Origin of the sequence: Haloechinothrix halophila YIM 93223 (assembly GCF_000504245.1) — a bacterium.
Taxonomy (GTDB): domain Bacteria; phylum Actinomycetota; class Actinomycetes; order Mycobacteriales; family Pseudonocardiaceae; genus Haloechinothrix_A; species Haloechinothrix_A halophila.
Map to the genome: position 1 here is coordinate 2399751 of NZ_KI632509.1, position 911848 is coordinate 3311598.

Here is a 911848-nt window from a genome sequence, read left to right on the forward strand (position 1 = left end):
ACCGGCCAACGCCAGGGGGATGCGTTCGCCGAACTGCTCGACTACACCCAACGCGCCACCGCACGCCCCACCGAAGCCGGCGAAACACCGGTCGTGACCGTGTCGATGACCCTCGACCAACTGCTGCGCCGCGACCCCCTCATCGACAGTGATCGGGCGGTGCAGCACATGCTGGGCGACACACCCACCCTGAACTGGGAATTACCGGTCACCGCCGAACAAGCCCGCCGCCTGGCCTGCGACGCCCGCCTCATCCCCGCCGTCCTCGGCTCCACCGGGGAAATCCTCGATCTGGGGCGTGAGGTGCGCACCGCCACCCGCGCCCAACGCCGCGCCCTCGCCGCCCGCGACGGCGGCTGCATCATGTGTAGCCGCACCGTGCGGTGGTGCCAAGTCCACCACATCAACTGGTGGGAACACGGCGGCACCACCACCCTCGACAACCTCTGCCTCCTGTGCACCGCCTGCCACCGACTCGTCCACCACGCCGGGTGGGAAGTCCGCATGACCACCAACGGCACACCCGAATGCCTCCCACCCGAATGGCTCGACCCGGCGCGTCAACCCAGACGGTTCACCGCACCCCATACCGAACCCCTCGGCTAGCGCCCCACGGGGAGCAGACAATCACACACCGGCCCACCGCGACCAGCACCACTGGCCGCGGCACAGCCGCGCGCTCGTATCGTCATCGTCCGGGTAGTCCCATAGTGGAACGTGTTCTGCTTCTTATCGGACATGTGTATGTACACGAGTCTTCCCAATATCTATAACATGTTCTATTCTGATCGCATGAGTGGCAGGTATCGCGAGCTGGCGCGGGCCGACCTCGCCACGCTCGTGCCCGAGCTGCTGCTGATTGGGCAGCTGATCGACCGCTCGGGCATGGCGTGGTGCATCTCGACGCTCGGCCGCGAGGAGATGCTCCAGGTCGCGATCGAGGAGTGGATGGCGGCCAGTCCGATCTACACCAAGCGGATGCAGCGCGCGCTCGACTTCGAGGGAACCGACGTACCGACGATCTTCAAGGGACTGCAGCTCGACATCGGCGCGCCCCCGCAGTTCATGGACTTCCGCTACAACGTCACCGACGCCAACCACGGCACTTTTCACCTGGACCATTGCGGCGCGCTGATGGACGTCGAACCCATGGGCGACGCCTACGTCACCGGCATGTGCCACGACATCGAGGATCCCACCTTCGACGCCACCGCCGTCGCCACCAACCCGAAGGCGCAGGTGCGGCCAGTGCACCGGCCTCCGCGCAAGCCCGCTGATCGGCACCCCCACTGCGAGTGGACGGTCACCATCGACGAGTCCCACCCACCGGTCAGCGAGTCCGCTGGCTGCACCGCGACGCGTCGGACCCATGCCGCCTCGCTCGAACTGGACCCGATCGACCCCGGCGATGACGGCAAGGCTGACTATTCGGGACCGCTGCTGTCCGATCTGGACTTCGCTGAGTTCTCCGCTTCCGCGTTGGCCCGGATCGCCGATGAGGTGTGCCTGCAGATGCACCTGCTCTACCTCGGGTTTCGACGCGCCGTCACCGCCAGGCTTGAGCCGGACGAGGCTCGGGAGCTGTGCCTAAAGCAACTCATCGGCATCGCCGGGATCGCCGCCGAGCGCATCCACCGTGCGCTACGACTGCCGAGCGGTGTCGCGGGTGCCGTCGCCGTGCTCCGGCTGCACCCGCTGCTCAATCCCGCTGCCTACGTCACCGCGGAGTTCGGCGACGACGCCGTCGTGGTTCGCCGATCGCTCGCTCACGATGACGACGCCTGGCTCGCGCTGTGCGGGCCGGAGTCCATCGCGCCGTTGCAGGCGATCGTGCGCGCCGTCGACCCGCGACTGGACGTCGCCGTCGTCGGAGACGCGACGGCGTGGCGGTGCCGCGTCGTCGAGCGCGCCGAGTCAGCCGCGGAGTTCGACGAGGTCGCCGTTACCCGGGTCAGCACCGGGGCGTCGTTCCAGTTCGAGCCACGTCATTCCCTGCCCATCACACCCGTTGGATAGCCCATGGTCAGCTCTGCACGACGTCTCAAGCCGCGCCCTAAGGGGCTCGATTCGCCGCTGGTGCCGAAATTGATGAAGGTTGGCAGCAAGGCGCAGGTCTGGGTGTATCGGCGGACCAACGGTCGTATCGCCAGCAAGTGGCGTATCGGGTCCGCGTTCCGCAAACCCGTCGATTTGTTGCTGCTCGACCATCGGGGTCGCAAATCCGGGACGGTCTATACGATTCCGCTGTTGTATTTGGCGGACGGCGAGAACGTCGTCGTGGTTGCCTCGCAGGGTGGGCTGCCGCGCCACCCGCAGTGGTACCGCAATCTGTGCGCCAACCCGGACACCCAGGTGCGCATCAAGTCGGAGGTGCGGCCGGTGCGTGCCCGTACCGCGAGCAGCGAGGAGCGCGAGCGGCTGTGGCGCCGGCTTGTCGAGTTGTATTCCGATTTCGATAGTTATCAGTCGTGGACGGACCGTGAGATCCCGGTCGTGATTCTCGAGCCCCGTCACTGAGGAGTGCGCCATGGCTGACACGGTCCAGCAGCTGCTGCTCGCCAACGCCGACCGGGACGATGTCGGTGTGCGGTTCGGGGATCGGTGCTGGACGTGGCGGGAGTACGTCGCCGAGAGCCTGGCGCGCGCGGCCGTCATCACCGGTGGGTTCGACTCCGACCGGCCGCCACACGTTGGGGTGTTGCTGGAGAACACCCCGGAGATGGCGATGGCGCTCGCGGCGGGCGCGCTCGGTGGTTACGTCACGGTGGGCCTCAATGCCACGCGTAGGGGAGAGGCGCTGGCCCGCGACGTCCGCAAGGCGGACTGCCAGTTCGTGCTCACCGACTCGCGGCATCTGCCGCTGCTGGACGGCCTGTCGTTGGACGGTGTGCGAGTCATCGACACCGATGCCGCGGAGTGGTCCCGGTTGGTGGCGGACGCACCCCGCGATCGGGAGTTCCGCACGGTCGATTCGATGGACACATTCATGTTGATCTTCACGTCGGGTACCAGTGGTGAGCCGAAGGCGGTGCGGGTCAGCAACTTCATGGTGACCATGTCTGGGACGCACCTGGTTGAGCGGTTCAGTCTCACCGATGACGATGTGTGTTACGTGTCGATGCCGTTGTTCCATTCGAATGCGGTTGTTGCTGGGTTTGGGCCCGCTGTCGCCTCTGGGGCGACGCTGGCGTTGGCGCGCAGGTTCAGCGCTACCGGTTTCCTCGACGACGTCCGCCGGTACGGCGCGACGTATATGAACTATGTGGGCAAGCCGCTGGCGTATGTGCTCGCTACGCCGGAAAAGCCGGATGATGCGGACAATCCGCTGCGGATCGCGTTCGGTAACGAGGCGTCCGATCGCGACATCGTGGAGTTCGGCCGCCGGTTTGGCTGTGAGGTGTACGACTGTGGTTCGGATCGACCGAAAACGCCGATCATCATCAGTCGCACCGAGGGCACGCCGCCTAGTTCGATCGGGCAGCCGTGGGTAGGGTGTGGCCGTTTACGACCGGGAGACCCGCACCGAGTGCCCGCGGGCGGTGTTCGATGAGCACGGCGCGGTGACACAGACCTGGACGAGGCGGTCGGCGAGTTGGTCAACACTCAGGGTGCGGGGATGTTCAGTGGCTACTACAACGACGAGGACGCCACCGCTGAGCGGCTCGACGGTGGCATGTACTGGTCGGGTGATCTCGCGTACCGCGACGCGGATGGCTTCGTGTATCTGGCTGGTCGCGCGGGTGATTGGCTTCGGGTGGACGGTGAGAACCTCGCGGCGGCGCCGATCGAGCAGATCCTGCTGCGGCATCCCGCGATCAGCCAGGTCGCGGTCTACGGCGTGCCGGATGTCGACGTAGGTGACCAGCTGATGGCCGCGATCGTGCTGGTCAGCGGTGCCGAGCTGACGCAGGGGGAGCTGACGGAGTTCCTGGCCGCGCAGCCCGACCTGTCGCCGAAGGCGTGGCCCCGCTACGTGCGCATCGCGGCGGAACTACCGAGCACCGCGACGAACAAGGTACTCAAACGAGAGCTGCAACGGCAGGGCGTCGACGTCGACGATCCACTGTGGATCCGCGCCGAACGCGGCAGGAACTACGCCGTGCGCGCCGCCGCGGAAAGAAGCTGACGGCCCCGGATGCGACGTTAGGCCCGTCGCCGAGCAGTGCGGCGGTGCAGGCAGTAGACAGTTTCAATTTCGTGTGACACCTGAATGCGCTGAATGTTGGGAGTGTCACGTCGATTGCTGGCCCCCTTGACGGAAAACCGACACGACGTACTGTTGGTTCATATAACGATGCTACTGTTTCATTTTTGTATGGTGGCTGCCGGGTGTGTGCGGTGTTGTGTACGCCCGTCATAGCCGCGGCGAGGGTGAAGATCATTTATTCGTGTCCGGATCTCCGGAGGTTTCCGTGGGTAAGACTGGTGGGTCGGTGACGTCGCTGACTGAACAGCTCGATCACTCTGGTGAGTTGCGGCGTCGGGCGTGTGCTCGAACGCCTGGTGGGGTCCATTCGAATGTTCGGCTCGATGGGCCTGATGTCTTTCTGAAACGCGCTGAGGGAGCACGTCTGTATGACGTGGACGGCCGTGACTATGTCGACCATCTGCTCGGTCAGGGGCCTGCGTTTCTAGGCCACGCCCCTGACTTCCTCACCCGTGCGGTGCATGCGGCGTCGTGTGACGGTTTGATCCTCGGCGGGCAAGGTGAGTTGGAGGTCCGCGCGGCGGAGCTGGTGTGCGAGACGCTCGGCTGGCCGGACATGGTGCGCTTCGCGCTGAGTGGCACCGAGGCCGTGCAGGCAGCGTTGCGTCTGGCGAGGGCGGTCACCGGTCGCAGGCGTGTGATCCGGTTCGAAGGGCATTACCACGGATGGTTGGACAATGTGCTGATCGCTGATCGGGATGGTGCGTGGGAGGCGGCGAGCGCGGGCCAGGTGTCGTCGCATCTCACAGACTTCACCGTCCTTCCGTGGAATGACGCCGACCTGCTCAGTGGCCTGCTCGAGCGGGACGGCGAGGAGATCGCCGCGGTGATCATGGAACCCATCATGATCAACTCCGGAGTGATCGAGCCAGCGCCGGGATATCTGGAGCGAGTGCGCAGACTGTGCTCGCGACGCGGCATCGTACTGATTTTCGACGAGGTCATCTCCGGCTTCCGCGTAGGCCCTGGTGGAGCCGCTCGCCGCTACGGGGTGACACCCGATCTCGCGCTGTATGGCAAAGCGCTCGGGGGCGGGTATCCGGTGGCCGCGCTCGCGGGCGGCGCTGACCTGATGTGTCGGATCGGGACGGGCGAAGTCAATCATGCCGGCACGTTCAATGCTTGGGCGCCGGGCATGGCCGCCGTCATCGCCACCCTCGAACACATCCGGGACGACCCGCCCTACACCACCATCCTCGAGCACGGCACGAAGCTGATGGCAGGCATTCGCGAGATCGGAGAATCGCTCGGTGAGCCGCTGCGAGTCGAGGGGCTTCCGATGGCGTTCCACGTGTCGTTCGGCGACACCGAGGTGACCGACTATTGCGGCCTGCGACGGTTTCGTCTCGACCGCTACGCGAGCCTCGCACAGGTGCTCGTCGAACATGGCGTCTGGGTTGCACGCCGAGGCATCTGGTTCGTCTCCGCAGCACACGGACCCGCCGAGCTCGACGATGCCCTAACCCGGTTCAATTCCGCCTTCAAAGACTGGCTCAACCGTTAGCATTCTGATAAATGAAACATATGTTGCACTAATCCTCAATCCGGTGGTACAAAGAGTCGTACCTGGCTCAGTCCTGGAGGAGGCGGCGATGGCAGAACCCGCATACCGGGCGCCGAGTTACGGGTTAGAAGAAACATCGGTAGCCGGGTCCGAAGAGCCGTCAGGAATGACTGCTCGTACCGATGAGCGGGACGCCGAAGTTCACCGGGCTACTGATGTAGACCACGGTCTTGAACCGGAGAGTCATGGCGATGGCTACGACACCGTCCGCCAGGAGGCGACCGCAGAGTCGGGGACGTTGCCGCAGTCAGAGCCCCCGGTAACCCAGATAGACGAGACCACGGAGTTTGTGCGGCCCGCGCCGGTCGAAGACGAAAAGCCACGCTCGCGGCTCGGCGCGGCTGCCCCGCAGCGTCTCGGTGGGTCAGCCACCACCGCAACGGGAATCTGGATCGGCCTGGTGCTCGCGGCCGCTGGTTTGGCGGCGATCGTCTACACCTGGCGAGAGGTTGCCGCGCTGACGAACGTCGCGGAGCAGATGCCGTACTTGGTCAGTGGCGGCATCGCGGGGCTGGTCCTCATTATCGCGGGCGCCACCGTGGTCGACGTGACGGTGCGCAGGAGAGACAGCAAGGAACGCACTGAGCAGCTTGCTCAGATGACGCAGGCGCTCGCCGAGGTCAGGGAGCTGCTGGAGTCTGAGCAGAGCGAGCGCAGGGCCGAGTAAGCATGACGACCTCCGAGATCGGCGTGTCCGCGCAGGCACCGGTTGGCGGCATCGACTCCGAGACTCTCCGCCGTGCGATCGCCCTGGCGAGGGCGTGGCGAGATCCCGCGCTGCCTGGGTTCGCCTTCCTGCTGTTGCTCGCCGTGACCGGGAGCGTCGTGCTGGTGATCACCGTAGTCGCGACGACGGGCACGCCCTACGTAGCGCTACAGCTGCCGTATGTCATCTCCGGTGGCTTCGGTGGCGTCGCCCTGGTCGCGATTGGCGCGCTGCTCGCGGCGGTGCAGGCCGAACGACATGACCGTGTCGCGGCCATCGAGCAAACCCGGGAGGTCGTCGACGAGGTCTGCGCGCTTACCGGCGCCGCGCTGCGCAGGTACCGGGACTGACCGGACCGGGGTTGCGGTAGTCGTCGCGTGGTCCGATGCTGGGCGTATGACTAACCCGGCTTGGTGCGTTCATCCTGGCAGGTAGTGGCGGTCTGTGATGCCGCGGCCAGGATTTGACGATGTCTCGCCGCAGGTAGGCGCCGGATCGGATGCCGAGACGCTCCAGCGGGCGATCGCGCTCGTCCGGGCATGGCGCGATCCAGCCTTACCTGGGCTGGTATTCCTGATCGCGCTGGCCGTCACCGGTGGGGGAGCGATCGCATTCGTCGTGTTTCAAATCGTGGGCGTGCCCTACGTCGCGTTGCAGCTTCCATTCGTCGTCTCGGGAGCGCTGGGCGGCGCCGCACTCGTTATGACTGGCGCTCTGCTCGCGGCGGTGCTCGCCGAACGGCGCGACCGGGTCATAGCCCGCGCCGAAATGCGCGAGGTAGTGGACGAACTTTGTGCCATCGTTCATCTTGTCAGCCAACGTCGGCAGTGAACCTCCGCTGTGTGGTCGTCGATCTGACAGCGCCAGCGTGACGGCGGTTCGCACGGCCTCGCGGTGATTGACCGAGATTGGCGGCGAACGTACATTAAACTCAGTGTATTGATAGATAAAACACTCGGAGTGCTGGCGTGGTCACCGGCGCGAGAAATCAGGAGCCACTCGTGACATTTCGGCGCAGCGTCGTGTTACTCGCCGTGGGGTTGCTGATCGCGTTGTTCGGCCCGGTTGCGCAGGCAGCGGAAAACGGGTCGGCGACTGTCGGTACCCAGACCGAAGCGTGGTACGTGACGACCACAAGTGAGTCGTGTTCCACCACGGCCCTTGACTGTTCCCTGCTGCCGCCACCGGACTATCCCAAGAACACACTGCACGTCGGCGTCTCGGGCGGTACGCCGACCGCGGCGACCTATATCGAACTGGACCTCTTCAGCGCCAACATCCCGCTGGGAGCGATCTTCACGAAGGGCACGCTGACGCTGCCCGTCGACATGGCACCATCCGACGGCACGCTGCGGCAGGACATGGCCAAGCTCCGAGTCTGCCAGGTCACCGACTTCTTCAGCGCCGCCGAGGCATCGCCGCAGAAGCCACCGGAGACCGACTGCAAAGCGGCCTCGGCCAACGCCACCTACTCGGCGAAGCCAGCGCCGACGTTCCACGTCGACCTCAAGCCGTTCCTGGCGGGATGGGCGCAAGGCGACCCGGCCGCGCTGGCGATCATGCCCGCACCGAAAGCTGTAAAGGATTCCGAGACATGGCATGTCGCGTTCTTCGGCAAGGACTACGGCGCTGGCCAGCAGGAGGACGTGCCGGTCTCGATGGAGAACGGCGATCCCAAGTCCATCACCGCGAAGCTGAGCTACAAGTCAGACGAGCCTGACATTCCTCCGCCTCCGCCACCGCCGGAGATCGGGATCGCTCCGCCACTGGCGCCGAGCCCGCCACCGGTGAGTCCGATCGACACCACACTGCCCGAGTTCGGCGGGGATGCACCCGCGCCTAAGGTCGAACCACCGCCAGAGACGGCCAAACCAGCGCCACAGCCGGTCGCGGCTCCCGAGTTCATCACTGTCGGCTACAAGTACCCGATCGCGTGGATCATGCCGCTGTTGCTGCTCATCGGGTTCGCCATGACGGGGCATTCGCTGACGCGAAGTCTGGAACGGCCTGGAGGTTCGCTGGCATGACAGAGGAGACAGGACGGCACCGGACAACGTTCGAGGAGACCGAGCACCCGGAGTACGTCGACGACACACGGCAGTTCGAGAGTGCCGACCCCGCGGAGGAGCCCGCCGACCAGGCGGAAGAAGTGGCGTCGCCGGCTGAACTCGACCGGGAGCACCGAGAGCGAGACGACATCGGCCGACCACCGCCTCGGTGGAAGGCGTTGCTACTCACCCCAGCGAACGGCGTCTGGGCGGGCCTCGCCGTCGTGGCCGCGGGCTTCAGCGCCATCTTCTACAGCTGGGGTGCGGTGGCGGGAACACTCGCTGTCGACGAGCAGATGTCGCCGCTCATCTCCGCCGGGTTCATCGGGCTCGCGCTCATCGTGCTCGGGCTCGCCGCGGTGGACATTGCGGTGCGGCGGCAAGATCGGCCGGAACGCTTGCAGCAGGTCGCCCAGGTCGAGCGCTCCGTCGCCGAGCTGCGTGACTTGCGTGTGGGGCGGACCCGCGCGCGTCCCTGACGTCGGCAGACTCAGCGGCCGGCGAGCTGGGCCTGCCACATCCAGTGCGCCTTTTCCAGCGCGGCGGTCGCCTGGAGCAGCAGATCCTGCGTCACCAGGTCGCTCTTGTCGGTCTCATCGACCCCGGCGCGCAGCCGACGGATCACCCGTTCGAGTGCAGACACGACGTACTCGATCACATCGACGTCGCGGAGCCAGTCTTCGTCCGGTTCGGGCACGTCGCTGGTGTCGGCGACGGTGTGCGGGCGTCCATCGGCCGGAACGCCCAGCGTGGCCGACCGCTCCGCAACCTGGTCGGCGAACTCCCGCGCGCTGGCGACCAGTTCGTCCAGCTGCAAGTGCACCGTGCGGAACTGTGTCCCGATGACGTTCCAATGCACCTGCTTCGCCGCGAGGTGCAAGTGCACCAGGTCCACCAGCGCGTGCTGCAGCACCCGACACGTGATGTCGCGCTCCTTGGCGTCGACCTGGGGCGTGATTGGTTCTGCCTTCTTCGCCATTGCTTCTGCTCCCTTCTGTGTCTCGTGTGTGCGGGTACCCGATGTGCCGGGCGATCTCACCTAGGCGCCGGTGTGCGGGGGAGCGACACCGGGTACTCGGCACGCAGGCGAAGGAGGGAGTGCAACCCGTGATCGACAACGCGCTCTGGGACGAGTTTCACCACGTCGTGAACATGACATCGCGCGAGCTGAGCGAGTGGCTGCGCATCGAGTCGGCTACGCCAGAGGGCGAGGAACTGCCCGACCGCGCTGGTACCGAGACCGGACAGCACGTGCTGCATGTACTGCGCAAACGCAAGGCCGACCTGACCGCTGACGATGTCGAGCTGATCCGCTACGTGATCGACCAAGTACACGCGCAACGACGCGACGACCTGGAACCGGTGCAGGGCGACTCGGCCTGGCGCCACGGGCTCATGGACATCGGGCATGATCCGCTGCGCGCTCCGGCTCGACCTGGGGGTGAGACACGACCGCCGGAGTAAGGATCAGATGGTTTTACTCCGGGGAGCGGGGACCTGGCAATATGCCGGTGCCTTCGATCTTCGCCGCCTTCGAATTTTCTAGTCTTTGCCGGTGATCACGGCCCTATCCGCGGCTCATGTGCAAAGAATGTGCAACGCCCCGCCGGTCGACCGCGCTCACGCATCGTCACCTGCGGTTGAATTGGCGGGGACAAAGCGTGGGAGGCCGGGGTGTCGAACTTGGCCGGACCGGGTCAGTTATCCGAACCAGGTCACGTTTAGGTCTTCCACCCGGTCCTAATCGTCAAGGACGAGGTATGTGATGAACCCCGTTTGTAGGCGACATCGAGTTGCCGTATCCAGATGTCTGGGTCGGCCTCGTTGTAGGGATTGCCGTTCCACGGGTCAGTTCAAGGACGCCCATTGCGTCGGCGAGCGGGGGCAACGCGTCGGCTGGAAGGGTGCGGATCTGTGCGATAGGCCAGAAGGTCAGACGCCCAGCTTGGCCCGCAACGCCTCCCAGACTCAACTTGTCCGACGCATCCCACAGAGCATGCTGATACGCCGGGTCGAATGCAGAGACTGTCTCGGGCGAGGCGAGTCGCTCCCGGCTGGAGTGTGGGCCGTGGGGCGCGGCGGCTGTCATGGTGACGGGATAGCCCGCTTTTAGCCTCTGGCGAGGTCGTTCTTGCCGTGTTTGGGCACGCCGACCTCTTCGAGAGGCGGTGCGTAGGCTTCCACCGAACTCTCTTCGAGGACCTCGGCGATTGGAGGACCCTGCTTATGGGCAAGTTGCGGGTAGTTCAGCGTTACGCATACTGGGCAGATCGACGTATCCGTACCATCGCGGCGGACAACGGAATCTCCCTCGATCGGCGCACCAATTGGAAAGCCAAGATCGGCAATATCCCCCTAATCGGTGGGATGGAGTTTGCGCAGGATGCGCGTATTCTTGACCGGGCCGAGGTAGCTAAGAGAATCGAGAAGGCAATCGGCAGACGAGCAATCCAAGACTCCGTGACGCCGCCGAAAGGATATTTTGCGAAGGGTGTAGGCCACGTAGAGTTTGCGCAACTTGCCGGCGTCTACGGGCGTCGGGACGGTGCCGTCATGCATACCAGCATCCGAACCAGTACGGGCGACCGTGTCGACGTGTGTTTGTTCGGCAGCCTCGAGAACATGGCAGACCACGCTGGCGCCTCTGACAAGCCGCCCGAAGGATGGACATCCTCAGCGGCCAGGACCATTGAGCTCTACGTTCAGAGCCGCGGAACGGTTAACGACTCGCAGTGGGACGACCCCGAGACCTTGGCGCTCGAAGTGCTGAAGATCGCCACCGAGCAAGGCATAATCGGCGAATGGAAAGATCACGTGGACAAGCCATGGACACGGGGCTTTACGCTAGGATGCGCTGAGGAATCCGAGTGGTTCGCAGAGATCTACGACGATGTCGTGCTCGATAAGGATCGCTGGACGTTTCGTCACGACGAAGCCGGTTACGGAGTCGATCGTATCCTCATCGGTGCACCGCTGTGGGTACGAACTCCAAGTCCACAGGCCATGAAGCGGTACCGTGATCTGCGCTGAGCAACCAGCCAGCATCGCAAGCTCGGTCGGGCGCTGTGCGGCTGGCCGGTCCAGCGCGACCTCAGCTTGCTCGGCAACGACCGCGTACCAAACCATCGAGCTGTCGCGGACGGCGTGTCTGTACGTCGACGGAACACGTGACATGACGAGCGAGTATTTACCCTGTTCTACGCGCGGGCAAACGGCACGTCGGTTGAGAGAGCGTCAGCTTCGGGGACGCTAGCTGTGACGGCACGGTAGGAGAACTCCTTCCCGCCGTGGGCGGCTCCGGTGCTCCGGGACTTGCGGAGCGCTCCGACGGCTGCCAGGCGCTTCAGTCGGTTGTTGGCATTCTGCGGGCTGATGTCTAGTGACTTGGCAAGATCGTTAGCCTTGAACTCGCCCAACTCCAGAGCGGCGTTGAACGTATCGGTGAGAAGCGAAGCCCCGACGAGTGTGAGCGTTCCGTCTTCGTTAAGGACGGCAACCTGGGTCTCCCGTCGCTCCAGGCAGATGGTGACGGCCTCAGCGTTCTCGGTGTTCAGACCCGCGACCTTGATGGTCATCTCATGGCTAGAAGCGTCGAATGTCGACAGGAACTTGCCAAGGAACTCATCAGCGAAGCTGATGGTCATGGCCTTCACGTTGGTGAAGTCGATCGTGAGGTCGACGCGTGTCTTGCCTGCAAGCATCTCTTCAAGGCTGTTTCGTCCATCCCGTGCAAGGCTTCGGGTGGTGGGGAAACTGCCTAGTTGGATGACGTTGAAGACGAGGGGCTCGGTCATCTTTTCTCCCGTTTCATTGTACCGATTGAACCATCCTTACGCCTGCGCTGGAAGCTCGTGGGTGAGCCACGCCCAAACGCCCCGGGTTATGTCTCGACGGGTGCTTACCTCCGCCGACTGGTTCCGACTCGTGGCGGTGACGCTGATTTCACCAGCACCGGTACGAAGGTGTAAGCGGATCGTGCCGTGCTTCCGTCCGCCGCCGATGAGGTCGGAGAGACCGTAACCCCGCTTGTCGCTGGTTCCCGTAATACCGTCCTTCATGGCCTTCTTCAGCGCCTGCTCGTCAGTGGTGAGGTGCTGGTGCTCGGGGTTCTGGCGTAAGTGACTCAGGATTCCAATGCCGTTGTCGCAGACGGCTAACTCAAGCCGTGGGCTTCCGGTAGTCGTACCCGTGTAGGTCTGCGCCGTGATGAATGCACCAACGTTGCTGGCCCCGTGTTCAACAGCGTTATCCAGCAGTTCGTTGCATGCTCGGGCCACGGCTGGACCTGCGGACTTCGGGTAATACGCCGTGACAAGGCTCCCTAGCCTCTCTGCGAGATCGTTCACGTTGGCTTCTGTGAGTGGGGAAGCCTCGAGGAGGCGGTGCCGTAGGTTAGCGCGCTCCTCCGGTGGAATGCGCCCCACGATGCGAGTACGTCGGGGCATCTGACGCAAAACGTCCATCCGTTGCAGATAAGAGGCCGCATTCGGCTCCCGGGGTAATCGGAATGTCACCGGCATCGCAGCCGCCGATGCCCAGTAAGCAATGGCGAGCATCCCGGCCAGATCCAACGGGCAAACGAATCCGATATGCCACGCGTCGATGAGTAGGGCATCAGGACCAGTCTCGAAGGTCGGGATGGCCGCAGCCGACGCGAGCGGCGTGTCGCCGATGAGGACCAACTCCATGGCCTCAAGTCTCCCTCGGATCCATGCTCGTACGTCGCATTGCGCGCCTCGATGGCCATCCGGCACTCTCCATGGTACGGTTTCACCAGAGTCGATGAAACCGATGAAAGGATACTGTGGTGACTCACTCGACCGAGGAGCAGAACGAGCCCGTAGGCAACCAGCACGGCACGTCAGGACAGGGGGCAAAAGGCGCTGCGCTGACGGTGACGGTGTACGCGCCGCGGTCGCCGCAGCCCAAGACGTTTCAGTTCCGGCGCCAGGAGACAGTTGGCGAGGCTGCCCATGCGGCTGCAGAAGCATTTGGCTACGAAGGCGGCAACCCTTCGTTCGCCACCGAGGAACAGGTCGTGCTCGACCGGAACAAGCCGCTGGCCGCCGCGCACGTCCGCGACGGCGACACGCTTGAGTTGGTCGATGTCGGTGGCGGGGTCTGATGTGATCCCCACCTCTGTAACTCGAGCGCTTGTGGCTGAAGAACTGGTCGCGGTAACAGCCTGGGCAGAACGGCGGCCAGGCTGGGCCGCGCGCCTTGATGACGCGGATCTGTTGTTAGTGATCGACGGCACTCATCCCGTCACCGATGTGCCAGTGCGTATCATCGCGAACCTTAAGGGCTACCGCGCGATTCCCCCGGGATGGACCTTCGGTGCTCCGTCCGGGGCCACCGCCGCTGCGCCCTTCCCTGAGCGGAACACCACCACCAGAGGAGTCGGCTCAATCTTTCACCCGAGCCGGATCATCTGCGCCCCGTGGAATCGACTGGCCTACGCCGAGCACAATGGCCCGCACGCCGACTGGGGTGGGCTCGCCAACTGGACTTCGGCCGGCGCAGGCATCACGAAGGCCGACACCTTGGCCGACATGGTGGACCAGATCTTTTGGCACCTCTCGCTAAGCAGGGGTATGTGCTGATGAGTGTGCATCGCCGTTCACAGATGCCGACCGGGCCAGCGACTGGCAGCCTGCTTGTAGTCGACCAAGTGCTCGCCCCGACGCGCGCGGCCCTGCAAGCAAGCAGCGGGATGCACCGCTCCCACGAAGGTTTGGTGCTCTGGCTCGGGCGCACTCTCGGCGCGGACACGCTCGTCCTCACCGTTACCGCGCCACCCACCGAGCACCGCCAGGATGGCGTGTTCGTCGCCGAACCCGCGGTGGCGGCCGCCGCCCGGGCTGCGCGGTCTATCGGCCTCGGTCTTGTCGCCCAAGTCCACAGCCATCCAGGGGGCGATACCCAGCATTCCGACGGAGACGACCGACTGATACTCATGCCCTTCGAGGGCATGTTTTCCCTCGTCGTCGCCGACTACGGGCAAGGCAGCCTGATGCCGACACATGGCGCAGGCCTGCACCAGTACCAACACGGACAGTGGGTCTACATCACAAATGACGCTCTGAGGGTCGTGCCCGCAGTGACCAGGATCGGAACGTTCCATTGACTAGCGCCGCCACGACATCTTCTACGCCGAACGCGACAAGCGCAGCCTACAGTACGGCGCGCGCGTCAACGCCCTCGAACGCCCGGTTAGCATCCTGGTTGGCGCGGATGTGGCCGCCTCTCGTGCTGGACAACTCGCTACTCTCGCGCTGATCAACATGGTGGCACGCACCCACCGCTGCATCTCCATCGACGTCCCGCCCGCCGCGCTGATCGCTCGCAGCCTGGTGCCAGCGGACGACCTACCGGCCGCGAGCCACGCCACAGCCTTGGCCATCAACCCCGTCCTGGACCTCGCCACTCTCTCGGAGGCAGCCTCGCCGCCTCAATCACTGTCGATCGGCCTCGGTCAACATGTACCCACCGGTCTGGACCTGTACCTGGGATGGGCGGGAGGGTGCGGAGCCGTAGCTACCAAGCCGATGACCGACGACCATTGGGACACCAGCTCGGTGTTCGGGGCCGCAGCCTCCGCGGTTCTCGGCGCATCCGCGCTGTTCCGCTTGGCGCACGGGCAACCTGTCCGCGACGCCCGGCTTAATCCGATCGAACTCTCTGCCGACCTGACCGCTGGCACCCGCGACCACCCGGGACCGGTCGAGATTGGATCCGTGCTGACCGTCGGAGCCGGCGCTGTCGCATCCGGGGCCGCGTACTGGGCCCGCGAACTCGGCATCACCGGCGAACCCTGGGATTTCGTCGACGGTGACATTGTCGAACTCCACAACACCAACCGCTGCCTAACGATGACTGCTGCACACGCGGGCTGGGCCGACGGCTCGCCTAGCGGTAAGCCCGTAAGCAAGGCCGAGGCGACCGCGTGGGTCGTCGACGGATGCAGCCATGAGGAGTGGTACGAACAGTGGCTTATCGAACACCAGGAACGCCATGACCTGGTGCTGTGCCTAGCCAACGAGCGTGGGGTGCGACCATTCGTGACACAGCGCGGCGAACCGTTGCTACTACACGCCACCACATCTCCCCAATGGACCGCCGAGCTACACCGACACCTGCCCAGTCGCGACGATTGCCCAGCCTGTCGGCTGCCTGACACCCGCACCGCAAAGCCAATGTGCGCCAGCGGGCCGGTTAGTCTCGGCCAGCCGGACAGCCCGGATGCCGCGCTGCCCTTCTTATCCGCCGCAGCAGGACTGCTACTCGTCGCGGCCCTGGCGGAGCTACCACGCGGCGTTCTACAGGCAGAGCCTCGCAACCACTGGCAACTCGATCTGACCTTCGCTGAGCGACTCTTCCGCTCACACCGATGGCAACCGTCCGGTCAATGTCCTCATACTCAACCAAGATCAATCAGGCGGATGATTCAACGCGAAGACCCGCGCCGCTGGGACCACCTCGATACAGCGACTGACGGCACCTCAGGAGGATAGGTACCGGGGATTGGCACTGCTACTTAGGGGCGGGGCTGCCCCCAGCTTCGCGCGCCCACAACAGGATCGAGGTCAGCTTCAGCCGACACGGCGATCGGGTAAGTGCCTAGATCCGTGAGACCAGGCGCTGGTTCTTCGAGCGGAACCTCCGCAGTCGACGTATAGGGCAACCGGTATCAGTGTATAGGGCAACCGGTATCAGTAACTCGCCAACCACCTCTGGGCTCGGGGCGAACCGGCCCCAACGCTCCGCTGTGCGCAGAGCCGTGGATCCAGATCGACGCCAATCGACGTTCGCTATATCGCGATCCATGCTGTCATCGGTAGGGCCGAGAGTCCGTGCATCAGCAAGAGCAGGCAGCACCGTGGGTCCTGATTCTGACCCGTGGGACACGACGCTGAGCGGCAGGCTGTGATCCACATCGCCGTTGTGACGGCTCCGAAATAGTTCAACGTTCAACCATGTTGCTGCGGGATGTAGGCATTCGAGACCCCAACGAGCGAAACGGAGCCCATCCCATGGCAGCACCGACCGCGACCGCCGACGTCCTTCACCTGTCGGACGACGCCCAGGACCTGCTCTTCCGCGAAGCCCGCACGGCCAACACCTTCAGCGACGAGCCCGTCACCGACGAGCAGGTCCGTGCGATCTATGACCTGGCGAAGTGGGCGCCGACCTCGATGAACCAGCAGCCGCTCAGGCTCACGCTGCTGCGGTCCGACGAGGCCCGTCAGCGGCTGCTGCCGCACCTGATGGAGGGCAATCGGCCCAAGACGGAGTCCGCGCCGCTGACGGTGATCCTTGCGGCCGACACCGAGTTCCACGAGCACCTGCCCCGCCTGTTCCCGCACGCGCCGGGCGCGAAGGATCTGTTCGAGGCGGACGAGTTCCGGCATCAGAACGCCCACCTCAACGCGACGCTGCAGATCGCCTACTTCATCCTCGGCGTCCGCGCGGCGGGGCTCGCGGCTGGCCCGATGACCGGCTTCGACAACGCGGGCGTCGATGCCGAGTTCTTCCGTGACGGCACGACGAAGTCGCTGGTCGTGATCAACATTGGCAAGCCGGGGGAGAACCCGTGGCTCGAGCGGCTGCCCCGGCTGAACTACGACGAGGTCGTCACCGAACTCTGAGGTCAACACGGCGTCGGCAACGCGCCACAGGACGTCACGAACGCCGGACGCGGCGTCCGGAGTGCATGACACGGCGCGAGGGCGACACGGTGGGAAAACGCCGAGCGGTACTCGATAGCATCGACAGGTACGGGTGCCGCTCGGCGCCCACCTGTCGTCAACCGAACCCGAGGAGTTCACCGTGTCACAGCCGTCCCAGCTCGCCACCGCACCCACCGGACGCGTGGTGGTGCCGGCGGGCACTACGGCGGGTGCCGCGGTGCGAGACGCCGACCTGCCAAGCAAAGGCCCCGACGCCGTCATCGTCGTCCGTGACGCCGAGGGCAACCTGCGCGACCTGTCCTGGGCGCCCGAGGCCGACACCGAGGTCGAGCCCGTAGCGGCCAACACGGAGGACGGCCGCAGCGTCATCCGCCACTCTTGCGCGCACGTGCTCGCCCAGGCGGTGCAGCAGGAGTTCCCGCAGGCCAAGCTCGGCATCGGCCCGCCGGTCAAGGACGGCTTCTACTACGACTTCGGCATCGACCACCACTTCACCCCGGATGACCTGAAGGCGCTGGAAAAGCGCATGAAGCAGATCATCAAGGGCGCCCAGCGGTTCTCCCGCCGGAAGCTCGACTCCGTCGAGGCCGCCAAGGAGGAGCTGGCCGACGAGCCGTTCAAGCTCGAGCTGGTCGACATCAAAGGTGACGTTGACACCAGCGAAGTCATGGAGGTCGGCGGCGGCGAGCTGACCGTCTACGACAACGTCAACCCGCGCACGGGCGAGCCGGTGTGGGGCGACCTGTGCCGGGGCCCGCATGTGCCGACCACCAAGCACATCCCGGCGTTCAAGCTCACCCGCGTGGCAGCCGCCTACTGGCGCGGCAACGAGAACAACCCCCAGCTACAGCGAATCTACGGCACTGCATGGGAGTCGCCCGAGGCGCAGGACGAGCACCTGGAGCTGCTTGCCGAGGCCGAACGCCGCGACCACCGCAAGCTGGGCAGCGAGCTGGACCTGTTCAGCTTCCCCGAGGAGATCGGCTCCGGACTCGCGGTGTTCCACCCGAAGGGCGGCGTCATCCGACGCGCCATGGAGGACTACTCCCGCGTCAAGCACGAGGAGGCGGACTACGAGTTCGTCTACTCGCCGCACATCACCAAGAGCGCGCTGTTCGAGACCTCAGGGCACCTCGACTGGTACGCCGACGGCATGTTCCCCGCCATGCACCTCGACGCCGAGCACAACGAGGACGGCACGGTCCGCAAGCCGGGGCAGGACTACTACCTCAAGCCGATGAACTGCCCCTTCCACAACTTGATCTTCGCGTCGCGTGGCCGGTCGTACCGGGAGCTGCCGCTGCGGATGTTCGAGTTCGGCTCGGTGTACCGGTACGAGAAGTCCGGTGTGGTGCACGGGCTCACCCGCGTCCGGGGCATGACTCAGGACGACGCGCACATCTACTGCACCCCCGACCAGGTGCAGGACGAGCTGAAGTCGCTGCTGACCTTCGTGCTCGACTTGCTGCGCGACTATGGCCTCGACGACTTCTACCTCGAGCTGTCCAGCCGCAACGAGGACAAGTACGTCGGCTCGCCCGAGGTGTGGGAGGAGGCCACTGAGGCGCTGCGGGTGGCGGCCACCGACAGCGGCCTCGAGCTGGTCGACGATCCGGGCGGCGCGGCGTTCTACGGCCCGAAGATCTCGGTGCAGGCCACCGACGCGCTGGGCCGCACCTGGCAGATGTCGACCATTCAGCTCGACTTCAATCTGCCGGAACGCTTCGACTTGTCTTACACCGCATCGGACGGCTCGCGGCAGCGACCGGTGATGATCCACCGCGCGCTGTTTGGCTCGATCGAGCGGTTCTTCGGTGTGCTCACCGAGCACTACGCGGGTGCGTTCCCGGCGTGGCTGGCGCCGGTGCAGGTGGTCGGCATCCCGATCGCCGACGAGCACGTGCCGCATCTGCTCGACGTCGCCAAGGCGCTCAAGGCGCGCGGCATCCGGGTCGAGGTCGACACCGGCGATGACCGGATGCAGAAGAAGATCCGCACCCACACCAAGGAGAAGGTGCCGTTCCTGCTGCTCGCGGGTGGCAAGGATGTCGAGGGTGGCGCGGTGTCGTTCCGGTTCCGCGACGGTAGCCAGGTCAACGGCGTGCCGGTGGCCTCGGCGGTGGACGTCATCGCGGACTGGGTGGAGCGCAGGGAGAACGCGTCGCCGACGGCTGATGCCGTGGAAGCGGTGCTGGCGTGACGGACGGCCCCGAGCTGACTGAGCAGGACGGCGTTGGTGTGGCCGATGCGCTGCAACGGCTGTGGACGCCGCATCGCATGGCCTATATCAAGGGCCAGGGCAAGCCGGACGACGACGAGCCGAAGGGCTGCCCGTTCTGCCGCATCCCCGGGATGGACGACGAGTCGGGGCTGGTGGTGGCGCGCGGCGGCGAGGTGTACGCGGTGCTGAACTTGTACCCGTACAACCCGGGTCACCTGATGGTGGTGCCGTACCGGCACGTCGCGGACTACACCGACCTGACGGCGACCGAGACGGTCGAGGTCGCCGAATTCACCCAGCGGGCGATGCGAGCGGTGCGGGCGGTCTCCGGCGCGCACGGCTTCAACATCGGCATGAATCAGGGCGTGATCGCCGGGGCGGGCATCGCGGCGCACTTACACCAGCACCTGGTGCCCCGGTGGGGTGGCGACTCGAACTTCATGCCGGTCGTCGGCCACACCAAGGTGCTGCCGCAGCTGCTCGGCGACACCCGCAAGCTGCTCGCCGACGCCTGGTACGACGTCTAGCGGTAACCGTAGGCGTGGGCCGTCTATCTCCGCGTGTTGATCAGGGACCCTGCGCTGAGGACCATGCCAACCGAACAAATCAGACGAACTTTGGGCCCGCCAGCAGGGTCCCTGATCAACAAACATCATTCCTCGCTCTAGCCGACAGGCGTCGAGCCCGCGGGATGGAAGTCTCCCGAGACTCGATCGTCCGCATTCAGCGCGAACTTCGCGATGAGGGCGAACGAGTGTGAAGACTGATCGTGTGATCGATATTCCAGGCCGCCAAGATCCAACAAATCTGAAGGCTCCCGGCGTCGGTGCCCCTCCGTACCATGGCGACGTGGACCAACCAGGACAGCTGAGCGCGGGGGAGCGCGAGGCGTGGGACGGCTTCAGCGCCGCCATCACGATGCTCACCGAGCACCTGGAGCGGCGGCTGCAGCAGGACGCGGGGATGCCGCACGCGCACTACGCCGTCCTCGCCGCGCTGGCCGACGCGCCGGAGCGGACGCTGCGGATGCACGAGCTGGCCTGTGCGGTCCGGTTCTCCCGCAGCAGGCTCTCGCACGCCATCGGCAGGCTGGAGGCGGCGGGCTTGGTGCGGCGCACTCCTTGCCCGAGTGACAAGCGTGGCGCGCTCGCCACGCTCACGCCGGTGGGTGCGGACGCGCTGTTGGCGGCGACCCCGGCCCGCGACGCCGCCGTCAAGCACGCGCTGTTCGACGCGCTGAGCGCAGAACAGGTCGACCGGCTCGGCGAGATCAGCGACGCCGTGATGGGGGCACTCAGCGAGTCGTGTGACGTCGTCCACTCCGGTGATATGTCCGACCGGGAGTCTGACGGCTGCGCGCCTGACGGACAGCTAGGCTGATCACACGTCATCGCTCGCGTCCCCGGAAGTAAGGCCCCGTCACCGATGTTGAACGTGTTCGCCCGTGCGTCGATCTCGCGTGTCGTCGACCCGATCGGGGTCGTGCTGGTGCGCGCGGGACTCACTCCGAACGCGGTGACGGTCATCGGCACGGTGGGCGCGATTGTCTGCGCGCTGGCGTTCTTCCCGAACGACATGCTGCTGTGGGGCACCTTCACGGTGTGGGGCTTCGCGATGGTCGACATGCTCGACGGCGCCATGGCACGCGCGACCAAGTCGACGCCGTTCGGCGCCGTGCTGGACGCGACCTGTGACCGGCTCACCGACGGCGCTGTGTTCGCCGCGATCGCCTGGTGGGCCTTCACCGTCGCCGAGGACACCGTCTCGGCGGGCGTCGCGCTGTTCGTGCTGGTGCTGGCGCAGGTGATCTCCTACATCAAGGCGCGGGCGGAGGCATCCGGTCTGAGCGCCGACGGTGGCCTGCTCGAGCGCGCGGAACGGCTCATCATCGCCCTCGTCGGCACCGGGCTGGCGGGCTTCGGCGTGCCGTATGCGATCCCGGTGTCGCTGTGGTTGCTCGCGGTGCTGTCGGTGTGGACGTTGATCCAGCGGGTACGCTCGGCGCGCACATCAGCGCGGGAGGTGACGCCGTGAGCCGCACCGCCGACTTGCTCAGCGACGCCGGGTTCGGCGCCGGGTGGCGGCTGGTGCGGCTGCTGCCCGCGAAGATGGCCGACGCGCTGTTCGCGGCCGGTGGTGACATCGCGGCGGTGCGCGGCGGCAACGGCGTCGCCCAGCTGCGTCGCAACCTGCGGCGCGTCGTCCCGCAGGCGGATGACGACGAGCTGGACGAGCTGACCAAAAAGGCGATGCGCTCCTACGCGCGCTACTGGCAGGAAGCGTTCCGGCTGCCGTCGATGAACCACGGCACCCTCGCCGACCGCTTCGAGTCGGGCGTCGAGGGTAAGGAGAACCTCGACGTCGCGCTGCGCGACGGCAACGGCGCGATCCTGGCGCTGCCGCACAGCGGCAACTGGGACGCGGCGGGCGTGTGGCTCGTCAACCGGTACGGCCGGTTCACCACGGTCGCGGAACGGCTCAAGCCGGAGTCGCTGTACCAGCGGTTCGTCAACTACCGGGAGTCGCTCGGCTTCGAGATCCTGCCGCTGACCGGCGGCGCGCGTGCGCTGCCGCTGCTGAAGAGCCGACTGCGGGACAACGGCATCGTCTGCCTGCTCGCCGACCGCGACCTGACCAGCGCGGGCATCCCGGTCACGTTCTTCGGCGAGCCCACCCGCATGCCAGCGGGCCCGGCGTGGCTCGCCGCCCGCACCGGTGCCGCGCTGCTGCCGCTGACGACCTGGTTCACCGAGGACGGCTGGGGGCTGCGCATCCACCCGCGCGTGCGGGTCAACGACCGCGAGGAGATCGCCTCGGCCACCCAGCACGTCGCCGACGCCTTCGCCGGGGACATCGCCGCCCATCCCGCCGACTGGCACATGCTGCAGAAGCTGTGGCTGGCCGACCTCGACGAGGCGCGCAGGCAGGACCTCGACACGGCCGACGCCGGTGACCCGTGAGGGCCGCGCGGTGAGGACCGGGTTGTGAGGGTCGGCTCGTGAAGATTGGCATCGTCTGCCCGTACTCGTTCGCCGTGCCAGGCGGAGTGCAGGGCCACATCGTCGAGCAGGCGAAGGCACTGCTGGCGCGCGGCCACGAGGTCTCGGTGCTCGCCCCCGCGGCCGCCGACTCCGAGCTGCCTGACTTCGTGCACCCCGCTGGCAGAGCGGTCGGGGTGCCGTTCAACGGCTCCGTTGCGCGGCTGCAGTTCGGCCCCGTCTCGTATGCCAGGGTGCGCCGCTGGATCGCCGCCAACGACTTCGACGTGCTGCACCTGCACGAACCGGTGGTGCCCAGCCTGTCGATGCTGGCGCTGAAGGTGGCCGACGGCCCCATCGTGGCGACGTTCCACCTGTCCACTCCGCGCTCCCGCACCATGGTCGGCTTCCGCCCGATGCTGCGCCCGCTGTTCGAGAAGATCACCGCGCGGATCGCGGTGTCCGTGCTGGCGCGGCGGGTGCAGGTGGAACACCTCGGCGGCGACGCCGTCGAGATCCCCAACGGGGTCAACGTCGACTTCTACGCCAACGCGCGACCGCTACCCGGTTACCCGCGCGAGGGCGGCACGGTCGGCTTCGTCGGCCGGTTCACCGAACCCCGCAAGGGCATGACGGTCCTGCTGGACGCGCTGCGCCCACTGCTCACCGAACTACCCGACCTGCGGCTGCTCGTCGTCGGCGGTGGCGAGCCCGAGGAGCTGTACGAGGAGGCAGGACCGGAACTCGCGGCGCGGATCGACCTGCTCGGCCAGGTCGACGACGAGACCAAGGCCAGCGCGCTGCGCAGCGCCGACGTCTACTGCGCACCGAACCTGGGCGGGGAGAGCTTCGGCATGATCCTCACCGAGGCGATGGCGGCGGGCACCCCGGTGGTGGCCAGCGACCTTGACTCGTTCCGCCGCGTGCTCGACGACGGCAAGGCAGGGGTGCTGACCCCGACCGGCGACGCCGAGGCGCTGTCCGCGACGCTGCGGGACGTGCTGCGTGACCGCGACCGGTTGGCCGCACTGGCCGCGGCGGGCACGGAGCGGGTCGCCGCCTACGACTGGACGTTGGTCTGCGACCAGGTGCTGCGCGTGTACGAAGCGGCGATCGCCGCCGATCCGCGCCGCGTCGGCGAGGCCTCGGTGGTCGCGACGGCGCCCTCGGAGCAGAACCCATGAGCACGACCGCGCTGTTGCTGCTGCTCACCGCCGTGGTGGTGATCGCGCTGCTGCTCGGCGCGCTGCTGGTGGCCACGGCCAACCGGCTGGACCGGCTGCACGTGCGCACCGACTCGGCCTGGGCCGCGCTGGACGCCGCGCTGGCGCGCAGGGCCGTCGTCGCCCGCGCGGTGGCCAGCGCGGGCACCACAATGCCGCTGTCGGCGCGGATAAGGGCGGCGGCCGACGCCGCCGAGTCGGCATCGCGGCCCGAACGTGAGGTGGCCGAGAACGAACTCACCCGGCTGCTCGCCCGGCTCGACCGAACCGTGTTACCGGACGGCCTCAAGCGCGAACTCTCCGACGCCGAGCAGCGCGTCGTGATCGCACGCCGGGTGCACAACGACGCCGTCCGCGACACGCTCGCGCTGCGGCGACGGCGCAAGGTGCGCTACTTCCGGCTCGCGGGCAGCGCCCCCGAGCCGGAGTACTTCGAGATCGCCGAACCCGATCCGTAGCGCATCGGGCCCGCCGGGCGGAGGCGCGGCACCGCCGAGCAGGCCCGTGCTGCCGTGTCGCTCAGGCCGGGGCGTGCATCCCCTGCGGCAGCGGCTCGTACCGGCTGAACGTCCGGGTGAACGCGGCCGTGCCCGATGTCATCGACCGCAGGTCGATCGCATAGCGCAGCAGCTCCGTCGCGGGCACCTCCGCCTTGATCACACTGTGCCCGTTCCCGGCCGACTCGGTGCCGAGCACCCTGCCGCGCCGCGCGGACAGGTCGCCGAGCACCGTGCCGAGGTGCTCGTCCGGCATGGTCACCGCGACCTCGTCCAGCGGTTCGAGCAGGACGACCTTGCCGTTGGCCGCGGCGTCCTTCAGCCCGAGCGCGCCTGCCGTCTGGAACGCGGCGTCGGAGGAGTCGACGCTGTGCGCCTTGCCGTCCAGCAGCGTCACCCTGATGTCGATCACCGGGTAGCCATCGAGCAGGCCCTTCGCCATCTGCGCCCGCACACCCTTTTCCACGCTCGGGATGAACTGGTGCGGAATCGCGCCACCATAGATCTTGTCCACGAACTCGAATCCCGAACCCCGGGGGAGTGGTTCCACCTCCATCTCGCACACCGCGTACTGGCCGTGCCCGCCGGACTGCTTGACGTGCTTGCCGCGCCCGTGCCCCTTGGTCGCGAACGTCTCCCGCAGCGGGATCCGCACGTCCTCGGTGCCGACGTCGGCCCCGCCGGAACGCAGCCGCGACAGCGCCACGTCGGCATGCGCCTCGCCCATGCACCACAGCACCAGCTGGTTGGTTTCGGCGTTGCGCTCCAGCCGCAGCGTCGGATCGCCAGCCACCAGCCGGGCGAGGTTGCGGGCGAGCGCGTCCTCGTCGCTGCGGTTGTTGGCGACCACCGCGATCGGCAGCAACGGCTCCGGCATCGGCCAGGTCGCCATCAGCAGCGGCTCGTTCGGCGAGGACACCGTGTCGCCGGTCTCGGCCGACGACACCTTCGTCAGCGCGCACAGGTCACCGGCGACGCAGTACGGCACTTCCTCCAGCTCGGCGCCGCGCGCGGAGTACAGGTGCAGGATGCGCTCGTCGACGTCGTGGTCGGCGTGGCCGCGTTCGGCGAGGCCGTGCCCGGAGACGTGCACCTGCCGGTCCGGCCGCAGCGTCCCGGAGAACACCCGCACGAGCGACACCCGCCCGACGTAGGAGTCCATCGTCGTGCGCACCACCTCCGCGGCGAGCGGACCGTCCGGGTCGGCGCGCAGCGGCTCGTGGGGGGCACCGCCCGGTGAGGTCACCTCGGGCGGATCGTGCTCGACCGGGGACGGGAACGCCCTGGTCATCACCTCGAGCAGCTCGGCGAGCCCGACGCTGGTCGCGGTGCAGACCGGGATGACGGGGTGGAACGACCCGCGCGCCACCGCGGTCTCCAGGTCGTCGATCAGCGTGGCCTCCGCGATCTCCTCACCGCCGATGTAGCGGTCCATCAGCGTCTCGTCCTCGCTCTGCTCGATGATCCCTTCGATCAGCGCGTCCCGTGCCTCGGAGATCGCGGCGAGGTCGGCCTCGGCGGGGGTGCCGGCCACCGGCGGGGAGCCGTTCGAGTAGTCGGACAGCCGCTGCGAGATGAGCCCGATCAGCCCGGTGTCGCCCACGGGCTGATACAGCGGCAGCACGCCCGCGCCGAAGGCCTGCTGGCAGGCGGCGAGTTCGCCGGGCAGATCGGCGCGGGGATGATCCAGCCGGGAGATCACCACGGCGCGGGGCATGCCGACGGCGGCACACTCCTGCCACAGCGCGACGGTGGTGTCGTCGATGCCGTCCGCCGCGCAGACGACGAACAGCGCGGCGTCCGCGGCGCGCAGGCCCGCCCTGAGTTCGCCGATGAAGTCGACGTAGCCGGGCGTGTCGATGAGGTTGATCTTGATGTCGTCGTGGTGGAGGGGAGCGAGCGCGAGGCCGACGGAGCGTTGCTGCCGCACGGCGGCGGGGTCGTGGTCGCAGACCGTGGTGCCGTCAACGACGCTGCCTGCTCGCGACACGGTGCCGGTCGCGGCGAGCAGGGCTTCGGTGAGGGTGGTCTTGCCTGATCCGGACGGCCCGACGAGTGCCACGTTGCGTACGCCGGACGGCGAAGCGACAGCGGTGTCAGAGCCGCCGTTGCGCGTATGTCTGTCAGCCATGGCGGCCTCCTGTCCCAGCGGATGAGGTGTGTCTTCGATCACACACCTGATCGCGAGCTGGGGCAAGAGCACCGCTGTACCAGACCGGCCACGTGGGTGGCACGAATCACCAAGTGGACTGCTGAAATACCCCAGTACTGGCCTGCTTGAGCGGTCCACGTGCGACGTAGGATGGAGGCGAAGCCACGAAATGAGAAAGGTTCTCGCAGTGACCGCTGCCCAGACTCAGTCCGAGACGCCAACCACGACCCCCGAGAAGGGCACCGCGCGCGTCAAGCGCGGCATGGCCGAGATGCTCAAGGGCGGGGTGATCATGGACGTGGTCACGCCGGAGCAGGCCAAGATCGCCGAGGACGCGGGCGCCGTCGCCGTCATGGCCCTCGAGCGCGTGCCCGCCGACATCCGCGCGCAGGGTGGCGTCGCCAGGATGAGCGACCCCGACCTGATCGACGGCATCGTCAACGCGGTGTCGATCCCGGTGATGGCCAAGGCCAGGATCGGGCACTTCGTCGAGGCGCAGGTGCTGCAGGCGCTCGGCGTCGACTACATCGACGAATCCGAGGTGCTCACGCCCGCCGACTACACGAACCACATCGACAAGTTCGCGTTCACCGTGCCGTTCGTGTGCGGCGCGACCAACCTCGGCGAGGCGCTGCGGCGCATCACCGAGGGTGCGGCGATGATTCGGTCCAAGGGGGAGGCCGGCACCGGCGACGTCTCCAACGCGACGACCCACATGCGCCAGATCCGCGGCGAGATCCGCAAGCTGTCTTCGCTGCCCGAGGACGAGCTCTACGTCGCGGCCAAGGAACTGCAGGCGCCGTACCCGCTGGTCGAAGAGGTGGCGCGGAACGGCAAACTGCCGGTGGTGCTGTTCACCGCTGGTGGGATCGCCAGCCCCGCGGACGCCGCGATGATGATGCAGCTCGGCGCCGAGGGCGTGTTCGTCGGCTCTGGCATCTTCAAGTCCGGCAACCCGCAGCAGCGGGCGGAGGCGATCGTCAAGGCCACCACGTTCCACGACGACCCCGACATGATCGCCAAGGTGTCCCGTGGTCTCGGCGAGGCCATGGTGGGCATCAACGTCGAAGAGGTCCCGGAGCCGCACCGGCTCGCCGAGCGCGGCTGGTAAGTACGGAAGGGGTCGACTCGGCCAGAGTCGGCCCCCTGAAGCGCATCGCATCGCACCGAAGTCGATCAACTTCCTGCGGCCTGTTGCCACGCAAACCGGGTGAAAACGGACATCTGCTGGTAACAGCGCGCAGGAAGTTGATCGACTCTGGCGTGGTGGGTCTGCCAGGCGGCTCAGCCGTGCGGCGGGGACCAGCGGTCGCGCGGCCACCAGTCAGCGGCGATCCGCTGCGCACTGCGTGGTTGCTTGATGACAGTGACCGCCTGGAACCGGTGCCGCCGGGTGCCGGACGGCACCCAGGACACCATCTCCTTCTCAATCCCTCGGCAGACACGCCTGACGAGCAACACCGGAAGTCCGACAACGACGAACGCCATGACGGCGAGCTCGATGACGACGGCGGCCATACGGGTCCTGCTTCCTACGAGGGCGAGCTATCGCAGAAGTGACGTCCCGGTGACACCGGGCTGTACGGGATCCGTCGTATTGTAACCCTTTCGTGTTACGGCGAAACCGCTCACCAGTACTCACGCGGCAGTTTGCCTTCGATGTCGCGCACGTGGTCCCGAGCGCAGTCCGGGCACAGCCACTGCGTGCCGCTGGCGTCGGTGTCGCTGGCCCAGGCGAGCGCGTCGACGCCGGTGTCCGCGGCTCGGTCCCTACCGCAGCGTTCGCAGTGGATCGGTTCGGACGTCTCGCTCATACGTGCTCCATGACCAGTAGGAACCAGGTGCCCGGTTCAAGCGCTTCGTAGACGTGCGGCACGTCGCCGGGAAACGCCGTGTAGTCGCCCGCGTCGAGTTCGACCGCGTCCTCGATGGGGCCGGTGCGCATCCGCCCCGCTCCCACGATCAGGTGCTCGACGGTGCCGGGATTGTGCGGATCCGCCTTCCGGGGTGCGCCCGGCTCCATGGTGATGGTGTAGATGTCGCGGCGCGCATGCGGCGGGCAGGACGCCAGCAGGGTGCCGATGAAGTGGGCCTGCTCCGAGGTCACGGCGGGACCTTCGCCCGCGCGGACCACCCGCACCATCGGCTTGGGCGGGTCGACGAGCCGGGAGAACGGCACCTCGAGGGCGACGCCGAGCGCCCAGAGCGTCTCGATGCTGGGGTTGCCCGCACCGGATTCCAGCTGCGACAGCGTGGACTTGGCGACCCCGGCGCGCTTGGCGACCTCACTGAGGGACAGCCCGGCGCGGGTGCGTTCGCGTCGCAGGGCGTCGGCGATGGCGGCCAGGGGCGCGGTGGTCTGGTCATCCGACATTGTTCGCTCCACAAGTACACTCGTTCGTGTTGACGAACGACGTGGTGTCGTTCATTATAGTGCTCATGCGTTCGTTACGTCGAACACGACGGGTGTTGCAGGGGGATCTCGCCAGGGACATCGCGCTCGTGCTGCTCGCGGACGGCATCGTCGGTGTCTCCTTCGGTGCGATCGCGGTCGGGTCCGGCCTGCCGGTGTGGCTGCCGATGCTGCTGTCGCTGCTGGTCTTCGCCGGTGCGGCGCAGTTTCTGTTCGTGGGCATCATCGCAGCGGGCGGGAATCCGGTCGCCGCGGTCCTCGCCGGACTGCTGGTCAACGCCCGCCACGTGCCGTTCGGCTTCGCCATCGGCGACGTGCTGGGTAGCGGCTGGCGCAAGTGGGCGGGCACCCACGTGATGATCGACGAGTCGGTGGCCTTCGCGCTCGCCCAGCACGACGCCGAACGTCGCAAAGCGGCGTACTGGGCGTGCGGCGTCGGGCTGTTCGTGTGCTGGAACGTCGGCGTCGCGCTCGGCGCGGTCGCGGGCACCGCCGTCAGCGACACCGCGGCGCTGGGACTCGACGCCGCGTTCCCCGCCGTGCTGCTGGCGCTGGTGTTGCCCTCGCTGCGGGACAAGGCGACCGCCGCGGCGGCGCTGGTGGGTGTGGCGGTCGCGCTGGTGGCGACACCGGTGCTGCCCGCGGGACTGCCGGTACTGCTCGCGCTACTCGCCCTGCCGATCGCCCTCGTGCTGCGCGGAACGCGCGCCCCGGCGACGGTGCACGCGGGGGAGTCGCGCGAGTCCGGGCGGCACGACGACCCAGCGCCGTCCGGGGAAGCGACAGGGGAGGAGACGTCGTGTCCGAGCAGATAATCCTGATCGCCGCCGTCGGGGTGCTGGCTGTCGGGACCTACGCGCTGCGCGCGTGCGGGCCGGCGCTGCGCGAGCGGGTGCGGCTCCCGCAGCGGGCGGAAGAGGCCATGACGCTGGCCTCCGTGTTGCTGCTGGCGGCGCTGGTCGGCACGGCGGCACTGATCGAGGCCGACGGGTTCGCCGGCTGGGCCCGCCCCGCCGGGGTCCTGGTCGGCGGGGTGCTCGCCTGGCGCAAGGCGCCGTTCGTCGTGGTGGTGCTCGCCGCCGCCGCGACCGCCGCGCTGCTGCGGCTGGCCGGGGTGCCCTGAGCCGTCAGGCCGGTGGAATCTGGCCTTTCCTGCGATGCTCGAACAGCAGGTTGGTATGCAGCTGGGCCACCTCCCGCCTGCCGGTGAACGAGTCGAGAACCAGGCGTTGCAGGTGTTCGGCATCGGTGACGGCGACGTGCACCAGGAAGTCGTCAGGGCCCGCTACGTGCGACACCGACAGCGTTTCCGGCAGCTCGAGCAGATACTCCAGGAACGGCCGCACCACGTCGCGGGTATGCGGCCGGATTCGCACCGCGATCATCGCCTGCAACGGGCGCCCGATCGCGCTGAGGTCGACCTCGGCGCGGTAGCCGGTGATGACGCCTCGTTCCCGCAGCGCCCTGTGCCGGACCAGCGCCGTCGAGGGCGCCACCGTGACGCGCTCCGCGAGGTCCTTGTTCGGCAGTCGAGCGTCCTTCTGCAACTCGAGCAGCAGGGCGGCATCGATCGCATCGAGCACGGACATCACCTCGGTTCGCCGCAGGATATTCGAGAAATCTCCATAGACGTAGTCACTCCATCACTATGACTCAAGTATTGGCGAACCCACTACGGTCATATGGAGGGCGGACATGAGCGGCATGCGTACCCGCGCCGTGCATGGCGGCAGGCACGACCTGAGCGACATCGGGGTCCATGCCCCACCGATCGATCTCTCGACGACGTATCCGATCCCTGATCAGGACAGCGGCGGCGTCGCGCTCGGCGAGCTGGCCGATGGCGCGGAGCGGGCGGCATCACCGGTGTACGCCCGGCTGCACAACCCCACGACGGCGCGGTTCGAGCAGGCGCTCGCCGAGCTGGAAGGCACCGAGCAGGCCGTCGCGTTCGCCAGCGGCATGGCGGCGCTGACCGCCGTGGTGCAGGCGAGCTGCGGCATGACAGGACACCGGCACGTCGTCGCGGCGCGCCCGCTCTACGGCGGCAGTGATCATCTGCTCACCACCGGGTTGCTCGGCACCGACACCGACTTCGTCGACCCAGCGGGCGTGGCCGCCGCGATTCGTCCCGATACCGGCCTCGTGGTGCTGGAAACCCCGGCGAACCCGACCCTCGACGTCGTCGACATCGCCGCCGTCGTCCGTGCGGCCGGTGATGTGCCGGTAGTCGTGGACAACACCTTCGCCACGCCGGTGTTGCAGAACCCTGCCGACCACGGCGCGGCGTACGTGTTGCACTCAGGTACCAAGTACCTCGGCGGGCATGGCGACGCGCTCGGCGGTGTGGTGGCCTGCTCGGTGGAACGGGCGGCGCCGCTGCGGCAACTGCGCATCCTTACCGGGGCCGTGCTGCATCCACTCAGCGCCTACCTGCTGCATCGGGGGCTGCCCACGCTGCCGTTGCGCATCGATGCGGCGCAACGCACCGCGGCCGAACTGGCGCGACGACTGGCAGCACACCCCAGGGTGTGCTCGGTGCGCTATCCGGGCCTCGCCGGACAGAACGACGCGGGCGTGCTCGGCCGCCAGCTGCGCGGACCGGGCGCGATGCTGGCCTTCGAACCGGACGGCGACCCGCACACCGTGGTGCGCGCGCTCGACGTCGTCACCCCCGCGGTGAGCCTCGGCTCGGTCGACACCCTGATCGAACATCCCGCGGCGCTGACACATCGGCTGGTCGGCGAGGACGTGCTGGCCGCCACCGGTGTTTCCGCGAGCCTGCTGCGGCTCTCCGTTGGGCTGGAAGACGTCGACGACCTCTGGGACGACCTCGACAAGGCGTTGCGCGCGGGCTGAGCGATTTTGACTGCCTGGCGCGGGCCTATTCGCACCCGGTCAGTGCTCGCCAACGCTGCGCGATTAGGCTGGTGAGCAGTCATTTCGGGAGGAATCGCGGTTTGTCTGCTGCTCAGCCATGTGTCGGTGTGCTCGCGTTGCAGGGCGATGTGCGCGAGCACGTCGCGTCGCTGCGCGCCGCTGGTGTGCGCACCATGACGGTGCGCAGGGAGTCGGAGCTGGCCGCCGTGGACGGCCTTGTCATCCCCGGCGGGGAGTCGACGACGATGTCGCGGCTGCTGGACACCTTCGAACTGCTCGAGCCGCTGCGGAAGCGGCTCGCGAGTGGCATGCCCGCCTACGGCTCGTGTGCTGGCATGATCCTGCTGGCCAACGAGGTACTCGACGGGCGGGAAGACCAGCACCAGCTCGGCGCGTTGGACATTACGGTGCGGCGTAACGCGTTCGGCAGGCAGGTGGACTCCTTCGAGGAGGACCTCGCCTTCACCGGAATCGACGACGGACCGGTGCACGCGGTGTTCATCAGGGCGCCGTGGGTGGAGTCGGCACGCCAGGATGTCGAGGTCCTCGCTGCCGTGCCCGACACCGCTGTCGCCGGGCCAGCCGCGGGTAGGATCGTCGCGGTTCGCCAGGGCACGGTGCTCGCGACCGCGTTCCACCCCGAGCTCACCGGTGATGGCAGGGTGCACCGGCTGTTCGCGGACATCGTCCGCGCGGCCGTGTCCGAGGACGCGGCATGAGGACCGACATGCCAAGAAGGCCGAAAGTAGGGCGACGGGCATACGATCGCTGACCTGCCCGGTCGGCCACGTCGGCCGGATTGGCATTTTACCAGGCGAGTAGCGACGAAGATGGAGGAGAGATGAGCGGCCACTCAAAGTGGGCGACCACGAAACACAAGAAGGCCGCCCTCGATGCCAAACGGGGCAAGCTGTTCGCACGGCTGATCAAGAACATCGAGGTGGCCGCCCGCACCGGCGGGGGCGACCCCGACGCCAACCCGACGCTCTACGACGCGATCCTCAAGGCGAACAAGAACTCCGTTCCGAAGGACAACATCGAGCGCGCCCGCAAGCGGGGCGCCGGTGAGGAAGCCGGTGGCGCCGACTGGCAGACGATCATGTACGAGGGATACGCGCCCAACGGCGTCGCCGTGCTGATCGAGTGCCTGACCGACAACAAGAACCGCGCCGCGGGTGAGGTGCGCACCGCGCTGACCCGCAACGGTGGCTCGCTGGCCGACCCCGGTTCGGTGTCGTACCTGTTCAACCGCAAAGGCATCGTGATCGTGCCGAAGAACGACCTCACCGAGGACGACGTGCTGATGATGGTGCTCGACGCGGGCGCGGAGGAGGTCAACGACCTCGGCGAGAGCTTCGAGATCGTCTCCGACGCCAGCGACCTGCTCGCGGTGCGCGACGCGGTCCGCGGGGCCGGGTACGAGTACGAGTCGGCCGAGGCCAGCTTCCTGGCGTCGGTGAACGTGCCGTTGGACGCCGACGGCGCGAAGAAGGTGTTCAAGCTGATCGAGGCGCTCGAGGACGCCGACGACGTGCAGAACGTCTACGCCAACTTCGACGTCAGCGACGAGGTGCTCGCGGAGGTCGGCTGAGGCGCGGTCGTGAGTGCTGATCCGGGTTAGAACCTGGATCAGCACTCACGACTGGTACCCACGGCAGCATGCCGCTTCGTGTTTGCTAGGCCGGATGGGTGATGGCAAGATCCGCTGGACGGCTGTGGGGAAGCGGACCGTAAGCGGGCAGAATGAACGCCCGTGACCACGGACGCATCACCCACACCGGTACCCCATACCGACGATCTCGAGCAGCTTCGTGACTGGCTGATCGAGGAAGCGGACACCAGAGGTAACGCGGTCGTGTCGGTCGCGCCCGAGGACGGCGTCGGCGGCTACTGCTTCACCGCGGGCGCGTGGCGCAAGCACGGTGTCCCGGAGGCGGTCGTGGTCGGCCTGCCGGAACAGATCGCGACGGTGCTGCTCGACGCGTACGTGGACAAGGCGGCCATGGGCGTGCGGTTCGAGCCGGGCGTGCTCTACGACGGCTTCTTCGACGGCATCCCGGTAGCGTTCGAGCACGTCGACCCCGCGCACTACCCGGCGTACTTCGGATCGGCGTTCGTGCTCTACCCGGATGGCGACTTCCCCGGTATGCAGATCATCGTCCCGACACCAGAAGGCAGCTGGCCATGGGACGACGACGCGCCAGAGGGCTTCGCGCAGTGGCAGCCCCTGCTGAACGCGACCGGAACCCCGTCGTTCTAGCGGACTGACGGCTATCCGGCGCGTCGGGTCGAGCGCGCCGAGGGCAGGCGGGTAACCTCCCTCCTCGAACGAGTGTTCGCCATGGTGGAGGTCGTAGGTGCGCGTTCTCGGGGTCGATCCCGGCCTGACCCGATGCGGGGTCGGCATCGTCGATGGCGGCACCGGACGGCAAGTCAGCTACGTCGGCGTGCACGTGGTGCGCACCCCCTCGGATCTCGACCTCGCCGACCGGCTGCGCCAGGTCGCCGACGCGATGGACGAGTGGCTGGAAACCTACCGCCCGGACGCCGTGGCCATCGAGCGGGTGTTCAGCCAGCAGAACGTCCGCACGGCGATGGGCACCGCACAGGCGAGCGGCGTGGTCGCGCTGAGCGCGGCACGGCGGTCGCTACCGGTCGGATTCCACACGCCGAGCGAGGTGAAGGCCGCCGTCACCGGCTCAGGGCGAGCGGACAAGCAGCAGGTCACCACCATGGTCACCCGGCTACTACAGCTTCAGGAGCGACCCAAGCCCGCCGACGCGGCCGACGCGCTCGCGCTCGCCGTCTGCCACCTGTGGCGGGAACCGATGCGCGCCAGGCTCGCCGAGGCGGAGCGGCGCGCGGCCGACCTGGCAAAGGCACACAAGGCGCGGCTGTCGGCCGCGCGAGCACAGCGGACTGGCGCGGCAAGTCGGCCGGGCCGAGGAGGGACAGGATGATCTCGTCGGTACGCGGGCAGGTGCTCGCGATCTCGCTCGATCACGTCGTGGTCGAGGTCGGTGGGGTCGGACTCGCCGTGCTGGCGACCCCGGCCACGCTCGCCACCCTGCGGGTGGGGGAGCAGACCACGTTGCACACCCAGCTCGTGGTGCGGGAAGACTCGCTGACGTTGTACGGCTTCGTCGAGACCGAGTCGCGCGAGCTGTTCGTGCTGCTGCAGTCGGTGTCCGGCATCGGGCCTCGGCTGGCGCTGGCCGCGCTCGCCGTGCTCGACCCCGACACCCTGCGCGGCGCGCTGGCCGAGGGCAACACCACCGTGCTCACCCAGGTGCCTGGCATCGGCAAGAAGGGCGCGGAGCGACTCAGTCTCGAGCTGCGCGACAAGGTCGATGCCACGCCGATCAGTGGCGCGACCGGTGCGGGTGCGCCCAGCGCGGTGCCAGGTGGCGCGGCCGACGGGGTGAAACCGGACGTCGTCGAGGCGCTGGTCTCGCTCGGCTTCGCGGCCAAGCAAGCGGAGAAGGCCGTCGACGGGGTACTCGAGAACGGCGCCGTCGGCAGCGGTGAGAACGGCGGCTCGAGTGGCACTGACACCTCGGCCGTGCTGCGGGCCGCGCTGGGGGTCCTCGGTAAGAAGCGGTGACGAGCGGGATGCACGATGAGGGACGTGATGAGCCCGGAAGACGCTGAGCACTCGGCCGCTGGCTCGGCCGCCGACCTTGACGACGCCGCCGCGGAGTCGACGCCGCTGTCCGCCCTGCCGGAGAGCGGCGAGCGCGAGCTCGAAACCACGCTGCGCCCGCGCAAGCTGTCCGAGTTCGTCGGCCAGGGCAGGGTGCGCGAGCAGCTGGAGCTGGTGCTGCACAGCGCCAAGCGCAGGGGAGTGCCGCCGGATCACGTGCTGCTGTCCGGTCCGCCGGGGCTCGGCAAAACCAGCCTGTCCATGATCATCGCGTCCGAGCTGGACAGTGCCATCCGCATCACCTCGGGGCCAGCGCTCGAACGCGCCGGTGACCTGGCCGCGATGCTGTCGAACCTGGTGGAGGGCGATGTGCTGTTCATCGACGAGATCCACCGCATCGCCCGGCCCGCCGAGGAGATGCTGTACCTGGCGATGGAGGACTTCCGGGTCGACGTCGTCGTCGGCAAGGGACCGGGCGCGACCAGCATCCCGCTGGAGATCGCGCCGTTCACCCTTGTCGGTGCCACCACCCGGTCCGGCGCGCTGACCGGTCCGCTGCGGGACCGGTTCGGCTTCACCGGCCACATGGAGTTCTACGAGCCCGTCGAGCTGGAGCAGGTGTTGCGCCGCTCGGCGGTCATTCTCGGCGTCGCGCTCGAAGCGGACGGCGCCGAGGAGATCGCGGGTCGCTCCCGGGGCACGCCCCGTATCGCCAACCGGCTGCTGCGCCGGGTCCGCGACTACGCTGAGGTGCGCGCCGACGGCAGGGTGACCAGGGAGACCGCCCAGGCCGCGCTCGAGGTGTACGACGTCGACGAGTGGGGCCTCGACCGGCTGGACCGGGCGGTGCTCGGCGCGCTGGTGCGCTCGTTCGGCGGCGGTCCGGTCGGGGTGTCCACGCTGGCCGTCGCGGTCGGGGAGGAGTCGTCGACGGTGGAGGAGGTGTGCGAGCCGTACCTGGTGCGGATCGGGATGCTCGCCCGCACACCCCGCGGCAGGGTGGCCACGGCAGCGGCGTGGCAGCACCTCGGGCTGCCGCCACCGAAGGGGGGAACGCCGGAGGCCACCCAGTCGTTGTTCGACTGACACGCGAGCGGCCTGCGGTGACGCAGGGGCTGCCGTCGGTGGCTAGGGCGTAAACTGGCAGACTCGCAGCAAATACGTACTCGCCAACGGGTATGGCGGGGCACACCGCCGTGCCCATAGAGGGAGAAATCGATGGAACTGCTCATCGTGATGATGGCTGGCCTCGGCTTGATGATGTTCTTCGCCGTGCGCAAGCAGAAGAAGGAGATGGCGGCGCACCACGAGCTGCAGGACAGCCTCAGCGAGGGCGACCGGGTGCGGACCACGTCGGGCCTGGAGGGCATCGTCGTCGACGCCAGCGACGACACCAAGATCGAGCTGGAGATCGCGGACGGCGTCGTGACGACGTGGCTGCGGCCCGCCGTGCGGGAGAAGGTCGAGGACGACCTCGACGAGGACGTCGACGACCTCGACGAGGATGCCGACAGCGAGTCGGACGAGGGCAGCGAGGCCGACGAGCGCGGCAGCGCCGGGGTCGCCCCGCCGATGGAGCACAAGGGTAAGTAACGATCTTCTTCGCATAACGCGCGACTTACGTGGCTCCGGGTACAGTGCCCGAGCCATGGCCGTCGTGTGGCCATGCGACGAGTGTCATGCGCCCCACCCGGGGCCGTGTCAAAGACGAGTTCGAGGAGAGACCCTCCCGTGGCACCACCCGCCGGGACCATCCGTCCAGGACGCTATCTGGCGTTCTTCCTTCTGATCGTTGTCGTGCTGTACGGACTGGTGTTCTTCACCGGTGACCGCGATCCGAGCCCCCGCCTCGGCATCGACCTCAAAGGCGGCACCAGCGTCACCCTGACCGCGCGCACCCCGGACGGCTCAGAGCCGACCCCGGAGGCGCTGGACCAGGCACGGGCGATCATCGCCGAACGCGTCAACGGGCTGGGTGTTTCCGGCGCCGAGGTCGTGCTGGACGGCAAGCAGATCGTGATCACGGTGCCCGGCGAGGAGGGCCAGGAGGCCAAGACCCTCGGCCAGACGGCGAAGCTGGCGTTCCGAAAGGTCATCGCCGGTCCGTTCGACCCAGCCGCTGTCCAGCAGCAGCCGGGCCAGCCCGGCGGTGATGGCGCGGGCGACAAGCCCGGCACGTCCGATGACGACGGCACCGCGAAGCCGGGTGACGGCGCGAAGAACGACGGTGCGAACTCCGACGCCGACGGCTCGGGAGGCGGTGGCGGTGCGTCCGGTGCCGCGCCCGCCGCGGCACAGGAGGACGACCCCTCCCTGCCCAAGGAGACTCGCGAGGAGATCGCCGAGGCGAAGGAGGTCCGGCAGAACGAGGACCTGCTCGGTGGCGGTCCCGAGGCGCAGCAGGCGTTGCAGCAGGCCCTGCAGCAGATCGACTGCTCGAAGGGTGCGAAGGACCCGCTGCGCGGGAACGACGATCCCGACAAGCCGCTGGTCGCCTGCGACCAGGACCGCGAATCCACGGACACGCGGCTGGCCTACTTGCTCGGCCCGGTGATCCTGGATGGCCAGGAGATCAGCGACTCCACCGCAGGCGTGAACTCCGACGGCGTCGGCTACCAGGTCAACATCACCTTCACCGGCGACGGCAACTCGAAGTGGGCCAAGATCACTTCCGAGTTGGCCAAGGAGTCCGCCCAGTCACCGAGCAACCCGGCGCAGGTCGCGTTCGTGCTCGACACCGAGGTCGTCTCCGCGCCGACGGTGACCACCGCGATCGCGGGCAACACCCGCATCACCGGTAACTTCACGCGGGCCGAGGCGGAGGATCTCGCGCAGATCCTGAAGTACGGCTCGCTGCCGCTGTCGTTCGAGACCTCAGACGCCACGACTGTCTCGGCGACGCTGGGCCTGTCCTCGCTGCGGGCGGGTCTGATCGCGGGCGCCATCGGGTTCGGCCTGATCGTGCTCTATAGCCTTGTCTACTACCGGTTGCTCGGTGTGCTGCTGGTCGCCTCGCTCGGCTTGACCGCGGCACTGGTGTTCCCGGTGATCATCCTGCTCGGCCGATCAGTCGGGTTCACGCTCGACATCGCGGGGGTCGCTGGTCTGATCATCGCGATCGGTGTCACCGCGGACTCGTTCGTCGTGTACTTCGAACGAATCAAGGACGAGATACGCGGGGGGAGAAGTGTGCGCTCCGCGATCCCGCGGGCGTGGGTGCGCTCCCGGCGGACGATCCTCTCCGCCGACGCGGTCGTGCTGCTGGCCGCGGTCGTGCTCTACCTGCTCGCCGTCGGCAGCGTGAAGGGCTTCGCGTTCACCATCGGCCTGACGACGGTGCTCGACCTGGTCATCGTGTTCATGGTGACCCACCCGATGCTGGTCATGGCCGGGAAGTGGAAGATCCTCAACAACCGTGTGCTGTCCGGCCTCGGCATGGTCACCGACGCCGGCGCCGCGGTGCAGCGGAGTAAGAAACAATCCGGCCCTGCGGCCGCGAGGGGGGTCTGATCATGGCGGACTCGACGGCCACGACAGAGCAGACCGAGCCCACGGCGCAGCCGCCCAAGCAGGGCAGGCTAGCCAAGCTCTATCTCGGCACCGGCGGCTTCGCCATTGTCGATCGGAGAAAGACCTGGTACATGATCACCGCGGTGATCATGCTGATCTGCGTCGGCAGCATCGTGTTCCGGGGCTTCACACCCGGTATCGAGTTCGTCGGCGGCACCCAGATCCAGGTGCCCGCGCAGGGGGCGCAAGGCCCAATCGCCGCCGACGAGGTGGAGCGGGTCTACGCCGACACCTTCGGCCAGACACCGTCGTCCACCCAGACCATCGGCTCCGGTGGCAGCAAGGCGGTGCAGATCAGGACCGAGGCGCTGAACGCCGGTGAGCTCGACCAGATCAAGCGCGCGCTGTTCGACGAGCTCAAGCCGCTCGGCGCGGACGGTGAACCCACCGTCAACGCCATCAGCGACAGCGGTGTAAGCGGGACATGGGGCGACGAGATCACCAAGCAGGCACTCATCGCGCTCGCGGTGTTCCTGGTGCTGGTGACGATCTTCCTCGCGGTCTACTTCGAACGCTGGATGGCGGTGGCCGCCCTGGTGGCGCTCACCTTCGACCTCACGGTCACGGCTGGGCTGTACTCACTGATCGGCTTCGAGGTCACACCGGCAACGGTGATCGGTCTGCTGACCATCCTCGGCTACTCGCTCTACGACACCGTCGTCGTCTTCGACAAGGTCAGGGAGAACACCAAGGGACTGCTCGACCTGAGCAGGCAGACCTACCCCGAGTCGGCGAACCTCGCGCTGAACCAGACGCTGATGCGCTCCATCAACACCTCGCTGACCTCGCTGCTGCCGGTGCTCGGCCTGCTGCTGATCGGTGCGGGCCTGCTCGGCGCTGGCACGCTGAAGGACCTGGCGCTGGTGCAGGCCATCGGCATCGTCGCGGGGACGATGTCGTCGATCTTCCTCGCCACTCCGGCGCTGGTGGACCTCAAGATGCGCGAGCCCGCCTACCAGGAGCAGGCACGCCGCGTCGAGTCGCGGCGCACGCTCGGCAAGCGCACCGTGAGCCAGACGGCGCGGGCCTCGGCTGGCCTGTCCGACACGGAGTCGGACGCGGACGACGAGGAACACGAGGCGGAGCTGCGGAAGGAGAAAGCGGTCGTCGCGGCATCCGCCGTGCCCGGCCGCAACCTGAAGAAGAGCGACCAGCGCAGGCTCGCGGGAAAGCCGTCCGGCAAGGAGCCAGGAAGGCCCTCGGGTAAGCCAGCGGGCAAGCCCACCGGCAAGCGCGCCAGATAGCCCCAGCGCACCGTCCTGTCCCGCCACAGCGCCGTCATGGGATGGCAGCGTGCCGTGGCGGGAACACCGGAGCTAGGCTGGAGACCCAGGACGTAGCTAGCGAGCGCCGGTAGGAGGTGCGGGTGAGCAACGAGCTCCGGTCCCCAGCGACGCAGGACGACGCTGGGCGGGGCGCCGCGCAGCAGCGGAGCTCAGGCCGCGCGAACAACGGTGAGCAGCAGAACGGTGCCCCCTCGGCCACCCGGCGGGTCAGGGCGCGGCTGGCGCGGCGGATCACCGCGCAGCGACCCGCCTCGGTCAAGCAGGTCCTCGAACCCCTAGCCGCCGTCCACCGCGAGCTGCACCCCAGCGCCGACCTCGGCCTGCTGCAGCGCTCCTACGATGTGGCCGAGGAGCTGCACCGGGGCCAGCGCCGCAAGTCGGGCGACCCGTACATCACCCATCCGCTCGCCGTCGCCACCATCCTCGCCGAGCTGGGCATGGACACCACCACGCTGGTGGCCGCGCTGCTGCACGACACAGTGGAAGACACCGGCTACTCGCTGGACAAGCTGCGCAAGGACTTCGGCGACGAGGTCTCTCACCTCGTCGACGGCGTCACCAAGCTGGACAAGGTCAAGCTCGGCACCGCGGCCGAGGCGGAGACCATCCGCAAGATGGTCATCGCGATGGCTCGCGACCCGAGGGTGCTGGTCATCAAGCTGGCCGACCGGTTGCACAACATGCGCACCATGCGCTTCCTCCCGCCGGAGAAGCAGGTGCGCAAGGCCCGCGAGACCCTTGAGGTGCTGGCCCCGCTGGCGCACCGGCTCGGTATGGCCACGGTCAAGTGGGAGCTGGAGGACCTGGCGTTCGCGATCCTGCAGCCCAAGAAGTACGACGAGATCGTGCGGCTGGTCGCCGACAGGGCGCCGTCGCGCGACGTCTACCTGCGCTCGGTGATCGACCAGCTGCTGGACAACCTCGCGAAGTCGCGGGTGCAGGCCAAGGTCGAGGGCAGGCCGAAGCACTACTACTCGATCTATCAGAAGATGATCGTGCGCAGCCGCGACCTGGACGACATCCACGACCTCGTCGGAGTGCGCATCCTCGTCGACGACGTGCGCGACTGCTACGCCGCCATGGGCGTCGTGCACGCGCTGTGGCAGCCGATGCCCGGCCGGTTCAAGGACTACATCGCACAGCCGCGCTTCGGCGTGTACCAGTCGCTGCACACCACGGTCATCGGGCCGGACGGCAAGCCGCTCGAGGTGCAGATCCGCACCTACGAGATGCACCGCACCGCCGAGTACGGCATCGCGGCGCACTGGCGCTACAAGGAGACCAAGGGCACCCACAACAACGGCAAGTCAGGGGCGCTCGAGGTCGACGAGATGGCCTGGATGCGGCAACTGCTCGACTGGCAGCGCGAGGCCGCCGACCCCGGCGAGTTCCTGGAGTCGCTGCGCTACGACCTCGCCACCCGCGAGATCTTCGTGTTCACGCCGAAGGGCGACGTGATCACGCTGCCAGCCGGGTCGACGCCGGTCGACTTCGCCTACGCGGTGCACACCGAGGTGGGCCACCGCTGCATCGGCGCGCGCGTCAACGGCAGGCTCGTCGCGCTGGAACGCAAGCTCGACAACGGTGAGGTCGTCGAGATCTTCACCTCGAAGGCCGAGAGCGCGGGCCCGAGCAGGGATTGGCTCGGCTTCGCCGGTTCACCGAAGGCGCGGGCGAAGATCAGGCAGTGGTTCGCCAAGGAACGCCGCGAAGAGGCCATCGACGCGGGCAAGGAAGCCATCACCAAGGAGATCCGCCGCGCCGGACTGCCGCTGCAGCGGCTGATCTCCGCCGACGTGATGGGCGCACTGGCCACCGAGCTGCGCTACAACGACATCACCGCGCTGTATGCCGCCGTTGGCGAGGGCAACACCAGCGCCAAGCACGTGGTGTCGCGGCTGGTGGCGTTCATCGGTGGCGTCGAGGAGGCCGAGGAGGAGCTGGCCGAGCGCGCCACCCCGTCGACGATCAGCCGCAGACGCTCCACCAACGACGTCGGCGTGGTGGTCAAGGACGCCGGTGACGTCTGGGCGAAGCTCGCGCGCTGCTGCACCCCGGTGCCTGGCGACGAGATCCTCGGGTTCGTCACCCGCGGCGGCGGGGTGAGCGTGCACCGCACCGACTGCACCAACGCCGAAGATCTGCAATCCCAGCCTGAGCGGCTGGTCGAGGTCGAGTGGGCGCCGTCGGAGTCTTCGGTGTTCCTGGTCGCGATCCAGGTGGAGGCGCTGGACCGGCACCGGCTGCTGTCCGACATCACCAAGACCCTCGCTGACGAGAAGGTCAACATCCTGTCCGCGTCGGTGACGACGTCCCGCGACCGGGTAGCGGTGTCGCGGTTCTCGTTCGAGATGGGCGACCCGAAGCACCTCGGCCACGTGCTCAACGCCGTCCGCAAGGTCGAGGGCGTCTACGACGTCTATCGCGTCACGTCGGCCTCCTGACGCGGTTGCTCCGCCCGCGTGCTGTGCTCTGTGGGCGTCGCACACGCTGTTGATCAGCTTCCTGCGGGCTGTGAACACGGGAACCAGGCAAAAAGGACGCCAGATGGTCCTAGTGCGCGGGAAGTTGATCAACTGTGCGCCACGAGCGTGGAGAGGAGTCTGGATGTAGGTAGGGCTTCTTGATGCGGTGCTGTGTGGGAGATGAAGGTTGTGGCCCTTCGGCGTCGGCCTGTGGGGGCAGGCGTCAAACCGCCTCATGCTGCGTTGGCTGAAGACCGTCGTGGTGAGCGATGAGGAAAAGGCACCCGAGAGGTGTCAGGTGGGGATCAGGAAGACGAGCGCGAGCGAACCGCTGTTGAGGTGTCGAAACTATTAGGTGGCATCGAAACCGGGGAGAAGTTGAGTTCCCGGGATGAGCCTGGTGGGTGCCCACTTATTGGCCAGGTGGTGTCCGGCATGAAGGCGGCGTGAGTCTGGTCTGCGGCTCCTGCGCGGAACGTGGGAAGGCGAGTGTCGATACTGCACGTCCACACCCGGCGGTGCGGGTGTGCGAGAGGGAGCGCGCCGACGGCGGAAACCGGAGGCGTTGAGTACCGAGGCGGCGCTCGCTGGCGGACCGGCTCGTAGTAGTGGTGAAGCCCTGTAATGGGGGTGGAGCGAAGGGGCCGGCTCATCGTGGATTTGGTCGCACGAGCAACCCGGGGACAGCTGTCCTCGCGGGAGGAGACGGGTGGGCAAGTCAGGTCCGGTGGACAAGTCGTTTGATATTTCGAAGCAACTGGTGTGGGAGGCGTATCGGCGCGTTAAGGCCAATAAGGGTGCCGCTGGGGTGGATGGCGTGACGATGGAGATGTTCGAGACCGATCTGCGGAACAATCTGTACAAGATCTGGAATCGGATGTCGTCGGGGACGTATTTTCCGCCTGCGGTGAAGGCGGTGGAGATACCGAAGCCGCATGGCGACGGGACCCGGATCCTTGGGGTTCCGACCGTGGCGGACCGGATCGCGCAGACCGTGGTCGCGCTGCAGTTGGAACCCCGGACGGAGTCGATCTTTCATCCCGACTCCTACGGGTATCGGCCGGGCAGGTCCGCGCATGATGCGCTGGCCCGGTGCCGGACGCGGTGTTGGAAGAAGGACTGGGTGCTCGATCTTGACATCCGTAAGTTCTTCGACTCGCTGGATCACGGTCTCGTCGTCAAGGCGGTCAAGGTCAATACCGACCGCAAATGGGTGCTGCTGTATGTGAAGCGGTGGCTCACAGCGCCGCTGCAGCTGCCCGATGGCACCCTGGTCGAGCGGGATCGCGGTACCCCGCAGGGATCGGCGGTCTCCCCGGTCCTGGCGAATGTGGTGCTGCACTACGCGTTCGACATGTTCCTGGCTCGGGAGTTCCCGACCGTGGAGTTCGAACGTTACGCCGATGATGCGGTCGTGCACTGTGTGACCGAGCGCCAAGCCCGCCAGGTGCGGGCGGCGCTGGCCGAGCGGCTGGAGGGTCTGGGGCTGCAACTGCATCCCGACAAGACCCGGATCGTGTACTGCAAGGACAACAATCGGCGCGGTGCGTACGAGCACACGTCGTTTACGTTCCTGGGCTACACGTTTCAGCCGCGAGCAGCGGTGGACAAGGGCGGGACGCTGTTCGTCAGTTTCCAGCCTGCCGTCAGCAAGGACGCGCTCAAGAAGATGCACGCGCAGGTCCGCCGCTGGCGGCTCCACCGACGCACCAGGTACGACCTGGACGAGCTCGCCGAGGCGATCAACCCGATCGTGGCGGGCTGGATTAACTACTATGGCCGGTTCTACCGGTCGAAGATGTATCCCCTCCTTCAGCGCATCAACACCTACCTGATGCGCTGGGCAGGCAAGAAGTACAAGCGACTGCGCGGCTACCGCTGCTTCACCCAGTGGTGGTTCGGACTCGTCGATCGAGAGCCCGAACTGTTCACCCACTGGCGGTGGGTGCGCACGTTTGCGGGACTGCGATGAGAAGAGCGGAGTGACGGGAGACTGTCACGCTCCGTTCTGAGGGAGCCCGGGGGTGAGATTCCCCCGGGCCACCCGACTCGGCCAGCAGCCGACATCCTCAGTGGTGGTGGGTGAACCTCGGCGTCCTGCGCTCCAGGAACGCCGCCACACCCTCGGCGTAGTCCGCGCCGTGGATGGCGTCGCGGCGGAGCTGGTCGACCTCCGCATCCGGCTCGTCCTGGCCCGCCGCGATCTTGCCGATGATCCGGTTCATGCCACGCACCGACGTCTGCGATCGGGTGGCGAGCGTGGCGACGAAGTCCTCGACCGCCGCGTCCAGGCCGCCGTCCGGGTAGACGTCGTTGACCAGGCCCATCGCATGCGCCCGGTCGGCGCCGACCAGCTTCGCGGACAGCAGGATGTAGCGGGCATTCGCCGGGCCGACCAGCGAGACCAGCTGGTGCGTCGAGGGATAGTCGTAGATGATCCCGAGCTTGGCCGGAGTGATGCCGAACCGCGCACCCTCTGCGGCGAACCGGAAGTCACAGGCCACCGAGATCTGGCAGCCGCCGCCAATGCAGTTGCCCCTGATCAGCGCGATGCTCGGGGTGACCATGTCGGCCAGCGCGGTGACAGCGGCGTGCACCGCCTTGTCGTAGAGCGCGGCGCCGTCCGCCGTGGACCGCAGCTCACCGAACTCGGCGATGTCCGCGCCCGCCGAGAAGTTGTCCCCCTGCCCGGTGATCACCAGCGCGGTCACCGCCGGATCGGCCTCCACCTCGGCGACGATGCCGGGGATGGCCGACCACATGTCGAAGCTGATCGCGTTGTGCTTGTCCGGTCGCGTGAACGTGAGTCGCGCGACGCTGCCCGCCCGCGCCAGCTCCAGCCCTGTCGTCATGCGATTGACCTTACGGCCCGTGCTCACGCGTCAACGGTGACCTTGGTGAACTTCACAGGGATCTCCGGCTTGCCGGTGCCATCGCCTGCGGCGCCCTGCTCACCGATGCCGCCGTTGGCGACCTTGTCCAGCGTGGCCAGACCCTCGTCGGAGATGGTGCCGAACACGGTGTAGTTCGGGTCGAGCTGTGCCTCGCCGTAGACCAGGAAGAACTGGCTGCCGTTGGTGTCAGGCCCGCTGTTCGCCATCGCGACGAGACCGCGACCGTAGGACAGCTGCGGGAACGTCTCGTCCGCGAAGGAGTAGCCGGGGCCGCCGCGCCCGCTGCCGGTCGGGTCACCGCACTGCAGCATCTGCAGGCCACGCGTGCCGAGACGGTGGCACTCGCTGCCCTCGTAGAAGTCCTGCTTGATCAGGTTCACCATGCTGTTCACGGTGCACGGGGCCAGCGACCGGTCCAGCGTCAGGCCGATGGGGCCAGCCGTGGTCTCCATGGCGACGTCGACGGTGCCGCGTGCGGGCACCGTGCCGTTCTCCGGCCGGTCGACGTCCTTGGCCGCGGGGGAGGGGCTCTCCTTGTAGGCGCACTTGCTCGGGTTCGGCAGCGGCTTCGTGCGCTCCGGCACCGGTGCCCGCTCGGACGGGATCTGCAGACTCGGCTCCTGCGGCTGCTGTTCGTCCGCCTGCGCGGTGGAGTCGTCACTGCCGCGCGTCGCGAGGAAGACGACCAGGCCGGTCACGATGACGACGGCGCCAGCGGTGACCGCCGCGCCGATCACCCTGTTGCGCTTCACGCGCTCTTGCCGGTGCTCGATCTGCCGCTCCAGCTTCCGCTTCGCGGCCTCACGGCGTTGCTGGTTGGTCGCCACGCGCACTCCTCGCATCCTCGGGTCCGGCTTGCGAGCCTGCCGGTCACAAACCACGTCGCGGGGATTCTATGGGCACCGCCTGTGAAGTGGCTGTGGAGGCTCAGGTCTCGTCTTTGGGTGTCCGCGCCCTGCCCAACGCCTTGCCAAGCGTCTCGGCCGTGCCCTGGGCGACACCGAGCCCTTTCGACAGCAGCCGGATGGAGTCGTTGAGCGCGTTGTTCACCGCGGTTTGCGTCAGGATCGCCCGCGCCAGCTCGCCGATGCGGTTGACCGAGTCGTTGAGCTGACTGTTGAGCGCCTCCAGCTGCTGTTGCGTCTCAGGCAACTCCTCGGCGACGAAAGTGCCGATTCGGTCGATCCGGTCCAGCGTCCGCTTCAGCTTGACGATTTCCTCGAGCAGCACCCCGCCCGGACGGAGCTGCTCCAGCGTGCGGGCGAGGCTGGGCAGCGCGCCAAGCGCCGCCGAGGTGTCCTCGACGACCTTGGCGGAGGTGTAGATCGTGGCGTCGATGGCGTCGATCGGCCGGGTCACGATCATGTTCACCGTGACGTCGCTGAGCCGCTGCCGTCGCTGGCTGTGTCCAGTCCATTGCCCACTGCGCTGGCTCATGCTCGGTGTCCATTCCTCTGTCGGGGCGGCCGCGTCGGCGGCACCTCCGACTCCGGCGACGACGACCGCTGCTACCTGGCCTGCCGCCCGTCGCTGCGCGATCCGTCGAGCACCCTAACCGGCGCCGACTGGTTCTGCCCAATATCGTGTGGCGGACGACATGGGGCGAATCCGCCGCTCAGTGGGCTTCAGCAGCGAGCGGCAGCCGCGGTTCGCGGATCACGATGGCCGCCGCGAGCAGGCTCGTCAGCGGCACGGCCGCGACGATGCCGATGCTGCCAGCGAGGGTGCGCAAGATCTCCTGCGCGATGTCCTGCGAGGTGAGGATCGTGCCGAGCCCGACCCCGGACACCGCCGTGTAGAGCAACACCGGCAGCGCGGCGCCCGCGTAGGCGAGCACGAGGGTGTTGACCGCTGAGGCGACGTGATCCCTGCCGATGCGCACCCCCGCGTCGTACAAATCACGCCAGCTCAGTTTCGGGTTCGCCCGCCGCAGCTCCCAGATCGCGCTGGCCTGCGTCACGGTGACGTCGTCGAGCACACCGAGCGCGCCGATGACCACGCCCGCCAGCAGCAGTCCCTGGGCGTCGATGCCGTGGCCCAGCGCCGCGATCAGGTTGCCTGTCTGCTCATCGAGCCCGGTCAGGTGCATGAGCCCGGAGAACACCGCCGAGATGATGCCGATCAGCAGCAGGCTGATCAGCGTGCCGAGCAGCGCGACCGAGGTGCGCACCGACAAGCCGTGGGTGAGATACAGCGTGGCGAACATGATCAGCCCGGCGCCGGTGATGCCGGTCAGCAGCGGGTCCTCGCCCGCGAGGATGGCGGGCACCACGAACAACCCGAGGACGGCCGCGCTGACGCCGAGCCCGGCCAGCGCGCGTGCGCCGTGCCAGCGACCGAGCAGCAGCACGGCCCCGAGGAACACCACGACCAGCATCAGCAGTGGCGTGCCGCGCTGGAAGTCCATGATCAGGTAGGCGTCGTCGTTTCTGGGGTCCTCGCCGGTGAAGGCGAGCACGATGTCGTCGCCGACGGCGAAGGTGGGCCGCGACGGCCCAACCGGCTCCGTCTTGTGGATGACGCTGCCCGTTGCGGGGCCGTCGGTGAGGGTGATGTCGAGCAGCAGGCACTGCGGCTGCCCCTGTGCTGGCTGGTCAGGTTGCCCGCCGGGCTGGCTAGGTTGCGCCTCGGGTTGGCCAGGCTGTGCCCCGGGCTGGCGCAGACAGGACCCGAGCGACGCCGCGGTGACGGTGCCGTCGACCGGCGTCCCGGAGTCGACGGCACTGTCCGGCAGGCCTCCGGTGGGAAGCAGCACGAGGAACACCACGAACACCGCGAGGAGGAACGGCGCGAGCAGCGCTGCCAGCAGCATCCGCACCTGCCGTGACGCCGGGGGCGGCGGTTCGTGCGAGTGGGCGTGCGAGTGGCCGTGGCCGGGCGGCGGTGTGGGCGGCCCCGCTGGGGACGACTCGGGCTGGTCCGGCGACTCCGCCCGGTCCGACGGCTCAGCCTGGTCGGACTGACCCTGGGCCGCGTCCTGCTCGGGCGGTCCAGGCGGCGGGACGGCGGGCGTGACCGGCCTGGTCTGCGCGGCGGGGTCGATGGCGCCGGGGGGCTCGACGCGCCGCCGCCGCGGACGCGGCTGCCGCTCCTCGGGCCGGTCGGGCGGTGACCCGGCCCGTCGCCGTGGCCGACGCCCCGTCGGTTGCTGGGGCTGTCGCTCGCCGGGCGGGCCTGGCTGGTGTCCTTGCTGCTGCCGAGGCTGCTGCTCCGGGGGACCCGCTGGCTTGCGACGCCGACCGCCCTCTCCTGGCGTCCGTCGGGGCGGCTGACCCGCTGCCGCGCCAGGGACCCGTGGGATCGGCCTGGTCTCGGCCTCGTCGTCGCCACGGCGGTCGGCGCGGCGCCGTCCGCCGTCCCGGGGTGATGTCACGGACTCCATCCTGCGGGAGCGGGAACGGTTATCGCCAGGTGAACCGGCTCAGGTCACGTTCTCATGCGGGTGTGACCAGGAAATGTGCCTAGCCGGATCAGGACGAGCACCAGCGCACCGAGCCCGCTGAACACCCCGCCGACGCCGCCGAGAATCGTCACGAGCAGCCAGCGCGCCGTCCACGAAAAGCCGGACGCGCGATGTCATGGCGGCGAGTATGTCAGCGGGGCCGTCGTGTTCGGGTGATCTTGGGGAATTCCAGTGGCCTGTCACCTCCGGTAGCCAGGTGACCGGCGAGAACCAGGCGTTCGTTAGCCTTGCCATTGGCGCCCATCCGCCGCACCCATCGACCTAGAGAGTGAGCAACTCCCGTGCTTCGCACCCACGACGCAGGCAGCTTGCGTGCCGACCACGCCGGAACGACCGTCACCCTCGCCGGATGGGTGGCGCGCAGGCGTGATCACGGCGGGGTGATCTTCATCGATTTGCGGGACGCCACCGGGGTCGCACAGGTGGTGTTCCGCGAGGGCGAGATGGCCGAGCGCGCCCACGGCCTGCGTGCGGAGTTCTGCGTGCGGGTCGTCGGCGAGGTCTCGCCGCGCCCGGAAGGCAACGAGAACCCGGACATCGCCACCGGCGCGATCGAGGTACTGGCCACCGAGTTCGAGATCCTGTCGGAGTCGGCGGCACTGCCGTTCCCGATCGACGACCGCGTCGACGTCGGCGAGGAGACCCGGCTCAAGCACCGCTACCTCGACCTGCGCCGCAACGGCCCCGCGCGCGCCATGCGGCTGCGCAGCGAGGTGAACCGAGTCGCCCGCGAGCTACTGCACGACGAGGGCTTCGTCGAGGTCGAGACGCCCACCATGACCCGTTCCACCCCGGAGGGCGCGCGCGACTTCGTGATCCCGGCGCGGCTCAAGCCGGGCAACTGGTACGCGCTGCCGCAGTCGCCGCAGCTGTTCAAGCAGCTGCTCATGGTCGGTGGCATCGAGCGCTACTTCCAGATCGCGCGCTGCTACCGCGACGAGGACTTCCGCGCCGACCGGCAGCCCGAGTTCACCCAGCTCGACGTCGAGATGAGCTTCGTCGACCAGGACGACGTGATCGCGCTCAGCGAGCGAGTCATCGCGGCGCTGTGGCGGCTGGCGGGCCACGAGGTGAGCCTGCCGATCCCGCGCATCAGCTACGCCGACGCGATGGCCAAGTACGGCACCGATAAGCCGGACCTGCGCTTCGACCTCGAGATCACCGAGATGACCGACTACTTCGCCGACACCCCGTTCCGGGTGTTCCAGGCGCCCTACGTCGGTGCCGTGGTCATGGCGGGCGGCGCCGACCAGCCGCGCAGGCAGCTCGACGCCTGGCAGGACTGGGCCAAGCAGCGCGGCGCGAAGGGGCTGGCCTATGTGCTGGTCGCCGAGGACGGCATGCTCGGCGGTCCGGTCGCCAAGAACCTGTCCGAGTCCGAGCGCGACGGCCTCGCCGACGCGGTCGGCGCCAAGCCGGGGGACTGCGTGTTCTTCGCCGCGGGACCGGCGCACGAGGCCAGGGCGCTGCTAGGCGCGGCCCGCGACGAGATCGGTCACCGGCTCGGCCTGATCGACGAGGACGCGTGGTCGTTCGTGTGGGTGGTGGACGCGCCGCTGTTCGAGCCAGCGGGCGTGACCGACGACGTCGCGGTGGGCCATGGCGAGTGGACCGCGGTGCACCACGCCTTCACCTCGCCCACCCCGGAATGGATCGACAAGTTCGAGACCGACCCTGGCAACGCGCTGGCGTACGCCTACGACATCGTCTGCAACGGCAACGAGATCGGCGGCGGCTCCATTCGTATTCACCGCGCTGACGTGCAGAAGCGCGTGTTCGACGTGATGGGCGTGACCGACGAGGAGGCACGGGAGAAGTTCGGCTTCCTGCTGGACGCCTTCGCCTACGGCGCGCCGCCGCACGGCGGGATCGCGTTCGGCTGGGACCGCATCGTCGCGCTACTCACCGGATCCGAGTCGATCCGGGACGTCATCGCGTTCCCGAAGACCGGCGGCGGCTACGACCCGCTCACCGGTGCGCCCGCGCCGATCACCGCGCAGCAGCGCAAAGAAGCGGGCGTCGACGCGAAGCCGGAGAAGAAGCCGGGCAGTTAAGTGCGCTGAAAGACGCTTTGGCGAACCATCATTTGCGGGAATACCGTTTGATGTATGGGCACGAAACGGGATGATACCGCAGGTCAGTGCGCTGGCGGCCCGTTCTGGATTCGTATGGCCGCCTGTCGCGGGTGCCGGAGACGGGTCGTTGGTCGGGTGGCTCGTACGCCGACAAGCCCACCAGCAGCGGGCGTAGGAAGATAGCTGCCACCGGCCAGCCATGCGGCGTCCCCGGCCCGCACGGACGCCGCTTACCCTGGCCGGCATGACGATTGACGCGGTGTTCTTCGACGTCGGTGAAGTGTTGGTGGACGAGACCAGGGAGTACGGCACCTGGGCCGACTGGCTGGGGATTCCTCGGCATACCTTCTCGGCCGTGTTCGGCGCGATCGTCGCTCAGGGCCAGGACTACCGTGAGACGTTCCAGGTGTTCCAGCCGGGCTTCGACCTGGCGACCGAACGCAAACGCCGGGCCGAGGTGGGGCAACCGGAGTCGTTCGGTGAGATCGACCTGTATCCCGATGTGCGGCCGTGCCTCGGTGAGCTGCGTGCGCAGGGTTTGACGGTGGGTGTGGCCGGGAATCAGACCGCTCGCGCGGAGGACATCTTGCGTGAGCTGGAGTTGCCGATCGACGTGCTGGGAACGTCGGACAGTTGGGATGCGGAGAAGCCTTCGACGGCCTTCTTCGAACGCTTGATAGTCGAGGCCGGCGTGCCGGCCGAGCGGATCCTGTACGTGGGTGACCGTCTGGACAATGACATCCGGCCCGCTGCGGAACTGGGCATCAGCACCGCTGTCGTTCGTCGGGGGCCGTGGGGGCACATCCTGCGGGAAGCGACCGCACAGCGAGTCCTGGACGCCGACGTGGAGCAGTGGTGCCTGTTCCAGCTCGATGGACTGGCGGACCTTCCTTCTCTAGTGCGCCGCCACAACCTTCAAACGGGCTGACTCACGATGCGGCCAGTGCTCGCAGGTCGCTGGCGCGTTCAGCGAGTTCGGTGCCACCACGCGTGCCGTTGAGTCCCCTTCGCTGCGTTCAACGCAGTGAAAGCGTCATTCACCGCACCCAACGCAGCGAAGGCGTCTTTCACCGCGCGGGCTCACCCCGCAGCCGAGGCGCTGCGGCTTCCGGCGCGTCGATCGGCTCGCCGTCGTCCAGCTCGGCGGCGAGCCCGTCCGCCCACGTCACCAGCGAGGCGACGGCGATCCCGTGCGGCGGCTGCTCGGCGTAGGGGCCGATGTGCTCCGCGCCGCGCCGCAGCAGCCGCGCGCCGCCGACCAGATTGCCGCGCGCCGCGTGGGTGAGTCCGACAGCGAGCTGCGCCAGTCCCTTCCAGAGAGCGCGCTCCTCGTCGTGCTCGGTCGACTTCCACGCGTCCTCGAACACCTCGTGCGCGTGAAATGGCTTACCGTCGTCCAGCAATTGCTGGGCTTCGTCAATAGTGCGGGCGGGCGAGCGCGTTACGCCTTCAGGCTGGCGCTCGACTCCGGGGGTGCCGTAGGGCAGTGGCCTGCCCAAACCGTCCCGTGGCCTGGCGTTTCGTGCCCTGCCCTCGTCATCGCGATCGCGGTCGCGCGGGTCGTGCTGTGACTGTTTGGTGCTTCTCATCGCGACTTCCACGCTAGTAGGCTCCCCAGCTGATGCACGTGGACACCTCCGCACACGACGACGAACGGGTCGACGGCGAATCGCACGACAACGCTCTTGCCGCAGCGCTGGACGCTGCCGAGCTGGCGTTGGCCAACCGGTTCGGCTCGGCCATCACGTTGTCCAAACCAGAAGACCTCGCTGGCAGCGGGCCTGCCGTCGTCGTGCGCGCCACCGTGGCGTCCTCGCCGTTCTCGCTGCCACGCACGCTGGTGATCAAACACTACCCGCAACCGGACGACGAGGCGAGCGATCCGTTCGCGGCTGAGGCGGTCAGCTACCAGCTGTTCACCGCACTGACCTCGGAAGACCGGATGTGCCCCGAGCTGCTCGGCCACGACGTCACACACCGGGTGCTCGTGCTGTCCGACCTGGGCAGCGCGCCGACGCTCGCCGACAAGCTGCGTACCGGTGACGCCAGGTCCGCTGAGGGCACGCTGCTGTCGTGGGCGCGGGCGCTGGGCAGGATGCACGCCACGACGGCGCACCGGGAGGCGGATTTCAACGCGCTGCTGCGCCGGTTCGGCGGGCAGCCTGCCCGTGAGGACACCGAGGCGGCCGACGCCGCCGACCAGCTGCCCGGTGTGCTGGCGGACGTGCTCGGCGTCGAGACGCCCGATGCGGTCGCCGAACAGGTGACGGTGGCGTCGCGGCGGCTCAACGACGGCGAGTACCGGGCGTTCTCCCCGGTGGATCTCGCCCCTGAGAACAACCTCGTCACCAGCGACGGGGTGCAATTCCTCGACTTCGAGCACGGCAGGGTGCGCAACGCCATGATCGACGTCGCGCACCTGCGGGTGCCGTTCGCATTCTGGCGCGGCGCGCTCGCACTCCCAGCCGGGATGAGCGAGGCGATGATCGCCGCGTGGCGCGCCGAGGTGATCGGAATCTGGCCGCGGCTCGCCGACGACGACGAGTTCACCGGCGCGCTACTGGACAGCCACATCGCGTGCGTGTGGACGCAGACCGCGCGGGAGCTGTCCGGCCTCGGCGACGCGAACGACACCGGCTCGACCAGCAGGGCGGCGGCGCTGGAGTCCTGGTGGCGCGAGCTGGCCGCACGAGCGGAGCAGCTGCACGCCGACCAGATCGCCGAGCACGCCGCCAGCGTCGCAGCGGCGATCGAGCAGCGCTTCGGCCCCGGCCTCGAGCTCGCGTTGTATCCGGCGTTCCGGTAGCTCATCGTGTCGGTGCCACGCGGTAGCGTGTGAGCCGTGCAGGACGAACTGTTCACCGTCAACCGGGACGTGCGTGACAACGGCGAACACCAGCACGCCACAGACGATGCCCCCGACCCCGCCGCGCCGCTCGCGGTGCGGATGCGCCCACGCAGCCTCGACGACGTCGTCGGCCAGGCACACCTGCTCGGCGAGGGCGCGCCGCTGCGCAGGCTGGTGGAGGGCGCCGCGCCCGCCTCGGTGATCCTGTTCGGCCCACCGGGCACCGGCAAGACCACGCTGGCCTACCTGATGGCGGGTGCGACCGGACGCAGATTCATCGCGCTGTCGGCGTTGTCCTCCGGGGTCAAGGAGGTGCGCGGCGTGATCGACGCCGCCCGCCGCAGGCGCTCGCATGCCGCCGAGGACACCGTGTTGTTCATCGACGAGGTGCATCGGTTCTCCAAGACCCAGCAGGACGCCCTGCTCAGCGCGGTGGAGGACCGAACGGTGCTGCTGGTGGCCGCGACCACGGAGAACCCGTCGTTCTCGGTGGTGTCGCCGCTGCTGTCACGCTCGCTGGTGCTGCAACTGCGCTCGCTCACCGACGACGACATCAGCGAGGTCATCACCCGCGCGCTGACCGACGAACGGGGCCTCGGCGGCGCGTACGACCTCGACGACGACGCCCGCGCCCACCTGGTGCGGCTGGCGGGCGGCGACGCGCGGCGGGCGCTGACCGCGCTGGAAGCCGCCGCCGACGCCATGACCCCAGACGACACCGACGGCACCGCGGACACCCCAGGCGATACGTCCGGCGAGACCGGCGCGCGGCCGAGTATCTCGCTGGCCACGGTGGAGGCCACCGTCGACAAGGCCGCGGTGCGCTACGACCGGGACGGCGACCAGCACTACGACGTCATCAGCGCGTTCATCAAGTCGATCAGGGGTTCGGACGTCGACGCCGCGCTGCACTACCTGGCGCGCATGGTCGAGGCGGGGGAGGACCCGCGGTTCATCGCGCGCAGACTGGTGGTGCACGCCAGCGAGGACATCGGTATGGCCGATCCCACCGCACTGCAGGCAGCGGTGGCCGCCGCGAACGCGGTGCAGTTCATCGGCATGCCGGAGGGCAGGCTCGCGCTGGCACAGGCCACGGTGCACCTGGCGACCGCGCCGAAGTCCAACGCGGTGATCAGCGGCATCGACGCAGCGCTGGCCGACGTACGGGCGGGCAAGGCGGGCACCGTGCCGTCACACCTGCGCGACGGGCACTACACCGGGGCGAAGCGGCTGGGCAACGCGCAGGGCTACGCGTACCCGCACAGCGTCGCCGAAGGTGTGCTGGCGCAGCAGTATCCGCCCGACGAGTTGGTCGGCACGGATTACTACCATCCGACCGATCGGGGCGCGGAGCGCGTGCTCGCCGAGCGGGTCCCGAAGCTGCGGACGGCCGTGCGCGGGGAGTAACCGCGACCTGACCCATCACTGGGATTCGCCGCCCAGCTCAGCGGCGGGTCACTCCATCGGCCGAGGGCAGCGCGCGGTAGCCTGACGAACGTTCCGGCACGTCAGATGGAGGAGGCCCCGTGTCGCCAGGGCACATCGCAGCGCTCGTTGCAGCAGGAGCATTCGTGCTGTTGGTCATCCTGCTCGCGATACCCCTGGTCAAGCTCGGCCGTACACTGGACGAGACCACTGTGGCGATCCGCAAGGCGCACGAGCGCGGCGACCCGCTGCTGATCGGCGCGAACGACACCATCACCCACGTCAACACCCAGCTGGAGCGGGTGGACGGCGTCACGGCCAACGTGCAGCAGGTGTCGAGCAACGCATCGGCGTTGTCGTCGGTGTTCACCGCGACCCTCGGCGGCCCACTGGTGAAGACGGCGGCGTTCTCCTATGGCGTGAGCAAGGCGATCAAGGCACGCAAGCAGGCCAAGGCGGGTGAGGTCGGCAAGCACGCCCGCCGGACGAGGAAACGAGGCAGGAAGTGAAGCGGATGTTCTGGCTTGGCGTTGGCATCGCCGCGGGTGTGGCGCTGTCGCGTAAGGCGAGCAACACCGCTCGCCAGGCGACTCCCGCGGGGTTAGCCTCGAACCTGGGGGACGCGATGCGCGAACTCGCGAGCGCGGTCGGCGCGTTCGGCGCTGAGGTGCGCGCGGGCATGACCGAACGAGAGCAGGAGCTGCACGAGACGGTGACGCGGCAGACAGGCGTGCCGACACGGCACGTGGACGCGCCCCGGGGCAGGCATGCCTACGGCTCCGAGCGGGCGGCACGGCCGACGCGAGCGCCCCAGGCGGACGGCTGAGCCGAGCTCGCCGCTGTCCGCCTGTCCCCGTCGCTGCTACCCACCCAGGCTGACCCGGCACGGGTCACGCCCGAGAACAGACCACAAGACACAGGACCACCACGTGGAAACTCACGAGATCCGCAATCGCTTCCTCCGCCACTTCACGTCGGCGGAGCACACCGAGGTGCCCAGCGCCTCGCTGATCCTCGACGATCCGAACCTGCTGTTCGTGAACGCGGGGATGGTGCAGTTCAAGCCGTACTTCCTCGGTGAGGTGCCCGCGCCGTACCCGCGCGCGACGAGTGTGCAGAAGTGCGTGCGCACCGGCGACATCGACGAGGTAGGCAAGACCACCCGCCACAACACGTTCTTCCAGATGGCGGGCAACTTCTCGTTCGGTGACTACTTCAAGGAAGGCGCGATCACCTACGCCTGGGACCTGGTCACCAAGTCGCAGGCCGACGGCGGTTACGGCTTCGACCCCGGCCGCATCTGGGTCACCGTGTTCGAGCACGACGCCGAGGCGGCCGCGCTCTGGAGCAAGCTCACCGACATCCCGCCGGAGCGCATCCAGTACCGCAACGCCGAGGACAACTACTGGGACATGGGCGTGCCCGGTCCCGGCGGTCCGTGCTCGGAGATCTACTACGACCGCGGCCCCGAGTACGGCCGCGACGGTGGTCCCGTCGTCGACGAGGACCGCTTCCTCGAGATATGGAACCTGGTGTTCATGCAGGACATCAGGGGCGAGGACCCGCCGAAGAAGGGCTTCCCGCCGATCGGGGAGCTGCCGAAGAAGAACATCGACACCGGCATGGGCGTCGAGCGGGTCGCCTACCTGCTGCAGGGCGTGTCGAACGTCTACGAGACCGACCTGGTGCGCCCCGTCATCGCCAAGGCCGAGGAAATCTCCGGCCGCAGCTACGGCGACAACCACCCGGACGACGTCCGGTTCCGCGTCATCGCCGACCATGCCCGCTCCGGCGCCATGCTCATCGGCGACGGCGTCACGCCCGGCAACGAGGCGCGCGGCTACGTGCTGCGTCGGCTGCTGCGGCGCATCGTGCGCTCGGTGCGGCTGCTCGGCGTGCAGGAGCCGGTGCTGCCGGAGTTCGCCGCCGTCGTCCGCGACGCCATGGCCCCGTCCTACCCGGAGATCGCCCGCGACTTCGAGCGCATCAACGACGTCATGGCGCAGGAGGAGGAGACCTTCCTCGCTACGCTGACCACCGGCTCGAAGATCTTCGACATCGCCGCCGAGAAGGCCAAGCAGGCAGGCAGCTCGATCTTGGCAGGCGACAAGGCGTTCCAGCTCCACGACACCTACGGGTTCCCGATCGACCTGACGCTGGAGATGGCCGCCGAACAAGGCCTCGAGGTCGACGAGGACGGCTTCCGCTCGCTGATGGAGCAGCAGCGGGAGCGCGCCAAGGCCGACGCGGCGACGCAGAAGACCGGCCACGCCGACCTGTCGGCCTACCGTGACCTGCTTGAGCGGCACGGCGAGACACAGTTCCTCGGCTACACCGACCTGCAGGCCACCGCGAAGGTGCTCGGGCTGCTGCACGACGGGCAGTCGGTCGCCAGCGTCCGCGAGGGCCAGAAGGCCGAACTGGTGCTGGACCGCACCCCGTTCTACGCCGAAAGCGGTGGCCAGATCGCCGACACCGGCGTGCTGATCGGCTCATCCGGCGAGGCCAAGGTGCTCGACGTGCAGAAGAACGTGCCTGGCCTGTTCGTGCACACCGTCGAAGTCATCGGCGGTGAGATCGGATTGGACACCGAGGTCACGGGATCGGTCGACGAGGCCCGCCGGATGTCGATCCAGCGCTCGCACTCCGCGACCCACCTCGTCCACGCCGCCGTGCGTGGCGCGTACGGCAGGCGTGCGGCACAGGCGGGGTCGCTGAACTCGCCGGGCAGGATGCGGTTCGATTTCACCTCACCGAAGTCGGTCTCGGCCGACGTGCTCACCGCCGTCGAGGAAGAGGTCAACGAGTACCTCGTCAACGACGTCGAGGTGCAGTCCTACACGACGTCGATGGACAAGGCGCTCGAGATGGGCGCGGTCGCGCTGTTCGGCGAGAAGTACGGCAACAACGTCCGCGTGGTCGACATGGGCGAGTACTCCCGCGAGCTGTGCGGCGGCACCCACGTCGAGCGCATCGGCCAGCTCGGACTGGTGAAGCTGGTCAGCGACTCGTCCATCGGCTCAGGCGTGCACCGCGTCGAGGCACTGGTCGGTAAGGACGCGTTGCAGTACGTCCGCAAGGAACAGCTGCTCGTTTCGCAACTGGCTGGCACGTTCAAGGTGCCGACCGAGCAGCTGCCGGAGCGCATCGAGGACGTCCTCAAGCGGCTTCGCGACGCCGAGAAGGAGATCGAGACGCTGCGCACCCAGCAGGTGTTGGGCTCGGCGGGCGAACTGGCTGGGCAGGCCCGCGACGTCGACGGCATCTCACTGGTCGCGGCCAAGGTCGCCGAAGGCATCGACGCGGGCGGGCTGCGCAAGCTCACCGGCGAGGTGCGCAACCGGCTCGGCTCCCGGCCCGGCATCGTGGCGCTGTTCTCGCCGAGCGAGGAGAAGGTCAGCTTCGCCGTCGCCACGACGGCGGAAGCCCGCGACAAGGGCTTCGCCGCTGGCAAGCTCGTTCCCGGCTTCGCCGAGGCGATCGGCGGCAGGGGCGGCGGCAAGCCGGACCTCGCGCAGGGCGGTGGCACCAACCCCGCTGGCATCGAGCAGGCGATCCACGCGGTCGAGGCGACCATCAGGGATGCGGCGTGACTGAAGCCCGGTTCCGTGCGCGCGTATGAGCAGGCGCCCCGACACCCCAGGAGCGGACGACCCCGGTAGCGGACGTCGGTTGGCCGTCGACGTCGGATCGGTGCGAGTGGGTATCGCGCTGAGTGATCCTTCGCCTATGCTTGCCACACCGCTTGTGACTCTTGCGCGTGATATAGACGCGGATAGTGACATCGAGCAGGTAGTGCGGCTCGTGGCTGAGCACGACGTGGTCGAGGTGATCGTGGGGTTGCCCCGGACGTTGCGGAATCGGCACGGTGCGGCGGCGGAGACCGCTGTCGGCTACGCGGACCGGCTACGCGAACGGCTGGGCGCGGTCTCGGTGCGGCTCGCGGACGAGCGGTTGAGCACGGTAAGCGCGACCAAGATGTTGTCTGATAGGGGTGTCAAAGGTCGTAAGCAACGCGCTGTCGTCGATCAAGCGGCCGCGGTCGAGATTCTGCAAGGGTGGTTGGATGCACGCGCCTCACGGCGTCGGACGAGTGAACCCGGTACGGAAGGTTCTTAAGTGACGGGTCCGTACCGAGGGGACGACGAGCCGGGGCGACCACCGAGGCCGCCAGGGCACCCGCCGCGACGACGTCCGATGCCGCCGCCCGGCGCCGGTCACGAGCCGGGGGTGCCCCCGCGCAGGCGCGCGGCTCCGCCGCAGCGTCCGCAAGGCGCGCCACCGGCCAGGGCACCGCGGCGCGCCGCGCCACCACCGCAGGGACGTCCTGCCGGGCCACCGCCAGGTGCACCGGAACCACCCCCACGGCCGCAGGAGCCGCCACCACGTGCGCGCCGGATGCCGGAGGAGCCGCCGGCGCGGCGGCGCAGGGCCGCGCCAGAGCCCCCGCCGGGCGACGTCCGCCCCCCGGCGCGCGAGCGCGACATCGAACGGCCGCCGCCGCGCTACTACCAGGAGGAGCCGCGCGAGCCCCGTCCTCAGTTCGAAGGCTTCGACGGCTACAGCAGTGGCTACACGGCCCGCCCCGACTACGCGAACTACCCCGATTACGGCTACGACGCCGCTGACTACGGCGCCTACGAGGCTCATGACCGCCCGTACGGTGCTCGTGATGATGCCTATGACGGCGACTATGCCTATGACGACGAGCGCGCGGACTACGACGAGTACGCCGAGGACGCGCGTCCCGCCGAGGTCCCGCCGAGCCGCCAGGAGCGTGGCAGGCCTTCCGAGCGGTCGGGCAGGAAATCCGGGCGTGACCGGCGGCCAGCGGCGTCACGGCCACCGCGCGGACGCGGCAAGGGCGCCAGGAAACGCCGCCGGTTCTTCGGCTGGATCGCCGCCCTCAGCGTGATCGCGGGGCTCGCGGCAGCCATCTGGTTCGGCTCACAGGAACTCCTCGGCATCAACTACGACAACTATGAGGGCGCCGGCGTCGCCGACGTCGTCATCAAGGTGTCCGAAGGCGACTCGACCAGCGCCATCGCCAGCACGCTCGCCGAGGCCGACGTCGTCGCCAGCAAGCAGGCGTTCCTGGTCGCCGCCCAGGGCAACACCGAGATCCGAGGCATCCAGCCCGGCTACTACAAGGTGCGCGCGCAGGCGTCCGGCGCCAACGCGCTGGACTCACTGCTCGACGAGCAGGCCAGGGTCGGGCATCTCCAGCTCAAGAGCGGCAGCCAACTGCACGACGTCGAACTGGCTAACGGCAAACAATCGGTCGGTGTGTTCAGCGCGCTGTCCAAGGCATCGTGTACCAAGCTCGACGGTGAAAGCACCTGTGTGAGCGCCGAGGAGCTGCGCGAGGCCGCCGCGAACACCGACCTCGCCGCGTTGGGTGTGCCGAAGTGGCTGGCGCGGGGTGCGGGCGGCGCACCGGCCGACCGGCGGCTGGAAGGGCTCATCGCGCCCGGCCTCTACGACGTCAAACCGGGCTGGTCGGCGGAGGAACTGCTCACCGAGGTGTTGGGCACTTCGGCGTCCCGCTACGAGGCGGCTGGTCTGCCGGGCGGCGCGGAGAAGACCGGCTACAGCCCGTACGAGGTCATCGTGATGGCGTCGGTGATCGAACGTGAAGGCGTCGAAGCCGACTTCCGCAAGATCTCGCGGGTGATCTACAACCGGCTCAAGAAGGACATGCGGCTGGAGATGGACTCCACCATCAACTACGTGCTCGACCAGCCGAATATCCGCACGTCCGGCAAGGACCGGGCGAAGGACGGGCCGTACAACACGTACCGGAACACGGGCCTGCCGCCGACGCCGATCTCGTCGCCGAGCACGGAGGCGCTGGGGGCGGCGCAGCAGCCTGCCAAAGGGTCGTGGCTCTACTTCGTCCGGTGCGAGAAGAACGGCCTGTCCTGCTTCGCGGACACCTACAAGCAGCACAGGGCCAACGTCGCGGACGCGCAGCGGCGCGGGGTCTGGTGAGCCGTGACTGCCGGAACGTCCCGCAAGGCCGCCGTGCTCGGCAAGCCGGTGGCGCACTCGCTGTCGCCGGTGTTGCATCAGGCGGCCTACGACGCGCTCGGCCTGACCGGCTGGACCTACGAGCGGTGCGAGGTCGACGCAGAAGGGTTGCCGTCCTTCGTGGCCGGTCTCGGGCCGGAGTGGGCCGGGTTGTCGGTGACCATGCCGGGCAAGCGAGCGGCACTGGAGTACGCGACCGAGGCGACGTCGCGTGCGGCCGCCGTGGGAGCCGCGAACACGCTGGTGCGGATCGACGGCGGCTGGCGCGCGGACTGCACCGACGTCGCGGGCGTCGTCGGCGCGCTGCGGGCAGCGGGCGAGTTCGGTGGGGGCAGTGGCCCGGGTGTCGTGGTCGGCGCAGGAGGCACGGCCGCGGCCGCGGTGACGGCGTTCGCCGAACTCGACCTCACGGAGGTCCGCGTCGTCGCGCGCGATCCCGCCCGTGCCGAACCGACGGCCGCCGCCGCACGCGGGCTCGGCCTCACCGTCGAGGTCATCCGTTGGTCCGATGTGGACTGGCGTGCCCTCGCGGAGAAATCGGCGGCACTGGTCAGCACGGTGCCCTCAGCCGCGGTGGCCGAGCACATCGACGACCTGGTGCATGCTCCATGCCTGCTTGACGTGATCTACCACCCGTGGCCGACCCCGCTCGCGCAGGCGCGGGAGGCGAGCGGTGGTTCGCTGGCCACCGGCCTCGACATGTTGCTGCATCAGGCATTCGGCCAGGTCGAGCAGTTCACCGGGCACGCCGCACCCCGGGAGGCCATGCGCGACGCGTTGCGCACCGCCACCGGCGACATCCTGCCGCTGCCACTGGACTGAGGGCCGTGGCGTGGCGGCTGCTCGAAGTCGATCTACTTCCTGCGGGTGAGAACCACGCCATGTCCTGTTTTGTCCGGTTCCCGTGGTCACAGCGCGCAGGAAGCTGATCAACAAAGCGGGATCAGCGCGGGCACCCACATGCCGACCAGACGACCGAACGGTAGGTCGGATAGCGTGCGAAGTATGCGCATCGCCATCCTCGATGACTACCAGAACGTTGCCCGCTCCTTCGCCGACTGGGACCGGCTCGACGCTGAGATCACGGTGTTCACCGAGCACATCCCGAACCAGGACGACGTGGTGGCCGCCCTCGCCGGGTTCGACGTCGTCGTAGCCATGCGGGAACGCACCCGGTTCTCCGCCGACGTGCTGCGGCGGCTGCCCGACCTCAAGCTGCTCGTCAGCACCGGCCAGCGCAACGCGGCCATCGACCTCACGGCGGCGAACGAGCAGGGGATCGTGGTGTCCGGCACCGGCTACATTCCGCACCCGACAGCGGAGCACACGTGGGCGCTCATCCTCGCCGCCGCCCGTCACATCCCCGAGGAGGAGCGTGCCGTGCGAGACGGCGGTTGGCAACGCACCGTCGGCATGAGCCTGCACGGCAAGACCCTGGGGCTCATCGGCCTCGGCAGGCTGGGCTCCACCGTCGCTGGCATCGGCAGGGCGTTTGGCATGAACCCGATCGCGTGGAGCCAGAACCTGACAGACGAGCGCGCCGCCGAACACGGCGTGCGAGCCGTCTCGGAGGAGGAACTGCTCCGCACCGCCGACGTCATCTCGATCCATCTCGTGCTGTCCGAGCGCAGTCGGGGCTTGCTTGGCGCGGACGAACTCGCGCTGATGAAACCGGGCGCGATCCTCGTCAACACATCGCGCGGCCCGATCGTGGAGGAGAACGCGCTGATCAACGCGGTCACGCACGGTGGGATTCGTGCGGCGCTCGACGTCTACGACACCGAACCGCTACCCGCCGACCACCCGATCAGGCAGGCGCCCAACACGGTGCTGACACCGCACATCGGATACGTCGCCGACGACGTCTACCGGGTGTTCTTCGAGGACGCGGTCGAAGACATCGCCGCGTTCGCGGCAGGGGAGCCGGTGCGGGTGATGTCGCCGCCGAAGTGACGGCCCGAGACGTCCGGTAGCGCCGTCAGGCGCCTCGCGGCGGGTCAGCGCTACCGGTGCTCGGCCAGCACCGCGTCGGTGAACTCCGGCCACACCTCGGCGGCCCACGCGCCGAAGTCGCGGTCGGTCAGCGCCACGCAGGACAACCCGGCATCGGGGTCGACCCACAGGAACGTTCCCGACTGTCCGAAGTGGCCAAACGTGCGCGGCGAGCTGGCCGTACCGGTCCAGTGTGGACTCTTGCCGTCGCGGATCTCGAAGCCGAGGCCCCAGTCGTTCGGCTTCTGGTGGCCGAAGCCGGGCAGCACTCCGTTGAGCCCGGGATGCACCACCGTGGTGGCCTCGGTGAGGGTGGAGGCGTGCAGCAACGTCGGCCGCTGCAACTCGGCGGCGAAGCGAGTCAGGTCGTCCACGGTGGACTCGGCGCCTGCGCCGGGGGAGCCGTTGAGCCGGGTCGAGGTCATCGACAACGGCGTCAGCAGCGCTTCCTGCTGATAGCGCGCGAACTCGATCCCGGCGGCCTCGGTCAGCGCGTCGGCGAGCTGCTCGAACCCGGCTGACGAGTACAGCCGACGGTTACGCGGCTCGGCGACCACCTTGTGCTGGTTGAACGCCAGCCCTGAGGTGTGCGCGAGCAGGTCCCGCACCGTCGTGCCCTCGGGACCGGCAGGGGTGTCGAGTTCGAACACACCCTCCTCGATCGCGATCAACGTCGTGTAGGCGGTGAGCAGCTTCGTCACCGAGGCGAGGGGAAACACCCGATGCTGGTCGCCGTAGCTGCCGACGACCGAGCCGTCGGCGCTGACCACCGCCATCGCCGCGTGGTCGACGGGCCATTGCTCGATCAACTTGACGCTCTGCATCCCATCCTCGCTCATCGGGTACCGGCCGCGCGGTGATCGATCGGATCACTCGTCGTCCGTACTCTTCCAGCCGTGGCGCGCGGGCGCGCGAACAGACCACCGCCAGGTGATGTGGATCGCGCCAATCCAATCCGGCGTCGTCACCGAATAACAGGTAAGAACGGCCGCATGTGGTGTTCGGTACCACCGCACGTCATGCTAACGCCGACTTGTACCACCGATCGAAGGGCTGGCTCATGTCGCTACTGATCCGACTATTCGCCGTCGTCTCGCTGCTTGGGGTAGGCCTCGTACACCTGATCGGATGGTTCGACTGGGCGCGCTTCACATCGGTCGTCGGACCGATGTTCCTGCTCAACGTCGCCGCGTCGGTCGTGCTCGCGATCGCGGTGCTGGTGTGGCGGCACTGGCTCGTCGGGCTGGCGACCCTGGGCTTCGGCGCGGCCACGCTCGGCGCCTACGTCATGTCGCTGACCGTCGGGTTCTTCGGCGTGCAGGAGCAGTTCCAGACGACGCTGGAGGTGTGGGGTGTCGTGACCGACGTCGCCGCCATCCTCGCGGGGGCCCTGCTGCTTTTGTCCCACCAACGGAGCCAACGGCTGGCGTAATCGGCGATGTGGCCCGCGAGCGCTTCCACTCGCACATGAGGTGATTGCGGTCACCGAAACCACCGGCCAGCGTGGGAATCATGACTCCTCACACCGGTTACCAGGTCGCCGCGATCACCGTCCTGCTTGGCTGTATCGCACTCCGGTGGGCATCGGACGGGCTGCCCGCGTGGTGGCTCCCCGTGCCCATCGCGATCACGCTGCTCGGGGTGCCGCTCGCCGCGAGCGACCTCACCCGACGCCGCCTGCCCAACGCGCTGACGCTGTCCGCCATCGGCGTGGTCGCCGGTGCGCTGGTGGCGGTCGCGGGCGGCGCGGGAACGATGGCGGTGCTGGGCGCAGCGGCGTGGGGCGGGATCAGCCTCACCGCAGCGCATCTCGCGGTGCATCTGGCCGCGCCCGCCTCGCTCGGCGGCGGTGACGTCAAGCTGGCTACCAGTGTCGGTGCCGTCCTCGGCGCCGTCGGGTGGCAGGCCGTGCTGCTCGGGATGCTGCTCGCGTCCGGTGTGGCGGTCCTGCTCGGCACGGCGGCCCGGCTGCTGCGAAGACCCTGCTGGCGTGACGGCGTGCCCTACGGGCCCGGCTTACTGGCGGCGACCTGGGCGATTGTGGTGTTCCCTTGGCAGTGGTCATGGGCCTGATATGCCGCCCGCACGACGCCATGACAAAATCTCCTGGTGTTGCGCTGGATAACCGCAGGAGAATCACACGGTCCGAGCCTTGCCGGAGTCATGGAGGGCATGGTCGCCGGTGTGGAGATCACCACATCGGAGCTCGGCGAACAGCTGGCCCGCAGGCGGCTCGGCTTCGGCAGGAGCCCCCGCATGGGCTTCGAGACCGACGCCATCGAGTTCACCGGTGGCGTCCGCCACGGCCGCACCCAGGGTGGCCCGATCTCGGTGCATATCGCCAATGCCGAGTGGCCCAAGTGGGAGAAGGTCATGGCCGCCGACCCGGTCGACGAGTCGGAGCTGGCTGGCCTCGCCCGCAACGAGCCGCTGACCCGGCCCCGGCCCGGCCACGCCGACTTGCCCGGCATGCTCAAGTACGGCTTCGACGAGGCCCGCCCCGTGCTGGAACGCGCCAGTGCCAGGGAGACCGCGGCCCGCACCGCGCTGGGCACCGTCGCGAGGGCGTTCCTGCGGCAGTTGCTGGACATCGAGATCATCAGCCATGTGGTCGGCATCGGCGGCGCCGAGGCCCCGGACGGCCCGCTGCCGACCCCAGCCGACCTCGCCGCGATCGACGAGAACCCGGTGCGCGCCTTCGACCCCACCGGTGCGGAGGCGATGATCGCCGAGGTCGACGCCGTGCGGAAGGCTGGCGACACCGTGGGTGGCGTCATCGAGGTCATCACCTACGGCCTGCCGCCGGGCCTCGGCTCGCACGTGCACTGGGACCGCAGGCTGGACGCCCGGCTGTCCGGCGCGCTGATGGGCGTGCAGGCGATGAAGGGCGTCGAGGTCGGCGACGGCTTCACCACCGCGCGCCGGTGGGGCAGCAAGGCGCACGACGAGATCGACCTCGGCACCGGCCCCGCCGGGGTCGCCCGGCGCTCCAACCGGGCCGGTGGCCTGGAAGGCGGCATCACCAACGGCGAGCCGCTGCGGGTGCGGGTCGCGATGAAGCCGATCTCGACGGTGCCGCGCGCGCTCGCGACGGTGGACGTCGAGACCAAGGAACCCGCGGTCGCGATCCACCAGCGCTCCGACGTGTGCGCGGTGCCGAGGGCCGGGGTTGTGCTGGAATCGGTCGTCGCGCTGGTGCTCGCCGAAGCGGCATTGGAGAAGTTCGGCGGCGACTCGCTCGCGGAGACGACCCGCAATGCCGAGTCCTACCTCGACGGGCTGCGCGAGTGGTGGTCACGCTGACGCGGCGATCACCACACGGCACGCCCGCCGGTCGGCGGCGGACGCGAGGCGACCGGCTACCGTGAGGGCCGTGACCACACGCAGTCCCCAGGCAGTACTGATCGGCCCGCCAGGATCGGGCAAGAGCACCGTAGGGCCGTTGCTGGCCGAACGGCTCGGCTGCGACTTCGCCGACGCCGACGCGGACGTCGAAGCGGCGGAGGGCCGCAGCATCTCGGACATCTTCACCGAGAACGGCGAACCGTACTTCCGCGAGCTGGAAGAGCGCACCATCGCCGACGGGCTGACCCGCCACGACGGCGTGTTCTCACTCGGCGGCGGCGCGGTGCTCTCGGAAGCGACCAGGAAGCGGCTCGCTGGGCACACCGTCGTGTTCCTCACCGTCGGGCTCACCGTCGGCATGCGGCGCACCGGGCTGTCCACCGCACGGCCGCTGCTCGCGGGCGTGAACCCGCGCGCGACGTTCAAGGCGATGCTCGAGGAGCGGCTGCCGTTGTACCGGGAGGTCGCCACCATCGAGATCGCCACGGACGAGCGCACCCCCGACGAGGTGGTCGACGAGATCGTCGTGGCCTGTACCAAGGAGACCGAGGGCGGGCCGACGGACTACCGTCGCTGAGCTGCGGTGTCGGATCACGTTCGGTCGGATTGGTACCTACTGACACCGCAAGACCCAGGAAGGACAGCGATGAGCGAGCCGACAGGCGGGCCAGCCGAGGCGGCCGACGAGCAGGTGAGCACGGGCACCAGCGAACCGGTGCGCGTCACCGTCGACACGGCCAAGCCCTACGACGTGATCATCGGCAGGGGGCTGCTCGGTGAGCTGGGTCAGGCCGTCGCCGGGGCGTCGAAGATCGCCATCATCCACCCGCCGACGCTGACCACCACCGCCGAGGCCACGCGCGACGAACTCGCCAAGCAGGGCCACGACGCGCACCGCGTCGAGATCCCCGACGCCGAGGACGGCAAGGCGCTGTCGGTCGCCGGGTTCTGCTGGGAAGTGCTCGGCAGGATGGGCCTCGACCGCGATGGCGTGGTCATCGGGCTCGGCGGGGGAGCGGTCACCGACCTCGCCGGATTCGTCGCCGCGACCTGGATGCGCGGCGTGCGGCTGGTGAACGTGCCGACCACCCTGCTCGGCATGGTCGACGCCGCCGTGGGCGGCAAGACCGGCATCAACACCGAGGCGGGCAAGAACCTGGTCGGCGTCTTCCACGAGCCGAGCGCGGTGCTGGTCGACCTCACCACCCTGGAGACGCTGCCGAGCAACGAACTCGTCGCGGGCATGGCCGAGGTGGTCAAGGGCGGCTTCATCGCCGACCCGGTGATCCTGGACCTGATCGAAGCCGGCCCCAAGGCTGCCGTCGACCCCACCGGCGACGTACTCGCCGAGCTGGTGCGCCGCAAGATCCAGGTCAAGGCCGACGTGGTGTCGGCAGACCTGCGCGAGTCGATGCTGCGCGAGGTCCTCAACTACGGCCACACCCTCGCGCACGCCATCGAACGACGCGAGCGCTATCGGTGGCGGCACGGTGCTGCCGTCAGCGTCGGACTGGTCTTCGCCGCCGAGCTGGCCCGGCTGGCTGGCAGGCTGGACGACGCGACCGCCGATCGGCACGCCGCCGTGCTCTCCGCGCTCGGGCTGCCGACCACCTACGACGCCGACGCGTTGCCACAGCTGCTGGAAACGATGAGCAAGGACAAGAAGTCCCGCGCCGGGGTGCTGCGATTCGTCGTGCTGGACGGACTCGCCAAGCCAGGCAGGCTGGAAGGTCCCGACCCGTCACTGCTCGCGGCCGCGTACTCGGCGGTCGCCGCGGACCAGGGCTCGGATGGAGGAGTGTTGCTGTGAACGTCCTCGTGCTCAACGGGCCCAACTTGAACCGGCTCGGCACCCGTGAACCGGACATCTACGGTTCGACCACGCACGACGACCTCGTCGACCTGTGCAAGCGCACCGGCGCGGTGCTCGGCATCGACGTCGCGGTCCGGCAGACCAACCACGAAGGCGAGATGGTGGAGTGGCTGCACGAGGCGGCGGACGCCGAGTGGCCGGTGGTGCTCAACGCCGCCGCGTGGACGCACTACTCCATCGCGGTGCGCGACGCCTGCGCGCAGCTCACCGCGCCGCTGATCGAGGTGCACCTGTCGAACGTCTACCAGCGCGAGGAGTTCCGGCACCACAGCGTGATCTCGGCGGTGGCGTCCGGGGTCATCGCCGGACTTGGCATCGACGGCTACGCGCTGGCGCTGCGCTGGATGGCCAAGCACCTGGAATGAATCAGGCGATGGGCCGCGCGCCGGTGCTCGGCTCGGCGCTCGCGCTGGTCCTGGTGGTGAGCCTCGCGGCAACCGGTTGCACGACGGTCGAGGGAACATGGACCAGCGCTGACCCGCCGTCGCCATCATCGTCGCGGTCGCAGACGCCCGACGCCGAAGCACCGGCGGAGCCCGCCGTGCGGCTCGATGTGACGCGACACCGGGGTGGTCCTCGCGCGATCGCGGCGAGCACAGCCCCCGCCGCCGATCACGGCGCGACGTTGCTGAGTGAGGGCGCGCGCACCCGGCTGTGGTGGTGTGGGCGCAAGAGCGGCACGAAGAAGGCACGCGACGTCATCCTGCACGCCAGCGCCCGGGATCTCGACGGACGATTCACCACGGTGCGTGGCACGAAGCGCGGCGCGAAGCCACGGACCGTGTTGTCCGGCGGCAAGAACGGATTCGATGCCGCGCACACCTGCGACCCATCGGTGATCAAGGTCGACGGCGTCTACTACCTGTACTACACCGGCACCACCGGCAAACCGGGCGCGGGCAACGCCATCGGCGTCGCCAAGAGCAAGAACGGGCTGCGCTGGCGGCGCATCGGCGGCGGTGCACCGATCGTGCGCCCGGCGCGGCCGAAGCGGGACGGCTACGGCGCGGGACGGCCCGCCGTCGTTCACCTCGACGGCTGGTTCTACCTGCTGTTCACCGACAGCACCGCGAGCCGCGGCGCGAACGCGGGGCAGTTCCTGCTGCGTTCGCGCGATCCCGCGTTCCGCAAGCGCGTGCAGTCGCTCGGTGAGCGTGGCTTCCACCCCGTCAATGGCACTGGCGCGGCGCGCACTCGATCGCTCGCGGATGCCGCCGACGCCGACCTGATGTGGGTGGACCTGCTGGACGCCTTCGTCGTCGCCCACCGGAGTGGTACCGGCACCACGCTGACGTTCTGGGACCGCGGCTTCAGCGGACATCCGTACCGGCGCCTCACGGTACGGGGTGTCGGCAGGGACGGTCCCGGTCTCGTCCGCGCCCCCGCCGGGCACGCGCCCCGCTCGGAGCGGGATCCCTGCGGCACGGTTCCGGTCGACCTCGTCCGGGCGGCTCGGGGCACGCCCAAGCGCACTGGTCTGCGGCACGTCGGCGTCGACGTGGTCGGCGCGCGGGGCTGCGCCACCCACGCGGACGCGCTGCGGCTGCTCGACGGCTACGCGTTCCCCTCGCCGGAACACACCATGGACCTGATCACCGACGGCGAACTCATCCGGGTGGAACGGCGTTCGGTGGCGACGATCCTCGCCAGCGACGGCACGCTCGGACGGCGGCCCTCGCTCCCTGATCTCAACGTCGCCGCACGGCTCAACAGCGCCGCGCCGGTGCTGCGCTCGCGCGACGGGCAGACCGGACTATTGCTGGACGACGGGCGGCTCTGGCCGCTGCGGACCCCGGCGCTGGCGAAACGGATCGCGCGGCGCAACGAATCGCCCATGCGCACCGTCGGCGACATCGCCTGGGGCGCCTACCCCGTGGCGTCGCCGCTCGGCTGACCGGCATCCCGGGTGTCTCCAGTGTCCTCGGTGTCCGCTATGGGGGTGGCCGGATCCGGCGAGACCCTGCGGCCCACGAACTGCCCCAGCCACGCGGGCACGATCACCAGCAGCACGAAGAACGCCGCGCCGCTGGTGAGCTGCACACCCAGCGCGGACACCCCGGTCTGGTCGATGAACACCGCACGGCCGATCACGTACGCGATCCCGGCGACCGGGCCCGCGGTCAGCGCGGCATAGACCCACGTCCTGGCGCGTTCGGGTAAGCGCAGCCAGCCGTCGATCGCGCCCCACGTGAGCGCGATACCCAGCATGGCCGCGAACACCACCGACGTCACAACGGTCATGGCGTCGCGGTGGAACACGTCGGCCCACGCCACGCCCACAGCAGCGGCGGCGTAGACGAGGGCGAGCACGAGACCGCGAATCAACCAAGCAGGCACGGGTCCACTGTAGGAGAGTCACCGGACCGCTAGGCTCGGGGCGTGCCCGATTCGCAACTCGACCGCAGCCATCAGACCAGGCGTGGCGCGCTGCGTGCGCTGCTCGCCGACGCCGAACTCGACGCGCTGCTCGTCACCAACCTGCACAACATCCGCTACCTCACCGGGTTCACCGGCTCCAATGCCGCGCTGCTGGTGCACGCCGACGGCGAGGAGCGGACGGTGTTCTGCACCGACCGCCGCTACGCCACGCAGGCGGAGACGCAGGTGCCGGACCTGGAGCACGTGCTGGAACGCGCCACCGCCCCCGCGCTGGTGGCGCGGGCGGCCGAACAGCGGTCGGCCCACGGCGTGCTCGGGTTCGAGAGCAACCACGTCACCGTGGACACGTTCGAGACGCTGGCCCAGCTCGCGTCGGGCATCGAGCTGCGGCCGACGCCCGGCCTGACCGAACACCTTCGCACCGTCAAGGACGCCACCGAGATCGAGGCGCTGCGGATGGCCTGCGCCGCCGCCGACCGCGCACTGGCCGACCTGATCGAGCACGGTGGTGTCCGGGCGGGCTGGACCGAACGTCAGGTGGCGCGCGAGCTGGAGAACCTGATGCTCGACCACGGCTCGGAGGGCCCGTCGTTCGCCACGATCGTGGCGGCCGGGGCGAACTCGGCGATCCCGCACCACCGGCCGACCGACGCGGTGCTCGCCGATGGCGACTTCGTCAAGCTGGACTTCGGCGCGATCATCGACGGCTACCACTCCGACATGACCCGGACGCTGGTCATCGGCAGGCCCGCGGCGTGGCAGCGCGACCTCTACAACTTGGTGATGACCGCGCAGTCCGCCGGTGTCACCTCGGCACGAGCGGGCGAGAAGGTCTCCGACGTCGACGAGGCGGCACGCGGTGTGATCGAGCGCGCGGGCTACGGCGACGAGTTCCTCCACGGCCTCGGTCATGGCGTTGGCCTCGATGTCCATGAGGCACCGAGTCTGGCCAAGACGGGCGTAGGTACACTTTCCGCCGGTATGACGGTCACCGTCGAGCCGGGCGTGTATCTCGCCGGCCGTGGCGGTGTGCGGATCGAAGACGTCGTGGTTGTCGGTGAGGGCGACAACGACGTGCTGACGCTCGCGACGCGGGACCTGGTGACCGTCTAGTGCATACCAAGAAGACCGGAAGTACGGCGACTGGCATACTCGCTCGACCTGCCAGTCGGCTTACTTCCGGTCGGATTGGTATCTACCGGCACAGTATGCGCAGATTCGTAACAGGAGAGCTGGAGACTCGTGGCCACCACTAACGACCTGAAGAACGGCATGGTCCTCAACCTTGACGGCCAGCTGTGGTCCGTCGTGAACTTCCAGCACGTCAAGCCGGGTAAGGGCGGTGCGTTCGTCCGGACCACGCTGAAGAACGTGCTCAGCGGGAAGGTCGTCGACAAGACATTCAACGCGGGCACGAAGGTGGACACCGCGACCGTCGACCGGCGCACCATGACCTACCTCTACAACGACGGCACCGACTACGTGTTCATGGACGGCGAGACCTACGACCAGGTCGCGCTGCCGCCTGCGATCGTCGGCGACGCCGCGCAGTTCATGCTGGAGAACTCGGAGGCACAGGTCTCGTTCCACGAGAACGAGCCGCTGTTCGTCGAGCTGCCGGTCTCGGTGGAGCTGGTGATCGAGCACACCGACCCCGGCCTGCAGGGCGACCGCTCCACCGGCGGCACCAAGCCCGCCAAGCTCGAGACCGGCGCCGAGGTCCAGGTGCCGCTGTTCGTCGAGAGCGGCGAGAAGATCAAGGTCGACACCAGGGACGGCCGCTACCTCGGCCGCGTCTCCAGTTGAGCACCGGTTCCGCCACGCGTGCCCGCCCGCCGTCGCGGCGGGACGCGCGCAGGCGCGCGGTGGAGATCCTCTACGAGGCGCGGCAACGCGACACTGACGCCGTCACCCTGCTGTCGGGCCGGGTGGGCTCACCGGATGTCGATCCGATCGCTGACTACACGATCACCCTGGTCGAGGGCGTGACGGCGCACCAGGCGCACATCGACGAGCTGCTCGCCGAGCACGCACAGGGCTGGACGGTCGACCGGATGCCACCGGTCGACGCCGCGGTGCTGCGCGTCGGCGTGTACGAACTGCTGTGGGCGAACGACGTGCCCGACCCGGTGGCCATCGACGAGGCGGTCGGCATCGCGAAGGAACTCTCGACCGACGACTCGCCCCGGTTCATCAACGGCGTGCTCGGCAGGCTCGGCAGTATCGCCGACCGGCTCCGCACGGTGCTCTGAACCGAGCGGTCGTCCGGTGCGGCTCTCACCGCGCGAGAGCGCACTGATCACGCCGCATGGCCGCCCGCGCATACGCCCCCTGCGCGGGGCGGCCGATCACCGGTGCCAGCTGAGCTGGCGTCGGTGATCAGGCGATCACGTGATCACCGCAGCGATCACGCGTCGTCCTTGGCTGGCCGCGCCTCCGGCGGCAGCACGCCCCAGTCGATCAACTGCTCGGTCAGCTCACCAGGGGTCATGTCGTAGATGATCGCCAGCGAACGCAGGTCTTCGGTGCGGATGGAAAGCACCTTGCCGTTGTAGTCGCCGCGCTGGCTCTGGATCGTGGCCGCATAGCGGGCGAGCGGACCGACCTTCTCCGCGGGCAGCTGCTGCAGTCGCTCCAGATTGATCACGATCTTGGTGGCCGGCTCCGCTCCGGACGGCACCCGCCCCTCCGGCAGCAGCTCCACGACGGGAACCCCGTAGAAGTCGGCCAGCTCCGCGAGCTTCTGGACGGTCACGGCACGATCGCCACGCTCGTAGGAACCAACGACGACGGCCTTCCACCGCCCGCCCGACTTCTGTTCAACACCATGCAGGGAGAGGCCCTGCTGTTGCCGGATCCCGCGGAGCTTGGCCCCGAGCGCCTTGGCGTAATCGCCCATATGCTCATATCTCCGTTTCCTGCACCCCGCAGCTCTGGTGAGCGGCGGGCACTCCCTGTGTCCTTCCGACGTGGTCGGGCGAGCCGGCTCCGCCGGGTGCGGTGTCACCGCTGACGGTCCACGCACGGTCATCGGTGCTGGTCATAGACCGATTTTCGCCCGATTTCCGCCTTCGGGGGTGGCTAGCCTTCCCTGGTCGAATACTCAGCGTAATGGTTACCCGATGTCGTCACCAGGTCAACCCGATCTTCTGGGGTAATTGGACTAACACGAATACACCACCCGGACGGCTGAGTGGAAGCCCCTGCTACGGTCTGTGGGGTAGTCGTACGGTAGCGCGCGAGCGCCGAGCCGGCACAACCGAACACCGAACCGGAGTCCTTTAACGACCCGTCCAGTGAGGCGGGGAAGGAGTCGAACGTGGCGTCGCGATCACGCGATGCGACGGATGCGGCGGTAGAGCGAGAACTGCTCTCCGCCGGTGACGTCGCGCGCACCGTAGCCAGGATGGCCCACCAGGTCATCGAAAAGACCGCCGTGGGAGCGGACACCGAGCCCCCAGTGTTGCTCGGCATCCCCACGCGCGGCGCGCCGCTCGCGGACCGGCTCGCCGACCGGATCTCCGAGTTCTCCGGTATCTCCGTGCCGCACGGCAGCATCGACATCACCCTCTACCGCGACGACCTGCGGCACCGGCCCACCCGCCCCCTTGAGCGCACCCGCATGCCGGAGTCCGGCATCGACGGCAAGATCGTGATCCTGGTCGACGACGTCCTGTTCTCGGGCCGCTCGATCCGGGCCGCCCTGGACGCGCTCCGTGACCAGGGACGTCCCAAGGCGGTGCAGCTCGCCGTGCTCGTCGATCGTGGCCACCGCGAGTTACCGATCCGCGCCGACTACGTCGGTAAGAACGTGCCCACCTCGCGCGCCGAGGACATCTCGGTGCTGCTCACCGAGGTCGACGGCTCCGATGCCGTGCTGCTACGCGCGGCGCGAGAGGAGGACCAGGCGTGAGGCATCTGCTCGCCGCCGAAGGTCTCGACCGCGACACCATCACCGAGCTGCTGGACACCGCCGACGGGCTGAAGCAGACGCTCCTCGGCAGGGAGGTCCGCAAGCTGCCGACGTTGCGCGGGCGCACCGTCATCACCGTGTTCTACGAGAACTCCACCCGCACCAGGGTGTCGTTCGAACTGGCTGGCAAGTGGATGAGCGCCGACGTGATCAACGTCTCGGCGGGCGGCTCCTCGGTCGGCAAGGGCGAGTCGCTGCGCGACACCGCGCTCACGCTCACCGCGGCGGGCGCGGACTGCGTGATCATTCGCCACCCGGCGTCCGGCGCGGCGCAGCGGCTGGCGCACTGGCTCGCCGACTCTCCGGTCGCCGTGGTCAACGCGGGGGACGGGATGCACGAGCACCCCACCCAGGCGCTGCTGGACGCCGCCACGCTGCGGGAGAAGCTCGGTTCACTGGACGGCCGCCGCATTGGCATCGTCGGCGACGTGCTGCACAGCCGCGTCGCCCGCTCCAACGTGCACCTGTTGACCTGCCTCGGCGCCGAGGTGACGGTTGTCGCCCCACCCACGCTGCTGCCGCAGGGCATCGAGACCTGGCCGGTGACCGTCTCCCACGAGATCGACGCCGAACTGCCCAGCCTGGACGCGGTGATGATGCTGCGGGTGCAGGCCGAACGGATGCACGGCGGCTTCTTCCCTTCGGCGCGGGAATACGCCATCGGCTACGGGCTCAGCGAGGCCCGCGCCGCGCTGCTGCCCGAGCACGCCGTGATCCTGCACCCGGGCCCGATGCTGCGCGGCATGGAGATCGCCTCGCGCGTCGCCGACGCGCCGAACGCGCTGGTGACCGACCAGGTCGCCAACGGCGTCCACGTGCGCATGGCCGTCCTCTACCACCTGCTCGCGTCCGAAGGAGCCGAGAGTGCCTGATCGTTCCAGCCAGCCCGTGCTGCTCAAGGGGGTGCGCCGCTACGGCGAGGGTGAGCCGGTGGACGTCCTCGCCGCCGACGGCGTGATCGCCGAGATCGCCCCGGACATCACCCCACCCGATGGCGCCGAGGTCATCGACGCCGACGGCCAGGTGCTGCTGCCCGGGTTCGTCGACCTCCACACCCACCTGCGCGAGCCGGGCAGGGAGGACACCGAGACGGTCGCCACCGGCTCGGCCGCCGCCGCGCTCGGCGGCTACACCGCCGTGTTCGCCATGGCCAACACCGACCCGGTCGCCGACAACGCGGTGATCGTGGAGCACGTCCACCGCGCGGGGCAGGCCGCGGGGCTGGTCGACGTCCACCCGGTCGGCGCGGTCACCGTCGGACTCAACGGCGAGAAGCTCGCCGAGCTGGGCACCATGGCGGAGTCCGCCGCTCGGGTGCGGATGTTCTCCGACGATGGCCTGTGTGTGCACGACCCGCTGATCATGCGCAGGGCACTGGAGTACTCCCGCGCGCTCGGCGCGGTCATCGCCCAGCACGCCGAGGAACCCCGGCTCACGGTCGGTGCGCAGGCGCACGAGGGCACGCAGGCCGCCCGGCTCGGGCTGTCCGGCTGGCCCGCCTCCGCCGAGGAGTCGATCGTCGCCCGCGACTGCATCCTCGCCGCGCACGCCGCCGCACGGCTGCACATCTGCCACGTGTCGACGTCCGGCACGGTGGACGTGCTGCGCTGGGCGAAAGAACGCGGCACGCAGGTGTCAGCCGAAGTCACCCCGCATCACCTGCTGCTCACCGATGACCGGCTCGAAACCTACGACCCGGTGAACAAGGTCAACCCGCCGCTGCGCACCGGTGCCGACGCGAAGACACTGCGGGAAGCCCTCGCCGAGGGTGTCGTGGACTGCGTGGCCACCGACCACGCCCCGCACGCGGAGCAGGACAAGGACTGCGAGTGGCAGGCGGCCCGGCCGGGCATGCTCGGGCTGCAGACCGCGTTGTCCATCGTGGCCGAGACGATGGTGCGGCCCGGCCTGCTGACCTGGCGCGACGTCGCGCGGGTGATGAGTGAACGGCCCGCCGAGATCGCGCGGCTCGCCGACCAGGGCAGGCCCATCGCCGAGGGTGAACCGGCCTCCCTGACGCTCGTCGACCCGGAGGCACGCTGGACCGTGCGCGGCGCCGAGTTCGCCAGCATCGCGGCCAACACCCCCTACGAGGGGATGGAGCTTCCCGCGCGGGTCACGACAACGTTGCTGCGCGGGCGTGTGACCGCGCGTGATGGGAGGATCCGGTAGTGGAGCGCATGATAATGACCCTGCTGGTCATCGGGTTCTTCGTGCTGTGCGCGGCCGCCATGTGGTGGGGCTGGCGACGCAAGGCAACCGCGCAGCGCGCCAGGTACGCGCCGTTTCCGCCGGTGCCAGCGGCGGACGATCTCGGCGAACCGATCGCGGCCATGACCGGCATCTACGTCGCCACCACCGCGGCGGGACGCTGGCAGGAGCGCATCGTCGCCTACGGCGTCGGCTGGCGCGGGCCTGCCACGCTGCGACGCCACCCGGCAGGCGTGGTGGCCAACCGGGGCGGCGCGCGGGACCTGTTCATCGCGACCGAGGCCATCCTCGACGTCACCACCGCGCGCGGCATGGCGGGCAAGGTGATGGGCACGGACGGCCTGCTCGTCATCACCTGGCAGCACGGCGACACCGAGGTGGACACCGGTTTCCGGGGCGACGACCGTGGCGCCTACGCCGACTGGATCGCCGCGCTGCGCCCGGAACGGCCCGCCGAGCTGGCCACCGACAGCGCCACGGCCACCGCACCGGCCGCACCAGCCACCCACGATTTCAGCGACGACAAGGGAGAGACCCAGTGACAGAGTCCGTCGGCCTGTCCGCCGCGACATCGGCCGCCCCTCCGGCGGCTCTCGTGCTCGAAGACGGGCGCGTGTTCCGGGGCACCGGCTACGGCGCCCAGGGCAGGGCACTCGGCGAGGCGGTGTTCTGCACCGGCATGACCGGCTACCAGGAAACCCTCACCGACCCCTCCTACCACCGGCAGATCGTGGTGCAGACCGCCCCGCAGATCGGCAACACCGGCTGGAACGACGAGGACGACGAGTCGTCTCGCATCTGGGTCGCTGGCTACGTGGTGCGCGACCCGGCGCGAGTGCCATCCAACTGGCGCTCGAAGCGCGCGCTCGACACCGAGCTGGCCAACCAGGGCATCGTCGGCATCGCGGGTGTCGACACCCGCACCCTGACCCGGCACCTGCGCGAGCAGGGCGCCATGCGGGCAGGGGTGTTCTCCGGTGACGGCATGGCGAGCGTGGACGAGATGGTCGCCGACGTGCTGGAGTCGCCGCCGATGGCCGGCGCCGACCTGGCCGGTGAGGTCACCACCCGCGAGCCGTACGTGGTGCCCGCGCAGGGCGAGACCCGGTTCCGAGTGGCCGCGCTCGACCTCGGCATCAAGGCGAACACGCCGAGGATGATGTCGCAGCGCGGCATGGAGGTCCACGTCCTGCCCGCGACGTCGAGCATCGAGGACGTGCTCGCCGTCTCGCCGGACGGCGTGTTCCTCTCCAACGGACCCGGCGATCCCGCCACCACCACGCATGCCACCGAGCTGACGAAGGCGGTTCTCGAGCGGAAGCTGCCGTTGTTCGGCATCTGCTTCGGCAATCAGATCCTCGGCCGCGCGCTCGGCATGGGCACCTACAAGCTGCGCTACGGCCACCGGGGCATCAACATCCCGGTGATCGACGTGGCGACGAGGCAGGTGGCGATCACCGCACAGAACCACGGCTTCGCCCTCGACGGCGAGCCGGGCACCGAATTCGACACGCCGTACGGCAAGGCGATGGTCAGCCACTACTGCCCGAACGACGGCTGCGTCGAGGGGGTGCGGGCGCTGGACGTGCCCGCGTTCTCGGTGCAGTACCACCCCGAGGCCGCGGCGGGCCCGCATGACGCGGCACCCCTGTTCGACGAGTTCGCGACCCTGATGGAGGCCGTGAAGTAATGCCCAAGCGCACAGACATCGAGCACGTGCTCGTGATCGGCTCCGGCCCGATCGTGATCGGCCAGGCTGCCGAGTTCGACTACTCGGGCACGCAGGCCTGCCGGGTGCTGCGGGAGGAAGGGCTGCGCGTCAGCCTGGTCAACTCCAACCCGGCGACCATCATGACCGACCCGGAGTTCGCCGACTCGACCTACATCGAGCCGGTGACGCCGGACTTCCTGGAGCAGGTCATCGCGGCCGAGCGGCCAGACGCGCTGCTTGCCACCCTCGGCGGGCAGACCGCGCTCAACGCCGCCGTCGCCCTCGACGAGCGCGGCGTGCTCGAGAAGTACGGCGTGGAGCTGATCGGCGCCAACATCGACGCGATCCAGCGCGGTGAGGACCGGCAGAAGTTCAAGGACATCGTGCGCACCATCGGCGGCGAGGTGCCGCGCAGCAGGGTGTGTCACTCCATGGCCGAGGTGCACGAGACCGTCGCCGAGGTCGGGCTGCCGGTCGTCATCCGGCCGTCGTTCACCATGGGCGGGCTGGGCTCCGGCATGGCCCACACTCAGCAGGACCTGGAGCGCATGGCGTCCTTCGGGTTGGAGGAGAGCCCGGTCACCGAGGTGCTCATCGAGGAGAGCGTGCTCGGCTGGAAGGAGTACGAGCTGGAGCTGATGCGCGATCACCACGACAACGTGGTCGTCGTCTGCTCCATCGAGAACTTCGACGCGATGGGTGTGCACACCGGCGACTCGATCACGGTCGCGCCGTCGATGACGCTCACCGACCGCGAGTACCAGCACATGCGCGACATCGGGATCAAGGTGATCCGCGAGGTCGGCGTCGACACCGGCGGCTGCAACATCCAGTTCGCGTTCCACCCCGAGACCGGCCGCATGGTCGTCATCGAGATGAACCCCAGGGTGTCGCGGTCCTCCGCGCTGGCGTCCAAGGCGACGGGCTTCCCGATCGCCAAGATCGCCGCGAAGCTCGCGATCGGCTACAGCCTCGACGAGATCACCAACGACATCACCGGCGAGACGCCTGCCTCGTTCGAGCCGACGCTGGACTACGTCGTCGTGAAGGTGCCCCGGTTCGCCTTCGAGAAGTTCCCCGGCGCCGACCCGACGCTGACCACCACGATGAAGAGTGTCGGCGAGGCGATGGCGCTCGGCCGCAACTTCACCGAGGCGCTCGGCAAGGCACTGCGGTCCATGGAGACCAAGGCCATCGGGTTCTGGACCCAGCCAGACCCAGACGGGGCCACCGTCGAGGCCACACTGGACGCGCTGCGCACACCCCGCGACGGCCGGATCTACACCGTGGAGCGGGCGCTGCGGCTCGGTGCGAGCGTGGCGCAGGTCAGCGAGGCCAGCGGCATCGACCCGTGGTTCATCGACCAGATCCTGTCGCTGGTCGAGCTGCGGGCGGAGATCGTCGACGCGGCCGTGCTGGACGAGCCGCTGCTGCGCAGAGCCAAGCGCTATGGGTTGTCCGATCGCCAGATCGCCGCGCTGCGGCCAGAACTGGCGGGCGAGGACGGCGTGCGCACGCTGCGGCACCGGCTCGGCGTGCGGCCGGTGTACAAGACGGTCGACACCTGTGCGGCCGAGTTCGCCGCCAAAACGCCGTATCACTACTCGGCGTACGAGTTCGACCCCGCCGCGGAGAGCGAGATCGCGCCGCAGCGCGAGAAGCAGAAGGTGCTGATCCTCGGGTCCGGCCCGAACCGCATCGGGCAGGGCATCGAGTTCGACTACTCCTGCGTGCACGCCGCGCTCGCACTGCGTGATGCCGGGTACGAGACCGTGATGGTCAACTGCAACCCGGAGACCGTCTCCACCGACTACGACACCTCCGACCGGCTCTACTTCGAGCCGCTGACGTTCGAGGACGTCCTCGAGGTGGTGCACGCCGAGCAGGAGTCCGGCACGGTGGCCGGGGTGATCGTGCAGCTCGGCGGGCAGACGCCGCTCGGGCTGTCGCAGCGGCTCGCCGACGCGGGCGTGCCGATCGTCGGCACCCCGCCGGAAGCGATCCACCTCGCCGAACACCGGGGCTCGTTCGGCGCCGTGCTGGACGCGGCAGGACTGCCCGCCCCGAAGTACGGCACCGCGACCTCGTTCGAGGGCGCCAAGCGGATCGCCGACGAGATCGGCTACCCGGTGCTGGTGCGGCCGTCCTACGTGCTCGGCGGGCGCGGCATGGAGATCGTCTACGACGAGGCGCATCTCGAGGGCTACATCGAGCGGGCAACCGAGGTCACCCCGGAGCACCCGGTGCTGGTGGACCGGTTCCTCGACGACGCGATCGAGATCGACGTCGACGCGCTCTACGACGGCGAGCAGCTCTACCTCGGCGGCGTGATGGAGCACATCGAAGAGGCAGGGGTGCACTCGGGTGACTCCTCCTGCGCGCTGCCGCCGATCACGCTCGGGGCGACCGACCTCGAGACGGTGCGGCGCTCGACAGAGGCGATCGCCAAGGGCGTCGGCGTGCGCGGGCTGCTGAACGTGCAGTACGCGCTCAAGGACGACGTTCTCTACGTGCTCGAGGCCAACCCGAGGGCGTCGCGGACCGCGCCGTTCGTGTCCAAGGCGACCGGGGTGCCGCTGGCGAAGGCGTGCTCGCTGATCATGCTGGGCGCGAGCATCGACGAGCTGCGGGCATCCGGGGTGCTGCCGGTTCGTGGCGACGGCGGCACGCTGCCGCCCGACTCGCCGGTGTCGGTCAAGGAGGCGGTGCTGCCGTTCCACCGGTTCCGCACGCCGGAAGGCCACGGCGTCGACTCGCTGCTCGGGCCGGAGATGAAGTCGACAGGCGAGGTGATGGGCGTTGACGCGTCGTTCGGCGAGGCGTTCGCCAAGTCGCAGGCAGGCGCGTACGGCCCGCTGCCGACCTCGGGCACGGTGTTCGTCTCGGTGGCCAACCGGGACAAGCGCTCGCTGATCTTCCCGGTGAAGCGGCTGGCCGACCTGGGCTTCGAGGTGCTGGCCACGGCGGGCACTGCCGAAGTGTTGCGGCGCAACGGCATCGCGTGCTCGGTGGTGCGCAAGCACAGCGAGGGCTCCAGCGCGGGGGAGCGCGATATCGTCCAGATCATCCTGGATGGTGCGGTGGACATGGTGATCAACACCCCGTACGGCAACAGCGGACCGCGCATCGACGGCTACGAGATCCGTACCGCCGCCGTCTCCCGCGACATCCCGTGCATCACCACGATCCAGGGCGCGGCGGCGGCCGTGCATGGCATCGAGGCGGCGATTCGCGGTGAGATCGGCGTCCGCTCGCTGCAGGAGCTGCAGGCAGCGCTGCGCGCCGGTCAGGCGGCCCAGGCGTGAGGTTCGGCCAGCGGCTCACCGAGGCCGTCGCCGCGCGGGGACGGCTGTGCGTTGGCATCGACCCGCATCCCGAGCTCCTCGACGCCTGGGGCCTGCCGAACGACGCGTTCGGGCTCGCGCAGTTCGCGCAGCGCTGCGTCGCGGCGATCGCGGGGGAGGCGGCCGTGGTCAAGCCGCAGTCGGCGTTCTTCGAGGCGTTCGGCTCGGCGGGCATCGCGGTACTTGAGCGCACCATCGCGTCCTGCCGGGAGGCGGGCGCGCTGGTGCTGCTCGACGTCAAACGCGGGGACATCGGCTCCACCATGGCCGCCTACGCCCGCGCTTACCTGGACGACGCCTCGCCGCTCGCCGCCGACGCCGTGACGCTCTCGCCGTACCTCGGATACGGCTCGCTCGCCCCAGCTATCGACCGTGCCGAGCAGCAGGGCAGGGGCGTATTCGTGCTGGCGCGGACGTCGAATCCGGAGGGCGGCGAGGTGCAGCTCGCCACCGTGTCCAGCACCGACGGTCGCACCACCGCACAGGCGGTGGTGGACGCGGCCGCCGAGCACAACGCGGGAGTGGCGCCGCTCGGCGATGTCGGGGTCGTCGTCGGCGCGACCGCCGATCACGGACTCGACCTGACCCGCCTGAACGGGCCGGTGCTGGCCCCCGGGTTCGGAGCGCAGGGCGCCACCGCCGAGGACCTCACACGGCGATTCGGCGGCCAGCTGGCCGGGGTACTGCCGACGTCCTCGCGGGACATCCTGCGGCACGGGCCGGACATCGAGTCGCTGCGGGCCGCCGTGGCGCGCGTGGCGGCGACCCTGCCGGGGGATTGACCTGCCGGTGTTGCGGCAGTGCGCCGCTCGCTGTCACCACCGTTGGCCGGTTCACACGTGCCACTGGCGAGATATGGCCGACACCTCGGCAATTGACGACCTGCCAGTGCCCCACAACCGTGGTATTGCCGCTAGTCTTGCGCGTGCGCGTCACCTGAACGCGCACGCGCCCGGCGCAGACGAAGATCAACACCGGGGGTCCGGTCCCGCATCGGTTCCCGGTATGTTGCTTCGCGAGCAATGGGCGTGGCCGGACCGGCACTCGCCGCGCGGACCCATGGGTGCTGCGGGGCTGATTCGGCGACCCGATAGCAACAACACAGCGCGACCATACGCAGCTCACGACGCATACCCCGCGTTGTAGTCGCAGGTCGCGGGTAGGTACCGTCGCGTCGACGAAGCGACCAGATTTCAATCGGAGGACATCGTGGCACTTCCCCAGCTGACCGAGGAACAGCGTGCTGCTGCGCTGGAGAAGGCTGCTGCCGCTCGCCGGGCACGCGCCGAACTCAAGGAGCGGCTCAAGCGCGGCGGCACCACCCTTGCCGACGTGCTCAAGCAGGCAGACGAGGACGAGATCCTTGGCAAGATGAAGGTTTCCGCCCTGCTCGAGGCTCTCCCCGGCGTAGGCAAGGTGCGGGCTCAGCAGACCATGGAGAAGCTTGAGATCGCCGCGAGCAGGCGGCTGCGCGGCCTCGGTGAGCGGCAGCGCAAGGCGCTGCTCGCCGAGTTCAGCGGCGAGTGACGCATTCGCGGCAGCGGGGTCGGCTGGTTGTACTGGCCGGCCCCGCCGGCGTTGGTAAGAGCACTGTCGTCAGCGAGCTGCGTAAGGCGTACCCCGAGCTGTGGTTCAGCGTGTCGGCCACCACCCGGCAGCGCAGGCCAGGCGAGGTCGACGGGAAGGACTACCACTTCGTCGACGCCGCCGAGTTCGACCGGATGATCTCCGAGGGCGAATTGCTCGAGTGGGCCGAGATCCACGGTGGCCTGCACCGCTCTGGCACACCGAGGGCGCCGATCGAGCGGCGGCTCGCTGAGGGGCTGCCCGCCCTGGTCGAGGTCGACCTGCAGGGCGCACGGTCGCTTCGCAAGGCCATGCCGGAGGCGATCCTGGTCTTCCTGGCCCCGCCGAGCTGGGAGGAGATGGTCGACCGGCTGGTCGGCAGGGGCACCGAGTCCTCAGCCGACGTGAGCAGGCGGCTGGAGACGGCCAGGCAGGAGTTGGCGGCGCAGAAAGAGTTCGACGAGGTCATTGTTAACGCCGACCTGCAGCGGACCGTCAAGCAGTTGCTAACCTTACTGTGTCCGTAGATACCAATCCGGCCTCAGCAGATCCCACGGGCAGTTGAGCAAGCGTATGCCCGTCGATCCGCTTCGGCCTTCTTGGTATGCCGGAGACGTCCCGGACAGGGGCGCCACACCCACGACTTCAGCACAGGAGCGTTGCGAGTGACCACCACGCTTGGTCTGTCGGGCGACAAGCTCGAAGGCATCACGAACCCGCCGATCGACGACCTGCTCGACAAGGTCAGCTCGAAGTACGCCTTGGTGATCTACTCGGCGAAGCGCGCACGGCAGATCAACGACTACTACGCGCAGCTCGGCGAGGGCCTGCTCGAGTACGTCGGCCCGCTGGTCGAGCCCGGCCCGAGGGAGAAGCCGCTGTCCATCGCGCTGCGGGAGATCCACTCCGGCCTGCTTGAGCACACCGAAGGCGAGTGAGCCCGAGCGGCTCACCCGATGAGTTCAGGACACTCCATGGCTCGTGAGCCGCGCCCGGCCGCCCGCGTCGTGCTCGGCGTCGGCGGTGGCATCGCGGCGTACAAGACGTGCGAGGTGCTGCGCGGGCTGACCGAGTCCGGCCACGACGTCCAGGTCGTGCCGACCGCGGCCGCGCTGAACTTCATCGGGGCCGCCACCTTCGAGGCGTTGTCCGGCAACCCGGTCCACACCGGGGTGTTCTCGAACGTGCCCGAGGTAGAGCACGTCCGCACCGGCCAGCAGGCGGACCTCGTCGTGGTCGCGCCCGCCACCGCTGATCTGCTCGCCAAAGCGGCGACCGGCCTCGCGGACGACCTACTCACCAACACGCTGCTCACCGCGCGCTGCCCAGTGGTCTTCTTCCCCGCGATGCACACCGAGATGTGGGAGCATCCCGCGACGCAGGCCAACGTCGCGACGCTGCGGGAGCGGGGCGCGATCGTGCCCGATCCGGACGTCGGCAGGCTCACCGGCGTCGACACCGGCAAGGGCAGGCTGGCCAGCCCCGCCGAGATCACCGACCTCGCGCAGCTGCTGCTCGCCAATCCCGATGCGCTGCCGCGCGACCTCACCGGAATGCACGTCGTCGTCTCGGCGGGCGGCACAAGGGAGCCGCTCGACCCGGTGCGCTATCTCGGCAACCGCTCGTCCGGCAAGCAGGGCTACGCGCTGGCGCGGGTGGCCGCCGCTCGCGGGGCACGGGTCACCCTGGTCGCCGCGCACAGCGTGTCGCTGCCGACCCCATCCGGGGTGGACCTGGTCAGCGTGTCCACCGCCGCCCAGTTGCGAGATGCCGTGCTCGACGTCTCGGCCGAGGCCGACGTCGTGGTCATGGCGGCCGCCGTCGCGGACTTCCGGCCGAGCGAGCTGGCCCAGTACAAGATCAAGAAAACCGAGGGCGAGCCAGCGCCGGTGGCGTTGGAGCGCAACGCGGACGTGCTCGCCGAGCTGGTGCGCCACCGGCGGCCGGAGCAGATCATCGTCGGGTTCGCCGCCGAGACGGGTGACGGCACCGGCGACGTGCTGCATCACGCGCGCGCCAAGCTGCGCCGCAAGGGCAGCGACCTGCTCGTCGTCAACGCCGTCGGGGAGGGCAGGGCGTTCGAGGTGGAAGACAACGCGGGCTGGCTACTCGCCGCGAATGGCGACGAGATCGCTATCCCGTTCGGCTCGAAGTCGCAACTGGCCGCCGCGGTGTGGGACGCCGTCGCCTCGCTGCGCCAGCCGTGATGCACTCGCGACATCACCGGGGTTCGATCGCGTAATCTGATCCCAAGCGCGGGCTCGCGCGGCATTCGCCATCGCAGGCAGAAGAATCGAGGCATGACCGTGACCGCATCGCAGACCAGGCTATTCAGCTCCGAGTCGGTGACCGAGGGCCACCCGGACAAGATCTGTGACGCCATCAGCGACTCGGTGCTGGACGCGCTACTGGCCCAGGACCCGCAGAGCAGGGTCGCGGTGGAGACCATGATCACCACCGGCCAGGTGCACGTCGCGGGCGAGGTCACCACCGAGGCCTACGCGGACATCCCGTCGATCGTGCGGGACACCGTGCTCGACATCGGCTACGACTCCTCGGCGAAAGGCTTCGACGGCTCCTCCTGCGGGGTCAACGTGGCCATCGGCTCGCAGTCGCCCGACATCGCGCAGGGCGTGGACACCGCCTATGAGTCGCGGCTGGAGCACAAGCTCGACGAGCTGGACCGCCAGGGCGCGGGTGACCAGGGCCTGATGTTCGGCTATGCCTGCACCGACACTCCCGAGCTGATGCCGCTGCCGATCGCGCTGGCGCACCGGCTGTCCCGCAGGCTGGCCGCCGTGCGGAAGAACGACGTGCTTGGCTACCTGCGACCGGACGGCAAAACGCAGGTCACCATCGAGTACGCGGGCGAGCAGCCAGTGCGGCTGGACACCGTCGTCATCTCCACCCAGCACGCCGAGGACATTGACCTCGACACGCTGGCCGCCGATGTACGGGCGCAGGTGATCGCCCCCGAACTCGCCGAGCTGGCACTGGACTCCGGCGACACACGGGTGCTGATCAACCCGACCGGCCGGTTCGTCGTCGGTGGCCCGATGGGTGACGCCGGTCTGACCGGCCGCAAGATCATCGTCGACACCTATGGCGGCATGGCCCGTCACGGTGGTGGCGCCTTCTCCGGTAAGGACCCGTCGAAGGTCGACCGTTCCGCCACCTACGCGATGCGGTGGGTCGCCAAGAACGCTGTGACCGCGGGGCTGGCCAGCCGCATCGAGGTACAGGTCGCCTACGCCATCGGCAAGGCGGCGCCGGTCGGGCTGTTCGTGGAGACGTTCGGCACCGAAACGGTAGACCCGGCCAAGATCCAGCAGGCCATCACCGAGGTGTTCGATCTGCGGCCCGCCGCGCTGATTCGCGACCTGGACCTGCTCCGCCCGATCTACGCGCAGACCTCGGCCTACGGTCACTTCGGCCGCCTCGACGTCGACCTGCCGTGGGAACGCACCGACCGCGCCGACGCGCTGAAGCAGGCCGCGGGCGGCTGATGACGGCCACCGCGCGAGCGACGCGCAAGGGGGAGCGGCGCCCGGCCCCGTCGCTGCCCATCGCGCGGATCTACGTCGACGTCGGACTGCCGCATCTGGACCGCACCTTCGACTACCGCGTCGCCGACACCCAGCACGACGACGCCGTGGTCGGCTGCCGGGTGCGGGTGCGGTTCGCTGGCCAGCTCGTCGACGGCTACCTCGTCGAGCGCGCGGACACCACCGACCACACCGGACGACTCGCGTACCTGGAGCGGGTGGTCTCGCCAGAGCCGGTGCTGTCCCCGGAGATCGCCACCCTCGCTCGCGCGGTCGCGGACAAGTACGCGGGCACCATGGTCGACGTGCTGCGGCTGGCGATCCCGCCCCGCCACGCCAAGGTGGAAAAAGAAGCCGTGTCCGACGTTCAGGACGCTGTGTCTGGCACTCCTGACGCTGTGTCTGACGTTCAGGACGCTGTGTCTGGCACTCCTGACGCTGTGTCTGACGGTTGGGGCGGTTACCGGCACGGCGCCGCGCTACTCACCGCGCTCGGCGGCGGCGCGCGGGCACGCGCCGTGTGGCAGGCGTTGCCGGGGGAGGACTGGCCCGCTCGGCTCGCCGAGGCGGCCACCGCCGTCGCCGCAAGCGGCAGGGGCACCGTCATTGTCGTCCCTGACTACCGAGATGTCGCTCGGCTGCATGCCGCGTGTGCCGCCCAGCTCGGGGAGCAGCAGGTCGTCGCGCTCTCCGCCGACCTAGGACCCGCCGAGCGCTACCGCCGCTGGTTGCGCGTCCGCAGGGGAATCGCGCGGGTCGTCGTCGGCACCCGCGCGGCGATGTTCGCGCCGATGACCGACCTCGGGCTGCTCGTGGTGTGGGACGACGGTGACGATCTGCACGCCGAACCCCGCGCGCCCTACCCGCACGTGCGCGACGTCCTGGTGCAACGCGCGCATCTGTCTGGCGCGTCCCTGCTGGTCGCTGGCTTCGCCCGCACGGCGGAGGCGCAGCTGCTCGTCGAGAGCGGCTGGGCGCATCCTGTCGTCCCAGACCGCGCCAGCCTGCGCGCCCGCGCGCCGAGGGTCACCGGCTTCGGGGAGGACTTCGACCTGGCGCGCGACGAGGCCGCCCGCGCCGCGCGGCTGCCCGCCGTCGCGTTCGAGGTGGCCCGAGCCGCGCTGAAGAACGACGCCCCGGTGCTGGTGCAGGTGCCCCGGCGCGGTTACGTGCCGTCGCTGGCGTGCGGGTCGTGCCGCACCCAGGCCCGCTGCCGCCGCTGCGCGGGGCCGCTCGCCGTGCCCGCCGGTCAGCAGGACGGCCACCAGGACGTCGCACGGGCGCCGGCCTGCCGCTGGTGCGGCGTGCCGGAGTCGCGGTTCCGCTGCTCCGCGTGTGGTTCCGCGCAGTTGCGGGCGCAGGTGATCGGCGCGCGCCGCACCGCTGAGGAATTGGGCAGGGCGTTCCCCGGCGTCGCCGTGCGGACCTCCGGCGGCACCGAGGTGCTCGCCCACGTCGACGGTTCCGCCGCGCTGGTCATCGCCACGCCCGGCGCGGAGCCGGTCGCCAGCGGTGGCTACGGCGCGGCGCTGTTGTTGGACGGCTGGGCCCTGCTCGGCAGGCAAGACCTGCGGGCGGGGGAGGAGACGCTGCGCCGCTGGATGACCGCCGCCGCGCTGGTGCGGCCCGGCGAGCAGGGCGGCAGGGTCATCGTCGGTGCCGATGTCGCACTGGTGCCGGTGCAGGCACTGATCCGATGGGACCCCGCCTGGCATGCCGAACGCGAACTCGCCGAACGACGTGAGCTCGGATTCCCGCCCGCCGTGCGGATGGCCAGCCTGGAAGGTGAACCGGAACCGCTTGCCGCCGCGCTGGACGAGGTCACGCTGCCGGAATCCGCCGAGGTGCTCGGGCCAGTGCCGGTGATGACGCCGCCACGCCCTGACCGGCACGGTGAGCAGCGCGAGCTGGAACGGGTGCTGCTTCGGGTACCGAACGCGGACGGCAAGGCGCTCGCCGCCGCGCTCGCCGCATTGCAGGCTGGCAGGGGAGCGCGCAAGGAACCGGACACGGTGCGGGTGCGGCTCGACCCGCTCAGCCCAATCTGATCGAGACCGCGCCAGACGACCGCCGGACGATCCCGCCACCGGTCCGGGTCACACCCGCATAGCCGCCGCGCTGCGCCCGTGGTCGCCGCACGTAGACTCGACCGCACTATGCGTGTGGTCTTCGCGGGGACGCCCGAGGTGGCAGTCCCATCCTTACTCACCCTGCTCGAGTCTGAGCGGCACGAGGTCGTCGCCGTTGTCACCCGCCCCGACGCGCGGGCGGGCAGAGGGCGCAAGCTGGTGCGCTCACCGGTCGGTGCGACCGCCGACGAGCACGGCATCGAGGTGCTCACCCCCGCCAAGGCAGGCGACGAGGACTTCCGCGCGCGGCTGCGCGAGCTGGCGCCCGACGCGTGCCCGACGGTGGCGTACGGTGCGTTGCTGCCGCGGGCCACGCTGGACATCCCCACGCACGGCTGGATCAACCTGCACTTCTCGCTGCTGCCCGCGTGGCGCGGCGCGGCCCCGGTGCAGGCCGCGATCAAGGCGGGCGACGAGATTACCGGTGCGTCGACGTTTCAGATCGTGCCCGAGCTGGACGCGGGCCCGGTGTACGGCGTCGTGACCGAGCCGGTGCGCGACGACGACACCGCTGGCGTGCTGCTCGACAGACTCGCCGAGTCCGGCGCGGTGCTGCTGCGGTCCACACTGGACGGTGTTGAGGACGGCACGCTGCGCGCGGTGCCGCAGCCGGAAGACGGCCGGAGCTACGCACCGAAGGTGACCGTCGAGCAGGCGCACATCGCGTTCGACACACCCGCTGTCGCCGTGGACAGGCACGTGCGCTCGGTGACGCCGGAGCCAGGTGCGTGGGCTGAGTTCCGAGGTGAGCGGCTCAAGCTCGGGCCGGTGCGCATCGCAACGGACACCGATGGCCTCGACGCGGGCGAGATCCGCGCGGAGCGGCATCGGGTGCTAGTCGGCACGGCGACCGACCCGGTGGAGCTGACCGAGGTGCAGGCACAGGGCAAGAAGCGGATGGCTGCGGAGGACTGGGCGCGCGGCACTCGCATCGACGAAGGAGAACGGCTCCGATGAGCTATGACCGACGAAAGCCATCCCGCCCCGACCGGAGCCGCCCCGCCCGCCGCAAGGAAGGGCCCCGGACACCGCCCAAGGTCGACCCACCGCGCCAGGCCGCGTTCGATCTGCTGCGCGCGGTCAGCGAGCGCGACGCCTACGCCAACTTGGTGCTACCCGAGATGCTGCGGGAACGCCGCATCACAGGGCGCGACGCGGCGCTGGCGACCGAGCTGTCCTACGGCACCTGCCGCGCGCGGGGACTGCTGGACGAGATCATCGCCTCGTGTAGCGATCGTGGACTGTCCAGTGTGGATCCCGCGGTTCTCGATGTGCTGCGGCTCGGCGCATACCAGTTGCTGCGGACCAGGGTGCCGGAACACGCCGCCGTGGCGTCGAGCGTGGACCTGGCGCGAGGCGCGGCTGGCTCGTACGTCACCGGTTTCGTCAACGCCATGCTGCGCCGGATCTCGGAGAAGGACGAGCAGCAGTGGCTGGACGAACTCGCGCCGACGCCCGAGAAGGACAGGATCGGCAACATCGCGCTGCGCACCGCGCACCCCCGCTGGATCGCGCGGGCTTTCGCCGAGGCGTTGGGCACCTCGGGCGATGAGCTGACCGCGGCACTGGAAGCCGATGACACCCGCCCCGACGTCCACCTGGTCGCGCGGCCAGGCGCGATCAGTGCCGACGAACTCGCGGCGATCACCGGTGGCGACGTCGCGCCGTACTCGCCGTACGGGGTGCGGCTGCCGCCTGGCTCTGGCGACCTGGCGGACTCCGAACCGATGCGCGAGGGACTTGCCGCCGTGCAGGACGAGGGCAGCCAGCTCTGCGCGCGAGCGGTCACGACCGTGCCGGTGGACGGGTCCGACGAACGCTGGCTCGACTTGTGCGCCGGACCCGGCGGCAAGGCGGCGCTGCTCGGCGCGCTCGCCTCGATCCAGGGCGCGACGGTCGATGCGGTGGAGCAGGCCGAGCACCGCGCGAAGCTCGTGGAGTACGCCACGGCGGACCTCCCGGTGACGGTGCACGTCGTCGATGGTCGCGACTCCGGTCTGAACCCCGGCTACGACCGCGTGCTGGTCGACGCGCCCTGCACCGGGCTCGGCGCGTTGCGCAGGCGTCCTGAGGCGCGCTGGCGGCGGCAGCCGTCCGACGTCTCTGGGCTGACGAGGCTCCAGGCTGAGCTGCTGACGTCGGCGCTCGATCTGGTGCGGGTCGGGGGCGTGGTGGCCTACGTCGTGTGCTCACCGCACCTGGCCGAGACCGACGGTGTCGTCCGCGAGGTCGCCCGCCGCAACGGCGCGGAGATCCTCGACGCCCGCGAGCAGTTCCCCGACATGCCCGACCTCGGCGACGGCCCGTTCGTCCAGCTCTGGACACACCGCCACGGCACGGACGCGATGTTCTGCGCGCTGCTGCGTAAGACGCGGTGAGCATCGTGCCCGTTACGGGTAGGCCATGTAGCCGTACCAGGACCAGTACGAGAAGGAATAACTGACCTTCTCCCAGGTGCCGGTGCCGTCCGGGTCGCAGCGGTACGTCGTGACCGTCCCGTCGGGAGATGTGACCTCGATCTCGGAGCCGGGCTTGTAGTATTTGCCGCCCCACTCGCAATACCGCAGGATCGGCCCGGTGGGGAGGGCGTCGGCCACTGGTGCTTGCAGGACGCCGATCGCGACCGCCATACCGGCGGCGGCACTGAGTTTCGCTAAGTACCTCATCGTTTCGCTCCTTCGTGACTCAAAGAGTGGTGAGGAACTCAGCGTCGCCGCGTGGGGCGTTGCCGTCTGTCGCGGCGGCGACGGTGCGGACGTCATGCTGGCGACAGTGCGCTGCCGGGCAGTGCCGTGGGTCAGCGCTCGACGTCACACCCCGCCCACACCCCTCCTGTACGCCAGGCGGCCGAACCGTAAACTACGTACCGTGACGAACCGCCCGATGATCGCGCCCAGCATCCTGTCCGCCGACTTCGCCCGCCTCGGCGAGGAGATCACCTCGATCGCTGGTGAGGGCGACAACCGGGCCGACTGGGTACACGTCGACGTCATGGACGGTCACTTCGTCCCGAACCTCACGATCGGCCTGCCGGTGGTGCGCTCGCTGCTGACGACGTCGGACGTGCCACTCGACTGTCACCTGATGATCGAGGACCCCGACCGCTGGGCCCCCGGCTACGCCGAGTCCGGCGCGTACAACGTCACGGTGCACGCCGAGGCCGCCCGCGATCCGATCATGCTGGCCAAGAACCTGCGGGCGGCAGGATCGCGTGCCGGGTTGTCGATCAAGCCGAAGACCCCGCTGGACGACTACGTCGAGGTCCTCAAGCACTACGACACGCTGCTGGTGATGTCGGTGGAGCCGGGCTTCGGCGGGCAGTCGTTCATCCCCGAGGTGCTGGACAAGGTCCGCGCCGCGCGCAGGCTCGTCGACACCGGACACCTGACGCTGCTGGTCGAGATCGACGGCGGCATCAACAACGACACCATCGAACAGGCCGCCGAGGCGGGCGTCGACTGCTTCGTCGCTGGCACCGCCGTCTACGGCGCGGAAGACCCCGGCAAGGCGGTCGCGGCACTGCGGGACCAGGCGGCGTCGGCGTCCGGCTGCCGCCACGCACATCGGGGCGGCACCGCGCCCGGCGCACAGGACGGCCACGGCTGATGACCCCGGAACAGGCCATGCGGGACGCGATCGCGCTCAGCGAGGCCGTACGGGGAACGACGAGTCCGAATCCGCCCGTCGGGGCAGTCATCTGTGACGCCGATGGGGTGCGGGTCGGGCGGGGTGCTACCCAGCCACCGGGCGGTCCGCACGCCGAGGTCATGGCGCTGCGCGAAGCGGGCGAGCGCGCCAGGGGCGGCACCGCGTACGTCACGCTCGAACCCTGCGCCCATCACGGCCGCACCCCACCCTGCACCGACGCGCTCATCGACTCGGGCGTACGCGCGGTGCATTACGCCGTCGCCGACCCCACCCCGCTCGCCCACGGCGGGGGCGAGGTGCTGGAGCAGGCCGGGATCGCGACCAGCAACGGCCTGCTCGAAGACGACGTCCGGCGCGGCCCGCTGCGGGCCTGGCTGCACTACATCCGCACCGGTCGCCCGCACGTCACCTGGAAGTACGCCGCCACGCTTGACGGCAGGGTCGCCGCCGCCGACGGCACCAGCCGGTGGATCTCCGGCGAGCCCGCCCGCGCCGAGGTCCACGCGCTGCGCACCAAGATCGACGCCATCGTCGCTGGCACCGGCACGGTGATGACGGACGACCCGCAGCTCACCGCTCGCGACGCCGAGGGCCGACCGCTCGAGCGCCAGCCGCTGCGCGTCGTCGTCGGCGCCCGTGAACTCCCACCCACCGCGCGTGTGCTCGACGACAGCGCGGAAACCGTGATCATCGCCACGCGCGACCCGGATAAGGTGCTCGCGGCACTCGCGGACCGGGGCGTGGTCGACGTGCTACTGGAAGGCGGCCCGACGCTGGCGGGGGCGTTCGCCGCGGCTGGCAGAATCGATCGGCTGCTCGGCTATCTCGCACCCGCGCTCGCTGGTGCGGGTCCGGCGGCGCTAGGGGATGCTGGAGTGTCAACGATCACCGACATGCACCGGTGGGTGGTCGAAGAGGTCACCATGACAGGGGATGATGTGCGGGTCAGCGCGGTGCCGGCTGCCCGGCAGGACTAGGAGGTAGGCGTGTTCACCGGAATCGTCGAGGAGATCGGTGAGGTCATCGGCATCGAACAGGTGCCCAACGCCGCACGGCTGAGCCTGTCCGGGCCCCTGGTGACCACCGACGCGCGGCACGGCGACTCGATCGCGGTCAATGGCGTCTGCCTCACGGTGGTCGACGTCGCTGGCTCGACGTTCACCGTGGACGTGGTGCACGAGACGCTGCAACGTTCCAGCCTGGCCAAGGTGCACGTCGGCGACGGGGTGAACCTGGAGCGCGCCGCCGCGGTCGGCGACAGGCTCGGCGGGCACATCATGCAAGGCCACGTCGACGGCACCGGCACCTACCTCGCCCGCGACGCCTACGGCATGACGCGGTTCACGCTGCCGCGGAACCTGGCGCGCTACGTGGTCGAGAAAGGCTCGATCGCGGTGGATGGCGTGTCGCTGACGGTGGCGTCGGTGACCGACGACGAGTTCGCGGTCGCGCTGATCCCCACCACCCTGGAGATGACCAACCTGGGCACCAAGACGCCAGGCGATCCGGTAAATCTGGAAGTCGACGTCTTGGCGAAGTACGTGGAACGGTTGATCGCGGCGCCAGCCGGGAATGCCAGCGCCGAGCCCGGCGCTCATCCCAGTGATGGTCCTGGCGATAATGCCGGCGAGAAGGAGTGAGCATGGACAAGTTCGCCGAGATCGAGCGCGCGATCGCCGATATCGCCGAGGGCAAGCCCGTCGTCGTGGTCGACGACGAGGACCGCGAGAACGAGGGCGACCTGATCTTCGCCGCCGAGAAGGCGACGCCGGAGCTGGTCGCGTTCATGGTGCGCTACACCTCGGGCTACATCTGCGTCCCGCTGACGGAGTACGACGCCGACCGGCTGAACCTGCCGCCGATGTTCTACGCGAACCAGGACGTGCGCGGCACCGCCTACACCGTGACCGTTGACGCCAAGGAAGGCGTCTCCACCGGCATCTCGGCGTCCGATCGCTCGCACACCATCCGGCTGCTCGCGGAGCGCAGCTCGACGGCGGACGACTTCAACCGGCCGGGGCACGTGGTGCCGCTGCGCGCGAAGGAAGGCGGTGTGCTGCGGCGGCCGGGCCACACCGAGGCGTCGGTGGACCTGGCGCGGATGGCCGGCCTGCGGCCCGCGGGCGTGCTGTGCGAGATCGTGTCGCAGAAGGACGAAGGCGACATGGCTCGCTACGACGAGCTGAAAGTGTTCGCCGACGAGCACGAGCTCGCGCTGATCACCATCGCGGACCTGATCGCGTACCGCAGGCGCACCGAGAAGCAGGTGGAGCGGGTCGCGGAGGCCCGTATCCCGCTCAGGTACGGCACCTTCCGCGCCATCGGCTACGACAGCCTGCTTGATGGCATCGAGCACATCGTGTTCGTCTACGGCGAGATCGGTGATGGCGAGGACGTGCTGGTCAGGGCGCACTCGGAGTGTCTGACAGGAGACGTGTTCGGCTCGCTGCGCTGTGACTGCGGCCCGCAGCTCGACGCCGCGCTACGCGCCATCGCCGACGAGGGCAGGGGCGCCGTCCTCTACATCCGTGGCCATGAGGGCAGGGGCATCGGCCTGATGCACAAGCTGCAGGCGTACCAGCTGCAAGACGGCGGCGAGGACACCGTCGACGCCAACCTCAAGCTCGGCGTGCCCGCGGACGCTCGCGACTACGGCACCGGCGCGCAGATCCTGCGCGACATGGGCATCAAGTCGATGCGGCTGCTGACCAACAACCCGGCGAAGCGAATCGGGCTCGAGGGCTACGGCCTGCGGGTGACCGGCCGCGAGCCGCTGCCGATCTCGCCGAACCCGGAGAATCTGCGCTACCTGCAGACCAAGCGCGACCGCATGGGCCACGATCTGACGGCGCTGGAGCACCTGGATGACGTGGGCGCGCAACTGGAGGAGACGAACCAGGACCGCACCGGCGGCAAGGACGGGGGAGTACCGGCATGAGTGGCGAGGGACGTCCCGAGGTCGCGCTCGAACCGGGCGCGTACGAGCACGTCCGGCTCGGCATCGTCGTCACCCGCTGGCACGCCGAAATCACCCAGAGCCTGCTCGACCGGGCACAAGCGGCGGCCAAGGAGGCGCGGCTCGACGTCGAACCGACCGTGGTGCACGTCGCGGGCGCGGTCGAGTTGCCGGTGGTGGCGCAGGCATTGGCGCGCGACCACGACGCCGTCGTCGCGCTGGGCGTGGTCATCCGGGGCGGCACGCCGCACTTCGAGTACGTCTGTGACGCGGTCACCCAGGGCCTCACCCGGGTGGCGCTCGACGAGAACACCCCGATCGGCAACGGCGTGCTGACCTGCGACACCGAGCAACAGGCGCAGACGCGCGCCGGACTGCCAGACTCCGCGGAGGACAAGGGGTACGAGGCGACGGTCGCGGCATTGGACGCCGCGCATGTGCTGCGCTCGCTGCGCAGGCGCTGGACCGAGAGCAAGGGGATGGCGTGACGGTGGCCGACGACACGCAGGGCGCTGACCAGCGGCTCACCGAGCCGGTGCGGTTCCGGCCGTTCTTCTCGGTAATCGCCGCCAGTGTGCTCGCGGTGCTGATCCTGATCGCGTTCACCATCGTGGGGCTGCTGCTGCGCCAGTCCGACACCGGGGCGGTGTTCCGGACGTCCGACCAGGTCGCGATGATCATCCTCGGTGTGTTGCTCGCCGCGGGGACGATGCTGTGGGCGGTGCCGAGGGTGCGCGCCGACGCCGAAGGTGTCGAGGTCCGCAACGTACTGACGTCGCGCCGGTTCGCCTGGCGCGAGGTGCTGGCCATCAGCTTCCCGGACGGCGCCGCGTTCGCCCGCCTCGAACTTCCGGACGACGAGTACTACACCGTGATGGCGGTGCAGGCCGTCGACGGCTGGCGCGCCGTCACCGCCGTCCGCACGCTCCGCGCCCTGCACAAGCAGGCCTGGCAGGCCGAGCAGGAGTAGGCAGGCCTGGCGGGAGTAGGCAGGCCTGGCACCGAGTCGATCTTGAGGCGTTGTGGTCGCTATAGCAACCACAACGCCTACACACTCGCCTCGCCGAGAACAGACTAGGCAGGATTAGAGCTCAGCGGAGCAACTGGATGGCGCAGCTCAGCCCCGGTGCGTTGGTGAGTTTCTCGTCGCTGGTTAGTAGCGGAAGATCGAGCGCGGCGGCGAGCGTTACGTATAGGCCGTCGTAGAAAGTGATGGTGTGGCGAAGCCGCCACGCTGCGCGAAGAAACGGGCCGTGCTCGTAACGCTCGTCGATGAAATGCTCGACGGCGTAGAGGCCTGCTTGCGCCACTTCGCTGTTGATTTCGCCTCGGCGTTCCAACCGCCGGAGCACCTGCCCCACCTCGGCGTCGATGAGTGCGGGGGCATGCGTCCGGCTATTGTTGAAGATCTTGCGGACAGCGGTTCCGACGGTGTCTTTCCGACTGAGTGCCGCGATCAATGCGGACGCATCGACGACGTATTCAGTCACCCCGTGCCTCGCGCAACGCCTCGTCGATCGACTCCGCCGTCGCGCCCGGGGTGTCGCTGCGTGTCAAGGTCTCCTCGATGATCCGCACGTACTCGGACTTGGTGCGCTGCCGTGCCGAGTCGATGAGCTGCTGCCGCATGTAAGCCTGGAGAGACTGTCCCGCCTCCGCGGCACGTCGACGGAGTGTCTCCGCGACGTCGTCCGGCACGTCCTTTACCTGGATAGTCGCCATGGCGCTATTGTAGCGCCAAAGTAGCGTCACTTTACAGCTCCAGATCCGCCACCACGGGCGCGTGGTCGGACGCGCCGGTGCCTTTGCGTTCGTCACGGTCGACGTAGCAGTCCGTGACGACCTTGGTGAACGCCGGATTGCCGTACACCAGGTCGATCCGCATGCCGTTGTTGTTCGGGAACGCGAGCTGCCGGTAGTCCCAGTAGGTGTAGGGATGGTCGTACTTCAGCGGGCGCGGGAACACATCGGTCAGCCCCGCCTCCCGCAGCGCGGCCAGCGCCGTCCGCTCGGGTTCGGTGACGTGCGTGCTCTCCGTGAACAGGCTGACATCCCACACATCGTCGTCGGTCGGTGCGACATTGAAGTCGCCGAGCACGGCGAACGGACGCTCCTCGGTCAGTTCCGTGGCCGCCGTCGCACGCAGGGCCTCCAGCCAGCGCAGTTTGTACTGGTAGTGCGGATGCGATGGCTCGCGCCCGTTGGGCACGTACACCGACCACACCCGCACGCCATCGCACGTCGCGCCGATCGCGCGGGGCTCGGTGGTCTCGAACAGCGCGCCATCGGCCAGGTAGCCCGGCTCGTCGGTGAGTCCCCGCGTTACGTCGGCCAGCCCCACCCGCGACAGGATCGCCACGCCGTTCCACCGGCCGGTCCCGTGCGCGGCGACCTCGTAGCCAAGCGACGCGATCTCGGCGGCGGGAAACGCCTCGGCGGCGCATTTGGTTTCCTGCAGGCACAACACATCGGGCTCGGCCCGCGCCAACCACCCCAGCAACCGGGGCAGCCGCGAGCGCACCGAGTTCACATTCCACGTGGCGATCCGCACGGCCCGAGCCTAGCTATCGGCTCCACCGGACCCGCACCAGATCGGGCCACGCCCGCAGTGCGTCGGCGTCCCCGATGGTCTCCAGCGCGGTGATCGGACGACGGTTCCACAGCGCGAGATAGATGTCCTCGGCGCTGCCTCGCACGGTGACATCCGCTCCGCTTGCCGGACCACTGGCGGGCAGGTCCGTCACGCGTTCGGTGACGACGGGCTCGGTGCTGACCCGCAGCAGCCAGCCTGCCCCGGTGTCGCTGGCGTGCAGCGCGATGGTGATCGGCTCGTCGCTGCGGAGCTTGCCGGATGGACGGATCACGAACCCGGTGACCAGCTCGTTGATTCCGTCGGTGGCGACCGCGGGGTCCACAGGCGTCGGATCACCCGCAGCCAGTTCGACGTCGACACCGTGCATCGTGGTCTCGTGCGTCTGCCGACGTGCCCAGAACACCAGCGGCGATGGCGCGGGCAAGAACGACCAGCACTCCAGGTCGGCCGGCGCGGCGTCGATGGCGTCGATCAGCGCGGCGTGTCCCTTGCGGAACCAGTCAAGCAGCGCGTCGTCGGCGGGACGGCGGTCGGCGTCGCGATGGGGGTCGGTGCCGGGATCGACCACCTCGCCAGGGGAGGCCAGCCCCTCCTGCACGTGGCGGGTGGCCCAGCGGTGCACTCCGCTGGTGTGGAAGACGAGGTCGCGCACGGTCCAGTCAGGGCAACTCGGCACCACCGCGTCGAAGTCCGCCCGTTCGGCGGCCGCGACCAGCCGCGCGCCCGCGTCGCGCAGCGCCGCCACATACTCCGGTATCTCCATGCCAGGCAGCATGCCAGAGCCCACCGACAGTACGGGGCTGATCGTGCCCGCCAGGGTGTGTGACAGCAGCACGAGTTGGCCTTGTTGCTGTCGTTAGTTGGCGACAGGATGTTTGTTGATCAGGGACCCTGCTGGTGGGCCCACAATTTGTCTGATTTGTTCGGCCGGAGTGGTCCTCCGCGCAGGGTCCCTGATCAACACGCGGAGATACACGGCGCGCGCCGATCGCCGCCCCAGCGGGCCGGCCCGGTTTCGCACACCAGCCATGGAACACCGGAGCGTGATCGGGTGGGGGCGGTGCGCTGTCGGCGCCCCGACGTAGGCTGGTGGACGTGGCTGATCTGTCCACTACTCGTCATGCGTCCCTGTCCCGCGGGGCGTCGCGCAACGGCTCGTTTCGCCCGTCGCCGGGAAGCATTCCCGACGACCCGGGCGTGTACAAGTTCCGCGATGCCCACGGCAGGGTCATCTATGTCGGCAAGGCCAAGAGCCTGCGCAGCAGGCTGAGCAGCTACTTCGCCGACCCTGCCGGGCTGCATCCGAGAACGCGGCAGATGGTGAACACCGCGGCGGACGTCGAGTGGACCGTGGTCACCACCGAGGTCGAGGCGCTCCAGCTGGAGTACAACTGGATCAAGGAGTTCGACCCCCGGTTCAACGTCCGCTACCGCGATGACAAGTCGTATCCGGTGCTCGCGGTGACGCTGAATGAGGAGTTCCCCCGCCCGCACGTCTACCGGGGGCCGCGCAAGAAGGGCGTACGCTACTTCGGCCCGTATGCCCATGCCTGGGCAATCCGCGAAACCCTTGACCTGCTGCTTCGGGTGTTTCCCGCGCGCACGTGCTCGAACGGCGTGTTCCGCAGGCACCAGCAGATCGGCCGCCCCTGCCTGCTCGGCTACATCGACAAGTGCGCCGCGCCCTGCGTCGGCGAGGTCAGCCCCGAACGGCACCGGGAGATCGTCGAGCAGCTGTGCGACTTCCTGTCCGGACGCACTGAGACCATGGTGCGCGATTTGGAACGCGAGATGGCCGCCGCCTCCGAGGCACTCGACTTCGAGCGCGCCGCCAGGCTGCGCGACGACATCGCCGCGCTGCGCAGGGCGATGGAGAAGCAGGCGGTGGTGTTCTCCGACGGCACCGACGCCGACGTCGTGGCATTCGCGCACGACGAGCTGGAAGCCGCGGTGCAGGTCTTCCACGTGCGTGGCGGCAGGGTGCGCGGCCAGCGCGGCTGGGTGGTGGACCGCGACGAAGTGCCTGGTGAGGACACCGCACAGGATGGTGGTGACGCCGTCCGCGCGCAGCTCGTCGAGCAGTTCCTCGCCCAGTTCTATGGTGAGCAGGCCGAACTGGCCGCGCAGGTGGAAGGCAGCGGCCCGCCGGTGCCTCGCGAGGTGCTTGTCCCCGCCCTGCCGGATGACGCCGTTGCCGTCGCGGAGTGGCTGTCCCGGCTGCGGGGCTCAAAGGTGCGGCTACGGGTGCCGCGGCGCGGCGACAAACGCGCGCTGGCCGAGACCGTGGAGCGCAACGCGAAGGAGGCGCTGACCCAGCACAAGCTGCGCAGGGCGTCCGACCTCAGCTCCCGCTCCGCCGCGCTGAACGAGCTGCAGGACCTGCTCGGCCTCGACACCGCACCGCTGCGGATCGAGTGCATCGACATCAGCCACATCCAAGGCGCCGACGTCGTCGCGTCGCTAGTGGTGTTCGAGGACGGCATCCCCCGCAAGTCCGAGTATCGGCGGTTCGCGATCAAGGAGGCCGCCGAGAAGGGCGACGTCGCCTCGATCGCGGAGGTCGTGCGCCGCCGCTTCGCCCGCTATCTCGCCGAGGCCGAGGCGCCGGCAGGGGAGCAAGGGGCAGTGGCGGCCGAGAACCCCGGCACCACCGACGTCCCCGAGTCACCCGATCCTGCACAGCGCAAGTTCGCCTATCCACCGAACCTGCTCGTCGTGGACGGTGCGGGCCCGCAGGCCACGGCCGCGGCCGACGTCCTCGGCGATCTCGGCATCACCGACGTCGCCGTCATCGGGCTGGCCAAACGGCTTGAGGAGGTGTGGCTGCCTGGCGACGAGTTCCCCGTCGTCTTGCCGCGCACCGCGGAGGCGCTGTACCTGCTGCAGCGGGTGCGCGACGAGGCGCACCGGTTCGCGATTCGGTATCACAGGGACAAACGAGCCAAGCGCGTGCGAGCATCGGAGCTGGACTCGGTGCCCGGGCTGGGGAAGGCCCGCAAGGCCGCGCTGATCAAGCACTTCGGCTCGGTCAAGAAGCTCAAGCAGGCGCGGGTCACCGACATCGCCGAGGTCAAGGGATTCGGCCAGGCGACAGCGGAAACGGTCTACGCGGCGCTGCATGGCCCACAAGAGGACGCAGCGCACAACACACAGCGGGATCCGCGGGACAAGGACGGACAACAGTGAACATGAGCCAGAACACGACGCCGGATGACAGCGACTTCGGGAACTCGGGGATGGAGGTCGCGGTCGTCACCGGCCTGTCAGGGGCTGGGCGCAGCACGGCGGCGAAGTGCCTGGAAGACCTCGGCTGGTTCGTCGTGGACAACCTGCCACCGGAGCTGATCACCACGATGGTCGAGCTCGGTGCGCAGGCACGCGGCGCGATCACGAAGGTCGCGGTCGTGATGGACGTCCGGTCGCGGGCCTTCACCGACGACCTCGCCGCGGTGATCAAGGAGCTGGACGCGCAGGGCTACAAGCCGCGCGTGCTGTTCCTTGAAGCGACCGACGAGGTGCTGATCCGGCGGTTCGAGCAGGTGCGGCGCACCCACCCGATGCAGGGCGACGGCAGGCTTTCCGACGGCATCATCGCGGAACGCGCGCTGCTCGACCCGCTGCGGGAGGAAGCCGACCTGGTGCTGGAGACGTCGTCGCTGTCGGTGCACGACCTGCGCGCCAAGATCGAGGAAACCTTCGGGTCCGAGGCCAGCCTGCGCACCAAGATCACCGTGCTGTCGTTCGGCTACAAGTACGGCCTGCCGATGGACGCCGACCTCGTCGTCGACGTCCGCTTCCTGCCGAACCCGTTCTGGATCCCTGAGCTGCGCGACTACACCGGATTCGACACCGAGGTGAGCAACTACGTGCTGACGCAGGAGGGCGCGGAGGACTTCCTGACCCGTTACCAGGAGCTGCTGCGGATCGTCGGCGCGGGCTATCGCAGAGAGGGCAAGCGCTACCTGACCCTCGCGGTGGGCTGCACCGGCGGCAAGCACCGCAGTGTCGCGATGTCGGAGGAGCTCGCCCGGCGGCTTTCTGCCGAGGACGACACGCTGTCGGTCAAGGTGGTGCACCGGGATCTGGGCCGTGAGTGACGAGACAACGGACGCGGGACAGGCGGACGGCGGTGCGCACGCCCGGCCACTGCGCGCGGTCGCGCTCGGCGGCGGGCACGGCCTGCACACCACGCTGTGTGCGCTGCGTGCGCTGACCCCGGACGTCACAGCCGTGGTGACCGTCGCGGACGACGGCGGCTCGTCCGGCAGGCTGCGTAGCGAACTGGGCGTGCTGCCACCTGGTGATCTGCGACAGGCGCTGTCCGCGCTCGCGACGTCGGAGGACGGTGACGCGTTGTGGGCGCGGGTGTTTCAGCGTCGCTTCGGCGGCAGCGGCGCGCTCGCGGGCCACGCGGTCGGAAACCTGCTGCTGGCTGGGTTGTTCGAGGAGGTGGGCGATCCGGTCACCGCACTCGACGAGGCGTGCGCGCTGCTGGGTGTCTCCGGCCGCGTGCTGCCGATGTCGGTCGATCCGCTGTGCATCGAGGCCGAGGTGTCCGGGCTGAACGGCACCGACGAGCCGAGCATCATCCGGGGCCAGGTCGCGGTGGCGAGCACACCCGGCAGAGTGAGACGAATCTCGCTACACAACGCGGAAAACCGGGACGTCGAACCCCAAGCGTGCGCCGCTGCGGTCGATGCGGTATTAGAGGCGGACCTCGTCGTGCTCGGGCCGGGCTCCTGGTTCACCAGCGTGCTCGTGCACCTGATGCTGCCTGACCTGCGCGATGCGCTGGTCCGGACGGCGGCGCGTAAGGTGGTCGTGCTGAATCTGGTTCCACAGCCAGGGGAAACGGCTGGGTACTCGCCGGAGCAGCACATCGACGTGCTTCGCGCGCAGGCTCCCGAGTTGCGGGTGGACGTCGTGATCGCCGATCGTGGTTCGGTTCCCGCTCCCGCGCGGCTGTACCGTGCCGCCGACGAGATCGGGGCGCGGGCGGTGCTCGCCGACGTGGCTGACCCGAGCGTGTCCGGCAGGCACGCTCCGGATGCGCTCGCGGCGAGTGTGCGAGAGGCTTTCGGGATTCCAGGCGCGTAACGCGCAGCGGCAACTGGCGAAAACCCGCGTGCGGGGCTGAGCACCATCACCGAAAGGGTGAGCAACGGAAGTGGAGGGGCTATGGCGATGACCGCCGCCGTCAAGGACGAGTTGAGCAGGCTGGAGATCACCAAGATCGGGCCGAGGCGTTCCGAGGTGGCGTCGATGCTGCGATTCGCGGGTGGCCTGCACATCGTGAGCGGCAGGGTGGTCGTCGAGGCCGAGCTGGACACCGGCTCTGTCGCGCGCCGGCTGCGCAAGGAGATCCACGAGCTGTACGGGCATCACTCCGATGTCCACGTCATCTCGTCCGGCGGACTCCGCAAAGGCACCCGGTACGTGGTGCGCGTGGTCAAGGACGGGGAGGGGCTCGCCCGCCAGACCGGGCTGATCGATCAGCGCGGCCGTCCGGTGCGTGGCCTGCCCGCCGCCGTGGTCTCCGGCGGTGTCGCCGATGCCGAGGCGGCGTGGCGGGGCGCGTTCCTCGCGCATGGCTCGCTCACCGAGCCAGGTCGCTCGTCGTCGCTGGAGATCACCTGCCCCGGCCCCGAGGCGGCGCTGGCGCTGGTCGGCGCGGCGCGCCGGATCGGCATCCAGGCGAAGTCCCGTGAGGTCAGGGGAGCGGACCGGGTCGTCGTCCGCGACGGCGATGCCATCGGCGTGCTGCTGACCAGGCTCGGCGCGCACAGCAGCGTGCTGCGCTGGGAGGAGCACCGGATGCGCCGCGAGGTGCGGGCGACGGCGAACCGGCTGGCGAACTTCGATGACGCGAACCTGCGGCGTTCCGCGCGGGCCGCGGTCGCGGCGGCGGCCAGGGTGGAGCGCGCGATGGACATTCTCGGTGAGAGCGCCCCTGAGCATCTGCTGTCGGCGGGCAGGCTGCGGCTGGCCAACCGGCAGTCCTCGCTGGAGGAGCTGGGACAGCTCGCCGACCCCCCGATGACCAAGGACGCCGTCGCGGGCCGTATCCGCAGGCTGCTCGCGCTGGCGGACAAGCGCGCCAAGGATCTGGGCATCCCGGACACCGAAGCGGCGGTCACCGAGGAGATGCTCGAAGCCGAAGCGTGACGGTTCGTCACCACCTGTAACGGTGAAGCAGCGAAGAATTGCCAGGACCAGGTGCGGCGAGCCCGAGACGGGCAGGCTACCGTCTGACGTCGTGCGTGAGGATGCGAGCGGGATGATCGACCGTGGTCTTGACGGCGGCCTTGCCCGCAGGCTCAAGGCGCTCGCCTGCACCGCCCCGTTGCACGACCTCGATGCCCGCAAGGCGAAGCTGGACTGGGCGGACGCCACGGCGTATCAGATGGCCGAGATCGCGCTGCACACCATCGATCAGGTCACCGTGGCGATGGACTTCGACACCGGCGCGAGCCACGAGGTGATCGTGCGCAGGCTGCTGCCGTTCATCGCCGCGCAGGCGCCGCACCGGGCGAGGACCGAGCACGAGAAGGTCGCCCGCTGGGTGCTGGACAACCTGCTCAACGTCGGCACCGTGGATCGCGGGTTCCGCAGCATCTACGGCACGGTCGGCCCGGACGGTGCCTACGAGCGCAGGGCGTTCGACTTCAAACTGCTGGTCGAACTGTCCGCGCCGAACGGCGAGATCTACCTGCGCGCCACGGACGAGGCGATCAACGTCCTGGTCGGGGCGCTCGACACCGACGTCGAATCCGCGCAGATCGCCGCCGAGGTGAAGCTGGAGAACCTGATCAAGCGCGGCAGGCTCGCCGACGCCAAGCTGGCCGCCGAGCAGGCCCGCTACCGCACGGTGCAGTACGGCGAGACGCTGCGCACCATCCTGGACGCCACCCGCCGCGACGTCCGCTCGGTCGACTGGGAGCACGCGGTTCCTGAACTGCTCGACTCGGCGCTGGAGCACATCGAGTCCCGGTTCCAGGCGGAGAACGCGATCCTGCGCAACATCACCAAGGCGCGCGACGAGGCCGAGGACCCCGGTCGCAAGCGCAGCGCCGCCGAGCTGGTGGAGATCGTCACCGACTGCATCACCCGCCACACCCAGCTGCAGGCCAGGCTGCAGGCCGCGGGCGCGTACTTCCGTGCCGAGCAGGACCGCCAGCAGTTCGCGGGGCCACCCCGTAAGGGGGGCGTCGACGTCTTCGGGCAGCTGCTCGTGCCCACGCTCGGGCTCGGTGTCGGCGACGCGAAGGCGCCGGTTGAGGCGTACTTTCGCGCCGCGATTGGCCCGAACACCCCTGGCGTGGCGACGCTGCCGTCGTTGGTGTCGATGCTGCTGCGGCCCGCGCCGGAGCGCAGCACGCTGGTCGGGGAGCTCCCGGAACCGGAACTGGCGCCGGCGGAAGACGCCAACCGGTTCAGCGAGGAGCACTGGGGGCGCGCGGACGCGCTGCTTGACCTCGAGGAGGTACCACGCAGGCTGTCCGGACTGATCGAGGAGGCTCGCGAGACCGACGCCGACCTGGCGCGGCTGGTCGTGCTGCGGGTACTGCACGCCTACAGCCCCGAGATCAGCGGGGCGGTGCGCGGCGGTGAGCGAACCGCGTTGATCGCCGTGGACGACGGCACCCCGCTGGACGACCCGGAGTTCGGCGGCACCGACCTGCTGGTCACCACAGCGGTGCTGGCCGAGGAACTCGCGGAGGCGGCGGACGAGACAGCGGAGGACTCCGCCGGTCCGGATGCCGACTCTGCCCCTGACATGCCAGCCGTTCCCGTCACCGCCGAGGAGGTCGCGTGAGCGCAGCACGGGATACCGCCAAGGACGCCGAGTCGGCGGCACGCCTGATCGCCTACGGGCTGCGGCCGAAGCAGCTACCCGCCCGCGACGCCAGCTACGCCGAGCTGGTACGCCGCTACAGCGAGGACCGGGAGTTCACCCAGCTCACCCAGTCGGTCGCGGCGGGGCTCGGGCTGATGGTGCTCGACGTCAGCCACCAGGCAGGCGCGGTGCTCGCCGCCACCGACGAGTCCGCGTTCGAGATCAAGATGGACAGTTACGCGCGGCAGAGCAAGATCCGCGAACGCCGCGACACCGAGAAAGTCATGCACGGCGTCATCCACCTCGCGGTGGCGGCGCTGGCGTTCCCGCGCCCGGACGATCTCGGCAACGACACCTACGTCGGCCGCGTCAGCGTCGACCAGGTGGACGCCGTGGTGCGCGAGGCGTGCCGCATCCTCGACGAGCGCGCGGCGCAGGCGGAGGCCAACGACGACCCGCCCTCCGACGCGCCCGAGCTGGAACAGGCGTGGCGCGCCTACGCGCGGCGGCCGGAGACGGCGACCACCAAGGACGGCAGGCTCGCGCCGGACACCACCCGAGGCATGATCAGCAGGGCGCTGCGGTTCTTGTCTGAGCAGGGCTTTCTGGTGCATATCAACACCGACGACGGCGGCACCTATCGGACGACGCCGCGCTATCAGGTGCAGGTGCGGGAGCTGGCGGCCGACGCCGCGTTCACCGAGCTGCTTGACCTCGACGTGGTGGCGATCTCCGGCGAGGACGGGTCGCTGCGTGCGGGTAGCCCCGGGACCCTGTAGGACGCTCTAGGAGGCGGCGATGTACGAGCTATCGCGGGTGCGGCTGCACTCCGTCGGACCGGCGGGTGCCCGGTACCAGGACGTCGTGCTCGACCTGAGCGGCGTTGGCGAGCCGGTCAGCTCACCATCGCAGGAGGCGCTGTTCAGCGCGGGCGTGCAGCTGGACAACGAGCAGCCGGGCCCGCCGAGGCGTCCCTCGCCAGCGAGCGTGCTGTTCCTGGAGAACGGCGGCGGCAAGTCGGTACTGATCAAACTGATCTTCTCGGTGATGCTGCCCGGCCGCAGGCAGGTCGTCGGGACCACCAACACCCGCGTGCTGGAGAAGTTCGTCGGCGCCAAGGATGTCGCGCACGTGGTACTGGAGTGGCAGCACACCCGGACGGGGCAGCGGGTGATCACCGGCAAGGTCTCGGAGTGGCGTGGCCACGTCGTCTCCTCCGACCCCGCGAACCTGCTCGACTCCTGGTACTGCTTCCGGCCGAGCGTGTCGCTGCAGCTGGACTCGCTGCCGTTGACCGAGGACAACCGGCTGCTGACGATGTCGGCGTTCAAGGACCGACTCGACGCCGAGTACCGCGAGGCCACCGAGATCGAGCTGTTCTGGACCCGCAAGCACCACGAGTGGACCGAGCATCTCGGCATGATGGGGCTGGACACCGAGCTGTTCCGTTACCAGCGCGCGATGAACGCGGGGGAGGGCGAGGCCGCCGACGCGTTCTCGTTCGGCACCGACGAGGCGTTCGTCGAGTTCCTGCTGCGCGCGGTGCTGGACGAGCAGGCGCCAGCCGACCTGGCCGATGTGGTGCGCAACTACGCCGACAGCCTCAGTCAGCGTGGCGAGCTGATGACCGAGCGCGACTTCGTGTCCGGTGCGATGGAGCTGCTCACGCCGCTGGTGGAGGCGGAGTCGTTCGCGACGGCGTCCCGCTCGCTCGCGGAGACCGCCGCGCGCGAGGCCGGTGAGTTCGCCGCCGCCGTCATCGCCCGCGACGGGGCGGAGAAGGAGCGGCTTGGCGGGCTGTCGCAGCAGGTGGACGAACTGCGCGACGCCGAACGGCTCGCCGAGGGCGACCTGCGCAGGCGCAACGCGATGGTGACCGAGCTGCGCCGGGTCGTGGCGGGGCTGCGGCTAGACGCCGCGCAGGCCGACTCCGACCGGCTCGCCGAGCAGGTCGCGGAGGCCCGCACGACGGCACGCGCCTGGCGGGCGACGTCGACGGTGCTCGGCCACATGGCCGCCGCACGCAAAGCCGACGCCACCCGCAAGCTCGTCGGTAACCGTGAGCAGCGCGCCCAGCCCGCGCTGGCCGCGAAGGAAGAAGCCGCCACGGCGTTGGCGCGGGGTTTGCTCGCCATCGCGGAGAACGCCGGTGCGGACGCGGCTGCGGCCGAACGGGAGGCCGACGAGGCACGCGCGGCGGCGAACGAGGCGCAGCGCGACCGCGACGCCGCCACCAGAGCCGCCGCGGAACACGGCGCCCGCGCCGACTCGCTGCAGACCCGCATCGACGAGGTCAACGACAGCGTGAAGCAGGCGATCGCGGCGGGCACGCTGCCTGCGGGCACCGAGGTGGCCGACGCCGAACGGCAGGCGCGTGCCGCGACGGAGGACGCCGAGTCAGCGCTGGTACGGGCCGAGCGCGAGCTGGAACGCGTGGAGTCGGAGCTCGCCGAGGCACAGGACACCCTGCACGGACTCGACCAGCGGCAGTCTGCGGCGGCCACGGCGCGCGAGAGCGCGGAGTCCGAGCTGGCCACCGCGCGGCGCAGGGCGGAGGCCCTGGCCGCAGAGCCGAGGCTCGCCGAGGTGCTCGGTGTCGATGACGTCCGGCTGGACTCCGACCTCGAGGCGCTGCGGGCGCGGCTGGCCGAGGCGCGCGCCGAGACCGAACGAGCGCAGACCGAGCTGTGGGTCGCGGCATCGAACGACGAGCGCGCGCTGGCGGCGTTGGGCAGCGGCGGGCTGCTGCCCGCACCCGACGACGTCCGCGAGGCGCTGGATCTGCTGGAACAGCACGGCATCACGGCCTGGTCCGGGCTGCGGTTCCTGTCCACACTGGACGCTGAAAGCCGAAAGGCCGCGCTGCGGCGGTACCCGCACCTGGTGTCCGGTGTGCTGATCAACGACCCCGCCAGGCTGGCGCAGGCCGAGCGGGTGCTGACCGAGGCCACGCTGCTGCCCAGTGCCGTGCTCGCGGTCGGTGTGACCAGCGCTCTCACGGGGGAGGCCGCGGCCGGTGCTGACACCACCGCCAGCGGCGCGGAGTTCATCGTGCCGCCGAACCCCGCGCTGTACGACGAGGACGCGGCAGAGGAAACGCGCGAGTCGATCGCGGCGCGGCAGGCGCGGCGGCAGGAGGAGATCGCGCGGCTGGGCGAGCGCGCCGAGGCGGACGCCGCGCTCGAGTGGAAACTGGCCGCGTGGCGGGAGGACTATCCCGCCGGTGCGCTCAGCACACTGGCCGAGCGGGCAGACGCCGCGACATCCGAGCACCACGCCGCGGTGACCGCTGCCGGCGAGCAGCGAGCGACCGTGGATCGACTCACGGAGCGGCGGGCGGAGCTGCGCGCCGAGGTCCCCGGCTTGCGTGACACCGCACGGAAGACAGCCACGGATCTGGGCACCATCGGTGAGCTGGCCACCGCCGCCGCGCGCATCGGGCAGTGGACGGACGAGTGCGCGAGCGCTCGGGAGGCTGCTGAACAGGCGCGCCAGGAGGCGGAGACGGCGGAGGCGTCCGCGACGCGCTGGCGGGAGCGTGTCGCCGAGGCGCAGCGGAAAGCCGACGAGCACAAGCGGACGGCCTCGAGCGCGCGGGCGGAGCTGGCCGAGGTGCCCGGTGGCGGCTCGGTGAGCACGGACCAGCCGGTCCCTGAAGAGCCGGTGGCGGTGCTGCGACAGAGTTTCGCGGCAGCGGCGGCGGCCTACGCGAAGGTGGAGGTCGGCAACGACCTGCGCGCCGAGCTGGACCACGCCGAGCACGCCGAGGCGACCGCCCGCGCCGCGCTGGAGGCGCTCGATCCTGACGTCCGGATGCTGGCGACGAAGCTGCTCGACACCCCGGACGGCTCGGACGCCGCCGCGCGAGAGGCCGCGGAACGCCGCGCGGAGCGGGCCCTGCAGGCACTGGAGATGGAACGCGGTGACGCGATCGGCGTGCTCGCGTCGCGCAGGGCGGAGTACGAGGCGCTGCCCGCGGCGCCGTCCGTGCTGGACTCGATGGAGCGGCCGAGTTCGATCGCGTATGGCATGGACTTGATCGCGTCCGCGACGGAGGAGGTCTCGTCCGCCGCACGCGAGGTGGACGAGCTGCAGTCCGCCCGTGCCGAGGCGGAGCACGCGTTGCAGACGGCGGAGGCCGCCGCGACCGGGTTCGGCATGCTGGCGGAGTCGCTGACCGCCGTCGCGGAGGGCCATGCGGGCGATGACGTCAGCCCGTACGACGGCGATGTCGACACCGCGCGGGAGCGGGCGCAGGCGTTGACGAGCAAGCTCAGCACCGCGCAAGCGGCGGTGACCGACGCCGAGAAGACGGTGCGCGGCTACGTCGACGAGCTGGTGCAGTACGCGGCCGAGAAGCGGTTCGAGGACTTGAGCAGCCCGGTGCGCAGGCAGATCATCTCGGTACGCCGTGACTCGTTGCCCGAGCACGCCGAGGAGTGGGTGGCCGCGCTGCGGCCCCGGTTGCGCACGCTGACGGGCGATCTCGATCAGATCGAACGGCACCGCTCGGGCATCGTGACCCGGCTGCAGGGCATGGTCGAAGGCGCGTTGCGGGTGCTGCGGGCGGCGCAGCGGCTGTCGCGGTTGCCGGACGGCCTCGGTGACTGGTCGGGCAGCGAGTTCCTGCGTATCCGGTTCGCTGAGCCGGACGAGTCGCAGCTCGCGGAGCAGCTGGGCGAGGTCGTCGACGAGGCGGCGGCCGCGCAGGTGCGGGACGCGAAACGCGGCAAGAGTGGGAAGGACGGCAAGACCGACGGGATGTCGCTGCTGCTGCGCGGCGTGCGGGCGGCCGTGCCGAAGGGCTTCCGGATCGACATGCTCAAGCCGGACTCGGTGCTGCGCACGGAACGGCAGCGGGTGTCAGAGATTCGCGATGTCTTCTCCGGTGGCCAGCAGCTCACGGCGGCGATCATCCTGTACTGCACGATGGCCGCGCTGCGCGCCAACGACAAGGGACGGCTGCGCGACCGGCACTCCGGCGTGCTGTTCCTCGACAACCCGATCGGCCGTGCGTCGGCGGGATACCTGCTCGAACTGCAGCGCGCGGTCGCGGAGGCGCTGGGCGTGCAGCTGATCTACACGACGGGTCTGTTCGACGCGGGGGCGTTGAGCGAGTTCCCGCTGATCATCCGGATGCGCAACGACGCCGATCTCCGTGCGGGCCGCAAGTACCTCTCCGTCGACGCGACGATCCGCAATCACCTCGACGAACTCGGTGAGGAGGACGGCGTCGCGCGGCTGTCGGCGACCAGGGTGTACCAGCGCACGGGGTAAGGCGAGGGCATTCGCTGCGGGTGGCGGGGCAAGCGGAGCCTGCCCCGCCACCCGTGCTGCCGACCGCGCTGTTCGCCTCGACTTCGCCAGGCATATTGCCCGCAAGCCGCCCGACTCTTGTCTGAGTGTCCAGTTCCGGACGCAATAACCCTGGCGAAGATGAGGCGGGTTCGTGACCAAAAGATCTACTATGACATAACGCATAGACCGCCGGAAGGCGGCGGGCGCGGGCGGCACGGACGCGGCGTCACGGCGCTAAGCACGGACGCGGAAGTCTCGCTGATCCGCGACGAGGCGCCCGGGCCCCGCAGGGCCGCCGTCGCGGTTACTGGCCCGTATGGCACCGTGTCGCTCCGTGCCAGTGCGCCACCCCCGACGTCTCGGGAGTGGCTGTTGGCGGATCAGTGGCGTTCATCCAGAAGGAGTCTTGTTGATCCCGACCACACGACGCCGGTGCGCCGCCGTCCTCGTGATGATGCTGGTGGCGTTCGTGGGTTCGCCTGGTATCGCGTTCGCGCATGGCATCGGCGGTTCGGCCGCTGACCTGAGCGTGTGGGAGTTCGTGCCGCTCGGCATCGAGCACATGCTGCTTGGCTGGGATCACCTGCTGTTCATCGGCGGGGTGGTGCTGCTAGCAGGTGAACTGGGCAGGGCCGCGAAGCTGATCACGGTATTCGTCCTGGGGCACAGCGCCACACTGATCATCGCGACCCTGGCCGAATGGCAGATCAACGCTACCGCGGTCGACGTCGTCATCGCGCTGAGCGTGGCGTTCGTCGGCGTCGTGGGCTGGATCGGTCGTCCACGGCGGTGGTGGGGGTTCGGCACGGCGGTGCTGGCGTTTGGCCTGGTCCATGGGCTCGGGTTGTCCACCCGGCTACAGGCGCTGGGGCTACCGGAAGACGGCATGCTCACCAGGGTGATCGCCTTCAACGTCGGTATCGAGCTGGGACAACTGTTGGCGATCGTCGCCATGGTTCTACTCGGCAAGCTTCTCGCACGGGTGATCACCTGGTCGCACGCCGAACGTGCCACACACGGCGGATTCGTGGCCGTCGGTCTCGTGGCTGCGATGCTCCTGGCCGTGTTGGCGGTCACCGGCGTCACTGGCGAGGAACGCGCCGAATCTGTTGGCAGCTGTTCTGTCGGTGCCCGCGCCACGACGTACTCCGCCGAGGGCGGCGGGCATCCCGATAAGAAGTTCTACGGACCTGCCGAGACGTACCCTGAAACCGACTTTGGGCACGTGCTCGGTGACGGCTACGTCCTGGTGCACTACCCAGCGACTCTGCCGAAGGCTCACGTCGCGGAGCTCAAGAAGCTCATCACCGGGCCCGACGGGACCGGCATGCTCGCGGGCCCGGCCTCGGAGCAGGACGAGCTTTTGAAAGCCGTCAACGCTCAAGACCAGCTCGAATGCGACGAGTTCGATCTGCCCGCGCTCCGGCGGTTCACGGCGAACTGGCACGCCGAGCTGAAGGGGACGACCTCGAACTGAGAGGCCCCGCCGCGCGCGGCACTGGTGATGGCCGCAGCGGCGCCACGGGGGAGCGGGCTGGTCGTCCTATCGCCGCATGGCCGGGTACGGCGTGTGCTCGACTCAATATGAGATCGCGGGGTTGTTTTCATGTCCAAAATATCTACTATGACATAACCCATATACCGTCGATAGACGGCTGGTGACGCGTACAAGATGGCATTACGAAACACTCAGCATCGATGCTGCGAATCATGGCCGCCTTGGTGGCGGCCCCATCGCGACCGCATCACACGACATGGCGTCGCGCTACATCACGACGCCGTTCGCGCCGCTGCTTCGTGCTGGATCAGTCCACTCGCGAGCGCGCTCATGATCGCCTGCGCGCGGTTGGACGCGCCGAGCTTGTCGTAGATGCGGGAGACGTATGTCTTGGCGGTGGAGGGGCTGAGGTAGAGCTCGCGGGCGATGGCGGGGATGGACAATCCGTCCCCAAGTAGTCGCAACACCTCGGCTTCCCTCGGGCTGAGGGCATAGCGGGTCTGCGCATCGTGCTTGCGGGTCAGCGCGTCGGCGAGACCGGTCGCGGTGAACGACGATGCGGCGACGGCGGCGTGCCGGATGGCGGACAGGACTTCGTGAGTCGGTGCGGTCTTCGCGACGAACGCTGACGCGCCGTTCTCCAGTGCACGAAACAGCACGTCGTCCTCGCCGTTGGAGGTCAGGACGACGATGCCGAGGTCGGCGTGACGGTCGCGGAATTCGCGTGCGAGTGCGAGCCCGTCGCCGTCGGGTAACGCGGCGTCGACGGTCACGACGTCTGGTGCCGTGGTCTCGATGGCGCGTCGTGCCTGCTTAACCGAACTGGCCTCGGCGACGACCTCGAGGTCATCCTGGCCGGACAACAGTCCGGTGAGGCCGAATCTTGTCAGCGTGTGCCCGTCAACAACAGCGACTCGTGCTGGCATGTCCTATCCCGTCGTCTCGGCATGGCGGTTGGTTACGCCCTCACAACAACCTCCCTCCTCGACGGGATCATCGCCCGATAGGCCTTTTGCGCTACACGTCGTAACCAATCTGAGTCATAACGAAAGTCGTATCTATGCGTATTTGGGGGAACGTCCGATCCTGGCGTTCAGAGCGTGACTACTGAGACGAGTGCTCCTGCCAGCAGAAACGGGCCGAATGCGAGCTGACTGGACAGCGTGACGCGCCGAGCGATGAGCAGGCCGATACTGGTCAGGCCGAAGAACAAGAACCCGGCCGCCGTGCCCAGCACGAGCACCGGCCAGCCGAGCCAGCCGAAGGCCAGGCCGAGCAGGCCGGCCAGTTTGACGTCGCCGGTGCCGAGGTCGCCGGGTCGCAGGCACACGAGCAGGTAGAACGATGCCGCGAGGGCGAGCCCGCCGAGTAGGGCGCGACCCAGTGCGGCCATGTCGGCGTCTACGACCGCTGCGACGGTGAACAGTGCGATCGCGGCGGGGTAGGCGGGCAGAGTGAGCCGGTCCGGGAGTCGCTGCACCCGCGCGTCGATGGCGGCCAGCGCGACGCCGAGCGCACCGAGGAACGCGTACGCCGCCGCGTCCCACTGGCCCGCGAACCGGCCGAGGACAAGCGCGAGCACGGCGGCTGCGGCCAGTTCGAGTACCAGCGGTGTGGTGAGTGGGGTACGACAGGACGGGCAGCGCGCGCTGAACGCACCAAGCGCGCGCCACGTCGGCAGCCGCTGCTGGCAGTCAGGACACGCGCTGCGCGGCGGCTCTCCGGACGGCACCGCGTGACGGACGACGACTCCGCGCAGGGCGGGGCCGAGCAGCACGCCCAGCAGTGCACCCGCCACGGCCCAGGTCGCGTCCATGGGCCCGACGGTAAGCGGCCAAGGGGCCAGAAGGAACGGCCGCGAGACAAGTCAGTCCGATTGGCGCTGTGTGTCGGTCGAACGGATGACATGTCACCCGATTGGGAGTCAATTCCTGTCTGTCTGACCGATTTCATGCTGTGTCCACTCAGGAGGACTCTCACCTGTGCAGGCGGCACAGGGTCGCCACGCCGGTGGGGCCACCGGTGCAACCGCATCCCACAGGAGAACTCCGATGCTGTACTACATCTCGCTGCTGCAGAGCTTCCTCAGCAAGCCGCTCGAGAAGGACCGCGACAAGGGTGCCACCGCCGTCGAGTACGGGCTGATGGTCGCCGCCATCGCCGCCGTGATCGTCGGCGTTGTCGTCATCCTCGGCGGACAGATCAACGCGGCCTTTCAAACAGTGGTCGACGCCCTTCCGTAATGCGGCTAGCGCGGTGGGGCGGTCCCGGTGACCAGCCCCGCCGAGCCGCTCCGCGATCGTCATCGCGGTCGGGGAGCAGACCGGTGCCATGTTCACCGACATCGTCACCAGATTCCCGTGAACCCACCACGCGCGGGGCGGCCACGCATGCCACTTCGTGGGCAACCGAGAGGAGACGCGTCATGAGGCTCGGGCGCGGTCACACTGGTGACGACCGAGGCGCGGTCGCGGTCGAGTTCGCCATTGTGCTGCCGGTGTTGCTGCTGCTCGTGTTCGGCATCATCGACTTCGGCCGCGCACTCAACGCGCAGGTCACTCTGACCCAGGCCGCGCGAGAAGGCTCGCGGCTAGAGGCGCTCGGCCAGGACGATGTCGTAAGCCGCACGCAGGCGGCGGCGACCGGGCTCACTCCGGTTCCCAACGTCGCTATTTCGTCATCCTGTCCTGACAACGACGACGCCGTGGTCACCGTCACCTACACCTTCGATTTCGCTACGCCGGTCGGTGCGATCGGCGCCATCTTCGGGGGCGGCGGCTACGGCGACCCCATCACGTTGACATCTGAAGGGGTTATGCCATGCGAAGGCTGATGCGCGCGCTGCACCATCGCGGTCCGGCGAACGACCGCGGCGTTGTCGGCGTGCTGGTCGGCGTGCTGATCTCAGGAGGCGTGCTGTTGGGCTTCGCGGCGCTGGTCGTCGATGTCGGCAAGATCTACGGCGAGCGGGCCTACCTGCAGAACGGTGCCGACGCGGGCGCGCTCGCGGTGGCCCAGGCGTGCGCCAGCCAGCAGCCTGAGTGCTCCACATTGCTTGGCGCCGAGAACACCGCCAAGCGCTACGCCGACGAGAACGCCACGGACGACGGCGTCTCCGCGCTCGATAGCGACCTCACCTTCCCCGTCTGCGGGGACGACGACCTCGGTCTGCTTCCGCCGTGCCCGGCGTCCACCGAAACCATCACGGACTGCCCGCCCGCACCGTCGTCTGGCGCCGAATACGTCGACGTGCACACCGCGACGCGCACCGACGACGGCTCCACCCTGCTTCCCCCAGTGTTCGCCAGGACCTTACTTGGCAATGAGGACTACGACGGAAAGAAAGTACGAGCTTGTGCGCGGGCGCAATGGGGACCGCCAAAGACCGCGAACACCATCGCGGTGACGATCTCGACCTGCGAGTGGAAGCAGGCGACCAGCGACGGTACTGTCTTCGCCCCTTACCCGCTGGATCCGAATCCAGCCACCGATCCACTGTTCTATGGCCCATTCGACCGGGTGCTGCGGTTGCATGATCCCCAGGAGGACAGCAGCACGGCCGGTGATGATGGGAGCTGTCAGGACGACAAAGCTGTCGACGGGCCGGGACAGTTCGGCTGGGTCGACGATCCCGACTCCACCTGTTCGGTCTTCATCGACGGCGGGACCTATTCGTCCGACACCGGTGCGCCGGCGAGCCAGGCGTGCAAAGAACTGCTTCACAAAGCCTGGACGGAGCACACACCGGTCTACATTCCGCTGTACTCCGAGGTACACGGAACCGGCACCAACGGGACTTACACGTTCGACGGGTTCGCGGGCTTCATCGTCACCGGCTATCACCTTCCCGGCTTCAAGGAATCGGATTGGGCCGACCCGAGCAACGACTGCAAGGGCCCAGAGAAGTGCATCAACGGCTTCTTCATCGATACCACCATGCCGTCCACCGGAACCATCGGTGGCCCTGACAGGGGCCTGGACATCGTCGTTCTCACCGGCTGACCAGGCAGCAACCGCGCTGTCACCACGAAAGAGGAACCATGAACCGTCGCATACTCGCCATCGTCATCGCGGTGTTGCTGGCCGTGGTCGGCACGACGGCCGTGCTGATCTACGTCAACAATGCCGATGCCCGAGCCCTCGAAGGCAAGGAACCCGTCCCGGTGCTCGTCGCGGAGGAGGCGATCCCAGCCGGCACCGCCGCCGAGGCCGCGAAGTCGTTGCTACGCGCGGAGAACATGCCTGCGGAGTCGGTTCCGTCCGATGTGCTCGGCTCGATCGACGCGAGCCTCGAGAATCTGGTCACCTCGGCGCCGCTCGCGCCGGGACAACTGCTGACTCGATCGATGCTGGTGGAGCGCTCGGCGCAGGAGTCCATCGCGCTGCCCAAGGGCAAGCTGGCCGTGACCATCCCGGTCGAGGCAGGCAGCCAGGGCGAGGACCAGCTGTCGTCCGGGTTGCAGGTGGCGGTGTTCGACACCTTCACGGTCGAGCAGGGCACTGGCCCCGGATTCATCCCCTCCGGCGAGAAGCTGACGTTCAAGAAGGGTAACAACCACGCGACGCGGCTGTTGCTGCCCAAAGTCGAGGTGATCGACGTGGTCGCTGAGAAGCCGCGGAACGAGGAGAGTTCCGCGAGCAGCTTCGGCAAGTACCTGGTCACCGTCGCGGTGTCGCAGCGGGAAGCGGAAAAGCTGATCCACGCGCTCAACACCGGCACGGTCTCGCTCGCCCAGGTCAACGACGACTCCAAGGTCAAGTCCGGTGTCGGCATCGACAACCGGAACCTCTTCAACAAGGGAGGCTGATCATGACGATCCTGTGCCAGGCGGTCGGGCGCTCGCCTGAACTCGACGCCAGTATCGGTGGCGGTGTGCGCGCGGCGGACAGCCTCGCCGAAGTGGAACGGATGCTCACCGCGGACCCCGGCGAGACGCTCGTGGTGATCGGCCCCGACATCGACACCGAGGCCGCGCTCGGGTTCGCGGCGGGGCAACGGTTGCGGCGGCCCGCGCTCGGCGTGGTGCTGGTGCGCGAGCAGGTCGACGTCGAGCTGCTGACCAGGGCGCTGCGCTCGGGCGTGCGGGAGGTGGTCACCGCAGGCGAACTCGCCGAGCTGGCGCAGGCCTGCGAACGCTCGCGCGCGCTGTCTCGCAGCTCGTCGGCTCCCTCGGCCGAGGAACAGGCGAGTAGGGGACAGGTCGTCACCGTGTTCTCCGCCAAGGGTGGCTGCGGCAAGACCACCCTCGCCGTCAACCTCGCGCTTGCCCTCGCCGACGGTGGCGCTCGATCGGTGTGCCTCGTCGATCTCGACCTCGCCTTCGGGGACGTGGCCATCAACCTGCAGCTCGATCCGAACCGGACGCTCACCAACGGACTGCCGATGGTGGGACGGCTGGACGAGACGGGCGCGACATCGCTGCTGACGCCGTACCGCGACGGATTGTCCGTGCTGCTGGCGCCGGTCACGCCAGGCGAGGCGGAGAAGATTCCCGCCGCACTGGTCAGCGAACTGCTCGACGCGCTGCGCGAATCCGTCGACTACGTCGTGGTCGACACGCCGTCGCAGTTTAGTGAGCATGTGCTGAACGCGATGGACGCCTCACAGCACCACGTGCTGCTGACCACCCCTGATGTGCCAGCGCTGAAGAACCTGCGGCTCACCCTCGACATGCTCGACCTGCTGTCGTACCCGCGAGAGATGCGCTCGGTGGTGCTCAACCGCTCCGACGCGAAGGTTGGTCTGTCCACTGAGGACGTGGAGCGCGTCGTGCGTTGCCCGATCGCCGCCTACATCCCGTCCAGCCGGGACGTGCCGATCTCGATCAACAAGGGCACGCCGATTCGGACGTCGACGCCGCAGCATCCGGTCAGCCAGGCCATTACGCGGTTCGTGCAGGAGGCGCTGCTGAAGCCTGCTTCGGCCACCGCCGCCGGGGCGGGCGAGACATCCCGGGAGCCGCGGATACCGCCGCCACGGAAGCAGGGTGCGTTCGCGCGGCTGCGCAAAGGGAGGCGATGAGCATGAGCCTGTCCGACCGGCTCGCCCAGCGGCAGCAGCACCCCGCCACCAACAACGGCGCTGGCGTTGGCAACGGCACCGCCGAGGCCAGCAACGCCACCCCGAGCAGCAGCGTCTCGGCCGGTGCGGCGACCAGGAACGGCGACGGTACGCCGGTGCCGCGCAGACAGGCGCGCTACATCGACCCCTTCGCCGATGTGAAACGCAGTGTGCACGAGGGTCTACTGGAAACGCTCGGCCCGAAGCTTTACGACGCGCACCTCGATCAGCGTGAGCTGGAAGAGAAGGTGACGCAGACGCTGCGCGCGGTGCTGCAACGCGACGAGACGCCGATGACGGCGGCCGACCGCGCTAGGGTGGCCCAGGAAGTCGCCGACGACATCCTCGGTCACGGCCCGCTCGAGCCGTACCTGCGGGACCCCGAGGTCTCCGAGATCATGGTCAACGGCTACGACCAGGTCTACGTCGAACGTGGCGGGCGGTTGCACACGGTGGACGCGGTGTTCACCGACGAAAGTCACCTACGCCGCACCATTGACAAGATCGTCGCGCGGATCGGCCGCCGCGTGGACGAAGCCAGTCCGATGGTGGACGCGCGACTGCCCGACGGCAGCCGCGTCAACGCCGTCGTGCCACCGATCGCGCTGGACGGTTCGCTGCTGACGATCCGTAAGTTCGCCGCCGATCCGTTCACAGTGGACGACCTGATCGCGTTCGGCACTATGACCGGTCCGGTCGCCGACCTGCTGCGGGCCTGTGTGCGAGGCAGGCTCAACATTCTCATCGGCGGCGGCACCGGCTCGGGCAAGACGACCAGCCTGAACGTGCTGTCGTCGTTCGTGCCAGCGGACGAGCGCATCGTCACCGTCGAGGACGCCGCCGAGTTGCAGCTGCGGCAAGAGCATGTGCTGCGATTGGAGTCACGACCGTCCAACACCGAGGGCAGGGGCGAGGTCGCCATCCGCGACCTGGTTCGCAACACGCTGCGGATGCGACCAGACCGGATCATCGTCGGTGAGGTCCGCGACGGCGCCGCACTGGACATGCTGCAGGCGATGAACACCGGCCACGACGGCTCGATCACCACGGTGCACTCCAACTCACCGCGTGACTCGCTGGCCCGGCTGGAGACCATGGTGCTGATGGCGGGCCTCGACCTGCCCGCGCGGGCGATCCGGGAGCAGATGGCCTCAGCGATCGACCTGATCGTGCACCAGACCCGGCTCAAGGACGGTACCCGCCGCATCACCCACATCACCGAGGTCGTCGGGATGGAAGGCGAGGTCGTCACGCTGCAGGACCTGTTTCAGTTCGACTTCCACGCCGGGGTGGACGTCAATGGCCGGTATCGCGGCACGCTCCGTTCAGCGGGGTTGCGCCCGATGTTCCTCGAGAAGCTGCACGACAAGGGCATCCCGGTGCCGCAGGGGTTGTTCGAGTTCCAGGAGCCCGGCCGATGATCGCACGCGCACGGCTGCTCAACGTCACCGCGGCGAGCGCGGCCGCGCTCGCGCTGCTCGCGGGCGGCCCCGCTATGGTTGGCGTGGCGAGCGGGATGGCGGGGCCAGAGCCGCGACCGCAGGCACCCTCGGCGCAGATCGACGACGTGCGCGTGTCACCGGGGCTGGCTCACATCAGTCTGACCACATCGGACATGCCGAACGAGGTGTCGCTGTCCGGCGCGGACGTGCGGGTCACCCTGAACGGCAGTCCGGTGCCCGCCGAGGTCACCTCGCAAGACAGGGACAGCACAGGCGCGGACCAGGATGCCCCGGCGCGGAGCGCCATGCTGCTGCTCGACACCAGCGGCTCGATGGCGGGCACCAACCTGACGGCGGCTCGCACCGCGGCGCTGCGTTATCTGGACTCGGTGTCCGACGACGTACTCGTCGGACTGATCACCTTCGCCGACCGGCCGGTGCTGGTGGTGCGGCCGACCGCTGACCGAGGGCCACTCCGCAGCGGGCTCGGCGGGCTGCGGGCCAACGGCGAGACCGCGCTGCACGACGCCGTCGCGCTCGGTGTGTCCACACTGGACGAGATATCCGATGCGGCACAACGCAGGCTCGTGGTGCTGTCCGACGGCATCGACACCGTCAGCGAATCGTCGCTCGAAACGGCGGGAGAACTGCTCGGCACCCACGACGTCGACGTCGACGTCGTCGCGTTTCAGTACAAGAACGAGGACATCTCGGCGGTACGCGACCTCGCAACGGCCGGGAACGGTCGGGTGATCACCGCGAATGACGCTGGCCAGCTGTCCGCGGCGTTCCGGTCGATCGCGCAGCGGTTCACCGAAAGGGCAGTGGTGACCGCGACGATCCCGGACGCGTTCGCGGGGGAGCCGGTCCTGCTGCGGGTGCGGGTGGATTCCGAAGCGGGAGCGTTCGGGGCCAGTAAGGAGGTCAGCCTGGCAAGCCTCGCGGCGCCCAGCGCGGACGAGCCGTGGTACGCGGCGCTGCTGCCGGAGACTCAGGAATGGACCTGGCAGCTGTGGGTCGTCATCGGCGTCAGCTTCGCCACGTTGCTGCTTGTTGGCCTGGTGTTGTTGACCGGGGTTGGCCGGACCAGGGACACCGGTGCACGCGTCGTGCAAGCCATCTCGCGGTACGGAGCAGCCCGGGCGCCCAGTGCGCCGGAAACGAGGGAGGAGAATCCGTTCGCCAGGAACGCGGTCGGGTTGACCGAGCAGATGCTGCGATCCGGTGGCTGGGAAGACGGACTCACCGAACGGCTCGACCTGGCGGGAATCCGCATGAAACCAGCTGAGTGGACCCTGCTGCGAGTGTGCGCCGGCGTGGTCCTGATCGCGCTCTTGACGTTGCTTGGCATACCGTTCCTGGTCAGCATCGTGCTGGGAGCGCTGGTGACATGGGCCGTGACCTGGGCGGTCGTACGGATCCGGATCAGCAGGCGGCGGGCTGCCTTCGCGGATCAGCTTCCCGACGTGCTGCAGCTGATCGCCGGGTCGCTGAAGTCAGGGTTCTCGCTGGCGCAGGCGCTGGATACCGTCGTCAGGGACAACACCCAGCCTGCCGCTGGTGAGATCTCTCGTGCGCTGGCCGAGACCAGGATCGGCTCCGCGCTCGAACCGGCACTTGAGCGGGTCGCCGCCAGGATGGCCAGCGACGACCTGCGCTGGATCGTCATGGCGATCCGAATCCAGCGTGAGGTCGGTGGCAACCTCGCCGAGGTGCTGCTGACCACGGTCACCACCATGCGCGAACGAGCGCAGGTACGCAGGCAGGTTCGGGCGCTCAGCGCGGAGGGCAAGCTTTCGGCCTACATCCTTATCGCGCTCCCGATCGGGATCGGGACGTTCTTCGTACTGACCAAACCGGAGTACATGGCGCCGCTCTACACCACAACGGTCGGGTGGTTGATGCTCGTGTCCTCGGTACTGCTGCTGGCCGTCGGCACGTTCTGGATGAGCCGTCTCGTCAAGGTGGAGGTGTGACATGGACCTGGTGTTGCTGATTGGCCTTGGCGCGATCGTGACAGCGATCGTGGTCGGCGTCGTGGCCGCCGTGACCCGGCCCGCGCAGGAGGGCGTTTCCCGGGCGCTGGCCAGCATCGAGGACACCTACGCCGCGCGTGAACCAGCCACAGCCGAGGCGGTCACGAACCGGTTCGAGTCCATGCCCGGCTGGTTGCGAGGCATCGCGGTACGACTGTCGCCCAGCGGCATCGCGAACACCCTGCAGCATCGGCTCGACCTGGCGGGTAACCCCGCCGGGTGGACACCGGATCGCGTGCTGGCCGCCAAAGGGCTCGCCCTGTTCGGCTTGGCGGGGCTCGGTGCGCTCTACGGGATGTCGTTCTCGCCGGCGTGGTTGATCATGGGTGCCGCGCTCGGCGGTGTGTTCGGGTTTTTCCTGCCGGACTTGCTGGTCTACAACGCGGGTATCAAGCGGCAGGAGAAGATTCGCAATGCGCTGCCAGACGCGCTGGACATGCTGACCGTCTGCGTCGAGGCTGGACTTGGCTTCGACGCCGCGCTGGCACAGGTCGCCAGCAACACACGCGGCCCGCTCGCGGCTGAGCTGTCCCGGGTGTTGCGGGAGATGCAGATCGGCGCATCCCGCACTACGGCGCTGCGCGGGATGACCACCCGCACCACGGTGTCCGAGCTCCGGTCGTTCGTCTCCGCACTGGTGCAGGCCACTGAGCTGGGCATCTCGATGGCGACGGTGCTGCGCGAACAGGCCAAGGAGCTGCGATTGCGGCGCCGCCAGCGCGCGGAGGAACGCGCCCAGAAGGTGCCAGTCAAGATCCTGTTCCCCTTGATCACCTGCATCTTCCCGGTGATCTTCGTCGTCATCATCGGACCAGGCGCGATTACCATCGCGCGCACCCTGTTCAAGCTCTGACCCTCACCGCACGGCGGCCCTGACCCTGGTCGCCGTGCGGCCTGTCACACAGGCTGGACGCCTTCTCGTGACCATGGGCCGTTGCCGCTAGGGTGGCAGACGAAGTCAGCCAGGTTCCTGGATCGAGTCAGCCAGGGGAAACGCAAGGAGACAACAGCAGTGACGGTTCGCGTAGGTGTCAACGGCTTCGGCCGCATTGGCCGCAACTTCTTTCGTGCCGTAGCAGCCCGAGCGGCAGCGGGAAACACCGACATCGAGATCGTCGCGGTCAACGATCTGGTCGACAACAGCGCCCTTGCCCACCTGCTCAAGTACGACAGCGTGCTCGGCAGGCTGGACGCGGACGTCAGCGCCACCGACGAGGGCATCGTCATCGACGGCCGCACCGTGAAGGTCTTCGCCGAGAAGGACCCGACGAACCTGCCGTGGGGCGACCTCGGCGTGGACGTCGTCGTGGAGTCCACCGGCTTGTTCACCAAGGCCGAGGACGCCGCCAAGCACGTCAAGGCAGGTGCCAAGAAGGTCATCATCTCCGCGCCTGCCAAGGGCGAGGACCTGACCGTTGTGCTCGGCGTCAACGACAACGCCTACGACGGCACCCAGACGATCATCTCCAACGCCTCCTGCACCACCAACTGCCTCGGCCCGCTCGCCAAGGTGCTGCACGAGAACTTCGGCATCGAGCAGGGTCTGATGACCACCATCCACGCCTACACCGCGGACCAGAACCTGCAGGACGGCCCGCACAAGGACCTGCGCCGCGCCCGCGCCGCCGCGCTGAACATCGTGCCGACCTCCACCGGCGCCGCGAAGGCGATCGGCCTCGTGCTGCCTGAGCTGAACGGCAAGCTCGACGGCTACGCGCTGCGCGTGCCCGTGCCGACCGGCTCCACCACCGACCTGACCGCCACGCTGTCGAAGGAGGTCACGGCCGAGGAGGTCAACGCAGCGTTCAAGGCCGCTGCCGAGGGCCCGCTGGGTGGCGTGCTGCGGTACAGCGAGGAGCCGATCGTCTCCTCCGACATCGTCACCGACCCGGCCTCCTGCATCTACGACGCGCCGCTGACCAAGGTCATCGGCAACCAGGTCAAGGTCGTCGGCTGGTACGACAACGAGTGGGGCTACTCGAACCGGCTCTCCGACCTCGTCGCCCTCGTCGGCTCGAAGCTCTCCTGAGCATGGCGGGTATGAAAACGGTCGCCGACCTGATCGCCCAGGGCGTCGCTGGCAGGACGGTGCTGGTCCGCTCGGACCTCAACGTTCCGCTCGACGGTGATGTGATCACCGATGACGGCCGGGTCCGCGCCGCCGCACCCACCATCCGCACGCTCGCCGAGGCGGGTGCGCGGGTGGTGGTCACCGCCCATCTCGGCAGGCCCAAGGGCACGCCGGACCCGGCGTTCTCGCTGGCTCCGGCCGCCGCTCGGCTTGGTGAGCTGCTCGGCGCCGAGGTAGCGCTGGCGGGCGACGTCGTCGGTGAGAGCGCCCAGGCTGTCGTGGCGAACCTGACTGACGGGCAGGTCGCCATGCTGGAGAACGTGCGCTTCGACCCCCGCGAGACCAGCAAGGTCGACGCCGAGCGGGTCGCGCTCGCTGAGGACTTCGCCACGCTGGTCGGCCAGCACGGCGCGTTCGTCTCGGACGGCTTCGGCGTGGTGCACCGCAAGCAGGCATCGGTGTACGACGTCGCGACGCTGCTGCCCGCGTACGCGGGCGACCTGGTGCTCTCCGAGGTCGACGTGCTGCGCACGCTGACCGGCGACCCGGACCGCCCCTACGTCGTGGTGCTCGGCGGCTCGAAGGTGTCCGACAAGCTCGCGGTCATCGAGGCGCTGCTGCCAAAGGTGGACAAACTGCTGGTCGGCGGCGGAATGTGCTTCACCTTCGCCGCCGCCCAAGGCGGCCAGGTCGGCGGCTCGCTGCTGGAGAAGGACATGATCGACACCTGCGAGCGGCTGCTCGCCGACGCCGGGGACAAGCTGGTGCTGCCCACCGACGTCGTCGCGGCGGACGACCTCAAGCAGCCGAGTGTCACCGAGGTGCTGCCGGTGGGCGAGATCCCCGATGCCAGGTTGGGCCTGGACATCGGTCCGGAGAGCGTGCGCCGGTTCGCTGGCGAGCTGGCCGCGGCGAAGACGGTGTTCTGGAACGGCCCGATGGGCGTGTTCGAAGTACCGGAGTTCGCGGCGGGCACCAAGGGCGTCGCGCAGGCCATCATCGACAGCGACGCGTTCAGCGTCGTCGGTGGCGGTGACTCCGCGGCCGCGGTGCGCACGCTGGGCCTGGCCGAGGACGGCTTCTCCCACATCTCCACCGGCGGCGGCGCGTCGCTGGAGTATCTCGAAGGCAAGGATCTGCCCGGCGTGACGGTGCTGAGCGCGAGCTGAATGACACTGTCACCACGACGAACGCAGCGACAGTGTCATTCACCGCGCCCAGCACGGTGAAAGCGTCTATGGAGCTCACAACCAGGAGGGCACAGCCCATGACCACCAAGCCGCTGATCGCGGGCAACTGGAAGATGAACCTCAACCACCTTGAGGCCATCGCGCTGGTGCAGAAGATCGCGTTCACGTTGCCGGAGAAGTACTACGGCAAGGTGGACGTCGCGGTGCTGCCGCCGTTCACCGACATCCGCAGCGTGCAGACGCTGATCGACGGCGACAAGCTCAAGCTCACGCACGGCGCGCAGGACATCTCGGTGCACGACTCCGGTGCGTACACCGGCGAGGTGTCCGGTCCGATGCTGGCGAAGCTGGGATGCAGCTACGTCACGGTGGGCCACTCTGAGCGCCGTGAGCACCACGCCGAGACCGACGAACTGGTGAACAAGAAGGTCAAGGCGGCGCTGCGGAACGGCATCCGGCCGATCTTGTGTGTCGGTGAGCAGCTCGATGTGCGCGAGCAGGGCAACCACATCGAGCACACCACCGGCCAGCTCATCGCGGGCCTCAAGGGGCTCAAGCCCGAGCAGGTCAGCGAATGCGTCGTCGCGTACGAACCGGTGTGGGCGATCGGGACGGGCAGGGTCGCGACACCTGCCGACGCCGAGGAGGTCTGCGGCGCGATCCGGAACGCCCTGACCGAGAAGTACGGCGAGGAGATCGCCGGAACGGTGCAGGTGCTCTACGGCGGCTCGGTGAAGTCGAGCAACATCGTCGACCTGGTCAAGCAGCCCAACATCGACGGTGCGCTCGTCGGCGGCGCCAGCCTGGCTGCCGAGGAGTTCACGAAGCTTTGCGCGCTCGCGGCCAACGACCCCGGCCTGTGGGGCAATTCGGGGTCGTGAGCAAGGGGCGCTGTGGTGACGATCTCGTCGCCCGGTAGCCTGGTGCATCACAGACAGCGGAACACGGTGGCCGAACAACGGCCCCAGTACCACGAGGACGACATGGAATTCTTCCTGAAGGTCTTGCTCGCCGTGACCAGCGTGCTGCTGATCGTGGCGGTCCTGCTGCACAAGGGCAGGGGTGGCGGACTCTCATCGCTGTTCGGGGGCGGCACGCAGTCCAGCCTCGCGGGATCCAGCGTGGCCGAGAAAAACCTTGATCGGATCACGCTCGGCCTCGGACTAGTGTGGATCATCTGCATTATCGGCGTCGGACTGCTACTGAAGCTCTGAGTCCGGTGCTGGTGCGCCGGATCGGCTACTTCCACATGTAGACACAGGGGGTGTGAGAACCATGGTTGGCGGTAATGCCATTCGGGGTACGCGCATTGGAGCCGGGCCGGTCGGTGAGTCGGAGCGCGGCGAGTCGGCGCCCCGGGTCAAGGTCTCGTACTGGTGCGCCAATGGTCATGAGGCGACGCCGTCGTTCGCGATGGACGCCGAGATCCCGGACGAGTGGGAGTGCCAGCACTGCGGCCTCCCCGCCGGTAAGGAGCGCGAGAACCCGCCGGACGCCCGCAGGACCGAGCCGTACAAGTCGCACCTGGCGTACGTGAAGGAACGTCGCAGCGACGAGGACGGCGAGGCGATTCTCGCGGAGGCGCTGCAGCGGTTGCGGGAGCGCAGGGGCGCCTGAGGCCCCGCGCGGCGGCCGTGACAGGCATCCTCTCTGGGGTACTGATCACCGCCTGGTGCGGCGCGTTCGGCCTGCTCACCGGAGACGTCGGCTGGCTGCTGCTCGGTCTGGTCATCGGGCTCGCGCTCGGCGCGGTCTACGGCTGGGCGGTCGCGGCGGCCCCGGTCTATGACCTCGGCTCGGCACGTGGCATCGGCACGTTCGCCATCGACCACACGTGGAGCCTGCCGAACACCCTGGTGGGAGCGGTGTTTCTCGCGGTGAGCCTGGCATTCGGCAACCGGCTGGATCGGGACTTCTCCGGGCACATCGGCCTGCGATCCCCGGCCATTCCCGGCTACGCGGGCACCACGATCGGCCCGGTGCAGGCAGGCACCGGCACCGGCGTCGACCGGCACGAGGCCGTGCACGTGCTGCAAGCCCGGCTATTCGGCCCGCTCTACGTGCCGCTGGTCGGGTTGAACTACGCGGTGGCAACCGTGCTGCCGTACTGGCTGCTCTATCACGACCACGTTCGCCGCCCGATTCGCGGCGTTCGCGGGTATTTCAGTCGCGGCGTGTATCCGCACACCTGGCATGAGGAATGGGCGTACCGGGTGGAGGGCACACCGCCGTAGCCGGTGCCGGACGCCGCTGGCCGGACAGCGTGGAGCCGTCTCGCCTGCGCGCTCAGGTCTTCGCGGGCGGCTTCGACTCGTGGAGCGGGTAGTCCGCGCGCACCTCGAACCCGCCGTCGTCGGTGGACCGCGCATGGAACGTGCCGTCGAGCCGTAGCGCCCGCTCGGCCAGTCCCGCCAGCCCGTGCCCGCCGGACGGTAGGGACCGCGATGGCTGGCACGGCCGGTCGTTGCGCACCGCGACGTGCAGCGTCTCGTCGTCCACCACGACCCGCACTGTCGCCGCCGCGCCCGGTGCGTGCTTGTGCACGTTCGTCAATGCCTCCTGCACCGTGCGGAACGCCGCCGCCGACACCTGAGTGGGCAGCGTTTCCGGCACGTTGTCCACTTTGAGCCGCACCGGGACGTCGACGTCGCGGATCAGCGAACCGAGGTCGGTGAGCCGTGGGGTTGGCAGTTCCTCGTCCGTGCTGGAGCGCAGCACGCCGACCAGTGACCGCAGCTCCTCCAGCGTGCGGGTGCTGAGCTGGCGGATGGTGCCAGCTGCCGCGGTGACCTCATCCGGAGTCTTGGCGCACTCCAGGGTGTTGGCCTGCATGGCGATGAGCGTGACCTCGTGCGAGACGACGTCGTGCATCTCGCGGGCGAGCCGGGCGCGTTCGTCGGCGCGGACGGCGCGGGCGTGCATGCGACGCTCGCGGTCACGGCTGGCGTCGAGTTCGGCGAGCCGGTTGGAGAGATCCTTGCGGGCCAGGATCAGCAACGCCAGCACGACCGGCATACCTGCCACGATCAGACCGTAGATGAGGTCGAGCACGTGCTGGCGCCAGTCCAGCGCGAGCATCTCTGGCCATGGCCAGAGCACGAACCGGCAGGCGATGACGAGGCCAGCGCCAACCCAGGTCTGCCAGTGCATGCCTTTGCGGTAGGCGAGGAAGCCGAGCGCGATCATCGCCGCGAGTTGCGACCAGCCGACGAAGAATCCGGGGATGGTGGCCAGCACGGTGAGGAAGGGGAGTCGTCTGCGGCAGGCGAGTGCCGCGCAGGCGATGCTGGAGAACGTGAGGGAGTAGGTGGGCGCGTCCTCGGGGATGACCAGCCACACGTCGAGCACGGCGATGCCGATCGCCAGCGTGGTGAGCAGGATCGAGGACAGGGAGGGACGGTCGCGCAAGGTGTCGTTCATGCTCGCGAGCAGCACCTTCGGTCGCGGGCCGACGCGCAACGCCGGGATGGACAGTCCCTGAGTGCTCATACTGAAGACCTCCGGCCGCGTTCGCTTCTCGTTATGAAAGAGGCTCACAGCGGCCGGATGGGACGAGTGGCGCACGAAAAATGTGCGCACGCAAACGTCAGTGCGTGGCGGAGGCATCACCGTGGGTGGTCAGAATGCGCGAGTCGCACCATAATTCCGCTGAGTTGCACCTTGTTCGCGCCGAGTTGCACCTTCGGCGCACGACTCGCGGCGAATAAGGTGCAACTCGCGCCGAGGAAGGTGCGACTCGCGCCGAGGAAGGTGCGACTCGCGCCGAGGAAGGTGCGACTCGCGGTCGGGTCAGCGGTGGTCGAGCTTCGCCGCGGCGGGCTCGTCGAGGAGCCAGAGTGTGCGGCTGCGGCCGGTGGCACCCGCGACGGGCAGCTGGATCTCGCCCGCGCCGGAGAGCGCGAGCGCCAGCGCGTCCGCCTTGCCTTGACCGGCCGCGAGCAGCCAGACCTCCGAGGCATGGCGGATCGTGGGCAGCGTCAGCGACACCCTGGTCGGCGGAGGCTTCGGGCAGTTGCGCACGGCCACGACGCTGGCGTCCGTTTCGTACACGGCTGGCGACTCGGGAAACACCGAGGCCACGTGGCCCTCCGGCCCCACGCCGAGCAGCGCGATGTCGAACGTGGGCACGTCGCCGCGGCCGCTGGCATCCTCGGCCAGCAACCGGGCGTAGACGTCGGCAGCGGCGTCCGGGTCGTCGCCGAACGCGCCGTCCGAGGCCGCCATCGGGTGCACCCGCGCCGGATCGACCGGCACGTGGTCGAGCAGCGTCTCGCGGGCCTGCAGTTCATTGCGCTCGGCGTCTCCTGCGGGTACGAACCGTTCGTCACCCCAGTACAGGTCCAACCGGGACCAGTCGACGGCCTCGCGGGCGGGGGAGCGGCGCAACTGCTCGAGCACCGCGATCCCGACGCCGCCGCCGGTGAGCACCACCGAGGCGCTGCCCTTGCTCGCCTGCAGGTCGACCAGCGTCGTCACCAGCCGCGCGGCCGCCGATGCGGCGAGCACGTCGGCCGTGCGGTGAACGAGGATCTCCGGTCCGGTCATGTGCGCGCGCCTTCCTGGTTGTGGGGCAGCAGACTCACGCCGCGCAGGGCGCGTTCGTACACCTCGTCGGGATCGAGCCTGCGGAGTTCCTCGACCAGCACGTCGGACAGCGAGCGCCGGTGCAGGTCGATGGTGCGGTCTGGTTGGCCGTGCTGGCTGAGGGTGCCGACCTTGCCGTCTGGCCGGTGCAGCGCCACCTGGCCGGACGGTCGCTCCAGCGACACCGAGACGATCCCCGGCCCGTCGGACTGCTCGCGGCGCACCGGCACCCGCAGGTAATAGGCGAGCCAGCCCGCTAGCAGCTCGGTGGACGGCGAGTCGCCGTCGCCGGTGACGGTCGCCGCGGTCACCGGTTCGTGCGGTGGCAGATCGAGGGCGGCGACGAGCTGCGCGCGCCAGTGCGTCAGCCGGGTCCAGGCGAGGTCGGTGTCGCCATCGGTGTAGGACGTCACCCGCTGGCGCAGCGCCGCGATCGGCTCCTGCTCGGCCGCCGCGTCGGTAATCCGCCGCTGTGCGATCCGCCCGAGCGGGTCGGTCGCGGGCTCCGCGGGCGCGGCGCCGGGCCACCAGGTCACGATCGGCGCGTCGGGCAGCAGCAGCGGCACCACAGCACTTTCGGCTTCCCCCGCGAGTGGTCCGTACAGCCGCAGGACAAGCACCTCGCTGGCGCCCGCGTCGCCGCCGACGCGGATCTGCGCGTCGATGCGGGGTGCGGCCTCCCGCAACCCGCGCGCGGCGACGATGATCCGCGAGGGGTGCTCCCGGCTGGCCTCGTTGGCGGCGTCGATGGTGTCCTCGATGCTGGCGCCGTCCTCGGTGACGATCACCAGCGTCAGCACTCGCCCCAGCGCGACCGCGCCGCCGCGTTCACGCAGCTCGACAAGCTTCTGGTTGACCTTCGACGTCGTGGTCGACGGCAGATCGATGATCACCGGCCGCTCCTCGCGAGTCGCGTGTGGACGTCCACACTCATGGCCTGCGCCATGTCCTGCCGTCGCGGGACAGCACCGCGTCGGCCGACGGCGGACCCCACGAACCTGGTGGATAGGGCTCCGGCGCGCCGCGCTCTGCCCAGTGCGTCAGCACCGGATCGAGGATGCGCCAGGACTCCTCGACCTCCTCGTCGCCGGGAAACAGCGACGGCTCGCCGCGCAGCACGTCGAGCACCAGCCGTTCGTACGCTTCGGGGGAGGACTCGGTGAAGGCGTGCCCATATCCGAAGTCCATGGTCACGTCGCGGACTTCCATGGTGGTGCCCGGCACCTTGGAGCCGAACCGCATGGTGACGCCCTCGTCCGGCTGCACTCGGATGACCAGCGCGTTCTGGCCGAGTTCCTCGGTCGACGTCGAGTCGAACGGCAGGTGCGGCGCGCGGCGGAACACCACCGCGATCTCGGTGACCCGCCTGCCAAGTCGCTTACCGGTACGCAGGTAGAACGGCACTCCGGCCCAGCGCCGGTTCTGCACCCCGAGTGTCACCGCCGCATACGTCTCGGTGGTGGACTTTGGATCGAACCCGGTTTCGTCGTGCAGCGCGGTCACCTGCTCGCCGCCCTGCCAGCCGCCGGTGTACTGGCCGCGCGCCGTCGTCTGGTCCAGCGGACCGATCGGCTGAGTCGCGCGCAGCACCTTGACCTTCTCCGCCCGCAGCGCGGCGGGCTCGAACGACAGCGGTTCCTCCATCGCGGTGAACGCCAGCAGTTGCAGCAGGTGATTCTGGATGACGTCGCGGGCGGCTCCGATGCCGTCGTAGTACCCCGCCCTGCCGCCGACGCCGATGTCCTCGGCCATGGTGATCTGCACGTGGTCGACGTGATGGCAGTTCCAGATCGGCTCGAACAGCTGGTTGGCGAAGCGCAGCGCCAGGATGTTCTGCACGGTTTCCTTGCCGAGGTAGTGGTCGATGCGAAACACCGACTCCTCGGCGAACACGGCGCCGACGATGTTGTTCAGCTCGCGGGCGCTGGTCAGGTCGTGGCCGAACGGCTTCTCGATCACCACCCGCCGCCAGGTGTCCGATGTGGACGTCGCGAGCCCAGACTTCGCCAGCTGCCGCGTGACCACGCCGAACACGCTGGGCGGGATGGACAGGTAGAAGGCGTGGTTGCCGCCGGTGCCGCGTTCGGCGTCCAAGTCGTCGACGGTCTTGACCAGCCGCTCAAAGATGTCGTCCTCACCGAAGTCACCCGGCACGAACCGGATGCCCTCGGCCAGTCTGCGCCACACCGACTCCTTGAACGGCGTGCGGGCATACCGCTCAACGGCGTCCCGCACGATCGAGGGGAAGTCATCCTGCTGGCCACGCGCGCAGCCGACCAGCGCGAACCCTGGCGGCAGCAGACCTCGGTGGGCGAGGTCGTAGACGGCGGGCAGCAGCTTCTTCCGCGCCAGGTCTCCGGTCACCCCGAAGATGACCAGGCTGGACGGTCCCGCGATGACCGGAAGCCGTTTGTCCCGGTCATCGCGTAGGGGGTTCGTCCAGGCGGCTGTGCCCGACTCGGTCATCGCTCACAGATCCTGCACGGCACGCACCAGTTCCGCCAGCCCAGCGAGCCGGTCGGTGAGGTGCAGCCGCAGCACGGGGCGGCCGCGATCGGTCAGCACCTCCGCGTCGCCACGCGCCTGCGCCAGCTGCAACGTGCTGAGCTGGTATGGCAGGCCTGGCACGTCCAGGTCCTCCTCGACCGCGCCGGTGAGCTGCAGGAACACGCCGTTCGGGTGGCCGCCCTTGTGGTACTGGCCGGTGGAGTGCAGGAACCTCGGCCCCCAGCCGAACGTGACCTGCGCGCCGATGCGCTTGGCCAGCTCGGCCCGCAGCAGCGACGCCGAGGCGTCGTCCTGCCGGTCCAGGTAGGCCTGCACCGCGAGGTAGCCGTTCTCGGGCACGGTCGCGACGAACTGCCGCAGCACGTCGGTCAGCGAGCCCTCGCCGGACACGCCGGACGAGGCGTACACCTCGACTGAGCCCAGCACGGCTGATGGCGCGATCGTGGTGCCCGCCGAGCCGTCGAGCAACGTGCGGGCCGCGCGCTTGGCGGCCTCGACGTCGGGCTGGTCGAACGGGTTGATGCCGAGCAGCCTGCCGACGATCGCGGTGGCGTACTCCCACAGGAAGAACTGTCCGCCGAGCGAGCCCTCAGTGACGATGGCCGCGGTGCCGGGCTGGTCGGCGAGCCTGCCGATGCTGATGGTGGTGGCGTCGTCGCCCGCGTCGGCGAAGCCGGGCGCATCGGCGGACTCCACCACGACCGGCAGCAGCCCGGTGCCCTGTTTGCCGGTGGATTCCGCCACGAGCTGTTCGATCCACGCCGAGAGCCCGACGATGCCGGAGCCAGTGTCGGTGAGCACGATCTTCTCCGCGCCTGCCTCGTGGGCCGCGCCGAACGCGGCGGCGAGCTGGATCGCGGGGTTGGCGGTCGAGTCGTCGGAGAGCTGGTCGGCCGCCGCTGTCGCCTGGTCCAGCAGTCGCGCCACATCGGCGCCCGCCAGCCCGGCTGGTACCAGACCGAACGCGGTGAGCGCCGAGTAGCGACCGCCAACGGTGGGGTCGGCGAGAAAGACCTTGCGGTAGCCCTCTTGGGTGGCCAGCTCCGCCAGCGGCGAGCCGGGGTCGGTGACGACCACCATGCGGCTGGCGGGGTCGATGCCCTCCTCGGCGAAGGCTGCCGCGAAGATCCGCCGCTGGCTCTCGGTCTCGGCGGTGCCGCCGGACTTGGATGACACGACGAGCACCGTGCGGGTGAGATCTCCCGCGAGCGCGTCGGTGATCTGGCCGGGGTCGGTGGTGTCGAGCACCGTCAGCGTCACCGGCTCGGTCGCCGCGATGACTTCCGGTGCGAGCGAGGACCCGCCCATGCCGGCCAGCACGACGCGATCGATGCCGTCCGCCCTGAGCTCATCGTGCAGTGCGGTGATCTCGCCGATGAGCTGCCGGGACGTGACGTGCAGCGTGGTCCAGCCAAGCCGGATCGCGGCTTCCTGCTCGGCGTCGGCGCCCCACAGCGTCGGGTCCTGCGCGGTGACCTTGGACGCGATCTTGTCCTCGGCCAGCTCAGCCGCGAGCGGAGCCGCGGCGGCCGCCAGCGAGGAGTCGGTGATGTCGACGGTGACCGTTGTCGCGGGTGCACTCACGCCGATCAGCCCTCGTGCGCCGCGACGAGCTGGCCGTTCACCGTTTCGAGTAACTGCACCCAGGATTTGTCGAACTTCGCCACGCCTTCTTCCTCCAGTACGTGAAACACGTCGTCGAGATCGATGCCGATCCTGATGAGCCGGTCGAAGATGTTCGTCGCGACGGCCTGCGTGTCGGTCACCGTGTCGCCGATGATGGTGGCGTGGTCGGCGACCGCGTGCAGCGTCGCCTCCGGCACCGTGTTGACGGTGCCCGCCACGACCAGCTGGTCGACGTAGCGGGTGTCGGAGTAGGCCGGGTCCTTCACACCAGTGGACGCCCACAGCGGGCGCTGCGGGCGCGCGCCCTGCTCGGCGAGCGTGCGCCAGCGTGGCGTGGCGAACTCCTCGGTGTAGAGGGCGTAGGCGAGCCGCGCGTTGGCGATTGCCGCCTCGCCGCGCAACGCACCGGCCTCCTCGGTACCGATGGCGTCCAACCGCTTGTCCACCTCGGTGTCCACCCGGGACACGAAGAACGACGCCACCGAGTGAATGGCGGAGACGTCACGGCCGGTCGCCGCCGCCTGCTCCAGCCCGGTCATGAACGCGTCGATGACCTCGCGGTAGCGCTCCGGGGAGAAGATCAGCGTCACGTTCACGCTGACGCCTTCGGCGAGCACCCGGCTGATGGCGGGCAGCCCTTCGACCGTGGCGGGGATCTTGACAAGCAGGTTCGGCCGGTCGACGGTTTTGGCCAGGTCCAGCGCCTCGGACACGGTGGCGTCGGTGTCCCGCGCCAGCCGTGGGTCCACCTCGATGGACACCCTGCCGTCCACACCGCCGGTCGTTTCGAACGTCTCCCGGAAGAGATCACACGCGTTGCGCACATCGGTGGTCGTCAGCTCCCGGACGGCCTGCTGCAGGTCAGCGCCTCGTGCCGCGAGCTCACGGATCTGCTCGTCGTAAGCGGCGCCGTCGGCCAGAGCCCCCGCGAAGATCGTCGGGTTCGTCGTGACCCCAGTGATGTGCGACCGCGCGATCAACTCGGCGAGATTGCCCGACACCAACCTTTCCCGGGACAAGTCATCTAGCCAGAGGGATACCCCAGCGTCGGACAGGTGAGCGAGTCGATCGGTCGTCATGATCTGCCATCCCTTGTGTGTGCGGCGTGCTGTCGGACTCACGCGGCGGTCGTGACCTGCCGCGTGATCAGCGCCCTCTTCGGTTGTACCGCAGTCGTTGGTGTGCGCCTACCCTGCGTTGGCCAGTGACCGGTGTGCGGCGGTGGTGACGGCTTCGGTGGTGATGCCGAATTCGCGGTAGAGGGTGGCGTAGTCCGCCGAGGCGCCGAAGTGTTCGAGGGAGACGATCTCGCCGGTGTCGCCGACGAACCGGTGCCACGGCTGGGCGATGCCGGCCTCGACGGCGACGCGTGCGGTCACCGACGGCGGCAGCACACTCTCGCGGTAGGCGGCGTCCTGGGCGTCGAACCATTCGACACACGGCATGGAGACCACCCTGGTGGGCACGCCGTCGGCCTGCAAGGTCTCCCGGGCGGCGAGCGCGAGTTGGACCTCGGAGCCGGTGCCGATGAGCACCACCCGGGGGTCGCCGCCGTCGGCGTCGGCGAGCACGTAGCCACCGCGGGCGACACCCTCAGCGGCCAGTTCTCGGGTGCCGTCGAGCACGGGGACGTTCTGCCGTGTCAGGCACAGCCCGGTGGGAGCGTCGGTGATCTCGAGGGCACGCCGCCAGGCGGCGGCGGTCTCGTTGGCATCAGCCGGGCGGACCACGTTCAAGCCCGGGATGGCGCGCAGCGACGCGAGCTGCTCGACCGGCTGGTGCGTGGGCCCGTCCTCGCCGAGCCCGATGGAGTCGTGGGTCCACACATAGGTCACCGGGGCCTGCATCAGCGCGGCGAGCCGCACAGCGGGGCGCATGTAGTCGCTAAAGATGAGGAACGTGCCGCCGTAGGGGCGGGTGCCGCCATGCAGCGCGATACCGTTGAGGATCGAGCCCATCGCGTGCTCCCGCACCCCGAAGTGCAGGTTCCGCCCGTATGGCCGGGCGGTGAACTGGCTGGTGCTCGACGAGACGGGGCCGAACGAGTCCGAACTCTTGATCAACGTGTTGTTCGAGCCAGCCAGATCGGCCGAGCCACCCCACAACTCCGGCAACACGTCGGCCACCGCGTTGAGCACCTCACCGGAGGCCTTCCGCGTCGCCACCCCCTTCGCGTCCGGCGCCCACACAGGTAGCGCCTCAGTCCAGCCTTCGGGCAGCGCACGGGTGGCGAGCCGGTCCGCGAGCGCCTTCGCCTCCGGATGGGCCGCCGCCCAGGTGTCGTAGCGCTCGTTCCACGCGGCATGCGCGCGCTTGCCGCGCTCGGTCGCGCCGCGGGTGTGGGTGAGCACATCCTCGTCGACGGCGAAATGCTGATCCGGATCGAAGCCGAGGATGCGCTTGACGTCGGCGACCTCCTCCGCCCCCAGCGCGGCACCGTGGGCGGCACCGGTGCCGCCCAGCGTCGGAGCCGGATACCCGATCAGGGTGCGCAACAGAATCATGGACGGCCGCGTCGTGTCCGCCTTCGCCGCCTCGAGGGCCGCCTCGATCGCGACGACGTCCTCACCACCGGCGACGGTCTGCACATGCCAGCCATACGCCTCATACCGGGCCGCGGTGTCCTCGGACAGTGCGATCGCGGTGTCGTCCTCGATCGAAATCTGATTGTCGTCGTAGATCACCACCAGATTGCCCAGCTCCTGGCGGCCCGCGATCGACGACGCCTCCGACGTCACACCCTCCTCAATGTCACCATCGGAGGCGATCACATAGATGTGGTGGTCGAACACGCTCGTGCCAGCAGGGGCGTCCGGGTCGAACAAGCCACGCTCCCGGCGGGCGGCCATCGCCATCCCCACCGCGTTCGCCAACCCCTGACCCAACGGGCCCGTCGTCGTCTCGACCCCAGGGGTGTGGCCGTACTCCGGGTGACCGGGCGTGCGCGAACCCCACTTGCGCAGCGCCTTCAAATCGTCCAGCTCCAGGCCGTAGCCCGCGAGGAACAACTGGATGTAGAGCGTCAAACTAGAATGCCCAGCCGAGAGCACGAACCGGTCCCTGCCCTGCCAGGACGGATCAGCCGGATCATGGTGCATCACGCGCTGGAACAAGCTGTAGGCCACCGGCGCCAAACTCATCGCAGTACCCGGATGCCCACTACCGCAACGCTCGACCGCATCAGCGGCCAACACACGAATCGTGTCCACCGCACGGGTGTCCAGCTCAGTCCAGTCCGCGGGCACGTTCCGTCGAACCAGCGGGTTGTTGTCGGCGGTAGTGGCGGTGTCGGACACGAGGACTCTGACTCCATTCAGGTGGCTCGCACGCTGAGTGCGGGGGTTGATGCTTGTGGCGTCTGCGATGATGCGCGTGCTGGCGTCCGTGCCCCGATGACGTCGCCTCGGCGGAGCCAATCGGGCCATCCGGGCACGCGACGTTCCGGACGGCAGTGGCCAGACCCCACCAAGGGTAATGGTTCTCGCGCGCGAAGCGCGGCCGTGGTGCGGTTACTACCCGGCTCGGGTGGTCGGCGTCACCGCGATTACCATCTGTTGTTGGTTCCCGGCGCGCCGCGCTGAGGGCCGCGCGACACCGACCCGAGATGACATCCGACCTGCCGCTGGGAGCGACATGACACTGGTCGACGGTGCTCGCTCCCGTACGTCGGACCACACTGTCACCGGGATCGAGCTGGTCAAACGCCGTATCGGCGCTTATGCCGCACTGGCGAAGCCCAGGGTGATCGAACTCCTCCTCGTCACGACCATCCCGGCGATGTTCCTCGCTGGCAGGGAGTTCCCCGACCCGTGGCTGGTGCTGGCCACCCTGCTCGGCGGCACCATGGCCGCTGGCAGCGCCAACGCGCTGAACTGCGTGGCGGACTCCGACATCGACAAGGTGATGAACCGCACCAAACGTCGTCCGCTGGTGCGGGACTCGGTCTCGCCGAGGGGTGCGCTGGTGTTCGGCATCGCGCTCGGTGTCGCCGCGTTCAGCGTGCTCTACTTCACGGTGAATCCGCTCTCGGCCGCGCTGGCCGTCGGGACGATTCTGTTCTACATCTTCGTCTACACCCTGGTGCTCAAGCGCCGCACCGCGCAGAACGTCGTCTGGGGCGGCGCCGCCGGCTGCATGCCAGTCGTGATCGGCTGGTCAGCGGTCACCGGGACGGTGGAATGGCCCGCCCTGGTGATGTTCGGGGTGATCTTCTTCTGGACGCCGCCACACACCTGGGCGCTGGCGATGCGCTACCGGGACGACTACGAGCGCGCTGGCGTGCCGATGCTGCCGGTGATCGCCACCCCGGAGCACGTCGCCAAGCAGATCGTCATCTACTCCTGGGTGATGGTGGGCTGGACGCTGCTGCTCGCGCCCGCGACGAGCTGGCTCTACGCCAGCTTCGCGCTGCTGGCAGGCGGCTGGTTCCTGTTCTACGCGCACCGGCTGCACGCCGGCGTGCGGGCGGGCGAGAAGACCAAGCCGATGCAGCTGTTCCACCGCTCGAACACCTACCTGATGATCGTGTTCGTCGCGCTCGCCGCCGACTCGGCCATCGGGCTGCCGGTCATCGGCCTGCCGTTCTGACATCGGTCATGGCGTCCGGATTGTCGCCGTGCGGCGGAATTACCAAGAAGACCGGAAGTAGGTCGACTGGCACACTCGCTTGACCTGCCAGTTCGACCTATTTCCGGTCGGATTGGTAACTACCGGCACAGTAATCGGTACGCTGAACAGTCGGCCATATCGGCACGCAGCCAGCAGGGACCAGCAGGAAGTGGGGCGCCTTGTCCGTACCCGGTGACGCCAGCGCGACCGAAACCGTGACCGACCCAGGGACCGACGCCGCGGCCGACCCCGATCTGGCGGCCGAGCAACGGCACGTCAGCACCGTCTACGCCAAGCTCGACGCCGAGCGTGAGGAGACGTCGACCCGGCTCGCCCGCATCCTGCGCAACGGCAGCGGCAGCAGCCCGCAGGAACGCACCGACCGCGACGTCGCGACCACCACGCTGGCCGAACGCCTCGACCAGCTGGAAGCCGTCGAAGCCGGGCTGTGTTTCGGCAAGCTCGACAACACCGATGGCAGCAGCATCCACATCGGGCGCATCGGGCTGTTCGACACCGACAACGACTACGAGCCGCTGCTGCTGGACTGGCGTGCGCCAGCCGCGCGGCCGTTCTACCTGGCCACCGCCGCGTCGCCGCTTGGCGTGCGCAGGCGACGGCACCTGCGCACCCGGCTACGCCAGGTCGTCGGCATCGACGACGAGGTGCTCGACCTCGACGCCGAGGACACCGGCGCCGACCTGGGCCTCGCGGGCGAGACGGCACTGCTGGCCGCGTTGAACCGGCAGCGCGACGACTCGATGCACGACATCGTCGCCACCATCCAGGCCGAACAAGACGAGATCATCCGGGCCGACCTGTCCGGCGTGCTCGTCGTCCAAGGTGGACCCGGCACCGGCAAGACCGCCGTCGCGCTGCACCGCGCCGCCTACCTGCTCTACGAGCACCGCGAGACGCTGGCCAGCAGGGGAGTGCTCGTGCTCGGTCCGAACGAGACATTCCTGCGCTACATCGGCCAGGTGCTGCCCTCGCTCGGTGAGACCGGCGTGCTGCTGTCCACAGTGGGCGGCATGTTCCCCGGCGCGCGGGTGCGCGAGACCGACGGCAGGGCCGCCGCCGAGGTGAAGGGCAGGGCCGTGATGGCCGAGGTCCTCGCCGCCGCCGTCGCCGACCGGCAGCGGGTGCCGGACGCTCCGGTCGCGGTGCTCGCGGAGGAAGAACGCCTGGTCCTGCACCCGGAGGACTGCGCGGTGGCCCGCGACAAGGCGCGCGCGACACGCAGGCCGCACAACCTCGCCCGGCGGGTGTTCTTGGACACCATGCTCGACACCCTGGCCGAGCAGGCGGCGGGCACGTTGACCGGCACGGTGCTCGACGACGTCCCCGAGGTCACCTACGCCGAGGGCGAGGACCCGGACGCCGTGCTGCTCGACTCACGTGACATTGCCGACATCCGGTCCGAACTCGCTCGCGACGACGCGGTCCGCCGTGCCCTCAACGGGCTGTGGCCGGAGCTGACGCCGCAGCAGGTGCTCGGCGACCTGCTCACCGACCGCCCCAGGCTGGACAGTGCCGCCGACGGCCTGCTCAGCGCGGACGATCGCGCCGCGTTGCCGCGGACGAAACCCCGGCGGTGGACCAGCGGCGACATCGCGCTGCTGGACGAGTTGGCCGAACTGCTCGGTGAGGACGACACCGAGGAGGCCGAGCGGCGCGCGCGGCGGGAACGGGAGCAACGCGCCTATGCCGAGGGCGTGCTGGACGTGCTGGACCAGGACGACGAGATCGCGGACGAGGAACGGCTGCGCGTCGCGGACGTGCTCGACGCAGAACTGCTCGCCGAGCGTGAGCAGCACCGCAGCCAGCTCAGCGCGGTCGAACGCGCCAGGGGCGACCGGAACTGGACGTTCGGGCACGTCATCGTGGACGAGGCGCAGGAACTGACCGCGATGGACTGGCGCATGGTGATGCGCCGGTGTCCCAGTCGTTCGATGACGCTCGTGGGTGACATCGCGCAGACCGGTGCCGCGGGGGGAGCGGCGTCCTGGAAACAGATGCTCGCCCCGCACGTCGACGGCCGGTGGCGGCTGGCCGAGCTGACCGTGAACTACCGCACACCCGCCGAGATCATGACCCTGGCAGGTGACGTCCTCGCCGAGATCAGCCCGGAGCTGACACCGCCTCGGTCGGTGCGTGCCACCGGCATCACGCCGTGGCGCTACGACCTGGATGCCACCGGCACCAGCATCGACGGCGCGGAGGCAGGCGCGACGGATGCCACGGGCGCTGGGACGGGAGTCACGGAGGCGATCGCCGCGGACGTCGCGCCGCTGGCCATGGCCGAACGCACCGCGGCGGACGGCGGCACCGTCGCCGTGGTGTGCCCGCAGCGGCTGCAATCGGCGTTGCGGGCGTCGGTGGCGGGGGAGCGCGTGTCGGTGCTCACGGTCGAGCGGGCCAAGGGGTTGGAGTTCGACTCGGTGATCGTCGTCGCACCCGGCGAGATCGCGGCCGCCTCCTCACGCGGGCTGGCCGACCTGTACGTAGCGCTGACCCGCGCCACGCAGCGGCTCGGCGTCGTCACCACCGGCGAGCCGCTGCCGCGCTGCCTGGGCGGTGTCAGCGCCACGGTGAGCGGTGGTTAATCTCTGCTGCATGCGGATTCGAGCCAAGAACGTCGTATCGGGTGTGAGTGTGACCGCGGCCGCTGGTGCCGTGGCCGTCGCGCTCACCGCGTGCTCCCCCTCGCTGGAGGCGCCCTCCGACATGCGCCCTGGTCAGGAAGTGCCGATGTCGCTGTCGGCGCCGGCGAGCCTGTCGCCAGCACCAGAGCATGGTGCCGACGACGGGGCAGTGGACGAGGCGTGCCCGATCGAAGACTTCACCGTGGAGGGCGATTCTGGCAGCAAGCCGAGCATCGTCGTGCCCGACCACTGCGAGACGCCCACGAAGCTGCAGCAGAGCACCCTTGAGCCCGGCTCGGGGCCCAAGGTCACCAAGGGTGACACCGTCTCGGTGAACTACGTCCTCGTCGGCGTCACCAGCGGCAAGGAGGTCACCAGCTGGACCTCGCCGACCGAGACCACGCCCGAGCAGATCACCGTCGGCGCCGGTGACGTCATCCCCGGCTGGGACAAGGCGCTGGTCGGTATGAAGGCCGAGGGCAGCGCCCTCGTCGTCATCCCGCCCGAGCAGGGTGCGGCGGCGACCACCGGTACCGAGGACCTCGACTACGCCCAGGACGAGACCCTGGCGCTGGTCATCGAGGTGCAGGCCATCAACTGACGCTGGGTTGCCGTGGCCGCCCCCGCGAGTGCGGTCACGCACTACCAAGCAGACCGGAAGCACGTGGACGTGCCATCCTGGCTTGCCCCGCACGTTCACGTGCTTCCGGTCGAATTGGTATCTACGAGCACTGCAACAGCAGTTTCCCCGTCGTCTTGCGGCCTTCGAGGTCGGTGTGCGCTTGGCGTGCTTCGGCGAGCGGATACTTCCCGCCGATGTGGACGGTGAGGTCGCCGGAGCTGAGCGCGTCGAACAGTTCCCCGGCACGCCACTCCAGCTCGTCCCGCGTGGCGATGTAGTTCGCCAAGTTAGGCCGGGTGAGAAACACCGAGCCCGCCGAGTTGAGCCGCTGCGGGTCCACCGGATCGACCGGCCCGCTGGACGCCCCGAACAGCGCGAGGGTGCCGCGCACCCGCAGCGAGTCGAGGCTGCCGTCGAACGTGGTCGTGCCGACCCCGTCGTAGACGGCGGCCACACCCTCCCCGGCGGTGATCTCGCGTACCTGCGGAGCGAAGTCCTCGTAGCCGAGCACGGTCTCCGCGCCCGCCTCCGTGGCGAGCCGGGCTTTCTCTTCCGTCGACGCGGTGGCGATCACTCTGCCGCCGCGCGAGCGCACCAGCTGCGTCAGCAGCAGTCCGACACCGCCCGCCGCGGCGTGCACCAGCACGATGTCACCCTGACGCACCGGGTACACCGACGCGGCCAGGTAGTGCGCTGTGAGGCCCTGCAACAGCACGGCGGCCGCCAGTTCGATGTCCGCCTCGTCCGGCACCGGCACCGCCGACGACGCGGGAACGATCGCCTGCTCGGTGTAGCTACCGGGCACCATGGCCCAGGCCACCCGGTCGCCGACGCGAATCCCGGACACACCCTTGCCCACCGCGGCGACCGTGCCAGCGCCTTCCACCCCGGCGACGAACGGCAGATCGCGCGGGTAGAGCCCGCCGCGCTGATAGGTGTCGATGAAGTTCACACCCGCGGCAGCGACATCGACCAGCAGTTCGCCCTCACCTGGCTCGGCCACGCTGACATCGGTGTGCTCCAGAACATCGGGGCCGCCGGTCTTGCCGACCACGATCGCCTTGGGCATGGCTACGCTCCTTGAGTTCGTCGGTGTGAGTCAGTCCACTACTGTGTCAGTAGATACCAATCCGACCGACAGCGTGCCGACCGGCGGTTGCCGAGCGAGTGTGCCGGTCGGCCCGCTTTCGGCCTCCTTGGTATGACAAGTGCCACGGCGCTCGCGGCACCCGCGGATGCCGCGTTCGATCTACACTGCCGCTGTGAGCGAGGAGAAGACCACCCCCACAGCCACTCGCAGGCAGGTGTCGAGCGCCCGCGCGTTCGCCGATGCGCACGGTACCCCGGTGCGCGCCGTCGTGGAGCCGATCGGCCGGTCGGGCGCACGCGTGGTGCTCGTCGGCAAGGACGGCGCGCTCGGTGACGTCGTCGTGCCGTCGGTCGAGACCGGCACCGCGCTCATCGACGCCGTCGACGACCTGGAGAAGTCCGACTGGGATTCCGACACCGTCGGTGCCGCCGCCATCGGGCCGGGCCACCGTCGCCGGATGGGACGCTCGCTGCTGCGTGGCTGAGCCGAAGCGGGTGCTGCTCGCCGGGTGCGCTGACCTGCCACGCGGTGACGGCGACGAAGACATCTTGCTGCCCGCGCTCGCCGAGGCGGGCTGCAAGGCCGAATGGATCGTGTGGGACGACCCCAGCGCGCCGATCTCCGACGCCGACCTGGTGATCTTGCGCGCCACCTGGGACTACGCCAGCCGTCGCGATGAGTTTCTGCGCTGGTGCGAGTCCGTGCCCGCGCTGCGCAACCCGGCGTCCGTGGCGCGATGGAACACCGATAAAGCGTATCTGGCTGAGCTGGCCGCCGCTGGGCTGGCGACCGTGCCGACCCAGGTCGTCGCGCCAGGCTCGGCACCGGACTGGCCGGCTGGCGAGTTCGTGGTGAAGCCGTCCGTTGGCGCCGGCTCGCGCGGCGCACGGCGGTTCGCGGCTGACGACGTCGATGGCGCGCGTGAGCACCTGGCCGGGCTACACGCCGACGGCCGGACCGCGCTGGTGCAGCCGTACCAGGCAGACGTCGACGCCAACGGCGAGACCGCGTGCGTCTTCCTCGCTGGCCGTTACTCACACGCGTTCGTGAAGGGCCCGATGCTGTCCGGTGCGTCGATGGACGGTTCCGGGTTGTTCGTCGCGGAGAAGGTCGCGGCGGCGCGGCCCGCCGACGACGTCCTCGCGTTCGCGGAACAAGCCATGGACACCACGACGTCGCTGCTCCGGCTGCGCCGCAACGAGCTGCTGTACGCGCGGATCGACGTGGTCCGGGGTGCGGACGGCACGCCGATGCTGCTGGAACTGGAGCTCACCGAGCCGTCGCTGGGGTTGTCCCTCGCCGGGGACGCGGCGGCGATCCGGATGGCCGAGGCCGTGCGGGAGCTGCTGGACGGCTGAGGGCGCCTGACGCCGGCCGCTGGGCGTACACCGGCCGGCCTCGGTTCACCCGTTTGGTGACCTCCCTGCTCGTAGGACCAAACGATGTCCGCTTCGCCCCATTCTGCTGGTCCTACCGGCAGGGTCCCTGATCAACTTCAGCAGGTCCGCAGCGAATGCGTCATTCAGCGCGGACGGCCGCGGCCGCAGCGGGCTCCGCGCCCACCGAGGCCGGCGCGCCGCGATCCCTCGCGGAGCACCACAGCGCCGCCGTGGCGATGACGACCAGCGCCGAGCCGAGCACATGCAGCGAGACGAGCGGCTCGGGAACTTCGAGCTCGTACTGCACCGAGCCGAGCGCGCCCTGGCCCAGCGCGGCGAGCCACAGCAGTGCGTAGCGCCGGGTGAACCGGGCCGATGCGGCCGTGCGCAGCGAAGTCAGGCCGATCAGCACCAGCACGCCGAGGAAGACCACGAGCGCGCCCGCGTGGATCTTGGTGAGCAGCGCGATGGGGACGTCGAGCCGGGGCGTCTCCGGGTCGCCGCCGTGCGGCCCCGCTCCGGTGACGAACGTGCCAGCCGTGAGCACGCCGGCCAGTGCCGCGACCAGCGCGACGAGCAGCCGACGTCCGGTGTCTCCGACGTGCCAGCGAGGCCCGGCGTCGCCCTCGCCGAAGGCGTGCAGCAGCAGGACCGCGATCCACACCAGCACCGCCGAGGCGAGGAAGTGGATCGCGACGGTCCACCACAGCAGCTCCATGCGCACCGTGATGCCGCCGAGCACACCCTGCATGCCGGTGCCGCCGAGCACGGCGAGCGCGAGGCCGAGCGGCCTGCGGCGGTTGCCCGTTTCGAGGTGCAGCCGCCAAGCGGCGAGTACGCAGGCGATCGCGACGAGCCCGACGATCCCGGTGAGCATCCGGTTGCCGAACTCGATCCACTGGTTGAGCGTCTCGTACTCGGCGTGCTCGACGGGGAACATCGTGCCCTTGTGGCACTGCGGCCACGTGGAACAGCCAAGCCCGGAGCCGGTCACCCGGACCACGGACCCGGTGACGCCGATCCCGGCCTGGGTAGCCACCGCGGCGAGCCCGAGCGCCTGCTGCGTCGCACTGGATGGGCGCGGCAGTCGGGCGATCAGGGGTTCTGACCACGAACGAAGTCGGGCGAAACGCACTTGACGATGGTATGTCGCGTGGCGGCCACGCGACGGTGCGGGGTAGCGAGAGGTGGGCGAGGCCACGCCGTGACAGCCACGCCGGATGGCACAACGAAACGTGCCGCCCGGTCGTGGTGACCGGGCGGCACGTTCTGCTGGAACAGTACTGACTACTTGACCAGGGCTGCCTTCAGCGAGTCGATCGCACCAGCGAGCGTCTCGATGTGCTTCTTCAGCTCGGTGGCCACGGCGTCCGCCGGAACGGCGCCGCCGGTGATCTCCTCGAAGAAGCCACCAGCGGTGGACCGGTAGTCGTCCAGGTTGGACAGGGCTTCCTTCTTGCCTGCTTCGTCGTCACCCGCGGAAGCAACCGCGTAGGACACGAAGTCGTCGATGTGCGAACGCCACACCTGCAGGAAGGTCTTCTCGTTGTCCGGACCGGCGACCGAGCCGACCGCCTTGGACAGCTCGACCGAGTTCTCGTCGAGCTCGCCAGCGGCGGCCTCGAACTCGGCACTGTCCGGACCAGCGGTGTAGGCGGTGAAGACCGCGACGCTGGCCAGGTAGACGTGGCCCTGCAGCAGACCGGTCAGGCCGGAGCGCAGCTCCGACGCGGGGCTGTTCGGGTTGCCGTCGATGTCCGCGGCCTTGTCGATGCCACCGGCGAGCGCCTTGGCGGTCATCGGCATGTGGTCGGCAGCGGCCTTCAGCTTGTCGAACGCCTTGCCGTCACCGGACGCGAAGGCGTCGATGGCGCCGGACAGCGTCTTGACGTGCTTGCCCAATGCGCCTTCGACCGCATCGGCGGGCAGCGCACCGTCGGTGATCTTCTCGAAGAACTCAGCGGAGGTCTTCTCGTAGGCGGCGAGGTTGTTCAGGGCTTCCTTCTTGCCTGCCTCGTCGCCACCCTTGGCCGCGACCGCGTAGGACACGAAGTCGTCGACGTGCGAACGCCAGGCTTGCAGGAAGGTCTTCTCGTTGTCCTCACCGGCGACCGAGCCGACGGCTGCGGCAACGGCCTTGGAGTTCTCGTCGAGAGTCGAGGCGGCGGCCTTGAACTCATCGGAGTCAGGACCGGCGTGGTAGGCGGTCGCGACCGCGATGCCCGCGAGATAGACGTGCTCCTGCAGGACCTCGGTGAGGCCGGCACGCAGGTTCGCCGCATCGGAGCCGACGTCGCCCTTCATGTCGGTTGCCTCGCTGATGCCGGTCGCCAGTGCCTGCGCCGTCATCGGCATGTGAGAAGCCGCGGTGCGAGCGTCAGCGAACGGATCGCCGGTGCTCACCGCCGTCGGCAGGTTGCCCTCCTGCGCCTCCGCGGTCGGCGAGGGGGGTGTCGTGTTGTCGTCGGAGGTGTCTGTCCCGCCGCATGCCGCGAGGCCCAAGGCCAGCGCGGCCGCTACAGCGGTAACTCGAACACTCTTGGTCAGAGGACGCATTGCGTAATCCCTACGAAGATGGTTGCGAAGTGCCGCGCTCGGTTTGGCGGCAAAACGTGACTTCACAGGTACTTCGCTGCCCGCCCACCGCCGGATTGGTCGCGGGACGATCCATCTTCGTCGCGACCGATATCCGGGATACGTCCGTCAGCCTGAACGCCGATCACGAAGGCCCGCTCACCGCGAGTGGATCTTGAGACCGTTTGGCTGTTCGAGCGACCATTTCGCCTCAAGATCAGCCGGGTGCCACCTAGGACAGCTTGGTCGTCCTACTCGCCAGCGTGCCGGCCCCGGCACCCCACGCGGCGAGCACGCCGAGCTCTGCCCACGCTGTGGTGCCGTCAACCAGCGCCGCACGCAACCCCTCGGCCAGCGCGCCGGACGGCAGTAGCCGCACCACCACGGCGAGGGCGTCCGGCAGCGCGGCGGGCGCGAGCAGGATGCCGCCAGCGAGCAGCAGCACGAACCACGCGATGTTCGCCAGCGCCAGCACGATCTCCGCCCGCAGCGCGCCGCCGAGTAGTACGCCGAGCGCTCCGAAACAGATCGTGCCGATGACCAGCAGGAGGACCGCCATCAGCGCCCCGGACAGCGCTGGCTGCCAACCGAGCAGCGCCGCGACTCCGCCGAGCACGAGCACCTGCGCGGTGACCACAACCAGCGCCGCCACGATCCGGCCGGTCACCAGCATCCACCGGGGCAGCGCGGTGGCGGAGAGTCGTTTGAGCACGCCGTAGCGGCGGTCGAAGCCCAGCGCGATCGCCTGCCCGGTGAACGCCGACGACATCACCGCGAGCGCCAGGATGCGCGGCGTGACCCAGTCCACTTTCGCCACCGAGGACCCGTCGGCGGCGACGAGGTCACCCATCGGCAGGACGTCAAGCAGCGTGAGGCCCACCAGCAACGCCAGGGGGATCAGCAGCGTCAGCAGGATCTGCTCGCCGTGGCGCAGCGTCAGCAGTGTCTCCACCCGCGCGTGGGTGAACAACATCCGCGGGATGCTGCCGCGTCCCGGCGCGGGTGCGAACGTGCCTGGTGCGAAACGCGGGGGAGTGTCGGTCATGCGCGCAGCTCCCGTCCGGTCAGTTCCAGGAAGACGTCCTCCAGATCGCGTTTGCCGACCTGTAGTTGCTCGGCGAGCACACCCTGTTGCGCGCACCACGCGGTCACCGCCGAGATCACCTGCGGGTCGACGCTGCCGTCGACCCGGTAGCTGCCCGGTGAGGTTTCGCGCACCACATAGCCTTCCGGTAGCGCGGCCGCGAGCAGTCGGGTGTCCAGGCCTGCCCGCGCGCGAAACCGCATCTGGGTGTTTTCCGGGTCGCCGTTGGTGAGCGCGGTGGGCGAGCCGGATGCGACGATCTCGCCGTGGTCGATGATCACCACGTGGTCGGCGAGTGTCTCGGCCTCCTCCATCAGGTGCGTGGTCAGCAGGACGCTGACACCGTCGGCGCGCAACGCCGCCAGCAGCTCCCACACCAGCCGTCGCGCCTGCGGGTCCATGCCAGCCGTCGGTTCGTCGAGGAACACCAGTTCCGGCCGGTTGACGATGGCGCAGGCCAGCGACAGCCGCTGCTGCTGACCGCCGGAGAGTCGCTTGAACGGAGTGCGCCCGCACGCGCTGAGGCCGAGGACGTCGAGCAGCCAGTCGACGTCGAGTGGCTGTGCGGCGCAACTGGCGACCAGCCGCAGCATCTCAGCGCAGCCGATGCCGGGGTACGCGCCGCCACCCTGTGGCATCACGCCGATCAGCGGGCGCAGCGCGGCGCCCGCCGCGACCGGGTCGTGCCCGAGCACCCGCACGGCGCCGGCGTCTGGGCGCAGGAACCCTTCGCACAGTTCGATCGTGGTGGTCTTACCAGCGCCGTTCGGGCCGAGCAGCGCGAGCAGCTGGCCGCGTGGCATGTGCAGGTCAATGCCGTTGACGGCGGTGGTGGTGCCGAAGCGCTTGGTCAGTCCCGCAAGAGCGAGCGCGGGCTCACGGCTGTCGCCATCGGCGCGCTGGGGGGACTCACTCACGACTGTCAAGGGTAGAACTTCCCGTCGTGACGGCTGTGGCCGGTTCCGTGTTCGTAGCCGAGCCATCCCGCCGCGGCATGGGCGGGATCGGTGCGCGGGCGAACAACGGCACGGTGCGGCGCACCACGAGCAGGGCGAGCACCGTGACGACGATGGCGGCGAGGTACGCCTGCGGCAGCACGAAGCTCCTGCCGTCGAACGGGCTGCCGGTGGGCGTGATCACGACCGCGAGGACGGCGCTGCCGATGGTGGCCGCTACCCGGAAGCGGGATGTCCCTGCCGCGGCGGCCAGCGGGATCACCGCCCACAGCATCCACCACGGGTGCAGCGCCACGTGCAGGCCCATGACCACGGCCATCGCCACGCCGAGCCCGATGATCGGTCGGAGTTGCCAGTGGAAGCTGCGCCACAGCAGGTGCAGCGTGATGACGGCGGCGGCCAGCAGGCCGAGCAGGCTGAGGATGTCCATGACGGCGTGGGTGTGCACGCCGAGGTCGAACCCGATGCCGACGCCGCCGGTGAGATAGCCGAGCAGCGTGGCGGGCGAGATGAGCGTGCGCGCCATGCCCGGTGTGCCGAGCGCGCCGATCCAGCCGAAACCGAGCCCGGTGCCCAGACACACCGCCACCATCACCGTGACGAAAATGACGGTCAGCCCCGCCGCTGCGCGGGCGAGGTCGCTGAGTCTGCCGTGCCACCGGCGGGCGATCATCACTCCGAAGAACCCCAGGGCGAGCGCCGCGTTGATCTTGACGGCGGCGGCGAGCGTCATCACCGTCGCGCCGAACGCGATATAGCGCAGTTCGCCGGGTGCCAGCGGCGGCGTCGAGTCGCCCTTCACCCTGATTGGCAGCCTGCGCAGCCCCAGTTCGAGCCCGGCCATCATGAGGCCGATGCCCAGCGCTTCGTTGTGCACGCCCGCGACCAGGTGGAAGATCAGCAGCGGGTTGAGTCCGCCGAGCCACAGTGCCGTCGTCGGCTCCACCCCGAACCGCTTCGCCAGCCGGGGCAGCGACCACAGGATCAGCGCGACACCGACCAGCGCGATGGCGCGTTGCAGCATGACGCCGAGCACGATGTGGTTACCGCTGATGCCGGACATCCAGCTGCCCAGCTCGAGAAACAGTGGCCCGTACGGCGCCGGCGTCTCGCGCCACACGTTCGACACGCCCATGGTCAGCGGGTCGCCGACGCCGAGCGCCTGGGCTGGCCCGAGGGAGTAGGGGTCGAGGCCGCGGTGCACGATCTCGCTCTGCGCGAGGTAGCTGTAGACGTCGCGGGAGAACAGTGGCGGGATGAACGTCAGCGGCGCCAGCCACATCACCACGGTGCGGGTGGTCTGTGCCTGAGTGGCAATCCGCGCGCGGGCGGGGCGGGCGTAGCGGCCGTAGAGCAGCCAGGCGATGACCATCAGCAACATTCCCGCTACGGCGATCGCCAGCGACACCGTGGTCACCCGTGTGAACAGGCTCAGCACCGGGATGTCGTGCGCCGGGTTGATCACCGGCACCGCGCCGGCACCCAGTGAGCCGAGCGCGAGGAACAGCGCGCCGACGATGCCGAGCCTGCGGATGGTGGTGAGCGCGCGCAGTTCGGTCGCGTTCAGCGGAGCGGGGCCGTCGTCGGCGAGCCAGGGCAGGGCGAGCTCAGGCTCTGCTGCCTGCCGTTCTCGCTCACTGACCGCCACAGCACCACAGACTATCGAGGACAACCTGAGGCGTCGTCACGGGAAGGGCATGCCGGCACATAACAGAGTGACCCCACTCACCTCGCGGGCGGTGGTCTTTGCGGTCGCCGACTAAATACGACACACTTGTGTTGTGAAAAAGAACGGGAGCACCGACACGGTGGCGACAGGAGACGGCGCACGCGGCCGCGACCTGCCGCTAGTCGGTGTGCCCACACAGACCGGACATGAGGGCCGGACACGGCACGAGGTCGCCCGGCTGCTACTGGAGCAGGGCCCGATCACTGCGGCCGCGGTCGCCGACCAGCTCGGCATCAGCCCGACGGCGGTGCGCAGGCATCTCGATGCGCTGCTCGCCGACGGCGAGGCTGAGACGCGGGACGCGTCGAGCAGGGTCCGCAGGGGCAGGGGACGACCGGCTAAGTCGTTCCTGCTCACCGATGCGGGCAGGGCACGCTTCGGCCACGCCTACGACGACCTCGCGGTCGCCGCCATCCGGTTCCTGGCAGAACACGGCGGTAAGGACGCCATCCGCGCGTTCGCCGAGCATCGGGTCGCATCCCTCGTCGGCCCGCACCGCGAGGCGATCATGCGGGTCTCGGACCCGCAGGCGCGGTTGGAGGCCCTCGCCGTCGCGTTGACGAGGGAAGGTTACGCTGCGTCGACCCAGCGAATCGCCGCGGGAACGGGGCAGCAGCGCGAGTCGGTCGGCGGTGCGAGCACACAGTTGTGCCAGCATCACTGCCCGGTCGCGCATGTCGCCGCCGAGTTCCCGCAGCTGTGTGAAGCCGAGACGGCGGCATTCGCCGAGCTGCTCGGCACACATGTGCAGCGGCTGGCGACCATCGCACGGGGCGACGCCGCGTGCACCACACACGTGCCCACGGATACGCAGAATCCTCCGAGGGACAAGAGAGCAGGATCCACGAAGAAAGGGATGCCCGCATGACTGCCGCTGCAGAGCAGCGCACCCCCACCACGGTGCAGACCAAGCCTGGGGAACAGCTCTCCCAGGAAGAGACCATTGCCTCGCTCGGTAAGTACGAGTACGGCTGGGCCGATTCGGACGACGCGGGCGCGAAAGCGACACGCGGGCTCAACGAGGAGATCGTTCGTGACATCTCCGACAAGAAGGATGAGCCGGAGTGGATGCTCGAGCAGCGTCTGAAGGGCCTGAAGCTGTTCGAGCGCAAGCCCATGCCGAACTGGGGTGCCGACCTTTCCGGGATCGACTTCGACAACATCAAGTACTTCGTCCGGTCCACTGAGAAGCAGGCGACCAGCTGGGAAGACCTCCCGGAAGACATCAAGAACACGTACGACAAGCTCGGCATCCCCGAGGCGGAGAAGCAGCGCCTCGTCGCCGGTGTCGCCGCGCAGTACGAGTCCGAGGTCGTCTACCACAAGATCCGTGAGGACCTCGAAGAGCAGGGTGTGCTGTTCCTCGACACCGACACCGCGTTGCGCGAGCACCCGGAGATCTTCCGGGAGCACTTCGGCTCGGTCATCCCGGCCGGTGACAACAAGTTCTCCGCGCTGAACACCGCGGTGTGGTCTGGCGGGTCGTTCATCTACGTGCCGAAGGGCGTGCACGTCGACATTCCGCTGCAGGCCTACTTCCGGATCAACACCGAGAACATGGGCCAGTTCGAGCGGACGCTGATCATCGTCGACGAGGACGCCTACGTGCACTACGTCGAGGGCTGCACCGCGCCGATCTACAACTCGGACTCGCTGCACTCGGCCGTCGTCGAGATCATCGTGAAGAAGGGCGCCCGGTGCCGCTACACCACGATCCAGAACTGGTCGAACAACGTCTATAACCTGGTCACCAAGCGGGCACGTGCCGAAGAGGGCGCGACCATGGAGTGGATCGACGGCAACATCGGCTCCAAGGTCACCATGAAGTACCCGTCGGTGTTCCTCACCGGTGAGCACGCCAAGGGCGAGGTGCTCTCGGTCGCGTTCGCGGGCGAGGGCCAGCACACCGACGCGGGCGCCAAGATGGAGCACCTCGCGCCGCACACGTCGTCGTCGATCGTGTCGAAGTCGGTGGCGCGCGGCGGTGGCCGTACCTCCTACCGTGGCCTGGTCAAGGTCGCCAAGCGGGCGCACCACTCGAAGTCCAATGTGGTGTGTGACGCGCTGCTGGTCGACACGATCTCGCGCTCGGACACATACCCGTACGTCGACATCCGCAACGACGACGTGTCGATGGGCCACGAGGCCACGGTGTCCAAGGTCAGTGAGGACCAGCTGTTCTACCTGATGAGCCGTGGCCTGGCTGAGGAAGAGGCCATGGCGATGATCGTGCGTGGCTTCGTCGAGCCGATCGCTCGCGAGCTGCCGATGGAGTACGCGCTCGAGCTCAACCGCCTGATCGAACTGCAGATGGAAGGAGCCGTCGGGTGACGGTGGCTGAAAACAACACCGGGCTTGCCGGCCCTGGAGGCACCAACACCGCTACTGCCGCGGAGGCCGTCATTCCGGCGGCCTCCCGTGGCGAGCGGTTCACCGGTTACGACGTTGAGGCGTTCGAGGTGCCGAGTGGCCGCGAGGAAAACTGGCGCTTCACGCCGATGAAGCGGCTGCGCGGCCTGCACAACGGCACCGCCGAAGCCGACGGCACCGTGAGCGTCGACGTCGACGCGGCGTCCGACGTGAAGGTCGAGGTCGTCGGCCGGGGCGATGACCGGCTCGGTGTGGGCGGTGCGCCCAGTGACCGGGTGGCCGCGCAGGCGTACTCCTCGTTCACCGAGGCCACCATCGTCACCGTGCCCACCGACACCAAGCCGGACAAGGCCACGCTGGTGCGCGTCACCGGTCCCGGCGAGGGCAAGACGGCCTACGGCCACCTGCAACTGCGGGTCGAGGCGTTCAGCAACGCATCGATCGTGCTGGACCACGTCGGGTCGGGCACCTACGCCGACAACGTCGAGTTCGTCGTCGGCGAGGGCGCGAAGCTGACCGTGGTGTCGGTGCAGGACTGGGCCGACGACGCGGTGCATGTCTCCGAGCAGCACCTCTCGCTCGGCAAGGACGCCACGCTCAAGCACACCGTGGTCACCCTGGGCGGGGACCTGGTGCGAGTGTCGCCGACCGCGCGGTTCGCCGAGGCCGGTGGCGACGTCGAGATGCTGGGGCTGTACTTCGCGGACGCGGGCCAGCACCAGGAGCACCGGCTGTTCGTCGACCACGCGGTGTCGCACTGCCGCTCCAACGTGATGTACAAGGGCGCGCTGCAGGGCAATGGCGCGCATTCGGTGTGGATCGGTGACGTGCTGATCCGCGCCGCCGCCGAGGCGACCGAGACCTACGAGCTGAACCGCAACCTGGTGCTCACCGAGGGCGCGCGCGCCGACTCGGTGCCGAACCTGGAGATCGAGACCGGCGAGATCGAGGGCGCGGGCCACGCCAGCGCCACCGGCCGGTTCGACGACGAGCAACTGTTCTACCTCCAGTCCCGCGGGATCCCCGAGGACGCGGCGCGCAGGCTCGTCGTGCGCGGGTTCTTCCACGAGATCCTGATGAAGATCGACGTGCCCGAGGTCCGGGAGCGGCTTGTGGCGGCCATCGAGGCCGAACTCGAAGCCGTGGAGAACACGGCGAACGCCGAACCCGCGACCACTGCCTGAGCCACCACCACGAACACAAGGAACTGAAGCGACCATGTCCACTCTGGAAATCAAGGACCTGCGCGCCAGCGTCACCACCGACGAAGGTGCCAAGGAGATCCTCAAGGGCGTCAACCTGACCGTGAAGTCGGGCGAGATCCACGCGATCATGGGCCCGAACGGCTCGGGCAAGTCGACGCTGTCGTACGCCATCGCCGGTCACCCCAAGTACGAAGTGACCTCCGGCGAGGTGCTGCTCGACGGCGAGAACGTGCTGGAGATGAGCGTGGACGAGCGGGCCCGCGCCGGGCTGTTCCTCGCCATGCAGTACCCGGTCGAGGTGCCGGGCGTGTCCATGTCGAACTTCCTGCGCACGGCGGCCACGGCCGTTCGTGGTGACGCGCCGAAGCTGCGGCACTGGGTCAAGGAAGTCAAGGAGGAGATGGCGAAGCTGGAGATCTCCGGCGAGTTCGCCGACCGCAGCGTGAACGAGGGCTTCTCCGGCGGTGAGAAGAAGCGCCACGAGATCCTGCAGATGGCGCTGCTCAAGCCGAAGTTCGCCGTGCTCGACGAGACCGACTCCGGCCTCGACGTCGACGCGCTGCGGGTGGTCTCGCAGTCGGTCAACGAAGTGGCCGAGTCCACCGACATCGGCGTCATGCTGATCACGCACTACACCCGCATCCTCAAGCACATCCAGCCCGACGTGGTGCACGTGTTCGCGGACGGCAAGATCGCCGAGTCCGGCGGCAAGGACCTCGCGGACGAGCTCGAGGAGAACGGCTACGTCAAGTACATCGGGAAGCCGGAACCGGCTCGTATCTAACGACCCGTCGTGAGTGCGGATCAGGGTTAGAACCCAGATCAACACTCACGACCCGCACCCGAGAGGAGGCAGCGCATGACCACGAGCACGACGCCGGGTGAGACGGGCAGCGTGACGCCCGGTTCGGCCGCGACTGCTCCGGCTGATGCGCCGCTCGACGTGGCCGCGCTGCGCGCAGACTTCGCGATCCTGACCCGTACCGTGCGCGACGAGAAACCGCTGGTGTACCTGGACTCCGGAGCGACGTCGCAGCGTCCCCGCCAGGTGCTCGACGCGGAGCGCAAGTTCCTCGAGACGGCGAACGCGGCCGTGCACCGGGGCGCGCACCAGCTCGCCGAGGAAGCCACCGACGCCTACGAGGACGCTCGCGCGGCGATCGCGGCGTTCGTCGGGGTCGATGTCGGTGAGGTGGTGTTCACGAAGAACGCCACCGAGGGCGTGAACCTGGTCGCCTACGCGATGAGCAACGCCACGACGGCCGGCCCCGAGATGGAACGCTTCACCCTCGGCAAGGGCGACGAAGTCGTCATTACCGAGATGGAACACCACGCGAACCTGGTGCCGTGGCAGCAGCTGTGCCAGCGCACCGGAGCGACACTGCGCTGGTTCGGCGTCACAGCGGACGGCAGGCTCGACCTGTCGAACATCGATGAGCTGATCACCGAGCGCACCAAGCTAGTGGCGTTCACCCACCAGTCGAACGTGCTGGGCACCATCAACCCGGTGCGCCAGATCGTGACGAAGGCACGCGAGGTCGGTGCGCTGACGCTGCTGGACGCCTGCCAGTCGGTGCCACACGGTCCGGTGAACTTCCATGAGCTGGGTGTCGACTTCGCGGTGTTCTCCGGGCACAAGATGCTTGGCCCGTCCGGCATCGGTGTGCTCTACGGGCGCAGGGAACTACTCGAAGCGATGCCGCCGTTCCTGACCGGTGGGTCGATGATCGAGTTGGTCAAGATGGAACAGACCACCTTCGCGCCGCCGCCGCAGCGGTTCGAGGCCGGCGTGCCGATGACGTCGCAGGCAGTGGGCCTCGGCGCGGCCGTCAGGTATCTGAACAGCATCGGCATAGACAACATCGCCAAGCATGAACATGAGCTGACCAGGGCTGCCGTCGCCGGGCTGAGCGCCATCGACGGTGTGCGGATCATCGGGCCTGGCATCGAGGCGGACGGCGACGTCCACGACCGTGGTGGCGCGGTGTCGTTCGTGGTCGACGGGGTGCACCCGCACGACGTGAGCCAGGTGCTCGACAGCCTCGGCATCGCGGTGCGCGTCGGGCACCACTGCGCGTGGCCGCTGCACCGGGCGCTGGGAATTCCATCGACCGTGCGTGCGTCGTTCTATCTGTACAACCAGCTAAGCGATGTGGACGCGCTCGTCGCTGGCGTGCGCGAGGCACGGCGCTTCTTCGGTGTAAGCGAGGACGACGCTGGCGGCGCCGGTAACGGACAGGCGGGTGGATAGGTAGTCCATGCAGTTGGAAAGCATGTACCAGGACATCATCCTGGACCACTACAAGAACCCGCATGGTCGTGGTCTGCGGGATCCGTACGACGGCGAGTCGTTTCAGGTCAACCCGACCTGCGGGGACGAGATCACGCTGCGGGTGCACGTCGACGGCGACACCATTACCGACGTCTCCTACGACGGCCAAGGCTGCTCGATCAGCCAGGCATCGGCGTCGGTGCTGAATGACCTCGTCGTCGGCAACACCGTCGAGCAGGCCATGGCCACGATGAACGCCTTTGTTGAACTGATGCAGGGACGCGGCACGGTCGAGCCGGACGAAGAGGTGCTCGACGACGGCGTCGCGTTCGCCGGTGTCGCCAAGTACCCTGCCCGGGTGAAGTGCGCGCTGCTCGGGTGGATGGCGTTGAAGGCCGCCCTTGCCAGTGCCGGAGTGGCAGGAGCCGCACAGGGAGTTGAAGTGCAGTGACAGAGAACCAGACTGAGACGCCGCAACAGACCGATCCGCGTGCCGGGCGCACCGCCGCCGACCTGCCGGAGCAGTCCGAGTCGGCTGCCGGTGGTGGCGTGGCGGCCGTCGAGGACGTCGAAGAGGCCATGCGCGACGTGGTCGACCCCGAGCTGGGCATCAACGTCGTCGACCTGGGCCTCGTCTACGGCATCCGGGTGGACGAGGAGAACACCGCGACCATCGACATGACGCTGACCTCGGCGGCCTGCCCGCTGACCGACGTCATCGAGGATCAGACCAGGTCGGTGCTGTGCGGCAGCTCCGGTGTCGTTGACGACTACGCGATCAACTGGGTCTGGATGCCGCCGTGGGGGCCGGAGAAGATCACCGAGGACGGTCGCGAACAGCTGCGCGCCCTCGGCTTCACGGTCTAGTCCTCCCGCGGGAGTTCGTGTCCTGCACCCATGGCGCCGTGTCCGACACTCACGCCGCCGTGTCTGACATCCAGGACGTTGTGTCCTGCACTCACGCCGCCGTGTCTGACAGTCACGGCGGCGTGTCGTGCGTTCGAGACGTTGTGTGCCACGCTCGTGCCGCTACCTGACGGGTGTGCTGGAGACCAATAAGCACGAAACCGCGACGCCGCGCGTGATGCCTGGCACCTCCTGAACGTCAAGTGACGACGAAAGCTATCTGTCTCATCGGTGACCTGAAATCTGGAATCACCGGTTCGGCGGTTTCCGTTCCGCTCGCTGTCACGGTGAGTATGCTGGCTGGCACGGGAATCGGCCCGAACGGGGCCGGAACCATCGCTGGTGAGGAGGGATGCTCGTGGGTGTCGTCGGATGGATCGTTCTTGGCGTGATCATCCTGCTGGTCGTGATACTCGTGTTCGTCGCGATCTCGGCCTACAACGGGCTGGTCAAGCGCCGCAACGCCTATAAGAACGCGTTCGCGCAGATCGACGTCCAGTTGACCAGGCGCCACGACCTGATTCCGAATCTGGTCGAGACCGCCAAGGGCTACATGAAGCACGAGCGGGAGACGTTGGACGCGGTGATCAGGGCGCGGTCCGGTGCGGTCAACGCGCAGGATGCGGCGCGGCAGAATCCTGGCGACCCGAACGCGATGAACGAGCTGGGCCAGCAGGAGAACGCACTCACCCAGACGTTGGGCAGGCTGTTCGCGCTGCAGGAGAGCTACCCGGACCTCAAGGCGAACCAGAACATGATGCAGCTCTCCGAGGAACTGACCTCGACCGAGAACCGTGTCGCGTTCGCCCGTCAGGCGTACAACGACTCCGTGATGGCCTACAACAACAAGCGCGAGGTCTTCCCGTCGAACATCTTCGCCGGCATGTTCGGCTTCAAGGAAGCGGCGTTGCTCGAGGTGGACCGGCCGGAGATGCGGGAGGCGCCCGAGGTGTCGTTCTGATTCGCGCCGCTGAGACCGTCATAGCCCACCAGCCGGATCTGAGTCTATGAATTTCTTCGAGCGTCAGACCCAGGTGCGCAAGGTGTCCGCGCGCCTGGTGTTCCTGTTCATCGCCGCCGTCGTCGGCATCATCGTCGTCGTGGATGCCGCCGCGTTCTTCCTGCTCGGGCTGTACGAGCAGGGTGCGGGCAACGCGATCAACGTGCTGTTCTGGATCACGCTGCTGATGCTGCTGGTAATCGTGGGGACATCGTTGTTCCGGATGCTAAGTCTGCGCAACGGCGGCGGTGGCAAGGTCGCGCAGTCACTCGGCGGGGTGTATGTCCCCGAGGACACCACCGACCCGCAGCTGCGCAGGCTGCGCAACGTCGTCGAGGAGATCGCGATCGCGTCCGGCACGCCGGTGCCCGAGCTGTACGTGCTGCCGAACGAGCAGGGCATCAACGCGTTCGCGGCGGGCTGGTCCACGGCGGACGCGGCGGTCGCGGTGACCCGCGGGACGCTCGAGCGACTCAACCGCGACGAGCTCCAGGGCGTCATCGCGCACGAGTTCAGCCACGTCGTCAACGGCGACATGCGGCTGAACATCCGGCTGATGGGCGTGCTGTTCGGCATCCTCGCGCTCGCCGTGGTCGGCAGGATCGCGCTGTACAGCGGCAGGGGCCGCAACGGCGCGCCGATCATGGTGATCGGGTTGTTCGCGATCGTCGCTGGCTACATCGGGCTGTTCTGCGGCCGGTTGATCAAGGCAGCGGTGTCCCGGCAGCGGGAGTACCTCGCGGATGCCTCCGCCGTGCAGTTCACCCGGCAGGCTGACGGCATCGCGGGGGCATTGAAGAAGATCGGCGGACTCGACGCCGGGTCACGGCTGCGCAGCGGCAAGACCGACGACGTGAGCCACATGTTGTTCGGGGAGGGCAGGCGGTTCTCCTCGCTGTTCGCAACCCACCCGCCGTTGCCGAAGCGCATCCAGCAGCTCGACCCGACTTTCGACCCGAACGAACTGCACGAGCTGAATCAGCGCTGGTCGTCCCGGCCGCCGAATGGCATGGCCGAGGACGCCGCGCTCGGGCTCGCCGAGGGGTCGACAGGTGGGGCACCGCAGGCACCCGCCGCGACCCAGGCGGCCGCACCGTCGCAGCGGATTCCGGTCAGCCCGGAGAGTGTCCTCGCCGGGATCGGTGACCCGTCGGCGGGGTCGTACGAGCAGGGCCAGCAGCTGCTGAGCCGGATTCCCGCCGAACTACGGGACAGGGCGCGGCGCGTCGACACGGTCGTGCCGCTGGTGTACGGGCTGCTCATCGCGGACGACGACCAGGCGCGGCAACACCAGCACGCCACACTGACCGCCCGCTACGGGCAGGCGTTCGTGGATGCGGTGGCGCGGGAAGCCCCTGCGCTGCGTGGGCTGGACCCGGAACTACGGCTGCCGCTGGCTGAACTGGCGTTCTCCGCATTACGCAGGCGTGAGCCGCAGGAACTGCGGCAGATCATGCACACCATCGGGGAGCTGGTCAGGGCGGACGGCAGAGTCGACGTGTTCGAGTACTGCCTGTCCACGCTGCTGCACATCGAGCTGCACGAGGTGCTGTATCACCGTCCGCCATGGCGTGAGCGCAGGCAGCGGCTCGGTGAGAAGACCACCGCGCATGCTGTCGCGCGGCTCTTCGCGCTGTTCGCCCGGATCGGCAGCGATGACCCCGCCGCCGGGCAGGCCGCCTACGACGCGGGCATGGGCCGGGTGTTGCCCGGCGCGTCGATCCCGTTCGCCGTGCCGGACGAAGGTCTCGTCGCGCTGGACGCGGCCTGGCCGCTGCTCGACGGCCTGCACGGCCAGGACAAGGCGCGGCTCGTCGAGGGCCTGGTGCTGGTCATCAGCCACGACGGCGTGATGACCGTGGCCGAACTGGAGCTGCTGCGCACGGTGTGCGGGCTGCTGCACGCGCCGCTGCCGCCGATCGCGACGGCGGCGCGGCCGACGGGGCCCGTCCCCGGCCAGGCATAACTGGCACGTTCCCGCTCCGGTCGCGTGATCGACGTCAGCCCTATGCCCTCGGGGCGCTACCCGTCGCTGTCGCCCTGCCGGTGACGGGCGTCGCCGAGCAGCTGCGCCAGCGCGTGCACCGGAGACGTCTCCAGCTTGTGCCGGTGCGCGTCGTAATGGTCACGGGTGGTGCGGATGTCGGCGTGGCCCAGCAGGTCCTGCACCTTCTGCACCGGGACGTCGCTGGCGAGCAGCAATGTGCCGGTCGTTCGCCGAGCGGTGTGCGGGCTGATGGCATCCGCGCCCGAGATGCCCGCCGCCTTCGCCTGGGTTCGCAGCAAGTGCCAGATGTGGCGCTGGCTCAACGGTTTTCCGCCTGGTTTCGCCGAGTCGTAGGGATGAGGTGACGTCGCGAGCAGCGGGCCGGTGAGTCCGTCCGCGCCCACGCCGAGCCGGTTCGCCCGGTGCCGCAGGTAGTTGCTCAGCGGGTGCAGCGCGGCGGGGGCGAGTGGCACGAGATCGCGGTGCCCGCCCTTGGCGAGGTAGCGCAGGATCGTGTGACCGGCGTCGGTGTCCAAGTCCTCGATCCGCGCCGTCGTGATCGCGGATACACGCACGCCCGTGTAGAACAGCAGCGCCACCACGGCCGCATCCCGCCAGGACGCTTCGGTGTCGTTGCGCATCGCGCGCTGTTCGACGTGGTTGAGCAGCCGCGCGGCGGCCGAACCGTCCAGCGCGGGTAGCGGTGACGTCCTGCCGCGCTTCGGCCGCGACACCGCGGCGACCGGATTGCGCTCGGTGACGTCGTTCGACTGCAGGTAGCGGTACCAGCTGGACACCCCGGCGAGCGTGCGCGCGACCGTCGACGCGGACGCGGGCCGTGGCACGCCGTCCTTGCCGGTGACGGTGAGCCCGTTCTTCCACGCGTCGACGTCGGCTCTGCGCGCGTGCAGTGGGTCGAGTCCGGTGCGGTCACACCACGACAGCCATGCCGCCAGGTCCGCGTAGTACGCCCGGCGAGTGTGTTCGGTTTTGTCTGTTTCCAGCCACAGCACGGTGATCTGCCGGACGCCGTAGCGATCGAGGGGATCGGCCGGCGGTAGCGCGGGCAGCAGTTCGACGGCTGCGGTGATCGCGTCTCGGAGCCCAGTGTGCGTGCTCGCTGAGAGGTCCGGAACGCGGCTGGTATCGCGTGCGAGGTCGAGTGAGCGACCGGGGGAGCCCCCTGCTTCCAAATGCTCGGTCATAACAGGCATTATCACCGAGCACAATCACTATAAGATTGAGCAGTATCGCGTGTCGTGAAACAAAAACACGATCGCGTGCGCGAAACTAGAAGACATGACGATGGACGAGAATCTCGACACGGAGCAGGGGAACGAGCCGCAGACGGGCGCTGAGCGCAATGCGGAGCACGATGGAGCCACCGAGGACGCGGGTGAACGCGAAGACGGCGTTGACAGCGGCGATGAGAGCGCGATGAGCGAGGACATGACCGACGAGCCGATCGTGCGGTGCGCGCTGGACGGCTGTGACAACCCGTTGCCGCCGCGCCCGGTGGACCAGCACGGCCGGCGCAAGGGCGGACGGCCGTCGTCGTACTGCTGCAAGTCCCACGCTGATGCGGCGTCACGCGCGCGTCGGGTGGCTCAGGCAGCGGCGGTCATCGACCCGTTGTCGGATCTGCGGCAGGCGAGCGAGTCGCTCAGTGCGGTGACAACGCCGGTGGTGGAGGCGATCACGGCGCTGCGGGAGCGGTTCTCGGCTGCTGAGGAGGGTGCGATCGCGCAGGTGCGTAGGGCCGAGGAGGAGGCTGGGACGGCGCGCAACGAGGCAGAGGACGCTGTCGCGCGGGCCGAGCAGAGCGAACGCGCGCGGAATGCGGCACTGGTTCAGGCGCGGGAGGACAAGCAGGCGCGCGAGAAAGCCGAAAAGGCGGCGGCGACAGCGACTGCGGAGGCCGAAGCGGTCACGAAGCAGGCGTGGGAGAAGGTCGCCGAGCACGAACGGGCCGCGGGCGCGGCAGACGCGGCTAGGGCCGTGGCGGAGAACGCGCGGGACGAACTCGCCGCGACCCTGCGGTCGGCACGCGCGGAACTGGACGCACTGCGCGAGGAGCGGGACGCGCTCCGGCGGGAACGCGATGAGGCGCGCACCGAGCTGGGGGAGCAGCGGGCCGAAGTGGCGCTGTTGTCGGAGCGGTTGTCATCGGCACGCGCGCAGCAAGCCGCTGCGGAGAATGCGGCCGAGCACGCCAGGAAGGAGGTCGCGCGCACCCAGGATCAGGCGGCTGAACTGGTCGAGGAGGCGCGACGGCAGCGAGCGGAACGCGACGACGCTCTGAACCGGTTGGCAGAGGAGCACGCCGCTCGCCGCGTCGCCGAACAGACAGCCGAGGCGGCGCAGGCCACGGTGGAATCACTGCGCACGGCACTAGCCGAGGCCAACACCAGGGTGGACACGCTGCTGGCTGCACGAGAAGCGAAGCAGAAGTCGTCGGTGGCACCGGATCAGGCCGAAAGCGGTGATGCGGACGCTAAGCGGTGATTGTCAGCGTCCTCCGCACAATGTGGCAATGGCGTGGTCGATCCATGCTGTCAGGAACGCGTCCTCGCTAACGTCGCCGGGCACCTTGCCGATCAGAGCGTGCAGGATCCGGTAGTAGGTCAGCGAGGCAAGCAGCACTGCCGCAGTCGCATCCGGGTCGGTAACGGTCATTCTGCCTGCGGCGACACCGTCACGGATCCATTCCGCCGTGGTCTCGTAGAGCCCGCTGCTGACGCCGTGCCACATCTGTTCCAGCAGATCGGGGAAGGGCTCGAGTTCGCGGAAGATGATTCGTAGGTGGTCGCGGTTGGTGTCCAGTGCGGTTCAGATCAGCGGAGCCACCAGTTCCAACGTCTCACGTGGGTCGTCGGGCAATGTGCCGGCGTCACGACGGCCATCGGCGATGGACTCCAGGTGCTGACGAACGATCTCGGACAGCAGCGCGTGTTTGGACGGGAAGTGCTTGTACAGCGCGCCGGAACCAGCGGTCAAACCGCAGGCCACCTGGATGTCGGCGACCGAGGTCGCCGCGAAACCCTTGGTCGAGAACAGTGTGGTCGCCGCGACGGTGATCTCACCGAGGTCGCGTTCCGGCCGAAGTTGCCGGGGGTGGCGATGCCGTCGCCGAAGTGGACGCAGCAGATCCGGCTGACCGCTGGCAAACGCATCGACATCACCAACGCGCCGCTGCCTCGAAACAGGCTCGCCAACCGGATGATGACCTTTACTGGCACCTTCGAGGTCGAACCGGTGGAGGAAGGAACCCGGGTGGTTCGGACGGTCCGGATGGACTTCACACCGTGGGCGCGTCCGCTCGCTGAACGGATTCTGAGAGGCAAGCTGCAACCGGCGGTGGAGGATGAGATCCGACTCGCGAAGGCATATTTGGAGACTCGGTGTGACCGTTGACGTGCGGTGGCCGATACCATCCGCTTCACGCCGTGCGGCCCGCGCTATCAGTACAGTTTGGGTCAATAGCGGTGTGGCGTGGCGACGCATGCCCAATTCAGGTGGGGAGAACTGACGTGCGCCGAGAGCAAGTTCATCGGTTGGTGCGGGTCGTACTCGGTGCTTCCTTCTTTACCTTCGTCATGTACTTCTCGCTGTTCGCAGCCAGTGGAGCTACTTGGACTGTTGACGGACAAGCAGGGCTCGAACAGTTGCGGCGTAGCCTCGGAACGCTCAGCGTTTCCGTCGTCATGGGGCTGATCGCGCTGGCGGGAACTCGCTTGATCATGGGGTGGCGGGTGCTGTCGCCATGGCTGTTGCTGGCGCTGCCCATTCCGGCTGCCTATGCGGTCGCAGCCCTCGGCTACTGGTAATCGCCTGCGCAGGTGGGATCGACGCTCATGTCAGGGACACTCGGGTCAATTCGGATTGGTGAGACAAATTCTTGACTGCGGTTGATGGTTCAAGCCTGCGAGATTGGCTAGGTCGGGAGGTTGCATCACCGGACACCAGTGCGTGCAGCGAGCGATGACGGCGCATTGTTGATCAACCACCCGCGCGGTGTTGCGCGAGAATGTCGGCGTTATCCGGTTCGGCGAACAACACCGCGCGGTAGGTTGATCAACAATGCGCCAGTCACGCGGTGACCTGGTTAGAACGGCGCTGCTGCCCGAGCGTGTGACCGGCTCGGACAGCTTATCGCTGTTAGGATGACGAAGCGGTATCTATCGCTGCCAGGAGGAACTGTGGTTCGCGATCGCATCACCACGCAGCCGGGGGTTATGGGGGTCAGCCCTGCATCCGTGGCATGCGATTTCCCGTGAAGACCATCGTTCACATGGTTGCCCAGGGCATGTCGACCGAGCAGATCCTGGCCGAGCATCCCGACCTCGAAGCGGAAGACGTTCGGCAGGCACTTGAGTTCGCTGCCGCGTCCCTTGATGCGGACAGCTACCTTCCGTTGCGCCATTCGGCATGAAGGTCCTGCTCGAACGCGAATCGGAAAGCCTCGGGGCCATCACTTGTTCTGCTCCGAAACCTGCCAGAGGTAACGGCGGCGCAGGTCAGTGCTCTCATTCTGGGAACCTCGATCAGTTCGAGGCGGCACTCGTCAAGGGAGCGGTGGTGTCGATCGTGGACGACCGAATCCGTGTTCGCCGACTGCCGTTTCAGTGATCGCCCGCGGCTTCAGGCCGCGCCCGTGGCAGCTCTGCCGCGCAGGACGTCGACGCGATCCACGCCCGGTCTGCCAAGCACCCAGCTGGTGCCGCCGATCGACTTCGCGCGCTGCTTGAGCCGTGCCAGCTCCCGCGATACCTCCTGATAGGACGTCACCGTGCCGGGGGCGCAGGTCAGCCCGGCGAGCGTGACGCTGACCGTCATGTTCTCCACCGTCCACGGTGTGTCGAGCAGCGCGGGCGCGAGCGTGCCGATCTCGTCCATGTCGGCCGCGATGAGAAAGTCGTCCCCGCCAACGTGGCTGACCGTCATCTTGGGCAACTGTGCCGCGAGGTCGGTCAGTGTCTCGCCGAGCGAGCGGATCAGCTCGTCCCCGGCCGCATAGCCCACCTGCGCGTTGACCTGCTTGAACTCGTCGATGTCCAGCGACGCCGCGATGAACGGCTCCCCGGCGATGATGCGTCGTTCGACATCCTTGGCGATGGTGGCGCTACTGGGCAGACCGGTGATCGGGTGCAGCGAGGCGGCTTCCTCCACTGTGGCCTCCGCGACGCCACGCACCACCTCGGCGACCCGCACTATGCCGAGGCACACGCCATCTCTGCCGATGACGACGATGTCATCGTGCATCCGGTTCGCCTCGGCGGCGGCGACGACGTCGAGCAGGTCGAGCGCACCCGCGCCCGCTGGCACGGTGTGCGGGGTGTCGGCGAATGTCGCCGCGGGCTTGGTCGCGTGCAGCGCGTGGCCGTAGCGGCCGGACAGTGCCAGCAAGAACCGGCTCTTGTCGACCGTCCATTCCGGACGTCCATGGTGGTCGAGTCCGACTAGTGCGTGTGGCTGGTCGTCGGCCGCGAGGGCGTTGCGGGCGTCGTCGCAGGTCGCGTCGGCGGGCAGCGTCACGGCGGGGCGCACGAAGTCCGCCACGGTGGGAATCCCGAACGACGACAGCGCGGCGTTCTCCTGCCGCGTCGCACAGAGCACCGTGCGTGCGGTGAGCGATCCGGCGTCGGCGTCCAGCAGCGGCCCTTGCAGGATGCGCAGCCCGGCGTCGCGGGCAGCGGCGAACTCGTCCTCGGTGCGCACACCGGTCGCGACCAGCCGCGCTCCGGTGTGCGAGCCGACGTGCAGCAGCGCGCGCACCAGCGCGGCGGATGTCGTCCCGCCAGGCAACGCACGCACGACCGAACGGTCCAGCTTGAGGATGTCGACCGGCGCGGCGCTGAGCAGCCCGAGCGGTAGGTCGCCGGCGCCGAGGCCGTCGAAGGCGACCTGGAAGCCCAGCTCGCGCAGCCACGAGACAGCTGTGATCAGCCGGTTCGGGTCTGCTTGGGTGAACGGCGGGCCAAGCTCGATGACGACCTGGCTGGTGCGGCGGCCCGCTCGTTCCAGCGCGTCGAGCAACGGACGCAGCGAAATCTGGTCGGCGGCGATGGCGGTCGCGAGCAGGTTGACGTGCAGCGGTAGCAGCGTGGGTGTCGCCGCCTCCTGCTCGACCGCGGTTGCCGCGAGCGCGATGTCGGTCTCGACGAGACGTCCCTGTTCCCGGGCGTGGCGCAGGATCTCCTGCGGCGTCGGCCCCGACGTCCCCGCGAGCGCTTCGACTGCGACGGCGTCGCCGGTGTGCAGGCTGTAGAGCGGCTGAAACGCGAACCGCACGGAGTCGGAGAAGCCAGCCACGGCGCCGATGTTGCCGCAGGACGCCGTGACCCGACAGTGATGTCAGCGGATGTTCACGGCGCACGCCCTGGTGTTCACCTCGGCGACACCGGCTTGTCGCCTGACGCGGCCGGTTACGCACCGCACGCCGTTTGGTGGGCCGATTACGGTAGATGTGTGAATGAGCGTGATGATCACAGAGCAAGTCAGCCAACGACGGCCGACGTCGACCGGTCGACGCGCCGGGACGGAACCGCGACCCCGCCGATCGGCGTGGCCAGCGCGTTCCGCACCGACAGGGACCGGATCGCGGTGTCGCCGTTCTTCGCCCGGCTGGGCGGGGTCACTCAGGTGGTGAGCGGCACCGACGCCGGGGTGTTGCATAACCGGCTGACCCACAGCCTCAAGGTCGCGCAAGTCGCCCGCGCCGTGGCGGAGCGGATCAACGCATCGGCCGAGTACGGCGCGCTCGCCGAGAAGCTCGGCGGCTGTGACCCGGAGGTCGCCGAGGCGGCCGCGCTCGGTCACGACTTGGGCCACCCGCCGTTCGGCCACCTGGGTGAGCAGGTGCTGGACCACATCGCCCGCACCCGGTTCGGCCTCGCCGACGGCTTCGAAGGCAACGCGCAGAGCTTCCGCATCCTCACCACTACCGACGTGCGCGGCCCTTCCGGCGTCGGGCTCGACCTGACCGCCGCCGTGCGCGCGGCGGTGCTCAAGTACCCGTGGGCGCGCTCGCGCTACCCGCAGCCGCACCCGTCGACGATGGATGTTCCGCCACGTGGCGCCGCCGAGTCGTCCGAGGCTCCTGGCTGGGGGTCGAGCAAGTTCTCCGCCTACGTCACCGAACTGGACGACCTCGACCAGGCGCGGGCGCCGTTCGCCGACGCGATCGAGTCTTGGCAGCAGACCATCGAGGCGTCGGTGATGGACACCGCGGACGACATCGCCTACGCCATCCACGACCTGCAGGACTTCCACCGCATCGGCGTGCTGCAGCACGCGTCGGTGTCCCCGGAGCTTGGCGTGTGGCTGACCGCGTCACGCGAGCTGGCGCATCTCGACGACGCCACGCTGGCGGCACACTCCCGGCGTCCCGGGTACTCGCTGGAGCAGCTGCGGCGGCGGATGCACGCCAAGGACGCCGCGATGGTCGACGACGACGCCTTCCGCGCCGCGGTCACCACGGTGCGCACCGAGTTGGTTGACGGACTGCTCGCGCAGGTTTTCGATGGCTCGGTCGAGTCGGAGCAGGCGCTGGCGGATTTCTCGGCGCGCTGGACGTCCCGGCTGGTCGACGGCATCGCCATGACGGACTCGCCGTCCACCCGCTCCGGCCATGTGACGCTGCGCCCGCAGCAGTGGCACGAGGTGCAGGTGCTCAAGTTCGTGCACCGCCGGTTCGTGTTGCTGCGGCCCGATCTGGCGTTGCACCAGCGTGGCCAGGCGTCGCTGATCACGAATCTGGTCGGCGAACTGGACGCCTGGCTCAGCGACGCGCGGGAGTCGTCGCGCATCCCGCGCAGGCTGCACGACTTGGTCGAGCTGGCGCACACGGAGTATGCCGGGCTCGCCAAGGACCGCCCCGAGCTGCTACTCGCGCCGGACGGCTCGGCTGCCCCGGACGTGGCATCGCTGGCCAAGGGCCGGGCGATCGTTGACTTCGTCGCGTCGCTGACCGACAAGCAGGGCGCGACGTTGCTGGACGCGCTCGCGGGCCGGGTCAGCGCCCCCTGGTCGGACTCGTTCGTCCTGTGAAGGTCCGGGAGGTCGCGGGCGGCGGACGTGCCGTCGAGGTGCCGCCGGAACGGCTGGCGCGGTGGTTCGGCGGGTTCGAGAAGCGCAACGGCCCCGCCGAGCGCACCGTGCTCAGCCCGGAGGAAGTGGTGGTGACAGCCGCCAACGGCACCACGGCCACGGTGGCGGTGCCGTTCCCGCCGCTGGACGCCGAGGGTGAGCGGTCCGGCCTCGATGTCGACGCACTGGTTCAGCACGCGATGGCCGAGCGCCGGATCGGGCTGGTGCTGGTCCGGCTCGGCGCGCACAGCATCGGCATCGCCGAGGGGGAGCGGGTGGTCACCTCCCGCACGGATCGGCATCTGGTGCACGGCCGCACGTCGAAGGGCGGCTGGTCACAGCAACGGTTCGCCCGGCGCAGGGACAAACAAGCCACTGAGGCGCTGGCGAGGGTGGCTCGTGATGTCGCCGACGTGCTCGGCCCCCGCGTGGGCGAGCTGGACGCCGTTGTGTGCGGCGGCGATCGTGCCGCCATCGACGAGCTCCGCGACGACCCGAAGCTGGCCAGGGTGTTCGCGCTGGCCAGGCCCGTGGTGCTCGACGTCGGCGAACCCCGCAAAACGGTGCTGGACGAGGCGGCACGCCGAGCGCGTGCCGTTGAGGTGGTGGTGCGGGATGGCTGACCTGCACGGTTCAGCCCCGCGGCTTGTCGATCTTGAGGCGTTGTGGTCGCTATCACGACCACAACGCCTCAAGATCGCTTACTCCGACAGCCCCGGCGATGGTGTTCGGCCGCCGAGCGTGTGGATCATCATGCGTCGTGGTGACACGGATCGCCAGAACGCCTCATGATCGTTTCTTGGCAGCGCAGAGCATCGACTAATTGGCGATGTTCTACATTTGCGTAGTACACTCGGCCCATGAGCGAGGTGGGCATCAGGGAGCTGAACCAGGACACGTCCGGCGTGCTGGCCAGGGTCAAGCGTGGTGACACGGTCGACGTGACGGAGCGGGGCACCGTCATCGCACGGTTGGTGCCCGCGCAGCCCGCGCCGATGGCGGACCTCATCGCGTCAGGGGCGCTGCAACCCGCGACGGCGACGGGTCCGATCCCTCGTCCGACTGGTCCCATCCGTACCGAGAGTCAGGCTGGCGAATTGCTTCGGGAGATGCGTGACGACGAGCGGTTCTGATGATCTATCTCGACACCGCCGCGCTGGTGAAGCTCGTTCGGCGCGAACCGGAAAGTGACGCTCTTGCTGACTGGCTCGACCACGCCACCGACACAGACCGGGTGTCGTCCGCGTTGTGTGAGGTTGAGTTGCCGAGAGCGCTACGGCGCACGGAGCCGGATTTGCTCGCCGCTGTCCCGGCGTTGTTGACCCACATCGCTCGTTACGCCATTGACGATCTGGTCCGGTCGACCGCCGCGAGTTACACAGACCAGCACTTGCGCACGCTCGACGCGATCCATCTGGCCACCGCACACGGCGTCTTCGGACCCGCACGCATCACGGCATTCGTCACGTATGACCGCCAGTTGCGTGCGAGCGCCGCACAGTGGGGGCTGAGCACGGCGAGTCCTGGTCAGGAGCCGTCGGCATGAGCCGCGTCACCACGTGAGAATCCGCTCGACACCGGCCCGTACACTGGGCGTCATGGTCGTCCGGTTGGAATAGCTGACAACGGCGTCCCGCGGCTCCCCGAAAACGGGTCTGAGCGCGGGACGCGATGACGTCCTGCCTTTCCCGCGACCGTGTTCGGAGTTCATTCGTGATTTCTGCTACCGGCCTTGAGCTGCGCGCCGGGTCCCGCATCCTGCTGTCCGAGACCGCGCTGCGCATCCAGCCAGGCGACCGGATCGGCCTCGTCGGCCGCAACGGTGCTGGCAAGACAACGACGTTGAAGGTGCTCGCCGGGGAAGGCGAGCCCCACGGAGGCGAGCTGCGCCGCAGCAGCGCCATCGGCTACCTGCCGCAGGATCCGCGTGAAGGCGATCTGTCGGTGACCGCCAAGGATCGCGTGCTCTCGGCGCGCGGCCTGGACCAGATCGCCCGCGACATGGAGAAGGTGCAGCTCGCGATGGCAGAGCTGGCCGATGATGCGGAGCGGGACAAGGCCATCCAACGTTACGGCAAGTTGGAGGAGCGGTTCGCCTCGCTCGGTGGGTACGCCGCCGAGAGCGAGGCCGCGCGGATCTGCACCAACCTGGGCCTTGAGGACCGGGTGCTCGGCCAGCCGCTTGGCACGCTCTCCGGTGGGCAGCGCAGGCGCGTCGAGTTGGCGCGCATCCTGTTCGCGGCGTCCGAGGCGGGTGCGAGCGGCAAATCCAACCGCATCCTGCTGCTCGACGAACCGACCAACCACCTCGACGCGGACTCGATCAGCTGGCTGCGCGGCTTCCTCAAACAGCACGCGGGCGGCCTCGTGATCATTAGCCACGACGTCGAGTTGCTGGACGAGGTCGTCAACAAGGTCTGGTTCCTCGACGCGACCAGGGCTGAGCTGGACGTCTACAACATGAACTGGCGGCGTTACCAGGACGCTCGCGCCACCGACGAGAAGCGCCGCAGGCGCGAGCGCGCGAACGCCGAGAAGAAGGCGTCGGCGTTGCAGGCGCAAGCGGCCAAGCTCGGCGCGAAGGCGACCAAGGCCGTTGCGGCGAAGAACATGGCGCGCCGCGCGGACGAGATGCTGGCGAACCTGGACGAAACCCGCCAGGCGGACAAGGTCGCCAAGATCAGCTTCCCGGCGCCCGCATCGTGCGGCAAGACACCGCTGACGGCGTCCGGGCTGTCGAAGTCGTACGGCTCACTGGAGATCTTCACCGGCGTGGACCTGGCGATCGACCGGGGCTCGAAGGTGGTCGTGCTCGGCCTCAACGGCGCTGGCAAAACGACGTTGCTGCGGCTGCTCGGCGGCATGGAACAGCCCGACACCGGTGAGCGGGTGTCAGGCCACGGGCTGCGCCTCGGCTACTACGCGCAGGAGCACGAGACGCTGGACCATGACCGTTCGGTGTGGGACAACATCCGCGGCCTCGCGCCGGACACCGGCGAGCAGGAGCTGCGCACGCTGCTTGGCACGTTCTTGTTCACCGGCGAGCAGCTGAACCAGCCAGCTGGGACGCTCTCCGGCGGTGAGAAGACGCGGCTGGCGCTGGCGGGGCTGGTCTCCAGCGCGGCCAACGTCCTGCTGCTCGACGAGCCGACCAACAACCTCGACCCGGCCAGCCGCGAGCAGGTGCTCGACGCGCTGCGCAGCTACACCGGTGCGGTCGTGCTGGTCACCCACGACCCTGGCGCGGTGGAGGCGCTGGAACCGGAACGGGTGATCCTGTTGCCGGACGGCACGGAGGATCACTGGTCCGAGGAATACCTGGACCTGGTCCAGCTCGCCTGAGCCGGACACGCCGGTCGTTGGTGACGGATAACCGTGAGCACCAGCGATCCGGTGAATGTCCCACAGCCCATCGCGGTGGCCGGTAGCATACCGGCAGGTAGCCGCCACCGAGAGCGTTCGAGATTAGGCCGTACGTGGTGCGTTCGCCCGTATTTGCGTTCCCGCCTGGCGTTAAGCCGCGCTGTGTTCGATCATTGCGGCTAGAAGGGGCCTTCTGGCCCAGAACACTCCGGCGGGAGGCGTGACAACCGTGGCTGATCTGAAGAAAGGCGCGCGCATCACCGGTAACACGCGCGAGAAATTGGCGACCGATCTGAAGAAGAAGTACGAGAAGGGCGCGAGCATCCGCGCCCTCGCCGAGTCGACAGGGCGTTCCTACGGTTTCGTGCACCGCGTGCTGTGCGAGTCGGGTGTACAGCTGCGCGGCAGGGGTGGGGCGACCACACGGAAGAAGAAGTAGCAGCGGCTACGCGGTAGGTGGCCCGGCCTGTGCCGGCGGCGTCCGCTGCCTACCGAAGCACAGCCACGCGCCCAGCAGCACCAACGGATAGACGAGGTAGCCCCACCTCGTCGCCGGTGTCAGCAGCGTGGCGGCGCCGAGACCAACGGCGATCCGCAGGGCCGCGTCGGCGGCGGTCGCCGGAGGTCGCAGCACGAGCCAGCCCGTGATCACGACGGCGGCGACGCCGAGCAGCGCGAGCGCGAGCACATGACCCATCGGTCCCATGCTCGCGAGTAGATGTCCGGGCAGCGGACTCGCCGCTGGCGAGTCGACCTCGGCCGCACCCATCGGGAACCGTATAACGTTCTCGACGAACGCCTGTGGCTCCGTGGCGATGATCGGTACCGTCACGGTGGCGCACGCGGCGATCAGCGCGGCCGTGAACGCCGCTGCCGCGCGGGCGCCGTACCGGACCAGCACCAGGATGACGAGCACCAGCACCGCGGGTGCCGCGGTGAGCTTCGCGCTGACCACGAGCGCGAGCATGATCCCGGACATCACCGGGTTGCCGCGCGCCGCGAGCGCGATCGCCACCAGCAGCAGCCCGAGCACCGCCAGGTCAGGTCCCGCGACGGCGAAGGTCAGCGCGGTCGCGGGGGAGACCAGCGCGAGCTGCGCCGCTCCGATGGGTACCGGCGGCCTGCCAAGTAGCCGCAACGCCAGCAGTGCGCCCGCCGTCGCGACGAGCGCGAACACGATCCTGGCGTCGGTCAGCGCCAGTGCGACCGCGTTGTCGGCGCCCAGTTCGACGACGAGCGCCTTCGGTAACCCGAACAGCGCCATCACCGGGCCGTAGGGGGTGTAGTCGTCGACCATCGGGGGCCGGTCGAGGCCCGCGACGTCGAGGTACGGGCTGCCGTCGCGCAGCAGTAGCAGTGCCGAGCGTTCGATGACCCACACCTCGGGCTGTGCGCCCCACGCCGCGGGGTTGTCGCTCCAGTCGCCGCCGCCGAGCCGGCGCAGCACCAGGTGCGCCAGCGGCGCGAGGAGCGCGAACAGGCACGCCACCGACACCGAGAACCACCGCGAGTGGAACCAGTGGCGGGGGAGTTCCCGGTGGCGCGCGTACCCCACAAGCACGACGACGTGCACGGCCGCGAGCCCGTAACCGACCGCCGCGTAGCCGCCCCAGACGCGGTGGGTGGCGAACTCCGAGGCAAGCGCCGTGATCACCGCGAAGACGGTAAAGCTCAGGTAGACGGTGAGATCGAGTGCGCGGGTACGCGCAGCGACGCCACCGCGCGCGGTCAGCTCCGCCGTCTCACTCACACCTGAGCCCCTCATGTCGACTTGGCCGTGCCCCGCAGACTACTGCGGCCACCGGGGTTCGCTGCGTGTCGGTGCCAGCGTGCATGATGGGAACGCTGCGGCCGGAATCGGGAATGAACATCTGGATCTCTACGTTACGCTGCACGGACGGAGCGCAACCTTGGAGTAATGTCAAGGTTTTCGCTCGTGCTGGGCATGGCGAGGGCACGATGAGGAGTTGATCAGTTCCATGGACAACACCTGGACCTTGATGCGGGGCAGTATGCGCAGCGCGGACGTGCCTCGCAGCTTGCGGCCCGGCACGGTCAGCAGGATCGTCCGGTTCGCGCGGCCCCACTGGCGCAGGCTGGTCGTGTTCCTGCTGCTGACCATGATCTCCGCGGTACTCGCGGTGAGCACGCCGCTGCTCGCGGGCCGCGTCGTCGACACCATCGTCGGGGGCGAGGACAGCGGCATGGTCGTACTCCTCGCGCTCGCCATCGCTGGCATCGCCGTCGCGGACGCCGCGATCGGGCTCGCCGAGCGCTGGCAGTCCGCTCACATCGGCGAAGGCCTGATCTTCGACCTGCGCCGCGCGGTGTTCGAGCACGTGCAGCGCATGCCGATCGCGTTCTTCACCCGCACCCGCACCGGCGCGCTGGTGAGCAGGCTCAACAACGACGTCATCGGTGCGCAGCGCACCTTTACCGCGACGCTGTCCGGGTTCGTCACCAACATCATCCAGCTCGCGCTCTCCCTTGCGGTCATGATGACGCTGTCCTGGCAGGTCACGCTGTGTGCGCTGGTGCTGCTGCCGATCTTCGTGCTGCCCGCGCGGCGGATCGGGCGGAAGATGGCCGACCTGCAACGCGACGCCGCCACCCACAACGCCACGATGACCACACAGATGACCGAGCGGTTCTCGGCGCCCGGCGCGACCTTGGTGAAGCTGTTCGGCCGGCCGGTGGCCGAGGCGGACGACTTCGCCGAGCGCGCGGGCAAAGTACGCGATATCGGCATCCGCACCGCGATGCTGACCCGGTGGTTCCTGACCAGCCTGACGCTGGTGTCCTCGCTCGCTCTGGCGCTGGTGTACGGGTTCGGTGGCTGGCTCGCGATCGGTGGCGGCCTCGAGGCCGGCACCGTCGTCGCGCTCGCGCTGCTGCTGACCCGGCTTTACACCCCGCTGACCGCCCTGGCCAACGTCCGGGTGGACGTCATGACGGCGCTGGTGTCGTTCGAGCGGATCTTCGAGGTGCTCGACGTCAAGCCGGGCATCGACGAGAAGCCGGACGCCAAGCCGCTGCCCGACGGCCCGGTGTCGGTGGAGTTCTCCGATGTCCGGTTCTCCTACCCCTCGGCGAAGGATGTCTCGCTGGCCTCGCTCGAGGAGGTCGCCACGCTCGACACCAGGGGCGGTGAGGAGGTGCTGCACGGAGTGAGCCTGCACGCCCCCGCTGGGCGGATGGTCGCGCTGGTCGGCTCGTCCGGGGCGGGCAAATCCACGATCGCGTCGCTGGTGCCGAGGCTCTACGACGTCGACAGCGGATCGGTGCGGCTCGGCGGGATCGACGTGCGGGACCTGAGCTTCGCCACGCTGCGTGCGACCGTCGGCGTCGTCACCCAGGACGGGCACCTGTTCCACGACACCATCCGCGCCAACCTCGCCTACGCTCAGCCGGACGCCAGCGATGAGGAGGTCTGGGACGCACTGCGCAGGGCACGGCTGGACGACCTGGTGCTGTCGCTGCCGGACGGGCTCGACACCGTCGTCGGCGAGCGCGGCTACCGGCTTTCCGGCGGCGAGCGGCAGCGGCTCACGATCGCGCGGCTGCTGCTGGCTCAGCCGAGGGTGGTGGTGCTGGACGAGGCCACCGCGCACCTGGACTCCGAGTCGGAAACCGCGGTGAGCGCGGCGCTGGCCGACGCCCTCAACGGCAGGACGGCGATCGTCATCGCGCACCGGCTCTCCACCGTGCGGGCCGCGGACCAGATCCTGGTCGTCGAGGACGGTTCGATTGCCGAACGTGGCACCCACGAGGAACTGCTCGCGGCGTCCGGCCGCTACGCCGCGCTGTACCGGACACAGTTCGCCACCGACGAGTCGACGGACGAGCGACTGCAGCCATCCGAGGTCGCGTGATCGACGCGTGGACGCCACAGCGCGCTGCCCCGATGCGCGGGAGGGCGCACGTGTGAGTGAGGATGCCCGAGTGAGTGACGAATCGGTCGAGATCGGACACGACGCCGCGCTGACGGTGCTGCGGGCGCGAACGACCGTGCGCGCGGTGGCGCTGGTACTGCACGGCGGAGCCGAGCACGGCCACGAGCGCATCCGGCCGTGGTCGCACGCCTACCTGCGGATGGTGCCGTTCGCACGGGCGCTGCACCGGGCCGGCAGGGCGCACGGCCTTGAGGTACGGCAGGTGCGCAACCGGGTGCGCGGCTGGAACAAGCCGCACCTCCATCCGGTACACGACGCCAGGGAGGCGCTCGCCGGGATTCGCCGCAGCCATCCCGATGTGCCGGTCGTGCTCGTCGGGCATTCGATGGGCGGGCGGGTCGCGCTGCGGGTGGCCGACGATCCGAGTGTGGTCGCGGTGTGCGCGCTAGCGCCGTGGACGACCGAGAAGGACTGGGTCGAGCCGGTCTCCGGTGTCCGGGTGCTCATCGCCCACGGCACCCACGATGTGATCACCTCGCCGAGGGCGTCCTACGAGTACGCACAGCGGGCCGACCGGGTCACCGACGTGGTTCGCGCGGAGGTGCGGCACGAGGGTCACGCGCTGCTGCGCAGACCGGGAACGTGGACGCGGCTCGTCCTAGGATTCACACTGGACGCAGCAGGAATCGGAGCACGAAATGGGCAGCGAGAACCCCTCCTGACCTCGGCATGGGACCTTCCCGCAGCCGACAGACTCCGCTTCCGGGTGTAATTCACCGCCTCGCCGGGGCACGTCTCAGCTTTCCCCGACGTTGGTGGAATGATGCGCCCATCCAAACGCGGCTTCGCGCCGTCAGCACGGCGGCGCACGGGAGAGGATGAGGCTGATGGCTGACAGGCGTGGATCGCAGGGCCCTGGCTGGGGAAGCGGGCGCGGCCGGCATCAGGACGCGCAAATGATGCCGCTACCAGGCGCGCAGCGGAACCAGGCGCCGAGAACCCGCACGATGCCCACGCGACCGCCACAGCAGCCACCCCAGCGGCCGCCACGACCGCCGACGCAGCGTGGCGGGCAGCGCCCTATGCCGGGCGGCGGGCGCAAGCGCTGGGGCTTCCGCCGCGTCGCGAGCCTGATCGCGATCGTGCTGGTCGCGCTGCTGGTCGCCATGTGGCTGTATCTGGAGTTCTCGATCAACCGGGTCGACGCGCTCCCTGACTACGAGGGCAAGCCCGCGGCCGCCGAGGGCACCAACTGGCTGATCGTCGGTTCCGACAGCAGGGCAGGGCTGACGCCGGAGCAGGTCAAGCGGCTGCGCAGCGGCGACGAGAGTGCGGCGAGTGGCCAGCGCACCGACACGATCATGGTCGCCCACCTCCCGGACAACGGCACCAAGCCGACGCTGGTCAGCTTCCCGCGTGACTCGCAGGTCGATATCCCCGGTCACGGCGTCAACAAGATCAACGCCGCGTTCTCGTTCGGCGGGCCGGAACTGATGGCTCGCACCGTCGAGCAGGCGACCGGGCTGCGCATCGATCACTATGCCGAGATCGGGTTCGGTGGCTTCGCACGGATCGTGGACGCGGTCGGCGGCGTCGAGATGAACATCCCCGAGAAGATGGTCGACACGAAGACCGGCGTGACGATCCCGAAGGGCAAGCAGGAACTCGACGGTGCGCAAGCGCTCGGCTTCGTCCGGATGCGCCACAGCTCGGCGACCCCGCGTTCCGACCTGGACCGAGTGATCAACCAGCGCAAGTTCATCGGCGCGCTCGCGGGCGAGCTGTCCAGCCCCGCGACGTTCCTCAATCCGTTCGACGTCGTCCCGCTGCTGGGCGCGGCACCGGATGCGCTGACGATCGACGAGGGCGATCACCTGCACAACGTCGTCGGGCTCGGCTGGGCGATGCGGGGGATTTCCTCCGGCGGCACGGTGACCACCACGGTCCCGGTCACCTCCGGCTCGGCGACGAACTGGGACCCGGCGAAGTCCGAGCAGCTGTTCAACGCGCTGCGCAATGACAAGCCCATTCCCAAGGACGTCATCGTGAACTGACGCGGCTGATATGACGTTGGCCCGGCACCTGCTTCGGTGCCGGGCCAGCGTCATGTCGCGGCGTTGCTCAGCTTTTCGTGGCGGCTGCGTTAGCTTTCGGCGTTGCCCTCCTGCGACGCCCGAAGCGCTCGCAGTGCCTTATCGGCGTGCACGCTCATCCGAAGCTCGCTCTTGATGACGTCAAGGACGCGGCTGTCGGTACCGATCACGTAGGTCTTGCGCTTGGTCAGCAGCGGGCCTCGGTTGCGGCTCGCGCCGAACCGCGTGGCGATCGCGCCATCGGGATCGGACAGCAACGGGTAGTCGAAGTCGTTGCGGCTGGCGAACTCGGCCTGCGTGCTCACCGAGTCGCGGCTGATGCCGATGCGCTGCGCGCCGACCTCGGCGAACTCGGCCGCCAGGTCGCGGAAGTGGCAGCTCTCCGTGGTGCACCCCGCTGTCATCGCCGCGGGATAGAAGAACAGCACGACTGGCCCCTTCGCCAAGAACTCGGACAGGCTGCGGGGTGTGCCGTGCTGGTCGTGCGCCGTGAAGTCGGCGACGAGATCACCTTTGTGCATACGCCACATCGTGCCCGATTACGTCAGGTCATACTGCGGCAGGCCGGATGGCGGCCAGCACAGTCACCCACCACGATCCGAGCGGCCCGATGCGCTCACTCCGTCGCGATCAACTCGCCCATTTCCTCGGCGGGCAGCGGGCCGCGGAAGAAGCGGCCCCGCGCGGCGACCACGCCCATGCCCGCGAGCGCGGTCGCCTGTTCCTCGGTGTGCACACCCGCCGCACCGATCCGCACCCCGAGTTGCTTCGCGCTGCGGACGAGGTGCTCCAGGTGTTCGACCTGCGTCGCCCCAGGTTCGGACGCACCCAGCATCGCGTCGACGATCTGCCCGTTCAGCGACACGTACTCCACGGGGAGCCCGTTGCGCCGGATCAGTTCGAGGTCGGCCGCCGCCGAGACCGCGAGCACCAGCTTGACGCCGAGGTCGTTGAGCACGCTCAGCGAGTCGTGCACCTCGCCTCGGGTGTCGACCAGTGTGCCGCTGTCCGCGCACAGCCGTAGCGCCGTCGACGGGATGTCGTGCTTGGTGAGCTGGCTGCGGACGATGCCAACGAGGTCGTCGTCGATCGCGAGCCGCCGTGGCGGCAGCACACACAGGTCGGGCGTGTGCTCACCGGCCTGCTTGCGCCACTGGGCGTAGTCCTTGAGCGCCTGGTCGAACATCCAGGTGCCGATGCGGACGGTCATCCCGGTCGCGTCGGCCAGCGGCAGGAAGTCGTCGCAGTCCAGTACGCCTTCGGTGGGGTGGTTCCAGTAGAGCCGGGTGTTGACCACCGGCACCAGTTGTGAGCCGTCCAGCTTCACCATCGGCTGGTACCGCACCTCGAACTCGCCGCGTTCCAGGCCGCCCGCGATGCCCGCACCGAGCCGGTAGCGACGCCGGTCCTCGGTGTCCAGATCAGTCTCGAACAGCATCCACTTCGCCCTGCCCGCTTCCTTGGCGCGGTGCAGCGTGACCTCGGCGGCGCGCAGCATGTCCGTGTCAGAGGTGCTGCCAGGGGCACGCAGCACGATGCCCGCGCTGGCGCTGATGCCGACGCCGGTGTCGTCGAAGTAGATCGGCTCGGCGAGCCGGTCGAGCGCGTCCTCGACCCGGTCGATGACATGCTGCGGGGTGAGGTCACCCTTCAGCAGCACGCCGAAGCCGTCGCCGGTGAGGCGTGCGACGATCTCGTCGGCGCCGGTGAACGCGTGACGCAGCGTGGTCGCGATCCCTTTGAGGATCTTGTCACCCGCCTCCGAGCCGAGCCCGTCGTTGATCATGCGAAAGCCGTCGATGTCGAACAGCACCAGTGCGACGGTCGCGTGCGTCGTATCCACCATGGCGGATTCGAGCTGGCCGTGGAAGCTCGTCGCGTTGGGCAGCCCGGTCAGCGCGTCGTGCACGTTCTGGTGCCGCAACCGCTCGTGCAACAGGTTCAGGTCGGTGACGTCTTCGACCATCACGACCGGATACGTCATGCCCTCCTGGTCGGCCGGTAGCGAGCTGAGTGTGAGCTTGGCGCGCGCGTCGTCACCTTCGGCCTGCTTCAGGGCGGTTTCGAACCGGGTCGGTGCGTCGGGTTCGGCGCCGGAGTAGCTGGCGAGTAACGCGTCCAATGCCACCGCGTCGGGTTTGCTCGTGACGTAGTTGGTGAATTTCGTGTCAGCCAACGCGTCGGGCGCGATACCGAGCAACGTGCCAAGTGCGGGGTTGGCGCTGACGATTCCGCCTGTGGCATCCAGTAGTGCGATGCCGATGGGAGCGTCAGCGAAGAGGGCGACGAACCGATCGCTAGCCGCGCTCCGTGTGTCGATCGGAGCACACGGGTCGTTCAAGGTGCACCTCGTTCGGGGTATACCGCGTGGGCCGCTGCGGATGCGGTCCAAGCGGGTGGGCGGGCCGGACAGAACCAACACTGAGTATGGCTGAGAACGAACCCTTGCTAAATCACCATGAACCGTGTGAGGTGTCTACCGGCCGATAGAGTGACCTTGAGCGATTATTGATTACGTTTTGTGGTTTCGCCGGGAATCCTGTGCAGCTGCACAGGAAGGCCGTCCACCGGCACTGGCAATGCGACATAGTCCCACCGAGATTGGTACTTTTCCGGCAGTTTCCAACGGTAGGTTCGCAGCATTTCGTGTAGAAGAGCCTTCACTTCTATGGTGCCGAACTGCATTCCGATGCATTTGTGCGCGCCACCCCCGAAGGGAACCCACGCGAACCGGTGCGACTTGTCCTCCCTGCGATGCTCGGCGAACCGCTCCGGGTCGAACCGCATCGGGTGACTCCAGTATTCGGGCAAGAAGTGGGTCACCATCGGTGACAGCCCCACGAATGATCCCGCAGGCACATGGTGGCCGAGGATCTCGACGTCCGTGACGGTTTTGCGGGGCAGGCTGGGCACGGGCGCGATCAGTCGCAGCGACTCCTTGATCACCAGGTCGAGTGAGTGCAGCGACTCCAGCGCGGCGAGGTCCGGCAGGTCGTCACCCAGCGCGAGCGACTCCTGGCGGACCCGTTCCTGCCACTCCGGGTGCTTGCCGAGGTAGTACAGCGCGGCCGTGCTGGTGATGGTGGACGTGTCGTGCGCGGCCATCATCAGGAAGATCATGTGGTTGACGACGTCGGCGTCGTCGAACCGCTCGCCGTCTTCGGTCGTGGCGTGGCACAGCGCGGTGAACAGGTCGGAGCCGTCGCTGGCGCGCTTGGCGGGCAGGCTCTCGGTGAAGTAGCGCTCCAGGAGCGTGCGTCCGCGCAATCCCGCCGACCATCGACCGAACGGGACTGGATAGCGGATGATGGCGGTGCTCGCGCGCACCGTGTCGACGAACGCACGGTTGAGCCGTTCGGTCTGGCCGCCGGGCGGGGAATCCATGAACACGCGCGCCGCGATGTCAAGGGTGAGCCGCTTGAGTTGCCAGTACATCCGTAGCCGCTGACCAGTGGGCCAGTCGCGCATCCCTTCGCGCACCGCGGCGGTGACGTGGTCGGCGTAGCCCGCCATCCTGGGGCGGGTGAACGCCTGCTGCATGATCCTGCGGTGGAACTTGTGCTCGTCGAAGTCGAGCAGCATCAGGCCTCGGTGGAAGAACCTGTCGATGAAGAAATGCCAGCCTTCCTGCGAGAACGCCTTGTCGCCGTTGGCGAGCACCTGCTGAGCGGCGTCCGGGCCGACCAGGTTGATCATCCGCTCGCCGAGAATCCCCGACCAAGACACTGGGCCGTAGCGCTCGTAGCGGCGCAGCGCGAAGTCCAGGCCGTAGCGCATGAATTCAAGGCTGTGCCCGACGAATGGTGGACCGAAGTCACCGGGCACCGGCTTCAGTCCGCTGCCCGCCGGAGGTTCGGCGAACGGTTCTGCCGGCCAAGTCTTGCTGAGCACCTTGTTGTCGATGGCGCGGGGGAGTGGCACCGAGGTCAGTGTCGGGACACGTTCGCGGAGGCCGGTCACGAGGTTCGGCATCGAGTCCTCCCCAAAGAGGCTGCGCTATACGGATGTACAGCTCACGGTTCCGCGTTGTTGGCCGCTCGTCAAGAGGGTGCGACCGGGTGGGGGACGCGGCGGTGCGCTTCTGGTCGCCGGCGGGCCCCGTGGTCGGAGTTGTAAAAACAAGCACGCATGCTTGCTTTTTTCTTGTCGGGGTGCCAGGGTGGGCGAATAAGCGCAGGATGCGTCCCAGGCAATGAAGCAGGAGGACCGCATGGTCGAACTGTCGGCTGTCCTCGCCGATCTGGCGGCCGAGAGCGAGGAACTGGACCACGTCGTGGCCGGGTTGTCCGATGAGCAGTGGGCGCTCGACACCCCGGCGGCCGGCTGGACCATCGCACACCAAATCGCCCACCTGGCCTGGACGGACGAGCAAGCCCTGCTCGCCGCGAGCAAGCCAGACGTCTTCCTGAGCGAGCTGGAACAGGTCGCCGCAGAGGCAGACCCGCAGACGCTGGTTGACGACGCCGCTGCCGCGGGCGCGCAACGCAGCCCTGCCGAGTTACTGGCCGCGTGGCGGCAGGTCCGCGCCGAGCTGAGCGACGCGCTGGCGGCCGTGCCCGATGGCAGCAAGGTGCCGTGGTTCGGCCCACCGATGAGCGCGGCGTCCATGGCCACCGCCCGGATCATGGAAACCTGGGCGCACGGCCAGGACATCGTCGACACGCTGGGGCTCAGCCGCGAGCCCACCTCCCGGCTGCGGCACGTCGCCCACATCGGCGTGCGCACCCGCGACTTCGCCTACGCCGTCAACGGCACACCCGCCCCAGCTGAGCCGTTCCGGGTGGAGTTGACCGGCCCGGACGGTGACACCTGGACCTGGGGACCCGACGACGCCACCCAGCGCATCACCGGCGACGCACTGGAGTTCTGCCTGCTCGTCACCCAGCGCAGGCACCGTGACGACACCACGCTGACCGCCGAGGGCGCCGATGCCGATAACTGGCTCGGCATCGCGCAGGCGTTCGCGGGCCCGCCGGGCGGCGGCAGGAAGGCAGGGCAGTTCCAGTGATCCGCATCGGCAACGCCTCCGGCTTCTACGGCGACCGGTTCGCCGCTGTCAACGAGATGCTCACCGGCGGCGAGTTGGACTACCTCACCGGCGACTACCTCGCCGAACTGACCATGCTGATCCTCGGTCGCGACCTGATGAAGGACCCGAACCGCGGCTACGCCAAGACGTTCCTGCGGCAGATGCGGGAGAACCTGGCGCTGGCAGTCGAGCGCGACGTGAAGATCGTCGTCAACGCCGGGGGACTGAACCCGGCCGGGCTGGCCGACGCGCTACGGGAGCTGGCCGCCGAGCTGGACGTTGGCGCCAGCATCGCCCACGTCGAGGGCGACGACCTGCGGTCGCGTGCTGAGGAGCTGGACCTCGGTCAGCCGCTGACCGCCAACGCCTACCTCGGCGCGTGGGGGATCGCGGAATGCCTGCGGGGCGGTGCGGACGTCGTCGTCACCGGCAGGGTCACCGACGCATCGCTGGTCGTCGGACCGGCCGCCGCTCACTACGGCTGGAGCCCCGAGGACTACGACGCGCTCGCGGGCGCGGTCGTCGCGGGGCATGTCATCGAGTGCGGCGCGCAGGCCACCGGCGGCAACTACGCGTTCTTCACCGAACTCGACTCACTGGACCGGCCCGGCTTCCCGATCGCGGAGATCGCCGCCGACGGCAGCAGTGTCATCACCAAGCACAGTGGGGGTGCCCCCGCCAGTGAGGGCGTAGCCGGCGGGGGAGGCACCGGTGGCGCGGTCACGCTCGGCACCGTCACCGCGCAACTGCTGTACGAGATCGCTGGTGCGCGTTATGCCGGTCCGGACGTCACCGCTCGCTTCGACACCATCCAACTCAGCGAAGACGGCCCCGACCGAGTCCGCATCAGCGGGGTGTCCGGCGAGCCGCCACCACCCGAGTTGAAGGTGTGCCTCAATACCCTGGGCGGTTTCCGCAACGCGATGACGTTCGTGCTCACCGGGCTCGACATCGAGGCCAAGGCCGAGCTGATCAAACGCCAGGTGCACACGGCGCTCGCCGACGACCCGCCCGCCGAGATCAACTGGACGCTGGCGCGCACCGACGTGGCGGACGCGCCGACCGAGCAGCAGGCCAGCGCGTTGTTGCAGTGCGCGGTCAAAGACGCCGACGCCGCGAAGGTCGGCAGGCGATTCTCCGGCGCGGCGATCGAACTGGCGCTGGCGAGCTACCCAGGCTTCACCGTCACCGCACCACCCTCGGACGCCTCGCCGTACGGGGTGTACCGGGCGGCGTTCGTCGACGCCAAGGCGGTGCCGCATGTCGCGGTACTGCCGGATGGCGCCCGCACCGACATCGCCCCGGCGGCGAGCACCCAGCAGCTGACCGAGGTGGCCGAACCCGCCCTGCCCGAACGGCTGGAGCACGGCCCGACGCGTCGTGTCCCGCTGGGCACGATCGCGGGCGCACGCAGCGGCGACAAGGGCGGCAGCGCCAACCTGGGCGTCTGGGTGCGCTCCGAACACGCTTGGCGCTGGCTGGTGCACACGCTCACCGTCGGCGAATTGCGACGGCTGCTGCCGGAGACCGCTGAGCTGCCGGTGACCAGGCACGTGTTCGGCAACCTGTGGGCGCTGAACTTCGTCATCGACGACATCCTCGGTCAAGGTGTCGCGTCTCAGGCCCGCTTCGACCCGCAGGCCAAGGGTCTCGGCGAATGGCTGCGATCCCGTCATATCGACATCCCGGAGGAGCTGTGAGTTCTGCTGGCAGGAACGAACCATCAAGCACTGTGAGCGATCCGTTCGACACCCCTGAGCGCAAGGCGCTGCGAGAGACGGTGCGCCGGTTCACCCGCGAGGAAATCCTGCCGCACCAGGACGACTGGGAACGTGAGGGTGAACTGCCGCGCGAGCTGCATCGCAAAGCCGCCGACATCGGACTGCTCGGGCTGGCGTTCCCCGAGGAACACGGCGGCGGTGGCGGCGACGCCATCGACGCGCTGGTCGTGGCCGAGGAAATGATCTACGCGGGCGCGTCCGGCGGCCTGATCGCGTCGCTGTTCACCCACGGCATCGCGCTGCCGCACATCGCGACCGCGAACGACCCCGCGCAGATCGACCGCTGGGTACGGCCCACACTCGCAGGCGAGAAGATCGGCTCATTGGCGATCACCGAACCGGATGGCGGTTCCGACGTCGCGGGCATACGGACCACCGCCAAGCGCGATGGTGACGAGTATGTGGTCAACGGCGCCAAGACGTTCATCACCTCCGGCTGCCGGGCGGACTTCGTGACGACGGCGGTGCGCACGGGCGGTGAGGGCGCACACGGGGTATCGCTGCTGGTGATCGAGCGGGACACGCCGGGCTTCACGGTCTCGCGCAAGCTGGACAAGATGGGCTGGCGCTGTTCGGACACCGCCGAGCTGTCGTTCGCGGACTGCCGGGTGCCCGCGGCCAACCTGGTCGGCGAGGAAAACACCGGATTCGCACAGATCGCGCAGAACTTCGTCACCGAACGCCTCAGCCTCGCGGTGCAGGCATACGCGGCGGCGCAACGGTGTCTCGACCTCACCGTGGCGTGGTGCCGGGACAGGGAGACCTTCGGACGGCCGTTGATCTCCCGGCAGCTGGTGCAGCACAAGCTCACCGAGATGGCGCGGCGCACCGACGTCGCCCGCGTCTACAGCCGCGACTTGGCACGGCGCTACGTGGCGGGGGAGAACGTGCTGACGCAGGTCGCGTTCGCGAAGAACACCGCCGTCGAGGCGGGCGAGTGGGTCGCCAACGAGGCGGTTCAGCTGCACGGCGGGCTCGGCTACATGACGGAGTCCGAAGTGGAGCGTCAGTACCGGGACATGCGGATCCTGGGCATCGGTGGTGGAACGAACGAGATCATGACCGGGCTCGCGGCTAAGTTGTTGGGATACACATCATGAGGACTGCTTGCAGGCGTGAGGGCCGCTCGCGGGCCCGAACTGAAGCGACTGAATCATCAGACATCATGCTCGCCGACGCCGCGATGGTGGCGCGGCGTGCCGCGCGCGATGAGGAGGCGGCATGACGGTAGTGCGCACCAGCGTTGACGCGGCAGCGGAGGACTTCGCGGAGTACCGCGACGCGATGCTGACCAAGCTCGATGAGCTGGAGACCGAACACGCCAAAGCCATCGAGGGTGGCGGCGAGAAGTACACCGAACGGCACCGCAAACGCGGCAAGCTGCTCGCGCGGGAGCGCATCGAGCTGCTCATCGATGAGGACTCGCCGTTCCTCGAACTCTCGCCGCTGGCGGCGTGGGGATCTGACTACAAGGTCGGGGCGAGCATGGTGACCGGCATCGGCGTCGTGGAAGGCGTCGAGTGCATGATCATCGCCAGCGACCCGACGGTCAAAGGCGGGTCGATGAACCCGTGGAGCGTCAAGAAGGGCTTTCGCGCGGCAGACATCGCCGCGCAGAACCGGCTCCCCACGATCAACCTGGTCGAGTCGGGCGGCGCTGACCTGCCGACGCAGAAGGAGATCTTCATCCCCGGCGGGCGCACCTTCCGCGACCTCACGCGGGCGTCCAAGGAGCGGGTGCCCACGGTGGCGCTGGTGTTCGGCAACTCGACCGCGGGCGGTGCGTACCTGCCTGGCATGTCGGACTACGTCGTCATGGTCAAGGAACAGGCGAAGGTGTTCCTCGGCGGTCCGCCGCTGGTGAAGATGGCGACCGGCGAGGAGTCCGACGACGAGTCACTCGGCGGCGCCGAGATGCACGCCCGCACCTCTGGCCTCGCGGACTACCTTGCCGTCGACGAGGAAGACGCGATCCGGCTCGGCCGCAGCATCATCAAGCGGCTCAACTGGAACAAGCAGGGCCCGAGCCCCAAGCCGTCCTACAGTGAGCCGCGCTACGACGCCGAGGACTTGCTCGGCATCGTGCCCACCGATCTCAAGGTGCCGTTCGATCCGCGCGAGGTGATCGCCCGCGTCGTCGACGGCTCTGACTTCGACGAGTTCAAGCCGCTGTACGGCTCGAGCCTGGTCACCGGGTGGGCCGACATCCACGGTTATCCGGTCGGCATCCTCGCGAACGCGCGTGGCGTGCTGTTCAGCGAGGAGTCGCAGAAGGCCACGCAGTTCATCCAGTTGGCGAACCAGTCGGACACGCCGCTGCTGTTCCTGCACAACACCACCGGCTACATGGTCGGCAAGAACTACGAGCAGAACGGCATCATCAAGCATGGCGCGATGATGATCAACGCGGTGTCGAACTCGACGGTGCCGCACATCTCGGTGCTGATGGGCGCCTCCTACGGCGCGGGGCACTACGGTATGTGCGGGCGCGCGTACGACCCGAGGTTCCTGTTCGCGTGGCCGAGCGCGAAGTCCGCCGTGATGGGTGGCCAGCAGCTCGCCGGAGTGCTCTCCATCGTCGCCCGGGCGTCGGCCGAGAGCAGGGGACAGGCCTACGACGAGGACCAGGACGCCGCCATGCGCGCCATGGTCGAGGGCCAGATCGAAGCGGAGTCGGTGCCGACGTTCCTCTCGGGGATGCTCTACGACGACGGCATCATCGACCCCCGCGACACCCGCACCGTGCTCGGCATGAGCCTGTCCGCGATCCACAACGGACCAGTCGAAGGAGCGAGGGGCTATGGCGTCTTTCGAATGTGAGCACGGTGACCCGATGATCAATTCCGTACTGGTCGCCAACCGGGGTGAGATCGCGCGCCGGGTGTTTCGCAGCTGCGCGGACGCCGGGATCGGCACCGTGGCGGTGTACTCCGACGCTGACGCCGACCTGCCGCACACCCGCGAGGCCGACGCCGCCGTCCGGTTGCCGGGCAACACGCCGTCCGAGACGTATCTGCGGGGCGATCGCATCATCGAGGCCGCGCACCAGGCGGGCGCGGACGCCATCCACCCCGGCTACGGTTTCTTGTCCGAGAACGCCGACTTCGCCCAGGCGGTGCAGGACGCAGGGCTGACGTGGATCGGCCCGCCGCCCGCCGCGATCGCGTCCATGGGCTCCAAGGTGGAAGCCAAGCGGATCATGGCCGATGCCGGAGTGCCTGTGCTGTCCGAACTGGACCCCGCGGAGATCACAGCGGACCAGCTCCCGGTACTGGTGAAAGCGTCCGCCGGTGGTGGTGGCCGCGGCATGCGTGTGGTGCACGAGCTGTCAGCGCTGGAGGACGCCGTCAAGGCCGCATCGGCCGAGGCGGGATCGGCGTTCGGTGACGCCACGGTGTTCTGCGAACGCTACCTGCCCACCGGACGTCACATCGAGGTGCAGGTACTCGCCGACGAGCACGGCACCATCTGGGCCGTGGGTGAGCGCGAGTGTTCCATCCAGCGCCGCCATCAGAAGGTCATCGAGGAAGCGCCGTCCCCGCTGGTGGACGACGCGATGCGGCAGCAGTTGTTCGACGCCGCCCGCGCCGCCGCCAAGGCCATCGGCTACGTCGGTGCTGGCACCGTCGAGTTCCTGGCCACCGACAGCGGCGAGTTCTTCTTCCTCGAGATGAACACCCGGCTGCAGGTGGAACACCCGGTCACCGAGTGCGTCACCGGCGTCGATCTGGTCGGGCTGCAGCTGCGCATCGCCGAGTCCGACCGGCTGCCACCGGAGCCTCCGCCGCAGGACGGCCACGCCATCGAGGTGCGCCTCTACGCCGAGGACCCCGCCCAGGACTGGCAGCCGCAGAGCGGCACCATTCACGCACTCGACGTCCCGAGGGTGGCCGCCGAGTTCCGAATCCCGCCGCGTGGTGGGATCCGGCTCGACTCCGGTTTCGAGGGCGGTTCCGTTGTCGGCGTGCACTACGACCCGATGCTGGCCAAGGTCATCGCCTGGGCGCCGACCAGGGGCGAGGCGGCCCGCGCGCTGGCGGCGGCGCTGGCGGGCAGCAAGATCCACGGCCTTGTCACCAACCGGGACCTGCTGGTTACCGTGCTACGGCACCCGGCGTTTCTGGCTGGCGAGACCGACACCGCGTTCTTCGAGCGTCACGGCCTCGACACGCTGTCCACACCGCTGGCGGACGACCGCGCGCGCCAGCTCAGCGCGCTGGCCGCCGCGCTCGCGGCGGCCGCTGCCAACCGAGCGCAGGCGAAAGTCCTGTCCGGACTGCCCAGCGGCTGGCGCAACGTGGCCTCGCAGCGGCAACGCAAGAGCTACCGCGTCGGCGAGGACACCGTCGACGTCGACTACCGCATCACCCGTGCGGGCCTCGACGCCGATGGCCACGACGACGTCTCGCTTGTGACGTCTACCCCTGGGCGGGTGGTGCTGACCGTCGCCGGGGTGCGGCGCACCTTCGACGTCGCCCGTTACGGCGACCAGGTGTACGTCGACTCACCGCTCGGCCCGGTGGCCCTGCGCAGGCTGCCGCGCTACACCGACCCGGACGCCGCCGTGCCAGCGGGGTCGCTGCTGGCGCCGATGCCCGGCTCGGTGCTGCGAGTCGCCGTCGAGCAGGGCGCGACCGTCCAGTCCGGACAGCCACTGCTGTGGCTTGAGGCGATGAAGATGGAACACCAGATCAGCGCACCGGCCGACGGCGTCGTCGCCGAACTACCGGTCAGCCAGGGACAACAGGTCGACGTCGGCACCGTGCTCGCCGTCGTGCACGCAGCATCCGAGTCGTGAGTGCTGATCAGCGTTAGAACTCTGATCAGCACTCACGACCCAGCCATAAGGAGCGGACACAGTGAACAACTTCACCGAGACCGAGGAGCGGCAGGCACTGCGTAAGGCGGTGTACGACTTCGGCAGCAAGTACGGCCACGAGTACTACCTGAAGATCGCCCGCGAGGGCGGCCACACCAACGAATTGTGGGACGAGGCGGGCAAGCTCGGCTACATGGGCGTCGCCGTGCCCGAGGAGTACGACGGCGGAGGCGGCGGCATCGGCGACCTCGCCGCCGTGTGTGAGGAGCTGTGCGCGGCCGGGACGCCGCTGCTGCTGATGGTCGTCTCGCCCGCGATCTGCGGCACCGTCATCGCCCGCTACGGCACCGAGGAGCAGAAGCAGCACTGGCTTCCCCGGTTCGCCACCGGCGAGGTGCGGATGGCGTTCGCCATCACCGAACCGGACGCGGGCTCCAACTCGCACAAGATCACCACCACCGCGCGCCAGGACGGCGACGACTGGGTCCTCAACGGCCAGAAGGTCTTCATCTCCGGCGTCGATGAGGCCGAGGCGGTGCTGGTCGTCGGCAGGACCGAGGATGCCAAGACGGGCAAGCTCAAGCCAGCGTTGTTCATCGTGCCCACCGACGCGCCTGGCTTCGAAGCCCAGGACATCCCGATGGACATCGTCTCAGCCGACAAGCAGTTCACGCTGTTCTTCGACAACGTCCGGCTGCCCGCGAACGCGCTGGTGGGGGAGAGCACCGACACCGCGCTACTGCAGCTGTTCGCCGGGCTCAACCCGGAGCGCATCATGGGCGCGGCGTTCTCGCTCGGTCTGGCGCGGCTGGCGCTGAACAAGGCGACCGAGTACGCCAAGACCCGTAACGTCTGGGGTGCGCCGATCGGCTCCCACCAGGGCATAGCGCATCCGCTCGCGCAGATCAAGGTAGAGATCGAGCTGGCGAAGCTGATGACGCAGAAAGCGGCCGCGCTCTACGAGGCGGGCGACGACATGGGTGCGGGCGAAGCGGCCAACATGGCCAAGTACGCCGCAGCCGAAGCCGCGGTGCACGCCGTCGACCAGGCGGTGCACACCCACGGCGGCAACGGGCTCGCGACCGAGTACGGCCTGGGTGCGATGATCGCGGCAGTCCGGGTCGGGCGAATCGCGCCGGTAAGCAGGGAGATGATCCTCAACTTCGTGGCGCAGCATAGCCTTGACCTGCCGAAGTCGTACTAAGGAGTCACATGACATCGCTCGCGGGTAAGACGCTTCTCATGTCGGGCGGCAGCAGGGGCATCGGTGAGGCGATCGCCCTGCGTGCCGCTGCCGACGGCGCCAACGTCGCCATGATCGCCAAGACGGCCGAGCCGCACCCGAAGCTGCCCGGCACGATCTACACCGCCGCGAAGGCGGTCGAGGAGGCTGGCGGGCAGGCGCTGCCCATCGTCGGTGATGTCCGTGACGACGAGTCCGTCGCCAAGGCGATCGAAGACACGGTGGCGCGGTTCGGCGGCATCGACGTCGTCGTCAACAACGCCAGCGCGATCGACCTCTCGCCGACCGAGCACATCAGGATGAAGAGCTACGACCTGATGCAGGACATCAACACCCGTGGTTCGTTCCTGCTGTCGAAGTTGTCGATCCCGTACCTGCGGAACTCCGACAATCCGCACATCCTGACGTTGTCGCCGCCGATCAGCCTGGACCCGAAGTGGTTCGGGCAGATCGGCACCGGCTACACCATCGCGAAGTACGGCATGAGCCTGGTGACGCTCGGGTTGTCCGAGGAACTGCGCGGTGACGGCATCGCGGCGAACTCGCTGTGGCCGCGCACGACGATCGACACCGCCGCGATCCGCAACGTGGTCGGCGCCGAGCTCGCCAACACGTCGCGGACGCCGCAGATCATGGCCGACGCTGCGCACGCGATCGTCACCAAGCCGAGCAAGGAAGCGACGGGGCAGTTCTTCATCGACGACGAGGTGCTGACCGCCGCGGGCGTGACCGACTTCGCGCAGTACCGGCTCTGTGAGCGGGAGGAAGACCTCTCGCCGGATCTGTGGGTCGAGGGGAGCCGCTGAGCATGACGTCGGTGCGGCAGCCGCAGCAGGATCGGAGCAGGCAGACGCGGCGGCGGTTGCTGGATGCCGCCGTCGCGTGCCTGACCGAGCTGGGCTGGACCCGCACCACGGTCGTGGTCGTCGCGGAGCGAGCCGGGGTCTCGCGGGGGGCGGCGCAGCATCACTTCCCGACCCGTGAGGATCTGATCAACGCCGCTGTCAACTACGTCTCCGAAGTGCAGTTGGAGGAGCTGGCCGACCAGGTCGCGGCATTGCCGACCGACGGGACGCGGCGACGCGCGGTCGTGGAGATGCTGCTCAACCTGTACACCGGGCCGTCGTTTCGCGCCGCGTTGCACCTGTGGGTGGCGGCGTCGACCGACGAGCCGCTGGGTGCGCTGATCAAGCCGCTGGAACGGCAAGTCGGTCGCGAAGCGCACCGGATGGCGGTGAACCTGCTCGACGTCGACGAGTCCGTGCCCGGCGTCAGGGAGACGGTCCAGGCCACGTTGGACCTCGCGCGCGGGCTCGGGCTGGCGAACCTGCTCAGCGACGACACCGCCCGCCGCGCCCGCATCGTGGCGCAGTGGACGTCGATGCTGGAAGCGGAGCTGTCAGCGGCCACGGTGTCGTAGCGCTCAGATCCGACCCAGGCGGGCTTGACTGTTGGGGTGACCTGGCTCACGATAGCTTTCACAACTTGGCATCTCACTTCCGTACTGCGGAATGGGAAGGAGCTATCGTGGGCACCCGGATCCTCGTCGTCAACGTGAACACCACCGCTGCCATGACCGACACCATCGCCGCGCAGGCGCGTGCGGTCGCACGACCCGGCACTGAGATCGTGGGGCTGACGCCGTCGTTCGGCCCCGAGTCGGTCGAGGGCAATTTCGAGAGCTACCTGTCCGCCGTCGCGGTCATGGATCGGGTGCACACCTACGAGGGTCAGTACGACGCTGTCGTGCAGGCCGGGTTCGGTGAGCACGGCCGGGAGGGGTTGCAGGAGCTCTGCGACGTCCCGGTTGTCGACATCACCGAGGCGGCCGCGCACGTCGCATGCTTGCTCGGCAGGAAGTACACCGTGGTCACGACATTGAGCCGTGCCGTGGGGCAGATCGAGGACCGGCTCATGCTCGCGGGACTGCACACCCGCTGCGCCTCGGTCCGGGCGAGCGGGCTGTCCGTGCTCGACCTCGAAGCTGATCCCGAGGCCGCGGTGAAGGCGATCGCCGAGCAGGCCCGGCTGGCGGTCGAGCAGGACGGCGCCGAGGTGGTCTGCCTTGGTTGCGGCGGCATGGCCGGTCTCGACGACGAGATTCGCGCGGTCACCGGCGCTCCCGTCGTCGATGGCGTCGCCGCCGCTGTCGGGTTGGCCGAGTCGCTGGTGGGGCTCGGTCTGACGACGAGCAAGATCGGAAGCTATGCCGCACCGCGGCCCAAGACCGTCACGGGCTGGCCGGTGAGCGGTTCTCTTCGCTAGCTCCCAGATTCCCATAAGCGCAGGTCACACGCTCTCCGGTGGAGCGTGTGACCTGCGCTGCGCGCGTGATGTGACGCGTGGTCGCACGGCGTCCGCATTCGTCTCTCACGAGGTCTGGACACCATCTGTGAACTGGCTTACTCTGCCATTAATCGGAATCATTATTCCATAATACGGAATTGTGGCAGCGAGCGCGGCGGGCTACAAGTACGGCATCCCGTTCATGGTGCAGGTGCGCAGTGCCTTCGGATCTAGCGGCAGCCGGATTCCCGGTCTGGTCCGGTCCGTGCCCGCGCTGGTACGGCTTCCAGAGCTGGATCGGCGCTGGCGCGCTGAACGCCGTCTCCGCCACGCTGTTGGGGTTCGACAACCTCGTGCTCTACTTCATCCTCTTCCAGGGGCTGCAGATCGCGCTGTCGGCATTCGGCTTCAAGGGGATCAAGTGGCTGGAGAACATCGGGGCGGTGTTCATCCTTGCCGCGCTGGTCTACATGTTCGTCAGCGTGATCACCCGCTACGGTGACGAGATCACCGCCAACCTCGTCAACCTCGACGGCACCTGGGGTATGCCGTTCTGGGGCGCGACGATGCTGTTCCTCGGCATCTACGCCACGATGATGCTCAACGTCAGCGACTACTCCCGTGAGCACACGAAGGGCTCGGGGCCGGGGCTGCTCGTGACGATCTACTCGATGTCGATCCTGCCGGTGACGCTGTTCATGGGCCTCATCGGGGTGATGGTCTCCGGCGCGACCGGTGCGGTCGATCCGATCCAGGTCTTCGCCAACGCCGTCGACAACACCCCGCTGTTGGTCATCACCCTGCTGTTCATCGCGTTCGCCCAGGTGACGACCAACGTGCTGAACAACGTCGTGCCACCCACCTACGTGCTGATGGACGTCTTCAAACTCTCGTACCGGACGTCCACCATCCTTGTCGGGGTGCTCGCGGTGGGGACATTCCCGTGGCTGCTGGTGCGGGATGAGTCCGCCGCGGGGCTGCAGATCTTCGTGCAGACCTACTCCGCGTTCCTCGGCCCGATCTTCGCCGTGATGGTGGTCGACTACTACGTCATCCGTCGCAGGCAGTTGGAGCTGGAGAAGCTCTATGACCCAGCCGGTTCCTATCGCGGCATCAACTACGCGGCCCTGATCGCGGTGGCTGTCGGTGTCCTCGTCGCGTTCTCGTTCTCAGAGGTGTCCTGGTACGCCAGCCTCATCCCGGCTGGCCTGGCCTACTACCTGCTGATGCGGAACTGGTCCGGGTGCCGTCGGTTCCTGCCCGACGAGCGACGCACGACCGTCGAGTCCAAAGAGGAGATCCCGGTCGGTTGAGCGTGACCACGCTGTGGATCATGAGGCGTTGTGGTCGTTATAGCAACCACAACGCCTCATGATCGACTGAGAAGGGCCGGTGTAGCGAGCCACGCCCGACGTCGTCAGATCCAGCCGTTCCGGCAGGCGTACACCGCCAGCTGGAAGCGGTTCACCACGCCCGCGCGGGTGGTCAGGCTCTCCAGGTTCCGCGACAGTGTGCGGCGGCTGATACCCAGCAGTTCCGCGATCGCGTGGTCGGTGATCCCGCTGGCCAGCAGCTCGATGATCTTGCGTTCGATCGGCCGCAGCGAGGACGGCTCCTTGGTGCCAAGGTGCATCGGCAGCGCGGCCCGCCAGGAGCTCTCGAACAGCCCGATCAGCGCGTCGAGCAGGCTGGACTGCCGGATCAGCAGGCTGGAGCGGCTGATTTCCATCTCCGCGTCGGACAGCGACACCATCGCCAGCCGCCCGTCGTAGATGCTGAGCTTGACCGGCACGTCCGGCAGCACCCGCGCCTGCTCGCCCGCTGCGATGCAGGGCTGGATGTTGTCCGCGTAGTAGTCCGGCTGGCGCACCGCCGCGCGGGCATAGACGCACCGGTATGCCACGCCGCGCTGCAGGTTCTCCACCTCGAGGTCGTTCGGGCCGCGCTGAGTGGTGTAGGGCGGCGAGTCGAACCGCAGCACCTCCTTGGTGGCGGCCGACTCCTCCAGGTGCACCCGTTCCGCGATGTACGGGGCGGTGATCACCTCGACCAGGTCGTCCGGCGACTGCTGCCAGACCGAACGGCGGAACTGCCGGTACGCGTTGGTCGCGGCCAGTTCGGCGGCGCGCAGCTCGGACTCCCGCGCTCGCGCGAGCCGCTGCAAGCCGGTGCTCGGCTCGATGGGCGCGACGGTGTCGACGTCGGTCGTGGCGACGAGCCCCGCCTTGGTGAGACTCTCCACGGCCGCCCCGGTGTCCGCTTCGGACAGTCCGAGCGCGCCGGATATCTCGTTGTGCGTGGCTGGACCGGTGCCGAGTAGCCACTGATACAGCCGGACATCGTCGCTGCCAAGCCCTAGCCTGCGCAGATGGATGTCCAGCTCATCGTCTGACATGAAGGACCTCACCATGTTTCGCCTGCCCACAACGATGGTACGGGCAGGCGGCATGGGCCGCTGAGGCGGTACGGGGCGCGAAAAGAGCTCCGGCAGCTTCTGACTGTCGGAGCCCTTCTCGCTGATCCCGTGCGGGGCGAACCACGACGCCCCGGAGAGGATCACCCTCGGATCCGAGAAACTTTCTACATGCTTCGACTGGTCCGTAGTGTCGCACCGTTGCCAGTGGCCTCAGATCGCCACGAAGCGGTCCGCTCTCAGCAGCAGTCTTCGCAGCTCTCGCAGCAGTTGTCACCACCGCTGACCAGCAGATCAGTGTCGCGCATCATTCGCACCTCCCTTCCGATTGGTCGTTCGAATTATCGGGTGGGCACCACTCGCCGGGGCTGACGTCGGGGCACTGCCCACTGGGCAGCCCGGCGAGGGTCTCGACCAGTTCGGCCCGCAATGCGGTGAGCCGGGTCAACTCGTCATCGATGTCATCGATCCGCCTGCGCAGCAGCCCCTCGGCTGGTTCGCAGGGGCAGACGCCGGTGTCGCGGACGCTGAGCAGGTCGGCGATCTCGCGCAGCCGCAGCCCGAGCCGCTGGCAGCCCTGGATGAAACCGACTCGCTCCACGGTTTCGGTGGGGTAGAGGCGGTAGCCGGACGGCGTGCGCGGCGGTGGCGCGAGCAGCCCGGCGCGTTCGTAGTACCTGATCGTGTCCGGCCGGACCCCGACCTGGGTGGCCAGCTCGGCCACCCGCAGGCCCGGCGCTGTCTTCGTCGTCACGCCATCGACGGTAAACCTTGGATCGCACTCCAAGGTCAAGCAGAACGAAGCAGGAGTATCAGACGACGTTCAGGAGCGTCCGGTACGCGTCGCCTTCGCCACAGGGCCAGGTTTATCCGAATTGGTTAGCCTATGCTTGCTTAGCGAAGCCTAAGCTGTCCAACGACGAGGTGACGCAGGATGTCGGTCGACGCCGCACCCCAACGCAGGGATGTGGACGACGGCGTCCTGGCCCCCGGAGTGCCGTTCGCCGCGAACCTCGCCCAGTACGGCGAGCGCACCGCGCTGATCGACGCGTATGGGCGGCGGCTGACGTACCGCGAACTCGCCGACCGGGTGGCCGACATGCGCGCCTGGCTCGGGACCACGCGCAGACTGGTGCTAGTCGCGGCGGCCAATGACATCCACCCGATCGTGGCCTACCTCGCCGCGCTCGCCGACGGGCATCCCGTGCTGCTCACCAGCGCGGACGACGCCGAGTACCGCGAGGAACTGCTCGAGAGCTACGACCCGGACGTCGTCATCGATGGCGAGTTCGCCGAGCGTCGCGCGGGCACCGCGCACACCCTGCATCCCGAGCTCGCGCTGCTGCTGTCGACGTCCGGTTCCACCGGCTCGCCCAAGCTGGTGCGCCTCTCGGCGCGCAACGTGCAGGCCAACGCGGAGTCGATCGCGCGGTACCTGGAGATCGAGCCGACCGACAGGGCGATCACCTCGCTACCGATGCAGTACTGCTACGGACTGTCGGTGATCAACAGCAACCTGCTGCGCGGCGCGAGCCTGGTGCTCACCGATACCTCGGTGATCGAGCCGGAGTTCTGGACGCTGTTCCGCGAGCACGGCTGCACCAGCCTGCACGGCGTGCCCTACACGTTCGACCTGCTGGATCGCGCCGGTTTCGCGGACATGGAGCTGCCAACGCTGCGCTACGTGACACAGGCTGGTGGCAGACTCGCGCCCGAGCGGGTGCGGGAGTTCGCCCGGCTCGGTCGGCGATCCGGGTGGCGGCTGTTCGTGATGTACGGCCAGACGGAGGCCACCGCCCGCATGGCGTACCTGCCGCCCGAGCTGGCCGAGCGTCACCCGGATGCGATCGGCGTCGCGATCCCGGACGGGGACTTCGAGCTGGCCCCGGTCCCGGGATCCGCGGCGAGTACTGCGGTGGCCGATGGCGTGGCAGACACGACGGACCAGGGAGAACTCATCTACCGGGGCCCGAACGTCATGCTCGGCTACGCCGAATCCCCCGCGGACCTCGCCGAAGGCAGGACCGTGACAGCGCTTGCGACCGGCGACCTCGCGCGGCGCACCCCAGACGGGCTGTACGTCGTCACCGGCCGCGCCAGCCGCTTCGTCAAGGTCTGCGGGCTGCGCATCGACCTGGACCACGTGGAGCGGCTGTGCGCAGACCGGGACATCACCGCGCTGTGCACCGGGCACGACGACCGGCTGCTCCTCGCGGTGTCGGTCGCGGACGACGTGGGCGTGGCGGCCGAGTTGGTGACCTCCCGGCTAGGACTACCCGCCGCGGCCGTGCGGGTGGGCGTGCTGGCCGAGACACCCCGGCTGACGTCCGGGAAGGTCGACTACGCGGCGGTTGCCGCCGCGGTGGCTGCCTCGGCGTCCGGGACAGCGGACGGTGAGGGTGCGCCCGCCGCCAGTGGGGTGCGGGAGATCTTCGCCGACGTCCTGCCGCGCTATACGCCCGACGACATCGGCGATGACGACAGCTTTGTCACCCTCGGCGGCGACTCGCTGTCCTATGTGCGCGCGTCGGTAGCGCTGGAGAAGCTGCTCGGCGAACTACCAGCGACGTGGCCGTCGATGCCGGTGGGCGAGCTGGAGCGGCTGCGGCCGCGACGCCGGGTGCTGGCCGCCCTCGAGACCAACATCCTGCTGCGCGCGGTCGCGATCGTGCTCGTCGTCGGCAGCCACGTCGGACTGTTCCATATCCTTGGCGGCGCCCATCTGCTGCTGGTGCTCGCCGGGTGGAGTTTCGCCCGGTTCTGTCTGGGACCAGGTGTGGCGAACGGTTTTTCTGGGACAGCTGATGCCGCGACGAACCCCTCCCGCGCCATCCTCCGCAGCACCGCCCACATCGCCATCCCGAGTGTGGCGTGGCTGGCGTGGCGCGCGCTAGCCACCGACGACGTGGGCTGGGACAACGTCGTCCTGCTGAACAACTACCTCGGTATCTCATCGGCGAACGGCTACTGGTTCGTCGAAGTGCTGGTGCAGACGTTGCTGCTGCTGAGCGTGTTGTTCGCGATCCCGGCCGTGCGGCGGTTCGAGCGAAGTCAGCCGTTCCTGCTGCCGCTAGCGGTGCTGGCGGTCTCGCTGACCGGGCGGCTGTTCATCAGCGACATGGCGCACTTCTTCGAGTGGGCGCTGGCCACTCACACGATGCTGTGGTTCTTCGCGCTCGGCTGGCTCGGGTTCCGCGCCCGGACCTGGTCACAGCGGCTCGTCGTGGTGGCCGCCGCGGTGCTGACCATCTCCGGCTTCTTCGACAATGCCGTGCGCGAGGGCATCGTCCTGGTTGGTCTCGTGCTGGTGCTGTTCCTGCCCCGAGTGCGGATTCCCCGCGTGCTTCTCGCCCCGGTCGGGCTGATCGCCAGCGCGTCGCTCTACATCTACCTCACGCACTACGTCCTGCTGCCGGGTATGCTGGCCGTCGCATCACCGCTCGTGGTGACGGCGTCCGGCATCGCGCTCGGCATCGCGGTGTGGTTCGCCGTCGAGCGCGGAACTGTGATCGGGGCGCGGCTCTGGCGGAACAAGCGAACGGCCCGCCACCGCCACGGTGACGGGCCGTCCTACGAGGTGTCAGTGAGAGTGCGGCAGGGATAGGCACGCGACCCGGTCGCCCGAGACGCCGGCCTCGCCGGGTGCGGTGGACGTCTTCTGGGCGGAGTGCACGACGACCGACCTCGGCCGGTCCCAGTCGGTGACCTCGAAGTCGACCGTGACCGTGGAGCTGCCATTACCCTCGGCGTCGGTCTCGAAGTCCAGCCAGAACTCGTTCTCAGGGTTGACGAACTTGGGATCGGGCGTCTCCGACCCGTCCTCGGGAGCGGGCTCGTTCTGGTAGTGCCCGCCGGACGCGGCGGGGTCGGCCGCGCACTTGTCGGTGTGCGCGTGTGCGGCGTACCCGCGGTTGGGCCGCATTCCCGTGACCTCAAGCGAGAACGTCGTGCTGTTCCCGGAAGGCGCCATCTCGATGGCCATCTCGGCACCCACCGGCGCGAGCCGCGGGTTGTAGGTGAAGGCGTCCCTGGCGTTGGCAGGAGCCTGCAGCGCCGCCGCATGGCTGAGGGTGTGTCCCGCATGCGCGTCCGTCGTCTGGGTGTCCTCCACGGCGCCTGCGCCGGAGTCGCACGCGGTGGCCAGCAGGCCGGACGCGGCCACGGCCAGCACCACCGGGATCTTGCGGTGGAATGTGATTCGCATACCGCGAGTATTCCTCAAGAATTCGCGTCACCCGGAACCGGCCCCTGCTTTTCGACACCATTACCGAGCGGTCGAAAACCCACTGTAGAACGGCGATAATGAACGCGACAGGCAAGCTCGGAATGTTATGCCGATTGCTCAAAAATCGATTACCCGCATCGGCGGGCAACGAGGTAGCAGCGATGCACCGACGCGGTGCCAGCGCGAGGGCTGTGACCGCGCGCGACGCGGAATCGTTACGGCCGGATGTCGACGCCTCGCACCTGAACCGCGCGCAGTGCCATGTCAAGAAGGAACCGTTCATCAGGATTGTCCAGTGAGCCGCCGAGCAGATTCGTGATCTGGTTCATCCGGTACCGGACGGTCTGCGGGTGGACGTCGAGGCGGGCCGCGACGTCGCTGACGCTGCCGCCCGCGTCGAGCCACGCCCGTAGCGTCTCGGACAGCCGCGTGCGTTGCCGTGAGGTGAGCCCGGCGAACGGCCGGAAGGCGCGTTCGGTCAGCTGCGCGAGGATGAACTCGTCGGCGTACATCGCGAGCGTGGGCAGATGCTCCGCGCAGTCGATGACGCCGCTGCTGGGCAGCACACCCCTGCGGCCGAGATCGAGCGCCTTGTGCGCGCACTCCAACGACTTGACAGCTTGACTCAACGACACGCGCGGGCCGACGGCCGCCAGGCCGCCGCGCAGCTTCCGGCGCAGGTCACCGAGGTGACGATCCGGCTCAGCGAGCACAAGGCACGGTTCGGTGCGATCGGGATCGACGAGTACGTCTGGGCCGAACGAACTGGCGTGCAGCGCGCGTTGACCCGGCCGTTGCTCGACCGCGACAAGCGCGACGGCGTCGGGCACCGTCCAGCCAGCGTCCTCGGCGAGATCCGTGATCGCCTGCGGCGAGATCGGCGGATCGGCGAGGATCATCCGCACCAGCCGCTGCCTGATCCGCTCGGCCGTGCCGTTCGCACGCGCCTGGGCTTCGGTGTGTCCGGCGATGGCGGCCGACGACAGCTCGTCGGAGTAGTGGAAGAGCGCGTCGGCAAGGGTGTTGAACGTGCTGCTCGGCACCCCGGCCGCAGCACCGGCCCGCCACAGGTGTCGCCACGCCACTCGGGTGCCGATGCGCACCGCGGTTTGCATCGAATCCATGCTGCGGCCCGCGTAAAACTCCATTCGCCCGATTCGTCGAAACCAATCCTCATTGGTACGGCCATCGGTGCGTGGTTTGTCTTTTCCGTCAATGAGACGGCGCACGGCGCGTTCGACCGACGACACCAGAACTTGTGTCAGCTCGTCATCGCGCGGCGCGCCATAGGCGGGCACGCCAGCGCGAATCTCCTTGACGATTTCGGTGATCATCCGCCCCGCCACGGGCCGGACGATGACCGCGATCTGCGAGGGCGGAATCGTGGACAGGATCTCCTGTGCCGTCCCGCCCGCGCGCTCGCCGGGAACGTGCGTTGACTGGCGATGAACGGAGGTCACGAGAGCCACCCCAGGTGTTGAGAGTTACCAAGGCTGTACGCCGTATGGGCGACAACTTTCGTTCGGCGGGGTGATAGTAGGGATGATCAATTGCCCAGTCAAGCAGCGCTGCGTACGCAGGGTGCGTGTGTCGTGTAGTCCAGGTGGCTGACGCCGGCGTAGGTCAGTTGGCGTGGGGGAGCGCGCCGGCTCAGCCGTCGCCCGCGGCGCGCTGCGCGTGGCCAGTCAGCGACATGATGTGCTCCAGCAATGTGGTCAGCACCTTCTTCGTCGACTCCCGCTGGCGCACATCGCACAGCAGCACCGGCACGAACGGGTCGACATCGAGCGCGCCGCGCACCTCGTCGACGGTGTACATCTGCGTGCCGTCGAAGCAGTTCACGCCGACGACGAACGGCACATTGCGCTCCTCGAAGAAATCGATCGCGGCGAAGCAGCTGGCGAGCCGCCGGGTGTCGGCCAGCACGATCGCGCCGAGCGCCCCCTGGGCGAGCTCGTCCCACATGAACCAAAACCGGTCCTGGCCGGGGGTGCCGAACAGGTACAGGATCAGCTCCTGGTTAATGGTGATCCTGCCGAAGTCAAGTGCGACGGTCGTGGTGCGCTTCTGCTCCACCCCGGTGACGTCGTCGACGCCCGCACTGCGCTCGGTGAGCTGCTCCTCGGTGCGCAGCGGTTCGATCTCGCTGACCGAGCCGACCAGCGTGGTCTTGCCGACGCCGAACCCGCCGGCGATCAGTATCTTGAGCGCCGTCGCGTTGATCGCGGGTCGAATCATTCGGTCAGAGCTCACGAATTCCATCCAGCACCTTCTGCAGCGTGTCCGGGCTCGCAGCCGATGAGTGCTTTGCCAAGCCGGTTCGGAAGATTACGTAGTTCTGCTCGATCAGGTCGCTGAGCAGAACCTTCACGACGCCGAGTGGCAGGTCGGCGCCCGCGGCGACCTCGGCGATCGAGATGGGGTCTTGACAGGACTCAAGGATGCGACCATGGGCGTGGTCCAACTCGCCGCCGTGATGCCTGCGCAGCGCGACGACGAGCGTGATCATGTTGAGATCATCGCGCGCGACGTGCGTCCGGCCGCGGGTAAACGTGTACGGGCGGGCGAGCGGACCAGCGTCTTCGTCGAACCAAGCGCTGTCTTCGCCGGTCATGATGCTTCGGAGTTTCTCGCATACCCGACGGTCGGGTTGCGCGGCGCCGTCGCCATGTGCCGCCCGACGCTGGCCACCATGCGGTTGACCTCGTAGGCGATCAACCCGAGATCCGCGTCCGCCTGCGCCAGCACGGCGAGGCAGGCGCCGGTGCCCGCCTCCGTGACGACGAGGAAGGCGCGTTCCAGCTCAACGACCGTCTGGTGCACCGCCCCGCCGTCGAAGTACTTTCCCGTGCCTTTGGCCAGACTCTGCAATGCTGACGCGACCGCGGCCAGATGCTCCGCATCCGCGATGGACATCTCGTTCGACTTGCCCATGAGCAGACCGTCCGAGGAGAGCAGCACGGCGCGGTCGGCACCAGTGGCTCGGCGCAGCAGATCATCGAGCAGCCAGTTGGACTCCTTCGGTGACAGATTGACCGTCATGACATCTCTCCTCCGGGCCAGCGGGGTGGGTGAGGGGTATCCGTGTCGTCGGTGCGCGCCCGCCGCGTTCCGCGCTGGAACGCCGACATCGTGGCCTGGAATCTCTCCGGGCTCGGGTCACCCGGTGGCTCGTCGGGTGGCTCCGGTGTCGTGGACTGCTCCGATTCGGCGGATTCCTCGTCGGCATGCAGCTGCGGAGCGAGGCTTTCGCGCCGTCTGCGCTGTGGCAGCGGCGGTTTGCCGTTCCCGTTGCCCGCCGAGGGCGTTGGCCTTGGCGGCGTGTACTGCTCTGCCTGCGACGACGACCCGTTGCTGATCACCGAGGAATCCATCGAGATCTTCACGGTGTCGTTGCCGCCACCGCTCCGGCCGGCGTGCTGACCACCATGGGACATAGCTCCGCCGGACTGGCCGTTGGCGCGGTCAGCACCGTCGGTGGAAGGTGGCGCCGGCGGTACGGCGGGGATGTTCTTCTGGGTGTCTTCGAATCTCCGCTCGGGGGTGCGCGCCTGCCTGGCACGCCGGTGGGTCGGCGGGGGCATCGGAACGACGCGGTCGTTGGTGTTGACGTCGTCGTGATCCGCGCCGGGGACAGACGCATAGCCGGAGTCGTAGCCGTTGCTCGCACCTGGTGCGTATCCCGGCTCGGCCATGTGCCGAGGGCCGCGGCCATAGCCAGGCTCGATGCCGGCCCCAGCAGTGGGGTCGGCGTTGAAGTCGTGGCCGAAGTCGGCGCTGGCGTCCTCCGGCGCGCCGTGCTGCGGCATGGACTCGGACGCGAGCGCCTTGGTGGGAATCAGCACGATCGCGTTGATGCCGCCGTAGAGGGACTCCCGCAGCGTGACCTTCGTGTCGTGCTTGGCGGCCAGCTGGGCGACCACGAACAACCCGATCCGTGCTTCCTCCGACAGCGACATCACGCTGAAGTCGGGCGGGGTGCGCAGCATGGCGTTGATCTCTTCGAGCGTCTCGGCGTCGATGCCGAGGCCCTGGTCCTCGATCTCGATCACGACGCCCCTGCCGACGACGGCGGATCGCACGTCGACGTCGGTCTGTGGTGGTGAGAACGAGGTCGCGTTGTCGAGCAGCTCGGCGAGCAGGTGGATCATGTCGGCGACGGCGTCGCCGCGCACCGCCACGTCGGCGACCTTGCTGACGTTGACCTTGGTGTACTGGGCGGTCTCCGCGACCGCGCCGTTGATCACGTCGCGCAGCTCGACCGGTTTGCGCCACTGCCTGCCTGGCTGTTTACCGCCCAGGATGATCAGGCTCTCCGCGTTGCGCCTGCCCTGGGTGGCGAGGTGGTCGAGCTCGAAGAGGAGCTGCAGCTGCTCCGGGTCCTCCTGCGACCGTTCGGCCTGGTCGAGCACCTGCAGTTGCCGGTGTGCGGTGACCTGGTTGCGGTGGGCGATGTTGAGGAACACCGCCCTGACCCCGGCGCGGATCTCGTTCTCCTGCACCGTCGCCGAGATGGCCTGGCGCTGTGCCTGGTTGAAGGCGTCGGCGACCTGGCCGATCTCGTCGTCGCCGTGGTTGAGCCATGGCACGTCACTGTCGAGGTCGACCCGCTCGCCGTGGTTGAGCCGGTCGACGACGTCCGGCAGCTTGTACCGGGAGAGGTCGAGGGTGTCGTCCCGTAGCCGGGTGAGCCTGCGGGCCAGCTTTCGAGACCAGCGCAACGCGATCACCATGGAGGTCGCGGTGACAAGCAGCAGGAGCCCGCCCGCGGCGAGTGAGCTGGTCAGCAGCCGGTTACCACTGCCAGCGCCGAGTTCGGCGGCGTGGGCAGAGTGCGACGCGTACAGCTCGCGCAACCCGTCGGACAGCTTGGCCGCCGAGTTCTGCCACGCCTCGAAGTTGAACGTCACCGGGTGCTGGCCGGGGCCTCGGGCCATGATGCTGTTGTCGCCGGAAACCACCGTGCCCCACCACGGCGCTTCCTTCATCTCGTCGTAGCGCTGCTGCTCGGTCGGCGTCATGCGCGGATACATGGTTTCCGCGATCTCGTGATACGTACCCATCTGGTGCGCGAGCTCGTGGAACTCGTCAAGGTCGAGGCCCTGTGCGATGCCTCGGAGCAGCAGCGCGTGCGACCGCGACTGCGCTTCGACCGAGCGGAACAGGTCGTAGCTGATCATCTGCTCGAAGCCGACCTCAGCGTCACTGGCTGACCGGGCGACACCCTGAATGCCCGCGCCGATCAGCTCGATCATCTCGCCGTAGAACTCGTAGACCTGCTCGGCGTCCGCGCCGCCGGAGTCGATCCGCTGCCGGAACCCCGGCAGCTCGGCGGTGAGGTTCTTCAGATCTCCCAACGGGCCAGCCAGCTGGTCCGGCGCCGTCTCAGCCAGCTCCTCGGTGACATCCGTCATTTCCTGTACGGCTTCGTCCACCTTGGTGCGCTGATTCGCCAGCAGGCCGTCGGCGGGCTTGAGCCCGTTGACCACCTTGAGCGTGCTCAGCCTGCGTTCTTCCTGCACCGTCGCGATGAAGTGCGTCGACGGCTCGAGCGACTTGCGCACGTTCTCCGCGAACGTGCGGGTGCTGAGGCCTTGCAGCGCCAGGTAGCCGGATAGTCCAATGCCGACGATCATCAGCGCGACGCTGGGAATCAGCGCGATGCGCAGCACGCGAGCATTGATCGTGCTAGATCCGCGCGAACGCGAGAATAGTCCCATAGGGGCTTTGCCAGAACCTTCCCTCATTACTTTGCGTGAGCAGCCAGCGTGCACCGCAGATACCTCGGCGCAGGGTAGCGATAGCCGCCAAATGGATCGAGGGCACCTCCCCATGTTTTGCGGTAGTGACAAGAAAATCCGGTGGCATGCCGATGAACTTCATCGTTTTGCGATAACGGAACTCGGCATGCGATTAGATGCGTGACGCACCCGGTCGGGTGACGAAATGCTTGCTCGCCACAGACCGCCATAGACCGCCATTGACGCTGACATCGTATGTCCTTTTTGGCGTTTTGAGAGGAGATTGGATGGCTGAACCGGAGCCAGCAGCCCAGGACAAAGGTCGTGGGCTGAAGCGGCGAAAGTTCCTGACGTTCCTTGTCGCCGCCCCGACGCTCACTGTCGCGGGGCGGTTCGGGTTCGATGCGTTGACGGAGGCGTCAGCGGTGCCGAGCCTGCCGTCGGTTGAGGAGATCGCGGACCTCGGCGAGGTGATCCGCCTTGCCAGCATGCCGACGATGCACCTGATGGTCCTCGAGGTCACCGAGGACACCACGGTGCGGTTCGAGTTGCCGAGACTCGAGGTCGGTCAAGGCATCTCGACGTCGATCGCGATGGTGCTGGCCGAGGAACTGGACGCCCGGCTCGATGACGTCGACGTCGAACTGTCCGACTCCCGGCCGGAGCTGCACTTCAACCAGATCACCGCCGGGTCCACGACGATGCGGGTGCTGTGGGACCCGGTGCGGAGAATGGCGGCCGATGCGCGTGCGCGGCTCGTCAACGCGGCCGCGAACCAGTGGGGCCTGCCAGCGGAACAACTGACCACGAAGGACTCCGCGGTGCACGCCCCTGACGGGCGGACCCTGAGCTATGGGGAACTGTCGGCCGCCGCGCGGGAGGAATCCGGCAACGGCGAACCGAAGCCCGCATCCGAATACACAGTGGTCGGCACCCCTGTCGCCAGGACGGACGCCCGCGACATCGTGACGGGCAAGGCGCAGTACGCCATGGACCTGCAGATCGAAGGCGCACTGCCGACCGTGGTGGCGCGCCCGCCGACGATCAAGGGCACGGTGGGCTCGGTCAACGACGCGCGGGCGAGGTCCATGCCCGGGGTCGTCGCGATCACCGAGATCCCTACCGGTGTCGCGGTGAGCGCCGAGACGTTCTACGACGCGATGCGTGCCAGGGACGCCCTAGAGATCTCGTGGAAGCCGGGCCCGATCGACACTGTGTCGGATTCGGACATTCGTAAGAAACTGAAGAATGTCGCCCATCCGCTCGCCGCGCCGAAATTACGGGGCAGGCATCTGGACGCGACGTTCGACTTCGCGTTCGTCAACCACGCGCCGATGGAAGTCGAAAGCGCGGTCGCGGATGTCCGTCACGACGGCACTGCCGAGGTGTGGATGCCCTCACAGACGGCGATCTGGGCGCAGGGCGCCATCGCCAAGGAACTTGGCCTCAACCGGGATGCCGTCTCGGTGCACGTGACCCGTGCCGGCGGGTCGTTCGGGCGCAGGCTGTTCGCCGACGTGGGGCTTGAGGCGGCACGGGTTTCGCAGGCGATCGGTCGGCCGGTCAAGCTGATGCGGACCCGCCAGGATGACATGAAGCACGGCAGGATGCGTCCCGCGTACCACCAGAAGATCAGGGCCAGTTACACCAAAGGTGAGGTGCTGTCCTTCGAGCACCGCGTCACCGGTGTTGGGCTCGACTTCGACCACGGTCTCGGTGAGGCGCTGACGTCGACGCTGGCGCAGACCGTGGAAGGTGGCGCGAGCCAGTACTACTTCGCCGTGTCCCAGTCGATGCCGTACCACGTCGGTGTCGTGAACCATACGCTGCAGGAAGTGCAGCTCGGTATCCCCACGGGCAGCTTCCGGTCGGTTTTCTCGGGCACGGTGCGCGCGGCCGAGGAAGTCGTCATGGACGAGCTCGCCGAGCAGATGGGCAAAGACCCGCTCGAGTTCCGGCGCGAGGTGGCCAAGGCGGACTCCGGCAAGGCGGTGCTGACGAAGGTCGCCGAGGTGTCTGGCTGGGGCAAGGACATGCCAGCCGGTCACGCGCTGGGCGTTGGCTACCACTCGGAGTACCGCTCACATGCCGCGTGCGTCGTCGAGATCAACGCGACGGACCCGGCGAACCCGAGGGTCACCAAGGCGTTCATCGCGGCAGACGTCGGGCAGGTGATCAACCAGAAGGGCCTTGAGGCTCAGCTGATGGGCGCAACGATGGACGGGATCGCCACGGTCCTGCAGGCGGGTGTGCACATCGACAACGGCGCGGTGCGGGAGAGCAGCTACGGCGACTTCCTGTGGACGAAGCAGGGTGATTCCCCAACCCAGTTCGAGGTGCACCTCATCCGCACGGACTGGGCGCCGGGTGGCGCGGGTGAACTGGCCCTGCCCGCCGCTGCGGGCGCGGTGGCGAACGCGTACGCGAAGGCGACCGGCACCAAGCCCCGTAGCTTCCCGATCAACCACTAGAGGAGACTTTCGTGCCGAAAAAGCACCGATTTAGCGTCAACGGTGACAAGGTCGAGGTTGACGCCGACGCGAACATGCCCCTGCTGTGGGTGCTGCGGGACAAGCTCGGCATCACCGGCCCGAAGTACGGCTGCGGCGTTGGCCTCTGCCGTGCCTGCACCAGCCACCTCAACGGCAATGAGATCCAGCCGTGTGTCGTGCCGGTCTCGGAGTGCGATGGCCAGGAGGTCACCACCATCGAAGGGCTGGCCGATGGCGACGAGCTGCACCCGGTGCAGCAGGCCTGGGTCGACGCCGACGTCGGTCAGTGCGGGTTCTGCCAGCCTGGCCAGATCATGGCTGCCGTCGCGTTGTTGCAGCGCAAGTCCAAACCAACCGATGCCGACATCGACGCGATCGAGAACATGTGCCGGTGCGGCACCTATCCTCGGCTGCGCGCCGCGATCAAAGAGATCGCTGGCATTCCGACCGACCCGCCGGGTAACGGCGAACCGCCGAAAGGGCCGCCGGAGGGCAAGCCGCCGAACGGCAAGGGTCCAGACGGGCGTCCCGGTAAGCAGCCGCAGCAGGGCGGTGACAGCTCGTCCGCCGAGGGTGAGCAGTCCGGCGACGAGAAGTCGGGCTCGCTGTTCGACGGCATCAAGTCGGCCTTCGGCTGACCGTCCTGCCACTAGTCATGCCCGGAGTCGGGGTCGGGCATGTGGATCATGAGACTTCGTGGCGATACGGATCGCTGTGACGCCTCAAGATCCATCCACACGAGCGATGCTCGTGCGGTGGCAGACGCCTTCGCTGCGGTGAAGGCGTCTGCCACCGCACGGCGGGCGCCCACGGCACCGGCTCAGCTCGCCCCGTGTTCGGCCCACCACCGCTGGCCGGACTCCGGCAGCGTCTGGATCGGGTCGTAGTACTCGTAGCGGCGCTCCAGCGCCTCGGGATCGTCCAGCTCGATGCCGGTGCGATAGTTCTTCGTCCAGTACGAGATGCCGCGCTCCCGGTCGTACTCCGCGACCTGGTGCACCCAGCGTTTCCCGACATAGGGCACGTCGCAGATGATGCGCGGCGTCGCGTAGCCCGGTAGATACCCCATGATCGAGTGCTGCAGCCGCTGTGCCTCCCACACGGCGACGCGCCAGTGCTCCGAGTTCGGGATCATGTCGCACATGTAGAAGTAGTACGGCAGGATGCTCGCCTCGCCCTGCAGCGCGAAGCACAGGTCGAGCAGCGCGTCCGACGTGTCGTTCACCCCACGCATCAGCACACCCTGATTACGCACGTCGCGCACACCGACGTCGAGCATCGCCCGCGCCGCCTCCGCGACCAGTGGCGTCACCGACTGCACGTGGTTGACGTGGGTGTGGATCGCCAGGTTCACGCCCCGCCGCGCGGCCGTGCGCGCGACCCGCTCCATCCCTTCGACGACCTTCGGCTGCAACCAGTGCTGCGGCAGCCCTGCCAGCGCCTTCGTGGCGAGCCGGATGTCGCGCACCGTCTCGACGTCGAGCAGCCGCATCAGGAACGACTCCAGCTGGTGCCACGGCACGTTCGCGACGTCACCCCCAGAGACGACGACGTCGCGCACGCCGGGAGTGTTCTTGAGGTAGTCGATCATCGCGTCCTGCCGGTCCACCGGCTTGAGCGCGAGCTTGTGCTTGTCGATCTGCGGCGTCGAGTTGCCGACGAGGTCCATCCGGGTGCAGTGCCCGCAGTACTGCGGGCACGTCGACAGCAGCTCGGCGAGCACCTTGGTGGGGTAGCGGTGGGTCAGCCCCTCGACCACCCACATCTCCGCCTCGTGCAGCGAGTCGCGCTCGGCGTACGGGTGCGACGGCCAATGCGGGTCGCGGTCGGAACGCACCGGCATCATGTAGTGCCGGATCGGGTCCGCGAACAGCGCGTCGGTCAGCTCGCTACCGCTGGCGTCAGGCGCCATCGTGTTGAGCATTTGCGGCGGCAGCAGCATCGACATCGTGGCCATGTCCTGCTGGTCGGCCGCCAGGTCCTCGTAGAAGCGCTCGTCGACGGTGTCACCAAGCACCTTGCGGAGCTGTTTGATGTTGCGCACGCAGTTCACCCGCTGCCACTGCGCGTCGCGCCACTGCGCTTCGGTGACATCGGCCCAGCCGGGGAAGCGGCGCCAGTCGGGTTCGGTCAGCTCCCTGCGCCGGTAGACGTAGGGCTGTTCCAGGTACTGATCGCTGGTGACGGCCTGTTCCGGCCCGGCAACGGCGGTCATCGGTTCTCCTCCTTATAGGGGCGAGCAACACAAATAATCCTGTCATACTGACGTGAGAACGCAAATCTTTGCGTTTCGCGTGATCGTGCTGTGACGCTCAACGACCAGCCCTGCGCCGCTGAGCTGGGACAAGGCAGACTGCACTCGTGACCGAAACGACCCTGTTGACCGGCGGACGGATTCACTCACCCAGCTCACCCGACGCGACCGCGATGGCCGTCACCAACGGCACCGTGGTGTGGGTGGGCCAGGACGGTCCCGGTCGCGCGTTACACCCGGACGCCGAGGAGATCGACCTGGACGGCGCGTTCGTCGCGCCCGCCTTCGTCGACGCCCACGTGCACGCCACCGCGGCCGGCCTGCACCTGTCCGGCGCGGACCTGGAGCGGGTGCGCGACGCGGGCGAATTGCTGGCCGCCATCGCCGAAGCCGCCAGGGACATCCCGGAGGGCGGAGTCCTCATCGCGCACGGCTGGGACGAGACGACCTGGACCTCGCCGCGCCTGCCGAGCAGGGCGGAGATCGACGACGCCGTCGGCGGCGTGCCCACCTACCTGAGCCGCATCGACGTCCACTCCGCGCTGGTCTCCACCGCACTGCTCAACCTGGCACCCGACGTCACCGACGTCGGCGGCTACACCCCGGACGGACCGCTCACCGCCACCGCACACCATCACGTGCGCGCCATGGTCCGCCACAACATCGCCCCCGAGCAGCGCGCCACCGCGCAGCGCGCGTTCCTGACCACCGCCGCCGCGCACGGCATCGTCAGCGTCCACGAGTGCGCCGGACCCGACATCAGCGGCGTGGCCGACCTCGCCGCGCTCATCGACCTCGCCGAGGACCCCGGCCTGCCGGACGTCGTGCCGTACTGGGGCGAGCTGGCCACCGATGAGGCCGTCATGCGCGCGAAGGAACTCGGTGCACGCGGCCTGGCGGGCGACCTGTTCGCCGATGGCGCCATCGGCTCACGCACCGCGTGCCTGCACGAGCCCTACACCGACGCGGGCGGCACAGGGGAGCGCTACCTCGACGCCGAGCACATCGCCGCACACCTCGTCGCATGCACCGACGCCGGGTTGCAAGCCGGATTCCACGTCATCGGCGACGCCGCGCTGTCCGAGATCATCGCGGGGTTCACCGAGGCGGAACGCCACCGCGGCAGGCGCGCGCTCGTCGCGGGCAGGCACCGCCTCGAGCATCTCGAGATGATCGACGAGGAGCAGGCCACCCAGCTCGCCGCGTGGAACGTCAGTGCGTCGGTACAGCCGCGGTTCGACGCGCTGTGGGGCGGCGAGCACGGCATGTACGTCCAGCGCCTCGGTGCTGAGCGTGCCGAGCGGATGAACCCGTTCGCGATGCTCGCCGCCACCGGTGTGTTGCTCGCGGGCGGCTCCGACGCGCCGGTCACGCCGATCGACCCCTGGGCCAGCGTGCGTGCCGCCGCAGCGCATCGCACCTCTCGGCACTCGCTGTCCGCCCGCGCCGCATTCAACGCCCACACCAGAGGCGGGCACCGCGCGGCGGGCGTCGACGACGGCGTCACCGGCAGCCTCGTGCCCGGGGCGCCCGCGCACTACGCCGTGTGGGAAGCGGGCGAGCTGCACGTGGCCGCCGCTGACTCGCGGGTCCAGCGCTGGTCCACCGACCCACGATCCCGAGTCCCAGCATTGCCCGCGCTCGGCCCTGACGACGAACTGCCGCGCTGCCTGCGCACCGTGCGCGCGGGCGTGACGATCTACGAGGCGTCGTGAATGACACCGTCAGCGGCACCATGAACGGCACCACGAGCACCGCGGAGCCGCGGGTGACACAGCAGACGACGGCGAGCCGCGTCAGGGCGCGGCTGCTGCCGATCGCCGGGCGGGTGCTGGCCGCCGCCGCGTCCGGGATGTTGCTCTACCTGAGCCACCCGCCGCGCGAGCTGTGGTGGCTCGCCCCGCTGGCGTTCGCCGGGTTGGGGCTGGTGCTGCACGGCAGGCGCGCCCGCGCCGGATTCGGGCTCGGGTTGGTGTTCGGGCTCGCGTTCACGCTGCCGCACCTCGTCTGGATCAACGACTTCCTCGGCGCGCAGATGGGCCTCGCACCCTGGCTGGCGCTGAGCACGATCGTGGCGCTGTTCGCGGCGCTGGCGGGTGCCGCGATGGCGGTGGTCGCCCCGCTGCCGGGCGGGGCGGTGTGGCTGGCGGCGCTGTGGGTGCTGCAAGAGAACCTGCGCGGCGCGGTGCCACTCAACGGCTTCCCGTGGGGCAAAGTCGCGTTCAGCCAGCCAGAAGGAGTGTTCACCTCGCTGGCCGCGCTCGGCGGTGTCCCGCTGGTCAGCTTCGCCGTGGTGCTTACCGGCTTCGGGCTCGCCCGGCTGCTCTTGGCGGCCGCCGACCACGTGCGCGGCCGCGCGCTGGCCGCCACCGCGCTGGCCGTCGTCGTCCCGATCGCCGCGGGCGGGATCATGTGGCCGTTCATCGGCACCGCACCGACGTCCGGCACCGTCACGGTCGCCGCCGTGCAGGGCAACGCCCCGAACGTCGGCCTCGACCTGCTCGGGATGCGTGATGTCCTTCGCCGCAACCACCTCGCGGAGAGCGAGCGGCTCCAGCGGGCCATCGACGCGGGTGACCAGCCGCAGCCGGACCTCGTCGTGTGGCCGGAGACCGCCACCGCCGTCGTCGGCGAGGACGCCGCGCTGGACGCCATGGTCCGTGACTTCGGCGTCCCCGCGCTGATCGGCGCACTGTACGGCCGCGATGACGGCAAGGCCGAGAACGCCGTCATCTCCTGGGATCCTGACACCGGGCAGAACGGCCGCTACGCCAAGCAGGAGCTGGTGCCCTTCGCGGAGTACGTGCCGCTGCGTCCGATCGCGGCGTGGTTCACGCCGTTCCTCGACAAGACCGCCGACATGGAGTGGGGTACCGGCCCGGCCGTTCTCGACGCTGGTGAGGTGCGTGCGGGTCTGGCGATCTGCTACGAGGTCGCCTACGACTACCCGCTGCGCGATGCGGTGCGAAACGGGGCCGAACTGCTGGTGATCCCCACCAACAACGCCTGGTACGGGCCAGGGGAGATGACCTACCAGCAGCTGTCGATGTCGCGGCTGCGCGCGGTCGAGCACGGCAGGGCCGCCGTCGTCGCGGCCACCAGCGGGGTGAGCGCCATCGTCGCGCCCGACGGCAGCGTGCGGCAGCGAACCGGGCTCTACACCGCGGACTCGCTCGTGGCTGACGTCCCGCTGCGCGAGACCACCACGATCGCCACGGTCGTCGGTGCATGGCCGGAGTGGATCATCATCGGTGCCGGACTTGCCGCGTTGCTCGGTCGGATAGGGTGGCGGATTCGTGGCCGCGGTTCCTCACGACGAGGGCCCAGCGGCCGGGCCGAGTCGGGGAGGACTGCATGAGCGAAATCGGTGACACCACGGTGCCTGTGCTGGTGGTGATCCCGACCTACAACGAGCGCGACACACTGGGCGGCGTCATCGAACGGATCAACGAGACCCTGCCAAGGGGACACGTGCTTGTCGTCGACGACGGTAGCCCTGACGGCACCGGTGAGCTGGCGGACGAACTCGCCGCTACCGACGAGCGGGTGCACGTGCTGCACCGCGCCGAGAAGGCAGGGCTCGGCGCCGCCTACATCGCGGGGTTTCGCTGGGGGCTGGCACGGCAGTACGCCACGCTCGTTGAGATGGACGCCGACGGCTCGCACGCGCCGGAGGATCTGCCGCGCATCCTGGCCGCATTGGAGCGGGCCGACCTGGTGCTCGGCTCGCGCTACGTGTCAGGCGGCAGAGTGGTGAACTGGCCGAAACGGCGGCAGCTGCTGTCGCGGGGCGGCAATCTGTACTCCCGGCTCGCGCTCGGCGTCAGCATCAGAGACATCACAGCGGGCTTCCGGGCATATCGGGCGTCGGTGCTGGAGAAGCTGCCGCTGGACGACATCGCCTCGCAGGGTTACTGCTTCCAGATCGATCTCGCCTGGCGCACGGTGCGCTCCGGGTTCACCGTCGCCGAGGTGCCGATCACGTTCACCGAACGGGAGCTGGGCGTGTCGAAGATGAGCGGCGACATCGTGCGCGAGGCGGTGCTGCAGGTCGGCCGATGGGGCCTCGAGCGGCGCAGGCAGCAGCTCGCCGCGCTGCCGAGACGCCTGAAGCGCTAACTCCCACCAACTACCGTGAAGGCCCCGCAGCGATGTGCTGCGGGGCCTTCACGGTTAGCGCCGATGCGGGGCCGATGCGCGGGTCACGGCGTGCGCGCACGCACGCCAGGCATCAGGCACTGCGGGAGCGACGCTCCTTCAGCTCGGTGAGGCGCTCGTCGAGCAGCTCTTCCAGCTCGCCGATGGTGCGACGTTCCAGCAGCATGTCCCAGTGGGTCCGCGCTGGCTTAGCCTTCTTCTGATCGTCCTCGGTGCCGTCGATGATCTTCGACTCGGTGCCGTGCAGCCGGCACTCCCAGACCGACGGGATCTCGGCGTCGTCGGAGAACGGGACCTCGAAGTCGTGGTCCTTGGGGCAGGCGTAGCTGACGGTGCGCCTCGGCGCGAGGTCGTGGTTACGGTCGGTCTCGTAGCTGACCGCTCCCAGTCTGCTGCCACGGAGAACACGGTCGGCCATGTTGTAGTTCCTTTCTGTTCAGGCTCGCGTCAGCCTGTCGGCGCTTACCCTATGCAACGGTGGGCAGGCCGTCAGGATTCCCGAGTACACCGTCGGAGCGCACTATGTATCGCATCACGCTGCCGCTCTAGCTTGCGGGACTGAGACGCCACTGAACCGCAGACGTGACGACGTTGTGCCCTTCGACATGCAGATAACCCCCGTTTGGGTTAAGCATTGTCTTAGCCAGCTTGACAGATAACCTTTGCGGTCAACACCTGGGCCATGAGGGACATCACGTCGGTAACGCTCCGTAGTAGATCGATCGCACGAGCCGTACAAGGGGTGCGTATCGGGCTCAGATGCGGGTCGGTGGCTGGTTGCCAGCCGCCACGATGGCCCTGCGTACCGGCACCAGCGCCAGCAAACAGAACCCAACGACGAAGAACACCGTGAGTGCGATGATCGCGGGCCGGAACGAGCCGGTGGCGTCCGCGATGACGCCGAACAGCAGCGGCCCCATCCACGACGTCCCGCGCTCGGTCATCTCGTACAGCGAGAAGTACTGACCTTCCTTACCGGACGGGATGAGCTGGCTGTACAGCGAGCGGGACAGCGCCTGGGTGCCGCCGAGCACGAAACCGATGCCAGCGGCGACCGCCCAGAACATCAGCTTGTCGCCAGGCTGCAAGTGGTACGCGGCGATCAGCACGCCGATCCACAGCACGAGACAGCCGAGGATGGTGCGTTTGGCACCCACCCGGACGGCGACCCTGCCGAGCGCCCACGCGCCGACGAACGCGATGAGCTGCACGACGAGGATCGTTACGGTGAGCACCTGGGGCCCGAAGCCGAGTTCCTGGTCGCCGTACTGTGCGGAGACGTTGATGACCGTCGCGACGCCATCGTTGTAGACCAGGTACGCGCCGAGGAACAGCAGCGTGAGCGGGACGGCGCGCGTGCCACGGATGGTGTCGCCCAGCTCCGTGAAGCCTGCCAGCAGTACCGAGCGTTCCTCGGTGATCGGTGGCGGATCGCTGCGCTGCACGATGCGGCGCAACGGGATCAGCGTGAACCCCGCCCACCACAGGCCGGACAGCAGGAAGGCGATTCGCACCGCCTCGCCCTGGGTGATGCCGACCGAGTCGTGCGCGAACACCAGTACCAGCTGGATCGCGAGCGCCAGCGCGCCGCCGAGGTAGCCGAGCGACCAGCCGCGGGAGGACACGGCGTCCCGTTCGTCAGGATCGGCGATGTCGATGAGGAACGAGTAATACACGATGATCGACGCGCCCGCCGCGACCTGCCCGATCAGATACAGCAGCGCGGCGAGTTGCCAGTTGTCGCCCGCCGCGAACACCATCAGCCCGATCGCGGTCGCCCCGGTGAACGCGAGCGTGCCGAGGATGCCCTTACGGTTGTGGCTGCGGTCGTTGATCGCCCCGGTGATGGGCAACACGACGATCTGCGCGATCAGCGCAGCCGCGACGAGGTAGTTCCACACCACGCCCGCCGACATCGTCCAGCCGAGCAGGCTGACGTCGCAGCTGTGCAGGCTGCTCTCGGCGCCGTCCGGCGTCACGCACGGGTTGGGGCCGTTGCGGGCGGTGTTCTGTTTGGCGTCCTCCGTGGCCAGCGCGTTGAGGAACAACGCGCCAAAGGTCGTGGTGACCGAGGTGAACATCGGCTGGGCGGCCCAGTCGTAGAAGTACCAGCCGCGCTGCTCGCGCTTGCGGGCTCGGGGATCGGCCGCCGGAACGGGGCCGACACGGTCGCTCTGCATGCCACCTCGTCAGGTCGTCTCGTCTGGTGGGGCGGACATTACTGGTCGGCGCCGCCGGCAGGGGGATGCGCACGCGGATCGTGGCCAATTCGCAGTCCTGCCGTGGAGCGTGCGACGAACGAGTGCGTCCGTTCAGCGGTATGCCGGGTGTCGCTCAGCTGGGTTGTTTTCGTCGCATGTGATGCTGATGTGCTCGCTGTGACTCTTGTGGCGGTTGTGTGCGCTGCTTACCGTGCTGAGCTATGGGTCGTGATCGCTGGCTGCGTGGCATCACGCGGGGTGCTGTGGTGCTCGTGGTCGCGGCGTTCTCGAGTGTGGTGACCGCGCTGCCCGCCGCGTCGGACCCGTCGTGGGAACAGTGGGCCCAGCTGCGGATGTGTGAGTCCAGCGACCGCTACGACATCAACACCGGCACCGGCTACTACGGCGCGTACCAGTTCGACCTGCCGACCTGGCGCAGCGTGGGTGGGAAGGGCAAGCCGCACCGAGCCAGTCCCGCCGAGCAGGACTACCGCGCGCTGTACCTGTACCGGATGCGCGGCTGGCAGCCGTGGGAGTGCGCGAACCGGCATTTCCTCAACCTCCGGGAGGATTCCGACGCGCGCAGCAAGGTGGTGCCGAGCTACGCCGATGCGGCCTACATCGGTGGCGAGGGGGAGCTCCCGCCACTGCCGGACACCGATGTTGATACCGGGCCAGCGGAGATGCCGCCGTGGCCGGGCGTGGTGTACGCCTATGGCGACTGCGCGGTCGCGCTGAAGGACTTCCAGCTGCGGATGAACGCCTTCGACCTCGGCTACACCTTCACCGGATCGGGTTGCTACCGCGACCAGACCAAGCGAGCGGTGCTGGCGTTGCAGCGGGCGAACGGAATCAAGGACTCGGGTCGGCTTGGTCCGAAGACGTGGCGCGCGGCGTGGGAGGGGAAGCCGCCTCGTCGGTAGCGTCGTGCGGCCACGCGCCGCGTTCGCGCAGCACTGTGCGCAGGATGTCCGGCCGGTCGGTGATGATGCCGTCGACTCCGATGTCCAGCAGTTTTCGCATGGTCGGGGCATCGTCGACCGTCCAGACGTGCACCTCGGCGCCCATGCGGTGCGCGCGGCGAACGAAGGCGGGGGAGACGACGGTGAGCCTGCCCTGCCGCAGCGGGACCTGCGCCATCGTGCCCCTGGCGAGGAAGCCGAGTGGCACGAGCGGGACCTTGCTGGTGGCCCAGACGACGCCCGCGGAAACGGGGTCCATCGCCTGCACGAGCTGGGGTCCGCCGAATCTGCGGATCCTCGCGAGCCTGCGCGCGGAGAACGACGCCGCGGCCACCCGGTCGACGGCCTTGCAGCGTCGGATCGTGCGCAGGAAGGGCTCGACGGCGGCGTCGGTCTTGACGTCGACGTTGAAATGCGCGTTCGGTAGCTCCTCGAGGACGTCCTCAAGCCTGCTGACCGGTTCGGCACCGCCGATCTTGGCCCGGCGGGCCTCCGACCAGGTAAGTTCGCTGATCGAGCCGCCCCGGTCGGTGGTGCGGTCCAGCGTCGGGTCGTGATGGACGACCAGGACGCCGTCCGACGTGGCATGCACGTCGGTCTCGATGTGGCGATACCCCTCGTCCGCGGCGCGGCGGAACGCGGGCAGTGAGTTCTCCATGCCGTGCAGGTCGTCGATGTGCCAGCCACGGTGCGCGAAGGCGCGCGGCACCGGCGATGCGAGGTAGGGATGGCGCGAAGTCACGACTCCCAGTGTGCCGTGTCGGCGTGGCCTGCGGGTAAGCGACGGATGTCTGGTTAGGGTCACATGCCATGGACAGCGGGACTCTCCTCGATTCGTCACGTGACGAAATTCACGGCGCTGGGGCAGAGGGGACTGGGCGACCACGGCACTGCGAGTGGTGCGGCTCCCGGTTGCCGGAATCCGGTGTGGCCGGACGGCGGCGCCGGTACTGCGGTCAGGCGTGTCGGCAGCGGGCGTACGAACGCCGCGCCGCCGTACAGCGTGGTGGACTGCCGGACGACGCCGTCGTGCTGTCCGGCGCCGAGGTGGCGAACCTGCAGGATCGGCTGTTCCAGCTGCGCTGCGCGACGGAGGACGTTCTCACGGCGTTGGACGACGGCGCGTCGGCAGCGGAGCTGCGGACGTTGCTGTCACATGTGGCCGACGCCGCGACGCAGGCGGAGCGTCTTCGCGCCTGATGCGGTAATCCGAGCTCGACGAAACGGCACTTGCGAGACCCTACCCCCTTGAGAGAGACTCTCTCACATTAGGAGCCTCTACCTCTGAGGAGGGTTCATGGTGCGGGTGGTCCAGTGGGCTACCGGCGGAGTCGGCAAGGCGGCGATCGAAGCGGTGCGGGCTCATCCGGAGCTGGAGCTGGTCGGTTGCTACGTCCATTCCGAGGCCAAGCGCGGCATGGATGTCGGTGACATCCTCGGCACGCAGCAGGTGGGTGTCACCGCCACCGACGACGTCGAGGACATCCTGGCGTTGGATGCGGACGTGGTGGTGTATGCCCCGCTGCTCCCGAATGCGGGTGAGGTGGCGCGCATCCTGCGGTCCGGCAGGAACGTGGTCACCCCGGTCGGCTGGTTCTATCCGGGCGAACGTGATGCCGAACTGGCGCGGGCGTGCGTCGACGGCGGCGTCACGTTGCACGGCATCGGCATCAATCCCGGTGGGACGACCGATCTGCATCCGCTAGTGCTCTCGGCGATGTCGTCGAAGGTGGCGTTCGTGCGGGCCGAGGAGTTCTCCGACATGCGCAGCTACGACGCCCCCGATGTGTTGCGGTGGGTGATGGGCTTCGGCGGCACCCCCGAGCAGGCGCGCGAATCCCCGATGCTCGGTCTGCTGACCGGTGGGTTCACCCAGTCGGTGCGGATGTGTCTGGACACGCTCGGATTCGCCGATGCCTCGATCCAGACCTCCCACGAGATCGCCGTGGCCGCCGCGCCGATCGAGTCGCCGATGGGGGTCATCGAGCCGGGCCAGGTCGCGGGGCAGCGCTTCGGGTGGGACGCGATGGTCGGTGATCAGCCGGTCGTCCGGATCGCGGTCAACTGGCTGATGGGAGAGCAGAACCTGGAGCCTGCCTGGGAATTCGGGCCCGAGGGAGAACGCTACGAGATCGAGATCAAGGGAGACCCGGACACCTTCGTGACCATCCGGGGCTGGCAGCCCGCGACCGTCGCGGAAGGGCTGAAACGCAATCCCGGCATCGTGGCGACCGCGAACCACTGCGTCAACTCCATCCCGTACGTCTGCGCGGCCGCACCCGGGATCAAGTCCAGCCTGGACCTGCCCGTCGTCGCCGGGCGCGCACATCCGGATCTGGGGGTCGCGCGTGGCTGAATCGTTGCGGGACAGGCAGAAGGCACAGATCCGTGGCGACATTCAACGGGCAGCGGTGCGGCTGTTCGCCGAGCGCGGTTTCGACGCGGTGACCACCGAGGAGATCGCGGCGGCCGCCGGGATCGGGCACAGCACGTACTTCCGGTATGTGACCAGCAAAGAGGACCTGCTGCTTGGCATTCTCCGCCGGGCAGGCGCGGCCATCGTCGACAACCTGCAGGCACGGCCTCGCGGCGAGTCGGCCGAAGAAGCGCTGTGCCAGGCGAGCCTGCGGTGGAGCCGAGCATTCATCGCCGAGGAGGAGGCACTCGGCAACTGGCGCGCCGCGATTCGGGCAGCACCGCATGTACTCGACCGAGTCGCCGTGATCGGCCCGTTCGAGCGCGCGCAGCTGACCAAACTCCTCGGCGACCGGATGGGCGCATGCCCCGACGAGGACATCAGACCCGGCCTTCTCGTCCACACAGTGCTCGCTGCCGCCGAGTTCGCCCTCCTGCGCTGGCTCGACAACGACGACCCCCGCGGTCCCACCTTGCATCAGCTCACCGAACAAGCTCTCGAAGGAGCCCGGAACCAATGTTGGAAGTAACCGAGTCCACCGAGGCACACCCTGTGCGCAGCGCCGGTTTTCTCCGCGTCTGGATGGTCGTTGCCGCGTTCGTCATGGCTGGCGCCGCGGTACCGATCGCCCTGCATATCGAGCGATACGGCGTCAACGCCGGGCAGATCATTCTGGTGGCGTTCACCTGGATCAACGTGATGATCGCACTGTGGGAGATCTCGCTGAACCTGCGCATCTCCCTGATCGAGCGCCAGCACAAGCAGTTCGTCACGGACTACCGCGGACGCGAACTCGACCGGGTGATCGACTTCTTCACCGCCCCCATCCGGTTCCGTGACATCGTGCGGCCCAGCACCTGGGCGCAGGTCTGGTCGTCGTACTCGCTGTTCGATCCCGCCTATGCCAACCGCAAGTCGTTCGGGTTCTGGGTCGACTCCGGCAATGGGTACGTGACGCTGATCCCGTCGCTGCTGTTCATCTACGGTCTCACCTTCGACATCATGCCGGCACGCACCTTAGGGATCATCGGCCTGCTCATCTTCTGGATGATGTTCTACGGCACGGTCCTGTACTACGTCGCCTACTTTGTCAACAAGGAATACGTCGGGCACACCAAACGTAACCTCGCGATCTTCATCGGCGGGACGAACAGCCTGTGGATCTTCGCACCGGCATGGGGCATGGTCGCCAGCATCATCCTGATCAACACCGACTCCTACGGGTTTCTCCGCTAAGCACGCACCCCGCCACCCACGACGTCGTGTCCTGCACTCAGAACGCTGTGTTCTACGTTCGGCGCGTTGTGTCCTGCACTCAGGACGTCGTGTTGTGCATTCCCGGACCGGAGTCGAGCTGCTCCCCACATGCGATACGACACCACTATCCGTATGGCCGATAAGCTACATTATGTTAAGTAAACTCTGTGCGCAGCGATGACGACATCCCCCATCCCCGTAGCCATCCTCACCGCAGTCGGTCGCGGCGGCGGATCAGGTGGGCGGTCTCGGCGGTGTTGCCGGCGAAGTCGATGGCTTTGTCGTAGGCAGCGCGTGACTCCTGGTCGCGGCCCAGTCGGCGCAGCAGGTCGGCGCGGGCGGCGTGGTAGGCGTGATAGCCGGCCAACCCGTGCTCAAGGCGGTCGACGTCCGCGAGTGCCACCTCCGGGCCGTCGAGCTCGGCGACCGCGATGGCCCGGTTGAGGGCGATGATCGGTGAGGGGTCGAGGCGGACGAGTTGGTCGTAGAGGGCGAGGACCTGCGACCAGTCGGTGTCGCACATGTCGTGGGCGGAGGTGTGCACGGCGTTGATCGCGGCGAGGATCTGGTAGCGCCCCGGAGCCACCCCGGTGGCGGCAGCTGCCAGGCGCTCGCGCACCAGCCGATGGCCCTCGGCGATCAGCGCCGCGTCCCAGGCCCCGCGGTCCTGCTCGTCGAGAGGGATTAGTTCACCGCTGGCCGAGATCCGGGCGGTGCGGCGGGCCTCGGTGAGGAGCATCAGTGCCAGCAGCCCAGCCACCTCACCGTCGTCGGGCAGGAGGGCACGGATCAGGCGGGTGAGCCGGATCGCCTCGGTGGTCAGGTCGTGACGTACGGGATCGGTGTCGGGGCCGGTGGCCAGGTAGCCCTCGTTGAAGACGAGGAAAAGGACGGCGAGTACGCCGGAGACGCGTGCCGGGAGATCCTCCACGGACGGCACCCGGTAAGGGATGTGTGCCGCCTTGATCTTGGCCTTCGCGCGGGTGATCCGTTGCCCCACTGTGGTCTCGGCCGCCAGGAAGGCACGGGCGATCTCGGGTACGGTCAGACCGCCGACCATGCGCAGCGTCAGCGCCACGCGGGTCTGCATCGCGAGTGCCGGGTGACAGCAGGTGAAGATCAGCCGAAGCCGCTCGTCCTCGATCGCACCGTCGATGGCGCCGAGAGGTTCCAGCGAGTCGTCGCCGTACACCATCCGCGCCTCCTTGTGCTTGTCGTCGCGCTTCTTCTCGCGCCGGATCCGGTCGATGGCCTTGTGGTTGGCGGTGGTGGTCAGCCAGGCGCCGGGGTTGGGAGGTACGCCGTCGGTCGGCCACCGCTCGACGGCGGTCGCGAACGCCTCGGCCGCCGCCTCCTCTGCGATGTCGAGGTCACCGAAGCGCCTGGTCAGGGCGGCGACTACCCGCGCCCACTCCGCGTGGTGGGCCCGGGTGATCGCCTCCTCGACGTCGCTCACAGGAACGGCCGCACCTCGATCTTCCGGTCGCAGATCTTCGACGCCTCGGTGGCGAGCTTGAGCGCCACATCCAGATCGGGGGCTTCCCACACCCAGACGCCGGCGAGGTACTCCTTCGACTCCACGAAAGGCCCGTCGCTGAACACCGCCTGCTCGCCCCGGTTGTCGATGACCGTGGCCGCGTCGGGGTCCGCGAGACCGCCCGCGAAAACCCAGTAGCCCTCGGCGACCAGTCGTTCGTTGAACGCGCTGATGGCGGGCCGCCTGTCCGTGCTGCCGGGATTGCTCTTGTCGTCGATCACGGAAACCAGGTACTGCATCTGAAGATCATCTCCTGTGGTGTCAAGACAGCCTCGGCGCCGCCCCTTATGGGCGGCCTCACCCCTGCTACGAACACCATCGCCCCGATCCGACACCCCCTCGCGGATTTCTTTGAAGAATTTTCCTCCGACGCCGGTCGCCATCGATCCGACAGCACGACAGTGTCGTGGCGACCGCGCTCCACTTACTCGTTGACGGCTCCGCTAGGCCCCTGATCCCGGTCGTCGACCTAGGAACGCGATGAAGCGATCACTCGGGGTCGCGGTAGGTAGAACGGACACGACTGGCCCGAACCGCGGCTCGCGGCTGTCGTCGTCGATCAGGGACGTGGCTAGTTCCAGGAGTTCAGTGGCCAGCTCCGTAGGGATTGGACGGTCCTCCCCGACCGCCATGTAGACGTCCCAGGCATGTGCTGCGAGTTCGATCGCGCCAGCGTGTGCGGCGGTCGTTGCCCACCTGCGTTGCTCATCCGCCAGAGCGTTCCGCCGACCCGCCGATTCCACGACGTCGAACAACCGTCGCACCCGGTCGTGTGCGACGGTCACTGGGTCGGCGTCGTCGGTCCGTGGCGGTGTCGGAAAACTCAGCTCCCCGGTGCCTGCGAGACCTGCGAGACCATCCGCGGCATCGGCGATATGGAGCAGGAGGGGCCGTAGGTTCCAGTCGGCGCATGGTGTCGGTCGCGTCAGGTGCTCGTCAGTGAGTCCTGACACCGCCTCCACCATGTACGTGGCGGATTGTTCGAATAGGGCGACGCTCTTGGTGAGCGGAGCCGGGGGTGTTTCGGTCACGAATGCTCCTTACGTAGGGATGAAGGCGGATCAGTCGTGCGCTCGCGGCATCTCCCACGGTGCGTTGGGGAGAACATCTCCTGTCTCGAGTAGCGACTTGAGGTTGGCCAGCACACTGGGCCAGCCGTGCGCGATGCCGTTGAACATGTCCTGGTTGGGCAAGTTTTCGTGAGTCACGGTTAACCGGACGATGTCCTCGTGCGGTTCGATGAGGAACGTGACGATCGAGGAGCCATTCGGTCGCTCTTCGTCGGAATCCTCGAAGGTGATGACGAGGCGCGTCGGAGGTTCCGCCTCGATGACCTGACCGGTGACGTCGATGCGCCCGGATCCATCGACGCGCCGGTGTTCCCAGGTGGACCCGGGCTGCCAATCGGAGACGTTGGCATGTCCCCAGTAGCGTGCGGTGAGATCGGCGTCCGTGAGTGCGTGCCACACCTGCTCCGCGCTCGCGCGGATGTAGGTGACGTAGACATACGTCGGCACGGATGTGGTTTCGGTGGTCATGGCGTACTCCTCTGCCTGGCTCTTGATGGCGCTGATCGCCTGTAGTCGGGGCTTCTCGAAGCCTGAGATCCAGCGTTGCTCGATCTCGTGAATCGGTGCTGGGTTGAGGTAGTGAAGTCGTTCCCGTCCGCGCCGCACGACCGTGACGAGGTTGGCCCGCTCGAGGATGTCGAGATGCTGCGTCGCTGACTGGCGAGCCATGTTGAGGCGCTCACACAGGTCACGCAGTGTCTGACCATTTCGCTCGCGAAGTCTGTCGAGCAGTAGCCGTCGAGTCGAGTCGGCCAGCGCCTTGAAGACCGCGTCCATCCCCCTTGCCTCACCGTTCACCGCGCTATTATGCAGGTATTTACCTGCATAAGTCAACGTACGTATCCGGCGGATAGAGCTGAGACGCAAGAAACGGGAGGTCAGCCGCTCCCCTGGCTCACACCCGGCGTTTGAGTGCCCACACCGACAGCGGCGCGAACACGAGCACGATCGCCAGCGCCCACAGCAGCGAGCCCAACACTGGCTGTGCCACTTCCCCACCGACCATGAGGCCACGACAGGCGTCGGCGAGGATGCTCACCGGGTTGACGTCGACGATCGGCTGGAGCCAGCCGGGCATCGTCTCGGCGGGCACGAAGACGTTGCTGACGAAGGTGACCGGGAACAGCGCGGTGAAGCCGAATATCTGTACTCGCTCCGGGTCCTTGGCGATCACTCCGACCAGCACGGCCACCCAGGAGAACGCCAGCGCGAAGACCAGCAGCAGCACCACGGCGCCGAGCAGGCCCGCGATGTTGGTTCCGATGCGGAAGCCCAGGATGGCACCCACGCCGAGCACCAGCACGATCGACCACAGCTGCTTCACCTGATCAGCCGTGATGCGACCGGCCAGCGGGGCCCAGCGTGCGATCGGCAGCGATCGGAGCCGGTCGAAGACGCCCTTGGTCAGGTCGGTGTTGAGTCCCTGGCCGACGTAGAGCGTTACGAACAGCATGTTCATCACCACCATGCCGGGCAGCATGAACGTGAGATACCGCTGCGTATCACCCAAGATCGCGCCGCCGAACACGTACGTGAACAGCAGCACGAACATGATCGGCTGGATGCTGAAGTCGCTCATTTCCCACGGGTTGTGCCGAACCTGGACGACGGTGCGCCAGGCGAGCGTCAACGTCTGCCGCAATCCTTCGATCGGCGTCACGCGCGGGGACAACTCGGGAGTGGTCATGCCGAGACCTCGCTGTCCGAAATCTCGCCGTTGCCGGTCTCTTCCGCCGGATGGCCCGTCAGCGACAGGAAGACCTCGTCCAGGCTGGAGCTGCGCAGTGCGAGTTCGCTGATCACGATGCCAGCCTCGTCCAGCCTGCGTACCGCGGCGGGCAGGACGTCGTAGCTGGTCACCGGTGCGGTGACCAGTAGTCCTCGGACGTCGGGTTCGACGCCGGCCAACTCAGCGACGATGTCGCGCACCGTGACGACTGCGTCGGCATCCGCAGGCCGTACCGCGAGCGACTGCGCGCCGATCTTGGCCTTGAGTTCGTCCGGCGTGCCGGTTGCGATGACCCTGCCGTGGTCGATGACGGCGATCTCGTCGGCGAGCGCGTCCGCCTCGTCGAGATACTGCGTGGTAAGCAGCACCGTGACGCCGTCCGCGACGAGATGTCGGATCAGGTCCCACATCTCGAGCCTGCTGCGAGGATCGAGGCCGGTCGTTGGTTCGTCGAGGTACAACAGCCGGGGTTGTCCGACCAGGCTGGCGGCGAGGTCGAGTCGCCTGCGCATGCCGCCGGAGTAGCCCTTGACCGCCCGGTCGGCCGCGTCCGTCAGGTGGAACCGGTCGAGCAACTCGCGAGCCCGCTGCTTGGCCTCACGTCGCGGTATGCCAAGCAACCTGCCGATGAGCAGCAGGTTCTCCGCGCCGGTGAGTGTCTCATCGACCGAGGCGTACTGCCCGGTCATGGCGACGAGCTGGCGCACCTGATGGGCCTGGCGTTCGACGTCGTAGCCGCCGACGGTCGCGTGACCGGCGTCCGGTTTGAGCAGAGTCGCCAGGATGCGCACCGCCGTCGTCTTGCCCGCTCCGTTGGGTCCGAGTAGGCCGAACACCGTACCCGCTTCGACGGTGAGGTCGATGCCCTCGAGAGCCGTGGTTTCGGCGAACCGCTTGACGAGCCCCTCTGCCACAATCGCGTTGGTCATGTGAAAGTGGTCCCTTGATCGTCGGGGTGATGAGGACCAGTCTGCCGCAGGACGCCGACAATGTCGGCCGGTTTACGTGTATGCGGTGTGCGACAGGTTCGTCGGTAGCACGAGTTGATCTTGTTGCGGCCGCTGGTCGGGCGGCAGAGTGTTTGTTGATCACCGACCCTGCCGGTGGGCCCAAAATTTGTCTGATTTGTTCGGTCGGCATGGTCCCCAGCGCAGGGTCGGTGATCAACACGCGGAGATAGGCGCGCGGACACCTGGCACCTACATTCGTGCCGCACATCCCGCCACTCGACGCCGCTGGGCTACCCCGCTCGGTCGGGGCCCGCGTGGGTAGGCGTGATCCGCAGCAGGACCCGTTGTTCGGCGCGCATCGCGTCGCGGTACTCGTCCCAGTCCGGGTGCTCGCCGGAGATCGTGCGGTAGTAGTCAATGAGGCCGTCCATGGCCTCCGGCAGCTCGACGACGTCGGCGGTGCCGTCGAGTTGCATCCACTCACCGAAGAACTCGTCCGGAAGCACGCACAGGGACACGTTCGGATCGCGGCGGACGTTGCGCACCTTGTATGCGGGCGCGCGGGTGCTGATCACCGGAGCACCCGAGCTGTCGAGCGCGACGAGCACCGGTGACAGCTGGGGTGAACCGTCCGCGCGCGATGTCGCCAGCACCGCGCGATGCCGCTGGGTCAGGATCTCCCGTGCTTTCGCGATGTCCATGCCAGCCAGCATGCCGGGTTGGTCGCACTCGCGCATGCCGTTAGATGCCGGGAGTGCTGAACACGGCGTCGGGAATGTCGGACACGGCGTCGGGAATGTCGGACACGGCGTCGGGAATGTCGGACACGGCGTCGGGAATGTCGGACACGGCGTCGGGAATGTCGGACACGGCGTCGGGAATGTCGGACACGAACGTGTGCGGGCGGCCGGAGATCTCCGGCCGCCCGCACACGGTGGCTGTTAGGGCTGGTCGTAGCCGGGTGGTGGGCCACCCTGCGGGCCGCCCGGGTTCGGCGGCTGCTGTCCCTCGTTGTCCGGCTTCTCCCCCAGCACCTTCCTGGCCTCGCTCGGGTCGCCCTTGAGGGTCTTGGCGACAGCGGGCGGCACTGGACCTGCCCCACCGGGGCCGGCCAGCGGGCCGGCGACCTCCTTCCGGGCGACCGCCTCGGCGGCGCGCACCGCCTCGGCCACCTCCGGGTCGGTCGTGGTGTCGAACCAGCTCGCGACCTCGTCCTCGTCCATCTGCGGCGGCTCCGTGACTTCCTCCGACGGCTCGTAACGGAACACACCGTCCTGATCCTGCTTGCCGAGGCTGCGGGCGAAGCCTTCCAGCGCCTTGCCGTAGTCGCTGGGCACCATCCACACCTTGTTCGCGTCGCCCTGCGCCATCTGCGGGAGGGTCTGCAAGTACTGGTAGGCCAGCACCTCCGGCGTCGGCCTGCCAGCCTTGATCGCGGCGAACACCTTCTCGATCGCCTTCGCCTGACCCTGCGCCTGCAGGTAGCGGGCAGCGCGCTCACCCTGCGCGCGCAGGATGCGTGACTGCCGCTCCGCCTCAGCCGAGAGAATCGCGGCCTGCTTGGCGCCTTCCGCGGCCAGGATCTGGCTCTGCTTCTGACCTTCCGCCTTCTTGATCGCGGACTCCCGATCACCCTCAGCGTTGAGAATCATCGCGCGCTTCTCCCGGTCCGCGCGCATCTGCTTCTCCATGGAGTCCTGAATGGACGGCGGCGGGTCGATCGCCTTGAGCTCGACCCGCGCCACGCGGATACCCCAGCGTCCAGTGGCCTCGTCGAGGACACCGCGCAGCTGCTGGTTGATCTGATCGCGCGAGGTCAGCGTCTCCTCGAGGCTCATGCCACCGACCAGGTTGCGCAGCGTGGTCGTCGTCAGCTGCTCAACACCGACGATGTAGTTCGAGATCTCGTACACCGCCGCGCGCGAGTCGGTGACCTGGAAGTACACCACGGTGTCGATCGAGACGGTGAGGTTGTCCTGGGTGATCACCGGCTGCGGCGGGAACGAGACCACCTGTTCGCGCAGATCGATGCGGGCACGCACCTTGTCGAGGAACGGCACCAGGAAGTTCAGGCCGGGCGCTGCCACGGTCTTGAACTTGCCCAGTCGTTCGACCACCGCGGCCTGTGCCTGCGGCACGACCATGATCGCCTTGAAGACCACCACCGCCACGAATAAGACAATGACGATGAGGACGATGAGGGCTGTTGCTTCCACTGCTGTCTACTCCCCTGTCCGATTCCTGCTGGAGGCATCGCTGGCTCGCACAGTAGTGCGGTCACCCCCGCTGAGCATGCTGACACTGGCTCCTATGGCTCTGACGACACGACCGCCGTGGCGCCGGCGATCTCGACGACGGTGACGGTCGTGCCTGGCTCGATGACCTGTCCTTCGATGAAACTGCGGGCGGACCACTCGTCGCCGGCCAACTTCACCCTGCCCTGGTGCGAATCCACAGTGGACAAGGCAACCGCACGTGCGCCAACAAGGGCATCCGCGTTGGTGCGAACTCCGGGGCCGAGCAGGAATCGGCGCTTGAGCGCGGGCCGAGCCAGCACGAGCAGTCCGATGGAGGTGACGGCGAAGACTCCGACGGCGGCGACGTGGCTGCCGGTCAGCGCCGTCGCGCCAGCGGCCGCGAGGGCGCCGGTTCCGAGCATCACCAGCACCAAGTCCCCCGAGAGCACCTCGGCCGCGAACAACGCGATGCCCGCGATTAACCAGATCAGCGCTGCCATAGCCCCATCGTGTCAGAAATCGGTCCGGGCCACGCGCCATTGCCGCCGCCGTGACCTACGCGTGATCTGCTGACGGCTCGGTGACGAAGTCAATCAAGCGCTCGACCGAGCCGATGAGCGGCGTCTCCAGGTCGCGGAAGCTGGACACCGACGCGAGCACGTGCCGCCAGCCCGCCGCGGGCTCGCCCCAGCCAAGCGCTTCGCAGACGCCGTCCTTCCACGGCACTCCCCTCGGCACCTCCGGCCACGCCGCGATGCCCACCACTTCCGGCTTGACCGCCTGCCAGATGTCGACGTACGGATGCCCGGTGACCAGCACGTTCTCGTCCGTGATGGCGTCGACGATGCGAGATTCCTTGCTGCCCTTGATCAGGTGGTCGACCAGCACGCCGAGACGTCGCCCCGGCCCGGTGCCGAAGTCGGCGATATAGCCCGCGAGGTCGTCGACACCGTGGAGCGGCTCGACCACGACGCCCTCGACGCGCAGGTCGTGACCCCAGACGCGCTCGACGAGCTCGGCGTCGTGGACGCCTTCCACCCAGATGCGTGAGTCGCGGGCAGTGCGGGCACGCACCGGGCCGACATGGACCGAACCGGATGCTGACCGAGTGCGCGTGGTGTCCGGGCGATGCTTGGCGGGAATGAGCGTGACCGGTTTGCCTTCCAGCAGGAAGCCTGCCGGATGCAGCGGGAACGCGCGCTCGGCGCCGTGCCGGTCCTCCAGGATGACGTTGCCGTGCTCGATCCGGACGACCGCGCCGCAGAACCCGCTGCCGGGATCTTCGACGACCAGCCCCGGCTCCGCCGCAACCTCGGGCACGGTTCGTTTGCGCTTACGCGAGAGGACGTCACCGTAGTTATGGGAACGCACGCCGGTGACGCTACCGGGCGGCGACACGGGCGGAGTGCTGCCACGCCGTTCGGTGACGCTTTCCGCGAGCAGCTCAGGCCACCGTAATCACTCCGCTGGCGAAACCACCCGCGTCTCCCCTACGGCCAGCGCCCACAGGTCGTCCGGGTCCTTGCCCGCTGCGGCCCATTCCTTACGGATGACCCGCAGCGGCTCGTCCGCCGGCTCGCGGGTCAGCACGAACGTGCCCCAGTGCATCGCCGCCAGTCGCCGCGCGCCAATGTCATCCAGCGCGCGGATCGACTCCTCAGGGTTCATGTGCAGGTTCCGCATGAACCAGCGCGGTTCGTACGCCCCGATCGGCATCATGGCCACGTCGATGCCCGGGTAGCGCCTGCCGACCTCGGCGAAGCACTCGCCGTAGCCGGAGTCGCCCGCGTGATACGTGCGGGTGCCGTCCGGCGCGGTGATCACCCAGCCGCCCCATAGCGTGGCGCAGGTGTCGAACAGGCCGCGCTTGCTCCAGTGCTGGGACGGGGTGAAGTCGAACCGCAGCCCCGCGACCTCGGCCGACTCCCACCAATCGAGTTCGGTCACCGTGGAGAAGCCGCGTCGGGTGAACCAGCGGCCGAGCCCTTTGCCCACCAGGATCGGTGTCGAGCGCGGCAGCCTGCGGACCGTGGGCCAGTCCAGGTGGTCGTAGTGGTTGTGGCTGATCAGCACCGCGTCGATCTCCGGCAGTTCGGACCACGCGACACCAGGTGGGGTCAACCGCGGCGGTGTGCCGAGGATCTTGTCCGACCACACCGGGTCGATCAGTACGCACACGCCGTCGATGCGCACCACGTACGTCGCGTGCCCCACCCACGTCCAGGCCATCGCGCCATGCGGGACCGGCGGCAAGCCGGTTCGCAGCACTGGAATCCGATCGCGGTTCTCGGTCGAGCCTCGGAAGCCGCCTTCGAGCGTGATCCGGAGCATATCGCGGGGCCCCGGTAGGGGCGCGGTGAGTCGGTCACGGAAATCAGGCCTGCGCATGACCCCAGTTTCCAGTAGTTCCGTGCGTTGCGCAGGAGCCGACGTCAGAACAGCGGCCAGGGAATCGCCCTGATGGTGTCATGCGGTGCGGGAAACGCCCCCGTGTCGAGCAGGTCACGGGTGCGAGCACGCAGCGCGTCGATCTCGGCGTCGGTGAGGTGGCGCGACAGTGTGTCGCCCAATTCGCCATCGAGGACGTCGAGCAGTCCCGACAGCTTCTCCGCCGATTCTGGCGGCACCGGCTTGCCTGCCCAGCCCCACAGCACCGTGCGCAGCTTCGGCTCGGTGTGCAGACAAATGCCGTGGTCGACGCCGTACACCCCGCCGTCGGCGCCGAGCAGCACGTGCCCGCCCTTGCGGTCGGTGTTGTTGACGACGACGTCCAGCAGCGCCAGCTCGGCGACGTCGTGGCGTGCGGAGTGGGCCAGCACAACGGGCGAGCCGAACCGGTCATGGGCGTGGAGCACGACGTGCCAGCCCTCCGGGACGTCGTCCGGCGCGACGACATCGACCAGCTCGGTCGGTCCTGAGTCGATCCAGAGCTGCACCATGCCCTCGCCGAGCGGGCCGTCGCGCAGCACCGTCGGCGGCACCCGGCCCAGGCCGGTGGCGGTCGCGATCAGGTAGGTGGCCACCTCGCGGCCCGCGAGTGTGCCGTCCGGGAAGTCCCACAGCGGGCGCTCGCCCGCGATGGGCTTGTAGACCGCGTTGGCGGTGCGGCCGTCGAGTCGCAGCGAGCAGTACAGCGTGGCATTGGACGCGTCGAGCAGGCGTCCCTCCACCTCAAGCTCGCCGTGCGTGACGAGATCGACGTCGGCGGGGTCCATGGCGCAACAGTAGCGGGCTCAGCCCTCGAGGAGACCCGACTCACGTCGGTAGCCGTTCTGCCTCGGGCAGATGTGTCCCTCGGGGTCCAGCGGCTCACCGCACAGCGGGCACGGCTTGCGGCCAGCGTTCACCACGCGCTCGGCGCGCTCGGCGAAGGCTCGCGCGTAGCCAGGTGAGAGGAACACCCGGACGGCGTCCGGCCCCTCCTCGGTGTCGTCGAGCACCACCGTCTCGTCGACCTCCTCGTCGGTGACGGCGAGCAGTTCGATCACGATCGAGCTGGACTCGGCGTCCCAGCCGAGTCCCATGGTGCCGACGCGGAACTCCTCGTCGACGGGGACCTCGAGCGGGTCGTTGTCGACCATGTCGGCAGGCGCCTCGTCGGGCACCTCGGTGTCGAACCGGCTGGCCACCTCTTCCAGCAGTGAGCTGAGCCGCTCCGAGAGCACCTGAAGCTGCTGCTTTTCGAGCGTGACGCTGATCAGCCTCGGCGGCTCACTCGCCTGCAAGTAGAACGTGCGGTCGCCGGGTTCGCCGACCGTGCCGGAGACGAACCGATCGGGATGACGGAAAACGTGAATCACACGAGCCATGACATCAACGACCCTAAGCCACCCCGTGTTGATCCGCGCGACCGGCATCGCCGAGGCGTTTCGCACTATCCTCGCCTGGGTGAGCAGCATCGCACCGTATGGCACCTGGGAATCTCCGATCACGGCCGAGATGGCCGCCGCGGCGAGTGGCGCGGCCCACTGGACGGATTTCGTTCAGAGCGAAATCGCCTGGGCGCAGCCGCTGACGAGTGAGGGTGGCCGGGTCACGCTGTTACGGGAGACGCCGTCCGGTGTCGAGGAGCTGGTGCCCGCGCCATACAACGTGCGCAACCGGGTGCACGAGTACGGCGGCAGGCCGTGGGCCGCGGTCGGTGCTTCGATCGCGTTCACCAATTGGGACGACCAACGCCTCTACCTGCGCCGGGCTGACGGCAGTATCGCCGCGCTGACCCCGGAACCCGACACGCCCCAGGGCCTGCGCTACGCCGACCTGACCGCTGGCCCCGGCGGCGAGATCTGGGCGGTGCGGGAGACGATCACCGGGCCGAAGCCCACCGACGTCGCCCGCGACCAGGTCGCGATCAGCCTCGACGGCGAGATCCGCGTGCTCGGCGCGAGCCACCACTTCCTCACCGCGCCGAAACCGTCCCCCGACGGACGCAAGGCCGCCTGGCTGGGCTGGGACCACCCGGACATGCCGTGGGATACCGCCCAGTTGTGTGTCGCCGAGATCGGTGCCGACGGCCGGTTCGCCGAGCACAGCGTGCTGAGTGGCGGACACGGCGTTGCGGGTGTGGAACACGGCGTCGGGAACGTCGAACACAGCGTCCTGAGTGCAGGACACGGCGTCGTGGGTGTGGAACACGGCGTCGGGAACGCGGGACGCGACGTCGCGGTATGCCAGGTCGAGTGGGAGTCGGACGACACCCTGCTCGCGCTGGCCGATCCGGACGGCTGGTGGAACCTCTTCCGTATCGGTCTCGACGGCAGCAGGGTCAACCTCGCCCCGGTGGCCGAAGAGATCGGCGGAGCGCTGTGGCAGCTGGGTTACCGCTGGTTCCAGCCGCTCGGTGACGGCCGCCACGCCGTGCTGCGCTCGGGCGGGCTCGCGGTACTGGACGAACGCGACGGAACGGTCACCGGCGTCGCGGCCACGGCCGATCTGCCAGCCTGGTCGGCCACCCTCGCCGTCAGGGACGGCGTCGTCACCGGGGTCGCCGCGGGACCGCGTACCCAACCGACCGTGGTCGCTGTCGACGTGCGGAGTGAGACCATGCGGGAGGTCAGCGAGCCACGTGGTGAGCGGGTGCCCGACGGATACCTGCCCGTACCGGTCGCGCGGCGCTTCGCAGGCGCGGATGGCGTCGAGATCCCCGCCTACGTCTATCCGCCCACCAACCCCGACTTCGCCGCGCCGGACGGTGAACTGCCGCCGTATGTGGTGCACGTCCACGGCGGGCCGACGAGCGCCGTCTCCCCCGCGCTGAGCATGCAGCTCGCGTACTTCACCAGCAGGGGCATCGGCATCGTCGCCGTCAACTACGGCGGCTCCACCGGCTATGGCAGGCGATACCGGGAGCGGCTGCGCGAGCAGTGGGGCGTGGTCGACGTCGCGGACTGTGCCACGGTCGCCGAGGCGCTGGCCACAGCGGGCACCGCCGACCCGCGGCGGCTGGCGATCCGTGGCGGCAGCGCTGGCGGCTACACCGGGGCGCTGTCGGCGAGTACGACCACGACCTACGCCGCCGCGACGATCATGTTCCCCGTCATCGACATGCTCACCTTCGCCAGCGGCGAGACGCACGACTTCGAGTCGCGGTACCTGGACAGCATGGTCGGACCGCTGCCGGAGCAGCGGCAGCGCTACATCGACCGCTCCCCGATCACGCACGTGTCATCACTGGCCTGCCCGGTGCTGCTGCTACAGGGCGCGGAGGACGAGATCTGCCCGCCCGCGCAGGCGGAGAGCTTCGTCGAGCCGCTGGCTGGCTCCGGCATCCCGCATGCCTACCGGTGCTTCGACGGTGAGCAGCATGGCTTCCGCCGCGCCGAGACGATCATCGAGGCGCTGGAGGCTGAGCTGTCGTTCTACGGCCAGACGCTCGGGTTCGACCCGCCAGGCGTGCCGACGCTGCCGCTACGCCGGTGACACGCGAGGCCAGGACTATGCGACTCAGCACCGGTGAAGCGCGACGACGCTTCACCGAAGCGCGGGTGGCGCGACTGGCCACCGCCGGTGCCGACGCCGTGCCGCACGTGGTGCCGGTGACGTTCGCCGTGGACGGTGACGCGATCGTGTTCGCCGTCGACCACAAACCGAAGACGACGACGGCACTCCGGCGACTGCGCAACATCGCGGCCAACCCCGCCGTGAGCCTGCTCGTGGATCACTACGAGGACGACTGGACGCGCCTGTGGTGGGCGCGGGCGGACGGGCACGCCCAGGTGCGCACCGAGGACCCGCCCGCCGTGGCGCTGCTCGCGGCGAAGTACCCGGCGTATGCCGAGCGGCCGCCGGAGGGACCCGTGGTGCGGGTCGACGTCAGCCGGTGGAGCGGTTGGTCGGCGGCGTAGGGCTCACGGCGAACCGGCTCACCGGTGGGCGAGCACGTTGATGACCGTGCTGCCCGGATCTTCGACGAAAAAGCGCCGCACGCCCCACGGCTCGTCCGTCAACGGGTAGACGACGCGCAGGCCGCGTTCCACCGCGGCGGCGTGTGCGGCGTCCACCGCAGCGGGGTCACCGACGTCGACGCCGAAGCGCGGTTGGGGGTTCTCCATACCCGCTGGCGGGATGATGACCTGTGCCGTCGGGTTGGCGGGTGAGGTGAGTCCGAGCACGGGGTCGTCCATGGCGACCCGCAGCCCGAGTACCTCGACGTAGAAGTCCCTGGAGCCAGCGACGTCGGTTCCATCCGCGTAGGGCACGATCCTGGTTACTGACACGGTGTCCATGCCTGCCAGAGTGCCGGGTGGCAACGCGGGTGTCTTGGACGAACGCGAAATCTACGCCGGAAGCGGCACGTGGTTGAGCTGCTGGCCTCGTCGCTGGAGATACGTGGTTGGCGAGAGTCCACAGTGGGCGCGGAAGTCGCGGATGAAGTGCGCCTGGTCGTAATAACCGTGCCGCATCGCGAACGCCGGCCAGCCGAGCCGCGCGGCGTCATCGATGCTCGCGAGCGCGGAGCGAAACCGCCGCAGCCGCTGGTAGGCCTTGGGTGACAGCCCCACATCGGTGCGAAACACCTGCTCCACGCGGCGCTGGGTCAACCCCACGCGTTCGGCAAGCTCGGCAACACCGTGACGTCCCGGCGCGCCGGAGAGCCACGCCGTCGCGGCGGCAGCCAACGGGTGCGCGGCCTCGGCGGAATGGGCCAACCGGTCGCGCAGCGCCGATTCGACCGTACGGAGCCGCGTCAGCGCATCGGGTGCGGCGAGTGCCCGCTCGCGCACCCGATCGGCGCTCGAGCCCCAGAGATCCTCCAACGCGACGTGGCGGTCGCGAAGCTCATGCAATGGCGCGTTGACCAGCGGTCGTGCGCCGCCTGACCGGAAGACCACCCCGAGGACATGCGACTGCTGGGCGGTGTCCAACATGTACGCGCGTCGGTACGGTCCTGCCACGAGCGCGCCCGAATAGGCGTGGCGCACCCCGCCATCCGATAGGGAGAAGCGATCCTCACGCAGGTTGATGAGGAGTTCGACCGCCCCGGTCGGCAGGCGCAGCTCCGCTCGGTGCGCTGGGCTGTCGCCCTCGTGCAGCCAGATCGACGCCACGAACTCTCCGGTGAGTCCGCCGGGCGTCAGCGAGGTGAACATCGCATCGTCGACGTCAGCGCCGGGTGTCCATGGCGGGAGCGTCATCGGCGGCCGAGGTTTCGTCAGGCATGGCGTCGGCAGCCGGACCGTCGGCAGCCGACGGCTCCGCCGGCTCCTCGCGGCCGGTGACGGCGCGAACGATGCCGAGCGGGTCGGGCCGCAACAGGCACCAGGCGGCGTAGCCGCTGGCCAGGAACACGGCGACCATCGACGGGTCGTGCAGCGCTTGCTCGCCCGTCGGGTAGTACACCAGCACCAGGAACACCGACACGCCCACGACGATGGCAAGGTGCCTGACCTGCCAGGCGAAGCAGGCGGCGATCACGAAGCCCCAGGTGAAGTACCAGGGCAACGTCGGAGGAGCGAGCATCGCGGCGGCGATGAGCGTGACCGCGAGGTGGTAGACCGCCGTCGTGCCGCCGTTGCGGGCCCGCCACCACTGCCAGATGCCGAAGCCCGCGAGCACCACCCATGCGACGCCCCTGGCGCCGGTGACGAACGGGGACTGCGTCACCGGTGTGAACAGGTTCGTGATGACGTGCAGCAATTGTCCGATGCCGGTCGGGAAGTTCAGCCAGTTCTTGATCAGCTGCGGCCCTTCAAGGCCGCCGAGCCAGCCGAGGTTGACCGAACCGAGCGCGGCGAATGTTCCCGCCACGTACACCGCCACGAAGATCGCCACCGACATGGTGCCCGCGCGCAGGAAGTTGACCAGCTTGCTCCGGGTGTCCGGCAGGTGGTTGGTCCAGATCCAGACCAGGAACGGCAGCGCGATCGCCGCCGTCGGCTTGATCAGCATCGCCACCGTGGCGACGATGATCGCCAGTACGTGCTTGCGTTCCAGCGCGAGCAGCACGCCCAGCACCAGCGGTCCGAGCATCAGTAGTTCGTTGTGCGGGCCGCCGACCAGGTGGATCACCGTCATCGGGCTGGCAATGGCGAGCCACATCGTGATCGCCGGATTCCCGCCGAGGTGTCGCACCAGTCGGTGCAGCACCCACACCAGCAGCGCCAGCCCCGGCAATAGCGCGATCCGCGTGATGATCACGCCCGCGATCGGGTTGTCCCCGGTCAGCGACACGATGCCTTTGGCGAACGCCAGGAACACCGGCCCGTACGGCGACGGAGTGCTCTGCCACGCCGAGTACACGTTCTCCACGATCGTGGGGATCTCGGTGAGCACGTTGGGCGCGTTGGCGTACGGGTCGTGCTCGTAGAGCAGCGCACCCTGTGCCAGGTAGGCGAAGACGTCGCGGGTGAACAACGGGGGCGCGAACAGCAGCGGCGCCATCCAGCAGCCCGCCGCGACCAGAACCGGCCGCGAGCCGACGCGATTGAGCAGCACATACCGACCTAGCCGCACCCACGCCCACACCACCAGGGCGAAACCGATATACAGCACGCCCGTGGCGAGGTTGCGGCCGTGGCCGTAACGCAGCCATGACAAGGACCCGGTGCCGATCAACGGGTCGGAGACGAGGATGCCGCCCGCACCGATCGACGCCGCCAACAGCAACACCGAGCCGATCGTGCCCAGCGCGATCGTGCGGTACGGAAACGGCGACGGCACCGCGCCGTCCCCGGTCGCGAACCGCCGCCAGCGTGGTGTCGCGCCGGATGCTCCGGTCAGTTGCCGAGCAGAGGCGGTGTCAGAGTCGGAGGTGGTGGTGTCCATGTCACCGACAAAGGCTACACACCCGACAGATCCGCCTCAGCCGGAACCGGTGCTGGACCAGCGGGTGAAGCCGCAGCATGCGCACATACGACCGAACGCGTGACGGAAACCATGCCTACACGCTCTTTCCTCCCGAAGCTGGGGGGATAGCATCCTTCTCCGACGCCATCTGTCCCCGAGCAGGAGAAACGCAATGACCCACGCTCCCGTCAACGTCACCGTCACCGGCGCGGCCGGTCAGATTGGCTATGCGCTGCTGTTCCGCATCGCGTCTGGCCAACTGCTCGGTGCGGACACGCCCGTCAAGCTGCGCCTGCTGGAGATCCCGCAGGCCGTCAAGGCCGCGGAGGGCACGGCGCTGGAACTGCAGGACGGCGCGTTCCCGCTGCTCGCGGGCGTTGACATCTTCGATGACGCCAAGCAGGCCTTCGAGGGCACGAACGTGGCGCTGCTGGTCGGCGCTCGCCCGAGGACCAAGGGCATGGAGCGCGGTGACCTGCTCGAAGCCAACGGCGGCATCTTCAAGCCGCAGGGCGAGGCGATCAACGCGGGCGCCGCGGACGACATCAAGGTGCTCGTCGTCGGCAACCCGGCCAACACCAACGCGCTCATCGCGCAGGCCCACGCGCCCGACGTGCCCGCGGAGCGGTTCACCGCGATGACCCGCCTCGACCACAACCGCGCGATGGCGCAGCTGGCGGGCAAGCTGGACGTCTCGGTCGCCGACATCAAGAAGCTGACCATCTGGGGTAACCACTCGGCGACGCAGTACCCGGACATCTTCCACGCCGAGGTCAACGGCAAGAACGCCGCCGAGGCCGTGGGCGACCAGAACTGGCTGGAGAACGAGTTCATCCCGCGCGTGGCCAAGCGTGGCGCGGAGATCATCGAGGCGCGCGGTGCCTCATCGGCCGCCTCGGCGGCGTCCGCCGCGATCGATCACGTGCACGACTGGGTCAACGGCACCCCCGCCGGGAACTGGACGTCGATGGCGATCCCGTCCGACGGTTCCTACGGTGTGCCGGAGGGCCTGATCGCGTCGTTCCCCGTCACCTGCTCGGGTGGTTCGTACGAGATCGTGCAGGGCTTGGAGATCAACGACTTCTCCCGCACCAAGATCGACGCTTCGGTGCAGGAGCTCTCCGACGAGCGCGAGGCGGTGCGCAAGCTCGGCCTGGTCTGAGGCCGCCTGGAACCACCAAGACCATTCCGACGCGTCCGGCGGCAGGTCGTGTCCGGCATGTCCGGTACGTCTGCCGTCGGCCCACCGCTATCCGCTGAGCGTTATGTCGTGCCCGGTTGATCCGGCTGTCGTGGCGCTGAGCGGAGGCGGTGTCAGGTGCCGGTGGTGCCACCGACGGGGTTGTCGGAACCGGACGCGCCAGTGTCTGACTCCTGCTTGGGCACGGTCTCGCCCAGGTCTCCCCCGGTGTCGTTCAGCCGCAGCAGCATCGGTCGCAGCTCGGTGTAGCGCACCACCGACATCGACCCTGGGTCGACGACGATCCGCTGGAAGGCGTCCAGGTGCTGGCCGAGCGCGTCCGCCAGCACCGACTTGATCACGTCGCCGTGGCTGCACAACAGCCACACCGCATGGTCGCCGTGCTCAGCGGTGATCCGCCGGTCGTGCCTGCGCACGGCGGCAACCGCGCGGGCTTGCACCTCGGCGAGCCCTTCACCGTCCGGGAACACCGCAGCGGAGGGGTGCGCCTGCACCACCCGCCACAACGGCTCGCTCATCAGCGAGCTGAGTTCCTTGCCGGTCCACGAGCCGTAGTCCACCTCGGCCAGGTCCGGCTCCTCGACAGGTTCGACCCCGGTCGCGTGCACCAGCGGGGCCAGCGTCTGCTCGCAACGCAGCAACGGGGAGCGCACCAGCCCCGCGAGCGGCACGGCGGCGAGGCGCCCCACCAGGTCAGCCGCCTGTGCGCGGCCGGTGTCGTCCAGTTCGACGCCGGGAGTGCGGCCCGCGAGCGTTTTCGCGCCGTTGGCGATCGATCGGGCATGCCGCAGTAAGATCACCGTTCCCACGGCCTCAGCGTAAACGCGAAGCCGCCGTGGACACAGTGCGCCCGAAGCCTCAGACGTCGTGTCCTGCACTCAGGACGCTGTGTCTGGCACTCACGACGCTGTGGCGCGGTCCCGAGATCAGACGGAGGGGCCAGCCTCCGGGTCGAGCACTCCGGTGAATACCAGCGCCAGCAGCAGGATGCCAAGCACGATCCGGTAGATCACGAACGGCATGAAGCTGCGGCGACGGATGTAGGCCATCAGCCCCGCGATCACGGCATAGCCCACGACGAACGCGATCGCGGTTGCCAGCAGCGTCGGCCCCCACTCCGGTGATGAGCCGTTGCCGATGTCCTTCAGCTCGTAGAACCCAGCGCCCAGCACGGCGGGCACCGCGAGCAGGAAGGCGTACTCGGCGGCATCCGGGCGCTTGTAGCCAAGCGCGAGACCAGCGGTGATGGTGCCCCCGGAGCGGGAAACGCCGGGGATCAGAGCGAACGCCTGGGCGAATCCGTAACCAAGGCCGTGCGGCACCGTGAGGTGATCCAGGTCGCGCCACTTGCGGCCGTAATAGTCGGCGAGAGCGAGCAGGATGCCGAACCCGATCAGTACCGCGGCGGTCAGCCGCAGATCCCGGAACGCCGACTTGATGTGCTCCTGGAACAGCAGCCCCAGGATCACGATCGGCAGCGTGCCGACGATGATCAGCCAACCCATCCGTGCGTCAGGGTCATGCCGGTACTCCGGCTGATACAGCGAGCGGAACCACGCGGTGAGGACGTTCCCGATCTTCTTGCCGAAATACAGGATCACCGCCAGCTCGGTCCCGATCTGGGTGACGGCGGTAAACGCCGCCCCTGGATCTTCCCAGCCCGCGAACGCCGCCGTGATTCGCACGTGCGCGCTCGACGAGATCGGCAAGAACTCGGTCAGTCCCTGCACGATGCCGAGTACGACGGCCTCCAGCCAGCCCATGTTCGGTGATCCCCGTCCTTTCAGTGTGTTTCCGTCCATCGCGCACCGCGATCGGTGTCCCGCGCCTTCGATCGGGTGACTTTATCCAGGCATGATCAGCCGTCGCTGCCGGGGTCGTGCCGCTGTCACGGGCGTGCGACACCGCCCACCTGATGCGGCGCTCGCGCGCGCGACCCGGGTAATCTCGGCCCCCATGGAGCAGCGACGGCTTGGGGGTTCGGGACTGCGGGTGTCCCGACTGGCGCTCGGCACGATGACCTGGGGCGAGGACACCGACGCCGAGGAGGCGGCCAATCAGATCGTCGCGTTCGTCGACGCGGGCGGCACGCTGATCGACACCGCCGACGTTTACCAGGACGGCGAGAGCGAACGGGTGCTCGGCTCACTGCTCGGTGATCTGGTGCCCCGCGAGGACATCGTGCTGGCCACCAAGGCGGTCGCGCGCCGCACCGAGGGTCCGTTCGGTGGCGGAGCGTCGCGCGGCGCGCTGCTCACCGCGCTGGACGGCTCGCTGCGGCGGCTCGGCGTCGACCACATCGACCTGTGGCAGCTGCACGCCTGGGACGAGCGCGCCCCGATCGAGGAAACCCTCGCCGCGCTGGACACCGCGGTGACCTCGGGCAAGGTGCGCTACGTCGGGGTGTCGAACTACACCGGCTGGCAGTTGGCGACCGCCGCGTCGCGGCAGCGCTACGCCGCGCCCGCGAATCCGATCGTGTCCATCCAGTCGGAGTATTCGCTGCTGGAACGTGGCATCGAGCGGGAGGTCGTGCCGGCAGCCGCGCACCATGGCGTCGGCGTGCTGCCGTGGGCCCCGCTGGGCAGGGGCGTGCTGACCGGCAAGTACCGGAACAGCACGCCGGCCGACTCGCGCGGCGCGTCGTCGCACTACGCGCCCTACGTCGAGCATCACCGCACCGAGCGGGCGTCGCGCATCGTGAAGGCCGTGGTCACCGCCGCCGAGGGGCTGGGGTCGTCGCCGCTGGCGGTGGCGCTGGCGTGGGTACGTGACCAGCCGGGCGTCGCCGCACCGGTGGTGGGCGCGCGTGACACCGCGCAGTTGACCGGCTCGCTGGCGGCCGAAGAGATCACGTTGCCCGCCGAGATCAAGGGCGCGCTCGACGACGTCAGTGCGCTGGAACTGGGCTACCCGGAGCGCAGGCTCGGATGAGGGCAAGGATGCGTTGTGCGGTGACGGCGTCATTCGCCGCGGTGGTCCTGCTGCTGGCTACCGCGTGCAGCGACTCCGATGGGCCCCGCGATGAGCTGCAGCTGGTGGAGAACCCGACAGCGGCGACCCCAGCCGACTCGCCAGAGCAGGACGAGACGCTGGAAGGCACGGTGCTCGATGTCGACGGCGACGTCACCAGCGTGGCGATCAACGGTGGCACGCTCGCGGCGGCCGTGACCGGGGACGACGACGATGCCGGGGTGTTGTTCTACCGCCTGGGCAGCCTCGGCGAGCGGCCGGAACGGGTCGACGTCGACGGTCCCGTGGAGCGGCTCACGGCCAGTGGCGACCAGTTCGTCGCGACCGTGCCCAGTGAGGACACCGTGCTGTATCTGACCCCCGGTGGCGTCGTCGGCAAGACGTCGGTGGACGGCGGGCCGACGTCGGTCGCCGAGCTGAACGGCCGCACGCTGGTCGGGCTGCGCGAGGACAAGGCCGTCGCCGTGTTGGAGCACGAACAGCAGACCGCCAGGACGTCCGGCGAGCTGGCCAGCGCGGACCAGGTGCTGCTGAGCAGCGAGGGCGCCGCGATCGTGCTCGACCGGCTGCGCAGCGCGGTGTTCGAGGTGCAGGACGACGAGGGCGACATCGGGCTCGGGCTGCGGGCCGGTCAGGGTGCCACGAACGCCGTGGCCGACCGCTACAACCGCGTGCTCGTCGTGGACACCCGCGAGGAGTACCTGCTGGCGTTCTCGCTCGATCCGCTGGTGCTGCGGCAGCGCTATCCGGTGCCCGGCGGCCCGTATGGCATCGCCTACGACCCACAACGGGACCTCGCGTGGGTGACGCTGACGGCGCGCAACGAGGTCGTCGCGTTCGACGTCACGGGCGGTGAACCGCAAGAGACGGCCAGATTCGCTACGGTTCGGCAACCGAATGCGGTTACGGCGGACTCACCGAGAGGTACCGTGGTGATTGCCTCTGGAGACGGTGAAGGAATACAGGTGATCGAACCGTGAACAGCACCGAGGCGGTGGCCGACGAGGATTCTCTAACCGACGGCGGGTCGGTGGTCGACGAGAAGTGGGAGTACCGGCCGCTCCGGTTGCCACCGGGCATCTCCCGACCTTCCGCGGCCACGCAACTCGCCATCCACGCGGAGTTCTCCGGCTGGGAACTCTCGACCGTCCGGCTCTACGCGGACGGCACCCGTAGGGTGTGGCTCCGCCGGCGCTACCGACCAACACCAACAGGGCTGCCCGGAGTGATCACCTAGCCTCCCGCAGCCGTCGCTGAACCGCGTGTACCACGGCGGTGACACGCGGCAAGACCAGTGCGGGCGCTTCCAGCGGCGCCAGGTGTCCTGTGCCGGGCAGCACGAACGTCGTAGCGTCCGCGATGCCGTCCAGTAGCGCGGCGACCTGCTGCTGCGGCACCAGCCGATCCCGCTCGCCAGCCACCCCGATCACCGGTGTCCCCTCGGGCAGCGACAGCTCGGCGTGCCGCACGTAGTCGTCCAACGCCGTGCGGAACAGCGCCATCGCCTTCGGCCAGTGGTGGCGGATCATCCGCAGCGTCAGCAGGACGTCGTCCTGGCGCGGATCATCGCCGAACAACGACCAGCGCATCGACGTCACCATCGCCTTGTGGGAACGGTCGGTGACCAGGTCGACCAGCGCGGGGCCGAGCAGCGACTCCAGATCCCACATCAGCTTGTTGATCACGGCGGGGATGCGTGACGTCGATGACTCCACCGCGAGTCCGGTGGCCGCGCGCACTTCGGCGGCCCGCTCCCCCGCGCCGGTGGCGAGTAGCACCAGCCCGGCGACCACCGGCGGAGCGCCGCCAGCGGGCTCGAACAACGCAGGGTGGCGTTCGCGGAGCGCCAACGCGGTGAGCCCGCCCATGCTGTGGCCGACAACAACGACGGAGCCGGTCGCGACGCTGCCGATCAGTTCGGCGAGGTCGTCGCCCAGTTGCTCCACCGTCGCGGTGCGGGCCGTGGCCACCGACGACGCGCCGTGGCCGCGCTGGTCGTAGGCCACGACCTGCACCGGGTGGTCGACGGCGGCGGGCAGATCGGCGGTGAGGTGGTGCCAGCAGCGGTGGTCGAGCGCGTAGCCATGGGCGAAGATGACCGTGACGTCGGCGTCAGGGGGGCCGTCGCGGATCACGTGCAGTGCGGTGCCGTCGGACAGCCGCACGGTCTCCTCGCTCAACAGCTACGCAGGAAGCGGTCGAGGACTCTGGTGCCGAACTTGAGGGCGTCGACGGGTACGCGCTCGTCAACGCCGTGGAACAGCGCGGCGAAGTCCAGCTCCGGTGGCAGTCGCAGCGGGCAGAACCCGAAGCTGCGGATGCCGAGCTTGTCGAACGCTTTGGCGTCGGTGCCGCCGGAGAGCATGTACGGCAGGGTGTGCGCGTCGGGGTCCTCGGCCAGCAGCGAGGTGCGCATCGCCTCGACGAGGGGGCCGTCGAAGGTGGTCTCGACGGGCTCCAGCTCCAGCCACTCGCGTTCGATGTCGGGTCCGAGGATTTCGTCCAGTTCGGCGTTGAAGGCGGCCATGCGGCCGGGCAGGATGCGGCAGTCGACGGTCGCCTCGGCCACCGACGGGATGACGTTGGCCTTGTAGCCCGCGTTGAGCATCGTGGGGGTGGCGGTGTCGCGCAGTGTCGCGCCGACGACGCGGGCGATGCCGCCCAGCTTGGCGACGGCGCCGTCGAGGTCGTCCTCGGGGAACTCCAACCCGGTGAGGTCGCTGACCCCGGCGAAGAACTCTCGCACGCTGTCGGTCAGGACCAACGGGAACTGGTGGTTGCCCAGCTTGGCGACCGCTTCGGCGAGCTTGGTGACGGCGTTGTCGTTGTTGATCATCGAACCGTGGCCCGCCGTGCCGCGCACCCGCAGCTTCATCCAGCGGATGCCCTTTTCAGCGGTCTCGATGAGGTAGGCGCGGACGTCCTCGGTCAGCGTGAGTGAGAAGCCGCCGACCTCGCTGATGGCCTCGGTGGCACCCTCGAACAACTCAGGACGGTGGCTGACGAGCCACTGCGCACCGTACTGGCCCCCAGCCTCCTCATCGGCGAGGAACGCGAAGATCAGCTCGCGAGGCGGCACGATGTTGTTGCGTTTGTAGTGGCGGGCAAGGGCGAGGGTCATGCCGAGCATGTCCTTCATGTCGACCGCTCCCCTGCCCCAGACGTAACCATCCCGGATGGCGCCGGAGAACGGATGCACCGACCATTCCGAGGCGTCCGCGGGAACGACGTCGAGGTGCCCGTGGATCAGCAGGGCGTCCCGGTTGGGGTCGGCGCCTGGCAGCCGCGCGATGACGTTGTGCCGGTCACGTCCGCCCGACTCGACATAGGTGATTTCGTAGCCGACCTCGGTGAGCTTCTCCGCGACGTACTCGGCGGCGGCCCGCTCGCCGACCAGCGTGTCAGGGTCGCCGGTGTTGGTGGTGTCGATCTGGATCAGCTCGCTGACCAGCGTCACCGCCTCGTCGGCGACAGCAGCGATGTCCGGGCTGGGCATGGTGTCTGGGTGCTCGGTCACAGACGTCTTCCTACCATTAACCTGCGGCTCGATGGGGTACCTGGACGATGCTGGTGTCGACTGGCAGACGTCTGGCGTTGGCGCGGGAAGGATCTTTCAACCGGCTGCGTCCAAAGTTGCGATTAGGTGTCGACGCTTACGTGCTGCACGCTGATGACCTCGCGCCCTTCATATACGGTGACCGTGTACCAGATTGTCACCGCGTCATCAGGCAGGTGCAGTTCATAGGCACCTGGCAGCGGGTCATCACCGGGAAACGGGGTGGCGAGAGTCGGAATTGGTTCGTCCAGCAAGTGGAAAATGGTCCGCTGCACCGTCCATCGAAGCGGCTGCGGTAGAGCCTCAATCTCATCCCAGGACGCGCCGGGGAAGCGAACGAGGCGATCACTCATTGATTCCCCACACTGACGCCAGTTCCTCGCGAGAGAAGGTCGGCGCGCCATCGCCCGGACCATCATCGACGTGAGCACGGCGCTTGGCGACGGTCCGCCCGACCTCGCGCCGCAGTCTCCTGACTTCAGCCCTCAGCGCATCCAGCTCGGCACGGGGGATGGTGATCATGTCAGACGATTCGACGCTCACACTTACCTCCCTCGGTTCGGCCTCGTTGGCCCGAGTCTAGACCGCCGAGTCGAACTCGTCGCGTTCCGCCGCACCAGTGAGTTCCTCAACCTCCGCGTAGTCTCGCCATCACCGCCTTATCTCAACGCGCCGATCCCTACCGTTGCTGGCCGCAGAGCACATAACGACGGTGGGCGCCGACTGCTGGCACACCCGTAAACGGGTGGCACCCCGGGTGCAAGCGGCTCTGGCGATCAGATACGCTGTGTCGCAGCAACAACAGAGCGAGTCCGAGTGGCGGAATGGCAGACGCGCTAGCTTGAGGTGCTAGTGCCCGTAATGGGCGTGGGGGTTCAAGTCCCCCCTCGGACACCGGTGGGTGGGATCCCTCCCACGCAAATACGAGCGATTTCCGGTCGACACGGCGGCGTGGCGCGCAGCGCCCGCCGTCGTATCCTGCTGTGCGCTCAGCTCCGCGCGGGCGGGGATGATGGCCGTGTTTGAGACGTTCGTGCCGGCCGTGGTTCCGCGGTCCACCTCTCGAGCCGAGCGGTCGCCGATCGGTCCGGCGTCGCGGGGGATGTCGCTGCCCCGGTTGGCGGCATTACCCGACGAGACCGCGATGCTCTACCGCATCGCCGCGCTGGACGAGCGCGGCCGGGTCGCTGAACAGTCGGTCGTGCGTGCCCTCGGCTGGGAGCCAGGCCAGCGACTGCAGTTCAGTTTGGTGTCCAACACTGCGGTGGCCGTGCACCCGGACGCCGCCGGAATGTTCACCCTGGCTCGGCGAGGCCACATTCCCCTGCCCGTAGCCGCGCGGCGGTGGTGCCACCTTGAGGCAGGTGACCGGGTGCTCCTGGCCGCCGCAGCGGACAGTGGCGTGCTGATCGTATACACAGCGCGCGCTCTCGACGCGATGGTCACGGCGTTCCACTCCGCGATGGACGGGGGTGTTACGTCATGACTGCCAGTCCTGACGAACATCCCGGCACTGCGGAGATCGAAGCCGCACGCCTGGTGCTGCAGCGCATGGGTGTCTCTCCCGCCGATCTTCTCGGCAGCACCCAGCAGCGCTCCCCCGCGCCGACGTTCGACGAGTACATCCCCAAGGTGTCCGCCGCTGTCAGCGCCGGCACGAGACGGGTGTACTCGTCCTACTGGAAACGGATCCAGCAGCACTGGGGCCACCGGCGACTCGACGAGCCCACCGCGCTGGAGATCAAGCAACTGTCCGAACACATCCGAACCCACGTCGTGTCCCGCCGCAACGCACGCGGTGGCCGCAGCGCAGCCGAACACCTCATCGCCGCACTCCGGTGCGTCTACAACCACGCCGTCGTCGACGGCCTGATCGCTGAGTCCGACAACCCCGCACGACGGGTCCCGAAGCCCCGCCGTCTGCCCAGCACCCGGCGAGGTCTGCCCGACACCGGACTGGAGGAGATCAACCGAGTCGCGGCCACCACCGGAAACGACCCGGCACTGGACAGCCTGCTCCTGCGGCTGCACACCGAGACAGCCTGCCGCCGCGGCGGCGCGCTCGCCTTACGCCCGCACGATCTCGATCCCGCGCAATTTCTGGTGTTGCTGCAGGAAAAAGGCGACACGGTGCGCTGGCAGCCCGTCTCCCCCACCCTGATGCGCCACCTGCAAGCACATGCCGAAGAACGAGGTGCGGCTGCTGCTGGCGGACAACTGCTGCGGTACCGCTCCGGCGAGCCGATCACCACCCGGCGCTACGACCACCTCTGGACGCGCCTGGGCAAACACCTGCCGTGGGTAGCCACCCAACAAATCAGCACGCACTGGCTACGGCACACGACGTTGACGTGGGTAGAACGCCATTTCGGCTACGCCGTAGCCCGCGCGTTCGCCGGCCATATCGACAGCGGCGGCGACGCCGGTACCACAACGACCTACATCCGAGCCAATCTCGAGGAAGTCGCTGCCGCCCTCGCAGCGCTCACCGGCGAACCCCATCCCCTGGCATCGGCAAGACCAGACCGGGCAGGTGCATGATGGTCGGCCCGACATGTTCACCCGGAAGCACAAATGACCAGATCGCCAGTCGCCGTCGCCGCGTCTGCCTCGCTTCGCTCGTGGCCGCTGAGGCCTTGCCGCAGTTGCCCCAGGCGTTCGCCGCCGACGACGAGAGCGCGCGGCCCCGACAAGACTAGCACACGTTAGTGTCCATCGTGGACGATTGGTTGCTAGACAGCAGGGCTTGCCGATTCAACCAGCACCGCTGGTGCAACTACGGTCAGAACGCCGCGTGCTTGGCTTGTGTTTCTCGCGTTACGCGGTGACAACGAGGGGGTGGGTTTCACCTGTCAGTACTGCGAGCGCGGTCGCGACTTCGACTATGTCCGCGCGGATGTAGGTGGCAGTCACTCCGGCGCTGCGGTTGTCGTTGTGCCCGGCGTAGGCTCGGGCCACGGCGTAGCCGAAATGGCGTTCGACCCACGTCAACGTCGTGTGCCGCAGCCAGTGGGTACTCACTTGCTGGGTCCGAACCCACGACAGATGCTTCCGCATCCGTGACCAGAGATAGTCGTAGCGGCGGGTGGTGATCGGCTGGCCGTCACGGTAACGCAACAACTGCGCGCTGGGCTCTCCCGGGCCGCGCTCTACGTGATCACGCAGGCATCGCATCAGGGTCGGCGACACAGGTTGCCACCGCTGCGTATCTCCCTTTTCCCGCAACAGAATTAGGCACTGCTCCTCGTCAAGATCTTGAGGACGCAACGCGAGCGCGCCACCACGCCTGCAAGCCGTCTCCGTGTGCAGCCGCAGAAGGAGACAATCGAGTACGGGGTCGTTCCCCGTCCGTGCGGCCACCTGGTTGAGTTCACGTATCCGGGAGTCCGACAAGCCGTGGCGTGTGCTGGGAAGACGCCGCGGTTTGGACACCCGGAGAGCAGGATTGTCCGCTTCCCTCACCCATCCGTCAGCTGCCGCATGGTTGTAGACGCAGCGCAACGCCGAGATCAGATGCTCGGCCGCGCTTCGCCCACCCCTGCTGTTGCGCCGGACCACAGCGTGACTTCTGACGTGCTCGGCCAAGTATTTGACGTCGATTGCCGTCGGTTCATCCAGTCGGCGTTCGCCCCAGGTCTCCACAATCCGGTCCCAGTACGGACCGTATGCCCGGCGCGTCCCGTCCCTGACCGCGATGGCCACCTTCGGTACGTACTCCGCGAAGGTCGGTGGCGGTTCGGCCCGTGGTACGTCGGCGAGGAGCTCCTCGGGGTTCACCCCTAAACGCAACAACAACAGACGTGCTGCCTCGACCTCGGCCGTCCGAGAGGGTCCCGAACTAGTGTGGGTCTGCCGGTCCCTCATTTCGGATCACGCCTGGTCGTGGTACGCGAGAACCATTCCGTCCAACACCGCCATCGTGTGCACGATCAATGCACCCAACTCTGGTGCTGCCGCGAGCAAAACCCGATCGCCCGGCCTCACGCCGCACCATCGGCGCACAGACAGCGGGAGCTGCACGTGACCTCTTCGTGTCAGGTGGAACGCCCCGTAGCGGTTCCGTCGAAAGACGACGACGCCCGATGTCGTTGCGACGTCGACCCGGTCGGCGGGCAGCCAACCGAGAACCCGCATGAGCGACGACTCCGCCATTCGGCCGCGGTGATCCACCGAGGCAATTCGGTAGTGCATCGACCCGTCTCGGGATAGGACCTGTTCCGCCAGCGGGAGTGCCCGCACGTTCTCCTCAGTCTTGCGTGGCTTTCGCCTGACCGGGATAACCGCGCCCACGATCTGTTCAGCGACGGTCTCAGTCACGGAGCATTCCCCACGCCTGCCGTCTGCCCCAGGGATGGCCAACGCGGAAGAATCGCCGAAGTTCATAGTGTGATTCCCTCCTCGGCACGGTTGGCCGTAACGGTCGCCACAGCAGCGGGGCTGCTGCTCGGTACGGCTTAACGACGGCATGCACGCGAGTGCGCCGATCGACTCGGCGGCCTGCTCAGGCGCGGGATGCGACCTCTGCGTTAGCCTCTGCATGACGTCGGAGCCCTCGTTCCCCCGCTTCAAGGCTGGCGACCGAGTTCACCTTGCTCGGTGTGGCGCTGGGAGCAGACGGTGCTGCGTGCGACCGCGGCCTGTTGGGGCGTGCTCGTCGCCGGTGAGCCGCCATGCCAGTGCTGCATTCGCTGCAGCGCCGTCGGCAGTCCTGCGTCCCAGGCCACAGGGCGCGGCGACTGCGGCCACCGGTCGGTCGAGCGCCTGCTCGGTCAGCTCGAGCGCCGTTGCTGACGATTCCGGGTGCCGCTCGTCAACCAGCCCGGCGATCACGGCGATGTCGTGGCGCAGCCTCCTCAGGGGTGTGTAGTCACTAGCATCCAGCGAGGGCGGATTGTCCCCGTCGCACAGCGCGACATGTACCGGGGGAACTGCCCTGCCCGCACGCTCCAATCGGGCAGCCAGCGCATTAGTGAACGCGACCATCGGACTGAGGTCGCGCAGCGAAGCGATCGGCTTGTGCCCGAGATCGCCCCGGCACCACTTGTGCAGCACAAACTGGGTCTCCGGCAGCGCCGCCGAGATGACCTTCGCGGCCTGCTGAGCCAGGAACCGAGTTAGGACCGGCCAGGCTGCCCGAGGAGCCCGGTCGTAGGCGACCAGCACCGCCGGGCTTTCCAGCTGGATCACGATCTCCTCGTTCCACGTTCTGGCCAGATGCTCGACGTGCTCGATCTCGGCTACGACCGCGGCGTTGAATACCGGTAGGTAGCGCACCGCCGACACGATCGCCCGCACTGCGGCGCGCGGCGACAGCCGACGCATCACTGCGGCCGGCACTCCGAACGCGAACAACGCCAAGTCAAGCGGCGCGGGCATCGAGACCTGGTACGGCGGCAGCTCGGCCGCGCTGAGCTGCCGCCGAGCTGCCAGCGCGGCCGTGACCTCGGCACTGCGGCCGGGGGTGACGTCGCCGATCCCAAGGCGCTCGCCACGGCCGAGCCGGTAGACCGGCAGCTTCGTGTAGTCAGAGGAATCGCCGTCGAGGACAAGGTCCATCGGGCCACGCTCACGGAGCCCGTCAAGCCAGTCGATGATCCAGCGGGAATCCCGGTCGCACGGCAGCGTGGTCAACTCAGCTGTCCCGACATGGTCGAGCATCCACTGCATGGCTGCTCGATCTGTCTCGGCCACCGCCGGCGGCAGTGAGCCCACGAAGTGGATCGGTCGTCGGCATGGTGCGCCGTGCGGAATGCTGGCGGTATCGGGCTGCCGGTGGTCGAGATGCGACATGATCATTCCCCTTCCAGCTGCGGCGAACTCGGCGCGACCTTGTCCCCGATCCGCCGCCAGCGAGAACACGTGTCGCACCAGCAGTACGGCGATCTGGGTCCGTGTTCTTCGATCGCGGTGTCGACCTCGGCAGGGATCTCGAGTACGTGACCACAGAACAGGATGTAGCGAGCGGGTTCGGTGTCGATGTCCGACGTGCACATGGCCTTGCCTCCCCAACTAACGAGCGAAAGCCGATTTGCAGGTAGAACCGACGAGCTCGTAGTCCGAGCTCCATGGGCGGTACCAGATCGACCACTCACGCTCATAACGTCCATATGAGTTGTCTTACTGGGACAACTTTCCCATCTTCAAGAATCAAATGTCAACTCATGTGGACGTACTGTGCTCAGGCCGGGCTGGTGGGCCTGCGCACTCTGCGCCGTCGGCGGCCGAGCCTGAAGCCCATAGGGAGAGACGCCCCTGCGGGCTTGACTCCCTTCCCCGCCACCGGCGCCGGGCGAGTGCGCCCCACCGAACGGGGGGCAGCGGCCAGATCCGCTCCATCAGGACTCTCTGCGCGAACGAGTCGATGCGCCTCTGGTCGCCCCGTACGCGCATGATGAGAAACCACCATGGGCGGGACTACCTTCGAGATCTACGCCGAAGGCCCCAACATCGCGATGGCTTTCCAGGTCGCCGTCAAGGGGGCGCCCGCACTCTCAAGGGTCTGCCGATCCCGAAGCGCGACGGCGGCTACACCGACCTGCGCGCCGCCGCCGACGCGGCGGCCACCGGTCTGGCCGAGGACGAGGCCATCGCCGACGTGCCGTCCGCGCAGTACGTCATGCGCCGCGACGGCGGCGTGAGCGGCAACAGCCAAAGAGTCGTCACCGTGAGGACCACCGGCTCCCCCGATCAGACCGGCTGGTTGTTCTTCGGCCTGGTCAAGACGTAGCAACCATTTGACAGCCGCTACCCGTACTCGGTGGGGCCTGCGCACTCTGCGCCGTCGGCGGCCGAGCTTGACGCCTTTTGCCGTCGCCAGCGCTGGGACGAGTGCGCACCATCGAACGGGACACAGCACCCAGATGCATCATCGGAACCGTCCAAACCCGACCGTTCGGCCCACATTGTCTTGCCGACACCGGGCGGGCTGATCAGCAACCCGCAGCTTACCGGGAGCTGCGATGCATGTCTCGATTCGCCCCTTGGTGCGCTCACGCCACATCGGGGTTGCTGTGACCACCACGTAACGGAATCCGCAATTCAGCTGGACCTGTTCCGTCGATGACAGGGTCCTGGTAGGTGCTGACCTCCGGCTGTGCAGCTCGTCGGACCTCGCACGTCTCCCTGGCCGTGCGGGCGTGTTGCCGCTCTCAGTGAAGCGGGCCTGTGCCTGCCGGAACCAGGCCAAACCGCTGCCGCGGTCGGCTTTGCCGAGCCTGGTCCCGGCAGGCACAGGCCCGCTGTCGGGTGCGGCGGCAACACGCCCGCACCCGACACAGGGAGGTACCTGTGACCGACGACCTGTCGCACTTGTCAAGCAAGGAACTCACCGATCGCGCCACGGAGGCGATCATTGATGCTGACGCTGACGCGCTGGACGCGGTAGCCGAGGAGTTGAAACTGCGATCCGATAAGGACCGGAAGGACGGCAGTGCCTTCCAGCGGATCGCCGCCGAGCATCGGGCGAAATGGCAGCGGTCCAGGAGCGGCTGACTCCAGCGGCGAACGAAGTTGTGTCGGACCCCGTATCCGATGGACCGGATGCGGGGCCGCCGTAGTCAATACGGAAGGATCAGCGGCATGAACACCGATCGACCATCGGCGTTGACTCCGCAGGAGTGTCGTCGCGTTCTCCGTGATCTGGCCTCGGGTTGTGATCCCGATGCCAGCCGTCCGGTGGGCGACGACATTGACACTCCGGTCACCCGCTTGCGGCGATGTATCGACACCGAACATCACGACGACTTGACCGCCGCGCTGGCCTACGTCGAGGAGCGCGGACGACTCGCTGGAGCTCGCCTCGCATTTCGTCACGCCGAACGGCTCCTCACCGAGGATGCGGCCGACGACAAGGACGCGACCGTCGTTGGTTTGATCACCGCGCGTATCCACCGCAGGAGCTGACCAGCCAGCGCTAACAAGCAGGACATCTGGTGAGTGGCGGCCCGCTCGCACCGTCAGGAGTGATCGTGGCCGGATCAGCGCCCCGGCAGACCGTTCTGCCCGGCAACCTGCTGCGCACCTGGGTGACATGATCGTGGAGGCCCGCGCTGACGCCCACGGATGCCCCAACCGGGCCGTAGTGATGCGGATACGCGCGGCCTGTGGGCCGCCTGTCCGAACATGATCGCCGACGTGCTGGTGATCCTCGGTGGCGGGAAACTGGCCTCCATCCACAGCCCGACCTTGCGTCGGGCTGGTCTGGAAGCCAGCCAGGTCGGTGCGAGTGGCCCCACCTTCGGCTGCGATTAGGTCGATAGTCGGTTGATCAGTCACGAGGCCGCCGCAACGCCGCCGCCAGGCCTCTCAGGCCGGCCTGGCGTTCCCGGACGTCGAGTGACTCCGCGAGGTCCAGTGCGGCCAGCACCGATCCGGAGTCCGCGAGGGAGCGCACGATTGTCAGGTCCATCGTGGTCGCACGTAGGGTGTACCGGCCGCCCGGTGCCTCGATGAGGGCGTGGCGTGCGACGGTCTCGTCGAGATACTGGGCGTCGAGGTAGCCGTCCACGCGGTCGATACCTGTCAGGCCGAGCGCGGCGGTAGCGCTGGCGGTGTCGACAAGCTCGCGCCGAAGCCGTTCGGCGGCGCGGGAATGACCCTGATAGCGCTGGACCTGAGCTCGGTTGCGGGTGCGGCTTACCAGTTGGTCCGCCGTCAGCTGCCGAAGAACGCCCTTGAGCCGGGAACGCTGTGACGGCCCCATCCAGAAGGCGTGCTGACCGGACAGCAGCGCGACAGCACCCCACGCATTGCTCTCGGACCAGGCACGCTTCCGGGAGCCCTGTCGAGTGGCGAGATGCCGATCCAGCGAGGTCCGGTCAATGAGTCCGCGGGCGACGAGGCGCAGGTCACCGCTCGCGACGAGGTGCTGTACCTGCCGCGTCGTCACGCCGAGTTGTCGCGCGGCGTCCGTTACGCCGACGAACTCCATGACAGATAGCTTCGCAATGACGAAAGCACCTGTCAATCTTGTAGGGCTAGCTTGACCAGATATGGAGAACGTCGAACTGCGTGTCGATGGAGAAATCGGTAACGATCTTCAAGCGGGTGTCAACTAAGATAGACGTGCGTATGGAGTGTGCTGCTGCCCCTGTTCGGTGGCGTGCGCACCGGCGCAGGCGTCGTCACCGTGACCACGACCGGCTCGTTCGGTCAGGCCGACTGATTGTTCTTCGGCCGGGCCAAGAGGTAGCAATCATCTCGCGCTGAACGAGCGTGCTCACCGTACCGGGACAGCATCAGCCGCACGTCCGGAACCAGCGGCCTTCGCCGCCGCGAGGACCGGGCTGTCGAGGTTTACGCCTGCGACGAATCCTCGGTCACGGCGAACACCACCGACGAGGAGATCGCCGAGCGCGTGTTGGAGCTGTTCAACGTGGGCGATAACCCGAGCTTCGGGACGCCGGATCACCGCGCACTCGAGTACCCCGACCGCCGTAACCTGGCCGTCGACCCACGCGGACAACCTGAGCCGGATGGCCGCCAAGGGCCGCGGCAGACGCCCACGCTGGCGGGTCAGACACTGCTTCGGGCTGGCTCGCCATGAACGAGCGAAACGCTCACGAGCCCCCGCCGCTGCCGTGCGCGGACGCGGCTGGGATGAAGCTCGCCTTCGGGGCATCCTGATGAGCATCGATCCCGCGCAAATCGCGCTGTTCGCCTAATCCGTCCGGCACTGCGCCACCCTCGACCTCGGAACCCATGGCCGCGCAGGCAGCCGGCTCCGGTGAAGCCGCATCCCCGGCCCACTCGGTTGCTCGGTCCGGCCGCCGCTTGGGCGACGAGCCGCCCGGCTCGGCCGATGCCTCACGGCCAGCGGCGATCAACCGCCGCGCCTCCTTCTGCGACACCTCCAGCAACTCGGCCACCTGCTCCATCGTGCGTCCCGCCTCGTGCATCGTCAGCGCCGCACATGTCTGTTCGGTATGCGCACCGGCGACGTTTTCCTGTGCCTTCTCACGTAGCCGCTCGATTCGCTTCTCCAGTTCGGCGACCTTCTCCTCGCATGCCTCCTCGGCGGCGGCGATCTTCTGCCCCGCGTCCATGAACGACCGCAAGGCCTGCTTGATGCGCTCCTCCCGGTCGCGCTCCTCGGCGAGTTGGTTGGCCAGGCGCTGACGCGCCGCCTCCAGCTTGCGGCTGGCCAGGGTGGACCGTCGCGCTCGCTTCTTCGGGGATGTCTTCGTCTCGGTCATCGCGCACTCTCCTCCCGACTGATTTGTGTTCGTCAGCCCACTGGCACAAAGTACCGAAAATGGCAACTTATGTGGACGTTGTGATGGTGAACAGTGGATCGCAACAGCGTTTCAGCCACAGCCGTGGTCGACCGCTGCCAGGCGTCGACGGCGGCGAACAGGCCCAAGAGACGGCGAAGGCGTGCCCAGCCGGAGCGGGACACGCCCGCCGACAGCTCAGTGCCGCCTACCTGCCGCCGTATCAGGTCTCGGTGCCGGCCGGGATCGAGCACATCCAGAACCTGGCCCACTGGCGGGACGAGGAGATCGTCATCCAGTCGGAGAGCCCTGCGGTGATAGTCGCCTATGATCGGGAGTCTCGACGTAGCGGGCGAGTTCGCTGTCGACGTCCGGCGTGCACATGCCCTGGCCTCCCCTGCTGACGAGCGGAAGCCGGTCGGCAGGTCAACACCGACGAGATCCCAGGCTCTGCGTTTCGGAGTTCGCTGCTCGGTGGTACCGTGGCGGCTCGCGCTCAATCGTCCATATGAGTTGCTTTCTGTAGTAGACGATAGCTAAGCCGTCTGATCTATGTCAACTCATGTGGACTTAATGAGTTGTGGTGGTGCCACTGACCCTCGTCTCGGTGGGGCTGCGCACTCTGCGTCGGCGGCGGCCGGGCCTCAAGCCCGCGGGAAAGGCGCCCGCGGGCTTGACCCCCTTTCCCGCCACCGACGCCAGGCGAGTGCGCCCCACCGAACCGGGGCAGCGGTCAAGACCCGCTCGATTCAGGTCCCACGCCTGAACCCGTCGATGCGTGTCCGGCCGCTCCGCACGAGCACGAGGAGAAACCAGACATGAGAGCTCTGACATTCGAGAGCTACGCCGAAGGCGCAGACGTCGACAAGGCGTTCCAAGCCGCCGTCGACCAGGCCCTGTACGACCACGGCCACTCCGGCTACACCGGCACCATCGCCGAAAAGGACAGCTACGTGATCATCGAGGCCGCACCGATGACACCCGAGGCCGCCGAGGAACTGGCGGACAAGCTGATCCGAGACAACGACGAACGGATCTGCGACAAGCGAGGTCCGGCCGGAGCGATCGCGGTCAAGGGCGGCACCCGCACCCTCGAGCACCTGCCAATCCCCCAACGCGACGGTGGCTACCCCGACCTGCGCACCGCCGCCAAGGCAGCCGCCACCAACCTGGCCGAGGGCGAGAGCCTTGAGGACGTGCCGTCCGCGCAGTATGCGATGCGCCCTGGCGGGGGCATCAGCGGCAACGGCGTCGTCACCGTGACCACGACCGGCTCGCCCGACCAGACCGGCTGGTTGTTCTTCGGCAGCGCCAGCTACTAGCGCCTGCCCTGCCGCCCCACCGAACCGGGGGCGCAGCGCCACCGCAACGACGCCGGGTCACCGAACCTGGCATCTCTCAATCCCTTATTTCACAAGGAGTTTGCGCATGTCCACAGCAACCATGTCCATGCCCGCGGTCGTCGGCTTCATCCAGGAGAGCGCGGACGCGAACGATCTTGACACCGTCATCGAGGCGGTCAAGGCGCGCCGCAAGCTGCTCCAGGACCAGGCCGCGGCCGAGGTGAGGGAGGGCTTGGACGTCACCCTCTACAACCTGTCCCGAAGTACCTCAATGGTCTGCGCGGCACGGTCAAGAGCATCGAACGGCTCAGCCGCAAGCGCACCGCCGTGGTGACCCTGGACCAGGAATCCACCAGGATGCTGGCGTTCTCGTCGGCGAAGTACGGCTTCCTGGCCAACGGCGACAGCTACGACCTCACCGGGGTCCCGCTGGCCTGCTGCAAGCCCACTGCCTGATCAACCGGCCCCGCCGACCCGCACCGCCCGCTTGCGGATTGGTTCGGCGGGGCCACTTCCCGCTTCCCAGGAGTACCGATGACAGCTCTGCCCGGCGTGGGCGCCGTCCTGCGCTACACCGATGCCGCCGCCTTTGCCGACGCCCCGCGCGGCGACTGGTGGCCAGACGACGTCGAGGACTTCCACGACGTGATCACCGACGTCCTGCACACCGTCGGCGACGTCATCGTGGGGGCCCGCGCGTACGCTCACGGACGCCCCGAAATCGAGCTCCGCGCCGCCGTAGTGCGAATCCGCGCCGCACCCTGGGCCGCCGACCCAGGCGACACCGCCGACGCGCTGCTCATCCTCGGCGATGGTGAACTGACCGTCCTGTCCTACCCGAACCGTGCCGGAGCCGAAGCCGGGTTCGCCGACCACGTCGCCGAACGCGAAGCCGCCGGTGCTCCCTACGACTACGTCACCGTCCCCGGCCACCGGCGAACCGCCTACTTGCCCGACTGGCCACCCGCCGCGCCGCGTACCGGACTGGCGTGGGAAGCCAGCAGCCGCAGCGGCTCGGTCGGCACCACCGAGGAAGGCACCGTCACGATCACACTCGACGGCGACGCCCTGCTCGGCATCGACCTCACCACCGGCCGAGTGCTCACCTGGCCGGACGGCGAGCGAGCCGAGACGGTAGCGCGGTTCCCGCCGATTCCTGGGCACCACCACGCCACGGGCTAAGCGCCCGTCCTGCCCTGTCCACCTCCAGGCCCGGCTCGCGCGGTCACCACGACCGCCGCAGGCCGGGCCTTTCTGCTGTTCACAGCCCTTCACCAGGCCGTGTTCCGGGCGCACGCGGACCGACCAAACCGCCTGCGCCGCAACCAAGGAAACCGAGTGAAAGAGGCGCATTGCCATGTCCCTGGGAAATCTGACGATCCACCACGACTACGAGTCCGGCACCACCGTCGAGGGCACGACGAAGAACAGTCCCGCGCACCACGCACTCAAAGCGCACCCGTCCTGGACGTGGTCGCGCTACGCCGGGGCGTGGCTGTTGCGGTCCTCCCGGTACCGCCAGTCCAAGCCGTACGCCATCGCCGATATCGAGCGGGTGCTCACCACGGCGGGCTACACCGTCGAGCGCGAGATCGATGACACGATGCCCAGCGTCGAGCAGCGGGAAGATGATCTCGCCGATCGGATGGACGACCGGGTCGACCGGCTCACCGAGCGCGCTGGGAAGCAGCAGGCCAAGGCCGAGGCCACACGGGCGAAAGCTGACTACGTTTTCCACAACATTCCGATGGGGCCAGCCGCTGCTGGTCGGTCACCACAGCTACAAGGCCGACCGCAACCGGCGCGAGCGCGCGTGGAACAGCCTCGGCAAATCCGTCAAGCAAGGTGAGTACGCCGACGAGCTGGCGCGCCGCGCGGAGACCGCGTCGCACCACATGGGCGCCCGCCACAACCCCGGTCACCGTGGCCAACCGGATCGCCAAGCAGGAAGCCGACCGCCGGCGCCTTCAGCGGGAGCTCGACGGCGAACCGGGCTGGGTGACCGAGACCGACGAGCAGGGCCAGCCGCGGCACCGCTGGGGAATCCGGTACCCCGGCGAGGAGCGCGTGGTCTACCTGCGGCGCGAGATCGCCACTCTCACCGAGCAGATCGACTACTGGAAGGGCGTCTACACCCAGCTCCAGGCCGAGGGCAAGGCGTCCACGCTCGGCCCGGACCAGGTCGCCAAGGGCGACTGGGTGTCCTACAACGACCTGTGGCTGCGCGTGGTCCGGGTCAACAAGAAGTCGGTCAGCGTGCCGAACCCCAACTATCCGGCGCCGCGGCCGGACGAGAAGGAAGCGACCTGGACCATCGCCTGGCACAAGCTGTCCGGGCACCGCACCACCGAACAGATGCCGCCGGCGTTCGTCGACGCCTACGACGCGCCGGGCGCCGACCGGATCACCTTGCGCCTGCGGAAGCGGTAATGAGCGCCGCGGACACCCTGCTGGAGCTACGGCATGGGCGCCGAGTCAACCGGCGGGGTCGTGCGCACCCTGCTCGACCCCGGCTTCCGTCCGCCCGAACTGCGCGACGACCTGTCGAACCTGATCGTGCTGACCGCCCAGACCGGTGGTCCAGCACCGCCGCCCTGGTCGAGCAGCACGTACTCCCGCTGCTGCGCCGGTACCAGGTCCGGGATGGTCGAGGTCGCCCACGCCGGCCCGGCGCAGCGGGACGGCATTGTGGTCTTGCAGGACACCCGCGCACCACAGCGGATGCAGGCCGACCCGGACGAGCACTGCTTCTACGCGCTGTCCCATCCCGGACGCCATCGAAGCGATCGTGGCGGGTTGGTACTACGGACCTCGCTCTGGCGGGGCGGGACGTTCCGGGAAGTTCGAGCCGCCCAGCCAGGGCACTACCAACCCATCTGCATCGAAAGGGCTGATGAGCAAGTATGTCATCAAGTGCAGCATCCACGCCTGCGGTGGACCCGAAGCTCCTCGCGGCGATCCGTGCCGTGGTGGACTACAACTGGGCGGACGAGCAGGCTGACTACCAGCAGCAGGATGGCAAGGGCAGGCAGCGGCACATCTACCGCTCCTTGCGCACGATCTCGGACTGGCTGAACGACGTCGTTGGGCAGGCCGAACAGGCAGTGGCGTTGCCCAAGCGCTACCGCGGCGTGATCGAGTGGGATATCGAAGGCGCCGTCGATCCTGCGGACGCGGCCGCCACGATGTGGCGCTACGTTTGTGAATCCGATGGCCCCGTCGTAGAACTCACCGACCACGACACCGGCGCGGTGCACGAAGTGGATCTCTACGAGATCAGACACGGCTACCCGTTCGGCTGACCACCGTTTCTCCTGTAGATGGGCGCCTCCGCACGCTGGAGGCGCCCATTGGTCATCGCGGGCGGCAGCCGTTCCCCCACCCTGGTGGCGCCCGGCGATTCGTACCGCGACGAGCGCGCCCATCCCGGTGATGCTGAACAACGGAGCCCAGTCCCCGCTCGCGCAGCCCCGCCCCACGGGTGCCGAGCTGCTGTTCACCGAGGCCCGCCGCGCAGGCTGGGACGGTGACCGGCTCACCGAGACGACCGCCCTGCGCCCCGCGCAACGACTGCTAGCCGGCCTCGATGATCGACTCGCCGAGCGGATCACCGAGCCGGCACGACAAATGGGGTGTGCGCGGTCGGGCCAATCCGGTGGCGGGGCGGCGCACTCTGCCTCGCCACTGCGCCGCTGTCCAGCCGGAAAAGCGCCGGCTGGACAGCACCACGTCGGCGAGGCCGGCGAGTGCACCCGCCACCCGGTGGGGGCCCGACAACGGCCGTGCACAGCGACGGGACCGACCAAACCCGTCCACCGCGCGGCCGCGGGCGAAACCGAGTGAACAGGAGCCCGCCATGGCGAAACTGACCAAGAAGCAAGCCCAACTGCACCGCCAGGCGTGCGAGCTGGTCGAGGCCGACCGTGACCTGGACGAGGACGAAAAGGAGTTCGTGCTCGACCACTGGCAGGAGTCCTCCACCGCCGCGAACAGCCTGGAGGGCGCCTTCTTCACCCCGCGCAGCCTGGCCCGCGACCTGTCCGTCGATCTGGTCGGCATGAACGCCACCCGCATCCTCGACCTCGGCGCCGGCACCGGCCGCCTGGCCTTCGAGTGCCGCCGGCTGTTCGCGCATCGCTGGAACGGCGAACCCCGCCGCGAACTGGTGTGCGTGGAACGCAACCCGGCCTACCTCAAGGTCGGGCGGAAAGTGCTGCCGGAAGCCACCTGGATCGGCGCCGACATCCTCGACCTGCCGACCATGCAACTCGGCAAGTTCGACGCCGCGATCGGCAACCCGCCCTTCGGTGCCGTGGCCCGCACCGGCAACGCACCAGGCGGTTACCGCGGCCGCCGGTTCGAGTACCACGCCATCGCGATCGCCGCGCTGTTCGCCCGCTACGGAGTGTTCCTCGTCCCGCAAACCAGCGCCCCGTTCCGCAGCAGCGGCCAACCGAACCTCACCTGGGACGCCGACGAGGAATACCAGCGGTTCCACGCCGCGACTGGGCTCGAGCTCCAGCCGGGATGCGGCTGGGACACCTCCCACTACGCCGACGACTGGCACGGCGTCAGCCCGACCGTCGAGATCGTCACCTGCGACCTCACCGAGCTGAGCACGCCGGCCACCGCGGCGCCCGGCTCCCTCGACGGTGCCGGGCAACTCGCGCTCCTGGCCCGTAACGGCCACGAATGCCCAAGACCTGTGCGGGCGGGAACCGACCAATCCCGCCCGCACAGCAGAAAAGAAACCGAGTGATGGGAAAGCACACGTGACTACGTCCGTCGAAATGATCATCGGCTACGACGGCGACGGCCGCCCCCACGAAGTCATCGTCGTCGACGGCTGCGAAGCCGACGTCACCTACTACGAGCTCGACCCGGACGACCGGCGCCTGCGCCGCAGCGAGTCAGCCGAATGGCTGCGCCAGCAGGAACTGCGCGCCGCGGCGGCCACGCCCGCGGCCGCGGCGTGGATACGGCGCTGGGCCGCCCAGACCGCGCAGCACGGCGAGATCGAACTCGACGGCGTCGCCGACTGGGCCGACTGATCCGGCCGCACCCACCACGCGGGCCAACCCCCAGATGTGCACGGGACCGACCAAACCCGTTGCGCGACAAGAGAAACCGAGTGAAAGGACGAACACCTTCATGTCGCATTTCAGTATGACCGTGGCCCTCTTCGCTGAGGACGACGACGAGATGACCACTGCGGTCTCCCGACTGCTGGCCCGTTCGACGAGAACCTGGACATCGCGCAGCGCCGCGACGAGGACGGCGAGACGTACTGGATCAACCCACAGGCCAAGTGGGACTGGTACCAGATTGGCGGCCGGTTCAGCCACCGTCTGCCGGTGCTTGCCGGCGCCGACCCGGCCGACCTGCTGACCGGCGAGCGCAGTTGGGCCAACGAGAACGAGACGCTGGACCCGACCTTCACCGACGCCGGCCGTATCCGGGCGCTGGACTTCGAGCGCGCCCGCGCCGCCGCGGCCGAGCAGGCCGGCCCCGCCTGGGACGAATACGCCTCCGTCGTCTCCGGCACCCCGCAGCACCAGCGCTGGGATCGGTCGTCGAACGCGTCCGGACCGCCGAAACCGCCGCGCCCCGCTCCCGCCGCGACTTCCAGCAGGACGCGCTGGCTGGAGTCCGTGCCGACCTCGGCCTGGCCGACCAGGCCGCCGTCGACGCACTGGTTCGTGGCACCGCGGAGTACGAGCACTTCCACGAGCGGGCCCGCAAGGAACTCGACGTCGCCGGGTAGACCTACCGGGCCAGCCTGGAGTACTCCATCGAGCAGGCCCGCGCCGACTACGGGGCACAGCTGCGCATCGCCGCGCTGCGCGACCACGTGGCCTACCGCAGGTTCTTCTTCGGCGGGCCCGAGGACATCTTCGACCACCTCGACCGCGACGAGTACGTGCAGCAATGCCGCGACCAGGCGATCCCCGGCTGGGCCACGCTCACCCACGACGGCCGGTGGCTCTCGCCGGGCCGGATGGGCTGGTTCGGGATGAGCGACGAGGACCCGCAATCGCAGGCGGACTACCTCACCGAGGCCAACGCCTACCTCGATTCGCTGTCCGGCGACATGTGGCTGGTCACCGTCGACTGCCACATTTGACCAGCACAAACAGCGGCTAACCAGATCTGCCGCTCCCCGTCTCGGTGGGGCTGCGCACTCTGCGCCGGCGACGGGCCGGGGTCAACCCGCGGGAAAAGCGCCCGCAGGTTGACCCCTTTCCCCGCCACCAGCGCTCGGCGAGTGCGCCCCACCGAGACGGGGCGCAACACCTTCGATGCGTACACGGGTCACCGACCAACCCGTTGCGCACCACCAGAAACCGAGTGAAAGGAACCGCGTATGTCCACCCATCCCTGATCGGCACCCTGAACGAGGACGGGACCTACCTGGCCCGCTACTGCCACAACGATGGCTACCCCAGTCACCAGATCCGCCAGCTTGCCGAGGCGCTGCACTCCTACCACGGCGGCGACGCCAAACAGCTGCTCGAGGAGATCCTGCGCGAGGACTGGTCCTCCCTCGCACCGGCCGATGCCAGCGCCGAGCTGACCACCGGCGACCGCTCCCGCTTCAAACCGAGCCACGTCGTCCCGCACGCCGGCATCGGCTACTTCTACACCGATTCCACCGAGGACCCGATCGACGGCGCCCTGGACGAGGACACCGAGATCGACTTCGAGTGGATGTACCTGTTCACCGGCGATCAGCTGCGCGTGTTTGCCAACGACTACAGCCAGCGCCACTGGCGCGGTCACCGCGACTACCTGCTCTACGACCTCAAGGACATCGACGCCCTCGACACCGGAGCTGCCCGGTGATCCGGCACAAGTGGGTCCCCCGCGGCACGAACACCCGCACCTGCGAGATCTGCGGAATGGCCGTCGAGCGCAAGCCCGACCGCCGCTTCGCCTGGACCCTGCGCGACGGCAAGGCCGTACTCATCGACGGCGAGCACGTCTCCGCCGGGCAGTCGCCGACGCTGAAGGCGCTACCGGGCTGCGGCAGCGACCAGAAGCCCGCGCCCCAGCACATCCCCAGCCCTCGCTACGGGGTGTTCCTCCGGCGTCGCGCGGAGAAGACCGTCCAGCGGATGACCCCGGCCGGACGCATCACCGACGACGCCAGCTGGGCCGCGGTGTTCCCCAGCGAGCACTGGGCACAGCGCCGCGCCGAAGAGTTCCAGCAGCAACTCGACGCCCAGCATCCCGGCATCGAGGTGTGGACCGCCCCGCTGTGATCTTCCACCGCTGACGCGGCCGGTGCGCCGACCAAGCCCCGGCCGCGCCGGCATCCGTCGAAACCGAGTGCACAAGGAGTTCCTGATGGACTTGACGATCACGCCCCCCGAGGGCTACCGCAAGACCCGGATGCGGTGGCTGTGGGCCCTGGCCAGCTGCGACGTGTGCGGCGGCTCAGGCGAATACCTGGTCAACGACCACGAAGAACGCGGCGAACCGTGGGACCCCGAAGACGGGCCGCTGCTGTACCCGCAGCCCTGCGACTGTCTCTGGGCCCCGGAACCCGAGGTCACCCGCGCCATCGACGAGCAGAACCGCCGCGAGCGCGAACGCGAACAGCAACGCCAGCGCGACGCCCGAGCCTGGGCCGAGATCGACGCCGCGATCGCGCCGCGTCGGCGGCCGCTACTGGGACAGCGGCTCGCCGAGCACGAAGCCCGCCAGGACCTGCGCCTGGCCCGCGAGATCGAGCACCGCATCGTCATCGTCTCGGTCCGCAAGGCCGGAGTGCTGCTCAGCACCGCCGTGCTCGGCACCGACCTCGACCCGGACGGCGACCTCGAGGAGCAGATCGTCGCCGTCATCGACGACCACGGCCTGATCGACGAAGCCGTGCACGAGGCCCGCGCCGCGCTGCCCGGCCTGATCACCGCGCTCGCCGCCTGAACAGCGAGCTACCGACGGCGTGGGCGGGGACCGACCAACCCCGCCCGGCCGCTCGGCAGACACCGAAACCGAGTGGAAGGACCCCGTGATGACCAGCGAGAACGACTGGCTGGACTACCTCGGCGAGCAGGCCGGCCAGGCCACCGCCGACTACGACCGCGCCGTGGCCGAGTCCGCCGCGGCCGAAATGGCCACGCCGGTGTTCGACGCGACCGTGGACGCCGTGTCGCGCGCCTCCACCTCTACCGAGGCGGAGGCCGAGGCGGACGGCGACGCCGAGCAGGCGTGGGTGGATCAGTGGTACGGCGACGATCCGCCCGAGCCCGGCATCGATCCGGAGACCCGCGAAGGCGCCGCGATCATGCGGCTGTTCCGCAGGATCAAGGACGTCGAGGTCGACGACGGAATGAACAGCTGGCCCGGCGGTGACGTCGTCGAGCAACTGTGCGAATGGTTCCTGTCGCTGGGCATCGACCCGGACGAGCACTCGATGGACGCCGGCCAGCGGCTGACCCTGGCCGCGCGTGCTCGGCCCGGCCAGTCCCTGCGCGCCGCGGACTACACCGTCCAGATCGGCACGGAGAACCGCGACGCCGAACAGATCCTGACCACCGCGCTGGAGGCCCTGGCCGACCAGCTCGGCCCCGGCACCAGCGTGCACCTGCACAGCCGCGATGGCGAGCTCGCCCACTTCGAGCGGCCCGCCACCCCGCTGACCAGTAGCTAACCGCCCACGCAGCCGACGACGGCCCCGCCATCCCTTCAACCGGTGGCGGGGCCGTCGTCGTGCTGCCCGCATCCCGAAAGCGAGAGCACCATGCCCATCACCACCACCCGCACCGGCCGGATCGCGACGGCACGCGAGCTCGCCGATACCGTCGTCCCGCTCCTGCACACTGCCGCCGACGGCCGCGGATTCCAGCTGATCGACCAGTACGGCGTCACCTACACCGGCAAGCCGTCGCACCTCGCGCTGGCCGCGCTAATCCGGACCGACCTCACCCCGCAGCTCTACCGCGACGACCGCACACTCCAGGACGCGGTGCGCACGGCGGCGTCCCGGATCGGGCTGTGGTTCACCTGCGACCACGTTGACCCCGGCCACGCGGCCGCCTTTGCCGCGCTCAGTCCGGCGCGGGTGTGCGAACTGGTCGCCCATGTCGTCAACTGCGGCCACGAGAGCGCGCTGGTCGAGGTCGGTCCGGAATCGCTGCGCTTCTACACCGCCTACCTGATCAGCGACGCGGTCGACGACCCCGAGGCGCACTTCCCGAACGTGGTCGACAAGCCCCGGCGCGGGCTGACGTCCGTCTTCGACGACCGCATTCCCCTCGACATCACCGCCACCGCGCCCGATGGCGCCGACGAGGTGAGGCTCCGCCTGGACATCGAGGCCAATGAGGAGATCCGCTGGGACTTCGTCGCCGCGGTCCCGGTCCCGATCGCCAAGCTCAACGACCTGCTCATGGGCCCGAGCTGGGCACTGAGCAGCTGGCTCGACGACAACCGCGAGCTCATCGACGACCATCTCGACTATTCGATGAGCTGGAGTGATCAGGGCATCGACACCGACGTGCGCCTGGCCGGTCCGGCCGCGCAGCTGACCTATCCCGAGCTGGACGAACCCGCCGAACCGGCGCCCCGCGCCGATGTCGCCCTGTACTTCGTCGGGCCCGACCGGGACACGGCCGTCACCTCGGCTCCGTTCCTCGACCGCACCGAGGCGACCACGGTCGCCGACGCGCTCGGCCACCAGGTGTTCACCACCGCGGCCGACATCGCCGCGGCCGCTCTGCGCGACGCCTGACCCCATCACCGCTGGCCGCGCATCCCCGCACCGTCACCGCGCCGGGATGCGCGGCCACGGCACGCCCACCTTTCGTTGCCGCACAAGGAGATTCCATGCTCACGATCAAGGTGTTCGTCGCCACCGACTGCACCCAAGGCCGCCGCGACAACGACTTCCACTACACCGACGGCACCGAGCTGGTCGACCTCGCCAGGTCCTGCGACACCGACCGTGGTGACCCGGACGGCCGTTGCGGCTGTTGCCGCGCGTTCACCGGACTCGCCTCCCGCAAGGCCACGACCACCGCCGAGGTCGCCTACCGCCAGCTCACGCCCGAGCAGTACCGGGACGCCTTCCACACCAGCTACGTCGACGCCGGATTCCCGGACACCTCGGAGACCCGCCAGGACGCCGTCGACGCCGCGGACGAACTCCGGCGCATCGCCAGCTCCTGGTCGGTCGGCACCGTGATCGAACGCCGCGGCGACACCCTTGGCGTCCGCGCCTGGGGAGACCTCACCACCCGCGAGGACTGAACAACAGCTGCGCGGCACTGCCCCGCCTCGGTGGGGCGAGCGCACTCTGCGCCGGCGCCGAACCGGGGTCAAGCCGCACGCTTTTCGCGGCTTGACCCCGCCCCGCCGCCGGCGCCAGCCGAGTGCGCCCCACCGAGGCGGGGCGGAACCACCCGACGAAAACCGGGCACGGGGACCGACCAAACCCCTTGCCCGCCAAGGAAACCGAGTGAAGGGAAACCCACCATGTCACACCCCAGCAACCTCTTGTCCCCACTGGAGCCGGGGCGGCTCAACCCGTGGCAGCAGGTCGGCGAGTCCGTGGCGGGCACCCGCAACGCCCGCGAGGCCCTGGCCGTGGCCGGACTGGCCGGTTGGAACATCCGCAAGCTGGTCCAGACCGCCACCGAGCTCACCGAGAACGGCGTAACCAGCGTCGAAAACCCGGAGAAGGTCATGCTCGTGCGCACCGATCCGCGCACCGGGGCGGCCCGGTACCTGTCCACGGTGGGCTCCGGCTATGGCATCAAGCAGAACGAGGACTCCGCGGACGTGATCGATGCCCTGGTGGCCGAGTCCGGAGCTGCCGGGCTCGCCGAAGCGGGCTACCTCGACGGCGGCCGCCGCACCTTCGTCACCATGCAGCTGCCGAAGGTGATGCGCGTCGCTCGCGTCGATCCGGTCGAGCTGCACCTGGTCGTGTTCAACTCCCACGACGGTTCCAGCGCATTCCGGGTCATGTTGGTCCCGTACAGGATCTTCTGCGCCAACCAGCTCCCTGTGGCGATCAAGGACAAGATCAGTGCGGTGTCCATCCGACACACCAGCAAGTCCGAGATCAATGTCGAGGAAATCCGCTCCAAGCTGGGCTTGATGTACGAGTACGCCACCGAGTTCGAGGCGCAGGCCGAACGGATGCTCAACACCGCGACAACCAATGCCGAGTTCGCCGAGCTCATCGAACAGGTGTGGCCGGTCGACGAGAAGAAGGCCACCACCCGCACGCTCAACAACGCCCGCCGCCGTCGCGGCGAGCTCACTCGGCTGTGGACTTCGGCCGAGACTCAGGCGCCGATCCGCGGCAGCCGTTGGGCGGCGTTCCAGGCAGTGACCGAGTATCTGGACCACTACAGCCCAGCCAAGAACGACCTCGTCCGGGCGAACCGGGTCCTGAGCAGCGACGGCGTCGCGAAGAAGAAGCAGGCCGCCTTCGAACTGCTCACGGCCTGACGCACGGTGGCCCACCCGGACATCGCCGGGTGGGCCACCACGAGGTGCCGGTGAAAGACCCCTCACGGGTCCGCCCGAGGGCGGCCGACCAAAGCAATCACCGGCTGGCGGGCCGGCCGGGGAAACCGAGTGAAGGAATACCCGACCACCGGCACCGCCATCGCCGACCAGCGTAACGCACCGGCTCCGCCGCCGGCGCCCTTCGGCCCGGCACTGGCCGCGGTGACCAGCCACACCGCGGCCAGCGCCACCCCTCGAATCCATCCGCTCCGGGAAAGGAGTATGCGATGCCGGCTGCCTCCGAACTGCACACCCTGCTCGACGCGGCCACCCACCACGAAGAACCGGTCATCCGCGGCGTCGCGATCCGCGCCGGCCTGCTCTGGTGGTGCCCCTGCGACTGGTTCAACGGCGCGACCGAACCTCACTGCGGCGGTTGCGGCACCAGCCGGGAGGTCGCCCGATGCTGAGCTACGACCCCGAATCCGAGCGCCACTTGCACACCTCCGCCGTGCATTACCGCTTCTACCTTGGGCGCGACGGTCGGCCGTGCGTGATCTGTGTGCAGGACTTCGACTACCCCGGCTACGACCAGCACCGGCTGCTGAGCAACAAGGCGTTCAGCAGCGAACACGAGGCCGACGACGCGCTCCGGCTGCTGCTGGCCAACGCCGCCACCGTCCTCGGCATCTTCCCTACCTGCTGACGGACAGAACCGTCAGCAGACCCGCTGGAAGCACCAACCGCGCGACGGGACCGACCAAACCCGTTGCGCGCCAACGAAACCGAGTGAACAGGAGTACCCCACCCATGCCCACGTCCACCTTCCTAGCCCGGCAACCGGCCGCGCCGAGCAGCACCCCGGAGGTCGGCACGACCATGTGGCTGCTGCACACCTGGAACCACCACGGCGACGAGACCGAGGTGTACTTCAGCTACGACGACGCGGTGCACACGCTGGCCAGCCGCGTGCGCGACAACTGGGCGAACCGGATGGGACCGTCCACCACTCCGAAGGGCCTGTCCGACGGCGCAGCAGTCTCGCTGTTCTACGACAGCGAGATCAGCGAGGCGCCGACCGTCTGCGAGCACATCGATGACGGTTTCGAGATCGTCGAGCACCAGGTCTACGGCCGCGAGCCGGAGCGGGTCGAAAGGCGCATGGCCACCCTGCGGGTGTTCGACGAGCACCCGGACGGCCCGCAGTACTCGCCGCTGACCTACCGCGTCGACGCGATCGGCCTGGCGATCACCATCACCGCGGGGATGCACGGCCCGTTCGTGGCCATCGGCAACGAGAGCCTGCCCGCCGGCACTGCCCTGCACGTCGCCGCCGACGACTTCGAGGAGTGGGAGCGATGAGCGCGCTGACCACCGTGCTGCTCACCGCGGCCGCTGGCGACATCACACTCGTCGGCAGCAGCTACTTCCGCATCACCGAGGTGGCCGAGCCCACGCACCCGGCCGCACCGGGCCTGGTCTGGCACGGCTACTGGTGGCGCGTCGACCGCGGACACTGGGGCACACCGACCGTGCTCCACCTGCGACCGTGCTCCACCTGTACGAGGGCAAGCCGGTGCCGCAACTGCTCACCCCTGCCGACCGCGAGGCGTGCGGATGGGGTGAGCTGCCGTGATCGACCTGATCCCGGACTCGCCGCTGGCCGACCGGCTCAACCACGCGATCGCCACCTTCGACAACGCCCAGGAGCAACTGCACTACCTGCGGATGCTCGACGCGGCCCGGATCGTTCGCGACGCCCTGCCCACTGCCGAGGCGGTCGTCGTCGACGACGCCGACTTCCACGTCGACCCCGAGGGCCTGCGGCTGCACGCGATCCTTGACCCATTCGGCCTGGAGCTCTGGACCCCACCCGACCCCGGCGACGTGGTACTCCGTGCTGAGCTAGACCAGTTCCGTACCCGCGACGGCAGCGACTGGGAAGACGTCGTCGCCCAGGTCGAATACGTGCTGTCCAGTGCCCTCGGGGCCGCGCCGCCGCGGTCGTGGTGGGAACCGGTGGGCGAGCACATCGATACCAGCCGGTACCGGGCCAAGCTGCCCAGCCGCGACGCGGTCGCCGAGGCCCTGGCCGAGCATCCTCGGCATCTGACCGCTTACCTGCGCCACCTCGATGGGATCGCCCCGAAGTTCTGGCTGGCTGAGCCCGTTCCCTACCCGACCATGACCGTCGACGGTGTCCACGTCACCGTCTACTGCGACGCCGACGACGGCCTGTTCACCGTCGAGGTCGGCACCGACGATGCCGAACCGCCCCTGGAACCCGCCGGCGACGGCCCGATCGCCATCGACGTCCGGCTCAACGGGGTGCCGCTGTACCGGCCGAGCCCGGCGGCGGACGCCGACGCGGCCGACGAGCCGCCCGCCCGCTGCCGCACCGCCGGTTGCGACGGTGACTCGGACGACGGCGAGGGCTGGGACGGCTACTGCGGCAACTGCGCCGACCGGCGCGAGGCCCGACGGGCCACGGACTGAGTTCCGGCCCAGGCCACGTCGCCCCGGCGGAGACGCGCGCACGCTGCCCGCGCCACCGGGACGCGCTCCACCGGATCGAGGCAGCCTCATCGTTTGCTACATAAGGAGAAATCCCATGTGGGAAACCGTCGCGGTGTTCGTGACGATCTCCGTCCCCGTCGACGTCCTGATGTACCTGCCCGACCTGATCTAGGCGTTGATCGCCCGCATCCACCCCAGCAACCGGACGCGAACCGCAACAACCGTTGCGCACCGAGAAAAAGGTATAAGTCCAATGTGGAGTGACTTCTTTCCGATGTTCATCGCGGCCATTGTGGCGTTTCTGGCCGTGGACCTGATCGAGATGTCGTGCTGATCGCACGTCGGAAGGTTGCTCAGCGCCGATCCGATCGCGCCGAGGACTGATCTTCACAAATCCAGCGCAGGGGCACCGACCAAAGCTCTTGCACAGCAACGAAACCGAGTGAGGAAATGCCCATGACGGTCAAACTGACCCGTGCGTTCTCCGAGCCGCTGTCGCAGCGGTTCGCCGCCGTGGAATCGGCGATCTCCGCGGCCGAGGACGACTTGTTCGAGCTGTACCTGCTCGAGGTCGCGCGACTGGTGCGCGACCCGTTCCCGGAGGCCACCGAGCTGGTCATCGACGTCGACACCAGCGACATGTCGGTCACCCTCGACATCGTCGACAGCGGTGAGGAACTGCTGTTCGTGGCCGACGTGCCCGGCGCCTACCTGCCCGACTACCGCACCGCTGACCGCGACAAGCTGTCGGTGCTGCTCAAGGTGGTCGAATCGACGCTGGAGACCGTGCTCGGCGACCGCTACCCACAGGACCTGTGGCAGCCCGCCGAACGGCCGGACAGCTACCGCGTCCCGCTGCCGCCGCACGACGTCGCGCAGCACCTGCTCACCGCCCCGCCGCCGCGGCCGCGGGCGAACCCTCGGGTCGAGGTCGTGATCGACCGCGACCCCGACAACGACACCGAGGCGAGGGTGTTCCTCGACGGCAAACCGCGCATGGCCGAGGTGACCGTCGTCGACCCCGGCCGCGGCTACGAGCTGGCCGAGTGGCGGGAGAACGCGGACTACAACGCCCAGGACGCCAGCCCGGCGGCCGCCGCGCTGATCCGGCAGTGGTTCGCCGACGCGGAGTCCAGCCAGTTCATCACCGCATAGCCCGGCACCTGCGCGCCGGCCAGACCTCCGGGCGGGACCGACCAAACCCGCCCGCAGGGAAGAGAAGAAACCGAGAGATAAGGAGCCCAGCATGGGCTACGACATGGTCGTTCAGGGTGCTCCCGAAGACGAGTCGAACACCTACCTGCGTCGCAACATCTGGGGCATGGCACCCACCGTTGAGGCGCTGGTGCGGCTCGGCATGGCGTTCTGGAGCGACGTGCCGGACTTCCCGGAGTCCGATCACCTCACCAAGGACGACTTCGACGACGACGGGGCACCGATCACGGAACGCGCCAAGGTCTACGTCCAGGCCGTGGAGCGGATGCTGGCCGACCACGGTGCCGGGGACGCCGAGTACATCGGCGGCATCCCCGCGCACAAGTTCAGCTCCAACGACGGGTGGCACGTCACCGACAAGGAGTGCGTCGAGGCGTTGAACGCCTACGAGGTCTCCATCCAGGCCGGGGACGCCCATCCGGAGGCCCTTCACGACGACGTGATCCCGTTACTGAAGACCGCGGCCAGGTACGAGGGCTTCCGCGTCTTCTGACCACCTTTCACCGCCGTCCGGCCCGCAGCGCCACCGCTTCGGGCCGGACAGCCCACCCCCTGCCCGCACGATTACCGAACAGGAAGCCCATGGACCATGCTCACCGCCGAAGAACTGTTCTACGACCCGGTGAAGACGTTCGTCGACGTCTTCTCCGACAGCCTGCTCGCCTGCCACGTCGGTGACCTCCTGACCTGCGGCGAAGTCAACGTCCTGGCCGGGCTGCTCGCCGCCCGCGGACACCACGACGCCGCCGAGCGCTGGCTGGCCGAGCACCAAGCCGCCTGCGGCGAACCCCACCACCACTAACCCAGCCGACCAGCGCGTCCACGCCGGGCCGGTGGGACGTGCGCACTCTGCACCGGCGACGAACCGGGGTCAAGCCGCGCGAAGGGGTCCGACCAAACCCCTTGCGCGACAACGGAAACCGAGTGAACAGGAGAACTGGGATGGATTCCATCGACGATGTGATCCAGACTGCCAGCATCGGCGAGCTCGACTGCGGGTGCCCATTCGACCGGGACGGCGTACGTCCGGTCGGCGAGTGGATGACCTGCGACAACCACCGCGCTCCGGCGCGGGTCGTGACGAGCACGACGGTCACCAACACCGGCGATCTGCTCGTTGCCTGACACCGGTTCCCCACCAGGTGGCCGGGACGCACCCAAGCGTCCCGGTCGCCGCCGTTTTCACGTCCACACCACGACTTTCACGGGAGACACCCATGTTCAAAACCCGCCGCGCACAGCGGCCGCAGTGGCCGTCCGAGCTCTACCGCAATTACTACAGCGACGGCACCGGACTACCGCCCGACACTGCCGACGGGCTCAAGCAGATGGCGCTGTACCTGCTCGACCGGGCCGGACGCGGCGAAACCACCGAGAACGACATCAACGCCGCCGGCGTTCACATGCAGATCGCGCTGCTGACCCACCTTCAGGAACAGGACGCGCGCTACCGATCCGAACTCGAGCAGCGCGCCGCCGAGTTGCGGGAGCCGTTCACCCCGTCGCGGCCGCCGGTGCGCGTGCGGGTGTTCCACAACACCCGGCACACCGCTATGGCCTTCGGCTATGTCGACACCGACTCGTTCGTCGAGGTCTACGCCTACGCCGAGCCAGCGGTCACGCCGGGCACCAGCGACGAGCAGATCGCCGAGCGCGTGTTCGAGCTGTTCAACATCGGGGACGATCCGACCTATGGCGAGCCGGACCACCGCGCGGTCGAGTACCGCGACCGGCGCAACCGGTCGCTGTCCAAAGGCGACGCGATCGCCATCGACGGCCGGTTCTCCGTCTGCGCCTCGTCGGGCTGGACCCCAATCCCCAAACCGCAGCTGGCCACGTCCGGCCAACCCGGCAGCACCCCGCTGTACGGCCCGTACGCGCAGGCGCAGTGATGGGCGAGGCGCTGTTCGGCTTCGTCGTCAAGCTCGTCCTCGCCGCGGTGCTGACACCGCTGATCATGGGCGGATTCGCGCTGTTCGGCCACGACATCGTGTGATGGCTGGCCGCGCTGATCGCCCTGGTCGCGGTGTTCGGCGGCTGGCTGATCGTCACCGACGATGCCGACTGGTTCAGCTGAACCGACCCGCCAGCACGAGGCAGGCCCGGTCCTGACGTCAGGACCGGGCCTGCCTCTCGTTCGTATCCACCGTTTCCCCTGGAGGCCACCGTGACAATCACCCCACTGCACCTGCTGCCGTCGCATCCGCGCATGTTCAACATGGCCGACTACCACCGCAGCTACGTGCTCTACGACGGCGTCGAATGCAACATCCCCCGCTGGGGCCGCGAAGGCGACTTCGGCCTGTGGAACTACGCCCGCGGCGTGCTGGTCGAGACCAGCCGAGCGCTGCGTGGCACCCCGGTGTCGCTGCACTACCGCGACCTGCTCACACGTCAGCCGCACGAGGACCCGGCCGCCGTGCCCACCCATCTTCCGGTTGGGCACGAGATCGCTGCGGTGATCCGCGACCCGGACGGCGAGCTGGTCACCGTCGTCGACCACCGCGAGTCCGCGCCCTACGGCGCGCACGGCGACTTCTGGCGTCTGACCGTCAACGGCATCGAGCCCGAGGACAGCCTCGCGCTGCATCCGCCCTCGTTGCCGTGGATGGCCAACATCGTGCGCTGGCACCTCCACCAGCGCCGCCCGCTGGCCCCGGTCATCTCGATCAATCGGGTGAAACCGGCCTGACCAGCATTTTTCCGAGCTACCCTCGATCGCAAAGGACCAGACCACCGTGAGCCCACCGACCAGGATGAGACCGACCAGCAGTCCGAGCGAGACCCTGCCACCGCAACGCCTGATGCGCGTCGCGCTGGAAGTCGCGCGCGTCGGACACTTCGTGTTCCCGCTGTGGCCGCGGTCGAAGAAGCCCGCAGTCAAGGATTGGGAGCACACCGCCACCCGCGACCCGGACGGCATCCGCGAGCGGTGGGCCTCGTTGCCTTGGAACGTCGGCATCGCCTGCGGACCCTCCGGGCTGCACGTGATCGACCTCGACGACGCTCACGGCCACGAGCCACCCGAGGAATGGGCCGGCGCCCGGCACGGCCGCGACGTCCTCGCCCGCCTGGCCAAGGCCACCGGCGAGCCCTACCCGTCGCACACCTACACGGTGCAGTCCCCGACCGGCGGCCTGCACCTGTACTTCCGCGCCCCGGACGAACCCGAGCTGCGGCCCACGGTCGCGCGGCTGGGCTGGCGCATCGACACCCGCGGCGCCGGCAGCTACATCATCGCCGCCGGGTCCGTGCGCGCCGAAGGGCTGTACGTGGCGCTCAACCGCGCACCGATCGCCCCGCTTCCGGACTGGCTGGTGACCCGGCTGACCCCGCCACTGCGGCCCGATCCCGCCGAGTTCGTGCCGCGGCAGAGCCGGCACACCGTCGGCGAGCTCGCCCGCGCCGACGCCTACGTGGCTCGGGTCGCCGACAACGTCGCCGGCGCCCGCTCCGGCGAGCGGCGCGACACCCTGAACAAGGCCGCGTTCACGTTGGGCAGGCTCGTCGCCGGCGGCGACGTCGCCGAGGGCGACGCCCGCGCCGCCCTGCACGAAGCCGCCGCCCACCACGACGGCATCGACGGCTGGACCACCGCCGAAGCCGAGAAGACCATCACCGACGGTCTGGCCGACGGCGGCCTGTACCCACGTCGTCTCGACGACCAGTCCTGATCCGCAGCCCCCGCGTCCGCGCCCGTCGCCAACCGGGCGCCGCTGCGAACCACGCGAGACGGAGCTTCGCCATGCCCGCAGCGGCAGCAACAGGCCCGCCGCCTACGGCCCCACCGACGACGTCAACCCCAACCGGCTCGTTCCCGGTGTCCAGGTCCGCCGCTACACCGAGGACGCGCCCGACGGTCGGCTCGACGTGATCGCACCCTGCTGCAGCCGGATCGCCCCCCAACACCCCGGTGACCTGCAACCGCCGACACCCGAGAACCAGCCAGCGTGTTTTCAGCAGGTTGAGCTGGTCCCATCTGAGGGGTGTCGGACAAGTTGATTTGGGCCCACTTGCGCGGTCGCTCGCTCGGCGAGCAGGTTGTTTTGGCCCCACTGGACGGGTGAACCGGCTGGCCGTGGGCGCTGCAGAGCGTCGTGGGGCTGGGCAGGGCGGTAGCGTTCGCGGTGCCGGGTGTCCGCGGTGCTTCGCCCCCGACAGGCATGAGTTCCGTGGGCAGCCGGCCCTAATCGTTCGGGGCTGGAGGGTGCAGGATCCGGTCGTCAGCCGAGGCGTGCGGCCATCCATTGGCTTGCAACCTGCAGCCCGCGATCGTGGTCGTCGACCACAAGGACCAGTTGACCAGCATGGTCGCTGTACTGCACGTCGATGTTGACCCCCTGGTCGGCCATCGCCCGACAGACCTTGCCGAGTTGACCCGGCTTGTCTTGGTTCAAGCGCAGCATGACGACCGGACGGCAGTCACGGACCGTGATCCCGTCCGTGGCTAACGCTTGCCCGGCGGCGTCGCCGTTCTCGACGAGGAAATGCGCAACGCCCCTCCGTGCGGCAACGAACATCCCGCCGCCTTCAATGCTGACGCCGGCCTGCTCCAAGGCCTCACCGACTGCCGCAAGCGAGCCCGGATCATCCGTCAAATCCAGCTCGATGTCGAACACGTCAATCCCCTTCTTGCTATCCGTGGACTCGGCGGCTGTCCATTGGAACCTCCGCCCTGTCGTGCGGGCCGTGGTCGCGGACCAGCTCCGCCATGCGCAGGCGATAGTCGGTGAACAGGCGAGCTCGGCCCAAGCCTTGTGCGCGTCGATGCTCTGGACGGTTGCGCCAGCGCGTGACGGCCTCCTCGTTATCGAAGAACCCGATCGCTACGAACTTGCCCGGCGTAGCGCAGCTCGAGAACCGCTCCACGCCGTGACAACCGTCGACTTCGGCCAGGGCCGCGCGAACCCGTTCGGACTCACGCAGGTACTCCTCGTAGATCTCGGGCGCGCTTTGGTCGAACCAGAACTCGAAGATCATCGCAATCACTCTTGGCACCTCCTGCAGCCAACGCTAACCACCGACGTTTCGGTGCGGGCCGAACTATCGAGCGGATACGTTGTTCTCATGGAACGCAATCCGCTTGCGGTCATCGGCTCGCTGCTCGCCGACGACACGCGCGCCGGACTGCTGACGGCGTTGATGGACGGTCGCGCCCACACCAACAGCGAACTCGCCCGTCACCTGCAGGTCAGCGCGTCCACGGTGAGTGAGCATCTCCGCAAACTGCGTGACTCAGGCATGGTGGCGGTTGAAGCGCAGGGGAGACACCGCTACTTCCGCATAGCCGATCACCGGATCGCCGACATGCTGGAATCCCTGGGCGCAACCGCACTCTCAGTGCCCGCACCACCGGTTGCGACGGCCGTGGCGTTCGCTCGCACCTGCTACGACCACCTCGCCGGCGAGGTGGCAGTGCGCATCTATGGCCAGCTTGTCGACGACAGGTATCTGATTGCAGACGACGAACAGGTCCACCTCACGACATCGGGGTTGGAGCTGTTCAGCGACATCGGTGTCGACGTCGCGCCACAGGCCTCTCGGCGGCCGCTCGTGCGGTCGTGCCTGGACTGGAGTCAGCGACGGCATCATCTTGCCGGCGCGGTGGGCGCCGGACTCCTGGACACCATGTTGCTTAATCGATGGCTCGTGCGCCAGGACGGGCCACGCAAGGTCCGGTTCACCCGAAGTGGGCGCATCGCTGTCTCAGCGACATTCGGCATCCAGGTCTAACATCCGTCCTTAGATTCGGCACTGCCAGCAGGGCGTCGATGATCAGGGTCGCGGGTGCCGTCGGCATCGCCGTGGGCCTGGCGGGCCGCGGCCCAGAACCGATCAGCCGGGCCGGTACCGAGTAGCGCGACTGGCGCACGGTGATCCGCGAGTCCCGGCCGACCTTGGGGGTGAGGGTGACGCCGCAGTCGAACTCCTCGGCCGGCAGCGGCCGCAGCAGCTCGGCTTCCTCGCGGAAGCGGAACCCGACGCTGGTGTTCTGCCCGTGCAGCACCCGATCGTCCGCGGCCCGTTCGATCTCGGCGATGCGCGCGTTGAGCGCGTCCAGCGACTCGACGTCGGGCACTGGCACCAAGTGGCTGCGCCGGAATCTCCCGCCCTCCTGCTCCACCCCGCCTTTCTCGTGCGCGCCCTCGACGCCGGGGAGGCAGTAGAAGGCCTCGAACCCGTAGTGGCTTCGGAACGCCACCCATTTCTGCGACTCGACCCGGTTGCGGCCGAAGCAGACCCGCTGCACCGCCGGCTTGAGGTTGTCGTAGCGGATATGCCGGAACGGCACACCACCGAGCACCCGGAACGCTTCTACGTGGCCCTCCATGAACGCTTCCTGCGCCTGCGACAGGAACACCCGGTGCACCGACTTGGCCGAGTACGACATCCGCAGCGTGAACTGGTGGCACTTGATCACCTCGCCGACCAGCCGCACCCACACCTCGGCGAAGTCGACCTCGGCCTCGGCGCCCGGCGCGTGCTGCTGCGGCACGACCGCCTCCACCGGCACCCGCTGCTTGTGCGCCTCCGCGGCGATGTCCGGCCGCCGCTTGCGCACGTAGTCCCGCACCGTCGAGATCGACGCCAACGTGAAGTCGTACTCGGTGGCCAGCCGCTGATACATCCGCACCACGGTGTGCCGCTGCTTCGACGGCGCGGTCAGATCCGCCCGCAACATCTCATCGATCCAGCCATGCGCCGACGCCAACACCAACACCCGCGGCGGCGCCTTCTTCCGCGGCTTGGACAGGGCACTAGCGAGGGCCTCTCCCACCGTCCGGCGATGAACCCCGTACCGATCCGCCAACGCCCGCACCGATACCTCCGGATCATTCCGGCGATCCCGGCGAATGCTCGCGAACAACTCGACGCGCGACTGCGCCACAACGGCCTCCCGCCACGACCGTGATCAACGTGGCGCAATCCTTGCCCGAGCCTTACGAGTGACCGCGCCCCTTTCACCACATCGTGGGCGTGTTCACCCACGGCAAGGTGGGCCAGATCAACTTGTCCAAACCCAAGTGGGGCCGAGACGCCCTGCCCAGGCGGGGCCAGAACAACCTGCCCTAAACAAGCCAGCGGGAGGGCACGGCGCGAGCAGGTGAGTCCGTACCGGGGCCGTCGATCTCCGCGGAGCAGATCGGGACACGACCGCCGCCGCAAGGGCGCCTGACGGCGACGCTTCGCGCAAACCCTTGCACCACCGGCCGTGTCCCGATCCGGCATTCGCACATCGACAGCCCCTCGGGCACGGACCCACCCGGTCACTACCGGGATGTGGGAGCTCGAACGGGTTGTCGGCGAACTGGATCACCGATTCCGTGAGGAGCACGTCATGGCTGGAGACACCGTTATCACCGTTGTTGGCAACCTGACCGCCGACCCCGAGCTTCGCTACACCCCGTCCGGCGCGGCGGTCGCGAACTTCACCGTCGCGAGCACGCCCCGCACCTTCGACCGCCAGTCCGGCGAGTGGAAGGACGGCGAGGCCCTGTTCCTGCGCTGCAACATCTGGCGCCAGGCCGCGGAAAACGTCGCCGAGTCCTTGACCCGTGGCGCGCGGGTCGTCGTGCAGGGCCGCCTCAAGCAGCGGTCCTTCGAGACCAGGGAAGGCGAGAAGCGCACCGTCGTCGAGCTCTCCGTCGACGAGATCGGCCCGTCGCTGCGCTACGCCACCGCGAAGGTCAACAAGGTCAACCGGGGCACCGGCGGCGGCTACGGCGCGCCCGCAGGCGACGACGCCTGGAGCACCGGAGAGCCCGCCGACGGTGGTGAGTTCTCCGACCAGCCGCCGTTCTGATCGTCCCCTTCGCGCGTCGGGCCCGGACCTCACCGTCCGGACCCGACCTTCGACAGCACCTGACAGACATCGACGGTCAGGTGCACCCGAACACCCGCAGGAGCGGTAGTCGTGCGCCACGGGCGCAGGGCGAGCCGTCGGCCAGGGGCCGTCGGCGTCCCGCCGGTCCTGCGGGCCTCGTCGCCGCCCGCGCCGTCGTCGCCGGACGGCCGCAGACCTTCCCGCCGAGCCGAGGCGCGCGCCGCACCACCGACGCTGCTGCCCGCTCACCCGCGGCCGGGCGCTCGTCCACCCCCACCGAGTGCCCGGCCGCGCCTTTCTTTCCACCCTCCTTTCCCTTTCCTGCCAACAGAAAGGTCGTGTCCGCATGTCCCGAGCCGTTCCACCCGCGCGAGTACTTCGATATGTACGGCATCCTGCACGAACTGGGTGGCTGGTCCTACGTCGTTGACGACACCGGCATCGTCTACGCCAACGAGTGGTACCCGTACAGCAGGCCTGTCCGGCTGGCCCCGACATCGCGTCGTACTCGTGGCGCGACGAGTACGTCGCCGTCCACCCCGGCCCGGAACCACACCTCGCGGTCGCCCCGCTGCGCCTGGCGATCCGCCGCCAAGGCTCCGGCGCGATGGTCGTCGACGTCTTTCCCCGTGCCCGCATCGCGCGGGTCGCCCGTCAACTCGCCGCGGCCACCCGGCCCGCTGGCCCGCCCCGTCGCCCCGATTCGGCCTGGTGACCGGACCACTCTCACCAAGCGAGCCGGACGCGCGGCTGCCGCAGACAGCGAGAGCGCGGCCGCGCCCGGCTCACTCTCGGCCGGGCACCGCTTCCCCAGGTGCCCGGCCGAGCCCGTCCCAAACCTCTGATCGGAAGGACTCCTCGCGATGACGACCCCCGTCGGCTCCGAACCCGACCACTTCGACCGCCTGGTCGACTTCGGCGGCTACCGCTACTACATGTTCTTCGACCCGCGCAGCCCGCACTACAGCCCGCTGCCACGCACCCCGGCGCGCGCGGCGAACTACGACGCTGGCGACCGGTGTCGCTGCCCCTCCTGCGCGAGCGAGGGCTGGTACGAGCAGTCCCCCAGCGTGCCGGTTCTGGCGCGCCGACTGCTGGCTGTGCGAAGGCACCCGCGAGTGGGTCCACTACCCCGGACCCGGCCAGCATCCGCAACGGCTGCCGTGCGATGTGTGCCTCGACGCGTGGCCGGAGGAAGTGCGGTTCTTCCGCGACGCCCTGCGCAGCCCGCAGGCAACCGCCCGGCGACTCCGCGACGAAGCCGCGGCTCGGCGGCGCGCGCAGCAGACCACCACGGACGGCGGTGACCGGGCATGACCGGCACCACCACCTCCACCTCGTACGACGGCGTCGCCGCCCTGGCGCCGACCCTGCCATCCGGCCGGGCCGCCCCGGCCGTGCCGAAGGCCGCCCGCGATCTCGTCGAGTTCGCCCGCGACGCCGGATGGCTCAGCCTCGTGCAGTGGTGCGAAGCCGCCGACGGCTCGCCCTACCTGAGCGTCCAGCTCGGGCTGCGCGAACCCCGGCACCACTACCAGCTGTCCTGGCACAGCTTTGACCAGCTCGACGCGACCAACCCGGCCGGGGACGTCTCGGGCGTGCGGCTACGGCTGTTCACCCGCATCGGCTCGACCGGCGGCCGCTGGCAGGACCTGCCCAGCCTGAAGGTCCTGCGGCACGTCATCGACCAGCACCGGCAGGAGCCCGCCGAGCTGGGAGGTGATGCCGCCCGTGCGACCCGCTGACGCCGGCCACGGCAGGCCGGGCCACCGCCGCAGACCACCACCGGCCGGCGTCGGGCACCGCTGGCGACCTGGACGGCGAGGGCAAAACGATCGGCTGTGTCGGTCGTGTGCCCTACCCTCGGATGACATGAGGTTCCGCTCGGTTGTCGTGTTCGGCAGGCTCATCGGCGCTGCCGGGCTCGGTGCTGCGCTCGGCGCCGCGGTCGCCGGGCTCATCGCGATCGTGCTCGGCCAGGCGTTTCAGCCCGGCAGCACCTGGCTGACCGGGCTGCCGGTGCTCGCCGTGCTCGGCGCCGGCGTCGGCGCGTGCGCCGCCCGGCTGACCCGGCAGTGGTTCGTGCCCACCGACCCGCACCGGCACAACGACGCTCGCCGCCGGATGCTGCTGTTCACCGCCGCCGGACTGGTCGCCGTGCCGCTGGCCGTCGCGGTGGGCCAGTTGCACGCCATCGCCGCGATGGCGATCCCGCTGATGCTTGCCGGTTCCGCGGTCACCCTGACGCTGTGGATGCGGGCCTTCCGTCGCAACCATCCCGGTCGGCACGGCGGCCGCCCCGTCGTCCGTCCCGCAGCCCGGTAGGCCGCGATGGCGGCCGGGGTCGGGACGATTATTCCGCTGTTCGGCCTGTTCGGGGAGCCGGTCGCATCTGACCCGCTCCCCGAACAGGCCCCGGCCGTCGTTTCCCGAGCCGACCTCAACGACGTCGGCTCGCACGCCCCGCCGCTGCAGACCGAACCGCTCATCGTCGACCCTGTGCGGGACGGCCCGCAGCGGCGAGAAGGCGCCAGAAACGGCGAAGGCGTGCCCGGCCGAAGCCAGGCACGCCTACTGCCGTGCGCAGTAGCCCGAAGGCTAACCGCCGCGAGCGGCGATCCGGCAAAAGCTGCGCGGCACGGTGCGGCGGGGATTCGCTGGGCTCAGTAGCAACCCGAACCCGGCGCGAGCCCCACTGTAACCATGCCGCCGGCACCGCGGTGGCATATCCCGGCTCGCCGGCGGTGCCGTCCCCGCCGAGACGGACGGCAGGGCGCGCGCATCGGGCCAGCCCTCCGGCCGCCGGTCCCAACGCGACCGAGCAGATCCACGACCGGGCAGCCGCGCGTCACTAAGGCCCCCTCGTGCCGGAAGGGTCTTATGCCACGTCAGGCGCGTCAAGGGCACCCGAAAATTCTTCTCCGCAAGCTCCGAAGATTTTTCGGGGCCCACCCTTGACGCGCCTGCTGCGGCACAAGAAATGGCACGTACGAGAGGGCGGGAGGAAAAAGGGTGGCAATCATTTGATGCAACAATTGCGCTGGCAAGAGTTACTCGCCTATTCCTGCGGTCAAAACCGCTGGTGGAGCGGTTGCGTATAGTCGAAAAGCCGCCATGGTTAGGCGGTAAAAATGGCCGATTCGGGTTGAGAAATAGGCCCACGGGCCACTAGACTAAGGACTGTAAGAAAAACCGGGACGGCAAACCCGGTGATTCGCAAAAATCAGTAGTGGGGAAACAATTCATGTCGAAGACGACCACTATTTCTGATGCTCTTTTTCAGGTAGCGATCCTGGTCAAGGAGGGTGACAGCCGCCGGGCCAAGCGCGAAATGCGGGAACTGCTGAACGTCGCCGACAGCGCAACGCTCGCCCTGATCGGCCGGTGCGCCTCCACTTTGGAGCAGTACCCGCACCGTATCGCCGTGGAGAAGCTGCGCAACGCATGGCGTCGCACGACCGACGAGACCCACCGCGCCCTGATCGCCGCGTGCGCGCCCGAGCAGGACAACGGCCAGTACCGCCCGGAGGCCGAGCCCGCCGCGCCGTCCCGCTACGGACGCGACAACTACCGCGCGCCGCGCAACAGCCGCCGCAGCTACGACCCAAACCGCCGCAAGGCCCAGCGCACCCAGCGCCAGGCCAGCCAGGAGGCCGCCGCCGTGCGCTACTTCACCGAGCGCGCCGGAGTGAGGGAGGGTCAGCAGATCAAGGACCGCGACGACCGCGCGCAGGACGCGCAGGTCTACGCCTCTGGACTGGACTACGACAAGGCCGGAGTTCCCGACACGCGCGGCCTGCCGTGCGTGTCCTGCTGGCTTGAGCGCGCCGCCGCCGATGTCGTCACCGACCGGGTACGCGCCGGTCACGGTGATGATGGACTGTGCGGAGACTGCCGGGAATCCGGCCGCCCCGGCATTCCCGAACTGCCCGCCGATCACACCCGGGCGGACGCCATCGAAGCCCGGTGCGCGTTCATCGCGGAGCGCGCCGGAACCAGCGCGCGCGGCATCCTGCGCCGTGAGTGGAACCGCTACGCCGACCCACGCGAGCGCGCCACCGTCGCCGCCTGGGTGCAGGCCCACCCGTTGCCCGAGCCCGCCGCGCCGAGCGAGCAGCCCGCCACCCGGGTGACCGCCGTTGCCGGAGCGTGCGAGCAGTGCGCAGGCATACGCCAGGTTCGGCGCGGGCTGTGCGTGGACTGCCGTCAGCTCGACACCGCGCCGGTTCTCGCCGCCGTGCCCAGCGCTGCCGCCGAGGAGCCCGCCGACGAGCAGGCCGAGCCCGCCCCGCGCGCCGCGTAGCCGCACCGGGCGGGGTCCGGCTGGGCAGCCGGACCCCGCCCGGCCCCAGTCATCCCAGCCGCAGCAAGGAGCGAACCCGCGATGAGCACCCGACCCAGCACCGGCCGCCGCATCCGCAAAGACGACGACGAAATGGACGTGTTCGACCACCGCCGCGAGATCGTGCCGCGCGCCGGTCAGGCCAAGGCCGCCAACCGCCGCGACCGCCGCGCCGCCCGTCAGGGCCGCTCGACCGAGTAGCGCGCCGCCGCGCCGAAAAGCCCCCGGTTTCCGCCGGGGGCTTTTTCGTGCGCGCGGACCGGTTCCCCACGGTTGCCCGCCCGCCGCGCCGTCCCCACCCAACGGCCCCGCACGACCTTGCCCGCTCACTCCTGCCGCCTCCCCCGGTCGACACGGCCAGCTGGCCGCCCCGCGCCCTGCCTGCCCGCTCACCGGCACACAGCACCTCTTGCATGTGCCATGCTCGCCGGTGCTGAATCGTTACAGCAACTTGTGTAGCTCTAGTTGATGTGGATTAACATGGAAACGACAACTGATGTGGACACTTGGGGTTTCCTTTCGAATGATCGGCGTGCGCAAGCTCTCCCCCGGCGGGTACGAGTACCTGACCGGGGCGGTCGCCTGCGGCGACCGCGAGCTAGAGCCCGGCGAGTCGCTGAGCGACTACTACCTGGCCCACGGCTACCCGGCCGGCGAGTGGTTCGGCACCGTCGCGGCGGAACTGGGCATGTCCGGCGAGGTCACCGCGGCGCAGATGAACGCGCTGTTCGGGGAGGGTCGGCACCCAGACGCGGACCGCATCCAAGCTGAGATGATCGCCGCCGGGCACAGTGAGGCCGAGGCGCTTGCGGCCACCAAGCTGGGCCACCGCTTCTACCAGTACGACGGCACCGATCAGCTGCGCAGCCAGGTCATCGACGCCTACAAGCAGTACAACCTCGACCACGACCATCCGGTCGGCGCCCCGGTCGACGACGACGTGCGCGCCGGGATCCGCCGCGACGTCCAGGTCCAGGCGTACGCCGACGCCCACGACGGGCAGCAGCCCACCACCGCAGAGCTCACCAAGTGGCTGGCCGAGCAGAAGCGCGCCATGAAGTCGGCCACCAGCGGCTACGAGATGGTGTTCGCCCCACCCAAGTCGGTCAGCGTGGCGTGGGCGCTGAGCGACGAGACCACCCGCGAGCTGATCGTAGGCCTGCACCGCCAGGCCGTGCGCGACACACTGACCTACCTGGAGAACAACGTCGCCTACACCCGGCGCGGCGACGGCGGCTACGCCCAGCTCGACGTGAATGGGATCGCAGCGGCCATCTTCGAGCACTGGGACAGCCGCGCCGGCGACCCGCACCTGCACACCCACGTGCCCATCTCGGCGAAAGTGCAAAGCGAAGACGGGCGCTGGACCAGCCTGGACGGGCGCACCATCCTGGCCGCCTCGGTCACCATGAGCGAGTTCTACAACAGCCGCATTCGGGATCTGTTTCGCGAGCACGGCGCTGCCTGGACCGAGCGGCCCGCCGGCGGCTTCGACCTCAAACGCCCGGTGTGGGAGCTCGATGGTGTGCCCAGCGAACTGCTGAGCGGCTTCTCCCAGCGCGCCTCCCAGGTCGAGCAGGACCGCGCCGCACGCATTGTCGCCTTCCGCCGCGAACACGGCCGCGAACCGACCCCGAAGGAGACCCTGGAGCTCTCGCGGCGCGCCCAGTACAGCACCCGCGACGTGAAACAGCCCGCGCGTTCCCTAGCCGATCACCTGCGCCGCTGGCGTGGCCAGGCCCACGAGATGGTCGCGCCCGAGCTCGTCGACGAGCTCGGGCAGCGCGTGTTCGGCGGCGAACCGGAAACGCTGTCCGAGATCGACGTCGACCAACTCGCCGCAGCCACGCTTCGCACCGTCTCCGACTACTACAGCCACTTCAACGCCTGGAACATCGAAGCCGAGGCACACCGGAAGACCGCGCACCTGCGCGTGGCCGACGGCGGCCGCGACCAGCTGATCGCCGACGTGGTCCACGCGGCCACCCACTCGGCCGACACCGTTGCCCTGGAGGCCCCGTCGCTGGTCGACGAGCCCTTCGCGCTACGCCGCACCAGCGGCGAGAGCGTGTTCGTCGAGCACAACTCCCAGCGCTACACCACCCACCAGACCCTGCGCGAGGAAGCCGCGCTGGCCGCCTGGGGGCGCCTCACTGACGGCCATCGGGTGAGCCGGGCATCGGTGAACCAGGCCCTGGCCGGCGCACGTCGCCTCAATCCCGGCCAGCGCGCCGCCGTCCTCGCGTTTGCCACCTCTGGCCGCCGCGTGCAGCTGCTCTACGCCCCGGCCGGGGCGGGCAAGACCACCACGATGAAGGTCTACGCCGACGCGGTGCGCGCCGAGGGCGGCCGGGTCTTCGCGTTCGGGCCCAGCGCGCGGGCCGCGCAGGAACTCGGCCAGTCCATCGACGCGACCCCGCACACCCTGCACCAGGTCACCACCGCACAGAAGCTGGGCGTCGCCGAGCAGGCGTTCGCCTTCGCCCGTGGCGACGTGCTGATCATCGACGAGGTCTCAATGGCCGGCACGCACACCCTGCACGACGTCGTCTCCTATGCGCTGCGCAACGGCGCCGACGTCCGTTTCGTCGGCGACGACAAGCAACTCGCTGCCGTCGAAGCTGGGGGCGCGATCCGCTGGTTCGAACACATCAACGGCGCGGTCCGGCTCAAGGAGGTCGTCCGCTTCGCCGACCCCGACCAGGCCGCCGCCTCCCTCGAACTGCGCGCGGGAAACCCCGCCGGCCTCGACTACTACTTCGAGCACGGCTGGGTGACCGGCGGCAGCCGCGAAACGATACGCGACGCCGCGCACCGGGCCTGGCGCGCCGACCTCGACGCAGGCCGGGCGAGCCTGCTGATCGTGCCGACGAACGAGGACGTCACCAGCCTGAACCTGCAAGCCCGTGCCCTGCGAACCAACCGCGGCGACGTCGATACCGGCCGCGCCGCGCACCTGCACGACGGCACCGCCGCCAGCCGCGGCGACTGGATCGTCACCCGCCACAACGACCGACTCAAAACCCTCTTCAGCGGACGGGACTTCGTCAAAAACGGCGACACCTGGGACGTGGTGCGCGTGCGCCGGGACGGCTCGCTCAAGGTGCGCCACCAGACCAGCCGCGGCACCATAGTGCTGCCCGCCTACTACGTCGCCGAACACGTCGAGCTCGCCTACACCTCCACGGTGAACCGCGTTCAGGGCATGAACTCCCGCGGCTCCGCGCACAGCATCGTCACCCAGGGCCTGAGCCACGAGCAGCTTTACCCGGCGATCACCCGCGCCGCCAGCGACAACCGGATCTACGTCGAGACCCACAAGCACACCATCGACTCCCACCAGGAAACCCCGCTGGAACAAACACCCCGCGGTGTCCTGGAGGCGGCGCTGACCCGCTCCTCGGCGGAGACGTCGGCGACCGAGGAACTGCGCACTTCGCTGTCCGCGGCCGAGTCGCTGCGCACCCTCGTCGGACGCCACGACCACGTCGCCCTGATAGGCACCGAGGAGACCGTCGACGCGGTGCTCACCGAGCGCGTCCCCGCACTGCTGGAGCGTCCGGCCACGCCCGCGCTGCGGCAAACGCTGCACACCGCCGAGGCCCTTGGCTGGCAGGCCGACCAGCTGGTGCCTGCCGCGCTGGCCACCAGTCCGATCGAGGGCGACGACGTCGACGACCCGGCTGCGGTACTGCAATGGCGCATCCAGCAACGCGTGCTACACGAGCAACCGACCGACCGAGCCGCCGCGCCCACGATGGCCGCTATCAACCACTGGCGCACTCTCATCGAGCGCCACGACCCGACCGCGGCCGTGGAAGAACCCGCGTGGATGCCGGTCTGGCAGCGCGCGGCCGCGGCCGTCGACGAGGGCCTGGACGCCGACGCCGCGATCACCACTGTCGCCCGCCAGCTCGCCCACCGCCCTGCCCACGACCCGATGGATGCGCACCGGTTTGCCTACGACGCACTCTCCGTGGCGCTGCGCCAGCAGCGCGCCGACGGCGCCGGCTGGCACCCCGCACTGCCGTGGATGGCGCGCCCCAACCACACCCGCCTGGCCGCCGAACCCGAACTGGCCGACTACCTCGACCGCGTGCACACCACGATCGCCGCGCGCGTCACCGAGCTGCGGACTACCGTCACCGCCGCCCCGCCGGCCTGGACCGCAGCTCTCGGCCCGCGGCCGCTGGACGACCCGGCCGCCGCTGAACGCTGGGACCACCTCGCCACGCTGGGCGCCGCCTACCGCGACACCTACACCATCACCACCAACGACCCGCGCCAACCGCTCGGCGAGGAGCCCGACGGCCACGGACTCAAGGCTCGCGCCTGGCGGCAGCTCATCGACAACTGGGCACCACCCGACGCCGCCGACAGTCCCGCTGGCGAGCGCGCCGGCGGCGCCGAGCGCGAGCAGGACGACGTCCTCGACGGGCTGCGCGCCGACATCGACCCGGACGATCTACTCGCCGCGCTCGCTGGCGACGACATGGTCACCGACGAGCCGGCCGCGGAACGCCTGTTCGACCTCGCGCACCGCTACCGCCGTGGCGTGCGGGCCGCGGACGATCACCACCGCGACGAGCAGATCCACCGCGTCCTGGCCTACCGCGCCCCGCAGGTCTACGGCCAGGGCGCCGAACAGGCGCTGCTGTGGGCGCTGCGCCAGGCCCACGGCCTCGGGTGGAACATCGAGCAGGTCGTGCCGGACGCCGACAGCCTGCGCGGCCTCGACCGCGCCCGCGACCCGGCCGCCGTGCTCTACCGGCGTGTGCAGGACCGGGTCGAACGCGCCGACCCGCCCGGCGAAACCCGGCAACCCCAGATCGGTCCCCTGCCCTGGCTGGAGACCGCCGGCCCGGCAGTACTCACCGAACAACCGGAGCTGGCCGACCACCTCGACCGGCTAGGCCAGGCCATCACCGACCGCGCCGAGCAGTTGCGCGCCGACGTCGCCGCCGAACAACCCGGCTGGACCGCGGAACTCGGCCCCCGGCCCGCCGACCTAGCGGACGCGCAGCGGTGGGACGAGCTCGCCGCGACGGCCGCCGCTTACCGCGAGACCTACAACATCCGCACCACGAGCCCGGCCGTGCCCATCGGACCACAACCCAGCGGGGACGGCCTGCAGGCCCGAGCCTGGAAACAGCTCACCGAGATATGGAGGCCCATCGTGACCACCCCCAGCGAGCAGTTCTCCCGCAATCAGGAGCGCATCGCCGCCCTGCGGGACCAGGTCATCGATCGCGGCGAGGACTACCAGGACGACACCGAAAAGCTCGGCGCTGACTACGCCGACGAAGCCACCGATCGCCGCGAGGACGCCCGCGCCGCCGAGGTTGCCGAGGAAGAACACCAGTACGACGACACCGAAGAACTCGGCGAAAGCACCGACCTCGGCTCCGGCCTCAGCTACTAAGGCAAGGCGTCCGCCGGGCCAGGCGCGGTTCAGTCCTGCGCAGCCGCACTACCGGATCGCCCTTCTCGACGGGGATGGGCGGGGTGAACCGACCGAACTGGTCCGCGCCATCGACGTTAGAGCGAAACTGCATACGAGCGGATCGTGCGACCTTAGCGGAACTATGAATGCGAAAGAGATGTCCGATTCGCCCTCTCCAACTCACCTCCTCGCGCTCAATGTGTCGTTAATCACAACCGAGCGAGGGGAACTTCCATGTCGATGAGGATTCTTTCCTGGCGATTTCGATGACGAGCCAGAGAGGACCTGCGCCGAGTGCGGCCAGGAGCTGACCAGCGCGAACGAATCGTGCAACGAGTGCGACACCGAGGTCACTACGGACACTGTTTAGTCGCAATTACCTTCGCAGGCTTGAGCCATACCGACCTACGGACCGGCGGGAACCCGGTGCGGTGCAGCCCCGCCCCTACATTGTCGAGGCTGTTCCCCGGCCTCGCCCTCAACTCAGGGCTCGACCTGCCTCCAGCTTCAACCGATCACTGCGATGACCGGCGGCGGGCACCACCTCCCGCGCGGCTTCCATCAGCGCCTCGTGGCGCCCGTGACTCTTCATCTACGGTTCGCCCAGTTGGGAAGTCTCCACGCGCTGGACGGACTTCGCCTGATGAGCCGACGAAAGTTGCCCCCGCTGGCAACGAAGCTGCGAACAGACCTCGACGAATTCGCGGAGCTGCGGAAGTCCCAGATCGACTCATGGGTGGTTGGGCCTGCCCCGACCGTATGGGATGCCACCGGCGAGCTTCGAAAGCGTGCGGAACAGGCGGCGATCGAAGCGCGCCAGTTCACTGGGCAGGCATTTGAGCGATTCGGACGCCGGCTACAGGGACAACCGGTCAGACGGGACCCACAATCCGAGCCCGCAGCCGAGTCCCGACCCGAGGACGACTCGTAGGCGAAAGCCTGTTTCGGATGGTCATTGACGAGTTTCCCGTGCAAGTCGATACCGCCCCCGATCAACCCGCTCGAGATCGTCGTAGGTGGTGGCGGCGTTGTCAGGAGCGTTGGTGCACATATGTCCAGTGATCATGGTGCGGATAGTGGACTCGGCGTAGTTGCTGCCACGTCGAGTCATCTCGGCCACTACTTCGGTCGGCGTGAACGTGCTGCCGCCGGATCGGTTCAGGATGTCTTGCACCGCGTCGAGAATCTGCGCGCGAACACCGCCTGGGCTCCCCATCGCATGCTGCGCTATGCCTGGCTCGCGCACAGCGACGGGCTCGGCGACGTCGGAAGCCAGTGCGCTTGCGCCTACATCCGGCGGTCCGGCGAACGAATCCACGGTGTAAACAGACAGGCGTAAGGCGGAGTCGACGTCGATGACCATCAATCGGCGGGCGGTGACGCCACCAGCCGTGGTCACGCTTTGATTGACCGTGCCCTGTACCTGCCGAGATCCTGGTCCGACGATCCAGATCGGCGGGCCGCGGCCGGGGTGCCCGACGACGTGACGTTCGCGACCAAACCCGCGCTCGCGAAGGAACTGATCGTGGCCGCGCTCGACGGTGGCGCCGCAGCGGACTGGGTCGCCGGCGATGAGGTCTACGGCGCCGACCCCGGGCTGCGCGAGGAACTGGAGCAGCGCCAGGTGGGCTATGTACTGGCCGTGGCCTGCAGCCACCCCGCTACCACCGCCGCCGGAAAGCAGCGCGCCGACCACATCGCTGCCCGCCTGCCCAAACACACCTGGCAGCGGCTGTCCGCCGGAGCAGGATCCAAGGGCAGCGGTTCTACGACTGGGCCTGGATCACCATCGACACTGACGCTGACCGCCCGGGGCAGCGCTGGTTGCTGATCCGCCGCAACAGCAGCACCGGCGAGCTGGCGTTCTACCGTTGCTACGCACCCGAACCGGTGCCGCTGGCCACCCTAGTGCGCGTTGCCGGTCGTCGTTGGACCGTGGAGGAATCCTTCCAAGCCAGCAAGGGCCTGGCCGGGCTCGACCAGCACCAAGTCCGCCGCTGGACCTCCTGGCACCGCTGGACCGTACTCGCGATGTTCGCCCACGCATCCCTAGTCGTACTCGCCGTCACCGAACGCGCCGCGGCTCCTGCACCCGACGGCCTGATCTCGCTGACCTGCAACGAGATCCACCACCTGTTCAACGTGCTGATCGCCCAGCCGATCAGCAGCATCTGGCACCGACTGACCTGGTCAACCTGGCGACGACGACACCAACACCGCGCCAGAACCAGCCACTACCGACGCCAAGCCGAACCGGCAGCACCATGAAAATCACGATCTACGGCTGTCGTATTAGGCAATTCGACTGTCGACCCTTGCCCCCTACGGCGCCAGCAGGCAGTATGACCCGGACGTAACGCCTAGGGGAGGAATTATTGGCTTGAGTGACCTATCCCGCTCGATCCGACACAGTCGGGCATCTTCACGCCTCGGCACTCGCGGGCTAAGCGCTCTCCTACTCGGACAGACCGGCGCCAGTGCGCTGGCATTGTGCTGGTTGATACTTCAGTGGATAACAGTTTCAGGAGTTTGCGAAGATCTAATCGAAACTATTGGCGGAACACTAATAGCTTCGAATAAGACACTCGCGGGAGTCCAATGTGAAATGAGAGGTGCTCGTGGCGGCGCAGTTCCGTTCAACATCCCGCTTCTCCCGATGTTCATTGCTACTATGCTAGTTTCTTCCAGCGCAATCCTAGGATTGATCGCGCTGCGGCGGCTCCGCAAGCAGTAAACTCGACGCCAGAGGGGGATTCACATTGCTTAGATCAACGAGGGGATGGCTTTCTGCTGCCCTTGTACTTCTGATGACAATCAGTTTCCTGACGCCAACCCAAGCCTTTGCAGTATTCGATTACCACACAGTCAATAGTCAACAGGGCAAGCGGGAGACGCACAAGAAAACCAAAGTTGTACAGTTATCGCATCCGGTATCTATACGCCACGCCTTAGAAACTGGAGCTGCTCACAAAGCTGAGATCGTGGAGTACAGATTCGGCAACGGCGTTGCCGGTGGTCTATTTCCCACACCCGGAGCGAGCGCCCAAGATGATGCCCGCTGGGTGAAGTCTGCTTTTGACGACAAGTATGGCGTTGCTCCGGTTGTTTCAGCCATTGTCGTCAAGCATAACGTCAACGCAAGCGTCCTAATAGATAAGCTACGAAAGCGGCCTTCAAAGAAGGGGATGAAGGCTCCTACGATACGGGGACGCCGCCCGAAGCAGAACTCTGATACGAACATCACAGGACAGTCGGCGAGCGGTCAAGACATACCGGGACATTTTCCCTCGTACTGGTTTGGATTCACACAGAGCGCTGTCCGCTCAGGCGAAGAGATGCGAGCATCCGTGAGCAGGTTCATATGGGAGGGAGATTACGGCGCAGACCCCGACTTGAATCCCGATGACTGGGGACTTGAAATCGGAATCACACAGTGGAATCACGATCTCGCCGACAGCACTAGGCCGTACTGTGCTTTCGATGGAGGAGATTCTGATTACGATTTCTGGTCGCAGACGTGGGAAAGTGACGGGATACTGTGGAGCACCAATGTACCGTCCAGCGCACGACCCTATCCGGATAACGTCATTTCACTCGACTCATGCCAAGCGAACTCGTTGGAAATGGGAATCGGGTATCCGGACAAGCTAACCCAAGATGTGTTATATACGGCTGATATTGAGGCTCGACCCGGGACCCAACTATCGTCGCCAATTTCAGCAACTGTTTCGCTGGTTTCAAATGACTGCATCGAACCCCGTTCGACCTGCATGGGTCTCAATACCGACCGGAATCCCCCTGTTGACAAGCACTTCAGCTTCGTGAACAAGAGTCGAGAGTACCGTGCTCCTGGTTGCTACATGATGGCAGACGGAGAGTCAGCTCCCCACTACACATCTGGCGACAATCTTGACCTTCAGACTGAATGCACTTGGCATTCCGACAATCGACCTGAAGGGGATGTTGAGAATCCTACCAGGAAGAACCTCGAGACATTTATAATGGACTATCGCCGGACCATTCCAGAAGGAGAGGACACTAACGAATTCCGATGGGATGCCAACAGCGAAGCCGAGATCGCAGATATTGTCTCCTTGATGAGGAAAGCATACGGCAGCGGCACCGAATCTGCTAGGGTGGCAGCTGACGAGGCACTGGAAGCTTACGGATATGAACTTGAGTTCATGACCGACACGGTCACCGAACGCAACTACCTTGTCTTCTATGAGGACAATCCATCCAGACGTCATTGGGGACTCTACGTACTCCGTTACGACACCACTTCGTCCCCTGCGCATCAAGTGGTTGAGGTGCCGCACCCCGTTACCGATCCTACTACCGCCGACCTCGGCGCTAAAATGTTCGTTGACGTAGACGCGAAGATGTTTGCGATGGCAGGCTCGAACCGTTACAACAGTACACTTCGTCGAACCGATTCTGACGGTACTGTATATGAGAATAGCAGGGTTTCAGACATGGCGCGGAGTTACGAAAGCTTGTTCCATAAGGTGCATACCAACTTCACAATGGGCGATTGGAACAGTTCGTATTATGACACTGTACCGGAAGACTCAAAGCCGGAATGGAGTCCGACTCACGTCATCCAACTCCATGGCTACGAGGACCGCGAAGGTCGGGAGAGCTATCCGGATGTCGTACTCAGTAACGGAAGCTGTCAACCGCACGCCAAGTTGAGGAGCTTCGCTGCGCGTCTGAATGGCAGAGACATATCTGCTGATGTTTTTGAAGGCGATACGGAGTGCTCAGAAGCGTCAAAGAACTATCCTGATTTGGGTGCAACAATTAACCCGCAAGGTAAGCACACACGCAAAAAGGGGGGCTACTTCTATCATGTCGAGGCCAGTGTGTCCCTGCGTGCCAACCTCAGCCGCTACCACCTCATGACGAAGGTGCTAGGTGAGACGCTCTTCTATGGCCACACTGGACGGCCGGCACGTATTGCCTCCTCGCCATCGTACGATTCCGAAGCAGCCGCATCCTATGCTCGCACCTATGCGCTAGATTACAACAGTAACTACAATAGCTGGAGCGAACGAGATGCGAGTGAGGGCGGCGATAGCCCGAACTTCGCCAGTCAGGCTCTCGCGGCTGGTGGATGGAAACCATATGCACCAGTAAACGAGCAACCCGACGATCATAAAGGCAGCGTATACTGGTACTATCGTGAGCCGTATTATGAATCAACCTGGTCCTGGTATAATGCGGCGCTCTGGAACTCGTTTGCGAAGAAGTCCGGTCGGGTCCGGAAGATTAACTATCTGAGCGACATTGAAGTTGGAGACATTGTGCAAATGTCGCTCCCTGATTCAAAGAACTACGAATATCGTTCAATGATTGTCACGGGATTTGACGATCGTGGCCCTCTTGTGAGCTACCATTCACCTGATAGGCTCAATGTTCCTTTATGGAGGATTGTCCGAACGAAGAACCTTAGTTGGACGGACTCTGATGGTGCGACGACGCACTACCCAACCCGGGCGTTTTCAGCGTGGCGCACAGTGAGTGTGAGCGCCCACAATCATCAGGGTTAACGGATGCAACCTCGGTTTCGGCGGGCCGCTGAGCCACCTACGCAAATAGGCCTGAGCTAGAGATGTCGGCGGCTGGAGGCTGACTAACGCCGCGCGTTGGTCGATGGGACGACCCGGGTCCGGGCATCCTGGAAGGGTGGGATGCCCGGGCCCGGGGAGCGGCCTGCGCGGTCGGGGCGCGCGGCGCTCGGGTCATGTGGCTGGCGCTTGGGCCGGATGGCATGTCCGGGGGCAGCGTGACGGGCTATGTCCGTCTGCCCCGGGACTCAATCGGTCAGAACGGCGGCTCCCCGGCGGCTGCTTCTGCGCCTGTTTCCCACGATGACTCGCCGGATCCGGTAGCGGAGCTTCACTTGACCTTGTTGATGGTGGCGGTGGCGAACCGCAGCGATGGGGCGATCTCGTCGACGTCGAGCTCGACGACGGTCCGCTGGTCGCCTTCCTTGGTCTCGAACGAGCGCTGCTTGAGCCTGCCCTGCACGATCACGCGGGATCCACGGGTCAGCGACTCGGCGACGTTCTCTGCCGCCTGGCGCCAGATGTTGCAGCGCAGGAACAGCGCCTCGCCGTCCTTCCATTCGCCGTGTGTCGCAGCCCGCTGGGATGCAATCGGTTTGCCTGGCGGCGCCTCGAGTTCGGCACGTTCGCGGTCATCATGCCGATCACCTTGCCTGGTCGATGACGGCGGCGTGCTGCCCGGCAGCAAACCGGTTCTCCCGCGGCGGGGCTCCGCCGTCTCGATGGTCGCCGTCGAGGCAGTCGGCGTGCACCCAGTCTCGCGTGAGGCGGTCGGCAAAAGCCGGCCGCCATTGGTGCAGCCAGGACTGGGACTCGCGAGCGCTGGCCGACGGCCCGATGTTGGCCGCGCGCCAGCTGTAGGCAAGCGCGGCGACTTCCATCGCCAGCCCAGGATGCTGCTGCCAGCACGCAGGGATTGGTTTGGACCTGCTGCCCTCGGTGCCGACGAAAGTGGCGTTATACCACGTCACGAAGTTCTCGACCGTGACCGGCGGATCCTGGCCGGCGGCAGGTTCGTCCTCGACAGCTGCGGGCGGGAAGAACCACACCCATGCCGCCGGTGCGGCCCGGTCCTCCTCCTGTTTCTCGGCTGCTGGTGAGTCAGCCATGGTTTTCGCCAGCTTGTTGATCCGCCCTTCGAGCCGACGCTGCGCTTGCGCGACAGTGCCGACGATCTCGGTGATCGCGGCGATCTGCTTGTCCCGTTCGCCGTGGTCATGGCCAGTCGTGCGACGCTCGTACTCGGGTAGTTCCGTCATGGGTAAGTACCCGTCTGGTGCGTGCCCGACTCGCGCGGCCCACTCGATGAGGCCAGCGCGAAACCGTCGGGCCCGACCGGCACTTCCCCGTGGCGCACCGCCGTGATGTGGTCACGAATGCGTGGCCAGTCGCTGCGCTCTTTCACGTCCACCGTGTATCCGAGAACCGGGTCGAGGTGGCGGTGGATCACCAGCACTCGGCCGCGTCGGATGCGGCGCACATCGCCGGGTCGGTAGGTCGGGACGGTCTCGGTGCCGACCGCAGTGCGGCCTGGACTGAAAGCCCCGGTGGATTGCTGTTGATAACGACGCCGTTCGTGGTGGCCGGTCAACATGGACACCCATTCCAGGGTCCGCTGGTCCTTGATCCCGCCCCACACGCTCAGCGTCGTTGTGTTGTCCAATAGCTGGCGTGTGCGCTGCGGGGTGAACGCGTCCTCGAGCGCAGCCATGGACTGCGCACCCCAGTGGATCAGCACGCCTCGACCAGCGGAATCGGAGATGATGTCCGGAAGTTGCGGCACCGGGGTCGCGTTTGTCAACTCGTCCAGAATCGCGGTGCAGGGCGGGTCCAGGCGCCGGTGGGGTGTGTGCGGAGTTATCTCCTGCGCGGTGGTCAGCCAGTGCTCGACGAACGCGGTCAGGATCGGCGCGACCTGCGCGGCTTGGTGTTGTCCGGCGATGATGTAGAGCGAGCCGTGCTGGGCGATGAACCTGCGAACGTCCAAGCCTTCGCCTGGGCGAGGGGTGCACAGCCTCCGCAGCCGCTGGTCCATCAGCGGCTCGACGACCCGGCGCACCGACATCCACACCGCATCCGACGTCTCGGCGACCATGCCGATCTCACTGCGCAGGTTGCGGGCGTGCTCGACGTATCCCGCCTGCTGGAGCAACTTCACCGGCTCCTGGTCGGTGGGGCTGGACATCGCCCACCGCACCAGATCCCCAACGTCGCGGTGATGGATGGCCGCAGCGAGCAAATACGCCTGCAACACTACCTTCGCTCGGTCCCTGAACACCTTGTCGTTGCCGCCGACGTGCGCCAGCCCGACCGAGGCGGCTTCCACCATCGTGTGCGCGCGGCGGTAGGCGACGTCGGTGTCCTCGCATCCCTCGATCGGTGACCAGAACAGCTGCGCGGGCCAGGGAACCGCGCCAGTCGCGTCGTAGACCAGCACTGGTCCACCGTGGAACCGCATCGTGCGCAGCAATGCGGAGAACTCCAGCAGGTCCGGCTTCGTGGTCGAACACAGCAGCGCGCCGGGGGCGTCGATGGCCTTGTGCACTAGATCGCGGCGTGACTTACCGGACTGGGTCGGCGCGAGCGTGCCTGTCGGGGACTCCAGCGGCGTGCACATCGGCAGCCGATGTGGGGACAGGTGCAGCGGCGCGGCGACCTCCTTGAGCGGTGCCCGACGCACCTGCCCCGGCGGCAGGCCCGGCCGAGTCCACTCGGCGGTCCTGCGGGCTGCGGATACGGACAGCTCCTGCCGGATGTCCTCGCGGGTGGCGTGTCCGGCCTGCGTTGGGCCGATTCGTCGCCACAATGGCACCGCGACGCCGAGCACGGCCCCAACCTCGAGCACCAGCAGCAACACGATGATCGACCAGTACCAACCCGTCCGCCCGGATAGCGCGCGCGACCAGGGCGGTCCGAGTGCGTCGCCTGGCTGCCCGGGGTTCGTCATGATGCCGAACACCCCGGACGGCCAGGATCCCACGCCCGGCATCGACCACGGTCCCCCGACCAGCGTGGTCGTCACGGCGACTCCGAGCATCAACACGCCGGTCAGGGCGATGAGCATTGTCAGCACGGCGATCAACAGCCCTATCAGGGCCAGGTCTCGATCGGTCGTGGGTGAGATGGTCTGCCTCATGTCCGTGAGTCCCTCAGCGTGATGGTGCATGATCGCCGCCAACAGCGATGCGTCGGATAGCCACGACGTTGGGTGCCCAGGCATCGAAAGTTTCGAGGATCACGCCCGTTGAGCTGTCGTAGGCGTTGACCACGACGCCGTGCCCGGCGTACATCCCGACGTGGCGTGGATTGGTGGGTGAGCCGAGGCTGCCGGGGATGAACAGCAGATCACCGGGTTGGATCTGGTTCAGTGATCCCACCGCCACGCCGTCGTGGCGCTGCGTGGTGGTGGTGCGTGAGATTCCGACGCCAGCGTTCGCCCACGCGGCCTGCATCAAGCCGGAGCAGTCGAAGGCATCTGGTCCGGTGGCGCCCCAGACATAGGGCTTGCCTAGCTGGGCAAGGGCATAGGACACGGCAGCGGACTGCGCTGGGTCAATGGGCAGCTGGAAGTCGTTAGGGAGCTTCTGGGGGTCGAGTGGCAGGTCCGACCCGCCCTGGTCTGGGCATCCGCCGTGGGTGAGATTGACTTGCTGCATCGGTGATGTCTGGCCCGGCGGCGCTGGGGGTACTGGGTTGTCCGGGCCCTGCCAGTAGCGGGCGACGATCTCCGCGGCGACGGGTTCTTGCGGGGCGTAGCGGTCAGGAAAGCCGGATCGTTGAACAGCTTGCGCAGCCACGCCCGGCGGCATGGTGTGCCAGCCGGGTAGTGCGATCAGGTGGTCATAGAACGTGTTGGCGGCATACGGCGGGTGCAGGATTTCCTCGCGCGATCCCCAACCCTGGCTAGGCCGCTGCTGAAACAACCCCAGGGAATCGCGGTCACCGTAGGACAGATTGCGCAGCTGCGACTCCACCATCGCGGCCGAGACCGCGATGACCGCGGCCCGCTTGGGCAGCGTGCGCCGGACCGCGATGGTGACGATGGTTTGCGCGTTGGTCAGCTGCTCCCCCGTCCATTGCTGGTTACCGATGTGTTGGGTGCTGCCGCCCGGTCCGAAGTCGGCCAACGGATGCTGAAAGCCGCAGTTGGCCTCCGCGGCAGCAGTGACGCCGATGGCACTGCCTTGCGTCGCCATGAAGACCGTGCCCAACAACAGCGCGGGCATGACGAGCACGAGGTAGACCGCCAGGGCGATCCCGGCGATCAGAGCGGTCTTGACGCCCCCAGCGGTACCCATCGGCTATTCCGCCTGCCGTGTGCGCAACTGCGCGTTCGTGTCGAAGATCCGCTTCTCAGCGCGCGAGAGCACGGTCTGAACCTTGTAGCCGGGGTTGTTCTCGATCTTCCACAGCGCCCGGCCGACACGCTCCATGGCCCAGTCGGCGGTGACGTCCTGTTCGCGCTCGCTCAGGGCGAAGTCCTCGGCGAGCTCGTCGGCCACCCTAGTGCTCTGTCCGAAGAGGATTCTGGTTGAGCACAGGGCGAGCAAGTCCTTGGCGATGGCCACTTCCTGCGAGCCGAACGCGCCCACCGACAACGGGTCGGACGGCTTGTGCATGACCAGGATCTGGATCTTCTTCTCCGCGCGCGACAGCCGCAGATCGGAGTCCACGGCTTGCACCGCGCGCAGCCCGAGCCGCATCTGCCGCCACACCTCGTCGCGCACCACGATGCGGATCTCGCCGTCGTCCTGGAGGTCGGTGACCATCGACGACCACGACCCAAGGCAGGTCAGCGCGACGGCCACGGCCTGATCGCCGCGGGAGCGCAGCAGCGACAGATCCATCGACTGCACCGGGGCGTCCCAGTCGAGCTCGAAGTTGGTCTGCTCGTCGAACAGACCCGACAGTGGCCCGCTGATCAGGTTGCCGAGCGCGTCGGTGATCGGGCGCAGCGCGTCGAGGAACTGCCGGCGGTCGGCGAAGCGCATCCCATCCCAGAGCTCCTGGTCCGGATCGGCGAGCTGGCGCTGCACGTCGGGAATGGTCACCGGGGTCAGCGCGGTGTAGCCGTCGTGCGCCCCGACCAGCCGCCGCAGCACCGCCGAGAGCACGGCCTCATCGGTCACCGTCGGCCGGTAACCCTGCGCCTCGGCCAGCGCGACCAGCAGTTTCACCCACCGGCCGAGCACGCCCTCGAGCTCTTCACGCTGCCGCGCGACCGACCAGCCGTCCCACCGCGTGCGCAACGGCCCGAGGTCGAGGGCGTTGAGCCGCGCCTGGCTGCCGCGGCCCAGCGCGATCGGCGTGATGCCCAGCGCCCGCAGCAACGGCGAGTACTCTCCTTTGACGTCCCCGCTGATCAGGGTCTTGACCCCGAACAACATCATCCGCAGCAGAAACGCGACGACGGTGCTGGACTTGCCGCGGCCCGGCTCGCCGAACACCACGCAATTCGGGTTGGTGGCCAACCCGCGCAACACCCACTCGATGGGGTGGGCGTAGAACGCGCCGCCGCTCAACGTGTCGTAACCGATGCGGGCGCCCACTGCGGGAATGCCGTTGGCGGCCAGCAGCGGGAACAGCCCGCCGATCTCCGAGGTGGCCGCTTGGTAGACCGCCAGCGGCGCTTCCACTGGCGACCAGCCCTCGCCGGGCAGGGTGCGACCGCGCCGCGGCGCGATCGGCCGGTTGACCCGGTCCCGGCCGCGGCGCTTGTTCTCCTCGGGTGGTTTCGTCGTCGGCGGGGCGCCGAAGGCACCGAGCAGTTCGGCCGCGCTGCGCTCGCCCGTCTTGCTGCGGCTCACAGCAGACCTCCTCGCTGGCGGGGCAGTCCGACCCCGACCGGCAGCACGGCCACCACGAACGTCGAGTCCTGGGCGAGGTCGAGCCGGAGCAGCCGGAACCGGCCGGAGGCGTCGTTCTCCAGGTGCGCAGCGTGGTCCTCGATGTTCCAGGTCCGGGGCACCGTGACCGAGGCCGCGACAGCGAAACGCACCACGCTGTGGCCGGCGGCGACCGCCCGTTCCTGTGCACGGGCACCGGACGCCTCACGCTCGTCCATTGCGGTGGTGTTGAAACCCTTGCTGCGCTTCCAGTCGGTCATCACGTTCGACCGAAACCGGTTGCCCTGGACCGCGCGGTGCGCCCGACGGGAGTCCAGCACCTCGTAGTGGATCGCCAGCGTGCGCCGCTCCCCCGCGGTACGCACCGCCAGCAGCGGCCCTAGTGACCCGAACACCGTGCCCGCCTCCGGCATCAACACGGTGTAGGCCACGGACGTGAACCCGTCGTGGGTGTAGGAGCGCGGCGGCGGGGGTGGCGCCTCGGTCGGCCCGGCGGCCGCCTTCTCCAGGCCCCGTCCAGGCACGCCGCGTTCGTGCGCGGTGGCCAGCACCGCGCGGGCGGCCGGGTTGAACCCGGTGCGCAGGGCCTCGGCCATGCCGGCGCCGTCCAGCCACTCCACGGTCTGCACGCCGAGCGCCTTGAGCGGGTCCTCCAGGCCGTCAAGCACCCGATAGAGCGCGTGCGCCCGGCCGGCCACCCCGCCGCCGGCAGCGGCCGCAGGCTTGCGCAGTTTGGCCTCTGGGCCGGACACGGTGACGAACAGTTCGTGCCGGACGCTGACGTTGCCGATGGTGCGGTCGAGCTCGTTGGAGGCCTGCCGGGACAGGCCTGGAGCGTCGGGCACCTCGTGGTCGCCGCGCCACACCTCGTACTCAGTGCCGTCGTCGGGAACCGTGCGCACCAGCAGGCACATCCGGTCGATGACCTCGCGGTGCCCCAGCGACAACAGCAGGTTCCCGAGCCGGGAGGCGAGCCGTTCGCACTGCTCGGTGGACAGCATCCCGACCCCGGAATGGGTCAGGCGGGCCGTTGCGCCCCACCGGCCTTCGGCGGTGTCGTGGATCAGGCACACCCGCCCGGCGTCCTTGAACTGCGGGCCGTCCGGGAAGCTGATGCGCTGGAGCACACCGGGCAAGTCGGGTTCGTCCGGGTCGACCGAGGCGCCGGCGGCGGCTTTGGACTGCCACCGCGACCAGCCGGTGACGATGCCGACTTGGTACAGCACCAGGTGCCACAGCCAGCGCAACGCCGGACGGCCCCGGACCGGGACCATGACCAGTGCGGCGATGGTGCCGCAGATCAGCAGCAGGATCGCCGCGTCGGCGAACTGGCCCGCAGAGACCGTCCACAACACCGGCACCGACAGCGCGATGCACACCAGCACCTGCACCGGGGTCAAGCCCATGATCCAGCCGGAGTGCTCACGCCGGTTGAGCCCGCGGTAGATGCGAGGCATGGCCGAGGTCATACGATCACCGCCGCTTCTTCTGCTTCACCGGCCGCGGCGCCTCCGCCGCCACTGCCGCCGGACTTCGGACCAGACCCGCCGTCCCCGCCGTGCGGGGGTGAGGGCTGGCCACCGCCGCTGTCGGGCGGTTCGGGAGGTGGCGGGTCCTCGTCGCCGCTGCCGGCGCCGCCGGGGCCACTGCTGCGGCTGGAGGACACGACCTGCCCGCTGTTGGCCGGCGATGGAGCTGCCGCGCTGCCGTCCGCGTTACCGCCACCGGTGCCTCCGGTGCTCTGACTGGAGGCCGAATCCTGGTCGTCGCCGTCGGCGGAGTTGCCGACCCCGGACTTGTCCATCGAGCCGCCTGCGTGGTCGGCGATCGCCTCGTCGAACCGGCTGGTGTTGGCGTCTTCCTGCGCGCCACCGCCTCCGCCGCCTCCGGCCGCGCCAGCGGCGAGTATGGCGGGGTTGTTCGAGCCGTAGGAGTCGACTCCGACCCCGGACAGCGCGTCGCGGAAAGCCGCGCCGGCGTCGGATTCGGGGTCGATGAACGCGAACAATCTAAAAAGGACAAACGGTGCCAGCAGGGAGATGACCAGCACGCCGACCCCAGCCAGCAGGCCCGACAAGCCTTCGGAGCCGCCGGCGATGGCCACGCCGAGCACCAGCGTCATCGCTAGGACCGGTTTCATCGCGATGCAGGCCAGAAGCCATCGGCAGGTCTTCCAAAACCAGCTCGCGGTGACGTTGGCCAGCAGGCCCGCTGCGACGATCGGGATCGTAGCCACCAGCACGTAGATCGCGGCTTCGCGAAACAGCATCTCGAGCACGTAGCCGATCGCGGCCGGGAGCACCCCGATGAACGCACAGATGCCAAGCACGACTGCCGTGACGCCGTCGACCGCAGCGTCCCCGAAGCTGGTGTGGTCAAGCGCGTCAGTGAAGTTCTTGCTCTGGAGTCCGTACTGGAGGATGCCGGTGGTCAGCCCGTCTACCGCGGCCAGGAACCCGGCGACCATACCGACGGTGACCGCGAGCGCGATGCCGTACTGCACCGGGCCGCTGACGAGCCGGATGAACCCGCGGCCTCCGCGCAGGTTGGTCATGATGAGCTGCCAGAAGAACAGCCCCAAGGCCATGACGCCGCTGATCCAGAGCATCATCGGCCACAGGATCGAGACCGGGCCGGTTCGGGTGTCCACGGAGAACACCGAGAACTGATCGGCCAGGGAGAACGCGGTGCGCAGCACAGCCAGGCTGGCATCCCAGATCGCCTTCATGGCGGACTCGAAAGCGCTGGCGATCATCTCTTTGAGCGCGCCGCCCATGGCGTCGCCGATGTCGTCGAAGGGCCACATGGCTAGCTCAGCTCCCGGTAGCCGGCCTTGACGGCGTCGGCGCTGCCCGGCCAGGCGCTCGGTGCTGGCGCGGCCAACGTGCCTGCCGCGATCCGCCAGGCGATTCCGGTCCAGCGCATCGCCTGGCAGTCTCCGACACCGGCGGTCACGACCTGGCCTTGATAGTCCACCGAGAACTGACCGAGCACGCACACCACGACGTAGGTGCCGTCGGTGGCGGTGCCTTTGACCTGACCGTGGTTGACCTCGAAGGCGGCCGACAGTCCACTGACCGATCCCGTCGCGGGAAGCTCGGCGGTCGCTCGGAGCCTGGTCAGCAGCGAGAACAAGCCCGTTGAGTCGGGATCGGGAGCGCCTGCCCGTGACATATCCCTGTAGGCCCGGGCATAGACCTGCGGATCACCGGCGGCCAGTGCCGTCTCGTTGAGCGCCTTGAGCTGCCCGAGTGCGCCTTCCGGCGTGGGCGGGAACCCGCCAGGAATCCACCGCGCAGCAGTCACCCGGGGCTCGGGAACGTCGATCTCCGGACCTGCCGTCGCGGTGGTCATCGCCTGCGGCTGCGCTGCCTGGGCGGGCAACCGCACCATCGGACGTGCAGCCAGTGCGCGCTCCTCCGCATCGGTGTCGTTTGGTGTGACCGGCGTTGAGCTGCTCGACGCCGCCGATGAGGTAGCTGGTGCGGCTGGTGTTGCCGACGTCGTGTTGTCCGGGCAGGTCACACGGTGTGTGATCACCACTATGGCGATCCCGGTCACTACCGCAACGATCAGTACAGCGATGCCCGCCAAGGTCACTCCCGCGCGGTTTCGGGCCCGGTGTTCGGTAGGTGCCGACGTCATCGGATCAGCCCCCCGTTCCGGCGAAGTGCGAGATGAGTTGGTGTCCGATGCCGTAGAGCAGGGCGCCGCCGAGCGCGCAGAGCATCATGATCACGCCGATGCGGCCGGCACGGTGGTGATCGACCCACCTGCCGCCCGCCCACACCAGCAGACCGATGAAGAAGCCGACGAGCAAGGCGATGCCCGCGCCCCACTTGGCGTGGCCGACCGCTTGCAGGATCTTCTCGCTGCCTGGCGGTGCGACTGGTCCCGGATTCGGGATCTGTTGGGCAATGAACTGGGCTGTTTCGATGTGCTCGATCATGAGCGCCCCCTTATGTTCCAGCGTTTGGCCGTGGCTGCGGGCGCAGGGAGAAGACCCCAGTTGCGCAGCACCGGCGTGACTGCTTCGCGCAGGCGTGCCGGCGTGTGGGCGGACGTGATTCCGGCTGCGGCGAACTCGGCGTCGTAGGGCACGAACACCGCGTTCTCAACCAGTCCGGACACCCGGCGCCCCGCAGCACCAGCGACTCCCTCGGGCCAGCGCTTCGCGCCCATCACCACCAGTTGCACCGGTGCGATCACCGCGGCGCAGGCGACCCATGGGTCCAGCCGCGCCAAGATCTGCTCAGCGTGCAGCAGCGACGGCCGGGACGGCCGGACGACCAGTACCGGTCGCGGCTGGGGCGTTCCTCGCCGCAGCCATTCCCCTGCTCCGGAGAGCGGGTGCGCCGCGATTCGCCAGGGGTCGTGACCCAGGTCGACGACGGTCGCGTGCAGGTGCCGCACGGGTGGCCGCCAAAACCGTGGCGGCGGCACAGCGCCGGGCGCGACCACCGGCAGTGCGGTCTCAAGTCGCGCCAGCAAGGCCTGCGCACGCCAGGAATAGCGGATGTTGACATGCGGGTTCGGCCGGATGCGCCACGGGCCCTCCGACCGAGCCGCAATCGCCAGCCCCGACCGGGGCGGGTCAGCAGGGTCGACCATCAGCGTGCAGCGCTGCGACATCTGCAGCACATCAGCGAGCAGGGCGGCCAGCACCGACGCCCCGGCACCAGGCGAACCGGCCAGCACCGGGATGACGGTGCCGAAGCCGGACCAGTCGACTGGGTCAGACACCGTCGACGGCAGACCCTGACGTTGCATGGTGGCGGCGGCAGCGACCTTGGCGGACACAGGGCGGCCCGCGCCACCGTCGTGACTGGCGCCCTCGGCGGCGTTCTCCTGGCCCTGTTTGTCTCCGTGATCAGCGGGCATGTCGGCGTTGCCCTGGAGGGCGGGGGCTGCGGCGGCAGCCTCGGCGAGCATTCCGGCTTCCAGCGCAGCCACCGTGTCGGCGGCGGGCAGTTGTGGCCACGTTCGCCGGGCGGTCTGCGCGAGCTCGGCCTCGAGAGCACGCACGCACTCGGGATCGACTGGCGCGTGAGCCGGTCCGGCGAGTGGCATTGGTTCTCCCTCCGGGAGCGCGGCGGGGGCCACCGGTGCTTGGAGGTCTGGAGCACACCGCCGGTGGGTGGCGTGGTTGGCCGTATGCTCCGGCGATGCCATCGAGCTGGAGCTCGTCTGCGCGGCTTGCCGGGCCTCGCGCTCCGCTGCCGGTCCGCCGGGAGGCGGGGGCGGACGCAACCCATGCACGTGTGCGATGTCGCGGGGCAGTGCGGCCGCGGCGCCACGGAAACCGTTGCGCCCCAAGGGATTGTTCTTTGCTGCGGCCATGTGATTCTCCTTCCGCCGCGCGGGTGTAGTGACGTCGCTGCGGGTGATCTGGGCGCGCTGAACCAAGCCCTCGTGGTGATGGACACCGGTCGAGGCGCGGTAGCGAATGTCTGCTACACGCGCAGGCGGCACGTCCTGGCTGGTCGAATGCGAGGCAGAACGTGCGGCACCACGTCACGGCGTCCGAGTTCGAATATCACCACGTGACGGGGTGGCGATGGCCGGACCGTCATGCCGTGCCCGCTTGTCAGCGATTGGCGGACCGCTGACTCTGCTCCTGCGCATGCTTGGTTGTATCCGCCGTTTCGGACGGCGGTACCGTCGGCGCGGTCCTGCTACGAGGCGGCAGCTGGATCGCGAAGTCTGCGTGTTCGGTGTTGCACTGACACCTCCTGCGGTGCCGACGCCTACAGTCGGCTTTGCTTTGGCCACCACCACAGGTGACTCGATGATGCGCAAGCGGGTCCTGACCAGGACCTTCCGGAGATTACGTCCACGTCAGTTGCCGTCACGCTAGACTTAGGATATGCCTCATGCACAGAATGTCAACTGGTGTGGACGCAGTCGGGTTGATGATCTATGTTGGGCAACCAAGAGAGCACGGTGCGTCCGTGAGTTTCCGAATCGACTGAGGAGGCGGGTGCCGTGGCGGAGGCACTGACGCTGGCAGCCATCATCGACAAGCTCTTCCGAACCGTTAGGCGGGCCAACGGCAAAGAGCACTCCATGGAGGAGGTTGCACGCTGGTGCGCAGACTGGTTGCGGCGACGCGGCGAGGGCGGCACCTTTTCCAAGGAGTACGTCCGCCAGCTCCGCTCCGGCGTCAAGACCAACCCAACCAAGCGCCACTTGGAGTCGCTAGCTGCCTTCTTCGAAGTCGACCCGGCGATCTTTCTCGACAGTGAGCGATCAGCGGAGATTCAGGCGGATCTCGACTTGGCTGTGGCTATCCGCGACGCTGGCGTCTCAGCGCTGGCGCTGCGCGCGGTCAGCCTCACCCCTGATGATCGTCAGAAGGTCCTCGAACTCATGCAAAGTCTGCAGAACGACAAAGACCAGCAATAGCGACCGGGATGAGACGTCACAGATCCAGGCCGATCGGTGCGCCTCCGGCCGCCGAGGTCATGGCCTCCAGCGTCCCGGTGAAGTCCAGCGGGTAGTCGTGCGTCTCGGCATGGGCCACACGCAGATTGACGGTATGACGCTCGGCCTCCGCCCAATGCGGCCAACGCTGACAAGCCTGCCGGTGCAGCGCATCGAAGTCCGGTTCGTCGACGTCGGCCACCGCATCCAGCAGCCACCGCAAGTAGTCGGCGACCGTGCCGGTCACGTTATCGGCCGGGGTCGCCACCGGGCCGTGGCCGGGCACCAGATGGGCGGCAGGGAAGCCTTCCAACCATTCCAGCGCGTCCAGCCAGCCCAGGACCGATCCCGACAACGCCAGCGGAGTCATTCCGTGGAACAGCAGGTCACCGGTGAACAACACGCCCTCGGAGGCCACCCATACCACCAAGTCTCCCGCGGTGTGGGCCGTCTGCGGCACGGGCAGCACTTCGACGTCGACCGTTCCGGTGCTCACGCTCAGCGGCGCGGCGACCGTCTCGATCGCCGGTGGCGGCGTGATGTCGCCCCAGCCCGAGCAGCAGATAAAGGTTTCCGGGTAGGTGTGCGGCCCGGCGGCGATTTCCCGTGCGGCGGCTGAGGTCGCCAGCACCCGGCCTCCACCCCGGGCGACCAGCCCGGCGCCGTTGACGTGGTCGCCGTGGGCGTGCGTCAGCGCCGCCACCACAGGTGCACCGGGATACCCGGACGAACGTGCCGCCGCGAGCAGTGCCCGTGACCGCACCTCGGTAGCGCAGGTGTCAACCACGACAGTGTTCTCCGGACCGCAGATCCAGCCCGCGTTGTTGACGAACCAGCCGCCGCGCTGGCACCACGCCGACGTATGCACGCCGAGGGATACGGAGAAGGCGGTGGTGGCCACGATCCGTCAGCCTCCCGGTTGGGCTCAGTCGCGGTCTGCAAGGGTGACTCGGCACAGCACGTGATGCGGATCGCCGCTGGAGATCCGCAGGCCGGTGCCAGTGAACGCCACGGTACGCCAGCCACCGTCGATCGCGGCGAACCGCACCCGCACCGGGCCGACCGCGCCACTGGGTTGCGCGACGGTGTCCTTGAGGAAGTTCCGCAGGGCCCGCATGTCGTCAGGATGCATCATCTCGGGCAGATGCCGGTGCGCAGGGAGCTTGACCCCGAGCTCGCGAAAGTTCTTCGAGGTCAGGTAGATGTGCTCGTACTCCGTGTCGATCGCGCACAGCGGATCCGCCGCCAATGCGAATGCCGCATCCATGACGCCGGCGGTACTCGGCGGCGGCGCGTCGGCGACGTCGGCCACGCGGACGCTGACGCCTCGGAACCACTTGTCGGTCCCGTGGTCGGCGACGTAGCTGCGGCCGGACAGCCGGAGTCGGTGGACCTCTCCTGTGGCTGGCGCGCGAACCCGGTAAGAGTGAATGAACAGCGCGTCCGTCTCGGCGTGGATGAAGGCGTCGAGCACCCGGCGCATTTCCGCACGGTCGCTGTCGAGGATCAGCTCGTCGAGCCACTGTGGACCCTCCCACCATTGCCACTGGGGCGCATCTGGCATGTCGGACCCTGGCCTAGGCATCCCGTAGACGTCGTAGAGGGTTGGTGACCAGTAGGTACGCATTTGCTGGTCAGGACCGGGCGGTGTGACCCGCCACTCCCAGCTCCCGATCATCGGCTCGGGCGGAAACTCCGTGTCATTGGGGCCGTAACAGCCCAGGATGGCGAGTGGTTGCTCGCTAACGGGACCCTTAATCGGCGTGACCCGCGTTCGCCAGAACCGGCCTGCGTGGCGCGCGCTGTCGGTGCGCGTGTGACCATCGACGGCGGCATTGCGCATCCGCGGGATCAGCACCTGTCGGGCGGTCGGGTCCAGCGCTGTGCGTGGCGAGGTGCCCCGATACAATGCGGACCCGATCGACAGCAACTGAAGGCGGGCGTCGATCAGCACCCATTCGTTCGCATGCTGTTGCTTGGCCGCCTCCGTCGGTCCCTTGCTTGCCATCGACTCCCCCCTCCAGCTCCCGATCAGTAGCCCATCGCCGCGCCACCGGTGACCGGGATCGTGGCACCGGTGACGAAGGTGGCGTCCGCGACCCAGCTCACCGCGCTGGCAATCTCGTCGGGGCGAGCGAGGCGTCCCAGAGGAACCTCGCTGATCAGCTGTTCGCGGGCCTGGTCGGTCATGGCTGCCACCATGTCGGTGTCGGTCGGGCCCGGCGCGACCACGTTGACCCGAATGTTCTTGGCCGCGTACTCCTTGGCCGTGGAGCGAGCTAAGCCTTCCAAGGCTGCCTTGGATGAGCTGTAGTTGACCTGGCCGGGGGCGCCCGCGCGCGCCGACGCCGACGACACGAGCACGATTGAACCCTTGCGTTTGCGCAGCATCGGCTTAATCGCTTGGCGGACCACTCGGAACGCCCCTACCTGGTTGGTTTCGATCACGTCGCGGTAGTCATCTTCGCTCATCCGTAACAGCAACGTGTCGCGTGTGATGCCGGCGTTGTAGACCACGATCTCCGGAGCTCCGTGTGCCTCCGTGACCTGGTCGAACGCCTGCTCAATACTTGCCGGGTCGGTGACGTCCATCTGGACGCCGAGAACTTTTTCCACGTCGACGCCCGAACCACGATGCGTAGCGGCCACCTGATCTCCCGCGGTGAACGCTTGCGCGATCGCTGCTCCAATCCCGCGGCTCGCCCCTACTACCAGTACAGATCGTCCGAGTTCGCTCTCCATGCAGCTAGGCTAATTGATCTTGACGCCGCTCGCTGGCCATGGCACGACCGGGTGAATCCTGGGCCACGCCAGTTGATTACGACTTACACTAGACGTCCACATCGCTTTGATCTTCGTGCTCTACGCGCGCTGATCATCAGCCCGCTCCCTGTCGACTCGGGGCGTGGCCGATCCGGCACAAGTGGATTCGGCTGTACGCACGACGCAGGATGGGGCCCGCTTTCCTCTCTGCCGCGCAAGAACCGGACGGCATGCCCATGGCCGTCGTGGTGAATCATGCGTGAGCGCGCGGGACTTCGCATCTGCTCCTTTCTGGAGGTACCGCCGGGTCAGACGGGAGGTCTTGGACATGAGCATCACTCCGGACGACGCGACGGCACGGTGCGAGGAGATGATCGGCACACTGGTCATTCCCCGCCCGTTCGACATCGATCGCTTCCTGGCCATCCTGGCCGAGAAGCGAGGCAAACGCATCGAGCTCGTCCCGGCCAACCTGAGCGCGGAACAACCGTGCGGAATGCGGATCAGCACCGTCGAGGTCGACTACATCGTCTGCGCCTACAACGTGCCACCGCTGCAATCGCAGCACACGGTGATGCATGAGGTCGGCCATCTGCTGTTCAACCACGGCACCGCCAGTTCCGGCTGCGGCGAAGCGCAGCGCGTGGCCAACGCTGACGCACTCCATATCCTGCTTCCGAATCTGTCGCCCGCGCTGGTGCAGCGCATCCTGGGCCGCACCGTCTACGCATCCGAGCAAGAACGCGAGGCTGAGCTGTTCGCTTCCGTTGTCCTCACGCGGGTCAGCAGCTCAAAGTAGATGTATAGCAGCGTCGGGCCGGACAACCCGACGACCTCGCGCTCCTGGAGTCGGCGTTCGGCCACCCTGTACGTACCGGGTCCCATCATGGTTAGCGCATTGGGGTTACCTGTGCTGTCTAGGCTCGCTGTATGCCGCCGTGGTGAAGGTGCGCAGCACCTGTGGTATCCCGATAACCACAAGCCGACGGTTCCTGGTCGGCACGATGGTGGCCTTTGGTCTGGCACTCATACTCTCGGCTCAAGCCACCTCGACATGAGGCACCTCCGAACCTTAGTGACGCGTCCACATCAGTTGACATAGTGACCATAGGCATTAATATTGTCGAGGTAATAGGCAACTCATATGGACGTCAATCTGTCCAGGTTGTCAACCACCGGGTCGACCGTGGGGGTCGCCCCACTGAGCCGGCCCGGAGGGGGTGCCGACTCTGTAGGTCGGCATCAAGGAACGCGTGGAGTCCGACGGACCGGCTCATCAAACGAAGGATGAGTCCAAAATGTCCAAAACGATTCGCCGCGCCGTCCTTGCCGCCGCAGTAGCGGCCGGAGCTCTGACGTGCGCAGTTCCGGCATCCGCCGCCGACAGCACCGTGCAGGCCAGCGCCCCGTGTGGTTACATCGGCTACAAAGGCAGCAACGGCCACCAGCCGCTGTACAACCACTGCGGCAGATACAACGTCGTTGTCGAGGTTGATCACTTGTTCTGGCAAACCACCTATGCCTGCGTAAAACCCGGTGTGCATCACCTTCCTCAGGGCAGCAGCCAATGGCGAATCATCTATGCCGACTCCGACGGCAGGCGCTGCGCAAATCCCGGGCCGATAGCGAGGCCGTGACGACCGAGTTCGGCCTTGTGCTCTTCATACGTCTCGACGACGTTGCCACAGTTGCCGAGATTCTCTATCGGTGCTCGAGTGTTCGTCGACGACGCCGTTGGGCTCCGACAATGCCCACCGTCACTTATCGTCGGCTGGCGGGATCGTGCCTGGCGTAATTCTGAGGACCTCGCTAGCGCCGCCACTGGAGTGCCCGTTCATAGCGAAATGATGAAATGGCCGAACTGCGGTGCGTAGCCTTCGGATGTAAGTCGGCGTATCAAGAATGTCCACGAACTTCGCGAGGGTGGTATGGCGCTTCCAACCGTGCCACCGCATCGTCGCTGAGCACGACGTCGAGCGCAGCGACAGCATCGTCAAGGTGCTTAGTCTTGGTGGCGCCGATGACCGGTGCCGTGATGCCCGGCCTGCTCAACAGCCAGGCGAGTGCTATCTGGGCCATCGGTTTTCCTTGCTGGCTGGCCACCTGCCGCACGGCTTCCACGATCGCGAGCTCCGCATCGTGGTAGAGCTGCTGGGCGAAGTCATCGGTGCCGGATCGAACCGTGGGCGGCTGTTGTTCAGGCGTACGGCTGCCGGTTAGCCAGCCTCGGGCCAAGGGGCTCCACGGGATGATGCCGACGCCGAGATCGCGGCAGAGCGGCAGCATCTCCCGTTCTTCCTCTCGGTAGAGCAGGTTGTAGTGGTTCTGCATCGAGATGAACTGGGGCCAGCCGTGGAGCCTGGCGGTGTACTGGGCTTTAGCGAACTGCCAGGCGAACATGCTGCTCGCACCGATGTAGCGCACTTTGCCCGCCCGGACCACGTCGGCTAGGGCTTCGAGTGTCTCCTCAATCGGAGTGTCGTAGTCCCAACGGTGAATCTGGTAGAGATCGACGTACTCTGTGCCGAGTCGACGCAGTGAGTTGTCGATTGAGTCCATGATGTGCTTGCGCGACAGGCCCCGGTCGTTCGGCCCGTCGCCCATCGGCGAGTTGAGTTTGGTGGCCAGCACGTAGTCCGAGCGCCGGGTGAAGAACTTGCTCAACAGTCGGCCCGTGATCTCCTCGCTCACACCACGTGAGTAGACATCCGCGGTATCAAAGAAGATGACGCCCTGCTCCACCGCGTGCCGGACGATGGGCTCTGCGGCTTGCTCATCGAGCACCCAGTCCCGCCACTCGCGACTGCCGTAACTCATCATGCCGAGGCAGATGCGGGAGACATTCAAGCCGGACGAGCCGAGGCGTACGTACTCCACAGGCAGCGGGCTCCCTTCTATGAGGTGAGTTGGCGGAGGCGTTCGTCCAGGTCCCGAACGCAGGGCACGATCGACCACGAGGGATCGAAACCAGCACGGACACCGAGTGCGCGTTCAACACCCATTGCGTAATGATGGTCGACGCCCAGTTCAACGGCACGCGCTACTTCTGCGCACGCCCGGTCGGGCTCACCGACCTTGGCATGCGCCAAGGCACGGTGGCCGGCCGTGGCGATACGTCGACGCATGTTGGCAGCTCTGGAGTCGACGTGCTCGAACATGGTGTGTGAGGTCGCGTCGTCACCAGCCAGCGCCAACGTGAACGCTCGGACGCTGTCACGGTGTTCCCGCATCCCGTAGCCGTAGGTCGAGCGGGCGAAGAACCCCACACCGGTATCGTCATCGTCTGCGTCGAGTCCAGCGTCGGCGCGGTCGAGATCGCGCTGAGCCGCAGAAATCTGGCCGAGCGTTGCGTGCTGGTCAGCCCGCCAGGTTGCCAGCCACCCGGTCGTGAAGCTGTCTGCTCGTTGAGCCAACGCGGTGGCCTTGTTGAGCAACGCGAGCGATCGCTGCGGATCACCACCGTGGCCACCGCGTGGGGCTGAGCTGAAGTAGTAACTGAACGCGCCGAGCGCTCGCGCTTGTAGGGGCTGGTCGGAGACGCCTTCCGAGATGTGGCAGGCCGCCGACAAGTACCGATAGGCAAGCGCTGGGCGGTGTAGGTGGCATGCCCACAGCCCAATCTGGGCATGCACGCCGGTCACGATCGCCGCGAGATCCGTTCTGAGGTGATCGTCCATCGGCGCGTCGAGCAGTGGCAGCAGCTCATCGGCGTAGTTGACGAGTACTGGCAGGGCGGAACGCGGATCGGCGCTGCGGTAGAGACTCGCGAACGCGTATGCCACGTCTCGGTGTCCGTTGACGAACGCAGGATCGACACGCGGCGGAGCTGACGGCGCGGCGAGCCGCTCAAGGACGTCGAGCGCGGGTTGCGACACGGCCGTCGCGAGTGTCAGGCCGAGCAGCTTGGTGACGTCGCGGCGTTTCGTGTCGTCCTCCTCTTCGACTGGTTCAGGTTGCAGGCTGGCCTGGAACCGGTGCCGTACGTCGTCCTGGACCCGAGCCAACGCTGTGTCGAGGCGTCCCTGGCTCTCGGGCAGCAAGGTGATGGTGGCACCTCGTTGCTCCCACTTGGCCACAGTGCGAGGTTCGACGCCAAGGTAGTCGGCGAAGCCACGAATGGTCTGGCGCATCGCGAGGCGAAGCGCCTTGGTCTCCCGTCCGGTCCAGCGTTGCACAAGGGCCATGTCATACCCACTGTCTCTCTCACCGCGGCTGCGACACACAGCGTAACGCCACGGGTACAACACGGGGTCAACACCGGTTCATTCCCCGAACCCGCCGTGACAACCAAGGTTGCACATAGGCACTCAGCACCGGGAGACCAAGTCCCGGTCGCGCCGCACGCGACCTCCCCGCACGGGTCGTCCCCGGCGTGCGTCTTGCTGCGACGGCTGCCCGGCGCTGGGTGCCACCCACATAAAGAGTGCACGCCCCGGATGAGACGGAGACCGAGATCCGATGCCCACCCAGCCCCTCGCCGTGCCGCGCACCTGGTATCGAGGCCGCAATGCCCTGGGACCGCGGGCTGAGCCCCGCGTGCCTGAACCGGCGCAGCCCTACTGCGTGATCGCGCGGGCGTTCCTCCAGCACGTTCCGTCCGTCGAGCCGGGCCGCGCTCAGCAGTGCGGCTGTTGCACGCAGCGCTGGCCGTGTTCGCAGGTTGCGGCTGGCGTTCCGGCTGCGGGAGAGATTCTAGCCGTGCCGATCGACCAAGACATCCGCAGCGAGCAACCCGCCGACGCACTCCAGGTCGTGTACGACTATCTGCGTACCGCCACCAACCAAACGCCGACGCTCGCCGCGTACGAAGCCAAATTTGTCGCGTGGTGTGAGCGTGAAAGTTGGCATCTCGGCGCGATGTTCCGCGACATCGGCGTTGCCCCGGAAGCGCTCATCCGGCCAGCGATCACGCCCGCCTTCGACGCCCTCCAACTGCCCGGTAGTGACACGTTGGTCGTAATGACCTGTGGTCACCTCTCGACCGTGAACACCGTCGTCACCCGACTGCGCTTCGAGCGGCGCCGCACAGGCGCGACGCCGTTAATCAAGACCGAGCGGGCACCCGCAGCGTGCCACGGTGCGGCAGCGGACGTCACGGACAGCGATCGCAATGACGACGCGGGGACCGCATAGATGGCACCACACGACCCGCACGTCCTGGAGCCGGACACCAAGGCGCTGCTCTCCGCGCTGGCCGCGATCAATGGCAAGGTGCCGGACGTGGCCCTCGCGCTGCTGGAAGGCCGGATGACGCCGCAGCGGCAACGCGAGTTCGCAGACTTACTGACGGAGCTGGCCGAGTTGCTGCGTGCCCACGCGGGTGGGCTGGTGATCCCTGCCGGGACGTCCGAGCCTGCCGACGAGTCGGCCGCCCCTTCACCGCCGCCCTGAACGAGGTCGCGCCTACCCCTGTCGCTCCGTCCGGCGAGCACACCTCCCGCCGCGCAGACCAGCAGAAACGGAAACGGATGCAACCCACCAGAGGAACACCGATCAGCTTGTCGCCGAGCACTCCGTGCCAGGAGCCAGCTGTCTCACACCGCTCTGCGAGGACACGTGCACCAGCGACACGGTGTGATAACAGCCCCTCGCATACCCGACACCACACCGACAACACCAGCGTGAGCCATGCATGAACGCTGCACTGGCGTACGTGCTAACAATCATGGCAGCGCCCGCGTTGTGGGCGCTCGGAATCGGGGCATACGAGCTGGCCCAGCGACTCCGGAAACGCCGACGAATGCAGCGGCAATCAGCACCCGGGACGACCGTGGCGGAGATCAGCGATCGCATCGACACCGAACGGTTCGCCCAGGACGTCCAACGTGGCGAACCTCCACGGTGGGAGCGGCATGCAGCCCAGCGCGGCGACCCGCACCGACCACGCTAACGGCCAACCTGCGACCACAACGGCGACTTCGCCTCCGACGACCTGCACAGAACCGCTCCATTGTGCGAGTACGAGCCGGAACGTACTGGCACACGGTCGGCACCAAAGACGCAGAAGGGTGACGATGCGACACGATGACCAGTGCGACTGGCCCACGGACTTCGAGATCTACGGCCACCACCTCCGCTCGGCGGAGCCGTATCCCGACGACTGCGTGATGGCAATCGGCATCAACAACGACGAGCCGGTTACCATCACGGCCGATGTGGTAACGCGGTTGCGCGAGCTGCGGGCCAGCGTGACCGCAGAGCAGCCGGTGCTTACCCGCCGCTACGAGCAAAAACGACTGAATGCATCACGACAACTTCTCGGCGATGCCCCCGCGTGGCGATGCCCCCGCGTGACGCCGAGCGAACTCGCTATCTCACCATCGGGAGGCGAGCTTCAATAAGTATATTCCCGCAGTGCCCGCGCTGACGCGGTGAATGCGCTCTCTCGCGCCGACGAGCTCGTCGAGCGGATCGACACCGACAATCTGCCCGAGGCTGGCTACTGGTACACACCAGAGTTCTTCCTAGGCCAACGGGCGTTCGTCCTGGACGCGCTGGGCGACGCCCAATCCGCGAGCCGCACTGCGGCCGAGTCGCTGGCCGCGATGCCTGAGGCGTGGCAGACCGCCGAATGGGCTGGCCGCCGACGTGCGCTCGCGCAACTCGGCGAGAGATAGCGCGGGATAGCGCGAGCTAGCCGTGGTAGTACGATCGAATATGTGTTCGCTTGCGAGTGTGCTCAAGTTCGCGACGGACGAGTAGAGCGATGCCCGCTGCACGGCACCACCCGAGGTCCCAAGCCGGTGTGGGTGCAGTTGGATCACGTCTTTGCGCATATCCCCCACGACGGCCACCGAACCGTCGTCGACGGACTCGATTTGCGCGGCGAGGTGCCGGGGTACCTCCGTCGGTGGGAGCGAGCATATGACGGTCGATGGGTCGGCGTGGTCAACTACTCGATTGGTTACGCCGACGGTCGATCACATCGCTTCGCGCTAACCGATCAGCTCGTGGCGGCCTCGGCGTTGCGGCCACGGGAAACCTGAGAAGCGCCGCGGGTTTCGACACGTTCTGAGCCCGAAGCCGCTCGTAGGAGTCATCGAGGGCGATTGTCATAGCGAGAACGCCAGGCCTCACCCTGAAACGCCCGGCCGTGGCCGACAGGCTCTCCGGTGTGCCGCCTGCCCCGCCGTTGCCGCCGTGGAGGTCGTGCGGAGGCCGTAGTAGGCCACATTGAGGACATCCAGCCGGACACCGAACTGAGCCTCCCGGCAGGACTTACGCGTCATCGAGGCCGCATGCCGCAGTCAGGTGCAACGGATTCAGGCCCGAGCGGATCACGCCGTCCTCGTTGACGGTCAGAGCGGCGGGATTGGCGAAGTGGAAGGTGGTCAGATCGTCGTGGACGCGTTGGACGTGGTGTCCTCGTCGGTCCAGGTCGGAAGCGACGGTCGCGGGGATGTTCGCGTCGAGAAGCACGCGGTCACCGTGTACGTCGAGGCGAGGCGTGTTCGCAGCGTCCTGGGGCGCCAGGCCCTGGTCGAGCAAGTAGGTGACGAGCTGCACCGTGGCGGCGGAAATCCGCTGCCCGCCCGATGCGCCCGCGGCGATGATCGGGCTGTCGGATTGATCCAGAACAACCAGCGGGGTCATGTTGGAGTGCGGCCGGTGGCCTGGCCGAATCGAATTGGGGTGATCCGGCACAGGCACAAATCCGAACATCGCGTTGTTCAGCAGCATGCCTGCCGGCGTTGTGACGGCGGAGCCGAACGCGCCGAGGACGGTCTCGGTGAGGCTGACCGCCATGCCGTCGGCGTCGATGACCGATACGTGGGCGGTGCCTTCGGGCCTGATCTCCGCTGAGCTTTGGCCCTGCGCCCACCATGCGTCGCGCCAGTCGTCGGTGCGACGGTCAGGATCGATGGTCTCAGCGATCTCGGTGGCGACTGTCGGGTGCTCGACCCATACCGGGCTCTGATGGTCCCCGGCGTGCACGTTTTCGACGTGTCGACATCGACGGATGGCTTCTGCGACGAGGTGCAGGCGCCGTGGGGCGAGAGTGTCGGTGCCTGCGATGTCGAGGAGTTGGAGCACGCCGAAGAGTAGGCCGTAGAGCCCGCCGTGCGCTGGCCCGAGAATTCGATACCCGCGATAGGCGATCTTGTCCGGCGGTGTCAATCGGGGCTGGTACGACGAGATGTCAGTACGCGTAATCAGGCCACCTCGGGTGGCCATCTCGGTGCTCAGCGCATCGGCGGCCGAACCGGCCAGGTACGCGTCCAGGCCGCCGTCAGCGACCTCGCGCAGCGTCGTGGCGAGGAGTGGCTGCCAGAACAGGTCACCAGGCGCTGATGTAGCCGGGCGGTGCGGGTACTGCCCATCGCGGAGGAATGTCCGTGCCGTGGTCTCGTAGCGAAGGAGCTGGTCGAGGTAAACGCCCTGCATGAGTGAGCCGAACCAGTCCGTCTCGATTCCTTCCCCGGCAAGCTCAATGGCTGGGGTCATAACATCCTGCCACGGCAGACGTCCCAACTCACCGTGCGCCGCTTGGTAGCCGGGAACGGCGCCCGGAACACCAATCGCCAGGTGGCCAATCTCGTTGACCCGGCCGGGTAGGGCCCAACCGAACAGTCCCGGGATGACCTGAGCAGCGGAGAACATGTCCGGTGTCGCGTCGCTGGGTGCTTCGCTGCGGTAGTCCATTGAGTACGCACGCCCGTCGGGCGTCGCTGCCGTCAGTAGCCCGCCGCCGCCGATGGTGGTCGCGAAGGGCTGAGCCACGCCCGTGGCCAGCATCGCCGCGATGGACGCGTCCAGTGCGTTCCCGCCGTGGTGAAGAACGCGCGCGCCAACCGCTGCCGCAGCTGGATGGCGGGCCGTGACCAGGCCGCCGCGCGCCTCAACCGGTGTCTTCGTGTGCCGCCACTCGCTGTGGATCATGTCAGCATTGTCGCGCTCCGGTGGCCGGCTTGAGCATCCCAGGCAGCGTTCGCGAGGATGGTGGGTGTGAGGAGATTGCTGATTCTGGGCGGCTCGTGGTTCTTGGGGCGCGCCGTTGTCGAGCACGCGTTGGCCGACGGCTGGGAGGTGACGACGTTCCGGCGCGGCATTTCGGGAGCGGAGCCCTCGGGCGTCCGCCTAGTTCGGGGAGACCGCACGAACCCGGATGATCTCGCACGCCTGGCGCGGTCAGGGCCGTGGGACGCAGTCATCGACACGTCCGGTTACGTGCCGTTCGAAACGCTCGCGGTCGCCCGCGCACTCGAACCCGTCGTCGAGCGCTACACATTCATCTCAACCGTCTCGGTCTACCAGGGATGGCCTACCGATCCGTTGACCGAAGACTCGGCCGTATTGGAGTGCCCCTCAGACGCCGGCGCCGACTTCGGCTACGACGGCGATCCCGGACCCAGCGTGTACGGTTTCACCAAGGCCGGATGTGAGCGCGCAGTCCTGGAAACCTTCGGCGCTGAACGGACGGCGCTGCTTCGGCCAGGCGTTGTCCTCGGCCCCCGCGAGTACGTGGGTCGACTGCCCTGGTGGCTCAGCAGAGTTCGGCAAGGGGGACGGGTGCTGGCCCCCGGCCGGCCTGACCGGCGCATCCAACCTGTCGACGTGCGCGACGTTGCTGCGTTCGCGCTGCGTACCGCAGCAGGTCAGGTCGGCACATTCAACATTACAGCGTCCCGACGCGCGTCCATGAGCGACCTTCTCACAGCCTGCCGGACTGTGACCGACTCGGACGCCGAGTTCGAATGGGTAACCGACGAGCAGTGGCTCACCGAACAAGGCGTTGCGCAGTGGACCGAACTACCGCTCTGGCGCACCTACGGGGGCGTGTGGAACGTCGACTCCTCGCGAGCGTTCGCGGCAGGACTGACACCACGGTCATTGGAAGCAACCGTCACAGACACCTGGGAGTGGCTGACTTCCGGTGGCGAGGGCATCAGCCACGAACGCGCGGCTGAACAAGGAATCGACCCAGCCAAGGAGAAAGCCATTCTCGGCCTGTGGGACGCCTACCAGCTCGACCATTGCGGAGCGACGTAAAGGTCTCTGTTGCGGTCGCTCCCGATCGCCATCGCTTTCTCAGTGTGGCCGCAGCCGCTGGCCATCTCGACCTCATCGAGGTCTAACTCCGCGCCGCCCTCGCCACGCTCGACGACCCATCGACGCCAAGCTGTACCGTGCCAAGAGTTACCTACAAGTGCTGCTGAGGGCAAGCGGCGAGACAGAGTGTGCCCTGCGCACCTTCCTGGAGTACCAGTGAGACCTTCGGCTGATTGCGATCGCGTGATCCATCACCGAGGGTCCACTACCTGGTCAGGCGGACCCGCCTGACACTGACTCGAACCTATCTGCCCAAGCCTCGAGATACTGGTCGTTTAGTGCGAAGTAGCTGCAAACGGCTTGGCATGCGCGATACATCAGTGCACTTGGGAGTTCCAAGGTCCGGACCCACTGTTCGGGCTGGTAGCGGTAGCGGAACTCGACTCGGCCGTTGGCCTCGTGCCGATCTACCAGCAGTGATAACGCCATCGGGTTGGGATGAGCCACAAAGGAAAGCAGGTCGTAGAGTCCGTCCAGGTTGGTGACACCGAGCTTCCTGATGCCGAGACACTGCTTACTGAGGCTGGGATAGGTTTCGCCAGCGACATTCCACAGCGGCATATCAGCAGGATTGTCCCAGGTTGTGTCCGTTCCCGGGAATCGTTTCAGCAACTCGCTGCGCACGGCGTCGCGCGCCCGCTTCGCGGCCTTCTCCTCGGCCTTGGACTTCTTGCGGGCACCCGCCAGCCGTCGGAAACGGTGCGCGGCTGCAAGACGCCCCATCCATCGTCGCGCCATCCGCGCCTTGGGTGTGATGCCGGGCTCTAGGAGCCATGCCGCGTGTGCTACGTGCTCAACAACGGCCCGCGCCAACGGCCACGGCGCAACCTCTAACGTTCGGTCGGCGACGAGCGACCTGAGTCCCTTGACATGCATCGATGCGGCGTCGATCACCTGTATCGCGTCCAGGCCTGCACCACTTGCCTCGTCTTGTTCCCACAGCGGATTGGCGTGGGCCAGCGCATCGTCCGCGCGCTTCGCCGGGGAATGTTCGGACACTGACCCCAGCTGATCCTTCGTTTCCTTCCACGCTTGATCGAGATCCGCCAGCAGGTCGGCCCATTGGTCGAGCAGGTTCTCGAGCTCAGGTTCGCGATCAGCGATGCCTTCACCCTTCCAGGATACGGCTCGAAGCCGGGACGCCGACGCCCACAGACTCGGACGTGTCCCGGCCTGAAGGCACGGCCCTCGTCCGTCGCCTGATGGATTACTGCGGGGTCTGAGACTGATCGTGAGGACATCACCCTGAGCACGCGGAGAGGCCAGTTCCCTCCTCGCCATCTCGGTGCCCCTTTCTCCGCAATAGCCTCAGTCTCCGGCCGTGATCGCCTTCCGCGAGGTCGCGCGCGCGAGACTGGTGGCCGTAAACGACTCGATCGACTCGCCGATACGTCGCGCCTCGACGACATTGCGGTACCGAGCGGTCCCGAGGATCCGCCCGAGCCCCTGAAGCCGTTGCGAGAGTGCCTCGGTCCGGCGCGCGGGTTCGAGCGCGAACACAGGTGTGAGTGCGTCTTCCGCGCCAGCAAGATCACCATGCAGCGTACGTGCGGTTGAGAGATCGACCCGCGCACCGAGTTCCCCGGCTACCCACCTTTCGTCCTCGGGTAGCTGACCGAACATCTCGAGCGCGCCGAGCGCTTCTCGTTCGGCGCGCTCGCCGTCCCCGAGCGCTACGAACGCAGCGCCCGCGCACAGCGCGCGGCGGGATCGATCGAACCCGAGTTCGCCCCCGATCTCGTCGAGGAAGGCATCATCGCCCGCGCGATCGAGTTCGTCAGAGGCCACTTCCAACTCCGTCTGAACTTCGTCGCGTGCCCCGATCAACGCGAGCGACCGCGCCCGTACGCTGTGCAACCTGGCGCTTGCCGTCCCGGCGGGAGCTTCGGCCAGGGCGGCTTCCGCAATACCGGCGGCGCGACGTGGTCGGCCCGACCAAAATGACACGGTGACCTGCAGCGCCCGTGCCCACGCGCGCAACGATGGATGGTCGATCACACTGCCGTAGGTGTGTGCGGCTCGCGCCTGCTCCTCGGCAACGTCCGCATGTCCCAGGTCCCAGGAAACAGACGAGAGCAAGCCACAGACTTGGCCTGCAAGCAGGTACAGCTCGGCCTGCTGGCGCGGCTTGTGCGTCCTGTCCAACTGCTCGTAGACCGTGTCCCGCAACTCGACCAAGTTCGTCAGCATCGACAGAGGCGGCGTGATGTAGTACGAGCGCGCCGCATGAGCAGCCGCAGCATGCAGGTGTTCGAGCGCGGAGGGATCGAGTGCCGACGACGCTTCGATCGCATGCTCTACCGACTCCCGTGCGGAATTCACAATCAGTTCCTGTTCTGTCGGCTCACGCTTCGCAACTTCAAGCTCGGGCGGCCCAAGCAGCCGATCGACGGGCTCGCCGAACCACTGTTCCAGAACTCGACACGACACCGAGCGAGGCAGCGGGGCACCACCACGCAGCCACCGCTTCGCTTGGCGCTCCGACACATGGGCGTTTCCCTCGCCGCACTTGTTCGCCTGCGCTGCGAACTCCTTCAGGAACTCGCGCAGGGACAATCGCTGGGCACAAAGTAGCTGCTCAAGCCGTGTGCGCGGGGACTTGTGGGCCATCAGTCATCCTCCTGTCGGACACGGTAGCCAGTCTTCGCCAGACATAGAAACGATCAGTCCACGATGTCCTCCATTTGGCCCGTAGTAGCCCCGCAATGGCCCCACTGTGCGCGCCTGGAATTAGCGAATCTGAGCAGGCACCACACAGGACCGGAGGCGCCACAGTGTCACGTTGGAACTCGCCCGCGATGAGCACAGAGATCGCACGTGCTCACCCAGAACGGCGGCGGCCCTGCTGTCGATGCCCCGACCTCCAGCAGGGCTGCCGCTCACGACCAGGTGCGCTCACAAGCGGAACCTCCCGAGGAATGGTCGCCTTGGGTAGGCACCGCACACGCTCGACCTCGCTGCTCGAGTCAGCCGGCTGGGGGTGGACAAGCACATGAACGCGACACCAGCCGCTGAGTGCACGACCAAAGACGACCTGTACCGCGCCTCGGTGCAGCTCAGCCCTCTGTGGCCGATCACCGACCCGGACCTTCCCCTACTGCCCGACCCGACCGCACCCACGCTGTCCCGGTTCCTGCCGGTGTACCGCGACGTGCTCGCACGAACAACGAGCCGACGCGATGGGCAGGGCTGATGCGTGCTGTGTCCGTGATCATGTCCCATGTCGCCGCGCTGCTGGCGATCGTGCAACTGGCGCGATGGGAAGCACGGGACACCGCTGAAGCAGTACGACAGGCAGCGACGAAACATACCGCTCCGCTACCTGTCCGCCCGACGCCGCGCCCGAGCCCGTACACGAAAGGTGGTCAGTGTGCAGCGCAGGATTGATCCACCCGAAACAGTCGAGCGACTGCGGTGGGCCAGCCTGAACGGATTCACGACCCACATTGTGGGCGCCCCGCACGACCCGGAAGCGCTGGTACTGGTGCGGTTCTGGCCCGGTTTCATCGACGTGGCGCACCTTCGCGGTGCCGACCGCACCGAAGCTGCCCGCCTCCCACGGGACGAGCGCGCGAACATCTGGCGTCCCGAACACGTTACCTGGCACTACTACGGAAGCGTGCTCGACGCGCTCAATGCGCTGCAGTACCTGCCGCACCCCGACGCCGACGGCGCACCTCACGACGGTTACCGGCCACCGCGCGACGTCGCCGCGCCGGAACCACTGACGGTGACCGACGCCGAGCGCTCCACGGTGATCGTCCGGCCTCCCGCCCGTCGCCCAAAGGGAGGGTGATGCCAGTGACCAGCCCGGGTGACACGCCCGAACGTTTCGTGAGTGCGTCGAGCGTGTGGCCCACTTTTCCACTTGAGGCCATGTTTGGAAGGAAACCCGGAACTAGCATCCCGCACTCTTGCACTGCGCAATCATGCGCGTGCTGGAGTCAACAGCGTCCCGAAGCGCCGTTGGACGCACCTCGAACACCAGCAACCACTACGAGCTCGGACGAGCTGAGAGGACCCGCATGACATTGAACGTGGACACCTCCGTGAACGCGCTGCGTGAAGCCATGGTCGCCGAGCTACGCAAGCTGGGCGCGATTACGAGCGACCGCGTCGCCGACGCCATGGGAGCGGTGCCGCGGCACGCGTTCGTTCCCGGTGAACCGTTGAAGGAGGTTTACCACCCGACTCGGGCCATCGTGACCAAACGAGATGCCAGCGGTTCTGCATTGAGCTCGCTGTCGGAGGCGCACATTCAGGCCGCCATGCTCGAACAGGCACAGGTCGAGCCGGGCATGCGGGTGCTCGAGGTTGGCTCCGGTGGCTACAACGCCGCGCTGATCGGTGAACTGGTCGGCGCATCTGGGCACGTCACATCAGTCGACATCGACCCGGACATCGTCCTACGTGCCGAGCAGTATCTCGCTGCGGCGGGCTACAAGCAGATAGATGTGGTCCAGGCCGATGCCGAGCACGGAGCGCCCGCGAACGCCCCGTACGACCGGATCATCGTGACGGCGGGCGCGTGGGACATCCCGCCGGCATGGTCGGACCAGCTCACCGTCGGGGGGCGGGTCGTGGTGCCGCTTCGGATGCGCGGGCTGACTCGATCAGTCGCCTTCGAGGACGACGGTGAACGACTCGTTAGCCATGGCTACCGGCTGTGCGGATTCGTGCCGATGCAAGGCACCAGCGCCCACACCGAGCAGCTCATCGAACTCGACGAAGGCAGGGTTGGCCTGCGCGTGGACGGAAGCCGAGCGACCGACGGCAATGCCCTGCGCGCGGCCTTGTTCGGTTCGCGCGTCGAACGATGGTCCGGTGTCGAGGTCGGCGGTGTCGAGCCGGTCGATGACATGGATCTGTGGCTAGCCACCGTCGCGGATGATTTCGGCTTGCTCACAGCGACCGCAGAGGCCATCGACTCCGGCCTCGTCGCACGCAGCGCACGAATGGGCGCCAAAGCGATCTTCACGGACGAGTCGTTCGCATACCGCGCAGCGGCACGCCCAGTCGATACCGATGGCACCCGCTTCGAGTTCGGAGTGATCGCCCATGGCCCCGAAGCAGACGCGCTCGCTGAGGAGTACATCGAACAGGTCCGCGCCTGGGACCGCAACCACCGCGGCGGCCCAGGGGCCCGGATCGAGGTCTTCCCCGCAACGACGTCCGACGACGCCCTGCCGAGCGGACGGGTCATCGATAAACAGCACACCCGCGTGGTTATCTCCTGGCCTCGTTGACAGCAATCACTGACCGAAACTTCCGTTCGGAGAAAGGAGGCAAGTGCGTGACGATTCAGATGGATCAGGTCGCCGAGTCGGCAGTTGATTCGGAGTTCGATCTCGACGTGAGCATCGTCGAGTCCGGCCCGGTTCTCGATGAGCTGATGCGGCTCACCGACGACGGCTGCGGACACACGTGCCAAAGCGCGTGCCCGAACAGCGGCTGCTAATCAACCCGACACGCGGTGAGTGGCCGCGACGCCGATGCGGTGGCAGGACCATTCGTGTCCTGCCACCGCATCGGCTGATTACAGGGAGTTCGATGTACGAACCTATCGACGCGGCAGTCGTGCGAGCGGCCGCGCTTACCGGGCACGACTCCGTTACCGCGCTTCCGTGGCCTGAACGTGCAGCCACCGACGAGGAGGCGGCGACCGAGTGGAGGCGCTGGCTACGCCAGGTGTGGTCGTGTGATGACTTCGCGCTGAGCGTAGAGGCGGCCAGTCCGGTGCTGGCACGGCAGGTGCGGGAGATCTGTCAGGGCGAGCGGATACGTGTGCGGGACGTACGCCGTGCGGTGCTGTCTGTCCTTCGGTATGCGCTGCGGGCTTCCCATCGCGCGACTCCGTTCGGGCTATTCGCCGGTGTGGCCCCCGCACGGATCGGCCCTACGCCGGTCGTGCGGTTCGCCGAGCGGCATCGTGCCGTTGCGCGGGTCGACGCTGAATGGCTGGAATCTATTGTCAGGCGCCTGGAGAATGCCCCGGCTCTGCTGTGGAGGCTGCGCGTCGTTCGGAACAACCTCGCATTCGTCCGTGATGGGCGACTGGTCGCCACGTGCCAGCCACAGGGCGGCGAACACGAGCCTGCTGAGGTGTCCGTTCGACACACCGACGCGGTGCAAGCGGCGATGCACTCGACAGCGGAACCAATCCGCTTCCTGACCCTTGCCGATCAACTCGCGGCTCGTTACCCGGACCGATCCGCAGAGATCATCCATCGCATGCTCGCGGGGTTGGTCGCTCAGCGCATGCTGATCACAAACCTCCGGCCGCCGACAACAGAGACCGAGCCCCTGCACCACCTCGTGGACGCCCTCGCCGAGGTCAGCGCCGATCAGGTTCCCGAGGTCGCCGACACATACCGCGCGTTGCATGCTCTCCTGCCCGAACTGGACAAGCACAACGAGGCCGGCGTGGTCGAGCAACACGAGCTCCGCCTCTCCGCCGCACGGACGATGACCAACCTCCACCGCGTTGAGCGGCCGCTTGCGGTCGATCTCCGCCTCGACGGTGAAGTCACCGTTCCACCAGCAGTGACTCGGGAAGCAGCCAGGGCTGCCGCGGCACTCACCCGGCTCGCACCGCACCCGTCCGGCTCCCCGGCATGGCGGGACTTCCACCGGCGCTTCTGCGAACGCTATGGCATCGGCGCTCTGGTTCCCGTTTCCGAATTGGTCGACCTCGACAGCGGGTTGGGTTATCCGGCCGGCTATCGGGGCTCATACCGGACGACTCCGGCAGCAGGTGTGTCCGATCGCGACCTGACGTTGCTGCGCTGGGCTCAGCAGTCCGCGCTGATGGGTACTGAGATCGTGCTCGACGATGCGATGATCGCTCGCCTGGCGGTGGGCGATCCGGACGAGTACCGGGTGCAGCCGCACACCGAACTGCGTTTCCGTATCCACGCCGCGACCCCGAACGCTCTCGTTGAAGGAGACTTCCAGCTCGCGGTCACCGGTGGGGCAAGAGCAGCCGGCACGACCACAGGTCGCTTTCTCGACCTGTTCACCGACGAAGACCGCGACCGAATGCGCGATGCCTACGCGCACCTGCCGACGGTCAGCGAGGGCGCGTTACCGGTTCAGGTTCACGGCCCGGCGGCCAGACTGCGGACCGACAACGTGATCCGCAGCCCGCTAATGCTTCCCGCCCACCTGCCGTTAGCCGACCACGATCCAGGCGGTGACGACGTCGTCGCCTTGGACGATCTCGCGGTCAGCGCAGACGCCGACCGGCTCTACCTGATCTCGATGTCACGCGACCAACCGGTGGAACCGTTGGTGTTCAGCGCAGTGGAGTTCGCCAACCACGCCCATCCGATGATGCGTTTCCTGTGCGAGATCGCCACCTCGGCAACCGCTTCGTGCGCACCGTTCTCGTGGGGCACGGTGGCCGGTCGACTGCCGTTCTTGCCGAGGGTCCGCTACAGGCGCTCGATTCTCTCGCCCGCGATGTGGACACTCACCGCCGATGACCTCCCGGACAGGTCCACGTCGCCCACGCGATGGCGGGATCACCTGGCCACCTGGCGGAACAAATACCGTGTGCCCGACACCGTCTACGTCGGTGAATCTGACCGTCGGCTACGCCTCGACCTGACCGAACCCAGCCACCTCGCACTGCTGGCCGCCGAACTCGAACGGCACGGCCAGACCACGATCCGCGAAGCGCCCGACGCCACCGCGTTCGGGTGGATCGACGGCCGCGCACACGAGGTCGTCCTACCCCTGACCACAACCGCCCCTCCCCGTCCGCGCCGATCCCGGGCATCTCGTCCGGTAGGTCGGACGCACGGGTATCAGCCCGGGTGCTGTGACTGGCTCTACGTCAAGCTGTACGGCCATCCGGAACGTCAGACCGCGATCCTCACCCGGCACCTGCCCCGACTGCTGTCGCTCTGGAGCGAACCGCCGCAGTGGTGGTTCCTGCGCTACCAGGACCCCGAGCCGCACCTACGGCTGCGCCTACACCTCGACGCCGCCCACGACTTCGCCGACACCGCGCAGCGGATCGCGGAATGGACCGCCGACCTGCGGGAGAGTGGCCTGCTCGAACACGTCCAATGGGACACCTACTACCCCGAGATTGGCCGGTTTGGCGCGGGCGCGGCGATCACCGCCGCAGAAGAGGTCTTCGCGTCCGACTCCACCGTCGTGCTCGCCCAACTGAACGCGACCCACCACACGAGCGGGCCACACCCGCACGCCCTGGTCGCAGCCAGCATGGTCAACCTCGCGATCACCGTCACCGACGACATCGACGACGGCCTCGGCTGGATCAACAACACTCTCCGCACAGGCCGAGGCACAGCTCTGAATCGTCGCGTGCACGACGAGGCACTGGCGCTAGCGAACCCACACGACTGCGCCCCGCTGCGTGCGGTTCCTGGCGGCCAGGAGATCGCGGCTGCCTGGTCCCGGCGGAGGGACGCGATCATCCGCTACGGGGACATACCGGGCGGGAACGGTGGGCCCACGTCAGTTGTGTCGGTGCTGTCCGACCTGCTGCACCTCCACCATGCCCGCATGATCGGCATCGACCCAGATTCCGAACGAACCTGCCGACGGCTGGCCCGCGCCGCCGCAATGAGCTGGTCCATCCGTTCCAAAGGAACCCGATGAACAGCTATCTCCCGGAAGCCCTGGCCGCCGCCGGCGACATCGCGAACCGGCTCGCCGACCCGCACTGGGTTCTTCCAACCCGAACCGACACCGCTACGCGTGCCCGACGTAACCGCCAGTCGCTCGCTGGCGGAGCGGTCGGCATCGCTTTGCTACACATCGAACGTGCCCGCACCGGCCACGGCGACTGGACGACGGCACACGCCTGGCTGGCAATGGCTGCCGACGACGAGCTGACCGCGGGCCACAACGCCAACCTCTACTTCGGCGCCCCCGCTGTCGCATTCGCGATCAGCGTGGCGGCCGACCACACCGGCGATTACCAGAAAGCGCTCTCCGCACTCGACGTCAGCACCACGGCCATCACGCGTCGCCGCCTCGACGCCGCACACTCGCGGAGGGACTCCGGCGAGCGGCCAACCCTCGCCGAATTCGACCTCATCCGCGGCCTGGCTGGCCTTGGTGCCTACCACCTTCGTCGGCACCCCGAACATGACGTCACACGCGACGTGCTGGCCGCCCTCGTGCGGGTGACCGAGCCGTTGCCAGGCCGCCACGACGACCTACCGCCATGGTGGACCGAGACATCACTGTCCGGCGAGCCCTCGCCGGACTTCCCTGGCGGGCACGGCAACGTCGGGATGTCGCACGGCATCGCCGCCCCGCTGGCTCTGCTGGCACTCGCCTCCATTCGCGGCGTGTGCGTGGACGGTCAACAGGCCGCGATCAAGCGCATCCGCGGTTGGTTGGACACCTGGCAGCAAGCGCACCCATCCGGCCCCTGGTGGCCTGGCTACATCACCCGCGACCACGCCCGCACCGGCCGTGTCGAGCCATCCTGTCGACAACGGCCGTCGTGGTGCTACGGCACTCCCGGGGTGGCACGCGCCGTCCAACTCGCGGCGATCGCCACCGGCGACCACGATCTGCAACGCACCGGTGAGCAGGCCATGCTCGCCAGCCTGCGCGACCCCGTACAACTTGACCAGCTCACCGAGGTCGGGCTCTGCCATGGCACGGCCGGCGCATTGCAGTCCGCCTGGCGAATGGCCGGAGATGCGACTACCGACGAGATCGCGAACGAACTGGCGCCACTCACCACGCGCCTGCTCGCCCAATTGCCGAACGCTGCCGCTGACCCCGAACTGTTCGACGGACTGGCCGGCATCGCGCTCGCCTTGCACACCATCGCCACCGCCGAGGATGGCGCGCCCCCAGCGTGGGACCGCTGCATGCTCCTCGCCTGAACCCGACTTGTTGAACTCCGCGAAGGAGGCCCCTTTGGAGGCGCCACCAGACACCGGCTGGCAGCAGTACCTCATCGAGTTTGCCGACCCCGCCGATGCCCTGCGCACCGCAGCCCGTGAACTAGCACCAGCCCTGGACGACGCGTTGAACGTCGGCGAGCTGCGCGGCTGGTGGTACATCCGCAAGACCCCCGCATGGCGGCTGCGCTGCCAGCAAACCGACCCGGGCTCCAAAACCGTGGACCTACTCCTCGCGGACCTCGCCACCAGGGGGCACGTCGCGAGATGGACCCGCGGCATCTACGAGCCGGAAACCCTCGCCTTCGGAGGCCGCGCAGGAATGGACATCGCCCACACCCTCTTCCACGAGGACAGTCAGCACGTCCTCGCTCGCGTACGGGAACCAGTACCTACAGCGGGTTTGGGGCAACGCGAAACCACAGTCCTGCTGTACAGCGCCATGCTGCGAGCCGCTGGGCTCGACTGGTTCGAGCAGGGCGACACCTGGGCCAAGGTCACCGCACTGCGGCCCACCAACCCCACCCAGACCGCTACCCCGGAAAGGTCACAACGCCTGCGGCACGGGATACGAACCCTGATGGCCGCAGACCCTCGCGGCCTGGCCGACCACCTGCCGGCCACGTGGCTATCCGCCTTCATCACTGCCGGCGAGCAACTCGCCACCCTCGCACGATGGGGACAACTGGAGCGCGGACTCCGCGCGATCCTTGCCCACCACTTCATCTTTCACGCCAACCGCGCCGACCTGTCGACCACCGACCAGGCGAGCATGGCCTCGCGAGCCGTCGGGACCGTGTTCCACGAGCACCTCCACGTGGTCCCCGACCGCCGAACCCTTGACCGATCTCTGTTCTGCATGGAGCGGGAGTGACCGCGTTGGACCCCACCGGACACGTGGCGCAGCGATTCCCGCTGGTCGCGCGTCCCCGACCGGCCTGCGTCCCCCTGGTTCGACGCGTCACGCAGCTGTGCGAACGCGCCGAACAAGCTACCCAGAATGGCGATCGAACGGCTGCGTCCGCCGTGCACAACCAGGCCGCGCTGCTCGCGTCGGACTGCGGGTTGCCCGATCTGGCCCGCGAATGGTGCCACCGGCAAGCCAAGCTGCACTTACGCGGCTATCCGCTGAGCGGACAGTCAGCACGCCATGCCCTGGAACCGCTGGTCAACCTCGCCCGCCTCCACATCCGCGACGGGCACGGTAAGAGGGCCTTCCACCTCATCGACGCCCTCTACGCCGCGGTCGCCAATCGCGCACACGCCGTTATTGACGGTGTCGAGATACCCGCGTGCTTGACCGATACTGCCGAGGCACACCAGGAAGTCCGCCGCTGGTTGTGGGCTGTCCTGCTCGCCACCAGCGCCCGTGCCTTCGCTGTGGCCGGACTCTGGCACGACGCACACACCCGGCTCGGCGTCTACAAAGGAATCGGCCGCCGCATGCTCGACGGCCGGCAAGTCGCCGTGATCGCCCGCGCCGTCACCGGCGACACCGGCACTGCCCTCGGGCTACTGCACGACACCGAACCAGGTGAGCCCTGGGAAAACGCGGTGACGGCCTGCCTCACCCTTCACTGCGGCGGCTCGGACCGGCCGGACCTCGACAACCTGCTCTACCCCTATCACCAACTCGACGCGTCCACGCCCGGGTTGGCGGTCTTCCACACCCGACTCGCCCTGTGCTTCGTCGACGCCATCAGCGACATCGACGAGTCCCGCACCGAACAGATGACCCTCGAGCTCATCGACTGCGTAATCGCACGACAAGATGGCTACGCCGCCCACGAGCTTCTCGACCACAACACCTGCCAAAGCCTCATGGCCAACGCCCGACACCAAGAGCTGACCAACCTGGTCGAAGTCTGCGCACTCGGCCGTGGCAGCCTTCCCCCGAGAGAATTGGCGAACCTTCAAAGCGCGCTGGACACGACCGAGCTGGCCATCACCTCAGGTCGTGAAAGAAGAGCCAGCTAATCATGCTAACCAGCGAAGACCGCATGGAACCCAGTGACTGTCGCCTGCGACGAACACCGTGCTGCGCAAGCAGCTTCTCGGCAAGACCGCAACCGCAGAACTTGGATACGGGTTTCGTGTGATCACGACCGATGTCGATCTTCTCCCTTCCGTCGAGGGGCTTACGAGACCCACACCAGAGCGAGGCAGTTCAACAAGCCTGGCGGTCTCACCGAAGCGGTGCGCCGTACGAGCGCGTACTGGCTACGCAAACATGGACGGGCGCGCCCAATTTCCGCATCCCAACTGAAACGAGTAGAAGCGCCGAACCTGGGGGCAACCGGCGTCGGCGCAGCAAGAGGCAAACCGCATGAAGTACCGCCTCGCGGCACGAGAGACAACTCGCGTGGCTTGACGTCATGCCATCCCCCACTGCCGAAACGAGGACGGCACTCGGACGGCTGCCGGGATACGAGGGCGAGGATCGAGTCCTCCTGGTTCCGCGTACTGAAGTATTGAGTGCCAGTCGCCTCCGGCAACGATGTCGGCCGGACAGGCCAGGCACGGGTTGCCGGCCACGGCCCCGGCAAACACGCTGCCATCCTCCAGGGTGACCGGACCGGGAATCTTGCCCTTATCGATCTCGGGGAAGTCCCGCAGCCGGTCATGAATGGTGGAGGTGACGGCGGATACCCAGAAGTCCAGGTTGTGGGCTAGCAGCCGGATCGGGTCGTCGGCCGAGAACGCCTTCATCTTCGACCCCGACATCACGTGCGGCCACACCGACCACGCTCACGCGCGGGCGAGCCCGGTTTCGAAGTCGGCGACAGGAAGTCGTCGATGCCCGCTCAGTCGGACACGAACGGCTACTGGCCACCACGTAGCAACGGCAGTCCGAAGTCTGCGGGAGCGCGTGGCTTGCCGACGTCGGGTATGCCCGCTCGGTGTTGCCAAAGCTATGGGGAGAACCGATGCGTGGTGATCAGGCCTGCTGAACCCTTGTGGGCCGTTCATCGAGCGAACTTATCCACCTGCCGCACAGCGTGCGTCGCGTCCCACGCGTGCTCGCCGCCCAAGCTAGCGTTGGTTCTCGTGCATATGCACGTGCGCAGACTATTCGGGGCTGGCAAGGAGAATGATCTAGGTGGGTAACGAGGGGCTACTGACGCCGGGCGGGCGACAGTTGGAGGAGCACACCCGGCAGCTCGACGAGCGCCTATATATGCCCTATGTGGAGAGGCTTGAGTATCTGCCCGTCGGTGAGCTCTCGGCACCGTTGCTGTCTCTTCCGGGTGGTCAGCTGCATCTGCCTGGCGAGGAGCCCAGGTTACCGAAGTACCTCTCGAGAGACGTCGACCGTGTGCTCGTCCAGCGTGTTGAGCGCGCGGCCCGAGGTACGAGCACGGTCGTGTTCGCGGTGAGCAATGGCACGGCTGGGAAGACTCGGGCGTGTTGGGAAGCGATCCAGCACCGCCGTCCTGACGGAACGCTGGCGCTGGCCGGGTGGCGTGTGTGGCCGACACTGAGTCCTATAGCGCCCGACGAGCTCCTCGAGAGCTGCGGTGAACTCTCGCCCCAGACTGTGGTGTGGCTAGATGATGCGGAACAATACTTGCTCGGATCAGACGATAAGATGGGGGATCAGGTCGCGAAGGCGTTGCGGGAGCTCCTTCTCGACCAGCGTCGCGCACCAGTGCTGATAATCGGAACTCTGCTCGCGCGCTCGTGGGGAGCCCTGACGAGAAGGGCGGCACCAGGTGAGCGAGACGCCTACCCGCACGCGCGAAAACTCCTGACAGGGCAGGACGTGCGTATTCCGGACTTCTTGACGGCTTCTGAGATCGAGCGGGCTCAGAAGCTTCCGGATCGAGTGCTCGCCGACGCCGCCCGGTACGCGCGGCGGGGAGATGTCATCCAATATGTTGCTGCCGGCCCTGACCTGAGGCGTCGCGTCACCAACGCCGATTATCGCTCAATGGCAGTGTTATCGGCTCTGGTGCAGTTTCGCAGGATCGCCACAGCCCGCTCGGTATCATTGCTGTTCCTTGAACGCACATCCCCGTGCTATTTGACCGATAGTGAGAAGTCTACGCTGTCACAGTCCTGGGTCGCGGAGGCGATCGCCGATCTCACGCGACCGGGCACCGGCGGCCGCAGTGTGCTCATACCGAACTACCCGACCGCGGACGGGAGCGGCCAGCCACGGTACACACTCGACGACTACCTCGATCGGCAACGATTCAGTGTCGTCACACGCCCCGGTGACCCGGCGCGCCTCTGGGCCGAGCTGCGCAGGGAGGTCGCGCCACACGAGCTGCGGCCCGCTGCTGAGGAAGCGCAGCGCCGCAGTCTGCTGCGGGAGGCAGCCCTGCTGTACGTGTCGTCTCACGAAGCGGGCGATCCCACGGCGATGCCAGCTCTTGCGCGCATGCTGTGGGAAGCCGGTCGCATTGATGAAGCACACCGCTGCTACGAGATCGCGATAGCGAACGGGGACCATGAGTCCCTGCCACCTGCCCGGAAGATGCTGGTCGCAGCCGGGCGACGGCAGGCCGCGCTGGATCTGATCCAATCCACCCTGGGGACGACGACCCGCGAGGGCGCCACCCAGACCGCCTTGACCTATGCCGAGATCGGCGACCGCGCGGCCGCGGTGTCGTGGTTTCGCAAAGCAGCCCGACGTGGCGATGACACCTCGGTGTATGTGGCCACCGAGATGATGGTTGAGGATGACCGTGACCGGCTACCCGAGGCGATAGCGTGGCTCGAGGAACTCGTCACTACCGGTAACACCGACGCCCTCGCGGCGGGGGCAACCGCGATCGCGGAGAAGAACGATGTGGACGCGGCCGTACGGTGGCTTCGCGGACTCGCTGACCGAGGAGACAGCGACCTGCTGCTGGCAGGCGCACGCTGGCTCTTCGCCGAAGGGCTATGCGAAGAAGCACTCACCTGGCTCGACACGGCCGCGGAACACGGCGCCCGGGATGTCATGGCATTGGGAGCGCTGGTACTTGTCTCATGCGGGCTTCCCTCCGAGGCACTGGAGTGGGCCCGCCGAGCGGCCGAGTTCGATGAGTACGCCCCCTACATCGCGATCGCGGACGCGTTCCGGGAAGCCGGCCTCCTGCGGCGCGCGCTCGAGTGCTACGACACAGCCGCCCGGGCAGGTGAACCACTCGCCTACCAGAAAGCGGTCGAAACAGCGGCCGATCTCGGCTACGTCGACGAGGCCAAAGCGTGGCGCAACCGCGCCGTGCGCGCCAAATCCGATGTCGATGTCGGTGCGATGTGCGCCCGAGTGGCAGCCAACGGCAAAACCGCGGAGGCCGCACAGTGGTTCTTCCACGACGCCGACGCCAGTAACCCGGAGTGCCTCTCCCCCTTGATCCGCTACCTGGCCACCGACCGTGCCCACATGGAGCAGGCAATCGCGTGGTACCAGACCGCGAACGAGGTCGACCGAAGCCAGGCCCTCTGCTCGATAGCGAGTCTGCTAGCCCGTGACCACAACGCCCAGAACATCGCGGCCGACCTGTTCGAACACGCCGGCAACGCCGGTGCTTCTCACGCCTATATTTCGACGGCACGAATCTGGATCAATACGAACAGAGGCCATCAGGCCGTGGGTGTGTTGCGGAAAGCGAAAGCACTCGGTGAGCCCCAGGCCAGCACCTACCTGGCCATCGCGCATGCCAGCAGGTTCGAATTCGAGATCGCACTGGACAATCTCAAAGAGAGTTTCGACCGAAACGACTTCTCCGCAGCAGCCCCGGTCGCATTACAGGTATTCCGGCACACACAAAGCAGCGAACACCGACACAACAACGGTCAGTACGACCTCGAAGACACACACCCGCCCGAATGGGCAACTGACCCGCCGCCCCGCACGGTGGCGCTCGACGTGCTCACCCGAGCCATCGAGGCCGGCGACATTGACGCGCTCGTATGCAAAGCGCAGCTGTTGGCGTCCACACAAAGGTTCTCCGAGGCGATCGAAATGTATCTCCGTGCGATCGCAACCGGCGAGGTTACCGACTCCCCACGGGCAAGGGAACGCAGTGTGGTGAACTGGCTCGGTTTCCAGCTCTATAGCCCCGAGAAACCTGTCACCGCTCAACTAGCGGAGGTCTGTGACAAAGCCGGACGATCCCGCGACTTCGCGCTGTTCCAACGTTATGGACTAATTCCGGGAGGAACCATCGCTGAGCACTGGACAGTCCCGCTCCGCGCTCTCCAGGTGGGATTTGAGTGAATCTGCAAGCAGTTGATGTCATTATCGGCGCCGTCATCGGAATGACAGGAACATTGGCTGCCCCACTCGTGACATTACGATCCGAACGGAAGGTGCGTCGTTACGAGCGGATGGTCGACGCCTATGCGGAAGGGCTGCGCCGGGCACTCGAGGCAATCCAATCCGACACCACCGCGCGACGCCACGTCTACTCCCTGCTCGTGGAATCCTCAGCGAAAATCAAGGTGCTGGGCAGCAAAGCAGGAACGAGGAGATTCGTCGCCATCACCAACCTCGTCGGGGAGTTCCACGACAGAACATGGGACACCACAACTGCGGCACTCCTGAGCGAGCGGACAGAACACTTCGCGGCCCAAGTCAGACGCGACGTGGGCACCGAACCCGCCAGGTCGGCATGGGTACGGCTGAGGCGCTGGAGACGACCAGCCTGAGGGTGACGAGGCTGGACCGCCGCGCACGCCATGGACTCAGCGACGGCATCGCCCGGCACCGTCGGCGACGATGTAGCCGTATGCTGCGCGTCCGCCCTGGTGCCTGCGCTCGTTGAGCACGTGGGCGTCCATCGCTGCACGCACTCGCGCCTGCACATGCTGGCGTTCGGACTCGCTCATTTCCGTCCAGCATGCTCATCAGCATCTCGTGGGACGGGTTGCGCGGGTCGAACTTGCCGCCAAGCTCTGGCACCTACAGGTCAACGTCGTAGGCGGTGAACTCGGTGTGATTAGCGAGAACAACGTGGCACGAGCGAGCGCATCACGTTCGGCCGAATCGGAGGCGGCTTCGAACTGGTCGTGACCTAGCAGTCAGGACGCCATTTGTGTCACGCCGCCATTGTTGGCCTTCGGCATCGCGGAACTCACACTCGATCGCCAACGATGCGTGCGGCAGCCATCCCCGTCCCGTGATACCGAACACCTGCCGAACCACGTCCTTCGCGTCGGGTACCCCCGCCGTGAGGTTCTCGGTCAGTGCATCAATAACCATCGTCGTTGCACCCCGGTCCTCGACCGGCTCGCGTGTTGGGCTGACAGTGCCCAGGCTGTAGCGGCGTTGTACGTCCCCGCTCCCTAACTGAATGGTCACGTCGAAGGCTGGAAGGGGGCTGCCGTTGTGCAGAAACACCGTTGCAGACGGCGGGGATTCTCCACTTGTCAGCCAGACTGCGAACGCTGCGGCCTGCTCACGGCGAGCGCGCGCAGTCGTGTGCAAGTAGTTGCGCCACCACCACGGCTGCGGTGCCGCTGAACAGCGCCGCGACGGCCGCAACTACGGTCGTAACCCACGACTGCTGCGGGGCCTGCACGACAACGGTTGGCGGTGGTTGCACGTCAATGACCCAGGCCACTACTGACGCTACGAGCGTACACAAACAAAGCGTAGGGCGGCCCACACTCGACGCCCGCCTGGGGCGCTACACGCGAGTGACCTAGACACGATCGGCTGCGCGACACGGTATTTCGGACGCCGCCATGCGCACCGCCGACCGCCCCGCGCCTTCGCGGCTCGTGCTCTGCGCACCATCTGGCAGCGATCAAAAGCAGTCGGACGGTTCGAATATCTACACTGCGTCAGCATTTGTTGGTCGGGTGTCCCCAGCATTCAGCCCCGGGCCAACCGACCAACGAAAAGAAGCGCCAGCCCAGGCCGCGAACTCGCCGCCACCATCGGTACAATCGCCCCACGACCCCACCCGAAACTGGGCGCGCGCCGCCCGCAGGGGGCGAAACCCGTTAGTCCGCGCGTCGCGCCGTGCCCATGAAGCAGCCGCCTCGTGCTGGCCACACTGATCTCGAACAACTGCGCGAGTTCCTGATCGCGGTGCACACAACAGGTGCTCACGTATAGCCCTCCTCTGTCAAGCTGATTTTGGGCAGGTGATCTTCCCGAAATTGTTGGTGTGAGGGCGTGCGAAGGAGACCGAGTCGCTCGTGACGGATGAGCATGCGGAGGGTGCGCCGGATGTGGAGGTTCGGGCGTACAAGCCGCCGCGGAGCTACACCGCGGCGTATAAGAAGCGGATCTTGGCCGAGTACGAGCAGCTTGACCGGGCGGGCAAGGGTGCCTTGCTGCGCCGAGAGGGCTTGTACAACCAGTTGATCTCGCATTGGCGTAAGCAGCGTGACCAGGGCGCGTTCGAGGCCCTGGATCGTCCGGTCGGCCGGCCGAAGGCCGATCCGCGCGATCGGGAACTGGCGAAGCTGCGGGCCGAGAAGGAGAAGTTGGAGGCCGAGCTAGGCAAGGCCCGCACCGTGATCGAGGTGCAGGGAAAGCTCTCCGCGCTGCTGGATCAGCTCGCCACCAGCAGCCCCGCCGACGACGACGGGGGCGAGCCACGATGAGCACGGGCACCGAGATGACCGCAACGGTTACTGATGCGGCGCCTGGCGAGGCCGACGCCGGCGTCGGTCCGGAAGGGGTGTTCGCCGCGGCGCAGCAGGCCGCGTGTGACGAGCTCGCTGATCTGGTCGGGCGGGTGCAGGCGTGCCGGGCGACTGGGTTGGCGCGTTCGACCTACTACCGGCACAACCGGGCTAGCCCGGCACCTGTACGTCCGGCGCCGACGCCGCACACCGAGCGGAGCCAGCCTCGCGCGCTGTCGGCCGCCGAGCGGGCACGGGTGCGCGAGCTGCTCAACAGTCCGGAGCACGTCGATGAGGCCCCGGCCACGGTGTGGGCCAAGCTCCTCGACGCTGGTGAGTACTACTGCTCGGTGTCGACGATGTATCGGATCCTGCGTGAGCACGGTGAGGTGCGCGAACGCCGTCGGCAGGCCAGTCATCCGCCACGGGTGAAACCGGAGCTGGTGGCCACGAAGCCGAACCAGGTGTGGTCCTGGGATATCACGAAACTGGCTGGTCCTGCCCGCGGTATCTGGTTCAGCTTGTACGTGATCATCGACATCTACAGTCGCTACACACCCGGCTGGATGATCACCCACCGCGAGGACCAGGAACTCGCCCGCCGGTTCCTGCGCGAGTCGATCACCAAGCACCACGTCGATCCGGACACGCTGACCCTGCACGCCGACCGGGGAGCGGCGATGAAAAGCAAAACCGTCGCCGAGATGCTGTCCGACCTGCACGTCACCCGGTCGCATTCGCGGCCGAAGACCTCGAACGACAACCCCTACAGCGAGGCGCAGTTCAAACGCTGAAGTACCGGCCGGTCTTTCCCGAGAAGTTCGACTCCATCGAACACGCCCGCGGCTTCTGCGGCGAGTTCTTCCACTGGTACAACCACGATCATCGCCATACCGGCGTCGGCCTGCACACCCCGGTGTCAGTCCACTTCGGAACCGCACACGAGATCCGCCAGCAGCGCTCCGGAGTTCTTGCCGACGCTTACGCCGCGAACCCCGAACGGTTCGTTCGCGGCACCCCGCAACCCCCGAGGCTGCCCGGCGCGGTCTGGATCAACAAGCCCACCAACACCGACAAGGAGATGCCCCGAGGCCACTCAACCAATTAATTCAGCTCTCAACCTGCCTTGATCAGCTTGACAGCTTCCGCCCGGAAGGAACGTTCCTACGCCGAGGCCACAGGGGCCTCGTGGTTCGTTTTGTCCGCCGAGCACGGGCTCGTCGCCCCAGCCACAGTTCTCCAGCCCTATGAGCTGCGGCTTGCCGACACGTCGCACGGCTCAATTTAGCGCGGCCAAACATCGCTCCCGGCGCCCAATTCGACGAGCACCTCGCGGCCAAAGGCGTGTTCGGTGATCAATCGCCGGACCTTGCAGCGCGCAGACGTTGCCTGCGCCGCCGCGGTCGCGGCCGGCGATCTAGCCTCGGATGACGTCGATGACGAGCGGACGTCGTGTGGGTGGGGTCTTCGAGATGACGATGCCGGCTGACAACGCGGACACTGCGGCGGGCACGGCGTCGGGTGTGTCGGTGTGCAGTTCGGCGAGCGGCTGACCTGAGCTGATCCGATCACCTTCGGTTACGAGTAACCGGACCCCCGCAGCGTGCTGGACGGTCGCGCCCGGCGCGATTCTGCCCGCACCCAGCCGCCACGCGGAGATGCCGACGGCAAGCGCGTCCATTTCGGATACGATGCCGTCATCATCGGCCTCGAGGACGTGTATGTGCTTCGGCGAGGGCAGTGGAGCGTCCGGATCGCCGCCTTGTGCCCGGATCATTTTGCACCACACTTCATAGGCCTGCCCCGACGCGAGTATGGGTTCGAGATCCACATCCGGCAGTCCAGCCAGATGCAGCATTTCCCTGGCGAGAGTCAGTGTCAGCTCCACGACGTCATCGGGGCCGGCGCCTCGCAGCACATCGACGGCTTCGGCCACCTCGACGGCGTTGCCTGCCGTGCGCCCTAGCGGTGTAGCCATATCGGTGAGCAGTGCGGTGGTCGCGACGCCGTGGGAGCGCCCGATCTCGACCATGGTCTGCGCGAGCTCAGCCGCCTGCTCGCGTGACTTCATGAAGGCGCCGGAGCCGACCTTGACGTCGAGCACCAGCGACTGGGGTCCTGCCGCGATCTTCTTGCTCATGATGGAGCTGGCGATCAATGGGATGGATTCCACCGTCGCGGTGACGTCGCGGAGCGCGTAGAGCTTCCGGTCAGCGGGAGCCAGAGCAGTGCTCGCGGCCGCGACCACTGCTCTGATATTGGTAAGCTGACTGATCATTTCCGCGGTGGACAGGTTGGCCCGCCAGCCGGGGATGGACTCGAGTTTGTCCAGCGTGCCGCCGGTGTGCCCGAGTCCCCGGCCGGACAGTTGCGGCACGGCGGCTCCGCAGGCGGCGACCAGCGGCGCGAGCACCAGCGTGACCTTGTCGCCAACACCGCCGGTCGAGTGTTTGTCGACGGTAGGGCGGTCGACGGGCAGCCAGAGCCGTTCGCCGGAGTCGATCATCGCAGTCGTCCAGTGGGCGGTCTCCGCGCTATCCATCCCGTGGATGCGGATGGCCATAGCGAGCGCGGCCATCTGAGCCTCGGTGACCATGCCTTTGGTGTAGGCGTCGACGACCCAGTCGATCCACTCACCAGGTAGCGGCGCGCCGTCGCGTTTTGCGCCGATGATGTCGACCGCATGGACAACACCGTCGCCCGAAGTCTCGCCCTGAGCGGGCGGGAACGGCCGACGAGAGGGACGCCCAACGCTCATGTTCATCTCCAATGCCTGACTGTCAGTCGCGTGAGCGAGCGGGACGGGCGCCGGACTGCGAATGAACGGAAGGCTTCGTTCGGTACACCATTCGGCGCGGTCACGGCAGGTCCTCCGGGCCGAAGGCGTCCGGCAGCACGTCGGACATCGGCAGCACGCCGCGCGGAGTGTCGACCAGGCACGACGACCCGCCGAGCTCGAACAGGATCTGGCGGCACCTGCCGCATGGCATCAGCAGGTCGCCGTCACCGCTGCGGCAAGCGACCGCGACCAGGCGTCCGCCGCCGGTCAGCCGCAGCTGCCCGGCCAGCGTGCACTCGGCGCACAGGCCGACGCCGTAGGATGCGTTCTCCACGTTGCAGCCAGTGACGACCCTGCCGTCGTCGACAAGGGCTGCGGCGCCGACCCGCAGCCCGGAGTACGGGCAGTACGCGCTCGCCGCGGCCGTCGCGGCCGCATCCCGCAACGCGACCCAGTCGATGTCAGTCTCGATGTCCATCACCAGCTCACTCACGATTTGATGTAGGGCTGGCCGTTGAACGCTGGCGGCCGGATCCGCCCGACGAGACCGGCCACCGCGAAGATCGTCAGCAGATACGGCGCCATCAGCATGAACTCGCTCGGGATCGGCGAGCCGATGATGCCGAGCACGCTCTGCAGGTTGTTGGCGAAGCCGAACAGCAGCGCGGCGAACACCGCACCGATCGGCGTCCATCGGCCCATGATCATCGCGGCGAGCGCGATGAATCCGGCACCGGCCGTCATCTCCGGGCTGAACAGGCCGACCGCGCCGAGCGTGAAGTACGCCCCGCCGAGCCCGGCCAGCGCGCCACCGAGCAGCACGTTGCGGAACCGCACCTCGTTCACCTGAATGCCTGCCGTGTCGGCGGCTTCGGGGTGCTCGCCGACGGCCCGGACCCGCAGGCCCCACCGGGTGCGGAACAGGGCGATATGGGCCAGCACCACCACGACGTACATGATGTAGACGATGATGGTCTGGTGGAACAGCACCGGTCCGATCACCGGGATCTCGCTCAGCAGCGGGATTTCCAGCCGGGGGAACCGGCCCGGTGAGTTCCAGGTGTCCTTCATGGGGCTGAGCAGTCTGCTGTACAGGAAGTTCGTCACGCCGATGACCAGCACGTTGAGCACGACACCGACGATGATCTGGTTGACGAAGTAGCGCACGGTGAAGACCGCGAGCACCCACGCGACCAGCAGGCCGGCGAGCGGCGCGGCGATCAGCCCGACCCAGAGGTTGCCCACCAGCGAGGCGACGACGCCGGACAGGAACGCGCCGGCGAGTAACTGTCCCTCGATGGCGATGTTGATGACGCCGGTGCGTTCGCCCATCATCCCGCACAGCGCGCCGAAGATCAGCGGCACCGAGAGCGCGAGCGTGCCCTGCAACGCCGAGGTCAGCGAGATCTCGGAGCCGGCGACGGCCCAGGTCAAGAAGGCGAGCACGAACGCGACGCCGAAGGTGATCGACAGCCACAGCGGCACCCTGCGGCCCAGGTAGGTCTGCCACGTCGCGTAGCACGCGAGGCCGAGACACACCAGGGCGAGCAGGATCGCGGCCAGCTTCGACGGCACCGAGATCGGCGCGAGCTGGATCGCGTCGTCCCGCAGCGACAGCCCGTAAGTGCTCTGCCGCCCACCCTCGGGCAGGATGCCGAAGACGACGAGGGCGAGCAGTCCGAATACGCCGAACATGATCGGCGTGCGCCAGTGCCGGGTGAGGACGACGGCCGCTTCGGTGTCCGGGCTCTCTGCCGGACGAGTCGCAAGCTGTGTCATGGCGTCTGACCTCCTGCGTGCCTCATGATCTTGGGGTTCGTTGAAGGGACTCGGCGGGAGCCGGGGTAACGGCCAGGTTCGGTCGCTCGTAGAGGGCCTGCATGACACCGTCGCTCTCGGCTCTCGCGGGACTGCCGACTGGCACCAGGGAGACGTGTCGTGGAGCGCCGGTTAGTGACCACCCGGGAGTCGGCCTCGCCGGCGGGCCGGCGCTGCCACTGCACGGAGTCACTGGGGCGCTTGCGTTGAACGAAACGCTGCATTTTGTCGGGATCGACTGGGCTGCCGTCGAGCACGCGGTGTGCATCATGGACGTCACCGGCAAGATCGTGTCCCAGATCATGATCAAGCCCTCCGCGGACGGGATCGCGGTGCTGGTCCGCCGCCTGGCCGAGCTGGGCGACCCGGCGGACATCCCGATCGCGATCGAGCGCCCCAACGGCCGTCTGGTCGACCTGCTTCTGGAGCCCGGACACCCAGTGGTGCCGGTCAACCCGAACGCGATCAAGACCTGGCGCGACGGCGAGGTGTTCTCCGGCGCCAAGTCCGACGCCGGCAACGCCGCGATGATCGCCGAGTACCTCCATCTGCGCCAGCACCGGCTCCGTACCGTCACCGGCACAACCGACGAGGCACTCACCGAGGCCCTGCGCGACGCCGTGCTTGCCGTGGCCAGCGTGCTGACCGCCCTGGGCACTGCGATCAAAGATCTCGACCGCTCGACCGTCGCCCACCTCGGGGAGCGCCCGGACGGCAAGATCCTCACGTCGCTGCCAAGGTCGAGTCAGATCAACGCCGCCCAGATGCTCGCTGGGTGGGACGACTGCCGGCAAGCCTACGAATGCCCCGACTCCGTCGCCGCCCTTGCCGGATGCACAGCAGTCCCCAATCAGTCCGGCAAACACCGGGCCGTGCACTTCCGCTGGGCGTGCAACAAGCACTTCCGCCGAGCGATGACCAGCTTCGCCGACAACAGCCGACACGCCAACCCCTGGGCCGCGAAGATCTACCGCGACGCCATCGCCGACGGCAAGGACCACCCGCATGCCGTGCGCGTCCTCGTCCGAGCATGGATCCGCGTCATCTGGCGATGCTGGCTCGACAGCACCTCCTACGCCCCCACCAAACACGGCGCACTTCGACGCCAGATCACGCCAACAGCGGCATGATTTCGATCTTGAGGTTGAAACAGCGGGTGTCATGCCGTTTTCCCTCCGACCTCGGCCGCCATCGGCGACGCTGCCCGCACCTTGATCCGGAACACCGCCCGCACCAGTGGCGGCGCCGCGATGAACAGCACGATCAACGACTGCACCACCAGCACGATGTCGATCGGGGTGCCGGTCTGCGCCTGCATCGTCACCGCGCCGGCCCGCAGCGCGCCGAACAGCAGACTCGCCGCGACGGTGCCGATCGGGCTCGACCGGCCAAGCAGCGCGACGGTGATCGCGTCGAAGCCCAGCTCACCGGCGATGCTGGTGGACAGATAGCTCTCCGTGCCGAGCACCTGCGACGCACCCGCGATGCCGGCGAGACCGCCGCCGATGAACATCACCGCCGTGTACGACCGCCCGACCGAGATGCCAGCCGTCGTCGCGGCGTGGGGGTTGTGGCCGACCGCCTTGAACCGGAAGCCCATGGTGCTCCGGGACAGCAGCCACCAGCTGTAGACGGCAGCCAACAGCACCACGAACAGGCCGAGGTGCAGCCGGGAGCCGTCGAAGAACCTCGGCAGCGCCGCAGAGTCAGCCACGAACGGACTGATCGGGGCGGCCTGACCCTCGCGCCGGAACAACTGCGTGGTCAGCAAGTACGCCAACAGTAGCGCCGCGATGTGGTTGAGCATGATCGTCACGATCACCTCGTGCGCGCCGGTCTTAGCCTTGATGAACCCGGCGATGCCGCCCCAGATCGCGCCGCCGATGAACCCGGCGAGCACCGCGAATCCGATGTGAACCACGGCGGGCAGGTCCATCCCGAAGCCGACGAGGCCGGCCAGCGTCGCGCCGATGAGGATCTGGCCCTGTGCGCCGATGTTCAGCAGCCCGGCGCGGAAGGCCAGCGCCACCGCGAGCCCGGCCCCGATCAGCGGCGTCGCGTAGGTCAGCGTGTCCGCGAGCGGAATCAGCGCGTCGCCAACCGACGCGGCGTCGAAGTCGATGATGGCCCCGGCGAACATCGCCGAGTAGGCGCTGCTCGCGGACTCCCAGATGGCCAGCAGCGTGTCGGTCGGCCGGGAGAAGAAGTACGCCGCCGTGCCCTGCACGTCGGGATCGGAGACCACGATCAGCACCGCGCCGATCAGCATGGCGAGCAGGATCGACAGCAGCGTCAGCGCCGTGCCGCCGGTGGTCAGCTCCCGGAAGAACCGCTGGCCGACGGTCAGTTCGTTGCTGGCGTTCTCACTCATTCGTCACCGTCCTCGCCCGCCGCGAGCCCCTCGATCAGCGTGTGATGCTGCCGCGCGCGTTCGGCCGCCTCATCGGCCGGCACCCCGGCCATCATCAGGCCGAGCACGTCGCGGTCGGTGTCGCCAGGCACGACGCCGACGACGGTGCCGCGATACATCACCAGCACGCGGTCCGCGATCGCGCTGACCTCGTCCAGCTCGGTCGACACGATCAGCACCGCCGTCCCCTTGTCCCGTTCCGCGACGATGCGGCTGTGGACGAACTCGATCGAGCCGACGTCGAGGCCACGCGTCGGCTGTGCGGCGATCAGCACCCGCAACGGCCGCGACAGCTCCCGCGCGATGACGACCTTCTGCTGGTTGCCGCCGGACAGCGTCCTGGCGAGCGTGGCGCCGCTGCCCGTCCTGATATCGAACTCCGCGATGCTGTCCTCCGCGATGCGGCGGATGACAGCGGGCTTGAGCATCGGGCCGGAGGCGAACGGTGCCTGGTCATGCCGGTCGAGGACCAGGTTCTCGGCCACCGAGAAGTCCCCGACGAGGCCGTCGACCTTGCGGTCCTCCGGCACGAAGCCGACCCCGGCGCGCAGCACCGACCGCACCGACTTGCCGAGCAGTTCGACGTCGCCAAGCAGCACGGACCCGGTCGCCCGCCGCTGCAGGCCCATGATCGCCTCGGTCAGCTCGGTCTGGCCGTTGCCCTGCACCCCGGCGACCGCCAGGATCTCGCCTGCCCGCACGTCGAACGAGACGTCGTCCACCACGATGTAGTCCCGCTCGTCCACCACGGTCAAGCCACGGACGTCGACGACGACGTCCCCGACATCGGGCGGTTCCTTGTCCACGGCGAGCGTCACCGCGCGGCCGACCATCAGCGAAGCCAGCTCGCTCTCGCTGGCCGAGACGTCCGGCTCACCGACGACCTTCCCGAGCCGAATCACGGTGATCCGATCCGCGATCGCGCGGACCTCCCGCAGCTTGTGGGTGATGAACACGATCGAGGTGCCGTTGGCCTTGAGCTGGCGCATGATCTCGATCAGCTCATCGGTCTCCTGCGGAGTGAGCACCGCGGTCGGCTCATCCAGGATGAGCACGTGCGCGTCGCGGACGAGGGCCTTGATGATCTCCACCCGCTGCTGCACGCCGACCGGAAGGTTCTCCACAACCGCGTCCGGGTCGACATGGAAGCCGTAGCGGGCGGAGATCTCACGGACCTGCTCACGCGCGGCGTCGATGTCGAGGAAGTCAGGCCCGTAGGTCTGCTCCGCGCCGAGCATCACGTTTTCCGCGACGGTGAACACCGGCACCAGCATGAAGTGCTGGTGCACCATGCCGATGCCAGCCGCCATCGCGTCGGCGGGGTTGTGGCAGACGATCGGCTCGCCGTCGACGAGAATCTCGCCCTCGTCCGGCTGCAGCAAGCCGTAGATCACGTTCATCAACGTGCTCTTGCCAGCACCATTCTCACCGAGCAGACAGTGGATCTCACCCTGTTCGACGGTCAGGTCGATGCGGTCGTTGGCGACGAGCGAGCCGAACCGCTTGGTGATCCCCCTCAGTTGCAGCTTCGCCAGCATTCTCTCTAATCGAGTGCCTGTGACCCGAGTGGCTGTGACGGGCCCTGGACGTGTGATCATCGACGAATCGCTAGAAGGCGGCATCGGACTCGACCTTCAGCTCACCAGAGATGATCTGCTGCCGCAGCTCATCCACTTCCTTCTTGAGCTCATCGTCAAGCTTGTCCTCGAAGGCGTGATACGGCGCGATCGAGACGCCCTCGTTCTCCAGCGTGCCGATGAAGGACTCGTTGCTGAAGTTGCCCTCCGCGGTCGCCGTCACGGCCTTCTCCACCGCGACGTCCATGCCCTTGACCACGCTGGTCAGCAGGATGTCGCGGTACTCGGTGAGCGTCTTATAGCCGTCAGTGTCGACCCAGATGAGGGCGACGTCGCCCGCGTCCTTGGCCGCGACGGCGGCGGACTCACCGATCGGACCAGCCACCGGCATGACCACATCGGCGCCGCGCGAGATCAGGTTCTCGGAGAGCTGCTTGGCCACCGTCGAGTTGCTGAAGTCACCGACGAACTGGCCGTCTTGGGACTTCTTGTCCCAGCCGAGCACCTGCACGTCGGCGTCCTTGACCTCGTTGTAGTGCTGCACACCGTCGTAGAAGCCGTCCATGAAGATCGTCACCGTCGGGATCTTCATGCCGCCCCAGGTCGCGACCTTGCCCGTCTCCGAGTGACCGGCGGCGAGGTACCCCGCGAGGAAGGCCGCCTCCTGGGTGTTGAACACCAGGGACTTGACGTTGTCGATGGGCGTCGGCTCGAACGTCTCCTGGTCGACGTAGAGGTGGTCGACGATGGCGTACTTCTGGTCGGGGTTGGCCTCAGCGGATGCCTTGGTCGCGTCCGCGAGGTTGAAGCCGACCGTGACGATCATTCCGCAGTCGTCGCGGACCATGTTCTTGAGGTTGGGTTCGTAGTCGCTTGCCGACTTCGGCTCGACGTACTTCGGCTCGGCGATGACACCCGAATCATAGGCGTTGAGCAGGCCGTTCCACGACGTCTCGTTGAACGACTTGTCGTCGACACCGCCCTCGTCAGTGACCATACAAGCAAGGAAATCGCTCTCCGACTGCTCGCCGCCTGGCTCACTCGCCGGTGGCGGCTCGCCGCACGCCGCCGCCGCGAGTGCGACCGCCGAGATAATCGCGGCGAGGCGCATTACGCGCGTTGCACGCCCGACGCCTGACCCACCACGCCACCGAAGCGAGTTAATCACGGTATTGTGATTGTAATTCCGCATGGAATTCTCCTTTCCTGCGCGCCGCATCCTCCAAGGGGTGCGGTTCTGCCACCCGCGCTCTCGGGTCATCGCGCAGGTCCGTTTGACATTGCCTACTTTGTGAAATTGGATTCTTCAGCCCGGGGATCGCGCGTCGACGCTGGCGACTTTCTTAGAAACCGCCAGCCTCCCATGGACCCCAGATCGCAAAGGTCAGACCGTTACGCGCCTGTATATTGACGAATAGCGTCTGCTTGTCCGGGCTAAACGTGACGCCCGCGAACTCGTCGTCAATACGGCCTGCTATGTTGTTCTTCGCGAAGTCGAAAATTGCCCCGCCGGGGGTCAGGCCCCGCAGATAGTTCCCGTCATCGCCGTCCTCGCACAGAACCAACGTGTTTCGACGGCTCGTGGTGATGTTGTCCGGTAGGTCCAGGACATGCCGCGAGGGTGACTCGTAAATCAACCGCAGGGTGGACGTCGGCGCGTGGTACGCCCAGATCTGACCACGGCCACGGCCGAAGCCCGCTGGGGGCGGTTCACCCGGCGGCTGGTTGCCGCCCTGCGTCGAGCAGAAATAGATCGTGTCACGGTCCTCGATCGCTCCCTCGAGCCGCGCGAACAGCGCCGCACCCGCTGCACGTCCCTGGTCACCGACCGCGACGATCGCCTCATCGTTGCTCGAGGTACCGGTGAACGTCGGATCCGGGTCGTCGATGGCGACCCATTCGCACTCGAACACCGAACCGATCTCGGGTGCCGGGCCATCAACACCGCCGAGATCCGCGTTCGGCCATCCGGTGATCGCCAGCATCTCCAACTGCCCACCGTCGGCCAGGTGGGCGGCGTGCATGGGGTTGACCGGCGGAGTGTAGCGGTAGAACCCGGACGGAAAATTGAAGTTGTCCTCGGTCAGGTACACCGCGCCGTCATGGTGACAGAACGCGGCGGCCTCGTGGGCGAACCGGCCTGCCGCACGGACAGGCTCCGCGGTGGACCGGCCGGTGGAGGGGACATCGAAGAGGTAGCCGTGTTTCTCCCGCAGCAAGCTGTTGTCGCCGCCGGTGAAGTCAGGACCCACGTCAGGACCGTTGACGGTCTCCTCACACGTTATCCAGCTTCCCCAGGGCATGGCTCCGCCCGCGCAGTTCATCTGCGTACCGTTGAGACTGACGAAACCGTCTTCGACATTGCCGAAGCCGTCCACGAGAACGGTCGTCGTACCACCTCCGGCCATCGGATCGTATGCGACGCCGGAGTCGCCAAATGCGCCCACCGGGCCGTTGATCTCGTGGTTACGCACCAAAGCGGTGAGACCCTTCGGTCCACGGAAGGCCGCCATCCCGTCGTGGCGTCCGGGAATCGTCACGGTCTCATTAAGACGTTCACCAGTAGGATGAAACGATCGGTAGTGAAAATCCCGTGGCAGCGCTAGCCGCTCCGCCCCATCCCGCTTGTCGGGAGTAGGCACGAGTGGTCCGTATCCGAGCGAACGCTTTCCCATCCGCCCCCGCGATACCTGGACCGCGTGAGCCACAAACCCTTGAAAGGTGCCACCGACCAGGGAACTGCCCGCGCCGACCGCAGCCGCACGCCTTAATAGATCACGGCGATTCATAGCCATGGAACACACCTTCTCCAGCCTTTCCCGGGCGCATTTTTCGGCATCGGCGACGCCGACCGGGCACCCTAGATACCTATCGGATGCCACACGGTCTTGGTCTCGAGGACGAACCGTATTCGATCCACATCGGACTCGCCCGTCCAATCCGGTTCACCATCGACTGGCGGGCGAAGCACCCGCTTGAGGTTCTCCGCCGCAGAACGCTCGAGGTCGGCCGCGAGCTGGATCGGGGCACCGGTGAGATCGACCGCATTGACGTCCATGTGAGCCGCCAGCCACGGCGCCACCTCCTCGGTATGCCCGGAGAGGACGTTGACCACCCCGGCAGGCACGTCGGAGGTCGCCAACACCTCGCTCAGTGTGACGGCGGGCAACGGACGGGACTCACTGGCGAGCACGACCGCAGTGCAACCGGTGACGATCACGGGAGCGAGAACGGAGACCAGGCCGAGCAACGCCGACTTCTGTGGGGCGACGATCGCGACCACGCCGGTTGGTTCGGGAACCGAGAAGTCGAAGTACGGGCCGGATACCGGGTTCGCCGCACCATCAATCTGGGCGATCTTGTCTGACCACCCGGCGTAGGAAATCCAGCGGTCGATGCTCGCGCCGACGACCTCCTGGGCGTGCTTGGAGGTGAGTCCCTCGGCGGCGATTACCTCGTCGACGAACTGCCTACGGCGCCCCTCGAGCAGCTCAGCGACACGGTAGAGGACCTGCCCCCGGTTGTAAGCCGTCGCACCTGACCAGCCTGGGAACGCCTTGCGGGCGGCCACGACCGCGTCCCGAGCATCTTTGCGAGAGGCCAATGCGGCGTTGGCCAGGAAACGTCGTTTTGAGTCGGTCACGATGAACGACCTCCCGGACTCCGACCGAGGGAATCTTCCTCCGATGAAGAGCTTGTGCGTTTTGGGTACGGTCAACCGTTCAGTCATTGCCCTGCCTCCTGACCGGTCCTCAGATACGCCGTCAGGCCGTGCCGGCCGCCTTCCCGGCCATACCCGGATTCCCGGTAGCCGCCGAACGGTGAGGCGGGATCGAGCCTGTTGAACGTGTTGGCCCACACGACGCCGGCACGTAGCCGCTGGGCCATCCAGAAGATGCGTGAGCCCTTCTCGGTCCACACACCGGCTGAGAGGCCGTAGGGTGTGTTGTTCGCCTTCTCGATCGCCTCGTCTGGTGTGCGGAACGTGAGCACCGACAGCACCGGCCCGAAGATCTCCTCCCGCGCGATCCGGTGTGCCTGCGACACGCCGGTGAACACCGTCGGCGGGAACCAGTAGCCACGCTCGGGCAGTGGGCAGGCCGGCGACCACCGCCGTGCGCCCTCGGCTTCACCGACCTCGGACATGAGCCGGATCTTCTCCAACTGCTGCGGTGAGTTGATGGCGCCGATGTCGGTGTTTTTGTCCAGCGGATCTCCCACCCGCAGCGTGCCCATCCGGCGCTTCAGCCCGGCAAGCACGTCCTCGTAGACCGACTCCTGCACCAGCAACCGACTTCCCGCGCAGCAGACGTGGCCCTGGTTGAAGAAGATGCCGTTGACGATCCCCTCGACGGCCTGGTCGATCGGGGCGTCGTCGAAGATGACATTCGCGGCCTTACCACCCAGCTCGAGCGTGACCTTTTTGTCCGTGCCTGCTACGGACTGCGCGATAGATCGACCGACTTCGGTGGAGCCGGTGAACGCGACCTTGTTCACGCCGGGGTGGGTGACGAGTGTCCGGCCGGTCTCCCCGGCCCCGGTGACGATGTTGACCACGCCAGGTGGCAGTTCCGCCTGCTGGCAGATCTCGGCGAAACGCAGCGCGGTCAGCGATGTCGTCTCCGCCGGCTTGAGTACGACGGTGTTGCCGCACGCCAACGCCGGTGCGACCTTCCACGCCAGCATGAGCAGGGGGAAGTTCCACGGGATGACCTGTCCGGCCACGCCCAGCGACCTCGGGTGCGTGCCCAAACCCGCGTGGGGCAGCTTGTCGGCCCATCCGGCGTAGTAGAAGAAGTGCGCAGCCACCAGTGGGATGTCCACGTCGCGGGACTCGCGGATCGGCTTACCGTTGTCCAGGCTCTCCAACACCGCCAACTCGCGGGCGCGTTCGGCGATGATGCGCGCGATCCGGAACAGGTACTTGCCGCGTTCCAGGCCGGGCAGCTTCGACCAGACCGCGTCGTAGGCCTGGCGAGCCGTCGCGACCGCGCGGTCCACGTCTTCTGCTCCGGCCTCGGCGACCTCGGCCAGTACCTGCTCGGACGACGGGCTCACGCTCTTGAATCGCCGACCGTCGACGGGGTCGACGAACTCGCCCCCGACGAACAGGCCGTACGAGGCATCGAGGTCGACGAAGTCCGTTGGTTGCGGGGCCGGTGCGTAGTCAAATCTCATCGTCAGTCCACCGTGAAGTAGTCGGGACCTGCGTAGCGGCCGGTGTGCATTCTCTGACGCTGCATGAGCAGGTCATTGAGCAGGGAGGAGGCGCCGAACCGGAACCACGCGGGGTCGAGCCAATCCGGTCCTGCTGTCTCGTTGACCAGCACGAGGTAGCGGATCGCGTCCTTGGCGGTGCGGATGCCCCCGGCTGGCTTCACGCCGACCTGACGTCCGGTAGCGTCGCGGAAGTCGCGTACCGCTTCCAGCATCACCAGCGTCACGGGCAGCGTCGCAGCCGGTGACACCTTGCCCGTGCTCGTCTTGATGAAGTCCGCGCCTGCGAGCATGGCCAGCCAGGACGCCCGTCGCACGTTGTCGTAGGTCGCGAGCTCACCCGTCTCTAAGATCACCTTCAGATGTAGCTGACCGCACGCTTGTTTGACCGCGCGAATCTCGTCGAAAATCTGTCGGTAGCGGCCGACGAAGAAGGCCGCGCGGTCGATTACCATGTCCACCTCGTCCGCGCCGGCGTCGATCGCATCCATGGTGTCGTGCACCTTCACCGCCAAACTGGTCCGGCCGCTCGGAAACCCCGTCGCGACACTGGCCACCTTGACGCCGGACCCCTCGAGGCAGCGTCGTGCCTCGGAGACCAGGTCGGGATAGACACAGACGGCGGCCACGGGTGGCACATCCGGGTCCGACGGCTCGGGTTGGCGAGCCTTGGCACACAGGGTCGCCACCTTGCCGGTCGTGTCCCTGCCTTCCAAAGTGGTGAGGTCGATCATGCGGATGGGCAGCTCGAGCGCGAACTGTTTCGCGTCGGCCTTGATCGACCGCGTCGCCAGCATCGCCGCCCGCGCCTCGGCTGCAACCTCGTCCACTCCTGGCAGGCCGTGGAGAAACCGGCGCAGACTCGAATCCGAGGCGGTGACCTCGCCGAGGCCGGCTCGCGCCAAACATGGGGTGCTAGTCATGGCCGTCACGATAGGCACGCAACGGCCGTCATCGGCCGGTCATGCTCATGTGAGCAACCCTGGTTGCCAGGACCTCCGGTAGGGTTGACCATGTATCACTGTGACGGAGGACACTGTTGGTGAGGAAGCGCTGACCATACGAGCAGCAGAGCTCTACTACGGCAGCCACCTGACACACGGCCAGATCGCCCAGCGACTCGGCGTCAGCAGGTTCAAGGTCGGCCGGCTCCTCCGGCAGGCACGTGAGATCGGGTTGGTCCGGATCGAGATCACCCACCCGACAGCCCGGGTCATCGACGTCGAGAACCAGGTGCTTACCCGGTTTGGGTTACGTGCCGCCCACGTCGTGCACACTGATGACTCAGATCCGGCCGCGACCCGCTGGCGGGTCGGCCGGGCCGCGGCCGACTTCGTCAGTGCGCTTCGCCCGTCGCCCCGGCGGCTTGGTATTTCATGGGGAACCGCGATCGCCGCCTTCGCCAGGGCGCTTCCCACCGACTGGTGCCGCGGCGTCGACCTGGTTCAGATCAAAGGTGGAGCCAGCCGGAGCACGAGGCTCACCTGGTCACACGAGGCTCTGGTCCGCATAGCCCGATCCACCCACGGCACACTGCACGAGCTCTCCGTGCCCGCCATCGTCGACCAAGCGGAAGTCCGGACGTCGCTGGAGCGACTACGCCCCATAGCGGAAACTCTCGCCGCAGGTCGCCGCGCCGACGTCAAGATGGTGACCGTTGGCGCTCTCGGACGCGAGTGCTCACTCGCGCAAGTCGGCTACCTCGACGAAGCGGATATCGAGCGGCTGGAAACGGCTGGTGCCATCGGTGACATCAACAGCCGTTTCGTCACCATCGACGGCCAGATCGCCGACCCGGCACTCGACGCACGGACATTAGGTCTGTCTCTTGAGGACCTCAGTTCAGGCGGAAACACCGTCGCTGTCGTGACAGGGGTAGCGAAAGCCACAGCCATCACCGCCGCGCTACGCAGCGGCGCAGTCGACGTCCTCGTCACCGACGAAGCCACCGCCCAAGCCGTCCTCGACACACATTCGGCGACCATCGACACGCCCTAAGCACCACCCCCAAAGCACCGTGACGTGTGGCGCGTCGACCAACCACGCGAGAAACACCGTGCGGTCACCACGGCCGCGCAACCTGTCCCTACAACACGATCAGGAGGAAGGGAAACGGGCCAATCGGGCACCGCTCCCCTAACTACCAATGACCGAAACCCTTGCCGCCGACGCGGCCGAGCTCATCAACGAACGCACCGGAGTCGCCTCCCACGACATCTCGCTCGTCCTCGGGTCGGGCTGGCGTGCGGCGGCCGATGTGATGGGCGAACCGGCCACCGAAATCGAACTGGCCGACCTGCCCGGGTTCGCCAAACCGTGCGCCGTCGGCCACGGCGGGACCGTCCGATCGGTGTCGGTCGGCGACAAGCGCGCGCTGGTGCTGCTGGGGCGCAGCCACATCTACGAGGGCCTCGGCGTCGACGCCGTGGTGCACGGTGTACGCACCGCAGCCGCCGCGGGGGCACGCGCTGTGCTGCTCACCAATGCGGCCGGCGGGCTCCGAGAAGGCTTCACGGTCGGCCAGCCGGTACTGATCCGCGACCATCTGAACTTCACCGGGCTGTCGCCGCTGGTCGGCGCGAACTTTGTCGATCTCACCGACCTGTACTCACCACGATTGCGTGCCATCGCCCACAAGATCGACCCGACCCTCGCCGAGGGTGTCTATGCCGGGCTCACCGGACCGCACTTCGAGACGCCCGCCGAGATCGGGATGTATCGCACCCTCGGCGCCGACCTCGTCGGCATGTCCACCGTCCTCGAGGCGATCGCTGCCCGCGCGGCAGGTGTGGAGGTGTTCGGGCTGTCGTTGGTGACCAACCTGGCCGCGGGGCTGAGCGGGCTGCCACTCAGCCACGAGGAAGTCCTCGAGGCAGGACAAGCATCGGCGCAGCGGACGGGAATGCTGCTGCGTGCGCTGCTGGAGCGGGCGTGAAGCCAACCCTGCGGGAGGCCACCGTCGGCTGGATCGCCGACGACGTCGACGACAACGCGCGCGCCGAGCTGCGAACGATTCTCGTGGCGGCGATCGCCGGTGACCCCGCGGCCGCCGACGAACTCGCCGACCGGATGGCGGGACCGCTGGTCTTTGGCACAGCGGGGCTGCGCGGCCCGGTACGGGCCGGCCCGAACGGGATGAACCGCGCAGTCGTCGTCCGCACCACCGCAGGCGTCTCGAGCTGGCTCGCCGCGGGGGGCCACCGCGGTGGCGTGGTCGTCGTCGGCCGAGACGCCCGCCGCGGCTCCGCCGAGTTCGCCGCTGATGCTGCAAGCGTGCTCGACGCGGCGGGGTTCCAGGTGCGGGTCCTGGACAGGCCGCTGCCGACACCGGTGCTCGCGTTCGCCGTGCGCCACCTGAACGCGGTAGCCGGCATCCAGATCACCGCGTCACACAACCCGGCGACCGACAACGGCTACAAACTCTACGACGGTTCGGGAGCCCAGATCATCCCGCCCGCCGACGCCGAGATCGAGGCAGCCATCGCCCAGGCGCCCGCAGCGGCGTCCGTGCCGCGCTCACCAGGATGGACGACGATCTGCGACGAGATCCTCGAGCCGTACCTGCAACGGGTCACCGAACTGCCGCGCGGCACGGCGCGCGAGCTGAAAATCGTACTCACACCGCTGTGCGGGGTCGGCGGCGCTGTCGCGACAGAAGCGTTACGACGGGCCGGATTCACCGATATCCACGTAGTCACCGAACAATTCACACCGGACCCCAGCTTCGGTGGATTGACGTTTCCCAACCCCGAAGAGCACGGCGCCTGCGACCGGCTGCTCGAGCTCGCATCCGCGGCACAAGCCGATCTCGCGATCGCGTTCGATCCCGACGCTGATCGCTGCGCGCTCGGCATACCCAGCGGCGACGGTTACCGGATGCTGTGGGGTGACGAGACCGGCGCGTTGCTGGGCGAACACGTGTTGTCCAGTATGGATCGCGCTGAACCGCTGGTAGCCACAACGATCGTATCGTCATCGATGCTGGCCTCGATCGCGCGCGCACACACAGCCCACTACGCCGAGACGCTGACAGGGTTCAAGTGGCTGGTGCGCGCCAGCGACGGATCGACCGATCTGGTATTCGCCTACGAGGAAGCACTCGGCCTCTGCGTCGACCCTCAGACGGTGCGCGACAAGGACGGGATCACGGCCGCAGTGCTTGCTGCCGACCTTGCGGCCGCCCGCAAGGCGAACGGGTCGTCGCTGCAGGAGATGCTCGACGAGCTAGCCGCCGCACACGGCGTACACCTCACCGACCAGCTCTCGATCCGGGTGGGCGAACTCGACCACATCACCGAGCTCATGACACGCCTGCGCGCACATCCCCCCACCGAGCTCACCGGGACACCGGTCGACCTGGATGATCTGCTGCCTCACGCCGATGTACTTCGATTCACCGGCGACGGTATCCGAGCGATCGTACGGCCCTCCGGCACCGAACCAAAGCTCAAAGTTTACCTGCAAATCGTGCGCCCCGTCGACGCCGCGACATCCCTCGATCCGACCACGGCCACCGCCCAGACCGCACTCGACGCGCTCCGTGACGAGGTGCGATCCCTCCTGACCCGAAGGTAGCCGTCATAGATGTGATCGAGCAACGTCCCCCGGTCAGATCGACGGGCTTCGTGTCTCAGCATCGCCCCGACACAGGCAGCCACCGTCCCAGAACCCCAACTCGCCGGTTCAATTCAGACATATCGACATAATAATATATAAACCAGTCGGCCATCGTTGCTCAGTTGTGCACGAATCTTGTGAAGTAGATCACGACATTTACCTTTGCTTTTACACGGTGCTGTGCCTGTCAGAGACGACAGGGGCGCCGCAGCCGAAGATATGGAGCTTGTGATGGCACGTAGACTTGATCAGCGTCGGTGGTCTTATCTGTTCCGACGCGCACGGAAACGATCGACAGCCCTCCTCGTTGTCGGTGGGCTTATCGCCTCCTCGGTCGCTGTCCTCACCGTCGGCAGTTCTGCGGCGCACGCCGCCGCTCCGACCAATGCTCCGTCCTGTTCGACCAGCGGCACCTGGACCCAGGGCGAACTCAACGTTTATTGGTTCGACGTCGAGCAGGGTGACGGTCAACTCGTCGTAGGGCCCACCGGGAAGACACTCCTGGTGGATCTGGGCGAGACGGCCTGGAACTCCACGACGAGTTCGAAGGCCAAGGACGTCGCGCAGAAGATCAGAGGTATCTGCGGTATCTCGTCGGGTCCGGTGCACCTGGACTACGTGATGGCGTCGCACCATCACCTGGATCACATCGGCTATGCCGGCAATCCCAACGACACCGATGACATCGGCAACGGAATCTATGAACTGCTTACGCCCGCGACCGAGGGCGGGTTGGGCTTCACGGTCGGCACGCTATACGACCGTGACGGTGGCGTGTGGACCGACGCCAACGGTGACGCGGACTGTGACATCGGCACATCGTCAAATCCGGCGCCGGAGGTCGACTGGCACAATGCCGGCACGACATCCCAAACGGCACGGCGCTGGAACTGCTGGTTGTACGGGCCTGCCGGGCAAGCCGACCGGGCACACATTGAAGGCAAGGTCGATCAGCTCACGAACACCGAGACCTGGCCGACGCTCGATCTCGGCACCGGCGTGACCACCACGATCGTCCAGGTCAACGGCAAAGACGTCATGCAGGCCGACGGGACCACCCCGGTATCCGGCGACCACACGGCTGCTACCACCCCGCCGAGCGAGAACGACTACTCCATCGCGCTAGATATCCAGTACGGAGTCTTCTCCTACGTGACCGCCGGCGACAACGACGGCGAGTACGACACCAGTTCGTTCGGCTACACCTACAACGACATCGAGTCGCACATCGCCGAGCAGGTCGGTGCTACCACCGTGGCGCGCGCGAACCACCACGGCTCGACACACTCCTCGTCCTCGACATACCTCAACACCCTCAACCCGCAGGTCGGCGTGATCTCGTGCGGCAACAACAGCTACGGGCATCCCGCCAACAGGGTGCTCGACGCCTTCCGGAACGTCAGCGCGGATATTTACCTGACCAACAACCCCTGCGACGATACCGACCCAACCGGGGCACCGATCGACTACTCCGGAACGTTCAACAACAATGGGGACATTGTTCTCCAGACAAGCGGGACCGGCGACAGCTACGACGTCACATACGATAGCGGCACGAACTCGTATACAACCGGCAACGGTAGCGGCGGTGGTAGCGGCGGCGACCCGAGCCAGGTGAAGGTCAATGAGTTCCTCATGGCGCCGAGCACCAACCAAGAGTGGGTAGAGCTGTATAACCCGACCGCGGACGACGTGGATGTCAGCGGCCACTACATCGACGACCTTGCAGCCAGCGGCAGTAGCCCGCAGCAGATCCCGTCCGGCACGGTGATCCCTGCAGGCGGCTATTGGGTAATGGAGCTCGGCACGGCCTATCTCAACAACACCGGGACAGAAGACGTGCGGTTCTTGGAGATCGTGGGTGAGGTCGAGACGGTGTATGACTCCTATACCTATAGCCTCTCCTCTTCGGAGTACGATCAGGTCTTCCATCGCGTCGGTGACGGTGGCTCGTGGTGCGACACCATCTCCAGCAACGTCACCCAGGGAACTGCCAACCCCTCGACGTGCCCGTAACGAATGGCGACGACGATGATGACATGTGATGCGTCATCTCGCGGTCCGGGCGCCCACGCGATAACCGTGGGCGCCCGGGTCGGCCTCGCCGGGCTGCTCCTCATCCTTGTCGGGTGTGGGGCATCGTCAGGGGACACCCCTCGGCCTGATGACGCAGTCGAGATCCGCCGTCCGATCCTGCTGGTGAGCGGCCGCACCGACCACGGGGATCTGGCGCTACCGCGCGGTGTTCCACTCTTCAGCGAACCGGAGGGTGAGACAGTCGACTCCGTCGCTGACGGCACTCTCGTGCGCGTCCTCACAGCACGTGGACACTGGCACAAGGTTCGCACCGTTGCCGGGCCACCAGCCGAAGGGTGGATCAACGACTTCCGGCTCCGCGGTGTCGTCCACCTCTCCGGCGAGCCCCCAAACTGCCGCCCGTCGTTGGACGGCGCCACGCTCCGCGCGGGTGAGCAGGCCGAAATGCTCGACGCCTCACGAAAACGGATCCGAGTAAGACTCATCGCGGATCCGTCCCGCACGGGCTGGGTGCCGATCGAGCAGGTCCACGAGCTCCCCCCAGACAAAGACTGTGGCCACGACGGGGACGGCCACGACCACGGACACTGAACCGAGCCACGCTGACACACCAGGCGACACCACGGTACGACGAGCGGGACACGTTCACCTGGATGTGGACCATGTGACCGTCACTATTCATCAAACCCCGAAATCGTTGACCGATGTTCTTGTAGAACGCACTGATGGCCCGCCCGCGGGACGCATGGGTGCGCTTGACGGATGCCGCCCTCTTCTGCGCCTTTTTGGCGCCACGTCAGATAACTGGCATCTATTTGAAAAGCATCGGTGGCGCATTTGCAATTCATGAAAGGAGGCTCAATTCATTTTGATATAACGTGCGATACTTCCGCGTTATTCACGATCTGGTCATCCACGATCCCCACTGATTGGAGATCTCGATGAAGTCTATCTCTTTGCTCTCAAACCGGTCCAAGCCGAGGTTGCGGCGTGGTCTCGCAACCGTCACCCTTCTGTCCACCGTATCTGCCCCGCTAATCGTGTTGGCCCCGATCCCGGCCGCCGCAGCAGATGCCTGCGATTACACCGGGACCCGCATCCGCCAGGTCCAGGGCAGCGGACACATCTCACCGTTGGATGGCTCGAACGTCAGCGATGTTCGTGGCGTGGTCACGGCACTCGGTTCCAACGGTTTCTGGTATCAGGACCCTTGCCCGGACAGCGACCCCGCCACCTCCGAGGGCATGTTCGTCTACACCAGCCAGGCGCCGACAGTGCAGGTCGGTGACGAGATCGCAGTCGAGGGATCGGTCAGTGAGTTCCGGCCCGGCGGCTCGTCCACCGCAAACCTGACAATCACCGAGCTCACCTCGCCCTCCATCACCCAGCTGGGCACCAAGACTCCGCCGGCCGCCACAGTGATCGGCGACGGCGGCCGGGTGCCGCCTGGCACGGTGATCGACGACGACGCCACCGGCAGCGTGGAGACCTCCGGCACCTTTGACGCAGACACCGACGGCATCGACTTCTACGAGTCCATGGAAGGCATGCTCGTCCAAGTCAACAACCCCGTCGCGGTGGGGCCCACCAACAAGTACGGCGAGATCCCTATCGTCGGTGACGACGGAGCCAACGCCGCCGTGCGCACCACCCGCGGGGGGATCGTGCTGCGCCAGTCCGACCCCAACCCCGAACGGATCCTGCTCGACGACTTCGCGCTAGCTGGCTCCACCCCTCAGGTGAACACCGGCGACCACTTCGCCACAGCGGCAACCGGTGTGCTCGACTACAGCTTCGGCAACTTCAAACTCCAGCTCACCAGCGCGCTGTCCGGCGTAGACAGCGGGCTCACCCGGGAAACCACCGACCCGGCCCTGTCCGGGCAACTCGCCGTGGCCACCATGAACGTGAAGAACCTCGATGCCAAGGACCCACAGAGCAAGTTCGACGCCCTGGCCAACCAGATCGTCAACAACCTCGCCTCACCCGGCATTCTCGCCCTCCAGGAAATCCAGGACAACAACGGCCCTAACGGCGGACCCCCCGACGCCAGCGAAACCTGGGCCAAGCTGATCAACGCCATCAGCGCCGCCGGTGGCCCCAGCTACGACTACCGGCAAATCGACCCGCAAAACGGTGCCGACGGCGGCGAATCAAACGGCAACATCCGGGTCGGGTTCCTGTTCCGCACCGATCTGGTGTCCTTCGCACCCGGCACCCACGGCGACGCCACCACCGCCGTGCAGGTCTCCGACAGCGGCATCGACGGCGACCGGGTGGCACTCAGCCTCAACCCCGGCCGCATCGACCCCGGCAATTCGGCGTTCAACGACAGCCGCAAACCCCTGGTCGGCAAGTTCTACTTCGATGGCAAGCCGGTGTTCGTGATCGCCAACCACTTCAACTCAAAATACGGCGACGACCCGCTCTTCGGCCGCTACCAGCCACCCACCCGCACCAGCGAGACCCAACGCAACGCCCAGGCCCAGGTCGTGGCCGACTTCTACGATCAGATCGAAACGATCGACCCGAACGCCCGAGTGATCGTCGCCGGAGACCTCAACGACTTCGAGTTCTCCACCGCAGTGGGCAAGCTCACCGCAGCCGGCCTGACCGACCTACCCAGCACCCTGTCAGACGGTGAACGCTACAGCTACATCTTCGACGGCAATTCCCAGGTGCTTGACCACCTGCTGATCTCGCCGGCCCTGGACACCGCCGGCTACGCCTTCGACGTGGTGCACACCAACAGCGAATTGGCCCACAGCGCTCGGCCCACCGACCACGACCCGCAGGTCGCGCGGCTGAACGTCCCCTAACCCGCCCGCACCCCGATCGCCGGTACCCGTCCGGGTACCGCGTGTTTCCCTTTCCCCGAAAACCGATCAAGGAGGTTCCCTGTGCTCACCAGAACCAAGCGGATGGCGATGGCAGGCTGCGCGGCAGCACTGCTCACCGTCAGCCTGGCCCCTTCCGCGCTGGCCGAGACCAGCTACACCGACCGCAAGGTGGAATACGTCAACGACGGTGACACCCTGCAGTTCTACCCGCCCATCTCCGGCTCGAAATCGGTCCGGTTCCTCAACATCGACTCCCCGGAGATGGACGGCGACACCCAGGAGCCGTGGGCCACCGAGTCCCGGGACCATCTGCGCGGCCTGCTGCCGCAACACACGCCGATCACCATCACCACCGATGTCGAGGAGAAAGACATCTACGACCGCGTACTCGGTCACGTCACCCGAGACTCGGACAGGCTCAACACCAACCGCGAGCAGTTGCGGATGGGACACGCGGTGACCTACGTGATCTGGCCCAACCAGGCTCATTTCGAGGACTACCGCACCGCGCAGAAGGAAGCCCAGGACAACGGCCGAGGCATCTGGGATCCGGCCGACCCGCTGACCGAACTCCCCTTCGAGTACCGGTTGCGGGTCAACGAGCGGGTGCCGGACAAGCCGGTCGGTGACTGGTTCACCAAGAAATACGTCGACCCCGCCGACTATGACGAGGTCCACGTGAACAACCGCATCTTCTTCTGGAACGAGTCCGACGCCCAGGAAGCCGGCTTCAGCAAGTGCCCGCAGGACTCCAGCGGAAACTACGACAGTTCCTGCTTCTCCGCGGGATAACCGACGAGACAGGCCGAGGGCATCGCATGGAGACCCGCCGAAGTCGCCGACTTCGATGTTGACGACCCTTTCGCAGTCTGCTGCTGGGCACCAGGACGCTCGGCGGGTTCGGCACGGCGGCTGCGGGCTGCCAGGCACCCGGATGTCCATCAGCACGACGTCGGGGCTCCTGACCCACGGGTCGGTGGCACGGGGGAATCGCACCCCCGTGCCACCGACCGTGGCTCCTGACCGGACTTCCGAAGATCATGAGCACACGATCGCCGAAATTTGGGTCAGGTGTGTAAATGAATGAGTTCTTTCTTGATGGTGGCGTTGTGCTCGCCGAGAGCCATTCTTCGCCAGCCTCAAGAACGAACGAGTTTACCATGTGGTGTATCCCACACGGATGAACATCAAGAAAGATAGGCTCGCTAAAGTGAACTGCACGACAATCGCCAACGAACCCATTGGAACTACGACTACTGGGCATCTCACGAAGTACGCAGCGAATACCTGAATGGGTAGCGCTCAGCATATAAAAGGACGCAAACTCAGCAGTCCGGAAGGCGCGAGGCGGCTCAAATATGCCACGGCGCGACGCGATCATGGGAGGTTTGTTGTGCACCAGGATCGGACCACTGCCACGCGCGATTGGATCCGTCGTGCGCCGAAGGTACTGTTGCACGATCATCTCGACGGCGGGCTTCGGCCCGCGACGATCATCGAGCTTGCCGACTCCTGCGGATATGACAAGCTGCCCACCACAGACGCCGACAAGCTGGGCCGTTGGTTCGTGGAATCCGCCGACTCCGGCTCGTTGGAACGCTATCTGGAGACCTTCTCGCACACCATCGCGGTGATGCAGACGGCTGATGCGTTATTTCGTGTCGCGGCCGAGTGCGCGGAGGATCTCGCCGCCGACGGCGTCGTCTACGCGGAGGTTCGTTACGCCCCAGAGCTGTTGCAGGAACAGCGGCTGACCCTGGCCGAGGTCGTGGACGCCGTCGAGGCAGGCTTCCGGGAAGGTGAGCGCCGGATGGCCGTAGCCGGCCGGCCGATCCGGATCGGGACGCTGCTGTGCGCGATGCGGCAGAACGCACGAGCCGCCGAGATCGCCCAACTCGCCGTCGACTACCGGGATGTCGGCGTGATGGGGTTTGACATCGCAGGACCGGAGGCCGGTTTTCCGCCCACCTGGCAGTTGGACACGTTCGAGTATCTGCGGCAGCAGAACGCCCATTTCACCATTCACGCCGGTGAGGCGTTCGGTTTGCCATCAATGTGGGAGGCGATCCAGCATTGCGGTGCAGAACGACTCGGACATGGCGTACGGATCGTCGACGACATCACCGTCACTCAGGATGGATCCGCGCGGCTGGGGCAGTTGGCGTCCTATGTTCGAGATCGGCGGATCCCATTGGAGATGTGTCCGACCTCGAACGTCCAGACTGGTGCGGCTCCGTCGATCATCGAGCACCCCATCGCCCTGTTGCGTAACCTGTCCTTTCGGGTCACCGTCAATACCGATAACCGATTGATGGGTGGCACCTGCATGTCCCGGGAATTTGAGGAGCTCGTCGGCGCGTTCGGCTACACTCTCGACGATCTGCAGTGGTTCACGGTGAACGCCATGAAATCCGCGTTCTTACCGTTCGACCAGCGGCTCGCATTGATCAATGATGTGATCAAGCCCGGATACGCCGCGCTCCGTACGAAGCGCGGCGGCGCGTCTCGCTGAGAATTCGGGGCAGTACGAGCGATTGGTCGACGTCCTGTGCGGCGGAAGCCAGCCCTGCCGGGGCGATGACGTCGATGGTGAACGGCGTGACGATTTGCGTTGCGTGGTAGCGGGTGGTGCTGGACCCGCGTCGTCGCCCGGGTTGTAGAGGACCAGCGTGTCCTCGCGGATCCGGTCGGTCCCGTAACCGATGTACGCGCTGGCAGTCACGCCCGAAAGAACCTGCTGAATCAACCTCTCATTTCGCATACTCGCAAGGCGACGGCTATATCCAGTCTTAGATGAGGATCTGAGCTGAATGGCCCGAGAAGGCTCTCGAGCTTGGTGATCCGGTAGCGCATCGTGTTGTAGTGGAAGTGCTGCAGGCGTGCCGCTTCGGCGACGTTGAGGTTGGTGTCGAGAAGGATCTGTAGTGTCGTACGTAGGTCGGCGGCCGCTGCTGTGTCGTCGGCCAGTTCTCCGAGCACCTGCGTGGCGAACAGTCGGAGTTCCTCGGGGTCGGGTACCAGCGAGAGCAGCCGGTGCACTCCTAGCTCGTCGAAATGCGTTGCGTCGCCAGGGCCCTTGATTCGCCGGCCGACCTCCACGGCCCGGCGCGCCTGTCCGTAGGCACTCGGCAGCTGATCGAGGTCGTCGACTATCCGGCTGACCCCGGCAGAGAAGGACCGTCGGCCGCCGCCCCGGTCCCCGCGGATGCTGGAGACTACGCTTGCGACCTGCCGTTCGACGGCCTGACTCTGGTTTGCGGAGTCGGCGTCCGCGCTGTCCAAGGGAACGGCCACAGGCAGTAGCGCGACCACCTCGGCTGAGAAGTCGACTACGGCGATGGTGCGGTCACGTGTCTCGAGTACTTGTCTCCACGCCGTCGCGAACCGGTCCTGCCATGCTCGTTGGGTTCGCGCGGGCGCCGGTTGCTTCGCAGGGTCGGTCGGGTCCAGCTCCGCGACTAGGACGACCAGCGGTCGGTTGAGATTCCAGCCGAGCCCGGCGGCGTGGTCGAGGACGTGTTGATTGTTGCCGGCGCGGCGTTGGAAGACGTCGCGCAAGAAGTCGCCGCGGTATTTGCTCTCCACAGCGGTGACGGCCTGTTGCCGGGTGATCAACAACGCGCTGACCGTGGCCGCGCGCTCCAAGGCTGATACGTCGGACGGAGCGAGTGTCCGGTCGGGGCTGAACACCGCGATCCTCGCCAGGTCCGTGCCGCCGGCTGCGACAGGAACCATCCGCACCTGCCCACCGGCCACCGGTTCCGGACCTAACCGCACCCGCTCCACCCGAAATCGCCCGGTGTCGTCGAAGAGTTTGGCCGCGACCAGCTCCGCTCGGTCGTCGTCGGTGAGTGCGCTCGCGCGTTCCCGACCGTCGGTGGAGGTGATCACCACGCCCACCGAGAGCACCCGGGCGACCTCTGCGGCGATCTGGGCGAGGTCGCCGCCCTCCAGCACCAGCATTGTCAGCGCACTGTGGAGCGCGTCGATCTGCTCGAGCACGGTGGCCTGGGCGGCGCTGAGGTCTGTGTAGACCTCCTTGAGTACGTCGTCGAACGCGACTCCGTCCGGCAGACGGAGCAGCGGAAAGCCGAGCTCGTCGGCAACGGTGATGACCTCCGCGGGAAGCTCGTGGAGGTAGCGGCCGAACTTGATGGCCAGGCCCGCAAGGCCGCGCTTGTCGAGGTCGCGGACGAGCTGGACAAGAGCCGACGTGCGCGCGGAGTGATCTGACGGTGTGCTCGAGACTAGCGGGAAGCCCGTGGTCAGCAGCAGTTCGTCGGGCTTGACCCAGGCGACGATGTCAGGGACCTCCATGACGTTGAGGCCGGCCACGACACGGTCCATGCTGTTGGCTCCGGCAAGCACCGTGGTGTCACTCAACGATTGAGCAGTCAGCACTGAGCGCAGCGGCAACCCATACGTTGCGCCTGTCAACTGTTGCCCTTCACCGAGCTCGTCGTTGTCAACCTTCACCATCGGCCGACGATATCCCGGCCGAGTCATCTCCGAAAGGCGCACCTGTAAGCCCCGCCTGGCAGCCGGTATCAGCTTTGTGGTTTCAGCCGTCCTCCCGTCCTGGCGGGGCCAGGAACGGCGCTCAGAGCCAGTCCACCTCTGCGGCCGGCCTACCGTCGCTGAGGTGAGCGTAGCCAGTCCCGCGGTCGAAGTACGGCTGCTGTCCGGTTCGCTGTCCGCCTCGTTGGGTGCGCTGGCTCGTCGTCGCTTCCGCGTCGTAGCCGAGGTCGTCGCCTTCGACGGACCCGGTCAGGACCACGCCGTACTCGTCGCATGCGGCCGCGGCCGACACCTTGCCCCAGACCACGTCGCGTATGACGAGTTCGGGGTCGCGCTGCAACGGGTCGCCCCAGCCGCCGCCTCCCGTGGTGCGGATCCGGATCACCTCGCCGGCGCGTACCGGCTCGGCGTCGGCGAGTGCGTCCACCTCTCGCTCGGCGTGGCCGCCCGGCTCGATCGTGACCTGGAACGGCCTGCCCGCGCGGCCGCCGGCCAGGCCCCAACAGGACAGGATGGAGCGGTCCGCGATCGACATGAAGTGGGCGTCGGTGAGCATCCGGATGTGCTTCTCGTACCCGAGACCACCCCGGAACTGGCCCGGCCCGCCGGAGTCGACGGCCAATCCGAGGCGCTCCACCACGAACGGGAACCGCGACTCGGTGAACTCGGTGGGCAGGTTCCGCGAGTCGGGGACGACGTGGATGGTGTCCTCGCCGTCGGCGTAGTAGCGCCCGCCGGAGCCGCCGCCGAGCACCTCTCGCATCAGGTAGGGGCGGCCGTCGTGGTCCTGGCCGTAAATCCCGGTGTAGCGGATGGTTTCCTGGTCGGCAGGCATCCGCCCATCGACGGCCTTGGCCACCACCCCGGCGAGGACGCCGAGCATCCGCAGGATCACGAACGTCCTGGCGTTGGTGGGTGCCGGGAACTCCGGTGTCAGCAGTGTGCCCTTGGGCGGGAACCGCATCTCGATCAGCGGCACCACGCCCTCGTTGACGTCCAGCTCGGCCATTCGTTCTGGTGTGTCGGCGAGGTTGCGCAGGATCGGCGCCAGCCATTTCTTCAGGAACACCCCGTCGGAGTAGTCGGCGCTGTGGTTGATCGGGCCCTTGGCCTGGGGGGAGGTGCCGGCGAAGTCGATGACAAGCCGCTCACCGTCTGGGTCGTCGGGGGTTGTCCGGGTCAGTGTGATCCGCTGCCGGTGCAGCTGCGGTTCGTCCACCCCATCGTGCTCGGCGTAGTCCTCCCAGACCCATTGGCCGACCGGTATCTTGGCCAGCACCTCGCGTCGGAATGTTTGTGTGGTCCGGTCGATGAGCGCGTCGAAGCAGCGCTCTACCGTCGCCGGTCCGTAGCGGTCGAACAGTGCGGCCAGCCGTCGCGCGCCCATCAGGCAGGCAGCGCACTCCGCGTCCAGGTCTGCGGCCAGTGATTCCGGCATCCGTGAGTTGCGGGTCAAGATGGTGAGTGCTGCCTGGTTCGGTGTGCCCGCGTCCCACAGTTTGATCGGTGGCACCATCAGCCCCTCTTCGAACACGCTGGTCGCCGAGCTCGGCATCGATCCCGGCACCGCGCCGCCGATGTCGTCGTGGTGACCGAACGCCTGCACAAACGCCACCACCGACGGGCCCCGGCCGTCCCCGGAGTCGTGAAACACCGGCACCGTGACGCACAGGTCCGGGAGGTGACCGATGCCACCCTCGGAGCGGTACACGTCGTTGTGGAAGAACACGTCTCCCGGCCGCATCGTGTGCAGCGGGAAGTCACGGGCGACCGGCTGCACCAGCGCACTGTAGGAACGACCGGTGAGCTTCCGCAGCAGCCGGTCGTGGATCCCGGCCCGGAAGTCGTGGGCGTCGCGGATCATCGGCGACCGCGACGTGCGCGCGATGGCCGTCTCCACCTCGATCTCTACCGAAGCTAGGCTGCCCTGCACGATCTCCATGAGCACCGGATCGGCAGTAGCTCCGGCGTCCGGCGTCAAGGTGTCGAAGGGAAAGTCGGTGGGCGCGGTCACCGACTGCGGGTCCTGCCGGTTCATCGGGCGTCCTCCCCACGGGTCACGATGATGTTCAGGAAGTCGTCGATGCGTGCCGAAAACCCGGGATGCACCGGCACCGTCGAGCCGAATTCCTCAATGATGGCCGGGCCCCGAAGACGCTGGCCCGGCTGCAGGTCGGGACGCCAGAACACTGCGGTGTCGACCTCCCCGTCGGCGGGGACGAAGCAGACCGCCCGCCGGCTCCGTGGTCGCGGGCGACCGACATCGGGGCCGGGACGGCGCCTGTGAATGTCAGGGCGTCGGATCGGCCCGACGCCCGACACCCGGAGGTTGACCCACTCGACCTGCTGCTGGTCGTCGCCGGCGAAGTCGTAGCCATACAGCGCGCGGTGCTCGTCGTGAAATCGCTGTGCGACGTTGTCGAGCAGCGCCTGGTCGATCGGACCGTCGGGTACCGGAACCCGCACCTCGAAGGCCTGTCCGAAATAGCGAAGATCAGCAGTGCGTACGTAGTGGTGGTCCTCAACGGCGAAGCCTTCTTTACTCAGTGCCGCCGCCGCCTGGGCGCTCAGGTCGTCGAACACAGCTGCCAGAGCCTGCGGATCCAGGGTGTCGTGCAACGAGACATGGGTCTGCACATAGTCGTTCTTGACGTCAACGGTGAGCAGACCGAAGGCCGACACGTTGCCAGGGTTGGGCGGCACCAGCACCCGAGGCAGATCGAGGATGTCGATCAGGCGGCACAGCAGCAGCGACCCGGACCCACCGAACGTGGTGAGGGTGAAGTCACGGACGTCGAGACCACGTTGGACGGTGATCTGTCGCAGCGCGTTCGCCTGATTCCATGCCGAGATCTCCAGCACTCCTGTCGCGCATTCGGGCACGCTCATGTCGAGCTTCTCCGCGAGCTGCTGCAGACCCGATCGCGCTGCATCGACGTCGAGCGGGATCTCGCCACCGAGCAGGTGAGGCGGGATCCGGCCGAGGCAGACGTGCGCGTCGGTGATCGTGACGTCCGTGCCACCCTTGGCGTAGCACAGCGGGCCAGGATCGGCGCCCGCCGACCGGGGGCCCACCTTCAGCATTCCCTCCGGCGACAGCCAGGCGATGGACCCCCCACCCGCGCCGACCGTCACCACGTCGATCATCGGGATCTTGCTCGGGTAGGCGCCGACACTACCCTCGGTGGTCAGGCTGGGTTCCCCGTCGATGACGACGCACATGTCGGTGGACGTGCCACCGCCGTCGCAGGTGAGCACCCGGTCGAAGCCGGCGTGCCGAGCGATCAGCGCCGCACCGAGCGCCCCGGCGGCTGGGCCGGACAGCACCGTGGTGATCGGCTGATGCACGATCTCCTCGGCACTGAGCACGCCGCCATTGGACTTCATCACGTAGAACGGCACGCTGGTGTCGTGGCGATCGGTGGCGTCGTCGGACAAGGTGGACACGGTGTACGCGTCGAGGCGCGCCTTGATGGTGGCGACGTAGGAAGACACCATCGGCTTGACTGCGGCATCGACCAGCGTCGTCATGGACCGCTCGTACTCGCGGTACTCGCGTAGCACCGCTGACGAGAGGGAGACGATGGCGTCGGGATGTTCCTCGGCCAGGATCTCGCGCATCCGCTCCTCGTGGGAGGGGTTGGCGTAGGCGTGCAGCAAGCAGACTCCGAGCGTGTTCACACCCTTCTGCCGGAACCAGCGGGCGGTGGCCCGCGCACCGGGCTCGTCGAAGGGCCGGATCTCCTCTCCGGTGTAGGTCATCCGGCCGCCGACGGTTCCGACCAGGTCGCGAGGCACGATTCTGTCGGGCTTGACCCAGAAGTAGGAGTTTCCGTAGCCGTCGGGCACCGACTGGCGCGCGATCTCGAGGATGGACTCGTAGCCCTCGGTGGTCACGAAACCGAGTTTGTCGACCTTGCCCTCGAGTAACTGGTTGGTGGCGACCGTGGTGCCGTGGCTGACGGCCACAATGGAGTCCCCCCCGCCGGGCGGGCGATCCGCCAGGTCGAGCGCCTTGTCGATGGCGGCCATGAAGCCGTCGGCGGGGTTTCTCGGAGTCGACGGTGTCTTGGTAGTCACCAGGTCGCCGGTTGTCTCGTCGAAGGCGACCACGTCGGTGAAGGTTCCGCCGGTGTCGATGCCGATGCGGATGCGTCGTGTGTTGGGCAGCATGGGTCCTGTCTTTCATGGCTGTCGCGGGAGGTTGTTGAACCCGGGCGTGGGAAATGATGTGTGAGTTTCAGCCTCTCCGGCGCCCGGCCAGCGCGCCAAGCAGGACGCCGAGAGCGACCAGACCGCCGCCGAGCGCGACGCCTTTGAGGAAGGCGTCGTCATGCGCGCCGTCTCCGGTCTTGGCGGGGGCGGTGAAGACCTGACCCGACGTGGCAGGCACCGGCTGTTCGGAAGTGGCACCGCCTGTGGTACCGCCTGGGGGGACCGCGGTCTCGTGACCGGTCAGCACGTTGTTGACGGCGACGAAGAACTCTCCGGCCATTCGCTTGCTGACCGAGGCCAACATCCGTTGGCCGACGCCGCCGATCATGCCTCCGACGATGGCGTCTGCGCCGTAGCGTAGACCGGTCGTCCCGTCACCGTTGTCGGTGAAGTCGACCTTGACGTCGGCGGCCACCGTGCCCGGGGCCCCGGAGGCTGACGTCTTCATGACCAGGGAGGCCGGTTTCACCAACTCGTTGAGCTCGCAGGTTCCGGCGTAGGTGCCCTTGATCGAAGCGACCCCTGCGGTGATCTGCATCGCGTAGGCATTCTCGCCTGCTGCCTCGAGCTTCTCGCACCCCGGGATGGTGCGGACGAGCACTGCGGGATCCAACAGTGCGTCCCATACCGCATCGATGGGTGCGTGCAAGGTGGCTTCTCCGGCGACCTTCATTTAGGTGGCTCTCCTTCCAGGGCTTGACGCTTCGGTGTTCCTGCGTCGCAGCTCGAACAGCTCGGACGGTGAGATGGGCATCGACGTGATTCCGATCCCCTCGGCGTCCTCGATCGCGGCCGCGAAGACCGCTGTCGACGGGATCACGCCGGCCTCGCCCGCGCCCTTGATCCCCAGTGGGTTCAGCGGTGACGGCGTCTGGAGGTGATCGATCTCGATTTTGCTGGGAACTTCGGTGACGTAGGGCATCAGGAAGTCCATGAACGACGCGTTCAGCAACTGTCCGTGCTCGTCGTAGGACATCCGTTCGTATAGCGCGCCAGCAACCCCCTGGGCCACGCCGCCGTGGATCTGTCCTTCGACGATCAGCGGGTTGACCACGTGGCCGCAGTCGTGCACGACGCAGTAACGCAGGATCTTGATCTCGGCGGTGTCCGGATCGGTCTCCACGATCACTGCATGCATGCCGCTGGCGAATGTCGAGCGGACAGGCGAGTAGTAGCCTTTGCCCTCCAGGCCCGGCTCGTCGCCCTCGGCCACCGGTGGCTTGTCAGGGTCGCCTACGACGAACTGGGTGGCCGACTCCGAGGCCTTGTCGAAGGCGTACCGCAGCGGGTTGGACAACACAGCGACGGTGCCGAGCGCGATCGTGGCGTCGGGCGTTCCCTTGACTCGCACGATGCCGTCCACGATCTCCAGGTCGTCGGAGCTGGCCTCGAGCGCATCGGCCGCGATCCGCAGCGCCTTGGTACGGACGGCGCGGGCCGCGAATGCGATGGCCGACCCACTCATGACCGCGGCCCGGGAGGCGAAGGTGCCCACGGCGTAGGGAAATCGGCGGGTGTCGCCGGTGGTCACCTCGACGTCCTCGAAGCGCACGCCGAGCTCGTCGGCGACGATTTGCGCGAAGACTGTCTGGTGCCCTTGGCCCTGCGAGGTGAGACCTGTAGCGACTTTGACCTTCCCGGACGTCTCGACCTGCACGTGTCCGCCTTCGTAGGGCCCGACTCCGGTGCCCTCGACGTAGCAGGCCAGGCCGATGCCGACCCTGCGCCCCTGCGAGCGTGCCTGTTCGCGGAAGGTCTCGAACTCGTCCCAGCCGACCAGCTTCTTCAGCTTCTGAAGGCAGGCGGGATAGTCTCCCGAGTCGTAGATGAGCGGCCTGCCGTCCTGGAAGAGGAGCCCATGGTCGTAAGGCAACTCGTCGGGCTGGATGAAGTTCACCGCGCGCACTTCGGTGCGATCCCGGCCGAGGTAGGAGGCGATGGCATCCATCGTGCGTTCCATCGCGTAGACGCCCTGCGGCCGACCGGCCCCGCGGTAGGGGGTCACGACCACGGTGTTGGTGTAGAGGCTTTCGAACACCACCGAGTAGGCCCCGGGCTTGTACGGGCCGAGCAGCTGGGTCGAGGTGATGATCGGCACGATGATGCCGTACGGCGTGTAGGCACCGTTGTCGTGCCAGAAACGCACCGAGAGTCCCAGGATGCGGCCGTCGTCGTCGAACCCCACCTCGACGTGCTGTACCTGGCCGCGCTCGTGAGCCGAGGAGATGAAATGCTCACGCCGGTCCTCAATGAACTTCACCGGCTTACCGAGGGCTCTGGCGACGAACGGTACGAGCAAGTCCTCCGGCCACGGGTGCATGATTTTGACACCGAAGCCGCCGCCGACGTCCGGCGTGATCACGTCGACGTTGGCGAGGTCCAGCTGTAGTTTGGCCGCGATGGCGGCGCGCACGCCGGTCGAGGTCTGGGTGGAGGTCCACACCCGCATGCGTCCCGAACCGGTGTCCCACTCGGCCAGTGTTGCCCGGCCCTCGAGCGGGGTCGCCGCGCTGCGCTCGATTTCGAGGTCGAGCGTGAGTTTGTGCGGAGCGCCTGCGATTGCGGATTCCGCATCTCCGGTGGACTGTTCCATGCGCGCTGCAACGTTGCCGGGGACATCGTCATGGACCAGGTGCTCGGCCTTGCGGGCGTGGTCGATGCCGACGACTGGGGGCAGCGGATCGTAGCTCACAGAGATTCGGAAAGCGGCGTCCTCGGCGATGTAGCGGTCGATGGCCACCACCATCGCGACGGCCTCCCCGACGTAGTTGACCTCATCTTTGGCGAGGGCGTACTGGGTGCGTCCGTGGGTGAGCGCAGGGTGCGGGATGAGCAGTGGAAGCGGTTCGGCTAGAGGGCCTGGCAGATCCTCATAGGTGTATACCGCCAGTACGCCGTCGACATCGAGGACCCGCTCGATGTCGATGTCGACGATGCGGGCATGGGCGTGCGGGCTGCGCACCATGGCGACGTGCAGCGCCTCGGGGCACAAGTCGTCGGTGTACCGCCCGAGCCCACGCAGCAACCGGTCGTCCTCGACCCGGGTAACGTTCTCCCCAACCAGCTTCCATGTCATGCCTGAGCCTCCTGGGCGGCGTGCTCCGGCTTGGTGGCGCACCCCGCGCCTTGCAGCTCCGCCGCACGCAGGACCGCGGAGACGATGTTTTGATAGCCCGTGCACCGGCACAGGTTGCCCGCGACCATCTCGGAGGCCTCCTCGCGCGTGGGGTCGGGGTTGTCCCGCAGACAGGCCGTGATGGTCGTGAGGAAGCCCGGGGTGCAGAAGCCGCATTGCAACCCGTGACAGTCCTTGAACGCCTGCTGGACGGCGCCCAGGGACCCGTCGGCGTCGCCGAGGCCCTCGACCGTGGTGACCTCCTGACCTTCGGCCGACACCGCGAACATCAGGCACGAGCGCATGGGCACCCCATCCACGAGCACCGTGCAGGCCCCGCAGACGCCGTGCTCGCATCCCACGTGCGTGCCGGTCAGGCCGATGTCCTGTCGCACGGCGTCCGACAGCAGCCTGCGTGCCGGAACCTCGATGTCGTAGGTCGCACCGTTGACGCTGAGCCGCACGTGATGCATGGTCTCACCGTCGGTGTCGGCGGTTGTCGGGTCGCTCACTGGGAACCTCCGATCGTGCGTGCGCTGGCATGGTTGTGCGCCTGCTCGATGACCTGCTTCGTCAACACCCCGGCCAGCTGGCGCCGATAGTCGGCTGTCGCATGGATGTCGGTCTCGGGCTGCACCGCCGCGCTCGCCAGTTCCCCGGCTCCCGTCAGATTGGTCTGACTGAGCTCGCCATCGTCGAAGGCGTCGGACAGGTCCAGCACCAGTGGAGTTTCGGAGACCGAGAGGTACCCCGTCTTGACCGAGGTGACGGCACCGCCCGGGTCCGTCTGCACGATCGCTGCGGCACCACAGAGGGCATAGTCGCCGCGCCGTCGCGAGATTTCCTCGAACGCCACGCCAGCGCCCGCGGGCAGTGCCGGCATGAATATCTCGGTGGCGATTTCGCCGGCTGCCAGCGAGGTCTCCAGCGGGCCGACGAACAGGTCTTCGGCGCCCACCTCGCGGCTGCCCTCATGGGAGCGCAGTGTGACGCTGCCCTCGAGCAGACGAAGCACGGCCGGCATCTCGGCGGCCGCGTCGGCGTGCACGATTGAGCCCACCGTCGTCCCGCGGTTGCGGATCGTCGGGTGCGCCACGGACCGCAATGCCTTGCGCAATAGTGGTTGCGCACGGTTCGCCCGCTTGTCGTGCTCGATCTGCGCATGTCGCGTCAGTGCACCGAACCGAACGCCAGAAGCGTCGGTGTGGACGTACGACAACTCGGTCAGCCGGTTGATGTCGATCAGCATGGTTGGAGCGGCCAGCCGCATCGACAACAGCGGGATCAGGCTTTGCCCCCCGGCGAGGATCTTGGCGTCGTCGGCGTGGTCGGCGTAGGCCTCGAGCGCGTCCTGGAGGCACTCCGGGCGCAGGTACGCAAACGGTGCGGGTTTCACAGCTGCAGCCTTCCTTCCGAGGTTATGCGGACTCACCGGCCGACGTCGCCGGTGTGGACTTACCGGCGCCGAGCAGGCGGACCAGATGGAAGTAGAAGACCACGAAGATCGTGCCGAGCGCGATGCCGCTGATCTCGAAGTCCTCGGTGAACTGAAGTGAGACCCCGCCGACGCCGACGATGAGGCCGGCCGCCATAGGCACGAGGTTGATCGGGTTGGCGAAGTCGACGCGGTTCTCCACCCAGATCTTCGCGCCAAGCAGGCCGATCATGCCGTAGAGCACGACTGTGATGCCTCCCAGAACACCGCCGGGGATGGCGTTGACCAGCGCCCCGAACTTCGGGCTCAGCCCGAGGAGGATGGCCACCATCGCAGCCACGTAGTAGGCGGCGGTGGAGTAGACTCGGGTGGCGGCCATGACGCCGATGTTCTCCGCGTAGGTCGTGGTCGGGGAACCACCGAAGGTACCTGCCAGCGCGGTTCCGAGACCGTCGCCGAGCAGCGCGCGGCCGACGTAGGGATCGAGGTCGTCACCGGTCAGCTCCGCCACTGCCTTGACATGGCCGGTGTTTTCCGCGATCAAGGCGATGACACCCGGAAGCACCAGCAGGATGAAGGCCAGCGAGAAGCTGGGGGTGTGGAAGCCGGGTACCTCCACACCGTCGGCGCCGGTGAAGGTCCAGGCCGGAAGGCCGACCCAGTCGGCGGCCTCGACGGCTGCGAACGTGACGCGGTCGTGGGCGGTCGGCTCGCAGCCGGTGCCGCCGCAGGAGACGATCGGACCCAAGGCTCGGTCGAAGAGCCAGGACACTCCGAAGCCGAAAACCAGGCCGAGGACGATAGCGATCCGGCCGACGAATCCCCTGAAGAGCACAGCGGCGATGATCACGAATGTCGCGGTAAGGAGCGCGACCCATTGGTCCTGCGGCCAGTACTGCTCGGCCACGACGGGCGCAAGGCTGAAACCGATCAACATGACAACCGCGCCGGTGATCGTCGGCGGCAGCACCCTGACCACCAGCCCGGCACCGGCGAAATGCACGAACACGCCGACGGCGACAAGGACCAGGCCAGCGACCACGATGGCGCCAGTCACCTCTGAGGAGTCACCACCCTGCGCGCGGATCGCCGCGACACCGGCGACGAATGAGGCGCTGGTGCCCAGATAGCTCGGCACCCGGCCGCCGACGATCAACAAGAAGACGATAGTCGCGATCCCGGAGAACATGATCGCGACGTTCGGGTTCAAGCCCATGATCACCGGGAACACGAAAGTCGCCCCAAACATGGCGACCACATGCTGACCACCCAGCCCGATCGTGCGCGGCCAACTCAGCCGCTCACCCGGCCGGACGACTTCTCCTTCCGGCGGGGTCCGGCCTCCGTGGACGACCTGCCAAGGTAGCAGTTGCATGTGGTCTCCTCACGCCGGTGAGCCGCCTTCGTGACCAGGACCCTAGTGTCGGCCGTCACAGCAAATCACGAGCAGAAATTGCCAAAGGGTATGCGTCTTTGCTGGCAACTCTGACCATCGGCCAGTGCCATCCCACCCGGCTAATCTCCAACAGACCGCACCCAGTTTGCCTGCGAGCGGTGATACCGCCCGGCCACAGCACCCCAACAGGCCGAACACGCAACGAGCGAGAAGAATAGAGGGATTTCAGATGCCGGAGCCCATTGAGGTCCGCAAGCTCCCGATCAAACACGTCAGCGACGCATCGGGGCTAGCGGAACTGATCAACGCCGGAACCATCGAGGCTGACCGGGTGACCGCCATCATCGGCAAGACCGAAGGCAACGGCGGCGTCAACGACTACACGCGCATCATTGCCGACCGCGCGTTCCGCGAGGTGCTGGTGGACAAGGGCACCCGCACCATGGACGAGGCCAAGCAGGTGCCGATCGTCTGGTCCGGCGGCACGGACGGCGTGATCAGCCCACATGCCACCGTGTTCGCGACCGTGCCCGCCGACACTGCCGAGAAGACCGACGAGCCCCGGCTGACTGTGGGTATTGCCATGAGCGAGCCGCTCCTGCCCGAAGAGATCGGCCGCCGCGGCATGATCGAGAAGGTCGCCGCCGGGGTGAAGGCCGCGATGCACCAGGCCGGGATCACCGACCCCGCCGACGTGCACTACGTGCAGACCAAGACCCCGCTGTTGACGATCCAAACCATCCGCGACGCGCACAGCCGCGGCAAGTCCGTGTGGACTGAGCACACCCACGAGTCCATGGACCTGTCCAACGCGACGACCGGCCTCGGCGTCGCCGTCGCGCTAGGCGAAATCGACATGCCCGCCGACAGCGCCGTCATGCACAACCGGGATCTCTATTCCTCCGTCGCCTCCTGCTCGTCCGGCGTAGAGCTGGACCGGGCACAAATCGTCGTGGTCGGCAACGTCCGCAGCATCGGCGGGCGATTCCGCATCGGCCATTCGGTCATGACCGACGCGCTTGACTCCGACGGCATCTGGGACGCGATCCGTGACGCCGGCCTCAAGCTGCCCGACACACCGCGCTGGAACGACGTCGACGGGCGCCTGGTCAACGTCTTCCTCAAGTGCGAGGTGTCCCCCGATGGAGTCGTTCGCGGGCGGCGCAATGCGATGCTCGATGATTCCGACGTGCACTGGCACCGGCAAATCAAATCCTGTGTCGGCGGCGTGGCCGCCGCTGTCACCGGCGATCCGGCCGTCTTCGTGTCCGTCTCCGCGACGCACCAAGGCCCCGCCGGCGGTGGACCAGTCGCGGCGATCGTCGATCACGGACCCGAGCCCACCGGATACCGTGCGCCAGGCCGCTAACCGCAACAGCCGAGCGTGGTCCCTCTAGCACTGCCGCCCGGGGCCACGCCGGACGCGGTCGAGCCTATCCACACATTCCGAGACCAAGCCCGAGCCCGACCTCACCAGGGAGCGTGACATGACCGAGCAAGAACTCTGTTTCCGACCGGCCACCGAACTGGTGACCCTCCTGGTGCATCGGCAGCTGTCGGCCCGCGAGCTGCTCGGCACCTACCTGGCACAGATCGAGCGGGTGAATCCGACAGTGAATGCGATCGTGACGCTCGCCGAAGACCACGCCTGGCGGCTGGCGAAACAGGCCGACGACGCCATCGTTCGGGGCGTCCAGCTCGGCCCGTTGCACGGCCTGCCCGTGGCGCACAAAGACCTCACCGAAACCAAGGGCATTCGCACCACGTACGGCTCACCGGCACGCGCCGACTTCGTGCCCGACGTCGACTCGCTCGTCGTGGAGCGGTTGGTGGCTGCGGGAGCGGTGACCGTCGGCAAGACGAACACCCCGGAGTGGGGAACGGGATCGCAGACCTACAACGACGTGTTTGGGGCGACCCGCAACCCGTACGATGTCTCGAAAACGCCCGGCGGCAGCAGCGGCGGCGCGGCCACGGCACTGGCCACCGGTATGGTGCCGATCGCGGACGGCACCGACATGGGCGGCTCCCTGCGCAATCCCGCGAGCTTTTGCAGCGTCGTCGGGCTTCGGCCGTCCATCGGCAGGGTTCCCACCTGGCCAAGTGCGGCGCCGCAATTTGCCCTCGCCGTGGCCGGCCCGATGGCTCGCACCGTCGGTGACGTGGCCTTGCAGATGCGCGTGCTCAGCCCTCCCGATCCCCGGCACCCGCTGTCGCATTCCGTGCCTGCGGATCAGTTCGCGCGGCCGTTGGGCCGTGACTTCACTGGCACGACCGTCGCCTGGAGCGACGACCTGGGTGGGCTGCCCGTGGATCCGCGCGTCAGTCGCGCGATGGCACCCGCTCCACAAGTGCTCACGTCCCTCGGCTGCGACCTACGGGAGCGCGACCCCGACCTCACTGGCGCCGAGGAAGCGTTCCGGACCTGGCGGGCCTGGTACTACGCGCTCACCCTCGGCGAGCTGTTCGAGCAGCGCCCGCAGGACTTGGGGGAGAGCGCGGCGTGGAACACCAAGGCGGGCCTGGCGCTCACCGGTGAGGACCTGTGCCGCGCCGAGAAGGCGCGGACCGCCCTGTACTACCGAATGCGGGACTTCCTCACCGACCACGAGTTCCTGATCACCCTGGTCTCCCAGGTGCCGCCGTTCGATGTGGACCTGCCCTATCCGCCTGCAGTCGCCGGAGTGGAACCAGAATCGTATTTGGACTGGATGCGGTCCTGCTACTGGATTTCGGCCACCGGCCTGCCCGCCGCGTCGGTGCCGTTCGGGTTCACCGAGGACGGGCTGCCCGTGGGTCTGCAGGTGGTAGGACGTCCAGGTGACGACTTCGGAGTGCTGCAACTGGCGCACGCCATCGAGACCGCCACGCAAACATGGCGACGCAGCCCCGACATCGCCCACACCGGCGTCACAGCAACCGGTGAAGCGGGTGAGCGATGACAGACCAGACAACCAGCACCGGTCAAGTGGGATACGGCGGGCCACTCGACGGCACCGTCGTCGTCGACCTCACCCGGGCCCTGGCCGGACCGCATGCGGCGATGATGCTCGGCGACCTCGGCGCCCGAGTGATCAAGATCGAGGCACCGGAACGGGGCGACGAAACACGACGCTGGGGACCGCCGTTCGTCGGTCCCGACGGCGCTCAGGAGTCAACCTACTTCCTTTCGGCCAATCGCAACAAGGAATCCGTGACAGCCGACCTGAAAAGCCGGGGCGGCGCCCAGCTGCTGGAACGCCTGATCAAGCGGGCCGACGTACTACTGGAGAACTTCCGGCCGGGCGTACTCGACCGGCTCGGCTTTCCCATTCAGCGCCTGCACCAGCTCAATCCCGGCCTGGTGATCCTTTCAATCACCGGCTTCGGCCATGACGGCCCAGAGAGCCAACGACCAGGTTACGACCAAATCGCCCAAGGAGAGGCCGGGCTGATGAGCCTGACCGGACCGTCGCTGGACGAGCCCACGAAGGTCGGCGTTCCGATCGCCGATCTGCTAGTCGGCATACACGGAGCCTTAGGCGTAGCCGCGGCACTCATCGAACGGGGACAGACTGGGCGCGGGCGTGTGGTGCGGACCTCGCTACTGGCATCCGTCGTGGGCGTACACGCCTTCCAGGGCACGCGATGGACGGTCGCGGGCGAAATTCCACGCGCCACCGGCAACCAACATCCCTCAATCGCGCCGTACGGCCTGTTCCATGCAGCAGACGGCGCGCTCCAGGTCGCCGCAGGCAACGACACCCTGTGGAAAGCATTCACCGGCGTGCTCGGCTTGGAAGCCGACGACCCACGCTACCGCACCAACGCCGAACGGGTAGTGCATCGAGAACAACTACGACTCGACATCGAAGCCGCGCTCGCGACCGCTCCCGCCACCGAATGGCTGGCCAGACTCGACGCCGCCGGCGTACCCGCAGGCAAAGTCCGCACGATCGACGAGGTGTACCGCTGGGAACAAACCCGATCCCAAGGGCTGCTTGTCGAGGTCGAGCACGCGGCACTGGGCCGCCTGCGACTACCCGGACCGCCGCTGCGTTTCGACAACAACACCTACGCGGGAGGCCGCACAACTCACGCCCCACCTCCCCGCCTTGGGGAACACAACGACAGCGTGCGCGCCTGGCTCGACCAGCTCGACCACCACGAGATGAACCGGTGAACCGGGTCGACGCCCACCGGTTGCTGGAACTCGTGCTCGACCCGAGCTCGTTCGTCTCCTGGGACGAATCACCCGTCGACCCGGCAGGCGACCCGGCATACACCGAGGAGCTGACGCGAGCCCGCGAAAAGACCGGCATCAACGAGGCAGTGATCACAGGCTCCGGCAGCATCGACGGACACCAGGTCGCCATGATCGCCTCCGAATTCGCATTCCTCGGCGGCTCGATCGGCGTCGCATCGGCCGAACGAATCGTACGCGCGATCGAACACGCCACCGCAGCGCGCTTGCCATTGGTCGCGATGCCTTCCTCCGGCGGCACCCGGATGCAGGAAGGCACGCTCGCGTTCGCCTGCATGATCAAAATCGCCGCCGCAGTCACCCAACACAAGACGGCCAGGCTGCCCTACATCGTCTACCTCCGGCACCCCACCACCGGCGGTGTGTTCGCCTCATGGGGATCGCTCGGCCACGTAACCTACGCGGAACCAGAGGCCCTGCTTGGATTCCTCGGACCACGCGTCTACGAGGCCCTACACGATCGACCATGGCCCAGAGACGTTCAAACGTCTGAAAATCTCTATCGACACGGTGTCGTCGACGCCGTCGTCGCCCACGAACAACTCAGGCGCACCCTCGCCGCGACACTAGCTGTCCTCCGCGCCGACTCCGACGCAGCGCCGCCGCCATCGCGCAGGACACAACCCGCGATCCCACCGTCCTACTCGGCCTGGGAAACGGTCATCAGGTCACGACGAGTCGGCCGACCTTCGGCACGCACCGTGCTTGCGAGAGCCGCGACGAGCATCGTCGAGCTAAGCGGATCCGGACGAGGCGAGCGCGACACGGGCCTGCTCCTCGCACTGGCAAAGCTGGCCGGACAGCCCTGCGTCCTATCCGCCCACGACCGCCACACACAGTCAACACATGGTCCCATCGGCCCGGCCGCCTTACGCACAGCCAACCGCGGCATGCAGCTCGCCGCCGAGCTGGGTCTGCCGCTGGTAACCGTCATCGACACCGCAGGCGCGGCACTGTCCAAAGAAGCCGAGGAAGGTGGTCTAGCAGGCGAGATCGCCAGAGGAATCGCAACGCTGGTGACGCTCCCAACACCGACGCTGTGCCTGCTGCTCGGCCAAGGCTGCGGCGGCGGCGCGCTCGCGCAGCTACCCGTCGACCGCGTCATCGCCGCACAACACGCGTGGATCGCACCACTACCACCCGAAGGCGCCAGCGCGATCATGCACCGCAGCGTCGAACACGCGGCTGAGGTCGCGACCGCACACGGCGTGCGGGCAGCCGACCTGCTGGAGAACGGCATCGTGGATCGCATAGTCCCCGAACGACCGGACGCCACCGACGAACCGGACACCTTCTGCAGACGAATCAGCTCAGCTCTACACCTCGAACTCACCGCGCTGCTCAGCACAGACCCGGACGACCGCCTCAAGCTCCGGGTCGAACGCTACCGCCGCCTTGGAAGACCAGCCGTGGTCGACAGAGGCCGATGACGACCAAAAACATCGAGACAGTAACAAGCAAATCGCGGCAACCCCATGTGGACCAACGTGTCTACGGCGCGTTCGGGCCAGGCTGGGCGACCCCATGCAGTGCGGAAGGAGCCCTCGCGGTCGATACGGCGGTAGGCACTGGCGCCGAAACAGCCATGCTGAAGCATGCACGAGCACAACGAGCAAGCTCGGGAGCGCAGCGTGTCCTAATAGGCCAGCGCGGCGCTGAAGCCAGTGCCTGGCTGCCCCTTCTGGTCGCGATGCCCACCACCGCGCACCACGAGTCCTGCCCGTCAACCACCGCGGCCGCGAAAACTGCCAGAGGCCAGCAGGGTGGTAGGCCGGATTCGGTGTCGTAGGCAACGCGGATGTCGTCAAGGATCTTCACTCGACTGATGCAGTCACCTCGCCTGATCGCGGCCAGCCCCGCGAGGTCGATATCCCAGCCATACTCCCGCACACCCGCCTGGTCGGTGCCGACCTGGTCGAGCTATCATTTCTATACGAACCGTCCAGCTCACCGGTAGGCCATATCGAACGTCTCTCCGGTTGAGCAGGGTGAGGTCCTGTGCAACATCGACGGTGAGGGCATTGACGGCGACGGGTTGGGGTGGCTGGTCGCGCCAGGGTGAGGATTGCCTGACTAGGGTTGCGAGATTGTGCGAGCTTGCACTGCCCACCCGTCAGCCCCGACAAACAAGGCAGGACGGGGCGTCGAGTGCAGTCTTGGCGGCGACCGTTGTCGGATCGAGGAATGCCGCGGCGTCGACGGTGTGCACGAGAGAGCCTGCGCAGGGTCACGTATTTCCTCGATGCAGCTCGTAGCGACGCTCCAATACCAGCCGTCCAACGTATACTTGCTGGCCAGCCCAGTTCCCATCCTTTGGTCTTCCTGCCGGGGGCGCCAACCCGCGACATCGCGATCAGTGCAGGTCAAGGCGTTGATCCATTTGCTTCGGTCAGCCGACCGTGGTGTCATCACCTCGAGGGCGTGCTGAACGTGCGAGTTGAGCCTGACTTCGGCCAGACGTAGCGCTGGTAGCTACCTCGGGTGTTCCCGAAGCTTGGATCTCGGTACCACCGCGTAGCAACACTCGATGGTGCCGTGCGAGGTGCTGGAGCTTTCGCGTGAACGCAGGTGGCCTCGCCTTTGGGCGTGGTAGTAGAGCGCGAACCATAATCAAAAGAAACACGACCTGCGGAAACAGTGCCCGCGGTCAACGACACCACGAACTCCGCCACGTCCCCCGCGCGCAGCAACACCTCGCCCCGCCCGTACCCGACCGGCGTACCCAACTCGCGCAACCGCTGCGCGGCTGCACTCCCCAACCCGTCGGTGAATCGCTGCCGCCGATGACTGTCCACTACCTCACCCTCACGCAGCCCACACCGTCGACGCTAGGGCCAGCCCGGGGGCGGTCTAATGTCCGAGAAGCTACACGTTCTAGCCACCGTGCGTCACCGAACAACCGCGCAGGGCGTGGGTGGGACGGCTACGGACGCCGTGCCGCCACTCGGGCGGTCTGCTGTCAACCGTGAAAACTGACGTCCGAGTAGTAAACGCCACTGTACGCAGCGCTCACACACCGGAACGCTCATCAGAGTTCGTCGCGATGAGCCCACCCGGTTGGACGGCCGGAATCGCCAGAACTAGTATCCCCGGTCATGGAGTCGATATCCCCGGTTCGGGGATTCCTCCCACCGGTGCGGGGTCGAGTCTCGGACACGTCATTACCCCACGGCTGGGTCAGAACAGGGTGTCGGCTGTGGTGGTGTACTGGGGTTCTGGGTGGCTGGCGAGGGTCCAGCCGGTCGCAGAAACGACGATCTTCATGTCGTGCTGTCGTAATTCAGCGGCGAGCGTGCTCGGGTGATCAGGCTGCCCTTGCTGTTCGGCGAGGGCGGCTAGTAGCTGGTCCTCGCGGACGTAGACGTTCTTGACTCGCGGTAGCGCGCGCCGTTGGCTGCTGGTCTGTCCGTGGCGGCAGCGGTAACCGGCGCGCCCGTGTACCCAGTGGGCTTCCATTCGTCGCTCGCACACCCCGCACAGCACGAGCCCGGTGAGCAGGTAGGTGCGGGTGGTGCCGTCGGCGGTGGGTCGGGCGGCGCGGACGGCCTGGGCGGCGACAAAGTCACGCTCGGAGACCAACGGCGGGTGCGGGGGGGGGGTGCAAGATCTTTGGCTCTGGCCCATTTTCGGTGGTGACGCGGGGTTGGTCGGTTGGGCACGGAGCGTTGTGTCAGAGTGACGATGGTGCGATGTTGATCAAGTTCTGGCATTGGTGTTCTCAGGATTGTCGTCGCTGGTCATCCAAGGGGTTGAGGAGGATAAAGGGAGGATCCTGGTCCGGGCGTCGACGCCGCCGGGGCCAGCGGTGTGCCCGGGCTGCGCCGTGGAGACGAAGCGGGTTCATGCCTATATCGAGCGGCGGGTCGCCGACGTGCCGGTGGACGGAAGACCAGTCATGGTGCGGGTGCGGGCACGACGGATGCGTTGCTCCACTATGGACTGCTCGCGGCAGACATTCCGCGAGCCGCTGACCGTAGCCATGCGGTATCAACGCCGCACCGCCCGGCTGGCCATACAGGTGGGTCATGTCGTGCGGGAGTTGGCCGGACGCGCCGGTGCCCGAGTCCTGACCAGCCTCGGCGTCGGATTGTCACGGCAGACCGCGCTGCGGGCGCTGTTGCGGGTACCCGTGCCGGAGCGGCCGGTGCCAGCGGTGATCGGGGTGGACGATTTGGGGGTGCAAGATCTTTTGTGGAAGTGGGCGGGCCATGATCATCGGTGGGCCGGAGGGTCCGGGCCGGTGGAAGGGAACGCTACGTGACGACGGACAAGGCGCAGGATGCGGTCGAGGGCTCGGCGGCGGAGGAGGCTTCGCGGCGGTTGGCGGAGCTGGTCTCGCCGGAGGGTATTGATCGGATTCTGGCTGACGCGAAAGCGTCGGGGACGCCGTTGGATGGCCCGGACGGCATTCTGAATCAGATGAGTAAGGCGGTGATCGAGCGGGCGTTGGGCGCGGAGATGCATGAGCATCTCGGGTACGCGAAACACGACGCTGCGGGACGCGGAACGGGCAATTCCCGCAACGGGTATTCGGCGAAGACGGTCACCACCAACACCGGTAAGGTCCAGATCGAGGTTCCGCGGGACCGCACGGGCGGGTTTGAACCGCGGATCGTGAAGAAGCATCAGCGTCGGCTCGGCCAGATCGATGACATGATCTTGTCGCTGTATGCGAAAGGGATGACCACCCGCGATATCAAGGATCATTTGCTCGAGGTGTATGGCGCCGAGGCGAGCCACGAGCTGATTTCGAATGTGACCGATGTGGTGCATGACGAGATCAAGACGTGGCAGAACCGTCCGCTGGACCAGGTGTATGTGATCGCCTACATCGACGCGCTGGTGGTCAAGATCCGCACCAACGGGGTGGTGATCAACCGGCCGGCCTACATCGTCACCGGTGTCGACGTCGACGGGTTCAAGCACGTGCTGGGTGTGTGGATCGGCCCCACCGAGGGGGAGAGCAAGGCCCACTGGCTAGCGGTACTGACCGAGGTGAAGAACCGCGGCGTGGAAGACGTACTGATCGTGTGCTGCGACGGGCTGACCGGACTGCCGGACGCGATCCGCACTGTGTGGCCGAAAGCCGAGGTGCAAACCTGCGTGATTCATTTGATCCGGAATTCGATGAAATACGTGTCCTATTCCGACCGCAAGAAGGTTGCCGCCGCGTTGAAACCGATCTACACGGCCGTCAACGCCGAAGCCGCCGAGATAGCGCTGGAGCATCTCCGTAAAGAGTGGGGCACGAAATACCCAGGCATGCTCGCCGCGTGGGATCGCGCCTGGGAAGACTTCACTCCGTTCCTCAAATACCCGAAAGAAATACGAAAAGTGGTGTATACCACTAACGCGATCGAATCATTGAATTTTCAACTGCGGAAAATCATGAAAAACAGAGGACATTTCACCACCGAGGACGCCGCGATGAAGCTGCTTTATCTCGGCATCCGACACGTCACCGGACGCTACATCGACGGTGACGGTCATGTTCGCGCCAAGGGCGAACGCGGCACCGGCACTTACGGGTGGAAAGCCGCGCTCAACCACTTCGCCGTCCTCTTCGGCGACCGGCTCGTCCTCTAACGCGCCGTCACACACAGTGACGGATTCGACCACTCATCAAAAGCAACGAAAAGGATAAACAGGCCCAAACATCCACAAAAATCTTGACACGCTGGACGATTTCGCCCTGCGTAAGCGGCAGCGCTACGCCACCGTGATCATCAATGCAGAGACCGGCGACCGCGTCGACGTCCTCGCCGACCGCACCGCGGCCACGCTCGAAGCCTGGTTACGCGAGCATCCCGGCGTGCGGGTGGTGTGCCGGGATGGCTCCGGCGCCTACGCCGAAGCGATCCGGCGTGCACTGACCGACGCGGTGCAGGTCGCGGATCGCTGGCACCTGTGGCACAACCTCGCCGAGGCCGCTCTCAAGGAGGTCGCCGCCCACAGCGCGTGCTGGGGCAAGACCGGCCCACCACCCCGCGTAGGGAAACGCGCCGCCACGACCCGCGAACGCTGGCGGCAAGTGCATGATCTGCTCGATCGTGGCGTCGGACTGCTCGAGATCTCTCGCCGGTTGAACCTGGCGCTGAACACGGTCAAGCGCTACGCCCGCATCGACCAACCCGAACGGCTGGTACGCGCTCCGCAGTACCGGCCCACCCTGGTTGATCCGTTCCGGGACCATCTACGCCGCCGCCGCGAACAAGAGCCGGCCGTGCCCGTGCTGCAGCTGCTCCACGAGATCACCGAGCTCGGCTACACCGGAAGCCAAAACCTCCTATATCGCTACATCACGCAAGGACGCGTCGAATCCGACCAGCCAGCGATCTCACCCAAGCGGCTTGCCCGCTACCTGCTCACCCACCCCGACGACCTTCACGACCATCAGCGGGAACGGATCGACACCGCAACGAGCGCCTGCGCCGAGATGACAGGGCTCGCCGCCCTCGTCGGTGACTTCGCCGCCCTGCTCACCCCCGCCGCTGGCAACGACGAGCGCCTCACCGCCTGGATCGAGCAGGCCCGGGCCGAGGACCTGCCCCACCTCCACGCGTTCACCCGCGGCCTCGAACTCGACCGCGCCGCCGTGAGCGCCGCCCTCACCCAGCCATTCCACAATGGACGAACAGAAGGAGTGAACACCAAAACGAAACTGATCAAACGACAGATGTACGGACGCGCAGGCTTCACCCTCCTCCGCCACCGCATACTCCTCGGATGAACTACCGAGCGTCACCACCGAAAAAGAGCCAGAGCCAAAATCTTGACACGCTGCGGGTGCGCGACCGTCTGCGAGATCACCCACTCCCCCGCCAGTCTCTGCTGCTCGTCACCATCGAGACCAGCCGCACCGTTGTCGTCGGTACCGTGACGATTCCACACCTGCCGTCCGGTGTAGCGCGGGTTGGCCAGGATGCACGCCACTGTGCGTAGCGTCCACGCCTCGCCGGTGCGGTGCCGGTTGCGCCGCCGATCGACGCGCGACGGGCACGGTACACCGCGGTCGTTGAGTGCGCGGGCGATCCCGGCGACGCTGCGCCCAGCCAGCCGCTGGGCGAAGATCCACCGCACATTCTCGGCGGTCGCCGGATCAGTGGCCAAGCGATGCGCCCGGCGTCCCCAGCTGGCGTGCGCGGGATTCGGGTGTGGACCCGCATCGGCCAGCCGATACCCATACGGTGGACGCCCGCCGAGATAACGGCCCTGCATGCGCGCCTGGCCGCGCATCGCAGTCAGCACACGATGGCGAGACCGCAACACCTCACGCTTGGACTGCGCGCCCAACAACAGCATCAACGCCTGATGCGTCGCGCTGGTGAGATCGACCGGTCCACCCGCTTCCGGCAGCCACAACCGCACCCCGTGCCGATCCAGTATCGCGGCGACCGCGGCGGCCTGGTCGTCCTGAAACGCCCGCTCGTACTCGCCGACCACCACCACATCGAACCCGCGATCCGGCTCCGCGACCGCGGATAGCAGCGCGGCGGCTTGGGGACGCTCCGGCCACGGCAGTCGCCGCGATATGCCGACATCAAAGAACTCCGCCACGATCACCCCGTGCCCGGCGATGACGCCCTCGGCGACCTCGCGCTGCCACCGCGACGACGACTCCCGCTCCTGATACGCCGTCGTCGACATCCGCCCGTACAGGGCGAACCGCAACCCCGCCCTGCGTGCGAGTCGTGGCTTGGTTCTTACCCTCGACCGGCGAGACCGGGCCCGCTCGGCCCACCCCTCCAGTGACGCCTCACCGACCCGAGACATATCAGCCGTCATGCCCTTACTCCCTTCCGCCGGACCCGGAAGGAGACGCGCCACCAGGCGCGGAATGACCCCATGGAGTCGTGGGAGCTGCCCTCATCCACCGCGAGGTCGGGTCGGAGCGAGAATCTGATCAATGGTCAGGCCACGAGAGACAAGAGGCATCGCTCGGATCGACCCCATCTACGCGGTGGCGGCTGCTGGGCTCCGGACCCGGTTGGCAGGATCCCGGGCAGCCCAGGCGTCGCTGCTGGTCGCGCCTGCCGGAAGGGGTCAGACTGGGTGCATGAGCCAGCAACCGTCACGTGTGTCCACCACTGAAGGAGTGGCGCCCTGGGAGGACGCGGTTCACCGTGCCGAGCAGGGCAACGCCGTGCTCGGCACCGCCCACACCGAGACACGATCAGCGACGAGCGCGGTTCCGTATCTCCTCGTAGCGGATGCTTGAAGTCGGCCGTCATCGGGGACTTCGTAGCCGCGACGATCTTCGAAAGCTCTAAAGCGAGCCTTGTTCTGCGTTGGCGCGTATGGACCCGCTTGGCGGGCGACGATGGAACGCTGGGAGGCACATAGATAGATGACGAACGATCAACTTTCGGAGACCGCTCGCTTGCTGCACGAGCGGAACAGGATCGACGCGCGGATTGCCGAGATCATCGGTCGGCCGATGACGTCCGGCCATCTCGGCGAATGGATCGCATCGGAGGTCTTCGGCATCGAGCTGGAACACTCTGCTAGCGCTAAATCCCTCGACGGACGGTTCCGTGCCGGGCCGCTGCACGGCAAGACCGTGAACGTGAAATGGTACCTCAAACGCGAAGGCATCCTGGACATGACCGACGCCGACACACTCGACTACTATCTGGTCATGACGGGACCATCAAGCGCAGCTGCGTCCTCGGCAGGCAGCACGCGACCATGGTGCATTGAGAACGTCTACCTCTTCGACGCGCAACGGCTGCTGGCAGGCCAGCACGCCCGTGGTGTAAAGACCGGCGTTGCGTCGAGTGTGCCCAACCGCTTCTGGGAAGAAGCCGAGATATACCCCGCGATCAACCCGATCTTGCCCCTCCGGCCGGGGCAAATCGAACTACTGAGGCTGTTCTTGCCTCATGCATCCTAAGCTCCCCGTGTTTACCCCTAGCACCGAAAGTGTCGGCGTCCGCCGTTAACCTCACACAGCAAGTGGCGTCGTGGAAGCCGCAGATCCAGCCACGTGGAAGGGCGCCGGTCATGCGTTTCAAGCTGAGCGGACGGGAGTTCGAGCTGGATCATGCGTTGGTCCAAGCACGCCTCGCCGGTCAGTCGCCCGAAGCGATACGCGATCACTGGGTGGAAGTTGACGGACAGCGCTGGCCTCCAAAGCAGGTTCTCGAAGCAGCCATCGGAGTACAACGCTCCGAGTTCACCTCGCACACCGCGCTGCGACAATTGCGGCGACTGGGCTTCGAAACCAGCACCATGCCCACAGACGACGGGCGCTGCGCCACAATGGCAGCAACCACGTCGTCGCCGATCGCATCGTCGTCCTGGGATGTCACCAACGACACGCCACGGGCCGCAGCGGCGTTTCAGACATTGCTGTCCTTCGTCACGTCGGAAAGTTTGACCGAGCGGATCGCACAGCTGGAAGCCGACCTCCAGGGCGCTGATCAGCCGACTGCAGCAGCTCAGGCCGCAGCGTCCGGTCTGAGTGACGAGTTGCTGCAGGCGTCGTTGTTGATCCGCCAACACATGGGCCGCATCAGCGACGTCATCCACGCTGCGGTCATCACTCAGGCGCTGCCGCTGATCATCGAGGATGGCGAGCGTGTCACGGTGCGCCCATCGCTGGCCGCCGGTAACGACCCTGGCAGGCCGTTCGATGTCGAGACCGATCGCCGTGTCGCTGAGTTCAAGATCCAGTTCTGGAAGGGCGCGGACGCGATGCGTAAGCGGGGCACGTTCAAAGACCTCGTACACCTGGCGCTGGACGAGTCCGGGCGCCGCGCCCAGCTCTACGTCGCCGGAGCGCACGCGATCCACTTCCTCCGAACCAGCACCAGCACAGCGGATTGGGCGCTGAATCGCGCATCTCCGATCTTGCGCGAGCGCTTCGAGGACCGCTTCGGTCCGCTGCATGTACGAGTTTGCGACTTCACCAGCACTAGCGCCGCACACGTCGACTTGATCGACCTGACCGGGCTACTGCCAGCGCTGAAGGACCTCTGATCGCTCATGTCATTGACCAGTGACCTCTCCACGCAAGGAAGCATCATCCGCGATATCGTGGACGAGGCGTTTCCGACACCTAAGCTCCTCGCGGCCGATTGGCGGCAGCGACGCCCGCCGGACTCGGCAGAACAGCGGACGGCGGAGGATGAGGTGGGAGACGAGCGCGAGCATCTGCGGTCGCGGAGGACGTCTTGGTGCCTGCGGTGTGGGTCCCCCTCTCCCCCGCCGTGAACTGCATCGGACGTGATAGTTCAGGTCACGTGTGGGGTGTCGAGATAGGCGTTAAGAAGTGAGTCGGTTTCTGATTTGAGCACTTCGGGGATGACTTCGACGTAGTGGTTAAGTCGGCGGTCGCGTACGACGTCCCAGAGGGAGCAGACGGCGCCGTTGTATTTGTCCCAGGATCCTATGACCAGACGTGGGATGCGGGCGAGTACGAGTGCGCCAGCCGACATGATTCCCGGCTCGAGTGTGGTCACGAGCGTGCATCCGTCGAGTCGCCACGTGCCGAACGCCTCTCCTGCGTGGCGCAATGCGAGGATTTCAGCCTGGGCGGTGGGATCTCCGGTTCGGGCGCGGTCGTGGTGCGCTGCGGCGATCTCATTACCCTCATGGTCGTACACCACCGCACCGACCGGAGGATCGTCAGCTCCAGGATCCGGCAACGTGCGCGCAACGTCTAGCGCGCGGCGCATCCACGGCTCGTACTGGTGAGTTGGTGTTCGCTGCACGCAGGCATTGTGCCCGACGGGGTCACTTCCCTCGCTGCGGGAGGGTGGTGTGGCGACGGGCACATTCGCTTAATGGCATCACGGCGACGCGTCAGTGGCGTAAGATTGATCAATTGTGTCCGCGATGCATGATGTTCGAGCACGCCTCCGGGCGGCAGGTCACGAACCGCCTGATGTGACCGCAGCCGACGCCGATGCTGACGACATCTCCGATGTCTTGCACCGAGTACTCGATATGGCGATGCGCTTCAAACTGCAGCCGGACATCTTTCGCGAGCGGTTACCACCTGAGCGGATTCGGGACATGCTGGTCGTGGATCTTCCCCGCGAGGCCAGCTCGCTCGGTGCTCTTCTGGAGTCGTTCGAGAAGACGATCTTGCCGCTGTGCAAGAACGAGGCCAGTCCGCGCTTCCTGGGCTTCGGCGACACTGGCGACGACCCGGCGTCGCTTGTCGGTGGCGTGCTGGGGCTGTTCACGCAACAAAACTTGATCAACCAGAGTTTCGATGCGCCGAGCGCGACGTTCGTCGAGATCGCGGTTCTGCGCTGGCTTCGCGACTTGGTAGGTTACGACAACCCGGCGGTCGCCGATATCCACACGGTATGGGATGCGGGCGGCGTCATCACGCACGGCGGAACGACCAGTAACGCGACGGCAATGATGCTGGCGCGCGAACATAAGGCACCTGGCACCATGCATGAAGGCGTACGGAATCCTGGTGACTTTCGTGTGATCGTGCCGCGTGAGATCGGGCATTACAGCATCAAGAGCGCGCTGAACTGGATCGGGGTCGGAGACCAAGCTATTGAGGTCGACACGCACGGCTTCCGTTACGACCTCGCCGCATTGGAACGCGCCGTGCACGACAACCGCGGGCGGATCATGGCCGTGATCGCCTACGCCGGGGACAGTCGTACTCAAACCGTGGAACACCTGCGCCGCGTTCGCGACATCGTTCGCGCGCTGGATTCGCGAATTTGGCTGCACGTAGACGCCTGCTGGGGCCTTGTGGCAGCGTTCAGCAACCAGCTTTGCCATCTCCTCGACGGCGTCACAGAGTTCGACAGCGTGACCGTCGATCCCCACAAGGTTATGGCTGTGCCCTACAGTTTGAGCGCTCTGCTCGTCCGAGAGCCAGCCAGCCTGCGTGCGGTGTCGAGCTACTCGGATCTGATCATGCAGGAGGATTACGCCTTCGGACAGGTCACCCCGTTCATCGGCACCAAAGGCTGGTTGTCACTGAAACTGTGGATGATGATGCTCTCCCACGGACGCACCGGCTTGGCCGCCCTCGCAGAGCAGCGGGTGGACAAAGCACGCCGCTTCGCTGCCCTGCTTGATGAGCACCCGCGGCTGATGCGCCTGCACGACCCTGAGCTCGCGGCGGTCGCTTTTGTCTACCTCCCCAGCGACATCTGTCCGGTGCCCCCGCTGCCTGATGAGCAGATAGCGCGGATCAATGCGGTGAACCAGCGTCTGCACGACCGGATACTCGCCGACGGGACCTGGCATCTGCACCAGTTCACGCTGCCTGACGATCACGCGCGGCTGCGTGCAGGAGCGACGCTGTACCCCTTGCGATTCATGGCCAACAACCCACGCACGACCGATACGCACATGGCGGACGTGATCGACTACATCACCACGCTCGGTGGCAACCTCGAGGGAGACATCCGGTGACCGACGTCGAGCAGTTCCGCGCCGTCTACGAAATCAGCGGTGTCTACGACCAGCGGCTCTTGCCGCACTACTTCGACGGGCGAGAAGACCTCGACCTGATCGACCAGCTTCTGCTGGCCCACCATGGCCGGCCCGCGGGAGATCTGTCCGTGGTGGAGTTCGGGTGTGGCACCGGTCGAGTCACCTCCCTGCTTGCGCGTTACGCACGGGACCTGGTTGTCGCCGACTACAGCCAGGCCATGATCGACGCTGTAAGCCGGCGGTACCCGCAGGCGCGCACCCTCTGCGCCGATACCCGCGATGCCCTCGCCGACCTGCTCGACGAGGGCCAGGGAAGCTCGTTCGACCTGGTCGGCGCGTTCTGGTCACTGAGCTATCCACTCGGCGAGTACTTCGAAACCATGACCACCGACGGCATCCAGCCCGTCTCCGATCTGGCCGATGCCCACGCGAAGGCCAGCGCGTTCGTCCGCGATCTGACTCGTCTACTCGCCCTCGATGGCCACCTCATGGCGTTGTTCTTCGACTCCGACACCGCAGAACAGCGGCTAGTGACACGCCTCTGGGAACGCATTGCCCCGTTCCCGCAGGAAGGCCGCAGCTACACCCGCACCCTGCTACTCGGAGCGCTCCGGGACGCCGAGGACGCGGGAGAGGGCACAGTAACCCATACGCGGCGTGGTGGCACCGCGTGGGCGCCACACGCCGAAGCCGCGATCGCCTGGTTCAACGTCGTCCACCTCAAGAACCTGCCCGCCCTGGTCAACGACCCGAACGTGCAACGCGAGATCCATGAATTCGTCCATCGCTACGAACAGCCCTCAGGCGAGATCACCTTGCCCAGCGGCGTGCACATTATCGACTTCCACAGGGCTCACCCGAGCCACCACTTGCCGAGGTAGCCGTATGAAGGCCATCCAGCGCAGCGCCTACCGGGTCGCCAGCGAGCTGCGCAGCGCCGTGATCGGCGAGTCTGGATACGGTCTGGCGTACGGTTCACACCCTGCGGGAACAGCAACACCTCGTTCCGACCTCGACCTGGTCTTCGTCGGGCCACGCTCCCTAGCCCCTGAGGAATTGAAGCGCCTGATCGAAGCGGTGTGTGAGTTGCACCGGCTACACGGCTTCGATCTCGACACCGAGGTCGACTACGCGGTCAAGATCCACGCGACTTTCGCCGACGTGGACGCCGCCATCAACCTTCGCTGCTTCGACGCCGACCGTTACGGAAACATCACAGCGTCTGCCGTGGTCGCCGAACCCTGGTACCTCAATTCCCGCATCTTCGCCCGCCGACTGCTGCTCAACGCGCTCACCAGCCCCCATGTGTTTCTCGGTGGCCCCACCGCGATCTACGCCGCGCACCGAAAGCGCGCAGAACAGTCCCTTGTGCGGCTCGCGATGTCCCTACTCAGCCACCCAGCAAGTTTCACCATCGAGGACGCCGCCGCTGCCGTCCTCCACGGTCCCGGGCAGGCCACCGGCCAGGACTTCCTCGGCTACACCCGCGACGATCACCTGTATACGACACTTCGTCGCGGAGTTGCCCACCTTGTGCAGTGTGCTCTCCTGCAGCCTCTCGACCACGACCGGTTCGCACCTGATCAGGGCACATGCCGCGCCGCGATCACGCAACGTCGGGCTGCGCGCGGACCTGACGCCACGGCCTGGGACAATGCTCGCTGAGAAGGAGGGTTACTCAGTGACAAACCACGAGGTGCTGCCGCTACTCGACCAGGTCGCCGACGGCGTGTCCCAGGCCATCGCCCATGCCCGTCCGGAGCTGGCCGGAGCCGATCCTGTCGTGCGCCGATCGGAACACGCCGACTTCCAGTCCAACGCAGCCCTCGCCCTGGCCAAACGCGCCCGCACCAAGCCCGCCGAACTCGCCGACGCTCTCACCGGAGCCTTGGCCGACGACCGCGGTCCCATCGCGCACGTGGAGGTGTCCGGGCCTGGCTTTCTCAACATCACCGTGCCCGATCAGCTCATCTGGGACCAGGTCGCCGATCGTTTGGCCAGCCCACGCCTCGGTGTCGGAACGCCTCACGATGGCCAGCGGACCGTGATCGACTACTCGGCGCCCAACATCGCCAAGGAAATGCACGTCGGGCACCTGCGTACCACCATCATCGGTGACAGCTTGGCGCGTGTGCTTGGCTTCCTGGGCGCGGAGGTCATTCGCCAGAACCACCTCGGAGACTGGGGCACACAGTTCGGCATGCTCATTCAGTACCTCGACGAGCACCCCGACGCGACCTGGCGCCATGACGAGCTCGAACCGGGCACGTCGGCGGTGTCAGCGCTCGACGAGCTGTACCGCGCCGCCCGTCAACTGTTCGACTCCGATTCCGCCTTCGCTGACCGCTCCCGCAACCGCGTCGTCGCTCTGCAATCCGGGGACCCGGCTACCATCGCGCGGTGGAAGGAGATCGTCGCCGAGTCTGAGAAGGCTTTCCGCGACATCTATGACCGGCTCGGTGTATTGCTCACACCCGAAGACTCGGTGGGCGAGTCGTTCTACAGCCATCTGCTCGCCAATGTCGTTGCCGAACTCACCGAGGCAGACATCGCTGTCGAGAGCGACGGCGCTCTTGTGATGTTCTCCGAGGACGTGACAGGCCCGGACGGCAACCCCGCGCCACTGATGGTGCGCAAACGTGACGGAGGTTATGGCTACGACACCACCGACCTCGCCACTATCCGTTACCGTATCCAGGATCTCAAAGCCAACCGCCTTCTATATGTCACCGACTCTCGCCAGGCGCTGCACTTCCAGATGATCTTCGAGGCCGCCCGGCGCGCGGGCTGGCTCACTGATGAGATCGACGTGGCTCATGTGCCCTACGGCACCGTGCTCGGCCCAGACGGACGGCCGTTCAAGACTCGCTCCGGCGGAACCGTGCGCCTGATGGATCTGCTCGACGACGCAGTATCATGTGCGCACGCCATCGTCAGCGAGAAGAACCCCGATCTGCCCGGCGACGAACTGGACCAGATCGCCGAACAGGCAGGTATTGGAGCAGTCAAATACGCGGACCTGTCTACCTCGCGCATCAAGGACTACGTGTTCGACCTGGACCGCATGGTGTCGTTCAACGGCAACACAGGAGTCTATCTCCAGTACGCCCACACCCGGATCCGCTCCATCCTGCGCAAAGCCGGAGACCCCGACGTGGCCATCGACCCCGCTGTCGAGCTTCACCCTGCGGAACGCGCATTGGCGCTCGAACTCGACGCCTACAGCGCCACCATCGCCGACGTGAGCCAGACTCTCGAACCACACAAACTCTGCGGCTACCTCTACGATCTTGCCCGCGACTTCACTAGCTTCTACGAAGCCTGCCACGTCCTGGGCGCCGAAGAACCCGTCCGCAGCAACCGGCTCGCCCTCTGCCAACTCACGGCACGCACACTCCAACACGGGCTCGGACTGCTCGGCATCACCGCCCCCGAACGTATGTAGCAGGCCCACACCAGGCGGTTTCAGCGAGCGGTTACTGCGGAACTGGACGAACGTGATCCACGATGCCAACGCCTGTCTTGATATGCCGAACGCCCTCTTGACCCGGCTCTACCCCTTGATGAGCCGCAGTGATTCGCAACGTGCAGAGCCTCTCAAACCCAGCGCCGCTCACGCCGTCAGGCCGGATCTCGCCGACAACCTTCTGGTACAGCTTCCCTAGGCGGGGGTCAGGAAACAACCAGGCCCGGAACGTGCATGATGGTTGGCCCAACATCTGCTACCCGGAAGCACGAATGACCGATCCCACGTCTCCGCCTGCGTCGGCTCGCTGGTGGCCGCTGCCACTCTGGCCGCCTACCGATCCGCGCAGCTGCCCAGACGCGTTCGCTGTCGACGACGAGAGTGCAGGGTCTCAACTAAACCAACACAGCTCAGTGTCCATCGTGGACATTTGGTTGCGCAGGCTTGCCGATTCAACAGGTGCCATTGGCACAACTACGGTCAGACCGGTGTGCTGAACCCCTGCTCGCCGTCCCCGGGGCCCGCATCCTGCAGATCGCAAGGAAACCGCTTGCGAAGCGGTCAGAAATCGCCGTTAATAGAGCATAGGAGCATCGTCAAGGCACCGGCTCTGACGTGATCCCAGGACCGGGCGCGGCGACCGACCTCACTTTGAGGCCTGAGTCGTGACCAGAGAGGCGCGTTCCGTGGAACTCGGCGAAGAACAACGCGAACTCGACAAGGCGGCTCAAGCCGTAGAGGTCGGGAACGATGCCCGCGAGGATCTAGAGCGGCTGATGCATTTCCACGCCGGAGAACTCGCCGAGCTGCCGTGGTGGCAGGAAGGTGACCGGTGGGCTGAGCTGGTGTTTTGCCTGATCAACGCTCACTACTGCGGCGTCTTGGCTGACGCGTCTCCCGAAGATGTTGCCGAGGCGAGTCGCGCCATCACGGACACGTTGTCGAACATTGGGCTGATCGAACCTGCCGAGCTCGCGAAGGCAGCAGAGCGCGAACAGGAAAGAACCGTGCTCATCTGGGTCCTCGGTCGATACCTCGACCCATCCGACGCGATTGACTCCCTGATCGACCTTCTCACCCACACTGCGCGCGTGACCACCGAGCGGTACGACGGCAAGATCCAGCGGCTTCTGCGGGCAAAGGGTGAAGAGCTCCGCGACGAGCTCGCCGCCATGTTCGACACCACGAACGGCCCAACGATGCGACAAGCGGCCGCGCTGTGGTTGCAGAACGTCGCGAACCTGCCGGTCTGGGTCGACGACGGCGGGGTGCGGACCTTCTGTGAGGGCCGCGGCTACCCCATGACAGAGCTGGAGCAGGCGGCCGACGAGATCGGCCTCAACCTGGCGCTACTCGACGACATCATCCGGCTTGAGATGAGGGATGCCGCGCCGGGAGATGAGGGCCAGTGACGCCGAAGCATCGCTTAGGGGCTCACCGCCACGGAGCCCGGGTGGGGGGTGGATACTTCGACCGGGTCCCTGTCATGAAGAACGATCGAATGGTTATGACTCGCGTCTGGGTCCCGTTGCCGTCTGCCAGCGGGGCGGCATCGCACCGGTCAAGTGGCGGTTCCGCCCACCGGTCGGGCGCTTCCGCGCATCGGCCAGGCGGATCGTTTGCGGCTGCAGTGAAGCGCCTGGATCTGCCGATTCATATGGCCATGTCGACTCTTCCAGGCTACGGCCGTCCGCCGTCGCAGCACCGCCCTCAGCATGGCCGCCGAGTCCCGCAACCCAGGCTGGACCCTAACGTTCGCCATTGGAAGCCACTTGCTGGGAGCCAGCAGATGTCGGGTGTGCCTCATTCTGGGCAGAGACGGCCGGTCCCAGGCCCACGGCCCGGCCCGCCACCGGGCGGACCACGTGCAAACCCTGTACCGGGATTCCGGTCACCTAGCATGTCAGAGATAGCGAGCCGACAACCCAGCTATCGCGCGCCAAACTCATCATCCATGCCACGGACAGGGGCCGGCACGAACACGTCCCGGCCGCCCACCACTATCTTCCGCGGTCCCGCAACGTCGCCCGCCCGCGCCCCGGGCCCTGCGTTTGGAGGCGGTGCACCTGCCTGGCGCAGTCCCGCCACCACGTGGTCGTCACGTAACGCGTCAACCTCTCGAGCGTCGTGGTGCTCCGGCCTGCGGGGGGCGGGATCCGCGCGGGATACGTTCGACGATGCCCGGGCGCGCATGGAGGAGTTCCGTCGACAGGTCGCAGAGTGGCGCGCCGCTGGACCTGGCGCCTGGGGCCGCGAGCGGGGCGACAGCCCGAGCGCGGATGCGCGCGCTCAGGCCCGCAGCCGCGACCGCGAGTTCGAGAAGTTCGGCGAGTTTGACGATTTCGACGACGACTTCATGGTCGACCCCGCGCCGCCAAACTCCTCGATCGCGAGCAGGGACTGGTTCACGGACGCCCGAGCGCGTATGGATTCCTTCCGACGACGGGTCTCGGAACGTCGCACCGGCCAACCGGGTGACCGGCTCCGGTCCGTCGAGTCCGCCCCAAGCCACGAGATCGAGGAGGGAAAAGCGTCTGGCGAGCGCCAGGAACTCTTAAGAGATCTCCACCGCAACCTCAATTCCCTCCTGGCGCAGCGCCGGGCTGAAGAACGCGACTCGAAGGCCAGCGAGAATGCCGACCAGACCAAGCCGTGGTCGGCAGCCCCCTACTACGAGCAATGGGACCTGTGGTGGGGAACCGACTCGGGTCTGACAGGCACCGGGTCCGCGGACGACCCGCTTAGGTTCCCGGACGACCGGCTCGTGGTGCCACCAACCCCAACCACACGCGCAGGCACCGTCAACTCCGGACAAGGCCGGGATTACGCCACCCAGGACGAAGAGTGGGAGGTAGCGAAGCAGGCAGCGTGGAACTGGCTGCTCGACAAGGCCGCCACCCAAATGCAGCTGGGGCTCGAGCAAGGGGTCAGGCACATTACCAGCCTGCCCATTCCGGTACCGATTCCGAGGCGCTCTCTCGACGTCTGGCGCTACGAAGAGCCACCGTCGAATGCGCGGGCGGGCCGGGACTACGAACTGCGCCAGAGCTACGAGGCCATGCAGAATACCCTCGACGTCATCGAGTTAGCCGTCGGGTTCGTGTCACCGGCGGTTGTCGAGTCCGCGGTCGAAACCGGTGTCGCACAAAAGTTCGGCAGTTTCATACGCAGCGTGAACGTCGACACAGCCGGCACCATGGCGAAGGGTGCGTCCGTCAAGGAGATCCGACGTGCAGAGAAGATCATCAAGCTGCGCACCGGTCGTACCGCCACCGCGAACGAGATGCGCGAATTCATAGCGCTCGAACGGGCAAACCGGGGAAAGGGCGTCGAGTACCGAGGCATCCAGAGGTTGGCCGACGGTTCCGAAGCGCACACTTTTGAGGGAATCGTCAAGCCAGCCCAGGGCAGGCCTTCGGACTCCCTGGACCGGTTGCTGCGCGGTGAACGGGCGGAGGTTGGCCTGTCCGAGGACCTGTGGAACCTCAGCCACCCCGTTCCGGTCGGGCGAATCCACACCCTCGAAGAGAGCGGGATCATGCACAGCCCGAAGGTGGTCAACCAAAAGCTGCAGAATCAAGGCATTGAGTCGATGGTGGAGCGCCTGACGGATCTGGGTGTGGCGGAAGGTTTCTCGGTAAATCTGAAGGTGGTCCAGACTGGGTATCCCGCAGGAGTCCCAAAATTTCCGGAAAAGTTGACCGAGGGCAATATTCGATTACTCAAGAAGGTCGACTACCGGGTCACCGTCAAGACCCCCAAGGGAGAGGTCGCCGAACTGAGGTATGAGATACACGTACCGCCACCGGTCAAGAACTCGACCGGGAAATGGGATCCGCCACCCGAGGTGTACGTCACCTCCTCGACGCAGGGAAATGTCAACGGCAGCCCACTGACCAGGGTGGTTGACCGACTGCGGGCGACCAGCCCGAAGGAAACGGCGGGCTTCCTCCTCGACACACCCGGTGGGCACACGGGCGTGATCACGCACTTCGAACTGCCGGATCAAGCAAAGGGAGCGGGCCCCACATACGTGGTACCGATCAAGTAGCGCGAGGATGCTCTCGACAATCCCCACCAACAATCGCTGGCGCCAGCCGGTACCTGTCAAGATCATTGAGGCAGGTTGACAACTGAATTACTTGGTCAAGTGGCAGCATCCGGTTCGGCCATGCCTTGGGTAACCCAGTTGGACGGCCGGAATCGCCAGAGCTATTATCTCGGGCCATGGAGTCGATATCCCCGGTTCGGGGATTCCTCCCACCGGTACGGGGTCGAATCCCCTCGGACACGTCACTACCACATGCGCTGTTAGAACAGTGCGTGTGGTCTGAAGCGCCGAGGTCGAAGGTGCCAGGTTCGTTGGTGACGGTCGATCCTGTCGCCCGGCAGATGATCGTGATGTTGCGGTCGCGGATCTCGGCGGCGATCGCGTGCGGCGTACCCGTGAGACCGTACCGCTCGGCGAGGTCGGCGAGCAGGTGATCCTCGCGGACATAGCGAATCTTCAGGCGGCCTGGTTCGCGTGATCGGCTGCTGGTCTGCCCGTGGCGACAGCGGTAACCGGCGCGACGGTTGACCCAATGGGCTTCCATTCGTCGCTCGCACACCCCGCACAGCACGAGCCCGGTGAGCAGGTAGGTGCGGGTGGTGCCGTCGGCGGTGGGCCGGGCGGCGCGGATGGCCTGGGCGGCGACGAAGTCACGCTCGGAGACCAGCGGTGGGTGCGCGACCGTCTGCGAGATCACCCACTCCCCTGCCAGCCTCTGCTGCTCGTCACCATCGAGGCCAGCCGCGCCGTTGTCCTCGGTACCGTGGCGGTTCCAGACCTGTCGTCCGGTGTAGCGCGGGTTGGCCAGGATGCACGCCACCGTGCGTAGCGTCCACGCCTCGCCGGTGCGGTGCCGGTTGCGACGCCGATCGACACGCGACGGGCACGGTACACCGCGGTCGTTGAGTGCGCGGGCGATCCCGGCGATGCTGCGCCCAGCCAGCCGCTGGGCGAAGATCCACCGCACATGCTCGGCGGTCGCCGGATCAGTGGCCAAGCGATGCGCCCGGCGTCCCCAGCTGGCGTGCGCGGGATTCGGGTGCGGACCCGCATCGGCCAGTCGATACCCATACGGTGGACGCCCGCCGAGATAACGGCCCTGCATGCGCGCCTGGCCGCGCATCGCGGTCAGCACACGATGGCGAGACCGCAACACCTCACGCTTGGACTGCGCCCCCAGCAGCAGCATCAACGCCTGATGCGTCGCGCTGGTGAGATCGACGGGTCCGCCCGCCTCCGGCAGCCACAACCGCACCCCGTGCCGATCCAGCACTGCGGCGACCGCGGCGGCCTGGTCGTCCTGAAACGCTCGCTCGTATTCGCCGACCACCACCGCGTCGAACCCGCGATCCGGGTCCGCGACCGCAGATAGCAGCGCGGCGGCTTGCGGGCGCTCCGGCCACGGCAGCCGCCGCGATATACCGATATCGAAGAACTCCGCCACGATCACCCCGTGCCCGGCGATCACGCCCTCGGCGACCTCGCGCTGCCACCGCGACGACGACTCCCGCTCCTGATACGTCCGAGTCGACATCCGCCCGTACAGCGCGAACCGCAACCCCGCCCCGTGCGCGAGTCGTGGCTTCGTCGTCGCCCTCGACCGGCGAGACCGAGCCTGCTCGGCCCACCCCTCCAGTGACTCCTCACCAACCCGAGCCATCTCAGCCGTCATGCCGTTACTCCCTTCCGCCGGACCCGGAAGGAGACGCGCCACCAGACGCGGAATGACCCCGTGGTGTAAAGACCGGAGTCGCGTCGAGTGTGCCCAACTGCTTCTGGGAAGAAGCCGAGATATACCCCGCGATCAACCCGATGTTGCCCCTCCGGCCGGGGCAACTCGAACTACTGAGCCTGTTCCGGCTCCACGCCTCCTAGCTCCCCCGTGTTTACCCGCCTGGCACTCGAGAGTGTCGGCGTCCGCCGTTAACCTCACACAACAGGTGGTGTCCTGGAAGCTGCCGATCCAGCCACGTGGAAGGGCGCCGGTCATGTATTTCAAGCTGAGCGGACGGGAGTTCGAGCTGGATCGTGCGTTGGTGCACGCCAGCCTCGCCGGTCAGTCGCCCGAAGCCATACGCGATCACTGGGTGGAAGTTGACGGACAGCGCTGGCCTCCAAAGCAGGTTCTCGAAGCAGCCATCGGAGTACAGCGCTCCGAGTTCACCTCGCACACCGCGCTGCGACAATTGCGGCGACTGGGCTTCGAAACCAGCACCATGCCCACAGACGACGGGCGCTGCGCCACAATGGCAGCAACCACGTCGTCGCCGATCGCATCGTTGTCCGGGGATGTCACCAACGACACGTCACGGGCCGCAGCGGCGTTTCAGACTTTGCTGTCCTTCGTTACGTCGGAAAGTTTGACCGAGCGGATCGCACAGCTGGAAGCCGATCTCCAGGGCGCTGATCAGCCGACTGCAGCAGCTCAGGCCGCAGCGTCCGGTCTGAGTGACGAGTTGCTGCAGGCGTCGTTGTTGATCCGCCAACACATGGGCCGCATCAGCGACGTCATCCACGCTGCGGTCATCACTCAGGCGCTGCCGCTGATCATCGAGGAGGGCGAGCGTGTCACGGTGCGCCCATCGCTGGCCGCCGGTAACGACCCTGGCAGGCCGTTCGATGTCGAGACCGATCGCCGTGTCGCTGAGTTCAAGATCCAGTTCTGGAAGGGCGCGGACGCGATGCGTAAGCGGGGCACGTTCAAAGACCTCGTACACCTGGCGCTGGACGAGTCCGGGCGCCGCGCCCAGCTCTACGTCGCCGGAGCGCACGCGATCCACTTCCTCCGAACCAGCACCAGCACAGCCGATTGGGCGCTAAATCGCACATCTCCGATCTTGCGCGAGCGCTTCGAGGAGCGCTTCGGCACGCTGCATGTACGAGTTTGCGACTTCACCAGCACTAGCGCCGCACACGTCGACTTGATCGACCTGACAGGGATACTGCCAGCGCTGAAAGACCTCTGATCGCTCATGTCATTGACCAGTGAACTCTCCACGCAAGGAAGCATCATCCGCGATATCGTGGACGAGGCGTTTCCGACCCCTAAGCTCCTCGCGGCGGATTGGCGGCAGCGACGCCCGCCCGACTCGACCTCGGCACGGATGGATGCACCTGGAGTCCGCGAGTGCCGTGCCATGGAGCACGTTAGGTCAGGCAATCGATCACCGACTGCGCTACGCCGTCTCGGACTCCACCTGAGACGACGGTCGCGTTGGGACTCCAGTTCGCGACCCAACAACGACTCATCACCAGCGAGACGGCGGGAAGTATCCGCGCGGAGCTTGCGCGGGTCGTCAAGGAGTACCGGCCGAGTGACCGCGGACAGGCCTTGCCTCTCCCCACCGCGGCCGAGGAGAGGCTGCTACGGATCTGCTATGTGATGTCCGTGGTTCGAAGCGTTCTTCCGGTCTGGCCGACCCGACGCTGCGCTCGTGACTGAGCATCCGCCTGAGGTGCGTTCAGCTGAAGCCATGCCGACCTTGCCCGTCGCTGTGGCGACAGTCGTCCCCGGTGATCACTCATTCACCGGCAGGAGCCGTTGGACGCTCACGCGGTGATCCAGGCGTAGTTCAAGGGCATGAACCACTAGCTCAACGAACGGAGCCCCGCGCTGGTTCTCCGGGAGGGAGACCCGGCCGAGGTGTTGGCAGCTGCACGGGCGTTCGCGGCGCACGGTTGAGCCGCACTGGCCATCTCGCGAACATCATGTTCTGGCCCCATGGCCGGGGGCTGCCCTCTCAGTTTGTTTGCGTGTAGGCCGCGATGCGGGCGTTCCGCGCGTGGATGAACTCCATGCTGAGTTCCATGTAGCGGCGATAGGTCGCCAGATCCTGTGGCACTGAAGGCATGGCGAAGTTGTTGAACGGTATCGCGAAGCGAACCCGCTTTCCATCGAGCAGATCCTGGAGAAGGAAGAAGTCGAACCCACCGAACGTCTCGAACAGAGCGAAGAAGTCGTCGTACCTCGCGAGGACGTCGCTGAGCGGGCTCCTCTCGTGTGCGTAGTGCCGGCGGATGCACTCGACCGTCAGATCGAAGCGATCGGCGATCCGAGGGTGGAAGCCGCGAGCGCCGTTGATGGTCTGTTTGTTGTCGATCCTGTTGCCGGGCCAGATCATCATGCCGCCGATCGTGTACCCGAGGTTCCAGAACGCCTCGTGCTCGCCTTCATCGAGCATTGCGACAATGGCCGCCGCCTTGTGAGGGAACGAGGGGACGACGGCGTCACTGCTGAGCCAGAACTGCCCCCGGTGCGAGCTGTGGACGAGGTAGCTCTCCGGCCTGCCGTCCTCGAGGTCGAAGCGTGTCCCGTCCGGAAGCTCCTTGCTCCAGAGGACCCGGTGGTAGCGGTGCAGCGTGTCGCTGTAACTGTCGGGGTCCCTGCCTGCGGGCGTGTCGGTCTGGAAGTCGTACCTTGTGTCGATCATGTGCCCCCTCAGGGCGCGAGCGACCTGCTCGCCGCACATGTCGCAAACTCCGGTACCGAGAGGGACGGCCGTGAAGCAGTTGGGGCAGATCGGCCCCAGTTTTCCGCTTTGACTCGTCGAGCCGCCCTCGGTCCACTCCTTTGCCGTGGCGAGATGCTCGGGGCAGTAGATGCGCAGATGTCCCTTCGGCTGACCGGCGTGCCGGTGCTTGATGACGGTCAGCTGGTCAGCTGGCAGGACCGTCCCGCACGCCGAGCACTTGCGCTGGTCCGAGCCGGCGGTCATCCGGGAGGGGAAGATCTCACCAAGGATCTGTGGGTCCTCATACTCAATCAGGTCTCGCTCGTCGGTCACGGTTGATGCCCTTCCAGTCGCGCTTGGCCCAGCATGCCGGAGCAGCTGGTCGCCGTGCTCACCCGATACCTCGAAGCAACGCCCTGAACGAAAAGGGAACCCAAAACGGACACCGACTCGGCCCAGTGCGGTTGGCCGCGACCACGGGCGATAGCGTCTTGGATGGGCTGTACGCAAAGTGTCACACCGAGGCGTGCTTATCCGATGCGCACATCAGTGATGCCCGGGGCCTTAATCGGATACTCCCGCGCCGTCGCCGACGAACAAGACCGGACCGCCCAAGTGGCATTGACTGCGCAAGCTCGGCGTAGCCCACGATCGCTACCTCATGCACGCAGTGACATGACATCTGGCTACCAGGATAGGTTGATGCGGTGACATCAGCGGCAATCACCGGCGACCTCTGCCTCGGACATATCCTCGCGGTGACCGCGCTCGACCTGAGCGACATCGCAATCATCCGGCACACCTACACCGACAATGGGCTTCGCTCGCCGAGCGACCTGACCGCCGAGAAAGTGCTCGACTACACCCGCACGCAGGGGATCAACAACAAACTCGGCAAGACGCCGCAGCACCTCTGGCTCATCTTCATGGCCGACGGCGGCCGGCGCTCACGCTTGCTCACCGTCTACGAGAACTATGGCGAGCTGCTCAACGAACGCAGCGAGACCCACCGCTACTTCGACCTCCGCCCCTCCAATGCGCTGGCGTCCCTCAACCGCAGGCTCGTCGTGGAATGGTCACGAGATGCCGTCAACTGGGTCAAGAGCGGGGCGAGCGCCTCGGCGTTCCCGGTGGTCGAAATTGCCGACCCTGAGGTGGTGCCCTTCCCCGGCTTCGACCGTGTGCTCATCACTCACGCCGAGCTCAGGGACGTGGTGGAGGACTCGCGGTATTCCGCCTGGCGCACCGCGCTCGGTGCCGTGCAGGGCATCTACCTCATCGCAGACACCAATACCGGACAGCTCTATGTGGGAAAGGCAGACGGCGACGAACGGATCCTCGGACGCTGGATCGCCTATGCACGGGACGGCCACGGCGGCAACATCGCTCTACGGGACCTGGCGGGCCTCGACTCAACCCACTCGCGCCACTTCCTATTCAGCATCCTACGAGTCTTCGGACCGAGCGTGCCCACGAAGCGGAGTCGCACTTCAAGCGCGCACTCCTTACCCGCCAGCACGGCCTGAACCGCAACTGACACAAGTTCGTGCCCACCACAGTGACCTCGTCCGCCCTGTCGTAGCCGAGCAGCGTCGTCGTTCCTCGGTTACTTCTTGACAGGGTCGAGCGGGATGGCTTTGGGTCCCAACGGTGTCGCGCTCGTCGCTGTCGGAGTCCGTCGTCGCGATGGCGCTGCATAAGCGCGTTCCAGCCCGCCGTGCGCGGCGTTGACGCACGTTTCGTGTCAAGTCGGCAGCAGCCACTCTGTGGCATCCAGTTAGCGCAATCCCGAATGCTACGCCACCCGTCGGATAATGGGACTGCCCTGACTTCGGTTGACTCGCGGGTTGGGTGGTTCAAGCCGCGAGTGCGACCGGTTCGTGGAACAGCAACTCGATCTCTACGGGGGTCATTCTGCCGAGTCGGCGTTGCCGGCGTCGACGGTGGTAGGTGCGTTCAATCCAGGTGACGATGGCCAGGCGCAGCTGGTCGCGGGTGGCCCAGCGTTGCCGGTCCAGGACGTTGCGCTGCAGCAGCGCGAAGAAGGACTCCATCGCGGCGTTGTCACCGCAGGCTCCGACCCGCCCCATCGACCCGACAAGGCCGTACTCGTGTAAGGCACGGACGAACTTTCGGGACCGAAATTGACTGCCTCTGTCGGAGTGGACGATCGTCCCGGCCGGGCTGCGGAGGGCGACGGCGTTGCGCAGCGCGGCTACCGCGAGGGAGGCCTTCATGCGCGAGTCCATGGAGTAGCCGACGATCCGGTTGGAGAACACGTCCTTGATCGCACAGAGGTACAGCTTGCCCTCGCCGGTGGGGTGTTCGGTGATGTCGGTCAGCCACAAGACGTTCGGCGCTGCCGCGGTGAAATCACGCTCGACCAGGTCGTCGTGTACCGGCGGTCCGGCCGTGCGGTTCAGCCCGCGCTTCTTGCTGAAGACCGAGTAGATCCGCTGCAGCGAACACAACCGGGCCACCCGGTTCTCCCCGGCCACGTGCCCGAGGGCGGCCAGCTCGTCGGCGATGAACCGATACCCGAACGCTGGATCATCCTCGTGGACGTCGATCGCGGTGTTGATCAAGTGGGCGTCCTCCCAGTCCCGCTGCGAGACGGGGTTGGCACGCCACTTGTAGAACGCCTGCTTGGAGAACCCAAGCACCCGGCAGGTCACCGCCACGGGGATGTCCTCGGCGGCCAGGTCACGGACCAGCGGGTACATCATTTTGGGGCGATGTCTTTGGCGAAGAACGCCGCCGCCCGCCGCAGGATCTCATTCTCCTGCTCCAGGACCCGGTTGCGCTTCTTCAACTCCCGCAACTCGGCCGACTCTTCCTTCGTAGCACCGGGACGGACACCGTCCTCGACATCGGCCTGCTGCAACCAGCGGTTCAGACAGGACTCGGAAATCCCGAAGTCCTTGGCGATCTGGCGCATCGGCGCTTCGCGCTTGCGAGCCACGGCGACGACGTCACGACGGAACTCGGCAGGGAACGGCTTCGGCATAGCGATCATCCTTCCAATGAGGACGAATCCTCACAGCTAAGGAGTCAACCGAACCCGGGGCAGTCCCAATGCTGTTTCCGCAGCGCCGTGATCGGACCAGCCTGGCCGTGGGGATACGCGGTTCACCGACCGCATGCCGGCCCGTGACCGGTCGGCGGTCAAACGATGCACGCTCGGGAGGATTCGTCGCGGCGCGGGAAGCCGACATTGTCGGTGCCGTAGATCACACTGGGCCATGTCGATCGCGTGAGGGAGGCCGATGTGGGGACAGAGACATCATTTTTGTGGTTGGAGATTACAGGGCGGTGCCAGTTGGAATGCGGTCACTGCTACGCCGAGAGTGGTCCGTCCGGCACTCACGGAGTGATGACGGTCTCGGATTGGCTGCGAGTGCTGGATGAGGCAGCGGAGCTCGGTGTGGGGATGGTGCAATTCATCGGCGGGGAGCCGACGCTGCATCCGGACCTGGTTCAACTGCTCAGGCATGCGGCGGGGCTTGGGTTGGAGATCGAGGTGTTTTCCAACCTGGTGCACGTCACGTCGTCGCAGTGGGAAGCTTTCGAGCTGCCTGGGGTGCGATTGGCGTGTTCGTACTATTCGGACAGTCCTGTTGAGCATTCGGCGGTGACCGGACGCGTAGGCAGTCACGCGCGTAGCAGGGCGAACATCGCGGAGGCCGTGCGGCGCTCGATCCCGCTGCGTGTTGGCGTGGTGGACACCTTCGATGGCCAGCGCGTTCAGGAGGCGGTGGAAGACCTCGCGAGCGTGGGCGTCACCGATGTCGGCTACGACCGGCTACGGCAAGTTGGTCGCGGTGTTCGCGAGGCCGAGCCAGGTGTGGACCAGTTGTGCGGCAATTGCGCGAATGGCGTGCTGGCTGTCTCCCCCAGTGGAGAGGCATGGCCGTGTGTGTTCTCGCGGTGGCTTCCGGTCGGCAACGTTCGGGACACATCGTTGTCCGAGATCGTCTCGGGGCCACCGCTCGCGGAAGTCCGTGAACATCTGGATGGTCGGTTCGCCACTGCCGGGATTTGCGTGCCGGAGATGTGCGACCCGCAGTGTGGGCCTCGATGCGGCCCGGCGTGCATGCCGCAGGGCACCCGGCACCCGTGCTCACCTCGGGGTGGCTGTCGACCGAACTACGGCCGGTAGCGACGTTCACCGCTCGGCTGGGGCGCGTCGAGCGCGGCGATGTGCTCACGGAGCGGTTGTTCGAGTTCTGGGTAATCCCCGTCTTCGATGCGACCTAGCATGCGCGCCGCGACAGCTAGTTGCGCGATGCGACCATCGGGGCCTTCGAGCACATCGGCGAACGTGGAGCGGACCTGGTCCGCCACCGCCGGTACGAGCAGACTGTGGCAGTACAGGGTGGCGACGTCGGTACCGACGGGCCCCTGGCCCCAGAGTTCCCAATCGAGGATTCCGAGCGTCGGAGACAGCAGGTTGGCCCAATGCAGGTCACCGTGCACCGTCTCCCAGTGCTGGACACGCAGATCCGCGCCGAATGCCGCCGTGCTGCGCCGGGACACGATCTGTTGATCGGCGTCGATGCGGCCGGTGGGTGTGTTCCGGAGCTTCTCGAGGTTCGCCCGTAGCTGTGCCCACCACCTTTCCGACAGGTGTACTGGGCGGTGCAGCACGTCGGTGGTCGACACCGGCTCGCCGGGGAGCAAAGTGAACAACTCGGCCCGTTGCCGTCTTCCATCGTCGTCCCACTCACACACATCGAGCAGTTCCGGTTTGGCGATGCCGGTCAGCGCGTTGGCGTCGGCATTCCCCGTCCAGCCATCTCCACTTGCCCACTGCGGATAGTCGGACACGACGCGCAACCAGCACCACGCGCCTGCCCGCGATACCCGTACGCCGATGCTGCGCAACCGCCACCCGAACACGGGTTCGCCAGCCACAGCCACACTGAAGTGACGAGCTGCTTGTGCGAGGTTGGCTCGCATCCACTCAGCGAACCTCTCGTCCGAGACTTCCATCTCCAGCACGGGCAATTCCTCGCTCATCCCGTCAGGCTTCGTCCTCGTCGAGCAGATGCCGCAGGTACCGCTGAGGGGAGGCGAGGAAATCCCTGGTCAGCCGGACTGGTAGTGCGTGGTCGTAGTCCGTTGGTGAGATTTCGCCGTCGTCGTCGATCTCATAGATCGTGGCGCCCGGCAACGCGAGTAGGATCGGCGAGTGCGTGGCCGCGACGACCTGGCAGCCTTGCTCAACCAGCTCGGCCAGACGAGCGAGTAAGGCCATGCAGCCGCGCACCGACAGCGCCGCCTCAGGCTCGTCCAGCACGTACAGCCCGTTGGGCCGGAACCGGTGGATCACGAGATCAAGAAACGACTCACCGTGCGAGCGTTCGTGCGGTGAGATACCACCGTAGGCGGGCAGTAACGGGCCCGCGACCCCGTCGTCGTCCAAGCGCTCGATCTCGGTGGCCACGTTGTAGAAGGACTCCGCGCGCAAGAAAAACCCCGAACGCGGTTTGCGGCCCTCCCAGCTCAGCACCAGTTGATCGCCCAGTGAAGACTCGGAGGCCCGCGTCGCGAAGCGGAAGTGTTGGCTGCCGCCCTCCGGGTTGAACCCAGCGGCCACCGCGATTGCCTCGACGAGGGTGGACTTGCCGCTACCGTTCTCTCCCACCAGGAAGGTCACCCCGGACGCCAGCGATAGCCCGTCAGAGTGCATCAGCCCCGCGACCGCAGGCAAAGTGAACGGGTACCGCCCCGTGTCGGCCTCGGCATCGAGCCGCACATGACGCACGAACCGCGCCGCGGCGGTCTCCGACGCGGGCGTTCCAGCTCGGTTCATCGCACACCTCGATCCATAACAGCAGTGTAGAGAACGGCCTACCCAACGGCCGTGAGGAATTGGGGACCTCTCGGCACTTCCCTGGCAAGGTCGTCATACTCCCAGCGCAAACGGCGAAACGAACTGCGCGGTGAGGTATCGAACTGGTGGCATAGCACCCGCCGTTGGGCCCTACCTGGCCCACCTACTCAACCAGCTCGGGGATGTCGACCACCGCAAGCCACACAACGGTGGCGCTCGATGTAGTGATGCATTCCTCGGCGCCAGTGATTGATGAGCCATGGGCACACACTCCGCGCGTACATCCGGTTCCGTTATGCCTTGGGTGACCCGGTTGGACGGCCGGAATCGCCGGAGCTAGTATCCCCGGATATGGAGTCGATATCCCCGGTTCGGGGATTCCTCCCACCGGTGCGGGGCCAAGTCCCCCTCGGACACACGCACTAACCCTACGGGCCGGGCGGATGGCAACATCTACCTGGCCCGTAGGTGCGTTATAGGTCATTTCCAGGCGAAGCGCTTCGTAGAGCTTTTCCAGCTTCTCGGGTTTCGCGTCGTTGAGTGCTTCTCCGACGTCGCCGAGTGAGTCGATCATCGCGTACACCTCGGCGTCGGTGAGCGCGTCTGGCGCGGGTGTTCCGTCGAGTTCCGCTCGCGCTGCCGCGCGCTGTGACTGAGCCTCGTTGATCGCTTCGACGAAGGCTGCCGGGTCCGCGCCTGCTTCAATGGCTGCTTGGAGTCGGCGCAGTCGTGTCTCAGCGGTATCGAGCCGCCTTTTTGCCGCGTCTCGCGCACTGTGCGCGTTGCCGCCTTGATGCTGGGACGCGACGAGCGCGGCAACGGTCTGATCGATGTGCTCTGGCGCGAACAGCTCACCGAGCCATTGGTTGAGCGGGCCGATCACTGCTGCTTCGGGCAGATAGACGTTCTTCGGGTGATCGTTCAAAGCGGGTGACCCTGGTACGAGCGAACGCGCCGAGCACCGGTAGTAGATCCGCTTCTCCCGCGGCGTGCCTTCCATACGCCGAGCGCAGTACCCGCACCGCACACGGCCGCGTAGCCGATAGACGCGCTTCGTCTTTTTGGGTCCGCGTTCCAGCTTCCGGCTCGCCGCCAACCCACCAGCAGCACGCGAACGACGCAATAGCTGCGCTTCGGTGAAGTCTTCGACTTCGATGATCTTCGGGTGTGCGGGTTTGCGGGAGCGCATGATCCGGTCGGGTGTGGCTCGGCGGAACCGGATGACGTGTCCGGCGGCGACGTCATCGGGGTCGAGCAGGGTTTCGTGCTTGGCCCACCGTCCGAAGAACGCATATCCGGTGTAGCGCGGGTTCTCCAGGATCGCGCGGACGGTGCTGCCTTGCCAGCCGTCCGCGATGCGGTGCCGGTTCTGGTCTGGCCGTCGCGCAGAGGGACAGGTTGGATAGCGACATCGGCAACGTGGGCCTCGGGTTCGTATTGGACCTGGGGCCCACAGTCGTGTAGAGGCTCGACAGGAGCCCGGCTTCTGCCTCGGCTACGCGCCAGGTGGCTGACTCACGCGAACGCTTCCCGGCATGGCCGTCATGCTGCGAGGCCACCAACGCGCTTGCGGTTCGGTCCAGCGCGAACGGGGGTGCAAGATCTTTTGTGGAAGTGGGCGGGCCATGATCATCGGTGGGCCGGAGGGTCCGGGCCGGTGGAAGGGAACGCTACGTGACGACGGACAAGGCGCAGGATGCGGTCGAGGGCTCGGCGGCGGAGGAGGCTTCGCGGCGGTTGGCGGAGCTGGTCTCGCCGGAGGGTATTGATCGGATTCTGGCTGACGCGAAAGCGTCGGGGACGCCGTTGGATGGCCCGGACGGCATTCTGAATCAGATGAGTAAGGCGGTGATCGAGCGGGCGTTGGGCGCGGAGATGCATGAGCATCTCGGGTACGCGAAACACGACGCTGCGGGACGCGGAACGGGCAATTCCCGCAACGGGTATTCGGCGAAGACGGTCACCACCAACACCGGTAAGGTCCAGATCGAGGTTCCGCGGGACCGCACGGGCGGGTTTGAACCGCGGATCGTGAAGAAGCATCAGCGTCGGCTCGGCCAGATCGATGACATGATCTTGTCGCTGTATGCGAAAGGGATGACCACCCGCGATATCAAGGATCATTTGCTCGAGGTGTATGGCGCCGAGGCGAGCCACGAGCTGATTTCGAATGTGACCGATGTGGTGCATGACGAGATCAAGACGTGGCAGAACCGTCCGCTGGACCAGGTGTATGTGATCGCCTACATCGACGCGCTGGTGGTCAAGATCCGCACCAACGGGGTGGTGATCAACCGGCCGGCCTACATCGTCACCGGTGTCGACGTCGACGGGTTCAAGCACGTGCTGGGTGTGTGGATCGGCCCCACCGAGGGGGAGAGCAAGGCCCACTGGCTAGCGGTACTGACCGAGGTGAAGAACCGCGGCGTGGAAGACGTACTGATCGTGTGCTGCGACGGGCTGACCGGACTGCCGGACGCGATCCGCACTGTGTGGCCGAAAGCCGAGGTGCAAACCTGCGTGATTCATTTGATCCGGAATTCGATGAAATACGTGTCCTATTCCGACCGCAAGAAGGTTGCCGCCGCGTTGAAACCGATCTACACGGCCGTCAACGCCGAAGCCGCCGAGATAGCGCTGGAGCATCTCCGTAAAGAGTGGGGCACGAAATACCCAGGCATGCTCGCCGCGTGGGATCGCGCCTGGGAAGACTTCACTCCGTTCCTCAAATACCCGAAAGAAATACGAAAAGTGGTGTATACCACTAACGCGATCGAATCATTGAATTTTCAACTGCGGAAAATCATGAAAAACAGAGGACATTTCACCACCGAGGACGCCGCGATGAAGCTGCTTTATCTCGGCATCCGACACGTCACCGGACGCTACATCGACGGTGACGGTCATGTTCGCGCCAAGGGCGAACGCGGCACCGGCACTTACGGGTGGAAAGCCGCGCTCAACCACTTCGCCGTCCTCTTCGGCGACCGGCTCGTCCTCTAACGCGCCGTCACACACAGTGACGGATTCGACCACTCATCAAAAGCAACGAAAAGGATAAACAGGCCCAAACATCCACAAAAATCTTGACACGCTGGCGCGAACTGGCCGACCGCTCCGGCAACATCACGAAAACCGCCAAAGCAGCGGCGCGCGAAGCGGGCTCACCCCACCTACTGGCCTACGCAACCGCTCAGCAGGCGATTGTGCTTCTCGACCTCGGTGAAACCACGGCTGGCTGTCGAGCACTTGCCGCTGCTCGCGGTATTGCGCGTTCGACGAGCCCAATGTTCTGCTGCCCAACGACCCGGTAGACCCCGCGTTGCCGTCTGTTCCTCGTTGGCGCTCACCTAGACCAATGGCGCGGCCACACGCTCGCCCGCCTCGGCGAAGCGGAGGCGGTTCACCAGGTCACGGTCGCACTCCCCCGAAGGTGCCGCTTGTCTAGCGAACCGCTGTCAGCTGCCGAGGTCGAGACACTGATGGCGTTCGTGTTGTAGGTGTTGTCCGCGTGATGCGCCAACACCGCAGTGGTTCGGACCGCCATGTCCGAGTGCCGCGTGGGGTAGAAACGTGCGGCGAACGCATCCAGGTTGTCCTCGGAGTCATACCAACTCGACACAGGTTCGAGGTTCTCGTCTCTGCCCGTTGCAGGCACGACCACGCGTCCGCCCCGCAGTTCAACAACTGCGTACTCCAACACGTGGAGGCCACCAATCTGTATACGCGAACAAGCTGCTGTAGATCTGTAACGCAATGAACAGTGCCGGACACACCCCTAGTAGGGCTCCAACATGAAGGGCGAACCGTTGTCCTCAGAAATGAAGCGGCTGGAAGTGCTGTTCGACACCCATGCAGGCGCAGTACACCTCTACGCCTCTCGGCTGGTCAACAACGACGCCGAGGACGTGGTCGCCGAGGTTTTCCTCACCGCGTGGCGCAGGATCGAAGAGCTGCCGGACGAGCCTTTGCCATGGCTACTCGCGACCACGCGCAGAGTCGCGGCCAATATGCGACGCACACAGCGACGCCGCACTGCGCTGTACGATCGGCTCCAAGGCCAGCCGCAGCACCCAACAGAAGGCCTAAGTACCGACTCCAGCGAAGACCCGCTTGCTGGGTTGGTCCACCAGGCCCTCCGGAGGCTGCCCGATGCCGACCGGGAGGCGCTGATCCTCACCGCCTGGCTCGACCTCACGCCTGCCGAGGCGAGTTACGTCGCAGGGTGTAGTGCCACCACATTCCGCGTCCGGTTACACCGAGCCCGCAAACGGTTCCGCGCCCTCATGCATCAGCTGAACGTGCCAGCGAACGCACACGACAAGCATCCGGAGGGGCATCGTCGATGAACACCAAAGACCCGATGGACCTGCTCGCCGACGCCCGCCCAACAAACATGGGCTCGTGGCCAGCCTCACCGCGAGGGGAGGCGGTTCGCGCAGCGGTGTTGCAGCGAGTCGCCGACGGCGACAAGCCAGCAGACACCACCGATCCGTGGATCGACCGGTGGCGTCGCTCCAGACGTCTGCGTGTCGTCGGCGTGGCCGCGGCCGTAGTCGTGGTCGCGGTCGCCGGGGCGCTCGCAGTCACCCAGCTCGTCGGAGGGGACAGCGCTGTTAACCAGGCGACCGGACAGACCCAACCGCTCTCGCCGTCGTACGGCTTCGACGTCACACACCTGCCAACCCTGCTAGAGCACGCCGACGGTGCCTTCGTCGGTGATGTCGAAGCGCTGCTCTCGGACAACGAGGACGACCAGACCCGCAGCTACCGAGTTCGCGTCGTGGAGCGGATCATCGGCGACCTCCCGGTAGACATGACCGTGCGGCAGAACGGGTACGTAGACGACAACGGCATCACACATCAACTTCCCGACCAGACAATGCTTCAGGAAAAGCAGCGATACCTGCTAGTAATCGGTGATGTCGACAGTGAACCGATCGTGATGGCCGGCCCGCTCGCCACCCAGCCGGTCCCCAACGCCGAGCGACAAGCCGAGCTCGTCGCTCGCTACAGAGACGCCGCATCACGACCGTCTCAATAGCGGCCATACCGATTTCGGTCAAAATACTCACTCCCCAAGTCTGGTGATCTTTCCTCGGTATGCGGTATAAATTCGCGTACTGGGTCAAATCAGAAAGAGGGGGTGAACCGTCCCGGGTTTCATGCACCCTCGGGATTCTGTGAGCCGACCGGTTGGTCGGTCACGTGTTGGGCATAGTAGCGAGCTTCGGCTTCGGTGGGCGGGACGCGGCCCAGGCGGTGCATAAGGCGCTGCTGGTTGTACCAGGCGACGTAGTCGGCGGTGATGAGCTCGACGTCGCCGAGGGTGCGTAGCGGGCCGCGGCGGAAGGGTGAGTCGGCGCGGACGCGGCAGCGATCCAGCGTCTTGCTGACGACGGTTACCGGGTGGTGACGGTCATGCAGCCGGATGAATCCGTTCCTGCCGGCGACGCCATCGGTTCCGATCCCCCTTCGGGATCGGAACTGCGCGATGGGGAATCCGTACAACTGTTCATTTCGATGGGGGCATGCGGCGACGAGTGCCCGGTCAAGGTGCCGAATGTCGCGGGAAATACCCAGGCAACGGCCGTCGAGAAACTCGAGCAAGCCGGGTTTCAGGTGCGAACCAAGGAACGCGAGAGTTTCGTCGAACCTGGCCACGTGATCGGCACAGACCCGAAGAGCGACGACAGACTCAAGAAAGGCGAAATCGTTAGGCTGTTCATCTCGAATGACCCGATGACACCGCTGATGTATTCCGGCGGAACCTTGGCTGTCCGGCAGACCTGGACCGTTGACCTTGACGAAGGTGTCGAAGGCGGCCTCGGCACGGACTTCTGGTTCCAAGTCGACATCACGAAAGCGCGATACATCGCGCCGTTCTACGACGACGACACGACGCTGACCGCATTAGGAGTTGTGGAACCCACCTATCAGGCGTGCGCCGACGCGAAACTCACCAGCGATCCCATCGATATCGCGGATCTCCAGTCCGGTTCCGTGGTCTGCATCCGTACCGACGAGGACAGGCTCTCCGTGGTCACCATCGACGTGCCGCCAGGCCCGAGCCCCGGCACAATGGAGATCAGCTTCTCGACGTTCGAACAAGACTAGGTGACAAGAGAATCATGGGGTGCTGCGGCTGCCATCGCCTGAGCTCCGAAGACGCGGCCCAACACCACGGAAAAACATGCGGCCAGGATGCTCAACGTGAATGTAGGGACCACGGAGACCCACAGTTCACGCCCGATACGCGGACTCGTCGAGGCCTATCCCGAGCAGGTCGTCGGACGCGAACAGCAACGCGGTTCCTACTTCCAGACCTGGCCGGCCAGCCTGTTCGAGGAGCTCGGCTTCCAGCAGGACAGGAAGATCGCGAAATGGCGATGGGTCATGCGCCTGCGCGTCGAGCCCTGATGGGTCCTCATCCATGCGCAGCGACGCTCTGCCGTCGACTGGTCCTTCAAGGTCGCGTGTGGCGGCGGCGTGACGGGTGTCGGTTGCGGGCACCGTGATCGGGAGGCACGTCGATCCCGTGCCGGATGCTGGAGAACGCGTCGATTCCCCAGGCGAGCTGACGGGCGCCGCGCCACAGGGTGCGGAGCAGGCGCCGGATGGGCTGCTGAGCACGAACGTCGTGCGAAGGCGACGTGTCGTTGTTCTTCAGGATCTGTTCTGCGATGAAGTCGTCGAAGTGCATAGCTCAAGAGTGGCAAGCGACGCCGTCCCTCGGAAGTGGCAAGATTGACGTAAACTGATAGGATTTTGCCACCATGGTGAGACCGCGACCGACGATCACGATCCCGCTCATCGACGGCATGACCTTGTTCGAGATCGGCATGCCGCTGGAGGCACTGGGCTACGACTGGGGCCCCGACCACGGCCCGCTCTACGACGTGACGCTGTGCGGCGACCTGCGCGGCGTTCGCACCCACACCGGCGCCCGGCTGGCCCCGGAGCGGCCGCTGAGTGCCGTGGCCGAGGGCGACACGGTGCTCGTGCCAGCAGTGCCACCGGGACGGTCGGTCGGCTCCCGGCTGGTCCGCGAGCTGCGGCGCGCCGCCGAGCGGGGCGCCCGCATGGTGGCGCTGTGCACCGGCACGTTCGCGCTCGCCGAGGCCGGCCTGCTCGACGGCCGTCGGGTCACCACCCACTGGCGGCACGCCGCACTGCTGCAGCGGATGTACCCCAACGTCGAGCTCGATTCACGCGCCATCTACGTCGAGGACAACGGCATCTTCACCAGTGCTGGCTCGGCGGCAGGTCTCGACCTCTGCCTGCATCTGATCCGGCGTGACCACGGGGAGCGCGCCGCGAACAACACGGCCCGCTACCTCGTCATCGATGCCCACCGTGACGGTGATCAGGCGCAGTACGTACACGCCGAGCCGCTGGAGGATCGCGCCGCCTGGTTGGACAACCTCCGCGTCTGGCTACGCGAGAACCTCCGCCGACCGCTGACGCTCACCGAACTGGGACGAGCGGCGAACCTCTCGCCCCGCACCCTCGCCCGACGGTTCGAGCAAGACGTCGGCACCACGCCCATGCGCTGGGTCGCCACGGAACGGATCGCGGCGGCCAAGGAACTGCTCGAGACCACCGACCTCACGGTGGACCGGATCTCGTCCGAGGTCGGCTACGGGTCGCCGGTGACATTCCGAACCGCCTTCACCCAGGAGGTCGGCATCTCACCGAAGCGCTACCGCACGCGGTTCGCCGCGTGGCTTGACACCGCCGCCCCGGCATAACCCGCGCAGCAGCAACGTACTTACCTGATTGTGAGAACCACGGAGCTTTCGCTCAGCCCATTCAGAGAAGATCGATGGGGTAGGTCGCGCGATGGGCGGCATGAGCGGGTTCAGGCGCGCTGACGTTGGGCCCGTTGCCGCCTGCCATTGTCGTCCCACTCACACGCATCGAGCAGGTGCGGTTTGGCGATGCCGGTCAGCGCGTTGGCGTCGGCATTCCCCGTCCAGCCATCTCCACTTGCCCACTGCGGATAGTCGGACACGACGCGCAACCAGCGCCACGCCTCTGCCCCCGATACCCGCGCGCCGATGCTGCGCAACCGCCACCCGAACACGGGGTCGCCATCCACAGTCACATCGAAGTGACGTGCGGCCGTTGCGAGGTTGGCTCGCATCCACTCGGCGAACCTCTCGTCCGAGACTTCCATCTCCAGCACGGGCATGTCGTCGATCTCATAGATCGTGGCGCCAGGCAACGCGAGCAGGATCGGTGAATGCGTGGCCGCGACGACCTGACAGCAGTGGGCCCGCGACCGCGTCGTCGTCCAAACGCTCGATCTCGGTGGCCACATTGTAGAAGGACTCCGCGCGCAAAAAGACCCCCGAACGCGGTTTGCGACCCTCCCAGCTCAGCACAAGTTGATCGGCCAGCGACGACTCCGAGGCCCGCGTCACGAACCGAAAATTCTGGCTGCCGCCCTCCGGCGAGTGCGGACACGGGCAGGCAAGTCGCTCTCGGCTGAGTTCACGCTCACCGTAGCCGAGGATAGCCCCTCAGTCGTGTTTCCTAAGCCCGTTCGCCGTGCAGGATCTCGGTATCTCCATCCTGCGTAGCTACGTAAACGCGACTATCAAATAGTTCTTTGGTAGTTTACGGCTATGCCGCAGAACCTCGACGAGCTCCGTGCGCTCGCCCATCCATTGCGGCTGCGCATTCTTTCGTTGCTGACGGGCACCGCGATGAGCGCCGCCGAGGTAGCGCGGGAACTAGGTGGCACGCAGGCGAACGCCAGCTACCATCTGCGCCGACTACACGATGTGGGACTGCTCGACATGCTCGACGAGGTCCAGGTTCGCGGCGGCTGGGCCAAGCGCTACCGACACAACCCCGAAAGCGGCGAGCGATTCGCCGAGCGGAACGCAGAGCAAGAACGCCTGCTTACGACCGCGCTGACCGATGAACTCCGCCGAAGGAGCGAGTATCGGGCCAGTGGGCGACCGAGCACGACGACCGACGCGGAACTATGGCTAGACCCACAGAGTTGGTCCGAGATCGTCACCAAGGCAATGGAACTGAGCAGGGACTTGCACGCCGCAGCCTTGCCACCAAGGACGCCCGATGCGATCAAGGTAAGCGTGACGATCTCGATGTTTTCCATGATCGCTGACTGATGACCACCGAGATCCTCACCCCACTGAGGTTCGACAAGTTCCGATGGCTGGCCGCCGGACGCACGGGCACTGAGCTGGCCAACGCCATCGCCCCGGTAGCGCTGTCGTTTGCGGTACTCGATCTGACCGGAAGCCTGATCGATCTGGGGATCGTGGTGGGTGCCCGCTCACTGGCGCTGGTCGTACTGGCGGTCTTTGGCGGGATGCTCGCCGACCGGTTGCCGCGGTCGGTCATCTTGCAAGGCACGACGTTCACCGCCGCAGTAACCCAGTTATTCATCGCCGTGGCTGTCCTCGCGGATGTCGGATCGGTGCCATTGCTGGTCGCACTAAGCGTGAGCAACGGTGCGGTGGCGGCGATATCGCTACCCGCTACGTCCGCCCTGACACCGCAGACGGTTTCGGAAGAACTGCTCGCACAAGCGAACGCATTGGCCAGGATAGGCGCGAATACTGGACGGTTCACCGGAGCCGCGGTAGCCGGCCTGCTCGCCGGTACCGTAGGACCGGGCTGGGCGCTGGCGGGCAACGCCGTAGTTTTCATGCTGGCCGGGTTGGCCTATCGCGCGGTTCGTTCAGTTCGTGTACCGAGGTCGGAAGCAGCTAGCTTCCTCGGCGATTTGCGCGACGGATGGCGGGCGTTTACCGAGCACAACTGGGTGTGGGTAGTGGTACTCCAGTTCATGGTGGTCAACGCCGTGGTAGCGGGGGCCTGTTCGTGCTCGGACCAGCTGTCGCCGATGACACCATTGGACGAACGGCGTGGGGTTTCGTGCTTGCCGCGCAGACCGTCGGATCATTGGTCGGCGGTGTCGTCATCGCGAAATGGCAGCCACGCCGAGCACTGCTCGTGGGCGTGCTATCGGTGTTGATTGATGTGGTGCCGCTGACCGTCCTAGCTGAAGCACCGCACGTTGTTCCGTTGGTAGCGGCAATGTTCTTCGTAGGAATGTCGAACGAAGTATTCGTAGTGGCCTGGGATGTGTCCCTGCAGGAGAACATTGCGCAGGACAAACTTGCCAGAGTCTACTCGTACGACATGCTCGGCTCGTTCATCGCGTTACCGACAGGAGAAGTCGCCGCAGGTCCACTAGGCGCAGGTTTCGGTAGAGAGCCCACTCTCATCGGGATGGCCATCCTGGTCGCCGTCACTACTTGTTTCGCCCTGTCCAGCAAACAAGTGCGCCAACTGACCCGCAAGCAGCCGACGGACGCCGCCACCAGCTAGCCACGCCGAGGCGGTGCATGATCCGCTCGGTGTTGTATTAGGACACTGGGCTGTGTCAAAGGATTTTAGACAAAGCCCAACGTCGACAGCATCACTTCCCTGTCATTGCCCTGGGAATTCATCTCGGCAAGCTGCCCCGGGTGCGCCCATTGCTCGGGACATCAACGCCGGGCCATCTACATGACCACAGAAAGCTGGCGGCGTGTGGTTAGTGTGCAACTCCCCCCTCGGACACCGGCGGGTGGGATCCCTCCCACACAAATGCCAGCGATTTTCCGGTCGACACGGCGGCGTGGCGCACAGCGCCTGTCGTCGTGTTCTGCTCTGCGGCCAGCTCCGCCCGAGCGGATGTGATGGCCGTGGTTGAGACGTTCGTGCCGACTGTGGTTCCCCGGTCCATCTCTCGAGCCGAGCGGTCGCCGAGCGGCCCGGCATCGCGGGGGATGTCGCTTTCCCGTTTGGCGGCATTACCCGACGAGACCGCGATGCTGTACCGCATCGCTGCGCTGGGCGAGCGCGGCCGGGTCGCGGAACAGGCGGTCGTGCGTGCCCTCGGCTGGGAGCCAGGCCAGCGGCTGCAGTTCAGTTTGGTGTCCAACACTGCGGTGGCGGTGCACCCGGACGCCGCCGGGATGTTCACCCTGGCTCGGCGAGGCCACATTCCCCTACCGGTGGCCGCGCGGCGGTGGTGCCACCTTCAGGCAGGTGACCGGGTGCTCCTGGCCGCCGCCGCGGATCGTGGCGTGCTGATCGTGTACACAGCGCGCGCTCTCGACGACCTGCTCATGGGGCCAGGCTGGGCACTGAACAGCTGGCTCGACGACAACCGCGAGCTCATCGACGACCACCTCGAATATTCGATGAGCTGGAGTGATCAGGGCATCGACACCGACGTCCGCCTGGCTGCGCCGGACGTGGCTCTGACCTATCCCGGCCGGCCGAACCAACCGAACCGGCACCCCGCGCGGACGTTGCCCTGTACTTCGTCGGCCCCGACCGGGACACAGCCGTCACCAAGTCGCCGTTCCTCGACCGCGCCGAGGCCACCACGGTCGCCGACGCGCTCGGCCACCAGGTGTTCAGCACCGCGGCCGACATCTTCGCCGCCTACCTGCGCGACGCCTGATCCACCCCGCGGCGGCCGCGCGTCCCTCACCACCCGCGAGGACTGAACAACAACCGCGCGGCACCGCCCCACCTCGGTGGGGCGGAACCACCCGACGAACACGGGCACGGGCACGGGCACGGGCACGGGCACGGGGACCGACCAAACCCCTTGCCCGCCAAGGAAACCGAGTGAATTGGAGAAGTACAGACATGTCCGTCATCACTACCGCCCGCAACGCTGGCCTTCAGGACATGGTGACCATGCTGCGCGATCAGCAAGCCGCCAAGCTCGACGTCGTTCTGCCGGCCACCGCGTTGCGCTCCCGCAACGGCGCGATCGAGCTCTCCGATGTAGAGCCCGTGGTCGACGAACACGGCGTCACCGTCGTCAACGGCCTGTACACGCCCACCAAGGACGCCGACGCCACGATCGCCGCCAAGCTCGGCATCGGGCTGAAGTACCTGCGCAAGCTGCGCGCCGAGCGCCCCGACCTCTATGACGCCAACGTCAACGGCCTGCTCCACGGCAAGTCCAAGCGGACGGCCACCGGCGAGACCACCGTGATCCACCCGGCAGACGATCGCTCGTTCCTGCTGCGCCTATTCCGCGGCCAGGAGGGCGACCAGGGCGTGATGCGTGCCCTGTTGTCCGACAGCTACGGCATCATCGACAACCTCGACGTCCTCACCGCGGTCCTCGACGGCATCCGCCAGGCCGACGCCGAGGTGGAGATCCGTTCCTGCGACCTGACCGAATCGTCGATGCACTGCAAGGTGTACTCGCCCGGCGTCGCTGCGCTCGCGCCGCACTTCCTCGGCGGCTACCGCAACCCGTTCGCCAACCCCGACCTGGAGGCCCAGCGCCGCGAGGTCGCCGCCGAGATCGACGGGGTGCGCCGCCTCGCCGCGGCCGAAGGCCAGGGCTACGAGACCGGTGACGAGCCGGTCGTGTTCGCCGGTTTCCGCTTCTCCAACTCCGAGATCGGCGACGGCGCGGGAGACGGAGTTTCGCCATACCCGCATCCCGCAGTGGCAGCAATAGGCCCGCCGCCTACGGCCCCACCGACGACGTCAACCCCAACCGGCTCGTTCCCGGTGTCCAGGTCCGCCGCTACACCGAGGACGCTCCCGACGGTCGGCTCGACGTGATCGCACCCTGCTGCGGCCGGATCGCCCCCCAACACCCCGGTGACCTGCAACCGCCGACACCCGAGAACCAGCCAGCGTGTTTTCAGCAGGTTGAGCCGGTCCCATCTGGGGGGTGTCGGACAAGTTGATTTGGGCCCACTTGCGCGGTCGCTCGCTCGGCGAGCAGGTTGTTCTGGCCCCACTGGACGGGTGAACCGGCTGGCCGTGGGCGCTGCAGAGCGTCGTGGGGCTGGGCAGGGCGGTAGCGTTCGCGGCGCCGGGTGTCCGCGGTGCTTCGCCCCCGACAGGCATGAGTTCCGTGGGCAGCCGGCCCTAATCGTTCGGGGCTGGAGGGTGCAGGATCCGGTCGTCAGCCGAGGCGGGCGGCCATCCATTGGCTTGCAACCTGCAGCCCGCGATCGTGGTCGTCGACCACAAGGACCAGTTGACCAGCATGGTCGCTGTACTGCACGTCGATGTTGACCCCCTGGTCGGCCATCGCCCGACAGACCTTGCCGAGTTGACCCGGCTCGTCTTGGTTCAAGCGCAGCATGACGACCGGACGGCAGTCACGGACCGTGATCCCGTCCGTGACTAACGCTTGCCCGGCGGCGTCGCCGTTCTCGACGAGGAAATGCGCAACGCCCCTCCGTGCGGCAACGAACATCCCGCCGCCTTCAATGCTGACGCCGGCCTGCTCCAAGGCCTCACCGACTGCCGCAAGCGAGCCCGGATCATCCGTCAAATCCAGCTCGATGTCGAACACGTCAATCCCCTTCTTGCTATCCGTGGACTCGGCGGCTGTCCATTGGAACCTCCGCCCTGTCGTGCGGGCCGTAGTCGCGGACCAGCTCCGCCATGCGCAGGCGATAGTCGGTGAACAGGCGAGCTCGGCCCAAGCCTTGTGCGCGTCGATGCTCTGGACGGTTGCGCCAGCGCGTGACGGCCTCCTCGTTATCGAAGAACCCGATCGCTACGAACTTGCCCGGCGTAGCGCAGCTCGAGAACCGCTCCACGCCGTGACAACCCTCGACTTCGGCCAGGGCCGCGCGAACCCGTTCGGACTCACGCAGGTACTCCTCGTAGATCTCGGGCGCGCTTTGGTCGAACCAGAACTCGAAGATCATCGCAATCACTCTTGGCACCTCCTGCAGCCAACGCTAACCACCGACGTTTCGGTGCGGGCCGAACTATCGAGCGGATACGTTGTTCTCATGGAACGCAATCCGCTTGCGGTCATCGGCTCGCTGCTCGCCGACGACACGCGCGCCGGACTGCTGACGGCGTTGATGGACGGTCGCGCCCACACCAACAGCGAACTCGCCCGTCACCTGCAGGTCAGCGCGTCCACGGTGAGTGAGCATCTCCGCAAACTGCGTGACTCAGGCATGGTGGCGGTTGAAGCGCAGGGGAGACACCGCTACTTCCGCATAGCCGATCACCGGATCGCCGACATGCTGGAATCCCTGGGCGCAACCGCACTCTCAGTGCCCGCACCACCGGTTGCGACGGCCGTGGCGTTCGCTCGCACCTGCTACGACCACCTCGCCGGCGAGGTGGCAGTGCGCATCTATGGCCAGCTTGTCGACGACAGGTATCTGATTGCAGACGACGAACAGGTCCACCTCACGACATCGGGGTTGGAGCTGTTCAGCGACATCGGTGTCGACGTCGCGCCACAGGCCTCTCCGCGGCCGCTCGTGCGGTCGTGCCTGGACTGGAGTCAGCGACGACATCATCTTGCCGGCGCGGTGGGCGCCGGACTCCTGGACACTATGTTGCTTAATCGATGGCTCGTGCGCCAGGACGGGCCACGCAAGGTCCGGTTCACCCGAAGTGGGCGCATCGCTGTCTCAGCGACATTCGGCATCCAGGTCTAACATCCGTCCTTAGATTCGGCACTGCCAGCAGGGCGTCGATGATCAGGGGCGCGGGTGCCGTCGGCATCGCCGTGGGCCTGGCGGGCCGCGGCCCAGAACGCCTCGTGCGTCGGGGTGAAGCTGCCCTCGGCCCGGGCGGTGGCCAGCGCGGTCGACCCGGCCAGCGTCCGCAACGGCTGCCGTGCGAGGTGTGCCTCGACGCGTGGCCGGAGGAAGTGCGGTTCTTCCGCGACGCCCTGCGCAGCCCGCGGGCAACCGCCCGGCGACTCCGCGACGAAGCCGCGGCTCGGCGGCGCGCGCAGCAGACCACCACGGACGGCGGTGACCGGGCATGACCGGCACCACCACCTCCACCTCGTACGACGGCGTCGCCGCCCTGGCGCCGACCCTGCCATCCGGCCGGGCCGCCCCGGCCGTGCCGAAGGCCGCCCGCGATCTCGTCGAGTTCGCCCGCGACGCCGGATGGCTCAGCCTCGTGCAGTGGTGCGAAGCCGCCGACGGCTCGCCCTACCTGAGCGTCCAGCTCGGGCTGCGCAACCCCACGGCTGCTTCGGGTAGATAGACGTTCTTCGGGTGATCGTTCAAAGCGGGTGACCCTAGCCTCGGGCTTTCGCGGTGGTTGGCCGGGCTGTCCGAACATGGCGGAAGGCTAGCGCAGCCCTGCGGGTGTCCGTCAGACAATCCCTGATCGACGGACGATCAGCCTAGGACCGTTCCCGGCGCCGCCACGACAGCTTCCACCACGAGCACGGCTGGGGAGTGCCGTCGCCGCCGGTCGAACATGGCCACGGCGACGAACAGCACACCGAGGAGCACCAGCTGCGCCTATGGTCCCCAGTACGCGCCGGTGTCAATGCGGCGCACCGCGTCCATCGCCTCGCCGTGTGCTGGTCCGATGGCGACAAACAGAACGAGCAACACCGGGATGCGAGCGATGTGAACGAGACGTGCACTCATGCGAACTCCCCCAAGCGGCATGCCGCGAGGTTACGTCAAGCGGCATGCCGCGTAGGCTACGCAGTTCCCGACAACTATCCGATGAGGATGCCGGCGATCGCGGCGCTCATCAGGTTGGCGAGGGTGCCTGCGAGGATCGCGCGGAGGCCAAGCTGAGCGATTTCCGGGCGGCGTTGCGGCACAAGGCTGCCGAGCCCGCCCAGCAGGATCGCGAGCGATCCGAGGTTCGCGAAACCAGTGAGCGCGAAGGTCGTGATCGTCGCGGTTCTGTCGGAGTACTCCGCGGCGTGCGGGCCGAACTCGGCAAAGGCGACGAACTCGTTGAGGATCAGCTTCTGGCCCAGGTAGCCGCCGGAACCGATCGCTTCCTCCCATGGCACGCCGATCAGGAACATTACCGGCGCGAAGACATAGCCCAGGATCTGCTGGATGCTCAGCTCAGGCATACCGAACAGGCCACCAACGCCGCCGACGATCAGGTTCAGCAGGGCGATCAGGGAGATGAACGCGAGCAGCATCGCGCCGATGTTGAGCGCGAGCTTGAGACCGTCGGCGGCCCCGTTGGCGGCGGCGTCGATGACATTCCGGTTCCGGCTATCGGACGTGTCCTCACTGGTCTCCGCGTGCTCCCCTGCCAGAACATCAGCCTTCGCGGCTCCCGGTGCGTCAGTGCCCCATGGCGGTGACGACGTGCCCGCGGTGCGCGCGGTCATGACCTCAGCGGCGGGTGCCACACCGGACTCGACACGCTCGTGCTCCGTCTCGGGAATGATGATCTTCGCCATGAGCAGCCCGCCAGGCGCCGCCATGAAGGCCGCCGCCATCAGGTAGTCCAGCCGAGCGCCCAGCATCGAGTACCCAACGAGCACGGTCCCCGCGACCGTGGACAGTCCACAGACCATGACCGCGAAGAACTCCGAGCGGGTCATCCGGGACAGGTACGGCCGGACGATCAGCGGGGACTCGGTCTGGCCGAGAAAGACATTCGTGCTGGCGGCAAGTGACTCGGCCCTGCTGGTTCCGAGAACGAGCCGCAACGCGCCACCGATGACACGCACCACCCACTGCAGGATGCGGAGGTGGTACAGCACCGCGGAGAGCGCCGCGACGAACACGACGATCGGCAGGACCTGGAAGGCGAACACCATGCCGTTGTCCGGCAGGATCGGCCCAAAGAGGAAGCCGATCCCTTCGTCCGTGGTCGCGATGACGGCCTTCACCACGTTCGACGCCGCGGCGAGCACCCGCTGGCCGACGTCCCAGTAGAGCACGAGTACGCCGAACCCGAACTGGATGGCAAGCGCGCCGAGAACGGTGCGCGGGTTGATCGCGCGGCGGTGACTCGACAGCGCGAACGCCACCGCCAGGAGCGCGAACATACCTCCGACACCCCATAACACGGTCATTGGTCTGCTCCGTTCGTGCGGCCGTTCGCTGTCGCGGATACTGTCGTGCCGCTCTGCGCTGCCGCGCCATTCGGACTAGCCAGACCGGTGTCGGCAGCGCGGCCGACGAGGGCTTCCGAGCGCAGGGCCGCGTAGCCGGGCTTGATGACCTCGTTGATCAGCGCGAGCCGCTGATCGAACGGGATGAAGGCGGACTTCATCGCGTTGACCGTGAACCACTGCAGGTCATTGAGGTCGTAGCCGAACTGGTCGGTGAGGTAGCCGAACTCGTCGGTCATCGACGTCTGGCTGATCAGCCGGTTGTCGGTGTTGACGGTGACCCGGAAGCGCAGTCGGCGGAGCAGGCCAATCGGGTGCTCGGCAAGGGAGCTGACGGTGCCGGTGTGCACGTTGGACGTCGGGCACATCTCAAGCGGGATGCGCCGGTCCCGCACGAACGAGGCCAGTCGGCCGAGCGTAGCTGTGCCATCCTCGGCCACGTCGATATCGTCGACGATGCGGACGCCGTGGCCGAGCCGGGCCGCGCCGCACCACTGTATGGCCTCCCAGATGGACGGCAGTCCGAAAGCTTCACCCGCGTGGATGGTGAAGTGGCAGTTCGCACGGCGCAGGTACTCGAAGGAGTCCAGGAACCGGGTCGGCGGGAAGCCGGCTTCTGGCCCGGCGATGTCGAAGCCGACCACTCCTGAGTCGCGGTACCGCACCACGAGCTCGGCGATCTCCCTTGCCCGCGTCTGCTGACGCATGGCACACAACAGCAGGCCGACACGGATGCGTCTGCCCGCCGCGGCGGCGCGTGCTGTCCCCTGGCGGAACCCGTCGAGGATCGCCTCGACGACCGCGTCGAGACTGAGGTCGCGCTGCGTGCTCAGCTCAGGGGCGTAACGAACCTCGGCGTAGACGACCCCGTCGGCCGCGAGGTCCTCGGCGCATTCCGCCGCCACGCGACTGATCGCGTCGGCTGTCTGCATGACACCGACGGTGTGCGAGAAGCGGCGCAGGTACTCCTCGAGCGAGCCGGCGCCCGCGGCGGCGAACCATTTCGACATCCCCGCGACGTCCGACTCCGGCAGTGCGTCATAGCCGGTCTGCTCGGCGAGTTCCAGCACGGTCGCCGGTCGCAGACCACCGTCGAGGTGGTCGTGGAGCAGTACCTTCGGTGCCCGCTGGATCTGATCGCTATTCGGCCTTTCGGGCATGGATTACCTCCCGGTCTGTGCGGCGTAGTCGGCGTGACGCATCACTCATGTCTGACAACTACCTGGTGTTGGACGAAGGGTCTACCCTTTCTCCGCCGGAGAAGTCAAGGGAATCTTGCACGGTTATCGCTGAATAATCGTCGGGTTCTCGACTCAGCGATGGGTTGACGAGCCTCATACCCAGCGATAGCTTGTCTGACATCACGCGCCTTGGAGGGAGTTGCTGGTGACGCAGAGACGACCGCAACGACGACCTGTCGTCACGCTCTACGAACGGATCGCCAACGCGATCCGGGACGGCGTCTATCCGCCAGGCTCCACGTTGCCGTCCGAACCTGAGCTCGCCGAGACGCTCGGCGTGAGCCGCCCCGCGTTGCGGGAGGCCTTGATCTTGCTGCAGGAGGACGGCGTCATCACGGTCCGGCGGGGGGTCGGCCGCACCGTCAACGAGCGTCCCGCTCGCCGTGGTTTCGAACGGCTGCAGCCGATGGAGGCGTTGCTCGGTGGGGACAGCGCCAAGGTCCGGCCGCTCACCCGCGTCCTGGAGGAGCCGACCGACCTGGTGATGCAGCACCTGCCCGTCCCGGCCAGCTGCGAGGTGCGCTTCTGGGAGAGCGTCATCGATGTCGACGGCGTCCCGGCATGCCTGGCTGAGGAGTGGTGCGTTCCGGACGAGACACTCGCCCAGATCGATCCGGCGTTGCCCGAGACGCTAACCGCTGGCGAACCGCACCCCCACACGATGCTGCACACGCTGGCCACCGCCGATCCGTACCTGCCGTTGACCGGTGCCAGCACGGTGACCGCCACGGTGCTTGGCCGCCGCCGCGGCACCACCTTCGGACGTTCCCCTGACACCCCGGTCGTGCTCATCACCCAGGTCGTCTCCGTGGAGCGCACACCAGTGCTGGCCGCGAAGTACGTCCTGCCAAGCGGAGCCCCTGGCATCGCTGTCTGGCAGTCCCGCTGATCCGGCTCCACCACGAAGGGCACGCATGACACCCAACGACCCGCTACTGGTCGACTGCGACACCGGCATCGACGACGCGCTGGCCTTGCTGTACCTGCTCGCCGATCCCGGCATCGATCTCCGCGCGATCACCACGGTATTCGGCAACACCAGCGCGGAGATCGCCGCGTCGAACACCCTGCGTGTGCTCGAACACGCAGGCCGACTCGACATCCCCACCGCCATCGGCGCCGACAGCAGCCTGCGCGGAACAGCTCAGCTGGCGCCGCACGTGCACGGCGACGACGGCCTCGGCAACACCGGACTCCCCTGCCCCGTGGCATCACCGACAACCGAACCAGCCGCCGAACTCATCGTGCGGCTGGCCCGGGAGAACCCGGGGCGGCTGCACCTGCTGGCGATGGGCCCGCTGACCAACCTCGCTACGGCCGTGCTGCTCGACCCCGAGCTACCGGGTCTCGTCAAACACGTGACCATCATGGGCGGTGCCGTGCACCATCCGGGCAACGTGACACCGGCGGCGGAAGCCAACATCGCCAACGACCCCGAGGCGGCACGGTTGGTGCTTCGGGCGGGCTGGGACGTGACTCTGGTCCCGCTCGACGTCACCATGACCGAAGTGCTCACCGAGGACCATCGGCGACGGATGCTGGCGGGCGACGCGCCGACCTCGCGGTTCGCGGCCGAGATTCTCGAGCACTACCTCGATGTCTACCAGCGCGACGTGTTCGGTGCCCGGCAGGCCGCGTGCCACGACCCGCTCGCCGCCGCGATCGCGATCGGCGAGGTCTGCCCGGTGCTGGCGCCGATCGTGGCGGTGGACGTGGACACAACCGACGGGCCCGCACGCGGCAAGACCATCGCCGACACCCGGGGGCAGTACCGGGGCTTCCCTGCCCAGCACGGCTCCCGCGTTCGCGTGGCGCTCCGCACTGACGGAACCTTCGCGGACCGGCTGGTCCAGCGGCTTTGCGGGTTTTCGAGCCGCTGCCTCGACATCGCGTGACGAGAAAGGATCCGTGATGACAGCTGCCCCGGCCAACGCTACCGCCGAGGTCGCCGTGGTGGGATCACTGAACCTCGACCTCACGGCCCGCGTTCGGCGACACCCACTGCCCGGCCAAACGGTGCCCGCCTCGACGTTGACGCCAAACCCGGGCGGCAAAGGCGCGAACCAGGCGGTAGCGGCGGCCCGGCTCGGCGCCCGCACGGCACTGATCGGCCGGGTAGGCACCGACCCACACGCCGACACGTTGCTGTACTCCCTGCGCAGCAACGGCGTCGACACCACCCGCATCACCCACGACGGGAACGCCGTGACGGGAACCGCGCTCGTCACGGTCGCCGACAGCGGGGAGAACACCATCACGGTAGCGGCAGGCGCGAACGCGCACCTGAACGCTGACCACGTTGACGCGGCACGGTCCGTGCTCGAATCGGCGGGCGTGGTGTCGCTGGTCATGGAGATTCCGCTCGACACCGTCGTCGCCGCCGCCCACGCCGCCGCTGACTCCGCACGGATCATGCTCAATCTCTCGCCCGTCGCCGACATCCCAACCGACGTGCTCGCGCTCGCCGACCCGCTGATCGTCAACGAGCACGAAGCACACGAAATTCTGCGCAACCACCACTTGACCGCCGAGCCCGGCGTCGACCAGGCCAGCGCGCTGTGCCGGCTCGGCGTCCGATCCGCAGTGGTCACGCTCGGCGCCCGCGGCGCGGCACTCGCCGACGCCGACCTGGTCGAACACGTGCCAGGCCTGCCCGTCGACGTCGTCGACACGACGGGTGCCGGTGACGCATTCGCTGCGACTCTGGCCTGGCGACTCAGCCAAGGCGACGCGCTACCCGCCGCCGTTGGCTGGGCTATCCGTGTCAGTGCCCACAGCGTCGGCCGCACCGGCGCACAAACGTCTTATCCCACCCTCAATGAACTCACCGAACCCGCGGGCCGGGGGTCCGCCCCCCACGTGCATCGGTCTGAAGCGTCCCAGGTTTGATGCCGCATCTTTCTGAGTTGGCGATTCTGAAGGCGGCCACACTGTTGCGCTGACTGGTTGAGTCCAGGCCGGGCCATTTTCGGGAACAATCACCTACGGCTGGACATCGATCCGGTTCCGAGGGGCGGGCGGGAGGCCGGCATCCCCCGCTTCGCCCAGATATGCCTCGAACGCATCGACGTCCACGGCACCGCCGAGCCGGTCGGTTCCCTCCGTCAGGGTTGTGAAGCCATCCCCGCCGTCGGCGAGGAAGCTGTTGACCGTTACCCGGTAGCTCGCCGAAGGCTCGAGAGCGGTTCCGTTGAGCGTGATGGAGTCGGGATCGACGGCGTCGGCGATCGTGCAGTCGGCGGCACCCGCTGCCGACTTGGTCCAGGTGTAGTGCAGGCCGGCTGAGGGAAGCAAGACTCGGTAGCGACCGCCGTTAGCGGGCGAGTTGGTGCCACAGAACTGTTTTTCGAGCACTCGCTCGATTTGTGCCCCGGTGAGGCTCATGGTCACCAGCGAGTTGCCGAACGGTTGGACGGTGAACGCCTCGCCGTAGGTGACCACGCCGTCGCCCTCGCCTGCGTCGCTGCTCTCGAAGAACAGATCAGCGCGGACCCCGCCCGGGTTCATCAGCGCGAGCACCGCATCGCCCGTGTCCGCGTCGTCGGTCGCGGCCAGCTGCGCGTCGGCGATGGTGTTGCCCAACGACTGCTCGAGCGAGTCGTTGTTTTCTCGGGTGATGTCGTCGGTGATGCGGCCGATCGGACGGTTGGCGATCGGGGCGGCGAGCTCTCGGTAGCGCTCGATGAGGGAGGTGATCTCCGGCGACTTCTCGACGTCCCTGGTGACGATCTCGTTGTTGATCGAGGCTCCCACGACGTCCCGTGTCGCGCGGTCGATCCGCAGATCGATGTCAGTGACCAGGCGGCCGTACGAGTACGCGCTGGTGACCGGCGTGCCATCGATCACGCAGTTGTAGGGCTGGTGGGTGTGTCCGGAGATGACCAGATCGACGGCGTCATCCATCCGCTCGGTGATGTCGACGATCGGGCCGGAGATCCCGGCGCAGCCGTTGATGTCGAAGTTCGCTGGCAGACCACCCTCGTGCAGCAGTACGACGATCGACTCGACGCCCCGCCGCCGCAGTTCTGGGACGAGCGCGTTGACGGTCTCGGCCTCGTCACGGAACTCGTAGCCTGCGACAGCGGACGGGCTCACGATTTCCGGCGTGCCTTCCAACGTCATGCCGACGAACGCGACCCTGGCCCCGTTGAAGTTCTTGATGCGGTACGGCGCGAACAGCGGCTCACCGGTTTCTTCGTCGACGACGTTGGCCGCGAGGAAGTCAAAATTGGCGCCCGAGAAGCCGTCGCCATCGAGGCAACCGTCATCGGGGTGGCACCCGCCTTCCTTCATCCGGCGAAGCTCGGTGACACCTTCGTCGAACTCGTGATTGCCGACCGCGTTGAGGTCGAGACCGATCTTGTTCATCGCCTCGATCGTCGGCTCATCGTGAAACAGCGCCGACAACAGCGGGCTGGCACCGATGAGGTCCCCTGCCGACACCACGATGCTGTTGGCGTTCGTCGTCTCCAGCTCGGCGATGTGGGTGGCCAGATATTCGGCCCCGCCCGCGTCAACCGAGCCGACTCGCCCGCCGAAGCCGCCGGGTGGCTCGAGGTGTCCGTGGAAGTCGTTCAGCCCGAGAATCTGCACCTCGACAACCGATCCGTCCTGCAAGATCGGTGCTTGGGGAGATTGCGCACCGACCGCAGAGCCGGACACGATGGCTGATGCGGCAAGAACCACTGAAGCCGCGACCAGGAGAAGACGGAACCTCATGTTGCCTCCTGCGTGTGAACCCGGGAGCCCGCGAGTTGGGCTACGCCAGCCTCCGCCGTTGGTGCCGCCGGTGTCTGCCATGACACGCTCCCCAAACCGCGATTATTTGTCTGACAAGCTACGGCGACCGGGGTGTGCGGTCAACCCTTGGACGGTCGGCACGTTTCCTTCGCGCTCGCCCCTGTCCCGTTGACAAGGAAAGCCCGCAGTGCTTGGCTTTGGCGTAAAGTGGATGGCGATAACGGCGAGCATCGCCCGAGCTGACCAGCAACACCGATAGCCCGGAAGCGCCACTGGGCAAGAGATGCGTGTCAACCAGGATCGGGCTCGTTATATCGAAACCTGGGCACATTTGTCTGACAAGTTATGGTGTCCGGCCATCTGACGCAAGCCGGAAACGACACGCGCTCGCACCACCTGGGCCCCGGCCAATACCACCGCTGGTCTCCCGCCGCTCCCGAAACGCCCCGATACTCCGCGCGTCGACACCGGTCGAGATCCATTAGGACCCCAGCAGAGGAATGACGATGATCCGGCCCCGGCGACACGTGGGTGGAACCGGAGCAGCCATCGATCCCGACACGCGCACCGGACGAACACCCTCACGGCGGCAGATGAGACGTGTCGCGACTGGTCCGTCTCGGGATCCGCGTGCGAATCGGCTCGGATAGCCACCGATCGCATCTGCCTGAACCCCTGGGTTCAGGCAGGGGTGAGTAGCACGAGCGGGATCTCACGCGTGGTCTTGCGCTGGTAGCTCGCGTAGCCCCGGTATGCCGCCACCACACGTGGCCAGAGCGCAGCCCGCTCGTCCGCACTAGCGATCCTGGCCTTCATCGGGCGTCGTGGCCCTTGCTGCAGCGACACCTCGACAGCGGGGTTGTCGCGTAGGTTGAGAAACCACGCTGGATGGGTAGGGTCCCCGCCTCGGGATGCCACGACGACGATGGTGTCGCCGTCGACGATGGGCGCGGTGAGCATGACCGATCGTGTCTCACCGGACTTCCGTCCGATCGTGGTCAGCTCCACCGATGGCATACCCGCGATCGTGCGGCCGAGCCTGCCCCCGGTGAGTGTGAGCAGCAGTCGGTGCCCGGCGTTCATCGTCTTCAGCTGGAGATCAGTCGGCATGATTCAAGCCTAGTCGGTCACACGCATCCGCACGCCGCGCCACATACGGGCACTCAACAACCGCTCATCGGCGGAAGCGGGCGCTTCACACGTCGCTCCGGGCTCCGCGCGGTAAGCTCACCCTTCGGCGAGCGGGTGCGCCCGGCGGAGGCTGTCGAACCTGCTGAAGTCGTTATCCGTGGTAGCGAGTACAGCGCCCGACTCCCGCGCGACGGCCGCGATGTGCGCGTCGGTCACCAAGTTCCCGCGCGCATCGCTCTTGCGGCAGAGTGCCTTGAACAGGTCCCAGTGCCGCTCGCCTGGCTCCAGGGCGATGCAGTTGTCGTGGCCGCGGATCTCCTCGGCGAACGTCAGCGCAACGTCGAGGGGGCTTGGCGGATCGAATATCCGCGGATGGGTCACCACACGCACGAAACCGGTGAGCACCAGGCTGGTCACACCGAACAGCTCATCGCCGTTGAGGCCGGACTCCAACCATGATCGATATTCGGCGTGCCTCGGCGCATCCTCTCGATGGGCATAGACCAGGACGTTGACATCGAGGCAGATCATTCGGACTCGTCCATGAGATCTTGCAGTGCTGACGAGTCGTCGAGGTCAACTCCGGGCTGGAGGCCACTTCCCCGGAATGTCGTCAGCGAAACCGGACTCGCCTGCCGCTGCCGCACCCTGGCCAACGACTCACGCACCGCATCCGCGATCACGTCGTTGAGGCTTCGATGGGTCCGCGCCGCTACCGCCTTCGCCTCGGCAAGTAAGTCATCATCTAGCCGGATCGTGGTCCTCATGCATCAAAGTGTCATCAGCATGCATCAAAATGTCAACCTTGCCTGTTCTGGATCGCCCCGACCCATCCGCTCTGACGAACGGCCCAGTGTCAGCGGCTTCACCGATCAGGAATCCTCCACCACGTCGTCAGTTCTGGTAGCCCCCTCGCACCGGTGGAAGGATTGATGACCATGACCGACGCTAGACCGCTGGGCGCCGACGAGGCCACGTTCATCGCGGCGGCCCGCTCAGGCGATACGGCGCGGTTCGCGCTCATCACGGAGCGCCACCGGCGTGAGCTGCGGGTGCACTGCTACCGGATGCTCGCGAACTACGAGGACGCCCAGGACATGACGCAGGAGACGTTCCTGCGAGCGTGGAACAAGCGGGAGTCGTTCAAGGGCAACGCTGCGCTGCGGACCTGGCTGTACCGGATCGCGACGAACGTCTGCCTTGACTTCCTGGAGAAGCGCAAGGACCGCACTCCCGTACCGTCCGAGCTGTCGGACTCCGGCTCCGAGGTGCCGTACCTGCAGCCGTACCCCGACCGGATGCTCCCCGAGGACCCGCAGGAATCGGTGGTGGCGCGGGAGACGATCGAGCTGGCGTTCATCGTCGCCGTCCAGCACCTGCCGCCGCGGCAGCGGGCGGTGTTCATCCTGCGCGACGTCCTCGGCTGGCCGGCATCGAAGGCCGCCGACGCCCTCGAGCTGACCGTCGCATCGGTGACCAGCGCACTGCAGCGGGCGCGCGTGACGATGCGCGAGCAACTGCCCGACCGCCGCCTCGACTGGCGGAGCCCCGCCACCCACGAGCTATCGAATGACGAGCACGGCGTGGTGAAGTCGTACATCGACGCCCATGAGCGCAACGACCTCGACGGGCTGACGTCCCTGCTGCGCGACGACCTGCGCTTCGCGATGCTGCCCGAGCCGGGCACCGTGATCAGGACGGCCAAGGACGCGGTGGACGGCTGGGTCTCCGGTGGGCTCTTCCAGCGCGGCTACGACGACTGGCGCTGTATCGCCACGACGGTCAACCGCATGCCTGCCGCCGTGCTGTACCTCCGCACCCCCGACGACCCGGAGTACCGGTTATTGAACATCGCGGTCCTGCACATCGTCGACGGGAAGATCGCCGAGCTGACCGGATTCGACGTCACCGACAAACCATGGCTGGACCTGCCCCCGACACTGTGATCACGATCAACGACGCCGTCGTCGTCATCTCCAGCGAGTCGGCGAGCATGTCGCCCGTGCTCAGCGCCTCGTCTCGTATCGGGTCAGCACCACGCCGCCGGGAAACGTCCGCGTCTCCACGAGGTTCAGGTTCACCCAGCTGTCCAGCGCGGTGAAGAACGGCGTGCCGCCGCCCACCAGGGCCGGGTGGGTGGCCAGCGCGTACTCGTCGATCAGCCCGGCCCGCATGGCAGCCCCTGCGAGCGTTGCGCCGCCGATGCGCATGGGGCCGCCGTCTTCGGCCTTGAGCCGGGTGATCTCGGCAATGGCGTCGCCGGTGACCAGGCGGGTGTTCCAGTCGACCTTGTCGATCGTCGAGGAGAACACAACCTTCGGCGTGTCCCGCCAGTTCCGCGCGAACTCGATCTCCGCCGGGGTGGCGTTGGGCTGCTGATCGCCGGTCGGCCAGTAGGAGCTCATCGTCTCCCACAGCTTGCGCCCGTACAGCGACAGGCCGTTCGCGCGCTCCTGGTCGAGCCACCACTGGAATAGCTCGTCGCTCGGCCTGCTCCAGCCGATGTCGTCGCCGGGTGCGGCGATGTAGCCGTCCAGGGTCAGGTTCATGCCGAAGGTCAGTTTCCGCATCATGCCAGCCTCTCGTGAGTCGATCTCACACGTACAGACGGGCGCGGCGCGAAAATCTAATCGGTGCGCGATCTGCGTCCCTCAAGAGATCGGAAACCCCCTGGGTTCAGGCGGGGGTGAGTAGCACGAGCGGGATCTCACGCGTGGTCTTGCGCTGGTAGCTCGCGTAGCCCCGGTATGCCGCCACCACACGTGGCCAGAGCGCAGCCCGCTCGTCCGCACTAGCGATCCTGGCCTTCATCGGGCGTCGTGGCCCTTGCTGCAGCGACACCTCGACAGCGGGGTTGTCGCGTAGGTTGAGAAACCACGCTGGATGGGTAGGGTCCCCGCCTCGGGATGCCACGACGACGATGGTGTCGCCGTCGACGATGGGCGCGGTGAGCATGACCGATCGTGTCTCACCGGACTTCCGTCCGATCGTGGTCAGCTCCACCGATGGCATACCCGCGATCGTGCGGCCGAGCCTGCCCCCGGTGAGTGTGAGCAGCAGTCGGTGCCCGGCGTTCATCGTCTTCAGCTGGAGATCAGTCGGCATGATTCAAGCCTAGTCGGTCACACGCATCCGCACGCCGCGCCACATACGAGGCGTCATACCGCACCGAGCAGGCGAACGCCTGCGGCCTTGAGCTGGTCCACTGATTGGTGAGCCCTGCTGGCCGTGTCGTGGTGGCGATGACCTTGTCCATTGGCGTCACTCCTGAGCGGCGATGATCGTGCCGGTGACCTCGCCGAGGCCGATCTGGGCGCCGTGCGGGCCGGGTGCGGTGCCGGTGATGGTGACGGTGTCGCCGTCGGCGAGGAAGGTGCGGCTGCTGCCGTCGGCGAAGGTCAGCGGTTCGGTGCCGTTCCAGGTCAGCTCGATCAACGACCCTCGCTGGCCGGGTTCTGGTCCGGAGACGGTGCCGGAGGCGTACAGGTCGCCGGTGCGCAGCGCGGCCCCGTTGACGGTGGTGTGGGCCAGCATCTGCGCGGGCGAGTAGTACATCCGCGCATAGGGCGGGCGGGAGATCTCCTGCCCATTGAGCGCGAGAGCCAGGTCGAGGTCGAGGCCCCACGGTTCGGATTCGTGCAGGTAGTCCATGAGCTCCGGCTCCTGCGGCGGGGTGGGCACGCGGGCGTCGTCGAGCGCGTCGAGCGGCACGATCCACGGTGAGATCGAGGTGGCGAACGACTTGCCGAGAAATGGGCCGAGCGGCACGTACTCCCAGGCTTGGATGTCACGTGCGGACCAGTCGTTGACCAGGCACACACCGAAAACATGCTCGGCGAAATCCTTAGTAGCCACACGTGAACCGAGCGGACTCGGCGTGCCGACGACGAAGCCGACCTCGACCTCGACGTCCAGTTTGGCCGAGGGCCCGAACGTCGGCGTGTCGTCGGCGGGTGTCTTGCGCTGCCCGCAGGGCCGGGCGATGTCAGTGCCCGAGACGACGACGGTGCCCGCGCGGCCGTGATAGCCGACCGGGAGGTGTTTCCAGTTCGGCAGCAGCGCCGCCGCATCAGGCCGGAACATGCGGCCGAGGTTGGTGGCGTGGTGCTCGCTGGCGTAGAAGTCGATGTAGTCGGCGACCTCGAACGGCAGATGCAGGCTGACGGTGTTGAGTGGGTGCAGCGCGGGCTCGACAGCCGACCGGTGGGACTCGTCGATGAGCAACTCCCGGATCCGCTCCCGCACCTGTGACCAGTTGGCGCGGCCCTGGGCCATAAACGGGTTCAGCGACGGCCGCGCGAAGACGTCGTCACCCAGGGCGGCGGCGAGGTCAAGCACGTGATCGCCGATGCGGACCCCGACGCGCGGCGCGCCGCCCGGCGGGGTGAACACGCCGTAGGGCAGGTTGGCGATGCCGAATCCGGAGCCGGCCGGTACCGGCGCCCAGGTGTCGTTCACAGGGAGATCATCCTTTCTCGAAGACCGGTCGTGAGTGCCTAACAGGGTTAGAACTCTGATAGGCACTCACGACCGGTCGTGGCGGTGGTGCGCGAGTAGCCCGAACTCGCGAGCTTCGGTGACCGGTGTCGCGGTGCTGCAGGAGCCGTAGCTGACCAGCAGCCGCCGGGTCGCGGCGATCGTTGCCGCGCTGAGTCCAGCCACCCTGGCAAGCAGCGTCGCACGGTCGGTCGTCCGTAGCGTATCGGCGACAGCGATCACGTTAGCGCTCTCGACGGCGTCGGCGGCCGCGGCCAGCAGGTTGAGGTAGCCGTGGTGGACGAACCCGGTGGCGGGGTCGATGTAGCGCACCGCGTGATGCAACCCTGCGGTCGCTTTCACCGCCACGTCCGCCCTCGCAGCCGTTACAAGGGCACCCGCCAACATTTCGGGGCTGGGAAACAGCTCCGCGCGGATGCCTCCGCAGCGCAGCTTGAGCCGAAACGCGTCCCGTCGCGCCGCGATCGCGGCCACCAGTTCGGCCACCTCAGACCACGATGCCGGTTCGGCGAACACCGGGATGCCCGGTGCGACCCCAGCGGCGTCCAGTGCGCCGGCGACCACCTCCAGCGCGGCCGCGGGTGTGGCGGCGTCGACGCGGGCCAGCGGGAATTCCACCATTGACAACTCCAGCCGCGCATCGCCGGTGATCCCGGCGACCACCTCGGTCAATCCGTCGGAACCGGTGTCGGCGATCAGACCTAGCCGGAACTGGTCGGCGTTGGCCAACTCCGCGCGCAGCTCACCGAGGCGCGATGCCGGGCACAGGAACCGGTGTGTGAGCACCGCACTGTCCTCGGCGAGGTCGGAGCGATGCCGCGCAACGGCGTCCGGCATGGCGAGCGCCGTCGGCGGAAACAGCCCGGCATCATCAACCAGCCCGTCCAGCAACGTCGTGGTCATGTCGGCTCCCCTGCCGCCCAGGTCCAGGCGTAGCCGTCATCCTCGGCGGCGATGCCGCCCTCGCCGAGCTGCAGCGGACGGAAGGTGTCGACCATGACGGCGAGCTCGTCGAAGAACTCCACGCCGACGCTGCGCTCGTAGGCGCCCGGTTGTGGCCCGTGGGAATGGCCGCCGGGATGCAGGCTGATCGAGCCAGGCCCGATGCCCGAACCCTTGCGGGCCTCGTAGTCGCCGCCGCAGTAGAACATCACCTCGTCGGAGTCCACATTGGAGTGGTAGTACGGCACCGGGATCGCCTGTGGGTGGTAGTCCACCTTGCGGGGCACGAAGTTGCAGATGACGAAGTTGTGACCCTCGAACACCTGGTGCGCCGGTGGCGGCTGGTGCACCCGCCCGGTGATCGGCTCGAAATCGGCGATGTTGAACGTGTATGGGTACATGCAGCCGTCCCAGCCGACGACGTCGAACGGGTGCTTCGGGTAGACGTAGCGGGTGCCGGTGATCCCGCCGGGGCCTCGGTGTTTGACCAGCACATCGACGTCGGTGCCGTCGTGTAGTAGCGGCTCGGCAGGGCCGTGCAGGTCGCGCTCGCAGAACGGCGCGTGCTCCAGCAGTTGCCCGAACCGGGACAGGTAGCGGCGCGCGGGGATGATGTGCGAGTTCGCCTCGATGACGTACGCGCGCAACGGCTCATCGGCGTCCGGCAGCCACCGGTGCGTGGTCGCCCTCGGCAGGATCACGTAGTCGCCCTGGCGCACCGGCAGCGCACCGAAGACCGTCTCCACCGTGCCCGAGCCGGACTCGACGTAGACGCACTCGTCGCCGACCGCGTTGCGATACAGCGGCGATGTCTCTCCCGCCACGACATAGGAGATGCGCACGTCATCGTTGCCCAGCACCATTCTGCGGCCGGTGACCGGATCAACCGACTTCCACGCCATGCTGTCCACGTCACCGAACAGCTCGTGCAACCTCAAATGGCGAGGCTTGAGCGGATGATTCGCCGTCAACGTCTGATCGGGTAGCTGCCACGGCTGCGCGTCGGAGATCGCCGACGGGATGTAGCGGTGATACAGCAGCGAGGAGTCGCTGGCGAACCCTTCCTCCCCCATCAGCTCCTCGTAGTACAACCCGCCATCGGAACGCCGGTGCTGGGTGTGTCGCTTCGGTGGGACGTTGCCCACCTGCCGGTAGTACGCCATGGGTGGCTCCTCAGGACGTCGGTTGCGGTGCCGAGACGGCGGCGGTCGCTCGACGCAGCGCGGTGGCGACGTCGCCGCTGGCCGGGCGGGTGAGCACGGCGGCGACGTGCGCGTCGGGCCGCACGACCCAAACCTCGCCGGGCCGGGCGGCGAGCGCCTCAGCCGCGACGTCGTCGAGCTCAAGCACCCGGGCCGGTGCCGCCGTCGCGCCTGCGGCCGCGTTCCGCAGCGCGGCCTGGTCGGTCTCGTGGGTTGTCAGCAGCAGGAACCCGTCGCGGGCGACCTCGCGCAACCGCGTCGCTGATCCCGCGACGGTGATCGGAAAGTCCGGCACGATCACTCCTGGCGCAGGGTCGGGTGCGCTGCCACGTGGTGGTCGACCCGCGAACGGGCGGCGGGGATCGGGCGTCGTCAGTGGCGAGTCGACGTACCAGAACGGTTCGGCGAACCGGCCGGAGTCGACCTCGGGCCGGGCGGCGGGATCGTGGGCGGCGCGCTCAAGGACGTCTCGTCGCCGCTTGCGTTGTGCGTCGTCCTGCGGCACCAGGAAGTCCATCGTGGCCGTGGTGACCTCGATGTTCTCGTGCGCGGCCGCGTGACGCTCGGCGTGGTAGGACTCCAGCAGTTCTTCACCTGCCCAGCCGTGCAGCACGAACGCGAGCTTCCACGCGGCGTTCTCCGCATCGCCCACCCCGGAGTTCAGCCCGCGCGCGCCAAACGGCGACACCAAGTGCGCGCTGTCACCGGCAAGCAGCACCCGCCCGACTCGCATTCGATCCGCGATGCGGGAGTGGAACCGGTACACCGATTGCCAGACGATCTCGTACGGCCGATCGCCGATGATCGCGCGGATGCGCGCGTCCAGCGCACCGCTGGACTGCTCGGCGGCAAGGTCGTAGTCGGCCGGCACTTGCCAGTCGATGCGGAACGTCGAGTCCGGGCACGGGTGGATGAGGACCTGCCTGCCCGGGTTCCACTCCGGATCGAAGTAGAACCGCCGCTCATGGGCCCAGTCGGGCAGATCGGCGCGAATGTCGCAGATGAGGAACCGGTCGTCGAAGGAGTACCCGTCGAACGACACCCCCAACGCGCGACGCAGCTCATCGCCGCGCGCCCCGGCGCAGACGACCGCGTAGGCCGCGGTCACGGTCTCCTCGCGGTGCGGTGTCGCACAATGCACCACGACACCGGACGCGTTCTGCTCGATGCCGATCGCGGTATGGTTCCACCACACATCGATCAGCGGCTCAGCCGCGATCCGCTCGTCAAGCAGCTCCTCGGTACGTGCCTGCGAGATGTTGACGAACGGTGGCAGGCAAGACTTGCCAGGGTCGGGCAGGGCGTAGCTGAACAATTCCCGGTCACGGTAGAAGGTGCGGGCGGTGGTCCAGGTCAGCCCCTCGGCGGCGATCCGCTTGCCCACACCGACCACCTCCCACACGTCAAGGACGTCCTGTTGCTGGCAGATCGCCTTCGAGCCGACCAGGTCCCGCTCCGGCCGCCCGTCGAGCACGGTCACGGCGACACCCCAGCGCGCGAGCAACAGCGCGGTCGTTTGGCCGACCGGCCCGTTGCCGATGACCACGACCCGGCCTGGTGATGTCTCGTTCATGTCGTCTCCGGATCCGGAGTCGTGAGTGCGTAGCAGGGTTAGAACCCTCATCCGCACTCACGACTGCAGCTGGTCCCAGACCGCGCGGTCGCGCTCGGCGGTCCAGATCGTCGGCCGCTGGACACCGGACAGTTCCTCCCACACCCGTGCGACGTCGAACGGCAGGCAGTGCTCGAAAATCGGCCAGTTCCCATAGTCATCGGCCAACGCGGCATGGGCGGCGTCGAACGCATCCTTGAGGGCGCCGCCACGCTTCCGCACCGCGTCGACCTCGCGCAGCATCACGTCGAGGAAATGCCGGGTCTGGCCGATGGCGGCGGTGACCGCGTCGCGCCCATGTACCACCGCTCCCCTGCCACCGACCAGCGCCTCCGCACCCAACGCAGCCACAGCATCCAAAGTCGACGTCGACCAGTCACGATGAAACGCATCGCCGGTATAAAGCGCGGCCTGGGCCTCAACCAAGTCACCCGCGAACAGAATCCGCCGCCGCGGCAACCACGCCACGAGGTCACCCTCGGTGTGACCCCGCCCCAGGTAACGCAGCTCCAACGCGCCCCGGTCACCACCAAGGTCAATAGTGACGGCATCACTGAACGTCAACGTCGGCCACGTCAAACCAGGAATCGACTCCGGACCGTCGAACAACCGAGGCATCCGACCCAACTCCGATACCCAATCCTGCTCACCACGCTCAGCGATCAACCCACGCGTGTTGTCATGCGCGACAATCACCTCCGCGCCAAACGCGCTCGCCCCCAGCACCCGCACCGCGTGATAATGCGACAGCACCAGATACCGCACCCGCTTATCGGTGTACTCACGCAGCTTCCCCAACCACTTCCGCGCCGCGACCGGAGTCGCCAACGCCTCAAAACACACCAGAAAGTCCTCCCCCTCGACCGCGCCAACATTCGGATCACCCTCCGCCGTCAACGCATAGACACCGTCAGCAAGCACCTCCAGCCGCTGCTCCTTCTCGGTCAGGTCGGTTGAGGACGCGAATGCCTTGGTAGCCATCACGACCACTCCCTAATGATCAAAGCTTTTATTACGGCTGGAGCTGGCCGGGGTTCCGAGTGCTGTTCGTGCTCTGGCTGGCGGGACCGCTGGAGGCGAAGCGGATCGCCGAGCTGTCGGGCATGAGCCGCGCTGCCGTGTCCGCCCTGGTCAAGACTCTGGAACGGGATGGCATGGTGACCCGCGAACGCGCGACCCATGACCGCAGGGCGCTCCAGCTGGCCCTCACCGACAAGGGCCACGACGCCATCACCGGGGCGTTCGAGGAGCACAACAAGCGAGAGCAGGCGTGGGCAGGAACGCTCACCCGGCCCGAGTTGACCGTCCTCATCGGCCTACTGGAGAAGCTCATGCACGGCGCCCAGGCCACCGAGATCAAGCGCCGCTCCTGAGCGAGCCCGGCGCCGCAAAACTAGTAAAATCTTTTCGGAAATCATCTAAGCGACGGGGAGCTCAGTCGCTCCCCGTTCGCTCCACCTCGCGCAGGTCACTACCGGAAAGGCGATCCCGCAGGTCGTCGGCCGCTCCCATCGCGGTCTCGGCGACGGCAGCGGCCGACGGCTCATCGAGGTCTTGCACGAACCCGGTCACCGACAGGGCGGCGCGGCAGTGATTACCCGCACCCAGCACAGGGACTGCCACGTCGGCGATCATCGGATCGAGTCCGCCCGCCGAGTACGCGTAGCCCTGCTCTCTGACACGCTCGAGCCGCGCCAACAGGTCAGAAATCTCCAGGTCCGCTTGTGCGGCGCGCTCGACGAAAGGCTCGACCTGCGCTGCACCATTGAATGCGAGCAACACCAACCCACTTGCCGAGCGCCATGGCTCGAAGACCTCGCCGCCGAAACCGAGGAATCGCTGATATCGCACCGACCGCACCGCCTCGATGACCCGGCAACCGGCCCGTTCCAGCACCTCGATGCCCGCGATCCGATCCGTCTCCCCTGCCAACCGGTTGAGGACCGGCCGCGCCACGTCCCCGAGTCCATGCCGTGCGGCCGGACTCTGCGTCATCCGCAGCAGCGCCCAGCCGAGGATGTAGCGGTCGTCCTCATCCCGGACGACGAAGTTGCGTGCGGCGAGCTCCGCGAGCGAGCGATACGCGGTCGCGCGATGCAGGTCGACTCGCTCCGCCAGCTCGGACAACCGCAGCGGACCGTCGGCCTCGGCGAGCGCGCTCAGCAGGTCGAGCGCCTTGGCCACCGCACTCCGGTCAGTTCGCGCCACAGCGGTCCTCCCTCTTGTTGAAGCTGCATCAGCACTAGTAACGTTACAAGAAACGTATGTTTCCGTCTACGTAACGGAGCGATGTTATGGCAGGGGTCGATCTCATCCTGCACTCAGGACGGGTGGCCACGCTCGACGGCAGGGACAGCATGGCCGAGGCTGTCGCGATCGCCGGCGACCGGATCGCCGCGGTCGGCGCCAACACCGACATTCTGCCCCTTGCCGGACCAGCGACCAGAAGGGTCGATGTAGCAGGCGGGTCGGTGTTGCCCGGGATCAACGACTCCCACCTGCACCTGCAGTTCTTCGGGCTGTCCCGGCCACCGTTCAGCCTGGACGTCAGCGATCGTGTCGTGTCCGGCCTCGACGACGTCCGCAGGCTCGTCGCCGAACGAGCCGGCACGATGCCGGCTGGATCGTGGATCACGGGTTGGGGATGGACCGAGCGCTGCTTCGCCGGGTCGCGCGATCCCGGTGGGCGCCCGCGGAGCGGCGACCTCGATGACGTCAGTACGCACCACCCCGTGCTGCTGACCCACTTCTCCGGTCACGCGGCCCTCGCCAACTCGTGCGCCCTCGCCGCGGCCGGGATCACCGCGGACACCCCTGACCCTGACGGTGGCCAGATCGTGCGCGATCCGACATCCGGGCAACCTACGGGTGAGCTGCACGAGTCGGCGGTCGCGCTGGTCGCCGACGTCGTAGGCGAGCCCACCCCGGCCGACCGGCAGGCCGCGACGCTGGCCGCGATGCGTGAACTCAACGCCCTCGGCGTCACGGCCGTCACCGACCCGATCGTGACCCCACCGATGCTGCGCGATTACGTGGCGCTGCACAACGAGGGCACCATGACCACGCGGGTGACCACCCTGCTGAACTGGAGCTGGCCCTCGGTAACCACGTCGACATCGGTCATCGAGGAGGCCACGCGTTATGTCGGTGCGGCGACGGGACTCGGCGACGACTGGCTGCGTGTCGGTGGCTGCAAGCTCTTCGCCGACGGCATCCCGATCCTGCGCTCGGCGTGGATGTCGCGTCCGTATGACGACGGCTGCTGCGGCTCGCTGGTCACCGACGGCCACAACGACGAGACCCGGCTGGCGACCCTCGGCTCCGTTGTGGACACACTGCACCGCAACCGGTTCCAGGTGCAGGTGCATGCCACCGGCGACCGCGCCTGCGACGCTGTCATCAACGCGTTCGCCGCCGCGATGGACGCCGACCCATGGCCGCAGGCACGGCATGTCCTGATCCACGCGAACCTGCCGAGCGACGACTCAATCCGCACCATGGCCAAGCACGGCTTCGTCGCCAACACCAACGCATTGATCAAGTGGCAGGCTTCGGACGCGCTGCGTGGCGTCGTCGACGACGAACGGTGGCACCGGAACATACCGGTGCGCTCGCTGCTCGACGCAGGTGTCGTGGTCGCGGACAGCTCCGACGCCCCAGTGACCTATCCGGACTGGCGGCAAGCGATCGAGACACTCGTACTGCGCGAAGCCAAAGGATCACGAACACTCAGCGGCCCTGACCAGCGCATCAGCCGGAAGCAGGCGCTACGAGCGTGGACGTCGGCACCGGCCTACCAGGAGGGCAGGGAGGCAGCCAAAGGCAGCATCGCACCCGGGAAACTCGCCGACCTCACGGTGCTCGCCGAGGACTTCTTCGCCGTCGACGATCACGAGCTGCACAGCCTGACCCCGGTGATGACCATCGTCGGCGGGACCATCAGGCACGAACGTTGAGTCTCGCGCTCACGTCCGCGTGTCCCACCTAGACGACGCCGTGTTCGACGTCGCGGATGGGACACGGCGTCGCGAGCGTGGTGCCCAGAGCCGCGAACGTGGGACACGCCCACCGGCGAAGTGGCTAGCGAGCGCGGATCAGCTCGAAGACCCTGCTGCGCAGCTCGGTGAAGCGGGGGTCGGCCTTCGTCTTCACCTGGTCACGGGGGCTTGTGACGTCCACGTCGATGATCTCACGCACCTGGGCGGGAGCGGAGCCGAGCACGACGACCCGATCGGCCAGGTAAACCGCTTCGTCGATGTCGTGTGTGACGAGCACGATCGTGATCCCGAACTGCTCCCGGACCCTCAGGGTGAGATCCTCGAGCTCGAAGCGAGTCTGCGCGTCCACCGACGCGAACGGCTCGTCCATCATGAGTACCTCGGGCTGGTAGGCCAGCGCCCGCGCGATCGCGACACGCTGTTGCATTCCGCCGGACAGCTGCCAGGGATACTTGCTAGGTACGTCCGCGAGCCCGACCGCCTCGAGCGCCTCCTGCGCCCGTGTCCGCCGCTCGCGTTTGGAGATGCCCTTGTTCGACAGCGGCAGGGTGACGTTCTTCTCCACCGTCAGCCACGGCATCAGCGAGCGAGTGTACTCCTGGAACACCAGCGCCAGCTTCTCCGGCGGCCCGTCGATCTGTATGCCGTCCAGGTAGGACGCTCCCGAGGTGGGCGGCAGCAACCCGGCAAGGCATTTGAGCAACGTTGTCTTGCCTGCGCCCGATGGGCCGACGATGCAGACGAACTCACCGCTGCGCACGTCGAAGTTCAGCCCGTCAAGGACCACCTTCGCCGCCGCACCGGTGCCGTACGTCTTCCGCAGCTCCTCGATCACGAGGCGCTGGTCGGTCTGCTCCGGGATGCTCGCTTCGGTCATGACTCCAGTCATCATTATCTCGTCCCTAATGCGTCTTCGCCTGGGATCGCATGCCGATGTGCCAGTGCAGCACACGACGCTCCGCCAGTGTGAACAGCAGGTTGAACAGGTAGCCGAGGATGCCGAGCAACAACATCCCGGCCCACATGTCGGTGATCGCGAATGTCTGCTGCGCCAGAATCGTCAGATAGCCGATCCCCTCGGTGGAGGCCAGCATCTCACTGGTGATCATGACGACGAATGCGATCTGCAGACTGACCTGCAGGCCGCTGAGGATCTGGGGCGCGGCGGCCGGCAAGATCACCTTGAACAGCCGGTCCCTACCAGAGACCCGATAGACCCTTGTCACCTCAGCGAGGACCGGATCAGCCGCCCGCACACCGTCGAGGGTGGCGATCAGCGTGGCGAACACCGCGCTGAAGGCGATGATCGTCATCTTCATCTCGGGACCGAAACCCAAGACGAGGATGGCGATGGGCACCAACGCCACCGGGGGGATCGAGCGCAGGAAGTGCACCAGTGGCTCCAGCGCATGACGGGCAATCCTGACCTGCGCGACCACGACACCAAGGCCAACGCCGACGAGACACGACAGCGCGTACCCGACCAGCATGTTACGCAGGCTGGGAATCACATCGGTGAAGAACCGGTCGAACAGCCACAGATCTTGGAACCGGCCGAGGATCTCGGCAAGCGGTGGGTAGAACACCAGATCCGCCCTGGCCGAGCCGACCCACCACAGCACGACGATAAGCACCGGCAGCCAGAACTCGATCGCGAACGACCGCAGTCGCCGCCTCATGCTGGATGATTCGGACCTGCGAGCAGTCCCAGTGTTGGATGATTCGGACCTGCGAGCAGTCCCAGTGTTGGATGATTCGGACCTGCGAGCAGTCCTCATGCCACCACCTCCCTGCGTACCGAGGGGTGCCAATGCAGCATCCACTTCTCGAATGCCCCGAGCCCGGTGTTGAAGGCGAGCCCGACGACACCCATCACGAACACCAGCGCATACATCTGGGCGTATAGACCGGCGTTCTGTGCGACGAACAGGTCCCTGCCGATCCCTGGGGCGCCGCCCACCAGCTCCGAGACCACGGCGATGACGAAGGCCGCGGCTCCCGCGATACGCACTCCCGTGACGATGAACGCCGCCGCACCCGGCAGCACGATCCGCACCGCGCGCTGCAGCCGTCCGAACCCGAACGAGCGCGCCGTGTCAAGCAGCACCGGATCGGCGTCGCGCACCCCGGCAACGGTCTGGATCAGCACCGGCCACAGGCATCCGTAGAACACCAAGAACACGCCCATCTCCGTGGTCGGCCCGAGAAGTAGCAACACCAGCGGCATGACCACGATCGGTGGGATCGGCTTGAGCACCTCGATGATCAGCCGTGTGCTCCGGTATACGAAGTCGACGGAGCCAAGCACCACACCGAGCAGCACGCCCGAGAGGACGGCGAGCCCCAAGCCGACAAGGGCGGTCATCAGCGTCTCGCCCAGAGACGACCAGAAGGTAGCCTCGCCGACGAGCCCGACGAGCCCGCCTGCGATGGCCCCCACAGTGGGAAACGGGCCGCCCGCGAGCGGGCCGCGAGCGCCCACCTCCCACACGGCCAGGCAGATGAGGACCGCGATCGCCCCCACGACGAGGGCGTTCGAGCCCGCGACGCGTGTCTTACCCGTGGCCGGGAACCGGCGGATCGAGGTGATGGCCATGGCTGCTACTGCACCACCAGCGGCTCGAGCTCGGGGACCTCATCCAGGTACCCCAGTTTGACCATCTCGTCGGCGGCACGTCGAAGGTCACTGACGGCGACGGAGTCCGGCCAGTACGGCGGGTCACCCGCCTTCAGGATCTTGACCGGGATCTTGGTGATCTCGGCTGCCTTGGCGTACGCCTCGTCCAGGTTCTCGTTGGCGTAGGTGTTGGCCTTGTGCACCGCGCGCCGGAAGCCGGCAATGACCTCAGGGTTGGCGTCGATGAACGACGACGACGCCACCCACAGCCCCACAGCTCCTTCCTTGAAGGTACCGAGGCCCGGGTAGCTGATCACGCGGGCGCCTTGGGACTTCGCCTGCTCGATGAAGGGGGTCACCTCGCCGATCGCGTCGACACGACCCTTCTGCAGCGCCGGGATCATGTCCTGGAGGCTCAGCGCGATCCACTTCACCGTGGACGGATCCCCGCCGTCCTGCTTGACCTCCGAGGCGATGGTGATCTCCATCTGCGCCTTGCGCGCGGGTACGGCTACCACCTTGCCCTCGAGGTCGCGCGGGGAGGAAATGGGGCTGTCCTCACCGACCAGGACAGCGGTGTCGTCGGCGGGTGTGGTCTTCTTACCGCTGTCGACCCAGTCCTGATAAGCGTTCTCCGGATACCCGTCCGCCGCGGCGACCGTCTTGAGGTCGATGCCCTGCGTCGCCGCCGTCAGCATCGGCATCGACGGTGTGTAGGCGAACTGGGCCTCGTCACCCTGCAGTGCCGCCATCGCTCCCGCGGGATTGGGAATCGTCTGCACGCTCACCTCGAGGCCTTCTTCGTCGAAGTACCCCTTGTCGATGCCCAAATGCAGAGCTGCCGTCGAGCCGATTGGCAGGGCAGCGACGGTGATCTTCTGCTTGCCGCCTGCGCCCTGCTCAACATCGGTCGCATCGGACTGACTCGGTCCGCAGGCCGTTAGCGCACCCATCGTCACGGCGGCGAGGAGCGCCACGAGTCGGTTGCGTGATCGCATCGTTCTCCTCACGGTTCTGTCGTTCTCCCGATCCTTCGGGAGCTCTCGGCTCGCCGACGTGGTGTTACCGAGAACGAAATCGTTGTTACCTGACACGAGCAGTAAATCATGTGTTCGGCGTCACTGGAAGAACATGAGCGCGCCGATCCGGCCATCAGCCCAGACTATTTTTTGAGGTACTCGGTAGATGCTTCCTATGGGTCAGCTGCCGTCACAACGCCAGGGCAGCGTTTGACGTCGACCACCGGTATGGCGTAATTGTGCGCTGTGGAGCGCCGTCAGCTCGAGTACTTCCTCGCCGTCATCGATCACGGCGGCTTCACCGCGGCCGCGAACGCTCTCCATGTGGCACAGCCATCGCTGTCACACTCCATCAAGGTGCTCGAGCGCGAGCTCGGCGCCGAGCTCTTCCATCGGCTGCCAAGGGGTGTGCGCCTGACCGCGGCAGGCGAGGCACTCATCGCGTCCGCACGACGAACCCTGCGGGAGATGGAGACAGCACGCGCGTCCGTGCGCGATGTCGCGGGGCTCGTGGCAGGCAGGCTCGACCTGGTCAGCCTTCCCACTCTCGCACTCGATCCGCTGGCCGACGTCATCGGCAGGTTCCGGCGGAAGTACCCGGCGGTTCAGGTCCGCCTCGAACAGTCCGAGTTGGGCGACGACGTGCGCGAAGCGATCCGTACCGGCGCCGCTGAACTAGGCCTCGCTGATGCGTCACCGAGAGCGATCGACGAGCTGGAGAGCAGGCAGATCGGTACGCAAGAACTCGTCGTCACCCTGCCACCTGGCAGCCCCTCCCCGCGTGACGGCAGGATTGGCATCGAAGACTTGCTCACCAAGAACCTCGTCACCGGGTTCTCGGGCACCCTGGTGCGCGACCTGCTCGCCGCCGAGGCCGAACGACGCGGCATCGACCTCAATGTGGTCGTGGAAGTCGGTCATCGCGAGTCCGCACTGCACCTCGTTGTCGCGGGTGCGGGATGCGCCGTGCTGCCGAGGCCGCTGGCACGGGTCGCCGAGCTGGAAGGTGCCGTGCTCGCCTCCGTCGAGCCGGTCCTCGAAAGGGATATCCACCTGATTCGCAGGCCAGGGCCACTGTCGCCGGCCGCACGTGGGTTCCTCGATCTGCTACTCGACTGAGCACGGCACATCGAGCGTGCTCGGCCGGTTCATGGCTGGGTCCGTTCAGACCTCGTCTGCACCGGTTCTGACCAGGTTGCGCAGCCCTTCCAGCGCCACCGCCACCATCGGCACATCCACCGCGGGCGCTGCGCGGAGCTCGTCGATCGTCTGCCGGTGCAACGCCAGCCGGTCCGCATTGCGCCGCAACCACTCGTGCGTGGCCTGCTCGGGCGCGACCGAGTGTTCGGCGCCGGCCATCACCGCCATGGTCAGCCGCCGTTGCACCGTGGCCAACTCGCCACGCAGCGAAGCCTTGCCGAGGATGCTCCAGTGGTCGTCGGTGGCCAACTCGGCAGTCTGGCCGCGCAGCCACCGCAGGTCCAGCCATTCGCCGAGGGCGAAGTACACCGCCGCCAGCCATTCGAGGTCGCGGCCTGCCGATCCGGCCAGCTCGACGACGTCGAGGCTGATCGCCTGCACCCGCAGCAGCGCGACCGACTCCGCTAGGTCGGCAGGCGCGCCGGCGTCGACGAGCTCGGTGATGCGCCGCTCCAACTCGTCGTACTGGCCGTGTTGCAGCAGTACCGGCAGCCGCCTGCCGAGCAGCTCGACCCCCGGCCGCAGCCGCCGTATCTCATCGGCCGGATACACCCGGCCGCGATGGCGCAGCAGCCACAGCCCGACCTGCTCGACGACGCGGCGGATCTCGATCAGGGCGCGGACCTGCACGTCCGCGTGCGTAGCGACGTCGAGCCGGTCGATGGCCGCCCACAGCTCGGGCAGGCCGAGCAGGTCGCGGGCGGCGACGTATCCGAACACGGCGCGACGCTCTGGCTCCCCCGTCAGCTGCATGAGTCGCAGCAGCAGGCCGGAACCCATATGGTTGAACAGCTCGTTGACCAGCGCGGTCGTGGCGATCTCGCGGCGCAGCGGATGCGTGCCGATCTCCTCGGCGAACTCGTCGCGCAGCCGGGGCGGCAGGTAACCGGCCACCGAGGCGGCGCTGGAGGGGTCGTCCGGTACGTCGGAGTCGAGCAACCGCCGCTTGACCTCGTTCTTGCTCACCGCCAGCACCACCGCGATCTCCGGCCGGGTCAGCCCTAGCCCCGCGGCCTGCCGCTGCGCGAGCGTCTCGTCGTCGGGCAGGAACTCCAGTTCCCTGTCGAGCAGGCCCTCCGCCTCGACCTGCCGCATCACCTGGGTATGCCGGTCGAGGGTGAGCCCGCCGAGGGTCTCGGTGACACTGATCGCCTGGGCCTGCGCATAGTTGCCCGCGAGAACCAGCGCCGCGACCTCGTCGGCGACATCGGCGAGCAGCCGGTCGCGCTGCTGCCGGTTCAGCCTGCCTGCCGCGACCGCCGCGTCCAGCAGGATCTTGATGTTGACCTCGCGGTCGGAGGTGTCCACCCCGGCCGAGTTGTCGATGAAGTCGGTGTTCACGCGCCCGCCCGCGAGCGCGTACTCGATCCGCGCCGGCTGAGTGAGGCCGAGGTTGCCACCTTCTGCCACCACCCGCGCGCGCAGCTGCGCGGCGTCGATCCGCACGCCATCGTTGGCGCGGTCACCCACCTGGACGTGCAGCTCATCGGCGGCCTTGATGTAAGTGCCGATGCCGCCGTTGAACAGCAGGTCGACCGGCGCCCGCAGGATCGCCTTGATCAACTCGTCCGCCGGTAGCTGGTCCGCTGTGACGCCCAGCGCCGTACGCACCTGCGGGGACAGCGGCACTGACTTGGCCGACCTGCGGAAGACCCCACCACCAGGTGAGATCACCGTGGCGTCGTAGTCGTCCCAGGACGAGCGTGGCAGCTCGAACAGCCGTCTGCGCTCGGCGTACGAGGTCGCGGGATCGGGGTCGGGATCGAGGAAGATGTGCCGGTGGTCGAACGCGGCGACCAGCCGGATGCGGTCGCTGGCCAGCATGCCGTTGCCGAAGACGTCCCCTGCCATGTCCCCGATACCCGCCACCGTGAACTCGTCGCGCGCCGGGTCGATGCCCAGCTCGCCGGAGTGCCTGCGCACCGACTCCCACACGCCACGAGCGGTGATACCGAGCGCCTTGTGGTCGTAGCCGGTCGCACCGCCGGAGGCGAAGGCGTCGGAGAGCCAGAAGCCGTACTCGGCGGCGATCGAGTTCGCCAGGTCGGAGAACGTGGCTGTGCCTTTGTCTGCGGCTACCACCAGGTAGGAGTCCGCCCCGTCGTGGCAGACCACGTCCGGCGGCGAAACCACATCGCCCGCGACCCGGTTGTCGGTGACATCGAGCAGACCACGGATGAACATCGCGTAGCAGGCCCGCACCTCCGCGCCCAGTTCAGCGGCATCGGCCTGCGAGGGAGGCCGCTTCACCACGAACGCGCCCTTGGCGCCGTGCGGCACGATCACCGCGTTCTTCACCCGCTGTGCCTTCATCAAGCCGAGGACCTCGGTGCGGAAGTCCTCCGGCCGGTCCGACCACCGGATGCCGCCACGGGCCACCCTGGCAACACGCAGATGCAGACCCTCCACCCGGGGCGAGTACACGAAGGTCTCCACCGCGGGCCGCGGTTGCGGCAGCAGTACCAGCCTCTCCGGCGCCAGCTTGAGCACCAGCCACGGTTTCGGGTCACCGTCGGGGTCTCGCTGGTAGTAGTTGGTGCGCACGACACTGGTGAGCACGTCGAGCAGCGCGCGCAGCATGCGGTCCTCGCTGAGCGTGTCCACCTCGTCCAGCGCCCGTTCCACCGCCTCCCTGGCTGTCTCGGCGGCAGCGGCAGCCATTCCGGGGGTGAAGCGCGCGTGGAACAGCGCGACGAGCAACTGGGCAACCCGCGGGTGGGCCACCAGCGTGCGCTGCGCGTAGGCCTGCCCGAAGGTGGTGCCCGCCTGCCGGAGGTAGGCATACGCGGCGCGTAGCACGCCGACCTCGCGCCAGCTCAGCCTCGCCTTGAGCACGAGCTGGTTGAAGCCGTCGTCGTCCGCCGCACCTTCCCACACCGCGGTGAACGCCGCGGCGGCGAGCGCGGCCACCGCCGGATCGCTGAGCAGCGCGACATCGCGAGGTACCAGCCGGAACTCCTCGAGCGCCATCGCTCGCGCGTCAAGGGGACGCACGTCAAACGAGCGGTGCGCGGCGATGCGCAGGCCGAAGTTCTCCAGCACCGGGAAGACGTCGGCCAGCAGCGCTGGGGCCGGACTGGCCCACACCAGCACCAGCCTGGCATCATCGTCGGGCTCCCCGCTTTCGGTCGCGCGCGCCCTGATCAGCCGTAGCAGTGGCGAAGTCTGCTCGAGGTAGTCCTCAAGCGCCGCGACGCAGGCGACCGCGAGACCCGGCTGGTGGTCCTCAGTGAAGCCGGCCGAGAACCCGTCGGCATATCGGGCGAACAGCCGCTTGGCCGCTGGTGGACCGTGGCGGTCAACCAGCCCGGCGCGGAACTCGTCCAACCAGGTCTGCGTCGCGAGCACAGCCATCGCGATCCCTCCACCCGGAGCCGGTAAGGGCCCCTCGAGTCTAAACCCGAAGAACCGTGCTCGTGCTGCTGAGCGAGGGTGAGCGATAGACAGCATCTATTCAATACCTCGAAAACTGGTCTTTGTGCTGTCCATTCGATCGCGATGCAATTGGTCGCGCAGGTATCTACTCGACTGGAGGTCTCCGTGACGACCAAGCTCGTACTCCTCGGTACGGCGGGCGGCCCGACGCCGCGCGGCAGCCGCTTCGCCCCATCGCAGGTCGTGATGGTCGACGGAGCCGCTTACGTCTTCGACTGCGGTAACGGGGTCGCCCACCAGTTGGCGCGGGCTGGTATCCCGTTCTCCGCCATTCGCGCGGTATTCATTACCCACAACCACTCCGATCACAACGCCGATGTCGGCACCCTGATGCTGCTCGGCTGGTCCGGACTGAGGCCGCCGGTGCGCATCTACGGGCCAGCACCGCTTGGCGCGATGGTCAAGCAGTTGTTCGACGCCCACCGCTATGACATCGACCTCAGGGTCGACGACGAGGGCCGCGAACCGCTGCCCGGCCTTGTCGAGGTCAACGAGATCAACGAGGGAGGCGTGGTCTACCGCGACGAGCACGTCACCGTCACCTCGACGCTGGTCGACCATCCACCCGTACATCCCGCGTTCGGTTACCGCATCGACTCGGCGGAGAGGTCGATCGTGGTTTCCGGGGACACTCGGCCGTGCGACAACCTGGTCACGTTGGCCCGCGGCGCGGACGTGCTGGTCCACGAGACCATGCACGTACCCGCTATCGACGCGATGCTGGCCACACACAACGGCACCCGGGTCCGCGAGCACCTGCTGGCCAGCCACACCTACTCCGATGAGGTGGGCGAGGTGGCCGAGCGGGCGGGGGTTCCGGTACTGGTCCTGTCGCATCTGACGCCCTCCGACGGCTCGGTGGACGACGAGACCTGGCGGCGCGAGGCCGAGAAGGGCTACCGCGGGCGTGTGGTCGTCGGCCACGACCTGCAGGAGATCTGAGGAGGCCAGTGTGATCAATCCCGTCACCACGGAACTCGGGCTTACTCCCGGCAAGGTCATCGCGGTGCACCTGAACTATCCGAGCCGCGCGGACCAGCGCGGTACCACCCCCGCTTACCCGTCCTACTTCCTCAAGGCGACCACATCCCTCGCCGCGGGCAACGAGGTCGCCCGCCCGGACGGCACCGAGTTGCTGGGCTTCGAGGGGGAGATCGCCTTGGTCATCGGCTCCCCCGCGTTCCAGGTCGACCCGGCGGTCGCGTGGCAGCACGTCGGTTGGGTGAGCGCGGCGAATGATCTTGGTCTTTACGATCTGCGCTACGCCGACCGCGGCTCCAACCTACGCGCCAAGAGCGGCGACGGGTTCACCCCGATCGGGCCAGCCTTCCTGCCCGCGGCCGACCTGGATCCCCGTGGCCTGCGGGTCCGCACCTGGCTGGACGGCACACTCGTCCAGTCCGACACCACCGACACCGTGCTGTTCTCCTTCGCCGAACTGGTCGCCGACCTCTCCCGGCTGTCCACCTTGGAGCCCGGCGATGTGATCCTCACCGGTACGCCGGCCGGAGCCTCGGTCGCTGAGCCGGGGCACGTGATTGAGGTCGAGGTGGACAGCGTGGACCCGGAGCGGTCCACCAGTACCGGAAAGCTCCGTACCAGCGTGGTCAAAGGTCCGCGACTGCCCGCCATCGGCGCCCCGCCGAAGGTCGATGAGGCGCTCCGGGCCGACGCCTACGGCACCGGACGACCCGACGCGGCGCCCGCGGCGCCCGCGGTGGACGACGATCTGCTCGCCCACCTGGCCAGCGTCGGCGTGGCGACGTTGTCCGCACAACTACGCAAGCGCGGGCTCAACAACGTGCATATCGACGGCGTGCATCCGGTCCGGCCAGGAAGCACGTTCGCGGCCAGGGCACGCACTTTGCGCTTCGTCCCACTGCGCGAGGACCTGTTCGACCGTTACGGGACGGGGTTCAACGCGCAGAAGCAGGCGATCGAGTCGATCGGTTCCGGTGAGGTCCTGGTGATGGAGGCCCGCGGTGATGCCAGCTCGGGCACGATCGGTGACATCCTGGCATTGCGGGCGCAGGTGCGCGGCGCGGCCGCGATCGTCACCGACGGTGGATTGCGAGACAGCGCCGCGGTCACCGAGTTCGAGCTCCCGATCTTCCACGGCGGGCGCCACCCGGCTGTTCTCGGGCGCAGGCACGTGCCGTGGGAAACCGATGTCGTGATCGGCTGCGGCGGGACGACGGTCCTGCCTGGTGACGTCGTCGTTGGCGGCGACGACGGTGTCCTGGTGATCCCACCGGAGCTGGCCGCGGCTGTCGCCGAGGATGCGATGGAGCAGGAACGCCAGGAAACCTTCGTCGCCGAGCGCGTACGCGACGGTCACGGCATCGAGGGACTGTACCCACTGTCCGGCGAGTGGCAGACCGCCTATCAGGAATGGCTGCAGGCCGAAGGATTGGGAGGTACCCGTTGAGGTTCCGCAGTGATCCACAGCAGATCGCGGGCTCGATCGCCCCCGTGATCACACCGTTCACCGATGCTGCTGAGGTGGACTTCGACAGCCTGCGCGGGCTTATCCGGTGGCAGCTGGCCAACGGGTCGCACGGGATCTCGCTCGGCGGGTCGACCGGTGAGCCGAGTGCGCAGACGGTGACTGAGCGCGCCGACGCGATCCGGGTGGCGGCCGCCGAGGTCGCCGATCGGGTGCCGTTCCTGCCCGGCACCGGCTCAGCCAAGCTCGACGAGACGCTGGAGCTGACCGGCATCGCCGCCGAGGCCGGGGCGGACGCCGCCCTGATCATCACCCCGTACTACGCGCGCCCCACCCAGGAGGCGCTGTACTCCTGGTACGCCACCGTTGCCCGCGAGTACCCGGACCTGCCGCTGGTGATCTACAACGTGCCGTCCCGCACCGCGGTGGACGTCGCGCCCGACACGGTCGCCCGGCTCTTCCGCGATTTCGACAACATCGTCGGGATCAAGGAGACCACCAAGGACTTCGAGCACTTCTCCCGAGTGCTGCACGCCTGCGGTCCTGAACTGCTGGTGTGGTCCGGTATCGAGCTACTGTGCCTGCCACTACTCGCGCTGGGCGGGGTGGGGTTCGTCAGCGCGGTGGCCAACCTCGCGCCAGCCGCTGTCGCCGAGATGTATGCGGCCTACGTGGCAGGCGAGCACACCCGGGCTCGCGAGCTGCACTACCGGTTGCATCCGCTGGTGGACGTCGTCTTCACCGAGACCAACCCGGCCGCGGTGAAGTGGGTGCTCGCCCAGCGCGGGCTCATCGCCTCAGCGTTCGTCCGCCCGCCGCTGATCCCGCTGACCGAGACCGGCCAGGCGCGCGTCAAGCAGCTGCTGGCCGGCGCCGAGGACCTGTTCTCCCCCATCGAGCCATGACGGAGCGATCATGACCCTTCCTGCTGAGCTGCCCCAACGCATCTCCCACTACATCGACGGCGAGCACGTCGACAGCATCTCCGGCGACACCTTCGACGTGCTCGATCCGGTGTCGAACAAGCCCTACGCCACCGCCGCCGCCGGCCACGCCGCCGACATCGACCGTGCGGTCGCCGCCGCCCGCGAGGCGTTCACCGACGGCGCCTGGCCGAGGATGAAGGCCCGCGAGCGAGCACGGGTGCTGTACCGGGTCGCCGACGCCGTCGAGGCCGCCGAGGACCGGCTGGCCGAGCTGGAAAGCTTCGACACCGGCTTGCCGATCACTCAGGCGAAAGGCCAGGCCCGCAGGGCCGCGGAGAACTTCCGGTTCTTCGCCGACCTGATCGTCGCGATGAACGAGGACGCCTACTCGGTGCCCGGCACGCAGCTGAACTATGTCCTGCGCAAACCGGTCGGCGTCGCCGGGCTGATCACTCCGTGGAACACCCCGTTCATGCTGGAGAGCTGGAAGCTCGCCCCCGCCCTGGCCGCAGGCTGCCCTGTGGTGCTCAAACCCGCCGAGTTCACCCCGGCCTCGGCGAGCCTGTGGGCGGGCATCTTCGAAGCCGCCGGCCTGCCGCGCGGGGTGTTCAACCTGGTCAACGGGATTGGCGAGCAGGCGGGACAGGCCCTTGTCGAGCACCCCGACGTGCCGCTGATCTCGTTCACCGGCGAAACCACAACCGGGCAGACGATCATGCGCAGCGCCGCGGCGCACCTCAAGGAGCTGTCCATGGAGCTGGGCGGCAAGTCCCCGGCGATCGTCTTCGCCGACGCCGACCTCGACGCCGCTATCGACTCCACCCTGTTCGGCGTGTTCTCCCTCAACGGCGAACGGTGCACCGCGGGTTCCCGCATCCTCGTCCAGCGCGCGATCTACGAGGAATTCTGCGGCCGCTACGCCGAACGCGCCAGCGACATCGTCGTCGGCCCCCCGCACGACCCCGCTACCGAGGTCGGCGCACTGGTCCACCCCGAACACTACGAACGCGTCCTCGGCTACGTCGAAGCCGGTAAACGCGAAGCCAGGCTGCTGGCCGGCGGCGGCAGGCCGCATCACCTGCCGGAGGGCAACTACCTCGCCCCCACGGTGTTCGCCGACGTCGCACCCGACGCGACGATCTTCCAGCAGGAGATCTTCGGCCCCGTCGCCGCGCTCACGCCGTTCGACACCGACGACGAGGCCATCGCGCTCGCCAACGACGTGAAGTATGGCTTGGCCGGATACGTGTGGACCAATGACCTGCACCGTGGCCACCGCGTCGCCGGGTCGATCGAGGCCGGGATGGTCTGGCTCAACTCACACAACATCCGCGACCTGCGCACCCCCTTTGGCGGCGTCAAGGCCAGCGGCGTCGGCCACGAGGGCGGACACCGCAGTATCGACTTCTACACCAACGAACACATCGTGCACGTCGCGCTCGGCGACGTGCACACCCCGCGTTTCGGCGCAGGCAAGGAGGAACGCAGATGACCGCACCGCCCGACGTGATCCGCTCCGGCTACGCCGAGCTCATCGTCACCGACCTCGCGGCGGCGCGCTGGTTCTACGTCGACGTGCTCGGACTCGTGGTCACCGCCGAGGAACCCGACGCGCTCTACCTGCGCGCCTTCGAGGAGTACCTGCACCACAGCCTCGTGCTCCGCGCGGGCAGCACGCCCGCGCTGCGCGGCCTGGCTTATCGGGTACGGGGACCCGAGCAGGTCGAGGTCGCCTACCGGTACTTCACCGAACTCGGTGTGCCCACCCGCCGGGTGCCAGCGGGCACCACCCGTGGCATCGGCGAGGCTGTGCGGGTGCAGGACCCACTCGGCTTCCCCGTCGAGTTCTTTCACCACGCCGAACACCGGGAGCGGTTCACCCAGCACTACCACCGGCAACCGGCCAACGCGATCTCCCGCCTCGACCACTTCAACATCATGGTTCCCGACGTCAAAGCGGGCCATGCCCACTACACCCGCCTCGGTTTCGGTGTGTCGGAAACCATCGAGGACGACGAAGACAACATCTACGCCGCCTGGCTGTACCGCAAACCAACCGTGCACGACATCGCGGTCACCGGCGGCGACGGGCCGCGCCTGCACCACATCGCCTTCGCCACCCACGAACGCCACCAGATCCTGCACACCTGCGACGTGCTCGGCGCCCTGGGCGTCGAGCACCACATCGAACGCGGACCCGGCAGGCACGGCGTGTCCAACGCCTTCTATCTCTACCTGCGCGACCCCGACGGGCACCGCATCGAGATCTACACCAGCGACTACTACACCGGCGACCCCGACAACCCCACCATCCGCTGGGACGTCCGCGACAACCGCAGGCGCTCGTTCTGGGGCCACCAAGTTGTTGACTCCTGGTACAAGGAGGCATCGCCGGTACTCGACCTCGACGGCAACCCCGTCCCGATCACCACCCCACCGGTACGTGAAGCCGCCGCCGCGGTCGGCGCCGACGGCTTCGGTGTCCTCGACAACGGTACCGAGCGGGAGGGGTACAAGCTCGGCCACCAGGCGTGAGCCAGCTCATCCAGCGCGTCACAGTTCGCGGGTCGCGACGGTCCCGCGCAGGACAAGGCCGCAGCTTGCCGCTGCGGCCGCGAGCAGCGCGGTGGCTACCGGGGTGAACTGCCACCCACCGGCGATCCCGGCGATGACGGCCACCACCGGCGGGCCGATCAACTGCCCGAGGTTGGCGCCCTGCATGGCGACGCCCGCGGTGGCTCCGACCAGCCGGGGCGTCGGAGCCACCGCCGGTACCGCACCCAGCACCGCGGACGGCAGCAGCCCGCCCGCGAACGACATGAGCAGGCACGCCGCATACCGTGCGGGCAGCGGCAGCACCTCCGCGTAGACACCTGCCGCGGCGACGGCCATGACCACGCTCGGCCAGACGATCAGCCGCCAGCGCGCGACCCCGCGGTGCTGCAACAGCCCGCCGAGCACATTGCCGGGTGCGTTGACCGCGAACGCTATCGCGGTGAGTACGGCAGCGAGCCCGACGCCGACGCGCTCCTCCTCCACCAGCAGGGTGGGCAGGAACCCGAGCACCGCCAGGATCTGCGCCGCGTAGGCAGCGAATGCCAACCCGAGGACCACTGGGCCGGGGGCCGAGACCACTGTGCGCAGCGACGGGCCGATCCGGGCGCGGCGTACCGGCCGTACGTGACCGAGGCCCCGGGTGCTGACCGCCACCGCCACGGCCCAGACGAGCGCGCACCCGCCCGCGGTCAGCCACAGGCCCCGCCAGCCGAGCAGACCGATCAGTGGCGAGGTCGCCAGCAGCATCAGCGCGGTCCCCGCGGGCATGTACGCCGTCCACGACCCCATCACGAGACCGCTGTCCGCCTGCGTGACGACCCGGGCGAGCAGCCCGGGCACCGCCAGCACCACCACCATGAAGGCGAAGCCTTCGGCGAATCGCGCGAGCAGCAGCGGCACGGCGCCGACCGCCGCCGCGCCGCCCGCACTGGCCAACGCGATCGCGACCAATCCGCCCACCGCGGACGCCCGGTGCCCGACGATGTCGGTGCTAGCCCCGAGAACCACCCCAAGCAGCGCGCCGACCAGATTGAAACCAGAGATGACGAACCCGGACACCAGCAGCGAGAGCCCCAGGTCTTCCCGAATCACCGGTAACGCGCCGGGCGCCTTGCCGATCTGCAGAGCGGCAACCACTCCGGCGCCCATCAGCACGAACACCGTCGCCCAGCGGGTTGACGCGGGCGCTGTGTCCCGCTCGCATTGCCGAGCGGGCGTGGCTCGGGTCATTCGCGTGCGAGCACCGCGTCTGCCCCGGCGACCGGTGAGGCGTCCGGCGGCCTTCTGCCGACGGTAATGCCGCCGTCCACCACGAGCACGTGCCCGACCACATACGATGCCGCGTCGGAGCACAGCCACACCGCGGCCTCGGCGATCTCCTCCGGCGTGGCCGCACGGCCGACCGGTTCGGCGGCCAGTGCGGCCGCCGCCCACTCCGGGTTGTCCGCCATCGACTTCTCGGTCATGCCGGTGACGGTAAACCCGGGCGCTACCGCGTTCACCCGGATCCCGTACGGCGCTTGCTCGATCGCGGCGACCTTGGTCAGCCCGACCACACCCGCCTTGGCGGCGGCGTAGGCACCCAGAGTCGCGTTGCCGGTGATGCCCGCGACCGATGCGGTGTTGACCACCGCGCCGTGACCCTGCCGCGACATCAACTCGAGCTCGGCGCGCAGACACAGGAACACACTGGTCATGTTGACCGCGATGGTGGTGTCCCAGTCCGCCTTGCGCATGCCTGCGATCGGGCCGGCGGCACCCGAGATGCCCGCGTTGTTCAGCGCGTAATCGAGCCTGCCGTGGTTCGCGTCGATGCCACTGATCAACGTACCGACCTGGTCCTCGTCGGCGACGTCGACCCGCTGTGCCACCGCGGCGCCACCGGCATCCTCGACCAGCGCGACGGTGTCCTCAGCCCCGGCAAGGTCCAGGTCGGCGACGACCACGACGGCACCTCGCCGCGCGAATGCCAGCGCACTCGCCCGGCCGATCCCGGATGCCGCCCCCGTCACCAGCGCGACCCGGCCAGCCATCTCCTGATCACTCATCAAAACTCCTCTTCCAGGCCGATGGCGTGCTTCCACCGCGTAGCCGAGGTCGCTTCGTCCCGATCGCGCTCGGCGGCGACCGCGGCTTCGGCGTCACCACCGACGAGGCGCCGCACCGGAAAGACGCGATCGTCCGCGATGGCGCCGAGAACCGCGTTGGCTACCACCTGCGGATCGCCCGCCTCCGCGACGCTGGACGCCACCGTCGACTCCATAGCCTCCCGCAGCCGGGCGTATGGCCCGTCCAGGTTCCCGTTCTCCCGCTGCCGCCGGTTCTCGCGGATGCTGGTGGCGAAGAAGCCAGGATCGAGCTGCCGTACCCGGATCCCGAACGGCTCGACTTCGAGCGCGAGCGCTTCGCTCGCTACCCCGACGGCGTGCTTGCTGGCGGCGTAGGCCCATGTCATCGGCCTGCCCGGCAGGCGGGCGTCGACCGAGCCGATGGTGACGACGACGCCACGGCGGCGCTGGCGCATACCGGGCAGCGCGGCGCGGATGACAGCAAGTGCCCCGAAGAAGTTCGTATCGAACACCAGCCGCAGCTCGGCGTCGGAGATCGTCTCCACCGCTCCGAACATGCCGATACCCGCGTTGTTGACGACCACGTCCACCGGTTCCGCCGCGGCGACGGCGACCGCCACTGACTCCGGGTCGGTGACGTCGAGGCGAAGTACGCTCAGCTCGAGCCCTGCCGCCGCGTCGCGCAGCTCATCGGCGCGCTCCGGTGCCCGGACTCCGGCGAAGACGCGGTAGCCGTTGCGCGCCAGGGTGAGGGCGGTGTGCAGGCCGATGCCGGTGGAGCATCCGGTGACCAGTGCGGTGGGCTTCATGACACCAGCTCCTTCACGCACTCGGCGAACACCGCACTATGTATATCCACATCGGGCTCGGTGGTGGCTGGGCACATCAGCGCCATGTTGTGGAACGGGGTCAGCAGCACGCCCCGGTTGAGCAGGTACAGATGGATGGCCGCTTCCAGGCGCGGCACCCGGAAGCGTTTGGCTTCCCCGCCGTCGCGGGGTGCGCGGGGGCTGAACAGGTACTCGACCCGCGCGCCGAGGCGGGTGACGTGCCACGGCAGGCGGTGCTGGTCGATGACCTCGGCGACTCCGGCGTCGAATCGCTCGGCGAGTGCCGCCATGTGCCGGTAGGCATCGTCGGTCATCACCTGCTCCAGCGTGGTGCGCATGGCGCGCAGGGTGAGCGCGTTGCCCACCAGCGTGCCACCGAAACCCGCGTGGCTGATCCGGTAGTCGTCCTTGGCGGTGTAGCGCAGAAAGACCTCGGCGACCCGCTCGGTCATGCCGTACACCGCGGCGGGGACACCGCCCGCGATCGACTTGCCGAGCACGAACAGGTCCGGATCAAGGCCGTGCGCGCGGGTGTAGCCACCTGGGCCGGTGGAGATGGTGTGTGTCTCGTCGATGAGCAGCAGCGTGCCGGTACGTCGGGTGAGCTCGCGCAGCGCGTCGTGGTATCCCGGCTCGGCGGGCACTACGCCGACGTTGGTCATCACCGGCTCGGCGAGCACACACGCCACGTCCTCGCCGGCCAGGGCTTGTTCGAGCGCCGGGACGTCATTGAACTCCACGACCTTGGTGGTGTGATCGAGGTCGACGGCGTTGGGCGCGACACCCGGTTGTGGCACCATCCGCCCGTCCCGCAGTGCCACCTGCGTCTCGTCGACCGAACCGTGATATTTGCCGTTGAACACCAACACCTTGTCGCGGCCCGTCGCGATCCGCGCGATGCGGATCGCGAACCGGTTGGCATCGGTTGCCGAGGTCGCCAGCTGCCAGTACGGCAGGCCGAATCGGCGCGTCAGCTGCTCGCCGACCGCGATCACGTCCTCGGTGGGCAGCATGGTGGTGCTGCCGCGCAGCACCTGCTCTCGCACCGCTTCGGCGACCACGGGGTTGGCGTGGCCGAACATCGCGCCGGTGTCACCGAGGCAGAAGTCGGCGTAGCTGTTGCCGTCGACGTCGGTCAGCGTCGTGCCGGTGGCCTCGGCCAGATAGACCGGGTACGGGCTCGGCCAGTTCGCCATCCAGTGCAGCGGGACGCCGCGCGGCATGGACGCACGCGCGCGCTCGTTGAGCTGCCGCGAAAGCGGGTGACACTGCTCGAACCGGGCGGTCTCGGCCTCGAGCAGTGCGTCCACGCGGGCCGGATCGATGCCGTGTCCAGAGGTCATAGCGACCGCACCGCCTTGGTGACCCCGGCGACGAGCGCGTCGGCCTGTGCGTCGGTGAGCACCAGCGGCGGCGACATCACGATGGTCGACCCGGCCGCTCGCACCAGCACGCCCTCGTCACGAGCAGCGTCGGCGACCGGCGTGGCGTCGTCGACGTTGAGCTCGACGCCGAAAGCCATGCCCTCACCGCGCACCTCGAACACCGCGTCGTCGGCCTCCAGCAGCCGCAACCCGGCGAGAATCCGCGCCCCCAGCGTCCTGGCCCGCTCCAGCAAGCCCTCGGACTCGATCAGCTCGATATTGGCCAGCGAGACGGCCGCGCCGACGGGGTGACCGTTGTAGGTGAATCCGTGCCGGAATGGAGTGCCGTCCAGCATGCCCTTCACGCCATTATCGATCAGCACCGCGCCCATTGGCACATAACCGCTGGACAGCCCCTTCGCGGTCACCACGACATCGGGCTCGATGCCGTACCGCTCGCAGCCGAACCAGTACCCGAGCCTGCCGAACGCCGTGACGATCTCGTCGGCGATGAGCAGGATCCCGTGCTTGCGCAGCACCTGCTGCACCCGCTCCCAGTAGCCAGCGGGCGGCGGCACCATCCCGCCCACCCCCAGCAGCGGCTCCCCGACGAACGCCGCGATCCGCTCCGGCCCGATCTCGGCGATGGTGCGCTCCAGCTCGTCGACGAGCACGTCGGTCGCGTCGGCCTTATCGCCGGCCAGCCGCTTGCCATGCGGCTTGCTCAGGTGCACGAAGCCCGGCGTGAGTGGCCCGAAACCCTGGTGGAACGCGGGAAGCCCGGTCGCTGCCAGCGACGCCGAACCGACGCCATGGTAGGCGCCTTGCCGGGACAGGATCACCGTACGCTCCGGCTGCCCTTGCGCGTACCAGGCCAGCCGCACCAGCTTGACCGCGGTCTCGATGCCCTCGGACCCACCGTTGGTGAAGAACACCGTGTCCATACCGGACGGCGCGAGCTCCGTCAGCCGTGTCGCGAGCTCAATCGCGGGCGGGTTCGAGAAGTGCCAGAACGATGCGTAGAACTCCAGCTTGCGCATCTGCTCGGCGGCGACCTCGGCAAGTTCGGCACGGCCGTGGCCAACGGCGCACTGCCACAACCCGCAGGTACCGTCAATGTAGGTGTTGCCGTGGACGTCGCGCAGCAGGGCACCCTGCGCACTGTCCACGATGAACGGTTCGGGCGCCCGGCCGACCGTGGCGTGCGGATGCAGCACGTGCGCCAGGTCCAGCTCGCGCAGCTCCTCGGCGCTGTACCCGACGGATGCGCCGCTCGTCGTTTCGGTCATGCTCACTCCAGCCCAATCCACACGCTCTTGACCTCGGTGTAGTCTTCGATCGCTTCCGCCCCCATCTCGCGGCCCCAGCCGCTGGCCTTCACACCGCCCCACGGCACCGCTGGATCGATGCCCGCGACCATGTTGACCCGCACGCACCCCGCGTTGATCCGCTCCGCTAGCCGATGCGCGGTGGCCAGATCGCGGGTCCACACCGACGCGGCCAAGCCGTACTGCGAGTCGTTCACGCGAGTCGCTGCCTCATCGATGTCGTCGAACGGCATCACCGTGAGCACGGGACCAAAGATCTCCTCCCTGGCTATCCGCATCTCATCGTCGGCGTCGGCGAACACGGTTGGCTGATAGAAGCTGCCACGCGCGAGCGGACCGTCACCTCTGGCTCCCCCGGTGACAAGTGACGCTCCCTGCTCGATTCCGCTCCGCACGTAGGAGTCCACAGAGGACAGATGCTCTTCGCCGACGAGCGGGCCCATCTGGGTGCCCGGGTCAAGGCCGGGCCCGAGCCGGATGTTCTCGGCGGCCGTGGCCAGCCGATCGGTGAACTCGGAGTAGCGGGCCCGCGCCACGTAGAAGCGTGCGGACGCCGCGCACACCTGGCCGGAATTCTGGGTCGCGCTGCGCAGGTTTCCGGCCACGGCGGCTTCGATATCGGAATCCGCTGTGATCACACTTGCCGCTTTGCCGCCGAGTTCCAGTGAAAGCCGCTTGAGGTTGCCCGCCGATGCCCGCACGATGCTGCGCCCGACCTCGGTGGAACCGGTGAACGAGACCTTGTCGACGCCATCGTGCTCGACGAGCGCCCTCCCTGCCTCCGGTCCACCGGTGACGACGTTGACCACGCCGGGCGGAAAGCCCGCCTCGTGGAAGAGGCCCGCGAGTCGCAGCGCCGTTAGCGGTGTCTGCTCGGCAGGTTTGAGCACGACAGTGTTGCCGCAGGCCAGGGCGGGGGCAAGCTTCCACGCTGCGATGAGAAGCGGAAAGTTCCACGGCGTGATGAGGCCACAGACGCCGACCGGGACGCGCTTGGTGTAGTTCAGCGCATCCGGCCGGGAATGTGCGGGCACCCGGCCATCCAGTTTGGTACACCAACCCGCGAAGTAGCGGAAGTGCTCGGCGGCTCCCCCGACACTGACGCCGCGTGCCAGCGCCAGCGGCTGCCCCTGATCGCGCGACTCCAACTCAGCGAGCTCATCGGCCCGGTCCTCGATCAACTCGGCGATTCGCCAGAGCAGACGCGCCCGCTCAGCAGGTGAGATACGAGCCCACCGTGCGTCCTCCAGTGCGTCACGCGCGGCGCGGACAGCGGCATCGATGTCGTCGCTGCCCCCATCGGGTACGACCGCGAGGACCTCGCCGGTCGCTGGATCACGGCTGTCGAACGTCGCTCCGGACGCCGCGCGGCACCAGGTATCGCCACAAAGAAAGGGGATGGTATCCACTGGCAGCTCCTGTTACTATGTACGCAACATCTGTTGCCTACATCGAGCATAGGACGTGCGCTGTGCGAAGTAAAGGCTCGGGTAAGAGGTGAGCGAAGATGGTGAGTCAAGAAGACCGCGAACAATTGGAGCGGGCGACCGAGTTGCTTCGTGACGTGATCGCACGACACCGGGACGAGGATCTCCGGGTAGTGACGATCTTCAACGAGGCAATCCGCGACATCCACATCGGCGCCCGCTACCTCGCCGCGGCCTCAGCGCCGGCCGTCCGCGACAGCTGAGCTCAGGGTGCGTGTCGTCAGCTCGATGCTGTCGCGAGGATCATGGCCACACGATTGGTGACATCCAAACAGTTCCGGGTGCGTGTAGCGGAGCCCGTCGAACCTGCTGCAGTCGCCGTCTGTGCCGTTCACGGTGAACCCGATGTAACCTCAGATAAAGAACAGAAGCATGGGAAGACACCGTGGAAAAACTGAGCAAGCTTCCGAGCTTCTCGCTTCGCCAGCTCTGGTACTTCGTCGCCACGGCAGAGACGGGAACGATCAGCGCCGCCGCGGACGAGCTGCACGTGTCCCAGTCGGCGGTGTCGCTGGCGCTCAACGAGCTGGAGCGCACACTCAAGGTGCAGCTGTGCGTGCGGCGCAAGGCGCACGGCATCACGCTGACCCCTACGGGCGCGCAGGTGTTACGACAGGCACGAGCGCTACTGCGGCAAGCAGGCGAACTTGAAACAGACGGGGCGAGCAACGAAGACGAGCTCGTCGGCCGATTGGCGCTCGGCTGCTACCTGACACTCGCACCAACGGTGCTGCCACGACTCTTGCATGGCTTCGGCGAGCGACATCCCCGGGTAGTCATCGATTTCGAGGAAGGCACCCAAGACGCGCTGCAACGACTCCTGCTGGACGGCAAACTCGACCTCGCGGTGCTCTACGACATGGAGGTGCTACCCGACATCGACCAGGTCGTGCTGTACCGGCGACGGCCCCACATCCTGCTGCCCGCCGACCACCGGCTCGCGGCCGAGCCCGTCGTCGCGCTGCACGATCTGGCCGGCGAGCCGATGGTGCTGCTGGACGCACCACCGAGCTCGCACCACACGCTCCGGCTGTGCGAAGACGCGGGGGTCAAGCCGCTGGTGCGGCACCGCACCAGCAGCTTCGAAACCGCTCGGGCCCTCGTCGGTCGTGGCCTGGGGTACGCGATGCTGATTCAACGGCCCGCCAACCAGCGCACCTACGAGGGGCTGCCGGTGGTCCAGAAGGACATCGCCGAGTTGCCCGACTACGAAGCCGCGGTGTTACTGACCTGGCCGCGACACACCCGGCTGACCCGGCGCTCGCTGGAGTTCAAGCGGTTCTGCCTGGAGACGTTCCAGGACGTTACCTGAGTTTTTCTGAGGTATTTGGCCGAAAACCTGTGCTTTTCGAATGGTTCCCGAGGCGTCACCGTGGACCGCAGGAGCTAACGGCGGCTCCGCCGTCGACTCAACAGCGAAAGGCGAACCATGGCTGCCATCACCGAGGACTTCGCGAGCACGATCCGTCTGCAGGATCTCTGGGACGACCCCTACCCCATCTACCGGACGCTGCGAGAAACCCAGCCAGTTGCCTGGGTTCCCGCCGCCAACCGGTACCTGGTCACTCGGCACGCCGACATCAACTACCTCGAGAAACACCCGGAGGTCTTCAGCGCGGCCGAACGGGACTCGCTGATGATCCGCGTCATGGGCAAGACCATGCTTCGCAAGGACGGGCCCGAACATCTGCGGGAACGCAAAGCCGGTGAACCCGCGCTCCGGCCGCGCATGGTCAAACAGCACTGGACCCCTCTCTTCCAGCGGATCGCCGACGACCTGATCGACGGCTTCTACGACCGCGGCGAGGCCGACCTGTTCGGCGAGTTCGCCGGTCCTATGGCAGCACTGTCGCTGGCAGCCGTGCTGGGCTTGCGCGACGTTTCCGCCACCGACCTGCAGACCTGGTCGCAGGCGATGATGGACGGGACCGGCAACTACGGCGACGATCCGGTCGTGTGGCAGCGCTCCGAAGCGGCCGCCGCCAGCGTGGACGAAGCCGTCGACACGGCGATTACGTACCTGCGCGCCCATCCGGACGAGTCGGTGATCTCCGCGATGCTGCACGCCGCGGATCCGCTGTCGCCGGAAGAGATTCGTAACAACGTCAAGATGTTCATTGGGGGCGGGCTCAACGAACCACGGGATGCGACCACGGCCGGCACCTACGCCCTCCTGACGCACCCGGAACAGCGGGCACAGGTCGAAGCCGATCGCACCCGGTTCAAGGACGTCTTCGAGGAGGCGGTGCGCTGGGTAGCGCCGATCGGCATGTATCCGCGGCAGACAACCAGCGAGACAGAGCTTGGCGGCACCACGCTGCCGGCAGGCGCCCGGCTCGGGGTCGTGCTCGGCTCGGCCAACCGCGACGAAGCGGTGTTCGACGATCCCGACACCTTCGACATCAATCGCGCCGACCGCACACACCTCGCCTTCGGCGGCGGGCCCCATTTCTGCCTCGGTACGTGGGCCGCCCGCGCGCAGGTCGGCGCCGTCTCCCTGCCGACGCTGTTCCGCCGGTTGTCAGGCCTGCGACTCTCCGATACCGAACCCGCCCGATGGGGCGGATGGGTGTTCCGCGGACTGCTCAACCTGCCGGTCCGCTGGGACCGCTGACCACCCTCCTGCGACCGAAGAAAGGCCAACTCATGCCCAAGATCGTCTATGTCCAACCCGATGGCAGGCAGGACACGCTCGACGTGGCCGAAGGCAGCAGCGTGATGCAGGCCGCGGCAGCAGCGGGGATTGCCGGGATCGTCGCCGAGTGCGGCGGCAATGCGATGTGCGCGACCTGCCACGTCTACACCGATACCGACGATCAGAATCGATTGCCCGAGATCAGCGTCGACGAGGACGAAATGCTCGACTGCACGGCCGCTTCCCGCCAGGACGGGAGCCGACTGAGCTGCCAGCTCGTGGTCACCGGTCAGCTGGATGGCCTGGTCGTTCGAGTTCCCAGGGGCCAAACGTGACGGCGTCGGCAGGCACTACGGTCATCGTCGGGTGCGGCCAGGCCGGAACCCAAGTCGCCGCATCACTCCGCCGGGATGGCTACCCCGGCCGGATCGTGCTGGTCGGCGACGAACCCGAGCTGCCGTACCAACGGCCGCCGCTGTCCAAATCCTTCCTGCTCGACCAGAAAGGCGAGGATGCCCTGCGGTTGCGGCCGGAGGCCTACTACCGGGACAACGACATCAACCTGCTGATCGGCGAACGGGTGCTGGAGATCGACCGCTCCCGGCGACGCGTGCGCATCGCCAACGGCACCGAGTACCACTGGGATCACCTGGTGCTCGCCACCGGAGCGCGGCCCCGGCGCCTCGGCATCCCCGGCGAGGACCTGGACGGTGTGACCCCGCTCCGCGGGGTGGCCGATGCCCGTCGGCTCCGCACACAGCTGATCGGCTCCCGTCGGGTCGTGATCATCGGTGGCGGCTTCATCGGGCTGGAGCTGGCCGCTTCCGCCGTGGCAGCGGGCAACGAGGTGGTGCTGCTCGAGGCGACCGAACGGGTAATGGGTCGGGCGGTCACCGGCACGGTATCGTCGTTCTTCGCCGCCGCCCACACCAACCGGGGCGTCAACATCGAGTTGCGAACCGCAGCAGCCGAGTTCGTCGGCAAAGCTGGCCGGGTCAGCGCGGTACGAGACACCGAGGGTCGCACCCATCCGGCCGATCTCGTCGTAGTCGGCGTCGGCGTCCTGCCCAACACCGAACTCGCCGAGGGCGCCGGACTAGCCAGCGACGACGGCGTCCTCGTCGACAGCTCACTGCGCACGACAGACCCGCAGGTGTACGCGATCGGGGACTGCGCACGCTTTCCCAACGTCCATACTCAAACGCTGACGAGGCTGGAGTCCGTGCAGAACGCCTCCGATCAGGCCAGCCACGTGGCGCGCCAGATCACCACCGGAAAGCTTGCCGCGTACCGCGAGCTCCCCTGGTTCTGGAGTGACCAGAAAGGACTCAAGCTGCAGATCGCCGGGCTGACGTGCCACCACAACCGGCTTCACCTGCTCGGCGAACCCGATGACGGCCGCTTCTCGGTACTCGCGTTCCGAGACGATCAGCTGGTCGCGGTCGAATCGGTGAACCGACCGAGCGACCACATGGCCGCTCGGCGACTGCTCTGCTCCGGCCGCACGCCGAGCCCGTCCGATGCCGCACGACCAGGCTTCGACCTCAAGTCCTTCGCTTCAGCGATACCAGGTGTTGCCGCATAGCGACGAATCCGCGCCAATCGCCGCACGTCAGCGACCTCCCCTCCGCCAACACCGGTGGGCTACGGTGACGGCTGTGGCGGCAGCGCGCGGACGGAACACGCACTCCGGCCCAGGGCCGGTGCTTGCGCGTGCGCTGGAGATCTTGGGTGCCTTCACCGCGCAGCATCCCGTGATGACGTTGAGCGAGGTGTCGCGGCAGTCCGGCCTGCCACTGTCGACAGTGCATCGACTGATCGGTGAGCTGGTCGCCTGGGGCGCGATCGAACGGGGCGATGACGGGCGTTATCGCGTCGGGCTGCGGCTGTGGGAGGTGGGATCGCTAGCCCCGCGAGGCCTGGGCCTTCGGGAGCGTGCGTTGCCGTTTCTGGAGGACCTGTCCCAGATCACCCGGGAGAATGTGCAGCTCGCGGTGCGTGAGGGCACCGAGGTTGTCTACGTCGAGCGCATCGCGGGCACCAGAGCGGTTCCGGTACTCACCCGGGTCGGTGGACGCTTCGCACTCACCGCCACAGGTGTCGGGTTGGTCCTGCTCGCCCATGCTTCGCCCGAAGTGCAGGACGAGGTGCTGGCGGGCCCGATCGAACGATTCACCGAACGCACCGTCACCGATCCTCGTCAGTTGCGGCGCATGCTCGCCGACGTCCGCACGAACGGCTTCTCGATCAGCGACCGGCAGGTGACGATGGACGCCGTGTCGGTCGGCGCCCCCATCTACGACAGCCGGGGCCAGGTCATCGCCGCGGTCTCCCTGGTGGTGCACCACGGCACGGCATCACCGCACGCCCTGGCGCCGCTGGTGCGTACCAGCGCCCGCTCTATCTCCCGCGCCGTCTCTGGACCCGCCTGACCCTCACGGCATCCCGAGCCGCGATTTGTCTTCCGGCATCCGGAAGGGCTGCTGCGCCGTCGTCGTGACGAACCACACCATTGTCGGCACCGGACGGACGCGAATCAGGCGCCTCACGAACGGCCGGATCACCGACAGAAGAGAGCTGACCGGGCTGTCAAGTCCGGCACATCGTCGCGACACGACCATCCAACGAACAAGGGAGTTCTATCCATGCGCCCGCAACCGATCACGGAGACGCTCCGATGAGCGCGCTACGCACCGCGCTCGCAGACGGCCCGATGACCCGCTTCCAGTGGAGCGCCGTGGCGGTGTGCGTGCTGCTCAACATGCTCGACGGGTTTGATGTGCTTGTGATGGCCTTCACCGGCAAGTCGGTGGCCACCGAGTGGGGGTTGTCCGGTTCCCAGCTCGGGCTGCTGCTATCGGCGGGGCTGGTCGGGATGGCCGCCGGCTCGATGCTGGTGGCGCCATGGGCGGACCGTATCGGCAGGCGCCCGATCATCCTGGGATGCCTCGCGGTGGCCAGCGCCGCGATGGTGCTGTCGTCGATGAGCCAGTCGGCCGCGCAGCTCGGCGTGCTGCGCGTGATCACTGGGATCGGCATCGGCGGCATCTTGGCCAGCAGCAACGTCATCGCGGCCGAGTACGCGTCGAACCGGTGGCGCGGGCTGGCGGTGAGCCTGAACTCCACCGGCTACGCGATGGGCGCCACCCTGGGTGGGCTGTTCGCGGCGGTGCTCATCGGCGACTACGGCTGGCGGTCGGTATTTCTGGTCGGCGGCATCGCCACCGCGCTGTCCATCCCGCTGGTGTGGGCGCGGCTGCCCGAGTCGCTTGACTTCCTGCTGACACGCCAACCCGCCCGCGCGCTCGAGCGCGCCAACGCCCTGGCCGCCCGGCTCGGCCTGCCTGCCCTGGAGCGGCTGCCCGAGCCTGCCGTGAGCACCAGCGGGGTCGTGGCCGGGTATCGCAGCCTGCTCGGGCCGCGGCTGCGGCGGGCGACGGTGTTGTTGTGGGTGGCGTTCTTCTGCGTGATGGCAGGCTTCTACTTCGTCACCAGCTGGACACCCACCCTGCTGGTGGAGGCTGGCCTTTCCAATGCCCAGGGCATCACCGCTGGCACGCTGCTCAACTTCGGTGGCATGGCAGGCGCCGCCCTGCTTGGGCTGCTCGCCGCGCGGTTCGCGCTGCGCAATGTGCTGATCGGCTACCTGGTCGCCACCGCCGTGCTGCTCGCGGTGTTCATCGCATCCACATCGGCGCTCGGAGTGGCGTTCGCACTCGGCGTGGTCATCGGCCTGTTCGTCAACGGCTGCGTCGCGGGCCTGTACGCACTGACCCCCACCATCTATGACCCCACCGTGCGCACCACCGGGGTCGGCACCGCGCTGGCCGTCGGCAGGGCCGGGGCGATCTTGGCACCGGCCGCGGCAGGCGCCCTGCTCGACTTCGGCTGGAGCCCGCAGCAGCTCTACCTCGCGGCAGGCGTGATCTTCGTCGGTACCGCGGCCGCGTTGACGCTGCTCCGCACCCAGACCCAGGCGCAAGCACCCGAGCCAGAACTGGAACCCGCGCCGACGTCGAACTGACAGGAACTCGACCCTCAAGAGAGGAGACCCACCATGACCGCCATCCCCCGCAACCAGTGGTACGTCGCCGCCTACGGCCGTGAGATCGGCAACGAGTTGTTCTCCCGCACCATCTGCGACGAACCCATCCTGTTCTGGCGCACCGCCACCGGCGAGGTCACCGCGATGGCCGATCGGTGCGTGCACCGCCGTTTCCCGCTGTCGCAAGCCCCCAGCCGCCTCGTGGACGACCAGGTCATCTGCGGCTACCACGGCTTCACCTACGGCACAGATGGCCGCTGCGTCGCGGTCCCAGGCCAGACCCGGGTGCCTCGCACCGCCCGGCTGACCCGGTATCCGGTCGTGGAACAGGACTCCTTCGTCTGGGTCTGGATCGGCGACCCTGACCGAGCCGACGCCACCCGCATCCCGCGTGCCCCGTGGCTGGACTCGCCGAACTACACCACGGTGTCCGGAATGGAGCCGCTGGCCGCCCGCTTCGGCCTGCTCGTGGACAACCTACTCGACCTTTCTCACGAGACCTATCTGCACGGCGGCTACATCGGCACCCCTGAGGTCGCCAGCACACCGATCACCACCGAGGTCGATGACGACGCGGGCATCGTCTACGTCAGCAGGCACATGGACGACGCGGAATGCCCACCGTTCTACGCGAAGTCCACCGGGCTGTCCGGGCGGATCAGCCGCTGGCAAGACATCGAGTACACCCCACCGTGCCTGTACAAGCTGCATTCCCGCATCGCCCCGGTCGGAGTGCTGCCCAACGACGACGGCACCGACCCGGACGCCTTCCACGTCGAGGTCGTCTACGCGATCACCCCCGAGACCGAGCACAGCACGCACGACTTCTGGGCCGTCGCGCGCGACTTCGCCCTCGACGACGACGAGGTCACGGACTTCCTCGCCGAAAGCAACCGCACCGTCGTGCTGCAGGACGTCGAGGCCCTCGACGTCCTGGAGCAGGTCGTCGCCGGCGAACCGGAGCGCTATCAGGAGCTGTCGATCAACATCGACACCGGCGGGCTCGCCGCCAGGCGCATGCTCAAGCGCATGATCGACGACGCCACCACCCCGGTCGCCGCATCATGAACCTGCCCATGCTCACCGGCGACCGCGTCTACCGCATCCATTGGGTACTGGGCACCGACCGGCTGCGCGCGGTGTGTCACTGCTCCGCCGTACGCGAGTTCGATGACCCGGTCGAGCTGTGGGAGTGGCTGCTCGCCCATCCCGACGGACACGACCAGCAGATAGCGGCCCCGGACCCGCCCGCACCGGACCGGGCCATCAGCTCCGGGGCACTCCACTAGGTCAAGCCGAACGGACCACCGATGACATCACCATCCACCGAGCACGAACTCGACGTCGTGCTGGATCGTAAGGAAACCGTCGCTGACGGCGTCGTGGAGCTGACCCTGCGCCACCCCGACGGACACCCGCTACCGACCTGGGAGCCAGGAGCACACCTCGACCTGGTGCTCACCGACGACCTGGTACGGCAGTACTCGCTGTGCGGAGATCCGGGCGATACCACCACGCTTCGGGTCGCGGTGCTGCGCGAACCCGCGAGCCGCGGTGGCTCCCAGCACGTGCACGACCGGCTCACCGAAGGGCAGCGGATCCGCATTCGGGGGCCACGCAACCACTTCGCCCTCGTTGACGCCAAGCGGTACCTGTTCATCGCGGGCGGCATCGGAATCACCCCCATCCTGCCGATGATCGCCGAGGTCGCCGGAAGCGGGGCGGACTGGCAACTGCTCTACGGTGGACGCACCCGCCGGTCGATGGCTTTCCGCACGCGGCTCGAAGCCGAATACCCCGAGCACGTCCGCATCCACCCGCAGGACGAGGCAGGCCTGCTCGACCTGCCCGGCTTGCTGGCCGAGCCCGGCGAGAACGCGCACGACACCGCGATCTATTGCTGCGGGCCCGAACCGTTGCTGCAAGCAGTGGAAGAGCACTGCGTCACGTGGCCGGAGGGCACCCTGCACGTCGAGCGGTTCAGCCCCAAGGCCGGTGTGGACGACGGCCCCAGGGACGCGTTCGAGATCGAGCTCGCACAGTCCGGCACGACGCTGACGGTTCCCGCTGACCGGTCCATCCTCGACGTGGTCGAGGAATCCCGGGTCCCGGTGCTGTTCTCCTGCCAGGAAGGCACCTGCGGCACCTGCGAGACACCCGTGCTCGACGGGATCCCCGACCACCGCGACTCCGTGCTCACCGCGGACGAACAGGCGGCCAACGACACCATGATGATCTGCGTGTCCCGCTCGTGCTCGGACCGGCTGGTCCTCGACCTGTAACCCGCGGCCGCCACATCATGAGCGAACCCAGCGCTCGACAGCGATGGCGTCGCCTTGGTGGCGAGCGCGGCTCGCAAGGTCGCTATCGCGGCCACGAGGTCGACAGCAGCCGTGTGCACGGCGATCTTGACCGCTGCCGCCCGTCCCCGTAGGAACGCGGGCTAAGCGATCTGGGGCCAGTCCTCGCCCCGCCATGCCATCTCCCAGAAGGCCAGTTCGTATCGGCTGCTGGTGTCGAACACGTCGGACACGCGAGTTCGCGCGGCCTCGGGGAGATCGGTGCCGATCCGGTCGGTGAGCGCGCGCAGCCAGTCAACCAGGCTGGTGAACTCCGCGGAGGCGTACATGTCGATCCAGCGTGCGTAGTGCTCGTCGTCGGGGACGCCTTCCGCGTGCAGTCGAAGTCCGACCTCGTTGAACCCCCACATGCACGGCAGCAGTGCGGCCAGCAGTTCGGCGAAGTCGCCGACGGTCGCTGTGCGCAGCATGAAGTCGGTGTAGCCCCTTGTGGTGGGCGCCATCCGCTCCCGTTCGAGGTCGGCCGCGACGATGTCGAGGTCGGCGCAGTACGACCGGTGCAGGTCCATCTCCTCGTGCAATGTTTCGTGCAGTAGCCCGGCGAAGCGACTCATCGTGTCAAGGTCGGGTGCGCGGGCGGTGGCCAGCGCGAGCAGACGCGAGTACTCGATGAGGAAGAGGTAGTCCTGCCAGATCCAGAAGCGGAACTTGTCCTTGTCAAGGGTGCCGTCCCCGATCCCGCGTACGAAAGGGTGATCTCGCTGGGCATTCCAGATCTCGGCCGCGCTCGACCGGAGCTGACCGCTGAGTCCACTCATGACCCCGACACTGCCATCGCAGCGCCAACGACGACACCGCTAGCGGTCCCGATCTCACCCGCGCCGCGGACGTCATCAAGCTGGTCGGCGGCGGCGTCGAGCGCGATGACCGGGCACACCGGGACCGTCCGCCTGCCTCGATGCAGCCGTTCGCGGGCAGCTTCCCGGCGACGTCCGCGCGTCCGCCACACTGTCGGACCCGGCCTTTCGTGAGGCCGGGCCTCATGGTCGTTCGGCTGCCGGTCCTGGTGTCCGGCTCGGTGCCCGACGACAATCGATCCCATGAGCGGTGAGGCCCGGACCGGACTGGTCTTCGCGGAGCGGGACACCGGCCCGCTGGTGATGGACGTCGTCCTGCCGCCCGCGACCGGAGGGCGCCGTCCCGTTGTGCTGTGGCTGCACGGGGGTGGCTGGTTCACCGGCGACCGCACCATGGCGCCGGATCTGACCCGATACTTCGCCGCACGGGGGATCACGATGGCCACGGCCGAGTACCGCCTCAGTGGGCAGGCGCTCTTCCCGGCGCAGCTGCACGACGTGCGTGCGGCGGTCCGCTACCTGCGCCGCAACGCCGACTGGCTCGGCCTCGATCCGGGCGCGATCGGGCTGTGGGGTTCCTCCGCGGGCGGTCACCTCGCGGCGTTGGCCGCATTGACCGGGCACATCGCCGCGCTACCTGATGAACCCGACGCCGGTGACGGCCCGGACACGCGGGTGCGGGCGGTGTCCGAAGGTTACGGTCCGGTCGACCTCGAACTCGTGATCGCCGAGGCGCAGCAGGTGATTCCGGCGTTGTCCGGAGCGAACGCACCAGAGGCGCGACTGCTCGGCGGGTTACCGGACCGGCTGCCTGAGCGAGCGAAGCAGGCCAGCCCGCTGTCCTACGTCACGTCCGAGGCGCCCCCGTTTCTCATCGCACACGGCACCGCGGACGAACTCGTGCGACCGAAGCAGAGCGTGCTGCTGCATGAGGCACTGGCCGCGGCAGGCGTGGAGAGCACGCTGTACCTCGTGGACGACTTCCGTCACGGGTTCCTCAATCCAGCCGGAACCGTCGAGGTGGACGGGCCCAAGGTCATGGACGACGGTCGGCTCGAAACCGAACCCGAGCCACCCGCGACGCGCCATCACAGTGCTCCCGGGATGCGCCACACCGAACGAACCACCTTCTCCTTCGACACGATCGGCGAGTTCTTTCAGCGACACCTACAGCAGGGAGACAATCGATGACAACGACCGACCTTGAGGCCATCCACGATCTCACACCGGTGCGCGATCGCTTGCCGGGCGAGCCCGTCCCCTACTACCTGTCTTCCGGCGAAGGATTGCGGTACGAAGTGGACGGTCAGTTGTGGACCGTGATCGCTCGTGCGCAGGACACCGGCGGGTTGTTCGACGCCGCCTACATCAGCGGTGGACGAGGAGCGCACACCGGCTACCACGCACACCGCGACCAGCAACGGTCGTTCTTCGTGGTCGACGGAACCGTCCAGGTGTGGCTGGGAACCCAGAGCCGAGTCCTTGTTCCCGGAGACACCGTGCACGTGCCGCCGGGAACTCCGGTGGCCTACCGGATGCTCTCCCACGTCACCCGGCTGCTGACCTGGGCGGCACCGGGCGGCTCGCTCGCCTACATCGAACAGCTCGGCGAGGCCGTCGACGCACACATTCACCCTGCCCGGCCGAGACATCACAGCACCGCAGAGAGCCGCGCAGAGCTCGGCGGGCCGCTCGGGATCACCTTCCCGGATCTCGATGAGGTGCGCGCGAGCGAGGAATGGGACGCGTCCCTCCCCGCTGGAGCGGAGCCGTACTTCCTGCGCGCCGGGGAGGGCGACCGGGTCACGCTGGCCAACGCCCTCTACACCTACCTCACCCGCGGCCGCAACACCGACCACCGATACTTCGCGATCAACACGCTCGGCGGCCACAGCCCCTACATCATCCGGCACTTTCACGAGCAGCACACGGAGAACTTCCTGTGCCTGTCCGGCCGGGTCTGGCTGTATGTCAACGGCGAGGAGCTGCTGCTCACCCGCGGTGACCTCGTGCACGCCCCGGCGGGCACGATTCACTCCTTCTCCTTCGACGCGCACAACACGCAAATGCTCGGCATCCTCAGCCCGGACGTGTTCGAGAAGTTCTTCGAGACACTCGGCCAAACCACGGAGGACTACGTTCCCCCGGAGGGCACCGACCTGGTCATGCCACCTCCCCCGTCGCCAGAGCTTCAGGCAGAGCTGGATCTCGTTGTGACGGGACCACCGCCCGAACGCCGTGCCGGACTCGACATCTAACCGCGAGCACTCGTCTACCTGATCGGAGATGCCATGACCGAAACCGAGTCCTGCTGCACGACGGAACCCGCGCCTGTGGCTGGCAGCGCGGGCCCCGCGCCCGCCGAGCCGACCGCGCTCTCCGGCGACATCAGCGGGTTCCGCACCAAGCTCATCCTGCTCGGCACGGCTGCCGGACCGGTCTTCTCGCCCGGCCGTTCCGGCATCTCCACCGCGGTGGTGGTGGGTGAGAAGCACTACCTGGTCGACGCGGGCCTCGGTGCGGCACGTCGGCTTGGCCAAGCAGGGTTAGCACCAGAAGCGCTCGGCGCCGTGTTCCTCACCCACCTGCACTCCGATCACCTGTTCGACCTGTTCAACATCCTCTGGATGACGCCGGGCAAGTTCGGTCGGCCGGTGCCGATCTACGGTCCGGGCCCGGCCGGGGCCCTCCCGGAACCATTCGGTGACGCCTCATCCGTGCCGCTGGTCCAGCCGGACCGGCCGACACCGGGAACCACTGACCTGATCCACGGGCTGCTTTCCTCCTACGCCTATGACATGAACATCCGCAACATCGAGACCGGCGCGCAGATCGATCACGCCAACCTGTTCGAGGCACACGACGTCCATGCGCCCGCCGGAACCGGCGCGTCCGCTACCCACACCGCGCCGGACATGCAGCCGTTCGCTGTGTTCGAGGACGACCGGGTCCGGGTGAGCGCCATTCTGGTGCCGCACGGCCCGGTGTTCCCGTCCTTCGCGTTCCGATTCGACACCGATGACGGCGCGGTGACGATCTCGGGCGACACCGCATACAGCGATAACGTCGGCCGACTGGCGTCCGGCAGTGACGTGCTGGTACACGAGGCGATCGACGTGGACTGGTTCGCCTACACAGCAGCCACCCGGAAGGGGTTCGGCCCGGGCTTCCTGCATCACATGGCGGCGGCTCACACCACCCCGCGAGATGTCGGCAAGATCGCGACGACGGCCTCGGTCAAACACGTCGTGCTGAGCCACATCGGACCAGGCGACCCGCGCGCGGTGCCCGACGAGCGGTGGCGCGACGGCGTCGGCGCGACGTACTCGGGGCCGATCACCCCGGGCCACGACCTCACGGCGTTCGGGATCGGCGTGACGTCGTGACGACGGGAGGCATATCGCGCGAACAACCTCGTCCCGCTCGGGCATAGTCGCCACACGACGGAACGGAGTCGACCGACCATGCCGATCCATCCGGCATTCGCCGACCACCTGCACCTGCTCGACGGCTTGCCGTCATTCGTCGAGATCGGCGGCGACCCGGCCGCCCTGCGGAGGCTCGACGAGTTCGAACGCGCCACGACGTTCGGGGAGCCGCCGACAACGCCGACTCGAGCCGATGCCGCACCCGGCCCGCACGGCCCGGTGCCGGTTCGCGTGTACGAGCCTCCCGACACCGTCGCGGACCGGCCGTGCCTGGTATGGATGCACGGCGGCGCGTTCATCAGCGGGGGCTTGGACATGCCGGAGGCGGACTGGGTGTCCCGGGCGGTCGCCACCCGCGCCAGGGCGGTGGTCGTGAGCGTGGACTACCGCCTCGCGGTCAACGGGGCCCGGTATCCGGTGCCACACGACGACGTGGTTGCCGCGATCCGGTGGGTGCGTGACGAGGCGGCCTCGCTCAAGGTGGACCCGGCGCGGATCACGATCGGCGGCGCCAGTGCCGGCGGCAACCTCGCCGCCGGTGCGGCACTGCGCTTGCGCGACACCGACGACTGGCTGCCCGCGCAGCTGCTGCTCGCCTACACGACTGTGCACGCCATCGTGCCGCCGCCGTCGCTGGCGATCGCGGGTGTCGACGTCCGGCAGGTGCTGGCTCGCGGCCTGCTGCACGGTTTCCTCAACCACTCGGCCGAGATCGAACCTGTTTCCCGAGCATTGGACGTCATCTCCGACGTCGTCATCGGTAACAGTCGCCGCACCACGGGTTACGTTGCCGACAGCGCCGCCCGGTAGCTGTGCCTGCCTGGCCCCGCGTCGAGCGTTCGCCCGTCCGGCAACACGACTTCGGCCGACGTGCCCGCGGGGACGGTGACCCGCACATCGAGTTCGGCACCATCGATCCGCCAGGACACCTCGATCCGCCCATACGGCGAATCATGCGCCGCCTCGGCCCATGTCAGCGCGCCGCCAGGGCGCGGCCGGACTCGAAAGCGGCGGTACGCGGGTGCCCCGTCGAGCAGCTGGATCCCGGCGGTGTAGCGGTGCAGGAACGAGATCACAGCGCCCTTGGAGTGGTGGTTCAGCGACTCGTGGGCGACCCCATCGGCGTCCACCCCGTCCCAACGCTCCCACATCGTCGTGGCCCCGCGGTCGACCATCACCAGCCACGACGGCTCGGTGTCCTGGAAGAGCAGCTCATAGGCCACGCCGAGGTGTCCGGTGTCGGCGAGGACCGGCAGCAGGTACGGCGTGGCGAGGAAACCGGTGCCCGGGTGGGTTCCGGCCTCGCGGATCAGCTCCACCAGCCGCTCGGCCACGGCTGGGCGTTGCTCGTCCGGCACGAGCCCGAATGCGAGCGCCCTGACGTGGTTGGCCTGGGTGTCCGGCGTCAACCGCCCCTTGTCGTCGACGTACTCCGCCCGCCATGCGTCGCGGACCCGCTCGCTCAGGCGCGAATAGCGGGGCGCGTCGCCCAGACCGAGGATCCGCGCGATCCGCGCCATGAGACCCGCGCTGTAGGCGAAGTATGCTGTCGCGACATCGCCCTTGTCGGCCGCGGCGAACGCGGCGAAGTCCGTGGGCTCCTCCCCTGGCACCAGCCACTCGCCCCAGTGGAAGCCTGCGTCCCACAGGTACTGCTCGTGCGCGGCTGGCTCGGGTCGGCGGGCGGCACGGGCCTGGTGGCGCTGGCCGCGGGCGGTGCGTTCCACCTGGTCCAGCCACGCGACCATCGTTGGCCACAGCTCGGCAAGGACCGCCCTATCGCCGTAGGCGCGGTACAGCTCCCACGGCACGATCACCGCCGCGTCGCCCCACCCTGCCGAGCCGTTCAAGGAGGCGATCACGCTGTCCTTCCCCTCAGCCGCGGCGGTCGGGCTGATGTTGGCGATCGTGCCGTCGGCCCACTGGTCGGCGGCAACGTCGCGCAGCCATTTGGTCGACAAGCCCGCCACGTCGTAGAGGAAGGCCGCAGCCGGGACGAACAGCTGCCAGTCGCCGGTCCACCCGGCGCGTTCCCGGTGCGGGCAGTCGGTCGGGATGTCGCAGGCGTTGCCGCGCAGGCTCCAGACGGCCGCATCGTGCAGCTGGTTGATCCGTTCGTCACTGCAGCGGAACCAGCCGGTGCGGCGCATGTCCGTGTGCACCACGACGCCCGTCACGTCCGTTGGCGTCAGGTCATGCGGGTGCCCTTCCACCCGTACGTACCGAAACCCGTGTGTCGTGCGGCGTGGCTCGAACACCTCGCCGGTAACGCCAGCGGAGACGACGTGGTCAACCTGGCCAGCAGGCAACGGCTCCGGCAGGAACGGCACCGCGGGCCGCAGATGCTCGGTCGTCACGTCGCCAGCGGCATCCAGGTGCTCGCCGTGGGTCAGCGTGACGGTGGTGCCAGCGGGGCCGAGGTTGGCCAGCCGCACCCAGCCGTTGATGTTCTGGCCGAGGTCGACGACCTGCCGGGTATCGTCCAGCCTGGTGATCGCGACCGGCGTGAGCTCATCGACGCGGCGAACCGGTGGTGCCGGTGAGCCCACGAGGCCAGCGAAGCCGTTGTTGGCGAGCACGACGCGGGACCAGCGGGCGTCGTCGAAGCCCGGTTCGGACCATCCGCGCGGCAGCAAGCTCAGGTCCCACCGCTCGCCTGCGATCAGGTCGGCTGCCATGACGTGGCCGACGGCGCTACGCCAGTCCGGACCGGTGCCGAGCGTGGTCCGCGTCCCGTCTGCGTGGGTCAGCTCCAGCTGGGCCAGCAGCCCAAGGCGCTTGCCCCACTGATCGGCGGCCCGGGTGATCCCGATCTGGCCGCGGAACCAGCCGTCGCCCAGAATCACGCCGAAGGCGTTGCGGCCTTCGGCCAGCGAGGCAGCGACGTCGTAGGTCTGCACCTGCAGCTGGGCGTCGTACTGGGTGAAGCCGGGCGTCAGCTCCGCGTCGCCGATCCGGTCACCGTTGAGGAATCCCTCGTAGATCCCGTGGGCAGTGGCGTAGAGCCGGGCGGTGGCAATTGGACGGTCCACGTCGAACTCGACCCGCAGCAGCACGGCCGGCCGGTTGCCGGGTCCCCCTGCCGGGTCCTCACCGGACTCGATCCACTCGGCGCGCCAGTCCGCGCTGTCCAGCAGGCCCATCTCAAACCAGCACGGTGGTGACCACTCGCTGGCTCCCAGGTCCGTCCACACCTTGACACGCCATACGACCCGCTGGGCGGAGGCCAGCGTAGGACCGGCGTACGGCACCAGGACGCTCTGGTCGCTGACCACGCGGCCGGTGTCCCAGCCGTTGTCGGCCGTGATGCGGTAGGCGACTTGCTGGGCCGCGCCATCGGGCAGCCGCCAGGACAGTCGTGGCTGGGCGACAGAGATCCCCAGCGCCCGGTCGAGATGTTCGACACGCAAACCGTGCGGCGTAGTGGTCATGTCTCGGTCGCGCCGGTCTCGCTCATCCGGGTGTCGCTCCTAGCGGCTCCGGTGGTCCGTCGGAGGTGGCGTGGTGGCACGCGACCAGGCTCTCGCCGAGCAGGCGCAGGGCCGGTCGCTCAGTGCGAGTGAGCTCGTCCGCGGCAGGACAGCGGGTGGCGAACGGGCAGCCGGTCAGCGACGGCGCGGCGGCGCCTGCCGCGCCGACGCCAAGCGCTTCGCGAGCCTCCCGCCGTTGCGCCTGCTCAGCGGGCCGCGGCACGGGAGCGGACGCGGTGAGCGCGGCCGTATACGGGTGTTTCGGCCGTTCGGTCACCGCGTCGACCGGCCCGGCCTCCATGATCTGGCCCCGGTAGAGGACCACGGCGCGCTGGGCGAGGAAGCGGACGACGCCGAGATCGTGCGCCACGAACAGAAACGAGTACTGATGCTGGTCGCGCAGGTCGGCGAGCAGGTTGAGCACCTGCGCCTGGGTGGACAGGTCGAGAGCGCTGACCGGTTCGTCCAGCACGACGACCCGCGGTTGGCAGACCAGCGCCCTGGCGACCGCGATCCGCTGCCGCTGGCCGCCGGAGAACTGGTCGGGGTAGTGGTGCAGCGCGTCGGCGGTCAATCCCACCGACCACAGCGTCTCGCCTGCGCGCCGCCAGCCGTCGGCCTTGCCAACGCCCAGTATCCGCAACGGCTCGATCAGCGTCTCACCGATCGTCTGCGCCGGGTTCAGCGACGAGTACGGGTCCTGGAACACCACCCGCAGGTCCGCGATGACGCTGCGCCGCTCCCGCAGTGGCATGTGAGTGATGTCCCTGCCGTTGAGCCGGATGGTGCCCGAGGTCGGCGGCTGCAGGCCGAGGATCGCCTTGCCGATCGTGGACTTGCCCGATCCGGACTCGCCGACGAGGCCCACGGTCTCCCCGGGGCCGATGTCGAAGCTCACGCCGTCCACGGCCGGCTCCGTCCTGCCGCGCCGCCGCTTGGGGCCGTAGTGCACGACCAGGTCGCGTACCTCGAGCGCAGGGGGCGCGATCGTCTCTGCGGTCATGATGACACCCCCGTGTCGGCAGCTTCCTCGGCGCCGAGCGACTCGGCCTCCCACGTCAGGTGGGTGCGGTCGATCTCGTCCACACGCACGCAGCGCACTGAACCGGATTCATGGGCGGAGAACAACGGGATGGGTGCGCTGCACTCCGGTGCGGCGAACCGGCAGCGGTCGGCGAACCGGCACCCCGCAGGCCAGTCCGCAGGCGGCGGGACGGTACCGGGGATGCAGGCCAACCGCTCCGGAACGGGCTGTCCTTCCGGGACGTGCGGATTGGCGGCCAGCAAGGCCATGGTGTACGGCATCCTCGGGTCATCGAGCACGGCGGCTGCGGCGCCGGATTCCACGACCTGGCCCGCGTACATCACGGCGATGTCGTCGCAGATGTCGGCCACCACGCCGAGATCGTGGCTGACGATCAGCACCGAGAGCCCGGTGTCGCGGACCAGAGCGCGGAGCAGGCTGAGGATCTCCGCCTGCACCGTCACATCCAGGGCTGTGGTCGGCTCGTCTGCGATGAGCAGCTTCGGCCTGCCGGTCAGCGCCAGTGCGATCGCGACGCGTTGCGCCATGCCGCCGGACAGCTGGTGCGGGTAGCTCCGCAGCACGCCCTCCGCGTCGACGATGCCCACCTGGTTCAGCAGCTCGGCGGCGATGCGACGGGCCTCGCCCCTGCCGACCCCGCGGAACCTGCGGATCGGGACGGTGAGCTGATACGCCACGGAGAACATCGGGTCGAGCGCGACCATCGGCTCCTGCGAGATCATCGCGATCTCGCGGCCGCGGATCGCCCGCAGCCCGTCCTCCGGGAGAGCGGCCAGATCGCGGCCTTGCCACCCGATCGAACCGCCGCTGACCGCGACGCCGTCCGGAAGCAGGCCGATCAACGCGCGAGCCGTCATCGTCTTGCCGCACCCCGACTCCCCGACCAGGCCGAGCACCCGGCCGGCCCGCAGGCTGAAGGACACATCGGTGACCGTCGCAGGCCCGTCATCGACGGCTACGGTCAGATCGCGGACGTCGAGGACGGGCGCTCGGTCGGCAGGCACGGTGTCGGCAGGCACCTGGTCGGCGGGCACGGTGTCCGCGGCGAAGGTTTCGCCCTCCCGTGCCTCGGCACCGCCCCGGGTCGCCTTGCGGCGTCTGCGCCTCGCGACCGGCCGCTCGCCTGCCACTTGGCCTGCGATGGCGTCGGCAAGCGCGTTGGCGGCGACCACGGTGAGAGCGAGCACGACACCGGTAGGAACCATCAGCCACGGCGCGTTGTAGACCTGTTGCGACGCGTCGCCGATCATGCCGCCCCAGCTGGGCTGCGGCGAAGGGGGCCCGAAGCCCATGAACGCCAGGCCGGACTGGATCAGGATCGCGATCCCGAACAGCTGCGCCGCCTGCACCGCCATCACGGTCGCCATCCCGGGCACCACGTACTTGACGTTCACTCGAAGCGAGCCGAGACCGTTGACCCGGGCCGCGTCCACGTACAGCCGTTGCCGTACCGACTTCGCGACACCCAGCATGACCCGGTAGACGGCTGCGCTGATCATCACGCCGAGCACGGTCATGACGATGTTGAGCCGGACGCCGACCGCGCCGATGACGGCGAGCAGGATGATCATGCCGGGCAGCGCGAGCAGAATCTCGGACAGCCGGCTGAACCACCGCTCGAACCTGGGGCCGTGCTCGGCAGCCAGCAACGCCATCGGGATACCGAGCCCGAAGGCGACCAGCACGGTCAGCGCCGATGTGAGCAGTGGCTGGGCGCCTGCGGTGAGGATCCGGCTCAGCAGGTCTCGCCCCATCTCGTCGGTGCCGAGCCAGTGATCGGCCCCTGGCAGCGCGAACCGGTTGGCCAGGTCCTGTTCGTTGATCCCGTACGGACGCCAGAACCCAGCTGTGAAAGACAGGACGATGACGAGGACCAGCCAGCCGGCTCCGAAGACGCCACCAGGACTCCGCAGGAACGCGGGCAGGCGTCGGCGATGAACAGCAGGGACGGTCACGACGTGGTCGGCGTCATTGATACTCATGCGGTACGCACCTTCGGGTCCAGCGCCGCGATCACCAGGTCGAGCAGCAGGTTGGTGATGACGACGACGAGCGTGGCGACGATCACGACGCCTTGCAGGGCGGGAAAGTCGTGCGCGGCGACGGCGCTTTGGCTGGCCTGGCCGAGGCCGGGCAGCGCGAACAGGTTCTCGATGATGACCGAGCCGCCGAACAGCACGATGAACTGGATGCCGAGGACGGACACGATCGGCACGCTGGCATAGCGCAACGCGTGCAGGTAGCGGATCCGCCATGGTGGCGTTCCCACGGCCTGCAGGGTGCGGATGTGCTCCTGTCGCAGCGCGCCCCGCATGCTTGCCCTCGCGGTCCTGGCAACGACCGCCGCGCCGCCGACGGCCAGCGTGATCACCGGCAGCAGCAGGCTCTGCAACCAGCCGACCGGGTCGACCGTGAACGGCACGTATCCCGTGGCCGGGAGCAGGTCGGCGCGGACCGCGATGACGTAGACGAGTAGGACGCCGACCCAGAACGCGGGCAGTGACAGCGCGATGCCGCTGCCCACGGTGATTCCTCGGTCGGTGTGTCCGCCACGGACGGCGGCGGTCACGCCAAGTGCCACGCCAACGACCGCACTCAGGATCGTGGCGAACAAGGCGATGAAGAAGGTGACAGGGAGGCGGGTGAGCAGGTCTGCCTGGATCGGCTGGCCATCGATGATGGACGTCCCCATATCACCCTGGAGCAGGTTCTTCAGGTATGCGGTGAGCTGGGTCCACAGCGGCTGGTCCCAGCCCAGCTCCGCGTTGGCCTTGGCGACCTCCGCTTCCGTCGCATCCGCACCGGCCACGATCGCTCCCGGGCTGCCCGGGGTGAGGTGCACAAGCAGGAAGCTGATCACGATGGCGGCGAACACGGTCGCGACCGCCATCGCGAGCCGACGTATGACGTAGCCGAACATGTCCTTCCCTCCTCCCCCTCGGTGAGTTGGCGGTCGGTGGCCGTGGCCTTGCGGTCACGGCCACCGACAGATCCAAGAGCGCTCGTCAGCCCGCTGGCCGCAGGCTCGACAGCATGATGTAGTTGTTGGTGCCGCCGAACTTGGGCTCCGTGACCTTGCTGGCGTTGTAGCCCGCGTAGGTGAACGACTCATACATCGGGATGTACCAGCCCTCGGTGACGATCGCGCGGTTGAGATCCTGCACCGCCTCGGTCCTGCCGCCTCCGGCTGCCTCGGCCGCCGCCGCCATTGCCGCCTCGATCTCCGGGTTGGTGGCTTCTTGCAGGTTCATGAACCCGCCGTAGACCACTCCCTGGACGAAGCCGAGCAGATCGTTGAACGCGAAGGGCCCGAAGCCCAATGGCTGCGTCCTCGCCGCGGCGAACACAGCATCGGTGGAAGACGCCGGGTTGAGGTTCATCGTGACCCCGATCTGCTCCCACTGCCGCTGCACAGCCACCTCGTCCGCAGTGGGCTTGCCGGGTGTGACCTTGTCGAACGAGAAGCCGTCCGGGTAACCGGCCTCGGCGAGCAACTGCTTGGCCCGGTCCGGGTCGTAGGCGAACTCCTCGTCGAGCGAGGGGTCGTAGGCCGAAGACTCGGACGAAACCATGTTGGCGGTCGGCTTGTCACCGGGGTGCAGGTTGTCCACGATCGACTGACGGTCGATCGCGTAGCTGAGCGCCTTCCTGACACGCACGTCGCCGAACGGCTCGGACGTCGCGCCGGTCTTGTCGAACACCAGGAACCCGAATAGCGTGCCGCCGTTCTCCGCCACCGTCTGCTGCGACTCGACCATGTCTACGGTGTCCGGATCGAGGGGGAGCGCGACGTCCGCCTGCCCGGAGACCACGGCGTTCGCCAGGGCCTGGTCGTCGGTGATCGTCTTGTAGACGACCGTCTCGAACGGGTAGTTGTCGGCGTTCCACGCATCGGGTTTCTTGTCCAACGTGTAGGTGTTGGGCTTGGTGGTCTGTCCCTTGTTGAGGGTGTACGGGCCTGATCCGGCCGGGGTGGTGGTCAACGTGCCCGGGTCCTCGATGGCCGTGGCGCCGACGATCATGCCCGCGGTGTCCGCCAGGTTGTTCTGACCGGCGGCCTGGGGCTCTGCCCATGTGATGACGACCGTCCTCGGGTCGGGCGCGGCGACCTCGGCGATCTCGGCCGAGTCACCCTCCGCGAAGACGCCGTAGGACGTCAGTTCCGGGTTGTCGCGCCGGTCCAGGTTGTCCTTGACCAACGTCGAGTCCAGCGTCGAGCCGTCGGTGAACGTGACGCCCTCGCGCAGCTTCAGCGTCAGCTGCGTGTTGTCCTCGCTGGTGGAGAACTCGGTGACCAGGCTGGGCGCCACGCTGCCGTCTTCCTGCGTGACGAACAGCGAGTCGTACAGGGCGCTGAAGAACTGGGACTGGTACTGGGCGTAGACCAGTGGGTCGTACCCGTTGGGTGCGGCGTCGGCGTCGAGCGCGATCGTCATGGTCTTGGCATCGCCCGCAGCGCCGCCATCGCTACCACCTGCGCCGCCGCAGCCCGTCAATGCGACGGCGGCGGCCACGGCCAGGGCGCCGAGTTGGGTTAAACTCGTTCGGGAGAGCAACGATCGGGCGGTCGGAAGAATGGTCATAGTCGCGGCCTTTCGAGTGCCGGTTTGGTTGGCGTCGGGGCGTGGCCGCAACGATGAACCAGCCGGTTCCCACCCGACAGGCATAATGCCAATCAATGGCAACATCACCGTTTCGCGGCAAGCGGCCCCCGCGGGGTGACCCGGTCATCGACCGCGCGCTCAAGGTGCTCATGGCCTTTGACGCCGAGCACCGCCGGTTGAGCCTGGGTGAACTGAGCAGGCGCAGCGGCATCCCGACCAGTTCCGCGTTGCGGCTGGCCAAGAAGCTGGCGGAGTGGGGCGCCCTTGAGCGTGACGAGCACGGCCAGTTCTCGATCGGCCTGCGGCTGTTCGAGATCTCCTCGCTCTGCCCCCGGGGACCGGGCCTGCGCCAGGTGGCACTCCCCTATATGGCGGACCTCGCCGAGGTCATCCACCAGCACGTGCTGCTCGCGGTGCGCGAGGACACCGACGCCCTGCTCGTGGAACGACTGTCGGCACATCGTGCGATGCCGATTCTGTACCGGGTCGGCGGCAGACTGCCGCTGCACTCCACCGGGGTGGGCCTGGTCCTGCTGGCCTTCGCCGAGGCAGACTTCCAGGAGGACTACCTGTCCCGGCCGCTGACCCACGAGCCCGAGAAAACCCCGGTGTCGGTGGCCGCGCTGCGCCGGACCCTCGCCGAGATCCGCCGGGACAGGGTGCTCACCTTCCGCCGCAGGGTCCCCGAGCCCCTGATGTCGGTGGCCAGTCCGATCTTTGGCTCGGATGAGCGGGTGGCCGCCGCTCTCTCGGTCGTCGTGCCAGAGCAGCATGCCGATCCCCGCCCGCTTCGGCCCGCGGTCCAGACCGCTGCCAGGGCGATATCCCGCGGCCTCGGCGCCCGCAACGCCAGCATCTTGTCTCGGCCGGACGGCTGAACCGCTGCTACTGGCGGGAGACCGGAGGCCCGCCGTCGACGGGCGGCCAGTGGCGCTGGCCGTTATACAGCCGGGCCGGTGCGTTCCACGCGGATGGTCTCACCGCCGCCGACAGTGGCCAGCGCTCGCGCGTCACCGGTGAGCTGTCCGAGCACGTTGGCCGCCGACGCGAGACGGCACTCGTCACCTCGGGAGGCCGGAGTGGCACCGAACGGAATCGCCAGGGCGCTACCCGGCGGCCAGTAACAGATCGCACCGGCATCGACGACCTCGACCGCATCGGGCTCCAGCTGGAGATCAAGACCTATGTCGAAGTAGACCTCATCGCCCCACGTCTGCGCGCGCGACTCGACCGGCAGGGCTTCCCATACCGCTCGTGCCGATGAAGTGTCACGCAGTTCCGCCGTAGCCTCTCCGGATGGCCATGTGATCTTGATGCGCACGTGCTCACCTCCTGAACGAGAATAAAAGCCATCGCCTTCCCGCGGCTAGTTGGACAGCGATACTTCGTGATCTTCGTGTCTGACGGCGCCGGGGCCATGGCCGCCGTCACGGAACGTTCACTATTCAACACTATCAAGCATAGTCGACCATTACGTCAGATGTTTTCTGTTTGCATATGTGTGATTGTGATACGGTCTGGTGGGCGAGCAGCGCCGCTGGGGTCGATGCGGGTACGGCAGCTGCATCGCTGTGGTCCGAGGTAAGGAGTGAGGCGAACGTGCTCGCGGCGCAACGTCAGGCGCACATCCTGGAGCAGGTCCGGCGAAACGGCGGTGTCCGGGTCACCGACCTCACCCTGGAGTTCGGCGTGTCCGACATGACCATCCGGCGCGACCTCGACGCGCTGGCCCGGCGTCACCTGGTCGAAAAGGTGCACGGCGGCGCCACCGCGGCGGCCCCAGGCAGTGCCGAGGAGCCCGGATTCGAAACAAAGGCAACGCACGCGCAGGCGGAGAAGGAGGCCATCGCAGCCGCAGCCTCCCGGCTGGTGTATCCGGGCGCCGCGATCGGGCTGTCCGCGGGCACGACCACGTGGCGGTTGGCGCATCGACTCCGCGACATCCCCGATATCACGGTGGTGACCAACTCCATCCGGATCGCGGAGGTCTTCCATCATGCGCCGCGCGCGGACCAGACAGTGGTGCTGACCGGCGGGGTGCGGACACCCTCGGACGCGCTTGTCGGCCCGATCGCCGTGTCGGCGCTGCACTCGCTCAACCTCGACCTGGTCGTCGTCGGCGCCCACGGGATGGACGAGCGGGCAGGCTTCACCACACCGAACCTCCTGGAGGCCGACACCGACCGCGCACTCGTCACTGCTGGGCGCCGGCTCGTCGTCGTGGCAGACCACACCAAGTGGGGGGTCGTCGGTATCAGCACCTTCGCCGATCTCGGCGAGGCCGACGTCGTCACCGACGCTGGCCTCGCCGAGCAGGCACAGCGGCTGTTGGAGGAGCGGGCAGGCGAACTGATCGTGGTGCCGGTGGGCGACCCCGGCCATGAGGAGGCGTCGTGAAGCGCACGACCGCGCGGCTGGCCGACGGCCGGGAGATCATCTACTTCGACTCCGCCGATGACGCCGTCCGGGACCTCGACGATCCACGCGACTTGCCGGAGACGGCGACGGCATCCGAGATCCGCTACGACCCCCTCCTGGACGAGTGGGTAGCGATCGCATCACATCGGCAGACCCGTACCCACCTGCCGCCCGCGGCGGAGTGTCCACTGTGTCCATCCACTACTGAGCGACAGACCGAGATCCCCTCCCCGGACTACGACGTGGTGGTGTTCGAGAACCGCTTCCCCTCCTTCGCCGGGAACGTGGCCGACGTGCCCGGCACGGTCGATCCAGGCGAGGACCTGTTCCCCCGCCGGCCCGGCATCGGCCGATGCGAGGTGGTCTGCTTCACCAGCGACCACGAAACCACGTTCAGCCAGCTGACCCCCGAGCGGGTGCGCTTGATCGTGGAGGCGTGGACGGACCGGACGAGCGAGCTGACCACGCTCGCGAACGTGGAGCAGGTGTTCTGCTTCGAGAACAAAGGCGAGGAAATCGGCGTCACGCTGCACCACCCGCACGGGCAGATCTACGCCTACCCGTTCGTCACCCCACGCACCCGGCGCATGCTGGACGTCGCGCACCGCCACCGCGAACGCACCGGGCGAAACCTGTTCGCCGATGTGCTCGCGGCCGAACGCGCCGCACGCACCCGGATCGTCGCGGAAACCGTGCACTGGACCGCGTTCGTGCCCGCCGCGTCACGATGGCCGATCGAAGTCCATCTCTACCCCCACCGGCACGTTCCCGACCTGCCCGCGCTCACCGACGACGAACGGGACGACTTCGCCCGCCTCTACCTCGACGTGCTGCGCCGGATGGACGGCCTCTACGGCATGCCGATGCCCTACATCGCGGCCTGGCAGCAGGCACCCGTGCGCATCGACCGGGACCTCGCCTACCTGCACCTGCAGCTGTTCTCGATCCGCCGCGCCCCCGGCAAGCTGAAGTACCTCGCCGGCTCCGAGTCCGGCATGGGCTCGTTCATCAACGACGTCATTCCCGAGGAAGCCGCCCGCCGCCTCCGGGATGCCGGATGAGGGTGGCGGAGACCTTCCGCGCGGCGGTCGGATACGAGCCAGACGGGGTATGGGCCGCACCGGGGCGGGTGAACCTCATCGGCGAGCACACCGACTACAACGACGGCTTCGTGCTCCCCATCGCCCTGCCACGGCGGGTAGTCGTCGCCGCGGCTGGTCGCACGGACGGCCTGCTCGTCGTTCGCTCGGTCCAGGAGCCGGACGGGCCGCGGGTAGCCGTGATCACCGACCTCGCACCACGCAACCCCAACGGCTGGGCCGCCTATGTCGCCGGTGTCGTCTGGGCGCTGCGCGAGTCCGGTTACGACATCGGCGGTGCGGACCTCGTCGTCGACAGCGACGTGCCCCGCGGCGCTGGCCTATCGTCGTCGGCAGCGCTCGAGTGCGCCACGGCTGTCGCGCTGGACGAGTTGTTCGCGCTCGACCTCGCCGCCGCCGGCCTGGCGTTGCTGGTGATCGACACCCGGGCGCCGCACCAACTCGTGGACGGTGAGTACGCCGCCCGGCGCCGCGCTTGCGAGCAGGCCGCACACGCCGTGGGAGTCGGGGCCTTGCGTGACGCGTCACCCGACGAGATGCAGGAGCTGCACGACCCGACGATGCGTCGCCGCGCCCGGCACGTGGTCGCCGAGAACGCCCGGGTGATCGAGACCGTTTCGTTGCTCCGCGACCGCAGGATCCGCGAGATCGGGCCGCTGCTCACCGCCTCGCACGAGTCACTGTGCCACGACTTCGAGGTGACCGTCCCCGAGCTCGACATCGCGGTCGACACCGCGCTCGACTGCGGGGCCTACGGCGCGCGCATGACAGGCGCTGGGTTCGGAGGCTGTGTCATCGCCCTCGTCGACGACAAGGCCGCCGAGCCTGTCGCGGCCTCGGTGCACGATGCGCTCACGCGTCGCGGCTTCCGAGAGCCGGCGCACTTCCTCGCCGTGCCGTCCGCTGGCGCGCATCGCGTCGAAGCAGGAGGCAACTCGTCCTCCCGGCTGGCAACGCCACAACATCCCATTCCCAGCGGTCGATCTCCCTTGCCTCGTTGTTGAACGGCAAGCCTGCCCGCAGCGCGGATCCGGACCTCACCGTGACCGATCTCGCTGACCTTGCGGCGCTGAACCCGCTCGGGTTCCCCTTCGAGTCGCTCGTCGTACGCGACTTGCGCGTGTACGCGCAAGCCCGCAAGCCACTGACGCCGAGGTGTTGCAGTACCGCGACAACACCGGACTCGAAGTGGATGCGGTCGTCGAGGCAGCGGATGGCCGGTGGGGCGCCTTCGACGTCACCGCCGCCACGACGGTGTCTCCGTCACCCCTATCGGCGCCCTGGGACCCTGACCACGTCGACCCTGACCACGTCGGATGACAGATATGGCCGCTTGCCACGCACGTGAAATGGCGATCTTGCCATTGATTGGCATCATCCCTGTCGCGAGGAAGCCGGCTCGTCCATCGTTGCGGCCACGCCCCGACGCTCACCGGACCGGCTCACCCGAAAGGCCGCGAGTATGACCCTCCTTCCGGCCTAGGTCTTGTGCGGGACGTATCCCTTCACCAGCAGGTACTAGCCAGTTTCCAACGGAGGTAATCCATGACGGATCAGGAGTCGACGGGTCGCAAGGTCGCGCTCGTGACCGGCGGGGGGCGCGGCATCGGCCGGGCCACCGTCCTGGAGTTCGCGCGCGCCGGTTTCGATGTGGTGATCAACTACAGCCGTAGCGAGACACCCGCGCAGGAGGTCGCCGGCCTTGCCGAGGGGCTTGGCGCGAAGGCGATGCCGGTGCGGGCCGATGTCACCGACGACACCGCCGTACGCGAGATGGCGGCAGCCGTGGCCGAGCGGTTCGGGCGCCTCGACGCGTTGGTGAACAACGCGGGCATGACCACGGACACTCCGCCGTCCGATCTCGACGGCCTGTCTATGGCCGAATGGGACCGGATCTTCGCGGTGAACGTGCGCGGCACGTTTCAGGTGACCAGAGCTTGTGTGCCGCTGTTGCGTGACTCGGCCCCCGCCGCCGTTGTCAACCTGTCCAGCGTCGTCGGGTTGCGTCCCGGCCCGCAGCCGTTTCCCTACGCGGCCAGCAAGGCCGCCGTAGCGAACCTGACCCGCACCTTCGCGGGCGCACTCGGCCCGGAGATCCGGGTCAACGCCGTCGCGCCCGGCTGGATGGAAGGTGAGTGGATGGAACACGCTCTCGGCGACTCCTACGACGAGCTGATGGCTAGGAGGGCCAAGCGGACGCCGCTGCGCCGGTGCGTCACCTCCGATGAGGTCGGTACGACGATCGTCAACTTGGCGACCGCCAACCCGTTCGTCAACGGCGAGACCGTGGTCATCGACGGCGGTTACACGGCCACCACCTGATCTGGATTGACCGAGGCAAGGAGATTCACAGTGATCGAAGGTGTGACACCGTTCCCGCCGGAGTTCGCGCGACACTACCGGCAGCGAGGCTACTGGGACGACCGCCCGCTTCGGGACGTCTTCCACGAGATGTTCACCCGTTACGCGGATCGACTGGCGATCGTCGACGGTGATCAGCGGATCAGCTACGCACAGCTGGATGAGCGCAGCACGCGGCTGGCCTGCCATCTGCTCGACTTCGGGATACGCCCGCGTGACCGTATGGTCGTGCAGCTGCCGAACACAGCGATGTTCGCCTACCTGTACTTCGCGTTGCAGAAGATCGGTGCGATCCCGGTGCTGGCGCTGCCCTCGCACCGGTTCCGCGAGATACGGCAGTTCGTTTCCATCTCCGACGCTGTCGCTACGGCCACGCCCTTCGCGCACCGGGACTTCTCGTACGTGGACATGGTCCAACGCGTGGCTGAGGAATCCGACCAGCTGCGGGTCAAGCTGGTTCAGGGCGGCGACGGCGAACTGCCGGCAGGCTTCGTCACCATCGAGCAGCTGCTCGACCGCGCGCCGGTCACAACGCCCGATGCGCTGCACGAGATCGAGATCGATCCGGACGATCCCGCGCTATTCCTGCTCTCCGGTGGCACGACCGGGATCCCGAAGCTGATCCCGCGCTCGCACAACGACTATGCCTACAACTCCCGGCTGGCCGTCTCGGTCTGCGACGTGCGTCCAGACGACGTGTTGCTGCTGGTCCTTCCCATCGAGCACAACCTGCCGCTCGGCTGCCCAGGCATGCAGGGGTTCTTGCTGTCCGGTGCCACGGTGGTGTTGAGCACGTCGGTCGCGCCGCACGACGTGTTCGAGTCGGTGGCGCGGAACCGGGTCACGCACATCCATCTGGTGCCCTCGCTGCTGATCAGCTGGCTCAACGACCCGAGCATCGGCGAATATGACCTGTCCTCGCTGCGCGTGCTGCAAAGCGGCGGACAACGACTGCAGCCGGAGACCAGAGAACTCGCGGAGAAGCTGCTTCCCGCCGCGACCGTGCAGGAAAACTTCGGCATGGCGGAGGGCTTGATCATGTTCGTCCGGTTGGACGACGACGACGCGGCGCGCAAGGAGACCTGCGGACGGCCGGTCTGCCCGGACGACGAGGTCCGGCTGGTCGACGACGACGGCAACGACGTCGCACCCGGCGAGGTCGGTGAGCTGTGCGTGCGTGGTCCATACACGTTGCGGGGCTACTTCCGGGCTCCCGAGCACAACGCCCGCGCGTTCACCCCAGACGGCTTCTACCGCTCCGGCGACCTGCTGCGGCTGCATCCGTCCGGAAACTACGTCGTGGCTGGCCGCAAGAAAGACCTCATCAACCGCGGTGGCGAGAAGATCAGCGCGGAGGAGGTGGAGAACCTCATCCTCGCGCACCCCAGCGTGATGAACGTCGGCTGCGTGCCGCTACCGGATCCCGATCTCGGCGAACGGATGTGTGCGTGCGTGGTGCTGCGCGAGGACAGCACGCTGAGCCTGGGCGAACTGGTCGAGTTCCTGCTCGAATTCGAGATCGCCAAGCACAAGCTGCCAGAGCGGCTCGAGGTGTTCACCGAGCTGCCGCTGTCGCCGATCGGAAAGGTATCCAAAAAGGACCTGATCGCCCAGCTGCGGGTGACCTCATGAGCTTCGTCGCCGACCATCAATGATCACGCTCGTGGTACTGCGCGGGCGAAACCACCGCTCGACATCACCCATGACGGAAGCAGGAGCACCCGATGGCCCACGTAGACCCGATCAAGCCCGAGGAGAACCCGGAGCTCGCCCCGGCGTTCGCGGCAGCCGAGGCCGCGCTGGGGTTTGTGCCGAACAGCCTGCTCACCATGGCGCGCAAGCCCGACATCCTGCGCGGCGTCGCCGCGCTCACGGCCAGCACCCTTCGCGAAGGACTCGTGTCGCGAGAGCTCAAATCCATGATCGCCGAGGTCACCAGCACCGCCGCGGAGAGCCGCTATTGCCAGGCCCACGGGGCGGTGGGCATGAGCCGCGCCGGGATCGATCCGGCCAAGGCCGCCGCGTTGTGGGAGTACGAGACGAGCCCGCACTTCGACGATGCGGAACGCGCCGTCCTCGATCTGGCACGCAACGCCGCCGTCCTGCCCAACGCCGTGACGGTCGAGCATTTCGCAGCCCTACGGTCCCATTTCAGCGACGAGGAGATCGTGGAGATTGTCGCCGTCGTGGCCACCTTCGGCTTCTTCAACCGGTGGAACGACACCATGGCCAGCGACCTCGAGGAAATCCCGCTCACCACGGCGACTGAGTACTTGGCCGGCACCGATTGGGAGCCAGGCAAGCACGCCAGCGGCACGGGCGCCGCCGACCCGCCACCACCCTGACGAGTAAGGACCTCGTCACCCGGCTGCGCGTGACTTTTCGGTCCGTGCGCGCCTCCGAATTGCGCGACTTGATCTTCCTTGCTCCCTGGGCGACAAGGTTATGCCCGGTTTGCCGGATATTTTTCGTCTTTCAGGGAGTAAGGAAGATCAAATGCTCCTGAGGGCTGACGCGATGCACGCGGTGTGTCGACGGAACCAGCGAAACGGCAACAAGCACGTCCGCAGGCGGCTCCACCACGAGATCATGTTCGGGAGCGACCATCCCAGCCTGCCGTATCAGCGAAACGCAAGCCGTGGCCGTAGGGATACAACGGGTTGTCGCTTTCCTGCGGCACGTCAGGCCGTCCCGCTTCCACATCGGACATCGACCGCGGCAGCTGGAACGGTAACCTGCCTTGCGGCTCGGAACGGCCGAACAGGACGTCGAGCAACGCCCGGTCGCCGATGCCGTAGACCGCGACCAGCGCGGCACAGTGGTCGGCGATCTCCGGAATCACCGCGGGCCGCTCCACGTGAATGACCACGACCGTGGGAACCGCGTCGAGCACTGCCAGGATCTTCTTCAGGCGGACATCGTCGAAGTCAAGGCGCCCCGCATGGAAGAACGACTCGAACTGTCCCTGCCTTGGCTCGTACGGTGTGTTCAGACGCAGCACTGCCAGGTCGGCCTGGTCAGGGGTGTCCGCCGTGTCCGCGTAGTCCGCGACAACGGACGGGTCAAGGCCTTCGGCGTACAGCCGTGGCCGACCCCGCATGGGCAACAGATCGCGTCGGTTCTCCAGCAACGTCACCGAGCGGCGCTGGGCTGCTTCGCCCTCGGCGCGGAAGTCGGCGCGACCGACGATCTCCTCGGCAGCGTCGGGGTCGACATAGCGCCGGTCGTCGAACAACCCGAGCCGGAACTTCTCGGCGAGCAGGCGCGCGACGGAGACATCAAGCCTGGATTCCGCGAGCCGCCCGTCGCGCACCAGTGCGGTGATGAGTTCGGGGCAGGCTTCACCACCGAACTGGTCGGCGCCGGCGTGCAGTACCCGCAACGCGCGTTCGGCCGGGGTCAGATCTTCCACTCCCCACGCGCGAGCCTGGTGCGGCTCACCCATGATCCGCTGGTCGGTGAGCAGACCCCAGTCCGTGCACACGATCCCGTCGAAGCCGAGCTGTTCCCGGAGCAGGCCGGTGATGACGCAGCGGTTGAAGCCGAAGCCGACTTCCTCGTACTCGGTGCCGACCGGCATGCCGTAGTACGGCATCACCTGCGTGGCGCCCGCCGCGATGGCCGCCCGGAACGGTTCGAGGTGGTAATCGAAGAAGCCACCCGGGTAGATCTGTTCCTTGCCGTAGGGAAAGTGCGGGTCCTCGCCGTCAGCCTGCGGGCCACCACCGGGAAAGTGCTTGACCATCGCGGCCACGCTGTCCGGACCGAGCTCGTCGGCAGGCCCGCGCAGGCCGGCGAGGTATGCCGGGACAAGGCGGCAGGTGAGCTCGGCGTCCTCACCGAAGGTGGCGGATATCCGTGACCAGCGCGGTTCGGTGGTGAGATCGATCTGCGGGTGCAAGGCGACCCGCAGGCCAACCGCCAGGTACTCGCGGCGCACGGTGTCGGCGTAGCGGCGCACGAGCTCGGTGTCTCCCACGGCGGCGAGCCCGAGGGCCTCTGGCCATTGCGAGAACGGTCCGGCCATCATCGCGGTACCGGGGTTGTCGGTGAACGCGTGGCGCGGATCGGTGGACAACGTGACGGGAATGCCGAGCCGCGACTGCTCCGCCCGCTCCTGCAAGAGGTTGTGCCGCTCCGCCATCTCCCGCGGCGGACCCGCACCCATCACGTTGAAGTGCGTCATCCGGCACGCGTCGATCATGTGCTCCGCGGTCACACCGGCAGGTGCCGGACGGTCCGCGGCCCCGATCGCGTGGTGGAACAGCAGCCCCGCCTTGTCGTCCAGCGTCATCCGGGACAGCAGATCCGTGACGCGCTCCGCGACACCGCGGCCGGCGTCCTGGTACAGGGGTTTCACTGCTGCTCCTCCTCAGAGTAGGTGGTGCGGAATGTATGCCACCCGGATCCGACCTCGACCGGGTCCGCCCCCGGCAGCTCGACGATCGCTTCGGCCGATGGTGGGACGAGGATGTCGAGAACGAACTCCGTCCCTTCGATCCGCCAGGATGTCTCGGCGCGGCCGTATGGCGTCTCGTGTGCGGCCGTGACCCAGGTCAGGCCGCCGCCGGGACGCGGCCGGACGAGCAGCTTGCGGTAGCCGGGTTCAGCAGGAGCGAGCCCGGCGATGGTGCGGTGCATCCAGTCGGCGATGGCGCCGAACGCGTAGTGGTTGAACGAGGTCATCTCGCCCGGGTTGACGCTCCCGTCGGCAAGCATGCTGTCCCAGCGTTCCCAGATCGTGGTGGCACCCATGTCGACCTGGTACAGCCAGGATGGGCAGTCACGCTGGAACAGCAGGCGGTACGCGGTCGCCGCGTGGCCGGTGTCGGTGAGGGCATCGCAGACCAGCGGGGTGCCGAGAAAACCCGTGCCGATGCGGTGGTCGCCAGCGGCGACCAACCGCGCGAGCCGGTCACCGGCTTCGGCGCGTTCGGCCTCGTCGAACAACCCGAAGCACAGGGCGAGCGCGTACGCGGTCTGCGATTCTTCAGTCAGCCGCCCACCTTCGGCCCGGAATCGCTCCCTGAAGGCAGCACGAACGGCAGCAGCGAGGGCACAGTAGTGCCGCACGTCGTCCTGCTCGCCGAGCACCGCGGCGGTCTCGGCCAGCAGCCGGGTCGTATGCGCGAAGTACGCGGTGGCGACCAGCTGTAGCGAGGTCGAGGCCTTGCCGGGTTCGTCAGTCGGAGCGGTCGGATCCAGCCAGTCACCGAACTGCGGCGGATCGCCCCACACGTGCCCCGGCCCCGCGATGGCATCGACGGCGTTCACCCAGGAACACATGGATGGGTACTGCCTGCGAAGCACTTCGGTGTCGCCGTAGCGCTGGTAGAGCACCCACGGAACGATGACGGCGGCATCGCACCAGCCAGCCATCGGCGGGTTGCCCGGCGGCATGGGGAACGGTATGTGCAGCGGGATGTCCGGACTGATCACCGGCGGGATGCCGCGCGCGTCGTCGCTCTGGTCGGCGGCCAGGTTCTGCAACCAGGAGCTGAGGAAGCCACCGACGTCGTAGAGAAAGGCCGCGGTGGGTGCGAAGATCTGGAGGTCACCGGTCCAGCCGAGCCGCTCGTCTCGCTGCGGGCAGTCCGTCGGCACGTCGACGACGTTGCCGCGCATGCTCCACACGGCGTTGTCGTGCAGCCGGTTCAGCCGCGGATCGGACGAGGCGAACCACCCGATCCGACGCAGGTCGCTATGGACCACGACGGCGGTCACGTCATCAGCGGAGAGTTCGCCGGGCCAGTTGTCCAGTTGGGCGTAGCGGAAGCCGTGGACGGTGAACCGGGGTTCCCACTCCTCGCCGCCGGTGGCACCACGCAAGGTGTAGCGATCGGTTGCGGCGGCTCCCCGCAGCGGGCGAAGGCACAGCTCACCGTCCTCGAGGACTTCGGCGTGGCGGGCGGTGATGGTCCTGCCCGCTTCGCCGCACACCCGCAACCGCAGCCGTCCAACGATGTTCTGTCCGAAGTCGACGATCGTGTGCCCGGCGGGCGAGGTGAGCAGTGCCTTCGGTGCCACCTGCTCGACGCGCCGGACCGGCGGACTGTCCGAGGGAACCAGCACGCCGGTGTCGAACGGCAGGACGCGTACGGGTTCCCAGGACGAGTCATCGAACTCGGGTTCGCTCCATCCCGGCAGCTCCCGCCGCGCGTCGTACACCTCGCCCTCGTACAGGCCTGCGGCGACCACCGGCCCGGTTGTGGCGCGCCAGCCGGGGCCGGTGGAAAACGACTGCCTGCTCCCGTCGGCGTACTCGGCCAGGATCTCGGCCAGCAGGCCGGTCTCCGAACCGTAGATGTCGCGCATCCCGCCGTTGAACCCGAGCCGCCCTCGGTACCAGCCGTCCGCGAGGTGCGCACCCCACGCGTTGCGGCCGGGGCGTAGCAGCCCCGTCACGTCGAACTCCTGGTACCGCAGCCGCTTGTGATAGCTCGTCCAGCCGGGGGCGAGCACGTGATCGCCCACCACCCGGCCGTTGATCTCCATGTCATACACACCGAGCGCGGTGACCCACAGCCGTGCGGCTCTGGGCAAGCGGGTCAGGGTGAACTCGCCACGCAGCACGGCGGCAGGGCCTGGCTCGCCCGGTGGCGGATTCGCCTGCTCGGCCGGAGCGACGACCTGTGCGGTCCACTGGTCCTGGTTCAATCGTTTCATCCGTTCATCCGGACAGTTCGTTGGCACGGGCCACCGAACCCAGCCAGCGTGCACTCGGCTTCACCACGCGGGTGAAGGTTTCCCGATCCACCGCGACCAAACCGAACGTGGGCCGGTAGCCTCCCACCCACTCGAAGTTGTCCAGCAACGACCAGTAGAAGTAGCCGCGCACATCGATGCCGTCCTCGATGGCGGCATGCACCGCACGCAGTGCACTGTCCACATAGGCCTCGCGGCGGGTGTCGTCCGCGGTGGCGATACCGTTCTCGGTGACGATCAGCGGCACGCCGGGGGCGAGTTCGGCGGCTGTCCGCAGGGCGAACCCCACCGCATCCGGGTAGTACTCCCAGCCGGTCAGCGTGGTTTCGACGCCCTCAGCGACCGGGATCGGCCCCGCAGCGCCGATCCGGGTACGGGTGTAGGCCTGCACACCGAGCCAGTCATCGTTCTTGGCCTCCTGAAGGAACCGGGTCTCCCGGTCGTAGGCGTACGCAGCGGCGACCTCCTCCGCCCCTGGCTCTGGCTCGAACACCTGGGTCGCCACCGTCCATCCGACTTTCGGACCCGCCCACGAGCGCACGATCTCCACCGCCCGGTGATGAGCCATGGTCAGCGCATCCGCGATCTGCGGATCCGGCTCGGGCAGACCAGCGGTCAGCAACGTGTCGCCCTTGCCGATGTTGGCCATGCACGCGCTCATATTCGGCTCGTTGAGGGTGCTCACGTACTCGACGTCGCGCTCGACCACCGGGCGGATGAACTCGGTGAACCGGGCGAACCGGTCCACGGCCACCGGCGACCGCCACCCGCCCTGCACGTCCAGCCACCGCGGAATGCTGAAGTGGTTGATCGTCACCACGGGGCTGATGCCAGCGGCCAGGCAGGCATCGACCATCCGGCGGTAATGGTCCCTGGCGGCACGGGAGAACTCGCCCTCTGCCGGTTCGATGCGGCTCCACTCCAGGCTGAAGCGGTAGGCGGACAGGCCAAGATCGGCGACGATGGCGATGTCATCGCCATATCTGTGGTAGCTATCGCACGCATCGCCACTGACCTCGGCACAGATCGTGTCCGGCGCGTGCTCGCGTGCCCACCAGTCGTTATTGACGTTGTTGCCTTCGACCTGGTGGGACGCGGTCGCTGTCCCCCAGATGAAGTTCTCAGGAAAGCGCATGCTGGATACCTTTCTCCGTCATCGGGCTCGACCGCCATGGGTCAGCTCGCGGTCCGAGTCACGCCGCGGCCGTCGCCGTCTGCTCGCGGCGGTCGCAGACCGGTTTCCGGCCGCCGTACCGTCCCGCTTCCGACCTCGCCACGTCCGCCGCGATGCGCTCGAAGGCGATGACCGCCTCCGGAGCCGGCGACTCACGGAGCAGATACACCGTCGCGTCGGTGATACCGCGGATCGGGACATAGGTGATGTCCGGCCGGGCATAGCTCACCGCAGCGGTCGAGCCAGCGATGTTCACACCCAGCCCCGCCGAACAGACGTCGAGCACCTCCTCGAAGTTGGTGACGAGCGATTCGACTCGCGGGGTGAACCCACCGGGGCGTGGCACCACGAACCACTCCGCGAGATCCGATGGCGCGCCGTCGCTGGCGATGAAGCGCTCGCCATTGGTTTCATCGAGATCGACCCACCCCCGGTCAGCCAGCGGGTGGGTCGAACTGACCACGAGCACCCTGCCCTCGGACCACAACGGCACGGCGCACAGGCCACCTGCTGACGGCGGCCGCACCGACGGTGTCAGCACCACATCCGCCCGCCCCTCCTTGAGTGCCTGCACCGATTCGCCGAACCCGATGCGCCGTACCTCCCACCGGACGCCGGGGAGCTGCTTGGCCGCCGCGGACAGGATGGCCGAAGAGATACGGTTTCCCACCACCAGCCCGAGCCGTACCTGCTGGTCCGCGCCGCGTCGCCGGTCGGCCCAGGTGAGAATCTCCTCGACCGAGGCGATCGCGCGCCGGGCCAGCGGGAGCAGTTCGGCACCGGAAGCGGTCAGCTCAACCCGCCGGGACGTCCGCCGGAACAGCGGGCTACCGACCCTGCGCTCGATCGCGGCGATCTGCTGGCTCAGCGATGGCGGCGCGATGTGCAACCGTTCGGCCGCGCGCGTGAAGTGCAGGTGCTCGGCTACCGCCACGAAGTAACGGAGCTGCTGGATCGTGAGGTCCACGTCGTCCTCCCGGCCAAGAGATGTAGGGGCAGGTGTGCCACGGCTTAGGAATGAACGTCGGCATGTCGCGCGCCGGCACCGCGAGGAGGTGACTTCCGCGCGGCCCGTGCTTCGTCCCACACGGCGTGGAAGCGCTCGGCGGCAACATCCTGGCCGGGTGTTGCCAGGCTGACCACGACCAAGACGATGGCGCCGATGGTGACGCCCCAGAACACCGGTTGGAGGCCGCCGATGGTGGGATACCAGTTGAGGTAGCCGCCAATAGCGAGTCCTTGTCCGGTGACGAGGCTGGCCATCGCACCCCACTTGGTGGCTCTTCGCCAGAAGATGCCCGCGATGAGCAGTGGATAGAAGACGGCGAAGCCGGTCAGGGCGAACTGGCCGATGTCGAAAATGCCAGGCATGTCCAGCAGCGACACCCCGTACGTGATGGCGAGCAACACGAGGACGAACACCCGCGCGTAGTGCACCTGTGAGGCTGGCGTGCTGCCGCGGTGGTAGCGGGCGACGATGTCGCGGCTGAGCATGTTGCTCAGGGTGAGGATCTGGGCATCCATGGAGGACATGACGATCGCCAGCAGCGCAACGAGTCCGAACGCGGCGACCCAGTCCGGCAGTAGCTGCCCGGTGAGCATGAAGATGACCGCGTCGGCTTCGGCGCCGACGAGCCCGGGGATGAGCGATGCGCCCCACAGGCCAAGCAGGATCGCGGGTACCCAGGTCAGCACGAGTGCGATGGGGTAGGCGATCCCCGATGCCCGCAGGTCAACGCTGCGGCGGGCGGAGATCATCCGGATCCAGATGAACGGGAACGCGAAGATGATGAAGGAGAACAGGATCAGCTGGCTGATCGTGGCTCCGATGCTGAATGGCCCTTCCCAGCTGCGGGTGAGCAGGTGTGGTTGCTCGCGCTGAAGCGACTCGATGATCCTGCCGGTGCCGCCCGAAGCGGCGGGGACGAGGAACACGGCCAGCAGCAAGAACGCAATGAACAGCACCATCTGGACGGTGTTGGTCCACGCGGTGCCCTTCATGCCGCCCGCCCACGTGTAGTAGGCGACAACGACGGTGACGGCGAGGCCCCCGGCCCAGTAGGGCACCGTGCCGCCGGTGAAGTTCTCCAGCGCCCGGCCGCCACCGATAACGCCGGTCAGCACGAAGGGAACGGTCCAGCCGACGTAGCCGAGGAACATCAGCACCGCCACGCCGTCGCTGTCGAAGCGTTCCCGGTAGAACTCCACCGGGGTGAAGTAGCCGTACTTGCGGGCGACCAGCCAGCAGCGATAGCCGAAGTAGAACGACAGCGGCTTAATGAACAGCAGTGGTCCGGCCAGCATCAGCCAGATGCTGATCCCGCTGTGGTAAGCCACGCCGGGCAGGCCGAGCATGACGAAGGCGGTCATGTTGGTGCCGAAGATCGCCGCGAACAGTACGAACCGGCTCAGGCCCCGGTTGGCGAGGAAGTAACCTTCGGCTTCGCCGGTGGTTCTGGCCGCGGCGGCCCGTCCCAACGTCGCCATCAACAGCACGAACGCGGCTGCGCCGATGAAGACCAGTACCGTTTGCGACATGGGGTTCCCTTCGGATGTTCCGGTGTGGGTTGCCTTGCGTCTCGCCTCAGTCGCGCTGTGCGGGCCAGATCAGACGGAAGACACCCCAGATCGCGATGACGGACAAGGCGGCATAACCGAGGAAGTACAGGAACTGGACCGGCATCCCCAGCACGACCGGCTCAACCGCCGAGCCCAGCCATCCCGTCCACTGCAGCGCCACCATGACGAGCACGATCACGCCAACCGACAGCACGCGACCGCGGGACACCATGTGTCCTGACTTGCTCACAGGCATTACCCGTCCCCTTTTCCTATAGGCCGAGAACCCGCTCGGCGTTGCGGTGAAAGACGTCCGCCAGAACCTCGTCGGCGTAGCCGAACTCGTCCCACTCCCGGAAGATCCGCTCGTAGGGCAAGCTCGGGTGATCGCTGCCAAACATGATCTTGCTGCGGAGGCGGCTGCGGATGTCCTTCTTGAGCTGTTCGGGGAAGTACTTCGGCGCCCAGCCCGACAGCTCCCAGAACACGTTGCCCTTGTGCAGCGCGACCGCGGTCATCTCATCCACCCACGGCCAGCCGGGGTGCGACGCGATGATCGTCATCGACGGGAAGTCGGCGGCCAGCCGGTCAACGGCCAGCGGATGCGCGTGCTCGATGAGCGATCCCATCCCGCCCGGCATGCCAGCGCCCATACCCGTGGTCCCCACATCAACCATCACGGGCACACCGAGTTCGGCGATGGTCTCGAACAGCGGGTAGAGCCTGCGATCGTCCACCCGATAGCGCCCCATGATGGGGTGGAAGTGGAACCCGAGCACCCCGAGATCCACCACCGCCCGCTTGGCCTCCGCGATGGCGTCGGGCTTGAACGGATCGACCGCGCCCCAGGCGTGAATGATCCGGTCCGGGTACTTGGCACGCAGGGCCGTGACGTAGTCGTTGGTGCATGGCGGTGCCTGCATGATGGTCTCGATGTCGAACGCGACCAGCACCACCTCGACACCGGCCTCGGTGAACTTGCCGACCACCTGCTCTTCGGACTCCGCGGTCCATTCCCGCCCCCAGTACTTGCCGAGCGCCTCGGCGAACGGGCCCTGAGAGTCGATCCATTCCTGCGTTCCCGGATAGGCATGCAGATCAATACGACGCACCGACGTTCTCCTTACTGATGGATGCGGATGATGAACAAACGGCTCATTATTCACTACCCTAGTAGGTAGTACTGTCGTAGAACAAGAGTTGACTTGTCAGGTCCCGTGCACCATTCGGTGCCAGGCAGAGCCATGAGTGCCTGGCGGGACAAGGCGCAGCGCACTCACGCCTGTACAGTTACTATCACTAGTAGTGAGCATCAGAACGAGCACCGACTCGAGGGAGGACCCGGATGCGGGAGACGGAGGCAACCGCCGAGCGCCTGGTCGAGCTGGGTTTTTCCCAGTACGAGGCGCGCGCCTACCTCGGGCTACTCGGGGGCGATCCGATGACCGGCTACGCCCTGGCCAACAAGACCGGTATCCCCCAGCCGAAGGTGTACGAGACCCTGCGCAAGCTCGTCGCGCGAAGCGCCGTCGTGAAGACCGGCGAACGCCCCGCCCGGTTCGTCGCGCTCGCCCCCGAGCAGCTGCTCAGCCAGCTCGAGAGCGACTTCCGGCTCCGGGTCGCCGACGCCAAGCTGCAACTCGAGCGGTTCAACCCTTCGGCTCGTGAGAAGCAGGTGCGACTGTTCCACTCGGCCAGTGACCGTGCCCTCATCGTGGCGCAGGCTCGTGAGTTGGTGTTGCGCGCGCGTGAACACGTCTACCTGTCCGGTAGCGTCGCCGAACTGGCCGAGCTCGCCACTCCCGTGGATGAAGCGCAGCGGCACGGTGTCCGGTTCGACGTTCTGCATTTCGGCGACGCCCCGTTCCAGGTCACCTGCGGTCGTCTCGTCCGCCATGCGAGCACCGACGGCGTCCTGTACCGCCATCACCAAGCCCGTCACCTCGCGGTAGTGGCCGACGGGACCGGTGCGCTGTGGTCGGTCGCACCCGGCGGCGCGGACTGGCAGGGCCTGTGGGTCAGCGACCCGGTGTTCGCGGCCGTCGTCAAGGGATACATCCGGCACGACATCTACGTTCAGCAGATCTATGCCGATCTCCCCGAACAGCTCACCGAGCTGTATGGCCCGGGAATGGCCGCTCTGGTCACTACTCCCTCGGAGGCCGCCGCCTCCGAGGAGACCACGCCGCGTCGCAAGACCACGCGCAAGCCGGCCTGACCGCGGTGCGCATCGGCGCGATGGCTGCCGTGGACTCCGTCGCAGCCTGCGATGACGTCACTATCGGCGGGCCCTGCTGAGGGCCACGTGCAAGAACTTTTCGATGTTCTGCAGGCTCGGCCGCTCTCCTTGTTGCCCTGCGAGGTGGCGCTCGCGGCATCGATCGGTTCGTGACGTATCGGCTCCAGGCACGTCGGGTGCCACGATTCCGCTGTCGTGCCCGACCTCGGGGACGGAGTAGAACACCGCTTCGGCGCATGCCTCGCGCAGCGCGGCGTAGAGCAGCTTGCTCTGATGGTGTGGGACGAGCCGGTCGGCCTGGCCGTGGGCGATCAGTATAGGAGGTGCCCCGCTGTCGACGTAGCTGATCGGGTTCGCCGACCGCACAGCGTCGACGCAGCTTTGAATCGCGCAGCCGACCAGGCGCGATTCAGGCGAGGACGGGTCGTTATGGCAGTTGCCCAGACCGAACCGCTCATTGAAACCGGCGCAGTCAATCATGTGCTGATCCATCTGCAGAAAGTCCGTCGGCCCGTAGAGGTCCACGACCGCGTCCACGCGGCTGGATACACCCGTGACGCCGACGTCTCCTTCGAGTTCGGCCACATCGCGGGTGACGCCGGCCATGGTGGCGGCCCATCCGCCCGAGGAAGTGCCCATGATGCCAATCCGATCCGGGTCGATGCCGAAATCAGCGGCGTTCGTACGCAACCACCGGATGGCAGCCTTGATGTCGTGTACCTGGGCGGGGAACGTCGCATTCCAGCTCGCCCGGATGGACACTCCGGCCACGACGTATCCGGCAGCAGTGAAGAACGGAGCCAGCTCCGCCGCATAGTCCTTGCCGTTCTCGCCGAGCCACGCGCTGCCCCCTGTCACGATGAGCAATGGACGTAAGGCACTGCCGTTGGTCTCCGGGAGGTAGAGATCAAGCAAGTGCCCCCTGCTGCCGACGGGCTCGGGTTCCGCGTACGGGATGTTCTCAAGGACCTCACCCTCGGATTCGGCCGAAGCAGGAGCCGCTTGCGCCGGAACGAGGGCCGTCGATAGCACTAGCACGGTGATCAACCCAACGATGCGCACGCGAGACCGACGACTTTCTCGGCGATCATTGATCGCGAGGAACGGAGCAACCAACGGACGCCTCCCGAGCGGTGAATCAGGACAAGTGGCAGTCAACATTGCATGAATGACGGAACGATCCAATGATCGGCTTTCGCTGGACAGAACACCCACCGAGACCTGTCCTGTCGACGACGCTCGACCGCTCGATCTTGTGACTCGACGGTCGCGGATCGCACGCGAATTGTGCTGGCCCGCGCGGTCGATACCTCAGCTCGCAGGACAGTTGCCGCGGGCTGGTTCGCCCGCGAACCGGTCCGCTGCCCATCGCGGGAAGCGTTCCGCGGCGACCGGGACGATGCTGCCGTGGTTCCTCCCGTCCATCTCGTGATACATCACCGCTGAGCCTGCCTCACAGAGAGCGTCCCGCTCTCGGCGAGTGAGCTCTGGTGGGGTCGTGGTGTCGTCGGCGCCCTGGTAGATCACGAACGGCATCGTGCCTGCGGGATCGAAGTCGTCCACTGCCGCCATGGCCTTCGACCAGGCACTGCCAGGGGTCATCGCCCGCGGCCGGTAGGGTCTGCGCAGCGAACTGCCCGCGTCCCACATGTCAAAGCATCCGTCAGCGAGCACCGGCAGCATCTCCATGGCCTCGTTCCTGAGGAAGTCCCGGTATCTGAGGTCCGGGTACGCTGCTTGGATGCCACGCAGCGTCGCGATCACGTACCCGGCCAGCCCGTCGCTGCGCATCGAGTTGAGCGTCAGGTCCCGGATCCGGACGGCGGGAGCGATGAGCGCCGAGCCCAGTCCGGTCAGCTCAGGGGCGTAGGAAGCGGCGATCGCTTCCACATGCATTGACGTCTGACCACCCTGCGACCAGCCGTACTGAACGAACTGGTCGGAGACGTTGAGATCAGGAAGGGAACGCACCGCGCGGAGCATGTCCAGCGACGCCCTGGCGTTGACCTCACCCACCATGTAATAGGCAGCCCCGGGCAAGGCTTGTCCCGGGTAGTCGCTCATCGCGACAACGTAGCCCGCGTCGAGCAGGTCGTGGATGGCTGGCACTCGCGGCCGGTCGCCGTGTCCCAGCAGGCTTCGTCGAGACGGGGCGCAGTTGTCCGGCAGCCCCGTGGTCTCGTGGTTCCACAGGACCACGTCGCGCGGAGAGCCACTGGGCGCCGCCGGCGTGTAGACCTCACCTGACACGTACCGATTGACCCCGGGCATGATTTCGGAGACATACACGACGTTCCAGGCCTTGGCTCCGGGTGGCGCGTCTTGCCGGGACTGGACCCAGCGAATGTCACCGGGCTCGGCATCGGCGGGCGGGTCCTCATAGACGTCCCAGAATGTCGTTCCCTCGGGACCTTCATTCCCGGCAAGGGAAATCTCGGGGGACGTCTCGGTGTTCTCGCCATCCGCGGCGAGCGCCGCTGCGGGTACCATCAGCGCGAACGCGAGACCGGCCACGACCGCTCGCATACGTCCTCGTCGAGGCAACAACCTAGTCTCCCTTCAGGAGCAGGGAACCGAAGTCCGGTTCGGCCTTGAGCAGGCCATCGGTGAGCGCGAGGTCGCTCAGAGCGCGCAGGGCGTCGACGTTGACGTCCGCGGTGAAGGTCTCGAGCGCGACCCGCTCGGCGAGATCAGCGTCCATATCGAGCATGTCGACAAGGGTCGACCGCACCTCATCGGGGTTCTCCTCGGCGTAGGTGAGCGACTCCCGCATCGCCGCCGCGAAGTCCGTCACGACCGCAGCGTCGTCCTCGACCACCGTTCCGCTCGCGAATGTGACCAGCGTGTCCAGGCCGGGTACGGCATCCTGGAAGTTGTACGTGACCAGCTGCGCCCCACTTTGTCGTATCGCCGTCAGGAACGGCTCGGGAACCCACACCGCGTCGACGTTGCCGTTCTCCAGCGCGGCGGGCATGTCCGGGAAGGGCAGTTCGACGAACCGCACCGAGCTCGCGTCACCGCCGTCGCGGCGCACGGCTTCCCGGATGGTGACGTCACCTGCCGCGTTCACGGTGTTGACGGCCACCTGCTTTCCCTCGAGATCGGCCGCCCGCTCGATGCCCGACCCTTCCACGCTGAACACACCGTTGATGTCGTCACCGTCTGGTTTGGACGCGGCGTATCCGCTCACGATGCGCACGTCGAGTCCCTGCCCGTTGGCGATCAGCAGCGGGAGCGGCTGCCCGATGGCGAAGTCGAGCTCACCGGCGACGACCGCGGGAAGCATCGCAGCCCCGCCCTGAGACATCTCCAGCGTGAGATCGAGGCCGCGATCCCGGAAGAATCCTTGGTCGATGCCCAGCTGGACAGCCGCCGTCGGCACGATCGGCAGCGCGCCGACCCGGACTGTCCGGTCGCCGCCCCCCTCGGTGCCACCCGAGTTTCCGCAGGCGGTCAGGACGACGCTGAGGGCCGCCAGAACCGCGACAATGCGAGTTCGCATGATTCCTCCTTCGCGGGCTTAGGCGTAATGCCGGTAGATGGCTTGTGCGACGCAGGCCGGTTTCTCGCTGTCGTGGATCTCGACCGTGAAGTTCAGCGTCATTTCGACTCCGTTCCCCGCCAGTTCGGTGACGTCGGCGACCGCGCCGCGCAACCGGATCTTGGCGCCAACTCTGACCGGAGCGGGGAAACGCACCTTGTTGAGTCCGTAGTTCACGCTCATTCCGATTCCGCTGATAGTGAGCAACTCGGTGAACAGCGGGATGATCAGCGCCAATGTCAGGTATCCGTGGGCGATGGTTCCCCCGAACGGGCTGTCGGCGGCCCGCTCGGTGTCCACGTGGATCCACTGGTGGTCGTCGGTGGCGTCGGCGAAGGTGTTGACCCGCTCCTGGGTGATCTCCATCCAGTCGGTATGGCCGAGGTCGGTTCCGGCGAGCGAGGCGATGTGGTCGACGCCGTGCACGGTGGTGGTCACAGTGTGTCTCTCCGATGTGGTCAGGGCTGCCCATAGCGGGCGCGGACGGTTTTCCTGAGGACTTTTCCTGCGGCGTTGCGAGGGAGTTCGTCCACGATCGCCACGGACTTCGGAACCTTGTAGCGGGCGAGTGTGGTCGAGAGGAATTCGAGCAGGTCGGTCTCGCTCACCTCGGCGTCCGTCGTCACCGCGACGACGGCACGCCCCACCTCTCCCCATTTCTCGTCGGGTATGCCGACCACGGCGCATTCCGTGACCGCGGGGTGTTCGAGGAGAACCGATTCCACCTCGGCGGGATAGATGTTCTCGCCGCCCGAGATGATCACGTCCTTGACCCGGTCCACAATGGAGACGAACCCGTCCTCGTCGGTCACGCCGACATCGCCGGTGCGAAACCACTCGCCGTCGTGGTACGAGCGTGCGGTCTCATCGGGCAGGTTCCAGTACCCTGCCATCACGGTGGGGCCGCTGACCAGGATCTCGCCCTTCTCCCCCTGCCCCACGTCGATGCCGTCCGGATCGACCAGCCGGACGTCGGTGAAAAAGTGGGGAACGCCAGCACTGCCTGCCTTGGTTTCGCTCATGTCGCGAGTGAGGTAGAGCGCACCTGGTGACGTCTCGGTCATGCCGTAGCCCTGGCTGAAGGCCAGACCCCGCTCGAGATAGGTCCGTATCGTGGCGGGTGGCACCGGCGCCCCGCCGCAAGTGAGCTGACGGAGGCTGGACAGGTCGGCTTCCGGCCAGCGCGGGCTGGCGGCTATCGCGTCGTACATGGCGGGAACGCCGAACAGGTACGTGACGCGTCGATGCTCGATCAGCTCCAGCACCCGGTCGGGGTCGAACGTGGGCTCGAGGATGACCGTCCCGCCCTTGAGCAACGTGGGCAGACACGTCATGTTCAGCCCCGCGGTATGAAACAGCGGTGCAACCACCAGCGTGACCTCGTCGCCAGCGAGGTCGACGTCGATCACGACGTTGAGGCTGTTCCAGGTGATGTTGCCGTGGGTGAGCACCGCGCCCTTGGGCTTCCCCGTCGTGCCCGACGTGTACATGATCATGCATGCGTCGTCGAGGCTGACCGGTTCATCGAGAGGCTCGCTGACCTGCGACGCGATCAGTTCCTCGATATCGAGTGCGTCGGCTCCGGCATTCGCCACAGCGACCCGGCGGCCCGAATACCCAGTTTCGGTGACCACCGCCGCGTACTCGGGCGCGTAGATCAGCACACCGCTACCCGAGTCGGTGAGGCAGTGCGCTAGTTCGGGGGCAGCGAGCCGCGTGTTGAGCGGCACGAAGACGGCCCCAAGCATCCCCGAGGCAAACAACGTCTCCAGGAAGACGGGGTGATTCGGCGCGAGCATCGCGACCCGGTCTCCCCGTCGTACCCCCAGTTGCCGCAACGCATGAGCCAGCCGGGTTGCGCGCTGGTACTGCTGCGCGTACGTCCAGCGGTCGTCGCCGGAGATCACCGCGACGGTGTCCGGTGTCTTGCGGGCCCGCCGCGCGGGCCAGGAGCCGATTCCCTGGTTGCGCATGGCTAATCCTTCGCCAACCCGAGCAGCCGCGCGGCGTTCTCTTTGAGAATGAGCGGGCGCACCTCGGGTTTCATGTCGAGGGCCTCGAAGTCGGCGAGCCAGCGGTCCGGGGTGATGACCGGGTAGTCCGAACCGAACAACACCTTCCGCTTGAGCAGCGAGTTGGCGTAGCGCACCAGCTGCGGCGGAAAGTACTTCGGCGACCAGCCGGACAGGTCGATGTAGACGTGGGGCTTGTGCGTCGCCACGGCGAGCGCCTCGTCCTGCCAGGGAAACGACGGGTGCGCCAGGATGATGCGTAGCTCAGGGAAGTCCACCGCGACGTCGTCCACCAGCATCGGATTGGAGTAACCGAGCCGGATACCGCCACCGCCGGGCACACCCGCCCCGATACCGGTCTGTCCGGTATGGAACAGCGCGGGCACCCCGAGTTCCTCGATCGCCTCGTACAGCGGATACGCCATCCGGTCGTTCGGCGAGAACCCCTGCAAACTGGGGTGGAATTTGAAACCCCGCACCCCGTGCTCGTTCACCAGCCTGCGCACGTGCCGCGCCGCCGCACGGCCGCGCCATGGGTCGAGGCTGGCGAACGGGATCAGCACATCGGCATGTTCCGCACACGCCGCTGCGACCTCGTCGTTGGCGATCGGTGGGTGCCCGGTCGCGTGTTCGGCGTCCACGGTGAACACCACCGCCGCCATGGCGCGTTCGCGGTAGTAGGCCGCCATCTCGGCGATCGTCGGCTGCCGGTGGTCGTGGGCCTTGAAGTAGCCCGCTGACGCTTCCAGTAACGCGGGCGGCAAGGACGGGTGGCCGTTCGACGAGATCTCCGCGTGCGTGTGCACATCGATCGCGACCAGTTCGTCGGGGTTCACGCCGTCACACCTCCGGGGTCACTGGTGCCGGGATTCCGTAGGTCTGCGGTTCACGACCGACCGAGAACGGCCACGCCTGCGCGATGGCATCCGCACTCCAGCCGCCGTCGGTATAGGCGCTGGCGACCTCCCGCGGGTGAGACCACAGCGACAGCTTGTCCCCGCCGATACCGATGGCCTGGCCGGTGACCGCCGCCGAGGCGTCCGATGCCAGGTACACCAGCAGGCCGGTGACATCGTCCGGGGTGCCGAAGCCCTCCGCCGTGCGCAGCCACGTCGGCAGCGGGGTGCCCTGCTGCTCATGCGCGTCGATATGCGGCGCGAAGGCGGGAATCGTCTTCGTCATCGCGGTGGCGGCGACGGGAATCACGGCATTCACGGTGATGCCCGACTTGGCGCATTCCAACGCCCAGGTGCGGGCCATACCCACGATCGCCGCTTTGGCCGCCGAGTAGTTGGTCTGACCGAAGTTGCCCCGCTGGCCCGCGGGTGAGCCGACCACGATGATCCGGCCGCCGTCCCCCTGCTCTCGCATCCGCTGAACCGCCGCGCGCACGCAGGTGAAGGTGCCACGCAGGTGCACGTCGATGACCGCGTCGAAGTCGTCGTCGGTCATCTTCCACAGCACTCGGTCGCGCAAGATGCCCGCGTTGGTGACGAGCGCGTCGAGTCGTCCGAACTCGGTGACCGCGGTCGTCACGAGGGATTCGGCGACCTCGCGGGAACCAACCGCGCCCGGCCGGGCTATCGCACGGCCTCCTGCCACCGTGATCGCGTTCGCCGCTTCCTTCGCCGCGGCTTCGTCGGCGTCGTTGACCACGACCGCCGCACCGCTGTCAGCGAGGGCTGACGCATACGCCAGCCCGAGCCCCCGGCCCGCACCGGTCACGATCACGACTTTGCCCGAGAGATCCATGCCCGTCCTTCCCGTATCGGGTATCACTGCGACCCAACGCTAGGCATATTTGCAACGGCCGTCAATATTCTGCCCAATATTGACGGCCTGGTCACCACGAGAGCAGCGGGAAGCCGTTACCCTGCGGACGTGGCAACCCCAGAGGTCGAAGGCAACGCCCAGTCGTTGCGTCCCCAGTCGCTCATGCTGAGCTTCCTCGGCATCCATGTGCTGCACCGTGACGTCGCGGTCTACTCCGGCAGCGTCATCGACGTGTTCGACCGCGTCGGGGTGTCCGAGGAAGCGGTTCGATCCACGCTGACCCGCATGGTCAAGCGGGGACTGCTCGCCAGGCACCGGAGAGGTCGCCGCATGTTCTTCGGCCTCACCGCTCGATCCAGCGCGGTACTCGAAGACGGCCACCGCAGGATCTGGCAGCGCGGTGTGATCAACCGGGACTGGGACGGCACGTGGACCATGGTCGCGTTCTCGCTGCCGGAGTCGGGCCGCCGTCTGCGGCACGATCTCCGTTCCCAGCTGATCTGGGCCGGGTTCGGGCCGTTGCAGAACGGCCTGTGGATCGCCCCTGGCACCATCGACATCCCAGCGGTGATCGAGGGCCTCGGGCTCGACGAGTACGTCAAGGCGTTTACCGCGCACGCCGCCAAGCCCACCGAGTCCAGGCTGCTGGCACATTCCGCGTTCGACATCGGCGACATCGCGGCGCGCTACGAGGAGTTCCTCCGGCGTTGGGACCGGCCAGGCGCTGGGTCAGACCTGCCCGATGACCTGGCGCGGCAGCTCGTCCTGCACACCGACTGGCTCCGGCTCGTCCGCGCCGACCCGCACCTGCCCGCGGAGCATCTGCCAGCGGACTGGCCCGCCATTCGCGCCGAGGAGGTGTTTCACACGCTCGCCAGCAGCTATGACCCACCAGCCCTCGCCATCGCCGATGACATCATGCGGACAGTCCCTATCGAGGGCCAGCAGGACGGTGCCGAGTCAGCTCACGGCAGCACGTGAAAGGTCAGGACCGCACCGGAACGACCGCCGACCACGAGGCTGTTCCGGTTGGTCTCGACATCGACGGCGAGCCACGGATGCTGCCCGTTGCCTGGCTGGGGCACGAACTCGGGGAAGTCCGAGCTGGCAATGTGGATGCGCAGGCCGTGACCGGCGCGGAGTCGGTATCCGACCTCGAACAGGTCGACGGTGACGTCGGTGGGCGTCGAGGCGTCGATCAGGTGGGTCTGCCCTCGTGCGATGAGCCGGGCGGTGCCGTCGGGCGCGACGTCCAGTAGTCGGACGAACAGGTCCATCCGTGGTCCGGTGCTGCTGATCGTTCCGGACAGGTTCACGGCGCCGACCAGATCGGTCTCGGTTTCCACCGGAACGGCGTTGAACTCAAGTACGTCGGGGCGCGCACCCCATTCGGACTCGTCGGGGTACTCCAGCAGGAACGCGAACGGATTGCTCACCCTGGAAGGCACGAGGTCGTCGGGATCGTGCACCCAGGTCAGCGTGCGCTCCTCCGCCGCAGGCCCGGTCACCAGGTCGCCATCGGCGCTGAGATAGAGCGAGCGCTGCTCAGCCCCCGGCGGCGGCCAGGACTCGGCCGTGCGGATCTCGTCGGTGTTGGCGAGGTTCCAGCGCACTCGCGGAATGTCCGACGCGCTTCCCCGGTCGCGAAGGAACACCTCGAAGAACTCGATCGTCGGGTCGAGGATGGTGGGAAGCTGCCGCATGATCTCCTCCCTCGATCGTTCGGGGAGCTTCTCGCCGTGCAACAGCTCGTAGCACTCGTGGTCGACGGCGTCGATGTAGAGGTACTCGTTGGTGGCCCAGGCTGCTCTCGACCGCAACCGCCGGTGGTCGGCCCATTGCCACGGCGCACAGTTGTCCCACCAGCCGATTGTCATCAGCACCGGGATGGCTTTGGTCGTGAATGGATGGCCGCACGGGAACCGCCGCGGGAAGACCGGTTCGGGAAACCACAGGTCGTATCCCGCCGAACGGTGGCCGACCTCGGCGAAGAACGCCTCGACGTTCTCGGCGTAGGGCCGGTGTTTCCAGTCGGGTTCCCAGAGGAATGTGTCATGGGAATGGAAAAACATGCACGGGTACAACCGATGGATCGCCATCTCGACGTCCCGTGTCGGCACTCCCGCCACATCAACCGGGAGCATGCCGAGATCGGTGCCGGTGAACCGGGGGCTGATCGCTCGCAGCGCGGGGTGTTGCGAGGCGACGGCGGCCCACTGGGTGTAGCCGTAGTAGGACTCGCCCCACATGCCGACGATCCCGTCGGACCACTCCTGGTCGACGATCCACTGGATCGTGTCGTACCCGTCGGCCGTCTCGTTGACGAACATCAACGTCTCGCCTTCGGAACGGAACTTGCCGCGCACGTCTTGCGCGACGACGTGGTAGTCGTGATCGGCCAGGTAGTGCGCGATCTCAGGGATGTGAGTGTAGGCCCCGGACTTGTCGTACGGCAGCCGGATGAGCACGGTGGGGCCGGGTTTGCCGCTGGCAGCGGGATAGTGGTCGGTCGCGAGCCGGACGCCGTCGCGCATCCGCACGCTGTGCTGGGTCGCGCTCGGATCGAGCGGGGCGGCGGTGGTTCGGAGTACGTGCATGGTCAGAGCACCTCATAGAACTTGATCCGGATATGGCCTTCGTGCAGCTCGTCGTAGGCGACACCGAAGAACACGGTGCGGGTCAGCCACGCATGGACAGCAGCGTCGGTACGAAACACCGGCTGAGTGCGGAAGTAGTAGGCGTCAGGGGAAACGTCCTCACCGGCATCGAGGGCCGCAACGACCTCGGGGCTTCCTGCCCAGAAGCCCCGGTTGACGATGTCGATCACCGCGCCGTCGTGTGCCCGGATCAGGTAGCGCGCGTCCAGTTCGAACACGTGGTCACGGCGCAACCGCGCCCAGTCTCCCCCGCCGGGAAGCACCGTGCCTTGCAGGCGCGGCCCATCGACGCTGCCGCCGACGATGGGGGTGAACGACAACTCGGTCGCTCCCGAATGTCCGATGTGGATCGGCTGCTCCACCATGGCGGTCACCTGGAAGGCGAACGCGAATCTGGGTTCGATGTCGTCGTTACTTCTCATCAGCTGCTCCTCGTCAGGTCGGTTGCCGTGCTGAGTCCGTCTCGTCCTCGCCTGCGCGGCCGCCAGCCGTCGCGGGGTACCGAGTCGATGAGTCGTTGGGTGTAGGCGCACCGCGGTGCGGCGAGGACGTCGAGCACCAGGCCGCACTCGACAACCAGACCGCGATGCATCACCACGACGTCGTCACAGAGCCGCCGCACCACTGGCAGGTCGTGGGAGATGAACAGCAGTGCCACGCCGAGGTCGCGCCTGAGCCGTTCGAGCAGCGCCAGCACCTGCGCCTGGATCGACACGTCGAGCGCTGACACCGCCTCGTCAAGGACAAGGGCGCGGGGCTCTGCGGCGAGCGCTCGTGCGATGGCCACACGCTGACGTTCGCCGCCGGACAGCGACCTCGGGCGCGCTTCGGCGTGCCGGGAGGGCAGTCCCACCTGCTCGACGAGCTCAGCTACCCTGCGGCGCCGCTGCTCGCTGGACAGCGACGTGTGCAGCCGCAGCACCTCGGAGAGGCAGCTACCGACCGTCTGACGGCGGTCGAGCGACGAGTAAGGGTCCTGGAAGACCATTTGCAGTGCGCGTCCTCGTTGGCGCCGCTGTCTCGTCGAAAGTCGCCCCATGGAAACCGGCCGCCCGTCGAGCCTGATCTCGCCGCTCGTCGGGCTGGTCAGGCCGACAAGCATGCGGGCAAGGGTGGTCTTGCCCGACCCGGACTCGCCGACGATGGCAAGCGATCCGCCCTCCGGGAGGGAGAAGGAGGCCGAGTCAACGGCGACGAGATCGTCGTGACCGCGGGCAGCGGCTTTGCGGACCCGGTAGACCTTGCGAAGGTCATGCACGTCGAGTAATGCCTCATCCGGTGGGCTCGATGGCGCGGCCGGAGAGTGCTGCCCGGCATCGGTGGCCGTAACCGTCGCCTCGGTGTGCCAGTGCGGACGTGCGTTCATGAGCGTCGTCGTGTAGGGCTCCCTCGCGCTGGTCCGCATCGCGCTCGCCGGGAGCCGCTCGACGATGACCCCGTCCTTCATCACGGCGATGTGATCGCACACGGCACCAGCAAGGTCGAGGTCGTGACTGACGAACAGCATGGCAAGATCTCGTTTCCTGCGCTCCTCGTCGAGGATGGCCATGACCTCCTCCTGGATGGTGGTGTCCAGCGCGGTGGTCGGCTCGTCCGCGAGAACGACGTCCGGCTCGGCGAGCAGTACCGAAGCGATCATGACTCGTTGCAGCAACCCGCCGGACAGTTCGTACGGACGTTGCCGCAGCCGACGGCTCGCGTCGGAGATGCCGACGTCGAGCAACAACGCCTCGGCGCGGCGCATCGCGTCGCCCGGGTGCACCCGCCGCACGGTGACCAACTGCTCGACCAGGAAGTCCCCCACCGTTCGCAGTGGGTTGATGTGGCTTCGCGGATCTTGGAACACGACCCCGATCCGGTCGCCGCGCACCCGTCGCATCGCGGCCTCGGTGAGCCCGGTGACGTCGAGATCGCCGAGGCGAACGACCCCGGTCATGGTCACGGCGGGCGGCAGCAGACCGATGATCGAACGGATGGTCATGGACTTGCCCGACCCGGACTCTCCTACCAGGCCCAACGCCTCTCCGGTCGCGATGTCGAACGAGACGCCACGCACGACGTCACGAGCACCCCGATCATGTCCGGCCGTCACGCGCAGGTCCTCGACGCGCAGTGCGGGTGCGGTAGTCATCGCGCCCCCTCGATGTTGAAACGGTCGGCGAGCCGGCTGGTGACCAGGTTCAGGGCGAGAACGGTCACGAGGACGGTGCCCGCGGCGAGAATGGACTGCTGGGGGTAGCCCTCGACGATCGCGCCCTGACCATTCGTGATCATGACTCCCCAGTCGGGCGCTGGCGGCTGGACACCGAGTCCCAGGAAGGAAATGGCCGCCAGGTCCAGCAGCGCGTACGCGTAGGCAAGGCCAGCTTGCACCAGGATGATCGGCAGCAGGTTGGGCAGCACGTGCAGAGCGCAGATCCGTAGCGGCGACTGGCCCTGTATCTGCAACGCGGCGACGTAAGGGAGGTTGCGCTCCCTGATCGCGACCGAACGGATCACCCGCGCGGAGAGCGGCGCGTACGCGATGGCCAGCGCGCACACGGGTGCCGTGAGTCCCGGCCCGAAGACAGCCGCGGCGATGACCGCGAGCAGCAGCCCAGGAAACGCGAAGACGATCTCAATGGCGCGCGAGACAATGCTGTCGACCCAGCCACCGCACCAGGCGGCCACCACGGCGAGCGCCGTGCCAAGTGACAGCGACAGCACCGCGACCAGCGCGGGTCCCGCCAAGCTCAGCCTGGCACCGTGCAGCAGACGTGACAGGAGGTCCCTGCCGCTGTCGTCCGTCCCGAATGGATGTTCCGCCGATGGTGCGGCGTAAGGGTTCGCGAGGTCGATGGTGGTCGGATCATGCGGCGCGAGCCAGGGAGCGAACACGGCCGCCACCGCGACACACACCAAGAACCCGGCCGACACGGCGGCGAGCACCCCGCTTCCGCTTGGCGTCCGCGCGAGCCGGAGCGCATGTCGACCAAGGCCAAGGGACGGTGCGGTCATCTCGCGCTCCCCTCCGCAACCGCTCTGGGATCGATGGCAACGTTGACGAGATCGACGAGCGTGTTCACGAGCACGAACGCCGTCACCATCAGCAGCGAGGTCGCTTGGACCACGGCCATGTCCTGTTTCGCGGCCGCTTCGACCAGCAGCGAGCCGAGTCCGTTGACGCCGAAGGCCTGTTCGGCCACCGCGGTGCCGGCGAACAGGCCCGCGATACTCAGACCCGACACCGTGAGAATGGGTGCGCCCGCGTTGCGCAGGATGTGGCGCCGGACGATCAACGGACCGGGGATGCCGCGGCTTCGTGCCGTATCGACATGCTCGGCGTCCCGCTCCGCCGCGACCGCGACGCGGGTCACGTGGGCCACGTAGGCCGTGAACGACAGGCTCAGCGCGATCGCCGGAAGCGTCAGATGCTCGAGCTTGCCGAACAGGCCCTCCCCCGATCCGTAAATCGGGAACCAATCCAGCTGCGTGGAAAACAACCAGATGAGTGCGATCGCGACGACGAAGGTGGGCGCCCCCATCGCCACCGTGGTGAGCACGGTGACGATCGTGCGTACCCGGTGGCCGCGAAGCGCGGCGACCACGCCAAGCCCGACTCCGATGACGACGATCATCGAACCGGCATAGCCGATCAGCAGGGCGGTATTGCCCAGCCTGCTGGACAGTAGCGCGGAGACATCGGCACGAAAGACCATCGACTGGCCGAAGTCCCCGGTCATCGCACCCGCCAGCCAGCGCAGGTACTGCTGCGGCCATGGTTCGTCCAAATGGTACTGGGCACGAATCATGGCGAGCGCATCTGGACTCGGCAGCGTGCCGCCCGCGAGACTCGCCGCCGGGTCCCCTGGCGCCATGGCAAGGGCACCGAAGATCAGCACACTCGCGATCAGCAGCGTCACGGCCGCTTGCCCGAGGCGCCGCAGCAGCAGCCGCGTGATCGGCCACCCGGCGATCATGACGTGACACCACCCAGTTTCGCGGCCCATGGCGAGCTGAGGTATGCGCTGGACACCGGGATCCCGCTGAGCGAGTCACTGAGGTAGGCCGTGTTGTACAGGCTGGCGAGCGTCACCTGGAGGCGGTCAGGCGCGAACACCTCCTGAGCCGCCACGAACCGTCGCGCGGTCGCCGCGGCGTCCGTGGTGCTCGCGGCCTTCTCGAGCAGCGCGACCGCCTCGGGATTGTCATAGCCCGACCAGTTGAACAGGCCGTCAGGACGCACGAACTCGGGTGCGTAGTAGAGCGCTCCCGGAACCTCGATGTAGCCGGTCGTGAGGACGAAGTCGAACCGCGTGCGCCGTGGCTCGTCATAGAAGAGCTCGGAAAACTCCGTGGCTTGCAACTGCTCCAGCTCGATGGTGACACCGATGTCCTTGGCCGCGTCCTGCACCACCGTCGCGGCCTGCGTCGTCATCGTGCTGCCAGCGGCGATCGCCATCGTCAGCGGTACCGAGCCCGCCCCCGCCTCGTCGACCAGTTCCCTGGCCCGCGCCATGTCCTGCTCGTGTGACGGCAGTGCCTCGTAACCGGCGCGGTAGATGTCGGCGTGGGGCAACCCGCTCCAGGCCAGCGGCGGAGTGAACGTCTTCAGACGTTCGCCGTAGCCGCGTAGCACACCGTCGATGAGCGCGTCCTTGTTGATGGCCAGGTCAAGGGCCGTTCGCAGCCGGGGATCGGCCGCCGGGCCTTCGTCGGTGGTCGGGCCGAAGCTCAGCGAAGCGGTGCTCGGGCCGAACAGCATCCTGCCGCCATCGGAGCCCCGCAGGGAAGCCGCTGAGGTGACCGGCACATTGTAGGCGCCGTCGATCTCGCCGGCGCGCAACGCCGATGTCAGCGTGGTGTGGTCCGCGACGAACCGATACACCAGGCGCTTCACCTTCGGGGAGCCGTCCCAGTAGCCGGGGTAGGCGGTGGCGGTGATGCTTTCTCCCGGCCGCCACTTCTCGAACTGGAACGGCCCCGTACACATCACTCCGGTGGCGGGGTTGCCGAAGTCGCGACCGGCGTCCTCGGCGAAGTCTCGCTGCACGATCACGCCGGCTGGCCCCGCCAGCGCCGCCCTGAACTGCGCGTCGGTCTCGGTGAACGTCAGGGTGACCTGCGAGGGGCCCGTCACCGCCATCGACGTGACCTTCCGGAACGCCGAGGCGTAGACACCACCAGCCTCGGGGTCCGCGGTGTGCCGATAGCTCCACAACGCGTCCTTGGCGGTCAACGGCGAACCATCCCAGAACGTCACGTCGTCGCGGAGGGTGATGACGAACGTCGTGTCGTCAACGAACTCAGCGGACGTCGCGAGACCAGGACCGATCGAGAAGTCCGGGTTGACCCGCAGCGTGCTCTCACAGAAGTTGGCGGCAACGGTGCTCTCCGACTCGACCCCTGCCCGGAAGGGGTCGACGGTGCGTGGCTCGCCCGTTGGCAGCCCCCACACGACTTCCTCGACCGGTTCCGCGCCAGGTTCGGTGGTCGTGACCAGCTCGACTCCGGCGTCCTGGTCCGTGCCCGGAGCCGCGGAGCACGCAGCCACGAGGCTGACCGCAAGGACCATCAGGGACGTTTTCGACAACAGCGTGGGCTTCATGGAGCCCTCCTCACTAGACTTCCGAGGTGAGTGAGAGAGCGCGGCACGCGCTTTCTCGTATCGGTGCGGGCATCACGCGCGATAGACCAGGTGCCCGTCGACATAGGTGCGTTCGACGGCCGTCGAGCCGATCTGGTCAGGAGACACATCGAACGGGTCGCGGTCGAGCACGACGAGATCCGCCGGTCGGCCCACCGCGATAGTTCCGGTCCACTGGTTCAGCTGGCTCACCCAGGCCGAGCCAGCGGTGTAGGTGGACAGCGCGACCTGCAATGGCAGCGCCTGCGGCTGTCCAAGCGGCGAAGCGCCGGGAGCGGCACCGTAGTGGACCCGGTTCACGGCCACATGGATGGCCGCGAGTGGATCGGGAGTGCTCACGGGCCAGTCGCTGCCCATAGCCAGCGTTGCCCCGGCACGGAACAGGTCACCGAATGGGTACTGCCGTCGGGCCCGCTGCGTGCCAAGGAACGGAATCGTGAGTTCGTCCATCTGGGGTTCGTGCGTAGCCCAGAGGGCTTGGATGTTGGCCGTCGCCGCCAAGGGCCGGAACCTCGGCACGTCATCGGGGTGGACGAGCTGCACGTGCGCCAGGTGATGGCGGCGATCCGCGGTCCCGTTGACCGCCCGGGCTAGGGACAACGCGTCGAGCGCGTCCCGTACCGCGCGGTCGCCGAGGGCGTGGAAGTGGACCTGGAAGCCAGCGGCGTCAAGCGCGGTCGTGACCTCTGCGGCGAGTGTGGCATCCAGGAAGCTCATCCCGGTGTTACCGGTGGGATGGCCACAGCGGTCGAGATAGGGTTCCAGCATCGCCGCGGTATGGGTTTCCGCGACACCGTCGAGCATCACCTTGACCGTGGGGGCGCGGTACCGGTTGCCGAGGCACGCGACCTCGTCGCGCAGTTTCGCCAGAGCCGCTACCTGATCCGCGATGCCGTCTCGCGGGCATGTTCTGTCCCACCACAAGGCGGCGGACACTCGCGCTGTCAGCCACCCCTCCTCCTGCGCGCGCAGATACGCCTCGTGGGGTGAAGCGCCGGAGCCACCCACATCGACCATGGCGTCCTGCCAGCCGACAACCCCGAGGGAATGCAGGTAACGCTGCGCCTCCCGCAATCCGTCATCCATATCCCGCTGGGTGTCAGGCGGAACCAGGCGCGCGACCAGGTTCGCCGCTCCTTCATGCAGGGTTCCCGTTGGACAACCATGGGCGTCCCGCTCGATGCGGCCATCGACGGGATCCGTTGTCGTCTCATCGATGCCCGCGAGCTCAAGCGCCAGGGTGTTGACCCACGCCGAGTGGTGGTCGCGATTGGGCAGATACACCGGGCGATCCGGCACGACGTCGTCCAGCACCTCCTTGGAGGGGCATCCGCCAGGGAAAGCGCTCATCGACCAGCCGCCGCCCAGCACCCACGGCTGGCTGGAGCGGGCCGCATACTCGTGGATGGTGGCGACGTAGTCGTCGATCGTCTCGCCAGCGGTGAGATCGCACCGCAGTCGCTCCACGCCACCCATGACGGGGTGCACGTGCGCATCGACGAAACCCGGAACGAGCAGCTGCCCCGACAGATCGACGACGTCATCAGCGGACGCGACGTATGTAGCCACCTCGGCGTCGCCGCCCACCGCGACGACCACGCCGTCACGTACCGCCACGGCGCTCGCCGTCGTACGAGCCGCGTCCGCGCAGAACACCGCCCCGTTCCGGAACACCGTGGTTCCCATCGGGCACTCCTTCCCTATCGCGAGTCGTGATGCGAGACACAGTGAACGCCGTGTCGCTGTCGTTGTCAACAGCGTTGACAACGTTGATTCCTACAGAGTTGTTCGCACAGTGATCGCCTGTTACATTGGGCTCGTGCCTGATACCCCTGGGAACGCCGTACCGGCCGTCGTCGATAACCGAGCCGACACCGCACCGACACTTCGGCCACACCGCGAATCGAAAAAGCACCTCCAGCGCGAGGCCGCGATCTCGACGGCACTCGAACTCGCCCGCAGGGAAGGCACAGCGGGTCTGACGATGCGGCGGCTTGGCGACGAGCTCGATCTCGACCCGACGACGCTCTACCGGTTGTTCCGGGACAAGGACGACCTGCTCTTGGCCGTGTGTGATCGCGAAATCGCGATCACCGTCGATGAGCTCGGCACAGTAAGCAGCGACGAGCCGTGGCAGGACGTGCTCCGCCGCATCGCTGAGCGAGCATGGGAGGGCGTTAGCCGCAATCCCACCGTCATCGCACTCACCTTCGCTCGCACCACCGGTGGTCCGGGCGAACGCCGGATGGTCGAGCTCATCCTGTCGACGTTCGCGCGCGCAGGGCTCTCGCGGGCACAGACCGTGGTGTACTACCGCGCCTTCGCCGATGCGGTGCTCGCCTTGCGCGGCCAGAACGCCGTGCTCGCTACGCTCGACCCAGAGGTGCAGGAAAAGGACGCGACCGCGTGGTCGCGGATCTACGCTCAGTTGGGGGCAGACGAGTATCCCGCCGCCCGAGCCCACATCGCGGAGCTCGTCGACGTCAAGGACCAGACCATCTACTTCGCGATTGTGGAAGCCATCATCTCCGCGGCCGAGCGCGCGGGCGCCACAGCGGATCAGGGTTAGGCGTCCGCTGCGCTGGGCCGCGCTCGACAGCGGTCAGGCGGCGCTCCCCCGATGAGCAGGCAGGCCCACCGCGAGCAGGCACCACGCCGGGGTCTGTCCGATGGAGTATGTGCCAGAGCACGATCAGCATCCTGCGCACCAGCACGCGGGCCTCCTGCGCCGTAACCAGTTGGAGTGATCGTGGCGCTGATCCCCGTGTCGCTCGGTCCGCGCTGGCTAGCCTGTGCAGGACCATCGGCCCTGTCGGCGCCGGTGGAGCCAGCTGGCGTGGATCCGCCCGTTCGGCCCTTACCACAGTCGCACTCACCGAAGGCCTGGCCCGATGACTGAGTACACCCGATCCTCCATCACGATCGACGCCACGCCAGGCGAGATCATGGACACCATCGCCGACTTCGCCTCCTATCCGGAGTGGGCCGGTGAAGTCACCGCCACCGAGATCATGGAACCCGGACACGGTGGGCGCCCGGCACGCGTCCGGCTGATCATCGACGGAGGTGCCATCCGCGACGACCAGACGCACATTTACCGTTGGGACGGCGACCATGCGGTGTACTGGTCGCTGGCTTCTTCTCGTCTGTTGCGCAGCCTCGAAGGCTCCTACTTGCTCGAACCGCGGCACACCGGCGGCACGGCGGTCACCTATCAGCTCCGCCTTGACGCCAAGGTTCCCATGCTTGGCGTATTCAAACGCGAGGTCGAAAAGGTTGTCATCGACCGTGCCCTGTTCAGTCTCAAGCGCCACATCGAAACCCACCGCAGCGGCCACTACCCACGCTGATACTGAAGCAACTCTCGGTGCTATGGCCATCGGAGGTGCCCATACGATGGCGCGAGCGTGTGCCCGCTGACCTCGTGGAGGACGATGGTCCTGTGGGATGCACACCAGGTCATGCTTGGGCTGTCGGATGAGCACGGCGACGGATCGTCTCCGAATCATCTTTTCGCCCAGGAGCCGCAAGGGTGGGTTCGCCGTGCTCACGCGGACCCTGCGCAGGGCATGGGACGGCGGCATCTTCTCGGAAGCGGCCGCCGCCGCGTTCTGGCAGACGTTGTCGCTAGCTCCGCTACTGCTCGCCTTGCTGGGTTCTCTCGGCTATATCGGCGACTGGCTCGGCCACGAGGTCGTGGGCAGGGTCGAGGCTCAGATCATTGACGTCAGCGGCACGATCTTCAGCACCGACGTCGTTACCTCCCTCATCGCGCCGACGGTACGGGACATGCTCACCGTCGGGCAGGGCAAGATCGCCTCGATCGGCTTTCTCATCGCGCTGTGGGCCGGATCGTCGGCGATGGCCTCATTCATCGACGCGATCACCGCCGCCCACGGCCAGCATCGCGTGCGCAATGAGGTGTGGCAGCGAATCCTTGCGCTGCTGGTCTACATCGCGAGCCTGGTCGGACTGCTCATCGTGCTGCCGTTGATCGCCATCGGACCCACGTTGCTCATCCAGTCGTTCCCGGCCGACTGGGAACCGATCATCACCACCTGGGTGACAGCGCTGTACTACCCCACCCTGGGCGTGCTGTTGCTGCTCGCGCTGGCCACCCTGTACAAGCTGGCACTGCCTCGCAAGCTGCCCTGGCACCGCGGGCTGCCCGGCGCGGCACTGGCCATGCTGATCTTTCTACTGTCCAGCACCGGCCTGCGGTTCTATCTGGCCAGCGTCATCAAGACCGGCTTCACCTACGGTGCCTTGGCGACACCGATCGCGTTCCTGCTCTTCGCCTTCTTCATCGGCCTGGCCGTCATCGGCGGCGCCTACTTCAACGGCGCGATCGAGGAAGTGTGGCCGGCTCCCACGAAAACCCCGGCGCCGGGAGCGGTCAGCGAGGAGCCCGCCATGGGCACGGAGAACGACGGCGACGGCGAAGCCACCGCGGTTCGGGCTGCTGGATCCCGCCCACGGCACGAAGACTGGTGACGTCGTTGTCCTAGGTGCTCGCGTTCGGACTCGTCGACCAGGAGTCTGTCCGCAATGCCCTGGGCATCCGGGATCGAGATCACGGTCTAGAGGGGACAGAGCGTCTACCTGCGCAGCCAGCCAGACCTATCAGTCTGGTTTTGGACGTTGCCGAACGGGGAACCTGACAGTTCGAGAACGCTCAGAGTCGAGTTGTGGAGCTGAGAAGGGTGCACATCGACGAAGAAGGACGGCGACTGGTTTTGGCCGACCACGGGCCTGGTGTCGTCGCGCTTGCTGCGTGGGATGCTTGCAGTAGGCCGTCTGTCACGTCTCGTGCGGTACGGACGGACTAGCCACACCTCGCCATGGCTTGAGAAGAAGTGAGGTGAAGGGTCATGGTGCGAGCCAACAATGCCGCGAACCGGAAGGCCGCGGCCACTCACGAACGGTTGAACGCGCTGAGAAAGAGAGTCGTCACCGTCGGTCACGAAGTCGAGCAGCTGCTCAATGAGCAGGGAGTATCTCCTGAGCAGTTGCCCACGACACTCACCGTGAACGCGGGGGCGGCAGCTCAGGAGGTCGCCAAGCATTCCAGGCGGGCCAGGAGGAGGCTGGTCAAGAACGCCAAGCGCACCCGTAAGGAGCTCTTGCGCGAGGCGACGCTGGCCACCCGAGAGGCGCGGCAGGTTGCCCGGGAGCTCCGGCACATCGGTAAGGCGGCGGCAAGCAACGTCGGTGCCGAGTTCCAGACACGGGCAGCAGAGGCTCAGCGGGAAGTAAGCAAAGCGGCCAAGCGGACGCGGCGCAAGACCCGGCGAGTCAATCACACGTACTGGCCCTGGCTTCTGGGCGCCGGGATCGCCATCGCCGCGGGAGTCGCCTACCTGGTGCGCCGTCGGCCGACATCTGCGGCAACCCTTCACGACGAATCAGACACCGGCTCAGCGACGACCGGTGGCGACGAGGCGGACAGTGCCGCGCCAGTCACCACTGGCGATACGGCGAAGACCGACGGGCAGATCTGAGAACACCCGGTGCCCACCGATCTACAGGTGGAGGTGAGATCTGGACTCCCCTACCCGCCCTTGTTGATGTCGCCTACCAGCCGCCGCTCCCAACAGGCGAGAATACTCCACCAGAATCGTGCCCCGCGGTTGCTGTTCCTCGGGAGTTCGCCCAGCAGCGGCGGCGACAAAGAGCTGCCTCAGGCCTGGACGTGCGGTTCGACCGACACCGCGAAACCGTCGCCAACCTCGACCCACAGCCCGCGCCCACCTCTGCGCAGGGCATGGCATGCGGCCGCAAGTGCGGCACGCAGCGTTCGCAACGCCCACACGCCAGAACGCTCATCAGAGTTCATCGCGATGCGCCACTGCACTTCCAGCCACCCGTCCTCGGCCAACTGCACACCATCGACCGATACGGTTGGGGTCGCTTCGGCGGCCAGCAACCATCGCACTTCCGTTCGCAACGTCTTAAGCGCGCCATGATCGTCACTCTGCACAGGAATCGCCGTCAATACGCGATACCATGCCATCGCACGCCACCTCCTCGGCCGCCGTAGAGTCAAGCAAGATCGTCGACCACGACGGCACAGGTGGGTTCCTGCCAGCGAGGCTACCCGCACCGCGACGACAGATTTCCGCGAAATCGAGCATTTACCACACGGGAACAAAACCGATACAGATTCAACATCTGCTATTTCGGGGCCTCAGAATCTTTCGGCAGTCACAGCCATACGTGTCAGTGACCCCGCCAGGGCGAGTCGCGCGCTGCGGGCACAGTCGGTTCGCCCGGCCGGCACCGTCACAGCTCGGGTGCGCGCAGTGGCACCGACGAACCACTACGCATCGTGCACTGCCACATTCCCACCGGCGGCGAGGAGCGTCCGATCCGATGGCAACCAGCTCCACATCGGTCAACCGGGGACGGCGGCCCGGCCACGGCGGGTCAGCACCACATGGTCGTGGCAGAACACATACAGTTCGGTCAGGAGGCCCTCGAGATTGTTCGTCACACAACGATCTTCGAGGACCTCCGCCTACTTCCTGAGCACGACGCGCCTCACGCCATTCTCACGGAAGCGTTCATCTAGATGTGACGGTATCCTCGGGTCACCGTGAACTCCGCAATCGAGCCCGGCGGAGGTGGAGTTTCCGGCTTCCAAACCCGACGGTGCATCTGGCCCGTCACCCGGAGTCCAAGCCGATGCCCATCGACGGCCACGTGCACCTCGGTCGTGCAGCCCGCGTGGGAGAACAGCGAGGCGTAGTACACCTCGGCGGCCGTGGATCGGTCAACGCCGAGGCGTTCGGAGAGGCGCATCGCGACGAGTGTCGTCTGCAGGCCGTGTTCGAAGGGGAAGCCCATTCCGAGATCGGTTGCCAGGCCGAGCAGTACGAGGTCGATGCTTCACTGCTGACGTCGCCGGACGGGAAGCGGTAGCGTCGCGAACAGGAAGGAGGGTGGCGGCATGGCTACTCGTGTGACCGACCGTGAGCGGGTCCAGCGCCTGGTCGACGACGGGGCACAGCTGGTGGAGGTGTTACCACGTGCGGAGTACGAGCACGAGCACATCGCGGGCGCGCGCCACATCTGGCTGCGCAAACTGGACACCGAAGCACCTCGACGGCTCGACCGGAACACACCGGTCATCGTGTACTGCCACGACACCCTTTGAGACATGAGTCCACGGGCCGCGTGCCGGCTCGAACAACTCGGCTTCACCGACGTCTACGACTACGTGCCGGGCAAATCCGACTGGATGGCCGCGGGGCTGCCCCGAGGCGGGGAGTCTGCTCAGACTCCCTACGCAGGCGACCTCGCCAGCCATGATGTGCCCACGTGCCCGATCGGAGATCCACTGGCCACAGCGGAGAAAGCACTCCGCGAGCACCGGGTATGCGTTGTCGTTTCCGCCGACAGCACGGTCGTCGGCGCGCTCTACCCCGACGACCTGCGCAACAGCGGCCCCGACGCGACGATCGACGAGACGATGCACCCGGGCCCCACTACCGTGCGCGCCAACGAACCCGTCGACCCGCTGCTGGAACGCATGCGGCACGCGGACATCGACGGCATTCTCGTCACCGATCCCGAAGGACGGCTACTCGGCCTGTTCCACCGGCACCACGCCGCCTGATTTATATCGTAGACTCATCCGGATAGACGGATATACGCGACGCGGAAGCTACATCACCGACACGGAGTCGTTCGCCATGATGCCCGAGCCCTCGGATCTTGAACTCAACAAAGCGGCCGCGACCGCCGCGCTCACCCCAGCTGCACGCCACCTTCATCGGGCGGTCCTGACCGCGTTCGTGGAAACCGGTCGTGCGCCGACGAGGGCCGACCTCGCCCGCATCGCCGACCGCAGCGGCATCGTGGCCGCCGATGCATTGACGGAGCTGGCCGAGCGCGATGTGATCGCCTTCGACGCCGACGGCGAGATCCGCGCCGCCTACCCCTTCTCCCCTACTCCCACCGCGATCCGGGTGAGCTGGGACAGCGACCGTGCCGTGCACGCCATGTGCGCTGTCGACGCACTCGGCATCTCGGCGATGCTCGACCGGCCGGTCACCATCGTCGCCGCGGAACCCGGCACCAACGCCACAGTCACCGTCCACGTCAACCGTGACGAGGCCCGCTGGATACCGGAATCGGCGGTGGTGTTCGCGGGCACGGTCAACGATCGGTGCTGCCCGTCGGTCGACAGCACCTGTGGTCACATCAACTTCTTCACCAGCACGGAAGCCGCGACCGTATGGGCGGCTGAGCACCCCGAGATATCCGGGGTTGTCCTCAACCAGACGGATGCGCTTGCGTGCGGCGTCGCCGAATTCGGATCGCTCATGTGATACAGCGACACGTGATGCAGTGGCTGGCCCCGCCCCGCTTGGAGTCCACCGCAACCCCTCGGCACCTGCCTCCGGAGCGAACTCAGCTGTCGATGCCACGCAGCATAAGGTCGAGGCCCAGCTCAAACTGCGCGTCCGGGTCTGCCTGACCGCAGAAGATCTCGGCGACGGCGACTAGTTCAGGCGGGACGTCGGGTCGCACTAGCTCGGCGACGGTGTTCGGCTGACATTCTTGCTGGCTGGAGCTCCAGGCAACGTCATTGAAAGCGGTGCCAAGCGCGAATGAGGTGATGGTGCGCAGCCAGGCGTAGGCACGTTCTTCCGACACGCCACTGTCCGTCGCCGCTGTGATATGGGCCTGGATACACCGCAGCGATGACGCGGGCATGATCCCGTGGCTGGTGATCAAGAATGCCGCCCCGGGATGACGATGGACCATCTCGCGCAACGAGTACGCGAACGACTCATAGCCCTTCCGCCAGTCGCCATCGACCAGAGCAGCGTCCTCGACCTCACTCCAGAGCTGCTCAACCACCCCGTCGAGAAGGTCGTCCTTGTTGACGACGTGCTTGTACAGCGACATCGCCTTGACGCCGAGCTCAGCCCCGAGTTTGTGCATGCTCAGCTCGCCGAGCCCATGGCTGTCGATGTAGCGCAGCGCCGCGTCAATGATCCGCTCCCTTGTGAGCGGTGCACGCTGGCCGACCCTGTGTTCTGTCGTCGTCATCCTTGACAGCTTACACCATAAGCCATACGGTCAATGGCAGCTTACGGCATAAGCCATTGTGGCGATGGTAATGCGCTGACACACGGAGCGCACCATCGAGCAGGGAGATCGACATGACCACACCAGCACCGCCAAGGGCCGACGCCGGTTCGGGAACCGCGATCGAGCTGTCCGGCTTGGGCAAGGTCTACGGGCGCGGCAAGAACACAGTCACCGCGGTGCGACCGACCACGATGGCGGTACCGCGAGGCCAGGTGATCGGGCTGCTTGGCCCGAACGGGGCGGGCAAGACCACCATCATCAAGATGATCGGCGGCTTGATCACGCCGACGTGGGGAACCATCACACTCGGCGGTTACGACGTGGCGCGGCACCGCAGCCAGGCCGTCCGCCAGATCGGCGCGGTCCTTGAAGGCTCGCGCAACGTGTACTGGCCGATGTCGGCCTGGGAGAACCTGATGTATTTCGGCCAGCTCAAGGGGCTGCGCGGTGCCGCGATCAAACCCAGGGCGCAGCGATTGCTCACCGAGCTGGGTCTGTGGGAGCGGCGGCGCCAGCCGGTGGGGTCGTTCTCCCGGGGCATGCAGCAGAAGGTCGCGGTCGCGGCCGCGCTGATCACCGACCCGCCGATCATCCTGCTCGATGAACCCACACTGGGTCTGGACGTCGAGGCCGCCCGCACCGTCAAGGACTGGATCACGCGCCTAGCGCGCCACGAGGGCAAGACGGTCGTGCTGACCACGCACCAACTGGAGACCGCTCAGGAACTGTCCGACCGAATCGCGGTGGTCAAGGAAGGTGAGATCATCGCCGACCTGACCACTGGCGAACTGCTCACGAGGCACGCCGAGAACCGCTACACCGTCACGGTGGCGGGATCGCTCGGCGACCTGGACGGCACCCTCCCCGAAGGCTCGCATGTGGACGCCCGAGCCGACAGCACCCGCGTCACCTTGCCCGACGACAATCCGGATGATCTGTACAAGCTTCTCGCGCACGTGCAGTGGCACGAAGCGCGCCTGCTCTCCGTCGACCAGTCGCGGCCCAGCCTCGAAGAAGTCTTCATCCGCCTGATCAACGACACGACCCCGACCGCCGAAACCGGTCACGGCGCACAGGACGGGACGGAGCCAGCGGCATGACAACAGCGTCGCTCATCCCGGTCGGCGCGCCAAGCCGCGGGCTGGCGTTCCAGACCCGGCTGGTCAGAAACGAGACCGCCAAGGGCCTGCGGCTGATGTGGCATCGGCGAGGCATGGTGGGTGTCGGAGTGCTCATGAACGGCCTCACCTACCTGGGCATCAGTTTCTTCATCGGTGGTGGCCACATCGTCGAACCCTTGATGCTGCTGACCCTTCCGGCACTGCTGGCCATGACCATCGCCGGAACCGCGGCGCTGCAGGGCAGCGGCGGCGTCGCTGAGGAGATCTACGGCGGCACGCTGGAGCAGACGCAGCTCAGCCCCGCATCACCGCAGGTGCAGGTGCTCGGCCGCATCGCGGCACTGGCGATTGAAGGGTTAGCCGGTGCGGTCGTGCTCGGGGCCGTGTTCGCGCTCGGGTTCCGCCTCGACTACGACGCGCACCTTGCCGCTGCCCTGCCCGCGCTGCTTACCGTCGCCGATGCGCTCGGTTACGGGCTGCTGATCGCCGCGCTGACGGTGCGCGTCGCCAGCATCGGCGCGATCACGCACGTGTTCAATATGGTGATCATGGTGTTCGGGGGCATGGTCGTGCCGATCACGGTCTTCCCGGGTTCCCTGGAGACTGTCGCGCAGTTCGTCCCCACCGCGCTCGGGGTTCAGGCGTTCAACACCACGCTGGCTGGTGAGCCGCTCGCGACCATCTGGTCGGACGGCACCCTGCCATGGCTGATCGTCCACTCCGGACTCCTAGTCACGCTCGGCCTTGCTACATACGTCGCCAACATCCGCCGCGCACGCCGCGAGGGAGGACTGAGCCCACGATGAATACTCGTTTCGTCACCGCCCTGGCGAACGAGGTCCGCAAGGGCTTGCGGTTCGCGTGGTCCGAGCGACTGCAGATTTTCATCGAACTGCCGATGTTCGCCGCGTTCATCCTGCTACTCGGCCCGCTGCTTGGCCAAGGCACACGCGTCGTCACCGGCACTGTGGACTGGTCGCTGGACAGCGAGTTGACCTCCGTCATGGTCGTCTGGTTCGTGCCGTTCATCTTCTTCTACATGCAGGTCGTGAAGATGTTCTGGCGGCTGCTCGGCGAGATCCAGGCAGGCACCATCGAGCAGGTCTACCTCTCCCCGCTGCCGTCCTGGCTAGTCGCCGCCGCAGGGCGGGTAGTCGCCGCGTTCCTGGAGACATTGGTGGTGGCCGCGGGCACCTACGGCATCGTGGCCGTGTTCGTCCCGATCCGCATCGACTGGGACGCCGCCGCCCTGCTCCCGGCGGTCATGCTCATGCTCGCCGCCGTCGGCGTCTCGCTGATCATCGCGGGAGCGACTCTGGTGTGGAAACGGATCCAGCTGGTCAACGACACCGTGCTGCTCATGGTGATGCTGTTTAGCGCCAGCGCCGTTCCGCTCATCGATGTGCCCGCCTGGTGGGCCGCCATGAGCCACGTCTTCCCGCTGACCGACGGTGTCGGCAGCCTCTACAAAGCCTTACTCACCGACCAAGAGATCACCGCGCCCTGGGGTATCGGCGGCCTGGTGCCGATGCTCATCACCACTGCCGCCTACCTGGCCGCGGGCGTCCTCGCGTTCATGTGGGGCGAGCGCACCGCCAAACGCCGAGGCGCTCTCGGGCATTACTGATCGCCAGCGTCACTCACACGAACTCGGTTACACACCTCACAACGTGGTCCGCGTGACACGGTGACTGCCTTCGGCGTACCGGCGTAACGCGGTGAAGTCACGAATGGTGATTTTGCCGCGGCGAACCGCGACGAGATCGTGGCGTACGAGCTGTCCGAGCGCGGTGGTGGTGCGTTCGCGGCTGGCGCCGACCAGAGACGCTAGCTGCTGGTGCGTGAGCTTGACGGGTTCGTCGGGCTGCCTGCGCGCGAGTGAGCACAGCGTTCCGCACAGCCGTGCCTCGATGGTTTTGCAGCCATCTCCCGCCGGGACAAGTCGCGAAACAGGTCCACCTCGGCGATGCAATACTGCTCGTCCGCTGGGGTGCTGGCTGCGGGCATCAGACTATTCATCATCGACCGAGTTCAACGCTGTGTCCAATTGATCGAGGAGTTCGGCGAGGTCGGGATTTCCCATCGAGACAACCCGCTTCCCCAGCAGGTAGGTCGGGGTACCCACCACCCCAGGTGGGAGTGGCTGGTTCGAGTCCTCGGCCACATCGATCACTTCGACAGGCTGAGCCGGTCGGTGCTGCCGCACCGCGTCGACGACGCGCAGCGCGGTGCGGCAACTCAAGCACCCCGGAGCGACATACACCCGGAGGATGGGCCGGTCTGGAGTGCAGGTGGTCATGAGCGGATGCGGCGACGCAGACCGTAGAGCACCGCGGCGGCGACCACGCCGAAGATGACGTGCCCCATGAGGCTCAGCCACTGGTCGCTACCGACCTTGAACACCATGTCGGACATCTTCGGATCAGCCGTGACCGACAGCCACAACGGCATGACGATCAACGCCCCGAGTACCCACCAGGCGACGCCGTACATCATGCCGGCACCGAGTGTCGCGGCGATGTTGCTGGCGAATCCCCACGCGATCAAGCCGAAGATCGCGCCGATGACCGCCGAGTTGACCAGATGGACCAGAAAACCGACGAAGGCGTTCTCCACACCGATGAGCATGCCGATCATCGGCAGCATGTCCGCCATCATCATGGCCATGAGCATCCCGAACACGACTCCACCGACAACACCGGCAATGACACCGTTCGTGATACGAGCGCCGAGACCGGCGTGGGCGGTGTGAGCTGCTGTAGACACGATCAAGCTCCTTTCCAGGCAGCACCGACCCTCGGTGCCGCTGGCCTACCGTGGTCCACCGGCGGCGGGAGTTCGGTTACGCCCGTAACACAACGGAGACGACGTAATCCGATCGTGACCTACGACGTCAATTCACTCGGCAAGGATGGCCAGCTGTTCGGGATCCCGCAGCCCGATGGCGCCGTAGTGAACCGCGATGAGTTCCTTGCGCTCAAAGTCCTTCAGGACCTTGTTCAGCGACGGTCGCTGCACCCCAAGCATGGCGGCCAGGGTGCGTCGCGGCAGCGGCACCGCGCCATCCACGGCCTCATCCGCGATCAGCCGGGCCACCTGCTGGGTCAAGGTGCGACCGAGAATGCCGATGATGCGCTCCTGACTGGCTGCCAGCCGCATCGCCACGCTCGACAACCACCGACGGGCGATCGCGTGCCTACTTGCCAGCAGGCGCTCGAACGACTCGCCATCGAGGAACAGCACGGTTGATTCCTCAAGCGCATGCCCGGTGTAGGGCAGCGGCATCGCCAGCAGGTGCTGAATGTCGCCATCGACGTCGCCTGGTCCGATGAGGTGCACCACCGCACGTTTACGGCCGGACCCGACCGAGAGCTCGATCCGACCCCGCTGCACGATCCACACACCGGACGGCACGGCCCCGCCACGGAAGACGACTGCTCCCCGTTCCACGGTCACGGTGCGCAAACCGGCAGCGAGCGCGGTCAGATCCGTCGCCGAGAACGGGGCGGCCTCGCCACGGCCAACGCAGCGGGCCACCCACGCGGCCTGCCGGATGGCCAGTTCATCGGGGCTGCCGCCACCCAGCAATCTGAGGGAACGATGCAGCGTGTGCGCCGGGGTTTTCGAGGGTTCCATGTGTCGTCCTGTGTCGTCAGAGGGATCCGGGTGGCCCATACTTGAGACGTCGCTGTACTTCCATCGCGCGCCGGTCTGTCAGCGTGCTGACAGTTTCCTTCCGATCTGGCATACCGACGGGTGGGATAACGGCACATTTCTCGTCGAAATCAGACACATCCTTGGAGCTTTGGTGCCTGTGCTGCGGATGATCGCGGTTGCCTTGTCTGGTCTGCTCGTGCTCGCCGCGTGCGGCACAGCGACCGAAACGAACGCGGGAAACGGCAGCGGCGGTGTGCCGCCTCAGCTCAACTTCACCGCCACAACCTTGGATGGCGACGAGTTCTCCGGGGAGACGCTCGCCGGCGAGCCCGCGGTGTTGTGGTTCTGGACGCCGTGGTGCGCTGTCTGCCAGCACGAGGCGGGGTTCATCGCCGACATGGCTGACAAGCACGGCGACACGGTGACGTTCGTCGGTGTCGCGGCCCAGGACAACGTCGAGGCGATGCGGGCGTTCGCCAACAGGTTCGGCATCGACTCGTTCACCAATCTCAACGACAAGGACGGCTCGGTCTGGGCGGCGTTCGAGGTGCCCGCCCAGCCAGCGTTCGCCTTCATCAGCGCCAGCGGCGACGTCGAGCGGGTCAATGGCACCGTGACCGAACAGGAGATGGAACGCTGGATCACGACTCGCGCCCAGGCGTGAGCACGGATGATCGACGCCGAAATCCTGGGATTCGCGCTGGCGGCCGGGCTGGTCGCCGACCAGCACACCCGTGACCATCTCAGCGAACTCGGAACCAGCCAGTGACGCGGCGAAACTGTCTTCTCGCTGACACTACCGAGCGATGTCGCGCTCCCGGCGGGTTGCCCACGGCAGCAGAGGATTCGGCGAACGAAAGGCGAAACGATGCCACTAGTGACCGAGCTACACGCCCAGGCCGGGCTCTGGACCCAACACGCCTGGCGTATTCCCGCGCTGTACCTGGAGGGCGAGGCACCCGACCGGTCGCACGACACGATGGTCAGCGATGCACTGCTGGCGGTCGTTCGCGCGCGAGGACTGCCGCTGACAACGGACCCCGACTATCTCCCGTTGCGCCCCGTCACGGGCTGGCGGATGCACGTGGACGACATGGGCGCGATCACACTGGACTGGCCACACTTCACTCCCCTGCTCGAGTCGGCACCAGTCGAATCGCCGGACGGCTGGCAGGAGGCGGCCGCCGCTACCGGCATTGTCGTGGTGTTCGCTGGGCATGGTCTTGGCTTGCACGAACCACACACTGACGGCAACGGGCATGCCTTCACGCAACTGTGGGACGCCGCCGCGGCGGGCGCACTCGCTGGTGGCGCGGTCGTGGTGGCCGGTCACGAGACTCGGGCGGCCGAACTCGACAGAACCCTCGCCCGCCCCCAGCGCCGCGTCAACCATCATGACCACCCGTCGGGTCACCGCTAGTGGCACCCGCGCCAGTCCCACCCCGGATTCGCCGACGTCAGGCACCAGGATCCTGGTTCGGCCGTAGCAGGTCTTTCCAGAAGTTTCGGATCTGCCGCACGACCTCATGGGGCGGACGCTCGTGACGGGCCACCGACTCCTTGATGGCGGCGTAGGTCTCGTATTCCAGACCGCACCGCCGGCAGTCCTCAAGATGGTCCGCCACCTCCTCGGCGATGCGACTGTCCGTCTCATCATCGAGATAGGCCTGGATGACCCGCATTACCTGCCAGCACTGGAAGACGTCCGCTGGGCTCCGATGCTCCGCGCCACTCATGCCTCATCCGATCTCACGTCGACGCCAACGTCGCGGAGGTGTTTACGGATCCGCTTGCGCGCCCGATGCAATCTGCTCATCACTGTCCCTACCGGAACTCCCAGAGCCTCCGACGCCTCGCCATAACTGAACCCTTCGATGTCAACCAAGGCCATCACCTCGCGAAAACGATTCGGGAGCTGGTGAAACGCGGTTTCGACCTCACTATCGAGCCGCCGGTCGACGACTTCATGCTCCGGACCTTCTCTAGCGTGCCGCCCGTCATCGAGCTGTTCAATGTCGTGGTCACGGCTGCCGATCAGCTCCGGGTGCCGTTTCCGGTGCCGGTTGCGCTCTACGTTGCGCAGGATCGTCAACAGCCAGGCACGCGGATACCGCCCATCGAACTGCTCGATGGACCGGAACGCACGGACCAAGGTGTCCTGCACCAGGTCCTCGGCATCCGCGGCTTGGCCTGTCAGTGAGCGCGCGACCCGATAAAGGACCTCGATCTCAGGGAGCACGTGCTCGGCGAAAGCCGCGTGCTGCTCGCGCGTCTTCGCCACCGGAACGTCCACGACACTGGCAACCCCATGGGACGTGGGAGCATTCCCGAACATGTACCACGAAAGCGTGGAATGACAGACGCACCACAGCGGGTTACCTAGCCATGATCGGGCAGCACGCGAGTAACCATCGGATCGTCGAAGCGTACGTCGACGGCCAGCTGCCACGCCCAGCACGGTGGGTGATCGCGACCCACCTGTTGTTTTGCGCTGGCTGCAAGCACCACGCCGCGGTGATCCGCGCGATCAAGCGGTCGTTGCGCTCACGAGTCTCCTGAGTGTGTTCCGCATACGATCTCGTTCCGCCGAGCGAGGCGGGACCAACCGCCGTGGCTACGGGAGACTGATTTGCGGCACGCCCACCACTAGGGTGAGAACGTAGTCAGCGGGTGTGTGACTACCGGGTTCACCGCCGGTCTCGGCGCGCAGGCAGACCGCCGCTATGCCGACACCGTCCACGCGGTAGTCGAACACCGCGATCCGCGAGCTTTCCGGCATCCTGCCCTCGTTCGGCAGGCTGGTTCGCCCGGTCAGTTCGACGTCGGCACGCAACGGCACCAGCCAGGTCGGCACCAGGTCGGCGACCGGGCTCGGCTGGCAGTGGCCGCCACGCTCGGGAACCCAGCGCACCGGGTCACTGGGTAGCTGCACCTGCAGATGCGCGCCGGATGGCACCGTCTGCGGTGTCCACGTGTCGTTCCACCAGTACAGGTTGTCGCGATGCTGCTGGGTGAAGATGTAGGCGTGACCCGCATCGAGGGGCTGGCCAGGCAGCTGGTCAGACGCGGTCGCCGAGGTCGTGGTGAACAGTGCCGCGATCATGACACCAGCGGCGAGGCTTCGGGCGGCGCGCATCTCAGCTCACCTCCCCAGGTGGCGAGATGAGCACATTGCCCATCATCCCGTTGTCCTCGTGCGGCAGGATGTGGCAGTGATACACGGTCTTGCCGGTGATGTCGGGCCGGAAATAGGTCCGGATGGTGACCTCCCCCTTCGGCGGCAACCGGAAGACGTCCCACCAGATCGACGGATCAGTATCCCACGAGGTGTCGCCCGGTGGGATTCCCTTGACGTCGGTCACTTGGAACGGATTGACGTGGATGTGGAACGGGTGCTGGAAGACGTCGTCATTGACAAGCCGCCACTCCTCCACCGTTCCGGCCTCGACCGTCTGGTCGATCCGGTGATGGTCGTAGAGCTTGCCGTCGATGAAGAACCGCACCCCGATGCCGTCGCTTCCGGTGATGTCACCACTGAAGACGAGGGTGCGACGGCGAGCCACCGGTCGATCGGGCATGCGAGGCGGGGTGACCAAGGTCGTCGGTATCTGGCCGGGTGCCGGTGGCCCGGTGACGACCAGCGTGCCCAGCTGCACCGTCGGCCGCGCGCCTCCCGGATGGCCTTGGTCGTACTCGCGCGCGAAGATCGGGTAGCGCCCCGGCCGTTGCCCCGCTCGCACCACGAACTCCACGCGGTTGCCCGCGCTGAGCATCGTGGCCGGGACACGCCTGGTGCGCGCCAGCGGAACGCCGTCCACACCGACCTGATGCAGCGGGTGGCCGTCAACGTGCAGCCAGATCGCCCGGTGCGGGGACGCGTTGAGCATCCGCCAGCGCTGGGTCTCACCGGGTCGCATGCGCACCTCAGGCAGTAGCTGCCCGTTCAGCGTGAACGTCGTCGTTGTCGGCACCGCTGGAATGGAGGAGAACGGCACTGGGCCTCCCGTCGGCACCACGAGTGCCGTGGGAACCTCGCCGTTCTCGTCGAGCCACAGTTCGTTGATCACGATGGTCCGCTCGCGCATCTCGGCCAGCTCGGGAACCTCGTCGATGTCGCCTTCGACGATCAACGGCCCCGACAGACCCGCCCAGCCCTGATGTGAGGTCGAACCGTGAAAGTGCGGGTGGTACCAGTGCAGCCCCGCAGGCTGGTCATCCGGAATGTCGTAGACATACTGATGCTGCCCGAGCGGATCGATCCGCACGAACACGTTGTCCGCGTTGCCCTCTGGCGACACCTGGAGGCCGTGGGTATGGATGTTGGTGGCCAGCATCGTCTGCGGCAACGTCTCCCCCGCCGCCGCGACCTGCCCCGCGACATGCGGAGCGCATTCGACCGGGCCATGCGGCGGCCCGGTCGAACCGTCCTCACCCGGGTGCGACGCGCACATCGGCGGCAGCTTGTTCGCCGGGATACCCATCGGCCGCATCCGATTGCGCAACAGCAGCCGCACCTGATCACCAGGCCGGAACCGGAAGATCGGCCCCGGAAACTCGCCGCTGTAGGTGTCGAGGGTGACCGGCCGATCCCCGACACGCATCGACCGCGCCACCATGTCCAGTTGCTCGTCGAGCACGCCGCCGCTGCTACGCACCTCGGGCAGATCACGCAGCGGCTCCCCCGTCGCCGCGTCCGCGCGTACGTTCGCTGACTTCGGCAGCAGGAAGCCACCAGCCACGGCCAACCCCGTGCCTTTGAGCATGGTTCGTCGATCCACGATGTCGACTCCACTCCCCTGTTGAACCACCTGTCGAACTTGCCGACGTCTGCCCATGACAACCCGGTAGCGACCTACCCGCAGTCATGACCGCGACAGCTTCACCGAAGCGAGTGAGCTGTGGTGTCATCCAGCTGACAGTCATGAGGGCGCAGGCCAGTCAGCGGTGTTGAGATCGGAGTAAGTGTTCACGAGGAAAGGCTGATTGCGGTGGGGGCGACAGACGACCAGCCGGGGGCGAAGCCGACAGCCGTCGAGATCTACTGGCGGCCCGAGTGCCCCACATTACCAGAGTTACAACCAGCCGCATTTATGCAAGTGCGTGACTCAACCTTGCCTTGACCAGTGCGAACGCCATAGCGTGAGTAGCGCTGTGCTCAGGGCAAGGGAGGAAGTCCGTATGAAGGTTCGCAAGGTTGCGGGTACGTGCCACGACGGAACGTGTCCTACGGTCTACGTCACCGACACGGGAAGCGTCGTGGTCCAGGGCTACGCGGTGAGCCAGGCTGACGGACTGACGTTGGCGGACGGGGAGCAAGCTGTAGAAATCCCTGCTGATTTGCTCAGTAACGCACTGGAAGACATCCGCTAGTGCTGCTCGACCCCGAGACCTTCCGCATGCGTCTACGCGGCTTTGAGCGCTACGCCTGGCGTTGGGAATGCCAACCTGTCTACAACTTCCCTGCGGAACTTGAACAGGTAGAACGATTCGTAGCGGGGGAGGAAAAGCCGGAAGGCTATAACTCCGCGTGGCTCGATAACGTGCGTAGCATTTCCGAATCGGGTCGGACGATTGGCCGCGTGCGGGCAGTACACCAACCCCTGACCGACTATGAGCACTGTCAACTCTCGTGGGTGGTTCCCGATAGCGTGCAAGCCGGGGAAGACATTAGAATACTAGACGTCAAAGGTCTAGGGCTTCCTGAGCAAGATTTTTGGCTGTTCGATGATTCGATCGTGGTACGGCTGAACTTCTCCGAAGACGGTTCGCTCATTAATATTGAGCAGTTAGAAGACGCAGAGCTATCTACCTACCTCGAATGGAAAGACACGGCCCTAAGAAACGCTGTGCCGTACGCGGACTATGTTGCAAGAGCCCAACGGCCATAGAAGGCGAAACCTCGCGGTAGCTCTGAGAGACCTTCGTAACGCCTCTGGTCTCTCGAGGGAACGGTTAGCCGCCAAGGCTCAACTCAGCCAGTCGAAAATATCGAGAGTCGAGACCGGACGGACCATTCCGACCGTTGCCGACACTGAACGAATTCTTAGGGCTCTTGAAGTGCCGAAGAGTGTAGCAACCGAGTTGCTGAGTCTCGCCCGTGCGGCGAACGTTGACTATGCGTCATGGCGTTCAGTAGCGAGACTCGGAATTTGGCACAAACAGAATGAGCTAAAGTCGCTCGCCAACGATTCCGCATACGTTCGGCAATTTCTGCCTGCTATCCCGTCAGGGCTGTTGCAGACTCCAGAATACGCCCGCGAGACCTTCACACCTGCGGTGGACGGGCGACCGGCGAGAGACGTAGACAGAGCCGTACAGGCCCGTATGGATTCGCAAGAATGCCTAGACGACGAATCTCGCCGCTTTTCGTTTATCCTGACTGAGCAAGCCTTGGACTGGCGACAAGCGCCACAAGAGGTCATGGCCAGTCAGCGTGAACGCCTCGTAGAAGTGTCGAGCCGATCGAATGTAGACCTAGCCGTATTGCCGATTGATGCGGTTGTTAAGGTGCCCGCCCTTAACGTGTTCGTCGTCTATGATGACAGGCTAGTGATCGTGGAGACGTTCTCCGGTGAAATGGCCTTGAGAGACCCTAGGGACGTTTCCTATCACCTGAACCTATTCGACTACTTCTACGACCTTTCTCTGCACGGCGACGATGCACGGACGCGAATAATGCAAGTTCGCGACTAAAACTAGCTAGCCTAATCGGATACGCCGTAACGTAGTGCGTATGGCGTTCTTGAACCTACCGCCTGACGTACGTGAGGAAGTGTTCACGTATCGGAACGGAAAGAAGCAGGTCATTTACAAGGTTCCCTACCGGAGCGACGGACCTGTTGTGAGAGTAGAAGGTGGTAGACGCGTTCTCTACTACGAATACGCTTCGTACGTGTTCCGTTGGCCAGAGGGGGCGGGGCAGTTCGATATAAGCCACGGCTCTATCAAAGGGGCTCGAATGCCGCTCTGGGGCAACATCACCATTACGAAAGTGTGGGGTCCAGAGTCCTTAAGGGCGTTCGGTCAGGAATGGGCGCACCAAGAGTTTAAGAAGCACGGGGGATAACGAGATGGAAAATTTATCCACGGCCCTTGAGAAGGACCGTGACCTGTTGGCGAACGTAGCTCAACACTCACCGCATGTAGCGGGAAGCGTGCTCAGTTTGTGTAATGCGTTAGAAGACGCTGACGAACTTCCCCCGCCTGAATTGCTAGAAGAGTTTGGGCGATATGTTGAGGGGCTGGGTCGTCTTATTTCCTGCCTGGCGAACAAAGCTGAACCGGCCGGAACACCCTGTCAGAGTCCCGCCGAATGACACTGTCAGCATCTTGACATGATCAACCGACGTCAGCCCGTCCTAGCCACCCGTGTGTGGGCGTGCACGGTGTGCCGCATCAGCTCCGGTACGGCTTTGACCTCGCCCCGGCTACGGTGATCGAGAAACGATCGGCTCTGTTCCCTGCTTCGTTCGATCATCTCGCCGGCATGCGAGAAGTCAACAGGTGAGGTCCGCAGCGGACAGAGTGGCGGCAACACGACGAGTTCGACGCCGTCCGGCACGAGCCGGATGTCGTGCACCAGCCGCTGCTGGATCAACACCGTCAACGCCTGGGTGATCAGGCCGACGGCGCTGCGAGGCACGCTATCGAGCGCGCAGGGATGGCCCGTCGGCAGGACATAGATACGCGACGCACCGAGCTCGACCGCGTGCGACAGCGGGGTGTTGTTGGTGACGCCGCCATCGACAAGCTCCCGGTCGCCCCAGTGCACCGGCGGCAACACCCCAGGCAACGCGGCGCTCGCCAGGATCGCGTCCGCTGCGGGTCCTTCCGACAACCGCGCCTCGGCACCGCTCAACACGTCAGTCGCGATGACGTGCAGTGGAATCGGCGAGCGTTCGAGCAGGTCGAACTGCAGCCATCGGTCGAGCAGGCCGCGCACACCATGCGGACTGGCCACATGGTTGCGCTTGCCTAGCACGGTGAGCAGCGAACCCCACGAACCTGTCACCGGGAGCACCGTCTTCGTCCGCAAGCCTCGCCAGACCTCGGCCAACTCGTGCGCCGTCTCGGCGGTCGCCGGACGGGAGGCGATGAACCCGCCGTTGAACGCCCCGACGGACGCCGCGACGATCAGGTCCGGTGCGATGCCCCGTTCGAACAGGGCATGGATCATGCCGACCTGCACCGCACCGATGCTGCCGCCACCGGAGAGCACGAACGCGACACGCCCGTCCGGCCGTTGTGCCGACTCAACCATCTGTGCTCCTTCTCGGGTGTTCGATCTCGGCCGGGTCTTCGCCGTTGTTGGCCTCAGCGGTGCCGTTGGCGCGGTTGCCGCGAGCAGGCTTCCTGCCGTAGGCCACGGCGACTACCGCGCCGACTGCCGCCATCACGACCGTCTCGGTCCCTGCCGCCGGTGTGCCGACGAAGGTGGGACCGGCCAACGCGCCGAGCCAGGCCAGCACCGCCGTCACGGACAGCGCTAACCCGAGACCGGCGCTGGTGGCGACGATCAGCGATCGCGGAGACAACCGGTCCTCCGTCCGCATCCGCCTGCTCACCGGCAGCGCGGCGGCGAGAACAGTGGGTGCGAAGTGGTACGTGGTCGTGGGGTTGGCGACCGCGAGCGCGATCCAGCCCGCCCCTACGGCCACGGTGACCGGGACACCGGTCCACCACGGCGTAGGCGACCGTGCCGTCACGCCCCAGGTCCTCGCGGTCGCGAGGGAACACCACGCGGCGGCCCTTCCGGCTCACCCTCGAGCCGGACCGTGCGCGGAGTCTCCGCGAGCACGACACCGTCGCATACCGCGCGCAGCATGGCGCCCACCTTCCTCGTTGGTGCTGACATCAGTGAAACCACGAACGGGGCGTCGGCGGCGGTGCGAGTGTCATCGCGCTGACACGATAGGTAGCAGGGAGCACCTGGTTCCGTTAGACAGCGGTAGCAGGAGGCTGCACATGACATTCACGAGCGCATCGTCGTCCCGCCCGGAGGCTGTGGCGATACCAGCGCTAACCGCGCGGCAGATGCGCGAGGTCGACCGCCTGATGACCGAGGAGTTCGGTATCGACCTGCCGCGGATGATGGAGAACGCGGGCCGTGCGCTCGCCGAACTCGCTATCGACGCATTCGAGCCAAGCAGCGTCGTCGTACTAGCTGGCCCTGGCGGCAACGGTGGTGGCGGTCTGGTGGCGGCACGCCACCTGCTCAACCGCGACCGAGGAGTGCGTGTGGTGCTCGCCGCACCCGCTGAGCGACTCGCGCCGGTGCCAGCACACCAGCTCGACATCCTCACCCGGATGGGTGCCGACGTGACCGATGCCGAGCCCCGCTCCCCCAATGTCTCGGCCGATCTCGTGATCGACGCAGTGCTCGGCTACAGCCTGACCGGCGACCCAAGAACCCCCGCGGCGGGCTTGATCGACTGGACCAATGACCAGCCCAGCCCTGTGCTGAGCTTGGACACACCGAGCGGGCTCGACGTCACCACCGGTATTCCCGCCGACCCGTGCGTGACAGCCACGGCGACCATGACACTCGCGCTACCGAAGACCGGTCTGCTCACCGCACCGGGAGCGCGGCAAGCGGGCATGCTCTATCTCGCCGACATCTCGGTTCCCCATGCGGTGTACGAGCGCATGGACATCGAAGTAGGCCCGGTCTTCTCGACCCGCACCATCGTGCCGATCAGCTGACGGGTGCGTTCACCCGTGGACGGCCATCTACTCCCACCGGCCCACTGCGGCCACACCGGAAACCAGCAGTGCACCCGGTGCTCGTGGGCACGGCCATCGGACGCGGTCATGCTCGTCGCGCTGGGCCGGACCGCACGCAAAGCCACCCCGGTCGCGGTGATCGTCGGAACCATTCTCTCGGCTGTCAACCTCGGCCCTACCATCGCCGCTGGTGAGTCCACCTACGGCACCTCGATCACAACCGTCATCAACTACCTCGTGCCCTACATCGTCGCCAGCATCGGCTACCTGTCCGGACGACGCCGGGGGTAACTCGATGCGGCTGAGCGCGCGAATCGACCTCGAGACCGAAGGCCTATTCGCGTTCGCTGACAACTGGCACCACGTCCAGCCCACGGTCGCATCGCGGTTCGGAAACTGGCTGGCTACGGTCCGGTCACGGTCGGAATGTACGTCTCGACAGAACGGGTTTCGTTCACATCTTGCGTCGCGGAAACGTCAGCCGACGTGCCCGCAGGGATGGCGAGGACCGCGAGGAGGTGCGCCATGACGACAGGACACGCGCGGGCGACGGAGCATCGTCGCTCGCCGGTGCAGGTTATCGTGATTGGGGCGATTGGCGGTGCGATCGCCGGGATGATGCTGGCGGCCGTCGAGATGATCTACGGCTGGCTGTCGGATACGAACACGTTCTGGGACGCCCCGATGGCCATCTGGGCTTGGGTCGCGGGGATCGACAACTTCGGACCACCTGGTGAGCATGTCGCCTCGATCATTCTCGGCATCGTGGGGCACATGATGATGTCGATGATGATCGGCGTGGTGTTCGCCGCGTTGATGACCTACCTCATCCGCACCAAGGACGTGATCTCGCCGGTGCTGATCGGCGTCCTCTACGGACTGCTGGTCTGGGTGGTCATGCGCTACCTGATCCTGCCCATCAACTCGGGCGAAGCCGAGTTGTTCACCACCGACCGTGTGTCGCCGCAGTGGGTCTGGTGGCTTTCGCACGCGGTGCTCGGGATGACCGCCGGTATCTACCTCGTTGTGGTCCGCCGGGCGTTCGGCAGGCATCCGGAGTAGCCGTGATGCACACCTAGGCAGAAGGTGGTGGCCAGCATGGACTGGACGGTGTACTGGTTCATGCTTCCGGTATGCATCGCCGTGGCCAGCATCGCGATGTTCTCCGGCATCAGCGGCGCGGCGATGCTCGTACCGGTGTTCCTCATCGGTTTCCCGTTGCTCGACGTGCCCACTCTGACGCCCGTCGCCGCGATCGGTACCGCGCTGTTCTTAGAGACATCCGGCTTCGGCACCGGACTGTACCGCTATCTACGGCTACGCCTGGTGGATACGATCACCGCCCGGATGTTGATCTGGGTCGCGTTGCCGCTCGGCGCGATCGGAGCGATCGCGTCGGCGCACGCACCGGCCGACGCGCTGCGGCTCGGCTACGGCGTGGCCATGCTCGCGCTCGCAGCGCTGCTTAGCCAGGAGGCACGCGTGCGCGAGACAGCGCCGGCGACGGCCCCGTCCAGCGGATCCGGTGACACAGCCGCCGTGGTATCCGGCGGTAGCGGCGGCCCCGGCGCGGTGCTGGTTCCCGGTGACGACACGGCACACGAACGCTGTCCCGGGGGTGTGCCGCGCCGCATTACCTCTACCGCGGGGCGTGTCTTCGACTTCTGTGCCCACGGGTTGCGCGGCCAGCAGCTGATGTCGGGTGTCGGTGCCTTCTTCGCCGGGCTCATCTCCACCGGAGTAGGTGAGGCCACCATGCCCGGGCTGGTCCGGCGCTCGCGGTACCCGGTCGCGATCGCCGCTGCCACATCGACCGTGGTCGTGGCCGGAACCGTCGTCGGAGCCGCCCTCACGCACATGGTCCAGCTCGCGGTCGAAGATGGTTTCGCCGCGATCCCGTGGAATCTGATCGCATGGGCCGTTCCCGGTGCGATCATCGGTGCGGTCATCGGGACCGGACTGCAGGGCCGGATCAACGCTACCGCGACCCGGTGGTTCTTCAGCGGACTGTTCTTCGTCATCGGGGTGACATTCCTGCTGGCGTTCACGGTCTTCGTCGACCGATTCGGCTAGGCGGTGATCATCATGTCCCAGCGTGTCAAGATTTTTGTGGATGTTTGGGCCTGTTTATCCTTTTCGTTGCTTTTGATGAGTGGTCGAATCCGTCACTGTGTGTGACGGCGCGTTAGAGGACGAGCCGGTCGCCGAAGAGGACGGCGAAGTGGTTGAGCGCGGCTTTCCACCCGTAAGTGCCGGTGCCGCGTTCGCCCTTGGCGCGAACATGACCGTCACCGTCGATGTAGCGTCCGGTGACGTGTCGGATGCCGAGATAAAGCAGCTTCATCGCGGCGTCCTCGGTGGTGAAATGTCCTCTGTTTTTCATGATTTTCCGCAGTTGAAAATTCAATGATTCGATCGCGTTAGTGGTATACACCACTTTTCGTATTTCTTTCGGGTATTTGAGGAACGGAGTGAAGTCTTCCCAGGCGCGATCCCACGCGGCGAGCATGCCTGGGTATTTCGTGCCCCACTCTTTACGGAGATGCTCCAGCGCTATCTCGGCGGCTTCGGCGTTGACGGCCGTGTAGATCGGTTTCAACGCGGCGGCAACCTTCTTGCGGTCGGAATAGGACACGTATTTCATCGAATTCCGGATCAAATGAATCACGCAGGTTTGCACCTCGGCTTTCGGCCACACAGTGCGGATCGCGTCCGGCAGTCCGGTCAGCCCGTCGCAGCACACGATCAGTACGTCTTCCACGCCGCGGTTCTTCACCTCGGTCAGTACCGCTAGCCAGTGGGCCTTGCTCTCCCCCTCGGTGGGGCCGATCCACACACCCAGCACGTGCTTGAACCCGTCGACGTCGACACCGGTGACGATGTAGGCCGGCCGGTTGATCACCACCCCGTTGGTGCGGATCTTGACCACCAGCGCGTCGATGTAGGCGATCACATACACCTGGTCCAGCGGACGGTTCTGCCACGTCTTGATCTCGTCATGCACCACATCGGTCACATTCGAAATCAGCTCGTGGCTCGCCTCGGCGCCATACACCTCGAGCAAATGATCCTTGATATCGCGGGTGGTCATCCCTTTCGCATACAGCGACAAGATCATGTCATCGATCTGGCCGAGCCGACGCTGATGCTTCTTCACGATCCGCGGTTCAAACCCGCCCGTGCGGTCCCGCGGAACCTCGATCTGGACCTTACCGGTGTTGGTGGTGACCGTCTTCGCCGAATACCCGTTGCGGGAATTGCCCGTTCCGCGTCCCGCAGCGTCGTGTTTCGCGTACCCGAGATGCTCATGCATCTCCGCGCCCAACGCCCGCTCGATCACCGCCTTACTCATCTGATTCAGAATGCCGTCCGGGCCATCCAACGGCGTCCCCGACGCTTTCGCGTCAGCCAGAATCCGATCAATACCCTCCGGCGAGACCAGCTCCGCCAACCGCCGCGAAGCCTCCTCCGCCGCCGAGCCCTCGACCGCATCCTGCGCCTTGTCCGTCGTCACGTAGCGTTCCCTTCCACCGGCCCGGACCCTCCGGCCCACCGATGATCATGGCCCGCCCACTTCCACAAAAGATCTTGCACCCCCTCATGTCCGCCGTATTCGCCGAGTGGACGTTCACCCTCGTCGCGCTCGCCGTAGCGTTCGCGTGGGGATGGCTGTGGGCGCGCCACGACGCTCGAATCGATCGCGCTAGGCACACCCGACGCCGCCGAACGCCGCCGTAGCGATCCGGTGAACGTACGGGATCAGCTACCCAATCCCCCGGCACAAGGAGGAGTCCAATGTCTTCGATCGATCGCGTCTCGGCCATCTCGCCGCTGCTGCGGGTCTACGTGTCACCGGACTGCCCGACGTGGCACATCTCGATGGCGATCATCGATGCCGTTCGCAGGGCGCGCCCCGCACAGCGGGTGCGGGTCATCGATCTCGCGAAGGATCCAGACACACCGCTTCCGAACGGCGTTGTCGGCACTCCGACATACATGCTCGACGCCCACGTCATTTCGATGGGCAACCCGGAACTCGCCGAACTATTGGCCTGGTTGGACGACGCGTCTCACCGCGCGTCTCACCGCGCACACCACTGACCGCGGATCGCCACGTTCCTGGCGCGCTGCTCGCCGAAGCGTGGTGTGTCCGCTAGTCAGCGGTTCCTCGACAACTGCCGAGCATTAGCGCACCCGTCGGGTGTCGTCCGGGAACCGCTGTGTGACGCCTGCGCGGTCGAGCAACTCCAGCAGTGGGACCGCCACCCGCCGGGTGGTGCCCAGCGCTTGGCGCGCTTGGCTCAGCGTGAACGGGTCGGGCAGCTCACGCAGTATCTCTGCCGCGCGACGGTCGGCACCGGGAAGCAGCACGATTCCGTCGGACACCTTGAGTAGTTTGCCCGCCCGGACGGCGGCACCCAGTTCTTTCGGACCGAGGCCGAGTTCCTTCAGCCGGTGGGCGTCCGGGGCGACGAACGGTTCCCGCCGCAGCTCGTTGGCGAGCTGGTCCACGGCGCGGCTGGTCGGAGCGGGCAGCGACGTGGCGGCGTCGGCACGGCGCACCACGCCCTTGTCGAGCACCAGGCCGGCCGCCCGAGCCAGCGGCTCGACGAGTTCAGCGGACGGCAGACCGAGGCGCCCGGCAACAGCCTTCGCCGGTGGCCCCGACTCCAGCGGATGCGCCACACACCACTGCTCGACTTCCGTCCGGATGTCGATGACCCATTTCTTCCAGCGGTCCGGGTCGACGCGCCAGGCGCCGACGCTCGTGCCGACCGGCTCCATCCCCATGGCTCGCAGTTCGGCCTCGGTGACGGCGACGCGATGAGCCAGGTGCGCCTGTGCCGCCGCATGCGAGCTCCGTGCCGCATCGGCCAGCACGAGGCCGCGCGAACGTGCGGCACCCCGGTGGGCCAGCGGCGGTGGCCGGACGTCGAGCACGGTGGCGCCAGCGAGGATCTGGTGCCGTCCCGGGTCGCGCAACAGCGCCCGGTCACCGGCCCGCAGTGGTAGCGGTCGTCGCAGTGACAGCCGCGCAGCGTGCGGCCCGAGTGGTCGAATGCGTACCGCCAGCGCGGTGGAGCCGATGTGCAGAATCGGCTGGCGCGGCAGCTCGTCCGCCGGCAGTTCGGCTGGGTCGAGTGCGACGTCGATCTCGTCGGTCATCAGCCACGCATCCGGGGTGAGCAGCGCGTCACCCTGTCCCACGGCGTCGCGGTCGATGCCACGGAGGTTCACGGCCACGCGAGCGACAGCGCCGACTTCGGTGCTGGTCTCGCCGAGCGTCTGGAGCCCGCGGACGCGCATCCGCTGGCCGGTGGTGGCGAGCACCAGCTCGTCTCCGGTTCGCAGGGTGCCTGCCCGCAATGTCCCGGTGACCACCGTGCCTGCCCCGCCGATGGTGAAGGCGCGATCGATCCACAGCCGGACGTCCCCGGCGAGGTCGGCCGTGGGCAGCCCGGCGACCAGTCGACTAAGCTCCGTCCGTAACTCGGACAGTCCGTGGCCGGTGACGCCGCTGACGGCAACGGCTGGCGGCGTGCCGAGCGAGGTCCGCGCGATGCGCTCGTGAGCTTGCCGCGTGGCGGGGGCCGGGTCGGCGATGTCCGCCCGAGTCACCGCGAGCACACCGTGGCGCACGTCCAGCGCGTGCAGGGCCGCCAGGTGCTCCTCGGACTGCGGCATCCAGCCCTCGTCGGCGGCGACGACGAACAGCACGGCCGGAGCGGGACCAACACCGGCGAGCATGTTCGGCACGAATCGCTCATGACCGGGCACGTCGACGAACGCGACCCGACTACCGTCATCCAATGTGGTCCAGCCAAACCCGAGGTTGATCGTCAGGCCGCGCTCGCGCTCTTCGGCCCAGCGGTCCGGTTCCATGCCGGTCAGACTCCGGACCAGTGTGGACTTGCCGTGATCCACGTGGCCCGCGGTGGCGATCACGTACATCAGGCTCCTCCCCGCGCCGCCAACACGGCGTCTGTGCGCGGAATCCGCCGTCGAACATCCTCCATGGGTCGCTCCCCCGAAAAATGGCGGAGGCGGACGGGAATCGAACCCGCCAACGACAGGAACTGCCGTTCACCGGTTTTGAAGACCGGGCCGATCACCAGACCGGACACGCCTCCACGTCTTGAGACCTTCAGTTATGTGTTCAGCCCGTCGACTCAACCGGCACGAGGTCACCGTCCGGCACGGTCACCTCCCCGCGACGCCATGAGCGCACCTCTGCCGCGATCGACTCGCACATCACGGCTGCCATCGAGGGGTCGGTTCGTGCGGTCAGGAACGCACCAATCGTGGCCGAGATGAGCATCCGAGCCCGCGCCGGAACAACGTCCGCATCGGTCTCGCCCCGATCCACCGCCGTCCCAAGCGCCGTCGCGAACGCCTCGTACAGCCGCTCACGGTGAGCCGACGCTTCCCGCACCACGAGATCATCACTGGCATCCGAGGTTGCCATCATGTTGATCAACAGACACCCTCGCAGCGCCCGCTCGGGGTCGTTCCGGAACGCCGCCGCGCGAGCGCCGAAGAACGCGGCCACCGCGTCCAGCCCCGCATCCGGTTCCCGCATCCCCCTGAGCATCGGCGTGGTCACCGTGTCGACGTAGCTGCGCACCGCGTGGTCGAACAGCTGCCGTTTGCTGCCGAACGTGTGGTAAAGACTTGAGCGGCTAGCCCCGGTCCGCTCCTCAAGCTCCCCAATCGAGGTGAGCTCATATCCCCGCTCCCAGAACACATCGCGCGCGGCGACCAGCACCGCGGCCGGTTCCTGGATTCGTGGTCGCGCCATCCGTGTGGGTCCTATCCGTTGACGAGCTGTGACAGGCAGCATACCGTAGCTTGTAACGGCCGGTCCAAAACTCCGTCGGGCGAGCCACTGGACCGGACAACTGGCGCCTTGGCGGTGACCTACCGGTCGACCAGCGTCGCCCGCGCGCCGACGCACGCGGCGGCGTGCCAACCGCAACGGGCGAACGGAGGGCGACATGCCAACTCGAGTGAATCCCTTACGGCCGGGAGAGAGTCCCGATCCCGAGGTCAACGAGCTACTCGAAGGCGCTCGGAACGACTGGTGGGGCGACTCGGCGATGTTCGGGGTGATCGGGCGCAACCCACAGCTACTCAAGCGCATCGTGCCGGTGTTCCAGGCATTCTTTCAAGAAGGCCAGGTCGAGCCGCATATCCACGAAATGATGCGGATCAAAACCGGGCAGATGAACGACTGCACCTATTGAATGGCTGTTCGCACCACCGCCGTGCGCGGTGCAATAACCCCCAAGGAAGACGCGATCAGCGGACGCCAGCCCCAACCAGGCGACATCCTCAACGCCAGGGAAGCCCTGGCAGTCCAACTCGCCGAGCGTATGGCGCTCGACCCGCACACAGTGGACGACGACTTCTTCGCGCGCCTGAAGGAGCACTTCTCCGAAGACGAAATCGTGGAACTTGTGTTCGCCACGTCCATCTTCAACTGGGGTAACAAGTTCAACATCACGATGCACATGAACGCGGACGAGGCCAGCGAGTACGACAAGCACATGCACTACCACCAGGAGGCTTTGACCTGATGCGGATCGAGGAACTCGACACCGCTGGGCTGCGTCGCGTCCTGCGTGACGAGTCGCGCGCGGTGCTCGTCGATTACTGGTCTCCGTGGTGCGCACCGTGCCGAACCTTACGGCCGCATCTCGAGCAGTTGGCCGACGAGCACCGCGACAACGCGCGTATCGTCGCGGTCAACGTCGAAGCCGAAACCGAAGCCGCCGAGCAATTCGAGGTGGCGTCGCTGCCGACCTTGATCCTGTTCGCTGACGGTGAGATGCGACGCCGGTTCACCGGACCCACACTCCCGTCCGAGCTGAACCAGGCGCTCACCGCTCTCCCGGCACGAGGCTGACACCCCCGGGGTGACCGGTGCGCACCCGCGGGTGCTGCCCGTTTCGGTGCTGCTCCGTTGCTCCGCTACGCGACCGCGATCTCCGCCGTCTCAACGTCATCGACGCCGACGTGGTTCGTGGACTCCTTCGCGAACGTCAAGAAGCGTGAGAGTGCTCCGTCGTGGGTCAGGTGGAGTTCGTGCATGGCCCTGGTGCAGGCGATGTAGAGCATGCATTTGTCCATGTCGTTGGCGTAGTTCGTGTCATCGACGTCCGGGACGATCACGGTGTCGAACTCCAGGCCCTTGGCGATATGCGCCGAGGTGATGATGATGCCCGCGGCGAACGCGGTGCTGTCGTAGTCGAGGAAGGTCAGCTCGACACCGGCCTCGGACAGGGCGTGATAGAGCGCTTTCGCCTGCGCGACGGTCTTGCAGACGATGCCGAGGGACCGGAGGTCGCTGTTCCGGTGCCGCTCGATGAGCGTCAGGATCCGTGACTCCTGCTCCCGCTGATCGGCGCAGGCGATGACCTGCGGCGGCAAGCCATGGCGCTCGATCGGGACCAGCTTGTCGTTCCGGGAAATGCTCTGGGCGAAATCCGTGATCTCGGTCGTGGACCGATAGCTCTTGCACAACTCAAGGCAGTCGGCGTCCGGGAAAATGCTGTGAATCGTCGCCAGCGACGACGAGCTGAACGGATTCACCGACTGGTTCGAGTCGCCCAGGATCGTCATCGTGCAGGAGAACAGCTCGCGCAGCACGGCGTACTGGATCGGCGTGTAATCCTGCATCTCGTCCACCAACAGGTGACGGATGTGGTGGTAGTTCTCCTGTCGCGACGTCCTGACCATGGTGTAAATCAACGGGAACACGTCGGAGTGCTCGATCTTTTTCCGGCCAAGCGGCTTGAACATCGCACGCCGGTCAGGGTCCTGCTGGTAGAACGCCTTGTAGATCGCGAACGCGTCCTTATACGGAAACATCGCGCGGACCTGCTTGCGGATGCTGGTGGTGTCGCCTGCCGACCATTTACCGCCCTTGTCCCGCACTTCGTTCTTGAGTAAATGGGCCGCGGTGTTGGCCACGTGGTCAAGTCGCGTGAACACCGGAAGATCCCGCGAGTCGTTGAACATGTCCACGACCCAGTCGATGGAGAGTCGCTTGTTCTTCTGCTCGATCTCTCCCGGGCTGAACTCCTCGTCCGCGCGCGAGGTGATCCACTGCTCGAGCTCGGTGACGAACTCGGTCGTCGCCTTGTAGCGCATGCGATCGGCCATCGCCTCGTCGACCTGGTCGAGCAGCGTGACCACCTGTTCGCTGAACGTCTCGTAGTCGGTGACCTTCGCGAGGTACTTGCTGGCGATCTTGTCGAAGTCGATCTCCGCGACCTTCTCCTCACCCAGTTCGGGAAGCACGTCGGCGATGTAGTCGCCGAAGACCTTGTTTGGCGAGAGGATCATGACGTTGTCGGACGAGAGCGTGTCCTTGAACCGGTACAGCAGGAACGCGACCCGGTGCAGGGCGATCGATGTCTTCCCGGAGCCCGCCACACCTTGCAGGATCAGCACCTCGGCTGTCTCGTTGCGAATCACCGCGTTCTGTTCGCGCTGGATGGTCGCGACGATGTTCTTCATCTTGTCATCGGCGGACTGGCTCAGCTCCCGCTGCAACACCTCGTCACCGATGTTGAGCGTGGTATCGAACATGTACTGCAGGCGCCCGCCCTCGATCTTGTACTGGCGTTTGCCCGTGATGTCGCCATGGGTGGTGCCTCGAGGCGTCTCAAACGACGCAGCCCCCGACTCGAAGTCGTAGAACAGACTGGACACCGGGGCGCGCCAGTCGTGGATCACGATCTCCTGGGTCTCGGGGTCCGAGAAGTTGTGAATGCCGATGTAATACGGCGTGGCGTCCGCGGCACCATTCGTGTGGAAGTCCACACGTCCGAAGTAGGGCGACTCCAACAGCCGCTCAATCCGCTTCTGGAGCATCACCGCGTGCTCAGCCAATCGGACGGACATATCCACCTCGCCGCGGAAGTTCGCCTTCTCGGCGAAGTCCATGTCACGGAGGTTGTCCCACAGATGCTTCTTCCGCTCATCAATGGTCCGGGCGGACTTATCGATGTCGCCGGTGAGACGCTTCAACTCGCTTGTCAACAGCTGCAGCGTCTCGGCCAGATGCTGGCGCTCGTGTTGCTCGTCTCGCGTCTGCGCGTCCGTCAATGCCATCTCCGGGTCGGGCTGTGGAGAACCTACCGTCACGTCAGGGTAAAGTAGCCGCCTTGACATGATGGTGGCCGGGGCGTGTAGGACCGCCTGGTGGCCGACTGAATGGCTGTCATGCCGATCGGTCGCGGCCGCTCGGCGCCATACAGTGACCGGCCGGTAGATTCGGCGGGAACAACAGCAGCGGGCGCCCGGCGGCGTTCGAGTGAGGTGGTGTGTTGGCGTGACGGAACGCATGCAGATCGGCGAGGTGGCCGAGCGGACCGGGCTGTCGTTGCGCACCATCCGTTACTACGAAGAGGTCGGGCTCGTCACGCCGAGCGCGCGGAGCCAGGGTGGGTTCCGGCTGTACGTTGAGTCTGACGTGGCGCGGCTGACGCTGGTCAAGCAGATGAAGCCGCTGGGCTTTCAACTGGAGGAGATGCGCGAACTACTGGCCGCGCTCGACCCCAACACAGACTCGCCCCATACCAGCGAGGGGGAGCGCCTGGCGCGGCTGCGCGAGTTCACCGACATCGCCGAGCAACGGTGCGCTGAGTTGCGAGCCCGGTTGTCGGCCGCCGAGGGATTCGCCGCGATGCTGCGGATGCAGCTCACCGATCCCAGCACCACCGCTCGCTGACGCCCTAGCTGTGGCTGGCCTGCCACCGAGCGGCTCCGTGACGAGACCGCACTGCGGGTCATGCAACGGCAGCATCCCGAGGTTCAGTTGGAGACTTTGCTCGCAGAGGACGACTAGAACTAGAACCCTCACGTTAGGGTAACGTTGCCGGGCGGAGCGGCCGCCGCGGCGGACCTGCATTCGCTGGTCGCGGGTCTGATTACCGAGCACGACTGAGGTCATTCTCCCGCCGTCTTGGGCGGTCCGTGCCGACCGCCCAAGGCTGATCAGCCCTGCGCTGGTCACCATCAACCCGTGAAGGAGCCCATGCTCACCACGCTGCTGCCCCGCGCGCGTCCGCGCGCGGCAACGCCGTTCTACGGCTGGCATATCGTCGTCTGGTCGGCCGTGCTCGTGGCCGCGACCGCGCCGGGTCAGACAGCGGCGGTGTCGGTGTTCATCGACCCGATGATCGCCGAGCTCGGCATCAGCCGCTCGGCCGTGTCCACCGCCTACCTCGTCGGCACGCTCGCCGGTGCGACCGCGATGCCGTTCGTCGGCCGAGCTCTCGACCGATTCGGCGCCCGCCGGGTCATGGTCGTGATCGCGATGGTGTTCGCGGTAGCACTCGCCGCGCTGTCGACTGTGGACTCGATCATCGGCTTGACCAGCGGCTTTGTCATCATCCGTATGGCAGGGCAAGGCGCGCTCAACCTCGCGGCCACCACCGTGGTCGCGCTGTGGTTCCATCGCCGCCGCGGCACCGCCATCGGCATCGTTAGCGCCATCGGCGCCTCGGCCATCTGCCTGGCACCGGTGCTGCTCGAACGGCTCATCGCCCACTGGGGCTGGCGCACCACCTGGCTCGCAGAAGGCATCGCCATCGCCGTCATCGTGATCCCGATCGCCTGGTTCGCCATCCGGGACCGGCCAGCAGATCTCGGCCAGCGTCCCGACGGCGCCAGCCATGACGACGCGGCGGCGGCCGCGGCCGCCGACTGGGGCGTCACCAGGAAGGTCGCGCTCCGGACACCGTTCTTCTGGGTTCTCACCACGATGGTCGCGAGCATCTGGATGCTGGTGACCGGCATCAACTTTCACCAGATCAGTCTGCTCACCGCGCGCGGGCTCTCCACGGCCGAAGCCGCGGGGAACTTCATCCCGCAAACCGTCGCCAGCCTCGTCGCGACCTTCGCCGCGGGCAATCTCACCGACCGGCTGCCAGCCAAGCATCTCATCGTCGCCAGCATGGCCACCCTGATCGGTGCTCTCGCCCTTGGCACCGTCGTCAGCAGCGGAGCCATCGCCATCGTGTTCGGCGCCCTCATCGGCGCGGCGGGCGGCGCCGTGCGTGGTTTCGAGGCGGCCACCTTCGCCCGGCACTTCGGTACCCGCCACATCGGAGCCATCCGAGGGGTCGTCACGTCCATCAGCGTCGGCGCCTCCGCCTTCGGCCCGCTGCTGTTCGCCACGCTGTATGGCGCCACCGGCAGCTACTCCCCCGCCCTGCTCGGCGCGATACTGCTTCCTGTCCTCGTCATCGGCGCCGCACTCATCACCCGGCCACCAGCGCACTCGGCGGCCTCGGTCGCCACACCCGCACCGTAGGCGAGCACGACAGGCTGTCTGCGACGAGCGGCCTTATCTCCGATGGCCTCCGACGCGATCCCGGTAGGGTGTCGCCCGTGGCCAGCGAGGGAAGCACCAAAGCCGTCATCACCGCGATGTTCGCCAATCTCGGCATCGCGGTCACCAAGTTCATCGCCGCCGCCCTGACCGGCTCGTCGTCAATGCTGGCCGAAGGGGTGCACTCGCTGGCTGACACCAGCAACCAGGCGCTGCTCCTGCTCGGCGGCAAACGGGCTAAGCGGCCTGCCACGCCGAAGCATCCGTTTGGCTACGGTCGCGAGCGCTATGTCTACGCGTTCATCGTCTCCATCGTGCTGTTCACCCTCGGCGGTCTGTTCGCGCTCTACGAGGCCTGGCACAAATGGAGCCACCCCGAGGCGATTACCAACTGGCACTGGGTCCCGATCGCCGTGCTGCTCATCGCGATCGTGATGGAAAGCTATGCGCTGCGTACCGCTGTCGTCGAATCCAACCGCGTCCGCGGGCGCCAATCCTGGTCCGAATTCGTCCGGCACGCCAAAGCACCCGAACTCCCGGTCATCCTGCTCGAAGACATCGGCGCACTACTCGGCCTCGCCTTCGCCCTCGCCGGGGTCTCCCTCACCCTCGCCACCGGCGACGGACGCTGGGACGCCGCAGGCACCGCCATGATCGGCGTGCTGCTCGTCGTCATCGCTGTCGTGCTCGCCGTCGAGATGAAATCCCTGCTCGTCGGCGAAGGTGCCGCCCGCGAGCACCAACTCGCCATCCAACGGGCGCTGCCCGGCGATGGCATCGACGCCATCGTTCGCCTCCGCACGCTGCATCTCGGCCCCGACGAACTCCTCGTCGCCGCCAATGTCGCCGTCGCACCCACCGCTACCGCCGAAGCGGTAGCCGACGCTATCGACGCCGCCGAACACCGCATCCGCGCCGCCGTTCCCATCGCCACAATCATCTACATCGAGCCCGACCTCACCAGTGAGAAGAATCCACCTCTCAGCTAGCTGAGGCGGGTGGCGGGTAGCGCCACGCTAGGGCCTAGTGGACGACCACGGACACCTCCGCGGACGCGGTGATGTCGGAGTCGGTCGTGGAGGTCGCTGTCACGGTGACGGTGGATCGCCCGGGATGTGCCTCGGGCGGGACCTCGATGGTGACCGCCGCGAGGCCATCGTCGCCTGCCGCCACGGTGAGCTCCTCGGGATCGATCGCCGCTGTCCAGCCGTCCGGCAGGTCGCTGACCGTCAGCTGATAGGTGTCTGTGCCCTCGCCGACGTTGCTGACCAGGAACCCAGCCGTGCCGGCTTCGCCTGCCTGAATCCTGACCGGTTGCCTGGCTGTGGTGATCTCGACACCGAGTTCCGCCGCTTCGTCGTCGGCGACCCGGAGCAGGAACAGGCCCTCCTCTCGACCGCTCACGGCGATCGTGCCGGAGTCGAAGAACGGGTAGTTCGACCAGGTCCCGTCGAACGTGACGCCGCTGTGGTCCGGGAAGGTGTCGAAGAAGCCGACCGGCTCGAGCCGAGGGTCGTCGGGATCATCGATGGCGGCGGTGTCGAGTAACCGCAGCCCGCTGCTGTAGTTCGACTGGTACAGCAGTCCTTCGTGGACATAGTTGTTGTGGTCTGGCGAGACCGTGTCGTGGGAGTGTTCGAAGTGGACCTTCGGCTCCTCGAGGTCGCGCACGTCGACCACGATCGTGCGGGTGTTCATGCCTGGCTCGCCCGTCTCCTCGTCGACGGCGTTGACCTCGTCCAGTTCGTCGTTGGCGATCAGGAAGCCGTGATCCTCGGTGAGCCAGCCCTGGTGGGCGTAGCCGACGTCGGGATAGTCCGTCACGCCGAGCGTCACCGGCTGCGCCTTGTTGGTGACGTCGACAATGACGATCTTGGTCTCCGCGGCGTTGAAGCAGATCTCGTGGCCGGTGTAGCGCTCGTCCGGGCCGTCGTAGCTCACACACTGGGTATCGTGCACATAGGCCGCTGGTGACACGTCTTCGGCAGGGCCACCGACCGATCGTGCGGCGGTGCCGGGACCGCCTTCCTCGAGGTAGCAGCCGGCGAAAGTGGGGTTCTTCGGTTCGTTGATGTCCACCATGTGCAGCCCGGACAGGCACTGGTCGGGTGCCACGATCCCGCTGTTGCCCCCGACGATGTAGGCGATCCCGGTGTCCTCGTTGATCGCGATGTTGTGGGCGGCCGAGTTGAACCGGTAGTGGGCGTCCGTGTCCCATTCTCGCGGTTCGTCCACACCGCGCAGGCGAGTCAGGTCGAACACCGTCATCCCGTGCTGCTCGGACTCGCTCACGGTGAACGCGTGGTTGTCGTGCACCTTGATGTCGTGCCAGACCGCCTGGACGAGCCCCGGATTCGGCAGCTCACCGAGGTACTCCGCGTTGAACGGGTCGGTCACGCGGAAGAAGGCGATGCCGTTGGTCTTGCCGAGAATCACGTACTCGTCGTGCACGCCGTCGGGACCGGGCTCGGGATCGGTCCAGCCCCAGATGTCGCTGATACCCGCGCTGTCGAACTCCTCGTCGGGCACGAATCCGAGCAAATCGACGCCATCGCACTCGAACGGGCCCGCCATACCATCCACGCACGGCACATCCGACAACCGCTCCGTCGGCACCGTCGTGATCCGGGTGAGTGAGACGTTGACCGTCGTCTCCGCCACCACCGCGTCCCGGATCGGCTGCCCGTCGCTGTTCTTGAGTTCGAGCACCGGGATCTCGGCGGTGATGGCGTTGCGACCGGTGACCTGATCGTCGCGCCGGACCTGGATGAGGCCGATGGCGCCCGCCTGCTCCGCGGATTGGGCCTTCTGCGCGAAGGTGTAGGTCGGACAGACGTCGCCCGGGTTGGAGCTTTCCTGATCGTCGACGATGGCGATCTTGCCTTCGACATCGACCTGCTGGTACGAGGCTGGGGTGCACCCGGTGCCCGCGTAGACGAGGTCGGCCGTCTGGTCCTCGACAGGACCCGACCCGCTCCAGTGATTGGCCGGAAGGAACCCAGCCAGGTCCTCGGGGCCGTTCACCAAGACCCCGACACCACCCGCTTCCTGCTGCTCTCCATGTTCCGGGTCCGGATGCGCCGCGGCCGGCAGCGCCGCCACCGCCCCCGAGAGCATGAGCCCGACCGCAGCGTAGGCGGTGACCAGCCGACCGGAGATCCGTCCGTTCCTGCTCGCCGCGACCGTTCGCTCCCGCCCGGTCGATGTACGGCACCTGTTGATGCGCATGTCGACTCCTCCGTTTCGCTTGCTAGCAGTAACGAGCCCGCACGAAACGGGTAACGGAGCAGAACCCACTCATCACGGGATCGAGGCTACGCACGAGGTCCTCGGTGAGGACCGCGCTCGGTGGCCCCGCTGCATAAGGCCAATGGAAACCAGCAGGCAGCGATCACAGCCGGTCAGCAGTTCATCGGCCCTCCCGTAGGTAGCAGCCTGTTCGCGGCAGCAGGGGCGCTGCCATTCGGTATCAACGCCTGTTCGTTGCTGCTCTCTGCGTCACTGCTGGTGACCATGCCACGGGGCAAGGGGCAGAACCGCGAGCCACAGTCGATGCGTGCGGCCATCGCGACTGGGTTGGTGTGGCTCCGGCGTCACCGGGTCATGCGGACTCTCGCCATGTTGCTCGGTGTTAACTCCTTCTCCGGGCAGATGGCCAACGCGATTCTCGTACTGATCGCGACCGATCAACTCGGCGTATCTGCGGGAGGCTATGGTCTTCTACTAGCCGCAGCCGCCGTGGGCAGCGTTTTCGGCGGTGTTGTCAACGCCTACATTATCCGCCGTATTGGATCCCTCCCTACGCTCATAACCAGCTTAACTCTCAACATAGTCGCGTTCGCGGGAGTAGCTCTCAGTCCTTCTGCGATCGCTCTGGGCTGCTTCCTCGCAGTGAACGGGTTTGCCACGACCATGTGGAATGTAGTGACAACCACCATGCGCCAGCAGCTCGTACCCGCTGGAATACTCGGCAGCGTTACCAGCGTCTACAAGTTGCTAGGCTGGGGTTTGATTCCATTGGGCACGTTGACTGGTGGTTTAATCGCGCACTCTTTCGGAATTCGGACATCCTACGCGTTCGCAGCAACAATTCGCGCTATCGTGTTGGTCGCGGTATTGCCGATACTGGTCTCGGGAATGCGTGCCACACCGATCTGGACCAAACGGTGACGGCCGGATCTGACGAACAACTGAGTCGAAGTGGGTACACGGTCACCTTCAGGCAAGTGACCGCGTGCTGCTGGCTGCCGTTGTGGAGATCGATGCCCCGCCGTCATGCCGGCGAAGGCCGAGGAGAAGAGGTGACGAAGTCAGCCGCCTGGTCAGCGAACCGCCGCTAGCTGTCGGTGCAACACCGGGTTGTCGACCTCGGCGGCGATGACGGCGGCCGTTCCGGCTGCGCCGGACTCTCCCGCACGCGCGCGCAGGATCGCCGCTGTCGCCATCAGTTCGCGCATACCGAGCCGCGAAGCGAGAATCTCGAGCTCCGAGATGAGGTGCTTCGCACGGTCGACGCCGGTGGCAACCGCCGGTCATATGAGGAGCGGCAAAGGGAGAAACCGACGGGGCGGACAAGAACTAATCACGAGACTGGAGATCGCACGCCTACGTGCGTCGGAAGAGAACGAATGGCATGTTGTTCGTCTCATTCAAGACGCGCTCGACTATAGCGAGGGTCGGACCCTAAAACCTGAATTCGAGGAGAGATTCCGTCTTTTCCAAGATGGAAAACGAAATGAACACAACATCAACTACTTGAGACGCACTTTCTGGGTAGCGTCGCGCTATGTGGCAGATCGGGGACGAGAAATCCTCGATAAACGGCCGGAGATTAGTGCCCATGAACTCATTGAAGAACTCGTTTCCGACACCGATGACGGCCAGTTCGCTGAGGCCCCCGACGACAGGCCCGGCCGGTACCGAGTCGTGCGTGGCCGGGCGGAAATGGCGCTCTGGCTTGAGCGCGTGTTTCGCAACCGCATTGACATCGAAGACCCAACCGAAGCCGCCCGCTCGGTCGTTACTTCGCCAGATGCCGCCGCAGTACTCGCGGATGACTCTCAGTCCGAGATGCTTCTCCGGGCTGCTGAGCTGAAACGGCAAGCCGCCGGCCTCGACGAAGCACGTCGAGTGATCGAGGATCCCGTGGCTTCCGAGGGCGATCTCCATCGCGTGCTGAAGAACAACACATGGGTTTTTGGTGGCCGTTTTCTCGGGTCGTTCGCTGAGCGGCGCCTTACGGTCGGTAATGAACTTGACCTTCCCTTGATCAGAGCGGACGGAGCACTGCATGTCGTCGAGTTCAAACGATCGATGCAGGCGGGCGCACTCGTGAAGCGTTATCGCAATGCGTGGGTTCCCACCGCTGAGGTGCACGATGCGGTCGGGCAAGCGATCAACTACTTGGTTGCGCTTGACGAGGAGCGCCACGAAATCCGGAGCAAGTTTGGCATCGAGACACGCCGGGCAAGCGCAACGGTGCTGATCGGCCACCCGGGGTCGCAGCCGGACGTCCCAGAGGAAGAGATCTACGATGCCCTGCGAACCATGAACTCGCATACAAGTCGCGTCGAGGTACTCACTTACAAGGACCTCATCGATAGTGCCGAGAGAACTCTGAAAGGCACTGTCTGCCCCGGAACGTCCGAGCGCTGAGTCCACGCCACCATCTATACGGCGCTGCGGCCGCGTGCTCAGCGCTAGACCTGTGCCGCACTAATTGTGGTCTACGTCTCACGTGTCTTTGCGGCGTGGTACCTGAGACATACTGTCACAGTTACTTGTGCGGAGTCCGTTCCAGGGCCGCGCGGGCACCGGCCAACCGTGGAAACGAGGAGCGCCAGCGCATGAACGACAACCACGTGGACGTACTGATCATCGGCGCCGGCGTCTCAGGCGTCGGCGCTGCCTGCCATCTGACCCGTGCGCAACCCGGAAAGAGCTACCTCGTCCTCGAACGGCGCAACGCGATCGGCGGCACCTGGGATCTGTTCCGCTATCCCGGGATCAGGTCGGACTCGGACATGTACACCTTCGGCTACCGGTTCCGGCCCTGGCGGGGCACGAAGGTGCTGGCCGACGGTTCGCACATCAAGGACTATGTCGAGCAGACAGCGGCTGAGCACCGCGTTACCGAGCGCATCCGTTTCGGCCGCAAGGTCGTCGCGGCCAGCTGGTCCACGCCGGACGGAGTGTGGACGGTCGAAACGGTTCACGAGGCGACAGGCGAACAGGAGACGTTCACCAGCCACTTCCTCATCGGCTGCACCGGCTACTACGACTACGACTCCGGGTACCGGCCCGAGCTTCCCGGCGAGGACACCTTCGGCGGCCAAATCGTCCATCCGCAGCACTGGCCGGAGGACCTCGACTACCGAGGTAAGCGCGTGGTGGTCATCGGCAGCGGCGCCACGGCGGTCACGCTCGTCCCTGCCATGGCTCGCGAAGCCGCTCACGTCACGATGTTGCAGCGCTCGCCGACCTACATTCTGCCGGTGCCTGCTGAGGATCCGGTCTCGCGGCTGCTGAAGCGTGTCGGCGTTCCCGACGCCACGGTTTACAAGCTCGGCCGCTGGCGCAACATCGCGCTGCAGCGCGCACTGTTCCAGGTCTCGCGGTCGCGGCCGCGCCTGGTGCGATCGCTGCTGCGCCGAGTGGTGCGCGCCCAACTCGGCGGCAAGGTCGACATGCGACACTTCACGCCGCACTACAACCCCTGGGACGAGCGGCTCTGTGTCGTCCCCAATGGCGATCTGTTCGCCGCCCTACGCAACGGCGCGGCATCGGTCGTCACCGATCACATCGACACCTTCACCGAGACCGGCATCATGCTGCGATCCGGCGAAGAGATCCCCGCCGACATCGTCATCACCGCGACAGGACTCGTCGTGCAGATGGCCGGTGGCGTCACGATCGACGTTGATGGGGTTCCGGTATCACCGCGCGATCACGTCATCTACAAGGGCGTCATGCTCAACGATGTGCCGAACGCGATGATCGTGATCGGCTACACCAACGCGTCCTGGACCCTCAAGGTCGATCTCGCCTGCGAGTATTTCTGCCGCCTGCTGTCCCATATGGACCAACACGGCTACACGCAGGTCCTGGCCGAAGCCCAGCCCGGTGACCGCGCCGAGGAGTCCGCGATGGGCAGCGCGCTACGGTCCGGCTACATCCGGCGTGCCGACGCGGTCATCCCGAGGCAGGGCACCCGCGCGCCGTGGAAGGTCCTCAACAACGTCTACCGGGATGCGCTCACCCTGCGGCGAGACCGCATCGACGACGGAATCCTGCGATTCAGCCGCACCCGCGAGACCACAACAGAACACAACACCACTCGCGGTCCTGCCACTGAGGCAACACGGACCTGACCGGGGTGACCGGCACGGATGGCCACCGCTGCACGCGAAGACGACGCACGCTGAGGCGGCTAGCCGAGTAGGTCGGTGACCGGGCGATCCGGATCGATCTGGATGCCGAGGGCGCGGGCGTTGCCGTCGAGGACCGACCAGATCGAGCGCGTGAGGTAGTCGGCGAGTTCGTCGGTACTGACCGTGCGTCCCTTGTCGGCGAGCCAGTGGTTGACGGTGGCGTCGACGAAACCGACCAGGCCGGAAGCGACGGTTGACGCGAAGCTGGTGTCCCTTCCAGCGGTTCGAGCCGCTGTGGCGAACAGTTCGGCGACCTGGGCGGCGAGGGCGGCCTTGGTGCCGGCGACCACGCGGGACCCACCAGCGGGCGTGCGGCTGTGCGCGCCGAGGAACGTGTACAGGTGGGGATGCTGCTCGATCCAGTCGAGGTAGGTTCCGACGACCTTGCGGATCGCCTCGGTCGCCGTTCCCCTCGGGCGCAGTGTGGGCGCGAGTTCGGCCAGGAGCAGGTCGACGATGCGCTGGCTGATCTGCTCGTCGAGATCGGCGCGGTCTCTGAAGTGCCGGTAGAGGACTGAGCGGGGGACGCCGGCATGCTGGGCGATCTGTTTGGCGCCGACGGCCGGGCCGAGGACCTCGATGGCCGCGACGGCCGAGCCGAGCAACTGCCGGCGCCGCCGGGTCTTGTGTGCCTCCCAGCGCGTGGCCCGACCATCCACGTCCGGCCTCGTGTTCGCCGATTCGAGCATGTCGGCAGGGTACTGCAGCACGAAAGTGTCTGCGACACCTTGTCACGGACATATGTATGCGACATGCTGTCGCAGTAAAGGTGTGAGCGACAGAGGAGGGCCGGTGGGCGGCACGTCATGCCACGCGACCCGGTCCCCGGAGAGTGACTTCGCCATGTCCCGTATGCCCTCGGTGATCGTGATCGGTGCTGGGATGTCCGGCCTGTGCATGGCGGTCAAACTGCGACGGGCGGGCATCACCGACTTCACCGTGCTGGAGAAAGCCTCGGACGTCGGCGGCACCTGGCGGGACAACACCTATCCCGGGCTGCGTTGTGACGTACCGTCGGCGTTTTACCAGTACTTCTTCGACCGTAATCCGGACTGGTCGCACTTCTTCTCCGCGGGCGGCGAGATCCAGGACTACTTCCGTGGTGTCGCGGACCGGTTCGCGCTTCGCGAGCACATCGAGCTGGATACCGAGGTCACCGGGGCGGAGTTCGCCGACGGCCGGTGGCGGGTGCGCACCGCGGATGGCCGCACGCGCGAGGCCGACTTCCTGATCTCCGCCAGCGGCGTGCTGCACCATCCGGTCGTACCTGATATCCCGGGACTGGACTCTTTCGATGGCGCGTGGTTTCACACCGCTCGCTGGGATCACTCGGTGTCGCTGGCGGACAAACGTGTCGGCGTGGTGGGGACGGGATCCACGGGGGTACAGATCATCAGCGAACTGGCCGGGTCGGTGCCAAAGCTGTCGCTGTTCCAGCGCACACCGCAGTGGGTGCTACCGGTGCCGAACTGGCGCAACGACCGCGTCACCCGCGCGCTGCGCAGGAGGTTCCCGGCGCTGACCAGGCTCGAGTACCGGCTGGTCGAGGGGATCTTCTCGATCCTCGTCGCCGCCGTCACCCGGCCCGGCTGGCAGCGGACGATGATCAGCAAGCTGTGCGAACTGAACCTGCGCACCGTGCGCGATCAGGACCTACGGCGCAGGCTCACGCCCGATTACCAGGCGATGTGCAAGCGGCTGGTGATGTCGCCCAGCTTCTATCGCGCGGTGCGGCGTCCCGGGGTCGAGGTCATCACGGAACGGATCGATCACGTCGAGCCACGTGGGGTGGTCACCACCGACGGCATGTTGCACGAGGTCGACGTGCTCGCTCTGGCCACCGGGTTCGATTCGCACGCCTACCTGCGCCCGATGGAACTCGTCGGACCGACCGGGCGCACGCTCAGCGAGGCATGGGCCGAAGGCCCTCGGGCCTACCGCACCGTGGCGCTGCCGGAGTTTCCCAACCTGTTCCTGCTGATGGGCCCGCACAGCCCAGTCGGGAACTTCTCCCTGGTGCCGATCGCCGAGGTGCAGGCCGACTACGCGATCAGCTGGATCAGGGCGTGGCAACGCGGCGAGTACACCACCGCCGCCCCGACCAGCCAGGCCACCGACGAGTACAACGCGCGGCTGCGGGCCGCCATGCCGAACACCGTCTGGGCCACCGGCTGCCAGAGCTGGTACCTGGGCAAGGACGGCCTGCCCGAGGTGTGGCCCTGGTCCCCGCACCGCCACGCACGCATGCTGCGCGACCGGCACACCGACGAGTTCGTCGTCGATAGGGAGCAGGAGGGAGCGTGGCGATGAGCAACCGCATCGCGCTGGCGGGCCAGCGAACGCTGATCACCGGCGCGTCGTCCGGGATCGGCCGTGCGACCGCGCTGGCCGCCGCCGAGCGGGGCGCGCGTGTGCTGCTGGTCGCGCGCAGGCACGCCGAGCTCGAGAAGGTCGGTGCGGAAATCGCCGAGCGGGGCGGCAGCGCGCACGTGTATTCGTGCGATCTGTCCGACGACCAGGCGATCGACGACCTCGTCAAGCAGGTACTCGAGCAGCATGGTGGGGTGGATGTGCTGGTGAACAATGCCGGCCGCTCCATCCGGCGCTCGGTGCGGAAATCGGTGGACCGGATGCACGACTACGAACGCACCATGCGACTCAACTACTTCGCGCCGGTCCGGCTGACGCTCGGCCTGCTGCCAGCCATGCGTGAGCAGCGCTTCGGACACGTGGTCAACGTGACCACTCAGGGCACCCAGATCCACACCCCGCGGTTCTCCGCCTATCTCGCCTCCAAAGCCGCCCTCGAGGAGTTCGGCCGCACCGCCGGCCGCGAGCTGGCTGCCGACAACGTCACGTTCAGCTCGGTACGGATGCCGCTGGCGCGCACTCCGATGATCGCTCCGAGCGAGTCGGCCTTCCGCGGGCTCCCGGCACTGAGCCCGCCACAAGCGGCCCGGCTGGTGCTGCGCGCCGCACACACCCGCCGCGAGGTCATCAACGTGCCTGGCGGGAGCGTGCTCGACCTGCTCGACGTCGCCGCACCCGGCCTCATGCGGCGCCTCGTGCACCGGTTCGGCTACCGGCCACGGACGGAACCCCAACGGCCAGCGCGGCAACCGGCACCGGGTGACAGACCCGCACGCTGAACGACCACCTCCACTGAAATCCCAGAAAGGCATCGATGCCATGAGCGATCCGGCAGCGCGGTTGCGCGCCGAACTCGGCGACCTCGCCGTGCTCGACACCATGACCAACGACCAGTGCGAACGGCTGCTGCGCCTGTATGAGCAGGCGTGCTTGGCGCGGGAAAGCGAGATGGCCGAGGCGCAGGACTCGGCGCTGCGGACCGTGCCAAGGCCGCTGCGGCCCACGCTACGACGAATCCTGTTCCGGTGAGGAGACACCGATGTCCGATCTGCTGGCCTACGCCGAGGTACGCAAGCTCGCCGCGACCCTGGGCATCGAGCCGACCGAACTAGACGGGTTCGACGAGCTGGGCGCGACGCGGCTGAGAGAACTACGCGACGCGATCAAGAACCGCTGGTTCGAACGATACCGTGGCGCGTTCGACAAGATCATCGCGCTCGCCAAGTTCGTACCGACCCCGATCGCGGCCAAACTCGCCGAGCACGCGTTCGGCCCGTTCCTGTCCGCCCAGGCCGCGGCGTTGCTGCCGCCGAAGCAGGTCGCCGACATCGCGGTGAAGGCGCCCCCATCCTTCCTCGCGGCGACCCCGCGCCATCTCGACCCGCCCCGCATCACCCCCATCCTCGACCACATCCCGCTCGCGGTGCTACGCGCGACCACGCGGGAGGTGCTCGACCGGGGCGACCACATCGGCCTCGCACAGTTCGCCGACCACGTGCCTCCCGAGCTGATTCAGTCCATCGTGGACGTCATCGACTCTGACGAGCACCTGCTCGCGACCGGCCAGTACATCGAGTCCGACCAGACCTTGAACCGGTTGATCCGGTTGCTCACTGATGACCGCGTGCGCTCGGCCGTCGACACCGCGCTCGGCACATCACGTGAGTCGCGGCTGCAGGGCATCGGGCTACTGTCCAGGCTGGACGACGCGAATCTTGCCCGAGTGGAGCGGGAGATCCTGCTGGCTGACCCCGCCGCACTCGCCGCGGTCGCACACGACGTGCTCGACGCGGGCGTGCAGTCCGCGCTCCTGCATGTCGCGACGAAACTCGAGCCCGCCACGGCCGTGCATCTCATCGGTTCGGTCACCGACGAGCAACTCAACGAACTCGCACGACGGATTACCGAAGCGGAAACCGTGGCGGCCCTGCTCGACCTCGCGGACAAGGTCGACGTACCCACTATGCGCCGGCTCGCCGCACTGGACGAGTTCCCCTCGGTCCGGCAGATCGCCGAGCGCTCCGGGCTCGGCGATCGCCTCGACGCCATCACCGCCTGAACCCAACGAACGGGTCAGCGAGGTGGCAGTGGCGAGTCCACACCGTGCTCGGGGATCGATGACTGCCGTGCCCGCCGCATCAGGTCCTCGGCGTCCTCCGGCAACAGGATGCCCTTGTTCACCGCCGCGTCGGTGGCGTCGCGCATCATGGCCACGTAGGTCTGATGATCCGGGTAGAGTTCAGCCAGGGTCGCCGGGTCGAGTGGGATCGTCGCTCCGAACAACCCGCAACTCGCGCCGAGGTATCGCGCGACCGGCACATCGATCGGTGGCAACCGTAAACCGCCCTTGACGTTGCCGAACTCGTCCCGCGCGAGCTGCCCGGTTTCGATGAACTCGGCCCGAGGAGGCTGGATCGGCGCTCCCCTGCCCTTGACCCACTCGTCGAGTCGAACCAGCGCCGCCGAGACGGCATAGCGTTTGGGGAACATGTTCCCGCCCGCGGTGCAGATGAGTTCGCGCGGCTCGATGTCATAGCCGTAGTTCCCGGCTACCTCATGCTCGGCCGCTTCCCACCCAGCCGGATACGGCTCGTGGCCTGGCATCACGATGTGGTCGGCGGCGTCGGTTTCGTGGCGCAGCAGCCAGTAGTCCGCGTGCGCGGAGCCCGCCACCTCCCAGAGCCGGTAGTTCGGGGCAGCCGAGGCTGGCTCGGGGGTGAAGAACACCTCTTCCAGCACGTTGAGTACGGGTACGCTCGGCTCGCTCGCCGACGCGCCGCGCTTGCCTCCGCCGTCGATGAGGAAACCATCGATCACCTTCGCCTTGTCCTGCACGTCGGTGACGTAGTCGGACAACCGGAAACCAGACTGCGAGTGCCCTGCCGCGAGCACCCGCCTGGTGCGCAGGCTGCCCATCGGGTCGACACCCCGAACAGCGGGCGTGCTGACCGCCTCCGCTACCTGGGTGAAGATGTCGAACGAGTAGTCGTCGCCCGGATGCGACAACGGCTCATACCGCGGCGGGTCCGTCAGCTTCAGGGATCCGGGAGCGCAGCAGTGTCCAGCCGCCTGTGCGGAGACATGTACATACGCGTAACCGCGCCGCAGGATCGTCTCGTGCGCCCACAGCCAGTCAGGCGTGTTGTCGAACTGGGCGGAGACGTTGTTCCATTCCACGATCGTCGTGCCGTTGAACCGTGCCGGATGGACCGGCCGCCGTACGACGAACCGAGTGGTGTAGTCGGCACGGGAGGGCTCGGACGTGTAGGTGTCCGCCGTCCCCGTGATGAAGTACTCCTCCTCGACATAGCCGAACGGTTCCAGCGAGAAGCGGCTGTCGGTCTGTGGCCTGTCGAACACGCCGCCCTCGATCGGGCCGCTGACAGTCCAGTCTGGATCAGACCGATCCTGCGGCGTGCCGCTAGCGGGTGTGGCAGCGAGGAGGACATGCAGCGCCAGCAGCACCGCGCAACATCGGCCGATGGACAGTGGCCTCGTCACGATGGTCCCTTCCCGTCGGGAGAGTGCCGCGCGCCCGGCGTATGCGACCGGCGGAGAGTGAGTTCGTCGACGACGCGTCGATCGCCCGCGTCGACCGAACGGATGGTCAAGGTGGTGGTGCCGCCACTATCGGGCGGAGATGCCTCGGCGCAGATCACGATGGGCGAGAGTTCGTCTTTGACCGCGGACCACGTGACCACCTCAGGAACCCGAAGACCGAAATCGGTGCCGGTGTAGTGGGTGACCCCGGCGACGGGTGCCGTAGCGAAGTCCGGTAGTCGTTCGTCCTCCTCGGACAGTCCGGACACGATGTAGGTCGTGCCTGCCTGTTCCGGGTCGATCGTCGCGCCGATCGGGGCCTCCGTGGTGGGGTTGCCTTGCCGGATCGGGTGGGTGCGCTCATAGAGGTGGTTGTGGCCATTGATGACAAGATCGACCTGATAGCGATCGAACAGCGGGGTCCAGCGGTCCCGCACGCCACCGTCGGAGCTATGGCGGCTCGACGAGCAGTACGGGCAATGATGAAAACCCACCACGATCCAGTCCACGTCCGGGCGTGACCGATAGTCGGCCAAGGTCGCCTCGAGCCAGGTTTCCTGAGCGCCGCCGAGGTAGTCCCGGTTTCGGGGCAGCTCGGCGCTGGCGTCGTTGCTGTCCGGTGCGATGAACGCGACATTGCCGATCCGCAGCGACCACGTGGCTCCCCGCGGTCCCCCTGCGCCGTTGTCCGGCGGCACGAAACGCGCGAAGTAGGACGCGTAGCCCAGTTCCGTGCCGTCGACCTCCATCTCGTGATTACCGAGCACGGGCATCCACGGCACCCGCGACGCGAAAGGCTGCAGTCCGGCAAGCCAGGCGTCCCATTCTGACGGGGTGTAACGCCGCTCGTCATCGGCCCACAGGGCCTCGAACGCCCGGATCCCGCCGGTGTCGGAGGCATACGACAGGTCCCCGACGTGCAGATGCAGGTCCGGGTCGAAGCTAGCGACGGTGTTGACGACCGGCGCCATGCGGTTCTGGTAGGTGCCCTGGTCACCGAACGCGGTGAACCGTACCGGCCGACGCTGGTTTCCCACCGTGGTGAAGCTCAGCTCGTCACTACTACCGCCGTCGTGGGCCGCACGGTAGAAATACGTCTTGCCGGGATCGAGATTCGTCAACCGCGCGTGATGCTGCACCGCATCGACGCCAGGCGCTGGTTTCGACTCGACGTCGACTACCTCGCTCAACCCGCCTTGCGTGTCACCGAGCAGCAGCCTCGGCGTGGCCACCGACTCGGCGGTGCTCCACGACACCACCATTTCCCGCCGCGGGTCGGCACCGTAGGTCAGGTGAATACCGCTGGGCCGCATCGCGGCGAAGCCGGGCCGCTGCCACAGAATCGGCCCACCCGCCACCGCGCCACCAAGGGCCACGGCACCACGCAGGACAGAGCGCCGATTCAGTTCTCCAGCCATCGGCACCCAGCTCCCGTCTCACCGTCCGCCATGGCCGCGGTAACTGCTCGCGACAAGGCGCAGGCAACAACCCGAACCTTGAGACTGAAACATGTTCTACCTGATGTCAAGACCCGTGGCGTGCGGTTCGACCGACACCGCGAACCCGTCGCCGACCTCGCCCCCTCCTCCGCGCCCGCTCTGCGCAGGACTGGCATGCGTCGGCACGGCCGCCACGAACACAATAATTCCTAGTCGCCAGACTAGGAAACTAGCGTGGCGTAACTTTGCGAAGCCAGAATCGTTGGCCACATGTCAGTAATTTCTTTCCTGAAAACGCTGACGTTCGGTAGGCGACCAACGGAAGGGCAGGTTTTCTCGATGCGAGCAGCAAGAATCGGCGCACTCGCGGCCGCGGCGGCGATGGTGTCAGGAGTGACCGTCCTGGCGACATCCGCACACGCGCAGGAGCCAGAAGGAGTCGGCGTCAGTTTCTTTGGGCACTTCTGCGGCACGGACAACGTCGGCCCAGAACCAGAGTGCACCTACACACCGCTGCTGGACAACTCCTACAGCGGGACCGGCCCGTTCACCATCGAAGCCGTCAACCTGCTTGGCGATACCGTGTTCGCAACCGAATGTGCCGCGGGCGAGTTGTGCACGGATGAAGGCGCCGGTTCCATTCCGGCAGGCTCGACCGTGACGATCACGGTAACCGGTGAGCCTGGCAGCGTGGGAGCGGGCGCCATTTCCTGATCTCGTAACGTGGCGGCGGTGGGTGGGCCAGTACGGACGGCGCCGTCCCACCGCCGCCACTGCCGGAATCGAGAACTGTCCGGACTATTTCGTCGTTAGCCTTCGCCGTTTCCGCTGGGGTGCTGCGCATTCTCGGCGCGCCATTCCTCGGCGTACTGCTTTCGTTACGCCAGGTGCGGACGTACTCCGCGACCCGATCCGTACACGATCACGTGACAGCACCGTCGCTGCTGACCCCGCGTTCGTCATGAACCGCGTGAGTCGACGTCTTCACGTCATCAGTGCAAAGTACGCCCCTACCACGCGGGGCGGCGCTTACCGCGTTTTCGCGGCGCATACGATAAGCGCCTCCCCTACCCGGAGCAGGTGCATGTCGGTCCACGACCCCACCACGGCACGACGCCCTGCCGAGCACACGGCGAGCGCCGAAGCCGCCAACGTCACGCCCGTCGACGCTGCCAGCGAGAAACCCGAGTCGGTTGCTGGTGCGGTCGGCGATGTTGACGAGGCGCCCGGTGTCGCCGACCTGGCTGTTGCGTTGGGTGTGGCGCAGCGGGGTGGTGAGGATGGGTTCCGGGTGTTGTATCGGGATGTGCAGCCGAGGGTGTTGCGGTATTTGCGGGCGTTGGTCGGGGGTGACGCGGAGGATGTCGCGGCGGAGGCGTGGCTGCACATCGCGCGTGATATCGGTGCGTTTCGTGGTGGTGTCGATGATTTCCGTGGCTGGGCGACGCGGATCGCCCGCAACCGGGCGATGGATCATCTCCGCCGGCAGCGCCGACGGCCGAACGCCGACGCCCCTGCCGAGTCGCTGCATGATCTGCCGGCCCCGTCGGATACCGCTGACGCGGCGGTCACGGCACTGGCCACGGACACGGCAGTGGCGTTGATCGCGCGGCTGCCTCGTGATCAGGCGGAGGCGGTGTTGCTGCGCGTGGTGGTCGGCCTCGACGCGAAGGCCGCAGCGTGTCAAGATTTTTGTGGATGTTTGGGCCTGTTTATCCTTTTCGTTGCTTTTGATGAGTGGTCGAATCCGTCACTGTGTGTGACGGCGCGTTAGAGGACGAGCCGGTCGCCGAAGAGGACGGCGAAGTGGTTGAGCGCGGCTTTCCACCCGTAAGTGCCGGTGCCGCGTTCGCCCTTGGCGCGAACATGACCGTCACCGTCGATGTAGCGTCCGGTGACGTGTCGGATGCCGAGATAAAGCAGCTTCATCGCGGCGTCCTCGGTGGTGAAATGTCCTCTGTTTTTCATGATTTTCCGCAGTTGAAAATTCAATGATTCGATCGCGTTAGTGGTATACACCACTTTTCGTATTTCTTTCGGGTATTTGAGGAACGGAGTGAAGTCTTCCCAGGCGCGATCCCACGCGGCGAGCATGCCTGGGTATTTCGTGCCCCACTCTTTACGGAGATGCTCCAGCGCTATCTCGGCGGCTTCGGCGTTGACGGCCGTGTAGATCGGTTTCAACGCGGCGGCAACCTTCTTGCGGTCGGAATAGGACACGTATTTCATCGAATTCCGGATCAAATGAATCACGCAGGTTTGCACCTCGGCTTTCGGCCACACAGTGCGGATCGCGTCCGGCAGTCCGGTCAGCCCGTCGCAGCACACGATCAGTACGTCTTCCACGCCGCGGTTCTTCACCTCGGTCAGTACCGCTAGCCAGTGGGCCTTGCTCTCCCCCTCGGTGGGGCCGATCCACACACCCAGCACGTGCTTGAACCCGTCGACGTCGACACCGGTGACGATGTAGGCCGGCCGGTTGATCACCACCCCGTTGGTGCGGATCTTGACCACCAGCGCGTCGATGTAGGCGATCACATACACCTGGTCCAGCGGACGGTTCTGCCACGTCTTGATCTCGTCATGCACCACATCGGTCACATTCGAAATCAGCTCGTGGCTCGCCTCGGCGCCATACACCTCGAGCAAATGATCCTTGATATCGCGGGTGGTCATCCCTTTCGCATACAGCGACAAGATCATGTCATCGATCTGGCCGAGCCGACGCTGATGCTTCTTCACGATCCGCGGTTCAAACCCGCCCGTGCGGTCCCGCGGAACCTCGATCTGGACCTTACCGGTGTTGGTGGTGACCGTCTTCGCCGAATACCCGTTGCGGGAATTGCCCGTTCCGCGTCCCGCAGCGTCGTGTTTCGCGTACCCGAGATGCTCATGCATCTCCGCGCCCAACGCCCGCTCGATCACCGCCTTACTCATCTGATTCAGAATGCCGTCCGGGCCATCCAACGGCGTCCCCGACGCTTTCGCGTCAGCCAGAATCCGATCAATACCCTCCGGCGAGACCAGCTCCGCCAACCGCCGCGAAGCCTCCTCCGCCGCCGAGCCCTCGACCGCATCCTGCGCCTTGTCCGTCGTCACGTAGCGTTCCCTTCCACCGGCCCGGACCCTCCGGCCCACCGATGATCATGGCCCGCCCACTTCCACAAAAGATCTTGCACCCCCGAAGGCCCGCGGCCACGGTGCTCGGCAAGCGTGCCGGAGCTGTGCGCACCGCCGCTCACCGGGGACTACGCACACTCGCGACCATCCTCGAGCAGGACGGTGTGACACATTTTGCGGACTCGGCGCTGAGGGATATGAGATGAGCACGAACCGTTCCCGCCGCATCGACCGGCGCACCGCAGAGCAGCTGCTCGGTGGTGCGTCCGCGTCGTCGCGACCCGCTGACCTGGAACCGCTGGGCGATCTGCTCGACGCGGCCTCGGGTCCAGCACATCCCGGTGAGCTCGCGGGCGAGCACACCGCGATGGCGGCGTTCCGGTCGGCTCAGGTCGATCCCGTACCTCAGCAACGGAGACGTTCCATGATCAAAACCGCACTCGCGACCCTGCTCACCGCCAAGGTGGCCGCCCCCGCCGCCGCCGCGGCCGCTGTCGGCGGCATCACCCTGGCCAGCGCCACCGGCACGCTCCCGCTACCCGGCGACTCCCCCGCCGAGCCCCCGGTCAACCCGGCGCCGACCAGCTCGGTCCCGGCACCGACCAGCACACCCGGCGGCCACGCCGACACCCCGTCGCCGTCGCTGATCGGACTGTGCCAGGCCTACACCTCCGGCGCGGACAACGAGCACGGCACAGCAACCGAGAGCCCCGCGTTCGAGGTGCTGATCACCGAGGCGGGCGGCGAGGACAACGTGGCCGCCTACTGCGGCAACGTCCTCGCCGAACGGCCAGGCAAACCCAGCAGCCTGCCCACCCAGGCACAAGACCGCGGCCAGAACCGAGGCGAGGCGCCCGAGACGCGACCAACCGGCGCACCCGAAACAGTGCCCTCCGAAACCGCCCGCCCCGGCAACGACGACAGCACCACGCGCCCCACCACCACCCAGGAACACCCCGACAGCCAACCCGACGACCCCACCGCGACACCGGACAACCCAGGCAGCGACTACAGCGAGAACCACGGCGAACAGGCCACCCGACCCTGATCTCAACACCGAAAAGGGGGACGCTCAACAACGAGCGTCCCCCTTCGTCATGCCGTGGGACCGCACGGCTGGAACCCAGCCGTGCGGTGCGCTGAAACGACGCGGAGACTACGCTTCGTCCGAAGCCGAGTTGTCGCTTGTCAGTTGACCTTCCGCAGGATGAACAGCCCGCGGTCCATCGTGCTGACGCCAATGACGTCCTGCTGGAAGTAACCGTAGTTGCTCCACGTGCCGCCCTCGAACGACGCGTTGTCGTTCTCCGGGTACACGTCGAAGAACGCGACCTCCTTCAGCGTGCCCATGCCGATCCGTGCCGTCTGGTACACCCGCAGCCCCGAGGTGTAGTTCGACGCGTAGGCCAGCTTGTGTTCGGTGTAAATGTTGTGGTCGATCGACGTGGTGTCGTTGTCGAACGTGCCGATGTGGGCCGGGTTGTCGAGATCGGTCATGTCCCAGATCCGCGTCCGGGTGTTGACGCCGTGGCTGAGTTCGTCCAGCTCGTCACCGTGCAGGAAGTACCGCTGATCGGGTGTGAACCAGCCCTGGTGGCTGTGGCCGTCCTCGGTGTACGGCATGCGCGCGATCGACACCGGGTTGGACTTGTCGGTGACGTCCACGATGGCGACGCGGTTCTCCACCTCGAACGGGTCGGCGCTGACGACCTTCGCGTTGGAGTTCACGCAGATCTCCCGCCCGGCGTAGTCGGCGTCCGGGCCGGAGTAGACGACGCACTGGGTGTCGTGGATGTAGCCGTGCTCGTCGAAGCAACCCGCGAAACTCGGGCTGGTCGGCGCCGAGATGTCAACCATGTGCAACCCGCCAGCGCAGTTGAGCGAGCGGTCCGGGTTGCGCGCACCGACGACGTAGGCGAACCCGGTGTCTTCGTTGATGTTGACGTTGTGCGCGGTGAAGTCACCGTAATGCGCGTCTTCGGTGAACGTGCCGCTCTCGGTACGCAGCCGCGTCAGATCGAAGACCTGCATGCCGTGCTCGAGCTGCTCGGACACGACGAAGGCGTGGTTGTCGTGCACCTTGATGTCGCGCCAGAACGGGCGGTCCGGATCCAGCGTGTGCGCCGGCAGCATACCGACGACGGTGGCGTTGGACGGGTCGCTGATGTCCACGAAGACCGTGCCCTCGGTGCCGCCGACGATCGCGTAGTCCTTCTTACTCGCCGGGTCCGTCCAGCCCCACATGTCGTTGGCGAAGCTCAGACCGAGGTCCTCCAGCCAGAGGTGGTCGAGCATGTCGATGCCGTCGCAAGGGTAGGTGCCTGCGGCCATGCCGTCGACACATTCCGCCTGCCCGTCAGGCGCCGCGGCGAGCTCGGCCTGCCGTTCCTCCGCCGTCGGAGGGGAAACCTGATCGAACGACTTCTCGTGGGCCAGCGCAGGTGGTGCGCCGAGGAAGGCCGCGGTGAGCAGCCCAACCGCTGTGATCGACAGAAACTTTCTCATGATTGCCTCCGGGGTAACTCCGGGGTCGGGGCATTCAAATGAGCTGCCGTATCACCCAATCGAGTAAACACGAATTTTACAAGCGGCTATTCGGGCGAAAAGTTCACGCTGCTCTTACTGGCGACGCCGCGCATGCTCCAAGCCGCATCGGGCATCCAGCCGTTCGTCGGCCCGGACAGCACGCGCTCGAAGCGATGCTCGCGGGCTTCGAACCGAAGGCGGGCCTTCAGGTACCGCCTTATGCCAACGGTCCCCGTCGGCACAGAACGATGTTGGTGTGGAGGGGGAAGGCGAGACCGGCCCGGTCGATATAAGGCCGGAGGGCGGAGGCGGCATCGGCGACGATCGCCGCACGGGTCGCGGGCTCAAGGGTCGCGACGCTGGGGACGGGAGCGGCACCGAGGAACGCTTCCACCCAGGCCTCAGCCGACGGGAACCTCACCAAACCCGCGCGCCGCTCGACAGACACATCATCGAAGCCAGCGGCCTCGGCGAGGCGTCCCACCTCAGTGCCGTCGCTGAGCCCGAAAATGGCGCCGATGAACCCGAGCAGGTCCGAGTCGTCGGGCCGGTGACGTCGAAACGCCGCCGCGATCGGAGCGTAGCCGGCGTCGCCGTCGTTGGTGGCGCACCAGGTAGCGAGCACCGCGCGGCCGCCGGGCACGAGGACACGGCGGATCTCTCGGAGGACGGACAACCGGTCGGGGACGAACTGCAAGCCTTGTTGGCACAACGCGGCGTCGAAGGAGGCGTCCGGCAGGCCGGTGCAGCGGGCATCCGCCTTTCGCCACTCGATGTCGACGTCGACACGCCGGGCGACGGCGAGCATGTCCTCGTTGACGTCGAGTCCGCACACGTATCCGCCTGGTGAGACGCGCCCGGCGGCGGCGCGGGCGACCATGCCGGTGCCGCAGGCGAGATCGAGCACTCGATCACCCGGCGCGAGGCCGGCGATGTCCACGAGCACGCCGGCCCACGGCTCGAACAGCGCGGGCACGAGGTCCCGTTCGTACCGCTCGGCGGCCACCGACACGCCCTCCCAGCCGTGTCCATGACGAGGCTTGGCCGCGGTGGCCACGGTTGGTTCCTCGCGGATTTCGTGAGTCATGCGATCACCATCCGGCTGGGCCGCGGAGTCGGCAAGGACAAGATCTGAACCACCAGAGCCGGGTTCACGATCTGAACTAGCGGTGACCGGGGAAGCGGCGCACACTGACCTCGTGCGCACCTACGGCCAGTTCTGCCCGATCGCCCGGGGATCGGAGATCATTGCCGAGCGGTGGACGCCGATCATCCTGCGCAACCTGCTGGTTGGGTGCCGCACGTTCAACGCGATCGCCGCGGGTGCACCCGGGCTGTCGCGAGCGCTCCTGACGCGGCGGCTGCGGGAGCTGGAACGAGCGGGACTGGTGGACATCTCCCCCAAACCCGACGGCCGAGGGTCACGCTACGAACCCACACCCGCGGCCGAAGCGATGTGGCCGGTGCTTCAGTCGCTGAGTGACTGGGCCCAGCAATGGACCGATCTCACCACCGAGCACGCCGACCCCGACGCCGTGCTGTGGTCATGGATCCAGTCGTACCTGCGCACCGAGTTGCTGCCGAAGCGACGAGTCGTGGTGCGCTTCGACTTCCACAACCGCGGCCGGCGGAACGTGTGGCTGCTCATCGAGCGAGGCGGCGCGGAGATCTGCCGGTTCGATCCTGGTTTCGGCGATGACGTCACCGTCAAGATCAGCGACCCCATCGCTTTCGCCCGTTGGCACCTCGGCGACATCGCATGGACCGACGCGGTGCGCTCGGGTGCGATCACCGTCGAGGGTCCCCAAGACCTGCGCCGAGCGCTCCCCACCTGGAACCGTGCGCCCGAAACCCACGCCGCAACAACCAGTCGCTAACGAAGAGGTTCCCACGGAGACATCGCGACACGCGGTTGACCTGCGATACGTTCGCGCGTAGGCAGATTAGCAAATTCTAGCAGTTTTGCTAACATCGTTGTATGCCCGAGATTACTCCTAGCGAGCTGCGCAACGACAGCTCTCAGATCCTGAATCGCGTGGAACGCGGAGAGCGCTTCACGGTCGTGCGGGGCAACACGCCTACCGCTGAGGTAATCCCCGCTCAGCGGCGTCAGTATCAAACCCGAGCCGAGATCGCGGCCGCAGTGGCTACCCTGCCCGCTGTCGACGCGGCACGCCTGCGAGATGACCTCGATACTTATGTCGACAGCGACGTCGTAGTCGATGAGTGAACCACCCTCCCCCGCCCTGCTGGATACGAACGTCGTCATCGACCTTGGCGACGGACTCGATCCATATTCCTTGCCGGACGGCGCGTTGTACCTCAGCGCGATAACGCTGGCCGAATTGTCCGCCGGTGTCGCTGCTGCCAAGACCGCCGATGATCAAGCGGCCAGGCTTCGCCGTCTGCAGTGGGTGGAGAGCAGCTTCGTCCCGCTTCCCTTCGACACTGCGGCCGCACGGTTCTACGGCCATGTCTTCGCACGGGTTCGAGCCGAGGGGCGCCAACCACGCCGCCGACTCGCCGACCTGCAGATCGCCTCCATCGCTGGCGCCCACGGATGGCCACTGCTCACTCGCAACCCGACGGATTTCGTTGGGCTCGAAGCACTGGTCACCATCACGGCCGTCTGATCACACGGCCGCGAGCTCATGCGGATGGCTTTTGCCAATTTGCCCGAATTTTTTCGTCACTCAAGGAGCAAGGCAGATCAACTCCTCGCAACAGCCACCACAATGACGCGTGTCATCGGTCGCGGTCTTGTCGTCCGTGCCGAACCGCGGTGCGGATGATGCCGTACGGGCTGGCGTGGCTTGGGCCAGCAGCGGGTCAACGATCCAGACCGATGTCCTCGTACCAGAGTGACGGTTCCGCCGCGATGAACTCGTTCATCAGCCGCACGCACTCCGGCAGGTCCAGCACCACGACCTCTACTCCGTGATCGCGCAGGTAACCCTCACTCGCCTCGAACGTGCGGTTCTCGCCGACAACGACGCGAGGAATGCCGTAGAGCAGCACGGCGCCCGCACACAGTTGGCACGGCGAAAGCGTCGTGTAGAGGGTGCTGCGATGGTAGGTGGCCGCGGCCAGCCTGCCCGCGTTCTCCAGGCAGTCCGTCTCACCGTGCCGGATGGCGCTGCCCAGCTGAACGCGGCGGTTCCTACCTCTCCCGAGTACCTCGTCCCCGGCTACGAGCACCGCACCGATCGGGATACCACCCTCGGCGCGCCCGAGACGGGCCTGCTCCAGTGCGAGCTCGAGGAACGCGCGATCGTCGGTCATCACACACCCACCTCGCCGGGCCGAGCCGGGACGCTCAGCATCCCGCTCCTCCGCGCCCCCGCGACCCGTCACTAGCGCCGTTCTCCACCGTGGCGAAGCGACGCTGGACGTCGAGGTCAGCCAGGAGACGAGCCGGGTAGCCGGGCCCGGTTCGTGCCACCACGTCGTCGGTGCGTAGCGGCTCCCCGCACCTCGCGCAGATCACTTCCGCGTACGTGTCCTCCCCACAGGTGTGATGGTGCAGGACGACCGGAACTCCCTCGTCTTCAGCGAGCCACTTGTCACCCCAGGCGTTGAGGGTGGCGAGGACGCCAAAGAAGTCCCGACCCTTGTCCGTCAGTAGATAGTCGTGCCGAACCGGATCGCTCTGATAGGGCCTCCGTTCGAGTAGTCCCGCGTCCACCAACCGCCGAAGTCGGTCGGTGAGAGTGTTGCGCGCGATACCCAGGGTCTTGGTGAATCCGTCGAACCGGGTCTCGCCGTAGAAGATCTCGCGCAGCACGAGCAGGATCCAGCCGTCGCCGAGCAGATCAACGGTTCGGGCGATCGAGCAGGGCCAGCTGTCGAACGAAGTTCGCCTCATGAGCCCATACCCTACCAAGTTTCATGATGGAACCCACTTGTTCGTCGGGGGTCGAGACCGCTAATGTGCCGGTAAGTTTCATCATGCAACTCAGGAGGAACGGATGAATCAGTCCGCGGATACACCGGCCACGATCACGCTCGACCGCGATGGCCACGTGCTGCTGATGGGGTTGAATCGGCCGAGCAAGCGCAATGCGTTCACTCAGGACATGCTCCGTGAGTTGTCCGCCGCGTACGGGCTGCTGGAATCTGACGACGAGCTGCGGTGCGGCGTGCTGTATGCCCACGGTGACCACTTCACGGGTGGCCTCGACATGGTCGACGTCGGCCCCGCGCTGATGGAAGGAACGAGCGTGTTCCCGAAGGGCGGCCGCGACCCGTGGCGGCTCGACGGCACATGGTCCACGCCGGTGGTGGCCGCCGCCCAGGGCTGGGTGATGACGCTCGGAATCGAGTTGCTGCTGGCCGCCGACATCCGCGTCGCGGCGCAGGACGCGCGCTTCGCTCAGTTCGAGGTGCGGCGTGGGATCTATCCGTTCGGCGGCGCGACGTTCCGCCTTCCTCGCGAGAGCGGCTGGGGCAACGCGATGCGCTGGATCCTCACTGGTGAGGAGTTCGACGCAACCGAGGCCCACCGCATCGGCGTGGTGCAGGAGGTCGCTGCCGACGGCACCGCCGCATTGGCACGAGCCACCGAGATCGCGCACGTGATCGCCGAGCGTTCCGCACCGCTGGGCGTCCGCGCCAGCCTCGAGTCCGCTCACCGGGCCAGGGAGCACGGGGATGCGGCTGCGGTCGAACAACTGCTGCCCGAGATCGGCCGCCTGATGACATCGGCCGACGGCGCCGAGGGCATCCAGTCGTTCATCGAGCGCCGCGACGCCGTCTTCACCGGCCGCTGAATCCCTCGATCACGGGAGACTCTCTCGTGCCAGCCCCGACCACACTATCCCTGTTCGACCAGATCGCAGCGTGCGAGTTATGTACCGCCGGCTTCCCCAAGCCGTAGCTGTGCCAGCACCGAGCTGGACAGCTCGACATCGTGAGGCAGCGCAGCCAGCTCGGCGGGGTCGATCTCAACACCGTAGCCCCGCACCGTGTCCGCCAGCGCACCCCAGTGCTCAGCGTCAGCCTCGTCGTACGTCTCGCCGGGCCTTGGCTCGTCGGGGCCAACCACCATACGCGCGGTCGACTCGATGTCCTCGACGGTCTGGTACGCCCAGATGTCGGCCGGGCCGGACGACGACCAGCCACGATCATCGAGCAGGGGAATCGCCTGCCCGTCAGTCGACTCGACACGCAGGTGCGCCGAACAGGAAACGCGGTCGCGGCGGGCGCGGCCGCATAGTTCCACTCGGGTGACAAGGCGGCACAGGCTGCCCGTAACAGGCGCAGTAGGCCCCTGCGGCGAACGCCGGGGTGCCCGGTCGGCGTGGGGATATTCGGCTGGCTCGGCGTCCGGGTCGAACGTCCCGCCGGGCTCGACGATCACGTCCGGCATGCGATCGTGTGAATCGCCGTCCTGCTTCATGGGGGTTCCTCCCCGCTGTGCTCGTTCGGTGTTTAGCACACGCGGCAGTAGCTGGCTACCCAGCCCGAGTTGTCCTTCTCGGCGGCGTTTCAGCGAGCACGATTGTCCAATGGCCACAGACGCAGTGGTGGTACCTCACCATGCCTTGGCTCGTGCGGTGGACGGAAACAGCGGCAGGCAGCGGCAGGCGGCAGGTGGGGCAGGTGTTGTCGTTGTGGTCATATCGTGAAGCGTGATGTAATGACCTTATGCATTTCAACCCTTACGGCGGTGTGGCGGCGCAGATCGCCGTTGACCTGGTGAATGCGGCACCAGCAGCTCCCGAGACGCTGTCCGCCCTCCTCCGGCGGCATGACTACAAGCCGCTGCACGCGGTCACCAAACAGGAGACCGCGGCCTTGAACGACTGGGCAGCCCGGCTGCGCGGTGTCTTCGAACTCGTCGACCCGCAGGCCAGGGTTGAGCTGCTCAACGAACTGCTGGCTGTCACCGCAGCACGGCCTTATATCTCCCAACACGACGAACGCGACCCGCATCTGCACTTCTCCGACGAACGTGCCGACGTCGTCTCCCGAGTGACCGCCTATACAGCCGCCGGACTCGCGCACGCGTTCTGCGAGGACAGTGGCCGCATCAGGGCATGCGCCCGCGAAGGCTGCCACACGGTGTTCGTAGACACGTCCCGCAACGCCCGCCGCCGCTTCTGCTCAACACGCTGCGCGAACCGCGTCCATGTCGCAGACCATCGACTGCGCGCCGCAGCCGCACTATGAACGCGAATTCTCAGCTGGAACTCGACTGGGCGGACTTGCCGTCCGCATAGAGGGCCTGGCGGAGAGCCTCCACCGGAAAAGGGGTCTCCCTGCTCTCGTCTTGGATCTTGACGTAGAAATCCGTCAGCACTGCCGCGAGCGGTGCATGGCGGGAGAGGATTGCCCTGGCTTCCTGAGGACCGGCCGGTGGGTCCTCCCCTTCCGCACATGCGCGGATGAGTGCAAAGCGCCCGTTCCGCTCGTAGCCGTATAGAGCAGTGATCAGCCAGTTCACCAGCCAGCTGACCGTGTAGCAACGATCGTAGGTCCGGTGCAATTCGAAAAAGTCGGACTCGGCTGGTGACAGATCAAACCGAGAGGAAAGAGCGAGGCCGTAGTCGGCGAAGTAGAGGCGCCGACCATCGGTCAGGATGTTCTCGAAGTGGGCGTCGAAGTGGAGAAGCCCGCGACTGTTCATGAAGGCGGTGCCAGCCGCCAACTCCCGTTCTACCAGGGAACAGGCGCGGTCGGCAGCCTCGTCATCGGCGTGTACCTGCTCGGTGAACCACTCGTGCAGGGTCTGAGGGATGTACTCCAGGAACAGCACGAGGCTCGCAGAGGACTGCTGGAGGGCCTCGATGCGACGGCGTACCTCCGGCCCGCCTCCCCAATAAGCCACGACCTGCTCTATGTCCGCGAGTTCCTCTGGAAGCGCAGGCGCCGCGTCCGGCAGCACGCGCCAGTGGTACATCATCGGAAACCCTTGGTACTGCCGTGCGAGCACCCAATTCGTGGTCATGGCGTGGACGGCGAGCTCTCGCCACGCCCCGAAACCAGGCCCGCCGACGCCGTACTGGCAGAAAGTGGGAAGCCCGAACAGGTTGGCCGTGGACCGAACATGCTCCGGCAGAAGCTCCATGTCCGTGAGCGGCACCCGCTTCACGACGACCGGCTTCCCGTCGACCTCCAGCAGCGCACATCTCCCACCAATACCGGAGCCAAGCGGTACCGCAGCGTCCACAAGCTTGACGAGTTGGTGATCACTTCGCAGGGCGAGTGCGGTGGAAACCATGCTGTACGCGGTTGCGCGTGCGTCGTGTGACATATCGGGTTGTTCGACCGCTACTTGCACCGGAACGTCGCCCCCGTTTCCACCGCGCACGTGATTGTCCACCAACTGCAGCTTCCGCACTGTACGTGAAGGTCGACGACACGTTCCGGGGTCCGCGGTAGCTACCACGGATCCCGGAACGCTGCTAGCACGGTCACCGCACGGATCGTGCCAGTCGGGCGGACGTCGGAGCCGGTGGGTCCAGCCGCAGCACCAGGTGGTGCTCCCCGTCGTCGTAGTACGGGGTGATGCCGCCTACCGCGCTGCCGCGTTCGTCGATCACCTCGCAGATGGCGTCGTTGGCCGTGGCCACCGGGGCGCCGAGCGATGATCCGGCATCCTCGGAATGCCCGGTCAGGCGTGAGCTGACGATGCTCTCGATGCTGCGCGCCTGGCCCCACGTCTTGACCCACCGGATGACGTCGTTCACGAACCGGCCGATCTTGTAGCTCCAGTCGCCGCTCGTTTTGACGTCGACGTGCATCAGGCGCGCCTCGGCTGAGACCAGTCGAAGCGGCTGGTCCGGTGCGTCCTCGGTAGTGAGGTTGGCGATAAGCGCCAGGTCGAAGTCGACCGTCACATTCGGGTTGTTGACGAAATCCGCGTCAGCCTTCGCCGTGATCCGATGTCCCGGCACGAAATAGAACAGCGACACTCGCTTCGAGCTGGGCACCACGGTCAAGTCCAACGTACTCGCCACGCCTGCCGGTGCCAGCTGTACGTTCACGTCGTACAGCTTGCCGCCCGACCGCTCCGCCACCAGCCGCTCGGCTTCCCGCGTCACGTCGTCCATGGCGGAGTTCCACGCGATTGAGAGTCCATAGAGGACGTTGAACGAGTCCAGCGGCGGTGTCTCGCCGCGACCGCCCCGCCTAGCCGCGGTGATGACGGTCTCGCCACCGAAACCACCCGAGTACCTTCCTGGTTCCTCCTCATCGGCGTCCGGGTCGGGCGGTGGAACGTCATCCGGCGGCTCGGGCAGCACCACGGACGGATCGGTGATGTCGGTCGTGTCCCTGGTCATCCCGTCGGGGGCGATATCTTCCCGGTACGCGGTGCCGCTGCTGGGATCAGGGCTGTCGTCGCTGCCGCTGACGACAGCATGCCACTGGCGACCATTCTGCGCGTCAGCGAGATATCCCGTTCCCCTGTCCGCGGAAGATCCCTCGGTTCCCTCGCGGTTATCGGGTGCCCAGTAGGCGTGAGCCGGCGTGCCGAATGCGACCAGCGCGGTGACGAGCAGAGGCACGACCAGCGCCACGGCGCGTGCCCTTTCCCAGCGCCGGCCGGAACGCCCCGACGAGGGGTGCGGACGGCTCGGCTTGTTCCTGGCATCGGTGGTCATGGCGGTCCTCCTTACGCGGCGCGTTAGCCATCCATGTCGAAGTCGGTCAGTGAATGCCCGTCCTCCACCGCGTCGAACTCGTCGGCGACGTTCTCGAATGTCGCGTGAGTGAAGTCATCGGACGTCGACGCGATCGCGTGCTCCGGCTCGGCGTCCCCGACGTCCGCGACCGCGTGCTCTGGCTCGGCGTCGGTGACGTCGGCGATCGCGTGTTCCGGTTCCGCATCCCCGGTCTCACCTGGCGCCGCGACGCTGTCGGGCTCGACCTCATTCAAGTCAGCGCCAGCGCCGAATTCGAAACCAGCGAAGTCCTCGTTGACGTCCGGCTCATCGCGACCGTCGTCCACCGCCTGGGCCGTGTCGCCATTCATCGTGACGACGCCGTTGATGTCGGTGGTCGAGTTCTCGCCGGTTGTGTGTTCAGCGCCAAGCGCGGTTGACGCGTTCCCATGCGAGGTGTCGGTCGATTCACCGTCGATGCCGTCGATCGTCAGGAAGGGGTCGGTGCTGCCCTGCTCCGGCTCTCCGGTCTGACCGAATACCGGTGGCGGCGGGGGGTCCGGTGGTGGCGGCCGGTCGGGGCCCTCCGGTACCGGTATCGGGCCATCCGGCCGCTCGGTGTCAGGGTCGTCCGGCGGGTACGGAGTGTCCCTGCCAGTCTGCGGGAACTGGTCGCGTGTCATCGTGCTCTCCCTTCGCGCTGCCGGTGACGATGGCCTTCTTCCTGAAACCGTGGCTCCGTGCGTTCAGCGCGCACATCGGGGAAGACCCCCGTCTCACCCGCCGCCCATAGGGGGCTCGGCTCAGGAGCGGTCGCTAGGGTCCGGTTTCGGGAGCAACCAGCCGAGTTGATCTCGACGGTCTACCGAGCTCGCCGCGTTGGAGCGCTTTCGATGCGCGGGGACGCGGAGCGGATGCACGATAGGAGAAATCAGTAGCCGCCGTCGCAGGCTAGGCGCCGCCCGGCTCATCGTGCCGACGGTACATCGCCGTCATGGTCTCGCTCGGGTCCAGTCGCTGCAGGATGGCGTCGGTGATCGCGGTCAGCTGGGTGATTTGTTCTGGCGTGAGTGCGTCAATGATGTGTTCGCGCACGGTGGCGACATGCCCTGGCGCTGCCTCCCGCACCTTCTGCCACCCTTCGGCGGTGAGCTGGGCGTTGGTCGCTCGACGGTCCTCGGGACAAGAAGCCCGCTCGACCAGTCCGCGATCCTCCAAACGCTGGACCACGTGAGACAGCCGCGGCAGCGTCGCGTTCGTCTGCGCCGCGAGCGCCGTCATCCGCAGTGTTCGGCTCGGGGCCTCCGACAGCATGGCGAGCACGTAGTACTCGAAGCTGGTCAAGCTGGAGTCCCTGCGCAGCTGGGAGTCGAGAACCCCGGGTAGCAGTTCGACGACCGCGACCAGCCGCACCCAAGCCGCGAGCTCGTCCTTTGTCAGCCACTTCACATCCACGATTCTGCCCGACAAAGGTTGTCGGAACAACTAAACGATCGTTACGATTACTTGTAGTGACAACTAAATGAGTCAGGCCGGGCGCCACGGTCGCTCACCGGCCACGCCCACCACTCACCCATCGCTATCTCGGAGGGATCGACCACATGCGCACTCTGCTGCACCCCGCCACCAGAACCCCCGTTCTGGCAGACCTCGCCCTGCTCGTCTCACGTGTCGCGCTGGGCGTCATCCTGATCGCACACGGCTGGCAGAAGTTCAACGAATGGACACTGAGCGGCACCGCCGCCGCCTTCGGTGACATGGGCATTCCAGCCCCCACCGTCGCCGCTACCTTCGCCACCGCCGTGGAACTCCTCGGCGGCGCCGCGCTCATCCTCGGCGTGCTCACCCCGATCGCCGCCGTACTCAACATGGTCATCATGCTTGGCGCGCTGCTGCTGGTACACATCGGGAACGGTGTGTTCGTCGATGACGGCGGGTTTGAACTCGTCCTCGCTCTCGTCGCCGGGTTGCTCACCATCGCCGTACTCGGCGCGGGCAAGTTCAGCATCGACGGCATCGTGCGCCGCTCCTCGTCCACCACCACCGCGGCAGCTACCCGATAACCGCGCACGGCCGACCGCGGCGCTACGTTCACGTCGGCCGCGGGCCGCGGTCGGCCTGCTGATACCGGTTCAGCGCGGTGACATCTCGCTAGGCGCTGGGCCGGTTGATTCGGGTGAGCGCCGTTTCGTGGACGACGAGATCGGCGCGATTGGCGAGCACCATCCGGACAAGGCGCACCGAGGTGAGCGCTGGCGCGGTGGCCTGGATCGTCGTCAGGGCGACCCGGGCCGCGTCGTCCATGGGGTAACCGAACGCTCCCGTGGAGATGGCGGGGAAGCCGATCGAACTGAGTCCGTGGTCCTCGCCTCGTTGCAGCGCGCAGTGGTAGCAGGATGCGAGCAGTTCGTCGGCCGGTTCGTCGACGCCGTACACCGGGCCGAGACAGTGGATCACATGCGGGTTGGGCAAGCCGTGTCCACCGGTGATAACGCACTCCCCTGGACGCAGCGGCGCGAACGGTCGGCACTCCTCGGCGAGGCCAGAGCCAGCGGCCCGGTGGATCGCGCCCGCGACCCCGCCCCCGGTCTGGAGTTCGGCGTTAGCCGCGTTAACGATGGCATCGAGATCCCTCTGGCCGACGATGTCCCCGGCGACCAGCTCGACACGGACATTCCCGAAGTTGGTCACTGCCATCGCTCACCTCACCTGACTGCTTGCCGTGTGACGTGGCCGTGCCCGCGAGGTGCTCAGTTCACGCCAGTTCGACTCAAGCCGTCGGCCGCTGCCTACATGAGTCAGCGTAGGTGCTCGTCGGGTGACTCGCCTCCCACCAACGGGCACCGTGCTGATCGGCTGAGACCGAGCCCGCCAAGAACACGATCATCGGTTGGCTGCCAGCGCGATCGCGATCTGCGTCAGTCCGAGCGGCAGGCTTCGCAGCGCGGCCAAATCAGCTAATTCCCGGTGAGCTGGTTCTTGGCGCCGTCGATGTCGGCAATCAGCCACGGGTCGACCGGCTGATCCTGGCGGAGGACACTGACGGAACCGTTGCGTTCCAGGATTACGCACTGCACCTCCGCCAGGCGGCGTATGCCGGCACCTCGCAGCACCTGCCGGAGCTCGTCCTCAACCACGTGTGCCTTGCGCATGTTGTCGTGTAGCAGCCGTGGCCCTGCCATGAGCAGCACCGGTTGCCGGTTCATCAGCCGGTCCATGCCGCGCCACTGCCGGAGGAGACCGAGCAGGCCCTGCGTGACGAAGAAGGTGGCCAGCGCGACCACCCCGATCGCCAGCGTCGGTATTTCCAGCAGCACGGTCCGCCCCATCACCGCACCGAGAGCGATGACGCACCCGAGGTCGAAGCTGGACATGCTGGCGAGGCTGCGCTGTCCGATGAGTCGCACCAGGATGATGAAGGCCAGGTAGATGCCAACGGTGGTGATGACGACTGTCGCGGCGGTTGACGCGCTGATCGTGAACTGCTCGGTCACTCGCTTCCTCCGTGCGTACCTCGCGGACGATGAGCGCGAGCGTATCCCTGGTAGTGGCCAACCGCCTGCTTGACGGCAGCATCTGAATGGCAACTCCGTGGCCGCACCGCCGGCGACCTACCTCGGCCTATGCGAGACGCGCGGCCCGTCATTGACCATTGCATACCGGATATGCATACTCGGTATCCATGTCGGTGAAGCATGGCCTGCTGGCGTTACTCCAGGACGGGTCGAAGTATGGGTACCAACTGCGCGCGGAGTTCGAATCGGCTACCGGAGCCACCTGGCCGCTCAACATCGGCCAGGTCTACTCGACCCTGGCCCGGCTGGACCGGGACGGCCTGGTCGAAGCCGTCGGCGCCACGGGAGACGAGGACGACGACACTCGGTCGCGGTATCGGATCACCGACGCCGGGCGGGCGGAGCTGCACGGCTGGTTCGACACCCCGGTCGCCCGCCGTGACCGGCCGCGCGACGAGCTGGCGATCAAGCTGGCGCTGGCGGTCGCTGTGCCAGGGATCGACGTCCGCGCCATCATCCAACGCCAGCGCACCACGACGATGCGATCGCTGCAGGAGTTGACCACCCTCAAGCGCAACGCCGCCGCGGACGACGTGTCCTGGCTGCTCGTCGTGGAGTCGATGATTTTCGCGGCCGAGGCAGAGATCCGCTGGCTCGATCACTGCGAGGCCATGCTGGTCCGCGTTGCCCGGAAACCAGCGGGCGGCAGCACGGGTACATCCGACCCCGCGGGCCTGGCCGGACCCGACGCGATTGGAGCACCTCGATGACAGCCACCGCGCCGAGTCCGCACCCTGCCGGGACCGCCACCGGAGCCTATGTCGATCTCCGCGCGCTGACTCGAACGTTCGGCGAAGGGGAAACGGCCGCGCACGCGCTGCGCGGCGTGAGCCTCACGATTCAAGCTGGTGAGCTCGTCGCGGTGATGGGGCCGTCAGGGTCAGGGAAGTCCACGCTGCTCACCTGCGCGGGTGGCCTTGACCTGCCGACGAGCGGCGCGGTGCTTGTCGGCGGCGTCGACATCACCGCGCTGAGCCGAAGTGCTGTCGCCGAACTCCGGCGGCGGCGGATCGGCTATGTCTTCCAGGACCTGAACCTGATTCCCGCACTGACCGCGGTGGAAAACGTCGCCCTGCCGCTCGAGCTTGACGGCATCCGTGCCCGCACGGCGCGACGGATGGCCGCCGATGCCCTCGACGAAACAGGTATCGGGAAGCTGGCCGAGCGATTCCCGGACGACATGTCCGGCGGCCAGCAGCAGCGGGTGGCGATCGCACGGGCGATCGTCGGCGACCGCCGAGTGCTGCTGGCCGACGAACCCACCGGAGCGCTTGACTCGGAGACAGGGGACACGGTGCTGCGGTTGCTGCGGGACCGCTGCGACTCGCACGGCGTCGCCGGAATGCTGGTGACCCACGAAGCCCGGCACGCAGCATGGGCCGACCGGATCGTGTTCTTGCGCGACGGTGTGCTTGTCGACGAGTCCGGTCCTACCCCTAGCATCGAGACCCTGCTGGACGAGTCATGACCGGCTGGCGGACGGCACTGTGGATCGCGTGGCGGACGGCACGCCGCTCCCCGGGCCGCACAGTGCTCATTGCCGCACTGATCGGCGTGCCCGTCGCGGCGGCGGTGTTCCTGGCCATCCTGCTACGCACCACCAACCCGAGCGGCGAGCGACTCGCCGACATCGAAATGGGCACCGCCGACGCCGCTGTCCAGGTCACCGAGTACTCGTCGGTGCGGCTCGAACCCCATGTGTGGGGTAGCGAGCTGAGCTGGCAGCCGCGGTCGGAGAAGACCCCTACCAGACCAACGGACGACGTCGATGTGCCGTCGCTCCTTCCGGCAGGCACGACCGTCACCCCGGTGGCCGAGACGTCGGCATCGGTGACGGTCGACGGGGTGCGGGCAACCTACGACGTCCGGCTCCTCGACGGGACGCTTCCGCTGAACGACGGCCGGTTCCGGCTGGAGGCGGGACGGATGCCCGCCGAGCCGGGCGAGGTCGCCGTCAGTGACCCGCTCGCGACCCGCTACGGCTGGTCCGGCGAAGATCTCAAGGCCGGAGCCGCACTGACCACAACGGACGGACAGCGCTACACCGTCACCGGGATCGCCTCACCGATCAGGGGTATCGGCTACCGGATCATCTGGGCACCGCCCGGCTCGCAGCTGTTCGCCAACGGGCAGGAGCCGCAGCGCTACCTCGCGGACCTGCCCGCCGACGCCGACGTGGCGGCACTCCAGCGCTCGCTGGCGCGCACCGGTGTTGTGCTCACGCCGAGGGCGACGGTCGTCGACCCGCCATCTGACTCCGCGAGCGGCTGGGAACAACCACAGATGGTCGCGCTGCTGGCGTTGTTCGTCGGCTTCGGGGTACTGGAGATCGTGCTGCTCGCCGGTGCGGCGTTCGCGGTCGGTGCCCGCAGGCAGGTGCGCGAGCTCGGACTCGTCGGCGCGCAAGGCGGAACCGCGCGCGACGTCCGCCGGATCGTGCTCGCGCAGGGATTGGTGCTCGGCGCCGTCGGCAGCGTGGCAGGGGCCGTGGCAGGGGCCGGTGTCGCCGTCGCGGGGCGGCCGCTGTGGGAGCGGGCCACCGACATGGCGATCACCGGCTGGGACTTCCCTATCGTGGTGATCCTCGCGGTGGTGGCGATCGGGATCGTGGCCGGGCTGGGGGCGGCGATTGTCCCGGCGCGTACGGCGTACCGGATGCCGGTGGTGGCCGCGCTCAACGCCCGGTTCCACGCCGAGAGCCTGCGCACCCGAATCCCCCTCTGGGGCGTGCTCCTCGTGGCCGCTGGGATCGCCGCCGTAGCCGCCGGGTCGGCCCTGCTCGGCTCCGAGTTCGCGGCTCAGACGGCGCGCTACCCCAATGGGTCCGGGTCCGGGTCCGGGGTGACGCCAACCGGACCGATCGCCCTCGTGCTGCTCGGCATCACGTTGGTGGTCGCCGGGCTGGTGTGGATTCTGCCCCGGCTGGTCGCCACCGTCGCCAGGATCGGTGCAGCGATGCCGCTGTCGGTCCGGTTGGCACTGCGCGACGCCGGGCGGCACCGGCACCGCACCGGCCCTGCCGCCGCGGCGATCATGATGGCGGTGGCGGCGTCGGTCGCGATGTCGTACGCGCTCGCCAACCAACTCGCCGACGACAAGCGGCACTATGTCCCGGTGACCCGGCACGGCGACGCGGTGCTGCCCGTCAAGTCCCCGGCCGACGACCCATACCAGCCGGCCCCGACCTACAGCACGGACCTGCTCGACCGGCTGACGGCGGAGCTGCCGGTGGAGCGAACATTCCAGAGCGGCGCGCTGTTCCGGCCCGCGACGCCCGGCTCTGCCACGATCTCTGAGGAGCAGCTGCCAGGTGCCCAAGTCACGACCCCCGGCGGCTGCGGAGTCGGGTGCATGAGCGCCGACCCGGTTCGCGTGATCGACCCGGCGATGCTGGGGAGATTGGCCGGTGACGCCGCCAGGGACGAGACCGCCGCACTCCGGGCCGGGAACGTGGTGGTGGCATCGGCCGACTCGATTCGCGACGGCACAGTACGCGTCGACCTGGCTCCAGAGGCGGCACCACGGAAGCGACAGCGGATCCCCGCCGTCGTCGCCACCGGCTTGCCGCGAACGGAACTGACGACCTCCCCATTGATCAGCCCGGAGACCGCCCGGCGGCTCGGCGACGTCCGGATCGACACCATCACCTTCGCGCTGAGCCGGGAACCGACCGGCGATGAACTGGCGGCGGCGGCCCGCATCACCGGATACGATGACGCGCTACGCGTGGAACGCGGTTTCGAGGACTACGGCAACATGGCGATGCTGATCGTACTCGGTGCCGCGGGTGTAGTGACGCTGCTCGGCACCGGTATCTCCATCGCGCTCTCGGCCGCCGAGGGCCGCGCGAACCTCGCCACGCTGGCGGCGGTCGGCGCCCAGCCCGGCCGCAGGCGCCGGCTCGCCGCGGCCCAGGCGTGGCTGATCGGCGAGCTCGGCTGTCTGCTCGGCATCGGCGTCGGCTCGCTGTACGGCTACACCGCACACGTGGCGATCGGCTCGCCGTACCTGGCCGTCCCGTGGACGACACTCGCCGGGATCGCGGTCGCCGTGCCACTGTTCGCCGCCATCCTCGCCTGGCTACTCACCCGATCCCGGCTGCCGATGATCCGGCGCGTCGAGTGAGATCACGTCATCACTATGGCTGACCCATACCGGTGATGACTGTTTCCGTCCGATTGACCGAATCGCTCAGGCAGGTTCACGCTGAGTGTCGGATCAACAGCACCGTGCTGCGACGACGTCGAAGGGCTTCAGATGTCTGCGGCAGGCCAGGTCAGGCGCATGCGCCTCGATATCAACCCGCCGGGCGACACCGCGCGGACGGGACAGGTGGACTGGGAGCAGGACGAGCAGCGGCGGGTGCCCGATAGGCGGCAGACGGCACCTCGCCAACGCGTCATGGCGACGGTCGAGCTCGCGGACGCCGGACGGCGGCTCGCCTCCTGTCCGGTCGAGATTACGTTGCTGCACGTCCACCGCGCGGCGAAGACGTCCGCTCGCGATCTCGAACGCCGCTGGTCGCTGACCGCGGCGGAGCACACCCTGACCGACGTCCCGCTCGGTGACCATGTGGCGATCGTCCGGATCGAGAACCACCGGCCCTACGCCACGATGATCTCGGTTCGCGGCAGGCAGGAACACATCACGCTGCGGCCACCACTGATCCCCGTCGAGAGGGCCGAACAGTCCGACGAGCTGCTGCGGCCCGGCGAGAGTCATCCGTTCGTCGCGTCGGTGCGAACGTTCCTGCGCCACTTCGGTTACCTGTGGGAAGAGTGCGACTGCCTGCCCACCGAGATCTGTAGCCACGTGACGGGCGCGTTGCTGCGCTTCCAACGCGCCTTCGACCTCAGCGCCACCGGTGCGCTGAGCATAGACGTGCTGCGTCTGATGCACCTGCCGCGCTGCGCCGTCCCCGACATCACCACCGCCGACGAGAAACAGCCGGAGAATCGCGCCGTGGCGAGCGGATTCGGCGAAGCGGTGTCTGGACCCGGTGGGACATCGGAGGAGGACCCCATCGTCTTCAGCGCCAACCACTGGGACGACGTCGCGCTGACCTACCGGCAGCTCGACGGGACGTCCGATGTCATCAACGAGTGGTCAGAGATCCGGTCGGCGATGCAGGCCTGGGCTGATGTCAGCACGTTGAGCTTCACCCGCACCACCGGCGCACCGTCGCACCTGGAGTTCGACTTCCGCTCCCCGTCGGAGGATGACTACCCGTTCGACAAGGGCGGGTCGAAGGACTACAACACCTACGCTCGCGGGTTCTACCCCACCAACGGTCTCATCGAGTTCGACGACCACGAGGACTGGAGCGACCTCAGCATCGAAGCCACCGCGGCCCACGAGATCGGGCACGCGATCGGCTTGCGGCACTCGTCGGTCAAGAACTCGACAATGTATCCCTACTACCACGACAGCTGGGACACGCCGAAAGAAGTCGACATCCGAGGCGTGAAGAGTCTCTACGCACCCGTGGTGCGTCGCGACGGGCCGTTCATCGCCTACCCGCTGTGGGCGGTCAGCGTCACCGGGGGCACCGACACCGTCACCATCGATCTGGGACGGCCACGGAACTTCCTCGCCTGGGGCATCATCACCGTGCTGGACGCCCAGATCGACCTTGACCGCGACAACATGTGCTTCGTCGACGTGTTCGAGGTCGACGGAACGCGCACCGGGTGGCGAGCGGCAGGCGGCGACCACTTCGGCTCGCCGAGCTCGCCCGCGAACCCGCACCAGCCGACGTATACCGGTTACGGGCGCACGGTCATGTTCCGGCTCGTCGCCGGGCACGTCGCCGATCTTGAGATCGGTGGCTACGCGCTGGTGCTCGTCCTCGATGAAGGAGTCGACTGATGCCGTCCTACGTGCTTTACGACACCCGCGATGGTGCGGTCATCGGAGTACACAGCGAGGTCATCGCCGGTGAGCAGGACACAGCCACGCTCACCGACGAGGAGGTGCTCGCCGCCGCGATGCCGGAGAACCCCGACATCGACGTCGCCGTTCTCGAAGTTGCCGACCATCCTCGTCCCCGCAGGGGGTACCGGCTCGTTGTCGATCCTCACCTTCGTCAACTCATCGAGGTCGAAGCACCATCAGCCGAATGAACCGGAGCACGCCATGCAAGCATTCACAGTCAACCTGGCGTCGGCCAGCGGTGCTGGCGGCGAGACCGCCACCGTCAACCTCGGTTACCGGCGCACCTTCTACGCGTGGTGTCAGATCACGGTGATCGACTCTTTCAGCGACTTCGACCGCGACAACGCGGCCGCGATTGACATCGTGCGCGTCGATGGCGCCCTCACCCCGTGGCGCGCGGCGGGCGGCGACCACTTCGGCTCACCCGGCGACGTGTCCAACGTGCGCGAGGGCGCCATGAGCGGCGTCGGGCAGCGCATCACGTTCCGGCTCCGCGCGTTCCACAAGGCTGACCTTGCCGTGCTCGGCGTCGGTATGGTCCTCGTGCCCTGACCCGTCGCGCGTCAAAGCAGTAGCCGCTGCGACATTTTCCCTCCTCAAGCGCGGTTCTCGGTATTCGCGAGCCGAGTACGAGCCGCATGCTCGCTGAGTCGATACCGTACGTGTTGTCCGCTACGGTCGGCGCACTGTCACCTTGTGCGGCTCCTCGGTAGTCGGCACGCCACCCCGCCATTGCTCGAGTGGCTGACCAGGAAGGAGGCGTCGTGACCGACCGGATTGGCGCACACCGCCTGATCGAGCGCGTCGTCGACACCGACAGCTTCGAATCGTGGGACGCCCCCGTCGACGTCAGCGGCCACGACGCGGACTACGCGAGTGCGTTGCGGAAAGCAAGCGAGCGCGCTGGCACCGACGAAGCCGTCGTCACCGGATGCGCGACCATCGGCGGGCGCGACGTCGCACTCATCGTCAGCGAGTTCGAGTTCCTCGGCGGATCCATCGGTCGCGCCACCGCACGACGCATTGTCGCCGCGGTGAACCGCGCGACCGAACGGCGCCTTCCGCTGCTCGCAGCACCCCGCTCTGGCGGCACCCGGATGCAGGAGGGCACGCCCGCGTTCGTGCGGATGGTGAGCATCACCCGCGCGATCCTCGCTCACAAAGCCGCGGGCCTGCCCTACCTCGTCTATCTGCGCGACCCCACGACCGGTGGCGTGTTCGCCTCCTGGGGCTCGCTCGGCCACATCACCGTGGCCGAACCGGGCGCGCTGATCGGGTTCCTCGGTCCCCGCGTGTACGAAGCCCTGCACGGCACACCGTTTCCACCGGGTGTGCAGACCGCCGAGAACCTAGCGGACAACGGCATCATCGACGCCGTCGTCGCCATTGACGAACTCGCGGCGCTCGCGACCCGCGCACTCCGGCTTCTCACGTCGCCGGAATCCGGTGACACGACCGATCCTCCGCCATCGGCGTCATCGCCACGCGAGCACCTCGCTACCCCGTGGGACTCGGTGCGACGCACACGCCGCGACGACCGACCCGGGGTCACCGACCTGCTCCGCAACGCCACCGACGACGTCCTCCGCCTGCGCGGCACCGGCGCGGGCGACCGCGACGACGGACTCGTGCTCGCCCTGGCCTCCCTGCACGGCATCCACTGTGTCCTCATCGGACACGACCGCCACCACCAGCGACACACTCCCCTCGGTCCTGCTGCGATGCGACAAGCGCAACGGGGCATGCGGCTCGCCGAAGACCTCCGGCTCCCCCTGGTCGCGATCATCGACACCCCAGGCGCCGACCTCTCCCCCGCCGCTGAGGAAGGCGCACTCGCCGGAGAGATCGCACAGTGCGTCGCCACGATCACCGCGCTCACCGTCCCCACCGTCTCCGTGCTCCTGGGCCAAGGATGCGGCGGCGCGGCACTCGCGCTACTCCCCACCGACCGCGTCATCGCCGCCGAACACGCCTGGCTATCAGCCCTGCCCCTCGAGGGAGCCAGCGCGATCGTCCACCGCGACACCGACCACGCCGCTGAGATGGCCACCCGGCAACACATCACAGCGCCCGACCTTCTCGCCGAGGGCATCGTGCACCACATCGTCGCCGAACCACCGGACGCCGCTCGCGACGTCCGCGGCTTCACTCGCACCATCGTCGCAGCCTGCGCCAAGCAGATCCGCGAGCTCCGCACGATACCGAGTGGATCTTGAGGCGATGTGGCTGCTATGACGACCACAACGTCTCATGATCCACATTGACCGTCGTGCCTTCACGTCTGTGCTTCTTGTGGTTGTGTGGTGATTGGCACGGTCAGCGACCACTGTGCCATTCGGCGCTCTATGGGTTATGTCATAGTAAATCTTTAGGAGATGAAGCTCCTGACGTCACACTGACGCGCTGGGTGGCGGACGGACTATGTGGCCGCGGGCAGGAACGATCCGCTGCGCAGCTGCTTGCCGGTCAGGAACCGGCGTCGGTCGGTGACGACGATGGTGGCGAGGGTACCGATGGCAAGCCACACCGCAAGTTGGATGACACCGGTGGTCACGCCGCCGGCCCCGGTCACGATCGCGCGCAGCGCGAGCACGGCACCGTGCGTCGGCAGCACACCGGAGATCGCGTACAGCGGACCGGGGATGGTCGATACGACCCCGGTGGCAGCGGTCAACACAAGCACCGCCAGCGACGCCAGCCGTCCCGGCCGCTTGAAGATGGCGGTTGCCGCCTGGTTGAGCGCGACGAACGCACACGCGGCCAGCAGCGTCACGCCGAGGAACGCCAGCCATCGGCCGAGCCCGAGGTCGAGGAACGGCACGAGGACGAGGCTCAGCCCCAGTGCCGCCAGCACCGCGGCTGTCGCGCCGGGCATCGCGGCACGGACGATGATCCGCCAGGTCGGCTCGCGCGAGGTGAGCACCGCCGAGGGCACGGCGCGAGTGATCAGATAGGTCGCCAGCGCACCGGCCCACAGCGCCAGCGCCACGAACAACGCGATGGCCGACCGACCGATGTCGATCCCGGACCCGTGCGCGGTCGACGGGGTCGCCGCGACCGTTTTCAGGTGGTCTCGTTCGTCGTCGGTGTAGGTGGGGATCTCGTCCTTGCCGCCGGCGAGACCGGCCGCCAGCTCTTCGGCTCCATTGTGGAGCTCGCCGGCACCGTCGCGAACCTTGCCCGTACCGTCACGGAGCTCGCTGGCACCGCCGCTGAGTTCATCGGCGCCGTTACTGAGTTCGCCGGTGCCCTCGGCGAGCCTGCTCGACCCATCAGCCAGCTCGTGTGCTCCGTCGTTGACTCGCTGCACGCCGTCGTCCAGTCTGCGAGCACCCTGCGCCGCGTCGGCGATGCCCGCCACGAGCTCATCGGCGGAGTCCGCGAGCCTGGCGTTGCCGTCGGCGACCTTGCGGGCGCCTTCGGCGAGCGCGGTGACCGAGTCCCGGGTCTCGACCACCGACTGCCGGACGGACTCCCGCACGGAGTCGATCTTCTCGGCTTCGGTCGCGAACCGGTCGGCCGCGTCGCGGAGCCGATCGCAGAACCCGGTCTCACCGTCGGATTCGCACTCGTCGGCCAGTCGCTGGAACTCCTCAGCGGCCGACGTGGCCGACGGAAGGGCGTCGATGGCCGTGATGATCCGGTTAGCCAGCGGAACCACGACATCGGCGATCCGTTCGTTGCCCTTGGCGACCTGCCGCGCGCCTTCGGCGAGGCGCCGGGTGAGCTCGGGCAGCCGAGCGGTGTCCCGCTCAGCCTGGGTCAGCCCGCTCGACAGCTCGGCCGAGCCGTCAGCGAGCCGTGTCGTGCCGTCCGCGAGCTCCGCCGCACCCGCCGCGAGCTCGCGGGCCCCCTCGTCCAGCTCGTCGGCACCGGTAGACAGTTCGTCTGCCCCCGTGGCGAGCTTGTCGGCACCATCAGCCAGCTCCCGCGTGCCCGCGAAGAGCTCACCAGCACCATCGGCCAGCTCACCAGCACCATCGGCCGCTTCGGCGATCTTGTCGTGGATCGTGCCGAACGCGATGTAGATGTTGCCGAGGTAGGTCTCGACCACCTGCTTGTTCAGCGTCCGCTGGGTGGCTTCGGCGACCTGCCTGCTTGCTTCAGGGTCGATCACACCGGCTGCCGCCGAGGTCCGCACCGTGACCTCGGCCTGGGTCGCCTCGAGTGGTTCGGCGGTCGCGACCGAGGTCGCGCGTGCCGAGAAGTTCTCCGGGATGGTCACGGCGGCGGTGTAGGAACCGTCGGCGAGTCCGGCTTCCGCGTCGTCGGCGCTGGTGAGCACCCACTGGTACGCGGAGTCCGCACGGTGGGTGAGGTGTGCGGCCAGTTCCCTGCCCAGCGGGACCAGCTGGCCGTCGACGGTGACCGGCTCATCGAGGTTGACGACCGCGGCCGTCGCGGTCCCGTGGTCGGCCTGCGGCGACCAGTACGCCCAGCTGAGCAGGGCGACGATGAGCGCGGGGACGACGACGAGCCCTGTCCAGGTCCGCCACGTCAGAGGTCCGGACGCGGTGGCACGGGCGGTGTTGGCGAACGGCTTCAACATCAGCTGGCCTCGAGTAGTTGCGGTGTCAGGGCAAGAGTGGTCACGCCGGACGACGGAAGCAGGTCCTGGATCCGAGCCGGGTCCTGGCAGGTGAGCACGACTGTGGCGCGCTCGGTGCGGGTCGCGTAGTCGAGCAGCCGGCACAGCTCGGCGCGCTGCCCGGGGTGCAGCACGAGGTCGGCATCATCGATGAGGATCAGCTCGATCCCGTCGTCCACGGCGGTGGCGGCCTCCGCTGCCGGGCTGGTGCTCTCCGTGCTGGAGATGACCGCGACCTGGCTCCGCAGCGCGTGTGTGTGCTGCGGCAGAACGTGGCCGAGCACCTTCAGATCACCGTTCAGTCGCGGCACGCGCCCGGCGATGCTGAACAGCAAGGCACTCTTGCCAACGGTTCCGGGGCCATGCAGCACGAGCGTCTCGCCGGTTCGCAGATGAATCTCCACATCCCGGTACACGGTGTGGTCCCGGTCGTCGGTCAGCGTCAGGTTCGCCGCACTGACGACCTCGGTGGAGTCCGGCGACGGCCAGTCAGCCAGCCGCAGCTCGCGCATCAGGGCGTCGCCCTCCGCGTCGAAGACCGGCAGCCTGCGGTCGAGCTTGGGCGACAACCCCCATGCCCGGTGACCGAGCATCGCGAGGATCGCGGGTACCAGTGTCATTCGCACGAGGAACGCGTCGACGAACACGCCGACGGCGAGGCTGAACGCGATCGGTTTGATCGTCGAGCTGCCTTCGGGCACGAACGCCGCGAACACGGCGAACATGATCAGCGCCGCCGCGACGACCACCCGGGATGTCGCGACGAACCCGGTCTCGATGGCGCGGTGCGGGTCCCCGCCATGCACGTAGTCCTCCCGGATCCGGGAAACCAGGAACACCTCGTAGTCCATCGCGAGGCCGAACAGCACCCCCATCAGGATGATCGGCAGGAAACTGATCACGCTGCCGGTGCGGGTGATGTCCAAGGCGTCGGCGAAATGTCCCTGCTGGAACACGAACGACGTGGCGCCGAACGCCGCACCGACCGACAGCAGGTATCCCGCGGTGGCCTTGATCGGCACCCAGATCGAGCGGAACACCATCGCCAGCAGCACCAGCGACAGCCCGATGACGAGAATGCCGAACGGGACGAGCGCGTCACCGAGCTGCGCCGAGACGTCGATGCCTGCCGCGGTGATGCCGGTGACGGCCGTGGCTGTTCCGTAGGTTTCGAGGAAGTGTGGTGCTGTGGCACGCAGTGTGGCGACCAGTTCCTCGGTCCCCGGCGAGTCCGGTGCCGTCGTGGGCACGACCTGGATCACCGACACCTCACCCTTCCGGTTGGGCGTGGCCACCGGTACCAGCGCCACACCCTCGATGTCCCGGATCTCGTCGGCGATCTCGTTCGTGACACCGACCGGGTCGTTGCTGTCGAGCACGTCAACGGTCACGAGCAGCGGGCCGTTGTAACCGGGCCCGAACCGCTCGGTGATCACGTCGTAGGTGTCGCGGGCTGGGTTGCCCTGTGGTTCGGTTCCGTTGTCGGGCAGTGCGAGCCGCAGGTCGGTGGCGGGTATGGCGGCTACGGCCAGCCCGGCCACGACGATCACCACGGTCAGTGCCGGGATCCGGGTGACGATGCGAATCCAGCGCCTGCTGAATCCGGCGCGTTCCCGGCCAGCACGGCGCCGGCGCTTGGGCCGCATCCGGTCCCCCGCGAACGCCAGCGAAGCGGGAATCAGCGTGACCGCGACAATGACGGCGACCGTCACCGCGGCCGCCGCGGCGACACCCATGGTGGTCAGGAACGGGATACCGGCAACAGCCAGCCCGAGCAGGGCGATCACCACCGTCAGCCCGGCGAAGATCACCGCGGATCCCGCTGTCGCCGTAGCCCGCGCGATTGATTCCTCGACGCCGATCCCGTCGGCGAGCTGGTCGCGGTGCCGTGCGAGCAGGAACAGCGCATAGTCGATGCCGACGGCAAGCCCGAGCATCACCGCGAGCATCGGTGCCGTGGACGAGATCGGAACCAGGATCGTCGCGAGCATGATCAGGCCGATCGAGACGCCGACCCCGATGACCGCGGTCAGCAGCGGCATGCCCGCGGCCAGGAATGACCGGAACACCACGAGCAGCACGACCAGTGCGATGCCAAGGCCCGCGGCCTCCACAATGGAGAGCCCGGGCACCCGGTCGGAGAGCGCGTCGCCGCCCGCGTACACCTCCACGCCGCCACCGATCGCGCGTTCGTAGTCCTCGGCGATGCTGGTGATGCCCGCCTTGGTCTCCTCAGAGACGTTGAGCAGGTCCACCTCGAGCAGCACCGAGACCATGGCGGCACGGTGGTCGGACGACAGCGCGCCGGTGACATCGTCGCTGAACGGGTTGAGCACCATGACGACCTGGTCGAGACGCTCAAGCTCGGTCACCGCGTCGGCGGTCGCCGACGTGATCGCGGGAGTCTCGACGCGCTCGCCCTCAGGGACGACCACGACCAGCTGCGCCGACGTCCCACTCACCTCGGGAAAGACTCGGTCCAGGTAGTCGAGTGCCTGTTGTGACTCGGAGCCGGGAATCTCGAAGCTGTCGTCCGTGCCGTGGTTGAACAGCGCGGCACCACCGCCAGCGGCGGTGAGCAGCACGATCCAGCTGAGCAGTACGAGCACCCTGTGCCTGGCGGCCGACCGGCCGAGCCGGTAGAGGAACGACGACACGTATCGGCTCCTTGTCGATCCCTGATGGCAAAGTCGATACAGTCTGTATCGCGATACATCGTGTATTCAATACACTGTGTACCGAATCACTCGGCGAACGACCGGTATGACAAGCTGAGGCCGCGATGACGGACGACACCAACAGTCAGCAACCAGCGACCCGACGACGTGCGGTGACCCGGCGACGACTTCTCGACGCCGCCCTGGAGGTGTTCACCGAGCACGGCATCCGCGACACGCCAGTGGAGCTGATCTGCGACCGTGCCGGGTTCACCCGCGGCGCGTTCTACTCCAATTTCGACAGCAAGGAGGACCTCTTCCTCGCGGTCCTCGAGGAGCAGGTCCAGTTCCGGCTCGAGCAGCTCGAGCAGTCCGTGAACGAGGCACTCGCCACGTTCGGTCCCGAACGGCCAGACAGCGTGCTCAACGCCGTCGTGCGAGCGAGCATGCCGTTCTCGGACCAGCTGGCCGTCGACGAGAACTGGTACCTGCTCAACGCCGAGTTCCGGGCACAAGCGCTACGCCAGCCAGAGCTGCGCGCGCAGACCGAGCGGGTGCAGCAGCGCCTGATCGACGATCTGGCGAACGTACTGACGAACATGCTCGGCCGCATCGGAATGCGGCTGCTGGTCCAGCCGAGGGACGCCGCGCTGGTCGTCATCTCGCTGTATGACGCCGCCATCGAGCGCGGCCTCTTCGAGGGCGGCAGCGGACCCGCCGACCGGCTCGTCACCGAGATCCTGCCGCTGATGACATCGGCGCTGATGGAGCCCGTAGCCAACTAGCCGCGCCGCCGCCGATGAGCAAGTCAGTCGGTGACGTCGTTGCCACACGCGTCGTTTTGCGAATTCGTCTCGCCTTCCCTTGACTGCGCGCACGCTAGGCGTATTGCATACACCTTGTATGTGAGATCCGAGGTGCATGAGATTGGCCGATGTCGTTGTCGTAGGAGCAGGTGTCGCGGGGCTGGCGGCGGCCCGCACGCTCGTGGCAGCTGGAAAGAACGTCGTGGTCGTTGAGGCCAGGGACCGAGTGGGCGGCCGCCTGCTCAACGCCGGGATACCGGGCACCGACCAGATCGTGGAGGTCGGCGGCCAGTGGGTGGGCCCTGGCCAGGATCGGGTGCTCGGTCTGCTCGCCGAGCTCGGTATGAGCACCTACCCGACCCACGACACCGGCACCCGTCTGGCCGAGCTCGGCGGGCGCACGCTGCACTACCAAGGCCGCGTGCCCCGGCTGAACCCGCTGGTGCTGGCCGACATCGGACAGGCACAGGCACGACTGGACAGGGCTGCGCGCCGGGTGCCGCTCGCCGCACCGTGGCGGGCGCCCGGCGCGGCGCGGCTGGACGGGCAGACGTTCGCCACCTGGCTGCGCAGGCACACCTACACCGCCGCAGGCCGCGCGTTCTTCCGGCTCATCACCGAAGCCGTCTGGTGCGTCGACCCCGAGGAGATGTCCGCGCTCTGGGCGCACTTCTACATCCACTCCGGGGCTGGTGTCGACTCACTCATCAACACCACTGGTGGCGCGCAGCAGGACAGGGTCGTCGGCGGTGCTCAGGGCATTGCCGAGGTCATGGCCGCCGAGCTCGGTAACCGGCTAGTACTCGGCACGCCGGTGTCGCGGATCAGCTGGAACACCGACAGCGTGTCCGTCCGCGCGGGCAGGCGGCAGTGGCGCGCGAAGCACGTCGTTGTGGCCGTGCCTCCCCCGCTGGCTTCGCGGATCCAGTTCGAGCCGGGACTGCCGGCCGAACGTGCCCAGTTGCTACAACGCATGCCGATGGGCTGGACGATCAAGGTCAACGCGGTCTACGACGAGCCGTTCTGGCGCGCCGACGGCATGTCCGGGCAGGCCAACAGCGACCGGCGAACGTTGGGCACCGTGTTCGACGGCGGCCCACCCGACGGCAGTCCCGCCGTACTGGTCGGCTTCCTCGAAGGCCGCCACGCCCAGGTCGCCGCCCGGATGGATCCCGAGAAGCGCCGCGAGGCCGTCCTCGACGACCTGGCCGGCTACTTCGGCCCCCGTGCCCGCAGCCCCGTCCACTACATCGAACAGGACTGGGCCGCCGAGGACTACACCCGCGGCTGCTATGGCGCCTTCGCCACGCCGATGACCCTGACCCGCTTCGGCCGCTGGCTACGCACACCCGTCGGCACGCTGCACTGGGCCGGGACCGAGACCGCCACCCGCTGGGCGGGTTATATCGACGGTGCCGTCGAGTCAGGCCAGCGCGCCGCCGCCGACATCCTGGCAACCTCGTCGTGACCACTCCTCACGGAGTGGCGCGTCCGCGTACGGCGTGCGATCCGACGTTAGAGTCCGAGGTGTGGCACTGGTCGCAACCGAGCGGGAATTCAGCGCCTATGGCCTGTCGCACTGGCTGGTGCTGGTGGTGTTCGCGGCTGGTGCGGCGCTGGTGGTCTACGTAGGCCGCAGGCATCGCAGCACAGCGCACGCACGGCGCTTCAGCCGGATGTTCGCGGTGACGATCTTCGCTCTCACGCTCGCGGACCTGCTCTACGAGATGTTTCCGGCGAGCATCGAACGCTCCGTGCCACTGCACCTGTCCGACCTCGTACCGCTGGTCGCCGCCTACGCGCTGTTCTTCCACCGCCAGTGGGCCTACGCGCTCACCTACTACTGGGGGCTGGTGCTCAGTACCCAGGCATTGATCTCACCGGCGTTGACCGGTCCTGACTTCCCGCACGTCAACTTCTTGTTCTTCTGGGGAAGCCACCTGCTGGTCATCTGGGCCGCGCTCTACCTCACCTGGGGCCGTGGCATGCGCACCGACTGGCGGAGTTACCGGACCACGCTCGCGGTCACAGCGGCCTGGGCCGCGGTAGCGATGACCTTCAACTTCACGATGGACACCAACTACGGCTTCCTCAATCGCAAATCCGACACGGTGTCCGCGCTGGACCTCCTTGGCCCATGGCCCTGGTACCTGCTGGCGGTCGCCGCCCTGCTGGCCGCGGTGTGGGCCCTGCTGACCTTGCTGACTGGGTGGTACGACGCTCGTGCGTCCGATCGTGCCGGTCCCTGTCGGGTAGGCCCCCCTTGAGCGCGTGTTCAGTCCTCGCCCGTCACCCCTACCGCTGCGCGTCAGCTCCGGCTTCCGACCGGATTCCCTGACCCGTCTCCGGGTGCGACTGGCTCGCGCTACAGTTTAGCCGAAACACCACTTTCGGAAAGCCGAAATGTGACGTGGAAGATGGCACCACACGGCAGGGAGTGCCGATGACACCGGAGCGAGCACCAGCGCGCTCGCTACGCTCGATCAGCGGTGTCGGCTGCGCCGTGTTCACTGGAACGCTCGGCCACGTCGCGGCCGGTGGGCACTGGTCGTCGGCGGGGGTCGCATTCGCCGCCGTGCTGCTTGTCGGTCCTACTTGGTTGCTGTGCGGCCGGGAGCAACGTTTCCCACGGATCGCGGCACTGTTGCTGCTTGGCCAGTTGGTGACGCACGAGTCGTTCTTGCTGGTTGGTGCTGCCACACGTCATGCCGCGCATCACCACGCCGCCTCGGTGGGCGAGCACGTGCCGATGCTAGCCGGTCACTTGGCAGCCGCGGCCGCGGTCGGGTGGTGGCTGCGCCTCGGTGAACGCCGGGTGTGGCGCGCGGCCCGCACCGCCGTCACGGTGGTCCGCCGGTGCCTGCTGCGTCTCCTGTCCGTCCTGCTGGGCATCCTCATAGGCGGTGTCGTCGACCCGCATCACGCGACACCACATCCCCCGCCGGTGCGCCGTCGCCGGCTTTCCCGCCAGCCGATCTTGCGGCGTGGCCCACCCGTCGTGGCCTGACTCCCCGCAGCGCCCGAACCACCGACATCGCCACCGCGCGGTGCCGGTACTCGTGCGCGTTCCCGTATTCCTTCCCTGCTTTCTGGAGTTTCCATGACCACGACCGATACAACCGACGCGCCACCACCAAGCACCCCCGAGGCCACATCCGGCACGACGAGCCTGCGCCCGACCGCGGCGCTGTGGCAGCTCGCGCGACGGGTTCATTTCCTCGCGGGACTACTTGTGGCGCCGTTTCTCACCGTGCTTGCCCTGACCGGGATGATCTATGCGTTCACCCCGCAGATCAACGACCTGCTGTACGGTGATGTGCTCTACGTCGACGAGCAAGCCGAGTCGTCCCGCCCGCTGTCTGAGCAGGTCGACGCCGCCGTCAACGAGCATCCCGACGCCAAGCTGAGTTCGGTGATCGTTCCCGAAGACCCTGAGCGGACCACCCAGGTGGTACTGACCGGCTTGCCTGGACTCGAGGACACGGGCAGCCGGTTCTCGTCGGAGTCGATGACCGTCTACGTCGACCCCTACACCGGCGAGGTCGCCGGCGAACTCGTCACGGTGAACAACCGGCCGCCCGCCCAGGTGTGGCTGCGGGAGTTGCACGGCAACCTGAATCTGGGTGATCCGGGCAGGCTGTACTCGGAGTTCGTCGCCAGCTGGCTGCCGATCCTGGTCCTGGGTGGCCTTGTGCTGTGGCTGCGCGGGCGACGCAAGCGAACGGGGCTGCGCGGGGTCGTGCTGCCGACCGGCTCGGGCTCCGGCCGCGCCGGTGTCCGGTCCTGGCACGGCGCGCTGGGCGTGTGGCTGACCGTGGGGCTGCTCGCGATCAGCGTCACGGGGCTGACCTGGTCGAACTACGCCGGTGAACGGGTCGACGCCGTGGTGACCGCGCTGGACGGCAAGCGGCCCCGGCTGCCTGCTCCCGACGTCACGGCGGCAGCGGGGGCGCCGGTCTCGATCGACAGGGCGGTGGCGATCGCGCGGTCGGAGGGGCTCACGGGTGAACTCACCATCCAGCCGCCATCCGAGACCACCGCGCCGTACGAGGTCGACGAAAGCTCCGACGGGCTGCCGATCAGGGCGACCAGCATCGCGATCGACCCCTACGAGGAGAAGATCACCGCACGGCAGGGGTGGGAAGACTACCCACTGCCCGCGAAGCTGACCACCCTGGGGATTCAGGCACACAGCGGCACCCTGCTCGGCCTCGCCAACCAGATCGCGATGGCAACCCTCGCCCTGGGCGCACTCGTCATGCTGGTGCTCGGCTACCGGATGTGGTGGCTGCGCCGACCTACGACCCGCACCGCCGCTCCGATCCCGGCCCGCCTGCTGCGCAGGCTGCCGATGCGAGTGCTGGTGCCGCTGGTCGTGGTAACCGTCGCACTGGGCTGGGCCATGCCGGTCTTCGGCGTCACCCTCGCCGGATTCGTGCTAGCCGATACCGCCTACCAGGCCGTGCGGCGGACATCAGCGGTGTGAGCACGCCCAGTCTCACCAGCGCGGTCTGACAACGACGGCGGCGGGCTCCGCAGGCGGCGATCCTCCGAGCCCGCCGCCGTCAGTCGGTATCGCACGGCGCTCTCTTAACCCGATGGCGATCGGTCAGCGTGGGACCGGTTCCGGCTCGGCGGTGGCGTTGACCGTGCGGTGGCGCCGACCGGTGTAGGCCGCGATGGCGCCGCACAACAACGCGAGGATCGCCACGGCGGTGAGGATGTCGGTCGTCGACGTCACGATGAAGGACAGCACGAGTGGCCCGGTGAGTCCACCGATCCGGTTGAACAGCGACACCGTCCCGGTGGCACGACCGCGCCTGGCGGGGTCGGCGAGGTCAGCGGCAATCGGCAGGAAGATCGCCGCCATGGTGTTGACCGCGAACAGCGTCGCCGCCAACACCGCGGCGGACAACCAGACGAGTGTGTCCGCCAGCCCGGACGCGGTCAGCACGAGCAACACGGTCGCGGTTCCCGCTGCCATCAGCACGGCCAACGGAATGGGGCCGAGTCGGCGATAGGTGAGCGCCACCACGACCGCGCACGGCACCATCGCCAGCGCGACGACGGTCAGGAGCGTGTTGGCTGTAGTCGTGGCAAGACCACCCGCCCGCGCGATCGTGGGCACCCACGACGTCAACCCGAATGTCAACACACCGACCATCGCCGCGTAGAGCCATTGCAGGCGCGTGGTGAACGTCGTGCGTGCCAGCCGCCGCGGCGGATCGTCGATGGTTCGCGTGTTGGCCGGCGCACGATGCGGGATGACGATGGCGACCACCGTGAGCAGCAGTCCCGTTGGCGCGCCGACGAGCCACAGCACCCGCCAGCCGTAGGACGGTTCCAGCCACAACGCCGACCCGGACGCGACAAGATAACCCACCGCCGTGGCGACGACCGACAGGGCCGTGACCGTCGAGCCCCGCGCGCCACCGGGAAACAAGTCGGTCAAGATCGTGATCAGCAGTGGGGCGAGCCCACCGACCGCGATCCCCATGAGGAAACACATCACCACATTGCCGAGAAACGTCGGCATACTGGCACACAAGCTGGTCGCGGTGAACCCGAGCGCCGCGATCAGGTAGGAGGCACGCCGCCCGATCCGATCAGCGAGGCGGCTGAACGCCACCGCCCCGAGCGCCGTGCCGCTCAGCCCCGCTACCGCGAGCATCGAGGCACCCGTCGGCCCGAGCCCGTACTCGGCGCTCATGCCGGGGATCACGAAACCGAGTGTCGAGGTCTTGCTGACATCGATGGTCAGCGCGGTTGTAGCCACGACCGCGACCACCCAACGGCTCCGGGTGCCGGTCACGGCCACGGCGGCGACGTCACGCGGTGCGCCCCGCAGCAGCGCACCCGCCACGGCAACCAGGATGCCCGCCCCGGCGAGATACATCTCCGGCATCTCGGCCATCGGCATACCCCGCAGCACCAGGCCGTCCGCCTCGAACGCCCGCACGCCCCCGACGATCGAACTCGCGACCGCGATGACGACGCCTGCCGTCATGACATGCTGATAGCGCGCTCCGGCAGGCCACACGGTCACGGATGCCATCCTCTCGTCGTGACGAGGTTCCCGCGGAATCACACCACCGGACCGTCGACGGAAGCTCGAACGTGATCAACCAACACGTGTGACGGTAGGAGCGCACGTGACCCTCACCAATAGCTACACGCGTGACGAGCAAGACATAAGAGCCATGATCACCCGGCCGGTGCATCCGCAGCGACAATCTCGAGGAGTCGGCCAAAGTCGTTGATGTGCCCTGGAATACTGTCTGAAACATGTTCTAGCATGGTGCCTTCCACTCGCCCGCGAACCAACGGACCCGCCGCCGGTCGATCAGAAACGTGAGGTCGCCATGTCACCGTTCACGATCAGAAGCCGGCGCGTGTTCCCGCTGCTCTGGCTGGTGCTGCTCGCGGTGGGGCTGATGCCCGCGCCTCCCGCACAGGCCACCGATCAGGATCCGCCGCAGCTGCGCCGCGACGGCCGCTGGCTGGTTGACCAGTACGGCCGGGCGGTCCTGGTGCATGGGATGAACCTGGTCTTCAAGCACGACCCGTACGTGCCACCGAACGAGCCCGCTGGGTTCACCGCCGATGATGCCCAATGGCTGCACGACCACGGGTTCAACGGCGCACGGATCGGCACATTATGGGCAGGCGTCACCCCCGACCGTCCCGGCGTCGCCGACGAGACATACCTCGCCGCGTGGCAACGCGTGATCGACCAGCTTGCCGAGCACGAAATCTGGATGCAGTACGACTTCCACCAGGACCAGTGGCACGAGACTTACGGGGGCGGCGGCGTGCCGGACTGGGCGGTCAAGCGGCCCTTGCCGTACCGGCTGCTGCCGCCGGTAACCGCCCCGTTCCCGCTCGGCTACTGGACACCCGAGGTATCGACGGTGTTCGACAATTTCTGGGCCAACAAGCACCAGTTGCTCGACGGCTGGGCCGCCGCATGGCAGATCGTCGCGCAGCGCTGGCGTGACCAGCCCTACTCCATGGGTTACGACCTGCTCAATGAGCCGTGGGCGGGAAAGGAGTGGCCGGACTGCCTTCTCACCGGCTGCCAAGACAGCTATCCCCGCGAGCTGCAGCCCGCGATGGAACACGCCCTACGGGCGATTCGCCAGGCCGATCCCGGCAACATCGTCTACTTCGAACCGCAGCAGTTCGCAGGCGGGCGCGAGGTGCCGACCAACTACGGCCCGGTTTCCGGCGAGGACCAGCTCGGCTACTCCTGGCACAACTACTGTCCCCAGGTGTTCTTCGAATCCCAGGGCATTCCCGGTACCGACGTGAGCAAGTGCCAGGAGTTCAGCGAGGAACGCACCCGAGACGCCCTCGACCAGGGTGAACGGATGCACGCCACCGGCGTGATGTCGGAGTTCGGCGCCACCGACAACATCGAAGCCCTCGAGATCGACACGGCCGTGGCCGATCGTTATTTCACCAGCTGGATGCATTGGTCGTACAAGAACTGGGACGACCCCACCACCGCCGATACGGCCCAGGGCATGTTCACCGACGACGCCGATCTGAGCACGGTCAAACAGCGGAAGCTACGCACGCTGGTCCGCACCTACCCGCAAGCCACCGCGGGCATACCGAAGGATCTGTCTTTCGACCCGGACACCGGCGACTTCCGCTTCGTCTACCAGCCACGCGACCTCGCCGTGCCGAGCGTGGTCTTCGTCAGCCCGCTGCACTACCCCGACGGCTACACCGTCGACGTGGCCGGCGGGCACGTCACCGGACCCGCCCGCGACAACCGCATCCGCGTTGCCGCGACCGGCACCGGCCCGGTCACCGTCACCATCCGCCGACGCTGAGACCCCTTCGGGGCCCCTCCTACCGCTACTTGGAGAGGCTCGGATCCATTTCTCGCGCGATCCGGTCAACGAGTGGCAGCAACGCCGCCGGGTCCTCGACGTGGGCGTTGTGGCCGAGCCCGGGCAAGGTCATGGCGTCCGAGCGCAGCTCGTGCAGGTGCTCGGGTGGTCCCATGGGGTCGTGCTCCCCCGCGGCCAGGATCACCGGTGCCCTGGCGGCGGCGAGCAGACCAGGCATGTCCGGGGCACCGACGGCGAACGCCGCCAGATCGAGCGCGAGGGTCCACCCTTCGTCGGTCGGTACGACGCCGGCGTCGGCGGCAGGCGCGTCAGCGGGCACCAGGCCCGCGAGACCAGCCACCTTCAGCGCACGGTCAACGGCGTCCCGGCGTCCGTCGTAGACCCGATTCGGCCGGGCCGCCACCTCGGCGGCCTTGGCCAGCTCGGCGTCGGTCCACCGCACCTTGATACCCAGCCCGCACACGCCAGATACCCGTACCCCAAACCAGCCACTGGCCAGGGCAAGGCCGATCGCGCCTCCCAGCGAATGACCCAGCACCGCTACCGGGCGCTCGCGCCCGATCTCCGCCGCGACGGCCGCCGCGAGGCCGCCGATGGAATAGTTGGCCGCGGGCGTGGATTCGCCGTGTCCTGGCAGGTCGGGTGCCAGCCACCGCCAGCCGTCGAGCTGGTCGAGCAGCCCATCCCAGACCCGACCGGTCGCGCCGAGCCCGTGCAGCAACAACAGGGAAGCGCCTGTGGGGTCACCACCGACGCGCATCGAGATACTCATGCGTCCTGATCTTGCCGGACTCGGTACATCAGATCCATCGGTTCTCAGTACTCCATACCAGCACCGGCTGACGCCGCTTGCGTTCAGATTCCAGGCTCAACAGCCGTCGCCAACTCTAATTAATCTAAGTAGGCGGATTGACACAATCTACAGTCGCTACTATAAAAATAATAGGAGGTATGACCTGGTGGCCGGTGAGGCGCGCCGGGAGTAGTTCCCGTGGTGAACCAGTGAAGGAGGTGAGGTGATGACAACCGCGCGGCTCGCGATTACTACGCGTGCCTGAGCCGCCTGGTCGTCGGGGCCGACCCCACGTTGACCGAATCCGAACCGGGACCGGATCCGAACCGGCCAGAATGACGCGGCAGCACGCACAACGAGAGCGAGAAGGGAGGCTTTCGCGGTCATGTCTCGGGTAGTCGGAATCGACCTTGGCACGACCAACTCGGTCGTGTCGGCGCTGGAGGGCGGCGAACCGACCGTGATCGCCAACGCGGAGGGTTCGCGTACCACGCCTTCGGTGGTGGCGTTCGCGAAGAACGGCGAGTTGCTGGTCGGGCAGCCCGCGAAGAACCAGGCGGTGACCAACGTCGACCGCACCATCCGCTCGGTCAAGCGGCACATGGGCACCGACTGGAAAGCCGAGATCGACGGCAAGAACTACACGCCGCAGGAGATCAGCGCCCGGGTGTTGCAGAAGCTCAAGCGCGACGCGGAGACCTACCTCGGTGAGGAAGTCACCGACGCGGTCATCACCGTGCCCGCGTACTTCGAGGACGCCCAGCGGCAGGCCACCAAGGAAGCGGGCCAGATCGCCGGCCTCAACGTGCTGCGGATCATCAACGAGCCGACCTCAGCCGCGCTGGCTTATGGCCTCGACAAGGGTGAGAAGGAGCAGACCATCCTGGTCTTCGACCTCGGTGGCGGCACCTTCGACGTCTCGCTGCTCGACGTGAGCGAAGGCCTGGTCGAGGTGCGTGCGACCAGCGGTGACAACCACCTCGGTGGTGACGACTGGGACCAGCGCATCGTCGACTGGCTGGTCGACAAGTTCAAGGCCTCGCAGGGCATCGACCTGACCAAGGACCGGATGGCGCTGCAGCGCATCAAGGAAGCCGCCGAGAAGGCCAAGATCGAGCTGTCCAGCTCGTCGACCGCCAACATCAACCTGCCCTACATCACGGTCGACGCGGACAAGAACCCACTCTTCCTCGACGAGACGCTCTCGCGCGCCGAGTTCCAGCGGATCACGCAGGACCTGCTCGACCGCACCAAGGCGCCGTTCCACAACGTCATCAAGGACGCTGGCATCTCCGTCAGCGACATCGACCACGTCGTGCTCGTCGGTGGCTCCACCCGGATGCCAGCCGTCGTCGACCTGGTCAAGGAGCTGACCGGCGGCCAGGAGCCGAACAAGGGCGTCAACCCGGACGAGGTCGTCGCCGTCGGCGCCGGGCTGCAGGCCGGTGTGCTCAAGGGCGAGGTCAAGGACGTCCTGCTGCTCGACGTCACCCCGCTGTCGCTGGGTATCGAGACCAAGGGCGGCGTGTTCACCAAGCTCATCGAGCGCAACACCACGATCCCGACCAACCGCTCCGAGGTCTTCTCCACGGCGGACGACAACCAGCCGTCGGTGCAGATCCAGGTGTTCCAGGGTGAGCGCGAGATCGCGGCGCACAACAAGAAGCTGGGCAGCTTCGAGCTGACCGGCATCCCGCCAGCACCGCGTGGCGTGCCGCAGATCGAGGTCGGCTTCGACATCGACGCCAACGGCATCGTGCACGTGACCGCGAAGGACCTCGGCACGGGCAAGGAGCAGAGCATCAAGATCACCGGTGGTTCCGCACTGCCACAGGAAGACATCGACCGGATGGTCAAGGATGCCGAGGCCCACGCCGAGGAAGACCGCAAGCGGCGCGAAGAGGCCGAAACCCGCAATGCGGCCGAGAGCCTGGTGCACCAAACCGAGCGGCAGCTGCGGGAACTCGGCGACAAGCTCGACGAGCAGACCCGCGGCCAGATCCACACCGCGGTCGATGAGGTCAACCAGGCACTCAAGGGCAGCGATGTCGCGGCCATCAGCAGCGCCACCGAGCGGCTGCGGAACCAGGCGCAGCAGCTCGGCCAGTCGCTCTACACCCAGCAGGCCGCGGCGGCAGGCGGGTCGGCCGAGTCCGGTGCCGCCGGTGATCCCCAGGCCCAGCAGGGCCAGGAAGACGTGGTCGACGCCGAGGTGGTGGACGAGGACACCGACCAACGTGGTGCTACCGGCCGGGGGTGACCGGAGGTCGTAACCGGGTCTTGCGAGTCAGTGGCCGCTCATCCCGCGTCGAGGATGTCGGCGTGGGATGAGCGGCGTCCCGCGCGGTAGAGGCGGATGAGCCCGTACCGGATGCCGAGCACCTGACCGGCCATCAGCCCGGCGAGTACGGCGAGGCTCGTGGCGGCGCCGGTGGGTCCATGGACCCAGATGTCAACGATCCGATTCCGGAACACCGCGAGCAGCAGATAGCTCACGAGTATGATCGCGCCGATCGCGTCGATCTTGCCGACCACCCTGCGTGCGAACGAATCCCAGTGCAGCCGGGTCATCCTGCTGGCGAGCGCGCCAACCGCGACACCTACCAGCAGCCCGACCAGCGCGAACCAGATGGCGACACCGCCGATCCTGATCGTACCCACCCCAGCGCCGACCAGCGCGATCGCGAAGACCACGACATACAGCCGGACTCTGAATCGGATCGAGCGGCTGACATGGCGCCGGATGGCTTCGCGGCGGCTGGACCGGTGCGAGGCGTCGCGGGTCATGACACAAGAGTCGCATCCTCCGCGTCTGCGGCGTACTACCCAAGCGCGCGTGTAACCAGAAAGCAGGACGACGGCTGTTGCCGCCTGCCTCGTCGAATGGCGCCACCGGCACTTGCCAAACAGGGCACGCGACTCATACCAATCCGGCATCTCGGCAGTCCTATCCGGACTTGGACATGGTTCGGCTCCAGACGGTCCGATGGACGAGGACGACACCACCTCGCCATAGGGAGAGCCATCATGACCTCACGCGTGACAACCGGCACGTCCGTGCTGGCCACACTCATGCTGCTCACGACCAGCATGCTGACCGGTGCCACCGCGACCGCTGAACAGACCACGTCAGAATATTCCGGCGCCAAGTCGCTGGACATCCTGCTCACCAACGACGACGGTTACGACGCGAGAACGCTTGGCGCGCTGCGACACACGCTCGGCGCGGCAGGGCACCAGGTCACCGTCGTCGCGCCGTGTGACGACCTTTCGGGCAGCGGCACGAAGCAGGCCAGCAACTACGTGCGCGGCGAGCCGTCACGGGAGAACACCATCACGGCGACACAGCCATCACCAGGCGTCTGGGCGGTATGCGGCTCACCGAGCGACGCGGTGCTGTTCGGCGTGCAGAACGTGTTCACCTCCGGCCCGCCCGACCTGGTGGTCTCCGGTGTCAATCCCGGCCAGAACGCCGGAGCCGTCACCAACCACTCCGGCACGGTCGGGGCTACCGTCATGGCTGGTGAACTGGGAATTCCAGCGATCTCGGTCAGCGTCGAGATCGATGTCACGACCAATCCCCCACAGGTTGGCTCGGTGCGTGCCGCGGCGAGCTATACCGCTCGGTTGATCGAGCGGTTGCAGCTGACCGCCGGGCGCGAGTCGCTGTTGCCTAAGCACGTGACGCTGAACGTCAACTATCCGGTCGAGTCCGAGGTTGAGGGCACACGGATCACGACGACCGGCCGGTCGGCTTTCGTCCGCCCCCGTTTCGAGCGCACCGATCTGTGTGCTTCCTGCTACCTGGTTCAGCCGCAGCTGGACCTTGACCGGGATCCGGTCAGGGGATCCGACAACAACGCCCTCGCCGACGGCTACATCTCGGTGACCCCACTCAACGGGGACTGGACCGCATCCAGCGAGACCCGCTCCACCCTCCGGATGCGACTGGCGTACCTGCGCTGAGTGTCCTGGCGGCGGAGCGACGCGGGGCATACCCAATTGGTATAGATCCACTCATCGGCGTGGTGCGGGCTATCGTCCTTGCATGACGCTTCAGCAGCTCCGGTACTTGGTCGCCGTCGCCGACTACGGGTCCATCACCGCCGCGGCCGCTGGGACGTATGTCGCACAGCCGGCGCTCTCCCGCGCGATGCGCGCACTCGAGCGGGAGCTGAACGTCGACCTGTTCCGTCGCAGCGGCCGCGGGATCACGCTCACCGCCGAGGGGCGCCGCATGGTGCGCCTCGCGCGCGCCGCGCTCGAGGTCATCGATTCGATGCCAGGAGGCACTCATGGGGCACCAGTGCGCACAGCGGCGAAGCTGCGCATCGTCTCCACTCCGACGCTGGCCATCGATCTCGTCGGTGAGCTGATTCCCGCCTTCACTCGCTACAACCCCAACGTCGATGTCGAGGTGATCCGCCGTGAAGCACGAGAAGCCTTAGTGGCGGCACTGCGCACCGGCACCGCGGAGATCGGCCTCGTCGATTTGCCGGTCGATGAGGAACTCATGACGCATAGTCTGCGGGACCGCGAAGTCGTTCTCGCCTCGCCGCCCGGCACCGACCTGCCAGATCCGGTGCCGGTCGAGCGGCTCGACGGGCTGCCCATGGTGGTGCCGGCGCGCGGCGAGGGACGGCGGCGGGAGCTGGAAGAGATGTTCACCGTGACGGGTGTGCGTCCTACCTTCGCGGTGGAAACCGACGAGCGCGTCGCCTGGGTGGCCAGCGTCCTCGACGGCACGGCGTCGCTGATCTGGTATCGCGACATCGCGGCCCGTACATTCGGATCACGCGCCACGATCCGGTCCTTCGCTCCGCGGCTGAGCCGGACGCTGGGAATCGTGCATCCGCGACGTCCGCTGGCGCGTGCGGCGCAAGCGTTCATCAACGTCGCCGTGGGTTCGCGCGGACCGTCAACGCACTCGTACACCTAGTGTTCTGACAGTGCGGCCGTCCTAGATCGCCCCGCGCACCGCGCGCAAATGATCCCGAAAGGTGTACGTGGGATCGGATCGCCGTCGTGCGGCGAAATCCGCGTACTGAAGCTGCGCGCGAAGCGACTGGCCCGTGCGAATACGCTCCGCCTGACGTGCTTCCGTCGCCATGATCTCTCGTGCCGTCTCGAGTACTTTCTCCCTCGTCTCCGCCGCCACGAGCACCACCCCGTCGGAGTCCGCCACGACCAGATCCGTCTCGTCGACCCGATACGCATCGAACAGCACTTCGGACCCGCTGAGTTGGCCGGTGTGGGTCGTGCCCGTCGCTATCGCGCCGAGGCTCCAGACCGGCAGACCGATCTCGCGCAACTGGTCAGTGTCACGATGACTTCCCCACACGACCATCCCAGCCAGTTCGCACACCGTCGCCTCCGCGGCGATGAGGTCACCGAGGCACGCTCGATCCGTGCGGCCGCCGTCATCGACAACCAAGACCTCGCCGGGACGGGCTCGCTCGAAAGCGTCGAGGAAGACATCGACGCCATCAACATGCTTCACCGGTAAGGCTGTACCCACCACGACGTGACCGGGCAAGACTGGTGTCAGGCCAGCCGGACCGGCCCGCAATGGCACCGAAAGCCGATCACACGCATCGGCGACGGCCGCCGAGGTCACCAGGTGAGTCATCACGCCCTACCTTCTTTCTTGTGCCGGCCGGGAGCAGCCACCACTGCCCGGAGAGATCCTGTGCCGCGATCGTTGGGGCCACGCTACGAAGCGACGAACAACCAATCATCACGTATTGGCCGTATCCGCGGGGAGCGCAGCAGTACCGACGCCGAGCACGGCGACGGCCCTTTCCGACATATCGCGCCTGCGCCATGCTCAGCCTGGTGACGACCAATCGGAATGTGTTGGCGCTATCGGCCGGTGAGGTGACTCGCACCATCAGCGGCTGGCAGGACGGCGACGGGTCCCTGGCCGAGCGGCTGGCCAACGCGATGTCGGCCGCCATCTGTCGAGGAGAACTCGCCGCGGGGTGGCGACTCCCGCCCGAACGCGACCTGGCCGCGGCCCTCGCCGTTGGCCGCAACACCGTGGCCGAGGCGTACCGACGACTGCGGGCCAGATCGATGGTCGGGAGACGGCAGGGAAGCGGCACCTGGATCGAGCCCGCGTTCGCCAGTGGCTCGCCTCGCGAACAGGTCGTCGGGGCCGGCGGTCACAAGCTGAAGTCGCTCGACGTCGGCGGCGATGGCCACCGGATCGACCTGGCGGCCGCGTTGTCCAAGGCGCCACCGGCCCTGGAAACGATGCTGGCGGCTGGCACCCCATCGGATCTGCTCCACCACACCGGCTACTGGCCGCTGGGATACCCGCCACTCCGCACGGCCGTCGCCGCGCTGTTTTGTCGGCGCGGACTACCGACGAGCGAGGATAACGTGCTCATCACCTCGGGCGCCCGGCAAGCGATCGCGCTCGCGGCGTTCGAACTCTGCCGACCCGGCGATCTGGTGGCGCTGGAGGACCCCACATTTCCCGGCGCCATTGACGCCTTCCGCCGGGTCAACGCGCGGATCTCGCCCATCTCGATGGACACTGCCTTGAGTGTCGGTTCCTATGCGGAAGCCCTTCAGGCAGCTCCGGTGCGAGCCCTCTACGTCATGAGCACGGTGCACAACCCGACCGGCCGGACACTCTCGCGCGACCAACGCCTGGACATCGTTCGGGCCGCTCGCCAGCACGATGTGCTGCTCATTGAGGACGAGACACTCGCCGAGCTGACCTACGACAGTGCACCACCGCCGCTGGCCACGCTGGCCCCGCCACAGTCCGTCATCACGATAGGTTCGCTCAGCAAGGTCTATTGGGGAGGTTTGCGAGTCGGTTGGATTCGCGCCGCACCACCCTTCATCGACAGGCTGGAACGACTCAAAGCGATTGTCGATCTGTCCAGTTCCGCACCGAGCCAGCAGATCGCTGTCGAACTCCTGAAACAGCACGACGAGTTGCGTGCGCAGCGGGTCAGCGAACTGCGGTCACGGTCCACGCTGCTGCTGGACCTGCTCGCTGAGCACCTGGGAGAGTGGCGTGTCAGCGAGCCACGTGGGGGCCTGTTCGTATGGGCCCGGCTTCCTCACGGCAGCGCGACGGAGCTGGCCGTGCGGGCGTCCCAGAACGGAGTCTCCGTCCTCCATGGCCCGGCCACCTCGCCCATCGGTCGTTTCGACGACCACGTCCGGATTTCCTTCGTCAACGAACCCGACACGCTGATCGAAGCGATCTCACGGCTAGCGCGGGCCTGGCGCGGTCTATGATCACCGACCCTGCTGGTAGTACCACGAACATCGGGCAAACCAGACACGGTTGTGGGCCTACCAGCAGGGTCGGTGATCAACTCACGCCGCGTCGCGGTGCTGCCGGCCGCGCTGGCGCTCGGCTCCGCGCGTGAAAGCCGCCTGGAGCCGCCGGGCCAGCCGTGACGGATCGTTGGCGTCCTCCCAGCCCCAGCGCACCACCTCGTAGCCCGCGTCGGAGAGCCATTCTTCCCTGCGCTTCTCCGCGCGCAGGATGTCACGGGTGCGACGGCCACCACCCGGCTCGTACTTGCCAAGCCCGTCCGCCTCGCCCACCACGCGGACGTCGTCCCATAGGAAATCGACGCGGCAGCGCGGCCCTGCGGCATCGCCGAGCGTGACCTGGGTTCGCGGTGCGGGCAGATTCTGAGCGTGGATCGCAACCCGGGACAGCGATTCCAGCACCGACTCCGCACGCGGATCGGCGAAGTCCACCACCTGGCGCGCCCGTGCGATGCCGGACCAGGTCCAGCAGTCGATGGTCACGTCGCGGAGTTGGTCTACCGTCACAAGGCCCTGACGCAGGGCCGAGTCCGCCACCACCACGCCTTCGGCGAAAGACCGCGTCCGCGCCAGGTCCACCGCGGTGCGTGCGGCGGACGTGATCGGCACACCGTGCCGGATCGCCCGGTGGTTGCCGGGCAGCGCTGCCGTACGCAGGACATACCCGTTTCGATGCGTCCCTCTGACCGCCGTATCGGTCACCAGGACGGGCTCCGAGGTCGCTGGGTTGAGCAGGTCCAGTCCGAGGATGCGGGCAGCGGACTCCCCGCCCGCCACCGCGTCGAGGCCAAGGACAAGCCGCACCGCCGCGACGTCGAGGGCGTGCCGTCTCTCCGCGCACCCCGCGACAGCGGTGAGCCGCGACGCCTCGACGTACACCCCACGCCGCAGCGCCACCCACATGCCCGTCCGGAGCGCACGCCGAATCGCGGCCTTGTCGCAGCCTGCCGCACGTACCTGGGCCGCGGTGAAGAGGCCGCTCGATGCGTCGGTCACGATGTCCTCCCCCGATCTGGCCGCACCGTACGCCGGAGGTACGACAACGATCACCGACCCTGCTGGTAGTACCACGAACACCGGGCAAACCAGACACGGTTGTGGGCCTACCAGCAGGGTCGGTGATCAACTCACGCCGTGCCGCGCCGCGACCGACGCTGGCGCGCCGCCGCTAGCTTCGCGCGGCGGAGCCGGTGGCGCCGTCGAGAATCGCGGCCATAGCGTCGCGTCCCGCCGCGAGCCCCGCGGAGATCACCGAGCCATCAGATTCCATTCGCCCAACGCGCGGCGTGTCAGGGCCGGGACGAACGGCCAGCATCGCTGGAAAATGATCCGGATTCGTGCTGTGCTTCGCCAGACGCTCGGCCACTTCGGCGGAGTGCGTGTCCCTGGCGAGGAACGCCGCACGGGCGGCCGGCGCGGCGCGGCGCAGCCATGCTCCGGCGATCCGACGCACCACCAGCGGATCGCGGGGCAGTTCCCCGTCCTTGCGTGAGGCGAGCACCAGCAGGTGCGTCGCCCCCGCCGCGAGCGGCGTCTCGAGCGGTACCGACTCGGCCACCCCAGCGTCGAGGTATCGCCTGCCCGCCAGATCGACCGGCTTGCCCGCGACGAGCGGAAGTGCCGCACTCGCCCGCAGCGCGCAGTGCAGTGACGCGGTATCGCGGATGTGCGGGTGCAGGTCAACGGCCAGCCCAGTGTCGACGTCTGTCGCGAGTGGATGGATGCTGATCGCACTGGCCAGGATCTGGGCAGTGTTCAACCCAAGCGTGCGAGCGTAGTACTCACCGATCAGCCACTCGAGATCGACGAGGGGGCGGCGGCGAAGCGGATTGGACAGTCGGGAGAACCGCGCGAAGTCGTCAGGTCGCGTCCAAGCCGTCACCCCGGTGGCGATATCACCGCTGAGCAGCCACGCGGCCGTGAGCGCTCCGGATGACGCGCCGTAGACGGCGTCGAACGCCGACAGCATGCCACGCTCGTGCAGCGCCAGCGCCATGCCACCCGCGATGACACCGCGATTGCCGCCGCCCTCGATCGACAATGCCACGCGATGCCCGTCGGAGCGCCCCCCGGGACGACTGCCCGACGCCAGGCGTTCCCGCACCACGGCGAGCACCGGATGCTCGCAGAGCCCCTCGTCACCATCGCTGGTCATCCAGCCCTCCTGCGCGCTCCTCGCTCACCATAGCGACGCAGCGGTGTCGCGACGCAGCACGCGCCTACGAGGGTCGCACAGGAAGGGCGTCTTTGGGCGTTCTAGGTGCGCGTCGCTTGCACGATGGTGACGCGGCCGAACCGGTGGTCAACGTGGTCAACCTCGCGGGCATCGTCGAAGCCGGCTTCAGCGAGGAGCGCGACGATGCCATCGTCGAGGTTGCGGGCCACGGGCGGGCTGTGTGCCACCCGGGAGCGCAGCAGTTGCGGCAAGTGCCGGAGAACGTGGGCCGGGCCGTGGCCGTGCTGGTGGTGAGCATCCTCGGCGTGGGAGGTGGAGCCGCCGAAGTCGAGGATGGTCACGGTGCCGCCAGGCCGGAGGGCACGCAGCGCGTCGTGGGCGAACGCGACCCTGCCATCGTCGTCGACGTGGTGCAGCGCCAGCGACGAGACGATGTGGTCGAGCGAGGCGTCCTCGGCAGGGATCCGGTTAGCGTAGCCCTGCACGAGGGTGAGGGCGACGCCGCGGCGGCGTGCCTTGCGTGCGGCTCTGCGCAGGCTGTGTCCGTCCGGGTCGAGGCCGGTGATCCGGGCGTCCGGCTGTGCCGCGAGGATCGCCAACGACAAGTTTCCGGTGCCGCAGCCGACGTCGACCACCGCCTGACCTGGCTCGACATCGGCGGCCTCGACGGCACGCTGGTGCAGCGCGCGGACGCCGGCCACCCGGGAGAAGGCGTCATACAGCGGCATCAGCCAGGCCTTGCCCATACCTGGCAGGAACGGGCGGTCTCGCTCTTCCGGAGTGCGCTGGTCGAGGATGCGGATATCGGCTGTCATGGTGAACTCCCGGTGCGCTCGGCGTGGACGTGGTAGATCTGGTTGTCCTACCCAGTTTTGGACATCCTGCGGTTCACTGGCAGCACAGAAGTCGGGAACAATGGCACATTCTTCGGTCAACGACACACAGGGGCCACCCTCGCGCCTGCGCATGGTGCGCCCGGACGGGACACCGGTCTACCGCTACGACCAGCGCCCGGGTGTTCCTCCGGTCTCGGTGACCCGTCTCGACACCCAAGCCGCCGCCGCGCTGCCCGACCATCGGCACGCCCACGACTTTCTCGTCCTGATCTACGTCGAAGAGGGCGCGGGCTCATTCACGATCGACGGTACCGAGCGGCCACTACGCGCCGGGGATGTGCACGCTGTGTCGCCCGGGCAGGTCATCGGTGTCTCGACCGCCACGGAGCTTGCTCACGCCCGCGCATGGGCGGTCGCGTTCACGCCGGACGCGGTGCCCGCTCTGGCAGCCGTCTCGCCGCTGGCCTGGACACGCCATCCGTTGCTCACGATGTTCGCGCCCGGCACAGGGCATAGCCGGGTCGCCGAGCCGGACCGGGCGCGCTGGTCGGCGTGGCTGAGCGAGTTGGCAGAGGAACTGACCGACCCGGGGCGTCTCGGAGCCGGCGACGTCGTCGCTGCCCTGCTCACCCGGGTGCTTGTCGCGACAGCGCGCCTGGCGCCCGCAGTGCGGAGCGCGCCCGACCCGCTGGTGGAACGGGTCTTCGACCAGATCGAGACGACGTTCCGCGAGCCGGTCTCCGCCACCGACGTCGCTCGGGCGCTCGGATACACGCCGGGACACCTCACGACGGTGGTCCGTGAGCGGACCGGCCGCCCGTTGCTGGAGTGGATCACGGAGCGGCGCATGACCGAGGTCAGGCGGATGTTGCGCGAGACCGACCTGCCGCTCGACGTGATAGCCACCCGGACCGGACTGCGCGACGCCACCTATCTCGTCCGGCGCTTCCGAGACCGCTACGGCATCACCCCGCGGCGGTGGCGCCGCAGCCAGCGCGGCAGTCACCGCGACGCCGAGCGTGCGGGTCTCAGACGGGATCGAGGTCGCCCGACTCGGTAAGCGGTGACGGTGACGTGTCCGCGGATTCTCCTGGTGGCCCTGTCCAGAGATGCACAGCGGCGCCCTTCTCGGCACCCGCCGTTCCGATCGGACGTTGGTCGATGATCACGCCTCTTGCCGGCGCGGCGGTCTCGCCCGGTCCCATCGGGACCAGGCCCGCCTTACGCACGATCTCACTGGCATCCGCCGCGCTGAGGCCAACGACGTCGGGTACCTCGGTGATCGGATCGTCACCGACCATGGCATCCGAGTGTAGAGCCAGCATGCGCGGCTGCACAGTGACAACCGCTACCAAGGCGCCAGATCCGGCGCCTGGCGTACGAGCGCCCTACGCCGTCCTGGTTAACCCCGTGTCGTAACCTTCACTCGTTCGTGTCGTTGGCAACGACAGATGTCGCTGCTCGGCGCGAGCTGACGCGTCACGTCGGCGGCGCGGCCATGATCCGTCCCGTTCGCCCGTGAGGTAACCACATGACACTCACACGCATCGCCGCAGTCCTCGCCGCAGCAGGGTTACTCGCCGCCACGGGCACCGCAGCGCACGCCACGCTTTCCGCGACAGGAGGCGGCACCGCCGACCCCTTCACTGGGACGACCGCCACCGAGCTGATCGCGCCAACACCGAGCTGGTACACCGACGAACTGCATGCCGATGCGGTGGCGGCGGCCGAACGCGGGGAGGGTGTCGCGATCCCGGCTGGCGTCGACTACCCGGCGAGCGGCCTCGCGTTCGCCGGCATCCGGCCAGGAGCCTGGATCATTTCCCCCGCGGGATGCACGGCCAACTTCGTGTTCGGCACCGACGGCGACTACTCGATCGGCACAGCCGGGCACTGCGCCGAGGTCGGTGACGAGGTCACGATCATCGCCGCGCCCGGCATCGTCATGGCCATCGGCACAACGGTCACGAGTGTCGACAACGGTGTGGGCGACGACTTCGCGCTGATCGACATCTACCCGGAGATGCAACAGCACGTGAACCCCTCGATGGCACACTTCGGCGGGCCAACCGGCGTCGGCGATCCTCAGTTCGGCGATCTGGTGACACACACCGGCCACGGCGTCGTCATCGGTACCGGCGGCACTCCGCGCGCGGGAGTCGTGGTGTATCGCGGCCCCGGCGACGAGGGCCCCGACTCCGGCGAGGTCAGCCACAGCCGGGGCAAGGACGACAAGGACGGCACCAACGGCAAGGGCAACGGCAATGGCGGTGGCCCGAAGGGCGATAACGGAACCAACGGCGGCGGCACCGCTGATGCCTACGCCTGGGACGGCGCCGCCTCCCCCGGCGACTCCGGCTCACCGGTACGCCACCTCGAAGGCGAGGCCGCTGGCGATCTCACCCACATCGTCGTCGGCGGCCCGTATGCTCCCGGCCTGATCGCGGGAACCTCCATCCAACGGATGCTGGAGATCGCGAACAAGCCCCTGGCCACCGCGCCGAACGGTCCCGACCCGACCGCCTGAGCGGTACCCTCCCTGCGGCCCGAAGTCCGCCAGCGGGATCGCAGTGATCGCCGCTGCGGGCACCGCTCGGCTCAGCCGATGGCGGTGTGATGGTCGGCGACCTTGCCGAACACGGTCTCCGAGCGCAGCGCCGAGTAGCCGGGCTTGATCACCTCGTTGATGAGGGCGAGGCGCTGGTCGAAGGGGATGAAGGCGGACTTCATCGCGTTGACCGTGACCCACTGCAAGTCGTCGAGGTCGTAGCCGAACTCATCGACGAGGCGGCTGAACTCGGTGGTCATCGACGTCTGGCTCATCAACCGGTTGTCGGTGTTGACGGTGACCCGGAATCGCAGTCTTCTGAGCAGGGCAATGGGGTGCTCGGCGATCGACGCCACGGTGCCGGTGTGCACATTGGAGGTCGGACACATCTCCAGCGGGATACGCCGGTCCCGCACGAACGCGGCGAGGCGACCGAGCTTCGGCGTTCCGTCGGCGCCGAAGTCGATGTCATCGACGATGCGCACCCCGTGGCCGAGCCGGGCGGCGCCGCACCATTGGATGGCCTCCCAGATGGACGGCAGCCCGAAGCCTTCGCCCGCGTGGATGGTGAAGTGGCAGTTCGCACGCCGCAAGTACTCGAACGCGTTCAGGAACCGGGTGGGCGGGAAACCGGCCTCCGGCCCGGCGATGTCGAAGCCGACGACCCCGTCGTCGCGATAACGCACCACCAGCTCGGCGATCTCCGTGGCCCGTGTCTCGTGGCGCATCGCGCAGAGCAGCAGCCCAACACGGATGCGGCGGCCAGCTTCGGCGGCACGCGCCGTGCCTTTGCGGAACCCGTCGAGGATCGCCTCAACGACCGCCTCGAGGCTCAGACCACGGTGCGTGCTCAGCTCCGGCGCGTAGCGGACCTCGGCGTAGGCAACGCCGTCGGCGGCCAAGTCCTCGGCGCACTCAGCGGCCACGCGGCTGATCGCGTCCTCGGTCTGCATGACGCCGACCGTGTGGGTGAAGCGGCGCAGGTATTCCTCGAGCGACCCGGCCTCGGCCGCGGCGGCGAACCAGTCGGCCACTCCCGCTTCGTCGGATACCGGCAGCTCGTCGTAGCCGGTCTGCTCGGCCAGTTCCAGCACGGTCGCCGGTCGCAGACCACCGTCGAGGTGATCATGGAGCAGCACCTTCGGGGCGCGCTGGATCTGGTCAAGGCTCGGCACGTCAGGCACGCGTTACCTCCCGATAGCTGCGGGGTTGTCGTGGGCTGGTGGTTGCGGGATGACGCAGGGCCAGTCTGCCGCACGCGGGATCGGAGCGGCCCGCGGTGGTGAGCGGCGCTCGAGGGCGACCCGAGCACCTGTCTGACATCTGTGTTCGCATTGACTGACCCTTCTACCCATCATCCACTCACAAAGTCAAGCCTTATGGACCCTCATCAAGCACCCATCCCGGGTGAGCTTCGAGCGTTGACGGATGTGGCAACCCGGCCTAATTTGTCTGACAACGTCCGATCGAAGGGGTGCATCGTGGCGCCGAGACGTCCGCGTCGGCGACCTGTCGTCGAGCTCTACGAACGGATCGTCAACGCGGTCCGGGACAACGTCTACCCGCCAGGTTCGACGTTACCGTCCGAACCGGCACTCGCCACGGCATTCTCGGTCGAGCGAACACCGCTGCTTGTCGCGAAGTATGTGCTGCCGAGCGGGGCGCCGAGCATCACCGTGCGGCAGTCGCGCTGATCCACGCCCCTTTCGGCCAGTGGATCCGGCCCGGCGTCGGTCAGAGACGGTGCCGGGTGTAGTGCTCGGTGACCGGAACGCGTTCGGATGCCGTCGGCGCGAGGCCTTCGGCACGTCGGGCGAAGCCACGCGCCCAGGGCGACGCGCTGATGCCGTGCGCGTAGACGCTCAGTAGCACCGTCGCCCCGGCGATCACCAGCACGTCGTTGGCGACGGCGACGCCCGCTCGCTCGACGACCAGCAACGCGAACAGGATCGAGGCCAGCCCGCGCGGGCCGAACCAGCCGAGGAACAGCACGGTCTCGGCCCGCACTCCCGAGCCGATCATGGCGACGGCGACGGCCGCGAGGCGCACCACGACCAGGCTGACCACGGCGTAGAGCACCACCGAGACGCCGACCTCTGGCAGCCGGGGGCCGATGATGACCGCGCCGAACATGGCGAACGTGGCCACCGTTAGCAACTCGCCTTCCCGCTCGGCGAACTCGTGCACGTAGGGACACTGCTCGCGCGCGACCGACCCGAAACACAGCCCCGCGACGAACGCGGCCACGAACCCGTTGCCCGTGGCCACCTCGGCCCCGCCGTACGCGAGCCCGGCCAGCGCGAGTACCGCGAGACGTCGATAGGTGGCCGTGACCCAGCCCGCCTGGTCCATGCGCCGCAGCAGCCACCCACCGACGTTGCCGACGACGACTCCGACCGCGACACCGAGCCCGATCTGGCGCAGCATGAACCACACCCACGATCCGGTGGATCCGATATCGCCCTGCGCCGAGGCGGCGAGGGCGACGAACAACATCACCACCGGCAGCGCGAGGCCGTCGTTGAGCCCGCTCTCGACGTTCAACGTCTGCCGCAGCCGCACCGGCAAGCGGCGGTCGGCGATCACCGCCGCGCCCAGCGCCGCGTCGGTCGGGACAAGCACGGCAGCCACCAAGGCGGCGTCCCACAGACCGAAGGCTGGGAAGATCAGCACGGCGGCCGCTGTGCCCAGTACGACGGCGACCGGCAGGCCGATCGCGAGCAACCGCAGCGGGAAATGGTACTCCCGACGCAGCGCTGACAGGTCGATCCGCACCGCGTCGGTGAACAACACCAGCACCAGGGTCGCCTCGGCGAGCACGCGCACGGCGCCCTCGCTCACGTCGCCGCTGAGGACGTCCAGCCCGGCATCGCCGAGCACGAGACCAGCGGCGACGAAGACCATCGGCGCGGTCACCGGGCTGCCGCTCGTCCGGCCTGACACCAGCCCATACGCGAGGACGAGCCCCGCCAGCACCAGTAGGTCGATCACGGCGCGGTCCTTCCACCATGGGGTCGCACGCGACGTGTTGAGCGCGCTGTCCGTGCCTGGTCGATATCGGCAGCGGCGTTGATCAGTCCGATGTGGCTGAAGGCTTGCGGGTAGTTCCCCAGCAGTTCGCCCGTACGCGGGTCGATCTCCTCGGACAGCAACCCGAGGTCACTGGTGGCCGCGCACAGCCTGTCGAACAACCGCTCGGCACGCGCCAGCTCTCCTGCCTGCGCCAGGGCGGAGACGAGCCAGCACGATGCGAGCACGAACGTGCCTTCCTCGCCGACAAGGCCGTCGGTGTTGCGACCGTCATGGGCGCGATAGCGCAGCACCAGCCCGTTCTCGGTGAGATCCCGGGCGATCGCGTCGATGGTGGCACGCATCCGTTCGTCGGTGGCTGGCACGAAGCCGTAGATCGGCATCAGCAGCACGCTGGCGTCCAGCTCATCGGAGTCGAAGGCTTGCGTGTATGCCTGCCGCGTTGTGCTCCAGCCCTGCTCGAGGATCACATCACGGATGCGGTCGCGTTCGGTCGCCCACACGGCGGCGCGGGAAGGGTTGCCCAGATCAGGGGCCAGCCGCACCGCCCGGTCGAGGGCCACCCAGCACAGCAGTTTGGACGAGAGGTGGTGCCGCGGCTCGCCCCGGCTCTCCCACATGCCAGCGTCGGGCTCGCGCCAGCGGCGCACCGCGGTTTCGGCCAGGTCGGTGGCGAAGTGTTGTATTTCCGGATGCAGCGTGCCCAGCCGTTGCCGGTACAGGTAGAGCGCGTTGAGCAGCTCCCCGTACACGTCAACCTGGATCTGGCACCAGGCACCGTTACCGATACGGACGGGCCGGGAGTCCCGCCAGCCGCGCAGGTGCGGCAACTCTCGCTCGGACAGGTCGTGTTCTCCGGTAATGCCGTACATGATCTGCAGCGATGACTCGTCGCGGGCGCTACCACCGGCCGCGCTTGTCATAAACGACACGAAGTCGACCGCCTCGTCCGGGCACGCGCCGGTGTAGAGCGCTTCCATCGTCAGGCTGGCATCCCGGATCCAGGCGTAGCGGTAGTCCCAGTTGCGTTCGCCGCCGATTTTCTCCGGCAGCGACGTGGTGGGCGCGGCGACGATCGCGCCGGTGGGTTTGTAGCTCAGGCCCTTGAGCACCCGGGAACTGAATCGCACCAGCTCGTGGTGCGGACCCTGGTAGATGTCGTGCTCTGCCTCCCACGACCGCCAGGCCGCTGCCGTGTCGTCGATGCGCTGCCCGACGCGTTCGGGTGCTGTCGGTTCCGGTGGTGGACGCTCCGGCGGCCCCCACACCAGTGAGAAGCCGCGTCGCTGCCCGGCAGCCACCCGGAATCGTGCATCGGCGCGATCGCGCTCACCGTGCAGCGGTACCGGGGCGCGCATCGCGAACTGGTTCGGGCCACCGAAGGTCCGCGCGCCACCTTCGACCACCCGCAGCAACGGGCGCACCAACCCGTACTCGGGCCGGGGAACGAGTTCCATCGCGAAGTCCACGGTGCCCGAGATGCCCTCGACCTCACGTACCAATTCGTGTGGCGCGTCGCGGCCCAGATCGTCACCGCGCTGACCGTGCGGGACAAGCAAGGCGTCACGCAGCCGCGCCGAACCGGACGCGGTGTCGAACGTCGTTTCCAGCACCAGGGTGCCGGGCATATACCGCCGCCGCACCGTCACGGTGGTATCGGTCGGTGAGATCGCCCAGTGGCCGCCGTCCGGATCGAGCAGCCGGGTGAACACCGACGGGCTGTCGAAGCGTGGCAGGCACAACCAGTCAACCGAGCCGTGCCGGTCGACGAGGGCGGCGGTACCGCAGTCGGACAGCACACCGTAGTCGGCGATCGGCGTTGACATCGTCACCTGCGTCGCTGAGGCCGCTCCGCGGCTCACCTATTCTGACGGTCGAATTACCAAGGATTTCGTACCCCAACTAAACCGGAAGTCACACCGGCACGCCAGCGGAACAAGACGAGTGTGTCAGCGTCCTAACAGTTCTGCTGACATATTCGACGGTACTACTCGCGAGCAGACCGATGTGGGCGGATTCGGCGACGTCATACTACTTTCGTGCCCTCAGGCAATGAGAAATGTGTGGCTCAACTGCGCCGTTCCCTCGGCCGTCCTGATGACTCGCGGTTAGGCTCGTTCCATGACGGATGCGGATATCCATTTCTACTTCGACCCGGTGTGCCCGTTCTGCTGGATGACCAGCAAGTGGCTGCGGATGGTGCAAGAAAAGCGCGGTTACACGGTGGACTGGCGTTTCATCTCACTGCGGCTTGTCAATGCCACAGTGGATTACGATGCGCACTTCCCGCCCGAGTACGAGGCGGGCCACACCGCGGGGCTTCGGCTGCTGCGGATGGCGGCTCGCATCCGCGCAGAACACGGCCGCGAGGCCATCGGCCGACTGCACGTCGCACTCGGGACACACATCTTCGACCGTGAGCCGCCCGCTGACACGGCAGGGGACCACGGACGTGTCGGCACCCGCGAGTTCGTCGAGCCGATCCTGGCTGAGCTGGGCCTGCCGGACGACCTCGCCGATGCACTCGACGACGCCAGCTGGGACGAGGAGATCAGCGCGGAGTCCGACGAGGCACGCGCACTCACCGGTAAGGACGTCGGCACGCCGATCCTGCACTTCGAGCCTCCTGCGGGTGTCGCGTTCTTCGGTCCGGTGATCAGCCGTCTGCCGACCGAGGAGCAAGCCATCGAACTCTGGGACCACGTCATCGGCCTCGCCCGCTTCCCCGGTTTCGCTGAGCTGAAGCGCAGCTTGCGTGAGCGCCCGCAACTGCGGGCATTCGGGGTGAGCGAGGACGAAGCGGGACTCGAGGAGGACTGGCACGGCGGTAGCCGACGGCAGAAACGCTGACGGCTCGGGCCAGAGGACTGCCGCGGAACCGCACGCTTACCACGCCACATCGACTCGCCGGGGTGATGTGGCGTGGCGATGTCTGGCGGGTCAGGGCGCGACCGGCGACGCCGAGGCGCCAGTGGCAATCGTCCGGTGCCACCCACCAGGGCCGACCATGGGCAGCTCCATCCGTTCCAGGCAGGCCCACATGGTCAGCTGGTTCGCGGTCAGCAGCGGCTTGCGCAGCACCTTCTCCAGCGGCTCGATCAGGTCGTAGGTCGGCAGGTTGGTGCAGCTGACGAAGATCGCTTCCGCCTCAGGACGGTCCGCACGCAGGATGTGCTCGGCGATGGTGCGGTAGCACACCTTCCAGATTCCACCGCCGAGACCGAGATGCTCGCTGGCCACCGTCTCAACGCCAAGCTCGGCCAGAAACTCGTGCAGCTTGGTGGTGAGGTCCTCGACGTAGGGCGTGATCACGGCGATCCGGCGCAGGTCGAGGCGCCGCAGCACCTCGGCCAGCGCACCGGATGTCGTGACCGCGTCCGGCGGCCCGACCGCACAGATCGCCTCACGCAGCCGACGCTCACCATCAACCCCGTTGACGAAGCTGCCCGAGCTACACAGGTACGCCACCACCTCTGGCTCGACATGCAGCACATCGCGCGTAGCGGCGGCCACATGCTCGGAATCGCTGACAAGCCGCGCCATGTCCAGGCTGACCGGCACCGGTTCGTAGGGAGTGCGAGCCAGGTGCAGCGAGACATCGATCGGTGCCCAGCGCCATAGCTCACGTTCGAGCGCCAGGTCGAAGGGAGCGATCACGCCAATCCCCCGCTGCGCCACCGGACCCGTGAACGCTGAGCCCAGCTCCGCGATCGTGTCCTCCCAACGCTGAGCCTTCTCCGGATCACGAAAGGTCACCATCACGCTCACCTGCTCCCTGGCGTTCACCATGCCTGCCTGCCAGCTGGTCCGGCAGGCCTCCGGGCCGCTTACCCGTGGAACACCACGTGAACACCTCATCATCCCAGCTGAGCGATCATCGTGTCATCCACATGACACTCCAGGCAGCGCGTCCGCGCCCACGGTGTTGAGATGGAGGCAGGTATCCGTAACTGGCGAGGACTTTCGAATGAACACCCCTGGGACCACCACGGCAGAGCAGTACGACGTCATCGTGATCGGTGGCGGATCGACGGGCGAGAACGTCGCGGGCTACGCCACGCAGAACGGCCTCAGCGCCGTCGTCGTCGAAAGCGAACTGGTCGGCGGTGAGTGCTCGTACTGGGCGTGCATGCCGAGCAAGGCGCTGCTCCGGCCGGGTGAGGCGCTCGCGGCGGCTCGCCGGGTTCCGGCGGCGGCAGGCGCGGTGACCGGTTCCGTTGACGTCGATGCCACCCTGCGCGCCCGCGATCGGTTCAGCAGCAACTGGGACGACACCGGTCAGCAAGAATGGCTCGAAGGCGAGGGCATCGACCTGATGCGCGGCCACGGCAGGGTGACAGGGGAACGCACGGTCGAGGTGACCACCGGCGACGGGGAGCGGGTCACGCTCACCGCACGTAAGGCCGTCGTGCTCGCTACCGGAACGGCGGCGGCGGTGCCGCCTATCGAGGGGCTGCGGGAGAGCAACCCCTGGGACAACCGGCAGGTGACCACGACCAAGGAGATCCCAGCCCGGCTGCTCGTGCTCGGCGGCGGTGTCGTCGGCACCGAGATGGCACAGGCCTACCGCAGCCTCGGCGCCGAGGAAGTCGTCATCGTGGAGATGGCCGACCGCCTACTGCCCGCGGAAGAGCCCTTCGCGGGCGACGAGCTGGCCGCCGCGTTCGACGAGGCAGGCATCAGGGTGCTGACCGGCTCGAAAGCCACGCGGGCACACCGTGAGGCCGCGGACGGACCGGTCACGCTCGTCCTGGATGACGGCAGCGAACTGGTGGGCGACGAACTGCTGGTAGCCGTTGGGCGCAAGGCGCGCACCGACGACATCGGCCTGGACACCATCGGCTTGCGGCCCGGTGACTACGTCGAGGTCGACGACCAGCTCAGGGCGCGCGGCGTCGCGGGCGACTGGCTCTACGCCGCGGGCGACGTCAACGGCCGCGCGCTGCTGACCCACCAGGGCAAGTACCAGGCACGGCTGGTCGGCGACATCATCGCGGGCAAGGACCTCGCCGCATGGGCCGACCACACCGCCGTGCCCCGCGTGACGTTCACCGACCCGCAGGTCGCGGCCGTCGGCGACACCGAGCGGCAGGCCCGCGAGCGCGGCATCGACGTCCGGACTGTGAGCCTCGACCTCGGCCACACCGCGGGCGGCGCGCTGCAGGGCAAGGGGTTCGGCGGCACCGCGCAACTCGTCATCGACCAGCGGCGCCGCGTCATCGTCGGCGCGACGTTCGTCGGCCCTGGCGTCGGCGAGATGCTGCACGCCGCGACCATCGCGATCGTCGGCGAAGTATCGATGGATACGCTGTGGCACGCCGTCCCGGCGTTTCCCACCGTCAGCGAAGTCTGGCTGCGGCTGCTCGAAGCCGACCGGGAGCTCGGCTAACCAGCACGTGACCGCCAGCACCCCGAAGGAGACACCGTGGCCAAGCGCTTCGAGGAGCTGGACTGGCGCCAGACCCCGATGGGTGAGTTGGTCCTGCGCCGCCGCTGGGACCTGACCGTCCAGGCCGAGGTCTACGAGATCAAACTCGACGACGAATACCTGATGTCGAGCCTGTTCACCGTCGCCGAAGCCGAAATCGGCCACCAGGCGCTCGCCGCCCTCCCGAACACGGAGCTCGACATCGTCGTCGGCGGCCTCGGTCTCGGCTACACCGCACAAGCCGTGCTCGCCAGTGAGAACGTGCGATCGCTCATCGTCATCGACGCACTCGACGCCGTCATCGACTGGCACCAGCGCGGGCTCATCCCCGCCGGTGTCGAGTTAAGCGCCGACCCCCGGTGCACGCTCCAGCACGGCGACTTCTTCGCCCTGGCCCGCTCGGCAACCGGGCTCGACCCCACCCAGCCCGGACGACGGTTCCACGGCATCGTCATCGACATCGACCACTCACCGAAGCACCTGCTCGACCCCAGCCACGCCGACTTCTACACTCCCGACGGGCTGCGGCACCTCGCCGGACACCTGCATCCCGGCGGCGTCGTCACCCTCTGGTCCAACGACCCGCCCGACGAGGATTTCACCGCCGCACTGAAGCGCGACTTCATCGACGTGCGCTCGGACGTCGTCACCTTCGACAACCCACTCCAGCAGCGCTCCGCCACCGCCACCATCTACCTGGCGACCACACCCACACCGTAGGCGAGCACGACAGGCTGTTGCCGACTCCCGCTCGGCGTGCCTGTCTGTGTCCCGTTGTCGGGCATGGGGCGCGCGCTGGCGGGTACCCGGTAACCCAGCCCCTGCAACCGACGTGATTGCGGATCCTGATGACGGACGACCCGACAACACCCAACACCGCACAGATCACGGTGTGGCGCAACTTGCTGGACGCGTTCTCGCAGCTGAGCGCCGCGTGGGAGACGGCGCGAGACGCGCAGCAGAATGAATCCGACGAAGCAGGACCCGGCACTACCGACATCCCGGCTGACCTGGTGACATCCTTCGCCCGAGCGGGCACCCGAACATCGGAAGCACTGACCGGGCTCGCCGAAGTGCTGTCTCGCCAGCCAAACGGCGAGCAGTTCGCTCAGGTCAGGGAGTCTCAGCAAAAGGCACACAAAGACTGGTCCGCTGCTCACGGTGCTACCTCGTCGACTTGATCGAGCTGAGGCGCCGCGCGCCGATTGCTTTCTCGCCGCAGACTGTTGATCACCGACCCTGCTGGTAGTACCAACAAGTCCGGGCAAACCGGACGGCTATGTGGGCCTACCGGCAGGGTCGGTGATCGCGGAACGGAGACCGGTCGCCTCCGTTATCCGTCCGGGTAGAGGAACCTGCGTGTGAACACGTGCTTGGGCCCGGTGAGGGTTTCTTCGGTGATCCGCCCGCGTTTGTCCAAGGTGACCTCCGCGTGGGTACCGGCGGCAGGGAAACCCATCAGCAGCCTGGTGGCACCCGACTCAGACTCGACCCGTGCGGCGATCGGAGCAACCCCGGAATTATAGGGCTCATTGGATAGGAACGTCTTTCCGCCGACGCGCACGGTCTTCGTCACCCGGCCGAGCCGCTGCCGCCGCAGCGCCCACCTCCCCGCCAGCGCCAGGCCGGCGGCCATCGCCACGAGTCCGAGCTTGACCAGCAACGACTGACCGTAGGCAGTGGTCGTCAACGCGGGCAACGGCACGAGCAGCAACGCCATCGTCAGGCCGGTGGCGACCACGAGCACGAACACCCACGCCGCCATCCGGGCATAGCTGACCAGCACCCACCGCACCGCTCCCCGCCAGGAACGCCACAGCAATGCGGCACACCCGACATGCAGCAGCGTCCCGACCCACAACGCGGCGGCCGCCAGGTGCACCCCGGTCAACGCCGCACCCGCGATCGGGAGCTCGACGTTGCTGTGCGAGCCAACGCCTTCAGCGACCGGCACCGCGACCAGTGGCAGCAGCGCCCACATCCGGCGGCGCAGCGCGAACAGGACCAACGCCAGGCCGAAGCCAGCCGCATGTGTCAGGACGACGAGCCCTGGGCCGCTGTCCCACAGCGCCGACGCCGATCCGATGTCGGTGACCAGCACCGCGCCGGAAGCCAGCGCGGCGAGCAGCCCGAGCGCGGCACCATAGTGCGACCACGGCCGGAGCGGGCGCAGGTCGGGATTCTCCCGGCGGGCGATCGCGGTGATCCGCTCCCCGATGAGCCCGCCGAAAGCCAGCGCGAACCCGGCAAGCAGCAACCACCGGACCACTGCCGCGGTCGGGCGGGCGGAGGCGGTTCGGCCAGCCGCTCCGCGCGGGCGAGCACGCCGACGCCGGTCGCTCCCAGCGCTCCGGCGGGGATCGACGCGCCACCGGAGAGGGCCAGCAACGCACCGAGCACCGTGCGCGGGTCATTGCGGCGCACGGCGACGTCGTCAGCGCAGATCTCGAGCAGCGTGGCGACCTCGGATGCGGCTGTCCTGAACAGGGCCACCCCGGGGAGGGTGGTGGCCAGCCCGCGCGTGGCGGCCAGCAGCAGGTGGTGTCGCCCGTTCAGGTGTGCCCGCTCGTGGGCCAGGACCGCCGCCAGGTGGTCGTCATCGAGTGCGTCGAGCGCGGCACTGGTGACCACGATCGTGTCCGGTCTGCCCGCGACGCAGTACGCGGCGCGTTCCGGAGCATCCAGCACCACCGCGTCATGCCCCGCCATACGCCGTCCGACGACACGCGCCATCGACGCGTGACGATGCGTGCAGCTGCGTGCGCGCGCCATGGATCTCCCCCAGCGCCACACCAGTGACGCCAGAGCCGCGCTGGCGATGACGGTGAGCGCCACCAATCCGGATTGGAGGAGCACGCCCGCATCACCAGCGGCGATGCCATGCAACGTGGTCACGCAGGCGGTGAAGAGTGCGCCCGGCTGCCGCCAGTTGCGGAGCAGTTCGACCGCGAGCACGACGGTGGCCGCTACCCAGGACGCCAGCACAGTGCCTGCCGCCGTCAGCCATGCCGCGATGCCGAGCCGGGGTGCCACGCCCGCCCTGGTCAACCGCACCAGCACGCGCGGGGCGAAGACAGTGATGACGAGGCTGTAGAGCAGCAGGCAGATGGCGACTGTCACGACGCGCCGTCACGAGATGCCAGCCGCCGCATCACGCTTCGTAGCCTGCTCGACTCTTCCTCGCTCATCTGCGCGAGGAAGTGGCTGAGAACCACATCGGGGTTCTCGCTGCCGGTGAGCGCGTCCCGCATCAGGCGGGCGCTGTACTCCTCGCGGGTCAGCGTGGGCCAATAGTGATACGCCTTGCCGTGTTTCTCCCGGTCAAGCCAGCCCTTGCGGTGCAAGGTGTCCATTGTGGTCATCACGGTGGTATAGGCGATCTCTCGGGACTGCCGCAGGTCTTCCAGCACGTCGCGCACAGTGGCCTTGCCGGTACGGCACCACATCTGGTCCATGACCACCGACTCCAGATCGCCGAATCCGCGCACCACAACCTCCCGATTCCGCCGGACCAGTCTAGCCATACCGGGCCACGCGAGAATCGGCAGGAGATCAGCGATGGTCAGAACCGCTCAGTATCGCCGGAGAGTGTCGAGGCGGCGGGTGTACTCCTCCTGGTCGATCTCACCGGCCGCGTAGCGGCGCCGCAGCTCGCGTTCGGCGGCGTCCTCGTCAGCCGCGTCCAGCGCGGGCCTGCCTCTGTCCTGCGACGACTGGACCAGCCAGATGACCCCCGCGACCACCAGCGCCAGCACCGCGAGTCCCGCCAGGCCCCACACCAGCATCATCCAGCCCATGCCCATCATGCCGTCCATCATCGGGTGTACCTCCTTGCCGGCTCGGTCACGCGGAGATGGATCCTTGGCTACGACACGACTGTAGTAGACAATGGGCCCGTGGACGAGCGCACAGAGCAGGCGAGCAAGATCCTCGGACGCCTCGGCGCCGAGGTGATGGAGGTGCTGTGGTCGGCCGGGGAACCGATCACCGTCAGGATGGCGCTGGAGCGGCTGAACGAAGGGCGGGCCGAGCCACTGGCCTACACCACCGTGATGACGGTGCTGGCGCGGCTAGCCGAGCGGGGGGCGGCGAAGCGCACCGCTGCCGGACGTGGCTACCGGTACGAACCTGCGGTCGCTGACGCGGCCGAACTCGCGGTGCGAAATGTGGTGCGCGACCACGGTGAGGCGGCCGTCGCCCACTTCGTCGACCAGGCACGCGCTGATCCGCGCCTGCTGCGCCGTCTGGAGCAGCTGCTCGATGGTCCCGCACAGCAGGGCGATCCCTGATGCGACGGCGGGGACAGACAGCACTACACGTCACCATGCTGGCCGTGCTGACCGCAGGCGTGGTGTACGGGGTCGTCATGCTGATCGGGTACCTCGTCATGCTCGTCGCGGTGGCGTTCGGCGCTGCCCCGATGACCGAGCCGACACCGCCCCGGGTGGTGTTCGGCGTCCTGATGGTGCTGTTGTGGGGCGGAACCATCGTGGCCGGACTCCGCGCACTGCTGTCGCAGTACCGGCGCGGCCGCGCCCTGACCGAGTGGGTCGCACTCGCCGCGGTCGAACCGTCGGCGCCGCTGGCGGCGGCCGCAGCGCGGGCGGGCGTGTCGGGACCAGCGCTGCAGGTCGCCGATGACGACGCCTACGCGTTCACCTATGGGATCTGGCGGCCGCGCATCGTGGTGAGCACCGGGCTCGTCGAGGCGGCCACCGCCGATGAGCTGGTGGCGGTGCTCCACCACGAAGACTGCCACGTCCGCAACCGGGACCCGCTGAAGGTCCTCGCGCTGCGTACCTGGACCGCGGCGTTCTTCTACCTCCCGGTGATCGGCTCGCTGCTCACCCGAATACTCGATCGGCAGGAACTCAAGGCCGACCGCGCCGCCCTCCGCGCGTGCGGCGTCTCTCCTGTGGCGGGCGCGCTACTCAAAGCCGTCGGCCGACCGGCGGCCGGACGTGGCACGGCCGTCGCCTCGCTGGGCGGACCCGCGCTGCTCGACGCCCGCATCACCCAGCTGGAAACCGGCGACGGTCCCCCACTACCCAGCGCGGTGACCGCCAGAACGGTGCTGGCCAGCGCGCCAGGCATCGGGCTGATCGCCATGTACGGGGTACTGCTGTACCAGGTCTGCCTCGCCGTCACGGTCTGCTGCGGCTGAACTCGTTTACATCTACTACATATACATAGTACTATCTCTTCGTAGTAGATGAGGGTGGCCGGAGGTAGTTGATGGATTCGCACATGCGTGCCTCGGACGCTGACCGCGCGAGGGTGGCCGATGTGCTGCATCGGCACACCGCCGACGGTCGGCTCACCCTTGACGAGTTCGACCAGCGCGCTGCCGCCGCGTACGCGGCGCGGACGATCGGCGACCTCGACGTCCTCACCGTCGACCTGCCACCCCTGACTGAATCCACTCGCGGTGCTGAGCCCAGCAAGGAGCCGGCGACTAGCTCTGCCGCGCCCCGGCTGTGGGCGCTCGCTGGCCTGGTGGTGGCGCTCATCGCCGCCAGTGGCCTCATCGGCGGTGTCACCGACGCCGCGGCCGCTGGCGCCATGATGGACGGAATGTGTCACTGAGTCACGGGCCGTTCCGGCCGCGCCACCGTCACAGCTGCTGGAACACCGTGAAGGACTCGCCGTTGTCGTCCGAGTAGTGGATCGCGCCCTCGGTCGCGACGTACACCTCGGAGTCATCGTGCACGAGAATCGCTTGCGGTCCGCCGGCCACCGAGCCGACCTGCGACCACGACGCGCCACCGTCGTCGCTGCGATACACCTGGCCATCCGGCGATACGCCCAGCAGCCGATTGGCGTCGGCCCAGTCGATGAAGAACAGCGTCGGCGACCCGTCGATCGGCGCGAAGTTCTCGCCGCCGTCGGTGCTGCGCTGGACGCCCTGCTCGGTGGTCGCCAGGATCTCGTCGGCGTCGTCCGGCGACACCGCGATGTCCGCCATCGGTACCCCAGCCCTGCTGTCCCACGACTGCTTGTCGTCGCTGACCATGATCTGCCCGGACTGGCTGTCGAACCCGTACACCTTGTCGTGCTTGGCTTCCATCGCGTGGAAGTCCGCCTCACCCGACAGCGACAACGGCTGCCACGTCTGCCCCGCGTCGGTGCTCTCGATCAGCCCCAGGTGCGGCGGCTGCTCAGTGTCCTCGGGTCCGGGGTGCCCGCTGCCAAGGAAGTGATCCGGACCGACCACGGTAAACCCCATGAAGTCCTGGGTCCGCCCGGCGATCTGCTCCGGCTGCCCCTCCCCCGTCACCAGGAACAGGCCGTGGTGGCTCGCCGCGTACAACTCGCCGTCCGCGGGATTGATACCCAAGCCGTGGATGTGCGCGAGATCCACATGACCACCGTGGTCGCCATGGGCATCGGTGTCGGTGCCCGTGTCCGTGCCGGTGTCCGCGCCTGATCCGCAGCCACTCACCAGCACCGCCGCACCCGCCAGCACAGCGCCAGCCGTACGGAACCGCCACTTCCCGAAACCCATCGTCACTCCTTACGGCCTGCTGCATCCGGCGCACCCAATCTACTAAGCAGCTTCGTTGACACGCGCAGTGGGTGACGGTAGGGCCCTGATCTAGCAGGGCCCTACGAGGGATCCGGTGAGTACGGCGGCACGCTGACCGTGCGGGCGCCGGACCTGCCCTTGAGGATGACCTTCCGCAGCGTCACGTTGTTGCTGGTGTCCGTTTCGAATAGTCGTCCGTCCGGGTTCGCGGTGACCTCGACGTTTCTTGAGGCGTTTTGGTCGCTATGGCAACCAAAACGCCTCAAGATCAACTCACGCTCACTCCTTGGTGCGCACATCGATCCGAGCGGGACCGGTCGAGTCCACCGAGCCGCGCACGGCGACTTCGAGAACTCCCTCGTGGAAGCTGGCCTCGACGTCGTCCTCCGAGACGCCCTCGGGCAGCGTGATTTCCCGCCGGAACTGCCCATGCGCCCGTTCTCGCACGAGAAAGTCCTCGTGCTCGTCGTCGGTGCCGCGTGCCCCGGCGATCGTGAGCGTCCCCCGGGACAGGCTCACGTCCACGTCGCCGGGCTCGACGCCGGGCAGTTCGCACCGGATGAGGATGTCGGAGCCCTTGGCGAGGATGTCGGTGGTCGGGGTCCACGCATCCGTGTGACCTCGAGGTTGCTCCGGCACGGTTGTCGCTCCATCCGCGCCCGTCATGCGATCGGCGATGCGGTTCATCTCGCTGACGGTGTCGACGACGCCGCGAAACGGATTACGGCCCGCGTGCTTCTTGCGTCGTATGGCCATGATCGCTCAGTCCTTTGTTGACGGCTGATGGGTAGTCTCGCTCACGGGTTCTCGGTCGGCGGGGTCGTGCGCTCGGGCCTCGCTGGCGACCAGCCGCGACGCCGACGGCGACGCGGCTAGCGGTTCGTCGGCAAAGCCCTTGGCGATCCCGATAGCCAGCAACAACAGGGCGATTCCAAACGGCAGACCGGCGGTGATCGACGCGGCTTGCAGCGCTTCGAGAGCCAGCGCACCACCGACCCAGAGCAGCACCGCGGCGATGGCGCCCTCGGTGACCGCCCAGAACACTCGCAGTGCCCTGGACGGATCCGGGTTGCCACCGTTGGTGAGCATGTCCACCACGAGGGATCCGGAATCCGAGGACGTGGCGAAGAAGATCGCCACGACGAGTATGGTGAGCAGCGCGAGCGCGGTCGCCAGCCACCCAGTCAATGGCAGCGCGCCCAGCAGGGTGAACAGCGCCTCCTCCGGTGCGGCGCCCGCGATGTCGATGGCACCATTCATCTCGTAGAACAGGCCGGTTCCGCCGAGCACGGCGAACCACACGATCGACGCGACCACGGGAGCGAACAGCGAGCCCGCGATGAACTGGCGGATCGTGCGGCCGTAAGAAATACGGGCGATGAACATGCCGACGAACGGCGACCAGGACATCCACCAGCCCCAGTAGAACAACGTCCACGCGGCCTGCCACTCGGCTGCCTCCGGGTTCGTCTGCTGGTTGAACGTCTCGAAACTCATCCCGACGATGTTCTGCAGGTATTCACCGGTGTAGTCCGACAAACCGGTGAGGATGAACAGCTTGGGCCCGACCGCGAAGACCAACAGCATGAGAACGAGCGCCAGGCCGAGATTGAGCACCGATAGCCTGCGGATACCTTTGTCGATGCCCAGCACCACGCTGACAACGGCGATCGCGGTGATGAACGCGATGATCGCCAACTGGATGGTGGGATTGTTCGGGACTCCGAACACCTGGCCCAGTCCGGCATTGATCTGCTGGGCCCCGAGACCCAGCGAGGTGGCCAGCCCGAACAGCGTCCCGAACACGGCGAGGATGTCCACCACGTGGCCGACCCAGCCGTAGATCCGGTCACCGATCAGCGGGTACAGCCCAGCGGCAGGCCGGAGTGGCAGCCCTTTGCGGAAGCAGAAGTAGCCCATCGACAGCCCGAGGACGATGTAGATCGCCCATGGGTGCAGCCCCCAGTGGAAGATCGTGTAGCGCATCGCGTCGGCAGCACTACCCTCTCCGACCATCGGCGCGTTCGCCAAGTGATACGGGGCTTCGTAGACACCGAAGAACACCAGCCCGATCCCCATACCTGCGCTGAACAACATCGCGAACCACGGCAGCGTGTGGTACTCGGGCCGCGAGTCGTCCGGCCCGAGGCGAAGCCTGCCGTAGCGGCTGAGCATCACGCCGATGACGAACACGAGGAACAGCGTGGCCGCCAGGATGTAGAACCAGCCAAGGTTGGTGGTGATGAACTCAAGTACCGCGCTGGCAGCGCGGTCGGTCGCGTCGGTGAAGAATACACCCGCGACCAGGAACGCTGCGACGATGATCAGCGAAGTGAAAAAGACCGGCGGGCTGGTCTTGCGACGGAAGAACCCACCACGCTCCTCGGATTCCTTGGGTTGACCTGTCGTGGTCATATCCGGCCTCCTCGACGCACACTCCCGCACACGCGGCGCCATGGGCAGGTACTCGCTGTCGAGTCCCACTGTGTGGCGGCGCGTAAACGTCGCTGCCTGCTACGCGCCTAACATGCGTTCTGACCGAACTGCGGTAATTGCCGTGACCGCCTCCGACGTGCCGAGAATTCGGCCCAAAGCGGGTGCGCGACAGAGTCGTAGGTAACGCGAGTTGATCAGGGCTTCTTGATCGGGGACCCTGCCGATAGAACCAAAATGCATCCGATTTGTCCGGTTGAGATGGTCCTCAGCGCAGGGTCCCTGATCAACATTCCGGGTGAGAGACGCCGCGCGCACCGGTCATCGGGGCGGCCACCCCTACTCCGGCGTGCCGGGATCGATGTTCTGATTCAGGCGGAACAGGTTGCCAGGGTCGTAGCGGCGCTTCACCTCAACGAGCCGGTGATGGTTGTGCTGATAGTTGGCGCGGATCTGCGCCGCGTCGTCGTCCGACGAGAAGTTGACGTAACCGCCTGCCATCGCCGTCGGCCGCAGGGCGTCGTAGTAGGCGCGAGTCCAGGCGATGTTGGCCGCGTCGTCCGCCGGATCATGCCAGGTCGCGCCGATCCCGACGGCGAACGTCGCGTCGCGGTAACCGAACGCGGTGTCGTTCGGGCCGACCCGATGGCAGGCGCCGTCGATGGGGAAGATCAGCGTCGCTGACTCCGGTGACGGCAGTGTCGCCGCGAAGGAGACGTGCGCGTCGATCGCCCGGTCCGGCAGGCTGTCGTTGAAGCAGCCCTTCCAGTAGTGCCGCAACCCGAACGGCAGCAGGTCGTCGAACAATGTGTTGAGCATCGGGTACGGCATGCGGTCGACGAACTGGCCGACAGCTGGCCCGATCCGCTCGAGGCGGTCGCGGATGCGGTCGTCGTGCTCGCGCGGACCGCTCCAGCAGGTCAGCACCGCGCACACGGGCTTGCCGTGCCACGCCTCCGGTACGAACGGCGCGGGCGGGGCCTGGACGAGCCCGAGGACGAGGTTCAGCTCCTCGGGCGCGTCGGCCAGCAGGTCGAGGTAGCCGTGCACGACCTCGCTGTCCAGTGGGTAGAACGTCGGACCGCCGAGGATGTCCGCGATCGGGTGCAGCCGGTACTCGAACGACGTCACCACACCGAAGTTGCCGCCACCGCCGCGCAGCGCCCAGAACAGCTCCGGGTGCTCGTCCGCGCTGCAGGTGAGCAGGCGACCGTCCGCCGTGACGACGTCGGCGCTGAGCAGGTTGTCGCAGCTCAGTCCGCACCGTCGAGCGAGATGGCCGAGCCCGCCGCCCAGTGTCAGCCCCGCGATGCCGGTGCTGGACACGATCCCACCGGTGACCGCGAGGCCGAAGGCGTGCGTGGCGTGGTTCAGGTCGCCCCAGGTCAGCCCTGGCTCGGCGCGCACCGTCCTGCGCCGCGGGTCGACGCGCAGGCCGCGCATCGCTCCCAGATCGAGTACGAGACCGTCGTCGCAGGTGCCGAATCCCGCGATGCCGTGCGAGCCGCCCCGCACAGCGAGCGGCAACTCGTGATCGCGGGCGGCCGTCACGGTCGCGACGACGTCGGCGGCGCTCGCGGCCCGCACCACGGCGCCCGGCCGCCGATCGTGGATCACGTTGTAGATCGTGCGCGCGTCGTCGTAGCCGTCGTCGCCCGGCTCGAACACCGGACCGCGGACGGCCGCGCGCAGAGTCTCGACCACTGCGGGGTCGACGGGTGCGTCGATGATGGTCATGGTGTGCCTCCCAAAACTCGGTGTCGCTCGAGAAACTCGTGTCGCTCGAGTCTCGGTCGGCAGGGACGGTGTACACATCGCGCGAACGCCCCAACCCCGTGCCATGGCAGATGGGGCGAACGCGCCAGGTGAATCGGCGGTCAGGCGAGGTCGTGGGTATGGGCGAAGGCGGCCGCCGCAGCGCGCGTCGACACCCCGAGCTTGGTGTAGATGTTGTCGAGGTGGCGCGAGACGGTGTGTGTGCTGATGACCAGCTCGGCGGCGATGTCGCGGTTGCTCTTCCCTTCGGCGACGAGCCGCAACACCTCGAGCTGGCGCGCGGTCAGCCCGGACGGGAGTTGCGGGCTGGTACCGAGGAGTTCGTCGACCCGGCGCAGTCCGGCGACCGACCCGAGCCGCTCGAAGGCCGACCGTGCCGCGCGCAGTTCCAGCTCCGCCGTGTCGTGGTCGCCCGCTGCCCGGCACGCCGCCGCGAGCAGCAGCCGCGCTTGCGCCGCCTCATACGGCAGCTCAAGATCGAGCCACAACGTGCGGGCACGACGTAGCCGGTTGAGCGCGTCCACCACCTCGCCGTCCGCTACGGCGATCGCGCCGCGCGCCTCCAGCGCCACCGCGTTGAGCAACTTCGCGCCCGACTCCCGCGCCATCGTCTCGAGATCACGCGCGGCCGCACGGCCTGTATCGAGGTCACCGACGGCGACGCTCACCTCAACCTGAGCCGCGAGCAATCGCGCTCTGGCGAGCCCGTGCCAGTCGCCACCCGCCACGCAGGACGCCAGCGCCGTGGCCGCCGCCTCTCCCCTGCCCTGCGCGAGCCGAAGCAGCGCGAGGCCAGGCTGCGGATCGCGGCCGAGCTCGTGCGCGGTCAGGAACGCGTCCTCAGCACCGGCGAGATCGCCCATGCGTCGTCGCAATTCGCCCGCGACGTAGAACGACTCACCAGCCATGTTCGGGTGGTAGTTCATCAGTTCCCGGCACGCACGCTCGGCTTCCGTACCCGCCTCGTCCCACGCGCCACCGAGGCCGAGCAGTTCGACATGGTGGACCCGGCACAGGCCGTGGAACGGCGTCCCGGCGGGCAGCGTCGCGCACCACGCCATGGCGGCGTCGTTCCAGGCAGTCGCCCGGCCGATATCGGACAGCTCGTAACAGACCGGGACCGCCAGGCAGTACAGCCATCCGGTGACCAGGTCGCTCAGTGCGCCCGCCATGACGTCGCACATCACCTCGTCGAGCCAGGCGAGGCCGGTCGACGTCTCCCCCGCGTTGATGAGCAGCGTGCCTTCGAGCAGGCGGGCCATCGCGACAACGTCCTGGCTGCCGCAGCGGACGCCGATGTCGGTCATGCGCCGGGCGAGCCGCAGGGCCTCGTCATGGTTCCCCGCCGCTGCCGCGCGCTCGGCCTCCGAGAAGGTCAGAAAGCCCTGCTCCGCGCACTCCGGTTCGTCGGCGAGGTGTCGCCGCGCCTTTGTCAGCCACCCCGATGCCAGCGCGTCCTTGCCGATGAAGCCGTACTCCGTCGCCAGCATCCACGCGTGGTATCCGGCCCGGCGAGTGTCCCCGGCCGCGATATACGCGGCGTGCGCTCGCCTGCGGACGGCCAGCGACTCCTCGACCCGCGACAGCCACCAGGCGGCGTCCGCGAGGGCTTCTAGATCCTCTGGCCCGAGCGAGTCCAGGTCCCGATCGCGCAGCAGCTCGTACACCTCGGGCCACCCGCCACGGTTGGCCTGAGTGACAGCCTGCTCCAGCCCCGCACGATTTCCGGGCATCAGCGCCTTTCCGGTCAGCGATCAAACTCACCGTACAACGCGGATGGAGCTCTGTCCGACAACATCTCGGGCACCGATGTGGTCCTGAGCGCAGGACACGACGCACGCCGTACTTGACGTGCGGAGTCAGATCAACGGCGTTTCTTCGGATGCAGCAGGTTGTCGATCTGATCGGATTGAGCGCGATCTCGCTCGTTGGACTTTGTCTTCTTGGCGGCCCGCTTCTCCTTGAGTGTCTTGCCGGCCTTCTTGGACATGCTCTGGCGAGGGGACTTGTCAGCCATGATGGCTCTCCTAGCTGAGAGCCAGGGTGGCTCCGCTCCTTCGACACTACGCCTCGGACGTCTTTCGCGCTCGCGGCAAACGTCGCAGAACCCCGGCGATTCGGAGCGAGTGCCGCCCGCTCGGCGGCACCTCAACTAATCACCCGATAGTGGACGCAAGGAAATAAACCGCATAGGTTGTTGTTCGGAATAACTCGTTCGGGTGGCCGGGAGGCCCAATGAACAACACCACGTTGACCGTGACGGTCTCGTCCGCTCCGTCGTACCCCGCATTGGCGATGTAGCCACCATGCCCACGCCACGGTGGCGACAGGGATGGCGAGTGCGGGCTGCCCTCGCGACGGCGGTGGCCACCTCACTCGTCGTGAGCGTGTGGGGCGTGCATGGCCTCGCGAACCGCTCCCACAGCACCGACCTGACGACCAAGTCCGGGTCGTCCGCTCCCGCGCGGCATCAGCCTGCCGATTCGCGTCAGCGGGACGACACGTCGGCGTCAGGGCACGGGGCGCGCGCACCGAAGTCCACGGTTGGAGCGACTAAACGCGGTGCGGGGCAGGCCTGGGCGTCGCATACGTCGCCAGCGGTGGACTGGCTCAGTCCGCGCTCCTCGGTCATCGGATCCGCGCTCGCGCGGGTTCCGCTGGGTGCGTCCCAGTCCACGGGAACGCCGCGCTCTGATGGCACGACTCGTAACAACGACCAGGACGACCCCAACGCTCCGGAGTCAGGTGGCCAGCCAGACCCCGGCGCGCCAGACCTTCCCACCATCACACCGCCGTCGCGGCCGGACGCTCCAGATCCGCCCAAGGTCGACACGAGGAAGGCCAGCAAGGCCCTGGCAAACGCGAGAGCGGCGGTGACCGCCGTGCCGCGCATGGTCGACGGCATGGACATCGATGCTTACGTCCGCAAGTACAGCACCGAGATGGGATCGCAGATCCGGCGGGTCGAACGCCGCATCACCAGAACCGTGCCCGACACGAGCCCGCCCAAGGACAGCGGCAACCAGCCCCGTCGCGACAACCGGAAGCAGACCAGCCAGCGCCAGCAGCGCGGTGACGTCCGGGGCATCGACGTCAGCGGCTGGCAGAAGAACGTCAACTGGAAATACTGGTGGAAGAAGGGCAAGCGGTTCGCCTACGTCAAGGCCACCGAGGGCACCGGGTACAAGAACCCGTACTACTCCCAGCAGTACAACGGCTCCCGTAGGGTCGGCATGATCCGCGGCGCCTACCACTTCGCGCTACCCAACCGATCCAGCGGCGGTGCCCAGGCCGTCTACTTCGTCACGAACGGCGGCGGCTGGACGCGCGACGGCAAGACGTTACCCGGCGCGCTGGACCTTGAATGGAACCCGTACGGACCCGCCTGCTACGGCAAGTCGAAAGCCGGTATGCGGGCGTGGATCAAGGCGTTCCACGACACCTACGAGGCGCGCACCGGCCGCTGGCCCGTCATCTATACCTCCACCAGCTGGTGGAGCCACTGCGTCGGCGGCGGTCACGCTTTCGGCAAGACCGTTCCACTGTGGGTGGCGCGCTACTCCAGCAACGTCGGCGCGCTGCCTCCCGGCTGGAACCGCTACACCTTCTGGCAGTACAGCAGCGATCCGATCGATCAGAACAAGTTCAACGGCAACCACACACGGCTGCGGGCGCTGGCCAACGGCCGGTGACCACGCGGAGATCGCACGCGCTGGCCAAGCCGTCGAGGTGGTGCGATCGTTAGCGCATGAAGCGGGGAGCGAAAGGAAACCTGCCTGCTGAGATTTACCGCCCACTACATCGCGTACGCCGCGAAGACCGCATCCTGGCGAGTGGCGTCAATGTTCCCGCCCAGCGCGACACGCGTGCCCTCCTGTGAGCATGCGGCTGTGCCGCGGCCAGTGGTGCTGGTCGCGGTGGGCCGGTGTGTAGTTGTGGGGTGGGCTGTTTCGGGCCGCCTATCCGGCGGGCTGGCCGAGGGGTTCGGTGTGGGGTGTGGTGAACCGTCTCGGCTGACGTGCCGGATCAAGCCACGCGGGTGGGAGGCATTCGGGTGTGCCGGTGGTGGTCATGCGGATATCCCACCCGGCGTGGTGGACGAGTCGGTGGCAGGCGGTGCAGAGCAGGCAGAGGTTGTCGAGGGTGGTGGTGCCGCCGTGTTCCCACCAGTTGATGTGGTGGACCTGGCACCAGCGGACGGTGCGGGAGCACATGATGCAGCCGCCGTCGCGGGCGGCGAGGGCGCGGCGTTGGGCGCGGGTGGCGGTGCGCACCTCACGCCCCAGATCGAGGATTTCCCCGGTGGAGCCGAGGACGGCGGGGATGAGGCGGGCGTCGCAGGCCAGGCGGCGGGCTTGTTCGGCGGTGACCGGTAATTCCCAGTTCAGGGTGGGTGTGTCGCCCAGCATGTGCTGCACCGCCCGATCACTGTCGATGAGGGGGTCGCGGCGCAGCAGTTGGTCGAGGGTCATCGACACGGTCACGACCGGTGTTTCGCCGGCTTCGGTGGGGCGTGCGGTGGCGCGTTGGGTGTAGTCGAGCAGTTCGGCGAACGCATCCCCCTGGCGTTGGCCGGTGGTGCGCTGATCCGGCATGCCCTCCACCGTGGGCCGGGGCTTGGCCAGCGCCGACAGCAGCGTCTCCAGCAACTGTCCGGATTCGGAGTCGAGGGTGCCGCGCAGTTTGAGGCGGTTGTGGCGGGTCCAGGACCACACCAGTTCCCGCTCCGGCTCCGCCAACTCACCATCGTCGGTGGGTTCACGGCCGTCGGGGTCGAGCAGGGCGAGTAGGTGGCGTCCGGCGCGGCGCACCACCGCGGGTTGTGCCTGCCGCGCTAGATCGATCAGCGTCTTCTCGTAGCTGGCGCGTTCGGTGTCGTCGATGTCGGCGGGCATCGCGGCCATGGTCTCGCTGATCGCGTCCACATGACCGGGGTTGAGCACACCCTCAGCCGCGGCCCGCGCGGCCATGGGCGCGGCCGCGGGCTTCTCACTCGTCCCCTCGCGAGTGGGGTGCAGCAATGTCGCCCGCTTAGCGCGCTTGGTCGCCTCGGTGGTGCTGATCCGCAGCAGGTCGCGCTGCAGTGTCGCCAACGACGGATACCCATACGTAGCGAACACACCCCGCGCGACTGGATCTCGGCCAGCACCGCCGCCTGAGCAGCCTCGGCACGATTCCGCACCTCCTCGGCCGTGCGCAGCGCCTCAGCCAACTCCACGTCGGCCGCTTGCCACCAACCATACGGGCCGGGCACCGGAAGGAGGGCATCTGCGCTGCTCATACCCTTAAGACTACCCGCGCATCGAACGCGTGTTCTAGTCTCAGGTGTGGAACCCCTGTAGAACTTCCGCTGCACTTCCGTCGACATTCCCTCCCCGGGAGTGCGCACGGCTCGGTGCTCACGGCCGACTGCTGCCATGTCCTAAAAGGACACTGTGACCCGCAGGCCGCGATACCCAGGCAGGAGTAGCGAGACGCGGCGCCTCAGCGGACGAGACGGCTCCCATCTGGCACTGGAGCCGGCGACCTATGACGTACCGGCGGGCCGCGACCTACCGGTCCTTCGGCCGTTCGCCTGACGGACCGAGGCCGTCCCGGTCGGCCCACTCCAGCAACGGGTCCAGCGCGAACACCGCGTCGTCGATGCCGTCATGGAGGTCGCCCAGTTCGGCGAACCGCTTGGGCACGGTGGCGATGGTGAAGTCGCGCGGGTCGACGTCGGCGATCTCGTCCCACCGCACCGGGGTCGACACGCGGGCGTCCGGGAAACCGCGTACCGAGTAGGCGGCCGCGATGGTGTGATCGCGGGCGTTCTGGTTGTAGTCGATGAACAGGTCTTTCGGGTCACGGTCCCTGCGCCACCACTCGGAGGTCACGTCGTCCGGCGCGCGCCGCTCGACCTCACGGGCGAAAGCATGCGCGGCGCGGCGCACCTCGCCGAACGGGCGCTCAGGCGGGATGCGGACGTAGATGTGCAGCCCCCTGCCGCCGGACGTCTTCGGCCAGCCGGTCGCGCCGAGCTCGTCGAGCACCTCGTGCGCGACGCCTGCCACTCGCCGCACGCGGTCGAATGGGCACTCCGGCATCGGGTCGAGGTCGATGCGCCACTCGTCGGGCCGCTCGGTATCGGCGCGGCGGCTGTTCCACGGATGGAACTCCACAGTGGACATCTGCACTGCCCAGATGACCTCGGCGATCTTGGTGACGCACAGCTCGTTGGCGTACCGGTCATACCGGGGAAAGTGCACGCGCACGGTCTCCAGCCACGGCGGCGCACCCTGCGGGACCCGCTTCTGGTGCACCTTGTCGCCACTGACACCCTCGGGGAACCGGTGCATCATGCATGGCCGTTCCCGCAACGCGCGGACGATGCCCTCGCTCACCGCGAGGTAGTAGTTCACCAGGTCGAGCTTGGTCTCCCCGCGTTCGGGGAAGTACACCCGGTCGGGGTTGGTCAGCCGCACCGGATAGCCGTCGACCTCTAGCTCCACCGCCGGGCTCTTGCTCGCCATCCCGCCAACGTAACCTCCCGCGACTCGGAGCGGGTAGCGAAAGCCCACTCATCGGTGTCGTACCGCTGTGAGCCCCGTCGTCTCTCATCCCCTCGGGATGATGCGCCGCAGTTCCGCCTGGCTGGCGTTGGCCCCGGTGCACACGATCGCGACCCGTTTGCCAGCGAACCGGTCTCGCTGTGCCAGGACCGCGGCCAACGCCGCGGCACCCGCGCCTTCGGCGAGGGTGTGGGCGTCACGCAGCATGCTCCACTGCGCCGCGGCGATGTCCGCGTCGTCGACCAGCATGAAGTCGGTCAGCCGGTCCCGCAGGATCCGTTGGGTGAGTTCGAAGCCGCTGCCCGTCGCCAGCCCCTCGGCCGCGGTGGTGTTGGGACGCTCAACCACCTCGCCCGCGCGCCAGGAGTCGTGCGCTGCCGGTGACGCCGCCGACTGCACGGCGATGAACTCGCATCGGGGCGCCAACCGCGCCGTGACGATGCAGGCCGCCGCGGCACCACTGCCGCCGCCGACCGGCACCACGATCGCGTCGAGGTCCGGCTGCGTCCGGACGAGCTCCAGATACGCCGTCGCCACCCCGGCAACGAGCCGCGGCTCGTTGGCCGCACTGACCAAGCGCATGCCGCGCTCGGCGACCAGTTCGTGCGCCCGTGCGCTTGACTCGTCGAACGTCGCGCCGAACTCGACGAGTTCGGCGCCGAGCGCACGAACCGCCGCTGCCTTCGTCGGGTTCGCGTTCTCCGGCATCACGATGGTGCACGGCACGTCGAAGTGCCGCGCGGCGTAGGCGAGGGACTGGGCGTGGTTTCCCGTCGAGTAGCCGAGCACGCCCGCCGCCCGTTCCCGCTCGGGCATCGTGGCGAGCAGGTTGAGGCCGCCACGCACCTTGAACGCGCCGATTGGCTGCGTGTTCTCGTACTTGACGAAGATCTCCGCACCGGTGGCCGCTGACAGTGCGGTGGAGTGCCACATCGGGGTCGGCGGCAGCACCGGCGTGATCCGGTCGCGGGCATCGAGGACGTCGGTGAAGGTGGGAACGCGCATACCGCAACACTGACAACGGACCATCCATAGGTCCAATGCCAGTTTTCTCATGATCTATTGATGACATCTATAATTCTGGGATGGACCTGACGCGGCTCCGTGTACTGGTCGCCGTCGCGCGGGAAGGCTCGATCACGGCGGCGGCGCAGACGCTGCACTACGCCCAGCCGTCGGTCAGCCATCACATCGCACGGCTGGAATCCGACGTGGGAGTACCGCTGATCCGACGCGTGGGCCGCGGTATTCAGCTCACCGACGCGGGACAGCTGCTGGCGGCACGAGCGGAGGAGATCATCGGCAGGGTGTCCTCAGCCCAGGACGAACTCGCCGCGCACGCCGGCTTGCGCACCGGCAAGGTCCGGCTCGCCGCGTTCCCCTCCGCCCTCGCCACCCTCGTCCCGGCCGCGGCCGCCCGGTTCGCGGAGAAGCACCCGGACCTCGACCTGGCTCTGACCGAGTGCGAACCACCAGAAGCGCTCACCGCACTCCGCAATGGCGACGTCGACGTCGCGCTGGTCTTCGAGCACACCGACGCCACGACAGCGGCGGGATTCACCACGTCCACCGTGCTGGACGAACCGCTGTACGTGGTGTCGCGGGCGGACGCCCCGATCGACGGGCGACGCGACGAGCTGGCCAGCTACGCAGACCGGCGCTGGATCGCGGGGTGCGAGCGGTGCCGCATGCATCTGCTCGCCTCCTGCGCCCGAGCCGGGTTCACCCCCGATATCGCATTCGAGACCGACGACTACGTCGCCGCGCAGGCGCTGGTCGCCGCCGGGCTCGGCGTCACCACCCTGCCTGGCCTCGCGCTGGCGGCCAGCCGCCACGCCGGGGTTCGCGTGGATCGCATTCCCGACGACCATCGCCGGATCGTCGTCGCCACCTACGGCAGGCCGCCCGCGCCGCTGCCGGTTCAGGCGTTCCTCGACAGCCTCGCCGACTCGGTCACCGCGCCGTCGTGGCCGCAGGGCTGACGCCGGTCACTACGGGGAGGCACGTGGTGAGCACCGCGCTGCCGAGCCACGCACGAGAGAGCGTGCGGCGCATATCACAATTGACACTGGTAATCATTTTCAATAATTTCGCTGTCGTTCATTTCCGGTGTCGGAAGGCGGCAGCATGGGACGGTTCACGCGTACGGGCGTGACGACGGGACTTGTGGCGGTGCTCATGGCGAGCGCCGCATGCGGGAGTGGGGAGGCTGCGCGGTCCGATTCGGACACGTTGCGGATCGCGGGGCCGTTCGAGGTCCACAGCCTCGATCCGGCGTCGAGCGACGGCTTCTTCACCCGGCTGCAGGTGGTGGAGACGCTCGTGAGCAGCGACCTGCGGGGCGAGCTCATGCCGGGGCTGGCCACGTCGTGGGAGGACTCGCGGGGCACGCGGAGCTGGACGTTCCAGCTACCGGAGGACGTCCGCTTCCACGACGGCACGCCGGTGACCCCCGATGCCGTCGCGGCGTCCCTGAAGGCAGCGGCGGACGAGGCGGCCAGCCCGCTGGCCGACGCGCCGGTCGAGCGGATCACTCCGGTGGCGTCCGGGGTGCGGTTCGACCTCGCCGAGCCGTACCCGACCCTGCCCGCGGTGCTCACCCACTACAGCACGGCGGCCCTCGCTCCTGCCTCGTACGACGACAATGGCGAGGTCACCGAGGTCATCGGCACCGGCCCGTACGAGGTCGAGCGCGTGGAACTGCCCGCGTCGATCGAGGTCGCCCGGTTCGACGGCTGGCGTGGCGAACAGCCCGCTATCGAGCGGGTCCGGTTCCAGGCGGCGGGCCGCGCTGAGTCGCGGGCGCTCATGGCGGTCAGCGACCAGGCCGACGTGGTGTTCGGCCTCGAACCGGCTGGTCAGCAGCGAGTGGACGCGGCGGACGGCGTCCGGATGGAGTCCGCGCTCCAGCCGAGGACCCTGCTGCTCAAGGTCAACAACGACCACCCGATCCTCGGCGACGTCCGGGTGCGGCAGGCGCTAAGCCTTGCCCTCGACCGCGAGGGCATGGCCGAGGCCGTGCTCCGCGAGGCGGAGTTGGCAGCCACCCAGCTGTTGCCGCCGTCGCTGCGAACCTGGCATCAGCCCGGGCTCGACCCACTCGACCACGATCCCGATGCGGCACGGGACCTGCTGGCGGAGGCAGGCTGGACGCCGGGCGATGGCGGCACCATGCAGCGGGACGGCACCCCGCTGCGGCTCACGCTGACCACCTATCCCGACCGGCCGGAGCTGCCCGCACTGGCGACCGCGATCCAGGCCGCGCTGGCTGAGATCGGCGTCGAGCTCGAGGTCGACGTCACGAACTCAAGCGCGATCCCGGCCGGGCACGAGGACGGCTCCCTCGAACTCGGGCTGTTCGCCCGCCACTTCGCACTGGTCGCCGACCCGCTCGTCAGCGTGGCGGAGACCTTCGCGCCCGAAGGCGACGACTGGGGTGTGCTCGGCTGGCGTGACGCCGAGATGACCACAGCGATCGAGGAACTGTTCACGCAACCGGCAGCGGAGCAGGCAGCCGCGCACCGCGCCCGGATCGCCGAGACCGTCCAGCGGGAACTGCCGCTCATCCCGGTGGCCTGGTACCGGATGAACGCCGCCGTGACCGACCGGGTCGATGGCTTCGTGCTGGACCCGCTGGAGCGCACCTGGCGGATCACCGACCTGAGCTGGGCGGGCCAGAACTGATGAGCGGTACGCAACGTCAGCTCGTCGCCGCCGTGCTGCTGCGCAGGGCAGGACAGGCGGTAGGTGTCGCCCTTGTCGTCTCGGTGCTGTGCTTCGCCGTCGTCCGGCAGCTGCCAGGCGACGCGGCGTATCGGATCGCCGCGGGCCGTTACGGCGACGACCTGGTCGACGCGGACTCCGCCGCTGCCGTGCGGGCCGAGCTCGGTCTCGACCGTTCCGCCTGGCAGCAGCTGGGTGACTGGCTGGTCGACCTGCTCCGGCTCGACTTCGGCCGTTCCCTGGTGACCTCGCGGCCGGTCGTGGCGGAGGTCGGCTACTACCTGCTCGGCACGCTCCAGCTCACCGCGGTGGCGCTGGGGCTCGCCATTGTCATCGGCGGGCTCGCGGGCGTGCTCGCCGCCCGGTGTCCCGGTGGCTGGCTCGACCACATGACCACGGCGTGGGTGGCGCTGGTGCGCGCCCTGCCGCCGTTCCTGCTCGGCCTGCTGCTGATCCTGGTGCTGTCTGTCCACCTCGGACTGCTGCCCGCCGTCGGCCATGGCAGCTCGTCCAGCCTTGTGCTGCCCGCCTTGACGCTCGCGGTCGGCCTGTCCGGACTCATCGCCCGCGTCACCAGAGACACGGTCGTCGAGATCACCCGCTCGGAACACGTACGTTTCGCGCGTACCAAGGGACTCACCGAGCGCCTCGTCCTCGCCCGCCACGCGCTCCGCAACGCCGGCGTCGTGCTGGTGCCCTACCTGGGTGTGCAAGCGGCCATCCTGATCGAGGGCGTCGTCGTGGTGGAGAGCCTGTTCGCCTGGCAGGGACTCGGCCACGCGCTGGTGCACGCGGTGTTCTGGCGGGACGTGCCGGTGCTGCAAGCCACCGCACTCGTGCTCGCGCTGCTGGTGGTGGCCATCAACACCGTCGTGGACCTCGCCGTGCTGGGCCTCGATCCCCGGCCGCGCAAGCGGGAGGTGCTGGCGTGAGCACTGCTCGCAGGTGCGAACCATCAGACACGAGCACTGCTCGCAGGTGCGAACCATCAGACACGAGCACTGCTCGCAGGTGCGAACCATCAGACACGAGCACTGCTCGCAGGTGCGAATCGTCGGACACGACCCTGCTGCGATCGGACGCCACCGCAACGCCGTCCGATGACCGGCGCTGGTCGGCCGCCCGCATACTGGCGGCCTCTGTGCTCGTGGTGATCGCCGCTTTCGCGATCATCGGCCCGCTCATCCTGCCCGATCCGGCCGCACAGGACCTCGGCCGCTACCTCGAAGCGCCGAGCGCGTCCGAACCACTCGGACGCGACGACTACGGCCGGAGCGTGCTCGCCCGGCTGGCGCACGCCACGCGGCTCTCCCTGGTGTTCGCCGCACTGTGCGTCGGCACGGCGCTGGTGCTGGGGACGTCGGCGGGGATCGCATCGGCCTGGTTCGGCGGGTGGGCGGACGCCGCGCTGCGCGGGATCTCCGAGGTCTTCGTCGCCCTGCCCGCGCTGCTGGTCGTGCTGCTGTTCGCCGCTCTCGCCGCTGACGGCTCGCTCTGGACGCTCTACATCGGACTCGCGCTGGTGCAATGGGTGGAGTACTTCCGCGTCGTCCGGGCGCGCAGCAGCCTCGTGCTCGGCTCGCCAGCCGTCGAAGCCGCATCACTGCTGCGGCTGGGACCGGTGCATGTGCTGCGCAGGCACCTGTGGCCCGAGCTGCGCCCGCTGGTCACCACGCTCGCGGCACTCGGCATGGTGACGTGCATCCTCGCCGTCTCCACACTCGGCTTCATCAAGGTTGGCCTGCGGCCACCGCGCGCCGAGCTGGGCCTGATGGTCACCGAGGGCTTCCCGTTCTACGACGTGGCGCCCTGGATGTCCGTCGCCCCGGTGGCGGTGCTGTTCCTCATCACAGCCTGCTTCCTGGGCCTGCGTCGCTCGGAGGTCACGACATGAGCCTGCTCGAACTGCGCGACCTTGCCGTACGTCACGGCGACACCGCGCTCGTCGACGTCGCGGACATCAGTGTCAAGTCGGGCCAGGCGCTCACGATCGTCGGCGAGAGCGGCTCCGGCAAGTCGCTGCTCGCCCACGCGGTCATGGGCACGATCACCACCGGGCTGGCGGTCGAGGGCACGATGTCCCTGGACGGCGTCCACTACGACCTCGCCGATCGGGCGAACCGCAAGCACCACTGGGGCAGGGAGCTCGCGCTGCTCCCGCAGGAACCCGCGCTTGCCCTCGACCCCACGATGCGGGTGCGCGACCAGGTCGCAGAAGGGGCGCCTGGGTTCCGGTCCCGCCGCAAGGCGGCGCTGCGCCGTGCCGAGGACACGCTCGGCCGGCTCAACCTCGGACACGCCGCCCGCGCCTGGCCGCACACCCTCTCCGGCGGGATGGCGCAGCGCGTCGCGTACGCGGCCGCCACGATCGGCGGCGCCCGCGTGCTGATCGTCGACGAGCCGACCAAAGGACTGGACCGCGACTCGCTCGATCAGCTCGCCGACCTGCTCACCGAGCACGTCGCCACCGGTGGGCTACTGATCACGATCACCCACGACCTGCACCTCGCCCGCAAGCTCGGCGGCGAGCTGCTGGTGATGCGGGACGCCATCATCGTGGAGCGTGGCCCGGCGGATCGAGTGCTCACCACACCGGAGCACGACTACACCCGGCGGCTCGTCGCCGCGGAGCCCTCCCGCTGGCAGTACGAGTGGCTGGCCTCCCCCTTGGCAGACGCCACAGCCGACCCGGCGGCCGAGCCACTGGTCGCGGCCGAGAAGCTGGCGAAGTCCTACGGCGACACCGAACTGTTCCGGGACATCTCGCTGGAGATCCGGCCGGGCGAGCGATGGGCCTTGGCCGGGCCTAGCGGCGTCGGCAAGACCACGCTCGGCAACCTCCTACTGCGGCTCGGCGCGCCCGACGAGGGCACGGTGCGTCACCACAACGCCGTCGCGGGTGGCCGGTTGCAGAAGCTGTACCAGGACCCGGCACTGTCCTTCCCCGCGCGCGTCCGCCTGACGGATGCCATGCGCGACATCGTCCGCCGCCACGGCGTGCCGCCAGGACGGGTCGAGTCGCTGATGGCCACCCTCGGGCTCCCCGAAAGCCTCCTCCACCGGCTGCCCGGCCAGGTTTCCGGCGGCGAGCTGCAGCGGCTCGCGATCGTCCGCGCGATGTTGCTTGAACCGGCGCTGGTGTTCGCGGACGAGGCGACGTCCCGATTGGACCTGCTCACCCAGGAGCGCACCATGGACTGCCTCATGTCCGAACTCACGCGGACGGGCTGTGCACTGCTGCTTGTCACCCACGACCGGGAACTGGCAACCGCTGTCGCGGATCACCACCTGCGGCTCGACCAGGCAGTACATCCGGTGGCTGTCCCGTGAACCCCGCGGCGATCACGGGCGGTCGAACATGTTGGGCAGACCAGCCCGGTACAGCTGGGCGTCGGTGCGTTTCAGCGCCTCCAACTCCGGTGGGTTGTACAGCTCGAACACCGGGGCGCGCTCCGCGTTGGAGCCGGCGGCGTCCAGCAGTGCGTTGACAGCCCGCCGGGCGGCCTCGTTGGCGCCCTCCATCGTCGCCAGGTCCACACTGGTCCGCACGTGGTCGCCCGCCAGAAACAGGTTCGGCACGAGCGTGCGAGCCTCGGGGCGCTTCTCCCACGAGCTGACCGTGTTGATCAGCAACGGCTCCTCATTGCTGTTCTCCCCTGTCTCCGGATGCCACTGGATCGCGGGGTCGAGGAACCACGAACGGTACTCCGGCAACGTCCACTTGCCGGTGTCTTCCAGGTGGTCGCGGAGCTGCGCCCAGGTCTCGACGGCGATCTCCTCAGGGGTGCAGCGCTTGGCTGGCTTGCCGAAGCGGATACCCGGCGTGTCCCAGTCAGAGATGTCGACCGACAAGCAGTCGACCGCGCGGCCGTCGCCGTAGTCGCGCGCGAAGTCCCGGTGCTCCCAGAATTGCGCCTGGGTGAGCGCGGTGATCGCCCACGGCGAGTCGAGGCAGGCGATGTGGCCGTGGGTGATGTCGACCGTGTCAGCGAGGTAGTACTGGATGCCGGTCATCCAGTCGGCGAACAGGTCGTCCATCAGCTCAAGGCTCGGGTCGAGCGCCAGTATCTCGGGGGACCACAGCTGCCGGGCCCGCTCCATGGGCATCGCGCAGACGAACCAGTCCGCCTCGACCTCCGTGGCATGTCCCTCGGCGTCGCGGACCCGCGCCGAGGTGACCCGCCCGCCGCCGACCGTGAGCGCTTCCACCGCCTGTCCGATGTGGAACCGCACGCCCAGCGCCCGCAGCAGCCGCACCCACGGGTCGATCCATGCTTCGTTCGTGGGGGCGTTGAGCACCCGGTCCAGTTCGCCTTCGCTGCCTCGGCCCATCATGTTCATCAGGAACGCCTCGGCCATCGTGCCGATCGTCCGCGTGCTCGCGGTGTCCTCCTTGGCGGCGACCAGGGTGGTCGTCATGCCACGGGCGACGACCGTGCGGTACTCGTCGGAGTACTCGTGGGCCCGCACATAGTCCATCCAGTTGCGGTGTTCCCACTGCCCGAAGCGCCGCTCGTCACTGCTGGTCAGGAACACGATCAGCCGGTTGGCGAAGAACTCAGCCTCCCACGGCGCGATGCCGCGCTGCCGGAGTATCTCCTCCACGATGATCCGCTGCAAACCTTCCGGGGTGAACTCCGACTGGTGCGGCAGGAAGCCGAACATCGCCGAGTCAGCGCGGCCTCGGTTGCGGGCGAAGATGCCGTCGGACGCCGTCACCAGGTTGTCCCACACACCGTTGGGATTGCCAGGAAACGGCGTGCGCCGCATGCTGTCCGGCACGTTGTGGTAAAAGCCGGGGAAGAATCGGAACCCGTGCTCTCCCGGCAGGTCCCGCCTGCCCCCAACACCGGTGCCAGCGACGTCGATGCTGCGCGCCTTGCCGCCCAGCGCCTTGCGCTCGTAGACGTCGACCTCGAAACCCCGTTCGGCCAGCTCGTGCGCGGCGGCCAGCCCGGCCATGCCGCCACCCAGCACGGCGACCCGCTTGCCAGGTGTGGCAGCGAGCGCGGGCGCGCCCAATCCGGTCGCCGCGGCCGCGAGCGCGGCACTCTCCAGAAAACGTCGGCGAGTGAGTCCGCCAGCCATGCTTGTCCTCCTTTTTGACGAGGCGACAACAGCATTAACGGCGGACGTCTCCCGGTGGTTACGCAATGACCGGCATAGACCCACGCGCTCCGCGCTACTCCCCACCCACCGGGCACTCACGATTCGTCGCGCAGTGCGTGCACGACGGCCTCAGCCCGCGTGGTGACGCCGAGCTTGCCGAAGATGCTGCTGACGTGGTGTTCCACAGTCCGTTTGCTGATGTAGAGCCGCGTCGCGATCTCGTCGTTCGTCAGGCCCTCCGCGATGCGGGCCAGTACCTCGGACTCACGTCGGGTGAGCGCCCCCGCCCCTCGGGGCGCGGTCCGCCCGGATTGGCCGAGGCTGCGCAGGTGGCTGGCGGTGGCGTCCGCATCGGTGACGGCGGCGAGCGCGTCGAACGCGGCGAGTGCCGAGCGGGCCTCCGCGACCGCCACCTCGGGGACGGTGTCGGCGAGGAGTTGCGATATCGCCAGTCGGGTCCGCGCCTCTTCCAGCGGAAGTTCCGACGCGGCGAACTGCGGCAGCGCCGCTTCAAGGTGACCGAGGGCAGCGGGTTCGCCAGCGGCCGCGCAGACGATCCCGGCGGTGTACTCGGCGAGTGCTCGGAAGCGCGGCACATCCGACTCGGCCGCGATCGCGGCCAGTCGGCGGCAGAGCGCACGCGCCTCCTCGACCCGGCCACCTGCCAGCTCCACCTCGGCGAGCAACGCGAGTTCGGGCGCGTACATCGCGTGATCGCCCGAGTTTGGCAGGAAGCGCCGCAGGATGCGACGCGCGACATCGCACTCACCGCGTGCCAGGTGCAGTCGGGCGAGTGGACGAACGGCGTAGGAGTCGAACTCGGACCCGGCGAGCAGCCTGGCTGCCTCGTCGTAGCGCCCCTGCCGCACTCGCAGGTCCGCGAGCCGCACGATGGCGCTGGAGCGCAAGGCGCCGTAGCTGGCGTCATAGAGCGCGATCGACGACTCCAGCTCGCGCTCGGCGTCCTCCCATCGCCCGGCGGCGGTCAGCACGCCGCCGTAGTGGGTACGGCAGATCGCCGACACCCAGGGCGCGTTCGACCGGGAGCCGAACGACGTCCCTATCGTCATCCACTGCCGGACACGCCGGACGTCCATCGTCAGCTCGCAGCACAGCAGCATGTGGCAGTAGATCTCGCCCGCCGTGTCGTAGTCGGACACCTCACCGCTTGTCGCGGCAGTGGCCGCCTCGTCGAGCCTGCGCATCCCCTCGGCGATGCGACCAGCAAGCACCAGGGCGGTACCCTCGTGACCGAGCGCGCAGAATCGCAGGTTGGCGTCCCCGAACACGTCGGCGATCCGGGTGGCCTCGCGGACGTGGACGTCCTTTTCGGCCGGATCGTCGGTGATTCGGGCTTCCGCCAGCGCTACCCAGCCCGCCTCCACGCACTCCCCTGCTTCCTTCGCCAGGCTCCGTGCCCGCGCCAGCCAGCCCGCGGCCACCGCCTCATTGCCATAGACCGCAGCGTGCAGCGCGCACAACACGCGTCCCGCGATGAACATCGGCAGCCTGATCTGGCCGAGGTCGCGAGCGGCGACATAGGCGCGCTCGTAGTACTCGATCGCCTCGCGGTAGTCGCCCGACCATTCAACGGCACGGGCGAGGTGGTACAGCGTTTCCGCCGTCTCCTCTCGCAGCAGCGCGTCCGAGAGCAACGACCGTGCCCGCGCCCAGTCGCCCTCATCCAACGCGGCCTTGCCCGCGTCGAGCAGATCAGCCCCGGAGCTCATCGTGGTATCAGCATGCCACCGCGAACCAGACAGCACAGAATACGTGCCGGAATAGGTACACGCACCCGTGTTTCGCGCTCATGGTCGGCCGATGCTCGTCGGTGAAACCGAGCAAGGAGGACGACATGGCCAGCCCAGAGACATTCCAGATCCCGTTAGAAGCCGCCGAGCTGTACGAGTCGCGGTTCGTCCCCGCGATCTTCGCCGAGTGGGCGCCACTGCTGGTGGACGCAGCGGGCGTCGGCCCAGGCCAGGCGGTGCTCGACGTCGCCTGCGGCACCGGCATCGTCGCCCGCACCGCGGCAGACCGCATCGGCTCCGCCGGCGCGGTCATCGGACTCGACCGCAACGAGGCGATGCTCACCGTGGCGCGGCGGGTGCGCCCCGATCTGACCTGGCAGCAAGGCGACGTGGCCAACCTGCCGTTCCCCGCGCGAACCTTCGACACCGTGTTGTGCCAGATGGCGCTCATGTACTTCCCCGACCAGGTCAAGGCCATCGCGGAGATGGCGCGGGTAACGACAGCAGGCGGCACTGTCGCGATCGCCGTGCCCGCCAGTCTTACTGACCAGCCCGCATACGAGCCGCTGGCCGATGTCGTCATCGAAGCGGCAGGAGCCGAAGCGGGTGCCCTGATCACGGAGACCCAGTGGTCCTGCGGTGACCTCGACCAGCTTCGTGGCTGGTTCGACGCGGCAGGTCTGCGTGTCGAGACCACGCGGACGCATCTTGGCGCGGCACGCTTCGGCTCCATCGACGAGCTGGTCGCGACCGAGGTGGAGGGGTCACCGTTGATCAGCCGCATCGACCACGCAACCTACGACGACATCACACGCGGCGCCCGACGCGCGTTGCGGCCCTTCGTCACCGACACCGGCGCCGTGCACGCTCCGCTGCGTGGCCACATCGTCGTCGGCCGGGTCACCTGACTCGACACGACCACATGCGCACCGACGTCGCGGCCACGGCTCGCTGTCCGGAACTGTCTCCGGCACACCGGTCACAAGCCAGGCGTCCGAGACGTCCAACTCTCTGACGCCATCGTTGGGATGGTGCAGTTGGAAAGGAGACGACGATGACCGAACGTTCCGTTCCCGGGACCCCCGGGGAGTTGCTTGAACTGGTCGCCGCGCACGCCGCCACGGGCGACGTCGACGCACTGGTCGCACTGCACAGCGATGATGCGGTCTTCCAGCCGGAGCCAGCCGTTGTGTATCGTGGTCATGACGAGATCAGGGCGGCGCTGAAGGAGTTCACGACGCTCAACCCGCGGATCACCTATCACGGCGAGCGCGACGTCGTTCAGGCGGGTACTGTCGCACTGGTGGCGAGCAGGTGGTCCATGACGGGTACGGCCCCGGACGGGTCGACCGTCCGCGAGGGCGGGCTCAGCGCCGACGTCCTCCGGCAACGTGACGACGGTTCCTGGTGCGTCGTGATCAACCAACCGCGCGGCGAGCCGATTACATGACCGATGCAACGCCGGACGAGCTCGCCCTACTCGCGGGACGGGCCAAGGATGGCGACGCCGACGCGTTGACCACCCTGCTGGCGGCGATCACCGATCGGGTGTACCGGTTGGCGTTGCGCATGGTCACGCAACCCGCCGACGCGGAGGACGCGACGCAGGAGATCCTGATCCGGATCATGACGAAGCTGTCGACGTTCCGTGGCGACGCGGCGTTCCTGACGTGGGTGCACCGGATCGCGGTGAACCATCTGCTCGATCGGAAGCGGAGTCCGGTCGAGCAGATGGAACTCACCTTCGACGCCTACACCGAGGGCCTGCTCGACGGACTGGCGACGACGTCGAGCACGTCGCCTGACGCGGAGCTGCTGGCCGAGGAAGTACGGCTTGCCTGCACGCAGGCGATGCTGACCTGCCTCGATCGGGAGCACCGGCTCGCCTACGTGCTGGGCGAGGTCTTCCAGATCGCGTCGGAGGAAGCAGCCGAGATCTGCGAGGTACCCGCGGCCACGTACCGCAAGCGGCTGTCACGGGCGAGGACGCGCATCCGGGAGTTCGTCGGGCGCAACTGCGGTCTCGTCAATCGCGCCGCCCCGTGCCGGTGCGAGCGCAGGATCGACGTCGCCGTGAGCACCGGGCGGATCGACCCGCGACAACCAGAGTTCGCCACGCATCCGGTGACAACGGCCCGTGCCGAGATGGGCGAGTTATTCGACGCCGCCACGCTGTTCCGCAGTCACCCCGAATACGCGGCACCGGAACGGTTGCGGAGCCGGGTGAGCGAACTGGTGCGCTCCGGCCGCTACCTCGTGCTCGACGGGAACTAGAGCGCCGCGGTGGCCCGTTCGCGTCAGCTACAGCGGGCCACCGTCAGGCGACTCGCACGTCCACGTCGATGTTGCCGCGCGTGGCGTTGGAGTAGGGGCACACCTGGTGCGCCGCGTCCGCCAAGGCCCGCGCGGTGTCCGGCTCGACGCCGGGCACGTCGACCTCCAACGTCACCGTCAGGCCGTAGCCCTGACCGTCGGGGCCGATGCCGACGGCCGCGGTCACCGAGGAGCCAGCGACGGACGTCTTCTGCTTGCGCGCCACCAGCTGCAGGGCACTGTGGAAGCAGGCCGCGAAACCCGCGGCGAACAACTGCTCGGGGTTAGTGCCGTCGCCGCCCGCGCCGCCCAGCTCCTTCGGGACGCTCAGGTCGGTGACGAGGGCGCGGTCGGATGACTCGACCTGCCCGTCACGACCAGAGCCGGTCGCGGTGGCTGTGGCGGTGTAGAGCGTCTTCACGATGGATCTCCCAACTGACGGTTCGCCGATCCTGTTCCTACGGTCGAACCTAGCGTTATATTCAGTTGTGCACAACTTAATTGTGTGTAATCTACTTCACCTCAGCCGTCCTGTCGCTGATGGCGCCACCAGAAGCACGAAAGATGCACTCCAGATGTGATCCGGGCCACGACCCTGAGTCGCCCGGGCTATTGACGAGGCGTCGGCACGTCCTGGAAGCTGGGCCACCTGAAGGTAAGCAAGCGCTTAGTCAGCGCAGTCGAGGAGGAGCCAGATGGGCCGCACGAATCACCAGTACCGGCTTGCCGCGCGACCGGTCGGGCTGCCGACGCCTGCCGATTGGGAGTACGTCGCGGAGCCCGTCGCGGAGCCGGGCGACGGCGAGCTGGTGGTCAAGGTGCGCTACCTGTCGCTGGACCCGGCCATGCGCGGCTGGATGAACGAGGGTAAGTCCTACATCCGCCCCGTCGGGATCGGTGAGGTGATGCGCGCGGGCGGCGTGGGTCAGGTGATCGCCTCCCGCAACCCGCGGTTCGCCGTCGGCGACTACGTGTCGGGCACGCTCAACGTGCAGGAATACTGCCTCTCGGACGGAACCGGCCTGACGACGGTCGACCCGGCGCTGCCGCTGCCCGTGTACCTGAGCGTCCTCGGCATGCCCGGCATGACCGCGTACTTCGGCCTGCTCGACATCGGACGACCCGAGCCCGGCCAGACCGTCGTCGTCTCCGGCGCCGCCGGCGCGGTCGGCAGCGTGGTCGGCCAGATCGCCAAGATCAAGGGATGCCGGGTCGTCGGCATCGCGGGCGGTGAGCAGAAGTGCCGCCTGGTCACGGAGCGGTTCGGCTTCGACGCCTGCATCGACTACAAGTCCCAGGACGTGCGCACGGCCCTGCGCGAGACGGCGCCCGATGGTGTCGACGTCTACTTCGACAACGTCGGCGGCGAGGTCCTCGATGCCGCGCTGGCCCGGCTGGCGCGCGGCGCCCGCGTCGTCATCTGTGGCGCGATCTCGCAGTACAACGCCACCGACCAAGTCCGGGGCCCTGCGAATTACATGTCGCTGCTGATCAATCGCGCCTCTATGACCGGGATGGTCGTCTTCGACTACGCCGACCGCTATCCCGAAGCCACTACCGAGCTGGCCGAATGGATGTCGGCAGGCAAGCTCCGGTCGCTGGAGGACATTGTGGACGGTGGCGTGCGGGCATTCCCCGACACCCTGCTGCGGCTGTTCAAGGGCGAGAACACCGGCAAGCTCGTGCTCAAGGTCGCCGACGAGTAAGGGCCGTCCACTGACGACACGAGCCGCCGCTTAGCGTTCCCATCCCAACGTGGCGTGCCCTGCTCTCGGACCGGCGCATGGCTGGGTGCATCCGCTGGCGGTCGTCACCGCGCCAGATAACGCACCAAGACGACGTCGCCGACCGGCCTGGTCTCGGCAAGGCGCATCCGCCGGGTCGGCCCACCCGGGTAGCTGGCGGGGTTGAGGAAGCGCGGCGCGTCTCGTTGTCCGACGACGATCGGCGCGATGGCCAGGTGGATCTCGTCGGCGAGACCGCGGGAAAGGAACCCCGTGTGGATCTGGCCGCCACCTTCGACCATGAGCCGGCGTACGCCACGGCTGCCCAGGTCGTCGAGCAACGCACCCAAGTCGATCTCGGCGCCGAGATCGACGACGTCGGCCAGCCCTGCCAGCCGGGTCCGTAACCGGCTCGCCGCCGGGGCGGCGGTGTAGACCAGCTTGCTGCCGCCGTGCTGCCAGAACCGCAGGCCGGGGTCGAGGTCACCGCTGGCGGTGACCGTCACCTTGTGCGGGTGCTCCGGCGACCCGCGCGCGATCCGCTCCGTCCGCCGCCGCTCGCTGACCACCAGCCGTGGATTGTCGGCCCGGATGGTTCCCGCGCCAACGAGAATGGCGTCGCAGTCCGCCCGCACCCGGTCGACGCGGTCCCTGTCCTCGGCGCCGGAGAGCACCAGCGTCTGGGCGCCGGTGTCGTCGATGCAACCATCGATGCTGGTGGCGACGCTGAGCAGGACGTATGGGCGCACCGCTATCTCCTTCGCCATAGCCACACGGCGTCACGGCCGAACGACCAGACGAGCAACGTGAGCGCCAGCCCGACGAGCACCGACTCCGCCACTCGTCCGAACACGCCTGCGCTTGCCGCGACGAGCACGATACCTTGCGCTGCGGCGACGGCCTTGCGGGCGAAGCTCGGCGGCAGCGGGGCGCGCAGCCACGACAACACCCAGCCCGCCGCGACGAAGGCGTACCGCATCCCCCCGACGGCTAGCACCCAAGGGCCCAGCGACGTCGTGAGGAACACGCTGAGCGCGGCGAGCAGGAATGCGTCGACCTCCATATCGAAGCGCGCGCCCAGCGCGGACACCGTTCCGGTCGCGCGGGCCACCCGGCCGTCCACGGCGTCGAGGATCAACGCCACCGTCGCGATCGACACCAGGACCGCCGGTACCGCCGACCGGCCGCCGAGGTCGGCGGCCACGATGGCGGTCACCGAGCCGACCAACGTTGACCGGGTCAGGGTGACGATGTCGGCCGGACCGAGTCGCCCTGCTGGCGAACGACGCACGGCCGCGGCCAGCAACGCGTTGGAGATCACGCCGTACCCGACACCTGCCAGCCACCCGGCGGGCCCGAGCCCCCATCCGGCCGACAGCACGGCGAGCTGAGCCAGCTGGCCGGCCAGTCCCACCGCCGGCCCGCGCAACGCAGCAGGCAGGCGCCCGCGTTCGGCTATGGTCACGGTCTGAATCGTAACCGCGGTTGGGATCTTCGCCTCGGCCCAGCGAGGGTAGGGCGGCAGCCCTGCCCGAGTGGCCGAACACCGCAGCCTGCTCGCGGCGGTGACCCGACAACTGGCGAAGGTCACAGAGCTGCAAAACAGACACGACAGGGGCAGCCGATGGAGCCGACGACGACCGCGCGGCAGAGCCGCCGTGTCGCGGCGCTCGCGGTCACCGTCCTGGCCGTTCTGCTGGTGGCGTTCGCGCTGCTCGCCCCGGACGACGGCCGTCTCACGCCGTGGTCCTTCGCCCGGATCCCAGTGGAGGCACTGGTCGCCGTCCCGGTGCTGCTGCTCCTCCCGGCGCGGGTGCGGCGCGTGGTCGCGGTCGGCCTCGGGGCGGCGGCCGGCCTGCTGATCCTGCTGACGGTCCTCGACATGGGCTTTCAGTCGACGCTCGGCAGGCCGTTCCACCCGGCGTTCGACTGGAGTTCGTTCGGGCCAGCCGTGGCGCTCCTAGTCGCCGAGGTCGGCAGCGCGGCGGCCATCGCGCTTGTCGTGGTCGCGGCAGGGATCGCGGTGGGGCTGCTGATCGCGGGCGCCGCCGCGGTGGTGCGGCTGACCCGGGTCGCCGTCGAGCACCGCCGCACGGCGACCCGCACCACGGTGGCGCTCGGGCTGGTGTGGCTCGCCTGCGCGATCTCCGGTGTGCAGATCGTCCCAGGCGAGCCGGTCGCCGCACGCAGCGCCGCGGCCACCACGTACGACCGGATACGCCAGGTGGGCACGGATTTCCGGGATCAGCGGCGGTTCGCCGCCGACATGGCCGTCGACGCGTTCCGGGACGTCCCGGGCGAGGACCTGCTCACGGCGCTGCGCGGCAAGGACGTCGTCATCGCCTTCGTCGAGAGCTACGGCCGGGTCGCGCTCGAGCATCCGGACATCGCACCGCGCGTGACGCGGGTGCTCACCGCGGGGGACCGCGGCCTCCACACCGCCGGATTCGCCACCCGGAGCGCGTTCCTCGCCTCCCCGACGTCGGGCGGCACAAGCTGGCTGGCGCACGCCACGTTGCAGTCCGGCCTGTGGGTGGACAACCCACTGCGCTACGACAGCCTGGTCGGGGGCGATCGGCTGACTCTCAGCGGCGCGTTCCGCAGGGCGGGCTGGCGCACCGCTGGCGTCGTGCCCGCGAACACCGAGGACTGGCCCGAGCGTGAGTTCTACGGCATCGACGGGTACTACGACTCCCGCGACATCGCCTACCGCGGCCCACGCTTCTCGTTCGAGACGATCCCCGACCAGTACACCCTGGCGGCCTTCCATCGTGCGGAGGTCGTCGGCGCGCACGCGCCGGTGATGGCGGAGATCGACCTGGTCTCGAGCCACTGGCCGTGGCGCCCGGTCCCGCCGCTGGTTTCGTGGTCCGATCTCGGCGACGGCTCGGTCCTCGCGGGCAAGCCCAGCCACTCGCCGGATGGGGTGCGCACCGCGTACGCCGAGTCCATCGCGTACTCGCTGCGCACGCTGATCTCCTACGCCCGCACCCACGGCGACGACGACCTCGTGCTGATCTTCCTCGGGGATCACCAGCCGGTCTCGATGGTCACCGGTGAGCAGGCGGGCCGGGACGTGCCGATCACGATCGTCACCCGTGACGAAGGCGTCCTCGACCGGATCGCAGGATGGGGCTGGCAGCCCAGCCTGCGGCCACGCGAGGGCGCCCCGGTGTGGCCCATGGACGCCTTCCGCGACCGGTTCCTCACCGCCTTCGGCTGAGCACCCGCCTGGCCAGGTCCGGCAGCGCCTTGGTCTGCGGCCACCGGTACCAGGCCACCAGCGCGAAGAGCACGAGCAGCTCGGCGGGCAGCACCGCACCGGCTGCCGTGCGCACCGTCAGCTCGGTCGTGATGGCTCCGATCATGACGCCGACCAGCCCCATCGCGGCCAGTCCCGCCAGCGCCGGTATCAGCAGACCAATCGCGCCCGCCACCTCGACGGTGGCGGTGAAGTGGCGGAACCATTGGCCGAACCCGATCCGTTCGAAGGTCTCGATGTTGTACGCCCCGCCTTGGTACAGCGGGATGGCCGACTGGACAACCAGGAACACCGCGAGAGCGATCTGCAGGAGCCAGCACACAGCGTTGAGCACTGTCTTGTCGTACGGTGTGCGGCGGGCGAACGAACTGTCCTGTGCCATTGCTGCTGTCCTTCCCGACTAGCTGGTTCACGATAGGGTGCGGAGATCACGAATCGGGGGTTGTCGATGGAGCGCACGGCACACGCCTATTGGTTGCGCTCCCCCGGCGCTGGTGAGATCCAGCCGGTCCCGCTGCCCGCCGTCGGTCCTGGTGAGGTCGGCATCCGCACGCTGTACTCGGCGGTGAGCCGAGGGACGGAGGCGCTGGTCTTCGGCGGCCGGGTGCCGCCCAGTCAGCATAAGGCCATGCGCGCGCCGTTCCAGGACGGCGAGTTCCCCGGCCCGGTCAAGTACGGCTATCTCAACGTCGGGGTCGTCGAAGAGGGTGAGCCTGAGCTACGTGGCAGGCCGGTGTTCTGCCTCTACCCGCACCAGACGCGCTACGTCGTGCCGACCAGCGCGGTGACCCCGGTTCCCGACGGTGTCCCGCCGGAACGGGCGGTGCTCGCGGGCACGCTCGAGACGGCGGTGAACGCCGCGTGGGACGCCGCACCGCTGGTCGGCGACCGGATCGCCGTCGTAGGGGCAGGCATGGTTGGCTGCGCGGTCGCCGGGGTACTGGCGACGCTCCCTGGTGCGCGGGTGCAGCTCATCGACATCGACCCGTCGCGGGCGCTGATCGCCGACACCTTGGGGGTGGCGTTCGCCAACCCGCCCGACGCGCACGGCGACTGCGATGTGGTCTTTCACGCCAGCGGCACCTCGGCGGGCCTTAGGCGTTCCCTCGAACTGCTCGCGGCGGACGGCAACGTGATCGAGCTGAGCTGGTACGGCGATCGTGAGGTCACGCTGCCGCTCGGCGAGGCGTTCCACTCGCGACGGTTGACCATCCGCGGCAGCCAGGTGGGCATGCTGCCGCAGGCGCAGCGCGGTCGCCGCTCGTTCGCCGACAGGATGGCGCTAGCCCTCCAGTTGCTCGCCGACCCCGCGTTCGACGCCCTCATCACCGGGGAGAGCGCGTTCGACGACCTGCCCGCCATCATGCCCCGGCTGACTGACGGCACCCTCCCCGCGCTGTGCCATCGCATCCGGTACCCGTAGGTGCGGAAGCTCGTGGCCGAGCCGGTCCCGTTTCGCGGTCAGATACCGCGCGTTGTGGTCGTTCGGGCGGACCAGCAGCGGCACCCGCGCGGTGACCCGGATGCCGTGCGACCGCAGGGCACGAACCTTCTCGCGGTTGTTCGTCAGCAACCGCACCGACCGCACGCCAAGATGCCCGAGCACCCGCGCGGCAGGCCCGAAATCCCTGACGTCTACCGGCAGGCCGAGCGCCGTGGCTGAGTCGACGGTGTCCAGCCCGGCATTGTCTTGCAGGGCGTGCGTTTTCAACTTGGCCAGCAGGCCGATGCCCCGCCCCTCGTGGCCGCGCAAGTACACCACGATGCCGTTGCCTTCGCGCAGGATCGCGTCGAACGCCGCGTCGAGCTGCTGCCCGCATTCGCAACGCATGGCGCCGAAGACGTCACCAGTGAGGCACTCGGAGTGAACCCGCATCAGTACGTCAGCCCGCCGCTCACCGAGGACCAGCGCGAGATGCTCGTGGCCATCGACCGGATCGCGGAAGGCGACCGCGCGAAAGACCCCTCGGCTGGTGACCAGATCGGACTCCGCCACGTCGTCGGCGGCGATCCCATGCTCGATCGCACCTTCGCTCATCGGCCTAGGGTACGGGCATGACCGACCCAGATCCCTGCCTCGTGCCACTGGACACCACATCCGACGAGGTCCATCGCACGGCGAGCGTCGCCGTCCTGCCGATAGGCAGCTTCGAACAGCACGGCCCGTGCCTCCCGCTGGCCACCGACACCCTCATCGCGTGCGCCATCGCGCGGGAGATCGCCGACAGCTATCCGGTGCGGCGCCTGCCGCCGCTGACGATCTCCTGCTCACACGAGCACGCCGCCTGGCAGGGCACGGTGAGCATCTCGTCGGGCACCCTCGCCGCGATGGTCCGCGACATCGCGAGTTCGCTGCACACCGGGCTGGTCCTGGTCAACGGGCATGGCGGGAACTACGTGCTCGGCAATGTGGTGCAGGAGGCCAACGCCGCTGGGCATCGCATGGCGTTGTTCCCCGGTCCGCTCGATTGGCAGGCCGCGCTGGCCGCCGCCGGTATCGTGACCCCGCTGGACAGCGACATGCACGCCGGTGAGATCGAGACGTCCATCCTGCTCGACAGCCATCCGGAGGCCGTGAGGGACGGCTACTCCGATACCGACCACCTGGCCGACGACCGGCGCCACCTGCTCACCCTCGGGCTGTCGCCCTACTCCGATTCGGGCGTCGTCGGCCGGCCGTCGCTGGCGTCGGCGGCGAAGGGCAGGGCCTTGCTCACGAGCCTGGCCGCGTCCTTCGCCGACTACCACGCCGTCCTGACCCCGGGGTCGTGAGTGGCGATCAGTGTTCTAACCCTGCTACGCACTCACGACGGTGTCCGGCCACGGGCCAGTAGATCCACGTGGTGGACGGTCACGCGCAACCGCCCGGCCGCGCACGCGCGCAGCCGCCGTGGCAGATAGTCCCCGACGTCGGCGGTGAGGTCCGGTCGCTGCTCGACGGCGGCCTCGCACCACTCCCGCAGCCACCGCGTGGTCAACGCGGTCTGTCCGGCACCGAGGTGCCAGCGGCTCGGCCCGCTGAGCACCCGCCAGCCGCGGCTCAGGAAGGCCGCCGCCGTGACCGAGGGCGCGTCCGGGCCGAGCAGCCTGCCGCGTCCGGCCACGGCACGTCGCTGGTGATCGTTGAAGGCGTCGCGGATCTTCGCATCCATCGGATCGGCCGGTAGCAGCTCGACCCGTCCGACGACCGACACGGTGAACAGCGCCGGGCACCCGGCGGTGACGCAGGCATCGGCGAGCGACTCGATGTCCTCCTGGCTGAGCAGGTCCAGCAACGCCGACCCGGTCACCAGGGAGGTTCCCGCGAGGTCGGCGGCCCGCAGCCGGGCGAGGTCGGAGTGGTCGATGTGGGTCGTCACCGGAGTGCCGTCCGCGGTGTTGACAGTCCTGGCCGTGGCACACGCCAGCAGGTCCGCGTCGTGGTCGTGCAGGATCCATCGCTGTGGTCCCGGCAGGCGCGGGGCCAGCCACCGGAGGTTCGCGCCGGTGCCGCAGCCGAGGTCGCGCACCACCAGCGGGCCGTCCGGCAGACACCCGCGCAGCGGATCGAGCAGCTCGACCGCGCGGGCGGCCGCGTCGGCTTCTTCCCGCAGGGCCAACCACTCGGGCGCCGCCTTACTCACGGGTACTCCCCGCTGGCGCGCGAAGCACATCGGCCATCCGTCGCGCGGCAACCGGCCACCGTTCAAGGGAATCCCTGCGTAGCCGGGCCGCTGCCCGCAGCTGGTGCCGGAGCGCGGCGTCGGTCAGCCAGCCGCGCAGCGCGACGGCGAGCTCGGCCGAGTCGTCCGGAGCCACCAGCAGTCCGGGGCGACCGGCCGAGGTGTCCCCGAGCGCCTCCGGCACGCCGCCGACGCCGGACCCGACGACAGGGATGCCTCGAGCCAGCGCCTCGGTCACCACCATCCCGTAGGACTCCGCCCGCGACGGCAGCACCACCAGGTCGCAGGCGGCGTACATCTCCCCCACTTGCTCCCAGGTGTGGGCACCGACCACCTCGGTCCGGCCGGTGAGGCCGAGTCGTTCGATCCGCCCGTGCAGGTCGGCGACAAAACGAGGATCGCGTGACGGACCGACGCACCGGCAGTGCCACGTCAGATCCGCCAGCCGGGCCAGCGCATCGATGAGCACGTCTTGTCCCTTGAGCGGAGAAAGCGAGCCCACGCACAGCACGAGGGGAACGGGGCCTTCCCCGTCGGGGGGTGTGGGGGCGCTCCCCCACAAGAGTCCGCCACCCGTCGCCGAGCCAGCGGCGAGCGGCGCACGATCCGCCCCCGGCGGGACGACCTCGACCGCGCCCAGCCCGTGCCGAGCGGCGAGCCGCCGTGCGGTCGCCGTGCTGGTCGCCACCACGGCGGCCGCCGCGGCCAGCGTCTTCCGCTCGCACCGATCCAGCTCGGCCGCGACGTCGCCGGACAGGCCTACGTCGTCCGCCAGCGGCATGTGCACCAGCACGGCCAGCCGCAGCCGCGCGGCCCGTGGCACGACGACCTCGGGGACGCCACAGGCGAGCAGCCCGTCTACCAGCACGACGGCGCCGTCGGGCACCGAATCAAGCGACAGGGCGAGCTCCGCCCGGGCTGCCTCGGCGGGCCGTGGCCACGCGCCAGCCACCGCGATCTGCCGCACGTCGAGCCCGGTCGCCGCCAGGCCATCGCGTATCCGCCGGTCGTACACGTTGCCGCCGCTCGGCGCGGTCTCGTCGTCGATGCCGCCCGGCACGACCAGCACGACACCGGTCGTCATAACGCCCGCTCGTAACGTGCCCAGGCCACGTGGGACTCGTGGAGTGTCACGGTGATCGCGGCCAGGCCGCGCGCCCCGTCACCAAACGCCCCTGCGGTGACCCGCTCCGCCAGCCGGTCGGCGATCACCTTCGCGAGGAACTCGGTCGTCGTGTTGACGCCTGCGAAGGCCGGATCGTCGTCGATGTTGCGATAGTTGAGGGGCGCCAGCACCTCGGCCAGCTCGCGGGAGGCGGCACCGATGTCGACGACGACGTTGTCGGCGTCGAGCTCAGCACGCTGGAACGTGGCGTCGACGACGAACGTCGCACCGTGCAGCCGCTGCGCGGGCCCGAACACCTCGCCACGAAAGCTGTGCGCGACCATCACGTGATCGCGAACCGTGACACTGAACATCGCGAGCTCCCGTCGTCTCGGCCTCGACATACCGGAGCGTAACGGCCGGAGCGGGGTACGGTCGTCAGGTGCTCAGCCGCGCCAAGGGAATCGCCCGCTCACTGGCCATGTACCACGGCGTGCCAGGCAGGCGCCGCCGGATGGTGCGGTTCTTCGGCGAGTTCCTTGGGCCAGGGGACGTCGCGTTCGACGTCGGCGCCCACGTCGGGAGCCGGGTGGCCGCGTGGCGCACGCTGGGCGCACGAGTGATCGCCGTCGAACCGCAACCCGACTGCGTGCGCGTGCTGCGGCTGCTCTACGGGCGAGACCCCGATGTGGCGATCGTGCCGCTCGCCGTCGGCGCCCGCCCCGGCAGGGCCAGGATGGGCATATCCACAGCGACGCCGACGGTCTCGTCGCTGTCGACCGACTGGATCGAGTCGGTCCGCGCTGACCGCCGCTTCACCCGCGTGCGGTGGGACTCGTCCATCGACGTGGCCGTGATGACGCTCGACGACCTCATCGCACGGCACGGTGAGCCGGCATTCTGCAAGATCGATGTGGAGGGCTTCGAGGTCGATGTCCTCACCGGACTCAGCAGGCCGCTGCGCGCCCTGTCGTTCGAGTACTTGCCCCCTGCCCACGACGCGGCCATCGAGGCGCTGGAGCGGGTAGACCGACTCGGCGCCGGTGGCTACCGCTACAACTACTCCCCCGTCGAAACCATGCGGTGGGCCAGCGAGCGCTGGCTGGATGCCGAGGATCTCGTGCGGTTGCTCGACCGGTTCCGGCCTCTCGGCCGTTCCGGCGACGTCTACGCCCGCCTGGCCTAACCGCCGGGGTCAGCCCACCGTCGCGCGGACTTCGGTCAGGGCCGCATCGAGAATCTCGATCCCTTCGCGGGCTTCCTCGGCGGTCGTCGTCATCGGCGGGACCGCGTGGATACGGTTGAAGTTCACGAACGGAAGCAGACCGCGCCGCCGGCAGGCCGCGACGACCTCGGACATCGCCTCGCTGGTTCCGCCGTACGGCGCGAGCGGCTCGCGCGTCGCCTGGTCGGCCACCAGCTCGATGGCCCAGAACACGCCGGTTCCCCTGACCTCGCCGATCCAGTCGTGCCTGGCAGCCAGCTCCCGCAGCCCTGGCCCGAAGACGTCCTCGCCGAGGGCGGCCGCGTGCTCGACGAGACCGTCGTTCTCCATCGTCTCGATGGTGGCGACCGCCGCGGCGCAGGCGAGCGGATGACCCGAGTAAGTGAGTCCGCCGGGATACGGCCGCTCGGCGAAGGTCGAATAGATGGCTTCGTTGATGGCCACACCACCGAGCGGAACGTAGCCGGAGTTCACGCCCTTGGCGAAGGTCAGCAGGTCCGGGACGACCGGGCCTGCCGAACCAGCACTCCCATGCTCGATGGCGAACCACGTGCCTGCCCGGCCGAAGCCGGACATCACCTCATCGGCGATGAACACGATGCCGAACCGGTCGCACAGCTCCCGGACACCGGCGAGATAACCGGGCGGCGGGACCATGATGCCCGCCGTGCCCGGGATCGACTCCAGCATGATGGCGGCGATCGTCGACGGGCCTTCGAGCGTGATGACCTGTTCCAGATGGGCCAGCGCGCGCTGGCACTCTTCCTCCTCCGTCGTCGCCGAGAAGGCGCTGCGGTACAGGAACGGGCCGAAGAAGTGCACGACCCCTGCCGACCCGGTGTCGTTCGACCACCTACGGGGCTCGCCGGTGACGTTGACCGCGAGGTCGGTGCCACCGTGGTAGGAGCGGTAGGTGGACAGCACCTTCGAACGACCGGTGTGCAGCCGCGCCATCCGGATGGCGTGCTCGTTGGCGTCCGCTCCGCCGTTGGTGAAGAACACCCGGTTGAGGTCGCCAGGCGTGTGCGCGGCGATCAGCCGCGCGGCCTCGGAGCGGGCGCCGTTGACGTGGTTGGGCGCCACCGTGCACAGCGTCGCAGCCTGGTCCTGAACCGCGCGGACGATGGCGGGGTGCTGGTGTCCGAGGTTGGTGAACACCAGCTGGGACGTGAAGTCGAGCAGCCGGTTGCCGTCGCGGTCCCATACGTAGGCCCCCTCGGCCTTGGTGACCACCATCGGGTCCAGCTTCGCCTGGGCGGACCAGGAGTGGAAGACGTGCTTGCGGTCCAGGTCGTAGGCGCGGTCGGCGTCGAACATGGCCGTGAACTCCTCAGTCATTCTGCGGGAACCCCAGTTCGAGGCCGCCCTCCGGCCGGGCGGCAGGGTTGATCCAGCGGGTGGTGACGACCTTGGCGCGGGTGAAGAAGTGCACGCCCTCGGTGCCGTGCGCGTGGGTGTCGCCGAACAGCGAACGCTTCCAACCGCCGAACGAGTAATAGGCTACCGGGACCGGAATCGGCACGTTCACGCCGATCATGCCGACCTGGACGTCGGACTCGAAGCGCCGCGCCGCACCGCCGTCATTGGTGAAGATCGCGGTGCCGTTGCCGTACTCGTTGGCGTTGATGAGCTCGACGGCCTCGTCGTACGACGACGCCCGCACCACGGCGAGGACAGGGCCGAAGATCTCCTCGGTGTAGATGTCCATGTCCGGTGTGACGTGGTCGAACAGTGTCGGGCCGAGCCAGTGGCCGTCCTGCTCGCCACGGGCCTCGACGGTGCGGCCGTCGATGACGAGCTTGGCACCCGCCCGCTCGCCGGAGGCGACGAACCCGGCGACCCTGTCCCGGTGCGCCTTGGTGACCAGTGGCCCCATGTCGGCTTCGGCGCCGTCCGGGCCGTCACCTTTGCGGCCGTCTCCGGTCACCAGCGTCCGCGTGCGCTCGGCGATCCGCGCGACGAGGTCGTCACCGACCGGATCGACCGCGACCAGCACGCTGATGGCCATGCACCGCTCGCCCGCGCTGCCGTACCCGGCGTTGACCGCGGCGTCGGCGGCGAGATCGAGATCGGCGTCGGGCAGCACGACCATGTGGTTCTTGGCGCCGCCGAGGGCCTGCACCCGCTTGCCGTGTCTGCTGGCCTCCTCGTAGACGTACTTCGCGATCGGGGTGGACCCGACGAAACTGATCGCGGCCACGTCCTGGCTGTGCAGCAGCGCGTCGACGGCGACCTTGTCGCCCTGCAGCACGTTGAACACGCCGTCGGGAAGGCCAGCTTCCTTCCAGAGGTTCGCGATCCACAGGGCGGCGGACGGGTCCTTCTCGCTCGGCTTGAGGACCACCGTGTTCCCCGAGGCGATAGCGATCGGGAAGAACCACATCGGGACCATGGCCGGGAAGTTGAACGGACTGATGATCCCGACGACGCCGAGCGGGTCGCGCTTGGAGTGGACGTCGACGCCGGTCGACGCGCTCTCGGAGTAGCCGCCCTTGAGCAGATGCGAGATGCCGCACGCGAACTCGACGACCTCCTGACCTCGGGTGATCTCACCGAGGGCGTCGGAATAGACCTTGCCGTGTTCGGCCGTGATCAGGTGCGCCAGTTCCTCCTTGCGGCTGTTGAGCAGCTCGCGGAAGGCGAACAGGATCTGCGTGCGCTTGGCCAGTGAGGTCTCGCCCCAGGCCTTGGCTGCCGTCGCGGCCGACGCGATGACGTGCTGGGCGTCGTGCTCGCCGGCGAGCGCGACGCGGCCGGAAACCTGCCCGGTGGCTGGGTTGGTGACATCTGCCCAGTGGTCGGACGTGCCCGCGAACTCGGCGCCGTCGACCCAGTGTGCGATCGAGGTGGTCATGTGGTGGCTCCTTCGGTGTCGAAACCTCACGCTAACCCGCGGCACGGTTCGACCTCGTCCGACAGAGTGTAGGATTTCGGCACATGATCCGACGCTTTGTCAGGGCTTGTCGTCACCGGAAGGCAGTTTCATGGCCGTTGTGACTGTCGCAGAGGTGCTCCAGATGCCCGTGCTGCGCGCGGCGGGCCCCGAGGTTCTCGCGGGGAAGTCTGGGCTGGACCGCCAGGTGCGCTGGGTGCACACCACCGAGCTGGCCGATATCGCGCCGCTACTGCGCGGTGGGGATCTTGTGCTGAGCACCGGCATCGCGTTCCCTGATACCGCAGAGGAGCTGGACGCGCTGGCGCGGAGCCTGGACGACAGCGACGCGGCGGGTCTGCTCATCGAACTGGGCCGCCGGTGGACGTCCGTTCCCGCACCGCTGGTCACCGCGTGTGAGCGGCTGACCCTGCCACTCATCGCACTGACCCGCGAGGTGCGGTTCGCCGCCATTACCCAGACCGTGGGCGAGCGGATCGTGGACGAGCAGCTCACGGAGCTGCGCGAGGCCGAGCGGGTGCACGACACCTTCACCGCGCTGAGCATGGAGGAGGCGGGCCCCGACGAGATCCTGGCGGCCGTGCAGCGCCTCGCTGGCGCCGCTGTCGTCCTTGAGGACGAACAACACCGGGTGTTGGACTACCGGGCAGGCCCCGGCGACATCGCCGGTTTCCTCGCTGACTGGCAGTCGCGATCCCGCGCCGTCGAGCATGCCGAGCGCACCACGTGGGATGCGACGAACGGCTGGCTCATCACGAGGCTCGGCAAACGAGACGCAGGTTGGGGACGGCTGATCGTGCAGGCCCCGGCCACTCCCCCGCAGCGGCTCACCGTAGTGGCCGAGCGTGCCGCCGCCGCGTTGGCGATGCACCGGCTGCAGGACCGGCATCGCGACAGCCTCGTCCGGCGCACCCATCAGGAGCTGCTACTCGGTCTGCTCGCCGATCCGACCGATCCCGACCTGCTGCGCCGCTGCGAGCTGTCCGGGCTGCCCACGACGAAGCGCACCTTCGTCGGGCTCGCGATTCGCCCGCGACCGCGGACAGCCGGTCAGGACAGCCTCACACCGTCGTTAGTGGACGATGTGCTCGCCTCGGTGGTACACGCGGTGCACGGTACGCGAACCTCGGCCCTGGTGGGCGAGATCGACCGCGATGTGCGGGTACTGCTGTCGTTCGCGCCGTCGGCACGGCACGAGCGTGCCGTCGAGAAGCTGGCGGCACGCGTGGCCGACCGGCATACCGTCGTCATCGGTGCGGGCCGGGCGGTGAACAAGGCCGCACACATCGACCGCACGCTGCGCGAGTCGCAGCACGTCGTGGAATCCGTACACGCTAGCGCGGGTGGCAGGCTCGTCCACCGGCTCGAAGACGTCCACCTGCGCGGCTTACTGACGATGCTGGGCGAGGACGAACGAGTGCACGCGTTCGTCACGCGCGAGCTGGACGCGCTCAAGGAGCACGACGAGGACAATGGTGGCGACCTGCTGGTGGTGCTTCGGGCGCTGCTTGAGCATCCGACGAGCAAGTCCGACGCCGCCGCCGCGGTCCACCTGTCCCGTGCCGCGTTCTATGACCGGCTCGCCAAGATCGAGCGGCTGCTCGGCGTGGACCTCGACGATCCCGACATCCGGGTGTCGCTGCACGTGGCGCTGCTCGCCGACGAGGTAGCGCGATAGCTGATCAAGCTACCGGCAGGGTTGGTGATCAACACCTGCGCGGGAGTCCGACCGACTACCCTGACGGCTGTGCGCTCACATCAGATTCTCATCGTCGGCTCCGGCGACGTTGCCGTCGCCCTGGAGTCGATCAGTGCGACCCTCGGTTGGCGTCCGACGGTCGTCACGGCCCTCGACGACGCGATCTCTCGCCTGCCCGAGGCCGAGTCGGTCGTCGTGCTGAGCCACGACGAGGACGTCGACGGCCCTGCCCTCGCTACCGCGTTGACGTCGGGAGCGTCGTACATCGGTGCGATGGGCTCGCGCCGCACGCAGGCGCGCCGGCGCGACTGGCTGCTCGCTCACGGGGTGAGCGCCGAGCTCGCGGACTCGATCCGGGGCCCGGCTGGGCTGGACATCGGAGCGGACACGCCCGCGGAGATCGCCGTGGCGATCGTGGCCGAGATCGTCGCCTGCCGCCGGGGCGCGGTGGTGGGAACGGACGCACTCTCGGCCCGGTCCGGGCCGATCCACCAGGACGCGGCGCCGGGTGCGAGGGAGTGTCCTGGCGAGAACTCCTTGCCGTAACCGGGCCAGTGGGTACACGCGGCGGCCGGTGTCGCCGCCCTCGATCACCGTACGTAAGCCTGGCCGACGGATTTCCGTGCTTGGGCCGCGGCGCAGACGCAGGCTCGCTCGAACTGGTGATCGATCGTCGCGGCGCAGAACCGCGTCGCGATCTGGTCGTGGTCATTCCAGGGGTGCGGGCACGCGGGACACCCGGCGTCGGCACCGCCAACGTCGTGGTCAGCGGCGGACTGTGTCAATTCGTGTGTCGGCATGGCTGCGTCCCAATCTGTGCGATCGTCGTGGCACGCGCACTCACGGTCGTGGTGGCGGAGTCGCGTGATGCGGTGACCGGTACCCGGCTCAGATCGCTCCGGTACGAAACCGGCGATAGGGGCGACACCATGACTCAGAGATGTCATCACGTGCTAGTACCTCGCACTGTACGCCCTCGCTGTATCCGAACGACGTCCCCCAGCGCAGGGCGGCCTCGACCGTCACCATGGAACAAATCCGCGCCGAGGAACGTTGAGTGGTGTAGGTCGAAGTTTTGAAGTGTTCGTGTTCAATACACGCTCGCGCAGAACCTAGGTGCGGGCGTCGTTTTTCTCCTTGCAGGACAAGCCGAGAAGTCGCCGTCTGATCAACCCGGCCATGCCGGACCGCAGAGTGCGACCCGGCATATATCCCTACAAGGAGAACAAAGTTATGACTCAAGGAACCGTGAAGTGGTTCAACGCCGAAAAGGGCTTCGGCTTCATCGCACGCACGGACGGCCCTGACGTCTTCGTGCACTACTCCGCGATCGACGGCTACGGCTTCCGCACCCTCGAGGAGAACCAGTCCGTCGAGTTCGAGGTCACGCAGGGCGACAAGGGCCCGCAGGCCAACAACGTGCGGGCACTCTGATCCGGTCGTAGCACGATTAGCGCCGTATCCGCGTGGGTATCACGCGGATACGGCGGTCGGATCACCGCTATGAGAATCAAGCAGCTCCCCTACCTCGGGTGGCATTCACGATCCGCTACCGGGAGGTAGCATCATGTCTCCTTCAACACTCGAACGGTCTCGCACCGAATCCGCGCGCGACCAGCGCACGGAACCGATGTTCGACGGCACGAAGTCCACGACCGAGATGTCCCTCGTCAAAGTGTTCGCCGTCGTCCCCCTGCTCGCCCTGATCGCCGCCGTACCCATCGCGTGGGGTTGGGGCCTCAACTGGACCGACATCGCCCTCGCGGTGTCGTTCTACGTCGTCACCGGCCTCGGGGTCACCGTCGGCTTCCACCGGTACTTCACCCACCGGGCCTTCAAGGCCAAGCGTGGCCTGCGGGTCGCCCTCGCCGTGGTCGGCAGCATGGCCATGCAGGGACCGGTCATCGGATGGGTTGCCGATCATCGTCGCCACCACGCTTACGCCGACCGCGAGGGAGACCCCCACTCGCCGTGGCGGTTCGGCACCTCGGCCAAGGCGCTCGCCAAAGGCTTCTGGTACGCCCACATGGGCTGGATGTTCCAGCGAGACCGGACCAACGCCAACCGGTTCGCACCCGACCTGCTCAAGGACCGTGCCATCCGCGTCGTCGACCGGCTGTTCCCGCTGCTGACCGTCGCCACCTTGCTGCTACCCGCCGTGCTCGGCGGGCTGATCACGCTGTCCTGGTGGGGCGCGCTGACCGCGTTCTTCTGGGCTAGCCTGGTACGCGTCGCCGCATTGCACCACGTCACGTGGTCGGTGAACTCGATCTGCCACATGATCGGTAACCGGCCGTTCGCCTCCCGCGACAAGTCGGCCAACTTCTGGCCGCTCGCCGTGTTGTCGTTCGGCGAGTCGTGGCACAACTCCCACCACGCCGACCCCACCGGCGCCCGTCACGGCGTGCGACGTGGCCAGATCGACATCTCAGCCAGGGTCATCTGGCTGTTCGAGAAGCTGCACTGGGTCTCCGACGTACGGTGGCCGAAGCCGGAGCGGCTGGCGCGCAAGCTCGCCGCCTGACCGATCCCGAACAGACGTCCCGATGCCCCCGCTCCCCGCAACCGTGTCGCGTGGCCGGCAGCCGTACGAGCCGCGGGTGTGTCACTCTCGTAGTGAGCATCCGATACCGGGTTGTATTGACTGGTCGTTGAAAGGAGCGCACCATGCCGTTCTTCCGGAGGTTCACCGCGGTTGCCGGCGCGGTTGACGCCGCGCGTCGGTATGCCAGGAACAACCCGGACAAGATCCGCCACTACACCGACAAAGCCGGTGCGTTCGTGGACAAGCAAACCAAGGGCAAGTACCACGACAAGATCGATAACGCCGTGCGCAAGGTCAATAAGTCAGTGGACGGCCAGGCGGACGGCCAGGCGTAGCCGTCTGCTTCCGTGCTTCTCGTGGTGAGAGCCGATGGGTCGCGATCCGCGTCATGTTGACGCTCTATGGGTTATGCCATAGTAGATATTCAGGCACTGAAATAGTCCCTTCCTCCGCATGGCCACCCGGCGCACGCTCTCGGGCGTCGCGGCCTGGCACCATGGCGGTATGCAGGACCAGCCATCGTCGTTCGCTACTGATGCCTCCGCCGGTCAGCTGATCTGTTCGGCGAAGGGCTGTCAGCAAGCAGCGTCGTATGCCGTGGTCTGGAACAACCCGAAGGTCCACACTCCCGAACGAGAAAAGACCTGGCTAGCCTGCGAACAGCATCGCGAGTGGCTGTCGAGCTTCCTCGACAAGCGGGGGTTCCTGCTGCGCGTTGACGCCCTCTAGACCGAGCACCTCGGCTTGCCAGGGGCGCTCACCCGCGCGCCTGCATAGCGGCCGCTACCAGCAGCACGATGATGATCACGACGGTGGCGGTGGCTAGCCAGGGCAGCACCCGGGCCGTCACCGGCTTCGTGAGCGGCATGGGCTCCGACCTCGGCGCTGGTGAACCGGCAGCACGAGCGTGCGGCGGGTCCAGTTCCCTGAGCGCTGCGCCGTAGCCCCGGTTGTTCACCAGCACGGCGAGGTTGGCGAACAGGGCGGGGATACCCCACCACCCGAGTGTGAGTGTCTGTGCCTGCACGTCTCGCCAGATCGCGGTGCCGCAGTTCCTGCAGAGCGTGGCGGCGTAGCGGTCCGTGCGGTGCAGGATGATCAGCCCGTTCAGTGCGCGAATGTCGATCCACATCGCGGGCGTGTGCCCGCAGACCTCACATCCCCGATGCCGCGGACGTCGCGGGCGGTCGCGCGGCACGTCGACGTACCTATCACCGGTCCATACCCGATGCGTTGCCTGCTGCGCGTCGCTGGTCCGTTTCGCGGCATCGAACCGGAGCGCGTGCAACGCGTCGGTCAACTCGGCCATCGCTCGCTCTGCCGCACGCAGGTCCGCCTGCGAGCCGTGCGCATGCCTGTCCGGGTGGAGAATCTTGGCGCGCCGCTTGTACGCCGTGCGAGCCTCTTCCCGGGTGGCGTGCGGTCCGATGCCCAGGATGTCGCGCGCCGTGGTGTCATCCATGGCGCCCTCCCCGTACCGGGACCGCAAATGGCTCGTTCATCAAGCATCGAATGAGCGCTTGATACCAAGGAGTCTGTCATGGCCGGTCGGGTCCGCATCGCGCTGTGCGCCATGGTCGCGTCGTTGGTGCTGCCTATGGCGCAGGCCGGTGCCGACGAACCGGTGCCGTGGCTGCTGCCGGGCTCGCCGCCGTTGCCGCCCGACTACACCGTGCCGTACCTGCCCGCTGTGGAGCCGGTCAGCTGCGTCGAAGGGACGCTGTCGTGCGTCAGGCAGTTGGAGACGATCCTGCAGCAGCACACCGCGGCGCTTGGCTGCGACCACGACGCGGTGTTCGCCGACGCATACCTGACCATCACCCGCGGCTACCTCGAGTCCGCGACCGATCCGGATTACTTCGACGACCTGGAGCGGCTCGACCCGCTGGCGGTGCGCGGAACGTACGAGCGACCGGACCGCATCAACCACGAGGTACGGAACTACGCCCAGGAATACCTCGACCAGTACGCGCGCTGGCACACCGGCCACCGGGATGAGGTCGCGCCGTCCTGGGCGATCGCGTTCCAGGCAGCCGACGACGAATCCGTGACCGCGACCGGGGATCTGCTGCTGCAGCTCAACGCGCACATCCGGCGGGACAACCCCATCCGCGCGATCGAGCAGACCGAGGGTGTTCTCCGGGCCGACGGGCCGATGCCGGACGCGACCGGACGACCCGACCACGACCGCATCAGTGACGTCCTGCAGGAGAACGCCGAGCTGATGAGTGACCGGCTCGCCGCCCGGTACGACCCGTCGCTCAACGACGGCAACGAACTGCTGGGCATGGTGATCGACCCGAAGAGCGTCTACCTGCTCATCTCATCCTGGCGTGAGGAGGCGTGGCGCAACGCCGAGCAACTGCGGCACGCTCGCGCTGCCGGTGGCGTCGATGGGCCGCTGTATCACGCCAAGCTGGCCGAGATCGACGCGTCAGCGGAGGCCGCCGCGTACGCCATTCTCGCCGCCACCCGCACCACACCGGAGGCCAACCAGGCACGCCGGGAGTACTGCCGCGACAACCTCGACAACGGCGCGCCCTGAGCGGCCGCTGCCCGATCGGCGGAGCGTCGCCCCACCGCATGCGTCACGCAGGAGCTAGTCCGGCCGCACGGCCTCGGTGGGGGCAGCCGCGATCGCGCTCAGCACCTGCTCGGCGACCTCGCTGCGGCAGACCACCAGATCAGGCAGGAGCACCTCGCGCTGGTTGTACTCCAACGGGCCGCCATCGATCCGGCTCGTGTGGGCGCCCGCCGCCCTGGCGACGGCCACCGGCGCGGCCGAGTCCCACTCGTACTGGCCACCGGCGTGGATGTACGCGTCAGCCGTGCCGTCGATGACCGCCATCACCTTGACCCCGGCCGAGCCCATGGCGACCAGTTCCGCGCCCAGCGTCTCGGCGACGTCATGCACCAGCGCGGGCGCGCGGGTGCGGCTCACCGCGATACGCAGTGCCTGCGACGGTGCGGCCTCTGGCGCCTTGACCGACGCCGTTGAGAAGGTGACGTCCCTTGCGGGGAGCGCGACCGCACCCGCGGTCAGCTCGCCCTTCGACCACAGCGCCACGTGCACCGCCCAGTCGTCGCGGGGCGGTTCGGAGAACTCGCGCGTACCGTCAAGCGGGTCGACGATCCACACCCGGTCGGCGGCGAGTCGCGTAGCGTCACCGTGGCTCGCGAGGCTCTCTTCGCTCAGCACCGCGTCGTCCGGACGATGCTCGGCCAGCAGGCTCAGCAGCAGCTCGTTGGCTTCCCGGTCACCGGCGTTCTTGAGCTCCTTGCCCGCGAGGCCGGAATCGCGCACCTGAAGCAGCAGCCGTCCCGCCTCAGTGGCGGCCCACTCCGCGAAGGCGTGGTCGTCGGTGGCGACGGCGTCCGGCGCAACGCCCCGGGTGAATGACGATGCAGGCACTGATTTCCCTCTCTTGGCGGTCGTCACAAGCGTCGAAGCCCATCATGCCCGACGCCGCACCGCAGGCCGCTGGCGCGGTGGCCGACGCCTGGACCGAGGCCACCCTGCAGAGCCCGGACCAATCGGTTAGCTCGCCTGGCGTCACTTATGACACTAAAGACGTCAACCATTCGGAGTAACAGAAACTCGATAGTATGGCCGGTTCGGGTCGTTTTTCTCCTATGTGTATGCTCCGCCCTCACTGGAAAGTGTGATCTTTATCGGAAGCTCCACAGGGGAGGGTTAGGAGACTCATGCGCACGAGATCAGTTCTCACTCGCGCTGGCGCCGTCGCTATCGGCGCCACGTTCGCCCTGCTGTCGACCGCCGCGCCCGCGTCCGCCGACGACGCGACGGGCACGGTTCTCGGGCCGCGACACAACATCAGCGGTTACAAGGTGAACATGGACAGCATGACCAATCTGAACACCGCGCTGTTCGGATTGAAGCTCGACGGCGGCAATACGCTCCGCATGTATTGCGTCGAAATCAAGGTCGATTTGCGCCACGGCGAGACGATGGTCGAGACGCCGTGGGACCAGTACCCGAATCCAGACTCCCCTTTCCACGACAACCGCGGGAAGATCCAGTGGGTGCTGCAGAACGGATACCCGAGCGTCGACACCGACGCACTCGAAGAGGCGATCGGCGCGGACACGCTGACCGACGGTCTGTCCGAAAAGGAGGCCATCACCGGCACCCAAGCCGCGGTCTGGCGCTTCAGCGACGATGAGGAGCTTCAGCGTCCTAACGCGACGCAGGCGGGCGACGACGCCGACCAGGACGTCCTCGCGCTCTACGACTACCTGACCAGTGAGGCCAGGGACATCGAGGAGCCGACGCCGACGCTGGAGCTGGCCCCGGAGACGGCATCCGGTCAGGCTGGCGAGCGGATCGGGCCGTTCACGGTCGCTACGACAGGCGAGGTCTCCGAGCTGACGACCGACCTGCCCGAAGGCACGACGCTGACCGACGCTGACGGCAAGGAACTGTCGGCGTCGGACATCACCGATGGCTCCGAGATCTACGTCGACGTCCCCGCGAGCATGTCAGCGAACAACGCGTCTTTCGAGATCAAGGCCACCGGCCATGTCAACACCGGGCGGCTGTTCGTCGCAGGGAACTACGACGAGCGCAAGGCACAGTCGCTGATCGTGGCTCAGTCGGAGGACGTCACCCTCTCAGCTGGCGCCACCGCCACCTGGCAGGCCGCTCCGACGACCACGCCACCCGAGGAGACCACCTCCTCGACGCCTGCGCCGACCACGTCGTCGAGCGCCCCGACCACGTCCACGACGTCGGCCGCTCCCCCGGCGCCGACCACAACGGAGGCCCCGCCCGCCCCGGTGAGCAACGAGGATGACCTGGCCCTGACCGGCGCCTCGATCATGACACCGCTGCTCGTCGGTGTCGGCCTCGTGATCGCCGGTGTGGGTGCGCTGATGTTCCAGCGTCGCCGCAAGAACAGCACCAGCTGATCGGGCATTAGCAGGATCAACGCGGTGGTGGCCGGGCCCGCGGGCTCGGCCACTACCGCGTTGTCTACGCCGCGTTGGCTCCGTCCGATGCTGGACCGGTCACCTCGTGTGGTGCACCTCGGCCTGCCCGTACACCGGCGTCGGGATGCCCGCGTGGCGCGCTTTCAACTGCAGCGCGAGGTACAGCGAATAGTGCCGCGACTGGTGCAGGTTGCCGCCGTGGAACCACAGCGCCTTCTGCTGGGTTGGCTTCCACATGTTGCGCTGCTCGCCTTCCCACGGCCCTGGGTCCTTCGTGGTGTCGGAACCCAACCCCCACACCTTGCCGACCCGGTCGGCGGCCTCCTGACTGATCAGGTCCGCGGCCCAGCCGTTCATCGAACCGTAGCCGGTCGCGTAGACGACCAGGTCCGCTGACAGCTCCGTGCCGTCGTCCAGCACGACCGCGTCCTCGGTGAGCCGGGTGACCTGGCCGTGCGCGAGCTTCACCTCACCGTTCGCGACCAACTCGGCGGCGCCGACGTCAATGTAGTAGCCGGACCCGCGCCGCAGGTACTTCATGAACAGTCCAGAGCCATCCTCACCCCAGTCATGCCAGAACCCGGCCCGTTCGAGCCGTTCGTAGAACTCACGGTCCCGCTCCGCCATCTGCTCGTACAGCGGAATCTGGAACTCGTGCATGATCCGGTACGGCAACGACGCGAAGATCAGGTCGGCTTTCTCGGTGGTCACCCCAGCGGCGACCGCACGTTCGGAGTAGAGATCACCGAGCCCGATGTCCATCAGGGTGTCGCTCTTGACGATGTGGGTCGAGCTGCGCTGCACCATCGTCACGTCGGCGTCGTGCTCCCACAGCGCGCCGCAGATGTCGAACGCGCTGTTGTTGCTGCCGATCACCACGCACCGCTTGCCCGCGTAGTCGTCCGGGCCTGGGTGTGCCGACGAGTGGTGCTGATCGCCCCGGAAGACATCTTGGCCGGGTAGTTCCGGCACGTTCGGCTTGCCGGACATGCCGGTGGCCAGCACCAACTGTTGCGGCCGCAGCGTGAGCGGCTCGCCGTCCCGCGTCACCTGGACGGTCCACTCCCCTGCCTCCTCGGCGTACGACGCCGACGTCACCTCGGTGCCCGACCAGTACGGGATCTCCATGACCTTGACGTACGACTCAAGCCAGTCCGCGATCTTGTCCTTGGGTGAGAACACCGGCCAGTTGTCCGGGAACGGAATGTAGGGCAGGTGGTCATACCAGACCGGGTCGTGCAGGCACAGCGACTTGTAGCGATTCCGCCATTGGTCACCCGGACGCGAGTGCTTGTCCACCACCAGGCTCGGCACGCCAAGCTGTCTGAGCCGGGCACCCAGGGCGATGCCGCCCTGCCCGCCGCCGACGACGAGCGCGTATGGCTGGGTGGTCGACCCCAGCGCCTCGGCCTCCTGTTGTCGCTGCTCACACCACGTCGTGCGGTCCTTGAACGCGCCATGCGTGACGCCCTTGGGACGCCTCGTCCCACATGGTTCCTCGTGGCCCTTGAGCTCATACAGCGTGGTGAGGAACGTCCACGCCTTGGTCTCACCATCGTCGTCGACGAACCGGACCAGGCCTTTGCCGCGACCGACGGTCGTTTCGAAGCGGAACCACGCCGTGACGACGCCGTCGGCTTCCTCTGGCGGCTCGGTGATCGTGAACCGACGTGGGCTGGTTCGTTCCAGCGTCTCGCCAAGCAGGTCGGCAACGCCCTCCGGGTGCTCGACGGTGGTGAGATTCCACGAGAAGGCGATCAGGTCGCGCCAGTAGCTGGTAGCCGCGAACATGGCGGCCGCGCGGCGGACGTCGCTCGCACGAAGCGCGTCCTCGAAGTCGTCGAACCAGGCTTCGGCTCGTCGCTGGGCGGACATGGCTGTGGGGGCGATCAGGCTGTCAGTCATGTGCTCCAGCACACACCCGCGCGCGGCGAGTCAGAAGCGTTGCAGCGTGTTGCATTCCGCTGACCGTGGCGCCGCTCACAGCGTGCTGCTTATCCTGAGGGGAACCTTCGCGGAGGCGAGATGACGACGGCGGTTAACGGTGCGATCGCGCCCGGCACGGACCTTACGGCCCATGCGCGCGAACTGCAGCGGATCCACGACGCCGTGCTAGCCGGCGTCCGTCCGCCCGCGCGGCCGCGCGCACTAGTAGCGCGATCCTGGTCGCGGATGCTGGCGATGGGCCTTGACCCGGATGGCCGCAACACCCGCGAACACCTGCCGGCCTCGGAGATCGCACGGCTGCGTCATGAGTCGCCGCTGAGCCAGGTCATCGACGAACTGCGTGCGGTGCTCACCAGCGTGGCCGAGGCGTCGCAGTTCCTCATGGTCGTCTGCGACGCGGACGGCATCGTGCTGTGGCGCGAGGGCTCCACCCGGGTCCGGATCGTCGCCGACGGGCTGGGTTTCGTGGCGGGCGCGCGATGGACCGAGCACGTCGTCGGGACCAATGCGATCGGCACGGCGCTCGCCGAGCGAGCCCCGGTGGAGCTGTTCTCGGCAGAGCATTTCGAACACACGCAACATCCGTGGTACTGCACCGCGGCGCCGGTGCACGATCCACGCACCGGGGATCTCGTCGGGGTGGTCGACGTGAGCGGACCCGCGCTGACTCTGCACCCCGCGATCGGCTCGCTGGTGCGGAGCGCGGTCCGGCTCGCGGAAGCTCGACTGTGGCGCTGGCACCAGGACCGGCTGGATCAGCTGCGCCGGGCGACCGAACCTTTGCTCGGCACGCGGTCCGGCCCGCTGCTCGTGGTCGATGACCACGGCTGGGTCGCCCATCACTCCGGCATCGCCGCGAGGGACCGGATCGAAGCCCCGCGCCCAGACCGCGCCCTCGCCGTGCCTGGCATGGGCTTGTGTCTCCCGGAACGCATCACCGATGGCTGGCTGGTCCGCCCGCGCGACCGCGATGGCACCATCACCGCGCGGCTCGACCTCACCGGGGAGCCGGTGCTGGAAGTCCACTCGGACGAGGCGGGTTGGCGGACCTCACTCACCCGGCGGCACGCGCAGATCCTGCGCGCGCTGAGCGAGGCTGACGCCGACGGACTGACGGCAGGCCGGCTGAGCACGATCCTTTTTGGCGACGCCGAGCACGCGGTGACCGTCCGCGCGGAGATCTCCCGGCTGCGACGCGTCGTCGGGGCGCTGGTCACGCCGAATCCGTACCGGCTTGCCGACGGCGTCACCGTCACGGTCGATCAGCCAGGCGAACCCGGGTCGTAGCTCACGGCAGCTCCGCCACGAGCCGCCCCGGTCCACCAGGTGAGCGGATGCGCGGAACCCGATCGCGTTATCGTTCCCGGTAATCGCGCGGGAACACGAGAAGACAGAGGTACGGGTTGACCCAGGACACAGCCGCACAGCGCCGTTACCCGACGGTGTATCTCCACATCGGCACGCCGAAGTCGGGAACGACGTTCCTGCAGGACGTGCTGGGACACAACCGGCAGCGCCTGGCTGAGCAGGGCGTCCTGTGGCCCGGCAGCACGTGGGGGGACCAGGTGCATGCCGTGCGTGATCTCGCGAATATCACTCCCGCTGACCATCGGCGCGGAGAGACGGCCGGAGCGTGGCAGCGTCTCGTCGACGAGATCCACGCCTGGGACGGTCACAGCGCGATCGTGTCGATGGAATGGCTGGTGGACGCCAAGCCACGGCACATCCGGCGCGCGATTGACAGCCTCGCTCCCGCGGACGTCCACGTCATCCTGACCGGGCGCGACCTCGCGCGCAATGTCCCGGCCAGTTGGCAGGAGGACATGCGGAACTGGTTCACCTACACCTGGCAGGAGTACCTCGCCGCCGTGACCGACCCGGAGTCGGCCACCCTCGAGGTCGGCACGCGGTTCTGGCGCCAGCAAGACCTCGGCGCCATCCTGCGCCGGTGGGGCAAGGCGGTCCCCGCCACGCGCATGCATGTCCTCACCGTCCCGCCACCAGGGTCGGACCCGCGGTTGCTGTGGCAGCGCTTCGCCGAGACCACCGGCATCGACGCTGCCGACTACGACGTCCCACCAAAGGGGCGCAACGTATCGCTGGGTGTGGTCTCGGCGGAATTGATGCGACGCGTCAACACCGTCGCCCGCGAACGCGGCCTGCGGTGGAAGCCCAGCGAACGTCTCCTCAAGCAGGTACTCGGCAAGCGGGTGCTGACCCGGCGCAGCGATCACGAACCGTCGCTCGCGCTACCGGCTGAGCTCTACCCGTGGGCTATCGACCAGGGCAAACGCATCGCCGACGATGTCGCCCATGCTGGGGTGCATGTCAGCGGCGACCTCGCCGAACTCATCCCGGATCCGGCCGCCGCGCGCGGAACCACCACGCCGGACACGATCAGCGACCGTGAGCTGCTTGAGGCGGCGATCGACGGGATCGTCGGCATAGTCGGCGCGGTGAACCGCATGCAACGGACCGGAGCGCTGCCAACCAGTGGCGATGAGCCAGCCCCGAAGCGGTGGTCCGCGCCGGCGGATCGGATGAAGGAACTGCTGGCCGAGGGTACCCAGCGAGTAGCCCGGAATGATGTGCTGCGTCGTGCCTGGCACACCGCACGTCGCAGAACGATGCTCGCCCAGCGCCGGATCAGCCGCCGTCGACCGCCTCGGTAGTCGCCGCTACGTCGCATGTGGACAGTGACTCAGGTGTAGACGACGGTGGTCATCATCCCGGCGGCCATGTGGTACTCGTTGTGGCAGTGGGTCACCCAATCGCCGGGATTGTCGGCCACGAAGAAGGCGTCCACGGCGCTCTTCGCGGGCACCAGCGCGGTGTCCTTGCGGGGGCCGAAGCCGCCGTCGGGATTGATGACCTGGAACGTGTGGCCGTGCAGGTGCATCGGGTGCGGCATCATCGTCCGGTTCACGTACCGCAGCCGGACGCCCTCGCCGCTTCGCACCGGCAGCGGAGTGTGCTCGCCGAACACCGCGTCGTTGATCTTCCAGATGAAGTGATGCATGTCGCCGGTCAGGACGGCATCGTGCTCGCGGTCGGGCCGTCCGGTCAGCGTGACGTCGTCGGTGGCGACGAAGCCGGTGCCGAGCAGCGGGCAGGTGTCCAGCTCCCGAGGGTGAGCGTGTGGCCCAGGCGCGGCGCCACCTGATGTCCGGACGACCGCCATCGCCGTGCCGTGCTTGCCTTCCGGGTGAGCGACCAGCGGGAACACGCCGTCGCCGAGCTCGACGATCGCGTCGATCCGTTCCGACATTCCCAGCAGCAGGCTCTGCGTCTCGCGCTGGCGCACCGGGAAGCCATCCGTGTGGGTGACCCGGAAGCGGTGGTCGCCCAGCGCCACCCGGAAGATCGTGTCCGCGGCCGCGTTGATGATGCGCAGCCGCACCCGCTGTCCCGGCCTGCCAGTGAACGTCCTCGGGGCCTCCGGCACCCTGCCGTTGATCAGATAGTAGGCGTAGTCGTGCACGTCCCCCAGGTGCATGCCGAGGTGACCCAGGCACGGGTCGTCGTAGTCACCACCGTGGTGACCGCCGCTGCGGAGGTGGTGGAAGACCTCCTCTGGGTTCGTGCCGGTGCCGTCGAGCCAATCGTCGAGCACGATGATCCACTCGTGGTCGTAGTCGCCCGGCTCATCCGGGTCGTCGACAATCAGCGGAGCGTACAGGCCCCGGTCGGTCTGCAGCTGGCCGTGGGAGTGCAACCAGAACGTGCCCGCGTCCGGCGGAGTGATGACGTAGCGGTACTCCTCCCCCGGCCGGACCGGATCCTGCGTCACCCCGGGCACGCCGTCCATCGCGTTGGCGATCCGCAGCCCGTGCCAGTGGATCGTGCTGTCGGCGGGCAGATGGTTCTTCAGTCGCACCTCAACTGGCTCACCCGCGCGGACGCGCAACTCCTTGCCCGGCAGCCGATCCCCGTACACCCAGGTCTTCACGATCGGGCCGCCGAGGTCGATCTCGCGGACGTTCGCGTCATAGACGTGCTTGCGCAGCGTGGATTGCACGCCACGACCCGCGGCGCCCGTCGTCAGCGCGGCGGCACCTGTGGCCAGCGTTCCGGTCAGAAACGCCCGCCTTCCGATACTCGAACCAGACCACACGAGTTGCCCCTCCTCGGCGTCGTGCGACGAGCCGTCACGCGCGGTAGCGGTGTCAGCCCAAAGTGGGCGAAATGTTAACGCCCGCATACCGCCGAGGGATCCGCCAATCGGAGCAATGCCGCGCAGTCGGACGGCGCCGTGGCACCCGATCGAGCACACGTGGGCGTGCCCTACGATTCCGCAGGTGAGCTTCTACGATGATCTTGACCCATTCGAGCACCTGGACACCTCGACACTGCCGCCGCGGCAGCAGCGCATCCTGGTCGCGATCCGGGATTGGGTCATCCGGTACGGGTACTCGCCGAGTACGCGGCAGATCGGCGACGTCGTCGGGCTGCGGTCATCGTCGTCGGTGTCGAAACACCTGGCGAACCTGGAGGAGAAGGGGTTCCTACGGCGCAGTGCCACGATGTCCCGGCCGATCGACGTACGGGACTTCCTGCGGGATTCCTCGACGCGGGAGCCCGCCGACTCGGTGAGCGTTCCCGTTGTCGGTGATATCGCCGCGGGCACTCCCATCGCGGCGGACGAGCACATCGATGACATGATGACGCTGCCTCGCGGCCTAACCGGGCGTGGCACCGTGTTCGGGTTGCGGGTGCGCGGTGATTCGATGATCGACGCCGCGATCTGCGACGGCGACATCGTCATCGTGCGCCAGCATTCCGAAGCACATTCCGGCCAGATCGTCGCCGCGCTGCTCGACGAGGAGGCCACCGTCAAGGTGTATCGCCGCCGCAACGGCCACGTCTACTTGGAGCCGCGCAACCCGAACTACGACGTCATCGACGGCGACGAAGCCGTCGTGCTGGGCATCGTCGCGTCGGTGTTACGCAACGTCTGAACGCGGGAACGTCGGGACCTGAGGCGTCAGCGAGGCTCGCGGGCGCCGACGATCAGCCGATAAACCAGAAGCAGAACGAGCGAGCCGAGAATCGCCAGCCCCCAGGTACGTGCGTCGAAGAACGTGCCGAGATTGACGTCGAAGAGAGTCTGGCCAATCCAGCCGCCGAGGAACGCGCCCGCCACGCCGATCAGCATGGTGATGATGCAGCCGCCAGGGTCCTTGCCCGGCATGAGCATCTTCGCGATCGCGCCGGCGACGAGTCCGAGAACGATCCAGCCGAGTATTCCCACGTGTACCTCCAGCGACGATTGGCGAGCCAGCCGCAGCCAGCTACGCACAGCCTACGGGCGCACGCGGGCGCATCCGGTAACGACGCGCAGGCTCCACGCTTGGTGCACGCATGATCATCACAGTGCGAGGTGTCGCGCAGACGGCCACGGAACCTGACGCGTACTTCTGAGCATCCAGCCCACATGCCGCCTGGACCCGACAGAAGCCGAGCGCGAGGTGGTGGTGCCGTGCGTCGCAACGGCACCACCACCTCGCCCGCCGCTAATCGTCGTTTCGAGCCTTTTCAGTAAGCCCGGTAAGCACAGCCATCATTTGCGCAATATCGGCGCCTACCTTGGCGAAGCCTCCGGCCACTCCGTCGATGCGCCCGTCCAGACCGTCGAAACGGCCCTCCAGGCCGTCGATGCGCCCATCCAGACCGTCAAAGCGGCCCTCCAAGTTGTCAAGTCGGCCGTCGATGCCGTCGATGCGCCCGCCCAGGCCATCGAAGCGGCCCTCCAAGTTGTCAAAGCGCCCATCCAGACCGTCGAAACGGCCCTCCAGACCGTCGATGCGCCCATCCAGACCGTCAAAGCGGCCCTCCAAGTTGTCAAGTCGGCCGTTGATGCCGTCGAGCTTGTCGCCGTGTTCAACTTGAGTTTCCCGCAGCGCATTGAGCAGCTTCGTGTGCGCTCTGAGCTGATCCTGCATAGCGGACACATCCCTGTCGGCACCCCCGGCAAGGACACGAGCGGCCGCCGCGTCCGCTGTGACAACGCGCATCTGCTCTTCGAGCGCGGTCACCCGGGATTCAAGGTCGTTAGATTCTGCGGGCATAGCAATCCTAACTGTCGCGCCGCATCGTGCGGCAATGAACGGGGACTGGCAGCGCCCGCAGCGGAGCAGGGTCCGGCGAACGCCGAAATCACTCCTGCGAAGCTCACTGAACAGAGCTTCCACTGCATAAGGCGGCCGACGAAGCGCGACGGCCGTACGCAAAACCCTACAGTATCGAACACACATTCGGCAATGTCTGCCGCATGGCATTGAACAGCGAGAACAAGCCATCACGCAGCCTGAGTCGCCCCCACCCTGGGCACTCCGAGACGCGAAACCACTTGAACGGGTGACGACACGCGACAGTTGGGCTATCTCCGCGTGTTGATCAGGGACCCTGCGCTGAGGACCATGCCAAACGCTCAAATCGGACAAATTGCGGGCCTACCGGCAGGGTCCCTGATCAACAAATGCCCAACCGCCCGACCAGCGGCAGTAGTCGGGTTCACGACGCCCCGCGAGCAAGTCCTGCGCGACGCGCCCGCCATCAGAGACCGATGACTCGTCCTGGGCAGCAGAGATGAGACCGACGCCCGACGGGCTCACCACTCGGCGCGTGTGGCTGCACGGCGCTCAGACCGGTCGGTGCGCATTGGTGTTGTCGTTCGCCATGGCCGAATCCATCACGGGCATGCTGGCCAGCTACGCCGACGCACTCGCCCGCGACCCGTGGCTGGACGGCTGGCCGGTGGTCCTCGGCTCGGTGACATCGACACGGCTGACGCCGTGGCCGCCATCCAGGCTCGGCCCGAACTATCCTGCCGCGTGGCCGACCACGGTGCGCGGCGTGAGCCTCCCCTTCTCCGGTTCTCTCGTGATTGAGCCCGCCGACGCCGCGGACTGCAGCACCCGCATGCCATCCGCGGGGCGGTAGACCGTCCGTAGCAGCGTGTGGTCTTGGAGCTCGGCGACGCTGCAGGACCCACGTCGTGCCAACTCGGCCAGTAGCATCCGGCGCAGCGGCGTCAGCTGCGGTGTGAGCGAGATGTCCACCAGCGCGCCCTCGTCGTCACTCGGGTCGCGGTAGCGCACGCCGGCGAACTCGTCGACGGCCCAGAGCTCGTCCTTGAACGTCGCGAGGTGCTTGCGGGCGCTCGTCGCGAACATCAGCAATTGCGCCTCATCCTGGTCATCCACCAGCTCGACGGCGACCACATAGGACAGGCCAGCCGAACGCAACCGCGCCCGGTGGTCATCGACCTGCTCCGCTGTCACGGGTGGCACCGTGAGCAGCACCTCGCGCCCCTTGGCCCGCGCCAGTTCGGCCGCCAGCCGCCATGCCGCCTGCTCATCCAGCACGCTCTCCCCCACGACGTCGAGATGCGCCAGCGCGGGCCCTTCCACCGCGAGATCGCCAGAGTTATTGACGCTGTGCACCGCGACCCCTGGCGGTTCGCCCAGCTCACGCAGCACCGGAGTGAGTGACGCTGCGGGCGCACCCACCAGAACGACGTCCAACTGGTGGCCAGTGAGCCGGTCGGCGAACTCACCGAAGACACGCAGCGCGTCAGCGGCCGCACCGCCGAGCGCGGACTCGATGTAGGTGGCGCTGCGGTGCGAACGCGAGACCGCGGACGTCCAGGCGTCGAGGTACCGCACCAGCAGCTCGCGTTTGACTGTGGTGTGTGGATCGCGGCGCTCTGCCTGTCCCGCCATACACCGGTTGTACCGCGCGCACCCGCCTCACACCATTCCCGTCGGTCGCGACCGTGCGTCGCACGCCAGGAGGTGTAACGGCGTTGCCGCTGGGTAGCCGCAGGGCATGCGGCGCGACAAGGCAGCCACCGACGTCACCCGCGAGGCACAGCCGACGTGACATCCTCAGCGGTGATGCGGGTACTCACCGTCGGCCACGGCACCGCCGATGCCACCACGCTCACCCGACTGCTGCGCTCGGCAGCGGTGCGGCGGCTGGTCGACGTCCGCACCGCCCCGGGCAGCAGACACAACCCGGACGCCAACCGGATCGCGATGGCGCACTGGCTACCGGAAGCGGGCATCGGCTATCGCTGGGACAAGCGCCTCGGTGGCTGGCGGTCGCGCCAGCCAGACAGTCCGGACACCGCGCTGCGGAACGCCGCGTTCAGCGGCTACGCGGCCCATATGCGCACCCCGGAGTTTCTCGCCGCCATAGACGACCTGTGCGCCGACGCCGAGCAGGACCTGACGACAGTGATGTGCGCGGAGTCTGTGTGGTGGCGCTGCCATCGCAAGCTGATCGCCGACTTCCTGCTGCTGGCACGCGGGGTCGACGTCGAACACCTCATGCCGGACGGCACGGTGCGCCAGCACCGGCCCAGCCCCGAGGCGCGGCTGGTACGAGGCGACCGAGTACTCGTCTACGACGCCGGGCAGGAGCCGCTGCACCAGTGACCACCAGCCGGGGCGCGACGTTACGCGCCCAGCGAGGCGATCTCCGTGTTCAGCTCGACCGCCTGCTCCAGCAGCCACCGCGCGTCCGGCGTCGCCCCCGCCAGCCGCTCGCGGAGCCCAGCGCGGGAAATGATGGTGACCGCCCCGGTCGTGTCACCGGCGTCCGTGCGGAGCTGAACCCTGCCCTCCTGGAGCACCAGGCGGGCGTCGTCGTCCTCGGTGTCCAGCAATGCCCGCAGATCGTCCGAGCGCACGCCGGCGTGCGGTTCCGTCGGTGGCGGCGGCGGGCCGATATCGCGCGCGCCTGGCGCCGTGCCGGAGGGATGGTCGCCGGGTGTCCAGTTCTCACCAGCCATGCCACAGCAGTACCCACCATCGCGCCCGTTCAACTCGGTTTGACGTCGAGGTCGATCCGGGTAATCGGAATGTACCCACGCGGCAGGGAGGTCCGACCATGACCTACACGACAGCAGCGCGTGCCAGGACACTCGGCGAGTGATCGACGCGTGACCGACAACAGCGACACCACTGCCAACGGACGTTCGGGAGGTCCGGGATCCATGCTGCCGCGTGACCTGCCGGTACGCGCGCTCAAAGCCGCCGCGCGCCTGGGTGGGTTCGGCGGCAGGCAGGTGCGCGCGCACGACGGCAGGTACTACGTCGAGGTGCACGGGTTGGACCAGCCCCACTCGCGCCGCGTCATCCGCACCGTGGAACGCACGGTCGCTGCCCTGCCCGGCGTGCGGTGGGCCAGGGTGAACGCGCCCACCCACCGGGTCGTCGTCGAGGCGGAGTCGCTGCGAGAGCACGACCTGGTGCGCGCCGTCGCCCAGGCCGAGCGGGACGCCGCCGTCCCAGAAGAGGCCGATGACGAATGCGAGGAGCTGCACCATCCGTGCGAGGGCCCGCGCACCGCGCAGTCGATCACCGCGCTCGCCGCTGATGCCTTCGGCCTCGGCTTGTCGGCCGTCACGCGGGTGGCAAGCTGGGTGCCGTTGCCGACCGAGGTGGGCGCGCTCGGCGCGGCGTTCCACCATCACCCGACGCTGCGACGGCTGACGGGGAAGGCGCTGCACAGCCAGCACGACGCCGATTCCGTACTGCCGGTCGTCTCGGCGCTCGCGCAAGGGCTCGCCGCCGGTGGCGAAGGCATCGTGCTCGACATCGTCCAGCGGATCGAACAGTTGCGGGAGGCCCGCGCGCACCAGACCGCATGGTGGCAGCGTGAACCGGACCTCGTGCGCGACGAGGCGGACGCCGCCGCCGATCCAGTCCCGGTACGGAAGAACCCACCGCCTGCCGACCCGGCCGACGACTACGCGCGGCGGGCGATGTCGGTCGGCGCGGCCGTAGGGGCTGCCGCCGTCCCGTTCACCGGGCCACGGCAGGGTCTCGCGGTCGGCCTGGCGAGCCTGCCCAAAGCACACGCCGCGGGCCGGGAAGGCTTCGCCACCCACATCGGACGCATCCTGACGCGGCGCGGCGTCGTCGTCATGGATCGGGGTGTGCTGCGCCAGCTCGGTAGGATGGACACCGTCGTGATCGACGCGGCGGCGTTGCGCAGCGGACGCCACGAGATAACCGACCTCATCCCGGTCGGCGGGGCGGATCCCGCGGAGATCGCCGAGCTCGGCTTCGACCTGTTCCAGCCGGACACGCCCGATGCGCGGCAGGAGCGCGACGGCTGGGTGCTCGCCCCGCTGGACGACCTGACGCTGTCCGGAACGACCGGACGCCGTGCCGCGCGGCAGTTGCGCGAACGCGGGGCGAACCGGGTGCTCGGCATCGCGCGAGGCCGGAAGCTGCGCGGTGTCGCCGGAGTGTCCGCCGAGCAGACGGACGCGCTGCGATCCGTGGTCGCGGCGGCACGTCGGGTGCGCGCGGCCGTGGTGATCGCGGATCGCGACCACACGCGGCACCCCTACGCCGACGACGTCGTGCCCGGTGGCGACGAACTGCCAGCACAGGTGCGCGAGCTGCAACGGGACGGCGCGGTCACCGTCGTCGTCTCCGGCAACCGAGACGCGGTCGGCGCGGCGGACTGCGGTCTCGGCTTGCATCGCCAGGGCGAGCCACCGCCGTGGGGCGCGCACTTACTGCTGGGCGAGGACACCGCGGCGGCCGCGATCGTCATCGATGCCATCGACGCCGCCGCCACCGTCGACGAGCAGAGCAGCACCCTCGCGGCGGGCGGCTCCGGGGTCGGCGCGGTCGCCGCGCTGCAAGGGACTGGCGCGCGGGCCGCGTCCCGCGGGCAGCTGGGCGTGAACGCGGCGGCGGCCGCGGCGTTCGCCGGTGGTCGGTGGCGCTCGCGCACGTTGCTGTCGCGGCCCGCCGTCGCGCCGGAGAGCAGCGCGCCGTGGCACCTGATGCCCGCGGAGACGGCGTTGGCACGCCTGGGCAGTGACCCCGACGGTCTCTCAGCGGCGGAGGCCGACCGGCGGGCGCGCTCCCAGGGTGACGGCGACGCGCCGGTTGGCATCAGCCTGTGGCAGGCGTTCGCGGACGAGTTGGCGAACCCGCTCACCCCGGTGCTCGCGGCGGGTGCGGCCCTGTCGGCCGCGACCGGGTCGCTCACCGATGCCGGGCTGGTCGCCGCCGTCACCGGCGCGTCGACGGTGATGGGTGGCCTGCAGCGGGTGCGAACCGACCGTGCGCTCGGCGACCTGCTGCGCCAGTCGGCATCCGGGGTGACGGTTCGCCGCGATGGGACCGAACACTATGTCGCCGCGTCCCAGCTCGTGCCGGGAGACGTCATGCTGCTCGGCCATTCCGATGTCGTGCCCGCCGACTGCCGGATCATCGAGGCCAGCGAGCTGGAAGTGGACGAGTCGTCGCTGTCGGGTGAGTCGCTGCCGGTCGCGAAGAACGCCGCCCCGGTCGCGGCCGCCGAGATCAGCGGCAGGACGTCAATGCTCTACGAGGGCACCACGATCGCGGTGGGGCGCGCGGTCGCCGTCGTCGTCGCCACCGGGAACGCGACGGAAGCGGGCCGCAGCATGGCGTTGGCGCGGACGCCGGACACGCCCTCCGGTTCGAGCGCGCGGCTAGACGAGCTGACGAAGAAGGGCACGCCGCTGGCGATTGGCGGTGCGGCGACGGTCGCGGTGGCCGGTCTGCTGCGGGGAGTGCCGCTGCGCGAGAGCCTGGGCACGTCGGTGAACCTGGCCGTGGCATCGGTGCCGGAGGGGCTGCCGTTCGTCCGCAACGCCGCGCAGCTCGCGTCCGCACGACGGCTGGCCAACCAGGGCGCGCTGGTGCGCAACCCGCACACGCTGGAAGCGCTGGGGCGCGCCGATGTGTTGTGCTTCGACAAAACCGGCACGCTCACCCGGGGAACGCTGAGCCTTACCAGCGTGGGCGACACCAGCGCCACCCAGGACGTCGAGGAGCTCGACGACGCGCACCGCGCCGTGCTCGCCGCCGCGCTCCGGGCGACGCCGGGCGAGGACGACCCCGGCGAGCTGGAACACGCGACCGATCGCGGCGTCGTCGCGGGGGCGCAGGCGGCCGACGTCGACGTGCGCGCGGATACGCCAGCGTGGCAACGCGGCACCGACCTGCCGTTCGAGCCGTCGCGGGGCTACCACGCCACGATCGGCGACACCGGCAATGGACGTCTGCTGTCGGTGAAGGGCGCGCCGGAGGTGGTGCTGCCGCGCTGCGCGTACGCCGACAGCAACGGCACGCAGACTCGATTCGACAAGCAAGCCAGCACGGCGGTGAGCAGCACGCTGGAGTCCCTTGCGGGGCGGGGACATCGAGTGCTCGTGGTGGCCGAACGTGCACTGGACGCCGACGATGCCAGCGCCATTGACGACGCCGCGGTCACCGACCTGGTGTACCGGGGATTCGTCGCGCTGGCTGATCCGGTGCGGACCAGCGCCGCCCCAGCGGCGGCGCAGCTCCGACGGGCAGGGGTGCAGGTCGTGATGCTCACTGGCGACCACCCCGCGACGGCCGATGCCATAGCGACAACGGTGAACGGCGAGGCGGACCACACGCCCCGCGTCGTCACTGGCCCCGAACTCGCCGAGCTTGACGACGAGCGGCTCGCCGACCGGCTTCGCGACGTCGACGTCATCGCGCGGTGCAGCCCGAGCGACAAGGTCCGCATCATCCGGGCATTTCAGAGCCGGGGCCGGACGGTGGCCATGACCGGCGACGGCGCGAACGACGCCCCCGCGATCCGGCTGGCCGACGTCGGGATCGCCCTCGGCCGCCGCGGCACGCCCGCCGCCCGCATCGCAGCGGACGTCGTCGTCACCGACGACCAGCTCGCCACGATCACCGCCGCACTGCTGGAGGGCCGCGCGCTGTGGTTGTCCGTGCGCGACGCGTTGGCGATCCTGCTCGGCGGCAACCTCGGCGAGGTCAGCTTCAGCGTGCTCGCCGCGCTCATCACCGGCCGCTCTCCGCTGACAGCCAGGCAGATCCTGCTGGTCAACCTCCTGACCGATCTCGCCCCGGCCGTGGCGATCGCGCTCCGCGAGCCGAAACGCGACGAGGTGGACAGTCTGCTCAGCGGCGGTCCCACGTCAGCACTCGGCGGGCAGCTCAACCGGGAGTTGCTGCTACGCGCCGTGGTCACCACGCTCGGCGCGAGCGCGGGATGGGGCCTCGCCAGGCTGACCGGACGTCGGCAGCGGGCGGCGACCGTCGCGCTCGCCGCGCTGGTGGGCACACAGCTCGGTCAGACACTCGCGATCGGTGGGCTGGATCGAAAGGTGCTGCTGGCGAGCATCGGCTCGGCGCTCGCGCTCGGCGGTGTGATCCAGACGCCAGGCGTGAGCCAGTTCTTCGGCTGCACCCCGCTCGGCCCGGTCGGCTGGAGTATCGCGCTGGGCGCCAGCACATCGGCGACCGTGCTCGGCGTGCTCGGCTCCCGCCTGCTTCCCAGCTGAGCAGGTGTCAGGGCGGCGCGTTTGCGCTGGCCCGTCGCTGGCTATCCAAGGGCATCACGGCAACGGCGTCATCCAGATAGCGGAGGTTGACCATGGCAACGGACGTCGATCGACTGTGTCAGGCCCTGTCCAACGCCGACTATCCCGCGGAGAAGAACGATCTGGTGCAGACCGCGCTGCGAGCCGGGGCGGACGCCGAGACGGTGAGCGCGCTGGAAGCGATACCGCCGGTCACCTACGGCAGCGAGATCGAAGTGCTCAGCGCGGTTCCACTCGAGTCGAAGCAGGCCGAGGCGGACCGGGCGGCGCATCGCAAGCTGCACACCAAGCCTGGACTTTCCGAACAGGACAAGGACATCCCCGAGCATCCGATCCGCGGCGAGCTGGACGACAACCGGTCGAGCTGACTACACCGTCTCGAACCTCAGCGCATCGTCGGCGACGCTGACCCGGACCTTCGCGCCGGAGTGGACGGTGCCGTCCAGCAGCAGCCGGGATAGCTCGTTGCCCACCTCACGCTGGATCGTGCGCCGCGGTGGACGGGCCCGAACTCCGGCTGATAGCCCGCGCTGGCGAGCCAGTTGATCGCCTCGGCGTCGAACTCAACGTCGACACCCTGGGCGTGCGCCCGACGCTTGGTGTCCTCGAGCAGCAGCTCGGTGATCTCACGGTGTAACCGGTGTCGTCGATGGGTACCACTTCGGTATGGCTACGCCAGCACCACTTCCGCAGGACCTACCAGGCCGCCCCCGGCGCGCCATCGTCACCGGTGCCGACTCCGGCATTGGCAGAGCGACCGCGGTCACGCTGGCCGGCGGCGGTGTCGATGTCGGCATCACCTACCACCGCGACGCCGATGGCGCCGAACAGACCGCTCGTGAGGCGAGTGAGCAGGGAGTCAGCGCCGTGGTCGAGCCGATGGACCTGACCGACCTGCCCACCGCGGCCAGTGCCATCGACGCGCTGGCCGACAAGCTCGGCGGACTGGACATGCTGGTCAACAACGCGGGAACGATCACGAGCGAGCGTGCGCTCGACACGGACTTCGACCGCTGGCGGCAGGTGCTCGGCGTCGACCTCGATGGTTCATTTCTGTGCGCGCAACGCGCGGCACGGCACATGATCGAGAACGGCAATGGTGGCCGGATCATCAACATCACCAGCGTGCACGAACACCAGCCACGCGTCGGGTTCGCGGCCTACTGCGCGGCGAAGGCCGGGTTGGGTGCGCTGACCAAGGTGCTCGCGCTCGAACTGGCCGAACACGGCATCACGGTGAACTCCATCGCTCCTGGCGAGATTTCGACACCGATGACCGGCCAGGACGACGTCGATCCGCGCGAGCAGCGGCGTCCCGGTGTGCCACTGGGCCGAACAGGTGACGCGCACGAGGTCGCGGCGGCGGTGTCGTTCCTCGCCACTCCCGCGGCCTCCTACATCACCGGGACATCGTTGCCGGTCGACGGCGGCGTGACGCTCATGGGTGTCGAAGCGGGGCTGCGCCTCGGCGGGGACGACTGGCGCACGGCGTGAGGTGGGCCTGCGGAAATCGGGGGCAGGCCCACCTCCATCCCATCACGGCGAGTCAGCCGCGGGAGCTGCCCGCGTCGATCAGGCCAGCGGGTACCCACGGTCCGTGACGATGCACCCGATCGACCGTAGCGATAATCCCAGGTCAGGCCGCCGCCGAACGACCAGGATCACCCGCAAGGCTGCCCGGTATGCCCCTATTGGTATGGAATCGCCAACAACAACGCGCAGAGGTTGAAAGACCCACTCAACTACGGCAGGCTAGCCATACTTGGGGATGTCGATCGAGCTGGCCGTAAGGAGCTACCGATGCAGCAGCTCTCGTTCAAGCGGACCACGGTCGGCCCTGGGCATACGGTGGTCCTCGCGGTATCCGGCGAGATTGACCTTGTCACCGCCGACGAGTTCGAGACACAGCTGAAATCGGTGCTGTGCCCGCCGAACGAGGTCGTCATCCTCGATATGTCCGACGTCAAGTTCTTCAGCTCTGCTGGCCTGTCGGTCCTGCTCGCCAGCGCGGAGTCGGCTGAGTCAAGTGGCATCACCTTCCGCCTGGTCACGACCGAACGAGTGGTGCTCCGGCCGCTGGAGATCACCGGCATCAGCGGCTCGTTCACCGTCTTCGACTCCATCGACGAGGCGGTCACCAGCACGCAGTGACCATCGGGCGCGCGGGCTTACCTCAGCCAGTGACCGGCTCGGCGGCGTCGCGGGATCCCGGCCATCACCGGCTCGGCAGGAACTCTTGGGCCTTGGTCTTCAGTCCCTGAGTGACCATGCGCCACGCGTTCGGCTCGCCGCGCAGTACCGCCTCCGTCGTCGACTTGATCTGCTCGAACGTGGCGTGCGGCGGGATCGGCGGCACCTCGGGGTCGCACCGGACGTCGAGCAGCGCGGGCCGGGGCGCGGCGAGTGCGGTGTCCCAGGCGTCACCCAGCTCGGCTGGATCCTCAATCGACAGCGACGTGAACCGCAGTTGCTCGGCGAACTCCGCGTAGGAGACGTCCGGGATGTCCTGTGACTGCTCGAACTTCGGCGCGCCGCCCATGGCGCGCAGCTCCCAGGTGACCTGGTTGAGGTCGTTGTTGTGGAACACGCACACCACCAGCCTCGGGTCCTGCCACAGCCGCCAGTAGCGCGCGATCGTGATTAGCTCCGCCATGCCGTTCATCTGCATCGCACCATCGCCCACCAGCGCGATGGCGGGCCGGTCGGGGTGGGCGAACTTCGCGCCGATCGCGTACGGCACAGCCGGGCCCATCGTCGCCAGCGTGCCGGACAACGAGCCACGCATCCTGCCGTGGAACCGCAGCAGCCTGGCGTACCAGTTGGTCGATGACCCGGAATCGGCGGTGATCATCGCGTCCGCTGGCACTCGTTGGGACAGCTCGTGCACCACTCGCATGGGATTCACCGGGTCGGCGTCCAGCATCGCCTGTTGTGTCATCGTCTCGCGCCAGGAGGCCACAGTGGACTCGATCGACTCCCGCCAGCCGCGGTCGTCCTTGCGGTCCAGATGGGCCAGCAACGCGCGGAGCGTCCCCTTCGCCTCGCCGACCAAATTGACCTCGGTCGGGTACCGCATCCCGATCTGAGCGGGGTCGATGTCGATCTCCACCGCGCGGGCTTGGTCCAGTTCGGGCAGGAACTGCACGTACGGGAAGCTGGAGCCGACGATCAACAGGGTGTCGCAATCCCGCATCAGCTCGTAGCTCGGCCGGGTGCCCAGCAGTCCGATCGCGCCCGTGACGTACTCGAGGTCGTCCGGGAGGACGTCCATGCCGAGCAGCGCCTTGGCGACCCCGGCGCCGGTGATGTCAGCGACCTGCCGCACCTCCTCGGCTGCGTTGCGCGCGCCCTGCCCGACCAGAATCGCCAGCCGCTCGCCCGCGTTGATGACATCGGCCGCCCGTGCGACCTCGTCCTCAGGCGGAATCGACACCGAGTGCGACAACCCCGTATCACTCGACGGCACGTGCTTGAACTCGTGCCGTGGCGGGGAATACTCCTCTTCCTGCACGTCCGACGGGATGATCACCGCGGTGGGCGCGCGGCGTGCCTTGGCGATCCGGATGGCGCGGTCCAGCGCGTTCGGGAGCTGTTCGGAGACGTTGACCTCGACCACGTATTCCGAGGCGACGTCCTTGTAGAGCGCCTGCAGATCGATCTCCTGCTGGAACGTGCCGCCCATCGCGCTACGTGCGGTCTGGCCGACGATCGCGACCACAGGCACGTGATCCAGCTTGGCGTCGTATAGGCCGTTGAGCAGGTGCACCGCGCCCGGCCCCGATGTCGCCATGCAGACGCCGACGTCGCCACTGAACTTGGCGTAGCCGACCGCCTGGAACGCCGACATCTCCTCGTGCCGGGATTGCACGAAGCGCGGGTCGTTCCCAGCTGTGTCGAACGCGGCCACGAGCCCGTTGATGCCGTCACCGGGATAGGCGAACACCTGCCGCACGCCCCACTCGCGAAGCCTGCGGAGCACCGAATCGGCAACCGTCTCGGACATGCTTCCTCCTTGCCAGGGCCGGGGGTCTGGGTCCCGGCTACCCGCTTCCGGTGTGCCCGAACCAGCAGCGCGAGCCATTGCTGTCCGCCCCGCCACGATCCGGCTGCCGGAGCGGCGGCTGTCACACGCGGGCCGGTGCACCTCATCGGGTCAACTGTTCCTCGTATATCGCCACTAATCCGACATACCTCCGAGATCGCGTTGTTACCCGCGAGGCCCGTGTCTACTGTCGACGTCAGGACCGGATACGCCTATGCAAGGAGGCGAGATCGATGACGCCTATCGATTACGGAATGTCTCCGCACACCGGGTCCATCGAGGTCGTGAAGCGTCAGCTCGACTCCGGCGCCATCCTCGTGACGGCCGCCGGCGAGATCGATTCCCACACCCATGCCGACCTGAAAACAGCCCTGGTCGATGCCCTCACGCCGCCAGCGCCCGCGGTGCTGATCGCTGATCTCAGCGACGTGTCGTTCTTCGACAGCAGCGGTGTCGCCACCATGGTGGACACACACCAGCGTGCGCAGGCGGCCGGAACCGATTTCCGCATCGTGTGTCACCAGCGTGCGGTACGTCGGCCACTGACGATCACCAGCGTCGACCGCTACCTCAACCTCTACGACGCTCGAGAGTCGGCGTATCACCAGCCGAACTCGTTACCGCTCACTTCCCCGTAGCGGCCGTCAGCGCGTCAAAGCCGCGGCAGGCGGCGAGCGTGCGCATTGTCCGACTTCCCTTCGTATGGCCCGACTTCGCCAGGCTCTTTGCGCGCTATACGGGACACAGAGACACTAATCGGGCACCCGATCCGCAATTTTCCTGGCGAAGCCGGTACGACCACCCTGGATTGTCGGCGCAGGCCGTTACCTTCGGACAATCACACCGGCTGCTCACGGGGGAATCATGAAGGCAGGTCCGTTCACCCGCGCCCAGGCTCTCGCCGCGGGGCACTCGCCGACGCGGATTCGTCGACTCCTGACGGACGCCACCTGGGTGGCCGTACGCCATGGCGTCTATGTGCCGGCGTCAACGCTGGCCGCAGTGGCCAACGACCCACAACGCAAGCACGCACTGGAAGTGTCAGCGCTGTTGCTTGCGCTGGGCCGCGGCGCCGTCGGCGCGGGTCCGTCAGCCGCCCAGATACTCGGGCTCGACACCCTCGACGAACCTGCCGAGCTTGCTGTCCTGGTCAACGGGCGAGCCATGCGCGGCGAGCGCCGCGACGGCTACGTCATTCGGCGTGCGACGCTGCCCGATGAACATCGAACCACTCGCCATGGCGTACCGATCACGACCGCCGCGCGGACTATCGTGGACCTCGCACGCGAGTGGCCGCTCGTTAACGCGGTAGTAGCAACCGACTCGACGTTACGCACCGCTCGTACATCGTTGCCTGAACTGCACACGGTACTGGCTGACTGCGCAGGGTGGCCTGGCATACAACACGCGGCCCGCGTGGTCGACCTTGCCGATCCGGACTGCGAGTCGGCGCTGGAGGCCATATCTCGCGTCGCGATCCACACCGAGGGCCTCCCCGCGCCACGTACCCAAGCCGTCATCAGCGATGCCAACGGTCCGTTCGCCCGCGTGGACTTCCTCTGGGAACACGCGCGCGTCATTGGCGAGGCGGATGGCCTCGCGAAGTACGAATCAGACGGACGGCGCAACGTCCGTGACATCGTCCGCGCGGAGAAGCGCCGCGAGGAGCGGCTCGTCGACGCGGGATACGAGGTGGTGCGTTGGGGATGGGAGGACGCCCGGAATCCGCAGCGGCTCGCACACCGCCTGCGCGGGGCGTTCACCAGAGGCTGCCATCGCCAGCGAGGACGGGCGGCGTGACTTCGCCGGGCACATGTTCCCATGAAACGGACAAAAACCAACGAATCCGGCCCCGATTACGCACTATGACCGGCGAAGCCACAATAGTCCCGGCGAACCGTCTCCTACGCCCGGCGGGCCTATGCCTTCCGGAAGGCGTCGTCGCCCCGCTCGGCCATCGCGAAGCGACGTCGAACCTGCTCCGGCTGCCTGCGTGTGGGCGCGCGACCAGCAGGCTGGACGGGCCGTGGCAGCGACGGTGCTGCCGGGATCGGCATGGTGACGCCGTCCTGTCCCACGGTGACCGCGTCGTCGAAGTGGTGGATGCGCAACGACCGGCCACCGAGGAGACGATAGGTAGCCTCCGCTTCGCGCACCTCGACCAAGAGATGCGCGCGCCGGAAGCACATGCGAAAGGCGATGCGATCAAGTTCCGGCGGTAGCTGGGGCCTGAACCGGAGCTCCCCGCCGCGGTTGCGCATCCCGCCGAATCCCGCGACCACAGCGACCCACGCGCTCGCCAGCGACCCCATGTGCAATCCGTTGCGGACGTTGTGATGCAGGTCGTGCAGATCGATGAAAGCAGCCTCGGCCAGGTAGTCGTAGGCCAGCTCCAGATGCCCCACCTCGGCCGCCAGTACCGCCTGGGTTCCCGCGGACAACGAAGAGTCACGCACGGTACGCGCCTCGTAGTAGTCGAAGTTGCGCACCTTTTGCTCGTGGCTGAAGGCGTCTCCTCGCATGTGCATGGCCAGGACGAGGTCGGCCTGTTTGACCACCTGCTTGCGGTACAGGTCGAAGTACGGGTAATTCAGCAGCAATGGATAGTGATCGGCAGGAGTGCCCTCGAAGTCCCACTCCGCATACCGAGTGAAGCTCTCCGACTGGGGATGCACCCCCAGCCGGTCGTCATAGGGGACCATCATCGCGTCCGCCGCGGCGCGCCACGCCGACGTCTCGGAACCATCCACCCCGAACTGGGCAGCGACGTCGGGATGCCGGTCACAGGCATCGGCGGCTCCGGCCAAGTTCTGCTGGGCCATCAGATTGGTGTAGACGTTGTCGTCGCTCACAGCGGAATACTCGTCAGGGCCGGTGACGCCGTCGATCCGGAACTCGCCGGTCGATTCGTGGTGACCGAGCGACAGCCACAATCGCGCCGTCTCCACCAGGAGCTCTACACCGTAGTGCTGCTCGAAGTCGGTGTCCGCGGTGGCGTTGACGTACCGGATGACGGCATCCGCGATCGCGGCCCCAACGTGGAACGCGGCCGTACCCGCTGGCCAGTACGCGGAGCACTCAGCGCCGTTGATGGATCGCCACGGGAACGCCGCACCGCGCAGACCGAGCTGCCGTGCCCGCGCTCGTGCCTTGTCCAGAGTGGTGTGCCGCCATCCCAGCGCATCACGGGCCGAACCCGGCAGCGTGTAGGTCAGCATCTGCAGCACGAACGCCTCGGTGTCCCAGAACGCATGCCCGTCGTAGCCAGGCCCGGTGAGTCCCTTGCCGGCAATGGCCCTGCTCTCACCGCGGGCGCCGGCCTGCAGAACATGGAACAGTGCGAATCGAAGGGCCTGCTGCAGCTCGGGATCGCCGTCGATCTCGATGTCGGCCGAGGCCCAGAAATCATCGAGAAAGCCTCGCTGCTCGGCCAGCAAGCCATCCCACCCGGTCTGCGCCGCGCCCGCCAGCGCCGCCTCGACTTGTGCCCGCAACGCGGGAGCCGACCGCTCGGATGACCAGCCGTAACCGAGGAACTTCGTGATCGTGAACGACTCGCCGAGTGGCACGTCCACCGCTGCCGTCAGCCGGGCCAGGTCCTCTTCGGCCACGATGGTGGTCTCGAGCGAATCGGGTGCGTCGATCTCGTGGTCCATGGCGGCCGCCATCCGCAGCCCCGACATGGCGGTTCGATGCACCAGCGCCGCCCGATGGTTCATCGACGCCGCGAACTCGGCCACCAGCGGCTCCTCCAGCGCGACAGCCACCCGCGGATCCCCCGACTCGGGCTCGATCGGCTCGTTGGCGAGCAAGTCGGACTGCACGACGAGCTGGATGTCGTTGTCCAGCGGCTCGATCTGGTACCGGATAGCCGCCACCGCGCGCTGTGTGAAGGACACCAGGCGCTCGGTACGGATGCGGACGCGACGTCCGGTTGGCGAGTGCCATTCGGTAGTACGACGCAAGGTCCCGGCGCGAAAGTCGAGCACCCGCTCGTGCGAGACGGTCTCGCCATAACGCACGTCGAGCGGTTCGTCCTGCACGAGGACGCGAATGATCTTGCCGTCCGTCACGTTGACAACCGTCTGGCCGGATTCGGGGTAGCCGTAGCCTCCCTCGGCATAGGGCAATGGATGTTCTTCGTAGAACCCGTTCAGATAGGTACCCGGCAGGCCTCGAGGCTCGCCCTCCTCGAGCGTTCCCCGCATGCCGATGTGGCCATTGGACAGTGCGAACGTCGACTCCGTCCGCTCCAGTTGCGAGACGTCGAGGCCGCGCCACCGCAGCTCCCACGGATGGCACACGTAGCCCTGATCAGGTGTCGTCTGCATCAGTCCTCCAGCAGGTCGGCGAGGTCCGCAACGACCACATCGGCACCCCGCGCTCGCAGCGCCGCTGCCTGGCCTGTCCGGTCGACCCCGACCACGTAGCCGAATCCACCTGCCCTCCCAGCAGCCACGCCTGCCTGCGCGTCCTCGAACACGGCGGCGTGCTCGGGAGCCACACCCAGTTCATTCGCGGCCGCCAGAAACGCATCCGGTGCGGGCTTGCCGCGCAGTCCGTCACGGCGGATCACCACGCCATCCACCCTGGCCTGGACGAACGGTGTCAGCCCAGTCGCGTCGAGCATCGTGGCACCATTGGCCGACGAGGTCACCACGGCGATGGCGAGGCCAGCGCTCCGCGCCGCTTCAAGGAATCGGACAGATCCGGGGTACGGTTCGACCCCCTCCTCGGCGATGATGCGGTGCAGCAACTCGTTCTTCCGATTGCCGACGCCGTTGATCGTCTTGGCGCCGGGCGGGTCGTCATGGTGTCCGTTCGGCAGCTCGATTCCCCTGGACGCAAGGAATTCCCGCACCCCATCGGCACGCGTCCTGCCGTCGACGTGGGCGGCGTAGTCCTGCTCGGTGAAGGGCTCGAACTTCGGGCCGCTGTATTCGAGGAGGAAGTCGTCGAAGGTACGCCGCCACGCCAGCCGATGCAGACGCACTGTCGACGTCAGCACGCCGTCCAGGTCGAAGAGGCACGCTCGGACGGTCTCGGGCAAGCCGATCATGTCTGCTCACGGTACTGTGATCGGCCCTGTGACGCAGTCCGCGAGACGTAGCCAGGCGAGCGCGTGCCTCGACGCCGATTCGCCAGGGTGCCTCGATGCCACCCGTACGGCGCAGTTCTAGCCCGCAGATTTAACCGATTCAGTATCACCTCACCCCTGAACGGGTTTGCCGCTGACGACCGCGGTGGTACTCGTCAATACGGAAGGCCCACGCGAACCGAGCCGAACGCGAGAACCGCTCATCAGGCTCATCGAGGGCATCCGGACAACCCGCCTGCCGCCCGTGGTTTCCGGAAGGAGCACGATGCTCAACCAGCGTGATCGCCGGCAACTGGCCATCCTCGCTCGCCATCTTGCCGAGGACGATCCCGCGCTCGTTGCAGCGTTCCAAAACTGGCGGCCACCGGACACCGAGACCGATACGCGCTTCGCTCAAGTCTCCCTGGCACATCACGAAGGGCCAGGCGCGGCGCAGGCGAACCCACGGTTGCGCTCGAGGGTGGCGCTCTTGCGGTGGTGGGGAGCGATCTTCGCGGTCTGTGGTGTCGCGCTGGCCGTGCTGACCGTGCTCGGAACGACCCTCGAGACGTGGAGTGTCGTCGCGCTCGGTCTCACAGCGCTCAGCGGAGTGTTCGGGCTCGCGACGTTGGGATTCTGGCTGGCCTACCGCAACGTGGTCACCGGCCGACGGCGCGGTCGCCGGCATCGGCGACGGTGACCGCCATCGGCGACGGTGACCGCCATCGTCAGCTGATCAGCCCACACCGCGACGGCATACCACGCGTGCGGTGTGCGGCTGCGCGGCTCGGGGTATCCCGTTGTCGAGTCCATGTCACGACAGGCTCGGAGGGATGGCATGACCAGTAAGAACGTCTTCGTGCTCGGCCTTGACGAGATGAATCTCGCGACGCTGCGCGACGTCGACGCACCCGGCCTGCGGTTTCACCCGCTGCTGAGTATCGCGGAGCTGCAGGCGGACGAGATCGATCTGCCAGGGCTACTGGACAAGGCCACCGTGCAGTTGGAGGCGTTCGACGGTCCCATCGATGCGATCGTGGGTTACTGGGACTTCCCGATCAGCTCGATGGTGCCGATGCTGTGCGCCCGGTTCGGCCTGCGTAGCGCGGACCTGGACGCGGTCGTCAAATGCGAGCACAAGTACTGGAGCAGGCTGGAGCAGGCCAAGGTGATAGACGACTACCCGGCGTTCGGGCTGGTCGATCCTTTCCACGACACCGCGCCGCCCGAAGGACTCGACTATCCGATGTGGATCAAGCCGGTGAAGTCGTTCTCCTCGGAGCTGGCGTTCAAGGTGTGCGACGACGCCGAGTTCGCCAACGCCCTCGCCGAAATCCGCGACGGCATCCACCGCATCGGCGACCCGTTCGAGTATGTGCTGAGTCAGCTGGACTTGCCGGACGATATCGCGGCGATCGGCGGCAACGCCTGCCTCGCCGAGGCCGAGATCAGCGGCGCGCAGCTCACCGTCGAGGGCTATAACGACGGCACTGACATCCACATCTACGGCATCGTCGACTCGGTGCCGTACGCGGGCAGCTCCAGCTTCCTGCGCTACGAATATCCGTCAACGCTGTCCGAGGACATGATCGACCGGGCGATCGACGCATCCCGCAAGGTCATCCGCCAGATCGGCCTGGAATCGGTGGCGTTCAACATCGAGTTCTTCGCCGACCCGGTGCACGAGCGGCTGGCGCTGCTCGAGGTGAATCCGCGCCACTCGCAGTCGCACGCGCGGCTGTTCGAGCTGGTGGACGGAACACCGAACCACCAGTGCATGATCCGGCTCGCGCTCGGCCTCGATCCCGCGCTGCCCGACGGCCAGGGCCCGTACGAGCACGCGGCCAAGTGGTATCTGCGCCGCTTCGAGGACGCCTACGTGCGCAGGGTGCCCTCGGCCGAGGACATCGAGCGGGTGCAGGGCCACGTGTCCGACGCCTGGGTAGAGATCGTCATCGACGACGGTGTCTGGCTGTCCGATGCCGCGGCACAGGACAGCTACAGCTACGAGCTCGCGCACATTTTCATCGGGGCGCACAGCCAGCAAGAACTGGACGAGAAGTACGAGCAGTGCGTCGCCGGTCTGCCATTCGAATTCGACGAATAGGGCACATTCGCGGTGAACGGTTGGCATACGTCATTCACATCGCCCGATGAGACGGAGACAATGCCATGAGCACATCAGCACGGCGCGGCCGGCACGGCCCTCGGCTGCTGCGGCTGCGCGTGCCTAGCCACGTCCCGTCCGCCGGCGGAGTTGATCTCCTTTGCTCCTTGAGTAACCATATTTTGTCCGTTTTGACGGCCTATTCTGGTCAATCAGGGAGCAAAGAAGATCAAGTTGGCTGACGGCGGCGTGGCGTGCGGCGGCGCGGCGGGGCACGCGGGGCTGGCGTATCGGCGCGGGCGTGCGGGTTAGCGCTCGTCCCACTCCTCGCTGGTGACGGTCGCGTCGTCATCGTCGAAGCCCGCTGGAATCGCTTGGTCGGCGGCGTCGACGTCGCTGACCTCGCGTCCGAACATTCCGTCCGGCTGCGGGGCCCGCTCACCCTTGGCCGCCGTGCGCTGCTCAAGCGCGTCGCCAACCGGCGCCTCGTCGTCGATCTCGGGCTCGCGTGCGGTCTCATCGAAGTGTGTCACCTGTCGCGAGTACCCACTCGACCCGAGATTAAGCCTCCGGTTGGTCGTGGTCTCGCTCATCCCGGGCTTCATCGCGGTCGGCGTTGTCCCGGGCGAGGTCGTCGCGGGACAGGCCGACGACGTGCCCGGTTCGGTACGCGGTCCTGCCAATCAGCTGCGCCAGCACCGGCGCGGTGATCACCTGAAACAGCGCGACCAGCGCGAGGCCGGCAGCCGTCTTCGGGTCAAGCCGCAGCGCTGCCGCTACCAGGATGAGCAGCAAACCCAACGTCTGCGGCTTCGTGGCCGCCTGGACCCTGCTCATCACGTCGGGAAAGCGCACAAGCCCGATCGCGCCCGCAAGGCCAATCAGGCCGCCAGCGACCAGCAGCACGGCCGAGACCACGTCGATCATCGGTGCCTCCGCCGTTCCACGATCGTCCTGACCACCGTGAGCGAGCCGACGAAGCCGACCAACGCCACGGTCAGCGGCAGCGCCAGCTCCCCCGACCGCCCTGTCATGGCCATGTTGGTCACGACACCCGCCACGATCAGCACGACAATCGTCTCCAGCGCCACGATCCGATCCAGCGTGGAAGGACCTCGCAACAGTCGTCCCATCGCAAGCAGCACCGCGGCGGCGAGCAGCCCGAACGTCACCGTGACCACCGTCGTCATTGGCTCACCTCCCGGTCCGTCCCGACATCGGCCCGCGTCCCGAACGTGCGCAGCACCAGCCGCTGCAACCGGTACGCGGTGGTGCGCACCTGCGCCACATCCTCGGCGCCCGCCGTGCCCAGCGCGTGCACGTAGCACCGTCGCTCGGTCCGGTCGATCGCCACGACGAAGGTGCCCGGCGAGAGCGTCAGCAGGTTCGCCGCGATCGCGGTGGGCACGTCGTCGTCGCTGAGCAGCTCGACCGCGACGATCGCCGTCCGCACCCTGCCGCCGTGTCGTACCGCATCCCAGCCCACTCGCACCCCGGAGACCGCGACGTCGGACAGCACGAACCCGGTGAGCAGCACGAGCGGCCCCGGCCGCACCACCAGCCGTTCGGCCACGTCAGGCAGCGGAAACAGCACCACGATGGCCACCGCGACAGCGATCCCGGACGTCACCGCCAGCGGCGTCACCTCCCACCACAGCACCAGCCAGACCGCGACCAGCCACAGCAGCGTCGGGCCACGGCGTGGCAGCCGTCCCCAGCGAGGCGTCGCCGATGTCATCGCTGACCTCCCAGCACGGCCGACCGGTACGACGTCACGTCGAGCACGTGAGTCGCGGCGCGATCGGCAACGGCGGACAGCGGCCCAGCGAACGCGGCCATCGCCACGCCGGCACCGATGAGCAGGGTGCAGGCCGTGGTCATCACCGGCGACAACTCGGCATCTGAGCGCTCCGCGTCAGCATCGCCCTCGCGTGCACCGCCCCAGAACGCGATCACCCACACCCTGGCGAGGGCGTACAGCGTCACGAAGCTGACGACGACAGCGGCGCCCGCGAGCACCACGCCCAGTTCGTCATCGCTCGCGGCACCGCCACGCAGCAGCGTGACCTTGGCGAGAAACCCGGACAGTGGTGGCAACCCGGCCAGATTGACCGCCCCGATCGCGAACAACGTCGCGAGCAAGGGCCGCTGCCGCGCCACGCCACCCGGCATCCGGCGCAGCGACGTCGCCCCGGTGTGCCTCGCGACAAGCCCCAGCACCAGGAACAGCCCTGCCTGCACCGTGATGTGGTGCAGCGCGTAGAGAATCGCCCCGGTCAGGCCCGCCTTACTGAACAGGCCGAGCCCGAACAGCATGTACCCGATGTGGCTGACGAGCAGGAACGACAACATCCGGTTGACATCATCCTGCGCCACCGCGCCCAGTGCGCCGAGCAGCATCGTCACCAGCGCGGCGACCAGCAGCACGTGCCAGACGTCGTGGTGAGCGAACACCGCCGTCTGCACCCGGATGAGCGCGTAGACACCCACTTTCGTCAGCAACCCCGCGAATACCGCCGTCACTGGCGCGGGCGCGGTTGGATAGCTGTCCGGCAGCCAGAAGTGCAGCGGCACGATCGCGGCCTTGATGCCGATCACGGTCAGGAACAGCAGGCTCAACGCGCCGCGCATCCCGGGGTCAACGTCTGCCAGCTTCTCACCGAGGTCAGCGAAGTTCACCGTGCCCGTCGCCGCGTAGACCAGCGCGATCAGGGTGATGAACAGCAACGTCGATGTCAGCCCGGTGATCACGTACGTCATCGCCGCGCGCACCCGGTCCGCCGTCACGCCCCGCGTGATGAGCACGTACGAGGCGGTGAGCATCAGTTCGAATGCCACGAACAGCGTGAACAGGTCCCCGGTCAGATACGCCAGCATCACGCCTGCGCTGAGCACTAGGTAGACCGGATGAAACGAGGTGGTCACGGTGGGACCGTGATCGGCGACGCGCTGCCCGAGCGCGTACAGCAGCACCGCGATGGTCACCACGGCCGAGACCAGCACCATCAGCGCGGACAGCCGGTCGGCGACCAGCGTGATGCCCGCCGGCGGCGGGTAGCCGCCGAGCCGCAGGACCACCGTGCCGTTGGCGTCCACGACGACGAGCAGCACTGCGGCGTCGACAAGCACCGCGCCGAGCGCGACACCGCTAACCACCCGCTGCGCGTGCCGGACCCGGCTGACCAGCAGCGACACCCCTGCCGCCAGCAGTGGTAGCAGGGCGGGCACCGCGACGAGCAGGCCGGTCACTGCCCGTCCTCCCGCAACGAGATCACCGACGCTGGCTCGTCCTCGCTCTCCGGCGCCTGCCTGATCCGGCGATCCTCGACGTCGTCTCGCACCTCGTCGTCGTTGAGCAGCACCGAGGACCGATAGGCGAGCGCGAGCAGCAACACGGTGACGGCGAAGGTGATCACGATCGCGGTGAGCGCCATCGCCTGTGGCAGCGGGTCAGACACCGCGCCGATCGGCGTGCCCGCCGTGGCCGGTTCGCCCGCCGGTCCGCCCGCCGCCTGCAGGAACAGGTTGGCGCCGTGGCCGACGAGCACGATGCCCAGCAGCACCCGCATCAGCGAGCGCTGCATCAACAGGTAGAAGCCAGCGCTGTAGATCACGGCGAGCGCGACGACAAGGGTCGTGTTGATCGGCACTACTCCTCCTCCCCTTCACTCGCGTGCACCCCGGCACCGAGCGTGCGCAGCAGATCGAGCACGGCGCCGAGGACGAGCAGGTACACCCCGACGTCGAGCGCCAGGTTGCTGCTGAGGGTGATCTCGGTGCCCCACGGCGGATGCAGTGTCAGCGAGCCCGAGGCCAGCACCGGCGCGCCGAAGGCGGCAGGCAGCAGCGCGACGACAGTGGTGAGGCCGAGCCCCGCGCCGGTCAACGCGAGCGGCCGGATGCGGACCGCCGAGGACAGCTCCGCGCTGCCCGCGACGACGTAGCGCAACACGAACGCCAGTCCCGCAACGAGGCCGCCCGCGAAGCCACCGCCGAGGGCGTAGTGGCCCGCGAACAGCAGGTGCACCGACAGCAGCAACACCGTTGGGAAGACCGCGCGGGCAGTGACCTCAAGGACAACGGATCGCCGCAGCGGCGGCTGCTCCGCGACGGCAAGCAGCCACGGCTGCCGGGGTGTGTCCCTGTCCTCGGGGCCCTGCGGGACATCGCGATCACTGCTCGACGCCATCGGCCTCACCATCCACCCGATCCGTGAGTTCGTCGGCGCGCCGCTGGGGCGGTTCGAAGTGCCGGACCGCCCTGCTGGCGGCCATGATCAACCCCGCTGCGCCGGTGACAGCGACGACGAGCACGCTGATCTCGCCGATCGTGTCCATCGCCCGGTAGTCGACGAGGACCGCGGTGACCACATTGGACGCGCCGGTGTCGTCTTTGGCGTGCCGCAGGTAGTACGCACTGGCCTCGGCCGTCGCACCGCGCTGGCCGGACAGCAGCACCGCACCGACCGCGACGACGCCACCACCGATCACCGCGATCGTCGCCTTGAGCCACCGGAACGTCGCCGTGGGGCGGGCGGTCTCGCGCGAACTCCCCCTGCCGGCGTCACTGGCGTTGTCGTTCGCGGTGTCATGCCCGCCCGTGAAGGCAGCGGGGAACTGACGCAGCACCAAGACAAACACCACCAAGCTCAGCGTCTCGATCAGGAACTGCGCCAGCGCGAGATCGATCGCGCCGTGCACGAGGAACAGGGCGCCGATCGAGTAGCCAGCGCTGCCGATGAAGAGCACTGCGGTGAGCCTGCGCCGCGCGGCGAGTACCCCGGCGCAGCCGAGCACGATGATCCCGGCGAGCGGAACCTGCACCCACACGTCCCAAGGCCGCAGCCCCTCCGCGACGCCGTTGCCCGTGACCAGCATGGCGGCGGGCACCGCGAGCACCGTCAGCAAGGTGACCCCGAGGTAGGCCGGCAGCGACCCGACCTGGGTGCGCCCGGTGACCGCGCGGGCGAACGCGTCGAAGCCGTGCACTGTGTGGGCATAACCGCGTTGTGCGTCCAATAGCCGGGGCAACCGCCGCACCAGCGGCGACGCCAGATAGAGCACGTAGCCCGTCAGCAGCACCAGCGCCGACAGCGCCAGCGTCGGTGTCAGGCCGTGCCACAACTCGAGCTTGTAGCCGTGATGATCGGGCAGCACGTCCGCATAGGGCGTCATGACGTCGTATACGGAGCTGGTGGCGACCGCGAGCACCAGGCTCGCCACCGCGGGCACGGCGACCGCGAGCAACGGCGGCCACGGTGTGGCGCCCGTGCTGACTGGGACGTCCGGTTTGGTGGCGAACGTGCCCCAGAGGTACCGGATCGAGTAGGCGACGGTGAGCATCGTCCCGGCCACGATCATCACCAACACCACCGCGTCGGCGCCGCTGCCGAGGAAGGCCTCGAACGAGGCCTCTTTCGCGACGAACCCGAGCAGCGGTGGCAGCCCGGCCATCGACGCCGCCGCGAGCACGGCTGCCGCCGCAAGCAGCGGCCACCTCCTGCCGACCCCGGACAACTCCCCGATCAAGCGGGTGCCGGTCGTCTTCTCCACCGCACCCGTTGTGAGAAACAGCGCCGACTTGAACAGCGCGTGCGCCACAAGCAGCGTCATTCCCGCCAGCGCCGCGGTGCGCGTACCCCAGCCGAACAACACCAGCAACAACCCGAGCTGGCTGATCGTGCCATAGGCCAGCAGCAGTTTGAGATCGTCGGTCCGCAACGCGCGGTAGCCGCCGAGCAGCAACGACGCCAGCCCGACGACGGTCACTATCCCGACGAAGAGCGGGTTCGGCGCGAAGCCGGGCGCGAGCCTGGCCACCAAGTACACGCCCGCCTTGACCATCGCCGCCGCGTGGAGGTAGGCGCTCACCGGTGTTGGCGCCACCATCGCGGCCGGCAGCCAGGAGTGCAGCGGCACCTGCGCCGACTTCGCCAGTGCCCCGATCAGTACCAGCACCAAGGCGACGTCGACCGCGGAGCCGGTTGGCGCGGCGGCCACGATGCCCGACAATCGCCAGGTTCCCGCCGCCTCCCCCAGCATGACCAGTCCGAGCAGCATGGCGAAACCACCGAGCGTGGTGACCAGCAGCGCCTGAACAGCGTGTCGGCGCCGGTCGCTCGACCGGCCCGGCCCGCCGATGAGCAGGAACGAGCACAGCGTCGTCAGTTCCCAGAAGAGATACAGCCCGACGATGTCGTCGGCGAGCACGAGCCCGAGCATCGCCCCGGCGAACGCGACCAGCACCACTGTCTCGCGTGCGGTGCCTCGCTCACCGCGGCCGTACCAGCCCTGGTAGGCGAGTACGACGGCGCCGATCCCGGTGACGATCAGCGCCATGACGAGCGAGAGGGTGTCCACCCGGAAGCTGAGTTCGATACCGAGCGGGCTCGCCCACGGCACTGTCGCCGTCGCCGGTTCCACCCCGCCCAGCCACAGGTGCGCGACCGCGAGCCACACGAAGGCCGCGGCGGGCGGCACCGCCCCCACCGCGGCCACGATCAGCGGTTCCGCAAGCGTTTGACGACGATCAGCGTCGCGATCAGGCCGAGCAAACCAAGCGTGGACGCGCCGACCACGGCGGGATGGCGCTGCGCTGAAGCGACCTGCCGCCGCATCGACTCGCTGGTGCGGGTCTTGACGTCCAGCTTCCGCGCGAGCTCCGACACCGTGTCGGCCAGCTCCTCGCGGGTCAGCTCGACGTCCTGCCGCAGGTCCGCCACGGTCGGCGTGCTGCCCGGCATGGTCTTCTCTTCGGTCCGTTGGTCTGATTCCCGCTCGGGCAGGTGGTCCGTGCGCCGCGGTATCTCGGTCATCGCCGTGCACCTTCCTTCACCGTCTCGACGTCTGTCTTGACGCTGGTGATGGTGTCCTCCGGTGTCGGTGGCGCCGCCTTACGCACCAGCAGCGCGCCGATGAGGCCGAGGACGGCGCCGAGCACCACCAGGCCACCACCAACAATGAGCGCGGCGGCCCAGCCCGGCAGGGCGATGGCGATCACCATGATCAGCGCGGCGAGGAGACCCGCGCCGCCATACAGGGCGATGACGCCGGCCGCGGCGAGCAAGCCAGCACCGGCCGCGGCGCGCTTGGCCTTCGCGGTCACCTCATGGACGGCCAGCTTCGCCTCGGCCCGCATCAGGTGCGAGGTCTGTTGCGAGACGTCCTTCACCAAGTGAGCGGTCGAACGTTCGTGTCCGTTGTCGTTGGCCTCGACGGTTGTCTCCGTGGCTGTCATGCCAACCTCCCTTCTCCGGCCGATCGCGTGCGGCGTCCGAGACTCGCCGAGCCGGTCGATCGGTCCCGCTGGCCGCAGCGCGACGTGCTCATGTCCTCCGACTGGGCACGTCTATCGGCGCCGCCACTGGTGGGCGGTCTCTCTGATCGCTCGGGTACCCGGTAGCCGGAATGGTCAATCGACCACGGACGTGGGACGTCATTCGCAACGCCCTGACCTGCGCGACCGGGTCGTGCGGGCGCGGCGCCGTCACCGGGGCGGGAAGCGTCGCGCGGGGCTGTGGTGACTGGACGAACGCCGTAGACCGGTCAGCCGAACCGCGTGCCGCATCAGCGCACCCCGCCGAGCAGGTGCTGTCGCCGTGGGTCGCTATCCGAGGTCGCGCAGGAACGGCCCGGCGCGCGCCTTGGGGTCGAACCACGTCGACTTCGGCGGCATGACCTTGCCCGCGTCCGCGACCGCGAAAAGGTCAGCCACGCTGGGCGGGTGGAGCAGGAAGCCGATCGCGTTGTGGTCGGCGCACCAGTCGGCGACTCCGCGCGCATCCTGGTTACCGGGCAGCGGCAAGACGCGCGTCCCTGTCGCCCCCGCCAGCGGGCCGAGCACGCCTTCCTCTAGCACCGTGACGTCCAGCGACGCACAGGGATCGGCCGACCGAGGCACCCGCAGCCGTAGCCGGTACCAGTGGCCGTCCAGCCACACCGCCACGGTCCCCGGCTCGATCGAGACGTCATCGGACAGGCACTGCCGAAGTGACTCGGTCGCGGGCTGGGACGCCAGCACGTCGAGCAGATCAGATGCGGACACACCGCCGGGGCGAGGCAGGCAGCGGTGGTAGCCCAGCAGCCGGAGCTGATCGGCGGGAAAGAGCACCCCGAGCACGGCGTCGTCGCCGCCGCCAAGGTGATGGGTGGCGTACCGTTCGGCGGCGGCCATGCGGTGATGCCCGTCGGCGATGTAGAGGGTGTCGATGTCGCTGATATCGGCGCGGATGTCGTCAGCCAGTGCACCGGGCTGCTCGATCCAGACCGACTGCGAGACGTTGTCCCCGGCCAACTCGACGTCCGGTGGCCGCTGGGTGATGCTCGCGGTCAGTGCCCCGAGCCGGGGCCGGGGCTGGTGGGTCAGCATGATCGGGACGAGCTCGCACCGCGTCGCCGCGAGTAATTCTTCGAGCCTGCGCACGCGCTCCGGCTGGGTCGCCTCGTGACGGCGCACCCGACCGGCGCGGTAGTCCCGGATGCCGATATCGGCGAGCACTCCGGTCTGCGCGTGGCCGTCCACCGCAAGGCGATACACGATCACCGCCCCATCGGGCGGCTGCGTGAACAGCTCCTGTCTGGCGAGCTGCCGCAGCCGCGCCGCATCCATGCGGGCCGCCTCCAGTGAGCCGCCGGTGAGCGTGGCGTCCAGTTCGGACAGTCGTGCCGCCTGGCGTTGGTTCGCGACCAATACCCGGGGCGAGCTCGGCGCGACCAGGGGTGCCTCCGGCGCGGCGAGGACGTCGACGTTCCGGGATGGCGAGTTCATGACCGCCCCGCGTACGCGAGCGAAGATGTGTCGGGAGTGACGCGGTGCAACATCCGTCCCCGTTCGTACTCCTGGATCATGTGCACCACCTCGTCGGCGATGGCCTGCTGCGCCTGCTCGGTGGACGCTCCGATGTGGTGGGTGCCGTAGACGTTCGGGTGCCGCGCGAGCGGAGAGTCGATCGTGCCGGTCGACTGTCCTGGTTCGTCGTCGAAGACGTCGAGTCCCGCCCGGACACCCTTGGTATCCATGGCTTCGATCAGCGCGTCCTCGTCGATGACGTCGGAGCGCGAGGTGTTCAGCACGAATGTCCCCGGCCGCACGCGCGCCAGCAGCTCGCGCCCGACGAGACGCCGGGTGTCCGCCGTGGCCGGAACGTGGAACGACAGGACGTCGCAGGTGTCGGCCAGCGTCTCGATGCTGTCGACGAAGCTGACCCCGGCCGCGCGAGCGCGGTCCGCCAGGTGCCGGGGCCGCCCCGACTTCGCCACGGCGTAGACGTGCGCGCCGAACGCCGTCGCCCGTTCGGCGAACGCGAGCCCGATCTGCCCGAGCCCGACGACACCGACCCGTCGCCCGAGGATGCCGCGCGCGGCGGCGTAGCGCTTCTTGTCCCAGCGCCCGGCGCGGAGGTCCGCGACGGCATCGGGGACGTTGCGGTCCAGCGCGAGCAGCAAGGCGAAGGTCAACTCCGCCACGGCGACGGCGTTGCGGCCGGGGACGTTGCACACGGCGATGCCGCGCTCGGCAGCCGCCGTGCAGTCGATGGTGTTCGTGCCCGAGCCGGCCCTGATCACCAGTCGCAGGTTCGTGGCACGTGCGATGGTTTCCGCCGTCACCCGGGTGCTCCGGACGACGAGCACGTCGTGGCCACCCACGGCGTGCGGGAGCGCATCGGCCGTCGTATCGGACTGGTGGGTGACCTGGTGGCCGTCGCGACGGAGCGCGGTGACGGCGTCGTCGGGAAAGGTGTCGGCAATCAGGATCCGCATGAAGCACCCCTCGCTATGGGTTGCGCTATTCACAACCGTTGCGTATTACGCCATGGTCGCGCGGTATCGGGGTACACGTCAAGGGTGGGATGCGACGTGGGCGGGCCGGGTTGTCGCCGAGCCGTTGCTCGCGCCGCGCGCCACCGCCAGCCTCCATGGATCTTGATGCTGTTTGGTCATACGTATCGCCTAACAGCATCAAGATCGCGGCCGGGCCCGCCCGCACAAGCGGGTGGGCCCCAGGCGCAACCGCCGTGGCCCTCGTGCGCTTCGCACGTGGCCAACCGCGCGGGCGTGTGGTACCCCGGAATCGTGGAGACCGGGCCGGTGGCGTTGTCGTGGAGCGGTGGCAAGGACAGCCTGCTCGCGCTGGCTGAGCTCACCGCGCACGGCGTCGATGTCGCTGAGCTGCTGATCAACGTCGTGGACAGCACCAGCCACGCCGTGATGCACGACGTCCCCGCCGAGCTACTGCACGAGCAGGCATCGGCGCTCGGACTCCCCTGTCGCGAAATCCAGTTACCCGAGCACGCCAGCAACGCCGAGTATGAGACCGCCATCGCCACCGCGATGCGGGCGCTGCGCGCGGACGGCGTCACGCGCGTGGCGTTCGGGGACCTGCACCTGACGGACGTGCGCGCCTACCGCGAGGCACAGCTCGGCGCGCTCGGCATCGAGGCGCTCTTTCCGTTGTGGGGCCGCGATACCACGCACCTGATGGCGCAGCTGCTGCGTGAGCGGCACCGGGCGGTCGTCGTCTGCGTCGACACCGACCAGCTCGACGGCGCGTACTGCGGCCGGGACGTGGACGAACAGTTCCTCACGGACCTCCCGGCAGAGGTCGATCCCGCCGGCGAGAACGGCGAGTACCACACGTTCGTGTTCGCCAGTCCGCTGTTCGCCCGAGAAGTCGGTATCCGCAGGGGCGAACAGACAACGAAACTGGGGCGGTACCGCTACCAGGACCTGCGGTCCGCAGGCCAGGAATGACCCAGGACTGACGCCGAGGCTGCCGGGCCACGCCGGTGCGCTACTCCGAGACGAACAGCGCCAGCGACGCCGTGAACCCGTGCAACGCGTTGCGCCCGGCGACCGGTCCCAACTCCCCCGCGGCGAAGAACCCCGCCATCGGAATCCCGCCGAGCGAGTCCGCGATGAGTGCCGCGTCGTGGTCGGCGACGTCGAACATCCGGCTGCCTCGGCCATTGCAGGTGAACAGCAGCGCACCAGCCGGTCGACGAGGCGTCTCCGCGATCACGTTCCTGAGCCGCTCGCGCAGGTCCTCCTCCGCGCTCGCGGCGTCGCGGACCTGGAACCGTACCGTGGTGCCCACCTCAACGGCGTCGCCCACCTGGATGGCGCCAGATTCCTGGTCCGCGCCGAGAATCGCCCTGACAAGGAAGTCGCCGCGCTGCGGGTCGTCGACATACTCATCTACCAGGATGCCGATCTGCGGTCCGCGTTCGGCGGCGTCGCGCTGGTCATCGGGCAGTGCTGCGATGCTCTCCCGCAGCCGATCCAGCGGCGGGCGTCCGCCGAGGCCGGTCAGCACGGTGCCACTGCTGCCGGTGACGGTGTAGGGCTCGCCGATCGGCCGGCAACCTTGCGAGACCACGGTCAGCCCGCGCCAGCCCGGCAGCCGCACGCCGACCGCGCCGGAGTCAACCACGTCACCGTCGCGGAACAACCGGCATCCACCGGGCCCGCCACCCCCGCTGACCATGCCGCCCATGATCCGCACGCCGGGCCGATGCGCGTTGAGGTGGTCCAGCAGCACATCCGCGGGGAATGAGTACGGATCGGGTAGTAGCAGGTGGAAGTCATCATTCGCGTGGCCGAACTCGTATCCCGCGAACAGGCCGCCGGAGGGCGTGCGGACGAACTCCAGGTGGAACGTTTCCACCCGCTCGGCCGACGACGCCAGCCACACCGCGACGGATGGCTCCCCTTCGAGCTCGCGGGCGTTCGCGACGACCGTCTCCGCAACGCACCCGATGAGCGCGTCCGGCGCGGCGGTGTCGTGTACGGCGGCGAGGACGTCCATCGCGTCGTCGCGGTACTCCGGCGAGGTCAGTAGCACCGCGAACGTCGCGGGCTCGTCGTTGAGCCCGGCGAGCGCCGTCGTCGTGGCTTCGGACGCCGCCTCGCTGGGGTCCCGCACCGTCGAGACTCCGACACCGATTCGCACCCATCCATCGTGCACCTTTCCGTGGCGCGACGGCAGCCCCGCGAGGCACTCGTCGGCAGCGATCCGAAGACGCTCATCGCCCGGCTTGCCGCGGTGCCGCGCTGGACACCGTGACCATCCCGTCGACGTAGGTGACCGACTCCCGCGGCAGCGCGGCCACCCTCGGGCCGGGCAGCAGGATTCCGGTGAGGTTCAGCGGGTCGGCAGCGGGCAGCCGCACGGTCTCGCCGTCGTGCGGCAGTGCGCGGGCCTTCCTGAGCTGCTCGACGGCGTCCGGGTGCGCGTACTGCTCGCCCGCGAAGCCGGACACGAACCGGCCGCCCCGAACGGTGCCGCGCGCCTCCATCCGCCGCAGCGCCCACAGCACCTCCCGCCACGGCACACCCGCCCTGGCCACCGTGTCGCGCGCGACGATGTCCCGGAACACCACGCCCCACCGCGCGATGAGCTGCTCCGCGACCGCCTCGGCCAATTCGTCGACGTCATCGGTGGCCGCGTCGTCCGAGTCACCCGGCAGCAGCGACCAGCGGCCGGACGAGCGCGCGGCCGGATTACGACCCGCCTTGCGCAGCCGCCGGGGACTCGCCGGTCGCCGGTTCCGCCACGGCGACAGCAACGCCCGCAGCGCACCGAACCCGTCGGCAGTGACCAGGCCGCGCGCGACGGCGTCCCACAGCGCCTCCTCGATCTCACCAGGCAGTCGCCCGGTGATCGTCGCGAGCTGCGAGGCGAACAGCGCACCCTGATCGGACAGCGCCGCCACGACGTCAGCGGTGCGGCCGGGACCCGGCGGCGCTGGCGTCCGGTCGCCTCGGACGGCCTGCAGCAGCCACGCCAGGTCGTCGCGAATGGCCAGGGTGATCGGCGTCGCCTTGGACGGCGTCATGCCGCTGTGGCGCGGCGCGTGCTCGTCGGTCGAGCTGCGCAGCGATAACCGCCCCCAGGTGACGTCGCCGGACAGGCATACCTCGTCCAGCCATTCACGGCGGTAACCCCGCACTCGCGCGGCGAGTACGTCTTCCCACGCGCCAGCGGCGAGCTGGTAGCCCTGCAGCTGTTCCACGACGGCGATGACGCCGAGCTTGCCCTCCCGCTGGGTGCCAGGCGCGACGTGCTGCCAGCGCAGCAGGAACCGCAGGAAGTCCCGTGCGGTGACCGGTTCGATCTCGCGCCGCTGCCGCGCGCGGGTGTAGCCGTGGATGCGCGACAGCAGCCGCCTGGCGCAGATCTCCTCCGGGGCGTCGGATGCTGGCTTGTCAGCCTCCGTAAAGTGCCCACGGAAGGCGAAGCCCTCCGTCTCCAGTCGTGCTATCGCGATAGTGACGTCCGATGTGGACAGAAGTGTGGCCGCGCAAAGATCCTCCACAGTGGACGGACCACGGATCTCGAGGTGCCCGCGCGACATCTCGGCCGCCGCCGACTCGCGATCGAGCGACGCGGTGGCGCGCGGCGAGCGGTGGTCCGGCGTCACCCGCGCATCAGGAAACAGCAGTTCGACGGCTGGTCGGCGTTCCACCGCCGCCCACAGCTCCCCCGCCGCCGTGTGCGCGGAAACGGCCCGGCGCTCGGCCACCAGCTCCTCGAACCACCCCTGCCACTCTGGCTCGGGGCGCAGCCCGATGACGGTCATCAGGACGTCGTGCAGCTCATCAGGATCGCGCGGCTCGGGCCGGACTTCCGCGCGAACCCGCTCGATGGCCGCCGGATCCAGCGCACCCAGGTCGTCCGGCTCGACGGGCAGGCCCCGGCGCAGCGGAACCGCGCGGCTGCGCCGCTCCTCGAGCGGGGCGTCGTCGAGGAAGGTGAACGGCGCGCCGTTGAGGATCTCGTGTGCCAGCACCGACGGCTCGGTGGTGTCGCGCACCACGACCCGGATGCGGCCCGTCTCGACCCCGCGCACCAGCTCGCGCAGGCCGTCGACGTCCATGGCCTCGTGCAGGCAGTCATCCACTGTCTGCCGGACGAGCGGCTGGTCAGGAATCTCCATCGGGCCGGGCGCGACGTTCTCCTGGCACGCCGCCAGCGACGGGAACACCGCCGCCATCAGGTCGTCGGCTTCCATCCGCTGGATCGGCGGCGGGTTCTTGCGGCCGCCTCGCATGCGCGGCACCACCAGCGACCGGTTCAGGTTCCACCGCCAGCGCGCCGCGAACATCGGCGACGGCAACACCGCCTGCCGCACGACGTCCTCGACGGTCGGCGACGCCAGGAACGTCGGCACCTGCTCCAGCGGGAAGCTGTGCTCGAGACCGAGCGACAACAGGATCGCGTCGTCACTGGCAGCGGCCTGCAGCTCGAAGTCGAACGTGACACAGAACCGCTTCCGCAGCGCGAGCCCGAACGCCCGGTTCAGCCGGGCGCCGAACGGCGCGTGCCCGACGAGCTGCATCCCGCCGCTCTCGTCGAAGAACCGCTCAAGCACGATGGTGTCCCTGGTGGGCAGCGCACCGAGCGCGGCGTAAGCGGCGGCGAGGTAGCGCACGATCTCCTCGGCGGCGGCCCGCTCGATGCCACACTCGGCGGCCAGCCACGCGACAGCACCCTCGCGATCGTCCGCGCACAGCCGCCGCTCCACCTCGGCGCGAATGTCCGAGACCTCATCGCACAGCTCGACCGTGCGGCCCGGCGCTTCGCCGAGCCAGAACGGCACCGACGGCGGCGCTCCCTGGGCGTCCACCACCCGCACGGTCCCTGGCTCGATCCGCCGGATGCGCCACGACGTCGTGCCGAGCAGGAAGACGTCGCCGACCATGCTCTCGATCGCCCAGTCCTCGTTGACCGTGCCGACCGGTGTCTCGTCCGGCTCGGCCACCACCCGGTAGTCGCCCAACTCCGGGATGGCGCCGCCCGAGGTCAGCGCGGCCATCCTGGCACCCCTTCTGGCACGCAGCACGCCGTTGACCTGGTCCCGGTGCAGGTAGGCCGCGCGCCTGCCGCGTCCGGTGCGGATGCCGTCGGACACGAGCTCCAGGACGTCGTCGAAGCCCTCCCTGGACAGCTCCGCGAACGGCGCCGCCCGCCTGGCCAGCGTGAACAGCTCGTCCTCGCGCCACTCTTCCGCCGCGCATTCCGCGATCACCTGCTGCGCGAGGATGTCCAGCGGCGCCCGCGGCACAAGCAGCGCGTCCAGCCGACCCGCCCGCACACCCCGGAGCAGGGCGGCGCACTCGACCAGCTCGTCCCGGCTCGTCGGGTACAGCACGCCCTTCGGGGTTCCGCTGCGGGTGTGGTTGGAGCGGCCGACGCGCTGCAGGAACGTCGTCAGGCTGCGCGGCGAGCCGAGCTGGCAGACCAGCTCGACCGGGCCGATGTCGATGCCGAGTTCCAGCGAGGCGGTAGCCACCAGGGCGCGTAGGTCGCCTGCCCGCAGCCGCGCCTCGACGCGCTGCCTGCGGTCTTTGGACAGACTGCCGTGGTGCGCGGCGACGGTGTCGCCACCCGGCCCCAGCCGCTCGCCGAGCAGGTGCGCGACGCGCTCGGCGAGACGTCGGGTGTTGACGAACACCAGCGTCGTCCGGTGCGCGGCCACGTGGGCGGCGATCCGGTCCAGGATCTCGCCCATCTGCTCGGTAGAAGCGACGGTGCCCAGTTCGTCGCCCGGCAGTTCCAGAGTCAGGTCGAGCGCACGCCGATGCCCGACGTCGACGATCGCGCAGCGCGGGGAGCCGTCCGGGTGCGACCGGTCCTGCCCCGCGCCGACCAGCAACCGCGCGACGACGTCAATGGGCCGCTGCGTCGCGGACAACCCCACCCGCTGCGGGGGCTGGTGTGCCACGTGCGCGAGCCGTTCGAGTGTCAGCGCCAGGTGCGAACCCCGCTTATTGCCCGCGACGGCGTGGATCTCGTCGACGATGACGGTGTCGACGCCGCGCAGCACCTCCCTGCTCCGCTCGGCCGTGACCAGCAAATACAGCGATTCCGGGGTGGTGACCAGTATCCGCGGCGGTCGCCGCAGCATCGCCGCACGGTGCGACGCGGCCGTGTCTCCAGTACGGACCGCCACGCGGATGTCCGGCGCGGACATGCCCAGCTCGGCGGCGGTCTCGGCGATCTCACGCAGCGGCTGTTCGAGGTTCTGCTGGATGTCGACGGCCAGCGCTTTCAACGGCGAGACGTACACCACCTGGGTGCCGTCCGGCTCGTCGTCCGCTGGTGGAGGTGCTACCTCCTCGGTGCCGCTGGTCGCGCGTTCGTGGGCCCGGTACAGCCGGTCGATGCACACCAGGAACGCGGCGAGGGTCTTGCCGGACCCGGTCGGCGCGGCGATCAGGGTGTCGCACTCGTCGGCGATCGCGCGCCAGCCGTCCGCCTGTGGCGCGGTCGGCCCCTGCGGAAACCGCCGCTCGAACCACGTGCGCACCGCGGGATGGAACGTCGCAAGCACCTGACCAGGCTACGCCACTCCGTGCGGTGCCCGGCTGACTTCGCGGCCGTCAACGACGACGGCGTGGTGACGGGAACGCATCCCCGCCACCACGCCGGCTATGTCGCGCTGAACGTTGGTCAGCCGGTGACCAGAGTCAATCCGTAGGCGTTGAGAACCTCGTTGACCGGCTGGAAATAGGTGGTGCCACCCCACGTGCAATCACCGGAACCACCGGACGTCATGCCCTGGGCCTCGTTACCCGAGATGAACGAGCCACCGGAGTCACCGGGCTCGGCACAGACATCGGTGCGGGTCAGACCATAAACCGTGCCCGACGGGTAGGACACGGTCTGGTTCTTCGCCTCGATGTAGCCGCAGTGCCAACCCGTGGTGGAACCCGAACGGCAGACCGACGAGCCGACCGGAGCCTCGTACGAGCCCTGCACGACCCGGGCCCAACCGTTGTACATGTTCACCCACGGCCTCGGCGTGTCGTCGGAGCCCGCGTCGACGTACGCGTAGTCATCGCCAGGGAACGACGATCCCGCGAAGTACCCGCTGGGCTGCGAAGTGTAGTCGCCATAGTCACCGCAGTGGCCCGCGGTCACGAAGCCGCCGTACACCGAGAAGCCCACCGAGCAACGCCCACCGGTACTGTCGTTGTAGTACGCGTTACCGCCGATGATGTCCATCAGCGTCCGCGGGTCCTCTGTAGACTGTTGGACGTCGACATCAGACTGCTTGACGCCAGCGGCGCGGACGTAGTCCCGTGCCTGCTTGGTCGTGCCAATGGCGGTGGTCATGACGACCGAATTGGCCTCGACGTCGACGTACCAGCCCGCGACGGCATCGGGAACCTTCGCGTCCGCCTCGTTGAGCTGCTCAACGACCGCGTCCATTTCGGACCTGCTGTCATCGACCCGCCGAGGTTGCGCACCGGCCGCGCGAACCTCGTCGAACTTCGACCTGTCCGTCACGCCGACGACCAGCGTGCCCAGCTCGGCGTCGTAGTACGAGCCGCCGAAGCTGTCCTTGAGCTCGGCCCGCACCGTCTCGTCGGCCTCGAAGGCCGCCGCCTCACTGCGCAACCGCTGCTTGGCTTCCTGCTTGCTGAGCCCGAGATCACGCTGCATCGCCGCTGCCATCGTGTCGGCCTCGGCCGTCGGGGTCACCGACGGCGACAACGGTTCGGCTGTCGCGGGCAGGGTGAGCACCGCGGCCGTTCCCGCTGCTAGCATCGCGGCCACACTGAGACGTGCCGCGACGTGTCGCTTCCGTTTCGTCATTCCAACTCCTTTGACGGGTTTCGTCGTCCGGACGTGACGAAAATTGTGACCATTTCGAAAAAGACAAACAGCCGCTCAACGGAGCACGACGAAAGTCGGAAAACGTGCGTATGACCGACGACGAAAGTGTTCTGACAAATGGGTGACAGGCAATATTGTCGGAATATTCACGTCGTTGACCTCGAAAGACGTCATTTCCGAGGTCACCGGCAAGGTCAAGGGAAGTCACTCAGCGGGAGCAACATGATCGCGAGCACGGCCACGGCGAACCATCGAAAGTAATCGTTATCGAGACACGAATCCCGCCATTGGCATGACTGTTATTCGCCACACCGTCGAATCAGGTCCACTCATCTGGCGGTGTTTCGTGGCGACACTGTCGCCGCCATGACAGACGAACGCCTCTCGCCGGACATCCCGGAAAGTTCATCGTCGAGCCAGACGGGAAAAATCGGTCACTGACACGTACCGCGGACGTACTCCCCTCGTTGAGGCATACAAGGAGTGAACGATGGGCGTTCGCGGAACGGAGGTGAGTGCGGTGATCATCATCCGGTGCTCGGCCTGCGGTGGCGAGGTGACCGAGGCCGACGGCTATCCGACCATCGCCGCGGCCATGCGTGACCTCGCGGACCACGGCATCGACGTCACTGGCGACCGCAATGACCCGGAGATTCGGTGCGAGCGTTGCACCGCGAATGGATCGGCGTCGTCACCGGCCACGAACCAGCACGGCCAGCGGCCGGATTCCAGGACACAATTCGGCACGACAAGCTTCCGGTGATCAGGCACTACTGGAGCGCGCCTACGGGCCTCCGGGTACGCCGTTGACGATGTCCGTGAACTGCCACGGCCGCTGCGGGACGCCGCTGCACGGGCGGGAACCGCGCTCCGGGCACGGCATGTCCCGGTTGACCGCCCAGAACGTGAACCGCCCGAGGCCGCGCCGGTGCACATACGCGCGGATCTCACGGAAGTCGGCCTGCGTGATGGTCTCCCCCGCTCCGGTCTCGCCGTTCATCGAGCTGATCCCCAGCATCCGGTAGACGTCGGCGGCGGGAACACCTGGGTAGAAGCGGGAGAGTTGCGCGTGCGTGCGCTCCGCCGCCGTGATCGTCATCCGGCCCATGTCGCCACCGGGTTTGCCGAGAACGAAGGGCATGACCGTCCAGACGTCGACCGGTACCCGCAGCTCCGCCGCGCGACGCACCATCCGCTGGCCCCAGCTGTTCAAACCGTCCTTGGCGACCGGCATGGTGACGATCGTGGTGAGGCCGGGGTTCGCGCGTGCGACGATCCGCAACGCCCGCAGCACCCGGTCCTGCGCCTTGCGATTCTCGAACTCGCGGTATTCGATGTCGACGTCGATCGCGCGTAGCTGGTAGGTGTCGATCACCTGCTGGTACGCGCTGGCGAGCGCGCGAGGAGAGCCGCAGTGCGTGCCGAGCTTGCGCCCTGCCCAGCCGCCGAACGAGACGACGGCGTCTCCCCCGTTGGCGCGGATCGCGGCGAGCATCTCCGCCGCGTGCGTGCCCACGCGCGTGCCGCCGTCCCATACCGCCCGGCAGCCGCCGTCGGACAGAATGAATGCCAGCGTGAACTCCGTGACGCCGGTGTGTCGCATCACCTCCCCGACGTCGGGCAGGTGGTTACTGTTCAGATAGATGTACGGCTGGACATGCACCGGGCCGCGATCCCGGCTCACCTGCTTGGTGTTCCTGCCCCCTGACTGCGGCACACTGCGGGGCACCGGCGGCTTCGCCTTGGCCGCGCTCGGTTTCGTGCCGCTCGCCGATCGGGACCGCTGGGAGCTCGGCGCGGCCTTGCCGACCGCGGCAGACGCGCTCAGCAGGTGGCGGGTGAAATCGACGTGGTTGTCACGGAACCCCTTGGCAGCGACGAGCGTCTGCGGCGTGGGTGCGGTGCCGACCTGACCGACGACGCTCGAGATCAGCAACACCGTGAGCACGACGCCGACGACGCCGGTCAGGTTGCCGATAGCCGTACCGGTGCGCCACGGGAGCGTGCCCTCGGGCCGTCGCCATGCCGCCCGCCGGACGTGCGGCCAGCCGCCAGGCGTCCATCCGCTGCGAGCGCCCTGCGTGCCCACCGCGCTGACGACGTCCCGCACCCATCGGGCGCCTGCCTTCGTCATCCCGCCCGCACCGACGCGTCGCCACACGGACCCGGCCGATCTCCGCGTCAACGCCTCGGCTTCGCGCCAGACCGTGTGGTTGTCGGTGGCCCGGTGCCGGGCCGGCGTGCGGCCCTCTGGTGGCCGCACCAGCTCCGGTCGCTGCGCATCGTCAAGGCGATCGCGCAGGCATCGCACCCACCGTGGTCGCCGCAGCACGGCAGCGACTATGGCGAGGGCGACCAGCGACAGCGTCCGCGTGATCTCGTTCCGCTGCGCGTGTTTGCTCACGCTGGTTCACACCCCCACCCGTGGGGTCGGCACTCCAACCGCAGCGGTTCCGCTCCGTAGCACGATATTTTTACAGAACGCAACACCTTAAGGGAAGCGTCCGTGGCCGCCACGATGCGCGAGGGTTAGCGGTTCGTGGCCGAGAAATGCATGTAATCGCGGGGTGTCTCCCACCGTCCGCCCCAGGACCAGCCGATGTCGGCGAACGCGCGCACCACCACGCCGCCAGGCCGGATCATCCCTGGTCGCACGCGGTCCCGGTGCAGGTAGGCGCTGGCACGTTCCGGTAGCACGAGGTCCCCGCGCTGGTACGGGTTCTGGAACGGGTTGATGTCGATCGCGAGGCCGTAGGAGTGCGCCGACCACGACGAACCCTTGCGGATCGGCCGGCACACGAAACCTCCGCTGCCATTGCCGTCCCCTGTGGGGCGGGTTTCCAGGTCCACCGACGTCGCGATGCGCATCGCCTCGATGGGAAACCGCGCGCGGTACACCGTGGCGAACACGTCAACGATGTCGTGGGCGGCACGGCGGTGCACGATGACCTCCCCGGTGTGCGGCCGGTCGTCGAATCCCCAGAAACTGACCCGCACATAGCGGAGATCGCGCAAGCCCACCGGGCACCCCGGTTGCCACGTAGGGCCCATCCTCTCCCGGATACCCGGGCCGATCCGCCGCACCGAGGACCGGAACCGCTCATCCGGCGGCGGTGGTAGCCGGTCGATCGTGGGCAACCGGCGTACCCGCAGTTCACGCGGTGTGGGCAGGACGCGGCCAAACCCGTCGGCGCGCACCGGCAACGGCTTCGCGCCGACGTCCCAGTCGGAGAACGTCCGGTGCGGTGTCGGACTCTGCTCGACTCGCGGCGCGGTCGTCGGGCGTTGGCCGTCGCGCGGCGCGGGTGCCGCCGACGTCTCCGCCCCTGGCTTCTCCGAGGGACGGACGGCGTCAGCGTCGGAACACGCCGTCGCGAGCACGGCGACGACCGCGACCGCGCCGATAATCCTGCGCATGGACGTGAGTCTGCGCGGTGCCACGGCTTATGGAAAACGACGTGACCCGACCGCAACACTCCAACTTCGCCAGGGATATTGCTCGCTTCGCGCCTGGTTCGACGCTGTTTGTCCGGTTGTCGCGACCATTTGCCTGGCAAGGCGCGGTGGCGCAGCGAAGGGATCCGGAACGGCACCCGCGCCGGATCCCGAGCCGCCGCGCCGTCACCCGGGGGCGGCGAAGCTGGTGAACGCCGTGTTCTTCGGCAACCGGTACACCTCGCGGCCGGTGACGGCGTTGAGGATCGTCGCGTTGCGATACGCGCCGATGCCGAGGTCCGGGGCGGCGACACCGTGGCTGTGCAGGTCGGCGTTGGCGACGAACACCTTGCCGGTCACGGCGGGGGCCAGTTCGATGGAGTGGTCCAGCCGCACCCGATACCTGCCGTGCGCGTCGCGGCGCACCAGCGACTCCATCGGCCCGAGACACCCCGGCACTCGCTGCCGGTACCCGGTGGCCGCGACGACGACGTCCGTACGGTGCTCGAATCGCCTACCGGTGTCCCGCTGGCGGCAGGTCAGCACGACATCGCCGGTATCGGCGTCGACAACGGCGCCCTCCACCGCCACGCCGCAGCGGAGCTCGACCGGCGCCGGGCCGTCGCACAACTCACGCCGGTAGAGGACGTCGTGGATCTCCTCAAGCGTTTCCTCCGACACGCCCTTGTAGTGCCGCCATTGCCGCGCCACCAGTTCGTCGCGGGTGTCATCCGGCAGGCCGTGGAAGTACTCGACATACGCCGGAGTCGTCATCTCAAGCACGAGCTTGCTGTAGTCCAGCGGCGCGAACGACTCGGTCCTGGTCAGCCAGTTCACCGCGGGCCCGCCCTCGGTGTTGCGGCGCAGCAGGTCAAGCACGACCTCGGCACCGGACTGCCCCGACCCGACAACGCTCACCCGGTCCGCGCTGGTGACGTCGTCGAGCCGGTGCAGGTAGTCGCCGGTGTGCAGCAGCCGCTCGGCAGGCAGGTCCGTCAGCGCCTCGGCGACGGCCGGTTCGGTACCGACCCCCAGCACGAGGTGGCGCGCGGACACCGTCATCGTGCCTCCCGCGCCGCGATCGACGTCCAGCACGAACCGCTCGCTCGAGGGCTCCCACGACACCGAGCTGACCCGATGACCGAACCGGATCGTGTCCACTGTGGATGCCGCCCAGCGGAGGTAGTCCTCGTACTCGCGGCGGGTCGGGTGGAACCGCTCCCGCACGTAGAACGGATACATCCGGTCGACGTCGCGCAGGTACGCCAGAAACGACAGCGGGTGTGTCGGCTCCACCAGCGTCACCAGATCGGCGAGGAAGCTGACCTGCAACAACGCCTCGTCGAACATCAACCCGGGATGCCAGCGGAACTCGGGGCGTTCCTCGAACACCACGAGGTCGACGTCGTCGACGCCGTCGGCCAGCGCGGCGAGTCCCAGGTTGAAGGGTCCGCAGCCGATGGCGACGACGTCGTGGTCGGCTCGATCCGATGTCATCGCGGTCTCCTCCGCTCGTAGGTCATCAGCACGGCCGTCTTGTCCGGCAACGCAACGTCGCCTCCGGCCGCGAAGCCCGCGATCTGGAAGGCCCGGATCGACGGCGTGTTCTCCTTGTCCGGTTCGGCGACGACGCGCTGGCAGTCCGGGTCGGCGGCCAGCAGCCCTTCCGCCAGCGCGGACAGCAACGCCCTGCCGAGCCCGCGCCCGGTCCGGTCCCGGTCTCCGATCGCGATGTGCACGCCGAGGTCGTGCGGCTCGTGCGGCACGTAGTCACCGAGCGGATCGCGCTGGACGCGGTAGATCTCGATGTAGGCGAGGTCGAGGCCATCGTGCGCGACGACGCACGGCAGTGAGTGCGTGCCAGCGAGCTGGGTGTCCAGTTCGGACCGCCAGCGCTCCGGTGGCCACGCCTGGTGCCAGAACTTCGCCACGTGCGGCTGAATCATCCAACGGTGGATCAGCTCCAGGTCGGCGTCGGGTGACGCGGCGCGCACGGACCACGGCGCGCAGAGCCTCGGCAGCGGCGGCCCGGCGACGGCGCTGAAGGTGTTCGCGGTCATCGGGTCACCTCCCGCAATGGGTTGGGCGCGTCCAGGTACACCGACTGCGCGTCGAGCGGCGCGAGCACCTCGTCGATGCCGTGCAGCCGGGTGAGCAGGTTTCCCTTGCAGGGCAGCGACTCCGCCGTCAGCCAACGCCGCGCCAACCGGTCGCCGTCCTGCCCGGCGTTCTCAAGCTGCCCGAGCGCGACACGCAGCCGATCGGCCATGACGCCGAGCAGCGTGGTTTCGTCCGCCAGCCCGTCAACGGCGAGGCAGCCGACCACGGCGAGCGCCTGGTTGCGCAGCAGGTAGTACGACAGCCGCTCGTCGACGACCGCGTCGTCCACCACCGCCAGCGTCGAGGCGTCCACGCCGAGGACGTCGAGCACCGCTGGCTCGTGGGATGTGGCGAGGTAGTAGCCCTGGTTGTCGCGGAACGTCGCGCCCGCGACACCGCCGTCCGGATCGAGGCGCACGAGGGTGTTCTGCTGGTGAGCCTCCAACCCGATCCCGGTTGCGGCGTAGAGATGCAGCATCGGCACCAGCACGCGGTCGGTGTAGTCCGCGACCCAGCGCTCTGCGGCGTCCGACACTCCGCCTGAGCCCGAGCCGTACGCGGCGACCACCTCACCGAGCCTGCTGCGGCCCTGTCCCGGCCTCGGCGCGACCAGTCCCGCCAGGCAGCGCAGGCTCGCCACGCCATCGGGAACCTCCCGCACCGCGACATCTAGCCCGGTGACCTCGGGACCCTCGGCGCGACTGGGTTCGTCCACCGCCAGCCACGCCGGGTCGCGGGTGATGGCGAAGCCGGGATGCGCCGCGAAGGTGCTCGCCGCGTAGCCGGCGTCGAGCAACCGGTTGATCTCCAGTCCCCTGCGCAACTCGGTGCGGGTGGACTCGCGTTTCGAGTTGGTCAGTCGCAGTCCCAGCGACAGCTTGAGCATCACGTCCGCGTCGGGGCGGTACAGGGTGCGCACGCTCGAGGTCGGCCACCAGTGCGGGCCGAGTTCACCGAGCGGTTCCAGCAGCCCCCGCTCGACCAGCGTGGCGATCCGGGGCCGGTGCAGCAGGTCGCGGGCCTGCCACGGGTGGGCGGGCACCAACACCCTGCCGTCTGCGAGTTTGCGTTCGGCGAGGTCGGCCATGAGCGTGACGGCGTCACGCCCGTCCAGTGAGGGCGCGTCCGCGATGGCGTCGTGCGAGACAACGGACTCATCGGCGGCGAACCAGTGCAGCCGGAATGACCCACGCTGTTCCGGCGAGTAGAACTCGGACTCCCGTTCGGACAGTCCGTCCCTGCTCTTCGGCGCAGGGTGCTTCAGGTGGCCGAGCACCAGCGCCTGCTCGGCGTCCAGGAAACCGTCGGCGGGCGGGTCTGGGTGCTCACGGCGGTGCGCGATGTACGTCGTCACGCGGCGCACCGACTCCGCCGTTCGCTCGACCAGGTCCGCGACCTCCCCCGACGGCACCCCGCCGTCACGGGCGCCACCACGCGCGGCGGCCTCGGCCGCCAGCAGCGAAATCGCCACCACCGGGTCCGCCGCATCGCCCACCTGCCCCGACGGCCCCTCGATGGCGACCGGACCGAAGCGGTGCCAGCCGGTCGGCGAGCAGTGCCGGACCTCGGTGACCAGCGCGAGTCCGGTGGCGGGGAACGCGACGCGCAGCGGCCCTGACGCCACCGGCGCGCCGGTCTCGATGAGCCAGCAGCGCAGCAACGCCTCCAGGTGCGCGTGCTCGGCCGCCCCGCGTGCGTCGCGGGCGTGCAGCGGGTCCTCGGGCCACGGCTCAGCGATGGCGGCCGGTGCCGTGTTCGCGGGAACGTGCTCGGTGATCGTCATGCCGCGCCCTCCTCGGTGTGTGCCGCGCTGGCCCTGCCCGCGAGCAGCACCCTGTCGATGAGTTCGTCGATGTCGTCAGTGGTGGCGGTGGGGTTGAGCAGCGTGAACTTCACGCACACCCGCCCGCGCACGGTGGTCCGACCGATCAGCGCCTGGCCGGATTCGAGCAGCCTGCGCCGCAGGTCGCCGTTGATCCGGTCCAGCTCATCGCGTCGGCCTCCCCGGTAGCGGAACACCACGGTGGTCAGCTCGGCGGGCGAGACGAGTTCCAGGTCGCTCTCGACGGCGATGCGCCGCTCGGCGTGGACGGCGAGGTCGTGGCAGACGTCGACCATCCGGCCAAGGCCCTCGCTGCCGTGCGCCAGCAGCGTCGCGGCGACCTTGACCGCGTCCGGCCTGCGGGTGGTTTGCAGACTCCTGCCGAGCAAGCCGTCGTAACCCGCCTCGCTGTCGTCAGCCGGGTTCAGATACGCGACGGTCCGATCGAGCGCACCGAACGCGCTGGCGTCGCCGACGAGCAGCGCGCTGGCGGCTGCCGGTTGCCAACCGAGCTTGTGCAGGTCGAGGGTGATGGAGTCGGCCAGCTCGATCCCGGCCAGCCGGTCGGCTAGCCGCTGCGAGAACAGCGCCCCGAAGCCGTAGGCGGCGTCGACGTGCAGCCACACCGCGTGCTCCGCGGCGATTTCCGCGAGCTGCGGCAGCGGGTCGACGGAGCCGAAGTCGGTGGTGCCCGCCGTCGCGATGATCGCGACCGGCGTCTGGTCGTCATCCAATCCAGACAGTGCGTCGGCTAGCGCCTCGGGCCGCATGCGGTGCCGCTCGTCGGTGGCGATCGGCTGGACCGCGTTCTCGCCGAGGCCGAGCGCGGCGCACGCGCGGTGCACCGAGAAATGCGCCAACTCGGAGCAGAACACCACCGGGCGCGGCAGCGCGGCGACGCCGTCACGCCGGACGTCGCGACCCCGGTTCAGCGCGGCGGCATCCCGGGCGAGCAGCAGCCCGAGAAGGTTGGACATCGACCCGCCAGGAGTAAGCACGCCGTCCGCTCGCCCACCGAGCCGGGCCAAGCTCGCGAGACTCTGTACCAGCCACCGCTCCACCGCGATGGCCGACGGACCCGAGTCGTAGGTGTCCAGCGAGGCGTTGCCCGCGCTGGCGAGAGCGTCGGCGGCGACCGCGACGGATAGCGGCGGCGGTTGCAGGTGCGCGGCGGCGCGGGGGTCGGACAGGTCGAGCCCGTACTCGGTCAGCATGGTGGCGAGCCGGCGCAGCGCGGCGTCCGCCCCGATGCCGTCGGCAGGCACCGCGGGCGGGCCGAGCGTGCCGGACGCCGCCGCCAGCACCTCGCCTGGCAGTCCGCGCGGCATCGGGCCGCTCTCACGGCGCACCGATCGTGCCGAGCGAGCCGAACTTATGGCCCCGGCCAGGGTCGCCACGACCTCGGCCATGCCCTCGCGGGTTCCGGCCAGCACCGAAGGCGGCAGGGCGCTGGGGGTGTCGTCGATGAGTCGCGGCGCGCACTGCGCTGCCGCTGCAATCTGGGTCACGAAAGACTCTCCTCGATGTCGGCGCGGGGAGCCGACGCGATCAGTGGTTCGCCAGCGGGTTCGGCAGCGTGCCGTTCGGGAACAGCGCGTGGCGCAGTGCGCGGTCGCCATAGCGGGTGACCACGATGCGGTCCCGGTTCAGCGCGTACCTCGGGATCTCGGGGGAAAGCAGGTCGTACTCGCCGAACCGGTCGGCCAGCTCGGGATGGCTGGCATGGAAGTCGAGGATGGTCTGCCGGGCCAGCGACCAGAACCGGGTCTCAGCCACGCCGAGCTGGTCGGCGCACAACGGCGCGAGATAGCGGAAGTGACCGACGAACACCTGGTCCATGACGTGCTGGCGGATCACCGATGGGTGCTTGCGCGGCAGCACGTGGTCGTGGCCGTCCGGCTCTGGGCCCCGTTCCGGCACGTCGGTATAGGACACGCAGACGTCGTCGACGAAGTCCTTGAGGTAGAGCCTGCGGGGCACCTCGCGTTCGTCGAAGCCGAGCAGCGTGTTCTGGCCGTGCGGGTTGAATGTGACGCCGTAGCGGTAGAGCACCTGCATGATCGGCACAAGCAGCGTCTCGAACAGCTGCCGCAGCCAATCCTCGGCGGGCAGGCCAGCGGCGCGCACCAGCTCCGCGACGAACGCCGTGCCTTCGTCGTCGACGTGCAGCAGCGAGGCGAACGTGCGGATGCGCTCGTTCTTGTCGCCGTACGTGACGGCGGACTCGCGCCAGATGCAGCCCAACGTCTCCAGGTGCTGGTACGGCATCTCGTCCACTTGCGACAGATAAGGGTGGCGGACGGTCACCGACGCGACCTCGCCGAGGAACACCGTGCGGGTCTGCTCGGTCAGCACCGGGTCGTCGGCCAGCATGCCCTTCAGCCACTGGGTGACCACCGGAGCGCCCATGGTGCAGTGCGGCGGAATCCCCCGCCACACCAACGTGTTCAGGATCTTCAGCGGCAGCTTGACATCGAACCGGCCGGGCGTGGTGATGTTGGCCATGGTGCGAATGGACTGTCCGGGTAGGTACTCGTCCGGGCTCAGTCCCAAGGGGACGATCCGGCGCTGCGCGATGTCGGCGGCGTGCAGCACCTGGATGACGTTGTCCCACTGCCACGGGTGCGCGGGCATCCACACGAAGGCGTCCGGGTCGAGCCCGTCGGCACGGAGCTTCGCGGCCCACTCCGCGCGGACACCCTCGGGCAGTTCCCGTGCCAGGACCTCCTGTTCGGACAGTTCCGATGTCCCCCGGAACTCCGCGAGTCCACGGTGGACGGCCAGCCATTGCAACCGAACCGGCTGGCGGGCCTCGGGCGCGTAGCGGCGCACGTCGGTCGCGGAGAAGCCGATGCGGCCCTTGTTCGCGACCAGCAGGTTGTGGCCGGTCATCCGGCAGTCCAGCTCGGCGTGGTTCAGCTCGCGCAGCTCCCGCGCGGTCTCGCTGCCGTGCGCGATCCGCGCGGCGTCCACGGCGAGGGTGGCTTCCAGCTCGGTCAGGTAGGTGGCCACAGTGGACGGATCGGTGCCAAGCGTGCCCGCGACGTCCACAAAGAACTGCAGGGCGTCCCACGCTGGCTGGCCGATCTCGTCGCCGAGCATCCCGGCCGCGACGCGGGTCACCGAGGCGGGATCGACCAACAGCCAGCCGAACGCGCCCGGCCGCCCCCGGAACCGATAGCAGACGCCGTTGTCCAGGTCGACGCGGTACTCGCCGTCGCCGGTCTCGATCGCCTTGAGCATCGCCTCGAACGTCCACTCCCCCAGCGCCTTGGCGAGCAGTTGCCGGTTGGCCTCGCGCCACGCGCCCGCGCCGACGTCCGGGAGACCGGGTACCGGATGCGCCTGCGGTGGCGCGGGATCGGTGTCGTTCTCACGTCGAGCGGTGCGGTCAGGCATGGCTTCTCCCCGTCTGCGATTCAGCGACGTTGACTGCGCTTGCAGCGATGCGTCTGCGGTTCAGCAACAGTGGAAACATTAGGCAAGCCTTGCCTAAGTAGCAACCCGTCGGATAGCTTCAATGCCATGGTGAGTATCACCCTGGCCACGCGGCGTTATTTAGGTTAGGCTTACCGAACTTATCTCGCAAGAGGGTCGCTACCGGAGGGCGCGCGATGCTGGCCGATCGGACCCGGCGCTGGGCATTCGCGCTGGTCAGCGTGTCCGGCGTGATGCTCACGCTCGATGTCACGGTGGTCAACGTCGCCCTGCCCGCGATCGGCGCGCAGCTGGCCGCGAGCGCCGAAGTCCTGCCGTGGACGGTGTCGGCGTACTCCCTCGCGTTCGGGGCGTTGTTGCTGACGGCGGGCACGTGGTCGGACGCGGCCGGGCATCGCACGGTCTTCGCGTCGGGCATGGCGGTGTTCACCCTCGCGTCCCTGGCCTGCGCGACGGCACCGACGATCGGCGCGCTCGTTGCCGCGCGGGCGGTGCAAGGCGCGGGCGGCGCGCTGGCCTTCGCGCCCGCGCTCGCGTTGCTGGCCACCACCCACAGCGGTGCCGCGCGGCGCTCGGCGATCGCGTCGTTCGCGGCACTGTCCTCATTGGCTGGCGCGCTCGGCCCGGTGATCGGCGGCGGTGTCGTCGCCGCGCTTGGCTGGGAGTGGATCTTCCTGCTCAACCTGCCGGTCGGCGCGTTCGTGCTGGTGGCCGCCCTGCGGGTGTTGCCGCGCGAGCGGCCTGAGCCCACCGCCGCGCCGGTCGACGTCGCGGGCGCGGCGCTCGCGGTGACGACGCTGCTCGCGTTGCACGCCGCGTTGGCGACCGGGAGCTCGCTCGGCTGGACATCGCCGGTCACGGTGGGCTCGGGCGCGGCGTTCTGCGTGCTGCTGCCGGTGTTCGTCCGCAGCCAACGCCACCCGCGCGCCCTGCTCAATGTCGGCGTGGTGGACGGCGCGGCGTTCACCGCGGCGGCAACGCTGACGTTCACCGGCAGGATGGCCAGCCTGGGCACCCTGGCGTTCCTCACATTGTGGTTGCAGGAGGCCGCCGCCGCGTCACCCTGGCGAGCCGGGCTGCTCCTGCTGCCGTTGACCGGGAGCCTGGCGCTCGCGGGCACGCTGGTCGCGAGCGTGCAGGCGCGGTTGGGTCCAAGCCGGACAGTCGCGAGTGGATTCGCGGCGCAAGCGCTCGGGTTGGTCGTGCTGGCGGTCGCGGCGAGCGCGGGCAGCGTGCCGTGGGCGTGTGGCGGTATGACGCTGCTGGGCGCTGGTACCGCGCTGGTCTTCCCGCCACTGCTGACGGTCACGGTCAGCGTGGTGCCCGCCGAGCGCACCGGAGTGGCGTCCGGGCTGACCAACGCGTGCTCCCCGCTGGGCACCGCCACCGGCGTCGCCGTCTTCGGCGCGTTGTTCACCGCACTCGGCGGTACCGGCTCGGCGTTCACCGGTGTCTGCCTCGCGGCGGCGGCGGTATGCGTGGTCAGCGTGGTGCTTGCCCGGCGACTGCTGCCCGGCGCGATGCCGGGTGAGCCGTCCGTGGACGCTCCGGCCGAACACCCGTCCACTCACGCCGCCGACCTGCGGCGCAGCAGCCAGATCAAGTAGGGCGCGCCGACAAGCGCTGTCACCACGCCGACCGGAATCTCCAGCGGCGCGAGCAGCGCCCGTCCGATGCCGTCAGCGGTCACCACCAGGATCGCGCCGAGCAGCGCGGCCATCGGCACCAGCCGCGCGGTGGCGCTGCCGACGATCCGGCGGGCGAGATGCGGCGCGACGAGACCGACGAATCCGACGGTGCCCACCACGGCGGCCGTCCCCGCGGCGAGCACGGCCGCCCCGCCGAGCACGAGCATCCGTGTCCGGCCGAGCGCGAGCCCGAACGCGCGGGGCAGGTCGTCGCCGTAGGCGAGCAGGTCGACCGGCCGGGCGGTCAGCACCAGCACGATGCCGACCAGGATCGGCGCGATCAGCCACCCCAGTACCGAGAAGTCGCGCGCGTAGGTACTGCCGGCCAGCCAGGTCAGCGCGGCGGAGAGATCCATCTGCGCGCCCACCACCATCAGGTGCACCAGCGCGCTGCCGGTGTAGGAACAGCCGAGACCGATCAGCACCACCCTGGTGGGATCGAGCCCGCCGCCCGCGCGGGCGATCAGTATGACAAGCGCGATGACGAGCACCCCGCCGAGGGCGGCTGCCAACGGCAAGGCGGCGGCGGGTGCCCCCGGGATGACCGCGATCATCAACACCGCGCCGACGGCGGCGCCTTGGGTCACACCGATCAGATTGGGTTCGGCGAGCGGGTTGCGCACCACGGCTTGCACCGCGACACCCGCCACGGCGAGGCACGTTCCGGCCAGCGCCGCAACCAGGATGCGAGGCAGCCGGTAGGCCACCATCTCCCGCGCGAGCTGATCGCCCGCGCCGCTGAGCACCGCGCCCAGCTGCGCCCAGCTGACGTCGACGTCACCGACGCGCAGCCCCACGGCGATCGCCGTGGCCAGCACAGCGAGGCCCATCGCCACCGCGAGCAGGTAGCTGCGCCGCGCCACTGGCCGGATCGTGGTCACGGCGGCGCCGACGTCGGCGTCCCCTGTGATGATCCGGCGCGCCAGCAGCACGAACACCGGCCCACCGATCAGCGCGGTCACCACGCCCACCGGCAGTTCGCCATAGCCAGCCGAGGGTGGCAGCACCAATTGCGCGCCCGCGTCGGCGGCCAGCACGAGCGCCGCGCCAAACAGTCCGGCGAGCGGCAGCCGGACGGCATGCCGGCTGATGCCGAGCCTGCGCACCGCCACCGCGGCGACCAGGCCCACGAAGGCCACCGGACCCGCGACGCTCACCGCTGCCGCCGACAGCAGCACGGCGAGCAGCAGCGTGGCGGGCCGCACGCGGCTGACGCGCACCCCCATCGACTCGGCGGTCTCGTCGCCGAGGGAAATCAGATCGATCGGGCGGGCGAGCAGCGGCGTCAACAACACCGCGCCCAGCACGACCGCGCCGAACAGCACCGGGCGCTCCAACCCGGTCTGCAACAACGAGCCTTGCCCCCAGAAGTACAGTCCCCGCGTCGAGTTCTCGTCGAGAATCTGCAGGAAGTCCGCGACCGCCATTCCGGCGAGCGTCACCGTCGCCCCGGCGAGCAACACCCGGCCAGGGGTGAGCACCCCGCCCACCGTCAGCAGGTACACCACCACCATCGCGGCGAGTCCGCCGACGAACGCCACTCCTCCCCCGCCGAGCAGGCCGACATCGATGCCGGTGAACGCGACGGCGACGACGGCGAGGTACGCGCCCGCGTTGATGCCGAGCGTGTCGGGTGCGGCGAGCGGATTGCGGGTGACGCCCTGAATGAGCGTGCCCGCCACGCCGAGCGCGACCCCCGCGACCAGACCGGCGAGGGTGCGCGGCAGCCGCGCACCCCACAGCATCGCCTCGGTGTGCGGGTCGGGGTTGCCCGCGAGCAGGCTCGCGATGTCCGCGATCCCGACACCGGAGGCGCCCAGTCCGAGATGGACGACGGTGACGGCAAGCAGCGCGCACGCGGCTGCGCCGCCCACCACGGTGACGGGTGGGCGGCGCAGCCCGGCGCGCTTGGCCTTCAGCACGGTGTGAACCGTCAGGCGCTGTAGGCCTTGGCGGTCTCGTCAAGCAACTGCATCGCCGACAGCGGCCCGCCGAACAGCCAGGTGCCCGGGTCGAGCGCGGCGACGTCGTCCTGCTTGACGAACGACAGGTCCTGCCACGCGGCGTTGTCCTTCAGCACGCTGGTGAACGGGTCGTCGGACTTCAGCGCGACGTAGAGGAAGCTGGCGCCGGAGTCGACCTTGGTCAAGCCCTCGACGCCGACCGTGGTCATGCCCCAGCTGTCCGGCTTGCCGTCCCAGCCGTTCTCCAGCCCGGCCGACTCCAGCAGGGACGCGGCCATCGTGTCGCTGGTGAACATGCGGATGCCGGGCGCGCCCTCCGCGGTGTAGCCCTGCGCGAGCGCGAACGTGCCGCCCGACTCGCCCGCTTCGTCGAGCGTGCTCGTGACCTCGTCGACCTTCGAGTCCAGCTCGCCGAGCACCTCCTCGGCCTTGCCCTCCTTGCCGACGGCTTCCGCCAGCTCGGTGAAGTTCGTCTTCATCGTCTCCAGCTGCGGCTTCTCGGTCGGGTCGAAGGCCACGACCGGCGCGATCTCGTTGAGCTGGTCGAAGTTCGCGGTCAGCCGGTCGACGTCGGAGACGATCAGGTCGGGGTCGAGCGCCTTGATCTTCTCGATGCTCGGCTCCTGCCGTGAGCCGACGTCGGTGACGTCATCCGGCAGTTGCGCCCCGGGCGCGGTGACCCATTCGGCGTAGGCCTCGGAGTCAGCGGCGCCGACCGGGGTCACTCCCAGCGCGAGCAGTTCTTCGGTGTAGGACCACTCCAGCGAGACGACCTTGGTCGCGGGCTCGTCCAGCGTGACGTCACCCTTGGCGGTCGCCACGGAGATCGGGCCCGAGTTGGCGCTCGACGTCTCCTCCGAGCCGGGGTCGGCGACGGTGCCGCCGCCGCATCCTGCCGCCAGCGCGAGCGCCACGGCGGCGCCACCCGCCGTCACCGCACGTACGAGGCTGTTCATGTAGTTCCTCCTTGTTTTCCGGGGTGTTGTTCGGGAACGTCTATTCAGGACGCGACCGGGGGTCGCTGCGGGAAGCACGCCAGGTGGCCGGTCTCGGTGTCGCGGACGACGTTGACGCTGAGGCCGAACGCGCGCTCGATCGCATCGGAGGTCAGCACGTCCTCCGGCGGCCCGGAACGCAGCACCCTGCCCTCGCTGATGACCACGACGGTGTCGCCATAGGCGGCGGCATGCATCAAGTCGTGCAGCACGACACCGCATGCGATGTCGTAGTCCCGCGCCAGCGTGCGCACCACGTCGAGGACGTCGAACTGGTGCCGCAGGTCGAGGTAGGTGGTCGGCTCGTCGAGCAGCAGGATCTTCGCCCGCTGCGCGAGCACGGTGGCCAGCCAGGCGCGCTGCCGCTCGCCACCGGACAGTTCGTCGAGGCACTTCTCCGCCAGGGGTTCGGCGTCGGTGACCGACAGCGCCCAGTCGATCGACTCGCGGTCCTCCGCGGTGTGGCGGGCGAACGCGCCGCGATGCGCGTAGCGGCCGTGCCGGACCAGCTCGCGCACGGTGACACCGGCCGGGATCTGCGAGGTCTGCGGCAGGAACGCCAGTCGTCGCGACAACGCGCGACGCGACAGCGAGCGGAGCGGGACACCGTCGATCCGCACGGCACCGTCAAGCGGAGGCAGCAGCCCGGCGACGGTGCGCAGCAGCGTGGACTTGCCGCAGCCGTTCGGCCCGACCAGCAGCGTGACGTCGCCTGCCGTCAGCGTGAGGTCGACGTCGGTGAGCACGCGGCGCTTGCCGTGCCCGACGGCGAGCTTGTCAGTCGCCACCAGCACATCACGAACAGTCACCAGTCACCTCCGATTCACCGGAAGGTGACCCTACCTTATTAGGTAAACCAAACCTAAGTATCTACGTCCGGTGATGTGGTTGTCCTGATCACACCCGTAGGGATCACCATGGCGTGAGCCGTCACAGCGGATGGCCGCGTCCGAGCCGCCAGTAGCCCATGAACGCCACCGAGCGCCGGTCGACGCCGAGGTCGGTGACCAGGTAGCGGCGCAACGTCTTGATCACCCCGGCCTCACCGGCGAGCCAGGCGTAGAGCCCGCCACCCGCTGTACCGTCGCCGGGGTCCGGCACCTCCCAGAGCAGGTCGGTGTCAACGTCGATCTCGCGCAGGCACTGCCCTGCCCTGCGTCGCTCCGCCGCGAGCAGCCGGGCGGCGGTCTCGCGCGCCGCGGGGATCAGCCGGTCGCCGTGCGTCGCCCCGTCACGCGGCAGCCACGTGACGCGCACGCCGGACGGATGCTCGATTGGGAGGACGTCGGCGGAGTGCGGCACCTCGAGCAGCGCCTCGCCCGTGGTGTCGGCGGGCAGGCATTCCAGGATGCTCGTCGCGGCGGGCACCGCGGTTTCGTCCCCGGCGATCAGGATCTCCGCACCAGCGTGCGGGTGGAAGCCGACGCCACCGTGGTCGCCGGGATACCAGGCGTCCGGACCGACGAACGCCACGACGTCACCAGGCCCTGTCCGCGACGCCCAGCGTGACACCGGCCCGGTGTCACCGTGCAGCACGACATCGACGTCCACCTCGCGGCGTGCGGGGCGCACCGCGCGCACGGTGTAGGTGCGGACGGGATTGCGCAGCTCGCCGGGCAGTTCCCGCCAGCGCTGGTACCAGTCGGTTCCCCTGCCGAGGTGATCGAATCCGATACCAGGAAGCGGCAGCACCAGCTTGAACCGTTGATCGAAGCCGTTGTCGGCGAATCGATGCAGGTCGGATCCGGTGACGGTGATGCGCAGGAAGCTCGGGCTCAGCCGCTGCGTGCGACGCACCGTGACCTCGAACAGCCGGTACGGCGTGGTCGCGACCACCGCCTCCATCGCCCGCAGCTGGGGCGACGTCCAGGGCGTCGTGGGCACCCGGTTCGTGGCTAGGTTCATCCGACCCTCCTCAGCACATCCTATCGGAAGGTTAGGCTAGCCTCACCTTAAACCGTGCGCCGGGCGGACGTGGGATGCGTCACGGCACGTCACGCCGAGTCGCCCGGACGCCAGCCCGGGCTGAGCAGGTCCGCCGCCGCCTCGGCGGTCGCCCGTGCCGCACCGAAGGCCAGCACGTGGTGCGGGCCCAGGACGTCGGCGGGCGAGCCGACGTCGTGCTCGACGACGATCAGATCCGGCCGCGCCAGCCGTGCCTGCTCGACCACGCCACCCTGCCACGGATGCCGGTGGATCCCGCGCACGCTGATCACCACCCGTCGTCCGGGGTGGGCCGCCAGCACCTCGGCGACCGGCGGACCGTCCGCGTTGAGCCGGGCGATCGTGGTGCCGGGCAGCCGCGCAGCCAACGGCGTGCCGATTCCCCACGGAACCTCGCCCGCCGCGATCGACGGCGGGTCGTGCAGCTCAAGCACTAGTGGCGGTTCGGCCAGCCGGACGTCGCCGGCGGCCCGCACGGCCCTGCGGGTCGCCCGCGCCGTCGCCGCCACACCGGGACCAATGCCATCACCGGCACCGGTGCCTGCCAGAAGCCCGCTCGCGCCACCGGAGCCGTCCCCGCTCACTCCCGGGAACTGCCCGCGCGACCACGCCCGCAGCGCCCGCACCCGTCCGGCCGCCTCCGCCAGCCGCGCCTCGGATAGCCGTCCTGACCGCACCGCGTCGACCAGCGCGTCCGCCATGGCCGCCACCAGCTCCGGCCCGGTGGAGTCCCCGCCGACGCAGAGCGCGTCCACCCCGGACCGCACCGCGAGCACCGCCGCCTCGGCGTGGCCCACGGTGCCGCTGATCGCGCGCATGTCCAGGCCGTCGGTCATCACGACACCGTCGAACCCGAGCGTGTCCCGCAGCAGCCCGGTGACGATCGGTGCCGAGAGCGTGCCCATCTCGCCGGCGTCCAGCGCGGGCACCCGGACGTGCGCGGTCATGACCACCTTGGTGTCGGCCTTGATCGCCGCACGGAACGGCGGCAGCTCGGTGCGCCGGATGACGTCGATCGGCTCATCGAGCACCGGCACCGTGAGATGGCTGTCCTCGCTGGTTCCGCCGTGGCCAGGGAAGTGCTTGGCGGTCGCGGCCACGCCGTGCCGCTGCTGCCCGGTCACGAACGCCGCGACGTGCCGCGCGACCAGGTCGGGGTCCGCCCCGAACGACCGTGCCCCGATGACGGGGTTCTCCGCGTTGGTGTCGACGTCGGCGACCGGCGCGAAGTTCAGGTCGATCCCGCAGCGGCGGAGCCGTCCGCCCAGCTCGGCGGCCACCTCCTCGGTGAGTGCGTGGTCGTCCAGCGCGCCGAGCGCGGCGTTGCCAGGCAGGGCCGAGCCGACAGCTGCGTCCAGCCGAGTGACGTCGCCGCCCTCCTCATCGATGGCGACCAGCAGCCCGGCAGCCCGCAACGGCGACGTCAGCGCGGCCACGCCGTCGTCGCCGAGGTCAGGATCGATGTTGCGGCCGTAGAGCACCACGCCGCCGAGTCCGTCGGCGGCCAGCCGTCCGACCCACGACGGCGGCTCGGCGGTCCCGACGAAGCCGGGAAACAACGTGGTCAGCGCGAGGGAACGCAGGTCATGGGAGGACACACTCATGGTCAGCCTTTCACCGCGCCGGTCACCAGCCCGCTGGCCATCCGGCGTTGCACGAAGAGAAAGAAGATCAACACCGGCACGGCGATCAGCACCGAACCGGCCATGATGCCCGCCCAGTCGTCGGCCCGGTTCGCCTCGGTGAACGTGCGCAGCCACAGCGGCAGCGTGCGATTCTCCGGCCGGGACATGACGACGAGAGCAAGGGCGAACTCGTTCCACGCCTGCACGAACCCGAACACGCCGCTGGCGGCGAGGCCAGGCGCGAGCAGCGGCAGCGTGACGCGGAAGAACGCCTGAACACGGCCGCAGCCGTCGACGAGCGCGGCTTCCTCCAGCTCGAACGGCACACCCGCGATGAACCCGCGCAGCATCCAGATCGTGAACGGCACGACGGTGGCGATGTAGAGCAGCGACAACCCGACGACGCTGTTCAGCAGTTGCCAGCCTTCGAGCATCTTGTACTGCGAGATGAACAGCCCCTCGACCGGGATCATCTGCACCACGAGCACCGTGATGATGAAGCTTTTGCGCCCCCGGAAATGAAACCGCGACACCGCGAGCGCGGCGAAGAACGCGAACAGCAGCGCCACGCCGATCGTGATCGCGGTGACCATCGCGGACACTCGCAGCGCCGCGAAGAACCCGCTGTCGAACGCTCTGCCGTACGCGGCGAAACCGCCGTCCTTCGGCCAGAACGTCGGCTCGGCGCTGCGGATCTGGTTATACGGCAGCAGTGAGCTGTTGATCATCCAGTACACCGGGAACGCCCAGAGCAGCGCCAGCACCACGGCGAGCACGCTGTAGCTCCTGCGGCGCGCCGCCGATGTCACAAGCCCCGTCATAACCCCTCCTCACGGGCGAGCAGCCGCACATACGCCAGGCTCAGCAGAACGGTGACCAGCAGGATGAAGATCGACGCGGCGCTGGCCATGCCGAACTCGCCCTGACCGATGCCGAGCCGATAGATGTAGGTGCCGATCAGGTTGGTGTCACGGGTGATGCCGCCCGCGTCCTGCAACACGAAAATCTGGGTGAACACCTTGAGGTCCCAGATGATCTGCAACAGCCCGACGATCAGCAGCACCGGCTTGATCATCGGCACCGTGATCAGCCAGAACCGCCGCCGGGGGCTCGCCCCGTCGATCGCGCCCGCCTCGTGCAGCTCGCCGGGCACCTGGGTGAGTCCGGCGTAGACGCTGAACGCGACGAACGGCACGCTCATCCATGTCACCACGATGGCGGCGACCACGAAGAACGACAGCGGCTCGATCAGCCAGGAGTGCCCGGCGAACTGCTCGAGCCCCAGCCGCACCAGCAGCCAGTTGATCACGCCGTACTGCGAGTCGAACAACCACTGCCACACGGTCAGCGACGCCAGGTGCGGCATCGCCCACGCCAGCAGCAACGCCACCTGCAGCGGCAGCCGCGCCGCCCGCGAGATGTGCGTCATCAGCACCGCGAGCGCCGTGCCAACCACCATGGTCAACCCGGCGACGGCCAGGCAGAACGCCACTGACCGGCCGATGACCTGCCACAGGTAGCCGTCGCTGGCCAGCTGCTGGTAGTTGTCAAGGCCGACCCACTCCGGTGGCTGGCCGAACTGCTGCGCCAGCCCGAACTCCTGAACCGACAGCACGACCTGTCTGGCAAGCGGATAGCCCATCGCCGCGAGCAGCACAAGCACGGCGGGAACCAGCAGGACGTAGGGGAAAGCGGTGGGGCGCCGCGTCGCCCGCGCCGGTGACGCGGCGCCCCGCTTCGCTCGGCGAAGCAGCACGTCAGCTACCCGACAGCAACCGGGTGATGGTCTCGTCGGCCTCGGCGGCGAGCTTCTCGACGTCTCGCCCGTGTGCGATGCCGACGAACAGGTCCTCGAGGACCCGTGACCCTTCGACCTTCGCCCAGCCCGCCGCGGCGGGGGTCAACTTGGCGTTGGTCACCGCGGCCCTGGTCGCCTCCGCGTACTCGTCGTCGCCAAGGTGCTTCGCCAGCGACACCTTCGCCGGGGTCAGGCCGTTCTCGGCGTACTGCCGCTGGAACTCGTCGCTGAGCATCAGCTCGACGAGGCTCCGTGCCAGTTCCTGGTTGGGCGACTGCGCCGACACCGCGATGTTCGAACCGCCGAGCAGCACCGGGGCCGGTTCGCCGTCCGAGCCGGGCAGCGCGAACACGCCGACCTGCTTCGCCAGCTTCGGGCAGCCGACCTCCTTATCGGCCAGGCTGCCCATCACCCAACCCGGCCGCAGCATCATCCCGATCTGACCGGCGCAGAACGGTACCTCGGGCTCGGCCTCGTTGCCGTCCTTCGGCGCGCCGGACGCGTCCTGGAACAGTGTCCGCACCCGTTCGAGGCCGTCCAGTGACTCCGGTGTGGACAGTGCGCCGGTCCATTCGCCGTTCTCCTCGACGGCGAGCTCGCCGCCCGCGTCCCACACGAACGCCACCCCGTCGCGCCAGTCCTGACCGGGCAGCCAGAACCCGGAGAACCCCTTGACGTCGGCGTTGTCCTCGGCGAGCGTGACCGCCGCGTCGACGAACTCGGTCATCGTCTCCGGGACCTCGAGGCCGGACTCCGCGAACAAGTCCTTGCGGTAGAAGACGTAGGCCGAACCGGCGTAGAGCGGCACCGCGTAGGTCTTGCCGTCGGCGCTGCCCGCCTCGACGAAGCCGGACAGCAGGTCGTCACCACCGAGCTCGGGCAGCATGCCGGTGATATCGCTGAACGCCCCAGCCGTGCTGAACGTCGCGGCCTGGGTGTTGCCGACCTCGACGACGTCCGGGGTCTCGCTTTCACTTGACAGCGACGTCGTCAGCCGGTCGACCAGGCCCTCCCACTGCTGCTCCTCGATGGTCAGCGTGGCGCCGGGGTTCTGCTCCTCGAAGTTGTCGACCAGCCAGTCGCGCATCGGCTGCGGCGTGTCTGGACCGTTGAGCCACAACCGGATCTCGGCCTGCTCGGCCGGTTCGTCCGCGGCTGGCTCGGTGTTGCCGCCGCACGCGGTGGCGGCGAGAGCGATGGCGGCGAGGCCGCCGAAAAGACGTGCTCGTTTCACGGGATGTCCTCCGTGGGGTCAGGTTAGGAGCGCGCGGCGGTACGCGGCGCGGGGTGTTCGGGGCTGTCTCGGTCGTGACATGGCACCACGGCCAGCCACGACCGAGACATCACTCGCAACCACCTGCCCGCCGGTGTCTGCGCGTTGTGCTGGGCCGTCGTCGACCCTCTGGTAAACTAACAGGAAACTTTCCTATTCGGAAGAGTCGAACAGAATTCGCAAGGAGATCCGCGATGAGCCGACGTCCGGGCACGCCCCAGCTGCTGCGGGAACTCAACGACCGCGCGGCGCTGGAACTGCTGCTCGACGCCGGTCCGCTCACCCGAGCCCAGATCGGTGAGCGGACCGGACTGTCCAAGGTCACCGCGTCGCAGCTGCTGTCCCGGCTGCAGGAACGTGGGCTGATCGGACTGGTGGGAGAGCAGGCAGGCGGCAGAGGTCCGAACGCCGCGCTCTACGGGGTCATCCCCGGCAGCGCGTACGTCGCGGGGCTCGACGTCGGCCCGAACTCGGTGACCGTCGGCATCACCGACATCACCGGCACGCACGCCACCGAGGTCACCGTCGACCCGAACGGCCAGGCCGAGCCGGTGCGCGTCGTCCACGACGCCATCGCCAGGGCCTGCGCCTCAGCGGGGGTGGCCGAGGCGCAGCTCAGCGCGGTGGTGATCGGCACGCCCGGTGTGCTCGACCCCCGCACCGGGGACATGCGGTTCGCCTTCGACCTGCCGCACTGGCACGAGGGAGTGCTGGACGCCCTGCGCTCCGACCTGCGCCGTCCCGTGCTGATCGAGAACGACGTCAACCTCGTGGCGATCGCCGAACGGGAGTATGGGGCGGCGACGGACGCGGAGGACTTCTGTCTCATCTGGATCGACCGTGGCGTCGGTATGGCGATCATGCTGGGCAGGCAGCTGTATCGGGGCCGGTCCGGTGGCGCTGGCGAGATCGGCTACCTGCCGGTGCCTGGGGTGCCGCTGCCCGACTCGGTGCGCGAGTCGCAGTCGTGGGGCAAGCCCGCGCTGGCGGGTGGCTTCGGCTCGCTGATCGGCGCGGACGCCGTCGTCGACCTCGCCCGCTCCCACGGGCTCACCGCGCCGACCGCCGTCGACTGCGTCACCGCCGCGGTGGCCGATGCGGACGGCGGCGGCGCGTTCCTCGACGAGCTGGCCACCCGGATCTCGCTCGGCGTGGCGGCCGTCGGCATCGTGCTCGACCCCGAACTACTCGTCATCGCGGGCGATCTGGGCCGCGCGGGCGGCTCGCACCTCACGACCAGGGTCAACGGGGCGGTCGGGCGGATCTGCCCCGTCACGCCCCACATCGCGGTGACCGAAGTGGCGGGAAACCCGGTACTGCGCGGCGCGTTGTACGCCGCGCTGGAACGGGCACGCGAGGAACTTCTGGCGTCGACCGCGGCGACGTGACCGCTGCTCCATTCGCAGTCATTCCGTGGCCGCAGGGTTGACATCCTCGCCGCGATGGCCGCCAATGTGTCGCACACCTGCCCGCCTTCTTGTCTGCCAGAGGCAAGGAGGCACATGTCCACGATTCGATGGCACCTCGTCGCCCTATTCGTCGCGATCGGCACGGTCATCACCGCCCTGGCGGTGGTGCCCGCGAGTGGCGCCACCGGCGTCACCGCGAGCTTCAGCATGAGCAGCGACTGGGGCACCGGCTACGAGGGCAAATACACCATCTCCAACGGTAGCTCCAACTCGTTGTCAAGCTGGACGGTCGAGTTCGATCTGCCGGCAGGGCAGTCGATCAGCTCGCTATGGGACGGCGACCACACCGTCGACGGCCAGCACGTCACGGTGAACAACAAGAGCTGGAACGGCACCGTCGAGGCAGGCGGACACGTCAGCTTCGGGTTCGTCGTCACCTACAGCGGGGAGTCCACACCGCCAACCGGGTGCCTGGTCAACGGCGAGCCCTGCGACGGCGGTACTCCCCCACCGACCACGACAACTACTCCGCCTACGACAACGACCACCACGACGACGTCGCCCACGACCACGACGTCCAGCCCTGACCCGACCACGCCCCCGCCGGACACCGGTAGCGCCAAGAACCTCGGGTACTTCACCGAGTGGGGTGTCTACGGCCGCGACTATCACGTGAAGGACATCGTCACCAGTGGGTCGGCGGACAAGCTGACCCACATCAACTACGCGTTCGGCAACGTGCAGAACGGCGAGTGCACCATCGGCGACAGCTATGCCGCCTACGACAAGTTCTACGACGCCGCATCCAGTGTGGACGGTGAGGCCGACACGTGGGACGCCGGTGCGCTGCGCGGCAACTTCAACCAGCTGCGCAAGCTGAAGGAGATGCATCCAGACCTGAAGATCCTGTGGTCGTTCGGTGGCTGGACCTGGTCCGGCGGCTTCGGTGAGGCCGCGCGGAACCCGGCCGCGTTCGCCGAGTCGTGCTACCAGCTGGTCGAGGATCCCCGGTGGGCCGACGTCTTCGACGGCATCGACATCGACTGGGAATACCCGAACGCCTGCGGAAAGAGCTGCGACGACAGCGGGTTCAGCGCGTACAAGGACCTGATGGGCGCGCTGCGCGACCGGTTCGGATCCGATGAGCTGGTCACCGCCGCGATCACCGCGGACGCCTCGAGCGGCGGCAAGATGGACGCCGCCGACTACGCGGGAGCCGCCCAGTACGTCGACTGGTACAACGTGATGACGTACGACTTCTTCGGCGCGTGGGCGTCGCAGGGCCCTACGGCGCCGCACTCGCCGTTGACCGCCTACGACGGCATCCCACAGCAGGGCTTCAACACCGATGACGCCATCCAGAAGCTGACCGGTATGGGCATTCCGTCCGAGAAGCTGTTGCTGGGCATCGGGTTCTACGGTCGAGGCTGGACCGGCGTGACGCAGTCCGAACCGGGCGGCTCGGCTTCCGGAGCGGCACCGGGAACGTATGAGAAGGGCGTCGAGGACTACAAGGTCCTCACGAACCGCTGCCCCGCCACTGGCACCGTCGCGGGCACCGCGTACGCCCACTGCGGAGAGGAATGGTGGAGCTATGACACGCCCAGCACCATCGGCGGCAAGATGTCGTACGTCCGCCAGCACGGGCTCGGTGGCGCCTTCTTCTGGGAGCTGTCCGGTGACACGACGGACGGCGAGCTGATCACCGCCATCGCGGGCGGGCTCGGCTAGACGACCCCACGCGGCCCGTGACGGGCGGACATCCCGCGATGCCCCACGCCCGCGACGGACCGACATCCGGCCGTGTCCGCCTGCGGCCGGTGCGGATCTTGATGCTGTTTGGCGATACGTATCGCCAAACAGCATCAAGATCCACGCGTTGCTACCGCCGGAATCCACCCCGTCGAAGTCCGCGCTCCACTTGATCCGCGACGCGCGACGGAGCATGCCGGACGGCATACGACGCGAACTGCAACAACCGTCTGCCGTCAATGGTCAGCTCGTTGTGCCGGTCGAGATCCGCATCCCAGTTCCGCACTTCCAGGTGCGGTAAGCCGTGGACCTCAGCGGACAAGTCGTAGTCCGCCCAGTCGGCGTCGAGATAGTACCGTCCATCGGGCCTGCGGACGACATACTGGCGAGTCGGCCCCGGAAGTCCACGCCTGCGAAGAATCCGATCGAACGCCCGCTCGGGCAGCGACTGAACGCCGCCTTCGGCGTCGTCGATCGTCTCGGTAATCACTGCACGGTACTTGCACGGGCCACGCCGCGTCAGAGCTTCGCGCAGCCTATCGGGAACCGTGAGGCCCTGTTGAACGACGGCGAGGAGTGGTGCGCGTGCGGCACGCTGGCTCGGTGCATTGCTGGCCATGTCCAGCACACTGCGTTCGATGGAAGTGCGACGAGGCTCGCGCGACGGATGGACATCGTCCGGGCCAAGGCGTATCGACCACAACATGGTCACACTGTCACGGCGAATTCTTGGCTTCCCATACGGGACGACGACCCACGTCGAGGTGGAGGCGAACCCCTGCAGCCCTTCTAGCCGGGCAGCGGTGGGACCAGCAAGCGCGGAGCCGGGCGGCGCCGCCAGCAGGCACACCCACATGTCCTGTTCCGGGGTCAGTGGGCCGTTATGCGTCACCAGCACCCCTCGGTACGGTTGCTGCCAACGTCCACTGCTCACTCTTGTGCGAATTTCACTGCGGGTGAGGGACGTAAGTGCCTGGCGAACGGTTACGACGCCGGATTGTCTGTCGACTGTTTCCATGCGGGCAGGATGAGCGACATCGCCCCGAGTAGGGGCGCGCGTTGCCGGACATGGGGATAACTTGCCGTACGAATGGGCACATCCGCATGACGGCACGGCGATCGGTGGATGACAATGCGAACGTTTGCCGTGACGTACTCGTTGCGGCGATGGATGATCGGGCTACCAGGACGATCTTGATGTGAACTGGCGATATGGTTCACCGAGGAGCATCAAGATCCACGCGCCGGCCCGACCGCGCCCGCTCACACCCACTGCCCGTGGCGCATCACCCCGCGCACGGCCAGATCGTCGGTCAGCACAACGAGATCGGCCAGCCGTCCCGGCTCGATCGCGCCGACGTCATCCAGACCGAGGACGCGGGCCGGGGTCGTTGCCGCGGCGCACACGGCGTCCACAACGGACACCCCGGCAGCCCGCACCGTACGCTGGAGTGCGACATCCATGGTGAGGGTGCTCCCCGCGATCGCACCGCCGCCGCCAAGGCGCGCGACGCCGTCGGTGACGACGACACGTTGCCCGCCAAGGTCGTACTCGCCGTCGACCGCGCCCGCGGCCGTCATCGCGTCGGTCACCAGCGCCACCCGGTCCGCACCAGCGCGCGCGAAGGCGTCCCGGACGATCGCCGGATGCAGATGCACTCCGTCGTTGATCAGCTCAACGGCGACTCGCTCGTCGGTCAGCGCCGCCGTGACGACGCCGGGTTCACGGTGGTGTATCGGGCGCATGCCGTTATAGAGGTGCGTCGCCAGCCTGCCTCCCGCGTCGAAACCGGCTCGGGCCTGCGCGTACGTCGCATCCGTGTGGCCGAGCGCCGCGACGACTCCGGCGTTGGCGAGGTGCGTGATCAGCTCCAGCGCGCCAGGCAGCTCCGGCGCGATGGTGACCTGACGGATCGTGCCCCGCCCGTTGTCGAGCACGGTGGCGATCTCAGCGGGGTCAGGCGCGCGCAGTAGCGCGGGATCGTGCGCACCGCACCGGGCAGCGGCGAGATACGGCCCCTCCAGGTGCACCCCAGCGATGACGTCGTCCGCGACGAGGTCAGCCAGCATCCGCACGGACGCCAGCAGATCGGACGCGGACGCGGTCACCAGGCTGGCGATGATCGTGGTGCTGCCGTGCGACCGGTGGAACTCCGCCGCCCGGCGCGCCTGCGCCGGATCGCCCGCACAGAACGACGCGCCCCCGCCGCCGTGCACGTGGATGTCGACGAAGCCGGGCACCAGCCACGCCCCACCGAGGTCGATGTGGCCGTCAGGTGTGGCATCGTCACCAGGCGCGGCACCATCCCCTACCTCGACGATCCGCGCGCCCTCGACCCGGACCCAGCCCCGGTCGAGCACCCGATCGCCAGCCACCACCCGAGCACTCCTCAGCACCGTCACGGCCGCACCTCTCTGCCGGCCGTGCGCCAGGCCAGCAACCCGGCCCCCAGACATCCGGCACGCTCCCCCAGCTCGGCTGGTACTACCCGCGGCACGCGCTGGATCGTCAGCCGTTCGGACAATCGCGCACGCAGCGGGCCCAGCAGCTGCTCACCCGCCGTCGCCAACCCGCCGCCGACCACGATGGTCTCCGGCGCGAGCACGCACAGGTAGGCCGCCAGTGCCTCCACCAGCCCGGCCACCGCGGCATCCCATACCGCGACGGCGTGGCCGTCGCCCGCCACCGCGCGGGCCGCGACCTCGGCGGCGGCCACCGGCTCGCCTGCGCGTTCGGCGTATCGCCTGGCGATCGCGCGCGCCGACGCCACGGCCTCAAGGCATCCCCTGCCACCGCACGCGCAGGCGTGTCCATCCGGCTCGACGACGATGTGTCCGAGCTCCCCGGCGTACCCGCCGCCGCCATAGGCCGTGCCGCCGAGCATCACCGCACCCGCGACCCCGGTACCGATAGCCACGAACAGATGATCGCCCGCGCCGCGTCCCGCGCCGAGCACGGCCTCCGCGAGTCCGCCAGCGCGGACGTCGTGTCCGAACGCCACCGGCAGTGTGCTCCGCTTCTCCACCAGCGCTCGCATCGGGACGTCCTGCCAGCCGAGGTTGCCCGCGAGCAGCACCGTCCCCTCGTCCTCGTCCACGAGGCCAGGGGTGACGACACCGAGCGCGACCGGCGTCAGCTCGCGCGCGTGCGCCGCGTCCGCCAACTCGTCCACGAGAGCGGCGATCTCATCAGCCACCCGCTCGGCGCCACGCGGCGTCGGCACGCTGACCGGGGCGATGGCGGCGCCGCGCTCGTCAACCACCGCGGCCTTCACCGACGTGCCGCCGACGTCGACCGCGATGACGCAATCCGAGGTCATGCCCAACGGTATCGGGCTCAGGCGTTCGTGAGGATGATCGACCGGGTGAGGTTGCGCGGGTAGTCGGGATCGACGCCGTCCCGCACGGCCAACGCGACCGCGAGCCGCTGCACCCGGATCACCTCGGCGAGCGGATCACGCGCGGACTCGACCCACATCGCACCAGTGCGGCCGACCTCGTCGGCGAGCCCGGGCGGTGGTGTGCCCAGCGCCCACACCACGCTGCGCTCATCGCTGACGCTGATCGGGCCGTGCCGGTACTCCATCCCGGGATAGGACTCCGCCCATGCCAGCGCCGCCTCACGCAACTTCAGCGCGGCTTCATTGGCCAAGCCGGCCGTCCACCCCGTGCCGAGGAACGTGAACTGCGTCCGCTCCACGGCGCCGGCTGGCAGTTCGTCGGCAAGCGCGGCCTCGCCGTCCGCGACAAGCGCGTCGACGTCGAGGCCGAGGTGCGCACGCAGCAGCACCAGCGCGCAGGTCGCGGACCGCGTCTGCACGACCGATCGCTCGTCCGCGAAGTCCAGCACGAGCGCTCGATCCGCGACCGCCATGACCGGTGTATCGGGATCGGCGGTGAGCACCGTGGTCGGGACCGTGCCGCGTAGCCGGGTCAGCAGGTCGACGACCTCGGTCGTCGTTCCGGAGCGGGTCAGCGCGACCACGGCGTCGTAGCGACGCGCGGGCAGCTCGGACGCAGGGAACGCGTCGGTCTCGCCGTGCCCGCTTGCCTCCCGCAGTGCGGCGTACGTCTGCGCCATGTACAGCGAAGTGCCACACCCGACGACGGCGACGCGCTGCCCCCGGCCTGGCAGCGCGTCGGCACCGGTCACGGCCAGCTCCGCTGCCTTCCGCCACAGCTCGGGCTGGCTCGTGATCTCGGCGTCGATGTGCGTCATGGTGGGGCCCTTCTAGAGTGATGATCCTGCACGGAACGCGCGTAGCTGCGCGATAATGCATTATTTTGTCAGAGTTGCGCACAATCGCGCAATGATCGGCGGAGAGGGATGCGACATGAGCAAGTACAGCCGCCTCAACACGTTGCTCGACCTGCTCGCGGAACGCGGCAGCCTGGACGTCGATGACGCGGCCCGCGAGCTGGACGTCTCCCCCGCGACCATCCGCCGGGATCTGGACGCGCTGGCCAGTCAGCAGCTCCTGACACGCACCCACGGCGGCGCGGTGCCCAACGCGACCGCCTATGACCTGCCACTTCGCTATAAGAGCGCCAAACACGCTCCGGAGAAGCAGCGCATCGGCAAGGCGGCGGCGGAACTCATCTCCCCTGGCGCCGTAGTGGCCAGCAATGGCGGGACCACGACCACCGAGGTCGCACGCCGCATCGCGACGTCAGCCGAGCTGCAGAACTCCGGCACCCAGATCACCGTCGTGACCAACGCGCTCAATATCGCCAACGAACTCACCGTGCGCCCGCACCTCAAGGTCGTCGCGACCGGCGGTGTCGCCCGCACCCAGTCGTACGAGCTGATCGGCCCGCTGGCCACGCCGGTCCTGGAACAGCTCAGCCTCGACGTCGTCTTCCTCGGTGTGAACGGGATCGACGCCGCTCACGGCGCCTGCGCCCACCACGAGGGCGAGGCCAGCATCAACACCCTCATGGTCACCCGTGCGCGGCAGGTCGTCGTAGTCGCGGACGGCTCCAAGCTCGGCCACAGCGCGTTCGCCAGGATCTGCGCCATCGACGATGTCGACGTGCTGGTCACGGACACCGGTGCCCCAGCAGACGCCGTCAGCCGCATCGAACACGCCGGTGTGCGCGTCATCCTGGCCTAGGATCTGTCGATTCGTGCGTGTTCGAAGTCATATCGCGCACGAGAAAGCATCGCGCTCTGCCGATGGCCACGCGGCAGCACGGTGTGGTGACGGGACACCCCGTCACCACACCGTCCTGTCGCGGTCAGCGATGATCAGCCAGTAGTCAGCCTCAGCCCGTAGGCCCTGAGGACCTCGTTGACCGGTTGGAAGTAGGTGGTGCCGCCCCAGCTGCAGTTGCCGGAACCACCGGAGGTCATGCCCTGCGCCTGGCTGCCCGAGATGAACGAGCCACCGGAATCACCGGGCTCCGCACAGACATTCGTGCGGGTCAAGCCGTACACGGTACCCTGCGGATAGGACACGGTCTGGTTCTTGGCCTGGATGTAGCCGCAGTGCCAGCCCGTTGTGGAGCCCGAACGGCAGACCGACGAACCAGTCGGGGCCTCACTCGAACCCTGCACGACCCGGGCGTACCCGTTGTACATGTTCACCCATGGCATCGGCGTGTCGTCGGAGCCAGTGCTGACGTAGGCGTAGTCGTTGCCAGGGAACGACGAGCCCGCGAAGTAGCCGCTTGGCGACGAGGTGCCCTCGCCGTACCTGCCGCAGTGGCCCGCGGTCACGAAGCCACCGGAGACCGCGAAACCGACCGAGCAACGCCCGCCACTGGCCATGTAGTACGCGTTGCCGCCAATGATTCTCATCAGCGTCCGCGGATCCTCCGTGGACTGAACGATGTCGACATCGGACTGCTTGACGCCAGCGGACCTGACGAATGCCCTGGCTTCTCGAGTGGTGCCAAGGGCGGTGGTCATGACCACCGAGTTGTTCTCGACGTCGACGTACCAGCCAGCGACAGCGTCGGGAACCTTCGCGTCCGCGTCGTTGAGTTGCTCAACGATCGCATCCAGTTCAGCGGCACTGTCATCGACCCGGCGAGGCTGTGCGCCTGCCGCGCGGACCTCGTCGAACTTGGCCTTGTCTGTCACGCCGACGACCAGTTTGCCCAGCTCGGCGTCATAGTATGAACCGCCGAAGCTGTCCTTGAGCTCGGACCGCACCGTCCTGTCAGCTTTGCGCGCCGCGGTCTCGCTGCGCAGCCGCTGCTCGGCCTCCTGCTCACTGAGCCCGAGATCGCGTTGCATCGCCGCTGCCATCGTGTCGGCCTCGACCGTTGGGGTCACCGGTTCGGCTGTCGCGGGCAGGGTAAGCACCGCGGCCGTTCCCGCTGCTAGTATCGCGGTCACGCTCACACGTGTCGCGACTCGTTGTTTCCGTAGCCTCATTCCAACTCCTTTGACGGGTTTCGTCGTCCGGACGTGACTGAAAGTGTGACTATTTCGAAAACAAAAAACAGCCACTTAACAGCTCACATCGAAGGTCGGAACAGTGGCGTACGGCTGACACAAAAAGTTCTAGGAAAAATGGGTGACACGCAGTCTTTCCGCGATTCTATACCTCGCTGACCTGCAATAAGTCCTCTCCGAGACGATGAAGAGCAGCGGACATCGAAGACAAAAAAAAACCCGGCGAAACGACAATGATTACTAGAATCACGGTGATACCCTGGAAAAGCGTAATCATTATCGCCAGCACGGCCTCGCATTCACCACCGCGAGCATGGCGGCCATTCGCCACGGTTTCGACACCATTTCGCTCACCTGACGATGGTTTTTCTCGCGACGCTCGCCCCGACACGACACATTTTTTGTGCCGTGTCGGGGCGAGGAGAGAACGCCGGCGCTGGCGGCCGGTCAGCGCGGGTGTAGTAGCCCCACCGGACAGGGCGCGTGGTACAGCACGGCGCGGCTGACCGAACCGAGGATGATCCGATCGAGCAGGCCGCGACCGTGGGTGCCCACCACCAGCAGTTGCGCCGTCGCGGCGGCATCCATCAGCGCCCCTGCGGGTTGGCCGACGACGACGTCGGTCTCGACGTCCTTCACGGGATGCCCTTCCAACAGCCGCTCGACCCGCAGCGCCACGGCGTCCTCGCTCGGCTTGGCTTCCTCCTGTCCCGCATCCAGTGGCTCCCTGGGAGCCACTGGCACCGAGGGTGCGCCGGGCGACAGGTGCGAGGTGCCCGCGACCACGTGCACGACTCGCACCGGGGCGCCATGCCGTGCGGCGAAGTCGAACGCGAACTCGACCGCACGGTCGCCAGCCGACGTCCCGTCGAGTCCGGCGACGACCGGCGCCGTGCTCGGCGCGGAGTGCTCCCCACGGACGACGACGATCGGCACGTGCACCGTCCGCACCAGCGCGCCCGCCGTCGAACCGAGCACGACGCGCGAGACCGCGCCAAGGCCGCTCGCACCGAGCACAAGCAGCCGAGGCTCGCTCTCCGCTACGATGTCAGGGATCGTGTCGTCCGGACGTCCGCGCGGAATCCGGGTGTGCACCGGCAACTCCGGGTGGTTCGCGCGCACCTCCACCGCCACCTCATCGACCTGATCGGACGCGTGCCGCCGGAGGCGATCGTCGTAGTCCCCCATCATCGACACCGACCACTCATACGACTGCACGATCGCCAGATCCCGCTCGCTCGACGCGGCCTCGTCCGCCGCCCACAACACGGCCCTCCGGGAGTGTGCCGAGCCATCGAACCCGACCAGTACGGCATCCTGTGGAAGAGATTGTGGTTCGGACATCTGCGGCCTCCTGGTCGGGTTTCTGGCAGCAGCGCCTACGACGGCGACGCCGCGAACGGTGTTCCCGCTCCACCGGCTAGGTAATCCTGGTCACGACATTTCCCAGCCAAAGCCCCAAACGGGGCCGGAGTTCGCGACATTCACACCCGATCGTCCCGATTGCGCCGGATGCGGCAGTGGAAACCGCGACATCGCTGGTGGCAGCCTCACGGGAGTCCCCGCCCACCCCCAACGGATCCAAGGATGGTGCTGTGAGCGCTGGCGCATGGCCCTCATCCGCGACGACGTCCCTGTCCCCACCGACGTCCTCGACGGCGTCCTCGACGGCGTCCTCGATGACGTCCACACTGCGGACCACCCTCCGAACCACGCTGCGAACCATGGTGACGCGGCACCGACCAGCCGTGCTGCGGCTCGCGGTGTGCTTCGCCATGCTCGTCGTCGTGCTCGTCCAGGTGTGGGCCGATGACGGGGTGCTGATCTTCATCGATCGCGCCTCCCGCACGCTGGTCAACGCCGAGGCACACCCGGTCCTCACCGCCATCGCACTCGGCGCGGACCACATCGGGCAGCGCGAGCCGATCGCGGGCGTGCTGCTTGGCTGTGCGACGACGTTGGCTCGATTCCAGCGCACCTGGCGGCCGATCGTGCTCAGCATCGTCGCGCTGCTCGCCGTCAACTTCGTCGTGGGCGTGCTCAAGCTCAGCTACGGACGGGGGAAGCCGCAGTTCGGTGACACCTCGCCGTTCGTGGACGGCATGATCTTCCCGTCGGGCCACACCGCCAACGTCGTGATCACATGGGGGTTGCTCGCCTACCTGCTCATCACGTACGGCTACCTGCAACGACGGCGCGCCGCGATCCGCATCGTCATCACGCTGTCGCTGCTGATGGGCCTGATCTCGTACTATCTCGACACCCACTGGGTCACCGACATCATCGCGGGCTGGCTCATCGGCGCCATCCTGTTGCAGGCGTTGATTCTCATCGACATGGTGTGGCGTCAGCGCCCACCGCGCTGCCCGACACTGGCGGAGCTGCCGACCGAGATCATCCGCATGCCGCGCTCGCCCGCTGAGGTCCGCGCCACAGAAACATCCGGCGCGCGCTGATTCGTTGCTCGCCGTGTTAGCTTTGCCTAAGCTATCCTTGACCTGATCTAGTGACAACGCACCGGCGCGCCGGTTCTCAGCCCGGCTGGACCCGGTCGAGTTAGGAGTGCGATGCGCTCGCCCGTGCTGGCCGTGGTGGCTACCCTTATGTTCGCCCTTGGCGGTTGCGGGGTCCTGTCCGGCGAGGAAGCCGACATCCAGGTGTACACCGGTCGGCACTATGACCTCGAGCAGGCGTTCACGAACTTCGAAGACGAAACCGGCATCACCGTCGAGTTTCTGAGCGGCTCCGACGCCGAACTGCGCGAGCGCATCTCGGCCGAGGGAGAGGACACCACCGGCGACGTCTACATGACCGTCGACGCGGGCAACCTGTGGAAGGCGGCCGAGGACGGCCTGCTCGCCACGCTCGACTCCACCGCGCTCGCCGACGCCGTCCCCGAGGGCCTGCGCGACCCCGGCCAGCGCTGGTACGGGCTGGCCATGCGCGCCCGCACCGTGATGTACAACCCGGATGAGGTCACGCAAGCCGAGTTCGCGGGCAAGCACACCTACGCCGGCCTGACCGACCCGAAGTGGCAGGGCCGGCTGTGCATGCGCGAATCCACCAGCCCGTACACCCAGTCGCTTGTCGCCGCGATGATCGATGAGCACGGCGAGGAGCGCGCGACGAAGATCGTCGAGGGCTGGGTCGACAACGACGTCGAGATCTTCAGCAACGACATCCAGATCCTGGAGAACATCGACGCCGGGACCTGCGACGTCGGCATCACCAACCACTACTACCTCGCCCGCCTGCTCGCGGATAACCCCGATCTGTCGGTGACGCCGTTCTGGGCCAACCAGGACGGCCGCGGCACCCATGTCAACATCTCGGGCGCAGGCGTGATCGCCAACTCCGACAACCCGGAGCAGGCCCAGCAGCTCATCGAGTGGCTGGCCACCGAGGGGCAGAACGCCTTCGTCGACGGCAACCACGAGTACCCGGTGAATCCGGACGTCGAGCCCGAGCCGATCATCTCCGACTTCGGTGAGTTCGACTACGAGCCGATCAACGCCCAGGCCTACGGCGAGCTGAACAGCAAGGCCGTGCAGGTGATGAACGAGGCCGGTTACGAGTGAGCACGGCCTCCCCCGCCCCGCCGCGCGCGACGCCGGAACCCCCGGCTCGCGCGCGGCGGCGTATCGGCAGCCGAATCGGCTGGACGCTGCTGGTCATGGCGGTGGCGGTGTTCGTCGTCATCCCGGTCGCCGAGGTCACGGCCGGTGCGCTGAACCCGACGCCTGACGTCTGGGCGCGGCTGTGGTCCACGGTGCTGCCCGGCATGATCGGCTCGACGCTGGCGCTGATGGCCGGCGTCACCGTCGGCACACTGGTGCTCGGCGCTGGCCTCGCCTGGCTGGTGACCGTGCACAGCTTCCCTGGCAGCGGGGTGTTCCGCTGGCTGCTCGTGCTTCCACTGGCGATGCCCGCCTACGTCCTCGGGTTCGTCTTCCTCGCGATCTTCGACGCCCCTGGCCCTGTGCAGACCGGCCTGCGTACGGTCTTCGGCGCCGACGTCTGGTTCCCCGACGTCCGCTCGCTGCCCGCGGCCGCGCTCGTGCTGTCGCTGAGCTTGTATCCGTACGTCTACCTGCTGGTGCGCGCCGCGCTGCTTGAGCAGGCACCCGCCACGTTCGAAGCCGCCCGCACGCTCGGCGCCAGCCGCGGCCGCGCCGCCATCCGGGTCGTGCTGCCACTGGCCCGGCCGTCACTGGCAGCGGGGCTGGCGCTGGTGCTGATGGAGACGCTCACCGACTTCGCCACGGTGTCGTACTTCAACGTGCAGACCGTGTCGGTTGGCGTCTACCAGGTATGGAAGGGCCAGTTCGACCGCGCCGCCGCCACCGAGCTGGCGGGACTGGTACTGCTGTTCGCCGTCGCGGTGATCGCGGCGGAACGCCTGCTGCGTGGCAGGGCGCGCTACCACCAGAAGGGTGGCAGGGGGCGCGGGCTGGCAACGGTGCGACTGACCGGCGCACGCCGCTGGCTGGCGACCGGCGCCTGCGTCGCCGTGCTCGCCGCCGCGTTCGGACTGCCCGCACTCCAGCTGCTGTGGTGGTCCGGCGCTGACCTGCTCTCCGGTGCGGCCAAGCTGCTCAACCCACGCTACGCGGGCTATGCGACCAACAGCCTCGTCATCGGCGCGATCGCCGCCGTCAGCTGCGCCGTGATCGGGCTGCTCATCGCGCACAGCACCCGCATGACCGGCGGCAGGATCACCACGATCGCCGCGCAGGCCACCACCGTCGGCTACGCCATCCCCGGCGTCGTCGTCGCGATCGGTGTGCTGATCGCGTTCGCGCACCTCGACACCGGGCTGGAAGCGATCGGTGTGCCCGGCGGCACTGGGCTACTGGTGACCGGCTCGGTCATCGGCATCATCTATGCCTACGTCGTCCGGTTCCTTGCGCTGAGCTACCACAGCATCGACGCCAGCTTCACCAAGGTCAGTCCGGCCATGACCGCCTCGGCACTGTCGCTCGGCGCGTCCCCCGCACGGGTGCTGGGGAAGGTCCACCTGCCGCTGGTGCGCACCGGTGTCGTCACCGCCCTGGTGCTGGTGACCATCGACGCACTCAAGGAACTGCCGATCGTGTTGCTGCTGCGGCCGTTCGGTTTCGACACGCTCGCGGTGTGGACGTACCAGCTGGCGTCGGAGAGCCGATGGGAGAGCGCGGCGCTGCCCGCGCTGACGATCGTGGCGGTGGCGCTCGTCCCCGTCGTACTGCTGATCGGCAAGGACCGGCGAGGTCTGGAGGGAGCACGGTGAGCCAACCACGCGCACTGGAACTCGACGGTGTCCGCAAGGACTACGGCACGGTGCCCGCCGTGGCCACACTGGACCTGCACCTCGACGAAGGCGAAGTGCTGGCACTGGTCGGACCGTCCGGCTGCGGAAAGTCGACGTTGCTGCGGCTGATCGCCGGGCTGGAGGAACCCGACGCGGGCACGGTGCGGATCGCGGGCAGGCCGGTCGCTGGGGACGGCGTCTGGCGTGCGCCGGAGCGACGCGACGTCGGCATCGTGTTCCAGGATCACGCACTGTTCCCGCATCTGACCGTCGCGGAGAACGTCGCGTTCGGACTCACCGGGCTCTCCGGTGGCCGTCGTCGGGAGCGAGTCGCCGAGGCGCTCGCGATGATCGCGATGGAGCGGCTGGCTGACCGCTATCCACACGAGCTATCCGGCGGTGAGCAGCAGCGGGTGGCGCTGACCCGCGCGCTCGCGCCCCGGCCCGAGTTGCTGCTGCTCGATGAGCCGTTCTCCAACCTGGACCGTCACCTGCGCACGCAGATCCGCGCCGACACGATGGAGCTGCTGCGTAAGACCGGCACCCCCGCCGTGTTCGTCACCCACGACCAGGCCGAGGCGCTGGCGGTCGGCGACCGCGTGGCGGTGATGCGCGCGGGCCGCATCGAACAGCTCGGCGCGCCCGAGCCGGTGTTCCACACACCAGCGAACCGGTTCGTGGCGACGTTCATGGGCGACGCTGACTTTCTTCCCGCTGAGCTGACCGGCGACACCCTGGTCACCGAGGCCGGGTCCGTGCGGGCGCCGGACGACGTCGTCGGCAGGGTGGATCCGCTCGAGGTGATGGTGCGCCCACACGAGGTGGTGCTGCGTCCCGGCGAGAACGGCACCGCACGCGTGGTCGGCACCGAGTTCCAGGGCGGATTCATCCTGCACACGGTGATGTTGCACTCCGGGCGGCGGCTGCGGTCACTGCAGCCGCACACCACGCACTACCCCATCGGCACCCGGCTGCACGCGGAACTGTCGTACGGCCACCCGCCCGCGGTCCTGCCTGGCCAGGATGCGGGACGTGCCGGTGACGCGGCGCCGGACGCGACGAATGGGTACCGCACGGAGCCCGCCAGGCAGGGGTAGCTCACCATCCGGCCGCACGCAGGATGGCATCCGCGGCGCGGTCGACGTCGTCGGCCGCGGTGGCGTAGTTCGACACCGAGATGCGCAGCAGCCGTCGTCCGCGCCAGGTCGTCGCGCCGAGCCAGCACGTGCCGTCGCGCCGCACCGCCGCGACGTGAACGTCTGGCCGCGCGCAGAAACTGAATCCGGCGTCGTACGGGCACATTCAGCCATTTGTGCCCGTCGCACCCCCACGAATCGGCGAGCTCAATGCCATCGACGAGATGCGCGGTCGCCGGGTTCGCCGCCGCCCATAACGTGTCGGAGCAGATCAGCGAGATCATCCACGGCGCTGAGGCTACGCCAGAACGTCTCCGCATAGGCATGGCCGCGCGCCCGCCGCGTCCGTGCTCTTACCGGATGCACGCAGTCTCAGCCTTGCCCCGCCTAGCGGCGCTCTAAGCTTTATGTCATAGTAGATACTTGGTCACTGAACGTCGCGGAATGCCGCCACACCACGAGAGGATGGACGATGAAGCGCCTACCGGGACGGACGCGACAGCGCATGGTCGACAGCGCCGTGACCCTGCTGCGGGAACGGGGCGCTTCGGGTGTCAGCATCGACGCCGTCCTCGCGCACAGCGGGGCGCCGCGCGGGTCGGTGTATCACCACTTTCCCCACGGCCGGAACGAGATGGTGCTCAGCGCGGTGCGGCAGGCTGGCAACCACATCGGCAGGCACATCAGGCCCGCCGCGGGTGAGCCGCACGTCGTGCTGGACAGCTTCGTCGACTACTGGCGACGCACACTCACCGAGAGCAGCTTCCAAGCGGGGTGCCCTGTCGTCGCGCTCGCCGTCGACAACCGGGGTGACCTGCCCGAAGCCGCTGACGCCGTCCGCGAGATCTTCTGGGCGTGGCAGGACAAGCTGCGTGAGCTGCTGATCGCGGCGGGACTACCCAGCGAGCGGTCGAAGCGCCTGGCGAAGGTCGCGGTGGCGGCGATCGAGGGCGCGGTGGTGCTCTGCCGCGCGGAACGCAGCACCGAGCCGCTGGACGTCGTCGTCGAGGAACTGACTCCGCTGTTCCAGTGACCCGCCGCTCCGACGTCGCCAGGGATATGGCGAGATTCGGGCCGGATTCGTTGCGGTGTGTCGGCTTCTCGCGACCATATGCCCGGCGAAGCCGCGGTTGTGACGTGGCTCTCGCGACGGCGTCGTCCGCCGGAAAGGACGACGTCAGGTGCGCCACGGCCGCGCCGCGCTTTCCCTGAGATCGTCGTCCACATTCCGAACGCCCTTGCTGTCTCGCGCGTGATCACTACGGTGGGTGGTGCTGGTGGTTCGTTCACCCACGGCACGTGACCGCGGTCGCGGGGTGTGGGCGGACGAGGCAAGAGGGAACCCGGTGCGAATCCGGGACTGCCCCGCAGCGGTGTGCGGGAACGAACGCCGTGCCCGGTCGCGACCGGGACCGCACTGGACCGACACGGTCTGGGAAGCGACGGCTAGTAGGAACGCTCGGCCTGTTGAGCCGGGAGACGTCCGCGAGTCCGAAGACCTGCCACTGGTACGCGCACCGCCCGGTGCGCGTGGTCCGAGGTCTCGCGGGAGGACCTTGCGGACGATCAGCCCCGGCGGTGCATGCCGTCGTGCCGTGCTGGTTGCACGTATCCCTCCCCTGGCCCCGGCGCCGTTACCGTCGAGCTCGCGAGGAGAGAGCGTTGACCAGCACGATTGGATCGACAGTCCTTGGCTACCCCCGGATAGGCCCGAACCGGGAACTCAAACGCGCCCTGGAGCGCTACTGGGCGTCGCACGGCAGCGAGGCGGAGCTGCGCGCGGTGGCGCGCGAACTCCGCACCGGCACGTGGCGCTCGCTCGCCGCCGCGGGCCTGGACTCGGTACCAGGCAACACCTTTTCGTTCTACGACCACGTGCTGGACACGGCGGTCACCGTCGGCGCCGTGCCAGGGCGCTTCACCGACCTCGGCCTGAACCCGCTGGACACCTACTTCGCGATGGCGCGCGGTGTGGCGTCGACACCGCCGCTGGAAATGACGAAGTGGTTCGACACGAACTACCACTACCTCGTGCCGGAGATCGGTCCTGACACGCGGTTCTCACTGGCCGATACGACGCCGGTCGAGCAGTACCGCGAGGCGGCGGAGCTTGGAGTGACCACTCGCCCGGTGCTTCTCGGCCCGCTGACGTTCCTGCTGCTGTCCAAACCGGACGACGACGCCCCGGATGCGTTCCGCCCGCTGGACAAGCTCGGCGAACTGCTCGAGGTCTACTCCGAGCTGCTGCGGGAGCTGCGGCGGGCGGGAGCGGACTGGGTGCAGCTCGACGAGCCCGCCTTCGCGGCGGACCGGACGCAGGACGAGCTGGACGCGCTGCGCGAGGCGTACCACGCACTCGGCGCGCAGACCGAGCGGCCGAACCTGATGGTGGCGGGTTACTACGGCAATCTCGGCGACGCGCTGCCCGTGTTGGCGTCCGCTCCCGTGGAGGCACTCGGCATCGACCTCGTCGCCGCACCGACCACAGTGGACACGCTGTCGACGTGCCGGAACCTGCGGGACAAAACGCTCGTCGCCGGGCTGGTCGATGGCCGCAACATCTGGCGCACCGATCTCGACACGGCGCTGACGACGGCGGCCACGCTGCTCGGCTTCGCGGGCGAGGTCTCGGTGAGCACGTCGTGCTCGCTGCTGCACGTGCCCTACGACGTCGAGGCGGAGACGCGGCTTGATCCGCGCGTGAAGTCGTGGCTGGCGTTCGCTGACCAGAAGGTCCGCGAAGTCGTCGTGCTCGGCCGTGCGCTGGCCGAAGGCCGCGACGTCGTGGCGACCGAGCTGGCAGCGGCGCGCGAGGTCGTCGCGGACCGCGGCAGCGCCGAAGGCGTGCGCGATGACCGGGTGCACGCGCGGCTGGCGTCCCTGCGCCCGGAACACGCCCGGCGGGGTGACTACGCCGCGCGGCGGCGGGCACAGCAGCAGTCACTGCGGCTTCCCCCGTTGCCGACGACGACCATCGGCTCGTTCCCGCAGACCACCGACGTCCGCAAAGCACGTGCCGCGCTCCGCACGGGTGAACTCGATCCCGCGACGTACACCGATCGAATGCGTAGCGAGATCGAGCGAGTCATTCGATTGCAGGAACGACTCGGGCTCGACGTTTTGGTGCACGGCGAGCCGGAGCGCAACGACATGGTGCAGTACTTCGCCGAGCAGCTGACCGGGTTCGCCGCCACCGACAACGGGTGGGTGCAGTCGTACGGCTCGCGGTGTGTGCGACCGCCGATCCTGTACGGCGACGTCGCGCGGCCGGAGCCGATCACGGTGGAATGGGCACGGTTCGCCCAGCAACTCACCGACAAGCCGGTCAAGGGCATGCTCACCGGACCGGTGACGATCCTGGCGTGGTCGTTCGTGCGCGACGACCAGCCGATGGCGGAGACGGCGCGCCAGGTGGCGCTGGCGATCCGCGACGAGACGCGCGATCTGGAAGCGGAAGGCATTCGCGTAGTGCAGGTCGACGAACCGGCGCTGCGGGAGTTGCTGCCGCTGCGGTCGCGGCGGCACAAGGCGTACCTCGACTGGGCGGTGGAGTCGTTCCGGCTGGCGACGTCCGGAGTCGCCGACTCGACACAGATCCACACCCATCTGTGCTACTCCGAGTTCGGGGACGTCATTGACGCCATCGTCGCGCTGGACGCCGACGTCACCAGCATCGAGGCAGCCCGCTCCCGCATGGAGGTGTTGGACGATCTCAACGCGGTCGGCTTCGACCGGGGCGTCGGACCAGGCGTGTACGACATCCACTCGCCGCGCGTGCCCGAGCAGGACGAGGTCGCTGACCTGATACGGGCCGCGCTGCGGGCCATCCCCGAGGATCGGCTGTGGGTGAACCCCGACTGCGGATTGAAGACCCGCGGTTACGGCGAAGTCGACGCGGCACTGGCGAACATGGTGCGCGCGACGGCGTCGGTACGGGAGTCGCTGACGTAGGCCGACCGTTCCGGCGGCCCTGGACACCTGCGTCCGGGGCCGCCGGGGGCCACCGGCCCGCCCGATGGCCCGCCACGACGGGCTGGTGCCGTGCCGTCCCGGACGCACGCCGCGCGGGATGCCGATACCGTCGCGAGTCGAACGATCCCATCGTCGGCGACCCCGATAGGAGTTCTCCGTGACGTATGACGTCTCCGCGATCCGCGCGCGGTTCCCCGCCCTCGCGGCGGGCATCGCCCACTTCGACGGACCGGGCGGCACGCAAACGCCGCGTCCCGTGATCGACGCGATCAGCGACGCACTGGCACGTCCGCTGTCGAACCGGGGCAGTCTGGTGCCTGGTGAGCGGAACGCGGACGCCATCGTCACCGATGCCCGTCAGGCGATGGCGGATCTGCTCGGCGCGCAGCCATCCGGGATCGTGTTCGGGCGCAGTGCCACCCAGCTGGCATACGACGTCTCCCGCGCCCTAGCGAAGACCTGGTCGTCCGGTGACGACATCGTCGTCACCCGGCTGGATCACGACGCCAACATCCGTCCGTGGGTCCAGGCCGCTGAACGGGTCGGCGCCACCGTGCGCTGGGCGGAGTTCGATCCCGCCACCGGCGACCTCACCCCAGAGCACGTGCGCGCCGTGCTCTCTGATCGCACCCGCTTGGTCGCGATCACCGCCGCGTCCAATCTGATCGGCACCCGGCCCGCCATCGCGGAGATCGCCGGCGACGTGCACCGGGCAGGCGCACTGCTCTACGTCGACGGGGTGCACTACACCGCCCACACGCTGGTCGACGTCGAACGGCTCGGCGCGGACTTCTTCGCGTGCTCGCCCTACAAGTTCCTCGGCCCCCACCATGGTGTTGTCGCGGTTCGGCCCGAAGTGCTGGACACCCTGCGGCCAGACAAGCTACTGCCATCCACCGACGTCATCCCGGAACGCTTCGAGCTGGGCACGTTGCCATACGAACTGCTCGCGGGCACGCGTGCCGCGGTGGACTTCCTCGCTGACCTCGCCCCCGAGACGGCGGGGAGCCGCCGTGACCGGCTGATGGCCGCGTACGCCGCGATCACCGAACACGAAGACCGCCTGTGCTCGCGAGTCGACAACGGACTGTCCGCGTTGGACGAGGTCACCATTTACTCCCGCGCCAGCGAACGCACCCCGACTCTGCTGGTCACGTTCGCCAACCACGATACGCGCGATGCCTATCGCTTTCTGGCAGCACGCGACATTCACGCGCCGTCAGGATCGTTTTATGCGCTCGAGGCGTCCCGGTGGCTCGGTTTAGGCGATTCCGGCGGTCTTCGTATTGGTCTCGCGGCGTATAGCAATGATGACGATGTAGATCGGTTGCTCGCCGGAATCGCGGAGTTTCTGCGGAACTGAGCCGGGACATCAGCCTCGGTGTTCGCACGACGCGCACGTTTCCTCCGGTGTTCTGATCCCAAACGGCGCCTGGACTGCATCACACGACGTCGAGAATGCAGGACACAACGTCCTGAATGACGAACACGGCGTCGGGAATGCATGACACGACGTCGAGAACGGCGAACACAAACTTTATTCATATCGATCACGTGTTCGATTCCGTCGGTGGTTCCCGATAGAATCGGGGCATGACCGGGAGCGGCAATCTGGGTGCCGCGTCGGGCTTGACCGACGCGGAGCTGATCGCTGCCCTGCGCAAGACCGAGCAGCAGCGCCACGAGCTGTATGCCGAACAGTTGCGACTCCTCACGGAGCTGACGGCCCGCAACGTCGCGCCCGAGTGGGGGTACGCCGACACCGCCGCGATTGCCCGCGACACGCTGCGGTTGACACCGCAGGAGGCACGCCGCCGCGAGAAGCACGCGCGGACCTTGATCATGTCCTTCACTCCCACCGGCATGCCGCTCGACCCGGAACTGCCGAACGTTGCCGCGGCCGCTACCGAGGGCGTGATCGGCCCGGAGCACATCGCCGCTATCACCGACGCGGTCGCGAAGCTGCCGCGGCCGGTTAACCTGGACGATCGCACGGCAGCGGAGCAGATCCTGCTCGACGCCGCGCACCATCACGCGCCGAACGTCATCGCGCGGCTCGGCCGCGAGATCCACGCGCGGCTCGACCAAGACGGCCCGCCACCGGATGACCGCGAGCCAGCCCACCCGCGCCGCAGCCTCGACCTGCACGAGACATCCGAAGGTCGCGTCTACGGCCGCTTCGACCTCGACCCCGAGACCGGCGGGCTACTGACGAACCTGCTCTCACCACACACGTGTCCAGACAACTCCAGCGCGGACGGACCGGACCTGCGCACCAAGTCCGAACGCGACGCCGATGGCCTCGTGGAGATCCTGCGGCTGGCGGCCGCCAACGAGAATGGCCCCAGCGAGGCGGGCGAGCCGGTCACCGTGCTGGTGACCGTAGGGCTGGAGCAGTTGGAGCGCGGGCTCGGCGCCGCCCTGCTGGACAGCGGCGCTCCGATGTCAGCGTCCCAGATCCGGCGCATGGCCTGCGACGCCCACGTGATTCCCGCCGTACTGGGCAGCCGCGCCGAACTCCTGGACATCGGGCGCAAGCAGCGCACCATCCCCGCGCCGATCCGCCGCGCGTTGATCGCCCGCGATCAGGGTTGCGCTTTCCCCGGCTGTGGCCGCAAAGCGAAGTGGTGCCACGGCCATCACATCCGGCACTGGGCCGACGGCGGCCCGACAGAGCTGAACAACCTGGTGCTGCTCTGCACGCGGCATCACACGACGATCCACCACACGGATTGGGACGTTCGGATCCGGGATGGCGTGCCGGAGTTCATTCCACCATCGTGGCTGGATCCGAGCCAAACACCGATACGCAATCCGCTGCACCAGCGAAGACAGTTCGCCGCATGACCCCGGCGGTCCAGTGTGGCGTTTCGGTCACCCTGCCGGCGCCTCGATGTACCGGGCGAGTTCGACGTGATCGTGCGCGGAGAACACCTCGACCTCAGCACCGTGTGCCGCGCGGAGATCGCGCAGCCGTGCCTGGTTCCGGTGGCGCGCCTGCCGGTCGACCTGCAACGCGCTCTGGAACAGCGCGAGCCCCGGTGTGGCGTGCGGATGAGCGGGGTCGGTCTCGTCGCGGAACATGTAGGCGTCGCCCGCGTGCAGCAGCCACCGCGCGCCGGTGTCCACCGCGACGCCGGTGTGGCCGTGGGTGTGGCCCGGCAGCGGCACCAGCAGGATCTCCGGTGGCAGGCCGGACAGTTCTCGCACCGCGTCGAACCCGAACCACGGCTCGCCTGTCGCCGCGTAGGTCGCCCAGTCCGGGCCGTGCGTCCACTGGCCTGATCGGTACCGCAGGCGCTCGTTCAGCGTCGGACCCCGCATCGCCCGGTCGTACTCCCGCGCGTGCACGTGCACCGTGGCCCACGGGAAGTCGCGCAGGCCGCCCGCGTGGTCGACGTCGAGGTGGGTCAGCACGATGTGCCGGACGTCCTCGGGCCGGTAGCCGAGACGCTCGACCTGCCGGAGCGCGGTTTCCTCCGGGTCCAGCCGGGGCCGGGTCAGCATCCGGAAACTCCGGCTCAGCGTGCGCGCGGGGTCCTCGATGTCGGCCAGGCCGTAGCCGGAGTCGATCAGCACGAGGCCTTGTTCGGTCTCCACCAGCAAGCAGTGACAGACCATCAGGCCCGGCGCCAGCAGGCCGCCATCGCCGTTGATCAGGCGGCGGCCGCGTGGGTGCATCGTGCCGCAGTTGAGGTGGTGCACGCGAAGTCCGGTCATGGTGTTGCCTCCTCGATCAACGCGGCGATTCTGGCCGCGACCTGGTGTAGCGGGGTGACGTCCCGCTGGACCCTTGCCAGCACGAGCGCACCCTCGATGGCGGACACGGCGACTGTGGCGAGCTCGGCCGCGATGTCGTCGGCGATACCGTCCGCGCGGAGTCGCCGGGCGATCACCGCGAGCCACGCCGCGTAGCCCTCGGCACACGCTTCCCTGATCGACCCGCTTTCCGCCGACGCTTCGAGCGCGACCGTCGAGATCGGACAACCGTCACGGAAATCCGACTGTGTCAACACCTCGCCCAGCGCCGCTGCGATAGCGCGGACGGCCGCCGCCGCGGTCGGGGAACTCCGGGTGGCCGCGTCGATGGTGTCAGCCAGTTCCGCGGCCGACATGGCCACGGCCTCGACCGCGAGTTGTTCCTTGCCGCCGGGGAAATGGAAGTACAGCGACCCCTTGGGTGCCTTACCCTCGGCGACGACTTGGTTCAGCCCAGTCGCGTAATAGCCCTGCCGCTGGAACAGCAGCTTCGCCGTCGCCAGGATCCGTTGTCGTGTCTCGCCACGCGCCGCCATAGCCAAAACTATATAGACTGGTCTACTTCTTGGCAAGCCGGCGATGCTCGAGTGACGCGCTCAATTGGTCCCGCACTCAGCTGATGAGGCCCGCCGTCACCAAGTGGGCGCGGCCGGCATCCGGCGCACCGACCGCATCGGGGTGCAGGATCGTCGCCAGCACCTCGACGCCGTCGACGAGCCGGGGGCCGGGGCGGACGAACAACGCGTTCGCGTCGACCGCCCACACCGGCAGGTCGGCGGGCAACACACCTCGCCCCACGACGTCGGTGGCCAGCGCGGCCGAGTCCGCGAGGTCGAAACCGCACGGCGCGGCGATCGCCACCTCGGCACTGGCGGACGCCACGGCGTCCCAATCGGTGCGCAGCGAGCGGTCGCCGGATCGGCCCAGCACGCAGTCGCCACCCGCCGCGGTCACCATGTCCGGGATCCAGTGGCCCGGCGCGTACGGCGGGTCGGTCCATTCCAGCACCAGCGTGGGCACGCGATCTCGGCCCGCCACCGTGTCGCGGATGGCATCGAGCCGGTGGGACAACTCCGCGATCAGCCGCTCGGCCTGGGACGTCCGTCCGATGGCGGCGCCGATCGTGCGGATGGACTCGAACACCGCGGGCAGCGTGCGGGGATCGACGTTGACGACGTCCGCCGAGCTGCCGAGGAAGTCGAGCGCGTGGCGCACCCGGCTGACGTCGACAGAACACACCGAGCACAGATCCTGGGTGAGCACCAGATCGGCGTCGAGATCGGCCAATGCGCCCTCATCGAGCCGGTAGACGTCCTCCCCCGCCGAAACACGCTCGGCGACCACCGCGTCGATCTCGGCGGCCGAGAGTCCCTCGGGCAGCGTGCTCGTCGACACGATCCGCTTGCCGCGAGCCTCTGGCGGGTAGTCGCACGCGACCGTGACCCCGACCAGGTCGTCACCGGCGCCGAGCGCGAACACGATCTCGGTGGCCGAGGGCAACAGCGACACGATCCGCATGCCCCCACCGTAGCCTCGAAGTATGACCGTCACGGCGCGCGCGGAACACGTCGGCAGCCTGTTGCGGCCCGACTACCTGATGACCGCCCGATTGGCCTACACCGAGGGCACGCTGTCCGCCGCCGAGTTCAAAGCGGTCGAGGACAGGGCCATCCGGGAGGTCGTCGCGCTGCAGCGCGACGCCGGGATGCCGGTGCTGACCGACGGTGAGCTACGCCGCGAGTCGTTCCAGAGCGAGCTGGTGGCGGCCGTGGACGGCATCACCGGCGCGGGGCTGGACGCCTGGCTGTGGGGCGAGTGGCATTCCGAGGAGTTCGGGGACACGAGCGTCGACCGGCCCGCCGAACTCGCCGTCACCGGGCCGCTGCGCAAGCGCCGCAACCTGGCCGCGGAGGAGTTCACATTCCTGCGGTCGTGCGTCGGTGAGGAGACGGTGAAGGTAACGCTGCCGAGCCCGACGCTGTTCGCGAGCCTGTGGTCGCCAGAGCGGCCAGGGCATTACCGCTCGCTCGGCGACTTCCTGGCCGACGTCACCCAGATCCTGTGCGACGAAGCGCGGGAGCTGGTCCGATTGGGCTGCCGCTACCTGCAGCTGGACGCGCCGCACTACCCGTTGCTGGTCGACCCGGCCTGGCGCGCGTTCTACGAGGAGCGCGGCTGGCCCGCGGAGCAGTGGCTGGCGTACGGCGTCGAACTCGACAACGCGGTCATCGCGGCAGGTCGGCCCGCGACGTTCGGGTTCCATTTGTGCCGGGGCAACCAGCAGAGCCGCTGGCTGGTCTCCGGCGGCTACGACGCGATCGCCCGCCAGGTATTCGGCACCATCGACGCCGATCGCCTGCTGCTGGAGTACGACGACGAACGCTCAGGTGACTTCGCGCCGCTGCGGCTCGTCCCGGACGACAAGGCGGTCGTGCTGGGACTGATCACGACGAAACGGCCCGACCTCGAAGCGGAGGACGCGCTGCTGACGCGGATCCGCGACGCGAGCACGGTGATCGGCACGGACCGCCTCGCGCTCGGCACCCAATGCGGGTTCGCGACATCGCTGCTGGGCAACGCCCTCAGCATCGAGGACGAACACCGCAAGCTCGCACTGCTCGTCCGCGCGGCGGAGCGCGCGTTTGGGGCGTTCTGAGGTGCGAGACGTCATCGGCGGCGTCACGCCCTTCGACCGCGCTATCGACGTCCCACCGCTCTGAGCTACGGTCTGATATCTCAGACGACGGGAGCCCGGATGGCGACGAAGCCAACACCACGGCAGCAGGGTGGCCCGGCCGCACCACGCGGCGGCACGGGGAGCAACGTGCCCGCTGTGCGGACGGCCGTCGCCGTGTTGCGGCGCCTGGCCGCCAGCCCTGACCCGCTGCCCGCCGCGGCGCTGGCTCGGGCGCTCGATGTGCCGCGCAGCTCGATGTATCACCTGCTGTCGGTGCTGGTCGACGAAGGCCTCGTGGTGCATCTGCCCGAGCGCCACCGGTACGGGCTGGGGCTGGGCGTGTTCGAACTGGGCTCGGCCTACCTGCGACACGACCCGCTGGAGCATCTCGCGCGGCCACTGCTGGTCCGGCTGGTCTCCCAGGTCGGCGATACCGCACACCTGGCCGTGCTGCACGGCGCGGAGCTGCTCTACCTGCTCAAAGTGCAGCCGGAGCATCCGACGACGCTGGTCACCGATGTCGGCGTGCGGCTGCCCGCGCACCTGACGGCGTCCGGTCGCGCGCTACTCGCGCACCTGCCACAGGAACAGGTGCGGGCGCTGTTTCCCAGCAAGGACTCCTTCCCCAGCCGCACCGGAGCAGGCCCGCGCAACCTGCCGGAGCTGCGTTCGATGCTGAACACCGAGCGGCGGCAGGGCTGGGCCGTCGAGGACGGGCTGGTCACGCCCGAGCTGGCGTCCGTGGCCGCGCCGTCGTTCGACCACAACGGCCACCCGGTCGCCAGCATCGCGGTGCCGTTCCGCCGTACCGCCCGGCCACCCGAGACGTGGCCGATGCTCGCGCAGCAGGTCATGGCCACCGCCGACGCGCTCACCCGCAGGCTGGGCGGGACGCCCGCAACCGAGCGAGACGTCAGCCAGACTCCGTGACCAGCACAGTCCGATCGCGGCCCGCGTTCTTCGCCTCGTAGAGCGCGGCGTCAGCGGCTTGGCGCAGATCCTCGAACGTCGTGCCGTGGTCCGGCTGCGCCGCGACCCCGATCGACGCGGTCCGGTCGGTGATCAGGATGGGCGAGCCATTCTTGTCGGTGGCGACGACCTCAAGGGCGGCCAGCTCGGTGCGAATACGATCCGCCACGGCGGCTGCGTCGGAGATCGTGGTGTCCGGCAGGACGATCACGAACTCCTCGCCACCGTCGCGCGCCGCGACGTCACCGGGTCGCACGGCGTGCTGGAGTACGCGTCCGACAGCGCCGAGCACGGCGTCACCGGCGGGGTGGCCCCAGGAGTCATTGATCGACTTGAAGTGGTCGAGGTCGATGATCAGCATCGCGGCGGGCGAGGCCGCTGCCTGACACCGCTGCAGTACGCGGGTGCCCTGCTCGGCCAGTCCGCGTGCGTTGAGTAGCCCGGTTCGCGCGTCAGTACGGGCGTGCTCGCGCAGTTCGGCGGCGTCGGCCTGCCGGTCGGCGAGCAACAGGTTCAGCGGCGCCAGCACCGCGAGCAGCAGCAGCGGAAACAGCGTGCCATGCGTCATCACGGCCCCGAGCAGCGCGGCGACCGCGAGTGTGCCCGCCTCGATCAGGTTCTCCGTGCGTGTTCCCCACTGATCGCGGAACCGCTCACCGGGGAGGCTGAGCGTCAGGATGCCCGCGTGCGCGGCGGCTTGGATCAGCCAATACACGCCAGCAGCCGCGGTGAGCGTGACGAGCAGCAGCGCCTGCCCGCCGATGCTTCCACCGCTGAGCGGGGCGTCGACCACCGCGAGCAGGATCTCGGCGGCGGCTGCCGATCCCAGAATGACGGCGGTGCCGAACAGATAGCGCCACCACGGCCTGCGCCGGATCCGGTACGTCCCGATCCGCATGCCGACGATCAACACGAGCGCCAGCGTGGCAGGCAGCACCACGACAGCCGCGAATGTCCACACGCTAGTGAGATCGAAGATCGGGCCCATCGCCCTGTCCCGACGGCGTTCCTCACCGCGCCAGACGACGATGATGTGCGTGGCGAGCGCGACCGCGAGCACACCGAAGCCAACGACATCCTCGCCGGTGGGCATGGGCGACTGCCGGACAGCGACCAGGCACAACGCCACCGCCGCGAGGTCAACGAGTAGCGCGTAAGCCCTGGGAGCGCTAAGACTCCGCTTCACCCGGCCGTATCCACTGGCGTCGTTGATCGTTCCCTCGGAAGAGTTCCCTCGACCATGGGAAGCAAGGACAATACGATCCGTCCACCGCATCAGGTCACCACCACCCGTAGTGACCGAATCTGCACTAACTGTAGCTGCAATTCGACATTACCCCCACCGGGAGATCGGACGCCGTGGAGATTCACACTATTCAGCGACCCATGCGCCGCTCTCCCCCGACCCTGCGATGGGAGGTGCCTCCTGTGGCTAACCGTGACTCCTGAGTACCAAGAATCTGTTCTGACCAGGCCGGACTCATGCAGGAAGGAACGTATCCGATGCGTAACCGCGACAGCTGAACCACAGGATCTGATCAACCCACGCCGACGGATGGAAGGACGCTCGCGATGCGTAACCGCGACAGCTGATAGCACCCGAGGGCTATGGCGTTCCGACACGCCGACGGTCCCGTCCAAACCCACGCGCTCCCTGCCAGTTCACCAAGTAATTGTCACCCGTACGAGCGACGAGTGACACGGTACCTGACAGTCCGTGCGCGTGGGAGTACGTTCTGCCTTCTTTCGCAGTGCGCGGTTCCAGACTCAAGAATGCCAGCTTTCGTCGTCACTCGAATGGCAGGACACTCACTCGCACCGACGGCCCGCGGCGGCCACTCCGCGAGGAAGTGCCGCGAGCGCAGCGGGCCGTGTCCGCGTAGCGAATCGCGGCGGCAATCCCTACTGTTGACGTCGCGAACACCACGCCCGAGGGAATACCCTTGCCGAATTCGGTAGCACTCCGTCCCGCTGCCACGCCGGAACCCGGTGTTGGTGTTAGAACTTTGTACGCTTCGCCCGATCTGGGCCGGACCACTACGGTGACACGCAGCGCACGACGAGACCCAGGCATGAGCAGCACGATGAGGAGTTGGCTGACGTGAACATGAGCTCCGAGCCGGACGACCTCCCCGGGGGATCCTCGGAAGGCACGTCATACTTTCAGCCCACCTTCGGCAAGGACACGGGCGCAGGCGAGCCGCAGCCCGAAGGAGAACTCGTCGAGGCCCGCATCCCGGCGGGCTCGGCGCTGCTTGTGGTCAAACGGGGACCGAACGTCGGCTCGCAGTTCCTGCTGGACAAGGGCACCGTCAGCGTGGGGCGGCACCCGGACAGCGACATCTTCCTCGACGACACGACCGTCTCGCGGCATCACGTCGAGTTCCATCGCAGGGGCACGCAGTTCCTGCTGCGCGACGTCGGCAGCTTGAACGGCACCTACGTCAACCGGCACCCGACGGACCAGACCGAGCTGTCCCACGGCGACGAGGTGCAGATCGGCAAGTTCCGGCTCGTCTTTCTCACCGGCCAATGACGCCAGGACACCCCGGACCGTGACGACGGCGCACGTGTAGCGACACGGCCACCGGGGTAGTCCCTCCGTCGATGCTGGAGATCAGTTGGATCACCTGGGCGCTCACCGTAGCGCTGGTGATCGGCCTGCTCACGGTAGACCTGGTGGCGTCCGTCGTGCGCCCGCATCGGATCGGTTTCAGTGAGGCGACCGCCTGGTCGGTCTTCTACATCCTCGTAGCGATCGGGTTCGGCGTCTGGTTCACCATGGCGCACGGCGGCGAACTGGGCGTCGAGTACTTCACCGGCTATCTGGTCGAGAAGAGCCTGTCGGTGGACAACCTGTTCGTGTTCGTCCTGATCATGACGACGTTCAGTGTTCCAGAGCGGCATCAGCACAAGGTGCTCACATTCGGCATCGCGCTGGCACTGGCGATGCGCGCGGTGTTCATCGCGCTTGGCGCGAGCCTGATCTCGCTGTTCTCGTTCGTGTTCCTGCTGTTCGGGCTGCTGCTGATCTACACGGCCATCCAGCTGTTCCGGCATCGCAACCAAGACCCGGACATCGAGGGCAGCCTGGTTGTCCGCACGGCGCGCAAGTTCCTGCCGCTCACCAAGGACTACGTCGACGGCAAACTGTTCGTGCGGGTTGACGGCCAGCGAAAGGTGACGCCGCTGGTCATGGTGCTGCTGGCGATCGGCACCATCGACCTGCTGTTCGCCGTCGACTCGATCCCGGCCGTCTTCGGCATCACCGAAGAGCCGTACATCGTCTTCACCGCCAATGCGTTCGCGCTGCTCGGTTTGCGGGCGTTGTACTTCCTGGTGAAGGGCCTGCTTGATCGCCTCGTGTACCTCTCGACCGGCCTGTCGATCATCCTGGGGTTCATCGGGGTGAAGCTCCTGCTGCAGTGGGCGCACGTCGACATCGACAAGCGCGTGCCAGAGATCCCGACGCTGGCGAGCCTTGGCGTGATCGTGGTCGTCCTGGCCGTGGTGACGGTGGCGAGCCTGGTCAAGGTCCGGCGCGATCCAACGGCCCGGGCGCACTCCGGTGCGCTCCAGGCACGCCGCGACCGGATACGCGACTCGGCGGGGTGATGGTCACGCCAGGTCGGTGGCGATGACGTGCTCGACGTTGCGCTCCGCGAGCGCCGTGATGGTCACGAACGGATTCACCCCGGTGCTGCCGGGGATCAGTGAGCCGTCGACGACGTAGAGGCCGGGATAGCCGGGCAGCCTGCCGTAGTTGTCGGTGGCCTGGTTGAGCACGCAGCCGCCCAGCGGGTGATACGTGAAGTCGTCGCCCCAGATCTTGTAGACGTCGAACAGGTCACTGCGATAAATCGTGCCCGCCTTGGCGTTGATCGCGTCGAACACGCGCTTGGCGGCGTCGATGGACGGCTGGGTCCAGGACGCCTGCCAGTCCAGATCGACCGTGCCGGTCGTGGGATTGAACCGGAACGTGCCCCGATGCGGATTCTTGGTGATGGCAAGGTAGAGGTTGATCCACGTCTCGATGCCAGCCGGGAACGGCGCGATCTCGGCGAACAGCGGGCCATTCGGATCGGACCAGTTGTCGATACCCATGACAGGCATGCCGGACTGCAGCGCGCCGGTGAGATGCCAGCCCGCGCGGCCGACCATGACATTGCCGTTATTGCCCCAGCCCGCGCCCACGTCGTCCGGCAGGTTGGGCAGCCTGCCCTGGGACCTCATCGCGACGAGCAGCTTGCTCGTGCCGACGCTGCCCGCCGCGAAGAACACCCGATCGGCGGTGACGGTCTTGGTCGCCAGCGTCGTGCCGTCGACGTCGATCCGCACCATGGTGACCGCGTAGCGCCCGCCCCTCGTGGGCACGACGTCGGTGACCGTGTGCAGCGGCGAGATCGACAGGTTGCCGGTCGCCGCGGCTGCCGCGAGGTAGGTCTTGTCGAGGGTGCGTTTGCCGTGGTTGTTGCCGTAGATCACCTCCGTGGCGAGCGCGGAACGCGGCACATCGCCAGCCGCTTCCCGCCGCATGTAGTCGAAGTCGTAGACGTTGGGGACGAACACCGTGTCGAATCCCGCGTTATGCGCGGTTTTTCTGCTCACCCGGGTGTAGCGGTAGCAGTCGGCGGACTCGAACCAGTCCGGGTCGATGTGGTTGACGCCAAGCCCGGCGTTGGCGCGCGGGAAGTACGTCCGGTACATCTGATCCGCGTCCACCGACGGCAGGATCTCCTCGAAGTAGTCGCGCTTCGGGGTAACGGCCATGCCGCCATTGACGAGCGACCCGCCGCCGACGCCTCGGCCCTGGTAGACGCGGGTGGCGGCGAACTGCTGGGAGTCCAGTATCCCCGCGGCGGACGAGATGGCCTTGTTGGTGGAGCCGCCCATGAAGTAGCCGAGTGGCTGGTCGGTCTCGGTGCGGAACCAGTAGGACCTGCCGTCGGGGTTGTGCATGTCGCAGAAGACCTTGCCGTCGGGGCCGGGTGTGGTCCAGTTCCGGCCCATCTCGACGACGGCGGTGGGGATGCCAGCCCGGGTCAGCCGGAGTGCGGCCACCGCGCCGCCATAGCCGCTGCCGATGACGAGCGCGGGCACGTGGTCGCCGTCGGCTAGCGCCCGGGACGGTTCCGCCGCCGCGGTGAGCGGCGGCAGCGCGAGCGCTCCGAAAGTAGAAGCTGTTACACCGAGGAATCGCCTACGGTTGATGCCGCGTCCGTACCGACATTTACCTGCACTGATGCCGTCTCGCTGACCCACGTCTACCCCTTCGCACGACAGTAAAAGTGATACACGTTATAGCTGTTCCGCCCGGTCCGTGTCAGCAGCCATTCAGCGGCACTGTGGCTGGAAAACGGCCGAGCGGGCTGAGCCTGGGGCGCGCGTGCTCAGGGCCACGCTCGATGCGGCGAGGCTCAAACTGTCGTGAGTGCTGATCAGGGTTAGAACCCGGATCAGCACTCACGACCTACGTTCGCGGGCCACCGCATCCCGCACGGCGGGCGCGACATCGCAGGCGAAGCGGCGGATCTGGCCCAGGTCGTCGTCCGCTGCCCCGAACACGAACGTGTCCATGCCGCCGTCGAGCACCAGCTCGGTCAGCTCGTCGACCCACTGGTCCACCGGACCGGTCAGGAAACCGGACGTCGCTCCACCAGTGATCGAGCCGAAGACGTTGTAGACCCGCTGGATGTCGGCGGGATCGCGGCCCGCTTGCCGGGCGGCGTCGTCGATGCGCGCGTGTTTCTCCGCCAGCGACTCTGGCGGGACGTAGCTGGACGAGGGTATCCAGCCGTCAGCGGCGCGGCCGAGCACGCCGAGCATCCGGGGTCCGGTGACGCCGAGCCACAGGCCGATGTCGTGCGCGGGTGCGGGACCAGGCCGGACGCCGGAGAGTCGGTAGTGCGCGCCGTCGAACCGTACCGACCGCTCACCCGACCACATCAGGCGGATGATCTCGATGGCTTCGACCAGCGCGTCCGCCGCGTCTCGGGCGGAGCGTCGCGGCCCGCCCATCGCGGTGATGGCGTCCCAGAACGCGCCCGCGCCGAGGCCGAGTTCGAACCGTCCACCTGAGAGGACGTCCAGGCTGGCGGCTGTTTTCGCCATGACGGCCGGGTCCCGCAACGGGAGGTTGGCGACGTCAGGGAACACCCGCACCCGGTCCGTGCGCGCCAGCACGGTGGCCATCAGCGCCCAGGCATCCAGGTGCCGCCGCTGATACGGGTGATCCTGGATGCCGACGAGGTCCAGTCCGTCCCGGTCGGCGGCGGTGGCGATCGCCAGGATGTCGTCCACCCGGTCGGCGTCCGGCGTCGGAAAGACGCCGAACCGCACGGGACGTCCGTAGTCAGGCATGCATCCAGCGTCTCACCGTTCACGGATAGTTTCCGGGCGGATGGAGCAGTCACCACTGTGAGCCAATCGCCAGCCTTCGTCGCGGCGCGAACGGCCCATACTCGATTAAGCTCGACGGTGAGCTGTGTGTGGTGGAGGTGTGGGGATGGAATCGCTGGACATCCGGGATGACCTGGTGCCGTTGCGTACCGATTTCGACGTGTCCTGGCGGGGTTACGACCGCGACCAGGTACGCCGGTACGTGCACGGCATCGAGACCGAGTTGCGGCTCGTCACCGCCGACCGGGACGCCGCCGTCGCCGAGGCGGAGAACTTCGCGGCGCGGCTGGAGGCAAGCCGGTCGGAGGTCCGCGAGCTGCGCGCACGGCTCGACCGGGTGTGCCGGACGCCGATCGAACCGGACGAGGTGCCAGGACGACTGCGTCGGATGGTGGAACTCGCGCGGGACGAGGCCGCCGAGATCACCGGACGGGCGCAGGCCGCCGCCGAACACACCTGGAGCACGGCCCAGGAAGCGGCACAGCGGCTGCGGAAACGCTCCGAATGGTTCCTCACCGACATGGAGGCACAACGGGTGGCCATGGTGGCCGAGTATCGAGAGCTGATGGATCGCGCCCACACCGAGGCTGACCGGATGTCACGCGAGGCGGAGCGTCGGCGTATCGAACAGGACGAGGCAGCCGAGCAGTACCGTGCGCAGGTCACGAAGGACTTCGAGATCGCCATGCTGGCGCGACGGGTGGAGGCGCGGCGCGACATCGCCGAACAGCGCCGCACCGCGCAGGCAGACGCCGAACGTCACGTCGCCGAGGCCCGTGCGGAAGCCAGCCGGATCATGCGGGCGGCGCAACGGGAGGTCGATGCGCTGCGGCAGCTCAGGGATGGGCTCGCCGACCGCGTGCGCGCCCTTGGCCGCTTGCTGGCCGACGCCGCGCCGCTGCTTGGTTCCGACGATGAGCCGGTGCCCGAGCAGCGCCTCGCGACCCCGGCATGACCGGGTGAGGCGGCAGGCGACGTGTGACTGCCCGCCCGGCGGGGTATTCGTCACCGTCGAGACGAGCGCTGACCCGCGCCGAGCCGGGAGCTCGCTGACGTCGAAGGCACCTACCCCGCCACGGCACTGACCCCGCCGAACGCTCCGTGCCGGAACGCGTCCACGAACCGGGCATGGTCAGCGCGGGTCAGCTCGGCGTATTCCCGCGCGAAGTCCTGCACCCAGCTGACCAGCTCGCCGACGTGCCCGTCGACGCGCTCCAGCACCAGATCCTCCACCTGTTCGGAGACCGCGAGTCCCTCGGCGTCCGCGTCCGCGACGCAGTGCATCTTCGCGGTGGCTTTGCCCAGGTCGGTCACCAGCTCGGTGATCTCGTCCGGTTCGGTCAGGTCGTCCCATTCCAGGTCGGTCTCGTACGGCGACAGCTCACTGACCACGAAGCCGGTGCCGTCGATCTCGGTCCAGCCAAGGTACGGGTCGGCATGCACCTGGAGCGCGCGCTGCGACAGCGCGGTGCGGTGGCCGTGATGCTCAAACGCCCCCGCCAGCCGGTCGTCGTGCACGACGGCACTGGCAGCGGCGACGTTGCCCTCCTTGACGGAAAGAATGATGTCGTTCTCCAGCGCCTGGCTGTGCCCTTCCAGCAGCACGTTGTATGCCCGCAGGCCCGCGCTGCCGATGCCGAAACCGGAGCGCCCGACGACATCCTTCACGGCGAACGCGATGTCGTTCGAGGCCCGTTTGGACTCCGGGATGGTGTCCAGGTACCGCTGGTAGGCGCGCATCACCCGGTCGTGCTCATCCTCGCCGAGCCTGCGCACGCCGGGGCCTTCGACGAACTCCCGCTCCTCCCCCACGACAACCGTGTTCGCGGTGAGCAGGTCGATCCGGCTCGCCGACCGCGCCGCGAGCAACGTCTCGCGCACCGGGCCGCGCGCGTTGTCCAGCCGCAGTGCCCACTCCTGGTCCCTGTCGGAGCGGGTGTAATAGGCGACTTGCTCCATATACGACCGGATGTAGCGGGCGATCAGCTCGTCGATGACGTCGTCGGGGAACGCCTTGCGCCACCCGATCAGCGCGAGGCTGGCCGCGCAGCGCTGGAGGTCCCAGGTGAAGTGGCCGAGGTAGGCCTCGTCGAAGTCGTTGACGTCGAAGATCAACCTGCCCTGGTCGTTGAGGTAGGTCCCGAAGTTCTCGGCGTGCAGGTCACCGTGGATCCACACGCGCGACAGCGCGCCGGTGGCCCACGGGTCCTCGCGCTCGGCCATGTCGGCGTAGTACAGCGCCGCCGAGCCTCGGTAGAACGCGAAGGGGTCGGCCGCCATCTTGCGGAACCGTTTCCGGAACGCGGCCGGGCCGCGGCGGACGCGCTCGGCGAAGGCGTTTTCCAGGATGCTGACGATCTGCTCGCTGCGGTGGTCACTCATCCCGGCCGACCGTACCGGCAAGACCCGCGTCAAGGATGACCGGCGCGCCAACGCATGTCTGGGCGAACTCCTCGGCGTTGCCGGGTTTGAGCCCCAACAATCAGGGCACCCGGCCAGATGAGTGACGTTTCGGAGGTGTTGTCATGCAGACGACCCACGCGGGATCCTCCGCACCGACGCTGCCCGTCCGGCTCGGCATGGGCGTGATCGGCGGCATTGTCGCCGGGGCCGGCTTCATCGCACTGACCATGTGGTTCGCCCACACGGACGGCAAGGACGCGGTCGCTCCCTTCAAGATGATCTCCACCATCATCGAGGGACCGCCGCCCGACGAGGGGATGGTCTGGCTGGGTGTGGTGGTCCACGTCGTGCTGAGCGTGGCCTTTGGCCTGCTCTTCGCCCTGCTGACGCATCCGTGGGGCACGGGCACCGTGGCCGCGCTCGCCGGGCTGGTCTACGGCGGCGTGATCTACGTCGTCAACTTCCAGATTCTGAGCCGGTTCGTCGACCACTGGAGCGCGTTCCTCGAGGGCACCAATCAGCCGTTCGAGGCCGCCACCCACTTGTTGTTCGGTGCGCTACTCGCGGTGTTCTTCCCTGCCGTGACGCGGCGCGCGCGCCAGAAGGAAGCTCCCAGGCACGCCGAGAGCGCGGCGTAGGCGGTAGGCATCACCACGTGTCCACGAACGGCCGCCCGCCAGGCTCGCGCGGCGGCTCCGCCAGCGTGGTGGTGATCCAACGACGGGTGTCGGCGGGGTCGATGACGTCATCGATCTCGAACACCGACGCCGCGTTGAGTGCCTTGCCGTGCTCATAGGCCATGGCGACCATCTGGTCGAACAGCTGCTGCCGTTCGTCCGGGTCGGACACCGCATCCAGCTCCCTGCGGTAGCCGAGCTTGACCGCGCCTTCCAGCCCCATGCCGCCGAGCTCGCCGGTCGGCCAGGACACCGTGGCGACCGGCACGGTGAGGCTGCCGCCCGCCATCGCCATCGCGCCGAGCCCGTATGCCTTGCGCAGCACGATCACGCACAGCGGCACCCGCAGGTTCGCGCCGGTGACGAACATCCGGCTGACGTGTCGCACGGTCGCGGTGCGCTCGGCGTCCGGACCGACCATGAACCCCGGCGTGTCACACAGCGACACGATCGGCAGCCCGTGCGCGTCGCACAGCTGCATGAACCGGGACGCCTTGTCGGCGGCCTCGCTGTCGATCGCACCGCCGAGGTGCGCGGGGTTGTTCGCGAGCAGCCCGTACGGCCGCCCCTCGATCCGCACAAGGGCGGTGATGATGCCTTCGCCGAAGTCCCCGCGTAGCTCGAGCACACTGCCGTCGTCGGCGAGCGTGTCAACCACCGAGCGCACGTCGTAGACCCGCACCCGGTTCTCCGGCACCGCCTGACGCAGCCGCCGCTGGTCCGCGCTCGCCCACTCCGTGAGCGGGCCCTGGAAGTAGGACAGGTATCGCTTGGCGACCTCGGTGGCCTCGTTCTCATCGGAGACGACGACGTCGACAACGCCGTTCGGTGACTGCACATCGATGGGCCCGACCTCATCAGGCTCGTACGTGCCGAGCCCGCCGCCCTCGATCATCGCGGGACCACCCATGCCGATGCTGGCATCCCGCGTCGCGATCACCACGTCACAGCAGCCGAGCAGCGCCGCATTGCCCGCGAAGCACCGGCCAGCGGCGATGCCGACGAGCGGCACCTGGCCGCTGAGCTTGGCGAACAGGTGAAACGCCATCACCTGCAGCCCGGACACGGTGGGGATGTCGACGTCACCAGGACGTCCGCCGCCACCTTCTGCGTAGAGCACCACCGGCAGCCGCCTGCGCGCGGCGACGTCGAACAGCCGATCCTTCTTGAGGTGGTTGTACGCACCCTGGGTGCCTGCCAGCACCGTGGCGTCGTAGGCCAGCACCGCGCATCGCGCCGCCTCCTCGCCGACCAGCGCGCCGTTGATCCCGGCGAGCCCGCCGACCAGGCCGTCCGCCGGGGTGCGTTCGATCAGGTCCGCCAGCGAGCGCCGCTGCCGCTGGGCCGCGACCACGAGCGGCCCGTACTCCAGGAAGGTGCCTTCGTCGCACAGCGCGGCGATGTTCTCCCGCGCCGTGCGCCGCCCGGCGTCGTGCCGTTTGGCGACGGCGTCAGGGCGCTGTTCGTCCTGCCCGACGGCGTGTCTGCGTCGCACCTCGTCCAGGTCGGCGCGGACCGTGTCGAGGTCGGCGGCGACGTCCTCGGTGTGCTCCTCGGCGGTGTCCGCCGCCTCGATGACGTCAAGCAGCCGCTCGTCGCGGCGCACCGTCTCGCCCTCGGCTACCGCCACCCGCGCGACCACGCCAGCGTGCGGGGCCGCCACGATGTGTTCCATCTTCATCGACTCGAGCACGACCAGCTGCTGACCAGCCCTGACCCGCGCGCCGTCGCTCACGGCAACCCGCACCACCGTGCCCAGCATCGGGGCGAGCACCCCGCCGTTCATGTCCTGATCCACCACAGCCGAAAGCTTCTCACGACGTGGCAAGCGGGTGCTTACCTTTCCGGCGGTTGGCATCGCGCTCACCGGGGTACCCGTCCCGACAAAGCCACCAGAAGTCCCTTCGGCACTGTGGTCGACAGGATCATGATGACAACGACAGATCCGCCGCATGAGGAGTCAGAGCATGTTCGGCACATCATCGGGTCCCGTGCTCTGGTCGGCGCTGCATCCCGGCGGGAACCCGCTCATCAGACCGTCGGATCGCCGTCAGGCACGGTTCACGGCGGTCCTCATCGCACTCGCGCTGCTCGCGGGCCCGTTCATGGCGGCGTACGCCTTCAGCTACCACGCGACTCTCACCGATCGCGCCGAGACACAGCAGGACGACCGCTACCGGGTCGACGCTGTGCTGCTCGAGGACGCACCCGCCACGAGAACCGGGGGCGCCACGGCGTTTCAGATGCCGCGCCAGTCGGCGGCACTGGCCGAATGGTCCACTCAGGACCGTGCGCGACACGTAGGCGTGATCCCGGTTGCCGGTGGCACGAGCGCGGGTGAGGCAGTCACCATCTGGGTCGACAGCGATGGCAATCGGACGACCGCCCCGTTGTCGGTGGGACAGACGGCGGCCGCGTCGGTGCTCGTCGCACTCGGCACCTGGCTGATGTTCGTCGCCGCCCTCGCCGGGATCTACCTGCTGCTGTGCGTCCGGCTCGATCACGATCGCTACGCGGAATGGGAACGCGAGTGGCGAAAGCTGGACGAACGCCGCACGTGACACGCACCCATCACCGGCGTGCTGCCACCCGGTGGCGCGCGGCGGCATACTCGACCCATGAACGCCAAGTGGGACGCCGACGCCACGCTGGTGCTCGGCGAACGGACGGTGCCGTTGCTCGACCGCGCACGGGTATACGCCTGCGGCATCACGCCGTACGACGTCACCCATCTCGGTCACGCCGCGACGTTCGTCTGGGTGGACGTCCTCGCGCGGGCGTTGTGGCAACTCGGCGTGGATGCCGAGATTTGCCGCAACGTCACCGACGTGGACGACGTCCTCGACGAGGCCGCCGCGCGGGCGGGCACCGACGCGGACTGGTACGCCGCCGTCGGACAGTTCCAGTTCGACACCGACATGGCGAATCTGAAGGTCCGCGCGCCGCGTCATGAGCCCCGCGCCCACAGCTACATACCCCACGTCGTCCGGCTCGCACGTCATCTGGTGCGGTCAGGGCACGCCTACGTGGCCGACGGCAGCGTCTACTTCCGTGGCGGCGACATCCCCGCCGTGGCCGGGATCGACCGGACGACGGCACTGGACCTCGCCGCCGAGTTCGGCGACCAGCCGGACGACCCCGCCAAGCACGACCCGCTGGATGTCGCGGTATGGCAGGCATGCGGCCCAGACCGGGTCGGCTGGGACTCGCCGTGGGGCAGGGGCCGTCCCGGCTGGCACGCCGAATGCGTCGCCATGGCGTCGTCGGTGTTCGGCGTCGGCGTCGACATCCACGCGGGCGGCGCGGACCTGACCTATCCGCACCACGCCTGTCACGCCGCGATGGCCGAGGCGCTGACCGGGGTGCGGCCGTATACCCGGTCGTGGTTGCACGTCGGGGTGGTGACCGTTGACGGCGAGAAGATGGCGAAGTCCTCCGGCAACCTGGTGCTGATCTCCGATCTACTCGCCGACCACGCCGCGGCCGTGGTCCGCATGATGATTCTGGACCGGCCGTGGCAGGAGTCCTGGGACTACATCCCAGCGCTGCTTGACACCGCAGCCGAGCGGCTGGAGCTGCTGTACAGCGCGGCGGGCCGCCGCACAGCCGACACCGCTACCGCCGAGGACGCGTTGCGCATGGCGTTGCGTACCGATCTGAACGTGCCCGCCGCGCTGGATATCGCCATCGACAGCGGTGGCGCCGCAGCGCGGACCATGGTGTCCGTGCTGGGGCTCGGCTGACCCGCACTCGACCCAGACAGATGTGAGGAGTGGTTCCGTGAGTACGCAGACAACGGAATTCGTCCGCGCGCCCAATGCCTTCACCGACCGGGTTACCGCCGATGGGTCATCCGGGTGGCCCGTCGAACCAGGGCGCTACCGGCTGGTGGTCAGCAAGGCGTGTCCGTGGGCCAGCCGGGGCCTGATCTCGCGGCGGCTGCTCGGACTGGAGGACGTCCTCTCGGTCGCCGTCGCCGACCCGATCCAGGACGAACGCAGCTGGCGGTTCACGCTCGACCCTGGCGACCGGGATCCGGTGCTGGGCATCCGGTTTCTGTCCGAGGCGTATTACAAAGCCAATCCCGACTACACCGGCGGCATCAGCGTGCCAGCGCTGGTCGACATCCCCAGCGGGAAGTTGGTCAGCAACGACTACCCGCAGCTGACCATCGACTTCGCGACCGAGTGGCGCGCCTACCACCGCGAAGGCGCGCCGGATCTGTACCCCGAACATCTGCGGGACGAGATCGACGAGGTCAACGACGCGGTGTTCACCGACGTCAACAACGCCGTCTACCAGGCGGGCTTCGCGAAGCGGCCGTCGGCGTACGCCGACGCCTACCACCGGCTGTTCGCCCGGCTTGACCAGCTCTCGGAGCGGCTGGAGCGGCAGCGCTTCCTCGTGGGCGAGACCATCACCGAGGCCGACATCCGGCTGTTCACCACGCTGGTGCGGTTCGACGCGGTGTATCACAACCATTTCAAGTGCAACCGGAACAAGCTCACCGAGATGCCAGTGCTGTGGGCCTACGCGCGCGACCTGTACCAGCAGCCCGGTTTCTACGACACCGTCGACTTCGACCACATCAAGCGGCACTACTACGGGGTCCACACCAACATCAACCCGACAGGCATCGTGCCGCTCGGACCCGACCTGTCCGGCTGGGACACCCCGCACGGCCGCGAACAGCTCGGCGGACGCCCGTTTGGTGACGGTACTCCGCCCCTGCGGGATTAGCCGCGCCCGCAGTGGCTACCCCAGCGACATGAGTACGCGAAAACCCCGCCGCGAACCCACCCGAGCGGACTACGAACGTGGGCTGCCGGACTATCACGACCCGACGGGCGGCTGGGCGGGCGCCGCCCCGATGTACAGCGCGCTGACGCTGCGACTGTGGCTGGCCGCGCTTGGCTCGATCCTCTGCGTCGCCGTCGGGGTGCTGTGGGTGACCATCGGCGGCATGGTCTGGCTCGGCGTCGTGCTGTTCGTCGTCGCGGCGGGCCTCGTCGTCGACTTCGGTTGGATACTGCACCGGAAACGCCGCGGCGAGCCAGGCTGACCACGCGGATTGATCCGCGCCCCGCTGGGTACCCCCTTACCGACGAAGATCCGGCACAAGGGAGGTCACGGTGGACATCGCGGTGGATTCCAGCCTGCGGGAACTGGTGACCAGGACGCGGCAGACGAGGGGAACGCCGTTCGCCTCGGTGTACTACGAGAACTCGCACACCACCGAAGACGCCACCAAGCTGCTCGAACTGACCTGGCGTGAGCTCGCGGAGGACCTCAAGGAGCAGGGCGCGGACGCTGACACTATCGCCGCGCTCGAGGACGCCGTGTGGTCCGCGCCGTACCCCGTCGGCCGGAGCGGGCGCGCCCTGATCGCCTCGGGCGGCACCGTGCTGATCAATCGCACCCTCGGCGAACCCCCAGCACGATCGGTCGCGCGCTGGTCCACGCTGCCCTATCTTGTGCCGCTCGTCGCGCACGCGCCACCGTCGGTGCCACACGTCATCGCCACCGTCGACAAGGTCGGCGCTGACGTGACCGGCGTCGATAACACCGGTGCCGTGACATACCAGCACCCCGTGCTCGGATCGGAGCATCCGGTGCACGAGGCTGGCACCAATGCCGGGCTGCCGCGCAGGCACGACCGCGAGCACGTGCAAGAGATCGTCAAGCAGAACATCCACCTCGTCGCCGAGGACGTCACCAAGGTCGCCGACGCGGTTGGCGCGGAGCTGGTCGTGCTTTCCGGCGAGGTCAAGGGCAGGCGGTGGCTACGCGACGCGCTGCCCGACCGGATCCGCGAACACGTCGCCGAGGTCGGTGCCGGCGGCCGCACCCAGGCCCCGTACAGCGATGCCCTCGACGACGAAGTCCATAGCCTCGTCGCCGACCGGGAGCGGCAGCGGGTCGCCACGCACGCCGACCAGTTCCGGGCCGCGCTCGCGCAGCCGGACGGCCTCGCGGTGCAGGGCCTCGGCCCAGTGTGCGACGCGCTGCGTGAAGCGAACGTCGAGGCGCTGCTGATCGGCGCGGACGACGACCAGCACGTCCACACCGGCGCCGATCCCATCGAACTCGCCACTGAGCCAGAGCTGCTCGACCAGCTCGGCATCTCGGTGGTCGACCGCGACCGCGCCGACGAGGCGCTTCCGCTCGCCGCGATCGCCGTCGGCGCCGACCTGCTCGTCGTCGGGGACGACCTCGCGCTCGAGGACGGATTCGGTGCGCTGCTGCGCTACCGGTAGCGCCACCCAACGGTGAGGGAGTACGACAATGCCGCAACGCGCATGGAACACAAAACGGGAACGACAGTACGAACACATCAAGGAAGGCGCCAAGGAACGCGGTGCGAGTAAGGGCCGCGCCAAGGAAATCGCGGCGCGCACCGTGAACAAGAACCGGGCTCGTACCGACGAGGCCAACCAGAAGAGCACGACGTCGGTGCGCGACGTCGCGCCGCAGCAGCGCGGCGGGCACCGTTCCGGAAAGCGGCTCGGACCTGGCGGTCCCACCAAGGACCAGCTCTACAACGAGGCTCGACGCCGCAACATCAGGGGGCGCTCATCAATGTCGAAGGGTGAACTCGCCCGAGCCCTCGGGCGGTGATCCGCGCACCGAGGAGGTGCCCCATGCCGATCACAGGCCGTGAGATCCCGATCTCGAACCAAGACAAGATCCTGTTTCCGCAGGCGGGGCTGACCAAGGGCGATCTCGCCGATCACGTCCAGCAAGTAGCGGATGTGATGCTTCCTCACCTGCGCGACCGGCCGCTGACGCTGCGACGGTACCCGGATGGCATCGACGCGGAGGGGTTCGTGCAGAAGCAGGCAACAGAGCACTTTCCGGAGTGGCTGGACACGGTGCGCGTGCCGCTGCGCGAGGGCGGCACCCAGCGCGCGGTGCTCGCTTCGAGCGAAGCGGCGCTGACCTACCTGGCCGACCAGGCCACAATCGAGTTCCACATCTGGCCGTCGACCGTGACCGACCTGGAACGGCCGGACCTGATGGTGATCGACATCGATCCGCCGGACGGTTCGGCCGCCATTGGCGAGATCCGGAGCGTGGCGCGGCGGCTGCGGGACCTGTTCGGTGAGCTGGGGCTGCTGGCTTACCTGCAGGCCACCGGTGGGCGGGGATTCCACGTCCTCGCGCCGCTGGATCGGTCGGCGGGCTTCGACACGGTGCGCCGCCTGGCGGCTGACATCGCCGACGTCATGGCTGCCGACGACCCGAGGCACCTCACCACGGAGTTCCGCAAGGAACACCGGGGCAAGCGGACCTTCCTCGATGTCAACCGCAACGGCTACGGCCAGACGTTCATCGCGCCCTATTCCGTACGCGCCCGGCCCGGCGCGTCATGCGCGGTGCCGCTCGACTGGGGCGAGCTGGCCGGGGCGTGGCCGACCGGCTGGGACATGCGTCGGCTGCACCGGCGGCTGGCGCAGAAGACCGACCCCTGGCAGCGGCTGCACGACGATCGTCTGGCGTGCTCCCCCGGCGAGGCGGCGCGTCGGCTGGCCGCGATCCGGGACTGAGGTGAGGCGACGCGGTTACTCCGGCGGGCGCTCCGGAGGCCTCGGGGGCGGCCCCGCCGTTCACTCCTCCGCGCGGTCGGGCGATTTCGGCGTGTCGGGCGGATCATGGGGCTCGCGGAGCGCGTTGGCGACCGAGCCGCCTGCCTTGTCCGCGCTCTGACCGCGCCGTTCGGCGTCCCCAGGTGGCGCTTCATCGTCGAACTGTTCCCGCACAAGCGGTTCTTCGGGGGCCACCGCCGCGTCGTCGACCGACGCATCCAGTTCGCTGACCGGGGTCGCCGACACCGACAGTTCCGGCGGCTCGGACACCTCGGTGTCCGGCTGCTCCTGCCGCACCCGCTCATCGAGGGTCTCGCCCTGTTCCTGCTCGAACGGCGTCCGGTCGTAGCGTTCGGCCGCCGACCACTGCTCCGGTGGCTCGACGCCGGTCTCCAGCGGATCAACCTTAAGCCGGTCCTCATCGAGGTCTTCGCTGCTGTTCAGCGCCGCCGGATCGGTCTCGACGTCGTCGGGCATGCCGGTGTCCTGCGGTGGCGTGCCGGGGTCTTTGCCCTCCGTCATGATGACCTCCCATCGGGCGGCATCGCTGTCACGTCAAGGATTGACCCTCCCGGCGGAGCCGAAACATCACCCGCGCCCTACGACAGCAGCGTCGCGCCATGCGATGCGGGAGCGCTGTGGATCATGAGACCGTTTGGTCGTCATAGCGACCACAACGTCTCATGATCGACGTCCTGCGTTCGGCTTCGCTCATCCGAGCACCCCTTCGTGGCAGACGGAGTGCGGCCACATACAGACAGTGTGCGCTGACCACACCGAAAGCTGTGTCACGGAGATCGGCGCCAACTACTCTGAGGACATGGGCGATCAGGTTTCGGGACTGGATCCGGCCTTGCGGGCTGAGCTGCATGAACTGACGGCGAGCTTGTGTAAGGCCCTCAATGACTCCAAGCGGCTCATGCTGATCTACGCGCTCGCGGACGGCAGTCGTTCCGTCGGCGAGCTCTGCGCCATGCTCGAGACCACGCAGCCGAATGTCTCGCAACATCTGGCGATGCTGCGCGAACGCGGCGTCGTGGACGCCACCCGGCGCGGCACCAGCATCTTCTACTCGCTGCGGTACCCGCGGCTCGTCGAGGCAATCGACGTCTTGCGCGGCGTCATGGCAGAGGAGGCGGGCCGCCGCCAGGGACTCGTCGCGAAACAGTAGGGCGCGGCCCAGCCAAGTGGATCATGATGCGTTGCGGCGGTATGGATCGCCGGAGTGCATCAAGATCCCCGCGGCACCGCTGTCCGCGCGCCACCAGTATCCGCACGGTCACACCAGCTGGCGCAACTGCCGCGTCGCGGCGACGACGTCCCGGAGCACAGGGCCGAGCTGTTCCCCCGCGCGCAGCACCAACCGGAGTGTGCGTCGCAGATCAAGCTCCGCGGTCGGCACGACGACGACCTTGCCCGCCGCGACGTCCTCGGCAAGCACCAGCGAGCTGAGCACAGCGGGCCCGACACCCGCCTCGACCGCCGCTTTGATCGCCGTGGTCGAGGACAGTTCCATGATGGCCTCCGGCCGGTTCTCCTCGACGTAGCCGAGCCGCGCCAGCTCGTGGTCGAGCACGTAGCGCGTGCCGGAGCCGGGCTCGCGACTGATCAACGGTGTACGGGCGAGCTCGTCGGCGGTCACCGGTTCCCTGCGCGTCGCCCACACGTGGTTGTGCGGCACCACAAGCAATAACTCGTCGGTGGCGACCGCATGCGACTCCAGCCCCTCGCTGACCTCGGCGCCCTCAACGAACCCCAGGTCGACCTCACCGCTGCGCACCTTCTCGGCGACACGCACCGAGTTGACCACCTGCAGTCCGATGCTCGCCGAGGGCAGCCGTCGCCGTAGCTCGGATAGCCACCGAGGCAGCAGGTACTCCGCGATGGTCATGCTGCACGCGAGCCGCACTCTGCTGACCTGTTCATTGCGCAGCGCGTCGATGCCGGCATCCAGTTCGCCCGCGGCGTCGACGACCCGGCGCGCCCAGTCGGCGATCATCGCGCCCTTCTCGGTGAGCCGCGAGCCCGTGTTCGAGCGGACAATCAGCGGCACGCCGATCAGTCGCTCCATCGTGCGAATTCGGGAGGCGGCGGCGGGCTGCGAGATGCCCCGCTCCCGGGCGGCTTTGCCCAGGCTGCCCAGCCGCGCGACGCTGAGCAGCAGGTCGAGCGCGCCTAGTTCGGGCACCCGTGAGGGCAACGGCATGCCAACTCCAAAGTTTGGTTTTGTACCTCCCAAAGCCAAGGTTAGTACCGCGTCGATACCAGCGCCATTACGGTCACGATGAGTCAACGGTGCCTAGTGGTGCTCGCTCCCGGAGGACACTCATGCGGTATGGCTTCGCCATCGACCAGAACACGTGCATCGGCTGTCATGCCTGCACCGTGGCCTGCAAGACCGAGCACGAGATACCGGTCGGCCAGTTCCGCACGTGGGTGAAGTACGTCGAGTCCGGCGAGTTCCCCGCGACCACGCGTGACTTCGGCGTGATGCGATGCAACCACTGCACCGACGCCCCGTGCGTGACGATCTGCCCCACGCAGGCGCTGTTCAAGCGCGACGACGGCATCGTCGACTCCGACAACGAGCGCTGCATCGGGTGCAAGGCATGCATGCAAGGCTGCCCGTACGACGCGATCTACATCGACGCCGACACCAACACCGCGGCCAAGTGCAACGTCTGCGCCCACCGTGTCGACGAGGGACTTGAGCCCGCGTGCGTCGTCGTCTGCCCGACACACTCCATCTGGGTCGACGACCTGGACGACCCGGAGAGCGGCATCGCGAAGCTCGTCAACACCAACCCGACGCAGGTGCGCGCGCCGGAGCAGAACACCGGCCCGAACGTCTTCTACCTCGGTGCTGACCGGGCCGTGCTGGACCCGACCGCCGCCCCGACCGGCGACTCTTACCTCTGGGCGCGCCCCGACGAGCACCGCCGCGAGGTCTCCCGCGACCTGCCGGTCGACCCGGTCACCACGGCACGCACCACGCTCAACACCGCCCACCCGCGCCCGTGGGGCTGGCGGGTGACGACGTACCTCTGGACCAACCCGGACGGCTTCACCTGGATCGAGACGCTGACCGACCCCGACACAATCGGGCTGCACGTGGCGCTCACACCGACGTGGTCGGAGACCGCCGAGTTCGCCGACTACGTGCTGCCGATGGGGCACTCCAGCGAACGGCACGACACGCACTCGTATGAGACACACGCCGGGAAGTGGCTCGGCTTCCGGCAGCCGGTGCGTCGCGTCGCGATGGACAAGCTCGGCGAGCGCTACACCGACACCCGCGACGTCAACCCCGGCGAGGTGTGGGAGGAGAACGAGTTCTGGTTCGAGCTGTCCTGGCGGATCGACCCGGACGGCGCGCTCGGCATCACGAAGTACGTCGAGTCGCCGTACCGCTCCGGCGAGAAGATCACGACCGACGACTACTACCGGTGGATGTTCGAGCACAGCGTCCCCGGCCTGCCGGAGAAGGCCGCCGCGCAGGGCATGACGCCACTGGAGTACATGCGCCGCTACGGCGTGGTCGAGGTGGACACCGACATCTACCGCGTGGACGAACGCCCGCTGACCGACACCGAGCTGGCGGACACGACGGTCGACGAGCAGGGCGTCGTGCGTAAACCGGTCACGCTGGACTCGGTGGCGCCGGTGTTCGGCGAGGCGGGCGAGTTGGTGCTTGTCCCGACGTTCCGGCTGCCGACGCTGATCCACACCCGCTCCGGCAACGCCAAGTACCTCAACGAGATCTCCAATACCCACCCGGTCTGGCTGAACTCGGTCGACGCCGCCCGCCATGGGGTGCGCACCGACGATCTGGTGCGGATCAGCACCGAGATCGGCTATTTCGTGGCGCGGGTGTGGGTCACCGAGGGCATCCGGCCGGGCGTGTGCGCCCTGTCGCACCACATGGGACGGTGGCGGCTGCATCCCGGCGAGGGCAGCCGCTGGGTGTCCGGCATGGTGGAACTGTCCCATCCGGACGGTGAGCACACCTGGCTGCTGCGGCACAAGGGCGGCGTCGCGCCGTTCGACTCCACCGACCCCGACTCGTCGAGGATCGATTGGGAAGACCCCGGCGTGCACCAGAACCTGGCGTTCGCGGTGCAGCCCGATCCGCACTCCGGCATGCACTGCTGGCTACAGAAGATCAGAATGGAACCGGCCAGGGACGGTGATCGCTACGGGGACGTCTATGTGGACACCCGGCGTTCGGCCGAGGTGTATCGCGAGTGGCTGGCCAAGACGCGGCCCGCGCTCGGGCCCGGCGGCCAGCGGCGGCCGGAGTTCATGATGCGCCCGCTCGCCCCGACCAGGCGCGGCTACCGGACTGGCCGGTGATCCGGGTGGGCGCCGCCAAGACCGAGGACCTGACTGACGACGTGACCAACGGACGTGACGGACCATGCTGACCCGGCTGCGCACCAGCGGCATCGACGAGACGGCGTTGTGGGAGGCCGTCGCCGCCGTCGAGGATCCGGAAATCCATCGGAGCCTCGGTGAGCTCGGCATGCTGCGCGACGCTCGGGCCGGACGCGGCGGCCGGGTACACGTCGAGGTCGCGCTGACCACATCCGGCTGCCCGCTGCGGGAACGGTTGCGCGAGGACATCACGGCGGCGGCGAACTCGATCGCCGGCGTCAGCGCCGTGGACGTCAGCTTCGGCACGCTGTCCGAGCGGGAACGCCTCGCGCTGTCCCAGCGGCTGCGGGAGCAACGCGCCACCGGCATCGGCGAGCACACCCGGGTCTACGCCGTCGCGAGCGGCAAGGGTGGCGTCGGCAAGTCCACGGTGACGGCCAACCTCGCGGTGGCGCTCGCCGCGCGGGGCAACCGGGTCGGGGTGCTCGATGCCGACGTCTGGGGCTACTCGGTGCCGCAGCTGTTCGGGGTGCGGTGCAACCCGATCGCGCTGAAGGGCCTGATGCTGCCGGTTGAGGCGCACGGGGTGCGGCTGATGTCGGTCGGGTTCTTCGTCGACGACGGCGAGCCGGTCGTGTGGCGCGGGCCGATGCTGCACAAGGCGCTTGAACAGTTCCTCGCCGATGTGCACTGGGACGAACCCGACGTTCTCGTGGTCGATCTGCCACCTGGCACCGGAGACATCACGCTCTCGCTGCTGGAACTACTCCCCCAGGCCGCGCTGCTCGCCGTCACCACGCCACAGCTCGCCGCACAGACGGTGGCATCCCGGGTGGGGCGGATGGCGCGCGACATGCGGATGCCGGTCGCGGGCGTCGTGGAGAACATGAGTTCGCTGGCGTGTGCGTGCGGACGACACACGCCGTTGTTCGGGTCCGGCGGTGGTCAACGACTCGCGGACGAGCTGGACATCGACCTGCTCGGGCAGATCCCGATCGACGCCGCGCTGACCGAATCCGGCGATGCCGGTGTGCCGGTGGTGGCCAGCGCGCCGGACGCGCCGTCCGCCGTGGCGTTGACGGAGATGGCGACGCGGCTGCCCGTGGTGACGCGGTCTCTCGCAGGGGTACCGCTGCCGCTGAGTGTCGTCTGACTGCGCACGACAGGATGAGGTGATGGGTGAACCGGCTGAACATAACATCGTGGGCGCGGCGCGCTGACCACGGCGAACGCCAGCCGTGGCGCAGCTGGCTCTGGCATGACCTGCTCGCGGGTGTCAGCGTGGCGATGATCGGCATTCCGCAGTCGCTCGCCTACGCCGACCTCGCCGGAATGCCACCCATCGTGGGCCTCTACGCCGGTGCGTTGCCGCCGATCATCGCGGCGCTGTTCGCGTCATCGCCGTACCTGCAGACCGGACCGGTCGCGATCACGGCGCTGCTGACTTTCGGTGCGCTGAGCACGATGGCCACCCCGGGCAGCCCGGAGTACGTCGGCCTCGGCCTCGCGCTCGCCCTCGTCGTCGGCTTGACCAGGGTGTTGCTGGGGTTGCTGCGCGCGGGCTGGGTGGCGTATCTGATGTCGCAGCCGATGCTGCTGGGTTTCGTGCCAGCGGCTGCGATCCTGATCGCCAGCGCGCAGCTGCCCAAGGCGCTCGGCGTCGACCCGCCGGAGTACGGCAACGCGATCCTGCGGGCGGCGTGGTCGCTGACGCATCCGGACCGCTGGACGCTCGCCGCGGTGCTGCTGACGGCGATGGCGGCGGTGCTGATCCTGGGCGGTCGCAAACTGCACGCGCTGTTCCCCGGCGTGCTCATCGCCGCGATCGTCGGCGTCGCGGTGTCCGGTATGGGCTTGTACCCCGGCGACGTCGTCGGGGCTGTCCCGTCAGGGTTCCTGCCGTTCACGTTGGACGACATTCCATGGACGGCGGTGTCACAGCTGCCGACACTCCTGCTCTCCGGCGCGATCATCGCGCTGATCGGGTTCTCCGAGGCGGCGTCGATCTCCCGGCGGTTCGCCTCGGAGGACCGCACCCGCTGGAGCGCGAACCGCGAGTTCATCAGCCAGGGCGCCGCCAACATCGCCGCGGCGGCGGCCGGCGGGATGCCGTGCGGCGGGTCGTTCTCCCGCAGCTCGGTCAACCGGCTCTCCGGCGCACGCACCCGCGTCGCTGGTGCGGTCACCGGGCTGACGGTGCTGGCGTTCCTGCCGTTCGCGGCGGTGCTGGAGCCGCTGCCGCTCGCCATGCTCGGCGCGATCGTGATCGTCTCGGTCATCGGGCTGATGCGCATCCGGCCGCTGCTGCGGCTGTGGCGGCTCTCGCTGCCGCAGGCGTTGATCGCGTGGACGACGTTCGTCGCCACGCTGTTGCTCGCGCCCCGGCTGGACCTGGCGGTGACGATCGGGGTGACGTTCTCGGTGGGCGTGTTCCTCTGGCGGTCGCTGCAACTGGAGATCGACGTCGCGGCACACGACGGCGTGCTCACCTTCACCCCACGTGGTGTGCTGTGGTTCGGCACCGCGCAGAAGCTGGACACCACGCTGCTCGACGCCCTCGCCGACCACCCGGACGCCACCCGCCTGGTGATCGAGCTGAACCGGCTCGGCCGCATCGACACCACCGGCGCGCTCGTCCTCCGGTCGGTGCTCGATCAGGCCCGCGTCGCTGGACTGGACGCCGACGTCCACGACATCCCGCCACAGTCCGAAGCCCTGACGCACCGCGTGCTCGGGCCGGACACGGACCCGTTGGAGTGAGAGCCTCGTCCCCAAACCCTCCCCCCGGCGGTGTAAACCGTCCCCGGCACCGGGTATGCCTGAACCGTGGCGGATGAGGTAGTCGTGCTCGGGCAAGTGGCGCGGGACCTCGTCCTGCGCGTCGATGACGTCCCTGACCCTTACGGCAACGCCACGGTGCGCACGCGTCGCGAGATGCTTGGCGGGAAGGGCGGCAATCAGGCGGTCGCGCTGGCTCAGCTCGGGGTGCCCGCCTCGCTGGTCGGCGTCGTCGGGAACGACTCGGTAGGCGCGCGGCTGCTTGAGCAGGCCCGGACCGACCGCGTCGACGTCAGCCACGTCATCTCCCGTGAGGGCGCGCAGACCGCGCTGATCGTCGACATCGTGGACGACACGCGCCGGTGGCGCTACCTGGAGCACATCCCCACCGACGTCCGGCTCGCCGAGAGCGACGTGCTCGCGGCGTCGACAGTGATCAAACGGGCAGGGTGGGTGCTCTGCCAGCTGCAACAGCCCCTCGACGCGATCCTGCTCGCCACCCGGCTGGCGCGCGACGCCGGCACGCGGGTCATCCTGGACGGCGCGCCGAGCGGCTCAGCGGACGACATCGCCGAGGTGTTCTCCCGCGCACACGTGATCCGCGCGAACGAGCACGAGGCGGAGCTGCTGACCGGGCAGCCGATCACCGACGTCACCACCGCGGCCGACGCGGCGTATCAACTGCTGGACTACGGACCCACCCTGGTCGTGCTCGCGGTCAGCGGCGCGGGCAATCTGTTCGTCAGCCGCACCGGCAGACAGCTGTTCCCCCTGCTCGACGTCGATGTCGCTGACACGACCGGGGCAGGCGACGCACTCATCGGCACGTTCACGGCGGCGCTCGCTCATGGCGAAGGAACGCGGCGGGCGGCCGCGTTCGCCGTCGCGGCGGCGGCGAACAGTGCGAGCAGGCTCGGTGGCCGTCCAGTGCTGCGCTGGCGCGACCTCGCGGCGGACGCGGAGCGGCTCGCGCCCTGACGCCACGTTTGTCCGATGGCCGCATTGGCAATTCCGTTCGCGAATCCCCACGACCGGGAGTGATGCGGAATGACGCGCGCACCAACCCGACGAGCACTGCTGGCCGGGGCGCTGGCCGCGCTGCTTGCTACCGTAGCCGCCTGCGGCGAGGACCCGATCACCAACGAGCCGCCGCACCCGGTCGGCAGCCACTCCGACAAGGGGCCGATCAAGCTCCGCAACGTCTACCTCGCCCAACCGGCGGGCGGCCGATACGAGCCAGGCCAGGACACTGTCGGGTTCCTCACCATCACCACCACCGCCGAGCGGCGCGACCGGCTAGTATCCGTCAACTCCCCCGTCGCGAAACGGATCGAGCTGCGCTGGGACCGAGACTGCGACGGCGACCCGCAGCACGTCGACGCACTGCCACTGCTACCGGAGGGCACCGTCCCGGAGGCCAACCGCGGCGGCGCCACCGGGCACGCGCCGTACTTCCTGCACGTCGTTGGCCTGACGAAATCGATTCCCGCCGGCACCACCGTCCCGGTCAGCTTCGAGTTCGCCCGTGCTGGTGAGGTCACCATGCCCGTGAAGGTGCATGGCAGACACCCCAGCGACGTCCGCAGCGAGTTCGCCTGTGGGGTGGATCCCGCGAGTCTGGTGGCCGGTGGCTGACCCAGCGGGAGGCATGCCGGAGTCGTGATGCGGGTACAGCTTCGTCATGTTTCGCATCAGACGAGTGATTCCGGCCGCGCTGATCGCCGCCCTGCTGACAGTCGTGACGGCGTGCACACCGGATCAGGACGACGCCAAGTCGCGACAGGACACTGACGGCACCACCGCGCCAGGCGCGTTGGTCACCGACGATGGCTACGCGGCACTGGTCGACCGCGTCGCGCCAAGCGTGGTGACCGTCAAGGCGGGACGGGGCGTCGGCAGCGGCGTGGTGTTCACATCCGACGTCATCGTCACGAACGCGCACGTCGTGGGTGACAACAAAGCTGTCACGCTGGCGTTCGCCGACGGTACTGAGGCGAACGGTGAGGTCATCGCCACGGATACCATCACCGACCTCGCCGTCGTCCGCAGCGAGCGCGGCGAGCTGCCGGTGCCGGACTACCGCGAGCGACTGCCACGGACAGGAGACCGCGCCATCGCCATCGGCAGCCCGCTCGGCTTCGAGAACTCCGTGACGGCGGGTGTCATCTCCGGCTTGAACCGCGAGATCCCAGGCTCGGCGTCGCGCACCCAGTCACTGGTGGATCTCATCCAGACCGACGCCTCGATCTCGCCGGGCAACTCCGGTGGCGCGCTACTCGACACCCGGGGCAGGGTCATCGGCATCAACGAGGCCTACATTCCGCCCAAGGTTGGCGCCGTCTCGCTCGGGTTCGCGATCCCCGCCGCGACCGTGATCGACACGGCGGAGGAACTACTCAAGGACGGCGAGGCGACCCATCCCTACCTCGGAGTCTCACTCGGCCGACTGACTCCGGAACTGGCCGAGCGGTTCACTGTCGGCGCCACGAAAGGCGCTGTCGTACTCGGCGTCGAGAAGAACGGTCCAGCGGCCTCGGCAGGCGTGCGACCTGGCGACGTGATCACCGGCCTCGCCGGCTCGGAAGTGACCAGCGTCGAGGACCTGCTCGGTGTACTGCGCGGCACCGAACCCGGTCAGGAGGTCCAGCTGCTTGTCACACGGGACTCCGAGCAACGGGAATTGACGGTAACCGTTGGCGAGCGTGCCGGCTGAGTACAAACCGGTCATGTCGGTCACCCGATCCGGGCATACCCGACGTCAACACGGGTATTCAGCCAGCGTCGGGGCCACCCGAGGTGTGTAGTTCACCCAGCAGAACACATCCAGTGCTTCCGCATCGGAAGGAGAGACCAATGAACTCGGAGCCGGAGAGCCACAAGGCGCACGCCCCTGGCAGCACCGCGGCAGCCGGCCGCTCGCTGGCCCAGATCACCTCGGGCGTCGTCGGCGTCGTGCTCGTGGTGGCGGGCATCCTGGGCTTCTTCTACGGCGACAGCAGCTTCACCGTGGGCGACAACCTGGAGAGCGGCGAGCTGTTCGGCTTCGCGGTGAACGGCTGGCACAACATCGTCCACATCGCGACCGGCGTCTTCTTGCTGCTCGTGATGGCGAGCGCGACCTCGGCCGCCATCGGGCTGCTGGTGTTCGGCATCGTCTACGGCGTGGTCACGATCTGGGGTTTCGCCGCTGGCACCGACATCGCCGGGCTGATCCCGATCGATGCGGCGGACAACATCCTGCACGCGGTGCTCGCGGTGCTCGCCATCGTCATCGCGATCGCGTCGGGCGGGCTCAAGCGCCGGGCGGGCTGAGGACGGCGCCGCTCACTGAACTGACACCCTGGCGCCGGAGCAGCCGCCCCGGCGCCAGGGTGCTGTGCGCCTCTCGCGGCAGGTGCTCCAACTGGCGCTCAGTCAGCGTGCGCGCTACAGGTTGAGGTGGCGGGGTGTCCGATGTGCAACGCCCCGACGGATGCCGATGCCAGCGACAACCACACAGCCCACCGAGGAGGAGCGCCATGACAACGGACCTCACCCGTGCCGCACGGCCCGCCGCTGGACTCTGGGGGCTGGCACGCGCCGCGCTCGGCGCCGTCGCGCTGGCCAAACCGATGGAGGTGGCGAGGCCGTGGGTTGGCAGGGTCCGGCCGCCGCATACCGGCGCGGTGCTCGCACGCGCACTCGGCGGGCGCGACATCAGCCTCGGCGTCGGTATGGCCGCCGCCGCGGCGACCGGCAGGGACATGCTGCCGTGGATCATCGCCGGTGGAGCCGCCGACGCGGTCGACACCGGGGCGACGATCGCCGCATGGCGACGCCTGCCACGCAGGGGACGGCTGCTCGTGCTGGTACTCGCCGGCGGCTCGACGGTGTTCGCGGTGGGACTCGCGGTGCTCAGCGCACAGCAGGACGCGGGCGGTTCCGCTGGCGCTGGCGGCACGGGTGGCACCGATGGCACGAGCTGACGTCGTCGCCAGGGACCGGGACTGATCACCCGACCCGCCGAAGGAGGTCCGGATGCCCGCCGAGGAGTCGCACCGAGACACGGGCACCCCGGCGGAGCACCGGGCGCTGCTGTGGAACGAGCGCACGTTCCTGTTCGCGCTTGGTTCCCCCGCCTTCGGTATGGCCCTGGCCTACACCTTCGTCACCACCTACGGCCCCGTCCTGATCCACGAGCTGTCCGGTCCAGCGGTGACCGGGCTACTCATCGGCGGTGAGGGCCTGTTCTCGCTGTTCGTCCCGGTCCTCGCGGGTGGGGTGTCCGATCGGCTGAGCCGTCGCTTCGGCGGCAGGCTGTCCATCCTGCTCGGCGGCGGGATCGTGGCGATCGGGGCGCTGGTCCTGATGCCGCTGGCCTCGGGAACGCTCAGTTTGCTCGCGCTGGCGCTCGCGGTGTTCTTCATCGGCTATTTCGCGTACTACACGCCGTACTACGCGTTGTATCCCGACCTGGTGCCGCACGACTTCCGGGGAAGGTCACTTGGTTTCCAGGGCGGCTTGCGCTCGGCGGGATTACTGCTCGGCATCTCTGGCGGCGGGTTCCTGCTGAGCATCGCGCAGCCGCTGCCATTCGCCGTCGGGGCCGCCGCGATCGCGGTGTTCACCGCGGGACTGTGGCTGGCGCTGCGCACGCGACCGTGGCCGTCGCCGCCCGCATCAACCCAGCGCACCAGCATCGCGGGCAGCTTCGGGGTGCTGGCACGTGACCCGAGGATCAGGGCGTGGTTCTTCGGCAACGCGTGCTGGGAGGGATCAGTCGCCGCGCTGCGGACGTTCGTGGTGCTGTACCTCACCATCGGTCTTGGGTTCTCGCTGAACCAGTCGTCCACGACGCTGGCGCTCGTCGGCGGGGCGGCCGTACTGGCGGCGCCGCTGGCAGGCATACTCGCCGACCGCTACGGCCACCGCAGGACCATGCGGTTCGGGCTGGTCGCGTTCGGCATCGGACTGCTGCCCGCCGTGCTGACGACCAACACCATGTTCGTCGCGGCGATCGTGCCGGTCGCCTTCGCCGCCGTCATCCTGATGACGCTGCCGTACTCACTGCTGATGGGGCTGCTGCCTCGGCTGTCCGAACACGGCACAGGCGCCGGGGTGTTCGGGCTCAGCCGAGGACTCGGCGTGCTGATCGGGCCGCTGCTGTCGGGACTGGCGATCAAGCTCACCGCATCGCTTCCGGTGCTGGCCTTCGCCGCGACGAAGGGCTACTCGTCGATCTTCGTCGTCGCGGGCGTCCTGCTGGCGATCAGCTTCCCGCTGCTGCGCCGCACCTGACCGGCGATCGCGAGTCGCCCGCTACGGAGCCGCGAGTTCCGACTTCGAGCGCTACGAGTTACCGGTTGCCGGTGATGAGGTCGGCGCCGTAGCCGCCCGGATGCAGACCACCGCCAGCGCCCTGCAGGTCGCTCACCGACACCGCGTGGCTGATGTCGCGCGAGGTGACGATGCCGATCAACCTGCCGTCCTCGACGACGAGCGCCCTGCCGTCCTCACAACCCGCCATCCTGGGCAGCAGGTCGGTCAGCGACTCCTCCCGCGAGGTCAGCGGGATGTCGTCCGGCGGGCAGGCGATCTCGGCCAGCGTCACCTCCTCCCGCCGGTCGGCGGGAACGCGCTTGAGCCTGCTCAGCGTCAACAGTCCCCGAACCCCACCGGCGGAGTCGACGATCGGGTACGCCGAGTGCTTGCGCGCCAGGACGTCGGTACGGACGAAGTCCGCCACCGTGCGGTCACCATCGACGGTCTCCGGATCGCGGGTCATCACGTCGCCGACCCTGACGTCACGCAGCGACCCGCTCAGCGCGGCCTGTTGCTCCTCGGCACCGGCGACGGTCACGATGAACAAGCCGATCAGGATCCACCACAAGCCGTCCGCGCCGGCCCCGATGAACAGCCACACCGCGCCGAACGTGATCAGCGCGAGCCCGAACACCCGGCCGGCGCGGGCGCTCCACACCGCGGCCTTGTCCCGGTCGCCGCGCCACTTCCACAGCGCGGCGCGCAGGATCCGGCCGCCGTCGAGCGGCGCGGCCGGGATCAGATTGAACACCGCGAGGACCAGGTTGATCACGCCGAGATAGCCGAACGTCGCCGCGACGAGCAGGCTGCCGTCGCCGCCCGCGAACGGCAAGGCGATCAGGCCGAACACCACCGCGAGCAGGAAGCTCATGGCGGGGCCCACCACGGCGATCCGCAGCGAGGCGCCCGGCGTCGACGCGTCGCCGCGCAGCTGGGCGATCCCGCCGAGTAGCCACAGCGTGATGCCGCCGACCTCGACGCCTTCCCTGCGCGCCACAACGGCATGCGACAGCTCATGCGCCAACAGCGAGCCGACGAATAGCAGCGCCGTCGTGACCGCCGCGATGGCGTAGGCGACCCAGGAGTAGCCCGGCACCACGACGGGCCAGCGCGCCAGCGCCAACGACACCAGAATGGCCACGATCCCCAGCACGCTCCAGTGCAGTCCGACCCGCACGCCCACGATGCGGCCGAGCGACAGCGTCGCCTTCATCGACTGCCTCCTTCTCGTCGTCCCGTTCGCACTCGGATACCCCGAATTCCATGCGTGAAAAACGCGACGGATGGCTACAGCCACGCTTCGCGCCGCGTACCGGGCTTACCGAACGGGATTCGGGTTCGGCGCAACCATCAGCGGCACCGCGCGTTGAACCACCTACCGAATATCACGACCGCAGCGGAGCTGCCGTCGCGTACCGACGGCAGCTCCGGCAAGGAGGATCGATGCGTCTACCCACCGGCCGCACCAGATGGCTGGGCCTGCTCGCGCCCGCCATGCTCGGGCTTGGCCTCGTCGCGCTGCCCGCGTCGCAGGCGGCTGCTCACGACGAGCCGTCGCCCGACCTGAAGACCACCAATCACCTTGAGCTGTGCCAGGGCGGGGACATCTGCGTCGACCCCGGCGAGGGGTCAGCAGGCGGCGCGCCCGACGAGCCGCTCTACGACGTGCCGTGCACCGGCGGCAGCGCTGGCCCGTTCCCGTGCCACCGCGTCGACCTCGCCGCCTACCTGCCGCTGTCCGAGGTCGGCGGCCCGAACGCCGCGAACGACATCTGGGGCTGGACCGATCCGGAAACCGGCAGGGAGTACGCGCTGCTCGGCACCACGAGCGGCACGGCGTTCGTCGACGTCACCACGCCGGCCAGCCCGGAGTACCTCGGCATGCTGCCCTCGCATCAGCCGGTGGAAACGCTGTTCGCGTCCTGGCGTGACGTGAAGGTCTACGACAACCACGCGCTCGTCGTCAGCGAGGAGCCGACCCACGGCATGCAGGTGTTCGACCTGACGCGGCTGCGCGAGGCGAATGAGCCGCGGGAGTGGACGGAGGACGCGCACTACCCGCGGGTCGGCGGCGCGCACAACGTCGCGGTGAACACCGACTCCGGGTTCGCCTACATCGTCGGCTCGCTCACCTGCGACGGCGGCCCGCACATGGTCGACATCCGCGAGCCGCAGTCGCCGGAGTTCGCGGGCTGCGTCAGCGGCGACGGCTACACCCACGACACCCAGGCGGTCGTCTACGACGGCCCGGACAGCCGCTTCACCGGCCACGAGATCCTGTTCAACTCCAATGAGGACACCGTGACGATCGTCGACGTCACCGACAAGGACAACCCGGTGCAGCTCGCCCGGTTCGGCTACGAGAACGCCGACTACACCCACCAGGGGTGGCTGACGGAGGACTCGCGGACGTTCCTGTTCAACGACGAGGGCGACGAGCGGGAGCACGGCGTCAACACGACGACCTACATCCTCGACGTCACCAGCCTCACCGACCCGGAGCTGCGCGGGACGTACGTCGCCGACACGCCGTCGATCGACCACAACCTCTACACCAAGGACGACAAGGTCTACGAGGCGAACTACCGCTCGGGCCTGCGCATCCTCGACAGCAAGCAGGTCGAGCGCGGCACGCTGCGGGAAGAGGCGTTCTTCGACGTCTACCCCGCCGATGACGCCGCCGAGTTCAACGGCGCCTGGAGCAACTACCCCTACTTCGAGTCCGGCACGGTCGTGGTGTCCGGCATCGAACAGGGCCTGTTCGTCCTCCAGCCGAAGTAACCGCGTCGGCGCGGCCAGGTGGGTACGCCCGCCTGGCCGCGCCCCGCGAGTCCCCCGTTCCGGTGCGGCGAGTTCCGACTTCCGGACGCCCGACGCACGGCGCTGACCCAAGTCCCGGCCACTGGCTGACACTCGGCGGCTGCCCATACGCCGATCCGCGTGCCATGCTCGGCGCATGAACGCTCAGCGAGTGTCGCACCCCGCGCGGTCGCGACCACGCAGCCAGGACCACGCGTTGACCTCACTCGTCGAGCGTGGCGTGCTGACGGCCGAGCAAGCCGGCATCGTCCGCGACGAGCTGGGGATCGCGGCCACCGCTGAGCAACGGCGCGGCCCAATCGCCGAGATCGTCGGCTACCTGGGCGGCGCGCTCATCCTGACCGGAGCGGTCGTGCTCGTCGCCTCCTCGTGGGACCAACTCACCGAGACCGCGCGCACCACGCTGCTCGGTCTGATCACGCTTGGCCTGTTGACGGCGGGTCTTCTCGCGGCTGGCCGCCACGCCCCGCTGTACACGCTGGTCACCACGGCACGGCTGCGTGTGGCGAGCATGTTGCTCGCGCTCGCGTCGGTGACCACCGCGATCACGATCGGTCTCGCGACGCCGGACCCGGTCAACGAGGCCGAGTTCGCGCTCGCGGGCGGCGCCGGACTCGTCGTCGCCGCCGCGAGTTACATCCTGCTGCCCAGCGTGGCAGGACTGCTCGCCACGACCGGGCTGCTCGTGTTCACCGTGCTGAACACCATCGGGACCATCACCGACCTCGACGAACTCACCGCGGGCATTGGCCTGTTCGGCTGCGGAGCCCTGCTCACCGTTCTCGCGCTGGCACGGCTGCTGCGCACGAGGCTCACCGGCATCGCCGTCGGTCTGGCCCTCGCACTGGCCGGTACGCAAACGCCGCTCGGCGAGGACGAATGGCGGCCGCTGGCGTACATCGCGACGTTCGTGCTCGGCATCGGCTGTCTGGTGCTCTACCGCTGGGTGCACACCTGGATCGTGCTGGTGGCGGGCGTGGTCGCGGTGAGCCTGGCCGCGCCGGAGGCCGTCTGGGACCTCACCGACGGCGCGGTCGGCGGCGCGGCCGTGCTGCTGATCGCGGGAGTCGTGCTGCTGATCGCCAGCGCGATCGGATTCCGGCTGCACCGGACCACGGGCGATGTCGCGACCCCGGACGATGCGACTCGCGACGAACAAGGTGCAACTCGCGCCCAGGAAGGTGCGACTCGCGCGGGACAGAGTGCGACTCGCGACGACGGGGCTCAGCCGGCAGTGTCCGAAGCGGAGACCGAGACGCACCCGCCCGGCGGCAGCTCGTAGCGGACGCCGTCGAACCGGAACGCGGCTCCGCCACATCGGGTCGAGTGCCCCACGGCGCGGTGTAAACACCAGCAACGCTGGGCACCCAGACACCTGTGATGCGCGTGCGCGAGCAAGGGGACACCATGCGGGCCGACACACTCACCAGGCCGGATCTCACCACCGTCGACGCCTACTGGCGCGCGGCGAACTATCTGTCAGCGGGTCAGCTGTATCTGCTGGACAACCCGTTGCTGACCGAACCACTCGACCCGCGCCACCTGAAACGCAGGCTGCTCGGCCACTGGGGCACCGTCCCAGGGCTGAACTTCATCTACGCTCACCTGAACCGTGTGATCAGCCAGCGCGACCAGGACATGATCTTCGTGACCGGTCCCGGCCACGGCGGCCCAGCCATGCTGGCGAACGCCTGGCTGGAGGGCAGCTACACCGAGGCGGTACCCGAGGTGGCCAGGGACGTCGACGGGATGCGGTGGTTGTTCCGGCAGTTCTCGTTCCCCGGCGGCCTGCCGAGCCACACCGCGCCGGAGGTGCCCGGCTCGATCAACGAGGGCGGCGAGTTGGGCTACAGCCTCGCGCACGCCTTCGGGGCCGCCTTCGACAACCCTGAGCTGGTCGTCGCGTGCGTGATCGGCGACGGCGAGGCCGAGACCGGACCGCTGGCGGCGAGCTGGCACGGCGCGATGTTCCTCGATCCGGTGCACGACGGCGCGGTGCTGCCGATCCTGCACCTCAACGGCTACAAGATCGCCAACCCGACGGTGCTTGCCCGGCTCGGCCACGATCAGCTGGACGCGCTGCTGCGCGGCTACGGCTACCGGCCCTACTACGTCGAAGGCAGCGACCCGGCCGCGATGCACGAGCGCATGGCGGCGGTACTGGACGAGATCATCGGCGAGATCCACGCGATCCAGCGGCGCGCCCGCCAGCAGGGCGACCGGCAACGGCCGCGGTGGCCGGTGCTGGTGCTGCGCAGTCCAAAGGGGTGGACCGGGCCCGCCGAGCTGGACGGCGTCCCGATCGAAAACACCTGGCGTTCGCACCAGATCCCGCTGCCTGACGTGCGCACCGACACCGAGCACCTGCGGCTGCTTGATGAATGGCTGCGCTCCTACCAGCCGGAGCGGCTGTTCGACCACGACGGCCGCCCGCGACAGTACGTGCTGGAGCAGGTGCCGTCCTGGCGCTACCGGATGTCGGCGAACCCGCACGCCAACGGCGGACTGCTGCTGCGTGAGCTGCGGCTGCCCGAGCTGACGCCGTATGTCCAGGACGTCACCCGGCACGGCGCGACGACGTCGTCTCCGACGCGGGTGCTTGGCACGATGCTGGCCGGGGTGGTCGAGGCGAACGAGCAGGGGCGGAATTTCCGGATCTTCGGCCCGGACGAGACGGCGTCCAACCGGCTCGACGCCGTCTACGAGGCCACCGGCAAGCAGTGGCAGGGCGAGGTGCTCGACACCGACGAGCACCTCACGCCCGGCGGCAGGGTGATCGAGGTGCTCTCCGAACACCTGTGCCAAGGGTTCCTTGAGGGCTACCTGCTCAGCGGCAGGCACGGGCTATTCCACTGTTACGAGGCGTTCATCCATATCGTCGACTCGATGGTGAACCAGCACATCAAGTGGCTGTCCGCCCACAAACGCCTGCCGTGGCGGCGGCCGATCGCGTCGCTGAACTACCTGCTCAGCTCGCACGTCTGGCAGCAGGACCACAACGGCTTCTCGCATCAGGACCCCGGCTTCATCGACCACGTGGCGAACAAGAACGCCGAGGTGGTGCGGGTGTATCTGCCACCGGACGCCAACACGCTACTGGCGGTGGCGCAGCACTGCCTGCGCAGCCGCGACCTGGTGAACGTGATCGTCGCGGGGAAACACCCGGCGCCGAACTGGCTGTCCCTTGACGAAGCACTGGCGCACTGCGCGCGTGGCGCTGGGGTCTGGGAGTGGGCCAGCAACGACGGCGGCGGCAACCCGGACGTGGTACTCGCCTGCGGGGGTGACGCGCCGACGCTGGAGGTCCTCGCGGCGACAGCGTTGCTGCGCGAGCACCTGCCGTCGCTGACAGTGCGAGTGGTCAACGTGGTCGACCTGATGCGGCTGCAGCCGGACACCGAACACCCGCACGGCATGACCGATCGCGAGTTCGACACGCTGTTCACCCGCGACGCGCCGATCATCTTCGCCTACCACGGCTATCCGTGGCTGATCCACCGGCTGACCTACCGCCGCACCAACCACGCCGGCCTGCATGTGTGCGGGTACAAGGAAGAAGGTGCGACGACAACGCCGTTCGACATGCGGGTCCGCAACGACCTCGACCGGTTCAAGCTGGTCATCGACGTGATCGACCGGGTGCCTTCGCTGGGACCGGCGGCGGTGCGGCTGCGACAGCACATGCTCGACCAGCGCACCCGGCACCACGACTGGATCCGCGCGACCGGGGACGATCTGCCCGAGGTGCGGGAGTGGACGTGGCAGCAGAGCTGAGCGTGCTGACCGTCAACGCCGGGAGGTGACTTTCGACCATTCCGCCGGTCGCGTCGTCCGGCGTACCGTCGGCGCATGGCCACCGAGACCGCTCTCCGCCGACGGCAGGCCACTGACGCGCTCGCCGCGCTCGGTGCGCATCGCAGCGACCGGCAGCTGCTCAGCGTGCAGTGCACCAACAGCCACCACGTCGCGTACGTCTACCGCACCGAAGCGGGGCCCGTGTACTGCACGCGGATGCGGTCCCACGCGCACGGGTCCCGCGACTTCGTCGATACCACCCACCGGAGCAGCAAGGCCAACAGCGACACCGAGTACGTCGACCTGCTCGACGCGGCACCGTTCGCCGACGACGAGCTGCCCGCGTGGTGCGACTGCGGGCCGCGCACCCTGTCCCGCGAACAACTCAGCGCCGCCATCGCCGCGTACCAGCGCACCCTCCGCCTGTCCTGACGGCTGGGGGCGCAACGCAACCGACGCGCCCAAGTCGATCTTGATGCGTTTCGGTTGCCATGACGACCACAACGCATACACGCTCGCGTCACCGCGCCACGGTGCCGGGCCGAACGGTGATCACACTGGGGAGCTTGGTCACGGATGCCGATGGCTCTGGTCATCACCGGCTGCGGCCAACGTCACCCGTAGTCTTGGCGGCACAGGCCGCGCTGTTTCAGCATCGTCTCAGGTAACGCGGTTAGTGTCGCGACGACGAGCGTGCCCGCGCCGGTGTGCCGCCGGGTCGCGGACGACAGTGACCAGGGAAGGTAAACAGACAAGTCATGTCGAAGGAAAAGATCGTCGAGGGCGGTCGTGCCTGGCCATCAGCGAACGTGCTCCTCACCATAGGGGTTGTCGTCGTCGCGATCATCGTGTTCGGCGGGGTGCTGCTGAGCGGCGGCGACGACCAACCGCAGGGCTCACCGACAGCGTCGGACAGCGTATTGCTGAACGAGAACAGCCACCGGCTCACCGATGCGGGTGACAACGCGGTCACCGTAGTGGAGTTCCTGGACTTCCAGTGCCCCGCCTGCGCGGGCTACTACCGCAACATCACCGCCGACGTCGAGCAGGACTACGGCAACCGGATCACGTTCGTGGTGCGCAACTTCCCGCTCGATAACCACTCGCTCGCGCTACCAGCGGCGCAGGCCGCGGAAGCGGCAGGTATGCAGGGCAAGTACGCCGAGATGTATCACGCGCTGTACGAGAACTACGAGCAGTGGGCGGTCAACGAGGACGGTGACCAGCTCAGCGACGACGAGGACAGGGCCCGCGCGGCCTTCGACTCGTTCGCCGAGGAGATCGGGCTCGACGTGGACCGGTTCCACGCCGACATGGCCTCCGACGCGGTGGCCGAGCGGATCGAGGCGGACAAGGCCGACGGCGAGAAGGCGCAGGTGACGGGAACCCCGACGCTGTTCATCAACGGCGAGCGGTTCACGCCGTCCGGTGAAACGTTCGCGGAGGTGAAGCAGCAGTTCCGCGAGAAGCTCGACGCGGAGCTGGCGCAGTGAGCGACACACGGGTAACCCCGGCATCATCCGAGCGGACCGACGCTCCCGGCGAGGGGCCGCTCGGGCGGATCGTGCGGTGGTTGTACCTGATCGGCGGCAGCATCGGCTTGCTCGCGTCGTTCGTGCTGATGGTCGAGAAGATCGCACTGATCGAGAACCCCAGCTACGTGCCGACGTGCAGCCTCAACCCGGTGCTCTCCTGCGGCTCGGTGATGACCACGCCGCAAGCCGCAGCGTTCGGCGTGGCGAACCCGCTGCTGGGTATCACCGGATTCGCGATCATCGTGACGGTCGGCGTCGTGCTGACCATCGGGTTCCGGCCGCCACGCTGGTTCTGGCTGGCACTGCAAGCAGGGACGACGTTCGGCGTGCTGTTCGTGCACTGGCTCATCTGGCAGAGCCTGTACACGATCGGCGCGCTGTGCCCGTACTGCATGGTGGTGTGGGCGGTGACCATCCCACTGTTCTGGTACACCACGCTGCACAACCTGGAGCGCGGCCACTTCTCCCGCGGCGCGTCCGGCCCCGGCGCGGTGCTTGCCCGTTACCACAGCTTCGTGCTGGCACTCTGGTTCGTGGCGATCATCGCGCTCATCGCCGTCCGATTCTGGGACTACTGGGTGACGCTCGTGTGAGTGCGGACATGGCACGACGCCCCGTCATGCGGGCACCGGCGCCCCCTCCCCCAACACCCCGGCGAACAGGTCCCCCTCCGCCGCGATGCGTTCCAGGACGTCGTTGGTCTCGAAACGCAACTCGGACGCCGTCGTGCAGCCGCCCACCTCGTCCCAGGTCACCGGGGTGGACACGGTCGGGGCTTCCTTGGCGCGCAGCGAGTACGGGGCCACCGTGGTCTTCGACGGATTGTTCTGACTCCAATCGATGAACACCTTCCCGGTACGCGCCGACCGCGTCATGGTCGCCACGACCAGCGACGGCTGCTCCGTGGCGAGTCGCTGCGCCACCGCCTTGGCGTAGCGGGAGGTGTCATCCGGCATTTCGGTGCGCACCGGACAGTACAGCTGCATTCCCTTGGAGCCGCTGGTCTTCGGAACCGGAGTCAGACCGTCGGCGGTCAGCATCTCGCGCAGCGCCTCCGCCACTCGGCAGCACTCCACGATCGTGGCGGGCGCGCCCGGATCGAGGTCGAACACCAGCCGGTCCGGCGTCGCGCGCTCGCAGTCCGGCGTGACGGTCCACTGTGGAACGTGTAGCTCTAGCGCCGCGAGGTTCGCCGCCCACACCAACGACGCCAGGTCGTCAAGCACCGGGTAGTCGTTGGACCCGTTATCGTCATCGCGGCTGTTGGCCAGCCGAGCTGTCCGCAGCCAATCAGGGGCGTGGCGGGAGACGTCTTTCTCGTAGAACCACTGCCCCGTGACGCCGTCAGGGAACCGGCGCAGCGTCGTCGGCCTGCCCGTGATGTGCGGCAACATCAGCGGCGCGACCTGCCGGTAGTAGTCGATCACATCCCGCTTCGTGAACCCGGTCTCCGGGTACAGCACTTTGTCCAGGTTGGACAGGCTGAGCCGCCGCCCTTCGACGTTCACCGCCACCCGCGTCATGCCCTCAGCGTCTCGCGTCGGCCCGGATCCCGCTAGCGGATCGGAAAGAAAGTCGTCCCGCAATAGAGCACTCGTGCCCTATGACTGATATATGACACGGAGCAGCGTCTGCGATGACGTCTCGCGACTGGCCGATTCCCCGCTGCAGAGCGACACGCCGCGCCAGATCACCGGCCTCGTGCCGTTCGGGTGATAGGAAAGACCCGTCGTACCCCGAACGGCAACCGAGGAGTTGATCAGCGTGGCATGCACCGGCTGCGTCGAGGAACTCGACCACTGTCACGGCGCGCTCATCGAGCACCACGACGGGGACGTGGAGTGCACCGAGCCCGGCTGCACCGCACTCGACCCCGCCCGCCACGACATCAGCCAGCGCTGTGACGACGTGATCAGCTGCGAGTGCGTGGCGGACCGCCACTTGGTCGTCGCGGCCTGACCCGCGCCGAACGTTCCCGGCGGCTCCGCGCTACGACGCCGAGCGTTTCGACGTCGGGCTCTTGGTGCGCTTCGACGTTGACGAGGACTTCGACTTCGAGTCCTGTTTGCTCTTTCCCCCGCCGGACGACTGCGACGATGACGACTTTGAGCCGGATTTCCGGGTGGACTGCTGACCGTCCGACGCCGTGCGCCCGCCGTTGCTTGACTTCCGCGCGGACCCCGACCCGCCCGACGACCCGGACTTGCCCGAGCTACCGGCGCTGCCAGCACTGCCCGCGCTATCGACGCTCGCTTGCAACGCGGTCATCAGGTCGATGACCTCGCTGCTCTCGCTCTCCGGTGCGGTGAACACCTCCTGGCCCTCTGCCTTCGCCTGCACCAGCGACAGCACCGCCGCCCGGTACTCGTCGTGGTGCTTGTCCGGCTCGAAAACCTCCGAGGACAGCGACTCGATCAGCATCCCCGCCATGGACATCTCGTCCGGGCGCACCTCAGGTTCCTCCTCCTCGAGGAAGCCGAAGTCCGGCGTGCGCACCTCGTCCGGCCACAGCATCGTCTGCAATACCAGGACGTCGTCGGCCACCCGCAGCAGCGCCAGCGACTCCCGCTGCCGCAGCGCGATCTTGACGATGGCCACCTTGCCGGAGTCGGCGAGCGCGTCACGCAGCAGCACGTACGGCTTCGCGGCGGCCTTGTCCGGCTCGAGGTAGTAGCCGCGGTCGAAGTACAGCGGGTCGACCGAGTCCAGTGGCACGAACTCCATGACGTCGATGCTGTGCGAAGACGACAATGGTAGCTGTGCCATGTCCTCGCTGGTCAGCACCACCATGTCGCCGCTGTCCAGCTCGTAACCCTTGGCGATGTCGGAGTAGGGCACCTCATCGCCGTCGATGCTGCAGACGCGCTTGTACTGGATGCGCCCACCGTCACTGGCGTGCACCTGCCGGAAGGACACGTTCTTCGCCTCGGTCGCGGCGTAGAGTTTGATCGGTATGGTCACCAGACCGAAGCTGATGGTGCCCTTCCACATGGCTCGCATCGCTTCCTCCTCCCCGGGCGACGGCCCCAACCTTTACGGTACCCAGCGCAACCCTCCTGGTCACGCCATCAACCGGGTTGCGCAAGCGGCAAGGTGCCGGTAGGCCGGTGCCGTGAGCCTGCACGAGTATCGGCGCAAACGCCGTCCCGGCCGCACGCCGGAGCCCATGCCCGCCGACGACCCCGCCGACACCACTGTGGACCCCGCGAAGCCGCCGGTCTTCGTCGTGCAGGAACACCACGCCAGACGGCTGCACTATGACCTGCGGCTGGAACGCGACGGCGTGCTCGCGTCGTGGGCCATCCCCAAGGGGATACCCGCTGACCCCGCCGTCAATCACCTCGCCATCAGAACCGAGGACCACCCGCTCGCGTATGCCACGTTCGCCGGAACGATCCCCCGGGGTGAGTACGGCGCTGGCACCATGCGCATCGCCGACAGTGGCACCTACGAGTGCCTCACGTGGACCGACCGCGAGGTCAAGGTGGTGCTGCACGGCTCCCGCTACACCGGTGGGTTCGCGCTGTTCCGTACCGACGACACGCAGTGGATGATCCACCGGGAACGGGTGCCGCCGCCGCGCGGGCTGCTGCCGATGCTCGCGGGTGGCACCGGCGCGCCCGCCTCCGACGAGGGCTGGGGCTACGAGCTGAAGTGGGACGGCCAGCGCGCACTCGCCTACGTCGAGGACGCCCGCGTGCGGCTCGTCGGCCGATCCGCGCGCGACATCACCGGCTCGTACCCGGAACTGGCCGCGCTCGCCAAAGAGCTGCCACGACGAGGCGCGGTGCTGGATGGCGAGATCGTCGCGTTCTCCGGCGGCACGCCAAGCTTCGCCGCCCTGCAACCGCGCATGCACGCCACCGGCGATGCGGCCCGGCGGCTCGCGGCCAGCACGCCGATCACGTACCTGATCTTCGACATCCTGCATCTCGACGGCAGACCGCTGCTCGACGTCCCCTATCGGGAGCGGCAGGAGATCCTGGCCGGGCTTGAGCTGGCAGGGCCGTCCTGGCACACCCCGCCCGCGTTCCTGGACGCCACCGGTCAGGCCGTGCTGCGCGCCGCCGAGCAGCAGGGGTTGGAAGGGATTGTGGCGAAGCGGCTCAACTCCGGGTATCTACCCGGCGCCCGTTCGCCGGACTGGCGCAAGATCAAGCGGCTGCGGCAGCAGGAGGTCGTCGTCGGCGGTTGGCGGCCGGGCAAGGGCGTTCGGGAGGGCCGGATCGGATCGCTGCTGGTCGGCGTCGGCACTTCGGACGGCCTGGCATACGCCGGGCGGGTCGGCACCGGCTTCGACGAGGCGACACTGCGGCTGCTCGGCGAACGACTGGCCCCATTGGCGCGGGATAGCAGCCCGTTCGACACCCCGGTGCCAGCCGACCATGTCCGGGACGCGTTATGGGTGGAGCCCGAGGTGGTGGTGCAGGTGAGTTTCGACCGCTGGACCCGCGACGACCGGCTCCGCCACCCTGTCTACCTGGGCCTACGCGACGACATCGACCCCGGCGACGTCGTGCGGGAGCCCTAGCGGCTCGCCTCCCAATCGCGGTAGGCGTCGTAGACATCGACCAGCTCGCCGGCGTCCTCGCACCGGGCCGCGAAGAACCGTGCGAACGACAGCGCCTCCGCGCGGTCCGCCGCTGCCCCCGCACGGCCGTGGGCGTAGCCCAGTGCGTACTGCTCCCGGGCATACCGGACAGATACCGCCTCCGGAAGCGCGGCTGCTCCCGTCATGTCAAGCCTCCCCTGCGGCGTGTCGGAAAAACTCGCCGCAGGTTCCAGTGAACGTGGTTCGCGTCCGCCGCACAACCCTTCGGCCGCTTACGGCACTCGTACCACCTGGGCGGCGTAGGCGAGCCCGGCACCGAACCCGATCAGCAACGCCAGGTCACCGGTGCCGACCTGACCGGTCTCCCGCAGCCGGGCCAGCGCCAGTGGAATGGACGCCGCCGACGTGTTACCTGTGTCCTCGCCATCGTGGGCGACCACGGCGTTGTCCGCACCGAGCTTGGCCGCGATGGCGTCGACGATGCGCAGATTCGCCTGGTGCGGGATGATCGCCGCCAGTTCCTCCGGCGCGACCCCCGCGTTCTCGCACGCGGTGAGCGCCACCGGGTGGATCTCCGTCGTCGCCCAGCGGAACACCTGCCTGCCCTGCATGCGCAGGTAGCGGTCCTCCGGGTCGATCGCGATGAGTTCGGACGCCGTGCCGTCGCTGCCCCACACGACCGGCCCGATGCCAAGATCGTCCGACGCGCCGACCACGGCGGCGCCCGCGCCATCACCGAAAATGATGGCGGTGCCAAGGTCGTTGTCGTCGATCCAGGTACTCATCCGTTCCGCACCGATGACCAACACCCGGTTGGCCGAGCCGGCACGCACCAGATCGGAGGCGACGGCGATGGCGTAGCAGAACCCGGCGCACGCCGAGTTGACGTCGAACGCGCCAGCCGACTTGATGCCGAGCAGTCCCGCGGTTTCGGCCGCCACGCTGGGAATCGGCGTCGCCGCGCTGCAACTTGCGGCGATCACCAGGTCGATCTCGTCTTCGGTGATGTCGGCGTCCGCCAGTGCGGCCGCGCCAGCGGCGGCGGCCATGTCGGGTACCCGTTCGTCCTTGGCGGCCACGGCTCTGCCGCGCATGCCGGTGCGGGCGGCCACCCAGTCCGCTGACTTCCCGAATCGGGTGGCCAACTCTTCGTTGGTGAGTGTGTTCTGCGGCCGATAACCGCCGACTCCGAGCAGGCGCGCACCAGCGCTACCCTGACTGCTTCGCATGTGTCAACCGTCGCCCCGCACGACGCGGCGTGACCAGGACGCTACTGCTCGGTATCACTGTCCGTACCGCTCAGCACCGTCCTGCCAGGCCGCTGACCTGCGTCGTCACCGAAGTCGAACCGGCCGATCGGGTTTGTGAGACATGGCATAGGTACCGACCGATCGGCCGGGTGACGCGCGGTAGATGTACCGACCGATCGGCCGTGAGGCGCGGCAGAGGTACTGTCGCGGTAGCCATGTCCGCGCGCACGATCTCCATCCACCACATCCGAGGCGCCCTCGCCGGGGCTCGGCGCAAGGGCGTCGAATTGGAGCCGCTGCTACACCGGGCTGGCATCGCGCCCGTCTTGCTCGACGATCCTCGCGCGCGCGTCACCGCGGAGCAGGCGGCCCGGCTGGTACGGGTGTTGATCGCGACGCTCGACGACGAATTCATGGGGCTTGGGCCGTATCCCAGCCCACGCGGGACGTTCGCCATGATGTGCCACGCCGCGGTGCACTCGCCGGACCTGCTCTCCGCGCTGCGGCGCGCGACGACGTTCTACGAGCTGTTCCCCGGCACTCCCCGGTTCCGGGTGCGGTATCGCGGCGGCGAGGCCCGGGTGGAGCTGGACATTCGCGGCGTGCGCGACCCGGACCACTTCATGTGCGAAGGCATCATGATCATCTGGCACGGGTTCTCCAGCTGGCTGATCGGACAGCGGATTCCGTTGCGTGGCATGGCGTTCGGCTACCCCGCGCCGCCACATCGGGACGAGTACGACCTGGTGTTCGGCTGCCGCTCGACGTTCGGGCGTGGCGGCACGACGGCGGCCACGTTCGACCGGAAGTACCTGGCGATGCCAGTGGTGCGCGACCGGGCCGCGCTGGCGGAGTTCCTGCGGCACGCGCCGACCGACCTTGCCGCCGCGCCAGCCTACGCCACCAGCGTCGGCCAAGCGGTGCGCCGCATCCTGGAGGACGCGCCGCCGGCCCGGCTGCCGTCGCTGGACGCCGCGGCCGCACGACTGTCGCTGAGCCCGCAGACGTTGCGGCGCAAGCTCGCCGAAGAGGGCACGAGCTTCCGCCAGCACCGTGACGACGTCCGCCGCGACGTCGCCATCGCCGCCCTGACCGGCAGCGACGACACCGTAGAGGACATCGCCGCCCGGCTCGGCTACGCCGACCCGAGCGCCTTCCACCGCGCTTTCAAGCGCTGGACCGGCACCGCCCCCGGCGCCTACCGCGCCGCTCGGGTGTAGGCCCGCTGTGCGTCGTGTCCCCGGTCCCGACGCCGTGTCCCTCGTTCGCGACGTCGGCGCCGGGAGACGGCACACGCAGGGGACACACGGGCGGACGTAAGATCGCGTGTAATGCGGCAGACTCGGATTCGCCCGTGGCACGGCGGGCTCGTCGTTCTCCTCGTGGCCTGCGTGGCCGCGGTAATACTCATCGGCGACAACCAGCCGAACCGCAGATCCACGCCGCTCCCGACGCCGTCCCCGGAACCGCGCGGGCCGATCACCATGGTCAGCCTTGGTGACAGCTCCGTGTCCGGCGAAGGCACCGGGGTGTACACCAGCACGACCAATGGCCAGGGCGGCAACTGGTGCCACCGCTCCCCCAAAGCCACCGTGCACATGACGTCGCTGCCAGGCATCGAGAAAACCGTCAACCTCGCCTGCTCCGGCGCGGCGAGCGCCCACGTCGCGCTCACCAAACAGAGCAAGTACACCGAAGGCTCGCAGGCCGCTCGGCTGCGCGAACTCGCGAAGAGCAACGAGATCGAGGTCGTCGTCGTCGCGATCGGCGGCAACGACGACCCGCACTTCTCCCATCACTTGAGCGCCTGCGCGAAAGCCTGGTTCGGCGGGCCGCCGTGCACCGACGCGCTGCGAGGCAACTGGACGTCGACCGTCGACGCCATGGTGCCGAAGGTCGTCACCGCACTGAAGGACGTCCGCAAGGTGCTCACCCAGGTCGGCTACGACCGCGAGGACTACCAACTGGTCGTGCAGTCGTATCCGTCGCCGGTCAGCCCGGAGATTCCGGAGGCGCTGCGCAACCTGGACGGCTGCCCATTCCGCAAGGCTGACCTTGAGTGGATTCGCGATACCGCGGTCAGCGAGCTCAGCCGGGGACTGCGCGAGGCGGCCACGACCGTAGGTGCGCGCTTCCTCGACCTGTCACGCGCCGGGCACGGGCACGAGGCCTGCACCGGCGGTGCGAGTGCCGGTAGCGAGTGGTTCACCCGGCTCACGGTACGGTGGGACGACTTGGGCGACGTCGATCGCGCGTCGCATGCCGCTCAGGAGTCGTTTCATCTCAACGCCGCAGGTCACGCCCAGATCGGGCGCTGCCTGACCGAGTTCCTCGAGGCCACAACCAACGAGGCGGCGTGCGTTGAAGGCGCCGACGGCGACCTGCATCCGACAGTGTTGCCCTGACCAGGCGTCATAACAGCGGCCCCACCTGGTCTCGTTACCGAGCCTGCGTGTTCCTGCCTTTGGAGGTTCCGGTGAACGCACCCGCACGCCGATCCGGCGCCACACCCCGCTCGTCGCTGTCGCTCTTGCGTGACCAGCTCCACGTCGTGGTGCCCGCGCTGACGGTGGGTGAGGGCCATCCTCGGATGGGGCAGTTGCTCGCCCAGTTGCGCACCACGGCGGCCGGCATGACCGACCTGCTCGCCGCCGCGGAGCCCGCGGCACGGGCGGCGATCGACGCGGGGCTGGAGCACGCGGCGGCGGGTGAGTACAACGAGTCCCGCACGGAGTTCCTCACCGCGTACCGGCGGCTCAGCATCCTGCTACACGACCACCCGGACCGCAGGTCCTCCGCCGTCGGCGAGAGCACGCAGCGCTGGCGCCCGCTGCGGTGAGGCCCCATCGCGGCGAGGCAGGCCACTACAACGCGGCGGGACGCCCCTCGAACGGCGTCGACAGCACCACCGTCGTCCGGGTCGACACCTTGGCCGATTCCCGGATGCGCCGCAGCAGGTCCTCAAGACCCGCGGGAGACGGCACCCGCACCAGCAGCACGTACGACTCATCCCCCGCGACTGAATAGCACGACTCGATCTCTCGGATGTGTTCCAGCCGCTGCGGATAATCGTCCGGGGCGGCGGGGTCGTTCGGCGTCAGCGAGATCAACGCCGTCAGCGGGAGCCCGATCTGCTCCCCGTCGAGCCGGGCCGTGTAGCCCTTGATCACGCCGCGCTGCTCCAGCCTGCGCACTCGCTGATGCACCGCCGACACCGACAACCCGACCCGCTCGGCCAGGTCGGTGAAGCTGGTCCGGCCGTTCGCGTTGAGCTCGCGGGCGATCGCCTGATCGGTGGGCTCGAGCGGAACGCTCATCACTCCACCACCGTGAGCCCGTGCGGCTGGGTGTTGAGCGGCTCGACACCGTCCTCGGTGACAACGACGATGTCCTCGATCCGCGCACCCCAGCGGCCTTCGTGGTATATGCCCGGCTCGACGCTGAACGCCATGCCCGGTTCCAGCGGCAGGTCGTTGCCCGCCATCATGTACGGCTCCTCGTGCACGTCGAGGCCGATGCCGTGGCCGGTGCGGTGGATGAACCGTTCGCCGAAGCCCGCCTCGGTGATCGGTTCCCGCGCCGCGGCGTCGATAGCCGACGCGGGCACGCCGGGCCGCACCGCATGCACCGCTGCCCGCTGCGCCAGCTCCAGCACGGCGTAGGCGTCAAGCACGTCAGGCTGCGCGGGCTGGCCGATCGAATAGGTACGGGTGCAGTCAGAGTTGTAGCCCTCCGGGATCGGGCCGCCGATGTCGACAACCACGACGTCGCCCGCCTCGAGCGCCCGATCGGACACGTCGTGGTGCGGGCTCGCCCCGTTCGGGCCCGAGCCGACGATGATGAACTCCGCCTCGGTGTGGCCTTCCTCGACGATCGCGGCGGCGATATCCGCGCCGACCTCCGCCTCGGTGCGGCCGGCTCGCAGCAGGGACGGCACCCGTGCGTGTACCCGGTCGATCGCTGCGGCGGCGGTGCGCAGCGCGGCGATCTCGTCAGCGTCCTTGCGCATCCGCAGTTCCCGGACGATCGGGCCCGCCAGCACCTGCTCGGCGTCCAGCGCGCCCCGCAGCGTCAGCACGTGTAGCGCGATGGTGTTGTCGCTGACCGCGACCCGATTCACCGAGCCACCGCGTCCTGCCAAGTCCGCGACCATGCGGTACGGGTCCTGCCCGTCCACCCAGGTGACGACGTCAACGCCGAGGTCATCGAACGGCACGTCCGCGAACCCGGCCGCCTCCAGCGCGGGCAGCACCAACGCGGGCGGCGCGTCCCCCGCGGGCACCACGAGTGTCGACAGGCGTTCGAACGAGCCGCCCGCCTGCCCGATCAGATACCGCAGATCGGAACCGGGCGCGATGAGCAGTGCGTCAGTGTCGGCGGCCGCCGCCGCGGCGCGGGCGCGGGCGATCCTGGCGCGCAGCCGGGACGGGCTCGGAGCAGGTGTGTGGAGTGAACGACGGGACATGCCCCGAGCCTAGCCGCGACCCCCGAATCGCACGCGGGGCGACCCGCCGCGCGCCGAGCTATGGCAAGCTGCACCGCATGAGTGCCCCGTCCGATCGACCGCTCGCTCTGCTCGATGCCGCCAGCCTGTACTTCCGCTCGTTCTTCGCGCTGCCCGAGTCACTGCGCGCGCCGGACGGCACGCCGGTCAACGCCGTCCGTGGCTTCGCGGACACCGTGGCGCGCATCCTCACCGACCGCAAGCCGGAACGCCTCGTCGCGTGCCTTGATGCCGACTGGCGCCCGCAGTTCCGCGTCGACCTGCTGCCGAGCTACAAGGCGCACCGGGTCGCGGAAGAGGGTGCCGAGGAGGCAGCCGATGGCACGATCGCCGAGGAGGTTCCTGACACGCTCAGCCCGCAGGTGCCGATCATTCTCGACCTGCTCGAGGCATGCGGGCTCGCCACGGCGGAGGCGGCTGGCTACGAGGCCGACGACGTCATCGGCACCCTGACCGCGCGGGAGCGGACCAACCCCGTCGAGGTGATCACCGGGGACCGCGACCTGTTCCAGCTGGTGCGCACCGAGCCGACCCCGGCGTCGGTGATCTACGTCGGCAAGGGCTGGGCGAAGGCCGACGTGCTCACGCCCGCCGACATCGCGCGGCGTTACGGGGTGCCGGAGACCGACGCGGGCGCGGCGTACGCGGCGATGGCGGTGCTGCGCGGTGACCCGTCAGACGGGCTACCCGGCGTCACCGGGATCGGGGAGAAGACGGCGGCCAAGCTGATCACCCGGTTCGGGTCGCTGCCCGGACTGCTCGACGCCGCCCGTGATGAGCACCCCGACGTGCCGAAGCGGGTGCGCACCCAGCTCGCTGCGGCGGCCGACTACCTCGCGGTGGCGCCGACCGTGGTCGCCGTGGTGCCGGACGCGCCGGTGACGTTCTCCCGCGACGATCGGGTGCCGGACGGCCCCGCCGCCCCAGAGCGGGTGGCCGAGCTGGCCGAACGCTGGAATCTGGGCGGTTCGGCCGACCGGCTGCTCGCCGCGCTCGGCGGCTGACCAGCGCGAGGCTGCCCGTTGCTCGTTGCCGGTTGGCCGAGCCCCTTGCCCGCCCGACGCGGCTCCGCACGCTTCGCCGCTACTCTGGCCTGCCGACCTCGTAGTCACCCTTGTCGCTGGTCACCCTGATCGGCACCGACTTCTTCTCGCCCGCGATCGTCGCGGTGCAGCGGAACGTCGTGCCGCGCACCACCGGCCGGTTCGGCGGGCAGATCACCAGCTGGACGTGCTCGATCCGGTAGTGCCTGGCGAGCATGCTGTAGACGGCGTCCTGCACCTCGGTGTGGTCGAACCTCGGCGGCTTCCGCGAGGTCGCCCTGCCACGGCTGGGCAGCGGCGGCACCGCGGTCCCCGGCACGGTGCCGAGGCTCGCGGTCGATGTCAGCGTCGGTGACGGGCTCGGCGTCCCAGGCGACACCGGAGCCTGCGAATCACACGCGGTACTCAGCGCCGCGACCACGACCGCCAACAACGAGGCGCGCGACGACACGGTAGGCACGCCGCGTCGGGGTGGCTGGAGCCGTAACGGACTCGCGTCCACGGCGGTGCTCCTTCTAGCGTCTTAGATCTTAGGCCGGTTGGCGTAGACGTTACGCCAGACCGGTGACGACTAGAAGAAGCTACCGCACCAAGGGGAACTATCCGTGACCACCAGTCGGTGTGCCGCGCCGAGCGCGTCATCGTCGGCGCCAGCGGCGGTAACCTCGATCCTTCCGACAGCGGCCAGATCGGCCACGCGCCACCCGCCGAGGTAAAGCATGCCGAGCGTGTCAACGTCGAGAGCGAGTTGCGCTGGCTCCGTCGTCGGTTCGCTACCGGCCGCGGAGAGCCGGTAGCGGCCAGAGTTGTGCTTCAGTATCGGATCGGACACCTCGAACACCACGGCATCGTCCCCGGCGTAGCCGCGGGCATTCAACGCGGCGGGCACGTCGACCAGCCGCAACCACAGATCGTCCTCGACGGACATCGTCGAGACGGCGCGGTAGTCGGTGAGCAGCGCTTCGAGCGGCGCGTCGACGGGCTGCCAGCGGGACTCGATCCGGGTGATCAGGTCCACCCTGAGCAGCGCCCGCCACAGATCGGCGTAGGCGGCAGGGGTCGCCGCGGCCATGTCCTCGACGTACATCACGGCCACGTCGTCGGCGACGTCCTCGGTGACGACACGGTAGGAGGCGTAGCCGTCCGGCCCGTCGCTGCCGTGGTGCACCGCGAGCCGCATCAGTCCGGACTCGGTGCGGTAATGACCCTCCCACATCGGCCAGAAGTGCTCCGTACGGTCCAGCATGCCTGCACGCGAGCGGGCGAGCCGCGCGTACACGTCCGGGAGCAGCTCCAGCGCGGCGTCGAGATCGTACAGCTCAACCTCACCGTCGGCAGGCGCGCTCGCGCGCACCTCGGCGCGGCGCCGGTCCAGCCGCCTGCTGCGCACATGAGCGGCGATGCCGTAGCCGTAGCGGCCGTAGATGACGGCTTCACTCGCGTGCAGTCCCGCCACCGGCACGCCGCGCTCAGCGCAATCGGCGAGCTGGGCCGTCATCAGATCAGTCAGCACGCCACGCCGGGTGCGGTCGGCGCGCACCCCCACGCCCGTGACGGCGGCCATTGGCACCGTGCCGCCGGGCACGGTCAGCGTGGTGTCGATCGCCCGCGCGGTGCCAACCAAGGTGTCATTCTCGAACGCGCCGAGGGTGCGGCCGTCCTGATAGGTGCGCCGTGCGCGCTGCCACCGCTCGTCAGTGAGCGGTGCCGCGTGCAGCGAGGCGCGGAACAACGTGTGCGCCGACCGGATCTCGGTGGCGTCGAGTGTCCTGATCGAACGATCCGTCATGACGGGATCGTCGCGCAGCCGCCACACGGCGCGCCACTGAATTTCCGGTATCAGACCAGGCCAGCCCGACACTGGGAGCCGTTCGTGCCGTGCCAGCCAAACGCTTTCCTGCGAAGGTCCAGCCCTTGCCCTGGCCAGCGGATCTCGCTGCCATCGCCCATACCTCGATGGATGCACGTGCAGGGAAAGTTCTACGGAAGTACAGCAGGGGTTCCACACCTGAGACTAGAACAGGCGTTCGATAGGAGTCTAGGATTGGGGGTATGAGCAGCGCAGATGTTCTTCTCCCGGAGCCCGGCCCGTACGGTTGGTGGGAAGCGGCCGATGCCGAGTTGGCTGAGGCGCTGCGGGTGGCTGAGGAGGTGCGGAATCGTGCCGAGGCTGCTCAGGCGGCGGTGTTGGCCGAGATTCAGTCGCGGGGTGTGTTCGCTACGTATGGCTATCCGTCGCTGGCGACACTGCAGCGCGACCTGCTGCGGATCAGCACCACCGAGGCGACCAAGCGCGCTAAGCGGGCGACATTGCTGCACCCCACTCGCGAGGGGACGAGTGAGAAGCCCGCGGCGGCGCCGATGGCCGCGCAGGCCGCGGCTGAGGGTGTGCTCAACCCCGGCCACGTCGACGCGATCAGCGAGACCATGGCCGCGATGCCCGCCGATATCGACGACACCGAACGCGCCGGCTACGAGAAGACGCTGATCGATTTGGCGCGGCAGGCACAACCCGCGGTGGTGCGCCGCGCCGGACGCCACCTACTCGCCCTGCTCGACCCCGACGGCCGTGAACCGAACGACGATGCTGAGTTGGCGGAGCCGGAGCGGGAACTGGTGTGGTCCTGGACCCGCCACAACCGGTTCAAGCTGCGCGGCACCCTCGACTCCGAATCCGGACAGCTGTTGGAAACGCTGCTCTCGGCGCTGGCCAAGCCCCGGCCCACGGTGGAGGGCATGCCGGATCAGCGCACCACTGGCCAACGCCAGGGGGATGCGTTCGCCGAACTGCTCGACTACACCCAACGCGCCACCGCACGCCCCACCGAAGCCGGTGAAACCCCGGTAGTGACCGTGTCGATGACGCTGGATCAACTACTCCGCCGCGACCCCCTCATCGACAGTGATCGGGCGGTGCAGCAGATGCTGGGCGACACCCCCATCCTGAACTGGGAGTGCCCGGTCACCGCGGAACAAGCCCGCCGCCTGGCCTGCGACGCCCGCCTCATCCCCGCCGTCCTCGGCTCCACCGGCGAAATCCTCGACCTCGGCCGCGAGGTGCGCACCGCCACCCGCGCCCAACGCCGCGCCCTCGCCGCCCGCGACGGCGGCTGCATCATGTGTTCCCGCACGATGCGCTGGTGCCAAGTCCACCACATCACCTGGTGGGAACACGGCGGCACCACCACCCTCGACAACCTCTGCCTGCTCTGCACCGCCTGCCACCGACTCGTCCACCACGCCGGGTGGGATATCCGCATGACCACCAACGGCAAGCCGGAATGCCTCCCACCCGCGTGGCTTGATCCGGCGCGTCAGCCGAGACAGTTCACCGCACCCCACACCGAACCCCTCGGCTAGCAGCCAGCGCCAGCCGAGCCACAACCACACACCGGCCCACCGCGACCAGCACCACTGGCCGCGGCACAGCCGCGCGCTAGGCCCTAGTCAGGGAGTCTCGACCTGGTACTTCGGCGGGTCGGCCTCGGCATCAACCACCCTGATCGGCACGTCCTTCTGCTCACCGTCGACGGTGACCGTGCAGGTGAAGGTGTGGTCCTGCTGCACCGGCTGGTCGGCTGGGCACGACGCGCTGCCCTGGTCGAAGTCGACGTCCTCGTCGGTCAGGATCTGCTCGACGCCCTGCTCGACGCCGGCGGCGTCGAAGACCTTCTCCTTGAAGAAGAACCCTGGCGCGATGAAGCCGAGCACGACGACCACGACGACGAGCAGCACCAACACGCCGATGCCAATCCACAGCGGTGCCTTCGACTTCTTCTGCTGCTCCGGCTCCATGCCGGGTGGATACTGGCCGAAACCTCCGGGCTGGCCGCTGGGCGGCTGGCCGTAGGGCGCGCCGTACGGCTGCTGCGCCCACTGCTGACCCCACTGGTCCTGGCCCGGCTGGCCCCACTGGTCCTGACCTGGCTGGCCGGGCTGGGCCCATGGCTGCTGCGGCTGCGGCCCGCTCGGTGGGTACGTCCCGCCGGGCTGTGGCTGACCGTAGGGCTGCTGGGCCCATTGATCGTGGCCTTGCTGCGGATAACCAGCGGGGTACTGACCCCATTGCTGGCCCCACTGGTCCTGTCCCGGTTGGCCGTAGGGCTGCTGCGCCCACTGCTCCTGGCCAGGCTGGGCCGGTTGGCCGTACCCAGGAGCAGGCACGCCGCCCGCTTGCTGGCCCCCCGTCGCCGGATCGCCGTAGGGTTGCTGCCCCCACTGCCGCGAGTCCCACTGCGGGTCACTGCCGCCATACGGCGTGCTCATGTCGTCCTCCGCCAGTTACCACGTCTGTTGCTGCGTGGATCCAACCACACCACGCGGTATACGCCCAGTGAAGCCTCCCAGGCGTATGCCGCGTGCTACTCATATCACTCACACACTGCCCGCCGCGACAACTCCCCGTCGCAACGATCGCGCCGCCGTGCCAGCGGCGGCACCAACCGGGTCCGCCTTGCCGAGCACATCCCTGAGCTGCTCCAGCATGTCGATCACCTGGCGGCACCAGCGCACGAAGTCTCCAGCGGAGAGTTCCTGGCCGTTCTGCTCCGCCGTCGTGAGCACCTTCTCCAGCGACTCGCCGCGCGCCCAGCGATACACCGGCCACGCGAACCCGGCGTCCGGCTCGCGGGTGCGGCCGAGCCGGTGCCTGCGCTCGTCGTCGACCAGCTCGGCCCACAACGCCGCCGTACGCTGCCAGGCATCGCTCACCGCGCCAGCGGGCAACCTCGGCTCCCCCGCGCTGTCCCTGCGCGCCTCGAACACCAGCGTGGACACCACGGCGGCGAGCTCAGCTGGCTGCAGGTCGCGCCACAGCTCGTGCCGCACGCACTCCGCAGCGAGCAAGTCGGATTCGCTGTAGATGCGGGCCAGCCGCGCACCGTCGGCGGTGACGGTGTTGCCGTCTTCCGCGAGGTAGCCCCGCTCGGTGAGCAGCGCCCTGATCCTGTCGAACGCCCGCACCAGCGAGTGCGTCGTCGCTGCCACCTTCTCCTCCAGCTTGCGGTTCTCCGCGACGAGGCGTTCGTGGCGCTCCACCCACCGCAGATTGGCCTCCCGCTCAGGCAGCCCGTGTGCCGGATGCGAGCGCAGCGCCTTACGCAAGCTCACCAGCTCAGGATCGGAGTTCGCGTCCTTGCGTTGCTTGCGCCGCCGTCCCGGCGCGACGATGCCGCTGTCCCGCAGATGCGACGCGATGTCGCGACGGGTCTTGGGTGAACGCAGCTCCACACGCTTGGGCAACCGGATGTGGCCGAGCTTGTCCACCGGCGCGGGGAAGTCGGACGCCGATAGCGGGCCGGACCAGCGGTCCTCGGTCACCACGATCGGCCGGGGCTCGGCCACCGGGTCGAGACCGGGGTCGACGACGACCGCGATACCGGCGCGCCTGCCGGACGGCACCGCGATGACGTCGCCCTTACGCAGCTTCTCCAGCGAGCGCGCCGTCTCCTGCTTGCGGGACGCGGTGTTCTGCTTGGCGAGCAGCTTCTCCTGGTCCGAGATCCGCTTGCGCAGCGCCGCGTACTCGCGGAGCTCGTCGAAGTCGGCGTCAACGGCCTCGGCGTAGCCTTCCAGCGCCTCCTTGTTGCGTTCGATCTTCCGCGACAGACCAACGACCGATCGATCGGCCTGGAACTGGGCGAACGACTGTTCCAGCAGTTCGCGCGCCTCCGCGGCACCCACCTGCGCGACCAAATTGACGGCCATGTTGTAGCCGGGCCGGAACGACGAACGCAGCGGGTAAGTGCGGGTGGAAGCGAGTCCCGCTACCTGTTTCGGGTCGATGTCGGGCTGCCACAGCACGACGGCGTGGCCCTCGACGTCGATGCCTCGCCGCCCCGCGCGGCCGGTGAGCTGGGTGTACTCCCCTGGTGTGAGATCGACGTGCGCTTCGCCGTTGTATTTGACCAATCGTTCCAGCACCACGGTGCGGGCGGGCATGTTGATGCCCAGCGCCAGCGTCTCGGTCGCGAACACGACTTTGACCAGGCCCCGGACGAACAGCTCCTCGACGGTCTCCTTGAACGCGGGCAGCAGCCCGGCGTGATGAGCCGCGATGCCGCGTTCCAGGGCGTCTCGCCACTCCCAGTAGCCGAGCACACCGAGGTCGCCTTCCGGCAGATCGCGAGTCCGTTCGTCGATGATCGTCCGCGCCTGCTCGACCTCATCGGGACCGTTGAGCCGCAGCCCCGCCCGGCAGCACTGGTCGACGGCAGCGTCGCAGCCGGCGCGGGAGAAGATGAACACGATCGCAGGCAGCAGCCCGTTGCGGTCCAGCCGATCGATGACGTCGACCCGTGACGGCGGACGGTAGCGCGGTCCACGCGGATAGCGCTTGCGGCCACGGCCCCGCAGGGCCGCGGGGCCGTACGCCCTGCTGATCTCCTGCGCCTTGCGCAGCAGCGACGGGTTGATGCGGTCGTGCCGCGCGTCATCGCTGGACGGGTCGTCGGTCTTCTCCGCGAACAGGTCGAACATCCGGTTGCCGATCATCATGTGCTGCCACAGCGGCACCGGCCGATGCTCGTCGACGACGACCGTGGTGTCACCCCTGACCGTGACCAGCCAGTCGCCGAACTCCTCGGCGTTGCTGACCGTGGCGGACAACCCGACGACGCGAACGTACTCCGGCAGGTGCAGGATCACTTCCTCCCACACCGCGCCCCGGAACCGGTCGGCGAGGTAGTGGATCTCGTCCATCACGACGTAGCCGAGGTCGGTGATCGTGGACGAGCCCGCGTAGAGCATGTTGCGCAGCACCTCGGTGGTCATCACCACGATCTGCGCGTTGCCGTTGATCGAGACGTCGCCGGTGAGCAGCCCGACGGTGTCGGCGTCGTAGCGGGCAACCAGTTCGGTGTATTTCTGGTTGGACAGCGCCTTGATGGGCGTGGTGTAGAAGCACTTACGCCCCTCGGCCAGCGCGAGATGCACCGCGAACTCGCCCACCACTGTCTTGCCAGCGCCGGTCGGCGCACAGAGCAGCACGCCGTGCCCGTCCTCCAGCGCCTCACAGCCCTGGCGCTGGAACGGGTCAAACTCGAAGGCCGCGGCCGCTTGGAAGGCCGTGAGCTGGGGATACGCCGATCGGCGGCGTGATTCCCGGTACGCGGCGGCAGGAGACGTCAGTCGGTCAGCCACGCCGCCAGGGTTTCACATTCGCGACCGGATACGCATGCGGTATCCGCCTGACCCGGGCCGGAGCCATCAGGTGACATCGTCGGTGTTGCCCGCGCCGCCACGCCGCTGCTCGCCTGGCTCGTCGCCCTCAGCACCGCTTGGCTGGTACTGGAACGGGGCCGCCTCGTCGTCGGAGACCGAGTCCCAGCCGAGCTCCTCCCGCCGCCGGTCCAGCTTCTTGTCGTGCAACCGCGTGATCTGGATCGCCATCTCGAACAGCAACACCAGTGCCAGCGCGAGCGCGAGCATCGAGAACGGATCGGCCGGCGTAATGATCGCGGCGAACACGAACATCGCCATGATGAGGCCGCGCCGCCACCGTTTCAGCTGCTCGTACCGGACGACGCCGACCCGGTTGAGCATCACGATCAGCAGCGGCACCTCGAAACTCACCCCGAACACGATCAGCAGGGTGAGGATGAACGAGATGTACTTCGACCCGGTGAGCGCGGTCGCGAAGTTCTCCGCGCCGATGCCGACGAGCATGTGCAGTGCGAACGGCGTGATCGCGTACGCCAGCACCGCACCCGCGGCGAACAGCAGCGAAGCCAGCGACACGAACACCCGCGCGTACTTGCGCTCACTCGGGTACAACCCCGGCGCGATGAATGCCCAGAATTGGTACAGCCAGAACGGCGCGAACAGCACCGCACCCGCGGCGATACCGACCTTCAGGCGGATCATGAACGCCTCGAACGGTTCGGTCTGCAACAGCTGGCAGTGCCTGCCGTCACCGAAATCGACCAGCATCTCCTCGGGCAGGCCACAGTACGGCCCCCGGATCAGATCACCGAGCGAGGTGAGGGTGGCGACCCCGTTGTCGAACCAGATGAAGCCGACGATGCCGCCTGCGATGATCGCGAGCAGCGCGAAAGACAGCCGCCGCCGAAACTCGTAGACGTGTTCGATCAGCGTCATCGTGCCGTCGGGATTGTGCCGACGGCTGCGCTTTCGCCACTTATCGCGGCGTCCGAAACGCCCGGAGGTCGCAGGCTCCGCCACCGAATATGATTCCGTTCTTCTCGCGCGTGCGTTCTAGGTGCTTAGCTGGCGTTCTTGTGCGTCTGATCCTGCTGCCGCTTCAGCTCATCGAGCTGTTGCTGCAGTTCAGCCACCTTCTGATCGTCCGTGGTGCTCTGGGCGGCAGTGCTGGTGCCACCATCCGTCAGCTGCTTGCTGTCCGGGCTGGTCGCGTCGGACGCGCGCGAACCAGACTCGTCCTCCTCCTCGCGCAGGCCCTTCGTCTCGGCCTTGAGGATCTTCAGCGACCTGCCAAGGCCGCGCGCCGCGTCGGGCAGCTTCTTCGCGCCGAACAGCAGAATCATCACGGCCAGCAGAATGGCCAGGTGCCACGGTGACAACGAACCCATGGTGGCCTCCTCTCATGTAGTCACGACCAGTTTACGACCCTGCGGGAGGGTGTCACGTGTGCGGAGCCGCTCCGTCCGACTTTGGCCACCGTTGGTGGAACGCGATCTTCAGTGCGGCCGTGCGCGCGCGGAGCAGCAGCAGCTCACCCCGCCACACCGCCCGCACCGCCTTGCTCACCGAGATGAACCGCCGCACGGACCGCACGACATGCAACACTACGGCAGCGAACGCGATGCCACCGGCAAGCAACAGGATAGCGCTGATGAGGTAACTGTCGGCTGGATCGAGCACGATGATCACCTTAGCCAGCCTGGCAAGCGGCGAGTGTCCTGGCCCGCGCCACACCGGCCGCCGCACGCTCGCGCACCCGTTCGGCCAGTTCATTGGGCTCATCGACGGTAATCTCGCCGCCCATGCCCAGCACAAGGCGGACCAGCCAGCTCTCGTCGCCGTAGCGCATCCTGACTCGGAGCCTGCCGCCGTCGAGCTCGGCTAGTTCCTCGCACGAGTAGTACTCGGCGACCCAGCGGGCATCCGGCGCGAGGGTCAGCACCGCCTCCGGCTGGCCCGGCCTCGGCGCGAACAGGCCCTCGCTGACGTCGTGCCGCTCGGCGTCGCTGGGGGGCGCGGCTGGCTCGTCGAGAACCTCGATGGCGTCGATCCGGTCCAGCCGGAACAGCCGCACCGCGTCAGCACGGCGACACCAGGCCTCCAGGTAGCTGTTGCCCTCCACGATAAGCAGCCGCATCGGGTCGACGACGCGGTCGCTGATCCGGTCGGCCGACGCGGTGTAGTAGGTCATCCCCAGCGCCCGCTCCTGCGTCAGCGCGCGCTGCACCTCCTTGCGGGTCGCCGCGGTGCGCTCGGCTTCCCGCACGCCGAGCCCGACGACGACTCCTGCGGGCTGGGCCTCTCCGGCCGCCGCCTCGATCTTGGCGATGGCGCGCCGGACCGCGTCGCCGTCAACGACGCCGGGCGTCTCAGCGAGAGCCCGCAGCGCCACCAGCATCGCGGTGGCCTCCCCGCCGGTCAGCCGCAGCGGGCGGCGCATCCCGGCGTCATAGGTGACCGTCACGGTGTCGCCCTCGAACGACAGGTCGATCAGGTCACCCGGCCCGTAACCGGGCAACCCGCACATCCACAGCAGTTCCAGGTCTTTGCGCAACTGCTTGCCGGTCACCCCGAAGTCGGCGGCGGCCTCCTCGATGTCGATGCCCGGCCGCGCGAGCAGATACGGCACCAGTGCGAGCAGCCGAGGCATCCGTGCCCCGACGTTCTTCATGACGTGCTCCTTCCCCCCTCATACGACGCCCCAGCCGGCCCTGCCGCCTCGGCGAGCACCACGAGGCGTTCGTGCACCGCCTTGGCCAGCACGTCCGGTTCGATCACCAGCACATCCGGTCCGTAGCCCGCGATCCAGCGGGCGAGGCCGTCCGGGTAGTAGACGTCGAGTTCCAGTTCATCGCCAGGAATCCCGTCGACCTCGCGCTTGCCGATTACCCGCGCGCCGCGCCGGATACCCGCAGCGGCGCCGTCGGCCGCCCACAACCGCGCGGTGGCCACGGGCGCCTGCTCCGGAGTGGCGCTGCCCGCCACGATCTCAAGCAGGTTCGTCTCGGCGGGCCGGGCCACCTCACCCGGCTCACCGATCGGCGTGACCGTCCCGGTCACCCGGGACAGCCGGAAGCAGCGGGTGGCGTCGCGATCGCGGTCGTGCCCGACGACGTACCACCGGCCGCGCCAGGACACCACGCCCCACGGCTCCAGCGTGCGCTGCCGCCGTTCGGCCGCTCCCGCGCGGCGGTACTCGAAGCGCACCGCCCTGCCCTCGCGCACCGCGGCCAGCATCGGAGCGAACGCCGCCTCGGTGCGCACGCGGGGCTGGATCGGCGCACGCGAGGATTCATCGATCTCCACCCCTGCCGCGCGCAGCTTGACCAGCGCGCCGTGCGCCTGCCCGGTCAGCTCGGGCGAGTCCCACAGGCGTACCGCGAGCCCGACCGCGGCCGCCTCGTCCGGGGCGAGGTCGATCTCGCCCAGCTCGTAGTCCCTGCGCGCGATGCGGTAGCCATCAACGCCGTCGAACACGGAGTTGCGGCCGGTTTCGATCGGAATGCCGAGCTCGCGCAGCTCCCCCTTGTCGCGTTCGAACATCCGGAAGAACGCCTCGTCGCTCGGCGCGTCGGCGTAGCCTCCCACGATGCCTCGGATGCGCTCAGCGGTCAGGTACTGGCGAGTCGACAGCAGCGCCAGTACCAGATTCACCAGGCGTTCAGCACGGGCGGTTGACACGGGTCCGACTGTAGCTCGCATCGGGGTACGCGCGGCAACGACTCTCCGTCGAACATGCGCGCGAATCCGCGACAACTTCCCTGCGTAACCGCCCCGCTACGCAGCCAATCCTGGCGGCAACGGGCCGCAGGGCTCACCCAGAGCGGTCACAAACTCGCGATCAACCGCTCCACTCGCTCGTCGACGTTGCGGAACGGGTCCTTGCACAGCACGGTGCGCTGCGCCTGGTCGTTCAGCTTGAGATGCACCCAGTCGACGGTGAAGTCGCGCTGCGCCGCCTGCGCCGCCGCGATGAAGTCGCCGCGCAGCTTCGCGCGGGTGGACTGCGGCGGGGTGTCCTTGGCGAGTTCGATCTCGCCATCGTCGGTGACCCGCTTGACCAAGCCTTTGCGCTGCAGCATGTCGAACAGTCCCCTGCCTCGCCTGATGTCGTGGTAGGCCAGGTCGAGCTGGGCGATGCGGGGACTGGACAGGTCGAAGCCGTGCTTGGCGCGGTACCGCTCGATGAGCCGGTGCTTGATGGCCCAATCCACCTCGGTGTCGATGCCGCTGTAATCCTGCGTCTCGACGGCCTCCAGCGCCCTGCCCCACAGATCCACAACCCGCGCCGTGGTCGGCGTCGCGCCGTTGACTTCGATGTGGCGCACCGCGCGAGCGTGGTACTCGCGCTGGATGTCGAGCGCGGAGGCCTCCCTGCCGCCAGCGAGCCGCACCCGCCTGCGTCCGGTGAGGTCGTGGCTGATCTCCCGGATCGCGCGAATCGGGTTGTCCAGCGTGAAGTCTTTGAACTGGACGCCCTCCTCGATCATCTGCAGCACGAGGTTGGCCGTGCCCACCTTGAGCAGTGTGGTCGGCTCCGCCATGTTCGAATCGCCCACGATGACGTGCAGCCTGCGGTAGCGCTCCGCGTCGGCGTGCGGCTCGTCGCGGGTGTTGATGATCGGCCGGGACCGGGTGGTCGCGCTGGAGACGCCCTCCCAGATGTGCTCGGCGCGCTGCGACAGGCAGTACACCGCGCCGCGCGGGGTCTGCAGCACCTTGCCCGCCCCGCAGATCAGCTGACGGCTGACCAGGAACGGCAACAGCACGTCGGCGATGCGAGAGAACTCGCCAGAGCGGCCGACCAAGTAGTTCTCGTGGCAGCCGTAGGAGTTGCCTGCCGAGTCGGTGTTGTTCTTGAACAGGTAGATGTCACCGCCGATGCCCTCGTCGGCCAGCCTGCGCTCGGCGTCGACGAGCAGATCCTCGAGAATCCGCTCACCAGCCTTGTCGTGCGTGACGAGCTGGGTCAGGTCGTCACACTCGGCAGTCGCGTACTCCGGGTGCGAGCCCACGTCGAGATACAACCGGGAGCCGTTCGACAGGAAGACATTGGACGAGCGCCCCCACGACACCACCCTGCGGAACAGGTAGCGCGCGACTTCGTCAGGCGAGAGTCTGCGCTGGCCGTGAAAGGTGCACGTGACCCCGAACTCTGTCTCGAGGCCGTATATCCGACGCTGCATACTCCCAATGCTATGTGCTCACGGGCGAAAAGCGGTGAGCCAATTAGGCGGAGCCGCTGTTTCGTGACTCGTCGCCCACCGTGATCAGCACCGCGATGGGCGGGATTACTCGCCGGTACCTTCGTCGCCGCCCTCGGAGCTCTCGGACTTCGCCTTGCTCTTGCCCGCGCTCTTACCTGAGCCCTTACTGGTGCCTGACGCGCCGCCTGAGTCGCCGGGCAGCAGGTCGTCGAGCACGGCGCCGGTGAGACGGCGGAAAGCCCGCCTCGGCCGATGCCGCTCCAGCACCGCCACTTCCAGCTTGCCGAGCTCGGCACCGTTGCTCAGGCCGGCCTTGAGCGCGCCGACGGCCAACCCCATCGCGTCCCGGAGACTCGACCCCTCGGTGTAGCTGTCCTTGAGCTTGGCGACAACCGGGTCTGTTTGGCCACCCATCACCAAGAACTGCGGCTCATCGACGATGGACCCGTCGTAGGTCAGCCGGAACAGCTGGTCCTCGCTGGCCTCGGCGCCGACCTCGGCCACCGCGAGCTCCACCTCGAACGGCTTGACCTGCTCGGTGAAGATCGACCCCAGGGTCTGCGCGTAGACGTTAGCCAGCTGGCGGGCGGAGACATCCCTGCGATCGTAGGCGTAGCCCTGCAGGTCGACGTGGCGAATCCCGGCGCGCCGCAGGCTCTCGTACTCGCTGTAGCGGCCCGCGGCGGCGAAGCCGATCCGGTCGTAGATCTCGGAGATCTTGTGCAGGGTCGTCGATGGGTTCTCGGCCGCGAACAGCAGACCATCGGCGTACTTCATCGCCACGACGCTGCGCCCACGAGAGATGCCCTTGCGGGCATACTCCGAGCGGTCGCGCATCAGCTGCTCGGGCGAGGCATACAGCGGCATCGTCACGGTTCAGGCTCCACTCTGTGCGTCGGCAGGGGGTGGTCAGGACGTCGGGGGTCGGGCGGGGTATCAGCGGGACGGGTACGGACTCAGCCGCCCGTCTCGGTGCGCTCTGCGATGACGGCCTCGGCGACCGTGGCCAGGTCGGACTCCGGGATCGTCACGGCGCCTTCCGCGCCGGTGACGGTGATGACCTGCGGGTAGATCTTGCGGACCATGTCGAGCCCGCCGGTCGCGGTGTCGTCGTCCGCGGCGTCCCAGAGCGCGGCGATGGCGGCGTGGACGGCGGCGTCCTTGCCCGCGGCGGGGTCGTAGAGCTTCTTCAACGCCGACTTGGCGTACGGCGAGCCGGAGCCGATGGAGTGGTACCCGGCGCGTTCCTCGTAGCGGGCACCGGTGACGTCGAAGGAGATGATCCTGCCCGCCGATGCCGCGTCCTGCGCGTCGGGGTCGAACCCGACGAACATCGGCACCGCCGCCAGCCCTGCCATGGCGACCTCGAGATTGGAGCGGACCATCGTGGCGAGCTTGTTCGCCTTGCCGTCCAGCGACAGCGAGACGCCCTCGATCTTCTCGTAGTGCGCGAGCTCGACGGCGTAGAGCCGCACCATCTCGAGCGCGATGCCCGCCGTGCCCGCTATCCCGACCGCGGAGTACTCGTCGGTGACGAAGACCTTCTCCAGGTCGCGCGCCGCGATCGTGGTGCCAGCGGTCGCCCGCCGGTCCCCCGCGATCAGCACGCCGCCGGAGAAGGTCAGCGCGACGATCGTGGTGCCGTGCGGCACGTTGGTCAGCGTGCCCTCGCCCGCGGGCCGCGACGGCAGCAGGTCAGGTGCCTGCGAGCGGAGGAAATCGGTGAACGACGACGTGCCGGTGGTCAGGTAGGCAGCGGACAGCGGACCGCGTGCCGCGGCGGCCGAGGTGTAATCCATACGTGCTCGTGATTCCCATCTTCGACTAGCTGCTGGCGACGAACTCAGGTTAGCCGGGGCTAGGCCCGGCTGCGTGTGAGGTTACTGCCCGCCCTTTTGCACATAGGCGCGGACGAAGTCCTCGGCGTTTTCCTCGAGCACGTCGTCAATCTCGTCGAGGATGGTGTCAACGTCCTCGCCGAGCTGTTCCCTGCGCTCCTGACCCGCTGGGGCAGCGCCTTCTGTTTCGTCGTCGGAATCTCCGCCGCCGTGCTTCTCAATCTTTTCCTGCGCCATGAACGCCTCCTGATCGAGTTCTCTACTGCCAGATTACCTGCGACATGCGGCAGTGCGGCAGATCCGCAACGCCACCGCCATCACGACGTGAGCGCCTCGACAAGTTGCTCGGCCGTGTCCGACTCGTCCAGCAACGCTCCGACGTGCGATTTCGTGCCGCGCAACGGCTCGAGTGTCGGGATGCGGACCAAGGATTCCTTTCCGATATCGAAAATCACCGAGTCCCAGGACGCCGCGGCGATCGAGGCGGCGTACTTCTCAAGCGCGCGCCCCCTGAAGTACGCCCTGGTGTCGTCGGGCGGGTTCATAATCGCCGCCTGCACATCGTCCTCGTCAACGAGGCGCTTCATCGTGCCCCTGGTGACAAGGCGGTTGTACAGGCCCTTGTCGAGGCGGACATCGGAGTACTGCAAGTCGATCAGGTGCAGCCTTGGCGCTGCCCAGCCGAGCTTGTCCCGTGACCGATACCCCTCGAGCAGCTTCAGCTTGGCCACCCAGTCCAACCGGTCGGCGCACTCATCGGGGTCACGAGCCAGCGCATCCAGCACCTCGCCCCAAATACGCAGCACGTGCCGATCGGTGTCGTCCAGTTCGCTTGATTCGCGCTCCGCGAACGCCACCGCCCGCTCATGGTAGGCCTGCTGCAGGTCGAGGCCGGTGAACCGGCGACCGTCCGCCAACTCGACGGTAGCCCGCAGCGTCGGGTCGTGGCTGATCTGGCGGACCGCGCGCACCGGCTCGCGCAGCTTGAGGTCGTCGAAGCTGACCCCGCCCTCGATCATGTCAAGCACGATCGCGCTGGTGCCAAGCTTGAGGTATGTGGAGTACTCCGACAGGTTGGCGTCGCCGATGATGACGTGCAGCCTGCGATACTTGTCCGCGTCGGCGTGCGGCTCGTCGCGGGTGTTGATGATGCCGCGCTTGAGCGTGGTCTCCAGTCCGACCTCGACTTCGATGTAGTCGGCGCGCTGCGAGAGCTGGTAGCCGTCCTCCTCGCCCTGCTGGCCGATGCCGACCCGGCCGGAGCCGGTGATGACCTGGCGGGAGACGAAGAACGGTGTCAGACCGCTGATTACCGATGTGAAGGGCGTCGACCGCGCCATCAGGTAGTTCTCATGGGTGCCGTAGCTGGCACCCTTGCCGTCGACGTTGTTCTTGTACAGCTGCAGCCGGGGCTGGCCGGGCACCGTGGCGGCCTTCATCGCGGCCTGCTCCATGACCCGTTCGCCCGCTTTGTCCCAGATGACGGCGTCCCAGGCGTTGGTGACCTCGGGCGCGGAGTACTCCGGGTGAGCGTGGTCGACATAGAGCCGGGCGCCGTTGGTGAGGATGACGTTGGCGGCGCCGAGGTCCTCGACATCGGGGTCCTGCGGCTGGGTGTTGGGGCCGGTGAGATCGAAGCCGCGTGCGTCGCGCAGCGGCGACTCCACCTCGTAGTCCCAGCGCGCCCTGCGGGAGCGCGGGATGTCGACGGCGGCGGCGTAGGCCAGCACGATCTGCGTCGACGTCAGCACGGGGTTCGCCGTGGCATCCCCCGGCACGGCGATGCCGTACTCCACCTCGGTTCCCATGATCCGCCGCATGCAGTCTCCAATCTCAGGCCAGCCCACCCGCATCAGGGCGTCTCGTCTCCCACCCTACGGCCATCGCGCCGCGCCGTGCCTTCCGACAGGCGTGGCGAAGTCGAGCCACGACCAGCGTCTCCTGGCGCGCACAGCGGGGCGGGGATGCCGCGCGGCATCCCCGCCCCGCTTCGGACTCGCGATGTGAACTACAGGTACTGACCGGTGTTGGTCGCGGTGTCGATCGCCCGGCCAGAATCCTGGTTCTTGCCGGTAACCAGGGTCCGGATGTAGACGATGCGCTCGCCCTTCTTGCCCGAGATCCTGGCCCAGTCGTCCGGGTTGGTGGTGTTGGGCAGATCCTCGTTCTCGGCGAACTCGTCCACGATCGCGTCGAGCAGGTGCTGCACCCGCAGTCCGGGCTGCTTGGTCTCCAGCACCGACTTGATCGCGGCCTTCTTCGCCCGGTCCACGATGTTCTGGATCATCGCGCCGGAGTTGAAGTCCCGGAAGTACAGCACCTCCTTGTCACCGTTGGCGTAGGTGACCTCGAGGAAGCGGTTGTCCTCGCTCTCCTCGTACATCCGCTCGACGGTGTGCTGGATCATCGCGTCGATCGTGGCATCGGTGTCGCCACCGAACTCGGCCAGATCGTCGCCGTGGATCGGCAGGCCTTCGAGCAGGTACTTGGAGAAGATGTCCTTCGCCGCCTCCGCGTCCGGCCGCTCGATCTTGATCTTCACGTCGAGCCTGCCAGGCCGCAGGATCGCCGGGTCGATCATGTCCTCCCGGTTGGACGCGCCGATGACGATGACGTTCTCCAGGCCCTCGACACCGTCGATCTCACTGAGCAGCTGCGGCACGATCGTCGTCTCCACATCGGACGACACACCGCTGCCACGGGTGCGGAAGATCGAGTCCATCTCGTCGAAGAACACGATGACCGGCGTGCCCTCGGACGCCTTCTCCCGTGCCCGCTGGAAGATCAGCCTGATGTGCCGCTCGGTCTCGCCGACGAACTTGTTCAGCAGCTCGGGGCCCTTGATGTTGAGGAAGTACGACTTGGCTTCCCGTATCCCGGCCGCGTCTCCCTTGCCCTCGGCGACTTGCTTGGCCAGCGAGTTCGCGACGGCCTTGGCGATCAGCGTCTTACCGCAGCCGGGCGGGCCGTAGAGCAGCACGCCCTTCGGCGGGCGGAGCTGGTACTGGCGGTACAGGTCGGCGTGCAGGAACGGCAGCTCGACCGCGTCGCGGATCTGCTCGATCTGCCGGAACAGGCCACCGATGTCCTCGTAACGCACATCGGGCACCTCTTCCAGCACGAGGTCCTCGACCTCGGCCTTCGGCACCCGTTCGTAGGCATAACCCGCCTTGCTGTCCACCAGCACCGAGTCACCCGACTTGAGGGTGTCTTCGGTCAGCGGGTCGGACAGCCACACGACGCGCTCCTCGTCGGCATGGCCGACAACCAGCGCCCGCGCCGGACCGTCCTCGGCCAGCGGAGGCATCACCTCCCGCAACGCGTACACCTCGCCGGTGCGCTCGTAGTCACCGGACTCGACGACGGTCAGCGCCTCGTTGAGTCGCAGTGCCTGGCCGCGCCGCAACGACTCGACCTCGACGGTCGGCGACACCGACACGCGCATCTTGCGGCCCGAGGTGAACACGTCGACCGTGCCGTCCTCATAGCGCTCAAGGAACACGCCGTACCCGCTTGGCGGTTGCGCCAGCCGGTCGACCTCCTCGCGCAACGCCATCAGCTGGCTCCGCGCATCCCGCAGAGTCTCGACGAGCTTGGCGTTGCGTTCGGTGAGCTGGGCTATTCGCTCCGAAGCCTCCGCGAGCCGCTGCTCAAGGACGCGGTCGCTATTGGGCGAACCGGCCGCCCTGCTTCGCAGCAGGGCTACTTCCTCCTCAAGGAACCGGATCTGCCGCTCCTGTTCCTGGGTAACTTCGGAGTCACTCGCGGCAGGCGATTCCGCCGTGCCGCCGCTCTCTCTTGGGTCGGCTTCCTCATGCCTGCCACCGGGGCGGTCCTGTTGCATGCGGCACCTCCTCGCGCGCTATTTCCCTCAACGGTACCGGCGATCACCGACATGCAAAGCCCTTCGATGTCACAGAACGGGCGCGGCGTGTCAGGATCATGAGACGATCACGAACGCAATGCTCCGAGCAGGTACATCCGAGAGCCGCCCGTTCGTCACCGACAGTTCACACCGCGGTACGGCGTGTTAAGAACCAATGAGCCTCACGGATGAGAATGGACGATTCGTCTTCCGTCCCCGTCGATGGGCGACGACTCCCGGTATGCCACCCTGCTGAAGCGCTCCCGCATACTTACTCCGTAGCTACCGTTCGATAACGGTTGGCAGCCCGGGCGCGTCGCGGCGCGCGGAGTAGGGACGGATGAGCGCACGGCGTCCGCGCTGACCAACGAGGGGAACTCGATGACCTATCCACCGCAGCCTGGTCCGTACGGTGGTTCGGGCGGATACGGTCAGCCCTACCCCGGCCAGCGATATCCGGGCTATCAGGGCCAACCCCAGCCCGGCCAGCCCTACCCCGGCCAGCACTATCCCGAGCAGTCCTATCCCGGCCAGTCCGAATACTGGGGCCAGTTCCCGAACCAGCCGTATCAGGGGCAATCGGGAGGTTACGGGCAGCCGCATCCCGAGCAGCGATATGGCCAGTCCGGCGGCTACGGGCAGCAGTACCAAGGCCAGCCGTACCAGGACGGCTACTCCGGTGGCTTCCCCCACCAGCAGCCCGGTTATGGCCCGCCGCCTGGCGACGTCCCCCCGCCGCAACCGGAACCCCCGAAGGGTGGCGGCAAGACGGGGCTCGTCGTCGGCATCGCCCTCGCCATGGTGCTGCTCGCGGGCGCGGCCGTTGGCATCACGGGCTTCTGGCAACCCGGTTACTTCCGAGACGACACCGCGCAGGACAGCTCGCTCGCGGCGAACACATCCCCCAGCAGTTCGACGCTGCCACCGAGCACCAGCCCGCAGCCGCGGGACGCGACGCCCACCACCACGACGCCGGAACAGCAAGAGCAGCCGTCCGGCTCGGACAAGGACGAGATCCGCCGCGTCACCGACGCGGTCGTCAAAGGCATCAACAATCGAGACGCCGCCACGGTGAAACCGGTCTCCTGCGACCCTGGCAACGAACGGCAGGCTGACTATGACGGCTTCCCCGACGACCTCACGGTGTCCGTCAGCGGCGAACCCCGCATCGACGGCAATCGCGCGACAGTGGCGCTCACCCTGCGCCGATCTGACACCAGCAAGACCGTGAAACTGGCCCTGCTCCGCCCCAACGGCGCCTGGTGTGCCTCGGGCATCAACTCCTGATGACCACGCGGCAACCGGCATCGAGCGACAGGGTGGCCGCGATGGTCGCCTGGGGCGCGATCGCCTCCGCGGCCGCGCTGGTTGTGGTCATGCTGGTCATGGCGCGGGACGACGACTCGGGGCGCGACGCGACGGCCAGCCAGCGCACTACGAGCGCCCTCGCGGACAACACCTCGTTCCAGCCGAGCACTCCGCCACGCGGCCCAGAGCCTGGCGGCGAGCCGCAGGTGCGCGCGGCGGCCGACGACATTCTCACCGCCTACAACGAGCGAGACAGCGCCCCACTGCGGGCATGGGCATGTGACCGCACCACGGTCACCGATGACCTGTTCGCTGGATTCTCCGAGACGGTCAGCTTCACGCGCCACGGCGCGCCGACGATCGTCGGGTTCACGGCGGAGGTCCCGTTCGTCGTCAGCGACGACGACAGACAGCGCACCGGCGCGATGCGGCTGCGGTGGGACGGCAACCGCTGGTGCTTCGTGACCGCCGTCTCGGAACGCGCCTGAGGACTGCTTGCAGGTCCGAAGCGACATGCCTGAGGACTGCTTGCAGGTCCGAAGCGACATGCCTGAGGACTGCTTGCAGGTCCGAAGCAACGCGACTGAGGACTGCTCGCAGGTCCGAAGCAACGCGACTGAGGACTGCTCGCAGGTCCGAAGCAACGCGGCTGACGCCCCTCGCGTCCCAGGGCACGACCGGACACGACCCGCCGGGTGCGGCCGGTCCGCGATATCGTCCGATCTCGAGCCTGACCACCACAGCGTGAGGACGTCACCATGACCTATCCGCCGCAGCAGCCAGGGCAGTCCGGCCAGCAGGGCTACCCCGGCCACCGGGGCTACTACGACCAGCAGCAGGCTCACCCCGGCGGTTACCCCGGCCAGCGACAGCCCGGCCCCGGCACCCCGCACGGCGGATACCCGCCCCCGCGGCCACCCGGCCCGCCGCACAACAACGGCAAGACCGGCGTGATCGTCGGCATCACCCTGACGCTGGTGCTGCTCGCGGGGGCGGCCGTGGCCATCACCGGGTTCTGGGCGCCCGGGTACTTCCTCAGCGATGACACGTCGTCCGAACAGGTGGCCACCGCCTCGGATCAGGAGGCCGACTCGCCCGCCGAGCAGCCGCCCAAGCCGTCCCTGCGCACCCAGCCTGGCGAACCTGCCCCGGACCAGGGCGGCGCGGGACAACAGGGCAGTGCCGAGGACATCGCCATCGTGCGCGGGCTGGCTGAGGACGCCGTCACCGCGATCAACACCAGGGACGAAGAGCTCGTCCGCCAGATCAGATGCAACGGCAACGAGCAGGTCGATCTCAGCAAGCTACCCAAGGACACCAAGGTCACGATGCTCGGCGACCCCGTTGTCCGGGGCGACGAGGCGAAGGTGCCGTTCGAGATCACCATGAACGGCAAGACCCAGCGGGAGCCACTGACCGCCAACCGGAAGAACGGCAGCTGGTGCATCGGCTGAGTCCCCAGCCTCGGCTGAGCCCAGGCCTCAACGCCGGCTGAGCCTCGACGCCAGCTACATCCCGGCCCTGCCGGCTGCCGACCCGGTCAACCCCTGCTCGGCCTGCGCTGCACCTTCGGCGTCTCGACTCCTGGCGCGAGCCTGCGCGCGGTGAGCAGGAACGCGGTGTGCGCCTGCATCTTGTGATCCGGCCGCACCGCGAGTCCGACTACGTGCCACGGACGTTGCAGCGTCTCCCACGCCTGCGGCTCGGTCCAGCAGCGCTGATCGCGCAGCGCCTCGGTCACCCGGGACAGCTGCGTCACCGTGGCCACGTAGACCACGAGCACGCCACCGGGCACCAGGTGCTCCGCGACCGTCGGCAGCACCTCCCACGGCGGCAGCATGTCGAGGATGACTCGGTCGACCTGGCCGCTGTGCTCGCTGATGTCGCCGACGTGCAACGTCCAGTTCGCCGGGCGCTCCCCGAAGAATCGCTCCACGTTGCGTTCGGCGTGCTCGGCGTGATCCGCCCGCACCTCATACGACGTCACGCTGCCCTCGCTGCCGACGGCGCGTAGCAGCGAACACGTCAGCGCGCCGGAGCCCGCACCCGCCTCGAGCACCCGCGCGCCGGGATGGATGTCACCCCACATCAGGATCTGCGCGGCGTCCTTCGGATAGATGACCTGTGCGCCCCTCGGCATGGACAGCACATAGTCGGACAGCAGCGGTCGCAGCGCGAGGAAGGATGTCCCTCCTGCCGACTGCACCACCGTGCCCTCGTGCTGGCCGATGAGATCGTCGTGGGCGAGCTGACCCGTATGGGTGTGGTACTTCTCGCCCTCGGCGAGCACGATCGTGTAGCGACGACCCTTGGGATCGGTCAACTGCACCCGATCGCCTGCCCGAAACGGGCCTCCACCCGACACACACCCTCCTGCGGTTTCCGTACGTATCGCGACTGCGCGGGACGCCTGATCGTCGCAGACACCGTGCCGGGAGGTGTCCGCGAGGTCTGCCCTAGCGTGATCTGCGTTGCGCGATGGCGTGTCGCAGGTCCTCCCTGCGCAGCACGCCAGCGGGCCTGCCGTCGTCGTCGACGACGAGGAACTGCCACGCAGCCGTCTCCCGTACCCGTTCGGCGATCTCCTCCCCCGGTTCGGAGAGCAAGAGCACTGAATCGGCCCGCACCTGCTCGGCGGCCTGCTCGGCAGGAACGTGCGGCGTCTGGGCCGCGAGCCGCTGCGCCTCGACCGTATCGAGCAGCCCCGCCGCGACGCCGTCGGCACGGACCAGCACCACACCCCTGCCCGCCGACGCGGCCAGCGCGTCGGAAACCGGGCTCTCGGCTGGCAGTTGCAGCACCGGAAGCATCAGCTGGGCGATGTCCAGATCCGGCGGCCAGCTGCGGCGCTGCTCCGCGGACAGTTCCGCGTTCGCGCCGGTCAGCACGAACCAGCCGGTGACAACACAGACGCCGAGCCGCAACCAGCGGTCCTCGCTGCCGTTGGCCAGCCCTTCCAGCGCCCAGACGCCGAGCGCCGCGGCGACAAGCCAGCCACCGACGACGGCGGCCCGTGTGCCGCTGGCCCGCGCACCGGTTACCGCCCACACACCCGCGCGCAGCATCCGCCCGCCGTCCAGCGGCAGACCAGGCAGCAGGTTGAACACCGCGACCGCGAGGTTGGCGACCGCACACTGCGCCACCAGCAGCCAGGTGGCCCCAGACGGCACCGTCAGCAGCAGCAACGCGCAGCCACCGGCCAGCACCAGTGAGACCACCGGACCCGCCACCGCGACGAGGCCTTCCTGGGCCGGGCGCTTCGGGCTTCGCGCGACCTCGGACAGCCCGCCGAGCAGGAACAGCCGCAGCCGCCGCACCGGGATGCCCATCCGCAACGCCACCAGCGTGTGCCCCAGCTCGTGCGCGAACACCGACGCGCCGAGCAGCAGCGCGAACGCCACCGCCAGCGTCCAGGACAGCGCGAGGCCCGCGCCGGGCAGCAGCCTGCCGACCAGTGGTGCGTACAGCACGACCACCACGAGCGAGCCGAGCCACCAGGATGGCGCGAGCAGCACGGGCACGCCGCTCACGCGGAACAGCAGCAGCCCGCCGTCCGCGTCAACGCGCATCGACCTGCGCCGCGCACCCGGTTCGTTCCTGGCAATCACGTCTCAAAGCGTAGAGCGTCCGGTGTGGGGCGCATGTGATACCAGCCATGGACACGGCCCGGTCACCAGCCGTGTCCCGTGTCGTGCCGAGAGTTGTCGGTCCTCTGTTCTAGGGTGCCAACCACAACCGAGAGCACGTCGCGACACGAGGATGGGAAGGGCATGACCCAGTCCACCACCGAGCTGCCAGCGGCCGCCGACACGGCGGAGCAGCGCAAGCCAGCGCTCTCGCCGTCACGGGCGAGCGACTTCAAACAGTGCCCACTGCTGTACCGCTTCCGCGCCGTAGACAAGATCCCGGAGACGCCGAGCAAGGCACAGGTACGCGGCACCCTGGTGCACGCGGTGCTGGAGCGACTGTTCGCGCTGCCCGCCGAACAACGGGTGCCCGCGCGCGCCAAGGAACTGCTCGATCCGGTGTGGGCGGAGCTGTCCGAGCAGAATCCGGATTGGACCGCCCTGTTCTCGGATGACGACGCCGCGGACGGCGAGAAGGCCACATCGGACTGGCTCGCATCGGCGGGCGAACTGCTCGACACCTACTTCGGCCTCGAGGATCCGAGCGCGCTCGAACCCCAGGCCTGCGAGGAGCGCGTGGAGGTCGAGCTGGGATCCGGCGTGCGGCTGCGTGGCTACGTCGACCGGATCGACGTCGCCGAAACGGGTGAGGTCCGCATCGTCGACTACAAGACCGGAGCCGCGCCGCGCGAGATCGGTGAGATCAAGGCGATGTTCCAGATGAAGTTCTACGCACTGGTGCTGTGGCGGCTGCGAGGTGCGGTGCCGGACCAGCTCAAACTCATGTACCTCACCGATGGGCAGTCGCTGACCTACGCGCCGGACGAGGCCGAGCTACGCCGGTTCGAGCGCACGCTCGAAGCGATCTGGCAGGCCATCCTGCGGGCGGGCAAGTCAGGTGATTTCCGGGCGAGCCGCAGCAAGCTCTGCGATTGGTGCGACCACAAGGCCCGTTGTCCTGAGTTCGGCGGCACGCCACCGGAGTACCCCGGCTGGCCGGAGCCGGACGCCGGCGACGAGACGGTGCTCGATCGGGCCGACTGAACGTGACATAGCGGGCCAAGAGGACCACTGTGGGTGTGTCGCGGGCGCGTTCCGGAGCGTGAGCATGCTCTGATCGACTACGGTGCGACAGGCACGGATAGACACTGTCAGGCATTGAAAGGCACTGTCGCACTGAAACGTACTTATCGTTCGACCACGATCGGGGACAAGTACCGTGGTTATGCAGATCACCTCGGTGGTCAACCAGAAGGGTGGCGTCGGCAAGACGTCGCTGAGTGTGGGGGCCGCAGCAGCACTCGCCGAGCAGGGCATGCGCGTCCTCCTGGTCGATCTCGATCCGCAGGGGCACGCGACGACGGAGTTCCTCGGGCTGCCGGAGACACCGCCTGGCAAGCCGAGCCTGCCGATGGCGCTGAGCAAGATGTGGAAAGGCCCCGTCGAGGAACTGGTCGTCTCACACCCGCGTGCCAACGTCGGTGAGGGCGGCTGCTTCGACGTCATGCCCACCGCGCCTGGCATGTTCGACCTGGTGCGCAGGCTGGACCAGTTCCGCATGCCCGGCTGGGAACTGGCACGGGTGCTGCAGTTCGCCCACTACGACCACGTGATCATCGACTGCCCGCCCGCGCTGGACCTGCTCACCAACAACGCGCTCGCCGCCACTCACGGCGTGCTGGTGCCCGTACAGCCGGACCGCACCAGCATCAGGGCGTTGCGGCTGCTGCGCGATCAGGTGCACCACCTCGAGCAGCTGATCAACCGGGAGCCGGTGCAGTACTACGGCCTGGTGCCCGGCCTCTACCGCAGGCCGATGTCCGGCTATGCCGAGGCGGCGATGCGGGAGTTGCACGCCATGGGCATCCAGGTGCTGCCACACATCGCGATGGGCGTCGTCGTCAATGAGGCCGCGTCCCGCGGCATCCCGATCACGACGTTCGCGCCGCACTGCGCGCAAACCGGGGCGCTGCACCAGATCGCGGCCACGCTGGAGAGCTACCGCAAGCACTCGCCGTCGGGATCGGTGCCGCAGCCGTCGGAGGAGTTCGTGTTCGAGGACTTCATCAACGAGGTGGCTGGCGCACGCAACCGCAACGACACCGGCGCCCGCAAGGGGCTCTACGACCTGATGCCGAGACGGTCGCGCCGCTGAGGATCACGCTGCTGGCCTCACGGCGGCGGCAGTAGAGTCACGGCCATGACCGATCCCTCCCCCTCGACCGGCCGCTCGATCGCCGTCGACCCACGACTGCACGAGTACGCGCTCGCCCACAGCACACAACCCGACGCCGTGCAACGCGCGCTCATCGACGCCACCAACCGCGCCACCGCCGAGCACGCCGGCATGCGCATCTCCCACGACGAGGGCACGTTCCTGACTCTGCTGACCCAGCTGACCGGCGCACGGTTCGCCGTCGAGGTCGGCACGTTCACCGGGTACTCCGCACTGTGCATCGCGCGCGGCCTCGCCGACGGCGGCACGCTGCTGTGCTGCGATGTCAGCGAGGAATGGACATCGATCGGGCGGGAACACTGGCAGCGAGCAGGCGTCGCCGACCACATCGACCTGCGCATCGCGCCCGCGCTCGACACGCTACGGACGCTGCCGGGCGAGCCAGCGATCGACCTGGCGTTCATCGACGCCGACAAGGAGTCCTACATCGCGTACTGGGAGGAGCTGGTGCCCCGGATGCGGCCCGGCGGGGTGCTGCTGGTGGACAACACGCTCTGGCACGGCACGGTAGCCGACGCCGAACTGGACGAGACGACCCGCGTGATCACCGAGTTCAACGACCATGCCGCCGCGGATGACCGCGTGGACCTGGTGCTGCTGACGCTGTCCGACGGCGTGACCATGGCGCGACGCCGCTGAGCACGGGGCGCTGGCGGCAGGCCTCACATCCGGCAAGACCGGATGTCCGAGGCCAGCACCGCCTTCGCGCCGTACTCGGCCAGTTGGTCCATGATGTTGTTGACGTGCTTGCGCGCCACCATCGCGCGCACCGCGACCCAGCCGTCCTCGGCGAGCGGTGCCACCGTGGGCGACTCGACGCCCGGCGTGATCGCCATCGCGCCTTCGAGGATCTCCTTCGGGCAGTCGTAGTCCAGCATCATGTACTGCTGCGCGAACACCACACCCTGCAGCCGGGCGGTGAGCTGCGCTTTCTCGCGCTCGTTCGGCGAGCCGTTGCTGCCGGCACGCTGCACCAGCACCGCCTCGGAGGTGCAGATCGGGTCACCGAACGCGATCAGGCCGTGCTGCCGCAGCGTCCTGCCGGAGCCCACGACGTCCGCGATCGCCTCGGCCACGCCGAGCTGGATCGAGATCTCCACCGCGCCGTCCAGCCGGATCACCTCAGCCTCGACGCCGTGCGCCGCGAGATCGTCGCGCACCAGGTTGGGATACGACGTCGCCAGCCGCTTCCCAGCGAGGTCGTCCAGCTTCCACTCCCTGCCCAACGGCGCGGCGTAGCGGAACGTCGAGCCGCCGAAGCCGAGTTGCAGCCGCTCCTCGATCGGGGCCGATGAGTCCAGCGCCAAGTCACGACCGGTGATGCCAAGATCGAGCTCGCCGGAGCCGACGTAGATCGGGATGTCCTTCGGGCGCAGGAAGAAGAACTCGACGTCATTGTTCGGGTCGAGCACGGTCAGGTCGCGGGACTCGTGCCGCTGCCGGTACCCGGCCTCGGACAGCATCTCCGACGCCGGACCGGCCAACGCGCCCTTGTTCGGCACCGCTACGCGCAGCATGGGGTCCTCCCTCACAGGTACCGGTAGACGTCGTCGAGCGTGATGCCTCGGCCCAGCATCAGCACCTGCACCCGGTACAGCAGTTGCGAGATCTCCTCGGCGAGGCGGTCGTCGGACTCGTGTTCGGCCGCGAGCCATACCTCGCCCGCCTCTTCGAGCACCTTCTTGCCCTGCGCATGCACGCCCGCGTCCAGTGCCGTCACGGTGCCGGAGCCCTCGGGGCGGGTCTCGGCGCGGTCGATCAGCTCGGCGAACAGGTCATCGAAGGTCTTCACGCGCTGATCCTCGCATCCGCACGCCCTGGGCGCTGCGTCGGCCCGCCGTCGGCGCGGCTCGGGTCACAGCGGGGGCCGCCCGTCAGAGGGCGTCGATGCGAACCTCGCCACGCATCAGCTGCTCGGCGACGTGGCTGAGCTTGACGTTGTTGTTCCGGCTGTAGTTCCGGAGTTTCTCGAACGCTTCTTCCGTAGAGATCGTGGCGGCTTGCGAAAGCAGACCCTTGGCCTGCTCAATGATGACCCTGCTGGTCAGCGCGCCTTGCATCTGCTCGGTGAGCACCTCGCCGCGACGGATGGCGCGTTCCTGCAAGATGCCGATGGTGGCGGTGTCAGCTAATGCCCGCGCCACCTCGAGGTCCTGCCCGCTCAGCGGTCCGGTCTCGCGACCGAAGAGGTTCAACGCGCCGATGATCTGCCCGCGCAGCCGCATCGGCACCGCCTGGATCGAGCGGAAACCCTCGGCGAGCGCTTCCGGCGCGAACACGGGCCAGCGCCACTTCGCCGCCGAGAGATCCACGACCTCGATCACCTCGCCGGTGCGATAGGCGTCGAGGCAGGGGCCTTCGTCCGCTTGCAGCTGGAACAGTTCGAGCAGCCTGGCACGCTCACTCGACGTGGCCACGACTTGGATGCTACCGCGCTGGTCCGCGAGCAGCAGGCCCGCGGCGGCGGCCCCGAGCAACGTCACGCAATGATCGGCAAGCCGGTACAGCACATCGACGATGTCATAGTCATCGACGAGCGTGTCGGCCATCTCGACGAACGCGGACACCAGCCGCTGCTCACGTACCGCACCTTCCAGAGGCGAGTCATTCACGGGTCGTCTCACCTCCTGCGATGGTTGAGTCCATCCGTTGACAAACGATAGTCGTCCATTGTGCTCCGTGCCATGAATTCCACCGTGGCCGCCGGGTGCCGGTCATGTGTCGATCACCCCTGGTTGCAGCCGATGAGCCACCAGGTCGGCCGCGACGTCGTCAAGCAACCTTCCGGTAGCGAAGGCATAGCCCCGCAGCCGCGCCAACGCCTGCTCAGCGGGGATCGCGAACTCGGCGACGATCATCCCGGTGGCCTGGTGCACCACCGCCCTGGTCCGGGTCAGCTCCATGATCGAGTCCTCACTGATCTCCCCGTCCTCGCCGCCCGCAGACGCGGCGAACAGCGCGCTGGTGGCAATGTCGGTGATCTGCAGCACGGTCGCCACCTCGGCATCGGAGAGCCAGCCAGGGTCGCGCCGGTACATATCCATCGCCCCGAACCGGGCGGCCCCTTGCCGCAGCGGGAACGCGAAGATCGCCCCGATGTCCGCCGTCGCCACCTGCGTCGCGAACATCGGCCACGCCTGACCCGCGTCCGAGGCCAAGTCAGGAACCAGGACAGGGACTCCGGTCTGGAACGCTTCGAAACACGGCCCCTCGCCGAGACTGAACTGCACTGCCTCGACGTACTCCATCACCGCGTCGCTGGCGTACAACGTCTGCCGGTGTCCGGTGTCGACCATCACCGACAACGAGACGCCATCGATCGGCAACCGCGCGAGGCACGCGCGACCCACCCGCGCGGCCACTTCGCGCGCGTCGCCCTCCCGCAGCGCCGCGAGCACCGATGAAACCAGGTCTCGCAGCGGCAGCGAGAGCTCACCGGACTCACTCATCCGCGTCCCACCGCCTCCCTGCACTGGGGCTTCATACCTCTCGGCGGCGGCGGGGTCAGGGCCCTGCCAAGACGCGCGTGGCGCTCACCGCCACAACCCTAAGCCTACAGGGAGACAGTCGCTCACCAGCGGCGGTCACACCATGCGAATCCCCCATCAGGACGTACCGCGCGGCCCGTCTGATGTGGTTACAATATGAAGCGGCCCTCAACGCGACGAATGCGCGGGTCGTTTCGTGCCGCTTCGGACCCCGGCGGCATCCGCGAGTCTCAACGGATGCCAGCTGCCGGGAGTCGACATGAACCCGTTCTATCGGTCGACCAAGCCACCAGCAACGACCTGCGAGTACTGTGGTCGCACCGTCGATCCAGCCACGCGCATCGATACCGTCGTCCCCGACTCAACCTACCTGCATGCCGACGACCCACGGCAGGACGGCCGTCGCCTCGGACGCGCGTGCTCTGCCGAGCACGCCGACGAGCTGATCGCGCTCGGCACCAGGAACTGGATCGACGAACAACTGTGGGCCAACAAACTCCGGCGCGCCTCCGGGCACTGGAACCGCACCGAAACCACCCTGAGCGGCATCGCAGATCGCGCCGGGCTCACACCCACCCAACTGATGCGTGCCATCCGCTGGCGCAGCGAAACCTCCCGAAAGGACTGGGGCTGGGGGCGGGGTGGCCGTGATCCATGCACCTCCAATTCGGATCACGGCCACCCCACGGAACTGCCATAGAGCCGTGCGGGTGCCCGCACCGCGGTAACGCTTCCACTGGGCCGCTCGCGGTGAATGACGCTTTCGCCGCGCTCAACGCGAGGAAAGCGTCATTCACCGCACCAGGCGCACGCCGGCTAGTGACTCCACGAACACCCGGCGGTCGCCGGGATCCACGGGCAGCTCACCGGGGACGACGACCACAGTGCACCCGGCGGCGGACGCCGCCGCGACGCCGGTCGGCGAGTCCTCGATCGCCACACATCGAACCGGGTCGACGCCCAGTTTCCGCGCGGCACGCAAATAGGGCTCCGGATGCGGTTTGTTGTGACCGTCGACCTCGTCGCCGCATACGGTGACGTCGAAATTCGCCCGCCCGATACTGATCAGCGCCAGATCCGTCAACGTCCGCACAGTGGACGTCACCAATGCTGTCGGCACCCCGGAGCGGCGGACGTCGGCAAGCACGTCCCGCGCGCCAGGCAACCACGGCAGCTCGCTGCTCAGCAGCTCGCCCATCCGCGTTTCCAGCCAGCGTGCGACGTCGGCACGCAGACCAGGGGTGGCATCGACACCGACGTCGTCGAACAGCACCCGCAGCGTGGCTTCGGTGTGGCTGCCCAGCATCCGCTCCCGCGCGGCCCGCGACAGCGTGCCGCCGAGCCGTTCGGCGGCCTCGCCCAGCGCGATGTCCCACAGCTTCTCGGAGTCGACGAGCGTGCCGTCCATGTCGAACAGCACCGCGTCCCAGCCGCCGTCGCCGAGGACATCCACCGCCTCGCTGCCGGACACCGTGTCGCCTACCTCGCCGGTCACGTGTTGAAATACGTGGCTTCTGGGTGGTGCGCCACGATCGCGTCGGTCGACTGTTCCGGATGCAGCTGGAACTCCTCGGAGAGCTTCACCCCGATGCGTTCGGGTTCGAGCAGTCGCACAATCAACGAACGGTCCTCCAGGTTCGGGCAGGCGCCGTATCCGAGCGAGAACCGCGCACCGCGGTATTCGAGCGCGAAGAACTCCTCGATATCGGCGGGATCTTCGGCGGCAACGGCGACGCCGGACGCGAATCGTAGCTCGCGCCGTACCCGAGTGTGCCAGTACTCCGCCAGCGCTTCCGTCAACTGCACCCCGAGGCCGTGCACCTCGAGGTAGTCGCGATAGGCGTCCTTCGCGAACAACTCGTTGGCATAGTCCGCGATCGGCTGTCCCATGGTGACCAGCGTCAGCGGCAGGACGTCGACCTCGCCGCGCTCCCGAGCCAGCTCCCTTGGCCGGAAGTAGTCCGCGAGACACAGCCCGCGGCCCCTGCCTTGGCGTGGGAAGGAGAACCGCACGCGCTCCGCGGCATCGGCGTCCGGCTCGGTGAGGACCACGACGTCGTTGCCATCGGCCACGCACGGGAAGTAGCCGTACACCACGGCCGCATGGGCCAGCACGCCATCGGTGGCCAGCCGATCCAGCCAGTACCGCAGCCGTGGCCTGCCCTCGGTCTCGACCAGCTGCTCGTAGGTAGGGCCGTCGCCCGTGCGGGAGCCCTTCAGTCCCCACTGCCCCATGAACGTCGCCCGCTCGTCGAGGAACGCGGCATAGTCCGCGACCGGGATACCCTTGATCACTCTGGTGCCCCAGAACGGCGGCGACGGCAGCGGGACGTCGGTAGCGACGTCGGAACGGGTCGGCGCCGTGGCGTCATCCGGAACTTCCTGCGCCCGTGCCTTACGCTGCGCCGCGATCCGCAGCGACCGTCCCCGTCGTGCCTTGCGCTCGGCCCGCTTCGCCTCCTCGGCCTCGTCGACGGGACGCTGCTCGCCGCGCTTGGCTGCCATGACACCGTCCATCAGCCGGAGTCCCTCGAAGGCGTCGCGGGCGTAGCGGACCTCGCCCTGATACAGCTCGTCCAGGTCGTTCTCCACAAAAGACCGCGTCAGTGCCGCGCCGCCGAGCAGCACCGGCCAGCGCGTCGCCACCCCGCGCGCGTTCATCTCGGTGAGGTTGTCCTTCATGATCACCGTGGACTTCACCAGCAGCCCCGACATGCCGACCACGTCCGCGTCGGACTCGTCCGCGGCATCAAGAATCGCGGTGACCGGCTGTTTGATGCCGAGGTTGACGACGTCGTAGCCGTTGTTGGACAGGATGATGTCCACCAGGTTCTTGCCGATGTCGTGCACGTCGCCTTTGACCGTGGCTAGCACGATCGTCCCCCTGCCGCCCGCGTCCGCCTTGTCCATGTGCGGTTCCAGGTGCGCTACGGCCGCCTTCATCACCTCGGCGGACTGCAGCACGAACGGCAGCTGCATTTGCCCGGACCCGAACAGCTCGCCGACGGTCTTCATCCCGGACAGCAGGGTGTCGTTGATGATCTCCAGCGGCGATTTCTCCCGCATGGCGGCGTCGAGGTCGTCGGTCAGCCCCGTCCTTTCACCGTCTACGATCCGGCGCTCCAGCCGTTCGAACAGCGGCAGCCGCGCCAGCTCCGCCGCCCGCGACTCCCGGCTCGATGCCGCCGTCTTGCCCTCGAACAGTCCCATCAAGCGTTGCAGCGGGTCGTAGCTCTCTTCGGCCTCGGTCTCAGCCCGCCGCCGGTTGTAGATCAAGTCGAGCGCCACCTCGCGGGCCTCATCAGGGATCCGCGCCATCGGTACGATCTTGGACGCGTGCACGATCGCCGTGTCCAGCCCAGCCTCGACGCACTCGTGCAGGAACACCGAGTTCAGCACCTGCCGCGCGGCCGCGTTCAGTCCGAAAGACACATTGGACACGCCGAGCGTGGTCTGCACCTCGGGGTAACGGCGTTTGAGCTCCCGGATCGCCTCGATGGTGGCGATCGCGTCGCCGCGCACCTCCTCTTGCCCAGTGGAGATCGGAAACGTCAGGCAGTCGACGATGATGTCGCCGACCCGCATGCCCCAGTTCGTCGTCAGGTCCTCGATCAGCCGGGCGGCGACCCGCACCTTCCACTCGGCGGTGCGGGCTTGGCCGTCCTCGTCGATGCACAGCGCGACCACGCCCGCACCGTGCTCCGCGGCGACGCGCATGGTGCGCTGGAACCGCGAGTCGGGGCCGTCACCGTCCTCGTAGTTAACCGAGTTGACCGCGCACCGCCCGCCAAGGTGCTCCAACCCTGCTTCCAACACGGCGGGCTCGGTGGAGTCGAGCACGACCGGCAGCGTGGAGGCCGTGGCCAGCCGGGACGCCAGCGCCCGCATGTCCGCGACCCCGTCTCGGCCCACATAGTCGACGCACAGGTCGAGCACGTGCGCGCCGTCGCGGGTCTGCGCGCGAGCGATCTCGATGCAGTCGCCGTAACGTTCCTCGATCATCGCGTCGCGGAACGCCCGTGAGCCGTTGGCGTTGGTCCGCTCGCCGATCATCAGCACGCTGGCGTCCTGCTCGAACGACACCGCCTGGTACAGCGAGGACAGGCTCGGTTCGTGCCGGGGCTCCCGCGTGGCGGGCTCGGCATCGGCAGCGTCGTCAATGGCGGCGGCCAACTGGCGGATGTGCTCCGGCGTCGTCCCGCAACAACCACCCACCAGCGTAACGCCGAACTCGCGCACGAAGTCGGCCAGCGCGGCGGCGAACTCCTCCGGACCGAGCGGGTACACCGCCCCGTCCGCGCCCAGCTCGGGTAACCCGGCGTTGGGCAGCACCGACAGCGGCATCGGGGCCTGTTGCGAGAGCTGCCGCAGGTGCTCGCTCATCTCGGCGGGCCCAGTCGCGCAGTTCAGCCCGATGACGTCGATGCCGAGCGGTTCGAGCGCGGTGAGCGCCGCGCCCACCTCGGTGCCGAGCAGCATGGTGCCGGTGGTCTCGACAGTGATCGATGCCAGGATCGGCACCAGGACGCCCTGTGCGGCCATGGCCCGTTTCGCGCCGATGATCGCGGCTTTGGTCTGCAGGATGTCCTGGGTGGTCTCCACCAACACCGCGTCGATGCCACCGTCGAGCATTCCGGCGACCTGCTCGCGGTAGGCATCCCGCAGCGTGGTGAACGGCGCGTGCCCCAGCGTCGGCAGCTTGGTTCCCGGCCCGACCGAGCCGAGCACGAATCGGGGTCGTTCGCGCGTGGCGTAATCGTCCGCGACCTCCCGTGCCAGCACCGCGCCGCGCTCAGCGAGCTCCCGCACGCGGTCGGTGATGTCGTACTCCGCCAGGTTGCCGAAATTCGCCCCGAACGTGTTGGTCTCGATCGCGTCCGCGCCAGCGTCGAGGTAGCCGCGGTGGATGCCGCGCACGACATCTGGCCTGGTCACGTTGAGGATCTCGTTGCAACCTTCCAGCCCCGCGAAGTCGTCAAGCGAAAGGTCGTGCGCCTGCAGCGCCGTACCCATGGCGCCGTCGGCGACGACGACGCGCCGCGCCACCGCGGCCAGGAACTCCGATTGCGCTGGGCCATCGTGCATACAGTCGAGACTACGGTCCCGTGCCAGCCCTGGGTGGTCGTAGGCTGGGCGGGTGACCGATCCCGAAGCGCACGAACCGACATCGGCCAACGACACGTCTGGCTCGGCCACCGTAATGGTCGTGGCGTTCGAAGGCTGGAACGACGCAGGTGAGGCCGCTAGTGCCGCGATCGAGCACCTACAGCTGTCGTGGGAGGCCACCGCCGTCGACGAGTTGAGCCAGGACGACTACTACGACTTCCAGGTCAGCCGCCCCACCGTCCACATGGTGGAAGGGGTCACCCGGCGGATCGACTGGCCAACGACGTTGCTGTCGCGGTGCAGCCCGACCGGCTTCGATCAGGACCTGATCCTGGTACAGGGGCCGGAGCCGAATCTGCGCTGGCGCGCGTTCTGCGATGAGCTGATCGACAAGGCGAAGCAGCTCGATGTCTCGACCGTTGTGACGCTGGGTTCGCTGCTTGCCGACACCGCGCACACCCGGCCGGTGCGGATCAGCGGCAGTGCCTACGATGCCGAATCGGCGGAGCGGCACGGCTTCACGTCCAGCAACTACGACGGCCCGACCGGAATCACCGGAGTGATGCACTACGCCTGCGTGCAGGCGGGCATCCCGGCGATCTCGATCTGGGCCGCGGTGCCGCACTACGTCTCGCAGTCGCCATCGCCGAAGGTCACCCTCGCGATGCTGCGCAAGCTGGAGGACGTGCTCGACCTGGAGATCCCGCTGGGGTCGCTGCCGGAGCAGGCAGAGGAGTGGCAACGCACGGTGTCTGAACTGGCCGAGGAGGACGAGGAGGTCAGCGAGTACGTCCGCTCGCTAGAGGAGCGCGGCGACGCGGAGGCCGACCTGACGGAGACCAGCGGCGAGCAGATCGCCGCCGACTTCGAGCGCTACCTCCGCAGACGCCGAGGGGGCGGCTCCGCGGGCTCGTCATAGCCCTACAGCGCCACGCCGAGCAGGGCGTCGACCGCGGTGCGTATCGCGGCGGGGGCCGTCGTGTCCTCGCCGCGCCGCGTGAGCGCGTCGTCCACCCAGGCGTCGATCGCCGCCAGTGCGCGAGGCGTGTCCAGGTCGTTCGCCAGGTGCTCGCGGAGCCGGTCGATGGCGCCCGTGGCGTCCGGGCCCGCGTCGAGCGACGTCGCCTCCCGCCACCGCGCCAACCGCGCCGTGGCGTCCGCCAGCAGGTCGGCCGTCCACTGCCGGTCCTCCCGGTAGTGCCCGGCGAACAGCGCTAGCCGCATCACGTCAGGCTCGACACCCTCCGAGCGCAGCTTCGAGACGAACACCAGGTTGCCCTTGGACTTCGACATCTTCTCGCCGTCGAGCCCGATCATGCCCGCGTGCACGTAGAACCGCGCGAACGGGTGATCACCGGCCAGCGCCTCAGCATGCGCCGCGCTGAACTCATGATGCGGGAACGCCAGGTCGGAGCCGCCGCCCTGGACGTCGAAACCGAACCCGAGCCGGTTCACCGCGATCACGCTGCACTCAACGTGCCAACCCGGCCTGCCCTGGCCGAGCTCGCTCTCCCAGTACGGCTCGCCGTCCCGGCGCATCCGCCACAGCAACGCATCAAGCGGATGCCGCTTGCCTGGCCTGTCGGGGTCGCCGCCGCGCTCGGGGAACAGCTCCGCCATCAGCTGCTCGTCGTAGCCCGACTCGTAGCCGAACCGTCCGGTCGCGGTGTGGTCGAAGTAGACGTCCGGGTACTCCGGGTCGTCCGCGCGGTAGGCGGCGCCGCTGGCCAGCAGCTTGTCGATGATCTCCACGATGTCCGGGATGGACTCGACGGCGCCGATGAAGTCCTGCGGCGGCAGCACCCGCAGCGCCTCCATGTCCTCCCGGAACAGTGCCGTCTCGCGCATCGCGAGCACGACCCAGTCGTCCTGATCCCGCTCGGCGCGCTCAAGCAACGGGTCGTCGATGTCGGTGACGTTCTGCACGTAGTGGACGTCGTGTCCCGCGTCAAGCCACAGCCGATGCACCAGGTCGAAGGCCAGATAGGTCGCGGCATGGCCCAGGTGGGTCGCGTCGTACGGCGTGATGCCACAGACGTACATGCGAGCGGTGCCACCAGTCGCGACAGGGCGCACCGATGCGGTCGCGGTGTCGTACAGCCGGAGTTCACGAGGGGTTCCCGGCACGCGCGGCACCGGAACGGACGACCAGGTCTGCATGCTCCCGAGGGTACGGGTCCGCGCGCGGGCGTCCGCCCGGTGGGACGCGCCTACTCCCCCGGCCGTGCCCCGGTCGAGGCCTGCCACAGCAGCCCCAGCCCGGAGAGCAACTCGTCACCCGTCGGAGTGTTCACCGGGTCGAGCAACCACTGCATCGCCAGCCCGTCGCAGACGGCGATCACGAAGCTGGCGACGGCCTTGGCGCGGGGCTCGTCGGCGGTGACCTGGCCGTGCAGCGACTCGGCCACCAACCCGGCGACCCGGCCCCTGATCTGCTGGTACTGCGCGGCGAACTGGGCGCGCAGCTCGTCGTTTCGGTCGGCCTGCGCGAAGGCCTCCATGAACGACAGCAGCAGCGCCCGCTTGTTGTCGAGTCCGTCAAGCAGAGCCGACCAGGTGACGTGGGCGCGTTCGACCGGCGTCGCCACGGCGGCGCGCATCGCGATCTCGGCGAGTTGGTCGGTCCACTCGTCGAAGATCTCGCCTATCGCGGCGTTGAGCAGCCCGGCCTTGGACCCGAAGTGGTAGCCGATCGAGGCCAGGTTCGTGTCCGAGGCAGCCACCAGGTCCCGCGCGGTGATGTGCGCGTAACCCTTGTCTTCCAGCAACCGGCGTGCCGCGCCGAGCAGTTGTTCGCGATGTCCCACGCATCCACCCTACTGTGCCGGTAGCTACCAACCCGAAAGGAAGTCAGCCGAACTAGCAGGTCAGCGAGTGTGCCAGTTCGGCAGGCCTCCGGCTTTTTGGCACACACCGGCACTGGACACGCTGTCTATACGCGCGTATAAATCAGGGCTAGCGCGACACCGGCGTCGACCAACGGAGGTCTGATGACAGCCAGCACGCTACGTCCCCAGGACCACCCCGCGGATCAGCTGCCAACACCGCCCGGCCCCCGATTGCCGATGACGCTGCAGTCGGTCCTGTTCGCCACCCAGCGCCACCGGCTGCTGCGGCTACTGCACCGGCGCTACGGCTCGGTGTTCGCGTTCCAGGTCTTCCCCGAGCGTCACGTCGTCAGCATCTCCGACCCTGGCGACATCAAGGAGCTGTTCTCCGGGCCGGTCACCACGTTCCACGCGGGAGAAGGCAACCAGGTCCTCAAGCCGGTGATGGGCGAGCACTCGGTGCTGACCACCGACGAGGACGAGCACCGCCGCATCCGCACCCTGCTCACCCCACCGTTCACCGGCGCCGCGCTGCGCGGCTACCGCGGCATGGTGGCCGACATCGCCGAGCACGAGGTCGCGCGCTGGCCGATCGGCACGCCATTTCGCTCCCACACCAGCATGCAGCGACTCACGTTCGAGGTGATCCTGCGCGTGGTGCTCGGCGTCAGCGACAGCCCGCGCCTCGCCGAGCTGCGCCGCACGCTCGGCGGCGTCATCGACATCGGCGCACTGGACATCTTCGGCTGGCACAACGAGCGGATGCAGCGCTACGGCCGCTGGCGCCGCAACCAGAAGCTGCTTCGCCGCTCCGACGAGTTGCTCTACGCCGAGATCGCCGACCGCCGCGCCGCACCCGACCTCGGCGAGCGCACCGACGTGCTGTCCCGGCTGCTGCAGACCGGCTCGCAGACCGGCACCGAGGACGAGGCGCCACTGACCGACGCGGAGCTGCGCGACCAACTCGTCACGCTGCTGCTCGCGGGGCACGAGACAACGGCGACGGCACTGGCGTGGTGCTGGCACGAGCTGTCCCGCTCCCCCGAGACGCAGGCTCGCGCGGCCACCGCGGCCGACACCGGCGACGACCGTTACCTGGAGGCCGTCGCCAAAGAGGCGATGCGGCTGCGTCCGGTGATCTACGAGGTCGCGCGGCGCACCACGGAGCCGGTCACCGTCGGCGGCTTCCGCGTGCCGGCGGGCACCACGATCATGCCCGCGATCGGCGTGGTGCAGACCGACCCGGCACAGCACGACGAGCCCGAGACGTTCCGGCCGGAACGCTTCCTGGACGGCTCCACGTCGCCGCGCAACTGGCTCCCGTTCGGGGGCGGTGTCCGCCGGTGCCTGGGGGCGGGTTTTGCCCTGATGGAAGCAACCGAGGTACTACGCACTGTGCTCACCCGCTACCACCTCGCACCGGACCGCACCCGGGGTGAACAGGTTAAACCGCGAAACATCACCTTCACTCCAGCACGGGGCGCTCGAGTGGTTATAACGAACAGGTGATGCAGTCATTACTATCCGTTAGCCTTTCTGGCGGATTCACCCCCCGGCCCCTGTGACTTTACGACCACGCTGAGCGATCATGGACTTACAGAGCACAGCAGGTCGTACACAGTGGGTGGCGGTTCATGACACAGCAGGATGACGGCAGTGGCGTGGCGCGGTACCTCGTACTGTTCGAGGAGGACGCGGCCGACGAGGGCTCGCGCGCCATGACCAACGTCGCCGGTATCAGGGCGATCCACAGCGGTGAGATCGCCACACAGACCGGCGACGGCCTGACGCGAATGCCGGGCGGTGTGCTGTGGGCCGACCTTGGCATCGCGGTGGTGACGGCCGCCACCGATCAGATCACGGCGTTGCGCGGTTCGCTCGTCAGCAGGGGGCCGATCGCCATGATCGAACCGGATCGGATGGTGTACGCGATCTCGACACCGGCGTTTCATCCGACCAGCGCCGACGCCGAGGAAGCCACCTTCACCTGGGGACTGCGCGCCATCAACGCTCCCACGAGCGTGGCCACCGGCGCTGGTGTGCGGATCGCAGTGCTCGATACCGGCATCGACATCGACCACCCGGACTTCGCCGACCGCGAGGTCGTCGCCAGCTCGTTCGTCGACAACGAGGACGCCACCGACGGCCACGGTCACGGCACCCACGTCATCGGCACCGCGTGCGGGCCGCGCAAGCCCGACCTCGGCCCCGGGTACGGCGTCGCGCCCGCGGCGGAGATCTACGCGGGCAAGGTGCTCAACAACGCGGGCGCGGGCACCGACGGCGACATCCTCGCCGGGCTCGCCTGGGCGGTGCAGAACCGGTGCACCGTGGTGTCGATGTCACTGGGCGCGCCCGTACAGCCGGGCCAGCCGCACTCGGTGACCTTCGAGCGGGCCGCACGGCGCGCGATGAACAAGGGCACGCTGATCGTCGCCGCCGCGGGCAACGAGAGCGCCCGAGCCGACGGCGTCATCGCACCGGTCGGCCACCCCGCGAACTGTCCCACCATCATGGCGGTCGGCGCGATCGACCAGGAACGTAAGGTGGGCGACTTCTCGTCCGGCACGCTGCCGGATTCCGGCGCGGTGGACATCGTCGGTCCCGGCGTCGATGTCCATTCGAGCTGGCCGATGCCACAACGGCATCACACTCTCAGTGGCACTAGCATGGCGACGCCGCACGCCGCCGGTATCGCCGCCTTGACGGCCGAGGTGTATCAGGGGACAGCATGGGAACTGTGGGCTCGGTTGAGCCAATCCGCCGCCCGGCTCCCATTGCCATCCACGGATGTTGGTGCAGGATTGGTTCAGGCACCATGAAACCGTTTGATGGCGCGCCCCGAAGCACAGGAGGTAGACGGTGGCAGCACCGCGGAAGGTCATCGTCTCCGTTGACACCGAAGAACCTGAGACGCTCGCCGACATCGCCGCCCAGCTCAGCCAGCATGGGCTGGCTGTCGAGTCCGTGCTCGACACGCTCGCCACCATCACCGGAACGTGCGACGAGTCGGACCTCGGATCGTTGACCGCGGTGCCCGGCGTTCTCGACGTGGAAGCCCAGTACACCTACCAGCTCCCGCCGCCGACCGACCGCGTGCAGTGAGCGGAAACGGCGGCGACGCCGGGGAATGTCCACCCGGCGCCGCCGCGTTGCGCCGCCGTTACACGGTGCGCAGTGCCACGGTGAAGCCAGCCTCCGCCGCGTCGGCGAACATGCCTTCCAGCGAAACGCCGCCCTCACCCGCGTACGGCAGGCCGTTGATGCCTACTCCGACGGTGTTGACGATGCCGAACGCCTTGTTACCGTCCGTGACATCCGCGACCGGGCCGCCGGAGTCGCCGGGGCTGACCGCGCCGATCACGTAGTGTTGCGTGCCGTCATTCGAGTGCAGGATGCCGGTGCGTTCCTCCTGCGTCAGGGTGAGCAAGTGGAAGCCGACACCATTGCCGGAGAACTGCATGGTGTCGCCGACGTTGGCGGTCTCGGTAGTGGACACGCCGGTCGGAATGGCCGGGTGTCCCTTCATCGCGGGGTCGACCGCGTCATGCAGGGCGGGGTCGATCTCGATGAAGGCGTAGTCCAGGTTGTCGTCGATGTAGGCGACGGTGCCGAACTCCTGGATTGGGTCACCGAGGCTGCCGGTGGCGAGCGAGATCCGTTCCCCGACCGACTCGACGCAATGCGCCGCCGTGCCGCCGTAGACCGAACCCGCCAGCGCGCCCTCGCCGTCGTAGATCCAGTTCAGCGTGCAGTACCCGCCGCCAGACTCGATGGACACGCCGGGCTGGATCGCCACCGTTTCCTGCGCGTTCACCGTCCCTGGCGCGACGCCGAGCGCCGCGAACGCGGAGGCCGCGACGAGTGCCATCGCCCGTCTTGTCCACTGCTTCATGCTGAAGTCCCTTCTCTTCGCTCCGCGAGGAGCTAGTCCCAGGTGCGACCCGCGCACCACTCATCCGAGTGAGCAATCACAGAAAGCGATTGCTCACTTATCACTAACGAGTGACATGTGCGGTAGGTCACGAAGAAGTTTCACAGTCCGGTTCGCGAAGACAATTGACGTCATAATCACTCGATAAGGTGCCGTTCCTGAATGATGGTCTACCGTGCGTGGTTCACTGGCCGGGCTCCCGCGACGGGACGGTCATCGGTAACCTGGGGTGTCATGGCGATGGCCAGTGCGACACTGACGATCTGGACGACCGCGTGGCTCAACGGCAAAGCCGCCGCGGACGACGTTCTCGATGCCCTCAACACCCTCGCGGATCGGCACGACGTGGTCGCCGCCGACGAGACGACGGCCGCGGAGACCGACCTGCCGGTCACCGGCACGTTCCCCGCGCCCGCCGCGCGACTGCTCGCCGCCCTGCGCGCCAGAAGTGCGGAAGCCGGGACGCTCGTGCTGCCAGCACCCGGCGACCCGCGCGGGCTTGGCGGTGGCGGCGCTCTGGTTGGCGCGGCACTGGACGCGGGCGAGGCGAGCGTGTTCGCGAGCGCCGGGCTGGCGCTCGTCCCCGACTCCCCCGCCGACGACGTGCTGCGCTGGACGGTCTACCCGCACGCGGGCGGCGGCACGGACGAACACGTCGGCATCGGCGATGCTGAGCAGGCGCTGACCGAGGCGATCCGTTCCAGCGCGGCCACGCTGGCGGAGCTCGACGTCGCACGGGAACGCCCCGACGCGCACGACGCGCTGCGAGCCCGGCTGCGGCGCGCTCCCGCGCCGCGCTGGCCGGACGCCATGCCGGGCCGCGCGCTGCGGGTGCTGCAACGCGCGGACGAGGTCGCGGCGATCCTGGACCTGGCATCGGCGGACGAGCCGGGTGGCGCGGTCTCCGCGAGTGCGGCCCAGCACCGTGCGGATGCCCTCCGCCCGCTGGACACGGCCGTCCGCCAGGCGCGCCGCGCCGCCGTGAGCGAGGCCGTGCGCCTACTGGCTCAGCCCGTCACCCACCCATAGCGCCCCCGCACGCTGTGTCCTGCATTCCGGACGCTGTGTTCGACACTCCCGACGCCGTGTCCTGCATTCCGGACGCTGTGTTCGACACTCCGGACGTCGTCGAACCTGTCGTACTCGACGCCGCCCCCGCTCACGCCGTAGCGAGCACGCAGCCAGCAGCACCGGAAGCTAGATCCGCTGTCACCACATCGATGTCACGGAACCCAGCACGGGTCAGCGTCGCTGTAAGTCGGCGAGCCGTCGGTATGACCTGATCAGCGGCGAGCGGCTGGTACGGCAGCGCGAACCTCCCGTCTCCGGCAAGGTGGCGGCGAACGACCGTGAGTTCGGCGTCCGGGCTGCCGCGCAGCAATACCGGCACATGGATGGCGAAGATCGTGTCGAACACCGCTTCACCGAGATCGGCCGCCTGCAGTGAGGCCAGCTGAAAGCAGGCCAGACCGGACATAACGTGGCGCGCGTTGCGGGAGCGCGCCACGGCGATCATCTTCTCGGAGCGATCGAGCGCGTGGATGGAACCGCCGTCACCAAGTCGTTCGCACACCAGCGACACCGCGACGCCGTGGCCGCAGCCGATCTCCAGCACCCGGTCATGGGGCTGAATGTCCAACGTGTCAACTGCCCATTCGGGCCGCTCTGCGGCCTTTGCTCCCACGAGGCGAACGCTACCGCCATCCACCGACGTGCAAGCGCGTGTTCGACTTTGCGGGCACACCGCGAACGGGGAACACGGCGTCCGGAGTGCCAAACACGACGTCCGGAATGCAGGACACAGCGTCCCGAATGCAGGACACGGACCGCTCGGCCTACTCCCGGCGGGCAGGTGGTTCGCAGCAGCCGGGGGCGCAGGGGGCGCCGTTGGTGGTGCAGCCGCCGCTGGGCACATCGGACAGCCGCCGGGCTGGAGCGCCGGAGAGCTGCTCGCGCGCGAGTTCGACGACGAGTTCGGCGTAGCGAGAGTCGTCGTTCGGGGTCGCCGCGCGAGCGAAGCCCATGCCAAGTGAAGCCGCACGTTCGGCGGCTTCGTTGTCCAGGTCCCAGACGACTTCGATGTGGTCAGAGACGAACCCGATCGGACACACCACGACGGCGGGCTCCCCCGCCTCGTGCAACACGTCGATATGGTCGACGATGTCCGGCTCCAGCCACGGCACCGACGGCGGGCCGGAGCGCGACTGCCACACGACGTCGTACTCGTTCGCGCCAGTCTCCGCCGCGACCAGCCGCGCCGCCTCCCGGATCTGCCGCGAGTAGCGTCCGCCACCTTCCTCGGGTGGCCCCGCCGCCGCGTCAGCGGAAACCGGGATCGAGTGCGCGGTGAACACCAGCCGCGCTCGCTCACCCTGGTCGCCCAGCCGCGCGCGAGCGGCCATCACGGCGTCGGCGAAGCACGCCACGAACAGCGGGTGGTCGAAGAAATGCCGCAGCTTCACCAGTTCCGGCGCGCCGGGCACCGCCTCCCGAGCGCGAGCGATGTCCTCGTCGTACTGCCGGCACGAGGAGTAGCCGCCGTAAGCGCTGGTGGGGAACACCAGTGCCCGGCGAACACCATTGGCCGTCATGGCGGCGACGGCGTCCTCGGCATACGGCTGCCAGTTGCGGTTGCCGAAGTACACCGGCAGCCGGATGCCTTGCGCGTCCAGTTCGGCCTCGACCGCCTTGATGGCGCGGCGGTTCAGCTCGTTGATCGGCGACACCCCACCGAAGTGGTGGTAGTGCTCCGCGACAGACTCCAGCCGTTCGCGGGGTACTCCCCGTCCCCTGGTCACGTTCTCCAAGAACGGCATCACGTCGTCGGGACCTTCTGGACCGCCGAAGGACAGCCAGAGCAGCGCGTCAAGGCTCACCGCCCCAGTGTCTCGCATTCGCTACTGACCGGTGGCGTGCACCCCGCCGTCGACCATGATCATCGACCCGGTCGTGGCGGGCAACCAGTCCGAGAACACCGCGCAGATCGACTTGGCCACCGGGGTCGGGTCCTGGGTGTTCCAGCCGAGCGGGGCGCGGCCGTCCCAGCCGTCCTCCAGCACCTCGAAACCGGGGATGGACTTGGCGGCCATCGTCTTGACCGGACCGGCTGAGACCAGATTCGCCCTGATCTTCTTCGGCCCCAGCTCGCGCGCCAGATAGCGGTTCACCGACTCGAGCGCCGCCTTCGAGACACCCATCCAGTTGTAGGCGGGCCAGGCCACGCGCGCGTCGAAGTCCATGCCGATCACCGACGCGCCCTCGGTCAGCAGCGGCGTGGCCGCCTTGACCAGCGAGGCGTAGGAGTACGCCGAGATCTCCAGCGCGGCGCCGACGTCGGACCACGGCGCGTCGAGGAAGGGCTTGCCGAGGCAGGTCTCCGGGTTGGCGTACCCGATCGAGTGCAACACACCATCGAGGCCATCGACGTGCTGGCCGACCCGGTCGGCCAGCGTCTCGAGGTGCTCGGTGTTCTGCACGTCCAGCTCGACCACCGGCGCTTCCCGCGGCAGCCGCTGCGCGATGCGCTCGACCAGCCGTATCCGGCCGAAACCGGTGAGCACCACCTGCGCACCCTGTTCTTGGGCCACCTTCGCCGCGTGGAACGCGATCGACGCATCGGTGATCACGCCGGTGATCAGCAGTCGTTTGCCTTCGAGAAGTCCAGACACCGTGTCTCCAGTTCAGTGGGGTTTGGGTGAGGGTGGATCAGTGGCCCATACCGAGGCCGCCGTCGACGGGCAGCACAGCGCCGTTGACGTACGCGGCCTCGTCAGAGGCGAGGAAGCCGACCGCGTTGGCGATCTCCTCCGGCTTTCCGTAGCGCCCGGCAGGGATCTGCGCGAGCGCGCTCGCGCGCTGTTCCTCGGTGAGCGCGTCGGTCATGTCGGTGACGACGAAGCCGGGAGCGACGACGTTCGCGGTGATATTGCGCGAGCCAAGCTCGCGGGTGACGGAGCGGGCGACGCCGATCAGGCCTGCCTTGCTTGCCGCGTAGTTGACCTGGCCCGCGCCGCCGGACAGCGCCACGACAGAGGAGATGAACACCATCCTGCCCCACTTCGCGCGGAGCATTCCCCGGCTGGCGCGCTTCGCGACGCGGTAGGCGCCGGCGAGGTTGGCGTCGAGCACCCGCGTGAACTGGTCCTCACTCATCCGCATGAGCAGGGTGTCGTCGGTGATGCCCGCATTGGACACCAGCACCTCGACCGCACCCTGGTGCTCCTCGATCTGCTTGAACGCGGCGTCGATCTGTTCGGTGTCGGTGACGTCGGCCTGCACCCCGAACAGCCCCTCCGGCGCGCCGGACCCGCGATGGGTCACCGCGACGTTGTCGCCGTTGGCGGCGAGGTGCCGCGCGATGGCCAGCCCAATGCCCCGGTTGCCGCCGGTGACCAGTACCGATCGTGCCACGTGTCGTCTCTCCTCATAGCGCTGCTACTCGATGCGTGATGCGAGGCTATCGAGTTACCCGCCAGTCAGGCGGGTGGAGTGGTGTGGGCCATGTCGCACAGTGTGATGACGGGCTTCTTTCCGAGTCTGGCGCGGGAAAGCAGCCCGTCATCACACCCCGCACCGGACACCCAGTGCCGCGACCCTGCCATGATTCGGGCGTGTTCCGCATCGCCTTCTATCAACCCGAGATCCCGCCGAACACTGGCAACGCCATCCGGCTTGCCGCCAACACCGGCTGCGAGTTGCACCTCATCGAGCCACTCGGGTTCTCGCTGGCCGCCAAGCAGCTCAAGCGCGCTGGCCTGGACTACCACGAACTGGCCACCACCCACGTACACGCGGACTTCGACGCGGCGCTGACGGCGTTCGGCGATGCGACGATCTACGCCTTCGCCACCCGCGCCAGCCGCTGCTACGCCGACATCGCCTACCAGCCCGGCGACGTGTTGCTGTTCGGTCCGGAGTCCGTTGGCCTGCCGGACGAGATCGCGCACGCGGACACGATCACCGACCGGGTGACGCTGCCGATGGCGCCGGGCTCGCGCTCACTGAACCTGGCCAACTCGGCGTCCATCGTCGTGTACGAGGCCTGGCGGCAGCATGGCTTCGCGGGCGCTGCTGGCACGGCCTGACACACCGAGCGGCGCGACCACGGGCGCGAGCGCGGCACCCTAGCGTATGGCGGCCGCTGGCCCCATGAACCTCACGGCAGCCGCTGCCCGATGAACAACGACGCACCCGCCCCGGCGATCAGCGCCAGCGTGCCAAGCGCCAGCCACGGCTTGCTCGCGTCCGCCTTCTTGATCTCGTAGCCGATCTGCTCACCAAGATCCTCGTAGACCTCGTTCAACTGCCCGCCGGACTCCGCCTTGTAGTACTGGCCGCCGGAGATCTCCGCGATCTGTTCCATGGCGACGTCGTCCACCTCGACCGGGTACGTCCTGCCCTCGATCTCCACGGTGCCGTGCGACGTCCCGAACGCGATCGTCGAGATCGGCACCCCGGCCTCCTCCGCCGCCCGCGCCGCCGTGAACGCGCCACGAGGGTCGTTCATGTTCTCCGTGGGCGAGACCTGCTTGCCGTCCGCCATCAGCACGATCCGCGCCGGCGGCGGCCCGCTCGGCCCGCCAACGACCGCCGAGAAGCTCTCGATCGACTGCAACGCGGCGAAGATGCCCTCACCCGTCGCGGTCGACTCAGCCAGCTCCAGATTCTTGATCGCGTCGATGGGGGCTTTGCGGTCGGTGGTCGGCGGAACGAGCACGCTCGCGGTACCCGCGAACGACACCACGCCGATGTTCACGCCCGGCGTCATGCCCTGCACGAAGCTCGTCGCGGACCGCTGCGCCGCGACGAGGCGGTTCGGCGAGATGTCGGCGGCTTCCATCGACAGCGACACGTCAATCACCAGCATCACCGTCGCCCGGTTGCGCGGCACCTTCTGCTCCGCCGTCGGGCCCGCGAGCGCGGTAGTCAGCAGGATCACCGCCACGATCAGCAACGCGGCGGGCACGTGCCGGACGAGACCCTGCCTACTCGCCCCGACCCGTTCCAGCAGCGCGAGGTTGGCGAACCGCAACGTCCGCCTGCGCCGCGACCGCTGCGCGAGCACGTAACCGACCACCAGCAGCCCGGCCACGAGCAACAGCAGGAACCACTCAGGGGAGGTGAACCCCGTCAGGCTCATCCGACCGCCCCCGACCAGCGGCGCTTACGTTCCACGACGAAGCGCACGGTATCGGCGATCCAGTCCGAGTCAGTACGCAGCACCAGATGCCCGGCCCCCGCACGCCGTAAGCCCCGCGCCACCTGCTCGCGGTGCGCGCCAGCGGCGGCGGCGAACTCCTTGCGCAGCAACGGCGAGGCATGCACCTCCCGTTGCTTGCCGGATTCCGGATCGGCCAGCACCACGGTGCCGACGTCAGGCAGGTCGACGTCGCGCGGATCGAGCACCTCGATGCCGATCAGGTCGTGCCGCGCCGACAGCGCCCGTAGCGGGCGCTGCCATTCGGTGCCACCGAGGAAGTCCGAGATGACGACGACCAGTCCCCTGCGCCGGGGCGGGCGCCGCAGTTCCTCCACCGCGGCGGCGAGGTCGCCGTGAGTACCGGTCGGCGCTCGCTCGGTCGTGGCGACGGTCTTGACAAGGCCGCGCGCGTGCGGCAGCCCGCCGCGCGCTGGCACCCGCTTGGTGTGCGCGCCCGTTGCGATGAGCGCACCGATCCGGTTGCCGCCACCCCCTGTCAGGTGCGCGATGGCAGCGACGGCGCACACCACGAGGTCACGCTTCTCGCACAGCGCGGAGCCGAAGTCGAGGCTCGCGGACAGGTCCGCCACGATCCACGTCTCCAGCTCGCGATCCGCCACGCTGTCGCGGATGTGCGGTTCGGTGGTGCGCGCGGTGACCGCCCAGTCCATCCGCCGGACGTCGTCACCCGGCTGGTACGGCCGTGCCTCCCCCGGCTCTGAGCCAGGGCCGGGCACCAGGCCGAGGTGGTTGCCCTGTAGCAGTCCGTCGAGCCGCCGCCGCACCTCCAGCTCGAGAGTGCGCAGCCCGGCTTCGAGCCGATCGCCGCGCAGCACCGGCGGCGCCCACGCGGGCCTCGCTCCGTCGTCCATGGCTGCCATGTCGCCGTCCTAGCGCGCGGGGGTGCCCGCGGACAGCGGCTGACCGGGAGGCGCCTGCTGCGGCCGGGCCGAGACCTGCGGCAACGGCACGGTCTGCAACACCCGCGTGATGATGTGATCCAGCGGAACACCGTCGGCCAGCGCGTCGTAGGAGAGCACCAGCCGGTGCCGCAGCACATCGGGCGCGACATCGACGACGTCTTGCGGCAGCACGTAGTCCCTGCCCCGCACCAGCGCGAGCGCACGCGCGGCGGCGATAACGCCGAGGCTGGCACGCGGTGACGCCCCGTAGGACACCCAGCCGGCGACGTCGGTGAGGCCGTGCTCCTGCGGGGTACGGGTGGCCATCACCATCCGCACCACGTAGTCGACGAGCGCGTGGTGTACGAACACCTGCGAGGCGACGTCCTGCAGGCGCACCAGTTCGGCGGGGCTGAGCACCTCGGCGGGCTCCGGCGGGTTGACGCCCATCCGGTAGACGATCTCGCGCTCCTCCTCCGCCGTCGGGTACTCGACGATGATCTTGAAGAGGAACCGGTCGCGCTGAGCCTCAGGCAGTGGGTAGACGCCTTCGTTCTCGATCGGGTTCTGCGTGGCGAGCACCAGGAACGGATCGGGCATGCCGAACGTCTTGCCGCCGATGGAGATGTGCCGCTCGGCCATCACCTCCAGCATCGCCGACTGCACCTTCGCCGGGGCGCGGTTGATCTCGTCCGCCAGCACGAAGTTGGCCACGACCGGTCCGAGCTCGACGTCGAACTGTTCCTGGCCCTGTCGATAGATGCGGGTACCGAGGATGTCGGCCGGCACCAGGTCGGGGGTGAACTGCACGCGGGAGAACGAACCGCCGACCACCTTGGCGAAGGTCTCGACCGCGAGCGTCTTCGCCACGCCGGGCACACCTTCCAGCAACAGGTGCCCCTTGGCGAGCAGGCCGACCAGCATCCGCTCGACCAGCCGATCCTGGCCAACGATGATGCGCTTGACCTCGACGACGGTCCGCTCGAGCAGTTCGGCGTCCTGCGCGGGTGTCGCCTGCCGCTCAGCCGCCGAGTGGCCGGATTCGGTCACGTGTGCCTCCCTCGGATTCTTCTGTCGGGCCCAGCCGTCTCACCCGGTACGCGCACCGGCTGGCCCGCGTGCAGACGCCCCCAGGTGACGGTTCTGCGCCACCATTCACCGTGACGCACCAGCGGTAATGCCGCTGTGAAGGTCATCAGCCGTGCGCCTCGCGGGCGCGTCGCAGGTCCGCCTCGGTATCGACGTCGGCTGCCTGCCGCGCCGACGCCCGTACCTCGGTGACGGCCAGCCTGCCCAGCGTCGCATGCAGCGCGGCGTTGGCTGGCTCCGCGGGCAGCGCGGTACGCAGCGCCTCCGCACGCCATACCCCGGCCAGCCACTGCCGCCGCCCGTCCGGGTCGACCAGCACGGCGCCGTCCGTGTCGTCCGCGTCGGTGATGGACGCCCACAGCAGCGCGACGATGTCCGCGGTGAGCCCGGCGAGGTCCCCGGCGAGCACGGCCACGTGGCAGTCGGACCGGCAGCCACGCTCACCGCATCGGGCGAGACCGGCGGCGAGCGCGGCGACCGGACCCGCTCCAGGCGGGTCCTCTTGCGTCCAGTGCACGCCGTCGATGCCCTCCCGTGGCTGGCCGACGACGATGATCTCGCGCGCGGCACTCAGCGCATCGACCACCCTGCGCAGCAACGGAATCCCGCCGATGGTCAGCATCGGTTTGTCCACACCGGACAGGCGTCGGGCGGAGCCGCCCGCGAGCACGATCCCGTACAGAACTGGCTGCGACATACGGCCAGTATCCCCGCCACGGCGCCGCTCGTGTCCCCGAGGCTCAGCCGATCATGCGTACCGCGTACGGGAGGATGTCGCCGTAGCGCACCGGGGTGACCCGCACGTGCATCCCGGACTGCGGCGCCTCGATCATCATCCCGTTGCCGAGGTACAGCGCGACGTGGTGAATACCGGCGGTGCCCCAGAACAGCATGTCGCCGCGCCGCATCTGCGACAGCGGCACCTTACGCCCCGAGTCGTATTGGTAGCCGCTGTAGTGCGGCAGCGTCGTCACGCCAGCGAAGGCGTAGATCATCAGCCCCGAGCAGTCGAAGCCGATCTTGTTGTAGTCGCCGTAGCTGTCCGCGACGCCGTAGTCGCGGATGCCGTAGGTCGGGCCCTGGGTGTTGCCACCGCCCCAGGCGTAGGGCACGCCGAGCTGCGACATCGCGCGGGAGATCACCGTCTCGACCGACGGTGACGCCGGCGCGGAGGCCTCGGGCGCCGGCGAGCCACCGCTCTGCGCCGCGGCAGCGGCGGCTTGCTGAGCTTCCTCTTCCCGCTTGGCCTCGAGCCAGTCCTGGTAGCGCTCGCGCTGGTTCTCGAGGCCCTTGACCTGGCGTTGCGCCTGATAGAGCTGTCGCTGTACCGAGTCGCGGTCCTCGGCGAGTTCCTCGGCGCGGGCCTCCTGGCTGGCACGGGCATCCGTTGCGGCCTGGTACGCCTCGCGCGCCGCCCGTTTGGCCTGCTCGGCCTCGCGCTTCTTCTCCTCGGCGACCTCGACCGCCTTACGCGCGGCGGCATCGGCGTTGGACTTGGCGACGCGAGCGGTGCTCAGTTCGTCGAGGGCGTCGAGCTGCTTATCGCTGACCGCTTCGATCAGCTGAGCGCGCAGCAGCACTTCCTCGGGACTCTTCGAGGTGACGTACGCGGACAGCGATCCCATCTTGCTGCCCTGCTGGTAACTGCCCGCGACGAACTCGTCTGTCTCCTCGCGGGCGGCGTCGACCGCCCGCCCCGCCGTAGTGGCGGACTCGCGCGCCCGCTTGGCGTCGCGCCGAGCCTGTGCGGCGGCGTCGGCGGCCTCGTCAGCATCGACCCGCGCCTTGTTGGCCAGCTCGAGCTTGCGCGCGACCTCGTTCTCAAGGCTGGTGAGCTTGCTTTCCGCCTCGGCGAGCTGGCTGGTGAGCTTGCCAACCTGGTTGGCGCGCTCGCGCGCGCTCTCCTTGCTCTCTTCCAGCTCGGAGTCACTCGGGTTCGGGGGTGGCGGCGGGACGGCGACCGCGGGCGACGCTCCCAGCACGAACGCGAGGCCGGCGGCGACCGCGGCGACCCATCCGGCCGCCGCGGCGAATCCCCCCTTGCCGCGCTGGCTGTGTTGTGCCCGTTGTCCCCACTGCTGCGCTGACACGACGCTCCACCTCCCGGTCCGACGACCCGCGCGCACTCACTTCTCGCTTGGCAGCACGCGTGCACTGCACCGGACTTGTCACTTCAGCAGGCAAACAGTGTCACATGCGGCGCATGCTCACCACTCGTCTCTCTGGTTTGAGAACATCTCACGAGCCACATCTGTCACAGCCGCATGACACGTCTGACGGACGACGACGCACCTCGCAGCTACCCGTGCGATATGACCGTGGACCTGCGGAAAGTCCCCGTCGCACGCTCACGACATCTCTCCCGGCGGAGTGGTTGGGCCAGACGGGCGTCAACGCGCACACGGCGCGCGACGACCCATCGCAATGAAGATCAAGATTCACCCAGTCGAGCGAGGGCAGGACTGACCCGCGCGGGTGAGACCGAGGACGCTGTCACTGCGTCAGGCGCGGTGACAAGGTCAGCCACCGCGTCCACCGCGGCGATGGCGTCGTTCACCTCACACCCCGCGCACCCCACCTTGAAACCTAAACCGGACAGGCGTACTGTTTAGTGCGGGTGATCACGGTACGCGGCTCCCGCGTTCGCCGACGTCTCGCCGGTAGGCGAGACTCACAGCTACGAACCCGACACTGGCTTCCACCGCACCCGTGAGGGCCGCCCAGCCGCACGAGCGAGGGTCGCCCCACCTGAGAACTGGACACCGCCGAGCTCGATGGAGACAGACGTGACAGCACCGGCAAGTAAGGACACCTTCGGCGCCCGCGACACCCTCGCCGTGGGCGACAACTCCTATGAGATCTTCCGTCTCGACAAGGTCAAGGGCTCGCAGCGGCTGCCGTACAGCCTGAAGATCTTGCTCGAATGCCTGCTGCGCACCGAGGACGGCGCCAACATCACCGCCGACCACATCAACGCGCTCGGCGAATGGGACCCCAAGGCCGACCCGTCGACCGAGATCCAGTTCACCCCCGCCCGCGTGATCATGCAGGACTTCACCGGCGTGCCCTGCGTCGTCGACCTGGCCACCATGCGCGAGGCCGTCGCCTCGCTCGGCGGCGACCCGGACAAGGTCAACCCGCTCGCACCCGCCGAGATGGTCATCGACCACTCGGTGATCATCGACGTCTTCGGCCGCGCCGACGCCTTCGAGCGCAACGTCGAGATCGAGTACGAGCGCAACCGCGAGCGGTACCAGTTCCTGCGCTGGGGCCAGGGCGCGTTCAACGAGTTCAAGGTGGTCCCGCCCGGCACCGGCATCGTGCACCAGGTCAACATCGAGCACCTGGCGCGCACCGTGATGGCCCGCAACGGCCAGGCCTACCCGGACTCCTGCGTCGGCACCGACTCGCACACCACCATGGTCAACGGCCTCGGCGTGCTCGGCTGGGGCGTCGGCGGCATCGAGGCGGAGGCCGCCATGCTCGGCCAGCCGGTCTCGATGCTGATCCCGCGCGTGGTCGGCTTCAAGCTCTCCGGTGAGATCCCGCCCGGCGTGACCGCGACTGACGTCGTTCTCACGATCACCGAGATGCTGCGCGAGCACGGTGTCGTCGGCAAGTTCGTCGAGTTCTACGGCGAGAGCGTCGGCCAGGTTCCGCTGGCCAACCGCGCCACCATCGGCAACATGAGCCCGGAGTTCGGCTCCACTGCGGCGATCTTCCCGATCGACGAGGAGACCATCCGCTACCTCACGCTGACCGGCCGTCCCGCCGAGCAGGTCGAACTGGTCGAGGCGTACGCCAAGGAGCAGGGCCTCTGGCACGACCCCAGCCGTGAGCCGGAGTACTCCGAGTACATCGAGCTGGACCTGTCCACCGTGGTGCCGTCGATCGCCGGCCCGAAGCGCCCGCAGGACCGCATCGAGCTGACGGCGTCGAAGAACGCTTTCCGCACCGCGCTGCGCGACTACGTCACCGACGGCCAGGAGACGCCGCACACCAGCATGGACGAGGCGGACGAGGAGTCGTTCCCCGCGAGTGACGCCCCCGCGCTGTCCACCGCTAACGACAACGGCGCACCGGTGGCCTCCGCTGCGAACGGTGCGGCAGGCAGGCTGTCCAAGCCGGTCACGGTCAGCACCTCCGACCGGGGTGAGTTCGAGCTGGACCACGGCGCCGTGGTGATCGCCTCGATCACCTCCTGCACCAACACCTCCAACCCGTCGGTGATGCTGGGCGCGGCGCTGCTGGCCCGCAATGCCGTCGACAAGGGCCTGACGTCGAAGCCGTGGGTCAAGACGTCCATGGCGCCCGGCTCGCAGGTCGTCACCGACTACTACGAGAAGGCCGGTCTCTGGCCGTACCTGGAGAAGCTGGGCTTTCACCTGGTCGGCTACGGCTGCACCACCTGCATCGGTAACTCCGGTCCGCTCTCCGACGAGATCTCGGGCGCGGTGCAGGAGAACGACCTCACCGTGGTCTCGGTGCTGTCCGGTAACCGGAACTTCGAGGGCCGGATCAACCCCGACGTGAAGATGAACTACCTCGCGTCGCCACCGCTGGTCGTCGCCTACGCGCTGGCCGGAACGATGGACTTCGACTTCGAGAACCAGCCGCTCGGCACCGATTCCGAGGGCAACGACGTCTACCTTGCCGACATCTGGCCGACCCCTGCCGAGATCCAGCAGACCATCGACTCGTCGATCACCAAGGAGATGTTCACGAAGGACTACGCCGACGTCTTCGACGGCGGCGAGCGCTGGAAGTCGCTGCCCACCCCGACCGGCACCACGTTCGAGTGGGACCCGAACTCCACCTACGTGCGCAAGCCCCCGTACTTCGACGGGATGGGCATGGAGCCGGAGCCCGTCACCGACATCACCGGCGCGCGGGTGCTCGCCAAGCTGGGCGACTCGGTCACCACCGATCACATCTCGCCCGCCGGTGCGATCAAGGCCGACTCCCCCGCCGGTCAGTACCTGCAGGCCAACGGCATCGAGCGCAAGGACTTCAACTCCTACGGCTCGCGGCGCGGTAACCACGAGGTGATGATCAGGGGCACCTTCGCCAACATCCGGCTGCGCAACCTGCTCGTCGACCCGGAGGGTGGCGTGCAGGGTGGCTACACCCGCGACTTCACCCAGGAGGGCGCACCGCAGACGTTCATCTACGACGCCGCGCAGAACTACGCCGCCCAGGGCACGCCGCTGGTGGTGCTCGGTGGCAAGGAGTACGGCTCCGGGTCCTCGCGTGACTGGGCCGCCAAGGGCACGTCGCTGCTCGGCGTCCGCGCGGTGATCACCGAGTCCTTCGAGCGCATCCACCGGTCGAACCTGATCGGCATGGGCGTCATCCCGCTGCAGTTCCCCGCCGGCGAGTCGGCCGACTCGCTTGGCCTCGACGGCACGGAGACGTTCGACATCGCGGGCATCACCAAGCTCAATGAGGGTGAGACGCCCCGCACGGTCAAGGTCACCGCCACCAAGCAGGACGGCGGCACGGTGGAGTTCGACGCGGTGGTCCGCATCGACACTCCTGGCGAGGCGGACTACTACCGTAACGGCGGCATCCTGCAGTACGTCCTGCGGAACATGCTCCGCGCGTGACGGTTCCGCGACATATAGCGGACGCGAAGCGGGCCCACCGGCAGCTGCTGGTGCGGCCCGCTTCCGCGTGCGCGGGGCAGTGCGCGACCCAGCCGCCCGGCGGGGTCGCTCGGTGACCACGACGCTTGTGATCGCGGGACTGGTGCTGTTGCTCGGCGCGCTCGTGCAGGGCGTCGTCGGCTACGGCATGAACCTCGTCGTCGCTCCCATGCTGACGCTCCTTGACCCGAGCCTGGTGCCGGTGCCGCTGCTGCTCATCGCGTCGGTGCACGCCCTGCTCGCCGCCACGCGCGAACGCGGGCACGCCGACTGGCATGGCGTCGGCTGGGCTATAGCCGGACGTCTTCCCGGTATCGCCATCGGCGTCGCCGTCGTCGCGCTGCTGCCGCCTAGCCCGTTCGCGGTGGCCGTCGCGCTCTCGGTGTTGATCTGCGTCGGGCTGTCCCTGCTGACGTGGCGACCCACCCCGACACCGCGCTCGCTCCTGGTCGCAGGGGTCGCCAGCGGCACCTTCGGTACCGCGGCCGCCATCGGCGGTCCCCCGATCGCCCTGCTCTACCAGCACGCCACCGGCCCGACCATCCGTGCGACGCTCGCGGTGTACTTCGCGGTCGGCAGCCTCATCTCGGTCGGCGGGCTCGCGCTTTCCGGTCAGGTGCACGGCGAACCGGTGCTGCACGCCGCGCTGCTGCTGCCGTTCCTGTTCGGCGGGTTCTGGCTGTCCACGCCGTTGCGGCGGTTCATCGACGGCCGCTGGATGCGGCCCGCCGTGCTGGTCGTCGCGGTCAGCAGTGCGTTCGCCCTGGTCGGCCGCGCCCTGCTCGGGTAGCGCCGCGCCACGCATCGCCGTGACACCTCATCGCACCATCGAGTGAAATCGCTGCCGAATTCGCGTGGACACTCGTGGCTTCATTCCTCGCGATTTCGTTGTCACTCCGACACCGCGCTGTGACCATTTCCCCTTGCCGCGCCGTGCATCCGGACGTCACGCCGTTGACCTGCGAATTCACTCGCGCACGCCGTGCCGCACACCGCCGGGGCGTGGCGCGCGGGCGTACCACGCCCCAGGCACCAGCCCTCATCACACGCTGGAGTGAGTGGCCAGTACCACAGTTGCGCTGTAACGTTTCGCACGTCGCGATGGATATACCAGACAACGACGGTCTAGTCGCTATGACCGCTGCCCTGACGAGGAAAGCCCACTTTTGTGACAAGCCAGGACGTCCCGCGCACGCCACGGGGGGACAGTGCGTCGACGAGACTCGCCTACGTGCTGACCGGCGTGCTGCTTGTCGCCCTTGGGCTGGTCGCCGTCCTGATCGTGTCGGCGGGAGCTGATCCGGTCACCGGTAAGCCTGCCGCAAGCACCAAGCCTGCCAAGCTCAGCTCGCTGGTCGAGTCAACAACGCACACCAGGCTGGACCAGGCCCCTGCCGACCCGAACCCCCAGCAGGCGACCGAGGGCTGGATCGTGCGACCCACGAAGGTCATCGCCCTGCGCGACGCACCTGGCGGGCGCGCGTTCGGCAAGGTTGGCCCGAATCAGATCGGCGAGACGTGGCTGCCCGTCATCGACCAGCGGGAACAGTGGACCAGGGTGCTGCTGCCGTCCAAACCCAACGGCTCGACCGGCTGGCTGCGCAGCGCGCACCTGAAGCGCACGTTCACCCCGTACCTCATCCGCGTACATCTGTCCTCGATGCGACTGGAGCTGTTCTTCGAGGGACGCGAGATGAACAGCTGGACGATTGGGATCGGTGAACCCGACACGCCGACACCAACCGGCCGTACCTTCGTGCTCGGGTCTATCGTTGATCCCGATCAAACGTACTCACCCATAATCCTTCCGCTCGGCTCCCACAGCGACACGCTCGACAGCTTCGGCGGGGGCCCAGGAACGGTGGCGATCCATACCTGGCCAACCACCGATGTCCTCGGGACCGCGAGCAGCAACGGCTGCATCCGGGTTCCGCAGGAGGCGCTCAACCAACTCACCCAAGTTCCGCTCGGGACGCTCGTCCTGGTGGATCAGCAGTAACCCAAGAAGGGCAACCCTATGAGACCTCGTGCGCTGGCGGGCGCCGGAGCCACCGCGCTGGGTGCGGTCACGGCTATCGCCGCCCTTGTCATCGGAACCACGGCTGGCTACGCCGAGACCGTCCCGTCCTCGGCCTACGGCATCGCGGCGGAAGGCCCCGTGCCGATCGAGCCGACGCCGTTTGTCGAGTCCACCGACGGCAGCAGGCAAGAGAACTCGGCGTTTACGCTGCCCGAGAACCCGCTGGTGTCGCTGGAAGTGGCCAAGGTCGTCGCCGATGAGCAGAGCGCGTCGGCCCAGCTGCTCAACCTCGGCCTCGTGCCCGGCGCCGAACTGCCCGAGCAGCTGTCCGCACTGAACGAGCCGCTGCAGCAGCTCACGTCTGGACTGGAACCGGCGTGTACCGCGGAGAACCCCGCCAAAGACGTGAACGAGGCGATCGACGACCTGCTCGGCGGCGGGATTGGCGATCAGCTCGACCCACAGCGGCTATGTGACAGCATCACCGCAACGGAGATGCCAGCGCTGGTCACCATCGAACTGGTGGAGGTCGCCTGTGACGCGACCAGCGGGTCCGTCCAGATCGCGAACGTCGCCCTGCTTGGCCAGCAGGTGGAGATTCCACCGTTGGAGGAAGAGACGCCGATCCTGCCGGACAATCCCCTGGTCACGATCACCGCCAACAAGCAGACCACCCACGACGACGGCTCGTTCACCGTCGTCGGGCTGGAGATCGACCTCGGTGACGGAACCGAGGTGATCACGCTGGGTTCGGCCACGTGCGGATTCATCGAGCCTGACGAGCCGGAGAAGCCGACCGCGCCGCCGCCCACTCCTGTCACGACGGGACTCCCTGTGACGGGCTGATCCGGCCGACGACTATCCGAACAGAAAGGTGCTTCCATCTCATGGTGGAGGCACCTTTCTGCTGTCCGGATAAACACCCGTAGCGTATTTACTCTGCGTTAGCGGGTTGACGATGTTTACGTTTCACACAACAACCGTTAACCTCGCCAACAATTTGTCACTCGATAGTATGGTTTCGCGGCCCTGCTGTGCACGGACGGCGTACGCCAAGTAGTCCGTTGGACCTACCAAATACCCAGCGACACGCCCATTGGACCCCCTGATTTGGTGCGTTCAGCGGGCGTGTACTGTGCTCCCATCCAACATCGTTTTAATGTCCCGACCACTTGGCACCGATCCCCACCGGAGCCACGCAGACAAAGGGTTTCAGCAATTTGACCAACGACGAGTTCGAGTCCAGCAATGGCGCGAGCGCACCCGCGGCGAATAACACCTCGGGGCGCAGCTGGAAATTCATTCTCATCTCCGCTGGTGCGGGAGTTCTCGTGGTGGCGCTCGTGCTCGGCGGCGTCATGTGGTTCAGCGGAGGCACCTCTGGCGACCCGCAGGCGGCTCCGCAGGCGGCCGAGACCGCTGGCGAGGTCGACCTCGCGGCGCTCACCGAGTCCACAACGCACACGAAGCTCGACGACGCTCCCCGCGACAGCGCTCCGCAGGAAACCACCGACGGCACCGTGGTGCACCCGCAGCAGATGACCAAGATCTACGATGCGCCAGATGGCACCGCGTTCGCCAAGATCGGCCCGAAGCAGCTCGGTGACACTTGGCTGCCGGTCATCGACACGCAAGATGGCTGGTCGCAGGTGCTGCTGCCGTCCAAGCCCAACGGAGCGACCGGATGGGTCAGCGATGACGCCGTCGTCCGCGACACCACGCCGTACCTGATCCGGGTGCACCTGGGCTCTCGCACGATCGAGCTGCGCAAGGACGGGGAGCAGCTCGGCTCCTGGCCGATCGGCATCGGCAAGGAGGACACCCCGACCCCGACTGGACGGACGTTCCTGCTCGGTTCGTTCGTCGACCCCAACCAAGATTTCTCCCCGGTCATCCTCCCGCTTGGTTCGCACAGCGAAACGCTGGACACCTTCGGCGGGGGACCGGGAACGGTCGCCATCCACACCTGGCCGACCTCAGACGTCTTCGGGACCAGGTCCAGCCACGGCTGCATCCAGGTTCCCAAGGACGCGCTCAATCGCCTCACCGAGGTACCACTGGGGACGCTCGTCCTCGTGGATCAGCACTGATAAGGAGTTCAATCAATGCGCAGATCTACCGCAGGAGCGGCAGCAGCGGCCATCGGTGCCGCTACCGCTGTGACGGCGCTTGTCATTGGCGCCACGACCGGTTCGGCCGCGACCGGTGAGTCGTCGGCCTACTCCGTCGACGCCAACGGCCTCATCGACATCGAGCCACAGCACGCGGTGTCGTCCGACGGCACGACGGCGGAGTCCGACGAGCTGGTCAAGATTCCGGACAACGAGCTCCTGACCGCGCGCGTCCTCGGCACGAACGCCGACGGCAGCACGGCCTCCGCAAGGGTCGCGGAAGCCAGCGTCGGCGGCGGTCAGCTCAACGCCCAGCTGATCGAGGTGTCCTGCGAGGGCAACAGCGGCCAGACGACGCTCGTCGGCCTTCAGATCCCCGGCCAGGACTTCGACGAGCGGATCCAGCCGGAGCCGAACACCGAGGTCATCCCCGAGCAGCTGGTTGACATCGCGAAGATCACGCTGAACCGCCAGACCCAGAACGACGACGGCTCGTTCACGGTCGACGGTGTCGTCGTTGACCTCGTCGATGGCACCCAGGAGGTCATCGTGAGCTCGGCGACCTGCGCGCCTGACGGTGGCGCCGACGACGGTGGCGTCGACGACGGCGGTGCTGACGACGGCGGTGCCGACGGTGGCGCTGATGGCGGTGCCGACGATGGCGGTGCTGACGGCGGCGCTGATGGCGGTGCTGACGGTGGCGCCGACGACGGTGGCCCCGGCGCGACGAAGCCGGCCCCGATCACCACGGGCCTGCCGGTGACCGGCTGATCTCAGCCAGACTGGCTTTCAGCGCGAAGGCCCGCCTCGCGAGGATGTCCTCGGGAGGCGGGCCTTCGCCTATGTTTGGGGGGCTTCGGTGCCCGTGCGGGTGCATGCCGCGCGGCGAGTGTGGACATATCAGTCTAAATCGGACCACACGACCGGCCGATTCAGATGATCTTGAGGCGTTGTGGTCGCCATAACGACCACGATGCCTATAGCTTCCACTGTGGACAGTCGACGTCCGCACGAGACCGAGCCGGACAATGCCGGACGACTGCGGACGACGGCGGCAGGATGCCGCCACAGACAGCCGCCCGACGTCCACCTACACCGCGCGGGCGAGCACCAGACTGAACCGTCCCTCGGCGTCCGTCCAGCGGGATGCCTGCTCGAACCCAGCCTTCACCAGCTCCCCCTCGATCACCTCGGGACGGAACTTCGTCGAGATCTCGGTGCGCATCTCCTCGCCCTCGGCGAACCGTACGTCGAGACCGAGTTCGGGCACCGTCACCGCCATGTCCTCCCGCGCGCGCAGCCGCATCTCGATCCACTCGCGCTCCGGGTCCCACACCGCGACGTGGTCGAATGCCGACACCACGAAGTCCGCACCCAGCTCCCGGTTCAGCACCCGCAGCACGTTCCGGTTGAACTCCGCCGTCACGCCCTGCGCGTCGTCATAGGCGCGCAGTAACACCTCGGGCGACTTGACGAGGTCCGCGCCAAGCAGCAGCCACTCCCCCGGATCCAGCACGTCACGCACCTCGGACAAGAACCGCGCCCGCTCGTCCGGCAGCAGGTTGCCGATCGTGCTGCCGAGAAACGCCACCAATCGTGGTTCGTCGCCCTCGATGCGATCCATATGCGCGGTGAAGTCGGCGACGACGCCGTGTACCCGCAAACCTGGATAGTCGGCCGCGATCGTGTCGGCCGCTTCGCGAAGCGCGGTCTCGGAGACGTCGAGCGGCACCATGTCGTGCAGCGTGCCCGCCTCGCGCAGCGCATCCAGCAGCAGCCGAGTCTTCTCCGACGAACCCGAACCCAGCTCGATCAGTGTCCGCGCCCGCGTGGTCGCGGCGATCTCGGCCGCCCGGTCGGCGAGGATCTCCCGTTCCGCCCGGAACGGGTAGTACTCCGGCAGCGCCGTGATCCGCTCGAACAGCACGCTGCCGTCGGCGTCGTAGAACCACTTGGGTGGTAACGACTTCGGCGTCGACGTCAACCCTTCCTTGACGTCGCGGCGCAAGCTCTCGCTCAGGTAGTCCGTCGTGAGATGGACTTCGATGGTCGCTGTCATGCTGTGAACAGTAGCCCGACGACGGCGCGTGCCGCACACGCCAGTTCGGTGACTGGGATGCCACAAGCCATAGACCGGGCGGACGACGTCACCGCCCCGCTGCCGAGAGTCCCATCTCCGCGGCCGTCGAGCGCACGACGTCGATCACCAGGTTCAGCGCGGGACGGCGCAGCGCCGTGCTGCGGTAGACGATCGACATGCTCCTGGTCAGCGGGGTGGTGAGGGCGAGCGCGTCCATGCCGGGCGGGGCGAGGGTGAGCGCGAGGTCCGATACCAGCGTGATGCCGAGACCGGCGGCCACCATCGACATCGCCGTCGACTGTTCTTCGACCTCATGGGTGATCTCGAGCTTGAATCCCGCGCGCAGACAGGCTGCCCGGACGGCGGTGCCGTAGTGGCTTTTCGGGCTGCACAGGATCCACGGATGCTCGGCGAGATCGGACAGCGCGATCGGTCCGTCCCCCAGCGTGCCGGCCGCCGCGGCGACGTGCAGCCGCTCGACGGCGATCTGCGAGCCGAGCAACCCGGCTTCCATCGGCATCGGCGCGTCCGGGTAGTCGAGGACGAACGCGAGATCCAGATCGCCGTTGGCGACGGCCTTCGCGCACGACTCCGGCGGCAGCTGCTTGGTCTTGATATGGATGCCCGCGTGTCTGCTGCTGATCGTGCGCAGCGCTTGCGGCAGCAGGCCCGCCGCGACAGTCGCGAACACCCCCGCTCTGAGCGTGACGGTCGAGGTCTCCTGCGCCTCCTCAAGCGCGAGCGAGGCGCGCTCGACGGCATCGAGGATCTCCTCGGCGTGCGCGGCGAGCAGCATGCCGAACTCGGTCAGCTGGACCCGCCGTCCCACCCGCTCGAACAGCCGGGCGCCGACGTCGCGTTCCAGCTGCGCGAGTTGCTGCGACACAGCGGACGCGGTGTAGTGCAGCGCTGCCGCCGCGGCGGTAACCGTACCCTTGCGGTGCAGCTCCCGAAGCATCCGCAATCGATGCAACGACAGTTCCATACGAGAACCCTACGAGAACTGATCGCCTTCTCGATTGCGCGGCGCGGCGCGGCCACGGCACCCATCACGGTGACGCGGCGGGACCGACCCGCTCATTAGCCCGCTGACCTGCGGAAAAGTGGTGCCGTCGATGATGTACGAACCCTGAACATGGCTGTGCAGGATCCGTAACTAGACGGGGCGCGCTCGGGGAGCACACCCTGGCAGTACCGCCGGTGATCACAAAACCGTAGTCCGGCTTCACACCAGTACTCAGAGCGGCGCGACCACGTCGCTCGGTCACTGCTGTGCGCACGGGCAGGGGGAACACGAACCGCGGCACACGGACAACACGAACGCCAGGAGGTGGGTTGGAATGATGAGTGCGAACGTCACCGAACCGACGGTCCGGGTGACCTGGACTGATCCGGTGACCGGCACGCACGGCTACCTAGTCGTGCACAGCCTCGTCTCCGGCATCGCCACCGGCGGCACACGGATGCGGCCCGGTTGCACGTTGTCCGAGGTGGAGGACCTCGCCAGGGGTATGGCGACCAAGACCGCGACGTTCAACCTGCCAGTGGGCGGCGCCAAAGGTGGCATCGACTTCGACCCGAAGCACCCGGAGGCCCGCGGTGTGCTGCTGCGGTTCTGCGAGGCCATGCGGCCGTGGCTGGACAGGCACTGGGTCACCGCCGAGGACCTCGGCGTGCCGCAGCACTTCATCGACGACGTCTTCGCCGAGTTGGGGCTGCAGCAGTCGTACCACGCGGCGATCAGCCGTTCCTCCGACCCGCAGCTGACGCTGCAGCGGGTGCACGCCGGTCTGAACACCCCGGTGCCTGGCGGGCTGCTGCTCGGTGACGTGATCGGCGGCTACGGCGTCGCGCAGGCATGCCTCGGCGTGGCGAACGCGTGGGGCATGGCCGAGGCCGACACCACGGTGGCGATCCAGGGCGTCGGCACCATGGGCGGCGGCGCGGCCTGGTACCTGCACGAGGCGGGGGTCACCGTGGTCGCGGTGGCCGACGCGGCTGGCACGCTGTACGACCCGGAGGGCTTGGACGTCCCCGCGCTGCTCGAGCTGCGGGACCGCTACGGCGAGATCGACCGGACGGCGGTGCCCGAGCGGGTGTGGCGGCTCGATCGGGACGCCATCGCGGGCATCAGCGCGGACATCTTCGTGCCCGCCGCGGTGTCGTACACGATCCGCGAGGACAACGCCATGGACGTCGCGGCCCGCGCCGTCGTCGAAGCGGCGAACGCGGCGACCACCCCGCGGGCGGAGGCGATGCTGGCCGCGCGGAACATTCCAGTGATCCCGGACTTCATCGCCAACGCCGGTGCCGCGACGTGGGCGTGGTGGCTGCTGCTCGGCGAAGTCGGCGCGGAGCCCGCCGACTCGTTCCTGCGGCTGCGCAGTGAGATGCAGTCCAAGGTGGCGCTGGTCCTCGGCGACTGGGACACCTCCCGGGTGCCACCCCGCACGACCGGGCTGGCCATCGCCGACCGCAACCGCGCGGACCGGCTCGCGGAAGAAGCCGTCGGCCGCGGGGCGCTGGTCGTGCCATAGCGGCGATGCACGGATGGACCGACACACGTCACAGTACGTACGTACGGATTGCGTTAGGCTGACCCTGGTGTCAAGATCGCAGGGTGCCCAGGGTCAGCCAGCACCATCTCGACGCCCGCCGCAGGCAGATCCTCGACGGCGCCCGCGTCTGCTTCGCGCGCCATGGCTACGAGGGCGCGACCGTACGGCGGCTGGAGGAGACGATCGGCCTCTCCCGAGGTGCGATCTTCCACCACTTCAAGGACAAGGAGTCGCTGTTCCTCGCCCTCGCCGAGGATGACGCCGCCCGGATGGCCGATGTCGTCGCCGAGCAGGGCTTGGTGCAGGTCATGCGCAAGCTACTCGCCGGTGACGGTGAGCACCCCGCCGACTGGCTCGGCACCCGGCTCGAGGTGTCCCGGCGGCTGCGCACCGACCCGGACTTCCGGCGGCGCTGGGCCGAGCGCTCGCAGCAGCTCACCACCGCGACCCGGAACCGGCTGCTGCGCCGCCGCGAAGCCGGCCAGCTCAGGCAGGACGTCGATATCAACGTCTTGACGTCGTTCCTCGAGCTGGTGCTGGAAGGACTGGTCTCCCACCTCGCCATGGGCCTGCCAGCCGACGATCTGGAGCCGGTGCTCGACCTCGTCGAGGAGACCACCCGGCGGCACCAGCCCCAGGAGGACGAGTGAAGCCCTCCGGCCCTGCGCATCCGCTATCCGGAGGAAGTACCCTAAAGCTAGGCACGGCGTAGCATGATGTCCCGTTGGTCGGATTACGCCTCCGGCGTGCCACCCTACGTACCCGAGCCCACTGGGCCTACCCGCCAGACTTCACGAGGAGTGAGACGTTTCCCGTGCGCGATGCGCAGTCATCGGGCGACAGTACCGAGCCGGGCTTACCGCCCGGCGAACCCCAAGCGATCTGCCCTGCCCCGATCCGGGGTGCTGACTGATGGACGTCGTACTCACCATCGGCGGCGTCACTCTCTTCTTGCTGCTGACCGTCGGCACCGGTCTCGCGGTCGCCGCTGAGTTCTCTCTCACCGCGCTGGAGCGCAGCACCGTCGACGCCAACGTGCGCCAGGTCGGTGACCGCCGCTCCAAGACCGTCCTCAGGGCGCACCGGACACTCTCGTTCCAGCTGTCAGGCGCCCAGGTCGCCATCACCATCACCACGCTGGTCAGCGGATATCTTGCTGAACCCATCATCGGCAGCCTGCTACGCCCGGCGCTCGACGCGGTTGGTCTCGGCGAGGCAGCGGCGCGGGCGACGTCGTTGACGCTGGCGCTGCTCATCGCGACCTCGTTGTCCATGATCATCGGCGAGATGGTGCCGAAGAACCTGGCCATCGCCAGGCCACTCGCCACCGCCCGCGCCGTCGCCGGGTATCACGCCGGGTTTTCCTCGCTGTTCGGCTGGCTGATCCGGCTGATGAACAACAGCGCGAACCGGGTGGTGAGCAAGTTCGGCATCGAGCCAGCCGAGGAATTACGTTCCGCCCGCTCGCCGCAGGAACTCGGCTCGATCGTGCGCTCCAGCGCCGAACACGGCACCTTGGAGTCGGAGACGGCGGTTCTGCTGGACAAGTCATTGCGCTTCGGCGACCGCACCGCCGATGAGCTGATGACGCCCCGGGTGCAGCTCGCCTCGCTATCGGCGGACAGCTCGGTCAACCAGCTCCTCTCGCTCGCCCGCGAGACCGGCTTCTCCCGCTTCCCGGTCTACAGCGAGGATCTCGACGACATCGGCGGCGCGGTGCACATCAAGCAGGCGTTCACCGTGCCGATAGCCGAGCGCAACCAGGTCAAGGCCGGTGCGCTGATGCGTCCGGTCCCCACGGTGCCCGAGTCACTGCCCGGCGACGCGCTGCTGAACCGGCTTCGCGACTCCAGCTTCCAGCTCGCCATCGTCGTCGACGAGTACGGCGGTACGGCCGGACTGGTCACGCTGGAGGACGTCGTCGAGGAGATCGTCGGTGACGTCCGAGACGAGCACGATGTCGGCGAGGCGCCGCCCTCGCAGCGCATCGACGAGGACAGCTGGCTGGTCTCCGGGCAGCTGCGGCCGGACGAGCTGGCCGACGCCACTGGATTCGAGATGCCGGAGGGCGACTACGAGACCGTCGCCGGGCTGGTGCTCACGCTGCTGGGAGAGATTCCCGCACAAGGCGAGTACGTCGACGTCGACGGCTGGCGGCTCACCGTCACCAGCATGGACCGGCACCGCATCGCGGAGCTGAGCGTGCACCGGCTCAACGGCGTCACCAACGACGAGCGTGCGGAGGTGGACCAGTGAATGACCTGGTCGCGATCCTGCTGATCGTGCTACTCCTCGCCGCGAACGCGTTCTTCGTCGGCGCCGAGTTCGCCCTGATCTCGTCGCGCCGCGACCGGCTGGAGGCGCTGCTCGAGCAGGGTATGCAGCGGGCGCGGATCGTGATCAACGCGAGCAAGAACGTGTCGCTGATGCTGGCGGGCGCGCAGCTCGGCATCACCATCTGTTCGCTGCTGCTGCTCACTGTCGGCGAACCGGCGGTAGCACACCAGCTCGAGCTGGCGGTCGGTCTGTTCGGGCTGGACCTGCCCATCTACGTGGTGCACGCCATCTCGTTCACCGTTGCACTTGGCGTGATGACGCTGCTGCACGTGCTTCTCGGCGAGATGGTGCCGAAGAACTTGGCGATCGCGGAGCCGGAGCGGCTGGCGCTGTGGCTGGTGCCGGTACACGTCGGCTGGGTCAAGATCGCGCGGCCGTTCATCTGGTTGCTGAACTTCCTCGCCAACTCGCTACTGCGCCTGGTGCGGGTCACCCCGAAGGACGAGCTCGAGACCGCCTACACCTCGCACGAGCTGGCTGAACTGCTCAGTGAATCGCGCCGGGAAGGTCTGCTGGAGCGTTCCGAACACCGCAGGCTCAGCCAGGCGCTGTCCTCGGCGGCCAAGTCGGTCGCCGACGTGCTCGTCCCCAACGCGGAGCTGACGACGCTGCCGCGCGGCGCCACCGTCGGCGACGTCGAGCGCGCGGTGTCGTCCACCGGCTTCTCCCGGTTCCCGATCAGGACGCCAAGCGGCAAGCTGACCGGATACATCCACGTCAAGGACATCCTCGACCTCGCCAATGCCGCACCGGACACCACGGTGCCCGCGCAGAAGCTCCGGCGGCTGACGACGTTGCGCTCGGACGCACGGCTGGATCAGGCGCTCTCGACGATGCGCCACGACAACAGCCACCTCGCCACGGTCGTCGGCGAGGACGGTGGCATCGTCGGGGTGGTGGCGCTGGAGGACATGCTGGAGGAATACGTCGGCACGGTCCGCGATGGCACCCACGTCACGATCGGCCGCAGACCCCACCCCAGGACGGCATGATCGCTGCCGAACACCTGCCGGAGCGGGAGTGGCAGGCACTGGCGGCCGCTCACCGCGACCGGATGCGTATCTGGACCGCGCCGCACCGCGCGCGCAAGGCGCGGAGCGAGCCCCATCCGGTGTTCGACTTCCTGTTCACCTACTACTCGCACCGGCCGTCGCTGCTGGAACGCTGGCATCCCGGCCCGTCGCGGGTGCTCGCTGGGGACGCGGCACGAGATTTCCTGCGCCGCGACGAGTACATCGCCACCCCCGACGGCGTGCGGCTGGATCTCACTCGGCTGTCGGCGAAACGGCTCAGCACGGTGCGGTTCATCCGTTCGCTGCTGCGCGCGACCGCCGACCGCCCCGCGCGACTGAACTGCTTCGGGCTGCACGAGTGGGCCATGGTGTACCGGCTCAGCGACGACGAGGTTCGCCACGCCGGGGTGCCGTTGCGGCTCGGCGGCTCGGGAACCGACGACGTCGTTGAGTCGCTGGACATCCGGTGCAGCCACTACGACGCCTTCCGGTTCTTCACCAAGCCCGCTACTCCACGTAACACTCTGTCCCCCACTCGTGCGACCCAGCGAGACCACGAGCAACCGGGCTGCCTGCACGCCAACATGGACGTCTACAAGTGGGCGTACAAGCTCTATCCGTACGTACCAGCCGAGTTGGTCGCCGACTGTTTCGAGCTCGCCGCCGAGATAAGGGAGATGGACATGCGAGCGAGTCCCTACGACCTCTCCGACTACGGCTACCAGGCGATTCATATTGAAACCCCCGAGGGGAGGGCGGAGTACGCCCGGCGTCAGGCTGCCTTCGCGCGCCGGTCAGCACCGTTGCGGAAACGGCTCATCGAGGTGTGTGACACGCTGCTCGCCGACGCAGCGTTGTGATCTCTCTCGCACTAGGCACCGAATGGACTAGCATCACGGTCCGTTTCCGGAGTGTCGTCACGATTGGTCGCCCCATGTGACCTGTTGGAGTGATAGGGTTCATGGCCGACAAAGCGACGGCATCGATTCGATCTCGAAAGGATATCGACAGTATGGGGCGACACAGCAGGCCCGATCCGCCCCCGAGCCGGCGCAGTCTCGAACCTTCCCCTCACTCAGCACCGCAGGGACGCAGACGACGCGCGGTCGACGAAGACCACCCCAGCGGCCCGCTCCCCCAGGTTTCCGGCTACCACGAACCGATCACGTCGCCCCCCGACGACCTGAGCGACCTAGAGGCGCCCACGCGCAGGAATCAGTCCGGCGAGGACATCAGCGGCCTGGCGGGCGCGGACGCCACCGAATCCGGATACTTCGGCGGCGCCGGATATTTCAGTGACTTCGGCGGCTACACGGACATCGGCGACTCTCGGGACGACTCCGACGTCCGCGTGCTCGCGGGACTCGGGTATGACCTCGGAAACCCCGACGTTGAGAGCCTGGACAGCGCCGGTGGCATCGAGGAGCTGGAAGCCCCCACGACGAAGACCTCGCCCGACGACCTGGACGTCCCGACCACCAAGACGTCCGGCACCGCGGAGCTGGAGGCGCCCACGACGAAGACGTCCTTCGGGATGAAACGCCGCCGTCGCCGCGAGCCAGAGCCGGACGTTCCCGAGGACCTGGACGCGCCCACCCGCAAGCACTCGCCCGGCCCGAAACGACGTCGCGCGGAACCCACCGAGGACGAGCTCCGGCAGAAGCGCCGTCGGTCTACGGAGAAGGCCGGGCGGCGCGCCGCGCCGGCCGAGTCCGCACCGACGGCGGAGGCGAGCGGCGACGCGACCGAAGGCGCGCCGGACGACAGCGCCGTCCCGAGCACGACGTCGTCCCGCGCGGAGCGCGCTGCGTCCGCGGAACGGTCCGGCGCGAAGAAGCGGCCCACGCGGCCGAGGCCAGGGCCGTGGTCGAAGCACGCCGGGTCGGCGCGCACGGAAGCCAGCGCGGAGGCGAAGTCCCGCACGGAGTCGCCTGCCGAGTCCGAGTCTCGCTCGGCGGCGCAGCCAAGCGAAACCGGCTATCACCGTGCCGTCGGCACGTCCCGGCGCGGAATCGCCAAGTGGCCGGTCGCGGTCGCGGCCGTGCTCGCGCTACTCGCGCTCGGCGGGCTGGGTGCGGTCTGGGCGAACAAGACACTCAACGCGCAGGCCGAAGCCGAGGCCAACAGCTGCACCGAGGGCAACCGCACGCTGCGGGTCACGACGACACCGACCATCGAGGACGCCGTCACCACGGCCGCCACGAAGTGGAACGCCGACAAGCCGCCGGTGTACTCGCACTGCGCCACCGTCGAAGTTACCGCGAAGGCCTCGGACAAGGTGCTGCCGACGCTGCGTAAGACCAAGGCCACCGCGGTGCCCGCCGTCTGGATCACGCCGTCAGCCGAATGGGCCGAGAAGCTCGCCAAGACGAACCCGGAACGGGTGTCGAGCACCGCGGAGCCGCTGAAGAACGCCAATGGCACCTATTACACCTACGTCGTCGTGGGTGGCTCGGGTGTGGACGAGATCCAGCAACGGGCGGCGCAGAAGTTCCGCGACTACGTGCGCGAGGTCTTGGCGCAGTAGCCGCGCGGTACGTCCCGGGTTGTCCGGCGCGCCCTGTCTGGCGCGGTGAGCCACCCCACCCGGGGTACCTACACACCGGCGTCGCCGTCCAGTGACGAGGGATGATGCCGGAGTGACCACCCGCGCGCCCGCAGCCCCGCCACGACGGCACGTGCGCCGTCGCGCGCTCGCGCTGCTGCTGATCGGCACGGCCGTCGTGCACACGACGATGTTCCTGTCGAAGCCGATCGTGTCGTACCGGGTGCTCGCGCTCGGCGGCGACGAGATCGACGTCGGTGTGGTCGCGGCGGCCAGCGCGTTGTTGCCGATCTTCCTCGCGATTCCGATGGGCCGGTTCTCCGACAGGGGACGCGTGCCGATACTGCTCGTATCCGGCGCGATCGTGCTGATCGCGGGACCACTAGGACTGGCCAACGTCGAGTCGATACTCGGCGTCGGACTGGTCAACGCGGCCTACGGGTTCGGTCTGCTGGCGTTGATGGTCGCCGGGCAGGCGGTGGTCGTGGCACTGTCCGGACCGGGTGAGCGTGACCGCAACTTCGGCTGGTTCACCGCGTCGGCGTCGCTGGGACAAATGCTCGGGCCGCTGCTTGGCGGCTGGGTGATGGGCGCGTCGAGCGGCCCGCTGCTGGCCGACACCACCGCGGCGTTCCTGACCGGCAGCGGTGTCGCGGTCGGCGCACTGCTCGCGTACGGCCTTGTCGTGGTGGTCTTACGAGGCAGCGCGGCGTTCGGACCGAGCGTTTCGGAGACGTCACGTGCCGACGGCACCGCTGGCGCATCGAACAGCGCCTCGGACAGTGCCGGGCGCGGCTCCGCACTGGCGCTGCTGCGGAACCGGCAACTCGCGGTGGCGGTGTTCGTCAGCTTCGCGTTCATCTCCGGCGTCGACCTGCTCATCGCCTATCTGCCGGTGTTCGGTGAGCACGCCGGGCTCTCCCCCAGCCTGGTCGGCACGATGCTCGCCATCAGGGCAGGACTGTCGTTCATCACCAGGCTGTTCCTCGACTCACTGGTGCGGCTGGCGGGACGGCTGGTGGTGATCGTGGTCAGCGCCGCCGTGGCGACCGCGACGATGCTCGCCATCGTCGTCAGCTCGGGCCCATTCATGCTCGGCGCGTTGATGGTCCTGCTGGGCCTGACGCTGGGCCTCGGCCAGCCGCTGACGATGACCTGGGTCGTGGAACAAGCGCCGCAGCGGCTGCGCGCGACGGCGCTGGCGCTGCGGATCACCGGCAACCGCGTCGCGCAGACGACCGCGCCCGCGCTCGCGGGCGGACTGTCCAGCCTGATCGGCGTCGCGGGACCGTTCGTGCTCGCTGCCCTCTTGCTCGGCGCGGCGGGCGCGAGCGTCGTGCCATTCCTGCGGTCCCGCTGAGCAGCGCGGCGGACTCACCACGCCGTAGTCGTGAGCCGCGCGGCGATCAGATCGACGTCGTCCAGGTCGCCTGCCGCGACAGCCATCACCAGTTCGTAGGCTTCGTCGTCGGTCAGCGTCAACCGCAGACCGTTGACGCCGAGGTACGTGAAGGTCGCGGCCAGTGCCAGTCGTTTGTTGCCGTCGATGAGCGGATGGTTGCGGGCGAGGGAATGCAGCAGTGCTGCCGCCTTCTCAGTCAGCGACGGGTAGGCATCCTTCCCGAAGATCATAGCCTGCGGGCGAGCGAGCGCAGCTTCCAGCATGCCCGCATCCCGGATGGGGACGTCACCCGCAAGAGTGCGGTCCGCGATGTGTAGCAGATCCTCGAATTCGAGATGAATCATTCGCCGAGGCGCCGCAACGCCTCAGCGTAGCGGGGCAGTTCGGAGTCCAGAACGCGGTCGACGAGATCCCGCTTGCTCGTACGCTCGATGTAGTCCCGCACGGCAGTGCGGGCGACGTCCTGCATCGACCGGTTCTCCAGCTCGGCACGCCGACGCAGCGCGTCGGCCTCGTCGTCCGAAAGCCGCAAGGTCATCGCCATAAGGTGATGGTATCAGATTGATACCACCATCTTGAAGCTCGCACATCCTCCCTACGAGCAGGGAGGCGTCGTTCGCCGCGCCTGGTGCGGTGAAAGCGTCTTTCACCGCACCAGGCGCCAGCGCCCGAAACGACGTCAGCTCTCGAACGCATCCGGCGGCGGGCAGGAGCACACCAGATTGCGGTCGCCGCCCGCCTGGTCGATGCGGCCGACCGGCGGCCACACCTTGCTACCGGGATCGCCAGCAGGGAACACGCCGACCTCGCGGCTGTACGGCCGGTCCCACTCCCCCGCGATGGACGACGCGGTGTGCGGCGAGTGGCGCAGCGGGCTGTCCTCCAGCGGCCACTCGCCGGACGCGACCCGGTCGCTCTCCCGCTTGATCGCGATCATGGCCTCGCAGAACCGGTCCAGTTCGGCCAGGCTCTCGCTCTCGGTCGGCTCGACCATCAGCGTGCCAGCGACCGGGAACGACATCGTCGGCGCGTGCAGGCCGTAGTCGGCGAGCCGCTTGGCGACGTCGTCCACCGTCACGCCGGTGGCCTTGGTCATCGGCCGCAGGTCGAGGATGCACTCGTGCGCCACGAGGCCATCCGCGCCCGCATAGAGCACCGGGAAGTACTCGTCGAGCCTGCGCGCGACGTAGTTGGCGGCGGCGACGGCGGTCAGCGTGGCCTCCCGCAGCCCGTCGGCACCCATCATCCGCACGTACGCCCAGGAGATCGGCAGGATCGAGGCGCTGCCCCACGGCGCGGCGCTGATCGGGCCGACACCGGTCTCCGGTCCCGCCGTCGGCTGCAGCGGATGGTTCGGCAGGAACGGCGCCAGATGCCCGCGCACGCCGATCGGGCCGACGCCGGGACCACCACCGCCGTGCGGGATGCAGAACGTCTTGTGCAGGTTCAGGTGCGAGACATCGGAGCCGAACTTGCCGTAGCGAGCCAGCCCGATCAGCGCGTTGAGGTTCGCGCCGTCGACATAGACCTGACCGCCGTGGTCGTGGACGATGCCGCAGACCTCCCGCACGGTGTCCTCGTAGACGCCATGGGTGGACGGGTAGGTGATCATGATCGCGGCGAGGTCGTCCGCGTGCTCGTCGGCGACCTTCCGCAAGTGCGCCAGGTCGATGTTGCCCTGGTCATCGCACTTGACGACGACGACCCGCATCCCGGCCATGACGGCGCTGGCGGCGTTGGTGCCGTGCGCGCTGGACGGGATCAGGCAGATGTCGCGCTCCGCCTCGCCCCGGTCGCGGTGGTACGCACGGATCGCCAACAGGCCCGCGAACTCACCCTGGCTGCCCGCGTTGGGCTGCAGCGACACCGCGTCGTAGCCGGTGATCTCAGCCAGCCAACGCTCAAGGTCGCCGATGATCCGCAGCATCCCGGCCGCGTCCTCCACCGGCGCGAATGGGTGCAGGTCGGCGAACGCGGGCCAGGTGATCGGCTCCATCTCGGCCGCCGCGTTGAGCTTCATGGTGCAGGAGCCGAGCGGGATCATGCTGCGGTCCAGCGCGACGTCCTTGTCCGCCAGCGTGCGCAGGTAGCGCAGTAGCGACGTCTCCGAGTGGTGGGTGTGGAAGACGGGGTGGGTCAGGTAGTCGCTAGTCCGGGCAAGCGGCTCCGGGATCGCGTCCACCGTCTCGACGTCCAGAGTGTCCACATCGGACACCGAGAGCCCGAACGCCTTCCATACCAGCGAGATGTGCTCGCGAGTGGTGGTCTCATCGCAGGTGATGCCGACGCGGTCGTCATCCACCTGCAGTAGGTTCACGCCGAGACCCCGCGCCTGCTCGACCACGGCGGCAGCCCTGCCGGGCACCGACGCGCGCACGGTGTCGAAGAACCGGTCGTGTTCCACCGCGACACCGCCCTCACGCAGTCCCGCCGCGAGCACGGTCGCCATCCGGTGCGCCCGCTGCGCGATCGCGCGCAGACCCTCCGGCCCGTGGTAGACGGCGTAGGTCGCGGCGATCACCGCGAGCAACACCTGCGCGGTGCAGATGTTCGACGTCGCCTTCTCGCGGCGAATGTGCTGCTCACGAGTCTGCAGCGCCAGCCGGTACGCCTGCTTGCCCTCGGAGTCGACGCTAACGCCGACCAGCCGGCCCGGCAGCTGCCGCTCAAGGCCCTCGCGCACCGCGAGGTATCCGGCGTGCGGGCCGCCGAAGCCCAGCGGCACGCCGAACCGCTGCGCCGAACCGACAACGACATCCGCGCCGATCTCGCCGGGCGGACGCACCAGCGTCAGCGCGAGCGGGTCGGCGGCGACCGCGACGGACCCGCCGAGTTCCTTCGCCTCGGCGATCAGCGCCTCCTGATCGCGCAGCACACCGGACGCTCCGGGGTAGGACAGCAGCACACCGAAGAAGTCGCCATCGATCCCGGCGGCGGCGATTCCGTTCGACAGATCGGCGACGACGATCTCGATACCGAGTGGCTCAGCACGGGTCTCGATCACCGAGATGGTCTGCGGCAACGTGTCCGCGTCCACCAGGAACCGAGACGACGTGTTCTTCCGTGCGGCGCGGCGGATCAACGTCATCGCCTCGGCCGCGGCGGTGGACTCGTCCAGCATCGAGGCATTCGCAACCGGCATGCCGGTCAGGTCGGCGATCAGGGTCTGGAAGTTCAGCAGCGCTTCCAGCCTGCCCTGCGAGATCTCCGGCTGATACGGGGTGTAGGCGGTGTACCAGGCGGGGTTCTCCAGCACCGCACGCCGGATCACCGGCGGGGTGACGGTGCCGTGGTAACCCAGCCCGATCAGGTTCGTCATCGGCCGGTTCAGCGCGGCGAGCTCCCGTAGCTCTGCGAGTGCCTGCGCCTCGGTCGCCTGCGCGGGCAGCCCGAGCGTGTGCCCGGTGTCACCCCGGTCACGGATCGAGTCGGGCACGGCCTTATCGGCCAGCGTCTCCAGCGAGTCGACGCCGATGGTGTCGAGCATCCGCCGCAGCTGGTCGTTGTCGGGGCCGATATGCCGTCGCGTGAACGGGGTGCCCTGCTCCAGCTCGGCGAGCGGGCGGCGGTTCGTGGGCTGGCGATCTGTCATTCGCATGCCTCCGGTTTCGGGTTCCGGCCACGGACACCGCGTCCGCGGCCCTCCCCCTCTGTCCGTGCCCGATAGCCGGGCGCCTGAGAGCTTCACTCACCGGTGCCGATGGACAACATCGGACCCAGCGCGCTTGCACCTTCGGCGGGGCCGGTGGCGTCGTCGCCGTGGGCCCGCTTTCCAGAGGCAGCTCACCCGAGCGGTCCTGGGTGCCTGAGAGGTTCCGGGGAGGATTTGCTCCTTCGGCGCCGGACGAAACGCACCATTGGCGCGCTACGGCCAGACTCTCCCGCTCGGGTTCAGCATCTGCGCGTCCTAGTCTACCGGGTGAAGCCACCCGCTGGCGGAACCCGTGAGCTGAAACGCAGGTCTTATCCGGTGCGCCGGGCTTTGCGGCGCTCGGTTAGCTCGTCCGGCACCTGCTGGGCGACCTCGCCACCGTCGGCGCGCTCGGCAGGGAACTCGTGGATGGAACCGGTGATCTCCTGCATGGCGCCGCTGACGGCGATACCGAACACGCCCTGGCCTCCCTGCAGTAAATCAACGATCTCCTCGGGCGACGTGCACTCGTAGACCGTGGTGCCGTCGGAGAACAGCGTCACCGATGCCAGATCCCGTACGCCACGCTTGCGCAGGTGCGCCACGGCGGTGCGGATGTTCTGCAGCGATACGCCCGCGTCGAGCAGCCGCTTGACGATCTTGAGGACGAGGAGGTCCTTGAAGGAGTACAGCCGTTGCGAACCGGAGCCGTGCGCGGTGCGGATGCTCGGCTCGACGAGCTGGGTGCGTGCCCAGTAGTCCAGCTGACGGTAGCTAATGCCCGCGATCTGGCACGCGGCCGCACCGCGGTAGCCGACGAGGTCGTCCGGCACCGTCGCGTCGGGAAACAGCTCGCCCTGCTCACCCGTGACCCGCATGGGACTCTCCTCGACCACGCATACCTCCCACAGCTGCCGTGCAGTCGATCGGTCGCGGGAATCACGCTGAATCACACCGACGCGATTCGTCACGACTAACACTGACGGTATGCCTGTCCGACATGCCGGTCAACGCGACTCGCGGTTGGCCTCAAGTCGTTGTTGAGACTTAAGTCGCAGCACAGAGCCTGACCTGGCCCTTGTCAACACCGCGTCATCCGGTGTAGTGACTACTCCGGCTGGGTGAGCCCGCCGGGCAGGCCCTAGGTGTCGGCGCCCCGGAAGTCCTCCGGCGAGACCGAGTCCAGGAATTCCCGGAACTTCTCGACCTCGTCCTCCTGCTCGTCCGGGATGATCAACCCCGCCTCGTCGAGCACGGACTCCTCGGCGTGGATCGGCACCCCGGCGCGCAGCGCGAGCGCCACCGAGTCGCTCGGCCTCGCGGAGACCTTGATGCCGCCGTCGAAGACCAGCTCGGCGAAGAAGGTGCCGTCCTTGAGGTCGGTGATCACGACCTGCTCCAGCTCCCTGCCCAGTGCGCCGATGACCTCCTTGAGGAGATCGTGGGTCAGCGGCCGCGCGGGACGCACGCCCTGCTGCTCCAGCGCGATGGCGGTCGCCTCGACCGAACCTATCCAGATCGGGAGGTACCGCTCGCCTTCGGTTTCCCGCAGCAACAAGATCGGTGTGTTGGCGGGCAGTTCGACCCGCACACCGACGACGCGCATCTCGTTCATCGGGCCTCGCCTCCCTCTCTTGTGCGCGGGTTCAGCACTGTCCTCAACCTTCCCGCATCGACACCGTCGACGCTACCCGTCATCCGGGGCGCGTGCCCAGCGCTGGGCCTCTACACAGCGTAGGCGTGATCGCCGGGGACCTAAAGCCCCAGGGGCAACCAGGTGCGTCCCGGACCAGAACGTCAGCGTCCTGTGACAGAACGGATACCCGCCTTGACCAGCAACGTATGTAGCCTGACCGACAGCGCGGCCAATTCCCGAACCATTTCGTCAGCACGCTCTCGTGCCTCGGTGTCGCGATGCCGCGACACCGGAGTCACGATTTGCTCAAGCAGCCCCACTTCGCGATCCGCTGACGCGCGAAACGCCCGCAGGTGGCGCGGTTCGATACCGAAATCGGTCATAGCCCGCACCGTTTTCGCCACCAACACCGCATCGGGGTCATAGAACCCGGCGGCGCCTGGTCTGATCAAGCCGTACTGTTCCAGCTCGGTCAGCATGTCCTTGTCGATCCCCGCCTCGGCGAGCAGTTCTTCTTCGGTCAGCCGGATCTCGGCGCCGTCGGCGAAATCAGCCGCCGTAGGCACCGCCGATCCGTTGCCCTCAACGCCAGTGACGGAGACCAGTTTCCGGGGCAGCTTCGGCGTCGGCATCGACGGCTCGAGTCCACGATCGGCCGCATCGAGCTGGTCCTTGATCACTTTCAGCGGCAGGTAGTGGTCTCGCTGCGCGAGCAGCACAAACCGGAGCCGCTCGACGTCGGCCGCCGTGAACTGCCGGTAGCCAGACGCGGTGCGCGCTGGCTGCACCAGCCCCTCCGACTCCAGGAATCTGATCTTGGAGATCGTGACATCGGGGAACTCGGGGCGCAGCTGTGTCAACACCGCCCCGATACTGAGCCCGTTGCGCTGGGACCTGCCCGCCGCCGTCACCGTGCTGTCCTCGTCATCGGGGCCATCATGATCGCCGTGGAACCTCCAGCAGGACGCCTCGCCGCCGCTCAGTGGTCAGAGATCCATCACTGACCCGATTGCGCTCCCGCCTTCGCGCCAGTCAGGAACACCAGCCGGAACTTACCGATCTGCACCTCGTCGCCCCCGGCGAGCACGGCCTGATCCACCGGCTCGCGGTTGACATAGGTGCCGTTCAAGCTGCCGACGTCGATGACGACGAACTCGCCACCCTCGCGCCGGAACTCGGCGTGCCGCCGCGACACGGTGACGTCGTCGAGGAAGATGTCGCTGTCCGGGTGACGCCCCGCGCTCGTGGTGTTGCGGTCCAGCAGGAAGCGCGAACCGGCATTGGGGCCCCGCTTGACGACCAGGAGCGCCGAACCG

The 911848-nt window shown here is 67.9% G+C and carries 848 protein-coding genes, 2 tRNA genes, 14 pseudogenes and 3 riboswitches (1 of these 867 running past the window's edge); of the genes and pseudogenes, 481 read left to right on the forward strand and 383 right to left on the reverse strand.

Annotated elements, in window-relative coordinates; all coding sequences use genetic code 11:
• The 11 genes from AMYHA_RS27400 to AMYHA_RS10925 form a co-directional block, all read left to right on the forward strand.
• On the forward strand, positions 1-606 hold a 606-nt coding region (locus AMYHA_RS27400), incomplete at its 5' end, for an HNH endonuclease signature motif containing protein (protein WP_169732923.1).
• Between the two features lie 186 nt (positions 607-792).
• Positions 793-2016, forward strand: a complete 1224-nt coding sequence (locus tag AMYHA_RS10885; protein WP_034276749.1) for a hypothetical protein — start codon at positions 793-795, stop codon at positions 2014-2016.
• Between the two features lie 3 nt (positions 2017-2019).
• Complete coding sequence (locus AMYHA_RS10890; RefSeq protein ID WP_034270620.1) at positions 2020-2517, forward strand: nitroreductase family deazaflavin-dependent oxidoreductase; 498 nt, start codon at positions 2020-2022, stop codon at positions 2515-2517.
• Between the two features lie 10 nt (positions 2518-2527).
• Complete coding sequence (locus tag AMYHA_RS10895) at positions 2528-3550, forward strand: AMP-binding protein (RefSeq protein WP_330759911.1); 1023 nt, start codon at positions 2528-2530, stop codon at positions 3548-3550.
• Positions 3551-3616: 66 nt separating this feature from the next.
• The gene (locus AMYHA_RS27880; RefSeq protein WP_330759913.1) at positions 3617-4126 is read left to right on the forward strand and encodes an AMP-binding enzyme; all 510 of its coding nucleotides are present in this window, start codon (positions 3617-3619) and stop codon (positions 4124-4126) included.
• 307 nt (positions 4127-4433) lie between these two features.
• Entirely contained in the window at positions 4434-5711 is a 1278-nt protein-coding gene (locus AMYHA_RS10900; RefSeq protein ID WP_196776998.1) for an aspartate aminotransferase family protein, read from the forward strand.
• 166 nt (positions 5712-5877) lie between these two features.
• Positions 5878-6438, forward strand: a complete 561-nt coding sequence (locus AMYHA_RS10905; protein ID WP_034270622.1) for a hypothetical protein — start codon at positions 5878-5880, stop codon at positions 6436-6438.
• Positions 6439-6440: 2 nt separating this feature from the next.
• Positions 6441-6827 (forward strand): hypothetical protein, encoded by a 387-nt coding sequence (locus AMYHA_RS27555; protein ID WP_034270625.1) that lies wholly within the window; start codon positions 6441-6443, stop codon positions 6825-6827.
• A gap of 94 nt (positions 6828-6921) precedes the next feature.
• Complete coding sequence (locus AMYHA_RS10915) at positions 6922-7308, forward strand: hypothetical protein (RefSeq protein WP_157362015.1); 387 nt, start codon at positions 6922-6924, stop codon at positions 7306-7308.
• 170 nt (positions 7309-7478) lie between these two features.
• Positions 7479-8504 (forward strand): hypothetical protein, encoded by a 1026-nt coding sequence (locus AMYHA_RS10920; RefSeq protein WP_034270630.1) that lies wholly within the window; start codon positions 7479-7481, stop codon positions 8502-8504.
• A complete protein-coding gene (locus AMYHA_RS10925) occupies positions 8501-9004 on the forward strand; it encodes a phage holin family protein (protein ID WP_034270632.1) in 504 nt (167 codons plus the stop codon). The genes AMYHA_RS10920 and AMYHA_RS10925 overlap by 4 nt, the downstream gene beginning before the upstream one ends.
• Before the next feature lie 11 nt (positions 9005-9015).
• Here the strand turns inward: AMYHA_RS10925 and AMYHA_RS10930 are convergent, their stop codons facing one another.
• Complete coding sequence (locus AMYHA_RS10930; RefSeq protein ID WP_034270635.1) at positions 9016-9504, reverse strand: Dps family protein; 489 nt, start codon at positions 9502-9504, stop codon at positions 9016-9018.
• A 119-nt stretch (positions 9505-9623) separates the two neighbouring features.
• On the opposite strand from AMYHA_RS10930, the gene AMYHA_RS10935 reads away from it, so the two are divergent.
• Positions 9624-9989 (forward strand): DUF3140 domain-containing protein, encoded by a 366-nt coding sequence (locus AMYHA_RS10935; protein WP_034270638.1) that lies wholly within the window; start codon positions 9624-9626, stop codon positions 9987-9989.
• Between the two features lie 762 nt (positions 9990-10751).
• Positions 10752-11555, forward strand: coding sequence for a hypothetical protein (locus tag AMYHA_RS10940; RefSeq protein WP_157362017.1), 804 nt, complete (start codon positions 10752-10754; stop codon positions 11553-11555).
• Positions 11556-11722: 167 nt separating this feature from the next.
• Here AMYHA_RS10940 and AMYHA_RS10945 read toward each other — a convergent pair whose 3' ends face one another.
• Together AMYHA_RS10945 and AMYHA_RS10950 are read right to left on the reverse strand one after the other, a co-directional pair.
• The gene (locus AMYHA_RS10945; protein ID WP_034270646.1) at positions 11723-12319 is read right to left on the reverse strand and encodes an STAS-like domain-containing protein; all 597 of its coding nucleotides are present in this window, start codon (positions 12317-12319) and stop codon (positions 11723-11725) included.
• Between the two features lie 36 nt (positions 12320-12355).
• Complete coding sequence (locus AMYHA_RS10950; protein ID WP_034270647.1) at positions 12356-13213, reverse strand: ATP-binding protein; 858 nt, start codon at positions 13211-13213, stop codon at positions 12356-12358.
• Between the two features lie 119 nt (positions 13214-13332).
• On the opposite strand from AMYHA_RS10950, the gene AMYHA_RS10955 reads away from it, so the two are divergent.
• The 12 genes from AMYHA_RS10955 (at position 13333) to AMYHA_RS11010 (ending at position 24095) form a co-directional block, all read left to right on the forward strand.
• A complete protein-coding gene (locus AMYHA_RS10955) occupies positions 13333-13650 on the forward strand; it encodes a ubiquitin family protein (RefSeq protein WP_034270650.1) in 318 nt (105 codons plus the stop codon).
• A 31-nt stretch (positions 13651-13681) separates the two neighbouring features.
• Positions 13682-14128 carry a hypothetical protein gene (locus AMYHA_RS10960; protein ID WP_157362019.1) on the forward strand — a complete coding sequence of 149 codons (447 nt, stop codon included), beginning with the start codon at positions 13682-13684 and terminating at the stop codon, positions 14126-14128.
• Positions 14129-14196: 68 nt separating this feature from the next.
• Positions 14197-14652 carry a Mov34/MPN/PAD-1 family protein gene (locus tag AMYHA_RS10965; protein ID WP_196776873.1) on the forward strand — a complete coding sequence of 152 codons (456 nt, stop codon included), beginning with the start codon at positions 14197-14199 and terminating at the stop codon, positions 14650-14652.
• 157 nt (positions 14653-14809) lie between these two features.
• Positions 14810-16039: a hypothetical protein gene (locus AMYHA_RS10970; RefSeq protein WP_034270659.1), complete on the forward strand. Its 1230-nt coding sequence runs from the start codon at positions 14810-14812 to the stop codon at positions 16037-16039.
• 519 nt (positions 16040-16558) lie between these two features.
• Positions 16559-17173, forward strand: coding sequence for a malonic semialdehyde reductase (locus AMYHA_RS10975; RefSeq protein ID WP_034270661.1), 615 nt, complete (start codon positions 16559-16561; stop codon positions 17171-17173).
• A gap of 223 nt (positions 17174-17396) precedes the next feature.
• Entirely contained in the window at positions 17397-19415 is a 2019-nt protein-coding gene (gene thrS, locus AMYHA_RS10980) for a threonine--tRNA ligase (protein WP_157362507.1), read from the forward strand.
• Positions 19412-19963 (forward strand): HIT family protein, encoded by a 552-nt coding sequence (locus AMYHA_RS10985; protein ID WP_034270664.1) that lies wholly within the window; start codon positions 19412-19414, stop codon positions 19961-19963. The genes thrS and AMYHA_RS10985 overlap by 4 nt, the downstream gene beginning before the upstream one ends.
• 322 nt (positions 19964-20285) lie before the next feature.
• Positions 20286-20816 carry a MarR family winged helix-turn-helix transcriptional regulator gene (locus AMYHA_RS10990; protein ID WP_034270666.1) on the forward strand — a complete coding sequence of 177 codons (531 nt, stop codon included), beginning with the start codon at positions 20286-20288 and terminating at the stop codon, positions 20814-20816.
• A gap of 45 nt (positions 20817-20861) precedes the next feature.
• Positions 20862-21470: a phosphatidylinositol phosphate synthase gene (gene pgsA / locus AMYHA_RS10995; protein WP_034270669.1), complete on the forward strand. Its 609-nt coding sequence runs from the start codon at positions 20862-20864 to the stop codon at positions 21468-21470.
• The gene (locus tag AMYHA_RS11000; RefSeq protein WP_034270673.1) at positions 21467-22396 is read left to right on the forward strand and encodes a phosphatidylinositol mannoside acyltransferase; all 930 of its coding nucleotides are present in this window, start codon (positions 21467-21469) and stop codon (positions 22394-22396) included. Before pgsA ends, AMYHA_RS11000 begins: the two co-directional genes overlap by 4 nt.
• A gap of 38 nt (positions 22397-22434) precedes the next feature.
• Positions 22435-23598 (forward strand): glycosyltransferase family 4 protein, encoded by a 1164-nt coding sequence (locus AMYHA_RS11005; RefSeq protein ID WP_034270675.1) that lies wholly within the window; start codon positions 22435-22437, stop codon positions 23596-23598.
• A complete protein-coding gene (locus AMYHA_RS11010; protein WP_034270677.1) occupies positions 23595-24095 on the forward strand; it encodes a LemA family protein in 501 nt (166 codons plus the stop codon). Before AMYHA_RS11005 ends, AMYHA_RS11010 begins: the two co-directional genes overlap by 4 nt.
• Positions 24096-24156: 61 nt before the next feature.
• Here the strand turns inward: AMYHA_RS11010 and AMYHA_RS11015 are convergent, their stop codons facing one another.
• A complete protein-coding gene (locus tag AMYHA_RS11015) occupies positions 24157-26265 on the reverse strand; it encodes an elongation factor G-like protein EF-G2 (RefSeq protein ID WP_034270680.1) in 2109 nt (702 codons plus the stop codon).
• A gap of 190 nt (positions 26266-26455) precedes the next feature.
• Here AMYHA_RS11015 and pdxS point away from each other — a divergent pair, with 190 nt between their 5' ends.
• Positions 26456-27397: a pyridoxal 5'-phosphate synthase lyase subunit PdxS gene (pdxS, locus tag AMYHA_RS11020; RefSeq protein WP_051399761.1), complete on the forward strand. Its 942-nt coding sequence runs from the start codon at positions 26456-26458 to the stop codon at positions 27395-27397.
• Between the two features lie 173 nt (positions 27398-27570).
• Here pdxS and AMYHA_RS11025 read toward each other — a convergent pair whose 3' ends face one another.
• From AMYHA_RS11025 to AMYHA_RS11035, 3 genes are all read right to left on the reverse strand, one after another.
• The gene (locus tag AMYHA_RS11025) at positions 27571-27804 is read right to left on the reverse strand and encodes a hypothetical protein (protein ID WP_034270685.1); all 234 of its coding nucleotides are present in this window, start codon (positions 27802-27804) and stop codon (positions 27571-27573) included.
• Between the two features lie 110 nt (positions 27805-27914).
• Entirely contained in the window at positions 27915-28100 is a 186-nt protein-coding gene (locus tag AMYHA_RS11030; protein ID WP_034270687.1) for a hypothetical protein, read from the reverse strand.
• The gene (locus AMYHA_RS11035) at positions 28097-28660 is read right to left on the reverse strand and encodes a helix-turn-helix domain-containing protein (RefSeq protein ID WP_034270690.1); all 564 of its coding nucleotides are present in this window, start codon (positions 28658-28660) and stop codon (positions 28097-28099) included. Before AMYHA_RS11035 ends, AMYHA_RS11030 begins: the two co-directional genes overlap by 4 nt.
• 65 nt (positions 28661-28725) lie before the next feature.
• On the opposite strand from AMYHA_RS11035, the gene AMYHA_RS11040 reads away from it, so the two are divergent.
• The gene (locus AMYHA_RS11040; protein WP_084037073.1) at positions 28726-29514 is read left to right on the forward strand and encodes an AzlC family ABC transporter permease; all 789 of its coding nucleotides are present in this window, start codon (positions 28726-28728) and stop codon (positions 29512-29514) included.
• Positions 29499-29822, forward strand: coding sequence for an AzlD domain-containing protein (locus tag AMYHA_RS11045; RefSeq protein ID WP_034270693.1), 324 nt, complete (start codon positions 29499-29501; stop codon positions 29820-29822). Before AMYHA_RS11040 ends, AMYHA_RS11045 begins: the two co-directional genes overlap by 16 nt.
• A gap of 4 nt (positions 29823-29826) precedes the next feature.
• Here the strand turns inward: AMYHA_RS11045 and AMYHA_RS11050 are convergent, their stop codons facing one another.
• Positions 29827-30288 (reverse strand): Lrp/AsnC family transcriptional regulator, encoded by a 462-nt coding sequence (locus AMYHA_RS11050; protein WP_034270696.1) that lies wholly within the window; start codon positions 30286-30288, stop codon positions 29827-29829.
• Between the two features lie 106 nt (positions 30289-30394).
• Here AMYHA_RS11050 and AMYHA_RS11055 point away from each other — a divergent pair, with 106 nt between their 5' ends.
• From AMYHA_RS11055 to ltrA, 12 genes are all read left to right on the forward strand, one after another.
• Positions 30395-31558 carry a trans-sulfuration enzyme family protein gene (locus AMYHA_RS11055; protein WP_034270698.1) on the forward strand — a complete coding sequence of 388 codons (1164 nt, stop codon included), beginning with the start codon at positions 30395-30397 and terminating at the stop codon, positions 31556-31558.
• A 101-nt stretch (positions 31559-31659) separates the two neighbouring features.
• Positions 31660-32298 carry a pyridoxal 5'-phosphate synthase glutaminase subunit PdxT gene (gene pdxT / locus AMYHA_RS11060; RefSeq protein ID WP_034270700.1) on the forward strand — a complete coding sequence of 213 codons (639 nt, stop codon included), beginning with the start codon at positions 31660-31662 and terminating at the stop codon, positions 32296-32298.
• A gap of 122 nt (positions 32299-32420) precedes the next feature.
• Positions 32421-33170, forward strand: a complete 750-nt coding sequence (locus AMYHA_RS11065) for a YebC/PmpR family DNA-binding transcriptional regulator (protein WP_034270702.1) — start codon at positions 32421-32423, stop codon at positions 33168-33170.
• A gap of 162 nt (positions 33171-33332) precedes the next feature.
• Positions 33333-33839 carry a DUF4262 domain-containing protein gene (locus AMYHA_RS11070; RefSeq protein WP_034270703.1) on the forward strand — a complete coding sequence of 169 codons (507 nt, stop codon included), beginning with the start codon at positions 33333-33335 and terminating at the stop codon, positions 33837-33839.
• Positions 33840-33936: 97 nt separating this feature from the next.
• Complete coding sequence (gene ruvC, locus AMYHA_RS11075) at positions 33937-34539, forward strand: crossover junction endodeoxyribonuclease RuvC (RefSeq protein WP_034270705.1); 603 nt, start codon at positions 33937-33939, stop codon at positions 34537-34539.
• Positions 34536-35183, forward strand: a complete 648-nt coding sequence (gene ruvA, locus AMYHA_RS11080) for a Holliday junction branch migration protein RuvA (protein WP_034270708.1) — start codon at positions 34536-34538, stop codon at positions 35181-35183. The genes ruvC and ruvA overlap by 4 nt, the downstream gene beginning before the upstream one ends.
• Positions 35184-35210: 27 nt before the next feature.
• Positions 35211-36308, forward strand: coding sequence for a Holliday junction branch migration DNA helicase RuvB (gene ruvB, locus AMYHA_RS11085; protein WP_051399762.1), 1098 nt, complete (start codon positions 35211-35213; stop codon positions 36306-36308).
• 132 nt (positions 36309-36440) lie between these two features.
• The gene (gene yajC / locus AMYHA_RS11090) at positions 36441-36815 is read left to right on the forward strand and encodes a preprotein translocase subunit YajC (protein ID WP_034270711.1); all 375 of its coding nucleotides are present in this window, start codon (positions 36441-36443) and stop codon (positions 36813-36815) included.
• Positions 36816-36953: 138 nt separating this feature from the next.
• A complete protein-coding gene (gene secD / locus AMYHA_RS11095; protein WP_034270714.1) occupies positions 36954-38732 on the forward strand; it encodes a protein translocase subunit SecD in 1779 nt (592 codons plus the stop codon).
• A 2-nt stretch (positions 38733-38734) separates the two neighbouring features.
• On the forward strand, positions 38735-40036 hold the full coding sequence (secF, locus tag AMYHA_RS11100) for a protein translocase subunit SecF (RefSeq protein ID WP_051399763.1): 1302 nt from the start codon (positions 38735-38737) through the stop codon (positions 40034-40036).
• A 122-nt stretch (positions 40037-40158) separates the two neighbouring features.
• The gene (locus AMYHA_RS11105; RefSeq protein ID WP_034270717.1) at positions 40159-42522 is read left to right on the forward strand and encodes a RelA/SpoT family protein; all 2364 of its coding nucleotides are present in this window, start codon (positions 40159-40161) and stop codon (positions 42520-42522) included.
• Between the two features lie 730 nt (positions 42523-43252).
• The gene (ltrA, locus tag AMYHA_RS11110; RefSeq protein WP_231104698.1) at positions 43253-44515 is read left to right on the forward strand and encodes a group II intron reverse transcriptase/maturase; all 1263 of its coding nucleotides are present in this window, start codon (positions 43253-43255) and stop codon (positions 44513-44515) included.
• Between the two features lie 97 nt (positions 44516-44612).
• On the opposite strand, the gene AMYHA_RS11115 is transcribed toward ltrA, so the two are convergent.
• From AMYHA_RS11115 to AMYHA_RS11130, 4 genes are all read right to left on the reverse strand, one after another.
• Positions 44613-45395: an enoyl-CoA hydratase-related protein gene (locus AMYHA_RS11115; RefSeq protein WP_034270720.1), complete on the reverse strand. Its 783-nt coding sequence runs from the start codon at positions 45393-45395 to the stop codon at positions 44613-44615.
• 23 nt (positions 45396-45418) lie between these two features.
• Positions 45419-46264 (reverse strand): peptidylprolyl isomerase, encoded by an 846-nt coding sequence (locus tag AMYHA_RS11120; protein ID WP_034270722.1) that lies wholly within the window; start codon positions 46262-46264, stop codon positions 45419-45421.
• 100 nt (positions 46265-46364) lie between these two features.
• A complete protein-coding gene (locus AMYHA_RS11125) occupies positions 46365-46874 on the reverse strand; it encodes a hypothetical protein (protein WP_034270724.1) in 510 nt (169 codons plus the stop codon).
• A gap of 178 nt (positions 46875-47052) precedes the next feature.
• Positions 47053-48810, reverse strand: coding sequence for a YibE/F family protein (locus tag AMYHA_RS11130; RefSeq protein WP_231104699.1), 1758 nt, complete (start codon positions 48808-48810; stop codon positions 47053-47055).
• A 371-nt stretch (positions 48811-49181) separates the two neighbouring features.
• Here AMYHA_RS11130 and aspS point away from each other — a divergent pair, with 371 nt between their 5' ends.
• Together aspS and AMYHA_RS11145 are read left to right on the forward strand one after the other, a co-directional pair.
• A complete protein-coding gene (gene aspS / locus AMYHA_RS11140) occupies positions 49182-50954 on the forward strand; it encodes an aspartate--tRNA ligase (RefSeq protein ID WP_034270728.1) in 1773 nt (590 codons plus the stop codon).
• Between the two features lie 265 nt (positions 50955-51219).
• Positions 51220-51903 (forward strand): HAD family hydrolase, encoded by a 684-nt coding sequence (locus AMYHA_RS11145; protein WP_034270731.1) that lies wholly within the window; start codon positions 51220-51222, stop codon positions 51901-51903.
• Positions 51904-52042: 139 nt separating this feature from the next.
• On the opposite strand, the gene AMYHA_RS11150 is transcribed toward AMYHA_RS11145, so the two are convergent.
• Positions 52043-52564: a DUF309 domain-containing protein gene (locus tag AMYHA_RS11150; protein WP_034276766.1), complete on the reverse strand. Its 522-nt coding sequence runs from the start codon at positions 52562-52564 to the stop codon at positions 52043-52045.
• Positions 52565-52596: 32 nt separating this feature from the next.
• Between AMYHA_RS11150 and AMYHA_RS11155 the strand changes: the two genes are divergently transcribed.
• The 9 genes from AMYHA_RS11155 to AMYHA_RS11195 all read left to right on the forward strand — a co-directional run bounded on the left by AMYHA_RS11155 (position 52597) and on the right by AMYHA_RS11195 (position 63231).
• Positions 52597-53781, forward strand: coding sequence for a hypothetical protein (locus AMYHA_RS11155; RefSeq protein ID WP_034270734.1), 1185 nt, complete (start codon positions 52597-52599; stop codon positions 53779-53781).
• A 36-nt stretch (positions 53782-53817) separates the two neighbouring features.
• Positions 53818-55230, forward strand: a complete 1413-nt coding sequence (locus AMYHA_RS11160; RefSeq protein WP_034270737.1) for a replication-associated recombination protein A — start codon at positions 53818-53820, stop codon at positions 55228-55230.
• Between the two features lie 119 nt (positions 55231-55349).
• Positions 55350-55757 carry a DUF948 domain-containing protein gene (locus AMYHA_RS11165; RefSeq protein WP_034270739.1) on the forward strand — a complete coding sequence of 136 codons (408 nt, stop codon included), beginning with the start codon at positions 55350-55352 and terminating at the stop codon, positions 55755-55757.
• Positions 55754-56074, forward strand: coding sequence for a hypothetical protein (locus AMYHA_RS11170; protein WP_034270742.1), 321 nt, complete (start codon positions 55754-55756; stop codon positions 56072-56074). The genes AMYHA_RS11165 and AMYHA_RS11170 overlap by 4 nt, the downstream gene beginning before the upstream one ends.
• Positions 56075-56177: 103 nt before the next feature.
• A complete protein-coding gene (gene alaS / locus AMYHA_RS11175) occupies positions 56178-58841 on the forward strand; it encodes an alanine--tRNA ligase (protein ID WP_034270745.1) in 2664 nt (887 codons plus the stop codon).
• Positions 58842-58866: 25 nt separating this feature from the next.
• Positions 58867-59367 (forward strand): Holliday junction resolvase RuvX, encoded by a 501-nt coding sequence (gene ruvX, locus AMYHA_RS11180; protein WP_034270748.1) that lies wholly within the window; start codon positions 58867-58869, stop codon positions 59365-59367.
• Positions 59368-59646: 279 nt separating this feature from the next.
• A complete protein-coding gene (gene mltG, locus AMYHA_RS11185) occupies positions 59647-61239 on the forward strand; it encodes an endolytic transglycosylase MltG (RefSeq protein WP_051399765.1) in 1593 nt (530 codons plus the stop codon).
• 3 nt (positions 61240-61242) lie between these two features.
• Positions 61243-62100, forward strand: coding sequence for a shikimate dehydrogenase (locus AMYHA_RS11190; RefSeq protein ID WP_084037079.1), 858 nt, complete (start codon positions 61243-61245; stop codon positions 62098-62100).
• 183 nt (positions 62101-62283) lie between these two features.
• Positions 62284-63231, forward strand: a complete 948-nt coding sequence (locus tag AMYHA_RS11195) for a D-2-hydroxyacid dehydrogenase family protein (RefSeq protein ID WP_034270751.1) — start codon at positions 62284-62286, stop codon at positions 63229-63231.
• A 50-nt stretch (positions 63232-63281) separates the two neighbouring features.
• Here the strand turns inward: AMYHA_RS11195 and AMYHA_RS11200 are convergent, their stop codons facing one another.
• Positions 63282-64094, reverse strand: coding sequence for a serine hydrolase domain-containing protein (locus AMYHA_RS11200; protein ID WP_034276774.1), 813 nt, complete (start codon positions 64092-64094; stop codon positions 63282-63284).
• A gap of 236 nt (positions 64095-64330) precedes the next feature.
• Here AMYHA_RS11200 and AMYHA_RS11205 point away from each other — a divergent pair, with 236 nt between their 5' ends.
• The 7 genes from AMYHA_RS11205 (at position 64331) to AMYHA_RS11235 (ending at position 70382) form a co-directional block, all read left to right on the forward strand.
• On the forward strand, positions 64331-64702 hold the full coding sequence (locus AMYHA_RS11205; RefSeq protein ID WP_034276777.1) for a hypothetical protein: 372 nt from the start codon (positions 64331-64333) through the stop codon (positions 64700-64702).
• Positions 64703-64782: 80 nt separating this feature from the next.
• Complete coding sequence (locus tag AMYHA_RS11210) at positions 64783-65343, forward strand: prepilin peptidase (protein WP_051399766.1); 561 nt, start codon at positions 64783-64785, stop codon at positions 65341-65343.
• Between the two features lie 36 nt (positions 65344-65379).
• Positions 65380-66573, forward strand: a complete 1194-nt coding sequence (aroC, locus tag AMYHA_RS11215) for a chorismate synthase (RefSeq protein WP_034270753.1) — start codon at positions 65380-65382, stop codon at positions 66571-66573.
• A 70-nt stretch (positions 66574-66643) separates the two neighbouring features.
• A complete protein-coding gene (locus tag AMYHA_RS11220) occupies positions 66644-67192 on the forward strand; it encodes a shikimate kinase (protein ID WP_034270755.1) in 549 nt (182 codons plus the stop codon).
• Between the two features lie 69 nt (positions 67193-67261).
• Positions 67262-68425 (forward strand): 3-dehydroquinate synthase, encoded by a 1164-nt coding sequence (gene aroB, locus AMYHA_RS11225; protein ID WP_051399767.1) that lies wholly within the window; start codon positions 67262-67264, stop codon positions 68423-68425.
• Positions 68422-68853, forward strand: a complete 432-nt coding sequence (gene aroQ, locus AMYHA_RS11230; RefSeq protein ID WP_034270758.1) for a type II 3-dehydroquinate dehydratase — start codon at positions 68422-68424, stop codon at positions 68851-68853. The genes aroB and aroQ overlap by 4 nt, the downstream gene beginning before the upstream one ends.
• Complete coding sequence (locus AMYHA_RS11235) at positions 68850-70382, forward strand: glycoside hydrolase family protein (protein ID WP_157362021.1); 1533 nt, start codon at positions 68850-68852, stop codon at positions 70380-70382. The genes aroQ and AMYHA_RS11235 overlap by 4 nt, the downstream gene beginning before the upstream one ends.
• Here AMYHA_RS11235 and AMYHA_RS11240 read toward each other — a convergent pair.
• A complete protein-coding gene (locus AMYHA_RS11240) occupies positions 70355-70825 on the reverse strand; it encodes a hypothetical protein (RefSeq protein WP_157362023.1) in 471 nt (156 codons plus the stop codon). The genes AMYHA_RS11235 and AMYHA_RS11240 overlap by 28 nt on opposite strands.
• A gap of 42 nt (positions 70826-70867) precedes the next feature.
• On the opposite strand from AMYHA_RS11240, the gene AMYHA_RS11245 reads away from it, so the two are divergent.
• From AMYHA_RS11245 to nusB, 3 genes are all read left to right on the forward strand, one after another.
• Entirely contained in the window at positions 70868-71980 is a 1113-nt protein-coding gene (locus AMYHA_RS11245; RefSeq protein WP_051399769.1) for a M24 family metallopeptidase, read from the forward strand.
• Positions 71981-72109: 129 nt separating this feature from the next.
• The gene (gene efp / locus AMYHA_RS11250; RefSeq protein WP_034270762.1) at positions 72110-72673 is read left to right on the forward strand and encodes an elongation factor P; all 564 of its coding nucleotides are present in this window, start codon (positions 72110-72112) and stop codon (positions 72671-72673) included.
• Complete coding sequence (gene nusB / locus AMYHA_RS11255) at positions 72670-73119, forward strand: transcription antitermination factor NusB (RefSeq protein WP_034270765.1); 450 nt, start codon at positions 72670-72672, stop codon at positions 73117-73119. Before efp ends, nusB begins: the two co-directional genes overlap by 4 nt.
• Before the next feature lie 155 nt (positions 73120-73274).
• Here the strand turns inward: nusB and bldD are convergent, their stop codons facing one another.
• Complete coding sequence (gene bldD / locus AMYHA_RS11260) at positions 73275-73766, reverse strand: transcriptional regulator BldD (protein WP_034270768.1); 492 nt, start codon at positions 73764-73766, stop codon at positions 73275-73277.
• A 420-nt stretch (positions 73767-74186) separates the two neighbouring features.
• On the opposite strand from bldD, the gene pyrR reads away from it, so the two are divergent.
• From pyrR to AMYHA_RS11335, 15 genes are all read left to right on the forward strand, one after another.
• Complete coding sequence (gene pyrR / locus AMYHA_RS11265) at positions 74187-74780, forward strand: bifunctional pyr operon transcriptional regulator/uracil phosphoribosyltransferase PyrR (protein WP_034270770.1); 594 nt, start codon at positions 74187-74189, stop codon at positions 74778-74780.
• A complete protein-coding gene (locus AMYHA_RS11270) occupies positions 74777-75712 on the forward strand; it encodes an aspartate carbamoyltransferase catalytic subunit (RefSeq protein ID WP_034270773.1) in 936 nt (311 codons plus the stop codon). The genes pyrR and AMYHA_RS11270 overlap by 4 nt, the downstream gene beginning before the upstream one ends.
• The gene (locus AMYHA_RS11275; protein ID WP_231104700.1) at positions 75705-77012 is read left to right on the forward strand and encodes a dihydroorotase; all 1308 of its coding nucleotides are present in this window, start codon (positions 75705-75707) and stop codon (positions 77010-77012) included. The genes AMYHA_RS11270 and AMYHA_RS11275 overlap by 8 nt, the downstream gene beginning before the upstream one ends.
• Before the next feature lie 8 nt (positions 77013-77020).
• Positions 77021-77593: a PH-like domain-containing protein gene (locus tag AMYHA_RS11280; protein ID WP_330760649.1), complete on the forward strand. Its 573-nt coding sequence runs from the start codon at positions 77021-77023 to the stop codon at positions 77591-77593.
• Positions 77590-78741 (forward strand): glutamine-hydrolyzing carbamoyl-phosphate synthase small subunit, encoded by a 1152-nt coding sequence (carA, locus tag AMYHA_RS11285; protein WP_231104704.1) that lies wholly within the window; start codon positions 77590-77592, stop codon positions 78739-78741. The genes AMYHA_RS11280 and carA overlap by 4 nt, the downstream gene beginning before the upstream one ends.
• Positions 78741-82067, forward strand: coding sequence for a carbamoyl-phosphate synthase large subunit (gene carB / locus AMYHA_RS11290; protein WP_034270775.1), 3327 nt, complete (start codon positions 78741-78743; stop codon positions 82065-82067). The genes carA and carB overlap by 1 nt, the downstream gene beginning before the upstream one ends.
• A complete protein-coding gene (gene pyrF / locus AMYHA_RS11295) occupies positions 82064-82888 on the forward strand; it encodes an orotidine-5'-phosphate decarboxylase (protein ID WP_034270778.1) in 825 nt (274 codons plus the stop codon). The genes carB and pyrF overlap by 4 nt, the downstream gene beginning before the upstream one ends.
• 427 nt (positions 82889-83315) lie before the next feature.
• Positions 83316-83633, forward strand: a complete 318-nt coding sequence (gene mihF, locus AMYHA_RS11300) for an integration host factor, actinobacterial type (protein WP_034270781.1) — start codon at positions 83316-83318, stop codon at positions 83631-83633.
• Positions 83630-84199 (forward strand): guanylate kinase, encoded by a 570-nt coding sequence (gmk, locus tag AMYHA_RS11305; RefSeq protein ID WP_034270783.1) that lies wholly within the window; start codon positions 83630-83632, stop codon positions 84197-84199. The genes mihF and gmk overlap by 4 nt, the downstream gene beginning before the upstream one ends.
• Before the next feature lie 138 nt (positions 84200-84337).
• A complete protein-coding gene (gene rpoZ, locus AMYHA_RS11310) occupies positions 84338-84610 on the forward strand; it encodes a DNA-directed RNA polymerase subunit omega (RefSeq protein WP_034270785.1) in 273 nt (90 codons plus the stop codon).
• 36 nt (positions 84611-84646) lie between these two features.
• The gene (gene coaBC / locus AMYHA_RS11315) at positions 84647-85879 is read left to right on the forward strand and encodes a bifunctional phosphopantothenoylcysteine decarboxylase/phosphopantothenate--cysteine ligase CoaBC (RefSeq protein ID WP_034270788.1); all 1233 of its coding nucleotides are present in this window, start codon (positions 84647-84649) and stop codon (positions 85877-85879) included.
• Positions 85880-85972: 93 nt separating this feature from the next.
• Positions 85973-87178 carry a methionine adenosyltransferase gene (gene metK / locus AMYHA_RS11320; RefSeq protein ID WP_196776874.1) on the forward strand — a complete coding sequence of 402 codons (1206 nt, stop codon included), beginning with the start codon at positions 85973-85975 and terminating at the stop codon, positions 87176-87178.
• Positions 87178-89265 (forward strand): primosomal protein N', encoded by a 2088-nt coding sequence (locus tag AMYHA_RS11325; RefSeq protein WP_157362027.1) that lies wholly within the window; start codon positions 87178-87180, stop codon positions 89263-89265. Before metK ends, AMYHA_RS11325 begins: the two co-directional genes overlap by 1 nt.
• Positions 89266-89373: 108 nt before the next feature.
• Positions 89374-90303, forward strand: coding sequence for a methionyl-tRNA formyltransferase (gene fmt, locus AMYHA_RS11330; RefSeq protein ID WP_034270791.1), 930 nt, complete (start codon positions 89374-89376; stop codon positions 90301-90303).
• Positions 90300-91724 (forward strand): RsmB/NOP family class I SAM-dependent RNA methyltransferase, encoded by a 1425-nt coding sequence (locus AMYHA_RS11335; protein WP_051399770.1) that lies wholly within the window; start codon positions 90300-90302, stop codon positions 91722-91724. The genes fmt and AMYHA_RS11335 overlap by 4 nt, the downstream gene beginning before the upstream one ends.
• Positions 91725-91736: 12 nt before the next feature.
• On the opposite strand, the gene AMYHA_RS11340 is transcribed toward AMYHA_RS11335, so the two are convergent.
• Positions 91737-92012 (reverse strand): hypothetical protein, encoded by a 276-nt coding sequence (locus tag AMYHA_RS11340; RefSeq protein WP_157362031.1) that lies wholly within the window; start codon positions 92010-92012, stop codon positions 91737-91739.
• A 217-nt stretch (positions 92013-92229) separates the two neighbouring features.
• Between AMYHA_RS11340 and rpe the strand changes: the two genes are divergently transcribed.
• The 6 genes from rpe to AMYHA_RS11370 are packed head-to-tail and all read left to right on the forward strand — an operon-like array spanning position 92230 to position 96920.
• Positions 92230-92952, forward strand: a complete 723-nt coding sequence (gene rpe / locus AMYHA_RS11345; RefSeq protein ID WP_051399771.1) for a ribulose-phosphate 3-epimerase — start codon at positions 92230-92232, stop codon at positions 92950-92952.
• The gene (gene ribD, locus AMYHA_RS11350; protein ID WP_034270796.1) at positions 92952-93971 is read left to right on the forward strand and encodes a bifunctional diaminohydroxyphosphoribosylaminopyrimidine deaminase/5-amino-6-(5-phosphoribosylamino)uracil reductase RibD; all 1020 of its coding nucleotides are present in this window, start codon (positions 92952-92954) and stop codon (positions 93969-93971) included. The genes rpe and ribD overlap by 1 nt, the downstream gene beginning before the upstream one ends.
• A 9-nt stretch (positions 93972-93980) precedes the next feature.
• Positions 93981-94634 carry a riboflavin synthase gene (locus tag AMYHA_RS11355; RefSeq protein WP_084037083.1) on the forward strand — a complete coding sequence of 218 codons (654 nt, stop codon included), beginning with the start codon at positions 93981-93983 and terminating at the stop codon, positions 94632-94634.
• A gap of 2 nt (positions 94635-94636) precedes the next feature.
• Positions 94637-95932, forward strand: a complete 1296-nt coding sequence (locus AMYHA_RS11360; protein WP_034270798.1) for a bifunctional 3,4-dihydroxy-2-butanone-4-phosphate synthase/GTP cyclohydrolase II — start codon at positions 94637-94639, stop codon at positions 95930-95932.
• On the forward strand, positions 95929-96438 hold the full coding sequence (gene ribH, locus AMYHA_RS11365; protein ID WP_034270800.1) for a 6,7-dimethyl-8-ribityllumazine synthase: 510 nt from the start codon (positions 95929-95931) through the stop codon (positions 96436-96438). The genes AMYHA_RS11360 and ribH overlap by 4 nt, the downstream gene beginning before the upstream one ends.
• Entirely contained in the window at positions 96435-96920 is a 486-nt protein-coding gene (locus AMYHA_RS11370) for a PH domain-containing protein (protein ID WP_231104706.1), read from the forward strand. Before ribH ends, AMYHA_RS11370 begins: the two co-directional genes overlap by 4 nt.
• A gap of 121 nt (positions 96921-97041) precedes the next feature.
• Here the strand turns inward: AMYHA_RS11370 and AMYHA_RS11375 are convergent, their stop codons facing one another.
• The 4 genes from AMYHA_RS11375 to AMYHA_RS11390 are packed head-to-tail and all read right to left on the reverse strand — an operon-like array spanning position 97042 to position 99378.
• Positions 97042-97440, reverse strand: a complete 399-nt coding sequence (locus tag AMYHA_RS11375) for a type II toxin-antitoxin system VapC family toxin (protein WP_034270803.1) — start codon at positions 97438-97440, stop codon at positions 97042-97044.
• Positions 97433-97672 (reverse strand): FitA-like ribbon-helix-helix domain-containing protein, encoded by a 240-nt coding sequence (locus AMYHA_RS11380; RefSeq protein ID WP_034276813.1) that lies wholly within the window; start codon positions 97670-97672, stop codon positions 97433-97435. Before AMYHA_RS11380 ends, AMYHA_RS11375 begins: the two co-directional genes overlap by 8 nt.
• Before the next feature lie 31 nt (positions 97673-97703).
• Entirely contained in the window at positions 97704-98501 is a 798-nt protein-coding gene (locus AMYHA_RS11385; RefSeq protein WP_034270806.1) for an exodeoxyribonuclease III, read from the reverse strand.
• A 13-nt stretch (positions 98502-98514) separates the two neighbouring features.
• The gene (locus AMYHA_RS11390; RefSeq protein WP_051399773.1) at positions 98515-99378 is read right to left on the reverse strand and encodes a maleylpyruvate isomerase family mycothiol-dependent enzyme; all 864 of its coding nucleotides are present in this window, start codon (positions 99376-99378) and stop codon (positions 98515-98517) included.
• A 260-nt stretch (positions 99379-99638) separates the two neighbouring features.
• Between AMYHA_RS11390 and uvrC the strand changes: the two genes are divergently transcribed.
• From uvrC to AMYHA_RS25655, 8 genes are all read left to right on the forward strand, one after another.
• Positions 99639-101729: an excinuclease ABC subunit UvrC gene (uvrC, locus tag AMYHA_RS11395; protein WP_231104707.1), complete on the forward strand. Its 2091-nt coding sequence runs from the start codon at positions 99639-99641 to the stop codon at positions 101727-101729.
• A 50-nt stretch (positions 101730-101779) separates the two neighbouring features.
• Positions 101780-102640, forward strand: a complete 861-nt coding sequence (rapZ, locus tag AMYHA_RS11400; RefSeq protein WP_034276821.1) for an RNase adapter RapZ — start codon at positions 101780-101782, stop codon at positions 102638-102640.
• Between the two features lie 49 nt (positions 102641-102689).
• Positions 102690-103640 (forward strand): gluconeogenesis factor YvcK family protein, encoded by a 951-nt coding sequence (locus tag AMYHA_RS11405; protein WP_034276823.1) that lies wholly within the window; start codon positions 102690-102692, stop codon positions 103638-103640.
• Between the two features lie 81 nt (positions 103641-103721).
• Positions 103722-104708 carry a DNA-binding protein WhiA gene (gene whiA / locus AMYHA_RS11410; protein ID WP_034270809.1) on the forward strand — a complete coding sequence of 329 codons (987 nt, stop codon included), beginning with the start codon at positions 103722-103724 and terminating at the stop codon, positions 104706-104708.
• A gap of 112 nt (positions 104709-104820) precedes the next feature.
• Positions 104821-106359, forward strand: a complete 1539-nt coding sequence (locus tag AMYHA_RS11415) for a hypothetical protein (protein ID WP_231104950.1) — start codon at positions 104821-104823, stop codon at positions 106357-106359.
• Positions 106356-107159 (forward strand): hypothetical protein, encoded by an 804-nt coding sequence (locus tag AMYHA_RS11420; RefSeq protein WP_034270812.1) that lies wholly within the window; start codon positions 106356-106358, stop codon positions 107157-107159. The genes AMYHA_RS11415 and AMYHA_RS11420 overlap by 4 nt, the downstream gene beginning before the upstream one ends.
• A gap of 19 nt (positions 107160-107178) precedes the next feature.
• Entirely contained in the window at positions 107179-111657 is a 4479-nt protein-coding gene (locus AMYHA_RS11425; RefSeq protein WP_034270815.1) for a hypothetical protein, read from the forward strand.
• Between the two features lie 430 nt (positions 111658-112087).
• The gene (locus AMYHA_RS25655) at positions 112088-113155 is read left to right on the forward strand and encodes a HupE/UreJ family protein (protein ID WP_051399776.1); all 1068 of its coding nucleotides are present in this window, start codon (positions 112088-112090) and stop codon (positions 113153-113155) included.
• Between the two features lie 293 nt (positions 113156-113448).
• Here the strand turns inward: AMYHA_RS25655 and AMYHA_RS11435 are convergent, their stop codons facing one another.
• Complete coding sequence (locus tag AMYHA_RS11435) at positions 113449-114102, reverse strand: response regulator transcription factor (protein WP_034270818.1); 654 nt, start codon at positions 114100-114102, stop codon at positions 113449-113451.
• A gap of 167 nt (positions 114103-114269) precedes the next feature.
• Positions 114270-114992, reverse strand: coding sequence for a prepilin peptidase (locus tag AMYHA_RS11440; protein ID WP_034270820.1), 723 nt, complete (start codon positions 114990-114992; stop codon positions 114270-114272).
• A gap of 235 nt (positions 114993-115227) precedes the next feature.
• On the opposite strand from AMYHA_RS11440, the gene AMYHA_RS11445 reads away from it, so the two are divergent.
• The 14 genes from AMYHA_RS11445 to AMYHA_RS11510 all read left to right on the forward strand — a co-directional run bounded on the left by AMYHA_RS11445 (position 115228) and on the right by AMYHA_RS11510 (position 128210).
• A complete protein-coding gene (locus tag AMYHA_RS11445; RefSeq protein ID WP_034270822.1) occupies positions 115228-115419 on the forward strand; it encodes a Flp family type IVb pilin in 192 nt (63 codons plus the stop codon).
• 182 nt (positions 115420-115601) lie between these two features.
• On the forward strand, positions 115602-116009 hold the full coding sequence (locus tag AMYHA_RS11450; protein ID WP_034270824.1) for a TadE/TadG family type IV pilus assembly protein: 408 nt from the start codon (positions 115602-115604) through the stop codon (positions 116007-116009).
• Positions 115997-117178: a Tad domain-containing protein gene (locus AMYHA_RS11455; protein WP_084037089.1), complete on the forward strand. Its 1182-nt coding sequence runs from the start codon at positions 115997-115999 to the stop codon at positions 117176-117178. The genes AMYHA_RS11450 and AMYHA_RS11455 overlap by 13 nt, the downstream gene beginning before the upstream one ends.
• Before the next feature lie 38 nt (positions 117179-117216).
• A complete protein-coding gene (gene cpaB, locus AMYHA_RS11460; RefSeq protein WP_034270830.1) occupies positions 117217-117984 on the forward strand; it encodes a Flp pilus assembly protein CpaB in 768 nt (255 codons plus the stop codon).
• 2 nt (positions 117985-117986) lie between these two features.
• Positions 117987-119198, forward strand: a complete 1212-nt coding sequence (locus AMYHA_RS11465; RefSeq protein ID WP_051399777.1) for an AAA family ATPase — start codon at positions 117987-117989, stop codon at positions 119196-119198.
• Between the two features lie 2 nt (positions 119199-119200).
• Positions 119201-120658 carry a CpaF family protein gene (locus AMYHA_RS11470; protein ID WP_034270832.1) on the forward strand — a complete coding sequence of 486 codons (1458 nt, stop codon included), beginning with the start codon at positions 119201-119203 and terminating at the stop codon, positions 120656-120658.
• On the forward strand, positions 120655-122655 hold the full coding sequence (locus tag AMYHA_RS25660; RefSeq protein ID WP_051399778.1) for a type II secretion system F family protein: 2001 nt from the start codon (positions 120655-120657) through the stop codon (positions 122653-122655). Before AMYHA_RS11470 ends, AMYHA_RS25660 begins: the two co-directional genes overlap by 4 nt.
• A gap of 1 nt (position 122656) precedes the next feature.
• Positions 122657-123568: a type II secretion system F family protein gene (locus AMYHA_RS11480; RefSeq protein WP_034270835.1), complete on the forward strand. Its 912-nt coding sequence runs from the start codon at positions 122657-122659 to the stop codon at positions 123566-123568.
• Positions 123569-123727: 159 nt separating this feature from the next.
• Entirely contained in the window at positions 123728-124744 is a 1017-nt protein-coding gene (gene gap / locus AMYHA_RS11485; protein ID WP_034270838.1) for a type I glyceraldehyde-3-phosphate dehydrogenase, read from the forward strand.
• 11 nt (positions 124745-124755) lie between these two features.
• On the forward strand, positions 124756-125955 hold the full coding sequence (locus tag AMYHA_RS11490) for a phosphoglycerate kinase (RefSeq protein WP_034276836.1): 1200 nt from the start codon (positions 124756-124758) through the stop codon (positions 125953-125955).
• Between the two features lie 98 nt (positions 125956-126053).
• On the forward strand, positions 126054-126857 hold the full coding sequence (gene tpiA / locus AMYHA_RS11495) for a triose-phosphate isomerase (RefSeq protein ID WP_051399779.1): 804 nt from the start codon (positions 126054-126056) through the stop codon (positions 126855-126857).
• Between the two features lie 102 nt (positions 126858-126959).
• Positions 126960-127190, forward strand: a complete 231-nt coding sequence (secG, locus tag AMYHA_RS11500; protein ID WP_034276840.1) for a preprotein translocase subunit SecG — start codon at positions 126960-126962, stop codon at positions 127188-127190.
• Between the two features lie 61 nt (positions 127191-127251).
• Positions 127252-127593: an RNA polymerase-binding protein RbpA gene (locus tag AMYHA_RS11505; RefSeq protein WP_034270841.1), complete on the forward strand. Its 342-nt coding sequence runs from the start codon at positions 127252-127254 to the stop codon at positions 127591-127593.
• A gap of 17 nt (positions 127594-127610) precedes the next feature.
• Positions 127611-128210 carry a hypothetical protein gene (locus tag AMYHA_RS11510; RefSeq protein WP_034270844.1) on the forward strand — a complete coding sequence of 200 codons (600 nt, stop codon included), beginning with the start codon at positions 127611-127613 and terminating at the stop codon, positions 128208-128210.
• 52 nt (positions 128211-128262) lie between these two features.
• Here the strand turns inward: AMYHA_RS11510 and AMYHA_RS11515 are convergent, their stop codons facing one another.
• The 7 genes from AMYHA_RS11515 to tkt all read right to left on the reverse strand — a co-directional run bounded on the left by AMYHA_RS11515 (position 128263) and on the right by tkt (position 137990).
• Entirely contained in the window at positions 128263-129465 is a 1203-nt protein-coding gene (locus AMYHA_RS11515; protein ID WP_084037091.1) for a sensor histidine kinase, read from the reverse strand.
• Between the two features lie 300 nt (positions 129466-129765).
• On the reverse strand, positions 129766-130521 hold the full coding sequence (gene pgl, locus AMYHA_RS11520; protein ID WP_034270847.1) for a 6-phosphogluconolactonase: 756 nt from the start codon (positions 130519-130521) through the stop codon (positions 129766-129768).
• Positions 130518-131453: a glucose-6-phosphate dehydrogenase assembly protein OpcA gene (gene opcA, locus AMYHA_RS11525; RefSeq protein WP_034270850.1), complete on the reverse strand. Its 936-nt coding sequence runs from the start codon at positions 131451-131453 to the stop codon at positions 130518-130520. The genes pgl and opcA overlap by 4 nt, the downstream gene beginning before the upstream one ends.
• A gap of 37 nt (positions 131454-131490) precedes the next feature.
• A complete protein-coding gene (zwf, locus tag AMYHA_RS11530; protein WP_034270852.1) occupies positions 131491-133026 on the reverse strand; it encodes a glucose-6-phosphate dehydrogenase in 1536 nt (511 codons plus the stop codon).
• A 3-nt stretch (positions 133027-133029) separates the two neighbouring features.
• A complete protein-coding gene (locus AMYHA_RS11535) occupies positions 133030-134652 on the reverse strand; it encodes a glucose-6-phosphate isomerase (RefSeq protein WP_034270855.1) in 1623 nt (540 codons plus the stop codon).
• Positions 134653-134657: 5 nt separating this feature from the next.
• Entirely contained in the window at positions 134658-135773 is a 1116-nt protein-coding gene (tal, locus tag AMYHA_RS11540) for a transaldolase (protein WP_034270857.1), read from the reverse strand.
• A gap of 108 nt (positions 135774-135881) precedes the next feature.
• Positions 135882-137990, reverse strand: a complete 2109-nt coding sequence (gene tkt, locus AMYHA_RS11545; RefSeq protein ID WP_034270860.1) for a transketolase — start codon at positions 137988-137990, stop codon at positions 135882-135884.
• 337 nt (positions 137991-138327) lie between these two features.
• Here tkt and AMYHA_RS11550 point away from each other — a divergent pair, with 337 nt between their 5' ends.
• The 3 genes from AMYHA_RS11550 to AMYHA_RS25665 all read left to right on the forward strand — a co-directional run bounded on the left by AMYHA_RS11550 (position 138328) and on the right by AMYHA_RS25665 (position 142548).
• Entirely contained in the window at positions 138328-139281 is a 954-nt protein-coding gene (locus AMYHA_RS11550) for a heme o synthase (protein WP_034270863.1), read from the forward strand.
• Positions 139282-139481: 200 nt separating this feature from the next.
• Positions 139482-141908, forward strand: coding sequence for an ATP-binding domain-containing protein (locus tag AMYHA_RS11555; RefSeq protein ID WP_407919884.1), 2427 nt, complete (start codon positions 139482-139484; stop codon positions 141906-141908).
• Between the two features lie 10 nt (positions 141909-141918).
• Positions 141919-142548, forward strand: a complete 630-nt coding sequence (locus AMYHA_RS25665; RefSeq protein WP_084037093.1) for an FKBP-type peptidyl-prolyl cis-trans isomerase — start codon at positions 141919-141921, stop codon at positions 142546-142548.
• 121 nt (positions 142549-142669) lie between these two features.
• Here the strand turns inward: AMYHA_RS25665 and AMYHA_RS11565 are convergent, their stop codons facing one another.
• Positions 142670-143638, reverse strand: a complete 969-nt coding sequence (locus tag AMYHA_RS11565; RefSeq protein ID WP_034270865.1) for a quinone oxidoreductase family protein — start codon at positions 143636-143638, stop codon at positions 142670-142672.
• A 193-nt stretch (positions 143639-143831) separates the two neighbouring features.
• Here AMYHA_RS11565 and AMYHA_RS11570 point away from each other — a divergent pair, with 193 nt between their 5' ends.
• Together AMYHA_RS11570 and AMYHA_RS11575 are read left to right on the forward strand one after the other, a co-directional pair.
• The gene (locus AMYHA_RS11570) at positions 143832-144143 is read left to right on the forward strand and encodes a hypothetical protein (protein ID WP_034276849.1); all 312 of its coding nucleotides are present in this window, start codon (positions 143832-143834) and stop codon (positions 144141-144143) included.
• Positions 144136-145017 carry an ATP-grasp domain-containing protein gene (locus AMYHA_RS11575; RefSeq protein ID WP_034270868.1) on the forward strand — a complete coding sequence of 294 codons (882 nt, stop codon included), beginning with the start codon at positions 144136-144138 and terminating at the stop codon, positions 145015-145017. Before AMYHA_RS11570 ends, AMYHA_RS11575 begins: the two co-directional genes overlap by 8 nt.
• Positions 145018-145177: 160 nt before the next feature.
• Here AMYHA_RS11575 and AMYHA_RS11580 read toward each other — a convergent pair whose 3' ends face one another.
• The 5 genes from AMYHA_RS11580 to mptB (AMYHA_RS11600) all read right to left on the reverse strand — a co-directional run bounded on the left by AMYHA_RS11580 (position 145178) and on the right by mptB (AMYHA_RS11600) (position 151252).
• Positions 145178-146173, reverse strand: coding sequence for a COX15/CtaA family protein (locus AMYHA_RS11580; RefSeq protein WP_051399781.1), 996 nt, complete (start codon positions 146171-146173; stop codon positions 145178-145180).
• Positions 146174-146325: 152 nt separating this feature from the next.
• Positions 146326-147594, reverse strand: coding sequence for a copper amine oxidase (locus AMYHA_RS11585; RefSeq protein WP_157362033.1), 1269 nt, complete (start codon positions 147592-147594; stop codon positions 146326-146328).
• A 250-nt stretch (positions 147595-147844) separates the two neighbouring features.
• A complete protein-coding gene (locus AMYHA_RS11590) occupies positions 147845-148657 on the reverse strand; it encodes an ABC transporter permease (RefSeq protein ID WP_034270871.1) in 813 nt (270 codons plus the stop codon).
• Positions 148654-149613 (reverse strand): ABC transporter ATP-binding protein, encoded by a 960-nt coding sequence (locus AMYHA_RS11595; protein WP_051399783.1) that lies wholly within the window; start codon positions 149611-149613, stop codon positions 148654-148656. The genes AMYHA_RS11590 and AMYHA_RS11595 overlap by 4 nt, the downstream gene beginning before the upstream one ends.
• Complete coding sequence (gene mptB, locus AMYHA_RS11600) at positions 149606-151252, reverse strand: polyprenol phosphomannose-dependent alpha 1,6 mannosyltransferase MptB (protein WP_196777001.1); 1647 nt, start codon at positions 151250-151252, stop codon at positions 149606-149608. The genes AMYHA_RS11595 and mptB (AMYHA_RS11600) overlap by 8 nt, the downstream gene beginning before the upstream one ends.
• Positions 151253-151433: 181 nt before the next feature.
• Between mptB (AMYHA_RS11600) and AMYHA_RS11605 the strand changes: the two genes are divergently transcribed.
• From AMYHA_RS11605 to AMYHA_RS11645, 9 genes are all read left to right on the forward strand, one after another.
• Entirely contained in the window at positions 151434-152249 is an 816-nt protein-coding gene (locus tag AMYHA_RS11605) for a helix-turn-helix transcriptional regulator (protein WP_196776875.1), read from the forward strand.
• Positions 152246-153712 (forward strand): Fe-S cluster assembly protein SufB, encoded by a 1467-nt coding sequence (gene sufB, locus AMYHA_RS11610; RefSeq protein WP_034270874.1) that lies wholly within the window; start codon positions 152246-152248, stop codon positions 153710-153712. The genes AMYHA_RS11605 and sufB overlap by 4 nt, the downstream gene beginning before the upstream one ends.
• Positions 153709-154935, forward strand: coding sequence for a Fe-S cluster assembly protein SufD (sufD, locus tag AMYHA_RS11615; RefSeq protein WP_084037097.1), 1227 nt, complete (start codon positions 153709-153711; stop codon positions 154933-154935). Before sufB ends, sufD begins: the two co-directional genes overlap by 4 nt.
• Positions 154936-154969: 34 nt before the next feature.
• Positions 154970-155740, forward strand: a complete 771-nt coding sequence (sufC, locus tag AMYHA_RS11620; RefSeq protein ID WP_034270876.1) for a Fe-S cluster assembly ATPase SufC — start codon at positions 154970-154972, stop codon at positions 155738-155740.
• Positions 155741-155815: 75 nt separating this feature from the next.
• Positions 155816-157207 carry a cysteine desulfurase gene (locus AMYHA_RS11625; RefSeq protein WP_084037099.1) on the forward strand — a complete coding sequence of 464 codons (1392 nt, stop codon included), beginning with the start codon at positions 155816-155818 and terminating at the stop codon, positions 157205-157207.
• A gap of 7 nt (positions 157208-157214) precedes the next feature.
• Positions 157215-157679, forward strand: coding sequence for a Fe-S cluster assembly sulfur transfer protein SufU (gene sufU, locus AMYHA_RS11630; RefSeq protein WP_034270879.1), 465 nt, complete (start codon positions 157215-157217; stop codon positions 157677-157679).
• Positions 157676-158095, forward strand: a complete 420-nt coding sequence (locus tag AMYHA_RS11635) for a metal-sulfur cluster assembly factor (protein WP_034270881.1) — start codon at positions 157676-157678, stop codon at positions 158093-158095. Before sufU ends, AMYHA_RS11635 begins: the two co-directional genes overlap by 4 nt.
• A gap of 391 nt (positions 158096-158486) precedes the next feature.
• Positions 158487-159095, forward strand: coding sequence for a LemA family protein (locus AMYHA_RS11640; RefSeq protein ID WP_034270883.1), 609 nt, complete (start codon positions 158487-158489; stop codon positions 159093-159095).
• A gap of 46 nt (positions 159096-159141) precedes the next feature.
• Positions 159142-161100, forward strand: coding sequence for a M48 family metallopeptidase (locus tag AMYHA_RS11645; protein ID WP_051399784.1), 1959 nt, complete (start codon positions 159142-159144; stop codon positions 161098-161100).
• Between the two features lie 56 nt (positions 161101-161156).
• Here AMYHA_RS11645 and AMYHA_RS11650 read toward each other — a convergent pair whose 3' ends face one another.
• Positions 161157-162326, reverse strand: a complete 1170-nt coding sequence (locus AMYHA_RS11650; RefSeq protein ID WP_051399785.1) for a tyrosine-type recombinase/integrase — start codon at positions 162324-162326, stop codon at positions 161157-161159.
• A 94-nt stretch (positions 162327-162420) separates the two neighbouring features.
• Here AMYHA_RS11650 and AMYHA_RS11655 point away from each other — a divergent pair, with 94 nt between their 5' ends.
• A complete protein-coding gene (locus AMYHA_RS11655) occupies positions 162421-163626 on the forward strand; it encodes a coiled-coil domain-containing protein (protein WP_051399786.1) in 1206 nt (401 codons plus the stop codon).
• A gap of 3 nt (positions 163627-163629) precedes the next feature.
• Here the strand turns inward: AMYHA_RS11655 and AMYHA_RS27885 are convergent, their stop codons facing one another.
• Entirely contained in the window at positions 163630-163944 is a 315-nt protein-coding gene (locus tag AMYHA_RS27885; protein ID WP_330760650.1) for a TetR/AcrR family transcriptional regulator C-terminal domain-containing protein, read from the reverse strand.
• Positions 163945-163950: 6 nt separating this feature from the next.
• Entirely contained in the window at positions 163951-164268 is a 318-nt protein-coding gene (locus AMYHA_RS28380) for a TetR/AcrR family transcriptional regulator (RefSeq protein ID WP_407919908.1), read from the reverse strand.
• A 75-nt stretch (positions 164269-164343) separates the two neighbouring features.
• Here AMYHA_RS28380 and AMYHA_RS28385 point away from each other — a divergent pair, with 75 nt between their 5' ends.
• From AMYHA_RS28385 to AMYHA_RS28490, 3 genes are all read left to right on the forward strand, one after another.
• On the forward strand, positions 164344-164535 hold the full coding sequence (locus tag AMYHA_RS28385) for an SRPBCC family protein (protein ID WP_407919909.1): 192 nt from the start codon (positions 164344-164346) through the stop codon (positions 164533-164535).
• A gap of 116 nt (positions 164536-164651) precedes the next feature.
• Positions 164652-164948 carry a hypothetical protein gene (locus tag AMYHA_RS11675; RefSeq protein ID WP_034270887.1) on the forward strand — a complete coding sequence of 99 codons (297 nt, stop codon included), beginning with the start codon at positions 164652-164654 and terminating at the stop codon, positions 164946-164948.
• Positions 164949-165301: 353 nt separating this feature from the next.
• Entirely contained in the window at positions 165302-165553 is a 252-nt protein-coding gene (locus tag AMYHA_RS28490) for a DUF433 domain-containing protein (protein WP_269189781.1), read from the forward strand.
• 209 nt (positions 165554-165762) lie between these two features.
• Here the strand turns inward: AMYHA_RS28490 and AMYHA_RS11685 are convergent, their stop codons facing one another.
• Positions 165763-167433, reverse strand: a complete 1671-nt coding sequence (locus AMYHA_RS11685) for a GGDEF domain-containing protein (protein ID WP_034270889.1) — start codon at positions 167431-167433, stop codon at positions 165763-165765.
• 246 nt (positions 167434-167679) lie between these two features.
• Between AMYHA_RS11685 and AMYHA_RS11690 the strand changes: the two genes are divergently transcribed.
• The 6 genes from AMYHA_RS11690 to AMYHA_RS11715 all read left to right on the forward strand — a co-directional run bounded on the left by AMYHA_RS11690 (position 167680) and on the right by AMYHA_RS11715 (position 173011).
• Positions 167680-169170, forward strand: a complete 1491-nt coding sequence (locus AMYHA_RS11690) for a deoxyguanosinetriphosphate triphosphohydrolase family protein (RefSeq protein ID WP_034276877.1) — start codon at positions 167680-167682, stop codon at positions 169168-169170.
• Positions 169167-169832 (forward strand): acVLRF1 family peptidyl-tRNA hydrolase, encoded by a 666-nt coding sequence (locus AMYHA_RS11695; RefSeq protein WP_034270892.1) that lies wholly within the window; start codon positions 169167-169169, stop codon positions 169830-169832. Before AMYHA_RS11690 ends, AMYHA_RS11695 begins: the two co-directional genes overlap by 4 nt.
• 237 nt (positions 169833-170069) lie before the next feature.
• Positions 170070-170342, forward strand: a complete 273-nt coding sequence (locus tag AMYHA_RS11700) for a type II toxin-antitoxin system Phd/YefM family antitoxin (protein WP_034270895.1) — start codon at positions 170070-170072, stop codon at positions 170340-170342.
• Positions 170342-170755, forward strand: a complete 414-nt coding sequence (locus AMYHA_RS11705; protein WP_034270897.1) for a type II toxin-antitoxin system VapC family toxin — start codon at positions 170342-170344, stop codon at positions 170753-170755. Before AMYHA_RS11700 ends, AMYHA_RS11705 begins: the two co-directional genes overlap by 1 nt.
• Positions 170756-170922: 167 nt before the next feature.
• Entirely contained in the window at positions 170923-172551 is a 1629-nt protein-coding gene (locus tag AMYHA_RS11710; RefSeq protein WP_034270900.1) for an ABC-F family ATP-binding cassette domain-containing protein, read from the forward strand.
• Between the two features lie 250 nt (positions 172552-172801).
• Positions 172802-173011 carry a helix-turn-helix domain-containing protein gene (locus AMYHA_RS11715; RefSeq protein ID WP_034276879.1) on the forward strand — a complete coding sequence of 70 codons (210 nt, stop codon included), beginning with the start codon at positions 172802-172804 and terminating at the stop codon, positions 173009-173011.
• 6 nt (positions 173012-173017) lie between these two features.
• Here AMYHA_RS11715 and AMYHA_RS11720 read toward each other — a convergent pair whose 3' ends face one another.
• Positions 173018-174337 carry a glycosyltransferase 87 family protein gene (locus AMYHA_RS11720; RefSeq protein WP_051399790.1) on the reverse strand — a complete coding sequence of 440 codons (1320 nt, stop codon included), beginning with the start codon at positions 174335-174337 and terminating at the stop codon, positions 173018-173020.
• A 214-nt stretch (positions 174338-174551) separates the two neighbouring features.
• On the opposite strand from AMYHA_RS11720, the gene AMYHA_RS11725 reads away from it, so the two are divergent.
• From AMYHA_RS11725 to AMYHA_RS11735, 3 genes are all read left to right on the forward strand, one after another.
• Entirely contained in the window at positions 174552-176444 is a 1893-nt protein-coding gene (locus AMYHA_RS11725) for an ABC transporter ATP-binding protein (RefSeq protein WP_034270902.1), read from the forward strand.
• A 70-nt stretch (positions 176445-176514) separates the two neighbouring features.
• The gene (locus AMYHA_RS11730; protein ID WP_407919885.1) at positions 176515-177237 is read left to right on the forward strand and encodes an alpha/beta hydrolase; all 723 of its coding nucleotides are present in this window, start codon (positions 176515-176517) and stop codon (positions 177235-177237) included.
• A 106-nt stretch (positions 177238-177343) separates the two neighbouring features.
• On the forward strand, positions 177344-178519 hold the full coding sequence (locus tag AMYHA_RS11735; RefSeq protein WP_407919886.1) for an LCP family protein: 1176 nt from the start codon (positions 177344-177346) through the stop codon (positions 178517-178519).
• Positions 178520-178608: 89 nt separating this feature from the next.
• Here the strand turns inward: AMYHA_RS11735 and AMYHA_RS11740 are convergent, their stop codons facing one another.
• From AMYHA_RS11740 to AMYHA_RS11750, 3 genes are all read right to left on the reverse strand, one after another.
• Complete coding sequence (locus AMYHA_RS11740) at positions 178609-179079, reverse strand: peroxiredoxin (protein WP_034270904.1); 471 nt, start codon at positions 179077-179079, stop codon at positions 178609-178611.
• Positions 179080-179174: 95 nt separating this feature from the next.
• A complete protein-coding gene (locus AMYHA_RS11745; protein ID WP_051399792.1) occupies positions 179175-180899 on the reverse strand; it encodes an EAL domain-containing protein in 1725 nt (574 codons plus the stop codon).
• A gap of 164 nt (positions 180900-181063) precedes the next feature.
• Positions 181064-182530, reverse strand: coding sequence for a cytochrome P450 (locus AMYHA_RS11750; protein WP_034270907.1), 1467 nt, complete (start codon positions 182528-182530; stop codon positions 181064-181066).
• Positions 182531-182768: 238 nt separating this feature from the next.
• Here AMYHA_RS11750 and AMYHA_RS11755 point away from each other — a divergent pair, with 238 nt between their 5' ends.
• From AMYHA_RS11755 to AMYHA_RS11800, 10 genes and pseudogenes are all read left to right on the forward strand, one after another.
• On the forward strand, positions 182769-183566 hold the full coding sequence (locus AMYHA_RS11755; protein ID WP_034276892.1) for a TIGR03084 family metal-binding protein: 798 nt from the start codon (positions 182769-182771) through the stop codon (positions 183564-183566).
• Positions 183563-185287, forward strand: coding sequence for an acyclic terpene utilization AtuA family protein (locus tag AMYHA_RS11760; RefSeq protein ID WP_034270909.1), 1725 nt, complete (start codon positions 183563-183565; stop codon positions 185285-185287). The genes AMYHA_RS11755 and AMYHA_RS11760 overlap by 4 nt, the downstream gene beginning before the upstream one ends.
• A 32-nt stretch (positions 185288-185319) precedes the next feature.
• A complete protein-coding gene (locus tag AMYHA_RS11765) occupies positions 185320-186468 on the forward strand; it encodes an acyl-CoA dehydrogenase family protein (protein ID WP_034270912.1) in 1149 nt (382 codons plus the stop codon).
• A gap of 121 nt (positions 186469-186589) precedes the next feature.
• The gene (locus AMYHA_RS11770) at positions 186590-188188 is read left to right on the forward strand and encodes an acyl-CoA carboxylase subunit beta (protein ID WP_034270915.1); all 1599 of its coding nucleotides are present in this window, start codon (positions 186590-186592) and stop codon (positions 188186-188188) included.
• 13 nt (positions 188189-188201) lie between these two features.
• Positions 188202-190166, forward strand: a complete 1965-nt coding sequence (locus AMYHA_RS11775) for an acetyl/propionyl/methylcrotonyl-CoA carboxylase subunit alpha (RefSeq protein WP_034276896.1) — start codon at positions 188202-188204, stop codon at positions 190164-190166.
• 61 nt (positions 190167-190227) lie between these two features.
• Positions 190228-191391, forward strand: a complete 1164-nt coding sequence (locus AMYHA_RS11780) for an acyl-CoA dehydrogenase family protein (RefSeq protein WP_034270919.1) — start codon at positions 190228-190230, stop codon at positions 191389-191391.
• An 8-nt stretch (positions 191392-191399) separates the two neighbouring features.
• Complete coding sequence (locus AMYHA_RS11785; protein ID WP_034270922.1) at positions 191400-192236, forward strand: SDR family oxidoreductase; 837 nt, start codon at positions 191400-191402, stop codon at positions 192234-192236.
• Positions 192237-192238: 2 nt separating this feature from the next.
• On the forward strand, positions 192239-192850 hold the full coding sequence (locus tag AMYHA_RS11790; RefSeq protein ID WP_034270925.1) for a TetR/AcrR family transcriptional regulator: 612 nt from the start codon (positions 192239-192241) through the stop codon (positions 192848-192850).
• Between the two features lie 104 nt (positions 192851-192954).
• On the forward strand, positions 192955-193695 hold the full coding sequence (locus tag AMYHA_RS11795) for an aspartate/glutamate racemase family protein (RefSeq protein ID WP_269189782.1): 741 nt from the start codon (positions 192955-192957) through the stop codon (positions 193693-193695).
• A 223-nt stretch (positions 193696-193918) separates the two neighbouring features.
• Positions 193919-195029 (forward strand): annotated as a pseudogene (locus tag AMYHA_RS11800) (NCS1 family transporter).
• Positions 195030-195133: 104 nt separating this feature from the next.
• On the opposite strand, the gene AMYHA_RS11805 reads toward AMYHA_RS11800, so the two are convergent.
• Positions 195134-196111, reverse strand: a complete 978-nt coding sequence (locus AMYHA_RS11805; RefSeq protein WP_034270931.1) for a helix-turn-helix transcriptional regulator — start codon at positions 196109-196111, stop codon at positions 195134-195136.
• A gap of 325 nt (positions 196112-196436) precedes the next feature.
• Entirely contained in the window at positions 196437-196883 is a 447-nt protein-coding gene (locus tag AMYHA_RS11810) for a heavy metal-responsive transcriptional regulator (protein ID WP_034270934.1), read from the reverse strand.
• Positions 196884-197063: 180 nt separating this feature from the next.
• Between AMYHA_RS11810 and AMYHA_RS11815 the strand changes: the two genes are divergently transcribed.
• Positions 197064-199733: an AMP-binding protein gene (locus tag AMYHA_RS11815; protein ID WP_084037111.1), complete on the forward strand. Its 2670-nt coding sequence runs from the start codon at positions 197064-197066 to the stop codon at positions 199731-199733.
• Here the strand turns inward: AMYHA_RS11815 and AMYHA_RS11820 are convergent.
• From AMYHA_RS11820 to AMYHA_RS11845, 6 genes are all read right to left on the reverse strand, one after another.
• Positions 199710-200333 (reverse strand): superoxide dismutase family protein, encoded by a 624-nt coding sequence (locus AMYHA_RS11820; protein ID WP_051399793.1) that lies wholly within the window; start codon positions 200331-200333, stop codon positions 199710-199712. The genes AMYHA_RS11815 and AMYHA_RS11820 overlap by 24 nt on opposite strands.
• Positions 200334-200569: 236 nt before the next feature.
• On the reverse strand, positions 200570-201814 hold the full coding sequence (locus AMYHA_RS11825; protein ID WP_051399794.1) for a PucR family transcriptional regulator: 1245 nt from the start codon (positions 201812-201814) through the stop codon (positions 200570-200572).
• A gap of 190 nt (positions 201815-202004) precedes the next feature.
• Positions 202005-202592, reverse strand: a complete 588-nt coding sequence (locus AMYHA_RS11830) for a GTP-binding protein (protein ID WP_034270936.1) — start codon at positions 202590-202592, stop codon at positions 202005-202007.
• Positions 202593-202596: 4 nt separating this feature from the next.
• Entirely contained in the window at positions 202597-202968 is a 372-nt protein-coding gene (locus tag AMYHA_RS11835; protein ID WP_034270938.1) for a DUF742 domain-containing protein, read from the reverse strand.
• Positions 202965-203396 (reverse strand): roadblock/LC7 domain-containing protein, encoded by a 432-nt coding sequence (locus AMYHA_RS11840; RefSeq protein WP_034270940.1) that lies wholly within the window; start codon positions 203394-203396, stop codon positions 202965-202967. Before AMYHA_RS11840 ends, AMYHA_RS11835 begins: the two co-directional genes overlap by 4 nt.
• Positions 203393-206026 carry a sensor histidine kinase gene (locus AMYHA_RS11845; protein WP_051399795.1) on the reverse strand — a complete coding sequence of 878 codons (2634 nt, stop codon included), beginning with the start codon at positions 206024-206026 and terminating at the stop codon, positions 203393-203395. The genes AMYHA_RS11840 and AMYHA_RS11845 overlap by 4 nt, the downstream gene beginning before the upstream one ends.
• Positions 206027-206382: 356 nt before the next feature.
• On the opposite strand from AMYHA_RS11845, the gene AMYHA_RS11850 reads away from it, so the two are divergent.
• Positions 206383-208566 carry a xanthine dehydrogenase family protein molybdopterin-binding subunit gene (locus AMYHA_RS11850; protein ID WP_034270944.1) on the forward strand — a complete coding sequence of 728 codons (2184 nt, stop codon included), beginning with the start codon at positions 206383-206385 and terminating at the stop codon, positions 208564-208566.
• 11 nt (positions 208567-208577) lie between these two features.
• Positions 208578-209024, forward strand: a pseudogene (locus tag AMYHA_RS27895) ((2Fe-2S)-binding protein); the annotation flags it as partial.
• Between the two features lie 383 nt (positions 209025-209407).
• Here AMYHA_RS27895 and AMYHA_RS11860 read toward each other — a convergent pair.
• Positions 209408-210802, reverse strand: coding sequence for a KamA family radical SAM protein (locus AMYHA_RS11860; RefSeq protein WP_034270947.1), 1395 nt, complete (start codon positions 210800-210802; stop codon positions 209408-209410).
• A gap of 146 nt (positions 210803-210948) precedes the next feature.
• On the opposite strand from AMYHA_RS11860, the gene AMYHA_RS11865 reads away from it, so the two are divergent.
• Genes AMYHA_RS11865 through AMYHA_RS11875 form a run of 3 tightly spaced genes read left to right on the forward strand, consistent with a single transcriptional unit; the run spans position 210949 to position 214960 of the window.
• Positions 210949-212556: an amidohydrolase gene (locus AMYHA_RS11865; protein WP_034270949.1), complete on the forward strand. Its 1608-nt coding sequence runs from the start codon at positions 210949-210951 to the stop codon at positions 212554-212556.
• 20 nt (positions 212557-212576) lie between these two features.
• A complete protein-coding gene (gene lnt, locus AMYHA_RS11870; RefSeq protein ID WP_034276906.1) occupies positions 212577-214199 on the forward strand; it encodes an apolipoprotein N-acyltransferase in 1623 nt (540 codons plus the stop codon).
• Entirely contained in the window at positions 214196-214960 is a 765-nt protein-coding gene (locus AMYHA_RS11875; RefSeq protein WP_034270952.1) for a polyprenol monophosphomannose synthase, read from the forward strand. The genes lnt and AMYHA_RS11875 overlap by 4 nt, the downstream gene beginning before the upstream one ends.
• A 112-nt stretch (positions 214961-215072) precedes the next feature.
• On the opposite strand, the gene AMYHA_RS11880 is transcribed toward AMYHA_RS11875, so the two are convergent.
• Both AMYHA_RS11880 and AMYHA_RS11885 read right to left on the reverse strand, forming a co-directional pair.
• Positions 215073-215417 carry an RNA polymerase-binding protein RbpA gene (locus AMYHA_RS11880; RefSeq protein ID WP_034270954.1) on the reverse strand — a complete coding sequence of 115 codons (345 nt, stop codon included), beginning with the start codon at positions 215415-215417 and terminating at the stop codon, positions 215073-215075.
• 337 nt (positions 215418-215754) lie between these two features.
• Positions 215755-217179 carry an MFS transporter gene (locus tag AMYHA_RS11885; protein WP_034270957.1) on the reverse strand — a complete coding sequence of 475 codons (1425 nt, stop codon included), beginning with the start codon at positions 217177-217179 and terminating at the stop codon, positions 215755-215757.
• 242 nt (positions 217180-217421) lie between these two features.
• Here AMYHA_RS11885 and AMYHA_RS11890 point away from each other — a divergent pair, with 242 nt between their 5' ends.
• On the forward strand, positions 217422-218123 hold the full coding sequence (locus AMYHA_RS11890; RefSeq protein WP_034270960.1) for a transglycosylase family protein: 702 nt from the start codon (positions 217422-217424) through the stop codon (positions 218121-218123).
• Here AMYHA_RS11890 and AMYHA_RS11895 read toward each other — a convergent pair.
• Complete coding sequence (locus AMYHA_RS11895) at positions 218053-218904, reverse strand: glycerophosphodiester phosphodiesterase (RefSeq protein WP_084037119.1); 852 nt, start codon at positions 218902-218904, stop codon at positions 218053-218055. The two genes, AMYHA_RS11890 and AMYHA_RS11895, sit on opposite strands and share 71 nt — an antisense overlap.
• A 68-nt stretch (positions 218905-218972) precedes the next feature.
• Between AMYHA_RS11895 and AMYHA_RS11900 the strand changes: the two genes are divergently transcribed.
• The 4 genes from AMYHA_RS11900 (at position 218973) to AMYHA_RS11915 (ending at position 221814) form a co-directional block, all read left to right on the forward strand.
• On the forward strand, positions 218973-219362 hold the full coding sequence (locus tag AMYHA_RS11900) for a hypothetical protein (RefSeq protein WP_231104715.1): 390 nt from the start codon (positions 218973-218975) through the stop codon (positions 219360-219362).
• Between the two features lie 97 nt (positions 219363-219459).
• Positions 219460-220518, forward strand: a complete 1059-nt coding sequence (locus AMYHA_RS11905; RefSeq protein ID WP_034270963.1) for an NAD(P)H-dependent amine dehydrogenase family protein — start codon at positions 219460-219462, stop codon at positions 220516-220518.
• On the forward strand, positions 220511-221107 hold the full coding sequence (locus tag AMYHA_RS11910) for a TetR family transcriptional regulator (protein WP_034270966.1): 597 nt from the start codon (positions 220511-220513) through the stop codon (positions 221105-221107). Before AMYHA_RS11905 ends, AMYHA_RS11910 begins: the two co-directional genes overlap by 8 nt.
• Positions 221095-221814: a hypothetical protein gene (locus AMYHA_RS11915; RefSeq protein ID WP_034270968.1), complete on the forward strand. Its 720-nt coding sequence runs from the start codon at positions 221095-221097 to the stop codon at positions 221812-221814. Before AMYHA_RS11910 ends, AMYHA_RS11915 begins: the two co-directional genes overlap by 13 nt.
• Before the next feature lie 229 nt (positions 221815-222043).
• Here AMYHA_RS11915 and AMYHA_RS11920 read toward each other — a convergent pair whose 3' ends face one another.
• From AMYHA_RS11920 to AMYHA_RS11985, 14 genes are all read right to left on the reverse strand, one after another.
• Positions 222044-223291 (reverse strand): RNA polymerase sigma factor, encoded by a 1248-nt coding sequence (locus tag AMYHA_RS11920; protein WP_034270971.1) that lies wholly within the window; start codon positions 223289-223291, stop codon positions 222044-222046.
• The gene (locus tag AMYHA_RS11925; RefSeq protein ID WP_034270973.1) at positions 223288-223611 is read right to left on the reverse strand and encodes a YciI family protein; all 324 of its coding nucleotides are present in this window, start codon (positions 223609-223611) and stop codon (positions 223288-223290) included. Before AMYHA_RS11925 ends, AMYHA_RS11920 begins: the two co-directional genes overlap by 4 nt.
• Positions 223612-223815: 204 nt before the next feature.
• Positions 223816-224403, reverse strand: coding sequence for a maleylpyruvate isomerase family mycothiol-dependent enzyme (locus tag AMYHA_RS25670; protein WP_051399796.1), 588 nt, complete (start codon positions 224401-224403; stop codon positions 223816-223818).
• A 30-nt stretch (positions 224404-224433) separates the two neighbouring features.
• Entirely contained in the window at positions 224434-225219 is a 786-nt protein-coding gene (locus tag AMYHA_RS11935; protein ID WP_034270976.1) for an ArsR/SmtB family transcription factor, read from the reverse strand.
• 118 nt (positions 225220-225337) lie between these two features.
• A complete protein-coding gene (locus AMYHA_RS11940) occupies positions 225338-226129 on the reverse strand; it encodes an ABC transporter permease (protein WP_196776878.1) in 792 nt (263 codons plus the stop codon).
• Positions 226126-227100 (reverse strand): daunorubicin resistance protein DrrA family ABC transporter ATP-binding protein, encoded by a 975-nt coding sequence (locus AMYHA_RS11945; RefSeq protein WP_034270978.1) that lies wholly within the window; start codon positions 227098-227100, stop codon positions 226126-226128. Before AMYHA_RS11945 ends, AMYHA_RS11940 begins: the two co-directional genes overlap by 4 nt.
• Before the next feature lie 311 nt (positions 227101-227411).
• Positions 227412-227822 (reverse strand): PPOX class F420-dependent oxidoreductase, encoded by a 411-nt coding sequence (locus tag AMYHA_RS11950; protein ID WP_034276917.1) that lies wholly within the window; start codon positions 227820-227822, stop codon positions 227412-227414.
• A 40-nt stretch (positions 227823-227862) separates the two neighbouring features.
• Positions 227863-228012, reverse strand: coding sequence for a hypothetical protein (locus AMYHA_RS11955; protein ID WP_157362037.1), 150 nt, complete (start codon positions 228010-228012; stop codon positions 227863-227865).
• A gap of 50 nt (positions 228013-228062) precedes the next feature.
• Positions 228063-229265: an SPFH domain-containing protein gene (locus AMYHA_RS11960; RefSeq protein ID WP_084037581.1), complete on the reverse strand. Its 1203-nt coding sequence runs from the start codon at positions 229263-229265 to the stop codon at positions 228063-228065.
• Between the two features lie 164 nt (positions 229266-229429).
• Positions 229430-229858: an NfeD family protein gene (locus AMYHA_RS11965; RefSeq protein ID WP_034270983.1), complete on the reverse strand. Its 429-nt coding sequence runs from the start codon at positions 229856-229858 to the stop codon at positions 229430-229432.
• A gap of 55 nt (positions 229859-229913) precedes the next feature.
• Positions 229914-230729, reverse strand: a complete 816-nt coding sequence (locus AMYHA_RS11970) for a DUF3097 domain-containing protein (protein WP_034276921.1) — start codon at positions 230727-230729, stop codon at positions 229914-229916.
• A gap of 87 nt (positions 230730-230816) precedes the next feature.
• Positions 230817-231746, reverse strand: a complete 930-nt coding sequence (locus AMYHA_RS11975; RefSeq protein WP_034270986.1) for an MBL fold metallo-hydrolase — start codon at positions 231744-231746, stop codon at positions 230817-230819.
• Positions 231747-231790: 44 nt separating this feature from the next.
• Positions 231791-232573 (reverse strand): SCO1664 family protein, encoded by a 783-nt coding sequence (locus tag AMYHA_RS11980; RefSeq protein WP_034270988.1) that lies wholly within the window; start codon positions 232571-232573, stop codon positions 231791-231793.
• An 18-nt stretch (positions 232574-232591) separates the two neighbouring features.
• Positions 232592-233167, reverse strand: coding sequence for a DUF3090 domain-containing protein (locus AMYHA_RS11985; RefSeq protein ID WP_034270990.1), 576 nt, complete (start codon positions 233165-233167; stop codon positions 232592-232594).
• 79 nt (positions 233168-233246) lie between these two features.
• On the opposite strand from AMYHA_RS11985, the gene AMYHA_RS11990 reads away from it, so the two are divergent.
• Both AMYHA_RS11990 and AMYHA_RS11995 read left to right on the forward strand, forming a co-directional pair.
• Entirely contained in the window at positions 233247-235277 is a 2031-nt protein-coding gene (locus AMYHA_RS11990) for an alpha/beta hydrolase family protein (protein ID WP_034276924.1), read from the forward strand.
• A gap of 17 nt (positions 235278-235294) precedes the next feature.
• Positions 235295-235702: a TIGR03668 family PPOX class F420-dependent oxidoreductase gene (locus AMYHA_RS11995; RefSeq protein ID WP_034270993.1), complete on the forward strand. Its 408-nt coding sequence runs from the start codon at positions 235295-235297 to the stop codon at positions 235700-235702.
• A gap of 18 nt (positions 235703-235720) precedes the next feature.
• On the opposite strand, the gene AMYHA_RS12000 is transcribed toward AMYHA_RS11995, so the two are convergent.
• Genes AMYHA_RS12000 through mptB (AMYHA_RS12010) form a run of 3 tightly spaced genes read right to left on the reverse strand, consistent with a single transcriptional unit; the run spans position 235721 to position 238622 of the window.
• The gene (locus AMYHA_RS12000; protein ID WP_034270995.1) at positions 235721-236083 is read right to left on the reverse strand and encodes a VOC family protein; all 363 of its coding nucleotides are present in this window, start codon (positions 236081-236083) and stop codon (positions 235721-235723) included.
• Between the two features lie 51 nt (positions 236084-236134).
• Positions 236135-236992, reverse strand: coding sequence for a helix-turn-helix domain-containing protein (locus tag AMYHA_RS12005; protein ID WP_051399799.1), 858 nt, complete (start codon positions 236990-236992; stop codon positions 236135-236137).
• On the reverse strand, positions 236961-238622 hold the full coding sequence (gene mptB, locus AMYHA_RS12010; protein ID WP_157362039.1) for a polyprenol phosphomannose-dependent alpha 1,6 mannosyltransferase MptB: 1662 nt from the start codon (positions 238620-238622) through the stop codon (positions 236961-236963). Before mptB (AMYHA_RS12010) ends, AMYHA_RS12005 begins: the two co-directional genes overlap by 32 nt.
• A 193-nt stretch (positions 238623-238815) precedes the next feature.
• Between mptB (AMYHA_RS12010) and AMYHA_RS12015 the strand changes: the two genes are divergently transcribed.
• Positions 238816-239805, forward strand: coding sequence for a malate dehydrogenase (locus AMYHA_RS12015; RefSeq protein WP_034270997.1), 990 nt, complete (start codon positions 238816-238818; stop codon positions 239803-239805).
• Between the two features lie 152 nt (positions 239806-239957).
• Here AMYHA_RS12015 and AMYHA_RS12020 read toward each other — a convergent pair whose 3' ends face one another.
• Positions 239958-240653, reverse strand: a complete 696-nt coding sequence (locus AMYHA_RS12020; RefSeq protein ID WP_034271000.1) for a histidine phosphatase family protein — start codon at positions 240651-240653, stop codon at positions 239958-239960.
• A gap of 117 nt (positions 240654-240770) precedes the next feature.
• On the reverse strand, positions 240771-241607 hold the full coding sequence (locus AMYHA_RS12025; protein WP_034271002.1) for an undecaprenyl-diphosphate phosphatase: 837 nt from the start codon (positions 241605-241607) through the stop codon (positions 240771-240773).
• Between the two features lie 193 nt (positions 241608-241800).
• Here AMYHA_RS12025 and AMYHA_RS12030 point away from each other — a divergent pair, with 193 nt between their 5' ends.
• Genes AMYHA_RS12030 through AMYHA_RS12040 form a run of 3 tightly spaced genes read left to right on the forward strand, consistent with a single transcriptional unit; the run spans position 241801 to position 244054 of the window.
• Entirely contained in the window at positions 241801-242778 is a 978-nt protein-coding gene (locus AMYHA_RS12030) for an aldo/keto reductase (RefSeq protein ID WP_034271005.1), read from the forward strand.
• Positions 242779-242798: 20 nt separating this feature from the next.
• Positions 242799-243797, forward strand: coding sequence for a YncE family protein (locus tag AMYHA_RS12035; protein WP_231104716.1), 999 nt, complete (start codon positions 242799-242801; stop codon positions 243795-243797).
• Entirely contained in the window at positions 243794-244054 is a 261-nt protein-coding gene (locus tag AMYHA_RS12040) for a DUF5703 family protein (protein WP_231104717.1), read from the forward strand. Before AMYHA_RS12035 ends, AMYHA_RS12040 begins: the two co-directional genes overlap by 4 nt.
• Here AMYHA_RS12040 and AMYHA_RS12045 read toward each other — a convergent pair.
• The 4 genes from AMYHA_RS12045 to AMYHA_RS12060 all read right to left on the reverse strand — a co-directional run bounded on the left by AMYHA_RS12045 (position 244047) and on the right by AMYHA_RS12060 (position 246916).
• On the reverse strand, positions 244047-244997 hold the full coding sequence (locus AMYHA_RS12045) for an alpha/beta fold hydrolase (RefSeq protein ID WP_051399801.1): 951 nt from the start codon (positions 244995-244997) through the stop codon (positions 244047-244049). The genes AMYHA_RS12040 and AMYHA_RS12045 overlap by 8 nt on opposite strands.
• The gene (locus AMYHA_RS12050; RefSeq protein WP_034276934.1) at positions 244994-246313 is read right to left on the reverse strand and encodes a M20/M25/M40 family metallo-hydrolase; all 1320 of its coding nucleotides are present in this window, start codon (positions 246311-246313) and stop codon (positions 244994-244996) included. Before AMYHA_RS12050 ends, AMYHA_RS12045 begins: the two co-directional genes overlap by 4 nt.
• A gap of 143 nt (positions 246314-246456) precedes the next feature.
• Positions 246457-246726: a hypothetical protein gene (locus AMYHA_RS12055; protein ID WP_157362041.1), complete on the reverse strand. Its 270-nt coding sequence runs from the start codon at positions 246724-246726 to the stop codon at positions 246457-246459.
• A complete protein-coding gene (locus tag AMYHA_RS12060; protein WP_034271014.1) occupies positions 246719-246916 on the reverse strand; it encodes a hypothetical protein in 198 nt (65 codons plus the stop codon). The genes AMYHA_RS12055 and AMYHA_RS12060 overlap by 8 nt, the downstream gene beginning before the upstream one ends.
• Positions 246917-247183: 267 nt before the next feature.
• On the opposite strand from AMYHA_RS12060, the gene AMYHA_RS12065 reads away from it, so the two are divergent.
• The 3 genes from AMYHA_RS12065 (at position 247184) to AMYHA_RS12075 (ending at position 248914) form a co-directional block, all read left to right on the forward strand.
• A tRNA-Leu gene (locus tag AMYHA_RS12065) sits at positions 247184-247267 on the forward strand.
• 124 nt (positions 247268-247391) lie between these two features.
• The gene (locus tag AMYHA_RS12070; protein ID WP_157362043.1) at positions 247392-247859 is read left to right on the forward strand and encodes a hypothetical protein; all 468 of its coding nucleotides are present in this window, start codon (positions 247392-247394) and stop codon (positions 247857-247859) included.
• Positions 247856-248914 carry a tyrosine-type recombinase/integrase gene (locus AMYHA_RS12075; RefSeq protein WP_034271016.1) on the forward strand — a complete coding sequence of 353 codons (1059 nt, stop codon included), beginning with the start codon at positions 247856-247858 and terminating at the stop codon, positions 248912-248914. The genes AMYHA_RS12070 and AMYHA_RS12075 overlap by 4 nt, the downstream gene beginning before the upstream one ends.
• A gap of 276 nt (positions 248915-249190) precedes the next feature.
• Here AMYHA_RS12075 and AMYHA_RS12080 read toward each other — a convergent pair whose 3' ends face one another.
• The 3 genes from AMYHA_RS12080 to AMYHA_RS12095 form a co-directional block, all read right to left on the reverse strand.
• Positions 249191-250237: a tyrosine-type recombinase/integrase gene (locus AMYHA_RS12080; protein WP_034271018.1), complete on the reverse strand. Its 1047-nt coding sequence runs from the start codon at positions 250235-250237 to the stop codon at positions 249191-249193.
• A 720-nt stretch (positions 250238-250957) separates the two neighbouring features.
• On the reverse strand, positions 250958-252163 hold the full coding sequence (locus AMYHA_RS12090; RefSeq protein WP_157362045.1) for a hypothetical protein: 1206 nt from the start codon (positions 252161-252163) through the stop codon (positions 250958-250960).
• A gap of 2 nt (positions 252164-252165) precedes the next feature.
• Positions 252166-252366 carry a hypothetical protein gene (locus AMYHA_RS12095; protein WP_034271023.1) on the reverse strand — a complete coding sequence of 67 codons (201 nt, stop codon included), beginning with the start codon at positions 252364-252366 and terminating at the stop codon, positions 252166-252168.
• 395 nt (positions 252367-252761) lie between these two features.
• Between AMYHA_RS12095 and AMYHA_RS12100 the strand changes: the two genes are divergently transcribed.
• The 4 genes from AMYHA_RS12100 to AMYHA_RS28185 all read left to right on the forward strand — a co-directional run bounded on the left by AMYHA_RS12100 (position 252762) and on the right by AMYHA_RS28185 (position 254623).
• Positions 252762-253100 (forward strand): hypothetical protein, encoded by a 339-nt coding sequence (locus AMYHA_RS12100; RefSeq protein ID WP_034271026.1) that lies wholly within the window; start codon positions 252762-252764, stop codon positions 253098-253100.
• A gap of 560 nt (positions 253101-253660) precedes the next feature.
• Entirely contained in the window at positions 253661-253864 is a 204-nt protein-coding gene (locus tag AMYHA_RS12105) for a hypothetical protein (RefSeq protein ID WP_034271029.1), read from the forward strand.
• An 87-nt stretch (positions 253865-253951) separates the two neighbouring features.
• Positions 253952-254275: a hypothetical protein gene (locus AMYHA_RS12110; RefSeq protein WP_157362047.1), complete on the forward strand. Its 324-nt coding sequence runs from the start codon at positions 253952-253954 to the stop codon at positions 254273-254275.
• 219 nt (positions 254276-254494) lie between these two features.
• Entirely contained in the window at positions 254495-254623 is a 129-nt protein-coding gene (locus AMYHA_RS28185; protein ID WP_269189753.1) for a hypothetical protein, read from the forward strand.
• Positions 254624-254639: 16 nt separating this feature from the next.
• Here the strand turns inward: AMYHA_RS28185 and AMYHA_RS12115 are convergent, their stop codons facing one another.
• Positions 254640-255302 carry a hypothetical protein gene (locus AMYHA_RS12115; RefSeq protein WP_034271034.1) on the reverse strand — a complete coding sequence of 221 codons (663 nt, stop codon included), beginning with the start codon at positions 255300-255302 and terminating at the stop codon, positions 254640-254642.
• 628 nt (positions 255303-255930) lie between these two features.
• Positions 255931-256566, reverse strand: a complete 636-nt coding sequence (locus AMYHA_RS12125; RefSeq protein ID WP_034271040.1) for a hypothetical protein — start codon at positions 256564-256566, stop codon at positions 255931-255933.
• 836 nt (positions 256567-257402) lie between these two features.
• On the opposite strand from AMYHA_RS12125, the gene AMYHA_RS25680 reads away from it, so the two are divergent.
• From AMYHA_RS25680 to AMYHA_RS27905, 6 genes and pseudogenes are all read left to right on the forward strand, one after another.
• Entirely contained in the window at positions 257403-257906 is a 504-nt protein-coding gene (locus tag AMYHA_RS25680) for a hypothetical protein (protein WP_051399804.1), read from the forward strand.
• A 106-nt stretch (positions 257907-258012) separates the two neighbouring features.
• The gene (locus AMYHA_RS12135; RefSeq protein WP_034271043.1) at positions 258013-258261 is read left to right on the forward strand and encodes a hypothetical protein; all 249 of its coding nucleotides are present in this window, start codon (positions 258013-258015) and stop codon (positions 258259-258261) included.
• Entirely contained in the window at positions 258255-258383 is a 129-nt protein-coding gene (locus AMYHA_RS28190; RefSeq protein WP_269189754.1) for a hypothetical protein, read from the forward strand. The genes AMYHA_RS12135 and AMYHA_RS28190 overlap by 7 nt, the downstream gene beginning before the upstream one ends.
• 78 nt (positions 258384-258461) lie before the next feature.
• Entirely contained in the window at positions 258462-259109 is a 648-nt protein-coding gene (locus AMYHA_RS12140; protein ID WP_034271045.1) for a hypothetical protein, read from the forward strand.
• 446 nt (positions 259110-259555) lie between these two features.
• Positions 259556-259783: pseudogene (locus AMYHA_RS28395) on the forward strand (DUF3560 domain-containing protein); the annotation flags it as partial.
• A gap of 67 nt (positions 259784-259850) precedes the next feature.
• Complete coding sequence (locus AMYHA_RS27905; protein WP_034271051.1) at positions 259851-260357, forward strand: hypothetical protein; 507 nt, start codon at positions 259851-259853, stop codon at positions 260355-260357.
• Between the two features lie 26 nt (positions 260358-260383).
• Here the strand turns inward: AMYHA_RS27905 and AMYHA_RS27910 are convergent, their stop codons facing one another.
• Positions 260384-260632, reverse strand: a complete 249-nt coding sequence (locus AMYHA_RS27910) for a hypothetical protein (RefSeq protein ID WP_231104718.1) — start codon at positions 260630-260632, stop codon at positions 260384-260386.
• A gap of 198 nt (positions 260633-260830) precedes the next feature.
• Here AMYHA_RS27910 and AMYHA_RS12160 point away from each other — a divergent pair, with 198 nt between their 5' ends.
• The 4 genes from AMYHA_RS12160 (at position 260831) to AMYHA_RS12175 (ending at position 262978) form a co-directional block, all read left to right on the forward strand.
• Positions 260831-261229, forward strand: coding sequence for a hypothetical protein (locus AMYHA_RS12160; protein ID WP_157362049.1), 399 nt, complete (start codon positions 260831-260833; stop codon positions 261227-261229).
• Between the two features lie 130 nt (positions 261230-261359).
• Positions 261360-261770, forward strand: coding sequence for a hypothetical protein (locus tag AMYHA_RS12165; protein WP_034271060.1), 411 nt, complete (start codon positions 261360-261362; stop codon positions 261768-261770).
• A gap of 13 nt (positions 261771-261783) precedes the next feature.
• Positions 261784-262686 carry an N-6 DNA methylase gene (locus AMYHA_RS12170; protein ID WP_051399805.1) on the forward strand — a complete coding sequence of 301 codons (903 nt, stop codon included), beginning with the start codon at positions 261784-261786 and terminating at the stop codon, positions 262684-262686.
• 13 nt (positions 262687-262699) lie between these two features.
• Positions 262700-262978 carry a hypothetical protein gene (locus AMYHA_RS12175; protein WP_157362050.1) on the forward strand — a complete coding sequence of 93 codons (279 nt, stop codon included), beginning with the start codon at positions 262700-262702 and terminating at the stop codon, positions 262976-262978.
• Positions 262979-263088: 110 nt separating this feature from the next.
• On the opposite strand, the gene AMYHA_RS12180 is transcribed toward AMYHA_RS12175, so the two are convergent.
• Complete coding sequence (locus AMYHA_RS12180) at positions 263089-263778, reverse strand: hypothetical protein (RefSeq protein WP_034271066.1); 690 nt, start codon at positions 263776-263778, stop codon at positions 263089-263091.
• On the opposite strand from AMYHA_RS12180, the gene AMYHA_RS12185 reads away from it, so the two are divergent.
• From AMYHA_RS12185 to AMYHA_RS12275, 19 genes are all read left to right on the forward strand, one after another.
• Positions 263779-264051 carry a hypothetical protein gene (locus AMYHA_RS12185; RefSeq protein ID WP_034271069.1) on the forward strand — a complete coding sequence of 91 codons (273 nt, stop codon included), beginning with the start codon at positions 263779-263781 and terminating at the stop codon, positions 264049-264051. It begins immediately after the preceding gene.
• Between the two features lie 224 nt (positions 264052-264275).
• Positions 264276-264770 (forward strand): hypothetical protein, encoded by a 495-nt coding sequence (locus AMYHA_RS12190; protein ID WP_034271072.1) that lies wholly within the window; start codon positions 264276-264278, stop codon positions 264768-264770.
• Positions 264767-265189: a hypothetical protein gene (locus AMYHA_RS12195; protein WP_034271075.1), complete on the forward strand. Its 423-nt coding sequence runs from the start codon at positions 264767-264769 to the stop codon at positions 265187-265189. The genes AMYHA_RS12190 and AMYHA_RS12195 overlap by 4 nt, the downstream gene beginning before the upstream one ends.
• 85 nt (positions 265190-265274) lie before the next feature.
• Positions 265275-265856 carry a hypothetical protein gene (locus tag AMYHA_RS12200; protein ID WP_034271078.1) on the forward strand — a complete coding sequence of 194 codons (582 nt, stop codon included), beginning with the start codon at positions 265275-265277 and terminating at the stop codon, positions 265854-265856.
• An 88-nt stretch (positions 265857-265944) separates the two neighbouring features.
• Entirely contained in the window at positions 265945-266583 is a 639-nt protein-coding gene (locus AMYHA_RS12205; protein ID WP_034271082.1) for a hypothetical protein, read from the forward strand.
• Between the two features lie 90 nt (positions 266584-266673).
• Positions 266674-267663, forward strand: coding sequence for a hypothetical protein (locus tag AMYHA_RS12210; protein WP_034271086.1), 990 nt, complete (start codon positions 266674-266676; stop codon positions 267661-267663).
• A 95-nt stretch (positions 267664-267758) separates the two neighbouring features.
• Positions 267759-268181 (forward strand): DUF7715 family protein, encoded by a 423-nt coding sequence (locus AMYHA_RS25685; RefSeq protein WP_051399806.1) that lies wholly within the window; start codon positions 267759-267761, stop codon positions 268179-268181.
• A gap of 225 nt (positions 268182-268406) precedes the next feature.
• Entirely contained in the window at positions 268407-269390 is a 984-nt protein-coding gene (locus AMYHA_RS12220; protein ID WP_051399807.1) for a DUF932 domain-containing protein, read from the forward strand.
• 287 nt (positions 269391-269677) lie between these two features.
• Positions 269678-269860: a hypothetical protein gene (locus AMYHA_RS12225; RefSeq protein WP_034271089.1), complete on the forward strand. Its 183-nt coding sequence runs from the start codon at positions 269678-269680 to the stop codon at positions 269858-269860.
• Positions 269854-270096: a hypothetical protein gene (locus tag AMYHA_RS12230; protein WP_034271092.1), complete on the forward strand. Its 243-nt coding sequence runs from the start codon at positions 269854-269856 to the stop codon at positions 270094-270096. The genes AMYHA_RS12225 and AMYHA_RS12230 overlap by 7 nt, the downstream gene beginning before the upstream one ends.
• Positions 270097-270200: 104 nt before the next feature.
• On the forward strand, positions 270201-270752 hold the full coding sequence (locus tag AMYHA_RS12235) for a hypothetical protein (protein WP_034271094.1): 552 nt from the start codon (positions 270201-270203) through the stop codon (positions 270750-270752).
• A gap of 270 nt (positions 270753-271022) precedes the next feature.
• Complete coding sequence (locus AMYHA_RS12240) at positions 271023-271886, forward strand: hypothetical protein (RefSeq protein WP_034271096.1); 864 nt, start codon at positions 271023-271025, stop codon at positions 271884-271886.
• 477 nt (positions 271887-272363) lie between these two features.
• On the forward strand, positions 272364-273062 hold the full coding sequence (locus AMYHA_RS12245; protein ID WP_034271098.1) for a hypothetical protein: 699 nt from the start codon (positions 272364-272366) through the stop codon (positions 273060-273062).
• A gap of 91 nt (positions 273063-273153) precedes the next feature.
• Positions 273154-273615: a hypothetical protein gene (locus AMYHA_RS12250; protein ID WP_034271101.1), complete on the forward strand. Its 462-nt coding sequence runs from the start codon at positions 273154-273156 to the stop codon at positions 273613-273615.
• A 96-nt stretch (positions 273616-273711) separates the two neighbouring features.
• The gene (locus AMYHA_RS12255; protein ID WP_051399808.1) at positions 273712-273924 is read left to right on the forward strand and encodes a hypothetical protein; all 213 of its coding nucleotides are present in this window, start codon (positions 273712-273714) and stop codon (positions 273922-273924) included.
• 140 nt (positions 273925-274064) lie between these two features.
• On the forward strand, positions 274065-274247 hold the full coding sequence (locus AMYHA_RS12260; RefSeq protein WP_034271102.1) for a hypothetical protein: 183 nt from the start codon (positions 274065-274067) through the stop codon (positions 274245-274247).
• Positions 274248-274339: 92 nt separating this feature from the next.
• Positions 274340-275014 (forward strand): hypothetical protein, encoded by a 675-nt coding sequence (locus AMYHA_RS12265; RefSeq protein WP_034271105.1) that lies wholly within the window; start codon positions 274340-274342, stop codon positions 275012-275014.
• A 275-nt stretch (positions 275015-275289) separates the two neighbouring features.
• Positions 275290-275814: a hypothetical protein gene (locus AMYHA_RS12270; protein WP_034271108.1), complete on the forward strand. Its 525-nt coding sequence runs from the start codon at positions 275290-275292 to the stop codon at positions 275812-275814.
• 46 nt (positions 275815-275860) lie between these two features.
• Positions 275861-276796, forward strand: a complete 936-nt coding sequence (locus AMYHA_RS12275; RefSeq protein WP_231104719.1) for a bifunctional DNA primase/polymerase — start codon at positions 275861-275863, stop codon at positions 276794-276796.
• 549 nt (positions 276797-277345) lie between these two features.
• Here AMYHA_RS12275 and AMYHA_RS12280 read toward each other — a convergent pair.
• Positions 277346-277741, reverse strand: coding sequence for a hypothetical protein (locus AMYHA_RS12280; RefSeq protein ID WP_034271111.1), 396 nt, complete (start codon positions 277739-277741; stop codon positions 277346-277348).
• Between the two features lie 16 nt (positions 277742-277757).
• A complete protein-coding gene (locus AMYHA_RS28400) occupies positions 277758-278102 on the reverse strand; it encodes an antibiotic biosynthesis monooxygenase family protein (RefSeq protein WP_157362052.1) in 345 nt (114 codons plus the stop codon).
• An 87-nt stretch (positions 278103-278189) separates the two neighbouring features.
• On the opposite strand from AMYHA_RS28400, the gene AMYHA_RS28405 reads away from it, so the two are divergent.
• Complete coding sequence (locus AMYHA_RS28405) at positions 278190-278855, forward strand: ArsR/SmtB family transcription factor (protein ID WP_034271117.1); 666 nt, start codon at positions 278190-278192, stop codon at positions 278853-278855.
• On the opposite strand, the gene istA is transcribed toward AMYHA_RS28405, so the two are convergent.
• Entirely contained in the window at positions 278803-280011 is a 1209-nt protein-coding gene (gene istA / locus AMYHA_RS12295) for an IS21 family transposase (RefSeq protein WP_051399810.1), read from the reverse strand. The genes AMYHA_RS28405 and istA overlap by 53 nt on opposite strands.
• Positions 280012-280461: 450 nt before the next feature.
• On the opposite strand from istA, the gene AMYHA_RS12300 reads away from it, so the two are divergent.
• From AMYHA_RS12300 to mobF, 7 genes are all read left to right on the forward strand, one after another.
• A complete protein-coding gene (locus tag AMYHA_RS12300; RefSeq protein ID WP_034276960.1) occupies positions 280462-280926 on the forward strand; it encodes a single-stranded DNA-binding protein in 465 nt (154 codons plus the stop codon).
• Between the two features lie 478 nt (positions 280927-281404).
• Positions 281405-281662: a hypothetical protein gene (locus AMYHA_RS12305; RefSeq protein WP_034271120.1), complete on the forward strand. Its 258-nt coding sequence runs from the start codon at positions 281405-281407 to the stop codon at positions 281660-281662.
• A 598-nt stretch (positions 281663-282260) separates the two neighbouring features.
• Positions 282261-282692, forward strand: a complete 432-nt coding sequence (locus AMYHA_RS12310) for a hypothetical protein (RefSeq protein ID WP_034271123.1) — start codon at positions 282261-282263, stop codon at positions 282690-282692.
• Between the two features lie 127 nt (positions 282693-282819).
• Positions 282820-283272: a hypothetical protein gene (locus AMYHA_RS12315; RefSeq protein ID WP_034271125.1), complete on the forward strand. Its 453-nt coding sequence runs from the start codon at positions 282820-282822 to the stop codon at positions 283270-283272.
• 919 nt (positions 283273-284191) lie between these two features.
• Positions 284192-285250, forward strand: coding sequence for a hypothetical protein (locus AMYHA_RS25690; RefSeq protein WP_157362054.1), 1059 nt, complete (start codon positions 284192-284194; stop codon positions 285248-285250).
• 81 nt (positions 285251-285331) lie between these two features.
• Positions 285332-285490 (forward strand): hypothetical protein, encoded by a 159-nt coding sequence (locus AMYHA_RS26995; RefSeq protein WP_157362056.1) that lies wholly within the window; start codon positions 285332-285334, stop codon positions 285488-285490.
• Positions 285491-285821: 331 nt separating this feature from the next.
• Positions 285822-290711, forward strand: a complete 4890-nt coding sequence (mobF, locus tag AMYHA_RS12325; RefSeq protein ID WP_169732926.1) for a MobF family relaxase — start codon at positions 285822-285824, stop codon at positions 290709-290711.
• A 973-nt stretch (positions 290712-291684) separates the two neighbouring features.
• Here mobF and AMYHA_RS27000 read toward each other — a convergent pair.
• Entirely contained in the window at positions 291685-292095 is a 411-nt protein-coding gene (locus tag AMYHA_RS27000) for a DUF7669 domain-containing protein (RefSeq protein ID WP_456236145.1), read from the reverse strand.
• A gap of 18 nt (positions 292096-292113) precedes the next feature.
• On the opposite strand from AMYHA_RS27000, the pseudogene AMYHA_RS27920 reads away from it, so the two are divergent.
• Positions 292114-293000, forward strand: a pseudogene (locus AMYHA_RS27920) (IS701 family transposase); the annotation flags it as partial.
• A 539-nt stretch (positions 293001-293539) separates the two neighbouring features.
• Positions 293540-296284 carry an amidase domain-containing protein gene (locus tag AMYHA_RS26400; protein ID WP_084037125.1) on the forward strand — a complete coding sequence of 915 codons (2745 nt, stop codon included), beginning with the start codon at positions 293540-293542 and terminating at the stop codon, positions 296282-296284.
• Positions 296285-296639: 355 nt separating this feature from the next.
• On the opposite strand, the pseudogene ssb reads toward AMYHA_RS26400, so the two are convergent.
• The 10 genes and pseudogenes from ssb to AMYHA_RS27930 form a co-directional block, all read right to left on the reverse strand.
• Positions 296640-296894, reverse strand: a pseudogene (gene ssb, locus AMYHA_RS27925) (single-stranded DNA-binding protein); the annotation flags it as partial.
• A 52-nt stretch (positions 296895-296946) separates the two neighbouring features.
• Positions 296947-297561: a hypothetical protein gene (locus AMYHA_RS12350; protein ID WP_034271135.1), complete on the reverse strand. Its 615-nt coding sequence runs from the start codon at positions 297559-297561 to the stop codon at positions 296947-296949.
• Positions 297558-299438 carry a TraM recognition domain-containing protein gene (locus AMYHA_RS12355; protein WP_051399813.1) on the reverse strand — a complete coding sequence of 627 codons (1881 nt, stop codon included), beginning with the start codon at positions 299436-299438 and terminating at the stop codon, positions 297558-297560. The genes AMYHA_RS12350 and AMYHA_RS12355 overlap by 4 nt, the downstream gene beginning before the upstream one ends.
• A gap of 13 nt (positions 299439-299451) precedes the next feature.
• Complete coding sequence (locus tag AMYHA_RS12360) at positions 299452-300600, reverse strand: C40 family peptidase (protein WP_034271138.1); 1149 nt, start codon at positions 300598-300600, stop codon at positions 299452-299454.
• 3 nt (positions 300601-300603) lie between these two features.
• Positions 300604-302109, reverse strand: coding sequence for an ATP-binding protein (locus AMYHA_RS12365; protein WP_231104721.1), 1506 nt, complete (start codon positions 302107-302109; stop codon positions 300604-300606).
• A complete protein-coding gene (locus AMYHA_RS12370) occupies positions 302106-303605 on the reverse strand; it encodes an SCO6880 family protein (RefSeq protein WP_231104722.1) in 1500 nt (499 codons plus the stop codon). The genes AMYHA_RS12365 and AMYHA_RS12370 overlap by 4 nt, the downstream gene beginning before the upstream one ends.
• Positions 303606-303613: 8 nt before the next feature.
• Complete coding sequence (locus AMYHA_RS12375; protein ID WP_034271144.1) at positions 303614-304954, reverse strand: hypothetical protein; 1341 nt, start codon at positions 304952-304954, stop codon at positions 303614-303616.
• 2 nt (positions 304955-304956) lie between these two features.
• Positions 304957-305748 (reverse strand): hypothetical protein, encoded by a 792-nt coding sequence (locus AMYHA_RS12380; protein WP_034271146.1) that lies wholly within the window; start codon positions 305746-305748, stop codon positions 304957-304959.
• A 49-nt stretch (positions 305749-305797) separates the two neighbouring features.
• A complete protein-coding gene (locus AMYHA_RS12385) occupies positions 305798-306097 on the reverse strand; it encodes a hypothetical protein (RefSeq protein ID WP_034271148.1) in 300 nt (99 codons plus the stop codon).
• The gene (locus AMYHA_RS27930; protein ID WP_231104723.1) at positions 306094-307488 is read right to left on the reverse strand and encodes a hypothetical protein; all 1395 of its coding nucleotides are present in this window, start codon (positions 307486-307488) and stop codon (positions 306094-306096) included. Before AMYHA_RS27930 ends, AMYHA_RS12385 begins: the two co-directional genes overlap by 4 nt.
• Before the next feature lie 645 nt (positions 307489-308133).
• Here AMYHA_RS27930 and AMYHA_RS12395 point away from each other — a divergent pair.
• On the forward strand, positions 308134-308553 hold the full coding sequence (locus AMYHA_RS12395) for a hypothetical protein (protein WP_034271151.1): 420 nt from the start codon (positions 308134-308136) through the stop codon (positions 308551-308553).
• 16 nt (positions 308554-308569) lie between these two features.
• Here AMYHA_RS12395 and AMYHA_RS12400 read toward each other — a convergent pair whose 3' ends face one another.
• The 3 genes from AMYHA_RS12400 to AMYHA_RS12410 are packed head-to-tail and all read right to left on the reverse strand — an operon-like array spanning position 308570 to position 311313.
• Positions 308570-309472, reverse strand: coding sequence for an MBL fold metallo-hydrolase (locus tag AMYHA_RS12400; RefSeq protein ID WP_051399814.1), 903 nt, complete (start codon positions 309470-309472; stop codon positions 308570-308572).
• A 24-nt stretch (positions 309473-309496) separates the two neighbouring features.
• Positions 309497-310579, reverse strand: coding sequence for a hypothetical protein (locus tag AMYHA_RS12405; protein WP_034271154.1), 1083 nt, complete (start codon positions 310577-310579; stop codon positions 309497-309499).
• Between the two features lie 23 nt (positions 310580-310602).
• Positions 310603-311313: an SDR family oxidoreductase gene (locus tag AMYHA_RS12410; protein ID WP_034271156.1), complete on the reverse strand. Its 711-nt coding sequence runs from the start codon at positions 311311-311313 to the stop codon at positions 310603-310605.
• A gap of 391 nt (positions 311314-311704) precedes the next feature.
• Here AMYHA_RS12410 and AMYHA_RS12415 point away from each other — a divergent pair, with 391 nt between their 5' ends.
• Positions 311705-312133, forward strand: a complete 429-nt coding sequence (locus AMYHA_RS12415) for an ImmA/IrrE family metallo-endopeptidase (RefSeq protein ID WP_157362061.1) — start codon at positions 311705-311707, stop codon at positions 312131-312133.
• A 499-nt stretch (positions 312134-312632) separates the two neighbouring features.
• Entirely contained in the window at positions 312633-312971 is a 339-nt protein-coding gene (locus tag AMYHA_RS27015) for a DUF6355 family natural product biosynthesis protein (RefSeq protein ID WP_157362063.1), read from the forward strand.
• A 259-nt stretch (positions 312972-313230) separates the two neighbouring features.
• On the opposite strand, the gene AMYHA_RS12420 is transcribed toward AMYHA_RS27015, so the two are convergent.
• Complete coding sequence (locus AMYHA_RS12420) at positions 313231-314211, reverse strand: aldo/keto reductase (RefSeq protein WP_034271158.1); 981 nt, start codon at positions 314209-314211, stop codon at positions 313231-313233.
• A gap of 17 nt (positions 314212-314228) precedes the next feature.
• Complete coding sequence (locus tag AMYHA_RS12425; RefSeq protein WP_034271161.1) at positions 314229-315518, reverse strand: helix-turn-helix domain-containing protein; 1290 nt, start codon at positions 315516-315518, stop codon at positions 314229-314231.
• A 379-nt stretch (positions 315519-315897) separates the two neighbouring features.
• Here AMYHA_RS12425 and AMYHA_RS12430 point away from each other — a divergent pair, with 379 nt between their 5' ends.
• The 4 genes from AMYHA_RS12430 (at position 315898) to AMYHA_RS12450 (ending at position 317951) form a co-directional block, all read left to right on the forward strand.
• The gene (locus tag AMYHA_RS12430) at positions 315898-316467 is read left to right on the forward strand and encodes a hypothetical protein (RefSeq protein ID WP_157362065.1); all 570 of its coding nucleotides are present in this window, start codon (positions 315898-315900) and stop codon (positions 316465-316467) included.
• A complete protein-coding gene (locus AMYHA_RS12435) occupies positions 316468-316725 on the forward strand; it encodes a hypothetical protein (protein ID WP_034271166.1) in 258 nt (85 codons plus the stop codon). It begins immediately after the preceding gene.
• A gap of 623 nt (positions 316726-317348) precedes the next feature.
• On the forward strand, positions 317349-317675 hold the full coding sequence (locus tag AMYHA_RS12445; protein WP_157362066.1) for a hypothetical protein: 327 nt from the start codon (positions 317349-317351) through the stop codon (positions 317673-317675).
• Between the two features lie 30 nt (positions 317676-317705).
• A complete protein-coding gene (locus AMYHA_RS12450) occupies positions 317706-317951 on the forward strand; it encodes a hypothetical protein (protein WP_051399816.1) in 246 nt (81 codons plus the stop codon).
• A gap of 601 nt (positions 317952-318552) precedes the next feature.
• Here AMYHA_RS12450 and AMYHA_RS12460 read toward each other — a convergent pair.
• Positions 318553-320214, reverse strand: a complete 1662-nt coding sequence (locus AMYHA_RS12460; RefSeq protein WP_034271173.1) for a gamma-glutamyltransferase family protein — start codon at positions 320212-320214, stop codon at positions 318553-318555.
• 66 nt (positions 320215-320280) lie between these two features.
• Here AMYHA_RS12460 and AMYHA_RS12465 point away from each other — a divergent pair, with 66 nt between their 5' ends.
• Positions 320281-321324: an NAD-dependent epimerase/dehydratase family protein gene (locus AMYHA_RS12465; RefSeq protein WP_196776879.1), complete on the forward strand. Its 1044-nt coding sequence runs from the start codon at positions 320281-320283 to the stop codon at positions 321322-321324.
• 273 nt (positions 321325-321597) lie between these two features.
• Here AMYHA_RS12465 and AMYHA_RS12470 read toward each other — a convergent pair whose 3' ends face one another.
• Positions 321598-322665, reverse strand: a complete 1068-nt coding sequence (locus tag AMYHA_RS12470) for a hypothetical protein (protein ID WP_157362068.1) — start codon at positions 322663-322665, stop codon at positions 321598-321600.
• 27 nt (positions 322666-322692) lie between these two features.
• Positions 322693-323994 (reverse strand): hypothetical protein, encoded by a 1302-nt coding sequence (locus AMYHA_RS12475; protein ID WP_051399818.1) that lies wholly within the window; start codon positions 323992-323994, stop codon positions 322693-322695.
• A 382-nt stretch (positions 323995-324376) separates the two neighbouring features.
• On the opposite strand from AMYHA_RS12475, the gene AMYHA_RS12480 reads away from it, so the two are divergent.
• The 8 genes from AMYHA_RS12480 to AMYHA_RS12510 all read left to right on the forward strand — a co-directional run bounded on the left by AMYHA_RS12480 (position 324377) and on the right by AMYHA_RS12510 (position 333257).
• The gene (locus tag AMYHA_RS12480) at positions 324377-324577 is read left to right on the forward strand and encodes a hypothetical protein (RefSeq protein WP_157362070.1); all 201 of its coding nucleotides are present in this window, start codon (positions 324377-324379) and stop codon (positions 324575-324577) included.
• A gap of 177 nt (positions 324578-324754) precedes the next feature.
• Complete coding sequence (locus tag AMYHA_RS12485; RefSeq protein ID WP_034271184.1) at positions 324755-325180, forward strand: hypothetical protein; 426 nt, start codon at positions 324755-324757, stop codon at positions 325178-325180.
• Between the two features lie 229 nt (positions 325181-325409).
• Positions 325410-326630 carry a methyltransferase, FxLD system gene (gene fxlM, locus AMYHA_RS12490; protein WP_084037129.1) on the forward strand — a complete coding sequence of 407 codons (1221 nt, stop codon included), beginning with the start codon at positions 325410-325412 and terminating at the stop codon, positions 326628-326630.
• A 47-nt stretch (positions 326631-326677) separates the two neighbouring features.
• Complete coding sequence (locus tag AMYHA_RS26410) at positions 326678-326842, forward strand: FxLD family lanthipeptide (RefSeq protein WP_231104725.1); 165 nt, start codon at positions 326678-326680, stop codon at positions 326840-326842.
• A gap of 92 nt (positions 326843-326934) precedes the next feature.
• Positions 326935-330015 (forward strand): lantibiotic dehydratase, encoded by a 3081-nt coding sequence (locus AMYHA_RS12495; protein WP_034271186.1) that lies wholly within the window; start codon positions 326935-326937, stop codon positions 330013-330015.
• Positions 330012-331262: a lanthionine synthetase C family protein gene (locus tag AMYHA_RS12500; RefSeq protein WP_034271188.1), complete on the forward strand. Its 1251-nt coding sequence runs from the start codon at positions 330012-330014 to the stop codon at positions 331260-331262. Before AMYHA_RS12495 ends, AMYHA_RS12500 begins: the two co-directional genes overlap by 4 nt.
• A 34-nt stretch (positions 331263-331296) precedes the next feature.
• Complete coding sequence (locus AMYHA_RS12505) at positions 331297-332154, forward strand: thiopeptide-type bacteriocin biosynthesis protein (protein WP_051399819.1); 858 nt, start codon at positions 331297-331299, stop codon at positions 332152-332154.
• 23 nt (positions 332155-332177) lie between these two features.
• Positions 332178-333257: a hypothetical protein gene (locus AMYHA_RS12510; protein ID WP_157362072.1), complete on the forward strand. Its 1080-nt coding sequence runs from the start codon at positions 332178-332180 to the stop codon at positions 333255-333257.
• Between the two features lie 396 nt (positions 333258-333653).
• On the opposite strand, the gene AMYHA_RS27565 is transcribed toward AMYHA_RS12510, so the two are convergent.
• Complete coding sequence (locus tag AMYHA_RS27565; protein WP_196776880.1) at positions 333654-334007, reverse strand: hypothetical protein; 354 nt, start codon at positions 334005-334007, stop codon at positions 333654-333656.
• 373 nt (positions 334008-334380) lie between these two features.
• Here AMYHA_RS27565 and AMYHA_RS12520 point away from each other — a divergent pair, with 373 nt between their 5' ends.
• Together AMYHA_RS12520 and AMYHA_RS12525 are read left to right on the forward strand one after the other, a co-directional pair.
• Positions 334381-337491: a hypothetical protein gene (locus AMYHA_RS12520; protein ID WP_157362075.1), complete on the forward strand. Its 3111-nt coding sequence runs from the start codon at positions 334381-334383 to the stop codon at positions 337489-337491.
• Entirely contained in the window at positions 337488-337922 is a 435-nt protein-coding gene (locus tag AMYHA_RS12525; protein WP_157362077.1) for a hypothetical protein, read from the forward strand. The genes AMYHA_RS12520 and AMYHA_RS12525 overlap by 4 nt, the downstream gene beginning before the upstream one ends.
• 36 nt (positions 337923-337958) lie before the next feature.
• On the opposite strand, the gene AMYHA_RS27935 is transcribed toward AMYHA_RS12525, so the two are convergent.
• The gene (locus tag AMYHA_RS27935) at positions 337959-338102 is read right to left on the reverse strand and encodes a hypothetical protein (protein ID WP_231104727.1); all 144 of its coding nucleotides are present in this window, start codon (positions 338100-338102) and stop codon (positions 337959-337961) included.
• 1317 nt (positions 338103-339419) lie between these two features.
• Here AMYHA_RS27935 and AMYHA_RS12530 point away from each other — a divergent pair.
• The 3 genes and pseudogenes from AMYHA_RS12530 (at position 339420) to AMYHA_RS28410 (ending at position 341139) form a co-directional block, all read left to right on the forward strand.
• The gene (locus AMYHA_RS12530) at positions 339420-339830 is read left to right on the forward strand and encodes a hypothetical protein (RefSeq protein WP_084037135.1); all 411 of its coding nucleotides are present in this window, start codon (positions 339420-339422) and stop codon (positions 339828-339830) included.
• Positions 339831-339907: 77 nt separating this feature from the next.
• Positions 339908-340959, forward strand: a pseudogene (locus tag AMYHA_RS26420) (IS3 family transposase).
• Positions 340960-340986: 27 nt separating this feature from the next.
• The gene (locus AMYHA_RS28410; RefSeq protein WP_157362078.1) at positions 340987-341139 is read left to right on the forward strand and encodes a DUF6884 domain-containing protein; all 153 of its coding nucleotides are present in this window, start codon (positions 340987-340989) and stop codon (positions 341137-341139) included.
• A 129-nt stretch (positions 341140-341268) separates the two neighbouring features.
• Here the strand turns inward: AMYHA_RS28410 and AMYHA_RS12540 are convergent, their stop codons facing one another.
• From AMYHA_RS12540 to AMYHA_RS12550, 3 genes are all read right to left on the reverse strand, one after another.
• The gene (locus AMYHA_RS12540) at positions 341269-342609 is read right to left on the reverse strand and encodes a thymidine phosphorylase (RefSeq protein WP_084037139.1); all 1341 of its coding nucleotides are present in this window, start codon (positions 342607-342609) and stop codon (positions 341269-341271) included.
• A 100-nt stretch (positions 342610-342709) separates the two neighbouring features.
• On the reverse strand, positions 342710-343108 hold the full coding sequence (locus tag AMYHA_RS12545; RefSeq protein WP_034271200.1) for a cytidine deaminase: 399 nt from the start codon (positions 343106-343108) through the stop codon (positions 342710-342712).
• An 11-nt stretch (positions 343109-343119) separates the two neighbouring features.
• Positions 343120-344409 carry an ABC transporter permease gene (locus AMYHA_RS12550; protein WP_034271203.1) on the reverse strand — a complete coding sequence of 430 codons (1290 nt, stop codon included), beginning with the start codon at positions 344407-344409 and terminating at the stop codon, positions 343120-343122.
• A gap of 245 nt (positions 344410-344654) precedes the next feature.
• On the opposite strand from AMYHA_RS12550, the gene AMYHA_RS12555 reads away from it, so the two are divergent.
• The gene (locus AMYHA_RS12555) at positions 344655-345578 is read left to right on the forward strand and encodes an IS110 family transposase (protein ID WP_269189755.1); all 924 of its coding nucleotides are present in this window, start codon (positions 344655-344657) and stop codon (positions 345576-345578) included.
• A 29-nt stretch (positions 345579-345607) separates the two neighbouring features.
• On the opposite strand, the gene AMYHA_RS12560 is transcribed toward AMYHA_RS12555, so the two are convergent.
• The 7 genes from AMYHA_RS12560 to deoC all read right to left on the reverse strand — a co-directional run bounded on the left by AMYHA_RS12560 (position 345608) and on the right by deoC (position 354575).
• Positions 345608-346819 (reverse strand): ABC transporter permease, encoded by a 1212-nt coding sequence (locus AMYHA_RS12560; RefSeq protein WP_051399821.1) that lies wholly within the window; start codon positions 346817-346819, stop codon positions 345608-345610.
• The gene (locus AMYHA_RS12565) at positions 346816-348396 is read right to left on the reverse strand and encodes an ABC transporter ATP-binding protein (protein WP_034271206.1); all 1581 of its coding nucleotides are present in this window, start codon (positions 348394-348396) and stop codon (positions 346816-346818) included. The genes AMYHA_RS12560 and AMYHA_RS12565 overlap by 4 nt, the downstream gene beginning before the upstream one ends.
• Before the next feature lie 70 nt (positions 348397-348466).
• A complete protein-coding gene (locus AMYHA_RS12570; protein ID WP_196776881.1) occupies positions 348467-349432 on the reverse strand; it encodes a BMP family lipoprotein in 966 nt (321 codons plus the stop codon).
• A 346-nt stretch (positions 349433-349778) separates the two neighbouring features.
• On the reverse strand, positions 349779-351317 hold the full coding sequence (locus tag AMYHA_RS12575; protein ID WP_196776882.1) for a PhoX family protein: 1539 nt from the start codon (positions 351315-351317) through the stop codon (positions 349779-349781).
• Positions 351296-352165, reverse strand: coding sequence for an aldehyde dehydrogenase family protein (locus AMYHA_RS12580; RefSeq protein WP_034271215.1), 870 nt, complete (start codon positions 352163-352165; stop codon positions 351296-351298). Before AMYHA_RS12580 ends, AMYHA_RS12575 begins: the two co-directional genes overlap by 22 nt.
• On the reverse strand, positions 352162-353613 hold the full coding sequence (locus AMYHA_RS12585) for an aldehyde dehydrogenase family protein (protein ID WP_034271218.1): 1452 nt from the start codon (positions 353611-353613) through the stop codon (positions 352162-352164). Before AMYHA_RS12585 ends, AMYHA_RS12580 begins: the two co-directional genes overlap by 4 nt.
• A gap of 2 nt (positions 353614-353615) precedes the next feature.
• Entirely contained in the window at positions 353616-354575 is a 960-nt protein-coding gene (gene deoC, locus AMYHA_RS12590) for a deoxyribose-phosphate aldolase (RefSeq protein WP_034271221.1), read from the reverse strand.
• A gap of 100 nt (positions 354576-354675) precedes the next feature.
• Between deoC and AMYHA_RS12595 the strand changes: the two genes are divergently transcribed.
• From AMYHA_RS12595 to AMYHA_RS12630, 8 genes are all read left to right on the forward strand, one after another.
• Positions 354676-355650 (forward strand): sugar-binding transcriptional regulator, encoded by a 975-nt coding sequence (locus AMYHA_RS12595; protein ID WP_034271224.1) that lies wholly within the window; start codon positions 354676-354678, stop codon positions 355648-355650.
• 148 nt (positions 355651-355798) lie between these two features.
• The gene (locus AMYHA_RS12600) at positions 355799-356587 is read left to right on the forward strand and encodes a purine-nucleoside phosphorylase (RefSeq protein WP_034271227.1); all 789 of its coding nucleotides are present in this window, start codon (positions 355799-355801) and stop codon (positions 356585-356587) included.
• Positions 356584-358227 (forward strand): phospho-sugar mutase, encoded by a 1644-nt coding sequence (locus AMYHA_RS12605; RefSeq protein WP_034271230.1) that lies wholly within the window; start codon positions 356584-356586, stop codon positions 358225-358227. The genes AMYHA_RS12600 and AMYHA_RS12605 overlap by 4 nt, the downstream gene beginning before the upstream one ends.
• A gap of 546 nt (positions 358228-358773) precedes the next feature.
• The gene (locus tag AMYHA_RS25705; protein ID WP_169732927.1) at positions 358774-360285 is read left to right on the forward strand and encodes a lamin tail domain-containing protein; all 1512 of its coding nucleotides are present in this window, start codon (positions 358774-358776) and stop codon (positions 360283-360285) included.
• A gap of 66 nt (positions 360286-360351) precedes the next feature.
• Positions 360352-360897, forward strand: a complete 546-nt coding sequence (locus AMYHA_RS12615) for an SH3 domain-containing protein (RefSeq protein WP_034271232.1) — start codon at positions 360352-360354, stop codon at positions 360895-360897.
• Positions 360898-361247: 350 nt separating this feature from the next.
• Complete coding sequence (locus tag AMYHA_RS12620) at positions 361248-363125, forward strand: endonuclease/exonuclease/phosphatase family protein (protein ID WP_169732928.1); 1878 nt, start codon at positions 361248-361250, stop codon at positions 363123-363125.
• Between the two features lie 81 nt (positions 363126-363206).
• A complete protein-coding gene (locus AMYHA_RS12625; RefSeq protein WP_051399824.1) occupies positions 363207-363938 on the forward strand; it encodes a thermonuclease family protein in 732 nt (243 codons plus the stop codon).
• Positions 363939-364539: 601 nt separating this feature from the next.
• Entirely contained in the window at positions 364540-365658 is a 1119-nt protein-coding gene (locus AMYHA_RS12630) for an adenosine deaminase (RefSeq protein ID WP_034271234.1), read from the forward strand.
• A gap of 230 nt (positions 365659-365888) precedes the next feature.
• On the opposite strand, the gene AMYHA_RS12635 is transcribed toward AMYHA_RS12630, so the two are convergent.
• The 8 genes from AMYHA_RS12635 to AMYHA_RS12670 form a co-directional block, all read right to left on the reverse strand.
• A complete protein-coding gene (locus AMYHA_RS12635; protein ID WP_034271237.1) occupies positions 365889-367625 on the reverse strand; it encodes a PucR family transcriptional regulator in 1737 nt (578 codons plus the stop codon).
• A 121-nt stretch (positions 367626-367746) separates the two neighbouring features.
• Positions 367747-369702, reverse strand: coding sequence for a hydantoinase B/oxoprolinase family protein (locus AMYHA_RS12640; protein WP_034271239.1), 1956 nt, complete (start codon positions 369700-369702; stop codon positions 367747-367749).
• The gene (locus tag AMYHA_RS12645) at positions 369699-371837 is read right to left on the reverse strand and encodes a hydantoinase/oxoprolinase family protein (protein WP_034271242.1); all 2139 of its coding nucleotides are present in this window, start codon (positions 371835-371837) and stop codon (positions 369699-369701) included. The genes AMYHA_RS12640 and AMYHA_RS12645 overlap by 4 nt, the downstream gene beginning before the upstream one ends.
• A 67-nt stretch (positions 371838-371904) precedes the next feature.
• Positions 371905-372552, reverse strand: a complete 648-nt coding sequence (locus AMYHA_RS12650) for an SRPBCC family protein (RefSeq protein ID WP_034271245.1) — start codon at positions 372550-372552, stop codon at positions 371905-371907.
• On the reverse strand, positions 372553-374955 hold the full coding sequence (gene cutA, locus AMYHA_RS12655; RefSeq protein ID WP_034271248.1) for an aerobic carbon-monoxide dehydrogenase large subunit: 2403 nt from the start codon (positions 374953-374955) through the stop codon (positions 372553-372555).
• Entirely contained in the window at positions 374952-375467 is a 516-nt protein-coding gene (locus tag AMYHA_RS12660; RefSeq protein ID WP_034277007.1) for a (2Fe-2S)-binding protein, read from the reverse strand. The genes cutA and AMYHA_RS12660 overlap by 4 nt, the downstream gene beginning before the upstream one ends.
• Positions 375468-375502: 35 nt before the next feature.
• Entirely contained in the window at positions 375503-376390 is an 888-nt protein-coding gene (locus AMYHA_RS12665; protein WP_034271251.1) for an FAD binding domain-containing protein, read from the reverse strand.
• 22 nt (positions 376391-376412) lie between these two features.
• On the reverse strand, positions 376413-377804 hold the full coding sequence (locus tag AMYHA_RS12670) for a uracil-xanthine permease family protein (protein WP_034271254.1): 1392 nt from the start codon (positions 377802-377804) through the stop codon (positions 376413-376415).
• Between the two features lie 250 nt (positions 377805-378054).
• Here AMYHA_RS12670 and bar point away from each other — a divergent pair, with 250 nt between their 5' ends.
• The 4 genes from bar to AMYHA_RS12690 all read left to right on the forward strand — a co-directional run bounded on the left by bar (position 378055) and on the right by AMYHA_RS12690 (position 383498).
• Positions 378055-379194, forward strand: a complete 1140-nt coding sequence (gene bar, locus AMYHA_RS12675; protein WP_034271257.1) for a barbiturase — start codon at positions 378055-378057, stop codon at positions 379192-379194.
• A gap of 118 nt (positions 379195-379312) precedes the next feature.
• Complete coding sequence (locus AMYHA_RS12680) at positions 379313-380767, forward strand: amidase (RefSeq protein WP_034271260.1); 1455 nt, start codon at positions 379313-379315, stop codon at positions 380765-380767.
• Positions 380764-381987, forward strand: a complete 1224-nt coding sequence (locus AMYHA_RS12685) for a CaiB/BaiF CoA transferase family protein (RefSeq protein ID WP_051399825.1) — start codon at positions 380764-380766, stop codon at positions 381985-381987. Before AMYHA_RS12680 ends, AMYHA_RS12685 begins: the two co-directional genes overlap by 4 nt.
• Positions 381984-383498, forward strand: coding sequence for a carboxyl transferase domain-containing protein (locus AMYHA_RS12690; protein WP_034271265.1), 1515 nt, complete (start codon positions 381984-381986; stop codon positions 383496-383498). The genes AMYHA_RS12685 and AMYHA_RS12690 overlap by 4 nt, the downstream gene beginning before the upstream one ends.
• A 61-nt stretch (positions 383499-383559) precedes the next feature.
• Here AMYHA_RS12690 and AMYHA_RS28415 read toward each other — a convergent pair whose 3' ends face one another.
• Both AMYHA_RS28415 and AMYHA_RS12695 read right to left on the reverse strand, forming a co-directional pair.
• Positions 383560-383958: a hypothetical protein gene (locus AMYHA_RS28415; protein WP_084037151.1), complete on the reverse strand. Its 399-nt coding sequence runs from the start codon at positions 383956-383958 to the stop codon at positions 383560-383562.
• A gap of 1287 nt (positions 383959-385245) precedes the next feature.
• The gene (locus tag AMYHA_RS12695) at positions 385246-385647 is read right to left on the reverse strand and encodes a zinc ribbon domain-containing protein (RefSeq protein ID WP_034271268.1); all 402 of its coding nucleotides are present in this window, start codon (positions 385645-385647) and stop codon (positions 385246-385248) included.
• Between the two features lie 226 nt (positions 385648-385873).
• Here AMYHA_RS12695 and AMYHA_RS12700 point away from each other — a divergent pair, with 226 nt between their 5' ends.
• From AMYHA_RS12700 to AMYHA_RS12710, 3 genes and pseudogenes are all read left to right on the forward strand, one after another.
• A complete protein-coding gene (locus AMYHA_RS12700) occupies positions 385874-386329 on the forward strand; it encodes a transposase family protein (RefSeq protein ID WP_269189783.1) in 456 nt (151 codons plus the stop codon).
• A gap of 59 nt (positions 386330-386388) precedes the next feature.
• Entirely contained in the window at positions 386389-387654 is a 1266-nt protein-coding gene (locus AMYHA_RS12705; protein WP_034277011.1) for an IS256 family transposase, read from the forward strand.
• Positions 387655-387745: 91 nt separating this feature from the next.
• A pseudogene (locus AMYHA_RS12710) lies at positions 387746-388798 on the forward strand (ISL3 family transposase); the annotation flags it as partial.
• A gap of 11 nt (positions 388799-388809) precedes the next feature.
• Here AMYHA_RS12710 and AMYHA_RS12715 read toward each other — a convergent pair.
• Positions 388810-389853 carry a recombinase family protein gene (locus AMYHA_RS12715; RefSeq protein WP_231104730.1) on the reverse strand — a complete coding sequence of 348 codons (1044 nt, stop codon included), beginning with the start codon at positions 389851-389853 and terminating at the stop codon, positions 388810-388812.
• Between the two features lie 562 nt (positions 389854-390415).
• Between AMYHA_RS12715 and AMYHA_RS12720 the strand changes: the two genes are divergently transcribed.
• Both AMYHA_RS12720 and AMYHA_RS25710 read left to right on the forward strand, forming a co-directional pair.
• Positions 390416-390961 (forward strand): hypothetical protein, encoded by a 546-nt coding sequence (locus AMYHA_RS12720; protein WP_034271270.1) that lies wholly within the window; start codon positions 390416-390418, stop codon positions 390959-390961.
• Positions 390962-391071: 110 nt separating this feature from the next.
• On the forward strand, positions 391072-392049 hold the full coding sequence (locus AMYHA_RS25710) for a hypothetical protein (RefSeq protein WP_051399827.1): 978 nt from the start codon (positions 391072-391074) through the stop codon (positions 392047-392049).
• Positions 392050-392303: 254 nt separating this feature from the next.
• Here the strand turns inward: AMYHA_RS25710 and AMYHA_RS12735 are convergent, their stop codons facing one another.
• A complete protein-coding gene (locus AMYHA_RS12735) occupies positions 392304-392783 on the reverse strand; it encodes a nucleoside deaminase (RefSeq protein ID WP_034271272.1) in 480 nt (159 codons plus the stop codon).
• Between the two features lie 175 nt (positions 392784-392958).
• Between AMYHA_RS12735 and AMYHA_RS12740 the strand changes: the two genes are divergently transcribed.
• From AMYHA_RS12740 to AMYHA_RS12765, 6 genes are all read left to right on the forward strand, one after another.
• Positions 392959-394464: a pyridoxal phosphate-dependent decarboxylase family protein gene (locus AMYHA_RS12740; RefSeq protein WP_231104731.1), complete on the forward strand. Its 1506-nt coding sequence runs from the start codon at positions 392959-392961 to the stop codon at positions 394462-394464.
• Entirely contained in the window at positions 394461-395366 is a 906-nt protein-coding gene (locus tag AMYHA_RS12745; protein WP_034271274.1) for a class I SAM-dependent methyltransferase, read from the forward strand. Before AMYHA_RS12740 ends, AMYHA_RS12745 begins: the two co-directional genes overlap by 4 nt.
• A gap of 4 nt (positions 395367-395370) precedes the next feature.
• Positions 395371-396150, forward strand: a complete 780-nt coding sequence (locus tag AMYHA_RS12750) for a nucleotidyltransferase domain-containing protein (protein ID WP_034271277.1) — start codon at positions 395371-395373, stop codon at positions 396148-396150.
• Between the two features lie 16 nt (positions 396151-396166).
• Positions 396167-397930, forward strand: a complete 1764-nt coding sequence (gene argS, locus AMYHA_RS12755; RefSeq protein WP_034271279.1) for an arginine--tRNA ligase — start codon at positions 396167-396169, stop codon at positions 397928-397930.
• 707 nt (positions 397931-398637) lie between these two features.
• The gene (locus AMYHA_RS12760; protein ID WP_034271282.1) at positions 398638-399363 is read left to right on the forward strand and encodes a hypothetical protein; all 726 of its coding nucleotides are present in this window, start codon (positions 398638-398640) and stop codon (positions 399361-399363) included.
• A 779-nt stretch (positions 399364-400142) separates the two neighbouring features.
• The gene (locus tag AMYHA_RS12765; RefSeq protein WP_034271285.1) at positions 400143-402002 is read left to right on the forward strand and encodes a polymorphic toxin type 4 domain-containing protein; all 1860 of its coding nucleotides are present in this window, start codon (positions 400143-400145) and stop codon (positions 402000-402002) included.
• Here AMYHA_RS12765 and AMYHA_RS12770 read toward each other — a convergent pair.
• Positions 401995-403674 carry a recombinase family protein gene (locus AMYHA_RS12770; RefSeq protein ID WP_231104732.1) on the reverse strand — a complete coding sequence of 560 codons (1680 nt, stop codon included), beginning with the start codon at positions 403672-403674 and terminating at the stop codon, positions 401995-401997. The two genes, AMYHA_RS12765 and AMYHA_RS12770, sit on opposite strands and share 8 nt — an antisense overlap.
• A 316-nt stretch (positions 403675-403990) precedes the next feature.
• On the opposite strand from AMYHA_RS12770, the gene AMYHA_RS25715 reads away from it, so the two are divergent.
• The gene (locus tag AMYHA_RS25715; RefSeq protein ID WP_157362083.1) at positions 403991-404968 is read left to right on the forward strand and encodes a hypothetical protein; all 978 of its coding nucleotides are present in this window, start codon (positions 403991-403993) and stop codon (positions 404966-404968) included.
• Between the two features lie 774 nt (positions 404969-405742).
• Here AMYHA_RS25715 and AMYHA_RS12785 read toward each other — a convergent pair.
• Positions 405743-406786, reverse strand: a complete 1044-nt coding sequence (locus AMYHA_RS12785; protein WP_196776883.1) for a DUF6994 family protein — start codon at positions 406784-406786, stop codon at positions 405743-405745.
• Positions 406787-407211: 425 nt separating this feature from the next.
• Between AMYHA_RS12785 and AMYHA_RS12790 the strand changes: the two genes are divergently transcribed.
• Positions 407212-407979, forward strand: a complete 768-nt coding sequence (locus AMYHA_RS12790) for a GIY-YIG nuclease family protein (protein ID WP_196776884.1) — start codon at positions 407212-407214, stop codon at positions 407977-407979.
• Positions 407980-408309: 330 nt separating this feature from the next.
• Here the strand turns inward: AMYHA_RS12790 and AMYHA_RS12795 are convergent.
• Positions 408310-409460 (reverse strand): IS3 family transposase gene (locus tag AMYHA_RS12795; RefSeq protein WP_157361777.1). Its coding sequence is split into 2 segments (ribosomal slippage): positions 408310-409190 and positions 409190-409460, totalling 1152 coding nucleotides; the frame shifts between segments, so codons are not numbered across the junction.
• A gap of 261 nt (positions 409461-409721) precedes the next feature.
• Between AMYHA_RS12795 and AMYHA_RS12805 the strand changes: the two genes are divergently transcribed.
• The gene (locus AMYHA_RS12805; RefSeq protein ID WP_231104733.1) at positions 409722-410612 is read left to right on the forward strand and encodes a radical SAM/SPASM domain-containing protein; all 891 of its coding nucleotides are present in this window, start codon (positions 409722-409724) and stop codon (positions 410610-410612) included.
• Here the strand turns inward: AMYHA_RS12805 and AMYHA_RS12810 are convergent.
• The 3 genes from AMYHA_RS12810 to AMYHA_RS27940 form a co-directional block, all read right to left on the reverse strand.
• Positions 410600-411472 (reverse strand): phosphotransferase, encoded by an 873-nt coding sequence (locus AMYHA_RS12810; RefSeq protein WP_051399830.1) that lies wholly within the window; start codon positions 411470-411472, stop codon positions 410600-410602. The genes AMYHA_RS12805 and AMYHA_RS12810 overlap by 13 nt on opposite strands.
• 4 nt (positions 411473-411476) lie before the next feature.
• On the reverse strand, positions 411477-412268 hold the full coding sequence (locus tag AMYHA_RS12815; protein WP_051399831.1) for an AAA family ATPase: 792 nt from the start codon (positions 412266-412268) through the stop codon (positions 411477-411479).
• Positions 412269-412452: 184 nt separating this feature from the next.
• Positions 412453-413745, reverse strand: a complete 1293-nt coding sequence (locus AMYHA_RS27940; protein WP_084037157.1) for a recombinase family protein — start codon at positions 413743-413745, stop codon at positions 412453-412455.
• Between the two features lie 281 nt (positions 413746-414026).
• On the opposite strand from AMYHA_RS27940, the gene AMYHA_RS12820 reads away from it, so the two are divergent.
• The 3 genes from AMYHA_RS12820 (at position 414027) to AMYHA_RS12835 (ending at position 417333) form a co-directional block, all read left to right on the forward strand.
• Positions 414027-415292: an IS256 family transposase gene (locus AMYHA_RS12820; protein WP_034277011.1), complete on the forward strand. Its 1266-nt coding sequence runs from the start codon at positions 414027-414029 to the stop codon at positions 415290-415292.
• Between the two features lie 791 nt (positions 415293-416083).
• Positions 416084-416638 (forward strand): RNA polymerase sigma factor, encoded by a 555-nt coding sequence (locus tag AMYHA_RS12830; protein WP_084037159.1) that lies wholly within the window; start codon positions 416084-416086, stop codon positions 416636-416638.
• On the forward strand, positions 416635-417333 hold the full coding sequence (locus tag AMYHA_RS12835; protein WP_034271294.1) for a hypothetical protein: 699 nt from the start codon (positions 416635-416637) through the stop codon (positions 417331-417333). Before AMYHA_RS12830 ends, AMYHA_RS12835 begins: the two co-directional genes overlap by 4 nt.
• A 119-nt stretch (positions 417334-417452) precedes the next feature.
• On the opposite strand, the pseudogene AMYHA_RS12840 reads toward AMYHA_RS12835, so the two are convergent.
• Positions 417453-417659, reverse strand: a pseudogene (locus AMYHA_RS12840) (IS3-like element ISMysp3 family transposase); the annotation flags it as partial.
• A 9-nt stretch (positions 417660-417668) separates the two neighbouring features.
• On the opposite strand from AMYHA_RS12840, the gene AMYHA_RS12845 reads away from it, so the two are divergent.
• Positions 417669-418406, forward strand: coding sequence for a PASTA domain-containing protein (locus AMYHA_RS12845; protein WP_407919910.1), 738 nt, complete (start codon positions 417669-417671; stop codon positions 418404-418406).
• A gap of 126 nt (positions 418407-418532) precedes the next feature.
• Here the strand turns inward: AMYHA_RS12845 and AMYHA_RS27030 are convergent, their stop codons facing one another.
• Both AMYHA_RS27030 and AMYHA_RS12855 read right to left on the reverse strand, forming a co-directional pair.
• Complete coding sequence (locus tag AMYHA_RS27030; protein WP_157362085.1) at positions 418533-418724, reverse strand: hypothetical protein; 192 nt, start codon at positions 418722-418724, stop codon at positions 418533-418535.
• Positions 418725-418755: 31 nt separating this feature from the next.
• Positions 418756-418992 carry a hypothetical protein gene (locus tag AMYHA_RS12855; protein WP_034271301.1) on the reverse strand — a complete coding sequence of 79 codons (237 nt, stop codon included), beginning with the start codon at positions 418990-418992 and terminating at the stop codon, positions 418756-418758.
• 73 nt (positions 418993-419065) lie between these two features.
• Between AMYHA_RS12855 and AMYHA_RS12860 the strand changes: the two genes are divergently transcribed.
• A complete protein-coding gene (locus AMYHA_RS12860; protein WP_034271304.1) occupies positions 419066-420040 on the forward strand; it encodes a GlxA family transcriptional regulator in 975 nt (324 codons plus the stop codon).
• Between the two features lie 110 nt (positions 420041-420150).
• Here the strand turns inward: AMYHA_RS12860 and AMYHA_RS27950 are convergent, their stop codons facing one another.
• Positions 420151-420516 carry a hypothetical protein gene (locus AMYHA_RS27950; RefSeq protein ID WP_231104735.1) on the reverse strand — a complete coding sequence of 122 codons (366 nt, stop codon included), beginning with the start codon at positions 420514-420516 and terminating at the stop codon, positions 420151-420153.
• A 403-nt stretch (positions 420517-420919) separates the two neighbouring features.
• Here AMYHA_RS27950 and AMYHA_RS12870 point away from each other — a divergent pair, with 403 nt between their 5' ends.
• The 5 genes from AMYHA_RS12870 to AMYHA_RS12885 all read left to right on the forward strand — a co-directional run bounded on the left by AMYHA_RS12870 (position 420920) and on the right by AMYHA_RS12885 (position 424916).
• Positions 420920-421432 carry an ArsR/SmtB family transcription factor gene (locus AMYHA_RS12870; protein ID WP_034271307.1) on the forward strand — a complete coding sequence of 171 codons (513 nt, stop codon included), beginning with the start codon at positions 420920-420922 and terminating at the stop codon, positions 421430-421432.
• Positions 421432-422304, forward strand: coding sequence for an MFS transporter (locus AMYHA_RS12875; RefSeq protein WP_330760145.1), 873 nt, complete (start codon positions 421432-421434; stop codon positions 422302-422304). The genes AMYHA_RS12870 and AMYHA_RS12875 overlap by 1 nt, the downstream gene beginning before the upstream one ends.
• Complete coding sequence (locus AMYHA_RS28285) at positions 422283-422660, forward strand: MFS transporter (RefSeq protein WP_330760147.1); 378 nt, start codon at positions 422283-422285, stop codon at positions 422658-422660. Before AMYHA_RS12875 ends, AMYHA_RS28285 begins: the two co-directional genes overlap by 22 nt.
• Before the next feature lie 458 nt (positions 422661-423118).
• Positions 423119-423832, forward strand: a complete 714-nt coding sequence (locus AMYHA_RS25720; protein WP_157362087.1) for a hypothetical protein — start codon at positions 423119-423121, stop codon at positions 423830-423832.
• Between the two features lie 145 nt (positions 423833-423977).
• Positions 423978-424916 (forward strand): hypothetical protein, encoded by a 939-nt coding sequence (locus AMYHA_RS12885; RefSeq protein WP_196776885.1) that lies wholly within the window; start codon positions 423978-423980, stop codon positions 424914-424916.
• Between the two features lie 349 nt (positions 424917-425265).
• On the opposite strand, the gene AMYHA_RS12890 is transcribed toward AMYHA_RS12885, so the two are convergent.
• Positions 425266-425661 carry a hypothetical protein gene (locus tag AMYHA_RS12890; RefSeq protein ID WP_034271308.1) on the reverse strand — a complete coding sequence of 132 codons (396 nt, stop codon included), beginning with the start codon at positions 425659-425661 and terminating at the stop codon, positions 425266-425268.
• Positions 425662-425677: 16 nt separating this feature from the next.
• Positions 425678-426022 carry an antibiotic biosynthesis monooxygenase family protein gene (locus AMYHA_RS28420; protein ID WP_157362088.1) on the reverse strand — a complete coding sequence of 115 codons (345 nt, stop codon included), beginning with the start codon at positions 426020-426022 and terminating at the stop codon, positions 425678-425680.
• Between AMYHA_RS28420 and AMYHA_RS12900 the strand changes: the two genes are divergently transcribed.
• From AMYHA_RS12900 to AMYHA_RS12910, 3 genes are read left to right on the forward strand one after another with little or no spacing between them, the layout of a single operon-like run.
• On the forward strand, positions 425915-426775 hold the full coding sequence (locus tag AMYHA_RS12900) for an ArsR/SmtB family transcription factor (protein WP_231104736.1): 861 nt from the start codon (positions 425915-425917) through the stop codon (positions 426773-426775). The genes AMYHA_RS28420 and AMYHA_RS12900 overlap by 108 nt on opposite strands.
• A gap of 38 nt (positions 426776-426813) precedes the next feature.
• Positions 426814-427110: a hypothetical protein gene (locus tag AMYHA_RS12905; RefSeq protein ID WP_034271314.1), complete on the forward strand. Its 297-nt coding sequence runs from the start codon at positions 426814-426816 to the stop codon at positions 427108-427110.
• Positions 427107-427337: a hypothetical protein gene (locus tag AMYHA_RS12910; protein WP_034271316.1), complete on the forward strand. Its 231-nt coding sequence runs from the start codon at positions 427107-427109 to the stop codon at positions 427335-427337. The genes AMYHA_RS12905 and AMYHA_RS12910 overlap by 4 nt, the downstream gene beginning before the upstream one ends.
• 263 nt (positions 427338-427600) lie before the next feature.
• Here the strand turns inward: AMYHA_RS12910 and AMYHA_RS28195 are convergent, their stop codons facing one another.
• From AMYHA_RS28195 to AMYHA_RS12920, 3 genes are all read right to left on the reverse strand, one after another.
• Complete coding sequence (locus AMYHA_RS28195) at positions 427601-427732, reverse strand: hypothetical protein (RefSeq protein ID WP_269189756.1); 132 nt, start codon at positions 427730-427732, stop codon at positions 427601-427603.
• 74 nt (positions 427733-427806) lie between these two features.
• Positions 427807-429111 carry a NupC/NupG family nucleoside CNT transporter gene (locus tag AMYHA_RS12915; protein WP_231104737.1) on the reverse strand — a complete coding sequence of 435 codons (1305 nt, stop codon included), beginning with the start codon at positions 429109-429111 and terminating at the stop codon, positions 427807-427809.
• Between the two features lie 23 nt (positions 429112-429134).
• The gene (locus AMYHA_RS12920) at positions 429135-430337 is read right to left on the reverse strand and encodes an adenosine deaminase (protein ID WP_051399835.1); all 1203 of its coding nucleotides are present in this window, start codon (positions 430335-430337) and stop codon (positions 429135-429137) included.
• Positions 430338-430563: 226 nt separating this feature from the next.
• Between AMYHA_RS12920 and AMYHA_RS12925 the strand changes: the two genes are divergently transcribed.
• The 3 genes from AMYHA_RS12925 to AMYHA_RS12935 are packed head-to-tail and all read left to right on the forward strand — an operon-like array spanning position 430564 to position 433307.
• A complete protein-coding gene (locus tag AMYHA_RS12925) occupies positions 430564-431307 on the forward strand; it encodes a GntR family transcriptional regulator (protein ID WP_034271320.1) in 744 nt (247 codons plus the stop codon).
• A 25-nt stretch (positions 431308-431332) separates the two neighbouring features.
• Positions 431333-432313, forward strand: coding sequence for a nucleoside hydrolase (locus AMYHA_RS12930; RefSeq protein WP_034271322.1), 981 nt, complete (start codon positions 431333-431335; stop codon positions 432311-432313).
• Between the two features lie 16 nt (positions 432314-432329).
• Positions 432330-433307, forward strand: a complete 978-nt coding sequence (locus tag AMYHA_RS12935) for a ribokinase (RefSeq protein ID WP_051399836.1) — start codon at positions 432330-432332, stop codon at positions 433305-433307.
• A 93-nt stretch (positions 433308-433400) separates the two neighbouring features.
• Here AMYHA_RS12935 and AMYHA_RS12940 read toward each other — a convergent pair whose 3' ends face one another.
• The 4 genes from AMYHA_RS12940 to AMYHA_RS12955 form a co-directional block, all read right to left on the reverse strand.
• Positions 433401-435137 (reverse strand): bifunctional metallophosphatase/5'-nucleotidase, encoded by a 1737-nt coding sequence (locus AMYHA_RS12940; RefSeq protein WP_051399837.1) that lies wholly within the window; start codon positions 435135-435137, stop codon positions 433401-433403.
• 702 nt (positions 435138-435839) lie between these two features.
• Positions 435840-436268 carry a nitroreductase/quinone reductase family protein gene (locus AMYHA_RS12945; RefSeq protein WP_034271325.1) on the reverse strand — a complete coding sequence of 143 codons (429 nt, stop codon included), beginning with the start codon at positions 436266-436268 and terminating at the stop codon, positions 435840-435842.
• Between the two features lie 117 nt (positions 436269-436385).
• A complete protein-coding gene (locus AMYHA_RS12950; protein WP_034271328.1) occupies positions 436386-436820 on the reverse strand; it encodes a type II toxin-antitoxin system VapC family toxin in 435 nt (144 codons plus the stop codon).
• Positions 436817-437056 (reverse strand): CopG family ribbon-helix-helix protein, encoded by a 240-nt coding sequence (locus tag AMYHA_RS12955; RefSeq protein ID WP_034271331.1) that lies wholly within the window; start codon positions 437054-437056, stop codon positions 436817-436819. Before AMYHA_RS12955 ends, AMYHA_RS12950 begins: the two co-directional genes overlap by 4 nt.
• 171 nt (positions 437057-437227) lie before the next feature.
• Between AMYHA_RS12955 and AMYHA_RS12960 the strand changes: the two genes are divergently transcribed.
• A complete protein-coding gene (locus tag AMYHA_RS12960; RefSeq protein ID WP_034277056.1) occupies positions 437228-438235 on the forward strand; it encodes an RNA polymerase subunit sigma-70 in 1008 nt (335 codons plus the stop codon).
• Positions 438236-438295: 60 nt separating this feature from the next.
• Here the strand turns inward: AMYHA_RS12960 and AMYHA_RS12965 are convergent, their stop codons facing one another.
• From AMYHA_RS12965 to AMYHA_RS12995, 7 genes are all read right to left on the reverse strand, one after another.
• Complete coding sequence (locus AMYHA_RS12965) at positions 438296-438859, reverse strand: dihydrofolate reductase family protein (RefSeq protein WP_034277058.1); 564 nt, start codon at positions 438857-438859, stop codon at positions 438296-438298.
• Positions 438860-438965: 106 nt separating this feature from the next.
• Positions 438966-439394: a nitroreductase/quinone reductase family protein gene (locus tag AMYHA_RS12970; protein WP_034271325.1), complete on the reverse strand. Its 429-nt coding sequence runs from the start codon at positions 439392-439394 to the stop codon at positions 438966-438968.
• A gap of 156 nt (positions 439395-439550) precedes the next feature.
• Positions 439551-440747: a fumarylacetoacetase gene (fahA, locus tag AMYHA_RS12975; RefSeq protein WP_034271334.1), complete on the reverse strand. Its 1197-nt coding sequence runs from the start codon at positions 440745-440747 to the stop codon at positions 439551-439553.
• 66 nt (positions 440748-440813) lie between these two features.
• Positions 440814-441689, reverse strand: coding sequence for a hypothetical protein (locus AMYHA_RS12980; RefSeq protein WP_034271337.1), 876 nt, complete (start codon positions 441687-441689; stop codon positions 440814-440816).
• On the reverse strand, positions 441686-442891 hold the full coding sequence (locus tag AMYHA_RS12985; RefSeq protein ID WP_034271340.1) for a homogentisate 1,2-dioxygenase: 1206 nt from the start codon (positions 442889-442891) through the stop codon (positions 441686-441688). Before AMYHA_RS12985 ends, AMYHA_RS12980 begins: the two co-directional genes overlap by 4 nt.
• A 10-nt stretch (positions 442892-442901) precedes the next feature.
• Positions 442902-444503: an FAD-dependent monooxygenase gene (locus tag AMYHA_RS12990; protein WP_034271342.1), complete on the reverse strand. Its 1602-nt coding sequence runs from the start codon at positions 444501-444503 to the stop codon at positions 442902-442904.
• A gap of 57 nt (positions 444504-444560) precedes the next feature.
• Positions 444561-445523, reverse strand: a complete 963-nt coding sequence (locus tag AMYHA_RS12995; RefSeq protein ID WP_034271344.1) for an MBL fold metallo-hydrolase — start codon at positions 445521-445523, stop codon at positions 444561-444563.
• Positions 445524-445573: 50 nt separating this feature from the next.
• Between AMYHA_RS12995 and AMYHA_RS13000 the strand changes: the two are divergent.
• A pseudogene (locus tag AMYHA_RS13000) lies at positions 445574-445915 on the forward strand (MarR family winged helix-turn-helix transcriptional regulator); the annotation flags it as partial.
• A 61-nt stretch (positions 445916-445976) separates the two neighbouring features.
• Here AMYHA_RS13000 and AMYHA_RS25725 read toward each other — a convergent pair.
• Complete coding sequence (locus AMYHA_RS25725; protein ID WP_084037165.1) at positions 445977-446750, reverse strand: IclR family transcriptional regulator; 774 nt, start codon at positions 446748-446750, stop codon at positions 445977-445979.
• Positions 446751-446836: 86 nt separating this feature from the next.
• On the opposite strand from AMYHA_RS25725, the gene AMYHA_RS13010 reads away from it, so the two are divergent.
• Positions 446837-448498, forward strand: coding sequence for an amidohydrolase (locus tag AMYHA_RS13010; protein ID WP_034271346.1), 1662 nt, complete (start codon positions 446837-446839; stop codon positions 448496-448498).
• A 124-nt stretch (positions 448499-448622) separates the two neighbouring features.
• On the opposite strand, the gene AMYHA_RS13015 is transcribed toward AMYHA_RS13010, so the two are convergent.
• The 4 genes from AMYHA_RS13015 to AMYHA_RS13030 form a co-directional block, all read right to left on the reverse strand.
• Positions 448623-449417 (reverse strand): ABC transporter ATP-binding protein, encoded by a 795-nt coding sequence (locus tag AMYHA_RS13015; protein ID WP_034271348.1) that lies wholly within the window; start codon positions 449415-449417, stop codon positions 448623-448625.
• Positions 449418-449442: 25 nt separating this feature from the next.
• Positions 449443-450219 carry an ABC transporter permease gene (locus AMYHA_RS13020; RefSeq protein WP_034271351.1) on the reverse strand — a complete coding sequence of 259 codons (777 nt, stop codon included), beginning with the start codon at positions 450217-450219 and terminating at the stop codon, positions 449443-449445.
• A 95-nt stretch (positions 450220-450314) separates the two neighbouring features.
• A complete protein-coding gene (locus tag AMYHA_RS13025; RefSeq protein WP_084037167.1) occupies positions 450315-451136 on the reverse strand; it encodes an ABC transporter permease in 822 nt (273 codons plus the stop codon).
• A gap of 5 nt (positions 451137-451141) precedes the next feature.
• Positions 451142-452155, reverse strand: a complete 1014-nt coding sequence (locus tag AMYHA_RS13030; RefSeq protein ID WP_034271353.1) for an ABC transporter substrate-binding protein — start codon at positions 452153-452155, stop codon at positions 451142-451144.
• A 267-nt stretch (positions 452156-452422) separates the two neighbouring features.
• On the opposite strand from AMYHA_RS13030, the gene AMYHA_RS13035 reads away from it, so the two are divergent.
• Positions 452423-453295, forward strand: a complete 873-nt coding sequence (locus AMYHA_RS13035; protein ID WP_034271357.1) for a LysR family transcriptional regulator — start codon at positions 452423-452425, stop codon at positions 453293-453295.
• 45 nt (positions 453296-453340) lie between these two features.
• On the opposite strand, the gene AMYHA_RS13040 is transcribed toward AMYHA_RS13035, so the two are convergent.
• Positions 453341-456730, reverse strand: coding sequence for an NAD-glutamate dehydrogenase domain-containing protein (locus tag AMYHA_RS13040; RefSeq protein ID WP_051399839.1), 3390 nt, complete (start codon positions 456728-456730; stop codon positions 453341-453343).
• 186 nt (positions 456731-456916) lie between these two features.
• On the opposite strand from AMYHA_RS13040, the gene AMYHA_RS13045 reads away from it, so the two are divergent.
• The 5 genes from AMYHA_RS13045 to hpaD are packed head-to-tail and all read left to right on the forward strand — an operon-like array spanning position 456917 to position 462718.
• On the forward strand, positions 456917-457753 hold the full coding sequence (locus tag AMYHA_RS13045) for an MBL fold metallo-hydrolase (RefSeq protein ID WP_034271360.1): 837 nt from the start codon (positions 456917-456919) through the stop codon (positions 457751-457753).
• A 10-nt stretch (positions 457754-457763) separates the two neighbouring features.
• Positions 457764-459239: a fumarylacetoacetate hydrolase family protein gene (locus AMYHA_RS13050; RefSeq protein WP_084037173.1), complete on the forward strand. Its 1476-nt coding sequence runs from the start codon at positions 457764-457766 to the stop codon at positions 459237-459239.
• Positions 459236-460162: a 4-hydroxy-tetrahydrodipicolinate synthase gene (gene dapA / locus AMYHA_RS13055; protein ID WP_034271363.1), complete on the forward strand. Its 927-nt coding sequence runs from the start codon at positions 459236-459238 to the stop codon at positions 460160-460162. Before AMYHA_RS13050 ends, dapA begins: the two co-directional genes overlap by 4 nt.
• Positions 460163-460172: 10 nt before the next feature.
• The gene (hpaE, locus tag AMYHA_RS13060; RefSeq protein WP_034271366.1) at positions 460173-461675 is read left to right on the forward strand and encodes a 5-carboxymethyl-2-hydroxymuconate semialdehyde dehydrogenase; all 1503 of its coding nucleotides are present in this window, start codon (positions 460173-460175) and stop codon (positions 461673-461675) included.
• Positions 461672-462718: a 3,4-dihydroxyphenylacetate 2,3-dioxygenase gene (gene hpaD / locus AMYHA_RS13065; protein WP_034271369.1), complete on the forward strand. Its 1047-nt coding sequence runs from the start codon at positions 461672-461674 to the stop codon at positions 462716-462718. The genes hpaE and hpaD overlap by 4 nt, the downstream gene beginning before the upstream one ends.
• A gap of 18 nt (positions 462719-462736) precedes the next feature.
• Here hpaD and AMYHA_RS13070 read toward each other — a convergent pair whose 3' ends face one another.
• Genes AMYHA_RS13070 through AMYHA_RS13095 form a run of 6 tightly spaced genes read right to left on the reverse strand, consistent with a single transcriptional unit; the run spans position 462737 to position 469739 of the window.
• Positions 462737-463969, reverse strand: a complete 1233-nt coding sequence (locus tag AMYHA_RS13070; RefSeq protein ID WP_084037175.1) for an MFS transporter — start codon at positions 463967-463969, stop codon at positions 462737-462739.
• Positions 463966-464787, reverse strand: coding sequence for an SDR family NAD(P)-dependent oxidoreductase (locus tag AMYHA_RS13075; RefSeq protein WP_051399841.1), 822 nt, complete (start codon positions 464785-464787; stop codon positions 463966-463968). The genes AMYHA_RS13070 and AMYHA_RS13075 overlap by 4 nt, the downstream gene beginning before the upstream one ends.
• Entirely contained in the window at positions 464787-465617 is an 831-nt protein-coding gene (locus AMYHA_RS13080; protein WP_051399842.1) for an SDR family NAD(P)-dependent oxidoreductase, read from the reverse strand. The genes AMYHA_RS13075 and AMYHA_RS13080 overlap by 1 nt, the downstream gene beginning before the upstream one ends.
• Positions 465614-466981: an aspartate aminotransferase family protein gene (locus AMYHA_RS13085; RefSeq protein ID WP_034271374.1), complete on the reverse strand. Its 1368-nt coding sequence runs from the start codon at positions 466979-466981 to the stop codon at positions 465614-465616. The genes AMYHA_RS13080 and AMYHA_RS13085 overlap by 4 nt, the downstream gene beginning before the upstream one ends.
• Positions 466978-468291 (reverse strand): aminotransferase family protein, encoded by a 1314-nt coding sequence (locus AMYHA_RS13090; protein WP_051399843.1) that lies wholly within the window; start codon positions 468289-468291, stop codon positions 466978-466980. Before AMYHA_RS13090 ends, AMYHA_RS13085 begins: the two co-directional genes overlap by 4 nt.
• 2 nt (positions 468292-468293) lie before the next feature.
• Complete coding sequence (locus tag AMYHA_RS13095; RefSeq protein ID WP_407919887.1) at positions 468294-469739, reverse strand: aldehyde dehydrogenase family protein; 1446 nt, start codon at positions 469737-469739, stop codon at positions 468294-468296.
• A gap of 98 nt (positions 469740-469837) precedes the next feature.
• Here AMYHA_RS13095 and AMYHA_RS13100 point away from each other — a divergent pair, with 98 nt between their 5' ends.
• The 10 genes from AMYHA_RS13100 (at position 469838) to AMYHA_RS13150 (ending at position 478779) form a co-directional block, all read left to right on the forward strand.
• The gene (locus AMYHA_RS13100; protein WP_034271377.1) at positions 469838-470020 is read left to right on the forward strand and encodes a hypothetical protein; all 183 of its coding nucleotides are present in this window, start codon (positions 469838-469840) and stop codon (positions 470018-470020) included.
• A gap of 182 nt (positions 470021-470202) precedes the next feature.
• Complete coding sequence (locus AMYHA_RS13105) at positions 470203-471129, forward strand: LysR family transcriptional regulator (protein ID WP_034271380.1); 927 nt, start codon at positions 470203-470205, stop codon at positions 471127-471129.
• A 117-nt stretch (positions 471130-471246) separates the two neighbouring features.
• Positions 471247-472431 (forward strand): cytochrome P450, encoded by a 1185-nt coding sequence (locus tag AMYHA_RS13110; protein ID WP_034271383.1) that lies wholly within the window; start codon positions 471247-471249, stop codon positions 472429-472431.
• A gap of 32 nt (positions 472432-472463) precedes the next feature.
• Complete coding sequence (locus tag AMYHA_RS13115) at positions 472464-472787, forward strand: 2Fe-2S iron-sulfur cluster-binding protein (protein WP_034271386.1); 324 nt, start codon at positions 472464-472466, stop codon at positions 472785-472787.
• On the forward strand, positions 472784-474037 hold the full coding sequence (locus AMYHA_RS13120) for an NAD(P)/FAD-dependent oxidoreductase (RefSeq protein WP_034271388.1): 1254 nt from the start codon (positions 472784-472786) through the stop codon (positions 474035-474037). The genes AMYHA_RS13115 and AMYHA_RS13120 overlap by 4 nt, the downstream gene beginning before the upstream one ends.
• Positions 474038-474110: 73 nt before the next feature.
• Positions 474111-474884, forward strand: a complete 774-nt coding sequence (locus tag AMYHA_RS13125) for an IclR family transcriptional regulator (RefSeq protein WP_051399844.1) — start codon at positions 474111-474113, stop codon at positions 474882-474884.
• Positions 474885-475129: 245 nt separating this feature from the next.
• Positions 475130-476476: an MFS transporter gene (locus AMYHA_RS13135; RefSeq protein ID WP_034271392.1), complete on the forward strand. Its 1347-nt coding sequence runs from the start codon at positions 475130-475132 to the stop codon at positions 476474-476476.
• A gap of 33 nt (positions 476477-476509) precedes the next feature.
• A complete protein-coding gene (locus tag AMYHA_RS13140) occupies positions 476510-477565 on the forward strand; it encodes an aromatic ring-hydroxylating dioxygenase subunit alpha (RefSeq protein ID WP_034271395.1) in 1056 nt (351 codons plus the stop codon).
• Positions 477562-477786: a hypothetical protein gene (locus tag AMYHA_RS13145; protein ID WP_034271397.1), complete on the forward strand. Its 225-nt coding sequence runs from the start codon at positions 477562-477564 to the stop codon at positions 477784-477786. The genes AMYHA_RS13140 and AMYHA_RS13145 overlap by 4 nt, the downstream gene beginning before the upstream one ends.
• Positions 477787-477807: 21 nt before the next feature.
• Positions 477808-478779, forward strand: a complete 972-nt coding sequence (locus tag AMYHA_RS13150; protein WP_034271400.1) for a PDR/VanB family oxidoreductase — start codon at positions 477808-477810, stop codon at positions 478777-478779.
• A 161-nt stretch (positions 478780-478940) separates the two neighbouring features.
• On the opposite strand, the gene tenA is transcribed toward AMYHA_RS13150, so the two are convergent.
• Positions 478941-479615, reverse strand: a complete 675-nt coding sequence (tenA, locus tag AMYHA_RS13155; protein ID WP_034271403.1) for a thiaminase II — start codon at positions 479613-479615, stop codon at positions 478941-478943.
• A gap of 267 nt (positions 479616-479882) precedes the next feature.
• On the opposite strand from tenA, the pseudogene AMYHA_RS13160 reads away from it, so the two are divergent.
• From AMYHA_RS13160 to AMYHA_RS13175, 4 genes and pseudogenes are all read left to right on the forward strand, one after another.
• Positions 479883-480845: pseudogene (locus AMYHA_RS13160) on the forward strand (alpha/beta hydrolase fold domain-containing protein); the annotation flags it as partial.
• On the forward strand, positions 480842-481912 hold the full coding sequence (locus AMYHA_RS13165) for a quercetin 2,3-dioxygenase (RefSeq protein ID WP_034271408.1): 1071 nt from the start codon (positions 480842-480844) through the stop codon (positions 481910-481912). The pseudogene AMYHA_RS13160 and the gene AMYHA_RS13165, both read left to right, overlap by 4 nt.
• 33 nt (positions 481913-481945) lie before the next feature.
• Positions 481946-483040, forward strand: coding sequence for an MBL fold metallo-hydrolase (locus AMYHA_RS13170; protein WP_051399845.1), 1095 nt, complete (start codon positions 481946-481948; stop codon positions 483038-483040).
• A 78-nt stretch (positions 483041-483118) separates the two neighbouring features.
• Positions 483119-483892: an alpha/beta hydrolase gene (locus tag AMYHA_RS13175; protein WP_051399846.1), complete on the forward strand. Its 774-nt coding sequence runs from the start codon at positions 483119-483121 to the stop codon at positions 483890-483892.
• On the opposite strand, the gene AMYHA_RS13180 is transcribed toward AMYHA_RS13175, so the two are convergent.
• From AMYHA_RS13180 to AMYHA_RS13200, 5 genes are all read right to left on the reverse strand, one after another.
• Entirely contained in the window at positions 483865-486513 is a 2649-nt protein-coding gene (locus tag AMYHA_RS13180; RefSeq protein WP_034271409.1) for a family 78 glycoside hydrolase catalytic domain, read from the reverse strand. The genes AMYHA_RS13175 and AMYHA_RS13180 overlap by 28 nt on opposite strands.
• Before the next feature lie 22 nt (positions 486514-486535).
• Positions 486536-487555: an oligopeptide/dipeptide ABC transporter ATP-binding protein gene (locus tag AMYHA_RS13185; RefSeq protein WP_051399847.1), complete on the reverse strand. Its 1020-nt coding sequence runs from the start codon at positions 487553-487555 to the stop codon at positions 486536-486538.
• The gene (locus AMYHA_RS13190) at positions 487552-489579 is read right to left on the reverse strand and encodes a dipeptide/oligopeptide/nickel ABC transporter permease/ATP-binding protein (RefSeq protein WP_034271411.1); all 2028 of its coding nucleotides are present in this window, start codon (positions 489577-489579) and stop codon (positions 487552-487554) included. The genes AMYHA_RS13185 and AMYHA_RS13190 overlap by 4 nt, the downstream gene beginning before the upstream one ends.
• Positions 489576-490517: an ABC transporter permease gene (locus AMYHA_RS13195; protein ID WP_034271413.1), complete on the reverse strand. Its 942-nt coding sequence runs from the start codon at positions 490515-490517 to the stop codon at positions 489576-489578. Before AMYHA_RS13195 ends, AMYHA_RS13190 begins: the two co-directional genes overlap by 4 nt.
• 85 nt (positions 490518-490602) lie before the next feature.
• Positions 490603-492180, reverse strand: coding sequence for an ABC transporter substrate-binding protein (locus AMYHA_RS13200; protein ID WP_169732932.1), 1578 nt, complete (start codon positions 492178-492180; stop codon positions 490603-490605).
• A gap of 95 nt (positions 492181-492275) precedes the next feature.
• On the opposite strand from AMYHA_RS13200, the gene AMYHA_RS13205 reads away from it, so the two are divergent.
• Positions 492276-493079 (forward strand): IclR family transcriptional regulator, encoded by an 804-nt coding sequence (locus AMYHA_RS13205; protein ID WP_034271416.1) that lies wholly within the window; start codon positions 492276-492278, stop codon positions 493077-493079.
• A 62-nt stretch (positions 493080-493141) separates the two neighbouring features.
• On the opposite strand, the gene AMYHA_RS13210 is transcribed toward AMYHA_RS13205, so the two are convergent.
• Positions 493142-493522 carry a cyclophilin-like fold protein gene (locus AMYHA_RS13210; protein ID WP_034271419.1) on the reverse strand — a complete coding sequence of 127 codons (381 nt, stop codon included), beginning with the start codon at positions 493520-493522 and terminating at the stop codon, positions 493142-493144.
• Positions 493523-493800: 278 nt separating this feature from the next.
• On the opposite strand from AMYHA_RS13210, the gene AMYHA_RS13215 reads away from it, so the two are divergent.
• The 7 genes from AMYHA_RS13215 to AMYHA_RS13240 all read left to right on the forward strand — a co-directional run bounded on the left by AMYHA_RS13215 (position 493801) and on the right by AMYHA_RS13240 (position 500425).
• The gene (locus AMYHA_RS13215; protein WP_034271422.1) at positions 493801-494598 is read left to right on the forward strand and encodes a DeoR/GlpR family DNA-binding transcription regulator; all 798 of its coding nucleotides are present in this window, start codon (positions 493801-493803) and stop codon (positions 494596-494598) included.
• Entirely contained in the window at positions 494595-495680 is a 1086-nt protein-coding gene (galT, locus tag AMYHA_RS13220) for a galactose-1-phosphate uridylyltransferase (RefSeq protein WP_034271425.1), read from the forward strand. Before AMYHA_RS13215 ends, galT begins: the two co-directional genes overlap by 4 nt.
• Complete coding sequence (locus AMYHA_RS13225) at positions 495677-496723, forward strand: galactokinase (protein WP_084037183.1); 1047 nt, start codon at positions 495677-495679, stop codon at positions 496721-496723. The genes galT and AMYHA_RS13225 overlap by 4 nt, the downstream gene beginning before the upstream one ends.
• 151 nt (positions 496724-496874) lie before the next feature.
• The gene (locus AMYHA_RS27570) at positions 496875-497039 is read left to right on the forward strand and encodes a hypothetical protein (RefSeq protein ID WP_196776886.1); all 165 of its coding nucleotides are present in this window, start codon (positions 496875-496877) and stop codon (positions 497037-497039) included.
• A gap of 225 nt (positions 497040-497264) precedes the next feature.
• Positions 497265-498041, forward strand: a complete 777-nt coding sequence (locus tag AMYHA_RS13230; protein ID WP_034271428.1) for an SDR family NAD(P)-dependent oxidoreductase — start codon at positions 497265-497267, stop codon at positions 498039-498041.
• A gap of 30 nt (positions 498042-498071) precedes the next feature.
• Positions 498072-499712 (forward strand): (2,3-dihydroxybenzoyl)adenylate synthase, encoded by a 1641-nt coding sequence (locus tag AMYHA_RS13235; RefSeq protein WP_051399849.1) that lies wholly within the window; start codon positions 498072-498074, stop codon positions 499710-499712.
• Between the two features lie 92 nt (positions 499713-499804).
• On the forward strand, positions 499805-500425 hold the full coding sequence (locus AMYHA_RS13240; protein WP_034271435.1) for a carboxymuconolactone decarboxylase family protein: 621 nt from the start codon (positions 499805-499807) through the stop codon (positions 500423-500425).
• Positions 500426-500667: 242 nt separating this feature from the next.
• On the opposite strand, the gene AMYHA_RS13245 is transcribed toward AMYHA_RS13240, so the two are convergent.
• From AMYHA_RS13245 to AMYHA_RS13275, 7 genes are read right to left on the reverse strand one after another with little or no spacing between them, the layout of a single operon-like run.
• Positions 500668-502440, reverse strand: a complete 1773-nt coding sequence (locus AMYHA_RS13245; RefSeq protein WP_051399850.1) for a glycoside hydrolase family 3 protein — start codon at positions 502438-502440, stop codon at positions 500668-500670.
• On the reverse strand, positions 502437-504746 hold the full coding sequence (locus AMYHA_RS13250) for a glycoside hydrolase family 78 protein (RefSeq protein ID WP_084037185.1): 2310 nt from the start codon (positions 504744-504746) through the stop codon (positions 502437-502439). Before AMYHA_RS13250 ends, AMYHA_RS13245 begins: the two co-directional genes overlap by 4 nt.
• A gap of 4 nt (positions 504747-504750) precedes the next feature.
• On the reverse strand, positions 504751-505920 hold the full coding sequence (locus AMYHA_RS13255; protein ID WP_034271438.1) for a glycoside hydrolase family 1 protein: 1170 nt from the start codon (positions 505918-505920) through the stop codon (positions 504751-504753).
• Positions 505921-505978: 58 nt separating this feature from the next.
• Positions 505979-506926, reverse strand: coding sequence for a LysR family transcriptional regulator (locus tag AMYHA_RS13260; RefSeq protein ID WP_051399851.1), 948 nt, complete (start codon positions 506924-506926; stop codon positions 505979-505981).
• 44 nt (positions 506927-506970) lie between these two features.
• The gene (locus AMYHA_RS13265) at positions 506971-508497 is read right to left on the reverse strand and encodes a sodium:solute symporter family protein (protein WP_034271440.1); all 1527 of its coding nucleotides are present in this window, start codon (positions 508495-508497) and stop codon (positions 506971-506973) included.
• 46 nt (positions 508498-508543) lie between these two features.
• A complete protein-coding gene (locus tag AMYHA_RS13270) occupies positions 508544-508774 on the reverse strand; it encodes a hypothetical protein (protein WP_157362093.1) in 231 nt (76 codons plus the stop codon).
• Between the two features lie 16 nt (positions 508775-508790).
• Positions 508791-509630, reverse strand: coding sequence for an amidohydrolase family protein (locus AMYHA_RS13275; RefSeq protein WP_034271446.1), 840 nt, complete (start codon positions 509628-509630; stop codon positions 508791-508793).
• Between the two features lie 233 nt (positions 509631-509863).
• On the opposite strand from AMYHA_RS13275, the gene AMYHA_RS13280 reads away from it, so the two are divergent.
• Entirely contained in the window at positions 509864-510736 is an 873-nt protein-coding gene (locus AMYHA_RS13280) for a TrmB family transcriptional regulator (RefSeq protein WP_034271449.1), read from the forward strand.
• A 60-nt stretch (positions 510737-510796) separates the two neighbouring features.
• On the opposite strand, the gene AMYHA_RS13285 is transcribed toward AMYHA_RS13280, so the two are convergent.
• From AMYHA_RS13285 to AMYHA_RS13315, 7 genes are all read right to left on the reverse strand, one after another.
• Positions 510797-511972, reverse strand: coding sequence for an alpha/beta hydrolase (locus AMYHA_RS13285; RefSeq protein ID WP_196776887.1), 1176 nt, complete (start codon positions 511970-511972; stop codon positions 510797-510799).
• A 96-nt stretch (positions 511973-512068) separates the two neighbouring features.
• On the reverse strand, positions 512069-513283 hold the full coding sequence (locus tag AMYHA_RS25730) for a lipase family protein (protein ID WP_051399852.1): 1215 nt from the start codon (positions 513281-513283) through the stop codon (positions 512069-512071).
• Between the two features lie 22 nt (positions 513284-513305).
• Positions 513306-514259, reverse strand: coding sequence for an ABC transporter substrate-binding protein (locus AMYHA_RS13295; RefSeq protein ID WP_034271452.1), 954 nt, complete (start codon positions 514257-514259; stop codon positions 513306-513308).
• Between the two features lie 18 nt (positions 514260-514277).
• Positions 514278-514736: a MaoC family dehydratase gene (locus AMYHA_RS13300; protein WP_034271454.1), complete on the reverse strand. Its 459-nt coding sequence runs from the start codon at positions 514734-514736 to the stop codon at positions 514278-514280.
• A gap of 20 nt (positions 514737-514756) precedes the next feature.
• On the reverse strand, positions 514757-516271 hold the full coding sequence (locus AMYHA_RS13305; RefSeq protein WP_034271457.1) for an acyl-CoA synthetase: 1515 nt from the start codon (positions 516269-516271) through the stop codon (positions 514757-514759).
• A 2-nt stretch (positions 516272-516273) separates the two neighbouring features.
• Positions 516274-517146 (reverse strand): amidohydrolase family protein, encoded by an 873-nt coding sequence (locus AMYHA_RS13310; protein ID WP_034271460.1) that lies wholly within the window; start codon positions 517144-517146, stop codon positions 516274-516276.
• Between the two features lie 4 nt (positions 517147-517150).
• The gene (locus AMYHA_RS13315) at positions 517151-518062 is read right to left on the reverse strand and encodes an SDR family oxidoreductase (RefSeq protein WP_034271462.1); all 912 of its coding nucleotides are present in this window, start codon (positions 518060-518062) and stop codon (positions 517151-517153) included.
• 129 nt (positions 518063-518191) lie between these two features.
• Here AMYHA_RS13315 and AMYHA_RS13320 point away from each other — a divergent pair, with 129 nt between their 5' ends.
• A complete protein-coding gene (locus AMYHA_RS13320; protein WP_231104738.1) occupies positions 518192-519064 on the forward strand; it encodes a PaaX family transcriptional regulator in 873 nt (290 codons plus the stop codon).
• Here AMYHA_RS13320 and AMYHA_RS13325 read toward each other — a convergent pair.
• The 7 genes from AMYHA_RS13325 to AMYHA_RS13355 all read right to left on the reverse strand — a co-directional run bounded on the left by AMYHA_RS13325 (position 519049) and on the right by AMYHA_RS13355 (position 528052).
• Positions 519049-520680, reverse strand: a complete 1632-nt coding sequence (locus tag AMYHA_RS13325) for a CocE/NonD family hydrolase (protein ID WP_051399853.1) — start codon at positions 520678-520680, stop codon at positions 519049-519051. The two genes, AMYHA_RS13320 and AMYHA_RS13325, sit on opposite strands and share 16 nt — an antisense overlap.
• 2 nt (positions 520681-520682) lie before the next feature.
• Positions 520683-521162 carry a DUF3237 domain-containing protein gene (locus tag AMYHA_RS13330; RefSeq protein ID WP_051399854.1) on the reverse strand — a complete coding sequence of 160 codons (480 nt, stop codon included), beginning with the start codon at positions 521160-521162 and terminating at the stop codon, positions 520683-520685.
• Positions 521162-522871: a dipeptide ABC transporter ATP-binding protein gene (locus AMYHA_RS13335; protein WP_051399855.1), complete on the reverse strand. Its 1710-nt coding sequence runs from the start codon at positions 522869-522871 to the stop codon at positions 521162-521164. The genes AMYHA_RS13330 and AMYHA_RS13335 overlap by 1 nt, the downstream gene beginning before the upstream one ends.
• Entirely contained in the window at positions 522868-523737 is an 870-nt protein-coding gene (locus AMYHA_RS13340; protein WP_034271464.1) for an ABC transporter permease, read from the reverse strand. Before AMYHA_RS13340 ends, AMYHA_RS13335 begins: the two co-directional genes overlap by 4 nt.
• A complete protein-coding gene (locus AMYHA_RS13345) occupies positions 523734-524699 on the reverse strand; it encodes an ABC transporter permease (RefSeq protein WP_196776888.1) in 966 nt (321 codons plus the stop codon). Before AMYHA_RS13345 ends, AMYHA_RS13340 begins: the two co-directional genes overlap by 4 nt.
• Positions 524696-526327, reverse strand: a complete 1632-nt coding sequence (locus AMYHA_RS13350) for an ABC transporter substrate-binding protein (protein WP_034271466.1) — start codon at positions 526325-526327, stop codon at positions 524696-524698. The genes AMYHA_RS13345 and AMYHA_RS13350 overlap by 4 nt, the downstream gene beginning before the upstream one ends.
• Positions 526328-526399: 72 nt before the next feature.
• Positions 526400-528052: an amidohydrolase gene (locus tag AMYHA_RS13355; protein WP_034271469.1), complete on the reverse strand. Its 1653-nt coding sequence runs from the start codon at positions 528050-528052 to the stop codon at positions 526400-526402.
• A 133-nt stretch (positions 528053-528185) separates the two neighbouring features.
• Here AMYHA_RS13355 and AMYHA_RS13360 point away from each other — a divergent pair, with 133 nt between their 5' ends.
• The 4 genes and pseudogenes from AMYHA_RS13360 to AMYHA_RS13375 all read left to right on the forward strand — a co-directional run bounded on the left by AMYHA_RS13360 (position 528186) and on the right by AMYHA_RS13375 (position 531867).
• A complete protein-coding gene (locus AMYHA_RS13360) occupies positions 528186-528935 on the forward strand; it encodes a TetR/AcrR family transcriptional regulator (protein ID WP_196776889.1) in 750 nt (249 codons plus the stop codon).
• 322 nt (positions 528936-529257) lie between these two features.
• Positions 529258-529716 carry an SRPBCC family protein gene (locus tag AMYHA_RS13365; RefSeq protein ID WP_034271472.1) on the forward strand — a complete coding sequence of 153 codons (459 nt, stop codon included), beginning with the start codon at positions 529258-529260 and terminating at the stop codon, positions 529714-529716.
• A 127-nt stretch (positions 529717-529843) separates the two neighbouring features.
• Positions 529844-530734, forward strand: a pseudogene (locus AMYHA_RS13370) (YihY/virulence factor BrkB family protein); the annotation flags it as partial.
• A gap of 503 nt (positions 530735-531237) precedes the next feature.
• Positions 531238-531867, forward strand: coding sequence for a hypothetical protein (locus AMYHA_RS13375; RefSeq protein WP_034271475.1), 630 nt, complete (start codon positions 531238-531240; stop codon positions 531865-531867).
• Between the two features lie 179 nt (positions 531868-532046).
• On the opposite strand, the gene AMYHA_RS13380 is transcribed toward AMYHA_RS13375, so the two are convergent.
• Positions 532047-532379: a hypothetical protein gene (locus AMYHA_RS13380; protein ID WP_034271476.1), complete on the reverse strand. Its 333-nt coding sequence runs from the start codon at positions 532377-532379 to the stop codon at positions 532047-532049.
• Positions 532380-533050: 671 nt separating this feature from the next.
• Between AMYHA_RS13380 and AMYHA_RS27045 the strand changes: the two genes are divergently transcribed.
• The 4 genes from AMYHA_RS27045 (at position 533051) to AMYHA_RS13395 (ending at position 534699) form a co-directional block, all read left to right on the forward strand.
• Complete coding sequence (locus AMYHA_RS27045) at positions 533051-533287, forward strand: hypothetical protein (protein ID WP_157362095.1); 237 nt, start codon at positions 533051-533053, stop codon at positions 533285-533287.
• 28 nt (positions 533288-533315) lie between these two features.
• Positions 533316-533522: a rhodanese-like domain-containing protein gene (locus AMYHA_RS25735; protein ID WP_084037188.1), complete on the forward strand. Its 207-nt coding sequence runs from the start codon at positions 533316-533318 to the stop codon at positions 533520-533522.
• Positions 533523-533525: 3 nt separating this feature from the next.
• Complete coding sequence (locus AMYHA_RS25740) at positions 533526-533984, forward strand: CBS domain-containing protein (protein ID WP_051399857.1); 459 nt, start codon at positions 533526-533528, stop codon at positions 533982-533984.
• Between the two features lie 76 nt (positions 533985-534060).
• Positions 534061-534699 carry an alkylmercury lyase family protein gene (locus AMYHA_RS13395; RefSeq protein WP_051399858.1) on the forward strand — a complete coding sequence of 213 codons (639 nt, stop codon included), beginning with the start codon at positions 534061-534063 and terminating at the stop codon, positions 534697-534699.
• Between the two features lie 82 nt (positions 534700-534781).
• On the opposite strand, the gene AMYHA_RS13400 is transcribed toward AMYHA_RS13395, so the two are convergent.
• A complete protein-coding gene (locus AMYHA_RS13400; protein WP_034271481.1) occupies positions 534782-535426 on the reverse strand; it encodes a TetR/AcrR family transcriptional regulator in 645 nt (214 codons plus the stop codon).
• A 113-nt stretch (positions 535427-535539) separates the two neighbouring features.
• On the opposite strand from AMYHA_RS13400, the gene AMYHA_RS13405 reads away from it, so the two are divergent.
• The 3 genes from AMYHA_RS13405 to AMYHA_RS13415 are packed head-to-tail and all read left to right on the forward strand — an operon-like array spanning position 535540 to position 538216.
• On the forward strand, positions 535540-536568 hold the full coding sequence (locus tag AMYHA_RS13405) for an ABC transporter ATP-binding protein (RefSeq protein WP_051399859.1): 1029 nt from the start codon (positions 535540-535542) through the stop codon (positions 536566-536568).
• Entirely contained in the window at positions 536565-537395 is an 831-nt protein-coding gene (locus tag AMYHA_RS13410; protein WP_034271484.1) for an ABC transporter permease, read from the forward strand. Before AMYHA_RS13405 ends, AMYHA_RS13410 begins: the two co-directional genes overlap by 4 nt.
• Positions 537392-538216, forward strand: a complete 825-nt coding sequence (locus tag AMYHA_RS13415) for an ABC transporter permease (RefSeq protein ID WP_034271488.1) — start codon at positions 537392-537394, stop codon at positions 538214-538216. Before AMYHA_RS13410 ends, AMYHA_RS13415 begins: the two co-directional genes overlap by 4 nt.
• Before the next feature lie 36 nt (positions 538217-538252).
• On the opposite strand, the gene AMYHA_RS28425 is transcribed toward AMYHA_RS13415, so the two are convergent.
• From AMYHA_RS28425 to AMYHA_RS13435, 4 genes are all read right to left on the reverse strand, one after another.
• Complete coding sequence (locus tag AMYHA_RS28425; protein ID WP_034271491.1) at positions 538253-538561, reverse strand: Crp/Fnr family transcriptional regulator; 309 nt, start codon at positions 538559-538561, stop codon at positions 538253-538255.
• A gap of 39 nt (positions 538562-538600) precedes the next feature.
• Positions 538601-538888 (reverse strand): thioredoxin domain-containing protein, encoded by a 288-nt coding sequence (locus tag AMYHA_RS13425; protein WP_034271493.1) that lies wholly within the window; start codon positions 538886-538888, stop codon positions 538601-538603.
• A complete protein-coding gene (locus tag AMYHA_RS13430; RefSeq protein ID WP_084037190.1) occupies positions 538885-539355 on the reverse strand; it encodes a hypothetical protein in 471 nt (156 codons plus the stop codon). Before AMYHA_RS13430 ends, AMYHA_RS13425 begins: the two co-directional genes overlap by 4 nt.
• A gap of 132 nt (positions 539356-539487) precedes the next feature.
• A complete protein-coding gene (locus AMYHA_RS13435) occupies positions 539488-540225 on the reverse strand; it encodes a Crp/Fnr family transcriptional regulator (protein ID WP_051399861.1) in 738 nt (245 codons plus the stop codon).
• Positions 540226-540397: 172 nt separating this feature from the next.
• Between AMYHA_RS13435 and AMYHA_RS13440 the strand changes: the two genes are divergently transcribed.
• Together AMYHA_RS13440 and AMYHA_RS13445 are read left to right on the forward strand one after the other, a co-directional pair.
• Positions 540398-540910, forward strand: coding sequence for a redoxin domain-containing protein (locus tag AMYHA_RS13440; RefSeq protein WP_196776890.1), 513 nt, complete (start codon positions 540398-540400; stop codon positions 540908-540910).
• A gap of 213 nt (positions 540911-541123) precedes the next feature.
• A complete protein-coding gene (locus AMYHA_RS13445) occupies positions 541124-541666 on the forward strand; it encodes a hypothetical protein (protein ID WP_034271497.1) in 543 nt (180 codons plus the stop codon).
• Between the two features lie 37 nt (positions 541667-541703).
• On the opposite strand, the gene AMYHA_RS13450 is transcribed toward AMYHA_RS13445, so the two are convergent.
• Both AMYHA_RS13450 and AMYHA_RS13455 read right to left on the reverse strand, forming a co-directional pair.
• On the reverse strand, positions 541704-541982 hold the full coding sequence (locus AMYHA_RS13450; protein ID WP_051399862.1) for an anti-sigma factor family protein: 279 nt from the start codon (positions 541980-541982) through the stop codon (positions 541704-541706).
• Positions 541979-542581, reverse strand: a complete 603-nt coding sequence (locus AMYHA_RS13455) for an RNA polymerase sigma factor (protein ID WP_084037192.1) — start codon at positions 542579-542581, stop codon at positions 541979-541981. The genes AMYHA_RS13450 and AMYHA_RS13455 overlap by 4 nt, the downstream gene beginning before the upstream one ends.
• A 50-nt stretch (positions 542582-542631) precedes the next feature.
• Here AMYHA_RS13455 and AMYHA_RS27405 point away from each other — a divergent pair, with 50 nt between their 5' ends.
• Positions 542632-542805 (forward strand): cupin domain-containing protein, encoded by a 174-nt coding sequence (locus AMYHA_RS27405; protein WP_169732877.1) that lies wholly within the window; start codon positions 542632-542634, stop codon positions 542803-542805.
• Between the two features lie 55 nt (positions 542806-542860).
• On the opposite strand, the gene AMYHA_RS13460 is transcribed toward AMYHA_RS27405, so the two are convergent.
• Positions 542861-543382 (reverse strand): hypothetical protein, encoded by a 522-nt coding sequence (locus AMYHA_RS13460; protein ID WP_034271499.1) that lies wholly within the window; start codon positions 543380-543382, stop codon positions 542861-542863.
• 1 nt (position 543383) lies between these two features.
• Positions 543384-545024, reverse strand: coding sequence for a multicopper oxidase family protein (locus AMYHA_RS13465; RefSeq protein ID WP_196776891.1), 1641 nt, complete (start codon positions 545022-545024; stop codon positions 543384-543386).
• 591 nt (positions 545025-545615) lie between these two features.
• Between AMYHA_RS13465 and AMYHA_RS26440 the strand changes: the two genes are divergently transcribed.
• Positions 545616-546134, forward strand: a complete 519-nt coding sequence (locus tag AMYHA_RS26440) for a DUF6879 family protein (RefSeq protein WP_084037194.1) — start codon at positions 545616-545618, stop codon at positions 546132-546134.
• The gene (locus tag AMYHA_RS13475; protein WP_084037196.1) at positions 546109-546939 is read left to right on the forward strand and encodes a helix-turn-helix domain-containing protein; all 831 of its coding nucleotides are present in this window, start codon (positions 546109-546111) and stop codon (positions 546937-546939) included. Before AMYHA_RS26440 ends, AMYHA_RS13475 begins: the two co-directional genes overlap by 26 nt.
• A gap of 655 nt (positions 546940-547594) precedes the next feature.
• Here the strand turns inward: AMYHA_RS13475 and AMYHA_RS13480 are convergent.
• Together AMYHA_RS13480 and AMYHA_RS13485 are read right to left on the reverse strand one after the other, a co-directional pair.
• A complete protein-coding gene (locus AMYHA_RS13480; protein ID WP_084037198.1) occupies positions 547595-548506 on the reverse strand; it encodes a patatin-like phospholipase family protein in 912 nt (303 codons plus the stop codon).
• Positions 548499-548951 carry a hypothetical protein gene (locus AMYHA_RS13485; protein WP_051399864.1) on the reverse strand — a complete coding sequence of 151 codons (453 nt, stop codon included), beginning with the start codon at positions 548949-548951 and terminating at the stop codon, positions 548499-548501. The genes AMYHA_RS13480 and AMYHA_RS13485 overlap by 8 nt, the downstream gene beginning before the upstream one ends.
• Positions 548952-549210: 259 nt before the next feature.
• On the opposite strand from AMYHA_RS13485, the gene AMYHA_RS13490 reads away from it, so the two are divergent.
• The 4 genes from AMYHA_RS13490 (at position 549211) to AMYHA_RS13505 (ending at position 552042) form a co-directional block, all read left to right on the forward strand.
• Positions 549211-549948: an NAD(P)H-hydrate epimerase gene (locus AMYHA_RS13490; RefSeq protein ID WP_051399865.1), complete on the forward strand. Its 738-nt coding sequence runs from the start codon at positions 549211-549213 to the stop codon at positions 549946-549948.
• A gap of 3 nt (positions 549949-549951) precedes the next feature.
• Positions 549952-550260, forward strand: a complete 309-nt coding sequence (gene nrtS, locus AMYHA_RS13495) for a nitrate/nitrite transporter NrtS (RefSeq protein WP_231104739.1) — start codon at positions 549952-549954, stop codon at positions 550258-550260.
• A gap of 234 nt (positions 550261-550494) precedes the next feature.
• Entirely contained in the window at positions 550495-551031 is a 537-nt protein-coding gene (locus AMYHA_RS13500; protein ID WP_034271503.1) for a hypothetical protein, read from the forward strand.
• Between the two features lie 36 nt (positions 551032-551067).
• Positions 551068-552042, forward strand: a complete 975-nt coding sequence (locus AMYHA_RS13505) for a sulfite exporter TauE/SafE family protein (protein WP_034271505.1) — start codon at positions 551068-551070, stop codon at positions 552040-552042.
• Positions 552043-552154: 112 nt separating this feature from the next.
• On the opposite strand, the gene AMYHA_RS13510 is transcribed toward AMYHA_RS13505, so the two are convergent.
• The gene (locus AMYHA_RS13510) at positions 552155-553420 is read right to left on the reverse strand and encodes an IS256 family transposase (protein WP_034277011.1); all 1266 of its coding nucleotides are present in this window, start codon (positions 553418-553420) and stop codon (positions 552155-552157) included.
• Between the two features lie 344 nt (positions 553421-553764).
• Here AMYHA_RS13510 and AMYHA_RS13515 point away from each other — a divergent pair, with 344 nt between their 5' ends.
• Positions 553765-554070 carry a thioredoxin domain-containing protein gene (locus tag AMYHA_RS13515; protein WP_051399867.1) on the forward strand — a complete coding sequence of 102 codons (306 nt, stop codon included), beginning with the start codon at positions 553765-553767 and terminating at the stop codon, positions 554068-554070.
• An 84-nt stretch (positions 554071-554154) separates the two neighbouring features.
• On the opposite strand, the gene selB is transcribed toward AMYHA_RS13515, so the two are convergent.
• The 3 genes from selB to AMYHA_RS25745 form a co-directional block, all read right to left on the reverse strand.
• Positions 554155-555921, reverse strand: coding sequence for a selenocysteine-specific translation elongation factor (gene selB / locus AMYHA_RS13520; protein WP_034271507.1), 1767 nt, complete (start codon positions 555919-555921; stop codon positions 554155-554157).
• 84 nt (positions 555922-556005) lie between these two features.
• A tRNA-Sec gene (locus tag AMYHA_RS13525) sits at positions 556006-556100 on the reverse strand.
• 26 nt (positions 556101-556126) lie between these two features.
• The gene (locus tag AMYHA_RS25745; protein WP_051399868.1) at positions 556127-556768 is read right to left on the reverse strand and encodes a TetR/AcrR family transcriptional regulator; all 642 of its coding nucleotides are present in this window, start codon (positions 556766-556768) and stop codon (positions 556127-556129) included.
• A 196-nt stretch (positions 556769-556964) separates the two neighbouring features.
• Between AMYHA_RS25745 and AMYHA_RS27410 the strand changes: the two genes are divergently transcribed.
• From AMYHA_RS27410 to AMYHA_RS13540, 3 genes are read left to right on the forward strand one after another with little or no spacing between them, the layout of a single operon-like run.
• Positions 556965-557213 carry a hypothetical protein gene (locus AMYHA_RS27410; RefSeq protein ID WP_169732933.1) on the forward strand — a complete coding sequence of 83 codons (249 nt, stop codon included), beginning with the start codon at positions 556965-556967 and terminating at the stop codon, positions 557211-557213.
• Positions 557214-557546 carry a carboxymuconolactone decarboxylase family protein gene (locus tag AMYHA_RS25755; protein WP_051399870.1) on the forward strand — a complete coding sequence of 111 codons (333 nt, stop codon included), beginning with the start codon at positions 557214-557216 and terminating at the stop codon, positions 557544-557546.
• Positions 557546-557875 (forward strand): thioredoxin family protein, encoded by a 330-nt coding sequence (locus AMYHA_RS13540; protein ID WP_034271509.1) that lies wholly within the window; start codon positions 557546-557548, stop codon positions 557873-557875. Before AMYHA_RS25755 ends, AMYHA_RS13540 begins: the two co-directional genes overlap by 1 nt.
• 65 nt (positions 557876-557940) lie before the next feature.
• Here the strand turns inward: AMYHA_RS13540 and AMYHA_RS13545 are convergent, their stop codons facing one another.
• Positions 557941-560121, reverse strand: coding sequence for a HelD family protein (locus AMYHA_RS13545; protein WP_231104740.1), 2181 nt, complete (start codon positions 560119-560121; stop codon positions 557941-557943).
• A 187-nt stretch (positions 560122-560308) separates the two neighbouring features.
• Between AMYHA_RS13545 and AMYHA_RS13550 the strand changes: the two genes are divergently transcribed.
• The 3 genes from AMYHA_RS13550 (at position 560309) to AMYHA_RS13560 (ending at position 563301) form a co-directional block, all read left to right on the forward strand.
• Positions 560309-560707, forward strand: a complete 399-nt coding sequence (locus AMYHA_RS13550) for a MerR family transcriptional regulator (RefSeq protein WP_034271511.1) — start codon at positions 560309-560311, stop codon at positions 560705-560707.
• A gap of 294 nt (positions 560708-561001) precedes the next feature.
• Positions 561002-562294 (forward strand): MFS transporter, encoded by a 1293-nt coding sequence (locus tag AMYHA_RS13555; RefSeq protein WP_157362099.1) that lies wholly within the window; start codon positions 561002-561004, stop codon positions 562292-562294.
• 77 nt (positions 562295-562371) lie between these two features.
• The gene (locus tag AMYHA_RS13560; protein ID WP_034271513.1) at positions 562372-563301 is read left to right on the forward strand and encodes a cation diffusion facilitator family transporter; all 930 of its coding nucleotides are present in this window, start codon (positions 562372-562374) and stop codon (positions 563299-563301) included.
• A 34-nt stretch (positions 563302-563335) separates the two neighbouring features.
• Here AMYHA_RS13560 and AMYHA_RS25760 read toward each other — a convergent pair whose 3' ends face one another.
• Positions 563336-565540, reverse strand: coding sequence for a choice-of-anchor B family protein (locus tag AMYHA_RS25760; RefSeq protein ID WP_051399872.1), 2205 nt, complete (start codon positions 565538-565540; stop codon positions 563336-563338).
• A gap of 120 nt (positions 565541-565660) precedes the next feature.
• Here AMYHA_RS25760 and AMYHA_RS13570 point away from each other — a divergent pair, with 120 nt between their 5' ends.
• Positions 565661-566482: an MFS transporter gene (locus AMYHA_RS13570; protein ID WP_051399873.1), complete on the forward strand. Its 822-nt coding sequence runs from the start codon at positions 565661-565663 to the stop codon at positions 566480-566482.
• Between the two features lie 152 nt (positions 566483-566634).
• Here the strand turns inward: AMYHA_RS13570 and AMYHA_RS28200 are convergent, their stop codons facing one another.
• Positions 566635-566757 (reverse strand): hypothetical protein, encoded by a 123-nt coding sequence (locus tag AMYHA_RS28200; RefSeq protein WP_269189757.1) that lies wholly within the window; start codon positions 566755-566757, stop codon positions 566635-566637.
• Positions 566758-566830: 73 nt separating this feature from the next.
• Here AMYHA_RS28200 and AMYHA_RS26445 point away from each other — a divergent pair, with 73 nt between their 5' ends.
• Both AMYHA_RS26445 and AMYHA_RS13580 read left to right on the forward strand, forming a co-directional pair.
• Entirely contained in the window at positions 566831-567967 is a 1137-nt protein-coding gene (locus tag AMYHA_RS26445) for a Shedu anti-phage system protein SduA domain-containing protein (protein WP_169732934.1), read from the forward strand.
• A 191-nt stretch (positions 567968-568158) separates the two neighbouring features.
• Complete coding sequence (locus AMYHA_RS13580) at positions 568159-569682, forward strand: flavin-containing monooxygenase (protein WP_051399876.1); 1524 nt, start codon at positions 568159-568161, stop codon at positions 569680-569682.
• A gap of 59 nt (positions 569683-569741) precedes the next feature.
• Here the strand turns inward: AMYHA_RS13580 and AMYHA_RS13585 are convergent, their stop codons facing one another.
• Complete coding sequence (locus AMYHA_RS13585; protein WP_034277158.1) at positions 569742-570431, reverse strand: TetR/AcrR family transcriptional regulator; 690 nt, start codon at positions 570429-570431, stop codon at positions 569742-569744.
• Between the two features lie 103 nt (positions 570432-570534).
• Here AMYHA_RS13585 and AMYHA_RS13590 point away from each other — a divergent pair, with 103 nt between their 5' ends.
• From AMYHA_RS13590 to AMYHA_RS13605, 4 genes are read left to right on the forward strand one after another with little or no spacing between them, the layout of a single operon-like run.
• Positions 570535-572052 (forward strand): flavin-containing monooxygenase, encoded by a 1518-nt coding sequence (locus AMYHA_RS13590; protein ID WP_231104742.1) that lies wholly within the window; start codon positions 570535-570537, stop codon positions 572050-572052.
• Positions 572049-572891 carry an SDR family NAD(P)-dependent oxidoreductase gene (locus AMYHA_RS13595; RefSeq protein WP_084037591.1) on the forward strand — a complete coding sequence of 281 codons (843 nt, stop codon included), beginning with the start codon at positions 572049-572051 and terminating at the stop codon, positions 572889-572891. The genes AMYHA_RS13590 and AMYHA_RS13595 overlap by 4 nt, the downstream gene beginning before the upstream one ends.
• Positions 572892-572931: 40 nt before the next feature.
• Positions 572932-573141 carry a hypothetical protein gene (locus AMYHA_RS13600; RefSeq protein ID WP_034271515.1) on the forward strand — a complete coding sequence of 70 codons (210 nt, stop codon included), beginning with the start codon at positions 572932-572934 and terminating at the stop codon, positions 573139-573141.
• Between the two features lie 10 nt (positions 573142-573151).
• A complete protein-coding gene (locus AMYHA_RS13605; RefSeq protein WP_034271518.1) occupies positions 573152-574171 on the forward strand; it encodes a hypothetical protein in 1020 nt (339 codons plus the stop codon).
• 14 nt (positions 574172-574185) lie between these two features.
• Here the strand turns inward: AMYHA_RS13605 and AMYHA_RS13610 are convergent, their stop codons facing one another.
• The gene (locus AMYHA_RS13610) at positions 574186-575613 is read right to left on the reverse strand and encodes an alpha/beta hydrolase domain-containing protein (RefSeq protein WP_157362101.1); all 1428 of its coding nucleotides are present in this window, start codon (positions 575611-575613) and stop codon (positions 574186-574188) included.
• On the reverse strand, positions 575610-577070 hold the full coding sequence (locus tag AMYHA_RS13615; RefSeq protein ID WP_051399878.1) for a purple acid phosphatase family protein: 1461 nt from the start codon (positions 577068-577070) through the stop codon (positions 575610-575612). Before AMYHA_RS13615 ends, AMYHA_RS13610 begins: the two co-directional genes overlap by 4 nt.
• A gap of 360 nt (positions 577071-577430) precedes the next feature.
• On the opposite strand from AMYHA_RS13615, the gene AMYHA_RS13620 reads away from it, so the two are divergent.
• Complete coding sequence (locus AMYHA_RS13620) at positions 577431-577805, forward strand: hypothetical protein (protein WP_157362103.1); 375 nt, start codon at positions 577431-577433, stop codon at positions 577803-577805.
• Between the two features lie 370 nt (positions 577806-578175).
• Positions 578176-578865, forward strand: coding sequence for an RNA polymerase sigma factor (locus AMYHA_RS25775; RefSeq protein ID WP_051399879.1), 690 nt, complete (start codon positions 578176-578178; stop codon positions 578863-578865).
• On the opposite strand, the gene AMYHA_RS13630 is transcribed toward AMYHA_RS25775, so the two are convergent.
• A complete protein-coding gene (locus AMYHA_RS13630; RefSeq protein ID WP_034277011.1) occupies positions 578862-580127 on the reverse strand; it encodes an IS256 family transposase in 1266 nt (421 codons plus the stop codon). The genes AMYHA_RS25775 and AMYHA_RS13630 overlap by 4 nt on opposite strands.
• A 286-nt stretch (positions 580128-580413) precedes the next feature.
• On the opposite strand from AMYHA_RS13630, the gene AMYHA_RS13635 reads away from it, so the two are divergent.
• A complete protein-coding gene (locus tag AMYHA_RS13635; protein WP_051399880.1) occupies positions 580414-581259 on the forward strand; it encodes a hypothetical protein in 846 nt (281 codons plus the stop codon).
• A gap of 140 nt (positions 581260-581399) precedes the next feature.
• Here AMYHA_RS13635 and AMYHA_RS13640 read toward each other — a convergent pair whose 3' ends face one another.
• Together AMYHA_RS13640 and AMYHA_RS13645 are read right to left on the reverse strand one after the other, a co-directional pair.
• The gene (locus AMYHA_RS13640) at positions 581400-582716 is read right to left on the reverse strand and encodes a choice-of-anchor B family protein (protein ID WP_034271525.1); all 1317 of its coding nucleotides are present in this window, start codon (positions 582714-582716) and stop codon (positions 581400-581402) included.
• A gap of 238 nt (positions 582717-582954) precedes the next feature.
• Complete coding sequence (locus tag AMYHA_RS13645; protein WP_051399881.1) at positions 582955-583824, reverse strand: class I SAM-dependent methyltransferase; 870 nt, start codon at positions 583822-583824, stop codon at positions 582955-582957.
• A gap of 112 nt (positions 583825-583936) precedes the next feature.
• On the opposite strand from AMYHA_RS13645, the gene AMYHA_RS13650 reads away from it, so the two are divergent.
• The 3 genes from AMYHA_RS13650 to AMYHA_RS13660 all read left to right on the forward strand — a co-directional run bounded on the left by AMYHA_RS13650 (position 583937) and on the right by AMYHA_RS13660 (position 585370).
• Positions 583937-584614, forward strand: a complete 678-nt coding sequence (locus AMYHA_RS13650) for a winged helix-turn-helix transcriptional regulator (protein WP_034277171.1) — start codon at positions 583937-583939, stop codon at positions 584612-584614.
• Positions 584615-584715: 101 nt separating this feature from the next.
• Positions 584716-584967: a type II toxin-antitoxin system Phd/YefM family antitoxin gene (locus AMYHA_RS13655; RefSeq protein ID WP_034271527.1), complete on the forward strand. Its 252-nt coding sequence runs from the start codon at positions 584716-584718 to the stop codon at positions 584965-584967.
• Complete coding sequence (locus tag AMYHA_RS13660; protein ID WP_034271529.1) at positions 584960-585370, forward strand: type II toxin-antitoxin system VapC family toxin; 411 nt, start codon at positions 584960-584962, stop codon at positions 585368-585370. Before AMYHA_RS13655 ends, AMYHA_RS13660 begins: the two co-directional genes overlap by 8 nt.
• 196 nt (positions 585371-585566) lie before the next feature.
• On the opposite strand, the gene AMYHA_RS13665 is transcribed toward AMYHA_RS13660, so the two are convergent.
• Together AMYHA_RS13665 and AMYHA_RS13670 are read right to left on the reverse strand one after the other, a co-directional pair.
• On the reverse strand, positions 585567-586019 hold the full coding sequence (locus tag AMYHA_RS13665) for a nucleoside deaminase (protein WP_034271530.1): 453 nt from the start codon (positions 586017-586019) through the stop codon (positions 585567-585569).
• Between the two features lie 34 nt (positions 586020-586053).
• Positions 586054-586602 (reverse strand): winged helix-turn-helix transcriptional regulator, encoded by a 549-nt coding sequence (locus AMYHA_RS13670; protein WP_051399882.1) that lies wholly within the window; start codon positions 586600-586602, stop codon positions 586054-586056.
• 103 nt (positions 586603-586705) lie between these two features.
• Here AMYHA_RS13670 and AMYHA_RS13675 point away from each other — a divergent pair, with 103 nt between their 5' ends.
• Positions 586706-587506, forward strand: a complete 801-nt coding sequence (locus tag AMYHA_RS13675) for a crotonase/enoyl-CoA hydratase family protein (protein ID WP_034271532.1) — start codon at positions 586706-586708, stop codon at positions 587504-587506.
• A 77-nt stretch (positions 587507-587583) separates the two neighbouring features.
• On the opposite strand, the gene AMYHA_RS13680 is transcribed toward AMYHA_RS13675, so the two are convergent.
• Positions 587584-588135, reverse strand: a complete 552-nt coding sequence (locus tag AMYHA_RS13680; RefSeq protein ID WP_051399883.1) for a hypothetical protein — start codon at positions 588133-588135, stop codon at positions 587584-587586.
• 248 nt (positions 588136-588383) lie between these two features.
• On the opposite strand from AMYHA_RS13680, the gene AMYHA_RS13685 reads away from it, so the two are divergent.
• Positions 588384-588908, forward strand: a complete 525-nt coding sequence (locus AMYHA_RS13685) for a CGNR zinc finger domain-containing protein (RefSeq protein WP_034271534.1) — start codon at positions 588384-588386, stop codon at positions 588906-588908.
• A 10-nt stretch (positions 588909-588918) separates the two neighbouring features.
• Here the strand turns inward: AMYHA_RS13685 and AMYHA_RS13690 are convergent, their stop codons facing one another.
• The 4 genes from AMYHA_RS13690 to AMYHA_RS13705 all read right to left on the reverse strand — a co-directional run bounded on the left by AMYHA_RS13690 (position 588919) and on the right by AMYHA_RS13705 (position 592792).
• A complete protein-coding gene (locus AMYHA_RS13690) occupies positions 588919-590079 on the reverse strand; it encodes a protein kinase family protein (protein ID WP_231104743.1) in 1161 nt (386 codons plus the stop codon).
• 73 nt (positions 590080-590152) lie between these two features.
• Positions 590153-591343: a hypothetical protein gene (locus tag AMYHA_RS13695; RefSeq protein WP_034271536.1), complete on the reverse strand. Its 1191-nt coding sequence runs from the start codon at positions 591341-591343 to the stop codon at positions 590153-590155.
• Positions 591344-591366: 23 nt separating this feature from the next.
• Complete coding sequence (locus tag AMYHA_RS13700; protein WP_034271538.1) at positions 591367-592026, reverse strand: hypothetical protein; 660 nt, start codon at positions 592024-592026, stop codon at positions 591367-591369.
• Between the two features lie 268 nt (positions 592027-592294).
• The gene (locus AMYHA_RS13705) at positions 592295-592792 is read right to left on the reverse strand and encodes a MarR family winged helix-turn-helix transcriptional regulator (protein ID WP_231104745.1); all 498 of its coding nucleotides are present in this window, start codon (positions 592790-592792) and stop codon (positions 592295-592297) included.
• A gap of 152 nt (positions 592793-592944) precedes the next feature.
• On the opposite strand from AMYHA_RS13705, the gene AMYHA_RS13710 reads away from it, so the two are divergent.
• Entirely contained in the window at positions 592945-593406 is a 462-nt protein-coding gene (locus AMYHA_RS13710; RefSeq protein WP_034271543.1) for a DoxX family protein, read from the forward strand.
• Positions 593407-593494: 88 nt separating this feature from the next.
• On the opposite strand, the gene AMYHA_RS13715 is transcribed toward AMYHA_RS13710, so the two are convergent.
• Together AMYHA_RS13715 and AMYHA_RS13720 are read right to left on the reverse strand one after the other, a co-directional pair.
• A complete protein-coding gene (locus AMYHA_RS13715; RefSeq protein ID WP_034271545.1) occupies positions 593495-594040 on the reverse strand; it encodes a macro domain-containing protein in 546 nt (181 codons plus the stop codon).
• 260 nt (positions 594041-594300) lie between these two features.
• Positions 594301-594837 carry a DUF421 domain-containing protein gene (locus tag AMYHA_RS13720; protein WP_051399884.1) on the reverse strand — a complete coding sequence of 179 codons (537 nt, stop codon included), beginning with the start codon at positions 594835-594837 and terminating at the stop codon, positions 594301-594303.
• Between the two features lie 188 nt (positions 594838-595025).
• Between AMYHA_RS13720 and AMYHA_RS13725 the strand changes: the two genes are divergently transcribed.
• The 7 genes from AMYHA_RS13725 to AMYHA_RS13755 all read left to right on the forward strand — a co-directional run bounded on the left by AMYHA_RS13725 (position 595026) and on the right by AMYHA_RS13755 (position 603068).
• Positions 595026-595628 carry a PadR family transcriptional regulator gene (locus AMYHA_RS13725; RefSeq protein ID WP_051399885.1) on the forward strand — a complete coding sequence of 201 codons (603 nt, stop codon included), beginning with the start codon at positions 595026-595028 and terminating at the stop codon, positions 595626-595628.
• The gene (locus AMYHA_RS13730; protein ID WP_051399886.1) at positions 595625-596386 is read left to right on the forward strand and encodes an ABC transporter ATP-binding protein; all 762 of its coding nucleotides are present in this window, start codon (positions 595625-595627) and stop codon (positions 596384-596386) included. The genes AMYHA_RS13725 and AMYHA_RS13730 overlap by 4 nt, the downstream gene beginning before the upstream one ends.
• Complete coding sequence (locus tag AMYHA_RS13735; RefSeq protein ID WP_034271547.1) at positions 596383-599043, forward strand: FtsX-like permease family protein; 2661 nt, start codon at positions 596383-596385, stop codon at positions 599041-599043. The genes AMYHA_RS13730 and AMYHA_RS13735 overlap by 4 nt, the downstream gene beginning before the upstream one ends.
• 159 nt (positions 599044-599202) lie before the next feature.
• Entirely contained in the window at positions 599203-600786 is a 1584-nt protein-coding gene (locus AMYHA_RS13740) for a matrixin family metalloprotease (RefSeq protein ID WP_034271549.1), read from the forward strand.
• On the forward strand, positions 600786-601040 hold the full coding sequence (locus AMYHA_RS13745; RefSeq protein ID WP_034271551.1) for a hypothetical protein: 255 nt from the start codon (positions 600786-600788) through the stop codon (positions 601038-601040). Before AMYHA_RS13740 ends, AMYHA_RS13745 begins: the two co-directional genes overlap by 1 nt.
• A 13-nt stretch (positions 601041-601053) precedes the next feature.
• The gene (locus AMYHA_RS13750; protein WP_034271553.1) at positions 601054-601404 is read left to right on the forward strand and encodes a hypothetical protein; all 351 of its coding nucleotides are present in this window, start codon (positions 601054-601056) and stop codon (positions 601402-601404) included.
• A gap of 212 nt (positions 601405-601616) precedes the next feature.
• A complete protein-coding gene (locus tag AMYHA_RS13755) occupies positions 601617-603068 on the forward strand; it encodes a carboxyl transferase domain-containing protein (protein ID WP_034271555.1) in 1452 nt (483 codons plus the stop codon).
• A gap of 203 nt (positions 603069-603271) precedes the next feature.
• Here the strand turns inward: AMYHA_RS13755 and AMYHA_RS13760 are convergent, their stop codons facing one another.
• Both AMYHA_RS13760 and AMYHA_RS13765 read right to left on the reverse strand, forming a co-directional pair.
• Positions 603272-605401, reverse strand: coding sequence for a YhgE/Pip domain-containing protein (locus AMYHA_RS13760; protein ID WP_034271557.1), 2130 nt, complete (start codon positions 605399-605401; stop codon positions 603272-603274).
• Positions 605401-608097: an MMPL family transporter gene (locus tag AMYHA_RS13765; protein WP_034271559.1), complete on the reverse strand. Its 2697-nt coding sequence runs from the start codon at positions 608095-608097 to the stop codon at positions 605401-605403. Before AMYHA_RS13765 ends, AMYHA_RS13760 begins: the two co-directional genes overlap by 1 nt.
• A gap of 125 nt (positions 608098-608222) precedes the next feature.
• Between AMYHA_RS13765 and AMYHA_RS13770 the strand changes: the two genes are divergently transcribed.
• The 5 genes from AMYHA_RS13770 (at position 608223) to AMYHA_RS13790 (ending at position 613389) form a co-directional block, all read left to right on the forward strand.
• Positions 608223-608882: a TetR/AcrR family transcriptional regulator gene (locus tag AMYHA_RS13770; protein WP_034271561.1), complete on the forward strand. Its 660-nt coding sequence runs from the start codon at positions 608223-608225 to the stop codon at positions 608880-608882.
• A 142-nt stretch (positions 608883-609024) separates the two neighbouring features.
• Positions 609025-610371 (forward strand): flavin monoamine oxidase family protein, encoded by a 1347-nt coding sequence (locus AMYHA_RS13775; RefSeq protein WP_196776893.1) that lies wholly within the window; start codon positions 609025-609027, stop codon positions 610369-610371.
• A gap of 61 nt (positions 610372-610432) precedes the next feature.
• A complete protein-coding gene (locus tag AMYHA_RS13780; protein WP_196776894.1) occupies positions 610433-611170 on the forward strand; it encodes a YwaF family protein in 738 nt (245 codons plus the stop codon).
• 176 nt (positions 611171-611346) lie between these two features.
• On the forward strand, positions 611347-611910 hold the full coding sequence (locus tag AMYHA_RS13785; RefSeq protein WP_034271565.1) for a hypothetical protein: 564 nt from the start codon (positions 611347-611349) through the stop codon (positions 611908-611910).
• Between the two features lie 93 nt (positions 611911-612003).
• Positions 612004-613389 carry a PepSY-associated TM helix domain-containing protein gene (locus AMYHA_RS13790; protein ID WP_051399887.1) on the forward strand — a complete coding sequence of 462 codons (1386 nt, stop codon included), beginning with the start codon at positions 612004-612006 and terminating at the stop codon, positions 613387-613389.
• Between the two features lie 123 nt (positions 613390-613512).
• On the opposite strand, the gene AMYHA_RS13795 is transcribed toward AMYHA_RS13790, so the two are convergent.
• On the reverse strand, positions 613513-614949 hold the full coding sequence (locus AMYHA_RS13795; RefSeq protein WP_231104747.1) for an MFS transporter: 1437 nt from the start codon (positions 614947-614949) through the stop codon (positions 613513-613515).
• A 346-nt stretch (positions 614950-615295) separates the two neighbouring features.
• Here AMYHA_RS13795 and AMYHA_RS13800 point away from each other — a divergent pair, with 346 nt between their 5' ends.
• Positions 615296-616744, forward strand: coding sequence for a cellulase family glycosylhydrolase (locus AMYHA_RS13800; protein WP_169732935.1), 1449 nt, complete (start codon positions 615296-615298; stop codon positions 616742-616744).
• 25 nt (positions 616745-616769) lie between these two features.
• Here AMYHA_RS13800 and AMYHA_RS13805 read toward each other — a convergent pair whose 3' ends face one another.
• Entirely contained in the window at positions 616770-617537 is a 768-nt protein-coding gene (locus AMYHA_RS13805) for an alpha/beta fold hydrolase (RefSeq protein ID WP_034271569.1), read from the reverse strand.
• A gap of 406 nt (positions 617538-617943) precedes the next feature.
• Between AMYHA_RS13805 and dnaK the strand changes: the two genes are divergently transcribed.
• Complete coding sequence (gene dnaK / locus AMYHA_RS13810; RefSeq protein WP_034271572.1) at positions 617944-619818, forward strand: molecular chaperone DnaK; 1875 nt, start codon at positions 617944-617946, stop codon at positions 619816-619818.
• 38 nt (positions 619819-619856) lie between these two features.
• Here the strand turns inward: dnaK and AMYHA_RS27415 are convergent, their stop codons facing one another.
• The gene (locus AMYHA_RS27415; RefSeq protein ID WP_034271574.1) at positions 619857-620345 is read right to left on the reverse strand and encodes a hypothetical protein; all 489 of its coding nucleotides are present in this window, start codon (positions 620343-620345) and stop codon (positions 619857-619859) included.
• 240 nt (positions 620346-620585) lie between these two features.
• Here AMYHA_RS27415 and surE point away from each other — a divergent pair, with 240 nt between their 5' ends.
• Positions 620586-621524: a 5'/3'-nucleotidase SurE gene (gene surE, locus AMYHA_RS27420; protein ID WP_051399889.1), complete on the forward strand. Its 939-nt coding sequence runs from the start codon at positions 620586-620588 to the stop codon at positions 621522-621524.
• Positions 621525-621606: 82 nt separating this feature from the next.
• On the forward strand, positions 621607-622497 hold the full coding sequence (locus AMYHA_RS13825) for a LysR family transcriptional regulator (protein ID WP_034271576.1): 891 nt from the start codon (positions 621607-621609) through the stop codon (positions 622495-622497).
• A gap of 21 nt (positions 622498-622518) precedes the next feature.
• Here AMYHA_RS13825 and AMYHA_RS13830 read toward each other — a convergent pair whose 3' ends face one another.
• The gene (locus AMYHA_RS13830; RefSeq protein ID WP_034271578.1) at positions 622519-623187 is read right to left on the reverse strand and encodes an RraA family protein; all 669 of its coding nucleotides are present in this window, start codon (positions 623185-623187) and stop codon (positions 622519-622521) included.
• Positions 623188-623393: 206 nt separating this feature from the next.
• On the opposite strand from AMYHA_RS13830, the gene AMYHA_RS13835 reads away from it, so the two are divergent.
• Positions 623394-624818 carry an aminotransferase-like domain-containing protein gene (locus tag AMYHA_RS13835; protein ID WP_169732936.1) on the forward strand — a complete coding sequence of 475 codons (1425 nt, stop codon included), beginning with the start codon at positions 623394-623396 and terminating at the stop codon, positions 624816-624818.
• A gap of 81 nt (positions 624819-624899) precedes the next feature.
• Here the strand turns inward: AMYHA_RS13835 and AMYHA_RS25780 are convergent, their stop codons facing one another.
• The 3 genes from AMYHA_RS25780 to AMYHA_RS13850 form a co-directional block, all read right to left on the reverse strand.
• Positions 624900-625856, reverse strand: coding sequence for a type IV toxin-antitoxin system AbiEi family antitoxin domain-containing protein (locus AMYHA_RS25780; RefSeq protein ID WP_051399891.1), 957 nt, complete (start codon positions 625854-625856; stop codon positions 624900-624902).
• A 172-nt stretch (positions 625857-626028) separates the two neighbouring features.
• Positions 626029-627015, reverse strand: a complete 987-nt coding sequence (locus AMYHA_RS13845) for a patatin-like phospholipase family protein (protein WP_034271580.1) — start codon at positions 627013-627015, stop codon at positions 626029-626031.
• A 101-nt stretch (positions 627016-627116) separates the two neighbouring features.
• Positions 627117-627851, reverse strand: a complete 735-nt coding sequence (locus AMYHA_RS13850) for a class I SAM-dependent methyltransferase (RefSeq protein WP_034271582.1) — start codon at positions 627849-627851, stop codon at positions 627117-627119.
• Between the two features lie 100 nt (positions 627852-627951).
• Here AMYHA_RS13850 and AMYHA_RS13855 point away from each other — a divergent pair, with 100 nt between their 5' ends.
• Complete coding sequence (locus tag AMYHA_RS13855; protein ID WP_084037214.1) at positions 627952-628932, forward strand: helix-turn-helix transcriptional regulator; 981 nt, start codon at positions 627952-627954, stop codon at positions 628930-628932.
• Here AMYHA_RS13855 and AMYHA_RS13860 read toward each other — a convergent pair.
• The gene (locus AMYHA_RS13860; RefSeq protein ID WP_034277202.1) at positions 628901-629173 is read right to left on the reverse strand and encodes a PASTA domain-containing protein; all 273 of its coding nucleotides are present in this window, start codon (positions 629171-629173) and stop codon (positions 628901-628903) included. The genes AMYHA_RS13855 and AMYHA_RS13860 overlap by 32 nt on opposite strands.
• 230 nt (positions 629174-629403) lie before the next feature.
• On the opposite strand from AMYHA_RS13860, the gene AMYHA_RS13865 reads away from it, so the two are divergent.
• Positions 629404-630399 carry a hypothetical protein gene (locus AMYHA_RS13865; protein ID WP_034271584.1) on the forward strand — a complete coding sequence of 332 codons (996 nt, stop codon included), beginning with the start codon at positions 629404-629406 and terminating at the stop codon, positions 630397-630399.
• A gap of 71 nt (positions 630400-630470) precedes the next feature.
• Here AMYHA_RS13865 and AMYHA_RS13870 read toward each other — a convergent pair whose 3' ends face one another.
• Positions 630471-631604: an adenosine deaminase gene (locus AMYHA_RS13870; RefSeq protein ID WP_034271586.1), complete on the reverse strand. Its 1134-nt coding sequence runs from the start codon at positions 631602-631604 to the stop codon at positions 630471-630473.
• A gap of 297 nt (positions 631605-631901) precedes the next feature.
• On the opposite strand from AMYHA_RS13870, the gene AMYHA_RS13875 reads away from it, so the two are divergent.
• Positions 631902-632114: a GntR family transcriptional regulator gene (locus AMYHA_RS13875; RefSeq protein ID WP_034271588.1), complete on the forward strand. Its 213-nt coding sequence runs from the start codon at positions 631902-631904 to the stop codon at positions 632112-632114.
• A 40-nt stretch (positions 632115-632154) separates the two neighbouring features.
• On the opposite strand, the gene AMYHA_RS13880 is transcribed toward AMYHA_RS13875, so the two are convergent.
• Positions 632155-633411: a cation:proton antiporter domain-containing protein gene (locus AMYHA_RS13880; RefSeq protein WP_034271590.1), complete on the reverse strand. Its 1257-nt coding sequence runs from the start codon at positions 633409-633411 to the stop codon at positions 632155-632157.
• Positions 633408-635276: a glycoside hydrolase family 15 protein gene (locus AMYHA_RS13885; protein WP_051399892.1), complete on the reverse strand. Its 1869-nt coding sequence runs from the start codon at positions 635274-635276 to the stop codon at positions 633408-633410. Before AMYHA_RS13885 ends, AMYHA_RS13880 begins: the two co-directional genes overlap by 4 nt.
• Positions 635277-635571: 295 nt before the next feature.
• Between AMYHA_RS13885 and AMYHA_RS13890 the strand changes: the two genes are divergently transcribed.
• Positions 635572-636300 (forward strand): DsbA family protein, encoded by a 729-nt coding sequence (locus tag AMYHA_RS13890; RefSeq protein ID WP_034271592.1) that lies wholly within the window; start codon positions 635572-635574, stop codon positions 636298-636300.
• Positions 636301-636390: 90 nt separating this feature from the next.
• Here the strand turns inward: AMYHA_RS13890 and AMYHA_RS13895 are convergent, their stop codons facing one another.
• The gene (locus AMYHA_RS13895) at positions 636391-637209 is read right to left on the reverse strand and encodes a maleate cis-trans isomerase family protein (RefSeq protein ID WP_169732937.1); all 819 of its coding nucleotides are present in this window, start codon (positions 637207-637209) and stop codon (positions 636391-636393) included.
• A 208-nt stretch (positions 637210-637417) separates the two neighbouring features.
• Between AMYHA_RS13895 and AMYHA_RS13900 the strand changes: the two genes are divergently transcribed.
• From AMYHA_RS13900 to AMYHA_RS13910, 3 genes are all read left to right on the forward strand, one after another.
• Positions 637418-638839, forward strand: a complete 1422-nt coding sequence (locus tag AMYHA_RS13900; RefSeq protein WP_034271594.1) for a dihydrolipoyl dehydrogenase family protein — start codon at positions 637418-637420, stop codon at positions 638837-638839.
• Positions 638840-638875: 36 nt separating this feature from the next.
• The gene (locus AMYHA_RS13905) at positions 638876-639598 is read left to right on the forward strand and encodes a spermidine synthase family protein (protein WP_034271595.1); all 723 of its coding nucleotides are present in this window, start codon (positions 638876-638878) and stop codon (positions 639596-639598) included.
• A gap of 128 nt (positions 639599-639726) precedes the next feature.
• Entirely contained in the window at positions 639727-640059 is a 333-nt protein-coding gene (locus tag AMYHA_RS13910) for a hypothetical protein (protein ID WP_051399893.1), read from the forward strand.
• A 152-nt stretch (positions 640060-640211) separates the two neighbouring features.
• Here AMYHA_RS13910 and AMYHA_RS27575 read toward each other — a convergent pair whose 3' ends face one another.
• The 4 genes from AMYHA_RS27575 to AMYHA_RS13930 are packed head-to-tail and all read right to left on the reverse strand — an operon-like array spanning position 640212 to position 642696.
• On the reverse strand, positions 640212-640979 hold the full coding sequence (locus AMYHA_RS27575; protein WP_051399894.1) for a CopD family protein: 768 nt from the start codon (positions 640977-640979) through the stop codon (positions 640212-640214).
• Positions 640913-641998: a M56 family metallopeptidase gene (locus tag AMYHA_RS13920; RefSeq protein WP_051399895.1), complete on the reverse strand. Its 1086-nt coding sequence runs from the start codon at positions 641996-641998 to the stop codon at positions 640913-640915. The genes AMYHA_RS27575 and AMYHA_RS13920 overlap by 67 nt, the downstream gene beginning before the upstream one ends.
• Positions 641995-642402 carry a BlaI/MecI/CopY family transcriptional regulator gene (locus tag AMYHA_RS13925; protein ID WP_034271597.1) on the reverse strand — a complete coding sequence of 136 codons (408 nt, stop codon included), beginning with the start codon at positions 642400-642402 and terminating at the stop codon, positions 641995-641997. The genes AMYHA_RS13920 and AMYHA_RS13925 overlap by 4 nt, the downstream gene beginning before the upstream one ends.
• 48 nt (positions 642403-642450) lie before the next feature.
• Entirely contained in the window at positions 642451-642696 is a 246-nt protein-coding gene (locus AMYHA_RS13930; RefSeq protein ID WP_051399896.1) for an SHOCT domain-containing protein, read from the reverse strand.
• Positions 642697-642774: 78 nt separating this feature from the next.
• On the opposite strand from AMYHA_RS13930, the gene AMYHA_RS13935 reads away from it, so the two are divergent.
• The 3 genes from AMYHA_RS13935 (at position 642775) to AMYHA_RS13945 (ending at position 644464) form a co-directional block, all read left to right on the forward strand.
• Entirely contained in the window at positions 642775-643167 is a 393-nt protein-coding gene (locus AMYHA_RS13935; protein WP_231104749.1) for a BlaI/MecI/CopY family transcriptional regulator, read from the forward strand.
• Positions 643168-643211: 44 nt separating this feature from the next.
• Positions 643212-644042 (forward strand): M56 family metallopeptidase, encoded by an 831-nt coding sequence (locus AMYHA_RS25785; RefSeq protein WP_169732938.1) that lies wholly within the window; start codon positions 643212-643214, stop codon positions 644040-644042.
• Between the two features lie 83 nt (positions 644043-644125).
• Complete coding sequence (locus AMYHA_RS13945) at positions 644126-644464, forward strand: DUF1707 SHOCT-like domain-containing protein (RefSeq protein ID WP_051399898.1); 339 nt, start codon at positions 644126-644128, stop codon at positions 644462-644464.
• Positions 644465-644492: 28 nt separating this feature from the next.
• Here the strand turns inward: AMYHA_RS13945 and AMYHA_RS13950 are convergent, their stop codons facing one another.
• From AMYHA_RS13950 to AMYHA_RS27425, 7 genes are all read right to left on the reverse strand, one after another.
• The gene (locus AMYHA_RS13950; RefSeq protein ID WP_051399899.1) at positions 644493-645383 is read right to left on the reverse strand and encodes a F510_1955 family glycosylhydrolase; all 891 of its coding nucleotides are present in this window, start codon (positions 645381-645383) and stop codon (positions 644493-644495) included.
• Between the two features lie 101 nt (positions 645384-645484).
• Positions 645485-645676, reverse strand: a complete 192-nt coding sequence (locus AMYHA_RS27050; RefSeq protein WP_157362107.1) for a hypothetical protein — start codon at positions 645674-645676, stop codon at positions 645485-645487.
• Positions 645677-645683: 7 nt separating this feature from the next.
• Entirely contained in the window at positions 645684-646160 is a 477-nt protein-coding gene (locus AMYHA_RS13955; RefSeq protein ID WP_034271599.1) for an Hsp20/alpha crystallin family protein, read from the reverse strand.
• Between the two features lie 6 nt (positions 646161-646166).
• A complete protein-coding gene (locus AMYHA_RS13960; RefSeq protein ID WP_051399900.1) occupies positions 646167-647819 on the reverse strand; it encodes a BCCT family transporter in 1653 nt (550 codons plus the stop codon).
• 357 nt (positions 647820-648176) lie between these two features.
• A complete protein-coding gene (locus AMYHA_RS13965; protein WP_051399901.1) occupies positions 648177-649574 on the reverse strand; it encodes an FAD-binding oxidoreductase in 1398 nt (465 codons plus the stop codon).
• Between the two features lie 140 nt (positions 649575-649714).
• Complete coding sequence (locus AMYHA_RS13970; protein WP_034271601.1) at positions 649715-651346, reverse strand: LuxR family transcriptional regulator; 1632 nt, start codon at positions 651344-651346, stop codon at positions 649715-649717.
• Positions 651347-651477: 131 nt separating this feature from the next.
• On the reverse strand, positions 651478-651630 hold the full coding sequence (locus AMYHA_RS27425; protein ID WP_169732939.1) for a hypothetical protein: 153 nt from the start codon (positions 651628-651630) through the stop codon (positions 651478-651480).
• Positions 651631-652504: 874 nt separating this feature from the next.
• On the opposite strand from AMYHA_RS27425, the gene AMYHA_RS13975 reads away from it, so the two are divergent.
• Positions 652505-653305 carry a lysozyme gene (locus AMYHA_RS13975; RefSeq protein ID WP_157362537.1) on the forward strand — a complete coding sequence of 267 codons (801 nt, stop codon included), beginning with the start codon at positions 652505-652507 and terminating at the stop codon, positions 653303-653305.
• Between the two features lie 267 nt (positions 653306-653572).
• Here the strand turns inward: AMYHA_RS13975 and AMYHA_RS13980 are convergent, their stop codons facing one another.
• The 3 genes from AMYHA_RS13980 to AMYHA_RS13990 form a co-directional block, all read right to left on the reverse strand.
• Complete coding sequence (locus tag AMYHA_RS13980) at positions 653573-654733, reverse strand: HNH endonuclease (RefSeq protein ID WP_051399902.1); 1161 nt, start codon at positions 654731-654733, stop codon at positions 653573-653575.
• Positions 654734-655165: 432 nt separating this feature from the next.
• The gene (gene ligD / locus AMYHA_RS13985) at positions 655166-656125 is read right to left on the reverse strand and encodes a non-homologous end-joining DNA ligase (protein WP_034271603.1); all 960 of its coding nucleotides are present in this window, start codon (positions 656123-656125) and stop codon (positions 655166-655168) included.
• Between the two features lie 84 nt (positions 656126-656209).
• A complete protein-coding gene (locus tag AMYHA_RS13990) occupies positions 656210-657169 on the reverse strand; it encodes a threonine ammonia-lyase (RefSeq protein ID WP_034271605.1) in 960 nt (319 codons plus the stop codon).
• Between the two features lie 80 nt (positions 657170-657249).
• Between AMYHA_RS13990 and AMYHA_RS13995 the strand changes: the two genes are divergently transcribed.
• The 5 genes from AMYHA_RS13995 to AMYHA_RS14015 all read left to right on the forward strand — a co-directional run bounded on the left by AMYHA_RS13995 (position 657250) and on the right by AMYHA_RS14015 (position 663217).
• On the forward strand, positions 657250-658146 hold the full coding sequence (locus tag AMYHA_RS13995; protein WP_034271607.1) for a LysR family transcriptional regulator: 897 nt from the start codon (positions 657250-657252) through the stop codon (positions 658144-658146).
• 169 nt (positions 658147-658315) lie between these two features.
• Positions 658316-659848: an ABC transporter substrate-binding protein gene (locus tag AMYHA_RS14000; RefSeq protein WP_196776895.1), complete on the forward strand. Its 1533-nt coding sequence runs from the start codon at positions 658316-658318 to the stop codon at positions 659846-659848.
• Positions 659848-660819 carry an ABC transporter permease gene (locus AMYHA_RS14005; RefSeq protein WP_034271609.1) on the forward strand — a complete coding sequence of 324 codons (972 nt, stop codon included), beginning with the start codon at positions 659848-659850 and terminating at the stop codon, positions 660817-660819. Before AMYHA_RS14000 ends, AMYHA_RS14005 begins: the two co-directional genes overlap by 1 nt.
• Positions 660820-661034: 215 nt before the next feature.
• Positions 661035-661781, forward strand: a complete 747-nt coding sequence (locus AMYHA_RS14010; RefSeq protein WP_231104751.1) for an ABC transporter permease — start codon at positions 661035-661037, stop codon at positions 661779-661781.
• Entirely contained in the window at positions 661778-663217 is a 1440-nt protein-coding gene (locus AMYHA_RS14015; RefSeq protein WP_034271611.1) for an ABC transporter ATP-binding protein, read from the forward strand. Before AMYHA_RS14010 ends, AMYHA_RS14015 begins: the two co-directional genes overlap by 4 nt.
• Before the next feature lie 12 nt (positions 663218-663229).
• Here AMYHA_RS14015 and AMYHA_RS14020 read toward each other — a convergent pair whose 3' ends face one another.
• Positions 663230-664975, reverse strand: coding sequence for a hydroxysqualene dehydroxylase (locus AMYHA_RS14020; RefSeq protein ID WP_034271613.1), 1746 nt, complete (start codon positions 664973-664975; stop codon positions 663230-663232).
• A 116-nt stretch (positions 664976-665091) separates the two neighbouring features.
• Positions 665092-666726, reverse strand: coding sequence for a LuxR family transcriptional regulator (locus AMYHA_RS14025; protein WP_034271615.1), 1635 nt, complete (start codon positions 666724-666726; stop codon positions 665092-665094).
• Positions 666727-666851: 125 nt separating this feature from the next.
• Between AMYHA_RS14025 and AMYHA_RS14030 the strand changes: the two genes are divergently transcribed.
• From AMYHA_RS14030 to AMYHA_RS14040, 3 genes are all read left to right on the forward strand, one after another.
• Positions 666852-667655 carry a class I SAM-dependent methyltransferase gene (locus AMYHA_RS14030; RefSeq protein WP_034271617.1) on the forward strand — a complete coding sequence of 268 codons (804 nt, stop codon included), beginning with the start codon at positions 666852-666854 and terminating at the stop codon, positions 667653-667655.
• A gap of 146 nt (positions 667656-667801) precedes the next feature.
• Positions 667802-668197, forward strand: coding sequence for a YybH family protein (locus tag AMYHA_RS25790; RefSeq protein ID WP_051399903.1), 396 nt, complete (start codon positions 667802-667804; stop codon positions 668195-668197).
• Entirely contained in the window at positions 668194-669021 is an 828-nt protein-coding gene (locus AMYHA_RS14040) for an RNA polymerase sigma factor (protein WP_034271619.1), read from the forward strand. The genes AMYHA_RS25790 and AMYHA_RS14040 overlap by 4 nt, the downstream gene beginning before the upstream one ends.
• A 43-nt stretch (positions 669022-669064) precedes the next feature.
• On the opposite strand, the gene AMYHA_RS14045 is transcribed toward AMYHA_RS14040, so the two are convergent.
• Complete coding sequence (locus AMYHA_RS14045) at positions 669065-669484, reverse strand: organic hydroperoxide resistance protein (protein ID WP_231104953.1); 420 nt, start codon at positions 669482-669484, stop codon at positions 669065-669067.
• 271 nt (positions 669485-669755) lie between these two features.
• Here AMYHA_RS14045 and AMYHA_RS14050 point away from each other — a divergent pair, with 271 nt between their 5' ends.
• Positions 669756-670766 (forward strand): NADP-dependent oxidoreductase, encoded by a 1011-nt coding sequence (locus AMYHA_RS14050; protein WP_034271624.1) that lies wholly within the window; start codon positions 669756-669758, stop codon positions 670764-670766.
• A gap of 104 nt (positions 670767-670870) precedes the next feature.
• Here the strand turns inward: AMYHA_RS14050 and AMYHA_RS14055 are convergent, their stop codons facing one another.
• Positions 670871-671533, reverse strand: coding sequence for a RibD family protein (locus tag AMYHA_RS14055; protein ID WP_231104753.1), 663 nt, complete (start codon positions 671531-671533; stop codon positions 670871-670873).
• A 2-nt stretch (positions 671534-671535) separates the two neighbouring features.
• On the reverse strand, positions 671536-672249 hold the full coding sequence (locus tag AMYHA_RS14060; protein ID WP_034271628.1) for a CDP-alcohol phosphatidyltransferase family protein: 714 nt from the start codon (positions 672247-672249) through the stop codon (positions 671536-671538).
• Between the two features lie 159 nt (positions 672250-672408).
• Between AMYHA_RS14060 and AMYHA_RS14065 the strand changes: the two genes are divergently transcribed.
• On the forward strand, positions 672409-674007 hold the full coding sequence (locus AMYHA_RS14065; protein WP_034271630.1) for an LTA synthase family protein: 1599 nt from the start codon (positions 672409-672411) through the stop codon (positions 674005-674007).
• On the opposite strand, the gene AMYHA_RS14070 is transcribed toward AMYHA_RS14065, so the two are convergent.
• Entirely contained in the window at positions 673991-674428 is a 438-nt protein-coding gene (locus AMYHA_RS14070) for a DoxX family protein (RefSeq protein ID WP_051399904.1), read from the reverse strand. The genes AMYHA_RS14065 and AMYHA_RS14070 overlap by 17 nt on opposite strands.
• A gap of 66 nt (positions 674429-674494) precedes the next feature.
• On the opposite strand from AMYHA_RS14070, the gene AMYHA_RS27055 reads away from it, so the two are divergent.
• Positions 674495-675469, forward strand: coding sequence for a zinc-dependent alcohol dehydrogenase (locus AMYHA_RS27055; protein ID WP_034271633.1), 975 nt, complete (start codon positions 674495-674497; stop codon positions 675467-675469).
• Between the two features lie 15 nt (positions 675470-675484).
• Here the strand turns inward: AMYHA_RS27055 and AMYHA_RS26465 are convergent.
• Positions 675485-676144: pseudogene (locus AMYHA_RS26465) on the reverse strand (GTP cyclohydrolase II); the annotation flags it as partial.
• On the opposite strand from AMYHA_RS26465, the gene AMYHA_RS14090 reads away from it, so the two are divergent.
• A complete protein-coding gene (locus AMYHA_RS14090) occupies positions 676102-676818 on the forward strand; it encodes a creatininase family protein (protein ID WP_034271638.1) in 717 nt (238 codons plus the stop codon). The pseudogene AMYHA_RS26465 and the gene AMYHA_RS14090 sit on opposite strands and share 43 nt — an antisense overlap.
• Before the next feature lie 32 nt (positions 676819-676850).
• On the opposite strand, the gene AMYHA_RS14095 is transcribed toward AMYHA_RS14090, so the two are convergent.
• The 3 genes from AMYHA_RS14095 to AMYHA_RS14105 are packed head-to-tail and all read right to left on the reverse strand — an operon-like array spanning position 676851 to position 679187.
• Positions 676851-677669, reverse strand: coding sequence for a class I SAM-dependent methyltransferase (locus AMYHA_RS14095; protein WP_034271640.1), 819 nt, complete (start codon positions 677667-677669; stop codon positions 676851-676853).
• Entirely contained in the window at positions 677662-678792 is a 1131-nt protein-coding gene (locus AMYHA_RS14100; RefSeq protein WP_034271642.1) for a glycosyltransferase family 4 protein, read from the reverse strand. Before AMYHA_RS14100 ends, AMYHA_RS14095 begins: the two co-directional genes overlap by 8 nt.
• A complete protein-coding gene (locus AMYHA_RS14105; RefSeq protein ID WP_034271644.1) occupies positions 678789-679187 on the reverse strand; it encodes a 6-pyruvoyl trahydropterin synthase family protein in 399 nt (132 codons plus the stop codon). The genes AMYHA_RS14100 and AMYHA_RS14105 overlap by 4 nt, the downstream gene beginning before the upstream one ends.
• A 68-nt stretch (positions 679188-679255) precedes the next feature.
• On the opposite strand from AMYHA_RS14105, the gene AMYHA_RS14110 reads away from it, so the two are divergent.
• Entirely contained in the window at positions 679256-679999 is a 744-nt protein-coding gene (locus AMYHA_RS14110; protein ID WP_034271646.1) for an FkbM family methyltransferase, read from the forward strand.
• 9 nt (positions 680000-680008) lie between these two features.
• On the opposite strand, the gene AMYHA_RS14115 is transcribed toward AMYHA_RS14110, so the two are convergent.
• Together AMYHA_RS14115 and AMYHA_RS14120 are read right to left on the reverse strand one after the other, a co-directional pair.
• Positions 680009-681376: an aspartate aminotransferase family protein gene (locus AMYHA_RS14115; RefSeq protein ID WP_034271648.1), complete on the reverse strand. Its 1368-nt coding sequence runs from the start codon at positions 681374-681376 to the stop codon at positions 680009-680011.
• Positions 681369-682892 (reverse strand): CoA-acylating methylmalonate-semialdehyde dehydrogenase, encoded by a 1524-nt coding sequence (locus tag AMYHA_RS14120; protein WP_034271650.1) that lies wholly within the window; start codon positions 682890-682892, stop codon positions 681369-681371. Before AMYHA_RS14120 ends, AMYHA_RS14115 begins: the two co-directional genes overlap by 8 nt.
• Before the next feature lie 163 nt (positions 682893-683055).
• Here AMYHA_RS14120 and AMYHA_RS14125 point away from each other — a divergent pair, with 163 nt between their 5' ends.
• Positions 683056-684609, forward strand: coding sequence for a PucR family transcriptional regulator (locus AMYHA_RS14125; protein WP_196776897.1), 1554 nt, complete (start codon positions 683056-683058; stop codon positions 684607-684609).
• A gap of 69 nt (positions 684610-684678) precedes the next feature.
• A complete protein-coding gene (locus tag AMYHA_RS14130; RefSeq protein ID WP_051399906.1) occupies positions 684679-685176 on the forward strand; it encodes an XdhC family protein in 498 nt (165 codons plus the stop codon).
• Positions 685177-685220: 44 nt separating this feature from the next.
• On the opposite strand, the gene AMYHA_RS28290 is transcribed toward AMYHA_RS14130, so the two are convergent.
• Positions 685221-685577 carry an RGCVC family protein gene (locus tag AMYHA_RS28290; RefSeq protein ID WP_330760651.1) on the reverse strand — a complete coding sequence of 119 codons (357 nt, stop codon included), beginning with the start codon at positions 685575-685577 and terminating at the stop codon, positions 685221-685223.
• Positions 685578-685863: 286 nt separating this feature from the next.
• Between AMYHA_RS28290 and AMYHA_RS14140 the strand changes: the two genes are divergently transcribed.
• The 4 genes from AMYHA_RS14140 (at position 685864) to AMYHA_RS14155 (ending at position 687904) form a co-directional block, all read left to right on the forward strand.
• The gene (locus AMYHA_RS14140) at positions 685864-686064 is read left to right on the forward strand and encodes a cold-shock protein (RefSeq protein WP_034271657.1); all 201 of its coding nucleotides are present in this window, start codon (positions 685864-685866) and stop codon (positions 686062-686064) included.
• 196 nt (positions 686065-686260) lie between these two features.
• Positions 686261-687154, forward strand: a complete 894-nt coding sequence (locus tag AMYHA_RS14145) for an acyl-CoA desaturase (RefSeq protein ID WP_034271659.1) — start codon at positions 686261-686263, stop codon at positions 687152-687154.
• Between the two features lie 143 nt (positions 687155-687297).
• Complete coding sequence (locus AMYHA_RS14150) at positions 687298-687510, forward strand: antitoxin (RefSeq protein ID WP_034271661.1); 213 nt, start codon at positions 687298-687300, stop codon at positions 687508-687510.
• A 118-nt stretch (positions 687511-687628) separates the two neighbouring features.
• Positions 687629-687904, forward strand: a complete 276-nt coding sequence (locus AMYHA_RS14155) for a hypothetical protein (protein WP_231104755.1) — start codon at positions 687629-687631, stop codon at positions 687902-687904.
• 28 nt (positions 687905-687932) lie between these two features.
• Here the strand turns inward: AMYHA_RS14155 and AMYHA_RS25795 are convergent, their stop codons facing one another.
• A complete protein-coding gene (locus AMYHA_RS25795) occupies positions 687933-688637 on the reverse strand; it encodes a J domain-containing protein (protein ID WP_051399907.1) in 705 nt (234 codons plus the stop codon).
• Positions 688638-688715: 78 nt separating this feature from the next.
• On the opposite strand from AMYHA_RS25795, the gene AMYHA_RS14165 reads away from it, so the two are divergent.
• Positions 688716-689720: a DUF5995 family protein gene (locus tag AMYHA_RS14165; protein WP_034271663.1), complete on the forward strand. Its 1005-nt coding sequence runs from the start codon at positions 688716-688718 to the stop codon at positions 689718-689720.
• 54 nt (positions 689721-689774) lie between these two features.
• Here AMYHA_RS14165 and AMYHA_RS14170 read toward each other — a convergent pair whose 3' ends face one another.
• A complete protein-coding gene (locus tag AMYHA_RS14170; RefSeq protein ID WP_034271665.1) occupies positions 689775-690587 on the reverse strand; it encodes a 3'(2'),5'-bisphosphate nucleotidase CysQ in 813 nt (270 codons plus the stop codon).
• Between the two features lie 293 nt (positions 690588-690880).
• On the opposite strand from AMYHA_RS14170, the gene AMYHA_RS14180 reads away from it, so the two are divergent.
• On the forward strand, positions 690881-692104 hold the full coding sequence (locus AMYHA_RS14180; protein ID WP_034271669.1) for a thioester domain-containing protein: 1224 nt from the start codon (positions 690881-690883) through the stop codon (positions 692102-692104).
• A 99-nt stretch (positions 692105-692203) separates the two neighbouring features.
• On the opposite strand, the gene AMYHA_RS14185 is transcribed toward AMYHA_RS14180, so the two are convergent.
• Positions 692204-694030 carry an NAD(P)/FAD-dependent oxidoreductase gene (locus AMYHA_RS14185; protein ID WP_034271671.1) on the reverse strand — a complete coding sequence of 609 codons (1827 nt, stop codon included), beginning with the start codon at positions 694028-694030 and terminating at the stop codon, positions 692204-692206.
• A gap of 120 nt (positions 694031-694150) precedes the next feature.
• On the opposite strand from AMYHA_RS14185, the gene AMYHA_RS14190 reads away from it, so the two are divergent.
• Together AMYHA_RS14190 and AMYHA_RS14195 are read left to right on the forward strand one after the other, a co-directional pair.
• Entirely contained in the window at positions 694151-695359 is a 1209-nt protein-coding gene (locus AMYHA_RS14190; RefSeq protein WP_034271673.1) for a sigma-54-dependent transcriptional regulator family protein, read from the forward strand.
• 116 nt (positions 695360-695475) lie between these two features.
• Positions 695476-696744, forward strand: a complete 1269-nt coding sequence (locus tag AMYHA_RS14195; protein WP_051399908.1) for a hypothetical protein — start codon at positions 695476-695478, stop codon at positions 696742-696744.
• A 29-nt stretch (positions 696745-696773) separates the two neighbouring features.
• On the opposite strand, the gene AMYHA_RS14200 is transcribed toward AMYHA_RS14195, so the two are convergent.
• Positions 696774-698186 (reverse strand): multicopper oxidase family protein, encoded by a 1413-nt coding sequence (locus tag AMYHA_RS14200; RefSeq protein ID WP_051399909.1) that lies wholly within the window; start codon positions 698184-698186, stop codon positions 696774-696776.
• 184 nt (positions 698187-698370) lie between these two features.
• Between AMYHA_RS14200 and lexA the strand changes: the two genes are divergently transcribed.
• Positions 698371-699030: a transcriptional repressor LexA gene (gene lexA / locus AMYHA_RS14205; RefSeq protein ID WP_034277255.1), complete on the forward strand. Its 660-nt coding sequence runs from the start codon at positions 698371-698373 to the stop codon at positions 699028-699030.
• A gap of 26 nt (positions 699031-699056) precedes the next feature.
• Here lexA and AMYHA_RS14210 read toward each other — a convergent pair whose 3' ends face one another.
• The 3 genes from AMYHA_RS14210 to AMYHA_RS14220 all read right to left on the reverse strand — a co-directional run bounded on the left by AMYHA_RS14210 (position 699057) and on the right by AMYHA_RS14220 (position 701796).
• Positions 699057-699323, reverse strand: a complete 267-nt coding sequence (locus AMYHA_RS14210; RefSeq protein WP_034271675.1) for a GlsB/YeaQ/YmgE family stress response membrane protein — start codon at positions 699321-699323, stop codon at positions 699057-699059.
• Between the two features lie 262 nt (positions 699324-699585).
• On the reverse strand, positions 699586-700140 hold the full coding sequence (locus AMYHA_RS25800; RefSeq protein ID WP_157362109.1) for a hypothetical protein: 555 nt from the start codon (positions 700138-700140) through the stop codon (positions 699586-699588).
• Positions 700141-700893: 753 nt separating this feature from the next.
• The gene (locus AMYHA_RS14220) at positions 700894-701796 is read right to left on the reverse strand and encodes a hypothetical protein (protein ID WP_034271677.1); all 903 of its coding nucleotides are present in this window, start codon (positions 701794-701796) and stop codon (positions 700894-700896) included.
• Between the two features lie 156 nt (positions 701797-701952).
• Between AMYHA_RS14220 and AMYHA_RS14225 the strand changes: the two genes are divergently transcribed.
• Positions 701953-702513, forward strand: a complete 561-nt coding sequence (locus tag AMYHA_RS14225; protein ID WP_231104757.1) for a DUF488 domain-containing protein — start codon at positions 701953-701955, stop codon at positions 702511-702513.
• Positions 702514-702533: 20 nt separating this feature from the next.
• On the opposite strand, the gene AMYHA_RS14230 is transcribed toward AMYHA_RS14225, so the two are convergent.
• Positions 702534-702869, reverse strand: coding sequence for a hypothetical protein (locus AMYHA_RS14230; protein WP_034271681.1), 336 nt, complete (start codon positions 702867-702869; stop codon positions 702534-702536).
• Positions 702870-703019: 150 nt separating this feature from the next.
• Here AMYHA_RS14230 and AMYHA_RS14235 point away from each other — a divergent pair, with 150 nt between their 5' ends.
• The gene (locus AMYHA_RS14235; RefSeq protein ID WP_051399911.1) at positions 703020-707417 is read left to right on the forward strand and encodes a cation-translocating P-type ATPase; all 4398 of its coding nucleotides are present in this window, start codon (positions 703020-703022) and stop codon (positions 707415-707417) included.
• 92 nt (positions 707418-707509) lie between these two features.
• Complete coding sequence (locus AMYHA_RS14240) at positions 707510-707824, forward strand: DUF2795 domain-containing protein (protein ID WP_034271683.1); 315 nt, start codon at positions 707510-707512, stop codon at positions 707822-707824.
• Here the strand turns inward: AMYHA_RS14240 and AMYHA_RS28430 are convergent.
• A pseudogene (locus AMYHA_RS28430) lies at positions 707825-708081 on the reverse strand (hypothetical protein).
• Between the two features lie 41 nt (positions 708082-708122).
• Here AMYHA_RS28430 and AMYHA_RS14245 point away from each other — a divergent pair.
• Both AMYHA_RS14245 and AMYHA_RS14250 read left to right on the forward strand, forming a co-directional pair.
• Complete coding sequence (locus AMYHA_RS14245) at positions 708123-708950, forward strand: SDR family oxidoreductase (protein WP_051399912.1); 828 nt, start codon at positions 708123-708125, stop codon at positions 708948-708950.
• A gap of 306 nt (positions 708951-709256) precedes the next feature.
• Positions 709257-709607 (forward strand): STAS domain-containing protein, encoded by a 351-nt coding sequence (locus tag AMYHA_RS14250; protein ID WP_034271685.1) that lies wholly within the window; start codon positions 709257-709259, stop codon positions 709605-709607.
• Between the two features lie 64 nt (positions 709608-709671).
• Here the strand turns inward: AMYHA_RS14250 and AMYHA_RS14255 are convergent, their stop codons facing one another.
• On the reverse strand, positions 709672-711459 hold the full coding sequence (locus AMYHA_RS14255; protein WP_034271687.1) for a thiamine pyrophosphate-requiring protein: 1788 nt from the start codon (positions 711457-711459) through the stop codon (positions 709672-709674).
• A gap of 272 nt (positions 711460-711731) precedes the next feature.
• Here AMYHA_RS14255 and AMYHA_RS25805 point away from each other — a divergent pair, with 272 nt between their 5' ends.
• Positions 711732-712136, forward strand: a complete 405-nt coding sequence (locus tag AMYHA_RS25805) for an STAS domain-containing protein (RefSeq protein ID WP_084037226.1) — start codon at positions 711732-711734, stop codon at positions 712134-712136.
• Positions 712137-712362: 226 nt separating this feature from the next.
• Positions 712363-713298: a CarB family protein gene (locus AMYHA_RS25810; protein WP_051399914.1), complete on the forward strand. Its 936-nt coding sequence runs from the start codon at positions 712363-712365 to the stop codon at positions 713296-713298.
• A 119-nt stretch (positions 713299-713417) separates the two neighbouring features.
• Here AMYHA_RS25810 and AMYHA_RS14270 read toward each other — a convergent pair whose 3' ends face one another.
• Positions 713418-715829: a glycoside hydrolase family 65 protein gene (locus AMYHA_RS14270; protein WP_034271689.1), complete on the reverse strand. Its 2412-nt coding sequence runs from the start codon at positions 715827-715829 to the stop codon at positions 713418-713420.
• Positions 715829-716557: a beta-phosphoglucomutase family hydrolase gene (locus AMYHA_RS14275; protein ID WP_034271692.1), complete on the reverse strand. Its 729-nt coding sequence runs from the start codon at positions 716555-716557 to the stop codon at positions 715829-715831. The genes AMYHA_RS14270 and AMYHA_RS14275 overlap by 1 nt, the downstream gene beginning before the upstream one ends.
• A gap of 304 nt (positions 716558-716861) precedes the next feature.
• On the opposite strand from AMYHA_RS14275, the gene AMYHA_RS14280 reads away from it, so the two are divergent.
• Both AMYHA_RS14280 and AMYHA_RS14285 read left to right on the forward strand, forming a co-directional pair.
• Positions 716862-717275, forward strand: coding sequence for a DUF3040 domain-containing protein (locus tag AMYHA_RS14280; protein ID WP_034271694.1), 414 nt, complete (start codon positions 716862-716864; stop codon positions 717273-717275).
• 138 nt (positions 717276-717413) lie between these two features.
• Positions 717414-718682 carry an ATP-grasp domain-containing protein gene (locus AMYHA_RS14285; protein ID WP_034271696.1) on the forward strand — a complete coding sequence of 423 codons (1269 nt, stop codon included), beginning with the start codon at positions 717414-717416 and terminating at the stop codon, positions 718680-718682.
• A 308-nt stretch (positions 718683-718990) separates the two neighbouring features.
• Here the strand turns inward: AMYHA_RS14285 and AMYHA_RS14295 are convergent, their stop codons facing one another.
• The 12 genes from AMYHA_RS14295 to AMYHA_RS14345 all read right to left on the reverse strand — a co-directional run bounded on the left by AMYHA_RS14295 (position 718991) and on the right by AMYHA_RS14345 (position 728440).
• Entirely contained in the window at positions 718991-719215 is a 225-nt protein-coding gene (locus AMYHA_RS14295) for a hypothetical protein (protein ID WP_034271701.1), read from the reverse strand.
• 28 nt (positions 719216-719243) lie between these two features.
• Positions 719244-719609, reverse strand: coding sequence for a monovalent cation/H(+) antiporter subunit G (mnhG, locus tag AMYHA_RS14300; RefSeq protein WP_051399915.1), 366 nt, complete (start codon positions 719607-719609; stop codon positions 719244-719246).
• A complete protein-coding gene (locus AMYHA_RS14305; RefSeq protein ID WP_034271703.1) occupies positions 719606-719872 on the reverse strand; it encodes a monovalent cation/H+ antiporter complex subunit F in 267 nt (88 codons plus the stop codon). The genes mnhG and AMYHA_RS14305 overlap by 4 nt, the downstream gene beginning before the upstream one ends.
• Positions 719869-720420: a Na+/H+ antiporter subunit E gene (locus AMYHA_RS14310; protein WP_051399916.1), complete on the reverse strand. Its 552-nt coding sequence runs from the start codon at positions 720418-720420 to the stop codon at positions 719869-719871. Before AMYHA_RS14310 ends, AMYHA_RS14305 begins: the two co-directional genes overlap by 4 nt.
• Positions 720417-721931: a Na+/H+ antiporter subunit D gene (locus tag AMYHA_RS14315; protein ID WP_196776898.1), complete on the reverse strand. Its 1515-nt coding sequence runs from the start codon at positions 721929-721931 to the stop codon at positions 720417-720419. Before AMYHA_RS14315 ends, AMYHA_RS14310 begins: the two co-directional genes overlap by 4 nt.
• The gene (locus AMYHA_RS14320) at positions 721928-722332 is read right to left on the reverse strand and encodes an NADH-quinone oxidoreductase subunit K (RefSeq protein WP_034271705.1); all 405 of its coding nucleotides are present in this window, start codon (positions 722330-722332) and stop codon (positions 721928-721930) included. The genes AMYHA_RS14315 and AMYHA_RS14320 overlap by 4 nt, the downstream gene beginning before the upstream one ends.
• Positions 722332-722871: an MnhB domain-containing protein gene (locus AMYHA_RS14325; protein WP_051399917.1), complete on the reverse strand. Its 540-nt coding sequence runs from the start codon at positions 722869-722871 to the stop codon at positions 722332-722334. Before AMYHA_RS14325 ends, AMYHA_RS14320 begins: the two co-directional genes overlap by 1 nt.
• Positions 722855-725179, reverse strand: coding sequence for a hydrogen gas-evolving membrane-bound hydrogenase subunit E (gene mbhE / locus AMYHA_RS14330; protein ID WP_051399918.1), 2325 nt, complete (start codon positions 725177-725179; stop codon positions 722855-722857). Before mbhE ends, AMYHA_RS14325 begins: the two co-directional genes overlap by 17 nt.
• 2 nt (positions 725180-725181) lie before the next feature.
• Positions 725182-725496 carry a DUF3618 domain-containing protein gene (locus tag AMYHA_RS27430; protein WP_051399919.1) on the reverse strand — a complete coding sequence of 105 codons (315 nt, stop codon included), beginning with the start codon at positions 725494-725496 and terminating at the stop codon, positions 725182-725184.
• Positions 725493-725918, reverse strand: a complete 426-nt coding sequence (locus AMYHA_RS14335) for a phage holin family protein (protein WP_034271707.1) — start codon at positions 725916-725918, stop codon at positions 725493-725495. Before AMYHA_RS14335 ends, AMYHA_RS27430 begins: the two co-directional genes overlap by 4 nt.
• A gap of 369 nt (positions 725919-726287) precedes the next feature.
• Complete coding sequence (locus AMYHA_RS14340; RefSeq protein ID WP_051399920.1) at positions 726288-727448, reverse strand: DUF1015 family protein; 1161 nt, start codon at positions 727446-727448, stop codon at positions 726288-726290.
• Positions 727445-728440: an NAD(P)-dependent oxidoreductase gene (locus AMYHA_RS14345; protein WP_034271709.1), complete on the reverse strand. Its 996-nt coding sequence runs from the start codon at positions 728438-728440 to the stop codon at positions 727445-727447. The genes AMYHA_RS14340 and AMYHA_RS14345 overlap by 4 nt, the downstream gene beginning before the upstream one ends.
• A gap of 276 nt (positions 728441-728716) precedes the next feature.
• Between AMYHA_RS14345 and AMYHA_RS14350 the strand changes: the two genes are divergently transcribed.
• Positions 728717-729430, forward strand: coding sequence for a Dph6-related ATP pyrophosphatase (locus AMYHA_RS14350; protein WP_051399921.1), 714 nt, complete (start codon positions 728717-728719; stop codon positions 729428-729430).
• A 40-nt stretch (positions 729431-729470) separates the two neighbouring features.
• On the opposite strand, the gene AMYHA_RS14355 is transcribed toward AMYHA_RS14350, so the two are convergent.
• The 3 genes from AMYHA_RS14355 to AMYHA_RS14365 all read right to left on the reverse strand — a co-directional run bounded on the left by AMYHA_RS14355 (position 729471) and on the right by AMYHA_RS14365 (position 736280).
• Positions 729471-730628: an FIST signal transduction protein gene (locus AMYHA_RS14355; protein ID WP_034277283.1), complete on the reverse strand. Its 1158-nt coding sequence runs from the start codon at positions 730626-730628 to the stop codon at positions 729471-729473.
• 73 nt (positions 730629-730701) lie between these two features.
• A complete protein-coding gene (locus AMYHA_RS14360) occupies positions 730702-735012 on the reverse strand; it encodes a DEAD/DEAH box helicase (RefSeq protein WP_034271712.1) in 4311 nt (1436 codons plus the stop codon).
• Positions 735013-735131: 119 nt separating this feature from the next.
• Positions 735132-736280 (reverse strand): S1 family peptidase, encoded by a 1149-nt coding sequence (locus tag AMYHA_RS14365; RefSeq protein WP_034271714.1) that lies wholly within the window; start codon positions 736278-736280, stop codon positions 735132-735134.
• Between the two features lie 511 nt (positions 736281-736791).
• Here AMYHA_RS14365 and AMYHA_RS14370 point away from each other — a divergent pair.
• On the forward strand, positions 736792-737064 hold the full coding sequence (locus AMYHA_RS14370) for a hypothetical protein (protein ID WP_034271716.1): 273 nt from the start codon (positions 736792-736794) through the stop codon (positions 737062-737064).
• A 21-nt stretch (positions 737065-737085) separates the two neighbouring features.
• Here the strand turns inward: AMYHA_RS14370 and AMYHA_RS25820 are convergent, their stop codons facing one another.
• The 7 genes from AMYHA_RS25820 to AMYHA_RS14405 all read right to left on the reverse strand — a co-directional run bounded on the left by AMYHA_RS25820 (position 737086) and on the right by AMYHA_RS14405 (position 747057).
• Positions 737086-738705 (reverse strand): chitinase, encoded by a 1620-nt coding sequence (locus tag AMYHA_RS25820; protein WP_051399922.1) that lies wholly within the window; start codon positions 738703-738705, stop codon positions 737086-737088.
• A 125-nt stretch (positions 738706-738830) separates the two neighbouring features.
• The gene (locus AMYHA_RS14380) at positions 738831-739718 is read right to left on the reverse strand and encodes a M15 family metallopeptidase (RefSeq protein ID WP_084037230.1); all 888 of its coding nucleotides are present in this window, start codon (positions 739716-739718) and stop codon (positions 738831-738833) included.
• Between the two features lie 204 nt (positions 739719-739922).
• Positions 739923-741233 carry a lysine N(6)-hydroxylase/L-ornithine N(5)-oxygenase family protein gene (locus AMYHA_RS14385; protein WP_034271718.1) on the reverse strand — a complete coding sequence of 437 codons (1311 nt, stop codon included), beginning with the start codon at positions 741231-741233 and terminating at the stop codon, positions 739923-739925.
• On the reverse strand, positions 741230-741796 hold the full coding sequence (locus tag AMYHA_RS14390) for a GNAT family N-acetyltransferase (protein WP_034271720.1): 567 nt from the start codon (positions 741794-741796) through the stop codon (positions 741230-741232). The genes AMYHA_RS14385 and AMYHA_RS14390 overlap by 4 nt, the downstream gene beginning before the upstream one ends.
• Entirely contained in the window at positions 741793-743619 is a 1827-nt protein-coding gene (locus AMYHA_RS14395; RefSeq protein WP_034271722.1) for an IucA/IucC family protein, read from the reverse strand. Before AMYHA_RS14395 ends, AMYHA_RS14390 begins: the two co-directional genes overlap by 4 nt.
• On the reverse strand, positions 743616-745166 hold the full coding sequence (locus AMYHA_RS14400) for a pyridoxal phosphate-dependent decarboxylase family protein (protein ID WP_051399923.1): 1551 nt from the start codon (positions 745164-745166) through the stop codon (positions 743616-743618). Before AMYHA_RS14400 ends, AMYHA_RS14395 begins: the two co-directional genes overlap by 4 nt.
• Positions 745167-745206: 40 nt before the next feature.
• On the reverse strand, positions 745207-747057 hold the full coding sequence (locus AMYHA_RS14405) for an IucA/IucC family protein (protein WP_034271724.1): 1851 nt from the start codon (positions 747055-747057) through the stop codon (positions 745207-745209).
• Positions 747058-747272: 215 nt separating this feature from the next.
• Between AMYHA_RS14405 and AMYHA_RS14410 the strand changes: the two genes are divergently transcribed.
• On the forward strand, positions 747273-748703 hold the full coding sequence (locus AMYHA_RS14410) for an MFS transporter (RefSeq protein ID WP_034271726.1): 1431 nt from the start codon (positions 747273-747275) through the stop codon (positions 748701-748703).
• On the opposite strand, the gene AMYHA_RS14415 is transcribed toward AMYHA_RS14410, so the two are convergent.
• From AMYHA_RS14415 to AMYHA_RS14450, 8 genes are all read right to left on the reverse strand, one after another.
• Positions 748664-750706, reverse strand: a complete 2043-nt coding sequence (locus tag AMYHA_RS14415; protein ID WP_051399924.1) for an iron ABC transporter permease — start codon at positions 750704-750706, stop codon at positions 748664-748666. The two genes, AMYHA_RS14410 and AMYHA_RS14415, sit on opposite strands and share 40 nt — an antisense overlap.
• A gap of 11 nt (positions 750707-750717) precedes the next feature.
• Positions 750718-751704 carry an ABC transporter substrate-binding protein gene (locus tag AMYHA_RS14420; protein ID WP_051399925.1) on the reverse strand — a complete coding sequence of 329 codons (987 nt, stop codon included), beginning with the start codon at positions 751702-751704 and terminating at the stop codon, positions 750718-750720.
• 44 nt (positions 751705-751748) lie between these two features.
• Positions 751749-752552 carry an ABC transporter ATP-binding protein gene (locus tag AMYHA_RS14425; protein WP_051399926.1) on the reverse strand — a complete coding sequence of 268 codons (804 nt, stop codon included), beginning with the start codon at positions 752550-752552 and terminating at the stop codon, positions 751749-751751.
• Between the two features lie 121 nt (positions 752553-752673).
• Positions 752674-753648, reverse strand: a complete 975-nt coding sequence (locus AMYHA_RS14430; RefSeq protein ID WP_231104759.1) for a siderophore-interacting protein — start codon at positions 753646-753648, stop codon at positions 752674-752676.
• A gap of 89 nt (positions 753649-753737) precedes the next feature.
• Positions 753738-755291: a glycoside hydrolase family 3 protein gene (locus AMYHA_RS14435; protein WP_051399927.1), complete on the reverse strand. Its 1554-nt coding sequence runs from the start codon at positions 755289-755291 to the stop codon at positions 753738-753740.
• A gap of 2 nt (positions 755292-755293) precedes the next feature.
• The gene (locus AMYHA_RS14440) at positions 755294-756133 is read right to left on the reverse strand and encodes a carbohydrate ABC transporter permease (RefSeq protein WP_034271729.1); all 840 of its coding nucleotides are present in this window, start codon (positions 756131-756133) and stop codon (positions 755294-755296) included.
• Positions 756130-757068, reverse strand: coding sequence for a carbohydrate ABC transporter permease (locus tag AMYHA_RS14445; RefSeq protein ID WP_051399928.1), 939 nt, complete (start codon positions 757066-757068; stop codon positions 756130-756132). Before AMYHA_RS14445 ends, AMYHA_RS14440 begins: the two co-directional genes overlap by 4 nt.
• A 1-nt stretch (position 757069) precedes the next feature.
• Positions 757070-758344, reverse strand: coding sequence for an extracellular solute-binding protein (locus AMYHA_RS14450; RefSeq protein ID WP_034271731.1), 1275 nt, complete (start codon positions 758342-758344; stop codon positions 757070-757072).
• Positions 758345-758577: 233 nt separating this feature from the next.
• Here AMYHA_RS14450 and AMYHA_RS14455 point away from each other — a divergent pair, with 233 nt between their 5' ends.
• Both AMYHA_RS14455 and AMYHA_RS14460 read left to right on the forward strand, forming a co-directional pair.
• Positions 758578-759771 (forward strand): ROK family transcriptional regulator, encoded by a 1194-nt coding sequence (locus AMYHA_RS14455; protein WP_034271733.1) that lies wholly within the window; start codon positions 758578-758580, stop codon positions 759769-759771.
• A 114-nt stretch (positions 759772-759885) separates the two neighbouring features.
• Entirely contained in the window at positions 759886-761523 is a 1638-nt protein-coding gene (locus AMYHA_RS14460) for a glycosyl hydrolase family 18 protein (RefSeq protein ID WP_034271735.1), read from the forward strand.
• A gap of 151 nt (positions 761524-761674) precedes the next feature.
• On the opposite strand, the gene AMYHA_RS27060 is transcribed toward AMYHA_RS14460, so the two are convergent.
• From AMYHA_RS27060 to AMYHA_RS14480, 4 genes are all read right to left on the reverse strand, one after another.
• Positions 761675-762562, reverse strand: coding sequence for a hypothetical protein (locus AMYHA_RS27060; RefSeq protein ID WP_157362115.1), 888 nt, complete (start codon positions 762560-762562; stop codon positions 761675-761677).
• A gap of 245 nt (positions 762563-762807) precedes the next feature.
• Positions 762808-763947 carry an N-acetylglucosamine-6-phosphate deacetylase gene (gene nagA, locus AMYHA_RS14470; RefSeq protein ID WP_034271737.1) on the reverse strand — a complete coding sequence of 380 codons (1140 nt, stop codon included), beginning with the start codon at positions 763945-763947 and terminating at the stop codon, positions 762808-762810.
• Positions 763944-764864: an ROK family protein gene (locus tag AMYHA_RS14475; protein ID WP_034271739.1), complete on the reverse strand. Its 921-nt coding sequence runs from the start codon at positions 764862-764864 to the stop codon at positions 763944-763946. Before AMYHA_RS14475 ends, nagA begins: the two co-directional genes overlap by 4 nt.
• Positions 764865-764881: 17 nt before the next feature.
• A complete protein-coding gene (locus AMYHA_RS14480; protein WP_034271741.1) occupies positions 764882-765763 on the reverse strand; it encodes an SIS domain-containing protein in 882 nt (293 codons plus the stop codon).
• Positions 765764-765878: 115 nt separating this feature from the next.
• Between AMYHA_RS14480 and AMYHA_RS14485 the strand changes: the two genes are divergently transcribed.
• Entirely contained in the window at positions 765879-766658 is a 780-nt protein-coding gene (locus AMYHA_RS14485; RefSeq protein WP_034271743.1) for a DeoR/GlpR family DNA-binding transcription regulator, read from the forward strand.
• A gap of 134 nt (positions 766659-766792) precedes the next feature.
• On the opposite strand, the gene AMYHA_RS14490 is transcribed toward AMYHA_RS14485, so the two are convergent.
• Together AMYHA_RS14490 and AMYHA_RS14495 are read right to left on the reverse strand one after the other, a co-directional pair.
• A complete protein-coding gene (locus tag AMYHA_RS14490; protein ID WP_034271745.1) occupies positions 766793-767926 on the reverse strand; it encodes a S1 family peptidase in 1134 nt (377 codons plus the stop codon).
• A gap of 468 nt (positions 767927-768394) precedes the next feature.
• Positions 768395-769291 carry a universal stress protein gene (locus AMYHA_RS14495; protein ID WP_034271747.1) on the reverse strand — a complete coding sequence of 299 codons (897 nt, stop codon included), beginning with the start codon at positions 769289-769291 and terminating at the stop codon, positions 768395-768397.
• A 380-nt stretch (positions 769292-769671) separates the two neighbouring features.
• Between AMYHA_RS14495 and AMYHA_RS25830 the strand changes: the two genes are divergently transcribed.
• From AMYHA_RS25830 to AMYHA_RS14520, 4 genes are all read left to right on the forward strand, one after another.
• Complete coding sequence (locus AMYHA_RS25830) at positions 769672-770403, forward strand: phosphatase PAP2 family protein (RefSeq protein WP_051399930.1); 732 nt, start codon at positions 769672-769674, stop codon at positions 770401-770403.
• A 111-nt stretch (positions 770404-770514) separates the two neighbouring features.
• Positions 770515-771525 carry an extracellular solute-binding protein gene (locus AMYHA_RS14510; RefSeq protein ID WP_034271751.1) on the forward strand — a complete coding sequence of 337 codons (1011 nt, stop codon included), beginning with the start codon at positions 770515-770517 and terminating at the stop codon, positions 771523-771525.
• Complete coding sequence (locus AMYHA_RS14515) at positions 771522-773216, forward strand: ABC transporter permease (protein WP_034271752.1); 1695 nt, start codon at positions 771522-771524, stop codon at positions 773214-773216. The genes AMYHA_RS14510 and AMYHA_RS14515 overlap by 4 nt, the downstream gene beginning before the upstream one ends.
• Positions 773213-774334, forward strand: coding sequence for an ABC transporter ATP-binding protein (locus tag AMYHA_RS14520; protein WP_196776899.1), 1122 nt, complete (start codon positions 773213-773215; stop codon positions 774332-774334). The genes AMYHA_RS14515 and AMYHA_RS14520 overlap by 4 nt, the downstream gene beginning before the upstream one ends.
• A gap of 1 nt (position 774335) precedes the next feature.
• On the opposite strand, the pseudogene AMYHA_RS14525 reads toward AMYHA_RS14520, so the two are convergent.
• A pseudogene (locus tag AMYHA_RS14525) lies at positions 774336-774630 on the reverse strand (hypothetical protein); the annotation flags it as partial.
• Positions 774631-774845: 215 nt separating this feature from the next.
• On the opposite strand from AMYHA_RS14525, the gene AMYHA_RS14530 reads away from it, so the two are divergent.
• From AMYHA_RS14530 to AMYHA_RS14545, 4 genes are all read left to right on the forward strand, one after another.
• Positions 774846-775406 carry a TetR/AcrR family transcriptional regulator gene (locus AMYHA_RS14530; RefSeq protein WP_084037238.1) on the forward strand — a complete coding sequence of 187 codons (561 nt, stop codon included), beginning with the start codon at positions 774846-774848 and terminating at the stop codon, positions 775404-775406.
• Positions 775407-775662: 256 nt separating this feature from the next.
• Positions 775663-775894: riboswitch (cobalamin riboswitch) on the forward strand.
• A gap of 141 nt (positions 775895-776035) precedes the next feature.
• A complete protein-coding gene (metE, locus tag AMYHA_RS14535; protein ID WP_034271759.1) occupies positions 776036-778324 on the forward strand; it encodes a 5-methyltetrahydropteroyltriglutamate--homocysteine S-methyltransferase in 2289 nt (762 codons plus the stop codon).
• A gap of 178 nt (positions 778325-778502) precedes the next feature.
• Positions 778503-779708, forward strand: a complete 1206-nt coding sequence (locus tag AMYHA_RS14540) for a cysteine desulfurase-like protein (RefSeq protein ID WP_034271760.1) — start codon at positions 778503-778505, stop codon at positions 779706-779708.
• A gap of 230 nt (positions 779709-779938) precedes the next feature.
• Positions 779939-781192 (forward strand): HNH endonuclease signature motif containing protein, encoded by a 1254-nt coding sequence (locus AMYHA_RS14545; protein ID WP_051399931.1) that lies wholly within the window; start codon positions 779939-779941, stop codon positions 781190-781192.
• A 27-nt stretch (positions 781193-781219) separates the two neighbouring features.
• Here AMYHA_RS14545 and AMYHA_RS14550 read toward each other — a convergent pair whose 3' ends face one another.
• From AMYHA_RS14550 to AMYHA_RS14560, 3 genes are all read right to left on the reverse strand, one after another.
• Entirely contained in the window at positions 781220-782065 is an 846-nt protein-coding gene (locus tag AMYHA_RS14550) for an MBL fold metallo-hydrolase (RefSeq protein ID WP_034271762.1), read from the reverse strand.
• On the reverse strand, positions 782062-782640 hold the full coding sequence (locus tag AMYHA_RS14555) for a TetR/AcrR family transcriptional regulator (RefSeq protein ID WP_034271764.1): 579 nt from the start codon (positions 782638-782640) through the stop codon (positions 782062-782064). Before AMYHA_RS14555 ends, AMYHA_RS14550 begins: the two co-directional genes overlap by 4 nt.
• A 76-nt stretch (positions 782641-782716) precedes the next feature.
• Positions 782717-783622, reverse strand: a complete 906-nt coding sequence (locus tag AMYHA_RS14560) for an ABC transporter substrate-binding protein (protein WP_034271766.1) — start codon at positions 783620-783622, stop codon at positions 782717-782719.
• Positions 783623-783644: 22 nt separating this feature from the next.
• Here AMYHA_RS14560 and AMYHA_RS14565 point away from each other — a divergent pair, with 22 nt between their 5' ends.
• Both AMYHA_RS14565 and AMYHA_RS14570 read left to right on the forward strand, forming a co-directional pair.
• Positions 783645-784760, forward strand: coding sequence for a cobalamin-independent methionine synthase II family protein (locus AMYHA_RS14565; protein ID WP_034271768.1), 1116 nt, complete (start codon positions 783645-783647; stop codon positions 784758-784760).
• 99 nt (positions 784761-784859) lie between these two features.
• The gene (locus AMYHA_RS14570) at positions 784860-785711 is read left to right on the forward strand and encodes an IclR family transcriptional regulator (RefSeq protein WP_084037240.1); all 852 of its coding nucleotides are present in this window, start codon (positions 784860-784862) and stop codon (positions 785709-785711) included.
• On the opposite strand, the gene AMYHA_RS14575 is transcribed toward AMYHA_RS14570, so the two are convergent.
• Positions 785695-786936 carry a GGDEF domain-containing protein gene (locus AMYHA_RS14575; RefSeq protein ID WP_034271770.1) on the reverse strand — a complete coding sequence of 414 codons (1242 nt, stop codon included), beginning with the start codon at positions 786934-786936 and terminating at the stop codon, positions 785695-785697. The genes AMYHA_RS14570 and AMYHA_RS14575 overlap by 17 nt on opposite strands.
• A gap of 915 nt (positions 786937-787851) precedes the next feature.
• Between AMYHA_RS14575 and AMYHA_RS14580 the strand changes: the two genes are divergently transcribed.
• Together AMYHA_RS14580 and AMYHA_RS14585 are read left to right on the forward strand one after the other, a co-directional pair.
• Complete coding sequence (locus AMYHA_RS14580) at positions 787852-788286, forward strand: FHA domain-containing protein (protein WP_330760387.1); 435 nt, start codon at positions 787852-787854, stop codon at positions 788284-788286.
• A gap of 71 nt (positions 788287-788357) precedes the next feature.
• Positions 788358-789365: a TerC/Alx family metal homeostasis membrane protein gene (locus tag AMYHA_RS14585; protein ID WP_034271772.1), complete on the forward strand. Its 1008-nt coding sequence runs from the start codon at positions 788358-788360 to the stop codon at positions 789363-789365.
• Between the two features lie 3 nt (positions 789366-789368).
• Here the strand turns inward: AMYHA_RS14585 and AMYHA_RS14590 are convergent, their stop codons facing one another.
• Positions 789369-791012 carry a GMC oxidoreductase gene (locus AMYHA_RS14590; protein ID WP_456236141.1) on the reverse strand — a complete coding sequence of 548 codons (1644 nt, stop codon included), beginning with the start codon at positions 791010-791012 and terminating at the stop codon, positions 789369-789371.
• 201 nt (positions 791013-791213) lie between these two features.
• Entirely contained in the window at positions 791214-792110 is an 897-nt protein-coding gene (locus AMYHA_RS14595) for an LLM class flavin-dependent oxidoreductase (RefSeq protein WP_034271774.1), read from the reverse strand.
• A gap of 145 nt (positions 792111-792255) precedes the next feature.
• Here AMYHA_RS14595 and AMYHA_RS14600 point away from each other — a divergent pair, with 145 nt between their 5' ends.
• Entirely contained in the window at positions 792256-793104 is an 849-nt protein-coding gene (locus AMYHA_RS14600; RefSeq protein ID WP_051399933.1) for a coiled-coil domain-containing protein, read from the forward strand.
• Positions 793105-793214: 110 nt separating this feature from the next.
• Here AMYHA_RS14600 and AMYHA_RS14605 read toward each other — a convergent pair whose 3' ends face one another.
• Entirely contained in the window at positions 793215-794531 is a 1317-nt protein-coding gene (locus tag AMYHA_RS14605; protein ID WP_034271776.1) for a DUF2252 domain-containing protein, read from the reverse strand.
• A 143-nt stretch (positions 794532-794674) separates the two neighbouring features.
• On the opposite strand from AMYHA_RS14605, the gene AMYHA_RS14610 reads away from it, so the two are divergent.
• The gene (locus AMYHA_RS14610) at positions 794675-795190 is read left to right on the forward strand and encodes a hypothetical protein (RefSeq protein ID WP_034271778.1); all 516 of its coding nucleotides are present in this window, start codon (positions 794675-794677) and stop codon (positions 795188-795190) included.
• Between the two features lie 10 nt (positions 795191-795200).
• On the opposite strand, the gene AMYHA_RS14615 is transcribed toward AMYHA_RS14610, so the two are convergent.
• A complete protein-coding gene (locus AMYHA_RS14615) occupies positions 795201-797030 on the reverse strand; it encodes a carboxyl transferase domain-containing protein (RefSeq protein ID WP_330760393.1) in 1830 nt (609 codons plus the stop codon).
• A gap of 166 nt (positions 797031-797196) precedes the next feature.
• Here AMYHA_RS14615 and AMYHA_RS14620 point away from each other — a divergent pair, with 166 nt between their 5' ends.
• From AMYHA_RS14620 to ligD (AMYHA_RS14650), 7 genes are all read left to right on the forward strand, one after another.
• Positions 797197-797790 carry an Rv1733c family protein gene (locus AMYHA_RS14620; protein WP_034271780.1) on the forward strand — a complete coding sequence of 198 codons (594 nt, stop codon included), beginning with the start codon at positions 797197-797199 and terminating at the stop codon, positions 797788-797790.
• 57 nt (positions 797791-797847) lie between these two features.
• The gene (locus tag AMYHA_RS14625) at positions 797848-798972 is read left to right on the forward strand and encodes a class I tRNA ligase family protein (protein ID WP_034271782.1); all 1125 of its coding nucleotides are present in this window, start codon (positions 797848-797850) and stop codon (positions 798970-798972) included.
• Positions 798973-799009: 37 nt separating this feature from the next.
• Positions 799010-799969 carry a glutathione S-transferase family protein gene (locus AMYHA_RS14630; protein ID WP_034271784.1) on the forward strand — a complete coding sequence of 320 codons (960 nt, stop codon included), beginning with the start codon at positions 799010-799012 and terminating at the stop codon, positions 799967-799969.
• A 28-nt stretch (positions 799970-799997) separates the two neighbouring features.
• Entirely contained in the window at positions 799998-800291 is a 294-nt protein-coding gene (locus tag AMYHA_RS14635; RefSeq protein WP_034271786.1) for a hypothetical protein, read from the forward strand.
• Positions 800292-800361: 70 nt separating this feature from the next.
• Positions 800362-801486 (forward strand): Rv2629 family ribosome hibernation factor, encoded by a 1125-nt coding sequence (locus AMYHA_RS14640; protein ID WP_231104761.1) that lies wholly within the window; start codon positions 800362-800364, stop codon positions 801484-801486.
• A gap of 28 nt (positions 801487-801514) precedes the next feature.
• Positions 801515-801847, forward strand: a complete 333-nt coding sequence (locus tag AMYHA_RS14645; protein WP_034271788.1) for a hypothetical protein — start codon at positions 801515-801517, stop codon at positions 801845-801847.
• A gap of 23 nt (positions 801848-801870) precedes the next feature.
• On the forward strand, positions 801871-802776 hold the full coding sequence (gene ligD, locus AMYHA_RS14650) for a non-homologous end-joining DNA ligase (RefSeq protein WP_034271791.1): 906 nt from the start codon (positions 801871-801873) through the stop codon (positions 802774-802776).
• A 60-nt stretch (positions 802777-802836) separates the two neighbouring features.
• On the opposite strand, the gene AMYHA_RS14655 is transcribed toward ligD (AMYHA_RS14650), so the two are convergent.
• Positions 802837-803337 (reverse strand): hypothetical protein, encoded by a 501-nt coding sequence (locus AMYHA_RS14655; protein WP_034271793.1) that lies wholly within the window; start codon positions 803335-803337, stop codon positions 802837-802839.
• 298 nt (positions 803338-803635) lie between these two features.
• On the opposite strand from AMYHA_RS14655, the gene AMYHA_RS14660 reads away from it, so the two are divergent.
• Positions 803636-803986, forward strand: a complete 351-nt coding sequence (locus AMYHA_RS14660) for an ArsR/SmtB family transcription factor (protein WP_051400415.1) — start codon at positions 803636-803638, stop codon at positions 803984-803986.
• 108 nt (positions 803987-804094) lie between these two features.
• Here the strand turns inward: AMYHA_RS14660 and AMYHA_RS14665 are convergent, their stop codons facing one another.
• Positions 804095-805021: a LysR substrate-binding domain-containing protein gene (locus AMYHA_RS14665; protein ID WP_034271795.1), complete on the reverse strand. Its 927-nt coding sequence runs from the start codon at positions 805019-805021 to the stop codon at positions 804095-804097.
• A 122-nt stretch (positions 805022-805143) separates the two neighbouring features.
• Between AMYHA_RS14665 and AMYHA_RS27955 the strand changes: the two genes are divergently transcribed.
• From AMYHA_RS27955 to AMYHA_RS14715, 9 genes are all read left to right on the forward strand, one after another.
• Entirely contained in the window at positions 805144-807168 is a 2025-nt protein-coding gene (locus tag AMYHA_RS27955) for a 4Fe-4S dicluster domain-containing protein (RefSeq protein ID WP_051399935.1), read from the forward strand.
• A 64-nt stretch (positions 807169-807232) separates the two neighbouring features.
• Entirely contained in the window at positions 807233-808342 is a 1110-nt protein-coding gene (locus AMYHA_RS14680; protein WP_034271797.1) for an Mrp/NBP35 family ATP-binding protein, read from the forward strand.
• 26 nt (positions 808343-808368) lie between these two features.
• Positions 808369-809949: a SulP family inorganic anion transporter gene (locus AMYHA_RS14685; RefSeq protein WP_051399936.1), complete on the forward strand. Its 1581-nt coding sequence runs from the start codon at positions 808369-808371 to the stop codon at positions 809947-809949.
• Positions 809950-810015: 66 nt separating this feature from the next.
• Complete coding sequence (locus AMYHA_RS14690; protein WP_034271799.1) at positions 810016-810945, forward strand: PfkB family carbohydrate kinase; 930 nt, start codon at positions 810016-810018, stop codon at positions 810943-810945.
• A 69-nt stretch (positions 810946-811014) separates the two neighbouring features.
• Positions 811015-811602, forward strand: a complete 588-nt coding sequence (locus AMYHA_RS25835) for a copper chaperone PCu(A)C (protein WP_051399937.1) — start codon at positions 811015-811017, stop codon at positions 811600-811602.
• 46 nt (positions 811603-811648) lie between these two features.
• A complete protein-coding gene (locus AMYHA_RS14700; protein ID WP_084037244.1) occupies positions 811649-812680 on the forward strand; it encodes a S1C family serine protease in 1032 nt (343 codons plus the stop codon).
• 140 nt (positions 812681-812820) lie between these two features.
• The gene (locus AMYHA_RS14705; RefSeq protein WP_051399938.1) at positions 812821-813279 is read left to right on the forward strand and encodes a DUF4383 domain-containing protein; all 459 of its coding nucleotides are present in this window, start codon (positions 812821-812823) and stop codon (positions 813277-813279) included.
• A 206-nt stretch (positions 813280-813485) separates the two neighbouring features.
• A complete protein-coding gene (locus AMYHA_RS27065) occupies positions 813486-813932 on the forward strand; it encodes a hypothetical protein (protein ID WP_051399939.1) in 447 nt (148 codons plus the stop codon).
• A 52-nt stretch (positions 813933-813984) separates the two neighbouring features.
• Complete coding sequence (locus tag AMYHA_RS14715) at positions 813985-815244, forward strand: MFS transporter (RefSeq protein WP_034271801.1); 1260 nt, start codon at positions 813985-813987, stop codon at positions 815242-815244.
• A gap of 58 nt (positions 815245-815302) precedes the next feature.
• On the opposite strand, the gene AMYHA_RS14720 is transcribed toward AMYHA_RS14715, so the two are convergent.
• Complete coding sequence (locus AMYHA_RS14720) at positions 815303-816481, reverse strand: site-2 protease family protein (protein ID WP_034271803.1); 1179 nt, start codon at positions 816479-816481, stop codon at positions 815303-815305.
• Positions 816482-816711: 230 nt separating this feature from the next.
• On the opposite strand from AMYHA_RS14720, the gene AMYHA_RS14725 reads away from it, so the two are divergent.
• The 6 genes from AMYHA_RS14725 (at position 816712) to AMYHA_RS14750 (ending at position 824011) form a co-directional block, all read left to right on the forward strand.
• The gene (locus tag AMYHA_RS14725; RefSeq protein ID WP_051399940.1) at positions 816712-818049 is read left to right on the forward strand and encodes a choice-of-anchor B family protein; all 1338 of its coding nucleotides are present in this window, start codon (positions 816712-816714) and stop codon (positions 818047-818049) included.
• Between the two features lie 175 nt (positions 818050-818224).
• The gene (locus AMYHA_RS14730; RefSeq protein WP_157362117.1) at positions 818225-819370 is read left to right on the forward strand and encodes a DUF2157 domain-containing protein; all 1146 of its coding nucleotides are present in this window, start codon (positions 818225-818227) and stop codon (positions 819368-819370) included.
• A 125-nt stretch (positions 819371-819495) separates the two neighbouring features.
• Positions 819496-821862 (forward strand): phosphoketolase family protein, encoded by a 2367-nt coding sequence (locus tag AMYHA_RS14735; RefSeq protein ID WP_034277341.1) that lies wholly within the window; start codon positions 819496-819498, stop codon positions 821860-821862.
• Positions 821863-821937: 75 nt separating this feature from the next.
• Positions 821938-822315, forward strand: a complete 378-nt coding sequence (locus tag AMYHA_RS14740; RefSeq protein WP_034271807.1) for a hypothetical protein — start codon at positions 821938-821940, stop codon at positions 822313-822315.
• Positions 822316-822641: 326 nt separating this feature from the next.
• Positions 822642-823376, forward strand: a complete 735-nt coding sequence (locus AMYHA_RS14745) for a DsbA family protein (protein ID WP_034271809.1) — start codon at positions 822642-822644, stop codon at positions 823374-823376.
• Positions 823373-824011 (forward strand): vitamin K epoxide reductase family protein, encoded by a 639-nt coding sequence (locus AMYHA_RS14750; RefSeq protein ID WP_034271811.1) that lies wholly within the window; start codon positions 823373-823375, stop codon positions 824009-824011. The genes AMYHA_RS14745 and AMYHA_RS14750 overlap by 4 nt, the downstream gene beginning before the upstream one ends.
• Before the next feature lie 24 nt (positions 824012-824035).
• Here AMYHA_RS14750 and ligD (AMYHA_RS14755) read toward each other — a convergent pair whose 3' ends face one another.
• Positions 824036-824941 carry a non-homologous end-joining DNA ligase gene (gene ligD / locus AMYHA_RS14755; RefSeq protein WP_034271813.1) on the reverse strand — a complete coding sequence of 302 codons (906 nt, stop codon included), beginning with the start codon at positions 824939-824941 and terminating at the stop codon, positions 824036-824038.
• Between the two features lie 241 nt (positions 824942-825182).
• On the opposite strand from ligD (AMYHA_RS14755), the gene AMYHA_RS14760 reads away from it, so the two are divergent.
• On the forward strand, positions 825183-825377 hold the full coding sequence (locus AMYHA_RS14760; RefSeq protein WP_034271815.1) for a hypothetical protein: 195 nt from the start codon (positions 825183-825185) through the stop codon (positions 825375-825377).
• A 30-nt stretch (positions 825378-825407) separates the two neighbouring features.
• On the opposite strand, the gene ku is transcribed toward AMYHA_RS14760, so the two are convergent.
• Entirely contained in the window at positions 825408-826418 is a 1011-nt protein-coding gene (gene ku, locus AMYHA_RS14765) for a non-homologous end joining protein Ku (RefSeq protein ID WP_157362119.1), read from the reverse strand.
• 112 nt (positions 826419-826530) lie between these two features.
• Between ku and ligD (AMYHA_RS14770) the strand changes: the two genes are divergently transcribed.
• Complete coding sequence (gene ligD / locus AMYHA_RS14770; RefSeq protein WP_034271817.1) at positions 826531-827949, forward strand: non-homologous end-joining DNA ligase; 1419 nt, start codon at positions 826531-826533, stop codon at positions 827947-827949.
• Here the strand turns inward: ligD (AMYHA_RS14770) and AMYHA_RS14775 are convergent.
• Together AMYHA_RS14775 and AMYHA_RS14780 are read right to left on the reverse strand one after the other, a co-directional pair.
• Positions 827946-828155, reverse strand: coding sequence for a hypothetical protein (locus AMYHA_RS14775; RefSeq protein ID WP_034271819.1), 210 nt, complete (start codon positions 828153-828155; stop codon positions 827946-827948). The two genes, ligD (AMYHA_RS14770) and AMYHA_RS14775, sit on opposite strands and share 4 nt — an antisense overlap.
• An 87-nt stretch (positions 828156-828242) precedes the next feature.
• The gene (locus tag AMYHA_RS14780) at positions 828243-829199 is read right to left on the reverse strand and encodes a beta-ketoacyl-ACP synthase 3 (protein WP_034271820.1); all 957 of its coding nucleotides are present in this window, start codon (positions 829197-829199) and stop codon (positions 828243-828245) included.
• A 236-nt stretch (positions 829200-829435) separates the two neighbouring features.
• Here AMYHA_RS14780 and AMYHA_RS14785 point away from each other — a divergent pair, with 236 nt between their 5' ends.
• From AMYHA_RS14785 to AMYHA_RS14795, 3 genes are all read left to right on the forward strand, one after another.
• On the forward strand, positions 829436-830440 hold the full coding sequence (locus AMYHA_RS14785; protein WP_034271822.1) for an AraC family transcriptional regulator: 1005 nt from the start codon (positions 829436-829438) through the stop codon (positions 830438-830440).
• 111 nt (positions 830441-830551) lie between these two features.
• Positions 830552-831625 carry a GDSL-type esterase/lipase family protein gene (locus AMYHA_RS14790; RefSeq protein WP_051399941.1) on the forward strand — a complete coding sequence of 358 codons (1074 nt, stop codon included), beginning with the start codon at positions 830552-830554 and terminating at the stop codon, positions 831623-831625.
• A 71-nt stretch (positions 831626-831696) separates the two neighbouring features.
• Positions 831697-832059 carry a hypothetical protein gene (locus AMYHA_RS14795; RefSeq protein ID WP_157362121.1) on the forward strand — a complete coding sequence of 121 codons (363 nt, stop codon included), beginning with the start codon at positions 831697-831699 and terminating at the stop codon, positions 832057-832059.
• A 25-nt stretch (positions 832060-832084) separates the two neighbouring features.
• Here AMYHA_RS14795 and AMYHA_RS14800 read toward each other — a convergent pair whose 3' ends face one another.
• Positions 832085-832537, reverse strand: coding sequence for an Lrp/AsnC family transcriptional regulator (locus AMYHA_RS14800; RefSeq protein ID WP_034271825.1), 453 nt, complete (start codon positions 832535-832537; stop codon positions 832085-832087).
• On the reverse strand, positions 832537-833685 hold the full coding sequence (locus AMYHA_RS14805) for a M24 family metallopeptidase (RefSeq protein ID WP_034271827.1): 1149 nt from the start codon (positions 833683-833685) through the stop codon (positions 832537-832539). Before AMYHA_RS14805 ends, AMYHA_RS14800 begins: the two co-directional genes overlap by 1 nt.
• 77 nt (positions 833686-833762) lie before the next feature.
• Between AMYHA_RS14805 and AMYHA_RS14810 the strand changes: the two genes are divergently transcribed.
• Positions 833763-834728 carry a 5'-3' exonuclease gene (locus AMYHA_RS14810; RefSeq protein WP_034271829.1) on the forward strand — a complete coding sequence of 322 codons (966 nt, stop codon included), beginning with the start codon at positions 833763-833765 and terminating at the stop codon, positions 834726-834728.
• Between the two features lie 79 nt (positions 834729-834807).
• On the opposite strand, the gene AMYHA_RS26480 is transcribed toward AMYHA_RS14810, so the two are convergent.
• A complete protein-coding gene (locus AMYHA_RS26480; protein ID WP_084037248.1) occupies positions 834808-835269 on the reverse strand; it encodes a DUF4333 domain-containing protein in 462 nt (153 codons plus the stop codon).
• 69 nt (positions 835270-835338) lie between these two features.
• A complete protein-coding gene (locus tag AMYHA_RS14825; protein ID WP_034277348.1) occupies positions 835339-836556 on the reverse strand; it encodes a GNAT family N-acetyltransferase in 1218 nt (405 codons plus the stop codon).
• A gap of 263 nt (positions 836557-836819) precedes the next feature.
• Between AMYHA_RS14825 and AMYHA_RS14830 the strand changes: the two genes are divergently transcribed.
• On the forward strand, positions 836820-838127 hold the full coding sequence (locus AMYHA_RS14830) for an HNH endonuclease (protein WP_051399942.1): 1308 nt from the start codon (positions 836820-836822) through the stop codon (positions 838125-838127).
• 87 nt (positions 838128-838214) lie between these two features.
• On the opposite strand, the gene AMYHA_RS26485 is transcribed toward AMYHA_RS14830, so the two are convergent.
• The 13 genes from AMYHA_RS26485 to arc all read right to left on the reverse strand — a co-directional run bounded on the left by AMYHA_RS26485 (position 838215) and on the right by arc (position 852817).
• On the reverse strand, positions 838215-839033 hold the full coding sequence (locus AMYHA_RS26485) for a DUF4333 domain-containing protein (RefSeq protein ID WP_034271835.1): 819 nt from the start codon (positions 839031-839033) through the stop codon (positions 838215-838217).
• Between the two features lie 108 nt (positions 839034-839141).
• Entirely contained in the window at positions 839142-841907 is a 2766-nt protein-coding gene (locus AMYHA_RS14840) for a DEAD/DEAH box helicase (protein ID WP_034271837.1), read from the reverse strand.
• A gap of 66 nt (positions 841908-841973) precedes the next feature.
• Positions 841974-842948, reverse strand: coding sequence for a twin-arginine translocase subunit TatC (tatC, locus tag AMYHA_RS14845; RefSeq protein WP_034271839.1), 975 nt, complete (start codon positions 842946-842948; stop codon positions 841974-841976).
• Positions 842949-842989: 41 nt separating this feature from the next.
• Positions 842990-843316, reverse strand: coding sequence for a Sec-independent protein translocase subunit TatA (tatA, locus tag AMYHA_RS14850; RefSeq protein ID WP_034271841.1), 327 nt, complete (start codon positions 843314-843316; stop codon positions 842990-842992).
• A gap of 52 nt (positions 843317-843368) precedes the next feature.
• Positions 843369-843608: a hypothetical protein gene (locus AMYHA_RS14855; RefSeq protein WP_157362125.1), complete on the reverse strand. Its 240-nt coding sequence runs from the start codon at positions 843606-843608 to the stop codon at positions 843369-843371.
• 10 nt (positions 843609-843618) lie between these two features.
• A complete protein-coding gene (locus AMYHA_RS14860; RefSeq protein WP_034271845.1) occupies positions 843619-844599 on the reverse strand; it encodes a helix-turn-helix transcriptional regulator in 981 nt (326 codons plus the stop codon).
• Positions 844596-845609 carry a helix-turn-helix transcriptional regulator gene (locus AMYHA_RS14865; protein WP_034271847.1) on the reverse strand — a complete coding sequence of 338 codons (1014 nt, stop codon included), beginning with the start codon at positions 845607-845609 and terminating at the stop codon, positions 844596-844598. Before AMYHA_RS14865 ends, AMYHA_RS14860 begins: the two co-directional genes overlap by 4 nt.
• A 146-nt stretch (positions 845610-845755) precedes the next feature.
• Positions 845756-847114, reverse strand: coding sequence for a Pup--protein ligase (pafA, locus tag AMYHA_RS14870; RefSeq protein ID WP_034271849.1), 1359 nt, complete (start codon positions 847112-847114; stop codon positions 845756-845758).
• A 105-nt stretch (positions 847115-847219) separates the two neighbouring features.
• Positions 847220-848008 (reverse strand): proteasome subunit alpha, encoded by a 789-nt coding sequence (gene prcA / locus AMYHA_RS14875; RefSeq protein ID WP_034271851.1) that lies wholly within the window; start codon positions 848006-848008, stop codon positions 847220-847222.
• A gap of 83 nt (positions 848009-848091) precedes the next feature.
• Complete coding sequence (gene prcB / locus AMYHA_RS14880) at positions 848092-848934, reverse strand: proteasome subunit beta (protein ID WP_034271853.1); 843 nt, start codon at positions 848932-848934, stop codon at positions 848092-848094.
• A gap of 81 nt (positions 848935-849015) precedes the next feature.
• Positions 849016-849210, reverse strand: a complete 195-nt coding sequence (locus tag AMYHA_RS14885; RefSeq protein ID WP_034271855.1) for a ubiquitin-like protein Pup — start codon at positions 849208-849210, stop codon at positions 849016-849018.
• 80 nt (positions 849211-849290) lie between these two features.
• Complete coding sequence (dop, locus tag AMYHA_RS14890) at positions 849291-850793, reverse strand: depupylase/deamidase Dop (RefSeq protein WP_034277352.1); 1503 nt, start codon at positions 850791-850793, stop codon at positions 849291-849293.
• A gap of 188 nt (positions 850794-850981) precedes the next feature.
• On the reverse strand, positions 850982-852817 hold the full coding sequence (gene arc / locus AMYHA_RS14895; RefSeq protein ID WP_034271856.1) for a proteasome ATPase: 1836 nt from the start codon (positions 852815-852817) through the stop codon (positions 850982-850984).
• Positions 852818-853219: 402 nt separating this feature from the next.
• Here arc and AMYHA_RS25850 point away from each other — a divergent pair, with 402 nt between their 5' ends.
• The 3 genes from AMYHA_RS25850 to AMYHA_RS25855 all read left to right on the forward strand — a co-directional run bounded on the left by AMYHA_RS25850 (position 853220) and on the right by AMYHA_RS25855 (position 855600).
• On the forward strand, positions 853220-854125 hold the full coding sequence (locus AMYHA_RS25850; protein ID WP_051399944.1) for a hypothetical protein: 906 nt from the start codon (positions 853220-853222) through the stop codon (positions 854123-854125).
• Positions 854125-854634 carry a hypothetical protein gene (locus AMYHA_RS14905; RefSeq protein ID WP_034271858.1) on the forward strand — a complete coding sequence of 170 codons (510 nt, stop codon included), beginning with the start codon at positions 854125-854127 and terminating at the stop codon, positions 854632-854634. The genes AMYHA_RS25850 and AMYHA_RS14905 overlap by 1 nt, the downstream gene beginning before the upstream one ends.
• A gap of 270 nt (positions 854635-854904) precedes the next feature.
• A complete protein-coding gene (locus AMYHA_RS25855) occupies positions 854905-855600 on the forward strand; it encodes a hypothetical protein (RefSeq protein WP_051399945.1) in 696 nt (231 codons plus the stop codon).
• 86 nt (positions 855601-855686) lie between these two features.
• On the opposite strand, the gene AMYHA_RS14915 is transcribed toward AMYHA_RS25855, so the two are convergent.
• Positions 855687-856511, reverse strand: a complete 825-nt coding sequence (locus AMYHA_RS14915) for a tRNA (adenine-N1)-methyltransferase (RefSeq protein WP_034271860.1) — start codon at positions 856509-856511, stop codon at positions 855687-855689.
• A gap of 91 nt (positions 856512-856602) precedes the next feature.
• The gene (locus AMYHA_RS14920; RefSeq protein WP_034271862.1) at positions 856603-857715 is read right to left on the reverse strand and encodes a site-2 protease family protein; all 1113 of its coding nucleotides are present in this window, start codon (positions 857713-857715) and stop codon (positions 856603-856605) included.
• A 201-nt stretch (positions 857716-857916) separates the two neighbouring features.
• On the opposite strand from AMYHA_RS14920, the gene AMYHA_RS14925 reads away from it, so the two are divergent.
• From AMYHA_RS14925 to AMYHA_RS14935, 3 genes are all read left to right on the forward strand, one after another.
• Positions 857917-858816 carry a RecB family exonuclease gene (locus AMYHA_RS14925; RefSeq protein ID WP_034271864.1) on the forward strand — a complete coding sequence of 300 codons (900 nt, stop codon included), beginning with the start codon at positions 857917-857919 and terminating at the stop codon, positions 858814-858816.
• A gap of 181 nt (positions 858817-858997) precedes the next feature.
• On the forward strand, positions 858998-859927 hold the full coding sequence (locus AMYHA_RS14930) for a ParA family protein (RefSeq protein WP_034271866.1): 930 nt from the start codon (positions 858998-859000) through the stop codon (positions 859925-859927).
• Between the two features lie 45 nt (positions 859928-859972).
• Positions 859973-860647 (forward strand): O-methyltransferase, encoded by a 675-nt coding sequence (locus tag AMYHA_RS14935; RefSeq protein ID WP_051399946.1) that lies wholly within the window; start codon positions 859973-859975, stop codon positions 860645-860647.
• 23 nt (positions 860648-860670) lie between these two features.
• Here AMYHA_RS14935 and hisG read toward each other — a convergent pair whose 3' ends face one another.
• From hisG to AMYHA_RS14955, 4 genes are all read right to left on the reverse strand, one after another.
• Positions 860671-861525, reverse strand: coding sequence for an ATP phosphoribosyltransferase (hisG, locus tag AMYHA_RS14940; protein ID WP_034271868.1), 855 nt, complete (start codon positions 861523-861525; stop codon positions 860671-860673).
• Positions 861526-861536: 11 nt separating this feature from the next.
• Positions 861537-861800: a phosphoribosyl-ATP diphosphatase gene (locus AMYHA_RS14945; protein WP_034271870.1), complete on the reverse strand. Its 264-nt coding sequence runs from the start codon at positions 861798-861800 to the stop codon at positions 861537-861539.
• A gap of 82 nt (positions 861801-861882) precedes the next feature.
• Complete coding sequence (locus tag AMYHA_RS14950; protein ID WP_231104762.1) at positions 861883-862620, reverse strand: GAF and ANTAR domain-containing protein; 738 nt, start codon at positions 862618-862620, stop codon at positions 861883-861885.
• Positions 862621-862722: 102 nt separating this feature from the next.
• A complete protein-coding gene (locus AMYHA_RS14955; protein ID WP_051399947.1) occupies positions 862723-863457 on the reverse strand; it encodes a GAF and ANTAR domain-containing protein in 735 nt (244 codons plus the stop codon).
• A 298-nt stretch (positions 863458-863755) separates the two neighbouring features.
• Between AMYHA_RS14955 and AMYHA_RS14960 the strand changes: the two genes are divergently transcribed.
• Complete coding sequence (locus AMYHA_RS14960; protein WP_034271872.1) at positions 863756-864196, forward strand: hypothetical protein; 441 nt, start codon at positions 863756-863758, stop codon at positions 864194-864196.
• A gap of 93 nt (positions 864197-864289) precedes the next feature.
• Here AMYHA_RS14960 and AMYHA_RS14965 read toward each other — a convergent pair whose 3' ends face one another.
• Both AMYHA_RS14965 and metH read right to left on the reverse strand, forming a co-directional pair.
• A complete protein-coding gene (locus tag AMYHA_RS14965) occupies positions 864290-864904 on the reverse strand; it encodes an HAD family hydrolase (protein ID WP_051400419.1) in 615 nt (204 codons plus the stop codon).
• Between the two features lie 83 nt (positions 864905-864987).
• Positions 864988-868581 (reverse strand): methionine synthase, encoded by a 3594-nt coding sequence (gene metH, locus AMYHA_RS14970; RefSeq protein WP_034271874.1) that lies wholly within the window; start codon positions 868579-868581, stop codon positions 864988-864990.
• Between the two features lie 115 nt (positions 868582-868696).
• Between metH and AMYHA_RS14975 the strand changes: the two genes are divergently transcribed.
• Positions 868697-869521, forward strand: coding sequence for a PAC2 family protein (locus AMYHA_RS14975; protein ID WP_034277365.1), 825 nt, complete (start codon positions 868697-868699; stop codon positions 869519-869521).
• Positions 869522-869523: 2 nt separating this feature from the next.
• Here the strand turns inward: AMYHA_RS14975 and mshC are convergent, their stop codons facing one another.
• On the reverse strand, positions 869524-870762 hold the full coding sequence (mshC, locus tag AMYHA_RS14980) for a cysteine--1-D-myo-inosityl 2-amino-2-deoxy-alpha-D-glucopyranoside ligase (protein ID WP_034271876.1): 1239 nt from the start codon (positions 870760-870762) through the stop codon (positions 869524-869526).
• 50 nt (positions 870763-870812) lie between these two features.
• Entirely contained in the window at positions 870813-871409 is a 597-nt protein-coding gene (locus tag AMYHA_RS14985; RefSeq protein ID WP_034271878.1) for a TetR/AcrR family transcriptional regulator, read from the reverse strand.
• A gap of 183 nt (positions 871410-871592) precedes the next feature.
• Between AMYHA_RS14985 and AMYHA_RS14990 the strand changes: the two genes are divergently transcribed.
• The 3 genes from AMYHA_RS14990 to AMYHA_RS15000 all read left to right on the forward strand — a co-directional run bounded on the left by AMYHA_RS14990 (position 871593) and on the right by AMYHA_RS15000 (position 874535).
• The gene (locus AMYHA_RS14990; protein ID WP_051399949.1) at positions 871593-872939 is read left to right on the forward strand and encodes a cytochrome P450; all 1347 of its coding nucleotides are present in this window, start codon (positions 871593-871595) and stop codon (positions 872937-872939) included.
• A gap of 125 nt (positions 872940-873064) precedes the next feature.
• Complete coding sequence (locus tag AMYHA_RS14995; RefSeq protein WP_034271880.1) at positions 873065-874252, forward strand: S8 family serine peptidase; 1188 nt, start codon at positions 873065-873067, stop codon at positions 874250-874252.
• Positions 874253-874292: 40 nt separating this feature from the next.
• A complete protein-coding gene (locus AMYHA_RS15000; protein ID WP_034271882.1) occupies positions 874293-874535 on the forward strand; it encodes a hypothetical protein in 243 nt (80 codons plus the stop codon).
• Positions 874536-874593: 58 nt separating this feature from the next.
• Here AMYHA_RS15000 and AMYHA_RS15005 read toward each other — a convergent pair whose 3' ends face one another.
• The gene (locus AMYHA_RS15005; RefSeq protein ID WP_157362127.1) at positions 874594-875325 is read right to left on the reverse strand and encodes a trypsin-like serine protease; all 732 of its coding nucleotides are present in this window, start codon (positions 875323-875325) and stop codon (positions 874594-874596) included.
• A gap of 273 nt (positions 875326-875598) precedes the next feature.
• Between AMYHA_RS15005 and AMYHA_RS15010 the strand changes: the two genes are divergently transcribed.
• Complete coding sequence (locus AMYHA_RS15010) at positions 875599-876393, forward strand: hypothetical protein (RefSeq protein ID WP_034271886.1); 795 nt, start codon at positions 875599-875601, stop codon at positions 876391-876393.
• A 130-nt stretch (positions 876394-876523) separates the two neighbouring features.
• On the opposite strand, the gene AMYHA_RS26490 is transcribed toward AMYHA_RS15010, so the two are convergent.
• The 4 genes from AMYHA_RS26490 to fabG all read right to left on the reverse strand — a co-directional run bounded on the left by AMYHA_RS26490 (position 876524) and on the right by fabG (position 879774).
• Positions 876524-877048 (reverse strand): class I SAM-dependent methyltransferase, encoded by a 525-nt coding sequence (locus AMYHA_RS26490; RefSeq protein WP_169732941.1) that lies wholly within the window; start codon positions 877046-877048, stop codon positions 876524-876526.
• 151 nt (positions 877049-877199) lie between these two features.
• Positions 877200-878240: a ferrochelatase gene (locus AMYHA_RS15020; protein ID WP_034271888.1), complete on the reverse strand. Its 1041-nt coding sequence runs from the start codon at positions 878238-878240 to the stop codon at positions 877200-877202.
• A gap of 21 nt (positions 878241-878261) precedes the next feature.
• Positions 878262-879032 carry an enoyl-ACP reductase FabI gene (fabI, locus tag AMYHA_RS15025; RefSeq protein WP_034271890.1) on the reverse strand — a complete coding sequence of 257 codons (771 nt, stop codon included), beginning with the start codon at positions 879030-879032 and terminating at the stop codon, positions 878262-878264.
• Positions 879033-879069: 37 nt separating this feature from the next.
• Complete coding sequence (gene fabG, locus AMYHA_RS15030; protein ID WP_034271892.1) at positions 879070-879774, reverse strand: beta-ketoacyl-ACP reductase; 705 nt, start codon at positions 879772-879774, stop codon at positions 879070-879072.
• Between the two features lie 200 nt (positions 879775-879974).
• Here fabG and AMYHA_RS15035 point away from each other — a divergent pair, with 200 nt between their 5' ends.
• Positions 879975-880448 (forward strand): tRNA (cytidine(34)-2'-O)-methyltransferase, encoded by a 474-nt coding sequence (locus tag AMYHA_RS15035; RefSeq protein WP_034271894.1) that lies wholly within the window; start codon positions 879975-879977, stop codon positions 880446-880448.
• Positions 880449-880519: 71 nt separating this feature from the next.
• Here the strand turns inward: AMYHA_RS15035 and AMYHA_RS15040 are convergent, their stop codons facing one another.
• The 5 genes from AMYHA_RS15040 to AMYHA_RS15060 form a co-directional block, all read right to left on the reverse strand.
• The gene (locus AMYHA_RS15040) at positions 880520-881503 is read right to left on the reverse strand and encodes a VWA domain-containing protein (RefSeq protein ID WP_034271895.1); all 984 of its coding nucleotides are present in this window, start codon (positions 881501-881503) and stop codon (positions 880520-880522) included.
• Positions 881500-882444, reverse strand: coding sequence for a DUF58 domain-containing protein (locus tag AMYHA_RS15045; RefSeq protein ID WP_034271897.1), 945 nt, complete (start codon positions 882442-882444; stop codon positions 881500-881502). Before AMYHA_RS15045 ends, AMYHA_RS15040 begins: the two co-directional genes overlap by 4 nt.
• A 9-nt stretch (positions 882445-882453) precedes the next feature.
• Entirely contained in the window at positions 882454-883515 is a 1062-nt protein-coding gene (locus AMYHA_RS15050; RefSeq protein ID WP_034271899.1) for an AAA family ATPase, read from the reverse strand.
• Between the two features lie 145 nt (positions 883516-883660).
• Positions 883661-884251: a molybdenum cofactor guanylyltransferase gene (gene mobA / locus AMYHA_RS15055; RefSeq protein WP_034271901.1), complete on the reverse strand. Its 591-nt coding sequence runs from the start codon at positions 884249-884251 to the stop codon at positions 883661-883663.
• A gap of 43 nt (positions 884252-884294) precedes the next feature.
• Complete coding sequence (locus tag AMYHA_RS15060) at positions 884295-885644, reverse strand: NlpC/P60 family protein (protein WP_051399951.1); 1350 nt, start codon at positions 885642-885644, stop codon at positions 884295-884297.
• A 684-nt stretch (positions 885645-886328) separates the two neighbouring features.
• Between AMYHA_RS15060 and acnA the strand changes: the two genes are divergently transcribed.
• From acnA to AMYHA_RS27070, 6 genes are all read left to right on the forward strand, one after another.
• Positions 886329-889160 (forward strand): aconitate hydratase AcnA, encoded by a 2832-nt coding sequence (gene acnA, locus AMYHA_RS15065; RefSeq protein ID WP_196776901.1) that lies wholly within the window; start codon positions 886329-886331, stop codon positions 889158-889160.
• Between the two features lie 112 nt (positions 889161-889272).
• Positions 889273-889989 carry a sulfite exporter TauE/SafE family protein gene (locus tag AMYHA_RS15070; RefSeq protein ID WP_034271907.1) on the forward strand — a complete coding sequence of 239 codons (717 nt, stop codon included), beginning with the start codon at positions 889273-889275 and terminating at the stop codon, positions 889987-889989.
• Between the two features lie 378 nt (positions 889990-890367).
• Positions 890368-891198: a L,D-transpeptidase gene (locus AMYHA_RS15075; RefSeq protein WP_196776902.1), complete on the forward strand. Its 831-nt coding sequence runs from the start codon at positions 890368-890370 to the stop codon at positions 891196-891198.
• A gap of 18 nt (positions 891199-891216) precedes the next feature.
• Entirely contained in the window at positions 891217-892065 is an 849-nt protein-coding gene (locus AMYHA_RS25865) for a hypothetical protein (RefSeq protein ID WP_051399953.1), read from the forward strand.
• Positions 892066-892439: 374 nt separating this feature from the next.
• Positions 892440-893309, forward strand: a complete 870-nt coding sequence (locus tag AMYHA_RS15085; RefSeq protein ID WP_231104763.1) for a L,D-transpeptidase family protein — start codon at positions 892440-892442, stop codon at positions 893307-893309.
• A gap of 15 nt (positions 893310-893324) precedes the next feature.
• Positions 893325-894101 carry a choice-of-anchor P family protein gene (locus AMYHA_RS27070; protein ID WP_157362130.1) on the forward strand — a complete coding sequence of 259 codons (777 nt, stop codon included), beginning with the start codon at positions 893325-893327 and terminating at the stop codon, positions 894099-894101.
• A gap of 319 nt (positions 894102-894420) precedes the next feature.
• Here the strand turns inward: AMYHA_RS27070 and egtD are convergent, their stop codons facing one another.
• Entirely contained in the window at positions 894421-895389 is a 969-nt protein-coding gene (gene egtD, locus AMYHA_RS15100) for an L-histidine N(alpha)-methyltransferase (protein WP_034271909.1), read from the reverse strand.
• An 88-nt stretch (positions 895390-895477) separates the two neighbouring features.
• Positions 895478-896395, reverse strand: coding sequence for a LysR family transcriptional regulator (locus AMYHA_RS15105; RefSeq protein WP_034271911.1), 918 nt, complete (start codon positions 896393-896395; stop codon positions 895478-895480).
• A 358-nt stretch (positions 896396-896753) separates the two neighbouring features.
• Here AMYHA_RS15105 and AMYHA_RS15110 point away from each other — a divergent pair, with 358 nt between their 5' ends.
• From AMYHA_RS15110 to AMYHA_RS15140, 7 genes are all read left to right on the forward strand, one after another.
• Positions 896754-897947 (forward strand): Glu/Leu/Phe/Val dehydrogenase dimerization domain-containing protein, encoded by a 1194-nt coding sequence (locus tag AMYHA_RS15110; protein WP_157362542.1) that lies wholly within the window; start codon positions 896754-896756, stop codon positions 897945-897947.
• An 83-nt stretch (positions 897948-898030) separates the two neighbouring features.
• Positions 898031-898618 (forward strand): TetR/AcrR family transcriptional regulator, encoded by a 588-nt coding sequence (locus AMYHA_RS15115; RefSeq protein ID WP_034271915.1) that lies wholly within the window; start codon positions 898031-898033, stop codon positions 898616-898618.
• 262 nt (positions 898619-898880) lie between these two features.
• Positions 898881-900224 carry a hemolysin family protein gene (locus AMYHA_RS15120; protein WP_034271917.1) on the forward strand — a complete coding sequence of 448 codons (1344 nt, stop codon included), beginning with the start codon at positions 898881-898883 and terminating at the stop codon, positions 900222-900224.
• Positions 900221-901297: a hemolysin family protein gene (locus AMYHA_RS15125; protein WP_034271919.1), complete on the forward strand. Its 1077-nt coding sequence runs from the start codon at positions 900221-900223 to the stop codon at positions 901295-901297. The genes AMYHA_RS15120 and AMYHA_RS15125 overlap by 4 nt, the downstream gene beginning before the upstream one ends.
• Positions 901294-902178 (forward strand): hypothetical protein, encoded by an 885-nt coding sequence (locus tag AMYHA_RS15130; RefSeq protein WP_034271921.1) that lies wholly within the window; start codon positions 901294-901296, stop codon positions 902176-902178. The genes AMYHA_RS15125 and AMYHA_RS15130 overlap by 4 nt, the downstream gene beginning before the upstream one ends.
• 152 nt (positions 902179-902330) lie before the next feature.
• Positions 902331-903845: a hypothetical protein gene (locus AMYHA_RS25870; protein WP_051399956.1), complete on the forward strand. Its 1515-nt coding sequence runs from the start codon at positions 902331-902333 to the stop codon at positions 903843-903845.
• Positions 903846-903957: 112 nt separating this feature from the next.
• Positions 903958-905223 carry an MFS transporter gene (locus AMYHA_RS15140; RefSeq protein ID WP_157362132.1) on the forward strand — a complete coding sequence of 422 codons (1266 nt, stop codon included), beginning with the start codon at positions 903958-903960 and terminating at the stop codon, positions 905221-905223.
• Positions 905224-905237: 14 nt separating this feature from the next.
• Here the strand turns inward: AMYHA_RS15140 and AMYHA_RS15145 are convergent, their stop codons facing one another.
• The 7 genes from AMYHA_RS15145 to garA all read right to left on the reverse strand — a co-directional run.
• Entirely contained in the window at positions 905238-905609 is a 372-nt protein-coding gene (locus AMYHA_RS15145; RefSeq protein ID WP_034271923.1) for a type II toxin-antitoxin system death-on-curing family toxin, read from the reverse strand.
• Positions 905606-905809 (reverse strand): ribbon-helix-helix protein, CopG family, encoded by a 204-nt coding sequence (locus tag AMYHA_RS15150; protein WP_196776903.1) that lies wholly within the window; start codon positions 905807-905809, stop codon positions 905606-905608. The genes AMYHA_RS15145 and AMYHA_RS15150 overlap by 4 nt, the downstream gene beginning before the upstream one ends.
• Before the next feature lie 135 nt (positions 905810-905944).
• The gene (gene gcvP / locus AMYHA_RS15155) at positions 905945-908857 is read right to left on the reverse strand and encodes an aminomethyl-transferring glycine dehydrogenase (RefSeq protein WP_034271925.1); all 2913 of its coding nucleotides are present in this window, start codon (positions 908855-908857) and stop codon (positions 905945-905947) included.
• 55 nt (positions 908858-908912) lie between these two features.
• Positions 908913-909044: riboswitch (glycine riboswitch) on the reverse strand.
• Positions 909045-909047: 3 nt separating this feature from the next.
• A riboswitch (glycine riboswitch) is annotated at positions 909048-909159 on the reverse strand.
• A gap of 69 nt (positions 909160-909228) precedes the next feature.
• A complete protein-coding gene (locus AMYHA_RS15160) occupies positions 909229-909774 on the reverse strand; it encodes a MerR family transcriptional regulator (RefSeq protein ID WP_157362133.1) in 546 nt (181 codons plus the stop codon).
• A gap of 263 nt (positions 909775-910037) precedes the next feature.
• Positions 910038-910511: a bifunctional nuclease family protein gene (locus AMYHA_RS15165; protein WP_034271929.1), complete on the reverse strand. Its 474-nt coding sequence runs from the start codon at positions 910509-910511 to the stop codon at positions 910038-910040.
• Positions 910512-910693: 182 nt separating this feature from the next.
• Positions 910694-911443, reverse strand: coding sequence for a transcriptional regulator FtsR (gene ftsR / locus AMYHA_RS15170; RefSeq protein ID WP_034271931.1), 750 nt, complete (start codon positions 911441-911443; stop codon positions 910694-910696).
• A gap of 86 nt (positions 911444-911529) precedes the next feature.
• Positions 911530-911848, reverse strand: the 3' portion of a protein-coding gene (garA, locus tag AMYHA_RS15175; RefSeq protein WP_034271933.1) for a glycogen accumulation regulator GarA. The gene runs 146 nt beyond the window's last position; the window shows 319 of its 465 coding nt (coding positions 147-465); its start codon lies beyond the right edge, outside the window — the gene reads right to left on this strand; it ends in the stop codon at positions 911530-911532.

What these genes read in the sequence shown, in the direction of transcription:
- AMYHA_RS12110 (WP_157362047.1), top strand. Translation starts at nt 253,952, where the DNA reads ATGAACACCGATCGACCATCGGCGTTGACTCCGCAGGAGTGTCGTCGC.
- AMYHA_RS13955 (WP_034271599.1), bottom strand. Translation starts at nt 646,160, where the DNA reads ATGGCCATACGACGCAAGAAGCACGCGGGCCGTAATCCGTTTCGCGGC.
- AMYHA_RS11200 (WP_034276774.1), bottom strand. Translation starts at nt 64,094, where the DNA reads ATGCAGAGCGTCAAGTTGATCGAGCAATGGCCCGTCGACCACGCGGCG.
- AMYHA_RS14380 (WP_084037230.1), bottom strand. Translation starts at nt 739,718, where the DNA reads ATGCGCAGGATTATCGGCGCGGTCGCGGTCGTCGCCGTGCTCGCGACG.
- AMYHA_RS11705 (WP_034270897.1), top strand. Translation starts at nt 170,342, where the DNA reads ATGATCTATCTCGACACCGCCGCGCTGGTGAAGCTCGTTCGGCGCGAA.
- AMYHA_RS11995 (WP_034270993.1), top strand. Translation starts at nt 235,295, where the DNA reads ATGCGACTCAGCACCGGTGAAGCGCGACGACGCTTCACCGAAGCGCGG.
- AMYHA_RS12435 (WP_034271166.1), top strand. Translation starts at nt 316,468, where the DNA reads ATGGCACCACACGACCCGCACGTCCTGGAGCCGGACACCAAGGCGCTG.
- AMYHA_RS14660 (WP_051400415.1), top strand. Translation starts at nt 803,636, where the DNA reads ATGGGCGATCAGGTTTCGGGACTGGATCCGGCCTTGCGGGCTGAGCTG.
- AMYHA_RS11445 (WP_034270822.1), top strand. Translation starts at nt 115,228, where the DNA reads ATGCTGTACTACATCTCGCTGCTGCAGAGCTTCCTCAGCAAGCCGCTC.
- AMYHA_RS14190 (WP_034271673.1), top strand. Translation starts at nt 694,151, where the DNA reads ATGACGACGGCGGTTAACGGTGCGATCGCGCCCGGCACGGACCTTACG.
- AMYHA_RS12355 (WP_051399813.1), bottom strand. Translation starts at nt 299,438, where the DNA reads ATGAGGCAGACCATCTCACCCACGACCGATCGAGACCTGGCCCTGATA.
- AMYHA_RS26485 (WP_034271835.1), bottom strand. Translation starts at nt 839,033, where the DNA reads ATGAGCACGCCGTATGGCGGCAGTGACCCGCAGTGGGACTCGCGGCAG.
- cpaB (WP_034270830.1), top strand. Translation starts at nt 117,217, where the DNA reads ATGAACCGTCGCATACTCGCCATCGTCATCGCGGTGTTGCTGGCCGTG.
- sufB (WP_034270874.1), top strand. Translation starts at nt 152,246, where the DNA reads ATGACTGCCGCTGCAGAGCAGCGCACCCCCACCACGGTGCAGACCAAG.
- AMYHA_RS12500 (WP_034271188.1), top strand. Translation starts at nt 330,012, where the DNA reads ATGAACAGCTATCTCCCGGAAGCCCTGGCCGCCGCCGGCGACATCGCG.
- AMYHA_RS13540 (WP_034271509.1), top strand. Translation starts at nt 557,546, where the DNA reads ATGCGGATCGAGGAACTCGACACCGCTGGGCTGCGTCGCGTCCTGCGT.
- AMYHA_RS13635 (WP_051399880.1), top strand. Translation starts at nt 580,414, where the DNA reads ATGAGCACGAACCGTTCCCGCCGCATCGACCGGCGCACCGCAGAGCAG.
- AMYHA_RS27405 (WP_169732877.1), top strand. Translation starts at nt 542,632, where the DNA reads ATGATCGGGCAGCACGCGAGTAACCATCGGATCGTCGAAGCGTACGTC.
- AMYHA_RS13585 (WP_034277158.1), bottom strand. Translation starts at nt 570,431, where the DNA reads ATGCTCGAATCGGCGAACACGAGGCCGGACGTGGATGGTCGGGCCACG.
- AMYHA_RS14570 (WP_084037240.1), top strand. Translation starts at nt 784,860, where the DNA reads ATGGCGACGAAGCCAACACCACGGCAGCAGGGTGGCCCGGCCGCACCA.
- AMYHA_RS14150 (WP_034271661.1), top strand. Translation starts at nt 687,298, where the DNA reads ATGCCGTTCTTCCGGAGGTTCACCGCGGTTGCCGGCGCGGTTGACGCC.
- AMYHA_RS12255 (WP_051399808.1), top strand. Translation starts at nt 273,712, where the DNA reads ATGCTCACCGCCGAAGAACTGTTCTACGACCCGGTGAAGACGTTCGTC.
- AMYHA_RS12470 (WP_157362068.1), bottom strand. Translation starts at nt 322,665, where the DNA reads ATGGCGAGGAGGGAACTGGCCTCTCCGCGTGCTCAGGGTGATGTCCTC.
- AMYHA_RS11885 (WP_034270957.1), bottom strand. Translation starts at nt 217,179, where the DNA reads ATGCAGAGCGACCGTGTCGGCCCCGTTCCGGCGGCCGATCCCCGAGCC.
- AMYHA_RS14410 (WP_034271726.1), top strand. Translation starts at nt 747,273, where the DNA reads ATGCTGGCCGATCGGACCCGGCGCTGGGCATTCGCGCTGGTCAGCGTG.
- AMYHA_RS11735 (WP_407919886.1), top strand. Translation starts at nt 177,344, where the DNA reads ATGAGGCTGATGGCTGACAGGCGTGGATCGCAGGGCCCTGGCTGGGGA.
- AMYHA_RS11650 (WP_051399785.1), bottom strand. Translation starts at nt 162,326, where the DNA reads ATGACCGAGCATTTGGAAGCAGGGGGCTCCCCCGGTCGCTCACTCGAC.
- AMYHA_RS11210 (WP_051399766.1), top strand. Translation starts at nt 64,783, where the DNA reads ATGACTCCTCACACCGGTTACCAGGTCGCCGCGATCACCGTCCTGCTT.
- AMYHA_RS11360 (WP_034270798.1), top strand. Translation starts at nt 94,637, where the DNA reads ATGGACAAGTTCGCCGAGATCGAGCGCGCGATCGCCGATATCGCCGAG.
- rapZ (WP_034276821.1), top strand. Translation starts at nt 101,780, where the DNA reads ATGGAGGTCGCGGTCGTCACCGGCCTGTCAGGGGCTGGGCGCAGCACG.
- secG (WP_034276840.1), top strand. Translation starts at nt 126,960, where the DNA reads ATGGAATTCTTCCTGAAGGTCTTGCTCGCCGTGACCAGCGTGCTGCTG.
- AMYHA_RS14020 (WP_034271613.1), bottom strand. Translation starts at nt 664,975, where the DNA reads ATGGCTGGCGGACTCACTCGCCGACGTTTTCTGGAGAGTGCCGCGCTC.
- AMYHA_RS12200 (WP_034271078.1), top strand. Translation starts at nt 265,275, where the DNA reads ATGGACTTGACGATCACGCCCCCCGAGGGCTACCGCAAGACCCGGATG.
- AMYHA_RS13100 (WP_034271377.1), top strand. Translation starts at nt 469,838, where the DNA reads ATGGTGAGTCAAGAAGACCGCGAACAATTGGAGCGGGCGACCGAGTTG.
- AMYHA_RS13965 (WP_051399901.1), bottom strand. Translation starts at nt 649,574, where the DNA reads ATGACCATCATCGACGCACCCGTCGACCCCGCAGTGGTCGAGACTCTG.
- AMYHA_RS14140 (WP_034271657.1), top strand. Translation starts at nt 685,864, where the DNA reads ATGACTCAAGGAACCGTGAAGTGGTTCAACGCCGAAAAGGGCTTCGGC.
- AMYHA_RS12415 (WP_157362061.1), top strand. Translation starts at nt 311,705, where the DNA reads ATGATCGGCACACTGGTCATTCCCCGCCCGTTCGACATCGATCGCTTC.
- AMYHA_RS13865 (WP_034271584.1), top strand. Translation starts at nt 629,404, where the DNA reads ATGACACTCACACGCATCGCCGCAGTCCTCGCCGCAGCAGGGTTACTC.
- AMYHA_RS15165 (WP_034271929.1), bottom strand. Translation starts at nt 910,511, where the DNA reads ATGAACGAGATGCGCGTCGTCGGTGTGCGGGTCGAACTGCCCGCCAAC.
- AMYHA_RS12115 (WP_034271034.1), bottom strand. Translation starts at nt 255,302, where the DNA reads ATGGAGTTCGTCGGCGTAACGGACGCCGCGCGACAACTCGGCGTGACG.
- arc (WP_034271856.1), bottom strand. Translation starts at nt 852,817, where the DNA reads ATGCAACAGGACCGCCCCGGTGGCAGGCATGAGGAAGCCGACCCAAGA.
- AMYHA_RS12685 (WP_051399825.1), top strand. Translation starts at nt 380,764, where the DNA reads ATGACAGACCAGACAACCAGCACCGGTCAAGTGGGATACGGCGGGCCA.
- AMYHA_RS14245 (WP_051399912.1), top strand. Translation starts at nt 708,123, where the DNA reads ATGGCTACGCCAGCACCACTTCCGCAGGACCTACCAGGCCGCCCCCGG.
- AMYHA_RS15010 (WP_034271886.1), top strand. Translation starts at nt 875,599, where the DNA reads ATGGCGATGGCCAGTGCGACACTGACGATCTGGACGACCGCGTGGCTC.
- AMYHA_RS12870 (WP_034271307.1), top strand. Translation starts at nt 420,920, where the DNA reads ATGCCGCAGAACCTCGACGAGCTCCGTGCGCTCGCCCATCCATTGCGG.
- AMYHA_RS25690 (WP_157362054.1), top strand. Translation starts at nt 284,192, where the DNA reads ATGTCGAAGACGACCACTATTTCTGATGCTCTTTTTCAGGTAGCGATC.
- AMYHA_RS15105 (WP_034271911.1), bottom strand. Translation starts at nt 896,395, where the DNA reads ATGGAACTGTCGTTGCATCGATTGCGGATGCTTCGGGAGCTGCACCGC.
- AMYHA_RS27935 (WP_231104727.1), bottom strand. Translation starts at nt 338,102, where the DNA reads ATGAGCGAGTCCGAACGCCAGCATGTGCAGGCGCGAGTGCGTGCAGCG.
- AMYHA_RS13990 (WP_034271605.1), bottom strand. Translation starts at nt 657,169, where the DNA reads ATGCGCGTTCCCACCTTCACCGACGTCCTCGATGCCCGCGACCGGATC.
- AMYHA_RS11740 (WP_034270904.1), bottom strand. Translation starts at nt 179,079, where the DNA reads ATGCACAAAGGTGATCTCGTCGCCGACTTCACGGCGCACGACCAGCAC.
- AMYHA_RS11775 (WP_034276896.1), top strand. Translation starts at nt 188,202, where the DNA reads ATGATCAATTCCGTACTGGTCGCCAACCGGGGTGAGATCGCGCGCCGG.
- AMYHA_RS14100 (WP_034271642.1), bottom strand. Translation starts at nt 678,792, where the DNA reads ATGACGACCGGTGTCGTGCTGGTCGTGCCGGGCGGCATCGACGACGAG.
- cutA (WP_034271248.1), bottom strand. Translation starts at nt 374,955, where the DNA reads ATGACATGGAAGCTGGTTGGGGAGAACGTTACCCGGGTCGAGGACGAC.
- AMYHA_RS12315 (WP_034271125.1), top strand. Translation starts at nt 282,820, where the DNA reads ATGAGGTTCCGCTCGGTTGTCGTGTTCGGCAGGCTCATCGGCGCTGCC.
- AMYHA_RS26400 (WP_084037125.1), top strand. Translation starts at nt 293,540, where the DNA reads ATGACAATCAGTTTCCTGACGCCAACCCAAGCCTTTGCAGTATTCGAT.
- ligD (WP_034271791.1), top strand. Translation starts at nt 801,871, where the DNA reads ATGCCGATCACAGGCCGTGAGATCCCGATCTCGAACCAAGACAAGATC.
- AMYHA_RS13760 (WP_034271557.1), bottom strand. Translation starts at nt 605,401, where the DNA reads ATGTTGAAGCCGTTCGCCAACACCGCCCGTGCCACCGCGTCCGGACCT.
- hisG (WP_034271868.1), bottom strand. Translation starts at nt 861,525, where the DNA reads ATGCTGCGCGTAGCGGTGCCGAACAAGGGCGCGTTGGCCGGTCCGGCG.
- AMYHA_RS11515 (WP_084037091.1), bottom strand. Translation starts at nt 129,465, where the DNA reads ATGAGCACTCAGGGACTGTCCATCCCGGCGTTGCGCGTCGGCCCGCGA.
- AMYHA_RS14475 (WP_034271739.1), bottom strand. Translation starts at nt 764,864, where the DNA reads ATGACCTCGGATTGCGTCATCGCGGTCGACGTCGGCGGCACGTCGGTG.
- AMYHA_RS12405 (WP_034271154.1), bottom strand. Translation starts at nt 310,579, where the DNA reads ATGGCAAGCAAGGGACCGACGGAGGCGGCCAAGCAACAGCATGCGAAC.
- AMYHA_RS11625 (WP_084037099.1), top strand. Translation starts at nt 155,816, where the DNA reads ATGACCACGAGCACGACGCCGGGTGAGACGGGCAGCGTGACGCCCGGT.
- AMYHA_RS13830 (WP_034271578.1), bottom strand. Translation starts at nt 623,187, where the DNA reads ATGACTCACCTGGTGACCTCGGCGGCCGTCGCCGATGCGTGTGATCGG.
- AMYHA_RS14230 (WP_034271681.1), bottom strand. Translation starts at nt 702,869, where the DNA reads ATGGCTGGTGAGAACTGGACACCCGGCGACCATCCCTCCGGCACGGCG.
- AMYHA_RS12165 (WP_034271060.1), top strand. Translation starts at nt 261,360, where the DNA reads ATGCTGAACAACGGAGCCCAGTCCCCGCTCGCGCAGCCCCGCCCCACG.
- AMYHA_RS11235 (WP_157362021.1), top strand. Translation starts at nt 68,850, where the DNA reads ATGAATCAGGCGATGGGCCGCGCGCCGGTGCTCGGCTCGGCGCTCGCG.
- AMYHA_RS13030 (WP_034271353.1), bottom strand. Translation starts at nt 452,155, where the DNA reads ATGCGATCACGCAACCGACTCGTGGCGCTCCTCGCCGCCGTGACGATG.
- tenA (WP_034271403.1), bottom strand. Translation starts at nt 479,615, where the DNA reads ATGAGTGGACTCAGCGGTCAGCTCCGGTCGAGCGCGGCCGAGATCTGG.
- AMYHA_RS25830 (WP_051399930.1), top strand. Translation starts at nt 769,672, where the DNA reads ATGGTGACGCGGCACCGACCAGCCGTGCTGCGGCTCGCGGTGTGCTTC.
- AMYHA_RS12905 (WP_034271314.1), top strand. Translation starts at nt 426,814, where the DNA reads ATGATCAGGGGCGCGGGTGCCGTCGGCATCGCCGTGGGCCTGGCGGGC.
- AMYHA_RS11755 (WP_034276892.1), top strand. Translation starts at nt 182,769, where the DNA reads ATGGTCGAACTGTCGGCTGTCCTCGCCGATCTGGCGGCCGAGAGCGAG.
- AMYHA_RS12875 (WP_330760145.1), top strand. Translation starts at nt 421,432, where the DNA reads ATGACCACCGAGATCCTCACCCCACTGAGGTTCGACAAGTTCCGATGG.
- AMYHA_RS13790 (WP_051399887.1), top strand. Translation starts at nt 612,004, where the DNA reads ATGACCACGACCGATACAACCGACGCGCCACCACCAAGCACCCCCGAG.
- AMYHA_RS14310 (WP_051399916.1), bottom strand. Translation starts at nt 720,420, where the DNA reads ATGACATCGGCGACGCCTCGCTGGGGACGGCTGCCACGCCGTGGCCCG.
- AMYHA_RS13910 (WP_051399893.1), top strand. Translation starts at nt 639,727, where the DNA reads ATGACGGACGACCCGACAACACCCAACACCGCACAGATCACGGTGTGG.
- AMYHA_RS28200 (WP_269189757.1), bottom strand. Translation starts at nt 566,757, where the DNA reads ATGGCGACAGCGGCGATCCTGCGCGCGCGTGCGGGAGAGTCCGGCGCA.
- AMYHA_RS13110 (WP_034271383.1), top strand. Translation starts at nt 471,247, where the DNA reads ATGGCTGCCATCACCGAGGACTTCGCGAGCACGATCCGTCTGCAGGAT.
- AMYHA_RS25745 (WP_051399868.1), bottom strand. Translation starts at nt 556,768, where the DNA reads ATGGCGCGACCACGAATCCAGGAACCGGCCGCGGTGCTGGTCGCCGCG.
- AMYHA_RS13645 (WP_051399881.1), bottom strand. Translation starts at nt 583,824, where the DNA reads ATGACTCACGAAATCCGCGAGGAACCAACCGTGGCCACCGCGGCCAAG.
- AMYHA_RS12965 (WP_034277058.1), bottom strand. Translation starts at nt 438,859, where the DNA reads ATGCGGAAACTGACCTTCGGCATGAACCTGACCCTGGACGGCTACATC.
- AMYHA_RS14490 (WP_034271745.1), bottom strand. Translation starts at nt 767,926, where the DNA reads ATGAGGCTACGGAAACAACGAGTCGCGACACGTGTGAGCGTGACCGCG.
- mobA (WP_034271901.1), bottom strand. Translation starts at nt 884,251, where the DNA reads ATGTCGCAGCCAGTTCTGTACGGGATCGTGCTCGCGGGCGGCTCCGCC.
- AMYHA_RS12885 (WP_196776885.1), top strand. Translation starts at nt 423,978, where the DNA reads ATGTCCGTCATCACTACCGCCCGCAACGCTGGCCTTCAGGACATGGTG.
- AMYHA_RS25810 (WP_051399914.1), top strand. Translation starts at nt 712,363, where the DNA reads ATGAAGGCAGGTCCGTTCACCCGCGCCCAGGCTCTCGCCGCGGGGCAC.
- AMYHA_RS12360 (WP_034271138.1), bottom strand. Translation starts at nt 300,600, where the DNA reads ATGGGTACCGCTGGGGGCGTCAAGACCGCTCTGATCGCCGGGATCGCC.
- AMYHA_RS13825 (WP_034271576.1), top strand. Translation starts at nt 621,607, where the DNA reads ATGACGCTTCAGCAGCTCCGGTACTTGGTCGCCGTCGCCGACTACGGG.
- AMYHA_RS13490 (WP_051399865.1), top strand. Translation starts at nt 549,211, where the DNA reads ATGACATTCACGAGCGCATCGTCGTCCCGCCCGGAGGCTGTGGCGATA.
- AMYHA_RS13710 (WP_034271543.1), top strand. Translation starts at nt 592,945, where the DNA reads ATGCGCACTCTGCTGCACCCCGCCACCAGAACCCCCGTTCTGGCAGAC.
- AMYHA_RS11700 (WP_034270895.1), top strand. Translation starts at nt 170,070, where the DNA reads ATGAGCGAGGTGGGCATCAGGGAGCTGAACCAGGACACGTCCGGCGTG.
- AMYHA_RS11875 (WP_034270952.1), top strand. Translation starts at nt 214,196, where the DNA reads ATGAGCGAAATCGGTGACACCACGGTGCCTGTGCTGGTGGTGATCCCG.
- AMYHA_RS13890 (WP_034271592.1), top strand. Translation starts at nt 635,572, where the DNA reads ATGACGGATGCGGATATCCATTTCTACTTCGACCCGGTGTGCCCGTTC.
- AMYHA_RS14255 (WP_034271687.1), bottom strand. Translation starts at nt 711,459, where the DNA reads ATGTCCGAGACGGTTGCCGATTCGGTGCTCCGCAGGCTTCGCGAGTGG.
- AMYHA_RS27055 (WP_034271633.1), top strand. Translation starts at nt 674,495, where the DNA reads ATGGAGCGCACGGCACACGCCTATTGGTTGCGCTCCCCCGGCGCTGGT.
- whiA (WP_034270809.1), top strand. Translation starts at nt 103,722, where the DNA reads ATGGCGATGACCGCCGCCGTCAAGGACGAGTTGAGCAGGCTGGAGATC.
- AMYHA_RS14655 (WP_034271793.1), bottom strand. Translation starts at nt 803,337, where the DNA reads ATGACGGAGGGCAAAGACCCCGGCACGCCACCGCAGGACACCGGCATG.
- AMYHA_RS13615 (WP_051399878.1), bottom strand. Translation starts at nt 577,070, where the DNA reads ATGGCTGGAGAACTGAATCGGCGCTCTGTCCTGCGTGGTGCCGTGGCC.
- AMYHA_RS14585 (WP_034271772.1), top strand. Translation starts at nt 788,358, where the DNA reads ATGCTGGAGATCAGTTGGATCACCTGGGCGCTCACCGTAGCGCTGGTG.
- AMYHA_RS11975 (WP_034270986.1), bottom strand. Translation starts at nt 231,746, where the DNA reads ATGCGCAGGCCTGATTTCCGTGACCGACTCACCGCGCCCCTACCGGGG.
- AMYHA_RS11935 (WP_034270976.1), bottom strand. Translation starts at nt 225,219, where the DNA reads ATGGACGCGGTCTTCAAGGCGCTGGCCGACTCGACTCGACGGCTACTG.
- AMYHA_RS12495 (WP_034271186.1), top strand. Translation starts at nt 326,935, where the DNA reads ATGTACGAACCTATCGACGCGGCAGTCGTGCGAGCGGCCGCGCTTACC.
- AMYHA_RS14745 (WP_034271809.1), top strand. Translation starts at nt 822,642, where the DNA reads ATGTCGAAGGAAAAGATCGTCGAGGGCGGTCGTGCCTGGCCATCAGCG.
- AMYHA_RS27430 (WP_051399919.1), bottom strand. Translation starts at nt 725,496, where the DNA reads ATGACCGAGATACCGCGGCGCACGGACCACCTGCCCGAGCGGGAATCA.
- AMYHA_RS14780 (WP_034271820.1), bottom strand. Translation starts at nt 829,199, where the DNA reads ATGCGAAGCAGTCAGGGTAGCGCTGGTGCGCGCCTGCTCGGAGTCGGC.
- AMYHA_RS25775 (WP_051399879.1), top strand. Translation starts at nt 578,176, where the DNA reads ATGTCGGTCCACGACCCCACCACGGCACGACGCCCTGCCGAGCACACG.
- AMYHA_RS27065 (WP_051399939.1), top strand. Translation starts at nt 813,486, where the DNA reads ATGACAACGGACCTCACCCGTGCCGCACGGCCCGCCGCTGGACTCTGG.
- AMYHA_RS28400 (WP_157362052.1), bottom strand. Translation starts at nt 278,102, where the DNA reads ATGATCTTCGAGTTCTGGTTCGACCAAAGCGCGCCCGAGATCTACGAG.
- AMYHA_RS12960 (WP_034277056.1), top strand. Translation starts at nt 437,228, where the DNA reads ATGACCGACGCTAGACCGCTGGGCGCCGACGAGGCCACGTTCATCGCG.
- AMYHA_RS15150 (WP_196776903.1), bottom strand. Translation starts at nt 905,809, where the DNA reads ATGGCGATGACCTTGCGGCTTTCGGACGACGAGGCCGACGCGCTGCGT.
- AMYHA_RS13595 (WP_084037591.1), top strand. Translation starts at nt 572,049, where the DNA reads ATGAGCAACCGCATCGCGCTGGCGGGCCAGCGAACGCTGATCACCGGC.
- AMYHA_RS25790 (WP_051399903.1), top strand. Translation starts at nt 667,802, where the DNA reads ATGACCGAACGTTCCGTTCCCGGGACCCCCGGGGAGTTGCTTGAACTG.
- AMYHA_RS13770 (WP_034271561.1), top strand. Translation starts at nt 608,223, where the DNA reads ATGACGGACGACACCAACAGTCAGCAACCAGCGACCCGACGACGTGCG.
- AMYHA_RS12640 (WP_034271239.1), bottom strand. Translation starts at nt 369,702, where the DNA reads ATGAACCGGCAGGACCCGCAGTCGGTGACCGCGCCCACCGACTTTCCC.
- AMYHA_RS12260 (WP_034271102.1), top strand. Translation starts at nt 274,065, where the DNA reads ATGGATTCCATCGACGATGTGATCCAGACTGCCAGCATCGGCGAGCTC.
- AMYHA_RS11770 (WP_034270915.1), top strand. Translation starts at nt 186,590, where the DNA reads ATGACGGTAGTGCGCACCAGCGTTGACGCGGCAGCGGAGGACTTCGCG.
- AMYHA_RS14030 (WP_034271617.1), top strand. Translation starts at nt 666,852, where the DNA reads ATGGCCAGCCCAGAGACATTCCAGATCCCGTTAGAAGCCGCCGAGCTG.
- AMYHA_RS13660 (WP_034271529.1), top strand. Translation starts at nt 584,960, where the DNA reads ATGAGTGAACCACCCTCCCCCGCCCTGCTGGATACGAACGTCGTCATC.
- AMYHA_RS13695 (WP_034271536.1), bottom strand. Translation starts at nt 591,343, where the DNA reads ATGACCACCGATGCCAGGAACAAGCCGAGCCGTCCGCACCCCTCGTCG.
- aroB (WP_051399767.1), top strand. Translation starts at nt 67,262, where the DNA reads ATGAGCGAGCCGACAGGCGGGCCAGCCGAGGCGGCCGACGAGCAGGTG.
- AMYHA_RS12670 (WP_034271254.1), bottom strand. Translation starts at nt 377,804, where the DNA reads ATGCAACTGCTACCTTGGCAGGTCGTCCACGGAGGCCGGACCCCGCCG.
- AMYHA_RS11960 (WP_084037581.1), bottom strand. Translation starts at nt 229,265, where the DNA reads ATGGTCGTGCCGCAGGCACAGGCCGCGGTGGTCGAACGACTGGGCAAG.
- AMYHA_RS14155 (WP_231104755.1), top strand. Translation starts at nt 687,629, where the DNA reads ATGGCCACCCGGCGCACGCTCTCGGGCGTCGCGGCCTGGCACCATGGC.
- AMYHA_RS13450 (WP_051399862.1), bottom strand. Translation starts at nt 541,982, where the DNA reads ATGAGTGGCGCGGAGCATCGGAGCCCAGCGGACGTCTTCCAGTGCTGG.
- AMYHA_RS11010 (WP_034270677.1), top strand. Translation starts at nt 23,595, where the DNA reads ATGAGCACGACCGCGCTGTTGCTGCTGCTCACCGCCGTGGTGGTGATC.
- AMYHA_RS12250 (WP_034271101.1), top strand. Translation starts at nt 273,154, where the DNA reads ATGGGCTACGACATGGTCGTTCAGGGTGCTCCCGAAGACGAGTCGAAC.
- AMYHA_RS11550 (WP_034270863.1), top strand. Translation starts at nt 138,328, where the DNA reads ATGACACTGGTCGACGGTGCTCGCTCCCGTACGTCGGACCACACTGTC.
- AMYHA_RS14740 (WP_034271807.1), top strand. Translation starts at nt 821,938, where the DNA reads ATGGCCACCGAGACCGCTCTCCGCCGACGGCAGGCCACTGACGCGCTC.
- AMYHA_RS25665 (WP_084037093.1), top strand. Translation starts at nt 141,919, where the DNA reads ATGCGGATTCGAGCCAAGAACGTCGTATCGGGTGTGAGTGTGACCGCG.
- AMYHA_RS25740 (WP_051399857.1), top strand. Translation starts at nt 533,526, where the DNA reads ATGAGTCCACGGGCCGCGTGCCGGCTCGAACAACTCGGCTTCACCGAC.
- AMYHA_RS14605 (WP_034271776.1), bottom strand. Translation starts at nt 794,531, where the DNA reads ATGAGTGACCACCGCAGCGAGCAGATCGTCAGCATCCTGGAAAACGCC.
- AMYHA_RS14960 (WP_034271872.1), top strand. Translation starts at nt 863,756, where the DNA reads ATGAACCCGTTCTATCGGTCGACCAAGCCACCAGCAACGACCTGCGAG.
- AMYHA_RS11750 (WP_034270907.1), bottom strand. Translation starts at nt 182,530, where the DNA reads ATGCCGAACCTCGTGACCGGCCTCCGCGAACGTGTCCCGACACTGACC.
- AMYHA_RS12370 (WP_231104722.1), bottom strand. Translation starts at nt 303,605, where the DNA reads ATGCCTCGCATCTACCGCGGGCTCAACCGGCGTGAGCACTCCGGCTGG.
- AMYHA_RS14335 (WP_034271707.1), bottom strand. Translation starts at nt 725,918, where the DNA reads ATGACAGCCACGGAGACAACCGTCGAGGCCAACGACAACGGACACGAA.
- AMYHA_RS13900 (WP_034271594.1), top strand. Translation starts at nt 637,418, where the DNA reads ATGAACACCCCTGGGACCACCACGGCAGAGCAGTACGACGTCATCGTG.
- AMYHA_RS13085 (WP_034271374.1), bottom strand. Translation starts at nt 466,981, where the DNA reads ATGACCTCTGGACACGGCATCGATCCGGCCCGCGTGGACGCACTGCTC.
- AMYHA_RS14165 (WP_034271663.1), top strand. Translation starts at nt 688,716, where the DNA reads ATGGCCGGTCGGGTCCGCATCGCGCTGTGCGCCATGGTCGCGTCGTTG.
- AMYHA_RS13950 (WP_051399899.1), bottom strand. Translation starts at nt 645,383, where the DNA reads ATGGGTTTCGGGAAGTGGCGGTTCCGTACGGCTGGCGCTGTGCTGGCG.
- AMYHA_RS12445 (WP_157362066.1), top strand. Translation starts at nt 317,349, where the DNA reads ATGCGACACGATGACCAGTGCGACTGGCCCACGGACTTCGAGATCTAC.
- AMYHA_RS27000 (WP_456236145.1), bottom strand. Translation starts at nt 292,095, where the DNA reads ATGGTCATCGACGTCGACTCCGCCTTACGCCTGTCTGTTTACACCGTG.
- AMYHA_RS12920 (WP_051399835.1), bottom strand. Translation starts at nt 430,337, where the DNA reads ATGCCCGAAAGGCCGAATAGCGATCAGATCCAGCGGGCACCGAAGGTA.
- AMYHA_RS13685 (WP_034271534.1), top strand. Translation starts at nt 588,384, where the DNA reads ATGCATTTCAACCCTTACGGCGGTGTGGCGGCGCAGATCGCCGTTGAC.
- AMYHA_RS13205 (WP_034271416.1), top strand. Translation starts at nt 492,276, where the DNA reads ATGGCAACATCACCGTTTCGCGGCAAGCGGCCCCCGCGGGGTGACCCG.
- AMYHA_RS13665 (WP_034271530.1), bottom strand. Translation starts at nt 586,019, where the DNA reads ATGACCGACGATCGCGCGTTCCTCGAGCTCGCACTGGAGCAGGCCCGT.
- AMYHA_RS14700 (WP_084037244.1), top strand. Translation starts at nt 811,649, where the DNA reads ATGTTTCGCATCAGACGAGTGATTCCGGCCGCGCTGATCGCCGCCCTG.
- AMYHA_RS11590 (WP_034270871.1), bottom strand. Translation starts at nt 148,657, where the DNA reads ATGACCGACACTCCCCCGCGTTTCGCACCAGGCACGTTCGCACCCGCG.
- AMYHA_RS14800 (WP_034271825.1), bottom strand. Translation starts at nt 832,537, where the DNA reads ATGAGCGTTCCGCTCGAGCCCACCGATCAGGCGATCGCCCGCGAGCTC.
- AMYHA_RS12540 (WP_084037139.1), bottom strand. Translation starts at nt 342,609, where the DNA reads ATGAGCGTTGGGCGTCCCTCTCGTCGGCCGTTCCCGCCCGCTCAGGGC.
- AMYHA_RS27955 (WP_051399935.1), top strand. Translation starts at nt 805,144, where the DNA reads ATGCGGTATGGCTTCGCCATCGACCAGAACACGTGCATCGGCTGTCAT.
- AMYHA_RS15110 (WP_157362542.1), top strand. Translation starts at nt 896,754, where the DNA reads ATGAGTGCGAACGTCACCGAACCGACGGTCCGGGTGACCTGGACTGAT.
- AMYHA_RS12765 (WP_034271285.1), top strand. Translation starts at nt 400,143, where the DNA reads ATGGAGGAGTTCCGTCGACAGGTCGCAGAGTGGCGCGCCGCTGGACCT.
- AMYHA_RS14005 (WP_034271609.1), top strand. Translation starts at nt 659,848, where the DNA reads ATGAGCGGTACGCAACGTCAGCTCGTCGCCGCCGTGCTGCTGCGCAGG.
- AMYHA_RS11585 (WP_157362033.1), bottom strand. Translation starts at nt 147,594, where the DNA reads ATGCGTCCTCTGACCAAGAGTGTTCGAGTTACCGCTGTAGCGGCCGCG.
- sufU (WP_034270879.1), top strand. Translation starts at nt 157,215, where the DNA reads ATGCAGTTGGAAAGCATGTACCAGGACATCATCCTGGACCACTACAAG.
- AMYHA_RS12645 (WP_034271242.1), bottom strand. Translation starts at nt 371,837, where the DNA reads ATGCTGCCCAACACACGACGCATCCGCATCGGCATCGACACCGGCGGA.
- AMYHA_RS27425 (WP_169732939.1), bottom strand. Translation starts at nt 651,630, where the DNA reads ATGGCTGACAAGTCCCCTCGCCAGAGCATGTCCAAGAAGGCCGGCAAG.
- AMYHA_RS12100 (WP_034271026.1), top strand. Translation starts at nt 252,762, where the DNA reads ATGATGAGAAACCACCATGGGCGGGACTACCTTCGAGATCTACGCCGA.
- AMYHA_RS13605 (WP_034271518.1), top strand. Translation starts at nt 573,152, where the DNA reads ATGTCCGATCTGCTGGCCTACGCCGAGGTACGCAAGCTCGCCGCGACC.
- AMYHA_RS10970 (WP_034270659.1), top strand. Translation starts at nt 14,810, where the DNA reads ATGGTGGCACGCACCCACCGCTGCATCTCCATCGACGTCCCGCCCGCC.
- hpaE (WP_034271366.1), top strand. Translation starts at nt 460,173, where the DNA reads ATGACCCTTCCTGCTGAGCTGCCCCAACGCATCTCCCACTACATCGAC.
- pgsA (WP_034270669.1), top strand. Translation starts at nt 20,862, where the DNA reads ATGTTGAACGTGTTCGCCCGTGCGTCGATCTCGCGTGTCGTCGACCCG.
- AMYHA_RS14995 (WP_034271880.1), top strand. Translation starts at nt 873,065, where the DNA reads ATGACACAGCAGGATGACGGCAGTGGCGTGGCGCGGTACCTCGTACTG.
- AMYHA_RS12230 (WP_034271092.1), top strand. Translation starts at nt 269,854, where the DNA reads ATGCTGAGCTACGACCCCGAATCCGAGCGCCACTTGCACACCTCCGCC.
- AMYHA_RS13255 (WP_034271438.1), bottom strand. Translation starts at nt 505,920, where the DNA reads ATGCGCTTTCCTGAGAACTTCATCTGGGGGACAGCGACCGCGTCCCAC.
- AMYHA_RS13090 (WP_051399843.1), bottom strand. Translation starts at nt 468,291, where the DNA reads ATGACCGAAACGACGAGCGGCGCATCCGTCGGGTACAGCGCCGAGGAG.
- AMYHA_RS11860 (WP_034270947.1), bottom strand. Translation starts at nt 210,802, where the DNA reads ATGACCGCCGTTGCCGGGCCGGAACAGGCCGTCACCAGCGATCAGTAC.
- AMYHA_RS11830 (WP_034270936.1), bottom strand. Translation starts at nt 202,592, where the DNA reads ATGATTCGACCCGCGATCAACGCGACGGCGCTCAAGATACTGATCGCC.
- AMYHA_RS13040 (WP_051399839.1), bottom strand. Translation starts at nt 456,730, where the DNA reads ATGGCTGTGCTCGCGACGCAGACCTGGTTGGACGAGTTCCGCGCCGGG.
- lnt (WP_034276906.1), top strand. Translation starts at nt 212,577, where the DNA reads ATGAACGGCACCACGAGCACCGCGGAGCCGCGGGTGACACAGCAGACG.
- bar (WP_034271257.1), top strand. Translation starts at nt 378,055, where the DNA reads ATGCCGGAGCCCATTGAGGTCCGCAAGCTCCCGATCAAACACGTCAGC.
- AMYHA_RS11965 (WP_034270983.1), bottom strand. Translation starts at nt 229,858, where the DNA reads ATGGCAGCGCTGATCTGGTTAATCGCGGGCATCGCGTTGTTCGCGGCC.
- AMYHA_RS13175 (WP_051399846.1), top strand. Translation starts at nt 483,119, where the DNA reads ATGCCGATCCATCCGGCATTCGCCGACCACCTGCACCTGCTCGACGGC.
- AMYHA_RS14555 (WP_034271764.1), bottom strand. Translation starts at nt 782,640, where the DNA reads ATGGCGGCGCGTGGCGAGACACGACAACGGATCCTGGCGACGGCGAAG.
- AMYHA_RS14805 (WP_034271827.1), bottom strand. Translation starts at nt 833,685, where the DNA reads ATGTCCCGTCGTTCACTCCACACACCTGCTCCGAGCCCGTCCCGGCTG.
- AMYHA_RS13150 (WP_034271400.1), top strand. Translation starts at nt 477,808, where the DNA reads ATGACATCACCATCCACCGAGCACGAACTCGACGTCGTGCTGGATCGT.
- AMYHA_RS13135 (WP_034271392.1), top strand. Translation starts at nt 475,130, where the DNA reads ATGAGCGCGCTACGCACCGCGCTCGCAGACGGCCCGATGACCCGCTTC.
- AMYHA_RS12915 (WP_231104737.1), bottom strand. Translation starts at nt 429,111, where the DNA reads ATGTTCGCGCTCCTGGCGGTGGCGTTCGCGCTGTCGAGTCACCGCCGC.
- AMYHA_RS13860 (WP_034277202.1), bottom strand. Translation starts at nt 629,173, where the DNA reads ATGGTCGGTGACGATCCGATCACCGAGGTACCCGACGTCGTTGGCCTC.
- AMYHA_RS13200 (WP_169732932.1), bottom strand. Translation starts at nt 492,180, where the DNA reads ATGACCATTCTTCCGACCGCCCGATCGTTGCTCTCCCGAACGAGTTTA.
- ligD (WP_034271603.1), bottom strand. Translation starts at nt 656,125, where the DNA reads ATGGCGAGCAAGAGCCCGGCGGTGGAGCTAGAGGTCGACGGCTATCCG.
- AMYHA_RS13340 (WP_034271464.1), bottom strand. Translation starts at nt 523,737, where the DNA reads ATGACCGCACCGTCCCTTGGCCTTGGTCGACATGCGCTCCGGCTCGCG.
- ruvB (WP_051399762.1), top strand. Translation starts at nt 35,211, where the DNA reads ATGAGCCCGGAAGACGCTGAGCACTCGGCCGCTGGCTCGGCCGCCGAC.
- AMYHA_RS10975 (WP_034270661.1), top strand. Translation starts at nt 16,559, where the DNA reads ATGGCAGCACCGACCGCGACCGCCGACGTCCTTCACCTGTCGGACGAC.
- AMYHA_RS12945 (WP_034271325.1), bottom strand. Translation starts at nt 436,268, where the DNA reads ATGCCGACTGATCTCCAGCTGAAGACGATGAACGCCGGGCACCGACTG.
- AMYHA_RS14015 (WP_034271611.1), top strand. Translation starts at nt 661,778, where the DNA reads ATGAGCCTGCTCGAACTGCGCGACCTTGCCGTACGTCACGGCGACACC.
- AMYHA_RS12425 (WP_034271161.1), bottom strand. Translation starts at nt 315,518, where the DNA reads ATGGCCCTTGTGCAACGCTGGACCGGACGGGAGACCAAGGCGCTTCGC.
- AMYHA_RS12550 (WP_034271203.1), bottom strand. Translation starts at nt 344,409, where the DNA reads ATGACACAGCTTGCGACTCGTCCGGCAGAGAGCCCGGACACCGAAGCG.
- AMYHA_RS11050 (WP_034270696.1), bottom strand. Translation starts at nt 30,288, where the DNA reads ATGTCCGTGCTCGATGCGATCGATGCCGCCCTGCTGCTCGAGTTGCAG.
- hpaD (WP_034271369.1), top strand. Translation starts at nt 461,672, where the DNA reads ATGACCGCACCGCCCGACGTGATCCGCTCCGGCTACGCCGAGCTCATC.
- AMYHA_RS12170 (WP_051399805.1), top strand. Translation starts at nt 261,784, where the DNA reads ATGGCGAAACTGACCAAGAAGCAAGCCCAACTGCACCGCCAGGCGTGC.
- AMYHA_RS12220 (WP_051399807.1), top strand. Translation starts at nt 268,407, where the DNA reads ATGTCACACCCCAGCAACCTCTTGTCCCCACTGGAGCCGGGGCGGCTC.
- AMYHA_RS11440 (WP_034270820.1), bottom strand. Translation starts at nt 114,992, where the DNA reads ATGGACGCGACCTGGGCCGTGGCGGGTGCACTGCTGGGCGTGCTGCTC.
- AMYHA_RS13020 (WP_034271351.1), bottom strand. Translation starts at nt 450,219, where the DNA reads ATGAGGCGGCGACTGCGGTCGTTCGCGATCGAGTTCTGGCTGCCGGTG.
- AMYHA_RS12620 (WP_169732928.1), top strand. Translation starts at nt 361,248, where the DNA reads ATGAAGTCTATCTCTTTGCTCTCAAACCGGTCCAAGCCGAGGTTGCGG.
- AMYHA_RS13025 (WP_084037167.1), bottom strand. Translation starts at nt 451,136, where the DNA reads ATGGCCATCACCTCGATCCGCCGGTTCCCGGCCACGGGTAAGACACGC.
- AMYHA_RS14545 (WP_051399931.1), top strand. Translation starts at nt 779,939, where the DNA reads ATGACCGGGAGCGGCAATCTGGGTGCCGCGTCGGGCTTGACCGACGCG.
- AMYHA_RS12015 (WP_034270997.1), top strand. Translation starts at nt 238,816, where the DNA reads ATGACCCACGCTCCCGTCAACGTCACCGTCACCGGCGCGGCCGGTCAG.
- ku (WP_157362119.1), bottom strand. Translation starts at nt 826,418, where the DNA reads ATGCGAGCCATGTGGAAGGGCACCATCAGCTTCGGTCTGGTGACCATA.
- AMYHA_RS12300 (WP_034276960.1), top strand. Translation starts at nt 280,462, where the DNA reads ATGGCTGGAGACACCGTTATCACCGTTGTTGGCAACCTGACCGCCGAC.
- AMYHA_RS27415 (WP_034271574.1), bottom strand. Translation starts at nt 620,345, where the DNA reads ATGACCCGCGACGCCTCGCACCGGTCCAGCCGCCGCGAAGCCATCCGG.
- AMYHA_RS11720 (WP_051399790.1), bottom strand. Translation starts at nt 174,337, where the DNA reads ATGAGGGGCTCAGGTGTGAGTGAGACGGCGGAGCTGACCGCGCGCGGT.
- AMYHA_RS13010 (WP_034271346.1), top strand. Translation starts at nt 446,837, where the DNA reads ATGGCAGGGGTCGATCTCATCCTGCACTCAGGACGGGTGGCCACGCTC.
- AMYHA_RS12830 (WP_084037159.1), top strand. Translation starts at nt 416,084, where the DNA reads ATGAAGGGCGAACCGTTGTCCTCAGAAATGAAGCGGCTGGAAGTGCTG.
- AMYHA_RS10885 (WP_034276749.1), top strand. Translation starts at nt 793, where the DNA reads ATGAGTGGCAGGTATCGCGAGCTGGCGCGGGCCGACCTCGCCACGCTC.
- AMYHA_RS11905 (WP_034270963.1), top strand. Translation starts at nt 219,460, where the DNA reads ATGGTGCGGGTGGTCCAGTGGGCTACCGGCGGAGTCGGCAAGGCGGCG.
- AMYHA_RS11645 (WP_051399784.1), top strand. Translation starts at nt 159,142, where the DNA reads ATGAATTTCTTCGAGCGTCAGACCCAGGTGCGCAAGGTGTCCGCGCGC.
- AMYHA_RS11455 (WP_084037089.1), top strand. Translation starts at nt 115,997, where the DNA reads ATGCGAAGGCTGATGCGCGCGCTGCACCATCGCGGTCCGGCGAACGAC.
- AMYHA_RS15145 (WP_034271923.1), bottom strand. Translation starts at nt 905,609, where the DNA reads ATGATTCATCTCGAATTCGAGGATCTGCTACACATCGCGGACCGCACT.
- AMYHA_RS27070 (WP_157362130.1), top strand. Translation starts at nt 893,325, where the DNA reads ATGCGCAGATCTACCGCAGGAGCGGCAGCAGCGGCCATCGGTGCCGCT.
- AMYHA_RS13315 (WP_034271462.1), bottom strand. Translation starts at nt 518,062, where the DNA reads ATGGATCTCTCGGGCAAAGTCGTGATCGTGACCGGTGCGGGCCGGGGG.
- AMYHA_RS13475 (WP_084037196.1), top strand. Translation starts at nt 546,109, where the DNA reads ATGTTGCAAGAGCCCAACGGCCATAGAAGGCGAAACCTCGCGGTAGCT.
- AMYHA_RS14405 (WP_034271724.1), bottom strand. Translation starts at nt 747,057, where the DNA reads ATGCCTGACCGCACCGCTCGACGTGAGAACGACACCGATCCCGCGCCA.
- AMYHA_RS11025 (WP_034270685.1), bottom strand. Translation starts at nt 27,804, where the DNA reads ATGGCCGCCGTCGTCATCGAGCTCGCCGTCATGGCGTTCGTCGTTGTC.
- AMYHA_RS14345 (WP_034271709.1), bottom strand. Translation starts at nt 728,440, where the DNA reads ATGCGGATCCTGATTGCCGACACCTTTCCCGACGACGCCGTCACCGCG.
- AMYHA_RS14705 (WP_051399938.1), top strand. Translation starts at nt 812,821, where the DNA reads ATGAACTCGGAGCCGGAGAGCCACAAGGCGCACGCCCCTGGCAGCACC.
- AMYHA_RS14040 (WP_034271619.1), top strand. Translation starts at nt 668,194, where the DNA reads ATGACCGATGCAACGCCGGACGAGCTCGCCCTACTCGCGGGACGGGCC.
- AMYHA_RS12050 (WP_034276934.1), bottom strand. Translation starts at nt 246,313, where the DNA reads ATGCCCAGCCCGGACATCGCTGCTGTCGCCGACGAGGCGGTGACGCTG.
- AMYHA_RS12855 (WP_034271301.1), bottom strand. Translation starts at nt 418,992, where the DNA reads ATGCACTTCGACGACTTCATCGCAGAACAGATCCTGAAGAACAACGAC.
- AMYHA_RS25855 (WP_051399945.1), top strand. Translation starts at nt 854,905, where the DNA reads ATGACCTATCCGCCGCAGCAGCCAGGGCAGTCCGGCCAGCAGGGCTAC.
- AMYHA_RS12600 (WP_034271227.1), top strand. Translation starts at nt 355,799, where the DNA reads ATGACCGAAACCCTTGCCGCCGACGCGGCCGAGCTCATCAACGAACGC.
- AMYHA_RS12980 (WP_034271337.1), bottom strand. Translation starts at nt 441,689, where the DNA reads ATGACCACGACGTTGCTGGACGGGCTGGTTGATGATGCCGGGCTGTTT.
- AMYHA_RS15005 (WP_157362127.1), bottom strand. Translation starts at nt 875,325, where the DNA reads ATGAAGCAGTGGACAAGACGGGCGATGGCACTCGTCGCGGCCTCCGCG.
- AMYHA_RS13170 (WP_051399845.1), top strand. Translation starts at nt 481,946, where the DNA reads ATGACCGAAACCGAGTCCTGCTGCACGACGGAACCCGCGCCTGTGGCT.
- AMYHA_RS11805 (WP_034270931.1), bottom strand. Translation starts at nt 196,111, where the DNA reads ATGTCAGACGATGAGCTGGACATCCATCTGCGCAGGCTAGGGCTTGGC.
- AMYHA_RS11790 (WP_034270925.1), top strand. Translation starts at nt 192,239, where the DNA reads ATGACGTCGGTGCGGCAGCCGCAGCAGGATCGGAGCAGGCAGACGCGG.
- AMYHA_RS13925 (WP_034271597.1), bottom strand. Translation starts at nt 642,402, where the DNA reads ATGGCTAGACTGGTCCGGCGGAATCGGGAGGTTGTGGTGCGCGGATTC.
- AMYHA_RS27555 (WP_034270625.1), top strand. Translation starts at nt 6,441, where the DNA reads ATGACGACCTCCGAGATCGGCGTGTCCGCGCAGGCACCGGTTGGCGGC.
- AMYHA_RS25800 (WP_157362109.1), bottom strand. Translation starts at nt 700,140, where the DNA reads ATGCCCGCAGAATCTAACGACCTTGAATCCCGGGTGACCGCGCTCGAA.
- ribH (WP_034270800.1), top strand. Translation starts at nt 95,929, where the DNA reads ATGAGTGGCGAGGGACGTCCCGAGGTCGCGCTCGAACCGGGCGCGTAC.
- AMYHA_RS25715 (WP_157362083.1), top strand. Translation starts at nt 403,991, where the DNA reads ATGTATTTCAAGCTGAGCGGACGGGAGTTCGAGCTGGATCGTGCGTTG.
- AMYHA_RS14785 (WP_034271822.1), top strand. Translation starts at nt 829,436, where the DNA reads ATGTCCGCGCGCACGATCTCCATCCACCACATCCGAGGCGCCCTCGCC.
- AMYHA_RS11980 (WP_034270988.1), bottom strand. Translation starts at nt 232,573, where the DNA reads ATGGACCCCGCCGACGTCGATCTCGTCACGCACGGCGAGCTTGAGGTG.
- AMYHA_RS14635 (WP_034271786.1), top strand. Translation starts at nt 799,998, where the DNA reads ATGAGTACGCGAAAACCCCGCCGCGAACCCACCCGAGCGGACTACGAA.
- AMYHA_RS10895 (WP_330759911.1), top strand. Translation starts at nt 2,528, where the DNA reads ATGGCTGACACGGTCCAGCAGCTGCTGCTCGCCAACGCCGACCGGGAC.
- AMYHA_RS12310 (WP_034271123.1), top strand. Translation starts at nt 282,261, where the DNA reads ATGACCGGCACCACCACCTCCACCTCGTACGACGGCGTCGCCGCCCTG.
- sufC (WP_034270876.1), top strand. Translation starts at nt 154,970, where the DNA reads ATGTCCACTCTGGAAATCAAGGACCTGCGCGCCAGCGTCACCACCGAC.
- AMYHA_RS13885 (WP_051399892.1), bottom strand. Translation starts at nt 635,276, where the DNA reads ATGTCAACGCCGATCGCCGACTACGGTGTGCTGTCCGACTGCGGTACC.
- surE (WP_051399889.1), top strand. Translation starts at nt 620,586, where the DNA reads ATGACCTCACGCGTGACAACCGGCACGTCCGTGCTGGCCACACTCATG.
- AMYHA_RS12460 (WP_034271173.1), bottom strand. Translation starts at nt 320,214, where the DNA reads ATGATCCACAGCGAGTGGCGGCACACGAAGACACCGGTTGAGGCGCGC.
- AMYHA_RS11155 (WP_034270734.1), top strand. Translation starts at nt 52,597, where the DNA reads ATGCACGTGGACACCTCCGCACACGACGACGAACGGGTCGACGGCGAA.
- AMYHA_RS11450 (WP_034270824.1), top strand. Translation starts at nt 115,602, where the DNA reads ATGAGGCTCGGGCGCGGTCACACTGGTGACGACCGAGGCGCGGTCGCG.
- AMYHA_RS25660 (WP_051399778.1), top strand. Translation starts at nt 120,655, where the DNA reads ATGATCGCACGCGCACGGCTGCTCAACGTCACCGCGGCGAGCGCGGCC.
- AMYHA_RS13735 (WP_034271547.1), top strand. Translation starts at nt 596,383, where the DNA reads ATGACCGGCTGGCGGACGGCACTGTGGATCGCGTGGCGGACGGCACGC.
- dnaK (WP_034271572.1), top strand. Translation starts at nt 617,944, where the DNA reads ATGTCTCGGGTAGTCGGAATCGACCTTGGCACGACCAACTCGGTCGTG.
- AMYHA_RS11480 (WP_034270835.1), top strand. Translation starts at nt 122,657, where the DNA reads ATGGACCTGGTGTTGCTGATTGGCCTTGGCGCGATCGTGACAGCGATC.
- AMYHA_RS14610 (WP_034271778.1), top strand. Translation starts at nt 794,675, where the DNA reads ATGCAGACGACCCACGCGGGATCCTCCGCACCGACGCTGCCCGTCCGG.
- AMYHA_RS14955 (WP_051399947.1), bottom strand. Translation starts at nt 863,457, where the DNA reads ATGAGTGAGTCCGGTGAGCTCTCGCTGCCGCTGCGAGACCTGGTTTCA.
- deoC (WP_034271221.1), bottom strand. Translation starts at nt 354,575, where the DNA reads ATGACTAGCACCCCATGTTTGGCGCGAGCCGGCCTCGGCGAGGTCACC.
- AMYHA_RS25755 (WP_051399870.1), top strand. Translation starts at nt 557,214, where the DNA reads ATGGCTGTTCGCACCACCGCCGTGCGCGGTGCAATAACCCCCAAGGAA.
- AMYHA_RS14830 (WP_051399942.1), top strand. Translation starts at nt 836,820, where the DNA reads ATGAGCAGCGCAGATGTTCTTCTCCCGGAGCCCGGCCCGTACGGTTGG.
- AMYHA_RS13505 (WP_034271505.1), top strand. Translation starts at nt 551,068, where the DNA reads ATGGACTGGACGGTGTACTGGTTCATGCTTCCGGTATGCATCGCCGTG.
- AMYHA_RS25710 (WP_051399827.1), top strand. Translation starts at nt 391,072, where the DNA reads ATGCGTTTCAAGCTGAGCGGACGGGAGTTCGAGCTGGATCATGCGTTG.
- AMYHA_RS28290 (WP_330760651.1), bottom strand. Translation starts at nt 685,577, where the DNA reads ATGACATCTCTGAGTCATGGTGTCGCCCCTATCGCCGGTTTCGTACCG.
- AMYHA_RS10930 (WP_034270635.1), bottom strand. Translation starts at nt 9,504, where the DNA reads ATGGCGAAGAAGGCAGAACCAATCACGCCCCAGGTCGACGCCAAGGAG.
- AMYHA_RS25850 (WP_051399944.1), top strand. Translation starts at nt 853,220, where the DNA reads ATGACCTATCCACCGCAGCCTGGTCCGTACGGTGGTTCGGGCGGATAC.
- AMYHA_RS14460 (WP_034271735.1), top strand. Translation starts at nt 759,886, where the DNA reads ATGTCCACGATTCGATGGCACCTCGTCGCCCTATTCGTCGCGATCGGC.
- AMYHA_RS14860 (WP_034271845.1), bottom strand. Translation starts at nt 844,599, where the DNA reads ATGAAGAACGTCGGGGCACGGATGCCTCGGCTGCTCGCACTGGTGCCG.
- AMYHA_RS25735 (WP_084037188.1), top strand. Translation starts at nt 533,316, where the DNA reads ATGGCTACTCGTGTGACCGACCGTGAGCGGGTCCAGCGCCTGGTCGAC.
- AMYHA_RS14600 (WP_051399933.1), top strand. Translation starts at nt 792,256, where the DNA reads ATGGAATCGCTGGACATCCGGGATGACCTGGTGCCGTTGCGTACCGAT.
- AMYHA_RS13225 (WP_084037183.1), top strand. Translation starts at nt 495,677, where the DNA reads ATGAGGGTGGCGGAGACCTTCCGCGCGGCGGTCGGATACGAGCCAGAC.
- AMYHA_RS13335 (WP_051399855.1), bottom strand. Translation starts at nt 522,871, where the DNA reads ATGACTACCGCACCCGCACTGCGCGTCGAGGACCTGCGCGTGACGGCC.
- pgl (WP_034270847.1), bottom strand. Translation starts at nt 130,521, where the DNA reads ATGACCGGACCGGAGATCCTCGTTCACCGCACGGCCGACGTGCTCGCC.
- AMYHA_RS13675 (WP_034271532.1), top strand. Translation starts at nt 586,706, where the DNA reads ATGAATCAGTCCGCGGATACACCGGCCACGATCACGCTCGACCGCGAT.
- AMYHA_RS11725 (WP_034270902.1), top strand. Translation starts at nt 174,552, where the DNA reads ATGGACAACACCTGGACCTTGATGCGGGGCAGTATGCGCAGCGCGGAC.
- AMYHA_RS13500 (WP_034271503.1), top strand. Translation starts at nt 550,495, where the DNA reads ATGACGACAGGACACGCGCGGGCGACGGAGCATCGTCGCTCGCCGGTG.
- AMYHA_RS14730 (WP_157362117.1), top strand. Translation starts at nt 818,225, where the DNA reads ATGAACGCTCAGCGAGTGTCGCACCCCGCGCGGTCGCGACCACGCAGC.
- AMYHA_RS14720 (WP_034271803.1), bottom strand. Translation starts at nt 816,481, where the DNA reads ATGAAGGCGACGCTGTCGCTCGGCCGCATCGTGGGCGTGCGGGTCGGA.
- AMYHA_RS28385 (WP_407919909.1), top strand. Translation starts at nt 164,344, where the DNA reads ATGACCTTTACTGGCACCTTCGAGGTCGAACCGGTGGAGGAAGGAACC.
- AMYHA_RS11435 (WP_034270818.1), bottom strand. Translation starts at nt 114,102, where the DNA reads ATGCCAGCACGAGTCGCTGTTGTTGACGGGCACACGCTGACAAGATTC.
- AMYHA_RS13185 (WP_051399847.1), bottom strand. Translation starts at nt 487,555, where the DNA reads ATGACCGCAGAGACGATCGCGCCCCCTGCGCTCGAGGTACGCGACCTG.
- AMYHA_RS11035 (WP_034270690.1), bottom strand. Translation starts at nt 28,660, where the DNA reads ATGTCGGATGACCAGACCACCGCGCCCCTGGCCGCCATCGCCGACGCC.
- AMYHA_RS11565 (WP_034270865.1), bottom strand. Translation starts at nt 143,638, where the DNA reads ATGCCCAAGGCGATCGTGGTCGGCAAGACCGGCGGCCCCGATGTTCTG.
- AMYHA_RS11195 (WP_034270751.1), top strand. Translation starts at nt 62,284, where the DNA reads ATGCGCATCGCCATCCTCGATGACTACCAGAACGTTGCCCGCTCCTTC.
- AMYHA_RS28185 (WP_269189753.1), top strand. Translation starts at nt 254,495, where the DNA reads ATGATCGCCGACGTGCTGGTGATCCTCGGTGGCGGGAAACTGGCCTCC.
- AMYHA_RS12950 (WP_034271328.1), bottom strand. Translation starts at nt 436,820, where the DNA reads ATGATCTGCCTCGATGTCAACGTCCTGGTCTATGCCCATCGAGAGGAT.
- AMYHA_RS10925 (WP_034270632.1), top strand. Translation starts at nt 8,501, where the DNA reads ATGACAGAGGAGACAGGACGGCACCGGACAACGTTCGAGGAGACCGAG.
- AMYHA_RS14935 (WP_051399946.1), top strand. Translation starts at nt 859,973, where the DNA reads ATGACCGATCCCTCCCCCTCGACCGGCCGCTCGATCGCCGTCGACCCA.
- AMYHA_RS11985 (WP_034270990.1), bottom strand. Translation starts at nt 233,167, where the DNA reads ATGGCTCGTGTGATTCACGTTTTCCGTCATCCCGATCGGTTCGTCTCC.
- AMYHA_RS12935 (WP_051399836.1), top strand. Translation starts at nt 432,330, where the DNA reads ATGACAGCTGCCCCGGCCAACGCTACCGCCGAGGTCGCCGTGGTGGGA.
- AMYHA_RS14810 (WP_034271829.1), top strand. Translation starts at nt 833,763, where the DNA reads ATGAGTGCCCCGTCCGATCGACCGCTCGCTCTGCTCGATGCCGCCAGC.
- AMYHA_RS14125 (WP_196776897.1), top strand. Translation starts at nt 683,056, where the DNA reads ATGCCCGTGCTGCGCGCGGCGGGCCCCGAGGTTCTCGCGGGGAAGTCT.
- AMYHA_RS12090 (WP_157362045.1), bottom strand. Translation starts at nt 252,163, where the DNA reads ATGTCGCATCTCGACCACCGGCAGCCCGATACCGCCAGCATTCCGCAC.
- AMYHA_RS10945 (WP_034270646.1), bottom strand. Translation starts at nt 12,319, where the DNA reads ATGACCGAGCCCCTCGTCTTCAACGTCATCCAACTAGGCAGTTTCCCC.
- ruvX (WP_034270748.1), top strand. Translation starts at nt 58,867, where the DNA reads ATGAGCAGGCGCCCCGACACCCCAGGAGCGGACGACCCCGGTAGCGGA.
- AMYHA_RS14305 (WP_034271703.1), bottom strand. Translation starts at nt 719,872, where the DNA reads ATGACGACGGTGGTCACGGTGACGTTCGGGCTGCTCGCCGCCGCGGTG.
- yajC (WP_034270711.1), top strand. Translation starts at nt 36,441, where the DNA reads ATGGAACTGCTCATCGTGATGATGGCTGGCCTCGGCTTGATGATGTTC.
- mnhG (WP_051399915.1), bottom strand. Translation starts at nt 719,609, where the DNA reads ATGATCGACGTGGTCTCGGCCGTGCTGCTGGTCGCTGGCGGCCTGATT.
- AMYHA_RS13995 (WP_034271607.1), top strand. Translation starts at nt 657,250, where the DNA reads ATGGACCTGACGCGGCTCCGTGTACTGGTCGCCGTCGCGCGGGAAGGC.
- AMYHA_RS12210 (WP_034271086.1), top strand. Translation starts at nt 266,674, where the DNA reads ATGCCCATCACCACCACCCGCACCGGCCGGATCGCGACGGCACGCGAG.
- AMYHA_RS12860 (WP_034271304.1), top strand. Translation starts at nt 419,066, where the DNA reads ATGGTGAGACCGCGACCGACGATCACGATCCCGCTCATCGACGGCATG.
- AMYHA_RS14050 (WP_034271624.1), top strand. Translation starts at nt 669,756, where the DNA reads ATGGGCCGCACGAATCACCAGTACCGGCTTGCCGCGCGACCGGTCGGG.
- AMYHA_RS15045 (WP_034271897.1), bottom strand. Translation starts at nt 882,444, where the DNA reads ATGGCAGCCATGGACGACGGAGCGAGGCCCGCGTGGGCGCCGCCGGTG.
- AMYHA_RS14455 (WP_034271733.1), top strand. Translation starts at nt 758,578, where the DNA reads ATGAGCCGACGTCCGGGCACGCCCCAGCTGCTGCGGGAACTCAACGAC.
- AMYHA_RS14440 (WP_034271729.1), bottom strand. Translation starts at nt 756,133, where the DNA reads ATGACGGGGCTTGTGACATCGGCGGCGCGCCGCAGGAGCTACAGCGTG.
- AMYHA_RS11490 (WP_034276836.1), top strand. Translation starts at nt 124,756, where the DNA reads ATGAAAACGGTCGCCGACCTGATCGCCCAGGGCGTCGCTGGCAGGACG.
- AMYHA_RS27880 (WP_330759913.1), top strand. Translation starts at nt 3,617, where the DNA reads ATGTTCAGTGGCTACTACAACGACGAGGACGCCACCGCTGAGCGGCTC.
- AMYHA_RS14775 (WP_034271819.1), bottom strand. Translation starts at nt 828,155, where the DNA reads ATGACGGGAGCAGCCGCGCTTCCGGAGGCGGTATCTGTCCGGTATGCC.
- AMYHA_RS14825 (WP_034277348.1), bottom strand. Translation starts at nt 836,556, where the DNA reads ATGACGGATCGTTCGATCAGGACACTCGACGCCACCGAGATCCGGTCG.
- AMYHA_RS14365 (WP_034271714.1), bottom strand. Translation starts at nt 736,280, where the DNA reads ATGACGAAACGGAAGCGACACGTCGCGGCACGTCTCAGTGTGGCCGCG.
- AMYHA_RS11945 (WP_034270978.1), bottom strand. Translation starts at nt 227,100, where the DNA reads ATGACCAACGCGATTGTGGCAGAGGGGCTCGTCAAGCGGTTCGCCGAA.
- AMYHA_RS12410 (WP_034271156.1), bottom strand. Translation starts at nt 311,313, where the DNA reads ATGGAGAGCGAACTCGGACGATCTGTACTGGTAGTAGGGGCGAGCCGC.
- AMYHA_RS14560 (WP_034271766.1), bottom strand. Translation starts at nt 783,622, where the DNA reads ATGCGGATCGTGTCGCTGTTGCCCTCGGCCACCGAGATCGTGTTCGCG.
- AMYHA_RS13460 (WP_034271499.1), bottom strand. Translation starts at nt 543,382, where the DNA reads ATGCGCGCCGCCCGAAGCCTCGCCGCTGGTGTCATGATCGCGGCACTG.
- AMYHA_RS13580 (WP_051399876.1), top strand. Translation starts at nt 568,159, where the DNA reads ATGAACGACAACCACGTGGACGTACTGATCATCGGCGCCGGCGTCTCA.
- AMYHA_RS13250 (WP_084037185.1), bottom strand. Translation starts at nt 504,746, where the DNA reads ATGAAACGATTGAACCAGGACCAGTGGACCGCACAGGTCGTCGCTCCG.
- AMYHA_RS11125 (WP_034270724.1), bottom strand. Translation starts at nt 46,874, where the DNA reads ATGAGCCAGCGCAGTGGGCAATGGACTGGACACAGCCAGCGACGGCAG.
- AMYHA_RS13400 (WP_034271481.1), bottom strand. Translation starts at nt 535,426, where the DNA reads ATGACGACGACAGAACACAGGGTCGGCCAGCGTGCACCGCTCACAAGG.
- AMYHA_RS14070 (WP_051399904.1), bottom strand. Translation starts at nt 674,428, where the DNA reads ATGGCACAGGACAGTTCGTTCGCCCGCCGCACACCGTACGACAAGACA.
- AMYHA_RS15160 (WP_157362133.1), bottom strand. Translation starts at nt 909,774, where the DNA reads ATGCGGGTCACGGGTGAGCAGGGCGAGCTGTTTCCCGACGCGACGGTG.
- AMYHA_RS13975 (WP_157362537.1), top strand. Translation starts at nt 652,505, where the DNA reads ATGGTCGACGGCATGGACATCGATGCTTACGTCCGCAAGTACAGCACC.
- AMYHA_RS14565 (WP_034271768.1), top strand. Translation starts at nt 783,645, where the DNA reads ATGACCGTCACGGCGCGCGCGGAACACGTCGGCAGCCTGTTGCGGCCC.
- AMYHA_RS13075 (WP_051399841.1), bottom strand. Translation starts at nt 464,787, where the DNA reads ATGAGTGATCAGGAGATGGCTGGCCGGGTCGCGCTGGTGACGGGGGCG.
- AMYHA_RS13715 (WP_034271545.1), bottom strand. Translation starts at nt 594,040, where the DNA reads ATGGCAGTGACCAACTTCGGGAATGTCCGTGTCGAGCTGGTCGCCGGG.
- AMYHA_RS14550 (WP_034271762.1), bottom strand. Translation starts at nt 782,065, where the DNA reads ATGACCGGACTTCGCGTGCACCACCTCAACTGCGGCACGATGCACCCA.
- AMYHA_RS14485 (WP_034271743.1), top strand. Translation starts at nt 765,879, where the DNA reads ATGAGCAAGTACAGCCGCCTCAACACGTTGCTCGACCTGCTCGCGGAA.
- AMYHA_RS13280 (WP_034271449.1), top strand. Translation starts at nt 509,864, where the DNA reads ATGCGGGAGACGGAGGCAACCGCCGAGCGCCTGGTCGAGCTGGGTTTT.
- AMYHA_RS14120 (WP_034271650.1), bottom strand. Translation starts at nt 682,892, where the DNA reads ATGACCACCTCGATCGCACACTGGGTCGACGGCGCCGAGTTCGCGGGC.
- AMYHA_RS13265 (WP_034271440.1), bottom strand. Translation starts at nt 508,497, where the DNA reads ATGTCGCAAACGGTACTGGTCTTCATCGGCGCAGCCGCGTTCGTGCTG.
- AMYHA_RS12350 (WP_034271135.1), bottom strand. Translation starts at nt 297,561, where the DNA reads ATGACGGAACTACCCGAGTACGAGCGTCGCACGACTGGCCATGACCAC.
- AMYHA_RS14430 (WP_231104759.1), bottom strand. Translation starts at nt 753,648, where the DNA reads ATGAACCTAGCCACGAACCGGGTGCCCACGACGCCCTGGACGTCGCCC.
- AMYHA_RS14395 (WP_034271722.1), bottom strand. Translation starts at nt 743,619, where the DNA reads ATGACGATCACCGAGCACGTTCCCGCGAACACGGCACCGGCCGCCATC.
- AMYHA_RS14990 (WP_051399949.1), top strand. Translation starts at nt 871,593, where the DNA reads ATGACAGCCAGCACGCTACGTCCCCAGGACCACCCCGCGGATCAGCTG.
- AMYHA_RS12580 (WP_034271215.1), bottom strand. Translation starts at nt 352,165, where the DNA reads ATGACTGAACGGTTGACCGTACCCAAAACGCACAAGCTCTTCATCGGA.
- AMYHA_RS13415 (WP_034271488.1), top strand. Translation starts at nt 537,392, where the DNA reads ATGAATACTCGTTTCGTCACCGCCCTGGCGAACGAGGTCCGCAAGGGC.
- prcB (WP_034271853.1), bottom strand. Translation starts at nt 848,934, where the DNA reads ATGGATTACACCTCGGCCGCCGCGGCACGCGGTCCGCTGTCCGCTGCC.
- AMYHA_RS14790 (WP_051399941.1), top strand. Translation starts at nt 830,552, where the DNA reads ATGCGGCAGACTCGGATTCGCCCGTGGCACGGCGGGCTCGTCGTTCTC.
- AMYHA_RS13435 (WP_051399861.1), bottom strand. Translation starts at nt 540,225, where the DNA reads ATGGAACCCTCGAAAACCCCGGCGCACACGCTGCATCGTTCCCTCAGA.
- AMYHA_RS11505 (WP_034270841.1), top strand. Translation starts at nt 127,252, where the DNA reads ATGGTTGGCGGTAATGCCATTCGGGGTACGCGCATTGGAGCCGGGCCG.
- fmt (WP_034270791.1), top strand. Translation starts at nt 89,374, where the DNA reads ATGCGTGTGGTCTTCGCGGGGACGCCCGAGGTGGCAGTCCCATCCTTA.
- AMYHA_RS11380 (WP_034276813.1), bottom strand. Translation starts at nt 97,672, where the DNA reads ATGGCGACTATCCAGGTAAAGGACGTGCCGGACGACGTCGCGGAGACA.
- AMYHA_RS12385 (WP_034271148.1), bottom strand. Translation starts at nt 306,097, where the DNA reads ATGATCGAGCACATCGAAACAGCCCAGTTCATTGCCCAACAGATCCCG.
- AMYHA_RS12680 (WP_034271260.1), top strand. Translation starts at nt 379,313, where the DNA reads ATGACCGAGCAAGAACTCTGTTTCCGACCGGCCACCGAACTGGTGACC.
- AMYHA_RS13230 (WP_034271428.1), top strand. Translation starts at nt 497,265, where the DNA reads ATGACGGATCAGGAGTCGACGGGTCGCAAGGTCGCGCTCGTGACCGGC.
- AMYHA_RS12835 (WP_034271294.1), top strand. Translation starts at nt 416,635, where the DNA reads ATGAACACCAAAGACCCGATGGACCTGCTCGCCGACGCCCGCCCAACA.
- AMYHA_RS13195 (WP_034271413.1), bottom strand. Translation starts at nt 490,517, where the DNA reads ATGTTCGGCTACGTCATACGTCGGCTCGCGATGGCGGTCGCGACCGTG.
- AMYHA_RS11415 (WP_231104950.1), top strand. Translation starts at nt 104,821, where the DNA reads ATGATCGACCGTGGTCTTGACGGCGGCCTTGCCCGCAGGCTCAAGGCG.
- AMYHA_RS11915 (WP_034270968.1), top strand. Translation starts at nt 221,095, where the DNA reads ATGTTGGAAGTAACCGAGTCCACCGAGGCACACCCTGTGCGCAGCGCC.
- AMYHA_RS14905 (WP_034271858.1), top strand. Translation starts at nt 854,125, where the DNA reads ATGACCACGCGGCAACCGGCATCGAGCGACAGGGTGGCCGCGATGGTC.
- AMYHA_RS12235 (WP_034271094.1), top strand. Translation starts at nt 270,201, where the DNA reads ATGCCCACGTCCACCTTCCTAGCCCGGCAACCGGCCGCGCCGAGCAGC.
- ribD (WP_034270796.1), top strand. Translation starts at nt 92,952, where the DNA reads ATGACCCCGGAACAGGCCATGCGGGACGCGATCGCGCTCAGCGAGGCC.
- AMYHA_RS15120 (WP_034271917.1), top strand. Translation starts at nt 898,881, where the DNA reads ATGGACGTCGTACTCACCATCGGCGGCGTCACTCTCTTCTTGCTGCTG.
- AMYHA_RS11925 (WP_034270973.1), bottom strand. Translation starts at nt 223,611, where the DNA reads ATGCAGTACCTGGTTTCCGTGATCGACGACAAGAGCAATCCCGGCAGC.
- AMYHA_RS11890 (WP_034270960.1), top strand. Translation starts at nt 217,422, where the DNA reads ATGGGTCGTGATCGCTGGCTGCGTGGCATCACGCGGGGTGCTGTGGTG.
- AMYHA_RS14435 (WP_051399927.1), bottom strand. Translation starts at nt 755,291, where the DNA reads ATGAGTGTGTCCTCCCATGACCTGCGTTCCCTCGCGCTGACCACGTTG.
- AMYHA_RS11465 (WP_051399777.1), top strand. Translation starts at nt 117,987, where the DNA reads ATGACGATCCTGTGCCAGGCGGTCGGGCGCTCGCCTGAACTCGACGCC.
- AMYHA_RS14885 (WP_034271855.1), bottom strand. Translation starts at nt 849,210, where the DNA reads ATGGCGCAGGAAAAGATTGAGAAGCACGGCGGCGGAGATTCCGACGAC.
- AMYHA_RS25795 (WP_051399907.1), bottom strand. Translation starts at nt 688,637, where the DNA reads ATGGATGACACCACGGCGCGCGACATCCTGGGCATCGGACCGCACGCC.
- AMYHA_RS13850 (WP_034271582.1), bottom strand. Translation starts at nt 627,851, where the DNA reads ATGACAGCCGATATCCGCATCCTCGACCAGCGCACTCCGGAAGAGCGA.
- AMYHA_RS13380 (WP_034271476.1), bottom strand. Translation starts at nt 532,379, where the DNA reads ATGGCATGGTATCGCGTATTGACGGCGATTCCTGTGCAGAGTGACGAT.
- fxlM (WP_084037129.1), top strand. Translation starts at nt 325,410, where the DNA reads ATGACATTGAACGTGGACACCTCCGTGAACGCGCTGCGTGAAGCCATG.
- AMYHA_RS14250 (WP_034271685.1), top strand. Translation starts at nt 709,257, where the DNA reads ATGCAGCAGCTCTCGTTCAAGCGGACCACGGTCGGCCCTGGGCATACG.
- AMYHA_RS14665 (WP_034271795.1), bottom strand. Translation starts at nt 805,021, where the DNA reads ATGCCGTTGCCCTCACGGGTGCCCGAACTAGGCGCGCTCGACCTGCTG.
- AMYHA_RS12475 (WP_051399818.1), bottom strand. Translation starts at nt 323,994, where the DNA reads ATGGCCCACAAGTCCCCGCGCACACGGCTTGAGCAGCTACTTTGTGCC.
- AMYHA_RS13080 (WP_051399842.1), bottom strand. Translation starts at nt 465,617, where the DNA reads ATGAAGCCCACCGCACTGGTCACCGGATGCTCCACCGGCATCGGCCTG.
- AMYHA_RS12245 (WP_034271098.1), top strand. Translation starts at nt 272,364, where the DNA reads ATGACGGTCAAACTGACCCGTGCGTTCTCCGAGCCGCTGTCGCAGCGG.
- bldD (WP_034270768.1), bottom strand. Translation starts at nt 73,766, where the DNA reads ATGGGCGATTACGCCAAGGCGCTCGGGGCCAAGCTCCGCGGGATCCGG.
- AMYHA_RS13930 (WP_051399896.1), bottom strand. Translation starts at nt 642,696, where the DNA reads ATGATGGACGGCATGATGGGCATGGGCTGGATGATGCTGGTGTGGGGC.
- AMYHA_RS12955 (WP_034271331.1), bottom strand. Translation starts at nt 437,056, where the DNA reads ATGAGGACCACGATCCGGCTAGATGATGACTTACTTGCCGAGGCGAAG.
- AMYHA_RS14620 (WP_034271780.1), top strand. Translation starts at nt 797,197, where the DNA reads ATGTTCGGCACATCATCGGGTCCCGTGCTCTGGTCGGCGCTGCATCCC.
- AMYHA_RS10950 (WP_034270647.1), bottom strand. Translation starts at nt 13,213, where the DNA reads ATGGAGTTGGTCCTCATCGGCGACACGCCGCTCGCGTCGGCTGCGGCC.
- gcvP (WP_034271925.1), bottom strand. Translation starts at nt 908,857, where the DNA reads ATGACAGATCGCCAGCCCACGAACCGCCGCCCGCTCGCCGAGCTGGAG.
- AMYHA_RS12205 (WP_034271082.1), top strand. Translation starts at nt 265,945, where the DNA reads ATGACCAGCGAGAACGACTGGCTGGACTACCTCGGCGAGCAGGCCGGC.
- AMYHA_RS10940 (WP_157362017.1), top strand. Translation starts at nt 10,752, where the DNA reads ATGGGCAAGTTGCGGGTAGTTCAGCGTTACGCATACTGGGCAGATCGA.
- AMYHA_RS13295 (WP_034271452.1), bottom strand. Translation starts at nt 514,259, where the DNA reads ATGCGAACTCGCATTGTCGCGGTTCTGGCGGCCCTCAGCGTCGTCCTG.
- metK (WP_196776874.1), top strand. Translation starts at nt 85,973, where the DNA reads ATGACCGTGACCGCATCGCAGACCAGGCTATTCAGCTCCGAGTCGGTG.
- coaBC (WP_034270788.1), top strand. Translation starts at nt 84,647, where the DNA reads ATGGCTCGTGAGCCGCGCCCGGCCGCCCGCGTCGTGCTCGGCGTCGGC.
- AMYHA_RS28195 (WP_269189756.1), bottom strand. Translation starts at nt 427,732, where the DNA reads ATGAGTGCACGTCTCGTTCACATCGCTCGCATCCCGGTGTTGCTCGTT.
- AMYHA_RS11150 (WP_034276766.1), bottom strand. Translation starts at nt 52,564, where the DNA reads ATGAGAAGCACCAAACAGTCACAGCACGACCCGCGCGACCGCGATCGC.
- AMYHA_RS12910 (WP_034271316.1), top strand. Translation starts at nt 427,107, where the DNA reads ATGACCGGCACCACCACCTCCACCTCGTACGACGGCGTCGCCGCCCTG.
- AMYHA_RS11940 (WP_196776878.1), bottom strand. Translation starts at nt 226,129, where the DNA reads ATGACCACTCCCGAGTTGTCCCCGCGCGTGACGCCGATCGAAGGATTG.
- mptB (WP_157362039.1), bottom strand. Translation starts at nt 238,622, where the DNA reads ATGGACACCACCACCTCCGACTCTGACACCGCCTCTGCTCGGCAACTG.
- AMYHA_RS13070 (WP_084037175.1), bottom strand. Translation starts at nt 463,969, where the DNA reads ATGACCCGAGCCACGCCCGCTCGGCAATGCGAGCGGGACACAGCGCCC.
- AMYHA_RS13240 (WP_034271435.1), top strand. Translation starts at nt 499,805, where the DNA reads ATGGCCCACGTAGACCCGATCAAGCCCGAGGAGAACCCGGAGCTCGCC.
- AMYHA_RS13730 (WP_051399886.1), top strand. Translation starts at nt 595,625, where the DNA reads ATGACAGCCACCGCGCCGAGTCCGCACCCTGCCGGGACCGCCACCGGA.
- AMYHA_RS13480 (WP_084037198.1), bottom strand. Translation starts at nt 548,506, where the DNA reads ATGGTTGAGTCGGCACAACGGCCGGACGGGCGTGTCGCGTTCGTGCTC.
- AMYHA_RS27060 (WP_157362115.1), bottom strand. Translation starts at nt 762,562, where the DNA reads ATGGAAACAGTCGACAGACAATCCGGCGTCGTAACCGTTCGCCAGGCA.
- AMYHA_RS12565 (WP_034271206.1), bottom strand. Translation starts at nt 348,396, where the DNA reads ATGCTGGCGAAGCTGCAACTGAGGGGGATCACCAAGCGGTTCGGCTCG.
- AMYHA_RS13355 (WP_034271469.1), bottom strand. Translation starts at nt 528,052, where the DNA reads ATGGGAACCACGGTGTTCCGGAACGGGGCGGTGTTCTGCGCGGACGCG.
- carB (WP_034270775.1), top strand. Translation starts at nt 78,741, where the DNA reads ATGCCCAAGCGCACAGACATCGAGCACGTGCTCGTGATCGGCTCCGGC.
- AMYHA_RS13410 (WP_034271484.1), top strand. Translation starts at nt 536,565, where the DNA reads ATGACAACAGCGTCGCTCATCCCGGTCGGCGCGCCAAGCCGCGGGCTG.
- ligD (WP_034271813.1), bottom strand. Translation starts at nt 824,941, where the DNA reads ATGACGCGGGTGGCGGTGAACGTCGAAGGGCGGCGGCTCAGCCTGTCC.
- AMYHA_RS13115 (WP_034271386.1), top strand. Translation starts at nt 472,464, where the DNA reads ATGCCCAAGATCGTCTATGTCCAACCCGATGGCAGGCAGGACACGCTC.
- rpe (WP_051399771.1), top strand. Translation starts at nt 92,230, where the DNA reads ATGATCGCGCCCAGCATCCTGTCCGCCGACTTCGCCCGCCTCGGCGAG.
- zwf (WP_034270852.1), bottom strand. Translation starts at nt 133,026, where the DNA reads ATGACCGAGTCGGGCACAGCCGCCTGGACGAACCCCCTACGCGATGAC.
- AMYHA_RS13700 (WP_034271538.1), bottom strand. Translation starts at nt 592,026, where the DNA reads ATGACACGCGACCAGTTCCCGCAGACTGGCAGGGACACTCCGTACCCG.
- AMYHA_RS13855 (WP_084037214.1), top strand. Translation starts at nt 627,952, where the DNA reads ATGGCACATTCTTCGGTCAACGACACACAGGGGCCACCCTCGCGCCTG.
- AMYHA_RS13750 (WP_034271553.1), top strand. Translation starts at nt 601,054, where the DNA reads ATGCAAGCATTCACAGTCAACCTGGCGTCGGCCAGCGGTGCTGGCGGC.
- AMYHA_RS14240 (WP_034271683.1), top strand. Translation starts at nt 707,510, where the DNA reads ATGGCAACGGACGTCGATCGACTGTGTCAGGCCCTGTCCAACGCCGAC.
- AMYHA_RS13640 (WP_034271525.1), bottom strand. Translation starts at nt 582,716, where the DNA reads ATGAGAAAGTTTCTGTCGATCACAGCGGTTGGGCTGCTCACCGCGGCC.
- AMYHA_RS14510 (WP_034271751.1), top strand. Translation starts at nt 770,515, where the DNA reads ATGCGCTCGCCCGTGCTGGCCGTGGTGGCTACCCTTATGTTCGCCCTT.
- AMYHA_RS11820 (WP_051399793.1), bottom strand. Translation starts at nt 200,333, where the DNA reads ATGCGAATCACATTCCACCGCAAGATCCCGGTGGTGCTGGCCGTGGCC.
- AMYHA_RS11065 (WP_034270702.1), top strand. Translation starts at nt 32,421, where the DNA reads ATGAGCGGCCACTCAAAGTGGGCGACCACGAAACACAAGAAGGCCGCC.
- AMYHA_RS12375 (WP_034271144.1), bottom strand. Translation starts at nt 304,954, where the DNA reads ATGTGGCCCTTCGACGACATCGGCGACGCCATGGGCGGCGCGCTCAAA.
- AMYHA_RS14285 (WP_034271696.1), top strand. Translation starts at nt 717,414, where the DNA reads ATGACCAGTAAGAACGTCTTCGTGCTCGGCCTTGACGAGATGAATCTC.
- AMYHA_RS28405 (WP_034271117.1), top strand. Translation starts at nt 278,190, where the DNA reads ATGGAACGCAATCCGCTTGCGGTCATCGGCTCGCTGCTCGCCGACGAC.
- AMYHA_RS15130 (WP_034271921.1), top strand. Translation starts at nt 901,294, where the DNA reads ATGATCGCTGCCGAACACCTGCCGGAGCGGGAGTGGCAGGCACTGGCG.
- secF (WP_051399763.1), top strand. Translation starts at nt 38,735, where the DNA reads ATGGCGGACTCGACGGCCACGACAGAGCAGACCGAGCCCACGGCGCAG.
- AMYHA_RS12225 (WP_034271089.1), top strand. Translation starts at nt 269,678, where the DNA reads ATGCCGGCTGCCTCCGAACTGCACACCCTGCTCGACGCGGCCACCCAC.
- AMYHA_RS25685 (WP_051399806.1), top strand. Translation starts at nt 267,759, where the DNA reads ATGCTCACGATCAAGGTGTTCGTCGCCACCGACTGCACCCAAGGCCGC.
- AMYHA_RS12990 (WP_034271342.1), bottom strand. Translation starts at nt 444,503, where the DNA reads ATGAACGAGACATCACCAGGCCGGGTCGTGGTCATCGGCAACGGGCCG.
- AMYHA_RS13600 (WP_034271515.1), top strand. Translation starts at nt 572,932, where the DNA reads ATGAGCGATCCGGCAGCGCGGTTGCGCGCCGAACTCGGCGACCTCGCC.
- AMYHA_RS14025 (WP_034271615.1), bottom strand. Translation starts at nt 666,726, where the DNA reads ATGAGCTCCGGGGCTGATCTGCTCGACGCGGGCAAGGCCGCGTTGGAT.
- AMYHA_RS13785 (WP_034271565.1), top strand. Translation starts at nt 611,347, where the DNA reads ATGACACCGGAGCGAGCACCAGCGCGCTCGCTACGCTCGATCAGCGGT.
- AMYHA_RS14925 (WP_034271864.1), top strand. Translation starts at nt 857,917, where the DNA reads ATGACCCAGTCCACCACCGAGCTGCCAGCGGCCGCCGACACGGCGGAG.
- AMYHA_RS13745 (WP_034271551.1), top strand. Translation starts at nt 600,786, where the DNA reads ATGCCGTCCTACGTGCTTTACGACACCCGCGATGGTGCGGTCATCGGA.
- AMYHA_RS14370 (WP_034271716.1), top strand. Translation starts at nt 736,792, where the DNA reads ATGGGCGTTCGCGGAACGGAGGTGAGTGCGGTGATCATCATCCGGTGC.
- AMYHA_RS13680 (WP_051399883.1), bottom strand. Translation starts at nt 588,135, where the DNA reads ATGAAGCAGGACGGCGATTCACACGATCGCATGCCGGACGTGATCGTC.
- AMYHA_RS12660 (WP_034277007.1), bottom strand. Translation starts at nt 375,467, where the DNA reads ATGCATCACGTGCGGCTCAGCGTCAACGGTGCGACCTACGACATCGAG.
- AMYHA_RS11470 (WP_034270832.1), top strand. Translation starts at nt 119,201, where the DNA reads ATGAGCCTGTCCGACCGGCTCGCCCAGCGGCAGCAGCACCCCGCCACC.
- selB (WP_034271507.1), bottom strand. Translation starts at nt 555,921, where the DNA reads ATGTACGTGATCGCCACCGCGGGCCACGTGGATCACGGCAAGTCCACA.
- AMYHA_RS11055 (WP_034270698.1), top strand. Translation starts at nt 30,395, where the DNA reads ATGAGCGGCATGCGTACCCGCGCCGTGCATGGCGGCAGGCACGACCTG.
- AMYHA_RS12075 (WP_034271016.1), top strand. Translation starts at nt 247,856, where the DNA reads ATGACTGCCAGTCCTGACGAACATCCCGGCACTGCGGAGATCGAAGCC.
- AMYHA_RS13620 (WP_157362103.1), top strand. Translation starts at nt 577,431, where the DNA reads ATGCGAGCAGCAAGAATCGGCGCACTCGCGGCCGCGGCGGCGATGGTG.
- AMYHA_RS12815 (WP_051399831.1), bottom strand. Translation starts at nt 412,268, where the DNA reads ATGAACCGAGCTGGAACGCCCGCGTCGGAGACCGCCGCGGCGCGGTTC.
- AMYHA_RS14090 (WP_034271638.1), top strand. Translation starts at nt 676,102, where the DNA reads ATGACCGACCCAGATCCCTGCCTCGTGCCACTGGACACCACATCCGAC.
- AMYHA_RS12970 (WP_034271325.1), bottom strand. Translation starts at nt 439,394, where the DNA reads ATGCCGACTGATCTCCAGCTGAAGACGATGAACGCCGGGCACCGACTG.
- AMYHA_RS13655 (WP_034271527.1), top strand. Translation starts at nt 584,716, where the DNA reads ATGCCCGAGATTACTCCTAGCGAGCTGCGCAACGACAGCTCTCAGATC.
- AMYHA_RS13180 (WP_034271409.1), bottom strand. Translation starts at nt 486,513, where the DNA reads ATGACCACTACGCCGCACGGTTTGCGTGTCGAACATCTCGACCGGGCG.
- AMYHA_RS11425 (WP_034270815.1), top strand. Translation starts at nt 107,179, where the DNA reads ATGTACGAGCTATCGCGGGTGCGGCTGCACTCCGTCGGACCGGCGGGT.
- AMYHA_RS13425 (WP_034271493.1), bottom strand. Translation starts at nt 538,888, where the DNA reads ATGACCACCTGCACTCCAGACCGGCCCATCCTCCGGGTGTATGTCGCT.
- AMYHA_RS14325 (WP_051399917.1), bottom strand. Translation starts at nt 722,871, where the DNA reads ATGGCGTCGAGCAGTGATCGCGATGTCCCGCAGGGCCCCGAGGACAGG.
- AMYHA_RS13165 (WP_034271408.1), top strand. Translation starts at nt 480,842, where the DNA reads ATGACAACGACCGACCTTGAGGCCATCCACGATCTCACACCGGTGCGC.
- AMYHA_RS11655 (WP_051399786.1), top strand. Translation starts at nt 162,421, where the DNA reads ATGACGATGGACGAGAATCTCGACACGGAGCAGGGGAACGAGCCGCAG.
- AMYHA_RS13345 (WP_196776888.1), bottom strand. Translation starts at nt 524,699, where the DNA reads ATGATCGCCGGGTGGCCGATCACGCGGCTGCTGCTGCGGCGCCTCGGG.
- AMYHA_RS12005 (WP_051399799.1), bottom strand. Translation starts at nt 236,992, where the DNA reads ATGACGCTCCCGCCATGGACACCCGGCGCTGACGTCGACGATGCGATG.
- AMYHA_RS12560 (WP_051399821.1), bottom strand. Translation starts at nt 346,819, where the DNA reads ATGAGTGAGAACGCCAGCAACGAACTGACCGTCGGCCAGCGGTTCTTC.
- pafA (WP_034271849.1), bottom strand. Translation starts at nt 847,114, where the DNA reads ATGCAGCGTCGGATATACGGCCTCGAGACAGAGTTCGGGGTCACGTGC.
- tal (WP_034270857.1), bottom strand. Translation starts at nt 135,773, where the DNA reads ATGACGACCGATCGACTCGCTCACCTGTCCGACGCTGGGGTATCCCTC.
- AMYHA_RS14725 (WP_051399940.1), top strand. Translation starts at nt 816,712, where the DNA reads ATGCGTCTACCCACCGGCCGCACCAGATGGCTGGGCCTGCTCGCGCCC.
- AMYHA_RS14920 (WP_034271862.1), bottom strand. Translation starts at nt 857,715, where the DNA reads ATGCGCGTTGACGCGGACGGCGGGCTGCTGCTGTTCCGCGTGAGCGGC.
- AMYHA_RS27930 (WP_231104723.1), bottom strand. Translation starts at nt 307,488, where the DNA reads ATGGCCGCAGCAAAGAACAATCCCTTGGGGCGCAACGGTTTCCGTGGC.
- AMYHA_RS14270 (WP_034271689.1), bottom strand. Translation starts at nt 715,829, where the DNA reads ATGCAGACGACACCTGATCAGGGCTACGTGTGCCATCCGTGGGAGCTG.
- AMYHA_RS11785 (WP_034270922.1), top strand. Translation starts at nt 191,400, where the DNA reads ATGACATCGCTCGCGGGTAAGACGCTTCTCATGTCGGGCGGCAGCAGG.
- AMYHA_RS13375 (WP_034271475.1), top strand. Translation starts at nt 531,238, where the DNA reads ATGGTGCGAGCCAACAATGCCGCGAACCGGAAGGCCGCGGCCACTCAC.
- AMYHA_RS11950 (WP_034276917.1), bottom strand. Translation starts at nt 227,822, where the DNA reads ATGGACATCGCGAAAGCACGGGAGATCCTGACCCAGCGGCATCGCGCG.
- AMYHA_RS12750 (WP_034271277.1), top strand. Translation starts at nt 395,371, where the DNA reads ATGAAGGCCATCCAGCGCAGCGCCTACCGGGTCGCCAGCGAGCTGCGC.
- AMYHA_RS13350 (WP_034271466.1), bottom strand. Translation starts at nt 526,327, where the DNA reads ATGAAGCCCACGCTGTTGTCGAAAACGTCCCTGATGGTCCTTGCGGTC.
- AMYHA_RS13805 (WP_034271569.1), bottom strand. Translation starts at nt 617,537, where the DNA reads ATGAGTATCTCGATGCGCGTCGGTGGTGACCCCACAGGCGCTTCCCTG.
- AMYHA_RS13740 (WP_034271549.1), top strand. Translation starts at nt 599,203, where the DNA reads ATGCGCCTCGATATCAACCCGCCGGGCGACACCGCGCGGACGGGACAG.
- AMYHA_RS25865 (WP_051399953.1), top strand. Translation starts at nt 891,217, where the DNA reads ATGAGACCTCGTGCGCTGGCGGGCGCCGGAGCCACCGCGCTGGGTGCG.
- AMYHA_RS13330 (WP_051399854.1), bottom strand. Translation starts at nt 521,162, where the DNA reads ATGAGAAGTAACGACGACATCGAACCCAGATTCGCGTTCGCCTTCCAG.
- AMYHA_RS11015 (WP_034270680.1), bottom strand. Translation starts at nt 26,265, where the DNA reads ATGGCTGACAGACATACGCGCAACGGCGGCTCTGACACCGCTGTCGCT.
- AMYHA_RS14680 (WP_034271797.1), top strand. Translation starts at nt 807,233, where the DNA reads ATGCTGACCCGGCTGCGCACCAGCGGCATCGACGAGACGGCGTTGTGG.
- AMYHA_RS25680 (WP_051399804.1), top strand. Translation starts at nt 257,403, where the DNA reads ATGAGAGCTCTGACATTCGAGAGCTACGCCGAAGGCGCAGACGTCGAC.
- AMYHA_RS11335 (WP_051399770.1), top strand. Translation starts at nt 90,300, where the DNA reads ATGAGCTATGACCGACGAAAGCCATCCCGCCCCGACCGGAGCCGCCCC.
- AMYHA_RS12095 (WP_034271023.1), bottom strand. Translation starts at nt 252,366, where the DNA reads ATGTGCACGTCGGACATCGACACCGAACCCGCTCGCTACATCCTGTTC.
- metH (WP_034271874.1), bottom strand. Translation starts at nt 868,581, where the DNA reads ATGCACGATGGCCCAGCGCAATCGGAGTTCCTGGCCGCGGTGGCGCGG.
- AMYHA_RS13455 (WP_084037192.1), bottom strand. Translation starts at nt 542,581, where the DNA reads ATGTTCGGGAATGCTCCCACGTCCCATGGGGTTGCCAGTGTCGTGGAC.
- AMYHA_RS11850 (WP_034270944.1), top strand. Translation starts at nt 206,383, where the DNA reads ATGGCTGAACCGGAGCCAGCAGCCCAGGACAAAGGTCGTGGGCTGAAG.
- AMYHA_RS14280 (WP_034271694.1), top strand. Translation starts at nt 716,862, where the DNA reads ATGCTCAACCAGCGTGATCGCCGGCAACTGGCCATCCTCGCTCGCCAT.
- AMYHA_RS12140 (WP_034271045.1), top strand. Translation starts at nt 258,462, where the DNA reads ATGACAGCTCTGCCCGGCGTGGGCGCCGTCCTGCGCTACACCGATGCC.
- AMYHA_RS25730 (WP_051399852.1), bottom strand. Translation starts at nt 513,283, where the DNA reads ATGCGAGCGGTCGTGGCCGGTCTCGCGTTCGCGCTGATGGTACCCGCA.
- tatA (WP_034271841.1), bottom strand. Translation starts at nt 843,316, where the DNA reads ATGGGTTCGTTGTCACCGTGGCACCTGGCCATTCTGCTGGCCGTGATG.
- AMYHA_RS11115 (WP_034270720.1), bottom strand. Translation starts at nt 45,395, where the DNA reads ATGACGACAGGGCTGGAGCTGGCGCGGGCGGGCAGCGTCGCGCGACTC.
- AMYHA_RS11040 (WP_084037073.1), top strand. Translation starts at nt 28,726, where the DNA reads ATGCGTTCGTTACGTCGAACACGACGGGTGTTGCAGGGGGATCTCGCC.
- AMYHA_RS14735 (WP_034277341.1), top strand. Translation starts at nt 819,496, where the DNA reads ATGCGGGCCGACACACTCACCAGGCCGGATCTCACCACCGTCGACGCC.
- AMYHA_RS11900 (WP_231104715.1), top strand. Translation starts at nt 218,973, where the DNA reads ATGGACAGCGGGACTCTCCTCGATTCGTCACGTGACGAAATTCACGGC.
- AMYHA_RS11640 (WP_034270883.1), top strand. Translation starts at nt 158,487, where the DNA reads ATGCTCGTGGGTGTCGTCGGATGGATCGTTCTTGGCGTGATCATCCTG.
- AMYHA_RS13145 (WP_034271397.1), top strand. Translation starts at nt 477,562, where the DNA reads ATGAACCTGCCCATGCTCACCGGCGACCGCGTCTACCGCATCCATTGG.
- AMYHA_RS12055 (WP_157362041.1), bottom strand. Translation starts at nt 246,726, where the DNA reads ATGAGTGATCGCCTCGTTCGCTTCCCCGGCGCGTCCTGGGATGAGATT.
- AMYHA_RS14220 (WP_034271677.1), bottom strand. Translation starts at nt 701,796, where the DNA reads ATGGCGGGACAGGCAGAGCGCCGCGATCCACACACCACAGTCAAACGC.
- AMYHA_RS15040 (WP_034271895.1), bottom strand. Translation starts at nt 881,503, where the DNA reads ATGAGCCTGACGGGGTTCACCTCCCCTGAGTGGTTCCTGCTGTTGCTC.
- AMYHA_RS12480 (WP_157362070.1), top strand. Translation starts at nt 324,377, where the DNA reads ATGAACGCGACACCAGCCGCTGAGTGCACGACCAAAGACGACCTGTAC.
- AMYHA_RS11840 (WP_034270940.1), bottom strand. Translation starts at nt 203,396, where the DNA reads ATGACGGTCAATCTGTCACCGAAGGAGTCCAACTGGCTGCTCGATGAT.
- AMYHA_RS12135 (WP_034271043.1), top strand. Translation starts at nt 258,013, where the DNA reads ATGTCCACAGCAACCATGTCCATGCCCGCGGTCGTCGGCTTCATCCAG.
- AMYHA_RS10890 (WP_034270620.1), top strand. Translation starts at nt 2,020, where the DNA reads ATGGTCAGCTCTGCACGACGTCTCAAGCCGCGCCCTAAGGGGCTCGAT.
- acnA (WP_196776901.1), top strand. Translation starts at nt 886,329, where the DNA reads ATGGAGACAGACGTGACAGCACCGGCAAGTAAGGACACCTTCGGCGCC.
- AMYHA_RS13895 (WP_169732937.1), bottom strand. Translation starts at nt 637,209, where the DNA reads ATGGTGACCTTTCGTGATCCGGAGAAGGCTCAGCGTTGGGAGGACACG.
- AMYHA_RS12930 (WP_034271322.1), top strand. Translation starts at nt 431,333, where the DNA reads ATGACACCCAACGACCCGCTACTGGTCGACTGCGACACCGGCATCGAC.
- AMYHA_RS28420 (WP_157362088.1), bottom strand. Translation starts at nt 426,022, where the DNA reads ATGATCTTCGAGTTCTGGTTCGACCAAAGCGCGCCCGAGATCTACGAG.
- AMYHA_RS12635 (WP_034271237.1), bottom strand. Translation starts at nt 367,625, where the DNA reads ATGGTGAAGGTTGACAACGACGAGCTCGGTGAAGGGCAACAGTTGACA.
- AMYHA_RS13190 (WP_034271411.1), bottom strand. Translation starts at nt 489,579, where the DNA reads ATGAGTATCAATGACGCCGACCACGTCGTGACCGTCCCTGCTGTTCAT.
- AMYHA_RS13960 (WP_051399900.1), bottom strand. Translation starts at nt 647,819, where the DNA reads ATGACCACGACAGGTCAACCCAAGGAATCCGAGGAGCGTGGTGGGTTC.
- AMYHA_RS14645 (WP_034271788.1), top strand. Translation starts at nt 801,515, where the DNA reads ATGCCGCAACGCGCATGGAACACAAAACGGGAACGACAGTACGAACAC.
- AMYHA_RS14715 (WP_034271801.1), top strand. Translation starts at nt 813,985, where the DNA reads ATGCCCGCCGAGGAGTCGCACCGAGACACGGGCACCCCGGCGGAGCAC.
- AMYHA_RS14145 (WP_034271659.1), top strand. Translation starts at nt 686,261, where the DNA reads ATGTTCGACGGCACGAAGTCCACGACCGAGATGTCCCTCGTCAAAGTG.
- AMYHA_RS13725 (WP_051399885.1), top strand. Translation starts at nt 595,026, where the DNA reads ATGTCGGTGAAGCATGGCCTGCTGGCGTTACTCCAGGACGGGTCGAAG.
- AMYHA_RS14180 (WP_034271669.1), top strand. Translation starts at nt 690,881, where the DNA reads ATGCGCACGAGATCAGTTCTCACTCGCGCTGGCGCCGTCGCTATCGGC.
- AMYHA_RS14105 (WP_034271644.1), bottom strand. Translation starts at nt 679,187, where the DNA reads ATGTTCAGTGTCACGGTTCGCGATCACGTGATGGTCGCGCACAGCTTT.
- ruvA (WP_034270708.1), top strand. Translation starts at nt 34,536, where the DNA reads ATGATCTCGTCGGTACGCGGGCAGGTGCTCGCGATCTCGCTCGATCAC.
- AMYHA_RS13670 (WP_051399882.1), bottom strand. Translation starts at nt 586,602, where the DNA reads ATGAGGCGAACTTCGTTCGACAGCTGGCCCTGCTCGATCGCCCGAACC.
- AMYHA_RS14275 (WP_034271692.1), bottom strand. Translation starts at nt 716,557, where the DNA reads ATGATCGGCTTGCCCGAGACCGTCCGAGCGTGCCTCTTCGACCTGGAC.
- AMYHA_RS14185 (WP_034271671.1), bottom strand. Translation starts at nt 694,030, where the DNA reads ATGACTGACAGCCTGATCGCCCCCACAGCCATGTCCGCCCAGCGACGA.
- AMYHA_RS13365 (WP_034271472.1), top strand. Translation starts at nt 529,258, where the DNA reads ATGACTGAGTACACCCGATCCTCCATCACGATCGACGCCACGCCAGGC.
- AMYHA_RS12125 (WP_034271040.1), bottom strand. Translation starts at nt 256,566, where the DNA reads ATGACCGAGACGAAGACATCCCCGAAGAAGCGAGCGCGACGGTCCACC.
- AMYHA_RS14530 (WP_084037238.1), top strand. Translation starts at nt 774,846, where the DNA reads ATGAAGCGCCTACCGGGACGGACGCGACAGCGCATGGTCGACAGCGCC.
- AMYHA_RS13515 (WP_051399867.1), top strand. Translation starts at nt 553,765, where the DNA reads ATGTCTTCGATCGATCGCGTCTCGGCCATCTCGCCGCTGCTGCGGGTC.
- AMYHA_RS12650 (WP_034271245.1), bottom strand. Translation starts at nt 372,552, where the DNA reads ATGAAGGTCGCCGGAGAAGCCACCTTGCACGCACCCATCGATGCGGTA.
- AMYHA_RS14420 (WP_051399925.1), bottom strand. Translation starts at nt 751,704, where the DNA reads ATGAACAGCCTCGTACGTGCGGTGACGGCGGGTGGCGCCGCCGTGGCG.
- AMYHA_RS13395 (WP_051399858.1), top strand. Translation starts at nt 534,061, where the DNA reads ATGATGCCCGAGCCCTCGGATCTTGAACTCAACAAAGCGGCCGCGACC.
- AMYHA_RS26995 (WP_157362056.1), top strand. Translation starts at nt 285,332, where the DNA reads ATGAGCACCCGACCCAGCACCGGCCGCCGCATCCGCAAAGACGACGAC.
- AMYHA_RS14340 (WP_051399920.1), bottom strand. Translation starts at nt 727,448, where the DNA reads ATGAACTCGCCATCCCGGAACGTCGACGTCCTCGCCGCGCCGGAGGCA.
- AMYHA_RS12770 (WP_231104732.1), bottom strand. Translation starts at nt 403,674, where the DNA reads ATGACGGCTGAGATGGCTCGGGTTGGTGAGGAGTCACTGGAGGGGTGG.
- AMYHA_RS10905 (WP_034270622.1), top strand. Translation starts at nt 5,878, where the DNA reads ATGACTGCTCGTACCGATGAGCGGGACGCCGAAGTTCACCGGGCTACT.
- AMYHA_RS12995 (WP_034271344.1), bottom strand. Translation starts at nt 445,523, where the DNA reads ATGGCTACCAAGGCATTCGCGTCCTCAACCGACCTGACCGAGAAGGAG.
- AMYHA_RS25870 (WP_051399956.1), top strand. Translation starts at nt 902,331, where the DNA reads ATGGGGCGACACAGCAGGCCCGATCCGCCCCCGAGCCGGCGCAGTCTC.
- AMYHA_RS14965 (WP_051400419.1), bottom strand. Translation starts at nt 864,904, where the DNA reads ATGGACGGCACGCTCGTCGACTCCGAGAAGCTGTGGGACATCGCGCTG.
- AMYHA_RS13015 (WP_034271348.1), bottom strand. Translation starts at nt 449,417, where the DNA reads ATGACCGAAGCGAGCATCCCGGAGCAGACCGACCAGCGCCTCGTGATC.
- egtD (WP_034271909.1), bottom strand. Translation starts at nt 895,389, where the DNA reads ATGACAGCGACCATCGAAGTCCATCTCACGACGGACTACCTGAGCGAG.
- AMYHA_RS25835 (WP_051399937.1), top strand. Translation starts at nt 811,015, where the DNA reads ATGACGCGCGCACCAACCCGACGAGCACTGCTGGCCGGGGCGCTGGCC.
- pdxS (WP_051399761.1), top strand. Translation starts at nt 26,456, where the DNA reads ATGAGAAAGGTTCTCGCAGTGACCGCTGCCCAGACTCAGTCCGAGACG.
- AMYHA_RS13970 (WP_034271601.1), bottom strand. Translation starts at nt 651,346, where the DNA reads ATGCCCGGAAATCGTGCGGGGCTGGAGCAGGCTGTCACTCAGGCCAAC.
- AMYHA_RS14495 (WP_034271747.1), bottom strand. Translation starts at nt 769,291, where the DNA reads ATGTCCGAACCACAATCTCTTCCACAGGATGCCGTACTGGTCGGGTTC.
- AMYHA_RS14595 (WP_034271774.1), bottom strand. Translation starts at nt 792,110, where the DNA reads ATGCCTGACTACGGACGTCCCGTGCGGTTCGGCGTCTTTCCGACGCCG.
- AMYHA_RS11145 (WP_034270731.1), top strand. Translation starts at nt 51,220, where the DNA reads ATGACGATTGACGCGGTGTTCTTCGACGTCGGTGAAGTGTTGGTGGAC.
- AMYHA_RS12025 (WP_034271002.1), bottom strand. Translation starts at nt 241,607, where the DNA reads ATGGGCTGGCTGGAGGCCGTCGTACTCGGCATCGTGCAGGGACTGACC.
- AMYHA_RS14625 (WP_034271782.1), top strand. Translation starts at nt 797,848, where the DNA reads ATGAACGCCAAGTGGGACGCCGACGCCACGCTGGTGCTCGGCGAACGG.
- AMYHA_RS12715 (WP_231104730.1), bottom strand. Translation starts at nt 389,853, where the DNA reads ATGACGGCTGATATGTCTCGGGTCGGTGAGGCGTCACTGGAGGGGTGG.
- AMYHA_RS14480 (WP_034271741.1), bottom strand. Translation starts at nt 765,763, where the DNA reads ATGACGCACATCGACGCCGAGATCACGAGCCAGCCCGAGCTGTGGCGG.
- AMYHA_RS27030 (WP_157362085.1), bottom strand. Translation starts at nt 418,724, where the DNA reads ATGGATGAGGACCCATCAGGGCTCGACGCGCAGGCGCATGACCCATCG.
- tpiA (WP_051399779.1), top strand. Translation starts at nt 126,054, where the DNA reads ATGACCACCAAGCCGCTGATCGCGGGCAACTGGAAGATGAACCTCAAC.
- AMYHA_RS25805 (WP_084037226.1), top strand. Translation starts at nt 711,732, where the DNA reads ATGACGCCTATCGATTACGGAATGTCTCCGCACACCGGGTCCATCGAG.
- AMYHA_RS12810 (WP_051399830.1), bottom strand. Translation starts at nt 411,472, where the DNA reads ATGAGCGAGGAATTGCCCGTGCTGGAGATGGAAGTCTCGGACGAGAGG.
- AMYHA_RS25760 (WP_051399872.1), bottom strand. Translation starts at nt 565,540, where the DNA reads ATGCGCATCAACAGGTGCCGTACATCGACCGGGCGGGAGCGAACGGTC.
- AMYHA_RS13845 (WP_034271580.1), bottom strand. Translation starts at nt 627,015, where the DNA reads ATGACCAGCGATGGTGACGAGGGGCTCTGCGAGCATCCGGTGCTCGCC.
- AMYHA_RS13405 (WP_051399859.1), top strand. Translation starts at nt 535,540, where the DNA reads ATGACCACACCAGCACCGCCAAGGGCCGACGCCGGTTCGGGAACCGCG.
- mshC (WP_034271876.1), bottom strand. Translation starts at nt 870,762, where the DNA reads ATGCAGACCTGGTCGTCCGTTCCGGTGCCGCGCGTGCCGGGAACCCCT.
- AMYHA_RS13305 (WP_034271457.1), bottom strand. Translation starts at nt 516,271, where the DNA reads ATGCGCAACCAGGGAATCGGCTCCTGGCCCGCGCGGCGGGCCCGCAAG.
- AMYHA_RS11815 (WP_084037111.1), top strand. Translation starts at nt 197,064, where the DNA reads ATGTCGGTCGACGCCGCACCCCAACGCAGGGATGTGGACGACGGCGTC.
- AMYHA_RS27410 (WP_169732933.1), top strand. Translation starts at nt 556,965, where the DNA reads ATGCCAACTCGAGTGAATCCCTTACGGCCGGGAGAGAGTCCCGATCCC.
- AMYHA_RS27045 (WP_157362095.1), top strand. Translation starts at nt 533,051, where the DNA reads ATGCCCATCGACGGCCACGTGCACCTCGGTCGTGCAGCCCGCGTGGGA.
- AMYHA_RS14065 (WP_034271630.1), top strand. Translation starts at nt 672,409, where the DNA reads ATGGAGCCGACGACGACCGCGCGGCAGAGCCGCCGTGTCGCGGCGCTC.
- AMYHA_RS12720 (WP_034271270.1), top strand. Translation starts at nt 390,416, where the DNA reads ATGACGAACGATCAACTTTCGGAGACCGCTCGCTTGCTGCACGAGCGG.
- AMYHA_RS12570 (WP_196776881.1), bottom strand. Translation starts at nt 349,432, where the DNA reads ATGGTCACTGACGAGGGCGGTGTCGACGACAAGTCGTTCAACGAGACG.
- AMYHA_RS11835 (WP_034270938.1), bottom strand. Translation starts at nt 202,968, where the DNA reads ATGACCGGCGAAGACAGCGCTTGGTTCGACGAAGACGCTGGTCCGCTC.
- AMYHA_RS11280 (WP_330760649.1), top strand. Translation starts at nt 77,021, where the DNA reads ATGATAATGACCCTGCTGGTCATCGGGTTCTTCGTGCTGTGCGCGGCC.
- AMYHA_RS14385 (WP_034271718.1), bottom strand. Translation starts at nt 741,233, where the DNA reads ATGACATCGGATCGAGCCGACCACGACGTCGTCGCCATCGGCTGCGGA.
- AMYHA_RS11030 (WP_034270687.1), bottom strand. Translation starts at nt 28,100, where the DNA reads ATGAGCGAGACGTCCGAACCGATCCACTGCGAACGCTGCGGTAGGGAC.
- AMYHA_RS13270 (WP_157362093.1), bottom strand. Translation starts at nt 508,774, where the DNA reads ATGCCTGTGAGCAAGTCAGGACACATGGTGTCCCGCGGTCGCGTGCTG.
- AMYHA_RS11205 (WP_034276777.1), top strand. Translation starts at nt 64,331, where the DNA reads ATGTCGCTACTGATCCGACTATTCGCCGTCGTCTCGCTGCTTGGGGTA.
- AMYHA_RS11880 (WP_034270954.1), bottom strand. Translation starts at nt 215,417, where the DNA reads ATGGCCGACCGTGTTCTCCGTGGCAGCAGACTGGGAGCGGTCAGCTAC.
- AMYHA_RS13140 (WP_034271395.1), top strand. Translation starts at nt 476,510, where the DNA reads ATGACCGCCATCCCCCGCAACCAGTGGTACGTCGCCGCCTACGGCCGT.
- AMYHA_RS12545 (WP_034271200.1), bottom strand. Translation starts at nt 343,108, where the DNA reads ATGGACATCGAGACTGACATCGACTGGGTCGCGTTGCGGGATGCGGCC.
- AMYHA_RS12030 (WP_034271005.1), top strand. Translation starts at nt 241,801, where the DNA reads ATGGAGCAGCGACGGCTTGGGGGTTCGGGACTGCGGGTGTCCCGACTG.
- AMYHA_RS14390 (WP_034271720.1), bottom strand. Translation starts at nt 741,796, where the DNA reads ATGACCGCGAACACCTTCAGCGCCGTCGCCGGGCCGCCGCTGCCGAGG.
- AMYHA_RS12940 (WP_051399837.1), bottom strand. Translation starts at nt 435,137, where the DNA reads ATGAGGTTCCGTCTTCTCCTGGTCGCGGCTTCAGTGGTTCTTGCCGCA.
- AMYHA_RS12585 (WP_034271218.1), bottom strand. Translation starts at nt 353,613, where the DNA reads ATGAGATTTGACTACGCACCGGCCCCGCAACCAACGGACTTCGTCGAC.
- AMYHA_RS12160 (WP_157362049.1), top strand. Translation starts at nt 260,831, where the DNA reads ATGTCATCAAGTGCAGCATCCACGCCTGCGGTGGACCCGAAGCTCCTC.
- AMYHA_RS27015 (WP_157362063.1), top strand. Translation starts at nt 312,633, where the DNA reads ATGTCCAAAACGATTCGCCGCGCCGTCCTTGCCGCCGCAGTAGCGGCC.
- AMYHA_RS12265 (WP_034271105.1), top strand. Translation starts at nt 274,340, where the DNA reads ATGTTCAAAACCCGCCGCGCACAGCGGCCGCAGTGGCCGTCCGAGCTC.
- AMYHA_RS11325 (WP_157362027.1), top strand. Translation starts at nt 87,178, where the DNA reads ATGACGGCCACCGCGCGAGCGACGCGCAAGGGGGAGCGGCGCCCGGCC.
- AMYHA_RS13325 (WP_051399853.1), bottom strand. Translation starts at nt 520,680, where the DNA reads ATGCACGTACTCCGAACCACCGCCGCCCCGCTCGATCCGAGCGCGACC.
- AMYHA_RS13945 (WP_051399898.1), top strand. Translation starts at nt 644,126, where the DNA reads ATGCGTGCCTCGGACGCTGACCGCGCGAGGGTGGCCGATGTGCTGCAT.
- AMYHA_RS14975 (WP_034277365.1), top strand. Translation starts at nt 868,697, where the DNA reads ATGGTCGTGGCGTTCGAAGGCTGGAACGACGCAGGTGAGGCCGCTAGT.
- AMYHA_RS11340 (WP_157362031.1), bottom strand. Translation starts at nt 92,012, where the DNA reads ATGAGGTACTTAGCGAAACTCAGTGCCGCCGCCGGTATGGCGGTCGCG.
- AMYHA_RS12080 (WP_034271018.1), bottom strand. Translation starts at nt 250,237, where the DNA reads ATGAGGGACCGGCAGACCCACACTAGTTCGGGACCCTCTCGGACGGCC.
- mltG (WP_051399765.1), top strand. Translation starts at nt 59,647, where the DNA reads ATGCCGGAGGAGCCGCCGGCGCGGCGGCGCAGGGCCGCGCCAGAGCCC.
- AMYHA_RS14115 (WP_034271648.1), bottom strand. Translation starts at nt 681,376, where the DNA reads ATGACTGAGGAGTTCACGGCCATGTTCGACGCCGACCGCGCCTACGAC.
- AMYHA_RS12985 (WP_034271340.1), bottom strand. Translation starts at nt 442,891, where the DNA reads ATGGCGTACTACCGGCAGGTGGGCAACGTCCCACCGAAGCGACACACC.
- dop (WP_034277352.1), bottom strand. Translation starts at nt 850,793, where the DNA reads ATGCGGCGGATCATGGGAACCGAGGTGGAGTACGGCATCGCCGTGCCG.
- AMYHA_RS12000 (WP_034270995.1), bottom strand. Translation starts at nt 236,083, where the DNA reads ATGGACACCGTGTCAGTAACCAGGATCGTGCCCTACGCGGATGGAACC.
- AMYHA_RS14930 (WP_034271866.1), top strand. Translation starts at nt 858,998, where the DNA reads ATGCAGATCACCTCGGTGGTCAACCAGAAGGGTGGCGTCGGCAAGACG.